This window comes from Petroclostridium sp. X23 (assembly GCF_030013905.1).
Lineage (GTDB): Bacteria > Bacillota > Clostridia > SK-Y3 > SK-Y3 > X23.
The window spans coordinates 749,727-1,672,472 of sequence record NZ_CP124862.1 but is presented as its reverse complement, the minus strand read 5'-3'; the positions used below and the strand labels follow the sequence as shown (position 1 = coordinate 1,672,472).

Annotated in this window: 848 protein-coding genes, 23 tRNA genes, 6 rRNA genes, 1 other RNA gene, 27 pseudogenes, 1 riboswitch and 3 other annotated features (1 of these 909 cut by a window edge); of the genes and pseudogenes, 766 read left to right on the top strand and 139 right to left on the bottom strand. The window is 37.6% G+C overall.

Features of this window, described 5'->3' with window-relative positions; translation table 11 throughout:
* Positions 1–20 precede the first annotated feature (20 nt).
* The gene (locus QKW49_RS08205) at positions 21–842 is read left to right on the top strand and encodes a transposase (protein WP_282867062.1); all 822 of its coding nucleotides are present in this window, start codon (positions 21–23) and stop codon (positions 840–842) included.
* Between the two features lie 519 nt (positions 843–1,361).
* Here the strand turns inward: QKW49_RS08205 and QKW49_RS08200 are convergent.
* Entirely contained in the window at positions 1,362–1,760 is a 399-nt protein-coding gene (locus tag QKW49_RS08200) for a hypothetical protein (protein WP_282867061.1), read from the bottom strand.
* Positions 1,757–2,518 (bottom strand): hypothetical protein, encoded by a 762-nt coding sequence (locus QKW49_RS08195; RefSeq protein WP_282867059.1) that lies wholly within the window; start codon positions 2,516–2,518, stop codon positions 1,757–1,759. Before QKW49_RS08195 ends, QKW49_RS08200 begins: the two co-directional genes overlap by 4 nt.
* A 1,260-nt stretch (positions 2,519–3,778) precedes the next feature.
* On the opposite strand from QKW49_RS08195, the gene QKW49_RS08190 reads away from it, so the two are divergent.
* The 21 genes and pseudogenes from QKW49_RS08190 (at position 3,779) to QKW49_RS08090 (ending at position 20,950) form a co-directional block, all read left to right on the top strand.
* Positions 3,779–4,138, top strand: a complete 360-nt coding sequence (locus QKW49_RS08190; RefSeq protein WP_282867058.1) for an aspartyl-phosphate phosphatase Spo0E family protein — start codon at positions 3,779–3,781, stop codon at positions 4,136–4,138.
* Positions 4,125–4,463, top strand: a pseudogene (locus QKW49_RS08185) (amidoligase family protein); the annotation flags it as partial. The gene QKW49_RS08190 and the pseudogene QKW49_RS08185, both read left to right, overlap by 14 nt.
* Positions 4,450–5,244, top strand: a pseudogene (locus QKW49_RS08180) (terminase TerL endonuclease subunit); the annotation flags it as partial. The pseudogenes QKW49_RS08185 and QKW49_RS08180, both read left to right, overlap by 14 nt.
* 259 nt (positions 5,245–5,503) lie before the next feature.
* Positions 5,504–5,677 carry a hypothetical protein gene (locus tag QKW49_RS08175; protein WP_282867057.1) on the top strand — a complete coding sequence of 58 codons (174 nt, stop codon included), beginning with the start codon at positions 5,504–5,506 and terminating at the stop codon, positions 5,675–5,677.
* Positions 5,678–5,691: 14 nt separating this feature from the next.
* Positions 5,692–6,261 carry a hypothetical protein gene (locus tag QKW49_RS08170; RefSeq protein WP_282867056.1) on the top strand — a complete coding sequence of 190 codons (570 nt, stop codon included), beginning with the start codon at positions 5,692–5,694 and terminating at the stop codon, positions 6,259–6,261.
* A 41-nt stretch (positions 6,262–6,302) separates the two neighbouring features.
* Positions 6,303–7,349, top strand: coding sequence for a phage portal protein (locus QKW49_RS08165; RefSeq protein ID WP_282867055.1), 1,047 nt, complete (start codon positions 6,303–6,305; stop codon positions 7,347–7,349).
* 193 nt (positions 7,350–7,542) lie between these two features.
* A complete protein-coding gene (locus QKW49_RS08160; RefSeq protein ID WP_282867054.1) occupies positions 7,543–7,794 on the top strand; it encodes a hypothetical protein in 252 nt (83 codons plus the stop codon).
* A 142-nt stretch (positions 7,795–7,936) separates the two neighbouring features.
* Positions 7,937–8,134 (top strand): DNA-binding protein, encoded by a 198-nt coding sequence (locus tag QKW49_RS08155; RefSeq protein ID WP_282867053.1) that lies wholly within the window; start codon positions 7,937–7,939, stop codon positions 8,132–8,134.
* The gene (gene radC, locus QKW49_RS08150; RefSeq protein WP_282867052.1) at positions 8,134–8,814 is read left to right on the top strand and encodes a DNA repair protein RadC; all 681 of its coding nucleotides are present in this window, start codon (positions 8,134–8,136) and stop codon (positions 8,812–8,814) included. Before QKW49_RS08155 ends, radC begins: the two co-directional genes overlap by 1 nt.
* A 10-nt stretch (positions 8,815–8,824) precedes the next feature.
* The gene (locus QKW49_RS08145) at positions 8,825–9,139 is read left to right on the top strand and encodes a nucleotide pyrophosphohydrolase (RefSeq protein ID WP_282867051.1); all 315 of its coding nucleotides are present in this window, start codon (positions 8,825–8,827) and stop codon (positions 9,137–9,139) included.
* Between the two features lie 9 nt (positions 9,140–9,148).
* Complete coding sequence (locus QKW49_RS08140) at positions 9,149–11,101, top strand: DUF2075 domain-containing protein (protein ID WP_282867050.1); 1,953 nt, start codon at positions 9,149–9,151, stop codon at positions 11,099–11,101.
* 93 nt (positions 11,102–11,194) lie between these two features.
* Positions 11,195–11,743 carry a hypothetical protein gene (locus QKW49_RS08135; RefSeq protein WP_282867049.1) on the top strand — a complete coding sequence of 183 codons (549 nt, stop codon included), beginning with the start codon at positions 11,195–11,197 and terminating at the stop codon, positions 11,741–11,743.
* 13 nt (positions 11,744–11,756) lie between these two features.
* Complete coding sequence (locus tag QKW49_RS08130; protein ID WP_282867048.1) at positions 11,757–12,788, top strand: virulence RhuM family protein; 1,032 nt, start codon at positions 11,757–11,759, stop codon at positions 12,786–12,788.
* Positions 12,789–12,806: 18 nt separating this feature from the next.
* Positions 12,807–13,394, top strand: a complete 588-nt coding sequence (locus QKW49_RS08125) for an RQC-minor-1 family DNA-binding protein (protein ID WP_282867047.1) — start codon at positions 12,807–12,809, stop codon at positions 13,392–13,394.
* Positions 13,394–15,118, top strand: coding sequence for an SWIM zinc finger family protein (locus QKW49_RS08120; protein ID WP_282868093.1), 1,725 nt, complete (start codon positions 13,394–13,396; stop codon positions 15,116–15,118). The genes QKW49_RS08125 and QKW49_RS08120 overlap by 1 nt, the downstream gene beginning before the upstream one ends.
* Before the next feature lie 132 nt (positions 15,119–15,250).
* Positions 15,251–16,012 carry an MBL fold metallo-hydrolase gene (locus QKW49_RS08115; protein WP_282867046.1) on the top strand — a complete coding sequence of 254 codons (762 nt, stop codon included), beginning with the start codon at positions 15,251–15,253 and terminating at the stop codon, positions 16,010–16,012.
* A gap of 57 nt (positions 16,013–16,069) precedes the next feature.
* Positions 16,070–16,273: pseudogene (locus QKW49_RS08110) on the top strand (conjugal transfer protein); the annotation flags it as partial.
* Positions 16,274–16,316: 43 nt separating this feature from the next.
* Positions 16,317–16,463, top strand: a complete 147-nt coding sequence (locus tag QKW49_RS08105) for a hypothetical protein (RefSeq protein ID WP_282867044.1) — start codon at positions 16,317–16,319, stop codon at positions 16,461–16,463.
* 297 nt (positions 16,464–16,760) lie between these two features.
* A complete protein-coding gene (locus QKW49_RS08100; RefSeq protein ID WP_282867043.1) occupies positions 16,761–17,828 on the top strand; it encodes an RNA ligase RtcB family protein in 1,068 nt (355 codons plus the stop codon).
* Positions 17,829–17,832: 4 nt separating this feature from the next.
* Positions 17,833–18,426: a peptide chain release factor H gene (gene prfH, locus QKW49_RS08095; RefSeq protein WP_282867042.1), complete on the top strand. Its 594-nt coding sequence runs from the start codon at positions 17,833–17,835 to the stop codon at positions 18,424–18,426.
* Positions 18,427–18,883: 457 nt separating this feature from the next.
* The gene (locus tag QKW49_RS08090; protein ID WP_282867041.1) at positions 18,884–20,950 is read left to right on the top strand and encodes a methyl-accepting chemotaxis protein; all 2,067 of its coding nucleotides are present in this window, start codon (positions 18,884–18,886) and stop codon (positions 20,948–20,950) included.
* A 365-nt stretch (positions 20,951–21,315) separates the two neighbouring features.
* On the opposite strand, the pseudogene QKW49_RS08085 reads toward QKW49_RS08090, so the two are convergent.
* A pseudogene (locus QKW49_RS08085) lies at positions 21,316–21,621 on the bottom strand (transposase); the annotation flags it as partial.
* 49 nt (positions 21,622–21,670) lie between these two features.
* On the opposite strand from QKW49_RS08085, the pseudogene QKW49_RS08080 reads away from it, so the two are divergent.
* Together QKW49_RS08080 and QKW49_RS08075 are read left to right on the top strand one after the other, a co-directional pair.
* Positions 21,671–21,826 (top strand): annotated as a pseudogene (locus QKW49_RS08080) (reverse transcriptase domain-containing protein); the annotation flags it as partial.
* A gap of 87 nt (positions 21,827–21,913) precedes the next feature.
* The gene (locus QKW49_RS08075; protein ID WP_349239128.1) at positions 21,914–22,198 is read left to right on the top strand and encodes a group II intron maturase-specific domain-containing protein; all 285 of its coding nucleotides are present in this window, start codon (positions 21,914–21,916) and stop codon (positions 22,196–22,198) included.
* Positions 22,199–22,402: 204 nt separating this feature from the next.
* Here QKW49_RS08075 and QKW49_RS08070 read toward each other — a convergent pair whose 3' ends face one another.
* Together QKW49_RS08070 and QKW49_RS08065 are read right to left on the bottom strand one after the other, a co-directional pair.
* Positions 22,403–22,615: a hypothetical protein gene (locus QKW49_RS08070; protein WP_282867040.1), complete on the bottom strand. Its 213-nt coding sequence runs from the start codon at positions 22,613–22,615 to the stop codon at positions 22,403–22,405.
* Positions 22,616–22,801: 186 nt separating this feature from the next.
* A complete protein-coding gene (locus QKW49_RS08065) occupies positions 22,802–23,002 on the bottom strand; it encodes a cold-shock protein (protein WP_148890580.1) in 201 nt (66 codons plus the stop codon).
* 408 nt (positions 23,003–23,410) lie between these two features.
* Here QKW49_RS08065 and QKW49_RS08060 point away from each other — a divergent pair, with 408 nt between their 5' ends.
* The 3 genes from QKW49_RS08060 to QKW49_RS08050 all read left to right on the top strand — a co-directional run bounded on the left by QKW49_RS08060 (position 23,411) and on the right by QKW49_RS08050 (position 27,430).
* Entirely contained in the window at positions 23,411–25,270 is a 1,860-nt protein-coding gene (locus QKW49_RS08060; protein ID WP_282867038.1) for an IS1634 family transposase, read from the top strand.
* A gap of 789 nt (positions 25,271–26,059) precedes the next feature.
* Positions 26,060–26,842 carry a transposase gene (locus tag QKW49_RS08055; protein ID WP_282866079.1) on the top strand — a complete coding sequence of 261 codons (783 nt, stop codon included), beginning with the start codon at positions 26,060–26,062 and terminating at the stop codon, positions 26,840–26,842.
* Between the two features lie 330 nt (positions 26,843–27,172).
* Complete coding sequence (locus tag QKW49_RS08050) at positions 27,173–27,430, top strand: hypothetical protein (RefSeq protein WP_282867037.1); 258 nt, start codon at positions 27,173–27,175, stop codon at positions 27,428–27,430.
* 237 nt (positions 27,431–27,667) lie between these two features.
* Here QKW49_RS08050 and QKW49_RS08045 read toward each other — a convergent pair whose 3' ends face one another.
* Positions 27,668–28,132 carry an Rrf2 family transcriptional regulator gene (locus QKW49_RS08045; RefSeq protein ID WP_282867036.1) on the bottom strand — a complete coding sequence of 155 codons (465 nt, stop codon included), beginning with the start codon at positions 28,130–28,132 and terminating at the stop codon, positions 27,668–27,670.
* A gap of 151 nt (positions 28,133–28,283) precedes the next feature.
* Here QKW49_RS08045 and QKW49_RS08040 point away from each other — a divergent pair, with 151 nt between their 5' ends.
* From QKW49_RS08040 to QKW49_RS08010, 7 genes are all read left to right on the top strand, one after another.
* Positions 28,284–29,342 carry an NADH:flavin oxidoreductase gene (locus QKW49_RS08040; RefSeq protein WP_282867034.1) on the top strand — a complete coding sequence of 353 codons (1,059 nt, stop codon included), beginning with the start codon at positions 28,284–28,286 and terminating at the stop codon, positions 29,340–29,342.
* 229 nt (positions 29,343–29,571) lie between these two features.
* Positions 29,572–30,546 carry a carcinine hydrolase/isopenicillin-N N-acyltransferase family protein gene (locus QKW49_RS08035; RefSeq protein WP_282867033.1) on the top strand — a complete coding sequence of 325 codons (975 nt, stop codon included), beginning with the start codon at positions 29,572–29,574 and terminating at the stop codon, positions 30,544–30,546.
* A gap of 104 nt (positions 30,547–30,650) precedes the next feature.
* Positions 30,651–31,367: an ABC transporter ATP-binding protein gene (locus QKW49_RS08030; protein WP_349239092.1), complete on the top strand. Its 717-nt coding sequence runs from the start codon at positions 30,651–30,653 to the stop codon at positions 31,365–31,367.
* A 40-nt stretch (positions 31,368–31,407) separates the two neighbouring features.
* Positions 31,408–33,453, top strand: a complete 2,046-nt coding sequence (locus QKW49_RS08025) for an ABC transporter permease (RefSeq protein WP_282867031.1) — start codon at positions 31,408–31,410, stop codon at positions 33,451–33,453.
* Between the two features lie 309 nt (positions 33,454–33,762).
* A complete protein-coding gene (locus QKW49_RS08020; protein ID WP_282867030.1) occupies positions 33,763–34,437 on the top strand; it encodes a lysophospholipid acyltransferase family protein in 675 nt (224 codons plus the stop codon).
* A 13-nt stretch (positions 34,438–34,450) separates the two neighbouring features.
* Positions 34,451–34,633 carry a hypothetical protein gene (locus tag QKW49_RS08015; RefSeq protein ID WP_282867029.1) on the top strand — a complete coding sequence of 61 codons (183 nt, stop codon included), beginning with the start codon at positions 34,451–34,453 and terminating at the stop codon, positions 34,631–34,633.
* An 85-nt stretch (positions 34,634–34,718) separates the two neighbouring features.
* Positions 34,719–35,501 carry a transposase gene (locus QKW49_RS08010; RefSeq protein ID WP_282864918.1) on the top strand — a complete coding sequence of 261 codons (783 nt, stop codon included), beginning with the start codon at positions 34,719–34,721 and terminating at the stop codon, positions 35,499–35,501.
* A 138-nt stretch (positions 35,502–35,639) separates the two neighbouring features.
* Here the strand turns inward: QKW49_RS08010 and QKW49_RS08005 are convergent.
* From QKW49_RS08005 to QKW49_RS07975, 7 genes and pseudogenes are all read right to left on the bottom strand, one after another.
* A pseudogene (locus tag QKW49_RS08005) lies at positions 35,640–35,927 on the bottom strand (transposase); the annotation flags it as partial.
* A gap of 55 nt (positions 35,928–35,982) precedes the next feature.
* The gene (locus QKW49_RS08000; RefSeq protein WP_282867026.1) at positions 35,983–36,240 is read right to left on the bottom strand and encodes a hypothetical protein; all 258 of its coding nucleotides are present in this window, start codon (positions 36,238–36,240) and stop codon (positions 35,983–35,985) included.
* On the bottom strand, positions 36,224–36,481 hold the full coding sequence (locus QKW49_RS07995; RefSeq protein WP_282867025.1) for a hypothetical protein: 258 nt from the start codon (positions 36,479–36,481) through the stop codon (positions 36,224–36,226). The genes QKW49_RS08000 and QKW49_RS07995 overlap by 17 nt, the downstream gene beginning before the upstream one ends.
* A 169-nt stretch (positions 36,482–36,650) precedes the next feature.
* Positions 36,651–37,361 (bottom strand): GntR family transcriptional regulator, encoded by a 711-nt coding sequence (locus tag QKW49_RS07990; protein WP_282867024.1) that lies wholly within the window; start codon positions 37,359–37,361, stop codon positions 36,651–36,653.
* Positions 37,362–37,552: 191 nt separating this feature from the next.
* Positions 37,553–38,860: pseudogene (locus tag QKW49_RS07985) on the bottom strand (2-hydroxycarboxylate transporter family protein).
* A 56-nt stretch (positions 38,861–38,916) separates the two neighbouring features.
* A complete protein-coding gene (locus tag QKW49_RS07980; protein WP_282867023.1) occupies positions 38,917–39,435 on the bottom strand; it encodes a 3-isopropylmalate dehydratase in 519 nt (172 codons plus the stop codon).
* 21 nt (positions 39,436–39,456) lie between these two features.
* Entirely contained in the window at positions 39,457–40,704 is a 1,248-nt protein-coding gene (locus tag QKW49_RS07975; RefSeq protein WP_282867022.1) for a 3-isopropylmalate dehydratase large subunit, read from the bottom strand.
* A gap of 218 nt (positions 40,705–40,922) precedes the next feature.
* On the opposite strand from QKW49_RS07975, the gene QKW49_RS07970 reads away from it, so the two are divergent.
* Positions 40,923–41,315 (top strand): transposase, encoded by a 393-nt coding sequence (locus tag QKW49_RS07970; protein WP_282867020.1) that lies wholly within the window; start codon positions 40,923–40,925, stop codon positions 41,313–41,315.
* A gap of 32 nt (positions 41,316–41,347) precedes the next feature.
* On the opposite strand, the gene QKW49_RS26010 is transcribed toward QKW49_RS07970, so the two are convergent.
* The 4 genes from QKW49_RS26010 to QKW49_RS07955 form a co-directional block, all read right to left on the bottom strand.
* A complete protein-coding gene (locus QKW49_RS26010) occupies positions 41,348–42,148 on the bottom strand; it encodes a transposase (RefSeq protein ID WP_349239127.1) in 801 nt (266 codons plus the stop codon).
* Between the two features lie 36 nt (positions 42,149–42,184).
* Entirely contained in the window at positions 42,185–42,457 is a 273-nt protein-coding gene (locus QKW49_RS26005; protein ID WP_349239091.1) for a hypothetical protein, read from the bottom strand.
* Between the two features lie 499 nt (positions 42,458–42,956).
* Entirely contained in the window at positions 42,957–44,018 is a 1,062-nt protein-coding gene (locus tag QKW49_RS07960) for an IS4 family transposase (RefSeq protein WP_282868091.1), read from the bottom strand.
* A 9-nt stretch (positions 44,019–44,027) separates the two neighbouring features.
* Positions 44,028–44,150 carry a hypothetical protein gene (locus QKW49_RS07955; RefSeq protein ID WP_282867019.1) on the bottom strand — a complete coding sequence of 41 codons (123 nt, stop codon included), beginning with the start codon at positions 44,148–44,150 and terminating at the stop codon, positions 44,028–44,030.
* A gap of 256 nt (positions 44,151–44,406) precedes the next feature.
* On the opposite strand from QKW49_RS07955, the gene QKW49_RS07950 reads away from it, so the two are divergent.
* The 25 genes from QKW49_RS07950 to QKW49_RS07830 all read left to right on the top strand — a co-directional run bounded on the left by QKW49_RS07950 (position 44,407) and on the right by QKW49_RS07830 (position 70,413).
* Positions 44,407–45,300, top strand: coding sequence for a LysR family transcriptional regulator (locus tag QKW49_RS07950; RefSeq protein ID WP_282867018.1), 894 nt, complete (start codon positions 44,407–44,409; stop codon positions 45,298–45,300).
* A 631-nt stretch (positions 45,301–45,931) separates the two neighbouring features.
* The gene (locus QKW49_RS07945; protein WP_282867017.1) at positions 45,932–47,650 is read left to right on the top strand and encodes a hypothetical protein; all 1,719 of its coding nucleotides are present in this window, start codon (positions 45,932–45,934) and stop codon (positions 47,648–47,650) included.
* 135 nt (positions 47,651–47,785) lie between these two features.
* Complete coding sequence (locus tag QKW49_RS07940) at positions 47,786–49,219, top strand: FAD-dependent oxidoreductase (protein ID WP_282867016.1); 1,434 nt, start codon at positions 47,786–47,788, stop codon at positions 49,217–49,219.
* A 242-nt stretch (positions 49,220–49,461) separates the two neighbouring features.
* Entirely contained in the window at positions 49,462–50,343 is an 882-nt protein-coding gene (locus tag QKW49_RS07935; protein ID WP_282867015.1) for a LysR family transcriptional regulator, read from the top strand.
* A 350-nt stretch (positions 50,344–50,693) separates the two neighbouring features.
* Positions 50,694–51,728, top strand: coding sequence for a TRAP transporter substrate-binding protein (locus QKW49_RS07930; protein ID WP_282867014.1), 1,035 nt, complete (start codon positions 50,694–50,696; stop codon positions 51,726–51,728).
* Between the two features lie 36 nt (positions 51,729–51,764).
* Positions 51,765–52,286 (top strand): TRAP transporter small permease, encoded by a 522-nt coding sequence (locus QKW49_RS07925; RefSeq protein WP_282867012.1) that lies wholly within the window; start codon positions 51,765–51,767, stop codon positions 52,284–52,286.
* 5 nt (positions 52,287–52,291) lie between these two features.
* Positions 52,292–53,584, top strand: a complete 1,293-nt coding sequence (locus QKW49_RS07920; RefSeq protein ID WP_282867011.1) for a TRAP transporter large permease — start codon at positions 52,292–52,294, stop codon at positions 53,582–53,584.
* A 432-nt stretch (positions 53,585–54,016) separates the two neighbouring features.
* Positions 54,017–54,304: a hypothetical protein gene (locus QKW49_RS07915; RefSeq protein WP_282867009.1), complete on the top strand. Its 288-nt coding sequence runs from the start codon at positions 54,017–54,019 to the stop codon at positions 54,302–54,304.
* Positions 54,305–54,481: 177 nt separating this feature from the next.
* Positions 54,482–54,817: a DUF3870 domain-containing protein gene (locus QKW49_RS07910; RefSeq protein ID WP_282867008.1), complete on the top strand. Its 336-nt coding sequence runs from the start codon at positions 54,482–54,484 to the stop codon at positions 54,815–54,817.
* A 205-nt stretch (positions 54,818–55,022) separates the two neighbouring features.
* Positions 55,023–56,285: a hypothetical protein gene (locus tag QKW49_RS07905; RefSeq protein ID WP_282867007.1), complete on the top strand. Its 1,263-nt coding sequence runs from the start codon at positions 55,023–55,025 to the stop codon at positions 56,283–56,285.
* Between the two features lie 273 nt (positions 56,286–56,558).
* On the top strand, positions 56,559–57,497 hold the full coding sequence (locus QKW49_RS07900) for a LysR family transcriptional regulator (RefSeq protein WP_282867005.1): 939 nt from the start codon (positions 56,559–56,561) through the stop codon (positions 57,495–57,497).
* Positions 57,498–57,934: 437 nt separating this feature from the next.
* The gene (locus QKW49_RS07895; protein WP_282867004.1) at positions 57,935–58,879 is read left to right on the top strand and encodes an L-lactate dehydrogenase; all 945 of its coding nucleotides are present in this window, start codon (positions 57,935–57,937) and stop codon (positions 58,877–58,879) included.
* Positions 58,880–58,961: 82 nt separating this feature from the next.
* Positions 58,962–60,338 (top strand): class II fumarate hydratase, encoded by a 1,377-nt coding sequence (gene fumC, locus QKW49_RS07890; protein WP_282867003.1) that lies wholly within the window; start codon positions 58,962–58,964, stop codon positions 60,336–60,338.
* A 46-nt stretch (positions 60,339–60,384) separates the two neighbouring features.
* Positions 60,385–61,191: a CoB--CoM heterodisulfide reductase iron-sulfur subunit B family protein gene (locus QKW49_RS07885; RefSeq protein WP_282867002.1), complete on the top strand. Its 807-nt coding sequence runs from the start codon at positions 60,385–60,387 to the stop codon at positions 61,189–61,191.
* Positions 61,178–61,570, top strand: coding sequence for a 4Fe-4S dicluster domain-containing protein (locus tag QKW49_RS07880; protein ID WP_349239090.1), 393 nt, complete (start codon positions 61,178–61,180; stop codon positions 61,568–61,570). The genes QKW49_RS07885 and QKW49_RS07880 overlap by 14 nt, the downstream gene beginning before the upstream one ends.
* 15 nt (positions 61,571–61,585) lie before the next feature.
* On the top strand, positions 61,586–63,574 hold the full coding sequence (locus QKW49_RS07875; protein ID WP_282868089.1) for a CoB--CoM heterodisulfide reductase iron-sulfur subunit A family protein: 1,989 nt from the start codon (positions 61,586–61,588) through the stop codon (positions 63,572–63,574).
* Entirely contained in the window at positions 63,565–64,002 is a 438-nt protein-coding gene (locus QKW49_RS07870) for a hydrogenase iron-sulfur subunit (protein ID WP_282867000.1), read from the top strand. The genes QKW49_RS07875 and QKW49_RS07870 overlap by 10 nt, the downstream gene beginning before the upstream one ends.
* The gene (locus QKW49_RS07865) at positions 63,987–64,955 is read left to right on the top strand and encodes a 4Fe-4S dicluster domain-containing protein (RefSeq protein ID WP_282866999.1); all 969 of its coding nucleotides are present in this window, start codon (positions 63,987–63,989) and stop codon (positions 64,953–64,955) included. The genes QKW49_RS07870 and QKW49_RS07865 overlap by 16 nt, the downstream gene beginning before the upstream one ends.
* A 4-nt stretch (positions 64,956–64,959) precedes the next feature.
* A complete protein-coding gene (locus QKW49_RS07860) occupies positions 64,960–65,988 on the top strand; it encodes a 4Fe-4S dicluster domain-containing protein (protein ID WP_282866997.1) in 1,029 nt (342 codons plus the stop codon).
* A complete protein-coding gene (locus QKW49_RS07855; protein ID WP_282866995.1) occupies positions 65,981–66,805 on the top strand; it encodes an FAD/NAD(P)-binding protein in 825 nt (274 codons plus the stop codon). Before QKW49_RS07860 ends, QKW49_RS07855 begins: the two co-directional genes overlap by 8 nt.
* A gap of 20 nt (positions 66,806–66,825) precedes the next feature.
* A complete protein-coding gene (locus QKW49_RS07850) occupies positions 66,826–67,500 on the top strand; it encodes a 4Fe-4S dicluster domain-containing protein (RefSeq protein WP_282866994.1) in 675 nt (224 codons plus the stop codon).
* A 12-nt stretch (positions 67,501–67,512) separates the two neighbouring features.
* Positions 67,513–69,132 carry an FAD-dependent oxidoreductase gene (locus tag QKW49_RS07845; RefSeq protein WP_282866992.1) on the top strand — a complete coding sequence of 540 codons (1,620 nt, stop codon included), beginning with the start codon at positions 67,513–67,515 and terminating at the stop codon, positions 69,130–69,132.
* Positions 69,133–69,230: 98 nt separating this feature from the next.
* Positions 69,231–69,911 carry a redox-sensing transcriptional repressor Rex gene (locus QKW49_RS07840; RefSeq protein ID WP_282866991.1) on the top strand — a complete coding sequence of 227 codons (681 nt, stop codon included), beginning with the start codon at positions 69,231–69,233 and terminating at the stop codon, positions 69,909–69,911.
* A complete protein-coding gene (locus QKW49_RS07835) occupies positions 69,890–70,129 on the top strand; it encodes an NAD(P)H-dependent oxidoreductase subunit E (RefSeq protein ID WP_282866990.1) in 240 nt (79 codons plus the stop codon). The genes QKW49_RS07840 and QKW49_RS07835 overlap by 22 nt, the downstream gene beginning before the upstream one ends.
* 137 nt (positions 70,130–70,266) lie before the next feature.
* Positions 70,267–70,413, top strand: coding sequence for a hypothetical protein (locus QKW49_RS07830; RefSeq protein ID WP_282866989.1), 147 nt, complete (start codon positions 70,267–70,269; stop codon positions 70,411–70,413).
* Here QKW49_RS07830 and QKW49_RS07825 read toward each other — a convergent pair.
* Positions 70,410–70,562 carry a helix-turn-helix domain-containing protein gene (locus QKW49_RS07825; protein WP_282868088.1) on the bottom strand — a complete coding sequence of 51 codons (153 nt, stop codon included), beginning with the start codon at positions 70,560–70,562 and terminating at the stop codon, positions 70,410–70,412. The genes QKW49_RS07830 and QKW49_RS07825 overlap by 4 nt on opposite strands.
* 293 nt (positions 70,563–70,855) lie before the next feature.
* Here QKW49_RS07825 and QKW49_RS07820 point away from each other — a divergent pair, with 293 nt between their 5' ends.
* Positions 70,856–73,513 (top strand): DEAD/DEAH box helicase, encoded by a 2,658-nt coding sequence (locus QKW49_RS07820; RefSeq protein ID WP_282866988.1) that lies wholly within the window; start codon positions 70,856–70,858, stop codon positions 73,511–73,513.
* Positions 73,514–73,584: 71 nt separating this feature from the next.
* Positions 73,585–74,376: an SWIM zinc finger family protein gene (locus QKW49_RS07815; protein ID WP_282866987.1), complete on the top strand. Its 792-nt coding sequence runs from the start codon at positions 73,585–73,587 to the stop codon at positions 74,374–74,376.
* A 235-nt stretch (positions 74,377–74,611) separates the two neighbouring features.
* Here the strand turns inward: QKW49_RS07815 and QKW49_RS07810 are convergent, their stop codons facing one another.
* The gene (locus tag QKW49_RS07810) at positions 74,612–75,064 is read right to left on the bottom strand and encodes a CBO0543 family protein (RefSeq protein ID WP_282866986.1); all 453 of its coding nucleotides are present in this window, start codon (positions 75,062–75,064) and stop codon (positions 74,612–74,614) included.
* 646 nt (positions 75,065–75,710) lie between these two features.
* Here QKW49_RS07810 and QKW49_RS07805 point away from each other — a divergent pair.
* Positions 75,711–75,875 (top strand): hypothetical protein, encoded by a 165-nt coding sequence (locus tag QKW49_RS07805; protein WP_282866985.1) that lies wholly within the window; start codon positions 75,711–75,713, stop codon positions 75,873–75,875.
* Between the two features lie 68 nt (positions 75,876–75,943).
* Here the strand turns inward: QKW49_RS07805 and QKW49_RS07800 are convergent, their stop codons facing one another.
* Positions 75,944–76,075: a hypothetical protein gene (locus tag QKW49_RS07800; protein WP_282866984.1), complete on the bottom strand. Its 132-nt coding sequence runs from the start codon at positions 76,073–76,075 to the stop codon at positions 75,944–75,946.
* Between the two features lie 250 nt (positions 76,076–76,325).
* Here QKW49_RS07800 and QKW49_RS07795 point away from each other — a divergent pair, with 250 nt between their 5' ends.
* From QKW49_RS07795 to QKW49_RS07770, 6 genes are all read left to right on the top strand, one after another.
* Positions 76,326–77,219, top strand: coding sequence for a phosphatidylglycerol lysyltransferase domain-containing protein (locus QKW49_RS07795; protein ID WP_282866983.1), 894 nt, complete (start codon positions 76,326–76,328; stop codon positions 77,217–77,219).
* 9 nt (positions 77,220–77,228) lie between these two features.
* Positions 77,229–78,389 (top strand): GNAT family N-acetyltransferase, encoded by a 1,161-nt coding sequence (locus QKW49_RS07790; RefSeq protein WP_282866982.1) that lies wholly within the window; start codon positions 77,229–77,231, stop codon positions 78,387–78,389.
* Between the two features lie 14 nt (positions 78,390–78,403).
* Positions 78,404–79,231: a DegV family protein gene (locus QKW49_RS07785; protein WP_282866981.1), complete on the top strand. Its 828-nt coding sequence runs from the start codon at positions 78,404–78,406 to the stop codon at positions 79,229–79,231.
* 268 nt (positions 79,232–79,499) lie between these two features.
* Complete coding sequence (locus QKW49_RS07780; RefSeq protein WP_282866980.1) at positions 79,500–80,048, top strand: DJ-1 family glyoxalase III; 549 nt, start codon at positions 79,500–79,502, stop codon at positions 80,046–80,048.
* Between the two features lie 368 nt (positions 80,049–80,416).
* Entirely contained in the window at positions 80,417–81,430 is a 1,014-nt protein-coding gene (cbiB, locus tag QKW49_RS07775; protein ID WP_282866979.1) for an adenosylcobinamide-phosphate synthase CbiB, read from the top strand.
* Between the two features lie 39 nt (positions 81,431–81,469).
* Positions 81,470–81,634: a hypothetical protein gene (locus tag QKW49_RS07770; protein WP_282866978.1), complete on the top strand. Its 165-nt coding sequence runs from the start codon at positions 81,470–81,472 to the stop codon at positions 81,632–81,634.
* 125 nt (positions 81,635–81,759) lie between these two features.
* On the opposite strand, the gene QKW49_RS07765 is transcribed toward QKW49_RS07770, so the two are convergent.
* The gene (locus tag QKW49_RS07765) at positions 81,760–82,335 is read right to left on the bottom strand and encodes a Uma2 family endonuclease (RefSeq protein WP_282866977.1); all 576 of its coding nucleotides are present in this window, start codon (positions 82,333–82,335) and stop codon (positions 81,760–81,762) included.
* Between the two features lie 34 nt (positions 82,336–82,369).
* Positions 82,370–82,543, bottom strand: a complete 174-nt coding sequence (locus QKW49_RS07760) for a hypothetical protein (protein ID WP_282866976.1) — start codon at positions 82,541–82,543, stop codon at positions 82,370–82,372.
* A 212-nt stretch (positions 82,544–82,755) separates the two neighbouring features.
* Here QKW49_RS07760 and QKW49_RS07755 point away from each other — a divergent pair.
* Positions 82,756–83,190, top strand: a pseudogene (locus QKW49_RS07755) (ATP-binding cassette domain-containing protein); the annotation flags it as partial.
* 251 nt (positions 83,191–83,441) lie between these two features.
* On the opposite strand, the pseudogene QKW49_RS07750 reads toward QKW49_RS07755, so the two are convergent.
* Positions 83,442–83,675, bottom strand: a pseudogene (locus tag QKW49_RS07750) (hypothetical protein); the annotation flags it as partial.
* 528 nt (positions 83,676–84,203) lie between these two features.
* Here QKW49_RS07750 and QKW49_RS07745 point away from each other — a divergent pair.
* From QKW49_RS07745 to cobC, 14 genes are all read left to right on the top strand, one after another.
* Entirely contained in the window at positions 84,204–84,803 is a 600-nt protein-coding gene (locus QKW49_RS07745) for a CobD/CbiB family cobalamin biosynthesis protein (protein ID WP_282866975.1), read from the top strand.
* 278 nt (positions 84,804–85,081) lie between these two features.
* Positions 85,082–86,203, top strand: a complete 1,122-nt coding sequence (gene cobD / locus QKW49_RS07740) for a threonine-phosphate decarboxylase CobD (RefSeq protein WP_282866974.1) — start codon at positions 85,082–85,084, stop codon at positions 86,201–86,203.
* Positions 86,187–86,816: a precorrin-8X methylmutase gene (locus QKW49_RS07735; RefSeq protein WP_282866973.1), complete on the top strand. Its 630-nt coding sequence runs from the start codon at positions 86,187–86,189 to the stop codon at positions 86,814–86,816. Before cobD ends, QKW49_RS07735 begins: the two co-directional genes overlap by 17 nt.
* A 22-nt stretch (positions 86,817–86,838) precedes the next feature.
* Entirely contained in the window at positions 86,839–87,966 is a 1,128-nt protein-coding gene (cbiD, locus tag QKW49_RS07730) for a cobalt-precorrin-5B (C(1))-methyltransferase CbiD (RefSeq protein ID WP_282866972.1), read from the top strand.
* Positions 87,959–88,582: a precorrin-6y C5,15-methyltransferase (decarboxylating) subunit CbiE gene (gene cbiE, locus QKW49_RS07725; RefSeq protein ID WP_282866971.1), complete on the top strand. Its 624-nt coding sequence runs from the start codon at positions 87,959–87,961 to the stop codon at positions 88,580–88,582. The genes cbiD and cbiE overlap by 8 nt, the downstream gene beginning before the upstream one ends.
* Complete coding sequence (gene cbiT, locus QKW49_RS07720) at positions 88,575–89,192, top strand: precorrin-6Y C5,15-methyltransferase (decarboxylating) subunit CbiT (RefSeq protein ID WP_282866970.1); 618 nt, start codon at positions 88,575–88,577, stop codon at positions 89,190–89,192. Before cbiE ends, cbiT begins: the two co-directional genes overlap by 8 nt.
* Complete coding sequence (gene cobI, locus QKW49_RS07715; protein ID WP_282866969.1) at positions 89,189–89,896, top strand: precorrin-2 C(20)-methyltransferase; 708 nt, start codon at positions 89,189–89,191, stop codon at positions 89,894–89,896. The genes cbiT and cobI overlap by 4 nt, the downstream gene beginning before the upstream one ends.
* Positions 89,897–90,009: 113 nt before the next feature.
* Positions 90,010–90,762: a precorrin-4 C(11)-methyltransferase gene (gene cobM, locus QKW49_RS07710; protein ID WP_282866968.1), complete on the top strand. Its 753-nt coding sequence runs from the start codon at positions 90,010–90,012 to the stop codon at positions 90,760–90,762.
* Entirely contained in the window at positions 90,759–91,808 is a 1,050-nt protein-coding gene (gene cbiG, locus QKW49_RS07705; RefSeq protein WP_282866966.1) for a cobalt-precorrin 5A hydrolase, read from the top strand. Before cobM ends, cbiG begins: the two co-directional genes overlap by 4 nt.
* Positions 91,809–92,062: 254 nt before the next feature.
* The gene (gene cobJ / locus QKW49_RS07700; protein WP_282866964.1) at positions 92,063–92,797 is read left to right on the top strand and encodes a precorrin-3B C(17)-methyltransferase; all 735 of its coding nucleotides are present in this window, start codon (positions 92,063–92,065) and stop codon (positions 92,795–92,797) included.
* The gene (gene cobK, locus QKW49_RS07695; RefSeq protein ID WP_282866963.1) at positions 92,794–93,558 is read left to right on the top strand and encodes a precorrin-6A reductase; all 765 of its coding nucleotides are present in this window, start codon (positions 92,794–92,796) and stop codon (positions 93,556–93,558) included. The genes cobJ and cobK overlap by 4 nt, the downstream gene beginning before the upstream one ends.
* The gene (gene cobU / locus QKW49_RS07690; RefSeq protein WP_282866961.1) at positions 93,546–94,106 is read left to right on the top strand and encodes a bifunctional adenosylcobinamide kinase/adenosylcobinamide-phosphate guanylyltransferase; all 561 of its coding nucleotides are present in this window, start codon (positions 93,546–93,548) and stop codon (positions 94,104–94,106) included. Before cobK ends, cobU begins: the two co-directional genes overlap by 13 nt.
* 19 nt (positions 94,107–94,125) lie before the next feature.
* Positions 94,126–94,866, top strand: coding sequence for an adenosylcobinamide-GDP ribazoletransferase (gene cobS, locus QKW49_RS07685; RefSeq protein WP_282866960.1), 741 nt, complete (start codon positions 94,126–94,128; stop codon positions 94,864–94,866).
* Positions 94,867–95,131: 265 nt separating this feature from the next.
* Entirely contained in the window at positions 95,132–95,725 is a 594-nt protein-coding gene (gene cobC, locus QKW49_RS07680; RefSeq protein ID WP_282866959.1) for an alpha-ribazole phosphatase, read from the top strand.
* 275 nt (positions 95,726–96,000) lie between these two features.
* On the opposite strand, the gene QKW49_RS07675 is transcribed toward cobC, so the two are convergent.
* The 4 genes from QKW49_RS07675 to QKW49_RS07660 all read right to left on the bottom strand — a co-directional run bounded on the left by QKW49_RS07675 (position 96,001) and on the right by QKW49_RS07660 (position 99,212).
* A complete protein-coding gene (locus QKW49_RS07675; protein ID WP_282866958.1) occupies positions 96,001–96,408 on the bottom strand; it encodes a hypothetical protein in 408 nt (135 codons plus the stop codon).
* A 17-nt stretch (positions 96,409–96,425) separates the two neighbouring features.
* Positions 96,426–96,662 (bottom strand): hypothetical protein, encoded by a 237-nt coding sequence (locus tag QKW49_RS07670; protein WP_282866957.1) that lies wholly within the window; start codon positions 96,660–96,662, stop codon positions 96,426–96,428.
* A 1-nt stretch (position 96,663) separates the two neighbouring features.
* The gene (locus QKW49_RS07665) at positions 96,664–98,841 is read right to left on the bottom strand and encodes a cation-translocating P-type ATPase (RefSeq protein ID WP_282866955.1); all 2,178 of its coding nucleotides are present in this window, start codon (positions 98,839–98,841) and stop codon (positions 96,664–96,666) included.
* A 110-nt stretch (positions 98,842–98,951) separates the two neighbouring features.
* Positions 98,952–99,212: a hypothetical protein gene (locus tag QKW49_RS07660; RefSeq protein WP_282866954.1), complete on the bottom strand. Its 261-nt coding sequence runs from the start codon at positions 99,210–99,212 to the stop codon at positions 98,952–98,954.
* 381 nt (positions 99,213–99,593) lie between these two features.
* On the opposite strand from QKW49_RS07660, the gene QKW49_RS07655 reads away from it, so the two are divergent.
* Complete coding sequence (locus QKW49_RS07655) at positions 99,594–102,686, top strand: HAD-IC family P-type ATPase (RefSeq protein ID WP_282866953.1); 3,093 nt, start codon at positions 99,594–99,596, stop codon at positions 102,684–102,686.
* Positions 102,687–103,024: 338 nt separating this feature from the next.
* On the opposite strand, the gene QKW49_RS07650 is transcribed toward QKW49_RS07655, so the two are convergent.
* Positions 103,025–104,707 carry a thiamine pyrophosphate-dependent enzyme gene (locus QKW49_RS07650; protein WP_282866951.1) on the bottom strand — a complete coding sequence of 561 codons (1,683 nt, stop codon included), beginning with the start codon at positions 104,705–104,707 and terminating at the stop codon, positions 103,025–103,027.
* A 297-nt stretch (positions 104,708–105,004) separates the two neighbouring features.
* Here QKW49_RS07650 and QKW49_RS07645 point away from each other — a divergent pair, with 297 nt between their 5' ends.
* From QKW49_RS07645 to allE, 8 genes are all read left to right on the top strand, one after another.
* Positions 105,005–105,790 carry an IclR family transcriptional regulator gene (locus QKW49_RS07645; RefSeq protein WP_282866949.1) on the top strand — a complete coding sequence of 262 codons (786 nt, stop codon included), beginning with the start codon at positions 105,005–105,007 and terminating at the stop codon, positions 105,788–105,790.
* Positions 105,791–106,070: 280 nt separating this feature from the next.
* A complete protein-coding gene (gene allB / locus QKW49_RS07640) occupies positions 106,071–107,432 on the top strand; it encodes an allantoinase AllB (RefSeq protein ID WP_282866948.1) in 1,362 nt (453 codons plus the stop codon).
* 26 nt (positions 107,433–107,458) lie between these two features.
* Positions 107,459–108,847 (top strand): NCS1 family transporter, encoded by a 1,389-nt coding sequence (locus QKW49_RS07635; protein WP_282866947.1) that lies wholly within the window; start codon positions 107,459–107,461, stop codon positions 108,845–108,847.
* A gap of 97 nt (positions 108,848–108,944) precedes the next feature.
* A complete protein-coding gene (gene allB, locus QKW49_RS07630) occupies positions 108,945–110,303 on the top strand; it encodes an allantoinase AllB (RefSeq protein ID WP_282866946.1) in 1,359 nt (452 codons plus the stop codon).
* 28 nt (positions 110,304–110,331) lie between these two features.
* A complete protein-coding gene (locus QKW49_RS07625; RefSeq protein ID WP_282866945.1) occupies positions 110,332–111,699 on the top strand; it encodes an NCS1 family transporter in 1,368 nt (455 codons plus the stop codon).
* Positions 111,700–112,018: 319 nt separating this feature from the next.
* On the top strand, positions 112,019–113,260 hold the full coding sequence (locus QKW49_RS07620; protein WP_349239126.1) for a Zn-dependent hydrolase: 1,242 nt from the start codon (positions 112,019–112,021) through the stop codon (positions 113,258–113,260).
* 66 nt (positions 113,261–113,326) lie between these two features.
* Positions 113,327–113,680, top strand: coding sequence for a cupin domain-containing protein (locus QKW49_RS07615; RefSeq protein WP_282866944.1), 354 nt, complete (start codon positions 113,327–113,329; stop codon positions 113,678–113,680).
* A 29-nt stretch (positions 113,681–113,709) separates the two neighbouring features.
* Positions 113,710–114,474: a (S)-ureidoglycine aminohydrolase gene (gene allE / locus QKW49_RS07610; protein WP_282866943.1), complete on the top strand. Its 765-nt coding sequence runs from the start codon at positions 113,710–113,712 to the stop codon at positions 114,472–114,474.
* A gap of 111 nt (positions 114,475–114,585) precedes the next feature.
* On the opposite strand, the gene QKW49_RS07605 is transcribed toward allE, so the two are convergent.
* Positions 114,586–115,641 (bottom strand): FadR/GntR family transcriptional regulator, encoded by a 1,056-nt coding sequence (locus QKW49_RS07605; RefSeq protein WP_282866942.1) that lies wholly within the window; start codon positions 115,639–115,641, stop codon positions 114,586–114,588.
* Positions 115,642–116,051: 410 nt separating this feature from the next.
* Between QKW49_RS07605 and QKW49_RS07600 the strand changes: the two genes are divergently transcribed.
* Positions 116,052–116,504, top strand: coding sequence for a hypothetical protein (locus tag QKW49_RS07600; RefSeq protein ID WP_282866940.1), 453 nt, complete (start codon positions 116,052–116,054; stop codon positions 116,502–116,504).
* Positions 116,505–116,582: 78 nt separating this feature from the next.
* On the opposite strand, the gene QKW49_RS07595 is transcribed toward QKW49_RS07600, so the two are convergent.
* Positions 116,583–118,730, bottom strand: a complete 2,148-nt coding sequence (locus QKW49_RS07595; RefSeq protein WP_282866938.1) for a YcdB/YcdC domain-containing protein — start codon at positions 118,728–118,730, stop codon at positions 116,583–116,585.
* A gap of 152 nt (positions 118,731–118,882) precedes the next feature.
* On the opposite strand from QKW49_RS07595, the gene QKW49_RS07590 reads away from it, so the two are divergent.
* Complete coding sequence (locus QKW49_RS07590) at positions 118,883–119,362, top strand: hypothetical protein (RefSeq protein ID WP_282866937.1); 480 nt, start codon at positions 118,883–118,885, stop codon at positions 119,360–119,362.
* Positions 119,363–119,483: 121 nt separating this feature from the next.
* Here QKW49_RS07590 and QKW49_RS07585 read toward each other — a convergent pair whose 3' ends face one another.
* Entirely contained in the window at positions 119,484–120,497 is a 1,014-nt protein-coding gene (locus QKW49_RS07585; RefSeq protein WP_282866936.1) for a nucleoid-associated protein, read from the bottom strand.
* 18 nt (positions 120,498–120,515) lie between these two features.
* Complete coding sequence (locus tag QKW49_RS07580) at positions 120,516–121,658, bottom strand: N-acetylmuramoyl-L-alanine amidase (protein WP_282866935.1); 1,143 nt, start codon at positions 121,656–121,658, stop codon at positions 120,516–120,518.
* A gap of 256 nt (positions 121,659–121,914) precedes the next feature.
* Between QKW49_RS07580 and pflB the strand changes: the two genes are divergently transcribed.
* The 3 genes from pflB to QKW49_RS07565 all read left to right on the top strand — a co-directional run bounded on the left by pflB (position 121,915) and on the right by QKW49_RS07565 (position 125,924).
* Positions 121,915–124,143, top strand: a complete 2,229-nt coding sequence (pflB, locus tag QKW49_RS07575) for a formate C-acetyltransferase (RefSeq protein WP_282866934.1) — start codon at positions 121,915–121,917, stop codon at positions 124,141–124,143.
* 206 nt (positions 124,144–124,349) lie between these two features.
* Positions 124,350–125,090 (top strand): pyruvate formate-lyase-activating protein, encoded by a 741-nt coding sequence (gene pflA / locus QKW49_RS07570; protein ID WP_282866933.1) that lies wholly within the window; start codon positions 124,350–124,352, stop codon positions 125,088–125,090.
* Positions 125,091–125,495: 405 nt separating this feature from the next.
* Positions 125,496–125,924 (top strand): YkvA family protein, encoded by a 429-nt coding sequence (locus QKW49_RS07565; RefSeq protein WP_282866932.1) that lies wholly within the window; start codon positions 125,496–125,498, stop codon positions 125,922–125,924.
* Between the two features lie 16 nt (positions 125,925–125,940).
* Here the strand turns inward: QKW49_RS07565 and QKW49_RS07560 are convergent, their stop codons facing one another.
* Positions 125,941–126,825, bottom strand: coding sequence for a LysR family transcriptional regulator (locus QKW49_RS07560; protein WP_282866931.1), 885 nt, complete (start codon positions 126,823–126,825; stop codon positions 125,941–125,943).
* A 294-nt stretch (positions 126,826–127,119) separates the two neighbouring features.
* Here QKW49_RS07560 and QKW49_RS07555 point away from each other — a divergent pair, with 294 nt between their 5' ends.
* Entirely contained in the window at positions 127,120–130,899 is a 3,780-nt protein-coding gene (locus QKW49_RS07555; RefSeq protein WP_282866930.1) for a phosphoribosylformylglycinamidine synthase, read from the top strand.
* 185 nt (positions 130,900–131,084) lie between these two features.
* A complete protein-coding gene (locus QKW49_RS07550; protein WP_282866929.1) occupies positions 131,085–131,372 on the top strand; it encodes a hypothetical protein in 288 nt (95 codons plus the stop codon).
* A gap of 308 nt (positions 131,373–131,680) precedes the next feature.
* On the opposite strand, the gene QKW49_RS07545 is transcribed toward QKW49_RS07550, so the two are convergent.
* Positions 131,681–132,034: a helix-turn-helix transcriptional regulator gene (locus QKW49_RS07545; RefSeq protein WP_282866928.1), complete on the bottom strand. Its 354-nt coding sequence runs from the start codon at positions 132,032–132,034 to the stop codon at positions 131,681–131,683.
* 295 nt (positions 132,035–132,329) lie between these two features.
* On the opposite strand from QKW49_RS07545, the gene QKW49_RS07540 reads away from it, so the two are divergent.
* The 5 genes from QKW49_RS07540 (at position 132,330) to QKW49_RS07520 (ending at position 138,542) form a co-directional block, all read left to right on the top strand.
* Complete coding sequence (locus tag QKW49_RS07540) at positions 132,330–133,664, top strand: methyl-accepting chemotaxis protein (RefSeq protein ID WP_282866927.1); 1,335 nt, start codon at positions 132,330–132,332, stop codon at positions 133,662–133,664.
* Between the two features lie 113 nt (positions 133,665–133,777).
* Complete coding sequence (locus QKW49_RS07535; RefSeq protein WP_282866926.1) at positions 133,778–134,614, top strand: amidohydrolase family protein; 837 nt, start codon at positions 133,778–133,780, stop codon at positions 134,612–134,614.
* 190 nt (positions 134,615–134,804) lie between these two features.
* The gene (locus tag QKW49_RS07530) at positions 134,805–135,626 is read left to right on the top strand and encodes a purine-nucleoside phosphorylase (RefSeq protein WP_282866925.1); all 822 of its coding nucleotides are present in this window, start codon (positions 134,805–134,807) and stop codon (positions 135,624–135,626) included.
* A 361-nt stretch (positions 135,627–135,987) separates the two neighbouring features.
* Complete coding sequence (locus QKW49_RS07525; protein ID WP_282866923.1) at positions 135,988–137,238, top strand: adenosylhomocysteinase; 1,251 nt, start codon at positions 135,988–135,990, stop codon at positions 137,236–137,238.
* 2 nt (positions 137,239–137,240) lie between these two features.
* On the top strand, positions 137,241–138,542 hold the full coding sequence (locus QKW49_RS07520; protein ID WP_282866922.1) for an amidohydrolase: 1,302 nt from the start codon (positions 137,241–137,243) through the stop codon (positions 138,540–138,542).
* 221 nt (positions 138,543–138,763) lie between these two features.
* Here QKW49_RS07520 and pepV read toward each other — a convergent pair whose 3' ends face one another.
* On the bottom strand, positions 138,764–140,158 hold the full coding sequence (gene pepV / locus QKW49_RS07515) for a dipeptidase PepV (protein WP_282866920.1): 1,395 nt from the start codon (positions 140,156–140,158) through the stop codon (positions 138,764–138,766).
* A 183-nt stretch (positions 140,159–140,341) separates the two neighbouring features.
* Here pepV and QKW49_RS07510 point away from each other — a divergent pair, with 183 nt between their 5' ends.
* The 3 genes from QKW49_RS07510 to QKW49_RS07500 all read left to right on the top strand — a co-directional run bounded on the left by QKW49_RS07510 (position 140,342) and on the right by QKW49_RS07500 (position 141,868).
* Complete coding sequence (locus tag QKW49_RS07510) at positions 140,342–140,875, top strand: NUDIX hydrolase (RefSeq protein WP_282866918.1); 534 nt, start codon at positions 140,342–140,344, stop codon at positions 140,873–140,875.
* Positions 140,876–140,917: 42 nt separating this feature from the next.
* A complete protein-coding gene (lspA, locus tag QKW49_RS07505; RefSeq protein WP_282866917.1) occupies positions 140,918–141,355 on the top strand; it encodes a signal peptidase II in 438 nt (145 codons plus the stop codon).
* A 69-nt stretch (positions 141,356–141,424) separates the two neighbouring features.
* Entirely contained in the window at positions 141,425–141,868 is a 444-nt protein-coding gene (locus tag QKW49_RS07500) for a DUF2935 domain-containing protein (RefSeq protein ID WP_282866916.1), read from the top strand.
* A gap of 227 nt (positions 141,869–142,095) precedes the next feature.
* Here QKW49_RS07500 and QKW49_RS07495 read toward each other — a convergent pair whose 3' ends face one another.
* Positions 142,096–143,259, bottom strand: a complete 1,164-nt coding sequence (locus QKW49_RS07495) for an amidohydrolase (protein ID WP_282866915.1) — start codon at positions 143,257–143,259, stop codon at positions 142,096–142,098.
* Positions 143,260–143,378: 119 nt separating this feature from the next.
* On the opposite strand from QKW49_RS07495, the gene QKW49_RS07490 reads away from it, so the two are divergent.
* The 20 genes from QKW49_RS07490 to uvrC all read left to right on the top strand — a co-directional run bounded on the left by QKW49_RS07490 (position 143,379) and on the right by uvrC (position 161,763).
* Positions 143,379–143,726: a cupin domain-containing protein gene (locus QKW49_RS07490; RefSeq protein ID WP_282868086.1), complete on the top strand. Its 348-nt coding sequence runs from the start codon at positions 143,379–143,381 to the stop codon at positions 143,724–143,726.
* Positions 143,727–144,022: 296 nt separating this feature from the next.
* On the top strand, positions 144,023–144,196 hold the full coding sequence (locus QKW49_RS07485) for a Flp family type IVb pilin (RefSeq protein ID WP_282866914.1): 174 nt from the start codon (positions 144,023–144,025) through the stop codon (positions 144,194–144,196).
* 32 nt (positions 144,197–144,228) lie between these two features.
* Positions 144,229–144,426 (top strand): Flp family type IVb pilin, encoded by a 198-nt coding sequence (locus QKW49_RS07480; protein WP_282866913.1) that lies wholly within the window; start codon positions 144,229–144,231, stop codon positions 144,424–144,426.
* 104 nt (positions 144,427–144,530) lie between these two features.
* Positions 144,531–144,929, top strand: coding sequence for a TadE family protein (locus QKW49_RS07475; RefSeq protein WP_282866912.1), 399 nt, complete (start codon positions 144,531–144,533; stop codon positions 144,927–144,929).
* Between the two features lie 12 nt (positions 144,930–144,941).
* On the top strand, positions 144,942–145,919 hold the full coding sequence (locus QKW49_RS07470; protein ID WP_282866911.1) for a pilus assembly protein TadG-related protein: 978 nt from the start codon (positions 144,942–144,944) through the stop codon (positions 145,917–145,919).
* 12 nt (positions 145,920–145,931) lie between these two features.
* Complete coding sequence (gene cpaB / locus QKW49_RS07465) at positions 145,932–146,681, top strand: Flp pilus assembly protein CpaB (RefSeq protein WP_282866910.1); 750 nt, start codon at positions 145,932–145,934, stop codon at positions 146,679–146,681.
* 299 nt (positions 146,682–146,980) lie between these two features.
* Positions 146,981–148,183 (top strand): response regulator, encoded by a 1,203-nt coding sequence (locus QKW49_RS07460; RefSeq protein WP_282866909.1) that lies wholly within the window; start codon positions 146,981–146,983, stop codon positions 148,181–148,183.
* 60 nt (positions 148,184–148,243) lie between these two features.
* Complete coding sequence (locus QKW49_RS07455) at positions 148,244–149,611, top strand: CpaF family protein (RefSeq protein ID WP_282866908.1); 1,368 nt, start codon at positions 148,244–148,246, stop codon at positions 149,609–149,611.
* A 12-nt stretch (positions 149,612–149,623) separates the two neighbouring features.
* A complete protein-coding gene (locus tag QKW49_RS07450; protein WP_282866907.1) occupies positions 149,624–150,592 on the top strand; it encodes a type II secretion system F family protein in 969 nt (322 codons plus the stop codon).
* Positions 150,593–150,605: 13 nt separating this feature from the next.
* Positions 150,606–151,529, top strand: a complete 924-nt coding sequence (locus QKW49_RS07445) for a type II secretion system F family protein (protein ID WP_282866906.1) — start codon at positions 150,606–150,608, stop codon at positions 151,527–151,529.
* A 55-nt stretch (positions 151,530–151,584) separates the two neighbouring features.
* Positions 151,585–151,926: a DUF192 domain-containing protein gene (locus tag QKW49_RS07440; RefSeq protein ID WP_282866905.1), complete on the top strand. Its 342-nt coding sequence runs from the start codon at positions 151,585–151,587 to the stop codon at positions 151,924–151,926.
* A gap of 154 nt (positions 151,927–152,080) precedes the next feature.
* Positions 152,081–152,233, top strand: coding sequence for a hypothetical protein (locus tag QKW49_RS07435; RefSeq protein WP_282866904.1), 153 nt, complete (start codon positions 152,081–152,083; stop codon positions 152,231–152,233).
* A gap of 126 nt (positions 152,234–152,359) precedes the next feature.
* Positions 152,360–154,279, top strand: coding sequence for a ribosomal protection-like ABC-F family protein (abc-f, locus tag QKW49_RS07430; protein WP_282866903.1), 1,920 nt, complete (start codon positions 152,360–152,362; stop codon positions 154,277–154,279).
* A 208-nt stretch (positions 154,280–154,487) separates the two neighbouring features.
* Positions 154,488–155,573, top strand: coding sequence for a GerMN domain-containing protein (locus QKW49_RS07425; RefSeq protein WP_282866902.1), 1,086 nt, complete (start codon positions 154,488–154,490; stop codon positions 155,571–155,573).
* 15 nt (positions 155,574–155,588) lie between these two features.
* On the top strand, positions 155,589–156,338 hold the full coding sequence (gene rph / locus QKW49_RS07420) for a ribonuclease PH (protein WP_349239089.1): 750 nt from the start codon (positions 155,589–155,591) through the stop codon (positions 156,336–156,338).
* A 6-nt stretch (positions 156,339–156,344) separates the two neighbouring features.
* Positions 156,345–156,935: an XTP/dITP diphosphatase gene (locus QKW49_RS07415; RefSeq protein ID WP_282866900.1), complete on the top strand. Its 591-nt coding sequence runs from the start codon at positions 156,345–156,347 to the stop codon at positions 156,933–156,935.
* Positions 156,936–157,287: 352 nt separating this feature from the next.
* Positions 157,288–157,935: an ECF transporter S component gene (locus QKW49_RS07410; RefSeq protein ID WP_282866899.1), complete on the top strand. Its 648-nt coding sequence runs from the start codon at positions 157,288–157,290 to the stop codon at positions 157,933–157,935.
* A 170-nt stretch (positions 157,936–158,105) separates the two neighbouring features.
* Positions 158,106–159,359: a PDZ domain-containing protein gene (locus QKW49_RS07405; protein ID WP_282866898.1), complete on the top strand. Its 1,254-nt coding sequence runs from the start codon at positions 158,106–158,108 to the stop codon at positions 159,357–159,359.
* A 146-nt stretch (positions 159,360–159,505) separates the two neighbouring features.
* Positions 159,506–159,769 carry an HPr family phosphocarrier protein gene (locus tag QKW49_RS07400; protein WP_282866897.1) on the top strand — a complete coding sequence of 88 codons (264 nt, stop codon included), beginning with the start codon at positions 159,506–159,508 and terminating at the stop codon, positions 159,767–159,769.
* A 131-nt stretch (positions 159,770–159,900) separates the two neighbouring features.
* Positions 159,901–161,763 (top strand): excinuclease ABC subunit UvrC, encoded by a 1,863-nt coding sequence (uvrC, locus tag QKW49_RS07395; RefSeq protein WP_282866896.1) that lies wholly within the window; start codon positions 159,901–159,903, stop codon positions 161,761–161,763.
* A gap of 363 nt (positions 161,764–162,126) precedes the next feature.
* Here uvrC and QKW49_RS07390 read toward each other — a convergent pair whose 3' ends face one another.
* Both QKW49_RS07390 and QKW49_RS07385 read right to left on the bottom strand, forming a co-directional pair.
* Complete coding sequence (locus tag QKW49_RS07390) at positions 162,127–163,371, bottom strand: methyl-accepting chemotaxis protein (RefSeq protein ID WP_282866895.1); 1,245 nt, start codon at positions 163,369–163,371, stop codon at positions 162,127–162,129.
* A gap of 31 nt (positions 163,372–163,402) precedes the next feature.
* Positions 163,403–163,666, bottom strand: a complete 264-nt coding sequence (locus QKW49_RS07385) for an HPr family phosphocarrier protein (protein ID WP_282866893.1) — start codon at positions 163,664–163,666, stop codon at positions 163,403–163,405.
* A 524-nt stretch (positions 163,667–164,190) separates the two neighbouring features.
* Here QKW49_RS07385 and QKW49_RS07380 point away from each other — a divergent pair.
* The 72 genes from QKW49_RS07380 to pgsA all read left to right on the top strand — a co-directional run bounded on the left by QKW49_RS07380 (position 164,191) and on the right by pgsA (position 242,351).
* The gene (locus tag QKW49_RS07380) at positions 164,191–167,031 is read left to right on the top strand and encodes a sigma-54-dependent transcriptional regulator (RefSeq protein WP_282866892.1); all 2,841 of its coding nucleotides are present in this window, start codon (positions 164,191–164,193) and stop codon (positions 167,029–167,031) included.
* Between the two features lie 531 nt (positions 167,032–167,562).
* Positions 167,563–168,057: a PTS sugar transporter subunit IIB gene (locus QKW49_RS07375; protein ID WP_282866891.1), complete on the top strand. Its 495-nt coding sequence runs from the start codon at positions 167,563–167,565 to the stop codon at positions 168,055–168,057.
* An 11-nt stretch (positions 168,058–168,068) separates the two neighbouring features.
* Positions 168,069–168,848 (top strand): PTS sugar transporter subunit IIC, encoded by a 780-nt coding sequence (locus QKW49_RS07370; RefSeq protein WP_282866890.1) that lies wholly within the window; start codon positions 168,069–168,071, stop codon positions 168,846–168,848.
* A 13-nt stretch (positions 168,849–168,861) separates the two neighbouring features.
* Positions 168,862–169,725, top strand: a complete 864-nt coding sequence (locus tag QKW49_RS07365) for a PTS system mannose/fructose/sorbose family transporter subunit IID (RefSeq protein WP_282866889.1) — start codon at positions 168,862–168,864, stop codon at positions 169,723–169,725.
* A gap of 433 nt (positions 169,726–170,158) precedes the next feature.
* Positions 170,159–170,563, top strand: coding sequence for a PTS sugar transporter subunit IIA (locus QKW49_RS07360; RefSeq protein ID WP_282866888.1), 405 nt, complete (start codon positions 170,159–170,161; stop codon positions 170,561–170,563).
* 16 nt (positions 170,564–170,579) lie between these two features.
* Entirely contained in the window at positions 170,580–171,077 is a 498-nt protein-coding gene (locus tag QKW49_RS07355; protein ID WP_282866887.1) for a PTS sugar transporter subunit IIB, read from the top strand.
* 1 nt (position 171,078) lies between these two features.
* Positions 171,079–171,495, top strand: coding sequence for a hypothetical protein (locus QKW49_RS07350; protein ID WP_282866886.1), 417 nt, complete (start codon positions 171,079–171,081; stop codon positions 171,493–171,495).
* A 204-nt stretch (positions 171,496–171,699) separates the two neighbouring features.
* On the top strand, positions 171,700–172,578 hold the full coding sequence (locus tag QKW49_RS07345) for a class II fructose-bisphosphate aldolase (protein ID WP_282866885.1): 879 nt from the start codon (positions 171,700–171,702) through the stop codon (positions 172,576–172,578).
* Positions 172,579–172,611: 33 nt separating this feature from the next.
* Complete coding sequence (locus tag QKW49_RS07340) at positions 172,612–173,778, top strand: iron-containing alcohol dehydrogenase (protein ID WP_282866884.1); 1,167 nt, start codon at positions 172,612–172,614, stop codon at positions 173,776–173,778.
* A 21-nt stretch (positions 173,779–173,799) separates the two neighbouring features.
* Positions 173,800–174,843 (top strand): zinc-binding dehydrogenase, encoded by a 1,044-nt coding sequence (locus QKW49_RS07335; protein ID WP_282866883.1) that lies wholly within the window; start codon positions 173,800–173,802, stop codon positions 174,841–174,843.
* A gap of 156 nt (positions 174,844–174,999) precedes the next feature.
* Positions 175,000–175,263 carry an HPr family phosphocarrier protein gene (locus QKW49_RS07330; protein ID WP_282866882.1) on the top strand — a complete coding sequence of 88 codons (264 nt, stop codon included), beginning with the start codon at positions 175,000–175,002 and terminating at the stop codon, positions 175,261–175,263.
* Between the two features lie 13 nt (positions 175,264–175,276).
* On the top strand, positions 175,277–177,016 hold the full coding sequence (gene ptsP / locus QKW49_RS07325) for a phosphoenolpyruvate--protein phosphotransferase (RefSeq protein WP_282866881.1): 1,740 nt from the start codon (positions 175,277–175,279) through the stop codon (positions 177,014–177,016).
* A gap of 292 nt (positions 177,017–177,308) precedes the next feature.
* Complete coding sequence (locus QKW49_RS07320) at positions 177,309–178,082, top strand: SDR family oxidoreductase (protein ID WP_282866880.1); 774 nt, start codon at positions 177,309–177,311, stop codon at positions 178,080–178,082.
* 223 nt (positions 178,083–178,305) lie between these two features.
* Positions 178,306–179,790: a sugar ABC transporter ATP-binding protein gene (locus QKW49_RS07315; protein WP_282866879.1), complete on the top strand. Its 1,485-nt coding sequence runs from the start codon at positions 178,306–178,308 to the stop codon at positions 179,788–179,790.
* 79 nt (positions 179,791–179,869) lie between these two features.
* The gene (locus QKW49_RS07310) at positions 179,870–181,492 is read left to right on the top strand and encodes a response regulator (RefSeq protein WP_282866878.1); all 1,623 of its coding nucleotides are present in this window, start codon (positions 179,870–179,872) and stop codon (positions 181,490–181,492) included.
* Positions 181,493–181,522: 30 nt separating this feature from the next.
* Entirely contained in the window at positions 181,523–182,956 is a 1,434-nt protein-coding gene (locus tag QKW49_RS07305) for a histidine kinase (RefSeq protein ID WP_282866877.1), read from the top strand.
* 283 nt (positions 182,957–183,239) lie between these two features.
* Positions 183,240–184,370 (top strand): glycerol dehydrogenase, encoded by a 1,131-nt coding sequence (locus tag QKW49_RS07300; RefSeq protein ID WP_282866876.1) that lies wholly within the window; start codon positions 183,240–183,242, stop codon positions 184,368–184,370.
* Positions 184,371–184,744: 374 nt separating this feature from the next.
* Positions 184,745–186,175 carry a sodium:solute symporter family protein gene (locus QKW49_RS07295; protein WP_282866875.1) on the top strand — a complete coding sequence of 477 codons (1,431 nt, stop codon included), beginning with the start codon at positions 184,745–184,747 and terminating at the stop codon, positions 186,173–186,175.
* A 174-nt stretch (positions 186,176–186,349) separates the two neighbouring features.
* Entirely contained in the window at positions 186,350–187,534 is a 1,185-nt protein-coding gene (locus QKW49_RS07290; protein WP_282866874.1) for a sugar ABC transporter substrate-binding protein, read from the top strand.
* Positions 187,535–187,632: 98 nt separating this feature from the next.
* A complete protein-coding gene (locus QKW49_RS07285) occupies positions 187,633–189,111 on the top strand; it encodes a sugar ABC transporter ATP-binding protein (protein ID WP_282866873.1) in 1,479 nt (492 codons plus the stop codon).
* A gap of 25 nt (positions 189,112–189,136) precedes the next feature.
* Entirely contained in the window at positions 189,137–190,123 is a 987-nt protein-coding gene (locus QKW49_RS07280) for an ABC transporter permease (protein WP_282868085.1), read from the top strand.
* A 60-nt stretch (positions 190,124–190,183) separates the two neighbouring features.
* Positions 190,184–191,167, top strand: coding sequence for an ABC transporter permease (locus QKW49_RS07275; protein ID WP_282866872.1), 984 nt, complete (start codon positions 190,184–190,186; stop codon positions 191,165–191,167).
* Between the two features lie 604 nt (positions 191,168–191,771).
* Positions 191,772–192,524 (top strand): PTS sugar transporter subunit IIC, encoded by a 753-nt coding sequence (locus QKW49_RS07270; protein ID WP_282866871.1) that lies wholly within the window; start codon positions 191,772–191,774, stop codon positions 192,522–192,524.
* Entirely contained in the window at positions 192,521–193,369 is an 849-nt protein-coding gene (locus QKW49_RS07265) for a PTS system mannose/fructose/sorbose family transporter subunit IID (protein WP_282866870.1), read from the top strand. The genes QKW49_RS07270 and QKW49_RS07265 overlap by 4 nt, the downstream gene beginning before the upstream one ends.
* A gap of 188 nt (positions 193,370–193,557) precedes the next feature.
* A complete protein-coding gene (locus QKW49_RS07260; RefSeq protein WP_282866869.1) occupies positions 193,558–194,391 on the top strand; it encodes a transketolase in 834 nt (277 codons plus the stop codon).
* A 36-nt stretch (positions 194,392–194,427) separates the two neighbouring features.
* Entirely contained in the window at positions 194,428–195,393 is a 966-nt protein-coding gene (locus QKW49_RS07255; protein WP_282866868.1) for a transketolase C-terminal domain-containing protein, read from the top strand.
* Positions 195,394–195,441: 48 nt separating this feature from the next.
* Positions 195,442–196,479, top strand: coding sequence for a zinc-binding dehydrogenase (locus QKW49_RS07250; protein WP_282866867.1), 1,038 nt, complete (start codon positions 195,442–195,444; stop codon positions 196,477–196,479).
* 71 nt (positions 196,480–196,550) lie between these two features.
* Positions 196,551–199,286: a molybdopterin-dependent aldehyde oxidoreductase gene (locus tag QKW49_RS07245; protein ID WP_282868084.1), complete on the top strand. Its 2,736-nt coding sequence runs from the start codon at positions 196,551–196,553 to the stop codon at positions 199,284–199,286.
* Positions 199,287–199,399: 113 nt separating this feature from the next.
* Entirely contained in the window at positions 199,400–201,727 is a 2,328-nt protein-coding gene (locus QKW49_RS07240) for a pyridine nucleotide-disulfide oxidoreductase/dicluster-binding protein (protein ID WP_282866866.1), read from the top strand.
* 1 nt (position 201,728) lies between these two features.
* Positions 201,729–201,935: a DVU_1557 family redox protein gene (locus tag QKW49_RS07235; RefSeq protein WP_282866865.1), complete on the top strand. Its 207-nt coding sequence runs from the start codon at positions 201,729–201,731 to the stop codon at positions 201,933–201,935.
* 41 nt (positions 201,936–201,976) lie between these two features.
* Complete coding sequence (locus QKW49_RS07230) at positions 201,977–202,999, top strand: molybdopterin-binding protein (protein ID WP_282866864.1); 1,023 nt, start codon at positions 201,977–201,979, stop codon at positions 202,997–202,999.
* A 23-nt stretch (positions 203,000–203,022) separates the two neighbouring features.
* Positions 203,023–203,742 carry a DVU_1556 family methyltransferase gene (gene trsM / locus QKW49_RS07225; protein ID WP_282866863.1) on the top strand — a complete coding sequence of 240 codons (720 nt, stop codon included), beginning with the start codon at positions 203,023–203,025 and terminating at the stop codon, positions 203,740–203,742.
* Between the two features lie 32 nt (positions 203,743–203,774).
* Complete coding sequence (locus QKW49_RS07220; RefSeq protein WP_282866862.1) at positions 203,775–204,164, top strand: C-GCAxxG-C-C family protein; 390 nt, start codon at positions 203,775–203,777, stop codon at positions 204,162–204,164.
* A complete protein-coding gene (trsS, locus tag QKW49_RS07215; RefSeq protein ID WP_282866861.1) occupies positions 204,164–205,549 on the top strand; it encodes a radical SAM (seleno)protein TrsS in 1,386 nt (461 codons plus the stop codon). The genes QKW49_RS07220 and trsS overlap by 1 nt, the downstream gene beginning before the upstream one ends.
* Positions 205,550–205,555: 6 nt before the next feature.
* Positions 205,556–206,638, top strand: coding sequence for an XdhC/CoxI family protein (locus tag QKW49_RS07210; RefSeq protein ID WP_282866860.1), 1,083 nt, complete (start codon positions 205,556–205,558; stop codon positions 206,636–206,638).
* A gap of 66 nt (positions 206,639–206,704) precedes the next feature.
* A complete protein-coding gene (locus QKW49_RS07205) occupies positions 206,705–207,814 on the top strand; it encodes a M28 family metallopeptidase (RefSeq protein ID WP_282866859.1) in 1,110 nt (369 codons plus the stop codon).
* Positions 207,815–207,836: 22 nt separating this feature from the next.
* Complete coding sequence (locus tag QKW49_RS07200) at positions 207,837–208,556, top strand: flavodoxin family protein (protein WP_282866858.1); 720 nt, start codon at positions 207,837–207,839, stop codon at positions 208,554–208,556.
* A gap of 17 nt (positions 208,557–208,573) precedes the next feature.
* Positions 208,574–209,512 carry a DUF1177 domain-containing protein gene (locus QKW49_RS07195; RefSeq protein WP_282866857.1) on the top strand — a complete coding sequence of 313 codons (939 nt, stop codon included), beginning with the start codon at positions 208,574–208,576 and terminating at the stop codon, positions 209,510–209,512.
* Positions 209,513–209,587: 75 nt separating this feature from the next.
* Positions 209,588–210,256, top strand: a complete 669-nt coding sequence (locus tag QKW49_RS07190; RefSeq protein WP_282866856.1) for a hypothetical protein — start codon at positions 209,588–209,590, stop codon at positions 210,254–210,256.
* Positions 210,257–210,293: 37 nt separating this feature from the next.
* Positions 210,294–210,629, top strand: coding sequence for a cupin domain-containing protein (locus QKW49_RS07185; RefSeq protein WP_282866855.1), 336 nt, complete (start codon positions 210,294–210,296; stop codon positions 210,627–210,629).
* A 14-nt stretch (positions 210,630–210,643) separates the two neighbouring features.
* Positions 210,644–212,155: an FGGY-family carbohydrate kinase gene (locus QKW49_RS07180; protein ID WP_282866854.1), complete on the top strand. Its 1,512-nt coding sequence runs from the start codon at positions 210,644–210,646 to the stop codon at positions 212,153–212,155.
* Between the two features lie 198 nt (positions 212,156–212,353).
* Positions 212,354–213,226, top strand: a complete 873-nt coding sequence (locus QKW49_RS07175; protein ID WP_282866853.1) for a xanthine dehydrogenase family protein subunit M — start codon at positions 212,354–212,356, stop codon at positions 213,224–213,226.
* Complete coding sequence (locus tag QKW49_RS07170) at positions 213,223–213,696, top strand: (2Fe-2S)-binding protein (RefSeq protein ID WP_282866852.1); 474 nt, start codon at positions 213,223–213,225, stop codon at positions 213,694–213,696. Before QKW49_RS07175 ends, QKW49_RS07170 begins: the two co-directional genes overlap by 4 nt.
* The gene (locus tag QKW49_RS07165; RefSeq protein ID WP_282866851.1) at positions 213,683–215,887 is read left to right on the top strand and encodes a xanthine dehydrogenase family protein molybdopterin-binding subunit; all 2,205 of its coding nucleotides are present in this window, start codon (positions 213,683–213,685) and stop codon (positions 215,885–215,887) included. Before QKW49_RS07170 ends, QKW49_RS07165 begins: the two co-directional genes overlap by 14 nt.
* An 86-nt stretch (positions 215,888–215,973) precedes the next feature.
* Positions 215,974–216,510 carry a flavin reductase family protein gene (locus tag QKW49_RS07160; protein ID WP_282866850.1) on the top strand — a complete coding sequence of 179 codons (537 nt, stop codon included), beginning with the start codon at positions 215,974–215,976 and terminating at the stop codon, positions 216,508–216,510.
* 725 nt (positions 216,511–217,235) lie between these two features.
* A tRNA-Ala gene (locus QKW49_RS07155) sits at positions 217,236–217,311 on the top strand.
* A 579-nt stretch (positions 217,312–217,890) separates the two neighbouring features.
* A 16S ribosomal RNA gene (locus QKW49_RS07150) occupies positions 217,891–219,415 on the top strand.
* A 493-nt stretch (positions 219,416–219,908) separates the two neighbouring features.
* A 23S ribosomal RNA gene (locus QKW49_RS07145) occupies positions 219,909–222,753 on the top strand.
* A gap of 242 nt (positions 222,754–222,995) precedes the next feature.
* A 5S ribosomal RNA gene (gene rrf / locus QKW49_RS07140) occupies positions 222,996–223,112 on the top strand.
* Together the 16S, 23S and 5S rRNA genes with 8 tRNA genes alongside form the textbook arrangement of a ribosomal RNA operon.
* A 7-nt stretch (positions 223,113–223,119) precedes the next feature.
* A tRNA-Asn gene (locus QKW49_RS07135) sits at positions 223,120–223,195 on the top strand.
* A gap of 4 nt (positions 223,196–223,199) precedes the next feature.
* Positions 223,200–223,274, top strand: a tRNA-Glu gene (locus tag QKW49_RS07130).
* A 50-nt stretch (positions 223,275–223,324) separates the two neighbouring features.
* Positions 223,325–223,401: transfer RNA gene (locus QKW49_RS07125), tRNA-Ile, on the top strand.
* Between the two features lie 83 nt (positions 223,402–223,484).
* Positions 223,485–223,560, top strand: a tRNA-Trp gene (locus QKW49_RS07120).
* Between the two features lie 5 nt (positions 223,561–223,565).
* A tRNA-Asp gene (locus tag QKW49_RS07115) sits at positions 223,566–223,642 on the top strand.
* A gap of 50 nt (positions 223,643–223,692) precedes the next feature.
* Positions 223,693–223,769 (top strand) — tRNA-Thr (locus QKW49_RS07110).
* Positions 223,770–223,849: 80 nt separating this feature from the next.
* A tRNA-Arg gene (locus QKW49_RS07105) sits at positions 223,850–223,926 on the top strand.
* A 5-nt stretch (positions 223,927–223,931) separates the two neighbouring features.
* Positions 223,932–224,007, top strand: a tRNA-Lys gene (locus tag QKW49_RS07100).
* 183 nt (positions 224,008–224,190) lie between these two features.
* On the top strand, positions 224,191–225,132 hold the full coding sequence (gene hprK, locus QKW49_RS07095) for an HPr(Ser) kinase/phosphatase (protein WP_282866849.1): 942 nt from the start codon (positions 224,191–224,193) through the stop codon (positions 225,130–225,132).
* A gap of 27 nt (positions 225,133–225,159) precedes the next feature.
* Positions 225,160–225,882, top strand: a complete 723-nt coding sequence (locus QKW49_RS07090) for a phosphatase (protein WP_282866848.1) — start codon at positions 225,160–225,162, stop codon at positions 225,880–225,882.
* A 187-nt stretch (positions 225,883–226,069) separates the two neighbouring features.
* The gene (gene murB, locus QKW49_RS07085) at positions 226,070–226,984 is read left to right on the top strand and encodes a UDP-N-acetylmuramate dehydrogenase (RefSeq protein WP_282866847.1); all 915 of its coding nucleotides are present in this window, start codon (positions 226,070–226,072) and stop codon (positions 226,982–226,984) included.
* A gap of 212 nt (positions 226,985–227,196) precedes the next feature.
* Positions 227,197–228,069, top strand: coding sequence for an RNase adapter RapZ (gene rapZ / locus QKW49_RS07080; RefSeq protein ID WP_282866846.1), 873 nt, complete (start codon positions 227,197–227,199; stop codon positions 228,067–228,069).
* 18 nt (positions 228,070–228,087) lie between these two features.
* Positions 228,088–229,254 (top strand): gluconeogenesis factor YvcK family protein, encoded by a 1,167-nt coding sequence (locus QKW49_RS07075; RefSeq protein WP_282866845.1) that lies wholly within the window; start codon positions 228,088–228,090, stop codon positions 229,252–229,254.
* A 27-nt stretch (positions 229,255–229,281) separates the two neighbouring features.
* Positions 229,282–231,240, top strand: a complete 1,959-nt coding sequence (locus QKW49_RS07070) for an amylo-alpha-1,6-glucosidase (protein WP_282866844.1) — start codon at positions 229,282–229,284, stop codon at positions 231,238–231,240.
* Between the two features lie 544 nt (positions 231,241–231,784).
* Positions 231,785–232,741, top strand: a complete 957-nt coding sequence (whiA, locus tag QKW49_RS07065) for a DNA-binding protein WhiA (protein WP_282866843.1) — start codon at positions 231,785–231,787, stop codon at positions 232,739–232,741.
* A 237-nt stretch (positions 232,742–232,978) separates the two neighbouring features.
* Positions 232,979–234,043, top strand: coding sequence for an HD-GYP domain-containing protein (locus QKW49_RS07060; protein WP_282866842.1), 1,065 nt, complete (start codon positions 232,979–232,981; stop codon positions 234,041–234,043).
* 130 nt (positions 234,044–234,173) lie between these two features.
* Positions 234,174–237,668 (top strand): DNA polymerase III subunit alpha, encoded by a 3,495-nt coding sequence (locus QKW49_RS07055; protein WP_282866841.1) that lies wholly within the window; start codon positions 234,174–234,176, stop codon positions 237,666–237,668.
* A gap of 85 nt (positions 237,669–237,753) precedes the next feature.
* Positions 237,754–237,984, top strand: coding sequence for a trp RNA-binding attenuation protein MtrB (gene mtrB, locus QKW49_RS07050; RefSeq protein WP_282866840.1), 231 nt, complete (start codon positions 237,754–237,756; stop codon positions 237,982–237,984).
* 46 nt (positions 237,985–238,030) lie between these two features.
* On the top strand, positions 238,031–238,228 hold the full coding sequence (locus QKW49_RS07045; RefSeq protein ID WP_282866839.1) for a hypothetical protein: 198 nt from the start codon (positions 238,031–238,033) through the stop codon (positions 238,226–238,228).
* A gap of 57 nt (positions 238,229–238,285) precedes the next feature.
* Positions 238,286–239,257: a 6-phosphofructokinase gene (gene pfkA / locus QKW49_RS07040; protein WP_282866838.1), complete on the top strand. Its 972-nt coding sequence runs from the start codon at positions 238,286–238,288 to the stop codon at positions 239,255–239,257.
* A gap of 119 nt (positions 239,258–239,376) precedes the next feature.
* Complete coding sequence (gene pyk / locus QKW49_RS07035) at positions 239,377–241,131, top strand: pyruvate kinase (protein WP_282866837.1); 1,755 nt, start codon at positions 239,377–239,379, stop codon at positions 241,129–241,131.
* Between the two features lie 92 nt (positions 241,132–241,223).
* Complete coding sequence (locus tag QKW49_RS07030; protein WP_282866836.1) at positions 241,224–241,649, top strand: thioesterase family protein; 426 nt, start codon at positions 241,224–241,226, stop codon at positions 241,647–241,649.
* A gap of 135 nt (positions 241,650–241,784) precedes the next feature.
* Positions 241,785–242,351 (top strand): CDP-diacylglycerol--glycerol-3-phosphate 3-phosphatidyltransferase, encoded by a 567-nt coding sequence (pgsA, locus tag QKW49_RS07025; RefSeq protein WP_282866835.1) that lies wholly within the window; start codon positions 241,785–241,787, stop codon positions 242,349–242,351.
* Positions 242,352–242,469: 118 nt separating this feature from the next.
* Here the strand turns inward: pgsA and QKW49_RS07020 are convergent, their stop codons facing one another.
* Together QKW49_RS07020 and QKW49_RS07015 are read right to left on the bottom strand one after the other, a co-directional pair.
* Complete coding sequence (locus tag QKW49_RS07020; protein ID WP_282866834.1) at positions 242,470–244,371, bottom strand: DUF6056 family protein; 1,902 nt, start codon at positions 244,369–244,371, stop codon at positions 242,470–242,472.
* 642 nt (positions 244,372–245,013) lie between these two features.
* A complete protein-coding gene (locus QKW49_RS07015; RefSeq protein WP_282864511.1) occupies positions 245,014–246,873 on the bottom strand; it encodes an IS1634 family transposase in 1,860 nt (619 codons plus the stop codon).
* A 313-nt stretch (positions 246,874–247,186) separates the two neighbouring features.
* Between QKW49_RS07015 and QKW49_RS07010 the strand changes: the two genes are divergently transcribed.
* The 34 genes from QKW49_RS07010 to holA all read left to right on the top strand — a co-directional run bounded on the left by QKW49_RS07010 (position 247,187) and on the right by holA (position 277,802).
* Positions 247,187–247,262: transfer RNA gene (locus QKW49_RS07010), tRNA-Pro, on the top strand.
* Between the two features lie 140 nt (positions 247,263–247,402).
* Positions 247,403–247,564, top strand: coding sequence for a hypothetical protein (locus QKW49_RS07005; RefSeq protein ID WP_282866833.1), 162 nt, complete (start codon positions 247,403–247,405; stop codon positions 247,562–247,564).
* 647 nt (positions 247,565–248,211) lie between these two features.
* Positions 248,212–249,294: an NAD/NADP-dependent octopine/nopaline dehydrogenase family protein gene (locus tag QKW49_RS07000; protein WP_282866832.1), complete on the top strand. Its 1,083-nt coding sequence runs from the start codon at positions 248,212–248,214 to the stop codon at positions 249,292–249,294.
* Positions 249,295–249,441: 147 nt separating this feature from the next.
* A complete protein-coding gene (locus QKW49_RS06995; RefSeq protein WP_282866831.1) occupies positions 249,442–249,969 on the top strand; it encodes a TRAP transporter small permease in 528 nt (175 codons plus the stop codon).
* Positions 249,969–251,270, top strand: coding sequence for a TRAP transporter large permease (locus QKW49_RS06990; RefSeq protein WP_282866830.1), 1,302 nt, complete (start codon positions 249,969–249,971; stop codon positions 251,268–251,270). The genes QKW49_RS06995 and QKW49_RS06990 overlap by 1 nt, the downstream gene beginning before the upstream one ends.
* A 114-nt stretch (positions 251,271–251,384) precedes the next feature.
* Complete coding sequence (locus tag QKW49_RS06985) at positions 251,385–252,398, top strand: ornithine cyclodeaminase family protein (RefSeq protein WP_282866829.1); 1,014 nt, start codon at positions 251,385–251,387, stop codon at positions 252,396–252,398.
* A 70-nt stretch (positions 252,399–252,468) separates the two neighbouring features.
* Complete coding sequence (locus QKW49_RS06980; protein WP_282866828.1) at positions 252,469–253,467, top strand: ornithine cyclodeaminase family protein; 999 nt, start codon at positions 252,469–252,471, stop codon at positions 253,465–253,467.
* A 25-nt stretch (positions 253,468–253,492) separates the two neighbouring features.
* Entirely contained in the window at positions 253,493–254,557 is a 1,065-nt protein-coding gene (gene dctP, locus QKW49_RS06975) for a TRAP transporter substrate-binding protein DctP (protein ID WP_282866827.1), read from the top strand.
* A 241-nt stretch (positions 254,558–254,798) separates the two neighbouring features.
* Entirely contained in the window at positions 254,799–256,373 is a 1,575-nt protein-coding gene (gene sdaAA, locus QKW49_RS06970; RefSeq protein ID WP_282866825.1) for an L-serine ammonia-lyase, iron-sulfur-dependent, subunit alpha, read from the top strand.
* A 223-nt stretch (positions 256,374–256,596) separates the two neighbouring features.
* A complete protein-coding gene (locus QKW49_RS06965; protein ID WP_282866823.1) occupies positions 256,597–257,262 on the top strand; it encodes a GntR family transcriptional regulator in 666 nt (221 codons plus the stop codon).
* A 284-nt stretch (positions 257,263–257,546) separates the two neighbouring features.
* Positions 257,547–257,782: a binding site (T-box leader), on the top strand.
* Positions 257,783–257,849: 67 nt separating this feature from the next.
* Complete coding sequence (locus QKW49_RS06960) at positions 257,850–258,029, top strand: hypothetical protein (protein ID WP_282866822.1); 180 nt, start codon at positions 257,850–257,852, stop codon at positions 258,027–258,029.
* A gap of 14 nt (positions 258,030–258,043) precedes the next feature.
* A complete protein-coding gene (locus tag QKW49_RS06955; RefSeq protein WP_282866821.1) occupies positions 258,044–260,683 on the top strand; it encodes a valine--tRNA ligase in 2,640 nt (879 codons plus the stop codon).
* 238 nt (positions 260,684–260,921) lie between these two features.
* The gene (locus tag QKW49_RS06950; protein WP_282866820.1) at positions 260,922–262,214 is read left to right on the top strand and encodes a folylpolyglutamate synthase/dihydrofolate synthase family protein; all 1,293 of its coding nucleotides are present in this window, start codon (positions 260,922–260,924) and stop codon (positions 262,212–262,214) included.
* Positions 262,215–262,279: 65 nt separating this feature from the next.
* Positions 262,280–263,374, top strand: a complete 1,095-nt coding sequence (locus tag QKW49_RS06945) for a tetratricopeptide repeat protein (RefSeq protein WP_282866819.1) — start codon at positions 262,280–262,282, stop codon at positions 263,372–263,374.
* Between the two features lie 138 nt (positions 263,375–263,512).
* Positions 263,513–263,848 carry an anti-sigma F factor antagonist gene (gene spoIIAA / locus QKW49_RS06940; protein ID WP_282866818.1) on the top strand — a complete coding sequence of 112 codons (336 nt, stop codon included), beginning with the start codon at positions 263,513–263,515 and terminating at the stop codon, positions 263,846–263,848.
* A gap of 16 nt (positions 263,849–263,864) precedes the next feature.
* The gene (gene spoIIAB / locus QKW49_RS06935) at positions 263,865–264,299 is read left to right on the top strand and encodes an anti-sigma F factor (RefSeq protein ID WP_282866817.1); all 435 of its coding nucleotides are present in this window, start codon (positions 263,865–263,867) and stop codon (positions 264,297–264,299) included.
* Between the two features lie 44 nt (positions 264,300–264,343).
* Positions 264,344–265,069 (top strand): RNA polymerase sporulation sigma factor SigF, encoded by a 726-nt coding sequence (gene sigF, locus QKW49_RS06930; protein WP_282868083.1) that lies wholly within the window; start codon positions 264,344–264,346, stop codon positions 265,067–265,069.
* 362 nt (positions 265,070–265,431) lie between these two features.
* On the top strand, positions 265,432–265,587 hold the full coding sequence (locus QKW49_RS06925; RefSeq protein ID WP_282866816.1) for a hypothetical protein: 156 nt from the start codon (positions 265,432–265,434) through the stop codon (positions 265,585–265,587).
* A gap of 48 nt (positions 265,588–265,635) precedes the next feature.
* Complete coding sequence (gene spoVAC / locus QKW49_RS06920) at positions 265,636–266,082, top strand: stage V sporulation protein AC (protein WP_282866815.1); 447 nt, start codon at positions 265,636–265,638, stop codon at positions 266,080–266,082.
* Positions 266,083–266,098: 16 nt separating this feature from the next.
* Complete coding sequence (gene spoVAD, locus QKW49_RS06915; RefSeq protein ID WP_282866814.1) at positions 266,099–267,121, top strand: stage V sporulation protein AD; 1,023 nt, start codon at positions 266,099–266,101, stop codon at positions 267,119–267,121.
* Positions 267,122–267,126: 5 nt separating this feature from the next.
* Complete coding sequence (gene spoVAE / locus QKW49_RS06910; RefSeq protein WP_282866813.1) at positions 267,127–267,483, top strand: stage V sporulation protein AE; 357 nt, start codon at positions 267,127–267,129, stop codon at positions 267,481–267,483.
* A gap of 17 nt (positions 267,484–267,500) precedes the next feature.
* Positions 267,501–268,052: a stage V sporulation protein AE gene (locus QKW49_RS06905; RefSeq protein ID WP_282866812.1), complete on the top strand. Its 552-nt coding sequence runs from the start codon at positions 267,501–267,503 to the stop codon at positions 268,050–268,052.
* 141 nt (positions 268,053–268,193) lie between these two features.
* Positions 268,194–269,063, top strand: a complete 870-nt coding sequence (gene metF, locus QKW49_RS06900) for a methylenetetrahydrofolate reductase [NAD(P)H] (RefSeq protein WP_282868082.1) — start codon at positions 268,194–268,196, stop codon at positions 269,061–269,063.
* Positions 269,064–269,346: 283 nt separating this feature from the next.
* Positions 269,347–271,632, top strand: coding sequence for an ATP-dependent Clp protease ATP-binding subunit (locus QKW49_RS06895; protein WP_282866811.1), 2,286 nt, complete (start codon positions 269,347–269,349; stop codon positions 271,630–271,632).
* Between the two features lie 295 nt (positions 271,633–271,927).
* Positions 271,928–272,001 (top strand) — tRNA-Gly (locus QKW49_RS06890).
* Between the two features lie 4 nt (positions 272,002–272,005).
* Positions 272,006–272,082: transfer RNA gene (locus QKW49_RS06885), tRNA-Arg, on the top strand.
* 6 nt (positions 272,083–272,088) lie between these two features.
* Positions 272,089–272,165: transfer RNA gene (locus QKW49_RS06880), tRNA-His, on the top strand.
* A gap of 123 nt (positions 272,166–272,288) precedes the next feature.
* A tRNA-Gln gene (locus QKW49_RS06875) sits at positions 272,289–272,364 on the top strand.
* Positions 272,365–272,367: 3 nt separating this feature from the next.
* Positions 272,368–272,443, top strand: a tRNA-Lys gene (locus QKW49_RS06870).
* Positions 272,444–272,626: 183 nt separating this feature from the next.
* On the top strand, positions 272,627–272,920 hold the full coding sequence (locus tag QKW49_RS06865) for a hypothetical protein (protein WP_282866809.1): 294 nt from the start codon (positions 272,627–272,629) through the stop codon (positions 272,918–272,920).
* 65 nt (positions 272,921–272,985) lie between these two features.
* Positions 272,986–273,510, top strand: coding sequence for a GNAT family N-acetyltransferase (locus QKW49_RS06860; protein WP_282866808.1), 525 nt, complete (start codon positions 272,986–272,988; stop codon positions 273,508–273,510).
* 145 nt (positions 273,511–273,655) lie between these two features.
* Entirely contained in the window at positions 273,656–274,366 is a 711-nt protein-coding gene (locus QKW49_RS06855) for a C40 family peptidase (protein ID WP_282866807.1), read from the top strand.
* Positions 274,367–274,434: 68 nt separating this feature from the next.
* Positions 274,435–276,792: a DNA internalization-related competence protein ComEC/Rec2 gene (locus QKW49_RS06850; protein WP_282866806.1), complete on the top strand. Its 2,358-nt coding sequence runs from the start codon at positions 274,435–274,437 to the stop codon at positions 276,790–276,792.
* The gene (gene holA, locus QKW49_RS06845) at positions 276,789–277,802 is read left to right on the top strand and encodes a DNA polymerase III subunit delta (RefSeq protein ID WP_282866805.1); all 1,014 of its coding nucleotides are present in this window, start codon (positions 276,789–276,791) and stop codon (positions 277,800–277,802) included. The genes QKW49_RS06850 and holA overlap by 4 nt, the downstream gene beginning before the upstream one ends.
* A gap of 30 nt (positions 277,803–277,832) precedes the next feature.
* On the opposite strand, the gene rpsT is transcribed toward holA, so the two are convergent.
* Positions 277,833–278,099 (bottom strand): 30S ribosomal protein S20, encoded by a 267-nt coding sequence (rpsT, locus tag QKW49_RS06840; RefSeq protein WP_282866804.1) that lies wholly within the window; start codon positions 278,097–278,099, stop codon positions 277,833–277,835.
* 146 nt (positions 278,100–278,245) lie between these two features.
* Here rpsT and gpr point away from each other — a divergent pair, with 146 nt between their 5' ends.
* From gpr to QKW49_RS06770, 14 genes are all read left to right on the top strand, one after another.
* Positions 278,246–279,226, top strand: a complete 981-nt coding sequence (gene gpr, locus QKW49_RS06835) for a GPR endopeptidase (RefSeq protein WP_282866803.1) — start codon at positions 278,246–278,248, stop codon at positions 279,224–279,226.
* 201 nt (positions 279,227–279,427) lie between these two features.
* Positions 279,428–280,729, top strand: coding sequence for a stage II sporulation protein P (locus QKW49_RS06830; RefSeq protein ID WP_282866802.1), 1,302 nt, complete (start codon positions 279,428–279,430; stop codon positions 280,727–280,729).
* A gap of 85 nt (positions 280,730–280,814) precedes the next feature.
* Positions 280,815–281,159, top strand: a complete 345-nt coding sequence (locus QKW49_RS06825) for a hypothetical protein (RefSeq protein WP_282866801.1) — start codon at positions 280,815–280,817, stop codon at positions 281,157–281,159.
* A 305-nt stretch (positions 281,160–281,464) separates the two neighbouring features.
* Positions 281,465–283,273 (top strand): translation elongation factor 4, encoded by a 1,809-nt coding sequence (lepA, locus tag QKW49_RS06820; RefSeq protein WP_282866800.1) that lies wholly within the window; start codon positions 281,465–281,467, stop codon positions 283,271–283,273.
* A 102-nt stretch (positions 283,274–283,375) separates the two neighbouring features.
* Entirely contained in the window at positions 283,376–284,509 is a 1,134-nt protein-coding gene (gene hemW, locus QKW49_RS06815) for a radical SAM family heme chaperone HemW (protein ID WP_282866799.1), read from the top strand.
* Between the two features lie 106 nt (positions 284,510–284,615).
* Positions 284,616–285,683: a heat-inducible transcriptional repressor HrcA gene (hrcA, locus tag QKW49_RS06810; protein ID WP_282866798.1), complete on the top strand. Its 1,068-nt coding sequence runs from the start codon at positions 284,616–284,618 to the stop codon at positions 285,681–285,683.
* Positions 285,664–286,302 (top strand): nucleotide exchange factor GrpE, encoded by a 639-nt coding sequence (grpE, locus tag QKW49_RS06805; RefSeq protein ID WP_282866797.1) that lies wholly within the window; start codon positions 285,664–285,666, stop codon positions 286,300–286,302. The genes hrcA and grpE overlap by 20 nt, the downstream gene beginning before the upstream one ends.
* 121 nt (positions 286,303–286,423) lie before the next feature.
* A complete protein-coding gene (gene dnaK, locus QKW49_RS06800) occupies positions 286,424–288,277 on the top strand; it encodes a molecular chaperone DnaK (protein ID WP_282866796.1) in 1,854 nt (617 codons plus the stop codon).
* A gap of 245 nt (positions 288,278–288,522) precedes the next feature.
* Positions 288,523–289,659 carry a molecular chaperone DnaJ gene (gene dnaJ / locus QKW49_RS06795; protein WP_282866795.1) on the top strand — a complete coding sequence of 379 codons (1,137 nt, stop codon included), beginning with the start codon at positions 288,523–288,525 and terminating at the stop codon, positions 289,657–289,659.
* 168 nt (positions 289,660–289,827) lie between these two features.
* Positions 289,828–290,766: a 50S ribosomal protein L11 methyltransferase gene (prmA, locus tag QKW49_RS06790; protein WP_282866794.1), complete on the top strand. Its 939-nt coding sequence runs from the start codon at positions 289,828–289,830 to the stop codon at positions 290,764–290,766.
* A gap of 36 nt (positions 290,767–290,802) precedes the next feature.
* On the top strand, positions 290,803–291,543 hold the full coding sequence (locus QKW49_RS06785) for a 16S rRNA (uracil(1498)-N(3))-methyltransferase (protein ID WP_282866793.1): 741 nt from the start codon (positions 290,803–290,805) through the stop codon (positions 291,541–291,543).
* 1 nt (position 291,544) lies between these two features.
* A complete protein-coding gene (locus QKW49_RS06780) occupies positions 291,545–291,916 on the top strand; it encodes a response regulator (protein ID WP_282866791.1) in 372 nt (123 codons plus the stop codon).
* 28 nt (positions 291,917–291,944) lie between these two features.
* Positions 291,945–292,322, top strand: coding sequence for a hypothetical protein (locus QKW49_RS06775; RefSeq protein WP_282866790.1), 378 nt, complete (start codon positions 291,945–291,947; stop codon positions 292,320–292,322).
* 106 nt (positions 292,323–292,428) lie between these two features.
* Positions 292,429–292,504 (top strand) — tRNA-Ala (locus QKW49_RS06770).
* 144 nt (positions 292,505–292,648) lie between these two features.
* Here the strand turns inward: QKW49_RS06770 and QKW49_RS06765 are convergent.
* Together QKW49_RS06765 and QKW49_RS06760 are read right to left on the bottom strand one after the other, a co-directional pair.
* Positions 292,649–294,106 carry a site-specific integrase gene (locus QKW49_RS06765; protein WP_282866789.1) on the bottom strand — a complete coding sequence of 486 codons (1,458 nt, stop codon included), beginning with the start codon at positions 294,104–294,106 and terminating at the stop codon, positions 292,649–292,651.
* Between the two features lie 16 nt (positions 294,107–294,122).
* Positions 294,123–295,070, bottom strand: a complete 948-nt coding sequence (locus tag QKW49_RS06760; RefSeq protein ID WP_282866788.1) for a hypothetical protein — start codon at positions 295,068–295,070, stop codon at positions 294,123–294,125.
* A 230-nt stretch (positions 295,071–295,300) separates the two neighbouring features.
* Here QKW49_RS06760 and QKW49_RS06755 point away from each other — a divergent pair, with 230 nt between their 5' ends.
* The 9 genes from QKW49_RS06755 to QKW49_RS06715 all read left to right on the top strand — a co-directional run bounded on the left by QKW49_RS06755 (position 295,301) and on the right by QKW49_RS06715 (position 300,222).
* Positions 295,301–295,537 carry a hypothetical protein gene (locus tag QKW49_RS06755; RefSeq protein ID WP_282866787.1) on the top strand — a complete coding sequence of 79 codons (237 nt, stop codon included), beginning with the start codon at positions 295,301–295,303 and terminating at the stop codon, positions 295,535–295,537.
* Between the two features lie 36 nt (positions 295,538–295,573).
* Positions 295,574–296,065, top strand: a complete 492-nt coding sequence (locus tag QKW49_RS06750) for a hypothetical protein (protein WP_282866786.1) — start codon at positions 295,574–295,576, stop codon at positions 296,063–296,065.
* A 5-nt stretch (positions 296,066–296,070) separates the two neighbouring features.
* Positions 296,071–296,730, top strand: coding sequence for a CHC2 zinc finger domain-containing protein (locus tag QKW49_RS06745; RefSeq protein WP_282866785.1), 660 nt, complete (start codon positions 296,071–296,073; stop codon positions 296,728–296,730).
* Positions 296,639–298,006, top strand: a complete 1,368-nt coding sequence (locus tag QKW49_RS06740) for a DNA primase family protein (protein WP_282866784.1) — start codon at positions 296,639–296,641, stop codon at positions 298,004–298,006. The genes QKW49_RS06745 and QKW49_RS06740 overlap by 92 nt, the downstream gene beginning before the upstream one ends.
* A gap of 321 nt (positions 298,007–298,327) precedes the next feature.
* Positions 298,328–298,579 (top strand): hypothetical protein, encoded by a 252-nt coding sequence (locus QKW49_RS06735; RefSeq protein WP_282866783.1) that lies wholly within the window; start codon positions 298,328–298,330, stop codon positions 298,577–298,579.
* The gene (locus QKW49_RS06730; RefSeq protein WP_282866782.1) at positions 298,576–298,806 is read left to right on the top strand and encodes a hypothetical protein; all 231 of its coding nucleotides are present in this window, start codon (positions 298,576–298,578) and stop codon (positions 298,804–298,806) included. Before QKW49_RS06735 ends, QKW49_RS06730 begins: the two co-directional genes overlap by 4 nt.
* Positions 298,806–298,979: a hypothetical protein gene (locus tag QKW49_RS06725; protein ID WP_282866781.1), complete on the top strand. Its 174-nt coding sequence runs from the start codon at positions 298,806–298,808 to the stop codon at positions 298,977–298,979. Before QKW49_RS06730 ends, QKW49_RS06725 begins: the two co-directional genes overlap by 1 nt.
* 32 nt (positions 298,980–299,011) lie before the next feature.
* Positions 299,012–299,788 carry a sigma-70 family RNA polymerase sigma factor gene (locus QKW49_RS06720; protein WP_282866779.1) on the top strand — a complete coding sequence of 259 codons (777 nt, stop codon included), beginning with the start codon at positions 299,012–299,014 and terminating at the stop codon, positions 299,786–299,788.
* A gap of 80 nt (positions 299,789–299,868) precedes the next feature.
* Entirely contained in the window at positions 299,869–300,222 is a 354-nt protein-coding gene (locus QKW49_RS06715) for a hypothetical protein (protein ID WP_282866778.1), read from the top strand.
* A 201-nt stretch (positions 300,223–300,423) separates the two neighbouring features.
* On the opposite strand, the gene QKW49_RS06710 is transcribed toward QKW49_RS06715, so the two are convergent.
* Positions 300,424–301,713 (bottom strand): IS110 family transposase, encoded by a 1,290-nt coding sequence (locus QKW49_RS06710; protein ID WP_282866218.1) that lies wholly within the window; start codon positions 301,711–301,713, stop codon positions 300,424–300,426.
* A gap of 415 nt (positions 301,714–302,128) precedes the next feature.
* On the opposite strand from QKW49_RS06710, the gene QKW49_RS06705 reads away from it, so the two are divergent.
* Genes QKW49_RS06705 through QKW49_RS06695 form a run of 3 tightly spaced genes read left to right on the top strand, consistent with a single transcriptional unit; the run spans position 302,129 to position 303,512 of the window.
* A complete protein-coding gene (locus tag QKW49_RS06705) occupies positions 302,129–302,350 on the top strand; it encodes a hypothetical protein (RefSeq protein WP_282866777.1) in 222 nt (73 codons plus the stop codon).
* 18 nt (positions 302,351–302,368) lie between these two features.
* Positions 302,369–302,956, top strand: coding sequence for a head maturation protease, ClpP-related (locus QKW49_RS06700; RefSeq protein ID WP_282866776.1), 588 nt, complete (start codon positions 302,369–302,371; stop codon positions 302,954–302,956).
* Positions 302,957–302,981: 25 nt separating this feature from the next.
* The gene (locus QKW49_RS06695; protein ID WP_282866775.1) at positions 302,982–303,512 is read left to right on the top strand and encodes a hypothetical protein; all 531 of its coding nucleotides are present in this window, start codon (positions 302,982–302,984) and stop codon (positions 303,510–303,512) included.
* A gap of 139 nt (positions 303,513–303,651) precedes the next feature.
* Here the strand turns inward: QKW49_RS06695 and QKW49_RS06690 are convergent, their stop codons facing one another.
* The 3 genes from QKW49_RS06690 to QKW49_RS06680 form a co-directional block, all read right to left on the bottom strand.
* On the bottom strand, positions 303,652–303,864 hold the full coding sequence (locus QKW49_RS06690) for a Rha family transcriptional regulator (RefSeq protein WP_282866774.1): 213 nt from the start codon (positions 303,862–303,864) through the stop codon (positions 303,652–303,654).
* A 363-nt stretch (positions 303,865–304,227) separates the two neighbouring features.
* Positions 304,228–304,461, bottom strand: a complete 234-nt coding sequence (locus QKW49_RS06685; RefSeq protein WP_282866773.1) for a hypothetical protein — start codon at positions 304,459–304,461, stop codon at positions 304,228–304,230.
* Between the two features lie 561 nt (positions 304,462–305,022).
* Positions 305,023–305,232 (bottom strand): helix-turn-helix transcriptional regulator, encoded by a 210-nt coding sequence (locus tag QKW49_RS06680; protein ID WP_282866772.1) that lies wholly within the window; start codon positions 305,230–305,232, stop codon positions 305,023–305,025.
* Between the two features lie 171 nt (positions 305,233–305,403).
* On the opposite strand from QKW49_RS06680, the gene QKW49_RS06675 reads away from it, so the two are divergent.
* The 10 genes from QKW49_RS06675 to QKW49_RS06630 all read left to right on the top strand — a co-directional run bounded on the left by QKW49_RS06675 (position 305,404) and on the right by QKW49_RS06630 (position 312,609).
* The gene (locus tag QKW49_RS06675; RefSeq protein ID WP_282866770.1) at positions 305,404–305,667 is read left to right on the top strand and encodes a hypothetical protein; all 264 of its coding nucleotides are present in this window, start codon (positions 305,404–305,406) and stop codon (positions 305,665–305,667) included.
* Positions 305,664–305,987, top strand: a complete 324-nt coding sequence (locus QKW49_RS06670) for a hypothetical protein (RefSeq protein ID WP_282866769.1) — start codon at positions 305,664–305,666, stop codon at positions 305,985–305,987. The genes QKW49_RS06675 and QKW49_RS06670 overlap by 4 nt, the downstream gene beginning before the upstream one ends.
* Positions 305,988–306,063: 76 nt before the next feature.
* Complete coding sequence (locus QKW49_RS06665; RefSeq protein ID WP_282866768.1) at positions 306,064–306,318, top strand: hypothetical protein; 255 nt, start codon at positions 306,064–306,066, stop codon at positions 306,316–306,318.
* Positions 306,319–306,715: 397 nt separating this feature from the next.
* A complete protein-coding gene (locus QKW49_RS06660; RefSeq protein WP_282866767.1) occupies positions 306,716–307,813 on the top strand; it encodes a hypothetical protein in 1,098 nt (365 codons plus the stop codon).
* 27 nt (positions 307,814–307,840) lie between these two features.
* On the top strand, positions 307,841–308,251 hold the full coding sequence (locus QKW49_RS06655) for a hypothetical protein (RefSeq protein ID WP_282866766.1): 411 nt from the start codon (positions 307,841–307,843) through the stop codon (positions 308,249–308,251).
* Positions 308,236–308,676 carry a hypothetical protein gene (locus tag QKW49_RS06650; protein ID WP_282866764.1) on the top strand — a complete coding sequence of 147 codons (441 nt, stop codon included), beginning with the start codon at positions 308,236–308,238 and terminating at the stop codon, positions 308,674–308,676. The genes QKW49_RS06655 and QKW49_RS06650 overlap by 16 nt, the downstream gene beginning before the upstream one ends.
* A 676-nt stretch (positions 308,677–309,352) precedes the next feature.
* Positions 309,353–309,916 carry a hypothetical protein gene (locus tag QKW49_RS06645; protein WP_282866762.1) on the top strand — a complete coding sequence of 188 codons (564 nt, stop codon included), beginning with the start codon at positions 309,353–309,355 and terminating at the stop codon, positions 309,914–309,916.
* 392 nt (positions 309,917–310,308) lie between these two features.
* Positions 310,309–310,464, top strand: a complete 156-nt coding sequence (locus tag QKW49_RS06640; protein ID WP_282866761.1) for a hypothetical protein — start codon at positions 310,309–310,311, stop codon at positions 310,462–310,464.
* 637 nt (positions 310,465–311,101) lie between these two features.
* A complete protein-coding gene (locus QKW49_RS06635) occupies positions 311,102–312,142 on the top strand; it encodes an NAD(P)/FAD-dependent oxidoreductase (RefSeq protein WP_282866760.1) in 1,041 nt (346 codons plus the stop codon).
* A gap of 269 nt (positions 312,143–312,411) precedes the next feature.
* Complete coding sequence (locus tag QKW49_RS06630; RefSeq protein WP_282868081.1) at positions 312,412–312,609, top strand: carboxymuconolactone decarboxylase family protein; 198 nt, start codon at positions 312,412–312,414, stop codon at positions 312,607–312,609.
* A gap of 364 nt (positions 312,610–312,973) precedes the next feature.
* On the opposite strand, the gene QKW49_RS06625 is transcribed toward QKW49_RS06630, so the two are convergent.
* On the bottom strand, positions 312,974–313,534 hold the full coding sequence (locus QKW49_RS06625) for a tyrosine-type recombinase/integrase (RefSeq protein WP_282866759.1): 561 nt from the start codon (positions 313,532–313,534) through the stop codon (positions 312,974–312,976).
* Between the two features lie 526 nt (positions 313,535–314,060).
* Between QKW49_RS06625 and QKW49_RS06620 the strand changes: the two genes are divergently transcribed.
* The 3 genes from QKW49_RS06620 (at position 314,061) to QKW49_RS06610 (ending at position 318,269) form a co-directional block, all read left to right on the top strand.
* Positions 314,061–314,555, top strand: coding sequence for a chemotaxis protein CheW (locus QKW49_RS06620; RefSeq protein WP_282866758.1), 495 nt, complete (start codon positions 314,061–314,063; stop codon positions 314,553–314,555).
* 40 nt (positions 314,556–314,595) lie between these two features.
* On the top strand, positions 314,596–316,437 hold the full coding sequence (locus QKW49_RS06615) for a methyl-accepting chemotaxis protein (RefSeq protein ID WP_282866757.1): 1,842 nt from the start codon (positions 314,596–314,598) through the stop codon (positions 316,435–316,437).
* A gap of 119 nt (positions 316,438–316,556) precedes the next feature.
* Positions 316,557–318,269 (top strand): methyl-accepting chemotaxis protein, encoded by a 1,713-nt coding sequence (locus QKW49_RS06610; RefSeq protein ID WP_282866756.1) that lies wholly within the window; start codon positions 316,557–316,559, stop codon positions 318,267–318,269.
* Positions 318,270–318,725: 456 nt separating this feature from the next.
* Here the strand turns inward: QKW49_RS06610 and QKW49_RS06605 are convergent, their stop codons facing one another.
* The gene (locus QKW49_RS06605; protein WP_282866755.1) at positions 318,726–319,883 is read right to left on the bottom strand and encodes a DEAD/DEAH box helicase; all 1,158 of its coding nucleotides are present in this window, start codon (positions 319,881–319,883) and stop codon (positions 318,726–318,728) included.
* A 306-nt stretch (positions 319,884–320,189) separates the two neighbouring features.
* Here QKW49_RS06605 and QKW49_RS06600 point away from each other — a divergent pair, with 306 nt between their 5' ends.
* The 5 genes from QKW49_RS06600 to QKW49_RS06580 all read left to right on the top strand — a co-directional run bounded on the left by QKW49_RS06600 (position 320,190) and on the right by QKW49_RS06580 (position 322,002).
* Positions 320,190–321,191 (top strand): hypothetical protein, encoded by a 1,002-nt coding sequence (locus QKW49_RS06600; RefSeq protein WP_282866754.1) that lies wholly within the window; start codon positions 320,190–320,192, stop codon positions 321,189–321,191.
* Positions 321,192–321,348: 157 nt separating this feature from the next.
* Positions 321,349–321,432 (top strand) — tRNA-Leu (locus QKW49_RS06595).
* 5 nt (positions 321,433–321,437) lie between these two features.
* A tRNA-Gly gene (locus tag QKW49_RS06590) sits at positions 321,438–321,512 on the top strand.
* 10 nt (positions 321,513–321,522) lie between these two features.
* Positions 321,523–321,596, top strand: a tRNA-Gly gene (locus tag QKW49_RS06585).
* Positions 321,597–321,738: 142 nt separating this feature from the next.
* Positions 321,739–322,002 (top strand): DUF2508 family protein, encoded by a 264-nt coding sequence (locus tag QKW49_RS06580; RefSeq protein ID WP_282866753.1) that lies wholly within the window; start codon positions 321,739–321,741, stop codon positions 322,000–322,002.
* 21 nt (positions 322,003–322,023) lie between these two features.
* Here QKW49_RS06580 and QKW49_RS06575 read toward each other — a convergent pair whose 3' ends face one another.
* Complete coding sequence (locus QKW49_RS06575; RefSeq protein WP_282866752.1) at positions 322,024–322,593, bottom strand: DUF4364 family protein; 570 nt, start codon at positions 322,591–322,593, stop codon at positions 322,024–322,026.
* Positions 322,594–322,700: 107 nt separating this feature from the next.
* On the opposite strand from QKW49_RS06575, the gene QKW49_RS06570 reads away from it, so the two are divergent.
* Positions 322,701–323,396 (top strand): 4Fe-4S double cluster binding domain-containing protein, encoded by a 696-nt coding sequence (locus QKW49_RS06570; protein ID WP_282866751.1) that lies wholly within the window; start codon positions 322,701–322,703, stop codon positions 323,394–323,396.
* A 40-nt stretch (positions 323,397–323,436) separates the two neighbouring features.
* Here the strand turns inward: QKW49_RS06570 and QKW49_RS06565 are convergent, their stop codons facing one another.
* Entirely contained in the window at positions 323,437–323,691 is a 255-nt protein-coding gene (locus QKW49_RS06565; RefSeq protein ID WP_282866750.1) for a hypothetical protein, read from the bottom strand.
* 289 nt (positions 323,692–323,980) lie between these two features.
* Here QKW49_RS06565 and QKW49_RS06560 point away from each other — a divergent pair, with 289 nt between their 5' ends.
* Together QKW49_RS06560 and QKW49_RS06555 are read left to right on the top strand one after the other, a co-directional pair.
* Positions 323,981–324,625, top strand: a complete 645-nt coding sequence (locus tag QKW49_RS06560; RefSeq protein ID WP_282866749.1) for a transporter associated domain-containing protein — start codon at positions 323,981–323,983, stop codon at positions 324,623–324,625.
* Between the two features lie 11 nt (positions 324,626–324,636).
* Entirely contained in the window at positions 324,637–325,758 is a 1,122-nt protein-coding gene (locus QKW49_RS06555; RefSeq protein WP_282866747.1) for a polysaccharide deacetylase family protein, read from the top strand.
* 52 nt (positions 325,759–325,810) lie between these two features.
* Here the strand turns inward: QKW49_RS06555 and QKW49_RS06550 are convergent, their stop codons facing one another.
* Positions 325,811–326,041, bottom strand: a complete 231-nt coding sequence (locus QKW49_RS06550; RefSeq protein ID WP_282866746.1) for an HPr family phosphocarrier protein — start codon at positions 326,039–326,041, stop codon at positions 325,811–325,813.
* Between the two features lie 182 nt (positions 326,042–326,223).
* Here QKW49_RS06550 and mtaB point away from each other — a divergent pair, with 182 nt between their 5' ends.
* The 28 genes from mtaB (at position 326,224) to QKW49_RS06410 (ending at position 364,516) form a co-directional block, all read left to right on the top strand.
* A complete protein-coding gene (gene mtaB, locus QKW49_RS06545) occupies positions 326,224–327,525 on the top strand; it encodes a tRNA (N(6)-L-threonylcarbamoyladenosine(37)-C(2))-methylthiotransferase MtaB (protein ID WP_282866745.1) in 1,302 nt (433 codons plus the stop codon).
* Between the two features lie 183 nt (positions 327,526–327,708).
* Complete coding sequence (locus tag QKW49_RS06540; protein ID WP_282866744.1) at positions 327,709–328,296, top strand: TetR/AcrR family transcriptional regulator; 588 nt, start codon at positions 327,709–327,711, stop codon at positions 328,294–328,296.
* A gap of 141 nt (positions 328,297–328,437) precedes the next feature.
* Complete coding sequence (locus QKW49_RS06535) at positions 328,438–331,512, top strand: PAS domain S-box protein (protein WP_282866743.1); 3,075 nt, start codon at positions 328,438–328,440, stop codon at positions 331,510–331,512.
* 11 nt (positions 331,513–331,523) lie between these two features.
* Positions 331,524–331,925: a response regulator gene (locus QKW49_RS06530; protein WP_282866742.1), complete on the top strand. Its 402-nt coding sequence runs from the start codon at positions 331,524–331,526 to the stop codon at positions 331,923–331,925.
* Positions 331,926–331,983: 58 nt separating this feature from the next.
* Positions 331,984–334,050 carry a chemotaxis protein CheA gene (locus tag QKW49_RS06525; protein WP_282866741.1) on the top strand — a complete coding sequence of 689 codons (2,067 nt, stop codon included), beginning with the start codon at positions 331,984–331,986 and terminating at the stop codon, positions 334,048–334,050.
* 227 nt (positions 334,051–334,277) lie between these two features.
* Positions 334,278–336,005: a methyl-accepting chemotaxis protein gene (locus QKW49_RS06520; protein ID WP_349239088.1), complete on the top strand. Its 1,728-nt coding sequence runs from the start codon at positions 334,278–334,280 to the stop codon at positions 336,003–336,005.
* A gap of 123 nt (positions 336,006–336,128) precedes the next feature.
* Complete coding sequence (locus tag QKW49_RS06515; RefSeq protein WP_282866740.1) at positions 336,129–336,944, top strand: protein-glutamate O-methyltransferase CheR; 816 nt, start codon at positions 336,129–336,131, stop codon at positions 336,942–336,944.
* Between the two features lie 16 nt (positions 336,945–336,960).
* Entirely contained in the window at positions 336,961–337,980 is a 1,020-nt protein-coding gene (locus tag QKW49_RS06510) for a chemotaxis response regulator protein-glutamate methylesterase (RefSeq protein WP_282866739.1), read from the top strand.
* 136 nt (positions 337,981–338,116) lie between these two features.
* Positions 338,117–338,833, top strand: coding sequence for a hypothetical protein (locus QKW49_RS06505; protein WP_282866738.1), 717 nt, complete (start codon positions 338,117–338,119; stop codon positions 338,831–338,833).
* Between the two features lie 785 nt (positions 338,834–339,618).
* A 16S ribosomal RNA gene (locus QKW49_RS06500) occupies positions 339,619–341,143 on the top strand.
* Positions 341,144–341,636: 493 nt separating this feature from the next.
* A 23S ribosomal RNA gene (locus tag QKW49_RS06495) occupies positions 341,637–344,481 on the top strand.
* A 242-nt stretch (positions 344,482–344,723) separates the two neighbouring features.
* Positions 344,724–344,840, top strand: a 5S ribosomal RNA gene (gene rrf / locus QKW49_RS06490).
* Between the two features lie 7 nt (positions 344,841–344,847).
* Positions 344,848–344,923: transfer RNA gene (locus QKW49_RS06485), tRNA-Asn, on the top strand.
* A gap of 4 nt (positions 344,924–344,927) precedes the next feature.
* Positions 344,928–345,002: transfer RNA gene (locus QKW49_RS06480), tRNA-Glu, on the top strand.
* A 51-nt stretch (positions 345,003–345,053) separates the two neighbouring features.
* Positions 345,054–345,129 (top strand) — tRNA-Lys (locus QKW49_RS06475).
* A gap of 302 nt (positions 345,130–345,431) precedes the next feature.
* On the top strand, positions 345,432–346,970 hold the full coding sequence (locus QKW49_RS06470) for a histidine kinase N-terminal 7TM domain-containing protein (RefSeq protein ID WP_282866737.1): 1,539 nt from the start codon (positions 345,432–345,434) through the stop codon (positions 346,968–346,970).
* Positions 346,971–347,204: 234 nt separating this feature from the next.
* Positions 347,205–348,332 (top strand): substrate-binding domain-containing protein, encoded by a 1,128-nt coding sequence (locus tag QKW49_RS06465; protein ID WP_282866736.1) that lies wholly within the window; start codon positions 347,205–347,207, stop codon positions 348,330–348,332.
* Between the two features lie 89 nt (positions 348,333–348,421).
* Complete coding sequence (locus QKW49_RS06460; RefSeq protein WP_282866735.1) at positions 348,422–349,939, top strand: sugar ABC transporter ATP-binding protein; 1,518 nt, start codon at positions 348,422–348,424, stop codon at positions 349,937–349,939.
* Positions 349,940–349,950: 11 nt separating this feature from the next.
* Positions 349,951–350,946: an ABC transporter permease gene (locus QKW49_RS06455; RefSeq protein ID WP_282866734.1), complete on the top strand. Its 996-nt coding sequence runs from the start codon at positions 349,951–349,953 to the stop codon at positions 350,944–350,946.
* Between the two features lie 27 nt (positions 350,947–350,973).
* Positions 350,974–351,954: an ABC transporter permease gene (locus QKW49_RS06450; protein WP_282866733.1), complete on the top strand. Its 981-nt coding sequence runs from the start codon at positions 350,974–350,976 to the stop codon at positions 351,952–351,954.
* 37 nt (positions 351,955–351,991) lie between these two features.
* On the top strand, positions 351,992–352,705 hold the full coding sequence (locus tag QKW49_RS06445) for a cyclase family protein (protein ID WP_282866732.1): 714 nt from the start codon (positions 351,992–351,994) through the stop codon (positions 352,703–352,705).
* Positions 352,706–352,813: 108 nt separating this feature from the next.
* Entirely contained in the window at positions 352,814–353,485 is a 672-nt protein-coding gene (locus tag QKW49_RS06440) for a cyclase family protein (RefSeq protein ID WP_282866731.1), read from the top strand.
* A 281-nt stretch (positions 353,486–353,766) separates the two neighbouring features.
* Positions 353,767–354,864, top strand: a complete 1,098-nt coding sequence (locus QKW49_RS06435; protein ID WP_282866730.1) for an ABC transporter substrate-binding protein — start codon at positions 353,767–353,769, stop codon at positions 354,862–354,864.
* Between the two features lie 80 nt (positions 354,865–354,944).
* Positions 354,945–356,765 (top strand): sensor histidine kinase, encoded by a 1,821-nt coding sequence (locus QKW49_RS06430; RefSeq protein ID WP_282866729.1) that lies wholly within the window; start codon positions 354,945–354,947, stop codon positions 356,763–356,765.
* Positions 356,765–358,402 carry a response regulator gene (locus tag QKW49_RS06425; protein ID WP_282866728.1) on the top strand — a complete coding sequence of 546 codons (1,638 nt, stop codon included), beginning with the start codon at positions 356,765–356,767 and terminating at the stop codon, positions 358,400–358,402. Before QKW49_RS06430 ends, QKW49_RS06425 begins: the two co-directional genes overlap by 1 nt.
* Positions 358,403–358,520: 118 nt before the next feature.
* Positions 358,521–359,672, top strand: a complete 1,152-nt coding sequence (locus tag QKW49_RS06420) for an AbrB family transcriptional regulator (RefSeq protein WP_282868079.1) — start codon at positions 358,521–358,523, stop codon at positions 359,670–359,672.
* A 252-nt stretch (positions 359,673–359,924) separates the two neighbouring features.
* A riboswitch (cyclic di-GMP riboswitch) is annotated at positions 359,925–360,009 on the top strand.
* A 105-nt stretch (positions 360,010–360,114) separates the two neighbouring features.
* Positions 360,115–361,116, top strand: coding sequence for a substrate-binding domain-containing protein (locus QKW49_RS06415; RefSeq protein WP_282866727.1), 1,002 nt, complete (start codon positions 360,115–360,117; stop codon positions 361,114–361,116).
* A 34-nt stretch (positions 361,117–361,150) separates the two neighbouring features.
* Positions 361,151–364,516 carry an EAL domain-containing protein gene (locus QKW49_RS06410; protein WP_282866726.1) on the top strand — a complete coding sequence of 1,122 codons (3,366 nt, stop codon included), beginning with the start codon at positions 361,151–361,153 and terminating at the stop codon, positions 364,514–364,516.
* Between the two features lie 193 nt (positions 364,517–364,709).
* Here the strand turns inward: QKW49_RS06410 and ablA are convergent, their stop codons facing one another.
* Positions 364,710–365,972, bottom strand: a complete 1,263-nt coding sequence (gene ablA / locus QKW49_RS06405; protein ID WP_282866725.1) for a lysine 2,3-aminomutase — start codon at positions 365,970–365,972, stop codon at positions 364,710–364,712.
* A 545-nt stretch (positions 365,973–366,517) separates the two neighbouring features.
* Between ablA and QKW49_RS06400 the strand changes: the two genes are divergently transcribed.
* The 27 genes from QKW49_RS06400 to QKW49_RS06275 all read left to right on the top strand — a co-directional run bounded on the left by QKW49_RS06400 (position 366,518) and on the right by QKW49_RS06275 (position 394,910).
* Entirely contained in the window at positions 366,518–368,440 is a 1,923-nt protein-coding gene (locus tag QKW49_RS06400) for a sigma 54-interacting transcriptional regulator (protein WP_282866724.1), read from the top strand.
* Positions 368,441–368,893: 453 nt separating this feature from the next.
* Positions 368,894–369,937 (top strand): tripartite tricarboxylate transporter substrate binding protein, encoded by a 1,044-nt coding sequence (locus QKW49_RS06395; protein ID WP_282866723.1) that lies wholly within the window; start codon positions 368,894–368,896, stop codon positions 369,935–369,937.
* A gap of 82 nt (positions 369,938–370,019) precedes the next feature.
* The gene (locus tag QKW49_RS06390) at positions 370,020–370,478 is read left to right on the top strand and encodes a tripartite tricarboxylate transporter TctB family protein (protein ID WP_282866722.1); all 459 of its coding nucleotides are present in this window, start codon (positions 370,020–370,022) and stop codon (positions 370,476–370,478) included.
* 21 nt (positions 370,479–370,499) lie between these two features.
* Complete coding sequence (locus QKW49_RS06385) at positions 370,500–371,990, top strand: tripartite tricarboxylate transporter permease (protein ID WP_282866721.1); 1,491 nt, start codon at positions 370,500–370,502, stop codon at positions 371,988–371,990.
* 22 nt (positions 371,991–372,012) lie between these two features.
* Positions 372,013–373,185, top strand: a complete 1,173-nt coding sequence (locus QKW49_RS06380; protein WP_282866720.1) for an amidohydrolase family protein — start codon at positions 372,013–372,015, stop codon at positions 373,183–373,185.
* Positions 373,186–373,559: 374 nt separating this feature from the next.
* Complete coding sequence (locus QKW49_RS06375; protein ID WP_282866719.1) at positions 373,560–375,464, top strand: sigma 54-interacting transcriptional regulator; 1,905 nt, start codon at positions 373,560–373,562, stop codon at positions 375,462–375,464.
* Between the two features lie 445 nt (positions 375,465–375,909).
* A complete protein-coding gene (locus QKW49_RS06370; RefSeq protein ID WP_349239087.1) occupies positions 375,910–376,941 on the top strand; it encodes a 4-hydroxythreonine-4-phosphate dehydrogenase PdxA in 1,032 nt (343 codons plus the stop codon).
* A gap of 123 nt (positions 376,942–377,064) precedes the next feature.
* Positions 377,065–378,105 (top strand): tripartite tricarboxylate transporter substrate binding protein, encoded by a 1,041-nt coding sequence (locus tag QKW49_RS06365; protein WP_282866718.1) that lies wholly within the window; start codon positions 377,065–377,067, stop codon positions 378,103–378,105.
* 152 nt (positions 378,106–378,257) lie between these two features.
* Positions 378,258–378,686 carry a tripartite tricarboxylate transporter TctB family protein gene (locus QKW49_RS06360; protein ID WP_282866717.1) on the top strand — a complete coding sequence of 143 codons (429 nt, stop codon included), beginning with the start codon at positions 378,258–378,260 and terminating at the stop codon, positions 378,684–378,686.
* A 54-nt stretch (positions 378,687–378,740) separates the two neighbouring features.
* The gene (locus QKW49_RS06355) at positions 378,741–380,246 is read left to right on the top strand and encodes a tripartite tricarboxylate transporter permease (protein ID WP_282866716.1); all 1,506 of its coding nucleotides are present in this window, start codon (positions 378,741–378,743) and stop codon (positions 380,244–380,246) included.
* Positions 380,247–380,272: 26 nt separating this feature from the next.
* Positions 380,273–381,184, top strand: a complete 912-nt coding sequence (locus QKW49_RS06350) for a TIM barrel protein (protein WP_282866715.1) — start codon at positions 380,273–380,275, stop codon at positions 381,182–381,184.
* 25 nt (positions 381,185–381,209) lie between these two features.
* The gene (locus tag QKW49_RS06345; RefSeq protein ID WP_282866714.1) at positions 381,210–382,037 is read left to right on the top strand and encodes a sugar phosphate isomerase/epimerase family protein; all 828 of its coding nucleotides are present in this window, start codon (positions 381,210–381,212) and stop codon (positions 382,035–382,037) included.
* A 26-nt stretch (positions 382,038–382,063) separates the two neighbouring features.
* Positions 382,064–382,726: an aspartate/glutamate racemase family protein gene (locus tag QKW49_RS06340; protein ID WP_282866713.1), complete on the top strand. Its 663-nt coding sequence runs from the start codon at positions 382,064–382,066 to the stop codon at positions 382,724–382,726.
* 228 nt (positions 382,727–382,954) lie between these two features.
* Positions 382,955–383,842 carry an ATP-binding protein gene (locus QKW49_RS06335; RefSeq protein WP_282866712.1) on the top strand — a complete coding sequence of 296 codons (888 nt, stop codon included), beginning with the start codon at positions 382,955–382,957 and terminating at the stop codon, positions 383,840–383,842.
* 242 nt (positions 383,843–384,084) lie between these two features.
* Positions 384,085–384,780: an AAA family ATPase gene (locus QKW49_RS06330; protein ID WP_282868077.1), complete on the top strand. Its 696-nt coding sequence runs from the start codon at positions 384,085–384,087 to the stop codon at positions 384,778–384,780.
* 96 nt (positions 384,781–384,876) lie between these two features.
* The gene (locus QKW49_RS26000; protein ID WP_349239086.1) at positions 384,877–385,032 is read left to right on the top strand and encodes a hypothetical protein; all 156 of its coding nucleotides are present in this window, start codon (positions 384,877–384,879) and stop codon (positions 385,030–385,032) included.
* Complete coding sequence (locus QKW49_RS25995) at positions 385,017–385,190, top strand: MFS transporter (RefSeq protein WP_349239085.1); 174 nt, start codon at positions 385,017–385,019, stop codon at positions 385,188–385,190. The genes QKW49_RS26000 and QKW49_RS25995 overlap by 16 nt, the downstream gene beginning before the upstream one ends.
* Positions 385,191–385,411: 221 nt before the next feature.
* Positions 385,412–386,425 (top strand): LacI family DNA-binding transcriptional regulator, encoded by a 1,014-nt coding sequence (locus QKW49_RS06320; RefSeq protein WP_349239084.1) that lies wholly within the window; start codon positions 385,412–385,414, stop codon positions 386,423–386,425.
* An 89-nt stretch (positions 386,426–386,514) separates the two neighbouring features.
* A complete protein-coding gene (locus QKW49_RS06315; protein ID WP_282866711.1) occupies positions 386,515–386,970 on the top strand; it encodes an RpiB/LacA/LacB family sugar-phosphate isomerase in 456 nt (151 codons plus the stop codon).
* A 4-nt stretch (positions 386,971–386,974) separates the two neighbouring features.
* Positions 386,975–387,538, top strand: a complete 564-nt coding sequence (gene hxlB / locus QKW49_RS06310; RefSeq protein ID WP_282866710.1) for a 6-phospho-3-hexuloisomerase — start codon at positions 386,975–386,977, stop codon at positions 387,536–387,538.
* Positions 387,539–387,621: 83 nt separating this feature from the next.
* On the top strand, positions 387,622–388,713 hold the full coding sequence (locus QKW49_RS06305) for an autoinducer 2 ABC transporter substrate-binding protein (protein WP_282866709.1): 1,092 nt from the start codon (positions 387,622–387,624) through the stop codon (positions 388,711–388,713).
* Positions 388,714–388,805: 92 nt separating this feature from the next.
* Positions 388,806–390,287 (top strand): sugar ABC transporter ATP-binding protein, encoded by a 1,482-nt coding sequence (locus QKW49_RS06300; protein ID WP_282866708.1) that lies wholly within the window; start codon positions 388,806–388,808, stop codon positions 390,285–390,287.
* 18 nt (positions 390,288–390,305) lie between these two features.
* Positions 390,306–391,325: an ABC transporter permease gene (locus tag QKW49_RS06295; protein WP_282866707.1), complete on the top strand. Its 1,020-nt coding sequence runs from the start codon at positions 390,306–390,308 to the stop codon at positions 391,323–391,325.
* 2 nt (positions 391,326–391,327) lie between these two features.
* On the top strand, positions 391,328–392,338 hold the full coding sequence (locus tag QKW49_RS06290) for an ABC transporter permease (protein WP_282866706.1): 1,011 nt from the start codon (positions 391,328–391,330) through the stop codon (positions 392,336–392,338).
* A gap of 105 nt (positions 392,339–392,443) precedes the next feature.
* The gene (locus QKW49_RS06285; RefSeq protein ID WP_282866705.1) at positions 392,444–393,415 is read left to right on the top strand and encodes a carbohydrate kinase; all 972 of its coding nucleotides are present in this window, start codon (positions 392,444–392,446) and stop codon (positions 393,413–393,415) included.
* 67 nt (positions 393,416–393,482) lie between these two features.
* Entirely contained in the window at positions 393,483–394,355 is an 873-nt protein-coding gene (locus QKW49_RS06280) for a sugar phosphate isomerase/epimerase (protein ID WP_282866704.1), read from the top strand.
* A gap of 168 nt (positions 394,356–394,523) precedes the next feature.
* Positions 394,524–394,910 carry a hypothetical protein gene (locus tag QKW49_RS06275; RefSeq protein ID WP_282866703.1) on the top strand — a complete coding sequence of 129 codons (387 nt, stop codon included), beginning with the start codon at positions 394,524–394,526 and terminating at the stop codon, positions 394,908–394,910.
* Positions 394,911–395,199: 289 nt separating this feature from the next.
* On the opposite strand, the gene QKW49_RS06270 is transcribed toward QKW49_RS06275, so the two are convergent.
* Positions 395,200–395,580, bottom strand: coding sequence for a hypothetical protein (locus QKW49_RS06270; protein WP_282866702.1), 381 nt, complete (start codon positions 395,578–395,580; stop codon positions 395,200–395,202).
* 400 nt (positions 395,581–395,980) lie between these two features.
* Between QKW49_RS06270 and QKW49_RS06265 the strand changes: the two genes are divergently transcribed.
* The 17 genes from QKW49_RS06265 to QKW49_RS06185 all read left to right on the top strand — a co-directional run bounded on the left by QKW49_RS06265 (position 395,981) and on the right by QKW49_RS06185 (position 415,482).
* Positions 395,981–397,270: a WYL domain-containing protein gene (locus QKW49_RS06265; protein ID WP_282866701.1), complete on the top strand. Its 1,290-nt coding sequence runs from the start codon at positions 395,981–395,983 to the stop codon at positions 397,268–397,270.
* On the top strand, positions 397,257–398,267 hold the full coding sequence (locus QKW49_RS06260; protein ID WP_282866700.1) for a WYL domain-containing protein: 1,011 nt from the start codon (positions 397,257–397,259) through the stop codon (positions 398,265–398,267). The genes QKW49_RS06265 and QKW49_RS06260 overlap by 14 nt, the downstream gene beginning before the upstream one ends.
* A gap of 592 nt (positions 398,268–398,859) precedes the next feature.
* The gene (locus QKW49_RS06255; RefSeq protein WP_282866698.1) at positions 398,860–399,984 is read left to right on the top strand and encodes a slipin family protein; all 1,125 of its coding nucleotides are present in this window, start codon (positions 398,860–398,862) and stop codon (positions 399,982–399,984) included.
* Positions 399,985–400,050: 66 nt separating this feature from the next.
* Positions 400,051–401,241 carry an RtcB family protein gene (locus QKW49_RS06250; protein WP_282866697.1) on the top strand — a complete coding sequence of 397 codons (1,191 nt, stop codon included), beginning with the start codon at positions 400,051–400,053 and terminating at the stop codon, positions 401,239–401,241.
* Positions 401,242–401,750: 509 nt separating this feature from the next.
* Positions 401,751–402,440, top strand: a complete 690-nt coding sequence (locus QKW49_RS06245; RefSeq protein ID WP_282866696.1) for a hypothetical protein — start codon at positions 401,751–401,753, stop codon at positions 402,438–402,440.
* Positions 402,441–402,699: 259 nt separating this feature from the next.
* Positions 402,700–403,389 (top strand): hypothetical protein, encoded by a 690-nt coding sequence (locus tag QKW49_RS06240; RefSeq protein WP_282866695.1) that lies wholly within the window; start codon positions 402,700–402,702, stop codon positions 403,387–403,389.
* Positions 403,390–403,530: 141 nt separating this feature from the next.
* The gene (gene nudC / locus QKW49_RS06235) at positions 403,531–404,370 is read left to right on the top strand and encodes an NAD(+) diphosphatase (RefSeq protein ID WP_282866694.1); all 840 of its coding nucleotides are present in this window, start codon (positions 403,531–403,533) and stop codon (positions 404,368–404,370) included.
* 283 nt (positions 404,371–404,653) lie between these two features.
* Positions 404,654–405,220, top strand: coding sequence for a tryptophan transporter (locus QKW49_RS06230; RefSeq protein ID WP_282866693.1), 567 nt, complete (start codon positions 404,654–404,656; stop codon positions 405,218–405,220).
* Positions 405,213–406,079 carry an ATP-binding cassette domain-containing protein gene (locus QKW49_RS06225; RefSeq protein WP_282866692.1) on the top strand — a complete coding sequence of 289 codons (867 nt, stop codon included), beginning with the start codon at positions 405,213–405,215 and terminating at the stop codon, positions 406,077–406,079. The genes QKW49_RS06230 and QKW49_RS06225 overlap by 8 nt, the downstream gene beginning before the upstream one ends.
* Positions 406,076–406,912 carry an ABC transporter ATP-binding protein gene (locus QKW49_RS06220; protein ID WP_282866691.1) on the top strand — a complete coding sequence of 279 codons (837 nt, stop codon included), beginning with the start codon at positions 406,076–406,078 and terminating at the stop codon, positions 406,910–406,912. Before QKW49_RS06225 ends, QKW49_RS06220 begins: the two co-directional genes overlap by 4 nt.
* Positions 406,896–407,663, top strand: coding sequence for an energy-coupling factor transporter transmembrane component T (locus tag QKW49_RS06215; RefSeq protein WP_282866690.1), 768 nt, complete (start codon positions 406,896–406,898; stop codon positions 407,661–407,663). The genes QKW49_RS06220 and QKW49_RS06215 overlap by 17 nt, the downstream gene beginning before the upstream one ends.
* 411 nt (positions 407,664–408,074) lie before the next feature.
* On the top strand, positions 408,075–409,877 hold the full coding sequence (gene iorA, locus QKW49_RS06210) for an indolepyruvate ferredoxin oxidoreductase subunit alpha (RefSeq protein WP_282866688.1): 1,803 nt from the start codon (positions 408,075–408,077) through the stop codon (positions 409,875–409,877).
* Entirely contained in the window at positions 409,867–410,457 is a 591-nt protein-coding gene (locus QKW49_RS06205) for an indolepyruvate oxidoreductase subunit beta (protein WP_282866687.1), read from the top strand. Before iorA ends, QKW49_RS06205 begins: the two co-directional genes overlap by 11 nt.
* Before the next feature lie 14 nt (positions 410,458–410,471).
* Complete coding sequence (locus QKW49_RS06200) at positions 410,472–411,710, top strand: phenylacetate--CoA ligase (protein WP_282866686.1); 1,239 nt, start codon at positions 410,472–410,474, stop codon at positions 411,708–411,710.
* Positions 411,711–411,917: 207 nt separating this feature from the next.
* A complete protein-coding gene (locus QKW49_RS06195; protein WP_282866685.1) occupies positions 411,918–412,478 on the top strand; it encodes an NfeD family protein in 561 nt (186 codons plus the stop codon).
* Positions 412,478–414,013: an SPFH domain-containing protein gene (locus tag QKW49_RS06190; RefSeq protein WP_282866684.1), complete on the top strand. Its 1,536-nt coding sequence runs from the start codon at positions 412,478–412,480 to the stop codon at positions 414,011–414,013. Before QKW49_RS06195 ends, QKW49_RS06190 begins: the two co-directional genes overlap by 1 nt.
* 356 nt (positions 414,014–414,369) lie before the next feature.
* Positions 414,370–415,482: a DUF3810 domain-containing protein gene (locus tag QKW49_RS06185; protein WP_282866683.1), complete on the top strand. Its 1,113-nt coding sequence runs from the start codon at positions 414,370–414,372 to the stop codon at positions 415,480–415,482.
* A gap of 212 nt (positions 415,483–415,694) precedes the next feature.
* Here the strand turns inward: QKW49_RS06185 and QKW49_RS06180 are convergent, their stop codons facing one another.
* Genes QKW49_RS06180 through QKW49_RS06170 form a run of 3 tightly spaced genes read right to left on the bottom strand, consistent with a single transcriptional unit; the run spans position 415,695 to position 419,358 of the window.
* On the bottom strand, positions 415,695–417,272 hold the full coding sequence (locus QKW49_RS06180) for an NAD(P)/FAD-dependent oxidoreductase (RefSeq protein WP_282866681.1): 1,578 nt from the start codon (positions 417,270–417,272) through the stop codon (positions 415,695–415,697).
* 17 nt (positions 417,273–417,289) lie between these two features.
* Positions 417,290–417,736 carry a GtrA family protein gene (locus tag QKW49_RS06175; RefSeq protein WP_282866680.1) on the bottom strand — a complete coding sequence of 149 codons (447 nt, stop codon included), beginning with the start codon at positions 417,734–417,736 and terminating at the stop codon, positions 417,290–417,292.
* 2 nt (positions 417,737–417,738) lie between these two features.
* Complete coding sequence (locus QKW49_RS06170; RefSeq protein ID WP_282866679.1) at positions 417,739–419,358, bottom strand: hypothetical protein; 1,620 nt, start codon at positions 419,356–419,358, stop codon at positions 417,739–417,741.
* A gap of 388 nt (positions 419,359–419,746) precedes the next feature.
* On the opposite strand from QKW49_RS06170, the gene QKW49_RS06165 reads away from it, so the two are divergent.
* From QKW49_RS06165 to QKW49_RS06150, 4 genes are all read left to right on the top strand, one after another.
* Positions 419,747–420,034, top strand: a complete 288-nt coding sequence (locus QKW49_RS06165) for a hypothetical protein (RefSeq protein ID WP_282866678.1) — start codon at positions 419,747–419,749, stop codon at positions 420,032–420,034.
* A 401-nt stretch (positions 420,035–420,435) separates the two neighbouring features.
* Positions 420,436–421,710 (top strand): hybrid sensor histidine kinase/response regulator, encoded by a 1,275-nt coding sequence (locus QKW49_RS06160; RefSeq protein WP_282866677.1) that lies wholly within the window; start codon positions 420,436–420,438, stop codon positions 421,708–421,710.
* 44 nt (positions 421,711–421,754) lie between these two features.
* Positions 421,755–425,297 (top strand): response regulator, encoded by a 3,543-nt coding sequence (locus QKW49_RS06155; protein WP_282866676.1) that lies wholly within the window; start codon positions 421,755–421,757, stop codon positions 425,295–425,297.
* A 54-nt stretch (positions 425,298–425,351) separates the two neighbouring features.
* The gene (locus QKW49_RS06150; RefSeq protein WP_282866675.1) at positions 425,352–426,500 is read left to right on the top strand and encodes a protein-glutamate O-methyltransferase CheR; all 1,149 of its coding nucleotides are present in this window, start codon (positions 425,352–425,354) and stop codon (positions 426,498–426,500) included.
* Positions 426,501–426,693: 193 nt separating this feature from the next.
* On the opposite strand, the gene cooS is transcribed toward QKW49_RS06150, so the two are convergent.
* Positions 426,694–428,826 carry an anaerobic carbon-monoxide dehydrogenase catalytic subunit gene (gene cooS / locus QKW49_RS06145; protein WP_282866674.1) on the bottom strand — a complete coding sequence of 711 codons (2,133 nt, stop codon included), beginning with the start codon at positions 428,824–428,826 and terminating at the stop codon, positions 426,694–426,696.
* A 249-nt stretch (positions 428,827–429,075) separates the two neighbouring features.
* Here cooS and QKW49_RS06140 point away from each other — a divergent pair, with 249 nt between their 5' ends.
* The 8 genes from QKW49_RS06140 (at position 429,076) to QKW49_RS06105 (ending at position 441,757) form a co-directional block, all read left to right on the top strand.
* Positions 429,076–430,356 (top strand): glycosyl hydrolase family 18 protein, encoded by a 1,281-nt coding sequence (locus QKW49_RS06140; RefSeq protein ID WP_282866673.1) that lies wholly within the window; start codon positions 429,076–429,078, stop codon positions 430,354–430,356.
* Between the two features lie 200 nt (positions 430,357–430,556).
* Positions 430,557–431,951: an asparagine--tRNA ligase gene (asnS, locus tag QKW49_RS06135; protein WP_282866672.1), complete on the top strand. Its 1,395-nt coding sequence runs from the start codon at positions 430,557–430,559 to the stop codon at positions 431,949–431,951.
* A 234-nt stretch (positions 431,952–432,185) separates the two neighbouring features.
* Positions 432,186–433,877: an MASE3 domain-containing protein gene (locus QKW49_RS06130; RefSeq protein WP_282866671.1), complete on the top strand. Its 1,692-nt coding sequence runs from the start codon at positions 432,186–432,188 to the stop codon at positions 433,875–433,877.
* A gap of 244 nt (positions 433,878–434,121) precedes the next feature.
* Positions 434,122–434,991 (top strand): carbon-nitrogen hydrolase family protein, encoded by an 870-nt coding sequence (locus tag QKW49_RS06125; protein ID WP_282866670.1) that lies wholly within the window; start codon positions 434,122–434,124, stop codon positions 434,989–434,991.
* Positions 434,975–436,036, top strand: coding sequence for a nitrilase-related carbon-nitrogen hydrolase (locus tag QKW49_RS06120; RefSeq protein ID WP_282866669.1), 1,062 nt, complete (start codon positions 434,975–434,977; stop codon positions 436,034–436,036). The genes QKW49_RS06125 and QKW49_RS06120 overlap by 17 nt, the downstream gene beginning before the upstream one ends.
* A 103-nt stretch (positions 436,037–436,139) precedes the next feature.
* The gene (locus QKW49_RS06115) at positions 436,140–437,252 is read left to right on the top strand and encodes a glycosyltransferase (protein ID WP_282866668.1); all 1,113 of its coding nucleotides are present in this window, start codon (positions 436,140–436,142) and stop codon (positions 437,250–437,252) included.
* 201 nt (positions 437,253–437,453) lie between these two features.
* Positions 437,454–438,803: a CCA tRNA nucleotidyltransferase gene (locus tag QKW49_RS06110; RefSeq protein WP_282866667.1), complete on the top strand. Its 1,350-nt coding sequence runs from the start codon at positions 437,454–437,456 to the stop codon at positions 438,801–438,803.
* Between the two features lie 269 nt (positions 438,804–439,072).
* Complete coding sequence (locus QKW49_RS06105; RefSeq protein ID WP_282866666.1) at positions 439,073–441,757, top strand: EAL domain-containing protein; 2,685 nt, start codon at positions 439,073–439,075, stop codon at positions 441,755–441,757.
* A 40-nt stretch (positions 441,758–441,797) separates the two neighbouring features.
* Here QKW49_RS06105 and QKW49_RS06100 read toward each other — a convergent pair whose 3' ends face one another.
* Entirely contained in the window at positions 441,798–442,049 is a 252-nt protein-coding gene (locus tag QKW49_RS06100) for an AzlD domain-containing protein (RefSeq protein ID WP_282866665.1), read from the bottom strand.
* A gap of 32 nt (positions 442,050–442,081) precedes the next feature.
* Positions 442,082–442,783 (bottom strand): AzlC family ABC transporter permease, encoded by a 702-nt coding sequence (locus tag QKW49_RS06095; protein ID WP_282866664.1) that lies wholly within the window; start codon positions 442,781–442,783, stop codon positions 442,082–442,084.
* A gap of 326 nt (positions 442,784–443,109) precedes the next feature.
* Between QKW49_RS06095 and QKW49_RS06090 the strand changes: the two genes are divergently transcribed.
* From QKW49_RS06090 to QKW49_RS06040, 11 genes are all read left to right on the top strand, one after another.
* Complete coding sequence (locus QKW49_RS06090) at positions 443,110–443,898, top strand: amidohydrolase family protein (protein WP_282866663.1); 789 nt, start codon at positions 443,110–443,112, stop codon at positions 443,896–443,898.
* A gap of 257 nt (positions 443,899–444,155) precedes the next feature.
* On the top strand, positions 444,156–452,939 hold the full coding sequence (locus tag QKW49_RS06085) for a glucoamylase family protein (protein WP_282866661.1): 8,784 nt from the start codon (positions 444,156–444,158) through the stop codon (positions 452,937–452,939).
* Between the two features lie 446 nt (positions 452,940–453,385).
* The gene (locus QKW49_RS06080; protein WP_282866660.1) at positions 453,386–454,930 is read left to right on the top strand and encodes a phosphomannomutase/phosphoglucomutase; all 1,545 of its coding nucleotides are present in this window, start codon (positions 453,386–453,388) and stop codon (positions 454,928–454,930) included.
* A gap of 275 nt (positions 454,931–455,205) precedes the next feature.
* A complete protein-coding gene (locus tag QKW49_RS06075) occupies positions 455,206–455,826 on the top strand; it encodes an HAD-IA family hydrolase (protein ID WP_282866659.1) in 621 nt (206 codons plus the stop codon).
* A 123-nt stretch (positions 455,827–455,949) separates the two neighbouring features.
* Positions 455,950–457,443, top strand: a complete 1,494-nt coding sequence (locus QKW49_RS06070; protein ID WP_282866658.1) for an IMP dehydrogenase — start codon at positions 455,950–455,952, stop codon at positions 457,441–457,443.
* Positions 457,444–457,461: 18 nt separating this feature from the next.
* Complete coding sequence (locus QKW49_RS06065) at positions 457,462–457,956, top strand: DNA-deoxyinosine glycosylase (protein ID WP_282866657.1); 495 nt, start codon at positions 457,462–457,464, stop codon at positions 457,954–457,956.
* Between the two features lie 216 nt (positions 457,957–458,172).
* Positions 458,173–458,496: a carbohydrate-binding protein gene (locus QKW49_RS06060; protein WP_282866656.1), complete on the top strand. Its 324-nt coding sequence runs from the start codon at positions 458,173–458,175 to the stop codon at positions 458,494–458,496.
* A gap of 400 nt (positions 458,497–458,896) precedes the next feature.
* A complete protein-coding gene (locus QKW49_RS06055; RefSeq protein WP_282866655.1) occupies positions 458,897–461,227 on the top strand; it encodes a DNA translocase FtsK in 2,331 nt (776 codons plus the stop codon).
* A 261-nt stretch (positions 461,228–461,488) separates the two neighbouring features.
* On the top strand, positions 461,489–462,430 hold the full coding sequence (locus QKW49_RS06050; protein WP_282866654.1) for a MoxR family ATPase: 942 nt from the start codon (positions 461,489–461,491) through the stop codon (positions 462,428–462,430).
* Between the two features lie 33 nt (positions 462,431–462,463).
* Entirely contained in the window at positions 462,464–463,663 is a 1,200-nt protein-coding gene (locus QKW49_RS06045) for a DUF58 domain-containing protein (RefSeq protein WP_282866653.1), read from the top strand.
* A gap of 2 nt (positions 463,664–463,665) precedes the next feature.
* Positions 463,666–466,029, top strand: a complete 2,364-nt coding sequence (locus tag QKW49_RS06040) for a transglutaminase domain-containing protein (protein ID WP_282866652.1) — start codon at positions 463,666–463,668, stop codon at positions 466,027–466,029.
* Positions 466,030–466,520: 491 nt separating this feature from the next.
* On the opposite strand, the gene QKW49_RS06035 is transcribed toward QKW49_RS06040, so the two are convergent.
* The 3 genes from QKW49_RS06035 to QKW49_RS06025 all read right to left on the bottom strand — a co-directional run bounded on the left by QKW49_RS06035 (position 466,521) and on the right by QKW49_RS06025 (position 470,648).
* Positions 466,521–468,014, bottom strand: coding sequence for an altronate dehydratase family protein (locus tag QKW49_RS06035; protein WP_282866651.1), 1,494 nt, complete (start codon positions 468,012–468,014; stop codon positions 466,521–466,523).
* A gap of 89 nt (positions 468,015–468,103) precedes the next feature.
* Positions 468,104–469,621: a tagaturonate reductase gene (locus tag QKW49_RS06030; protein WP_282866650.1), complete on the bottom strand. Its 1,518-nt coding sequence runs from the start codon at positions 469,619–469,621 to the stop codon at positions 468,104–468,106.
* 37 nt (positions 469,622–469,658) lie between these two features.
* Entirely contained in the window at positions 469,659–470,648 is a 990-nt protein-coding gene (locus tag QKW49_RS06025) for a LacI family DNA-binding transcriptional regulator (protein WP_282866649.1), read from the bottom strand.
* Between the two features lie 425 nt (positions 470,649–471,073).
* Between QKW49_RS06025 and QKW49_RS06020 the strand changes: the two genes are divergently transcribed.
* The 10 genes from QKW49_RS06020 to QKW49_RS05975 all read left to right on the top strand — a co-directional run bounded on the left by QKW49_RS06020 (position 471,074) and on the right by QKW49_RS05975 (position 484,971).
* Positions 471,074–472,324, top strand: coding sequence for a glucuronate isomerase (locus QKW49_RS06020; RefSeq protein WP_282866648.1), 1,251 nt, complete (start codon positions 471,074–471,076; stop codon positions 472,322–472,324).
* Positions 472,325–472,610: 286 nt separating this feature from the next.
* On the top strand, positions 472,611–473,654 hold the full coding sequence (locus QKW49_RS06015) for a sugar kinase (protein WP_282866647.1): 1,044 nt from the start codon (positions 472,611–472,613) through the stop codon (positions 473,652–473,654).
* Positions 473,655–474,228: 574 nt separating this feature from the next.
* A complete protein-coding gene (locus QKW49_RS06010; protein WP_282866646.1) occupies positions 474,229–476,349 on the top strand; it encodes a glutamine synthetase III in 2,121 nt (706 codons plus the stop codon).
* Positions 476,350–476,579: 230 nt separating this feature from the next.
* Entirely contained in the window at positions 476,580–478,340 is a 1,761-nt protein-coding gene (locus tag QKW49_RS06005) for a Na/Pi cotransporter family protein (RefSeq protein WP_282866645.1), read from the top strand.
* Positions 478,341–478,522: 182 nt separating this feature from the next.
* Positions 478,523–479,659: a class I SAM-dependent RNA methyltransferase gene (locus QKW49_RS06000; protein ID WP_282866644.1), complete on the top strand. Its 1,137-nt coding sequence runs from the start codon at positions 478,523–478,525 to the stop codon at positions 479,657–479,659.
* Positions 479,660–479,924: 265 nt separating this feature from the next.
* Positions 479,925–480,200 (top strand): hypothetical protein, encoded by a 276-nt coding sequence (locus QKW49_RS05995; protein ID WP_282866643.1) that lies wholly within the window; start codon positions 479,925–479,927, stop codon positions 480,198–480,200.
* A 143-nt stretch (positions 480,201–480,343) separates the two neighbouring features.
* Positions 480,344–480,886, top strand: coding sequence for a phosphatase PAP2 family protein (locus tag QKW49_RS05990; RefSeq protein ID WP_282866642.1), 543 nt, complete (start codon positions 480,344–480,346; stop codon positions 480,884–480,886).
* Between the two features lie 9 nt (positions 480,887–480,895).
* Positions 480,896–482,044 (top strand): glycosyltransferase family 1 protein, encoded by a 1,149-nt coding sequence (locus QKW49_RS05985; protein WP_282866641.1) that lies wholly within the window; start codon positions 480,896–480,898, stop codon positions 482,042–482,044.
* A 169-nt stretch (positions 482,045–482,213) separates the two neighbouring features.
* Positions 482,214–483,671 carry an alkaline phosphatase gene (locus QKW49_RS05980; protein WP_282866640.1) on the top strand — a complete coding sequence of 486 codons (1,458 nt, stop codon included), beginning with the start codon at positions 482,214–482,216 and terminating at the stop codon, positions 483,669–483,671.
* Between the two features lie 142 nt (positions 483,672–483,813).
* Positions 483,814–484,971 carry a YibE/F family protein gene (locus QKW49_RS05975; RefSeq protein WP_282866639.1) on the top strand — a complete coding sequence of 386 codons (1,158 nt, stop codon included), beginning with the start codon at positions 483,814–483,816 and terminating at the stop codon, positions 484,969–484,971.
* Positions 484,972–485,015: 44 nt separating this feature from the next.
* Here the strand turns inward: QKW49_RS05975 and QKW49_RS05970 are convergent, their stop codons facing one another.
* Both QKW49_RS05970 and QKW49_RS05965 read right to left on the bottom strand, forming a co-directional pair.
* Positions 485,016–486,671, bottom strand: a complete 1,656-nt coding sequence (locus QKW49_RS05970; protein ID WP_282868074.1) for an AMP-binding protein — start codon at positions 486,669–486,671, stop codon at positions 485,016–485,018.
* Positions 486,672–486,701: 30 nt separating this feature from the next.
* On the bottom strand, positions 486,702–487,256 hold the full coding sequence (locus tag QKW49_RS05965; protein ID WP_282866638.1) for an XRE family transcriptional regulator: 555 nt from the start codon (positions 487,254–487,256) through the stop codon (positions 486,702–486,704).
* Positions 487,257–487,496: 240 nt separating this feature from the next.
* Between QKW49_RS05965 and QKW49_RS05960 the strand changes: the two genes are divergently transcribed.
* Together QKW49_RS05960 and QKW49_RS05955 are read left to right on the top strand one after the other, a co-directional pair.
* Positions 487,497–487,814, top strand: a complete 318-nt coding sequence (locus QKW49_RS05960) for a hypothetical protein (protein ID WP_282866637.1) — start codon at positions 487,497–487,499, stop codon at positions 487,812–487,814.
* Between the two features lie 69 nt (positions 487,815–487,883).
* The gene (locus tag QKW49_RS05955) at positions 487,884–488,117 is read left to right on the top strand and encodes a polya polymerase (protein ID WP_282866636.1); all 234 of its coding nucleotides are present in this window, start codon (positions 487,884–487,886) and stop codon (positions 488,115–488,117) included.
* Between the two features lie 57 nt (positions 488,118–488,174).
* On the opposite strand, the gene QKW49_RS05950 is transcribed toward QKW49_RS05955, so the two are convergent.
* Positions 488,175–488,327: a hypothetical protein gene (locus tag QKW49_RS05950; RefSeq protein WP_282866635.1), complete on the bottom strand. Its 153-nt coding sequence runs from the start codon at positions 488,325–488,327 to the stop codon at positions 488,175–488,177.
* Between the two features lie 62 nt (positions 488,328–488,389).
* On the opposite strand from QKW49_RS05950, the gene QKW49_RS05945 reads away from it, so the two are divergent.
* On the top strand, positions 488,390–488,599 hold the full coding sequence (locus tag QKW49_RS05945) for a hypothetical protein (RefSeq protein WP_282866634.1): 210 nt from the start codon (positions 488,390–488,392) through the stop codon (positions 488,597–488,599).
* A 79-nt stretch (positions 488,600–488,678) separates the two neighbouring features.
* Here QKW49_RS05945 and QKW49_RS05940 read toward each other — a convergent pair whose 3' ends face one another.
* The gene (locus QKW49_RS05940) at positions 488,679–488,801 is read right to left on the bottom strand and encodes a hypothetical protein (RefSeq protein ID WP_282866633.1); all 123 of its coding nucleotides are present in this window, start codon (positions 488,799–488,801) and stop codon (positions 488,679–488,681) included.
* 247 nt (positions 488,802–489,048) lie between these two features.
* On the opposite strand from QKW49_RS05940, the gene sulP reads away from it, so the two are divergent.
* Together sulP and QKW49_RS05930 are read left to right on the top strand one after the other, a co-directional pair.
* Positions 489,049–490,677, top strand: coding sequence for a sulfate permease (gene sulP, locus QKW49_RS05935; protein ID WP_349239125.1), 1,629 nt, complete (start codon positions 489,049–489,051; stop codon positions 490,675–490,677).
* Positions 490,678–490,771: 94 nt separating this feature from the next.
* Positions 490,772–491,452 (top strand): VanW family protein, encoded by a 681-nt coding sequence (locus QKW49_RS05930; protein WP_282866631.1) that lies wholly within the window; start codon positions 490,772–490,774, stop codon positions 491,450–491,452.
* A 312-nt stretch (positions 491,453–491,764) separates the two neighbouring features.
* Here QKW49_RS05930 and QKW49_RS05925 read toward each other — a convergent pair whose 3' ends face one another.
* Positions 491,765–492,448 carry a response regulator transcription factor gene (locus QKW49_RS05925; protein WP_282866629.1) on the bottom strand — a complete coding sequence of 228 codons (684 nt, stop codon included), beginning with the start codon at positions 492,446–492,448 and terminating at the stop codon, positions 491,765–491,767.
* 312 nt (positions 492,449–492,760) lie between these two features.
* On the bottom strand, positions 492,761–494,260 hold the full coding sequence (locus QKW49_RS05920; RefSeq protein WP_282866628.1) for a HAMP domain-containing sensor histidine kinase: 1,500 nt from the start codon (positions 494,258–494,260) through the stop codon (positions 492,761–492,763).
* 192 nt (positions 494,261–494,452) lie between these two features.
* Here QKW49_RS05920 and QKW49_RS05915 point away from each other — a divergent pair, with 192 nt between their 5' ends.
* Positions 494,453–494,563 carry a DUF3789 domain-containing protein gene (locus tag QKW49_RS05915; protein ID WP_282866627.1) on the top strand — a complete coding sequence of 37 codons (111 nt, stop codon included), beginning with the start codon at positions 494,453–494,455 and terminating at the stop codon, positions 494,561–494,563.
* Here the strand turns inward: QKW49_RS05915 and uppS are convergent.
* On the bottom strand, positions 494,552–495,208 hold the full coding sequence (gene uppS / locus QKW49_RS05910; protein ID WP_282866626.1) for a polyprenyl diphosphate synthase: 657 nt from the start codon (positions 495,206–495,208) through the stop codon (positions 494,552–494,554). The genes QKW49_RS05915 and uppS overlap by 12 nt on opposite strands.
* A 152-nt stretch (positions 495,209–495,360) precedes the next feature.
* On the opposite strand from uppS, the gene QKW49_RS05905 reads away from it, so the two are divergent.
* The 7 genes from QKW49_RS05905 (at position 495,361) to thrC (ending at position 504,462) form a co-directional block, all read left to right on the top strand.
* Positions 495,361–496,383, top strand: coding sequence for a tetratricopeptide repeat protein (locus tag QKW49_RS05905; RefSeq protein ID WP_282866625.1), 1,023 nt, complete (start codon positions 495,361–495,363; stop codon positions 496,381–496,383).
* 209 nt (positions 496,384–496,592) lie between these two features.
* Positions 496,593–497,948, top strand: coding sequence for a glucose-6-phosphate isomerase (locus QKW49_RS05900; protein ID WP_282866624.1), 1,356 nt, complete (start codon positions 496,593–496,595; stop codon positions 497,946–497,948).
* Positions 497,949–498,082: 134 nt separating this feature from the next.
* Positions 498,083–499,780, top strand: coding sequence for a sensor histidine kinase (locus tag QKW49_RS05895; protein ID WP_282866623.1), 1,698 nt, complete (start codon positions 498,083–498,085; stop codon positions 499,778–499,780).
* The gene (locus QKW49_RS05890; RefSeq protein ID WP_282866622.1) at positions 499,780–500,547 is read left to right on the top strand and encodes a LytTR family DNA-binding domain-containing protein; all 768 of its coding nucleotides are present in this window, start codon (positions 499,780–499,782) and stop codon (positions 500,545–500,547) included. Before QKW49_RS05895 ends, QKW49_RS05890 begins: the two co-directional genes overlap by 1 nt.
* 107 nt (positions 500,548–500,654) lie before the next feature.
* A complete protein-coding gene (locus QKW49_RS05885) occupies positions 500,655–502,079 on the top strand; it encodes a carbon starvation protein A (protein ID WP_282866621.1) in 1,425 nt (474 codons plus the stop codon).
* Between the two features lie 252 nt (positions 502,080–502,331).
* Positions 502,332–502,739: a hypothetical protein gene (locus QKW49_RS05880; protein ID WP_282866620.1), complete on the top strand. Its 408-nt coding sequence runs from the start codon at positions 502,332–502,334 to the stop codon at positions 502,737–502,739.
* Between the two features lie 214 nt (positions 502,740–502,953).
* The gene (gene thrC, locus QKW49_RS05875; RefSeq protein ID WP_282866619.1) at positions 502,954–504,462 is read left to right on the top strand and encodes a threonine synthase; all 1,509 of its coding nucleotides are present in this window, start codon (positions 502,954–502,956) and stop codon (positions 504,460–504,462) included.
* Positions 504,463–504,550: 88 nt separating this feature from the next.
* Here the strand turns inward: thrC and QKW49_RS05870 are convergent, their stop codons facing one another.
* Positions 504,551–504,727, bottom strand: coding sequence for a DUF1540 domain-containing protein (locus QKW49_RS05870; RefSeq protein WP_282866618.1), 177 nt, complete (start codon positions 504,725–504,727; stop codon positions 504,551–504,553).
* Positions 504,728–504,924: 197 nt separating this feature from the next.
* Between QKW49_RS05870 and QKW49_RS05865 the strand changes: the two genes are divergently transcribed.
* From QKW49_RS05865 to clpX, 4 genes are all read left to right on the top strand, one after another.
* Positions 504,925–505,626 carry a metallophosphoesterase gene (locus QKW49_RS05865; protein ID WP_282866617.1) on the top strand — a complete coding sequence of 234 codons (702 nt, stop codon included), beginning with the start codon at positions 504,925–504,927 and terminating at the stop codon, positions 505,624–505,626.
* A 158-nt stretch (positions 505,627–505,784) separates the two neighbouring features.
* On the top strand, positions 505,785–507,071 hold the full coding sequence (tig, locus tag QKW49_RS05860) for a trigger factor (protein WP_282866616.1): 1,287 nt from the start codon (positions 505,785–505,787) through the stop codon (positions 507,069–507,071).
* Positions 507,072–507,115: 44 nt separating this feature from the next.
* A complete protein-coding gene (clpP, locus tag QKW49_RS05855; RefSeq protein WP_282866615.1) occupies positions 507,116–507,697 on the top strand; it encodes an ATP-dependent Clp endopeptidase proteolytic subunit ClpP in 582 nt (193 codons plus the stop codon).
* A gap of 30 nt (positions 507,698–507,727) precedes the next feature.
* Complete coding sequence (gene clpX / locus QKW49_RS05850; RefSeq protein ID WP_282866614.1) at positions 507,728–509,023, top strand: ATP-dependent Clp protease ATP-binding subunit ClpX; 1,296 nt, start codon at positions 507,728–507,730, stop codon at positions 509,021–509,023.
* Positions 509,024–509,058: 35 nt separating this feature from the next.
* On the opposite strand, the gene fabF is transcribed toward clpX, so the two are convergent.
* A complete protein-coding gene (gene fabF, locus QKW49_RS05845) occupies positions 509,059–510,297 on the bottom strand; it encodes a beta-ketoacyl-ACP synthase II (RefSeq protein ID WP_282866613.1) in 1,239 nt (412 codons plus the stop codon).
* A 115-nt stretch (positions 510,298–510,412) separates the two neighbouring features.
* Between fabF and QKW49_RS05840 the strand changes: the two genes are divergently transcribed.
* The 6 genes from QKW49_RS05840 to QKW49_RS05815 all read left to right on the top strand — a co-directional run bounded on the left by QKW49_RS05840 (position 510,413) and on the right by QKW49_RS05815 (position 518,085).
* Complete coding sequence (locus QKW49_RS05840; protein ID WP_282866612.1) at positions 510,413–511,315, top strand: helix-turn-helix domain-containing protein; 903 nt, start codon at positions 510,413–510,415, stop codon at positions 511,313–511,315.
* Positions 511,316–511,546: 231 nt separating this feature from the next.
* Positions 511,547–513,223, top strand: a complete 1,677-nt coding sequence (gene lonB, locus QKW49_RS05835) for an ATP-dependent protease LonB (RefSeq protein WP_282866611.1) — start codon at positions 511,547–511,549, stop codon at positions 513,221–513,223.
* 359 nt (positions 513,224–513,582) lie between these two features.
* On the top strand, positions 513,583–516,033 hold the full coding sequence (gene lon / locus QKW49_RS05830; protein WP_282866610.1) for an endopeptidase La: 2,451 nt from the start codon (positions 513,583–513,585) through the stop codon (positions 516,031–516,033).
* 106 nt (positions 516,034–516,139) lie between these two features.
* On the top strand, positions 516,140–516,736 hold the full coding sequence (gene yihA, locus QKW49_RS05825; protein ID WP_282866609.1) for a ribosome biogenesis GTP-binding protein YihA/YsxC: 597 nt from the start codon (positions 516,140–516,142) through the stop codon (positions 516,734–516,736).
* A gap of 334 nt (positions 516,737–517,070) precedes the next feature.
* Positions 517,071–517,823: a fumarylacetoacetate hydrolase family protein gene (locus QKW49_RS05820; RefSeq protein WP_282866608.1), complete on the top strand. Its 753-nt coding sequence runs from the start codon at positions 517,071–517,073 to the stop codon at positions 517,821–517,823.
* Positions 517,813–518,085 (top strand): DUF1294 domain-containing protein, encoded by a 273-nt coding sequence (locus QKW49_RS05815; RefSeq protein WP_282866607.1) that lies wholly within the window; start codon positions 517,813–517,815, stop codon positions 518,083–518,085. Before QKW49_RS05820 ends, QKW49_RS05815 begins: the two co-directional genes overlap by 11 nt.
* Before the next feature lie 240 nt (positions 518,086–518,325).
* Here the strand turns inward: QKW49_RS05815 and QKW49_RS05810 are convergent, their stop codons facing one another.
* Positions 518,326–519,234 (bottom strand): DMT family transporter, encoded by a 909-nt coding sequence (locus tag QKW49_RS05810; protein WP_282866606.1) that lies wholly within the window; start codon positions 519,232–519,234, stop codon positions 518,326–518,328.
* Positions 519,235–519,413: 179 nt separating this feature from the next.
* On the opposite strand from QKW49_RS05810, the gene QKW49_RS05805 reads away from it, so the two are divergent.
* The 20 genes from QKW49_RS05805 to folK all read left to right on the top strand — a co-directional run bounded on the left by QKW49_RS05805 (position 519,414) and on the right by folK (position 538,776).
* Complete coding sequence (locus QKW49_RS05805; RefSeq protein ID WP_282866605.1) at positions 519,414–520,919, top strand: HD domain-containing phosphohydrolase; 1,506 nt, start codon at positions 519,414–519,416, stop codon at positions 520,917–520,919.
* A gap of 125 nt (positions 520,920–521,044) precedes the next feature.
* Positions 521,045–522,241 (top strand): trypsin-like peptidase domain-containing protein, encoded by a 1,197-nt coding sequence (locus tag QKW49_RS05800; protein ID WP_282866604.1) that lies wholly within the window; start codon positions 521,045–521,047, stop codon positions 522,239–522,241.
* Between the two features lie 325 nt (positions 522,242–522,566).
* Positions 522,567–523,244 (top strand): DUF5668 domain-containing protein, encoded by a 678-nt coding sequence (locus tag QKW49_RS05795; RefSeq protein ID WP_282866603.1) that lies wholly within the window; start codon positions 522,567–522,569, stop codon positions 523,242–523,244.
* 216 nt (positions 523,245–523,460) lie between these two features.
* Positions 523,461–523,698: a binding site (T-box leader), on the top strand.
* Positions 523,699–523,775: 77 nt separating this feature from the next.
* Positions 523,776–525,035, top strand: coding sequence for a histidine--tRNA ligase (gene hisS, locus QKW49_RS05790; protein ID WP_282866602.1), 1,260 nt, complete (start codon positions 523,776–523,778; stop codon positions 525,033–525,035).
* A gap of 145 nt (positions 525,036–525,180) precedes the next feature.
* Positions 525,181–526,962 carry an aspartate--tRNA ligase gene (gene aspS, locus QKW49_RS05785; protein WP_282866601.1) on the top strand — a complete coding sequence of 594 codons (1,782 nt, stop codon included), beginning with the start codon at positions 525,181–525,183 and terminating at the stop codon, positions 526,960–526,962.
* Positions 526,963–527,020: 58 nt separating this feature from the next.
* Positions 527,021–527,992: an ATP-dependent 6-phosphofructokinase gene (locus tag QKW49_RS05780; RefSeq protein WP_282866600.1), complete on the top strand. Its 972-nt coding sequence runs from the start codon at positions 527,021–527,023 to the stop codon at positions 527,990–527,992.
* Positions 527,993–528,267: 275 nt separating this feature from the next.
* Positions 528,268–529,206, top strand: a complete 939-nt coding sequence (locus QKW49_RS05775; protein WP_282866599.1) for an ATP-binding cassette domain-containing protein — start codon at positions 528,268–528,270, stop codon at positions 529,204–529,206.
* A 4-nt stretch (positions 529,207–529,210) separates the two neighbouring features.
* The gene (locus tag QKW49_RS05770) at positions 529,211–529,915 is read left to right on the top strand and encodes an ABC transporter permease (RefSeq protein ID WP_282866598.1); all 705 of its coding nucleotides are present in this window, start codon (positions 529,211–529,213) and stop codon (positions 529,913–529,915) included.
* A gap of 13 nt (positions 529,916–529,928) precedes the next feature.
* Positions 529,929–531,344, top strand: a complete 1,416-nt coding sequence (locus QKW49_RS05765) for a GldG family protein (RefSeq protein ID WP_282866597.1) — start codon at positions 529,929–529,931, stop codon at positions 531,342–531,344.
* Positions 531,341–531,898 carry a DUF4340 domain-containing protein gene (locus QKW49_RS05760; RefSeq protein ID WP_282866596.1) on the top strand — a complete coding sequence of 186 codons (558 nt, stop codon included), beginning with the start codon at positions 531,341–531,343 and terminating at the stop codon, positions 531,896–531,898. Before QKW49_RS05765 ends, QKW49_RS05760 begins: the two co-directional genes overlap by 4 nt.
* A gap of 524 nt (positions 531,899–532,422) precedes the next feature.
* On the top strand, positions 532,423–533,424 hold the full coding sequence (locus tag QKW49_RS05755; protein ID WP_282866595.1) for a 2-hydroxyacyl-CoA dehydratase: 1,002 nt from the start codon (positions 532,423–532,425) through the stop codon (positions 533,422–533,424).
* Complete coding sequence (locus tag QKW49_RS05750; protein WP_282866594.1) at positions 533,421–534,185, top strand: acyl-CoA dehydratase activase; 765 nt, start codon at positions 533,421–533,423, stop codon at positions 534,183–534,185. The genes QKW49_RS05755 and QKW49_RS05750 overlap by 4 nt, the downstream gene beginning before the upstream one ends.
* 18 nt (positions 534,186–534,203) lie before the next feature.
* Positions 534,204–534,632, top strand: coding sequence for a 6-carboxytetrahydropterin synthase QueD (gene queD / locus QKW49_RS05745; RefSeq protein ID WP_282866593.1), 429 nt, complete (start codon positions 534,204–534,206; stop codon positions 534,630–534,632).
* A gap of 2 nt (positions 534,633–534,634) precedes the next feature.
* Positions 534,635–535,303 carry a putative 7-carboxy-7-deazaguanine synthase QueE gene (queE, locus tag QKW49_RS05740; protein WP_282866592.1) on the top strand — a complete coding sequence of 223 codons (669 nt, stop codon included), beginning with the start codon at positions 534,635–534,637 and terminating at the stop codon, positions 535,301–535,303.
* 3 nt (positions 535,304–535,306) lie between these two features.
* The gene (gene folE / locus QKW49_RS05735) at positions 535,307–535,897 is read left to right on the top strand and encodes a GTP cyclohydrolase I FolE (protein ID WP_282866591.1); all 591 of its coding nucleotides are present in this window, start codon (positions 535,307–535,309) and stop codon (positions 535,895–535,897) included.
* 25 nt (positions 535,898–535,922) lie between these two features.
* Positions 535,923–536,600, top strand: a complete 678-nt coding sequence (queC, locus tag QKW49_RS05730) for a 7-cyano-7-deazaguanine synthase QueC (protein ID WP_282866590.1) — start codon at positions 535,923–535,925, stop codon at positions 536,598–536,600.
* A 2-nt stretch (positions 536,601–536,602) separates the two neighbouring features.
* A complete protein-coding gene (locus QKW49_RS05725; RefSeq protein WP_282866589.1) occupies positions 536,603–537,082 on the top strand; it encodes an HD domain-containing protein in 480 nt (159 codons plus the stop codon).
* Between the two features lie 26 nt (positions 537,083–537,108).
* Positions 537,109–537,924, top strand: a complete 816-nt coding sequence (folP, locus tag QKW49_RS05720) for a dihydropteroate synthase (RefSeq protein WP_282866588.1) — start codon at positions 537,109–537,111, stop codon at positions 537,922–537,924.
* Positions 537,925–537,926: 2 nt separating this feature from the next.
* On the top strand, positions 537,927–538,304 hold the full coding sequence (gene folB, locus QKW49_RS05715; RefSeq protein WP_282866587.1) for a dihydroneopterin aldolase: 378 nt from the start codon (positions 537,927–537,929) through the stop codon (positions 538,302–538,304).
* A complete protein-coding gene (gene folK / locus QKW49_RS05710; RefSeq protein WP_282866586.1) occupies positions 538,294–538,776 on the top strand; it encodes a 2-amino-4-hydroxy-6-hydroxymethyldihydropteridine diphosphokinase in 483 nt (160 codons plus the stop codon). The genes folB and folK overlap by 11 nt, the downstream gene beginning before the upstream one ends.
* Before the next feature lie 96 nt (positions 538,777–538,872).
* On the opposite strand, the gene QKW49_RS05705 is transcribed toward folK, so the two are convergent.
* On the bottom strand, positions 538,873–539,487 hold the full coding sequence (locus QKW49_RS05705) for a lactate utilization protein (protein WP_282866585.1): 615 nt from the start codon (positions 539,485–539,487) through the stop codon (positions 538,873–538,875).
* A 169-nt stretch (positions 539,488–539,656) separates the two neighbouring features.
* Between QKW49_RS05705 and QKW49_RS05700 the strand changes: the two genes are divergently transcribed.
* From QKW49_RS05700 to QKW49_RS05640, 13 genes are all read left to right on the top strand, one after another.
* Entirely contained in the window at positions 539,657–540,700 is a 1,044-nt protein-coding gene (locus tag QKW49_RS05700; RefSeq protein ID WP_282866583.1) for a permease, read from the top strand.
* An 11-nt stretch (positions 540,701–540,711) separates the two neighbouring features.
* Entirely contained in the window at positions 540,712–541,476 is a 765-nt protein-coding gene (locus tag QKW49_RS05695; RefSeq protein ID WP_282866582.1) for a TIGR03943 family protein, read from the top strand.
* Between the two features lie 135 nt (positions 541,477–541,611).
* Positions 541,612–542,727: a YibE/F family protein gene (locus tag QKW49_RS05690; RefSeq protein ID WP_282866581.1), complete on the top strand. Its 1,116-nt coding sequence runs from the start codon at positions 541,612–541,614 to the stop codon at positions 542,725–542,727.
* A 239-nt stretch (positions 542,728–542,966) separates the two neighbouring features.
* A complete protein-coding gene (locus tag QKW49_RS05685) occupies positions 542,967–543,752 on the top strand; it encodes an SDR family NAD(P)-dependent oxidoreductase (RefSeq protein ID WP_282866580.1) in 786 nt (261 codons plus the stop codon).
* 74 nt (positions 543,753–543,826) lie between these two features.
* Positions 543,827–544,273, top strand: a complete 447-nt coding sequence (locus QKW49_RS05680) for a GNAT family N-acetyltransferase (RefSeq protein WP_282866579.1) — start codon at positions 543,827–543,829, stop codon at positions 544,271–544,273.
* Positions 544,274–544,317: 44 nt separating this feature from the next.
* Positions 544,318–544,785 (top strand): GNAT family N-acetyltransferase, encoded by a 468-nt coding sequence (locus QKW49_RS05675; RefSeq protein ID WP_282866578.1) that lies wholly within the window; start codon positions 544,318–544,320, stop codon positions 544,783–544,785.
* 227 nt (positions 544,786–545,012) lie between these two features.
* A complete protein-coding gene (gene typA / locus QKW49_RS05670; protein ID WP_282866577.1) occupies positions 545,013–546,824 on the top strand; it encodes a translational GTPase TypA in 1,812 nt (603 codons plus the stop codon).
* A gap of 12 nt (positions 546,825–546,836) precedes the next feature.
* On the top strand, positions 546,837–547,928 hold the full coding sequence (gene mltG / locus QKW49_RS05665) for an endolytic transglycosylase MltG (RefSeq protein ID WP_282866576.1): 1,092 nt from the start codon (positions 546,837–546,839) through the stop codon (positions 547,926–547,928).
* A gap of 72 nt (positions 547,929–548,000) precedes the next feature.
* Positions 548,001–548,663, top strand: a complete 663-nt coding sequence (locus QKW49_RS05660) for an O-methyltransferase (RefSeq protein WP_282866575.1) — start codon at positions 548,001–548,003, stop codon at positions 548,661–548,663.
* Between the two features lie 325 nt (positions 548,664–548,988).
* On the top strand, positions 548,989–550,215 hold the full coding sequence (locus QKW49_RS05655; RefSeq protein ID WP_282868073.1) for a U32 family peptidase: 1,227 nt from the start codon (positions 548,989–548,991) through the stop codon (positions 550,213–550,215).
* 136 nt (positions 550,216–550,351) lie between these two features.
* A complete protein-coding gene (locus QKW49_RS05650; protein ID WP_282866574.1) occupies positions 550,352–551,971 on the top strand; it encodes a spore germination protein in 1,620 nt (539 codons plus the stop codon).
* Positions 551,968–553,152 carry a Ger(x)C family spore germination protein gene (locus tag QKW49_RS05645; RefSeq protein WP_282866573.1) on the top strand — a complete coding sequence of 395 codons (1,185 nt, stop codon included), beginning with the start codon at positions 551,968–551,970 and terminating at the stop codon, positions 553,150–553,152. The genes QKW49_RS05650 and QKW49_RS05645 overlap by 4 nt, the downstream gene beginning before the upstream one ends.
* A gap of 17 nt (positions 553,153–553,169) precedes the next feature.
* Positions 553,170–554,285 carry a GerAB/ArcD/ProY family transporter gene (locus QKW49_RS05640; protein ID WP_282866572.1) on the top strand — a complete coding sequence of 372 codons (1,116 nt, stop codon included), beginning with the start codon at positions 553,170–553,172 and terminating at the stop codon, positions 554,283–554,285.
* Positions 554,286–554,472: 187 nt separating this feature from the next.
* On the opposite strand, the gene QKW49_RS05635 is transcribed toward QKW49_RS05640, so the two are convergent.
* Entirely contained in the window at positions 554,473–554,796 is a 324-nt protein-coding gene (locus QKW49_RS05635) for a hypothetical protein (RefSeq protein WP_282866571.1), read from the bottom strand.
* A 102-nt stretch (positions 554,797–554,898) separates the two neighbouring features.
* Between QKW49_RS05635 and QKW49_RS05630 the strand changes: the two genes are divergently transcribed.
* The 8 genes from QKW49_RS05630 (at position 554,899) to QKW49_RS05595 (ending at position 563,581) form a co-directional block, all read left to right on the top strand.
* Positions 554,899–555,996, top strand: coding sequence for a GGDEF domain-containing protein (locus QKW49_RS05630; RefSeq protein WP_282866570.1), 1,098 nt, complete (start codon positions 554,899–554,901; stop codon positions 555,994–555,996).
* Between the two features lie 203 nt (positions 555,997–556,199).
* A complete protein-coding gene (locus tag QKW49_RS05625) occupies positions 556,200–556,370 on the top strand; it encodes a hypothetical protein (RefSeq protein WP_282866569.1) in 171 nt (56 codons plus the stop codon).
* 31 nt (positions 556,371–556,401) lie between these two features.
* On the top strand, positions 556,402–557,517 hold the full coding sequence (locus QKW49_RS05620; RefSeq protein WP_282866568.1) for a GerAB/ArcD/ProY family transporter: 1,116 nt from the start codon (positions 556,402–556,404) through the stop codon (positions 557,515–557,517).
* A gap of 443 nt (positions 557,518–557,960) precedes the next feature.
* Complete coding sequence (locus QKW49_RS05615) at positions 557,961–559,613, top strand: penicillin-binding protein 2 (RefSeq protein WP_282866567.1); 1,653 nt, start codon at positions 557,961–557,963, stop codon at positions 559,611–559,613.
* Between the two features lie 227 nt (positions 559,614–559,840).
* On the top strand, positions 559,841–560,659 hold the full coding sequence (proB, locus tag QKW49_RS05610) for a glutamate 5-kinase (protein WP_282868072.1): 819 nt from the start codon (positions 559,841–559,843) through the stop codon (positions 560,657–560,659).
* A gap of 36 nt (positions 560,660–560,695) precedes the next feature.
* The gene (locus QKW49_RS05605) at positions 560,696–561,940 is read left to right on the top strand and encodes a glutamate-5-semialdehyde dehydrogenase (RefSeq protein WP_282866566.1); all 1,245 of its coding nucleotides are present in this window, start codon (positions 560,696–560,698) and stop codon (positions 561,938–561,940) included.
* A gap of 227 nt (positions 561,941–562,167) precedes the next feature.
* The gene (locus QKW49_RS05600; protein ID WP_282866565.1) at positions 562,168–562,752 is read left to right on the top strand and encodes an RNA polymerase sigma factor; all 585 of its coding nucleotides are present in this window, start codon (positions 562,168–562,170) and stop codon (positions 562,750–562,752) included.
* Entirely contained in the window at positions 562,745–563,581 is an 837-nt protein-coding gene (locus QKW49_RS05595; RefSeq protein WP_282866564.1) for a DUF4367 domain-containing protein, read from the top strand. The genes QKW49_RS05600 and QKW49_RS05595 overlap by 8 nt, the downstream gene beginning before the upstream one ends.
* Before the next feature lie 45 nt (positions 563,582–563,626).
* On the opposite strand, the gene QKW49_RS05590 is transcribed toward QKW49_RS05595, so the two are convergent.
* Positions 563,627–563,806 carry a hypothetical protein gene (locus QKW49_RS05590; protein ID WP_282866563.1) on the bottom strand — a complete coding sequence of 60 codons (180 nt, stop codon included), beginning with the start codon at positions 563,804–563,806 and terminating at the stop codon, positions 563,627–563,629.
* A 248-nt stretch (positions 563,807–564,054) separates the two neighbouring features.
* Here QKW49_RS05590 and QKW49_RS05585 point away from each other — a divergent pair, with 248 nt between their 5' ends.
* The 9 genes from QKW49_RS05585 (at position 564,055) to QKW49_RS05545 (ending at position 574,211) form a co-directional block, all read left to right on the top strand.
* Positions 564,055–564,330, top strand: coding sequence for a Nif11-like leader peptide family RiPP precursor (locus QKW49_RS05585; protein ID WP_282866562.1), 276 nt, complete (start codon positions 564,055–564,057; stop codon positions 564,328–564,330).
* Positions 564,331–564,426: 96 nt separating this feature from the next.
* A complete protein-coding gene (locus QKW49_RS05580; RefSeq protein WP_282866561.1) occupies positions 564,427–564,642 on the top strand; it encodes a hypothetical protein in 216 nt (71 codons plus the stop codon).
* A 371-nt stretch (positions 564,643–565,013) separates the two neighbouring features.
* The gene (locus tag QKW49_RS05575) at positions 565,014–565,658 is read left to right on the top strand and encodes a GntR family transcriptional regulator (protein WP_282866560.1); all 645 of its coding nucleotides are present in this window, start codon (positions 565,014–565,016) and stop codon (positions 565,656–565,658) included.
* 123 nt (positions 565,659–565,781) lie between these two features.
* Positions 565,782–566,870 (top strand): mandelate racemase/muconate lactonizing enzyme family protein, encoded by a 1,089-nt coding sequence (locus QKW49_RS05570; RefSeq protein ID WP_282868071.1) that lies wholly within the window; start codon positions 565,782–565,784, stop codon positions 566,868–566,870.
* 298 nt (positions 566,871–567,168) lie between these two features.
* Positions 567,169–569,580 carry a DUF2339 domain-containing protein gene (locus QKW49_RS05565; protein WP_282866559.1) on the top strand — a complete coding sequence of 804 codons (2,412 nt, stop codon included), beginning with the start codon at positions 567,169–567,171 and terminating at the stop codon, positions 569,578–569,580.
* A gap of 91 nt (positions 569,581–569,671) precedes the next feature.
* On the top strand, positions 569,672–571,027 hold the full coding sequence (locus QKW49_RS05560) for an IS4 family transposase (protein WP_282863409.1): 1,356 nt from the start codon (positions 569,672–569,674) through the stop codon (positions 571,025–571,027).
* A gap of 148 nt (positions 571,028–571,175) precedes the next feature.
* Entirely contained in the window at positions 571,176–572,369 is a 1,194-nt protein-coding gene (locus QKW49_RS05555) for a hypothetical protein (RefSeq protein WP_282866558.1), read from the top strand.
* 466 nt (positions 572,370–572,835) lie between these two features.
* Positions 572,836–573,327 (top strand): hypothetical protein, encoded by a 492-nt coding sequence (locus QKW49_RS05550; RefSeq protein WP_282866557.1) that lies wholly within the window; start codon positions 572,836–572,838, stop codon positions 573,325–573,327.
* A gap of 89 nt (positions 573,328–573,416) precedes the next feature.
* Positions 573,417–574,211 carry a protease complex subunit PrcB family protein gene (locus QKW49_RS05545; RefSeq protein WP_282866556.1) on the top strand — a complete coding sequence of 265 codons (795 nt, stop codon included), beginning with the start codon at positions 573,417–573,419 and terminating at the stop codon, positions 574,209–574,211.
* 82 nt (positions 574,212–574,293) lie between these two features.
* On the opposite strand, the gene QKW49_RS05540 is transcribed toward QKW49_RS05545, so the two are convergent.
* From QKW49_RS05540 to QKW49_RS05530, 3 genes are all read right to left on the bottom strand, one after another.
* Positions 574,294–574,677, bottom strand: a complete 384-nt coding sequence (locus QKW49_RS05540) for a universal stress protein UspA (protein ID WP_282866555.1) — start codon at positions 574,675–574,677, stop codon at positions 574,294–574,296.
* Positions 574,678–574,783: 106 nt separating this feature from the next.
* A complete protein-coding gene (gene argH / locus QKW49_RS05535; RefSeq protein WP_282866554.1) occupies positions 574,784–576,181 on the bottom strand; it encodes an argininosuccinate lyase in 1,398 nt (465 codons plus the stop codon).
* A 109-nt stretch (positions 576,182–576,290) separates the two neighbouring features.
* Positions 576,291–577,502: an argininosuccinate synthase gene (locus QKW49_RS05530; RefSeq protein ID WP_282866553.1), complete on the bottom strand. Its 1,212-nt coding sequence runs from the start codon at positions 577,500–577,502 to the stop codon at positions 576,291–576,293.
* A 239-nt stretch (positions 577,503–577,741) separates the two neighbouring features.
* Here QKW49_RS05530 and ruvC point away from each other — a divergent pair, with 239 nt between their 5' ends.
* From ruvC to splB, 19 genes are all read left to right on the top strand, one after another.
* Positions 577,742–578,236: a crossover junction endodeoxyribonuclease RuvC gene (ruvC, locus tag QKW49_RS05525; protein WP_282866552.1), complete on the top strand. Its 495-nt coding sequence runs from the start codon at positions 577,742–577,744 to the stop codon at positions 578,234–578,236.
* Between the two features lie 187 nt (positions 578,237–578,423).
* Positions 578,424–579,020 (top strand): Holliday junction branch migration protein RuvA, encoded by a 597-nt coding sequence (ruvA, locus tag QKW49_RS05520; protein WP_282866551.1) that lies wholly within the window; start codon positions 578,424–578,426, stop codon positions 579,018–579,020.
* A gap of 56 nt (positions 579,021–579,076) precedes the next feature.
* Positions 579,077–580,075, top strand: a complete 999-nt coding sequence (ruvB, locus tag QKW49_RS05515; RefSeq protein WP_282868070.1) for a Holliday junction branch migration DNA helicase RuvB — start codon at positions 579,077–579,079, stop codon at positions 580,073–580,075.
* 196 nt (positions 580,076–580,271) lie between these two features.
* The gene (locus QKW49_RS05510) at positions 580,272–580,499 is read left to right on the top strand and encodes a DUF2905 domain-containing protein (RefSeq protein ID WP_349239083.1); all 228 of its coding nucleotides are present in this window, start codon (positions 580,272–580,274) and stop codon (positions 580,497–580,499) included.
* Positions 580,500–580,558: 59 nt separating this feature from the next.
* Complete coding sequence (locus QKW49_RS05505) at positions 580,559–580,885, top strand: hypothetical protein (RefSeq protein ID WP_282866550.1); 327 nt, start codon at positions 580,559–580,561, stop codon at positions 580,883–580,885.
* 154 nt (positions 580,886–581,039) lie between these two features.
* Entirely contained in the window at positions 581,040–583,130 is a 2,091-nt protein-coding gene (locus QKW49_RS05500; RefSeq protein WP_282866549.1) for an N-acetylmuramoyl-L-alanine amidase family protein, read from the top strand.
* Between the two features lie 278 nt (positions 583,131–583,408).
* Positions 583,409–583,647: a binding site (T-box leader), on the top strand.
* 54 nt (positions 583,648–583,701) lie between these two features.
* Positions 583,702–584,721, top strand: a complete 1,020-nt coding sequence (pheS, locus tag QKW49_RS05495; protein ID WP_282866548.1) for a phenylalanine--tRNA ligase subunit alpha — start codon at positions 583,702–583,704, stop codon at positions 584,719–584,721.
* Between the two features lie 245 nt (positions 584,722–584,966).
* Positions 584,967–587,351, top strand: a complete 2,385-nt coding sequence (gene pheT, locus QKW49_RS05490; protein WP_282866547.1) for a phenylalanine--tRNA ligase subunit beta — start codon at positions 584,967–584,969, stop codon at positions 587,349–587,351.
* Positions 587,352–587,698: 347 nt separating this feature from the next.
* Positions 587,699–587,950 (top strand): IreB family regulatory phosphoprotein, encoded by a 252-nt coding sequence (locus tag QKW49_RS05485; protein ID WP_282866546.1) that lies wholly within the window; start codon positions 587,699–587,701, stop codon positions 587,948–587,950.
* The gene (locus tag QKW49_RS05480; RefSeq protein ID WP_282866545.1) at positions 587,904–590,147 is read left to right on the top strand and encodes a hypothetical protein; all 2,244 of its coding nucleotides are present in this window, start codon (positions 587,904–587,906) and stop codon (positions 590,145–590,147) included. The genes QKW49_RS05485 and QKW49_RS05480 overlap by 47 nt, the downstream gene beginning before the upstream one ends.
* Entirely contained in the window at positions 590,113–591,060 is a 948-nt protein-coding gene (locus QKW49_RS05475) for an aldo/keto reductase (RefSeq protein ID WP_282866544.1), read from the top strand. The genes QKW49_RS05480 and QKW49_RS05475 overlap by 35 nt, the downstream gene beginning before the upstream one ends.
* Positions 591,061–591,243: 183 nt before the next feature.
* The gene (ruvX, locus tag QKW49_RS05470) at positions 591,244–591,657 is read left to right on the top strand and encodes a Holliday junction resolvase RuvX (protein ID WP_282866543.1); all 414 of its coding nucleotides are present in this window, start codon (positions 591,244–591,246) and stop codon (positions 591,655–591,657) included.
* A 98-nt stretch (positions 591,658–591,755) separates the two neighbouring features.
* On the top strand, positions 591,756–592,040 hold the full coding sequence (locus QKW49_RS05465) for a DUF1292 domain-containing protein (protein ID WP_282866542.1): 285 nt from the start codon (positions 591,756–591,758) through the stop codon (positions 592,038–592,040).
* Between the two features lie 131 nt (positions 592,041–592,171).
* A complete protein-coding gene (locus tag QKW49_RS05460) occupies positions 592,172–593,158 on the top strand; it encodes an acyl-CoA dehydratase activase-related protein (protein WP_282866541.1) in 987 nt (328 codons plus the stop codon).
* Positions 593,130–594,245: a CoA protein activase gene (locus QKW49_RS05455; protein ID WP_282866540.1), complete on the top strand. Its 1,116-nt coding sequence runs from the start codon at positions 593,130–593,132 to the stop codon at positions 594,243–594,245. The genes QKW49_RS05460 and QKW49_RS05455 overlap by 29 nt, the downstream gene beginning before the upstream one ends.
* Complete coding sequence (locus QKW49_RS05450; protein ID WP_282866539.1) at positions 594,220–595,203, top strand: acyl-CoA dehydratase activase; 984 nt, start codon at positions 594,220–594,222, stop codon at positions 595,201–595,203. Before QKW49_RS05455 ends, QKW49_RS05450 begins: the two co-directional genes overlap by 26 nt.
* Positions 595,204–595,272: 69 nt before the next feature.
* Positions 595,273–595,458: non-coding RNA, 6S RNA (ssrS, locus tag QKW49_RS05445), on the top strand.
* A gap of 88 nt (positions 595,459–595,546) precedes the next feature.
* Positions 595,547–596,296 carry a tRNA threonylcarbamoyladenosine dehydratase gene (locus tag QKW49_RS05440; protein WP_282866538.1) on the top strand — a complete coding sequence of 250 codons (750 nt, stop codon included), beginning with the start codon at positions 595,547–595,549 and terminating at the stop codon, positions 596,294–596,296.
* Positions 596,297–596,478: 182 nt separating this feature from the next.
* On the top strand, positions 596,479–597,504 hold the full coding sequence (gene splB, locus QKW49_RS05435; RefSeq protein WP_282866537.1) for a spore photoproduct lyase: 1,026 nt from the start codon (positions 596,479–596,481) through the stop codon (positions 597,502–597,504).
* Positions 597,505–597,566: 62 nt separating this feature from the next.
* On the opposite strand, the gene QKW49_RS05430 is transcribed toward splB, so the two are convergent.
* Positions 597,567–597,740, bottom strand: a complete 174-nt coding sequence (locus QKW49_RS05430; protein ID WP_282866536.1) for a hypothetical protein — start codon at positions 597,738–597,740, stop codon at positions 597,567–597,569.
* A 184-nt stretch (positions 597,741–597,924) separates the two neighbouring features.
* Here QKW49_RS05430 and QKW49_RS05425 point away from each other — a divergent pair, with 184 nt between their 5' ends.
* From QKW49_RS05425 to QKW49_RS05405, 5 genes are all read left to right on the top strand, one after another.
* Entirely contained in the window at positions 597,925–599,661 is a 1,737-nt protein-coding gene (locus tag QKW49_RS05425) for an ABC transporter ATP-binding protein (protein ID WP_282866535.1), read from the top strand.
* A 247-nt stretch (positions 599,662–599,908) separates the two neighbouring features.
* Positions 599,909–600,760, top strand: a complete 852-nt coding sequence (locus QKW49_RS05420) for a pentapeptide repeat-containing protein (protein ID WP_282866534.1) — start codon at positions 599,909–599,911, stop codon at positions 600,758–600,760.
* A gap of 70 nt (positions 600,761–600,830) precedes the next feature.
* Positions 600,831–601,127, top strand: a complete 297-nt coding sequence (locus QKW49_RS05415) for a hypothetical protein (RefSeq protein ID WP_282866533.1) — start codon at positions 600,831–600,833, stop codon at positions 601,125–601,127.
* A gap of 277 nt (positions 601,128–601,404) precedes the next feature.
* On the top strand, positions 601,405–601,578 hold the full coding sequence (locus tag QKW49_RS05410; protein ID WP_282866532.1) for a hypothetical protein: 174 nt from the start codon (positions 601,405–601,407) through the stop codon (positions 601,576–601,578).
* A gap of 160 nt (positions 601,579–601,738) precedes the next feature.
* Positions 601,739–601,996 carry a thioredoxin family protein gene (locus tag QKW49_RS05405; protein ID WP_282866531.1) on the top strand — a complete coding sequence of 86 codons (258 nt, stop codon included), beginning with the start codon at positions 601,739–601,741 and terminating at the stop codon, positions 601,994–601,996.
* Positions 601,997–602,113: 117 nt separating this feature from the next.
* Here QKW49_RS05405 and spoVAE (QKW49_RS05400) read toward each other — a convergent pair whose 3' ends face one another.
* The 9 genes from spoVAE (QKW49_RS05400) to QKW49_RS05360 form a co-directional block, all read right to left on the bottom strand.
* Positions 602,114–602,467, bottom strand: coding sequence for a stage V sporulation protein AE (spoVAE, locus tag QKW49_RS05400; protein WP_282866409.1), 354 nt, complete (start codon positions 602,465–602,467; stop codon positions 602,114–602,116).
* A 15-nt stretch (positions 602,468–602,482) separates the two neighbouring features.
* Positions 602,483–603,484 carry a stage V sporulation protein AD gene (gene spoVAD / locus QKW49_RS05395; RefSeq protein WP_282866530.1) on the bottom strand — a complete coding sequence of 334 codons (1,002 nt, stop codon included), beginning with the start codon at positions 603,482–603,484 and terminating at the stop codon, positions 602,483–602,485.
* Positions 603,485–603,964, bottom strand: a complete 480-nt coding sequence (spoVAC, locus tag QKW49_RS05390; protein WP_282866407.1) for a stage V sporulation protein AC — start codon at positions 603,962–603,964, stop codon at positions 603,485–603,487.
* Positions 603,965–603,975: 11 nt separating this feature from the next.
* Entirely contained in the window at positions 603,976–604,836 is an 861-nt protein-coding gene (locus QKW49_RS05385; protein ID WP_282866529.1) for a DUF421 domain-containing protein, read from the bottom strand.
* Between the two features lie 16 nt (positions 604,837–604,852).
* Positions 604,853–605,059, bottom strand: a complete 207-nt coding sequence (locus QKW49_RS05380) for a DUF1657 domain-containing protein (protein WP_282866528.1) — start codon at positions 605,057–605,059, stop codon at positions 604,853–604,855.
* 423 nt (positions 605,060–605,482) lie between these two features.
* Positions 605,483–605,629, bottom strand: a complete 147-nt coding sequence (locus QKW49_RS05375) for a hypothetical protein (protein WP_282866527.1) — start codon at positions 605,627–605,629, stop codon at positions 605,483–605,485.
* A gap of 273 nt (positions 605,630–605,902) precedes the next feature.
* The gene (locus QKW49_RS05370) at positions 605,903–606,037 is read right to left on the bottom strand and encodes a hypothetical protein (RefSeq protein WP_282866526.1); all 135 of its coding nucleotides are present in this window, start codon (positions 606,035–606,037) and stop codon (positions 605,903–605,905) included.
* 229 nt (positions 606,038–606,266) lie between these two features.
* Positions 606,267–606,791: a hypothetical protein gene (locus tag QKW49_RS05365; RefSeq protein WP_282866525.1), complete on the bottom strand. Its 525-nt coding sequence runs from the start codon at positions 606,789–606,791 to the stop codon at positions 606,267–606,269.
* A 107-nt stretch (positions 606,792–606,898) separates the two neighbouring features.
* Positions 606,899–607,492, bottom strand: a complete 594-nt coding sequence (locus tag QKW49_RS05360) for a cupin domain-containing protein (protein ID WP_282866524.1) — start codon at positions 607,490–607,492, stop codon at positions 606,899–606,901.
* Between the two features lie 347 nt (positions 607,493–607,839).
* Here QKW49_RS05360 and QKW49_RS05355 point away from each other — a divergent pair, with 347 nt between their 5' ends.
* From QKW49_RS05355 to QKW49_RS05325, 7 genes are all read left to right on the top strand, one after another.
* A complete protein-coding gene (locus tag QKW49_RS05355) occupies positions 607,840–607,965 on the top strand; it encodes an LDCC motif putative metal-binding protein (protein WP_282866523.1) in 126 nt (41 codons plus the stop codon).
* Positions 607,966–607,994: 29 nt separating this feature from the next.
* Positions 607,995–608,747, top strand: coding sequence for a cytochrome c biogenesis protein CcdA (locus QKW49_RS05350; RefSeq protein ID WP_282866522.1), 753 nt, complete (start codon positions 607,995–607,997; stop codon positions 608,745–608,747).
* Between the two features lie 13 nt (positions 608,748–608,760).
* Complete coding sequence (lgt, locus tag QKW49_RS05345) at positions 608,761–609,603, top strand: prolipoprotein diacylglyceryl transferase (RefSeq protein WP_282866521.1); 843 nt, start codon at positions 608,761–608,763, stop codon at positions 609,601–609,603.
* 18 nt (positions 609,604–609,621) lie between these two features.
* Positions 609,622–609,798, top strand: coding sequence for an aspartyl-phosphate phosphatase Spo0E family protein (locus QKW49_RS05340; protein WP_282866520.1), 177 nt, complete (start codon positions 609,622–609,624; stop codon positions 609,796–609,798).
* A 53-nt stretch (positions 609,799–609,851) separates the two neighbouring features.
* A complete protein-coding gene (locus QKW49_RS05335; protein WP_282866519.1) occupies positions 609,852–610,535 on the top strand; it encodes an isoprenylcysteine carboxylmethyltransferase family protein in 684 nt (227 codons plus the stop codon).
* A gap of 59 nt (positions 610,536–610,594) precedes the next feature.
* Positions 610,595–610,849 (top strand): hypothetical protein, encoded by a 255-nt coding sequence (locus QKW49_RS05330; RefSeq protein WP_282866518.1) that lies wholly within the window; start codon positions 610,595–610,597, stop codon positions 610,847–610,849.
* Between the two features lie 241 nt (positions 610,850–611,090).
* Positions 611,091–611,438, top strand: coding sequence for a four-helix bundle copper-binding protein (locus QKW49_RS05325; RefSeq protein ID WP_282866517.1), 348 nt, complete (start codon positions 611,091–611,093; stop codon positions 611,436–611,438).
* A 145-nt stretch (positions 611,439–611,583) separates the two neighbouring features.
* On the opposite strand, the pseudogene QKW49_RS05320 reads toward QKW49_RS05325, so the two are convergent.
* A pseudogene (locus QKW49_RS05320) lies at positions 611,584–611,712 on the bottom strand (M23 family metallopeptidase); the annotation flags it as partial.
* Between the two features lie 177 nt (positions 611,713–611,889).
* Between QKW49_RS05320 and QKW49_RS05315 the strand changes: the two are divergent.
* From QKW49_RS05315 to QKW49_RS05265, 11 genes are all read left to right on the top strand, one after another.
* Positions 611,890–612,711 carry a methyl-accepting chemotaxis protein gene (locus QKW49_RS05315; protein ID WP_349239124.1) on the top strand — a complete coding sequence of 274 codons (822 nt, stop codon included), beginning with the start codon at positions 611,890–611,892 and terminating at the stop codon, positions 612,709–612,711.
* Positions 612,712–612,790: 79 nt separating this feature from the next.
* Positions 612,791–612,922, top strand: a complete 132-nt coding sequence (locus tag QKW49_RS05310) for a hypothetical protein (protein WP_282866516.1) — start codon at positions 612,791–612,793, stop codon at positions 612,920–612,922.
* Between the two features lie 169 nt (positions 612,923–613,091).
* Complete coding sequence (locus QKW49_RS05305; protein WP_282866515.1) at positions 613,092–613,733, top strand: methyltransferase domain-containing protein; 642 nt, start codon at positions 613,092–613,094, stop codon at positions 613,731–613,733.
* A 193-nt stretch (positions 613,734–613,926) separates the two neighbouring features.
* Positions 613,927–614,625, top strand: a complete 699-nt coding sequence (locus tag QKW49_RS05300) for a response regulator transcription factor (RefSeq protein ID WP_282868067.1) — start codon at positions 613,927–613,929, stop codon at positions 614,623–614,625.
* Positions 614,618–614,803: a hypothetical protein gene (locus tag QKW49_RS05295; RefSeq protein ID WP_282866514.1), complete on the top strand. Its 186-nt coding sequence runs from the start codon at positions 614,618–614,620 to the stop codon at positions 614,801–614,803. Before QKW49_RS05300 ends, QKW49_RS05295 begins: the two co-directional genes overlap by 8 nt.
* 14 nt (positions 614,804–614,817) lie before the next feature.
* Positions 614,818–615,987 carry a HAMP domain-containing sensor histidine kinase gene (locus QKW49_RS05290; protein ID WP_282866513.1) on the top strand — a complete coding sequence of 390 codons (1,170 nt, stop codon included), beginning with the start codon at positions 614,818–614,820 and terminating at the stop codon, positions 615,985–615,987.
* A gap of 102 nt (positions 615,988–616,089) precedes the next feature.
* Complete coding sequence (locus QKW49_RS05285; protein WP_282866512.1) at positions 616,090–616,461, top strand: DUF2680 domain-containing protein; 372 nt, start codon at positions 616,090–616,092, stop codon at positions 616,459–616,461.
* A gap of 235 nt (positions 616,462–616,696) precedes the next feature.
* A complete protein-coding gene (locus QKW49_RS05280; protein ID WP_282866511.1) occupies positions 616,697–617,269 on the top strand; it encodes a LemA family protein in 573 nt (190 codons plus the stop codon).
* Positions 617,270–617,296: 27 nt separating this feature from the next.
* Positions 617,297–618,067, top strand: a complete 771-nt coding sequence (locus QKW49_RS05275; RefSeq protein WP_282866510.1) for a TPM domain-containing protein — start codon at positions 617,297–617,299, stop codon at positions 618,065–618,067.
* 268 nt (positions 618,068–618,335) lie between these two features.
* Positions 618,336–618,935, top strand: a complete 600-nt coding sequence (locus QKW49_RS05270; RefSeq protein WP_282866509.1) for a hypothetical protein — start codon at positions 618,336–618,338, stop codon at positions 618,933–618,935.
* Between the two features lie 17 nt (positions 618,936–618,952).
* On the top strand, positions 618,953–619,180 hold the full coding sequence (locus QKW49_RS05265) for an SHOCT domain-containing protein (protein WP_282866508.1): 228 nt from the start codon (positions 618,953–618,955) through the stop codon (positions 619,178–619,180).
* A gap of 103 nt (positions 619,181–619,283) precedes the next feature.
* Here QKW49_RS05265 and QKW49_RS05260 read toward each other — a convergent pair whose 3' ends face one another.
* Positions 619,284–619,508, bottom strand: a complete 225-nt coding sequence (locus tag QKW49_RS05260; protein ID WP_282866507.1) for a hypothetical protein — start codon at positions 619,506–619,508, stop codon at positions 619,284–619,286.
* A 251-nt stretch (positions 619,509–619,759) separates the two neighbouring features.
* Here QKW49_RS05260 and QKW49_RS05255 point away from each other — a divergent pair, with 251 nt between their 5' ends.
* Entirely contained in the window at positions 619,760–620,056 is a 297-nt protein-coding gene (locus QKW49_RS05255; protein ID WP_282866506.1) for a PASTA domain-containing protein, read from the top strand.
* A gap of 196 nt (positions 620,057–620,252) precedes the next feature.
* Here QKW49_RS05255 and QKW49_RS05250 read toward each other — a convergent pair whose 3' ends face one another.
* Complete coding sequence (locus QKW49_RS05250) at positions 620,253–621,500, bottom strand: IS110 family transposase (protein ID WP_282863096.1); 1,248 nt, start codon at positions 621,498–621,500, stop codon at positions 620,253–620,255.
* 694 nt (positions 621,501–622,194) lie between these two features.
* Between QKW49_RS05250 and ltrA the strand changes: the two genes are divergently transcribed.
* Together ltrA and QKW49_RS05240 are read left to right on the top strand one after the other, a co-directional pair.
* Positions 622,195–623,502: a group II intron reverse transcriptase/maturase gene (gene ltrA, locus QKW49_RS05245; RefSeq protein WP_282863095.1), complete on the top strand. Its 1,308-nt coding sequence runs from the start codon at positions 622,195–622,197 to the stop codon at positions 623,500–623,502.
* A 249-nt stretch (positions 623,503–623,751) separates the two neighbouring features.
* Positions 623,752–625,776 carry a hypothetical protein gene (locus tag QKW49_RS05240; protein WP_282866505.1) on the top strand — a complete coding sequence of 675 codons (2,025 nt, stop codon included), beginning with the start codon at positions 623,752–623,754 and terminating at the stop codon, positions 625,774–625,776.
* Between the two features lie 149 nt (positions 625,777–625,925).
* Here QKW49_RS05240 and QKW49_RS05235 read toward each other — a convergent pair whose 3' ends face one another.
* Entirely contained in the window at positions 625,926–627,137 is a 1,212-nt protein-coding gene (locus QKW49_RS05235) for a transposase (RefSeq protein ID WP_282863267.1), read from the bottom strand.
* Between the two features lie 240 nt (positions 627,138–627,377).
* On the opposite strand from QKW49_RS05235, the gene QKW49_RS05230 reads away from it, so the two are divergent.
* The 19 genes and pseudogenes from QKW49_RS05230 (at position 627,378) to QKW49_RS05140 (ending at position 647,577) form a co-directional block, all read left to right on the top strand.
* On the top strand, positions 627,378–627,584 hold the full coding sequence (locus QKW49_RS05230) for a hypothetical protein (RefSeq protein WP_282866504.1): 207 nt from the start codon (positions 627,378–627,380) through the stop codon (positions 627,582–627,584).
* A gap of 139 nt (positions 627,585–627,723) precedes the next feature.
* Entirely contained in the window at positions 627,724–628,029 is a 306-nt protein-coding gene (locus QKW49_RS05225) for a hypothetical protein (protein ID WP_282866503.1), read from the top strand.
* 1 nt (position 628,030) lies between these two features.
* Complete coding sequence (locus QKW49_RS05220; RefSeq protein ID WP_282866502.1) at positions 628,031–628,165, top strand: hypothetical protein; 135 nt, start codon at positions 628,031–628,033, stop codon at positions 628,163–628,165.
* 294 nt (positions 628,166–628,459) lie between these two features.
* A complete protein-coding gene (locus QKW49_RS05215) occupies positions 628,460–629,815 on the top strand; it encodes a [Fe-Fe] hydrogenase large subunit C-terminal domain-containing protein (RefSeq protein ID WP_282866501.1) in 1,356 nt (451 codons plus the stop codon).
* Between the two features lie 569 nt (positions 629,816–630,384).
* Positions 630,385–631,209 carry an MBL fold metallo-hydrolase gene (locus tag QKW49_RS05210; protein WP_282866500.1) on the top strand — a complete coding sequence of 275 codons (825 nt, stop codon included), beginning with the start codon at positions 630,385–630,387 and terminating at the stop codon, positions 631,207–631,209.
* A gap of 287 nt (positions 631,210–631,496) precedes the next feature.
* On the top strand, positions 631,497–631,901 hold the full coding sequence (gene flgB, locus QKW49_RS05205) for a flagellar basal body rod protein FlgB (protein ID WP_282866499.1): 405 nt from the start codon (positions 631,497–631,499) through the stop codon (positions 631,899–631,901).
* A gap of 279 nt (positions 631,902–632,180) precedes the next feature.
* Positions 632,181–633,350 carry a 5-(carboxyamino)imidazole ribonucleotide synthase gene (purK, locus tag QKW49_RS05200; RefSeq protein WP_282866498.1) on the top strand — a complete coding sequence of 390 codons (1,170 nt, stop codon included), beginning with the start codon at positions 632,181–632,183 and terminating at the stop codon, positions 633,348–633,350.
* A 102-nt stretch (positions 633,351–633,452) separates the two neighbouring features.
* Positions 633,453–633,824, top strand: coding sequence for a DUF2294 domain-containing protein (locus QKW49_RS05195; protein WP_282866497.1), 372 nt, complete (start codon positions 633,453–633,455; stop codon positions 633,822–633,824).
* A 380-nt stretch (positions 633,825–634,204) separates the two neighbouring features.
* Positions 634,205–634,693 carry a hypothetical protein gene (locus QKW49_RS05190; protein ID WP_282866496.1) on the top strand — a complete coding sequence of 163 codons (489 nt, stop codon included), beginning with the start codon at positions 634,205–634,207 and terminating at the stop codon, positions 634,691–634,693.
* A 60-nt stretch (positions 634,694–634,753) separates the two neighbouring features.
* Positions 634,754–636,156, top strand: a pseudogene (locus QKW49_RS05185) (putative PEP-binding protein); the annotation flags it as partial.
* Positions 636,157–636,206: 50 nt separating this feature from the next.
* Positions 636,207–636,872, top strand: a complete 666-nt coding sequence (locus tag QKW49_RS05180) for an adenylate kinase (protein ID WP_282866495.1) — start codon at positions 636,207–636,209, stop codon at positions 636,870–636,872.
* A gap of 178 nt (positions 636,873–637,050) precedes the next feature.
* Entirely contained in the window at positions 637,051–637,545 is a 495-nt protein-coding gene (gene purE, locus QKW49_RS05175; protein WP_282866494.1) for a 5-(carboxyamino)imidazole ribonucleotide mutase, read from the top strand.
* Positions 637,546–637,799: 254 nt separating this feature from the next.
* Positions 637,800–639,680, top strand: coding sequence for a DUF4914 family protein (locus QKW49_RS05170; protein ID WP_282866493.1), 1,881 nt, complete (start codon positions 637,800–637,802; stop codon positions 639,678–639,680).
* Between the two features lie 192 nt (positions 639,681–639,872).
* Positions 639,873–641,159 (top strand): DUF1576 domain-containing protein, encoded by a 1,287-nt coding sequence (locus QKW49_RS05165; RefSeq protein ID WP_349239123.1) that lies wholly within the window; start codon positions 639,873–639,875, stop codon positions 641,157–641,159.
* Positions 641,159–641,500, top strand: coding sequence for a hypothetical protein (locus QKW49_RS05160; protein WP_282866492.1), 342 nt, complete (start codon positions 641,159–641,161; stop codon positions 641,498–641,500). The genes QKW49_RS05165 and QKW49_RS05160 overlap by 1 nt, the downstream gene beginning before the upstream one ends.
* A 372-nt stretch (positions 641,501–641,872) precedes the next feature.
* A complete protein-coding gene (locus QKW49_RS05155; protein WP_282866490.1) occupies positions 641,873–642,676 on the top strand; it encodes a DUF4914 family protein in 804 nt (267 codons plus the stop codon).
* A gap of 415 nt (positions 642,677–643,091) precedes the next feature.
* On the top strand, positions 643,092–645,698 hold the full coding sequence (locus tag QKW49_RS05150; protein WP_282866489.1) for a cation-translocating P-type ATPase: 2,607 nt from the start codon (positions 643,092–643,094) through the stop codon (positions 645,696–645,698).
* A 146-nt stretch (positions 645,699–645,844) separates the two neighbouring features.
* A complete protein-coding gene (locus tag QKW49_RS05145; RefSeq protein WP_282866488.1) occupies positions 645,845–647,044 on the top strand; it encodes an OFA family MFS transporter in 1,200 nt (399 codons plus the stop codon).
* A gap of 80 nt (positions 647,045–647,124) precedes the next feature.
* Positions 647,125–647,577 carry a hypothetical protein gene (locus QKW49_RS05140; protein WP_282866487.1) on the top strand — a complete coding sequence of 151 codons (453 nt, stop codon included), beginning with the start codon at positions 647,125–647,127 and terminating at the stop codon, positions 647,575–647,577.
* On the opposite strand, the pseudogene QKW49_RS05135 reads toward QKW49_RS05140, so the two are convergent.
* A pseudogene (locus tag QKW49_RS05135) lies at positions 647,578–647,710 on the bottom strand (NAD(P)H-dependent oxidoreductase); the annotation flags it as partial.
* Positions 647,711–647,857: 147 nt separating this feature from the next.
* On the opposite strand from QKW49_RS05135, the gene QKW49_RS05130 reads away from it, so the two are divergent.
* Positions 647,858–648,550 (top strand): manganese catalase family protein, encoded by a 693-nt coding sequence (locus tag QKW49_RS05130; protein WP_282866486.1) that lies wholly within the window; start codon positions 647,858–647,860, stop codon positions 648,548–648,550.
* 280 nt (positions 648,551–648,830) lie between these two features.
* Here the strand turns inward: QKW49_RS05130 and QKW49_RS05125 are convergent, their stop codons facing one another.
* A complete protein-coding gene (locus QKW49_RS05125; RefSeq protein WP_282866076.1) occupies positions 648,831–649,493 on the bottom strand; it encodes a DUF4277 domain-containing protein in 663 nt (220 codons plus the stop codon).
* A 282-nt stretch (positions 649,494–649,775) separates the two neighbouring features.
* Between QKW49_RS05125 and QKW49_RS05120 the strand changes: the two genes are divergently transcribed.
* From QKW49_RS05120 to QKW49_RS05095, 6 genes are all read left to right on the top strand, one after another.
* Complete coding sequence (locus QKW49_RS05120; protein ID WP_282866485.1) at positions 649,776–650,657, top strand: LysR family transcriptional regulator; 882 nt, start codon at positions 649,776–649,778, stop codon at positions 650,655–650,657.
* Positions 650,658–650,860: 203 nt separating this feature from the next.
* Complete coding sequence (locus QKW49_RS05115; protein ID WP_282866483.1) at positions 650,861–652,114, top strand: aminotransferase class I/II-fold pyridoxal phosphate-dependent enzyme; 1,254 nt, start codon at positions 650,861–650,863, stop codon at positions 652,112–652,114.
* A 24-nt stretch (positions 652,115–652,138) separates the two neighbouring features.
* Positions 652,139–653,320: an enolase C-terminal domain-like protein gene (locus QKW49_RS05110; protein WP_282866482.1), complete on the top strand. Its 1,182-nt coding sequence runs from the start codon at positions 652,139–652,141 to the stop codon at positions 653,318–653,320.
* Between the two features lie 393 nt (positions 653,321–653,713).
* A complete protein-coding gene (locus QKW49_RS05105; protein WP_282866481.1) occupies positions 653,714–655,042 on the top strand; it encodes a gluconate:H+ symporter in 1,329 nt (442 codons plus the stop codon).
* Positions 655,043–655,282: 240 nt separating this feature from the next.
* Positions 655,283–656,305, top strand: coding sequence for an alpha-hydroxy-acid oxidizing protein (locus tag QKW49_RS05100; protein WP_282866480.1), 1,023 nt, complete (start codon positions 655,283–655,285; stop codon positions 656,303–656,305).
* Positions 656,306–656,331: 26 nt separating this feature from the next.
* Positions 656,332–656,550 carry an isocitrate/isopropylmalate family dehydrogenase gene (locus tag QKW49_RS05095; protein WP_349239082.1) on the top strand — a complete coding sequence of 73 codons (219 nt, stop codon included), beginning with the start codon at positions 656,332–656,334 and terminating at the stop codon, positions 656,548–656,550.
* Here QKW49_RS05095 and QKW49_RS05090 read toward each other — a convergent pair.
* The gene (locus tag QKW49_RS05090; RefSeq protein WP_282866478.1) at positions 656,547–656,693 is read right to left on the bottom strand and encodes a DUF4372 domain-containing protein; all 147 of its coding nucleotides are present in this window, start codon (positions 656,691–656,693) and stop codon (positions 656,547–656,549) included. The two genes, QKW49_RS05095 and QKW49_RS05090, sit on opposite strands and share 4 nt — an antisense overlap.
* 394 nt (positions 656,694–657,087) lie before the next feature.
* Here QKW49_RS05090 and QKW49_RS05085 point away from each other — a divergent pair, with 394 nt between their 5' ends.
* The 5 genes from QKW49_RS05085 to QKW49_RS05065 all read left to right on the top strand — a co-directional run bounded on the left by QKW49_RS05085 (position 657,088) and on the right by QKW49_RS05065 (position 663,543).
* Entirely contained in the window at positions 657,088–657,936 is an 849-nt protein-coding gene (locus tag QKW49_RS05085; RefSeq protein ID WP_282866477.1) for a MurR/RpiR family transcriptional regulator, read from the top strand.
* Between the two features lie 153 nt (positions 657,937–658,089).
* Positions 658,090–659,505 carry a DUF4147 domain-containing protein gene (locus QKW49_RS05080; protein WP_282866476.1) on the top strand — a complete coding sequence of 472 codons (1,416 nt, stop codon included), beginning with the start codon at positions 658,090–658,092 and terminating at the stop codon, positions 659,503–659,505.
* The gene (locus QKW49_RS05075; protein WP_282866475.1) at positions 659,506–660,795 is read left to right on the top strand and encodes a phosphopyruvate hydratase; all 1,290 of its coding nucleotides are present in this window, start codon (positions 659,506–659,508) and stop codon (positions 660,793–660,795) included.
* Positions 660,796–660,828: 33 nt separating this feature from the next.
* Positions 660,829–662,277: a YfcC family protein gene (locus tag QKW49_RS05070; protein WP_282866474.1), complete on the top strand. Its 1,449-nt coding sequence runs from the start codon at positions 660,829–660,831 to the stop codon at positions 662,275–662,277.
* Between the two features lie 99 nt (positions 662,278–662,376).
* On the top strand, positions 662,377–663,543 hold the full coding sequence (locus tag QKW49_RS05065; protein ID WP_282866473.1) for a mandelate racemase/muconate lactonizing enzyme family protein: 1,167 nt from the start codon (positions 662,377–662,379) through the stop codon (positions 663,541–663,543).
* 234 nt (positions 663,544–663,777) lie between these two features.
* On the opposite strand, the gene QKW49_RS05060 is transcribed toward QKW49_RS05065, so the two are convergent.
* Positions 663,778–664,491 (bottom strand): GntR family transcriptional regulator, encoded by a 714-nt coding sequence (locus tag QKW49_RS05060; protein ID WP_282866472.1) that lies wholly within the window; start codon positions 664,489–664,491, stop codon positions 663,778–663,780.
* Between the two features lie 962 nt (positions 664,492–665,453).
* Here QKW49_RS05060 and QKW49_RS05055 point away from each other — a divergent pair.
* From QKW49_RS05055 to QKW49_RS05010, 10 genes are all read left to right on the top strand, one after another.
* Entirely contained in the window at positions 665,454–666,308 is an 855-nt protein-coding gene (locus tag QKW49_RS05055) for an amidohydrolase family protein (protein WP_282866471.1), read from the top strand.
* A 1-nt stretch (position 666,309) separates the two neighbouring features.
* Positions 666,310–666,744 (top strand): secondary thiamine-phosphate synthase enzyme YjbQ, encoded by a 435-nt coding sequence (locus QKW49_RS05050; protein WP_282866470.1) that lies wholly within the window; start codon positions 666,310–666,312, stop codon positions 666,742–666,744.
* A 17-nt stretch (positions 666,745–666,761) separates the two neighbouring features.
* Positions 666,762–667,544, top strand: coding sequence for a fructoselysine 6-kinase (frlD, locus tag QKW49_RS05045; protein ID WP_282868065.1), 783 nt, complete (start codon positions 666,762–666,764; stop codon positions 667,542–667,544).
* A gap of 292 nt (positions 667,545–667,836) precedes the next feature.
* Positions 667,837–668,826 (top strand): ABC transporter ATP-binding protein, encoded by a 990-nt coding sequence (locus QKW49_RS05040; protein ID WP_282866469.1) that lies wholly within the window; start codon positions 667,837–667,839, stop codon positions 668,824–668,826.
* Positions 668,819–669,805, top strand: coding sequence for a dipeptide ABC transporter ATP-binding protein (locus tag QKW49_RS05035; protein ID WP_282866468.1), 987 nt, complete (start codon positions 668,819–668,821; stop codon positions 669,803–669,805). Before QKW49_RS05040 ends, QKW49_RS05035 begins: the two co-directional genes overlap by 8 nt.
* A 21-nt stretch (positions 669,806–669,826) precedes the next feature.
* On the top strand, positions 669,827–670,771 hold the full coding sequence (locus QKW49_RS05030; protein WP_282866467.1) for an ABC transporter permease: 945 nt from the start codon (positions 669,827–669,829) through the stop codon (positions 670,769–670,771).
* A 128-nt stretch (positions 670,772–670,899) separates the two neighbouring features.
* Positions 670,900–671,724, top strand: a complete 825-nt coding sequence (locus QKW49_RS05025) for an ABC transporter permease (RefSeq protein ID WP_282866466.1) — start codon at positions 670,900–670,902, stop codon at positions 671,722–671,724.
* An 82-nt stretch (positions 671,725–671,806) separates the two neighbouring features.
* The gene (locus QKW49_RS05020; RefSeq protein ID WP_282866465.1) at positions 671,807–673,402 is read left to right on the top strand and encodes an ABC transporter substrate-binding protein; all 1,596 of its coding nucleotides are present in this window, start codon (positions 671,807–671,809) and stop codon (positions 673,400–673,402) included.
* Between the two features lie 291 nt (positions 673,403–673,693).
* A complete protein-coding gene (locus QKW49_RS05015; RefSeq protein ID WP_282866464.1) occupies positions 673,694–675,760 on the top strand; it encodes a hydantoinase/oxoprolinase family protein in 2,067 nt (688 codons plus the stop codon).
* Positions 675,760–677,517 carry a hydantoinase B/oxoprolinase family protein gene (locus tag QKW49_RS05010; protein ID WP_282866463.1) on the top strand — a complete coding sequence of 586 codons (1,758 nt, stop codon included), beginning with the start codon at positions 675,760–675,762 and terminating at the stop codon, positions 677,515–677,517. The genes QKW49_RS05015 and QKW49_RS05010 overlap by 1 nt, the downstream gene beginning before the upstream one ends.
* Before the next feature lie 606 nt (positions 677,518–678,123).
* Here the strand turns inward: QKW49_RS05010 and QKW49_RS05005 are convergent.
* A complete protein-coding gene (locus tag QKW49_RS05005; RefSeq protein WP_282866462.1) occupies positions 678,124–679,473 on the bottom strand; it encodes an MATE family efflux transporter in 1,350 nt (449 codons plus the stop codon).
* 963 nt (positions 679,474–680,436) lie between these two features.
* On the opposite strand from QKW49_RS05005, the gene QKW49_RS05000 reads away from it, so the two are divergent.
* From QKW49_RS05000 to QKW49_RS04945, 12 genes and pseudogenes are all read left to right on the top strand, one after another.
* The gene (locus QKW49_RS05000; RefSeq protein WP_282866461.1) at positions 680,437–682,566 is read left to right on the top strand and encodes an EAL domain-containing protein; all 2,130 of its coding nucleotides are present in this window, start codon (positions 680,437–680,439) and stop codon (positions 682,564–682,566) included.
* Between the two features lie 143 nt (positions 682,567–682,709).
* Positions 682,710–682,958: pseudogene (locus tag QKW49_RS04995) on the top strand (hydroxylamine reductase); the annotation flags it as partial.
* Positions 682,959–682,977: 19 nt separating this feature from the next.
* Positions 682,978–683,166 carry a ferredoxin gene (locus QKW49_RS04990; protein WP_282866460.1) on the top strand — a complete coding sequence of 63 codons (189 nt, stop codon included), beginning with the start codon at positions 682,978–682,980 and terminating at the stop codon, positions 683,164–683,166.
* A gap of 225 nt (positions 683,167–683,391) precedes the next feature.
* Positions 683,392–684,240, top strand: a complete 849-nt coding sequence (locus QKW49_RS04985) for a pirin family protein (protein ID WP_282866459.1) — start codon at positions 683,392–683,394, stop codon at positions 684,238–684,240.
* Positions 684,241–684,442: 202 nt separating this feature from the next.
* A complete protein-coding gene (locus QKW49_RS04980; protein ID WP_282866458.1) occupies positions 684,443–684,643 on the top strand; it encodes a hypothetical protein in 201 nt (66 codons plus the stop codon).
* Between the two features lie 613 nt (positions 684,644–685,256).
* Positions 685,257–686,198 carry a DUF523 and DUF1722 domain-containing protein gene (locus tag QKW49_RS04975; RefSeq protein ID WP_282866457.1) on the top strand — a complete coding sequence of 314 codons (942 nt, stop codon included), beginning with the start codon at positions 685,257–685,259 and terminating at the stop codon, positions 686,196–686,198.
* Between the two features lie 14 nt (positions 686,199–686,212).
* On the top strand, positions 686,213–686,812 hold the full coding sequence (locus QKW49_RS04970) for a DUF4230 domain-containing protein (RefSeq protein ID WP_282866456.1): 600 nt from the start codon (positions 686,213–686,215) through the stop codon (positions 686,810–686,812).
* Between the two features lie 349 nt (positions 686,813–687,161).
* Positions 687,162–687,341, top strand: a complete 180-nt coding sequence (locus QKW49_RS04965; protein ID WP_282866455.1) for an aspartyl-phosphate phosphatase Spo0E family protein — start codon at positions 687,162–687,164, stop codon at positions 687,339–687,341.
* A 126-nt stretch (positions 687,342–687,467) separates the two neighbouring features.
* Positions 687,468–690,737 (top strand): response regulator, encoded by a 3,270-nt coding sequence (locus QKW49_RS04960; protein ID WP_282866454.1) that lies wholly within the window; start codon positions 687,468–687,470, stop codon positions 690,735–690,737.
* Positions 690,738–690,741: 4 nt separating this feature from the next.
* The gene (locus QKW49_RS04955) at positions 690,742–692,160 is read left to right on the top strand and encodes an HD domain-containing phosphohydrolase (RefSeq protein WP_282866453.1); all 1,419 of its coding nucleotides are present in this window, start codon (positions 690,742–690,744) and stop codon (positions 692,158–692,160) included.
* A 551-nt stretch (positions 692,161–692,711) separates the two neighbouring features.
* Positions 692,712–693,800 carry a response regulator gene (locus QKW49_RS04950; protein WP_349239080.1) on the top strand — a complete coding sequence of 363 codons (1,089 nt, stop codon included), beginning with the start codon at positions 692,712–692,714 and terminating at the stop codon, positions 693,798–693,800.
* A complete protein-coding gene (locus QKW49_RS04945; RefSeq protein ID WP_349239078.1) occupies positions 693,784–694,116 on the top strand; it encodes an ATP-binding cassette domain-containing protein in 333 nt (110 codons plus the stop codon). The genes QKW49_RS04950 and QKW49_RS04945 overlap by 17 nt, the downstream gene beginning before the upstream one ends.
* Before the next feature lie 121 nt (positions 694,117–694,237).
* Here the strand turns inward: QKW49_RS04945 and QKW49_RS04940 are convergent, their stop codons facing one another.
* Both QKW49_RS04940 and QKW49_RS04935 read right to left on the bottom strand, forming a co-directional pair.
* The gene (locus QKW49_RS04940) at positions 694,238–695,977 is read right to left on the bottom strand and encodes a PAS domain S-box protein (RefSeq protein WP_282866452.1); all 1,740 of its coding nucleotides are present in this window, start codon (positions 695,975–695,977) and stop codon (positions 694,238–694,240) included.
* Positions 695,978–696,177: 200 nt separating this feature from the next.
* On the bottom strand, positions 696,178–696,906 hold the full coding sequence (locus QKW49_RS04935) for a LytTR family DNA-binding domain-containing protein (protein WP_282866451.1): 729 nt from the start codon (positions 696,904–696,906) through the stop codon (positions 696,178–696,180).
* Positions 696,907–697,173: 267 nt separating this feature from the next.
* On the opposite strand from QKW49_RS04935, the gene QKW49_RS04930 reads away from it, so the two are divergent.
* From QKW49_RS04930 to QKW49_RS04880, 12 genes and pseudogenes are all read left to right on the top strand, one after another.
* A complete protein-coding gene (locus QKW49_RS04930) occupies positions 697,174–699,204 on the top strand; it encodes an ATP-binding protein (RefSeq protein WP_282866450.1) in 2,031 nt (676 codons plus the stop codon).
* A gap of 174 nt (positions 699,205–699,378) precedes the next feature.
* A complete protein-coding gene (locus tag QKW49_RS04925; RefSeq protein ID WP_282866449.1) occupies positions 699,379–699,954 on the top strand; it encodes a TetR/AcrR family transcriptional regulator in 576 nt (191 codons plus the stop codon).
* Positions 699,955–700,067: 113 nt separating this feature from the next.
* Entirely contained in the window at positions 700,068–701,204 is a 1,137-nt protein-coding gene (locus QKW49_RS04920; RefSeq protein ID WP_282866448.1) for a PAS domain-containing sensor histidine kinase, read from the top strand.
* A gap of 48 nt (positions 701,205–701,252) precedes the next feature.
* On the top strand, positions 701,253–701,654 hold the full coding sequence (locus tag QKW49_RS04915) for a response regulator (RefSeq protein WP_282866447.1): 402 nt from the start codon (positions 701,253–701,255) through the stop codon (positions 701,652–701,654).
* Positions 701,655–701,842: 188 nt separating this feature from the next.
* Positions 701,843–702,157, top strand: a complete 315-nt coding sequence (locus tag QKW49_RS04910; RefSeq protein ID WP_282866446.1) for an STAS domain-containing protein — start codon at positions 701,843–701,845, stop codon at positions 702,155–702,157.
* A gap of 143 nt (positions 702,158–702,300) precedes the next feature.
* Complete coding sequence (locus QKW49_RS04905; protein ID WP_282866445.1) at positions 702,301–702,654, top strand: response regulator; 354 nt, start codon at positions 702,301–702,303, stop codon at positions 702,652–702,654.
* Positions 702,655–702,694: 40 nt separating this feature from the next.
* Positions 702,695–702,799, top strand: a pseudogene (locus QKW49_RS25990) (hypothetical protein); the annotation flags it as partial.
* A gap of 78 nt (positions 702,800–702,877) precedes the next feature.
* Positions 702,878–703,204: a chemotaxis protein CheW gene (locus QKW49_RS04900; RefSeq protein WP_282866444.1), complete on the top strand. Its 327-nt coding sequence runs from the start codon at positions 702,878–702,880 to the stop codon at positions 703,202–703,204.
* Between the two features lie 98 nt (positions 703,205–703,302).
* The gene (locus tag QKW49_RS04895; protein ID WP_282866443.1) at positions 703,303–703,800 is read left to right on the top strand and encodes a chemotaxis protein CheW; all 498 of its coding nucleotides are present in this window, start codon (positions 703,303–703,305) and stop codon (positions 703,798–703,800) included.
* A 113-nt stretch (positions 703,801–703,913) separates the two neighbouring features.
* The gene (locus QKW49_RS04890) at positions 703,914–705,644 is read left to right on the top strand and encodes a methyl-accepting chemotaxis protein (protein WP_282866442.1); all 1,731 of its coding nucleotides are present in this window, start codon (positions 703,914–703,916) and stop codon (positions 705,642–705,644) included.
* A gap of 147 nt (positions 705,645–705,791) precedes the next feature.
* Positions 705,792–706,010, top strand: a pseudogene (locus tag QKW49_RS04885) (CheR family methyltransferase); the annotation flags it as partial.
* A 5-nt stretch (positions 706,011–706,015) separates the two neighbouring features.
* A complete protein-coding gene (locus tag QKW49_RS04880) occupies positions 706,016–707,047 on the top strand; it encodes a chemotaxis response regulator protein-glutamate methylesterase (RefSeq protein WP_282866441.1) in 1,032 nt (343 codons plus the stop codon).
* A 147-nt stretch (positions 707,048–707,194) separates the two neighbouring features.
* Here QKW49_RS04880 and QKW49_RS04875 read toward each other — a convergent pair whose 3' ends face one another.
* A complete protein-coding gene (locus QKW49_RS04875; protein WP_282866440.1) occupies positions 707,195–708,229 on the bottom strand; it encodes a GGDEF domain-containing protein in 1,035 nt (344 codons plus the stop codon).
* Between the two features lie 466 nt (positions 708,230–708,695).
* Here QKW49_RS04875 and QKW49_RS04870 point away from each other — a divergent pair, with 466 nt between their 5' ends.
* From QKW49_RS04870 to QKW49_RS25985, 13 genes and pseudogenes are all read left to right on the top strand, one after another.
* Positions 708,696–708,857: a hypothetical protein gene (locus QKW49_RS04870; protein WP_282866439.1), complete on the top strand. Its 162-nt coding sequence runs from the start codon at positions 708,696–708,698 to the stop codon at positions 708,855–708,857.
* Between the two features lie 327 nt (positions 708,858–709,184).
* On the top strand, positions 709,185–710,447 hold the full coding sequence (locus QKW49_RS04865) for a sugar ABC transporter substrate-binding protein (RefSeq protein ID WP_282866438.1): 1,263 nt from the start codon (positions 709,185–709,187) through the stop codon (positions 710,445–710,447).
* Between the two features lie 299 nt (positions 710,448–710,746).
* A complete protein-coding gene (locus tag QKW49_RS04860) occupies positions 710,747–712,354 on the top strand; it encodes a spore germination protein (RefSeq protein ID WP_282868063.1) in 1,608 nt (535 codons plus the stop codon).
* The gene (locus tag QKW49_RS04855) at positions 712,311–713,465 is read left to right on the top strand and encodes an endospore germination permease (RefSeq protein WP_349239122.1); all 1,155 of its coding nucleotides are present in this window, start codon (positions 712,311–712,313) and stop codon (positions 713,463–713,465) included. The genes QKW49_RS04860 and QKW49_RS04855 overlap by 44 nt, the downstream gene beginning before the upstream one ends.
* Positions 713,450–714,682 carry a Ger(x)C family spore germination protein gene (locus QKW49_RS04850; RefSeq protein WP_282866437.1) on the top strand — a complete coding sequence of 411 codons (1,233 nt, stop codon included), beginning with the start codon at positions 713,450–713,452 and terminating at the stop codon, positions 714,680–714,682. The genes QKW49_RS04855 and QKW49_RS04850 overlap by 16 nt, the downstream gene beginning before the upstream one ends.
* Positions 714,683–714,870: 188 nt before the next feature.
* Positions 714,871–715,173, top strand: a complete 303-nt coding sequence (locus QKW49_RS04845; RefSeq protein WP_282866436.1) for a hypothetical protein — start codon at positions 714,871–714,873, stop codon at positions 715,171–715,173.
* Entirely contained in the window at positions 715,148–715,405 is a 258-nt protein-coding gene (locus QKW49_RS04840; protein ID WP_282866435.1) for a flavin reductase, read from the top strand. Before QKW49_RS04845 ends, QKW49_RS04840 begins: the two co-directional genes overlap by 26 nt.
* Before the next feature lie 179 nt (positions 715,406–715,584).
* On the top strand, positions 715,585–716,121 hold the full coding sequence (locus QKW49_RS04835) for an ECF transporter S component (protein ID WP_282866434.1): 537 nt from the start codon (positions 715,585–715,587) through the stop codon (positions 716,119–716,121).
* Position 716,122: 1 nt separating this feature from the next.
* Positions 716,123–717,196: a hypothetical protein gene (locus QKW49_RS04830; RefSeq protein WP_282866433.1), complete on the top strand. Its 1,074-nt coding sequence runs from the start codon at positions 716,123–716,125 to the stop codon at positions 717,194–717,196.
* A gap of 224 nt (positions 717,197–717,420) precedes the next feature.
* Positions 717,421–717,522, top strand: a pseudogene (locus QKW49_RS04825) (AraC family transcriptional regulator); the annotation flags it as partial.
* Positions 717,523–717,747: 225 nt separating this feature from the next.
* Positions 717,748–720,360 (top strand): phosphoenolpyruvate synthase, encoded by a 2,613-nt coding sequence (ppsA, locus tag QKW49_RS04820; RefSeq protein ID WP_282866432.1) that lies wholly within the window; start codon positions 717,748–717,750, stop codon positions 720,358–720,360.
* A gap of 82 nt (positions 720,361–720,442) precedes the next feature.
* A pseudogene (locus QKW49_RS04815) lies at positions 720,443–720,632 on the top strand (MerR family transcriptional regulator); the annotation flags it as partial.
* The gene (locus QKW49_RS25985; RefSeq protein ID WP_349239077.1) at positions 720,574–720,882 is read left to right on the top strand and encodes a hypothetical protein; all 309 of its coding nucleotides are present in this window, start codon (positions 720,574–720,576) and stop codon (positions 720,880–720,882) included. The pseudogene QKW49_RS04815 and the gene QKW49_RS25985, both read left to right, overlap by 59 nt.
* Before the next feature lie 247 nt (positions 720,883–721,129).
* On the opposite strand, the gene QKW49_RS04805 is transcribed toward QKW49_RS25985, so the two are convergent.
* The gene (locus tag QKW49_RS04805; protein WP_282866430.1) at positions 721,130–721,297 is read right to left on the bottom strand and encodes a hypothetical protein; all 168 of its coding nucleotides are present in this window, start codon (positions 721,295–721,297) and stop codon (positions 721,130–721,132) included.
* 85 nt (positions 721,298–721,382) lie between these two features.
* Here QKW49_RS04805 and QKW49_RS04800 point away from each other — a divergent pair, with 85 nt between their 5' ends.
* From QKW49_RS04800 to QKW49_RS04790, 3 genes are all read left to right on the top strand, one after another.
* On the top strand, positions 721,383–721,952 hold the full coding sequence (locus QKW49_RS04800) for a toprim domain-containing protein (RefSeq protein WP_282866429.1): 570 nt from the start codon (positions 721,383–721,385) through the stop codon (positions 721,950–721,952).
* A 112-nt stretch (positions 721,953–722,064) separates the two neighbouring features.
* On the top strand, positions 722,065–722,430 hold the full coding sequence (locus QKW49_RS04795; RefSeq protein ID WP_282866428.1) for a type II toxin-antitoxin system RelE/ParE family toxin: 366 nt from the start codon (positions 722,065–722,067) through the stop codon (positions 722,428–722,430).
* Positions 722,423–722,707: a helix-turn-helix transcriptional regulator gene (locus tag QKW49_RS04790; RefSeq protein ID WP_282866427.1), complete on the top strand. Its 285-nt coding sequence runs from the start codon at positions 722,423–722,425 to the stop codon at positions 722,705–722,707. The genes QKW49_RS04795 and QKW49_RS04790 overlap by 8 nt, the downstream gene beginning before the upstream one ends.
* A 203-nt stretch (positions 722,708–722,910) precedes the next feature.
* On the opposite strand, the gene QKW49_RS04785 is transcribed toward QKW49_RS04790, so the two are convergent.
* The 3 genes from QKW49_RS04785 to QKW49_RS04775 are packed head-to-tail and all read right to left on the bottom strand — an operon-like array spanning position 722,911 to position 725,021.
* Complete coding sequence (locus tag QKW49_RS04785; RefSeq protein WP_282866426.1) at positions 722,911–723,732, bottom strand: tyrosine-type recombinase/integrase; 822 nt, start codon at positions 723,730–723,732, stop codon at positions 722,911–722,913.
* Positions 723,729–724,718: a tyrosine-type recombinase/integrase gene (locus QKW49_RS04780; protein ID WP_282866425.1), complete on the bottom strand. Its 990-nt coding sequence runs from the start codon at positions 724,716–724,718 to the stop codon at positions 723,729–723,731. Before QKW49_RS04780 ends, QKW49_RS04785 begins: the two co-directional genes overlap by 4 nt.
* A 27-nt stretch (positions 724,719–724,745) precedes the next feature.
* Positions 724,746–725,021, bottom strand: a complete 276-nt coding sequence (locus QKW49_RS04775; RefSeq protein ID WP_282866424.1) for a hypothetical protein — start codon at positions 725,019–725,021, stop codon at positions 724,746–724,748.
* 340 nt (positions 725,022–725,361) lie between these two features.
* Here QKW49_RS04775 and QKW49_RS25980 point away from each other — a divergent pair, with 340 nt between their 5' ends.
* The 7 genes and pseudogenes from QKW49_RS25980 to mgtE all read left to right on the top strand — a co-directional run.
* Positions 725,362–725,496 carry a DUF3789 domain-containing protein gene (locus QKW49_RS25980; RefSeq protein ID WP_349239076.1) on the top strand — a complete coding sequence of 45 codons (135 nt, stop codon included), beginning with the start codon at positions 725,362–725,364 and terminating at the stop codon, positions 725,494–725,496.
* Positions 725,483–725,614 (top strand): hypothetical protein, encoded by a 132-nt coding sequence (locus QKW49_RS04770; protein ID WP_282866423.1) that lies wholly within the window; start codon positions 725,483–725,485, stop codon positions 725,612–725,614. Before QKW49_RS25980 ends, QKW49_RS04770 begins: the two co-directional genes overlap by 14 nt.
* Before the next feature lie 424 nt (positions 725,615–726,038).
* Positions 726,039–726,866 carry an MBL fold metallo-hydrolase gene (locus QKW49_RS04765; protein WP_282866422.1) on the top strand — a complete coding sequence of 276 codons (828 nt, stop codon included), beginning with the start codon at positions 726,039–726,041 and terminating at the stop codon, positions 726,864–726,866.
* Between the two features lie 247 nt (positions 726,867–727,113).
* Positions 727,114–727,809: a DUF421 domain-containing protein gene (locus QKW49_RS04760; protein WP_282866421.1), complete on the top strand. Its 696-nt coding sequence runs from the start codon at positions 727,114–727,116 to the stop codon at positions 727,807–727,809.
* 590 nt (positions 727,810–728,399) lie between these two features.
* Positions 728,400–728,828, top strand: coding sequence for a DMT family transporter (locus QKW49_RS04755; RefSeq protein ID WP_282866420.1), 429 nt, complete (start codon positions 728,400–728,402; stop codon positions 728,826–728,828).
* Between the two features lie 142 nt (positions 728,829–728,970).
* Positions 728,971–729,681 (top strand): DUF421 domain-containing protein, encoded by a 711-nt coding sequence (locus tag QKW49_RS04750; RefSeq protein ID WP_282866419.1) that lies wholly within the window; start codon positions 728,971–728,973, stop codon positions 729,679–729,681.
* Positions 729,682–730,382: 701 nt separating this feature from the next.
* Positions 730,383–731,666 (top strand): annotated as a pseudogene (gene mgtE, locus QKW49_RS04745) (magnesium transporter); the annotation flags it as partial.
* A gap of 60 nt (positions 731,667–731,726) precedes the next feature.
* Here the strand turns inward: mgtE and QKW49_RS04740 are convergent.
* Positions 731,727–732,785, bottom strand: a complete 1,059-nt coding sequence (locus tag QKW49_RS04740) for an asparaginase (protein WP_282866418.1) — start codon at positions 732,783–732,785, stop codon at positions 731,727–731,729.
* A complete protein-coding gene (locus QKW49_RS04735; RefSeq protein ID WP_282866417.1) occupies positions 732,773–733,837 on the bottom strand; it encodes an asparaginase in 1,065 nt (354 codons plus the stop codon). Before QKW49_RS04735 ends, QKW49_RS04740 begins: the two co-directional genes overlap by 13 nt.
* Positions 733,838–734,002: 165 nt before the next feature.
* On the opposite strand from QKW49_RS04735, the gene QKW49_RS04730 reads away from it, so the two are divergent.
* Complete coding sequence (locus QKW49_RS04730) at positions 734,003–734,356, top strand: DUF2512 family protein (protein WP_282866416.1); 354 nt, start codon at positions 734,003–734,005, stop codon at positions 734,354–734,356.
* Between the two features lie 86 nt (positions 734,357–734,442).
* On the opposite strand, the gene QKW49_RS04725 is transcribed toward QKW49_RS04730, so the two are convergent.
* The gene (locus QKW49_RS04725; RefSeq protein WP_282866415.1) at positions 734,443–735,342 is read right to left on the bottom strand and encodes an SDR family oxidoreductase; all 900 of its coding nucleotides are present in this window, start codon (positions 735,340–735,342) and stop codon (positions 734,443–734,445) included.
* A 991-nt stretch (positions 735,343–736,333) separates the two neighbouring features.
* Positions 736,334–737,545 (bottom strand): transposase, encoded by a 1,212-nt coding sequence (locus QKW49_RS04720; RefSeq protein ID WP_282863267.1) that lies wholly within the window; start codon positions 737,543–737,545, stop codon positions 736,334–736,336.
* 149 nt (positions 737,546–737,694) lie between these two features.
* Here QKW49_RS04720 and QKW49_RS04715 point away from each other — a divergent pair, with 149 nt between their 5' ends.
* From QKW49_RS04715 to QKW49_RS04705, 3 genes are all read left to right on the top strand, one after another.
* On the top strand, positions 737,695–738,048 hold the full coding sequence (locus QKW49_RS04715) for a DUF2512 family protein (RefSeq protein WP_282866414.1): 354 nt from the start codon (positions 737,695–737,697) through the stop codon (positions 738,046–738,048).
* 234 nt (positions 738,049–738,282) lie between these two features.
* A complete protein-coding gene (locus tag QKW49_RS04710; protein WP_282866413.1) occupies positions 738,283–738,477 on the top strand; it encodes a hypothetical protein in 195 nt (64 codons plus the stop codon).
* Positions 738,478–738,529: 52 nt separating this feature from the next.
* Positions 738,530–738,748, top strand: coding sequence for a hypothetical protein (locus QKW49_RS04705; RefSeq protein ID WP_282866412.1), 219 nt, complete (start codon positions 738,530–738,532; stop codon positions 738,746–738,748).
* A gap of 125 nt (positions 738,749–738,873) precedes the next feature.
* Here QKW49_RS04705 and QKW49_RS04700 read toward each other — a convergent pair whose 3' ends face one another.
* From QKW49_RS04700 to QKW49_RS04670, 7 genes are all read right to left on the bottom strand, one after another.
* A complete protein-coding gene (locus tag QKW49_RS04700; protein ID WP_282866411.1) occupies positions 738,874–739,080 on the bottom strand; it encodes a DUF1657 domain-containing protein in 207 nt (68 codons plus the stop codon).
* Between the two features lie 39 nt (positions 739,081–739,119).
* On the bottom strand, positions 739,120–739,473 hold the full coding sequence (spoVAE, locus tag QKW49_RS04695) for a stage V sporulation protein AE (protein ID WP_282866409.1): 354 nt from the start codon (positions 739,471–739,473) through the stop codon (positions 739,120–739,122).
* Positions 739,474–739,488: 15 nt separating this feature from the next.
* Positions 739,489–740,490, bottom strand: a complete 1,002-nt coding sequence (gene spoVAD / locus QKW49_RS04690; protein WP_282866408.1) for a stage V sporulation protein AD — start codon at positions 740,488–740,490, stop codon at positions 739,489–739,491.
* Positions 740,491–740,970 (bottom strand): stage V sporulation protein AC, encoded by a 480-nt coding sequence (spoVAC, locus tag QKW49_RS04685; protein WP_282866407.1) that lies wholly within the window; start codon positions 740,968–740,970, stop codon positions 740,491–740,493.
* A gap of 11 nt (positions 740,971–740,981) precedes the next feature.
* The gene (locus QKW49_RS04680; RefSeq protein ID WP_282866406.1) at positions 740,982–741,842 is read right to left on the bottom strand and encodes a DUF421 domain-containing protein; all 861 of its coding nucleotides are present in this window, start codon (positions 741,840–741,842) and stop codon (positions 740,982–740,984) included.
* Positions 741,843–741,858: 16 nt separating this feature from the next.
* Positions 741,859–742,065 (bottom strand): DUF1657 domain-containing protein, encoded by a 207-nt coding sequence (locus QKW49_RS04675; protein ID WP_282866405.1) that lies wholly within the window; start codon positions 742,063–742,065, stop codon positions 741,859–741,861.
* A 410-nt stretch (positions 742,066–742,475) separates the two neighbouring features.
* Positions 742,476–743,159 (bottom strand): YhcN/YlaJ family sporulation lipoprotein, encoded by a 684-nt coding sequence (locus tag QKW49_RS04670; protein ID WP_282866404.1) that lies wholly within the window; start codon positions 743,157–743,159, stop codon positions 742,476–742,478.
* Positions 743,160–743,491: 332 nt separating this feature from the next.
* Here QKW49_RS04670 and QKW49_RS04665 point away from each other — a divergent pair.
* The 5 genes and pseudogenes from QKW49_RS04665 (at position 743,492) to cphA (ending at position 749,765) form a co-directional block, all read left to right on the top strand.
* Positions 743,492–744,088, top strand: a pseudogene (locus QKW49_RS04665) (DUF3189 family protein).
* On the top strand, positions 744,085–744,981 hold the full coding sequence (locus tag QKW49_RS04660) for an NAD(P)-dependent oxidoreductase (protein ID WP_282866403.1): 897 nt from the start codon (positions 744,085–744,087) through the stop codon (positions 744,979–744,981). Before QKW49_RS04665 ends, QKW49_RS04660 begins: the two are co-directional and overlap by 4 nt.
* 499 nt (positions 744,982–745,480) lie before the next feature.
* Complete coding sequence (locus tag QKW49_RS04655; protein WP_282866402.1) at positions 745,481–746,224, top strand: DUF2935 domain-containing protein; 744 nt, start codon at positions 745,481–745,483, stop codon at positions 746,222–746,224.
* Between the two features lie 254 nt (positions 746,225–746,478).
* A complete protein-coding gene (locus QKW49_RS04650; protein WP_282866401.1) occupies positions 746,479–746,832 on the top strand; it encodes a DUF2512 family protein in 354 nt (117 codons plus the stop codon).
* 290 nt (positions 746,833–747,122) lie between these two features.
* Positions 747,123–749,765, top strand: a complete 2,643-nt coding sequence (gene cphA, locus QKW49_RS04645; protein WP_282866400.1) for a cyanophycin synthetase — start codon at positions 747,123–747,125, stop codon at positions 749,763–749,765.
* Between the two features lie 63 nt (positions 749,766–749,828).
* Here the strand turns inward: cphA and QKW49_RS04640 are convergent, their stop codons facing one another.
* Positions 749,829–750,023: a hypothetical protein gene (locus QKW49_RS04640; RefSeq protein WP_282866399.1), complete on the bottom strand. Its 195-nt coding sequence runs from the start codon at positions 750,021–750,023 to the stop codon at positions 749,829–749,831.
* 180 nt (positions 750,024–750,203) lie between these two features.
* On the opposite strand from QKW49_RS04640, the gene QKW49_RS04635 reads away from it, so the two are divergent.
* The 29 genes and pseudogenes from QKW49_RS04635 (at position 750,204) to QKW49_RS04500 (ending at position 770,100) form a co-directional block, all read left to right on the top strand.
* On the top strand, positions 750,204–750,923 hold the full coding sequence (locus QKW49_RS04635) for a DUF421 domain-containing protein (RefSeq protein WP_282866398.1): 720 nt from the start codon (positions 750,204–750,206) through the stop codon (positions 750,921–750,923).
* Between the two features lie 603 nt (positions 750,924–751,526).
* Positions 751,527–751,643: pseudogene (locus tag QKW49_RS04630) on the top strand (IS3 family transposase); the annotation flags it as partial.
* Between the two features lie 70 nt (positions 751,644–751,713).
* Positions 751,714–752,061, top strand: coding sequence for a reverse transcriptase N-terminal domain-containing protein (locus QKW49_RS04625; protein ID WP_282866397.1), 348 nt, complete (start codon positions 751,714–751,716; stop codon positions 752,059–752,061).
* Positions 752,040–753,269 (top strand): EFR1 family ferrodoxin, encoded by a 1,230-nt coding sequence (locus tag QKW49_RS04620; protein WP_282866395.1) that lies wholly within the window; start codon positions 752,040–752,042, stop codon positions 753,267–753,269. The genes QKW49_RS04625 and QKW49_RS04620 overlap by 22 nt, the downstream gene beginning before the upstream one ends.
* Positions 753,270–753,311: 42 nt before the next feature.
* A pseudogene (locus QKW49_RS25975) lies at positions 753,312–753,629 on the top strand (class I SAM-dependent methyltransferase); the annotation flags it as partial.
* Between the two features lie 23 nt (positions 753,630–753,652).
* Positions 753,653–754,045, top strand: a complete 393-nt coding sequence (locus tag QKW49_RS04610; RefSeq protein ID WP_282866394.1) for a WYL domain-containing protein — start codon at positions 753,653–753,655, stop codon at positions 754,043–754,045.
* Positions 754,046–754,091: 46 nt separating this feature from the next.
* A complete protein-coding gene (locus QKW49_RS04605) occupies positions 754,092–754,367 on the top strand; it encodes a DUF3795 domain-containing protein (RefSeq protein WP_282866393.1) in 276 nt (91 codons plus the stop codon).
* 7 nt (positions 754,368–754,374) lie between these two features.
* Positions 754,375–754,785, top strand: a complete 411-nt coding sequence (locus QKW49_RS04600) for a pyridoxamine 5'-phosphate oxidase family protein (RefSeq protein WP_282866392.1) — start codon at positions 754,375–754,377, stop codon at positions 754,783–754,785.
* Positions 754,786–754,796: 11 nt separating this feature from the next.
* Positions 754,797–755,192, top strand: a complete 396-nt coding sequence (locus tag QKW49_RS04595) for a hypothetical protein (protein ID WP_282866391.1) — start codon at positions 754,797–754,799, stop codon at positions 755,190–755,192.
* A gap of 197 nt (positions 755,193–755,389) precedes the next feature.
* Positions 755,390–755,728: pseudogene (locus tag QKW49_RS04590) on the top strand (GNAT family N-acetyltransferase); the annotation flags it as partial.
* A 552-nt stretch (positions 755,729–756,280) separates the two neighbouring features.
* Positions 756,281–757,495 (top strand): macrolide efflux MFS transporter Mef(A), encoded by a 1,215-nt coding sequence (gene mef(A) / locus QKW49_RS04585; protein WP_282866390.1) that lies wholly within the window; start codon positions 756,281–756,283, stop codon positions 757,493–757,495.
* Positions 757,496–757,615: 120 nt separating this feature from the next.
* Positions 757,616–759,079, top strand: coding sequence for an Msr family ABC-F type ribosomal protection protein (locus QKW49_RS04580; RefSeq protein ID WP_282866389.1), 1,464 nt, complete (start codon positions 757,616–757,618; stop codon positions 759,077–759,079).
* 509 nt (positions 759,080–759,588) lie between these two features.
* Entirely contained in the window at positions 759,589–760,059 is a 471-nt protein-coding gene (locus tag QKW49_RS04575) for a hypothetical protein (protein ID WP_282866388.1), read from the top strand.
* Between the two features lie 19 nt (positions 760,060–760,078).
* Positions 760,079–760,642 (top strand): hypothetical protein, encoded by a 564-nt coding sequence (locus QKW49_RS04570; RefSeq protein WP_282866387.1) that lies wholly within the window; start codon positions 760,079–760,081, stop codon positions 760,640–760,642.
* Positions 760,643–761,359: 717 nt separating this feature from the next.
* On the top strand, positions 761,360–761,671 hold the full coding sequence (locus QKW49_RS04565) for a hypothetical protein (RefSeq protein WP_282866386.1): 312 nt from the start codon (positions 761,360–761,362) through the stop codon (positions 761,669–761,671).
* Positions 761,672–761,862: 191 nt separating this feature from the next.
* Positions 761,863–763,152 carry an ATP-binding protein gene (locus QKW49_RS04560; RefSeq protein WP_282866385.1) on the top strand — a complete coding sequence of 430 codons (1,290 nt, stop codon included), beginning with the start codon at positions 761,863–761,865 and terminating at the stop codon, positions 763,150–763,152.
* 12 nt (positions 763,153–763,164) lie between these two features.
* The gene (locus tag QKW49_RS04555) at positions 763,165–763,776 is read left to right on the top strand and encodes an RloB domain-containing protein (protein WP_282866384.1); all 612 of its coding nucleotides are present in this window, start codon (positions 763,165–763,167) and stop codon (positions 763,774–763,776) included.
* Positions 763,777–763,796: 20 nt separating this feature from the next.
* Positions 763,797–764,088: pseudogene (locus tag QKW49_RS04550) on the top strand (helix-turn-helix transcriptional regulator).
* A gap of 119 nt (positions 764,089–764,207) precedes the next feature.
* Positions 764,208–764,684, top strand: coding sequence for a Csac_0668 family 2Fe-2S cluster-binding (seleno)protein (locus QKW49_RS04545; RefSeq protein ID WP_282866383.1), 477 nt, complete (start codon positions 764,208–764,210; stop codon positions 764,682–764,684).
* A gap of 90 nt (positions 764,685–764,774) precedes the next feature.
* Positions 764,775–765,098, top strand: a pseudogene (locus QKW49_RS04540) (YnfA family protein); the annotation flags it as partial.
* Positions 765,099–765,238: 140 nt separating this feature from the next.
* Positions 765,239–765,457, top strand: a complete 219-nt coding sequence (locus QKW49_RS04535) for a DpnD/PcfM family protein (protein ID WP_282866382.1) — start codon at positions 765,239–765,241, stop codon at positions 765,455–765,457.
* Between the two features lie 231 nt (positions 765,458–765,688).
* Positions 765,689–766,060, top strand: coding sequence for a plasmid mobilization relaxosome protein MobC (mobC, locus tag QKW49_RS04530; protein WP_282866381.1), 372 nt, complete (start codon positions 765,689–765,691; stop codon positions 766,058–766,060).
* Positions 766,020–767,426 (top strand): relaxase/mobilization nuclease domain-containing protein, encoded by a 1,407-nt coding sequence (locus QKW49_RS04525; RefSeq protein WP_282866380.1) that lies wholly within the window; start codon positions 766,020–766,022, stop codon positions 767,424–767,426. Before mobC ends, QKW49_RS04525 begins: the two co-directional genes overlap by 41 nt.
* Entirely contained in the window at positions 767,368–767,643 is a 276-nt protein-coding gene (locus QKW49_RS25970; protein ID WP_349239075.1) for a PcfB family protein, read from the top strand. The genes QKW49_RS04525 and QKW49_RS25970 overlap by 59 nt, the downstream gene beginning before the upstream one ends.
* Positions 767,644–767,668: 25 nt before the next feature.
* Positions 767,669–767,908, top strand: a complete 240-nt coding sequence (locus QKW49_RS25965) for a hypothetical protein (RefSeq protein WP_349239074.1) — start codon at positions 767,669–767,671, stop codon at positions 767,906–767,908.
* A 6-nt stretch (positions 767,909–767,914) separates the two neighbouring features.
* Positions 767,915–768,040 (top strand): hypothetical protein, encoded by a 126-nt coding sequence (locus QKW49_RS04515; protein WP_282866379.1) that lies wholly within the window; start codon positions 767,915–767,917, stop codon positions 768,038–768,040.
* A gap of 107 nt (positions 768,041–768,147) precedes the next feature.
* Positions 768,148–768,852: pseudogene (locus QKW49_RS04510) on the top strand (TraG/TraD/VirD4 family protein); the annotation flags it as partial.
* Between the two features lie 26 nt (positions 768,853–768,878).
* A complete protein-coding gene (locus tag QKW49_RS04505) occupies positions 768,879–769,184 on the top strand; it encodes a TrbC/VirB2 family protein (RefSeq protein WP_282866378.1) in 306 nt (101 codons plus the stop codon).
* Positions 769,185–769,260: 76 nt separating this feature from the next.
* Positions 769,261–770,100, top strand: a complete 840-nt coding sequence (locus QKW49_RS04500; RefSeq protein WP_282866377.1) for a hypothetical protein — start codon at positions 769,261–769,263, stop codon at positions 770,098–770,100.
* A 1-nt stretch (position 770,101) separates the two neighbouring features.
* Here QKW49_RS04500 and QKW49_RS04495 read toward each other — a convergent pair whose 3' ends face one another.
* A complete protein-coding gene (locus QKW49_RS04495; RefSeq protein ID WP_282866376.1) occupies positions 770,102–770,344 on the bottom strand; it encodes a helix-turn-helix transcriptional regulator in 243 nt (80 codons plus the stop codon).
* A 170-nt stretch (positions 770,345–770,514) separates the two neighbouring features.
* On the opposite strand from QKW49_RS04495, the gene QKW49_RS04490 reads away from it, so the two are divergent.
* From QKW49_RS04490 to QKW49_RS04465, 6 genes are all read left to right on the top strand, one after another.
* The gene (locus QKW49_RS04490) at positions 770,515–770,703 is read left to right on the top strand and encodes a hypothetical protein (protein WP_282868061.1); all 189 of its coding nucleotides are present in this window, start codon (positions 770,515–770,517) and stop codon (positions 770,701–770,703) included.
* A 61-nt stretch (positions 770,704–770,764) separates the two neighbouring features.
* On the top strand, positions 770,765–771,130 hold the full coding sequence (locus QKW49_RS04485) for a PrgI family protein (protein WP_282866375.1): 366 nt from the start codon (positions 770,765–770,767) through the stop codon (positions 771,128–771,130).
* Positions 771,123–773,456, top strand: coding sequence for a VirB4-like conjugal transfer ATPase, CD1110 family (locus QKW49_RS04480; protein ID WP_282866374.1), 2,334 nt, complete (start codon positions 771,123–771,125; stop codon positions 773,454–773,456). The genes QKW49_RS04485 and QKW49_RS04480 overlap by 8 nt, the downstream gene beginning before the upstream one ends.
* Before the next feature lie 79 nt (positions 773,457–773,535).
* A complete protein-coding gene (locus tag QKW49_RS04475) occupies positions 773,536–775,134 on the top strand; it encodes a hypothetical protein (protein WP_282866373.1) in 1,599 nt (532 codons plus the stop codon).
* A 100-nt stretch (positions 775,135–775,234) separates the two neighbouring features.
* Positions 775,235–775,477 carry a hypothetical protein gene (locus QKW49_RS04470; RefSeq protein WP_282866371.1) on the top strand — a complete coding sequence of 81 codons (243 nt, stop codon included), beginning with the start codon at positions 775,235–775,237 and terminating at the stop codon, positions 775,475–775,477.
* Entirely contained in the window at positions 775,474–776,178 is a 705-nt protein-coding gene (locus QKW49_RS04465; RefSeq protein WP_282866370.1) for a JAB domain-containing protein, read from the top strand. The genes QKW49_RS04470 and QKW49_RS04465 overlap by 4 nt, the downstream gene beginning before the upstream one ends.
* Positions 776,179–776,597: 419 nt before the next feature.
* Here the strand turns inward: QKW49_RS04465 and QKW49_RS25960 are convergent.
* The 4 genes and pseudogenes from QKW49_RS25960 to QKW49_RS04450 form a co-directional block, all read right to left on the bottom strand.
* Positions 776,598–776,738, bottom strand: a pseudogene (locus tag QKW49_RS25960) (hypothetical protein); the annotation flags it as partial.
* A gap of 159 nt (positions 776,739–776,897) precedes the next feature.
* Entirely contained in the window at positions 776,898–777,230 is a 333-nt protein-coding gene (locus QKW49_RS04460) for a CGGC domain-containing protein (protein ID WP_282866369.1), read from the bottom strand.
* On the bottom strand, positions 777,227–777,820 hold the full coding sequence (locus QKW49_RS04455) for a class I SAM-dependent methyltransferase (RefSeq protein WP_282866368.1): 594 nt from the start codon (positions 777,818–777,820) through the stop codon (positions 777,227–777,229). Before QKW49_RS04455 ends, QKW49_RS04460 begins: the two co-directional genes overlap by 4 nt.
* 17 nt (positions 777,821–777,837) lie before the next feature.
* Positions 777,838–778,302 (bottom strand): aminotransferase class V-fold PLP-dependent enzyme, encoded by a 465-nt coding sequence (locus QKW49_RS04450; RefSeq protein WP_282868060.1) that lies wholly within the window; start codon positions 778,300–778,302, stop codon positions 777,838–777,840.
* A gap of 135 nt (positions 778,303–778,437) precedes the next feature.
* On the opposite strand from QKW49_RS04450, the gene QKW49_RS04445 reads away from it, so the two are divergent.
* The 20 genes from QKW49_RS04445 (at position 778,438) to QKW49_RS04350 (ending at position 793,965) form a co-directional block, all read left to right on the top strand.
* Positions 778,438–779,793: an IS4 family transposase gene (locus QKW49_RS04445; RefSeq protein ID WP_282863409.1), complete on the top strand. Its 1,356-nt coding sequence runs from the start codon at positions 778,438–778,440 to the stop codon at positions 779,791–779,793.
* Between the two features lie 104 nt (positions 779,794–779,897).
* A complete protein-coding gene (locus QKW49_RS04440; RefSeq protein ID WP_282866367.1) occupies positions 779,898–780,554 on the top strand; it encodes a metalloregulator ArsR/SmtB family transcription factor in 657 nt (218 codons plus the stop codon).
* Positions 780,555–780,770: 216 nt separating this feature from the next.
* Positions 780,771–781,319, top strand: a complete 549-nt coding sequence (locus QKW49_RS04435; protein WP_282866365.1) for a histidine phosphatase family protein — start codon at positions 780,771–780,773, stop codon at positions 781,317–781,319.
* A gap of 494 nt (positions 781,320–781,813) precedes the next feature.
* Positions 781,814–781,939: an LDCC motif putative metal-binding protein gene (locus QKW49_RS04430; protein ID WP_282866364.1), complete on the top strand. Its 126-nt coding sequence runs from the start codon at positions 781,814–781,816 to the stop codon at positions 781,937–781,939.
* Positions 781,940–781,968: 29 nt separating this feature from the next.
* The gene (locus QKW49_RS04425) at positions 781,969–782,721 is read left to right on the top strand and encodes a cytochrome c biogenesis protein CcdA (protein WP_282866363.1); all 753 of its coding nucleotides are present in this window, start codon (positions 781,969–781,971) and stop codon (positions 782,719–782,721) included.
* 13 nt (positions 782,722–782,734) lie between these two features.
* A complete protein-coding gene (lgt, locus tag QKW49_RS04420; protein ID WP_282866362.1) occupies positions 782,735–783,577 on the top strand; it encodes a prolipoprotein diacylglyceryl transferase in 843 nt (280 codons plus the stop codon).
* 18 nt (positions 783,578–783,595) lie between these two features.
* Entirely contained in the window at positions 783,596–783,772 is a 177-nt protein-coding gene (locus tag QKW49_RS04415) for an aspartyl-phosphate phosphatase Spo0E family protein (protein WP_282866361.1), read from the top strand.
* 52 nt (positions 783,773–783,824) lie between these two features.
* Entirely contained in the window at positions 783,825–784,508 is a 684-nt protein-coding gene (locus QKW49_RS04410) for an isoprenylcysteine carboxylmethyltransferase family protein (RefSeq protein ID WP_282866360.1), read from the top strand.
* A 62-nt stretch (positions 784,509–784,570) separates the two neighbouring features.
* On the top strand, positions 784,571–784,882 hold the full coding sequence (locus QKW49_RS04405; protein WP_282866359.1) for a YHS domain-containing protein: 312 nt from the start codon (positions 784,571–784,573) through the stop codon (positions 784,880–784,882).
* Between the two features lie 46 nt (positions 784,883–784,928).
* On the top strand, positions 784,929–785,315 hold the full coding sequence (locus tag QKW49_RS04400) for a NusG domain II-containing protein (protein WP_282866358.1): 387 nt from the start codon (positions 784,929–784,931) through the stop codon (positions 785,313–785,315).
* A 31-nt stretch (positions 785,316–785,346) separates the two neighbouring features.
* Entirely contained in the window at positions 785,347–785,772 is a 426-nt protein-coding gene (locus QKW49_RS04395; protein ID WP_282866357.1) for a SoxR reducing system RseC family protein, read from the top strand.
* A gap of 64 nt (positions 785,773–785,836) precedes the next feature.
* The gene (locus tag QKW49_RS04390) at positions 785,837–786,388 is read left to right on the top strand and encodes a hypothetical protein (RefSeq protein ID WP_282866356.1); all 552 of its coding nucleotides are present in this window, start codon (positions 785,837–785,839) and stop codon (positions 786,386–786,388) included.
* 124 nt (positions 786,389–786,512) lie between these two features.
* Positions 786,513–786,656 (top strand): hypothetical protein, encoded by a 144-nt coding sequence (locus tag QKW49_RS04385; RefSeq protein WP_282866355.1) that lies wholly within the window; start codon positions 786,513–786,515, stop codon positions 786,654–786,656.
* A 154-nt stretch (positions 786,657–786,810) separates the two neighbouring features.
* Positions 786,811–788,127 (top strand): electron transport complex subunit RsxC, encoded by a 1,317-nt coding sequence (rsxC, locus tag QKW49_RS04380; RefSeq protein ID WP_282866354.1) that lies wholly within the window; start codon positions 786,811–786,813, stop codon positions 788,125–788,127.
* 17 nt (positions 788,128–788,144) lie between these two features.
* Positions 788,145–789,062 (top strand): RnfABCDGE type electron transport complex subunit D, encoded by a 918-nt coding sequence (locus QKW49_RS04375; protein ID WP_282866353.1) that lies wholly within the window; start codon positions 788,145–788,147, stop codon positions 789,060–789,062.
* Positions 789,055–789,597 (top strand): RnfABCDGE type electron transport complex subunit G, encoded by a 543-nt coding sequence (locus QKW49_RS04370; RefSeq protein ID WP_282866352.1) that lies wholly within the window; start codon positions 789,055–789,057, stop codon positions 789,595–789,597. The genes QKW49_RS04375 and QKW49_RS04370 overlap by 8 nt, the downstream gene beginning before the upstream one ends.
* Positions 789,594–790,205, top strand: coding sequence for an electron transport complex subunit E (locus QKW49_RS04365; protein ID WP_282866351.1), 612 nt, complete (start codon positions 789,594–789,596; stop codon positions 790,203–790,205). The genes QKW49_RS04370 and QKW49_RS04365 overlap by 4 nt, the downstream gene beginning before the upstream one ends.
* Before the next feature lie 16 nt (positions 790,206–790,221).
* Positions 790,222–790,809, top strand: a complete 588-nt coding sequence (rsxA, locus tag QKW49_RS04360; RefSeq protein ID WP_282866350.1) for an electron transport complex subunit RsxA — start codon at positions 790,222–790,224, stop codon at positions 790,807–790,809.
* A gap of 14 nt (positions 790,810–790,823) precedes the next feature.
* Positions 790,824–791,660 (top strand): RnfABCDGE type electron transport complex subunit B, encoded by an 837-nt coding sequence (locus tag QKW49_RS04355; protein ID WP_282866349.1) that lies wholly within the window; start codon positions 790,824–790,826, stop codon positions 791,658–791,660.
* Positions 791,661–791,898: 238 nt separating this feature from the next.
* Entirely contained in the window at positions 791,899–793,965 is a 2,067-nt protein-coding gene (locus QKW49_RS04350) for an AarF/UbiB family protein (protein ID WP_282866348.1), read from the top strand.
* Between the two features lie 289 nt (positions 793,966–794,254).
* On the opposite strand, the gene QKW49_RS04345 is transcribed toward QKW49_RS04350, so the two are convergent.
* Entirely contained in the window at positions 794,255–795,214 is a 960-nt protein-coding gene (locus QKW49_RS04345; RefSeq protein WP_282866347.1) for a multicopper oxidase domain-containing protein, read from the bottom strand.
* A 299-nt stretch (positions 795,215–795,513) separates the two neighbouring features.
* On the opposite strand from QKW49_RS04345, the gene QKW49_RS04340 reads away from it, so the two are divergent.
* Positions 795,514–795,861 carry a four-helix bundle copper-binding protein gene (locus QKW49_RS04340; RefSeq protein WP_282866346.1) on the top strand — a complete coding sequence of 116 codons (348 nt, stop codon included), beginning with the start codon at positions 795,514–795,516 and terminating at the stop codon, positions 795,859–795,861.
* Between the two features lie 94 nt (positions 795,862–795,955).
* Here the strand turns inward: QKW49_RS04340 and QKW49_RS04335 are convergent, their stop codons facing one another.
* Complete coding sequence (locus QKW49_RS04335) at positions 795,956–797,377, bottom strand: M23 family metallopeptidase (protein ID WP_282866345.1); 1,422 nt, start codon at positions 797,375–797,377, stop codon at positions 795,956–795,958.
* A gap of 853 nt (positions 797,378–798,230) precedes the next feature.
* Between QKW49_RS04335 and QKW49_RS04330 the strand changes: the two genes are divergently transcribed.
* The 20 genes from QKW49_RS04330 (at position 798,231) to QKW49_RS04235 (ending at position 815,379) form a co-directional block, all read left to right on the top strand.
* On the top strand, positions 798,231–799,919 hold the full coding sequence (locus tag QKW49_RS04330) for a methyl-accepting chemotaxis protein (protein ID WP_282866343.1): 1,689 nt from the start codon (positions 798,231–798,233) through the stop codon (positions 799,917–799,919).
* Positions 799,920–800,077: 158 nt separating this feature from the next.
* The gene (locus QKW49_RS04325; protein ID WP_282866342.1) at positions 800,078–800,698 is read left to right on the top strand and encodes a class I SAM-dependent methyltransferase; all 621 of its coding nucleotides are present in this window, start codon (positions 800,078–800,080) and stop codon (positions 800,696–800,698) included.
* A gap of 113 nt (positions 800,699–800,811) precedes the next feature.
* Entirely contained in the window at positions 800,812–803,271 is a 2,460-nt protein-coding gene (locus QKW49_RS04320; protein ID WP_282866341.1) for a heavy metal translocating P-type ATPase, read from the top strand.
* A gap of 100 nt (positions 803,272–803,371) precedes the next feature.
* Positions 803,372–803,584: a copper ion binding protein gene (locus tag QKW49_RS04315; protein ID WP_282866340.1), complete on the top strand. Its 213-nt coding sequence runs from the start codon at positions 803,372–803,374 to the stop codon at positions 803,582–803,584.
* Between the two features lie 89 nt (positions 803,585–803,673).
* The gene (locus QKW49_RS04310) at positions 803,674–803,937 is read left to right on the top strand and encodes a metal-sensing transcriptional repressor (protein ID WP_282866339.1); all 264 of its coding nucleotides are present in this window, start codon (positions 803,674–803,676) and stop codon (positions 803,935–803,937) included.
* 213 nt (positions 803,938–804,150) lie between these two features.
* On the top strand, positions 804,151–804,366 hold the full coding sequence (locus QKW49_RS04305) for a heavy metal-associated domain-containing protein (RefSeq protein ID WP_282866338.1): 216 nt from the start codon (positions 804,151–804,153) through the stop codon (positions 804,364–804,366).
* A gap of 66 nt (positions 804,367–804,432) precedes the next feature.
* Positions 804,433–805,134 carry a response regulator transcription factor gene (locus tag QKW49_RS04300; protein WP_282866337.1) on the top strand — a complete coding sequence of 234 codons (702 nt, stop codon included), beginning with the start codon at positions 804,433–804,435 and terminating at the stop codon, positions 805,132–805,134.
* On the top strand, positions 805,127–806,506 hold the full coding sequence (locus tag QKW49_RS04295; RefSeq protein WP_282866336.1) for a HAMP domain-containing sensor histidine kinase: 1,380 nt from the start codon (positions 805,127–805,129) through the stop codon (positions 806,504–806,506). The genes QKW49_RS04300 and QKW49_RS04295 overlap by 8 nt, the downstream gene beginning before the upstream one ends.
* Before the next feature lie 360 nt (positions 806,507–806,866).
* Positions 806,867–807,409, top strand: coding sequence for a hypothetical protein (locus tag QKW49_RS04290; RefSeq protein ID WP_282866335.1), 543 nt, complete (start codon positions 806,867–806,869; stop codon positions 807,407–807,409).
* Positions 807,409–808,215 (top strand): mycofactocin-coupled SDR family oxidoreductase, encoded by an 807-nt coding sequence (locus QKW49_RS04285; RefSeq protein ID WP_282866334.1) that lies wholly within the window; start codon positions 807,409–807,411, stop codon positions 808,213–808,215. The genes QKW49_RS04290 and QKW49_RS04285 overlap by 1 nt, the downstream gene beginning before the upstream one ends.
* Before the next feature lie 28 nt (positions 808,216–808,243).
* A complete protein-coding gene (locus tag QKW49_RS04280) occupies positions 808,244–809,089 on the top strand; it encodes a transporter substrate-binding domain-containing protein (protein WP_282866333.1) in 846 nt (281 codons plus the stop codon).
* A gap of 149 nt (positions 809,090–809,238) precedes the next feature.
* Positions 809,239–809,955: an amino acid ABC transporter permease gene (locus tag QKW49_RS04275; protein ID WP_282866332.1), complete on the top strand. Its 717-nt coding sequence runs from the start codon at positions 809,239–809,241 to the stop codon at positions 809,953–809,955.
* On the top strand, positions 809,952–810,704 hold the full coding sequence (locus QKW49_RS04270) for an amino acid ABC transporter ATP-binding protein (protein WP_282866331.1): 753 nt from the start codon (positions 809,952–809,954) through the stop codon (positions 810,702–810,704). The genes QKW49_RS04275 and QKW49_RS04270 overlap by 4 nt, the downstream gene beginning before the upstream one ends.
* A gap of 144 nt (positions 810,705–810,848) precedes the next feature.
* Positions 810,849–811,220, top strand: coding sequence for a DUF2680 domain-containing protein (locus tag QKW49_RS04265; RefSeq protein ID WP_282866330.1), 372 nt, complete (start codon positions 810,849–810,851; stop codon positions 811,218–811,220).
* Positions 811,221–811,450: 230 nt separating this feature from the next.
* The gene (locus tag QKW49_RS04260; RefSeq protein WP_282866329.1) at positions 811,451–812,023 is read left to right on the top strand and encodes a LemA family protein; all 573 of its coding nucleotides are present in this window, start codon (positions 811,451–811,453) and stop codon (positions 812,021–812,023) included.
* A gap of 27 nt (positions 812,024–812,050) precedes the next feature.
* Positions 812,051–812,824, top strand: a complete 774-nt coding sequence (locus tag QKW49_RS04255; protein WP_282866328.1) for a TPM domain-containing protein — start codon at positions 812,051–812,053, stop codon at positions 812,822–812,824.
* Between the two features lie 105 nt (positions 812,825–812,929).
* On the top strand, positions 812,930–813,523 hold the full coding sequence (locus QKW49_RS04250) for a FeoB small GTPase domain-containing protein (protein ID WP_282866327.1): 594 nt from the start codon (positions 812,930–812,932) through the stop codon (positions 813,521–813,523).
* Positions 813,510–814,958 (top strand): ferrous iron transporter B, encoded by a 1,449-nt coding sequence (locus QKW49_RS04245; RefSeq protein ID WP_282868059.1) that lies wholly within the window; start codon positions 813,510–813,512, stop codon positions 814,956–814,958. The genes QKW49_RS04250 and QKW49_RS04245 overlap by 14 nt, the downstream gene beginning before the upstream one ends.
* On the top strand, positions 814,955–815,131 hold the full coding sequence (locus QKW49_RS04240; protein WP_282866326.1) for a hypothetical protein: 177 nt from the start codon (positions 814,955–814,957) through the stop codon (positions 815,129–815,131). Before QKW49_RS04245 ends, QKW49_RS04240 begins: the two co-directional genes overlap by 4 nt.
* A complete protein-coding gene (locus QKW49_RS04235; protein WP_282866325.1) occupies positions 815,128–815,379 on the top strand; it encodes a FeoA family protein in 252 nt (83 codons plus the stop codon). The genes QKW49_RS04240 and QKW49_RS04235 overlap by 4 nt, the downstream gene beginning before the upstream one ends.
* Positions 815,380–815,480: 101 nt before the next feature.
* Here the strand turns inward: QKW49_RS04235 and QKW49_RS04230 are convergent, their stop codons facing one another.
* From QKW49_RS04230 to QKW49_RS04215, 4 genes are all read right to left on the bottom strand, one after another.
* Positions 815,481–815,669 carry a hypothetical protein gene (locus QKW49_RS04230; RefSeq protein ID WP_282866324.1) on the bottom strand — a complete coding sequence of 63 codons (189 nt, stop codon included), beginning with the start codon at positions 815,667–815,669 and terminating at the stop codon, positions 815,481–815,483.
* Positions 815,670–815,682: 13 nt separating this feature from the next.
* Positions 815,683–815,958 (bottom strand): CC/Se motif family (seleno)protein, encoded by a 276-nt coding sequence (locus QKW49_RS04225; RefSeq protein ID WP_282866323.1) that lies wholly within the window; start codon positions 815,956–815,958, stop codon positions 815,683–815,685.
* A gap of 123 nt (positions 815,959–816,081) precedes the next feature.
* On the bottom strand, positions 816,082–816,789 hold the full coding sequence (locus QKW49_RS04220; RefSeq protein WP_282866322.1) for a hypothetical protein: 708 nt from the start codon (positions 816,787–816,789) through the stop codon (positions 816,082–816,084).
* Between the two features lies 1 nt (position 816,790).
* Positions 816,791–817,489, bottom strand: coding sequence for a PspA/IM30 family protein (locus QKW49_RS04215; protein WP_282866321.1), 699 nt, complete (start codon positions 817,487–817,489; stop codon positions 816,791–816,793).
* A 672-nt stretch (positions 817,490–818,161) separates the two neighbouring features.
* Here QKW49_RS04215 and QKW49_RS04210 point away from each other — a divergent pair.
* The 7 genes from QKW49_RS04210 (at position 818,162) to QKW49_RS04180 (ending at position 826,747) form a co-directional block, all read left to right on the top strand.
* The gene (locus QKW49_RS04210; RefSeq protein WP_282866320.1) at positions 818,162–819,526 is read left to right on the top strand and encodes a GGDEF domain-containing protein; all 1,365 of its coding nucleotides are present in this window, start codon (positions 818,162–818,164) and stop codon (positions 819,524–819,526) included.
* 162 nt (positions 819,527–819,688) lie between these two features.
* Positions 819,689–820,444: a hypothetical protein gene (locus tag QKW49_RS04205; protein WP_282866319.1), complete on the top strand. Its 756-nt coding sequence runs from the start codon at positions 819,689–819,691 to the stop codon at positions 820,442–820,444.
* Positions 820,445–820,461: 17 nt separating this feature from the next.
* Positions 820,462–820,701, top strand: coding sequence for an SHOCT domain-containing protein (locus QKW49_RS04200; protein ID WP_282866318.1), 240 nt, complete (start codon positions 820,462–820,464; stop codon positions 820,699–820,701).
* A 339-nt stretch (positions 820,702–821,040) separates the two neighbouring features.
* On the top strand, positions 821,041–822,189 hold the full coding sequence (locus QKW49_RS04195) for a peptidoglycan DD-metalloendopeptidase family protein (RefSeq protein WP_282866317.1): 1,149 nt from the start codon (positions 821,041–821,043) through the stop codon (positions 822,187–822,189).
* A gap of 234 nt (positions 822,190–822,423) precedes the next feature.
* On the top strand, positions 822,424–823,356 hold the full coding sequence (cysK, locus tag QKW49_RS04190; RefSeq protein WP_282866316.1) for a cysteine synthase A: 933 nt from the start codon (positions 822,424–822,426) through the stop codon (positions 823,354–823,356).
* 28 nt (positions 823,357–823,384) lie between these two features.
* Positions 823,385–824,437, top strand: coding sequence for an S-layer homology domain-containing protein (locus QKW49_RS04185; RefSeq protein ID WP_282866315.1), 1,053 nt, complete (start codon positions 823,385–823,387; stop codon positions 824,435–824,437).
* A 117-nt stretch (positions 824,438–824,554) separates the two neighbouring features.
* Complete coding sequence (locus QKW49_RS04180; protein WP_282866314.1) at positions 824,555–826,747, top strand: penicillin-binding transpeptidase domain-containing protein; 2,193 nt, start codon at positions 824,555–824,557, stop codon at positions 826,745–826,747.
* Between the two features lie 140 nt (positions 826,748–826,887).
* Here the strand turns inward: QKW49_RS04180 and QKW49_RS04175 are convergent, their stop codons facing one another.
* Positions 826,888–827,571: a heparan-alpha-glucosaminide N-acetyltransferase gene (locus QKW49_RS04175; RefSeq protein ID WP_282866313.1), complete on the bottom strand. Its 684-nt coding sequence runs from the start codon at positions 827,569–827,571 to the stop codon at positions 826,888–826,890.
* A gap of 159 nt (positions 827,572–827,730) precedes the next feature.
* On the opposite strand from QKW49_RS04175, the gene QKW49_RS04170 reads away from it, so the two are divergent.
* The 5 genes from QKW49_RS04170 (at position 827,731) to QKW49_RS04150 (ending at position 835,208) form a co-directional block, all read left to right on the top strand.
* Positions 827,731–829,446, top strand: coding sequence for a glycosyl hydrolase family 18 protein (locus QKW49_RS04170; RefSeq protein ID WP_282866311.1), 1,716 nt, complete (start codon positions 827,731–827,733; stop codon positions 829,444–829,446).
* A complete protein-coding gene (locus QKW49_RS04165) occupies positions 829,437–831,749 on the top strand; it encodes a hypothetical protein (RefSeq protein WP_282866310.1) in 2,313 nt (770 codons plus the stop codon). Before QKW49_RS04170 ends, QKW49_RS04165 begins: the two co-directional genes overlap by 10 nt.
* Before the next feature lie 140 nt (positions 831,750–831,889).
* Positions 831,890–832,195 carry a hypothetical protein gene (locus tag QKW49_RS04160; RefSeq protein ID WP_282866309.1) on the top strand — a complete coding sequence of 102 codons (306 nt, stop codon included), beginning with the start codon at positions 831,890–831,892 and terminating at the stop codon, positions 832,193–832,195.
* 257 nt (positions 832,196–832,452) lie between these two features.
* Positions 832,453–834,495, top strand: coding sequence for a penicillin-binding protein 2 (mrdA, locus tag QKW49_RS04155; protein WP_282866308.1), 2,043 nt, complete (start codon positions 832,453–832,455; stop codon positions 834,493–834,495).
* A 182-nt stretch (positions 834,496–834,677) separates the two neighbouring features.
* On the top strand, positions 834,678–835,208 hold the full coding sequence (locus QKW49_RS04150) for a stalk domain-containing protein (RefSeq protein ID WP_282866307.1): 531 nt from the start codon (positions 834,678–834,680) through the stop codon (positions 835,206–835,208).
* Positions 835,209–835,257: 49 nt separating this feature from the next.
* Here QKW49_RS04150 and QKW49_RS04145 read toward each other — a convergent pair whose 3' ends face one another.
* Positions 835,258–836,655, bottom strand: coding sequence for a Na+/H+ antiporter NhaC family protein (locus QKW49_RS04145; RefSeq protein ID WP_282866306.1), 1,398 nt, complete (start codon positions 836,653–836,655; stop codon positions 835,258–835,260).
* A 254-nt stretch (positions 836,656–836,909) separates the two neighbouring features.
* Here QKW49_RS04145 and QKW49_RS04140 point away from each other — a divergent pair, with 254 nt between their 5' ends.
* The 5 genes from QKW49_RS04140 (at position 836,910) to QKW49_RS04120 (ending at position 840,375) form a co-directional block, all read left to right on the top strand.
* The gene (locus tag QKW49_RS04140) at positions 836,910–838,565 is read left to right on the top strand and encodes a Na+/H+ antiporter NhaC family protein (RefSeq protein WP_282866305.1); all 1,656 of its coding nucleotides are present in this window, start codon (positions 836,910–836,912) and stop codon (positions 838,563–838,565) included.
* A gap of 92 nt (positions 838,566–838,657) precedes the next feature.
* Positions 838,658–838,894, top strand: coding sequence for a DUF2249 domain-containing protein (locus QKW49_RS04135; RefSeq protein ID WP_282866304.1), 237 nt, complete (start codon positions 838,658–838,660; stop codon positions 838,892–838,894).
* A complete protein-coding gene (locus QKW49_RS04130; protein ID WP_282866303.1) occupies positions 838,867–839,046 on the top strand; it encodes a hypothetical protein in 180 nt (59 codons plus the stop codon). The genes QKW49_RS04135 and QKW49_RS04130 overlap by 28 nt, the downstream gene beginning before the upstream one ends.
* A 148-nt stretch (positions 839,047–839,194) precedes the next feature.
* Complete coding sequence (locus QKW49_RS04125) at positions 839,195–840,070, top strand: HD domain-containing phosphohydrolase (protein WP_349239121.1); 876 nt, start codon at positions 839,195–839,197, stop codon at positions 840,068–840,070.
* Between the two features lie 41 nt (positions 840,071–840,111).
* Positions 840,112–840,375 carry a cupin domain-containing protein gene (locus QKW49_RS04120; protein WP_282866301.1) on the top strand — a complete coding sequence of 88 codons (264 nt, stop codon included), beginning with the start codon at positions 840,112–840,114 and terminating at the stop codon, positions 840,373–840,375.
* A 78-nt stretch (positions 840,376–840,453) separates the two neighbouring features.
* Here QKW49_RS04120 and QKW49_RS04115 read toward each other — a convergent pair whose 3' ends face one another.
* Positions 840,454–841,059, bottom strand: a complete 606-nt coding sequence (locus tag QKW49_RS04115) for an FMN-dependent NADH-azoreductase (RefSeq protein ID WP_282866300.1) — start codon at positions 841,057–841,059, stop codon at positions 840,454–840,456.
* A gap of 165 nt (positions 841,060–841,224) precedes the next feature.
* Between QKW49_RS04115 and QKW49_RS04110 the strand changes: the two genes are divergently transcribed.
* The 4 genes and pseudogenes from QKW49_RS04110 to QKW49_RS04095 all read left to right on the top strand — a co-directional run bounded on the left by QKW49_RS04110 (position 841,225) and on the right by QKW49_RS04095 (position 844,800).
* Entirely contained in the window at positions 841,225–841,398 is a 174-nt protein-coding gene (locus QKW49_RS04110; RefSeq protein ID WP_282866299.1) for a DUF1540 domain-containing protein, read from the top strand.
* An 833-nt stretch (positions 841,399–842,231) separates the two neighbouring features.
* Positions 842,232–842,654, top strand: coding sequence for a sigma factor-like helix-turn-helix DNA-binding protein (locus tag QKW49_RS04105; RefSeq protein WP_282866298.1), 423 nt, complete (start codon positions 842,232–842,234; stop codon positions 842,652–842,654).
* A 667-nt stretch (positions 842,655–843,321) separates the two neighbouring features.
* Complete coding sequence (locus QKW49_RS04100) at positions 843,322–843,543, top strand: helix-turn-helix domain-containing protein (protein WP_282866297.1); 222 nt, start codon at positions 843,322–843,324, stop codon at positions 843,541–843,543.
* Between the two features lie 101 nt (positions 843,544–843,644).
* Positions 843,645–844,800 (top strand): annotated as a pseudogene (locus tag QKW49_RS04095) (site-specific integrase).
* A 113-nt stretch (positions 844,801–844,913) separates the two neighbouring features.
* On the opposite strand, the gene QKW49_RS04090 reads toward QKW49_RS04095, so the two are convergent.
* Positions 844,914–845,000 (bottom strand) — tRNA-Leu (locus QKW49_RS04090).
* A 279-nt stretch (positions 845,001–845,279) separates the two neighbouring features.
* On the opposite strand from QKW49_RS04090, the gene QKW49_RS04085 reads away from it, so the two are divergent.
* The 11 genes from QKW49_RS04085 to QKW49_RS04035 all read left to right on the top strand — a co-directional run bounded on the left by QKW49_RS04085 (position 845,280) and on the right by QKW49_RS04035 (position 858,442).
* Positions 845,280–845,873 (top strand): sigma-70 family RNA polymerase sigma factor, encoded by a 594-nt coding sequence (locus QKW49_RS04085; RefSeq protein WP_282866296.1) that lies wholly within the window; start codon positions 845,280–845,282, stop codon positions 845,871–845,873.
* An 18-nt stretch (positions 845,874–845,891) separates the two neighbouring features.
* A complete protein-coding gene (locus QKW49_RS04080) occupies positions 845,892–847,148 on the top strand; it encodes a zf-HC2 domain-containing protein (protein ID WP_282866295.1) in 1,257 nt (418 codons plus the stop codon).
* Between the two features lie 154 nt (positions 847,149–847,302).
* Positions 847,303–847,482: a hypothetical protein gene (locus QKW49_RS04075; RefSeq protein ID WP_282866294.1), complete on the top strand. Its 180-nt coding sequence runs from the start codon at positions 847,303–847,305 to the stop codon at positions 847,480–847,482.
* Between the two features lie 15 nt (positions 847,483–847,497).
* Positions 847,498–850,182, top strand: a complete 2,685-nt coding sequence (gene polA, locus QKW49_RS04070) for a DNA polymerase I (RefSeq protein WP_282866293.1) — start codon at positions 847,498–847,500, stop codon at positions 850,180–850,182.
* An 18-nt stretch (positions 850,183–850,200) separates the two neighbouring features.
* Positions 850,201–850,800, top strand: coding sequence for a dephospho-CoA kinase (gene coaE, locus QKW49_RS04065; RefSeq protein WP_282866292.1), 600 nt, complete (start codon positions 850,201–850,203; stop codon positions 850,798–850,800).
* Positions 850,801–850,817: 17 nt separating this feature from the next.
* Positions 850,818–851,399: a lytic transglycosylase domain-containing protein gene (locus QKW49_RS04060; protein ID WP_282866291.1), complete on the top strand. Its 582-nt coding sequence runs from the start codon at positions 850,818–850,820 to the stop codon at positions 851,397–851,399.
* A gap of 90 nt (positions 851,400–851,489) precedes the next feature.
* Entirely contained in the window at positions 851,490–853,976 is a 2,487-nt protein-coding gene (locus tag QKW49_RS04055) for a hypothetical protein (protein WP_282866290.1), read from the top strand.
* Entirely contained in the window at positions 853,976–854,917 is a 942-nt protein-coding gene (locus tag QKW49_RS04050; protein ID WP_282866289.1) for an ABC transporter ATP-binding protein, read from the top strand. The genes QKW49_RS04055 and QKW49_RS04050 overlap by 1 nt, the downstream gene beginning before the upstream one ends.
* On the top strand, positions 854,901–855,809 hold the full coding sequence (locus QKW49_RS04045; protein WP_282866288.1) for an ABC transporter permease subunit: 909 nt from the start codon (positions 854,901–854,903) through the stop codon (positions 855,807–855,809). Before QKW49_RS04050 ends, QKW49_RS04045 begins: the two co-directional genes overlap by 17 nt.
* Positions 855,810–855,822: 13 nt before the next feature.
* Positions 855,823–857,448 (top strand): hypothetical protein, encoded by a 1,626-nt coding sequence (locus QKW49_RS04040; RefSeq protein ID WP_282866287.1) that lies wholly within the window; start codon positions 855,823–855,825, stop codon positions 857,446–857,448.
* 10 nt (positions 857,449–857,458) lie between these two features.
* Positions 857,459–858,442 (top strand): MoxR family ATPase, encoded by a 984-nt coding sequence (locus QKW49_RS04035; RefSeq protein ID WP_282866285.1) that lies wholly within the window; start codon positions 857,459–857,461, stop codon positions 858,440–858,442.
* A gap of 195 nt (positions 858,443–858,637) precedes the next feature.
* Here QKW49_RS04035 and QKW49_RS04030 read toward each other — a convergent pair whose 3' ends face one another.
* Positions 858,638–859,444 (bottom strand): histidinol-phosphatase HisJ family protein, encoded by an 807-nt coding sequence (locus QKW49_RS04030; RefSeq protein ID WP_282866284.1) that lies wholly within the window; start codon positions 859,442–859,444, stop codon positions 858,638–858,640.
* A gap of 163 nt (positions 859,445–859,607) precedes the next feature.
* Here QKW49_RS04030 and QKW49_RS04025 point away from each other — a divergent pair, with 163 nt between their 5' ends.
* From QKW49_RS04025 to QKW49_RS03940, 18 genes are all read left to right on the top strand, one after another.
* Positions 859,608–861,041, top strand: a complete 1,434-nt coding sequence (locus QKW49_RS04025) for an aminopeptidase (protein WP_282866283.1) — start codon at positions 859,608–859,610, stop codon at positions 861,039–861,041.
* A 113-nt stretch (positions 861,042–861,154) separates the two neighbouring features.
* Entirely contained in the window at positions 861,155–862,168 is a 1,014-nt protein-coding gene (gene pdaA, locus QKW49_RS04020; RefSeq protein WP_282866282.1) for a delta-lactam-biosynthetic de-N-acetylase, read from the top strand.
* Positions 862,169–862,185: 17 nt separating this feature from the next.
* On the top strand, positions 862,186–863,466 hold the full coding sequence (locus QKW49_RS04015; RefSeq protein ID WP_282866281.1) for an NfeD family protein: 1,281 nt from the start codon (positions 862,186–862,188) through the stop codon (positions 863,464–863,466).
* Positions 863,467–863,489: 23 nt separating this feature from the next.
* Positions 863,490–864,491, top strand: coding sequence for a flotillin-like protein FloA (gene floA, locus QKW49_RS04010; protein WP_282866280.1), 1,002 nt, complete (start codon positions 863,490–863,492; stop codon positions 864,489–864,491).
* 14 nt (positions 864,492–864,505) lie between these two features.
* The gene (locus tag QKW49_RS04005) at positions 864,506–864,952 is read left to right on the top strand and encodes a hypothetical protein (RefSeq protein WP_282866279.1); all 447 of its coding nucleotides are present in this window, start codon (positions 864,506–864,508) and stop codon (positions 864,950–864,952) included.
* Between the two features lie 251 nt (positions 864,953–865,203).
* The gene (gene spoIVB / locus QKW49_RS04000; RefSeq protein ID WP_282866278.1) at positions 865,204–866,502 is read left to right on the top strand and encodes a SpoIVB peptidase; all 1,299 of its coding nucleotides are present in this window, start codon (positions 865,204–865,206) and stop codon (positions 866,500–866,502) included.
* A 195-nt stretch (positions 866,503–866,697) separates the two neighbouring features.
* The gene (gene spo0A, locus QKW49_RS03995) at positions 866,698–867,504 is read left to right on the top strand and encodes a sporulation transcription factor Spo0A (protein WP_282866277.1); all 807 of its coding nucleotides are present in this window, start codon (positions 866,698–866,700) and stop codon (positions 867,502–867,504) included.
* A gap of 282 nt (positions 867,505–867,786) precedes the next feature.
* Positions 867,787–868,641: a class II fructose-bisphosphate aldolase gene (locus QKW49_RS03990; RefSeq protein WP_282866276.1), complete on the top strand. Its 855-nt coding sequence runs from the start codon at positions 867,787–867,789 to the stop codon at positions 868,639–868,641.
* Between the two features lie 23 nt (positions 868,642–868,664).
* On the top strand, positions 868,665–869,627 hold the full coding sequence (locus QKW49_RS03985) for a PHP domain-containing protein (protein WP_282866275.1): 963 nt from the start codon (positions 868,665–868,667) through the stop codon (positions 869,625–869,627).
* A gap of 199 nt (positions 869,628–869,826) precedes the next feature.
* On the top strand, positions 869,827–871,149 hold the full coding sequence (locus QKW49_RS03980; RefSeq protein WP_282866274.1) for an FGGY family carbohydrate kinase: 1,323 nt from the start codon (positions 869,827–869,829) through the stop codon (positions 871,147–871,149).
* A 50-nt stretch (positions 871,150–871,199) separates the two neighbouring features.
* Positions 871,200–872,108: a dihydrodipicolinate synthase family protein gene (locus tag QKW49_RS03975; protein WP_282866273.1), complete on the top strand. Its 909-nt coding sequence runs from the start codon at positions 871,200–871,202 to the stop codon at positions 872,106–872,108.
* On the top strand, positions 872,105–873,070 hold the full coding sequence (locus QKW49_RS03970; protein ID WP_282866272.1) for a hydroxyacid dehydrogenase: 966 nt from the start codon (positions 872,105–872,107) through the stop codon (positions 873,068–873,070). Before QKW49_RS03975 ends, QKW49_RS03970 begins: the two co-directional genes overlap by 4 nt.
* A gap of 39 nt (positions 873,071–873,109) precedes the next feature.
* Positions 873,110–873,853 (top strand): GntR family transcriptional regulator, encoded by a 744-nt coding sequence (locus QKW49_RS03965; RefSeq protein WP_282866271.1) that lies wholly within the window; start codon positions 873,110–873,112, stop codon positions 873,851–873,853.
* Between the two features lie 66 nt (positions 873,854–873,919).
* Positions 873,920–874,597 (top strand): PHP domain-containing protein, encoded by a 678-nt coding sequence (locus QKW49_RS03960; RefSeq protein ID WP_282866270.1) that lies wholly within the window; start codon positions 873,920–873,922, stop codon positions 874,595–874,597.
* 210 nt (positions 874,598–874,807) lie between these two features.
* Positions 874,808–875,923: a putative cytokinetic ring protein SteA gene (gene steA / locus QKW49_RS03955; RefSeq protein WP_282866269.1), complete on the top strand. Its 1,116-nt coding sequence runs from the start codon at positions 874,808–874,810 to the stop codon at positions 875,921–875,923.
* 18 nt (positions 875,924–875,941) lie between these two features.
* Positions 875,942–876,850: a copper transporter gene (locus QKW49_RS03950; protein ID WP_282866268.1), complete on the top strand. Its 909-nt coding sequence runs from the start codon at positions 875,942–875,944 to the stop codon at positions 876,848–876,850.
* Positions 876,837–877,508, top strand: coding sequence for a glycosyltransferase family 2 protein (locus QKW49_RS03945; RefSeq protein WP_282866267.1), 672 nt, complete (start codon positions 876,837–876,839; stop codon positions 877,506–877,508). The genes QKW49_RS03950 and QKW49_RS03945 overlap by 14 nt, the downstream gene beginning before the upstream one ends.
* A 61-nt stretch (positions 877,509–877,569) precedes the next feature.
* On the top strand, positions 877,570–878,361 hold the full coding sequence (locus tag QKW49_RS03940) for a glycosyltransferase (protein ID WP_282866266.1): 792 nt from the start codon (positions 877,570–877,572) through the stop codon (positions 878,359–878,361).
* A gap of 250 nt (positions 878,362–878,611) precedes the next feature.
* Here QKW49_RS03940 and QKW49_RS03935 read toward each other — a convergent pair whose 3' ends face one another.
* Positions 878,612–880,393: an NFACT RNA binding domain-containing protein gene (locus QKW49_RS03935; protein ID WP_282866265.1), complete on the bottom strand. Its 1,782-nt coding sequence runs from the start codon at positions 880,391–880,393 to the stop codon at positions 878,612–878,614.
* Positions 880,394–880,577: 184 nt separating this feature from the next.
* On the opposite strand from QKW49_RS03935, the gene QKW49_RS03930 reads away from it, so the two are divergent.
* From QKW49_RS03930 to QKW49_RS03845, 18 genes are all read left to right on the top strand, one after another.
* Positions 880,578–880,859: a DUF503 domain-containing protein gene (locus QKW49_RS03930; RefSeq protein WP_282866264.1), complete on the top strand. Its 282-nt coding sequence runs from the start codon at positions 880,578–880,580 to the stop codon at positions 880,857–880,859.
* Positions 880,860–881,018: 159 nt separating this feature from the next.
* Entirely contained in the window at positions 881,019–881,897 is an 879-nt protein-coding gene (locus tag QKW49_RS03925) for a YicC/YloC family endoribonuclease (protein ID WP_282866263.1), read from the top strand.
* Positions 881,898–881,962: 65 nt separating this feature from the next.
* Complete coding sequence (locus QKW49_RS03920) at positions 881,963–882,241, top strand: DUF370 domain-containing protein (protein ID WP_282866262.1); 279 nt, start codon at positions 881,963–881,965, stop codon at positions 882,239–882,241.
* On the top strand, positions 882,231–882,839 hold the full coding sequence (gmk, locus tag QKW49_RS03915) for a guanylate kinase (protein ID WP_282866261.1): 609 nt from the start codon (positions 882,231–882,233) through the stop codon (positions 882,837–882,839). The genes QKW49_RS03920 and gmk overlap by 11 nt, the downstream gene beginning before the upstream one ends.
* On the top strand, positions 882,836–883,042 hold the full coding sequence (gene rpoZ, locus QKW49_RS03910) for a DNA-directed RNA polymerase subunit omega (protein WP_282866259.1): 207 nt from the start codon (positions 882,836–882,838) through the stop codon (positions 883,040–883,042). Before gmk ends, rpoZ begins: the two co-directional genes overlap by 4 nt.
* Positions 883,043–883,066: 24 nt before the next feature.
* Positions 883,067–884,284: a bifunctional phosphopantothenoylcysteine decarboxylase/phosphopantothenate--cysteine ligase CoaBC gene (gene coaBC, locus QKW49_RS03905; RefSeq protein WP_349239073.1), complete on the top strand. Its 1,218-nt coding sequence runs from the start codon at positions 883,067–883,069 to the stop codon at positions 884,282–884,284.
* Between the two features lie 51 nt (positions 884,285–884,335).
* Positions 884,336–886,822, top strand: a complete 2,487-nt coding sequence (priA, locus tag QKW49_RS03900; RefSeq protein ID WP_282866257.1) for a primosomal protein N' — start codon at positions 884,336–884,338, stop codon at positions 886,820–886,822.
* A gap of 11 nt (positions 886,823–886,833) precedes the next feature.
* Entirely contained in the window at positions 886,834–887,295 is a 462-nt protein-coding gene (gene def / locus QKW49_RS03895; protein ID WP_282866256.1) for a peptide deformylase, read from the top strand.
* Between the two features lie 30 nt (positions 887,296–887,325).
* Positions 887,326–888,261 carry a methionyl-tRNA formyltransferase gene (gene fmt / locus QKW49_RS03890; RefSeq protein WP_282866255.1) on the top strand — a complete coding sequence of 312 codons (936 nt, stop codon included), beginning with the start codon at positions 887,326–887,328 and terminating at the stop codon, positions 888,259–888,261.
* 2 nt (positions 888,262–888,263) lie between these two features.
* A complete protein-coding gene (locus QKW49_RS03885; protein WP_282866254.1) occupies positions 888,264–889,025 on the top strand; it encodes a DUF116 domain-containing protein in 762 nt (253 codons plus the stop codon).
* Between the two features lie 5 nt (positions 889,026–889,030).
* The gene (locus QKW49_RS03880) at positions 889,031–889,732 is read left to right on the top strand and encodes a zinc metallopeptidase (RefSeq protein WP_282866253.1); all 702 of its coding nucleotides are present in this window, start codon (positions 889,031–889,033) and stop codon (positions 889,730–889,732) included.
* A gap of 61 nt (positions 889,733–889,793) precedes the next feature.
* Positions 889,794–891,161: a 16S rRNA (cytosine(967)-C(5))-methyltransferase RsmB gene (gene rsmB, locus QKW49_RS03875; protein ID WP_282866252.1), complete on the top strand. Its 1,368-nt coding sequence runs from the start codon at positions 889,794–889,796 to the stop codon at positions 891,159–891,161.
* Positions 891,162–891,315: 154 nt separating this feature from the next.
* Positions 891,316–892,347 (top strand): 23S rRNA (adenine(2503)-C(2))-methyltransferase RlmN, encoded by a 1,032-nt coding sequence (gene rlmN, locus QKW49_RS03870; protein WP_282866251.1) that lies wholly within the window; start codon positions 891,316–891,318, stop codon positions 892,345–892,347.
* 22 nt (positions 892,348–892,369) lie between these two features.
* On the top strand, positions 892,370–893,107 hold the full coding sequence (locus tag QKW49_RS03865; RefSeq protein ID WP_282866250.1) for a Stp1/IreP family PP2C-type Ser/Thr phosphatase: 738 nt from the start codon (positions 892,370–892,372) through the stop codon (positions 893,105–893,107).
* Between the two features lie 114 nt (positions 893,108–893,221).
* Positions 893,222–895,150 carry a Stk1 family PASTA domain-containing Ser/Thr kinase gene (gene pknB / locus QKW49_RS03860; protein ID WP_282866249.1) on the top strand — a complete coding sequence of 643 codons (1,929 nt, stop codon included), beginning with the start codon at positions 893,222–893,224 and terminating at the stop codon, positions 895,148–895,150.
* On the top strand, positions 895,150–896,040 hold the full coding sequence (gene rsgA, locus QKW49_RS03855; protein ID WP_282866248.1) for a ribosome small subunit-dependent GTPase A: 891 nt from the start codon (positions 895,150–895,152) through the stop codon (positions 896,038–896,040). Before pknB ends, rsgA begins: the two co-directional genes overlap by 1 nt.
* Positions 896,041–896,060: 20 nt before the next feature.
* Positions 896,061–896,696 (top strand): thiamine diphosphokinase, encoded by a 636-nt coding sequence (locus tag QKW49_RS03850; RefSeq protein WP_282866247.1) that lies wholly within the window; start codon positions 896,061–896,063, stop codon positions 896,694–896,696.
* Positions 896,697–896,788: 92 nt separating this feature from the next.
* Entirely contained in the window at positions 896,789–896,938 is a 150-nt protein-coding gene (locus QKW49_RS03845; protein WP_282866246.1) for a hypothetical protein, read from the top strand.
* A gap of 154 nt (positions 896,939–897,092) precedes the next feature.
* Here QKW49_RS03845 and rpmB read toward each other — a convergent pair whose 3' ends face one another.
* Positions 897,093–897,278: a 50S ribosomal protein L28 gene (gene rpmB / locus QKW49_RS03840; protein WP_282866245.1), complete on the bottom strand. Its 186-nt coding sequence runs from the start codon at positions 897,276–897,278 to the stop codon at positions 897,093–897,095.
* A gap of 231 nt (positions 897,279–897,509) precedes the next feature.
* Between rpmB and QKW49_RS03835 the strand changes: the two genes are divergently transcribed.
* The 7 genes from QKW49_RS03835 to QKW49_RS03805 all read left to right on the top strand — a co-directional run bounded on the left by QKW49_RS03835 (position 897,510) and on the right by QKW49_RS03805 (position 903,629).
* On the top strand, positions 897,510–897,866 hold the full coding sequence (locus QKW49_RS03835) for an Asp23/Gls24 family envelope stress response protein (RefSeq protein ID WP_282866244.1): 357 nt from the start codon (positions 897,510–897,512) through the stop codon (positions 897,864–897,866).
* Positions 897,867–897,878: 12 nt separating this feature from the next.
* On the top strand, positions 897,879–899,498 hold the full coding sequence (locus tag QKW49_RS03830; protein WP_282866243.1) for a DAK2 domain-containing protein: 1,620 nt from the start codon (positions 897,879–897,881) through the stop codon (positions 899,496–899,498).
* 19 nt (positions 899,499–899,517) lie between these two features.
* A complete protein-coding gene (gene recG, locus QKW49_RS03825; protein WP_282866242.1) occupies positions 899,518–901,584 on the top strand; it encodes an ATP-dependent DNA helicase RecG in 2,067 nt (688 codons plus the stop codon).
* A 181-nt stretch (positions 901,585–901,765) separates the two neighbouring features.
* Positions 901,766–901,966: an alpha/beta-type small acid-soluble spore protein gene (locus tag QKW49_RS03820; protein ID WP_282866241.1), complete on the top strand. Its 201-nt coding sequence runs from the start codon at positions 901,766–901,768 to the stop codon at positions 901,964–901,966.
* Positions 901,967–902,122: 156 nt separating this feature from the next.
* The gene (gene rsmD, locus QKW49_RS03815; RefSeq protein WP_282868058.1) at positions 902,123–902,698 is read left to right on the top strand and encodes a 16S rRNA (guanine(966)-N(2))-methyltransferase RsmD; all 576 of its coding nucleotides are present in this window, start codon (positions 902,123–902,125) and stop codon (positions 902,696–902,698) included.
* On the top strand, positions 902,695–903,183 hold the full coding sequence (coaD, locus tag QKW49_RS03810; protein WP_282866240.1) for a pantetheine-phosphate adenylyltransferase: 489 nt from the start codon (positions 902,695–902,697) through the stop codon (positions 903,181–903,183). Before rsmD ends, coaD begins: the two co-directional genes overlap by 4 nt.
* A gap of 5 nt (positions 903,184–903,188) precedes the next feature.
* Positions 903,189–903,629, top strand: a complete 441-nt coding sequence (locus tag QKW49_RS03805) for an ATPase (RefSeq protein WP_282866239.1) — start codon at positions 903,189–903,191, stop codon at positions 903,627–903,629.
* A gap of 19 nt (positions 903,630–903,648) precedes the next feature.
* Here QKW49_RS03805 and ylbJ read toward each other — a convergent pair whose 3' ends face one another.
* On the bottom strand, positions 903,649–904,947 hold the full coding sequence (gene ylbJ / locus QKW49_RS03800) for a sporulation integral membrane protein YlbJ (RefSeq protein ID WP_282866238.1): 1,299 nt from the start codon (positions 904,945–904,947) through the stop codon (positions 903,649–903,651).
* A gap of 287 nt (positions 904,948–905,234) precedes the next feature.
* Positions 905,235–905,426 (bottom strand): aspartyl-phosphate phosphatase Spo0E family protein, encoded by a 192-nt coding sequence (locus QKW49_RS03795; protein WP_282866237.1) that lies wholly within the window; start codon positions 905,424–905,426, stop codon positions 905,235–905,237.
* A 446-nt stretch (positions 905,427–905,872) separates the two neighbouring features.
* On the opposite strand from QKW49_RS03795, the gene QKW49_RS03790 reads away from it, so the two are divergent.
* The 3 genes from QKW49_RS03790 to QKW49_RS03780 all read left to right on the top strand — a co-directional run bounded on the left by QKW49_RS03790 (position 905,873) and on the right by QKW49_RS03780 (position 909,816).
* Positions 905,873–907,201: a transposase gene (locus tag QKW49_RS03790; protein WP_282863714.1), complete on the top strand. Its 1,329-nt coding sequence runs from the start codon at positions 905,873–905,875 to the stop codon at positions 907,199–907,201.
* 546 nt (positions 907,202–907,747) lie between these two features.
* Positions 907,748–908,878, top strand: coding sequence for a zinc-dependent alcohol dehydrogenase (locus QKW49_RS03785; protein ID WP_282866236.1), 1,131 nt, complete (start codon positions 907,748–907,750; stop codon positions 908,876–908,878).
* Between the two features lie 167 nt (positions 908,879–909,045).
* Complete coding sequence (locus tag QKW49_RS03780) at positions 909,046–909,816, top strand: patatin-like phospholipase family protein (RefSeq protein WP_282866235.1); 771 nt, start codon at positions 909,046–909,048, stop codon at positions 909,814–909,816.
* Between the two features lie 161 nt (positions 909,817–909,977).
* Here the strand turns inward: QKW49_RS03780 and QKW49_RS03775 are convergent, their stop codons facing one another.
* Positions 909,978–911,201 (bottom strand): endonuclease Q family protein, encoded by a 1,224-nt coding sequence (locus QKW49_RS03775; protein ID WP_282866234.1) that lies wholly within the window; start codon positions 911,199–911,201, stop codon positions 909,978–909,980.
* Between the two features lie 89 nt (positions 911,202–911,290).
* Positions 911,291–912,538, bottom strand: coding sequence for a nucleotidyltransferase (locus QKW49_RS03770; protein ID WP_282866233.1), 1,248 nt, complete (start codon positions 912,536–912,538; stop codon positions 911,291–911,293).
* 216 nt (positions 912,539–912,754) lie between these two features.
* Here QKW49_RS03770 and pta point away from each other — a divergent pair, with 216 nt between their 5' ends.
* From pta to QKW49_RS03715, 11 genes are all read left to right on the top strand, one after another.
* Entirely contained in the window at positions 912,755–913,777 is a 1,023-nt protein-coding gene (gene pta, locus QKW49_RS03765) for a phosphate acetyltransferase (protein WP_349239072.1), read from the top strand.
* A 14-nt stretch (positions 913,778–913,791) separates the two neighbouring features.
* Positions 913,792–914,991 (top strand): acetate kinase, encoded by a 1,200-nt coding sequence (locus QKW49_RS03760; protein WP_282866231.1) that lies wholly within the window; start codon positions 913,792–913,794, stop codon positions 914,989–914,991.
* 230 nt (positions 914,992–915,221) lie between these two features.
* Positions 915,222–916,322, top strand: coding sequence for a sugar kinase (locus QKW49_RS03755; protein WP_282866230.1), 1,101 nt, complete (start codon positions 915,222–915,224; stop codon positions 916,320–916,322).
* Between the two features lie 343 nt (positions 916,323–916,665).
* A complete protein-coding gene (locus QKW49_RS03750; protein WP_282866229.1) occupies positions 916,666–917,175 on the top strand; it encodes a DUF177 domain-containing protein in 510 nt (169 codons plus the stop codon).
* Between the two features lie 35 nt (positions 917,176–917,210).
* Entirely contained in the window at positions 917,211–917,390 is a 180-nt protein-coding gene (gene rpmF, locus QKW49_RS03745; protein ID WP_282866228.1) for a 50S ribosomal protein L32, read from the top strand.
* A 180-nt stretch (positions 917,391–917,570) separates the two neighbouring features.
* On the top strand, positions 917,571–918,461 hold the full coding sequence (locus QKW49_RS03740) for a YIEGIA family protein (RefSeq protein ID WP_282866227.1): 891 nt from the start codon (positions 917,571–917,573) through the stop codon (positions 918,459–918,461).
* Between the two features lie 5 nt (positions 918,462–918,466).
* A complete protein-coding gene (locus tag QKW49_RS03735) occupies positions 918,467–918,661 on the top strand; it encodes a hypothetical protein (RefSeq protein ID WP_282866226.1) in 195 nt (64 codons plus the stop codon).
* A gap of 133 nt (positions 918,662–918,794) precedes the next feature.
* Positions 918,795–920,123 (top strand): DUF512 domain-containing protein, encoded by a 1,329-nt coding sequence (locus QKW49_RS03730; RefSeq protein WP_282866225.1) that lies wholly within the window; start codon positions 918,795–918,797, stop codon positions 920,121–920,123.
* A 19-nt stretch (positions 920,124–920,142) separates the two neighbouring features.
* Positions 920,143–921,465: a ribosome biogenesis GTPase Der gene (der, locus tag QKW49_RS03725; protein ID WP_282866224.1), complete on the top strand. Its 1,323-nt coding sequence runs from the start codon at positions 920,143–920,145 to the stop codon at positions 921,463–921,465.
* Between the two features lie 4 nt (positions 921,466–921,469).
* Positions 921,470–922,066: a glycerol-3-phosphate 1-O-acyltransferase PlsY gene (plsY, locus tag QKW49_RS03720; RefSeq protein WP_282866223.1), complete on the top strand. Its 597-nt coding sequence runs from the start codon at positions 921,470–921,472 to the stop codon at positions 922,064–922,066.
* Between the two features lie 12 nt (positions 922,067–922,078).
* A protein-coding gene (locus tag QKW49_RS03715) for an NAD(P)H-dependent glycerol-3-phosphate dehydrogenase (protein WP_282866222.1) crosses the window boundary here: on the top strand, positions 922,079–922,746 show its 5' portion. Its footprint extends 358 nt past the window's final position; 668 of the gene's 1,026 nt are visible here — the first part of the coding sequence; its start codon is at positions 922,079–922,081; its stop codon lies beyond the right edge, outside the window.

Genomic DNA, 922,746 nt, shown 5'->3' with positions numbered 1-922,746 from the left:
CGGATCCGGATGCAAGACTTATGGCTGTAAATAACAATGGTGTTGATGTTTGCTATAATGTTCAAACCGTTGTGGATGATAAGCACAGCTTAATCGTAGATATTAATGTCATCAACAATCCAACAGATCATGGGCAGCTAAGTGAAATGAGTAAGCAGGCTATTGATGCTTTTGAAGTAAATAGTATCAAATCTCTTGCGGATAAAGGGTACTATAATGCAGATGACCTAAAAGCATGTGATAAAGAAAATATTACAACATATGTTGCAAAGCAAGTGTTTTCAAACTCTACAGGTGAAAGAGAATTTTATTGTGACAGGTTTAAGTATGATAAAGAGAAGGATGTTTATGTTTGTCCTGCCGGATATAACCTAAAATGCACAATAAAGACCCCTATAAAAGAGGATACTAAACATATCGAGTATGCCAATTATGAAGCCTGTAGTAAATGCCAGTATAAAGACAAATGTACAACTAGTAAACAAGGAAGAACAATTAGAAGATGTGTAGATCAGGATTTTTTAGATTCGGTTGACGAAAGGACGGCTAAAAACAAGGAATTATATAAAAGACGTCAAATGATTGTAGAACACCCTTTTGGTACAATAAAAAGAGGCTGGGGGTTATCGTATTTTCTGACGAGAGGATTGCAGTCAGTAAAGACGGAGATCTCTTTGGCTTTTTTAGCCTATAACATGAAAAGGGCAATAAATATATTAGGAATTAAAGAAATGATTAAGAGATTAGAAGGATTACTACATCTTTCTAATCTCTACAAAGCATATATTAACATATACTGGGAAATCATGAGGACTATCCGTGTGAAATATGAGCCTATATAAAATTTTATTGGAAATTAGCATAGGTTTACATCGGTTAAGATTTCCGTTTTCACACGTTCTGACGGTTCTTTCGTCTTGGTCCCCTTGTTTTTCAGGATCTAAAATTGACAAAATCTTAATGTAGTCAAATGGATGAATCATTCCTGCATTTTGTTGCGGGATACCAGCAAAGTTGTTAGCAGCAAGGAAAGAGGGGTCAGGCTTGAAATATTTCTTTATTTACGGTGAAATTATCTAAAATGATGAGCGTGTCGAGAAAATAGCGAATTCACTATCAATGTGCCTCATATCATGTAATGGTTAGAGGCAATACTGGAGAAAAAGTACGATTAGACGAAACAAATAAGTGAATAATTTGCCTGATCCCAAAGTACAGAAGCGGAGATACTGATATAGGAGACCCTTAAAATAGGTTGTATTTATCCTATTTTAAGCCTTCTTTGACAAATCGTATCAAAGGGGCTTAAAAAGTAGTGGAATGAAATGTCATACTCCGTTTTCCGGCATGTTACGGACAGTTTAAACTTTTGAGCTTTCTATGCTAGTTTGTTTTAACAACTCATCAAGACGTTTGGCAATTTTCTTTCTGATCATGAGCATGGTATCAAGTTTTTTGTAGAGTTGGTCATTCAAGCGGTTTAGTATTTCAGGATCGGTGGTTTCATCGATGTTGACGTATTTTGATTGACCATTGTCTTTATAGCTGAAGCAGGTTCTTTGACCACATTCATCCTTGAATTGAGCCATTAGGCTATTCGCTTTTCTTCTTAATGCCTGTTCTCGGGCATTGGTAACGTCGAATTGAAAATATGGTTTTATAAGGTCAACGACAGCATCTGTTGTAATTTCACTTAGCCCTGCCATTTGCTTCAGGATTTCGTTCCTTGCTTGTTTCTCCAATGTGATGGTTTTGCTCATATACTCAGTCCTTTCAGAAAATTATTTATTTTCATTATCTTTGCTACCGCTTCATTCGCTTTTCTTTGTTCATTTTTGAAATTAAGAGGACCATTAAGATAATCAGCCCAGGCCTTAAGGTGTTTGTCATCCACCTCTAGCTTTCGAATCTCTGATAATATATTACTGAATTTTTTTGCGGTTGCTGCGCAAAATGTTTGATAATCATGGCTAGCCGCGGCATTGAGACTTCTTTCCTGTTCGTTTTTCTTTCTCTCCTGCGCTAAGTATAATACTCTGGATCTGGTTGGAAGTTTATTGTTTTCTCTGGCTTCTGATTTTACCTGTTCAACCAAATCCTTATTATCTGCCAAAATTTCAAAGCGTTTTTGTTGATTTGTAGTAAAGTTAAACTCTTTCACAATCTGTGATTTGGTTTTCTGAGGTAGGGATAGATTTTCACAGGTATGATTCGAGGCATTTCCAACTTCGGTCCACCGGTGGACCGAAGTCAAATCGCTTCTGGTTCCTTGGGCAGTGGGGATGTTTTTTAATAATTCACCAATCCTAACTTCAGCATCCAATAATGCTTCGGCTAGCATCCGGCCTTCTTCTTTTTTTTGATCCCTTACCGCCTGAGCCAATTTCAATTTTTCTATAGCTCTTATTTCTGCCCGGACGGAGGCCAGTTTCTCTCTTCCAACCAAAATGAATTTGCTCAAATCCTCTAATGTTACAGGCAGGTTAGATTTGCATTTTTCTATTTTAAAATTATCCATCTGTTTTTTCTCACATTTCCTAAATAAGTTTATAATGAGCGAGTGAATCATTACATTACAAATCAAAATGCAATCAATAACTTCCATACAATACGAATGATATATGGATGCGCAAACGCTGTAAGTGTATGCACATATTTACATAATATGAATAAGCGTATTATATTGTTACCATGAATAGTAATTCCTTGTCTTTTAGTACGGGATGAAAAAGGAGGATGAAAATTCAGTGACGGTTCAAAATCACTGAAAAAGTGCTGATTTGCCGGCAGTGCAACAGAGGGACAAGCTTTATTACCTCTAAAATATCTGGAAACATTACATCACACACAAATTGCAATATAGCACTCAAAAAAGCTCGCTTTATTAGTGGTCTCGGATCGTCCCCATGCATCTATGCATTGACATAAAAGGGGTGGAATAGGCTAAATATCTCAAGATATCACAAATATGTTCCAAATTAGGCAGGATTCTTAATAATTTTGAGCAATTTGAAAAGATACGTTATGATAAATTTGTTCAAAGAGGCGGCTTTAGAAAAAGACTATTGCTAAAGGAAGAGAAGAATGAGTAAAGAAGTAACAACTATATTTGGATTATATGAGCAAGAGGAAGTATAGGGAGGTCCTATTGCTTCCGAAACAACAGATGAGGAGACGATTAGTGCAAAAACTTTTTTCATCAATGGCTGTGAACGGTGGACATGATGGTTCTTTCGTCTTGGTTCCATTGTCTTGCAGGACATACAGTACACAAAATCTTTATGCAGTCAAATGGATGAATTATTCCTGCATTTCATTGTGGGATACTAGCAAAGTTGTTAGTAGTATATATAAATCAAAGATGAAAAAGATTCATGTGCTTAAGTTTTTCACCAATAAAATTACTGATAAGGACAGCATATCATTAGATAAAATCTTACATAATAGTACAAAATTAATCTAAATAGCTTGCATTATTTCCCTTAAATAGTATATAATTATTGCGAGGAAAATTAGAAAAGTCGCCATGGTTTTTGAGTGTGCCAGCACTCAAAAACTAATGCAGGCAAAAGGACTGCCTACACCAACAGTAGACGTATCGCCAGATACAAGTGTATCCGATGATACGCGGCTGTCATGCGACCTTATGTTATTATACAGCATTTGACTTTTATTTTCAATAACATAAAAGCACACGTGTAGGAGAGTAGTATATTTTCTGCGCGTGCGCTTTTTTAATTTTCCTCTCAGATACTTTTATTTGAGAGGAAAATATATAATGAAGAATAGCGTGAAAAAACCAATCAAATCAGCGGAGGAGCTATCTGATCTTGTTTATCGTTCGGAAAGTAATCATCGATCTAGCAGCTCTTCCACAGGAAGCGGGCAATGCATTGATAGTAATGAATTGGAAATAAAAAAAGAATCCATTAATCAACTGAGGCAGCAGTTGCATTTATTAATGATTCAACCTGAATGTAACCTAGTCAGTGAAGAAGTTTTGAGCATTAGCCGGGCGTTGGATGAACTCGTTTGTGATTATCAAAAAGCATTTGGGTATTTTAAAGAATGGAAACAGCAACAGAAGCGGATGCTGAATCAAAGTCAGAATAGGAGATGCTGCTATGGGAGAGAGTAAAGTGGAGCATCTCAACGTATTGCTAAATGTACAAAAGCTGGACTCTTTTCTGCATGAGTTTTCAAAATACAGTGAAGAGCAAAAGATTCATTGTGTCCGGCGCGTCGAGGATAAGTGTATGGAGAGATTGGTGGATTTCGTAAGTTTCATGATTACGTTGCAAGATTTGGCGGATATTTGGTACGCCGGTTACGAAGAAGAAAGCAGAAACAGGCACTACCACAACAGCCGGTATCATGGACTTAACCTTCACAGTGTTTTTGATAAAGGCACAGTTGAGTTCCGGCTCTTCAACGGAACGACTCATGCAGGAAAGATTAAAGCATAGAAATGCATATCTTAGTGCAAAGGAAAATCCGGCTGAAGAGAATCTCTTCCGGCAGTTAAGGCTTAACCAATGGGTGAAACAATCAACCCGTTGGATGCCTATGGATAAGTGGGATGAGTGTGCTTTTAAGATAGATATTGATACTTTACGAGGCAGGGAATGCTATGCAGGGCTTGATCTGTCAAGCACCACGGATATTACAGTTTTTGTATTGGTGTTTCCACCAAGAATAGCTGATGAAAAATATATTGTGTTACCATACTTTTGGATACCAGATGAGAATATGAAGATAAGAGTAAGGAGAGATCATGTTCCATATGATGTGTGGGAGCAGCAAGGTTATCTGAAAACTACAGAAGGAAACGTTGTTCATTATGGGTTTATAGAAGCATTTATCGAAGAGCTTGGGATGAAGTATAACATAAAAGAAATAGCCTTTGACCGATGGGGTGCAGTTCAGATGGTACAAAATCTTGAGGGGATGGGTTTTACGGTAGTTCCTTTTGGACAAGGTTATAAAGATATGTCACCATCTTCTAAAGAGTTAATGAAACTTACGTTGGAGGAGAAAATAGCACACGGGGGAAACCCGGTGCTTAGGTGGATGATGGATAATATCTATATAAAAACAGATCCTGCCGGTAATATTAAACCGGATAAAGAAAAAAGTACTGAACGTATTGATGGGGCAGTGGCTCTTATTATGGCATTGGATAGGGCGATAAGGAATGAGAATAAGACCAGTGTTTATGATGAGAGAGGAATTTTGATTATATAATTAAGTGAAAATCCTTGACGCTTATGCTTATGCTGATTATAATCTAAGCATAAGTGTCAAGAGGAGATATTCTGATGACTAGATTTGAAAAAAATGTCTTTAAAATGGTATTTATGAATTATATAGGATGAATTTAGTTAGCCAATTAGAGTATATTCGATTGTTGAACGCCGATAAATGTGTTATAATAAACTTAGATAGACATTTAACGTTTGTATCTTGGAAAATGTTGATATTTACTTGAAGGAGGGATTGTAGAATGGCAACGTCATCATTTAGTAAAGATTTCACGTTAGATAGTAAAAAGGCTGTGGATTCTTTTACAAAAATAATTTCTACACCTGCTAAAAGCGTGAAAATAGATAGAACATTAATATCGCCCACTAGTGAGAGGCGAGGTGAGCAAAAATTAAAGCAAATGTTATCTCGCTAAAGAAACTAATAGAAATGAGTGATGAGCAAAAAGCTCAAGAACTTATTTCTATTTTTGTGTGTGAAAAGGATCCGGATATAGAGAACTTTTTAAAGGAAAAGGCTATTTTGTTTGAAAAGATTGGGAAAAGTAGAACTTTCCTGGTTTTTAATGAAGAGGCAGAAGAGTTTGGAGTTTTAGCTTATTTCACTATAGCATTACAAGTTCTTAAGGTTCGCGAATCTTTATCCAATCGTAAGATTAAAAATTTTGATGGATTTAATGCTAAAATAAATGGTGAAAGGATTACTGAATTTCCAGCCATTTTGATTGGACAAGTTGGTAAAAATAGTCTGTATAAAGACAATATTTCAGGTTACGATTTAATGCAGTATTGTATGAATACAGTTTTAGATGGACAGATGCGTATTGCTGGAAGGATAGTAATGCTTGAATGTAGAAACATACCGTATCTCATTGAGCTTTATGGGCAATTTGGGTTTACTATACTTGAAAAAGATTATGCAGAAGATGAATTGCTACAACTCATAAAGATACTTCGGGAAGAAGAGCTAATTGAAAAGCAAGGTATTGGAGAGGCCTAAATAAGTCTCTTTTTTTATGCTCATTTTTAGGAGGAATCGTAATGAGAGTACTGTTAATATCAAAATTCTTTGAACTAAGGGCTGGTCCTAAAAACAGCCTATTTAACAGTACTTACAGTTTTTTCTTTGGCAGCTCTAGCAGCGGGAAAACTGTCAGTGAAAAAACTGCGCTGCAAACCACGGTAGTTTATGCTTGTGTCAGGATTCTATCCGAGACTATCGCAAGCTTACCGCTTCATACTTATAAATACACAGCCGGTGGAAAAGAAAAAGTAACCAATCATCCGCTATATTACCTGCTCCATGATGAGCCAAACCCAGAGATGACTTCATTCGTGTTTCGAGAGACACTGATGAGTCATCTTTTATTATGGGGAAATGCCTATGCACAGATCATTCGTGATGGTAGGGGGCAGGTTATAGCACTCTATCCTTTACTACCAAATAGGATGAGTGTAGATAGAACAAGCAGTGGTGAGATTTATTATATCTATACCAAAGACGATGGTGAGAATCCGAACATGCAAGGTTATGGGCAAGTGTATTTAAGAAAAGAAGAAGTATTGCATATACCAGGCTTGGGCTTTGATGGCTTAGTGGGTTATTCGCCAATTGCTATGGCAAAGAATGCAATAGGTATGGCAATAGCGACTGAAGAATATGGTGCGAAGTTTTTTGCCAATGGTGCAAATCCCGGTGGCGTGCTGGAGCACCTGGGTGTAGTGAAAGATCCTAAACGTGTGCGGGATAGTTGGAATACAGTTTATCAGGGAAGCGCTAATGCTCATCGTGTTGCGGTGTTGGAAGAGGGGATGAAGTATCAGTCAATAGGAATTCCACCGGAACAGGCACATTTGAATCAAAAAGTAACACTGGACTTTGGTGCAAATATAACTTTTGCAGGAGATTTTTCATTACAATCAAAGTCTACATGGGTAGATTTTATAAATAAAACTGAAAATGATGTTTTATCAAAACCGGGCAACTTTGAGCTGTATTTTGAAGAGGAGCAGTTTGATGAATTCGTGGAACGGCTCAAATCCACTGAAATAAAGTATGTTCACGATGTCCTTGTTATATTGCCATAAATCTGTTATAAAATGATTCTTTTGCTTTTAGAAGTTCTTTTGAATATCTGCCATTTCTAGGTGTAAGTTGTTTATATTCGGAAATAATCATTTTTGCACGCTGTTTCTTTTGAATAATAACGAGATAAGGTTTAACTTCTCGTAACAGTTCTATTGCATCAGTATATTTCACTGTATAGGTATATGAATTTTCATGTTTAGAGGGTTTATAATTTTTTTTGATTTTATAGATCCAACTCCAATTCTAGTTTTTATATATTCAAGTAATTCTAGTGAGGTTGAGGCAATACTGACACAAGGGAAAGATGATGAGAAAAGTGGTTTAAGTGGTTGTGGTAGCTGGGGGTTTGTGCATTTCCATTTTGCGAAATCAGTTTATTTGAAAGATTGGCTAATGGCTGAATTACTTGATAAACAGGATCTTTTAAGATTTTTTAATGAGTGAAGCTAAACGATGGACTGTTGTATTCGTATAAGAAATAGCAGATTTCTTAGAAATTTCTGTGATTTTATTGACCTTGTTCGAATAAACGAATAAAATAGAATTTGGAAAACATTTCAATCGTTAGATGTCCATGACGTGTGATATGTTTGAATACATAACTGCTAAAGAAGCAGCAGAAAAATGGGGAATTTCTCAGCGGAGAGTCCAGGTTTTATGTGTTGAAGGAAGAATAGCTGGGGCAAAGAAGTATGCTTTTGTTTGGGCTATACCAAAGGATGCGGAAAAGCCCAAAGATGAGAGGATTGTTAGCGGAAAGCATGTAAAAGAATGGGGTTTATAATGACTGGTAAAAATTTACACGAAGGGCATAGAAAAAGAGTAAAAGAAAGATTCTTAAAAGAGGGATTAGATTCATTTAATGATCATCAGGTACTTGAATTACTAATGTTTTATGCTATTCCGATGAAAGATACTAATGAACTAGCGCATAGAATGATTAAAGAATTTGGTTCATTGTCAGGATTGTTTGAAGCTAACCCGAAGGATATATGTAATAAATGCGGAGTTAGTGAAAATTCTGCTATATTAATTTCTCTAGTACCATCTCTTGCAAGAAGATACTTCAAAGGGAAATGGGGAGAAAAAATTGTTCTAAATAGTGCTTCAAAAGCAGGAGAGTATTCTGTTTCATTATTTGTTGGGAAGCATTATGAAAATTTTTACATAATATGTCTTGACTCTCAAAACAGGGTAAAACACTCAGCTCTTGTTCATGAAGGATCGATAAATGAAGTGCCGGTATATCCAAGAATTATTGTTGAATTGGCTCTTCGTCATCAAGCACATAGTATTATCTTAGCACATAATCATCCCGGCGGTAGCTTGAAACCCTCTCAAGAAGATATTAATATAACAAATACGATTGTTTCTGTTTTAGAATCAATTGATATAAAAGTTAGAGATCATATTATTGTATCTGGAGATAAGTATATAAGTCTAAAGCAAAATAATTTTTTATAGGAGCGAAAAGATGGAGGATATAATAAGAAGGATTATACAATTTAGAAACGATAGAGATTGGAAAAAGTTTCATTCCCCAGAAAACCTGGCAAAATCAATTTCAATTGAGGCAGCGGAACTTTTGGAAAACTTTCAATGGAGCAATGAATATTGCTTAGAAAACGTAGCTGATGAACTTGCTGATGTAATTATATATTCAATACTAATGGCAGATGCTTTGAACATTGATTTTATTGATGCAATGAGTAAAAAATTAGAAAAAAATAATGAGAAATATCCAATAGATAAAGCTAAAGGTAACAGTAAAAAATATACAGAATTTTGAGGTAATATTATGATTATTTATGAGGCAACAAAAGGTGACTTTGTAAATGATGTAATTAATGATGCAATTGCAATTAAAATTTATAATACTTTTAAAGAAAAATCAGTACATACTACAGCTGGAGAAATTAATTCATGGAATAATTCTATGGAATACATGAATAAAGTTTTGAATACAACTCAAATACCAGATAATTGCGGGGTTGCAATTGAATACAGGATTCCAAGAACAAGTAATAGAATTGATTTTATTTTGTCTGGAATAGATGAGTCAAATAACAATTCAGCAGTCATAATTGAACTAAAACAATGGGACAAGCAAGTTGAAGCTGTTGTAGATAGAGATGGAATAGTTAAGACAAAATATTACGGAGGAAGGCCTATTGAGCATCCATCATATCAAGCATGGTCATATGCAAAGCTGATTTCAAATTATAATGAGTCTGTTCAAAACAACCTTGTTAATTTATATCCATGTGCATATTTACATAATTATTTTATCAATCAAGATGATCCAATTCTTCATCATGTTTACGACTATTATACTTCACAATCACCAGTATTTACAAAAGGTGATGTTTTCAAGCTGAGAGAATTTATTTCTAGGTACATAGTGAAACCTGACCAAAAGAAAATATTATATATGATTGAAAACGGGAAAATTAGGCCAGCTAAATCACTCCAAGAAAGCCTTGAAAAAATGCTAAAAGGGAATGAAGAGTTTACAATGATTGGAGAGCAAAAAGTTGTATTAGAAGAAGGTCTGTTTTTAGCAAGAAACTCCTATAAAACTGGTAAGAAGAATATTCTTATTGTTCAAGGTGGACCCGGAACGGGAAAGTCGGTTGTAGCGATTAATTTATTGGTAAAGTTAACTTGTGAAAATATGGTTTGCCAATATGTTACAAAGAACCAAGCTCCTCGTGAAGTTTATTCAAGCAAGCTTCAATCAAGTTTCAAAAAATCATATATTCAAAACCTTTTTAAAGGTTCAGGCGTTTATTTTGAGTCTCAGAAAAATGAATTTGATGCATTGATTGTTGATGAAGCGCACCGTTTGGCAGAAAAATCTGGAATGTTCAAAAACAAAGGAGAAAATCAAATCAAAGAAATCATTAATGCAGCCAAATTTGCAGTATTCTTTATTGATGAAAGTCAAAGGATTCATATTGATGATTTTGGCAGGAAATCTGAAATATATAAATATGCCGACTTATATAATGTGAATGTTGTTGAAATGATATTAGAATCTCAATTTAGGTGTAATGGCTCTGCTGGATATATTTCATGGCTGGATGATGTTCTTGGTATTAGGAATACTGCAAATTCTGATGGATTCGAATTTGATTATGAATTTAGGATAGTTGAAAACCCCAATGAATTGAGAACGCTAATAAATGAAAAAAATAACATAAATAATAAATCTAGAATTGTTGCAGGTTATTGTTGGGATTGGGCTAAAGAAGGAAGAACAAATGAAAATATATATGACATAAATATTAATGAATTTGATTTCCATATGAGTTGGAATTTGAATAACTCTACTACATGGGCGATTGATAGGGATTCAGTCAATCAGGCTGGATGTATTCACACTTCTCAAGGGCTAGAATTTGATTATATTGGTGTGATTATTGGGAAAGATTTGATTTATGATGGTGAAAAGGTTGTAACTGATTTTACTGAAAGAGCCAATACAGATCAATCATTGAAAGGAATTAAAAAGCTATACAAAGAAAATAAAGAAGAAGCATTAAAAATTGCAGATGAAATAATAAAAAATACTTACAGAACATTAATGACTAGAGGGCAAAAAGGTTGCTATGTTTATTGTTGCGATAACGGCTTGAGTGAATATTTTAAAGAAAGACTCAATTTAATCAAAAAAGCGGAAGAATATTTTAAATTCAAGTTTATTAGGAAAAAAGCTGCGGAGGATGAAGATGAATATTCTTTAGATTAATTTTGAAAATGGTCAATCCGTGTCCTTGGGCTCTGCTATGACATTAGACATGCCTACCAGGGAGACCGAGAGGTTGAGCTTGTTGACAACAATATGGACGAAGACAAAATGAAGTGGCACTCCATCATTGCTCCAAAAAGCAATGTATATTACAGCTGCAATTATCTTTACCCTGAGATGTTTTTCGTAATGTTTGCCTTGAATGCGCTTTTAAAACTGCGGATCAGGGATCTGGCAAAGGCAAAATACATCTACAAAGAAGCCATGGACAAGAAGGTTATCTGGAATGAAACAATTGCAACCATCCGGCTTTTCCAGGCTGAATTTGTGAAATGTGTCAAAGGTACTTTTACAGAGGCTACCTTTGCCAGATGGATGAATGTGATGAATAGTGATTATATAAGTATTAAGGATATTGCCGGACAGTATGTTGATTTGTTGAATATCAAATACATAAATATGCCTAAGGAGAAGCGGCTGAAAAACCTGTCCTCTATTGCCAAGAGAATAGCAGAATTCAGGTATGACAATGACCATAAGGAGATAAAGGGAGTTGTTATGGAAGCGGCAAGGGAGCATCGATGTGAGCCTAGGGCAATTAAGTTACAGGGGATTGAATATATGGAATATTTTGGACGGTGAAGGGAGTACAAAAATGGCTGAGGGTAAAGATAAAAAACTTCAGATTCGCAACAGCACAGCAGAATTCTTAATTTTTACATCACAAAAAGGTGAAAATTCTATTGATGTTTTGGTGGCTGACGAGAATGTGTGGTTAACCCGGGATATGATTGCAACCCTATATGAAAAGGGCCGTTCGACCATTACAGAACATTTAAAAAATATATTTGCGGATGGTGAATTAGAAGAGAATTCAGTATGTCGGAATTTCCGACGAACTGCTTCAGACGGCAAAGAATATAATACAAAATTTTATAATTTAGAAGCTGTAATTGCGGTAGGATTCAGAGCAAACTCAGACAGGGCAATTCAGTTTCGTCAGTGGTCAATTACTGTGTTAAAAGACTTTTCTATTCGTGGTTATGTGCTTGATAAAGAGCGGCTTAAAAATGGGACCTTTTTAAACGAAGAGTATTTCGACCATTTGCTTGAAGAGATCAGAGAAATCAGAGCAAGTGAAAGAAGATTTTATCAAAAGATAACAGATATATATGCTACGGCAATGGACTATTCACCAACAGCTGTTACTACCCAAAAGTTTTTTAAAACTGTACAAAATAAGCTTCATTTTGCAATCCATGGGAAAATAGCAGCAGAGCTTATTGTAGATAGAGCGAATGCAGAAAAAGAAAATATGGGACTTACTACATGGAGAAACTCACCCAGAGGTAAAATATTGAAAAGTGATGTTCTGGTGGCGAAAAACTATTTGACGCTGGAAGAAATGGACTCATTAAATAGAATTGTTACCATGTATTTGGATTACGCTGAAAATCAGGCAAAAAGAAGAATACCAATGACTATGGAGGATTGGGCTAATAGACTCAATGCTTTCTTACAGTTTAATGAATATGATCTCTTGAATAATTCCGGAAAAGTTACGGCGGAGGTTGCAAAAGCCTTTGCAGAAAGTGAATTTAAAAAGTATAGGATTGTGCAGGACAGGCTTTTTGAGAGTGATTTTGACAGGCTTTTGAAGGAAACGGATAAGAGTGATAAGTCTTGAGTAAAGCAGGTAATAACCATGAGCAGAAAAAAACAAAGAGTCAGGTGCGAACTTTACACCGGTGACATACGTCACCTAACAGATGAGGAAATAAAAGCAATCCTTCGTGCTGCCGACGAACTTATTGCAACGGGAGGAAGGAGCATGCTTGCCAAAATCCTTAAAGGTTCCAAAGACAAAAAGGTTCTAGAGTATGGTCTGGATCAATGCCCTGTCTATGGATACTACCGGGAGTTGACCTTGCAGCAAATAACCAACCGGATTGATTGGATGATAAAGAAGGGCTACCTTGAAATTGAATACAGGGACAGGCTTCCCATGCTTGTTTTCTCAGATATCGGATGGGAGATTGAGCGGGAAACCTATGCGGAGGAACTGCTTCAAAAGCTTACGAAACTTCTGGATGGGAGAGACTACAGCTTTGTCCAGGAGTTGAAGGACAGGAACAGGGGAATGATATTGTTATTGATTGAGAAAATAAAGCTGACCGGCAATGCAAGGTTTATACCGCTGCTTAAAGCCTGGAAAGAAATTGAATACAAGAAAGTACAAGCTGAAATACAGAGAGTCATAGATTATCTTATGAAGGACGGAACAATATTTTGATGAATTTGAATAACTTTGAAAGCTACATTGATAGAATAATCTATTTGCGTGGATATGATTATTATGAAAACGGCTATGTCAATTTTGTTAAGGAAACAGAGGAACATGTATATGTGGCAGAGGTTGAAGGGACTGAAACCTATACCATTGATGTTGAGCTTGATGACAACCTGAATATTGTTGAAACGCTATGTGACTGTCCCTTTAATATGGAAGAATACTGTAAGCATCAGGTAGCTGTATTTCTTACTTTAAGGGATATGAAGAGTAATGCATCCGTAAAGAAGAATTCTGCAGCTAACAATACAATATCAATAGAACCAGGAGCTAAACACTTGGCAGCGAAGAAAAATAACGAACCCGATATTGAGCAAATCCTATCGACAAGAAGTAAGGAAGAACTTATAGACTTTCTTCTAGAAATTGCAGCCGAAAATGAAGAAGTTAAGCAGCGAATATTGCTGGAGTTTGATGATGGGGATGATGAAGAGGAGATATTAAAAGCGGTTTCTCTTATCCAAACCTTTATCAGAAACAATTCCGACCGCCATGGATTTGTAAATTACAGAGACACTTATAATGCTGTAAATGGTGCTGAACTTGTGCTTGATAAGGCTGATTCGGTTTGCGATGAAGGTAAAACAATCCATGCGGTAAACCTTGCACTATGTGTAGTGCGGGAAATGGTAGATTTGATTCAAAATGCTGATGACTCCAGTGGGACAATAGGAGGAGTAATTGAACGCGGATTCGGCGTTATTGTTGAAATTATCGAAAATACAGAATTAAGCTCATCTGAAAAAAATATTGTATTCGAAAATTTAATGAAAGAGGTTTCTCACAGACGCTATGATGGTTGGACTGACTGGAGACTGGACTTCCTTGAAATTTGTTCAAGACTATCTGACACACCAGACTTGAGGAATAAATTAGAAAAGCATATGACACTATTTGGAAAGAATGAAGATATTGATTCCTGGGGCGGCAGCTATTTCGCAGAAAAAGTGAATCAAATCAGATACAATATGATTTTGCACAATGACGGGGAGAAGAAGGCACAGGAGTTTACTGAGCAAAACCTCCATTTTTCGAGTTTTAGAAAAATGACTATAGAGCGAGCGATGCAGAGCAAGGATTATGAGCAGGTAATTAAGCTTGCTCTTGATGGGGAAGCAAAGGATAAAGGTTTGCCAGGCCTTCTGGATGACTGGAGGAAGTATCGCTATAAAGCGTATAAGCTTTCAGGAAAGCTTGATAAGCAGCGTGGATTAGCAATGGATTTTATTTTGGATGGAAGCTTTGAATTTTATAAGGAGTTAAAAAGTACCTATGATCTAAACGATTGGATTGCCGTTTATCCAAAGATTATCTTCCTGTTGAAAAATCAAAAGAGGATTTATTCTGACATTTATACCCGTATTCTGATAGAGGAAGGCGAAAAGGAAAAACTCCTTGAGTATGTTAAGAAAAGTCCTTCATCGGTTGAAAGTTACTATAAGTATCTTATTCCAGAATTTAAGGAAGAAGTGTATGATTTGTTTCTGAAACATATTGAACAGACTGCATCAAGGGCTGGCAACAGAAGGGATTACCAAGGAGTTTGTGCTATTATTCGGAACTTGAAAAAAGCAGGAGGAAAAGACCAGGCATTGGAAATCAAACAGAAGCTTTTTACTAAATATGCAAATAGACCGGCATTCAGGGATGAATTGACAAGGGTATGAAACATACAGGAGAAGAGAATAAAAAGAGCATTGATTATTCTTCAAACATTATTTGTAGTTAATTACGTGATACAGATTATATAATACGAACATCGAACAGATTTTATTTCACAGCACGAAGGGAGAGTTAAAATGAAAAAATGGTTTACAGTCGATCATATTGATGCAGACACTCACATTATTAGCGAATACCGCCATTGGGAGGAAACCCACTGCTACCTGCTTGAAGGTCGAAAACGGTGCTTACTCATCGACACCGGGCTGGGCATTTCTAATATTTCCGAAGAGGTGAAAAAACTGACGGATAAACCGGTAACTGCTGTAGCAACGCACATCCACTGGGATCATATCGGTGGACACAAATATTATCCGGATTTTTATGCCCATGAGGCGGAGTTGAACTGGCTGAACGGGGAGTTCCCGCTGACGATGGATACTATCCGGGACATGGTCATAGATCGCTGCGATTTGCCAGAGGGTTATGATGTAAACACTTATGAGTTCTTTCAGGGAACGCCTATACGGACACTGCACGACGGCGACACCATAGATCTGGGTGGGCGTGTGATCACTGTGTTGCATACGCCGGGACACTCTCCGGGACATATGTGTTTTTGGGAACCTCAGCGTGGTTACATATTTACCGGCGATCTTGTCTACAAGGACACGCTGTTTGCGTACTACCCTTCCACCGACCCACAGGCATATCTTGAGTCGCTTGAAGTTATTGCGGCACTTCCTGTAAAAAGAGTATTTCCAGCTCATCACAGTCTGGACATTCAGCCCAAAATTTTGAACAGTATGAGAAACGCTTTCCGCCAGCTGAAAGCGGAGGGCAACCTACATCATGGCAGTGGCACCTTTGATTACGGCGATTGGGCTGTATGGCTTTGATGATATAAATTCCAGTTTGTTAATGATTCAGCATTAAAAGGAGGCTATAGCGGCAAAATGTGTACCAGATTTGTATATAACGGTGATGACATGATCACCGGATTTAATTTTGATATAGACCTTGCTGTGTGGAAACACAAGGTGTTTACAGAAAAATACAAATTCTATATTGGAATCAAGATGACTGATGAAAGCTACCATTCCTTCCACGGCGTTAATGCAAACGGAAATGCAGGTACCCTGCTTTATGTTCACGACAGTAACAACGGAATGGCGTTGGAATAGTTGTAGGAGCTACTATGGGATGTCGGAATATCCAATAGGGTTAAGTGATATCTCATTATACAGTGAAGAACAAAAGATTCATTGTGTCCGGCGGGTCGAGGATAAATGTATGGAAAGATTGGTGGATTTCGTAAGTTTCATGATTACGTTTGAGCGAAAACAATGATGACAAAAGAATTACATTTTTAAAAAATTATTGACAAAAGCTATAGGACGCCATAAAATGGTAGTGTAGTTTAAAAGTATTATTAGGTGAAAGGAGTGTTTTCATATGTTGGTAACTAATTACGAGGTGAATGATAACTGAATTTATTAATTTTGAGACAACCATAAGCCTAATAAGTTTCGGAGGCACGATTTTGGTTATCGTGTTTTTTTGTTGCCTTTTTTAGGGGAAGAATGAACCGTGGGTTGTTGAACCACGGTATTTTTATGCATTTTTTTAGATGAAAAGGAGAATTGAATGAGTAATACGTTATTAATAACAAGCAGTAAGAACTGGATAGAACATACCGCAGTCATGCAGCTAAATGCATTATCGGAATTGGATGGAGTGAGAAGAGTAGTGGGACTGCCTGACCTGCATGCCGGAAAAGTCCCTGTTGGTGTTGCGGTAGTAACCGAAGGAATGATATACCCACATATCATTGGAAATGATATTGGCTGTGGCATGGGTCTATTTAGAACCGGTATTGAGAGAAAAAAATTTAAAAGGGATCGTTGGGTAACGAGGCTTAACCACATCCGGGAATTGGCTGATATTGAAACAATGAATCCTTATGAAGAGCCAAGTCCCATATATGATTTAGGTACAATCGGGTCAGGTAATCACTTTGCAGAATTTCAGATTTTGGAGGAAGTATTTGAACAAGATGAGTTGGAAAAACTCAAGCTCAGTAAAGATGATTTACTGCTGCTGATTCATAGCGGGTCACGGGGATATGGACAGAGTATACTGAGAGAATTTAATGATTGCCATGGGTATCCGTTAAATAGTAATGAAGCAGGGATTTATCTTGAAAAGCATGAACATGCACTGCTTTGGGCAGAGCGCAACCGACTGGTAGTGGCAAATAAGCTGATTAGTTATTTGGGATATGTTTCACAAGTTGAAACTGTGATTGACTGTAAGCATAATTTCTTAGAACAAAAGGGTAATCTTTTTATACATCGAAAAGGAGCAGTTTCAGCAGAAGTTGGAGTGGTAATTGTACCGGGATCAAGAGGATCACTAACCTACATTGTGATGCCAACCGATAAAACAGAGGAAGCGGCATACTCCCTTTCACATGGAGCAGGCAGGAAGTGGGCACGTAGTCTATGCAAATCCCGTATCCGTGATAAATATAATAGAGAAACCATAAGACAAACCAAGCTAAAAAGTCGTATTGTTTGTCATGATACTGATTTGCTTTTTGAAGAAGCACCTGAGGCATATAAGAATATCGATACTGTTATTGAAAGTCTCATGGAGTTTGGTTTGATTAAAATTATTGCAACCCTTAGGCCAGTGCTGACATATAAGGGGTGATAAAATGTTAATACAGATTAGTTCGGGGAAAGGTCCCGCAGAATGTGAATTGGCCGTAGGGAAATTTATAAAAGTCCTCATGCAGGAAGTGAAGAACTTAAAAATAGTTGAAGAAGTAAAAGGACAATATGTGGATTGCTACAAATCAGTGGTATTATCGGCTGATGAGGATGTCAGCCATCTTGAAGGCACGATAAAATGGATTGTGCAAAGTCCTTTCAGACCAAAGCATAAGCGCAGAAACTGGTTTATTGATGTGAGCATATTTAAAGAACCGGAAAGAGTTAGATTTTCAGAAAAGTATGTTCGTTTTGAAACCTTTCGATGCGGAGGACATGGCGGTCAAAATGTTAATAAGGTTGAAACTGGGGTCAGGGCGATTCATATCCCTACAGGGCTCACTGTTGTTTGTACAGAAGCTAGAACCCAGCATATAAACAAGAAATTAGCTTTAAATCGCTTAAGTGAAATTATCAGTAAACAAAACTCAGATATTGAAATGATAGCAAAGCAAACGATGTGGATTCAACATGAACTCTTGGAACGTGGGAACCCCATAAGGGCTTATGAAGGATTAGAGTTTAAGAGGGTAAAGTAGTACAATCATAACCTATAATGATGCGATGAAATGTCTTGCAGTTGGCCTCGGAGCGATCCGGGGTATATTTTTTAGGGTCCATTATATTTGTTGTGATATAGAGCTATAAGTCTTAGTAATGTATTCTCCAAAAGTGTTATTGATAGAATATAGGGACAATGAACCTGTCCCTCTGTCCCAAACGAGTGAACCGTCCACTTATTTGGCATTTAGTTAACAAAAAAGTTCAGGCTTGTTAATATTTTTAAACAATAAGTAGCTCAAACTTAGAAAATTCAAAAAGATCGGATAATGTATATAAACTAATAATAATTAATTTACAAAAATTTGCACATTCTTTATAGAGACAACTAAAAATGTCGAAAATTGTCGGATGCTATGAAGGAGAACAAAGAAAAATGTAGAATATTAAATATAGATACAACAAAAAATTTAGAGGAAGAAGGGAAATGATATTATGAATAAAAGGGTTAGTGGAATAAAGGGAAAGATTTTAATATCTTCAATGGTAGTTATTTTGATAACTCTAGTAAGTATTAGCGGTATTGTAATCCATCAAGTAAATAAAAAGGCTTATGATGATTATTTTAGTAATTCCAGAGAACAAACGATGATCGTTTCCCAGGCAATTAACATTTTCTATGAGCAAATAGACAAAAATATTGATATGTTAGCAACCAATCCTTTGGTAAGGATGGTCGATGATAGTGTTACAACATATAAGCATACAACTGAAGACACCCAAATGAATCCCTCGACCAATGGAGGTATTGAGCAAGAAATCTATGAAGTATTCGAGCAATATGCAAATAGTCACGAAGGCACAAGTTATGTATATCTAGGAACAGAAGATGGAAGATACATACAATGGCCGGAAGAAAGTATAACATCAGGATATGATCCTTCAAAAAGGCCTTGGTTTAATGATGCTGTAAATAATAAGGGAAGTATTATTAGGACAGCTCCATACACTTTTAAGTCTCAGATGCTTACAAGCAATGCTCGTTCATTTACTGACAAAAATGGAAAATTTCTAGGTGCAATAGGAATTGATGTACAACAATCTGATATTAGCGATATGTTAAATCAAATGAAGACCGGTGAAACAGGATATTCAATAATTGTACATAATACAGGTGTAATAATGGCAGATGGAAAAAACGCCGAAAACAATTTTAAGAAAATAGAAGAAGTTGGTATTGAAGGATTAGACAAGCTTCTGGCTGAAGAACTAAAACCATTTGATGTTTTTATTGATGGTGAAAAGTATATCGTCAGTCCACATAAAGTGGAAGGGACTGATTGGATATTAGCATCATTTATGACAGAAAAAGAGTTAAAGTCTAGTGCAAGAGAAATAATATATGTAGTAATGATTTCTGCAGTAACTATACTATTATTAACATCTATTTTGTTCAATTTTGTCTCGGGCAGTATAACAAAACCTATTTTAGCCGTCACAAAGAGAATACAAGATTTTGCTAATTTGGATTTTTCAGAAGATGAAGAATCAAATGAATTAAAATACTTAAACAGAAAAGATGAAACAGGGGATATGGTGAGAGCTCTTAGAACTATGAGAGATAATGTGGCAGAACTTATCCGCAAAGCTGCAGATGCAACGGAACAGGTTGCTGCGTCATCGGAAGAATTAACTGCTACTTCTCAACAATCAGCTACTGCATCAGATGAAGTTGCCAAAACTATTGAGGAAATCGCAAGAGGAGCCAGTGACCAAGCGAAAGACACCGAAACGACAGCCAATAATATAGAAGAGTTAGGTGATTTATTGGAACAAGATTTAAATTATATCAAAGAACTCAATATTGCGGCAGTTCAAATTGAAAAGCAAAAAGAAGAAGGCTTCTTAATTTTGAAAGAGCTTATTGATAAAACTCAGAAAAATAATGATGCTGCAAGCAATGTTTATCAGATTATCATGAGTAACAATGAAAGTGCAGAAAAAATTGAAAGCGCTAGTACTATGATTCAAAGCATTGCAGACCAGACCAACCTTTTAGCTTTAAATGCTGCAATAGAAGCTGCAAGAGCAGGGGAAGCAGGCAGAGGTTTTGCAGTTGTTGCCGAGGAAATAAGAAAGCTTGCAGAACAATCGAATAACTTCACAAATGACATTAAAATTGTAATAAATGAGTTAAAGACAAAATCGCTAAGTGCTGTTGATTTGATGCAACAAACGAAGCAGATTGTTGAGGAACAAGCTGGGAGCGTTGAAGCAACTGAAGGAAAATTTGAAGGAATAGCAGAGGCGATAGATGCTATAAAAACTATAATTAATAAACTTAATCATTCTGCAGACTTAATGGCAGAGAATAAAAACAAAATCATTGAGTTAACGCAAAATCTAGCGGCAATCTCTGAAGAGAATGCTGCTGGAACTGAGCAGGCATCTGCGTCTATGGAAGAGCAAACCGCTACAATTGAAGAAATTGCTAACTCAGGGGAGAACTTATCTACAATTGCAGAAGAATTAAGAGTATTAATAGCGAGATTTAAGGTTTAGTTTTTAAAAGAAACTTTATACGAGTTACAGACAGGGGTACAGACAAGGGGATGGTTCTTGAAGGGGTGAATCGGAAGTTTTGCGCGTAAAAAAAACTCAACCAGCCTGTGAGCACTGCAGTTGAGTCTTTTGATTACTCGCGCAAAATTTTTGATTGCCCAGAAGAAGGAAGTCGCGGTCGGTTGCGGCACATATGGGGATTCAATGTTTTCCTTTCTTGCTTTTTGTGCCAAAGTACTGAAATCGTAAGCACATATTTCTAGATTTTGGTTTCCTTATCTTATCATTCTAGCAGTTTAAGGCATACCTCCCCCCTCCCCAACTAAGAGGCTTAATAATAATTACATATTCAGTTCCAATAATTTTCAAGGTGATGCTCCTTTGGCAAAGGAGTGCATAACCTGTAACCTGTTTTCCTTGCAAGCCGGACACAACAAGATATCTCTTCCGGCTAGAAGACAAATAACCTGCATGGTGGTAAGTCCCTCATATTTAGGCTTGTAAATAGGGCTTAGGGTTAGTTTTCTGCAAAGCTCTAACTTCGTCTTTTTGTTTCTGTTAGCAAGGAGCCCATAGTGTCTTATTTTTACAAAACCCTTAGGGAGAATATGCATCAAAAAACGTCGGATGAATTCAATTCCTTTCATAGTTAGCATCTTTGTCTTGTTACCGTCTTTGTAGTCTTTTTGGCATTACAAACACCTTGGCAAACTCGTTAGATATTGTGATGATTTTGTAATAGTATGTAGAACCAAGAAAGAAGCAGAGCATGCCTTGCAAGCAGTAAAATCCATAATGGGAAAGTTGGAGCTAGAACTGCATCCTGATAAAACGAAGCTGGTTAGTATGTGGGATGGAAAGGAAGGATTTGATTTTCTAGGATTTCACCATAGAAGAAAATTATCTGAAACAGCAAGTGGTCAGAAATTCAGTGAAACACATCAATTTCCGTCAAACAAAGCTATGCAGAAGATGAGGGATAATCTCAAAGGTGTATTTGCCAGCAGGTCAACGTTGTTGCTGGACGTACACAAGATGATTGAAATTCTTAATCCTAAGATAGTAGGAATGAGAAACTATTATGCATTGAAGAACGCAGGCAAGCAACTGAACAAAATGGATTGGTATATTATCAAGAAATTTACCTTGTGGCATAACTACAAGACACAGAATAAAAGGCGATATGCTAGGATTTCAAAGGTTCGAAAGATTATTTACAATAATGGATTACAAAGACTTGCAGTTTAATGAATGCTGAAGGAAGAAGAATATCGGAAAGCCGTGTGCGGGAGAATCGCATGCACGGTTTGATGAAGGGGGGAATGAAATTTCATTCCCCTACTCTACTACATTTTAAACTATTTGTAAGAGAAGCAGAATGAATTTTTATTATTTCAAATCGATGATATGACCTTACCCCCCGCACTGGAGGTATTCTCTCTGTCTATGAAATCAGAGTAAAGTCACAGCTTCCTTATCTTTAAATAATGTTGCTTTTCCCAAGATTAAATCGGATAGTGAGAGACTGTCTTTATAATATAGGAATTGAATAGTTAGAAAATCAGCATTTCCTGATACATATTTGCCTTGCCGCTCACGAATATTTCTACTTGGCTTATCAAAAACAGTTAATACATCTTCGGGCTTTATTTCACTTAACTTCATATCAATACCTCCTATGCTATAGTTTTTCCTTACATTAAAGTTCGGGTAGGAGAGCGCCTTCAGTGCAACTCTTAAAATCTGCTAATTACCATCTCATCCCATTCCCTCTGTATCAGGCGATTTCTTATTTTACCCATAAAATTAAAAAAGCTACCTCAAAAAGAGATAACTTTATTCAACGGAAATTTAAGCAAGATAAACATTAGTTGCTTGCATACCACGCTGGCCTTTTTCCATATCAAAGCTCACTCTTTGCCCTTCATCCAAGCTTTTGTAGCCACTTGACTGAATTGAAGAAAAATGAACGAATACATCATCTCCACCATCCACGGTAATAAATCCAAATCCTTTTTCTGCGTTGAACCATTTTACTGTACCATTATTCATATTGGTACCTCCATCAATTATATTATATTTCGTTGTAAAAACAAAAGCACATATTCTTGCAAATGACCTTAAATCATTTACAAAAAAATGTGCAAATAATTATCACTTTTAAAATACTTCTTTATTATAGCACGTGTTTAACGGTGTGTCAATTTATTTATTTAACAATGATACAATAATAAGTATTTGTGTTACTGTTCAGAGGCTAACTTGAACTAAATAAGCCGATGGTTTAGACTTATACATGTCAAAACCGGGTTTTCAACACTTCCTTCAATAGAATATAAACTGATAAAGTCAGGAGATGCTCTAAATATAAGGCTATCCTGATTTTTTTGTTGTCAAATTTTGCATTAAATATGTTGTATGGTGTTGTATTTTATGATATAATAGAAGTGGAGGTGTAATATGAAGCTAAACTATGATAGAAAATCCAAAGATCCAACTTACTTTATCCAGATGGGAATCAGAAATGGGAAAAAAACCACAACAAAAAATGTAAAACGAATCGGAAAGCATTCTGAGTTGCTGGTCATCACCCCTGATCCTCTTGCATATGCAAAAAAGCAGGTGGAAGAATTCAACAAAGAGTACCAGGAAGGGAAAATAGACATGAGTTTCAAGGTTGATTATACTGAGAAACTCTCAGCCACCAAAGATATCTCTTCTAGATCCGCTCTCCTAAATGTTGGATATTTTGTTCTGCAAAATATATATCATGACCTCAAACTGTCGGATTTCTTTAAGGATATAAAAAGCAATTCCAAGATCACTTTTGATTGCAATACCATCAATCGTTTCCTTACATTTGCAAGGATTCTGGATCCTAAATCAAAGTTAGGGACCTTTGACAGGCTTGATTCCTATTACGAAATGCCCTCTTTCGAGTACCAGCATATATTGCGTTTCATGGATTTACTGGAAGAACACTACGACAACTATCTAGAGCATTTGTACACCAACAGTGAAAGTATCATCAAGAAAAACACGTCTGTATGCTATTTTGACTGCACCAATTATTACTTTGAGTCAGAAGATGAAGACGATGAATATGTAGATGAAGCCACCGGCGAGATTTTGAAAGGTCTTCGCAGATATGGTCCTTCCAAAGAACATCGACCCAATCCAATTGTTCAGATGGGATTATTCGTGGACGGAAACGGGATTCCTATATCTATGTGCATCAACTCAGGCTCTGACAATGAGCAGAAATGTGCTGTTCCATTGGAACAGAAAATCACAAAAATGTTTAACAATAAGCAATTCATTTATTGTGCAGATGCAGGGCTTGGCTCATTTAATATACGAAAATTCAATTCCATGGGAGGAAGGGCATTTATAGTAACCCAGTCTGTGAAAAAACTTTCCGACAAACTGCAGAAAGCTGTTTTTAATGATTATGATTATCGGCGCATTTCTGATGATTCTCCTATTACCATCAGCCGCATGAAGGAATTCGACAGATTTAACAAAGAAAACCTGCCTCTTTATAACGATACTGTTTATAAAATCATAGATGCAGACAATGCCATAGATGTTGGTCTGTACGAGGAAAAAATATATAAGAATGGTAAGTCCAGAATGGTAAAATCAAAGGCACTTCTGAAACAGAAAATCATCATCACATTTTCAAGAAAAATGATGGAATACCAAAGACATATAAGAAATGCCCAGATTGAACGGGCTAAAAACATCCTCAACAATAAAAATGTAGAGGATGTAAAAAAAGGACCTCATGATGTCACACGTTTTATCAAGAGGACATCTAAAGGTCAAGACGGTGAAAAAGCTTCTGACTACTATGAAATTGACCATTCCATCATTGATAGAGAAGAAAAATACGATGGCTACTATGCAGTCGCCACAAATCTAGAAGATGATGCTAAATCAATACTTGCGGTAAATTCAAAGCGCTATAAAATTGAGGATTGTTTTCGGGTACTGAAAACCAATTTCAATGCCAGACCAGTTTATCACAGAAATCGCAACCGGATTATTGCACACTTCATGGTTTGCTATACGGCTTTACTGATTTATCGGCTGCTTGAAAACAAACTGGATCAGTATGGAACACATTTCACTACAGATAATATTCTTGACACGCTACGAAACATGAATGTCATGAATACACAGGACGCTTTTTATACAGCAACATACACAGGAAGTCAGGTATGTACGACATTAAACGGCATATTTGACTTAGGGTTAGACAAGAAATTCTATCTCCCGAAAGAACTAAACAAAAAAATAAAAAAAATTTTTAATTAACTATTCCATACAACATTTTTAAAATAAGAAAAGAGAAGGAAAGTGGCAATTTAAGCGAGGTTCCTTCTCTAAATTTTTGCATAACTGTCGAAAACGAGATCTTAATACTGCAAAATACTATAGTCAATACCCAATGCAAGAAATCCTTCAAAAACACTATTGACAAATTGGTAATGTTATGAAAAAATATCTATCAAGTTGAGTATGTATAAGAGCAACGGCAGGCTGTGTATAAACGGAAAATAATACTCATATTTATTTATCAGTAATTTACACAATTTAGTCCCCGCACTTTCCAATATCTACTAATATGTAATTTGCAGAGGTTAGAAGGATGTAATAATTCTGCTAATCTCTTCAATATTTTCTTAACTCCTAGTATATTTATTACTCTTTTCATGTTGTAAGCTAAAAAAGCCAAAGAGACCTCCGTCTTTACTGACTTAATTCCTCTTGTCAGAAAATACGATAATCCCCAACCCCTTTTTATAGTACCAAAAGGGTGCTCTACAATCATTTGGCGTTTTTTGTACAGTTCTTTGTTATTGGCGGTTCTTTCATCAATTATATCTAAAAAATCTTGGTCGATAGACCGCGTAATTGCCCTTCCATCTTTACTCTTGGTACATTTATCTTTATACTCACATTTGCTACAAGCTTCATAATTTGCATATTTAATTTGGTGTGCGTATATGGGGACGGTGCGTATATGGGGACGTGCCTGATTTTGCACATAATTATTAACTAGTAACAATTCAAATGATACAATCCTGTTTGGAGGTGGTAAGTATGAGCAGGTCACCAAGGGTATTGAGCCAAACAGGATTGTATCATATTATTTTTAGGGGCTTAAATAGACAGAATATATTTGAAGAAGACGCTGATTTTCACAAAATGCTTGAGATATTATTCGGAATAAAAAAAGAAAGATGTGTCGAAGTATATGCATATTGCTTAATGTATAACCATGTGCATCTGTTTATTAGAGAAAACTGTACGGGCGATATTGTGAAAGTTATGCACAAATTGCTGACGAAATATGTAGGCTGGTACAATTTCAAATACCAGAGAAGCGGAAGTCTTATCGGTAACAGATATAAAAGTGAACCTATAGAAGATGAGCGGTATTTTTTTGCATTGACGCGATATATTCATCAAAATCCGATAAGGGCCGGAATTGTCAAAGAAATAAGCAAATATGCTTGGAGCAGTTATAATGATTATATGTCATTAGATTCAGGAGAAAAGATTACAGATACCTATTTAATACTGGAAATGTTATCTGCTGACGCTGAAGAAGCTAGACGAGAGTTTATCGAGCTACAAAAAGAAATTGGAAGTGAGAACTTCCATATAACCGACAGTAAAAAATTAACTGATGAACAATTACGTAGAAAGGTTATTAAGTGTTTAGACGGGTTAGATCCTAAAGAAATTGGAAACAAGCCTCGAAAAGAGCGAGATGAAATATTGCGATATTTGAGAGAAAAAGAAAAGTTTACAATAGGACAGTTGGAGCGGCTAACGGGTATTTCAAGGGGAATAATTACACGCTGTAACGTGCAAAAATAGGCACGTCCCTAAGCATTCCTAAGCATTCTTCAAAGATGATATTGACAATATTGGCTCTCAAGAACCGCTAATCAATATCGAATATCTCGACTTGATGTTAGAGAATGGTCCTCACTATCCACAAGTAAAAGGTAAAGAAAATCCATACTTAGAAATTACGAGTAGTTTTGTATTTGACACCTCTGGTAAAAGTAAAGAGGAAATTGGCAGTATGAACTTATTTGAAGGAATCAAAATAATCGACAAAGATAATAATGAGTTTATACTAAAATTTAATAAGAAATAGGTATTATGGAATAAACCTAAATTCAGTGTAAGTGAGGAAGGTAAATGAAAACAAAACAAAAAACAGTATTCTTCAGAATAACGGTCGTTTTTATTCTTACCATTTCCTTTTTTTTGCCTTCAAATAAATCGTTAATAAACCAAGAGATGCATAGAGAATTTATAGAAAAGATTGATAAATATGCGCTTTCAGCAAATATGAAGATAGTTCAAATAAAACACAAAAACGAAGGAAACAGCAGTTCCATATCGGTTTCAGCAGGCGCCATTTTCTATTTTTTCTCTGATCCTATGTTCCCATAGGATTAAATTTTCATCTGTGGATTTCAAAATAAAACCTCCCGTCTGATTACTTATTCATAGCGTATCAAACGCGAGGCTTATTTTCACTACAGCAGGTGTTCCACCGCTTACCGAAAGGAGAGAGCTACGGTCAGTTTATTTTTGTACCAACAATCATTAAAAGAATGCAAAAAATAGTAAAAATAGTTCTTTACTTTTACACAAAAATTTTTAGGGTTTTCATAAAATAGTAATTTTTTATTTCGCAATAGGTCTGATGACTTCTAGCCAATTTGGTCTTGTTTTTTTTACAATGTCTACTAAATCAATTAGCATTTCATTTTTCATTACTTGTGCAATAGCATCGTTGATACGAGTATAAGGTGTTTCTAGCACATCGTTAATAATAGCGCCTACAGGACAATTTGGGTTTGGCTTAGAATGAATTGCAATAATATCTTTTGGATTTTCTGCATCGGTAGCACAGAAAATATCGTAAACAGAAATTGTTTCGAGTGGTCTTGCAAGTTGTGTTCCGCCGACACCACGTGTGATGATAATGAGCCCAGCACGTTGTAAGTCACTCAGCAAATTTCTGGTAATGACAGGATTGGTGCCAGTGCTGCGTGAAATAATCGTTCCTGTTAGTTTGCATTTGTCGCCATAGAGTGCCACTAAAAGCATAATATGTATTCCAATAGAAGTTTTTGAACTGATACGCATATATATATTCTCCTTTTAAACATTTTTATGGATATAATTGAAAATTATTTGATGTAATATTTGACATTATAACTGAGTGATGATATATTTTCAATATAACTTTAAAAATTACAACTAAACGAAAGACGATAATAATGTGGAAATAAATAAATTGTTTACAGAAATACAATATAAGCAAATGCGAGTAAAAAATCGTTTGGTAAGAAGTGCTGCATTGGAACTTGGGACCACCCCTGATGGGGGGTTGACCGAAGAATATTTAGCTATTCACCACACATTAGCAAAAGGTGGCGTAGGTACTATTATTACAGGAATTACTGGCATTTCAAAAGAAGGAAGAGTAATGCCAAAGATGGCGCATACGACGCACCCTTCCTATCAAGAAATGTTACATAAAGACGTCAAAAATGTAGAAAGTGAAGGTGCAAAATTAATTGTTCAGCTTTGCTCCTGTGGGATGCTTTCCCATCCGTTATGCGGTAAAGTGTTAGCACCTTCTGCGCTAGGTAACGCAGAAGCAATGAGTATACGTGAGATAGACAATTTAGTCGAGCAATATGTAGCTGCTGCAAAAGTTTGTGAACGTGCAGGTGCACACGGCATTCAGATTCAAGCGGCGCATGGGTTTTTGTTGAATCAGTTTTTAAGTCCACACTTTAATCAGCGAGAGGATGAATATGGTGGCAGCCTTGAGAATCGCTGTCGTTTACTGCGTCGTGTTGTAATGGCTGTTAAAGAGGCAGTGTCACCAATCTTTGCGGTTTTCGTGAAGATGAATCAAAGCGATGAACTAGAAGATGGAATGACTTTTGAAGAAGCTGTTGAGGTAGCAAAAATGCTAGAAGAGAGTCATGTGGATGGTATTGAGATTAGCTGTGGCTTGGTTGGTTCCAAAGAAGGATTACCTAATCGCGTCATAACAAGAAAAGAAGAGGAAGGGTATAATTTCGAGGCGGCATGTCGAATAGCAGATAATATAAATGTTCCGATAATAGCAGTAGGAGGGTTCAGGACATTTTCTGATATTGAAATATGTCTGCAAAAATCAAAGGTCAAAGGAATATCATTGTGTAGACCACTGATCTGTGAACCGGATTTGCCAGAAAAATGGCTTACAGATAGCACATATCAGCCGTGTTGTAAGTCCTGTAATCAATGTTTTATGACAAATCCACTGCACTGTAAGTTTAAAAATATTGACGGGAAATAGATGGTTTTGTATGACAAGGTTTACTATCTGAATAGATTACTACACTATCAATTATTGCTTTTTAAATGAAGGTATTTCCAAGAGAAGATAGACTCTACGAAGCGTAGGTTTTCAAGAGTCTATAAATAGTATATCCTATTTTCATTGGGGAAAGGATAGAAAATCCAGAAGTTCGTTTGTGATTAGGAATAAGCATAGCTTGATTAAAAGAATGATGGAGGTTAGGGAGATGTGTACAGTATTTACAGGCATAGAAGAGGTGACCGAGATAGTAGCAAAAAACTATGATTGTTTTATTGATGAGGGAATGATTTTTACAAATCGGAGAAATATGATGAAAAAGTCATTGGTTATGCCGCCAGAAAAAGAATTTTCATGGATATCCCAGTATGGTAGTGTTACATTTTCACAATCAGGTAAAGGAATGCCTTCTTGTGGAATTAATGAAAAAGGACTTATAGTGGAACAGGCAACACTGCCTGAAACGAAATATCCCAAAAAGGATGAAAGAGCGGAGATTAGCTGTTTGGAAACGATACAGTATTTATTGGATACCTGTATTACTGTAGAACATGCAATTAAAAGTTTTCAAAATTTTAGAATCAGTAATAACTCCGCTAAAATACATTATTTTTTGATGGACAAAGAGGGGAATAAAGGTATTGTTGAATTCTTGAATGGTGCCATAAATTATATATCGGTGAATGATAGGCTTCCGATTATTACAAATAGTAATTATAGAGATATTTTTATCCAAAAAGGAACGTATTCTTCAGAGTATGAAGAAAATTCTTTTATGCGGTTCAAAATTGTAAAATCTGAGTTGCAAAAAGGCGGGAAAATGACGATAGCTCGTGCCTTTACAATACTGGAAAAGGCAAAGAGGACGGATACGATTTGGAGTATTGTCTATGATTTAAATCAAAACAGAATTTATTTTAAATATGGAATACAAGAGAAGAAAATGATAGATTTAAACGGTATTGATTATGGAGAAACAGCAGCATCTTATTTATATGACATGGAGTCGGAAGAAGCTTTTCATTGGCAGCCTTACTGTAGAGAAATGAATCGGAAAAATATAGAACGATTCTATGAAAATCAGAGGGTTTTGCAAATACTGAAGCTACCGGATGCGAAGTTTGTTATTGATGCGATTGATCATCATATAAATCAGATAGAAGAAAAAAATAATTTTCTTTGATTGGTGCGAAAACATTTATCAAGATGCGCAAGCAATGAATAGCTAGTATTTTTAAAGTATGAAGCCATTTGAATATAGAAGAACGAACACAGAGGAGAATGAAAGTGGAAAAAGCAATCTTAAAAATAGAGAATATTCAGAGATATTATGGGAATAAAGGCGTTGTTACGAAAGCAATTGATGATATTTCTTTTGAAGTCAAGGTAGGTGAATTTGTCGGTATTATGGGAGCTTCAGGCTCTGGAAAAACAACATTATTGAATTGTATATCCACCATTGATACTGTGACGGCAGGACATATTATAATTGACGGGGATGATATAACAACTCTACGTGGTAGTAAATTATCCGATTTTAGGCGAGAAAAACTAGGCTTTATTTTTCAGCAGTTTAATTTGTTGGATACCTTAACCGCATATGAAAATATTGCATTAGCCTTATCTATACTGAAAGTTCCAGTTCGTAAAATTGAGACCAAAATAGCAAAAACGGCAAAGTTATTAAATATAGAGGATGTGCTTCATAAATATCCCTATGAAATGTCCGGGGGACAGCAGCAGAGGGTCGCTGCCGCAAGAGCCATTATTACAAAACCGGCACTTATTTTAGCAGATGAGCCAACTGGAGCATTAGACTCCAAATCTGCTTGTATGTTGCTTACACAACTATCTCAATTAAATGAAATAGAGCAAGCAACAATTCTCATGGTAACACATGATCCTGTTTCAGCCTCTTATTGTAAGCGTATTCTTTTTATTAAAGATGGAAGGATATTTCAAGAAATGCTGAGAGAAAATGAAACCAGAAAAGCGTTTTATTAAAAAATACTTCAGGTGGTTTCTTTCCTGGGAGGTGAGCAGGATGATGACATATAAACTGATTGTCAGTAATCTAAGGAGAAATATAAAGGACTACGCAATTTATTTTTTGACACTGACATTGGCAGTAGCTTTATTTTATGCGTTTAATTCAGTAACAGGGGCAAAAGCGCTGGGAAATCTAAACAGTGAACTTTTAACTATGATTGATGCTATGGGACAAATGATAAAATTGAGTTCTGTGACTATCTCTGTTTTATTCTCGTTTTTGATTTTATATGTTAATCGGTTTTTACTGAAACGTAGAAAAAAAGAGTTAGGTATTTACATGCTTCTTGGTATGAAAAAAGGGAAGATATCAAGCATATTTGTCGGGGAGACAGTTCTTATTGGTATTTTGTCATTGGTGTCAGGCATTATTATTGGCATATTCTTAAGCCAACTCCTAACGGTAGCTGCGATTCGTGTGTTTGGTGGCCATGTGAATGATTTTTCCTTGAATTTTTCTATGCAAGGTTTAAAAATCACGTTAGTATGTTTTACAGTTGTTTATATTATTGCAATGCTATTTAACGTGATTTGTGTTTCAAAGGTAAAGCTGCTTGATTTATTGCTGGCGGAAAGAAAAAATGAAGAATTAAAAACAAGAAAAAACTTTGTTTATGTTATTGCATTTATGGCCGGAATTATATTTCTTATATTGACGGCACTGTGTTTTAATACCGGCGAATTGTTACCACAAAAAGAGTTGTTGTTTGCCGGAATGGCATTTGCAGCCCTTGCAACTTTATTGATCTTTTATTCCACTACATCAGTATTGCTTGTTTTAATAAGAAGGCAAAAACATTTTTATTTAAAGAATATTAACTGCTTTTTAGTTCGACAGATTTCTACCAGAATACAAGGAAATTTTATCTCTATGTCGGTGGTATGTATCTTGCTGACGATAACAATTATACTGCTTACAACAGGCGTTAGTATCGCCATGACCATGTCAAGAATGTCAGATGATTACGCACCGTATGATTTTATTTTGATGATGGAAGCAACTGAAGATGAAACAGATGTATTAGAGGAGGCAAAGAATTACGAGTATGGATATGATTTCGGTGAATTTATAGCAAGTAGTTTTCAGATGAATACCTATAAAGCAGATATTACATATGGTGATGTATGGCATGATCAGGACGTTGTACTGTGGGAACATGATGCGGGGTTAACGGACAAAAGCATTCAGGTTTGTAGCATTAGTGATTATAATAAGTGTTTGGTTGCACAAGGGTATGAACCTTTGACATTAGATGACGATGAGTTTTTAATAAATTGTAATTACACGGGAACATATAAGTATATGGAACATTTCCTTGAAAAATCCTCTAAATTAACAGTTGCGGATGCAACGCTGTATCCGGCTAGTAAGGAACTGTTGCATTATGTTTATCAACTAACATCCATTGGAGATAATGATAGGGGAACACTAATTGTATCAGATGCAGTAGCAGAAAAATGTGCGGCAGATGCCGTTTTTGTACAGGGTTTTTGGAAGTTAGGAACAGATACGGATAAGGCGAATACAAAGCTTAATGAACTAACGACTCATGAGGATCATCCACCTTTTATCTGGAATTCCAAAGTCAGAATGACGACGATGTATTATTCCGCTTTAGGACTACCTGTATTCTTATTTACATACATCGGGCTGATTTTTCTTTTGATTTGTGTTGCACTTATTTCTGCTCAACAACTGACGGAAATTTCCGATAATCAAGCAAGATATTTGATTCTCAGGAAACAGGGAGTGTCTGAGAAAATGATGAGTCATACAATATACAAGCAGGTAGGGGTGTATTTCATAGCGCCATTATTTTTAGCTATCTCTTATACAACAGTTTCTCTAAAAAGTGTTTTAGATAAGGTAAGTAGATTTTACAATATGGAAATAGGAGCCTATATATGGATTACAGTACTGCTGATGGCACTTTTTTATGGAGGTTATTATCTCGTTACTTCCGCATCCTGCGTTAGAATGATTTGTGACAGAAAAAATCTATTATATGCAGTAAATTATAACTGCAAAGGCGAATATTGACCGCATTTTAGGCTATAATTTGGGAAATGACAGAAAAGAAAAACATGGTTTTTCGGTAAGATAACTCAAAAGATTAACAGCAATCAATAGAGGGGTTATCAAAAAAGCATAGGTTTTTATCAATTCCGCCCCTTGGCATATTTCTAAAGTGATGGTAAAAATGTTATAATATAAAAAACATTACCTAAATTATACATAAGTTAAGGTGAAATTAATCTGACGTAGAATTTAGGTGTTTTTTATTGAGAGAGGAGGGGCTGGTTTCTACCGGCGTAAATAATGAGTCTAATACTTAATGTGTTTGCTAATGTGTCTAGAATATTGCCTAAAAATATAAGGAAAAGCTTAACTCGTAAATTAATCGATAAATTTTTACACACATATTCTGAGATCGAAGTTATAAATAAAGGAGTTATCGAAAAAAGAAGAGGAATTCCAACGATATACATAGGAAATCATCTTAGTAACGTGGATGGGGTAATCCTTAATAGATTATTAAAGGACAATAATGTAGCTTTCATGGCTGGAGTAAAATTAAGTAAGGATATCGTAACCAATTTAGTGCTTGAAACTATAAGAACCATACATATAACCCCTAGTTCCGCTGATAAAAAAGCAATAAAGGAAGCGATAAAGTATTTAGAAGACGGAGGGTCTATATTTATATTTCCTGAAGGTACTAGAAGCAGGTCTGGCTCTATGTTAAAGGCTAAAAAGGGCTTTATACTATTAGCTAAAATGTCTAAGGCTCAATTTGTTCCTATAGCGCTGGAAGGTACTGAAGAATTGTTACCCATAAACAGCGATAGCATGAGTAAGGAAAATTTTAATCATTCCAAGGTTAAGGTAACATTTGGTGAGCCCTTTAACCTTCCTGAAAAAACTGAGGATAATAAAGATGCCTGGACAGAAGTAGCTACGGAATATTCTATGAAAAAAATCGCAGAGCTTTTAGACCCTAAATATCGCGGTGTATATAGTTAAAGGATGATTGAATATGACAGTCTTTGAGTTTAAAGAAAAGCTAGTGTATGCATTATCAGTTTGCAATAACATTAAAGGAATCGGTCAAACAGGTAATATAAATTTAGAACTTGTTCCGGGCTATAGTGATATAGATTTGTTTGTTTTGTGTTCAATGGTTCCAAATGAAGAGGAACGTCGGCAATTATTTTTCTAGCGTATATGGGGACGTGCCTGATTTTGCACATAATTATTAACTAGTAACAATTCAAATGATACAATCCTGTTTGGAGGTGGTAAGTATGAGCAGGTCACCAAGGGTATTGAGCCAAACAGGATTATATCATATTATTTTTAGACGATTAAATAGACAGAATATATTTGAAGAAGACGCTGATTTTCACAAAATGCTTGAGATATTATTCGGAATAAAAAAAGAAAGATGTGTCGAAGTATATGCATATTGCTTAATGTATAACCATGTGCATCTGTTTATTAGAGAAAACTGTACGGGCGATATTGTGAAAGTTATGCATAAATTGCTGACGAAATATGTAGGCTGGTACAATTTCAAATACCAGAGAAGCGGAAGTCTTATTGGTAATAGATATAAAAGTGAACCTATAGAAGATGAGCGGTATTTTTTTGCATTGACTAGATATATTCATCAAAATCCGATAAGGGCCGGAATTGTCAAACAAATAAGCAAATATGCTTGGAGCAGTTATAATGATTATATGTCATTAAATTCAGGAGAAAAGATTACAGATACCTATTTAATACTGGAAATGTTATCTGCTGACGCAGAAGAAGCTAGACGAGAGTTTATCGAGCTACAAAAAGAAATTGAAAGTGAGAACTTCCATATAGCCGGCAGTAAAAAATTAACTGACGAACAATTACGTAGAAAGGTTATTAAGTGTTTAGACGGGTTAGATCCTAAAGAAATTGGAAACAAGCCTCGAAAAGGGCGAGATGAAATATTGCGATATTTGAGAGAAAAAGAAAAGTTTACAATAGGACAGTTGGAGCGGCTAACGGGTATTTCAAGGGGAATAATTACACGCTGTAACGTGCAAAAATAGGCACGTCCCTAAGTGCTTCCTCAATTGCTCAGCAAATATACCACTTTATGGAATGTGCTGCCATGACTTGAGGCTAAATATTCCTTAAACAATTATAATTGTTCATTCTGGCTCCTTTATTGGAGCCGTTTTCAATTTTTAAGGCGTAGTGAAACAAGGCCCACAAAGGAGATTTACCATCCTTATAATATTGCAGGCCATATTAGCTAACGTAATATGAATCCTAGCACCTATTATCTTAAGATATCTACATCTTCGTAGTCCATTATTTCTAACCATAGTTGCAAATCTTCTTTCTATTTTAAACCGTTTATTTAACGCTTCTTCACATTCTTTTGTTTTGGACCGTTTTAAATCATGAAGAACAGCGTCATATCTTAAATGTATTTCCAATCGCCTGCCACCATAAGATTTCGCTTTTTTACTTTTGTATACACATTATTTTAGCATGGGACATTTATTACAGACATTTTTATCAAACTTAAATATCTTTAGCGGGTTTATCCAGGGTTTTATTCCTTGATATTATATAATCTTCAGTCGTTAGCCCGTTAGGGCAGATAGCCGACTTTAAATCATCTGTTATGATAAAGTCTTTTATTCCGAAAAGTATTTTTTCCTTATCGGATTCTTCATAAAATTGAATATTAGATACAATCTCATGGTCTTTTAGATAGGCACGGTTATCTATTGTTCCATATACTTTATCTGCTGCCACTTGTTCAGGCTTTAGATGCAAAATCTTCTTCCACTTTTTCAATTAACTCGGTGAGCTTTTTCTCATCGCCTACATTGAATGGAGTTTGTACTGATGAAAGAATAATTTCACTATCTTCATCTATAATGATGTGGTCCTTGCCATAAACAAAGGGAAAATCAATAATTGAATCTATTTTGATCAGTAAATGATCTTTCGGAATTAATTTCTCAAAAATGATGCTATTGAATATATCAATCTGCCCACTATTTTTACTCATCATATGTATACAACCCCCAAGTACGTATATCTGCATATTTATTATATCATACTGCATATTTATTCCATAGTATTAGTTTTTCGGAGGTTTCCCTGGCACTTGACTTTTTATAAATCGTGTCTGCCAATTTATAATGATAATAGCTGTATATATCTTGCTATAACGCTGCTGCTTAATCATTCGATAATATTTTATCAATGATACTTATTGTACCGCTCAGATGTGCTTTTATAGCTTTTCTGATTCTATTGTCACTTCCGGATTCAATAGCCTTTATTATTTCAAGATGATGCTCATGACGAACAGCCGGTGGAAGAGGCATGGCATTGATGTTTTGAAAGTATTTCTGCCAAGCACCAGCTATTTCCTTATGGAAATCATTTAATAGCGGATTGCCTAAAAAAGAACTTATTAGACGCTCTAACGCAAGACCTGGAATAATCGAATAATCCAATTCCGACTCATCTTTAGTCAATAAAGTGTTTTCATGTTTTTCGTGCTCGTAAAGCATATGTACCTGCTCGGGTGTGATCGTTTTGGCAATCTCAACAGCGCAAAATGTTTCAAGCATTAGTCTTGATTGCGCTATCTGCTTTAATAGCTTAAAGCTCTCTTTATGATCCTTACTGCTGCTATATTGAGATAGTAAAACCCCATCTAAAGACGCAATAAATATTCCGCTGCCATGTTTTACTTTAATAACATGATTCATTTCAAGAGTGCGAAGTACTTCTCGTATAGTGCTTCGACTTACCTTTAACAGTTTTACAAGTTCTCTTTCGGGAGGGAGTTTATCACCAGGCTGAAGGTTATTTTCTTCAATATAGCCCAATATCTCCTCTATAACAGCTTCGTGTACAACGACTTTGCGTATTTCTTTCATTGAAATCTTTTAGCACTCCTTTAATAATATAGAAAATAATAGCCATAAAGCAATAATAATCTTATGCAGTATGGCTATTTTAAGAACATAATATTAACTTAATCATACAGTATTATAATACGATTTGCAACTGTAATGCTTTAAAAAACTACTTTTTTATGCTTTATAACATTTTTTATCATAAAAGCAGCTTACAGACCTGCACCGATTACAGAGGCTAAAATACTTGCTAGAATAATAATGATAGCTCCACCGATTCTTGATGAGATTTGAGCGAACGGCATAAGCGCCATTCTTTTTGCGGCGCCAAGGGTTGCAATATCCCCTGAACCGCCCATATTTACCATGCACAACCCGGCAGTGATTGAGGATTCAACAGGATAGAAACCGACAATCTTTCCTCCGAACCAGCTTCCTATAATTGCGCCTATTACGGTAATAGAAACAAGAATAAAGTATGTAACGCTAAGGGATTCAAAAACAACTTTCAAATCAGTATAAGCAAATCCTATTCCGAATAGTACGGCAGGTATGGCAATTTTCATCAAAAAGGCATACCATTGAATAATTTGTTTTTCCAGTGTCTTAGGGAAGGCTCCGCTTATTTTCACTACGGCAACAGAAATAATTGTTCATGCGTAGTAATGAATAGTTGGGAAGATTTTGCTCATAAGTATACCGATAATAAAGAACATACCGGTAATAAGAAAACCCATTCCGAGATAAGAATAATTTAAAGGTTCAGCTGTTGCTTCTTTTTTGATATCAATCTGAACGTTTTTCATGAGGACACCATTCCCGGTGGAATTGGGAAGAACATTCCCAACCCTATTCATCAGCCCCGCAAAAACAATAGCCAGCGCATTGCCCAAGGCGACAGCGGGCATGAGCAGAGACAGGTAATATTTAGCATCATTTGCTAAAACCGAACCGTACATTTCAGACATCGGAACTGCACCCGCAGAAGTTCCGCCGCCCATGATAGGAATTGCAACGAAGAGAATAGCTTGTCTCCAACCAAATCCCATGATTTGGCCGATAATTCCGGTTAACGCGAATGCAACGCCCAAGCCGATGATGATGGGAATAAAATACAGGGCACCCGCCTTGATGAGAACTTTTCTGTCCATCGATAGAATACTTCCGCATATCAGTGCGCCCACAACCCAGCCAATATAGTCCATCTTCTTTATAAAGTCATTTACCAACGCTGTTGTAGATTCGGGTATTAATCCGAAATACATCAATGCGGCCGCACCAAAGATGACAACAAAAGAGCCGCCTCCGAAATAGTCTTTTACAACCGGAAGATTGTCTCCGATTTTTTCAAGAAGAAGTCCTAGTACGGTACATACCACAAATCCGCCCAGCCAGCCCGCTGGAGTAGCATCAAACAAAATACCCGCTAAAGTTATGAATAAAAATGCGAAAAAGTATTTTGCAGGGATAAAACCGAAGCATAATTTATCCCAAAGACTTGTTTTAGTTGTGTCTGTCATAGTATTAAGCATTGTGTCTGTCATAGCATTTAACCCCCCTCATTTTATCATCACTATTATTTGCTGTTTCGATTGATTTCCTGTGCTTTACGCTTATATTCCGTAACCATACCGCCTGCTTCCCAGATGGCGATATCTTCAGTCGATAGTTTTTCACATTTAACCGACTTTCCGGTATCGGTGTTGATTATATTTCCGTTTTCAAGGTCAATTTCACAATGCTGGTAGTTTTCAAATATCGTATGTGCTTCTTCTGAAATAAGAACCATCAGCCCGGAAACAATTGCGTTTCTATAATATATTTTTGCTATAGATTTCGCAACAATAGCTTGCACGCCATTAGCCTTGAATGCGATAACTCCATGTTCTCTGCTGGAACCGCAGCCGAAGTTTTTACCTCCGATAATGATATCTCCTTTCTTTACTTTTTTCGGGAAATCCGGGTCTAAACCCGCCATAGCAACAGCTGCAATCTCTTCTGGTTTACTAAGTTCAAGATAGCGGCCCGGAGTAATCATATCGGTATCAATGTTATCTCCGAAAACCATTACTCTGCCTTTTAAAGTTTTAGTCATATCTTTATCCTCCTTTCTGAATTATAAATATTTTCGTGGATCAGTTAACACACCTTCAACACATGAAGCTGCAACTGTAGCAGGTGACGCAAGATACAATTCCGAATCTTTATGGCCCATACGGCCGGAAAAGTTGCGGTTGGAAGCAGTAATACATTTTTCACCTTCGGCTAAAACGCCCATATGGGCACCGAGGCATGGACCGCAGCCGGCGTTGCAGATCACGCAGCCTGCGTCAATAAAGGTTTGGATGTATCCTTTTTCTATCGCTTTTGAATAGATTTCGTATGTAGCAGGTACGATGAGCATTCTTACATCGGGATGTACTCTTTTTCCTTTAAGAATTTTTGCGGCGGCTTCAAGGTCTTCCAATCTTCCGCCTGTACATGTACCTATAAGGCCCTGATCAAACGCGAAAGGCTCAATATCGATGATATCGGATACGTTATCTACGTTATGCGGTAATGCAACCTGCGGAACAAGTTTTGAAACATCAAATACATAGTTTGCGCAATATTGGTAGTCGGAATCGGTTTCAAACACTGTATATGAGTGATTTACCCTGCCTTTAAGAAATTCAAAGACCTTTTCATCGGGTTGTATGTAGCTGGTTTTCGCACCCATTTCAACCGCCATATTGCATAATACCATTCGTTCTGCCAGACACATTTCCGTAACAGCTTCACCTGCATATTCAATGGCTTTGTATATTGCGAAATCCGATTTTAATTCTTTCAAAATTTTCAGTACAATATCTTTCGCGAAAACACCTTTTTGCAATTTACCTTTGAGCTCTATTCTGATTACCTCAGGAACTCTGAACCACATTTCACCAAAGCCCATTGCTGCTGCGGTATCATATCCGCCGGTGCCGGTACCGAAAGCACCTAAAGCGCCGCATACTGTCGCATGTGAGTCATTTGCAACAGAAACTGCGCCGGGGAAGATGTAACCTTTCTCCATTACATGCTGATAAACAACCCCGCTGTTAATGTCGAAAATATGAGCGCCGTGTTTTTTACAAAACTCACGCATATCCTTTTCGTTTTGTGCGGAGCGAATAGTCGGAGCAGGTGCGTTAATACCAAAAATAAATCCGGCTCTTTCAGGGTGCTGTATTTTCTCCAAGCCGATTTCCTCAAATGAGTCAATAATATTCCTGTAAAGGTCAATACCTAACGCAAGATCAACCTTACACCAAACACGGTCACCAGCCTTCACTTCGTTGACGCCTGCCGCATTTGCCATGATTTTTTCCAAAGAATGCATAAAAACCCTCCCTTATATAATTGGTCTGACCTCTGACCTCAATCCAAATTATATAATATGCGCAGAAGTTTGTCAATATATCAGGCAAGAAATAGTCGCTTTGCAAGCTAAGCAAGCTAAGTGCCAGGGAAACCTCCGAAAAACTAATACTATCGAATAAATATGCAGCATGATATAATAAATATACAGATATACGTACTTGGGGTTGTATACATACGATGGGTAAAAATAGTGGGCAGATTGATATATTCAATAACATCATTTTTGAGAAATTAATTCCGAAAGATCATTTGCTGATCAAAATAGATTCAATTATTGATTTTTCCTTTGTTTACGACTTGGTAAAAGATCGTTACAGTGATATTGGAAGAGAATCAAAAGATCCTGTAATGATGCTTAAAATTTGTCTGTTAGAATATCTGTATACACTCTCTGATCCTGAAGTTGTTGCGAGAGTAAGAACAGATGTAGCTTTTAGATGGTTTTTAGGTTTAAATATTGAGGATGATGTGCCGGATGATACTACCATCAGTCACTTTAGAATTAACCGGTTAGGGGACGAGTATTTCGATAATTTCTTTAATGACTATAGTTTTGCAGAAAAACCTTGAGCAGAGATGTTACCATAAAAACCCAATGCACACTACGCAGCGAAGTCCACAATAGCATCTTTATCCGAGACAATTTCATGCTGTTCCGCCTCTGGTGCGGAATTGCCGAATACAAGTTTTCCCAAGGTATACTTTCTCAAACAATACCGTAACTTGGAAAGACTAAGTTCTGATATCCAGGGGGTATCCCCTGAGTCAGAAGTAATATTTATCCAATTGCACTTGCTATATTTTATCAGTGTAATTTTACCTATATTATAGGCGATACCAACAATGTGTAAAAAGCGCAATACCGGCAACAAACTATGATGTTGATATTCTTCGAAACCAAGGTGCTGTTTGATATCACGTATTGCTATCTCTATTGAGAAACGAGAGCCATATATCTCAATAATTTGAGCAGCTGTAAGATTTGCATCGGTACTGACTAATGCCATCAATTTACCTTTAGTAGTACGTAAAACCACAGTACGAACCTTTTGGGACAGCTTTAACATCCAAACATCAGCTACTGCAATTTCTACGGTTTGTATTTTACCATAAAGCTGTACAGTGATCGTTTGGTGTTCTACAAGTTCCCAAAGGGTATTAACTTTTATTTGTTTTCCATATTTGCGCTTACGTCCTCTTGCTTTTTGCATTTGAGGCTCGGGATCTAAGCGTGCTACAGCATCAGATCTAAGCTTAGTCACAACATGGACGCCTTTATCAAGTAACGGTTGAATAAAGGGATTTTTTGAAAAGTAAGCATCAGCAACAATGCGTAATTTTTGATTACTTTGCAATATCCACTCATTCAGTTGAAATACCTGAGCATGGGCTACATCCCAAATTTTTAATGGCTCAGGGATATCGTCTTTATTACATTTCTATTGGCAGTTAGCACTTTTACATGTAATAAGCCTAAAGGAAATCAGGAAGCAGATAAATTGGTTTTTAAAAGAGCCAATAATACCAAGTACGCCCCAATGATGCCCAACTATATAATCACCGGCATCAGCATTCCCGCTATGGTTATCCCATTTTTGGATACCGGGTACTTTTTTAGAGTCTTTTGCATTTAGCGTGGTATCAAAACACGCTTGGATTGCACCATGAAACACGAGTTCCTGTGGGAATAAATTCAGAAGCAACTGAAACATTTTCTTTATAACCTCTGTGTAATCCCACTTATATTCCGTAAGGAATCTACACCAGTTAGAAACATCTTTACGGAAGAAAAAGCAATGGCGGTATAAGTTTCTGGTAGTTTTCTTACCCGGAACTACGAGTAAGCACCATATATAATAAACAAAATAATTGTACGTTGTTATGCATTTAAAGCATTCTTTTGGAAATAATAGTAACTGGATTATTTCCATAGGAATGTAGATGTTCATTGCAGAATCGCTCCTTTTTGGGTGATTGGGTCGATGCCCTGCAATATCTATGTTCCTATTTTATTTTGTTTTTATACTGGTAATTGATGTATTAGGTTTTGAAAGTGCAAAACTATAGATCATTAGTGTTGCATAAAAAAGTTTAACAAAAATCAATAGCAATAATTTACTGGTATAACCTAAATTTATAAGAAAATTATGGATATAGTTAGACAAAAGCAAGTGACCACCTAAACCTAACCAATATAAAATTTTAAAAAACTTAATATAACGAAACTTTACCAAACATATACCGGATATAGAAAGCTACGTACTCTTTTTCCCATTTCAACCGTTTTCTCTTAGGGCCAGGGGGTTTTACAGGGGATAATGTCTCTTTTAGATAAGCAATCGAGTTCCAAAGTCCACCTGCAATAAGCCTCACTAAATCTAAGAAGTTATTGTTAGTTCCAACCAGTATGTGCATTAATTTTAAAAGGCAAAACAGAGTTAGTGCTGTATAAATCTGATTTAAAACTGCATTGAAGCTGGTACCATAAAAATGCTTTATTTTAAGGTGCTGCTTTATCCACTTGAAGAACAGCTCTATCTGCCATCTTAAGCGGTAGATTTCAGCTATTTCCTCAGCACAAAGGTCAAAGCGGTTGGTAGCAATGTAAAATGATTCACCCGTAGAGGAATCAGTGACTTCTACAATCCTTAAGGGGTGCTGCATCTTGGTATAGAAACCTCCGAGGATTACTTCCCTGTCACATAAAACGGAACTGCCCTTAAGCATAGTGTTTTCGCTAATAATCTCTATAACGGCATTCCTTTTTAGCCTTGTGATGAAGAAGATACCCTCTTTGCAATACCTGTCGTATTCTTTGTAGTCATTGTAGCCCCGGTCAAATATATAAGTAATGCCCGGTTTGGTGACAAAAGAAGCCATCTTATCTTTATCATGTATGATGCCTTCAGTCACAACAATATTCTCTGGGTAACCTACAAGAATATCATACAGAACATGAACCTTAATTGCAGCCTTGGTACTCTGGTAATTTGCCCAAGGGAAAAGTGAAATGCATAGCCGTATTAATGTAGCGTCAAGAGCTTTGAGAATATCCCAAGAGCCAGGAATGTTACGAATTCCATGATGTTTCTTTAGCTCTGCAAGGGCTACCTCGAACATTCTCTTGAATATTTCTGGCTCCCGATCACTATTCTTTCGGCATAGTTGGGAATAACTTATGGTTCCGGTGTGCTGCTGAAGGTTTTTATCAGCTTCTATACCTTTCACAATATCTCTAAGGCTTTCTTTACCGGTTAATTGAGCATAAAGCAGCGTATTAAATTATCGAAGAGCAGTAAACTTCTTGGTTCCGTGGTCGGTATTTGTTTCGTCAATGGCTTTTTCCAATAAATTCTTTGGTAAAAAGCCTTTTAAAGTTTCAAAAACTGTAGTACAATTATCCATGTTCGTTGGCTCCTTTGCTAATAAATGTGGTTGCTTGTCAGCTACTACAGATATTAACAGAGGGGCCTTCCTTCATTCTACAGGTAAATATTACATTTGATTTTTTTTGAAAAGTTTTATGCAACACTAATGACATATGATATAATTAAAATATCTATGAAAGACAAGTATAGAGAAAGATTGTAAGCAACATCTTAAACATGTGACATAAAGTTATACCAAGACATACGGTTATTCTAACAAGGGGGTATAATAGATGGATATTTTATTATTTATTTATTTTTTAGCGTTAGAAAAACATTTAAACTTTTCAGTAGCCGCAGATGAACTTTATCTTTCCCAGTCATCTTTATCTAAAAAAATCAGAGGTCTAGAAAAAGAGTTAGGTGTTGAATTGTTTCAGAGGAATACGAGAACTATTGAATTAACAGCTGCTGGAAAAGCATTTTTACCGTATGCTAAAAATATAGTAGATGAATATTTAAGACTCCAAGAAGCTATGGACTATCTGGCACAAAAGGGAAGAAAAAAATTAACCATATCAACCATTTCTTTTATGAGTCAATATGACATTACCCGAATGCTTGCTTCTTTTAAAGATCAAAATGAGGGTATTAACCTGGAAATTTTAGAACAGAATTCAAATATGTGTTTTCAGTTGTTGGAAGCAGGACAAGCAGATGCAAGTATTATTCTGTCAGAGCCGGTTCTTTTAGGTCAATATGATAAATATCCGTTAATTAAAGATAGATTGGTGTTGTTAGTATATGACAATCATGCCTTAGCAAATAGAGCGTCTGTGTACTTAAGGGAAATCAAGAATGAAATATTACAGTTGATACCATATAATCATGAACCGTTCTTATATGAATTTGTTCTAGGGGAATGCAGAAATGCAGGATTTGAACCTTGTATAAGTCCTTATGGCGTTTGGCTCTCTTCTATAGAGATGATGATGCAGAATGATGGGTGTGTTTCTTTGCTGCCAAGCAAAATTGCGGAATATCTTCATAATTCTAGATTAAGGCTGATTCGAATCGAAGACACAAAAGATATATTTTTATCCATTGTGACTTCAAAAGAACACTCATCACCATCATTTACAAATTTTATTCAGTTTGCCATGAATTATGTAAGTAAGCATGCGTAATAAGAAAGTGAATTAGACTATAAAAAGCAGAAGAACTCAGATATGTTCTTCTGCTTTTTTATGAATTCCATTTTAGAAAGTAATGTTAAACAAAAGTGAATTGTATTGGGAAAAACTAGATATTATAATGATATTAGATTCAATATTGAATGTCGTGGATGATAAATATGCCGTCCTAGCAATATAGTTAATTTTTGTAGAATATTAAACCGATTTACCGTAGGATTGAAAACATTGCTTCCTTTTTTCATTAAAGTATACATAGAAAGTATTAACTCTTGGGAGAATTTTAGAAACCCTAGTAGGTATAGAGTGCCTGTGAACCTTAAAAACAATATATTTAAACTCTAATATCACTCTCAGGTTAATTTCTTCAGGATTCCGGTACTGACAATCTCAAATTTTAATGTTTTTTCTTATGAATGCTTCCTTATTTCTTTTACTCATTTGTTCATATGCTATGCTATGCGAAATGGATTAGCAACAGGTTTTACAGTCTCAAAAATATTCGAAAGCAGCACAATGCTTATAAATCCACGAAGTGAAATGTTGAATCTTATTATTATCATCCAATAATCTGTAAAAAAGACATGCAAAGAACGGCAAAAAAATTAAGAAAGGAAGACTTATTATGAGTAAACAATTGATTGATTTGTTGGATCCTCGTGGGCATCAAGACCGTCCGATTTTGGAGCTTGCGCTCAGAGTAACTTTAGAAGATTTGCAAAAGGGTAAGATCTTGTTTTATAACAACACAAAGCTTCATTTCTGTAACTACAATGAGGTATTTGTAAGAATTAAAGAGCGTTTTACAGAATTAGGAATCACAAATTTTGTAGATTATGTTGAAACTGTAAGAGGTAAAAATACAGATCAGTTAAGTGCGTATGCAGCCATGTTGGCAGAAGAAAAACCAACGGCAGCAGTTGTAGCATTCGGTGATATGGGAACATCTGCTGCTACTACTGTTGTAACCATTGCGTTAGAAAAATTGGGTATTCCTACCGTCTATATGACGGCACCTCCAGGATCAGCGATCACAGAAGGTGTTGGGTTTTATCGTGCGGGAAACTTATGCCTTTGCTCAGTAGATATTTATCAAGCAAGTACGGTTAAAGAAGTGCGCGAACAGGTCGATCTTAAATGGGATTATATCATGAACGCATTAACAGCTACAGGAGATGTATTAAAAGAGACCGCAAAAATTGATTTAAAGATGGATAAAGTTGCTCCAGCAGCAGATGGCTTGCTTCCTATAACTAAAAAGATTGAAGTTGATGAAGAAAGACTTCTTGAACCAGGTGCTTATATGGAAGAAATTAATGAATATTTTAATGCTGAACACATAAGTGATGGACTACCGATTATTCCGCCTACGAAAAGGCGATATGACAATATGATGACCTATTGTCCGTTTGATGAAGATATGATTTTGTGTGAGCAAGTGGGACCGGCAGGTAAGAATATTACTGTAAAAGATGTTGCGATTGCAGCTATTATGGCTGGTTGTACACCGAAAGCGATGCCGGTATTGGTTGCCGCATTCAAGGCTTTAAATAGTCCGAAATATAATTTGTTACAGTCTGTAACAACATCCCATCCAGGAGGAAACTTGGTACTTGTCAGCGGACCTATTGCTCAAGAAATAGGTATCTCCGGAAAACAAGGCTGCCAAGGCCCTGGATATCCAATGAATGCAACAATAGGCCGTGCGGTTAATTTGGTTATTATGAATGTTTGTCGTTCAGTTCCCGGTATATGCGACCTCGATTGTTTGGCATCTCAGGCCGAATTTACTTTCTGCTTTGCAGAAGAGCCTGAATTAGCACAATGGAGCATGATTAACGAAGAACGCTATGATTCAGAAACAACTACCGTATATGTCCTAAAAGCAGAACCATTGCATGATATTATTGATTTCTTAAGCTTAGATGGACATGATTTGTTAGATACAATTACACATTGCTGTACGACATTAGGATCCAATAACGCTTATATGCCGGGTCCGCTGGTAGTTTGTTTAACACCGGATCATGGGATGATGCTCAAAAAATCCGGGTATACAAAAGAAATGATTCAAGAACATATTCATACCTACGCATACCATGAAGCACCAATGGTACGCAACCGTGGTTTGGTTCCGGTACGTCCGGCAAGCTTCAAAAATAGGCATCCGATGCCTGTAACACGTTCACCTAAGGATGTAGAAGTTGTTGTAATCGGCGGCCGTGGAGGACATTCTGGTGTGATTCTCCCATGGGCACTCCATAGCGAAGGTTGTGTAGAACCAATTGCTTTACCAGATGGTAAGATAGCAAAATCTATTGAAGAGTTTAAAAGTAAAAGATGATAAACTCATAGTGGAGCGGAGGGGGAGCACCCTTTGCTTTCACTAATATAAATATGTATATAATGTTTTAGACCAAGTAAAAGAGAAGTACTATTAAAATCAATAATTTGTTAGTTATAAGAAGGAGCGATATTAATGTTAGGATATTATGGATCATATGATGTTGTTGTATGCGGAGGAGGAACATCCGGTGTTGCGGCAGCAATTTCATCTGCTCGTACAGGGGCAAAAACCTTGCTGATTGAGCGTGTTGGACAATTGGGAGGTCAAATGAATTTTTCAGGACCTCCGGGATTCTCTTTTGCTCATTTGTTCAATGCTCGTCATGAGCAAATTATTGGAGGATTTGCAGAAGAAACTCATAAACGTCTTTTAGAGCAAGGTGATGCACTTCCACACATTCTTCCGAAATGGCGTTCGCATTATACCTTCTCTTATGTAGATCCGGATTGGTGGGGATTATTAGTATACCAGATGATGCAAGAAAATGGCGTTGAACTGATGTTACATTCACTGGTAACTGAAGTGATTAAAGATGGCAATGATGTAAAAGGTGTTGTTGTTGAACACCCATCCGGACGATCTATTGTGATGGGTAAGGTGACTATTGATTGTACAGGTGAAGGAGAGGTATGTTACCAGGCAGGAGCTGCATATGAAATTGAATCAAAAGATATTTTAGAACCAAGTACGGTCGCTTTTACAGCAGATGGTGTTGATTGGGATAAAGTTTTGAATTATATTAAATCAAATATTGATGAGTTCTTATTCGAGCAGGTGCATATTCCTTATAATAATATGACGATTGAAGAGATCAAAGCAGAGGTTTTAAAAGTTACCGATATTACTGAAATGGGCGAAATCATGGGTTTTCTTTCATTAAGGAAGATCGGTGTTGAAACCGGTGAATGGCATAACCAAAGTGGTGTAGGATTCTTCTTAATGCCAAAAGGCGGAAAAATTCTCGCGCATTTTCAACATTCTTCACATGTTGGTGATGCTGATTGTACAGATGTTAGAGATATTACTCGTGTTGAAGTTGAATGCAGAAATCAAGATATTATTGCTTGGAAATTCTTTAAGAAATATGTACCGGGTTTTGAAAACGCGTATATTGTTAGAGTATGTCCGGAAGTCCGCATTAGAGAGACAAGGCGCATCATGGGTGATTACAAGATTGTTTTTGAAGATGTTGCAGAAGCAAGAAAGTTTGATGATGTTATTGGAAAGAGTGCTTTCCCGACAGGTGCAAAACATGCGGTTGGAGATAAAGCCCTCGCATTAGGCGGCAAGGCTGAGCCCAAAGATGGCGGTTCACATGACATTCCTTACCGTGCACTTGTTCCACTGGGACTTGAAAATCTATTGGTAGCCGGTAAAGCAATCTCTGCCGACCGTCCAAGCCATCACAGATTTTTGCAGCAAACCATTGTTACCGGCCAGGCTGCAGGTGTGGCTGCAGCCTTATGTGCCAGAGATGGAATTACGCCGAGAGAATTGGAGAATGACGTAAAAGAGTTGCAGAAAATCCTTATGGATCAAGGCGCTATTCTATACGGAGTACACTAGTCTTTAGCTATACTTTTCAATAGAATCGGAGCTAACAACTCTATTTATAAGATGGTTTCTGTGATAAGAGCGCAGAAGCTATCTTTTTTATGTACCTCCTATTAGTACAGTTCAATAGTCAATGCTTGCCTATTTTGTATGTTGTGAAGTTGCTTGCCATTGATTTATTATATAGAAATGTGATAAACTATACAAAAATGTAAAAATATACTAAAAAATACATACAAAAGAGGGGAAAGAAGATGACTATTTTACAATTAAAGTGTTTTTTGGGTGTTATAAAAAACAAAAATTTTGCAAAGACTGCTAGTGCGCTTGGGATGACACAGTCTGTATTTTCTAAACAAATCAAAGGTCTAGAAGAAGAATTTCATGTAAAATTTTTTGAACGGTCCACGCGAGATATAGAACCTACCAATGCCGGCATATCTTTTTATCCTCATGCGAAGTATATCATGAAACAATACAATGAGATGTTCTCACAGATGCAAGAATATTTACCACGTCAACGGATGAAATTGAACATTGCGTCAATGTTCTTTATTCAGCAGTATCATATTTTGGAGGGGGTTCATGAATTTAGAAAAACATATCCCAATATTGAAATTGCTTTAAGTGAACAAAGAGCTCTAGAAGTGCAGGAAGCATTGGATAAAGGACAGACAGATATTGCTATTATCTATGCGGAATTACTGCAAAGACAATACCCGAAAGTCATCCCGATAAAAGAGGATAAAATGGTAGCGGTGATGAATAAAGACCATTCATTAGCATGGAAAGACCGTGTTAGTCTAAAAGAACTCAAGAATGAATCCTTTATTATGATGAAGGGAGATTCGCAGCTACATTATTATTTAATGCTTACATGTATTGATGCTGGTTTTGTAGCTAATGAGATAAATGTGAACTTGCGGCTTGAAACAATGAAAAGCTATTTGCGGGAAAATCAGGCAGTTACGCTTTTAATGAGAAGCATGGCAGAAGATTTAGTAGATAACACATTGGTACTTGTGCCCATAAGAGAAAATAAAAAGTTGACATTATCTGTAGTAGTGCCAACTGAAACACCATCAACAGCGTGCGAAAAATTTCTTGCATATATTGAAGACTTTAAACAAAAGTAATCTATTCATTTTCAGAAAGAATAGAACTATAAATTGGAATTGCTAAATTTAATCATATGATTTAATATTAAATTAGCATATTGAACAAATAGACACCAGTTTTCCATGTAAGGTTGCACATATTATACAACAAATTGAAAATACCTATCTAAATAGAACTATTAGGTAAAAATCCCAAATTCAAATGTTAAAGAATCTCATACACAAGACAAACCCCGGTTTTCTGATGAAATTTAAATAGCCGAGTGAATACCCATCAATGGAAAGTTTCGTATTTCTCCAATGAATAGGCGGCCTCTTTAATTCAAAAAAATGCTAATAAAGAATAATTTTTAAGGGGGATGTTTAGAATGAAAAAGAAATTATTAAGTGTATTATTATGTGCCGCGATGATTTCAACGCTAATTATAGGATGTAATAGTACACAAGAAGGGAAGCAAGCAGCATCGAAGGAAGCAAATGTAACACTGAAATTTGGTGGTACCATGTCTACAGAAGATATTTGCACCGAAGCTATGTACAAGTTTCAGGATTTGGTTGCAGAAAAATCAGGAGGATCCATTACTGTTGAGATTTACCCCACATCCCAATTGGGTGATGCGACAACGCAGCTGGAAGCGGTAGCGATTGGTTCGCAAGATATGTTTGTAGAGGCTTCCAGTTATATGCACAGTAGTGTTTCAGAATATGATTTGCTACCATATTTCTGGGTCTTTAATGGTTCAGAACATTATAAGAAATTTACAGAAAGTGATTTAGCAGCAAAGTTGAACCAGAAATATTTAGATGCAACAGGTGTTAGAGTTTTAGGAATCAATTGGATCAGAACGCCTAGAATTCTTTCTACAAATAAAAAAGTTACTGCTATTGGCGATTTTAAAGGGATGAAATGCCGTGTTCCGTCGGTAGGTACTTCAATGTCCAATTCATATACCGCTCTTGGCGCAGCTCCGACGGCTATCGCATGGGGTGAAGTATACTTGGCGTTAGAGCAAGGTGTTGTTGATGCATGTGATGCTCCTGTCGACAGTATGTATAGCATGAAATTCTATGAACCGACAAATAGAGTTGTATTGACAAATCATATATATGATTCTTTGGCAGTATGGATCAATGAAGCAAAATTCAAATCTTTGTCGGATAATCAAAAAAAAATCATTACCGGTGCTACATCGGAAATTGGTAACTGGTATTCAGAAAACGCGGCTGCAAAAAGTAAAAAAAGTATTGAATTGATGAAAGAGGCTGGCGCGGAAGTTGCTGAACTTGATAAGGCTACCATTGCAGAAATGAAAAATGCTGTTGAAGGTGTTATACGTAATCTTGAGAAAGATGGTAAAGTTGAATCAGGTTTGTATGATGAGATTCAGGCTATGGATAAATAGGAATAACGACTTTAAGTGCGAGAAGGGGAGCATCATATGACAAAGATGATTAACCTATTAAAGAGAACTACATATTATGGAGAACGCTTGTTTACAGTGTGTGGAGCATTATCATTAATAGTTATTATTATTTCTATCACTATTGGTGTAGTGGAAAGATATGTTTTTAATTCACCGTTGACGTGGCCGGAGGAAATGTCAGTATTAATGCTGGTTGTATTGGCCTTCTTTAGTATTGGAGCGGCTACGGTAAAGAGAAAACATGTTGTTGCAGATTTTCTTATTCAAAATGCTAATGAAAAATACAAAAGAATAATTTCTGTCATTGCCAATATGATGTCTGTGTTTTTTGTGGTAATACTATTTTACAGTGCGTTAAAAATAATTCCCACACTTACATTTAAGACATCTTCATTAAAAATCCCCAGACAGGCATACTATTGGCCGATATTTGCGATAGTCCCAATCATGATTCTTACATATGTGCAGGAGATTCTAGAACTTATTGCAGAAGCAAAATATAAGAAGAAAGGAAAAACTGCATCTGTGCAGGGATAAAATAGATGATTAATATTATTATAATTATTGTTTTATTCTTGGTATTGCTGTTATTGGGTATTCCAATTGCATATGCCATGGGTATCCCGTTACTTTTGTATCTAGGGTTAAATATTGGTGCGGTTCCTGTTACAATGGTTTCCCACACAATGGTATCCCCTCTGGTTTCGTTTACATTGTTGGCGCTGCCGTGTTTCTTGTTATCAGGAAGGCTGATGAATACAGCCGGTGTAACAGACCGTTTATTTGATTTCTCACTGGCAGTAGTTGGTCGTTTTCGAGGTGGTCTTGCTTACGCAAACTGTTTGACAAGTATGCTTTTTGCATCTATGTCCGGAACAGCAGTTGGTGATGCGGGTGGATTAGGCGCAATGGAAATGAAAATGATGAAAGATGCGGGCTATAAGACAGACTTTGCAGCGGGGATCACAGCCGCATCTAGTATTCTGGGACCGATTATTCCTCCTAGTGCAGCGATGGTATTACTGGGATCGTTATCGGGTATTTCTATTGGGAAGTTGTTTATTGCGGGTATTGTTCCCGGTATTTTCCTGGCAGTAGCTATGATGGCATATATTTGGTTCCGCGGCCATTTTACAGAAGAAGGCAAAGAATGGCCTGTTTATAAAATGCCTATAAAAGATGCACTGAAAACAGTTCCTAGAGTAATACCGGCAATGATATCTCCGGTAATTATCATTGCCGGTATTATGAGTGGCGCGGTGACACCTACCGAGGCAGCTGTAATGTCGATAAACTATTCGCTAATTTTAGGATTATTCTATAAAAAGATTAATTTTAAATCAATTTGGGAGACATTAGAATCAGCAGTTGAAACAACAGGGGCATTTCTGTTCATTATGTCAGTAGCATCTTTTTTTAGCTGGGTACTAACGCGAGAAGGTCTACCGCAGTTGATCCAAAGCGGGCTTGGCGGACTTTTAGCTCATGGTCAGATAGTTGTAATGCTTGTTGTGACAGGAGTTTTGTTGATTATAGGATGCTTCCTGGATACTTCGGCAGCATGCATTTTGATTACTCCGATTTTAATGCCTATTATCACATCGCTGGGAATAGATCCCGTATATTTTGGAGTTGTCATGATCATAGCGTTGATGATGGGGATTATTACCCCTCCATTTGGTATCTGTTTGTTCGTTGTTTCAGATGTTGCCAAGATATCGGTAAAATCGGTTACGAAAGAAGCGGTGAGGTATATTCCGGCAATGGTGTTTACAACAATCATGCTCATTTTATTCCCGCAGATCATTACATGGTTGCCAAACATTATGAAATAGTTATTTAAGAATAGTGTGAAAATACATAAGGGGTTGTTTTAAGATATAATTCAATTCTATTTTTAGACAGTCCCTCGGCCTGTTACAACGTATGAATATTGCTGCAGATTGGTTTCGATGCTCCGATAAAATATTTTCAAAAGTATTTTAATATTAAGATAACTAAAACTTCGCACATATAAAAGTGACTATGCACCTTGAAAATTCAATATTATTTGGCAATTAAAAAGCATGAAACCTTCGTTTTTGGTATAATTGAATTGCTTAGAAACAATCAGATCAAAAAACGGAGGCTCATGCTATGAAAAGTATAACACAAGACAGCGAGAATGATAAGAATATTTCTGTTTCCATCAGATATTTTTTCAAACAGTTTGGCATTTTATCCTTTTAAAACTGAGTAAAGAGTGTAATTCCTTATCTTATGATGCAATGACTGCCCATGTAGCCATTGTTTTCTCAAGATATATGATGCTGTCAGTAGAAAATCGCCAGGCGAAAGACCAAAGAACTCTGGGAGAACTCTTCTTTTACCTTTCGGATGAGCTAGCTGACATTACATGGATACAGGCAATCCATCTCCTAATGCAGGTATTCATAGATACAATACATGAAAAATACAACCTCTGTGAGCAGGGACTAGAGCAGATGATGAATACTTTTATAAATGCGTTACCTTTAGACTTTGTTGGAAGGCTTAAAAAGTACGCCATAATCTAAGTATCCGATAATAAATTGTTGCCAAATATTGAATTTTCAAGGTGCATAGGGTAAATATATATGCGAAGTTTTAGTAAAATGAACTTCCGAAGAGACGAGAAACTCAAATTGCAAAAAAACTTGAACAGGCTTAACTTATGTGCTATAATGTAGCTACTATATTTCTAGAGGTGATTATTGCTGAAGAAAGATAAGGTATTTATCTCGGGATATGCGAAGCTGCCAGGAGGTATAACAGCTTCTGAGTTATACTCAGTTATTGCTGTTACTATGGTAGTATGCCGAGAAAGCGGAAAGATTACCGAAGTTGATTGTACACTTGCAACTGATACAGCGCGGAACTTTGTAAACCAGTTGTTGGTGGGCAAGAACATTATGGATTTAGAAGAATTGTCTGAAGATATATCGGATAACTATTATGGCGCTGCTAAAAAGGCATTACTGTCGGCTTTAAAGCAGTGTCATGAGAAAATTAAGCTTATATCCAATAATATGCTTGATGAGATTTCCTGACTGCCAGATAACTATTTGATAAAGCATTCCACTTTATACTATGTAGTTATTAAACGGCATATAACCGGACATTAACGTGCCCTGTTATATGCCGTTTATTTTTTTATCCTATAGACTAGATTCTTCACCTTAAACCGCTTCTACTCCGGGGGATAACATCAGCCTTTATGGCAAAATCAAATTATTTATTGAATGGGGGATAAAAATGAGTATTGATTTTTTTAGCCTGATAACCAGTCCTTATATTCTTATTTTTGCAGCTGTTGCTAGTGGTCTGCTTTTTGGAAAGATAAAGTTTGGAAAGGAATTCAGCTTCGGGACATCAGGTGCATTGTTTACAGGTCTGGTGATCGGGTGGTTTATTTATAATAAATATGCCAAGCCATATGCAGATGCATATGCTGCAAACCCTGCAGATAAGCAAATTCCAAAAGAAGCTCTCGCTATACTTAAGGCCGGAGTAATCCCAAAGGAGCTTTTTACAATATTTTTGATCATTTTTGTAGTTGCCGTAGGTCTTCTTGCTGCCAAGGACATGGGGCCTGTTCTCAAGAAATACGGAATAAAGTTTTCTATACTGGGCATACTTATTACCTTCACAGGTGCACTGGTATGCTATATAATGGCAGTACTTATGCCGGGGCAAAACCCCTTTGAAGTAACTGGAGCTTATACAGGTGCATTGACCAGCTCTCCGGGTCTCGGGGCGGCGCTGGAGGTAACAGCCAAATACGGGCGGGAAGCTCAAGCCGCAGTTGGTGTAGGCTATGCCGTAGCGTATCCCTTTGGTGTACTCGCTGTTATAATAGGCGTTCAGCTGTTTCCAAAAATATTTGGAATTCCTGTTAAAGAAGAGATCGAAATGTACAGAAAGAGTATAAGGGAGTTCTCGGTAAAAGAAGACTTGATGGAAAAGCCTCAGCACAAATTTGACTTGCTTGCATTCTTCGTAACTTGCATGGTAGGGTATATCATTGGTTCTATTAAAATATATATGGGACCCCTGGGGTTCTTTTCCCTTGGATCAACAGGAGGTGTACTTATTGCAGCGCTATCCCTGGGATATATAGGTAAGATAGGGATTTTAAACTTCAGGATGGATTCTAAAATGCTGGAGGTGTTAAGGGATGTTTCCCTCGTCTTCTTTTTGGCTATAGTTGGGTTGAAATACGGATTCAGCGCTTTCGATACCCTTTTGAGCGGGGGTTATTATCTTGTACTTGTATCTCTATTCTCAAGTCTGGCAGCAATGTTTATAGGATTTATCGTGGGCAGATATGTTTTTAAAATCAACTGGGTGCTGTTAGTTGGAGCTTTGTGTGGGGGTATGACCAGTACTCCCGGTCTTGGAGTAGCTATAGATTCCATTAACAGTGATGAACCTGCTGCAGGGTACGGAGCAGCATATCCGGCAGCATTGTTTAGTATGGTGTTGTTTTCTATTCTCCTTCACAGTGTACCCATGTGAATATATTAGAAGTTTTAAAATGAATTAATACCACATATAAATATGGAATTATTGACGCAAACTGTTTTAGAAGCTGTTTAGTGTCTGCTTGTGCCTGGCAAGGCAAATTTTCGCAGCAATAATTTGTTTATTGCAAGAAAATTTAACAAAGCATGGCACAAAATATGCCAAAATGACGGGCGCAATGAGATGCTAGACAGGTTCTTAGTACAGATAGTTATGTTAAATAGATTTAAAAGCATGATGAGGCACATCATGAGGTGGGTGAGTATTATGAATACACTACATTTTAAATATGCTATTGAGGTAGAACGGACTAAATCCATCTCACAGGCAGCTGAAAACTTATTTATGGGACAGCCCAATTTGAGCAAAGCCATTAAAGAGTTAGAGAAAACACTTGGATTTGCGATTTTTGAGCGCACGCCAAAAGGAGTTGTTAAAACTCAGAAGGGTTCTGAATTTCTTGTATATGCCCGTAATGTGATGTTGCAAATTGAAAAAATGGAGGCTCTTTCGGACCGTGCCAATGAAAATGTGCAAAGCTTTAATATATCCATACCTAGAGCAAGCTATATTACCGGTGCGGTCACACAATTTGTCAGCGAACTCGATCAAACGCTGGATATTAATGTTAATGTGCAGGAGACCAATGCCATGCGTACCATTGGTAATATTACCAATGGTGCTTTTAATCTTGGTATTATTCGCTATCAGAAAGAATACGAAAATTACTTTTTCAATTATCTCTCAGAAAAACAGCTTACTTATGAACCCATATGGGAATTTGAATATTTGGCGGTCATGTCTGAGAACCATCCGCTAGCAAATGTAGACAATATAGAACATGATGGATTTAAAAAATATACAGAAATTGTGCACAAGGATACGTCTGGTCCCTATATGCCAAAGGGGAATGTTCAAAATCACAATCATGATAAGGATATATCAAAGAAAATATATGTATGTGAGCGCTGCAGTCAGTTTGATTTATTATCCGCCATCCCTACAACATATATGTGGGTTTGTCCGATACCTGAAAAATGGCTCGTCAAATATAATCTTATTCAACGCAAATGCAAAGCACCTGGGCATGTGCATAAGGATTTGCTTATATTCTCAAAAAGTTACAAGCTGACAGAAGTGGACTTTCGTTTTGTCAACATATTATTTGAATCAAAAAACGAAGTCTCCTTTAAAGAGTATAAATAAAATATTGAATAAACTCATAGTATTAGCCAATTATGGCATATCGATAATCATATATCGATATACCATAATTGAATAGTACACAACAATGAATTTGTGATAAAATTAACAAATAGATCGTTCCCAATTAACTGGATTATATTGCAGTGAAATTGATATTGCTAAAGTTAAGTGAATCAATAATAGATCGTGTGAACAACAGCGGTTTAGTATTCATACATAATCTATAGAAATATAATATATTAGCCTAAGTGGCTTTAAGTTTGTCTATTTTTTAACAATCTTAAAAGAGAACTTATAAATTAAGAAATCCAAACTTAATCGTTCTCTTGATATCGATAATAGAATATCGATATTCTGTATTTATATTTCTCTTTTTTACTAATTTTATGTAATATTAAATAAGAAAACAAAGTTTAAAAAGAAAGGCAGAGTCTAAAATGAAAAAAGTAACTATTATTGGAGCTGGGGATGTTGGTTCTACCATCGCCTATACTATAGCAGTAAGAGGGATGGCTTCTGAAATTGTAATGATTGATGTAAATGAAAAGAAGGCTCTTGGTGAGGCTTTGGATATTCGTCAAGGTACACCATATTGCAACCCTGTTTCTATTTATGCAGGAAGATATCATAATGCTAAAGATTCAGATGTAGTCATTATAACATCCGGTGTTCCTCGTAAACCCGGGCAATCTCGATTGGATCTGGCTCAAACCAATGTAAATATTACAAAAAGTATTATTCCCCAAATTACAAAGTATGCACCTGAAGCAGTATATATCATTGTCAGTAATCCGGTTGATATTCTTACATATGTGTTTCATAAGGTTTCAGGCCTGCCGGAAAACAGAATTATCGGTTCGGGAACAATCCTTGACACAGCAAGACTTCGTGCAAGAATTGCAGAGTATTACAGCATCAACCAGCAGGACGTACATGCTGATGTGTTTGGTGAGCATGGTGACACTTCATTTGTACCCTGGTCACTTGCCAGTATTTCAAATATAGCCATACAAGATTATCAAAATACCATTTCAAATCCACAGGGATTGTATCCTCCATTAAATTATGAGGAAATTGAAACCTATATGCGCAAATCAGGCGGAAGAGTTATTGAACGCAAAGGTGCAACTTACTATGCTGTTTCTATTTCGGTTTGTCACATTCTAGAATGTCTGTTCAACAACTCAAGAACAGCACTTACCGTTTCTACCATGATGCATGGTGAATATGGGATCGAGGATGTTTGCCTTAGCATTTTGAATGTGGTTGGCCGTGATGGGGTGTGCAATAAAATTCTTTCACCCTTAAACGAAAAGGAAGTTATTTTATTACAAAAGAGTGCAAATCAACTAAAAGAAGTTATCAAAAATTTGGATATTTAAGGGATGATTTAAACATTGCAATGAGATGTTTAAACATACATGCTTTTAGTATCAAACTCTAAATAGAAATGAGGTAATGAATATGGAATATCGTATTGAACATGACTCCATGGGCGAGGTTAAAGTACCCGCGGACAAATACTGGGCTGCTCAAACAGAGCGCAGCCGTGAAAACTTTAAGATTGGTGTTGGTATAGAAACAATGCCGTATGAGATCATACATGCTTTCGGTATATTAAAAAAAGCTGCAGCCATTGCAAATCATGCTTTAAGACCTGAAAAAATGACAACTGAAAAGCTGGACGCAATCTCTAAAGCTTGCGATGAAGTGATCAACGGTAATCTGAACGATAATTTTCCTCTTGTGGTTTGGCAGACAGGGAGCGGAACACAGTCCAATATGAATGCAAATGAGGTTATAGCAAATTACGGCAATAAGATTGCAGGCAAAAACCTCCTGCATCCTAATGATGATATCAATATGAGCCAGTCTTCCAATGATACATTTCCAACAGCCATGCATATTTCTGCGGTTTTGCTCATTGAAGACAAACTGTTTCCTGCAATTGATATGTTGATTGAAACCTTTAAACGTCTGGAAAAAGAAAATGAAGGAATTGTAAAGAGTGGCCGTACTCATTTGCAGGATGCAACACCCATTAAGTTTTCTCAGGAAATCAGCGGATGGAGAAGCAGTCTTGAAAAAGACAAAAAATTACTATTGGTTGCTATTGAACAATTAAAAGAGCTGGCTCTTGGCGGAACTGCTGTGGGAACTGGACTGAATGCTCCTGAGGGCTTTGATGTAAAGGTAGCGGAAGCGGTCTCTGAAATTACCAAAAAGAAATTCGTCACAGCAGATAATAAATTTCATGCCCTCACTTCCAAAGATGAATTGGTATTTGCACATGGTGCATTAAAAGCTCTGGCTGCTGACATGATGAAAATTGCAAATGATATACGCTGGCTTGCCAGCGGCCCTCGTGACGGGCTTGGTGAAATCTACATTCCGGAAAATGAGCCAGGTTCCTCAATCATGCCAGGGAAGGTAAACCCGACACAATGCGAAGCAGTTACCATGGTTGCTGTACAGGTAATGGGCAATGATGTTGCGGTTGGGTTGGCTGCATCTCAAGGCAACTTTCAATTAAATGTATTTATGCCGGTCTGTATTTATAATTTTTTACAGTCTGCACGACTTCTTGCAGATGCCATTGTCTCCTTTAACGATAACTGCGCAGTCGGTATCGAGGCAAACAAAGAAAAAATGCATCACAACCTGCATAATTCCTTAATGCTGGTCACTGCACTTAATCCCTATATTGGATATGAAAATGCGGCTAAAACAGCTAAGAAAGCTTACAAAGAAAATATTTCACTCAAAGAAGCCTGTGTAGAATTGGGATTCTTAACCGCTGAAAAGTTTGACGAAGTTTTTCATCCTGAAGAGATGGTTTGATTTATGATATGTAACATTTAACATTTAACATGAAAGGAAATGTAATATGATTTTTAGTTACTATCCCGGCTGTACGCTGAAAACAAAAGCAAAGGATTTAGATAAATATGCACATCGCTGTGCAGCGGCACTTGGAATTACTTTGGAAGAAATTCCAGATTGGCAGTGCTGTGGTGGAACATATCCAATGGCAAAGGATGAAATAGCGACAAAATTATCTTCTGTGCGTGCATTGGCTTCAGCAAAATGCTTAGGACAGGATTTGGTTACGGTATGTTCTGCCTGCCACAATGTTATCAAGCAGGTCAATAATGATATGAGAACCGATCAAGATATAGCTATGAAAGTAAACAATTACATCCAGCCGGATGTTCCCTATCGTGGAGAAACCAGGGTCATTCACTATTTGGAAATGCTAAGGAATTCAATCGGCTTTGATAAGCTAAAGGAAAAGGTTGTTAATCCTTTAAACGGTAAAAGAATTGCTGCATATTATGGTTGTTTGCTTCTTCGCCCAAGTAAGGTCATGAAGATGGATAATCCTGAAAATCCTACCATCATGGAGGATCTGATTCGTGCTATCGGAGGAACTCCGGTTGTATATCCATTTCGTAATGAATGTTGTGGTGGTTATGTCACTTTGGAGGACAAAGCCTTGGCAATCAATAAGAGTAACAAGGTACTCGAAAGTGCTGAATCACATGGTGCAGAACTGATGATTACGGCTTGTCCTCTCTGCCTTTATAATTTAAATAAAAATGGCACCGACCATGATTTGCCGGTTATTTATTTTACAGAGCTTTTAGCCGAGGCTCTTGGCGTAAAGGAGAGTACTTCTAATGGTAATGAATAAAGATCAAATGAAAGAACAAATTTTCCGCATAAGTGGTGTGAATCCGCTTAAATGTATGCTTTGCGGCAAATGCTCCGGGACTTGCCCATCCTATGATAAGATGGAATATCGTCCGCACCAGTTTGTGTACATGGCGGAAAAAGGCGATATTGCAACCCTGATGAAATCCAAATCCATCTATAAATGCCTGTCGTGTTTTGCCTGTGTGGAGCGTTGTCCGCGAGGGGTAGAACCTGTAAAACTAGTGGAAGCAATCCGCCTTATGGTGATTCGCAATCAGGGTGAAAATCACTTGAAGGCTGATCAAATACCCGGGATGATTGACGAAGATATGCCGCAACAGGCCATTGTCAGTGCATTCCGTAAATATAGCAAATAAGAAAGGATAAACATGATGCAAAAGATTGGTGTATTTGTTTGTTGGTGTGGAAGCAATATTGCCGGTACAGTAGATGTTCATGCTGTTGCTGAAGCTTTGAAGAATGAGCCGGGTGTTGTTTTCTCTACCGACTATCAATATATGTGTTCTGAAGCTGGACAAAACATCATAAAAGACGCAATTTCAGAACATAATTTAACAGGCGTTGTCGTTTGCGCCTGCTCTCCTCGTATGCATGAAGCAACTTTTCGTAAAGCTGCCCAAAGTGCAGGAATGAATCCGTATATGGTAGAAATTGCAAACATTCGCGAACAGTGTTCATGGATTCATAAAGATATGGAGACAGCTACCGAAAAGGCAATCATTCTTGGTAAAGCTGCAGTAGCAAAGGTAAATTTAAATACTCCTCTGGTTGCCGGACAAAGTCCGGTTATAAAACGAGCTCTTGTCATTGGTGGTGGTATTGCTGGGATTCAAACTGCTCTTGATATTGCCGAAGCAGGATTTGAGGTTGACATTGTAGAAAAATCGCCTACAATCGGAGGCAAGATGTCACAGCTTGATAAAACATTCCCCACGCTGGACTGTGCTGCATGTATTCTAACACCCAAAATGGTGGATGTAGCGCAACATGAGAAAATCAATATTTATTCCTACAGTGAGGTATCCAGTGTAAAGGGATTTGTAGGAAATTTTAACGTGACCATCAAGAAAAAGGCACGATATGTAAAAGAAGATATCTGCACCGGATGCGGGATCTGTACTGAAAAATGTCCACAGAAGAAAGTGCCTGATACCTTCAATCTGTCCATGAATCATCGCAGCGCTATTTATATTCCGTTTGCACAGGCAGTACCAAAGGTGGCCACCATTGACCCGGATTATTGTACCATGCTGAAAAACGGTAAGTGTGGTGTTTGTTCAAAAGTATGTACTGCAAATGCCATTGACTATACTCAAAAGGATGAATATATTGAAAATAGTTATGGTGCTATTGTAGTAGCTACAGGTTTTAATCCCATTAAGTTAGATAACTTTGATGAATACGCCTATTCACAAAGTCCGGATGTTATAACATCACTGGAGTTTGAACGTATCACCAATGCAGCCGGTCCAACATCCGGCAAGCTGCTTCGCCCATCTGACGGCAGGCATCCTCATACCATTGTATTTGTTCAGTGTGTTGGTTCTCGTGATATATCAGGCTGCGGTAAGGAATACTGCTCCAAGATTTGCTGTATGTACACCGCAAAACACGCGATGCTCACGCGTGAGAAATATCCCGATACAGATGTATACGTTTTTTATATTGATGTACGTACACCCGGTAAAAGCTTTGATGAATTTTATCGTAGAGCTGTAGAAGAATATGGCGTTCACTATATCAAAGGTATGGTTGGAAAAGTGGCTCCTCAAGGCGAAAATCTATTGGTGCAGGCTTCCGATCTGATTGCTGATAAACAGCTTAATATAAAAGCCGATATGGTTGTATTGGCAACTGCTATTGAACCGGATATGAGTGCAAGATCCTTGGCTACTATGCTGACTGCAAGTATGGATACCAATGATTTTTTCACAGAAGCTCATCCAAAGCTAAAACCTGTTGAAAGTCCGACAGCCGGTGTGTTTTTATCAGGTGTCTGTCAAGGTCCGAAGGATATTCCGGAAACTGTTTCACAAGCCAGTGCTGCCGCTGCAAAGGTGATAGGCCTTCTGGTAAAAGATAAACTGACCTGTAATCCTTGTGTGGCACATTCAGACGAGAATCTATGTAACGGTTGTTCTTCTTGTGAAAAGATTTGTCCATACGGAGCAATCACTTATATGAATAAAGAATTTAAGATGCCTGACAGAACGATTGCCATTCGACGAGTTGCTTCTGTTAACGAAGCTATTTGTCAGGGGTGTGGTGCTTGTACGGTAACCTGTACGTCGGGTGCAATGGATCTTAAAGGTTTTTCCAATAGACAAATCATGGCGGAGGTTGATGCGATATGCAAATAAATGAATTCAGACCCAAGATTGTGGCATTCTGCTGTAACTGGTGTTCCTATGCCGGAGCAGATCTTGCCGGAACAAACCGCCTTAACTATCCCGCTGAGGTAAAGATTATCCGTGTACCTTGTTCAGGCCGTGTAAATCCAATGTTTATTCTCCGTGCGTTTCAGCGTGGTGCTGATGGTGTAATTGTGTGTGGCTGCCATCCGGGTGACTGTCATTACACCTCCGGCAACTATTATGCAAGAAGAAGAATGACAATGATGTTTTCTATTCTGGATTATCTGGGTGTTGAAAGCGTAAGAACGCGTGTGGAATGGGTCTCAGCTGCAGAAGGCGCAAAATTTGCACAAGTCATGAATGATTTTGTTGAAACGATAAGAGACCTTGGTGAGAACAAGAGATTGGAGGATCTAAGATGCAAGACCAAATGATTGCTCGTGCAGTTGACCTGTTACAGAACGGGTCGGTAAATCGTGTGCTGGGATGGAAAACCGGTGATTTTGTTTATGACATTACACCAGCTGTATTTCATACAGAAGAAGAACTGAAAGCCGGGTTTGTTTATAATGAATTTTGCAGTTACAACCTGTCGAAGTATCTAATAAAAGAAAGCCGAAAAGAAGGCAAAATCCTTGTATTTTTAAAGCCTTGTGATACTTACAGTTTCAATCAGCTGATGAAGGAACATCGTATGATTCGTGAAAATGTGTATGTTATGGGGATTCCATGTGATGGTAAAGCAGATGTTGAAAAACTCAAGCTTTCTTGTGACAGCGGGATCATAGATATTACATCGAATGGTGAAACCCTTACAGTTTCAACCCTTAATGGTTCTAACACCATTAAAACACAGGATATACTTGCTGAGCGCTGCTTATCCTGTAAAAGCAAAAAGCATGTTGTGTTTGATGAACTTATAGGTGAAGAGGGAGAAGTTTTAAACTCCAACCGTTTCGATGAAGTGAGAAATCTGGAAGCCATGTCAGCAGATGAACGTTTTCACTTCTGGCAGAATGAGCTTTTACGCTGTATTCGCTGCAATGCATGCCGTAATGTATGTCCGGCATGTTCATGTGAAAAATGTGTATTTGATAATGACGCTTCAGGAGTTGCCAACAAAGCTGCTGCTGATTCATTTGAAGAGAATATGTTTCATATAATTCGTGCATTCCATGTAGCAGGCCGCTGCACAGACTGTGGAGAATGTTCCAGAGTCTGTCCGCAGCATGTCCCGCTTCACTTAATCAATCGGAAAATCATTAAGGATATTAACGAACTATATGGTACCTATCAAGCAGGAGAGGATATCGAAGTTCCTTCGCCGCTTGCCGATTATTCTACAGAGGATGCAGAACCCTGCATTGTTCATGAAAGGGGGATATAAACCTATGCAAAAACTATCCCTTACACAATTAGATGAGTTTTTTGATAGGATTTCAAAAGAACAAGCATTGTATCTACCGATCGATGTCAAGAAGGGTCAAGCTGATTTCATTAAATGGCATGAAGGTCTGACCATGAGTAATGCGCTTAACACCATGCGCAGTGCTAAGGATTTTTTCTTTCCACAAACAGAAAATCTAGTGGATTTTAAAGTAGAAGGAAAAAATATTGAGATTATTGATAGCCGTAGTGAAACAGAAGATTTCGTTTTATTTGGTGTTCGTGCTTGTGATGTCCGAAGCTTTTTAATATTGGATAAAGTGTTTCTGTCAGAGCCTGTAGATACATACTACAAATCTCGTCGTGAGCATGGCACCATTATCTCTGTATCCTGTAATAGTCCATCAGAGACCTGCTTTTGTCACACTTTTGGTATAGATGCTGCAGATCCAGAGGGCGATATAGCATGCTGGATTGCAGAAGGTGACTTGTTCCTGAATGCAAGAACTGAAAAAGGAACAGCTTTACTTAATAAGTTAAAAAATATATTAACTGAATGTGATGATACAAAAGTAAAAGAGCAGCAAGCTAAAACGAAATCCGTTTTAGACAAACTACCACTCAAGAACTTAACCACTGATGATTTTAAAGGTGATGAAATGATGGAAATATTCAATTCACCGGAGTGGGGAAAATTGTCTGAATCTTGTCTTGCCTGCGGAACTTGCACATTTGTCTGCCCAACATGCCAGTGCTACGACATCAAGGACTTTGATACCGGTCATGGTATTAAACGTTTTCGCTGCTGGGACAGCTGCATGTACTCTGATTTTACAAAAATGGCCCATGGCAATCCTCGTACCAGCCAACTGGAGCGATTCCGTCAGAGGTTCATGCACAAACTTGTCTACTTTCCATCGAACAATAACGGTGAGTTTGGCTGTGTCGGCTGCGGCAGATGTATTGCTAAATGTCCGGTATCTATGAATGTTGTAAAGGTAATGAGACAATTAGGAGGAAACAAAAATGAGTGAATCTTTAATTCCAAAGCTGGGAGTAGTGACCGATATCAGAAAGGATACACCCGATGTTAAAACCTTCCGTGTAGTATCACCGGAGGGCACGAAGGTCTTTGAACATACTCCGGGTCAGTGTGCCATGATATCTATTCCCGGTGTTGGTGAAGCGATGTTTTCGATTACTTCATCTCCGACAAACACCGAGTTTATGGAATTCAGTGTTAAAAAATGCGGGTCGCTTACCGAATGGCTTCACCAAATGGAAGTGGGCCAGCAATTAACCGTACGGGGCCCTTACGGTAATGGTTTTCCGGTGGACACCACATTTAAAGGTCAGGATTTACTTTTTATTGCCGGTGGTATTGGACTCGCACCACTTCGATCGGTTATCAATTATGTTCGAGACAATCGTAATGACTACGGTCATGTAGATATTGTATACGGAGCGCGTGGTATGGATGATTTGGTCGATTACGAGGAGATTATAGACGAATGGTGTAATGATTGTGGTATTGACGTTCATCTTACCATAGATAGTGAGCAGGAAGGGTGGGACGGACATGTTGGTTTTGTTCCAAACTATGTGAAAGAGCTAAATTTTGATGTGAATAAAACTGTTATTATATGCGGTCCCCCCATTATGATCAAGTTTACACTTGCCGGGCTCCAGGAGCTTGGATTTAACAAAACCCAGGTTTATACCACCATGGAACTCAAAATGAAATGTGGTATTGGTAAGTGTGGCAGGTGCAATATCGGTAATAAATATGTTTGTAACGATGGTCCGGTTTTTCGCTGCGACGAACTTGATGAACTGCCTAACGAATATTAATTGAAAGGATAACTTTAAAAATGAAAGAAATAATAAATATTTTTTTGATGGGTAAAAAGTATGAAGTGCCTTCGAATCTCACCATTATGGGAGCTATGGAATATGCAGGTTATCAGCTGATCAGAGGCTGCGGATGCCGCAATGGATTCTGTGGTGCATGTGCTACAATTTACAGGATAAAAGGCGATAGAGAGCTTCAGGTATGTCTTGCCTGCCAGACTAAGGTTGAGGACAATATGTATGTTGCAACATTGCCCTTCTTTCCACTTGCAAAACAGGTATATGATATTAATAAGATTCAACCTACAGAGCAGATTATGATGCAGCTATATCCTGAGATTTATAGTTGTATTGGTTGTAATTCCTGTACAAAGAGCTGTACCCAGGGGCTTGATGTGATGCAATATATTGCATATGCGCAACGTGGTGAATATGAAAAATGCGCAGAAGAATCATTTGACTGCGTTATGTGCGGCGTTTGTTCTTCACGCTGCCCTGCTGGAATTTCACATCCTCAGGCCGCATTGCTTGCACGTCGTCTGAATGGTAAGTATCTGGCTCCTAAATCAGAACATTTGGAGAATCGAGTTAAGGAGATTAAAGAAGGCACATTCACTGAGCTTTTGGAGTCTTTGATGCAAAAGCCGATTGAAGAGATGAAAGAACTATATAATCATAGAGAAATTGAAAAATAAGGAGGAAATGTGATGTATTCAAAAGAGATATTGGAATCTATTAAATTGGTAGAAGCAGCAAGAAAAGAGAATGCGTTACTGGAACCGGCTAGATTGACTGCCGAAGAAAAAGACAGCCTCCTTGCTAAGTATCATCCTGATTACAGAAAAGAACAATTTGAAATTCTAAAAGTTGGCCCCAATAAGGGGGAGAAAGTTCCTAATGAATTGGCCGCTTATCTTCAGGCAAACAGCCGTATCGATGGTGATATGATAAACTTGGATAAGGTTGATTATGATGTGGACGTTCTGATAATCGGAGGAGGAGGTGCAGGTGCATCAGCTGCAATTGAAGCGAACGAAAACGGCAGTAATGTCATGATCGTAACCAAGCTGCGTATAGGAGATGCAAATACCATGATGGCGGAAGGGGGGATCCAGGCAGCGGATAAGCCTAACGACTCTCCGGCACAACACTACCTTGATGCATTTGGAGGCGGGCACTTCGCGGCAAAGTCTGAATTGCTTTACAAGCTTGTTAACCAGGCTCCTGAAGCCATTCAGTGGTTGAACGAACTAGGCGTAGAATTTGATAAAGAATCTGATGGGACGATGATTACTACACACGGTGGCGGCACCTCCAGAAAGAGAATGCATGCAGCAAAGGACTATTCAGGTGCGGAAATCATGCGGACTTTACGGGATGAAGTTATCAATCGTGGTATACCTATCGTTGATTTTACGGCTGCAATTGAGATGATTCTAGATGATCAAGGTAACGCTGCCGGCGCAGTTCTGATGAATATGGAAACCAAAGAGCTTTTAATCGCTCGTGCAAAGACGGTCATTATTGCAACAGGTGGTGCAGGAAGAATGCATTATCAGGGATTTCCGACATCGAATCATTATGGTGCAACGGCTGATGGATTGGTTTTGGGTTATAGAGCCGGTGCAAAGCTTCTGTATGCAGATACCATTCAGTATCATCCTACCGGTGTGGCTTATCCTGAGCAAATATTCGGTGCCCTGGTAACTGAAAAGGTTCGTTCACTTGGGGCAAAACTCGTCAATTGTGATGGTACAGTATTCATACATCCTTTGGAAACCAGAGATGTTTCTGCTGCCTCGATTATTCGTGAATGCAATGATCATAAAAGAGGTGTTAACACGGGGAATGGGCTTGGAGTATGGCTCGATACGCCCATGATTGAATTTAAAAACGGTGAAGGTACAATCGAAAAGAGAATTCCGGCCATGCTGCATATGTTTGAAAAATACGGTATTGATATCCGGAAAGACCCCATTTTGGTGTATCCAACGCTTCATTATCAAAATGGAGGGTTGGACATTAACAGTGATGGTATGACGACCAATATCGAAAATCTATATGTAGCTGGAGAAGCGGTTGGAGGGATCCATGGACGTAACCGTTTAATGGGTAACTCTCTGCTTGATATTATTGTGTTTGGACGAGATGCTGGGAAAAATGCATCTGCAAAGTGCAAAGATGTTAAGCTTGGAAAGCTTACTCTTGACCATGTAAAGAAATTCAAAAAGGAGATGGAAGATGCTGGGGTAAACACGGATGTTGTATCACCCAAGCTTTTGCCGGACTATACACATAAAAAAGGAATGCATGAGGATAGCAAATAATGGCTAAAAATATAGCAAGGATACTTTAACCGGGAATAATAGTGTGCTATATTTTAGAAATTTTAAATTGAGAAATACAATAAGTAAGGAGGAAAATTATGGCAAAGTGTTCTGTTTCGACGCAAACTTTGCAGCGTCTTCCAATGTATTTAAATTATTTAAGAGCTATACCTCATGATAAAGACTCACGCACTTCGTCAAAAATGATTGCTGATGCACTTCAATTAAATGATGTGCAGGTAAGAAAAGACTTGGCTTTGATTAGTTCTGGCGGTCGTCCTAAGATCGGATACAATACTAAAAATCTGATTTTAGATATAGAACAGTTTCTCGGTTACAACAATACTGATAATGCAGTTATTGTTGGAGCAGGTAATCTTGGACATGCATTACTTTCCTATAGTGGTTTTACAGAATATGGTCTGAACATTGTTGCAGCTTTTGATGTTGATGAATCCATTATTGGAACAACCGTCAATGATAAGAAAGTACTTCATATTAACAAGCTAAATAATCTACTCAGCCGCATGAAAATAAGAATAGGAATCATCACGGTTCCGGCAAGCCAAGCACAGAAGGTATGTGATGCACTGATTGACGGTGGTGTGATGGCCATTTGGAATTTTGCACCCATACATTTAAACACACCCGAAAATATTTTAGTACAAAATGAAGACATGGCATATTCTTTGGCGGTATTGTCAAAACACTTAACAAAAAAATTGGTTGGAACAGAAAATAAAGGAGGTATTGAATCATGCGAATTACCGTTTGTGTAGGGTCGTCCTGTCATATGAAAGGTTCATATCAAATTATAGAGCATTTAAAAACAATGATTGCACAAAAAAATTTGGAAGGCAAGGTTGATCTTGGTGGTACATTTTGCTTGGGAAATTGTCAAGATGAAGTATGCGTCACTTTGAATGAAAAAACTTTTTCATTAACACCTGAAACAACAAAGGATTTTTTTGAGACAGAAGTATTAGCAAAGCTGTGAGATAATTTGAGTTATCGCAGAAAACTAGCAATAGTACTATTTTAACTAAACTCAATACCCCTGTACAAAGTTTTGTACAGGGGTATTGAGTTTGTTGACAAACCTATATATGCAATCGGGAAAATACGAAAGCAAATATGATAAAAGGTAAAAAGGCTTTTGTATCTTTGCTGGACCAACAGTTAGGCTTTGATACCATAGGATTAATTTCAACAAATTTAGCAGAGAAAGCAGCAGAGAATGCAAGTATAACTTTCTTTCGCAATGCAGCTGATATTAGCTAAAGTTTACGAATAATATCAAAATTACAGATGGCAATGGAATGAGAATCATAATCCACTAAGTCGTCTTTTTTCATCTTATTTAATTCCCGTGAAAGGGAAGTCCGCTGAATTCCTAATCTTTCAGCCAGTCCTTTTTTTGGCGTATGCAGTTTTATTATTGGACTTTTCGGAGATTTCCCTGCACTTGACTTCTTGACTTTCTTATATTTTCAAGGTTATTACCTCTAAGCATGACATGATAATGCACCTGCCTCTATGACAATTTGTATAATGTCTTTATTTAATGATCAAAATCAATTATAATGCTGTTAAATGGTAAAGGCGCAATATAAGCCCAGAAAACAGGAGCACAAAAAAATATCAAAGGAAAAACAAAGTACTGGAAGGGCTATAATCCAGAAAGTGTGGAAAATCAACCGATGAAAAGAGGAATCTAATATAAATGAGCAACATCACATTGGAAAGAGAATTAATTGCCATTATTGAGCAGGATGGAGGCTATCTGCTTGATTGGCATTATATCAATACCGGCATTGAACAATCAAGCGCACAATTTCAGAAAAGCTTGTACGAATCGTATCTTGAAGACAGTGATAAGGCATTATTTTTATTTGGAATAACTAAAATAACAGGTGCACTTTCAGAAACACTAGAATACTTCCATAAAGTAGCGTCAGCTTATATAAAAAGTCTTTCAAAAAATCCGGATCTAGAAACTCTGCGAGAAAAAGCAAAGGCAGTATTGGAGGATGAGGAACAGGAGGAATTACTCGCGCAAGCGCCTTTTATAAACGGAGCACAATATCTTGACAGGCATTGGCTTACCTGTATATGGAGAAGACTAAACCTAACATTTTCCAAAGAGATAAAAAAACATAAAGGAAAGGTATCGGAATATTTCGCTGAAAAGAATCCCGACATTCACTTTGCCGGAAAGGTATATTTCCATTTGGTCGAGAGTAAGAAAGAAGGATATCCATTTGCGTTTCTGGCAACATACGCCGCGGAGCCTTCAACTATTGGAAAGGCGAAGCATCTTCCACTTAAGAATGCGCTTATAGAATATGGGAGAAACAGTAAAAAGTTATTGGAGCTTTTATCCACTGTTAATAAGGCCGCCCAGCAGAGTATGCTTGTGTCGGGATTAGTTGATTCAGGAGAAATATTTTATCCTATAGGGCTTAGTTCCGGTGAAGCATATGCGTTCTTAAAGGAAGTACCTTTATATGAAGAAGCAGGTATTCTTTGCAGAATACCAAACTGGTGGAGAAAAAAAACAGAATCTATAAAAGTGTCTGTTAATATAGGTGAAAAAGCACCTTCTCTAGTAGGGATGGACGCACTTATAGATTTTAAAGTGCATTTGTCTTTAGGGGGAGAGAGCATAACCGCAGACGAACTAAAAGAACTTATATCCCAGTCTGAGGGATTGGCATTTATCAAAGGGAAATGGGTGGAAGTAGATTCCGAGCGGCTTCGTGAAACTCTCCTAGCATATGAGCAGGCGCAGAAGGAAGCACAAAAAGGCGACCTAACTATTATGGAAGCGATGCGTATGCAGCTTTCAGCAGAAAAGGTTCTGAGTACGAAGGATAATTATTGTGAAATCGAAGTCAGTAATGGACAATGGTTGCAAACGGTCATCTCACAGCTTAAGAGACCGGAAAACATCAAATCAGTAGGGTGTGGAAATGATTTTAAGGCGGTATTGAGAGAATATCAACAAAAAGGACTTGCATGGCTTTACACTATGAAAGAGCTTGGCCTTGGTGCATGTCTTGCCGATGATATGGGTCTTGGGAAAACAATACAGGTGATCGCTCTGCTAAACAGTATAAGAATGATAAATGAAGAAAAGGTTCTTCTCATTGTGCCTGCGTCATTGATTGGCAACTGGACGGAAGAAATCACTAAATTTGCGCCGAGGCTCCATTACCATGTGGTTCATCCGCAGGAAGGCAGAAGTGCCACGGAAAGTCATGATATAGGTGTCGGTATCTATATCACGACTTATGGTATGTTATTAAGACTTGAATGGCTAAAACAGACGGAGTGGGATATGATAATATTGGATGAAGCACAAGCGATAAAGAATCCTGGAACAAAACAGACAAGGGCTGTAAAGCAGTTGAATGCGCGAAGCAGAATAGCCCTCACTGGAACTCCGGTGGAAAACAGATTGTCGGATTTGTGGTCCATCTTTGACTTTTTGAACAAGGGCCTTTTAGGAAATGCTAAGGAATTTACCGAGTTTACTAAAAAGTTGAAGGGTGGCAATGAGGGGTATGCAAAGCTGAAGCAGGTGATGGCGCCATTTGTACTGCGAAGGTTGAAAACGGATAAGAGCATCATTGCTGATCTGCCGGAAAAAATAGAGATGAAGACCTACTGTACACTTAGCAAAAAGCAAGCTGTATTGTACAGTTCCATGGTGGACGAGCTTCAAAGAAAGCTGGAAGTTTCAGAAGGTTTGGAGAGAAAAGGGCTGGTACTGGCGGCACTCATGAAATTCAAGCAGATATGCAATCATCCTGACCAGTACCTAGGACAAGATATTTACGCAGATAATGAAAGTGGTAAGTATGAAAGACTTCGAGAATTATGTGAAACCATTTACGAAAAGAGAGAACGTGTACTTGTATTTACACAGTTTAAAGAGATTACAGTACCTCTTGCTGCATTCCTTAAAACGGTATTCCAGCACGAAGGGCTTGTACTGCATGGCGAGACGCCGGTGACAAAGCGTAAGGATATCGTAACTAGATTTCAGGGACATGAATATATACCTTTTATGGTGTTGTCTATTAAGGCAGGTGGAGTGGGATTAAACCTTACGGCAGCAAATCATGTTATACATTTTGACCGATGGTGGAATCCAGCAGTTGAAAACCAGGCTACAGACAGGGCATTCAGAATAGGTCAGAATAAAAATGTGATTGTGCATAAATTCGTTACCAAGGGGACAGTAGAAGAAAAAATTGATATGATGATAGAAGAGAAGACAAGAATGACAAAAGAAATCATGCCGGACATTAACGAAGGCTGGATTACTGAAATGGATAACATACAATTGATGGATTTATTCAGATTAAGATTATAAACTGTATTTATCCATAAAAGTTTAACCATTAATGTTGAGAATATCCTGTTTTGAAAGTGAGATGAAAAAATATGTCTTATAATGGATTTTCGGAGTATGTACCTGTCGCTGAACGGAAAAAAAGGGCGCAAAAGGCGGCTGAAAAACTTAAAGAGAAGAATCCGGATATTTCACCGGTTATAATAGAAGGCAGAAAACTAGCCAGAACCTGGTGGGGAAAGGCGTGGAACGATAATCTGGAGAGATATTCGGATTATGCAAACCGCATTGACAGGGGGCGAAGCTATGTGAGGAATGGTGCGGTTCTTGATCTTAAGATAGAAAAAGGTAAGGTCACCGCATTGGTACAAGGCAGTTCCTCCAAACCATATAAGGTAATTATTAACATCCACCCGATCGATGATGATACTTGGGAAAATATAAAAAGCTCATGTGAAGGTAAAATAGAATCACTACAGGAATTAATAGATGGGAAATTTCCAAAGGTGTTATCTGAATTATTTATGGCAAAAGGAAGAGGATTATTTCCTGCACCTACAGAAATAACCTTAACGTGCAGTTGCCCTGATTGGGCTGTCATGTGCAAGCATGTGGCTGCAGTATTATATGGCATTGGTGCAAGGCTTGATGAGAACCCTGAGTTGTTCTTTGAACTAAGAAATGTAAAAATTGAAGACCTTATTACTGAAGCAGTTAAGGGGAAAACAAAAGCCATGCTTGACAGAGCGCAGACAAAAAGCCGTCGTATCATGGAAGATGCCGATATCGCATCTATGTTTGGCGTTGAATTAGAATATATCGATATTGGATGTGATTTCAGTGAAAAGAGTAAAAAAAGAAAAGCAAGCAGGGATGGTTCTTGATGTCATGGGGACAGGTCTTTTGACATCGCAGCTTTTCTGAAGGATTTACGGTTTACACAGAGTTTTCTATGTGAAATATTGGGTGTCGATGTACCTGTCCCCATGACATTCAAAGGGTAAAACTATTTTTATATAATCACAATTGATTTTCATCCGATACGATCTTCTTATTTTCAACCTGATATGAATAAGGAATATATTGGGTTTTTTATTGTAACTTGTGTTTAATAAGGTTTTACTGCTGCATAGTAGTGCTGCTATAGAATATCGAATGAATACAAACTAGTCCAAATGGAACGAAGTAGCTTACAAAAGTCCAGTATATGTTCCAACCGTTAAGATATATTTCTTCACCTAAATTAATTAATGTATATTCACCCAAGGTATTAAATAATGCCAGTCCTAAAACATAGAATACCCATAATCTTCTGTTTTTAGGAAGATGCTGAATCAAAAGCATTGCTTGAACAGGGTATAAACCTATATCTGCAAAAAAAGTTACATCAGTATGAGGGTTAAGCTCCTTAGGGAATTTCCACCAGTTGTAAGTATCTTCTATTAAATTTACAAATAATGCAATGAGAGATGCAAAAGTTCCTGAAATAAATAATTGTTTTATTCTTCTTTTATCGGCTAGGATAGAAAAGGCTATCCAAGGAAAAACAAAAACTAAAGAATGTAATATCATGCACATATCACCTCGGCAAATGATTTATTATTATGCTTTGCCGATAAATAATATTTATTCGCTAAGTTATAAAACTCAAGGTTATATATGCCGGCTACTTGATTTTTAAGTATGTTGGAGCAATAATCTTACCGCAGAGGAATGTTAATGCTTCTAAAATATTGCCGTAAGTATGGCCGATTTTTGTTGAACTCCAAAAAAATGGGAATTTAAATAGAATTGCAGCAACAACCTATAGTAGTTCACCTTCCTCTGTACGATGTCTGAAAAATATTAGCTGCATGAGTCTTAACAAGACCGATATCATGAATAGCTTCTATAACAAAATACTTCAACAGTTATAAGTTTGTTTCAGTTTAACAGATGTGCGATTCATTCATTCAATTTTTTTAGATTTTTTCCTAAACTTAAGATATTGACAGCAGCGTTCTATATGTTAGGTTCTGCTGTACTTCATGGCATGAAACAAGTGCCTAAATATCCAATATATTACACAATTTGGTTAAAAAAACGTATTTTTTTGTTAGCGGTGGTTTCTTTTGTGGTATCAATATGTTATAAGTTATTATGTATTAAATTTTTGGGATCTGGCGTTGCTAAGGTACATACCCCGGAAGCAAGCTTGTTCGAGTAGGAGGTGCTCTCTATGCAAACAGATTACGAAAAACTTCTAAGTAATCTAATCCGGTATCTGCAAGATGAGCTAAATAATTGTCTCAAGAGTCAAAGCACATCAATACAGGACATAACAGAGCTACGCAATCAGCTTGAAGCCCTAATCGATGAATACTCACTCATTAAATCGGGATAAAGTCTTTCACAAAGTGGTTTTGCTTTAAAGGATTCAATATCTCCAGGGGGGGCTAAGTAAGTAGCCTTTCATGCGATTGCGTTTGCACCTACACCCGGAATGAGTAACGCTTCATATCCGCCTGCGCAAAAGTGTACCGCAGGTTCTACAAGCCATTCTGTTTTTTTAGCCGCAGCTTTCATAGTATTGCTTTCTTTCATTAGATCATCTCCTGTTTATATGATAGGAATTAGATATATATAGTTATATCATATTTGAAAAACTTAATAAATATTTATTTCGTGTGTGCTATGATATGAAAAACTTTAAAAGCATTGAATCAAATTGTCCATCGATTTTAAAGAATGCCCCCGGAGGGTTTGTTGAAAACTTTTCGTTTAATTGTTATAATAAAATGGTAAAAATAATAAGATTAAGATATCCAACATTTTAGTATCAGGAGCGCAGATAATGATAGAATTAAAAGACATTACAATAGACAGTAAAGAATTGTTTGATAAGTACCTGGCATTGAAAAAATATGAGATTTCGGACATGACGTTTACCAACCTGTTTATGTGGCGCAAAAGCTACAATATAAAGTATACACTGGTAGAAGATTATTTATGTATATTTGCACAATATGAGAAAAATCCGCCTTTTATATTGATGCCTATAGGAGAAGGCCAAATTTCACCGGTTTTGGAGAAAGTGAATGCATATTTTGAAAGCAGAGGAAACAACCTGGTTATTAAATCCCTTATAAAAGGCATGATGGAAGAAATCGAAAAAGAAATGCCTTCGAAGTTTGAGTATAAAGCGGATCGAAGCACTTTTGATTATGTTTACGATAGTTCGGATTTAATTCATCTTGAAGGGAAAAAATATCATTCCAAACGAAATCATATTAATAAATTTGTTTCCGGTTATGATTATACTTACTATCCGCTTACTTCAGATTTGATTGATGACTGTATAAAAGTTGCCGAGGAATGGTGTGCAAAAAGAAATTGTGCAGAGAGCAAAGGGCTGGAACAAGAAAAATCAGCGATTATAGATGCATTGAATCATTTTGAAAAGCTGGCTTTTAAAGGCGGCGTTATTAAAGTTGCCGATAAAGTCATTGCGTTTACTTATGGAGAGCAGTTTACCGATGATATGGCAGTGATTCATGTAGAAAAGGCAGACGCAGATATACCAGGGGCCTATACCATTATTAATCAAAAATTCTGTGAAAATGAGTGGAGTAACGTAAAATATATCAACCGTGAAGAGGATTTGGGCATTCCGGGTCTAAGAAAGGCAAAACAATCTTACAAACCCGTTCGATTGATAGAAAAATATACTGGAATTCTTGTTAAATAGGGGATGTACATGGATATACGATTGGTTTCGCAAAAAGACACAAATAGTATAAAAGAGATGTGGAGCTATTGTTTTGGTGATAAAGACCCGTTTCTTTCGTGGTATTTTGAAGAAAAGTATAGTCCGGTGAATACCGCCGCAGTGTATGAACATGATCGTCCTGTGTCTAGCATCCAGCTATTGCCGTACGAACTTTGTTTCCATGATACGGTGATACAGGTGTCTTATATTGTGGGTGCCGCAACGTTTCCTGAAGTCAGAGGAAAGGGTTATATGCAAGCACTGCTAAAAAAATCTATGGAAGTGATGCGTGAAAGAGGCCATTATATCAATATTTTACTGCCGTTCAAATATCCGTTTTACAGAAAATACGGTTGGGAAACCTGCTATTATCATAAGCATTATAAAATTGAAATGAATGATTTGAAGCCCATCATCAAAAGGTATGGTAGATTGAGGCCGGCGAATATGGATGATGACATTTATAAAATGCTGGATGTATACGGTGACTTTACCTCAAAAAGAAATGGCTGTATTGTACGAACTTACAAGGATATGAAGAGTATTTTAACCGACCATTCTTTTGAAGACGGTAAAGTCTATATACTTGAGAACGAAAGCGGCAGTGCGGAGGGGTATATCTTATACTCCATTCAGTCCGGGGTATTCAATATTCATGAGATGGCATATGTGAGCACCGAAGCTTATAAAGGGTTACTGTGGTTTGCATATTCTCATACCGCGCAGGCGGAAAAATTATCATGGAAAGCGCCGGAAGATGATATGTCGTACATATTTTTATCTGAGCCACGGCAGGATATAACATTAAAACCATTTGTGATGGCCAGAGTGATCGATGTGGAAAAAGTTCTTAAGCTTTTAATAAAGGACTGTACCCAAATGCCCGACATTACAATGCATATAGAGGACACTATGGCAGAATGGAATAATGAAACATTTGCAATACAAAACGGACATGTACAAAGATGTAATGATAGTATACCTGACCTGGTATGTTCCATTAATACGTTTACTCAGCTAGCGATGGGTTTTATCTCTCCATCACAAGCTTACCATTTAGGATTGCTGCAGCAAAATAATAAAGATAGTATTGAAAAAGCTCATAAAATATTTAAAATAAGTAATAATTTTATTAATGACTATTATTAAAAAGGAGTGGAAAAATGAAAATTGTAGCTGATAGCTGCTGCGACTTAAATGAAGACATCAAAAAAGAAGTCAATATCGCGATTGCTCCTCTGACAATACAATTGGAAGGTATGACGTATAGGGATGACCAATATCTTGATATTGACCGGTTTATAAAAAAAATGAGAAACAGCAAGGAACTTCCAAAAACCGCATGTCCTTCGCCTCAGGAGTTTATAGAGCAATATAAGGGGGAGGAAAGTGTTTTTGTGGTTACGCTTTCTTCTGCTTTAAGTGGGACATACAAAAGCGCAATGTTAGCGAAAGAAATGTTTTTGGAGGATATTGGCAATAAGTTTATCCATATTTTTGATTCCCTTAGTGCCTCGGTAGGGGAAACGCTGATTAGTCTTAAGATTGACGAATTTATTAAAAAAGGTCATGGAGAACCGGAAATAGTAGAAAAAGTAAATAAATATATTCAGGATATGAAAACATTCTTTATGCTGGAAACACTCGAAAGCTTAGTGAAAGCAGGAAGAATCCACCCTCTTGTCGCGAAAGTCTCTACGGTTTTAAACATAAAACCTATCATGACTACTGCTGAAGGGTCTATCAAGCTGCATGAAAAGGTGATTGGCGCAAAAAAGGCTTTTAGAAGGTTTGTTGAGGTCGTGGGAGAGCAGGGAGTTCATCTTGAAGACAAGGTACTTGGAATTGCGCACTGCAACTGTCTGGATAAAGCGCTTGCATTTAAAGAAGAAGTATTAAAGAGATATAAGTTTAAAGATATTATCATAGTAAAAACAGCGGGGATTAGTACGGTATATGCAAATGAGGGAGGATTGATCGTAGTTTTCTAGAAGTATATGGATTGGTAGTTATAGATAACGAACTTTAGATTCGTAATTTACCAAGCTATACATCACGCTAACAGTTAAGATTCCGTAGGGGCGGACGACTCTGTCCGCCCGCAGATAGGGTAATAGTACAGCGGGTGGACAGGGTCGTCCACCCCTACGATAATAAAGCAGATGTACTGAAACAAGCATTAAAATGTTGGTAATAACTTTAAAGTTTTTTATCTATAGTAGAGGCTGACGAAAATAAAGACAACTAGGAGGGATGATCATGGTATACATTTTTCTAGCTGATGGTTTTGAGGAAATAGAAGCGCTTACGGTGGTGGATGTTTTAAGACGGGCAGATATTGAAATTAAAATGGTTTCTGTCATGGATAAGACGGTAACAGGTGGACATGGGATTATGGTTCAGGCGGATTGCCTGATCGATGAGATCAATGGTGAAGATGCCGATATGTTTGTGCTGCCGGGAGGAATGCCGGGCACCACCAATCTGGAGAAGAATGAGAGATTGCAGGAGTTTTTGAAATATGCGGTAGACAATAAGGTATGGATTGCCGCGATATGTGCAGCACCCATTATACTTGGAAATAAGGGTTATTTGAAAGATATGCACTGCATTTGTTTTCCCGGTTTCGAGAAATATTTACAGGGTGCCGTTATCAAAGATAATCATGTAAATATCAGTGGAAAATTTATTACCTCAAAAGGCCCTGGTACGGCGCTGGACTTCGCATATACCATCGTATCCATATTGAAAGATGATGATACGGCCCATCGTTTAAAAGTACAGATGCAATACGCCAACCATTATTAAATGGCAGTACGCATACGATATAAACCTTTCTACAAAGATATTGGGTCTGTAGGGGGCCGCTGATAAAGTTGTAATTTTTTGAGCAGAAGAAATCAGACAAGGGGACTGGTCTGCTGTCAAGCCTGATTTTTGGCCGGACTGCGGACCTGAGCCCCGCCCTTGTGTGATTTCTGAACAATTAAGCACTTTTTTAGTAGCCGCAGCCTGTAGAAAGGTTTTTTTGTATTATGGAAACCACATGCACAAAATGATTTAGATAACATAAAATGATGTATAAATATTACCAATAATCAAATAAATGTTCATTGTACCTAAATGAAAGAAGTGTTAGAATATACAGTATGATTAATGTTAAAGGAAGAATGTAAATGGATTTTTTTTTGATATACTGTATTTGCATCGCGTATTTAATTGATTTGTTGATTGGTGATCCATACTGGCTTCCCCATCCTATTTGTGCGATAGGAAAATTGATTAGTAAAGCAGAAGAGTCTTTAAGAATGATTGTAGATAAGACAAGCTCTGTTGAAAAAGCAAAAGCGGAAAAAACCGCAGGTGTATTTTTAGTATTTATCGTGATAGGGATAGTTGGGCTAACCGTTAGTATTATCATCTATCTTGCAGAATATATTGATAGGTGGACTTTTAGCTCGGCGTTGTCTGTCATATTAACCATTTATTTGATTTTCGCCTGTCTTGCGACAAGATGTCTGGCGGTAGAAACAAAAAAGGTGTATATCGCACTAAAGAATGGCGATTTGGCTGAAGCCAGAAAGATGCTATCCTATTTGGTGGGGAGAGAGACGTCACAGCTTTCTGAAAAAGAAGTCATAAGGGCAGCAGTGGAAACCGTTGCGGAGAATATTGTGGATGGCATCATATCTCCGCTTTTTTATGCCTTTTTAGGGGGGCCGGTGCTGGCGTTTGTTTATAAGGCAGTCAATACAATGGATTCAATGGTAGGATATATGAATGACAAATATATTCACTTCGGTTGGGCAGCGGCCAAGTTAGATGATGCCGCCAATTACATTCCGGCAAGAATCACCGGATTCATTATACCGATAGCTTCGGCAATACTGGGGTTCAGGGCTGCACATAGCTGTCACGTGATGTGGAGGGACCGCCGTAATCATAAGAGTCCCAATTGTGCATACCCTGAGGCAGCGGTTGCAGGAGCTTTGGGGGTACAGCTTGGAGGAACCAATACATATTTCGGAACACAAGTATACAAACCGACCATCGGTGATGACAACAGACCGTTGAGGCCGGAAGATATTTTATATACGATACGCATTGCGTATATGACATCTTTTTTAAGTTTAATAGTATTTATAACAGGATATATATTCATTCAAAATGTATTAACAAGCTTATTATAATAGCACGTATAGTAGAGACGTAAGAATGGAGAATGTACTTTGAATCATCGAGCGAATATTCATGGGGGAAATATATACCAGGCACAAGAACAATATGGTGTCGGGATAGACCAGGTATTGGACTACGGTGCAAATATCAACCCTTTAGGCATACCCAGGTCTTTGCAAGCTGTCATTACCGATAATATGAATATCTTAACCTAGGGGTTTGTGTAGTAATGGAACAAAAAACCGTAACTATATTACATTATTTTCTACATATTTTACAGCAAAAAGGGTACTGACTGTAAAGTGCATTTTATATTTAAAATTCAGTACCTTTTCAATGTCTATAAATTAGCAAAAACTGTGTTCAGATCGATTATGAGATCTGGAAAGGTTGCTATTTGCATTTTGTTTTCGTCAGTATATGTTTCAGGCCTACCATACCGTTTATTTTGTTGCAAAATGAACACATTAACAAATTTTCCTTCTGGATCTACTATCCAGTATTCCTTAACCCCGGCTTTTTCGTACATATTGAATTTTGATACTCTATCACGCCTTGAAGTAGCAGGAGATGTAGTTTCGATTATAAGAGTAGGCACTCCAAAATAGCCTGTTTTTCTGAGCTTGCTTTCATCACATACTACCACTACATCTGGCTGAACAACATTACTGATTTCATCATCGGTTTCATTGTATTCTGCGAGGCATAAATCAAAGGGTGCTGCAAATGCTCTACATGGCTTATTTACGAAGTAGTTTGATATTTGCCTATAAAGTTCACCAGTTATACTTTGATGTTGCCAGGATGGAGCCGCTTGCATGTATGGTACACCATCAATAATTTCGCAGCTTTCATCTTCAGGCCATGTAAGATAATCTGTATAAGTATATTTCCTTTGTTGACTTGGTAAAGGCATATTAACACACTCCTTTTCTCAATATTATATTTACTCAATTATTTTGATCTTTTTCGTTCCTTATTATATATACAATATTGGTCATAATATCTAGTTTAATGAGCATCCTGATGTAATCAGACCGACTGTTAATACTGTACTTCTTGCACTGTTCATCCAATTGTTGTAAGGTTTCTTCATCGAGGTCACGAATATCTATTCTTGCCATATTGTCACTCCTTTACGGATATATTCCGTACATAATTGTATCATCTATTGGCATATAAAGCAAGAAGAGTTTAAAGCCCCTCTTACATGAGTATTATTTAGTAATCTAGTTCGGCAATCATAGCATCTACTTCGTGGCCAGGCCAATATTCGGATGGATAAGCTTGAAGAACCAAAATCATTAAAAAACTATAGTCATTAAAAGAATATAGAAAAAACGTTAGCTATTTGCTACAGAGATCAATTATTATTGATGGAACATTAGAACAAAATATTAGTTTGGGTATTGAAAAGTACAATGAGCAAGATATTTATTTAGCAATAAATAGGGCAGGATTATCAAGTCTTTTAAAAAAATCTAGTGACGGAATTCATATAATGTTAGGAGTTAAGGGAATAAAGGTTTTAGAAGGTGAAGCACAGAGAATTAGTTTAGCTAGAATCATTTTACGTAAACCAAGAATTATTATTCTTGATGAGCCAACATCAGCACTTGATTGGCAAACAGAAGAAATAATATTAAATGTAGTGAAAGAGCTAAAAACAAAGAACAATGCATTGGTTATTCTTACACATAAACAAAGAACATTAAATATAGCAGATCATGTAATGTTATTGGAAAAAGGTACAATTCAATTGCTGGATTAAATTATTTGCTATTTTACTTTATAGAAAACTTTAACAATACGTCCAATACAAAGCTATTTTTTGATGTACTGTCGTCTGAAAGACTCACGAAGAAAAAGTTTAAAATTTAAGATTAAGCGGAAGATTGAAAGAAAATTAAAAATTATTGAGAGAGAGAAAAAGTTCACCAAATTGTATTTTTGTTACCACTCAGGTATTTCCAATCCTAAAATGGCTGTGCTAGTATGCAAATATGGTTTGAAACCCCATATCTAAAAAATGCAACTCAAATAAAGATGCTTTCTAGCATCCCCATAGATTACAACTAAATATTTGTTATGAGGTATGAAGGGGTCTCTCTTAATCGCTTTTATCAGTGACTCAAATACTTGCTTCTCATTTTTGCGGCATGTCGAGATATAGCCACATATCTTACAAAACCCATCGGCTCTAGCTTTTTGACGGGAACAACCTGAGATTTTCTGTTTCAGCTTCATCATCCGTAGAATATAGGAGGTTGTGATAAAGTACTTGATCGGTCAGGGCAACACATGGGGACAGGGCCGCAGTCCGGCCAAAAACCAAGCCTGACAGCAGACCAGTCCCCAAGTCTTGCCCTTCTGAGTGCTAAATTCGACTTTATCACACCCTCCTATAGGAGGGTGTGATAAACCCCCTGATCTTTAGGAACTTAAGGTTATGCCTCCAATGTTTACATGTTAATAATCTTATAGTTAAGGTCGAAAGTGAATATTCTTGTGCGGCAGAGCCAAATTTGAGGCGGAATATTCAGATAACATAAAATGATCTATAAATATTACCAATAATCAAATAAATGTTCATTGTACCTAAATCAAAGAAGTGTTAGAATATACAGTATGACCAATGTTAAAGGAAGAATATAAATGGAATTTTTTGATATATTGTATTTGTATCGTTCATTTGATTGATTTACTGCTTGCTGATCCATACTGGCTTTCCTGCCCTATTTGTGCGATAGGAAACTTGATTAATAAAGCAGAAAATCTTTAAGAATGATTGCAGATAAGACAAGCTTTCTGGAAAAAGCAAAAGAGGAAAAAGAAGTCATAAGGGCAGCGGTGGAAACCGTTGCGGAGAATATTGTAGATGGTATCATATCTCCGCTTTTTTATGCTTTTTTAGGGGGGCCGGTGCTGGCATTTGTTTATAAGGCGGTCAATACGATGGATTCAATGGTAGGATATATGAATGACAAATATATTCACTTTGGTTGGGCAGCAGCCAAGTTAGATGATGCTGCTAATTATATACCGGCAAGAATCACCGGATTTATTATACCACCAGCTTCCGCAATACTAGGGCTTGAGGCTGTACATAGCTGTCACGTGATGTGGAGGGACCGCCGTAATCATAAGAGTCCCAATTGTGCATATCCTGAGGCAGCGGTTGCAGGAGCTTTGGGGGTACAGCTTGGAGGAACCAATACATATTTCGGAACACAAGTATACAAACCGACCATCGGTGATGACAACAGACCGTTGAAGCCGGAAGATATTTTATATACCATACGCATTGCGTATATGACATCTTTTTTAAGTCTGATAGTATTTATAGCAGGATATATATTCATTCAAAATGTGTTAACAAGATAGGATGAATAAAAAATTCTAAAATTATAAATTCGAGCACGGAAGTAGGAATGCTACTTGGGGACGGTTCGAGATTACTGAAAAAGTCCGATTTAGCACGCAGAAGGAGTGAAGCGTGGGGACGGACCTACTGCTGCGCTTGCTTTTTAGGGAAGCTGTAGGTCCGTCCCCGTGCTTTGCGACTGACCAATCAAGCAAGCATTCTTTCAGTATGTGGCATTCGGGTAAGATTGTTTCTAACGTTAGAGTTCTTGATCTATAGTAAGAATGGAGAATGTACTTTGAAGCATAGAGCAAATATTCATGGAGGAAATATATACCAGGCAGAAGAACAATATGGTATTGGGATAGATCAGGTATTGGATTATAGTGCAAATATCAATCCTTTAGGAGTACCCCGGTCTTTGCAAGCTGCGATTACGGATAATATGAATATCTTAACCTGCTACCCCGACCCGGATTACATAAAGGCAAGGACAAGCCTTGCTCATTATCATGGTGTTGATATATCCAATATTATCATGGGAAATGGTGCGACAGAAATCATTTTTCTATTAATAGAAACTTTGAAACCCCGAAAAGTACTCATTCCTTGTCCAAGCTTTTCGGAATACGGACAAGCCGCAGTTCATGCCGGCTGTGAGGTAGAGCATTATAGAATCAAAGAGGAACAGGACTATATTCTTGATCCGGATGGTCTGATTGATTCCATTGATCAAGATGCTGAAATGTTGATATTATGCAATCCGAATAATCCGACCGGTCAAATCATCAAGAGGGACAGCATGAAGACGATTTTAAACGCATGCAGGGAAAGAGGCATCGTAGTAGTCATTGATGAGGCATTTGTCGATTTTGTGGATGAAGAGCAGAATATATCCATGGTAGATCAATTGGAAGGATATCTTAACCTCTTTATCATAAAAGCTCTAACCAAGTTTTTTGCCGTACCCGGACTAAGATTGGGTTATGGCTTGGGAAGTGAAAGACTGATCAAGCGTATTTCATTAAAGAAACAGCCATGGTCTTTAAATAACTTTGCAAGTTTGGCGGCCGAGCTTCTGACAAAGGATAGTGAATATATCCGGGAAACAAAAGCATGGCTCAGAACAGAACGAAAAAGATTTTATAATTGCTTGGGATTGATAGAGGGGATAAAGGTATTTGAGCCTTTTGGCAATTTCATATTGATTAAGCTGCTTAGCCCTCATATCACCAGCAGCATGATATGCGAGAGAATGGCTCAAAAAGGAATACTGGTAAGGAATGCGGAAAATTTTATCTTTCTTGACAAACAGTATATAAGAATTGCCATTAAAGATCAAAAGGCGAACGATATATTTATTGAAAAATTCAAACAAACATTAAAAGAGGTGGAAGTTGCCGGTGGAATACATACATAACCCAAAAGCGATTGAAGAAAAAAGCTTTGAAATCATTACGAAAATATTGGGATCCAAGGAGTATACCCCACAGCAGGGAAGCATTATCAAAAGAGTCATACACACCACTGCTGATTTTGAATATGCGGATTTATTGGAAATCAGCGATGGTGCGATAGAGATGGCCTTGGAGGAGATTCGAAAAGGCAGTCATATTGTTACAGATACCAATATGGCTTATGCCGGTATCAATAAACGGGTAGTGGCAAGCTTTGGAGGACAAGTGCATTGTTTTATTGCCGATGAGGAAGTCGCTCGGGTTGCAAAGGAAAAAGGGATTACACGGGCAATGGCCTCAATGGATGCAGCAGCACAAAACCCGAAAAATAGAATCTATGCTGTTGGAAATGCGCCTACAGCATTATTCAGGCTGAAAGACTTGATTGAGAGTGGAAAAGCCAAGCCGGCGGTCATTATCGGTGTTCCCGTTGGATTTGTGAATGTAGTGGAAGCGAAAGAAGCGATCAAGGCATTGGGCATTCCCTATATCATTGTAAATGGCAGAAAAGGTGGCAGTACCGTAGCCGCAGCCATCGTAAATGCGATACTATATATGATAGGAGACAGGGAATAAACCTTCGAGTTGTGGTGATGATATGAATTTTGAACTGTATAAAATTGTAAACGGGAAGAAGATGCGCAGAGGATATACAACCGGTTCCTGTGCGGCGGCGGCAAGCAAGGCGGCAGTTATGATGCTGACAGAAGGAAGACTGATAAATCATATCGAAATCGATACGCCGAGGGGGTGGCGCATCTGCCTGCCCGTTGAGGATATAGAGCATTTGGGTGATGAAGTAATATGCAGTGTCATAAAAGATGCCGGAGATGACCCGGATGTAACGCATGGCATAAAGATCTGTGCATGTGCCCGATGGAAGGATACTATCGGCATTGTCATTAAAGCCGGGGAAGGTATCGGCACGGTGACCCGTCCGGGCTTGCAGGTGAAGGTAGGAGAACCTGCTATTAACCCGGTACCCCGCGCGATGATCTTGAAAGAAGTGGAAGAGGTACTGCCGAGCAACAAAGGTGTGGAAATTACTATCAGTGTGCCGGATGGACGTGAGATAGCCAAGAAAACCTTCAATCCCAGGCTTGGAATTGAAGGCGGGATTTCTATCCTGGGTACATCTGGGATCGTGGAGCCTATGTCGGAAGAAGCATGGAAGGAATCCTTAGCGTTGGAACTTAGTGTACTGGCTGCCGCAGGGCAGAAGACGGTTGTGCTGGTGCCGGGTAATTATGGAGAAAAACTAGCAGCGGAGACATTGCATATTCATAGGAATAATATCGTAAGGACAAGCAATTTCATAGGATTTATGCTCGATAAATGTGTTGAGTATGGATTTCAAAAAGTGCTGCTGGTAGGTCATCTCGGAAAGCTTATTAAGGTAGCGGCTGGGATATTTTACACTCACAGCCATACTGCCGATGCGCGAGCGGAGATTATGACCGCGTATGCTGCCGCCCAAGGAGCGGATATCCGAAGCATTCAAGCATTATTAAATTCCAATACCACCGAGGAAGCTGTAGAGATTTTGGAGCGGGCAAATATTAACGGCGTGTATGGTATGATTACCAACCGCATAAGCAATCGGTGCAGCCAGAGAAGCAGAGAGTTGCTGAAGGTAGGTACGGTGATATTTACATTGGAAAAGGGAATCCTTGCAGTGGATGATGAGGCAAAAAGTATACTTCAGGAGTTGAATACCATTGAATAAAATTTATGTTCTGGGAGTAGGTCCGGGTTCCTCCGAATATGTGCTGCCTATCGTTACAAGGTTGGTAGGTGAGTCGGATATTATCATTGGCGGGCGGAGAAACCTTGATATATTTAATCTAGACAGTAAAAGAAAAATGATTATTCAGAGCAATTTGAAAGAGATTGTTGATTTTATCAAGGATAATAGAGAACAGTATAAGATTTCGGTACTTGTTTCAGGAGATCCCGGCTTTTACAGCATGCTGAATTATCTATTGCTTCACTTCGATCAGCAAGAGTTGGAGGTGATCCCGGGAATCAGCTCTACTCAATATCTTATTTCCCGCATGAAAACATGTTGGCAGGATGCAGTACTTACCAGTTTGCATGGAAGAATGGACAAAGACTTTTTAAATACTGTTCGCAATCATAAAAAAGTGATTTTACTGACCGATAACCAATATTCTCCTGACAAAATTGCCCGGTATTTGATGGAAAAAGGATTTTTACATAAGAAAGTAACTGTAGGGGAGAACCTCAGTTATGATGATGAGCGAATTGTTGAAGGAAGTTTACAAGAAATTGCTGAAATGCGAAATTTTCAAATGAGTGTGATGGTGATAGAAGATGAATGACAAGAAAACGGGACAAGCATGGGATTACATTACTCCCGGCATACCCGATGAGATGTTTATCCGGGGTGACATACCCATGACAAAGCAGGAAGCAAGAACCGTTACGTTATCCAAGTTAAGATTAAAAGAAGATATGACGGTATGGGATATTGGTGCGGGAACCGGATCCATTTCCATAGAGGCTGCGCTTCAATGTAAAGATGGAAAGGTTTTTGCGATAGAAAAAAATCCCGAAGGTGTACAGCTTATCGTCAAGAATATGGAAAAATTCGGGATTCGCAATGTCCAAGTGGTAGAAGAAAGTGCACCGCAAGCATTGGAAAATCTACCTGCGCCGGATAGAGTGATGATAGGCGGTGCCGGAGAACACTTGGAACAAATATTGGATGATGCCCATAGGATGCTAAAGGCACAAGGCAGGATTGTAACCAATTGTATTACCATAGAAACGGTGCATGATACACTTGGCTGGATGGAAAGCCATCAATATCAAGAGATTGACGTGGTATGTATTTCGGTTTCAAGAGCGAAAAAAGTGGGTGTAAGGCATATGTTTCAAGCTTTGAATCCCATATATATCATCTCGGGGATGAAAGGAGAAAAAGAGTGAAAGGGACATTTTACGGCATCGGGGTAGGGCCCGGTGACCCGGAACTGGTTACGTTAAAAGCAAAGAGACTGTTGGATGAATGCCAGGTCATCATTGCCCCCATTACAGCTATGGAAAAGCAGAGTGTGGCATTAAATATTGTAAAACCGCTGCTGCAAGAGGATAAGACGGTTGATACACTGGTTTTTCCTATGACATATGATGAACAAGAATTAAGCAGGCACTGGGATGAAGCGGCGCAACATATATTTACGCTGTTGGATGAAGGAAAAAATGTTGTTTTCCTGACACTAGGAGATCCGATGGTGTACAGTACATATATGTATATTTTAAAAAGGGTAAAAGATAAAGGCTATTTTGCTGAAACCGTACCGGGGATTACGTCTTTTTGCGCCGCATCAAGCCGGACCTGCCTTCCACTGGCGGAAGGCAGCGAAACCATTGCCATCATTCCTTCTGCTTATGAATGTGATAATTTGGATGAGATATTGGATAAATTTGATAATATCGTGTTAATGAAAATATCCAAAAACTTTGATAAGCTGGTAGATATCCTTGGTCAGCACGGGTTAAAGAAAAACGCGGTATTGGTAAGCCGGTGCGGTTTGGATGAAGAAATGATTGAGTATGATTTGGATAGACTGATTGGGCAAAAGGTGAATTATCTGTCTATGATTATTGTAAAAAAATCAATGGGGCATTAGTTCACAGAGACATTGGTTCACAGTTCACAGATTTTTAGTTTGTATCCGATGCTTTCGCAAGGCCCTGTGAACAATATAGGTGTAGAAAATAATGAAATAAGGAGCGTTGATATATGGTCTGTTTTATCGGTGCCGGTCCGGGAGATCCTGAACTAATTACGGTGAAGGGACAAAAACTTATTAAAGAAGCAGATGTAATTATTTATGCAGGATCATTGGTGAATCCTGAAGTGATAAAAGATGCGAAAAAAGATGCGTTAATATATAACAGTGCGGATATGACTTTGGAAGAAGTTTTACATATCATGAAAGATGCGGAGCAAAATAAAAAAAAGGTTGCGCGGGTACATACCGGTGATCCGAGTATTTATGGTGCGATACGGGAGCAGATGGATGCGCTGGACACCATAGGGATTTCTTATGAAGTGGTTCCCGGTGTCAGTTCTTTCGTAGCTGCCGCCGCGGCCTTAAAAAAAGAGTTCACCCTTCCCGGGGTTGCGCAAACTGTTATCCTGACCCGTTTGGAAGGAAGAACGGCTGTTCCGGAAGGCGAAAGATTGGGGAGTCTTGCAAGGCATGGCGCATCCATGTGTATTTTTTTAAGTGTTGGTATGATGGACAAGGTGGTAGAAGAACTGCTGGAAGGTTATGAAGAAAATACACCTGTAGCGGTGATCTACAGAGCTTCATGGCCCGATGAAAAGGTTGTATCGGGTACGTTAAAAGATATTTCGGAAAAGGTAAAGAAAGCAGGGATTACCAAAACAGCACAAATCGTGGTAGGAGATTTCCTGGGAAATAGGTATGAACTTTCCAAGCTATATGATAAATCATTCAGTCATGAGTTCCGGAGTGCGAAAGAATGAAAATAGCTGTGATTGCACTGACATCTAATGGTGCTGAATTGGCTAAGCATTTGGCACATTTACTTGGAGCTCAGCTTTATTTGCCTGAGAAATTTTGTATGATAGATGAGAAGTGCTCTCCTATAGGAGAGAAGCTGGGTGGTGTGGTAGAAAGAATTTTTAATCAATATGATGCGCTGGTATTTATCATGGCAGCAGGCATTGTTGTAAGAAGCATTGCTCCCTTTATTAAAGACAAAAAAACAGACCCGGCAGTGGTAGTATTGGATGAAAAGGGTAAGAACGTCATTAGTTTGTTATCGGGACATATTGGAGGTGCCAATGAACTTACGCTGCGCATTTCTCATCTGATTGGCGCTAATCCGGTTATTACCACAGCCAGTGATGTGAATGACACTTTAGCCGTAGACATGCTGGCAAAAAAACTAGGGTGTGAGATAGAGAATCAACAACATTTGACAGCCATCGCAGCGTCCATTATAAACGGACAGAAGGTGGGCTTTTACAGCGATTATGAGAATGTTTTTGAATTACCGGATAATGCTGTTATAATAAACACTCACCAACAAATAGATAAGAGTTATGCGGGCGCCATATTGTTAACGCATCATATTTTAAAGGATATTACTATACCTCATGTCTTTCTAAGGCCCAAAAGCATCGTCTTAGGCATTGGTTGTAGAAAAAATACGCCAAAAGAAAAAATTCTGGAGGCAGTTTCGGAATATTTGCAGCAGCTTTCCATCAATAGCGGATGTATAAAACATATCGCAACGGTGGATGTAAAAGCTGAAGAACAAGGCCTGATACGGGCAGCAGAGGATCTTGAAGTGCCGTTAGTAATAGTTGATAGAGTGCAGATACGGAAAGTGGAGCAGGAGTTCGAATGCTCACCATTTGTAAAAGAGACCATTGGGGTAGGCTGTGTAGCAGAGCCTTGCGCGGTAGTATCTTGTTGCAATGGCAGGTTGATAGGCGGTAAATACATAAAAGACGGTGTCACTGTGGCGGTGGCAGTGGAGAAAAAATTGGAAATAGATCATTAAGAAAGAACTTTGATTTTATTATAGATAACCAAAATCAAAGTTAAAAGTATCCTGTATTTAAATTCCAACTAATAGCAAACTAGGTGACTGTTTGTAGGGGCGGACGACTCTGTCCGCCCGCAGATAGGGTAATAGTACAGCGGGTGGACAGGGTCGTCCACCCCTACGATAATAAAACAGATGTATTGAAACAAGAATTAACATATTGGTTAAAAACAACTTTGAAGTTTTTTAGCTATAAGTGGAGGTTATGTATGTCAGGAAAAATTTATGTCGTGGGGCTTGGACCCGGAGGCCGGAGTCATATGACGATTAAGGCATTACAAGCACTAGAGGAATCGGAAGTCATAGTAGGGTATAAAACATATATTGAATTTATCGAAGATTTAGTAAAAAACAAAGAAGTTGAAAGCTCCGGAATGAAAAAGGAACTGGACCGATGCAGATTGGCGTTAGAAAAAGCTTTGGAAGGGAAACGGGTTTCTCTTATCAGCAGCGGGGATGCAGGAGTGTATGGTATGGCAGGAATCATGCTGGAGGTTGTGAAAGAAGCCGGTGCTGATGTAGAAGTTGAAGTAATCCCTGGAATTTCAGCGGTAAATGCGGCAGCATCGGTATTAGGGGCACCGGTCATGCATGATTTTGCGGTAATCAGCTTGAGTGACCTGTTAACATCATGGGAGGTTATTGAAAAAAGATTGGAATGTGCAGCACAGGGAGATTTTATTATCGCACTATACAATCCAAAAAGTCATGGGCGTACACAGCAAATTGTAAAAGCACAAGAGGTCATGAGAAAATATAAGTCGGCTCAAACACCGGTGGGAATTGTGCGAAACGCTCAGAGAGAAGGGCAGGAGATACAAATAACCACCCTCGACAAGATGTTAGAGTATGATATAGATATGCTTTCGGTGGTTATTATCGGGAATTCTACCACTTATATTCATGAAGGGAAAATCATCACTCCAAGAGGATATCGGTTATGATATTAGTATTTGCAGGAACACAGGATGGAAGGGAATTGGCTGCATATCTGGAACAACATGGTTATAAGGCAGCTGTTTCGGTGGCCACAACATATGGCGCCGAACTGGTGTCGGAATCAGAGAATATGGCCGTCATTCAAGGAAAACTGCATAAAGAGGATATGTTGAGAGTTTTCAATAATATGAAGATATCGGCTGTAGTGGACGCAACCCATCCTTTTGCAAGGAATGTATCGGAAAATGCTGTTCACGCTTGTGAACATGCGGGTATTCATTACTTAAGATATGAAAGGGCAAAAGGAGACTATAAAGAATTTGAAAATGTTATTGTCACACAATCCTTTGAAGATGCGATTGACCGGCTGAACAGCATGAATGGTAAGATATTTTTGACCACAGGAAGTAATAATCTGAAGTTTGTAATAAAAGAAATAAATGAAAAAGACCGGCTGATTGTTCGAGTACTTCCCGGTACGGAAATTATGAGCCGATGCATGGAGTTGGGATTGCAGCCCAAGCAAGTCATAGCAATGCAGGGACCGTTCAGCAGGGAATTGAACCGCGAGATGTTTAGACAGTGTAATACAGCGGTAGTAGTTACAAAGGATAGCGGCAGTGTCGGAGGAATGGAAAACAAGCTGCTGGCTGCACAAGATTTAAACATTCCTATCATGGTGATTGCCCGCCCCAACATAGATTATCCTTTAATAGCCGCAACATTTGAAGAAGTATTGGAGAGAGTAAAACAATGGGAAAATTGATATTGATTACAGGCGGTGCCCGAAGCGGAAAAAGCATCTTTGCGGAAAAAAAGGCCGGAGAGTTGGGGGAGAAAATACTGTACATCGCTACATCCATTCCTTTTGATGATGAGATGAAAGATAGAATAAGAAAACATAAAGAGCAGCGTCCGGCATATTGGGACACATTGGAAACCTATAAGGAACTGGATACCGAAATAAAGCGGACATACAATGGGCACCAGGGAATCCTTCTCGATTGCATTACTGTCATGACATCCAATATCCTATTTGAAGGAGAAATTACCGATTGGGATACTTGTACGATGGATGAGATTAATATGCTTGAAATGCATGTAAAAAGCGAGATAGATAAACTGATTTCCATTACTACTCATATGGACGTGCCTGTCATTGCAGTGACCAATGAGCTAAGCATGGGGATTGTTCCTGAAAACAGGCTGGCAAGGATTTTTAGGGATATTGCCGGCAGAGCGAACCAACAGCTTGCGGCCGTGGCAGAAGAAGTATATCTGGTAGTGTCCGGAATCCCCATAAAAATAAAATAGTATAGAAAGCTGTGAAGTCATGTTTAAAAGAATTATTTTGATGATTCAATTTTTAACTCAAATCCCCATTGCCATCAATCTGGATGTGAACGAAGAGGATTTTGGAAAAGGTTTGGCCTTCGGGCCTTTGATAGGGCTATTGATAGGAGGATTCATTGCCTTAATATATCGTGTATCCTCTATGGCAGCACATGGATTGTTCCCGGCTGCGGTGGTGATGGTCTGTTATGCGATGATGACCGGAGGGCTACATATTGACGGTTTAGGAGATACTTTTGACGGACTGTTCAGCAACCGTTCAAAGGAACGCATGCTGGAGATTATGAGAGACAGCAGGGTAGGAACCAATGCGGTGATTGCCATTGTATCGATATTTTTGTTGAATACCGTGTGTATTGCCGAACTTGGGAAGGATGTAATTGTAAAAGTTTTACTGATTATGCCTGTAATGGGACGGCTGGGTTCGGTGTGTTCAGCAGGGATGTCAAAGTATGCCCGGAGCGGAGAGGGGTTAGGAAAAGCTTTTATTGACTACTGCGGAATCAATCAGATTGTTATCGGAACGTTGATATCCGGTATCATTGCTTTTTTATTGTTCAATCTAACAGGCCTTATTTTTATAGGATCAACTATAATATTTACCTATCTATTTGTTCAGTTTGTAACCTCTAAAATAGGAGGTATGACAGGCGATACCTGCGGCGCCGCCTGCGAATTAAACCAGACAATTTTTTTGACTCTTGCACTTATTTTGTTTTAAAATAATATCTATATACGTCACACTAAGCAATGAATGTAACACGGGGACGGTTCTCCTGTCACCCAAAACCGTTGTGACATGAAAACCGTCCCCATGTCACATTTTTTCTTCTACGCCTGACTGTAATGTACTTAGTGTTATTTATATAAATAATATGTTCCTGCCAATAGCAGACTCAAAAAGATATAATGAGTTTATATATCCACTAATCATTGTCCATTGTACAATGTCCATTGTCCATTTTCTATTAGTGTGGGGTGAAAAAATGTTAGAGCTCATTCTTGTCCGTCACGGGGAAACCGACAGCAATATCAGAGGTACATACTTAGGGTGGACCGATATTCCGCTTAATGAACAGGGAATAAAGCAAGTAGACCATATCGCTAAGGTTTTAAAGGAAGAGAAAATAGAAGGAATCTATTCCAGCCCTTTGAAAAGAACCATGCAAACGGTGCAAGCAATCAATAAGTATCATCAAAAGCAGATTACAATTCTAGACGGATTGAAAGAACGTAATTTTGGGATATGGGAAGATTTGATTTATGATGATATTAAAGAAAACCATAAAGAACTCCATGATCACTGGCTGCAAAATTGGATAGATTTTACCATTCCTGAAGGGGAAAGTGCCGGACAAACCTTTGATAGAATTGTAAAAGCGGTAGATGAGATTACGAGCAGCTATGAACACGGAAAAGTAATCATTGTAACGCATCTGGGCGTCATAAGAAACATCATCGCGTATTTGCTGGGCATGGACATTGAAGGAAGCTGGCATTTCAGTGTGCAGAACGGAAGTGTGACAAGAATACAGATTACCGACGGATACGGTGTTTTAATGTCGTTGAATGAATGTTAGTTAATATTTTAATGTATATCGGAGGATGCGAAAAAGTCCGATTCAGCACATAGAGGAAATCGAACTTGGGGACTGACCCTGCTGTTTGCCCGGGTTTGGCATAACAGAGGGACTGTCCACATGTTTGATTTTCGACCAACCAAGCACTTTTTCAGTAGTCTCAGAGAGTCCTGTCTGCCCCTAGGAAAGCTTTGGTGATATATAGCTTGTTAACTATAAGTCTCATTTGTTTTCCTTGACTCTAGTGTAAATATAGCTTTGATTTTTTTGCAAAATTACTGCATAGTATTTCCGGTAGTTCCATTTACATCGGTTTTTATCTGAGCGACCTCATCCTTTAAACCTGTCACGGTGTTCTTCAATTCTTCTAAAATCTTATTGGAATGTTCTCTTTCTGCTTTCAATTCATTCAATAGCGCCTGAAACATATTGGTCTGGTCCATAGGAACCTGATGCTGAGCGCCTGTCATATGTGTTTTTTCAACCATATGATTAATCGTATCTTTGCCCTGGTTCATCATGTGCTTTGTCTGGTCTGACAGCACCATGGCGCCTTGTACGCCTTTCACAGCTACCGGTCTAAGGGATTCTTTGATCTGAGGTCCCAGTAGATAGCCGATGGCAGCAACTCCAAGACCGATGAAAAAACTCTGTGAGCCAAAAGGTTTTAGCATTTCGTTCATGTGTCATACCTCCAAATTTATCTTCTAAATATTAATGCCTTGGTAATCGCCTTATATACGTCCCGGTTGTTATGCTTTTCACTGCTTTGGAACGCATAAGTTGTAAATTGTTTAATATGCTTTGCCCACATATCGATGATCTCTTTTTTGTGTTCCGGATGATGATTGATCAAAGATAGGCTGTGATCTATTTGGTTTTGTAAATTTTCAAAAGAATGATCGAATTCCTCTGTAAATGACTGTATGTCATCCAATTTATTCACCTACTCTCAGATATTTCATTTTATACTTTAATGGCCGCAGCGAGTTTATCAATACCAGCAAACTGTTTAAATCCTTATAAAATGATGCAAAAAAAGGATTGATGCAGTTTGTGAAAACAAGTAAAATGCCTATGATATTCAATCCTACCGACAAGTGATAGGATTGACGCATATTGCTTTCTGTAAATCTGCCCAGATCTATCAAAGCCGGTATGGACTGAAGATTATTATTCATTATAACTACATCCGAGCATTCCAGTGTTTCACGATTCAACCGGTCTGCCAGCGTAATGCCTATATGTGCGCCGCTTAAAGCAGCACAATCGTTTATGCCGTCTCCTACCATTGCGGTAATACGATGATTCTTCTTTAAAGCTGTAATGATAGCTCTTTTATTTTCCGGCAGCATATTACCGTAGCAAGCATTGATGCCCAACTCTTTCGCCATGTTCACCACGATTGATTGGTCATCCCCTGAGATGATTTCATTTTCCTGTATCCCTAATTCACGGATATACTTGATAGCGGAACGTGTTTCAGGTCTCATAGTGTCTTTAATGCCTATTAAGCCTATTAGCTTTCCGTTATGAGCTACATAAACAGGACTTTGACCAAGTTGTTTCAACTGTTTTTCTTTTGCTTTTGCACTTTTTAAGGTAATATTTTTATCCGCCATCATTTTAGCGTTTCCGACGATAGTCTCTTTACCATCAATTACACAGGATATTCCTTTGCCAATCTGATAATGAGGCGCTGTAATACCTTTTAACGCTAGTTTTCTCATCTTGGATTCTCTGAGCAGCGCTTTCGCCACCGGATGATTCTGATTTTTTTCACAGGAAGCGGCAATAGCCAGTACTTCATTTTCTGAGTAAAAATCAGTATTTATAATATCAACCACTTGCGGATGACCGGTAGAAAGCGTACCGGTTTTATCAAATATCATTGTATCCAGTGTACCTATTGTTTCCAGGCTATCGGGATTTCTTAGCAAAATACCCTGATTGCACGCGGTAATAAAAGCTGACCGCATTGCAACAGGTGCCGCTATATAGGCCGGACCGGGGCATGCGATCAAAAGTACTGTAATAAAAGTCATAAAGCTCCCTGTTAACACAAGGCTCATGATGGATGCTGCAATAGCGTAAGGCATTACAGTATGGTAGTATTTATCAACTACATTGACTGCTTCCAAGTGCTCTTTCCAAGAGTTGTCTATTAGCGTCAGACCTTTCTTATACTGCGCTTCGGTTCCTATATCGGTAACTTCTATTGTAACGCTGCCTTCATCAATGATAACGCCGGAATAAAGCATATCCCCCGTATGCGCATATATGGGGCCAGACTCACCTGTTAAGAGCGTATGATTGACAACAGCTTTTCCATGAATAATTCTTCCGTCAACCGGTACATAATCATCCTCATATAGCATAAGGGTATCCCCTATAGAGATACTGTCATATTCTCTATAAACTTCCTTATGATTAATCATCTTTCGTACATAGCCAAACTTATGTCTTAATAATTCTAGAACAGCATTTTGTGACTTTTTATGGGTATAATGCTCAATCACTTCGCTTAAATAACCTATGGTAATGGTAAACAAGCTCAAAGTACTTTCTCTAAGTACAACACAGCTTAATGCCGAAAGACCCAGCAGCATGTCGCAGTTAATCTGCCTGCTCGCTTTAAAATGCGACAAGCCTTTCCTAAACATAGGATAACCGGTCATGATGGATGTTATAGCGGCGATGGAGAATAATCCATAGTTTTTTGCTAATGACGTCCTGCCGAAAAACATTTGTTTTATCATCATAACAGCTAATACTGAGCCGGATAACATCAACTTGTTCAAGCATTTCTGCTCATCATTTATCGGATTCTTTTTTGTCTGTGAGAGGTTTGTTTTATGCAATATTATGTTATTATTCAAGTTTTTTATATCAGTGATTTTTTGTTCAATAATGTAAACATCCAAAGCATTTTCATCAAATAAGACCAATACATTACCGGTAATATGGCTGGCTGATACGTTATGAATGCCTTGAACTGCAGAAAGATAATAGATAATCTTATCTGCATAGGTTTTGTTTCCTCTGAGATTGTTTATTGCAACTCTTACTCTTCCAGGTAAAACAAACTTGTTATCAGATAGATTTGCATAATACAAACCGTATTCCTCCCAAAGTTAAATTGACATCACCATACCCATGAATACTGAGCTGAAATACATAATGATTCCCATTAGCGCTATTTTAATCAATGCCATATTGCCACCTCCTATTGTTGTGATTGTTGTTCGGGTTGATATAATTCCTCAGAACTTTGGGTATTCATCATACTCCTTTTCATATGCTCATAATGCGCTTCGGCAACAATATCTTCAAATTCTTCCTTAATCCCATATGCGACACCCTTAGCCCTATCGGTTAGAGTAAAGGCTTGGCTTGCGGCGAATACCGCTGCTTTTCTCAGCGGCTGCTTGAAGTTTTTCGCGACACCGAAAGTAGCTATTCCCAGCAGAAAACCTAGCGGTTCCAAATACAGATCGCCTCCTTAATGAATTTATTATTAATATTTTAAACAGTGTAAACTTTATTATTCGCCAATTAATGGCTTTTTATAGCGATCTGAATAAAGAAATTTGATTTATGTATAATAATAAAATATGACTTGAATGAACATGGTTATCTATAGATAACCAAATATAAAATTTAAAAATAACAAAGTAATATCAAATAGTATTCGTAGGGGCGGACGACCCTGTCCGCCCGGTACATTGTTGTGTGACCTGCGGGTGGACAGAGTCGTCCGCCCCTACAAGAACTCGCATAATATAATAAGGTAGAGAATTATAATTCTACACTTGGTTATCTATATAATAAGCAGATTAGAGTTAAAACTGTTGATGAGGTGGCAAATATGCAGCAATATACAAGTGATTGTATGTTGGATATACCCGGAAGAATCAGAATCAAATATGATATCTTAAAGAATAATAAAAGCCTATGTGATAACTTAATGCGAAGTTTATCTACCATAAAAGGTATCGTATTGGCAAATGCCAATTCCTATACTGGCAAAATTCTTGTGGTCTATGATGTGGATAGAGTTACAGCTTTTGAAATCAAAGAAAAAATCGACACCATGATTCACCCGAAGACGTACATTAAACATGACAACAAAGTAGTCAAAGTGAATTTCAGATGTAAAAAACCGTTGTCTCCGCAAGAATTGAGAAAAACTAAAAATACGCTATCCGATGATTATTATGAATATAGCGTAAAAGCTGCCATGCATTCTTCTAATGCGTCTAAGTCAGATCAGTTATGGTATACATTGCCTGTTGAGGAGGTTGTAAAAGATCTTAACTCAAATGTTGCCGTAGGACTATCTGCTGATGAACCAAAAAAAAGACTTGAAAAATTTGGATTAAATCAGTTTGAGCAAAAGAAATCCGAGTCTTTTATTACAATGTTTATGCATCAATTTGATGGATTTATTATTAAGCTTTTATTGGGAGCAACAGGAGTATCATGGATTTTAGGGCAGGCAGTGGATGCCGCCATTATATTAGGCATTATCGGGCTGGAGGCAATGTTAGGTGTATGGCAGGAATATAAAGCCGAAAAATCATTAGATGCGCTAAAAGAAATGTCCGCGCCCAGTGCCCGGGTATTGCGAAACGGCATTGCGGCAGAAATACCGACCGATCGTGTAGTGCCGGGAGATATTCTTCTGCTGGAGGCAGGTGACCATGTTGCTGCGGATGCCAGATTAATTGATGGTTATAATATGGAAGCGGTAGAAGCCTCATTGACCGGTGAAGCATATCCGGTCTTTAAAAATGCGAAATATATACCGGATGGTGATGTACCATTGGGAGATAGAAGTAATATGGTATATATGGGGACATCCATCGTACGAGGAAAAGGAAGTGCCATTGTCACCGCAACGGGTATGAGCACCGAGATGGGCAGAATTGCAGCCATGCTGATAAATACCGAACAAGAAAAGACACTTCTTCAGAAAGATCTTGACCGCTTGGCAAAAGTGATTGCTTGGGGGTGTTTAGGGATTTGCGGGATAATCACCATTGGAGGGATCATAGGGGGTCAGCCTTCACTTCAGATGTTAAGGACCGGTATCAGCTTGGCTGTTGGTGCGATCCCTGAAGGACTGACCAGTGTACTCACCATCGCCCTTGCTTTTGGCGTGCAGAGAATGGCAAAAAAGAATGCCATTGTAAAAACACTGCCATCGGTAGAGACTTTAAGCTGTACAGGCGTCATATGCACTGATAAGACAGGCACTCTGACCAAAAATGAAATGACGGTTAAAGAGATCGTGACATTTGATAAGGATATCCAAATAACAGGAGAAGGCTATAATATAGAAGGTGAATTTTATTTAAACGATACACCTATTGTGGTAGAGAATCATCATGATTTAGAGCTATTGCTAACAGCTTCTGCCTTATGCAATGATGCATCGATCATAAGAAGTGATGATAAAAACTATGAGATTAAGGGAGATCCGACAGAAGCCGCTCTTCTTATTGCGTCAGAAAAAGCGGGGCTGCAGTTGGAATCTTTTGAGTGTTACCAAAGAGTCCATGAAATCCCTTTTGATTCGGAAACAAAAAGGATGACTGCAATTTGTCATGATCCGGACGGTAATTACTATGCATATGCAAAGGGGGCGGTGGATACCATCATAAACCAATGCAGCAGGATATTAACCGATAACGCAGTTATATCACTGTCTGACAGTATAATTGAAAAGATTATGGATGCGAACGAAAAAATGGCTTCCAAAGCTTTACGGGTATTGGCTGTTGCTTATAAGCCAATAGATAGCAGTGAAGCAGCAGAGAATACTCAGGGTGAGCCGGAAGAAGGATTAATTTTTCTGGGACTGGTAGGTATGATGGATCCTCCACGTTCACAGGTAAAAGAAGCGATTCAAAAGTGTCATCAAGCAGGAATAAAAGTCGTAATGATTACAGGAGATCATAAACAAACTGCTGCTGCTATTGCTCAATCTATTGATATGTTGACCGAGAATGGCATTGTACTGACAGGAGAGCAGCTGGACAAAATGAGTGAACATGAGTTATCCGATGTGATAGATGATGTGCAGGTATTTGCCAGAACCTGTCCGCAGCAGAAACTGAAAATTGTCAAGGCCTATAAAAAAAAGGGGTATGTGGTGGCCATGACCGGCGATGGTGTAAACGATGCGCCTGCTGTAAAAGAAGCCAATATCGGTATTGCCATGGGCAAGTCGGGAACCGATGTAACCAGGGAATCATCATGTATGATATTAACTGATGATAATTTTGAGACCATCGTAAGAGCGTTGGAGGAAGGACGAACTATCAATAGGAATATTAAAAAATTTATGAAATATGTGTTGTCAGGTAATTTAGCAGAAGTTTTGGCAATTTTTCTTGCAGCGATTACCGGTTTTCCTGTTCCATTGGTACCGGGACAGATTCTCATGATTAACCTTGTAACCGAAGGAATTCCTGCTCTGGCACTAGGGGTGGACCCACCGGATAAGAATATCATGCAGGAACCTCCCAGAGATGCAAATACAAGTATCTTTAGCAAAAATTTAAAGAAGAGCATCATCACCCGGGGAATAGCTACAGGACTAACCACCCTTGGCGTATTCGGAGGAACACTGCTAATTGGCGGAAGCTTGATGAAAGCAAGGACAATGGCATTCGCAAACCTTGTATCCTGCCAGATGCTTCACGCTTATGAATGCAGTTCAAAAAACATCGGTGCAAACAAGTATTTAATCCCGTCCATTGCAATATCCACCGGATTGATGGCTGCGTCCATATACATTCCGGGATTGGCAGGCATACTGGGAATGATACCATTAAATACTATGGATTGGTTATCCATATTCCTATCTACAACCATATTAAGCAGGTTGGATGAATTTATCAGAGACTTGTTATACGTAACAAGATTGAGAGGAAAACCGGTATTGGCACGGTAATATAACTTTTTAAATTTACTTCCTTCCTGTTAAAGGTCGGTTAAATATTGTTAAAAGATAGTAAACCTAGATGATCTATTCCTTTGATTGTTTTATAATAAATGTAAACAATTAAACAACAAATTATAGCAAGGGGGCTATTTTTTTGGATAACATAGGAAATGAAGATATAAATTTAGAAGAATTAAATGAGCTTTTGAAAGATGTTGAGGTCATCATAAATAAATATCAAGTTGCATAATATTTCGTTGTTCTTCGAATTTTAATAAAAAAGCCCCGTTGATATAAAACCAACGGGGTAAAGTAAAGAAGATAGATAGTTGATGTATCTACAAAAATCAGTTATTGAACTCTTTCACGTTTTCGATATCAGGACCCATTGAGCAATGTGCTTCCGGTTCGCATACAATATCAATCACATATGGCTTCTTGGACGCCTTAGCTCTTTCAAAAGCACCTGCGATATCTTCGGGTTTGAATACTCTTTCACCTTCACAGCCAAAGCCTTCTGCAACCTTTACAAAGTCCATAACACCCTGATTTTCAGGCATTGCTACACCATACTCATAGCCAAAAGCAAATTTTTGATTTTGTCTTATAAGTCCAAGGTAAGCATTATTTACAATACAAACTATAAGCGGAACGTCATTTGCAGCAGCGGTTGCCAGTTCCTGAGCATGGAAAGTGAATCCGAAGTCACCTATTACTGCGACAGCCTTGTTTTTGCATTTTTCAGATACCATTGCACCAATAGCGGCAGGGATGTCATAACCCAAAGTACCGGATCCGCCGGATGGAAGATATCTCTTTGGTTTATTAATATCTTGAAGCTGTCCTGACCAGATCTGCGTAATACCGCAGCCGGTTGTAAAAATAGTATCAGCATCAAATGATTTGTTTAATTCTTCAAAGACTCTATGTGGGTTGATTGGTACACAGTCATGATCAACCTTTCTTCTGAGTTCTGCTCTGACTTTCGGTAAATCTGCAACTCTTGCCGCACCTTTTTGCTTGCCTAATTTTTCAGCTTCTGCAAGCAGCTGAGTGATTGCATCCTTTGCATCACCTACGATGCCAAGATCAGGAGTGAAAATCTTACCGATTTCTTTTCTTTCAACATTGATATGAATAAACTTTTTGTTTTTTGTATATACCGGAACTGCACCTGTATGACGATCGGTAAATCTATTACCGATAGCTAACACGACATCGGATTCTGAGAAGGTCTTATTACCTATTGGTGCGCCACACTGAATTCCGGGTATTCCTGCATTTAACGGATGGTCAACCGGAATTCCGCCCTTACCCATATATGTGGTAACAACAGGAATCTGCATGATTTCAGCAAATTTAACAAGGTCTGCACATGCATCCGCAAGTACAACACCACCGCCCATAAGGATCACAGGATTTTTTGCTTCAACAAGCATATCCATTGCAGCTTTGATTGCTGAAGGGGATGCCTTTGGATTACTTACAGAAGTAGGAACATAAGCATCAGCATCGAATTCTACTTCACTCATCTGCATATCAAGTGGAAGATCTATAAGTACTGCGCCAGGCTTTCCTTCTCTGGCAATCTTGAAGGCGTTAATGACTTCATCAACAGCTGTCTTAGGATTTTTAAGGCATATGGCATGCTTTGCGATAGGCTTAGCTATGTCAACGATATCAACACATTGGAAAGCATCCTTACCCATAAGTGCTCTTACGCCTTGGCCGGTGATAGCGATAAGTGGAATTGAATCAATGTTTGAAGTATAAACACCGGTTATAAAATTTGTTGCTCCAGGACCCGATGTGCATAATGCAACTGCCATTTTGCCGCTTGCTCTGTAATATCCGCTTGCTGCATGCACACAGCATTCCTCATGTCTTAATGTAATATGTTTAATTTTGTCCTGTGCTTTATCCATAGCGTCATAAAGTGAGTTAATACCTGCTCCGGGAATGCCGAAAGCATCGGTGATTCCTTCTTTAATCATAATTTGTACGATAGCTTCTGATAATTTCATTTTCATAATGATATCATCCTCTCTAAAAATATTAATTTCAATATGTGAAATTTAATTTCAATATAATTACTTTACCACATGTTTTTATAGTTCGCAATAGGTTTTTTAAATATTATGTATCAATCTTGTATAAAATTGTATTTAATACTAAGTAAATTAACTGTGCTATCATTTTGATATTTATATTTAGCTGGAAAAAGATATGTCTAATTGCAAAAAAACAAAACTAATGATATAATATGATGAAATTTATATGAGATATGATTTTAATAAATAAAATATCATTTTAGGAAGTGATGTAAAATGCAGGATGTAAAAGAAAAAGTATCTATAAAGAATCAATCTGTTGAAAAAGTTTTGAATATAATAGAGTTGCTGTCAGAAAAACAAAAACCTATGCGCATACAGGATATTGCAAAGGAACTGGGTATGAACTCAAGTACAGTTGTTCGGTTTTTGGCGACGCTGGTAAGCTGCGGATATGTTGCTCAGGATCGTGAAACACTTAAATACTACTTAACGTATAAAATCTGCGCAATTGCAAATAGAGTAAGTTCGGATATAGAAATCCGTGATATTCTGCAGCCATTTACACAAGCGGTTGCAGCTGTTTTTGATGAATCGGTATGTCTCGCAATAGAGCAGGATATGAGCATGGTCTATATTGATGTGATTCAAGGACAAAATCAAATGTTGAGGGCAATGCAACGCATTGGTAATGTTGCACCGATGCATTGTACAGGAGTAGGTAAGCTTTTACTTTTAAACCATGATGAAGCCTATATTGATAAAATGATTTTTCAAAAAGGACTTACCAAGTTTACTGACAACACCATAATCACAAAAAGGCAGCTTATGAATGAGCTGGACAAAGTGAGAATACAAGGTTATTCGATAGATGATGAAGAATGTGAAATCGGTGCGAAGTGTGTAGCGGTGCCCATAAGAGGCTTCTCTGGAAAAATTGTTGCAGCGATAAGCATAACAGGACCGATTTCGAGAATGAATGATATCATAACAGATAAAAATATTGAGTATCTAAAGGAGACCGCTTATAGAGCTTCTAAAAAGCTGGGTTATGAGGAATAGCTTTTTAGAGGCTAACTATTAGAGGTTAAAAAGACGTTTGGAATATTATTTCCCGAACGTCTTTTTTTGTTTATTTATACAATCAATTTTTATTTTGAAGTTAATTACTGTTCAAAGTACACAAAAAAAATTGAGAAATTTGAAAATTGGTATTGCGGTCAACCACTTTATTGTGCTATTATAATGATAACAACAATGTGGTTGTTTAAAAATCTGGTCTAAACGTTTATTCCAAATTCTATTCTACTAGAGTCTATTCCAAAAGAAAGAAGGGGTTAAAATGTATGATCTACTCATTACAAACGGAAAGCTTGTTACACACGATAGGATATTTGAAGCGGATATAGCAATAAAGGATGGAAAATATGCCGCTTTTTTAACTGTCGGTGAAAAAGCAGAAGCAAAAGAAGTCATTGATGCGAAAGGTAATTTTGTTTTTCCTGGAATTATTGACTGCCATGCGCATCTAAATGAGCCGGGTTTTACATGGAGAGAAGATTTTGCAACAGGATCAAGGGCAGCCGCGGTGGGTGGAACAACCATGCTTATCGATATGCCTTTAAACAATGAACCTCCGCTTACCAATAAGGAAGTTTTTGACTTGAAATATGGTCTGATCAGCAAAAAAGCGGTAGTAGATTACAGCCTTTGGGGTGGATTAGTCGATTATAATCTTAAAGATCTTGTAGGATTAAATGAATGCGGTGTAGCAGCATTTAAAGCATTTGTATGTCCAATGGGTGACAGTACTTTTACGGCTGTAAATCTTGGACATATTAAAGAAGCATTAGAAATATTAAAACCCTATGGGACGATATGCGGTTTCCACTGTGAAGAGTATGGTCTGGTACAGGAGTTGGAAAAGAAGGCTAAGGACGAAGGCAGAAATACGGTAAAAGATTTCCTTGATGCCCATAGCGTACTTGTGGAGTATGTCGCAACTAAGAACATGCTTGATATGGCAAGGGCTACAGGAGGAAAGGTACATATTTGTCATGTAAGCCACCCTGAAGTTGCACAGATTATCAAGGAGGCTATTCATGAAGGGCTGCCTGTAACAGCGGAAACATGTCCCCATTATCTTGGATTTACCGAAGAATTGGTTTATGAGAAAGGAGCTCCGGCAAAATGTACACCGCCTCTGAGGACAAAAGACGCAGTAGAAAAACTATGGGAGTATGTATTGGATGGTACTCTTTCTTGTATTGGTTCCGATCATTCTCCGGCAGATGAAAAAGAGAAGGATAATACTAAAAATACTATTTGGAGTGCTTGGGGAGGATTGAATTCAATCCAATTTCTTTTGCCGATGATGTTTGATATGGCAGTTCATCAAAGAGGATATAGTCCCACTTTGCTGGCAAAAACATTAGACTATAATCCGGCAAAAATATTTAATCTATACGGCAGAAAGGGTGCCTTTGAAATCGGATTTGACGGGGATATTGTTATTTTAGATCCTAATAAGGATTGGGAGATATCAAAAGAGACGTTACTCACAATGAACAAGGTTTCTGCTTTCGAAGGAGTAAAAGGAAAAGGCTTCCCAACTCACACCATTGTAAGAGGAAAAGTTGTGGCACAGGACGGCATGTTTAAGGATGAATTTGGTTATGGTGAATTCATCAAACCAGTGAAATAAATTACATCTAAAGGAGGAAAACAAAAATGAGTAACGAAAATTCTGCTGGAGCAAATCATGTGGAGGACACACTATTACCTATTCCTGAAGACAAAAGAATCCTAGGAAAGACATCCTATCTGACAGCATGGCTTGGAGGCTGTATATCAATAGGGACTTTTGCACTTGGCTCAAGTATAGTTCAATCGGGTCTAAGCTTGATGCAGGCAGGTTTAGCAATGCTTATCGGGTCATTGATTCTGATTGCGGGCCTTATTTTGAATGACAGGTTAAGCTACAAAACCGGGATACCCTATGTTGTCCAACTAAAAAGCGCATTTGGTACAAAAGGAACCATTGTTCCTTCATTGTTAAGAGCAGCACCGGCTATCGTTTGGTATGGTGTACAAAGCTGGCTGGCAGGTACGGCATTAAATGAGGTATCAAAAACATTATTTGGCTTTGATAACGTTATATTTTTCTTTATTGCATTCCAAATTACACAAATGCTTCTTTCATTACTAGGATTCAAGGGTGTAAAATGGATAGAGAATATTGGTGCGATATTTATTGTAGGGGCATTGACCTATATGTTTTATGTATGTCTTACCACCTATGGAGATGTTATTTCAGAAAAGCTTATTAACAAACAAGGTACTTGGGGACTTCCATTCTGGACTGCTATTATTTCATTCTTCGGTGTAAATATCACTGTTATGCTTAACGCCGGTGACTATGTTAGAGAATTGAAGCCTGGTTATAGTGATGCCACAAGAGGAGTGGTATATTTCCTTGCGATGGTTCCGGCGACAGTATTTATGGGAATTATCGGTCTTATGATTACAACAGCTACAGGAATAGCAAATCCGATTGTTGCTTTTTCCAGTGCGGTAGATAATAAAATTCTAGTTGTATCCACGTTGTTGTTTATTATCTTTGCTCAAATGACCACAAATTTGTTAAGTAACGTAATACCCCCAGTTTATGCCCTTATGGATGCGTTCAAGCTGAAGCATAAAACAGCCGCAACGCTTGTCAGCGTTATTGCCGTATGCACATTTCCATGGGAGCTGGTAAAGGAATCTTCGGCAGCAGGTCTTGATGTATTTATACAAACATATACGGTATTCTTTGGACCTATTTTTGCAGTATTACTCACCGACTATTATATTATCAGAAAACAAAAGGTTGATCTTAATGAGTTGTATGATGAAGATGGTCCGTTCAAGGGTGTGAATTACGCCGCTATTGCTGCAATTGTTATAGGAGCAGCGTTTGGTTTTATTAACAGAGGATTATCATTCTTCATAAGTTTTATTCCTACGATGGCCGCTTATTATATCCTTATGAAAAACCTTCCGTCTTCAAGACCGTTCTGTAGAGGAACAAGTTTGTGTCAAGAAAATGTTCCGGTTCAGGACATTGCTGAAGGTTGATATCTTACAGAAGATCAAACAAAGAGATTTAATTTAGTACAATAAAATGTCAAAACGGAATAGTTGCAAAAAATATTCAGGGAAGAGGGCGTGAAAATTGTTTGATTTATTAATTAAAAACGGCAAGGTTGTAACGGTAGATAGAATTTATGATGCGAGCATTTGTGTGAAAGACGGCAAGATTGCTGCAATAGTAGAATCGGATCATGAATTAGCCGCAAAAGAAGTGATAGATGCGAAAGGAAATTATGTGTTTCCAGGTGCGATAGATAGCCATGCACACCTAAACGACCCGGGATACAACTGGAGAGAAGACTATGAACATGGTACAGCGGCCGCAGGCGTCGGCGGTTTTACCACAATTGTCGATATGCCTCTTCAAAATGAACCTGCGCTGACGGATGCAAAGATATTTGATAAAAAAGAAGAACACGTATCTCCTAAAGCTTATGTAGATTATTGTTTCTGGGGCGGCTTGGTTGATTACAATCTGGATGCTCTAAAGGAACTGGATACAAAGGGATGTGTTGCTTTCAAATCATTTATCGGCCCTGTATCACCGGACTATGTTTCATTAACAATAGGGCAGGCAAGGGAAGCCATTGAAATTCTAAAGAGTGTCGATGCCCGTGCAGGGTTCCACTGTGAAGATTATTCAATTATTAAGTGGGAAGAAGGAAGAGCGAAGAAGAAAGAGAAAAACGATTGGAGAGATTTCTTAAACTCCAGACCGTTAATTGCAGAATTAGTTGCTACTCAAAGCATCATAGAACTTGCAAGAGAACTTGAAGCCAAAGTCCATATATGTCATGTAAGCCACCCAAAGGTTGCCGAATTGATCAGAAAGGCACAATTAGAAGGAGTGGATGTGACAGGAGAAACCTGCGGACATTACCTCACCTTTACCGATGAAGATGTTGTGAAAAACGGAAGTCTTTTTAAATGTGCACCACCGTTAAGAGAAGCTTCTGCCGTTGAAGAGTTATGGAAATATGTGAATGACGGTACGCTAAGCTGTGTGGGTTCGGATCACTCTCCCTGCGAGTTAAGTGAAAAGAGTGAAGAAAAACATGGTATATTTGGTGCCTGGGGTGGAATGAGTGGAATACAGAATGTGATGCAGGTGGTATTTAGCGAGGGTGTTGTAAAGCGCGGTTACAGTCCGACGATTCTTGCAAAAGCATTAAGTGAAGGACCTGCAAAAACATTTGGCATTTATGGTAAGAAGGGTGCGATTGAAGTTGGATTTGATGCAGACCTTGTCATACTAGATGCTAAAAAGGAATGGGAAATCACACCCGAATCTCTTTATTATGTCAATAAAATATCCGGATTTGTAGGGTTAAAAGGTGTAGGGTTACCGGTATGTACGGTGGTAAGAGGGCAGGTAGTGGCACAAGATGGCAAATTGGTAGGACAAAAAGGATTTGGCGAGTTAGTAAAGAAAATTAAATAGTCACTTAGATTAATGAGGGGGAAATATTATGAGTAGTGCTGTTGAGCTTCAAAACACAAAAATAGATGAAGGGCTGAGTTCATCTACAAAACCTGAATTGCTGCCTACAAAAGAAAGAATAATGGGTAAAATCTCTTATCTGGCAGCATTTATGGGAGGCTGTGTGTCTATTGGTACATTTTCCATGGGAGCAAGTTTAATAGGAGTATTGAATTTAACACAGGCAATCATTGCTATGGCAATCGGCTGCTCAGTTATCGCGCTTGCGTTGGTTCTTGCAGGATGTGCGGGTCATAAGTACGGTATTCCATTTACCGTTCAAGCAAGAAGTTCATTTGGTATTAGCGGAGTAAAACTTCCGGGGATTTTAAGAGGTGTTCCCGCTATTATATGGTTCGGATTCCAGAGCTGGGTAGGAGCAGGTGCGCTGAATGCATGTTTTAAAACCTTATTTGGTTTTGACAACCTGCCAATCGTTTTCGTCTTGTTTACGGCTCTTCAGGTTGCACTTGCAATCAATGGGTTCCACGGTATCAAGTGGCTTGAAAATATCAGTATGGTATTCATACTAGCAACATTAGCATACATGTTCTATGTAGTATATACAAAATATGGTGCGGAAGTAGCTGATACAATTACAAATATTAAAGGTACATGGGGCTTGCCTTTCTGGGCCGGTACAACAGCATTTTTAGGTATTTATACTACTATGATTATTAACGCATCCGACTATGCAAGAGAATTAAAGCATGGAACGCGTGCAACTACCACCGGTAGTTTATACTGGCTGTCCATTGTTCCACCGACATTATTTATGGGATTGATAGGCTTGATGGTTTCCGGTGCAACCGGTAATAACGACCCTGTGCAGGTGTTTTCAACGACGCTTGACAATAAGTTTCTAACATTAGTTACATTGGCGTTTATTGCGTTTGCACAAGTAACAACAAATGTATTAAATAATATTGTTCCACCTGTATATGTATTGATGAACACTTTCCATATTTCATATAAGAAAAGTGCGGTTTTAGTTGGTATCCTGTCGTTGCTATCTTGCCCTTGGCTGTTGGTAAGACCTGAATCGGCAGATGGGTTATCATTATTTGTTCAAACCTATTCAGCTTTTTTAGGGCCTATATTTGCAGTTTTAGTGGTTGATTACTTCTTTATCAGGAAAAGAACGCTAGACTTGAATGATTATTATGATGTAGAAGGTGCGTTCAAAGGTATTAACTGGGCAGGTATAATTGCTATAATTGTAGGATCAATCGTTTCCCTGTTTTTTGTTAAGGTTTCATGGTTTGCCAGCTTGATTCCGACAGGCTTGATATACTATATTTTGATGATGAAGCTTAACGTTTGTGCAAAATTCAGAAAAGGAACAATTTTTGAATAAACGCTTGTATAAAGTATGAATCAACTTCTGAAAATAAAGAGTAATATTGCACAAAATAATAATGCTAATTTGTTCAATTGGTAGATTGAAATATGAAATGAATAATATATAATAATATAAAAAGAGGTTGACCAGTTATGTTGATTTTTTCATTAAGGCTACTCTGACTAATAATGGAGGAAAAATGAAAAACCCTCATATGCCAATGTGAGAAAACAATAGCACGCATTGGCATATGGGGAGATAGATTGCACAGCTTAAGATAGAAATAAGCATTTATTAAAGTTATGCTATACAAGTAAACTAACCAAGGGGGTTCATTACTATTAATATAGAAACTATTACAAAAGGATTAAAAAAAGATTTAGAAAGTCTTAGTGAATTTAATGCTACAAAAGGTAATGGCACCACAAGACTTCCATTTACGAAGGAAGCTAGAGATTGTGTTAAGTATTTATCAAAAATTATGCAGGAGGCAGGTCTTACCGTTCATAATGATGAAGCCGGAAACGTAATCGGTACATTACAAGGAGAAGATAAAGGTGCACCTGCAATTGTGATGGGGTCCCACTATGACTCGGTTGTAAATGGTGGAAACTTCGATGGAATAGCCGGTGTGGTTTGTGGAATAGAAATTGCCAGACTCATAAGAGATACAGGTGTAAAACTAAAAAGAAATTTCACTGTGATTGGTTTTTGCGATGAAGAAGGTATGCGTTTTGGAACAGGTTTCTTTGGGTCAAAAGGTATATTAGGTCAATTAGATCTTGAGTATTTGCACAAATATAAGGATAAAGACGGAATTTCAATTTATGAGGCGATGAAGCAATATGGCCTTATGCCTGGAAGTGTGGAAAAGGCAAAAATGGACATGGATAAAATAAAAGCATATATTGAAATCCATCCGGAGCAAGGACCGGTTCTTGATGCAAAGAAGATTGAACTTGGTTTGGTAGAATGCATCGTAGGGATGCAGCGGTATATGGTTACAGTAAATGGAAGAGCAGATCATGCAGGAACCACACCGATGGACATGAGAATTGATGCAGTGGATGTTTCAACCAAGGTTATTTCAAAAATAGCTGACTGGGCAAGAGAAAAGAATGATGGTACAGTTGCTACAACAGGTTTTATGAGGGTTTGCCCAAGTGCAATGAATATTGTAGCAGAAAAGGTGGAATTCAGCATAGACGTGCGTTCAAAGCACGAAGAGAATATTCGTGATATTGTAAGTAAGATAAAAGCTGCGTTAAAAACAGAATGTGAAAAATGCGGCGCAACCTATGAGATGAATGAAAAATTAAAAATCTCTCCTGTTCACTTAAATGAAGAAATGCTTAGTAAGCTTGCGAAGAATTGTGAAGCAAGAGGGTATTCTTACCAAAGAATCTTAAGCGGAGCCGGACATGATGCACTGCCTATTGGTCAGGTTGTAGATACTGTCATGGTATTCGCGCCAAGTAAGGACGGGAGGAGCCATTGCCCGGTTGAGTGGACTGAATATAGTGATCTAGCAAAAGCAGTAGCTATTACTTATGACTTGATTATAGATATGCAATAAAATCAAGTCATTCATATTAAAATTTGTTTAGTGTTTTATGTTTGAAACTTAAGGGGGCATTTTGAAATGATCAAGAAGGCAAATGAGCTAAGACTTGAAAATGTACCAAACCTAAGAGGCGGGGAAGGTACAGTAAGGATTATTAACATCGTTGAAGACCAAGACAACTACGGGACAGGAAGATTATTCGGTATAAGCATTATTCCTGTAGGTGGTTCTATCGGGAAACATCAACATGTAGGCGATTTTGAAACATATTATATTTTAAAGGGGAAGGCCCTTGTAAATGATAACGGAAATGAGCAGGTTTTAGAACCGGGAGATATGACTATGTGCAAAGATGGGGATTGGCATTCGATAAAGAATATAGGAGACTGTGATTTGGAGTATGTGGCAGTGATCTTATATAATAAGCAATAAAGAATTATTTATAGATGGGGTGAATTATAATGGCTTATCCAAAAGATGTATTATCAACAAGAGCAGTTGTAAAGCCCGGCAAGTATGCAGTGATACCGCCAACAGGGCTGGTCAACAATGTTGTACCTGGAATAGAAGGGTGCAGGATTAGTATTGTAGCTTCTCCGAAAATGGGAGCAAGTTTTGTTCAATATGTTATCACAGCAGAAAAAAATGGCGGAACTACAAAGGTTTTTGGAAATCAGTCTAATGTAGAATCTTTTATTTACTGCATGGAAGGTGATGGGATTTTTACAGTTTCGGGAAAAGAGTATAAAGCATGTGATGGTGCATATATATACGCGCCGGCAGGAGTTGGGCTTGAATTCAAAAATACCGGTGATAGACCGATGAAGGCTTTGCTGTACAAACAAATCTATATTCCATGCGAGGGACTGCAGCCATATACTTACTATGGAAATGTAAATGAAATAGAATACAGAATATATGAAGATATGGAAAATGTATTTATTAAAGATTTGCTTCCGGTGGATATCAATTTCGATATGAATATGCATATCTTATCTTTTGCACCCGGTGGATGTCATCCGTTTGTTGAGACCCATGTGCAAGAGCATGGTGCATATATTCTTGAAGGGGAAGGATGTTATCTTTTAGATGACAATTGGTCTATGATTAAAAAGGATGACTTTATGTGGTTTGGTCCTTATGTCCCTCAAGCAGCTTATGGGGTAGGAAGAACGAATTTCACATACATTTATTCAAAGGATTGCAATAGAGATGTGAATTTATAAGAATCCGATTATAATACGCAAGGGAGTTCAGGAAACGATAGTTTGCCGAACTCCCTTAAATTTTTATATAACTCAATGTGAAATGTGAAAAAACGATACATGAAAAACTTCTTAATTGCCGCCCAATTGATACCGTTTATGAGCATTTTCCAAATGGGTATTCATAGCTGTAACCGCTTGTGCAGGATCGCGGTCCATAATAGCTATATAAATATCCGAATGTTCCTGATAAATGGACACTAAATGATCCAGATTCACCATACCGCTTTTGCTGATATGCTTAATAAGCTTGCGGGCAGTTAGCAGTAAATTGTAAAGAATCGGATTATGAGAACATTGGGCAACGGCTAAATGAAAATCCAAATCCAAATCAAGAAAAATCTGTAAATTCCTTTCTGTATATGCATTTGCAGATTTTTCAAAAATCCTACTTAAAGTGTTTAAATCTTCAATGGTTGCATGCTGTGCAGCAAGACGAGTAGATTCAACTTCCAGGACATTTCGAACACTGATGACATGTTCTGCATTCTTCTCCCCAATCAGAAAAGTCCATGATAAAGGCGTAAGAAAGAATTGGGTGCTATCCGAAGCAATAAAAGTACCTTGTCCCGGAAGAATTGTAATAAGTCCAAGTGCACTTAATACTTTTAACGCTTCGCGGATGGAGCTTCGTCCTACATTAAACATAGTAGAAAGATTGCGGTCTGAAGGAAGTTTATCTCCCGGTTTCAATTCACCCGAAATAATGCTGTCTACAAGGTAATCGCTAATGACATTTACCAGGATTTCTACACTGCTTGTTTTCTTCACAAGTTGAGCAATATTAGTTAATTGGTTACCATGGGCATCACGCTGCGACTCTATAAGCATGTCCAAATTTTTCGCAAAATCATCAGGTTCCAGCTGAAATAACTTTGGATCTACTGACAACTTTTCTGCAATAATTCTAGCGAGATTCTCGCTGTCATGGCTATCTCTTTTTTCAAAATTGGAAAGTTTAGATACACTTATCAGTGGTATGTTTTCTTCGTCTGTTAAATACTTACTGATAAATTCACTTTGAGATAACTTAAGTCTCCGTCTAAGCAACAAGGCATTCTCGTGTATATGAGATCTATCTAAATTATTCAATAGTGGTTGAGCGGGCACAAAAGCATCTGTATTCATATTCAATCCTTCCTGATTTTATACCTCATTGTATAATAATGAATCAATACATTATAAGTTTTCAATATAATATTATAGCATTCCGGCAAAGTTATATCAAGAAAAAATCTAAGCTATAAAGAGTAGCAGAGAGTGTGATAACTAAAAAAATATCCTCCCGGTTTAGCAAGGGAGGATATTTTGCGTCTTGTACAGTTTATGAGTTAGCATAAAGAGCAGTTAATGCGCCGCTAATTCCTCAGCCAGCAATGATAGACTTAAAGGATATATAGATGTTTTAACCGAGAATGATAATGTAGAAAATTATTCCCTTATCAAGGGCGTTCCCATGGATGTTTCAGATTCTGAGCGTATTCGGATGCTAACTCAATGATATATTTACCGGCTTCACTCAGTTGTTTAAAGGCGGAATGATTTATGATCCAATGCTTCAGAAATGGTACGATGGAACTGTTTTTATAGAAAATGGCAGGATTGCGGAGCAGAATACTCAGATAGATTATAAAGTGATTCATGCGCAGGGGTGTTATGTAACTCCGGGGTTTATTGATTATCATGTGCATTATTTTAATCGTGGGTCGGATAATGGTGTCAATGCAGATGTGGCCTCATTTCCTTGTGGGGTTACCACTGCAGTGGACGGTGGTACCTGCGGAGTGTCTTCCTATGAGTTGTTTGAAAAAAGTATTATCAACCAGACGGACATAAGATTATGGAGCTTGCTTCACGTAGCATCTGGTGGACAGCTAACCGATGACTACCCAAAAAATCTCAAACCGGATAAGTTTAATATCCCACGTATCAAGCAGCTTTTTGAGAAGTATAAATTATCGTCTGGTAGGACTGAAAACGCGAATTTCTGATCATATCATACACCCGGAAGAAGCAGGGGTATTCATATGCATATAAAAAGAGAGTCCGGGGACTCTCTTTTGTATACTCTATCTTTTTAAATAATTATAGATGATGATGGCAGTTTCGGCACGGGTAAGCTTATTCTGAGGATTGAAATAGCCGTCGTTTCCGCTGATGATCTTCAAACCTTGGGCGATGGTGACGTAACCGATTAAGTCGGGATTTATTTTTTCTATATCTTTAAAAGTACAATTAAAAATCCCTTTTATATCTGCGACTTTATCGTATTTTAAAGCTCTGATAATGAATTTAACGCTGTCTTCCCGGGTTACATCTGCATCAGGTGCCTTTTCGTTTTCTTTTACGATTCCTTCCCTTATCAAATATTTGTATAATTCATCAATTTCTTTGTTATCTTCACTTGAAGCAGGATCATATCCATAATAATTCAATGTCTTTGACAGCAAAGTGAAAAAGTTCTTCTGGGTAATACTTTCATCAGGTTTGAACTCTGTACCTTTTAAGACGATACCGTATTCAGCCAGTGCTTTAATAGCAGATTCCGCAAAATGTCCGGAGATATCGGTATATCCTGAGGTTTTATTATCCTTATAAGGTTTTCCGTCATAGTTTAAGATGTTTCCGGTGTTTGCGTCAAATAATAACGGTTTGTCATTTTTTACGGTATATACCAATTTAATTTCTATATTTTCGGTACCATATTCAGGACGGATTATTTTTGCGCTGTCTTTGTTGTGTACCAGTTTATACTGAAGTTCAAGACCGATTTCATTAAACATTTTTTCATAAACCTGGTCCAGTGTGATGATGTTATCTACCGGTGCAAATGTGATATCATACCATTCCAGTTGGTAATTGGTGACTTTTCCATTTACAGCATCATATCCCACTTGGATGTAATTGCTCGGGAACAAGACATCATTTACTTTCCGCAGATATCTAAAGTTATATTGGGTTGGTTTTGTACTGGACGCATAGATGATTACATCACCTGTGTAAGTATCATCAAATTCCGTTTGGCCGAATTTTTCCGGCTGTATTTGCTTAATAAATTTTTCTACAGCTTCTTTTGCAGCGTCTTGGTCATAAACGCCTTCTTCTTCACCTTTATACGGGCCATTTTGGTAGAATGCTTTAATCTCTCCGGTTTTTGCGTTAATGGTTACACTAACATACTGATAATCGTTCGCCTTATCGCTAGATGCTTTTTCAAAATAAAGCTGCCAGATAAAATCCTGTTTTACGGGCCAATGGCGGGATAAATTGGCATTCATGAGCTTAAATTCATCTGTAAGTTCCAATGTCTTAAAATCTCTTGCGATTTTTTCTGCTTTGGCCTGACTCATCAGAGAAGATGCTTCTTCAACCGCATTCATTTCTTCCGGGGTAAGTACCGGTTCTTCCGCTTTAGCTTGTTCGCGGTATCCCATTCCGCCTCCATCACCATACAAATAATAAGGAGCAGAGGTTTCTAACTTATTGCCGGTCAGTGCGTCTATATCATAACCGTACGGATATTTTGCCGTATATACGGCATAGGTTTTCAGTTGGTCGTTATCATATGTGTAGTTATAAATCAATCTTAAACCCAGATTTTTCTTGTAAGCTTCCTGCGCATCTTTCAGCGTAATTGCCTTATTTGCATCCGGGAAAACACGGTCCTTGGTCCAGTTGTAATAAAAACTTTGAACTTCACCGGTCTCTGTGTTTACTTCAACAAATACATTATCATTGGGCACGGGAATGCCGTTAACCAACCTTACATAATTAAAATAATATGTAGGCTGCATCAATGTATTATCGATATTCTCCATATATTTCAGTTGAGAAGCGATTTCAGGGTGTATATATTTGATGAATTGCTCTGCTTTTGTCTTTGCTTCTTGTTTGCTTATCTTTGGGAGCTTCCTTTGGTCATACTGATAAGGCTTATAGTAATTATAGCTAAGAATGTTGCCGTCATTATCGATTCTCACATGCATATTCCCATCTAAACCGTCCTTGCTATTCCAGGTGAGCTGCCAGGTTTGTTTATTGTTTTCAGTAAATGAGGTATAGTTGAATTCTGTCAGGGTACTTGGGATGGTGAATTTTTCTTTTGTTGTTTTAATAGCTTTCTCCAGTCCTTGGTCATCGGCAGCCAAACTTAAGGATGGCAGCAGGCATGCTGTTAGCATGATAATTGTCATAAGTAGTGCGATTTTCTTTTTCACTTAGATCACCTCTTCATTATTTTTTGTTTTTATTTGGTTAGACTCGCGATTTGCTTAAAAGTTCCACGGAAATTAAAAAAATTTATATGGAATAAGTAGACGAGGAAGATAAATTGGAATAAAATATATATGCAGGGTATAGGAGGGGGAAGATGAATTTATTATTGTTCTTAATTATTATAGCAGCTTTGACATCAATACCTGGAATACTATTTAAGTTTGCCTCCAGCATGATATTGCTCGTGGCGGCTATGTCTTTTGTATTTGGATTAGCAGGCGCTTTGCTGATGGTACCGTTAAAGTCATGCATAGATAATATTGCGATGAAGAAGACAAAACAAGATATTTTTTACCGGAATCAAGGGAAACTTCGCTGCAGGACGAATAAAGAAAAATATGTCGACTATTGTCTGGAAGATAATATACTCGTAGCACAGACATGTTTTTGTTTGATGGGAGCATGCCTTACATATATCTTTTTTGGAATAAATCCGGTATGGCTGGGGATTTTTATGTTTGCGATATTGATAGGTTTTATATATTTCAATATTATCAGATATTATGAAATGGTTAAAGATGAAATGTATGTGGATATGCTAACTGAGAGTTTTTCAGATGAAGGGTGTATATAGCAGAATATATTATTGCGTTATCAACGGGCGGACAGAGTCGTCCGCCCCTACGAAAGTTCACATGATATATAACCAGGCAAATTACAAGTTTTAATTTAATTATCTATAGTCACCGGTAGGTCTATTTATCGCTTATTTTCCCAATATTTTTAATAACAATAGAAATAGTGCCGTCAGGATTATTAATAAACTCAATCCTATCTTTGTTGCCGTAGTATTCAACAGGTAAATTGATTTCAATACCTGTATCGGTTTTTATCTTTTGCCTTTTAAATGTTTTCTCCGCTATTTTTTCACTGACTTCAATCATTGTATCTTTTAATCCGGTTTTTCGGATCTCTTCCAGGTATTCCTGCTTTAGTTCCGGGTTTTGCCTGAAGACATTATCTGCCACGTTCATTACATCTATGACTTCCTTTTCTTCGATGCTGTCGGCAACTGCTTTTCGTATTTCAACAGGTTTGGTATAGTCTTCTTCGAAATACTGCTTTTGAAATTTTTCGGTCGCCTTGGTAAATAATTTTACCTTTTCCGCGGTAGAAATTTTAGTTGTGCACTTTAAGAAAAGGTCGGAAAAGTAAAAAGTCTTTTCCCCATTGATTTCATATTTCTTTTCCACAAGTTTAATACTGAAATCATTTAAATTGACCAATGCATATTCTTCTACTTTTTGGTTCTCTCCGGGTAAGGTTGTCTTTTGTTTGATGATGGAGTTGATAGTACCCGATTCATCTGATTGTATATAATGAATAAATGAATGCTTATAGTTGAACTTTAGGATTGCCAAATATGTAGTGTTCCCTGCCTTGAATAGGCAGCATATCAAATCTGCAGAAGGAATATCCACGTGTTTGATCATGATATCAAATAGAATACTTCCGATTTCAGAGGTTATCCGGATGAACTGATCTTGCGCGTTGGCCAGTTCCTGACATAAATTTTCAACTTTATTATCTATAGAAATAAATTGTGCATCTTTTAGATGGTCATCTTTGAATAATTTTCCAATATGTTTTTTAATAAATTCATTTGTTTCATTGTCTTCAGGATGTTCTCTCATTGATAAAACCGGCATTTGCAAATTGTTATCCAGAATATGAACAATCATTTTTTTTATAGAAATATCGTCATTCATTATTTATACCTCATATCATTATTTTTTTAAAAAGCTGTTAATACCTGCAGCAATGGCATTAGACGCTCTTTCCCGTATTTCAGGCTTTATAAGATTTGCAAGGTCATTGGGGTTGGAAATATATCCAAACTCAATAAGGGCACCGGGATGGTCACTTTTTCTCACAACCCAATAATCTCTTTTTTCAATGCCCATATCCGTCCATTTAGGAAATTCCTTTATCAGGCTGTCCTGCAGTGTTTGGGCGAGGCTGATTCTTTCTTTCTTCTGATAATCTCCTGTAGTATAATAATATGTTGCAATTCCGTTAGGCCCCGGTTCTTCATAGCTATTATTATGAATGGAAACAAAAGCATCCGGCTTTAAAAAGTTAGTATAGTCGGTAATCCAACGGTGATACAGCTCCTTATCCGTACTGCGGGTATAGACAGTATTCACACCCAAATCTTTTAATTTATGCTCCATCCTTAATGCGATATCCAGTACAATATCTTTCTCACATACATCTCCGTTGATGGCACCAGGGTCACTGCCGCCGTGTCCCGGGTCTATCACAACCAATGAGTGATAAGGATTTTCAGTTTTTGCGATATCAATATGAAGAATATTCGTATCAACAGTGTCGACATATATGCGTAAAGGATAATTTTTTTGGCAGTTAATATAAATATACTGTGCATCATATATGGATTGAACACTCATTCCTTCAATTGATTTTGAAAATACGCTGTTAACCTCTTCATTATTGATTTTTTCAATAAAGTTTTCAGGCAGTTCGATAATATATGGGCTGCTTTGGCTCTGTATTTTAAAATCAGCAGGGATAGAGCCTTTAATCATGACTTTATCCCAATACGGATTATCGGTTACCAGTAATATGGTTCTTCCATTCATTATATCCTGCCCAAAGTTGGTCAACGATGTCCGGTCAATAATCGGGTTGTCCGGCGTTTGGGATGTATCAGGCGGATAAATATTTTCTAAGCTGGTTTTACCTGGGGATAAAACAATCAAGCTAGATGAAACGGCAATAAAAATGATAAGATAGGCCAAGTGGTGTTTAATAAAATGTCTGACAAAGCGAACAATATATGGTCTTAATATGTCATACAAAAAATGTTGTAAAAGGCGATGGATATAATTTTTCATTTGCTGTTTCATCTTTAGTCCTCCCATCCGCTGCTATCATTCAACAAATAAATACAAATGCAAACTTTATTTTACCAAAAAATAGATGGGAATGCTAGTATAAAAAGACAATTACTTAGCAATCATTTAGTGGGGAGTGGGGAGTTTTTATGCTCTCCTCACTAAGCAATATATTCCATGTAAAATCTTTAATGCATTTAATATAGATTTGTTTTTTGGGAAAATGGGTATATATATTATTAAGATCAAGGAATAGGAGTGGAGTGTTATGCATCAGTGGGAAGGATTTAAAACCGGAAATTGGAATTCTGAAATCGATGTTCGGAATTTTATTATAAAGAATATTACCCCATATGAAGGAGATGACAGCTTTCTTGTGGGGCCGAGTGAACGAACCAAGAAGATATGGGATAAGATCACTCAATTGTTGGAAGAGGAAAGGAAGAAAGGCGGTACTTTAGCAGTAGATGTACATACCATATCTACCATTTCCGCTCACAATGCGGGTTATATTGATAAAGAAAACGAGGTAGTAGTCGGGCTGCAAACCGATGAGCCTTTAAAACGCGCCATTATGCCATTCGGTGGGATGAGAATGGTGCAAAAGGGTGTTGAAGCGTTTGGGGGAGAGATAGACCCTGATGCGGTTGAGATTTTCACAAAGTTTAGAAAGACGCATAATGCGGGGGTGTATGATGTGTATACTCCTGAAATGAGAAGAGCTAAGAAAGCAGGTATTATCACGGGTCTGCCCGATGCATACGGCCGGGGAAGAATTATTGGGGATTATCGCAGAGTACCGTTATATGGTGTAAATTTTCTAATCAAGGAAAAAGAAGAAGAAAAAACCATGATGGAATATGATTTCTTTGATGAAAAGGCAACGCGAGAAAGGGAAGAAGTCACTGAACAAATCAAAGCATTGAACGAATTAAAGGAAATGGCAAGCTATTACGGTTTTGATATTTCCAGGCCCGCATCTAACGCGAAAGAAGCGGTACAGTGGCTGTATTTCGCGTATCTTGCGGCGGTGAAGGAGCAAAATGGTGCGGCAATGAGCTTAGGGAGAGTATCAGCTTTTCTGGATATTTATATTGAAAAAGATATTAGAGATGAAAGGCTGACAGAGGAAGAAGCACAAGAATTAATCGACCAATTTGTCATCAAACTAAGAATTGTGAGATTTTTACGTACGCCCGAATATGACAAGCTGTTCAGTGGAGATCCAACTTGGGTTACCGAATGTATCGGAGGGATGAGTCTTGATGGCAAACCGTTGGTTACAAAGACATCCTTCAGATTTTTAAATACTTTATATAATATAGGGCCGGCACCGGAACCCAATATGACTGTCTTATGGTCTGTAAATTTGCCGGAAAATTTTAAGAAGTTCTGTACAAAGGTTTCTATTGATACCAGTTCCATTCAATATGAGAGTGACGATATTATGCGACACCATTACGGAGATGACTATGGAATTGCATGCTGTGTTTCGGCCATGAGATTAGGGAAACAAATGCAGTTCTTCGGTGCAAGGTGTAATCTCGCAAAAGCGCTATTATATGCGATCAATGGCGGAAGAGATGAGATGACAGGCATTCAGGTAGGACCGAAGTTCTATGGAATAAAGTCGGAATATCTTGATTATGATGAAGTGATGGAACGGTTTGATACTACTTTGGATTGGCTGGCAAGATTATATATGAATACGCTGAATTTGATTCATTACATGCATGACAAGTATGCCTATGAAAGAATTCAAATGGCGCTTCATGATAGAGAAATACTAAGAACCATGGCTTGCGGGATTGCCGGTCTATCGGTAGTTGTTGATTCATTAAGCGCAATGAAACATGCAAAAGTAAAAACTATTAGAAATCATGAAGGAATTGTGGTAGACTATGAAGTTGAAGGAGACTACCCTAAATTTGGCAATAATGATGAACGTGTGGATAGTATTGCAACATATGTAGTCAAAATGTTTATGAATAAATTGAGAAAGCAGCGGACGTATAGGGACTCTATGCCTACCCTATCCATTCTGACCATTACGTCCAATGTGGTATATGGAAAAAAGACAGGAAACACGCCGGATGGAAGGAAATCCGGGGAACCGCTTGCGCCGGGTGCCAATCCAATGCATGGCAGAGATATTAAAGGTGCGTTGGCAGTATTGAGCTCTGTTGCGAAGCTTCCATATGAATATGCGCAAGACGGTATTTCCTATACTTTCTCCATTATTCCAAAGGCATTGGGCAAGGATAAAGAAGAAAGGATTAATAACCTGAAAGCGTTATTAGACGGATATTTCAGCAAAGGCGGACATCACATCAATGTAAATGTATTTGAAAGGGAAATGCTGTTGGATGCGATGGAACATCCTGAAAAGTATCCTCAGCTTACCATTAGGGTATCAGGTTATGCAGTGAATTTTATAAAGCTTACAAAGGAACAGCAGTTGGATGTGATTAATAGAACATTCCATCAGAAGATTTAATAAAGTGGGGAGTGAGGAGTGGATAGTGGGGAGTATTTATAATTAAAAAGTAGGGACAATTATAATACTATTATCAAATTATATAAAGATGATTAAGGCATAACTTATTATTAATAATTAATTCGGAGTGAGATAGAAGGTTTTTAGAACTAGGATGTGCTCCCCACTCCTCACTATCCACTCCCCACTAAAAAGAGGTGATTTATATGACTGAACAAATAAAAGGCAGAATTCATTCGGTGGAAACCTTTGGTACCGTAGACGGTCCGGGGATCAGGTTTATTGTATTTATGCAAGGCTGTCCTTTAAGATGTATCTACTGCCATAACAGAGATACATGGGATGCAAAGGGCGGAAAAGAGGTCACTGTTGACCAAATTCTTGAAGAGCTGCAAGGTTATATGGAGTTTATCAAGTTTTCAGGTGGTGGGATTACGGTCACCGGGGGAGAACCGACACTTCAAGCTAAGTTCGTGACCGAGCTGTTTAAACGGTGTAAAGAGATCGGCGTACATACGGCGCTGGATACTTCCGGGTTTGTGGATATCGATAAAGTAGAAGAGCTTTTAAGCTATACCGATTTGATACTTTTAGATATCAAGCAGGCCATTAATGAGAAGCATAAAGTGATTACCGGTGTAAGCAATAGTAAGATACAGACGTTTGCCCGCCACGTTTCTGATAAAGGAATACCTATTTGGATCAGATATGTATTGGTCCCGGGGTATACCGACGGGCAGGATGACCTGACGGCAGCAGCGGACTTCATTGGACAGCTTAATCACGTAGAAAAAATCGATGTGCTTCCATATCATTCAATGGGAGAGTATAAATGGGACAACTTAGGCGAAAAATATATTTTACATGGAGTAGAATCTCCGGGAGCAGAGCAGGTTGAAAATGCAAAAAAGATTCTTGAAAGTAAGATGAAAAAAGATAGTAAATAGGCAATGCTAAGCATATAGCATTCTAAGTTATAGGAAACTGTGAAAAAGTCTGATTCAGCACGAAGAGGAAATCGGACATGGGCGGGGCCCTGGTCTGCTGTCAGGCCTGGTTTTTGGCCGAACTGCGGCCCTGGGCCCCGCCCGTGTCAGATTTCCGAACGATTAAGCACTTTTTCACAACCTCCTATATATCACGCTAACAGTTAAGATTCCGTAGGGGCGGACGACTCTGTCCGCCCGCAGATACAGTAATAGTCCAGCGGGTGGACAGGGTCGTCCACCCCTACGATAATAAAACAGATATATTAAAACAAGAATTATTATATTGGTTAATAATAGCTATAAAGTTTTTATATATAGTCTATACTCATAATAAATTATTGATATAAAATTTAGGAGAATAACATGGAAAAGTTTTCTGATGATATGATTGAAATTATCAAGAGATTACCACAATACACCAAGCTGCTATATAAAGTATTCAGGAGTGCCGGATTAAAGAGAGGGCATAGAATCATGCTATATGGAGCGATAGGCTATGCCATATCTCCTATTGATCTTATTCCCGGGGTGGTTCCTGTGATTGGGCAGTTGGATGATATATTGGTGATTCTAACGGTTTTGTATAAAGTCATCAGTTCATATAAAGAAGATAAGTTTGCAGGGCTGCTGTCAGAGTGTAATCTGACAATAGATATCGTTAAAAACGATATTAGAATGATTAAAAATTATGTAAAACTTATGGGGATTTCCACTGCTAAAATAATCGCCCATGGAATCAAAACTGTAGCGGAAAAAGGTATGCATGCAATTAAAAACAGTCGTATCAATTAAATATTAACAAGTACTGTTACTTATTTATTAGATTATCAATCATAATGGATGCAGCTCTTGAAAGAGGCACATTTTTTACTGTGCATATTCCAAGCTTCCTTAAAGGCAGCTTATATTCAGTATGAATCTCAAACAATTGGTTATGTTGAATGTCTTCTAATGCGCTTTCTCTTAGCACACAGGAAACACCCAGACCGATTTTTGCGAATTCCACCAGAAGGTCAATGTCTTCCAATTCTATTTCCGGGGCAATATCTATTCCTTTTTTGATTAAAAATTCTTCAATATTTCGTCTTGTCGTGCTTCCTTTTTCAAGCATCAACAAGGGATATTCCGAAAGCTCACGTAGTGTGACGGTGCGGTCTTTTAATTCGGAAAACTTATGGCAGGCAACAAAAATATCTTCTACCGATATAAAATTTTTCACTTCAATATTTTTATCGTCCACCGGCAGTGTAGCGATGCCAAAATCCACAAGCCCATGATTCAAAAGTTCAAGAATCTGCGATGATGTTCTATTGATCACCTGTATTTTGATTTTAGGATAATTGTTATTAAACTTCTCAAGATAAGGAATCAAAAAATATTTACAGACAGTATCACTCACTCCAACACGGACTTCACCCGCATCCAGATTCTTCATTTCTGAGAACTTACTCTCTGCACTTCTTATAAAGTTATAGGCCTGTTCAATATGTTTAAATAATAATTCACCTTCCCGGGTCAATGATATTTTACGCTTTTTTCGAAAAAAGAGCTGTTCGCCCAATTTGCTTTCAAGGTTTTTTATCGCTTGACTGACTGCAGACTGCGAGATAAAAAGCTTATCGGCGGCTTCCGAAAAGCTTTGGTGTTTTGCTGCATAGTAAAAAATCTTATATAATTCAAAATTTATATCCATAAGCTCACCTAATATGATATATTATTAATATTAATTTTACTTATTAATCTTAACATATTACAATAGAAATATACAACGGTTAGATAGTGAATAGTGAATAGTGAATAGTGAATATAGATAACCAAATTAAGACTTGAAAAATTACCTAGTTATATATCTTGTAAGTTCTCGTAGGGGCGGATGACTCTGTCCGCCCGGGGATACTTTTAACTTTGATTTTGGTTACCTATAGTGAATAAATAAGGGAATTATAAACATAAGATGAGATGCTTTGGAATAAAAGGAGGAATTAAAATGGCGAATGCGGTAAAAAGGGTGTTTGTTGAAAAGAAAGAGAGCTTCAATGTGGAAGCACAGAGTTTGTATCACGATTTAAAAGATAATCTTGGTATAAAAGGGCTGAAAAATGTCCGTGTGATCAACCGTTATGATGTAGCGGGAATTTGTGAAGAAGAATATCAGGCTGCCCGCAGTACGATTTTTTCTGAGCCGCCTGTTGATAATGTATATGATGAAGAAATTGAGATTCCACAAGGTGCAAGAGTATTTGCGATAGAATATCTTCCGGGTCAATACGACCAGAGAGCGGATTCTGCGGCGCAATGTATACAGATATTGACGCAAGGGGAAAAGCCTCAGGTGAGAACTGCCAGACTGATTGTGCTGGAAGGCGATATTACCGACCAACAGTTTAAAAGCATTAAGGAGTACTGTATCAATCCGGTGGAAGCCCATGAAGCATCTTTAGCAAAACCGGCATCTTTGGATACCGACTTTGCTATTCCCGAGCATGTTGATACGGTGAATGGATTTATAGAGATGGATGAGGAACAACTCGGAAGTTTGCTCAAAGATATGGGATTCGCGATGGATATGGATGATTTGAAATTCTGTCAGCAGTATTTTAGAGATACCGAGAAAAGGGATCCTACCATTACAGAAATGAGAATGATTGATACCTATTGGTCGGATCACTGTAGACATACCACTTTCCTTACAAGGATAGAAGGTGTTGAAATAGAGAAGTCGCGCTATACCGGTGTAATAGAAAATGCTTATAATCAGTATTTGCAGACAAGGAAAGACCTTTACGGTGATAGAAAAAAAGATATGTGTCTGATGGATATCGCGGTCATTGGGATGAAGGAATTAAAAAGCAAGGGAAAACTCGACGATCTGGATGAATCGGATGAAATCAACGCATGCAGTATCGTAGTGAATGTGGATGTGGACGGAGAAGATCAGGAATGGCTGGTGATGTTTAAAAACGAAACCCATAACCATCCTACCGAGATAGAACCCTTTGGGGGAGCGGCAACTTGCCTGGGTGGAGCAATCAGAGATCCATTGTCCGGAAGAACTTACGTTTATCAGGCCATGCGTGTTACCGGCAGCGGCGACCCGAGAACAAAAGTGGAAGATACCATTCCGGGAAAATTACCGCAGAGGAAGATTACTACCGTTTCGGCAGCAGGTTACAGTTCCTATGGAAACCAGATCGGATTGGCTACAGGACAGGTAGCGGAAGTTTATGACGAAGGTTATGTGGCAAAGAGACTTGAAATCGGTGCGGTTGTAGGTGCGGCCCCAAGAAAGAATGTAAGGAGAGAAAAGCCTGCGCCCGGGGATGTCATCATCTTATTGGGCGGTAGAACAGGAAGGGACGGCTGCGGCGGAGCAACCGGTTCATCTAAGGCACATACCGAAGAATCACTGGAAACATGCGGTGCGGAAGTACAAAAAGGGAATCCTCCCGAAGAACGAAAAATACAGAGATTATTCAGGAATCCTGAGGTTACTGCCATGATCAAGAAATGTAATGATTTTGGCGCCGGAGGTATATCGGTAGCCATCGGTGAGCTTGCCGACGGATTGGTAATCAACTTGGATGTTGTTCCTAAAAAATATGAAGGACTGGATGGTACCGAACTTGCGATTTCGGAATCACAGGAGCGTATGGCGATCATCGTTGCTAAAGAGGACGCCAAAGCATTTATTGAGGCTGCCCGCGTAGAAAACCTTGAAGCGGTCGAGGTAGCTGTTGTAACTGAAGAAGAAAGACTAAAAATGACGTGGAAAGGAAATACCATTGTAGATATCGGCAGGGATTTCCTGAATTCCAACGGTGCGCCTAAAACCACCGATGTATTGGTAGAAGCGCCTGCAGTGCAGAAAAATATCTTTGATAGATTGCCGGAGAGCATTGAGCAAGCATTGCCGGATATTGAAAAAGCATGGCTGGAGAATTTGCAGGATTTAAATGTATGCAGCCAAAAAGGATTGGTGGAGAGATTCGACAGTACCATAGGTGCCGGAACAGTACTCATGCCTTTTGGAGGAAAATACCAGCTTACTCCGGCAGAAGGAATGGCGGCAAAGATTCCTGTACTTGAGGGAGAGACCCAATCAGGAACCATCATGGCCTATGGATATAATCCGAAAATCTCTAGATGGAGTCCTTTCCATGGGGCAGTGTATGCGGTGGTTGAAGCGGTTGCAAAGATTACTGCCATGGGAGGAGACTTCAGCAAAGTTCGATTAACCTTGCAGGAATATTTTGAAAGATTAGGGTATGATAAAAGCAAATGGGGCAGACCTTTTAGTGCGCTACTAGGTGCTTATTATGCCCAGACCAAACTGGGGATTCCCGCGATTGGCGGTAAGGATAGTATGTCAGGAACCTTTAAGGATCTGCACGTACCGCCTACCCTTGTAGCCTTTGCGTTGGATGTAGTAAAAGTGGATCATGTAATTTCTCCCGAGTTTAAGAAAGAAGACAGTACAGTGGTGATGGTACCGCTATCCCGGAATGAAAATGAGTTGCCGGATTTTGATCAACTGAGTAAAAACTACGGCATAATCCGGGAATTAATCGGACAAGGGTTGGTTTTATCCGCTCAAACAGTTAGAAGCGGCGGTATTGCTGAAGCCGTCAGCAAAATGTGTTTTGGAAACAGAATCGGTTTCAGCTTTAATGATTCCTTAGATATAAAAGAAATGTTTATGCCTTTATATGGTTCCATTATTATGGAATTAGATAAAAATCAAGATGCAGACAAGTTGTTGAACGGTTTGGATTACAAGGTGATCGGGGGTACGCAGGCAAGAAAATTCATTACTGTGAAAAATACCGATATAGATTTGGAAGCGGCAATACAGAGATGGGAAGTTCCATTGGAAGGTATTTTCCCAACCCGTACACCGGAGGTAGGAGAGCAGCCTAAGCTGCATATATATCAAAACGGAAGCAGGGTAACAGCAAGTTCATCTTTTGCGAAGCCAAGAATATTTATACCGGTTTTCCCCGGTACCAACTGCGAATATGATACGGCAAGAGCTTTTGAAAAAGCAGGGGGAGTGGTAGATACTTTTGTAGTACGGAATCTATCATCAGTAGAAATCGAGTCTTCGTTGAAAGAAATGGTGAATAAGATTAATAACGCCCAGATCATTATGATCCCGGGAGGGTTCAGCGGTGGTGACGAGCCGGACGGTTCAGGTAAATTTATTGCGACAGCTTTCAAAAACCCGGCCGTCAAAGAAGCGGTGATGGAATTGCTTAAGAACAGGGATGGTTTAATGTTGGGGATATGTAACGGATTCCAGGCGTTAATAAAGCTGGGATTGGTACCATACGGTGAAATCAGGGATATTAATGAAGAATCACCTACCCTGACCTTTAATACCATAGGCCGTCACATTTCATGCATGGTGCAAACGAAAGTAGTTTCCAATACTTCGCCTTGGTTTAATAATGTACAGGTCGGTGATATTCACAGCGTTGCCGCATCCCATGGAGAAGGAAGGTTTGTAGCAAGTCCGGAAGTGATGAAAGAGCTCGCGAAGAACGGGCAGATCGCAACGCAGTATGTGGATTTGAAAGGACAACCCACATATGATATCCGTTTTAATCCGAACGGCTCTATGGAAGCTATTGAAGGGATCACAAGTCCTGACGGAAGAGTACTTGGAAAGATGGGGCATTCGGAAAGAATCGGTACCAATGTTGTTAGAAATGTACCGGGTGAAAAAGATCAGAAGCTGTTTGAAGCCGGAGTTAGTTACTTTAAATAAAATGTAAGCATACAAAAAAGTTCTCTTGGAATTCCAAGAGAACTTTTTTCACAATTGCTTATTGGGATATGGGTTCAAAAATTGGATAAATATTGATATCATATGAGCTACTCTTGCTTGGAAATTCGTATATAAAGGTGTCTAATACAAAATCAGAAAATTAATATTTGAGAGGAGAAAATATTATGGAATCAAAAAAAGTTACAATTGATGGAAAAGAAGTAGAGATCAAGCTTCGTAATGTCCAGAAACTTTCCGATGATGATCTGAACCAAGTTCAAGGAGGAGTGATATTACCGGGTTCTCCGGATGATACTACAGTATATCAATTCGTCTGCAAAATCTGCGGCTGGAAAAGCAACTGGTTTACCGACTACACAAAATATGAGTCTAATGAAATCTTAGCTCCTCATATTTCAGAAACATCCCATAACGATTTTAGGTGTGAGGAGTTTGCATTACCCAAAGGTTGATGAACGATTTATGAACAGAATTATTCATGGAATTTTTTGAGGATAGAACATAGCGGCAGCATTTATGTTCTATCCTTTTTTGTCAAAAGTTAATTTTTTTGTACACTTGCCTGTACGATGCGAAACCACTGAAAAGTCCGGTTCAGCATATAGAAGGAGTGAAGCGCGGGGACGGAGCTACTGCTGCACCTGGTTTAGGTGAAGCTGTAGCTCCGTCCCCGTGCTTTGCGACTGATCGACGGAGCACTTTCTCAGCATTCTCGTACAGTGCTTTTAATTTTTATGTAGTTTAATTTGCAGGATTCATTTTAAGCATCATATCTATTTTTTAACTTAATAAACTCTACTAAAAATTCTAAGTCTTTTCTTGAGTATTGTTTGGTTAGAGAAAGGATTTCTTGATAAAGTATATTACATGAATAAGTATTCTCGCAAGCTTTCATATCTTTATCAGAAAAAAGCAAATAGTCCGTACTGACATTAAAAATAACAGAAAGTCTACATAAAGTTTCTAAGCTGATTCCTCTTTGCCCGCGCTCAATGAGCCCCATGTATGAAGAAGATAGATGGCATAGCTCTGCGAGTTTTTCGATAGATAAATTAATCCTTTTGCGTTCTTTACGAATTTTTTTTCCTAAAATATCATAGTCTAATATTTCCATTTCTATCACCTCATAATAACTTTATATAGTTAAAACATATTGTGCCACATACTTAAAGAATTATAATATGATTCTATAAGAATTGACAAAAAAGTTGAAATTACATATAATGTGTATGGAAGTGTAAAAAAAAGTCTTTTGTGGATAAATTTAATATAGTTTTAGCGTGAGTCTAGATGGTAGTAAATAAAATGTGAAGGGATGTGACAAATGTTATTGGTAAGGAGTGTATTTTTGTAGGTTGATTTGTACTAATATAATACTGTCGATTCAAAGAGTAAAGGGGATGGGGAGTTTGCGTGAAAAAAAGAATAGCAAATTAAATTTTGCCACCAATATCACAACTGCTAAGATAGGCATTAAAATTAAAATATTAATAGGTATTATTATTACCTTGCTTATTAGTCCGACCATAGCGCTTTATATTAATAGCGTAATCCAAAAATTTGATTTTATCACCGGAGACTTTTCCGTTTATATTGCTACGGTGATAAATCTGGCAACTGTTTCCATACTGGTATTGATACTATTAGATTATATCGTTTTAAAACCAATGCATCACATTTTACAAATTGTGGATAGATTATCAAATTATAACGTATCTGTTGTTCAAAGCAAAGAAGTGACTAAATATGCACAAAGAAAAGATGAGATAGGAACTGTCTTTAGAGCCCTTATGATAATGCAGCAAAGTTTTTCCAATATTATAAAAAATGTGTCGGGTGATTCACAAGAAGTAAAATCATCTTCAATGGAGCTAACAGAAATCATTCAACAAATTCTGGCTTCTTCTGAAGAAGTAGCGAGAAGCATTGAAGAAATCGCAAAGGGAGCCGATGAACAAGCAAAGCATACCGAAGAGGGAGTCGTACATATTAATGAATTAGGCGGGTTAATAGAAGAAGATCAGCAGTGCGTAAAAGATTTAAATATTTGTACTGATGAGATAGTCACGTTAAAGGACGAAGGCCTAGATGTATTGAAGGACTTGGTAGAAAAGGCCAATAGCAGCAAAAAAGCGTCGAAAGATATTCATGAAATCATTTTAGGCACAAATGAAAGCGCAGAAAAAATAGAAAGTGCAAGTTTGATGATTAAAAATATATCTGATCAAACGAATCTGCTAGCGCTTAACGCGGCAATAGAAGCTGCGAGAGCTGGAGAATCGGGAAAGGGCTTTGCTGTTGTAGCAGAAGAGATACGAAAGTTGGCAGAGCAATCCAATGCCTTTACCGGGGAAATAGCCGCTATTATTCAAGAACTAACCAAGAAAACAGGACATGCTGTAGATATGACCGAGAGTGTAGAACAGATAGTAGCATCTCAGACAGAGAGCGTAAAAAAGACCAGTGAAAGATTTGACGGAATTGCTATTGCCATTGAAAAGATGAAGAATGTTATAGAAATGCTTAATAAATCCGGTGTTGAAATGGACACTAAAAAAGATCGAATGATTGGTATTGTTGAAAATCTTTCTGCTATATCAGAAGAAAATGCTGCCGGAACGCAAGTATCCTCTGCAGCTGTGGAGCAGCAAGCTGCGTCAATGGGAGAGATTGCAAACGCCAGTAAAACGTTATCAAAATTAGCTGAAAAAATGGAGGAGAGCATAAGTAAATTTAAATATTAAGATAAAAATTTTTTGTTATAAATATACAGTGATTTTTGGGTATTTTATGTAGAGTATGTTCAAATAATAATTAATGTATTATGACAGCACTTAATAGTATAGGAGTAATGCAAATGATTGTTGATGAACATATCCATCTGGGAGGACTATTTCAGGATACCGACTATTTTTTTCGGTGCCTGGATAACTGCAATATAGATTTTGTTTTGGCAACACCATATATGTTTGAAGAAAAAAACATACCTAAAGTGTTGAAGATGACGAAGATCCCTCCATGGCTGGCGGGCACAAATCTTGCTATGAACTTGACTTCGAGAGTCATGAGAAATAATAGGTTTAGAAAGAGATATATTGAAAAACCCCCTAACCATTACGTAGCGGAAATGTCTCGAAAGTATCCGGAACGTATCTATGGGGTATATTGGCTCAATCCCAATGCTGACAATGTGAAGGAAACAGAAAAATATCTGAAAAACCATGATTTTGTAGCCGTAAAGCTGCATCAGGTACTATATCCATGTGAGTTAAAAGGGAAAAATCTACAGATTTTTGATGTAGCCGATGAATATAAAGTACCGGTGTTTATACATGTAGATAATATCAATGAAGTCTATACAGTAATGAAGCAAATGGATAAAAAGCCCGACCTAAAGGTAATTATGGCGCATATGAACTATTTTGAAGAAATAGCAGATGAACTAAATGACTATCCAAACATGTATTTTGATATATCTCCTGCCTACGCGCACAGAGATGAGAGAATCGTTGATGCTGTGGGGAAAATCGGAGCAGATAGATTTATCTTCGGGAGTGATGCGCCTTGTCCCGGTGCCCAGAAGTATGCTGTAGATAGAATAAGGAATTTAAAGCTGCCTGAGGAAGATAAAAATAAAATCTTAGGTGAGAATATTATTAATTTGATAAGCAATAGAGTAACACTAAGAAACTAAAAAGCCCTATCGGTTTTGGTTCACAGTTTACGGTTCACAGTTTACAGGAAAAACAAAAACTCTGTGAACCGGAATGATGAATGATTATTTCAGGGTTTTTTAGTTTCTTAGTGTAAACGAAAGATTATATATAAATTTTTGCATCTATATGGTAAAATGTACAGGAAAAGATGCTTGAAGGAGGGACGATATGAAATCTATCGAAAAGATCAAAGAGAGTGCAGCGTATTTAAAAAACAAGTTGAATGTGCAGCCGGATATCGCAATGGTTTTAGGTTCCGGATTAGGCGTGCTGGCAGACGAGATTGAACAAGCGATAGAAATAGATTATGCTGAAATACCGAATTTTCCCGTATCAACCGTTGAAGGCCATGCAGGGAAGCTGGTAGTCGGGAAACTGAATGATAAAATAGTCATGGCAATGAAAGGGAGATTTCATTACTATGAAGGCTATCCGATGGATGAAGTTGTATTCCCAATAAGAGTGATGAAAATGATGGGGATAAATAATTTGCTGGTTACCAATGCGGCGGGTGGCGTTAATAAAGACTATGAACCGGGAGATCTAATGGTTATTAAAGATCATATTAAGTTTTTTTCTGAAAGTCCTTTAAGAGGAAAAAATATAGAGGAATTCGGGCCTCGCTTTAATGACATGTCCAATGCCTACACTGAAGAATTAAGGGAACTTGCCAAGGAAGTTGCCTATGGACTGGACTTGAATCTACGTGAAGGGGTATATTCATTTATGCCGGGTCCCAGTTATGAGACACCTGCTGAAATCAGAATGCTGCAGATTGTCGGTGCGGATGCCGTAGGGATGTCTACTGTTCCCGAAGTCATTACCGCAGCACATGCGGGTATGAAAGTACTGGGAATATCGTGTATTACCAATATGGCAGCAGGTATTTTGAACCAGCCGCTGCATCATCAGGAAGTCATGGAGACTGCCGAAAGAGTGCGGGAAAAATTCCTGATGCTTGTAAAAGCGATTGTGGAGAAGTGGAAATAATGAATAGTATTTTTAGATAAAAAAGACCAAAAGTGTAAAAATATAAAGATACATAAAGTAAAGGGATTAGTGGTACACAGGATATAGCTCACGTATTTTAGATAACCAAAAGTAGAATTGTAATTTTCCAACTTATATATTATGGGAGTTTTGGTAGGGGTGGACGACTCTGTCCACCCGTAGATTATGCAATAATACTTCGGGCAGACACAAGGCCTGCCCCTACAGTTACACGTTTGAATTCGTGTTATCTGGGATTTAGATACAGGATAATTTTAACTTTAGATTTGATTATCGATATTGGGATTCTGTGAACCGTGAACTGTGTAAACCGTGAACCACACCCGAAAGGAGCAAAACGATGAGAGATAGTGTAATTAGAGATATTAATCTTGCTAATAGTGGCAAACAAAAGATTGAATGGGTTAGAAAAAACATGCCTTTATTAAGATATCTGGAAGAAGATTTTGCCAAAAACCAGTATTTTAAAGGTCTGCGGGCAATTGTATGCGTACACCTTGAAGCCAAAACGGCCTATTTGGCAAAAGTATTGGCTGCCGGGGGAGCGGAAGTATCGGTTACCGGAAGTAACCCTCTTTCTACCCAGGACGATGTGGCGGCCGGGCTTGTGGCCGATGGATTAAAAGTATATGCGTGGTATGGCGCGACTGAAGAGGAGTATTTCCAACACCTGAATTATGCGCTGGATATTCGTCCTAATATCGTGATTGACGATGGAGGGGATTTGGTACATTTACTTCATGGTGAAAGGCAGGAATTGCTTGCCGATGTGTACGGGGGATGTGAGGAAACTACCACCGGGGTAATCCGTCTTCGTGCAAGAGCGCAGGAAGGATTGCTCAAATTCCCAATGATCTCCGTAAACGATGCTTACTGCAAATATCTGTTTGACAATAGATACGGAACAGGCCAGTCGGTTTGGGACGGTATTATGAGAACCACCAACCTTATCGTAAGCGGTAAAAATGTTGTGATTATCGGATATGGCTGGTGTGGAAAAGGGTGTGCCATGAGGGCGAAAGGATTAGGTGCCAATGTCATTGTATGTGAGGTAGACCCTATTAAAGCAATTGAAGCAGTCATGGACGGTTTCAGAGTAATGCCTATGAATGAAGCCGCGAAAATCGGAGATTTCTTTATTACTGTTACCGGATGTAACAGAGTAATATATGATGAACATTATAAAGTGATGAAAGATGGCGCTATTTTGGCAAATGCGGGACATTTTGATGTAGAAATCTGTATCCCTGAGTTGGAAGAAATGGCTGTTGAAAAGAAGGAAATGCGAAAAAATATAGTAGGATATAAAATGGCCGATGGCCGATGGATCAATCTATTGGCAGAAGGAAGATTGGTGAATTTGGCTGCGGGAGACGGACATCCCGCGGAAATAATGGATATGAGCTTTGCGCTGCAAGCTTTATCCGCAAAATATATCCTACAGAATTATAAAAGCTTGGAAAAGAAAGTATATGAAGTTCCGGATGAAATTGATAAGTATGTAGCCGAGTTAAAGCTGAAAGGATTAGGTGTCAGCATTGATACATTGACAGAAATACAGAAGAAATATCTATCCAGTTGGGGAGAGTAAGGATGAACACGCTTATTAAGAATGCGACCATCATCACGATGGAAGATGAGAATAAAATCATCAGGAATGGATATATCACTATCGTGGATGATAAAATTACTTTTGTGGGAGAACATTTACCGGAGGATTTTCTGCCGCAGATAATCATTGAAGGCAAAGGAAGAGCAGTCTTACCCGGTCTTATAAATGCCCATACACATACACCTATGGTATTGCTTAGGAGTTATGCCGATGATTTGCCTTTGCAGGAGTGGCTATTTGATAGAATTTTTCCTGTAGAGGACAAGTTTACGGCGGAAGATGTCTACTGGGCATCTATGCTGGGTATGATGGAAATGCTAAGGTCAGGAACCACATGCTTTGCAGATATGTACTACTTTATGGATGAGATTGCAAAGGCAGTGCATAAGGTAGGAATGCGTGTCAACCTGTCCAGAGGACTGCAGTGTTTTGAACCGGATTTCGATGCTGCTACCGATACAAGATTGATTGAAAATGAGCAATTGTTTAAGGACTGGGATGGAGAAGGAAATGGCAGGATTAAGGTTTATTTGGGTCCTCATTCGGTATATACCTGTGTACCGGAATATCTTGAGGATGTAGCTGAACTGGCACATAAGCTGGATACGGGCATCCATATGCACCTTTCCGAAACGATAAAAGAAAATCAAGATTGTATTGAAAAATACGGAAAGTCACCTGTACGGCATATGTATGATTTGGGACTGCTCAGGCCTAATACACTAGCGGCTCATTGTGTACATGTTACCGATGAAGATATGGATATACTTGCGCAAAACAATGTTAATGTCATATACAACCCGGGAAGTAACTTGAAACTCGCTAGTGGGATTGCGCCTGTCGGAAAGATGATGAAAAAAGGCATCAATGTGGCATTGGGAACCGATGGTGCCGCAAGTAATAATAATTTAAACATGTTTGAGGAAATACACTTGGCGGCACTTATCAGTAAAGGTGTGGAAAGGGAACCTACTCTGATCAATGCATACCAAGCGTTAAAAATGGCGACGTGCAATGCTGCTTCGGCGCTGGGCTTGGATCAGGTTGCAGGTGTAATCAAACCGGGCATGAAAGCTGATCTGACCATCATAAACATGGAGAAGCCTCATTTTTATCCGTCACACAATGCTGTTGCCAATATTGCGTATTCCGTGCAAGCTGCCGATGTGGAGACAGTATTGGTGGATGGCAGGATACTGATGGAAAAAGGTGAGTTTAAAACCATTGATGATGAAGAAGTGATATATCATATCAATAAAATCAGTCAGAGATTATTTGGGTAAGATATCAAAAGTAGTTGCAGAGGGTGCTGAAAAAGTGCTTAATTGTTCAGAAATCAGACAAGGGCGGGGCCCAGGGCCGCAGTCCGTCCCCGTGCTTTACGACTGACCGATGAAGCACTTTTTCAGTATTTTCCACCAGTCCCCTTGTCTGATTTCTTCTGCTCAAAAGATTGCGACTATATTAGTGGTTTCGTAGTTGTCCATCATGGCGGAATTTATGCTTACTTTGCTAATTCATAGACAGCACGGGCAAATATTTTGGTGTTTTTGATGAGTGAATCGATCGCGATATACTCATCTTTTTCATGTGCCAGTTCCGGTTCACCCGGAAACTGAGCACCAAAAGCAACGGCGTTATCAAAGGCACGGGCGTAGGTGCCTCCACCTATAGCTAACGGTTCTCTAAGGTCGCCGGTAACATCTCTGTAGACTGCCATCAGTTTTTGCACTAAAGGATGATCTTTAGGAACAAACAATGCACCTTGATGATCAATTCTTTTTATATTAATGCCGTAGTTTTCAATTGCCTCTTCAATTTTATGTTTTATATCTTCTTCCTTAGCAGTAACGGGATAGCGAATATTGGTAATGGCTTCTCCATTATTTTGGTCAACATTGATTAATCCTATATTAAAGGTCAGCTCTCCCGATATATCATCTTCCATGGCGCAGTCAATGGATTCACCGTTTGTTTCAATGCCGATGCAGTCATTATAAAACTTAATAAAAGAGTGCTCTGCATTTTCTGCTTTCATACATTCATGCAATATCACCATAAGTTGTGAGATGGCATTGATGCCTTTATGGGGAGTACTGCCATGAGAGGATTTCCCATGTGATTTTAGTAATACGGTTTTACCTTCAACCGCTAATTCTATATCAAACTGTTTCAGCTCTATCTGCTTTTTCAAATTTCTTGAAAAGCTTTGAAGTATTGAAGTCTGCACTTCAATCTCTGCTTCACAAAAATCAGGAACCATATTCGCTCTATTTCCACCATTAATCTTTATGATATTAAAAGCCGGATTTGTTTGTTTAAACTCCTTATAAAACTTATAGTTCACGATGCCTTTTTCCGCATGGATGACAGGGTAGTCAGCATCCGGTGTAAATGCATAGTGGGGTATCTCCTCTGTCTGCTTATAGCGATTGATACAATCCCAGCCGCTTTCTTCATCCAGTCCCAGGATCAGCCGCACTCTTTTACCGAGTTTGATACCGCTGTTTTTTATTGCTTTCATCGCGTATAATGCCGCTATTGCAGGGCCTTTGTCATCGATGGTGCCTCTGCCGAATATTTTTCCATCATGTATTTCCGCCGCGTAAGGAGGATAAGTCCATCCCGTTCCTTCAGGAACAATATCCAAATGCGCAAGCATCGCTACTAATTCTGTACCTTCACCAAATTCAACATATCCTATGTATCCGTCAATGCTTTTAGTATTAAAACCCATTAACTGTCCTAATCCAAGCATATATTCAAGCGCATCGTGCACACCGGGTCCAAAAGGTTTACCGGGTAAAGCGTCTTTCTTGATGCTAGGTATGCGTACAATCTCTTGAGTGGATTTAATAATTTGATCTTTTATCTGGTCAATATAACTGTCGAAATTCATCTTGTCACGTCTCCTTTTTATTGACTTAATTAATATTCTACAACGTAGGGCTCCCTTGACAGCATTGCTGAACTGTGAACTGTGAACAGTGAACAGCTATTATATATTTTATTCTTTTTTCACTGGATAATGCAATAGATTAAAGGTATAATATTTAACAAGAATATTCTAACGGAGGTTATCATGGATTTTACAGAAAAGACAATTAAAAGTGAAAAAATTTTTGATGGGAAGATCATTAAAGTGAAGGTCGATATGGTTGAACTTCCGAATGGAAGTACTTCAACTAGAGAAATAGTAGAGCATCCTGGTGCTATATGTGTTATTCCTATTACTGAGACCAAAGAAGTAATAATGGTCAGACAGTTCCGGAAGCCTATTGAAGCAGTGTGTTTGGAGGTTCCGGCCGGAAAGTTGGATGAGGGAGAAGATCCTTATCAATGCTGTATTAGAGAACTGGAAGAAGAGACAGGATATAAAGCAAAGAATGTGCAGTCACTCGGTAGTATTTATACTACCCCGGGTTTTTCCAATGAGATTTTGCATATCTATCTAGCTACAGAACTTTATGAAGGAAAGCTTCAACCGGATGAAGATGAATTTGTTGAAACAGAGACCATTCCATTAGAAAAATTGGTGGATATGGTCATGAATGGAGAAATAAAGGATGCTAAAAGTATCGTTGCGATTTTAAAAGCATCCCAGTTGTTAAAGTAGATCTTACCTATACCTTATTATATCTGCTGTTCGTCAGGAGGAATGATGATATTTTATGCACTATTTATTTTGACACTTATTGCGATTGATCAGATTGCCAAGATCACTGCGTTAAAACTTTTGGCAGACAGGAATGATTTGCCCATAATTTTTGGACCTGTGCAATTCACCATTGTAAAAAATCCGGGTGCGGCATTCGGGTTGCTGAAAAACAGGAAAACTTTTTTAAGAATAATTACCGCTATTTTAATTGCAAGTGTCGTCATATATTTTGCAAATTTGCTTGTGACGGAAACGAGAAGCCTTTTAATCCGGCCGTTGGCCTTCATTATTGGAGGAGCTGTATCCAATTATCTAGATAGACTAAGATTAGGCAGCGTCATCGATTTCTTAAGCTTGAACATAAAGAAGTTTCCTGTTGTGAACTTTGCGGATATTTTTATATTTGCGGGATCAATTCTTTTTATTCTAAATTCCTAAGTTTTAAACTCCGATTGTTGGTAACATGAAATACACTTTTCTCATAATATGATGTAGGGAGGTGTATTTATGTTTTGTTATACTATGTTGACGGATATAGGATGTGCGCTTAGAGAATTAGATATGTGGACGGAGATCTCCAAGGAGCATCCGGTATTTATAAAAAATGTTGCTAAGCTAAGTAACATCGATTTGCCAAAAGAATTGATCGAAAAATTGGATATGATCAATAGGCATTTTGAGTCTCTTCATCAGGCTGTAAAAGAATTAATGAGACAGCAGCAGTATGGAGGAATGGGGTGGATAACCTATCCCCCTATGATGCAGGTTCGGAATCTTGTAGAAACTTTTTTGCAGTATGACATGAATTTTATTAATGTTTTAAAACAAGTGCAAAACTATGGTAAAGAAAATAAAGTATGGCAAACACTCATTGAGCATATTATGCAGGAACAGGAATACATGTACAGATTATTTGTAACATTAAAGAATCAAATGAATGTCATGAGGTAAAGAAAAAGTTCACGGTTTATATATAACAAACTTTAGACTTATATTTACCAAGTTATATATCACACTAGCAGTTAAGATTCCGTAGGGGCGGACGACCCTGTCCGCCCGCAGATATAGAAATAGTACAGCGGGTGGACAGGGTCGTCCGCCCCTACGATGATAAAACTGATATACTGAAACAAGAATTAACATACTGGATAATAAAAACTCTAAAGTTTTTGACTATATCACGAATCAGTTCTTCGGTATATAATTTCTCCATTTATGATTGTCATCAGAACTTTGGTATTAATGTTCAATGGCTTTCCGTCATAGACCACCAAATCTGCATCATAGCCTTCTTCGAGTTTTCCAATTCTATCTTCGCATTCCAATATTTCTGCAGGATACCGGGTAATGCTCTTGATCGCATCTGATTGACTTAGTCCTTCCGAAATCGCGATCGCGGCGATTGTCCTCAGTTGATCTATAGAGTTATAAGGGTGGTCTGTAATGAGTGCTGCTTTTACACCTGCCTCCATCAGATCTACTACAGCACTATAATGTCGTCGCTTCATCTCCATTTTAATACGCGGTGTTAACATTGGTCCGTATGCAACAGGAATATTTTTTTCTTTTAGATATTCTTTCACCAAATTTGCTTCCGTACCATGTTCAATTACTAATTTTTGTATGTTGAATTCTTCGGCAATTCGTACTGCGGTGATAATATCGTCGGCTCTATGGGCATGCACTCTTAATGATATTTCACCTTTCAATACGGGAATGACTGCTTCAAGTTTGATATCGCGCTGTTTCAAATTGCTTTGTTCTTTAAGATAAATATAGTCCTGTGTTCTCATAAACAAATCTCTAATAAGAGAAACTGTTCCCATCCTGGTGACAGGAGCTTTATTCTGAGTCCCATAGGTACTGATAGGGTTTTCACCCAAAGCGATCTTCAAACCGATAGGATTTCTGACAATCATATGATCGATAATGCTCCCATGTGTTTTAATAGCGGCACTAAGTCCGCCTACGGCATTATTGCTTCCAGGACCACTCATGACAGTAGTAACCCCTGATTTTACCGCATCATGAAAGGATATATCAAAGGGATTGATGGCATCTATTCCTCGAAGGTGAGGGGTTACAGGATCAGAAGTTTCATTGTTATCTATTCCTATTTTACCCGTAGCCTCTTCAATAATGCCTAAGTGGGTGTGGCAATCGATAATCCCGGGAAATACATATTTTCCTTTAATATCAATCACTTGGGAAACATTATCTTTATTATCTGTTTTTTCAGACATTTCTTTAATCTTTTTACCTTCAATCAAGATATCTTTTTGTACAGTAGTATTATGGTTATCATCTATGACCAGACAATTTTTCAGTAATATTGTTAGCATTTTTTCACCTCATCTTTCATATTATGTGAAAGTAGCGTATGAATTATAATCTTGTAAACAACTAAATATCTTGTTTATTTATGAGTTTTTTTGGGAAAATAAAAATTAGAGGAGGAGATATTATGAACGGACAACTTATTAAAAACATCGATTTTTCAAGACCTTTAGAATTAGAAGGACTGGTAGATTATCAGCAGGGACAAGTTGTGAGCCGCACATTGGCACAAGGAAAGCCTATGAGTGTTACACTGTTCGCTTTTGATAAAGGGGAACAAATAAGTACCCATGCATCGACAGGAGATGCTATGGTATATATCATGGATGGACAAGCAGAGATTACTATTGGAGAAGAAAAGTTTAATCTCACTAAAGGGCAGACGATTGTAATGCCTGCAAATGTCCCGCATGGCCTAGAGGCGATAGAGCGATTTAAAATGCTATTAATTGTTGTTTTTACCCTAACATAAAGAAACTTCATATAGCGATGTAAATCAATGAATGAGATTTATAGGAGATAAGAAAAGTACCAACAGCATGCTGTTGGTACTTTTTTACTTTCGATAGTACAACAGGTTAATAAGCAAGTAGGTATAGTAGTATCTGTGACCTATAGTCCCGATTCTCCTTAAGTCTGACGCTATATGTATTCTCAGGCACAAAGGATTAGGTCAATGAGTACTAATGGCTGATAGTAAAAAAATGGCGAGGATTGTATAATGAAGTCAGAAAACCAAAGAAGCAAAAGAGGTAGGTGCTTAAAGTCATGTTGGTATATTTCTACAAGATCATACAACAACTGAGCAGTGAAAAAGGGCAAGGCATGGTAGAGTATGGATTGCTTTTAGTAATGATTGCTCTTGTAGTAATCGCAGGAATGACCAATTTGGCAGGGGCTGTATCAGACTTCTTTACCAGCTTCAGCACATGGTTTGATTAACGGTAATAAAAAAATTAAAGGGAGGTTGTAAGATGTCAGTATTATTTGGTTATGCGTCCATGTATCTCAAAAAGTTTGTAAAAGATGAAAAAGGTCAGGGTATGGTAGAATATGGGTTGATTATCGCATTAATAGCAGCTGTTGTTGTTCTTGCGCTTACACCTATGGGACAAGCTGTAAGAGGGTTGTTCGATGGGTTAACTCCAAAACTGACTCCGCCAACATCTTAATAAAGCAAGAGTTACGAAGGGTAACTGTCAAACCTAAAAGTAATATTCCATATATAACCCTACTTGTGTTACAGGTAGGGTTTTTTTAAAAAGCAGGTGAGCGAATGACGTTATTGAAAGTACTAAGAGATCAAAGAGGGCAGTCCATTGTGGAAGCGGCCATGGTACTACCGATATTATTACTGATTCTCTTCTCGGTATTTGAGTTCGGAAGAATTTTCAATGCATATATGATTATTACCAATGCGGCCAGAGAAGGTGCTCGGTGTGCTGTGGTAGGCACAAGCGACATAGATGTCATCAATGTGATTAATATCAATACATCTACTCTAGATGCATCTAAAAGACAAATATCGGTTTCACCTACCAGCAGCAGCCGCACAAGGGGTGTTCAGGTTGCGGTTCAGATAGATTATAAAGTAGAAATAATTACTCCTCTTATCAGCAGTATGATTCCTAATCCATTCCCATTAAGGGCAAAAACGGTAATGAGGATGGAATAAGAAGGGAGAGAAATGATTAGCGTGAGATTCTTAATAAAAGACTCTAGTAAAAGCATTATAAATAAAATATGGATAGCTGTAAAAAAAACATTGGAACAAGAACAAGGAGCTGGACTGATTATCGTTGCCGCATCAATGGTAGCGATGCTTGGAATGGTAGCGCTGGTTACCGATATAGGTTTAACTTATATTGAGAGACAAAAATTGTCTAATGCCGTAGATGCGGCGGCACTGGCGGCAGCACAAGATATTTCTATCAGTGAGCAGCAGGCAAAATCAACGGCGTTGGATTATATACAAAAAAACGGATTTAGTACTGGTGATGTACAGGTCACTGTTTCAAGCAGTATGAAAAGCGTAGAAATAAGCGGTAAGAATACGGTAAATTTCTTTTTCGCAAGAGTATTGGGGTTTGATAAAACGCTGGTGGATGCGAAAGCAAAAGCGGTGGCATATCCTATCACCGGCATGACAGGTGTTAGGCCTTTAGCGGTAGAAGACTTTGTTTTTGAATATGGTGTAAAGTATGCGCTAAAAGAAGGGGCAGGAGGTAGCTATAACGGAAACTTCGGACCTCTTGCATTAGGTGCTACCGGTGCCAATAATTATAGAAACAATATTAAATACGGGTATTCCGGCAAACTGAAAGTGGGAGATTGGGTGGATACCGAAACCGGGAATATGCCGAACCCTACCGAAGAGGGGATTGATTATTTGATGAATCAATGCAGCCATTCGCCGAAGTGTACAATTGATCATTATGACTTGGCCTGTTCACGTATTATCCCCCTTCCGATTGTAAATACATTGGAAGTGAATGGAAAAGGTGAAGTTCAAATTGTCGGGTTCGCGATGTTTTTGCTGGAAGGAAGAGATGAAGATGGTGGTCATATGAGAATATTAGGAAGATTTATAAAAAACACAACAGTGGGCGATAGTGACCCGAACGGTACAGATTATGGATTATATGCGGTAAAGCTTGTAGAATAGGGGGGGATTTTAATGCATAGAGTGAATAAGAAAGTATTGTTTTTAGCAATTTTATTGGCAGCAATTACATCTTTTTTAATTTATTCGTATATCCGGGGGATTGAAAAATCAGATATTCAAACAGAATATTCTTATATTGTGGCTGCTGCAAAAACCGTAGAAAGTCGAGCAGAGATATTATCTAATGACATTAAAATGATAAAGGTTGAGACAACGTCGGTAAATCCTCAAGCATTTACCAATATGAATGATATCATAGGAAAACGGGCGAGATCTAAAATAATAGAAGGGGAGCAGATCCTTAAAGACAGAATTGCTACTGAAGAACAAATGCTTTTATCATATGTCATTCCTGAAGGTAAAAGAGCTATTACCGTTAATGTGAATGAAGCCTCGGAAGTTGGAGATTTTATCCGCCCGGGAGATCATGTAGATATTCTTGTCACATTTGATAAGTATGAGTTGGAGAATAATGTTCAGAAGATCATCTATCCGAGAGTCACGAAGGTTGTACTGCAGGATATTTTGGTTCTCGGGATGGGGCAATTGCAAGAAGTTCCGGAGAAGCCAAGACAGGAGCTGCCAAAGACAGTGACGCTGGCGGTCACATTAGAAGAAGCAGAAAAACTTACTTTTATTGAAGAAACCGCTGTTATTAAAATGGTATTGCGGAATGTCGACGATCATAATAAAGTGACCACAAGCGGTGCGTTGAGGGAGGATATGGTTACCGACCGAGGCAAGATCGTGCTGCCAAAGTGATATAAACATCAGGATACATGAGCACAACGCAAGGTAGTCGACTGCTTTAGCGATATTGGAGGGCGTGAAAAAGTGCTTATCGTTCGAAAATCTGGCATGGGCGGGGCTCAGGGCCGCAGTCCGGCCAAAAACCAGGCCTGACAGCAGACCAGTCCCCATGTCCGATTTTCTCTTCGTGCTAAATCGGACTTTTTAGTAGTCTCGGACAGGGCCCCGCCCAAGTTCGATTTCCTCTATTATCTGTGAACTGTGAACCGTGAACTATTTCAACTGCGAACTATTTAGAAAGAGGTGAAAGGATGAATCAAAGAATAAAGGTAATTATTGCGGACGATGTCAGAGAGACAAGAGAAAACATAAAGACATTGCTATCCTTTGATGAAAGAATAGAAATTGTTGGAGAAGCAGAAAACGGAGAAGATGCGGTGTTTCTCGCACGTGAAGTTCGTCCGGATATTATTCTGATGGATATCAATATGCCTGTTACCGATGGCATTAAGGCGACTGAAGAGATCACGTTAGAGGTTCCGGAAACGACCATCATTATTATGTCTGTGCAAGCTGAACAGGAATATTTACGTAAAGCGATGACGGCAGGTGCCAGAGACTATATCGTAAAACCTTTTACCGGAGAAGAAATCATTGATACGATTATAAAAGCTTACAATCTGGATTCTAAAAGAAAGCAAAAAATAATCCTCCCTACTGAGCGAGAAGAAATAAAATCAAAAATCATATCCGTTTTTAGTACAAAAGGCGGTGTGGGGAAAACCACAATCGCAACAAACCTGGCAGTTACCCTTGCGCGCCAGACAAAAAAGAGGGTGGCGTTGCTTGATCTTGACTTGCTTTTTGGTGATGTGGCCATTCACTTAAATGTATCTATCAAAAGTACAATATCGGAACTTATTAAAGAGATTCATATATTAGACCAGGAATTAATGGATGAGTATATGGCTACACATTTCTCAGGTGTAAGAGTGCTTCCGGCACCGGTAAAGCCGGAATATGCCGAATATGTGACGGGCCGGCATGTAGAAAAAATTATTAAAACCTTAAAGGAAAGCTATCATTACATCGTAATAGATACTGCTCAGAATTTTAGTGAAACAACATTGGCGGCGTTGGATGCCTCGGATGTCATATTGTTTGTTTCTACCATGGACCTTCCCACTATAAAGAATGTAAAAGCGGGGCTGGAAGTAATGGAATCATTAAGGTATTCCGATTCAAAGGTTAAAATCGTATTGAATAAGGCGTCGGAACAATTCGGAATCAGTTATAAGGATTTTGAGTCCACCATAAAAAACAATATATGGATAAATATTCCTGAAGATAACTTTACGGTGATTAACTCGGTCAATAAAGGGTTTCCTTTTGTAGTAACCCGAGCTGAAGCGAGGGTATCAAAAAGCATATACGATATTGGCGATAGAATTATCCATGAAAAGAAGCATGTTGAGAACAGTAAATCCTTTTTCCAAAAGATTTTAGGATTCTAGGCTTATTTTAAGAGATTCGAATATTTAACCATAAGTTTAAGATATAGAAGGTGAAATCATATGTCTCTATTACAGCGATTAGAAAAAGAAAAAGCGGTAGAAAAAACGGATACGGGCAGTGCCTCCAAGATGCGTAAGACTGTTCAGGTTGAGAAGAAAGATCCCTTCGAGGAGATAAAAAAGAAGATATTCGATAAAGTAGTAGATGGAATAGATCCTGATGAAGTAGATGAAGGAGAAGAATCACCGGAACTGGAAAAAAAAATCACGGCGCTTGTAGAAAAAGCGTTAGCTGAGGAAAGCATCCCTCTGTCAAGAAATGATAAACAAAAAATCACTTCAGAGATTATAGCTGAGACAATAGGCTTTGGACCTATCAATGGACTTTTGCAGAACAGAGATGTTTCGGAAATCATGGTGAATGGACCTAATCAGGTATATGTTGAACAAAAGGGTAAGCTGATGCTGAGCAATATCTCTTTTAGAGATGATCAACATGTGATGCATGTGATAGAAAAAATTGTTGCTCCATTAGGGAGAAGAATTGATGAAAGCTCTCCCATGGTAGATGCCCGGCTCCCTGATGGTTCACGTGTGAATGCAATTATACCGCCTTTGGCATTGAATGGACCTACCATTACCATCAGAAAGTTTTCAGAGAAACCTTTAACGGTCAAAGACTTGATAAATTTTAACACGTTAGACCCTAATATGGCCATGTTTATTAAAGCATGTGTTGAGGCTCGATTGAATATAGTGGTTTCGGGTGGTACCGGAAGTGGTAAAACAACCACGCTTAACGTACTTTCTTCTTTTATACCGTCGGATGAACGTATTGTTACCATAGAAGATGCTGCTGAACTTCAATTAGGCCAGGAACATGTCATTCGTCTGGAAACACGCCCTGCAAATATTGAAGGGAAAGGCGCTATCACTATTAGGGATTTGGTAAAGAACTCCTTGCGTATGCGTCCGGACCGAGTGGTAGTCGGCGAAGTAAGAGGCGGGGAAGCACTGGATATGCTTCAAGCCATGAATACCGGGCATGATGGTTCTCTGACTACAGGACATGCCAATACACCGAGAGATATGCTGGCCCGTTTGGAGACAATGGTGCTGATGGCAGGGATGGACTTGCCTGTTAGAGCAATACGTGAACAGATTTCATCGGCAGTTGACTTAATTATTCAGCAGAGCAGGCTCAAGGATGGGAGCAGAAAAATTACGCATATTACTGAAGTGGCAGGAATGGAAGGAGAGGTCATTACATTGCAGGATATTTTTATTTATAAGCAGCGCGGTAAAGATGACAAAGGAAAGGTATTGGGCGAATTTATAGCTACCGGGATCAAACCGAAATTTTTCGAAAAATTGGAAAACTCCGGTGTAAAGCTGCCGTCGGATTTATTTTTAAGCAGAAAAATATAAAGGGGTGTAGGGATGCTGTACCTTATTATATCTTTATCGTTTGTTACTGCCATCATATTGGTATATGGGACAATACGGCTTTTTTTTATAAAAAGCAAGCTGGTGGATAGAGTAGAGAAGTACGTGAATATCCAGCAAATATCAGATGATAATGATGAGGACAAATTTTTAAAAAGGATCATGAAAGGCATACTGCTATCTGGCAGAGGAATGGGCAATTTAGGTATATTTAACGGATATAAGAAATATGTACAGTCACAGCTTATAAAAGCGCATATTCCTCTAAAGGGAGAAGAATTCATTACAATATGCATCATGAGTACTGCAGCATGTGCCGTCGCATTTATGCTCATCGCACAAAGTATTATTACCGGATTGCTGTTTGGTGTGATCGGATGGTTTATTCCCATGTTATTTGTGCAATCAAAGAAAAAGAAAAGAATCAAGCAGCTGAATGACCAATTGGGAGATGCGATTACATTGGTTTCAAATTCTCTAAAAGCGGGATACAGTTTTTTTCAAGCGGTGGATACGGCTTCCGGTGAAATGTCCGGAAGCATCGCGGAGGAGTTTATGCAGCTAAAAAAGGAAGTGAATTTGGGGTTATCAACCGAGCAAGCCTTGGAAAACCTAGTAAAAAGAGTCGAGAGTGATGACCTGGAATTGGTTGTAACTGCGATTATGATTCAGAGACAGGTAGGAGGAAATCTTGCTGAAATATTGGACAATATTTCAGAGACAATCCAAGAAAGGGTTAGAATAAAAGGTGAAGTCAGAACACTTACCGCACAGGGCAGAATGTCAGGAATTATTATCGGTATTATTCCGCCTGCGATGGGGGCCGTTCTAGCAGTAATCAATCCGGAGCATATAGGTGTTCTGTTTACAAGAAAATTAGGTCTTCTGATGATAGTATGTTCGGTGATTATGGAATTAATGGGTATTTATTTTATTAATAAGATCGTAAAAATAGAAGTGTAAAAGAGGTGAAAATATGCTGCTCTATTTAATCGTATTTTTTTCATTTTCAGCAATGATTGCTCTGATTTATGCTGTTTATAGCATTACTGCAAGCAATAAAAACATCATCACGAAGCGGTTGGACAAAATCAGCCTGGAAAAAAGCATGGACGTCCGCGAAGAAGAGCTAAGAAAACCTTTTCTCATCAGAATTGTACAGCCGGCTGTAAGACAGATGACCGGTTTTATGCTAAAAGTCACACCTAAAGAGATCATAAATAGCTATGAAATGAAAATTATTGCAGCGGGAAATCCTTTTAACTATGGTGTGAATGAGTGGCTGACGACGCAAATGTTTTTTATGCTGGTAGTTCCTGTTTTTACAGTGATATTAGGGATGGTTTCAGACGCTGCTATAGAAAAAATATTGTTGTTTGCAGTACTGGAAATCATAGTAGGGGCTTTCGGACCGAGTATGATCCTTATTACAAAAACGCAGCAAAGACAGAAGGAAATTACCAAAACACTTCCGGATATTTTAGATTTGCTTACTGTGAGTGTGGAAGCAGGTCTTGGATTTGATGCCGCATTGGGGAAGGTAGTAGAGAAAATGCCCGGAGTGCTGGCTAAAGAATTTGATAAAGTGCTGCAGGAAATAAAAATGGGAAAGCCAAGGAAAGATGCGCTGAGGAATATGAGCGATAGATTAGGGGTGGTGGATGTCACTACTTTTATAGCTTCGGTAATCCAGGCAGATCAGTTGGGAGTAAGTATCGGAAATGTATTAAGGGTACAATCGGATCAGATGAGGGTTAGAAGACGTCAGAGAGCACAAGAAAAGGCAATGAAGGCGCCTATTAAAATGCTGCTGCCTATGGTGTTTTTTATATTTCCTACCATTTTTACCGTGCTTCTCGGTCCGGTAGTGATACGGTTAATGGAGACATTTGCGAAGTAGCTGATAGGGTGAATCGTGGGGGTTAAAAGTAAACGATGGAGTTGAGGTTGATTTTATGCAGATTAAGATTGCTAGTAATAATGGAATAATAGCAGATCAAGCAGTTATGGCACAGACATTCATAACACGGCTTAGAGGACTGATGTTCAGAGAAAGATTGAATGAAAGCGAAGCCTTGATTATTCAACCCTGTAATATGATACATACTTTTGGAATGAGATTTGCGATAGATGCCCTTTTTGTCAATAAAGAAAACAAAGTAGAGCATATGATTGAAAACCTTCATCCTAATAAAATAAGCGCCATGGTATTTAAAGCGGTAAAGGTAGTGGAGCTGCCTGCCGGGGCAATACATAATGCAAATATTCAAAAAGGGGACATGATTTTCATTACTTAAATAATAGAGTAAAGAAGAAAGAGTGGGATTATTCCTGCTCTTATTTGCTTTTTGAAATATAAGTATTTTTATAGCTTTCATTTTTTATCTTACTTCGACATTTGTTTTGTGGTATTATATTCCAATAATCTACAAAAGATAAAAGGTGATACGTATGAAGAGAGTAAAGAAGCACACTATTTTTATCCCTTTTAATATACTGGTTTTTATGGGGCTGGCGTTAATGAAAGATAATAGTGTAGGACTAACATTGATGCTGATGGCCGTATATGCGGTATATTACCTATGGGTCTTTCAAGAAGAGTAGTATCATTTGAAAATATATACCCGTTTTTGGTGCTTTAGGAATTATTATTTCGTCATTCCTTAGTAGCAGTATTGCCAACTCCTATGCTATAATGGGTAAGAAGTTATAAAAAGGGGTTTGCATAACATGATTCTATTAAATTGCAGCAATATAGGTAAATCATATGGGATAGATACGATATTGGAACAAGTATCATTCAATATATACAAAAACGATAAAATTGGTCTGGTAGGGGTAAATGGAGCAGGAAAGTCTACCCTATTTAAGATGATTACAGGAGAAATTTTACCGGACTCGGGGGAAATCTATAAATCAAAAGAACTGGTCATCGGGTATATGGCGCAAAATTATGAAATAGATTCGGAAAAAAACATATGGGATGAGTTGCTGGAAGTATTTGCGCCATTGATAGAGATGGAGAAGAAAATTAAGGTGCTTGAGAAAAAGATGGAGCAAACTTCAGATGTACATCATTTGGACGAGTTGGTGCATCAACATGCAGAACTTTGCGAGGAATTTAAGGATAAGAACGGGTATGGGTTTAACAGTCATATTAGGGCGGTGCTGGTCGGTTTAGGCTTTGAGGATGAACAGTTTAACCTGCCTATTAAATATTTAAGCGGTGGACAAAAAACACGGGTAGCGCTTGCGAAGATTTTATTACAAAATCCTCTGATGCTTCTTTTGGATGAACCAACCAACCATTTGGATATACAGGCAGTAGAATGGCTGGAAAATTTTTTAGCCGATTACTCGGGCAGTGTCATGATTATCTCTCATGATAGATTTTTTCTGGATCGGGTAACAAATAGGACAATAGAAATTGAAAATAAAAAAGCAGTTTGTTATGACGGGAATTATTCGAATTATATAAAGCAAAAACAAGTAAACAGAGAGCAGCAGTGGAAGCAGTATCATTTGCAGCAGAAAGAAATTTCAAGAATTGAAGGAATTATTGAACAGCAGAAGCAGTGGAATCGTGAAAAAAACATACGTACTGCCGAAAGCAAGCAGAAAGCTATTGATAGAATGGAAAAAGTAGATAAACCCGAAAATCTTCCTGACAATATCCGGTTTAAATTTCAGACAAGGATTAGAAGCGGAAATGATGTTCTTGCGGTAGAAGGATTATCCAAGTCTTACGGGGAGAATCATCTCTTTAGCAATATAGCATTAAACATTAGGAGCGGGGAAAAGGTTTTTCTGTTAGGTGGGAATGGCACAGGAAAAACAACACTGTTTAAGATATTACTGGATAAAGAAAATAAAGACAGTGGATGGATACAATGGGGAACCAATGTTATTCCGGGATACTATGATCAAGAACACTCCGATATAGATATCACAAGAACGGTGTTAGATGAAGTAGCGGATGCGAATCCCGAATTAACACAAACGGAAACCAGAAATGCGCTGGCGGCGTTTCTCTTTAGGGGAGATGATGTGTTTAAAAATATCTCGGTGTTAAGCGGAGGCGAAAAAGGAAGGATTGCATTAGTAAAACTTATGCTGTCAAAAGCGAACTTTTTAATATTAGATGAACCTACAAACCACTTGGATATTTATTCAAGAGAAGCATTGGAAAATGCTCTTCTGGACTATAACGGCACAATGTTTATAATATCCCATGACAGGTATTTTATCAATAAAATTGCATCTAGGATCGTTGAATTAGAGTCTGCAGATTTAACAGAGTATATAGGAAACTATGATGACTATGTGGAAAAAAGAAAAAAAATGCATGCGGTGGAAATGAAAAACCAAACCTCTGCGCCTATAGATGAATCTTCAAGCACACCCTCCAAAGAGCAGTATGAATCACAGAAAGAAAAAAAAGCCAATGAACGTAGAATACAAAAATTGATTGCTGAGTTAGAAGAGAAAATATCCGAGACCGAAATACAGATTCAAGAGCTGGAACAACAGCTATGCAATCCGGAAGTGTTTTCTGACCATGAGAAGGCGTTTGAGATTAGCAGTAAAATTGATTATCTGAAGGAAACGTTGGAAGAGTTTTATGCGGAGTGGGAAAGTTTGCATGAATAAATATATTCTCATTGAAATGGTATAAGCATCATCCCACGGGGCTTAATAATTAACTTACTTGATAACAGTGAACCATTATATCGCACTTTTGTGTGAGATAATGGTTTTAATTTTATGAAGATTATGGTAATATTTATTAAAGAAATTCTTCATACATGTCCATAAACACTAATACAATGTAGTAAAGCAATATTTAGGAGGGAACTGTATGAGGAAGATTCTTATAATGTTTATGGTTTTTAGCATGATATTATTGTCGGCGTGCAGTCTGGTAACCGATAAAAGCAAACCAGTATATAATGAAGACAGCCACTTGGAAAATAGGGAGACTGATGAAAAAAGCGGTTCTTCTCAAAATAAGATTGATAAGCCGGCAGCCAACGTTTCAGGAACTAATACCGCTTCTTCAGATAGCACTGACGAGAAAAGGTATACTACATTTTATTATCAGGACAAAGACGGTTTAATCATTCCTGTGACCCGGAAAACGGATAGAGTCGAAGGAATTGCGAAAGCAGCCATCCTCTCACTGGTAGATATACCTGTGATCAGAGAGGATATAGGAAGAGTGGGACTTTATCCGGTATTGCCGGCAGGAACGCATATTAACGGCATGACAATTAAGGATGGTACTGCGGTTGTTGATTTTAATGAGCAGGTTTTAAATTATACTTCTGAAAAAGATAAAGCAATTATAATGAATAGTATTGCATATACACTTACAGAGTTTGATACAATAAATAGCGTGCAGCTTTTGATTAACAGCAACAGTATTTCGTCTTATAAAACTGATGATACGATAGACATGCCCCTAAGAAGAAGTGGAATAAATGTTTTAGATGACGCTGCAAATGACATTGGTGAAACTAAAGAACCGGTAGAAGTTTATTTTGTAAAGCTTATTAACAATAAATATATGTACTATGTACCGGTTACTAAATATATTCATAAACCATCAAGCGATTTTGACAGATATACTAGAACATTAAACGAGCTTATTAAAGGTGAAGTCGGAGAAAGCAACCTTAACTCCTATATTCCCAAGGATGCGGCGTTAAAAGGTGTACAGGTTGAGGGACAAACAGTTATTTTAAATTTTAATGAAGAAATTTTAAGTAGCACTGCTTCAGATGTCGGTTTTAATACCATGTTGAATCAAATTGGATTGTGTTTTAGACAATTTGGTAAGGTTAAGAATATAAAAATACTGGTAAATGGGAAGGCGTTGGAGTTTACAGGAGACAATAAAGGCAAAGAGTCTTTAGATGTACCGGTGTATGTAAACCGGTTTTAATAAACAAGTGAAAGGATGAATATATTGTCAAGAATAGACGGAAGACAAAATGATGAATTGAGGAAAGTGAGGATTACACGTAATTTTACGAAATATGCTGAAGGGTCAGTCCTTATAGAGATGGGAGATACAAAAGTTATTTGTACTGCAACAGTAGAAGAAAAAATTCCTCCTTTTAAGAAAGGGTCCGGGGAGGGCTGGGTTACCGCAGAATATTCTATGCTTCCGCGGGCTACGCAAGATAGGAATATGAGAGATATAAACCGTTTGAAATTAAATGGCAGGACGTCTGAAATACAGAGATTGATTGGAAGGGCGCTGCGTTCAGTTGTAAACTTGTCTGCTTTAGGTGAAAGGACTGTGACTATCGATTGCGATGTTATTCAAGCAGACGGAGGTACTAGGACTGCATCCATTACCGGTGGGTTTGTTGCGCTGTTGGATGCTATGAACAAGTTGGTGGAATCCGGAGCAATTGAAAAAATTCCGGTAAATAGTTTTTTAGCCGCAGTAAGTGTGGGTGTTGTGGAAGACACTGAAGTGCTTGATTTGTGTTATGCGGAGGATTCAAAAGCCAAAGTGGATATGAATATTATCATGAATGATAATAGCCAGTTCATTGAGGTTCAGGGAACGGGCGAAGAAGCACCCTTTTCAAAAGATGAATTTAATATGCTATTAGCATTAGGGGAGAAAGGTGTAAAACAATTAATTGAGATACAGAAACAAGCGCTAAACAATATTGCAGATAAGTTGGGAGAATAACAAACGATGAGGATTGTTGTTGCAACCAAGAACAAAGGAAAGATAAAGGAAATTCAACATATACTTAAAGATTTGCCGGTGCAAGTATTATCTCAAGATGATTTGGATATTAAGACGGATGTGGAAGAAACCGGGTCTACATTTGAAGAGAATGCGTTGATAAAGGCCCGGGAAATTCAAAAAATGTGCAATGAAGTTACTATTGCCGATGATTCAGGACTTGAAGTGGATTATTTAAATGGTGCTCCGGGAATATATACTGCGAGATATGCAGGGGAAGGCGCTACCGATATTGATAAAATGAATAAGCTTATCAAAGAGTTGGATGGAGTTCCTTTAGAAAACCGCACGGCTCGGTTTGTCTGTGCGATTGCGGCAGTATTTCCCGATGGTAAAAAGATTGTTGTAAGGGGAGAATGTGAAGGACTTATCGCCTTTGAGCCGGTTGGAGAAAAAGGATTCGGATATGATCCCTTGTTTTATTTGCCGCAGTATCAAGCAACCATGGCACAAATTGAGGATGAGCTAAAGAATACAATAAGCCATAGAGCTAAAGCTTTAGCTTTATTAAAGAAAGAACTATATAAGCTGGATTAAGAATTTTCGTTACCGCTCAGCCGTAAATGGCATTGTCGGAATGCTAAGCCGGAAAACTGCTAGGACGGCAGTTTTAGGCATCATTGAGCGAGGATGCGAATTGATGCCGACGGCTTAGCATGGAGGCAATCCATTTACGGCTGAGCGGTAACGAATTTTATACCATATATGAATATAGGTGAAAGATTTTAATATGATATTTTGATTGATATAAGTTATTGCATAAATCCTAAAAAGATGCTAAAATATTTCCAAGTCGGTATTCTTAAAAGAAACCGAACTGCAGATAATTATTGTGATGGATTAGCTGCGACTTGTATCCCTTTAGGGAATAAGAACGGAGGTGTATTAAATGAAGTCATCACAAAATATGGGCGCTGCTGCTTTTAGCATTCGCCAGATTACCGTTATCGGTGTTCTTACAGCGATCACCGTAGTATTGGGACAATTTGGGTTAGGGTTTTTAGTAATACCCGGATTGCCTCTGAAAATTACCATCATGCATATCCCGGTAATTATTGGTGCCATTATTGAAGGGCCGGTTGTCGGCGCAATAGTTGGGTTACTATTTGGGATTTTCAGCATTATTCAGAACATGATGGTTCCGACCCCGCTTTCTTTTGCTCTGTTGAATCCGCTTGTATCGGTATTACCTAGGATTCTAATCGGTATCACATCTTATTATGCGTATAAAGCCATAATTATAAAATCAGATGTGGTAACCGTATCGGTAGCAAACAGAGTATTTAAGGTCATTGCTGAAGCTGTAAAGACCAGTATTGCGGCAGCAGTAGGGACAGCAACAAATACCATAGGGGTCTTAGGGATGATCTACATCCTCTATGCGGCGCCTTTTGCCGAACTAAGAAATGTAGATGTAAGTAAAGTTGGCAGTGTGATTGCAGGGATAGCTGTAACCAATGGTATTCCTGAAGTGATTGCGGCGATGATTATATCAACAGCAGTGATCACCGCATTAAAGAAAATTGTAAAAAGATAAGAAAAGCAGGCTTAAAAGCCTGCTTATATTTTATGTGCGTACCGGAAGTTCTTCATTGCATTCGGAGAAGGTACATGCGCAAACAAAAGCAGCAAAGCGGCTTTTGTTCCTGATAGAAAGAGTAATAGTGGCTGTATGAAGGAGCGGCTATTTGATTGGAGATGAGTGAGTTGTTTTCACTAACAGATGTATTTGAAATGTTTAAAGTTGTAAGCATGAATTTTACATTAGGGCTATTGCAGCCGGTATATTGGGGAGCAATTTTTTTGATTTACATATTATATAAACGAATGGTAAATTCTGAATACAGTACGGTGAATCAGATGAAGTCCAACCCTGGAGAGATGCTGTTTGAATCTGTGATGTATGGTATCTTAATTGGGTATATAGCGAGTTTGATAGTTAATTTTACAGGAATATATATTCACATCGATAATAACAGTTTATTATTTATATGGGCGGCTGTATTGATACTAGGATTTATCAATGTCAGATATGTATGTTTTTCCTATGCCGGTGGGATACTTGCTTTGATGAATTTATTGGTTGGATGGCCTGTGATAGACGTCAGCGGGTTATTAGCGTTAGTAGGTCTTCTTCATCTTTGTGAAGCGTTCATGATGTGGAGCCAAGGGGCTAAAAACCCGGTTCCGATTTTTGTGAGACATAAGGAAAAAGTAGTAGGGGCATTTTCTGTTCAAAAGTTTTGGCCAATTCCTATTGCCCTAATGATCGTTAGTATCGTATTAAGTAGCGATATGCCTGCAGAGGTGGTTAATATTAATACACCGGACTGGTGGCCGCTAATGAAGCAGCCTGATGTTCCCGCGAATAAATCTTTGCTTTTTAGCATACTGGCTATTCCTGCTGTTCTGGGTTATTCTGATGTGGTTATTACAAACCGACCTGAAATTAAAGTGAAAAAATCAGCGACATTTTTAAGTTTTTATAGTATAATATTAATAGTACTTGCAGTAGCTTCATCACATGTTTATATAATGAAGTATGTTGCAGCGGTATTTGCTATTGCCGCACATGAATTGTTGGTACTGTATTGGATTAGAAAAGAGAAATACGGCAGCCCTTATTTCTCAGTGCCGGAAAAAGGTATTAGAGTCTTGGATGTGGTGAAAGATGGTCCGGCAGACAAAATGCGTATTCTTCCCGGTGATATAATTCTTCGGGTCAATAATGAGGATGTGATGACTTATCAAGAAATCACAACTTTACTTCGCGACTATCCCAATTATATATGGTTGGAGATATTGCGTGATAATAAAAAGACAGTGACCTTGGAGTATCAAAGTTATCGTGAAAGAGTAAATGATTTACAAATACTTTATGTCCCAAGAGATGGGCATGCAGCCAATGTAATACATATTACTGAAATCATCAGTCCTATACAAAGAATATTTAGAAAATAAAAATCAAATATTATTGACTTCGTCAGTGATATTTAGTATTCTTAAGTATATAGCTGGTGGACTATGGCGTTATGTTTTGTTACTTATGAAAAGATACGTATGTTATTACTGTTTTTATTGTTAAAATATAGAAAAGGAGCGGTGTTATGATTTACAGAGATGTGGTGGTGCAAAACCAAGTGGGGCTCTATGCTAGGCCAGCCACGTTTTTTATTCAAAAAGCGAATGAATTTAAAGCAAGTGTTTGGGTAGAAAAGGATGAAAGAAAAGTAAATGCAAAGAGTTTATTAGGGATTCTTTCACTCGGTATATCTAAGGGAACCAGAATTACAATCATAGCAGATGGCGCTGACGAAGAAGATGCAGTAAATGCAATGGTAGAACTTATTAATTCTAATTTTGCAGAGTAACAAATGAATAATACAATGGCTAAAATAGCTTCATTCATATGAGTGGAGTTATTTTTTTCTGTTTTTCCAGAAAAAATAGATGGAAAAAATGAAATAGATATATGATAATAGTAGTAAGAGGTGGGAAACGTATGTTTGATATCCAAGAGCAACTTAAAAATTTACCGGATAAGCCGGGTGTGTATATTATGAAAGACCAGGAGAATAACATTATATATATTGGCAAAGCAAAAATTTTAAAAAACAGAGTAAGGCAATATTTTCAGTCATCAAAAAATCATTCTCCCAAAGTACAGTCCATGGTGTCAAATATTGCGGAGTTTGAGTATATTGTTACAGATTCAGAGTTGGAAGCGTTGGTATTGGAATGCAATCTGATCAAAAAACACAGGCCTAAATATAATGTATTGCTAAAGGACGATAAGCACTATCCATATATTAAAATCACACTAAATGAAGAATATCCCAGAGTTCTAATCACGCGTAGAACTGAAAAAGATGGGGCAAAGTATTTTGGTCCTTATACAAGTACCACTGCGGTTAGAGAAACAATAGACCTGATTAAGAAGGTGTTCTGGATTCGGACTTGTAAAAAAGTTTTTCCTAGAGATATAGGAAAAGAAAGACCTTGCCTCAATTTCCATATCAAACAATGTCTTGCGCCTTGTCAGGGAAATATCAATGTGGAATCATACCGGCAAATGTTTAAGGATATTTGTACTTTTCTGGATGGGAAACAAGATATGCTTATTGAGAAGTTGACAAAGGATATGAATGATGCTTCTCAAAGATTGGATTTCGAAAAAGCAGCGAGTCTGCGAGACAAAATAAACAGTATAAAGCAAATTGCAGAAAAGCAGAAAATTATATCTTCTACTTTAAGCGATCAAGATATTGTTGCTTTTGCAGCAGGAGAGGCGGAGACCTGCGTTCAGGTTTTCTTTATAAGAGGCGGAAAACTCATAGGCAGAGAGCACTTTATACTGGATGGTGCTTCACCATTAGAAAGGCAAGAAACTATGACATCTTTTATAAAACAGTTTTATAACAGCGCATCATATATTCCGAAAGAGATTGTCTTGCAGTCGGATATCGATGAGGCTTCCATTATTGAATCATGGTTAACCGGTAAGAGAGGCTCCAAAGTATATATCACGGTTCCGCGCAAAGGTGAAAAGCAAAAGCTTATTCAGATGGTAAGTACTAACGCGTTTGAGACGTTACAGCAGTTTGAGAGAAAGATAAAAAAGCAAAAGCATTTTGCGCAAAGTGCTTTGACAGAGTTAATGGATGCTTTGCAGCTTAAGAAACTGCCGTTAAGAATAGAAGCATATGATATATCAAACACCGGAGGAGCTGAAAGTGTTGGGGCGATGGTAGTATTTGAAAATGCTGAACCTTCCAACCATGAATATAGGAAATTCAAAATCAAATCTGTGAAAGGCCCGAATGATTATGAAAGCATTAAGGAAGTACTATTTAGAAGATTAAAGAGAGTAAAACAGGAGCAAAAACAGATTGAAGAAGGTACACTAGATGAAGAAAAAGCAAAGTTTATTCATTTGCCTGACATCGTATTGATAGATGGCGGAAAAGGGCATGTGCATGCAGCTAAAGAAATTGTAAATGAACTGGGGATGGATATACCTGTTTTCGGTATGGTTAAGAATGATAAGCACAGAACCAGAGGAATAGTAACCGAAGACGTAGAGTTTAATATACCTATCCATAGTAATGCGTTCAAGCTGGCAGCGCAAATTCAGGATGAGGTTCATAGAGTAGCGATCAGTTATCATAGAAATATCCGGGGCAAAAAAATACTGGTATCGGAATTAGAATCTATTAGCGGTATCGGAGCAGTTAGAAGAAAACATCTAATGGAGCACTTTAAATCCATTGAGAAGATCAAAAAAGCCAATACTGAAGAACTGGAAAAAGTTCAAGGAATAGATAAGAAGACAGCAGAGAATATATATGAGTATTTCCACGATTAGAATACATGTATTTTATAGATAGTTAACTGTAAAGTTGAAAATATAATATGTTTCAACAACTGGTATTCCAAGTCTAAGAGCTTGTATTGCCAATAAAAAAATATTGTACGGCAGTAATTTAAGTTGCTATGATTGGATTTTTTAAGTTAACGACATTGACGACTCTATCTACCCGCTGCCGGCAACTTGCCCGTATATGGTGAAAAAACCACCCGTTTTACGGGTGGTCATGACTCATTCATATCTCTGATATCATTGCATTTAGTGCATAGACAACCGTAATTGCATTAGAAGTCCTTAATAAGCATCGGGTACTTACTTCACTTTTTTATCGCTGTTATGAAAAATTAGTTTTAAATCATCTTATTCTAGTTGACAATCTTTTTTTATGATTTCTTTGTAACTTTTTTCTGCATTTAGAGTAATGTCGATAATATTTCGCGACATTGCTGCCAGATCGCTTGATTTTTCAGCAATATTGCAGACACCTTCAGCACCGTCATTTGTTGCATGAGCCATATCATTTATTACTTGTAAGATATTGTTGATAGATGACAGAAGAATACCCGAGGTTGAACTCAAGTCATTTATTAAATCATCAAAAAACTGAGCATCTTTATCATATTGTTCACCGATCTTAACCATTCCATGATAATCATTAACTACTTGATTTTCCATAAATTCCATTACGATTTCAATATTTTTAGACAGATTTTCTACAGATTTTATTACATTGTCCGTAACGGCTTGTATTCTATTAACAGCATTTCTTGAATCTTCAGCGAGTTTTCTGATTTCATTGGCTACAACTGAAAATCCCTTACCTGCATCGCCGGCTCTTGCTGCTTCTATGGCTGCATTTAATGAAAGCAGGTTAGTTTGGGATGTAATTTTTAGAATGGCATCTGACAAACTACTAATTTCTTCAACAGCTTTAGATTCATTTAATGCGGTCTTTAGGCTTGATAGCGTTTTTGAATAGACTTCCTGAGCACTTTGTTGAGAGATAATAGCATTTTGTTTTAACTCTTTAGCTCTCAAGCTGATTTCATATACGGCATCAGTGCTATCTTGAACCTTAAGAGCCATCGTTTCAACAGCTTTTTCAATATCAACGGATGTACTATGCATCTGGTCGTACGATGCGGCTGCTTCTTCCATTGAAGCAGAAAGCTGTTGTGTGGTGGCAGATATATCTTCTATATGCTGGTTAAGGTTATCCATTTCTCTTTTTGTATTACTAATAGAATTCAGTATGACCGAAATTTTTTTCATTATGCCATCTCTATTATCCAAAGATTTTTCAACATTGATGTGGGTTGTTTCTACTGATAATGATTTAAGTTCACTATTGTCATTCTTTGATTTGCTTGAACATGTCAAAAGAACAGCGATACTTTTAGAAATACTATTACTTACTAAAAGTGTCATAAAAGCGCCAACGATCACAGCACCAACTATCAAAATTATTACGATCTTGTTATAGTCGGCACCGGAATTGATGTTGACCCTTGGATTTAGTTCTATATAGCTGATTCCCACCAAACAAAGGGACATAAATGCATACAATATAGAAACTTTGGATAAGATCTCTCGCTTATTCGTCATAACGAACTCTCCTTTTATATACTATAATCATTTATGCGCCAAAATTATTATCCGATAGCTTTTTCAACGCTTGTATCGCTTCTTTTTCGTCAGGGCCATTTGCAGTAATGGTAATATGATCACCCTTTGCCACAGATAGACTTAAAACATTTAGAATATTTTTTGCACTTTTTACTGAGTTGTTTTTTGTTATAGTAATCTCAGATTTAAATTTTGAAGCTTCTTTTACAAGATTATTGGCTGGTCTTGCATGCAAGCCAACATCATTATTCACTAATAAAGTAACTGATAACATTTGAATCCTCCTCATATAAGAATATTTGAACAAAAACAGTCTACGCGATATGTTGACGAGTTTGCATAATATAAGTATTAACATTATTATTATTTTATGTTAATATAGTTTAAGGGAGTTTATTCTCTATAGACAAAATTGTAGTTTTCAACCGAAAATTAGCATGAAGAGGATATACCATTAAAACAATAAAAAGCTGAAGTTCAGCTGCTTTAAGGCATATTAGCAGTTTTGGAAATATTGAGTAAAGTAATAGCACTTCTTATATTATATGAATTACATCCGTCATTGTCAATTATATTCATTCAAATAGATAGAATTGTACTGGATATTATTAGAATTACTTATGGTATGAGAAATGAGAATCCTTCTCTCATTGACAAGAGAATAATTTATACATTATGATATCTTATATTACCTTATGCTTTCAATACCGCATTTCAAAAACATATTAATTAAAAGTCGGATCGTTAACATGGATTTTATCTAATTCAAAATAGTTTAACTTGGAAAGGATGGACAAGATGAGCAAAATGACGAGAAAGGATAGAGTGTATTTTGCATTAAAGGACGCTTCAAGTCAAATTCATATTGATTATATTGAAAAGGGAGATATAGGATTTGACGCAGAAGCTATTTCTCTTCAGACTGGGTTGGATAGAAGCAATGTAAGCAGAGAGTTAAACAAACTGGTGAGTGAAGGGTTAGTTGTTAAAATCATAGGCCGTCCTGTACTATTCTTTGAAAAAAATAACCTTGAAGAAATTATTAGCAAAAAATTAGAGAGCAATATTATAAGAGATATTAAAGCATTGTTAACTTCTGTGAAGGACGCTCCAAAAACTGATGATAGCAGAATGCCGGACCCTTTTGAACAAATGATAGGTGCAAAGAGCAGCTTGGAGATTCAAATAAAACAAGCAAAAGCAGCTATTCTATATCCGCCTAAAGGTCTGCATACATTGCTGACGGGTCCGACAGGGGTTGGAAAAACAACATTTGCTGAGATGATGTATACGTATGCGGCATATATGAACACCATCAGCAAAGATGCTAATTTTGTAATATTCAATTGTGCTGAGTATGCGGAGAACCCGCAGTTAATTTTGTCGCAGCTATTCGGCCATATGAAAGGAGCTTTTACAGGTGCGATCAAAGATAAGACAGGAATAGTCGAGACGGCCAATGGCGGGATCCTTTTATTGGATGAAATACACAGGCTGCCTCCGGAAGGGCAAGAAATGTTGTTTTTGCTCATGGATAGGGGTATGTATAGAAAACTTGGAGAAACCGAGAATTTAAGAAAAGCCAATGTATTAATTATCGGTGCAACAACAGAAGATACCGATTCTGTATTACTAAAGACTTTCTTACGAAGAATCCCAATGACAATTCATTTGCCCTCCTTAAGTGAAAGACCAATTTCGGAAAGGCTTCAACTGATAGAAAGCTTCTTCTTGGAAGAGGTAAATAATATCGGTGTACCTATAAAGGTCTATAAGGATGTTTTAGTAGCAGCACTTTTGTACGACTGCTTTGGAAATATCGGGCAGTTAAGAGCAGATATCCAGTTATTATGTGCCCGGGGGTTCCTTGAATATAAAACTAATAACAGGAAAATGATAGAGGTAGAGACTACAATTTTACCTGAGCATATCTTTAATGGCCTATTAAATTATCATAAAAAGAGAGAAGGCATATTAGACTTTTTAAAAACTTCCCAGGAATACTATATTTTCAAAAAAACAGATGGGGAAAAATATATTAGTATTAACAATTATTGCTTGTCCAATAATCTTTATGGAGAAATTATCGACAAATACAATGAGTTCACGGAGCTAGGATATTCTAAAGATAAAATAAATGAAATCATCAATAGTGATATAGAGACATACTTAGATAAACTTCTTAAAAAATCCAAGGTAGAGAAAGAAATGCATGGCAAGGAAGAGTTGTTTAAGGTGATCAGCCCTAGAATTTATCATGCGGTGGAGGCCGCTGTTATGGCAGCAGAGCAGAAACTGGAGCGAAAAATAAGCAGTAAATCTATTATTGGACTGTCAATGCATGTTAGTGCGCTTATCGAAAGAATTGCGGACGGAAAAGTCATTTATAACGAAGAGATCAATAAAATTGCGCTGAATTACCCCAAGGAGTTTAAGGTTGCAAAGATAATGTGGGAGGTGTTGGAAAAAAGGCTTGAAATCAGTATTCCCAAGGAAGAGGTTGGCTTTCTGAGCATGTTTCTAAGTGCCATTGACATGGATGAAAGTAATAAAAAAGTAGGGATCATTGTTGTTGCACACGGGGATAAGACGGCGACAAGCATAGCAAATGTCACCAACAACTTATTGAATACCAAACACTGTCAAGCGATTGATATGCCTTTGAATATTAAAGTGGAGACAGTTCTGGAAGAGACAATCAAGAAAGTAAAGGACGTGGACGAAGGAAAAGGGGTGCTTCTCCTTGTTGATATGGGGTCTTTGACTGCTTTTTCAGAGATCATATCGAAGAAGTCAGGTATCAATGTGGGTTTCGTTGACATGGTTTCTACGCCTATCGTAATTGAAGCAGTAAGAAAAAGCTTTATTCCTGAGATTACCCTTGAAAGGCTGGTTGATGAATTAAAAACAATGAATCCTTATATGGGTAGATTAATAAGTAGTGATACAAAAAGAAGAGAGCATCCACTTGAATCCAAAACCATCATAGCTACTTGTGTTACCGGAAGAGGGGCAGCTGTAAAGATTGAAAAGCTATTGAGAAATACGCTGCCGTTTATTGATGAGAACAAAATAAAAATTAAACCGCTGGATATAACTAATGCGAAGAATATAAGTAAAATAATTGATACCAGCAGTCTTGGCAATATTGCTGCAGTAGTTGGAACAGTGGATCTTCACCTTCCTGGAATACCATTTATTTCAGTAGATGAGCTGGTGGTTGGCGAGGGCATCAAGAAAATAAAAAATGCATTAAAGATTTTTGACTTCAGAAATGAAAAGGAAAAGTTAAACGAAAAGGGTGTCTTGTTGGAAATGCTGAGCAAGATGCTTGTATTTCTGGATCCGAAAAAAGCGTATACACTTGTAAAAAACTCTTTTGATTATATAAAGAATGAGCTTAATTTAAAATCCCCTGACAAAATTGCGACTCGTTATCTTTTTCATTGCTGCTGTATGATAGAACGTCTCGTACTAAAGGAGCCCCTGCCATATGTTGGGGCAGAGGAGTTAATAAACTCTAAAAAAGAAACATATGATATCGTAAAAAAATCATTTAAAGCATTAGAAGATACGATAGAAATTAGTGTGCCTGACACAGAAATGGCATACATCATTGAACTTATTTACACAGAATGATAGATTTATCGGAAATCTGACAATCATTCGACGCACTAGATACCAGAGAATGACATGCTGTTTCAAATACTGAAAAAGTTTTGATGTGGTCGATGATGATAATAAAAAATTTACAAAGTATTAACATTGCCTGCATATGCTTGATTAACAGCATCTTTTCTTTATTTTCTAAGATTATACCAATCAATTCCAAAAAAATGATTGGGTGCTATTTTGGCATCTCTGTTTTGAGACTTGATTTGCGGCAGCCAAGGCGCTGTATGCAGTTTTTGCCGTTTGACAACAAACACAGTTTTCATATCTGTAAAGTTTTATTTCCTCATCTTGGATGACTAATTAGTTTTAAGCAATACCTTCAATATGAGCTTGAAACATCTTGTAGTATCCGTCAGCATTGTTTATTTTTTGTAACACACATAAGCTGGCATGTGAATTGCTATATAAATATAACGAGACAAAAAAGTAAAAGAAGAGGAGGAATAAGGGGTAAGTATAGCACTGGTAATGATATTAAAAGGAGGAGGTGAGCAAATGGCAAATATTAATTTGATTAGAATTGATAGCAGACTGATTCATGGGCAAGTGATCACAAAATGGGTAAAGGTAGCGAATGCCGGTAAGATTATTATCGTCGATGATCCGCTCTCAAAAGACAGCTTCATGGCAGATATCTATATCATGGCTGCACCTAAAGACGTTAAAGTTGAAATCATGAGTGTCGAACAGGCGATGGCAAGATGGTCCAAAGACAATTTTGGTGATGGTAATATTCTGATTTTATTTAAAGATGTTGAAACATGCTACAGACTCTTTAAACTAGGCTTCCCTATGAAATATCTTCAGATTGGAGGATTACCTAGTGCAGCTGGGAGGACAACTGTGCTTAGAGCGGTATCCTTCGATAGTAAAGATGCCGGCCAGCTCAAGGAAATGTCGGGCAAGGGGACTGAAGTCGTACTTCACATTATTCCTGAAGAATCAAAAATGGAGTTTGATAAGGTGCTTAAGAAATTCAAGAATTTATAGGAGGGGTAGAAATGGAACTATCGGTAGCATTAGTGACAGCATTATGGTTTTGGTTTTTTGCGGGAGCGCCGGGGTATACGTTGCATTATGTTTTCAAACAACCATTAGTAATTGCATTACCTATTGGTATTTTGATGGGCGATATTCCTAAAGCATTAATCATTGGTGCTGCAATCGAGCTGGTATATGTCGGGATGGTTGCTGCAGGTGCGAACCTTCCAGCTGATGAATGTTTAGCAGGTGTGTTGGCTATACCGATGGCTATGAAGCTGGGGGTTGATCCTTCGACTGCGGTGGTACTGGCGGTACCTTTCGGAGTACTAGGGGTATTTCTTGATCAGCTTAGAAGAACAGTTAATGCAGCATTTGTGCATAGAGCGGACAAGTTGGCTCTGGATGCAGATCTGAAAGGTATAGCAAGACAAGCCTTGATTTGGCCGATGGCTATAGGTTTTGTTATGAGATTTCCCCCTGTATTTATAGCAAATCTTTTTGGGGCAGATGTTCTGGAAGGATTATTGAAGGCATTACCTGCATGGGTTATTCATGGTATCAGTGTGACCGGAGGTTTGTTGCCTGCATTAGGATTTGCAATCATATTGTTTGTTATAGGCAAGAAATCATTAATGCCTTTCTTCTTTATTGGATTCTTCGCAGTTCAATTCTTAGGAATTAGTACAATGGCAGCAGCAGTATTTGGTATTTGTATGGCGATTCTCATCACGGTATTTAAGAGAGAAGCTTTGGCTGAAGCTAAGAAGAGTATGAGGGAAGAATTACAGAATTCATAAGGGGGTAAGCGATATGGAACAAGTTTTGGAAAAAGAACAGGTTGTCAACAAAGACGATAACAGTGCTAAAGGCAAAACAGTATTGACTAAAAAAGATGTACTTAAAGCATATAATCGTTGGTATTGGGCATGTGAGGTTTCAAATTCGTATGAACGTATGCAGACGCTTGCGTTCTGCTATTCTATCAGTGGTATCCTGGCAAAGCTTTATAAAAAAAGAGAAGATTTGGTTGCTGCTCTTCAAAGACATTTAAATTTCTTTAACAGTCAAGGGATATGGGGGTCGACAATACACGGGATTGTCATTGCGATGGAAGAGGCCAAAGCGCGAGGCGAGGATGTGCCTGATGATACTATTACCGGTATCAAAACCGGATTAATGGGGCCTTTAGCCGGTATTGGTGATACAATGGACTGGGGTACATGGAAGCCGTTAATATTCTCCCTTGCGGCATCATTAAGTGCAAACGGCAGTATGACGGGCGTTTTTGTTGCTTTCTTATTTGCATTGATACCTTATCTCGAAGGGCGTTATTTATGGCTTACAGGCTATAATATGGGTAGAGGGGCGGTAAAAACGATTTTACAGTCCGGATTGGTAAATGAGTTAATAACCGGTTCCAGCATACTTGGGTTGTTTATGGTGGGCGCTCTAACTGCAAATACAGTAAAATTACCTTTAGCGGTTAAGGTTTCAATGTCGGGCGAATGGGTGCCGATTCAGGGAATTTTGGATTCCATCTTACCTGGAATGCTTCCTCTTGCTGCGGTGCTAGGCCTATACTGGTATCTAAGAAAAGTAGGACAAAAATTCGGGAATATTGTATTCATTATCCTTGGAGTGTGTTTATTAGGTTCGCTGATAGGTTTGTTCTAATTCAATAATTGTGTTATTTAAATTACAAAGACTTGATTAATATGAGTTAAGATTTGCAGTTGTTGCATTTTGGACTGGAGTTAAAATACTTCAGTCCTTTTTAATGAAATAACGGAATTAACATAAAAACCATTAATCATTAGTGTATAACAGCACAGTTGAAAGCATATTTAGGTCAAATTGACACAGTAGAAGTATTTTGATGTTCAGTGTTAAGCGACTAAGACGGAAGAAATAGTTTTATATTATAAAAAGAAACATTTATATATGATAATCTAATCCATCGTTTGAAATATAGCAGTGTGAGTAACGTTTTTTAAATAAAGTACATGTTATGCATTTTTAAATCCAACACACTATTTGTGGCATGAAACTTGCATTATTAAAGAAATAGAGGGTGGATTAGATTTGCTTGAAAGGCGGTAGTTTAAAAATGATAGGAATTGTAGTTATTACCCATGGTGGTTTTAGCCAAGAGTTGGTAAAAACCTCAGAGTTAATTATTGGGAAGCAAGAAAAAGTAGCTGTATATGGTTTAAATCACGGTGATGATGTAGGCGAATTATTAAAGAAGGTAGGTGATGCAATACAAGAAATGGATGATGGTTCAGGTGTTCTGGTGCTAACAGATCTATTTGGAGGAAGTCCCAGCAATGTCACAGCAGCAAATATGAAAAGGTACAAATTCGAAAGCATAACCGGAGTAAATCTGCCTATGCTGATTGAGGCCTTAAACTCCAGGGAATGCTGTGAATTGTCGGAGCTTGTAAACTTATGTATCGATGCAGGGATTAATGGTATTAAGAACTTAAGGACAATGATTTTAGAAAAAGTATAAAATAGGGGATAAGAACATGCTAAATATACGTATGGCGCGAATAGATGACAGACTGATGCATGGACAGATATTGTTTAAATGGTTGAAATCAGGGGAGTGTAACAGGATTATTGTTATAGATGATGAGACTTCTGCCGATCCTGTCTTGCAGAGTATGTTGCATTTTATATTTCCGAAAGAGTTTATGCTTGATATTTACTCCATACAAGAGGGAATAGAAGCAATAAAAGCGGAAGAATCTGATGACCGAGTGATCCTGCTGGCAAAAAATCTATTTGTATTGAGCAGAATATACGAAAAGGGAATAAAGTTTGAAGAAATAAACATAGGCAGAATTCCTATAGGCGTTGGGCGAAAAAAGATATATCCGAATGTGTTCTTGTCTGATGCAGATATAGAAATCATACGTAGTTTTCAGATGGCAGGATTGCCGGTAAAAATCCAAATGGTACCTGACAGTGAGCCATTTTATATTACAGATATTGATAAAATCATTGGTAAATGGAGTGATTGAATTGGACGAATCAAAAATACCTGATATATTCATTCTGACACATGGCACATGGGGAAAGATGCTTATAGAAAGTGCAGAAATGATTATTGGGCCTATAAAGCAAATATATGCATTTTCACTTATGCCTGAACAATCTATTAAGGAATATATGGAACAAATTGAAAGGCTGCTTAAGGATGGACGTGAAGGGACTGTGATTATTGCAGATTTATGCGGGAGTTCAACATTCAATGTTGCAATCGTTCTGTACAAAAAATATAAAGTTTACACGATGTCAGGACTGGACATATCAACTATTATTGCGGCGGATGAGCTTCGGAAAGATTATAGAGGAGATGAATTGATCAGCAATATAATCCAAAGAAGCAAGGATAATATCAAAAATATTAATGAACTTATAGAGAAGAGATCTCAATAAGCGCATCAGAATGCTGCATGATCTTGAGAGATATTATAATCAATGATTTAATATTATCAAAATGGAATTCACCCTGGAATTCAGAGCATATAGTGTGACCAAACACCAATTAACAAATAAGATTAGTCTATTGAACAATATATTAATATGAACTGATTTATGTAAAACACCAAAATCTATTATGAGTTGAAAAGAGGGACAATAATGTTAGTTTCAATGGCTGAAATATTAAAAGATGCAAAAAAACGCAATTATGGGGTAGCTGCTCCAAATATTTTTAATAAAGAAACAATAGAGGCAGCATATGAAGCTGCTGATGAATTAAAATCACCTGTGATATTAGACTTTGCAGGACTCAAAGATCAAGAGATCATCACTGAAATTTCTAAATATTATGAAAGAAAGTATCCACATGTAGTGGCCGCATTAAACCTTGACCATGGCGGATCATATGAAGAAATCGTAGCAGCCATCCGGGCAGGATTCACTTCCGTGATGATTGACAGATCAAAACTGCCGTACAAGCAAAATGTAGAGGAAGTAAAAGAAATAGTAAAGATTGCACATCATGTCGGCGTTTCAGTAGAGGCTGAATTAGGACATGTTGGGATGGGTTATGAATATGAGAGTACAAGAGATTCCGGGTTGACAAAACCTGAAGAAGCAATAAACTACATTGAGAAAACAGGAGTGGACTGTCTGGCGGTAGCAGTGGGAACTTCCCACGGTACATACAGCGGAGAGCCTCACTTGGAGTTTGAATTGCTTGAAAAACTCAATAGCATGATTGATATACCGCTTGTTTTACATGGGGGGTCGGGAACCGGTGATGAAAATCTGAAAAAGGCTGTCAAAATTGGCATTCAAAAAGTTAATTTGTTCACAGATTTAAGTAATGCAGGCTTAGGCGTATTAAAAGACTATTTAATGATTGACAGAACAAAAATGGAGCATGATAGAGAATTAGGTGAGTTTGGGAATAAAAATGCGAACCTGATAGAAACCTTTCTTAAAGGAACCGAGGGATATAAACAGGCACTTAAGCATTATATGACGCTTTTCGAATCTAACGGAAAATGCTGAGAAATCACTTTATTATACAAAGGGGTGTAATCAATGGAAAACTTTATCTATCAAAATGAAACTAAGATTATTTTCGGTAAGGGGACGGATGCAAGTGTTGGCGCTGAGATCAGCAAGTACGGCAAAAAAATATTATTTCACCATTATGGTGATGGGATTATTGAAAAGATAGGACTTTATGACCGTGTCGTACAATCTTTAAAAGAGAATGGCATTGAATATGTTGAGCTGACGGGAGTTACCCCGAATCCCAGACTAAGCCTTGTAAAAGAAGGCATTGAAATATGCAGGAGGGAGAAAGTTGATTTCATACTGGCTGTAGGCGGTGGAAGTGTTATCGATTCAGCAAAAGCAATCGCGGTGGGATATTATTATGAAGGCGACGTATGGGACTATTTCACCGGCAAGGCACAAATAACCGGCTGTTTGCCACTGGGAGCCATACTGACCATACCTGCTACAGGAAGCGAAGCTAGCAGGACCACGGTTATAACCAATGATGACGGGCATATTAAAAGAGCTCTTGATGGAGACGAGATGAGGCCAAGATTCTCCATATTAAATCCTGAGGTGACCTATTCTCTGCCGAAATATCAGACTGCCGCAGGTGGTGTAGACATTATGTCCCATGTTTTTGAAAGATATTTCACCAATGTCGTAGATGTTGATCTTACCGACAGGCTCTGTGAAGGAGTAATGAAGGCAATGATCAATATCATACCAAAAGCACTGGAAGACCCAAATGATTATATTGCGCGAAGTGAAATTATGTGGGCCGGAACCATTGCCCATAATGGCTTGTTAGGGACAGGGAGAATCGAAGATTGGGCTTCACACATGATCGGGCATGAAATTAGTGCACTGTATAACATGACGCATGGTGCAACGTTAACAATCATATTCCCGGCATGGATGAAGTATGTGTATAAGGAAAATGTGAATAGATTTGCGCAGTATGCTGTGCGTGTATGGAACGTGGAACAGGATTTTGAAAATCCTGAAAGGGTAGCCTTGGAAGGAATAAGAAGAATGACGGAATTCTTTAAGCAAGTAGGACTTCCCGTTACGCTGACCGAGGGTGGTATTCCTGATGATAGGATTGAAGAGATGGCTGAAAAGTGTACCAGCAGAGGTCCGCTAGGTAATGTTAAGAAACTGTATAAAGAAGATGTTATTGAAATATTCAAGCTTGCAAAGTAAATCAATGTTGGAGGAGATATCATGTCGGAGAATCAGACAAAATTTGGGGTATTAATAAAAGCCGGATTAGCAGAAGTACATCAAAGAGAACTGCCTGAAATAGGTGACAATCAGGTGCTGGTAAAACATGAAGCCTGCAATATCTGTACAACTGACTATGGTCAGTGGATGGGGTTGAGAGAGCATCAGCCTTACCCGATGGCAGGAGGACATGAGTTTGCCGGTATAGTAGTGAAAAAGGGTCCTAAAGTGGTAGGCGATTTTGAAGCAGGTGACCGTGTGGCTGTTGCTTATAGCTTCTGCGGCGAATGTGATCCATGCAGGCATGCGCTAACCAGTGAATGTACACAAGTCACCAATGAACCAACGGAAGACGGATATTATGGTGCTTTTGGATTTTCGGAATATAGTATTAGAGACGGCAGAGTGCTAATAAAAATGAATAAAGAACTGTCAGCTAGTGAAGCGAGTTTTCTGGAACCGCTGGCAACCGTTGTAAAGGGTCTTGATAAATTAAGGATCAAACCGCTGGAGACGATTATCGTTATAGGTGCAGGTACGATGGGATTAGTCAATGCCCAGGCGGCAAAGGCCTATGGCAGCAGGGTCATCGTAACGGAAGTGATGCCGGAAAAAATAGAAGTAGCTGAATCTATGGGATTAGAAGTCATCAATGCCGGTGATTGCAATCCTGTTGAAAAAGTGAAGGAGCTCACGGATGGGAAAGGTGCCGATGCCGTCATCATAGCTGTTGGAGCTAATATTGCGAATAAGCAGGCATTTGAAATGGTAAAGAAATACGATGCAAGAATTCTATATTTTGCAGCAGGATATCCTGCACCGGAGTTGAAAGTTGACTCCAACTTTATTCACTATAGAAAAATGGAATTAGTCGGAACCTATGGTGCAGATATGAAGGATTTCTTTACTGCTGCCAATCTATTGAATAAAAAGATGGTAGATGTATCCAAACTGGTTCAGTGCACTTTTCCATTGAGTGAGATACAGGAGGCGTATAAAGCAGCCAGTACGCCCGGCAGCTATCGAGTCAGTGTAATATTATAGATTTAGTATAGCATCGTTCGGTTTATATGCAAAAGGCGCAACTGTAGTTTGAATAGAAACGATGGTCTGTAAATGCATATGATCAAGATCAGCATTTGCAGACCATATTAAAAAGGTTAGCAGATATTTTAATACTATTAAGAATGAGGAGTGTTTATGAAAAGAGTCGAAGTATTAATAACAAATAAGGTGGGCTTGCATGCAAGGCCTGCAAGTGAATTCTCTAAAACAGCATCAAAATTCAAATCAGAGATCATCATTGAGCATAAGAATAAACACTTAAATGCTAAAAGCATTTTAAATATTCTTTCAGCAGGGATACAATCAGGAAGTACCATTAGTATTATTGCTGACGGGGAAGATGAAGAAAAAGCTATTGATAATCTTGCAGAATTAGTCAATTCAAATTTTGGCGAGTAGAGGAGGTGGACGTATGCAGGGGAGTGCAGCATCACCGGGAATATCAGTAGCCAAAGCGTATTTAATCCATGAACCCCACATTACTATAGAACATAAGGAGATTTCACAGGAGCAAATCCGTGATGAACTGGATTTGCTTCATAAAGCCATTGAGAAGTCAAAGCTTCAGCTTGAAGAGGTATATCACATTTCCAAAGAAAATATAGGTGAAGATAAAGCAGAAATCATGATGGCCCATATCGCCATGATTGAAGACCCTGTGCTTGCAAAAGAGATTGAATCCAAAGTGATGAATCAGCGGTTTAATGCAGTATGGGCTGTAAAAGAAACCATCGATGAACAGGCAAAAATATTTGAGATGATTGACGACCCATATATCCGGGAACGGGCCGAAGATTTAAAGGATATTGGAAACAGGATTTTGAAAAATATTCTTGGCATACCCTTTAAGGATCTATCCAATATGATAGAGGATGTCATACTTGTTGGAGAGGAAATCAGTCCGTCTATGCTTGCAGCAGCGGATACTAAACATGTAAAAGGGATCATCAGTGAAGGAGGAGGAATTACCTCTCATACGGCAATACTGGCTCGAAATATGGATATTCCCGCGGTATTTGGATTAAAAGGGGTGTTGAACACTGTAAAAGATGGCGTGCTGACATATATTGACGGAAATGCAGGCGTGGCTGAGTTTGACATCGATTCGCAAAAAGTGTCCGAGATCCGAAAAAAAATCAATGAACAGATGAGTATTAAAGAAAAATTAAAAGAACTTGTTAATACGCCATCATCTACTATTGACGGCCATGTCGTTGAGATAGCGGCAAATATCGGTGTGCCGGAGGACGTTGCTAGAGTTATAGAGAACGGCGCTGAGGGGATAGGATTATTCAGGACGGAGTTTGTTTATATGCATAGGTCCGGTATGCCTACCGAGGAAGAGCAGTTCTTTTCTTATAAGCAAGTATTGCAAGGGATGAATGGAAAGCCGGTGATTATAAGGACCCTTGACGTAGGTGGAGATAAAGAAATACCTTATTTCAACCTCCCCAAGGAAGAGAATCCTTTCTTAGGTTTCAGAGCTATAAGGATTTGTCTTGAAGATAAAGATATGTTTAAGGCGCAGTTAAGAGCCATATTAAGAGCAAGTGCATACGGTAAAGCAAGAATTATGTATCCGATGATTTCTTCTGTGGATGAAGTATTGGCAGCAAATAAAATCCTAGAAGAAGCGAAAAGAGAGTTGAAAGAGAAGAAGATTGAATTTGATGAACAGATTCAGGTAGGTGTAATGGTTGAGATCCCGTCGGCAGCTATTAATGCAGATATGATAGCAAAACATGTTGACTTTTTCAGTATCGGAACCAATGACTTGACCCAATACACATTGGCGGTGGATCGTGGAAATAGGAGTGTCAGTAAAATATATAATAGCTTAAATCCTGCCGTTTTAAGACTGATACAGGGTGTGATTGACATATCACACAAGATGGGCAAGTTTACAGGGATGTGCGGAGAATTGGCCGGTGACCCCAAAGCAGCCATATTGCTGTTGGGGATGGGGTTGGATGAATTTAGTGTGAGTACGGCATCTATTCTAAAGATAAGAAAGATCATTACATCTGTAGATATGAAATTTGCTAAAAATGTAAGAGATGAAGTTTTTAAATTCACCGATGTATCTTCCGTTGAAAGGTATTTAGCAGATGTTTTAAAAGAAAGAAACATGGAGTATCTTCTCAATATATGAGGGATATTCATGGAATGGAAGATTAGATCTAGTGGTAATTGCGCATTTACAATAAAGAATAAACGGATCTGACCCCTGAATGTTGAACATATTGTGTGACCAAACACCGGTTAACAAAGGAGGAAATCCATAATATATTATATTCGGCACTAAAGCCTATTTTCCTTTCTATTGTACTCCTAAATACGATAATGCATTTCTGGTTTTAGTACACCAAATATGTATTTACCCTCATTGCTTTAGCAAATGTAAGAAAATACAATAGAAATTGAATATTCAATGGGGGGGAATCATGATGAGTGTACTTGATATATTTAGCATGGCAAATAAAAAAGGATTTATTACAGGTGCTGCCAGAGGAATAGGAAAATGTCTTGCAGAAGCTTTTGTTGATGCAGGTGCCGATCTGGCAGTGGTGGATATTGATGATGAAGCTGCACAAAAGGCAGCTGAGGAAATTTGGAAAAAATATGGCAGAAAGGTTGCAGCTATCGGATGCAATGTGACTGACGCCGCTGATGTTGAAAAGATGATGGAAGTATTTCTGAATGAATTCGGCAGTATTGATTTTGCAATTAATAATGCCGGAATATCAACGCTTGATAATGCAATGGATATATCAGAGAGCGATTTTAAAAAGGTTATAGATGTTAATCTAAACGGTGTGTTTCTAACAGCACAGGCAGCTGCAAGGACAATGAAAGCACAGGGAAAAGGAGGTTCTATTGTTAGCACCGCTTCAATATCAGGGCATATTGTCAACATCCCACAGACAATCGCAAATTATTGTGCCGCGAAAGCAGGTGTTATGCAGCTTACAAAAGCTTTAGCGGTGGAATGGGCACAATACGGTATACGTGTGAATAGTGTAAGTCCGGGTTATATGTTGACAGAACTAATACGAGATGCATCTGAAATGCATCCGGTATGGGAGGCAAAAGTGCCGTTGAAAAGGCTTGGCAGGCCGGTTGATCTGGTAGGTGCCTATTTGTTTCTCGCAAGTGATGCTTCTATATATGCTACAGGCTCTGATATTGTGGTTGATGGAGGCTATGTCTGCCTATGATACGATTAGCCGAGGCACAAGCTGTATGATTGATAGCAGCATTGCATGCATAACACAATGGTAATCCCAGCAGATAAGAACAGAATATCCCTTTACTATATGAACGAAAACTGTAATAGCCGGTACTACGGTGCTATTTCAGTTTTCGTTTTATGCGGATATTTAATAAATGTAAAAATTCATGCAGTATATAGGAACCGTGTACTTAAGGAGGTATGTGTTCATGCAGTCGGAAATTCTTAGAATGGAATGCATATCTAAGTCTTTCGCAGGTACTAAGGTGCTAAATAACGTAAATATGAATGTTCTACAAGGCGAAGTTTTGGCGCTGGTAGGAGCGAACGGAGCAGGTAAGACATCGTTAATGAAAATACTGGCCGGTATATATACAAAGGATAGCGGAAAAGTCTATTTTAATGAAAAAGAAGTGGAATTAAATGTACCCAGTGACTCTCAAAAACTTGGGATAAGTGTCATTCATCAGGAACTGAACCTTATACGCAATCTGAGTGTTGCAGAGAATATTTTTTTAGGAAATAAAAAGTATTGTAAGCCTTTTTTTATAAGCAAAAAGGAAATGTATAAAGAGGCTGAAAAGTATCTGCTGGAGGTTGGGTTAAATATTGATCCTACGATGTATGTGGACAGGCTTTCGGTTGTTCAGAAACAGTTGGTAGGCATAGCCAGGTCTTTAGCTACAAATCTTTCGCTGATCATCATGGACGAATCAACTTCCTCTATGTCTGAAAAAGAAACATGTATACTCAGGGAAATAATTATCAAACTGAAATCGGAAGGTATCTCAGTTATTTTTATTTCTCACCAATTGAATGAGGCATTGCAGATTGCAGATAGAATTATGGTATTGCGGGATGGTGTCTCTATAGGTACGTATTTAAGGGCAGAATGTAGTGAAGAAATGTTGATTTCTTTAATGGTGGGAAGTGATTTTGAAAAAAAAGCCGGTAAACTTTCCAACTCAATCGGAGAAAAAATACTCCAAGTAGAAAACATCTCAACCGAAGAGCTGCTTAAAGACGTTAGCTTTTACTTGAGAAAAGGAGAAATTCTAGGTTTTACAGGTTTAATGGGCTCTGGTGGTACTGAATTAATGAAAGTTATATTCGGAGCAATGAAAAAAAATTCCGGCATTATTAACATGAAAGGGAAAGAAATTGATATCCGAACCCCTATTGATGCAATAAAGAATAAAATCGGAATGGTACCGGAGGACAGAAACCTTGAAGGGTTAATACTTAATATGTCTATGAATGAAAATATAACATTGCCATCATTACGGAAGATTAGCTTGTTTGGAATCATTAACTTATGTCTTGAGAAATTTATGGCAGGATACTATATTCAAAGACTAATGATAAGAAACGTATCTGGCAGCCAAGAGGTTGGAAATCTCAGTGGAGGCAACCAACAGAAGGTGCTTATATCTAAATGGCTGTCAATAAGGCCGGAGATTTTGATCCTGAATGAGCCAACCAGAGGCATTGATATAGCATCTAAGCAAGAAATACACCAGATCATCCGTAATCAGGCAAGGGAAGGCATAGGTATCATTTTAGTATCGTCAGAGTATAAGGAAGTACTATCCTTGTGTGATAGGATCATAGTGATGCGTAAAGGGACTATTTGCGGTGAATTAGATAGAAGGGATGTAACACAGGAAAAAATTCTAACCATTGCCGTGAATTGATAACTATTCGCGAAAATGCACATAAGTGATGAATAATGATAAGAAACATTATTGAATATATCTTAGGAGGGATAGACTTATGCTTACGGTAATAATTGTTGATGATGAATTCTGGGTCTGTCAACTGATTAAAAAGATCATCAATTGGGAAAAACTCAATTTTACCGTTATAGGCGAGGCTTATAACGGGGATGAGGCATATGAACTGATAAAGGAGAAGAGACCCGATTTGGCTATTATAGATATACGAATGCCAGGTATGGACGGAATTGATTTAATAAAGAATATAAAAGAAATGGAAATCGAAACAGGTTTTATTATCGTAAGTGGATATAATGACTTCAGTTATACGCAGAATGCGTTAAAGTATGGTGCTCTTGGGTATTTATTAAAGCCCATAGACCAGAAAGAACTTGAGGACCTGCTGGAAGTAGTAGGAACAAAAGTATATGCCCAAAAACAAAAGTTAATAGAAGATAAGCTGGTAAGAGGAAAACTTGAACTTAGTCTCATGAAACTTCAGGAGCAGTTTTTTCAGAGCGTTATATGCAATGTGGATCTCCCGGAACAGAACATTGACTTATCAAAAATCAATAATGAATATGACACATATTTCATGCCCGGATACTTTAAAATTCTAATCTACAGGATTGATAATAAAAGTAACAGAAACATAAACAAATCTGTTGAAAAAGATGTGCTTGAAGATATGCAGCAGCGTATAAATTGTATATTTAACCAAGAATGTTTTGAAATCATTGCTATTATTTCAAACAAACAAGTCATTTGCATATTAAATTATGATTTTCATAAGGATTCAGAAATTAATAATATGGTTTTTAAGTCTTTCAATATCATCAAATCTTTTGTTCCGATGATACGAAAATTTGAATTAACATTAGGAGTGGGAAGCACGGAAAAAGAATTCGGTTCTCTGCCGGAATCATATCGTTTTGCTGAGAATGCTTTGAAAGCAAGGGTCATTTTAGGTGTAAATCAAGTAATAGATATTTCAAAAAATGTGTATTTCCAATTGGATTTTAGGGAGATATTTCCTATTTATAAAGAAAAAAGGCTGGAATGTTTTTTGGAGGTATTTGATAACGAAGCGCTTGAAATACTTATTGCTGCCATGTTCTCTGATTTTAAAGAAAGAAAGGACGTTAATCCAATTTCATTTTTCCAACTATGCTATGAAATTATAGAAGTATTTTTTAAAGTAATGAGAAGAATCGGTTTGGACATGGAGGGGGAAAATATCAGCAAAAGCAAGATATACAATGAAATTAATGAGTGTCAATCGATACAGCATGTTTTAACATATTTTTCAAATCTATTCAATTATAGCAAAAAGATTTATAACAGCTCAAAAAATAGCAAAAAAAGAAAAGTTATTGAAATTACAAAGGCATATATTATTGAGCATTTTAAAGAAGAAATAAGACTGGAAGATGTGGCGAATCAGGTTTTCATGAATCCTAAATATTTAGGTGAACTATTCAAGAAAGAGACAGGTATTAATTTTAGTGATTATATTATCCATTATAGAATGGAAATGGCAAAGGAACTATTAAAAGATGTCCGGCTGAAAATTTATGAAGTTGCAGAGAAGGTTGGATATACCGATGCAAAACATTTCAGTAAACTCTTTAAGAAGACGGTAGGTGTAAAGCCTACAGATTACAAAAAAATATTTATGTAAATTTTATTGAATGATATGGTGAAATATATAATGAAATATTATAAAACGATGATAAACAAAATAAATAATCTTATTAGCAGTTTAAGAATGATAAGAATCAGATCAAATTTACTGGTCGTATTCGGCCTTTATACAATCATGCTTTTTATGACCTTATTGATATACGGATATTTCAGTTATGTTCATGTCGCGGATTATAAGCTGAAAAGCAAAGTATCACATATAAGCGGTCAGTTGCGGGCTCTTTGCTTAAGTCTAGATAACGTTGATGATTTGACCTTTATTGAAGAAAGATTTAAAAACTCGCAATTATTAGACAAAGGTGCGTTCATATTAGTTGACCACAAGGGAGAAGTCATACTTTCAACATATAGGGCCGGAGAGCGGCTGGTAGATATAGAAAGCACGATCATTGAAAAATGTATAGGCCGGTTTGGCGTATTGGATGGTATGGCTGCAGGAAATAAAAACTACTTTTTCTATGAAAGATTAGACACCAACGATCTATTGATTCTTTACTTCATTCCAACCCAAGACCTAAAAGAGGAGGATATAGGTTCAAAAAGTCTTATCCTGCTCTCAGGTCTTATTTGCGTATTCGTATATTTGATTATAATTATTAGGTTTAAAAATAAAATTTATAAGCCTATTGTAAACATAGAACATGTTATCCATGCCCTGGTTGAAGGATCTACCGATTTCAGCATAAACAATGTTAAAGAAAACAATATCCTGCATCCATTGTATTTTGATTTGAATAAAATGTCGGAGAAGCTAAAAGACCTTGTATTAAAAGAATATAATGCAAATATTATGAAAAAACAGGCTGAATTGGATGCACTTCAGAGCAAAATAAATCCCCATTTTCTTTATAATACGCTTGATTCTATCAGGGGTTTGGCAATAACCGAGGGTGTGAAGAAGATAGAGACCATGACCAAAGCGTTATCAGATCTATTCAGATACAGCATAAGCAATACCGGAAATCTTGTAACGCTGAAAGAAGAACTGAAAAGTGTCGACAATTATCTTATGATACAGCAGTATCGCTTTAACAATAAATTTATCATCATAAACAATGTCGATGATGATACCCTTGATTATTGCATACCTAAACTGCTGTTTCAGCCTATCGTTGAGAATGCCATTCATCATGGCTTGGAGAGAAAAATTGGCAAAGGGACAATAACCATCAATGCCTCTAGGACACAAACCAGATTATTGATCAGTATTCAAGATGATGGAGTAGGCATTGGACATGATAAGCTGATTCATATCAATAACATGCTGGTTACAGGGAAGGTTGATAGTACAGAGACAAAAGGAGTAGGTTTAAGAATTGGTCTTAGAAATGTCAATGAAAGGATCAGATTGAACTTTGGTAATGAGTATGGATTAAGGATTTATAGTGGAAAGGGCATTGGCACTAAAGTAGAAATCATTTTGCCGCTGATAACAAGATAATTTATATGTAAAGTTACTAACACAAATATACCGTACTTTTTATTTACGCGTCATTTCTCATTCTCTGGTTTTAGTACACCAAATATGCACTTGGTCTCATTGTAATGTCTTTCCTTTGAAAATATAATTTAAATTATATAATTAGAACATGTACAAAAGTATGTTTGCGATCCGTTGTAAAGATTTTCTTCATGAAATCATAGATGCAATTATGTTTTATGTGCGGTTTAGGTTTAAAGCCAGAACAGCTTTCCTTGAATAATAAAATAAAGGGAGTGAGAATATGTCGTTTGTACAAAGAACAACAAGGGGTTTTGGGAGTCCAGGCAAATATATTCAGGGTCCTGGAGAAATGGACCGGCTGGAACAATATACTTCTGCTTTTGGATTCAATGTAGTAGTACTGATTGATTCGTACTTGTTTGATACTATAAGTGAGAGGCTGAGAAAAGTCTATGAACATACTGCTTCAAAATTACATATGGAAAAGTTTTCTGGAGAATGTACATTAAAAGAGATCGAAAGAATAACAAAAACTGCTGAAAAGTGTAAATCCAGTGTGATCGTAGGAATTGGCGGAGGGAAAACGCAGGATACTATAAAAGCAGCAGGTGCAGGTTTGAAAATACCTATAATATGTGTGCCGACAGTCGCTTCCACAGATGCCCCTACAAGTGCTTTATCTATTATATATACGGACGAAGGGGTACAGACCCATTGTATATATCATAAGATTAACCCTAATGTGGTACTTGTGGATACGGAAATAATTGTTAAGGCGCCTGTCAGGCTTCTGGTGTCCGGCATGGGTGATGCACTGTCCACTTATTTTGAAGCTAGGGCAAATGCAGAATCTGATACTGCGAATTATGTCGGTAGTGGTTACAGAAGGACGGAGGCAGCTATGGCCTTAGCCAGATTATGCTATGAAATCCTTATAGATGAAGGTTTAGAAGCTAAGCTAACTGCTGAAAGAGGAGTTATTACAAAGGCATTGGAAGATGTCATTGAAGCAAATATACTATTAAGTGGATTAGGATTTGAGAATACCGGTTGTGCAGCAGGTCATGCTGTTAACGAAGGGTTTGCACTGATTCCTGAAACACATGGTTTCTATCATGGTGAAAAAGTAGCATTCGGAACAATATGTCAGCTAATTCTAGAAAACAGACCAAAATATGAAGTTGAGGAAGTAATCAAGTTTTGTTTGAGTGTAGGACTGCCGGTAACATTGCAAGATCTTCATATCAGACCATCCTTTGAAAATTTGATGATAGTTGCAAATAAGGTGGCAATGGAAGGCGGATTGGCGCATGCAGAGCCTTTTAGAGTTACACCTGAAATAATTTATAATAGTATTGCTGCCGCAGATGTATTAGGTGGATATTATAAGGAATTATATAAAAACCAATAAGTATTTTACGGCGGCAGCTATTTGGAGTGCATTTCAGTCTTTGCTGACTGAAATTTATTCAAAGACTTCAAAACACATATCTTAGATATATTGCATTGCTTTTCATGTATTGTCGGAAAATATTAGTTGTTACAAAATGGTATGTCAATATCCATACCGGCAATATGCAATGCATTGATCATATCATAAACCAGTGAAGAAAGGAGGTATATTATATGCTGTTCGGTCTTACGTCTGGTTCTCTCATGTGTATCTTTATATTTTTAGGCGTTGGGATTACCCCTATAATCATTTCTATTGTGATGAACCTTAAAGAAAAGAAATCGTTTTAGGCAATTTATTCTATCAAAAAATAATTTGTGGAGGTACATGATATGAGTTTAGCGTTTAACTGGGTTGCATTTGTGGCTTATTGCTTGATTATGCTCTATATCGGTTATAAAGGGATGGTACGAACGAAAGATGCTGATGATTATTATGTTGCAGGGCGTTCCTTTAATATCTATATTGCGGTACCGTTGTTTGCGGCCTCATTTATCAGTTCGGCCAGTATGGTTGGTTTTACAAGCTATGCATATAGCAGCGGCTGGTCTATGCTTGTTCTGTATGGAGCAGGTTTGGCAGGCGGATGGATTATGCTGCAGTTATTTGCCCCTAAACTGTATTCTTCCACTGAAAAATGGCTGACAACGCCAGATTTATATTCTGCCCGGTATTATGATGAAAAATTCATGCGGCCGTTTATGGCTATTTTTAACATTTTTTATATGATTGTTTATATCGTTATAGGTATTATGGGAGTCGGCACCGTTATGGAAGTATTCCTTAAGATGCCGTATCATTGGGCAGTGCTGATCCTCGGTATCGTATTCCTTACATATACCACACTAGGAGGCATGTTTAGCGTTGCCTGGACGAATGTTGTGCAATGGTTGATGCTCACCGTTTGTATTTTGGTTACGGCTGCCTTTGCGCTCACCAAAGCAGGAGGTTTGACTTCGGTCAATGAATATATTTTTTCTGTCGACAGTGCGATGCACAGTCCTACGGTTGGTGGGAAACTTTCGCTATTCTATATATTCGGACTTGCTATCGGCAATGCATTGAATATTCCGTGTCTGGTATATTACCATAGAATATTTTTCTCACTCGATTCCAAACGCACTGCAAAGAGCTATATAGCTGTAAGTGCGGTATTTCTTATCATTACTTATTTTGCAATACTGTTCATAGGTCTCGCGGCACGCAAGCTGCTTCCGGATCTTGCCAATCCGAGCCAGGCTTTTCCGCAGATCATCATGATGATGCCGTTTTCAATAGGAGCGATAGCAGTTGCCGGAATTATTTCAGCAGTGCAGTCAACCATTGACAGCCAATTGCTTTCTGCAGGAAGTATGGCGGCTCATGATGTTTATAATAGGATTCTAAAGCCGGACGCTACAACAGAGCAAGTAATGAGCGTATCCCGTTGGCTGACGCTGCTATGCGGGATAATCGCTGTTGTGACGGCGTTGATTCGTCCTACTGGCTTGATGAATTTGTATAATCTTATCATTGTTGTGGGACCGACGGTTCTGTTTCCGCCATTGTTCCTGGGATTGTTCTGGAAACGTACAACAAAGCCGGCGGGAATATTCGGTGTTGTGTTTGGGTTGGTCGCAGGTATAGCTTGGGTTGTATTTGGTCCTAAGAGTATCCCTGCAACATTGATTATTCTTCCTGCCAGTTTGATAGCAATGATCATTATTTCTCTGAACACTACACCTCCGCCTTCGGAGATAGTAAAAAAGTTCTTTCCCGCTTAAACCTGATATGGACTATAAAGAACGTAGGTCTATTACAGAATACTTTGAACAAACGGTGATTTTCTGGTTTTAGCACACCAAATATGTACTTGCTCTCATTGTTATAGTATACGTTCCGCAATATAATTTAAATTGCTTAATTGCACAATAAAAATTACTAGGGGGTAAACAAGTATGAAAAAGCTCATTTCGTTTGTATTGATCTGTTTGTTAATGGTGACCATGGTAACAGGTTGTAGTGAATCTCCAAAAAATGGTTCCGATGCGGCCAACTCAAACACGGCGCCGGTGGAGCCTAAGAGCGCTGGCGGGGCTGCGAATGCTGATAATAATGCGGCTGGAGCCGGCGGAGAAAACGCGGTAAATTTATCAGCAGTACCAAAGGAGGCTCAGTTTATATCCAATTTATCTGAATTGTTTGATGTAAAGGTAGATATAAAAAAACTGGGTGAAAATGTAGAAAAGAAAATCGGACACAAGCCGGTGATATTAGTTAGTATCTATGATACGCAGAACGAATGGAATACCAGAACCTTGCAAAGTGCGATACAAGCAGCGAAGGATGCAGGAGTAGAGGTAATTAGTGCTAATTCGCAATCCGATATCAACAAGCAGATAAGCGATATACAGAACGGGATAGGAAGAAAAGTAGATGCAATAGTCATTCCCGGAGGGTTAGCCAGTTCACTGCAGGAGGTTTTAAAGGCTGCGAAAGATGCCAACATACCTGTAACAACTTGCGATGTACCTTCAGAGTATGTTACATCCTGTGTTACAGCTGACAACTATAGTGGCGGGGTGCAGTTAGCAGCAAAAATGTGTGCAGATTTAAAAGGAAAAGGCAATGTAGCAGTCCTTTACTCTCCGGGATGGCATACAGTTGAAGTGAGAAGATGGATGCTGGATGAAGTGCTGAAAGATTTCCCGAGTGTCAAAATTGTAACCGAAGCGCCGATAAACATCAAAGACCCAATGAACGGTACGATGAACACCATGCAGAATATATTACAGAAATATCCAGAGGGTGAGTTGGACGCAGTGATAACCTTCTGGGGGTTGCCGGCAATTGCTGCATCTAAAGTGATTGAATCCCAGGGCCGGTCGGAAATAGGCGTATACTGCGCAGATGTTGATCTTGGAGTTGTTCAGGATCTGCAGAAAGAAGACGGTGCTATTAGAGCTGTATTCGGGCAGGTGCCTCAAAAGATGGGCTATATTGCTACAGTGATGGCATTGAAGGCGTTGAACGGAGATAACGATGTGCCGGTTCAGATGTGGGCCCCACATACACTAGTTACAAAGGAAAATGTTGACGCATTTGGCGATTGGAATTTCGGCGGAGATTGGAAAAAGCAATAGGAAGGCTGAGGGCAAATATTTAATCAATTTTTTAACATAACGGTTTGCATTCATGCAAACCGTTATGTTAAAAGGCTTAAGAATGGGGAGTGGAAAATATGGAGCAGAATATCATTGAAATAAAAAATGCTAATAAATATTTCCCTGGTGTGCATGCGATTAAAGACTTTGATATAGCAATACATGAAGGTGAAGTACATGCAATCTGCGGAGAAAACGGGGCCGGTAAATCCGCGATCACAAAAGTAATGGCAGGAGTCTATACGTTGGATGAAGGTAAAATCTTCTTTCAAGGAAAGCCGGTAGGGTACAAAAAAGTATCGGAGGCGCAGAAAATCGGTATATGCAGAGTACCGCAGGAATTGGAATTAATTAATGATTTTACGGTGATACAAAATATAGGCGTTTCTAATATTCCATTAAATAAATATAAATTGATTGATTGGAATATTATGAGGGAAAATGCTAAAAAAATCTTAGCACAGCTTAATATCGATATTGATATTAATAAAAGGGTAGGAGACCTAACGATTGGACATCAACAAATGGTTGCCATTGCTAAAGCGCTCATGCTAAATCCAAAAGTATTGATTCTTGATGAACCCACTTCATCCCTTAGCGAGAAGGAAGCGAGAATATTAATGGATACTATAAAATTACTAAAGTCTAAGAAGATTACCATTTTATATATTTCGCACAGGCTCGAAGAAATCAAAGAGATTGCAGATAGGATTACTGTAATGAGAGATGGCAGTAAGATCGCAACCGCCGGCATAGATGATGTGGATATTCCTAAAATCATTGAACTAATGATAGGAAGGGACTTGAGTGAACAATATCCGAAAGAAAAAATTGCTAGAGGAGAAGCAGTGCTGGAAGTTAAAAATATGTTTGCCGAGGGTGTGAAGGGAAACAGTTTAATGCTTCATAAAGGTGAGATCCTAGGTATGTATGGTCTGGTAGGTGCAGGCCGAACTGAAATGATTAGGGCGATTTATGGTGCAAATAAAGTGGACAAAGGGGAAATCGTATTAGACGGGGAGATAATCCATCCGGATAGTCCTAAAAAAGCCATAAAAAATGGGATTGTATTGATTCCGGAAGATAGAAGAACTCAAGGTTTTATTGCAGATTTACCGGTGAAAGAAAATATGACACTGGGTAATCTAAAAAGATTCTGTAAAAATGCATTGATAAAAACAAAAACTGAAACATCCGAAGTTATAAGATATATTGATATGCTGGACATTCAACCTCCGTATCTGAATGTGGAAGTTCAATACTTAAGCGGAGGTAATCAACAAAAAGTTGTTATTGCAAAATGGCTCTGCGGACCGTTTAAAGTGATTATTTTCGATGAACCGACAAAGGGAATTGATGTGGGGGCAAAAACAGAGATATACAAGATTATGTCTAAGTTGGCGAAAGAAGGGAAGGGCATCATATTTATTTCATCCGATATGCCGGAAGTAATGGGCATCAGTGACCGAATTCTAGTTTTCAAAGACAATAAGATCAGCGCTGATATCAAAAGAGAGGAGTTTTCAGAAGAGAGAATCTTGTCTGCGGTTATATAAAGAGGAGGTAGTATTTGTGGTTTCAATGGCTGTAAAAAAAGAAAGGATAGGCAAATTTCTTGATATCATTGGTAGAAATGGTGTAGTGATAGTACTAGTGATCATTTTAGTCGTGATAGGGATTATCGAACCAACTTTTCTTCAACCAAGAAATTATTTTGAAGTTATTAAACAGTCGGTGATACTGGCCCTGTTAGCAATAGGCTTGACCTTTACAATGGCTGGCGAAGGGATAGACATGGGAATTGATCTTTCTATCGGGGCAGAAGTAAGCTTTATTGCCGTACTTTTTAGTTCTCTGATTATTGCCGGAAGTACTAATTTTATCGCATTTATAATATGTTTGGCGGCAGGAGTTGTTATAGGATGCATCAATGGATTTGTTGCAGTGAATCTTAAGGTTGTGCCGTTCATTGCGACCCTGGGAACCATGTATATCTTGAGAGGCAGTGAGCTTTTGATCAGTAAAGGAAATCCATTACAGCCCTCAAATGTTACAAGGGATTATTTAGCCATATATTATGAGAAATTCGGTTTTATACCTTATCCAATAAGTATTTGTATTCTTGTAGCTTGTATTTGTTTTATTGCTTTGTATCATACCAGGCTAGGCATGGAACTCTTTGCAACCGGATTTAATATGAAAGCATCCATGACATCAGGTATAAATGTAAAAATGCGAAGGTTTATGGCATTTATAATTTGCAGTTTACTGTGTGCGGTTGCAGGGATTATTTTTGCATCCAAAATGTCGGGTGCACCTGTTCACGGTGCTGAGAAGCTTCTTATGGATGCTATTGCCGCAGCTTTCATAGGTACTGTACTGACCAGCGACCGGCGTCCATCGTTGATAGGTAGTGTGGTAGGAGCTATTCTACTGGAATCCATTTCAAGCGGATTTCTTTATATAGGCATCAGTTATAACTATATATCCATGTTTAAAGGGTTTGTAATGATCCTTGTTGTTGCATCGGTATTATTTATCAACAAAGATAGGTATACAGCTATGTAGACACTAAATAATGATAAGGCTTTATTCTAGGATTCAAATGTCTTTATGGGAGGTTGTAATGTGAAAAGCATAATGGTAGAAGGTCGTAAGTCATATAACGCTGCCGGTATCGATACAATCTTTGCAAAATATGGTGTTATCGGAGCTTTTTTGTTAATTAGCATACTGTTTTCATTTTATTCTGATAAATTTTTTATGGTATCAAATCTAGTAAATATATTGAATCAAAGTAGTTTATTAATTATTGCATCTTTAGGAATGGCGGTTGTTCTGTTGGTGGGTGGTATTGATCTATCAATTGGTGCCAATATTAGTTGTACCGCTCTAATATCTTATTTGATGATAGCGCAAGGAAGAGGTACCTTGATTTCAATTTTAGCAGCGCTGCTTGCGGGTATTTTATTCGGGCTATTTAATGCGTATATTATCAATAAATGGAGAGTACTTCCGCTGGTAGCTACCTTAGCTACATCTTTTATTATAGAAAGTATCCAGTTTATAGTTACGAACGGGGGTGCGTGCATCTCGGCAACAAGAACACCCAGATCCTATGATTTTATTGCTAACGGAAAGGTCGGGGTAATTCCATTTATCCTTATACTTACGCTTATTATTATCTGTATATACTATCTGCTGATAAACAGATCAATATACGGCAGGTACTTTTATGCGGTAGGTGCAAATCCCGAAACGGCATTTCTCACTGGGATCAATATCAGATATATGCGGGGACTTGCCTATGTAATATCGAGTGTTACCGCCTCATTAACAGGGGTTATTTTTGCGTCACGTATAGGCTTTCTTCAACCCCGCTTAGGAGATGGGTTTTCTTTAGATACGATTGCTGTAGGATTTTTAAGTGCAACGATGTTTATCAAAAGGCCAAACGTTGCAGGTGTAATCATTGGGTCTATCATCATCATAACGATTAATAATATGCTGACGCTGGCAAATGCTTCGGAATACCTGCAGGAGATTATGAAAGGCATCATACTGATCATAGCTGTTGCTGTAAGTTCAACAAATCAGAGATATAAAAACTGATGGAATCTTTTTTATAGACTAATAAAAAATGTAGATGAGCAAGACTTGAATTGATTATTGAATTATATTAGTCAGAAGATAGAAAGCTAAATTATCACAACACAGATATAAGGATGCCCTTATTTCAGTTGACACAGTAGCATGCAATATTACACATTTATATAAATAAAAAACACTCTGTATAGACCAATCCTTTTAAACAGTATTAAACTGTTGTTTTTTCTGGAAAATTTTTATGTAATTCTACTTGCTGCGGCGGTTGATAGTCAGTTTTTATTTGTCAACACACTAGTTATGGCATGAAATTTGCATTCTATATTATGTAGAAAAGTATTCATCGAAAAAGGAAAGGGGGGGAAGTATGAGGGGATTATTACTCATTATGCTTGATGCTTTGAATCCGGCACTGGCTGTGGTAGGAGGCATCGATGATTTGCAATATGGATATACATAGGTATGTTTGATGTCGCATTGAAATTCCAAGAAATCACAATACATTTGAAAAAAACAAAAAAATACTAATGAAGTTCTTCTTACGATTTTATGAAAAGTAAAAACTTGAGATTGATAGGACGCTAAAAAATATTTTTATGGAGGCGGAAAAATGAGCTTTATAGTGGCAATGTTTACGGGATTGTGGTATTGGATAGCGCAAAGTAAGATTGGCTACACTTTTCATGCAATAATGGCTCAGCCCATTGTAATGGCTTTGCCAATTGGAATGTTGATGGGAGATGTTCCAATGGCTATGAAAATAGGCGCTAGTATTGAAATGGTATATTTGGGAATGGTGGCTGCAGGGGCTAATATTCCGGCTGATGAATGTCTGGCGGGAGTCATTGCAATACCTATCGCTTTAAAGAGCGGCATTGATCCGGAAACGGCTGTGGTTTTAGCAGTACCATTTGGATTACTCGGGGTTTTTCAAGATCAGATCAGAAGAACATTACACGCATCTTTTGCACATAAGGCAGATAAATATGCTTTGGAAGGAAATGATAAAGGAATAGAGAGGTGTGCAATTCTGTTTCCTATGCTACTAGGTTTTCTTTTAAGGTTTCCTCTTGTATTTGCAGCGAATTTGTTTGGCGGAGAAGTTGTTCAAAATATTATTCAAACAATCCCCACTTGGATTATGCATGGCTTAAGCGTGGCCGGAGGTGTTCTGCCGGCATTGGGATTCGCAATTACCGTTTTTATTATCGGTAAGAAAACATACATCCCATATTTTATCGTTGGATTCTTTGTTGTTAAATACTTAGGCGTGAATATCATGGCTTCCGCTATATTTGGCACATGCATAGCGTTATTGACTGTATTTATGAGAAGAGAAGCTTTAGGAGGTGAAAGTGCGTGAGTGATGTCTTAATAAAGGATGAGGTAAAGGCAGGTAACGATTCGACCTTAACGAAAAAAGATATCAATAAGGCATATTTTCGTTGGTACATAGGTTGTGAGGTTTCGAATTCTTATGAGAGAATGCAGGCCGTTGCGTTCTGCTACAGTATGATCCCTGTTTTAAAGAAGCTTTATAAAGAAAAAAAAGAATATTGCGCTGCTTTATGCAGACATCTTAATTTCTTTAATTCTCAAGGAACATGGGGAACGCCCATTCATGGTATTACAATAGCGATGGAAGAACAGAAAGCCAAAGGAGAGAAAATATCGGAAGCTACGATAGCAAGTGTTAAGACCGGACTAATGGGCCCTCTTGCAGGGATCGGAGATACAATCGATTGGGGAACCTTAAAGACGATCATTTATGGTCTTGCAGTAACATTCGGAATGAGCGGAAGTATATTGGGTTCTTTTATTCCGGTAATATTTATGGTTATTACATTAGTGATTGGGAACCTCTTATGGAATTTAGGCTACTCGGTTGGTAAGGAGTCAGTAAGATCAATTTTAGAAGCCGGTTGGATCAAAGAGTTAATAATGGGTACAAGTATCCTGGGGCTATTTATGATGGGCTCATTATCTGCATCCTATGTTAAGCTTAGTATTCCTTTAACATTAACCATTGCAAAAGGTAATGAAGTGGGGCTTCAAAGCATGTTGGACAGTATTGTTCCCGGTATTTTGCCACTTTCGGTTGTGTTTGGGTTGTATTACATTCTAAAGAAAAGAAAGCAGAATTATGGGCTGATTTCATTGGCGATTGTTTTAATATCCATATTAGGGTCCTTAATCGGAATATTCTAAGAAATATAAGACATCGGCCGCTTTCGTTGACGTACTAGTTCATTTCAACCCTAATAATAACAGATGAAAAAATCCAGCATATTAAATGATCCTATCGGTACAAAGCAATGAAATATAGGAGATTTTAAATATGCTGGAGTTCAAATAAATATTGTATCAAAGAAATAAGTAAAAAAAGGAGAGATCATATGCTTAATGAAACGGAATTAAAACAATTAATAAATTTTGCTGTAGATATCAGGATAGAAACTGTGCAGCAAATGGGTAATTTAGGGTTTGGGCATCTTGGGGGAGCAATGAGTATTGCGGACCTAATTGCAGTTCTTTATGGAAAAGTAATGAAATACAATCCTGACAACCCTGAATGGGAAGGCAGAGATTATCTTGTATTAAGCAAAGGACATGCAGGCCCTGCATTATATTCGGCACTTGCGCTAAAGAGATTTTTCCCTAAGGAAGACCTTGTGACGCTGAATACGCCGGGCACGAAATTGCCGAGCCACTGCGATATGACAAAAACAAAAGGGATTGATATGACGACGGGTTCACTGGGACAAGGGGCATCTTTAGCCGTTGGACTAGCTCTTGGGCATAAGCTAAAAAATATGAGCAATTATACTTACTTGATATTAGGTGATGGGGAATGCCAGGAAGGGCAAGTTTGGGAGGCTGTTATGTTTGCCGGTCATAAAAAACTTGATAATCTGATTACTTTTATCGATTCCAATAAAATGCAGATAGACGGATCTGTTGAGGAGATGTGCAAATTAGAAGATTTTTGCACAAAATTCAAGGATTTCGGGTGGTATGCTCAGAGAGTAGACGGGCATGATTGCACCGCCATCTATGAAGCCATTGAAGATGCAAAGAAGAATCCGGAAGGAAAACCTTCTGTCATCGTAATGGATACAATAAAAGCCAAAGGCTGCACCTTCGCCTTGAGTATTCCTAATCATCATATGGTTGTGCCGATGGAAGATGCAAAACAGGCAGTGGAGGAATTAAAAAAAGCTTACGTATAAGAATGAATAGACTCTAAAACAGAAAGGTGAGGTTTTATGAATATTGTATTAGACAGTGAGAATAGAGTTGAAGAATTGAATATGAAGGATAAATATGCCGAAGCAATGATAGAACTGGCTGAAAAGGATAAGAATGTATTAGCCTTTGATGCTGATTTGCTGGCTGCAATAGGGATGTTCGCTTTTAGGGAAAAATTCCCTGAAAGGACCATTGATGTAGGAATACAAGAAGCCAATATGTGCGGCGTAGCGGCAGGTATGGCAAAATTAGGATTTATACCCTATATTCATACATTTGGGGCTTTTGCGTCCAGGAGAATGTACGATCAGATTTTCATGTCAGGCTCGTATTCGAAATCCAATCTGAAAATAATCGGAAGTGACCCGGGTATTGCTGCGGAATACAATGGCGGAACGCATGCCGCGATGGAAGATATGGCCCTTATGAGAGCGCTGCCCGGTATGACTTTAATAGATATTACCGATACGGTCATGTTAAAGGATATCATGGCACAGATCAAGGATATCTATGGGATGTTTTATCTGAGAGTCATAAGGAAATCTGTGAATAAAGTATATAAAGAAGGCTCTACCTTTGATATAGGCAAAGCGGTAACCATCAGTGAGGGCAAAGACGTTACCATCATAGCTGCCGGATATTGTGTAAGCGAAGCCATTAAAGCTGCAAAAATGTTGGAAGAGAAGAATATTTCCGCAAGGGTTCTCGACATGTTTACTATTAAACCTATAGATAAAGAGGCCATCATAAAAGCAGCTAAAGAAACCGGGGCCATCGTAACTGCCGAAAATCATAATATTTTAAATGGATTGGGATCTGCCGTAGCAGATGTGCTTGTTGAAAATGCACCGGTACCGATGGAAAAGATCGGTGTTCAAGATATTTTTGGTGAAGTCGGCCCTATGAGTTACTTGAGTGAAAGATTTGAATTGAATGCAAAGTATATTGCTGCAAAGTGTGAAAAAGCAATCGCGAGAAAATAAGGGAGGCCGGCGTAATAACGGCACAAGGATAGAGTTAGGAGGGTATCTATGAGATGTCTGGTTGTAAATGACAAAGGTGAACTGTCCGTTGCAAATACCGAGAAGCCGAAATACAGTGATTATCAAGCGCTTGTAAAAGTTGAGAGTTGTGGCATATGCAACGGTACCGATATGAAAATAATTCATGGAAATTTCAAGGGATTTAATACCTATCCTGCGATATTGGGACATGAAGGTGTCGGAACAGTGATTGAGAAAGGCAAGAAGGTAAGAAATTTTGATATTGGTGACTATGTTATGCAGCCTCTGCTTTTTGAACCTATTGATGGATACTATCCGGGGTATGGCGGCTTCGCCGAATACGCAATCGTAGGTGATTGGGAAGCGTTGATTGAAGACGGAGTGTCCCCCGAGGACCCGGATTATAATATGGCTTATATTACCAATCAAAAAATTCCCATGGATTTTGACCCTGTATCGTCAACCATGATCATCACCTTTAAAGAAGTACTAAGTGCAATGAAAAATTTCGGTTTTACTTCAGGAAAGAGTCTGGTGGTTTATGGTTCGGGACCTGTCGGTCTTTGTTTTATAAAATTTGCAAAGTTAATGGGAATGGGTCCGGTGATTGTACTGGACATTGTTGATGAAAAAGTTGAATACGCAAAAAAAATGGGTGCAGATTATGCATTTAACAGTACAAAGATAGATGTGGCGGAAGAAGTAAGGCGCATTTGCAAGGATGGCTGTGACTTTACGGTAGATGCTGTCGGTATTAATGCGTTATTGAATCAGGCAATGGAATTAATCAAACCTTCAGGCACAATGTGTGTGTACGGCATATCTCCAAAGCTTGGTATGGAAATCGATTGGAGTAAGGCACCGTATAACTGGCAGGTGAAATTTATACAATGGCCGGAAATTGAAGACGCTGCCGAAGTGCATGAGCAGATTGTCGACTGGGTCAAAGAAGGAGTGCTTGACCCCAAGGATTATATATCCCATGTGATTGATTTTGACCATATTATTGAAGCCTATGATCTAGTGGCGCAGAGAAAAGCCAATAAAATCGCTATAAAGTTCTAAAGAAAAGTTTTATGGAAAAATCATATAAGCATTTTATGATTTTTCCAAGTTGAGAGGAGAATTTTTACATGATTCTTAGGAAGGAATTAATGGTTAACGGACAGCCAACTACGGTCATTGTTGAACCCGATGCAAAACTTTCCGATGTAATAAGAAAACAGCTGCGGCTTACAGGAACAAAAGTAGGCTGCGGAAATGGGCAATGCGGGGCATGCTCGGTTATCATGAATAAAAAGGTCGTACGTTCCTGTACTTTAAAAATGAAGCATGTACCGGATGGTGCTGAAATTACTACTATCGAGGGAGTGGGAACACCTGAAAAACTTCATCCTTTGCAGCTTGCATGGATGGTTCACGGAGGAGCTCAGTGCGGTTTTTGTTCACCGGGATTTATTGTTTCATCCAAAGCACTTTTAGACCAGAATATTAATCCAACCAGGCAGGATGTAAGGGATTGGTTTCAGAAGCACCGCAACGCCTGCAGATGTACCGGATATCTCCCGCTAGTGAATGCCGTCACGGATGCCGCAAGGGTGTTAAGAGGCGAGATTACGATGGAAGAGCTTGATTTCAAAATGCCGGAAGACGGAAGGGTATTTGGCACTTCCTATATACGCCCTTCTGCGTTGGCCAAAGTAACAGGAACTTGTGATTACGGAGCGGATTTGGGATTAAAATTGCCGGAAGGGACGCTGCACATGGCATTGGTTCAAGCAAAGGTATCGCATGCGAATATTATTTCCATTGATACCTCTGAAGCCGAAAAGATGCCGGGGGTTGCAAAGGTTGTTACGCATAAGGATATCAAAGGCACCAACCGTATATTCGGATTGCTGTGCTTCCCGTGGAATAAGGGTGACGGATATGACCGGCCGATCCTTTGTGATAAGAAGATATTCCAATACGGCGATGCCATCGCGATCGTATGCGCCGATACGATTGAACAAGCAAAGGCTGCAGCAGAAAAAGTAAAAGTAGAAATAGAAGAATTACCTGCTTATATGAATGCAAGGGAAGCCGCAGCAGAAGATGCAATAGAAATTCATCCGGGAACGCCTAATGTATTCTTTGAGCAGCCCACCGTTAAAGGTGAGGATACAAAACCCCTCATGGAGAATGCAGATGTTGTTATTGAGCGGGAATATTACCTCCAACGGCAGCCACACTTGGTGCTGGAGCCTGATGTAGGATTCGCCTATATCGGAGAAGATGATATGCTTACCATTCAGTCAAAGAGCATTGCCCTTTATATGCACAGTTTTATGATTGCAGATGGTATAGGGGTGCCTTTAAATAAATTAAGGCTGATTCAGAATTATGCAGGTGCGACTTTCGGTTATAAGCTTAGTCCAACCAATGAAGCATTAGTAGGGGTTGCTGCTATTGCGACAGGAAAACCTGTTTTCCTCCAATATGATATGTATCAGCAGATCACTTATACCGGCAAACGCTCGCCTGCCTTTGGAACGCTTAAACTAGGTGCATCAAAAACAGGAGAATTGCTGGGACTGGAATATGATTATCTTCAGGACCATGGTGCCTATTCCGAATTAGGTGATGCGCTTTGTGTTCGTGCAAATTCTTTCATAGGTTCAGGTTATAAACTGCCTAACATCAGAGGGATTACAAGAGAGACATTTACAAACCATGCTTTCGGTTCCGCATTCCGTGCTTTTGGTGCTCCGCAAAGCTTTATGTGCTGGGAGAGCATTATGGATGAAATGGCTGAGGCGCTGGGCATGGATCCGTTCGAGTTCAGGTATAAAAACCTGTACAGGCCGGGGGATACGACGCCTACCGGTGCAACACCCGATTGTTTTCCTTTTGTTGAACTGTTTGATAAACTGCGTCCCGAGTATCAAGCTGCTCTTGAAAGATGCAGGAAGGATGATAGAACAGATAAGAAACGTGGCGTAGGCGTATCTATCGGTATATACAGTGTAGGGAATGACAGCTCCGATACATCTGAAGCTGCGGTAGAATTAAATGAGGACAATACGGTGACTGTATTCAATACATGGGAAGATCATGGACAGGGGGCTGATATGGGTACATTGGCAGTTGCTCACGAAGCATTGCGCCCTCTCAAGCTAAAACCGGAGCAGATCCGATTATGCATGAATGACACGGCGAAATGTCCTGACAGTGGTGCGGCAGGAGGAAGCAGAAGTCAGTTGCTGACCGGAAATGCCATCGCAGATGCTTGTGACAAGCTTCTTAAGGCAATGAGGAAGGAAACAGGCGAATACAGAACTTATACGGAAATGGTTGAAGAAGGCATACTTCTAAAGTATACAGGCTCCTATGCCACCACAAGTTTTTGTACCACCCTTGACGAAAAAACGGGTCAATTCTCGCCGTATGTTGCCTATCTGTATTCAGCGTATGTGACGGAGGTTGAAGTAGATGTGAATACCGGAAAGACTACAGTACTGAAAATGACGATAGCCTCCGACTTTGGTACCATATGCAACAAGCTGGTAGTAGACGGACAGATATATGGCGCGGTACAGCAGGGAATCGGTCTTGCATTGAGTGAGGATTTCGAAGATATTCATAAGCATATTTCTCTTATCGCATGCGGCTTTCCGTATATTAAAGATGTGCCTGACGATATTCAAATTATCTATACCGAAACGCCTAGAGAGCATGGGTACAAAGGTGTGTCCGGCTGCGGTGAAGCGCCTCTTGCAGGACCGCATGTTTCCATTGTAAATGCAATATACAATGCTTGCGGGGTTAGAATACGCCATTTGCCTGCAACACCTGAGAAAGTATTGGAAGCCCTCAAGAACCAATCAAAGTAATTGGTTGATTATATAAAATACCTTGATTTGTTATCTGCTTGGTATATGTTGCATCCAAAAATGAGGGGTGCAACATATGCTTTTATTGCAGTAGTGTAAAGGGGTAAAACCATATGGAACGTAACAATATAAGTGATTTTGAAGAAAAGTGCATACAAGAACATTCACCGGCCTGTACAGCAAGCTGTCCTGTCCATGTGGATGTGAAGAAAATGAATGCTCAAATCAAAGCAGGAAACTTTAATGAAGCATTAAAGACCTTTTGTGCCAGCGTTCCTTTTCCAAGGATTATCAGTAGAATTTGCGACCATCCATGTGAATCTTCATGCAAAAGAAATGAGATAGATGCAGGACTAAACATTTCTCTGCTTGAAAAGACTTGTTTGGAATATGGCGAGGTGCCCGAACGGCGAAAGGGTTTTTATCAGAAAAAGGACCGTAAAGTGGCGGTAATAGGTTCCGGTTTAAATGGATTGACAGCCGCTCTGTTTCTGGCAGAAAAGGGTTATATGGTATCGGTTATTGAGAAGAGTGATAGGGTAGGACATGAGATATGGGATATATCTGATAAGATCCTACCCAAACACCTGATTTTAGATGACTTTAAAATATTCAACGGTATGCGTGTTGAGTTTAGATATAACACAGAGATAAAAGACATCGCAGCTTTTAAAGAGGTATGCGATCAGTATGACGCGGTTTATATATCAAGAGGAGAAAAACTAATACACCCGTTGGGTCAGGAAATAGAAGATGCCGGTAATATAATGGTTGGCAACGGTACTTTCCAGACCGGCCATCCGAAGGTGTTTGCGGGGGCAGGGTTACAATCGGCTCCGAATAAGATTTCCCCCATTACGGATATTTCGGAGGGAAAAAGGGCAGCTGTTTCGATAGACCGGTTTATTCAGAAAGTATCTCTGACTGCTTCAAGAGGGCATGAAGGTGCATATATCACAAAAATGGTTACAAAGATAACAAGAATAAAAAACATGCCGGTTGTTATTCCTTCAAATACAGACATGGGATATGTACAGGAAGAGGCGATGCGCGAGGCAGGCCGCTGCATACAATGCAGCTGTCTGGAATGCGTAAAAGCCTGCAAATATCTTGAGCATTATGGGAAATATCCCAAGAAATATATTAGAGAAATATCTAATAATTTTAACATTCTTGTAGGAAAGAAGACTGCTAAAGAGCTGATCAATTCATGCAATATGTGCGGACTGTGCGGCGAGATATGCCCTAACGCATTAGATATGGCTGAAGTAAATCAGATTGCAAAAGAATCGGCAGTAAAAAACGGACATATGCCTCCGGCTATCCATGATTTTCCGATCCGCGACATGTTATTTAGCAATAGCAGTAGATTTGCTTTGAAAAAACATCAGCCGGGATTCGAAAAAAGTAAGTTTGTTTTTTATCCGGGATGCCAGTTAAGTGCTCTTGAACCTTTGTATGTGAACCAATTATACAGCGATCTGATCAACATACTGCAAGGCGGTGTCGGTTTGCTGCTCGGATGCTGCGGTGCTCCGGCTAAATGGTCCGGAAGAAGTGAGCTCTTCATGCATGTGATGGACAGATTCTATGAAGATTGGCTGGGATTTGGCAAACCGGAAGTCTTATGTGCCTGCTCTACTTGCAAACAGATGATAAAAGGCAGCTACCCGCAAATACCGGTAACTTCAGTCTGGGAAGTATTTGGCCGATATGGCTTGCCGGGTAAGTCTTTGCACACCGATACGGTGGTTTCTGTACATGACCCTTGTACGGCAAGATATGCACTTGAGGAGCATCAAGCAGTACGAAGCATATTGGAGCAATTGGGATATAGTATCAGCGAACTGGAATTCAGTAAGCAAAAAACCAAGTGCTGCGGGTATGGAGGATTAACCGCATATGCGAACCCCGGATTGACTGAAAAAGTAATACAGCAAAGGATACAGGAAAACAGTAATGATTATGTGACCTATTGCATTAACTGCAGAGATTATTTTACTTCCAAGGGTAAGAACGCATGGCATATATTGGATCTGATTTATCATAATACCGGAAAAATAGTCAAGCACCAAAAGAGGGTAGGATATTCGCAAAGGCAGGAAAACAGAATGAAATTAAAGGAGAAAATGCTGCGGGAAAGGTGGAGAGAGGCAATGAGCCTGCAATGCCAGGATTATGAAAGTATTAAGCTTCATATACCGGAAGAAGTGATGGCGATGATAGATGAGCGGCTGATCTTAATAGAAGATATTCAAAAGACCATCTACTATGCCGAGACTACCGGGAACAAGGTTTATAACTCTAATAGCAATCATTTTACGGCACATTATAAGCCTCAAATTATCACGTACTGGGTGGAATATGGCATAGAAAATGAAAAATACCGTATTTATAACGCATACAGCCATCGTTTAGAAATTATTGAGGATGTGAATTGAAATGAAGGAAAGAGAAGAAGGGGCACATCAAATTATTTGTGCAAAATGTAATGTTCCTTTGAAAAAAGGAAAAGTGCATATCACATACCTTGGAAATACTTTTCCCGCTGAATTGCCAAGATGTCCTTCCTGCGGTATGGTGCATGTCGATGAAAGTACGGCTGTAGGTAAAATGGCAGAGATTGAAAAAAACTTGGAAGGTAAATGAACAATAAACATTAAAGCGGTCAAAGCGGAGGTTGTTTTCGGATGAAGAAAGTAAAAGTACAAGAAGCTGTTGGAGCGATATTATGCCATGATATGACAAAGATCATTCCGGGAGAGTTTAAAGGAAGGGCATTCAAAAAAGGCCATATTATTACTGAAGAAGATATTCCGGAACTATTAAATATAGGGAAGGAGCACATATATATATGGGAAAAAAAAGAACATCAGGCACATGAAGATGAGGCTGCCACATATATTGCAGAGAAAGTTGCGGGTGCAGGACTGAGATTAACAGCGCCTTGTAATGGAAGGGTAGATCTGATTGCCGATTATGAAGGTATGCTGGTGATAGATGAAGAACTGCTTTTTAATATCAATATGGTTGATGAAATTGTAGTTGCCTCACTAAATAACAAAAGATGGGTTAAGAAAGATGATGTGATCGCAGGAATTAGGGTGATCCCTATTGTAATAGAAAAAGAAAACCTATTTAAAGTGGGTAGATATTGTGAGTTAAAGAAAGTCCTCACAATAAAGCCTTTCAGGCCCTTGTCGGTGGGCATTGTTACCACAGGCAGTGAGGTTTATTCCGGTAGGATCGTTGATAAGTTTGGACCGATAGTAGAACAGAAGGTGAGAGGGTTTGGATGTGTAGTAAAGCAGAAGACAATTCTGCCCGATGACGATGGAAAGATATGTGATGCAGTCAAGGGGATGGTCCAAGAAGGAGTGGAGATGGTAGTGGTCACGGGAGGAATGTCTGTCGATCCTGATGATGTTACCCCCGCGGGTATTAAAAAGACAGGTGCAAATATAGTAACTTATGGTGCACCGGTCCTTCCAGGGTCAATGATACTCATCGCTTATCTGGACGGAGTCCCGGTGCTGGGTTTGCCAGGATGTGTTATGTATGATAGGACGACAATCTTCGATTTGATACTCCCTATGATTCTAGCAAAAAAGGAAATAACCAAAAAGGATATTGTGAAATTCGGTATGGGAGGATTATGCCGCAAGTGTAGAATCTGCCGTTATCCGGAATGCTCCTTTGGTACAGGTGCATAGACAGAATAGACAGGAGAAGTCGTATGAACAATCCTATTCCTTGTAATATATATGAAAATCCAAAGGCCATAGAACTTTTTGGAATAACGTTAAGACCGGGTGGCTATCACATCACTAAAAGAGCTGCTGATTTCTGCGGTCTTGAAGCAGGTTCGAGGGTGCTTGATATAGGCTGCGGTGTCGGAGCAAGCGTTGAATATCTTATCAATCATTACGGTATCCATGCTATGGGTATTGACAACTCCAAAGGAATGCTGCGTATAGGCAGGAAGAGAAATTGCAGCATACCTATCATGTACGGTAGGGCGGAAGGCACGGTTTTCCCGAGTGAAACAATGGATGCCGTCCTTTGCGAATGTACATTGTCTCATGTAGATAACATCGGTAGGGTTTTAGGTGAATGCAGCCGCATATTGAAAAGAAACGGGTATCTAATTTTAAGTGATCTATATATGCGCAAAGCAGAGAGTGTATCGATAGATATTAATGCTGTTAGCAGTATAGCAGGAATACTGACAAAAGAAGAATTGTATGCCTGCGTTCAAAACATGGGGTTTAAAATCCGATTATTTGAGGATCATTCAAAGACACTTATTGATGTGCTGTGCAGTATTATTTTCAAGTACGGATCTATGGCGGACTTTTACAGACAGACAGGATGCAAGAATGAATTTTGTAATGCTGAAACAATATGGACAAAGAAGAAAATAGGGTACTATTTGCTTATTGCAACCAAAAGTTAGGAGAATCTATTGAGTGATTGCGAGGGGTAGGGATGGATGATATTTTAGAGCGTGTAACCGAACTAGCACTTGAAAAATACTGCTGTGCGCAAATCGTTATGGCGATAGGACTGGAGATGTTAGACAAAGACAATCCCGATTTGATCAGAGCAATGAAAGGGATGTGCCATGGCGTATGCACCTACCGGTTCTGTGGTACGCTTGCTGCAGCTGCATGTGTGCTTTCGCTGTATCACGAACATTATTCATCTGTACTGATTCCCGAATTAGTCAGATGGTTTGAAGACAGGTATGGAAGCGTAACCTGCTTTAATATCACGGAAGGGAAAATAGACATGTCCCGCTGTCTTAAAATAACGGCAGATACATGTATGCGTTGTTTTGAGCTTATTGAAGAGAACCGGCTGGTGGGGGATGAGTAATGAATAATCAGGAGAAAGTCATTTATCATACCGAAAGCGTTTGTCCGGTATGTCTTGAACGGATTGATGCATGGTATGTGGAAGAAAATAGGGATATTTATCTTAAGAAGAGATGTTTGGAGCATGGGGATTTTTCAACCATCGTTTGGCGTGGACATGAAGCAAGTAGTTTCTTTTCATGGAAGAAGGAGAAATTGATCCCATATCAGCAAAATGCTATGGCCGCAGTGGATAGAGGATGTCCATATGATTGCGGACTATGTCCGGAGCATAGGCAGCGTACCTGCTGTGTTCTGTTGGAAGTTACAGACCGATGCAATCAGAACTGTAGTTTTTGCTATGCAGATAGCGGTGGGATAACCGAAGACCCATCTTTTGAAACGATAAAAGGATGGTTGGAAATGCTGGCAGAAAGGGGAAAACCATTTCTGCATATCTCGGGGGGAGAGCCGACCGTAAGAGAGGATTTGCCGCAGATCGTAAGCCTTGCGAGGGATATGGGTTTTGAATTTATTCAATTAAATACAAACGGATTACGGTTGGGGCAAGAGCCAGGATACGCCAGAAAACTAAAAGATGCCGGAGTATCGGTTGTATTTATGCAGTTTGATGGAACAAATGATCAAATATTTGAGAAACTCCGCGGAAGGCCTCTTCTGAAAGATAAAGAGGCAGCAATTAAGAATTGTAGTGAATGTTATTTGGGGGTTGTACTGGTACCTACCATTATCCCAGGGATCAATTCTGAAAATATAGGTGAGATATTAAGATACAGTCTCCATAGAATCCCTGATGTTAGAGGGGTGCATTTTCAACCTGTCAGTTACTTCGGTAGGTATCCTAAGCAGCCTGTTGACAGCCGGCGTATGACTTTGCCCGAATTACTGGGGGAAATAGAAAGACAAACCCAAGGTGTCTTTAAAGCAAGCAATTTTGCTCCTTCAAGGTGTGACCATCCGCACTGCGGATTTCACGGTGATTTTGTACTGATGCCGGATGGAAATGTGAGAAGCCTAACACAGCAGTCAAAACAAAAATGCTGCTGCGAGCAAGAAACCATGGGATCTGCTGTTGAAAAAAGCCGTAGTTTTGTATCAAGAAGATGGGTGAGAGAAACACAGGTGCCCGGAACAGATGAAAGATGTTGTAATTCGGGATTTGGTGAGTGGGAAGACTTTATTGCCAGGGTAAAATCACATGGGTTCAGTATTACGGGTATGTTATTCCAAGACTGCTGGAACCTTGATCTCGAAAGACTGAAGGCATGTAGTTTACATGTGCTGGATAAGGATGGAAGAATTATTCCATTCTGTGCTTACAATTTAAGCAACATCGAAGGAAAGCGCCTCTATAGAAGTAGTGGTGATTGGAGGACTTGGAGGTGATATGTGATGAGTGAAAACGTATATGGAAGGCTGGTGGATGTTCTTAATGAAGGCAAAAGGGCTGTTATGCTTACAGATATTGATGCTTCGAATAGTATAGATGCCGGTAGTAATAATAAAATACTTTTCGCGGAAGACAACTTGCAGCAATGTGCTTCAAAGTATTGTGTGGACGGAAGTATTTTAGAAAGTATAAGAAATGCGCTTGTGTCAGGATGTTTGCAATATGTTCCGGGAATAGGGCAGAAGAAATACTTGATAGAGCCGTATTTACCACAGCCGAAGCTTATCGTGTTTGGAGGAGGACATATATCAAAGCCGCTTGTTGAATTTGGTGCTGCAGTTGGTTTTTCCATTACGCTTGTTGATGACAGGATCTCCTTTGCGAATACAAAACGCTTTCCTAAAGCGGAAAAAGTAATTTGTGAGAGTTTTGAAAAAAGCTTTCCGCTATTGACGTTAAATAAAGCCTCCTTTGTGGTGATTGTAACAAGAGGTCACAGATATGATTCGTACTGCCTAAGCAAAGTATTGGAACATGATGTTGCATATATAGGTATGATAGGTTCTAAACGGAAGGTCAGGAGTGCAATGGCACAGCTATTGGAAGAAGGTTTTTCAAAGGAGAAACTGGATAGCGTAAATGCACCCATAGGCATTGATATTGGGGCAGTTACTCCTGAGGAAATAGCTGTAGCAATTATTGCCCAGGTAATAAATTTTAGAAGGCAAAAGGGTTTTGAAAACACACCGAATGCCGGTCTGAAAACGAACTGGGTGGAGTATGACCGCGATGTATTGGAGGTATTAAGCAAGGAGAACGTAGAACCAAAAGCCATTGTGACAGTGATTGCTACAAAAGGCTCAGTACCTAGAAAGGCAGGAGCAAAAATGCTGGTATGGCAGGATGGACGGACAGTAGGAAGCATTGGGGGAGGCTGCAGTGAAGGAGAAGTGATCACAGCTGCCATGAATGTGATCAGGGATAGGTCGGTGGAGTTGAAACATATAGATATGACCGGATATGTTGCCGAGGAAGAGGGGATGGTTTGCGGGGGTATAATGGACGTCATCATTGAGCCATGGTAGGTTGCTAAGGAAGATTAACAAGTTCTGCATTGCAGGATACACAATATTAAACAGGAGGTAGTCATATTGAACATATTAAAGCATCTAGCGGAAGTCATGGGACCTAGAGTGGCAGGAACGCAAGGAGAAGCCCGTGCGGCTGAATTTTTAGCCGGTGAGTTTACAAAACTCGGGTTGGATACAAACGTGCAGGAATTCACATTTCTGAATTGGAATATGAATGAGCCGCCGAGGCTTTGGATAAAAGCACCGGTAGAGAAAGAAATAAAAGTAGCGCCATATACTTATTCACTGTCAACCCCTCCCAATGGGATTGTCGGGAAACTGAAAAAAATCGGTAAGATGTATATTATACCAGGGTATATGGATTGGACAAAATACAGCATCATTGATGAGAACAATACTGAGTTAGGTTGCATTGTGGCCAATCCAAACGGCATGGCAGCACCTATATCAAGCGGAAAATGCACACTGCCGGAAGCATGTGCGGTCATTGGCAAAGATGATGCAAGAGAAATTGACGACTTGTTGGAAAGCGGACAAGAGGTAAAGGTATGTCTCTACAATTCAGGGCACTTTGTGCCTTCCCAATCCAGAAATGTAATAGGGGTACTGGGAGAAGGTCTGCCGCAGGTAGTCGTATGTGCTCATTATGATTCGGTATTCTATGCGCCGGGAGCGGTAGATAATGCTTCAGGCATACAAGTTGTATATAACATCGCAAAGCGTTTTATAGAAGAAGGTAAAATGAATAAGAAAACTATTGCGTTTATTGCGATGGGTTGTGAAGAACCGGGTTTACTGGGTTCAAGATATTATGTCAAATTTCTTAAGGAGCATGGTCTATTAGATCATATCGAATTCTGCGTTAATTTTGATATGGTAGGCAAGGGCGAAAACTTCTTTTTGCGGGCAGGGATGGGGAAAGGCGAATATTTAATGAATATACTCAACGAAAGCAACTTAAAGATTGCCCATGATATAAAGCTTGATACTGCAAAAGCTTCGTCCGACAACTGGCCATTCAATGAAGAAAATATACCCAATGTTCAAGTCGTAGCACTGCCGTTTCCACTGTATCACCAATCGGATGATACGGTTGATCAAATGGACACCAAGATTCTTAGTGAAGCAGAAGAAATAGGATACACATTGATTAAAGAGTTAGTCAGTTAAACTGTAGGGGAGCGTGTTTTATTTGAAAAAAATCAAACTGTTAGCAATATCTGCAAGTCCGCGTAAAGGAAACAGTCAGTATCTACTTGAAAAAGCATTGGAATGCGTATCTGAACTTCCATTCCCGGTTGAGGTACAGACCTATAGCATGCGAGGTAAGAAGATCGGACCTTGTATCGGATGCCTCAAATGCTATGAAAACGGCGGGCAGTGCATACTCAAGGATGACTTTAATGAGCTGCGCGAGATGTGGATTAAGGCAGATGGCATTATTTATTCAAGTCCGGTCTATGTGGTAGGGATACCCGGGCAATTAAAGTGTTTTTACGACAGGTTGCATAATTCTTTTTACGGATATTATGAAGTAACCTCTATGCGGCATATGAAGGCCATCGGCTTTATTACACAAGGTGCATGCATATATGGCGGACAGGAGCTTGCCATGCAGAGCATTATACTGCATGCAACACTCATAAATTCAGTACCGGTTGCTCCTGATGGTTCTCATATTGGTTCAGGAGGTTGGACCGGGGGACGCTTTGATGTGGAGGCTTCGAAAGACAGAGCGGTGGAACAGACGCCGGATGCTTCCATTACTATCGATACCGCCCGAAGTATGGTCAAACGTGTAGTGGAAACTGCTGCAATACTTAAATCGGGTGTTTCAGCCTTATCAAATGTTCTTGAGAAGGATCCGAGATATGTCCCGTTTATAAAGAGAATGAATGAAGAAGAAGCTTAAAGGAGGAGAAAATAAAAATGTGTTTAAGACAGACCATGGAAATTTATGAAGTACTGGATAGTAAATTTGTTGACGGAGAGACCATTGTCAAGATGTTTAAAGACCGCGGCATCCAAGATGCATCGACAAAGCGTTTATATGCTGAAGGCGGTTATACCGATCTCGTCAGTATAACCATTAAAGGAAAAAACGGCAAATCATCGGGAGGTACCGCACCTACCCTTAATATTGCGGGGAGTCTTGGCGGTGTAGGAGGCAGGCCTGCGGTTACGGGCATCGTATCGGATGCCGATGGCGCTTTAGTGGCAATTGCCAGCGGGCTTAAGCTTGCGGATATGCAAAAAAATGGGGACTATACCGACGGCGATATTGTAGTACGTACGACGATTTGTCCGAATGCCCCGACGATGCCTCACGATCCTGTTCCTTTTATGTCCAGTTACGTAGATTTTGTTGAATTGAAGAAGAACATCATTGATGAAACTGCTGATGCTGCTTTGGTGACAGAAACGACAAAAGGGAACAAGGTGCTAAATAACAATGGTTTTGCCATTACTCCGACAGTAAAAGCGGGTTGGGTGTTGAAAGTAAGCAATGACGCCATTGATGTGATGGAGCGTGTAACCGGGAAGAGAGCAATTGTGATTCCTATTACTATGCAGGACATTACACCTGTTTGTGATGATATACATCATCTGAATGGACTGTGTGAGATACCTGCCGGGGTAGCTATGCCGGTGCTTGGTGTAGCAATAACCACAGAAATCCCTGTATCCGGTGCTGCCTCGGGAGCGAGCAGCATTATTGATATGGAGGCAGCAGTGCGTTATTGTGTTGAAATCGCAAAGGATTTCGGAAAAGGTAAATTTAATTTTTATGACAAAGAAGAATTCAACAAGTTGGTGGCTTTCTATGGATCTATGGAACATCTGCAGACCAAAGGAAACCGGTCATAGATACCGGATATTCCACTGTTTGGGATACAGATTTTTAATAAATTAAATTACACATAATTGTATAGGGGGATAAATATGAAACCGGAAATGATAATCATGTTAACTTATAATGATCAAACAGTAAAAAATGCAATGGAAGTATTCAATGAATGTAAGGACCTGCCTGTGAAATGCTGGGGTTTTAAGGATGTTGGCTTACCTATCCCTCAGATGAAAGAGCTTGTTGCTGAAATGAAGAAAAATAATAAAACAACTTTTATGGAGGTAGTATCATATACGGAAGAAGAATGTCTTGCAGGGGCCAAGCTTGCGATAGAATGCGGATTTGATTACCTGATGGGTACAATCTTCTATGACTCTGTCTTTAAATTATTTGAAAACTCATCTACAAAGTATTTGCCTTTCTGCGGCAAAGTAAGTGGAAGTCCAAGTATCTTAGAAGGAACCATTGATGAAATCATCGATGAAGCAAAGAAAATGACTGATAAAGGCGTAGGCGGATTCGATATTCTTGCCTACAGATATGTACAGGGGAATCCTGAGGAATTGGCACAAAGGTTTGTTGAGGAAACCGAGGTTCCTGTATGCGTAGCAGGAAGCATTTCCAGCTTTGACAGGTTGGATAAGGTGAAAGAAATCGCGCCATGGAGTTTTACTATCGGTTCGGCGTTCTTCGATAAAAAATTTGTACCAAACGGTTCTTTCAGAGAGCAGATAGAAAAAGTCATTGAGTACATGGGTTAATTCTTTTGAAAATGATAAAGATAGAGGGGGTAAAAATATGGAGCCGAAAGTAATAAAAGAAAGTGAGGCCCGCGTGTTTCTTGACGGGCAAGAGTTATGCCGTGAATATATTGCGACAGGCAAGATCACCTTCGGAACCTCCACGCTGCTGCCTGGACAGCGGGGAGGTATAGATCCCGGTCATCCGGATTCCCATGAGATATTTTATGTAAGCAGAGGTCACGTAATTATGAATATTGCCGGCGAAAACCAATATTATGAACTAAAAGAAGGGGATATTATCATTATTCCTGAAGGAAAGCCGCATGAATTGACCAATGTAGGTACCGAGAAAGCAATTATTACATGGTCCTGCGCACCTAGTCCGGTATAAGGGGGAGAAGCGGAATGGAATGTATTTTAAGTTTGGATCTGGGCACTACGGCTATAAAGGTAATGTTGTTTGCCAAGGATGGAAGTGTATTGGGAAAATCTACGCAAGAATATACGTTGCTCACACCTACCGCGCTTGCTGTGGAGCTTGATCCGGAAGTATACTGGAAAGCTTTTAAGGCGGGGGTACAAGAGGTTATGTCAGTGTCCGGGGTGAGTCCTAAAGACATTAAAGCGTTAGGCATTTCTGCCCAGGGTGAGACCCTCATTACTTTAGGTGCCGATCATAAACCGTTGATGAATGCGATTGTTTGGCTTGACAACAGGGCGCAGGAAGAAGCAGATATCTTGGGTGATGAATTTGGACATGAGCATGCGTACCGCATTACCGGTCAGGTTAAAATCGTGCCTACATGGCCTGCATCTAAAATACTATGGTTAAAAAGAAATAATCCGGAAGTATATAAAAATGCCGCAAAGTATTTGTTGATAGAAGATTACTTTATTTATAGAATGACCGGGAAGTTCGTATGTGAAGGCTCTTTGGTTTGTTCTACCGTATATTGGGATATTATCAAAAAGACCTGGTGGAAAGAAATGCTGGATTATCTCGGTGTTTCTGAGCAGCAGCTTCCTGAACTGATGGAGCCCGGTCAAACGGTAGGGCAGCTATTGCCGGAAGTCGCTGCCGAACTGGGATTGTCCTCAGAAACAATGATTACCACCGGTGCATTGGATCAGGCATGCGGTGCGATCGGGGTGGGAAATATCAAACCCGGAGTGATTTCCGAAAATACCGGTGCGGCGCTTGCAATCTGTGCGACTGTCGATAAACCGTTTTTTGATCCGCAGGGAATGATGCCCTGCCACTATCATGCTATTCCCGATACATACATGGCGCATACCTTTACGACAGGCGGCATGACGCTAAAGTGGTTCAGGGATGCATTTTGCCAAAGTGAAGGGCAGGTTGCGCAAATAGCCGGACTTGACGCGTATGATTTGATGGGTAAAGAAGCAGACAGTGTGCCGCCGGGGGCCGACGGTCTTATTATGTTGCCCCATCTTGCAGGGGCGATGGCGCCAGAGTCAAACCCGCTTGCGAAAGGTGTTTTTTACGGATTTACCCTTCATCATACAAAGCCTTATTTTATAAGGGCCGTTATGGAGTCCATAGCGTGTATCGTTAAGAGAAATATCGATGTTTTGAATACGCTGGGGATTGATGTGAAAGAAATAAGATCCCTTGGCGGGGGTTCAAGAAGCCGGGTATGGAACCAAATCAAAGCGGATGTTACACAAAAATCGGTCTTTACAATGAAAAATGAAGAAGCGGCTTCTCTAGGAGCAGCTATTCTAGCAGGAACTGCCGTAGGTATTTATCCGAGTTTGGAAAAGGCATGCAATGAGATGGTATCACTCCGCCACTGCCTGCAACCCCGGTTAGAAAACCGCGCCGTATATGAAAAGACGTATGAAAAGTATTTGATGCTATACGATTCATTGGTAGAGATGTTCAAGGTTTAAGACAAGTGGAATACATCTAAATTATAGTAAATCTAATGTTTGATTGTAGGGGTAGAGTTCATATCTGACCGCGGATACGAGATATAACCAGTTCGGGAGGATATTGAATCCACCCCTACAAAAGCTTGATTGACAATCAACTTATTTATACGTAAGTATAAATAATGGTGCAGTTCATATAAAAGGAGAAATCTATATATGCTTGTAAAATTTGATTATGCAAGATGTGATAGTATAAACGATTTACTGGATGTTTTATCAAATTCCGGTAAAAATATAGGACTTATTGCAGGTGGTACCGATTTACTTGTACAAATACGGTCCAAGCTGGTGAAACCGGATGCGGTCATATCTATCAAGGACATCCCTGAGCTTACGGAGATTAAGGAAACAGCCCATGATATCACCGTTGGTGCTGCGGTATCCTTTTCTGAAATAATAGGATCTTCCGTAATACATGATAACTTTCCTGTATTGCAGGATGCCTCCGGGTATATTGGCAGCCCGATCATAAGGAACTTGGCGACCATCGGAGGCAATGTTCAGACAGCGTCTCCGGCAGCAGACGGTCTTGCAGCATTGTACAGTCTGGATGCCCAAGTTGTATTAGTATCGCCACGAGGTGAACGTCTATTAAAAATTGAAGATTTTGTGATAGGGCCAAAGAAAACGGCGAGAGCTAAGGACGAATTAATAAAAGCATTCCGGATTCCTAAGATCAAGTGGGATATGGAAAAGTTTTTTAAAGTGGGGAAAAGAAATGCATTGGCAATATCTATCGTAAACGGCGTTGTAAGAGCAGCCTTTGAAGATGGTAGAAAAATTAAGGAAGCAAGAGTGGTATTGGGAGCGGTAGCGCCTACCCCGTTAAGGCTTAGGCAGGCAGAAAACTTCCTGCAGGGAAAAGAATACACCGACGAACTTGGGAAGGAACTAAGGAAAATAATACAGGATTCGATATCTCCTATATCCGATATCAGAGCAAGTAAGGAGTATAGGAAGTATATCGCAGGGGTAATGTGCGACCGGGTAATCAGCGATAATTTAGAAAACGGCGGTGGAAGATCATGATGGTAAACTTTGCGTTAAATGGAAAACCGGTATCGATAGACGCTGAGCCCCACTGGACTTTGGTAGATGTTCTAAGGGACAAGTTCGGACTTACCGGGGTTAAGAAAGGCTGTGAAACCGGGGAGTGCGGTGCATGCACGATTTTACTGAATGGAGATAATGTGGCCTCTTGCATGCTGCTTATCGGTCAGGTGGAGAACAAGGAAGTTACGACAATAGAGGGTCTTTCTAAAGAAGACTATATAGATCCTATTCAAAAGGCGTTTTTAGAGCAAGGCGCATTACAGTGCGGCTATTGCACACCGGGGATGATTCTCACGGTGAAGGCATTACTGGATAAAAATCCTTCTCCCACGCGCGAAGAAATTAAGCAAGGTATATCAGGCAATTTATGCAGATGTACCGGCTATGAACAAATCATTGAAGCTATAGAATCAGTAATGGAGGAATTAAACCATGGTAAAGATTAAACCCTTCAGAACAGATGCTTATCAGAAAGTAACAGGCAATGCCAAATTTACGGCAGATTTTTATATGCCGGGCATGCTTTATGCAAAAATATTATGGCCGAAGTATCCTGCAGCAAAAATTATTAAAATCGACACCGCAGAAGCGGAAACCCTGCCAGGCGTTGAACGGATCATCACCAGAAAAGACATTACAGGTCCCAATAAAGCTGCTGTATTTGAACCCTATGACAGACCGGTACTTGTTGGAGAAGGTGAAGAGGCTAAGTTTCTTGGTGATGCCTTGGCGATAGTGGTAGCGGAAACAGAAGAGATAGCATATCAAGCTCTGGATTTTATAAAAGTAGAGTATTTACCATTACCTTCCGTAAATTCTTTTGAGGAAGCCCAGCAAACAAAAGAGCCTTGCTCTACTTATGAAATCAAAAAAGGAGATGTTGAAGAAGGATTTTCTAAGGCGGATCTGATATTGGAAGAAGAATATACTTTTCCGATGGTAGAACATGCTCCTATAGAGCCGGAAGCCGGTCATTCATTTATCGACGGACAAGGTGTTATTAATGTTTGTTTCGGTTCACAAAACCTGGGAAGGCATCACAGAATGATATGCAAGTCCTTAGGACTGCCTTTCCAGAAAGTACGACTGTATTCACCTTATGTGGGAGGAGGATTTGGAGGAAAACATTGTATCTCTGTGCAGATTCACCTGACACTTGCAGCTCATGTGGTAAAAAAGCCTGTTAAGCTGGTATGGACCAGAGAGGAATCATTTATCGCAGGATCTAAGAGGCATGATCTTAGAATTAAGCTTAAAATCGGTTTAAGCAAGGAAGGTAAATTATTAGCCGTAGATGGACAATATAAATCTGCAGCCGGTCCGTACCTTGGGTATTCTGAAAGGACTGTTTACACGGCTGTACGGTATCTTTGCGGACCCTATTGGACAGATCATTTAAGAGGCAGGGGTGAAATATATCATACAACTAATAATGAGGCAGGCGCTTTCCGGGGGTTTGGCTCGACAGAGAGTACCTTTGCGATGGAAACACTTCTAAACAGAGCTGCTAGGAAGTTGAATATTTCACCTCAGGAGATTAGAAGAGTTAATTACATGAAGAAAGATGAAATAGAGCGGCAATATGAAGGAAACATATGGAAGATGACATCGGATAGGGTTACGGTAGAGGAAGCTTTGGAGAATGCTATCCGTATGGCCGGTCCTAAACCTCAGCCAGGAAAGCATAAGAAGGTTGGGAGAGGTATTGCTGTAGCTATGCCTATGTTCGGTATAGGAGATACACCCGGTTATAGAGGTACCGGTGCCGATATGACCATGTACCTGGACGGTTCGGTCAATGTAAGGGTGGGTTTTGCAGAAATCGGACAGGGAATAACAGGGGTAATCACCAGATTAACCTCTCAAATTCTTAATATAGATGAGGAAAAGGTGAGCATCATTTATTGCGACAGCCATACTACTCCAAAGGCAGGATCACTAGGTGACTCACAGGCCACTTTCAATTGCGGCAATGCAGTTATTTCCGCTGCCGGAAAATTGAAGGAACGGTTGGAGGACACAGTAAAAGAGATGCTGAAAACAGATGAAAAAGTGGAATTCAGAAATTTAAAGTTCTATATGCGGGATAAAGAATGCGTAAAGTTTGAAGATTTTATGGATTATTGTTATTATGAAGGAAAAAACCTTACGGTTACCGGATGGTATGAAGGTCCTGATTCTGTGGATAAGCATGGTGTTACATATATGGCTAGTGTAGTTGATGTAGAAGTGGATGAAGATACCGGAGAAACCAAGGTGCTGAATGTATTTACTGCCCATGATATCGGAAAAGTGATTCATGAAAAAAGTGCAATTGGGCAGATGATAGGCGGTACTGTTATGTCCTTAGGAACGATGCTGTATGAAGAATTTTTGATGAAGGATGGCAAGCCGGTTACGCGTTCGTTTGTTGAATATGTTATTCCTACGGCGCAGGATATTCCGGAAAAGAACGAGATAGAATTTATAGAGTGTCCTTCATCATTCGGGCCTATGGGGGGCAAGGGCATCGGAGAACATGCCCTTTACGCGCCGGCACCTGCCTTCGCAAATGCGATAATGGATGCGGTAGGAGTAGCGGTGAACCGCATTCCTTTGACACCGGAAAGATTATTAAAAGCAATGAAGAAAATCTAACCTTATAAACACATGCTTATATTGACGGCAGGGAATGATTTTAAATAAAAGAGACTATTTTTTAAAGCAGAGAAGGAGATAAGTGTATGGAAAAGATAACAATGGTCCAGTCTATCCGGTACAGTTCACCTCATCCGTACGGTTTGGTTATTTCTATGGGAAATAATAAAAAAGTCAATATTATGGGTGTGTCTTGGTGGACTTTTGCTTCCACCAAGCCCCCTATCATATTGGTGAGCCTTAGCAAAGCTTGCTGCACCAATCAAAACATCAAGGAGACCCGGCAGTTCAGTTTGTGTCTGCCATGCGAAAGCATGAAGGAAAAAGCATGGAAATGCAGCACTTCTTCCGGTTACAAGATTGATAAAGTTAAAGAATATAATATTGATGTTATATCATCTCAGTCCATAGAGCCGCCAATATTAAAAGAGTCCCATATAGCCTATGAGTGTGAAGTAGTACAAATAATTGAAGCGGGAGATCATGATATCTTTATGAGCAATATTATTGAAATTTATGGAGATTTAGAAAAGAAGCACTTATATACAGACAATGGATATAGTAAATTAATCTGTTGTGCTACTAATACTTTTGACATAAAGGAACATTATACCAACGGATAAGGTCATAATATCCTTGTCTATGAATCAAAACTACCCGCTGAGCGGGTAGTTTTGATTTTTTTCCTTCGCCAGAACTGGATTCCTTTTTTGATCTATATTTCCTGACTGCTTAACGGTTTCTATTTCGGCCGTATTTCGATGCGGCCCTACAGCATGTTACTTGTTAATAATCAATATTCCATGAAATTGATTCGGCATTACAACAAATTTATCAATCCTTGTTCAAACCACGTTTGGTGAATAGCTTGGTAGTCGCGAATCATAGATTCATCTACAAAGAGAATTTGTTGGAAGCCTTCGACTTTGTATGCTGTGTGTATATTGCTAACCGTGGTTGGTGATATTCTAACAATTTCTGATACTTCTTCACGTGTTTTTCCGGATAGAAATAGATAGAGTGCCTGATTCTTCTAAAAACTCTAACTTTCTTCTCTATATCCATGGCTGCTTTGATTGAATTTAATTCTTCCTATGACGCTCTCATAATAATCTTCATCCTTTGTAAAAGTATCACAAGGTATATCGGAATAAATCATACAATTGTTTAGTTCAACTTATATAGTGTAAAAATCACAGGAAAATGGAGTAATAACAAATAATAGCGTATCAGATGAATACACTTTAAAATGATTGTAATATTTGACGGTTTATGCACTTGATGAATAATGCTTGTCTGTGTTATATTATTAAAGCTGTCGCTTGCGACAACAAGTGACAAAAAATGTGGGGGTGTAGCTCAGTTGGGAGAGCACCTGCCTTGCAAGCAGGGGGTCAGGAGTTCGACTCTCCTCATCTCCACCATTATTTAGTGAATAGTTAATAGTGAATAATGAATAGTTTAAAAGCCATTATAATGAAACTATTGACGGTAACTAAAAAATTAGTTCACGGTTTATGGTTCACAGTTCACAGCAGTGGATGGTGAAAGTCAAGGAAGTGAGCTGATATAAGAAAACTTTTGTTGTATAGAGCGGTACAGTAATTACCAGTAAAAAGTTGTTGACAGGTAAGCTTGATTATGTTAGAATATTTTCTGTCGCTTCGAAAGAGCGATGAAGAAATTACCAAAGAAAAAGCTGTTGACAAACAGAGTTGATCATGGTAAGATAGCTTTTGTCGCTTCACAAGAGCGATGAAGAAATTACCAAGAAAAAAGCTGTTGACAAACGAAATAAAGTTTGATATAATAGCAAAGCTGCTTCAGTGAGCAGTACTAAATTGGTCTTTGAAAATTGGATAGCGTAAGAGGTTCTCGTTTAATATAGTTAATAATTAATAACGAATAGTTAATAATTATTGATGATTTGAGAAAACTTTAGCGTACTTTATAACAAAGTAAAGCTAGTGATAATTTTGAGCTAATTAAACGTTCAATAAATTTTTATTGAGAGTTTGATCCTGGCTCAGGACGAACGCTGGCGGCGTGCCTAACACATGCAAGTCGAGCGGAGATTGGTTGAAGGTTTACCGGATGCCAATTTTAGCGGCGGACGGGTGAGTAACGCGTGAGTAACCTGCCTTATACAGGGGGATAACACATCGAAAGATGTGCTAATACCGCATGATATCAGATAGTCGCATGGCTGTTTGATCAAAGGAGCAATCCGGTATAAGATGGACTCGCGTCTGATTAGCTGGTTGGTGAGGTAAAAGCTCACCAAGGCGACGATCAGTAGCCGACCTGAGAGGGTGATCGGCCACATTGGGACTGAGACACGGCCCAGACTCCTACGGGAGGCAGCAGTGGGGAATATTGCGCAATGGGGGAAACCCTGACGCAGCAACGCCGCGTGAAGGAAGAAGGCTTTCGGGTCGTAAACTTTTGTCTTCTGGGAAGAAACATGACGGTACCAGAGGAGGAAGCCACGGCTAACTACGTGCCAGCAGCCGCGGTAATACGTAGGTGGCGAGCGTTGTCCGGAATTACTGGGTGTAAAGGGCGTGTAGGCGGGACTGCAAGTCAGATGTGAAATACCGGGGCTCAACCCCGGGGCTGCATTTGAAACTGTAGTTCTTGAGTGCAGGAGAGGAAAGCGGAATTCCTAGTGTAGCGGTGAAATGCGTAGATATTAGGAGGAACACCAGTGGCGAAGGCGGCTTTCTGGACTGTAACTGACGCTGAGGCGCGAAAGCGTGGGGAGCGAACAGGATTAGATACCCTGGTAGTCCACGCCGTAAACGATGGATACTAGGTGTTGGGGGTATCGACCCCTCCAGTGCCGGAGTTAACACAATAAGTATCCCACCTGGGGAGTACGGCCGCAAGGTTGAAACTCAAAGGAATTGACGGGGGCCCGCACAAGCAGTGGAGTATGTGGTTTAATTCGAAGCAACGCGAAGAACCTTACCAGGGCTTGACATCTACAGAATCCCAAAGAGATTTGGGAGTGCCTTCGGGAACTGTAAGACAGGTGGTGCATGGTTGTCGTCAGCTCGTGTCGTGAGATGTTGGGTTAAGTCCCGCAACGAGCGCAACCCCTATTGTTAGTTGCCATCATTAAGTTGGGCACTCTAGCGAGACTGCCGGTGACAAATCGGAGGAAGGTGGGGACGACGTCAAATCATCATGCCCCTTATGTCCTGGGCTACACACGTACTACAATGGCCATTAACAGAGCGAAGCAAGACGGTGACGTGGAGCAAATCGCCAAAAATGGTCCCAGTTCAGATTGTAGGCTGAAACTCGCCTACATGAAGTCGGAATTGCTAGTAATCGCGGATCAGCATGCCGCGGTGAATACGTTCCCGGGCCTTGTACACACCGCCCGTCACACCATGAGAGTCGGTAACACCCGAAGCCTGTGAGCTAACCGTAAGGAGGCAGCAGTCGAAGGTGGGGCTGATGATTGGGGTGAAGTCGTAACAAGGTAGCCGTATCGGAAGGTGCGGCTGGATCACCTCCTTTCTAAGGAGCAGAGCTCCAGTTAATAGTGAATAACGAATAGTTAATAATTATTAACGGATGGAGCCAATCCTATGGTCGATAGATCATATTAGTATGATCTTCACGAGAACTCTTACGCTATTTAATTTTGAAAGACCAAGTTCTTTTTAGTGAATAGTTAATAGTGAATAATGAATAGTTTAAAAGCTATGAATGGAAGCTGTTAGCAGTCACTAAGAAAATGATCTTTCAAAAGTTAATAGAAGATAACTGTTCATTATTAGTTATTCACTATTAACTAAACAAAATGTACCTTGAAAACTAAACAATGTAAAGACATGAGGAAAAGATTAAAAAAGGGTAATCGCAGTGGAACCACTGTATTACACTACAATTTTAAAGGAAAACTTTACTCATATAATTCTTAAGGAGAACACCAGACTGTTGAGGTGAAAAGCAGTAGGAAGATGAATAACACTATTCATTATTCACTACTAACTATTCACTAAACAAAGGTCAAGCTAATAAGAGCACAGGGTGGATGCCTTGGCATTAGGAGCCGAAGAAGGACGCGATAAGCTGCGAAAAGCTGCGGTAAGGCGCAAATAGCCATTGACCCGCAGATATCCGAATGGGGGAACCCGGCTGGAGCAATATCCAGTCACCATGCAGTGAATTCATAGCTGTATGGAGGAATACCCGCTGAACTGAAACATCTAAGTAGGCGGAGGAAGAGAAAGAAACATCGATTCCCTAAGTAGTGGCGAGCGAACGGGGAAGAGGCCAAACCTGAAGTAGCAATACTTTAGGGGTTGCGGACTGCAATATGTATCATGAAGGTTAGCAAAACTACCTGGAAAGGTAGACCATAGAGGGTAAGAGTCCCGTATGTGAAAACCGAAGTGAGCTAGCAGGATCCAGAGTACCATGGGACACGAGAAATCCTGTGGGAAGCAGGAGGGACCACCCTCCAAGCCTAAATACTACCTAATGACCGATAGCGCATAGTACCGTGAGGGAAAGGTGAAAAGAACCCCGGGAGGGGAGTGAAATAGAACCTGAAACCCTGTGTTTACAAGCAGACAAAGCACATTAAGGTGCGATGTCGTACTTTTTGTAGAACGGTCCGGCGAGTGTATGTAACGAGCAAGGTTAAGGTGTTAAGCACCGCAGCCGAAGGGAAACCGAGTCTTAAAAGGGCGCGCAGTTCGTTGTATACGACCCGAAACCGGGTGACCTACCCATGGACAGGTTGAAGCGGAAGTAAAATTTCGTGGAGGACCGAACCCACCAATGTTGAAAAATTGGGGGATGAGCTGTGGGTAGCGGAGAAATTCCAATCGAACTCGGAGATAGCTGGTTCTCCCCGAAATAGCTTTAGGGCTAGCCTCGGATTAATTTAGCGGAGGTAAAGCACTGAATGGGCTAGGGGCCTTATCCGGTTACCGAACCCTATCAAACTCTGAATGCCGCATAAATGATGTCCGGGAGTCAGACTATGGGAGATAAGTTTCATAGTCAAAAGGGAAACAGCCCAGATCAACAGCTAAGGTCCCTAAATAGATTTAAGTGGAAAAGGATGTGGAGTTGCTAAAACAACCAGGATGTTGGCTTAGAAGCAGCCACTCATTTAAAGAGTGCGTAATAGCTCACTGGTCGAGTGATTCTGCGCCGAAAATGTAACGGGGCTAAAATCTATACCGAAGCTTTGGCAGTAGCAATACTGGGTAGGGGAGCTTTCTATGACAGGTTGAAGCATGACCGCAAGGACATGTGGACGAGATAGAAGAGAGAATGCCGGAATGAGTAGCGAGAATTATGTGAGAATCATAATCGTCGAAAACCTAAGGTTTCCTGAGGAAGGTTCGTCCGCTCAGGGTTAGTCGGGAGCTAAGGCGAGGCCGAGAGGCGTAGTCGATGCACATACGGTTGAAATTCCGTAACCACCGAAGCCGATAAGTATATAAGGGACGCAGGAAGATAGTCTGACCGCACCGTTGGTTGAGTGCGGCGAAAGGGAGCGAAAACAAGTAGCGAAGCAGACGATTCTACACTGACGAGAAAAGCTTATATATTGGTTAGGTGCCCGTACCGCAAACCGACACAGGTGGGTGAGGAGAGAATCCTAAGACGAACGGGAGAAGCGTTGTTAAGGAACTCGGCAAATTGACCCCGTAACTTCGGGAGAAGGGGTGCCAGGGTGACCTGGCCGCAGAGAATAGGCCCAAGCGACTGTTTAGCAAAAACACAGGTCTCTGCTAAGTCGAAAGACGACGTATAGGGGCTGACGCCTGCCCGGTGCTGGAAGGTTAAGGGGAATGCTTAGCGCAAGCGAAGGTGTGAACTTAAGCCCCAGTAAACGGCGGCCGTAACTATAACGGTCCTAAGGTAGCGAAATTCCTTGTCAGGTAAGTTCTGACCCGCACGAATGGCGTAACGACTTGGGCACTGTCTCAACAACGTACCCGGCGAAATTGTAGTACCGGTGAAGATGCCGGTTACCCGCGACAAGACGGAAAGACCCCATGGAGCTTTACTGTAGCCTGATATTGGATTTTGGTATTTCATGTACAGGATAGGTGGGAGACTGAGAAGATAGCACGCCAGTGTTGTCGGAGTCGACGTTGGGATACCACTCTTGAGATACTGAAATTCTAACCAGTACCCGTAATCCGGGTATGGGACACTGTCAGGTGGGCAGTTTGACTGGGGCGGTCGCCTCCAAAAGAGTAACGGAGGCGCTCAAAGGTTAGCTCAGCGCGGTCGGAAATCGCGCAAAGAGTGCAAACGCATAAGCTAGCCTAACTGTGAGAGAGACACCTCGAACAGTAACGAAAGTTGGAGTTAGTGATCCGGCGGTATGAGAGTGGAATTGCCGTCGCTCAACGGATAAAAGCTACCCTGGGGATAACAGGCTTATCTCCCCCAAGAGTCCACATCGACGGGGAGGTTTGGCACCTCGATGTCGGCTCATCGCATCCTGGAGCTGTAGTAGGTTCCAAGGGTTGGGCTGTTCGCCCATTAAAGCGGTACGCGAGCTGGGTTCAGAACGTCGTGAGACAGTTCGGTCCCTATCTGTCGCGGGCGCAGGAGATTTGAAGGGAGCTGTCCTTAGTACGAGAGGACCGGGATGGACGCACCTCTGGTGCACCAGTTGTCATGCCAATGGCACAGCTGGGTAGCTAAGTGCGGAAGGGATAAACGCTGAAGGCATCTAAGCGTGAAGCCCCCCCTAAGATAAGATTTCCCATAGCGTAAGCTAGTAAGGTCCCACGTAGACTATGTGGTAGATAGGTCGGAGGTGGAAGTGCAGTAATGTATGGAGCTAACCGATACTAATAGACCGAGGGCTTGACCAAAAGGAATTTACAATGGACAATGTACAATGTACAATGACCATTAGTAAACAAAGAGAGATATATATGAAGTAGGTTTTTCCAAAGAAGTACTCATGATTTACATTGTATAGTTTTGAAGGTACATTAAAAAATGTACAATGGACAATGATCCAATGTACAATGAAGTACCAGAAAAGAGCAATAAAATTGTACATTGTCCATTGAAACATTGTACAATCATTCAAACAAAGTTTGAATGGCATTCCGGTGATTTTAACGTGGAGGCTACACCCGTTCCCATTCCGAACACGGTAGTTAAGCTCCACAGTGCCGATGATACTTGGAGGGTGACTTCCTGGGAAAGTAGGTCGTTGCCGGAACTGATATTCCTCAATAGCTCAGTTGGTAGAGCATGCGGCTGTTAACCGCAGGGTCGTAGGTTCGAGTCCTACTTGAGGAGCCAATTTGGCCCATTGGTCAAGCGGTTAAGACACCGCCCTTTCACGGCGGTAACAGGGGTTCGAGTCCCCTATGGGTCACCATATTTGTTTATTGATAAATGTGTAAAAACGTTATTTCAATAAACTTATTTGGGCCTTTAGCTCAGTTGGTTAGAGCAACCGGCTCATAACCGGTTGGTCCGGGGTTCGAGTCCCTGAAGGCCCACCAATAATTTAGTGAATAACTAATAGTGAATAACGAAAAAGCTTTTAAAAACTATTCACTAGTCATTATTAACTAATATAATATACAGGGGTATAGTTCAGTTGGTAGAGCAACGGTCTCCAAAACCGTGTGTCGAGGGTTCAAATCCTTCTGCCCCTGCCATTTACGGCCCGGTAGTTCAGTTGGTTAGAATGCCAGCCTGTCACGCTGGAGGTCGAGGGTTCGAGCCCCTTCCGGGTCGCCATTTTTATGTAAAAGCATATACTTCTTTTGGATAGATTTCCAAAAACAAATGCTGATGTAGCTCAGCAGGCAGAGCACTTCCTTGGTAAGGAAGAGGTTCGGCGGTTCGAATCCGCTCATCAGCTCCAAAAAAGAGGAAGCACGGGGACGATTATAAAGCTTCCTATTACGAAGTATAAAAGTGGTCCCTGTGGCTTCTAGCCCATAAGCGCCTGTAGCTCAGCAGGATAGAGCAACTGCCTTCTAAGCAGTGGGTCAGGAGTTCGAATCTCTTCAGGCGCGCCATATATGCACCATTAGCTCAGTTGGTAGAGCACCTGACTCTTAATCAGGGTGTCCCGGGTTCGAATCCCTGATGGTGCACCAAATAAAGCAAGAGTAACAAGGGACGGTTCTTTGACACATAATTATGTGTCAAAGAACCGTCCCTTGTTACTCTTGCTTGGCGTTTCATAAAGAAAAATTAGATAATTAACAAATTTACTATTTGCTAAATATAAAAAAAAGTATATAATTAGTACTTAAGAACTAATTATAGGAGGGGATATCTTGAGTAGTTCTTCTTTTTTTGTTACTTTAGAGCAAATATTAAAGGAATTTAACCTTGAAAAGATTTCTAATTGTGAGAAATTAGGTGATATAAAGGTTATCACTACCGATGTAAACAGGCCTGGGCTTCAAGTTGCCGGTTTTTTCGATTATTTTGATCCGAATAGACTTCAAATTATGGGTAAAGTTGAGACTACCTATCTTTCGAAGTTAACGGAATCGCAAAGATACGACAGTATTTGCAAGCTGTTTTCAGCAGGAATGCCTGCATTAATTATTACAAGAGATTTGGATATATTTCCTGATATCATTGAATGCTCTGAAAAATTCGATGTTCCTGTACTACGGGCTCATGAATCAACATCAAGATTTATGAGCAGCCTAATAGGGTATCTGAACACGCATCTGGCACCTAGAATTACACAGCATGGTGTTCTTGTAGAAGCATATGGTGAAGGTGTTTTGATACTTGGTGAGAGCGGTGTGGGAAAGAGTGAAACTGCAATAGAGTTAGTGAAAAGAGGCCACCGCTTAGTAGCAGACGATGCTGTAGAAATCAAGAAAGTATCCGAGAAGACACTGGTAGGCAGCTCGCCCGAGATTATTAGACACTTTATAGAAATCCGTGGTATTGGTATTATTGATGTTAAGAAAATATTTGGTATGGGTGCCGTAAAAGATACTGAAAAGATAGATCTGATTATTCATCTTGAAGCGTGGAAAGAAGACAAGCATTATGACCGCTTGGGATTGGTGGATGAACATACCAATGTATTAGGAATAGATATTATTTCATTAACTATTCCGGTAAAACCGGGAAGAAATCTTGCTATTATTGTCGAGGTTGCAGCAATGAATAATAGACAGAAAAAGATGGGATACAATGCGGCTGAAGAATTAAATCAGAGACTCATGGAAGAAATTAATAAAAATACTATATAAGCGATTACAATATTATGGAGGAAAGTCATGTTAAAGTATTTAGTAGATACGCATTGCCATTCGGTTGCTACTGGGCATGCGTACAGTACAATTCAGGAATTGGCAGAGCAAGCATCTAAAAAGAATATGGAAATGATAGCTATCACTGACCATGGTGTTGCAATGGTGGATGCTCCGCATTATTGGCATTTCGGAAACATGAAAATTCTGCCCAGCGAAATTTATGGTGTAAAAATTTTAAAGGGTGTAGAGGCAAACATCATTGACATGGAGGGAAATTTGGATATGCCGGAAGAATATCTTTGCAGGCTTGACTGGGTTATCGCAAGTTTTCATGATGTGTGTATTGAGCCCGGAACAGTGGAGCAGCATACGCATGCTTGGATAAAAGTTATAGAGAATAAATATGTAGATGCCATAGGGCATAGCGGCAATCCTGTTTTTACATATCATTACGATGAAGTACTGAGATGCGTAAAAGATAATGATAAGCTTGTTGAAATTAATAATCATTCTTTTTCTTCTAGACCGGGCAGTGAAGAAAATTGTAAGCTCATCGCGCAGAAATGCAAAGAAATGGGTGTTAAAGTAGTTGTAGGCAGCGATGCACATATTAGTTTTGATGTAGGTAAATTCGATAAGGTTTATGAGATATTTAAAGAAGTCAATATGCCCGAAGAGTTGGTGATGAACACTTCGGCACAAAAGCTTTTAGATTATCTGAGGAAAAGAAAAAACATTAGCATATAGACAGTAATATTCATAACATATCCGGTGTATATAGATTATACTATATACACTTTTTTTGATATAATGGATTAAAAGATAGACATGCTTTCGAAAAGCTTTATAGTAACTTTAATGGTAATATATGAGCGATCATAAGGATAGAATAGAATGATAGAGATAATAGAATATGTAGTATGGAGGGCGGAACGTGGAGGAGTATAAAGAGTTTTTAGACAATATTAGAAAAATATTACCTGAAGATAATATTCTGTTAAATGAGCCCATGAGCAATCATACTTCCTTTAGAATAGGAGGCAATGCTGATCTACTGGTACTACCTGAAGAAAGTGACCAGATCAGTAAGATTATCAGATTAAGCAAGCAATATGCCATAAAATATTTCCTCATGGGGAATGGTTCTAACTTATTGGTATCGGATAAAGGAATCAGAGGACTGGTTATTAAGACCCATGCTTGCCTAAAAAATATAAAAGTAGAGAATACTTATATAACATGTGAGGCAGGGGTGCTTCTATCAAAGCTAGCTAATGTGGCATTACAGCATGCATTGACCGGACTTGAATTTGCATCTGGTATTCCCGGTACATTGGGAGGGGCGGTAATGATGAATGCGGGAGCCTATGATGGAGAAATGAAGAATGTAGTGATAGAGACAAACTATATAGATGAAAAAGGACATTTTTGTACAGTAACCGGTGAAGAGCATCAATTCGGATATAGAACCAGTATCTTTCAAGGCACCGGCAAAATCATCGTATCTTCAAAACTCAAGCTGAGAGAAGGCGTTAAAGAAAGCATTAAGGAAAAAATGGATGATTTAAATAAAAGAAGGCGTGATAAACAGCCTTTGGAATTTCCCAGTGCAGGAAGTATGTTCAAAAGGCCTGAAGGATATTATGCAGGAAAGTTGATACAAGATAGCGGATTGGCAGGATATAGGATTGGCGGCGCGCAGGTCTCAGAAAAGCACTGCGGATTTATTATAAATACAGGGGATGCTACTGCACAAGATGTTTTAGATTTGATAAAGCATGTGCAGCAAACAGTTAAGTCAAAATTCGGCGTAGAATTACATACGGAAGTGAAAATGGTAGGGGATTAGTTCACGGTTTACAGTTAACAGTTCACAGCGTAAATTCGAAATCTGTGAACTATAAACATGGAATAGATTGTATAAGGAAATTGAGAATCAAAAATATAATAGTCTGAAGACAATTATATTTTGAGTTTCGCTCAGGGTTCTGATTCATAGTCTGTGAACCGTGAACCGTGACCTGTGAACTAATTCTTTAATTAACTAATGAGGTGAAAGAAATGAGATTTGTTATAATTACCGGTATGTCAGGGGCAGGGAAAAGCCAGACAATCCGGTGTATGGAAGATTTAGGGTATTACTGTATTGATAATATGCCTCCTGCCTTAATGCCTAAGTTTGCTGAAATATGCTTCCAATCGCAGGGAAAAATTGAAAAGGTAGCATTGGTTATTGATATAAGAGGCGGAGACTTATTTAGTGAGCTTTTTAACGGGTTGGATGCTTTAAGAGATGCAGGATATACATATGAGATCTTATTTTTAGAGGCAAGCGATGAGGTTCTTATCAAACGATATAAGGAAACTAGAAGAAAGCATCCTTTAGCTGTAGAAGGAAGGGTAGTGGAGGCTGTTGAAGCTGAAAGAAAATTGCTTGAGAATGTACGCAAGCGTGCAGATCACATTATAGATACTTCAAATTTGCTTCCACGCCAATTAAAAGAGCAATTAAACGATATCTTTATTCAAGGGAAACAGTACCAAGGAATTATTATTACCATCTTATCCTTTGGATTTAAATATGGAATTCCGTTAGATTCGGATTTGGTTTTCGATGTACGATTTCTTCCAAATCCATATTATATCAGCACCTTAAAACAACATACCGGACTTAATAATGATGTAAAAGATTATGTGTTAAAATGGCCGCAAGCTACTGAATTTTTAAATAAATTAGAAGATATGATGGACTTTTTAATACCTCATTATATAGAAGAAGGAAAATCACAATTGGTAGTTTCTATCGGCTGTACGGGCGGAAAACACCGTTCTGTGACTATTGCAGAAGCGTTAGGCAAGTATCTAGTGGAGAAGAATCATAGGGTGGTTATGAGCCATAGAGATGCAGAGAAAGATAATAAGCTGGACAAATAGTGTTAAATTTGAAGCTGTATGGGGGGACCTTATATTAAAGAGAAAATCGTTTATTGGATGGAAAATGTTAAAAGCATACTTAAAAACAGCAAATTCAAAATAATAATCGATGAAGATGGTATGGGGAATTTGGTCTATGAACGCAGTATTGCCTTTAGAGGGCCGAAAATCGTGGCGATAGGCGGAGGCACGGGACTTTCGACCATGCTTAGAGGCTTGAAGAAATATACATCAAATATTACTGCGGTAGTAACCGTAGCAGATGACGGAGGGGGATCGGGAGTACTAAGACAAGATCTGGGAATGCTTCCACCGGGAGATATTCGTAACTGTATTCTTGCATTAGCTGATACCGAACCTATTATGCAGCGATTACTGCAGTATCGGTTTACAGATGGTGCGCTAAAGGGGCAAAGCTTCGGGAATTTATTTCTGGCTGCAATGAATGGCATTTCAAATAATTTTGAAGAAGCCGTAAAAAAAATGAGTGATGTCCTTGCAGTGACCGGAAGAGTGCTGCCGGTTACATCCCGTGATATTAAATTGTGCGCGGTACTTGAAAATGGTATAGAGGTATGCGGAGAGTCAAAGATTCCGGAAGCGAAAAAGGAGTATGGCTGTCGTATCAGTAAGGTTTATATCACTCCGGATGATGTAGAAGCTTTAGATGACGTAATAGAAGCTATAAATGAGGCGGATGCTGTCATGATTGGTCCCGGGAGTCTTTATACAAGCATTATGCCGAATCTTATAGTAAAGGGTATTGCCGAGGCTATCAGAAACAGTAAGGCACTTAAGCTGTATGTGTGCAATATTATGACACAACCTGGGGAAACAGAAGGCTATGATGCTTACGAACATGTAAATACAATCTATGAGCATATTGGTGAAGGGATCATAGACTATTGCATTGTAAACAAACAAACTATTCCTGATTACTTGCTTGGAAAATATGCAGATGATGGAGCGCAGGCTGTCTATGCAGATACAGACAAATTTAAAGAAAAGAATATAAGACTTATTGAGAAAGATATTTTGCAAGTATGCAACGGATATATCAGGCATGATACTGATGAGCTTGCAAGAACCATCGTTACAATGGTGTTAAATGAAGTGTTAGCCAAAGACAAAAAAAGAATAATAGATTATTATTATGTAAAAGATAGACTGAAACAACACAGATGATTTTTAATATAATAAATGGAGGTTCATATGGAATTCGGAAAAGGTGATTGGAAGACATTTGAACAAGGTATACAGAAGGAGTGGCTTTTAACCAATGGTATAGGTGGTTTCGCATCTTCAACCATTATCGGCGCAAACACCCGCAGGTATCATGGCCTTCTGGTTGCTTCATTAAAGGCACCGGTCCAAAGGCATCTTATATTGTCAAAATTGGATGAGAGTATCCATGTTGACGGTAAATCATATAACCTTTATACAAACCAGACCCCGGATCATATCGGTGATGGGTATTTGCATCTGCAAAGATTTGCTATTGATGGAATACCTGCTTTTATTTACAATGTGGAAGATATCTTTATTGAGAAGAAAATATGCATGGTTTATGAAGAGAATACGGTGATTGTACGATATAAAATACTATCTTCGAATAGAGATTGTAAGCTCAAAGTAGCGCCATTAATTAATTTTAGAGATTACCATTATAATTCCCAAAGCAGAAATTTGCAGTTTAACCAGCGAAACACACAGGATGGAGTTGTATTGACCCCTGCTTATATAGATACCGATATTTTTATTGAATCGAGTGAAGGCAAGTTTATTGGACAGGAAGGCCTATTTTTTTATAACATGGACTATGCAGTAGAACGTGAAAGAGGACTACACTCTTTTGAAGATCATTATATTCCGGGCATTTTTGAAATAGATGTTCAAGCAGGCGTGGAGAAGCAGATTACCATGACAGCAGGAATAGGGCAGTCCAAAAAGCTGGACGGAAATCAGGTGATTGAAAAAGAGAAGCAACGTATTCAAGCATTAGTCAAAACGGCAGGATATAACGATGATTTTGCAAATCAACTGGTAAAAGCAGCAGATCAATTTATTGTTTATCGAGAGTCCACCCAGTCCAAAACTATCATAGCGGGATATCCTTGGTTTACCGACTGGGGAAGGGATACGATGATCGCATTGCCGGGATTGACACTGGTGACAAAAAGATACCATGATGCGAAGAATATCTTATATACTTTTGCTCAATATATAAAACATGGTCTGGTTCCGAATGTATTTCCGGATGGAGGAGAAGAGCCGGCGTACAACACAGTGGATGCCCCTTTATGGTTTATAAATGCGGCATATAAATATTTAGAATATACTGATGATGCCGATTTTATAAAAGAGCATATTTATGATAAGCTGGTACAAATTATCGATGCTTATATCCATGGAACCATTCATAATATTAAGATGGATGTTGACGGATTGATAGAGGCCGGAAGCGAGGATACGCAGTTGACATGGATGGATGCGAAAGTAGGGGATTGGATCGTGACGCCTCGGCACGGCAAGGCCGTTGAAATCAATGCGTTATGGTATAATGCATTAAATGGCATGGCTTACATTGCGGAAAAATGCGGTGCAAGCGAGCAAAGATATCTTGAGCTTGCGTCCAATATAAAAAAGTCTTTTGAAGAAAAGTTCTGGAATGAACAGAAGAAATGTTTATTTGATACCATTAATAACCAGATGGCAGATGAAAAGGTAAGACCAAACCAGATTTTAGCTGTAAGCTTGCCATTTCCGGTACTGGAAGGAAAGAAGGCGAAACAGGTAGTTAGTGTAGTATTTCAACAGTTATATACTGCATACGGTTTAAGGAGCCTTACGCCACTGGACCCGCAATACAAGGGCATTTATTATGGAGATCAGTATAACCGAGATGGTGCATATCATCAGGGAACTGTATGGAGTTGGTTGATAGGGCCATTTATTACCGCTTTTCGAAAAGTTCATGGCTATTCGGATGAGAGCAAGGAAATTTGCTTAAAGCTTATTGAGCCGTTTCAAGACCATTTAAAGGATGCTTGTGTTGGTTCGGTTTCAGAAATATTTGACGGAAATCCGCCGCACATTGCCCGGGGATGTTTTGCACAGGCATGGGGAGTAGCAGAGGTGTTGAGAGCATACGTAGAAGAAAGGCTAAGTTAATGTACAATGTACAATTAATAGTGAATAATGAATAGTGAATAATGAATAGTGAATAGTGAATAGTGAATAGTATTATGAATATTAAAATAGAGAACTAAATTTACAGGTACAAAGCTAAATAGAAGGTTATAGAAAGTCCGATTCAGCACAACGAGGGAGTCGGACATGGGGACTGGTCTGCTGTCAGGCCTGGTTTTTGGCCGGACTGCGGCCCTGGGCCCCGCCCGTGTCAGATTTCCGAGCAATTAAGCACTTTTTCACATTTTCCTATATTGAGGAATCTAAATTATATAATGTCTGCGGACAAGCATAATTCCGTTTAAATGGTTAGTTGTAGGGGCGGACGACCCTGTCCGCCCGATGCATTATTATGTTGTCCGCGGGCGGACAGAGTCGTCCGCCCCTACAAGAACTCGCATGATATATAAGTTGGTAAATTATAAATGTACAACGGACATAGGACAACATCGCAAAAATTGTCCATTGTCCATTGTCCATTGTCCATTGTCCATTTTTTTCGTCCATTTTTTTCGGGGGTGGTTTAATGTCTTTCTCTTCTAAAACTAAAAATGAGCTGTGCAGGCTGCCCAGACAAGAAGATTGCTGCGTCAGGGCTGAACTTGCGGGCATTATTTGTTTTTCCGGCATAATAAGAAATCCTACAGGTGAAAGTTATTTAAGAATCAATACGGAAAATGCGTCGGTTGCCAGAAGGATTTTTAATCTGGTTAAATGGAATTTTGGTGTCCAAACGACTATTGATATAAAGGGAAGTAAAACAGGCAAACATATAAATAATTATTATTTATATGTCCACAACCAGGAAAGCCTTAACAATATCCTCTCAGGGTTAAGATTGATTAAAAATGATGATGTTTTTAAAAATCTTCTTGCTTTTAGAATTAGTGAGGGGTTGGTACAACAAGACTGCTGTAAGAAAGCTTTCATACGGGGTGCTTTCTTAGGAGGAGGATCCATCACAGATCCTGAAAAGACATATCACCTAGAGTTTGTTACCAATCACTACTTACTCAGTAAAGATGTGTGTAAGCTACTTGAGTATTTTTCATTAAATGCAAAAACGATATTAAGAAAATCAAACTATGTGATTTATTTTAAAGGTAGTGAAAACATTGTAGATGTTCTCAATATTGTTGGTGCTCATAAATCTTTGATGGAATTGGAAAATATCCGAATTATTAAAGAAATGCGTAATAATGTAAATCGTATGGTTAATTGTGAAACAGCAAATATGGAGAAGACAATCAATGCATCATTAAAACAGATTGAGAGCATCGAACTGATAAAAAATACAATGGGATTAGATAGATTGCCTCAAAATATGCAGGAAATAGCGCAGCTGCGCTTAGAATACAAAGAAGCCAGTCTTAAGGAGTTGGGTGAGATGCTGCATCCTTCGATTGGAAAGTCGGGAGTCAATCACAGGCTGAGAAAGCTGCAGAGAATTGCGGATCATCTGCAAAGCAGCAAAAAGATTTAATGGTCTATTATACATATTCTTAAATACAGACATTAACGATGAGATAGGACTTGAGAACTATTATTAAAAATATTTATAGAAATTTGCAGGATTTACCTTTATTTTTATCGAATAATATGATATCGTAAAGTAATGTAGAATGATAGATATATTTTTGGTATTATCTGGAATTATATATAATTATGCAGACATGTCCTTGTTGATAATGTCATTTACATGTATTTTTGGGGGAAGTCAATGAGAAGAGTATCTATCGAGAAGGTCCAAAGCGGCATGAGACTGGCAAAGTCAATATATTCAGAGGATGGTCAAGTACTTCTTGGTACTGGAGTTGAACTTAAGGAAACTTATATTGAGAGACTTAGAAATTTTAATATTTCAGAAATTTATATAGAGGATGAGTTATCAAAGGATATTGATGTCAAAGATGTTATTAATGACCGAACCAGACAGGAAGCAAAGACGTTAATCAGAAATATTATGGAGGAATGCAAGAATACTTCCCAATTTACTTCTGATAAAGTAAAGGGCATGGTAAATCATATCATAGATGAACTGCTGGCCAATAAGGACATTTTGATTAACTTAAGCGATTTGAAGACGGTGGATGATTATACATTTGCACATTCGGTCAACGTATGTGTTCTTTCGCTTATTACAGGAATAAAACTCGGGTTGAATCAATTGAGGCTTAGGGATTTAGGAGTAGGTGCGCTGTTGCATGATATCGGTAAAATCGTTATTCCTGAGAATATTTTAAAGAAGCCGGCACGTTTAGATGATAATGAGTTTAATGTCATCAAAACGCATACAACTTTAGGATATGATATAGTAAAAAACAATCCTAATATTAGTGCTTCATCGGCATACATTGTTCTTGCACACCACGAACGCTATGATGGCAGCGGTTATCCTCTATGCATAAAAGGAGATAACATACATCTGTTTGCGAGAATTGTTGCCATTGCTGATGTATATGACGCACTGACATCAGATAGAGTGTACCGCAAAAAAGTAAAAGTGCATGAAGTAATAGAATATATTACGACACTTGGGGAACATCATTTTGATAAAACAATTGTTGAATGCTTTCTGGAAAATATTGCGGTATATCCCGTTGGAACAGGGGTTATATTGAGTACCGGAGAAAAAGGCATTATTGTAGATGTTAATAAAAGATTCCCTGCGAGACCTATTGTGAGAGTTGTTTGTAATCCTGACGGCAGTAGAAAGAATGCGTTTGAAGAAATAGATTTAACCAAGACACTGAACATTATGATTAGAGATACATGTGAGATATAATCAAACGTATAGTGTTTAAAAAAACAACATTTGTAACAAATGTTGTTTTTTTGCTGTGTACGCTTTGCACTTTCGATAAAATGAATTATAATATGAATAGGATAGAATAAATAGCGGAAAGGCGATTAGCATGAAAGCTTTTACACATTTACATGTTCATACACAATATAGTTTGTTAGATGGCGCATGTCGGATTAAAGACTTGATATGCAGAGCCAAGGAATTAGGAATGCATAGTATTGCCATCACTGACCATGGTGTAATGTATGGGGTTGTGGAATTCTATAAGGAAGCAAAGAAAAACGGGATCAAACCTATCATTGGCTGCGAGGTGTATACAGCTTCAAGGTCCCGACATGATAAAGTAAATGAGTTGGATGGCAGTCAAGGTCATTTGGTGTTGTTGGCTAAAAATATGGTTGGATATCAGAATCTTATGAAGATTGTTTCTACTGCTTATGTTGAAGGTTTTTATTATAAGCCAAGAGTAGATTTTGAAGTGCTGGAGGCGCATAATAACGGAATCATTGCACTGAGTGCATGTCTTGCCGGGGATATCCCAAAGGCTTTATTGAATGGTAATTATGACAGGGCACGGCAGTTGGCCGAAAAATATTCCTCTGTTTTCGGGAAAGACAGTTTCTATCTTGAACTGCAGGATCACGGAATTGAAGAACAGCGCAGGGTAAATCAGCAGCTTATCAAGCTTTCAAAAGAAACAGGCATTGATATGGTTGCAACCAATGATATCCATTATGTCAACAAAGAAGATGCGAAAAATCAGGATGTTTTAATATGTATTCAAACAGGAAAAACTGTTGATGATGAACAAAGACTGAAATTTCAAACGTCAGAGTTTTATCTAAAAACAGCCGATGAAATGGCTGCGCTCTTTCCTAATGCCTTAGAAGCCATTGAAAATACCCAGCGTATTGTTGAGCAATGTAATGTGGACTTCGAATTTGGTCAATTGCATTTACCTTCATACGAAGTACCAAAAGAATATAGTTCATATGAATATTTAGCAACGCTGTGTAAAGAAGGATTGCATAAGAGATATAAGCTAATAACGCAAGAGTTGGAAGATAACTTGGAGTATGAGCTTCAAGTCATCCGCAGCATGGGATATGTTGATTATTTTCTGATTGTATGGGATTTTACTAAATATGCGCGGGATCATGGTATTATGGTAGGTCCCGGGAGAGGATCGGCAGCAGGAAGCTTGGTAGCATATTGCTTGGGCATTACCAATATTGATCCCATAAAATATAATTTACTGTTTGAAAGATTCCTTAATCCGGAGAGAATAAGTATGCCGGATATAGATATTGATTTTTGCTACGAACGAAGGCAGGAAGTCATCGATTATGTAGTGAGTAAATATGGAGAAGACAGGGTGGCACAGATTATTACTTTTGGTACAATGGCTGCCAGGGCGGCGATACGTGATGTAGGACGAGCCCTCAATATTTCTTATGCCGATGTGGACATTATAGCCAAGCAGATTCCTTTTGAGTTGGGGATGACCATTAATAGAGCCCTTGAAGTGAATAGCGACTTGAAAAAGATGTATGACTCGGATGAGCAGGGACGGCAGCTCATTGATACGGCAATAGCCCTTGAAGGACTGCCTCGGCATGCCTCTACCCATGCTGCCGGTGTAGTAATCTCTAAAGAGCCCATATCAACGTATGTTCCTTTACAGAAAAATGATGAGAGTATTACCACCCAATTTCCTATGGGAACGCTAGAAGAATTAGGGCTTCTAAAAATGGACTTTCTGGGCTTAAGGACATTAACGGTGATTAGAGATGCGTTAAGCATGATCCGTCAGTCCAGAGGACTGGATATTGATATCAATAGCATAAGTTTTGAAGATAAAGAGGTATTTGAGCTATTATGCCAGGGCAATACCGAAGGTGTATTCCAATTGGAAAGCGCGGGGATGAAGCAGTTTATGAAGGAATTGCAGCCGCTATCGCTGGAAGATATCATTGCGGGAATATCATTATATCGTCCCGGACCGATGGACCAGATACCACGTTATGTAAGAAATAAAAATAATCCTGAATTAATCGCATATAAGCATCTTCTACTGGAAAGTATCCTGGATGTTACTTACGGTTGTATTGTTTACCAGGAGCAGGTAATGCAAATTGTTCGTGAGCTGGGGGGCTATTCTTTAGGAAGAGCTGATCTAGTGAGAAGGGCAATGTCAAAGAAGAAAACAGATGTCATGGAGCAAGAAAAAAATAACTTTATCTATGGCATTGTGGATACAAACGGAGAGGTTATTGTTCCGGGTGCCATCAGAAATGGCGTGGATGAACAGACAGCCAAGGAAATCTTTGATGAAATGATGGACTTTGCCAAGTATGCCTTTAATAAATCACATGCTGCCGCTTATGCAGTGATTGCATATCAAACTGCCTGGTTAAAATGTTTTTACCCGACAGAGTTTATGGCAGCACTGCTTACCAGTGTATTAGACAACAGTACAAAGGTTTCACAATATATACACGAATGCAAGAAGATGGGGATCAAGCTTTTGCCGCCGGATATTAACGAAAGCAGCGATACGTTTACTGTGTCAGAGAACAGTATAAGGTTCGGTATGGCAGCGGTAAAAAATGTAGGAAGGAATTTTGTGATTGCGGTAACCCAAGAAAGGAATAATGCAGGACTCTTTAAAAGCTTTCGGGATTTTTGTGAAAGAATGAGTGAAAAGGGTATCAATAAAAGACTTGTGGAAAGCCTTATAAAATGCGGTGCATTTGATTCCTTTAAAGTATACCGGTCTCAATTGATGGCGACATATGAAAGAATACTGGATGGTATTGCGCAAAGTAAAAAGAAGAATATAGAAGGACAGATTTCGCTGTTTGGCAACGATGATCAACAGGAACAGACTTTTGCCGTCCATGATGAACTGCCGCAGATGAATGAGTATCCGACAAAGGTACTTCTTTCCATGGAGAAGGAAATCATGGGGTTGTATTTATCCGGACACCCTCTTGATCAATACCAGTCACAATTGAACCAGGTTGTAACAGCTTCAACTGCCGATCTTCATATGATACAGGAGAACTTAGGAGAGACAAGCGCGCATAAAGGTCAAAGGATATTAGGAGACGGCACAGAGGTAATCTTAGGCGGAATTATCAGTGCAAAAAAAACAAAAACAACCAAGAGCAATAATCTTATGGCTTTTGTAACTTTGGAAGACTCTTTTGGCTCTGTAGAAGTGATCATATTTCCTAAAATACTTGACAAATATTCAAATTATATTATAGAAGATAATGTTGTAACAATAAAAGGAAGAATAAGTGTAAGAGAAGAAGAGCAACCTAAAATATTATGTGAAGAGATCGTACCGTTTAAAAAGATCGAAAATCTTAAAAAGCTGTATATAAAGATCGATGGAGAGAGCAGCCATGTGTTGGAAGAACTATCTCCTGTTCTACAGTTTTTTAATGGGGATACTCCTGTATATGTATATTTTGAAAAGGATAAAAAAGTTTCGTTGGCCTCCCGTGATTTGTGGGTGAAATTAAGCGATCTTTTATTAGATGAATTAAGAAATATTGTGGGAGATGACAGCGTTAGAGTGGTTGATTGCAGTTAAAGATATGCAATAGACTATGAAAATATTGATAAATGTATTGATTTTTATACTAAAATAATATAATATTAGTGCGAGGTGTTTTTATATGAATGAAGAATATGGTGTGTCTGGTGAGTATATTATAATAAAAGCTGAAGAAAACGGCGTAAATATTATTGGATTAACAAGAGGAAGGGATACCAAATTTCATCATACCGAGAAACTGGATAAAGGAGAAGTATATATTGCACAATTTACAGAAACTACTTCTGCCATGAAGGTCAGGGGAAAGGCTACTATTTATTGTAAACACGGTGCTATCAAAACCGGGGAATAATATACATTTTCTAATGAAACAGTTTTTAAAAAAGGGGCGAGTGAATATGTGGACTGTGGTTTATATGGCCCAAAGCAAAGATATCGTGATGAAACTACAGGAGATATTAGAAAAAGAAGGATTGTTAGTTAAAATACGACCTATAAGTAAAAACGTAGAAAATAATGACAACTATTATGAAGTGCTTGTACCGGAGTCAGAAGTGGAAGAGGCGCATAGTATTATTATAGAAACAGGGTTTTAACCCTTTTTTTTAAAAAGTTTGTTAATTAATTGAAATAACTAAGTGAGGAGGATTTTGATGTCACAAATAAAGACAATTGGGGTTTTAACGAGTGGCGGTGATGCGCCGGGCATGAATGCAGCTATTCGTGCAGTTGTTCGTACAGGGATTCACCATGGTCTGAAGGTGATGGGGATTCGAAAAGGATATAACGGACTGATCAGTGGAGATATTTTTGAGATGAATCTCAGGTCTGTTTCTGATATTTTACATAGAGGAGGGACCATCCTTCATACTGCAAGAAGTAAAGAGTTTGCTACTGAAGCAGGGATGCAGAAAGCCGTTACTATTTCCAGAATTTTTGGAATAGATGGGGTTATTGTCATCGGAGGTGACGGTTCATTCAGAGGTGCAAGAGATTTAAGTAATCTAGGCGTTCCAACGGTTGGTATTCCCGGAACCATTGATAATGATATCGCATGTTCGGAGTACACTATCGGTTTCGATACGGCGCTTAATACAGTTAAAGATGCTATTGATAAAATCAGAGATACCGCAACATCACACGAAAGGTGCAGTGTGATAGAGGTAATGGGAGCGCAAGCAGGATATATTGCGTTGCATGTGGGCATCGCAAATGGAGCGGAAGCAATTATTGTTCCGGAGAAGAAATTTGATTTCCATCATGATGTCATTAAACCGATTATTGAAGGAAAAAACAGAGGAAAGCGTCATGATATTATAATTGTCGCTGAAGGAGTAGGCGGAGCGGTAGAACTTGCCGGTAAGATACAGCAAGAGACCGGTATTGAAGCCAGAGCGACCATATTGGGACATATCCAAAGAGGCGGAAGCCCTACAGTAATGGATAGGGTGATTGCAAGCCAGATGGGAGCCAAAGCTGTTCAGCTTCTTAAAGACGGTATTGGGAATAGGGTGGTTGCAATGAAAGACTATAAAATCGTAGACTATGACATTATTGAAGGTTTAAATATGACTAAGACAATAGATGATGAAATGGTTGAACTTGCTAAGATTTTATCTTTATAATAATTTACACAAATATGGTTGAATACTTAACAAATAGTCTAGTATAATATAAGAATACGATTAGAGTGAAGAGTAAATACTTTTCACTCTAATATTTTTTAAGGGAGATGATACGATATATGAGAAGAACAAAGATTGTTTGTACTTTAGGCCCTGCAACGGATGATATGAATGTTCTTAGAAAGCTAATGGATAAAGGGATGAATGTTGCACGTTTGAATTTTTCCCACGGAAATCATGAAGAGCAGCAACAAAGAGTAGATATGTTTAAAAAGCTTAGAGATGAAATGCAAGCGCCTATTGCTTTGATGCTTGATACTAAGGGGCCGGAAATTAGAATCAAGAACTTTAAAGAAGGTACGGTAGAACTGCAGGAAGGCCAAACTTTTACATTAACCACTAAAGAAGTAGAGGGAACCAATGAAATAGTTTCTGTTACTTATCAAGGTCTGCCCAAGGACGTAAAATGCAACGATAAGGTATTGATTGATGATGGACTTATAGAGTTGGTTGTGCAAGAGGTTAATGGCGCAGATATCATATGTGAAGTTCAAAACGCAGGAAAGGTTAGTAATCATAAAGGGGTAAATGTCCCGGGTGTTTCGGTTAACCTTCCTTACATAAGTGAGAAAGATCATCAGGATATCCTATTTGGTATAAAGAATGATTTTGATTTTATTGCTGCTTCCTTTGTACGGTCAGCCCAGGATGTTCTGCAAGTGCGGAAAGTTTTGGAATTAAATAACGGAGCTAAAATACAAATTATCGCTAAAATCGAAAATGGTGAAGGTGTTAACAATATTGACGAGATACTAAGAGTATGTGATGGAATCATGGTAGCTAGAGGCGACATGGGTGTGGAAATCCCTCTTGAAGAGCTTCCGGTTATTCAGAAAATGTTGATTGAAAAATGTTATCAAGCCGGTAAGCCGGTAATCACAGCAACTCAGATGCTGGATTCTATGATACGCAATCCCAGACCTACCCGTGCAGAAACGACAGATATCGCTAACGCGATTTATGATGGAACCAGTGCAATTATGTTGTCCGGAGAGACATCAGTAGGGAAATACCCGGTGGAAAGTGTATTAACCATGTCAAGAATAGCTTTAAGGACAGAAAAATCCATTGATTATAAAAAAAGATTTGCTATTACGGAATTTAATATGAAGCCTAATGTTACAAATGCCATTAGTCATGCCACTTGTACTACAGCGCATGACTTGGGAGCAACGGCTATTATATCTGTAACAAAGTCCGGGCATACTGCAAGAATGGTTTCTAAATTCAGACCTGCATGCCCGGTTGTTGCTACCACCATTTCGGAAAAAGTCTACAGACAGTTGGCACTGTCATGGGGTGTATATCCTTTCTTGGCAGAGACAAAAGAAACAACCGATGATTTGTTTGACCATGCGGTAGACAAAGCAGTAGAATCTAAAATGGTTAAAAATGGAGATTTAGTAGTAATCACTGCCGGTCTGCCTGTAGGCATCAGCGGAAATACCAATGTATTGAAAGTGCATATTGTAGGACATGTATTAGCTGAAGGTGTAGGAGTAAATAATCTTTCGGTAAGCGGAAATTTATGTGTTGCTAAAAATGTTGAGCAGGCATTAAGGGAGTTTAATGAAGGAGATATATTAGTTGTTGAATCAACAACGAATGAGCTGCTTCCCATTTTGAAAAAAGCAACAGGTATCATTACAGAACAAGGCGGCATTACTTCTCATGCGGCAATTGTAGGAATGACACTGGAAATTCCTGTGATTACGGGAGCAAAGGGCGCTACTGAAATACTAAAAAGCGGCACGACTGTAACAATTGATAGTACACGTGGATTGGTTTATAGTGGAGTAGCAAAAGTGTTGTAAGTGTAAAAAGTGTTAGTAGTTGGCGGGGAGAGAACGTCTGTATACATATATCTAGGTCCTGCCAGCTGCTTTTGGTATTGGAGGGATCATAGTTGTATGTGAATGAAACAAAAATCAAGGTACGGTATGTTGAGACGGACCAGATGGGTATTGTACATCATTCTAATTACTACCCATGGTTTGAGGTTGGGAGAACAGAATTTTTCGAGCAGACGGGGCTACCTTATGCGGAGATCGAACAACAGGGCGTTTTATTTCCGCTTATAAAAAGTTCTTGTACCTATAAAGAAGGTGCCAAATATCAGGATGAACTTACTATAAAAACGTGGATACAGGAATTGAGTGGTGCAAAAGGTACTTTTCAATATGAAGTGGTCAGAGACAGAGATGGCAAAATCATAGCTGAGGGAAAAACTGTACATGCATTTGTGAATAAAGCATTTAGACCTATAAATTTGAAAAAAGTAAATCCTATTTTATGGGGGAGGCTGCAGTCTTTAAGTATGCGTGATGACTAGAATAATATTAAAAATTTGCTTGATTGCGTATATCCAAATATTTTGAATGACATCTTTACTTAATATTGACGTATAATATATAATATACGAAGGTATGATATAAACCATCTAATATTTTACTTTTGAGGTGATCCATTGAATATTCCGAATATATTGACATTTGTTAGATTCATGCTAATGCCTGTTTTTGTATACTTTTTCTTTTCTGATATCACTAATAATTACATGATTTCTGCGTTTATCTTTATTCTGGCTGGAATTACTGATATTTTAGATGGATATATCGCACGTAAATTTAATATGATTACAAAATGGGGTAAATTGATGGACCCGTTGGCTGATAAAATCATGCAGCTAACCGTCATTTTTTGTTTAACGTATCAGGGCCTTATTCCTTTATGGGTCGTTTATGTTCTTTTGACAAAAGAAGTATTAATGGTAGTTGGAAGTGCGCTGTTATACAGGGATAAAATTGTAGTAAGCGCTTCCTGGTATGGAAAGGCCGCTACGGTTTTATTTTATCTTTCTATTTTGGCTATTATCCTGCTGGACATTACTAAAGTGCAGAGCACTTTCCTGATAGGTGTAGCAGTGGGAAGCGGTGTGTTCGCTTTTGTAAGATATAGTCTTAATTTTAAGAAGATTAAATACTCTAAAAAGGAAACCGGAACAATAAATATCGGACAAGAGGATAATAAATAGATTATCAAATATTGCTTACAGTATATCTTACATATCCATGAATATAAAGTATCTTGAAAGTCATAAAAAGGATGTCTCAGTGGACATCCTTAAAATCTGGTATTTATAGTCATATCATTTACTTAAGGCTAAGTAATATTTTACCATTTTTTTCTGTAATCTCTAAGAATGAAGAAACAAAGCTTTCAGGAATATAAGTTCGACCTAAATAAGTTTCTATTTTTCTTTCTAAGAAGATGGTATCAGTCCTGCCCTTCTCAAGTTTGTTTATTGAATATAGGTCTATAAAAACGTATTCTGTGTTTTTTATAACTACAGTAATACCGTTTGTTTTGTTATCCCAATATACTTTTCCTCCTGCTCCTTCAAATATGTCTCTAAGAGGATAGTATCTTATGTCTCGCTTAATTGAAGGGCATTTAAGTCGTTGGCCGTTTAAAAATACCGGTTTGTGAATCTTGCTTACTAAGTAAATATGGGTATCTTTAGGCAAATTGTTATTCTCTAAAAAGTAAGGCTCAAAGTTCAGATTTTCATAAAACATGTCATGATAATAGGGCGTTACTAAGTCTATATTCCAGTAGAGTTTACCGGATGAATGCGCTTTAACGATATTTTTTTCATTGTTTTTCATAATAATATGATTAGTATAATAGCCCTTAAGTATAGGTGTAAAAAACAGGATGAATGTAGTAAATACAACTAATGTTTGAAGCTTACTTGTTTTTTTTATCAAATATATTCCTAAAGATACTATTATAAGGAGTGTTCCTGATTTTATCGGTAATAGCATAAAAGCAAGTATAGAAGCGGATAGTGTAATATATAGAGGATTCTTAATAAGATCTGAACTTAATCCTCCTATAGAAGCCGCTAATAATAAGCCTGTTATCAGTAGTGTCCTTGAACCCAAAATAGGAGATATAAGCATTAAACATTGCAGGCTAACGGCTCCTACTATGAAGATGCCCAAGTGCCTGTATTTAGCATATTTTAATATGGACAATCCCCATAGCGTTATATACGCTGCAGATAGAATTGTGATAGTCGTACATAGGTCTTTTGAATATACGCCTGATACACGCTGATAAAGCAGCAGTGACATGATAGCCGGTCCTGCTAAGAAAAGCCTGTTTATTCCTTGAGCTTTATAAGTTGTAAAAAGGATTGCTAGAACCAGTATAATTAATATACTTTGGATTCCATTTTCACCTGTTATAGCAAATGATATATGTGAGGTGTTTTCTAAAAGCCTGTTATATAATGTAGTTTGCGAAAATCCGTCGACACCAATGGATTCAATTCTTGCGAATGTACCGGGTGCTAAAATCACTGTCAGCAGTCCCATGATTGCAAAAATAGGGGATAGAACATATAGTTTCTGTTTCGGAGAATCTCTATATACCAATGTTGATAAAACAAGCAAAGTACTCATTACTACAGCAACAAACCCGCCTTGTTCTGTGGTTGCACCCGATAAAAAAGAAAATACGAATAATTTAATAGTGCTGTTTGAGATTTTGATGTTTGCTCGCAGCATGTAATACATGATTACCAGCAATAGTGCAGGAAATATATAGTTCATTGAGCCTGTAATCCAGTATACAGTTTCGTTTATCATCTGCTTGGGTAAGCACATGATAAAAAACAAAGTAATGGCAGTGCTAATATATGTGTTCTCTTTAGCAGAATTTATGGTATCTTTAAAATTCAAGCATTTAGAAGCTAGAAAAGCAAATCCAAGAATCATGATAGGATTAATAACAGCAAACAGCTTTTTGCCAAACATTAAAAGAGCCTCATCTAAAATATGCACCATTGCCCTACCGTTAATATTCTTATAGTGTGCTATATTCATTTTTATAAAATGATTATAACCGTTTTTGGAGAAAGAAGCATAATACATATCATCGCTGTAAAAGTAAATCATATTGCTGATCGCAAATATCAACACACCACATATACATATGAAAGTTAGTGAATATTTATATAGATCAAATTTTGTCTTTTTTACATCCATTTTGAGTTAGCAATCCTTTCATTTCAATAATAAGTCGGCATATTTGAGTAAACTTATTCATTCCATATTAAAATAATAAATATTCTGAAAAAAAGACATAAACTAATACATTTATGACTAAAATAATGTTTTAAGTATTATTTACAATAATTGTGAAAAATATATATATGATAAATTAAATATTTGTAACGATCTAATTATGCAAAACATGTAGGGACGTATGGCAATACGTCCGATTAAATGTCCTATGTCTGTATTCCTGTTTTCGGCCGTATTTCCATACGGTCCTACTAATCATCAACATGAATATTAGACTAATAGTCGAATTATTTAATTCAACTTATATAGAATAAAATCAGTCTTGCAATCGTCGAAATAGTATATAACAAAAAAAGAATTTATCCCGCAAAGTAGCTAAAAAGTATGCTGAATAATGAGGCTTTGATAAGACAACTAAATCAAAGAAAAAAGAAAAGAAAAAGAAAATAAATATCTGAAAACACGCTTTAAAGGGATTGACGAGAACAATTTTTAGTGCTATAATCTCGTTTTCGACAGTTACGCAAAAATTTAGAGAAGGAACCTCGCTTAAATTGCCACTTTCCTTCTCTTTTCTTATTTTAAAGATGTTGTATGGAATAGTTAATTGAAAATTTTTTTTATTTTTTTGTTTAGTTCCTTTGGTAGATAGAATTTCTTGTCTAATCCTAAGTTAAATATTCCGTTTAATGCCGTACATACCTGACTTCCTGTGTATGTTGCTGTATAAAAAGCGTCCTGTGTATTCATAACATTCATGTTTCGTAGCGTGTCAAGAATATTATCTGTAGTGAAATGTGTTCCATACTGATCCAGTTTGTTTTCAAGCAGCCGATAAATCAGTAAAGCAGTATAGCAGACCATGAAGTGTGCGATAATCCGGTTGCGATTTCTGTGATAAACTGGTCTGGCATTGAAATTGGTTTTCAGTACCCGAAAACAATCCTCAATTTTATAGCGCTTTGAATTTACCGCAAGTATTGATTTAGCATCATCTTCTAGATTTGTGGCGACTGCATAGTAGCCATCGTATTTTTCTTCTCTATCAATGATGGAATGGTCAATTTCATAGTAGTCAGAAGCTTTTTCACCGTCTTGACCTTTAGATGTCCTCTTGATAAAACGTGTGACATCATGAGGTCCTTTTTTTACATCCTCTACATTTTTATTGTTGAGGATGTTTTTAGCCCGTTCAATCTGGGCATTTCTTATATGTCTTTGGTATTCCATCATTTTTCTTGAAAATGTGATGATGATTTTCTGTTTCAGAAGTGCCTTTGATTTTACCATTCTGGACTTACCATTCTTATATATTTTTTCCTCGTACAGACCAACATCTATGGCATTGTCTGCATCTATGATTTTATAAACAGTATCGTTATAAAGAGGCAGGTTTTCTTTGTTAAATCTGTCGAATTCCTTCATGCGGCTGATGGTAATAGGAGAATCATCAGAAATGCGCCGATAATCATAATCATTAAAAACAGCTTTCTGCAGTTTGTCGGAAAGTTTTTTCACAGACTGGGTTACTATAAATGCCCTTCCTCCCATGGAATTGAATTTTCGTATATTAAATGAGCCAAGCCCTGCATCTGCACAATAAATGAATTGCTTATTGTTAAACATTTTTGTGATTTTCTGTTCCAATGGAACAGCACATTTCTGCTCATTGTCAGAGCCTGAGTTGATGCACATAGATATAGGAATCCCGTTTCCGTCCACGAATAATCCCATCTGAACAATTGGATTGGGTCGATGTTCTTTGGAAGGACCATATCTGCGAAGACCTTTCAAAATCTCGCCGGTGGCTTCATCTACATATTCATCGTCTTCATCTTCTGACTCAAAGTAATAATTGGTGCAGTCAAAATAGCATACAGACGTGTTTTTCTTGATGATACTTTCACTGTTGGTGTACAAATGCTCTAGATAGTTGTCGTAGTGTTCTTCCAGTAAATCCATGAAACGCAATATATGCTGGTACTCGAAAGAGGGCATTTCGTAATAGGAATCAAGCCTGTCAAAGGTCCCTAACTTTGATTTAGGATCCAGAATCCTTGCAAATGTAAGGAAACGATTGATGGTATTGCAATCAAAAGTGATCTTGGAATTGCTTTTTATATCCTTAAAGAAATCCGACAGTTTGAGGTCATGATATATATTTTGCAGAACAAAATATCCAACATTTAGGAGAGCGGATCTAGAAGAGATATCTTTGGTGGCTGAGAGTTTCTCAGTATAATCAACCTTGAAACTCATGTCTATTTTCCCTTCCTGGTACTCTTTGTTGAATTCTTCCACCTGCTTTTTTGCATATGCAAGAGGATCAGGGGTGATGACCAGCAACTCAGAATGCTTTCCGATTCGTTTTACATTTTTTGTTGTGGTTTTTTTCCCATTTCTGATTCCCATCTGGATAAAGTAAGTTGGATCTTTGGATTTTCTATCATAGTTTAGCTTCATATTACACCTCCACTTCTATTATATCATAAAATACAACACCATACAACATATTTAATGCAAAATTTGACAACAAAAAAATCAGGATAGCCTTATATTTAGAGCATCTCCTGACTTTATCAGTTTATATTCTATTGAAGGAAGTGTTGAAAACCCGTTTATCCCGCAAAGTAGCTAAAAAGTATGCTGAATAATGAGGCTTTGATAAGACAACTAAATCAAAGAAAAAAGAAAAGAAAAAGAAAATAAATATCTGAAAACACGCTTTAAAGGGATTGACGAGAACAATTTTTAGTGCTATAATTTTAAAGTATTTCGGGGTGTAGCGCAGGTGGTAGCGTGCTTGGTTCGGGACCAAGAGGCCGAGAGTTCGAGTCTCTCCACTCCGACCAGAAAAATCAAGGATTTGTTCAATTAAATCCTTGATTTTTTATTTTTAATATTAATTCGATGATGTGTAGCTTCTATATTGCAGGTATATCTGCATTTATGATATCATATGGACAGGGCAGTTGGATAAAGCAGGGTGTGGTTGCCACCTTTATTCCTTCGCAGGAAGGAGGTGGTTGCCTATGATGAATACATACCAGGTATTGTCTTTGATGATACTGTTTGGAATGTTCGTTATAGCAGTCTTGAATTTCAGGACAAAAAAATAATCACCCTGCCGGCCAGTAGAGTGATTATTTTATAATTACATTCAAATGGCAATCGCATCATGCGGTCCGATTGCCTTTACCTATATTATAGCATAAAACAAATGAAAGTAAACATTATTCCTACACTTTTTCAAAGTACTTTTATGTTTTAAAAGGTAAATATATTTTTTTTAACTTCTAGGGCGTAGTCATATGCAGTAATGGAAATATATTGATAGCCAGCTTTAATAGGCGAGTTAGTTTTTTTACATTTTATAGTATTACCAAAGTCGTTTTGATATACTGAATTATGGAAAAAATAATTTATCTATCGGGCGTTTTTTATATTTTATAGTCATTTGGATATTGACTTAATAATATACATCATATATAATAAAATAAATTTTAATATATATGGCGATGAAGTCGTGAATTATTCTTTATAATGATAGTTCGCGATTTTTTGATATTTTATATATTTAACAGTAACAGAGGTTTTCACATAAAGTGTAATAATAAAAATATTAAGATTGGTTGGAAGGGATATTCTGGTTTTGGTATATCCTGTATTTGTTGTATCTTATTTTGTTCAGCGCGTATACTTGATGTATGCATATCGTATTCTCGTAGTCAATATATATAAATTAAGGACACTGAAATATCAGATGTTCTACTTATTGCATAATAGTGAGGAGATGTCAATATGAGAAAGTTAAATTACGCGGTTCTCGGCGCCGGAAACGGTGGACAATGTGTTAGTGCATATCTTAAGCTAAGAGGTTATCAAGTCAGTCTATACGACAGATATGAGCATGTCATTGAGCCCATAAAAACAAGAGGCGGGATTGCTCTAAAGGGCGTTTCATTAAACGGATTTGCGAAAATAGATATTATTACCACAGATCTTAAGGAAGCTGTGGAGAATGCAGACGTAATTCTTGTAGTGCTACCGGCGTTTGCTCATGAGTATATCGCAGAGAATTTATCATCTATACTTCATAATGATCAGGTTATTGTGTTATGTCCTGGATCAACAGGCGGGGCACTTGAGTTCAGGAGAGTGCTAAACGATAAAAAGTGCAATTGCAGCATAAAGCTTGCAGAGACAAACAGTCTTTTTTATGCTTCACGGATTGATGCCTCGGGGACCGCGGTGATTGGAGGCGTAAAAGAAGTAATGCCTATTGCAGCACTTCCTTCATCAGATGTTGATGAGATTATCGATATCATGCATGAGGCTTATCCACAACTAGTGAAAGAAGAGAATGTCTTAACATCTGATATGAGCAATATGAATGCGGTTGTTCATCCTCTTCCGGTGATCCTTAATACCGGATGGATCGAAGCGACCGGTGGCAGCTTCAAATATTATTATGACGGTATTACGCCTACAATTGGAAATCTGGTTGAGAAGACAGATACTGAAAGAATGGAAATATGCAGAGCTTTGGGAATTAAGGTTAAGAGTATTAAAGATAGTATGTATACTTACTATAAAGCTCAGGGTGATAGTTTATGCAAGATGTTTAAAAATATAAGTGCTTACGAAATTGTTAATGCACCTGAAAAGGTTGAGAGCAGATTATTAACAGAGGATGTACCGATGGGGCTTGTACCCATGACCGAATTAGCAAAACTAGTAAACGTCAAAACGCCTATAATGGATATGACAATAGATCTCGCGTCAACCCTTCTTAATAGAGATTTCAGATCAAATGGAAGAACTTTAGAAAAACTGGGTATTAGCGGGATGGATAGAGAAAGTCTTTTAAAGTACATAAAATGAGTTGTGAGTTATCAGCTTTTTGTTTTTAGTTCTTCACATTCCATATTAAAGCTCAAAGAGCATATGAAACTGATTATAAAGGAGGCATGCCATGGGTATTGTGTTTTATAGTTAATTATACAATATTTAGAAGAAGGAGTGAGAAGTATGAACCTTTCTGGTTTAAAAAAGGTAAGTAATACACTGGTTTCTATTCAGCGTTTTATTGGTGTGCTGCTTGCTTTAACGGTTCCATTGCTAATTGTGTACCAAGTTATTCTGCGGTATGTATTTAAGGCACCTCTTATGGGTATTGAAGAACTATTGATTTTTCCAACCATCTGGCTTTATATGATTGGTGGTGCTAATGCTTCACAACAAAGAAATCATATCGAATGCGGTATTCTTACATTGTATATTAAAAGAGAAGAAACACTTAAGTTGTTTAATATCTTCAAATCGCTTTTTTCGATGGTTGTTGCACTATGGCTTACATATTGGGCATATTGGTTTTTTAATTATTCATTTACCAAGTGGAAACTCAGTGATATTTTGTACATTCCTATGTTCTTTGGTGAAAGCGCACTTTTTATAGGGTTGGTGCTCATGTCCATCTACGCCATTATAGATTTTTTTACTGATACCAGGGCGTTGGTGATATATATTAAATCAAAAGTGAAAGGGGGCAACGACTGATGTTATTTGTTGTAGGCATATGTGTCATTCTTCTTATTCTTCTTTTAATGTTAAAGATCCCCCTTCCGTATTGTTTTGGTGGTGCTCTTCTTTTTATGTACATGTTTGGTGGAATATCTATGAAGAGCATGATGCTGTGGGTGTTCAGCCAGAGTATCAGTCCGGTGCTTCTAGCTAGTCCAATGTTTATCCTTGCAGGCTCATATATGGGTGGAAGTGGGATCGCAACCAAGCTTCTTGACTTTGTAGACTCTTTTATCGGCAGAGTCAAAGGTGGCCTCGGAGTTGTATGTATCGCTACCTGTGCTGTTATCGGAGCGATTTCGGGCAGTGGTTTCACAGGTGTAGCGGCTACCGGTCCGGTTATGATTCCCCGTATGGTTAAGCAAGGCTATCCGAGAGGATATTCTACTGCGTTGGTTACGGTGTCTTCGGTTTTAGGACTCTTAATCCCTCCTAGCGGCATTATGATCATTTACGGATGGGTTACCGAAACCTCCATTCTTGCATGTTTCTTGTCTACTGTAGGGCCAGGCTTATTAATTACACTGCTATTCTGTGTTATCAATCTTATATGGTCGAAGAAGTTTGACCTTGTATTGGATGAGCCTAGAGCTTTTAATGAAAAGATTAAGATTGCCGGACGCAGAGGTATAGTAGCACTTCCTGCACTGCTCATGCCTGTGATTATCCTTGGCGGTATTTATGGAGGGGTGTTCACACCAACTGAAGCAGCAGCAGTAGCAGCAATATATTCTATCCCTATTGGGTTCTGGATTTACCGCAACATGAATCTCAAAGAGTTTTATAGATTGACATTGGATTCTTTGTCATCCATAGGCGCTATTATGGCAATGATTATCTTCTGCCTGATGTTAAGTCAAACCTTTGTACTGTTAAAGGTTCCCCAGGCGATTATTGATGTCTTTTTTGGCATGACCAGCAGTCGTATCGTGATGCTCATCATTATCAACATATTCCTATTTGTTGTAGGAATGATTGTTAACGATGCCACAGGTATGATTCTATGTGCACCTATTCTATTGCCACTTGTTCTGAAGCTGGGGATTAACCCGATTCAATTTGCAGCTATGATGGGTGTTAACCTTGCAATGGGTGGTGTCACTCCTCCTTATGCAAGTATCTTATATCTCGGAATGAGAATCGGCAAATGCGAATTTAGTGAGATCTTTGGTCCTACAATGATACTCCTTCTATTTGGCTATGTACCGGTAGTATTTTTAACTACGTTCTGGCCCGCATTGTCTTTGTGGCTGCCGGGATTGTTCGGATATTTATAATAATTTGATTATATCAAAAAAGTCTTATTAAAAAAGCAGTTAAAGTCCATGAAACAGAGTGTTTTAGGAGTTTAACAATAATAAAACAACTATTTTAAAATGGAGGTATTTACTATGAGCACTTTACTATTAAGTCAAGATCAGGTAAAAGAGCTAATCACAATGAAAGAGATTGTGGAAATCTGTGAAAAAACATTTCAGGGTTTTGGAGAAGGTACGGTCGTTAACCCTACGAAAGTAAACCTTGACCTGGGTGAAACTGCAGAATTTCCACCTTATAAAGGATTTATGAATGCAATGCCGGCATACATCGGCTGGACTGACACTGCAGGGATCAAATGGGCCGGGGGAAACCTGGGTGAAAGAAAAAGGTTGGGTCTTCCATACGTTACTTCCCTAATCATGCTGATTGACCCGAAAGTTGGAAACTTCACCTGCGTTTTAGATGGCGCATTCATTACAAATATGCGGACAGGCGCACAGACAGCTGTTGGGTTAAAATATATTTTCAATGGCGGCAGTTCCGAAAGAAGATCTATTAAGATTGGCCTATACGGTGCAGGTATGCAGGGGCATACACAAACATTGGCTATTTCCCAATGGTTTGATATTGAGGAAGTAAGAGTTTATGATGTTTCCAAGGAGGCGGCTGAGAAGTACAAAGAAAATATGAAGGATGTTGTTAAGGGAGAGATCATTGTTTGCGATACACCTAAAGAAGCAGCTCAAGGCGATGCGATTGTATGTGTAACCCAGTCCAAGGATAAATTCCTTCTTGACGAATGGGTTAAGCCTGGAACGGTAATATTCCCAATGGGTTCCTATCAGGAATGCGATGACGCAATGCTTCTCAACGCCAAGAAGATTGTTGTAGACCATGTAGGACAATGTCTGCACAGAGGCGCGTTAGCAGAATTAAATGAGGAAGGGAAAATTACAGAGAACAGCATCTTCGCAACAATTGGTGAACTTGCAACCGGCAAGAAATCTATAGGCGACTACTCTGATGGCAAGATTGTATGTATCCCTATCGGTACCGGTGCCATGGATATTGCAGTTGCGAGTGTCGTATACAAAAAAGCGATAGAGCAAGGTATTGGCGGTACATATTCATTTATCCAAGACTAATAGCCATTCTGCATAAGATACACGATGGATGCCTTGTAGGGTATCTATCTACGATAAGGAGGTACTGCTGATGAATACGTTACTGATCAGCAAATCAGATATAAAAAAATTGATTACTTTTAAAGAGGTTGTAGAAATATGTGATGAAACTTTCCAAGGATTTGGTGAAGGTACAACCATAAATCCTCCGAAGGTGAACCTGAATTTAGGTGATTCGGGGCCATACCCGCCATATAATGCTTCAATGAATGCGATGCCGGCATATATCGGCTGGCAGGACATTGCAGGCTTGAAATGGGCGGGTGGATTTGGCGGCGGTCGTGTAAAAATGGGTCTGCCATTCATTAATGCGCTTATTTTGCTTTGCGATCCGGATCTAGGTAACTTTTTAGCTGCACTGGATGGTACGTATATTACCAATATGAGAACGGGTGGGCAGACAGCTGCTGCTCTTAAATATCTTTTCAAAAACAGAAAAGGTATAAAACTGGGTCTTTACGGTGCAGGGGTTCAGGGATATACTCAAACCATGGCCATTTCACAGGTGTTTGATATTGAAGAATTAAGGGTTTATGATATTGTTAGATCAGCTGCTGAAAAATTCAAAAATGATATGGCACAGCATATAAAAGGAAATATTATTATATGTGATAAGCCTGAAGAAGCAGCTGATTGTGAAGTCGTAGTATCTGTTACGCTGGCAAAGGATGGTTTTATCAAGAACGAATGGATCAAACCCGGTACTGTTTACTTTGCAATGGGTTCCTATCAAGAATGCGATTACGAGACCATTCTAAATGCTGATAAAATTATTGTAGATCATGTAGATCAGTGTTTGCACCGAGGAGCGCTCAAGGAACTTGCCGATCAAGGCAGGATCACAAGAGAAAACATTTACTGCACGATAGGGGATTTGGCAGTGGGAAGAAATTCCGTGGACAACCTGAAAAATGAGAGGATCATTTGTATCCCAATTGGTACAGGCGCTATGGATGTTGCTGTTGCAGGCATCGTCTATAAAAAGGCCGTATCTCTTAGCATGGGAACAGAATTCTCATTTGATATGTAAATTATTTATTTAACAAGGAGGATGTATGATGAAAAAAACAATTTCTATGGTTTTGGCAATGATTCTTATGCTTTCGCTTGCGGCATGTGGTCCGAAGGGAAACGTTGATGCACCTGATAAAGGAGCCAGTGAAGCGCCCGCAGCTGAAAAAGAGCAGAGTATGACTTTAAAACTTGCTCATATCAGGCCGCAAGGTTCGGTTGCAGATGAGGATATTCGTGCTTTTGCTGCTGATGTTGAAAAGAGAACAAACGGCACTATTAAATTTGAGATTTATCCTGCATCTCAGTTGGGAGACTACACCACTGTACTTGAAAGAATAAGCATCGGTGATGTGGATATGCAGATTGCTCCTATCGGTACAAATCTGGACAAAGCCTTTGGTATTTCCTATTGTCCATATTTGGTTCAAAACTGGGAGGAAGCAAAAAAAGTTTACAACAGTGATGGGGATTTGGTTAGCAATATGGCTGCCATATGTGAAAAGAATGATATTAAGCTGATTGGAACCTATCCACTGTATTTTGGCGGTATTGCACTCACTAAAAAGCCTAAAGATCCTGCTAACGTAGATGTAAGAGAAGAAACAAAAATCCGTGTTCCGAATATGAAGGCATTTGATTTGACAGCACAGGAACTAGGGTATATTTCTACTCCGCTACCGGCAGCAGATACTTTTACATCAATGCAGACAGGAATGGTTGATGGTGCAATCGGTTATGGTGCTGAAGGTTACTATTCCAACTACAGAGATCTTATAAAATATTATCTGCCTATAAACGATCACTTTGAATTATGGTATGCATGTTTAAGCTCTGCAACATGGGAAAAAATGAGTGCTTCACAAAGAGAGGCTATTACTGCTGCCGCAAAAGCGATGGAAGAAAAGAGATTCGGTGAAGCAGAAAAGCAAGAAAAAGAATACGAAGAAAAGCTTACTGCTGCCGGCATAGAAGTAATTCAATTTACCGATGAGCAGCTTGCGCAATTTGCTAAAATCGTCAGAGAAAAGGTTTGGCCTCAAACAAAGGCAGATTTCAATGAAGAATTCTTTAATAGTATCGTTGAGAAATATAACCTTGTAAAATAATGCAGGTTTAATAGCGATAATCCTTTCGTTGAGTAGCTTTATGGTAGAATAATTTTATCCAGCTCCAGCACTACTTGTGACGTCCTATCATTTTGCGATGAATGACCGATTACATAATGTGCTGGAGTTTTTCATTGAAGATTATTTACAATAGTTTTGCCTGTCAGGATTGTGTATAAAAGTAATAAAGAGAGATGCTTTGATAGTTAAACTATAAATTTAAAAGGTAAGGTGAAGGAAAATGACACTTTCAAATGCTTTTGATGTTTTCGATATCATAGGTCCTGTCATGATAGGGCCTTCAAGTTCTCATACGGCAGGGGCTGTGCGTATAGGATTGGCTGCCGGGCAGCTATGTGATCACAATCCCAAAGAAATTACTGTCTTATTTCATGGTTCACTTGCCAGTACCTATTCGACCCATAAAACCGATGTAGGTGTGGTTGCGGGTATTATGAACATAGGTGTAGATGATGAGAAGATCAGAGATGCTGTTTGCATAGCAGAAGATAAGGGAATAAAAATTAAATTCGATAAAATAGAGCTTCAAAATGCTCACCCGAGTACCATTATCATCGAATTAACAGATCAGCAGGGAAATAAGCAGGTAATGAGGTCTGCCACAATCGGTGGAGGGAATATATTTATTGAACAAATCAATGGGTATAATGTTGAATTGGATGGTAAACAGGACTGCTTTGTCGGTATTACTTCCATAAGGGAAAAGGAAGAGTTTGCAGCTAAGTTCATCGCTTTATTTGGCAATAAAGCAGAAGTTACAAAATTTGATCCTTGGGGTGAGGGGTATTCATTTAAGGTAGAATGCGGTGAATCCATACGTGAGATTGGATTGGAAAAAGCAAAACAAGCACTTGAAGCCAGTGAGATTTTCCGGATTCATTCTGTAATGTCGTTAAGCATACAGGGAAAAGAATTTTATAAATCATGCAGAGAACTAGCTGAGAAGTCTAAAGAGGAAGGTTGCCTTATCAGTGATACGGTTATAAAATACGAAGCTGAAAAATCCGGCAGGACAACCGAGCAGGTTACCGGGCAGATGCGACAGACCTATCATGTGATGAGGGCTTCCATAAAAAAGGGACTTGAAAAAGAGAATATACTCCTAGGAAACATTTTTAAGGGTAACGCAGCAAAAATGGATAGGTTTTTAAATTCTAAAAGAAGCATATGCGGTACTACGGTATCCAAGGTCATAAGAAATGCCCTAGCAGTTATGGAAGTGAACGGATCCATGGGAAAAGTAGTCGCGTGTCCTACGGCGGGGTCAGCGGGGACGGTACCTGCAGCGGTTTTGACAATTGCTGAATGTAATGACATCTCGGATGAAAAGGTCATTCAATCTCTTTTTACCGGAGCGGGGATAGGGATCGTGATTGCTGAAAATGCTACTATTTCGGGGGCAGTTGGTGGATGTCAAGCGGAGTGCGGTGCCGCGTCTGCTATTGCAGCAGCTGTTATCACTGAGATGTTTGGAGGAAGTTACGAGGATATATTAAGCGCTGTTTCTCTGGCACTTGGAAATATATTGGGGATGGTCTGTGATCCTGTAGCAGGAATGGTCGAGCTGCCGTGTATTCAGAGAAATGCCATTGCAGCCATGAATGCCATTATTTCTGCAGAGATGGCTCTTGCAGGTATAAACAGTGTTATTCCGGCAGATGAAATGATTGGGGCACTTGATGAAGTGGGAAAATTAATGCACTGCTCTCTTAAGGATACTTTAGGAGCCGGTATATCTAATACGCCAACGGCAAGAAAAATAGAGCAAGATTTTTTTGGTATTAAGAAAGAGTAAAGAATGATAGACGATTACGATAAAAGGAAAAATAATAGTTGACAGACCTACTATTCTTATCTTAACATATCTATGAAACATCATAAGTGGTATAATAATGAAAAGTCCTAATGATACTAATTTATGTAAAAGTCTTAATATAAACTATATTTAGTAAAATGAGCAATCTAGAAAAAAATGATGCAATATAAAAGCAATGGCTTCATCAAATGAGGGAGAATTTATGGAAGAAAAGACAAGTGTAGGTGTAGTCTATGGCATACTTAAGAAAAAAATATTATATTGTGAGTATAAGCCTGGCGAACTAATATCGGAAAAAGATATTGTAGAAGAATTGAATACAAGCAGAACACCGGTAAGAGAAGCGCTTAATATCTTAAACGGACAGGGTTTAGTCAGTATTATCCCCAAAAAAGGCATACAGATCTCTTCCATGTCACTAAAGAAAATGAAGGAGATTTATGAAATAAGAAGAATGCTTGAACCTTATTCTATTAAACAAGCTATCATGTTTACTAGACCTGAGGATATAGAGTATTTATATGATCTGGATAGGAAATTAGGTGAAGAATTAAGGAATGAACATATACTGGAAGTCTTTAAAATAGGAATGGATGTTCACTTATATATTGCATCTCTTTCAAGGAATGAGACACTTCTTACAATGCTTAAAATATTGCGAGATGAAAGCTATAGAAGTTTGGTTTACTATCTAAAAACATACCTGGATGGATGTTCTGAAGAGGATAAAAAAGATACGTTAAATCTTTTTTCGAATAGTCATATCGGTTTTATTCAGGCATTAGAAGGAAAGGATGAAGAAAAAGCAGTAAATTATATATTACAAGACTTGGACAGCATGAGTGAATTGATTCTCAAAATATTATAGTAAAATCCATATGTGGATAGCTATGATGGAGAAATGCTTTTAAAGCTCATACTCTTTAAGTATGTTGAAATGTAGTGCAGGTGGTAGCGTGATTGGTTCGGGGCCAAAAGCTACTGGAGAAGGCGGATGGATTAATAAAGAATTTCCGGTTGTGCAATAACATATGAGTTGTTTCAAGGAATCCGTAAAGTAAATAAAATATTCTTAGACTACTTGACTAATAGTGGTGTGTATTTTATACTATGTCTAAAGTATCGAATAGTAAGCGATTCAAAGTATATGGTTTATCAATGATGAAAGAGAAGAGTATGTATATACTATTCAAAAGAGAGGAAAACCCAAAGGCTGAAAGGTTTTCTTGAAAAAGTGTACAGAAGGTAGCTCCGGAGTTTTACGGCCCAACGATCAAAGAGTAAGCTGTAACGGTGGTTCCGTTAATGCCTCTAAGAGTTCGTGTTCTATATGAACGATAATGAATACGGAAAATAAGGTGGTACCGCGGGAAATCCCCGTCCTTCATTAGAAGGACGGGGTTATTTATTGTGAAAAAGTAAAAGAGATGTGAAAGTCTCTATAGGAGGAATGCAATGATTAAAGAGTTTATATCTTTTGCCCTGCTGGCCTTGGGTGCTTTTATAGGTTACAAAGCGGACTTTGTATATAAGATCATAAAAGGCACAGCACCGGACGAAAAACAGCTTATCTTTCTTAAAATTGCAGGGTTGCTTATAGTAATCATAGGAATGTTAATAATATTTTATATATAACTGGAGGTATAATTATGGAAGAAAACAACAATATCGCGAAAACATATGATCCACAGCAAGTTGAGGACAGATTATATCAGGAGTGGATAGAAAAAGGTTATTTCAAAGCGGAGGTAGATGTTCAGAAAGAGCCGTTTACCATTGTCATTCCACCCCCGAATGTTACAGGGCAGCTGCATATGGGGCATGCTTTGGATGAAACACTGCAGGATATTTTAATCCGATGGAAAAGAATGCAGGGTTACAGTGCGTTATGGCTCCCGGGAACCGATCACGCGGGGATTGCAACGCAGATTAAAGTAGAAGAAATGCTCAGAAAAGAAGAAGGATTGACCCGTTATGACTTGGGGAGAGAGAAGTTTTTAGAAAGGGTATGGGATTGGAAACATACTTATGGCAATCGGATTATAAACCAGTTGAAAAAGCTAGGAAGCTCGTGTGATTGGTCAAGAGAACGCTTTACCATGGATGAAGGGTGTTCCAAAGCTGTAAGAGAAGTTTTTGTAAATCTATACGAAAAGGGATTAATCTATCAAGGAAACAGGATTATAAACTGGTGTCCTAATTGTATTACCGCACTTTCCGATGCGGAGGTAGAATATGAGGAAAAGGCAGGACATTTTTGGTATATTAAATATTATGTAAAGGATAGTGATGAGTTCATTACCATTGCTACTACCCGTCCTGAAACCATGCTGGGAGATACGGCGGTTGCAGTACACCCTGATGATGAGAGATATCAGCATCTCATCGGAAAGACATTGATTCTCCCGTTGGTAAACAGAGAGATTCCGGTGATTGCCGATGAATATGTAGAAAAAGAGTTTGGTACCGGCGCCGTTAAAATCACGCCGGCCCATGATCCGAATGACTTCGAAGTAGGAATGAGGCATAACCTTCCTCAGATCAAGGTGATGAATGATGATGCGACCATCAATCAGCATGGCGGTAAATATGAAGGATTGGACCGGTATGAGGCGAGAAAAGCCATTATTGAAGATTTAACAGGAGCAGGACTGCTGCTGCAAACAAAAGATCATGTTCACAACGTTGGCCAGTGTTACAGATGCCGCACAATCGTAGAACCGATTACTTCAAAACAGTGGTTTGTTAAAATGAAGCCACTTGCCGAAGCTGCTATAGAAGTTGTAAAGGATGGAACCACCCAATTTGTTCCTGAACGGTTCAGCAAAATCTATTTGAACTGGATGGAAAATGTGCATGATTGGTGCATATCAAGACAATTATGGTGGGGACATAGAATTCCGGCTTTCTACTGCGAAGCATGCGGTGAAACCATTGTTTCTAAAGAGGATATTACAGCATGTTCCAAATGCGGAGGCAAAGTGAAGCAGGACGACGATGTATTGGATACATGGTTCAGTTCGGCATTATGGCCGTTTTCCACATTGGGATGGCCGGACGAAACCGAAGACCTCAAGTATTTTTATCCGACCAGTGTCCTTGTTACCGGGTATGATATCATATTCTTCTGGGTTGCCAGAATGATTTTCTCCGGTATGGAGCATATGAACCAGGAGCCGTTTAAACATGTATTCATTCATGGAATTGTACGTGATTCCGAAGGAAGAAAGATGAGTAAATCCCTTGGTAACGGGATAGATCCTTTGGAAGTAATAGAAAAATATGGTGCGGATGCGTTGAGATTTACGCTTGCAACCGGAAATTCTCCGGGAAATGATATGCGTTTCTATTGGGAGAGAGTAGAGTCCAGCAGAAACTTTGCCAATAAGATCTGGAATGCATCAAGATTTGTATTGATGAACCTTGAAATCAGCGAGAATAAATTACCCGACCAGAATCAATTGATGCTGGAGGATAAATGGATCCTTAGCCGATATAACAATGTTGTGAAAGAAGTTACAGACAATCTGGATAAATTTGAGCTTGGGATCGCGGTGCAAAAGCTTTATGACTTTATATGGGATGAATTCTGTGATTGGTATATCGAGATGGTAAAACCGCGGCTGTATGATAAGGAATCGCAGAGCAGGCTGGAGGCGCAGCATGTATTAACATATGTTCTTTCAAATACACTTAAGCTATTGCATCCTTTTATGCCGTTTATTTCCGAGGAAATATGGCAGCATCTTCCTCATGAGGGTGAAAGTATCATGATCTCATGCTGGCCGAAGTATGATGAAAAACTTAATTTTGACAAGGAAGAAAAACAAATGACGCTCATTATGTCGGCAATAAAGAGTGTTAGAAATGTAAGGGCCGAAATGAATGTGGTACCTTCACGTAAAGCCAAGCTGCATATTGTGGCCTCGGATAGTGATACATTCCAAAGCGGCAAGATGTTCTTTGAAAAGCTGGCCGGTGCGTCCGAAGTTATTGTTGCTAAGGATAGGGAGGGTATTCCTGCCGATGCCGTTTCTGTAGTAACAGAAGGAGCAGAAATATTTATTCCGCTTGATGACCTTGTAGATAAAGCAAAGGAAATTGAAAGGCTTGAAAAAGAGCGAAAGAATCTTGAAAAAGAAGTGCAGAGAGTAAATGGTAAGCTGAATAATGCTGGATTTATTTCAAAGGCACCGCAGCATGTTGTTGACGAAGAGAAGGAAAAGGGAAGAAAGTATGAGGAGATGCTGGCAAAGGTAGTTGAAAGATTGGAAAGCCTTAAAAAATAAGTTCACGGTTCACAGTTTACAGTTCACAGATTTAGCACGTAGAAGGAGTGAAGCATGGGGACGGAGCTACTGCTGCACCTGGTTTTGGTGAAGCTGTAGCTCCGTCCCCATGCTTTGCGACTGACCGAGCAAGCACTTTTTTACATCTTCCTATAGGATTGAAAGGCATTTATGATATGATGTATTATAGGGTGGAGATGTCTTTGCCCTATAATACATTACAAAGGAAGGAATCGATATGAATTACGAGCAGGCATTGGAATATATACATGGAACTTTAAGATTCGGTTCAAAGCTAGGATTGGAAAACATCCGTATGTTATTGGATTGGATGGGTAATCCTCACAAAAAGCTGAATCATATACATGTAGCAGGTACGAACGGGAAAGGTTCTACCACTGCCATGATCTCACAGATCATGATAGAAGCTGGATATAGGGTAGGAATGTATACGTCACCATATATCGAAGAATTTACCGAAAGAATTCAAGTAAACGGTGTACAAATAGATAAGCAGCACCTTGCGGATATTGCCGATCAGGTAAAAAAATTAATAGAAATAATGGTGCGGGAGGGGCATAATCATCCAACGGAGTTTGAAGTGGTAACTGCCATTGCTTTCCAGTACTATTGTGACTTGGAGTGTGATTGCGTTATTCTTGAAGTAGGATTGGGCGGACGTTTTGATGCCACCAATGTAATTGAAAAGTCATTGATTTCTATTATTACATCTATCAGCATGGATCATATGGAATGGTTGGGGGATACCATTGGCAAGATTGCTTACGAAAAGTGCGGAATCATTAAGGAAAATGGATTGGTAGTAGTATATCCGGAGCAAGAGCCTGATGCACAGGAAGTGATTGATCAAGTAGTATCAGAAAAAAATGCAAACATGATTAAGGTTGATTCATCGACAGCGAAAGTAATTTCTAATACGATAGAAGGAATAACATTTGATTACGACAAGTACAAAGCATTAAACATTCGGTTGCTTGGTGAGCATCAAGTGCTAAATGCAATGACAGCCATAACAGTGGCTGAACTGCTAAATAACAGATACCACCTCGAGATTACTGAAGAACATATCAAGAGAGGGCTGGGAAAGACACTGTGGCCGGGAAGATTGGAAGTCTTGAGCCATGAGCCTCTTTTTTTGATTGATGGTGCGCATAATATGTCAGGAGTTAGAGCGTTATCAGGGGCGATGAAAAGGTATGCTTGTACCAAGCAAATCATCTTTATAATCGGTATACTGCGTGATAAAGAATACGAAGATTGTCTTGCGGAACTTGGCAGGATAGCGGATACCGTGATTACAACCACTCCATTAAACAACAGGGCAGTGCCGGCAGATGAGTTAGGGCATATTGCAAAAAAATATTGCAGCCAGGTATATGTTGAACACCAAATCGCAAAAGCCATTGCCAGAGGGATAGGTATTTCGGGGTCAAATAATGCGATTTGTTGCTGCGGTTCATTGTACTTAGTTGGAGAGGTACGAAAAATTTTTAAAGAAACTTATAAATAAGGCAGGAATATATTGTTTGCTGTTGAATATAAATACTGAATACTTTGTGCAAGGAGTGAGGCGCTGTGTTTAATGTTGAGAAAGAACTGACCAGGTTTTCACCTATGAAAGAGTTGGACATCTTAGAGGATGCAGGACAAACTGTAGACTCTGACGGCTTAAGAAAAGTGGTGCAGCTATACAATCAGGCGCTTGATAGCTTGAAATTAAAAAGTGAGGATATTGCTGCAATAGAGCTAAAAAAGGCGATTTCAATTTATCCTGATTTTATTGAAGCAAAGATTTTATTAGCATTATGCTATATCGTAAGGAATCAATTTGATAAAGCGGAAGAATTACTGTTGGATATTACAGACAGTGATCATGCAATTGCCAAAGCACATCAGTATCTGCAATACATTGATTTAGTACATCATAAAAAGACTGCGAGAAAAGACGGAATACTTTCAAAAAAAGCACCTGTAAATATTAAGATCAATGTTGCTAAGTTTCATATTGGTTTTATAAAAAGCAGTCTGATTTTTATCGTTGGTATTTTAGTTACCTATTTATTCTTATATAATTCTTTTGGCAATTCTGGGAAGCATAGCGCTGTAAATACGTCAGGCATCAACGAGATAAAAGAAACCTACCAAAAAAAAATAGATTCCTATAGCAGTGAACTTACTGCCACACAGAGCAATATTCAGAAACTTGAACAGCAATTAAGCGAACAAGATGATCAATTAATATATCTAGAAAATATAAAGAAGATTTTGATGGCTGAAAAATTGCATAATAATAATGAAAAAGATAAAGCCATGGAACTGATTTTATCGTTAAAAGAAGTACAGTTTCAAGGTGTGGAAAAGGAAAAATATGACCTGCTTTATAAAGAAATAATACCGCAGGTTGCCCGGGAATATTACATAAAGGCATATAACTTATACAATGGTAAAAAATACAATGAAGCGATACAACCATTTAATATGTGTATACAATTGGAGTTGAAAGAGAGCGATGAATATCTGTATTCATTATATTTTGGGGCTAAAAGTTATCAAGCGATCGGGGATAAGCTGAATGCAGCAAGCTACTACAATCAAGTTATTCATTTATTTCCCAACAGTAAATATGCGGAATACTCAAAAAACTGGTTAAAAGAGCTTAATAGCAATTGATATTTGAAAAGCGACAGGCGTATCTGTCGCTTTTTGTCGTTAAAAAAATATTATTCTACAAAAGAAGACGAATTTCTTGGAAGGAGATTCCAAATCTATGTAGAATATAAGAGTATGACAAAAAAAGGAGGGTTATACTTGCAGATTAGTTTTGAAATAATAAACAGAACATTAATAGCAAAGATTGAAGGTGAGTTGGACCACCATACATCTGTTGATGTCAGAGAGAGAATAGACAGGGAAATGAACATGAAGCAAATCAAGAATTTGATTTTTGATTTTGAAAGATTGAGTTTCATGGATAGTTCAGGGATAGGTGTTATCATCGGAAGGTACAAGCATATTCAAAAATTAAACGGTAAGATTTGTATAACTGATTTGAATCCTCAAATTGATAGAATCATGACGATTTCCGGACTACGGAAAATCATACCTATTTATAATAACTTAAGCGATGCTTTAGAAGACATGTAAGGAGGATCATTAAAAAATGCAGATTAACAATGAGATGAAATTAGAATTTTTAAGCAAGTCTAGTAATGAAAGTTTTGCAAGAGTTGCTGTGGCAGCGTTTGCATCACAAATGGACCCTACTATTGAAGAACTTGCTGATATAAAGACAGCAGTCTCGGAAGCGGTAACAAATTCCATCATTCATGGCTATGAGAATGAAATCGGTTATGTAAACATTCACTGTAGAATCATTCAGGATATTATTGAAATAGTGATAGAGGATAATGGTAAGGGGATTGAGGATGTGGTGTTGGCAAGACAACCACTTTATACGACGCATCCTGAAATGGAACGCTCCGGCATGGGATTCACCGTGATGGAAACATTTATGGATTCAATTGAAGTGGAATCGGAGATGGGAAAAGGGACAAAAGTCAGAATGACAAAAAGAATAAATAACATCACAGAATAGTATGGATCCTGGGCAGAATAGGGGTGATAAGATTGAGTCAGGGAATGGACCAAGTTACCCTAGAGCTTATTAATAAAGCAAAAAATGGTAACAAGGAAGCCCAAGAGTATTTAATAGAAAACAATATTGGACTTGTATGGAGTATCGTTAAAAAATTTCAAAACCGAGGGTATGAATCTGATGATCTTTTCCAAATAGGATGTATAGGGCTTATCAAAGCGATAAAAAAGTTTGATGATCGTTTTGATGTAAAGTTTTCAACTTATGCGGTTCCAATGATTATGGGTGAAATTAAGCGTTTTATTAGAGATGACGGTATCATCAAAGTGAGCAGATCGCTAAAGGAAACGGCAAATAAAGCAAGAGTTGTAAAAGAAATGCTTACCAAAAGTTTAGGTCGTGAGCCTACGATCCGTGAAATTGCGGACAAGCTAAATATGGAAGCGGAAGACCTGGTAATGGCAATGGAAGCCGGAAGTGCGCCGGAGTCATTGTATGCTACTTTAAATGAAGGCGATAGTTCACCGATATTATTAATAGATAGAATAGATGAAGGCAGTGACGAAGAAGGGAAGGTAATCAATAGAATCGCTTTAAAGCAGGTTTTGGATACACTTAAGCCACGAGAAAAGCAGATTATTATCTTAAGGTATTTTAAGGAAAAGACACAGACGCAAATTGCAAAGATACTGGGTATTTCACAGGTACAAGTTTCAAGGATTGAAAAGAAAATACTTAGCGAGATGAAAAAAAGAATAAATGCCGGCTAAAAGTTCGTAGTTTGTAGTTATATATTCCGTAATTCAAGAGGAAGAAATAGGAATAGACGCTAGAAACTACGAACTTTTTATCTATATATAACGCATTAAAGAAGTCACGGTAACGGTAGGTTTGGGGCGGTATATGTTTCCGTAAGAGACCGTTCACTGTTTGAACGAAGTGAGTTTGGGCGCGTCTCTGGAGGACACATACACCACCTCAAAACCGTTTGCCAATGTAAAAACTTTAATGCGTTATATATAGGAAAAACAAATAAATTTTTGGCAGTTTCAATGTTATTTAAATAAAGAATATAATAACTAATATTTCAAATAATATATTAATGTAAGAGAAAGTATTGAGGTGAGCATTTATGAATAGAGTTGCAGTAAAAAAAGTGATTTATCCGGTATTGATCACAGCGCTATTGGCGGGTATAACATATTGGCTGCTAAATGTAAGGAAAATGAATGACAAGATACCCACGAGAGGAATTTTTGTATATTCTAAAGAGTTTTATACTTCGTAGTGTTGTAGTAAAAATGTTTTATATATGAAGGCGGAAAGGGGAAATAATATGGATCAGGTTTTTACTAAAAAAGAGTATGAAAAATATGTGCAGAAAAAATCTCCTAACTCTCCTATTGTAAAAAATGTTATAAAAGCTTTTATCATAGGAGGGTTGATTTGTATTGTAGGGCAGCTTGTAAGCACCTATTTTAAGTCAAGAGGATTAAGCACTGAGCAGGTGGCTGGGGCTACTGCTATTGTCATGATACTTTTAGGAGCACTGCTAACAGGATTAGATTTATATGATGGTCTTGCCAAGCACGCGGGCGCAGGAACGATCGTACCTATTACCGGGTTTGCAAATGCAATTGTATCCCCGGCAATGGAATTTAAGAAAGAAGGCTACATTCTTGGCGTGGCATCGAAAATGTTTGTCATTGCAGGGCCTGTATTGGTATATGGAATTGTAGCCTCAATTGTGGCAGGGCTCATTTATTTCTTGATAATGCTATGATCATGGAGGTGGAAAAATGACTGCAGCAAAAAGATTAGGCAAACAAACGGTAAAGCTTCAGAACCCGCCTTCTATGGTTGCTACAGCTTCAATCGTAGGGAAAAAAGAAGGACAAGGGCCTTTGAAAGAGTATTTTGATCAAATTCTGGATGATGGTCTCTGGGGAGAAAGTTCTTGGGAAAAGGCTGAAAGTAAAATTCTTAGAGAGACGGTATCCAAAGCAATAACAAAAGCAAATAAAGCTTTGGGAGACATCAATTATATTTTCGCCGGAGACTTATTAAGCCAATGTATTGGCTCCAGTTTTGGGATTAGAGAATTGGAGATCCCTTTTTTTGGCGTATATGGTGCATGTTCAACCATGGCAGAGTCATTGAGTCTTGCGGCAATGTGTGTGGATGGCGGATTCGCCGACTATGTTGTAGCAGCTACTTCCAGCCATTTTTGTTCAGCGGAACGACAATTCCGGTTCCCTTTGGAATATGGAGGGCAAAGACCTCCTACAGCACAGTGGACGGTGACCGGGTCGGGTGCTGTAGTATTATCCAACCAAGGAAGTGGTCCTTATATCACACATATCACCACTGGAAAAATTGTGGACCTTGGGATAAAGGATGCAAATAATATGGGTGCTGCGATGGCGCCGGCTGCTGCTGATACCATCTATGCGCATTTTGAGGACACAGGCTTTATACCGGATGATTATGATCTGATTATTACCGGTGACCTGGCGGAGATAGGGAAAAATATTACAGAAGATATTTTGCAAAAAAACGGCTGCAATGTAAGCAGACAATTCACCGATTGCGGGTTGAAGATTTTTGATAATAAAAAACAGGATACACATGCCGGTGGAAGCGGCTGTGGATGTTCGGCATCTGTTTTAGCCGGTTATTTATACCATGAATTAACACAAGGAAGTTTGAATCAAATCTTGTTTATCTCCACAGGAGCGCTTTTAAGTACAACAAGCGCACAGCAAGGGGAGTCGATACCGGGCATTGCACATGCAGTTACTATACAAAATACATTGGGGTGATGATCATGGAGTTTTTTAGGGCGTTTTTAGTAGGTGGTTCGATATGTGCCGTTGGACAAATACTTATTGATAAAACAAAGCTAACGCCGGCAAGGATTCTTGTACTATTTGTTACACTAGGCGTATTCCTTACGGTTATCGGAATATATGAACCGTTGGTAGAGTATGGAGGGGCCGGAGCTACCGTACCAATAGTGGGCTTCGGATATTCACTGGGGAAAGGTGCTATGAAAGCTGTACAGAAAGACGGGCTGCTAGGTGCTTTTACAGGAGGGATTACCGGGACTGCCGGCGGAATAGCTGCGGCAATATTTTTTGGATATATTGTTGCTGTAGTATTTAGCCCAAAAGAAAAAAATTAAGATTAGGAGATGTTCTCTTGAATAAACGAAAAGTGATCCTGGTTACCGATGGTGATATGGTAGCCAGAAAAGCAGTTGAAGTCGCAACAAAAAATATTGGGGGCAGATGTATCTCAAGATCAGCCGGTAATCCTACCGAGCTTTCAGGAGAAGAAATTGTTGAACAAATTAAGAAAGCACATCATGACCCGGTGGTGGTGATGGTGGATGATTGCGGTGATACAGGAGCCGGCAAAGGTGAGACCGCACTGCTGGAAATCATTAAGAATGAGGCTGTAGATATATTGGGAATTATAGCTGTTGCTTCCAATGGAAAAGAAGGCAGTAACGTCAAGGTAGATTGTTCGTTTACAAAAGAGGGAAGAAAAGTAGAAGCAGCAGTAGATAAATATGGGAATAACATATTTACGGTGAGAATAAGCGGAGATACTCTAAGTGTATTACGAGATTTACAGGTACCTGTAGTAGTAGGGTTGGGTGACCCGGGGAAAATGGATGGCAATGATGATATCAGTATCGGAGCACCTATTACAACCGCTGCCTTGAAAGAAGTACTAAATCACGCTTAGCTGCGTTATTTTTATACTATTGACTAAAGGTGATAAATATTGTAATATGTCAACATATTCTAAGATAGAAACGGCCATTGTCGGACAAGCAATGATTGATATTAACGTTCTAGTCAAATATGGCAAACAGGAGGGATGATGTTGCATATTGCACGTTTATTTAAAAATAAAAAGCCTGTAGTTTCTTTTGAGATATTTCCGCCAAAACCGGATTATCCTGTAGAAACCATCTTCAGTACACTGGATAGGCTGAAAGACCTAAAACCGGATTTTATTAGTGTTACTTATGGGGCGGGAGGAAGCAATAGGGAAAGAACAGAGGTTATTTCATCCAAAGTTAAAAATAATTATGGCATTGAATGTTTATCTCACCTTACGTGTGTATGTACTTCCCGCTCAGATATGAATGAAATTCTCGAGCATTTGCGAAAAAATAATATAGAAAATATTTTAGCACTACGTGGGGATGTCCCTAAGGGATACGATGAAAAAGAAGCTTTTAAGGAGTACAGGTACGCCCTTGACCTTATCCGTCATATTAAAGAAGAAGGGGATTTTTGTATTGCTGCGGCAGCATATCCGGAGGGACATATTCAAAGTGACAGTCTCCAAACAGATATCAAATTTCTAAAACAAAAAGTAGATGAGGGTGTAGATTTCTTAATTACTCAGCTTTTCTTTGATAACCGCTTGTTCTATAACTTTTGGGAAATGGTTCGGGAAGAGGGGATTAATATTCCTATAACGATAGGGATTATGCCGGTGTTGAATGCAAATCAGATTAAAAGGATTACTACGCTTTGCGGATCGTCCATTCCTACCGAACTTGCACACCTGCTTTCAAAATATTGTAATAATGCGGATGATCTTGAGAAAGCAGGGATTGAATATGCCAGTAAGCAAACGCAGGATTTACTGGAGCATGGTGTCGATGGAATACATTTCTATACAATGAATAAGCCGGAGCAAATCTATCAGATTATGAAGAACTGTAATTTGACCAATAGATAGATGTTTGATTGTTACGAGAAGATATATGGAATCATTACACAACAAACAGATCAGTTGTTGATGCAACGGGTCTGTTTGTTGTGTAATTTTTGGGTAATATTTAATGTATAGGGTATATATGATATAATAGACTAAAAGAAACTAAGATATAAATATCGAATAAGTTTATAAGAATTTATCGCCAATAGGGCAAAAACAATAATCTATAGGATGTTATCAGACTATGAGGAAGAAAAAACGTAAACTAATCATAGTACTTTTATAAAAAATAGGAGCGAGAGATATGTTATGTTCAAGATGTAATAAGAATATAGCTGTAATATTTGTAACCAAACTGGAGGGCGGTACCCAAAAAAATGAAGGTCTATGCCTGACATGCGCAAAACAGCTGGGTATAAAGCCGCTCAATCAGTTTATGGGACAAATGGGCATCAGTGAGGAAGATATGGATAAATTGAGTACGCAGATGACTGAGTACTTGTCAAATAATTCTTATGACGAGTCGGAACCGCAAAATGATATGGGCAATCCCTTTGATTTTATCAATAAAATATTTAGTAATGACCCTAAGGCGGATGGAGAAGTGCGTGGAAGTGAAACGTTGAAAGAAGATAAATCAACAAAAACAAAGGTGAATGAGAAGAAGAACAGTAAGAAGAAAAAATATCTTGATAATTTTGGTGTTAATTTGACCCAAAGAGCTAAAAATGGTTTGATTGATAGAGTGGTAGGCCGACATAGAGAGATTGACAGGGTTGTACAGATATTAAACCGAAGAACTAAAAATAATCCGGTGCTGCTAGGAGAGCCTGGAGTAGGAAAGACAGCCATTGCCGAAGGCTTGGCGTTAAGGGTAATTGAAAAGCAAGTGCCTGCAAAATTGTATAATTGTGAAATCTATCTATTGGATTTTACTTCTATGGTTGCAGGTACACAGTTTAGAGGACAGTTTGAGGCCAGACTCAAAGGTGTCATTGATGAAATCAAAGAAGCAGGAAATATTATTCTTGTAATCGATGAGCTGCATAATATTGTTGGAGCCGGAGAAGCCGAAGGGGCCATGAGCGCTGCAAATATACTAAAACCGGCATTGGCCAGAGGAGAGATTCAAGTAATCGGAGCGACAACGCTTACCGAATATAGAAAGCATATAGAGAAAGATTCGGCCCTTGAAAGAAGATTTCAGCCTGTATTGATTGATGAGCCAAGCGTCGAAGAATCCATCGAGATATTGAAAGGGATCAAGGACTATTATGAAAGCTACCATAAAGTGATTATAACTGATGAAGTAATCAGAGCAGCTGCCATTCTTTCGGAAAGGTACATCACAGATAGATTCCTTCCGGATAAAACCATTGATGTTATTGATGAAGCCGGATCCAGAGCTAACTTGAAAAATACCGGTTTGGTTGAGTTAACGGCGTTAAAAGAAGAATTAAAAAAGGTACAGGAAGACAAGGAGTTTGCTGTTTCTGCTGATTCCATTGAGGACTATCAAAAAGCTGCCGACCTAAAGGTAAAGGAATGTAAGTTAATTTCAAAAATTAAAGAAATCGAACAAAATACCAAAGACGTATATTTAACAATAGATGATATCGCATATGTAATAGAATCGTGGACAAAGATTCCTGTTCAAAAGATTACCGAGTTTGAATCGGAAAAGCTGTTAAACTTAGAGGAACGTTTAAATAGCAAAGTGATTGGACAAAGTGAAGCAGTTAAAGCCGCATCCAGAGCTATACTTAGAAGCAGAGCCGGGTTGAGGGAAAAGCGCAGGCCGGTTTCATTCATTTTTGTAGGACCTACAGGCGTAGGAAAAACTGAATTGGTCAAATCGCTGGCAGTAGAACTTTTCGATAGTGAAGAAGCACTCATCCGGCTGGATATGTCGGAGTATATGGAAAAGCATTCTGTATCCAAAATGATCGGGTCACCTCCCGGATATGTCGGATATGATGATGCGGGGCAGCTGACGGAAAAAGTAAGACGAAAACCGTATTCGGTACTTCTGTTTGACGAGATAGAAAAAGCTCATTCGGATGTGTTTAATATGCTGCTTCAGATTTTAGAAGATGGAAGAATTACAGATAGTCATGGAAGAGTCGTAAGTTTTGAAAACACCATTATAATTATGACTTCTAATGCAGGATCAGAGCTTAAATCCGGCAATTATGGCTTCCTAAATGGCAGTGATGACATGTTTCAAAGTAAGTCCAAGAGCATCTTAAAGGATACATTCAGACCGGAATTTTTGAACAGAATTGACGAAATCATTGTATTTAATCAATTGTCACAAGATGATCTGCTTCAAATCGTGGAACTTATGCTGAATGAGTTTGCTAAAGAATTAGAAGAAAAGAGTATAAAAATAGAGATTTCCGAGAAGACTAAACACTACATTCTTCAAAAAGGCTTTGACGCTAAATATGGCGCTCGACCTCTGAGAAGAACCATACAAAAACTAATTGAAGACAAAATGGCGGAGCAGTTCATTAAAGGGAATTTTAAAGCGGGAGATAATATTTTGGTGGACTTAGTAGATGAAAATATAGAGTTTACAGTAAGATAAGCGGCTCACAGTTCACGGTTCACGGCTGGAAAGGAATAAGCTGTGAGCTGTGAATTGAATTATAAAACGAGTATACGCGAGAAATGTCGAATTAGACTGAATTTTTATAAGAATGAAAGACCTAGATTGAGTTAAAGGTAATTTGAGGAATTGACTTTAGAAGCCACATAAGCTATACTAATTTTCGCTGGCTGGTTTTGCAGGAAAGAACACAAGAAAGAATAAAAAAAGTGTTGACAAACAATGTGTAATCTGCTATAATCTTTAATTGTCAGTCGAAAAACATATAGTACATGCGGGTGTAGTTCAATGGTAGAATCTCAGCCTTCCAAGCTGATCGCGTGGGTTCGATTCCCATCACCCGCTCCAGTAAGCGCCTGTAGCTCAGCAGGATAGAGCAACTGCCTTCTAAGCAGTGGGTCAGGAGTTCGAATCTCTTCAGGCGCGCCATATACGGTGGGTATAGCTCAGTTGGTTAGAGCGCCAGATTGTGGCTCTGGAGGCCATCGGTTCAATTCCGATTATCCACCCCACATTTTAATTAATAGTGAGTAGTGAATAATGAATAGTTTATTCACGATTGAATGCAAGATATGATCTTGAGAGGTAACTTTCATTATTAACTATTAGTTATTAATTATTAACTAAATATACTTTGGGGTATAGCCAAGTCGGTAAGGCACCAGACTTTGACTCTGGCATCCGTTGGTTCGAGTCCAGCTACCCCAGCCACATGGGCCATTAGCTCAGTCGGCAGAGCACTTGACTTTTAATCAAGGTGTCCCGCGTTCGAGTCGCGGATGGCTCACCACAAAAACCCCACTATCATTGATAGTGGGGTTTTGCTTTATCCGGATTAATGTCTTTACTATCTTTTGATTTTATGGTATATTGATACTAATGGATAAACTTGGTGTATTTTGCGTATAATTTGGATATGTTGTATAATGAATATAGTGTTTTGTGCGACAAATATTAGTAGAGGATGATGAGAATGGCTGCAAAGACGAACAATAAGGGCTTAATGTATAAAGGAAAGCCGTTAACAAGAAAAGGTGACATGCTGTATTATGGTAATTCTGAAGAAAAGTATATCATTACGATGAAAGTACAGGACTATAAGACTGTAAATAATCTGAAAATAGCCACAAAGATTTCAATTGAACTACAGCTTAATGACCCGTCTTTAAGGGGAAGGGAAAAAGTGGTGAAGAAAGCTGAGCGTGAAGGTTTATACAGAGCTTTGGATATCGGTACGATTTGGTTGGACGACGCTTTAGGCTCGTAAAAAACTCTGTTCAAATGAACAGAGTTTTTTAATCTCTATTATACCGATAAATAAAAGGTGATGATATGCTTTCTATTAATATTGATTCTGAAGATGTTATAATAAAAGATATAAAAAGACGTGAACTTGAGAGAATACTAGGATGGTATAATTATACGGAAGCTTATAAATATGCGACAGGGATAGATTGTCCTATCGGTATGAGAGACATTGTTGAAAAGTATCTCGAAGTTGTATACAATAACAGTGAGTTTTTTGTGGGTATCCATTTAAAGGACCATAATAGCATGATCGGATTGATAAAAGGCAGATTGAAAAGTGAGGAAGCAACTGCCATATGGTTGAATTCCATATTGATAGATACTGAGTATCAGCAGCTTGGCTACGGAAGAAAAAGTCTTGAAATGCTTTCTCTTTACTTTAAGAGTCGTTATAATATTAATAGGGTATATATTTCTGTCATTGAAAAAAATCGTAAGGGAGTAGATTTTTGGATAAGAAATAATTTTCAGCTTGTCAGAAAGATTATGAATCATATTGTCATTGACGGAAAAGGCCAGGATGTAATACTTATGAAAAAGGATATCTGATTTCATTAAAATTCGTACCAGAGACCTATGAGTTTTGGTGAAAATTACAAAAAAATGATTTGACATTATCCTGAAACAAGTATATAATAATCCCGTAATAGTTTTGTAATACTTTTTTTACAAAAGAAATGCAGGAGGTATGTCAATGAGATTTTTAAAACAAGTGATAGTATGTGCTGTTGTTATGCTTGTACTATCGAGTTTGACGGTACTTACGGCATCAGCAGAAGAACTCACTTATGGCATTGTTACCGGCAGCTGTGTTAACATTAGAGAGGAATCCAATACTTCTTCCGAAATTCTGGGACAACTTTATCGTGGAGAAAAAGTTACTGTGCTTGAACGCTCCGGTGATTGGGTCAGAATGAGTTACAACGACAGCATTCAAGGATGGATGCATGGTGATTACATCAGAATAAGAAGCCAAGAAGTTTCTCGTTCAGGTGGACAAGCTGATAGAAGTACTGTGACTTCTCTTGCTTCTGAATTGTTGGAGTATAGTAAAAGATTCTTAGGTGTCCCGTATAAATGGGCGGGTACATCACCAAAGACCGGATTTGACTGCTCCGGGTTTACACAATATGTGTTTAAGCATTTTGACATTGATTTAAACAGGATTGCTGCCGATCAAAGCCGGCAAGGGGAACAGATTAGTAAGCAGGATTTGCAATCAGGAGATTTGGTGTTTTTTGACACTTCCGGAAAAGTAAATGGGCAAATTACACATGTAGGTATCTATATAGCAGATGGAAAATTCATTCATGCATCTTCACCAGGTTCAGATGTAAAATATGATACCATCAATGACGGGTTTTACCAGAGAACATACGTTGCAGGACGCAGAATAATTAAATAATACATATATATAAAAACAAAAGACGTATTGCACGTCTTTTGTTTTTTTGTGATGCTGGAGGGTTTACTATGAAAAGACTTCTAAGTTGGGCAGCTTTCGTGTATATAATGGGAATCCTATTGGCGATGTTTTTTGAAATGAATGTAATTGTATGGATGAGTATTTTTTTGCTGCTGGTCGGGATTATAAAGTGTCTCATAAGCAGAAACAGCTGTTATTATGCGCTCATATTACTAATATGTATCTTAGGTGGATGCTGGAGATTTAATATAATGACAGAGGCATTATTAAATCCTATCCATGAATATATCGATCAGCCTATCACGTTTATATGCAGGATATCCGATCTTCCAACGGTTAAAGGTAAAAATATTCAATACAATGCTCAAGTTGAAACTGTACAATACCGTGGGAAAAAAGTTGCTGTAGATACAAAAATACGGCTCATCTGCTCTAATGAGAGCAAAGAAAGCTTTCTTTACGGAGATACTCTTCAGGTAACAAGCAAGCTTTACTATCCGTCTCATTCTTTTAATGAAGGTGGATTTGATTATAATTATTATTTAAGAACAAAAGGGATTTATGCAGTCTGTTTCGCGGCACCCTATCAGATAAAAAGAATTGAAAAGAATATGCGGGTAAATACATTGATTGATTTGTGTGTTGGAATAAGATATTCCGTTATGAGTATCATTGACCGCTTTCTTCCGGCGGATGAGGCAGCATTGTTAAAGGGTATGATGTTGGGAATAAGAGATGGGTTTTCTGAAGAAATGAAAGAAGAATTTTCGAAAACCGGACTGGCCCACTTGACGGCAGTTTCAGGTATGCATGTCGCTATCTTTGTTGGTGGGGTCATTTGGTTATTAAGTATTGCTGGAATAAACAAATATCTAATAAATATAGCAGGCATTATTTTTATCATACTCTTTATCATTATAACAGGTTGCACCCCTTCGGTTTTGAGGGCCGGTTTGATGGCAGTCATCTTTTTACTGGCTTTCTTGGTCAATAGGGAACCGGATGCGGTTACTTCTTTGAGCACTGCTTCACTGGTAATATTAATATATAATCCTCTTAATTTGCTAAACGTAGGCTTTCAATTGTCTTTTTGTGCAACAATCTCATTGCTGATCTTTTATAAACCGATACATCATCGGTTGAAAGTATTGCCTAAGATGGTACGTGAAATCGCTGCCGCTTCTGTCAGCGCTCAAATAGGTACGGTGATGATTACGGCATATCATTTCAATAGTATTTCTATTGTAGGGATCTTGGGGAACCTCATTATAGTACCGATGGTCTCTTTTGCTCTTTTTGGCGGTTTGGGGTTATATTTATTAGGAAGTGTGAGCGCTTTTGCAGGTAAGATCGCAGCCGGATTTTGTTATATACTTCTAAAATTTATTTTAATGATGGTTCATTTTATTGCTGCGTTACCTATATCTGCTGTTAGAGTGCCCAGTCCGAATGTATCCATGGTTATTTGTTATTTACTTATTGTATTTATCCTGTATAATTTAATACAGGAGACTAAAAATACAGTTCATATAAAAATCGCGCTGCTGGTGTTGGCAATAGTAGTCGGTACAGGTACAGTGGCAGGGATATATAATGGGAAAGACCTTGAAGTAGTCTTTGTAAATGTAGGTCAAGGGGATTGTACATTAATACGATGCCCTGATGGCAGAAATATCATCATAGATGGTGGGGGCAATGAGGGAGAAAGCGAGTATGATATCGGAAGAAACATCGTGATTCCCTATCTGCTTAAAAAAGGGGTTATGCAAATAGATATGGCGGTTGTATCACATTACCATGATGACCATGCTGAAGGGATTTTATCCATCATGGAAGAGATGCCGGTTAAATTACTGCTACTCCCGCAGCGGAAAAATGTAAACAGCCTAATGCAGCGACTGATAAAAACAGCACAACAGCATAATGTTCCGGTGTATAATATTGAGAAAGGCACATTTATTGATATGGGTAAAGGGATTACAATGGAAGCTTTATATCCCGATGTCAACCAAGTGGACAGCTATCCGGAAGATGAGGAAAATAACCGGTCTCTGGTATTGGCATTGCGACATGAAGCTTTAAGGTTTCTTTTTACCGGAGATATTGAGAAAGAAGCGGAATCGTATTTAATTAGACAAGGCATTGGGCTAAAAACCGATGTTATAAAGGTGCCGCACCACGGATCAGATACATCTCTTACCGATGATTTTTTAACTGCGTTAGCTCCAAAATACGCAGTGATATCGGTAGGCAGGAATAGCTTCGGGCATCCGGCGGAGGTGGTTTTAGAAAGGCTCATGCACAATCATGTTAAGGTATATAGGACGGATATTAATGGTACTATCACATTTGTATCGGACGGCAGATCTATCAAAGATGTGAGATTATATAGAGAAGGTGAATGAATTTGAGTTTGGAAGTATTTAAAAAACGTCTAAAGGACGGATCTCTTTCAGGGATATATCTATTTTGCGGTCAAGAAGACTTTTTAAAAGATTATTATATCAATCAATTAAGGCATGCTGCGGTAGATGAGACATTGAAGGATTTTAATTACTATTATTTTGAAGGGAAAGGTATCGATTTGAGACAGGTGGAAGATGCAGTTGAGTCGCTGCCTGTAATGGCTGAGAGAAAGCTGTTGGTCATCAAGGACAGTGAGATTTTTAAATCGCCTAAAGCAGCAGATAAAATATTTTGGGAAAACTGTCTTGGAGATATACCTTCATATGTCTGCATTGCTTTTTATGAAAAAGAAATCGATAAAAGAAGCAAGCTGTTTAATATTATAAAGAAAAACGGGCTTATACTGGAGTTTAAATTTCAAAAAATAGTAGATTTGGTAAACTGGGTTGCAAGAGTGCTCAAATCCTATCATAAGAATATGCAAAAGGAAGATATATATTATTTTCTTCAGCACTGTGATGCGGGCATGGTAGGTATAAAAAACGAGATTGATAAACTGGTTCACTTTGCGGCAAATAAAGAGACCATTAGCCGAAAAGATATTGATGCGGTTTGTTCCAGATCGGTGGAGAGCAGGGTTTTCAATATGATTGATGCATTAATGGAAAACAAGATGCAGCAAGCTTTTCAACTTCTTGAAGACATGAAGATGTTAAAAGAACCGGTTATAAAGATATTATCCTTACTATCAAAGCATTATGCAGATCTTCTTAAGGTGAAGCTGCTGCTGGAACAGGGGGCAGGCAATGAGAAAATCGTTAGTGAGACCGGGGTCCCCCATTTTGCAGTAAGGAAGTATATCCAGCAGTCTTATGGGTTTTCAATAGACCGCCTTCATACTATTCTGAAGGAATGCTTAAAAATCGATTCCGATATAAAAACCGGTAAGATAAATGACTGGATTGCTTTAGAAACTTTTATTGTAGGGTATGGGGTTAATAAAAAATAAAAAAAAACGTACTATAATAGTACGTTCTTTTTATGCGCTTATTGATTTTAATTTGCTAGTTAGCTGAGATTTCTTTCTAGCAGCAGTATTCTTATGTAGAATACCTTTTGCAACAGCTTGGTCTATCTTTTTAACAGCTAGCGTGAAAGCTGCATTTGCCTGTTCTGTATTTCCTTCAACAATGGAAGTATCAAATCTCTTAATAGTTGATTTTAAAGATGATTTAATCATTTGGTTTCTTAAAGTTTTTACCTTTATAACCTTAACTCTTTTCATAGCAGACTTAATGTTAGGCAATATATTCACCTCCAGTATTCTGAATTCACAAAGCATATTTTAACATGAAAAATAAAAAAAAGCAAGGATTATTTCAAGTATAAAAAATCAACCAATAGTAAAATTTAATATTAAATCAAATACATACATTATTGGAGGATATGCATATGAGTAATATCAGAACAGATTTGGCTCTTGAAGCGAGAGAGATGTACCAACAAAATGCGAACCAGGAATCTGAAGTTCCCGGTGTAGAAGTAGAAAATGCGGGGAGTAAAGATATATCAGTCACAAGAGTAAAAGTTACTTCTTCAGAAGGTGTAGAAGCGATGGGAAAACCAATGGGCAGCTATATTACTTTGGAAGTCCCACGTTTAAGAGAAAAAGATCAGGATCTGCAGGAAGATGTGTGTAAAACTCTGGCAAAAGAGATATACAATCTTATCAAGATAGATAAAAAATCCAATGTCCTGGTTGTAGGGTTGGGAAACTGGAACGTGACTCCCGATGCATTGGGGCCAAAAGTAGTTTCGAGTTTAATGGTCACACGGCACCTTCTTGAATATATACCTGAGCAAATAGATGAAGGAGTCCGTCCAGTTTGCGCAATTGCACCGGGCGTATTAGGATTAACGGGAATTGAGACAGGAGAAATTATTAGAGGTATTGTTGATAGAGTAAAACCGGATTTGGTAATAGCCATTGATGCGCTTGCGTCCAGAAGGCTGGATAGAGTGAGTACAACCATACAAATCGCAGATACGGGAATCAATCCTGGCTCCGGAGTAGGGAACAAGCGTATGGGCTTAACACTCCAAACCCTGGGTGTACCTGTCATCGCCATTGGGGTACCTACGGTTGTAGATGCGGCTACGATGGCCAACGATACTATTGATCTTGTGATTGATTCAATGATAAAACAAGTTGAGCAAGGATCCGCTTTTTATGAGACGCTTAAAAATATGAATCGGAACGACAAATATGCACTGATTCAGGAAGTATTATCCCCATATATAGGAAATCTGATGGTAACCCCAAAAGAAGTGGATACGGTTATTGAGGATGTATCCAAGATCATCGCTAATGGCATTAACATTGCTCTTCATGAAGGAATAGAACTTGATGATGTAAATAGATATGTGCATTGATGAGTTCACAGTTTACGGTTCACAGTTCACAGAAATCAAGTTCTAAATTCTGATCATTATACGATTGTTGGGGCGGCCAGTGGCCGTCCGCTTTTATAATTTTTTATATTCATAAATCCGTCTGCTTTTGAATATCATTAATTGAATAGCTATGTGAATTATATCGTATGGTTTATACATGTACAAAAGCGGGGGATAAAGATGATAAGAATTAGAACAGTAAACAGAAGAAGAGTAGTATTATTATTCATATTGATCATCGCGTTATTTTATTTGTTTTCACATGTGTTACTTATAACAAATAAAATAAATCTATATATAAACAAGCAATTCCTTTTGGAAGAGATTGGCTCATCAAGTTTAGTAGAAGAAGATTTTTTAAAATCCCACATTAGCAATGTATTGCCTGTCATAAATGTTCTAAAGCAAGGAAAGACAAGCAGTATAGCAGAGGATAAAGACATAAGATGGTTTGTAGAATTTGTTACAGGATTTGATTTAAGAAAACCTGCCACTATCATGAGCAGCCAAATATTATTGATGAAAAAGTATGAAAACCAAATGGTAAGGGCATTAGGTCCCGGCTATGAGAGTGCTGTGTGGAATCCGAGTGTTGGAGAGAAAAAATCTTTGTCCGCTTCAAATGATGCGGATATATCCCCTGAGGATAATGATACGGAAGAGTACAAAAATCAAGTCGGTTCAGAAGAGGAATCAGGCAAAGAAGTAGTAGAAAGGACAATTGTCAATGCATCGGGAAGTGAATTTGCAGAAGGTATTTATATAAAAAATGAGGCTAAAAAAGATATTAATATCGCACAATTATTAAAAGAAGATTTAAAAATCGACCTGTCGGCAAAAGGCCCTCAGGTACTTTTAATACATACGCATACGTCCGAGGCGTATAATCCCACCCAAAAGAATAATTATACGCCTAGTGACCCAGACCGGACAGAAGACCCCAAATATAACGTTGTAAGAGTTGGGGATGAAATAGAGAAAAATTTGAAGAGTATGGGGATATCGGTTATTCATGATACCACTGTGCATGATTATCCATCCTATAACGGCTCATATAAAATGGCGTTGGAATCAATACAAAAGCAATTGAAGAAATATCCATCTATTAGTGTTATCCTTGATATTCACAGAGATGCACTGATTTATGATGATGGAAAAAAACTAAAGGTAACTGCTGAAGTAGGCCAAGAAAAGGCAGCGCAAGTTATGCTTGTTGTAGGTACCGATGCGGGAGGTTTGACACATTCAAGTTGGAGAGAAAACTTAAAACTGGCGTTAAGAATGCAAAAAAAATTCACGGAACTGTATCCGAATCTTGCACGACCAATTAATTTAGCTCCTTATAGATATAATCAGCATACGTCATTCGGTTCACTGATCGTAGAAGTAGGAGCCAACGGGAATACGCTGGAAGAGGCACTGGCCAGCAGTAAATACATTGCTAAAACGCTTGCGGAAGTATTAAAAGAAATAAAGAAATAAATTCCTATGTTACCATAACTATTACTGTATTACCTATGCAATATAGGGAAAAATAACACTAATGACAAAATCTTGGAGGTGCATTATGAACAGGGTAGAATTATATAGGCGCCGAAAACGTAATAAGCGCTTATTGTTATTTACTATTCTCGCCTGTTTCGCAGTATTAGTTGTCGGATTGATTACAGTTGATTATGCTGTTAATTCAATGCTAGGTGTAAATGACGAAATAAAAATTGCCACCCTTGTAAAAACAGGAGATTCTATATATGAAGTGAATTTTATGAATTGCCAGGAAGACATTAACCTTAGTTATTTAAAAAAGGACTGGAATCGTGTGACAGCATGGCTTAATCAATACTATGAAAGAGCGGGAGAATATGTCTTGAAAATAAGCGATTATACAAAGGAAGTTACAAATACAAAATAGGTATGGCACATATTTATGCCATACCTATTTTTTTACTGACAAAAACGGCTCATATATGCTATAATGTTGCAATGATAATGGATATAGTGTAAGATACTCAATATATAACGCATTAAAGTTTTTACATTGGCAAATGGTTTTGAGGTGGTGTATGTGTCCTTCAGAGACGCGCCCAAACTCACTTCGTTCAAACAGTGGACGGTCTCTTACGGAAACATACACCACTCCAAACCTACCGTTACTGTAATTTCTTTAATGCGTTATATATAAATTGTTTGAGTGCTCGAAGGAGGAACTGTTTGCGCATGACCAATAGAAGGCAGGATAGAATAAAAAATTTCTCAATTATTGCACATATAGATCACGGTAAATCTACTTTGGCGGATCGACTGCTTGAAAAAACGGGTGTTTTGACTCAAAGAGAGATGGAAGATCAAGTATTGGATAATATGGACCTTGAAAGGGAACGGGGAATTACCATTAAGGCACGTGCTGTAAGACTTGTATATAAGGCTCACGATGGAGAAGAGTATATTTTAAATCTTATTGATACCCCGGGACATGTAGATTTTAATTATGAAGTATCCCGAAGCTTGGCTGCTTGTGAAGGAGCTATTTTGGTAGTGGATGCTGCTCAAGGAATTGAAGCTCAAACGCTGGCAAATACTTATCTTGCTTTGGAGCATGACTTGGAAATCGTTCCTATTATCAATAAGATTGACTTACCTAGTGCAAGACCTGATTTTGTAAAGAATGAAATCGAAGATGTAATAGGAATTGTTGCGGAAGATGCGCCATTGGTTTCCGCCAAGCAAGGGATCGGCATAGAAGATGTATTGGAGCAGATTGTAAAAAAGGTTCCTTCTCCAAAAGGAGAAGAAGACGCACCGCTTAGAGCGCTGATATTTGATTCCTACTATGACAGTTATAAAGGTGTTATCGCGTATGTGAGAATAAAGGAAGGCAGTGTATCACCGGGAACGCGGATTAGAATGATGGCTACCAATAAGGAATTTGAAGTGACCGAGGTTGGATATTTAGCGCCGGGAGGATTACTAAATACCGATGAGCTGCTGGCCGGAGAAGTAGGTTTTGTTGCGGCGAGTATCAAGAATGTGAAGGATACAAGAGTGGGTGATACCATTACGACAGTGAAAAATTCGGCAAAAGAGCCGCTGCCCGGTTACCGGAAAGTTAATTCCATGGTTTTCTGCGGAATTTATCCGGCTGATGGTGCAAAATACGATGATTTAAGGGACGCGTTGGAGAAACTTCAACTAAATGATGCATCACTTAGCTTCGAGGCAGAAACTTCTATTGCATTAGGCTTCGGTTTTAGATGCGGTTTTCTTGGATTGCTGCATATGGAAATTATTCAGGAACGTTTAGAACGGGAATATAATCTTGATCTTGTAACGACGGCTCCAAGTGTAATATATAAAGTGGTCAAGACCAGCGGGGAAGTTATAAATGTAGATAACCCCACAAACCTTCCGTTACCTGCGGAAATTGATTATATGGAAGAGCCTATTGTTAAGGCATCTATCATGGCTCCGACAGAATATGTGGGTAATATCATGGAACTGTGCCAGGAACGCAGAGGCATCTATAAGGACATGAATTATTTGGATGAGGGCAGGACAGTGATTAGCTATGAACTGCCTCTAAATGAGATCATATATGATTTCTTTGATGCGCTGAAATCACGATCCAAGGGCTATGCATCCTTTGATTATGAATTAATCGGATATAAAAAGTCCGATTTGGTGAAATTAGATATACTATTGAACGGTGATGTGGTAGACGCACTATCATTTATAGTACACTCGGAAAAATCCTATACGCGAGGTAGAAGAATTGCCGAGAAATTAAAAGAATCCATACCGAGACAGATGTTTGAAATACCTATACAGGCGGCGGTAGGGAATAAGGTGATTGCCAGAGAAACGGTAAAAGCCATGCGTAAGGACGTACTGGCCAAATGCTACGGCGGAGACATTACCCGTAAAAAGAAACTGTTGGAAAAGCAAAAAGAAGGTAAAAAGAGAATGCGCCAGGTAGGTTCTGTGGAAGTACCACAAGAAGCGTTTATGTCGGTATTGAAGTTGGATTAGAATTTGATGTGTGAGGAGTGAGGAGAGGACAGTGGGGAGTAACAAGCAAGGTTACTATCCACTATTCGCTCCCCGCTCCTCACTTTTTTAAGGAGAGCAACCATGAAAATGACCGGTTTGTATATCCATATTCCCTTTTGTGTACAAAAGTGCTATTATTGTGATTTTAATTCTTATGCGGGTATTTCACACATGCAAGAGGAATATATCGAGGGCTTGATAAAGGAAATGCAGTTATATAAGGAAAAAATGAACGCCACTGCATTAGAGACAATATTTATTGGAGGAGGAACACCCACCTGTCTTGCACCGAAACTGCTGGAGAAGATGCTTAAGAGTTGTTACGAGTTGTTTCATATAAAGGATGGCTGTGAAATTTCAATAGAGTCAAATCCCGGTACTTTATCAAGAGAGAAGCTGAGGGTACTAAAACAGTATGGCGTGAATCGTTTAAGCATAGGCTTGCAGTCTTGGGATGATGAGCAGCTAAAAACTTTAGGCAGGATACACTCTAAGGAAATATTTAAAGAAAACTACTATACGGCAAGAGAAGAAGGATTTAACAATATCAATGTTGACCTGATGTTTTCATTACCTAAGCAAAAATTGGAACACTGGCACACTACACTTGAAAATGTGATAAACCTAGCGCCGGAGCATGCTTCTTGTTATGCACTTAAGATTGAAGAAGGAACAAATTTTTACCGGGATTACGAAAATGATATATTACAACTGCCTGATGAAGAATCGGACCGACAGATGTATCATATGGCAATAGAGATGTTGGAAGCCAATGAGTATCATCATTATGAAATATCCAATTTTGCCAAGAAAGACTTAGAGTGCAGACATAACTTGCTGTATTGGGAAGCAAAAGAATATATCGGGGTTGGAGCCGGAGCACATTCTTATATAGATGAAGTAAGGTATTCAAATGTTTTATCTCCGCAGGAGTATCTGAAGAAAATTAACATGATGCAACTGCCTAATGAAGAAGAAAACCGATTAACGGTGGAGGATAGGATGTCGGAGTATATGTTCCTGGGCCTCAGGCTGATGAAGGGGGTAGATTCCCGAGAATTTTACCATCGATTTGGTGTTGCGTTAGAGGATGTATATGGTAAGCCATTGGAAAAATTCATCAATATGGGTATGGTGGAAAAAAACCAAGATATATTTAAACTTACCAAACGGGGAATAGATGTGTCAAATCAAATTTTTATAGAGTTTATATAGAAGATATTTTTAAAATACACTTGACAAAAAAATTAACAAGTGATATTTTAAGAATATATTTTAGCACTCATTACATTAGAGTGCTAACAAAGTTGAGGTGATTATAGTGGAATTGGGTGAAAGAAAGAGAAAGATACTTCAGGCAATTATTGATGACTATATCTGTACAGCAGAACCGGTGGGTTCTCGTACGATTGCAAAAAAGCATGAGTTAGGTCTTAGTTCTGCTACAATCCGTAATGAGATGGCTGATCTTGAAGATATGGGCTTTCTTGCACAGCCTCATACTTCAGCCGGAAGAATTCCTTCCGATTTGGGATACAGATTATATGTAGACCAGCTTATGAGAAGATACAAACTTACAATAGATGAAATAAACAGTATTAAATACGCAATGGAATTAAAGATACAGGAGTTAAATGATCTTATTCAGCAAGCATCCTATGCGATATCCAAATTGACGCAGTATACGACCATCGTATCTACGCCCCAAATGAAGAAAAGTTCAATAAAGCATCTGCAGTTGGTGCCTATTGATTCGGTGACTGCGTTGTTAGTATTGGTGACAAACGCGAGTGTTGTAAAGAATAAAACCATTAAGCTGGATTGCGCGGTTGATATTGATTTTCTTAATAAATTGAGTAGTATTCTAAATGAAAAATTAGGTGGTCTAACCATCGAGCAAATTACTTTGCAAAAAATCCAGGAAATTAGGAAAGAAATGGGCTATAATGAAGAAATGCTGATGCCTATATTGGACCATATCTCTGAGAGTATTAATTCGATAGATAATGCTGAAGTTTTTTTAGGTGGAACAACAAACATTTTCAATTTTCCGGAGTATAACGATATAGAAAGGGCCAAAGAGTTTTTTGGTTTTATAGAAGAAAAGAAGAGCTTATATAAACTTTTAAATGGTATGCTGCAGACAAAAGGCGTACAGCCCTCTAAAAATATTAATATTGTTATCGGTAGAGAAAATGAATTTATCGAAATGAAAGATTGCAGTATTGTTACGTCTTCATACTCTATCGGTGATAAAATTGTTGGAGTGATTGGGATTATCGGTCCTACCAGAATGGAATATGCCAAAACCATTTCATCGCTGGAGTATATGACTGATAGTTTTAACCGTATGCTAATGAGATTATTTAATGAAGGCAAGTCAGATTAATAACAGCGAAGGATGTGAAACAATGAATAAAAAGACAACAGAAGCTAAACAACAAGACTTAGAAAATGATATCAAGGATGATGAGCAAAATGTATCTTCAGGCCAGCACAGTGCGCAGGTTTCTGAAGAAAATGACGCTGCTTCACAGCAGGCGGATATTGAAGTATTAAAAGCTGAGTTGGAGGAAAAATCTAAAAAGAGTGACGAGTACCTTAGTATGCTGCAGCGAACAATGGCTGAGTTTGATAATTATAAAAAGAGAACTGCAAAAGAAAAGGAAGGTATTTTCAGTGATGCAGTGTGTGATACCGCTTCCCACTTTCTTACTGTTCTTGATAACTTGGAAAGAGCAGTTGATTCCTGTAAAGAAGGAGCAGATGCAGGCAAACTGTTAGAAGGCGTAGAAATGGTTCTTAAACAGTTCAAAGATTCTCTTTCTAAGCTTGGAATCGAGGAAATTGAAGCAAAAGGCAAGAACTTTGACCCTGAGCTTCATAATGCCGTGATGCATGTTGAAGATGAAGAAGTGGGAGAGAGTATCGTTTTGGAAGAGTTCCAAAAAGGATATAAGCTGAAAGATAAAGTCATTCGTCATAGTATGGTCAAAGTGGCAAACTGATTTAGTTCACGGTTCACAGTTCGCGGATTTGCTGTGAACTGTGAACTGTGAACATAAGTAGATGTGAGATTATTAGCTATTTATAGTGATATTAAATATTAACTTTAGGAGGTATATCAACATGGGTAAAATAATTGGTATTGATTTAGGTACAACAAATTCCTGCGTAGCCGTAATGGAAGGTGGAGAACCGGTTGTTATTGCAAATGCGGAAGGGGCTAGAACCACTCCGTCAGTGGTTGCATTCACAAAAGCAGGTGAAAGACTGGTAGGTCAGGTAGCAAAAAGACAAGCTATAACCAATCCGGATAGAACCATTATCTCAATAAAAAGGGATATGGGTACTGATAGAAAAGTTGAGATTGATGATAAGAAACATACACCTCAAGAGATTTCTGCGATGGTTCTGCAAAAATTAAAAGCAGACGCGGAAGCATATCTGGGAGAAACTGTAACTCAAGCGGTTATTACTGTGCCTGCATATTTTAGTGATTCACAAAGACAGGCAACAAAAGATGCCGGTAAAATCGCAGGCTTGGAAGTTTTAAGAATTATCAACGAGCCGACTGCCGCTGCATTAGCCTATGGTTTAGATAAAGATCATGATCAAAAGATTATGGTATATGACTTGGGCGGAGGTACGTTCGACGTATCCATTCTTGAAATCGGAGATGGCGTTTTTGAAGTTCTTGCAACAAGCGGTAATAATCGTCTTGGTGGAGATGACTTCGATGAACGCATCATCAATTATCTTGCGGAAGAATTCAAAAAAGAAAATGGTGTAGATTTAAGAAATGATAAAATGGCACTTCAAAGATTGAAAGAAGGGGCTGAAAAAGCTAAGATAGAGCTTTCCGGAGTAACTACTTCAAACATTAACCTACCGTTTATTACTGCAGATGCAAGTGGACCAAAACATTTGGATATCACTCTAACAAGAGCAAAATTCAATGAATTGACTGCTGATCTGGTTGAAAAAACGATGGAGCCTACAAGAAGGGCGCTGCAGGATGCCGGATTATCTCCAAATCAAATTGACAGGGTACTGTTGGTTGGAGGTTCTACAAGAATTCCTGCGGTTCAAGAAGCAGTAAAAAGATTAATAAACAAAGATCCTCACAAAGGCATTAATCCTGATGAGTGTGTTGCGATCGGAGCTGCAATTCAGGCAGGTGTACTTGGCGGAGAAGTAAAAGATCTGTTGTTGCTGGATGTTACACCGCTATCTCTTGGTATTGAAACTCTAGGCGGAGTATTCACAAAGTTGATTGAAAGGAATACCACTATTCCTTCCAAGAAGAGCCAAACATTCTCAACTGCTGCTGACGGGCAGACCAGTGTTGAGATTCATGTCCTTCAGGGAGAAAGAGAAATGGCTGCATACAATAAAACATTGGGAAGATTCCATCTTACCGGTATTCCACCGGCACCAAGAGGAGTACCACAGATCGAAGTTACTTTTGATATTGACGCAAACGGAATCGCGCATGTATCTGCAAAAGATTTAGGAACCGGTAATGAGCAGAAGATTACTATTACCGCAAGTACAAACTTAAGCGATGACGAAATAGATAAAGCGGTGAAAGAGGCAGAAAAATTTGCTGCTGAAGATAAACAGAAGAAAGAAGAAATTGATGTCAGAAATAATGCTGATTCCATCGTATATCAGACTGAAAAAACTTTAAATGATTTAGGCGATAAAGTAAGTGCGGAAGAAAAATCACAGATCCAAGCAGAGGTGGAGAAAGTGAAAGAAGCACTAAAGGGTACTGATACAGAAAAGATAAAGAATGCAACTGAAGAATTGACAAAAAAATTCTATGAAATATCTGCTAAAATGTATCAGCAGCAAGGCGGTCCACAGGAAGGACCAGGATTTGATCCTGGAGCACAAGGTCAGGCGCAACAAGGTCCTAACGGAGAAAATGTTTATGATGCAGACTATAAAGTTGTGGACGATGAAGAGAATAAATAACACTTAACAAACTAACTCATTTGGTAGTACTTTTAGCAGGGCTGAAGCTATATATTAGCTTTAGTCCTTTTGATTGCTTTATGATATGCAGTAATGGATTTTGGTATTCTAATGGTTATTAATGTGCTATAATAAAATATGTGATAAGAAAAATAATTCATGTAAGTTACTTAGAGTAGCTTTTATAGTTAGATTATTATGAAATAAATAATATATTCGTAGGTGTTTTGTGAAAGGTGGTAAAAATGGCTGAAAAACGGGATTATTATGAAGTTCTTGGCATAAATAAAGGTGCATCTGATGCTGAAATAAAAAAAGCCTATAGAAAATTGGCAAAGCAGCACCACCCTGATGTAAATCCGGGCAATAAAGAGGCTGAAGCAAAGTTTAAAGAAGCAAATGAAGCATACGAGGTTTTAAGTGATCCTCAAAAAAAATCAAGATATGACCAATTTGGCCATGCAGGAACAGATCCTAACGGTTTTGGTGGCGGAGGCTTTAGTGGCGGCTTCGGTGATTTTGATATTGGGGATATATTTGACTCTTTCTTTGGCGGAGGCGGATTTGGTTCTTCTTCCAGAAGAAATGGGCCACAGAAAGGTAGAGATATTCGGACAGATGTGAGTATTTCTTTCCAAGAGGCTGCGTTTGGTGTAGAAAAAGAAGTTAATATTTTCAGAATGGAAAATTGTAGCGTGTGTAATGGAACCGGTGCTAAACCCGGAACTAGTCCTGTGACATGTTCAGTATGTAAAGGTACCGGTCAGATTCAGTACAAACAACGTACACCTTTCGGGCAGTTTGTCAACGTAAAAACCTGTGATCATTGTCATGGAGAAGGAAAAATTATTTCGGATCCTTGTAAAGAGTGTCATGGCAAGGGAAATATACGTAAAGCTAAAAAAATCAAAATAAATATTCCGGCAGGAATAGATGACGGACAGACAATCTCTTTGAGAGGCGAAGGAGACCCGGGAGTCAAAGGCGGTCCGGCGGGAGATTTATTTATTTCTATCGGCGTAAAGCCGCATCCGCTGTTTCAACGCCAAGGCACCGATGTAATATGTGAGATACCTATTACTTTTGTTCAAGCTACATTAGGTTCTGAACTTGAAGTTCCAACATTGGATGGAAAAGTGAAATATTCCATACCTGAAGGAACACAATCAGGAACCGTATTTCGTCTGAAAAATAAAGGTATTCCGCACATTAGAGGTTACGGCCGTGGAGATCAATATGTAAAAGTGATGGTAGAAGTGCCTAAAAATCTCAGTGAAAAACAAAAGGAGATTTTAAAGCAATTTGCAGATCTTGAAGGTGAAGATACCCATGAGCAGCGCAAAGGATTCTTTGAAAAAATGAAGAGTGTATTAGGTATTTAAACATACAACTTAGAATTAAGAATAAAAAAATGAGAGATACTAATAGACAATAATGAACATACAATTGGCAATCGACATGAAGCAAGACAATTAGAAATCACTAATGATATATCAGGTTTCAATTATTAATTGTTAATTGTTAATTGAATCACGGGGGAGCGTAAAGACTTGAAGTGGATTGAAGTAAAAGTGACAACGACACCTGAGGCATCGGAAGCAGTTTCGGGTATTATGTATGAAATGGGCGTAGGTGGTTTGTATATAGAAGATCCCAGAGATATACTTGAAGAAAAAAAGCTGCCTACAGATTGGGATTATATTGAAGATGAATTAAAAAATATGGATCCGAACCGAGTGATTATCAAGGCTTATTTATCAGAAGAGACAAATGTAAGTGAAAAAATGGTTTTACTACGGGAAAAGCTGAATAATACGGCAAAGTATTTTGATATCGGGGAAGGAAAACTGGAATTATCCGAAGTTTTTGAAAAAGACTGGGCAAATAATTGGAAAAAATATTACAAGCCGGTAAAGGTGAGCGATAGGGTTGTTATTAAACCTACATGGGAGGATTACCAACCCTCAGATCAAGATGAAATTGTCATTGAGATGGATCCGGGAATGGCTTTCGGAACCGGTACCCATGAGACTACAAAAATGTGTATACAACTCCTGGAAAAATATATTGATCCGGATATGGATATGCTGGATATTGGCTGCGGGAGCGGTATTTTAGGCATTGCGGGTTTAAAATTGGGAGCACGTTGGTGTACAAGTGTGGATATCGATGAAAATGCAGTCCGTGTTTCTGGTGAAAATGCAAGTGCAAACCATGTGGACAGCAAGATGACCATAAAGGCCGGCAACCTATTGGATGTAATAACAGATAAGTATGATATTATTGTTGCAAATATTATTGCTGATGCCATTATCTCATTATCTGAAATCATATCGCCTTATTTAACAGAGCAGGGAGTATTTATTGCTTCCGGAATTATCAAGGATAGATATGAAGAAGTAAAAGAGGCATTACTATCAAATGCATTTACTGTAGTAGATGAACTGTTTATGGGTGAATGGGTAGCAGTAGCCGTAAAAAAAGTTTAGGAATTGACAATTAGATGTTATGAGAGTGATGAAGCGATGCCAAAATTTTTTGTTGCACCTGAACAAATTGAAGGAGATAGTATCACTATCCAGGGAGAAGATGTAAATCATATTATAAAAGTACTAAGATTCAAGCCAAATGATTCCATTGTTGTTTGTGATGGAAACGGGAAAGACTATACGGCATGTATTGAAGAAATGGGTAAAAAAGAGGTGAAGGCAGTCATACAGAAAGTGATATCTTCTCAAAGTGAGCCTTCTATTGACGTAACCTTATTTCAAGGTATACCTAAATCTGGGAAAATGGAATATATTATCCAAAAGAATACGGAATTGGGGATTAACAGAATTGTCCCTGTGATGACGCAGCGGACAGTTGTTAAGATAGAAGATAAAAAAAGTTTAAGTAATAAAATGGACCGATGGCAGAAAGTTGCTTTGGAAGCCGCAAAGCAGTGTAACAGAGGTAGGATTCCTAAAATCTGTGCTCCTATTTCCTTAGAGGAAGCCATTATCCAAATGTCTGAAATGGATCTTAGTTTTATGCCTTACGAGAAAGAAGAAAATAATAGATTAAGAAATATACTAAGTGCTGCTCGGGGTGCTAAGACGATTGGAGTACTCATTGGTCCTGAAGGGGGCTTTGATGCGGAAGAAGTAGAAAAAGCCGCACAGGCAGAAGTGAGTACGGTGAGTCTAGGGCCGAGAATATTAAGGACTGAAACAGCGGGAGCTGCTGTTTTATCTATCCTTATGTATGAGATGGAGGATATTTGATATGGAAAAACTAAATATAATGATAGTAGATGATGCTATTTTTATGAGAACGCTTCTAAAGAGAATGATAGAAGAAGTAGAAGAATATACGGTTGTAGGTGAAGCCGGCAATGGACTTGAAGCGATTAAACAGGCTAAAAAACTAAAACCCGATATTATTACGATGGATATTACTATGCCTGATATGGATGGAATAACTGCGGTAAAAGAAATTCTTGCCGTTTGTCCCGATATAAAGATTATTATGGTATCGGCGATGGGACAGCAGTCGATGGTACTTGATGCGATAAAGAATGGTGCAAAAGATTTTATTGTAAAGCCTTTTGATAAATCAAGAGTTTTGGATGCGATAGGACGTGTAACCGGAAAATAACATTGCAGACTATAAAAGGAGACCTAGAATGCAAACGCAAAAAAACGATGCGATAATAAATAAATTATTGGTGGACACGCTTATTTCCATCTTTTTATCCATATCGCTATGGGTTATTTACAATGGTTATTTACACACCTCTTACGTACTTGCTATGCCTAAGGTTATGATTGCCATTTTTATCATTAGCTTGGTTGCAGGAGCAATATTTTATTGGAGGGGGATTTCCAAAAAGAACTTGATGAATGAGGTTTTTCCTTACATTATGATTTCGGCTATTTTATCAGTATGTAGTATTGCCATTTATTTTTATGTGTTCTATGCTATATATGCCTTATGGATAATTATTGCTGCCTGCTTGGTTGCAATCTTTACATATAATTTATTTAAGCTGAATATAAAATAAGCGTTTAGATAGCATGAGACTACATATCGTTGAGAAGAAATATTAGAATGGAAATCAAATAGTATTGCAAATTTATTATCAGTGTGGTAATATATTTATTGTATTTGGGGCTATAGCGCAGCTGGGAGCGCATCACACTGGCAGTGTGGGGGTCAGGGGTTCGAATCCCCTTAGCTCCACCAAATGGAACCCGCTAATCATCAATGTTAGCGGGTTTTGTTGTATCCTGAACGTTATTTACATAATGTTAAATTGACTACTATTTGACTACTGTTGTTATCAAAAGTTAATGCAAGATACTTAAAATTGCATAAAAATAACAGGCTTTACGCCTGTTTTTGTTTGCTATTCCTCTTTCTAGCTTTTTTATCTTTATTAAATAAATTGTCTAGCTTTTCTGCCGCTTCTTTGTCCGGTCTCCGGAGAGCATGGGAATATATATCGGTGGTTATAGAGGTACGAGCATGGCCTAGTCTTTTTGATACGGTGCGGACATCAACATTATTAGCAATTAATAAACTGGCATTAGTATGTCTTAGTTCATGGAATTTAAGATCTGGGAGATCATATTTAAGCCTTATCTTTTTAAACCATCTTGATGGAGTACTGGGGAATATAGGTTTCCCATCCCATTGCGTAAATAAGCGATTATGTTCTTCCCATAACCCTTCCGGATTTTCAGAAGACTGTGAATCGCCCTCGTTATCCTGGGTTCCTTGTAGCTTTGCCTTTTCTCCATTTTGCCATAGCTTATATTGGTTAATAAGTTTAACTAAAGATTTAGATATCGCGATCGTCCTGTCACTGCTTTCAGTCTTTGGCTTCTTAGTGAATACCCCTTGTGATTTTGTATATCGGCTTGCCTGTCTAAATCTAATTGTCTTATTCTTGGTGTCTATATCGCTCCACTCCAGTCCGCATAATTCACTTAGCCGGCAGCCGGTAAATAGTACAATATGAATGGCAAGCTTATATTTTATTTCTTCATTCTCAATCAAAGATAAAAGTTTCTCAGCCTGATCTTCATCATATGCTTTAGCTTCTTTCTTCTCTGCTTTTGGTAACCGGACGCGCTCGGCGGGGTTGTTCATAATTAGTTGCCAGTTTACAGCTTCCGTTAAAATGGTACTTATGGTTTTATGATGATGCTTTATTCTTTCAACCGACAGTTTTTTATCACCGTCTTGTACCTGAAAGAACTTCTCTTTTTTTATGTCCAATGCGCTGCATAGTTTATCAACAGTGGAGGACATACAGCGATTGCCTTTAACAATTTTACTTATTGTTTCCGGTTGAACATGTGCTAATTTAGAAACGTCTTCAAAGGTTTTGGCGGCCATAAGTTTTATAAACTCAGGTTTTGCAACATATTTATAATCAAGCCGCATTCCTGGCTCCTGTAGGTTATTATAGAAATCCAGTAAATGTGTCGGCTGAAGCTTGCTGAGCTTTATATGCCCAATGGCAGGAAGTATTCTTTTATTAAGCATTTCCCGGTAATTATCAAGGGTTGTTTCTTCTAGGTTCTTTTCGCCGTAATCATGCAGCCATTTTTCTGTAAGTTCAGCAAAGGTTATTTTATTACCGTCCAAAAATGTACCTTTTTCAACTGCTCTTTCGAATTCCAAAGCTAGTTTATTAAGTTCCTTTGACCACTGTTTGTCCGTCATTTCTTCAGGGCGTTTGACAGTCTTTTGTTTTATAATCTTTTTTCCTTCACTGTCATATCCGCAACTTACAGTAATTTGGTAGGAGTTTGCTCCTCTTTTTCTTATGCTCGCCATAAGTATGTCTTCCTCCTTATCTATTTGAATGATTACTCTTATTATTTCTTGCCCATACTGTACGTCTATCACAAGAGGGACAATATTTTACTCGTCCATGGTGCGCCCAGAATTGTTTATTACAATTCGCGCATTCTTTTAAATGTTTTGAGCCCTCCTGGCTATTGATTATTCCAAATAGTTGAAAATAACATAAATCTAAAAGGTCGCAGTATGATGATAGTTTTAATAATGGACTATCAATAGTGTAGTTACTATCTACAAAAGGCGAAGATACCTTTAAAAAGCATGCGTGGGACAAAATTCTATCAAATAACGTTTGGAATATGCAGCATGATAGAAATTTCGCACTTTTGTAATTATTTCCAATCTGACCTATAATCATATTAGCTTGCTCTATGGTATCTATTGGGAAAAAGTGTTCTATGTTTATTGATAACCCTTCTTCTCCTGTAGGCGTTCTATACTTTGATTTGAGTATAGGTGCCTTTATTAATGATAGGATTAAGCTTTTCATGTTTTCTATATCGTCATTTAACATTGTTATCCATAATTCAAACATGAGATGTATAGTAACCAAATCATTACATAACTGATAGTAATCTATACAAATATAATTTTCTATTTTTATTCTTTTGTTCTTGCTGCTGGATGGCATGCCATATCTATGACACCATTTTAATAAGTCTTTTTTATTAATGCTTTTAGTAATATTATCCCAATCTGTTTTTTTATCTCTGTTTATTACTTTTATAAGGCTAATAACACAGTTTTTATCATTTGAAAAATCTTTAGTTAGAGCTTTTTGTTTCAGTGCGTGTGACAAACTTAATCGTCTTAAATATGGCCTGCTTTCATATTCAAAGATATCATATTCATATCCAGGCATAGGTCCATAATATTGAGAGTTTGTTAATTGTCCAATATTAAACAAAAGTTCATTATCATAAAAATTCATATTCAAGACAAAATACCTCCAATGTGACGTAAATTTAGACGTAAACAATATATTTGTGTCTATTATTCTACCATATAATATAACCATAAGCAACAAAATAACACATTGAAAGGAGAAATATTTCATGTCATATGCGAATAGAGAGGTTCGCCAAGCTATAAGAGATTTCGGATTAAAAAGATAGAAGCTTTAGAAGTATAGAAGAACTTAGAACTAAAAACAAAGGAGGCTTAAGAATGTCTAGACGTGTTTTGATGAAGGAAGCTGCAAAGGTTACTGGACTTTCTGAATGGGAGCTGCGGACAGGTGCTAAAGCTGGAAGATATCCTCACATGAAGGTGGGTAACCGGTATATCTTTGACCTTGATATTTTAGAGGCACATATCAAGAGAATGATTGAAGATAGCATCAACCCGCAGGAATCACAAGAAAATATCAGTCAATATGGGAAACTGCGCAAAATCAATGGTTAATGCCGTTTTAAATAAAATATGAAAGGAATGCACGATATGGAAGAACTACAAGAGTTATTTGAAAGGTGGCCTATGATCCAAAAGTTAAACAATAAAGAGAGACGGTTAAAACGTCTGCGAAAAATGATCAATGATGAGGCAGACTTAGAATACAAGGTAGAATTTCTAGAGGAAATGAATACAACCCACGAGCATATAAAACAATTGGTATATCAATTCATTATAGAATATGCAAAAAGATCCAGTGATAATTTCGATGCTATTGAAAAGATAACACAGAAACGCGCTGTTATGTTCGATGAAGTCCGTCAAGCACTTGAAAAGGAACGAAAAGAAAATACTGAAGTTCTTCAAAGCATTCTTTTTGGATTAATAGAAAATCCGGTGTCAACAGTTGAAGCTCTTTTAAACATCCAGGAGAGGCAATTTAAAATTGATGGAGATGGTCAGGAGAACCTTCAGTGGACTTTGAGATTTAATTATATACCAAGATTAAAAATGGCCTGTAAACTTATATTTGGAGCATAAGATATATGAACATATTTAGAGAAGTGAAAGAAACAATCAGTGTACAGGATGCATACAAATTTTATACAAGCAATAAAACGAAAACTAAAGGCAAAATTACCTGGGGGCTATGTTGTTTTCATAATGATAAAACTCCTAATTTGGCAATGTATGAGGGCGGCGGGTTTAAATGTTACAGCTGCAACGCCGGAGGACAAGACTCTATTGCATTTGTAAGCAAATTATTTAATATCAGACCACTGGAAGCCGCAAAAAAGATTAATGAGGACTTTCAGCTTGGATTGCAAATAGGTCAATCCAATTATGGATCTACCAAAGAGATGCAGGAATATTTCCAAGACAAGAGACTTTATCAGAGATTTATTGAATGGAAAGCAAGTACATATCATGCATTATGTGAAATATATAAAGCCTGCGAATATGCAAAAAAGACGAAAGAACCCTTTTCAGATATATGGACTATCGCCTGTTACCATTCCGAACAGGCAGACTATTTACTTCAAGTTCTTTTAAATGGCAATATACACGACATTATACAGATTTTCAAGACATACAAAGGGAGGTGGATAGAGATTGAGGGAGCCGCCGAGCAATGTTGTACAGCTTTTAAAGAAAGAGCTATCAAAGAAAGATTTGCAGGACTTGGATTCAATGCTTCAGAGTAAAGATGAATCCAAGAAAGATAAAAAGGAGGATAATCCTTATTTTGAGGGAAAGGTTTTTATTCCAAAGTTTCTAGCAGATGAATTAATGAGCAAGTATCAATTTAAATATGCAGTTGATATTCTTTGGGTATATCAGAACGGTGTATATAAGCCGGTAGGAGAAACATTCGCAAGGATAGAAGCGCAAAAGCTGCTAGGAAAGCATACCCGGTCGAACAGAGTACAAGAGACTATTGATTATATAAAGCGCGCTACGGTTGATGATATACCAAAGCCGAATGCTAGATATATAAATGTTCTGAATGGCAGATTAAACATTGAAAAAATCGAACTACAACCGCATGACCCAAGTATATTCGATATTATTCAAATACCGGTTACTTATGATGCTGAAGCTACCTGCCCCAACTTTAATACTTACCTGAAAACCACTCTAGGGGATGAGATGATTGCTTTGGCAGAAGAGGTATTCGGATATGTATTACTACAAAGCCAGCGTTTTGAAAAGGCTATTATGCTCACCGGAACCGGGAAGAATGGGAAAAGCGTATTCCTAGATGTTATTCAATATATGTTAGGTGAAGATAATGTTTCAAATGTACCACTTCAAGAGTTAGAAGAAGATAAATTCTCAAAGGCTGAATTGCTCGGAAAACTCGCCAATATATTCAGCGATATCCCTAAGATGGCAATGAGAGAGTCCTCTAATTTCAAGAGTATCGTATCCGGTGACGTGATAACGGCTCAAAGAAAATTCGGACAACCATTTAAATTTAGACCAACTGCAAAACTACTGTTTAGTGCAAATGAACTTCCAAGAACTTATGATAATTCTTACGCTTTTTTCAGACGGTGGATTATCATACCGTTTAACAAGACTTTTGACGGACAGCAAGCAGATAAAAGCCTAAGAAGCAAGTTGAAAAAAGAGCTATCCGGGATACTTAACAGATCATTATTAGGATTAATGCGGCTCTTGGTGAATGGAGAGTTTACCACGCCGGTAGCAGTACAGGAGGCACTTGAAAAATATAAATCTTATAACGATACTGTCGCAGCGTTTTGCGATGAGTGCGTGGAAGCAGAGTACAGTGGAAAAGTTACCAAACAGGATTTCTATAATGCTTACAAAGCATGGTGTCAAGAGCAAGGCTTGCATCCAGTAAGCCAGCGCAAAGTGAAAGAATCGTTAATCCAGAAATATCCGAATCTTGATGAGTACAGGCCAGGGCAAAACGGTTCTTGGCATTGGATAGGAATACAACTGATAGGATAGCTCGCAAGGATTAGCAAGGATCTCGCAAGGATAAAAAACAAAGGTTGCGAGCTGGAAGCCACATAAATACAGGATTATGCAAGGATTCGCAAGGAATGCAAGCTTTTTACTACTCTAAGAGAGAAAATAAAAAGAAAAAAATATATATAAATAATAATAAAAAAAACGTTGTGAAGCTTGCGAAAGGTTGCGAAAGTCAGTAATATCAATGGTTCTATCTCGCAAGGTTCTAAAAATATCCTTGCTAAAAGGTTGCGAAAGCTTGCGAGACTATATCTAAAAAATAGAAAGGATTGATTAATGATGACCTGGGAGCAAATAGTGAAGATTGAACCTGAGTTGCAGAGCTTATATAATCGGGCACTTTTATATAGAGGATCTAAATGCCATGATTTTTGCGCTAACCGCGTATGGTATGGGAAAGGAGGACTAAAACAAAAGCTATGTACTTTGGTGGGATTCGATGCAAATAAGCCGGAGTTGGTTAACTCGGAAGCTTATGATATTGCATATAGAAAGATATACAATGCTTTGCCGACTTATAAGCATCTGAATGGAGGTTGCGGAGCATGATAGACGTGATTGAAAATCTTAAAAAGTATTATAATAGCCTGCTGCGCTTTACTAAGTCAGTAGAAAAAGAGCTGGATAGTAAAGGGGATGCAGCAACAGAGCAAGATCTGGAAGGATACCGGGCGGTATGTGACTTGCTGAACCAAATATATAGAACATTTGAAGAAAGATTTAATCACACTATGACACCGGAAGAAGTCTTAGAGGGGTTTAAGGGAGTGAAGTGATGGCGCAGAATAAACAGTTTGTATTGCAATGCAGTAAATGCGTGCTAGTTGTTTATGAAAATGAACTTTTTAAACTTCCGCAGGATATTTTGATGGAGGCCATTAAAAGGGGGAAAGGGCATAAGAGAGCAGCGGCAGCAGAAAAACGGAATATAAAAGGAGGTGACCCATGATAGTGAAAATAAAATTGAAGGAGTTTTAGGTCATGAATACTCAGAATGTAAGCAATGAGGCTCTTATAGAAAATGCGGATAGAGGTGAGAAATATGCAATAGAGCAGCTATATAAGAACAATCTAGGGATGATTAACCGCATATGCAATTGGATTGCTAAAGATCCACAGGAAAGTGAGGATTTATTACAAGAAAGTTATATTGCCTTAGTAAAAGCCGTAAAGCATTATAACCCAGCTAGAAATATAAAGTTTATCAGTTACTATACTACAGCCTTAAAAAGACATCTTTGGAGATATGTAAAAGTAACTCGGCTTAATGCTGATTCACTGGATGAGGATTTACCGGACAGGGATAATCTCACTTTAGTAGACACCTTGGAAGATGAAAGTTTGATGGCTCATGAAGAAGCTGCCGCATTAGAAGAATTGAAAGAGGCAATTGAAGAAGCATTAGAAAAACTTCCAAGCCGCGAAGAACAAATTATCAGAAATTACTATTATGCAGGAGATGCTACCAGGGATATTGCAGAAGCTTTTAAGATATCTACAGAAAGAGTGCATCAAATAAGAAGAGCAGGGCTGAGTCGATTAAGAATGAAAGGAAAATTGCAAAAATTATGGGAAGAGTATGCAGGCCCATGTATTGAAAGTACCGCATTTGCAAGTGGTTTAAATAATTTTAAATACACTTTTACAAGTTCAACCGAAAGAGCCGCAATGACGCTGATGGAAATTGAAGAAGAGGTTAATAAGATCATCGAAAGATTGGGGTCTAATACTCCCCCCCATAAAAATGGCCGTGGTTAAGCCACGGAGACCGAAGGTGAGCAACAATTTTACTGCGTGATACACACATAAGGGGTGTAGTACAGAAAGGAAGCGATTCTTTGAAAAAATCAGATAAACATAAAAGAATATCAGCAGAAATAAAACGGCTGAATTCTATATTTGAGAATATTGATGAAAGTAAGTTGAAAATAGCAAAGTCTCTAATTGAAAATGCAGCTTTTATGACAGTAACGCTAGAAGATCTGCAAGAAACTATAAACAAAGATGGGGTTGTATCCGAATATCAGAATGGCGAAAACCAATGGGGGACAAAAAAGTCTCCTGAGGTTGAGATATATAACACTATGATTAAAAACCATTCAAGCATAATTAAGCAACTTACAGAATTGGCCCCGGAGGATATGATCGAGACAGATGAACTACTTAACTATATAAATGGTGCCAGAAAATAACTGAGAGAATGATGGCACTGGAATATAACAATAAAGATTAAGACCAGCTAATTGTTGTCAATAGGTTTTAAGAAATTTTCTTTAAAAATATTTTAAAGCAAGTGCCTTGAATATAGGCATGACAACAAAACCACCTACTTTTGGTAAACATAAAATAGCCGGTCTCTGGACATTGAAAACTAAACATTGAGCATGTATGTATTAAGCCGCTGAATTCTTTGCTATAAGCATTTTTGCATGTTCTTCAGGCATTCTTAAAACAAATGGTTTTCTATCTCTGAGAACAGCAAAGATGATTGAAACCAGCTTATGCATTACTGCACCTAGTGCTACTTTTTTAGGCTTACTTAGGCATTTTTTTCGGTAGTATTCATACAATACCGGATTGTGTTCCTGGCCATTACGTTTCTTACGTACATTAGCCAGAGCGGTCGTGAAAACTACTCGTCTAAGCAATCTAGGACCCCGTTTGGACATCTTGTTTTCAGTACCTTCAAATTGACCTGATTGAGTAACAGAGGGGTCTACACCGAAGTAAGCAACCAGCTTGTCCGGCTTGGAGAAAGCACTAAAATCTCCGATTTCAGCTATAATAGTAGCTGCAGTCAGTAGTCCGATACCGGGGATGGAGCACAGTAGTTCGATCGTCAAAGATAGAACCGGCATATCCTTTGAAGCATCCTTGTCCAAAAGCTCGTGGATAGCTTCAACGGCTGCATCCAGAGATTGCATCAAGGTTTTAATCATGACAATATTGGCTTTAAGCATTGCAGCATTGGCAATGGAATTAATGCTCAAAGGCTTGAAGTTGCTGGCCTTGGAACAAAGTGATTCGTATTTACCTGTAGCCCATTTAATGTTTTTCCTGGCGGTCTTTTGTATAAGAGAAATCAATTTCTGTCTATCGGCTTTGAGGATATCCTCAGGTGTAGGATATTTTTCAAGAATCGCTAGTGCAGTGCAGGAGGAAACATCCTTGAAGACTTCGGTAAAGCTTAAGAAAAGCTGGTCAACAATACCCAAGAGCCTGTTCTTATAGGCAGTAAGCTGGTCAGAAAGCTTGTAGTAGTGGCGGCAAAGGCTTCTTAGGCAATCTATGTCTTCGTGAGGAATATTGGTGGTTTTAAGCTGTCCGAAACGGTACAGTAAGGCAATCCTCTTAGCATCCACTTTATCATTTTTTACTTTCCTAACCCGAATATTTTTGATAGAATCAGATTGGATGGGGTTTATGACGCAAACCTCATATCCATTCTTCGTGAGGGTTTGGAAAAGGATTTTGTGGTAATGGCCGGTGGATTCCATGATGACGACAGGCTTTGCTTCAAACTCCTTTTCTGCTTTTCTAAGGAGCTCAAAGGCTCTGTCAAAGTTGGAATAGGCATCATGGTTAATCCGGATGCGGGCATACACCTGATTTGAAGGTGAGAGAATTGCCATCTCTGAGAACCGCTTACCCACATCGATCCCGGTAACAGGAACCTGGTTCATAAAAAAGCCTCCTTCATTTTTTTGTATTGTGGACAATGGAGCATCCATTCCTACTCCTGTAAGTATGCAACCTAGCATGTGACACGAGGAACCAGCTAAAAAGCCGGCCTCAACCAGCCAAATCATGTAAACTTACCGGAATGGATAGACAGTCTTAATTACGGGTAGTCGTCTCCATGAGGAGCCGTCCCAGGAGGAATTCCATCAACCCTCCGAGTCCGAAAAGCATTATACATGATTGTCAAGGTACAGGCCAGCCAAATACTGGCAGTAGGCTAAGGTGAGAAGCCTATTGATTTGCTTAAGGTTTAGATACGATATGTTCAAAGTTATGTTAAGTATTAAGATTTGGTAATTCCAGCAACTAAAGTGTTGCTGATTGATTACAACTATATTGTACTAGGAGTAATGTAAAATGGAAAAAATGACACATAAAAAATTATCAAATGAACAAATCATGGTACTTGAAGCATGGGCAGAAAATAAAAAGAAAACTGCAATGACTGATACAGAAAAAACCATCGTGGGCACCATTGAAACAATGAAACAGAATAACTGGAGAGGCTACAGAGTTGATAGTAAAGCTACTACCAAAGAAGAGGCACAAAGAAAGTTAGATGAATTAAGAAGAAGATAACTTAAGGGGGCTATGGCTATGGCGGTAATAAATATCAAGGGTTACATAGTGTCCAGTGATGAACAATGGATATATGATTGGCTCAATATGGAAGCGACAAGTCCTAAAAAGGTAGATGAAGAAATAGAAAAAGCGAAAGGCGAAGATCTAGAAGTGTATGTAAATAGTCCTGGAGGTCATGTCTTTGCTGGATCTGAAATATATACCACGTTAAAATCATATCCCGGGAATGTAACAGTAAAGATTACAGGGTTAGCTGCTTCGGCTGCAAGTGTTATCGCAATGTCAGGTAAAAAAGTCTTAATGTCTCCCACATCACAGCTTATGATGCACAATGTAAGTTCAAGAACCTCAGGGGATTACAGAGACATGGAACACATGGCAATGGTATTGAAAAATACCAATGACACAATTGCAAATGCCTACCGGCTTAAAAGCGGCATGAGTCAACAAGAGTTATTGAAGTTCATGGATAAAGAAACATGGCTCACACCGGACCAGGCTTTAGCATATGGGTTAGTAGATGGAATAATGTTTGAAGAAGTTAGCGCCAAACAGATGGAAACTCAATTAAAGCTATTGAAAATGAAAGAAAAAAGAATCTAATAAATTATAAAGGAGATTACCAACTATGAAACAAAATTTAAACGATACCGAATTATTATTAACTGATGAAGTTCAGAAAGAAAGCAGATTATACCTTGAGGAAATTGATAAAGTACATGAATTAAAAATAAAAATGAAGAATAAAAAGAGTGCTGCAGGTGCCGAGATTCCAAGGCTTGAAAGAGAATTAGCTGAAATGGAAACGCAGTACATGTTTGAAACAGATAAAAATAAGCTTCAAGAATTAGCACAGAAAAAGAAAGATATTCGATATGAAATAGATGAATATAAAAGCATTCTTAAAACTAAGTGCAATCCGGTTATTAAAGACATGCTTAAAAGCACAGTAAAATACAGAGAAAAGGCAGAGAGAGAAAAGGCCAAATTTGATAGTCAGATTAGCAAAAAAATTCAGGAATATAACACTCAAAGACAAGAATTCGAGAAAGCTATACGTGAGAAGATTGAAGCACTTGAGAAACTCCAACGTAGCCATAAATATAATCAGGCTTCAGCAAAACACATGGGGATCCTGATGGATAAAGCGGACTGGTAAAATAAATATTGTCTTGGGTGTTGAGACGGTAAAGCGCATATCTGACAGCCGGTTTGAGGCCTGAATGCAAAATTTCAAACGGACTACCAAAATCATCTTTATTTCGTACAGATTGCTTCTATTATTTCATTTGCCGGGGTTAAAGTACCCCGGTTTTTTTTATTTGTGCAGTGGTATTTGACTCCTCAAAATTGAGGGCTGAAAATTCTTTACTGCAATCTAATGATTCAATATCTCTCAAAACATTGTCGTGTCTTTTATCAAATTTTTCAGCAATCTTACGACTGCTTACTACCGGAATTCTTCTTTTTTCCGTTACTCCAAAATCATCTACTGGGATTAAATTGCTCATACTAACCTCACTTTCTCAAATACTCCCAACTTTTCTGCTATCTAAATATGCTCTTAGATCAGTTGCAAATACCCTTATGCGGTTTTTTGCCTTGGTGTGCGGTAACTCGCCTTTCTTGAGCATGTCATTTACAGCACAATGGCCAAGACCGAGATGTCCGCATACCTCTTTTTATTACCGACGAAATTCGTCGGAAGTAATAAAAGGTCGGCACGAATTTCGTACAGACCTATGGTTTTAGTGAAATTACAAATAAATATCTTCTCTTCTCATCGGTTTAATTCTTTGCCATAAGTGGCAATTGAATTGTATTATTTTTATCGATGTACCCTTTTACTCCTTGAATTATAATTAGATTTGGTATTAAACCTCCTCCTTCCTGACTTCATCAAGGCAGCTATTAATTCCCAGATACTCATAAAATAATTTAGGACTTATATGATATGTCCATAGGCTTGACATTTTTATTGCTTTACCAAATGGAAGTTCGCCTCTTTGGAGTCCTAATCTTACAAATTGCTGAGATTTACCCATAATTTCTGCTGCCTCTTTAATTGGTATATTTTGTTTTTTAACTTTCGTTTTCTGTTCACTCATTGCGCATCATCTCCTCTAATACTTTTTAATATCGGCATTATTTTTTCATAAATAATTTTCTTTGCTACTTCAACTTTCAAATATGAATTTACCAGCTGCCTTTGAACTTCTCAAGCTAAATCATCAGTAAAATATTCTACTAGCATTAGATAACCTGATTCGGTTATAAGTATTACTCTTGCAGGAGTTTCACCTTACGGTTTCTCAATGCCAAGTCGACGAATTTCGTCGGGAGTAATCTTTGTATCTAAGATTCTATGTCGACTTTAAAGAAATTTTTGTATCTTCTTCGCTATTGCTGACACCAAACATGCTACTACATTTTTTCCCATGATTGTCCTGAAAAAAATAGCCAATCCAAAATTGGATTTACCTAGCTACTATGTTTTATTTTTGAAGATGTTCTACCTTCTTAAAAAGATCTTAATTATTTGTAGAGGATGTAACGCCACTGTCGCATGTTTTAGTTAGGGCAACGCAGAAAACTATATCGTAACCTCTTACGAATATTTAACAGTTAATGTTATTATTTACCATTGACTTTATATTTATTCGTTTATTTTATTTTTTATCAGGTATATATTCTAGTAGATCGGATATAGAACAATCAAATGCCTTACATAATTTGTCTAAATGCTCAACTGCAATGTGTTTTACAGTTTCATGATAGTAAGTGCTAATAGTAGCTGCTCTAATACCTGTTTTATCTGCTAAATCTTTTTGAGACATTTTATGTGTTCCGAGCAAATTAGATATTTTAATTTTGATCATTATATTTTCTCTCCTTTGATTACTAATATAGTAAATATTATACATAAAACAATATTATTATTCAATACATGATAATAAAATTACGATAAAGGTATTGACTAATTACGAAAATAGTAATATAATTCTAAATATAGTAATAATCATGGACGCGAATAGAAGGAGGCATGCAGAGTGCTGTTATTTAAAATGCTAGATGGAAATAAGTTTGATGATATGCTTTTTGGTTTCTTGAAAAATAATACAAAGCTTAAAAAAGCCCAGGATGAATTTGAACAGCAATTGGAGAAATTTGACTTTGATACAAATGATAATATAGCATCTTCACATGCGGAAATAGTAAGTATTGTTACTGAAAGTGTTTACCAAAAAGCATATCAAGACGGACAGCGTGATTTAATAAGTTCTCTTTTGAATGGAGAGGGGGATATACAATGAAACAATGGTTCTACTGCCCTCATGATGGCACAAAACTGTGCCAGGTAACACCGGAAGCGAAAGGAGTATTTGTATACTGTAAAAGGTGTAGACGTCAAATAGAAGCAAAATACAACCCTTCAAATGGACAAGATAGTCCTTCTGAAGAACAGCCGATTGACATTATTGATATGCTAGATGATGAAGTATTAAAGGAATTGGAAGGAAAGAATCTTTTGTTTTACGATCCACATCATGGTAGTGCATATCGTCTTAACAAAGCTCGGCAACTGGATATATTAAGGTTATATAATTCTTATACAACAATTCTGCAGCTATGATATGTGAATGCCTAAACCACACGGAAAGGAAATAAACTGAAGATTATAAAAAACAAAAGAGGGGAGCAAGTGCATAATGAAAGAACTTATAAGAAGCAGAGAAGAGGGCTTAATAGAGAGAGAAGTATATGAGTTCGAAAAGATATACGAAAAAACTACACTTACCATGACACCGCGCTACCTTATATCAAGAGTTTTTGATCGTGTTATGCGCAAATATAAAAGCATGGGTATCGCGTTGGGATCAATCTATCAGCTAGGGTATATTTACGGAATGAGAGCGGAGCGTAAGCGTAGAAAGGAGAGATTAAATGAAAAAGGTGTGGTTTAAAATCGTATCTTTTAAATATTCTTTGTAATGAACAGTCCTGGGGAGACCTGGGACTTATTTTTTTTGTTTACACTTTGTTCATAAAATATCTACATTTAGGTGATACTATATTAATAAGGCAACTGACAAACTTTTTTTCATTTCTCCTCCTTTTTTCATACAGGCGTTAAGCTTTTTATATATAAAGAGATCGTCCGGGTAGGGCGATTTTTTGTTTGCAAAAGGTGGTTTAGCGTATGTGCATATAGCGAATTTGGTTATTACGTTAACACAATATATTGAAGCGTATTTAGTTTCTGTTCGATATCTAGTGGCTTTAATTTATGATTAAAATATAGTATAATTTAAACAAGTATTTTAACCTTTTTTTTCAATTATCTACAGGAGAAACCAAAAGATGAATAAATTAAGTGATCTTATATTTCCATATGATCTTATACGATTACCACGAGAGAAACTTGTAGAAGTCGCATCTAAATTTGATATTGCTACAAATGTTCCAATGATAGTATTAGCCGAAAATATATGGAATGAAATAAAAGATAGTAGTAACAAAAAGGAAAATGTGATGGATTTTGTTAGTGAAATGATATTTTGTGGGAGGACATGTGTAACGTGGTATCATGTTTCGGATGAACAAAAAAACATTGACATAGAAAATGTTTTTAAGGAAAAACTAGGAGAAAATATATTGGAAAAAGTAAATATGCCAGTAGATGGAGTAGCTGATAAAATTATTGGTGTATGTAAAGAGAATGATAATAGATATATAGTTAGGATGCTTGTAAAGACGGGTATTAATAAAGTAAACGTTGGAGCCGAAATAATCTCTCAGCCAACGTTAATTATAGCAACTGTTGTTATAGATCAAGAAAATGGATACCTAGAAATAAGATGTGATTCAAAGGCAACTAATAAAGTTATAACTACAATTGGGCATCTTATTGCAACAAAATCTTCTAAAGGGATTGATAGATATTCTACTGAATACTACGCTCAAAATATTGAAAAACTTGCTGAGCTTTTAGATGGAAGTCTAATTGAGATTAATGCTATGCCGGATAAAATTTTTAAGGAATTAAAACCTGAGCAAATAAAAGGGATTATAAATATTTTAGCGGCGTTAGACTGTTTTTTTAATGAAGGAGACTCAACAAAATTTTTGGCAGATATACAATTTTGCAGAGCTTTATTTGAAGAAGATGAGGAATTCTATGGAGTACCATTCTCTGCAATAGTACTAGCAGGCATGGATAAGTTAGGTCTATCAGTAGGGAGGGAATCTGAACATGATCTAAAAGAACATCCTTTGTTTGCTAGTTGGAATCCATACTTACATCATCAGAATGGATTCGTAAGATTTAATGTAAATGAAGATGGAGTACAAAATCAACATACGGTGCGTATCGGTTTAACTACTGATAGTATATCCTTCAGGACTTACGCCACTGAGACGGCGATTAGATTTTTAAGAACAAAGTTGAATTTTGAGTAGATTTTATTTTTATAGGAGGTGTTTTGCATGGTAGACTTTTGGATGACTCAAAACGTAATTCAATGGATAAATGAATTTTCTGTAAGTGCGTATAGAAAGTTTTATCCTTCAGCGCCAGCAAAAGACCTTGGTATTGACATGAAAAATATTTTTGAATGTCTAGTTTATTTAGCCGATCAAAACATGTTGGAATTGGAATATGAAAAACGTTGTCCAGAATGTGCTTCAAAAATGTACGAAGATGAGGTTGAGGGTTTTGTATATTGTGAGAGTTGTGATGATGACATAGAACTTACATCAGATGTAGTATTTCCCATATTTTCTGTATCTGAAAATTACAGAAATGAAGTAAAAAAAAACAAACAAGTTCAAAAAAACAATCTGCTTCTGTCGTTTGCTCGCAAGAAACTTCAGCAGTCTCTATGCGACAGTTTTTAGATGATTTACCAGAACTTACTGAATACTCAGATACTTTATTGAGAGCAGCTCCACAAATTATTATAAAAGAATTTAAAGTTAGCAACTTAACTTATGCTGGCAGAGATATTGGTCATATAGGCGATACTAATATTTATCAAGAAATAAATAAACACGATGCAATTTTAGCCAGTATCTTAGAGCAAGCCCGGAACATACCTGAACTACAGAAGAATATTGATACAATTGCAACTCAATTAAATAAAGGATTGAAAAGTAAAGACAAAGAAGAAAAAAAAAGTTTACTTGGAAAAGCTAAAAGTGCCACTGAATTTGTAGTTAGTTTTTCTAAAATGTGTACTGATCAAAATGTACAAGCTACCGTTCAATGGTTGATGACTCAAGCTCAAGAGAGAATCAACGATTTAATTAATTTCATAAAATAAGAATCAAAGCAGCTCGCAATATTTAGGAGCTGCTTTTCTATCATCGTGATAGCAAATATTTATTAATTTTGTTTGTACAAGAAAGGATCACTGCAAACATCGGTGTCAATAATTTGCAGCTACCTTTCATTTTGAGCATTTTATGTTTCTGAATGAATCAAAAATTATATAGTATATGAGGAAATAACGCAAAAGCAGCAATATCAATAAGTTAATAAATATTGCTGCTTTCTTCCGTTTGTGGTGTAATAATGAGGAATATTTAATTAATTTTTAATACTACCCTCACAAGAATGTGATTTTAAATCACAATCTTGTTTTTCTTTTAAGCTGTAAATAGAAGTACCATAAAGATATATACTAACAAAAAAATAGTATTTGTATCCAAATGGACCTCAATTTTGAGGGTATATTTCCTCAACCACACTCACCTCTATTCTATTATGATATCTAGATTATAAATAGTTCCTATAAACAATTCAAGAAACAATATTTGGAAACATTTTTATTGTATTAAACTAAAATTTGGTGCATGGCTTCTGGATTACCGGGAGCTCTGTTTGTCTAATAATGTCGAAAATCTTTACTTGTTTTTACACATGAATTTGTGATATAAAATAGTTAATCAATAGGCTGGCTACTAATAAATATATTTATAATCAGAGGTGAATAATTCATGGGGGAAACAAGTATACCGGAATCTTTACGGCAACCAAGCAGTTTTGAAGAAAAACGCATTAAACGTCAAATGCCTATAGCAACTGACGCTAATATTTCTTCAATTGAAGAGATTCTAGAGTCAAAAGGATTTTCAGGGAGTGAAATAGATGAATGCTCTTGCACAGATATAATCTTATTTTCAGAGTCTATGATAGACAAAGATGCATCTGATAAATTAAAAAAAGAGACAGGTTGTTTTTATAATTTTATAATTACTCAAAATATAGAATATACAATTAATATAGCCGATGAGATTCCGGAGGCGAATACGAAACCGTTATCAAGTGACAACATTACACTGCCGGACATATTAATTAAAGATGATAGCCTTAAACAAATATTAATAGGAATAATAATTAATTATATTTCAAATAGATTTAAGAAAAGGGATAAGATTAAAAAGGATAAATTAATTGTATCTTTTAAAATTTATTCTAGAAAAGGACGAAGAATAAAAAAGGTTATACAATATGAAGGTGGATTGGAAGGTTTAGAAGAATTACTAAAAAAGAAGATATAAAATTAAATATTAATGACTAATACTATATTTCGCAGACAACCATTAAAAGTTTAGTTTTTTTATCTTTCAACAGCAGTAGTCATTGACTACTATTTGACTACTAAAGTTATAAAAAGTAGTCAAAAGTTATCTTGGAATACATAGAGACGTATGGATAAAATCCAGTAATATCGGTAATTACAGAAAGATATCTTGGGTTACATAAAGATAAAACTTACACTGGCAGTGTGGGGGTCAGGGGTTCGAATCCCCTTAGCTCCACCAAATGGAACCCGCTAATCGTAAAGGTTAGCGGGTTTTGTTATACATAATAAAACGATTTTGGGAAGAGATGGGCTTATGATTTTAACCGAATATCTTGTAGTTTCTATATTGAAGGTATATCTATATTTATGATATCATATGTACAGGGCAGTTGGATAAAGCAGGGTGTGGTTGCCACCTTTATTCCTCATAGGAAGGAGGTGGTTGTCTATGATGAATACATACCAGGTATTGTCTTTGATGATACTGTTTGGAATGTTCGTTATAGCAGTCTTGAATTTTAGGACAAAAAAATAATCACCCTGCCCGCTACGCAGAGTGATTATTTTTATTTAATTCATCTCGTGGCAACCGCATCATGCGGTCCGATTGTCTTTACCTATATTATAGCATAAAACGAATGAAAGTAAACATTTATTATTGATTTAAATGAATTACAAAAACTATTATAAAGAACTTCGCAGGCTTCTATTTGCAATGCAAAATTTAAGAATAATGTAGATACTTTGGGCATCTGGGCTACTTTGTTTTTAATAATCCTTTAATAAAAATATAGTTATGAGAATGCAGTATGTTTATAATAAAATAACGATTGTAAAATAATACCGTCTAATGGTACAATATAGTAAATGTTGTATAAAGAGGGGGGGGGATAACATGCCTGAGAGTCCGCTGTTTCAAATATTTTCCGTTATTCAATATGCAATAATACTATTTTTTATTGTATTGGGAATGTATATATTTGTATCACTTGTTAAACTCATACAGAAGGCCAATGTTGCTTTGGACATTTACATAACTAAAAATAAATATTGAAATCTGAAATATTCAGTACTATTACTTGGTTGTAATGGTGTTTTTATTGTTCATTTTTAGGATGAGAAAATACTATCATAGGATAAAAATTAGGAGGAATTCGCCATGTATGATGTAATAATCATTGGTGCAGGCCCGACAGGCTGTACCGCTGCACGGGAATTGGCTTGTAATGACTATAAAGTATTATTGGTTGAAAAATTTAAGATACCAAGAAATAAATCCTGTTCCGGTGTTCTTATAAAGAAGTCAATGGATTTGGTAAAGCGATACTTTGACGAGGATACACCAGAGTTTACGATGTGTATGCCAAAGGATAATCGAGGCATGGTTTTTACCAACGACAAGGGCCAAGAGTACCGTTTTGAACAGGAAGGATTAAATATATGGCGGAGTTCCTTTGATTATTGGTTGGCAACAAAAGCTACCGAAGCTGGTGCGGAATTACGCGATGAAACAATCGCCCTATCATGTGAAGAACAAGAGAATTGTGTTATTGTAAAGTTAAAAGGCACTTCTTTATATTCCGAAAAAGCAAAGTTAGTCATTGTATGTGATGGTGTGGTAGGTTCTGTTAAACGAAAACTTGTTCATGTACCTCAAAACTATATTACTACTTATCAGACTTTCAATAAAGGTTCTATAGATTTGGATCATCATTATTTTTATGCCTATTTACAGCCCCATTTATCGGAATATGATGCGTGGTTTAATGTAAAAGATGATTATCTTATTTTCGGCGTGTCTGTTAAGGACACAAGTAAACTTAAAGATTATTATTTCGAATTTATTGCTTATATGGAAAAACATCACAAGGCAAAAATTGAAAGGCAAGAAAAAACTGAAGAATGGCTTATGCCGCACATTATGCCCAAATGTCCTGTAGAATACGGAAAAGGGAAAATGCTGTTTGCAGGTGAAACTGCAGGATTTCTTAACCCTATGGGTGAGGGCATTTCAGCAGGAATGGAAAGCGGGTATGCGGCTGCGGATGCAATTGAGAAAATAGACTTGGATAGCGATTTGGACTTAGAAACGGTATACACGGTTTATCAAAATAACACTTCTGCATTAAAAGTTTATATGGAACGGCAATGGAATTTGGTTGCAAGCATGGCGAGTACGTTCGACTACATGAGACTCTGAGCATATTGTGTTTGTTGTGTTAAATCGGAATCTCTATATTCTACGTATCAGTTTTATATTTTATAATGAAGTCTATGTATATTTTATGCAAGGAGGTTATCAATGAAGATAAAAAAATATTCCCAAATTCATGAATCAGATGTTATTAGACTTATGAGGGATGAGCAGTGGAATGAATATGTGGCCGATGATAAAATTAATGCCTATAAGCGTGTATTATAGCTGTCTGTTACCTATGTCGCATATGATGATAACACTTAAAGGTTCACATTAACGGAGCGTTGAATGTTGGGTGTTCAATTAACGAAATCAAAGAAGTAATACTGCAGATGTCAGCATACTCCGGGTTTCCAATATGTATTAACGCTAGGAATGCTTTAAAAGATGTACTAAATGAACGTCACAGTCAAGGAATAAATAATAACATTGGGGATAGCCCGACAAATAAGATTTCATCTGTAAAATAATATCCTCTAATATGGCGCAATGATGGGTGGCAATGGTGGTATGATGAGTTCCTTTAGCAACGAACTATAAAATGAAATTTGACTCAGGTGGTATTTTTATGCCACCTGAATTTTTTAAATGGTGTAAAAAATACTTGGTTCTTAGGGGGCGTTACCAACTTATGAAAAACAATCTATCAAATAGATATTCCTAAAGTATTAAGCTGTATTTTTCATCTATACAATTGCTGTGGAATGGATATAATATATACTAAAGGATTGTTTGCAAATCATCATGTAACAATATTGTTATTTTGTTTCATAAGAAATTATTCGACATTATGCAGCAAATTCCTCCAAAATATTAAAGAAAATTTTATTTTCGCTAAAATTGTACAAGCGAATATAGTTCATCCTTTTGATCTTGGCTAATGCCAATATACCTTAAGGTTACGTTTGGAGAACTGTGGTTAAAAGTATCCATGATTAGACCTATGTTATATCGCGATGCCTTATAAGTCCAATATCCCCAAGTTTTACGAAGACTATGAGTGCCAAAGTTCTCAATTCCTATTATTTCTGACGCTTCTTTGAGAACACGATACGCTTGTACTCTACCCAAATGACTGCCTTTTTTGCTCCAAAAAAGGTAACTGCCAGGGGTGAGATTCTCGTTTTTTATATAAGCCGTAATGGCCTTACGCAAAGAATTATTAAGTTTGATTTTTTTCTCCTTTCCTGTCTTCTTTTCCTTCAAAGTAAAGTAATCGTGGAATTCACCGTCTTCACTACAAATATCTTTAAATCTAACTGATAAAATGTCGCTTATTCTAAGTCCTGTATTGAGGCCAAACTTAAAAAGCAAACCGTATTTTGATTCCTTTCCAGCCAAGTAATGGTACATTTGCTTAATCTTCACCTTGCTTCTGATGGGTTCAACGGTCATAAAATATCACCTCTCTCATGTATTTAATTAGTAATAATATAAAGAAATATTACATAAATAAATTGCTAAGCAATTATATCTAATTTGTATTATACTTGATAAAAGCACTAATTTCACCTATTTATTATTACAACTAATGTAACAAAATAACAATATTGTTACATTATGAGTTGAATTCAAAGAGAGTTCTCAAATTTATTGAAAGGGACGTAGCAAATGGAAGATACCAAAAAATACAGGAGGCAGCATGCTGATATTTTTAAATTAGTTAAAAGCATTATACATTTATGTGAGAATAGTGAGGTAGTAAGTAATATTAGTAAAGCATATATGGCATTAAGACTTTTCTGTCCGGGCTGAAGCAGCACAAAGGATCTTCGGGTTTGGCAGACGATAAAGAACGCAGTGTTGCAAAAAGGCAGCAGTATTACATGAGTCAAAAAAAGTAAAAGTTTCTGTGCAATTTAAAATACAGCCGGCTAAAGATATTCATCTAAATCATTATTAAAGGAAAGGGGATGAACATATGTCTGAAACAATTGAAAACATGGAGGAAATGGAGGAAGATACCCAAAAAGGAAGATTTTTAATCTTCTCACTGGGTAAAGAAAGTTATGGCATCGAAATCAAGTATGTGACAGAAATCATAGGTATCCAGGCTATAACAGAAATACCGGAACTACCTGAGTATGTGAAAGGGATTATCAACCTGAGAGGTAAAATAATCCCTGTAATGGATATCAGGCTTCGTTTCAAAAAAGAATCAAGGGAATATAACGACAGGACCTGTGTGATTGTAATTGATATTAAGGATGTATCTATAGGGCTCATTGTAGACAGTGTTGCGGAAGTACTTTCAATTCCTGAACAAGATATTGTAGAGCCGCCGCAGATCAATAAGGGCTTTAACAATAGGTACATAAAAAGCATCGGAAAGATTGGAAATGATGTAAAGCTGCTGCTTGACTGTGCAAAGCTGCTAACGGAAGATGAATTGGAAGGTCTGAGCGAGGTAGTATAAAAAACTAGATATAAATATTATGAGTTGGAGGAATTAGAATATGAAATGGTTTTATAATTTGAAAATTGCCGCGAAGCTGATACTAGGCTTTATTATTGTAGCTATAATTGCAGGAGTGGTAGGAATAATAGGTGTTATAAATATACAGAAAATAAGTATTTTAGACACTGATATGTATGAAAGGCATACTGCAACAATGCCTGAGTTAGCGAATATAGCCAGGACTTACCAGAGGGAACGAGTGGCGTTAAGAGACCTATATATAGAAAAGGATATCAGGAAAAGACAGGACACTTTAAATGAATTCAAGAATTTTGACAATATTATATCTGAGAGTATGATGAATTTTGAAGCTGGAATGAAAGATTCCAGTGTGCGTGAAAGTTTCGATATATTATCCAAATCCATAAGCGATTTTAACCAGTTCCGTGATGATGTGATAAATCGTGTTCAGTCAAATCAAATGGATGAAGCATATAATCTTATGGCTGGCAGCCGAGCTGCGCAGATAGCAGATGCGGTCCAGAAAGCGACAGATGACCTGATGAAATTGAAGACGGATCTGGCTAAACAAAGTTCCGATACTAATACAGCTGCTGCTAATACAGCTACAGCAACAATGGTTATTGCGGTAATCATAGGTATAGTTATAGCCGTTGTACTGGGTATCTTTATATCCCGTATTATAAGCAAGCCGATAAATAAAATGGTTGAAGCTGCCGATAAGCTTGCGGTTGGTGATGTTAATGTAAATGTTGAAGAAGATGCCAAGGATGAAATTGGCAGCCTTGCAGAATCCTTTGGCAGAATGATTGAAAATATCCGCGGACAGGCTATGGCGGCAGAAAGGATAGCTGCCGGTGATTTGACTGTGGAGGTTGATATAAGATCAGAAAATGACCTTCTTGGTAAAAAGCTATCTGAAATGGTAGAGAAGAACAATGAAATTTTAACTAATATCGCTTCTGCTTCAGAACAGGTAGCAGCAGGTTCTAAACAGGTATCAGATTCAAGCATTGCCCTTTCACAGGGAGCTACGGAGCAGGCAAGCTCAATCGAAGAGTTGACCGCTTCTCTTGAAGAAATATCATCACAGACGAAGCTGAATGCAGAAAATGCCAACCAGGCAAACCAACTGGCGGAAAATTCCAAGTCCAATGCTGTACAGGGTAATATTCAAATGAAGGAAATGGTTAATGCCATGGAAGAAATTAATGAGTCTTCTGCAAATATTTCTAAGATTATAAAAGTTATTGATGAAATTGCATTTCAGACCAATATTCTTGCGTTAAACGCTGCAGTTGAAGCTGCAAGAGCTGGTCAGCATGGAAAAGGCTTTGCGGTAGTAGCGGAAGAAGTGAGAAATCTTGCTGCGCGTTCAGCAAATGCAGCAAAAGAGACAACGGATATGATTGAAGGTTCTATAAAGAAGGCTGAAGGTGGTACAAGGATTGCAAAAGAAACTGCTGAAGCTCTTAACAAGATTGTAAATGGTATTGAACAGGTAGCCAATCTTGTAAGTGATATTACTGTTGCTTCTAATGAACAAGCAGCAGGTATCGAACAAATTAATCAAGGAATTATGCAGGTATCAGAGGTTGTGCAGGCTAACTCGGCAACGTCAGAAGAAAGTGCTGCCGCAAGTGAAGAGCTTTCAAGCCAGGCTGGACTCTTAAAAGAAATGGTCGATAAGTTTAAATTGAAGCAAAATGACAAATCTTACAGAGAGTTGGATGAACTAAGTCCGGAAGTATTAAGAATGCTTGAAGGCATGACGGAAAAGAAAAAGAATAGTTCAAGCCCTATGATAGAATCGTTCAAAGAGGCTGCAGCTTCAAAGCAAAAGATTGCGCTGAGTGACAAGGAGTTTGGCAAGTATTAATAAAAGTTAGGTGTGGGCAGAGCCGAGAGGCTTAACGATTCATTTGTTCTGGAAATTAAAGAAACCAGGACTGGTGATTATCACGGAAAGGGACACGTTTGACAGTGGAGGTATATATCATGAAATGGGTTAATAATTTAAAAATAGTACATAAACTTGTAACATCTTTTCTTTTTGTTTCGATATTTATTGGGATTGTCGGTTTTATTGGAATTAAAGGTATGGGAATAATAAATTCTAATGCTGTTCTTATGTATGATAATAATTTAATGTCTTTACAGAAAATTCATTCTGTTAAGGAACGAGTTTTAGAGATTCGTGCAAATATTTTAATTCTCCTTCGTCAGCAAAATAGGAGTGAAATTGAAAAAATTGAGCAGAAAATGAATCAAATGATCAGTGAAAATGATAAAGATCTTCAGAACTTTGAAAAGTTAGGTTTAACTGACCAAGATCACGATATTTATAAGCAGTTTAAAAAAGATTTAGAAGACTATAGAACTGTCCGTGTCCAGATTGTGGCGCTCGTAAAAGAAGCCAAATACCATGAAGCAGAGGAGATCTTTCCTCAAGTGTCAGAAATACGAGATAGGATGTTTGTATCTTTAGACAAATTATTGAGTTATAATATAGACAAAGCGAGCGCTGCGAATAAAACAAATAGGGATACATATACTTTTGCAGTTAATATTATGTTAGGTATTAGTATTCTAGCTCTATGTATAGCTATAGCATTAGGATTACTCATATCCTTTCATATTTCCAAGAGACTGGATAATATTGTTAAATTTGCGGGTGCATTCGGAGATGGAGATTTAACGCAGAGGCTTACTATTTTTGGTAAAGACGAACTAGGTAATCTTGGAATAGCGTTAAATAGAGCGATTGAGAATACCAGGAATTTGTTATCTGAGATTATTACAGGCTCAACGGATATCAGTGCGTCAAGTGAAGAGTTGTCTGCAACAATAGAAGAAATTGCCTCAACGATGGAGAATATCAACGAATCTACCACTGAAATATCAAAAGGGGCACAAGAATTAAGTGCCACAACAGAAGAAGTGAGTGCATCAACTGAAGAAATTCATGCTACAATCAATGAACTTGAAAGTAAAGCCGATAGTGGAAGTGCTTCAGCAAAAGAAATAGCGGGCCGTGCCAACGAGATTAAAGAAAAGGGAAAAAAATCCATTGAAACGGCAAATGCCATCTACGAAGAAAAGCACGCTAAAATCATAAGGGCCATTGCAGATGGTAAAGTAGTAGAACAGGTCCAAGTAATGGCTCAAACGATTGGAAATATCGCTTCACAGACAAATTTACTTGCGCTAAATGCTGCGATAGAAGCGGCAAGAGCAGGAGAGCACGGCAAAGGGTTTTCAGTAGTAGCTGAAGAAATTCGTAAACTTGCCGAGCAATCAACGGCAACGGTATCTAGTATAACAAATATTGTCGGACAGGTTAAGCAGGCCTTTAACAACTTATCAGAAAATGCGCAGGAAGTGTTAAGATTTATAGAAGACAATGTAAAACCTGACTACCAGTTACTTTTACAAACAGGAATGCAGTATGAAAAAGATGCTCAGTTCATTAATGATATGTCCCAAGATATTGCTGCATCAACCAGAACAATGGCTGAAATAATAGTACAAGTTGCAGCGGCTATGCAAAATGTATCAGCAACAGCAGAGGAATCGGCAGCAAGTTCGGAAGGTATCTTAAGCGGTATCAACGAAACAACAATTGCAGTGGAAGAGGTTGCGAAGTTAGCACAAAGTCAGGCTGAGCTTGCAGAAAAACTTAATAATATGGTTCAGAGATTTAGAGTATAAATCGTTAATTTGTATATTATACGAAACTAGACTTTACATAATGCTCATGGAGAACCGGGGGCTTTTGGCTCGTCGGAAGCAGAATACGCTTCTTTCAATAAAAATAGACTTCATTATCAAAAGTGAAGTCTATTCATCTATATAAAGTGAAACGAATATCTAAGAAAAGCTTAATATTGATCATGAATATTAAGCAAAGTAAGTATAAACTTCGGCAAATATGATTAATGCACCAACTCCGAATAATACAACCATTCCAAGAAAATCTCTCATGTTCTTTCACCTCCTTTAATGTTTATACATTTATTATACAACAGCTTTAGTCATTTGTTAATCTGTTATTTAGACAAATTCTACAAATACGCGCATATAATATTATGCATAATCACCAAGAGGTATATTTTGTATACGGTAACAGAGCTGTAACACTAAGGGATAGTTACCTATAACGAACATTTAGGGAAATTTTCGTTTGAAAGGATATTGGATAACTCCTTTGAATATTACTTTTTCCTCAACATTTATTTTAAAGTCTTTTTCATACTTTTTGATCCATTGTATTTCTTTCTTGGTTACAATGGAAATAGCTGTTCCGGATTTTCCCATTCTTCCGGTTCTGCCAACCCTATGTAGGTATTCTTTGGAGTCTTCCGGCAAATCCAGGTTAAAGATGTGCGTGACACCTTCAATATCCAATCCACGGGCAGCCAAATCCGAGGCTACCAGAAGCTGAATTTTACCACTGCGCAATCCTTGCAGGGCCTGCCGTCTTTCTTCTTTTGTTGCAGTACCATAAATGGCGGAAGCAGCAATATGATGATACTGAAGCTTAGCGCTTGTAATTTCAATCAAATCACTTTTATTAACAAATACAATGGCTTTTTCAGGCTTGATAGAAGCCACTAATTTTCTTAAAATTTCAATTTTATCTCTCTGCTCAGCGACGATGTACATATGAGTAATGGTTTGACTCATCGGGTGAACGTCTGCGACCTTCAAAACTTCCGGGTTTTTCATTAATTCCATTGCCGTATTTAGTGTGTTCTGATTTAGTGTCGCTGAAAACATCATTAACTGCCGGTCTCGCATGGTTGTCTTGATAACATCCTTTACACCGGTCAGGTTGTTTTCATCCAAAAGTTTATCCCCTTCGTCAATGACAATGGTTTTAACGGTATGAGCATTAATCTTTCTTAATTTTATTAACTCAAAAATTCGTCCTGTTGACCCTACGATGATATGAGGTTTCTCCCGCAGTTTTTCAATTTGCTTTTTGATATTTACTTGTCCGATAATAGCAATAGAAGTTACCGGGATTTTAGCGTTTTCGGACAAGAGTTTAATCTGGCGGTCAATTTGCAGTGCCAGTTCATGGGTTGGAGTGAGTATAATAGCCTGCATTTCACGCTTTCCTGTATCTATTTTCTCAAATAACGGAATCAGATAAGCAAGTGTTTTTCCGCTTCCCGTATGAGATTGACCGATAATATCTTTATTTTCTAATGCTAATGGTATGGCCTTATATTGGATATCTGTAGGCTGGGTAATTTGCTGCATTTCTAGTCCTTTAATCAGACGGGCATTTAGCTCTAAAGTATCAAATGAAGTAGACATATATATCTCCTTTGGTTCTATTATTATTGGTTTTATAGATTTAGTATTTATCACATTAACAATTTATATGAGATTGATTATATCACGACTCACATATATATACCAAGTTATTTATCTTTCTGGTTTCTTATAGATAGTTAAACATAGCATTGAGGTGTCGGAATTTATAATATTTTGTATTTTTACTTGCAGGATTTTATAGTATTTATGAAGAATAGAACATTGTAATATTCATAGGGCCAAGAGTTCATGTGTATTTAGGTTTTGTATTTTTCATATTTCTAATTAAAAGAATGAGGCGAACGTATGATAAAGAATTCCATTAGAATGATATATTTAACTATAATATGTATAATATCTTTATGTATACAGCCGGTTTTCGCACAATCCGATACCAATGAGACGGATAGGCAGTTACAGTATATTAAGCATTTTGAAAACAAAGTCCAAATTATCCATAAGTATTCAGAAGGCTACGATATGTGGTTAGATTTTGAACGTGGCGGTGTAAATAGTATTTTAGGTATTGGCAATATTTATTTGGCACCTAATGATCAGAGCACCATAAGAACGTCTTTAAGCAAAACCGCCAAGATACTAAGCTTAAGTTGTACCGACTGGACATCCCCATATGTCGTAAAAGATATGGCAAAACCCAATAAAACGCCTAATTTTACAGGCGGATGGCACGGATATAACGGTGATGGTACCGGAAGGCCTACGGCTAGGACCGCACAATATGAAGTAGTTGCAGATGGAGAACCTTTGCAAGCAAACAAAGAAAAGTTCTGCGAAACGGCAGAAATCAAAGTAGTAAATCTTATTGAAGGTTATAATACAAAAGATTTACCAGAAAATGAAAAATACGTGTTAAAAGAAACCGTGCACTATCTAATAGTAAATGGTCAAATAAATATTGACGTCGAAATAGAGGCTCTAAAAGATATTGCGATTGAGCGGTATTATGGGATTCAGACTGTTAATTACGGATGGAGAGATATTGTAGCATATGCCGACAGCAGCGTATATCAAGGGCAATTAAGCAGTGACTCGGGTGCTATTAAAGATATGCCTAATATAGACAGTATTACGATAAAAAACACAAAAGACGGACATTATCTCAAAGCTTGGATAAATAAAAGCTATGACCTCGGCAGTCAGCAGTATGTTAACAGCAGCTTGCCTGGTGTTTTTACAGAGAGTTATGGAAAAAGCTATTTTAATATTGTAAACGGCAGCACATTAATGATGAAAACTGGAGATAAGCATTATTTGCGCGGAGGATACCTACTGAAAAAAAGCAATTAGAAGAGAGTTTACATAGAAACAGAGCATAGGATAATATTCACTAAAATAATATACATGTATTTCCTAAAAAAAAATTAAAAAACATGTTGACAATAGAGGACGAACCCTGTATAATAGTCTTTGTCGCTAGAGAGAGCGGCGAAACAAACTAAAAGATGCGGGCGTGGCGGAATTGGCAGACGCGCTAGACTTAGGATCTAGTGTCCCCGACGTGAAGGTTCAAGTCCTTTCGCCCGCACCAAATAAGCGGGAGTGGCTCAGTGGTAGAGCGTCACCTTGCCAAGGTGAACGTCGCGAGTTCGAATCTCGTCTTCCGCTCCAGTTTTTATTTGCGGGTGTAGTTCAATGGTAGAATCTCAGCCTTCCAAGCTGATCGCGTGGGTTCGATTCCCATCACCCGCTCCACAAACTTCGTTGCCGATAACGAAGTTTTTTTGTATTTATCTTGAATGTATCATACTTATGTGTATGTAGAAATGTAGTTGGAAAGTATTTAATAAATTTGTATTAATAGTAGATAGTTAATGCATATAATAAATAGTATCTAATGAAGAAAAGGAGGGGATACATGGTGGATAATATCTTGACGGATGAGCAATTGCTTTTTCGATTGGATAGGTCGATAAAGGAGTGTAAGTTGTCTCAGGTGTATTTAAATGATGTTGTGGATGACTATGGAAAAGTGAAAGTAGCAAAGCTTAGATTCGAATTCGCGAGGCATGAGTATTTAAATCTTTTAAAAGAAGCCAAAGCCCGGGGATTAAAAGTAGCAGAAGAAAATAAAAGAATTGCAAATCTGTTGTTCAACTAGAAAGCCTGTGTATAAATTTTGTCACAGGCTTTCTGATGTTTTATTATCTTTTTTTGATGTGTTGGATGAAGTAAGAGTAGAGATAATATCAGTGTAGATTTTTTGCGAATGAATCTTCCACTGTAAACACATATTCTTAGCTTCTTCTTTTGTTCCAACAGTAAGCTTTAGCTCAATCAATGACGTATTCTGTTCAACAATTTTACATTCTACCATATATTCTTTTTGATTAATTGGTATATAGTTGCTTGTTACTTCCGCTGACCTTTTGAATTCTTTTGTTTTCTGAACAATAGCCAACTGGATTTTTTCTTTGGTACTGAATGGAATTCGGCTTTCAAAATAACTTAAGGTTACTGAACCTTCAGAAGTGATTTCATAAAGCTGTTTGTCATCTTCTGTGATAGCTTTGATTTGTCCAATATTCACCAGTTCCGAAAGATACTGTTGCAGGACAAAATAGTTCATGATAGAGTCCTTCATTATGATTTCAGTAATCTGAGTATTTGTAAGAGGTAGGTTTACCTTATTTAAAATAAATAGCAAAATAAGTTTGTTTACAGTTATATCATTAAGATTATTTTCTAACATTTTCATCACCCATAGCTATTATAGCATAAAAGTTATGGAAATAACAGTAAATTATCTTTTGTGATATAATAAATTTGAATAATCACTTAAAAACGGAAGGTGAAACAATGGATAGAATAGAAATATTAAGAAGTAAGCTTGTGGAATGGGGCGCATCAACAGTAGCGTTTGCAGATGTGAGCGGTTATGTTAATGAAAAATATAACGACCTGCCCTATGCTGTTTCAATTGCAGTAAGGTTATCTGATAGAATCATTGACGAGATGGAGGACATGCCCACGTATACCTATTTTCATCATTACCGTACCGTAAATAGCCTGATAGATCATATCACTCTAAAGGCAGGATTGTTTATTCAGAATTGGGGATATAACTATATCGCGGTTCCTGCTTCTCAAACGGTCAAAAATGTATCAGAACAGTATGCAGGTATCTTTCCTCATAAAACTGCAGCCGTTCTATCAGGCATGGGATGGGTTGGAAAAAGCGGGTTGCTTGTTACCCATGAATTTGGGCCTAGAGTAAGATTGGGGACGATACTTACCGATATGGTACTTCCTGTGGATTCAGGAGATAAAAAAATGAGCTGCGGTGATTGCATTCTATGTACCGTATCCTGTCCTGCAATGGCAATCCGAGGGAATGAATGGCATCATGAAAAGGGACGTGAGCATATTGTAGATGCTCATGCTTGCAGTCAATATATGAAAAATAAATTTCAACATATAGGAAGAGGCTCGGTATGTGGAATATGTGTTAAAGTGTGCCCGCATGGAAAGAAAAAAGAAATGAATAATCCCTGAGCACATCTCAGGGATTATTGGAAAATTTTTAAATTCTTAGTTACTCAAACCTGTCGGACCTATGTTTATCATGATTATGCCTGCATTGACCATGTGCGCTTTTATGGGTTTCTTTATATTCCATCGCTATTTTTACATCTTTTCTGAACCCTGGGCCTCCGCCGCTTTGATATTGCGCTTTTTGCGACTTTGCTTCTCGTGGACTAACATGAGGCCGCATAAAACCTTGGTCTATTTCGGTGGAAAATTCTTGCCGTGCAAAGTCTTTTTTGTTTCGAAAAATATCATCAGCCATTATATTCACTCCACAAAAATTTATTTGGTGCAATATTAGTTTTTCTCAAAAATAATATTTTAGTACAACAGTATTATGGATAAATTATAAGAAAAACTACTATAAAGCGACCCTTACTCAGTTTTAAAAGATATTAGAGGCATAATTAATTTAGTATGAAATTTATTCAAGTGAGAAAAATTGCTTGAAAAATTATTAACATAATAAAATTTTTTGTAATTTTTATAGACAGTATTTAAATCTATCAGATATAATAAAGTTGACATAAAAGTAAGGAGGAGGCGATAGAATGTTAAAACAGTATTTGCGAGCGAAAGTTTCGACGTTCTCGAGCTATATAGAGATTTATATTTCAGTTTTAATATTATTGGGAATAGTAGTTGTATCAATCAATCTTGTAAAGGACTTGGCATATTTGATACAAAATATTTACTCGAATACCGTAGAGTTTCAATATGAAGATTTTCTCGGTTATGCATTGCAACTAATCATTGGTGTAGAGTTTGTAAAAATGCTTGCAAAGCACACACCGGGTAGTGCTATTGAGGTTTTGTTGTTTGCAATCGCAAGAAAGCTTGTTGTAGACCATTCTACCAGCGTAGACTTATTACTTGGGATTATAGCCATTGGGATTTTATTTGGTATAAAAAAATTCCTTTATACATCCAGTTTTACACAAGAAGAAGGCTATGTAATTGGAGGTGCTACTACAATAAAGCAAGCAAATCTTATAGCATCTGTTAACATTCCCGAAGGGTTGGGTAATACAGTTGCGGGTGTAATAGCAAATGAGTTAAGGGAAGCAGGAAAAAAACTATCGGAAAGAGCAACTGTTGCGATGGACGGAGTTACACTAAGGATATACAGTATGAGAGATGGCTCAATAGATAAAGTTCAGGTTATTCCGGCAAAGAAAAATAAATATATAATATAGGAGTGGAAATCTTGCCTTATAAAAAATTAACGGTATTAACAATCATGCTGGCTATTGCGATCTTTATATCGGCATGTTCAGCCAAACAATCAACGCCCCCTGCGCCCCAAGCACCAAAAGTCGAACAACCGCAGCAGGATGACCAATCAAGTAACGACATTGAAAAACAGTCAGATCAAACCGTAGAACAAACACTCGAACAAAAGAAAGAAACTGAGAAGCAAGAGACTGAAAAAATAGATTATGAAAAAGTAAAACCTAATGAAATGGGCGAAGTGATGGTTGTGATGTACCATTATTTTGGTGAAAAGGAGCAGGAATTTACAAGGACTTTTGAGAATTTTAGAAAAGACTTGGACAATCTTTATCATAAAGGTTATCGTTTAATCAGTATAGATGATTTTGTGAATAACAATATCGATGTTCCTGCCGGGATGACCCCTATCGTATTTACTTTCGATGATGGACCGGCTAGTGAGTTCAATTTGATAGAACAAGATGACAAGCTGGTGGTTGATCCTCAAAGTGCGGTTGGAATTATGATGGATTTCCAAAAAGAGCATCCTGATTTCGGGCTGGAAGGAACCTTTTATATTAATGAAACAGCTTTTGCAGGAAGCAAAGGTACTGAAAAAGAACGGTTGCAGTTTCTACTGGACTTAGGTCTGGATATCGGAAACCATACCTTTGGGCATACTAATCTTGCAAAGTCGGATGCGGCTACGATACAGAAGGTGATAGGAAGCCATGTGAAAAAGATGCGGGAATATTTTCCGGATTATAAACAAAATACGCTTGCACTGCCCTTTGGCGCGTACTCGAATACTACTTTTGATTATATCGTCAAAGGTCAATATGAGGGAACCGAGTATAAAAATGATTCAATACTGCTTGTAGGTTGGAAACCTTCACCACCTCCTGCGCATAACAGTTTTAATCCTCAAAAAATGCTGAGGGTTAGAGCCGGCGAAGGCAAGGAACATGATATGTATTACTATCTTGAGTTTTTTGATAAAAATCCGAATATGAGGTATATCAGTGATGGAGACCCGGAAACCATATGTATTCCTGAAAAAAATAAAGACCAACTAGATGCAGATAAAGCTGCAGGTAAAAAAATTATAACTTATTAATAAACAGCAAAAGCTCGAATGGACCCATTCGAGCTTTTGCTGTTATATCATCTTATTCAACGATAAATGGTTTAATGTTTTCTAAGAATGATTCACAATCATCATCATGGACTTCTACCTTGATGGGCTTGCTTAAATCAAGACTAAAAATACCCATAATGGACTTAGCGTCAACTACATATCTTCCTGATGTAAGATCTACATCAAAATCATACCTGTTTACAACATTTACGAAGTTTTTTACATCATTAATAGAATGCAGCATAATGTTAAAAGCTTTCATAACAAACCCTCCTTACAGAGTATATTATATTTATTATTGGAAAATATTATCTTTCTTAATCATACATTCTAAAAAGTTAATAGTCAATCATGTATTGCTAAATTCATAAAATTTTAATACAATTGAAATAATTAACTATACTACATATAGTAAATACTATTAAACAAATGAGAGGTAAAACAATGAAGAAAGTGGCATTTTACACCTTGGGATGCAAGGTTAATCAATATGAGACTGAAGCAATGACTGAACTGTTTGAGGCAGCAGGATTTGAAACAACAGATTTTGATCAGTATGCGGATGTGTATGTAATAAATACTTGTACGGTCACTAATCTTGGAGATAGAAAATCACGGCAAATGATCCGAAGAGCAAAAAAGCTCAATGCGCATTCTATTGTTGCGGTGGTGGGGTGCTACGCGCAAACAGCAGCTGAAGAAGTAAGTAAAATAGAAGGTGTTAATCTAATTATCGGTACAAAGGACAGGGCGAAAATCGTTGAATTTATCAATGAGTTGGAAGAACGTGAACAACAGATTAATGCTGTTGAAGACATAATGAATAATAGAGAATTTGAAGATATGAAGGTGACCGCATATAAAGAGCGGACAAGGGCGTTTCTAAAGATTCAGGAAGGATGTAACCAGTTTTGTTCTTACTGCATCATTCCGTATGCCCGGGGACCGGTACGCAGCAGAAAACCGGAAGATATCGTAGAAGAAGTGCAGCAGTTAGCGCACAATGGCTTTAAAGAAATCGTATTTGCAGGAATACACGTTGCATCTTACGGTAAGGATTTAAAGAATACAAATCTTATTGATATTATCCAAAGGGTTCATAAGATAGAAGGTATACAGCGGCTAAGATTGAGTTCCATAGAACCTATGACCTTGTCTGAAGAATTTGTAAATGCTGCGGTAGATTTGCTCAAGCTGTGTCCTCACTATCATATCTCACTGCAAAGTGGCTGTGATGAAACACTTAGAAGAATGAACAGAAAATATAATACTGAAGATTATGCTCGTGTTGTGCAACGGTTAAGAACGCATTTTCCGCATGCAGCCGTCACAACCGATGTGATGGTAGGATTTCCGGGAGAGACAGAAGAAGAATTTGAGAAATCTCGACAGTTTGTAGATCAAATAGGATTTAGCAAGGTGCATGTTTTCAAATACTCCCCAAGGAAGGGAACACCTGCAGTGTCCTATCCGGGCCAGGTTTCTCCTGAAGAAAAAGAAAGAAGAAGCAAGGCTATGATGGCACTGTCCGCAAAGAATGAACAAAAATTTTATCAGAACTTTATTCATAAAGAAATGGATGTGCTAATTGAGCAACAGGTGAAGGACATGAATGGATACTATGAAGGACTGACAGGCAACTATATTAGGGTGATTGTACCAGGTGATAAACAATTGGAAGGTAGGATCATTAAGTGTAAGTTGAAGCACCGTGCTCAAGACCATATGAAGGGTGATATTGTATAATAACCGTCTGCTATAAAGTGTAAACAGCTCCTTTTGGGAAGTAATTAATATTCAATTCCAGGAAGGAGCTTCTTTTGTAGTTTTGAGTGGAATCGACCAAAAGAGATAAATATTGACAAATAATTAAAACGGATATATAATTTTTCCATAATAATATGTTGCAACTTAAGTAGGTGTAAATATATGGATGTTAATGCGGCGCATAGAAGAGAGAATATTATCTTGAATGCAATAGATTTGATACACGAATATGGTATACATTCGGTTTCTACAAAAGAAATTGCCAAAAGATTAGGGGTTTCGGAAGGAACGATCTTTAAACATTTTCCTAAAAAAAGTGCCCTTCTTCTGGCGGTGCTGGAGCATTTGTGTTTGTATGACAATGATATGTATTATACGGCTAAAAATAAAAAATCAAATCCTAAAGAAGCAATTCTGTTTTATATTAATTCATATATGATTTACTACCAAAATTACCCCGCGATTACAGCTCTTCTGCAAGTCTATGATGTGCTTCAAGGCATTCCTGAACTGGGAGAGAAGGCAAAAAGCATATTTTTTACCCGTCTGGGATTTATGAAAGATCTGATTGAAGAGGCTCAGGAAGCAGGGGAAATTAGTAGAAATATAGATAGCGAAAGTTTGGCGGATATCATTACCTCTACCTGCAGAGGTATATGCCTCAGATGGAGATTAGAGAACTTTGAATTTTCCCTTCATGAAAAAGTGATCCAGGCAGTAAGTACGCTACTTGATACCTTCAGTATTTAGTTTAAATTGTATCCAAGGGCAGGTAGTCCACCAAATAGCATACGAAAAAAAGAAAGGAGATGTGAATATAGTAGAAGATGAACTAACAAATTTACAGAATATTCAATAACAGTAAAGGCGCAAGCTAAAGGTGGTTGAGATATGGCTAACAACTTGATACCGGGAAAAACAGCCGAATTTCTAGCAGCGACATTAGCGTGTATCGGTGATGGCGTCATTGTAACCGGGAACAATAGTGATATTATTTACATGAATCATTCTGCAGAGGAAATAACAGGATGGGAAGTGAGGGAAGCTTGCGGGAAAAAATTTGAAGAGATATTTCCTATTGTCAATGCAAATACCGGAGAGTACCTGCAAAGTCCGATAGAATTGGCTTTGGAGGCTGGAAGCGCGGTGGGACTTCAAAACCATTCAACACTGATAAAAAAGGATGGAAGCAAAAAATATATTTCAGCAAGCTGCTCTCCTATTCAAGAAACAGATGGGAACATAAGCGGCATTGTTATCGTATTCCGTGATATTCATGGAATTAAGCAAATGGAAAATGACATCCGGATAGAACGGGATAATCTTCAAGCAATTTTTCACTCTGCCCCCGTGAGCATGCTTATTATTGATAATAAAATGATGATTAAGCAAGTCAATAAAGCCCTGTTGGATATGTTAATGGTTGAATCTTCCGTTGTAATCGGGCGTCGGTTTGGGGATGGGGTGCGTTGTTTCAAAAGTTTTGAAAAAGGGTGCGGGAAAGGGGAAAAGTGCTATCTTTGTGATGTAAGAAAGTCAATAGCAGAGGTTTTTCAATCAGGTATCCCCTGCAACGATATAGTCAATAGACATACATTCCTTATCGCTGGACAGGAAGTTTCTCGATGGTATAAAATTAACTATATTCCTATTATCATCGTTGGTGAGAGCCATGTGATGGTAGTAATGGATGATATCACTGATAGAAAAGTTCATGCGGAAGTTTTGAATAGGTATCAGGCACTGTTTGAAAATGCAAGAGATATGATCATGTTTATAAGGCAGGATGGTAGTATTATTGATGCAAATGAAGCTGCAGTTACAGCTTATGGTTATTCCCGCATCGAATTTCTGAAAATGAATATTTCAAATATAAGAAAAGATGTTCAAGCAATGAAAGAACAAATGGAAAAAGCTTATACTACGGGCGTTTTCTTTGAGACACTTCATTATTGCAAGGATGGCAGTACTTTTCCTGTAGAAGTTAGCTCTGTAGGAGTAACACTTGAAGGCAGTCAGGTACTTTTAAGCATTATAAGGGACATCACTGAACGCAAGCAAGCGGAAAAAATGTTGCTGGAAAGCCAGGAAAGATATCACTCTTTATTTATGAACATGCACAATGCGTTTTCTTATCATAAGGTCATATTGGATGGAGATAAAAAGCCTATTGATTTTGAATTTATACAAGTTAATAGCGCTTTTGAAAAGTATATTGGGCGAAAAAAAGAAGAGCTGATCGGCAGACGGTTTAGCGATATTTTTATACAGCAAAAAGAAAGCGTTGAGTTAACATACTATTTTAGAGTTGCTATGACAGGACAAAGCGAATATATAGAAACATATTATTCTGATATCGCAGGAAGATGGTGCTCGGTGGCAATCTACAGCCCGGAACCTTATCACTTTGCGGTTATTCTTACAGACATTCATGATAGGAAAATGGATGAATTGGAATTAATAAGAGCAAAAGAGCAAGCGGAAGTGGCCAATAGAGCAAAAAGTGAGTTTTTAGCTAATATGAGCCATGAAATCCGTACTCCTATAAACGGTATTGTGGGCATGATTGATTTAACCATGCTCACAGACTTGAATAATGAGCAAAGAGATAATTTGACCACTGCCAAAAGCTGTGCCAATGCACTATTAAATATTATCAATGATATATTGGATTTCTCCAAAATGGAAGCAGGCAAATTGGCGATTGAGAATATTAACTTTAATATCAAGAAACTCGTAGGTGATATAACCAAGGTTTATTCGCTATGTGCTGATGAAAAAGGGTTGGAACTGATATATGCATTTTCTTCCAATATTCCGTTGTATTTGGTTGGAGACCCCAACAGGCTGCAGCAAATACTCAATAATTTAATCAGTAATGCCCTGAAGTTTACCCAAGCTGGTGAGATATTTATAGAAGTGAGGAGAACCAATATATCGGAAGAATGTATTGAGCTCAAGTTTTCGGTTTCTGATACCGGTATCGGTATTTCTGCCGAAAACTTGGGGAGGCTGTTTAAGAGTTTTAGCCAGATAGACGGGTCATATACCCGTAAGTTTGGCGGTACAGGTTTGGGCCTTGTAATCAGCAAGCAGCTTGTAGAGATGATGGGCGGACAGATATGGGTTGAAAGCAAGGTAGGCCAAGGAAGTACCTTCTATTTTACTATTCCTTTTAAAATTGGGAAAAAGCCGGAAAGGAAGCCTGCAACAAATATTAAGCATAGAGAGGATAGAGCAAAAAAACTATTGGATATCCTATTGGTAGAAGATGATCAGGTAAACCAGATCGTTCTTTCACGCATGCTGAGGGATATAGCACATAATGTGGATGTTGTAAGCAATGGTCTTGAAGCTGTTCATGCTCATGACAACAAACAATATGATATCATTCTTATGGATATTCAAATGCCTGTAATGGATGGTATTGAAGCGGCAAAAATAATACGTAAGCATGAAGGCGCAGCCAAGCACACACCCATTATCGCACTGACTGCCTTTGCACTCTTGGGGGATAGAGAACGGTTTATGGACTTGGGGATGGATGAATATATATCTAAGCCTGTTAAAATGGAAAATTTGTTTGCAATCATTGATGAGGTAACAGCGAATAGGCAGTACGAGCCGGATTTTAGTGAAATACCGCGCATAGATGAGAACGGAGAACTTATCTTTATAAATGAAGTGAAAGTAAGACCGCATGAGGAACTATCTCCCATAGTAAATGAGATTGATGGTGAAATTAGAAAGCTTGCAGCCGTATTAGCAAACAACGATTTAGATCAGATTGAGATAATTGCCCATAAAATAAAAGGACTGCTAAATCAGATGGATGCAGAAGATGTGAAAGGTACTGCATTTAAGATGGAACTGGCTGCAAGACGAGGGAACTTTAAAGAAGCGGTAGAAATTTCAATGCAAATCAAGCACGAATTTGAGACTTATAAAAAGTCATTAAACTTATAGGAGGGTTCAGTATGCTAAAAATATTAATAGCAGAAGACGATTTGGTGAGCAGAAAGTTTTTAAGCAAATTTTTATCACAATATGGAGAGTGTGATATAGTGGTTGATGGATTGGAAGCGATAGATGCATACATGGTTTCCATGAGGGACAAAAAGCCCTATGACCTGATCTGCTTAGATATTATGATGCCTAAAATAGACGGTGTAAAGGTGCTGAAGGCAATCAGAGACTTAGAGATACAGAAATTTATTCTTCCTGAGAAACGTGCTAAAATCATAATGACTACGGCTCTCGCAGAAGCAGATCTTGTACATACAGCTTTTGACTACGGGTGCGAAGCATATGCTTCTAAGCCGATAGATACTGAAAAGTTAGTACAAGTCATGCAGAAGTTGTGTCTTATACCTGAATGATATTATAGTGTAGTTACATTAATATAAATAACAAATAAATTTTAAGGGGGCGGCGAGGTTGTCCGAAGGATACTCTAACGAATCAATGCTTGACATATACATTTTTGAGACTTCTCAAAATATAGAGCAGCTTGAAGCATCTATCCTTTCTAGTGAAAAAACAAGCAGCTATTCTCAAAATGCAATCAATGAAATTTTCCGTATTATGCATACCATAAAGGGCTCATCTGCAATGATGCTGTTTAACAATATCTCCACCCTTGCCCATTCTATTGAAGATTTATTCTACTATCTACGAGAACGGAAGCCGCAAAGCGTGGATTGCTCTATGCTTTCCGACTTGGTACTGGAAGGTGTAGATTTTATAAAGGTTGAGCTTCAAAAGATTAAAGCAGGGGATAACACAGATGGAGATTGCTCCATGCTTATCAGAAATATTGAAGAATTTCTTTCATTGCTTAAACAGCAAAATCCTTCGGAGGTGGATGTTGAAAAACCACCTTCTGTGCAGCAGCATTATTACATTGTTCCCGATAAAACTGCTTCGCCAGAACATAGGAACATCTTCAAAGCCACTATATTCTTTGAAGAAGGCTGTGAGATGGAGAATATCAGAGCATATACGGTAATTCATAATCTCAAGGAGTTGACCGAAGAGGTATTTTTTCTCCCTTCCGATATTATAGAAAATGATGATAATATCCAGGTGATAAGGGAACAGGGATTTACAGTCTATGTGAAGGTGGATAAATCCTATGAAGAAATGCATGCGTTTTTTATGCAGACTGTATTTTTGAAAGATTTGGAGTTCATTCAACTTGAGAACGATGAAGAACTTAAAATATTTGATACGTCTAAAAAAATGGTGGTACACGAAAAACAAGTAAAAGTTCCACAGATAGATGAGATAAAAGAAGCAGCGCAAGCAGGAAAAGATATTCAACCTGCAGTTGCTCAAAGTATTATCAGTGTGAATGTAGCGAAACTGGACAAGCTTATGGATTTGGTAGGTGAAATGGTCATTGCGGAAGCGATGGTTACACAAAACCCCGACCTAAAAGGACTGGATCTTGAGAATTTTCAAAAGGCCGCACGACAACTCCACAAGATTACAAGTGAGATTCAGGATATGGTAATGTCTATTCGTATGGTGCCGTTATCTACAACATTTCATAAAATGCATCGTATTGTGCGGGATATGAGTAAAAAGTTAGGGAAAGAAGTGCATTTGGAATTGGTTGGTGAAGAGACGGAAGTAGATAAAAATATTATTGAACATATTTCCGACCCACTGATGCACCTCATAAGAAACGCAATTGACCATGGTGTTGAGCCTATGGAGGATAGAAAAGCTATCGGTAAGCCTAAAGTTGGTACGATTACTTTAGAAGCGAAAAATGCAGGAAGTGATGTGCTGGTAATTGTTAAAGATGACGGTAAAGGTTTAAATAAAGAAAAGATATTGCAAAGGGCAAGAGAAAATGAACTTCTTACAAAACCCGAGAATGAGATGACAGAGAAAGAAATATATGCGCTTATCTTTCTTCCCGGCTTTTCAACAAAAGAAAGTATCAGTGAATTTTCCGGCCGGGGAGTGGGGATGGATGTAGTCACAAAGAATTTAGAAACAGTGGGTGGTTCGGTATCGGTAGATAGCATGGAAGGCATGGGCACAACCATCACTCTAAAGATCCCTCTTACACTAGCTATTATAGATGGAATGAATGTGAAAGTCGGGCATTCTCGGTATACCATCCCTACCATAAGTATAAAGGAATCCTTTAGGCCCAAGGAAAGTGATATTATTACCGATCCTGATGGCAATGAAATGATCATGGTAAGAGGACAGTGTTATCCTATTTTTCGTTTGCATGAACGTTACGAAGTGAAGACAGAAATTACGCATTTTACAGAGGGAATTCTTATTATGGTAGAACAAGACGAAAAATCCTATTGTATTTTTGCAGACGAACTGTTGGGACAGCAGCAAGTAGTGGTAAAGACACTGCCAAACTATATAAAGAATACAAAAAAAATACAAGGACTTGCAGGCTGTACATTGCTTGGAGATGGTAGTATCAGCTTGATCCTAAATATTGGCGGACTTCTAAATAGTAATGATTAATCAAACGGTGACAAAAGGCAGACTCTCCTTAAAGTAGGAAACAAACCAAGGAGGAGATGTGGACACTGAATAGTTATTCCTCCAGAGAGAAGCAAAGCTGCTACGAAAATATATATGAAGTATTTGTAAATTTAGTAGTGAAGTGAAACAGATCTTAGATTGTGACGAACTCTTAAACAAAGACGAAGCTGAAGTATTATAACTATATAATAATCAAGGAGGAAATAATGATGAAATGGTTTGCAAACCTAAAGTTGAGGACAAAGCTATTAACGGGTTTTATAATTATTGCACTTATTTCAGGTATAATTGGCATTGTGTCTATGTATGAGATGAGTGTACTTAATAATCGAACAAGTGAAATGTATAATAATAGATTAGTGCCTATTGCGGATTTAGGAGCAGTAGTGAAGAACTTAGCCCGTGCTAAAGCAAATACATATTTACTAGTTTATGATGAAAATGCACAGAAGCTTTCAGAAAGAATAGCTAAAGCAGACCAAATAACAAAAGAAGATAATGAAATTATAGAAAGATATGCAGCTACTTACCTAGTAGAAGATGAAAAAAAGGGATTAGAAGAATTAATAAGTTCGTTAGAGCCGTACAGAAAGATTAGAAATGAATTGTATGATGTTATTAAAGAAGGTAATTATGAAAAAGCCAGACAGATGCGTGTTACTTTTGATGAGTATGATTTAAAGGTAGCAGAAAGCCTAGATAAGCTGATTTCTATCAATAATACGGTAGCAAACAACTTGAATGAAAGGAATAAATCTGATTATAAAACAAACTCAGCTACAATGATTATAATCATAGTGACAGGTATTGCAATAGCACTTGGGTTAGGATTTGTTATAGCAGGAATGATTAGCAAACCTATATTGAAGATATTAGATGTTGCAGAAAAAATTGCGAATGGAGACTTAGACGTAAATGTTGATATTAATACTAAAGATGAAGTGGGGATGTTAGCTAACGCTTTTAGAAACATGACCAATAATTTGAATGATGTCATGTCAAACATAAGTGTTTCATCTGAGCAGGTAGCAGTAGGAGCAAGCCAAGTATCAAATTCCAGTATGGCTTTATCACAAGGGGCAACTGAACAGGCGAGTTCTATTGAGCAATTAACTGCTTCACTCGAGGAAATATCTTCACAGACTAACCTCAATGCTGAGAATGCAACCCAAGCAAACGAATTTGCTGAAGCAGCTAAATTCAATGCGGTGCAAGGCAATTGTCAAATGAAGGAAATGCTTAAAGCGATGGATGAAATTAATGATTCATCCGGCAATATTTCTAAAATTATTAAAGTCATCGATGAGATTGCATTCCAGACCAATATACTGGCTCTCAATGCTGCGGTAGAAGCTGCAAGAGCAGGACAGCACGGTAAAGGTTTTGCGGTAGTAGCTGAGGAAGTACGTAATCTTGCTGCAAGATCAGCCAATGCTGCAAAAGAAACTACTGATATGATCGAAGGCTCTATCAAGAAGGTGGAAGGCGGTACAAAAATAGCTAACGAAACTGCTGGTGCACTCGACAAGATTGTTGATGGCGTTACAAAAGTAGCTGGTCTTGTAAGTGATATTGCTGTAGCTTCCAATGAACAGGCATTGGGGATTGCGCAAGTGAACCAGGGGATCATGCAGGTATCCGAAGTAGTGCAAACCAACTCTGCTACTTCTGAAGAAAGTGCGGCTGCCAGTGAAGAACTTGCAAGCCAGGCTCAAACGCTCAAAGAGCAGGTTGCGAGGTTCAAATTGAAAAAGAACCAACACTCAGAAGTTTCCTATAATGGACTGGAAAAGCTTAGTCCGGAAGTATTAAAAATACTTAATAACATAAATATGAAGAAAAAAGAATCGTCTGATAGAGAAATTTATTCGGAAGCAGCTGCTGCAAGCACTAAAAAGATTGCTTTGAGTGATAATGAGTTTGGAAAATACTAAGATATAAGTTCGCATATTATCATTTTCAATTTGATTATCTACAGAACAAGGGTTATAATATATTGAACAAGAATGGAGGGAGTTTAACAGCTCTCTCCTCTTTAAATAAAGCAGGTGACGAAGATGGTTACAATCACAGAAAAAGAATTCAGGCAGTTAGCCGATTATATTAAGGCCAATTACGGGATTCATTTGAAGAAGGAAAAGCAGGCGCTTGTAACAGGTAGGCTTCATACAGTGTTGCAGCAGGAAGGTTTTAAGAACTTTTCCGACTATTATGATTATATTGTGTCTGAAAGAAGTGGAAATGCAGTAATTACTTTGGTAGATAAGATTACTACCAACCATACTTTTTTTATGCGGGAAGAAGATCACTTTCACTATTTTAGGGATAAGGTTCTTCCTTATTTTGCAAGCATAATAAAGGATAAAGACCTTCGTATCTGGTGTGCAGCTTGTTCTACAGGTGAAGAATCTTATACGTTGGCAATGATTTTGGATGAGTTTTTCGGGAAGGAAAAACTGTGGTGGGACACAAAGGTATTAGCCACCGATATATCTGAAAAGGTTTTAACCATAGCCCGAAAAGGAATATATTGCAACGAGAGAATATCTCCTCTCCCTACTCACTGGAAAAACAAGTACTTAAAACAATATGATGCTGAAAACTTTATTCTGATAGATAAAATTAGGAATGAAGTGATATATAGAAAGTTTAACCTTATAGATAGTGTGTTTCCTTTCAAAAGAAAGCTTCATACTATTTTTTGCAGAAATGCGATGATTTACTTTGACAATAAAACAAAGATAGAGTTGGTGAATAAGTTCTATGAGCATATGGAATACGGAGGTTACCTATTTATTGGACACTCGGAATCATTAAATAGAGAGACTACAAGATTTAAATATATAATGCCCGCCGTATACAGAAAGGAATAGGATGTGGGGTGATGGTATGGGCGGTAAAAAAATTAAAGTATTAGTGGTTGATGATAGCTTGGTTTTTCGTGAAGTGATAACCAGAGGGATCTCTTCTGATCCATATATAGAAGTGGTCGCAAAAGCGGTGGACCCGTTTGATGCAAGGGATAAGATTTTAGAATTTGAACCCGATGTAATGACCTGTGATGTAGAAATGCCTAAAATGAATGGCATTGAATTTATTAGAAGGCTTCTTCCTCAATACACATTGCCTGTTATCGTTGTAAGTACTGTGAGTGATGCGGTATTTGATGCAATGAATGCAGGTGCGGTAGATTTTGTAACGAAACCTCATGTTCAATCACCACAGAGTGTTGAACGATTTATAAATGATTTGATAGTAAAGATCAAGATTGCTTCACAGGCTAAGGTTACACAGTCCAACATAGCTTTGGGAAGGAATATATATTCCAGCAGTACAATGGATACAAGAAAAATCATTGCGATAGGCTCCTCTACAGGTGGTACGGAAGCAGTATACAGCATATTGAAATGCCTGCCTTCAACAATACCCGGCATAGTAATCGTGCAGCATATTCCACCGGTTTTTTCCGGAATGTTTGCAGAGAGACTCAATAATCAGATACAGCTTACAGTGAAGGAGGCACAGACGGGGGATTATGTAGAACAAGGCAAGGTGCTTATTGCTCCCGGTGATCAGCATATGAGGATAAAAAAGATAGGAGATCGGTATAAGGTTGAAGTGTTTAAAGAAGATAAGGTCAATGGTCATTGCCCTTCGGTTGATGTATTATTTGAGTCGGTCGCAAAGGAAGCGGGCAGCAATGCGATAGGCATTATCTTGACTGGAATGGGGTATGATGGAGCAAGAGGGCTGCTCTCTATGAAACGGAAGGGTGCCAGAACTATTGGTCAGGACGAACAATCGTCGGTTATCTACGGAATGCCAAAAGTGGCTTATGAAATAGGGGCAGTTGAAAAGAAAGCATCCCTTTTAAATATTCCTCAGGTACTAATCTCTATGTTAAGATAGAAAATTTGCCGGGAAGAATAGTTCAAAACGATTATTAATTTAGCTAGTTGCTTATATTATAATAAAACGTGATAAATATGCTATAGAATATGGTACATTTATAGAAAGGATACAAATTATGCTGCATGTCCACTATTTGGAGAAAGAAATTAAACAGAAGCGCGATATAGTACGACAGCAGTTTATATCAAGGGCAGCAGATATCGGTGATGGAACGATTACCCAGCTGTCCACTGAAGATTTGAAGCTGCTTTTCGATTTATATGATAAGACATTTCTGCAAGGGTATTTTGCATGTAATTTTAAAGGAAAACTTATATTTTCATTATCAACCAAAATGACTAGGGCAGCAGGTAAGACCATTGTTCCTAAACGCATCGCTCAATTAAAACCGGAGGATGTGACATATGAAATTAGGATAGGAGTAAACTTCTTTTTTCGGTACAATGCGCTAGGCAGGGATAAGGTAGTAAGTGGGATTAAGACACATGACGCACTGGAAGCTCTCCAAATTGTCTTTGAACATGAATTATGCCACTTAATTGAATTTTATGAGTTTCAATCATCAAGCTGCAAACAAGATAGATTTAAAATGATTGCAAAAAATATATTCGGACATATGGATAGCTATCATCACCTTCCTACTGAAAGGGAGATTGCTAATGAGAAATATGGCTTTAAAGGCGGCGACACAGTAACATTTGAATTTGAAGGACAGGCAGTAAGGGGTATTGTTAATAGGATTAACAAGCGTGCAACGGTCATGGTACCTGACGAAGCCGGTGTTTATGTAGATCGTCAGGGGAGAAGATATAAAAAATTTTATGTACCCTTAATTGCGTTAAAGAAATAATAAAAAATCACCGAAAGATGGGAGCAATTAAATAAATAAAACATCCGGTAGTTAATTATGCAAAGGAAGAGTGGGAGGCATGCCATGATTAATAAAAAAATGGAGGAGTTCGGGCAGCAGCTTAATTTAGTTAATAGTGAATAATGAATAATGAATAGTTTAAAAGCTATCAAATCAAAATATTGGCGAGGCCTAAATTGACACAGAAAAGTTACACTGCTTGAGTAGATAAAACTTCCGTAAAAAAGGTGTTGACAGACATAAGAGATTATGTTAAGATACTTTTTGTCGCTTTGAAATTAGTTCATCGTTCACAGCAGTGACTGGTGAAAGTCAATGAAGTGAGCTGATATGAGAAAACTTTTGTTGCATAAAGCGATACAGTAATTACCAGTAAAAAGTTGTTGACAGGTAAGCTTGATTATGTTAGAATATTTTTTGTCGCTTCGAAAGAGCGATGAAGAAATTACCAAAGAAAAAGCTGTTGACAAACAGAGTTGATCATGGTAAGATAGCTTTTGTCGCTTCACAAGAGCGATGAAGAAATTACCAAGAAAAAAGCTGTTGACAAACGAAATAAAGTTTGATATAATAGCAAAGCTGCTTCAGTGAGCAGTACTAAATTGGTCTTTGAAAATTGGATAGCGTAAGAGGTTCTCGTTTAATATAGTTAATAATTAATAACGAATAGTTAATAATTATTGATGATTTGAGAAAACTTTAGCGTACTTTATAACAAAGTAAAGCTAGTGATAATTTTGAGCTAATTAAACGTTCAATAAATTTTTATTGAGAGTTTGATCCTGGCTCAGGACGAACGCTGGCGGCGTGCCTAACACATGCAAGTCGAGCGGAGATTGGTTGAAGGTTTACCGGATACCAATTTTAGCGGCGGACGGGTGAGTAACGCGTGAGTAACCTGCCTTATACAGGGGGATAACACATCGAAAGATGTGCTAATACCGCATGATATCAGATAGTCGCATGGCTGTTTGATCAAAGGAGCAATCCGGTATAAGATGGACTCGCGTCTGATTAGCTGGTTGGTGAGGTAAAAGCTCACCAAGGCGACGATCAGTAGCCGACCTGAGAGGGTGATCGGCCACATTGGGACTGAGACACGGCCCAGACTCCTACGGGAGGCAGCAGTGGGGAATATTGCGCAATGGGGGAAACCCTGACGCAGCAACGCCGCGTGAAGGAAGAAGGCTTTCGGGTCGTAAACTTTTGTCTTCTGGGAAGAAACATGACGGTACCAGAGGAGGAAGCCACGGCTAACTACGTGCCAGCAGCCGCGGTAATACGTAGGTGGCGAGCGTTGTCCGGAATTACTGGGTGTAAAGGGCGTGTAGGCGGGACTGCAAGTCAGATGTGAAATACCGGGGCTCAACCCCGGGGCTGCATTTGAAACTGTAGTTCTTGAGTGCAGGAGAGGAAAGCGGAATTCCTAGTGTAGCGGTGAAATGCGTAGATATTAGGAGGAACACCAGTGGCGAAGGCGGCTTTCTGGACTGTAACTGACGCTGAGGCGCGAAAGCGTGGGGAGCGAACAGGATTAGATACCCTGGTAGTCCACGCCGTAAACGATGGATACTAGGTGTTGGGGGTATCGACCCCTCCAGTGCCGGAGTTAACACAATAAGTATCCCACCTGGGGAGTACGGCCGCAAGGTTGAAACTCAAAGGAATTGACGGGGGCCCGCACAAGCAGTGGAGTATGTGGTTTAATTCGAAGCAACGCGAAGAACCTTACCAGGGCTTGACATCTACAGAATCCCAAAGAGATTTGGGAGTGCCTTCGGGAACTGTAAGACAGGTGGTGCATGGTTGTCGTCAGCTCGTGTCGTGAGATGTTGGGTTAAGTCCCGCAACGAGCGCAACCCCTATTGTTAGTTGCCATCATTAAGTTGGGCACTCTAGCGAGACTGCCGGTGACAAATCGGAGGAAGGTGGGGACGACGTCAAATCATCATGCCCCTTATGTCCTGGGCTACACACGTACTACAATGGCCATTAACAGAGCGAAGCAAGACGGTGACGTGGAGCAAATCGCCAAAAATGGTCCCAGTTCAGATTGTAGGCTGAAACTCGCCTACATGAAGTCGGAATTGCTAGTAATCGCGGATCAGCATGCCGCGGTGAATACGTTCCCGGGCCTTGTACACACCGCCCGTCACACCATGAGAGTCGGTAACACCCGAAGCCTGTGAGCTAACCGTAAGGAGGCAGCAGTCGAAGGTGGGGCTGATGATTGGGGTGAAGTCGTAACAAGGTAGCCGTATCGGAAGGTGCGGCTGGATCACCTCCTTTCTAAGGAGCAGAGCTCCAGTTAATAGTGAATAACGAATAGTTAATAATTATTAACGGATGGAGCCAATCCTATGGTCGATAGATCATATTAGTATGATCTTCACGAGAACTCTTACGCTATTTAATTTTGAAAGACCAAGTTCTTTTTAGTGAATAGTTAATAGTGAATAATGAATAGTTTAAAAGCTATGAATGGAAGCTGTTAGCAGTCACTAAGAAAATGATCTTTCAAAAGTTAATAGAAGATAACTGTTCATTATTAGTTATTCACTATTAACTAAACAAAATGTACCTTGAAAACTAAACAATGTAAAGACATGAGGAAAAGATTAAAAAAGGGTAATCGCAGTGGAACCACTGTATTACACTACAATTTTAAAGGAAAACTTTACTCATATAATTCTTAAGGAGAACACCAGACTGTTGAGGTGAAAAGCAGTAGGAAGATGAATAACACTATTCATTATTCACTACTAACTATTCACTAAACAAAGGTCAAGCTAATAAGAGCACAGGGTGGATGCCTTGGCATTAGGAGCCGACGAAGGACGCGATAAGCTGCGAAAAGCTGCGGTAAGGCGCAAATAGCCATTGACCCGCAGATATCCGAATGGGGGAACCCGGCTGGAGCAATATCCAGTCACCATGCAGTGAATTCATAGCTGTATGGAGGAATACCCGCTGAACTGAAACATCTAAGTAGGCGGAGGAAGAGAAAGAAACATCGATTCCCTAAGTAGTGGCGAGCGAACGGGGAAGAGGCCAAACCTGAAGTAGCAATACTTTAGGGGTTGCGGACTGCAATATGTATCATGAAGGTTAGCAAAACTACCTGGAAAGGTAGACCATAGAGGGTAAGAGTCCCGTATGTGAAAACCGAAGTGAGCTAGCAGGATCCAGAGTACCATGGGACACGAGAAATCCTGTGGGAAGCAGGAGGGACCACCCTCCAAGCCTAAATACTACCTAATGACCGATAGCGCATAGTACCGTGAGGGAAAGGTGAAAAGAACCCCGGGAGGGGAGTGAAATAGAACCTGAAACCCTGTGTTTACAAGCAGACAAAGCACATTAAGGTGCGATGTCGTACTTTTTGTAGAACGGTCCGGCGAGTGTATGTAACGAGCAAGGTTAAGGTGTTAAGCACCGCAGCCGAAGGGAAACCGAGTCTTAAAAGGGCGCGCAGTTCGTTGTATACGACCCGAAACCGGGTGACCTACCCATGGACAGGTTGAAGCGGAAGTAAAATTTCGTGGAGGACCGAACCCACCAATGTTGAAAAATTGGGGGATGAGCTGTGGGTAGCGGAGAAATTCCAATCGAACTCGGAGATAGCTGGTTCTCCCCGAAATAGCTTTAGGGCTAGCCTCGGATTAATTTAGCGGAGGTAAAGCACTGAATGGGCTAGGGGCCTTATCCGGTTACCGAACCCTATCAAACTCTGAATGCCGCATAAATGATGTCCGGGAGTCAGACTATGGGAGATAAGTTTCATAGTCAAAAGGGAAACAGCCCAGATCAACAGCTAAGGTCCCTAAATAGATTTAAGTGGAAAAGGATGTGGAGTTGCTAAAACAACCAGGATGTTGGCTTAGAAGCAGCCACTCATTTAAAGAGTGCGTAATAGCTCACTGGTCGAGTGATTCTGCGCCGAAAATGTAACGGGGCTAAAATCTATACCGAAGCTTTGGCAGTAGCAATACTGGGTAGGGGAGCTTTCTATGACAGGTTGAAGCATGACCGCAAGGACATGTGGACGAGATAGAAGAGAGAATGCCGGAATGAGTAGCGAGAATTATGTGAGAATCATAATCGTCGAAAACCTAAGGTTTCCTGAGGAAGGTTCGTCCGCTCAGGGTTAGTCGGGAGCTAAGGCGAGGCCGAGAGGCGTAGTCGATGCACATACGGTTGAAATTCCGTAACCACCGAAGCCGATAAGTATATAAGGGACGCAGGAAGATAGTCTGACCGCACCGTTGGTTGAGTGCGGCGAAAGGGAGCGAAAACAAGTAGCGAAGCAGACGATTCTACACTGACGAGAAAAGCTTATATATTGGTTAGGTGCCCGTACCGCAAACCGACACAGGTGGGTGAGGAGAGAATCCTAAGACGAACGGGAGAAGCGTTGTTAAGGAACTCGGCAAATTGACCCCGTAACTTCGGGAGAAGGGGTGCCAGGGTGACCTGGCCGCAGAGAATAGGCCCAAGCGACTGTTTAGCAAAAACACAGGTCTCTGCTAAGTCGAAAGACGACGTATAGGGGCTGACGCCTGCCCGGTGCTGGAAGGTTAAGGGGAATGCTTAGCGCAAGCGAAGGTGTGAACTTAAGCCCCAGTAAACGGCGGCCGTAACTATAACGGTCCTAAGGTAGCGAAATTCCTTGTCAGGTAAGTTCTGACCCGCACGAATGGCGTAACGACTTGGGCACTGTCTCAACAACGTACCCGGCGAAATTGTAGTACCGGTGAAGATGCCGGTTACCCGCGACAAGACGGAAAGACCCCATGGAGCTTTACTGTAGCCTGATATTGGATTTTGGTATTTCATGTACAGGATAGGTGGGAGACTGAGAAGATAGCACGCCAGTGTTGTCGGAGTCGACGTTGGGATACCACTCTTGAGATACTGAAATTCTAACCAGTACCCGTAATCCGGGTATGGGACACTGTCAGGTGGGCAGTTTGACTGGGGCGGTCGCCTCCAAAAGAGTAACGGAGGCGCTCAAAGGTTAGCTCAGCGCGGTCGGAAATCGCGCAAAGAGTGCAAACGCATAAGCTAGCCTAACTGTGAGAGAGACACCTCGAACAGTAACGAAAGTTGGAGTTAGTGATCCGGCGGTATGAGAGTGGAATTGCCGTCGCTCAACGGATAAAAGCTACCCTGGGGATAACAGGCTTATCTCCCCCAAGAGTCCACATCGACGGGGAGGTTTGGCACCTCGATGTCGGCTCATCGCATCCTGGAGCTGTAGTAGGTTCCAAGGGTTGGGCTGTTCGCCCATTAAAGCGGTACGCGAGCTGGGTTCAGAACGTCGTGAGACAGTTCGGTCCCTATCTGTCGCGGGCGCAGGAGATTTGAAGGGAGCTGTCCTTAGTACGAGAGGACCGGGATGGACGCACCTCTGGTGCACCAGTTGTCATGCCAATGGCACAGCTGGGTAGCTAAGTGCGGAAGGGATAAACGCTGAAGGCATCTAAGCGTGAAGCCCCCCCTAAGATAAGATTTCCCATAGCGTAAGCTAGTAAGGTCCCACGTAGACTATGTGGTAGATAGGTCGGAGGTGGAAGTGCAGTAATGTATGGAGCTAACCGATACTAATAGACCGAGGGCTTGACCAAAAGAGCAATGAACAGTGAATAATTAATAATGAATAATTATTAAGAGCATGGTTCGTTGCAGGTAGATAGAATATATGAAGAAGGTTTTTCCAAAGCCTCAGTCTTACATTGTATAGTTTTGAAGGTACATTACCTTTAAAGTGAATAGTTAATAGTGAATAACGAATAGTAACAGGCTATTAACTGGAAGAAGTACGAAGTATTTCAACAACAATTATTCACTATTAATTATTAATTGGTTTTCCGGTGATTTTAACGTGGAGGCTACACCCGTTCCCATTCCGAACACGGTAGTTAAGCTCCACAGTGCCGATGATACTTGGAGGGTGACTTCCTGGGAAAGTAGGTCGTTGCCGGAACTGATATTCCTCAATAGCTCAGTTGGTAGAGCATGCGGCTGTTAACCGCAGGGTCGTAGGTTCGAGTCCTACTTGAGGAGCCAATTTGGCCCATTGGTCAAGCGGTTAAGACACCGCCCTTTCACGGCGGTAACAGGGGTTCGAGTCCCCTATGGGTCACCAATATTAATGGCCTTTAGTGCATATGTACTAGAGGCTGTTGTTTCTCTATAAGGGCCATTAGCTCAGTCGGCAGAGCACTTGACTTTTAATCAAGGTGTCCCGCGTTCGAGTCGCGGATGGCTCACCAAAAAAGCCTTCTATCTATAAGGATAGAGGGTTTTTTGCTGTTCAAATCATAGTTGGTATATCTTCTCTTTTGCTGTTGAAGACTAGTTGGTTGAGAAAATAGATGTTATTTTACCAACATATTCTGTTTTCAAGCTATAAGGTAGAAGGTTGGAACTTGAGGCAGAAATTTGTCTGTTTTTATGATATAATGTTGGCGAAAATGTAAGATATTTATGTATTGAAATGTGAAAATAATGGGTGTATAAGTACTTTATCATAGTCTCTTATATGAAAAGAATAATAGAAGAGAGGTGTTATTTTTTGAATTATCTAGTAGTCCTAATGATGTTTTTAACATCACTTATTGCCGTACAACTAGCAATTTATATTTTTTATAATAGAAGAAAGATTTATTTAAAAGGTTTCTTGGGCCTTATTTTATCTGTTTTCATATATAGTTTATTTTATTCATTTGAATTAATAGCACCAAATCTGAGTTTTATGAAGTTATTTGCAGCAATCCAATATATAGGAATATTATCTATTCCGGCATTTTGGGTTATTATGGCTCTTGAATATACGAATAAGAGCAGATATCTTAGTAGAAAGTTATATATAGGAATTTTTACGGTACCTGTTTTTTTAATAATTTTGAATTTTACCAATGAATCCCATCATTTGTTTTATAAAAATTATTCAGCAAGTATAATATATTCCATGGCTATTGCTGATATTAAACCAGGTATAGGATATATAACTGCAGCAGTATATGTAAACATATGTTTTGTGATAGGAAATATTTTATACGTGCAGTATTTTATAAAAGGCAGTACTCTATTTAAAAAAAGAAGTTTTATTATTGTAGCAACCTCTCTTATACCTTTTGTTGGATACTGGATATATATGTCCGGATTTATACCTGTTAAAATAGACATAGTTCCTGTTTTCATGGAGGTACTTTGTCTATTTTATACCTATGCTCTATTTAAGTCTAATATTTTTGAGACTGCAGCCATTGCAAGACATATTATTTTTGATAATATAACAGAAGTGATTATAGTTTTAGATATGGATAATAAACTAATCGATATAAATAAAAAGGCAGAGCAGCTATTTAGCAAGAAAGCAAGTCATATAATTGGACAAGACATATATGAAGTGTTTACTCTTTTTAAAGAAATCAGAAAATACATAGAAGGTAATAGAGAAGTAACTTTTGATTTTAAAATTGAAATTACCCAAAAAGTTTATTATTTTAAAGGGGATATAACTTATATCGATAATAATGGAAATAAAGGTAAGATAATCGTTTTAAGTGACAATACAGAGCAAGTTTTGATGATAAAAAAGCTTCAATACTATGGGGCTATGGATATCTTAACAGAAGTATATAATAGAAATTATCTTTATAGTATTGCTAATGATAAAATACTGCATTGTGTGAAAAATAATCAATCACTATCTTTAATAATGCTTGATTTGGATAGGTTTAAAAATATAAATGATACTTATGGACATATTGCTGGTGATGTAGTATTGAAGAATGTTATAGCTACCTGCAAATCATATTTAGGGGAAAGATATATTATTGGAAGATATGGTGGAGAGGAATTTCTAATTATTTTAGAAAATCTTGAAGAAGAAAAAGTATTAGAAATAGCAGAAGGACTACGAGTTAAGATAATGAATTTACATATCGTATATGAAGATAAAACTATTAAAGTTACTTCTTCTTTTGGAGTTTTTACTTCAAAGGGGTTAACAGATTTTGACTACATGGTAAGAAATGTAGATGAAGCTTTGTATAAAGCAAAAAGTGCTGGAAGAAACCAAATAGGCATAAAAAAACAAGAATTATAGAAGGAATAAAAATTATTTTAAAAGTAAACTCCGATTTTGGGGGTTTTTTTTATTCTTTTTTATATAATTCCAAAAATATTCCCAATGGCCTAAAGTATTTCTATTCATTTTATGGTATATCACCTTTATAATCTTATATAGATAGAGAACATAATATAAATCATTATATGTCTATAAAGTATAATATATGTTCTCTGGTAAATAAAATTTAATAATCATTAAGGGGGATTTTCAATGAGAAAAAGTGGAGTTTTTAAATGGCTGGCAATCGTTATTACCATTTCATTGATGGTAGCTGCTTTTGCAGGATGTGGGTCAGCTAGCAAGAGTGCAGATGAGTCAGGGCAAAAGGCAGCAACTGAAAACGCCGATGCTAAGGGAGAACAGAAAGCAGCAAATGATAGTAAAAAAACAGAAGGTTTTAAAATCGCATTTAGTAATTCATATGTAGGTAACTCTTGGCGTTCTGAAAGCGTAAAAATCTTTGATTCCTATGCTGAACAATTGAAACAGGCAGGCGAGGTCAGTGAATATTATTCATCAAGCTCAGGGAATGACCCACAAGCACAAATCAATGAAATCCGTAACTTGATGTCAAAAGGGTATGATGCGATTCTGGTAAATGCAGCTTCTCCGACTGCACTAGCTCCGGTTCTTGAAGAAGCAGTTGACCGTGGTATTGTAATTGTAGCATTTGATAATACTGTTGATTCAGATAAAATTTATAATGTAAATACTGACCAGGTAGAGTTTGGTCGTATCGCGGCAAAATGGTTAATGGACCAGATTGGCGGTGAAGGAAATATCCTAATGATCAGTGGTATTGAAGGTACAACGGTTAGTAGAGATAGAGTACAGGGTTACAATGAAGTTTTAGATGAACACCCTAATGTAAAAGTACTTCAAATGGGTTATGGTAAATGGGATGATGCAGCAACTTCAGTAGTAATCAACAATATGTTGGCCGCTCATAAAAGTAAAGGTATAGTAGGAATATTGACTGAAGGCGGCGGAGAAAATGCAATATTTGAAGCACTTAAGCAGCATAATATTGATCCATCTACCGTACCTATGACGGGTGAAATGACAAACGGATTTTTCCGTCATATGAAAGAAGATGGCGTGAAGGGTATTGCTGTAGGTCAGCCGCCATACTTATCAGCCGCTTCTATTGATGTAGCTTTAAAAGCGTTAAAAGGAGAACAGGTTGATAAATTAACCTTGATTCCAATTCCAAATGCAACTTATGAAGAAGTTGAGAAATATTATGCACCTGGTCAACCGGATAATTTCTTTGTAGACTGGACCGATAAGGATAATAAATATAACTTAAAATTAGAACAGATACTGCCTAATAAATAATGAGTATAGAACGTTGGAGTAGGAGGATATAGCGAAAGCCATATCCTCTATAACCATCATAATGTCAATAAATATGAAGGAGTGTAGATATGGTACAGGAACAAAGCGGAGAATCAAAAGTACCATTGCTTGAATTGGTTGGAATCAGTAAAAACTATGGTGGCGTAAAGGCTCTGATAGAATCGGATTTTAAATGCGGTAGTGGAGAGGTACATGCAGTACTTGGAGAGAATGGTGCAGGAAAGAGTACGCTGCTAAAGATTTTATGCGGAGTAGTAAAAAAAGATACAGGAGTGATTCGTTTGCGGGGGGAACAGATAGAAATCAACTCGCCTAACGATGCTGAAAAACATGGGATTGCAGCAGTTTTTCAGGAACTATCCCTTGTTCAGGACTTATCCGTAGCAGAAAACATATATATAGGCAGGGAACCAAAAAACAAATACGGCTTGGTGAGTTTTTCAAAGATGAACGAAATGGCTGAAAAACTATTTGAAGAATTGGGTCTCCATATACAGCCGGAAGCAATGATTAGTGATCTGCCATTAGCACAGCAGCAGCTGGTTGAAATAGCGAAAGCACTATCAAAGAATCCTGATATCATTATTTTTGATGAGGCTACATCAGCACTGGGAAGTGAAGAAGTCAAAATATTATTTTCACTGATTAAGAAATTGACGGCGGAAGGTAAAACGGCAATATTTATTTCTCACCGGATGGATGAGTTAGAGCAGATCGCCGATTACGCTACCGTCTTTAGAGATGCCCGTTATATTACAACATTCAAGTGGGGAACAGTGAGCAACGAGCAAATTATCAATTGGATTGCAGGACGGAAACTGGAAGAAACCTATCCTAAGAAAAATAAGATCACATCAGATAACATTGCATTAGAAATCTCTCATCTGAGTTCCGGACGGCGTCTGAAAAATATTGATTTACAGGTAAAAGAAGGAGAAATATTGGGAATCGCAGGGCTTCAAGGACATGGACAAAGTCAATTTTTAAGAGCATTATTTGGCGCTTACCCTATCCAAAAAGGAGAAGTCAAGATTTTTGGTAGAAAAGTACATATTAAAAGTCCGGAAGAGGCCATTAAGGCAGGTATTGTTTTAGTTCCCGAAGATAGAAAAAATGAAGGCTTGCTATTGCCAAGATCGGTAAGAGAAAACCTAGCTACTATGGTTTTAAAGCAAATACAAAACATGGGGCTATTATCAACTGCTAAAGAGAATTCGATGATTCATAGTGCTGTTGAGATGTTAAAGATAAAAACCCCTAATCTGGAACAGGCGGTTGTGAATTTAAGCGGTGGTAATCAGCAAAAGGTAGTTATCGGCAAAGCGCTTTTGACAGAGGCAAAAATCATATTACTTGCAGATCCTACACGTGGAATAGATGTCGGAACTAAGGCTGAAATCTATCAGCTTATGAATAATCTCGCAAAAGAAGGAAACACCATACTTTTCTATTCTACAGAACTTGCAGAGTTGGTAGGCGTATGCAATCGTGTCATCGTATTTAAGGAAGGTAGAATCAATGGTGAGTTGACCGGCGCCGATATTGATGAGCATAGTATTATTAATGCTGCATTAGGGATCGCATAGGGAGGTGAAGGATGATGAATAAGAATAGTGTTCAAATATTTATGAGACGAAATAAAGAAGCAGTGTTAGCTTACGGGGTTTTATCAGTCGTATTGGTATTATTTGCTGCAAATCAAAATGATTTTTTTACGAGGTATGGCCCTCAATCTATTTTTAACCAGGTCATTACATTATGCATTGCTGCGCTTGCGCAAACAATCGTAGTATTAACTTCAGGAATAGATCTATCCATTGGATCGCGGATCGGATTAACAAATGCCGTTGCTGCAACCATTATGTATCCTATCTCTCAGGCACTGGGCAATGATTTTTTTGGTGTTTTAATAACTGTTATTATCGTCATGGTGGTCGGTATGTTGGCCGGACTATTCAATGGATTGGTTGTAGTATACGGAAGATTACAGCCTATTATTGTTACTTTAGCCACATCATCAATCTTTACAGGAATTGCTTTATACGTACGTCCTACACCGGGAGGAAAAGTGATTTCTTCTTATACACGTCTTCTAACAGGGCGTTTATGGATATATGTCCCGGTTTCCGCACTTGTACTGATACTTTTTGTATTTTTTGTATGGATACCTTTCAGAAGATCCAGATTATGTCAAGCAATTTATGCGATAGGAAGCAGTGAAAACTCTGCTTATTTTTCTGGAATTGATGTAAAAAGAACGAAATTATGGGTTTACACATTATCAGGATTGTTTTCTGCATGTGCCGGTTTGCTGCTAACTGCACAGACCGCATCAGGAGACCCTCTGGGTTGTGACCTTTTTACCATTAATTCAGTAGCGGCTGTTGTATTGGGTGGTACTTCCTTAGCGGGAGGAAGAGGAGGTTATATGGGATCTGTTGCCGGAGCCATTATTCTATCTCTGGTTTTAGGATTATTAATATTCTGGGGTGTACCATCATTTTATCAAAATGCGGTACAAGGATTAATACTGATCTTGGCTCTTGGCTTAGGCATACTACAAAAACTCAAAAAAACAACAGCAACTGATTAATGATTACAAGTAATGAGGGGGGTTAAAATGAAGAGCGCATTGACAGAGAATATATCACATTTGGCACCGGACTGGACAGCAAAAATAAAACAGTCCAATGTCATAAAAGTATATATCACTATGGTTACATTATATTTATTGTCAGGTATTCTGGAAACAGATTATTTTTCCATGGATCACATCATGCAGACACTAGTTATTGCATCATTTTTAGGTATCGTAGCCATGGGGCAAACACTGGTTGTATTAACAGGAGGTATCGATCTTTCAGTAGCTTATGCATTGAATTTAGGTGCAGTCATGATGACGCAAATTACCTCTGAAATGGGGGGGGCCGCTGCTGCAGTGATAGTTATTATAACTGGTCTGATGATAGGACTTGGAAACGGACTGGGAGTTGCATATCTGAAAATCTCACCTATGATTATGACATTAGCGATGAACAGTATTCTAAAAAGTGTAACCTACGTATATACAGACGGTACACCAAAAGGGTCGGCACCGGAATGGTTGAGGTTTCTGGGTACCGGTTCCGTTCTTGGAATAAAAGCTGCAGTCATTGTTTGGATTATATTAGCGGTAATCGTGTTAGTGCTTTTATCAAAGACAGCATTCGGTAGAAAAATATATGCTCTGGGAAACAGTGAAAGTACTGCCTATTTATCAGGTATTAATAATAAAAGGGTCATTATCTGTTTATATGCTTTAAGCGGGATGTTCGCGGCAATAGCCGGTATGATGATGACTGGTTTTTCGGGACTTGCTTATTTGGGGATGGGGGATGCGTTGCAACTTTCATCTGTTGCTGCGGTGGTTATTGGAGGGACATCTATACTAGGTGGAAAAGGTGGTTACTCCGGGACAATGGCAGGAGCTGTTATTATCTATCTTCTTCTTAGTATTTTACAAGTATTGGATATGAAGGATGCAGGGCGTCAAATCATATATGGTATGGTTATCTTGGTGGTGCTTTTCATATACGGCAGGCAAAAAGATGCAAGGGCATAGTAAGTAATATATCGCTAAAATTTTACGAGGTGGTAATATGAAAAATATTAGTTTGCTCACAGAACTTCTAGAAAAAATGGAAGTGGTAGAGTTATCTCATAAGCTGGAGGAGCATATGCCTATATGGCCTACTCATTCCAGGTTTTATAAAACATTATGGCATTCATACCTACACGGGGATGCGGCAACAGATTATCAACTGCTGATCAATGAACATCATGGTACCCATATCGACTCCCCGGCGCATTTCATGAAAGATGGTGAAGCCCATGTATGGATAGATGAAATACCTTTAAAGAATTTTTGGGGCCCTTGTGTTGTAATAGATGCATCTTTTATAGGAGCAAACGGCACACTAACCGATCAGCATGTAAAGGATTGGGAAGAAAAAAATGGGGATATATGTAAAAATGATATTGTGTTGGTATCTTTCGGATGGGCTAAATTTTGGAAGAAAAGACCGGACTCTTATCAGTTTACACATGATTGGCCGGGAATCGGTGCTTCAGCAGCACAATATCTTGTGGAAAAAAAAATCAAGATGCTAGGCGTTGACACACTTGCAGCCGATGGTTATGGTATAGAAGGAGACCCAGCCCACCATATACTATTGAGTAAAAAGATACCTATTATAGAGAATCTGAATAATCTGGATTTAATTCCTTTGCGTGGATATTTCATGGCTCATCCGCTTCCTATTACAAAAGGCTCGGCATCCCCGGTCAGAGCCATTGCTTTCATAGAGCGTTAGGACAGATAGTAAAAGACTATTAACTAGAAGAAATACAGAGTATTTCAACAATAATTAATAATTATTCACTATTAATTATTAATTTAAAACATTAACGTGAGGTGCAATATGTATAAATGTCTTTCTTATCAGATAAATGGTGATGATCCTAAATGGCCCGGTAATCCTGAACTGAGTTTCCAGCGTTATGAATCCATTGCAGAGGGTGATATAGCAAATACCTATAAAATGAGCCTATTCAATCATAATGGTTCACATATGGATGCACCTAAGCATTTTAATGATAGTGGGTTGAAGATCAGTGAACTTCCTTTAGAAAAGTTTATTTACGAAAAACCATTATTAATTGATGTCCCAAAATCTTTTGGACAATTAATCACTATTGAAGATTTGAAACCTTATGAAAGTGAAATCAAACAATCGGATGTATTAATGATCCGAACAGGGTTTTCTGCAAATCGAGGCAGTGAGCCTGAAAGGTATACTTCTGAAGGCCCAGGTGTAAGTTCTGAAACTGCAAAATATATGATAGAAAATTTCAGTAATCTGAAAGCTATAGCCATTGATTGGATTTCACTGGCATCCTATGCACACATGCAGGACGGATGTTTAGCACATGAGTATTTATTAGGTAAGTTTACTGAAAATTATATCTGCATTATTGAAGATGTGAATTTTGATGGGATAGAGGCAGATCAGATTAAAAGAGTTTTTTCAATCCCGTTATTTATAAAAGAGTTGGACAGTTCACCAGTCACAGTCATTGCTGAAATAGAATAGTAGGCAGAGTAATACGTTAAAATCTCCCTTGCTTGTAAGCTTAATTATCAAAAAAGGTGATAACCGGTGAAGGGAGGCATATCTTATTAGTACCCCCAAACGCTCGTATTAATAAGATTGTCTTCCGTCAAATAATTACGCTTATAGGTAAGAGGGGTTTTTTTATAATTAAGGAAATATAAGTTTTGTTTTTTATTCTAGGATTTGCTAGAATAACTATAAAAAAGGATACATCATTTTCATGAAATAAATAGGCAGTTCCATTTGGGAGGAGATTGTTTGTGTGCAGGGATTGGTCATGTCGAAAAAAAAGGTTAACAATCATACTTGTTTTAATAGTATTGATAAATTTAACAGGTTGTTCTCTATTTCAATTTGAATCCAAGTCTGCAATAGATTTGAAGAAAGATGACCAAGCAAAGAAAGTCTCACTCAATAGATCATTCATAAAATATCGTGTCGGATTCAGCAATGGATTTTCCGGTAATTCATGGAGGGCGCAGATGCTGGCTTCACTCAAGCAAGAATCCGCCAAATATCCTGAATTGGAATTGATTATTCTAGATGGACAAGGCAATATAGGAAAGCAAGTGAATGATATAGAGAGTTTAATTACGCAGCAAGTAGACGCAATTATGGTTATTCCAACGTCTACCGATGCGATTAGTCCTACTCTAAAGAAAGCGGTGGATAAGGGGATAAAAGTGATTAATTTCAATCTGCCCTTAGATGATCCTGACAGCTATACGGTATATGTAGGACCGGATGAAAAAGAGAAAGGCCGTAGATGGGCTGAGTGGTTAAGCAGTAAACTAGATGGTAAGGGAAATATTGTGGTATTAGGAGGTATGCCGGGGAATCCGGGTACCGCAGCGGCATTGGAAGGTGCAAGAGAAGTTTTTCAAAAAAGCGATATTACCGTATGCGCTTACCGTGATGCATATTGGCAAGAAGACCGGGCAAAGGAAATTATGCTGGATTTAATCAATACCTATGATCAGATTGACGGTGTATGGAGTGATGGAGGGCAAGTGGCAACGGGTGCACTCAAGGCATTATTGGCAGCTAACCGCCCCTTGGTTCCCATCACGGGAGATGATTATAATGGGTTGCTGAAAATGTATATGACGTATCATCAACAATATCCGAAATTCGAGTTTGCTGTCATTTCTTCTCCGACATGGCAAAGTAAAATTGTTTTGCAAACAGCGATAAAATTGATAAATGGTGAAAAAACCGATAAGTGGATAAAGCTTAAGCCTATTATTATTACAAAAGAAAACATACAGCAATATATAAAAACGGAATTGGAAGATTATATTTTTGTAGATACAGACTTACCGGATGACATATTGAAAAAAATAACCAATAATAACTAGGCTGGTTGAAGAATTAACGTGTAATAGATTAATGTGAAATAACTTTAAAATGTTGTTATACTGACTTGGAGATGAGTGGTTTGAAGCGAATTGTGAGTAGGGTTAAATTATGGTATCGAAATCTGTCATTAGCAAAAAAAATTCACCTATCAAATCTTGCTGTGATTACCATTCTTATTATCATTTCCGGATTTTTTGCAAATAGAGTAGTGAATGATATTATTGTAAAGAGAACGCTGAACAATTCAAAGCAAGGTTTGAATAACATCATAGAGAATTTAAATCATTTACTGGATGATGTTGAGAAAACATGTCAGGAGTTGGTAGAACATAAAAAGGTACAGGAAGTCCTAAGCAAGCCCAAATATGCCGATACTCCCGAAGGTTGGGATAACTATGTTGTGGTGCGGACGATTATGGAAAATATCACATCAATGAAAACAGTTATCAATTCAGCGTCCATTTATGGTATTGATGGAAGGCTTGTAGGATCAGGATTTATCAATACAAATGAATTTCCAAACCATAGAAATCTTAAAGGAGAACTGGTCCAACAAGCTTTTGAAGGAAAAGGAGACAACATTTGGCTGGATAATAATCTTGTGCCGTATCAAATAGATATCTCGGCAGATCAAAGCATTACCATGCTAAAAGCGGTGATGAAGTCGGGGATCAGTACGGACTATGTTTTAGGTGTATTGGAAGTGAAAATCAGTCAAAATATATTTTCAAAATTATATACCTATTTGGATTATGCAGGAGTAGGCCGCTTTATCATTGTGAATAAGCAGGGTATGATTATTTTTCCGGATAAAGATAATAGCTTTTATGATAATCTTGTGAAAGAAAACTTTGTTCATTTAACATCGAATCATGAAATAACGGGAAGAGTATATAATTATCAGAAGGAAAGCTTTTTAATATCTTCTAACAGATTTGAACGTTTGGGATGGATCATCATCGGGATTATTCCATTGGATGATCTTATCCAGGATAATAAAAAAGTAACCAATATAATCTATTTTGTGGGTGTTATATGTATCCTTCTTCAACTAGTTTTCTCAATTGTCATGTCAGAATCTATTTCAAAGCCCATTACCGATTTGTGTGATTCTATGATGAGCGCGGCCCAAGGTGATCTTGAAGTGAGAGTGAATATAGTAAGAAATGATGAGATAGGTTATTTATCTAAAACGTTTAATAAAATGATAGATCAGATCTCTCAGCTTATGGAACAGGTATATATCGATCAAAAGAAAAAGAGGGAGTTAGAGCTGCTTTCTCTGCAATCTCAAATTAATCCCCATTTTCTTTATAATACATTGGAAAGCGTTTGTTCGCTTGCTCAGCTTGGCAGAACAGAGGATGTGTTTAGTATGTCAAAAGCCTTAGCGATGTTTTATCGGGGAGCGTTAAGCAAGGGGCGTAATATTATTGACATACGTGAAGAAATTAAAAATATTCAGCATTATCTGACCATTCAAAAAATAAGATATATGAATAACTTTGATTATCAAATAAGGGTAGAAGAAGATATTTTACCTGTAAAGATTATTAAGCTGTCAATTCAGCCGTTAGTTGAAAACGCTATATATCATGGTATAAAAGGGATTAGAGGGAAAGGTAAAATATGGATTGTTGGCAGAAAAAAACAAGATACTATTATAATATCGGTGATTGATAATGGGATAGGGTTAAAAGAGGATCAGCTTCATGAGATGCTGCTGAATATTAACAATAGATTAGACAAACACAGCTTTGGACTGAGAAATGTAGATGAGCGTATAAAGCTGTATTTCGGGAATAAATATGGTCTTCGTGCAGATAGTCGATTAGGTAAATGGACAAAAGTAGATATTATCTTACCATTAAATTATGACCTTAAGGAGGAAAATCGATAATGATCCCGGTAATGATTGTAGATGATGAGTATTTACTAAGGAGTTTAGTACGCCATTCATTAGATTGGGAAGGCTTAGGATTCGAAATTGTAGCCGAAGCTGAAGATGGGGAACAAGCTTTAAAGATGGTACAAGAAAGCCAGCCTCAGCTTATGGTTGTTGATATTAATATTCCTTTTATTAATGGTCTTGAATTATCACAAATAATACATAACCAGTATCCTCATATAAAAATAATTATTTTGACAGGATATGAAGATTTTGAGTACGCAAAAGAAGCCATTAAGGCAGGCGTGTTAAATTATATCCTAAAGCCTATAGATGAAGAAGAATTTAGGCAAGCCTTGATAAATGCTAAGAATGTAATACAAAATGAGAGTGCACAAAGAAGATATATCAGTCGTTTGCAAGAAGAAGCGGAAAACGGATATGCAATCGCTAAAAGACAATTTCTTAATATGCTGATATCCAGTCCTGAAGAAGCAGGAAAGGAATATTTTAGTGAGAAGATAAAGAAATTTAAGATTAATATTACTTCACAAAATGTGCTGGTGATAGTATGTGAAATTGACCATTTGCATGAAAAATGGATGGATGAATCGGATCAGCAGCTTTGGTCGTATGCATTATATAATATTACGGAGGAGCTCTTGGCAGAATATGGACATAACGTAGTGTTCCAAGGTCCGCAAAATCGTATCGTAGTTATTTTAAATGAGAAGGATGAAGATTCAGTTGGCAATATTAAAAGCTATTATGACTGTTGTAATAAAGTTTTGAATATGGTGAAAAAATATCTTGATTTTACCATAACCATTGGAATAGGGACCGGCTATCAGAAGTATACCGGAATATATTTTTCTTATAAGGAAGCGATTAAAGCATTAGAATATAAATTTTTTAAAGGCAATGACCGTATTATTGAGTACAGGATGATTACACAGAAAAATTCTACAAATGACATCTTTATTTTTGAAGATAAGGACAAGATACTTATAGACTTGAGAACAGGTAACTGTCAAGACATTTATATTCAAATTGATGAAGTATTTAATCAAATGATGCATAAAAAAATTCAGAAACATTATATACAAATGACTGCAATGGAACTTGCATCCATAGCCGTAGAATTTGCTATTGAAAATAATCTGCATATAACGAATATATTAAAAACCGAAAAAGATATTTTCGATATTATTAAAAATAGAGAAACAATCAAAGAGATTATAGAGTGGCTTAAGGATTTTTACCAGCAGATATTGGATTATTTACATAAAAATAAAAAATCCAGTACGCTCATCATGGTTGAGAAAGCTAAAAAATATATAGAATCAAATTATTCACAACCCTATATAACCCTTGAAGAAATTGCGGAAAGTATCTTTGTCAATGCCACCTATATCAGCAACATTTTTAAGAGGGAGTTGGGATATTCCATTATTGAGTATCTGACACAATACCGGTTAAAAAAGGCTAAAGAGATGATGGATGCTGATAAAACCATGCAAATTATAGAAATCGCCAATTCGGTTGGGTATACCGATCCATATTACTTTAGTAAGTGCTTTAAAAAATACTATGGGTTATCACCTTCTAAATATATGAAAAAGAAGTTGGGAACGCAGAAGATAGTTTGAAAATGTTTCTGGATTTTTTACAAGTATAGATTTATAATGGTAAGGTATCGATGATAAAGGTGTTGTGGATTATCGAATATAGACCAAAATATCTGGAGGTAACTGCTCTGTGCAATATATGATATTGACATTACTGATAGGCGGCATAGGCGCTTTGATCGGCATAAAGTTAAAGATACCGGTAGGTGCAATGATAGGTGCAATGGTAGCTGTATTAATATATAATGTTTTTACTCAGCATGCATATATGCCGGAGATGGGCCGTAAAATTGCGCAAATTGCAGCTGGAGCACTGTTAGGTTCAAGAATCAAGCGAAAAGATATATATGATCTTAAAAAAGTTCTTATGCCTACTGTTATATTGATTTTCGGTATGATCATACTGAATTTTTCATTTGGATTTCTCATCAGCAGGATTTCAAATCTTGATCTTGCTACGGCCTTATTTGCTACAGCGCCTGGAGGACTTTCAGATATGGCCCTTATTGCCGATGATCTTGGTGCCGATTCTCCAAAGGTAGCACTTTTGCAGCTGTTAAGGGTAATAGTCATTCTAAGTGTATTTCCTACACTATTTAAGCATATCTGTTTTTTTACACCAAATAAAAAGACTAAAGAAACGAAAAATCGTACGAGTGACCAGGGGTCTAACGGACTGAATAGTGAACAACTCTTAGTACAAGCCGATATCAAAACCGATGAGGATAGAGAGAGTTCGAATACAGAAGAAATTCAGCAAGAAACAAGCAATGAATATGAGATAGGAAAGCATAAAGGTGTAAATCTATTCTTTACATTATGTATCGCTTCGCTTGGAGGTATGATAGGAATCACTTTTAATATACCGGCAGGCGCAATGATTATTTCAATGGTTGCAGTGGTTGTTTTCAACCTTTCTTGCAAAAAGGCATATTTCCCCGGAAGTTTAAGGATCATTACACAAGCTGCTACCGGTGCTTTAATCGGTTCAAGAATGACAAGGACCGATTTATTAGGATTAGATGATATCATTATTCCGGCTATTGTAATGATATTCGGGATGCTGTTGCTGACATTGATCATAGGATATGCGATTCATAAGCTTTGTAAGTTTGATTTGGTTACCGCATTGTTGGCAAGCACACCCGGGGGACTTCAAGAAATATCTATAATTGCTGAAGATTTTGGGGCGGATGCGCCAAAAGTAGCCGTACTTCATTTGTTCAGATTAGTTACCGTTATCAGTTTATTCCCTATTTTACTAAGGTATGTATGTATGCATTTTGTATAGTGTTGCTTTAGTGAGGAGTGGGGAATGGATAGTGAGGAGAGCGTAAAGACTCCCCACTTAATGGTTGCTGATGTAAATTCTTTGTCATAATCTATATACAATACTTCTTGGTTTCATGAAAATAATAGCAAAAAAAGTTTGCATTCAGAAGGAATTTCTGTTTGTTTGTCGAAATATATATTATAGGGTCAGAGAATTATTGGAATATAGGACTAGAGTCCTAAAATGAATATTGAACTGCTGAAACATTATCATTGACAATAGCACATCCACTGAAAAGTGGTGCCGCAAAGCCATGGGTCTAAGGATATATCTCTATGATTGCCAGGCTGCCAAAAATAATTGATTTTATGCCTGGTTATATGAAGGTGCCTGTTCATTTATCGGTACCTTTTTTGTTTTAGACATAATTTACATAATATTCTCATAGGTGGTGGTTTTGTTGAAAAATGTAATTATTTACATCATGTGTTTCATTATAAGCATTATATTCTTGGGATGTAGTAAAGAAGTGGAGAACCATACCGGAAGTTTAGTAGTTGAAGAAAAGACTACAGCAGACAATAGGGATAATTTATCGAAAAGACCTAAAAAAACGATTGCATTGGTTATGAAAACGTTAACCAATCCATTCTTTATTGACATGGAAAAAGGTGCGCGAAAAGCAGAAGCTGAATTTAAAGTAAATCTTTTGGCAAGAACAGGTGCACAAGAAACATCTATTGAACAACAGATTGCGATTGTTGAAGAACTGATTGATTTAAAGGTAGATGCTATTGTTATTGCGCCGGTACATTCTGCAGAACTTGTACCAGTCCTCAAAAAGGCTCAAGATGCTAAAATTCCCATTGTTAATATTGATAATAGGCTTGATGTAAGAATATCAAAAGAAGCGGGGTTGGTAGGTGTTCCGTTTGTTGGTGTTGATAATGAGTTGGCTGCCTATCAATCTGTAAAGTATGTTGCCGATAAGATCACCAAGCCTACCAAAGCTGTTATCATAGAAGGCATACGGGGATCGGACAATTCCGAGCAGCGTAAAAGAGGTGCGTTAAGAGCTTTAAATCAAAATAGAAACATTGATTTGGTGGCAATTCAAACTGCCAATTGGAAAATTGATGAGGCTTATTTTACTGTATCCCAAATTTTCAAGAAGTATCCGGATATTGGCTTGATCGTTTGTGGAAATGATATGATGGCACTGGGTGTAGTAGAATATCTAGCTAAAGAAAATAAAAATAATGTTTTAGTGACTGGATTTGATGCTCTACAAGAAGCGTTGCAGGCTATTCAAGAAGGTGCTATGCAGGTATCGGTCAATCAACAGGCAGACATCCAAGGATATAAAGGAGTTGCGTATGCTGTTAAGCTCTCGGAAGGAGAACAGGTACCGGAAGAAACCTATATTCCGGTGAAAATAGTGAATGCTGAAAACGTGAAGTGATATTTTAAATTCATTAGCGAAAGGGTTCGAGTTTATGGAGACAAAACGTTTCAGAATAAATATGATTCAAAAAGTGTTTATATATCTTTTTGCAGCTTGTATACTTCCTATACTTTCATACGGATTGTTTGCATATCATAAGACCAACGCCGTCATACATGATCAAATTAGTAAAGCTACTTATGGTTTAATGGAAAATCAACAGAAGAATCTTGAGTTAATCATGCAAAACATTCAAAGCTTAATTATAAGTATATCCAGTCTCGATGAAATTAGGAACGTTCTGGTAAGTGAATATAGTGATAGTGCTTACAACAAGCTTATTGCTCAAACTAAGATAGGGTACATATTGAGTGGGTATTCTAATCTTAAAGGTGTGGTGTCAATTGATTTGTTTTCGATGGACGGTATACATTATCATGTGGGCGAAACCTTAGATTATAAGAATATTAGAACAGATTTGAAGGAACGTCTTATTGATGAGGCTTTGACATCAAATAAAACGGTTGTCTGGAATGGAATAGAAGATAACATGAATTTAAATTCTTCATACAAAAAGGTAATTACCGCATCCAAAGCAATCAAAACAGTTGATGCAATAACGATGAAAGAAAAAGTCATCGGTGTGATTATTGTTAATTATGATGTGGATGCTTTTACTGAAAATATCGGAGGAAGTACTTTACCGGAAGGGGTTTACCTTGTCATTGATGATAAAAACCGTATTGTGTATCATCCCGATAAGAATATGGTAGGCAAGGAAGTTAATCCGGCATTCATAGAGAAAGTAAATAAAATTTCCGATAGTTTTATTGATAGCATTAATGGCGAAAAAATGATTGTAACCCATATTAAATCAGATAAAAGCGGATGGAAGACGGTAGTCCTTATTCCGTATAGTGGAATAAGAGCAAAGACAGCAGCCATCAGCAATAATATGATTTTATTAGTAACCGTATGTTTTCTTATGCTGATCTCGTTTGTAGTATGGATATCAAAAAAATATTTATCACCGGTAAAAAGGATAACAGAGTTATTTAAGCAATTTCAAGAAGGTAATATAGATTTAAATAATCAATTGGATAGTGATTCAAATGATGAAATTGGTGAACTGATTATCTGGTTTAATGCTTTTCTGCAAAGTATGAAAGAAAAAAAGAGTATGGAAGAAGAGATTGTTAAACGAGAAAAGCTATTGAAAGGTATTGCGGATGCTACTAATATATTACTGGAAACTACCAAGTATGATATGGCTTTTAATGAAGCGCTCAAGATACTTGGCGAAATTACCGGGGTGGATAGAGTATATATTTTCCAGAATTACAGAAGAATGGATACTGGAGATTTATTGATGAGTCAGCGTTTTGAGTGGTGTAGGGAAGGGATTGAATCGCAAATAGATAACGAGGAGCTGCACAATCTTTCTTATATCAATGCCGGGCTGCTTCAGTGGTATCAGATTTTGTCTTCCGGTAAAACAGTCAGTGGTTTGGTCAGTAGTCTTCCTGATGCCGAACAAGAGGGGCTTAGATCACAAGGAATATTATCCATATTAGCGGTTCCGATATTTATTGACAATGAATTTTGGGGGTTTATAGGATTTGATGACTGTTCGATAGGTCGGATATGGTCAAAAATTGAAGAGGATACCCTTAGAATCGCTGCAACAAGTATTGGAAGTGCATTCAAACGTATACAGGCTGAAAATGCGCTGCAAGAGATATTAAAAGATGATTTCAAGAAGACAGTTCAAAATTTGCAGAATCTTGTTTTCAAGCTGGAGAAAAACGATAAAGGCGATGCGGTTTTCACGCTTTTTGAAGGAAAGATCGCTGCTGAAGTAAGATTAAATACCAGTGCAGTGTTTGGGAAAACGTCGGAAGAAATATTTTACAATGAGACGGCGTATTATTTTAATACAAATATTGCTAAGGCTTTTGAGGGCAAAGTAAGCAGTTTTGATGTGAAATTAGGAGCAAGGATTTTTTATACAACTCTCTCGCCGATTATGGAAAATGACATTGTAAATGAAGTTGTGGGTTCTGCTATCGATATTACGGAACAAAGACGTGCAGAAGAAAAAATCAGGTATATGGCATATTATGATGATTTAACCGGTCTGCCTAACAGGATCTTCTTTAACGAATGTCTCAGCAATGCGCTAAAGTCTGCTGAGAATAATACTCATAGGAATATGATGGCAGTACTGTTTTTAGACCTTGATCAGTTTAAACTTATAAATGATACATTAGGACATGATGCCGGAGATGTTTTGCTTAAAAAGGCAGCTGAGAGGCTAAACAAGACTGTAAGCGATGAAGCTATTATCTCACGTATGGGCGGGGACGAATTTACTATTTTGCTTTCGGAAGTAAGTTGTGAGCAGGATGTGGTTACATTTGCTCAGAAAGTGCTTGAAATTTTTACACACTCGTTTGTGATAGATCAGAATGAGTTCTTTATTACCACCAGCATTGGGATCAGCATTTATCCACAAGATGGGCAAGATATGGAGAGTCTCTTAAAAAATGCTGATATTGCGATGTATAGAGCGAAGGAAAAAGGGAGAAACAGCTTCCATTTTTACGCACCAAATATAGATGTGTTTTCAATGAAGAGATTGAATATGGAAAAAAATCTTCGTATGGCAGTAAATCAGCATGAGTTCTTACTGAATTATCAACCAAGGTTGGATGTAAAAACCGGAAATGTATTAGGTTGTGAAGCTTTAATAAGATGGGAACATCCTGTGTTAGGAATGATTCCGCCAAGTGATTTTATTCCTCTTGCGGAGGAAACAGGTTTGATTGTACCAATAGGAGAATGGGTATTAAGGACAGCCTGCTTACAAAACAAACGATGGCATGATACGGGATATGCACAATTAAAAGTATCTGTGAATATTTCTGCCAAGCAGTTTCAGTATGAAAATATTGTTCAGAGTATTTCAGACATTTTAAAGGAAACGGAGCTTAGTCCGGAATATTTGGAATTAGAAATTACTGAAAACTGTATTATGCAAAATACTGACAGAACCATAAGCATCATCGATGATCTTAAAGCGATTGGTGTTAAGATTTCTATCGATGACTTTGGAACAGGTTTTTCATCCATGTCATATTTAAGACGCTTTGCTGTGGATAGCTTAAAGATTGATAAAGCATTTATTGATCATATTAGCTCAAATTCCAGTGATGCTGCCATAGCTTCCGCAATTATAAATATGGCACATAGTTTGAGGTTGGAAGTAGTAGCTGAAGGAGTAGAGACGGAAGAGCAACACCAATTGCTGAAGTCATTTGGATGTGATGAAATACAAGGCTTTTTATACAGCAGGCCTTTAAGCACAGAGAATTTTACCCATTATCTGCAGAACAGCAGGTCTATAATGACTAGATAAGCACAAATGAAACTAGCGGGATGTTTTTTGAAGTTCACTGACAAATAAAGTGCTCTTGTAGGGGCGAACTTTGGTCGTCCGTAGTGATATTCTATGAGATTCACGGACGGCCAATGGCCGCTTCTGCAGATGTTGCCCGTTAGAACAAATTTTGTTCTTAATGAGTAATGAGCACTTTATCCGTTCTGTATCATCAATTCCATTCATTACGTCTTTTAGTCCGGTTATTTGACCTGGGGATGAGGCTTAACTTTTTCTCTCTAAAAAGCTTTTCGATACCGGTTACAGGTTCACTGTCATATTGCTTGCAGTAATCGCAATGGTGACACTCACTGTCTTTTTCTTCCGGTTCGGTATACGCGCAAATAACGCCTTCATAGTTGCGCAGAATCACTTTGTTTTCAGACTGCGATATTAGGTACTGAGGGCTTACAGGAATTTTACCTCCACCTCCGGGTGCGTCAATAACATAGGTAGGAACTGCAAAACCGGAGGTATGCCCTCTAAGCAGTTCAATGATTTCAATTCCTTTTCCTACCGGGGTTCTAAAATGTTCGATGCCGGACGATAAATCACATTGGTATAAATAATATGGGCGTACACGCATTTTTACTAATTCATGCATTAGTTTTTTTATGATATAGGGACAATCATTAACTCCTTTTAATAAAACTGTCTGATTGCCCAGTGGTACACCCGAGTCAGCAAGTTTTGCACATGCTTCTTTTGTTTGGGGAGTTATTTCTTGAGGATGGTTAAAGTGGGTATTTAACCATACCGGATGATATTTTCTTATAATGCTGCATAGGTCATCGGTGATTCTTTGGGGTAAAACAACGGGTGTTCTCGAACCAAAGCGGATAATTTCAACATGTTCAATTTTTCTGAGACTGCCTAGAATAAATTCTATGGTTTCATCATTTACCAGTAAGCTATCACCACCTGAGATCAAAACATCTCGTATTTTGGAAGTTCTCTTAATATAGTCGATAGCTGTTTGCAGGTCTTTTTTTGGCATGCTGTTATCAGTTGACCCTGCCATTCTGCGGCGGGTACAATGGCGACAATACATGGAGCATTGATCAGTAATCAAAAACAATACCCTATCGGGATATCTGTGTGTAATCCCCTTTACAGGAGAATCGCTTTCCTCATGAAGCGGGTCTTCCATATCGCACCGAGCCTCTTCTACTTCAAAGGCCAATGGAATAGCTTGCTTTCGGATAGGGCTTTCATGGTCGTGCGGGTCGATGAGCGTGGTATAATACGGTGTAATCGCCATGCGAAGGGTCTCAAGGCACCGGATAATCCCTTTTTCTTCGCTTTCGGTAAGCTCTACTACCTGACGTAATTGTTCAACAGTGGTAATTCTATTAGCAACCTGCCATTTCCAATCATTCCATTGACTTTCGGATACATCTTTCCATAGTGAAATATCTTTATAATTTCTCTCCATAAAGAACTCCTTAATTTATAATAATATCATTAGTTTTCCTTAGAATGGGCTTGATTATTATATAAAAAAATTAAGCCGTTTGGGTTAGTTATAATGGTTAGTTGATATATAAGACAGACTAGCATTATGTTGAATTGTGAATATCTATTAACCCATTTTATCTGTATAGATAACGAACTTTAGACTTGTAATTTGCCAACTTATATATCACGCTAACAGTTAAAATTTCGTAGGGGCGGACGACTCTGTCCGCCCGCAGATACAGCAATAGTACAGCGGGTGGACAGGGTCGTCCGCCCCTACAATAAAAAGCAGATATATTAAAACAAGAATTAACATATTGATCAATAATAACTTTAAAGTTTTTTATCTATATAGATTGAAAAGGGCCGGAGATTGTTTGTGCGCTGTCAGCATGGTATAATATTGACTGTAAAGTGTAATATGTAAGTAAAACCAAATCAATTCGGTATATTTTCCATACTCAGTCTAACAAGACATAAAAAGGTTATATTTTAACTAAAGTCGTTAAAGAAGGAGAGAAAATGATTCATATTATTTTTTTTTCACCCTATAAGGAACTTAGCACAGTCATTGAGCAAGTATTTTCCGAACGCCCCGATAAAAATGAGATCACTTATGAAGTAATTTTAGATAGCTTCAATAATACATTAGAGTTTGGTATCCATGGAGATGTCATTATTTCCAGAGGGTTTACAGCAAGTGCGTTAAAAAAAACCGACATCCCTAATGCAGAGTTAAAGACATCGGGTTATGATGTTATTACTGCTGTGGATAGATGTTTAAGTAAACATCCATATAGACGAATCGCAGTTGTAGGGGCATTTAATATGGTGTATGGCTCGGAAAGCATGAATAATGTGTATAGAAATGTAACAATCACCAGCTATTCTACAGAAAAAGAGATACATTTGAGGGATATTGTAAAGCAAGCCATTGAAGAAGGTGCACAAGTTATTGTAGGAGGATGTTCTACTGTAGCAATTGCAAAAGAATATAATATACCGACAGAGTTAATAGAATCCGGGAAAGAAGCAATTAATAATGCTATTGATGAGGCGATTCGTACCGTTTTAATTACCAGGAAAGAAAAACGGAAGAGTAATGAAATTGCAAATATTTTAAATTATTCTTTTCAAGGGATTATATCTACTGATAAAAAAGGGTTTATTACGCTGGCAAACAATTATTGTATGTCTATCCTAGCAAAGAATGCGGTGACTATTGTAGGAGAAAAGGTAATAAAATATTTTCCTAATATACCGCTGGAGGAAGTAATAGAAGCAGATAAAAAAATACTTTCTGAAATATATAGAATTAACGATATGATGCTTATGGTTAACTGTGTGCCTATAAAAGGAAAAGGTGAAAATGTCGGAAGCGTGGTCACTTTTCAAGATGTTACGAAAATACAGGAAGAAGAAGGAAAAATACGTAAGAATATATATAAAAAAGGATTTGTAGCAAAGTATAGTTTCGGCAATATCATATACAAAGATAAGATGATGCAAGAAACGATTCGTATAGCAAAAAGATTCAGCGATTCTGATTCCAATCTTTTAATATTCGGTGAAACCGGTACAGGAAAAGAATTGTTTGCACAAAGCATACATAATGATAGCAGAAGAAGGAATGGTCCTTTTGTCGCTATTAATTGCGCAGCTTTGCCTGATGAATTATTGGAAAGCGAGTTGTTCGGTTATGTGGAGGGAGCCTTTACCGGTGCGGCAAGAGGAGGGAAGGTAGGTTTGTTTGAGATTGCTCATAAAGGGACTATATTCCTGGATGAAATCGGCGATATTTCGCCTAAGCTACAAGGAAGGTTGCTAAGAGTTTTACAAGAACGGGAAATTATCCGGTTAGGGCATGACCGGATCATCCCCATAGATGTAAGAGTAATTTCTGCTACTAATAAAAATCTTCACGAAGAGGTAAAAAAAGGTAATTTTCGCCAAGACCTTCTTTATCGTTTGGATGTGCTTAAGCTTTCGGTTTTTCCTATAAGAGAACGCAAAGAAGATATTGTACATTTGATAAATTATTATATCACCGCTGAGCGGGAAAAAACCGGATGTATCTTGAAGGGGTTGGATAAAGAGGCGCAGGCGATGGCTGTTTCGCATAACTGGATGGGCAATGTGAGAGAACTCAGGAATTTCTGTGAGCGGATTTGTGTATTGTGTGAAAATGAATACGCGAGCGCCTGGGATGTAACCAATGCGTTAGGAATATATCATGATGGTGATACAGAGATGATTAAAATAAAAGCTAGTGATCCGAAGCCTGTTGACAGTGTTTCCGATATTTTGCAGGAAACAGAAAAAGAAATCATTTTGGCGGCACTAAAGTCTCACAACTACAATAGAAAACAAACGGCTGAGTCTTTAAATATAGATAAAAGTACGCTATGGAGAAAAATAAAAAAATATCAAATTAATATAGGATGAAGTTTTTACTGGAATGGTTGAAGCGTTATAACAGAAGGAATGTCTTCTGTTATAACGTTTTGTTTATTATGCACAAAACTAAATGAAGGTAAACTGAAGCACTTATGCAATATGGAGCGTGTAACTATGCAATAATATGATTGTATATATGCAATCGTATCTGGTTAAGTATGTAGGATGAAAATTTATACGTGAACTATATTTGTATATGTTGAACATAAGTTTAAATAAAAATTTGTTATATTTATACATAAAAACATTTAAAAAGAAAAACCCAATTTAAATGGCATAATATTTGCAATATAGTAGTGTGAAGCAGAGGGTAGGCCTCGAAGTGTGAGGCATAAAATATCCTTGATTGAATGGTGGTTACACACCGGATCATTCAATCAATAAATCTATTTGAATTCAAATAGATTCATACAAATTATTTATTATTATAGGAGGAGAAAGATGATGAAAAGAATGATGGCAGTTATTCTGGCGGCAACAATGGTGATGTTTTTTACGGCATGCGGGATTGGTGCAGGCAGCAAGCAAGGTGCTCCTGCGCAAGATACTTCTGCGAATCAAGGGAATACAACAAATGTAGCAGCTAAAAGTGAAAGTAAGTATCCTGAAACTACTATTAAAATGATTGTTCCTTTCGGTGCAGGCGGAGGTGCAGATATTTCCATACGTATGATCTCTAAATATGCTGAAAAGCATTTGGGCCAAAAAATAGTAGTTAACAATGTAACGGGTGGAAGTGGTACTGTTGGTTTGACACAATTAGCTGATTCAAAAAATGACGGCTATACCTTAGGATATTTTGCATCTACCAACTCGAACGACAATTTGCTATTTGAAGGCATTTCTTATAATGCGGATTCTTTTACTCCTATTGTAGAAATTGCTGCTGATCCGCACATTATCGTTGCAAGTAAAAAATCCGGTATAACAAATATCGAACAACTTATTGCGAAAGCAAAAGAGAAACCGGGTGAGATGACATTTGGTATCGGTGGCGCGTGGACGAGTTGGGATTTCTTAAAAATTAAGCTGGAAGAACAAACAGGAATTAAAATGAAAAGAATGGTATTCCAAGGTGGGGCGGCAGCAATCAATGCGATAGCAAGCGGTGACTGTGATGTTGCAGTACCATTCGTATCGGAAGCTCTCCCTCAAATTCAAGCGAGCAATGTAATTCCAATAGCTATCACTAGCTCTGAAAGATTTGAACTAGCTAAGGATATCCCCACTGTTAAGGAATCGGGATTGGATTTTGAACATACGATGTGGAGAGGAATTGCAGCCCCTGCAGGTGTGTCAGAAGAAGTTGCAAGTGTCCTTGCGGATGCTTTCAAAGCAGCCTATGATGATCCGGAATATCAAAAAGAGGCTCTAAAAGCAGGGATGTTCTGTCAATTTAAAGGTGGAGATGATTTTAAAGAATTCTATCTGGATAATCACGAAAAATATAAAGCGATGATAGAAAAAACGGATCTATCCAAATAAAGGATTGTACTGATTTTACAAGAAAGTTAAAAGTGCAGGCTTGATGCCTGCACTCTTCATTGAAGTAGGGGGGATGGGCTATATGAAGAAATCATATACGGAGTTAAGTATTACAATAGGTGTTTATGTTGTGCTTGCAGCGTTCTATTTCCAAATGTCAGACGTGCCGGCTGAAGCCCTGGGATATCCAAAGTTCATGCTTGTTGCCAGTGCAGTAATAAATACCATGCTTTTTATTAGAGGCGTTTACATGGTAAAGAAAGAGGAATCAACAGATATAAATCAAGATTTAAAAAAAATGATAATGACGATTATGATCTTTATTGCAATGATGGGAATTTATATTTTTTTAATTGAAAAAATCAGCTATATAGCATCTACGATGTTTTTCATTTTTGCTTCTCTCAAATTTTTGAAGGTTAAATCGCGGACCATGCTAATCTCATTGCCTATATGTATGACGTTCTTAGTATATTTTATATTTACCAGATTATTGATGGTTTCTCTTCCGATAGGAACATGGTTCTATATTAACTTATAAGAAAGGTGGGAAATGTGAAAGATGGAAAATATTCTTTTGGGATTAACGCATGTGTTTCAGCCATATAACTTGTTAATTTGTACGGCAGGTTTATTTATTGGTGTGTTGTTTGGTGCATTGCCGGGATTTTCTGCAACGATGGGCGTAGCGGTATTTGTTCCGTTTTCTTATGTAATGGAGCCTGAAGCGGCTTTGTTGCTCTTAAGCAGCATATATTGCGGCGGCGTTTATGGAGGATCCATTCCTGCGATACTTCTAGGTATCCCGGGGACGCCTGCGTCGGCGCCTACTTCGTTTGACGGACACGCACTTACATTAAAGGGAGAGTCGGGGCGTTCGTTGGTGTTATCAACTTTTGGCTCAACCATTGGCGGCTTTTTAAGCGCAATTGCTCTTCTTTTGTTTTCGCCATTACTTGCTAAAATTGCGATCATGGTTGGCCCACCCGAGCAGGTTATGATTGCAATTTTCGGCTTGAGCGTTGTATGTATGCTATCCTTCGGAAATATGCTGAGGGGTGTTTTGGTTGGATTTCTTAGTCTGTTAATTGCGACAATAGGCCAAGACCCAGTTTTGGGTTTTCCTCGGTTTACAGCAGGCATATATCAGCTTACAGGTGGTTTGGCGGTAGTTCCAGTATTGATCGGTATTTTTTCACTTCCGGAGGTGCTGAAAATGCTGGAAGAGCCTGCGGGCAAACTGGTAGAGGCTAGCAAGGTGAGCAAAATGACGTTGAAAATTTCCGATATTTCCGGGAATATCATAAATTTCATTCGGTCTACTTTGATTGGTATAGGCATCGGGATTATTCCTGCGGCAGGTCCGGATATTGCATCCTTTCTATCGTATAATGAAGCGAAAAAGGCTTCTAAAAAACCCGAGGAGTTTGGACGTGGGTCTATTGAAGGTATTATTGCAGCAGAAACGGCAAATAACGGTGTGACGGGTGGATCTTTGATTCCTCTTTTGACTTTGGGTATTCCCGGAAGTGCTCCTGCGGCGATTTTTCTTGGCGCTATGATCATACATGGTTTGAGACCGGGACCGATGCTGTTTACCGAAAATGCGGCAGTAGTCTATACTTTGTTGATAGGCTTTGCAGTTATTAATGTACTGATGTTTTTTGTAGGATTCCTTTATTGTAAGTGGGCAGGTAAAATCTTGCTAATACCTAAGTCTGTGTTAGCAACGGTCATTGTGGTTTTGGCGACCGTAGGCTCATTTTCTATTAATCAAAACATGTTTGATGTCCTTGTGATGTTTTTGTCAGGTGTTATCGGTTATATCATGGTAAAAAATGACTACCCTGTATCCCCTGTAACATTGGCGTTATTGCTAGGACCTATGTTAGAAGAATCTCTTACTTTGGTAAGTACGATGTATTCGGGTAATTATATGAGGATGTTTTTCAGACCATTAACAAGTATATTTTTCGCATTTACATTATTTTCTTTTGTATTTCCTTTTATTAAGAATATGATGGATGAGAAAAAAAGGGAAAAAGTGCAGTAAATTATTCATAGAGGAGAATAGGATGATGGGATATATTGGTTTATGTGCAGATACCGTACTGGTTGGTGGACATTTAAAAGCAATCCAGAATGGCTGTATTTTGATAAAAGACGGAAAAATATTGAAGGTACTGGCCGAAGAGGCGTTTTTAAAGGAAGATGTTAAATCATGTGAAATCATTGAACTAGGCAATGTAACCCTTATGCCGGGGATGATTGAATGTCATAACCATGTTGCTCTGGACGCGAGGGTTCCGGATCATTTAGAAATGATGAATGACAGTGAATGTGAATTGACCATCAGATCTATGAAGACTTTAAAAGACGATTTAATGTCCGGGGTTACCACTGCACGCTGCATGGGTGACCGGCATTATATCGATGTTGTTTTCAAGCATCAAATCCAAAAAGGTGATGTTATAGGGCCTAACCTTCTGGTGTCGGGGATTGGTATGAGAAGTGTACACGGACATGGTTATGTTGGAATGGGCCATGCCGGTGTAGAGGAGTTTAGAAGGACCGCGAGAGAAAATATGGCAAAGGGAGTAGATTTGCTGAAAGTATTTGTAACCCCGGGAATGCCTTCTGTAAATAGTAGTTTTATACCTCATTTTCTTACTGTTGATGAAATCAAGACTGTTGTTGAAGAGGGAAAAAGCATGGATTTAAAAACTGCAGCGCATTGTATCGGCGGGCAGGGTTTAAAAGACTGCATAGAAGCGGGCGTAGATGTGATAGAACATGCATATGCTGCCACCGAAGATGACATCGAATTGATTGAAAAAAATAACAGGTGGGTCAATCTAACGTCAGGAATCTTTATGGATCCAAGCCGAGAAGCTTTTTGTTCGAAACAAAGCGTTCTAACCATTCGGAAGTTAAGAGAAAGTACGATACGGTGCCTGGAAAAGGTTGTGAAAAGTAATGTGAGATTTACTCTTGGTACTGATGCGTATCATACTTTTCTTTATAGAGAAGTGGAATACGCTGTAAGTCTGGGGGCGGATAAGTTGACATCCTTAAAGGGCGTGACTGTTAATGCGGCAGAAATGTGCGGTATCTCTGATAGAACTGGAAGTATATCCGAAGGTCTAGATGCGGATATTATCGCTGTGAAAGGAGATCCTCTTGAAGATGTATCTGTGCTTGCGAATGTGAGCTTTGTTATGAAAAATGGCCATATTTATAAGCGGTAAAATGGTTTATCTGATGTTAATGATGTGTTATTTATTAATATGTACTGCGTTTTTATTCAAAAGCACAGCATTATTAGTTTGCTTCTCTCCTAGGGACAAATGGGTAATGCTGTGATTTTTTGCAAAGACTTTTGAAGTAGTCAATATGCACTTGTATGGGAATAAAATAGTATTGATAAGAAATTTGTTATACGGTAATATGTATATAAACTACTGGGGGGAGTACTGGAACAATTTGCATGCCTATAGGAGGTTGTGAAAAAGTCCAATTTCCGAACGATCAAGCACTTTTTCGCATCCTATAAGATGATATGACATAAGATGTCTATAAAACTCCCGCTAGTTGTATCATATATAGAAGGATGAGTACAATTATGATTAAAGTAACGTTCATAATCCCATATAAAGAGATTGAAGCAAAGGTTAAAAGCTATTTAAAAGAAGTGGAAGATGAAAAAATTATTTTTGAGACCGCGCATATCTTGGGAACGCAAGAAACCTTTTTAAAACAATGCAGTTCGGATATTGTTGTGGCTAGGGGTATTACTTATCTGGCTTTTAAGAAAAATTTAAAAAATGTTTCTGTTATTGAAATAGCTGTGACGGGTTATGACATTATTACTGCAGTCAATGAGTGTAAAAAGAAGTATAACACCAAAAAGGTCGCGATTATTGCTTCCGAATCCATCATATATGAAGTAGACAGTCTGAAAGAGATTATGGGGATTGATATAGAAGTTTTTAAGATAAAAGATGAAGAAGACATTGAAGGTGCTTTGAAAACTGCGCAAACACTCCGTGCTGATGCGATTGTGGGAGGTTTGACCACGTGTAATATGGCTGAGGAAATGGGATGGAATTGCATACGGATTAAAACAGGAGAAGAAGCAATAAGAAGGTCTATTAAAGAAGCTTTAAATGCTGCTTACGCTACCCGGTTGGAAAGAGGAAAGGCTGAACTTGTAAATATTGTACTCGATAACGCGAAGGAAGCGATTGTTGCTTTCGACCAAGATGGGATTATAAACAATTTTAATAGAGCAGCATATAGGACATTGAACATTCCTTTAAATAGAAAGGTCAAAGGACAAGCGATTAAAGAGATTATCCGCGATTCGGATTTGTTGGATGTCATGAAGACGAAGCAGGAAGAAGTAGGTATTATAAGGCCCATTAACGGGACGATGGTAGTATGTAACTGGGTTCCTATAAAAGTAGAATCTCAAAATGTAGGATTTGTATGCACTTTTCAAAATGTTGATAAGATACAGGATATTGAAAGCAAAATAAGAAAAGAATTAAATAATAAAGGACTGGTAGCAAAATATACCTTTGGAAATATTATCGGAAATAGTAATGCGCTCAATAAAGCAAAACAAATTGCGTATAAATACAGCCAGGTAGACTCTAATATTTTATTGGTGGGAGAAACCGGTACAGGAAAAGAATTGTTCGCGCAGAGTATTCATAATGCAAGTAAAAGGACGTTGCAACCTTTTGTTGCGATTAACTGTGCTGCGGTACCGGAAAATCTGCTTGAAAGTGAGCTTTTCGGATATGCGGAAGGTGCCTTTTCCGGTGCTGCCAAAGGCGGAAAGGTAGGTTTGTTTGAACTTGCGCATAGGGGGACTATTTTTTTAGATGAGATTAGTGAACTGCCTCTTAATCTTCAAGCCAAACTGCTTAGAGTATTGCAAGAGAGAGAGATAAGAAGGATCGGTGATGATAAAGTAATACCTATTGATGTGCGTGTTATATCCGCAAGTAATATTAGTTTAAAAGAAAAAGTTAAGAATGGAGATTTTAGACAGGATTTATTATACAGGTTGGATGTATTGAACTTCAAAATACCTCCTCTGCGGGATAGGGAAGAAGATATTATTGATATTGCGAGATACTATATCGAAAAATATTGCAAGGAAACACATAAAATATTACCTGTGATGACGAAAGAAGCGACAGATGTATTAAAAGCATATAGCTGGCCGGGGAATATTCGAGAGCTTAGAAATATTTGTGAGAGACTTATGGTCCTAACAGATACGAACTGTATTGCGCGGGAAGATGTAGCGGAGTTATTGGATGTTGACGATGCACAAGTACAAATAAAACAGGCTATTACAGATAATATATTGGAAGATTCGGATCAACTTATTGATGATGAGGTGAAAGAACTGCTAAGATTAAAAAAAGTGAAAAAAAGAAGTAAAGAAGATATAGCAAAAGCATTAGGCATTAGCAGGACTACTTTGTGGAGAAGATTAAAAGAAAAATCTTAGAAATCCTTGTTATTTTAAAATTGATATTGTGCAGAATTGGTTTGCAATATTTAGGGAGATTATAGATGTGAGAGAAAATAGAAGCAAAAAATGGGGCATTACACTATAAGTGATCCTTTTGGAAAAAAGTAAATAGTAAAAAGTAAAACAAAAATGAAACAAAAATGAAACGGATAATGTTTAAAATTTGTTTCATTTTTTTGTTTCATAGTAATGGTTATTAATATATTCTATTTATTCTTCCCTAAAAGTCTATAAAATATTATTAAAAAAATAAAAGTAACTACCTTATTAATGCAAGAATTCTTATGTGTTTAGTGATAAAAGACAATAAAAATCGATTGTTTTGTGATCGTTTAATAAAATTGGCATAGTTATTGCTTATATAATAGTGTGTAAGAGAAAACGGTCTAGTCATTAGATAAGGGAAGGAGAAAATTGAATAATGAATAATACAAATGTGGGCAATAAACCTATCCTTGCTATACTCCTTGGTGATGCGGCGGGCGTAGGGCCTGAAATTGTAGCAAAAATTGCCGCGAACGGGACATTGCAAAACTACTGTAATCCTGTAATTATAGGGGATTTGAGAGTGCTTCAAATGGGGATGAAAGTATCGGGGGTAGAGTTCCCTTGTAGGGTTATTGACAGTGTCGAGGATGCAGACTGGAGTCAAGGGATTCAAGTGTTGGATCAAAAGAACTTAAACCCGGAAGAAATAAAAATCGGCGAGGTGAATCCTATCTGCGGTAAGGTAGCAGGGGATATGTTAATCACTGCCATCGATCTTTACAAACAAGGGAAAATCCATGGTTTCTGCTTTGCTCCATTAAATAAAGCAGCGCTTAAGTTGGGAGGACATGATTTTGAAAGTGAGCATACACTTTTTGCGCATCATTTTAACTGGACAGAACCTTTTGGAGAAGTCAATGTGCTTGATAACTTATGGACATCCCGTGTAACCAGCCATATTCCTATAAAAGAAGTAAGTGATAAATTGACTGCTGAGAATATTATGAGGGCAATAAGATTAGCAGATAAAACATTAAAGCGTGCGGGTATTGAAAATGCACGATTAGGAATAGCAGCTCTCAATCCGCATGGTGGAGAAAACGGCCTATGCGGAACAGAAGAAATCGATGTGATCGGACCGGCGATGAAGCAAGCGCAACAGGAAGGGATTAATGTGATAGGTCCTTATCCGGCAGATATTCTGTTTATCAAAGCCTTTAACGGTGAGTTTGATGCGGCAGTTACCATGTATCATGACCAAGGTCAGATTGCAATGAAGCTGAAAGGTTTTGAATTCGGAATTACCGTTGCGGCAGGATTGCCGGCACCTATTGTGACTGCGGCCCATGGGACAGCCTATGATATTGCAGGAAAAGGTATTGCTAAGACAGGTGCATTGGAAAATGCAGTAAAAATGGCGGCTAAGATAGCTGAATATGATAGAGTGGCAATGGAAGCTAAATAACGGCTGAATATTTATGAATACTATTGTTAAATCATTATGTTAAATTTTGTACTTGTTTAGAAATGATTTAAACAAGCAATTTAACATAATATTTAAAAATAAATTTATTGAGGAGGACGTAAGATGAGAAAGATTGTAAGCTTAGTAGCAGTGGGGATGTTAACCTTAAGTTTGTTTGCAGGGTGCGCTCAAAAACCGGATGTTAAGACCGAAGAGCCTGCAAAAACAGAACAACCCGCAAAGACAGAAGAACCTGCAAAAGCGTGGGTGCCAGAGAAAGAGATAGAATTTGTGGTACCATCCAGTGCTGGTGGCGGTAGTGATTTGAATGCAAGAACAATAGCGGATTTAGCACAAAAGAATAATTTTACACCGAAGAGCTTTATGGTTGTTAACAAGCCTGGCGGTTCAGGTGCGGTATCATTCTCATATGTCTATGGTAAAAAGGGTGATCCGAATACATTAATGATACTTCACTCAGGACAGGTTATGAGTGCAATTGTTAACAAATCTCCGGTTAAGGCAGATATGTTGACTTATGTCGGTACAGTGGCTGTTGATGAGTTGGTTTTTGCAGTTAAGAAAGATAGCAAATACAAAGATATTGAAAGCATTATCAAAGCAGCAAAAGAAAACCCGGATACCGTAAAGATTGGTGGTTCTCAGCGTGGTAACGGTGATCATCTTTCATTTTTAATGTTTAACAAAGAAACCGGATCAAAAGCTGCTTATGTACAGTTTAACAGTTCTGGAGAAGTAATGTCTTCTTTATTAGGTGGACATATTGATGTAGGAATCTTCAATCCTGCAGAGAGTAATTCACAGATTCAAGCAGGAGAGCTTATTCCGGTTGCATCATTTTCCAGCGAAAGACTTAGCGGTGTATTCAAAGATACGCCTACCTTTAAAGAACTTGGATATGATAAACTTGAGCTAAGCGAAGTAAGAGCAATTGCCGGCCCGCCGAATATGTCTGCAGAAGCGCTTAAGTTTTATGAAGATTTATTGAAGAAAGTCACAGAAACCGATGAATGGAAGCAAAATTATATTGAAAAAGGCTTTATGACCAACAAATATTTAACAGCTGAAGAAACAAAGAAATTCTTTACTGCACAAAGCAAGCTATATGAAGAGATGTTCTCGGAAGTTGACCTTTCAAAATAAACATTGATGAACATTTTTAGCATCTCAAAATAGTAAAGGTATTTAAGAATCGAATGAGAAGTGCCGCAATTACTAAAGATAATAGCAGCGCTTCTCATTTGATGATATAATTGTATATTGATATGAATACTTTATAGGAAGGAGGGTCTGAGTTGAAAAAGTTTTTCCCTGCGCTTTCAGTAATTATAGGAATATATTGTGTTTACTCAGGTTTGTTTGTTTATGAATTATGGGTTAGAAGAGGTCCTGGAGGAGGTTTTATGCCCGTGCTGGGTGGGGGATTGGCAATTATTTTCGGGATTATGGCTTTTATAGCGAATTCAAAAGACAAATCACCCAGCGGGTTTTCCTGGAAAGCTTTTATTCCGGTAGCAGCACTGATCGGATTGATATTGGGTTCTTATGTATTTGGACTGATTATTTCTATTGCAATTTACATTTTTTTATGGCTCAAATTCATGGAAAAGTACAATGTAGCTAAGTCGGTAGTGACAGGAGTTACATGTGCGGCGATATTATACGGTATTTTTGTCGCATGGTTGAAAGTTCCTCTTCCTTCAGGAATATTTGAATTGTTATAGAGATTTAAAATATGATTGAATATAAATTTTTATAGAAAGTAGGCTAAAAAGAATATGGGTAATCTCGAATTTTTAATGGATGGATTGATTACAGCATTGGGCTTCCAGAATCTTTTAGCTGCTATTGTTGGAGCTTTTCTGGGGCTTATTGTTGGGGCGATGCCAGGGATTGGTTCATTGGCAGGAGTAGCCCTGCTGCTTCCCCTTACCTTTAAAATGGATCCAACCACCGCAATTATAATGCTGGCAGCTTTATACTATTCAAATATGTATGGTGGTTCTTTCAGTGCTATTTTATTAAACATTCCCGGGGATTCGCCGGCCGTTATGACTTCATTGGACGGATATCCCATGAGCCGTCAGGGGAAAGCGGGAAAGGCACTTTTTACTGCCAGTGTCTCTTCTTTTATCGGAGGTACGATTGGTATCATTATTCTTACATTTTTAGGGCCGGGACTCGCCAAAGCCGGTTTGTCTTTTGGATCACCTGAGCTTACGTGGCTGATTATTCTAGCGCTCACGTCTATAGGATGGCTGCTGGGAGATGATCCGAGCGGAGGACTTTTAGCGACTGCAATAGGGATTTTGCTTGCAACGGTCGGCGTTGATAAAGCGCTGGGAATTCCAAGATTCAGTTTTAACAGTGTTTATCTTTTCAGCGGTATTTCTTTTATTCCATTGGTCATTGGTATGTTTGGATTTGGACAGGTTATCGATATGGTGGTCAATAGAGGAAACTATAAAAATGAAGAAATAAAAAGACTAACCATTAAAGAAAGTATATTAGATAAGAGTGAATTTAAAAAAGTAGCACCGGTTGCAGCAAGGTCCGGGATTCTCGGTTGCTTTGTAGGGGTACTGCCCGGAGCGGGCGCTACCATGGCCGCATTCCTTTCGTATATCATGGAAAAAAGAATGGGGAAAAATAAAGATGAGATGGGAAATGGTGCGATAGAAGGTGTAACAGCTGCAGAAGCAGCGAATAATGGGGCCGCTATGGGTGCGTTTGCACCGCTTCTTTCACTGGGAATTCCAGGTTCTGGGACCGGTGCGGTACTTCTTGGAGGTCTGATGATGTGGGGACTCAATCCGGGACCGATGCTTTTTAAAGACAGGCCTGATTTTGTATGGGGACTGATGGGGTCGATGTATATCGGAAATATCATATGCTTGATTATTGCCATTGCATGTATTCCCATCCTTATGAGAGTAGTAAGTGTTCCGAATTCAATTATGATACCCATCATCTCGGCTGTATGTATTGTGGGAACATATTCTGTTAATAACAGCATGTTTGATGTAGGTTTTATGGTAGGCGCCGGTGTTATTGCATATTTCATGAAAATCGCTAAAATCCCTGAAGCACCGCTGTTGCTGGCATTTGTGCTTACACCAATGCTTGAAATGTATGTGAGACAGTCGTTTGATATGTCTGCAGGAAGCTTGAGTATTTTTGTTGGAAGTACAATATCCATTATATTGATGGTTTGTGTTATAGGTTTCTGTTTTGCTCCGGTCATTATGAAGGCTATCAAAAAGAAACAAGAAACAGTTCAATAATGTTGTGTGAATCAAGGAGGAAGTGCATGGAAAATATCAAGGATTATATGAGAATAGGAATTATTCAAAGTATGGCATTTCCTTCTTCGTTTAAAGATGGTCAAAGCCTTCTGGAATCATTCAAGAAGGTTGCTGCAGATGATTACTTTGATGTAGTTGAGATTGGGCATATCAAAGATAATAGTATTAGGGATGAAATTAAGAAAGTAATAGAGGTAAGTAAATTGGATGTATCCTATGCAGGGCACTCCAGGTTACTTTCTAATGGACTGAATATTAATGATTTAAATGAAGAAGGCAGAAAGAATGCGCTCGCAGCTTTGGAAGAAGGTATCGATGAAGCCTACGATATGAACGCGGAAAGTTTTGCGTTTTTAAGCGGAAGGTATGATGAAGACTGCAAAGAAGAAGCGCTGCAAGCGCTTATCCAATCTACAAAAGAGCTTTGCAGCTATGCGCAGCAGAAAGGCGGCATGCCGGTACTGCTGGAGGTATTTGATTATAATATTGATAAGAAAAGTTTACTTGGCCCTGTGGCTTTAGTGGAAAGATATGTAGCCGAAGTATCTAAAGAATACGATAATTTCGGGATTATGGTAGATTTAAGCCATCTTCCGATGTTAGGGGAAACTCCGAGACAAGCGATTTTACCAATTGCTAAGCATGTGAAGCATGTTCATATCGGTAATACGGTTATAAAGGATCCGTCTATGGAAGCTTATGGAGATGAGCATCCAAGATTTGGGTTCCCGAATAGTGAAAATAATGTAAAGGAAGTAACGGAGTTCTTAAAAGTGCTATTGGAAATAGGGTATCTGAACAAGGAGAATCGCCCTATTCTAAGTTTTGAAATAAAACCCAGACCTTATGAGGACTCTGAAGTGATCATAGCTGGGGCAAAACGTGTTTTAAGGAAAGCATGGTCTAAAGTTTTTTAATTATCATCTATAGGAGGTTAAGACTATGAAATTATGCTATCAGGTAGCAACGCCGGATGTTGCCATCTCTCCTGCCGTCACTGCTTTTCAAGGAGATTTGGAATATACCTTCGGCAGTTTAGGTGAGCTTGGATACGATGGAGTAGAGCTTATGACATTGAATCCGCTGCAGTTGGATTGGGACCAAGTGAAAAAAGAAGCGGAAAAGAATAAGCTGGATATTGCTCTTGTTTGTACCGGTGAGATATTCGGCCAGCTAAATCTATCTTTTATGGATAAAGATGCAGAGAAAAGAGCAGAGGCCAGAAAAAGAGTAAAGGAAATCATTGACTTTGCCGCACATCTTGGCGCTATCATCAATATCGGAAGAGTAAGAGGGCAATTTTGTAATGAACTGCCCCGGGAAGTCTCTTACGGATATGCCATTGAAGCCTTTAAAGAAATCAGTGACTACGGCGGGAAGAAAAATGTAAAAATCGCGTTGGAAAACGTTACTTTGATGCAGACTAATTTTATCAATACCATCGAAGAAGCTGTCAAAGTGGTAAAAGATGTTGATAACGAATACTTTAAAATCATGATGGATGTTTTCCATATGAATATCGAAGAAAAGAACATGTTCGAAATGATTGAAAAGTATGCGGAATATAATATACATGTACATTTGGCGGATAATAACAGAAGATATCCCGGACATTGCGGACTGGACTTTGAAAAGATTATCAATGCGTTTAAGCAAACGGGATATGACGGTGCTTTCTGTACGGAGATATTCCAGATACCGGATCAAGAGACGGCGGCAAGAGGTGCTATGGAACATCTGAGACCGATTTTAAATAAAATTTATAAATAACGATAAAATCGCAAGGGGGGAGAAGAGTGTATAAAGTATCTTTAATCCACACAGTACCTAGCGTTTATGCTACTTTCGCAGGTAGAATTAAAGAAGTAATAGACGATGTGAAAATCGTCAATACGGTGGATGAATATCTTGCTAGTGATCCCGCGGAAAAAGGTGAGTTCACCGTAAATAATATGAATAGGCTTCTATCCTTTATAAAATGTGCTGAGATGACAGAACCGGACGCTATCGTGGTAACATGTTCCACACTGTCGCCGACAGTAGAGAAAATCCGTCCGTTTATACAAACGCCATTGATCACCGTTGATGAAGCGATGATCAGAAAGGCGGCACAGATGGGTTCGAAGATCACTATTCTTGCTACAGCAGACAGTACATTGGAGCCCACCAAGAGCAAACTGATTTATGAAGCGGAAAAACTAAATAAGGAACTGGAAATCAGCTTGATGGTTTGTCCGGATGCCTATGTGGCAATTAAAGCCGGTGACCAGGAATATCATGATGAAATCCTTAAGAGAAAATCGCTGGAGATCAAGCAGCAGGATGTTATCATACTAGCTCAAGCGTCCATGGCTCATTTGGAAGAAGCGATCCAAAAGATATGTGGATGCACCGTGCTTTCCAGTCCGAAAATGTGTGTTGAGCAGTTAAAAGAAACATTATTAAGCAATAAAAATTAAATTTGTGTTTTCTATGTATATCATGATCGGCGTGCACGAAAAGATATCACAAGATAATATATCCTTAGTCCAAGTATTAGGCTAAGGATATTTGTTTTATCAGGGACATGTATTGATGAGTGTATATATAAATAAAATTGTATTGCTAAGAAAACTGCTATACGTTAATATATATATGAATACTAGGGAATAATATTCGGAAGATTTGTGTGTTGATGAGGTGATAGGATGAGTGGTATAGCAGGAAGCGGTTGTGAAGTAGTCATTCCTTTAGGTGAAAGGAAAACGCTTAAAGAAATTGAACGGAGCATCACGAAAACATATAAAAAGCATATATGGACGAGGTTTAATAAAGCAATTAACGATTTTAAACTGGTTCAGGACGGTGATAAAATTGCGGTGGCCCTTTCCGGTGGGAAAGACAGCTTACTGATGGCAAAATTATTTCAGGAATTAAAGCGCCATGGAAAGATCCAATTTGAACTGGAATTCATCGCGATGGACCCCGGATACTATGACAGCAATAGGACGATGTTAATGAATAACTGCAAGCATCTGGATATTCCGGTGCAGATTTTCGAGACGGATATTTTTGAGGTGATTGATGATATTGCAAGCGATTATCCGTGTTATCTGTGTGCAAGAATGCGGCGAGGCCATCTTTATGCCAAAGCGCAGGAGTTAGAATGCAATAAGCTGGCTTTGGGGCATCATTTTGATGATGTGATAGAAACCACCATGCTAAATATGTTGTATGCCGGTAGTTTTAAAACCATGCGGCCGAAATTAAAATCAAAAAATTTTAAAGGGGTTGAATTGATACGTCCCATGTATTATGTCAAAGAAGATGATATAAAACGTTTTACCAGTAGTAACGGCATTATGGCAATGAATTGCGGGTGTGTTGTGGCAGCACAAAAGACATCCAGCAAGCGCCGGGAGGTAAAGCAATTGATAAAAGCGCTGAAAAAAAACTTTAATGATGTGGATAAGTGTATATTCCAATCAGCCCAAAATGTAAACTTGAATTCCGTTTTAGGATGGGAAAAAGGCGGAAAGAAGTATTCGTTTTTGGATTTTTATGAAGAAGAGTCCGAGCAATCATTTGAAGAATAAAGAACTAGAGGATATTGTATTGCTCTAGGAGCTATCCAACGATATATCAGAATAAATTAGGATAGCATGGATAATACAATAGATGATTTTACCTTAAGCTGTAGTACACTTATAAAGAAAAATAAATTTTTTTAACATATTATAAATCGTTTAATTTGATATCGATATTATGATAAAATTTTGATATAAAATAGTGGAGGAGAATATTGAGATTATTGAGTGAAACCCAATATTTGCGTAGTATGAAATTATATAGAGAAAAATTGCATACTAATTCCGAGTATCCTTTTTGCTTGACCGCTGTTCGGAATTTACATGAGTTAGAATTTCATCCCAATGTCACATTTATTGTAGGTGAGAATGGAACCGGGAAATCAACGATTTTAGAGTCAATCGCGGTAGCATATGGTTTTAACCCTGAAGGTGGAACTAAGAATTTTAGTTTTTCATCTAATAATACCCATTCTGATTTATATAAACATATCAAATTAGTCAAAGGAATAAAAAGACCCAGAGACGGCTTTTTTCTCCGGGCTGAGAGTTTCTATAATCTCGCTACAAATATTGATGAACTTGAGGTTATTGAATCGTATGGTGGCGTTTCACTGCATCAGCAATCACATGGTGAGTCATTCTTCGCGGTGTTTATGAATAGATTTTCAGGGCAGGGATTATATATATTAGATGAACCGGAAGCGGCACTATCACCTTCTAGACAGATGGCTATGCTTGCAAGAATCCATGAACTGGTGGAGCAAGAATCTCAGTTTATCATTGCAACACATTCCCCCATCATTATGGCATATCCTAATTCAAGGATATTGCAGGTGGAAGAAAATTTTAATGAAGTGAAATATGAACAAACAGAACATTATCAGACTATGAGAACTTTTTTGAATAATACGGAGAAAATGTTGAAGATACTTATGGAGCCATAATTTTAAAGGAATTCTCATTAATCTGTAAAACGGTTTTAATATTTCTAATATAGCTTTCATTACAATTAAAAATAATAATGCTTTGAGGAGCTAGACATGAATAATATAAATGATCAAGTTAATAACAATCCAAACACACAAAGATATCTTGGCGATAAAGGTTTAGCGGTACTAATCGCATTTTTAAGTGCTTTTATTCGTTTATCTACCGATCTTTATCTTCCGGCATTGCCAGTATGGCAGAAAGTTTAGATTCGTCTTCAGGTCTTATAGACCTCACTATCATTCTCTTCTTTGTTTTTTATGCAGTTGGAACGCTTTTCTGGGGACCGTTAAGCGATAAATATGGACGCAAGAGAATATTAATGGTGGGGTTAGTCATATACACGGCTGCCACACTGTTTCACTAAAAATGATCTTGAAAAGCTAAATGCCAAAGAGCTTTATGTGGAATTTAGTCCGAAGGTAACACACTTCTTTTCTTTTAAAAGTAGAAAATATGCATAAAAATATACTTCTGCAATTATGCAATTTAATAAAATTAGTAAAAAAATATTATATTAGTTGACATTTTGTTGTAATTATTCTAAAATTAAATACGTGGAACCGGTTACAAAGGGAGAAGCGGATAATGGGTAAGAATAACATTACAATAACAGATATAGCTAAGGAGGCAGGAGTATCAAAAGCAACAGTGTCAAGGGTTTTAAATAATTCTGCAGCAGTTGATGAAAAAACTAGAAAGCATGTTTTGGATGTGATGAAGAAGAATCGTTATAGTCCATCTGCAACAGCAAGGAGTTTATCTAAGCAAGTTTCTTCAACAATTGGTGTAATTGTGCCAGAAGTCGATAATAATTTTTTTGGGGAGATGATTAGAGGTGTTATCGACATTACAGATAAGAATGATCTGACTCTAATTTGCTGTAATACTGATGACAGTGCAGATAAAGATTTAAAAGCTCTTGATATGTTGAAATCTCATAGGATAAGAGGCTTGATTTACGATCCGGCAATTGACTATTCAACAGATAAAGAAAAGAAAAAAGTAACTCAAAAATTAAAAGAACTCGGTGCCCCGGTAGTCGTTGTAGATAGGAATATAGGACTTAATCATGATGGGATTTTTTTCAATGATTACAAGGCCGTTTATGAGTCGGTAACGGCTCTGATTGAAAATGGACATAGAAAGATAGCTATAATAAATGGAACCCAGGAAAGAGTATTAGCAAGAGAAAGACAGCAGGGTTTCATGGATGCAATGAAAGATGCTGGTGTGACACTATGTGAAGATTATATATTTTTTGGTGACTATTCTATGGATTCAGCATATAACTTAACGAAAGAATTGTTAAAACTAAATGAACAACCAACAGCAGTAGTGACTTGTAATAATCAAACAAGTAAAGGGTTCTTAAAGGCTATTTATGAGGTAGGGAAAAAAGTACCCAAAGATTATACAAATATTGCTTTGGATAAAGTCGGAATGTTAAATATCTTAGGGATTCCTTATGATTATATTGAGAGAAATGCCTATCAATTGGGAAAGAAAGCAATGGAATTATTGATACAAAGAATAGCATTTCCAGAAATGCCATTGCAGAAAATAATTCTTGAAGCTCCATTTATGCGTCAGACATTTTAGACGCATAAATTTTTACTCAAAAATGGAACCGGTTACATTAATGCGGTTTGAAACAGAACGAAGAAAAAGAAAAAGGAGGGAAAAGAAGAATGGAACAACAGTTAAAATTAATTATTGGATGTGACTTGGCAGCATATGACTTTAAGTGCGAAGTATTAAGGGTTATGAGAGCTAATGGATACAAAATCGACGATGTGGGTTGTAATTCATCAAAGGAAGGATTGTATACCGTGGCTGCTAAGAAGGTGGCAGATGAAGTGGCAATTGGAAATTATGATTATGGAATTTTGATATGTGGTACAGGACAAGGAATGGCGATGGCAGCTAATAAAGTGTCTGGCATTAGAGCAGTTCTTTGCTATGATGTTTTGCCGGCGGTATTAAGTAAAGAACATAACAATGGAAACATCTTGTGTACAGGTGCATGGATGATGGATGTACCAAAGGCTATTAGGATGATTGAAGCATGGCTTTTTGCTAAATATGCTGGTAATCATGAAGCAGGCATGAAAGATCTGGAACAACTTGATAAAGAGGGGAGGTGAAAGAATGGCAGATCGCTTTAAGGAATTGTCCCAAATGGCTTTGAGTGAACTGAATGCCGTATTTGATAGGATGAACGATACGACAGTTAGAGAATTGTTGGAAATGATTAAAAAAGCCCCACGGATTTTTTTGTTAGGAGCTGGACGTGAAGGTCTTTCTACCAGAAGTTTTGCAATGAGATTAATGCACTTAGGTAAGAAAAGCTATTGGATATGGGATGATACAACTCCATCTATAGGAGAAGGAGACTTGTTTATCTGTGCATGCGGGTCAGCAGATGTGGGACATGAAAATTATATCTGCGAACAAGCAAAAAATAACGGCGCTACGTTAGCGCTGATTACGGCATCTAGCGGTGGGTTTATCGCGAAAATAGCGGATAAGATTGTAATGGTTCCTGCAGCTGCATATCGTGCAGTAGGTAATTTCGTCCCATCAGAACAGCTTATGGGAAATCTATTCGAACAGACATTATTAATATTGTTTGATGTCTTAGTCATGCAATTACGAGAAGAAATGAATATTACAGCATCAGAAATGGTTAGTAGACATCGTAATGTTGAGTAGCAGAAAAAGGTATTTGGTTCCTAAAAGCAGATAACAAATGGCTGAGGATAAAATCAAAATGAAAGGGAGTAAGGGTGAAAAATATGAAAAAGATAATAGCTTTATTGTTAGGGTTGGTTATAACATTTTCATTTACAGGATGTAGTCAAGAGGGAGAAAAAACAACGACAACAGACAAAAACACAACAGAAAAGGTTGCTACAGACTTATTTGATATTTCTCGGTATAAATCTGATAAAGACAAATCAGAATGGACAATTGCAGTTGTTACTAAAGATAATACAGCTGCATGGTTCAAAAGAATGGAAATCGGTGTAAATGAATTTGGTGAAAAACAGTCCATCAATGTAATTCAAAAAGGTCCTGCAAATGCGGATGCAGCTTCACAAGTCCAAGTTATTGATGACTTAATTAATCAAGGTGTAGATGCACTTTGTGTAGTTCCTATTGATCCGGGTGCAATCGAAGCATCTCTTGAAAATGCAATGTCGAAAGGTATTGTTGTAGTTACTCATGAGGCTTCTAACCAGGTAAATACGTTATTCGACGTAGAAGCATTTACTGCAAATGATTTTGGTGCGGCGCTAATGGATGCACTTGCTACAGAAATGGATCAAAAAGGAAAATACGCATTAATGGTTGCTTATACAACTTCCACAACTCACATGGAATATGCAACTGCTCAACATGAAAGACAGTTAAAAGCATATCCAAACATGGAATTAGTTAATAATGGTGCTGTTCCAACATGTGAATCTGAAGAAAGTATTGATACATCCTACGAGAGAGCAAAAGAAGTTTTAAAAGCTAATCCGGATTTGAAAGGATTTACCGGTGTGGCATCTACCGACTGCCCAGGTATTGCAAAAGCTGTTGAGGAGTTAGGATTAGCGGGAAAAGTTAAGATTGTCGGGGTAGGCACACCTAACGAATTTAAGGCTTATGTAAAGTCCGGAACTATTTCGAAAATTAAATTGTGGGATCCAAAGGATGCCGGTTATGCTATGTGTTCAATTGCAGCTAAGATTCTCGCAGGTGAAGAAGTAGGCGATGGTTCGAACTTAGATGTTAAAGGTTATGAAAGCGTTAAATTATCAAAAGGTGCAAACAAATGTCTTATTGGTCAAGCAGATATTGAAATCACAGCTGATAACATTGATAATTATGATTTCTAGTTTTGAGCATTGACTTTGATAAATAAATAGATATACATATTGATGCCGGCATTCGTGCCGGCATCAATTAAAAGTAAGAGAGGGAGAGGAGTATGGTAGATAACATTCTTTCAGTAAAGGGGATAAAAAAATCTTTTGGTGGAGTTCATGCACTGAAAGGGGTAGATTTGACCATTAAAAAAGGTGAAACGCACTGTCTAGCGGGAGAAAACGGATGTGGGAAATCTACCATCATAAAGGTCATATCCGGCTTTTATAAAGCTGATGCCGGCGAAATTGAGATTGATGGACAAAAAATGCAAAATATTACACCGGCGGATGCCATAAAAGCGGGCATCCAAGTTATATATCAAGATTTCTCTATTTTCCCCAATTTGACGGTTATGGAAAATTTGGCGTTTAATCAAGTGCTATCAGAAAAAAAGAAAATAGCGAATAAAAGAGCGTTTAGAAGAATAGCACAAGAAGCAATAAAGAAGATTAATTTTGATGTGGACTTAGATGCAATTGTTGAGACATTACCGGTTGCAGATAAGCAATTAATTGCTATTTCAAGAGCATTACTTGATAATGCGAAATTGATTATTATGGATGAACCTACAACAGCACTTACTAAAAAAGAAGTCAATCGGCTATTTGAGATTATTGAAAATCTAAAAGCAAACGGTGTAACCATATTATTTGTATCTCATAAGCTAGACGAGGTTTTCGAAATATCGGATAGCATTACTATTTTAAGAAATGGTGAAAATGTGGTTTCATGTCCGGCCAAAGAAATGACAGAGGAAAAATTTGCTTACTACATGACGGGGCGAAATTTTGACACGCAAGAGGCTATAAATAAATGTGAACTTGGAGAAGTAGTACTTGAAGCTAAAGGGTTATGTGCACCAGGGTTTGAAGATGTCAGTTTTCAACTAAGAGAAGGTGAAGTCCTAGGAGTTACCGGTCAGCTGGGGTCTGGTAGAACTGAATTGTCACTAGCGCTTTTCGGATTATTAAAGCCCACTAGCGGACAGATTATTGTTGAGGGAAAAGAAGTAAAACTTTCCAGTGTATCTGCAGCACAAAAATTGGGTATTGCATTAGTTCCTGAGGACAGGTTGACAGAGGGGCTGTTTTTACCGCAGTCTATTAAGAAAAATATTACGGTCACAAGAATGGATGACGTAGCAAATAAGTTCGGTTTATTAAGCAGTAAAAAAATTACAGAAGAATCCCAGAAGTGGGTTGACGAAATAGGAGTGGCTACAAAAGATCATAATCTGCCGGTACAGACCTTATCGGGAGGAAATCAACAAAAGGTAGTACTTGCACGGTGGTTGGCAAATAAGCCCAAGGTGCTTATTCTTAATGGACCTACGGTGGGGGTAGATATTGGAGCAAAATATGATATTCACAAATTATTACGAGAACTAGCAAATAGTGGTATGGCGATTATTGTTGTATCTGATGATGCGGCAGAAGTTATAGCAACTTGCGATAGAGTTATAGTAATGCTAAAGGGAAGGGTTACAGGCCAACTTGATGGAGAAGATTTGAATATAACAACACTTTCTAATGCGGCTATATAGGAGAGGAGAGTGCGGAGAATGAATAAAAAATTAAAGAGAGTAACTCAGCAGTCAGAATTTTATGTATTTCTTATTATTGTAGCGTTGTCCTTAATTATTCAAGCGAGGTCCGGACTTTTCTTTGCAAATAATAACATCGTAGATATTATTCGTTCAATGATTGTTCCATCTATCTATGCGATTTGCGCATTACTTGCTTTTGTCAGTACAGGGCCTGATGTTTCATTTCCGCTTATAGCGGCTTTGAGCAGCTATTTGGCAACGATTATTACAATAAAAACAGGTTATAACGGACCGGTATTTGTAGTCTTTTTAATTGCAATGTTTTTTGGAATGTTAATGGGAGCTATAAACGGATTTATTATTGTAAAATATAAATTTCCGAGCTTGATTGTGACACTTGGAACATCTTCCATTTTTAGCGGGATTCTATTAGGGGCTTTTGAAGCAGAAAGAATGGATTTGCCGGAGACAATGGCCAATTATGGAAAAGCATCCTTATTAACAGTGAAAAACGCAGAAACCGGACTAGGTTCTACATTACCAATGACATTCTTGATTTTGGCAGGTTTATATATTATTACATACTTAGTGTTAAATTATACGATGGTAGGACGTGGGGTCTATGCTATAGGCGGAGATGAGATTTCAGCTGAGCGTGCAGGATTTAATGTGAAAGCAATAAGGTTTGGAATCTTTGTAGTAAATGGGATCATCGCAGCAATTGCAGGTGTATGTTACACCGTTATGTCTATGAGATATCTTCCGACTGAATTTGCCGGAGGCGAAATGATTATTATCGCAGCAGTTATTCTGGGAGGAACTCGAATGGCTGGAGGCGTGGGAACGCTTAAAGGATGTCTCCTTGGAACATTGCTGTTGACCATGGTGTCAAATAGTTTAATTTTAGTTGGTATTTCAGTATATTGGCAAAAAATATTTATTGGAGCCATTATTATTATAGGGACGGCTATTTCTGCTATGCAGAGTAATAACGCTTCAAAGATAAAGACCAAAATGAAGAAGGAGGCAGCTTAATCATGAACAATATAAAAATTAGGGAATTGCCAGTTGGAAAAATTGATGATAACATTGCTCGTCTTCTTATTACATTAATAGCATTCTTTATACTTGCAACTGTTACAAAAGGAATCAGTTTTTTAAATGTCGGAAATATGCAATCACAGGGAAAACAATTGACGGAATATGGTCTAATGGCCCTTGGAGTGGGAATTTGTATGATTTCAGGAGGTATCGATCTATCAACAGTATATATAGCAAATCTTACAGGGATTATTGCAGGCCTTATGATGAAGCAATTAGTGCCGCATGGAACGAATGGGATGAGTGGAATTGTTATTTCAGTGGCAACAGCGTTGCTTGTTGGAGCAATATGTGGAGCTTTTAATGGTTTGCTTATCTCCTATCTTCGTATTCCGGCCATGTTAGCAACACTTGGGTCATATCAGCTATTTATGGGAATTGCAATTGTTATTTCACGGGGAAGTACTGTAAGTGGATTGCCTAAAGCATACACAAGGCTGGGAACAACCCTGGTAGCGGGAATACCATTGGCATTTATCATTTTCTTGTGCACTGTAATAGCGATAGCTTTTATTATGAGTAAGACGAAGTTTGGAAGCAGAGTATATCTGGTAGGTACAAATGAGAAAACTGCACTCTTTGCAGGAATTAAGACGAAGAAAATAATTGTTCAAACATATATGCTTTCAGGATTAATCTCAGCTATAGCGGGCCTCATTAGTTTGGCAAGAATTAATTCCGCAAAGGCTGATTTCGGCAGCAGTTATACAATGCAATGTATCTTAATTGTTGTGTTGGGAGGTGTAAACCCTAATGGTGGGTTTGGTTCCATACCAGGTATTGCTATTGCAGTTGTAGTACTACAAATTTTGTCATCTTACTTAAATATGTTTCCGAATATCTCAAACTATTATCGAGATTTAATTTGGGGAGTAGCATTAATAGCTGTATTAATTATAAACACCGTTATTAATAAGCGTAAGACATTAAAAATGAGTAAAAGTTAATGGAAATGATTAGGTGTTTTATGTCGTGACATTCTCCACTAGAATGGAACGGGTGGAGAATTTAATTAAAAATTCTAAATAGTATTAATAATAGAGGAGAATAAAATGTTTGATGTTGTAGCTTTGGGAGAATTATTAATTGATTTTACACCCTATGGATTATCGCAGCAAAATAATAAATTATTTGAGTGTAATCCGGGAGGAGCGCCGTGTAATGTATTATCAATGCTTGCAAAGGCAGGATTTAGTACGGCATTTATTGGGAAAATAGGGATGGATATTTTTGGTGAGCAACTTGAAAAGACATTAATTGAAGTGGGAATAGACAGTTCCGGATTAGTGAAATCGAGTGAAGTAAATACGACGTTAGCATTCGTGCGAATTAATGAAAACGGTGATAGAGATTTTGCCTTCTATCGAAATCCTGGTGCCGATATGAGATTAGAAGAAAATGAAGTAAAAGATGAATTACTAAAAAATACAAAAATATTTCATTTTGGAACATTATCAATGACACATGACGGTGTAAGAAAAGCAACAAAGAAGGCGTTGGCGATTGCGAAAGAGCATAATGCATTAATTTCGTTTGATCCGAATCTTAGACCGCCATTATGGAAGCAAATGGAGGATGCTAGGGAGCAAATGCTCTTTGGATGTTCACAGTGTGATATTTTGAAAATTGAAGAGGAAGAATTGAAATTCATGTTGGATTGCAAAACTGTTGACGAAGGCATTGCAATACTAAATGAGAAATTTAAAATTAAGCTGATCATAGTTACTTCAGGAGAAAAAGGCAGTGCGGCATATTACAATAACATATCAGTAAAGAAACCGGCATTTTTGAATAGGGACACAGTAGATACTACAGGAGCGGGCGATACTTTCTGCGGATGTTGCTTAGCTTATGTACTGGTACATGGAATAGAAGAACTTTCGAAAATACAGCTAGAAGAAATGCTTGTTTTTGCAAATGGAGCGGCATCTATTGTTACAACAAGAAAAGGAGCAATTCGTGCAATGCCGTATGTGGATGAAGTATATGAATATATTGAAAATTCTGAACAAAGTATTCATTGATTGATGCAGATGAGAAAAAATTTATAAAAATCAATTGTGGGTAGAATAAATATAAGGAGATAGTAAGATGCAACATGGAATATATTACGCATATTGGGAGAAGGAATGGAGTGGAGACTATAAATATTATATTGAAAAAGTCTCAAAGTTAGGTTTCGATATTTTAGAGATAGCTGCCACTCCAATAGCCTATTATTCTGAAAAAGACATAAAAGAATTAAGGACATGTGCAGAACATCATAATATTAGACTGACTGTTGGGCACGGACCAACAGCAGAGCAAAATATTGCATCATCAGATCCTGATATAAGAAAAAATGGACTAGCTTTTTTTACAAATATTTTTAAAATGATGGAAAAGCTCAATTCAACTTTAATTGGAGGTGCATTGTATTCTTATTGGCCGGTTGATTACTCCAAACCAATTGATAAATCAGGAGATTGGCAACGTGGAGTAGAGGGTGTAAGAGAGATGGGAAGAATTGCAAAGGAATGTGGTATAACATTAGGTCTCGAATCCTTAAATCGTTTCGAAAACCATGTTTTAAATACGGCAGCAGAAACAGTTGAATTTGTTGAAGAAACAGAGGCTGATAATGTAAAGGTAATGCTTGATACATTTCATATGAACATTGAAGAGCAAAGTATTGGAGACGCTATTAGAACAGCAGGAAAATATTTAGGACACTTTCATACGGGTGAATGTAACAGAATGGTTCCGGGAAAAGGACGCATACCGTGGCGAGAAATTGGTGATGCGCTAAGAGAGATAGAATATGATGGGACGGTTGTTATGGAGCCATTTGTGAGAATGGGTGGTCAAGTAGGACAAGATATAAGGGTATGGCGTGATATCAGTAACGGTGCAGATGAAGAAAAATTAGACAAGGATGCGTGTGATGCATTAGTTTTTCAAAGATATATGCTGGATTGGAAATAATAAGGGTCTTGACCTTCTGCGTTCTAAAATGGATTTTTCAGTGGTTTCAACCTGTCACTCTGTCCCTGTCCTATCCCATTTATTTGCAATGAATAAATTTACCTGTAAAAGAGCAAATCCTTTTATAGTAAGATATTGACTAAAGATATAAATTAGAAGGGGATATCAATGGTCAATAAAAAATATAAAGGAAGCTTTTTTAAACATTTTATGATAATATTTGATCCAAGACAGAAAGGTAAAGTATGGCATAAATTAAAATCAAAAAACTTTAAAGGGATTGAATTGATACGTCCCATGTATTATGTCAAAGAGGACGATATTAAGCGTTTTACCAGTAGTAACGGCAGTATGGCAATGAATTGCGGATGTGTTGTGGCAGCACAAAAGACATCCAGCAAGCGCCGAGAGGTAAAGCAATTGATAAAAGCGCTGAAAAAGAACTTTGATGTTGTGGATAAGTGTATATTCCAATCAGCTCAAAATGTGAACTTGAATTCAGTTTTAGGATGGGAAAAAAGGCGGAAAGAAGTATTCATTTTTGGATTTTTATGAAGAAGAGTCCGAGCAATCTTTTGAAGAATAAAGAACTGGAGGGTATTGTAGAAATCTAATGACGCATATAGAGGGCATCAGGGGTAGAGAGGGAGTATCTGTCACTATTTAATAGTATTTCAGCAACTTGATTTTCGAATTAAGAAGATAAGATTATTGCAATTAACTAAAAAAGCTTACTAGAACCGGATACAAGACACCTTTTCTTTGACATTTATACTTGCTGCAATTAAAAAAGTAGACGATCTTTGTCTACTTTTCTATTACTAATTATTTCTGATGACTTAAGTTATTTTCTGGTATAAAGCAGCCTGCTATCTTCATCATTATAGAGATACCAGAAGTGATTTCTTGTAGGCTCGGGATGTGTTGTGTCTGTTATGGGACAATCAAATGTCATATCGCAAAGATCTGTCTTTTCAAGGTAAAGGATGTGATGTTGAAGCACTCCCATACGATCCTTATACCATTCTTCCCAGGGATATCCTGCTTCAAGCATTTCTTCTGTGGGGATTGCGTGCGCGCTGGAACCCGTGTTGAACCATCTGTACTTCATATAGTGTGCATCTGTTTCCTCAGTAAGGCCAGAGATGACTGTTTCGGAGTCAAAGCCTATTTTATCCAATGTTTCCAAAACACCGTTCTCCTTAAGCATTTCTTTCAACTTCATAGATAACCCTCCCGTTATGATAAAAAAGTATTTGGCGAATATGTATGGAGAATCATTCCATTATTATTCTTTTCTATTATATCATATGAGATATAAGGCGGAAAGTTATTTTAACAAGGGAAGAGGATGATAGATAGGTTTGAAGTTATAGATAAAGAAATTTCTTGAAACAGATACGGGGATTGAGAAAGTATTTATGGTATGTTTTGATAAACATGCTTTTGAAATATACAACAAGGCTAACGATCATTGATTCAAATGAAAGAATAACAAAAATAAGGTAAAAGACAGCTATAAAGCTAAAAATCCTAAAACTAGAAGTGGTACAGGTGCCTGTGTTTGCAAGTGGCTTACTTTTTATGGTAGAATTAGGGCATGATTTCTGGTGAGGAGCTGTTTCATGTTTAATGACTTTATAAAACATTATAATATAATAAGGGATATACTTAGAGATTGCTTTCTTTACGGATGCTTTTCGAGAGATGGGCTGGAGAACAAAAGAAATGTGAGTTCAAGGAAGGTCAGCTATGAAATGCGGCGAATCCAGCAGTATATAGAAGAGAAATATATCAAGGTGGATAAGGATGGCAGATATAAGCTTTTAAGCCTGACCTATGATTTTATGAGGCATTCGGATAATTTTCTTGTAAACACCTATATGACAAAGAGCTTTACACGTACCGACTTGTTAACCTATTTCTTTATTCTATTATATATCCAGGCACAAAAAACTCCGTGTTCGCTAAGTACAATAGAATATGGGCTTGCTCAGGGCGGTTATATATCCTTTGATAAAATCAGCAGTAAGACCATTCAAAGAAAGCTTACCGAAATGGTTAAAGGCATTGAAATTCTCTCATGTGAAGTGGTAAAGAGAAAAAAATACTATTCTGTAGCGCCTGACATACTTGAAAAACTTGATAATAATGAACTGAGGGAATTACTTACCGCTGTCAGCCTGTATAAAAATATTATATTTCCTGTAACTGCAGGCTACTTCTGTATACAGACCCTGGAGGATTATATACGTTACGAACGGAATGCCGGTGGTAATGACATTGATTATTTCAACTACAGATATGTGCATTTTCATCCTATAATCGAAGAACAAGTATTGTGGGAGATTTTAAATGCTATACATCAGGGAAATAAAATAAAGCTTTTCTATCATTCACCAAAAAATAAAGATAATTGTTCCGGTAGTAAGATTTTAAGCCCGTATAAAATAAGATACGATGTCCGGCATGGAAGATTCTATTTAGTTTCTTTCGATAACTATAAAAAGTGTATTGTATCAAGACTTGACAGAATAGAAAACGTAGAAATATCAGAGGATACGTTTCAAAAAGAGAATTATGATGAAGAATACCACAAGCAGATGTGCTGCAGCTGGTCCAGTGTATCCCTGGGTAGCGGCAAAGAGCCTGAGAATATAAAACTTGAAGTGCTGATTGATGAACAAACGGAAGACTATGTTATAGAAAAAATTATGAATGAGGCACCTAATGGGATATTGGAGAAAATAGAAGATGGGCGATATCATATAAGCATCCGGGTCAACGATAGTGGTGAGCTTATTCCTTGGATTAGAGGTTACGCAGGGTATGTAAGGGTTTTAGAGAGTGCAGAATTGGCAGAAAAAATTCTTAACGACTGGAAGGAGATGCTTTTATCTTATGGAATTGTTTAGTGAGGTTAAAAACAGGTACTTTCAGTTAGTATTCAGGATTATCAACGAATGTGCCGATGGAAAGGCAAAAAGTGAAATGCTGAGAATAGTAGACGAAGGGGAATTTGAGCAGAAGGTCATAGGAAAGAAGCAACAGTCCTTTGCAGATCTTATATTAAATAGGTGTGGTAGTGACGAGAATTTAAACTTATTAACTGAAACGGACGGTATGTTATATCCTTCTATTGAAACCGCCGGCAAGCCGCCTCTTCCTGTCCGGTTTTCAAAAATTGAAAAAGCCTGGTTGAAGGCCTTTTTAGAGCAGGATGGAGTAAGAATGGTTCTGCGGAAAGAAACATTGGATAAGCTCCGAGAGAAACTAGATGACTTTGAAACTCCGATAAGAGATGAATATTTTGAACAGACTAATAAAATAAAACTACCGGCAATTGTAGATCGGGAAACATATGAAGAGAATTTCCGGATTATACTGGACGCGCTCATACGCGAAAAACCCATAAGGTATAGCAATACAGATAAAAGGGGTAATGTATATACAAATAAGCTGGCTTTACCCGTCAATATCGAGTACGCTATGAGGGATGAGAGATTCCGTGTTTCCATGTATTCTTTGGATGATAACCGTCCCATCATGGCCAATATTTTTACTTTGTCGGATCTCAGGGTTGTGGATGAAGAAGTAGGCATCGATAGAGAGACGGCAAAAAAGTTGTTGTTTGAGCAGAAATATTCAGAAGAGCCGATAATCCTGGAAGTTACGGATAAAAAGGCAGCAATGGAAAGGTGTTTTATGTGCTTTTCCGGGATGGAGAGAACTGCAAGAAATTTAGGGAATAACAAGTATGAGATACGACTCCATTATTATTTATTTGAAGAGGAAAATCTCATCCGGAGCATCATTTCGCTGGGGCCATATGTAAGAGTAGTTTCCCCTCAAAAAATTATTGATGAGATTATAGTAAGAGTTAAGAAATCAATAAGCTTATATTACAGATAAAAAGTTTGCAACGAGATAAAGGTTGCAAACTTTTTGTCTGTTAATTGGTAATTTATTCTCGTATACTAAAATTGTTCCCATTCCCAATGCAAAGATTTCTGAAAGGTCTTGCGGTGCCTTTTACCATAGTCATAAGAGGTATGCCGGGAAAAGGTGGAACTCAAGAACCTTAGTGTCGGAGGTTCGATTCCTCCATTACTGTAAAGTAATTAGCTCAGCGGTAGAGCATAAGGCAAGGAAAAGGGGTTCGAATCCCCATCAGATGAAGGATCTGATTGCTATGGTTTAGCGCTCGACGGTCACTCGAGGTATTTCACAGGTACCTTTGAAAAGAGTCCTCAGGTTTTTGCAGATTTTTTTGTGAAAACACCGGAACTTAAGCCTTGAAGTGTGCGGATACCGGGTATGGCAAACCTATCCTTGTAGGTGAATCTTCATTGCAAATGAATCAAGCAGTACCTAAAATATGCATGAAGTCATGTGCAACGATTTGTAAGCAATATCCTTAAGCAGCACTCCGCCGACGTTACGGGAGGATTCTTGAAAAAGGTTTACAAAAACAACTGATACTTTTTATGAAAGGGTGGTCAAAATGAAGGTAATTATCAAGAATGATGAAAGAGGTTTATTGTTTAGGGATGGCAACTATATTAAGTGCCTAATGCCGGGCAAACATTATCTTAATCCATTTATTAAATATAGAGTTGCTGTGTCTGATGTAAATAAAGCCTTTGATTCGGCAGGTAAAAATATAAACCTGTTTCTTGAGGATACGGAGCTTTTGAAGGAGCTTACAGTGATAGATGTCCAGGATTATGAAATTGTCATTCATTTTGAAGACGGTAAACTTGTAGAGGTACTTAAGTCCGGAAAGTATGCGTTCTGGAACATACTTAAAAACCATGACTTTATTGTTGTAGACATTAGAAACCCTGAAGTAAAACCGGATATTGATGCCTCTATTTACAATAGCCCTAAACTTGCAGCGCATGTGGGTTATTATGAAGTAGGAAATCATGAAAAAGGCATTCTCTATTATAACAATGCAACACAAAAAACTTTAGAGCCGGGTAGGTATTTCTTCTGGAAAAGTCCTGTACATGTTGTCGTAAAGAATGTGGATTTAAGACAGCAGCAGTTGGATATGGCCGGTCAGGAGATTATGACGGAAGATAAGATTACATTGAGATTAAATTTTGTATGCCATTACAGGGTCACAGATCCGTTAAAAATTGTTGAGATAAAGTCCTTCGAGGAACAACTTTACATAGTTTTGCAGTTGATTTTGAGGGAATATGTAGGAGCTTTAAAACTAGATGATCTTCTTTTGAAGAAACAGGAGATAGGAAGCTATGTTCTTGAGAAGTTAAAGGAGAAAAGCAGTAGCTACGGTGTGGAATTTTTATTTGCAGGTGTCAAGGATATTATATTGCCCGGAGACATAAAAGAAATATTAAATACCGTGCTCATTGCCGAAAAGAAGGCACAGGCGAATGTTATTACCAGGAGGGAAGAAGTTGCTTCGACAAGAAGCCTTTTAAACACTGCAAAGCTGATGGAAGAAAACCAGACATTGTTCAGATTAAAAGAACTGGAGTTTTTGGAAAAAATCTGTGATAAAATAGGGAATATCTCTCTAACAGGTGGCGGCACATTGATTGAACAGCTTAATGCACTGCTGTCAAATAAGGCTAATGAATGCAAAGTGAGCAAGTAAGCGCTGGCTTATAAAGGCGGGCTGATTTGTCCGCCTGAAATTATTACGAATTGAGTTGAAAAACAGATGATAGAAGTAAAAGGGAAATATAATACTGCAAAAGTATACATAGATCATGTAGAAGAACAGACTGTCTCACAAATCATAGAGCTATGCAATCAAGAATTTGTGAAAGACAGTACGATAAGAATCATGCCCGATACGCATGCCGGAGCAGGATGCACGATTGGAACGACAATGACCATTTCAGACAAGATTGTGCCCAATCTGGTGGGGGTGGATATTGGGTGTGGAATGGAAGCAGTAAGATTAAAAGTCCGCAAACTGGATTTGGGAGCGCTGGATAGTGTGATTAGAAAAAATGTACCATCAGGTTTCGATATACGGTCTAAGATTCATAAGTATGAGAAAAAAGCCGGACTTGAGGACCTAAGATGTTTAAAGCATGTTAATTTCAGGAGAGCACAGCTAAGTGTAGGAACCTTGGGCGGAGGGAATCACTTTATAGAAGTGGATGTAGACCAAGAGGGCAAGTACTGGCTGGTTGTTCACTCAGGGAGCAGAAATCTGGGAAAGCAAGTGGCGGAATATTATCAGAAGACTGCTTTCAACAGCTTGAACAAAAAATCAAAAGAGAAGCAGAAACTTATTGAGGATTTGAAGGAACAAGGAAGAAAAAATGAAATACAAGATGAACTAAAGAAACTTAATTATATGAAGGTACCCAAACAATTGGCTTATGTGGAGGGTGATCTATTCGATGATTATCTTCATGATATGGAGATCGTGCAACAGTATGCCGTTCTCAACAGACTGGCCATTGTAGATGAGATTTTGGGTCATATGAAGGTAGATGAGACGGAACGTTTTACCACTATCCATAACTATATCGAAGTTCAGGCGAAAATCCTTCGCAAAGGAGCCATTGCTGTTTATGAGGGGCAAAAAGTACTTATTCCCATGAACATGAGGGATGGTGCGCTGATCTGCATAGGAAAAGGAAACGCCGACTGGAACTATTCGGCTCCCCATGGAGCCGGAAGGCTGATGAGCCGTGGCGCTGCAAAAGAAAGAATCTCCATGGAAGAATACAAAAAATCTATGGAAGGGATTTACACAACGTGTGTGGACCGTTCCACTGTAGATGAGGCCCCTATGGCATACAAACCAATGGAGGAAATTATAAATAATATTAACGATACTGTTGAAATACTGGATATTATTAAGCCGGTATATAACTTTAAGGCTTCGGAGTAAGAGAATAAACTATATCAAATACATTAAACGTTTTGTTTGAAATATTTTGCTTTAGTGGGGAGTGGATAGTGAGGAGAGTATAAGAGTATATCTATTAATGATTACGGAACTTTTTTACTGGCAAAAACATCTATATAATAATATATTAAAAGGGAATAGATAAAGTTACGGGTGAAACGGTCTTTCTGGAGGTAATGCAGGTTAGGCTGTGTTGTAACAACTTGCTTTTATAAAGAATGAAATAATAGCATTTCTCACTATATACGGCTATAAATTATTTAGTGAAAGTGTTGGACGCTTAGGTTGGATTTTTCTGATTGGAGGCGTATAGACTACCATTGTACTTGTACTAGGACTTATACGGAATTTTTCTGTAAGTGAGCTTATTTCAAGTCTTTTCATGGGTTCTATGGCTGCAATACAAATTATTGCCGCTGTCCGGCTTTTTAAAGGATAGTTATTATATTGAAAAAGATAGAAACCGTAATCAATCAAATAGGGGGATGGAAGTGAGTAAGGACAATAAAGGATTACTTAAGTATTTGGGAAGTATATTTTTCGGGGTTTTACTAACCCAAAGACTTCCGCACGATTCTTATTCAATTATACAATATATAATAAGGCCAATAAGGCTAGGCAATGGTGTAATCTATCTTTCGGGATTAATACCACTCATTTTGTTTATTATTGGGATACGGGGTTTATTTAAGTTAGAGAGATTTGCCAGCAAAAATAAAATCCTGATATTTTTAATACTAATCACAATAGTATTGCCTATAATGAGGAACTCATTGAATACTGTTAGATCAACCTATTATTGGCTTTTAAAAGATAATTTAGAGACTATTGATTTAGTAGATGCGAAAGTTAGCCTAGCACATTCAGATAAAGAAGAAGTAACAATAAAAGTGAGCTTAGAATTAATAAACTATAGTAAGAATGAAAATGAATTTAGGATAAGAATGCATTTACCTGAGGCATGGAAGACTTACTTCGGTGCAGATTATTTTGAATTTGATGAAGAGTATACGGCTCATGGACATAGTAATGTAACTAATATTACTAAAGAAATGACAGTTCAGTTAGTAGATGGCTATAATCAACAGAATATACGTCATTCTCAATGGTATTGGGAAACATTTAGGTATGAGATATATGATGATGAAGATACGGTGTGGATCGTAGATCATGGTATATAAGAATTATTATATTATAAGCATTATTATGAAAATATAAGGCAAAATCAGAAGGTCAATATGAAGGCAATAGATTTATAGTGTATGGAGGAAAAGAGTTGAAGAGATACTTAGGTACAGAGATATCATATTCATGCGGACAGAGAAAGAAAATAAAGATAATTTTGGTATACACATTCCTTTTTACTATTATGGAATAGAAAACAACGAACTTGTAGCATAAAAATATTAAATAAATTCTAAAAGTGGTGAGGAGGCTTCTATGGGAAAAGTTATTAAGATTTTATTTGGAATAATATTTTTAGTAATCATGGTATCGTCATGTCAGAAAGCAGACAAAAATATTAATTCATCTTCTGTGTATATGAATAAAGATCTCGATAAAGAAGCTCAAGTAAATAGCACTTCTGAAAATAGAGCTGCTGAAGACACATTAGGGCAAGAGAGCAACAAAGAAAATACAATAGATAATAGAATTGAAGATAATAAATTAAGAAAGTTAGAGCAAGAAAAAAATTCAAAGAGTGAATTATTGAAGAGATTGGAACAAAAAGGAATTACAGAAAAAATGAGAAATACATTAGAAAATTTAGGATTTGATAAAGAAGAAATGTTATCCTTAGCGCAAGAGCAAATTGACATAATATTTGCTCCGGGAACACATTTAGATGGCGGAGGATTTGATTTTTTTGCATGCTCAGAAGAAGAACAAAACAGATTACTGGAACAAGGGATTGACTCAGAAAAGAGTATCATATTATATAATCTAAGCTATACATATGAGGATATGACTCAGATATCACAAGAGGAATTAGACTTTATTTTTCCTAATACAGAACTAATTGCTAACCTAGAAAACTTAGGCATATCTAAGGAAAGAATAGATGATCTGATAAGTAAAGGATCAACATATAGAGAAATAATAAAAGATGCGCTAAGTAAGAAGTATTAAGCATAAAGTCTACAGAAGGCTTAAGAAGACTAGCTTTTTAATTTCATTCACCAGCTTATCTTATGTTTATTGACTTTGCGCACTGCTTGATATATATTTGTTATAATTAATATATTTTATGGAAGAAAGGTATAAAAGTCTATGATAACATCAAGTATCTATGAAAAGTATGTTCCTGCCTATCTCTGTGAAGATGAGCCTAATAAAGACACGCTGTGGTTGGTTTTTGACAACAATAAAATCATGGTAGTACCGGCAGACGATGGAAAAGTGACCATTCCATCCAATGATTTTTTAATAGAGAATAACATTTCGTTACAGCGCAAACAATACCTGGGGTTGTACGAGGGTAAGCATTGCTACCTTGCGCAAATCAGTGATAGCAAAGAAAATTCCTCAAAACTTTGCTGGAAAGACTTAAGATCACTATTCGGTACTGTGGATGATCATCTGTTTTTGCTTGCGGGACGGGCATATCAGATTTTATTGTGGGATCAGACTCATCGCTATTGCGGCAGATGCGGAAAAGAAACAAATTTTAAACAAGATGAAAGGGCAAAGATCTGTCCGGCGTGCGGACTGCTCAGTTACCCAAATATTTCACCGGCCATTATCGTTGCGGTTGTAAAAGATTCAAAGATTTTACTTGCCCACGCTAAAAGGTTTACCCATAAGATGTACAGTGTCATCGCCGGTTTTGTAGAACCGGGTGAAGCGCTGGAGGATTGTGTAAAAAGAGAAGTAATGGAGGAAATGGGCATTGAGGTAAAAAATATCAAGTACTTCGGAAGTCAATCATGGCCGTTTCCCAACTCAATGATGATTGCTTTTACGGCGGAATACGCAGGTGGAGAAATCACTGTTGACGGAACTGAGAATGATGATGCAGGCTGGTTTGGTGCGGAAAATCTTCCGGAGATTCCTAATCATATCAGTATTTCGAGGAGTTTGATAGATTGGTTTGTAGAGAATCATAAATAAGCTTTCATCATGTTGATAGATCAGAATAATATTTAAAAATGATTGACAATATTGAGGCTTTTATTTATACTATAAATAACTAGTTAGGTTCGAGATGAGATGAGAGAAAATTATATAGCTGAGTTGAGATGAGAAGAGATGAGTCTGCATTAGCTGAAATATTTTAGAGAATATCAGCAGTAGGATTTTTCATCCTACTGCTATTTTATTGGTTATAAACATCACTCAGCCCCAAATACCTTATCTTAGACTGACTAACAAAAAATATTTTGGAGGTTGATGAATGATGGAAACAGCAGTAAAAAGAGAAGTGAAAAAGAGAGAACTAAAAGCGGTAGATGTAGTGCTGGCGGGTATATTGATTGCTGCCGGAGCGGTACTTAGATTGTATACACCGCCATTTTTCGGGATTACTCCCAATCTTGTTATCGGAATGTATTGTTTGGCAATTCTTTTAATCAGGCCTTCTTTTAAAGAAGTGATCGGCATAGGGATTGTTGCAGCGGCGGTATGTCATTTTACTACGAAATCGCTCATTCCTTATATTAATTTTGCCAGTGAACCTATTGGTGCGATTGTAGCCGGATTATTGGTAATGGCGCCGTTTAAGCTTTCATTAGGAGGCAAGTACTCATTAAAGCCATTTGTTGTAACATTTTTAGGTACCGCTGCCAGTGGATTAACCTATATTACCATTCTTAAATTCTTGATTCTGTTTATCGAAACACCTAAGAACCCGGCGTTTACGTATTTGTTAACTGTAGTAGTGGTGACTGCGGTAGTGAATTCAGTTTTGGCACAAGTATTATATTATCCTATTAAAATGGCATTGGGGAAGAATGATGAGTAGTATTTTAAAAATTTCTGATTTAACGTTTATATATCAAAATTCCAAAAAAGCTTCGCTCCAACAGATCAATATGGATATTCATGAAGGTGAGTTTATAGGAATTACAGGGCCTACAGGAGCAGGAAAATCAACATTGGCTTTATGTATGAACGGTGTTATTCCTCACTTTTATCAAGGTGATTTTTATGGGAGTGTCATGGTTGATCAGAAAGATACGGTTGACAATGACTGTGTAGCCCTAGCCGGTTCTATCGGAAGTGTTTTTCAAGATCCTGAAGCGCAGATTGTAGCGACGGTTGTAGAGGATGAAGTTGCTTTTGGATTGGAAAATCTGAATCTTCCGAGATATGAAATGGAAGAAAGAATTACAACAGCATTAGAGATGACGGGGATCTCCCAATTGAGGAATTATTCTACTGCGAGATTGTCCGGTGGACAAAAACAGAGGGTAGCCATAGCAGCGGCCATTGCGCTTCGTCCTAAAATTCTGGTATTGGATGAGCCCACATCTGAATTGGATCCGCAAGGAACGCTTGCAATTTATGAGACTCTGAAGAACCTTAATGAACTATATGGCATTACTGTCATTATCATAGAACAAAAAATTCAGTACCTTGCTGAATATTGCAGCCGCTTGGTTGTACTGGACAAAGGAAAGATAGCGATAGAAGGTCCCTGCCGGGAAGTGCTCTCCCGGCAGGATACCCTCCAAGGGCTTGGAGTAAACTGTCCGCCGGTGACACAGCTGGCGTATATGCTGAAACAAAAAGGCTTATATCATGGTGAATTTCCGATCAATGTGGACGAAGCCTATTTGGTTGTAAGTAAAGTATTGCAGGATAAGGGGAGATTTCAGTGATTAAGATTGAGAATCTTACATTTGGTTATATAGACGGAAAAGACATTTTAAAAGATATCTCTCTACACATCCGCAAAGGTGAATTTGTTGCTTTTGTGGGGCAGAACGGTGCAGGGAAAACCACGTTGTTAAAACACTTCAACGGATTGCTCAAGCCAACGGGCGGCAAGGTGATGGTGAAGGAACTGGATACCAGAAGACATAAAACCAGCAGATTAGCCCAGCATATCGGTTTTTTATTTCAAAATCCCGATCACCAAATTTTTTGTAATACGGTCTATGAAGAGATCGCCTTTGGTTTGAAGGTTTTAAAACTATCCAAGTCGGATATGGAGACAAGAATAAAAAAAGCTGCGAAAAGAGTAGGCCTTGAAGAATTCCTTGATGTGAATCCCTTTTCTTTGAGCAAAGGACAGAGACAAAGAGTGGCGCTTGCATCTATTCTTGCTTTGGATGTAGATATTATCGTATTGGATGAACCGACTACAGGGCAGGACTATCAGGAAAGTATTGAAATCATGGAGATGATTCAAGAATTGAATACGATGGGAAAGACCATCATTATGGTTACCCATGATATGGAATTGGTAGCGAAGTATGCATCAAGGGCCGTCATTTTAAGCGGCGGTGTTGTTTTAGAGGATGGCAGACCTGAAGAAGTATTTGTCAAGCATGAGAGTGTGAAACAAGCAAAGCTTAGTTGTCCGCAAATTCTAAGTTTGGCACAAAAATTTCACAAAAAAGGCTATTTCAAAGATATGATGACCGCCGAACAAATGTATGAACAAGTTATTTATTTGATTGAAGGTGAAAAAAATGCCGGCATTGGTTGAATATATTCCCGCAAATACGGTGATGCATAAATTGAATCCCATTACCAAAATATTATGGACCATTGCTGTATTAACCATATGTTTTATGTTTAATCAGCCCGCTGCCATATTATTAGTGTTGATCAGCAATTTAGCCGTAGCAGCATTATCCAAAGTTTTAAAGCAAGTATTGCCCGCAATTATAGGATTGTTTATATTTTCTTTATTATTAATACTTTTTCAAATATTTTTCGTGACAGAAGGAAATACACTTTTTTATATCATCCCTTTTGTAAACATCGGAAGAATCACCGATGTAGGTTTGGAATACAGTGCTGTCCTGGCGCTTAGGATGTTGGCGACAACTTCTACTATACCCATTCTGATGACCACGACGCAGATGAAAGATATCGTTGTAGTACTGACTGAAAAATGTAAGGTTCCTTTTAAATATGCATTTATGTTTGTTACTTCTTTGAGATTTATACCGACTTTTATGGAAGAGATGGATCAAATCCTACAGGCACAAAAATCCAGAGGGTATGATTCGGACACAAGAAACCCATTCAAAAAATTATTTATTATTATACCGCTTGCCATCCCTCTATTGATATCATCGGTAAAAAAAGCAGAAAAAATGGCGATATCCATGGAAGTGAGAGGTTTTGGTGCAGGCCCGCGTTCTCACTACAACCAGGTGGATATGAAAACAAAGGATTATGCGGTTATTATATGTCTTATTGCAATAACGTTTATATCAATATTGATATAAGTGTTATTTTGGTATAAAATATATTTTAGAGCATAAAATAATAAGTTGCACATGCTTAGGGTAATATATATCTTTCTTTTAACATAATAAATCAGATGATTGGTGGTAGGGGTAGGCCTTGTGTCTACCCCCATAAAAATGCTTAGGGGTATTCGGGCAGACACAAGGCCTGCCACTACACTAAACAAGATGTGGAAAAGTGCTTAGTCGTTCGAAAATCAAACATGTGGACAGTCCCTCTGTTATGCCAGAACCGGGCAAACAGCAGGGACAGTCCCCAAGTTCGATTTCCTCTGCGTGCTAAATTCGACTTTGTTGTATTCTTCTATGGATACCAATGTGATTTGAGCGTGGAAATATTCTGTGAACTGTAAACCGTGAACCAATAAATAGATGTAAAGGGGATAAAAGATGAAAAAACTCTTAATAGGAAACGAGGCAATCGCTTTCGGCGCAATCGAAGCGGGTGTGAACGTGGTAACCGGTTATCCGGGGACACCCTCCACTGAAATGCTTGAAACGATTGCAGAAAATAATATAGATGAAAAAATATATGTGGAATGGTCGGTCAACGAGAAGGTTGCATTGGAAATTGCAGCAGGTGCCGCTTATACCGGTGCGAAGTCGATGGTTGCTATGAAACAGGTGGGATTAAATGTTGCTTCTGACCCTCTGATGAGCTTGAGCTATGTAGGTATTAAAGGGGCGATGATTGTATATGTAGCCGATGATCCGGGGCCATTTTCTTCTCAGACGGAGCAAGATACCAGGGCATTCGGTAAATTTGCCAATTTGCCTGTTTTTGATCCTTCTACTCCGGAAGAAGCAAAAGAGATGGTTAAAGAATGCTTTGATATATCACATCAATTTGAGCTGCCTGTGATATTGAGAACAACCACAAGGATCTGCCATTCCTGCAGTACTGTAGAACTCACAGGCGAAATAGACCAATCTTGTATAGAAGGTTTTACAAAGGATGCTCGTTGGGTTATTTTTCCAAGTTTGGCTTATAAGAATCATATCAAGCTGGAAGAAAAGAAAAAGGAACTCAGTCATATTTTTTCAAGTTCTCGGTTTAACAGTTTTACCGGAACAGGTAAGAAAGGTATCGCTGTTTCAGGAGTCGCTTATACGTACTTAAAAGAAGTCATCGATGAATTGGGACTAAGCCTGCCTGTATTGAAGATCGGGACACCGCACCCGTTTCCTGATGAATTGGCACTAAAGTTTTTAAATAGTGTAGAGGACGTACTGGTGCTGGAAGAGTTGTATCCGGTGGTTGAAGAGCAGCTTAAAGAGCTCAGCTTGCAATGTGAGAAGATTCCGGGCATTTCCGGTAAGAAGACAGGACATATGCCTGTGGCGGGAGAGTATAGTGTAGAGCTTATTAGGAATGCTGTCTGCGAATTTCTTCAAATCCCTAATCCGGCTCAGCAAGTTTCGCAGATTCCCGAACTTCCTCCAAGGCCTCCGGTACTATGTCCGGGATGTCCGCATAGAGCATCTTTCTATGCATTTAAAGTTGCCACCAAAGGGAAAAAAGCTGTTTTTTCCGGGGATATCGGATGTTATACACTGGGCAATGCAAAGCCATTGGAAGCTGTAGATACCTGCCTTTGCATGGGGGCAGGCATTACGATCGCACAGGGATTGCACCGTGTAGAGAACGATACGGCGAATATAGCGTTTATAGGTGATTCGACCTTTTTCCATACGGGAATTCCGGGGATTATCAATGCCGTTTATAATAACACCGATATTACGGTGGCGGTACTTGATAATAGAACGACAGCCATGACGGGAAATCAGCCTCATCCGGGTACCGGTATGACCGTGATGGGTAAAGAAGCACCCAAGCTGGATATATATGAAATTGTAAAAGCCTGTGGTGTAAAATGCATAAAAAAGGCCAATCCGCTGGTACAAAAAGAAGCAGTGGCTGCCGCGCAGGCAGCGATTGATTTTAAAGGCCCTTCGGTAGTGATTTTAGAGAGCCCCTGTGTGGTAAACATAAAGGGAGATACCCCTTTGGCGGTATCTGAGAAATGTATCGGTTGTAATAAATGTATCAGAGATTTAGGTTGTCCGGCAATGTATATGAAAGAAGGCAAACCCGCAGTGGAGCCGTCCCTCTGTAATGGATGCGGTCTATGCAGCCAGGTCTGTCCGGTGGGTGCATTTCAACCCTTAGGAGGTGGAAACAATGGAGTTTGATGTGATTATTGGAGGTGTCGGAGGACAGGGGACTGTTTTGGCATCACGGTTGTTAGGGGCTGCGGCTATAGAAGCAGGATATTTTGTAAGAACGGCTGAAACCATCGGCATGGCACAGAGAGGCGGATGTGTTACCAGTCATGTCAGGATCAGCAGTCAGGATGCAGGTTCGGTCATTCCTTTGAAAAATGCCGATTTATTGCTGGGATTTGAAATGGGCGAAGTGGTAAGGAACTTTAACCGCCTTTCACCAACAGGAAAATGTATTGTCAATAAGTATTGGATTAATTCCGTTCCGGTTTCTCTAGGACTGGCGGCGTATCATTATAAAGATATTGAAAAATTTATAAGCGAGCATATTCCAAACGTGCATTATGTAGATGCACATTCATTGGCGATTGAAGCAGGAACGTCAAAAGCGGTAAATGTAGTGATGCTGGGAGCGGCATTTGGATTGGAGATGTTGCCTGTCACTCAGGATTTGATGGAAGAGATCATTGGGCAGCATGTAAAAGAAAAATATATTGACTTGAATATAAAAGCTTTCAGATTAGGCTTGAATGCTATACAGACAAGATAGGAAAGGTGATATAGATGAGACGAGAACAGTTTAATCAGTTCAAAACATTATTAAAAAGATTATCGGAAAACAGTCCGTTTTACCGCAGAAAATTTGAAGAGTACGGCATCGATATCAATAAAGTTCAGTCCATGGAGGATATCCAGTATTTACCCTTTACGACCAAAGAAGAACTTAGAGATGCATATCCGTTAGGTCTGCAAGCGGTACCTGATGAGGATGTGGTAAGAATACACTCATCTTCAGGAACGACAGGCAAGCCTGTTATTATCCCATATACAAAGTCGGATGTAGATGTATGGGCTGAGCTTATGGGGCGATGTATGGAAACCGCAGGGGTCACCAAAACAGACCGAGTGCAGATTACGCCCGGATACGGTCTGTGGACGGCAGGTATAGGATTTCAGGCCGGTGTAGAAAAACTTGGCGCAATGGCGGTACCTATGGGGCCCGGCAATACCGAAAAGCAGCTTCAGATGATGGTAGATTTAAAAAGCACGGTATTGATAGGCACTTCCTCTTACGGATTGCTCATCGCTGAAGAAGTGTGCAAACGGGAAATCAAACAGCATATTCGTCTAAAAAAAGGCATATTCGGTTCGGAACGCTGGGGAGAAAAAATGCGTAAAAGGATTGAAGATGAGTTGGGAATACAAACCTATGATATCTATGGTTTGACCGAGATTTATGGGCCGGGGATTGCAATTGACTGTGATGAACATTCGGGAATGCATTATTGGGATGATCATTTATATTTTGAAATCATTGACCCGGCTACCGGTAACGTACTTCCCGAAGGGGAATATGGAGAACTGGTAATCACTACCCTCACCAAAGAAGGAGCACCCCTGCTGCGTTACAGAACCAGAGATTTGACGAGACTTATTCCGGGCCAATGCGCATGCGGCAGGCCGTATCCGCGGTTGGATAGGATTATAGGCAGAACCGATGACATGGTGAAGGTAAAAGGTGTAAATATTTATCCGGGACAAATTGATGGATTGTTGAGAAGCATCGAAGGCGTCAGCAGCGAATACCAGGTTGTTGTCTCACATATTGACGGAAAAGATGTGATGACACTAAGAGTTGAAATGAGTCATTTGTGTAACAAGATTGATATTGAGACAATGGTTGCAGAACACTTTAAAAAGCTAATCGGACTCAGTATCCATGTGGAAGCGTTAGAAGTTGGTGGGCTGCCCAGAAGTGAAAAGAAAACAAAAAGAATTTTAGATTATCGTGATGTAGGATGAACGAATGGGATATCACTCCCATTCGTTTTTTATACCTACTTATCTGCCGGAATAAGAATAAGCGCGAAACATCCGGATATTTTTCTCAAATTTTTTATCACAAAGATGGAACCTTTTTTTGTTTTTTCAGTCTTAATAATGCAGTACTAAATTAGTCTCTATTAATGGCAATGACGGTCAAAAACCGGAATACGAAGGAGGGGTCAAATGCTCCGGGCTTATCAAATTCTTTTTATAATAGGAGTATCGTATACTCTATTATCTTCCATACTGGGCAGTTTTCTGGATTCTTTTGATTTGGGCGGTGACATTGACCCGGGCGTAGATGTGCCATGGTTAAATATTTCGCCACTAAAGCCTATTGTAATTATGTCTTTTATTACCGTATTTGGCGGCGTGGGATGGCTTGGAAGTTACCGGGGATGGAGTTCATATGTCATATTTATTGCTGCGGTTTTTTCGGGTTTCATCATTGCGTTCATACTTTTCAGGTTGGTTCTCGTACCTTTATATAAAATACAGGATAATCAAAAGATAGCTTCACACCGGTATCTGATCGGTACACCGGCGAAAGTCATATCTCCTATTATGGAGAAAGGCTTTGGTACTATTTCATATATGTTTAATGGCAACAAGTATACTGCTCCCTGTAGAGATATTGATAATAGGTATATAGGGGCAGGAAAGGAAGTGATCATTCATAAAATAGAGAAGAATACCTTTTATGTAGCGCAGTTAAATGACATTAAAGTAAAGGAGAGGGTATAGTGGAATTATTTATTATTCCTATCAGCATCATCGGTGTAATCGTTCTTTTGTTATTAGGGATTCTGTCTATGTGGAGAAAAGTCTCACAAGATAAGGCTTTAGTTGTTACCGGCCTTAAAAAGAGAGTTATTTCCGGCGGTGGCGGATTTGTGATACCGTTGTTGGAAAAAACGGACATTATTTCCTTAGAAAATATGAAAATCGAAGTACGTATTGATGGTGCGCTGACGGAGCAAGGGGTTGCCATTATTGCTGATGGTGTAGCAGTTATTAAGGTCAAGTCGGATACTGAAAGTATCCTTGCGGCTGTAGAACAATTTAATACGGGACATGAACAAGGGACCATTGAGGTTATCAAAGATACGTCAAAAGATGTTTTGGAAGGTAAACTGAGAGAAATCGTTTCCAAAATGACGGTGGAAGATATTTATAAGGATAGAGAAAAATTTGCATCAGCAGTTCAGGAAGTTGCAGCTGTTGATCTTGCGGAAATGGGTCTGGAAATAAAAGCGCTTACTATCAGGGACATAAGCGATATAAACGGATATTTGGAAGCCCTTGGGAAGAAAAGAATTGCAGAAGTAAAGAGAGATGCTCTAATCGCTGAAGCTGAAGCAAGGAAGGAGACAACGATAAAAACGGCAGAAGCCGACAGATTGGGCGCAGAGGCAAAACTGCGCGCGGAGACGCAAATAGCCGAAGCTACAAAAGAAAAGGAATTAAAAGTCCAAGGGTATCAAAAAGAACAGCAAACAGCTAAAGCACAAGCTGATTTGGCATATAAGATCGAAGAAAACAAGGTTACAAAAGAAGTAACCGAAACCGAGCTGGAGGTTGAACTTTTAAGAAGAAACAGGGAAATCGATATTGCTGAAAGAGAAGCGGTTAGAAAAGAAAAAGAACTTGAAGCGACTATTAAAAAGCAGGCTGATGCAGATAAATATATGACTGAAAAGCAGGCGGAAGCTATCAAGTATAAAGAAATTCAGGATGCTGAAGCGAGAGCGGAAGCAATTAAACTGGAAGGTAGAGCAAAAGCCGAAGCTAAAAAGGCGGAAGGAATGGCTGAAGTAGATATCATCAGAGAAAAAGGTAAGGCAGAGGCGGAGGCTATGAAATTAAAAGCAGAAGCATTCAAGCAATATGGTGAAGCGGCGATGGCACAAATGATTGTAGAAAAGCTTCCTGAAATTTCGAGAGCCATATCCGAACCACTATCTAAAACTGAAAAGATTGTTATTGTTGATAATGGAAATGGTCAAGGGAAGGGAAAAGGTGCTTCAAAAGTCACAGGGTATATTACTGATATTATTTCACAGCTGCCTGAAACAATGGAGGCGCTGACCGGAGTTAATCTAGTAGATTTGCTGTCCAACAAAAAGAATACAAATGAAACCCCAAATAGCAATACCAGGGCAATTGCAAAAAGTAAAATCATAGAAGAGATCAATTCGGACAATAATAATGTGGAAAGCAGAATGACAGAAGATGTTAATGTAGACAATAATGATATAGAAATTAATAAAGAAATATAGGAGGTTGTGAAAAAATCAAATTTAGCACGCAGAAGGAGTGAAGCATGGGGACGGACCTACTGCTGCGCTTGCTCTTTAGGGAAGCTGCAGGTCCGTCCCCATGCTTTGCGACTGATCAATCAAGCACTTTTTCACAACCTCCTATAGCCTTATGTAATATGGTATGCTGAAGGATTATGCTCAGACAGTAAAGGAATTAAGGTAGGAGCATAGTCCTTTTTTGTGAAGAAAGGTTACCATAAAGACTGTAAAGCAAAAACCACCCTATAGGGAGAATGATTTTAATGTAATCAATGAATGGAAAAAGATTGACGAAACTGTTCTAAATATAATAGAATCATATGAGGAGTGGGAGAATGAAAAAAACCAGCTTGCTGATGAAGTGCTTATTGATTTTGCTTTTACCCATAGGAATGTTATTAAATTATACTTCATCTTTAAATAGCACTATTACTGAGCGAATATATTCTAATATAAGTTATAAATGGTTTTCCCAAACTATCAGCACAGTAACCGGAGTTTTTCCGTTTTCGGTAGCGGAGTTGATGCTAATAGCATTCGTTCTTTTTATTATATGGAGATTGGTTGTTTTATGCGTAAGATTTGTAAAAGGGACAGAAAATCGGTGGGAGATATTTAAAAAAGGGATCATAAATGGCCTGGCGTTAGCCGGTGTAATTTATTTTTCATTTATTATCATGTGGGGATTAAACTATAACCGTATGATGGTGTCTCAGATATTTGAATTGGACGTTAGACCTGCATCCGTTAAGGAATTGGCAGCATTATGTGAAGACCTCATCACACGGGCGAATGACCTGCGCAGCAGGGTACATGAGGATACAAAGGGTGTAATGGGTTCTCCAAAAGGACTTAGAGATGTTTTAAACAGGGCCCATAAGGGATATGACCGCGCAAGTCAAGTACATGCAGAACTGGGTGGACAGTATGGTGTTCCGAAGGGAATATTCCTGTCACAGCTTATGGCTTATACCGGAATAGCGGGAGTATATAGCTTTTATACATCAGAGGCGAATGTCAACACCACCACACCGGCATCATTGCTTCCGACTACGGTATGTCATGAAATGGCACATCAGCGTGGATTTGCAAGAGAAGATGAAGCAAATTATATAGCGTATTTTACATGCAGTATGCACCCGGATGATGATTTTCGGTATTCGGGTGTGTTTCTGGCACTTATTCATTCAATGAATGCTTTGTATGAAAACGATAGAGAAGCTTACAATACTTTAAGGGTGGACTATGGTGAAGGCATCAAAAGAGATCTTAGGGCAATTTCTGAATATAATGCATTATATGAGGGGCCTGTTGAACAAAATTTCAGTAAAGCCAATGATTTGTATTTAAAAGCTAACAATCAAAAAGACGGTGAGATGAGTTACGGAAGAGTTGTTGACTTGTTGATTGCTGAATACAGGACCAAACAGGAAAAACCCACAAAATGATAGAATAATGATGTAGACAAAAGATGGAATGGGAGTACCGTCCGAGGCCACTGATAAAGTCGCAATTTTTTGAACAGAAGAAATCAGACTAGGGGACTGGTCTGCTGTCAGGCCTGTTTTTTGGCCGGACTGCGGCCCTGTCCCCTTGTGTGATTTCTGAACAATTAAGCACTTTTTCAGTAGCCTCGTACCTGCCCACTCCATTTTTAGTATTATACCGTTTTTTTCTCATGGTATTGTTCTTCTGTATTGACCGACCAAATATTTGTTTTATCTTTTCTATGGTTAAGGATATTGTCTACAGCTTCCATGGCAGTAAGCATGGAATGGTCCATATTGTTGTATCTATGCTGCCCGTTGCGGCCTATGCAGTAGAGATTATCGAAACCATCCAGAAACTCCCGCACTTTGTCGAAGTCTTCATAGGTGCCGAAATAAGCAGGATATGCTTTTTTGACTTTGACACGTACCGCATCAATAATATCCGACTTATTGATCATTCCGATTTTTTGGAGCTCTTCAGCAGCAAAGGATATAAAGTCGGTGTCATCAGTGTTCCAAAGTTCATCGCCTTCGTTGCAGAAGTATTCCAAGCCGATCCAAACTTTATTTTCAAAGTCGTTAACCATGTACGGTGACCAGTTATTGAATATTTGCAGCCGGCCTACTTTGACATCCGGCTCTTGTATATAGATCCAGCAGTCAGGGACGATATTACCGATGGTTTTAATCTTGGTTTCATTTTTTAAGTTCAATCTATTCACAAGCAAACCTACAGTTATAAAATCCCTATAAGGAAGACCTGCGGCTATCTTAGTCACGTTTTCAGGAATTTGAGCGCCGGACATTCCTCCTATTAAATCACGGATAGGCATAGAGGAGAGCAGGGTATCGCAATCCATGGAATATTTGCGGTTATTGTGTATATAGCTTACAGAAGTAACTATAGTATCATTCATATTAATATCAATGACTCTGCAATCAGTAAGAATTTCTCCGCCCATACGTTTGATTTCATCGGCTACAGTTTCCCACAATTGGCCTGGGCCGTATTTTGGATAAATAAATTGTTCTATGAGAGATGTTTCTACCTCTTTTTGTTTTACATCGCTTTTTATGCGAAATGGCTTTTTAAATAAATCAATAAGAATTTTGCACAGTGATAAGCCTTTTATTCTCTGGGCTCCCCATTCGGCAGAAATTTTTGAGGGATGGATTCCCCAAACTTTTTGCGTATAATTCTCAAAGAACATACGGTAGAGTGCCGAACCAAAACGATTTACCATAAAGTCTTCAAGAGATTGCTCCTTGCGTTTGAATACAGAGGAATACATGTAACTGCAGCCAGCTCTGGCAGTTTTAATGATGCCCATATTAAAAAAAGTCTGTAGTTTTAGGCTGATGGGATACTCATAAAATTTACGTAAATAATATATGCGTGATACTCTATCCCTGAGCAGCATGACTCTATCCTGTACTTCCGGGTCAGGACCGCCTACACTTAAGTTTTTCCCACGGTTTAACATGAAATCATCTTTGGAAGCAGCTCCTTGTATAGGAAGAAGACTTGTCCACCAATTCATTATTTTCTCGCTTTTTGAAAAAAATCGATGTCCGCCTATATCCATACGATTCCCTTTATAATTCACCGTACGTGATATTCCGCCGATTTCATCGGTATCTTCAAGAATGGTGACACGGTATTCTTTAGAATTTTTCAATAGCTCATAAGCCGCAGTCAGTCCTGCGGGACCGGCGCCAATGATGATAATATCTTTGATATTTGACATATAAAATCCCCCTAATTCTAATCTAAGCTATGTTCTATCTGTTTGTTAATAAGAAGAGTGCTAAATATAAGTGTCTTTCTAGCGGTATAGTTCCACAGTAGTACAATCGCCGTTGTCAATACCTTTATTACCATGTAGTTCATATTGGCAGCCTCTACTCCGAGCCACATGCATATCTCAGTAATTCCGAGGCCAACAATACCGATTATTAAGAATGTAAAGAAAGGACGGAAACCGTGGATTTTCACATTTTTAAATACCCATTTCTGAGAGAGTATATAGTTGATTAGAATCCCTACTGTAAAACCTGCAAATGTAGAAATAAGATAATAAACACCTATAAACTCTGTCAAAACATATAAAATAGAGTAGTCACAAATAAAAGCAATACCTCCTACTGCACAATACCGCATGAATTCGAAAAATAGTGTATGAAGGTTTTTTAATTGATTTACAATTTTCATGTCTAATTACCTCCTATCATAGCGTTAAGATGGGGAAACTGAGTTTGTAAATCTTTGCGGATATAGATATTACATGTATCATGGTTGATTTGATTCTTCCATATATAATGACTGTCAAAAGATGCGACTGGGATATAGTCATCCGGTGTTAATACATCGGAGTAAAAGGATAACGGATATTTATATTCAATCACAAATTCAGGTTCATCCGCATTTTTTAAATAATTCATTGCATCAGCATCACTCCATATACGATGTGTGATGAAGCTCATATTTACTTTCCCTTGATTGTGATTATAAAAAATATTATTTGAAAAGTAGGGCAGTAATGCAATGTTCTGGGTAGAGAAGGATACTTTGTCGTTCCAGACGCTGTAACTATTAAAAATTTTTCTTCCTGCTATTCCGTTTTGCTTAATAAACGACGCAACATCTCTTGCCGATACATAGGGCAGCTTGATATCATTGATTGATGCAGCGGCAGACCAATAGATTTGAACAAAAAATACACACATAATGCATACTGCAAGACAACGTTTCCTTATAATAGAAACTTTTATTTTAGTATTAAAAGAATGCCACCGTGTGTGCTTGTCCCTTAATGTTTTAAAAGGTTGCTCGTTACTCAACATCAGCCATATTCCAAATAATATTATAAGCATATAGATTCCTGAGTGGTGAAGTGAAAAATAGATAAACGACATAAAAGCTGACGTGAAAATATAGGGCAGTGCTACATACGGCAGTACTCCGTTATACCGGGCATATATCAAAAAAACGGCAGTTAGAATAGTGCCGATTAGAAATAATAATAGCAGCAGTTCAATAGAATTGCTTGAAATACCCGGCCAAACATCTGTTGCAATGCTATTGAGAGGTGCAATAAAAAGAGTAAACATAAAGTCCCCAAGATTTAGTCCTTGATTCTGGAGCGGTGTAAACCTGTCAGGCATGGGCCAAAGCATTGCAAGATAGCTGGCATTAATCAATCCAAGTAGTAATAAGGAATAAAATCGGATATCAACTATGACCTTGCAGGCTGTGTTGTTCATGTTTCGTGAGGCTTTATGATGGTCAAGGATGATTTCTAAGAACCAGGCAACTGCTACACCAAAAGCAATCAGTACTCCATGTAAAGTGACTCCGCCCAATAAAGCCAGCAGGAGAGAAAACTTTATCGGACTTTTATTGCGCGATGAAAAAGAAGCTGCCACAAGCCAGAGTATAAAAGAAAGAAGAGAATAGCTCCTGCTGATAACACCATATTGATAAAAAGGAAAATAGGTGAAAGGCAGTAGAAGTCTCATCAAAAGCGGAAAAGGAGATTTTTTTATAATCATTGCGGCGGCTAAAGAAGCAAAAGTGAGATTAATAAGTTTTAATCCCCACTCGTAAGGCACGCCTATATGCGCGGGCAAATAAAGAGACAAATGCCATAAAGGCGTGTGCCCTTCATAACGCAGTACATGCCATAAGATATCCCAAATAGTATTATCACGTGCGATCAGCCATGCTTGTGCTTCATCAAACCATGGTTCATGAAAAATGGAAACGGTTGAAACCAACAGTATATATAGTATAAGTACAGTATTTTGTATGATGAAATCCTTCTTCTGCTGCATACCAATCTCCTTCCTATATATTCATTCTATCAATAGGATGGAGTTTTTGATATGAATAAAAGGTCTTGTATTGCTTACGTTTAGGGTCATATTGAGTAGTTCTCAGGACTTATTAAAGGCTTAGTACTTAAATATTATGTCACCTCATCCAAAATCATCGCTTTTCCACTTTTTTTAGATTGTGAGAGGATGTGTCTTGTGTTTCTGAGTTGTTCAGGTGATAAGCGCATTAAGTTCATTTTATATCTGTATGCAGCAATAAAATATGAAGGCAAGTCACCGTCTTTGCTGTGTTTTTCTAAGAACATAGGATTTATCCATGCATTTATTTGAAATCTGTTATATAATATTCAGTAATTACTATTAAAATTGAGGAGTACGTTTAATAATGAAGATATTAAGGAATGCAACTATTATTTTTATAGCAGCAATTACATTAGTGATTACGGGAAATGCGATGGCTGCTGAAGGTTTTGTGTACATGCATGAAGCAAGATTATTAAATCAGCTTGGACTCTATGATGGAATATCTGTACAATCGTTTGAGTCGGATTTGGGAACTGCTGTCAATAGAGAAACAGGTATTACCCTTTTAGTTAAAATGTTTGGCAAGAAAAATGAGGTAGTGGCATTAACTGACGCTGATATGAATAAAATACTATCCAAAACAATCTGATGGTAAAAAACTATAGTGATTTTTATAATGCGGTAAAAAACGCATTAAATAGTAAAGATTTCGCCTTGACAGTAAAGGGTGTAAATTATGATATAAAAACTTATAATGTGGATGCTGTCATTAATCGGATGGCAAAAGACAACCCCGGTATTTACTATGGCAAGTGTAGATCAAAAAAACGGGATCATCAAAGTAAGTTTTGATCAATAGAGCAATATGAGACTTTCATATTATGTAATAATTATACACAATTTAGTAGAAATTAATAAAAAAAAGAGCGATAATTGTTTGACAATTGGGGATTTTAGGATAAAATAGTATATAAGATAAATTTTTGAAAATAACATCGATTAATAGCTGAAATTTGTCGAAAACATATAATTGTAATGGAGGAGTGGATCATGGAGAAGACTTCATCTTATACCATATTAATTGTTGATGATAATAACAATAATTTATTCTCGTTACGGATATTAATCGAACAATATATTAATGCGGATGTTATTGAAGCAAATAGTGGAGATAAGGCACTAAAGGTACTTCTTAAACACTCTGTAGATTTAATTATATTGGATGTACATATGGATGAAATGGATGGATTTGAACTGGCGGCAATCTTAAAAAGAAGAAAGAAGACAAGAGATATCCCTATTGTTTTTTTAACTGCATCTTACATAAGTGAAGAATTTAAAAGAAGAGGATTTGAAATTGGTGCAGTAGATTACCTTACTAAACCCATAGATGAATACCAATTAATCAATAGAATAAATGTATATCTTAAACTTATCGAAAAAGAACGGAATATGAATCTTCTTCTGGAAAAGAAAGTACGTCAGCAAACCGAAGAGTTACGAAAAGCCAAAGAAGAAGCTGAAGCGGCGAATGAGGCAAAAAGTATGTTTCTAGCTAATTTATCGCATGAGCTTAGAACACCTCTAAATGTATTGTTAAGTACTACTCAGTTAATGAATATATATATCCAAAACGATGATACTCCTCATAAAGAAAAATATTTAAAAAGAATAAAAGTACAGATGCAGAACTGCTATAGGCTTCAGCGTCTTATTAATAATTTGCTTGATATTACTCATATCGATGTCGGCCATTATACTTTGAACAGGACTGTGTGCAACATCGTACAGGTGATTGAGACACTTACATTATCCGTAAAAGAATTTATAGAGAAAAAAGGTATTATGGTTTTTTTTCGTTCAGATGTACCGCAAAAAATGGTTAATTGTGATATCAGTGCCATTGAACGGATTATTTTAAATTTATTATCTAATGCGATAAAAGTTACTTTAGATGGCGGAACGATAGAAGTTAATATACAAGAGCTGGATGGAGCAGTTCATATATCGGTAAAGAATGACGGGCCCTGTATAAGAGAAGATAATCTAAGCGCTATTTTTGAAAAATTCAAACAGACAGACCATTTATTTACCAGAAATTATGAAGGAGCGGGAATAGGGTTATGGCTGGTCAAATCTCTTGTAGAGATGCATGATGGACAGGTTTTTGTGAAGACAAGCGAAAAAAAAGGTACGGAATTTATAGTTGAGCTGCCGGATAACTTGCAAACACATCAAAAGAATGTGGATAGTTATTTAGTATACAATGCAGAACCGGATATCCTTAAAAAAGTACAGGTGGAGTTATCTGATATTTGTTTGTAGATGAATAGCAGGGATGGAATTTACCATGATTAGAGGGGAAAGAAATGCGGTTTTTAAATAATATAAGTATTAAAAATAGATTACTGGGCATATTTTCAATATTTATGATGATGTTCATAGCGTTTGCTGCATTTGAGATATTACAAATGCAGCAAATGGTGCGTTTAGCGCAAAATATGCACGATAATTATTTAAAGGTATCCAACGCTGCAATTGAAGCGAGAGTACAGATTTTTAAAACTGAAGCAAAAATGAGAGAAATCATATTAACCGAGAACCTGTCCGAAGTACAGAGACTGGTAGAAGAAGTGACTTATCAAAACCAGATATTGGATGGACGACTTGATATTGTACGAAGGAATACCAAAGAGAAAGAAATAACTCAATTAGGAAAAGAAATTGACAAGATACTCGTACAATGGAGAGAGAATCAACAAGATATTATAATGTTGGCTATACAAGGAAACCATCAACAAGCGCAAGAGGCTTTTGAAGTAAAAAACACATTGTTTGTCCAGCAGCTTGAGAATAAACTAGAGCAAATTGATGATACAATTATTAAGCGTACCAGCGAAATTATAGACCAAACTAACGAGGTACAGAAATTTCAAAAAAATACGCAGATTTTTTGGATGATCTTTTTTTGCCTCATATCTTTGGGGATATTTGTATTTATCATACGCAGCATCATAAGTCCAATTAGTTTTCTGAGAAAAATAATGTATAGCAGTGTCAATACAGGCATATTAGCTGAAGCCGACTTGGAGGGCGAAAATGAAATCACTAATATGGCAGGACATTACAATACATTAATTAAAAAATTGAAACAGCAGTTCTGGATAAAGGACAATCAAAATCTTCTTAATGAAGAGCTTTGGGGAGACCTCGATTTAAAAGACCTTGCCCAAAAAACCATTAATCTTCTTTCAAGAATTATGGAGGCAGGGAATGGAGTCTTTTATATTTATGACCCTGAAGAGAAAGTTTTAAAGTTGCAAGCGACATTTGCTTCTAATGAAGCAAATCAACTTTTAAACTGCTGTAAGCTTGGGGAGGGAATTATCGGACAAGTTGCAGTGGATAAAAGGCCTATCCATCTTAAAAATATTAAAAAGTCCCAATCAACGATTGTAACAGGAACTTCCAAGGAAGCACCCCTAAATATCTATGCATTTCCATTAGTATATGAGGATGAACTATATGGTGTGATTGAGCTGTCTTCTTTTGAAGTGTTTGACCAATTAAAACAAGAATATATGGCAGAGGCAAGCAGAGTAATATCAATCAACCTATATTCTGCCCTTCAAAATCAGCAGATTAAAGAACTGTTTGAAATTACCGAGCAAGCACATAGAGAAGCACAAGAGAGTGCACAAGAGCTGCAGAAAGCAAATGAAGTGCTTGAAGAACAACAGAAACTCCTTCATCAGCAAACATTAGAGCTTCAACAGACAAATGCGGAGTTAGAAGAACAGCAGCAGCAGCTCCAACAGCAGAGTGAAGAAATGCAGCAAACCAACACGTATTTAGAAGAACAACAGCAAATGCTTGCAGAACAGTCCAGAATGCTTAGTAAAAAGAATCAAGAATTGGAGCAGTCTAAAGAGGAACTGCATCATCGTACCATAGAATTAGAGCGAGCCAATAAATACAAATCGGAATTTCTGGCCAATATGTCTCATGAGCTGCGTACACCACTGAATTCTATCATACTACTATCTAAACTAATGTTTAGAAATGAGCATAAAGCATTAGGCGAAAAAGAATTGGAAAAAATCAATGTAATATACAACGCCGGACAGGAACTTCTTCGTCTGATTAATGACATTCTTGACCTTTCAAAGATTGAAGCCGGTAAAATGGATTTGAATATATCCAGGTTCCATTCCAATGAATTGGTATTAGAGATGCAGCAGTTATTCCATTTGGCAGCAGAAGAAAAAGGCATAAATTTTGAGGTGGAGGATTCGATAAATGCTGCATTAGTAGGAGATCGAGAGAAAATTTCTCAGATTTTACGTAATTTCCTTTCGAATGCAATCAAGTTTACTGAGGAAGGTTCGGTTACACTTCAAGTGACACGGGACCTGAAAAAAGAAAATGGGATCATTTTTTCAGTTGCAGATACAGGTATAGGGATACCGGAAGAAAAATTGTTTACCATCTTTAAAGAGTTTAAGCAGGGGGATGGTTCTATATCAAGAAAGTATGGTGGAACAGGTTTAGGGCTTTCAATATCTAACAAATTGGCAGCAATAATGGATGGTAAAATTACTGTAGTTACTAAAGAGGGAAAAGGCAGCATTTTCTCACTGCATTTAAGCAATATTGCCATTAATGATATGATGGAAATACTATATGAAGAAACTGCGGCAGCGCATGAAGGTTTAAATGATGATGAACAAGGTATTGAGCGTATAGGGCAATCAAAGAAGAACATTCTCATTATTGAAGACGATACGGATTTTGCAAAATATATAAAAAAAATAAATGATGGCATGGGATTAAATACATTCCTTGCACCTACCGGAAAAATAGGATTAGAGTTTGTGCGGAATTATAAAATAGATGGAATTTTACTTGATCTGATGCTTCCGGATATAAGCGGCATGGAAGTGCTAAGAGAGATAAAAAATAATGTAGAGTTAAGAAGAATACCTGTACATATCATTTCCGCGAAAAATAAAGATATCAAAGCGCAAAAATTGGGAGCCATAGGGTTTTATCAGAAGCCTATTGATGCAAATGATGTTGCCAGAATCATTTCTGAGATGATCGCTTTCTCGGAAAAGAGTCCTAAAAACTTACTGATTATTGAAGATGATGAGATTCAGCGTAATGCGATGAAAGAATTAATTGGGAATGGAGACATACAAATCGTTTGTGTGGATAGCGTTGAGAAGTCCAAAACAGAACTTTCTAAAAGAATATATGATGCCGTAATATTGGATTTACAGTTAAGGGATGAAGATGGAATGGATATATGTAAGTTCATTGATGAGCAGAATATAAAAATTCCTATTATCATTTATACCGCGAGTGAATTAACCGGTGATATGGAAAAGCAACTAAACAAATATACTGATAGCATTATTATTAAAACAGCTAATTCGGATGAACGGCTGTTGGATGAAGTAACCCTTTTCTTGCATAAAGTAAGAAAAAAGAATAGACAGTATGTGCATTCTTCAGCAAATGAGAAAAATACTTTAAACTTACAAGGAAAGAAGATTTTAATTGCTGATGATGATGCAAGAAATATATTTGTGTTGGCATCTACACTTGAGAATTATGGAGCTGAAATCATTGAGGCGGAAAACGGTAAAGTTGCATTGAAAAAGCTTGAAGAAAATAAAATCGATTTGATTTTAACGGATATTATGATGCCGGTGATGGACGGTTATGAGATGATAAAGTCAATCCGGGATAATGAAAAACTAAAGAATATTCCTATTATAGCAGTAACAGCAAAAACCTTGAAAGGAGATAAGGAAAAATGCATTGCGGTAGGAGCAAGTGATTATATTTCCAAACCCATAGATTATAATGTGTTAATTCGTCTGGTGAAGGCTTGGATAGATAAATAGACCGGATTTTTGACTTGAGATTGATTTGAGAAATGGAGTTTTATGAGATAGGTTATGGGAAATATTAATGTTCATCGTGAGAATAATAGAATAAAGCATGTTTTTGTTTCTGGAGATTTATATAACATCGAAGATGAACAGTATTTCATTTTTGTGCTTAAACAAAAAGATGATATGGAACTGCATGTGACTTTTTCAGATGCCGGTATACTGAGTAAAAATATAGTCAATATATTAATGTCAATGCAGAAATATAAGAAAATCAAGATATTTGTAGTTAAAAGGTTTCTATTTTCATATCTAAGCAAGCTGGATATCCAATGTCAATATATTAGAGAAAAGACTGTGTATACAGGGGTGACATCCGATTATAAACCAGCGTACAAAGAAAAAATAAAAGAAGAAGATGTCAAAGATTTTTTGAATGAACTATTCCTTAAATATGGGTATGACTATACTCAATACCAAATGGAAAGTATCATCAGGAGAATCAAGCTGTCTATGTTAAATAAGAGCATTGGAAGATTTGTCGATTTTCGTAGATTGATACTGGAAAATGAGGAACAATTTGGACAGCTATTATTGGACTTTTCAATCAATACTACAGAATTTTTTAGAGACCCTGAAAGCTATAGAAGAATTAGTGAAAAGGTACTTCCGTATTTAAATTCTTTTACGCATATAAAGATATGGTGTGCAGGATGTTCTAGCGGGCAGGAGCCATATTCAATGGCAATGATGCTGGACGAGCTCGGAATGTTGGGGAAAACACAAATTTATGCCACTGACATCAATCCTTTGGTAATCAAGGAAGCGAAAAATGGGTTGTATCCGATGGATGATGTGGATAATTGCATTATCAATTATCGAAAAGCCGGAGGAATGAAAAGTTTTATGAACTATTTTACAATGACAGGAAAATATCTGATGATTAGGGAAGACTTGAAAAAGAATATATTGTTCTTTGAACACAGTCTATGCCAGCAAGGTATATTGAATGAATTTCATCTAATACTATGTAGAAATGTATTGATTTATTTCAATAATAGTCTGCAGCAAAAGGTGCTGGAAGTTTTTTGGAATTCTTTGGAACGAAATGGTTTTTTAGTATTAGGTAAGAGTGAAGGAATAACCCATAACAACGGGTACATGTATTTTGATAAATATAAAGACATTGATAAAATATTTAAAAGAAAGCCATGATCAACTGGCTATATAAAAACTTGGGATTTGAATGCCATGATCTATTAAAAGGATATTTGTAGGGGCGGACGACCCTGTCCGCCCCTACAAGAACTCGCAAGATATAAGTTGTAAGTTTATAATTTTCAATTTGATCATCTATAAGTGAGGAGACAGAAAACTCCCCACTTTCCATTACTCTATTATCATTTATCTAGTTCAATCCTAACTCCTTACGTTTCTTTTCAATATGGTCCACATAAATTTGAATGGTTTTTTCAGCATCCATTTCTACAACTACTTTTCCTAGTCCAAGTGTTTCAGTTGTTTCGGTAAGTGTTTTTACCACAACATCACTGCCGGTAATGGAAGGTACGGGTGCGACATGCACCAGCCATCCAAGAGCAACAGCGGTACATGCGTCAGCGACTGCTTTCTGCTCCAGATATTCAGGTGCTCCGATGACAAGAGGAAGCATATTGGTATCCACATCTAGCTCATCGGCAATTTCTTTTGCCGTATGCGTCATTTTTCCTATATCTACGCATGCGCCATAGGTCAATACAGGAGGAATGCCCAATTGCTTGCATACCGCTTTTAATCCTTCGCCTGCTTCATCTGCAGCTTTAGGGTTTGTAAGTCCCGTGTATTCCATAACAGCAGAGGTACATCCGCCCGATAGCACCAATATATTATTTTTGATTAGTCCCTGAGTAATGCGGAAGATATTGCTGCCGCCTTGACCATAACGGGCAGTAGTACAGCCAACAATGGTAGCGATGCCTCTGATGTTTCCGTTTGCGATTTGTTCAATGAGGGGCTTGAAGCTTCCACCTAATGCCTTTTTAACCGATTCGGTACTAAAACCTACCATACAATCTGATGTATGCGGCGGAATATATTTTTTCTCACTAGTACCTTTTCTTTTATTAAAAGATTCAATCGCTTTATCAAGTGCCTTCACGGCCTGTTCTTTCATTTTTTCAGGAACAAAGTCCAAAGTTTCAGTACCTTGAAGTTTTATTACAGGATGCGTACTCAATAGTTTTGTGCCAAAACGTTTTGCGAAAAGCGGCATGGTTGGAACAGTACAGTTATAATCAAACATAAACAGGTCTACGACGCCGGTTGCCAGCAGATATTCCTGCGACAGCCATTCGCCTTCCTGGCCGCCATATCCCTTTTGATTATGCATTCCCTCATAGTTGATCAATTGCTGTCCTTCACATACGTGTCCCAATATTTGAATGCCCTCGGCTCCTGCTGCTTTGGCTTTTTGCTGCCATTCATCGGTAGAAGCCAAATCGATGGCAACATGGGCAAGAAGAGGCATATGACCGTTGGTGACAATATTGATCATATTTTCTTTCAACAGTCCCATATTTTGCTTTTTCATAGCGATTTCCTGCGTACCCATTAGTATTTCCTGGATAATATCCAATAAGAATAATCCTTGATATTCGTTAGCAATACCAAGACGTACACTGGTTAGTAAAAATGCTACAGGGTCGGAAGTAAAGTTGGTCATGCACATGGTTTGTGCATAAGCGACCTCGCTGTAGCCGCCGCCGGGAAATAGCCCTAAATTTCTCCACAATTCCTTACGTTTTGCCGGAGCAAAAGCTTCCACTGTTTTTGATGGAATATGGAAGGGACTGTGAATATCAGACATTACCCAGTCGGCAAATTCTACAGCCAGTTGATTAATTGGTTTATTCGCATCCAGCCCTGCCATATCTGCGTATTTTTTCAATTTTTCCGGATCTCTTATTTTTAATCCGCTTTCCGGATGCTCACCCGCTGCTTTTAATGTTCTTGCAGCCTGATGGCAATGGAATATATTCGCAGAAGTACCGATGGTAACATGCCGATATACAAAATTTCTGGCAACCATGGTATGTGCGTCTACACCACAGGTCCCTCTGGGAACCTTGGAGCTTATACGGCATGGACCATTTGCGCAAAGCTGGCAGGACAACCCTTCAATACAGAATTTGCACTGAATAGGCTGTTGTTGGCTGAAACGGTCAAAAACATTGGTCATGCCTGCATTATGTACAACCTGGTACATTTCCCGCATTGCCGGGTCGATGATAACATTAAGAGGGTATCCTTCCTTGGACTGATCGTCTTTTTGCATATGTTCTCTCTGCCACTGATGAACCTGCTCCATGGAAGGAGATTTTTCGATATCATCATAATTCACATGAACGGTTTCATGAAGATCTTCATGAAGTGTCGGATCATTTGTATCATCTCTGGTAAGGGCAGATGCGAAAGTCTTATTGTCTCCCCGCATTCTCTCAGCACTTCTGTTATAGGAATTCTTGATATCTTGATCTGACATATAAAATCCTCCTTTAAACTTGAATTTCGAACATCTTTAGTATGCCAAAAAATTTTAGGAAACATACCCGTAGTTTAAATGCTCATGTAATAGATATCTATCAAAATGATAATAATAAAAAGTAACAATAAGAAGTTTAAATTAAACATTCACAAAAGGTAGAAAAGCGGCAAAGTTAACACCGACACCTTTTTTGTATACTCGCATATATTGGAATATAAGAGTATATTTTTGAAAGGTGTGAGGTTGTTGATTATTCATGTTGTAAGACCGGGCGAAAGTGTGTATAATATTGCAAGATTGTATAGAGTACAACCTTCAAAGATTATCGCTGATAACGAACTTGCCAATCCAAATCAACTTGTGGTAGGGCAGACATTGGTAATTCTTGAAGGCACCCGACAGCATAGGGTGGCTCCAGGTCAATCACTCTATGCGATTGCAAGAGATTATGGTGTAACGGTACAAGCGTTATTGGCGGCTAACCCGCAGATTACCAGTCCGGCACAGATCTATCCGGGACAGGTGATTACCATACCCCCACGGACTCAAAAATTGGGTACCATAGAGGTAAATGGGTATGCATTTCCCAATATTGATAGGGAAGTATTAAGGAAAACACTGCCGAATCTTACCTATTTAAGCATATTCAGTTATGAGGTGAAGCCTGACGGAAGCTTAAACACCATTGACGACACGCCGCTTATTCAAGCAGCCAGAGCTGCGAATGTTGCGCCGTTGATGGTAATAACAAACCTTGAAGAGGGCGGAGGTTTTAACAGCGATATTGCTCAAGCAATCCTGACTAATAATGAAGCACAAGAGACATTGATAAATAATGTCATCGAAATTTTAAGAACAAAGAACTATTTTGGATTGGATATCGATTTTGAGTATATCTATCCGGAGAATAGGGAAGATTACAATAATTTTTTAAGAAAAGTTGTACAGAGGCTCCGGCCATTAGGGTACACAATCAGTACGGCGCTGGCACCAAAGATTTCCGCCGGCCAAACCGGTCTGCTATATGAGGCGCATGATTATCCTGTACATGGTGCTCTGGTAGATCATGTCATACTCATGACTTATGAATGGGGATATACCGCCGGTCCGCCGCTGGCAGTAGCACCTATTAATGAGGTGCGTAAAGTATTAAACTATGCGGTAACCGCTATACCTTCTGAAAAGATCCTGATGGGAATACCCAATTACGGTTATGATTGGACGCTTCCATTTGTACGGGGCACGCAGGCAAGAACCCTGTCCAATACGGGAGCGGTGGATCAGGCAGCAAGAGTAAGCGCCGCAATCCAATATGATCCGGTTGCTCAGGCGCCATTCTATAATTATTATGATGCTGCTGGAAAGCAGCATGTCGTGTGGTTTGAAGATGCAAGAAGTATAGAAGCCAAGTTGAGGCTGGTGAATGAATATAACCTTGGGGGAGTAAGTTATTGGACAATAGGACGATATTTCCCGCAGAATTGGTTGGTACTGAATTCATTGTATGATGTTGCAAAGGTATTATAATTTAATAGTGAATAGTGGGGGGTGAGGAGAATATAAAAAAAACTCCCCACTCCCCACTATTCACTCCCCACTCAAAAATGATATAATATGTTCTGGGAAAAGCGTATTTTTAGTTTTAACGGCAAAAATAAAGCAAACATATATTTAACATCACAATTAGCATCATAGACCGCATATATATTCATGAAGGAGGAATTGCTGTGGAGAGACAAACAATCAAAGATTTGTATAAAAATACGAAAGACTTTTTTAATAGGTCCGTAGAGGTTTCCGGATGGGTAAGAACCATTCGAGTATCCAAAGCCTTTGGATTTATTGAGATCAATGATGGATCTTTTTTTAAAAACCTTCAAATTGTATTTGAAAAAGATCAGATTGATAATTTCAAAGAAATATCAAAACAAAATGTTGGGGCTTCCATAACAGTAATAGGTGAGTTGGTAGAGACCCCACAAGCAAAGCAGCCATTTGAGGTGAAAGCGGTAAGAATCGAAATTGAAGGCACCTCTTTACCCGAATATCCGCTGCAGAAAAAAAGGCATTCTTTTGAGTATATGAGAACCATTGCTCATTTAAGACCCCGTACAAACACTTTTTCAGCTGTTTTTCGAGTCAGGTCTATCTTAGCATATGCAATACATAAGTTTTTTCAGGAGCGAGGCTTTGTATATGTCCATACACCTATAATTACAGGGAGTGATGCGGAGGGAGCCGGTTCCATGTTTAGGGTATCTACTTTGGATTTTAATGATACCCCAAGAGATGAGGAAGAAAATATTGATTACTCTCAGGATTTCTTTGGAAAACAAACCAATTTAACGGTTAGCGGGCAGTTAGAGGGCGAGACGTATTGCATGGCTTTTGGAAATATATATACATTTGGTCCGACTTTTAGAGCGGAAAATTCCAACACAGCAAGACACGCGGCTGAATTCTGGATGATTGAACCTGAGATTGCGTTTGCCGAATTAAAAGATGATATGAAGCTGGCAGAAGAAATGATGAAGTATATCATTCAGTATGTAATGGAAAATGCGCCGGAAGAAATGGAGTTTTTCAATAATTTTGTTGATAAGGGGCTTTTTGAAAGATTGAACAATGTTGTTAATTCTGAATTTGGCCAAGTTACATATACTGAAGCGGTAGATTTATTGAAAAAGCATGCCGGTGAGTTTGAATATCCGGTAGAATGGGGATGCGACTTGCAGACCGAGCATGAAAGATATTTAACAGAAAAAATATTCAAAAAACCGGTTTTTGTTACAGATTATCCTAAAGATATTAAAGCGTTCTATATGAGAATGAATGATGATAATAAGACTGTAGCAGCCATGGATTTACTTGTACCCGGTGTTGGCGAAATCATTGGCGGAAGTCAAAGAGAAGAACGGCTGGATTATCTGGAAAAAAGGATGCAAGAAATGGGACTCAATAAAGAGGATTATTGGTGGTATCTGGATTTGAGAAAATACGGAGGTACAAAACACGCCGGATACGGATTGGGATTTGAAAGAGCGATCATGTATATTACCGGAATGTCCAATATCAGAGATGTGATTTCATTCCCTCGAACTGTCAATTATGCTGAATTCTGATTTATATAGTTTTATAAATAACATGTAATACAAGCCTCATTATTTGAGGCTTTTTCTTTATTTATCTATATATTTGATAAATATAAAACTTGAATAGAATACGTAACAGTAATATAATAATGATATTCAACTAAATAAATATGAATTATTATTTTCATAAGCATTTAAATATACTTATGTGAGATAGGCGGGGGTCGTGTTGGCAAAATCTTTAGACAATAAAGGGGAGCTTTTATGAAGTTGCAGGAGAAAATCACTCTTGTTCCGATGGACAAGTATTCTAATGATTACATATTAACTGCTATAAATTTCTTTTTTTCGTTTTGCTTATTTCATTTTGCCTATTTATTTCAAGATGATTTTCATCGGGTTATGGATATTGCTTCCTATTTAACCTGGCATAATATATTTGAGTTTACCGGCATTTTAGTTTCCTATGCCGTGTTTGTAGTTGCCTACTATACATATGGTCAAACACAGAACTTGCGATCTGTTTTTTTGGGCAGCGTCTTTTTTACAGTAGGTATGATTGACTTTTTTCATGCACTGAGTTACAAAGGCATGGCAGAATTTTTTATCGAGAATAATACCGCTAACAGAGCGACAACTTTTTGGATTATTTCAAGCTTAATCGGTTCAATAGGGTATGTCATAAGCAGCTTCATACCGATTGATAAAAAAACCGGTGTTCATAAAAACTTTTTCCTCATTTCGCCCATACTTATAAGTATTATTGTGTTAGTTGTATGTACATATTACCCTCAGCTGCTGCCACCTATGTATGTCGAAGGTGAAGGACTGACTATGATAAAAATTATCATGGAATATATTATATCATTTTTGTTACTTCTATCCGCTGTAAAGTTTATTTTTGAATATCAAAAAACCAAAGACAAGTTGATTTTGCTTCTGGCTAATGCGATTATATTCAGGATGTTCAGTGAACTGGCATTTACCGTTTATAATAGCGTTTACGATATCTATAATTATTTAGGTCATATATATAAATTTATTTCAATATTTATTATTTTCAGAATTATATTCATATATAATGTCCAAAAACCATATTTTGCACTGTCAAAGGCGCAAGAGGAATTAAAGAATTACGTAGAAAATCTTGATAATATCGTAGCTCAAAGAACGCAGCAATTAAAACAGATTAATAATAAACTGATAGAAGATTTAAATTATGCGAGAGATATACAAAGGGCCATCATGCCTGTCAGTTTTCCGCAGGAGCCGGAAGTATCTTTTGAGTCGAGGTACTATCCCGCTGAACGTGTGAGTGGAGACTTTTACAATATATTTAAATTAGATGACCAGCAAATCGGATTATATATCGGAGATGTTTCAGGTCATGGCGTTCCGGCGGCAATGTTAACAATTTTTCTAAATCAAAGCATTAAGCCTACAGACCAAATTGAGTATAATAAATATGTAGTTAATAGTCCTTCGGCTGTGTTAGATCACATTTATTCGTCATTTAATAGAACCAATTTTAGAGAAGATGTTTACATGGTAATGTTTTATGCTATTTACAATTTTAAGACCAGACAGCTTACTTATTCTTCAGCAGGACTGAATGTGGTACCGTTAGTGCTTCGTGCTTCAGGTAAGGCAGAAGAATTAAGAGCAACAGGGTTTCCAATATGTAAATTTGCAGAATTTTATTCTCCTGAATATCATGATCATGTATTGACGTTAGATAGAGGCGATAGGATATTGTTTTATACCGACGGTTTAGTGGAGGCCGAAGGAAAAGAAAAAAAGCGGTATTCGACCACTCGTCTTAAAAATCTTATTGAGAATAATCACAGCGAATCAATATATAGGCTTACAGAAATAATCAGTAATGATGTGTTCAGCTACATGGATGGCAAGCAATTAGAGGATGATGTGACTTATTTTATGATGCAGATAAACTAGCCGCGAATATTGCCATAGTCTATGAGGTTACGGTTTGAAAGCTTCCCAAAAATCAAATGGGGAGCTTTAGTTTTTTATAATTGGGCATACTTATATTGATGAACACATCGAGATTTATAATTTATCAAGTTATATCTGATGTGAAGTTGTGTAGGGGTGGACGACTCTGTCCACCCGCAAATGATTTTTTGGTTTAGGTTTTAAATATTTGTAATAGAATATAATTTTAAGAAGGACAGTTGCCATGAAAGTTGCCAGTATAGAATGGAAAGATAAAGTATTGTGCGAGATGTTCAAGCCGGTACATATATTAGAAAAAATAGAGGCCTATATTAAAATAGCTGCCGCCCAAGCTTGTGATATCATTGTTTTCCCCGCTTTCACAGGCTGCTATTATGAGCAGTTGAAGTATATCGGCATAAATCTTCAAAGGCTGAAAACCAAAGCGGTTCATAATGAGTATGTTGAATATATGAGACAGCTATCCGGAAAATATAAAATCGTAATATGCACGGGAAGTTATTGGGAGAAACATGATAGCTGTACCTATCATACGGCCGGCATTGTTAGAAATGGACAAGTGATATTGGAGCAACGGCAGATTTATCTTGCACGGTGGGAGAGGGAATTGGGGTTTGAACGAGGGATAGACATTCAGGTGATAGATATATATGGCTGGAAAATTGGAATAATACTGTCAACCGATGTATTCTATTCTCAGGTCGCCAGAATGATGGCGCTTGAAGGTGTGGATGTAGTATTGAGTCCGATAGGATTTGTGACGGATAGAGCCCCTGCTTTTCAACTAAGTGGAATGTGGCAGCAAGTACAGCAGAATCAATTTTTTGCCGTTGAAAGTGCATTCAATGGGAAGCTTGGAAATATGAATATATGGGGGGAGTCAATCATTCATGGGCCTTTAGACATTACAGAGCAGGGAAATGGAATGTGGGCGAAAAGTAACGGGAAAAAGATAATAATAACAGCACAGTTGGATAATGAGCAAAGGAGAAAAACAATTTCGCGGTATAACGTTTTGTCACAGCTGAATGTTGAATGCTATCAAAATATGAAAATATTTGAGGGGAAAAATACTGGTGAAAAATTTATTTAAATACCGGTATAACCGGAAACTGTCAATAGATAGAATTGAGAACTACTGCCAGAGCTTAAAAATGTCAAAAGTAAGATATTTCTCTGATGCAAAGCAGAATAATAATATCTTGATATCTTGTGTGCAAAGAAGAATAAAAGTTGTAAAAAATATTGAGCAGTATATAAACATCCTATATTATTTCGTGAAGCAAGCTGCTGAAAGGAAAAGCCACTTGGTGGTTTTTCCTGAATATAATTTTTTTGATGTACTTGGATTGATTCCAGGCTTTTCTGCGCTAAACAGCTATCTTAATAAAAAGCCTCAAGGTACAAATAAGGCGGTTGATCATAGTAATGAGAATAATATGGATAAAATTCTAATGGCTTTTTTTTATGGCACGGCTGAACCAATAGAAAGATGTCTTAAAAGAATCATTTCTATACTGGCAAGTGGTTTTGGGTTGTATATTTATTCCGGAAGTTATCTATTGGCGGAGAATGGGAAGCTTTACAATGCCGGTTCACTATATGGGCCGGATGGAGTTTGTATTGGGACCCAAAGAAAGGTTCATACTACGGATTTTGAAAAACTCATTGGTATTGAAAGAGATAATGTGTTTCAAGCACACGCACTGCCTTTTGGAAAGGTTGCCTTTCCGATATGTATGGATGCAACTTATTTTGAGACCTTTCACATTATTAGAAAAATGGGTGCGGATATGGTAATCCTTCCAATTGCGAATATGGAAGAATATGACCAATGGAAGGCGCTTAGAGGAATCTGGCCCAGGGTTCAAGAAACCTATGTGTATGGCCTAAAGGCTTCATTAACCGGATGGATTGCAGGAATGCATTTTACCGGAAAAGCAGGTATTTTCGCGCCTATCATGATGACGCCCAAAAAAGATGGAGTTATTGCTATTTCTCAGTATTATGAGGGGGACGAGCTAGTTACAAGCTCTTTGAATATTGAAAAACTTAGTGCAGCAAGAAATGAAGCACAGTACTTTGGAGATACCAATAGATGCTTTGAAAAAACAATATATGCAAATAGAGATAAATAGTAAGTATCAATATAAAAAACATTTGATTATCATCCTTAAGAGGTATAAAATATGAAAAGAGTAGAATATTTTAATGATGATTAACGGAAGGAAGTGCAAACCAATGAAGGTACTATTTCTTTCTGTAACGGCTGGGCAAGGACATCATTCAGCAGCTAAAGCTGTTATGGACTATTTAAAACAAAGAGACATAGAATGTACGATGCTTGATACTTTTGAGTATATAAATCCTATCTTAAGTGAATCTATCGCACGGGGATATCTGATTTCAACAAAATTGACCCCGGCAGTATATGGAAGATTATATCGATTAGCAGAGAAAAAGGAAAAAAGTGATGCGAAATTATCGATTTCAAAATTAACAAATTCTGTTCTTGCAAGAAAGCTGCTTACTTATATAAGAGAATATGATCCGGACGTAATAGTATGTACGCACATATTTTCCGCTCAGATCATCACACAGCTCAAAGAGAAAAAGCTGAAAGCAAAGACGATGGGAATTGTTACGGATTTTACCATACATCCTTTTTGGGAAGATACCGATCTGGATTACTATATTACTGCCAGTGAGTTGCTTAATTTACAGGCGGCGAAAAAAGGAATTCCTGCCGAGAAGATACGAGCAACAGGGATTCCGATACATATGAAATTTTCTCAGAAGTATTCCCAGTCTGAGGCTAGAAAGATTCTCGGTATTGAAGATAAAGATACGGTGTTTGTCATGAGCGGCAGCATGGGTTATGGAAATGTAATTAAAGGCATTCGGCAATTGGATAAACTTAATCTTGATTTTCAGATTATCTCGGTATGCGGTAATAATAAGTCACTAAAGAGAAAGATCGATGCTTTAAAAACCAGAAAAAAGATTTATAATTATGGGTATATTGATAATGTAGATATTATGATGGATGCTTGCACTTGTATTGTGACTAAGCCAGGGGGACTCACTGTATCAGAGAGTTTAGCCAAAGGGGTTCCAATGGTTTTAATCAATCCGATACCGGGACAGGAAGATAGGAACGTTGAATTTCTACTAAATAACGGGTTAGCTATGAAAACAAGCTCTACCTTTCCGATTGATGAAGCTGTCTTTCAATTGATGGTCAATAATTTAAAACTTGATAATTTAAAGAAAATGATTAATCATATGGGAAAACCTGGATCAGCTAGGAACCTTGGAGATTTTATTATAGAACTGGGACAGAACAACGCTTGAGATTATGAAGCAGGATTGTTCTTTACACATACGGCAAATTTCAGTAGTGGGGAGTGAGTAGTGGGTAGTGGGGAGAAGATAGGAAACTCCCCGTATTATCCGCTGTCCACTCCCCATGTCACATTTCTGAGCAAACATGTAACATACTCAGTGTGACTTATATAGAACCATATACAATTAAACTAAGGTGATGAATAAAAGATGGTTGATATAAATATTCCTGCGGAAGCAGCTTATATATTGGAAAAATTGAATGAGAATAGTTATGCAGCATATATTGTCGGAGGTTGTGTTCGAGATGCGATAAGGAATGAAAACCCAAAAGACTGGGATATTACTACCTCTGCAACACCGCAGCAAGTAAAAGAAATATTTGATAAAACCTACGATACCGGCATTAGACATGGGACTGTTACCGTGATGGTTGGCAATAGTGCATATGAAGTTACGACTTTTCGGATAGAAAAGTCATATCAAGATTACAGAAGGCCATCTCAAGTGATTTTTACTTCTGATCTATTAGAAGATTTGAAGAGACGGGATTTCACCATGAATGCAATCGCGTATCATCCCAAAGAAGGCCTTATTGATCCCTTTAACGGCAGAGGTGATATTCTTGCAAAACTGATCAGATGCGTCGGAAATGCCAACGAAAGATTTCAAGAAGATGCGTTAAGAATGTTAAGGGCGGTAAGATTTTCATGTCAGTTGGATTTCCAAATTGATACAACAAGTTTTGATGCAATTATTGAAAATAATGAGCTGATTGTAAAAGTAAGCATGGAACGCATTAGAGAAGAAATAAATAAGATGCTTTTATCGGATTTTCCATCTAATATTTTTGTTATGAAAGAGGCTGGGTTGATGGAATATATTTTGCCGGAACTGGATATATGTTTTGCAACATCGCAAAACCATCCGTACCATATATATAATGTGGGATCGCACATTCTAAAAGCTATAGAGAGTATTGAAAAGGACCCTATTCTAAAATGGGTGATGCTTCTCCATGATATAGGAAAAGCAATAACCAAAACAACAGACAGCAAGGGGATAGATCATTTCTACGGGCATGGTGAAAGAAGCGTGATTTTAGCGCAAAAAGCATTAAAACGATTAAAATTTGATAAAAAATCCATAGATAAAATTCTGCGTCTGATTAAGTGGCATGATCGACCCGTTGAGCCCACTCCAAAAGCTGTGCGCAAAGCGGTAAGGGCGATAGGTGAAGATATATTTATAGACTTTTTAAAGATAAAACAAGCAGATATGATGTCTCAAAACCCTGTTTTCTTAACAAAAAGAAGGAGTGAGCTGGAAAAAGTTTATAAAGTTTATCAGACTATAAAACAATCCAGGCAATGTCTAACTTTAAAGGATCTAGCGGTGAACGGAGATGACCTGCTTGCATTAGGTATTCAAAAGGGAAGGATGCTGGGTGTGATACTTGAAAAATTGTTGGATATTGTAATAGCAAATCCTGAAAAGAACCAAAAAGAGATACTGCTGGATATAGTAAAAAAACATGAATGGGAAGTAGGAAGTCGATAGTGGATCATGGGGGATGAAAATACTGAAAAATTCTTTGGTGGAATTTGCAGGAATTTTTCTTTTTTTGCCGAATTATCTCTATGTTTGAGTTTTTCTAGTTTATAATAGATGACTAAATTGAAAATTATAATTTGCTAGCATACATATTATACAAGCTTTACAACAGCCATTTAATTTTCTACTAGTTGAATCTACATACAGGATATTTTTAACTTGAATTTTGGTTAGCTATAGCTTTAATCGTCAATATGAATGGTCAGGGAGGAACTATGAAAAACACGTGGAAGGTTAGTTTACTTGTACTAATTATCATAGCTTTTATAACATCGGGATATTCCAGTGCCCAAGCAACCATGCCGGTTATAAAATATCAAGCTGAAACCAACTATCCCCCTTATAAATTTGTTAAAAACAATTATTTAAGCGGATTTGATGTTGACTTATTAAACGTGATACTTAAGAGTGAAGATTTTCAAGTGGAATACTCAGTGGACACATGGGAGAATGTATATAATCGTTTGGTTAACGGGGAAATTGATACATGCGGACTAATGGTAGTATTAGAAGAAAGAAAAAAAGATATCCTGTTTTCTAAAACCGTTCTTCAATCTCATATTAGTATCTATGCTAAAAAAGATACACAGCAAATTGCACTGGACAATATCAAGAATTACAAAGTTGGAGTAGGTCAAGGTCAATATTCGGAAACTATTTTGAGAGATACTGTTGGTATAAAAGATTATCAATCTTACCCGGATATTGAAAGCGCATTAGATGCTTTAAAACAAGGCGAGATTGATGTGCTGTTTGAAAATCAGGAAGTTACCAATTATTTTATTATAAAAAAAGATTTACAGGGAGAAATCACTCCACATTCGGTTAATCTTTTCCCGGTAGAAATTGCTTATGGAGTACGTAAGGGCAACAGTGGATTGGTTAACTATATTAACAGAAGGATTTCAGAACTACAGGGTTCCGGCGTATACGAAGAATTATTCCAAAAGTATTTTTTTAGACATTCTACTTATTATCATGATTTACAGAAAAAAAAGTGGGTTACATTTATCTTTGCAATACTGGTTTTTGGACTTATTGCTTTTATTTTAATGCACCTATATATTAACCGCCTTAAAAAAAGAATAGAGAATACCAATAAGGAACTGTATAGGAGCTATGACGAGCTGGAAGCTGCCCATGAAGAGTTGGCAGCTACTGAAGAAGAGTTAAGGTTTCAATATAATCATATTATAGAAAACGAGGAGAGCCTAAAAGATAGTGAGGAACGCTTCCGACTTGCTTTAGAAGGGTCCAATGATATTATTTGGGACATGGATATTAAAAATAGTAAATTGTTTGTTTCCAGCCGTTGGACAGAGACACTTAGTTTCGAAGAAATAGAGATGCCAAGGGATCTTAAGTCATGGAAGGACTTGATTCATCCCGATGATGTAGAAAATACGCTACGTATGATTCGGGTACATATAATGAATAAAACACCGTTCTATCAGGATGAGCACCGATTACGTACTAAAGATGGAAAGTACAAATGGTTTTTACATCGAGGAAAAGCGGTATGGGATGTTAACGGAAAGCCAATCCGGATAGCCGGTTCATATACGGATATTTCGGAGCGTAAATCAACAGAAGAAGTTATACATCAAATGGCGTACTATGATTCATTGACAGGACTCCCAAATAGGACACTTTTGGTTGATACTCTGAAAAATGCTTTGACGGAAGCTAAAGCGAAAAAGTCTATGGTTAGTGTGATGTTTCTGGATCTGGATAATTTTAAAACCATTAATGATACGCTAGGCCATACTTACGGCGATTTGCTGCTTAAAAATGTAGGAGAGATGTTGGGAAGGTATTTGAAAAAAGGTGAGATGGTAGCGCGTCTTGGTGGTGATGAATTAGTTATTATACAGCCGGAAATATATAGTGTGGAGCAAGTAACAAGCCTTGCAAGCAGAATCATTACTTCACTTGAACATCCATGGATATTGGATGACCGTGAATTCTATGTATCATCAAGTATTGGGATTGCCATATACCCCAAAGACGGCCAGGATGAATATACATTGCTTAAGAATGCCGATATTGCGATGTATCATGCAAAAGAATTAGGTAAGAATACGTATCAGTTATTTAACCAATCCATGAATATAAAGATCATGGAGAGATTGGACATGGAAAACAGCTTGCGGCATGCTTTGGAAAGAAACGAATATACTGTAGCCTATCAGCCCCAGATTGATATCAAGACCGGAAAAATTGTGGGTGCTGAAGCGCTCATTCGATGGGTGCACCCTGTCTGGGGCACGATTTCACCTATGAAGTTTATTCCGATTGCGGAAGAAACCGGGTTGATTGTACCTATTAGCGAATGGATGCTTAGGACAGCATGCGGGCAGAATAAATTGTGGCAGCAAGCAGGATTGCCATCGATAAAAATGGCGGTAAACCTTTCTGCGCGACAGTTTCAACAGCAGGGTCTGGTAGAAATGGTTGCCCGGATGCTGGACGATGTTGGAATGAATCAGCAGTGGCTTGAGTTGGAGATTACAGAGACCATTGCAATGCAAAACCTTGACTATGCGATCATCATATTAAATAAGCTGCAGCAAATGGGGATACAAGTATCTTTAGATGATTTTGGTACAGGATATTCATCGTTGAACTATTTGCGCCGTCTACCTATTAATACATTAAAGATTGACAAATCATTTGTACGAGATATAACCCACAGTAATTGTGAACAGGCAATTGCAAGATCTTTAATTTCGATAGCACACAGTATGGATCTTGAAGTTGTTGCTGAAGGCGTAGAAACAGAAGAACAGCTATTTTTCTTAAAGCGAGAAAATTGTGATAAAGCCCAGGGGTATTTGTTTAGTAAACCAATACCGGCTGAAGAATTGGAAGAGCTTTTAAGAAAACAAATGATTTCATAAAATATTACAATGTAGGGAACGGCTCCGTACCGTTCCATTTTTACCCTATCATCTTAAGCAAAAACATACTAATGATTCCTACTAATACAGTAAGAAACAGGTTTTTTGTTTTTGCTGCCACCAGAATGCAGGGAATAGATGCTAACAGTGCGTTATTTTCTAATCCGAATGAAAATTTATTATCCGAAAGCAGTATTCCGGGAACCAGGAGCGCGGATAATACGGCAACAGGGATATATCTCAGCCACTTAAGAAACAGCGGCGGCAGTTTGAATTTTGATAACACTACCATGGGCAACATCCTGGGAATATATGTGACTAGACTCATTCCGATAATGACAAGGATAATTTTTCGTTCCATATATCAATACTCACTCCAATCGTTGCTGCTAGCAGTGTAGCAATAATAATATTCCAGCTTCCTTCAACACCTATGGCAATTAGCAGTGATATTCCGCCGGCACAAACAGAAACCAACAAATCTTTATGACTTTTCATTTGCATAAGAAGCAGGCCAATAAACATTGCGGATAAAGCAAAATCTATGCCCCAGCGTGTAGGATCCGGTATGAAATTACCCAGAATACCCCCTAGAACAGTGCTGGCAATCCAGCTGGTTTGTGATGCAGCATGTAACCCTATAAAATATTTTGCAGAACATTGTTCCTCTCTAACTTTTGTCACGCTAACAGCATAAGTTTCATCAGTAATGCCAAAAGAAATCAGCGATTGAACCTGAGATGGAATATGTTTAACGTACGGAGCGAGAGAAGCACTCATCAGCATATGACGCAAGTTAACCAAGAATGTTGTCAAGATAATATTCATAGCAGTTGCGCCGGATGCAAACATTGCGGCAGCTATGAATTGAGAAGAGCCTGCGTAAACAAAAAGAGACATGGAAAAGATGTCTATGATGGTTAAGTTTTGTTGTGATGCCAGCACGCCAAATGCAAACCCAATTGGCAAGTAACCCAGAATAATAGGCAGGGCGCCTTTTGCCCCTTTAATATAATCGTTATTCATGAATACCTCCAATAGTTATTAATGCTTAATTTATATTACTACTATGTATTGTATACTGCACATTTAGATATATTATAGCGCACTTGATATGGTGGGTCAAGATGTATTGGATAATATTAAAAGAAGAGCATATTTACCAACATATTCAAAGAATAAGAATGGTTTTTTGTTGATTTCGCATCGAGACAATGGTATACTCGTTTTATTATAATGGTTATTAAGTGGGGAGTCTTATACTCTCCTCACCAAAACAATATATTCTAAGTAAAATTTTTAATGTATTCAACATTTAACATAAGAATAAACCGATCGAAAGGGTGGACATCATGGCGTATAGAATTATAGATTTTCATGCACATATATTTCCTGATGCGGTAGAAGAAAAGGCTGTTAGAAATTTGGGAGAGTATTATGGGATTCCCATGCCTTGTCGAGGGAAAAAAGATGATCTTTTGAAGAGTGCTTCAAAAGCAAAGGTAGAAAAGCTGGTGATTCATTCCACAGCCACTCGTCCCGGACAAGTGGAGAACGTCAATAGCTGGATTGCATCTATGACTAATGAGCATATTATTGGATTTGGGACATTGCATCCGGATTATGAAAACATTGAAAAAGAGATGGAGAGAATTCAAACGCTTGGTTTAAAGGGAATAAAACTGCATCCCGAGTTTCAAGGATTTGACGTAGATGAGCCCAGAATGTATCCGCTTTATGAAGCTATCGGTGATAAGCTTCCGATACTCCTTCATATGGGTGATGAAAATTATCATTCATCAAAGCCAATAAAACTAAAAAATATTATAAATAGATTCCCAAACTTGAAAGTAGTAGCTGCGCATTTGGGGGGGTATTCCAGATGGGATGAAGTAAAGGAACATTTGGTTGGAGAGAATATTTATATGGACACTTCCAGTGCTCTTTGGCGCCTGAGCTCTGAAGAAGCTGTGGAAATTATTAAGGGACACGGTGTGGATCGAATATTGTTTGGAACAGATTTCCCTATCACTTCCCATAAGGATGAATTACAAAGATTTATGAAACTTGATTTAAATGAAGAGGAACGGGAAAAGATTCTATGGAAGAATACGTATGAGTTCCTTCATCTTTCGAATTGAATGGGGAGTACCCATATTGTTTTCAGATTAAAGCTTTTAGTTTTAAAGCTTATAATGTACATATGAGCAGATAAATAAAACCGGAATATAACACGATGTGTTATATTCCGGTTTTATTTATGCTGAAAAAAGCGAATACTTATGAAAAATGGATAATATGGGTATGATATTTTATAGAATACCCAAAAGACGCTGTATTATAGTTTATCTAAAATAAACGATTTTAAAATCATAAAAAGTAAGGAATGGGGAATACGATGGAAAAAACATTTATTATGATATATATCATTACAATGATTGTAATCACTTTGCTATTAATATATAAATTATTTTTAAAAAAGAATGGCGAGGTGGGTGATATTCAAGACGCACTGCTGAATCCGGAAGAATTGGAACAGCATGCAAGAGAGATTGCCAGAAATCATACAGTTACCCAAAATTCAATATCTGTTACATGGCTGATTACAAGGATGAATGATAATTTTACATTGATTACATCGGCCTATAAAAAGTTAAATGATGATTTAAAAGATAATAAGACGGTAGCACCTGCAGCGGAATGGCTGCTTGATAATTATTATATCATTGAACAGCAAATAAAAGAGATACGACAAAATCTAAATAAAAAATACTATCTGCAGCTGCCTGTGTTGAAAGAGGGGGCTTTAAGAGGATATCCAAGAATATATGCTGTTGCACATGAAATCGTTGCACATACCGATGGAAGATTCGATGAGAAGACCCTCATTAGTTTTATAGAGGCATACCAATCCCAGAATATTTTATCCAGTGCTGAGCTTTGGGCAGTAGCCGTGATGGTTCGAATTGCTCTTGTAGAAAATATAAGACGTATTTGTGAGAAACTCATAAAGTCTCAAAATGAATTTATACAATCGGAAGAACTTGCTAGCCATGTATTATCCAGAATGCAAGAAGATAACGATAATACTGCTGAATTTCTAAGAGGCAAGCTGCAAGGAATGAAAGAGATGAATCCTTCGTTTGCAGAACACCTGTTAAAAAGATTAAAAAAGCAAGGCATCCAGATGGTGTCTATTATTAAATGCATCGATGAAAAATTGGCTGAGAATGGTATGGATGCTGAATACATCACGCATTTGGAACATCAGCAGCAGGCAATGCGCCAAGTTTCTATAGGAAACTCTATTACCAGCTTGAGATTGGTTTCAACATTAGATTGGTCAGGAATTTTCGAAATATTGAGTCCGGTAGAAAAGCTTCTTCGAGAAGACCCTGCCGGTATATATTCGCAAATGGACTTTGCTTCCAGAGACTATTACCGGCACAATGTGGAAAAATTATCTATTAAATCCAATATTAATGAGATTCAAGTTGCAAAAAAAGCAGTTGAATGTGCTCAAATGGCAGAAGTTAGAGATGATAAAGAAATAAGAATAAAACACATCGGATATTACTTAATCGGAAAAGGTAAAAAGACTTTAAGAGATAAAATCGGTTATAAGGCCGCCGGACTTAATAAGTTACTAGAATTTTTTCAAAATCATCCCGCATTTACATATTTGGGTTCGATTTTTCTCAGTACTTTGGTTATAACAGGTGTATTGGTTTATTATGCATATACGGCATCGGGTGGCAAAGCAGGAGTGAGCATTTTAACCGGATTGATTGTAATAATCCCTGCCAGTGATATAGCTGTGTCTATTATAAATTGGATGTCTACGCACTTCTCCAATCCGGTCATGCTGCCAAAGCTTGAATTATTGGGAGGTATTCCGGAGGATGCTGCATCTATGGTAGTCATTCCCACCTTGATTCCTAATAAGGAACGTGTGAAAGAACTGATAGGCCAATTGGAAGTATATTATCTGGCTAATCGGGAGAAGCATCTTTACTTCTCTTTGGTAGGAGACTTTAAAGATTCCAATGAGAAAGAACTACGCGGAGAAGATGAAATAATTGATACGGCACTTTTAGGAATTAAAAAATTAAATGAAAAATATGCAAATGGACATAATATTTTTTATTATTTTCATAGGCATAGACAGTATAACGATGTACAAAAAAAATGGATGGGTTGGGAGCGTAAGAGAGGAGCTTTGATGGAGTTTAATGCACTGCTCAAAGGTGCGCATAATACAACCTTCTCCGTGATATCAAGTAATTTATCACAAATCATGCCCATAAAATATGTCATTACATTGGATGCTGATACCAATCTACCGAAAGACGCAGCGAGAAAGCTGATAGGCACTTTATACCATCCGCTCAATCGTGCGATACTGGATAAGGATGCAGGTGTTGTTACCGAAGGATATGGCCTGCTTCAGCCTCGTATTAATGTAGATATCGTAAGTGCGAACAAGACCTTCTTTTCCCGGATTTTTGCGGGTGAAGGCGGCGTAGACCCGTATACAACGGCTGTATCCGACGTATACCAGGACTTATTTGGTGAAGGTATATTTACCGGAAAGGGAATATATGATTTAAATATTTTTGAAGAGGTATTAAAGGATGCCATTCCCGAAAATACGGTGCTGAGCCATGACTTATTAGAAGGCTCTTATGTAAGAACAGGATTGGTAACCGATATAGACTTTGTGGACGGGTATCCTTCACGTTACAATGCTTATACGGCACGGCTTCACCGTTGGGTGAGAGGGGATTGGCAGCTTATGCCGTGGCTCAAAGGGTCTATCAGGAATAGGAACGGAGAGCTGTTAAAAAATCCGCTTTCCATCATCTCGAGGTGGAAGATATTTGATAATTTAAGAAGAAGCCTAATTGCGCCTGCGGTGATTTGCCTGCTGATTTTCTCTTTTGGTGTACTGCCGGGCAGCCGTTGGTTATGGCTGTTTTTTGGTTTATTAGCAGTCGCGTTTACATTAATTACAGCTTCAGTCGATTCGGCTTTAGCGAAAAATTTTCAATTTTGCAGAGAAAAAAGATACTGTACCATTATTTACGGTTTTAAAGCGGTTTTTTATCAAGTAGTACTCTTATTTATATTTTTGCCTTATCAGGCATATTTAATGATAGATGCCATTGTTAGAACATTGTATAGAGTATTTATTTCCAAGAAAAACACGCTTGAATGGGTGACGGCGGCTGATGCGGAAAAGCGTTTGAAAAATGATGTGCTAAGCTTTTGGAGGAGGATGTGGATAGGTGTTTTGATTGCCGCATTGGTTCCGGTGATAGCTATTTTACAGGACTCTTCCGCATGGCTTGCAGCAGTATTGCTATTCTGCGTTTGGGGCATCTCTCCGGTGGTTGCATATAACATAAGCAGTATGGATAAAGAGCAACAGATTGAACTATCCAGCGCAGATGGCCGGGAATTACGAAAACTTGCCCGTAAAACATGGAGATATTTTGAAGATTTTGTAACGGAAGAGGACCATTATTTACCTCCGGATAATTATCAGGAAGATCCCCCTAATGGCGCAGCACATAGAACGTCACCTACAAATATCGGGTTCCTGTTGATTTCGATACTGGCTGCACGAGACTTGGGTTATATCGGAATGCTTGAGCTTGGGGACAAACTGGATAAGATATTGCATAGCATTGAAAAGCTGGAAAAATGGAAGGGGCATCTATATAATTGGTATGATACCCGTACGCTTGAGATATTAAGGCCAAGATATATCTCTACGGTTGACAGCGGTAACTTTATTGGTTATTTAATGGTGCTCAGGCAAGGAATAGAAGAATACTTAAGTAAGCCATTGGTACATTTTTCTCTAGCCGTTGGCCTGGAAGATACGATGATGCTTCTAATGGATGAAAAAGAAGGGCTTGATGTTGACACCCGATTTCTGCATGAAACTGCACAAGAGAAAAATATTTCGCTTGCCAAATGGAATAGCGTTTTGCACCAATTAAGTAAAAATATAAGTAAGCTAGCAGATAACGAAAATCAAAATGGACTAGAATGGCACTATAAAATAAATCATATGATTGCATCATTTATCAAAGATATAAATGAACTTGTACCTTGGATAGGGTTTCTTGACGCTATGCCTGAAGCCATACAGGAGGAAAAAGGCGTTTATGCGAAGCCTGCAAGGGCGATCAAGGATGTATTGGCGGCGCTTGAGCAGCAAGCTACACTTTCAGGATTATATGCGGTCTACCCGGACATTGAAGTCAAACTTAAGGATGCCATGAGTGGGCTTGAATCAACTAAGAAGAAAACCGGTCAGCATGAAGAAATACTGCATTGGGTAAGAGCTCTTAAAGAAAGCATTATGAAAGCAAGTAAGACTATCGATGATGTTTACAAATTTTACTGTGAACTTGTTGGCCGTATTGAGTTGCTGATTAGCGAGATGAAGTTTGTGCCTTTGTTTGATAAAAAGCGTCAGTTGTTTTCTATAGGTTATAATGTCGAAGAAGAGCAGCTTACAAAATCATATTATGACCTCTTTGCTTCGGAAGCGCGTCAGGCAAGTTATATCGCCATTGCCAGGGGTGAAATTGACCAAAAGCATTGGCATAGGCTGGGACGTAATCTTACTTCCGCGGGAGGATATAAAGGATTGGTATCATGGACAGGCACCATGTTTGAATATTTGATGCCTCTGTTAATTATGAAAAATTATAAGAATACATTGTGGGATGAGACATACAGATTCGTAATAGAAAGCCAGAAGAAATATGGCAGGCAGCGTCAAGTACCCTGGGGAACATCGGAGTCCGGATATTATGCCTTTGACATTGGATTAAACTATCAATATAAGGCCTTTGGCGTTCCCGAACTGGGACTGAAACGCGGACTATCAAACGATATGGTAGTAGCGCCCTATGCTACAGTGATGGCGCTCATGGTTGATCCGGCGGGAGCGATAGGAAATATTAGGCAGCTCCAAAAAGAAGGTGTGGATGGTCCCTATGGTTTGTATGAGGCAATTGATTATACGCCTGAAAGAATGATGCGCAGTCAAATAAGCAGTACTGTAAAAAGCTTTATGGTACATCATCAGGGGATGAGTTTAATCGCGCTGGTAAATTATTTGAATAATAATATCATGCAGCAAAGATTTCATGCCGATCCGATGGTTAAGTCGGCGGAATTGCTGCTGCAAGAAAGAGTGCCTACCCGGGTAATTATGACAAAAGAATATAAGGAAAAAATAGAACCGTTTAAGTTAGTTGAACAGCACCATGAAGACGTTGTACGTGTTTATGAACAACCGGCAAATCCTCTGCCCAATGCACACATATTATCTAATGGTGAGTATTCGGTGCTGATTACCGATCGTGGGTCGGGGTACAGCAGACATCATGGTACGGCTGTCTCCAGATGGAGGGAGGAACTTCAACGGGATAATTACGGTACATTCTTCTATATACAAAATATTAATTCGAATAATGTATGGTCGGCAACTTATGCGCCATATTATGATGAAACAGAAAAATACAAGGTGGTGTTTTCATCAGACAAAGCGGAATTTATGCGCAAAGACGGCAATATAGATACACATACGGAAGTAGTTGTTTCACCTGAAGATAGTGCGGAGATCCGGCGGATCTCGCTTACCAATCATAGTGAACATACCCGGGTGCTGGAAGTAACAAGTTACTTTGAGGTGGTATTGGCGCCACAGTCATCAGATGTTGCGCATCCCGCATTCAGTAATTTGTTTGTGAGAACAGAGTTTATACCTGAGTATAATTGTTTGCTGGCAAACAGAAGACCAAGAGAAGAAGGGAAAAATACCACATGGGCTGTCCATGCTGTTGCCATAGATGGGGAGACGGTAGGCGGCATACAATATGAGACCGACCGCGCAAAGTTTATCGGCAGAGGCAGGGATCTTTCAAATCCTATTGTGATGGATGTTGATCAACCGCTCACCGATACGGTAGGCCCTGTACTCGACCCGATCATGAGTCTGCGCTGCAGAGTGAGAATTGAGCCGGGTCAAACGGCCCGTATTGCATATGTGACCGGAATCAGTGATAAGTATGAAGAGATTGTCAGAATGGCACAAAAATATCAAGATATGGCATCCGTTCTGCGTGCCTTTGAACTGGCATGGACACGGAGTCAGGTTGAATCTAAATATCTGGGACTTAAAGCAGGAGAGGAAGAACTGATACTGGACATGCTCCCACAGATTTTATATAACAGTCCTTTGCGCAGACAATCAGAAGACGTTATTCAGAGGAATGTGAAAGGGCAGACCGGATTATGGGCATACGGTATTTCCGGTGACATTCCTATTATACTTGTTAGTATTAAAGATACAGATGAAATTGAGATTGTACACCAGCTATTAAAGGCCCATGAATACTGGCGGGTGAAAGGATTTCATGTTGATATCGTGATATTGAATGAGGATGAAGGAAGTTACACTCAGCCTCTTCAGGATATGCTGCGTGATATCATATCTATTAGTCATGCAAGGGATTTGCAAGATAAGCCGGGAGGTGTATTTATCCGGCCGGGAAGAACCATGCCGGAGAAAGATAGAACGCTGCTTATGACTGTAGCCCGTATGATATTTAAAGCGGATGCAGGGACTTTGGCTGAACAAATCAAGCTTAACCAAGATGAATACAGTTTACCGGTTGTTTTGCAAAAGAAGCAGGAATCTCCGGAATATGGACATCAAAAGCTCGAAGTGCCGGAGTTGGTGTACTATAATGGTTGGGGCGGATTTACACAGGATGGAAAAGAATATATCATACAGCTGAAGGAAAATCAGATGACGCCGGCACCTTGGATCAATGTGATATCTAACGAGTGTTTTGGTATTTTAGCAACAGAGGCAGGAGGAGGTTACACTTGGGCAGAAAACAGCAGAGAGAACAAGTTGACACCGTGGTCCAATGATCCTGTTCGGGACCCGGCAGGTGAAGCTTTTTATTTAAGAGATGAGGATAGCGGGGAGTACTGGTCGGTAACCCCGCTGCCTATACGTGAGCAAGAACCGTATAAGATTACTCATGGATATGGATATACGATTTACGAGCATATCAGCCACGGTATACATCAACAGTTAACGGTGTTTGTACCGAAAGAGGAGTCTGTGAAAATTTGTATTGTAAACTTGAAAAATATATCAAATAATAGGCGAAATATTAGCGCTACTTATTATATAAGGCCTGTATTGGGCGTAAGTGACCAATCCACTGCGCCATATATAACAACAAATGTTCACCGGCAGACGGGGGCTTTATTGATAGAAAATAAATATAATTCCGATTACCCCGGCCGAATCGTTTTTATGGACGCATCCGTAGCGGAACGTACATATACAGGCGACCGCAGTGAGTTTATAGGTGAATTTGGCGACTTGCAAACGCCTATTGCTATGAAGCGGGAGAAACTTTCTAATAAGACAGGGGCCGCATATGATCCTTGCGCAGCGATGCAAGTTCACATTGGCGTGGAAGCGAATGAAGAAAAGAAAGTAGTCTTTATGCTGGGACAGAGTAAAGATTTGAACGAAATCATGACAATATCTACTAAGTATAGAGATGCTATTGAAGCAGAAAAAGCGCTTCAATCGATAAAAGATTTTTGGAGTGGTATTCTTGGTGCTGTCAAAGTTACAACACCGGATCATTCTATGGACTTAATGCTAAACGGATGGTTGGTGTATCAAACCATATCATGCAGGATTTGGTCCAGATCGGCTTTTTATCAGTCAGGAGGCGCATATGGATTCAGGGATCAGCTTCAAGATGTGATGGCGACGGTTTATGTACTTCCCGAATTGGCCCATACGCAGATATTAAGGCATGCGGAACACCAGTTTGTTGAAGGAGATGTGCAGCACTGGTGGCATCCGGTAGTAAGCGAAGTGGGTGGAGCGGACAAGGGAATAAGAACCAAGTTCTCTGACGACCTTGTATGGCTTCCGTTTGTAACTGCTGATTATATTGAGAATACGGAAGATAGCAGTATACTTGATATAGAAGTGCCATACATTGAGGATGAACTTCTTGGGGAAGAAGTAGACGAAAGATACAATATTCCCCTGATCTCTGAAGAAAAGTCATCAGTTTATGAACATTGTGTCCGAGCCGTTGACCGGGCATTAAAGTTCGGTGAGCATGGTATTCCGCTGATGGGTTCCGGTGATTGGAATGACGGAATGAGTACGGTAGGTAATAAAGGCAGAGGGGAAAGTGTATGGCTGGGATGGTTCCTATTTACCACACTCATACGGTTTATTCCAATTTGTGAAGCACGACAGGATTTTGAGCGTGCGAAACGATATAAAGATATTTCCACGGAAATAATGGATAGTATAGAGAAGAACGCTTGGGACGGTTCGTGGTATCGAAGGGCATACTTTGATGATGGCACACCGATGGGTTCTGTACGTAATACCGAATGTAAAATTGACTCGCTGGCACAGTCATGGTCTGTGATTTCAGGTGCCGGAAGAGAGAAAAGGTCTAAAGAAGCAATGGAAGCGTTAGAGCATTATTTGATCAAAAGGGATGAAGGACTCATTATGCTGCTCACACCACCTTTTGATAAAGGAGACCTAAAACCGGGATATATAAAGGGATATGTACCGGGTGTCCGTGAAAACGGAGGACAATACACACATGCGGCGATTTGGGTGGTACTTGCTTTTGCAAAAATGGGGCATGGAGATAAAGCATGGGAATTATTCAATATGATCAATCCTGTCAATCACGCACGTACACCTATAGAAGCCGCACGGTATAAAGTGGAGCCGTATGTTATGGCTGCCGATGTATATGCAGTACATCCTCACATAGGCCGGGGTGGCTGGACGTGGTATACCGGTGCCGCCGGCTGGATGTACCGGGTAGGTATAGAGCACATTCTGGGATTGAAAAAAAGAGGCGAAGGATTGATCATTGACCCGTGTATTCCCCGAGAGTGGGAACAATATAGTATGGAATATAAATATAAAGAAGCAAAATATATAATAAACATCAAAAATCCTGATAGAGTCAGTAAAGGAGTAAAAAGTGTCAAAGTGGACGGAACATTGATTGGTAACCATATCATTCAGTTAAAAAGTGAAAAGCATGAATACCATGTGGAAGTCATAATGGGAATTTAGAAGACAAGGGGACTGGTCTGCTGTCAGGCCTGGTTTTTGGCCGGACTGCGGCCCTGTTCCCCTGTCCGATTCCCGGACGATAAACACTTTTTCAGCATTCACGGGCGAATCCCTTGTTTTTTGATGAAAAGGTAATATATGAATAGTAGATATGTATATTAAAAAATTTTTAATATAAGAAGGATTTTTATAATTAATGTAGAATAATATATAAATAATAATAAAGTTTAACGTTAAATATACTTGTAGATATATTATATATCCATTCCTAGGTTGTGTGCAATAGTTAAAGCATGGGTAGTATAAAAGTTAATATCAAATGAATACCGTACAAAATATGAGTTTTTAGCATTTAAGTTTAACGTTAAACAAACTAGATTTCTTTAGTCAAAATATGCTTAAAAATCAACTAAAGAAAAAATAAAAAGTATTGCAGGAGGGTGGATATGATTGAAGAGCAATGGAGAAAATTACAAAACGGAAGTGATATCCGTGGTGTTGCACTTGAAGGTGTTGAAGGGGAAAGAATAAATTTAACACCGCATATTGCTGAGAAAATTGCATGTGCATTTTGTATTTGGTTATCTAAAAAGACCGGTAAGCTATTACAAAATATTCGTATCTCTGTAGGGCATGATTCAAGATTATCCGCTCATGCTCTTACAGAGGGTGTAATAAATGGCATGACGGGTCTAGGATGCGATGTTTATGATTTTGGATTGGCATCAACACCTGCAATGTTTATGTCAACAGTGCTGCATGGATACCAATATGATGGAGCGGTTATGCTTACAGCAAGTCATCTTCCTTTTAATAGAAACGGATTAAAATTCTTTACACGGGACGGGGGACTTGAAAAGAGTGATATCACCTCACTGTTAGAAACAGCGGAATGTAGCCAATTTCTACTTGGAGAGACGAAAAGATCGGTTCATAAGGTTGACTTTATTTCTGTTTATGCTGCACATTTGGTGGATAAGATCCGTAAGGATTGCAATGATATTGAAGATTATATGAAACCTCTTAAAGGATTACATATAATCGTAGACGCAGGAAATGGTGCAGGCGGTTTTTTTGCGGAAAAGGTGCTGCTGCCATTAGGTGCTGATACTTCCGGCAGTCAATTCCTAGACCCTGATGGAACCTTTCCGAATCATATTCCGAATCCTGAAGATAAAGAAGCGATAGAAAGCATTCAGAAAGCAGTACTTGATAATAAAGCAGATTTTGGAATAGTATTTGATACCGATGTTGACCGTGCCGGAGCTGTAGATAAAAATGGAAAAGAAATAAACAGGAATAGGATCATAGCGCTTATGGCTTCCATTGTGTTGGAGGAGCATCCTGGAACAGTGGTGGTAACTGATTCTATAACGTCTGATGAATTGAAAGTTTTTATAGAAGAAAAACTCGGAGGTATTCATCATAGATTCAAACGTGGTTATAAGAATGTCATTAACGAAGCTGTAAGGTTGAATAATGAAGGCCGTGAGAGTCATCTTGCAATAGAAACATCAGGACATGGTGCGCTTAAAGAGAACTACTTCTTGGATGATGGTGCATATCTGATATCAAAAGTTCTTATAAAAATTGCAAGGCTAAAGAAGGAAGGGAAGACCATAGATGTTTTGCTGGATGATCTTAAGGAACCCGTAGAAGCTACAGAGTTCAGGCTAAATATTCTGGAGAAGGACTTTACAGTATATGGGAACTATATCATCGACCAATTGAAGGGATATGCTGAAAAATCAGAAGGCTGGATAGTTGCAACAGACAACTATGAAGGCATCCGGGTTTCTTTTAATAAGAATAATGGAAACGGCTGGTTTTTGCTTAGGCTTTCCCTTCATGATCCTTTGATGCCGCTGAATATTGAATCTAGAGAACCTGGAGGCATAAAGACGATTCTATCGGAACTTATAAAATTTTTGAGCATGTACCCGGAAATTGATGTAAAAACCATTTGGAATTATTTGGAAGGTTGTTGTTAAAGTTAATATTGAATTGTTTTAATGTTACATAGAACTTTAAAGCATTTAATCTAATGATAACAAAAGACCTCCGGCATAATTTTTCACTGCCGGAGGTCTTTGCTGCATCTAACTTCTACTTATTCATACATCAAAATATGCAAAGATGTAATGGCATCTTTACAATTATAATTTTTACAATTAGAATAATAGTATAATTACTTTCAAAGTGTGTTAATAGAAAAATATGTTATGAACGTTAAAACGTTAAAGAAAAGAATAAAGGGGCGTCGACCGTGATAAAGTATGTTGTTTTTGATTTTGACGGGACACTGGTTGATTCCAAAGATGTTGCCATATCTGCTATTAATCAACTTGCTGAAAAGCATAAATTTAAAAAGATTTTGGAGAAAGATATACAATATTTAAGGAGTTTATCTATCCCGGAAAGATGTAATTATTTAGGTTTGCCAATGTATAAAATTCCATTCTTAGCAGTAGATTTTTATAGTCTATACAGGCATGCTATGAAAAATGTTGTTTTGTTTGATGGAATAAAAGAATTATTAAATGAATTGAATAATAAAGGGTATCATTTGGCAATCATATCATCAAATTCTGAAAAAAATATCAAAGAATTTCTTGAAAATAATCAAATAAATACCATTGAAGAGGTTTTATGTTCTGATAATCTTTTTGGTAAAGATAGAATCATTAAAAAATTTTTAAAAACAAATAAGTTAGAGACTGCCGAAGTAATTTATATTGGGGATGAGTTGAGAGATATCATCGCATGTAAAAAAAGTGACATAAAAGTAATATGGGTTGGATGGGGATATGATATAATAGAAAATGCCCGGCAGGAGAGCCCGGACCATATGGTAAATTCACCGAATGAAATTCTGAAAATCGTATAGTATTTGTATACTTTATGAAATAATATTTATCAACGAAAAAATGTATCCGATAGCGGCAAATAGCTTTTGACAAGCACAGCAAAATGATATAAAATATGTTAAGTTTATTGAGGAGGGTATAAAATGGCATATATTTACAATGATGTATCTAGAACGTTTAGTGAATATTTATTAGTACCAAATCTTACGACAGAAGAGTGCATACCCGATCGTATAGATTTAAGCACCCCGATCGTTAAGTTTAAAAAGGGTGAAAAATGTGACCTTAAATTAAATATTCCTGTCGTTTCTGCGATTATGCAGTCAGTTTCAAATGACAGCTTGGCTATTGCACTGGCAAGATGCGGTGGATTATCTTTTATTTATGGTTCCCAGCCTATTGATAGACAAGCTGAAATGGTGAGAAAAGTGAAGAAATATAAGTCAGGCTTTGTGCCTAGTGACTCAAATTTGAAAGTAGATAATACTTTGAAGGATGTCCTTCAATTAAAAGAAAAAACAGGGCATTCTACCATTGCGGTAACTGAGGATGGTACATCCGAAGGAAAACTTCTTGGCATTATAGCAGGCAGAGATTATAGGGTAAGCAGGGACCCGCTGGATAAAAAGGTACAGGAATTCATGACACCTTTTTCTAAGCTGATTTTTGGGAAATGGGGAATCACTTTAAGTGAAGCCAATGATATCATCTGGGAACATAAGCTAAATTCTTTACCTATCGTAGATGATGAGCAAAGGCTTCGTTGCTTTGTTTTTAGAAAAGACTATGATGAACATAAACAAAATCCGTATGAGTTGCTGGATCAAAATAAACGCCTTATCGTTGGGGCTGGAATTAATACAAGGGACTATGAAGAAAGAATTCCTGCACTGCTGGATGCAGGAGTGGATATCCTTTGCATCGACTCTTCTGACGGATTTTCGGTATGGCAGAAAAAAACAATAGAATATGCAAAAGAAAAATTCAAGAATGTTAAGATCGGTGCAGGAAATGTTGTCGATAAAGAAGGATTCTTATACTTGGTGGAGGCAGGTGCCGACTTTGTTAAAGTGGGTATTGGAGGGGGCTCCATATGTATAACAAGAGAACAGAAGGGGATCGGAAGAGGACAAGCAACCTCTGTGATTGAAGTAGCAAAAGCAAGAGATGAGTATTATGAGAAGACAGGAATCTATATCCCTATTTGCTCAGATGGAGGTATTGTGCATGATAATCACATGGTGCTGGCATTAGCAATGGGTGCTGATTTTGTAATGATGGGACGTTACTTTGCAAGGTTTGATGAAAGTCCTACTAAAAAGGTTAAACGCGGCAATAGCTATGTGAAAGAATATTGGGGAGAAGGATCCAATAGGGCAAGGAACTGGCATCGTTATGATATGGGAGGAAGTCAAAGCCTAAAGTTTGAAGAGGGCGTAGACAGTTATGTTCCATACGCGGGAAAACTAAAAGATAATCTAGATGTTACGCTGGGTAAGATAAAATCTACGATGTCCAGTTGTGGTGCCAGGTCTATAGAACAACTGCAAAATACCGCAAGGATTACGTTGGTATCTTCAACAAGTATTGTTGAAGGCGGCGCCCATGATGTTATTTTAAAAGAAAATGATTATTAATAAAAGGTGAGTCAGATAATGCTTAAATGCTTTGGTCCCATAGTAGATAAAAACGCAAAAGTTTTAATATTAGGATCTATGCCGGGAAAAGAATCATTAAAAATGCAGCAGTATTATGCTTATAGAAGGAATCATTTCTGGGAAATCATCTGTTCGATATTTGATGAATCCGTTAATGATGATTATAAGCAGAAAATTATATTTCTCAAAGAGCATGGTCTGGCATTATGGGACGTGATCAATAGCTGTGAACGGGAAGGAAGTCTGGATGCAAATATCAGAAATGAAGAGATAAATGATTTTACTCTTTTTTTAAAACAATATCCAAATATAAAGCATGTTTGCTTTAATGGAGCAAAAGCAGAAAGTTCTTTTAAAAAGTATATCGGATTTAATAGGTTTAACGGTATCAAATTTTACCGGCTTCCATCCACAAGTCCTGCAAATACACAGCACTATGATCAAAAAATTGCAGCGTGGAAGATCATAAGGACGTTAATTGAACAATATTGATAATAACGAAAAGTCAGGGACTGTTTTTATAAACCTGGCTTTTCCTATACGGATTATTATATAATCGCTTATTTGATTCAGCTATATATAGATATAGTTAACTTCAAAGCAGCATGTCTATACCTAACATTAACAGAATAATAATGGTTACTCGCTATCATACTATTACTAGACCTGAAAACATGAGAAGGGTCAAAATGAATAGGAGATGACCATATGAAGAAACAACCTTATAATCAGAATGGAATCTTTGTTAATCCTGTAATAGTTAGAAATGGGGATAATTTAAAAATAACCTATGACGGTTTACTGGCAAAATCCGGTGCAGCGCATGTGATCCTTCATATTGGAGAAGGTGAAAACTTCTTTAATGTACAAGATGTGAGGATGGAAAAGATCGAACAGGATAAATTTGAAGCAACAGTGCATGTACAACCTACTAAGGAAACTGTGAACTTCTGCTTCAAAGATTGTGCAAATAATTGGGATAATAATTATGGAAAAAATTATGTTTTAACAACCCCTTATCAACAGCAGTAAAAACAATAAACCCCCCGGCAATAGTGAACACAGCAAGCAAAAACGAGACTTGTAAAAGCATTCCTATTGGGAAAATGATGCAGGGATTATTGGAGCGGCAATGCTGGGAAAATAAATGTAAGTTATAGGCTTGGTGCATATAGGATATCTTGTATGCACTTTTTTGTATTATCTGAGCTGCCACAGCGGAAATATACACTCTTATTATATTCTAATATACCAACTGAGGATTATTGTTCACAGTCCTAATTTAAAATGATATAATTATGAAAGCGACTCCCGGAAATGCAAGTGTTTGATGATACATCAGCAATTTTCAAGGGATTGGAAAAAAGCAAATTTTATGATATAGTATAGATGGTAATCTGTAACAATTTTCTGAGGAAGGTATGGAATAGTAATGAAAATTGAACATAGCACTAACCATAAATTAAATAAAACAAGAAAGACCAAACATAAGAAAAATAAATCATTATACTATATTTTTGCTATAATAGGCTTATTTGCAGTGATAGCTCTTTTTTTTTCCGGGCTTTCATTAATAAAATTCTTTTTAATATTTGCATTAGAAATGATCGGCACTGTCATTATATCTTGGGCAATTTTGGCATATTTCAACCGGGATGATCATAAAGGCCGGCATGTGAGTGTGCCGTCTAAAACATCCGGTGCTGCAGTGAAAGCATTGACATCTGAACCGGATTTGCATATGTCAATGGATAGTAAGCAGATGCCTAAAAAGCTTAGAAAACTTGAAAAAGCCAATTTTAATTGGTCCGATGAAGACATATTAAGAAGAAAACAAAATAGCCCTATGAAACAAGTAGAAGTAAAGGAAGAAAAGAAGATTCTTCATTACCGGTCTCCATTTGATCCTATTAATCCTCCGGCAAAAACGGTACAGAAGGAAGCAGATATCCAGGAGGATGTTGGGGAACATCCTATCGTGATAGATGACAGTGACTTAAGTACAATGAATGATCAAGAAAAAATTGAAAACACAGATTACCTCTATCAGGACGAAAGAAGCATCTGTGAAAATGATAGCTATAAAGAGAATAGTGAAGAAAATGATGTGAATATAGATGAATCCGAATATTTATACGATAGTATGGAGCAGCACGATCATCGCAAAGTGGAAACGATGAGCCATGAAGATTCTGAACGAACAGCTGTCCAATATGCTGAAAAGGCGGACAGGCAGTATATTTATGCCAACCGTAAAGTACGAGCGGTTGCGGTTAAAAAAAAGCCTCTTCAAACTGATAGCCATCATAGTGATAAAACCAATGACCATTTATATCCTTCCGTTAATTTATTAAATAAAAATAATATGATGTTAGACCGTACCGATATGGAGTATAATGCTCAGATAAATGCAAAAAAATTAGTAGAAGCCCTTGCGAGTTTTGGGGTAGGTGTGAAACTGTTGAATATCAGCCAAGGTCCATCTGTAACACGATATGAACTTCAACCTAATACGGGAGTGAAAGTGAGTAAGATTGTTAACCTTTCGGATGATATTGCGTTGAATCTGGCTGCTAAAGATGTGAGGATGGAAGCGCCGATACCCGGAAAAGCGGCAATTGGTATCGAGGTACCAAACAAGCAAACCATTCCGGTGTTTTTAAGAGAAGTCATCGAGTCGAGAGAATTTCAGGACCACCCGTCAAAGGTTGCGTTTGCGATAGGAAAAGATATAGCGGGACACCATATGGTTGCGGATATTGCAAGGATGCCTCATCTCCTTATAGCCGGTGCAACGGGTTCAGGGAAAAGTGTCTGCATTAATACGTTAATTGCAAGTATTTTATTTAAAGCATCACCGGCAGAGGTAAGGCTGCTTTTGATAGACCCTAAAGTAGTGGAATTAGGAGTGTATAACGGAATACCCCATCTTCTTATTCCGGTGGTTACTGAGCCTAAAAAAGCGTCGGGGGCATTAAATTGGGCAGTACAAGAAATGAACCGCCGCTATCAACTTTTCGCGGACAATAATGTGAGAGATTTAAAAGGGTATAATGCCTTATTAAAGAAACGAGGAGAAACAGAGATATTACCTCAGATTGTGATCATTATCGATGAATTGGCGGATTTGATGATGGCAGCTCCCAGTGAAGTAGAAGATTCTATTTGCCGGTTAGCGCAAATGGCGAGGGCTGCGGGTATGCACCTTGTGATAGCGACACAGAGGCCTTCGGTTGATGTAATCACCGGATTAATCAAAGCCAATATCCCGTCACGTATTTCTTTTGCAGTATCCTCACAAGTAGATTCCAGAACCATTTTGGATATGGGGGGAGCGGAGAAACTGTTAGGAAAAGGGGATATGCTGTTTAATCCTATGGGCGAATCAAAGCCAATAAGGGTACAGGGTGCGTTTATATCGGATAGTGAGGTAGAGGCAGTAGTATCTTTTGTTCAGTCCAACTCTTCGGTAAGCTATGATGAAGATATTATTGAAAATATTGACGGGCAGAATGAAGCCGTACATGCGGATACAATAGATGAAGATGAGCTTCTGCCGCAAGCAATTGAAATTGCAATAGACCTCGGACAGGCATCCGCATCATTATTTCAGAGGAAATTTAAGATCGGTTATTCCCGAGCTGCACGTCTATTAGATCAAATGGAAGCACGAGGTTTAGTCAGCGGTTATGAAGGCAGCAAGCCTAGGCAAGTACTGGTGAGTCGAAGTGAATGGGAGGATAGTGAACAATTATTAGAATGATGGATGTTTATCTTAAATAATAGTATGGATGTATGGATAATGGGGTATGCTCCTTTATGTTAATAATAACATGATCGGAGCACTTTTTATAACGAGGCGAAAAGATGTTCCTCACCTCTATAGGTGGGCGGGTACCGATTAAATTAAACAGGCGGTGAGTATATCTCCCGCCTCGTTGAAACGGTGTGAAGTAATTGCTTACGCAATTACTTCCGTTGTTATAACGTCAATAATCAGAAATCTACTTTCGGAGGAACGAATATGGAAAACAAGATTCAAATATTATATCAAATCATTGATAATATAGAAAATGTGATAGTAGGTAAGCGACATTCTATCGAATTGATGATTATCTCTTTAATTTGCGGAGGTCATGTTTTGATTGAAGATGTACCGGGAGTTGGTAAGACGACAATGGTATCTTCTCTTGCAAAATCTTTAAGCTTGGATTTTAAGAGAGTACAATTCACGCCGGATATTTTGCCGTCGGATATAACCGGTTTAACTATTTATGATGCGAAGACCGGCTTGTTTCAATATCATCCCGGTGCGGTCATGACAAATATTTTGTTAGCTGATGAAATCAACCGGACGACTCCTAAGACGCAATCCAGCCTGCTTGAGGTCATGGAAGAGAAACAGGTGTCGGTTGACGGAAATACCCATAAACTGCCCAATCCGTTCATGGTTTTAGCTACACAGAACCCTATAGAATATATCGGTACATTTCCTTTGCCCGAAGCGCAGTTGGATAGGTTTTTTATGAAAATCAGGATAGGATATCCGGATTATCAGGAAGAAATAAAAATCTTAGAACGTTTTCATAGTGATGATCCACTTCACAAATTGCAATCTGTCGCAGATGCGGAAGTGATTATTTCACTACAGCAGCAGGTGAGAAAAGTTTATGTTGACCAGTCTATAAACCGGTATATTGTAGATATTATAAGAGCTACGCGTAATCATCATGATATCGAACTGGGAGTAAGCCCCAGAGGGTCGCTTGCTTTGCTTCATGCCTCACAGGCATGGGCATTATACCAGGGAAGAGACTATGTAATACCTGATGATGTTAAGAGGATGGCAGCACCGGTATTGGGACACCGTCTTATTGCAAAGCCCGAAGTGAGCCTTAAATATGGTGACGAGATGGATGTACTAGAAGCGATATTGAGTGCTGTCGATGTTCCCATAGCTGATTAATATTTATATTTATATGATGAATTGGAGGATAAGATGTTCAAACGAAATGTTCTTTATTTCTTTGTATTTGCATGTTTTTGCATATCAGCGTTATATAGCGGGGAAAAGGTATTATTTGCAATATTTATTACAATGCTTCTTATCCCTTTTATTTCCTTATTGTTTTTAGTGGTTGCTGTGTTAAGATATAAATATGTAGAGCAAATGGATAAAAACGAAATATTAAGAGGGCATGTATTAAGGTATTCATGTAAAGTTTATAATAAAGATCTTTTTCCATATCCCTTTGTTCAAGTGAATTTTTATGCTGATGATTTTACTGCAGAAGAAATATTTGAAGATGAGACATTTTATCTCAATCCGCTCAACAGGTATGATATTGATAAAGAAATTATTTGTGAACACATAGGAATATATCATATAGGGATCAAGTCCTTTTATTTTAGAGACTTTTTTGGATTTTTTGAAATAACATCCAAACCTCGTAATGGAAAAAAAGAAATCAAAATTTTACCAAAAATTGTAGAGCTGAATGGTTTTAAAGTGGGAAGGACTACAAACAGTGATTCTATCCATTTTACAAGCAAAATAGGTATGGAAGACTATTCTGAAATAGCAGAAGTAAATAAGTATATACCGGGATTGCCGCTTAAAAGTATCCACTGGAAGCTTTCTGCCAAAAGAAATGAACTTATGTCAAAAAAGTTCAGCAATCCACAAAGCAGTTTAACCTATTTGCTTGCAGATATTAGCTGCTTAATGAAAATTGATAAGAATAATTCACTTGTAAAAGATATTATCATTGAAACTATCATAGCAGTATTAAACTTTTTCGTAAGAAAAGAAATACCTATCCATCTATGTTTTAACGATAGCAGCGATAAGAGATTAAGAGTAGGCAGTAAAAGAGAGTTTAGAGAGGTTTATCATAAATTGCTTCGGGCGGATTTTAAAGAGATATTTCCTTTTGACAATATGCTTCATCTAAGCAGAGTGGACTTGGCAGAATGCAATGAAGTTATAGTGATTGGAACTGATTGTTCCGAGAGCTTATTTAACCGCTTGGTGAATTTAAAACTTGCGGGTAAGGATGTAATATTTATATATCCTATATCAGCAATAGATAGAAAAAGCTTAGATTTTTCTCGTTTTTTACAAGGGCTGCAGGAAAATGGCATCTTTGTCTATACCATTAGTCATGCAGATGAAATAAAAAAGACGCTGGAGATGTAACGATGAAATTGAGCAGATTAAGTAGATTAATCACATATAATTTTATATCGCTATTATTTAGCTGGAATCTCGTATTTTCCATCACATATTCTATGAGTTTTGAAGTATCCAAGCAAGCGGTATTGAAATATTGTCTTCTTACTATGTTCTTGCTAAATATATTTTTTATAAACCGCATTACTATCATTTCGGGTACTTGTTTAGCTGTTTGTATGGCTTTATACCATGGATATACAATGATGAAGTTAAAACTATTTGAAAAGTTTTTCGCCACTGCAAAAGAGTTTTTTATATGGCTATACGAATATATAAAGGGGTATCAATATTTAAACGATTCCTTTAGTATCTATATGACCATTATTTTGGTGTTAATGGTATGCGGCTGGGTTTTTGTTTTTATCTTAAAGAGATATCATTTTTATTTTCTGATGGCTGGAGGCTTGATCTATTATATTGTATGTATCAACATGGGGTTGAGAATGTATGATGCCGGACTGTATATTTATTTGTTTTGTATGATCTCATTATTTGGCAGAGAAGTCTTTAATAAGAGAACCAAACACATGCTTTCAACGGCAAGTCAGCATTTAGGATATATATACGTTCTCTGGGCTATGCCTATCGCACTATTCATTATACTAATGGTGTCCTCGGTATCGGTAGAGAAGGATTATCAAAGGCCTCAATGGTTGGATGAAGGTGCCGATGTTTTTAGCCGGTGGTATGACAACCAAAGTTGGCTTAATGATGTTGGTCAATGGAAAGGAAGTGACTTTTCTTTAGTATCAACAGGTTTTCAACCTAATAGAAGTGCCATTGGAGGAAATATCGTACTGGATAACCGGCAGGTTCTAAATGTAAAGTCCGACCACAGAATCTATTTGAAAGGTTCTGTGAAAGATTATTATACAGGTAATAGTTGGATTAGCAAGGAGCTTGAGGAATTCTCCATAGAAGGCAGCAGCATTGAAGACTATATTACCGATAACTATTTTAGTGACCGCAGGTTATTTGTTGAAATGTTTAAGCGAACAAGGTTCCGAAGAATCAGTAATCAGTTGTATAATCAAGCATTTTTGCATGGAGATGCACAAATTGAGCAAGTTGGGTTTAGAACCAATACGCTTTTTTATCCTGATAACGTCATTCGACTATTGGAGGCAAAAGATGAAGACGCAAGCCTCATCTTTAACAGCAATGCAGAATTTTATTTTAGGGGGGAAACGAGCGATGATAATAAATACAGCATTCAATACAGGGTGGTAGACAGGTCTAACCCGTTTGTTGAAGAGTTGTTAAGAGTAAGTGATCCTGACGCAATAAAGGCGGTACTTGAAAAAAGCGATAGTTTAAAAAATAAATATGACAAAATGATCAAAAAATATACGGTAAAAGAGAATATCACTCAAAAGGTTTCAGACCTCGCGATACAAATTACGCAAGATAGTGGGAACCGCTACGACAAAGTAAAGGCAATCGAAAAGTATTTGAGTTCCAACTACACCTACACCCTTACCCCCGGAGATACCCCGGAGGGGAGAGATTTTGTGGAGTATTTTTTATTTGATTCAATGAAAGGCTATTGCACATACTACGCAAGTGCGATGACCATGATGGTACGTTCACTAGGAATCCCTGCCCGATATGTAGAAGGGTATGCTCTGCCTGCGAAACCGGGCAGCGACGGGGTGTATAAAGTTACCAATGAGTTGGCGCATGCTTGGGTAGAAGTATTTTTTGAAGGTTTCGGTTGGGTACGCTTTGAGCCAACCTCACCCTTTAATACGCTTCTGGATACGCAGCAAGAAGACAGCCAGGCATTGCCCGCTGATGAAACGTACAGTGAAGATTATATGAAATCAATTATGGGTGAAGCAGAGATAGTGTTAGACCAGGGACTGAAAGAACAATCTATAGATGGAAGGTTAAGTTTTGCTAAAGAGATAGTTAAAATAATCATTAGTATGATTGCGCTGATGATAGGAATTATACTATTGGTGGTGATTGTGCGCAGAGTTATTTTTGAGACAAGTATTATAGAAATAAAACATCAGCATGCCAAAAGCAGTGTTATAAATATATATCAGAAGATACTAAAAATCTTGAGGCTTTATCATTTTGATATGGAACGCGGAGAAACACCTCTGGAATATGCCAAGAGGGTAGATTTACAATTTACAAATGGTAGTGATAGTTTTTATGGTATAACAGAACTATACATCAAGGCGAAATTTAGTAAAAGCCCCATGGATGACCAAGATAAAGAGAAATTACTGATGTTTTACCAGTCAATGATAAAAGATTTAAAGAAATCTTTGAATATATTGAGTTTTTATTATTATAAATATATAAAACTTGAATACTGATGAGTTCAAGAGTAAGTTGTTGCAAACAGCTTGCTCTTTTTTATTGCTGATAAGCAAATTTAAAATTACAATTGACGAATTTATATATCATGTTACCTTTGAAATATTAACCAAAAAACATATCGGTGTTATGTGCAATATACATAAAAACGACTATCGGATTAGGTATAATTTGGCTAATTAAACCCTTACTTTTCCAATCATGAAAGCGTATAATAAGAGTATAGAAATTACAGGAGGTGAGATCAATGAAAGATATTATTATATTTACAGCTTTAGCCAGTGTATCAATATTTACAAAATTCGCTTTATTCGCATCCAGCTATGTTGGATAATTTTATCCAACATAGATTAGATGCTGATATCTGAATACTATTTTTGATTAAGAAAAGACGATTCTTTTATATAGAACCACAGGCCTTGTGAAAACCGCAAGGTCTGTTTTTGGGTTTTTAAGAAGGTATGTTGCACAAAATTGTATAGATAGTTTTTTATAATATTACGCCATCCTTAAAGATAGATATTTCACGATAGCCGTTTATTTCATTTTTTGTTTTTATCTCTCCGGAGGCGATTTTCAATACATATTCAAAGAAGTCCTTTTTAACGGTATTGATATCTTTTCCTTCCAGGAGCTGTCCCGCATTAAAATCCATCCAATTGCTCTTGCGGGTGAAAAGGTCGGAGTTGGTAGCAACCTTTACCGTAGGTACCGGGGCCCCCAGAGGCGTTCCACGACCGGTGGTAAAGAGAATGATATGAGCACCGGCAGCCATAAGCGCTGTGCAGGCAATAATATCATTTCCCGGGCCTTTTAATAGGTTTAATCCTGGGATAGAAACTCTTTCACCATAATCCAATACATCTACTACATTCCCTGCTCCGCCCTTTTGAGTACAGCCAAGAGATTTTTCTTCTAATGTAGAGATTCCTCCTTTTTTATTGCCCGGAGAGGGATTTTCATAGATTTCCTGATCATGCTTTATAAAGTATTCTTTAAAATTATTAATGAGATCTACTGTTTTATTGAATACTTCTTCATTGATACAACGGTTCATGAGGATGGTTTCTGCACCAAACATTTCAGGAACTTCACTCAAAATGCTTGTGCCGCCATGTTGTATCAATACATCTGAAAGAGCGCCAACCAACGGGTTGCCGGTAATGCCGGAGAATCCGTCCGAGCCGCCGCACTTTAAGCCTACAATGAGTTTGGACGCCGGACATTCTTCTCTTTCAAAGGTTTGAGCATATTCGACCAATTCATCTATTATATCTAACCCGGCTTCAATTTCATCTTCTACTTCTTGTGTAATTAAGAACTTTACCCGTTTGTCATTATATTCACCCAGAACTTTTTTAAATTCAGGAATATTATTGTTCTCGCAGCCTAACCCTAAAACAAGCACACCAGCCGCGTTGGGGTGATTGACCATGTCTGCCAGAATCTTTTGTGTGGTTAAATGATCCTCACCAAGTTGGGAGCATCCGAAAGGATGCGGGAAGGCAAAGATGCCATCGGTTTTACCGGCAAATCTTTTGTTAGCTTCTTTGGCAATAATTTCAGCAGTTTTATTTACACAACCGACAGTATTAACAATCCATATTTCATTCCGAATACCGACTTCACCGTTTTCTCGCACATATCCCATAAAACTGTTATTAAAACTTTCGCTGTCTTTGCTTAATTCCGGTAGATAGCTGTATTCTAACACACCTTTTAGATTGGTTTTAATATTATGGGTATGGATATATTCTCCGGCAGAGATTGTACGGGTTGCATGCCCGATAGGGAAGCCGTATTTTATTACATGATCGCCTTCCGGAATGTCTTTAAATGCTATTTTATGTCCCTTGTCGATATCCTCTTTTGCAGTAATTTCAAAGTCACCCAATACAACCGATTCACCTTGGTGAATAGCTTCCAATGCAACTGCAACATTATCTTTTTCATGAATCTTAATTAATTTATCGCTTTTTATCATTGTAATCCCTCGCATTTTAGTGGGGAGTAAGGAGTGGGGAGTGGGGAGAGTATGCTTTCTTCCCACTCTTGGCTCCAAACCCCGGAATATTATAGTATTTTCTTTATTGCTTCATTCACGCCTATAGTGAGTATATCATATAAATATCCGGATACGGTAGAGGTAAAACCATCTAAGCCAGTCAAATCGGTTCCCCACATATCGGTATTTGATAAAACAGTCTTCACTAGATTTTCAGTACCTTCTTTTGTTTCGTCATAGTCAGACCATAGTTTTTTGAACAGTTCAAGAACAGGCATATCATCCATGATTTTATATTCGTTGCCGGATCTTTGACCCATCAAAGCATTCTCGTTTATTTCCGTACCTTTATAAAAAGCAAGCAAAGCAGCAAGAGAGAAAGTAAGCGTTTTTGGCAGTTCATTTTTTCTCTTTATATATTCCAGTATGGAAGGCAATACTCTGGTCTTAAACTTAGAAGTAGAATTCAAAGCGATACTTAACAGATAATGTTTTATAAAAGGATTTGCGAATCTTTCTGAAACTGCCGCTGCAAATTCTTCCAATTCTGCCTTTGGCAAATCCAAAGTAGGAATGATCTCATTAAAGATTCCATTATTCATGTACTTGCTGATCACATCATCATCCATGCATTCTTTAACAGTGTCTTTACCATGAAGGTAGGCAGCAAGCACGGTCATGGTGTGAGCACCATTTAATATTCTTACTTTTCTTGTGCGGTATGGTGTCATATCATCCGTCCAGATGACATTTAGCCCTATCTTTGTAAAAGGAATCTCTTCCGATAGTTTTTTATCGCCTTCAATGACCCATAGATGGAATATCTCTGCCGTGTCTAGGAGATTATCCTGATATCCTAATTCTTCTGTAAGTTTTTGAACTTCATCTCTTGGGTAACCTGTTACGATTCTATCTACCAATGTATTCAAGAAGTAGTTTGCGTTTTCAATCCAGGAGATAAAGTTACTGCCCAGATTCCATTCATTCGCAAGTTGCAGTACGATCTTTTTAAGATTATCTCCGTTTCTATCTATCAATTCACAGGGGATAATGATAAGGCCTTTTGAAGCATCACCATTAAAAGCTTTAAATCTTTTATGCAGTAATACTGTTAATTTCCCGGGAAAAGATGCCGGGGGAGTATCTTCAAATTTTTCATCGGCATTATAAGCGATTCCTGCTTCGGTAGTATTGGAGATAATTACTCTAAGCTCCGGATTTTCAGCACATTTCAGGTATTCGTCAAATTGGCTGTAAGGATTGATTCCTCTGCTAATAGAAGAAATGATTTCTTTATCTTCCACCACCTTGCCATTTTGAATACCTCTTAGAAATAATGTATACAGTCCATCTTGATCATTCAGCATATCAACCAATCCATGTTGAATAGGCTGTACAACAGCAATTTTTCCATTAAACAAATTGTTCTTATTTAATTGATGGAACATCCAATCTACAAAACCTCTTAAAAAGTTTCCTTCACCAAATTGCAGTACTTTTTCAGGTGACTCTTGGTTTTCACTTACTTTTAAATCACTAGGAAATTTAAAAGTACCATTTAATAACTCATTGTTTAATTTTGTCATTTAAAACCCTCCTATTATTTTAATTGTTAATTGCCTCTCACGTGCTTTTTCTTATAATAAAATCCGGCGTGATTACTGTCTTTGAAGGCACATTTCTGCCTTCGAAAATATCATTGAGTATCCTTACTGCACCTATTCCGGTAGTTTCCATTTTGTTATCTACAGAAGTAAGTTCCGGGGAACAGCATTGCGCAATAATGGAATTGTTAAAACCGATAACAGCAACATCATTAGGGATATTTAGATTGAGTTCTTGTAACTTTTTAATAACCCCAACACCGGTGATATCTTCTCCACAAATAACAGCTGTAAACTTTTGATTGGATGCTATTAGTTGTGCTATAGCATTGTAGCCGCCTAACAACCCTTTTTCTATTTTAAATATGGAAGAAGGGGTGAGTTCCAGGTGGTTTTTGACCAAGCCTTTTTTAAATCCTTCTAATTTAGCTTGTGCACTAAAGGTGTCCGCATCTTGCAAATATACAATATTTCTATGGCCTTTTTTCACAAGATAGTCTACACAAACCGATGTTCCGTAGCTATCATCACAGATAATGGAGTATACATTGTCTGTCTCAAGAAAACCATTCACCATCACAATAGGCAAGCTTTTTGCGATTTGAGAGATAGTCTTGTCTATTTTCTTGTCTCTAAACACTGACCCGACAAGGATTAAACCATCCACTTTCTTTTCGGACAGCATTTTTAAATAATTGATTTTTTGCTGGGCATCACCGCCAGTATTACATAAAATAACGCTGTATCCCAGTTTTGTAAATTCCTGCTCAATCGTATAGGCTACATTTGCATAATATATATCGCGGATATCAATTGTAAGCACACCGATGGTTCTCATTGATTTTACTACTAACCCCCGCGCAATCGCATTAGGGGTATAGTGATGTTTTTTTAAAACTTCATTGACTTTATCACGGGTTTTTCCACTAACTTGTGGATGGTTGTTAATGACACGTGATACAGTTGCGATGGATACGTTGGCTTCACGAGCTATATCATAAATATTCATGTTCATCACCATTCTAATAAAATGAAAGCGCTTACGATATAATTATACTTTTGCACAATATTATTGTCAATAGGGATTTCTAAGTGATTAGAAATACATTCATTATTATAACTATGTAGAATTTTAATTATTCTATAATATCTGCAGATAAATCTAATAGCAAACCTAAAGATATGAAATATCTGATATGATATCTATTAGTAAACTGAAGCGCTGATTGAGCGGCAGTGGGCGCTGCCAAGAAGCAATGATATATAAGTTGGAAAGGTATATATCTGTTTGGTTATACTTGTCCCATAAATTTTTTGCATTAATTATTGAAAATAAACAAACAGTATAGTATAATTAGCCTATATATGATGAAAGCGCTTACAGTTAAACCGTTGATGTTTAATATTAAGAATTGAAAAGAAGAAGGCACGAATATGAAAATTCAAAATACTTATGAGCTTCGCAAGGCAGTAGATCGAATGATAGATAATATTAAGATTACGGACATACACACCCATCTTTTTACTACTGACTTTAATGATTTACTATTATGGGGTGTAGATGAACTTGTCACATATCATTATCTTATAGCGGAAACAATGCGCTGGGTAGATATTTCTTATGACGAGTACTGGGCAATGTCAAAGCAGGAACAAGCGGATTTGATTTGGGATACCTTGTTTATTAAAAACTCACCTTATAGTGAGGCCTGCAGAGGGGTACTTACGGTTTTGGAAAAACTGGGACTGGATGTTTCAAGCCGTGATTTAAACTCGTACAGGGAATATTTTAAACAGATGACCGTTGATCAATATATCGACAAGGTTTTTGAAGTAGCAGGCGTAAGCAGCATCGTGATGACCAATGATCCGTTTGAAGATGCTGAAAGAGAAGTATGGTTGGGTGATTATAAAGCGGATAAAAGATTTAAAACAGCATTAAGAATTGACCCGCTGCTAAATGCATGGAATACAAAGTATAAGTGCTTAAAAGAATGGGGATATGATGTAAAAGAAGAATTGGATGAAAATACGCTGAAAGAGATTCGACGCTTTTTAAATGACTGGATTGACAGAATGAATCCTTTATACATGGCAGCATCTTTGCCGCCAGATTTTGTAGTACCTGAGGAGTCTTCCAGGTCTAAAATCGTCGAAGAGTGTATTGTACCTGTTTCTCTGGAGAGAAATGTACCCTTTGCAATGATGATAGGGGTAAAGAAATTAGTGAATCCTCAACTTCAAGTAGCGGGTGATAGTGTTGGCAAAGGTGATGTTGGTACCGTTGAATATCTGTGCGCAAAGTATCCTCATAATAAATTTTTAGTAACCATGCTTGCCAGAGAAAACCAGCATGAATTGTGTGTGGCAGCCAGAAAATTCAGAAACCTCCTTGTTTTTGGATGTTGGTGGTTCCTTAATAACCCAAGTTTAATTGAAGAAATGACCAGAATGAGATTCGAGCTGCTCGGCCCAAGTGTTATCCCGCAACACTCGGATGCAAGGATGCTGGACCAACTCATATACAAATGGACACATTCCAGAAAGATTATCGCAGATGTGCTATTTGATAAATATAATGATATCATAGCTACAGGGTGGACAATAGAAGAAGAGGAAATCCAAAGGGATGTTGAAAAAATATTCGGTAAGAACTTCTGGGATTTTCTTGAAAGAGAGTTTTAAGTAAGTTTACGGTTCACAGTTCACAGAATAAGTTCTCCAATTGGCTGTAAACTATATAAATACTATAAATAATTTATAAATACTTAAAAAAAACTACTTGAAAAACAAGTAGTTTTTTTCAAAATCTTTTAACGTTAAGAGAGTTTACCTTAACTTTTGGTGCCGGAGGTACATTAATTCACTAAAGCGATTGTCTTATTTTATTTATTAAAAAAAGGGTATTAAAAAAATATGTAGAATAATAAATAACTAAGAAAAATTGCAATCATTATTATAGGAGGCGTATATGATTTTAGAAAAGGAATTAAATGTGGATAAAGAATTCGATGTTATTGGCTTTGGTGAAGTAATGTTAAGATTATCACCGCCGGATAAGGAAAGAATATCCCAGGGCGAAGTTTTCGAAAAAAAAGCCGGTGGTTCCGAATTGAATGTTGTTTCGGGGATTTCGCTACTGGGACTTAGAACAGGTATTGTGACAAAACTGCCGGATAATGAGATAGGAAAGTTCGTTAAAAATAAAATCCGGTTTTACGGTGTAAGTGACGATTATCTGGTATATGATACTTCCTCGTATAAGAGATTAGGGGTGTACTTTTATGAGAGTGGTGCACATCCAAGAAAACCAACAGTAGTGTATGACCGCCATGCATCTTCAATAACTAATATTAGCTTGGAAGAAGTTGACCCTTCTATTTACAACAGTACAAAGGTATTTCATGTGAGCGGTATATCTTTGGCTTTGAATGAAAGTGTGAGACAGGTAGTAATTGAAATGATTAAGAAGTTCAAGGAAAATGGAGTGCTTATATCGTTTGATGTGAATTATAGAGCTTCATTATGGGATGAAGATACTGCGAGAGAAACGATTACATCTATATTGCCGTATATTGATATCCTTTTTGTGTCGGAAGAAACTTCGCGTAGAATGCTGCAGCAGCAAGGCACATTGGAAGAAATCATGAAGAATTATAGTAGGAAATACGGTACAAAAATAGTTGCTACTACCATGCGTAAAGTACTTAGTCCTACACGACATACATGGAATTCAAAAATTTACAGTGCGCCGGAAGATAAATTTTTTGAAGAAGAGCCTTATGAAGAAATTGAAGTTATAGATAGAATAGGAAGTGGAGACGCGTATTTGGCGGGGGCGCTTTTCGGAATCATTAAATTCAATGACCTGCAGAAAGCCCTTGAATTTGGTAATGCAATGGCTGCAATAAAGAATACGGTTCCGGGGGATATGCCGGCGTGTGATTTTAATGAAATTTCAGGTGTTATAAAAAGCCATAAAAAAGATGGTGTGGATAGTGAAATGAATAGGTAAATAGATTTCTAACGTAAAACCATACGATTGAAATCATGATTTCAATCGTATGGTTTCATTAGTATGTTGGATTTAAAAGAGAGAAGATGCTTGTTAATAATACGGTGCTATATTAATTGAGGAGAACTCTATTATTTTAGATATTTTTTACACCTTAAAGAGAAGACTGTTAAAAATGAGCATGAAAAAAACGCATATACCCGGTATTGAATTTTAGATTTAGAGAAATTGCAAAACAAATGAAAGTCTTTGAATAGCAGATATCGAAGAATGTATATGAGTCTAAAGAATTTTGGTATTTATAGCATTTTAACCTCGCATAGTGTTAAATAAGAGATATTCCTGAGGATTTAATTTATGAAAGAATAATATAAAGTTATTGCAAAAAAAATACGTATTTTTATAAAATTTAACTTGCTTTTTTAGAAGAATCATAGTATTATTTTAAATAAGGTATTGAATTGGTTAATTAAACGAAACAATGGCGTTTCCAAAACATATGTTCACGGCATATGTTTTAGAGGAGCGCCTTTTACTTTTTAGTCAATCTAAAATATGAAAGGGGTATGTTAAAATGAAATGTGAAGCGACTAGTTTAAATGAAATGTTTGGTTGTAATGTTTTTAATGATGCAGTAATGAGAGAGCGTCTTCCTAAAGCGACATATAAAGCTTTAAAAAAGACTATTGATGGGGGAGTGCCATTAGATCCGGCTGTTGCGGAAGTTGTTGCAAATGCAATGAAAGATTGGGCAATAGAAAAGGGTGCTACTCATTTTACACATTGGTTCCAGCCGATGACCGGTGTAACTGCTGAAAAGCATGATGCTTTTATATCTCCAACTGCTGACGGAAAAGTCATTATGGAATTCTCAGGTAAAGAATTGATTAAAGGAGAACCCGATGCTTCATCTTTTCCATCCGGTGGTTTAAGAGCAACTTTTGAAGCGAGAGGTTACACTGCTTGGGATTGTACTTCACCTGCGTTTTTAAAAGAGGATCCGGCAGGAGTTACTTTATGCATACCTACAGCTTTCTGCTCATATACAGGGGAAGCGTTAGATAAGAAAACCCCGTTGCTTCGTTCTATGGAGGCAATTTCAAAGCAAGCTTTAAGAGTATTAAAACTTTTTGGTAATACGACTGCTACAAGAGTTATTACGACTGTTGGTCCGGAACAGGAGTATTTCCTTGTTGACAGAGAACTATATAATAAGAGAAAAGATTTGGTGTTTACAGGAAGAACTCTTTTTGGTGCAAAACCGCCGAAAGGTCAGGAATTGGAAGATCATTACTTTGGTGTGCTGAAAGAAAGAATTTCTTCATTCATGAAAGAGCTTAATAATGAATTATGGAAATTGGGAGTATCTGCAAAGACACAGCATAATGAAGTTGCTCCTGCACAGCATGAACTTGCACCGATCTTCTCAACTACAAACATTGCAACAGATCATAACCAGTTAACAATGGAAATGATGAAAAAGGTTGCGGCTAGACATGGATTGACATGTTTATTACATGAGAAGCCTTTTGCCGGTATCAATGGTTCAGGTAAACACAATAACTGGTCCATGAGCACAAATGACGGACAGAATCTGCTTGATCCCGGAAATACCCCTCATGAAAATGCGCAATTCCTGGTATTCCTTTGCGGAGTCATTGAAGCAATTGATGAATATGCTGAATTGTTGAGAATGTCTGCAGCCAATGCGGGAAATGATCATAGACTTGGCGCGAATGAAGCACCTCCTGCAATTATTTCAATATTCCTTGGTGAACAGTTGACAGATATTTTGGAACAACTGGAAGCAGCAGGTACAGCTAGTTCTTCAAAGCAGGGAGGAGAACTTAAGATCGGCGTTAATACGTTACCGGCATTACCCAAAGATACAACCGATAGAAATAGAACATCGCCTTTTGCGTTTACCGGTAATAAATTTGAATTTAGAATGGTGCCTTCTTCTGCATCTATTTCAGGTCCGAATGTAGTACTAAATACTATCGTGGCTGAAACGCTAAGCAGAATTGCCGACAGATTAGAAAAGGCAATAGACTTTAATGCAGAAGTTGAAGCGCTTTGTAAAGAAGTTGTAGTAAATCATAAGAAAATTATATTCAATGGTAATGGTTATTCTGATGAATGGGTTGCTGAAGCAGAAAAAAGAGGATTGCCAAATATTTCTTCTACTGTTGAAGCAGTTAAGCATCTTATTAGTGAAAAATCAATTGCAGTGTTTGAAAAACATTGTGTATTAAGCAAAGCCGAGTTATATTCACGTTTTGAAATTAATTTAGAGGCTTATATTAAACAAATTAATATCGAAGCATTGACCATGATCGAAATGTCCAAGAGACAAATCGTTCCTGCAGCAATTAAGTTTGCTAATGAATTGGCGGCTTCCATCAACGCTGTTAAATTAACAGGTATAGATGCTGATGTAAGCGTTCAGGCAGAAATCCTTAAGGATGTATCCGGTACGCTGGCATCTTTCAAGAAGAATATCGAAAAGTTGGAGAAGGCTACTGCTGAAGCTGCTGAGATGCACGGGGATACTTATAAGCAAGCTTGTGCGTATAGAGATGAAGTATTTACTGCCATGAGTGAATTAAGAGCTGATGGTGATAAGCTTGAAACAATGATAGATGCTGAATTATGGCCGATGCCAACTTACGCTGATTTGCTGTTTAATGTATAATTGAATAATATATCGCTTATAATAAAAAAAGTGAGGTATGAAAAATACCTCACTTTTTTTATGCTCAAAAACTTTTACAATTTTTTGTCGAAAAAAGACTTTCAACAATGCTAAAACTATGTTAAAATTGTTAATTGGGTATAATATTTATGTAAAATGAATGTAAAATGAATGTAAAATGAATGTAAAGTGAATGTAAAGTGAATGTAAAATCTTTCAGGGGGTAATTTATGAGTTTTATTGATTTACTTACGCTATTTGGCGGTCTAGGTTTATTCCTCTATGGAATGAAGATCATGGGAGACGGCTTGGAACAAGCAGCAGGAGAAAGAATGCAAAAAATTATCGAGGCGATGACCAGTAATCTTTTTAAAAGCGTAATTGTAGGTACGGTAGTTACGGCTCTTGTTCAGAGTAGTAGTGCTACTACGGTTATGGTGGTTGGTTTCGTTAATGCAGGCGTGATGAAGCTAACACAGGCTGTAGGAGTAATTATGGGGGCTAACATCGGAACAACAGTAACATCACAGATTATAAGGCTTGGAGATATCGATAAGAATGTATGGTATCTCATGATTTTAAAACCAAAGACTCTGGCACCTTTAGCAATCGCTTTAGGAGTAGCGTTTATCATGTTTAGCAAAAAAAAGAAGCTAAACAATATAGGTGCTATATTGGCAGGTTTTGGTATATTGTTTATTGGTATGGGAACAATGGAGTCTGCTGTTGAGCATTTAAGAGATTTACCCCAATTTAAAGAAGCATTTGTTGCGTTTAGAAATCCGATTTTAGGTGTTTTGATTGGTGCCGGTGTGACGGCAGTAATACAGAGTAGTAGTGCCTCGGTAGGGATTTTGCAGGCAGTGGCTTCCACCGGGTTGGTAACCTTTTCTTCTGCGATACCTATTATTTTGGGACAAAATATTGGAACATGCGTCACAGCATTGCTGTCAAGTATTGGTGCCAATAAAAATGCGAAAAAGGCGGCAATGATTCATCTGTTTTTTAATACTGTAGGGACAGGGGTTTTCTTAGTAGTGATCTACACCTTTCAAAACACAGTAGGATTTTCCTTCTGGAATGATACGGTCAATCGCGGTGGTATTGCAGATTTCCATACAGTATTTAATATTGCGAATACAGTGCTGCTTCTTCCATTTGCGGGACTCTTAGTAAAGCTTGCACACATGACTGTGAGAGGAAAAGAAGAAAACAGGGGTCAGAAGAACTTGGATGAAAGATTTCTTACAACTCCATCCGTTGCGGTATCCCAAACGGTAAAAGAAGTCATTCGTATGAGCAGGATGGCACAGAATAATGTACTGCTGGGTATGGATGCCATCATGGAAAGATCCACAAACACTATCGGGACCATAGATGATAATGAAAATGCAATTGATGAGATGGAATCAAATATCACTCAGTATCTTATAAAAATTGCCGATGAACCATTAAGTAAAGAAGAAAATAAGTTGGTATCCGGCTTATTCCATGTTATTACTGATATTGAGCGTATTGGTGACCATGCCGTTAATTTGGGAGAAATGGCTGCATATATTATTCAAGAGGACATTGAATTTTCTGAGTTGGCAAAACAGGAACTCACTATTATTACCGACGCGGTAAAGGAAATTGTGGATTTGTCCATACGTGCATATGAAAGTCAAGATGTAGAATTGGCTAAAAGAATTCAACCCTGTGAAGATGTCATTGATTTGCTGAAAGAAACGCTGCGTGTAAGGCATATTGACCGATTATCACAGCAAAAGTGCAGTTTGAAATCAGGTGTTATATTCCTTGATATTGTAAATAATCTTGAGAGAATTGCGGACCATTGTTCGAATATCGGAATAGCGGTGGAACAGCTCCATTCTTCCAGAACGGATTTCGACCCGCATGAATATTTAAAACATGTGCATCAAAACAAAACACAAGAATACAGGCAGTTGTACGACGAATATGAAAGCAAGTACGGCTTAGAGAATAGTTAATAGTTAGAATATTGGATAAAAACCTTTGAAGTTTCATTCGAAGGTTTTTATTATTGATTAGGGATATAATAAATAAAGTGGTTTTGTATTCTTGAAATACTAATTAGATAATATTATAATTAGAAAAACTATATCAGTAACATTATACTTTTACATACAACATGAACTTAAGGAGAAATAATATGACACAATTTGAACTCATTGCTCCAACACTTTTCGGATTGGAAGCATTGACAGCGAAAGAAATAAGAAATCTGGGATACGAAACATCTGCAGTAGAAGATGGAAGAGTTACCTTTGTTGGTGATGAGATGGCGGTGTGCAAATCCAATCTATGGCTTCGTACCGCGGAACGAGTATTAATAAAAGTCGGGGAGTTTCAAGCAACAACATTTGATGCCCTTTTCGAAGGCACTAAAGCGCTGCCGTGGCATGAATGGATTCCGGAGAATGGGGAGTTTCCGGTAAAAGGCCATTCTTTAAAGTCAACCCTTTTTAGTGTTCCCGACTGCCAATCAATTATTAAGAAAGCAGTTGTAGAAAAGCTGAAGCAGAAGTATAATACCTCATGGTTCGAAGAAAAAGGGTCGCGTTATCAAATCCAATTTTCATTACTAAAAGATAAAGTAACGTTAATGCTGGATACCAGCGGAGAAGGTCTGCATAAAAGAGGATACAGAGAAAACGCAAATGAAGCGCCGCTTAGAGAAACACTGGCAGCAGCCATGGTGATGTTAAGTGTATGGAGACCGGGTAAAGCATTCGTCGATCCTTTCTGCGGTTCAGGGACAATTCCTATAGAAGCGGCACTAATCGGAGCGAATATCGCGCCGGGATTGGAAAGAGAATTTATCGCACAACAGTGGCAGAGGATACCAAAGAATTTATGGTGGGAAGCAAGAAGGGAAGCCCATGACCGCATTAAAACAGATGCAGATTTTCATATTTATGGAGCGGATATCGATGGGAAAGCGGTAGAATTATCAAAAGAAAACGCTTCTTTGGCAGGAGTGGAGGAGTATATTACATTTGACAAGTGTCCGGTATCAGGGCTGAAAGTTCAAGGAGAATATGGATGTATCATATGTAATCCGCCCTATGGAGAACGTTTGGGAGATATAAAAGAAATACAGCAGATTTATAAACAAATGGGTCAAGTATTCAAAAAGCTTGATACATGGTCATATTATATTCTAACATCCTATGAGCAGTTTGAGAAATTTTTTGGAAAGAATGCAGATAAAAAACGGAAGCTATATAATGGAATGATAAAATGCGATTTACACCAGTACTTTGGGCCGAAACCGCGGAGAAGCTAATAGTTAATAATGAATAGTGAATAGTTAATAATGGACAATGTACATTGGACAATGGACAATATCATATGATCGGGCGAAGAAGGTAATGAAGCATTTCATTGCCTTTTTTTGTTTTTTACAAGATATTTTGCGCAAAATTTTATCATAGCGTGCTGGTAGGGGCGCGCATTTGCGATTTGTTAAAAGCTCATTTGCTTAGAAATCACTATTTTCTGTTATTTTCATATAATAAATATTGTAAGAATACAGAAAGTAGGTAGATGGGATGGCTGAGTTTAACAGGGAAGTCATGGCAATATTAACAAGTGATATTTTCTTAGCTCTTCTAAGTAGAGATACTGTTCAGATTGCCCAATTAAATGCTGCCATCGCACTTCTGATAAAAGCAGGTATTCCTTTTGATGTGGCATTTTCTCCAGGCACACGACGAGTAGCCACTGCAGCAGAACTTACCATATATATTAATCCGACGACTACCCTTAATTTTACGCTTACTTTCGAGGCAGGAGCAACTATTTTTGGTGGTGGGGAAGGCGGATAGAAGCATGAAAAGCCGGAAGCGATTTCCGGCTTTATTAAGTTTTAACCATTTATTAACATGATCTTAACAGGCGCATAGCATCTTTTTAAAATTAAAATAGTACCTTTATAGTAGCTACCACTGATATATAAGGGGGAGAAGATGTGAGTAGGTTTATAAGATATATTCAAAAGGAAGATATCAGATTGTTCTTTATGATTAATGAAGGTGTCAAGTGTAAGTTGTTTGACAAGATCATGCCTGTTATTACACATCTGGGCAGCGCTGCAGTTACAATATCCTTTGCGCTGCTAATAATCATCTTGAGTAAAGGCAGTATTACCGGCCCGGGATGGGAGATCGCTGCTTCATTGACAGCCAGTCATATTATTGTGCAAATCATGAAAAAGATTATAAACAGGTTAAGACCTCATCAAGTACTCAATGATGTAAATACTTTTGATATCCGGCTCTATAGTTATTCGTTTCCTTCCGGTCATACTACCGCAGCATTTTCAATTGCAGGATCGATAGCATTTCTTTTTCCCGGATTTACGGTACTAGCACTGTCAGCCGCCGGTTTGGTAGGAATATCAAGGATGTATTTGGGAGTACATTATCCGACGGATGTTTTAATTGGGACATTATTAGGGTTCGCATCTGCGTTTTATGTTCATAAGCTATTCTTATTTATTCAAGTGATGTGAGGTGGGATGATGAAAGTAGCATTTTTTACAGATACCTTTTTACCTCAAATTAATGGTGTTACCAAAACACTTGCAAGGCTTATCGCATATCTGGATCAAAAAGGCATAGAGCATTTGGTACTGGCACCTGACCATGAGGAAGAGGATTACTTTAAATATAATGTTGAAAGATTTCTAAGCTTCAAGTTTTTCTTATACCCGGAATGTAGAATCTCCATTCCGAATTTTTTCAGAATGAATAAAAAGTTAAAGGATTTTAATCCTGATCTGATTCATATTGTTACTGAATTCAATATGGGACTTGCCGGACTTCAATATGGCAGAACCAATAATATTCCTATTCTTTCTTCTTATCATACTAACTTTAATCAATATCTTGATTATTACAATCTTGGCTTTTTAGATCAATGGTTATGGGAATATATGCGATGGTTTCACAACAGCTGTCATAAGAATCTTTGTCCTTCCAATGAAACAAGAAAGATGCTGTCTAATAAAGGGATTATGAATTTAGGAATTTGGAGCCGGGGGATAGATTGTCAAGTATTTCAGCCAGATTTTAGGAGTCGTTTATTTAGAAAGAGCTTAGGCGTAGATGATAAAATAGTACTGCTTTACGTTGGCAGGGTATCTTTCGAGAAAGATCTTGACATTTTATTTCAAAGCTTAAAAAACCTGAATGTAAACTACTATAGTAAAATCAGTCTTCTAATTACCGGTGACGGACCTATGCTTCAGCAGTACAAATCACAAGCGCCGGACAACGTTATATTTACCGGCTACAAGCAGGGTGAAGAATTGGCACAGATCTATGCATCCGCCGATATATTCATGTTTCCTTCAACCACAGAGACCTTTGGTAATGTTATTATGGAGTCTATGGCATCTGGGGTTCCGATAGTGAGTGTGGCTGCCGGAGGCATCAAAGATAATTTAATTGACGGATATAACGGATTAATGTGCAGTCCGCGAAATGTAAAAGAATTTACAGAGGCAGCTGCAAAGCTGATTGAAAATGAGGAATTACGATTACAGATGGGGCAAGAGGCACGTAGATATGCGATGAGCAAGTCATGGAAAAACGTATTTGATACCTTAATCGGCGACTATGAAGACGTCATTTACCATCATAAAAATAAGCCGGGTCTTTCTGCATAGGAATGAGAAAGGGGATATAGCCATGAAAAACGTTATATTTGGGAAATACATAATTTTAACATTTCATTAACATTCATTAACAAAACAGTAATTTTGTCTTAACAACGCTGGTATATATTTGGTAGTTGTTAGGACAAGAAAACGATCATAATTTTAAGGAGGTTATTCAATGTTTAAGAGAAATGTATTTTCTAGAGTAGCAGCAGCTCTTGTTCTTGTACTATTTGCAGCAGCTTGCTTTATACCTGCAGGTACCGGGTTGGCAGCGTCTAAAGCTCCTAAGTACGTGTTCTATTTTATCGGTGATGGCCTTGGTGCAGCTCAAAGACAGGTAGCAGAGTTTTATTTACAAGAAAAAAACGGAGACAAAAATACGAAATTATTAATGAACACATTTCCGGTAGCCGGTATCAATACTACTCATTCAAGTGATACCCTGGTTACTGACTCCGCAGCAGCTGGGACTGCTCTGGCAACGGGGATGAAAACTAATAACGGAATCATTTCGATGCTTCCTGATGGAACAAGAACTAAAACGCTTATGGAAACTGCTGAAGAAAAAGGAATGGGTACAGGGCTGATTTCTACTACAAGAATCACTCACGCAACACCTGCTGCGTTTGCTTCTCATAATGTAAATAGAGATAATGAGAATGAAATTGCAGAAGATATTGCTGCGAGTGGTGTAGATTTTATAGCTGGTGGTGGATTTAGACATTTTGTTCCTCAAAATTGGCAGTGGGGAAAATCAAAGAGAAAAGATGATAGAAATCTTTTAACCGAGATGTTGAATAAAGGTTATAATGTATTTACAACTATGGATGATACTCAAAGCTTTTTAAACTTTACTCCGAAAGGAAAGCAAAAAGTTGTTGCTTTACTAAATGATACCCATATTCCTTATGATATCGATAGAATTAACAGTAATTTGGATGTGCCGACGCTTGCACAAATGACACAAAAAGGTATTGATGTATTATCCAAATATGAAAAAGGCTTCTTTATGATGATTGAAGGCGGAAGAATTGACCATGCCTGTCATGCTAATGACGCTGCCGGTTCGATTTTGGACACTCTTGCTTTTGATGAATCAGTGAAGTCTGCATATGATTTCTATCTTAAGCATCCGAATGATACTTTAATCGTAATAGTAGGTGACCATGAAACCGGTGGTCTGGGATTAGGTTTTGGGAAAAATTATTTCTTAAAGTTAGATGAGCTTTTTGATGCTAAAGTATCTGTAGAAGACGTACTAAGTTATGGAAACGGTGCTTATAAAAAAGGTGCAAATAGAGAAGAATACTTCAAATATCTTGAACAAAATCTTGGCCTTGATAATTTGACTGATGCTGAAAAAGCCAGCATTATTAAAGCTATGGACTTGGTTGACAGTGAAGTTAAATCAGATGCATCCTATGGTAGTTATAATCAGGTTGCGATTGCTGCTACCCATGCTGTTTCGGAAAGAGCAAATCTCCAATGGACTACTTACGCTCATTCAGGTACAGCTATTCCTATGTCTGCTATAGGTGTTGGAGCGACTAACTTCGGCGGATATAAAGACAATACTGAAATTGCGAAGGCCATGGCAGAGCTGATGGGCTTTAAAATAGGTGCAATAAAGTAATTGGTGATATTTGTATCAGCAAAAAGTATATTGTAAATCAAATGACATTGATAGCTGGGCTTTAAAGCCCAGCTATTCAACATTTTCTTATGTGAAGCAATCATTTTTGGTTTCAAATCTGCTATTTAGAGGAGTTAATGATATGAAAAACGCAATACCTATTTTAACTATAATAATATTGATTGCAGTTACTCTTGGACTATTTATATATGATGATACTAAAGTATCTGAAAAGATCGAAGATGTAGTGGAGACGCAGGCTATTGTGATAGAGGTAGATAACAGCAATGTCATACAATCGAATGTATCGAGTATAGGTTACCAGTTGCTCACAGTAAAAGTACTGCAGGGTAAATACAAAGACCGGGAGACAGAGGCAACCAATAATATGCTGGGGAATCTGGAAATGGATAATTTCTATAAACCGGGAGATAAAATTATCGTTGCACTGTTAGAGAAGAATGATCAAATATGGGATGCTAAGGCATTGGATATGGATCGGCAGCAGTGGGAATTAATACTATTTGGTGCGTTCGTCTTATGTCTGGTTCTATATGCCCGTATTACGGGACTGAAAGCGTTATTTTCTTTTATCGCTAGTTTATACGTTATATGGAAGTTATTTATACCTGGTTTGCTTAAAGGAGAAAATCCCTTGATTCTAGGTACGATGGTACTAACATTACTAACTGCTCTTATTATTTTTTCTATCGCCGGATTCACTAGAAAAGGTCTAGCTGCATTTTTAGGTACTATGAGCGGTATGATCGCAACCATAGGACTTACGATACTATTTGGAATGAAACTGAGACTGGATGGATTAACCGAGCCTTATGCCGCCACGCTTTTAATTAGCGGGCACTTGGACCTGAATATGAGGCACATTTTTTATACAGCCATCATTATTGGTGCCTCGGGAGCTGCCATGGATATCGCAATGGACGTAGCTGCTTCAATGGAAGAAGTAATGCTGAAAAAACCTGATATTGGTGTGAAGGAGCTTATACAATCAGGGTTTAATGTGGGAAGAGCGGTGATTGGTACTATGACCACGACACTGCTGCTGGCATATTCGGGTGGCTATTTGACACTATTAATGCTGTTTATGACAAAGAACTCAAGCTTTATAAGAATTATGAACTTAAAGATTGTGTCTGCAGAAATCATGAGAACAGTAGTCGGAAGTATCGGACTTGTTCTTGTTGCCCCTATCACTGCGATACTGGCAGGATGGATCTATACCATGAATGTTAGTTTTCTGCACAAAAAAGCCGTCGCTCAAGAGTTGAAGGAGGAATAAAAATAGTACAGCCTGGGCTGTACCATTTTATTCTTTTCTTTTATTTAATTGGAATCTTTTTCTCGAAGTTCCACTCTTCTGATTTTACCGCTGATGGTTTTTGGAAGTTCAGTAACAAACTCCACGATTCTAGGATATTTATAAGGAGCGGTAACCTTTTTAACATGCTCCTGCAGTTCGATTTTTAGTTCCTCAGAAGGTATATAACCTTTTGCTAATACAATCGTAGCTTTTACAACCTGTCCTCTAATAGGGTCAGGAACGGCGGTGATTGCGGTTTCCATTACGCCGGGATGCTCCAGCAAGGCGCTCTCAACCTCAAAAGGTCCTATTCTGTAGCCTGAACTCTTAATGACGTCATCCGATCTGCCTACAAACCAGAAATAGCCGTCCTCATCTTTCCATGCCATATCACCGGTATAGTAAATGTCATCATACCAGACACGTTGTGTCAGCGCAGCGTCACGGTAATAGCCGTCAAACATGCCGGTAGGCAGTCTTTTATCAGTTCTAATCACAATTTGTCCTTCTTGGCCTGCATCGCAGGAATTGCCATTTTCATCGATAATATCTATGTCATACCCCGGGGATGGTTTACCCATTGAGCCAGGTCTCGGTTCCATCCAAGGGAAGGTAGCAATAGATAAAGTGGTTTCGGTTTGTCCAAATCCTTCCATCAGTTTAATGCCGGTCGTTTTTAAAAACTGGTTATATATTTCAGGATTTAGGGGCTCGCCTGCAATGGTACAATATTTGAGACCGGATAAGTCATATTTACTTAAATCTTCTTTAATTAAGAATCTGTAGATGGTCGGAGGAGCACAAAAAGTAGTAACTTTATATTTTTCCAATACCTCTAAAAGTCCTTTTGGGGTAAATTTTTCATAATCATATACAAAGACGGCACTGCCGCAAATCCATTGGCCGTAGATTTTTCCCCAAACCGCTTTTGCCCAGCCGCTGTCGGCCACAGTATAGTGAAGCCCGTTATCCTGAACATTATGCCAATATTTTGCTGTTACAATATGACCGAAAGGATAATTAAAGTTATGTTGTACCATTTTCGGATGTCCGGTAGTACCGGATGTAAAGTAAAGCAATGAAATATCTTCAGCGGTAACTATATCTTGTCCCGTAGCTTTCTCAAAGCTGCTGCCGGCTTTTTCAATTTCATCATGGAAATTATACCAACCTTCACGATGACCGTTGAGCATCACCTTATGAAGCAGGGTAGGTGATTTTTCTTGAGATTTTTCAATATTTTGGATGACTTCATCATCAGAAACCGAAACAATCATTTTAATGTCTGCAGCATTATTGCGGTAAACATAGTCTTTGGTAGTCAATAAATGGGTAGCTGGAATACAAATCGCACCAATCTTATGTAATGCAAGAATACAAAACCAAAATTCGAACCGTCCTTTTAAAACCAGCATGACCGGGTCACCTTTTTTGATCCCCAGTGATTTGAAAAAATTCGCAGTTTTATCGCTATAGTATTTTAACTGAGAAAAAGTATAAGTGGCATTTTCACCAGCGTCATCACACCATACCAAGGCCATCTTGTCCGGCGTATTAGCAGCGATTTCATCCACAACATCATGGGCAAAGTTAAAGTTTTCCGGAATATTTATTTTGAAATTTTTAATAAAATCTTCATAAGAAGTAAAATCTACTTGATTAACAAACTTTTCTAACATCATATTTATACGTCACCTCATCTAACGTGATTAAATAATAATAGCTAAAAATTTAGCCGGTTTGCCGTTCAGTGCTTTCATACCATGCTTATAGTTGGAATCAAAATAAAGCGAATCACCTTCGTTTAATATAATTTCATGGTTATTAATAATGATCTTTAATGAGCCCTCAATAAGATAGTTGAATTCCTGCCCGGGATGCGTATTCATTGAAATGGGTGCATCTTCAGGGGACGGGTCAACAGTCACTAAAAACGGCTCAGCTTTTTTATGGATAAAATTATAGGCCAGGCTTTGGTATTTATATTGTCTTCTTCTTTCAACACCGACACCTTTGTCTTTTCTGACAAGTGCATAGGTATGTAGCTTGGGTGCATCTCCTGTAAGGATGGCGGATAGTTCAACATTGAACTTATTTGCGATTTCATATAGAAAGCTTACGGGAATATCTGTGTTTCCGCTTTCATATTGTTCATATAATTCGTTGGAGATATTAAATTCCTGAGCCAATTCATGAATAGAACAACCGGAAATCTCTCTTAGTTCCTTAATTCTTTGCGCGATTAGTCTGATTTGTTCGGACATAAAAACACTCCTTTCGTAAGGTCAGAAATTTTAATGTTACCATCAATGTTATCAGAAATACCGATAAAAATAAATGTAAAATTCATAAAAAAGCATGAAAAATGCTAAAAAAAATTTTGTATAGCAGAATACATTAATTTCGATAAAATTTTTTTAAAAATACGCAATCAAAACTTGATTAAAACTATAAATAAGGTGGTAAATAATAATATAATAATAAAGCATTAAGGAGGAATAAATATGCTGTGTTCGGAATTAAAAGTAGTGAATTTAAGTATTACTGAAGATTTTTATGAGTACAAAGGTGTTTTTAGGTTATGTTCTGAAGAAAAGTGTATGGACGTTGATTTGGCTGAGCTAGACCATGGGAATGTACTCAAGGATATTAAAGGAACTTTTGGTTTGTCGGAAGATGATAGCACCGTTAAGAAGATTATCATGGAAAAAATAATGGAAGCAACAAAAATAGAATCACGAATTGTTGAGGGGAAGGACTATAACGAAAGCTCAAAAATGAATAAAACCGAAAGGAAAATAAATTCTTTGGATATGGCATAATTTTGATATACATATTACAAATATTGTGATAATATGATTTTAATATAACGTTGAAGGGGTGTATTGTAGTTGAAGATTAAAAATATTTCTAATGTTAATCAATTTTTCGATGTTTTGGAACATTGTAAAGGAAAAGTAGAGCTTGTCACGTCAGAAGGAGATAGACTGAACTTAAAATCCAAGCTATGTCAATATATCATGCTTACTAAGATGTTTTCGGAGGCTAAGATTGATGAAATTGAAATTATTGCTTACGAGCCTGAAGATACTCAAAGATTGTTGGATTACTTGATAAGAGGATAGATTTTTGTAAATAGCGATGACAGCCGCGGGAACAGATTTTGCGGCTGTCATTTTTATTTAAAATAACATAGGGGCAAAACTTTTCAGAAATACAACAGCAAAGATCATTACGCCTATAAAGACTGCTATTTTAAGGGCGAATTTAAGTAATTTGGAAATCATGCCGAATACGATGAATGCGATGATGATTGCAATGATATAACCGGCCATGTATGAACACCTCTCATATTTTAAAATAAATTGCTTACAATATATTATATAGGAGGGAAGCTATGTATACAATGAATAATCTGATAAATATTGTAAACAATGATAAACGCAACAATTATGATTTGCATGATAGTATTAAACATATTGCTTGTCATTTAAAAGAATATTCAAAAGAATCGCCAAATAGTACACTAACGATAGAAGAGTTAGCGCAGCTTTTTGGAATATTGGAAGAAAAATCCGACCGGCGTGCAGGGCCGTTCTACAGTTGATGCAGCGTTAAAAGAATAGTAGAACAATAAAAGGAAGATAGGCATATGACAGCACTATCTTCCTTTTATTGTTCTATTATTATTTCTTGTCAGCACATCCGTAAGATCCAAATCCTCTGCCATTGAAGAATAATAATAAGAATAAAATGATGAAAAATAAAATTTCATCGTCGCCGTTAAAGAAATTTCCTAAAAAACCCATGTTTAAACCTCCTAATGTTTGATGGTAATATATAGTATGCATTAAGTAATAAAGGTGTTACTTGTATTTGATTTCATATGCATGATCAGAAAGAAAATCAAACATATATTGTACCTATAAATAAACAAATCAAACATATTGATTTTGAAAAAGCACAGGAGTAAACTATAAGAGTTGTGCAAATATATTGTAGATACGAAAGAAGGGGCTCAAGTTGCAAAGGCTAAGACCAAAATTACTTACAACGATGAAAAATTATACTAAAAAACAATTTTTAAAGGACATTACCGCCGGGATCATTGTCGCGATTATCGCACTGCCTTTATCTATCGCACTGGCGATTGCTTCAGGTGTTTCGCCTGAAAAGGGACTGCATACTGCCATTATAGCAGGCTTTCTGATATCGATGCTTGGTGGGAGCCGTGTGCAGATTGGCGGTCCAACCGGTGCGTTTATGGTGATTGTTTACAGTATCGTGGTACGGTTTGGTATAGATGGATTGATTATTGCAACATTTCTTGCGGGAATAATCATGATTTTAATGGGTGTTTTAAAGTTAGGCAGCATCATTAAGTTTATACCCTATCCAATTACAACAGGTTTCACCAGCGGGATCGCCGTAGTTATTTTTTCATCGCAAATAAAAGATTTTTTCGGATTAAAAAGTGGGGAGGTACCCGCAGAATTCATAGATAAATGGAAAGTTTACTTTCAATCCTTTAATACTATCAGTATACAAACAACAATTATCGGAATAGTGGCATTAATGATTATCATTTTATGGCCCAGAATCAACAGAAAAATACCCGGTGCGTTGATTGCATTAATCGTAACATCTATTCTTGTAAAGCTATTGAATTTGGAAGTAGCAACCATTGGAACAAAATTCGGGCAATTATCTTCTGCGCTTCCGGCAATACAATTCCCTAATATCAGTATGGAACAAGTATCGCTATTAATTGCGCCGGCGTTTACAATTGCCATATTGGGATCGATAGAATCTCTACTTTCCGCAGTGGTTTCGGACGGTATGATTGGTGGCAAACACCGGTCAAACATGGAACTGGTTGCGCAAGGGATTGCAAATATGGGTTCAGCATTATTTGGAGGCATCCCGGCAACAGGTGCAATAGCGAGAACGGTGGCAAATATCAAAAATGGCGGGAGAACGCCTGTTGCGGGCATGGTTCACGCTGTCACGCTATTATTGATTATGGTTATATTTATGCCATTGGCAAAAATGATTCCATTGACGTCTTTAGCGGCTGTTCTTATTGTTGTAGCCTATAATATGAGCGAATGGAGAGAGTTTAAAGAGCTTTTTAAATCACCAAAAAGCGATATTACCGTATTACTTGTTACGTTCTTTATTACAATACTGATTGACCTTGTTAAAGCCATTGAAATCGGGATGGTATTGGCAGCACTTTTGTTTATGAAGCGTATGGCGGATGTATCAAATGTAAATGTAATGAAGATGGACGCTTCCGAGGAAGATGATGAAGCTGCTTGCAGTTATGAAGAAGAAAGTAAAAAAGTTCAGACACCGGAAGGTGTTCAGATTTATGAAATAAACGGACCATTCTTTTTTGGCGCGGCAGATAAGTTTTTGGAGGCTGCAGGAGAATTAGGGCATAAAACAAAAATTTTAATTATCAGAATGAGAAATGTACCGTCTATGGATGCAACGGCGCTGCATGCGTTTAAAAGAATGATTCATACTTGTAAGCATAAAAAAATCTTAATTCTTATATCCGGAATCAATCAACAGCCGCTTAATGTTCTTAAAAAAGCCGATGTATATGATATTATCGGTGAACAATACTTTTTTAATAGAATTGAAGAAGCAGTTCAATTTGCTGTGGATTATTATTAATTGAAATTATTTCATTGGATGAATTATTTTTTATGTAAAATAATAAGGATAGGTGTTATTTTGCAAAATCAAACACAGATGGAGTGGTCATTCAATGTTTAAGAGAAATAAGATTAAAGCATGTTTATTGAGTATATTGCTCATTATTTTTTGTGTTACAGCATGTAAAACGAATAATGCACCAACACCACAACCTGAGTCTTACTCAAAACCGCCATCCGGGAGTCAAAAGCCTTTGACAGATGAAAATATTGACAATGAGATTAACTATATACAGACGCCAATGACGACACCTGCCCCCAATCCGGAGCCCTCTGTTGCGGTTGATGAGGCAATAGGATATTTTCAAACCACCTTATTGGATCAGAGTAAATCCAGGCTGCACAATATTACATTGGCTTCGGAAAAAATAGATGGATTTGTTTTACAACCGGGACAAGTTTTTTCATTTAATGAAGTAGTGGGGCAAAGGTTACCGGAAAGGGGATTTAAAAAAGCGATTGTTCTTATAAAAGGGAAAAGAGGGTATGAAGAAGGCGGCGGAATATGCCAGATAAGCAGTACTATGTTTAATGCTGCTGAAAAAGCAGGAATGGAAATCGTAGAGCGGCATTCTCATTCCAAAGATGTTCATTATTTGCCGCTGGGAAGAGATGCGGCCATCGTTTACGGTGAGCAAGATTTGAAGTTTAAGAATACGAGAGATTTTCCCGTAAAATTACATGCATATATAGAGGGCGATAAAATGGTTACTTCAATCACAAGAGCACAATGAGATATAGCACTTTATATCTATTTGACATAACAAATTTTACAGATCATTATACTGTTAAATAAACTAATATCATCTAAAACGGAACGCCACAGGGGGCGTTCCCTACGAATTATGGAGTACAGTTTATATCAATTTATAAAAAGATCAAGTGATTTTGTAGGGAATGGCCCCCGTGCCGTTCCGATAACTTCAAGTATGTAAATATCGGTATCTTAAGTTGGCCACATTGCAGAGTCGTCCGCGCCTACAAGAATACGCATGATATTTAAGTTATACATTTACAATAGGCTCAAGGTTACATGAAATATATGTTTAATCTTTTTTTCTATTGGAAAGTCTATACCCGTATCCACGGACGGTTTCGATCATATGGCTGTAGTCCTCCAGTTTGCTTCTCAATCTTTTTACAGTGGTATCTACTGTTCTGGCATCACCAAAGTAATCGTATCCCCAAACTTTGTTTAATAGTTCGTCACGGGAAAAAGCAGTTTCTTTATTTTGGATTAATAAAGAAAGCAAATCGTATTCTTTAGGGGATAATTCCAGGTCTTTGCCGTTAAGCAAAGCACGATGGCTTGCAAGATCCAATTTAAGCGCATCAATAGAGATAGCGTTTTCTTCGATTTTTATTTTCCCCGAACGTTTTAATAATGCTTTCACTTTCGCTATCAGAACTTTCAGACTAAATGGTTTGGTAATATAGTCATCAGCTCCAAGCTCATACCCGAAAAGCTTATCTTCTTCTTCACTTCGTGCAGTAAGCATGATGACGGGAATATTACTGGTATCCCGGATTCTCTTCATTACCGTCCAGCCGTCCAGTTCAGGGAGCATGATATCCAGAATGATGATGTCAGGCTGAAGGTTTTCGAATTTCTCCAACGCATCTTTTCCATTGTCCGATTCTATAGAAGAAAAACCTTCCTTACTAAAATAGTCTCTCATAAGCTTTCTTAATTTAGGTTCATCTTCAACGATAAGAATTTTAATAGGCATATATATTCTCCTTTATTGTGTTAATCTAGTGGGGAGTGGGGAGTGAACAGTGAGGTGAAAACCTTCCCACTAAAATATATCTAAGTATTTTTGTTGTCATTATATTGTATTTGCGGGTGGACAGAGTCGTCCACCCCTACGGTATATAGGTGGTTGTGAAAAAGTCGAATTCAGCACATAGAGAAAATCGGACATGGGGACTGGTCTGCTGTCAGGCCTGGTTTTTGGCCGGACTGCGGCCCTGTCCCCGTGTCAGATTTTCGAACGATTAAGCACTTTTTTACATCCCCCTATATAACTTGGTGTACCAAATCATATAGATTCATTTTGTTGTGGCAGTAAGGGGAGGGTGACCCAAAAACGGACGCCGTTTTTTTCATTAACTACCCCTACGTTTCCGCCATGTTTAAGGACAATGCTTTTAACGATGGATAATCCGAGTCCGGTACCTCCGGTTTTCCTATTTCTAGAGCGGTCCAGTTTATAAAATCTTTCGAAGATTAACGGGATTTCTTGCTCCGGAATGGCAGAAGCATCATTATATACCGAAAAAACAATTTCTTTCTCTTTTTTCAACTGTACTGATATTTCTCCGTTTTCATTGCCATGAGCGACACTGTTTTTGAGAAGATTTTCAAAAACTTGCTTCAACTTTATAGGGGCGCCAATGCACCATAGACACTCTTTAGTGATATTAAAGTTCACAGTCCTATTATGGTTTTTTGCATAAGCGGTAAACCTTTTTTCAATTTCTTCAATGAGTAATGTTATATTAACTTTCTCCTGTTTTATATAGGTCTGTTCTGATTCCAGCTTTGCCAGTTCCAGAAGGGAATCAACCAGGTTTTTCATATGAAATGCTTCATCACGGATCGCAGTAATGTATTCGGCAGGATCATCGGCTATTTCATCCAGCAGTCCTTCACAGTAACCTTGGATAATACTGATGGGAGTCTTTAGGTCATGGGATACATCGGTAACAAACTGTTTTCTGATAGTATCTAATTGCTTTTCTTTATCCAATTCCTGCTTTAGTCTTACATTTGTATCCTTCAAAGCAGCCATATTGGTTTTTAATTTATCCGCAACCAGATTTAATGTAATCCCTGTATTCTCGAGTTCTTTTGAGAATCCGACAGAGATCTTTTTTGAATGGTCAAATGATAAGGATGCAATGTTCATGACCTTTTGGTTAATTTTTGATACATTTTTAGTAATTTTATTGGATATTAGCCATGACAATGCTGCAGAGACCGCAATGCCTAAGAGTGCAAACCACAGAAAAAGGGTTTGAAAAATACTTATTGCTCTATTAATGGGTTGTAGTGCTGATTGGGCTATCCAAATGATTCCGTTGTCCCATTGTTGAAATACCACCAGTGTGTCTATGTTTGTCCGGCGGCTGGTATAGCGAAATACGTTATTAGCATGTTTAACTTTATTGGTTACGGTATTGATCAAATCGGTGATTTCCATAGGAGATAAGGAACCATGCTGTCCCATTCCCATGCCTGGACCACGAACAATCTGAGGATAAGGAATACTATTGGTATTCTGATCATATAAAATAATACGGTTACCTGTATCAGGTTCATAAATATTTACATATTCCAGATAATCTTGAAGTCCGTTCGTATCAAAAAAAGTTTCATGGACTGTACTATCGTGGGTGAGAGAAGAAGTTACTTTATGCATATAATAGCTGGGTGAAATAAAAGTAAAAAAGCTCCAGATGATTAATACAACCAGCACTGAATTAATAAGAAATAAACAGAAAAACAACTGGAAAGTAGATAGTCTTGCTTTCATCATGAGTATAACCCCCGTATGTTTTATAAATATCATATCAGTTTTTTGTGACATTTCAATGACATTTTTCATACAATTGATAAGAAAATCGTTTTAAGGAGAATGGGTGAGGAAAAAAACCATCTATAAAAAACAACTTAATTGTGCATATTATTATTAGAAAGCAAGTATAGAACTATATATGGAGGTAGGAAAATGCATTGGACTTTAATATTTCTTGCAGGCGTTTTTGTAGGAGGTACAGTAGGTGTATTAGTCACAGGATTATGTGTTGCAGCTAAAGACGGAGATAGATCAACCCCCTAAAGTGATGTCTTGCTGTTGATACCATGCAAGCGCATCATGTAAGTGTTGATCTTTATAATCCGGCCAATAATCGTCTACTACATAAAAATCTGCATAGACCGACTGCACAGGAAGTAATCCGCTTAATCTTCTACGGCCGCCCCAACGTATGATTAAATCAATCCTTGAGATGTCGGAAGAAAACAAATGTTCATGTACCTGACCTACAGTTCGGATATTATCTGAAGTTATCTTTTTAAGAAAATTTAAATCCCATTCCCATCCGTAGTTTACAAGGAAATTAATCTTTATAATTCCTTTACCCATTTTTGTACGCTGTGTATATTGCAGCAGCTGTTTTGGAAATAAGGGTGATTGGGTATTTCCAATTACCAATAGGTTTGCATCTTCTTCTTGAGCTAACAGTTGTACCGCATCTACGCATGCTTTTTGAAATGCTTGCACTTGCACCGGAGGTCTTTTAGTATTATCTTGGGTAAATCCATAGAAAGTAATTTCTTTTATACCTACTTGTTTACATAGACGGTATAGCCTCAAACCGGGGTTTAAGCCTTGATCATATCCTTGTTCTTTAGATAATCCGCGTTCTTGAGCCCAACGTCTGTTGCCATCGGGAATGATTGCTATATGTTTTGGTATACGCATTTTAGTCCCTCCTCTAGTTTTACTAAGAAGTATTAACATAAACCTTTTGGGATATACTTGAGATTTTAATAAAATCATATGAATGACTTGAATTAATATTCTATGATCTAGTATCATAATATCAAAAGGATAAAAACATAAAGGTGAAAAATATGAACAAAACAATTATTAATCGTGCCAAAAATTACAGAATACTGGCTATGCAATTTTATGAGAATGGAGATGCGGAAAAAGCGCTGGATTTATTAAAGAAATCTTTAGATATGAATCAAAATGATGAAATTGCTTTTTTTCTTTTGGGAAATATTTTTGAAGATCTCTTAAGACAGAACGAAGCACTAGCGGCATATAAAAAAGCGCTTGAAGTGAATCCCGCATTGGCAGAAGCATACTATAATATCGCTATCATATATGATAAATTGGATGAAACGGAGAATGCTGTAGATTACTATAAAAAAGCCATAGAAATCAATCCTTGTCTTTCCGGTGCTTATTACGGCATCGCAATTATTCTTGATGATAAGGGCAATAAGAAAGAAGCGCTCGAATACTATCTCAAAACCGTTCAAAACGATCCGATGTATGATAGAGCGTATTTCTATATTGCAAATATATATGATGAATTGGGTGAAAAGGAAACCGCTTTGGAATACTATAAAAAAACGGTCGAAGTTGCTGAAGATGATTATATCGCCTATAATAATATGGGTAGTATCTTAGAAGAAATAGGGGAGTATGAAGAATCATTAGAGGCGATACAAGCATCAATAGATATTAATGCTGAATATTTTAAATCACATTTTAACAAAGGAGTGGTTTTGGCCTATTTAGGAAAGAAACGGGAGGCAGTAAAAGCTTATGATAAAGCGTTGGAAATTAATCCCGGGTACATTGATATATATAACAATAAAGGGGTGCTGCTTTTGGAACTTGCGGAGCTGGATGAGGCAATTATCGCTTTCAGTAAGGCAATAGAGCTGGATAGTGACCATGAAGCAAGTTATTATAACCGGGCTTGCTGTTACGCATTAAAAGGGGATAGCAATAATGCCGTAAAAGATCTGGAATATTCTATTCACCTTAATCCGCGAAATATTGCTTTTGCCAAGAAATGCAGTGATTTTGATTTGATTAGAAAAAGCAGTAATTTCCGGAGAATAATTAAGGAAGGGTAATTTAATAAAGGTGCTTGATTTATATAGCAAGTTATAATAGAATAACTTTGAAAAATACTGGTAATCAATAAACTGTGGCCGTCAACGTATTATATATAACGCATTAAAGTTTTTACATTGGCAAACGGTTTTGAGGTGGTGTATGTGTCCGTAATTTCTTTAATGCGTTATATATAGATTGACCGGCTAACTTTTACAGGAGGTATAACATGGTACAAAAATTGACATTTGATTATTCCAAGGCGCTTACATTTTTTAATGAACATGAGATTTCCTATATGGAAAAGATGGTTGAAGCGGCGCATTCAATGCTTCATAATAAGAATGGTGCCGGTAATGATTTTTTAGGATGGGTAGAATTACCCAAGAACTATGATAGGGAAGAATTCAGCCGCATAAAAGCTGCTGCTGAAAGAATAAAGAGTGATTCTGATGTTTTGGTTGTGATTGGAATAGGCGGCTCCTATTTAGGCGCGAGAGCCGCGATAGAAATGCTGGGGCATTCCTTTTATAATATGCTTCCGAAGACGGTAAGAAAGACCCCGGAAATTTATTTTGCCGGAAATAATATAAGTTCTACATATCTGTCCGATTTGCTTGAGGTATTGGGAGATAAGGATATCTCGGTTAACGTTATATCCAAGTCAGGAACAACCACTGAGCCGGCTATCGCTTTTAGAGTATTTAGAGAGTTACTGGAAAAGAAATACGGTAAAGAAGGAGCAAAAAAAAGAATATATGCCACCACTGATAAAGCTAAAGGCGCATTAAAGAGTCTGGCCGATGCAGAAGGGTATGAATCATTTGTGATTCCTGATGATATCGGAGGAAGGTATTCGGTGCTGACGGCGGTAGGGTTACTTCCGATCGCAGTAAGCGGTGCGGATATTGATATGATGATGCAAGGGGCATCAGATGCATGTGATCTTTACGCAAACCCCTCTCTTGCCGACAATGATTGCTATAAATATGCCGCTGTGAGAAATATACTGTATAGAAAAGGAAAGACTACCGAATTGATGGTAAATTATGAACCGGCACTGCATTATTTTTCCGAATGGTGGAAACAGCTTTATGGTGAAAGCGAAGGAAAAGATAAGAAAGGTATTTTCCCGGCAGCCGTAGACTTATCAACCGACCTTCATTCTATGGGACAGTACATTCAAGAAGGGCTAAGACATATCTATGAAACGGTACTGAATGTTGAAAATCCAAGAAAAACCATGACACTTACCGAAGAAAAAGAAAACATAGATGGCTTGAACTTTTTAGCAGGAAAAACAATGGATTTTGTAAACAAGAAAGCATTTGAAGGTACATTACTAGCTCACACCGATGGAGAAGTACCAAATCTAATATTAAACATTCCAAAGCTGGATGAGTATTATTTCGGCAGTTTGGTATATTTCTTTGAAAAAGCATGCGGTATCAGCGGATACCTATCGGGAGTAAATCCTTTTGACCAGCCGGGAGTAGAAGCTTATAAGAGCAATATGTACGCGCTGTTGGGCAAACCGGGTTTTGAAAAGGAAAAAGAAATTCTTGAAAAGAGATTAGGAAAATAAGATAATTGTATTGTAAAAATTGCATTTGAAATATGTGTTATTTTTGATACAATGAGAATGGGTTCTATTTATAGGTAGGACCCATTTTTGTATAACAGATCAATTTCATGGCGAGGTGTATAAGGATGAACAATATGCTTCAAATTTATATGAGTCTGTTTAATAATCTGGGGTTGGGTATTATTCTGGCTCTTGTCCTTAGTAAGACTAAGTTTTTCAAGAGTATGATTCTTAACCGCAGAATTGGTGTAATGGAGAAGATTGCCTTATGCTGTATCTTCGGCAGCTTAGGGATCATAGCGACTTATACAGGCGTTCCTGTAAAAGGAGCGTTGGCTAACTTTCGCGCCATTGGAGTGGTAGTGGGAGGGATCCTAGGCGGCCCGTGGGTAGGATTGGGTGCAGGACTTGTAGCAGGACTTCACCGCTGGGCCATAGATATTGGCGGGTTTACTGCTGCTGCCTGTGCGGTCGCTACCATGTTGGAAGGCTTTATCGGAGGGATCGCATCCAAGTATATTATGAACTCGTCGCAAAAGTGGGCAAAGGCTTTCCTGGTTACAGTCATATCTCAAATCGTTCAAATGCTAACCATTCTATTGATAGCGAAGCCCTTTGTCCAGGCGTTGGAGTTGGTTAAGATTATATCTTTGCCAATGATTACAATAAATTCTATCGGCTCAGCTTTATTCATGCTTATTATTGAAGGAATCTTTGTCGAACAGCAGAGGATAGGCGCAAACAAGGCACATTTGGCATTGAGGATTGCGAATAAGACGCTGCCCATTATGAGAACCGGATTTAATGAGACAGCATTAGAAAAAGTGGCCAAAATCATTCTTTCTACGACGGATGTTGCCGCGGTAGCATTTACTGATAAAACTCAGATTTTGGTGCACTTAGGGGTAGGTGCCGACCATCATCAGCCAAAAAATAAAATACTCACTTCAATCACTAAAAAGGTGATTGAGAACCAAAGATATCAGGTGGCCTTTAATCACGACCAAATAGGTTGTGATCATGATGATTGTAAGCTGAAGTCGGCAGTAATAGTACCGTTGTTTGTAAGGAAAGAAGTGATTGGTACTATGAAACTCTATAGTGAGCATGTAAATGGTATAGACCATGTGGATATTGAATTGGCTCAAGGATTAGCCCATTTATTTTCCACCCAGATAGAATTAAGCCTTATAGACGAGCAGGCGAGGCTTTTGGAGAAAGCTGAATTACGGGCATTGCAGGCGCAAATCAATCCGCATTTTTTATTCAATGCCATCAATACCATTGTATCTTTTTGCAGAACAAAGCCGGATCAGGCAAGGATACTGCTCATTCACTTAGGAGATTTTTTTAGAAAAAATCTTAACACCATGAAAGACTATGTGAGTTTAAATGATGAGATTGAGCATATAAAATCCTATATTGCCATAGAAGAAGCAAGATTTGGAGATAAGCTTAAAATTGAATATGATATCAAAGACGTGAAGTGTAAAATACCTCCTCTCACACTTCAACCGTTGGTCGAGAATGCGGTAAAACATGGACTTTTAACAAAGCCCGGCGGAGGAAGAGTTAAGATCAGTGCATCGTATTATCACAAAGATGAGGTTCGCATATGGGTGGAAGATGATGGAATAGGAATACATGAAGAAAAGTGCAAAAATCTTTTGAAATGTGAAGGTCAGAATCATGGCGTCGCATTAATAAATATTCATCACAGATTAAAAAACGCATATGGCAGCAACTATGGACTGGAGATCAAAAGCAAGCTGGGACATGGTACGACCGTATGTGTAAGAATACCTGCCATTCAAAGGAGTGAAGTTGCATAGTGAGTATCCGTACAGTGATTATTGATGATGAAATACCGGCAAGGGATGAGCTTGAATATCTTCTTAATAAAGAAAAGAACTTATTTGATGTCATTGGAAAAGGCCAAACCGGAGAAGAAGCGATAGAATTATGTAACAAGCGTAAACCCGATGTGATTTTCCTTGATATTCATATGTATGGCATGAATGGGTTAGAAGCCGCAAAGGAGATTATAAACGGTACATCAGTGCCTATGATCATTTTTGCAACAGCATATGATAAATATGCGGTGGAAGCCTTTGAAATTAATGCGGTAGACTATATTCTAAAACCATTTTCAGAAGAAAGAATCCAAACGACCATCAATAAAATACAGCATCTGATAAATAATAAGGATCAAAATATAGGTAATATAAGTAAAGCAATCTACCATGTAGAGCAACATGTAAAAATCAGTGGAAAAATCGGAATCTGGGTGGCAGGAAGATTTCTATTGATAGACGAGAAAGATATCGTATATATTGAAGCGCAGCGCAAGCATACATTGATTTATACGACTTCCAATCAATATGAGTCTTCTACTCCCTTAGGTGAGCTGGAGCAAAAGTTAAACCGGAAGAATTTTCTACGGATTCACAGGAGTTATATCATTAATTTTACTTTTGTTAAAGAAGTTGGAATGTGGTTTAACAATAATTTGAGTGTCATGATGAAGGGATATGAAAAAAACATTATTCCTGTATCCAGGAGTATGATGAAAGAATTTAAGCATTTAATCGGTATGTAAGAATCCATGCCATTCGTACCGGAATTTTTACATTTCGTTCTGTTATTACAATAAATAGTGCAAAGCAACGTATAATGGAATTAATAAAAAATAAAGGGGGGCCTGTTATGGCATTATTTTTATTATCTATTGTACTGCTTGTGGTAGGCTATTTTGTATACGGTAAATTCGTCGAAAACATATTCGGCATTGACACCGAAAGAGTAACACCTGCTATTGCTTTAAAAGATGGTGTTGATTATGAACCCATGGATTGGAAAAAAATATTTTTGATTCAGTTATTAAATATCGCGGGTTTGGGCCCGATCTTCGGAGCGATTTCCGGAGCATTATTCGGACCCGCAGCTTTTCTGTGGATTGTATTCGGATGCATTTTTGCCGGTGCAGTGCATGACTTTTTTTCAGGAATGCTTTCAGTTCGGCATAATGGTGCCAGTGTTTCAGAGATCGTAGGTATTTATCTGGGAGATGGTATAAGGCATATCATGAGGGTATTCTCGGTCGTACTTCTCGTACTGGTGGGAACAGTATTTATGACCGGCCCGGCAAATTTATTGGCAAGTTTGACTCCAAAAACATTGAACGCGAATTTTTGGCTCACCATCATTATCATCTATTATTTCCTCGCAACTATACTACCGATTGATAAGATTATCGGAAAACTCTATCCGATATTCGGAGCAGTGCTGCTTATTATGGCAATAGGCGTAGGCGGCGGGTTGGTAATAAAGGGATATACTATTCCCGGCAGTGTGTTGGTAAATGCTCATCCGAAGGGACTGCCGTTTTGGGCACTGCTGTTTGTTACTATAGCATGCGGTGCCATTAGCGGTTTCCATGCTACCCAGTCTCCAATGATGGCAAGATGTATTACTAGTGAGAAATATGGAAGACAGGTATTCTATGGAGCAATGATTGCAGAAGGTATTATTGCATTGATATGGGCTGCTGCTGCGATGGCATTTTTCAATGGCAGTGAAGGTCTTGCAGCTGCAATGGCCAATGGCGGACAAGGAGCGGTTGTTCATACCGTATCTACAACCCTAATGGGTGCAGTTGGCGGTGTATTGGCAATCTTGGGAGTTATTGCGTGTCCTATTACTTCAGGTGATACGGCGTTTAGAAGTGCAAGATTGACCATAGCCGATTCATTGAAGTTTGAGCAGAAAAGCATTTCAAAACGGCTATATATTGCAATACCCTTATTAGCCATAGGTGTTGGTTTAAGCAGGATAGACTTCAATATCATTTGGAGGTACTTTGCATGGTCTAACCAAACATTGGCAATGATCATGCTGTGGGCGGCTTCAGCATACTTGGTCAAATTCAAAAAATTTCACTGGATCACTACAATCCCTGCCGTCTTTATGACTGCAGTAAGTGCTACCTATATCATGCAGGCACCGGAAGGTTTCAAACTGTCAACAAGTATTTCGTATCCGGTTGGTATGATCGTTGCGGCAGCAGTATTTGGATTGTTTATGTATAAGATTTCCAATCAGCAGAAAAGTAATATAAAACAGAACATGTAAGAAATTTATAAAGAGAATTGCTATTTATAGAAGCAATTCTCTTTTTTTATTATTCCAAAATTTATTTTTATACGAATAATTTTCTATATTTTGGGTAATTTATCTTATAGAGTAAATAAAAAGCAATACAATGGTAGTGAAATTGGTTAAATTTAACGAAAATTTTACAAAATCTACATATGTTATTGAAATAATCTCTAAAATAGTGTATCTTTAAAGTATCACTCTCATCTTTTAAAGGAGGAATGCAATATGATAAAGGTTATTATGGGCAGTAAAGGTACCGGTAAGACGAAACGACTGATAGACCTGGCAAATACCTCAGCAACAGAAGGTTTGGGCGATGTGGTATATATCGATAGTGATAATCATCATATTTATGATTTAAATCATAAAATCAGGTTTATAGACACTTCTCAATTTGCAATTGATCAATTTTGCGTATTCTATGGTTTCATCTGTGGTATTATATCGGAAGACTTCGATATTTCTAATATTTACATAGACGGTGTCTTTGAAATTGTTGACGAAAGTATGGAATTTCTTGAAGAATTTTTAAATAACGTAAAAAAAGTTGCAGACCAGTTTAACATTTCTGTTGTTATGACCATAACCGGCGACCCTAACGAAGCTCCTGAATTTATAAAAGAATATATTTAAACACATTGTGTAAGATTTGACATTATGGTTTAATATATCGCAAGAGTGGTATAAAGGCTAGAAAATAATATAAATACGATAAAAAATCGGATAAGTTGATGCAATCTCAGCATTTCACACACTTATCCGATTTTTTTTACTTTACAAGTAGAAATATTTATATTACTATTAGTATAGCAAATTACACATAATATCATTCGTTGGAGGTTCATTTATGCTGTATCAGAGCACCAGGGATAAAAATATGCTTGTGAAATCCGCACAAGCCATAAAATTAGGAATATCTCCTGATGGGGGATTGTTTGTTCCTCAGGACAAGCCAAAGCTCTCACATGATGTTTTTGAGAAATTTTCGACTATGAGTTACAATGCAAGGGCCATAGAAGTATTAAAAATGTTTTTAACGGATTTTACTTTAGATGAAATAAAAGAATGTGTTGATCAAGCATATAATAAAGAAAAGTTTGAAACAGAAAATATCGCGCCGGTTTACAAGCTGAATGATAAGATATACTTTCTTGAATTATGGCATGGACCTACTTGTGCTTTTAAGGATATGGCACTCCAGATTTTGCCGCATTTATTAACCAAATCCATAATCAAGACCGGAGAAGATAAAGAGGTTGTTATATTGGTTGCTACTTCCGGCGATACGGGGAAAGCAGCATTAGAAGGATTTAAGGATGTAAAGGGTACGCGGATTGTTGTGTTTTATCCTGAGAATGGGGTAAGTGAAATACAAAAGCTTCAAATGATTACTCAGGAAGGCAGCAATGTAGGCGTTGCTGCAGTGGATGGAAATTTTGATGACGCACAAAATGGCGTAAAGATGATTTTTACCGATAATGAGTATCAAGCGCTGCTTGAAAAGAATCATTTTTCATTATCTTCTGCCAATTCGATCAATTGGGGAAGACTGGTACCGCAGATTATATATTATTTTTCAGCGTATGCAGATCTTGTTAAAAATGAAGAAATCAAGCTGGGAGAAAAGATTAATATTGTCGTGCCTACAGGTAATTTCGGTAATATTTTGGCCGCATATTACGCAAAAGAAATGGGACTGCCGGTAAATAAACTGATATGTGCTTCTAATGAAAATAATGTACTTACAGAGTTTATTAACAAAGGAGTCTATGACAGAAAAAGGAATTTCAAAACCACGATTTCTCCGTCTATGGATATTTTAATTTCCAGTAATCTGGAGCGTTTGCTTTTTGACATCACAGGAAATGATGATGCAAGGGTAAGACAGTATATGCAGGAATTGAACGAAAAAGGAAAATATGAAGTTCATGATGTTACAAAAGAAAAGATATCAGCATTATTTTGGGCGGGATACTGTAATGATGAGGCAACATCTTCAGCAATAAAAGAAATAGAATCCGAGTATAGCTATGTAGTAGATACGCATACGGCTGTTGGGAAAAACGTATATGACCAATATGTCGAAGCGACGGGTGATAAAACAAAAACCATCATTGTTTCCACAGCCAGCCCGTTTAAATTCAATCATAGCGTGTTGACAGCCTTTGTTGATGAAGAAGAATTAAAAGATAAAAATGAGTTTGAACTCCTTGATCTACTGGCAGTTAAAAGTGGACAGAGGATACCGAAATCTTTAGCGCAATTGAAGGATAAGGAAAAACTCCATAATATTAAATGTAAGAAGGAAGAAATGAAAGAAGTGGTTAACGATATATTACGTTTGATAAAAGAGTAAGATGTTAAGCACTAGTTTTTAAAGAGTGAAAACTGACCTGAAGTTCAGGTCAGTTTTCACTCTTTAAACTTTTATTTTGTATGGATTATTAGTGTTTTGGTTTGAAAGTAGCGCAGTCAGTTTCCTGGGTGTCCTGGGCGTTACGGGGCTGCACTTCTATCGCGGAAGCCATGCAATGATCACCGTTTCCATAAAATTCACAACTGTTTACAACACATTTTACGCCACCTAACGGTTGATTCTGCTTTTCAACTCTGGATTGCATCTAAACCACTCCTTGTATAATTGATGTTATTTTTCAATCAGTAGTCTTACAATAATAGTCTTTCAAAAAAGGCATTGAATATGCGTATTAGATATTGTAAAAAATAAGAAAAGACTAAAGTTCAAACTTTGGTCTTTCTTTTTCGTACATAATAGTATATAATCATTGATTGAAAATTAAAATATGAGGGTGGCATTATGGCGCTATATGCAATATCTGACCTGCATCTATCCCTAAGTATTGATAAGCCTATGGATATTTTTGGTGTAAAGTGGGATAATTATATGGATAAGATCAAAGACAATTGGCTGGAGGAAATTCGTGATGAAGATTATGTTCTGATTCCTGGAGATATCTCATGGGCAACATATCTTGGACAAGCATATAAAGATTTTGATTATATTAACGGTCTATCGGGTATAAAGATAATATCAAAGGGCAATCATGATTACTGGTGGACGACTGCCAATAAATTAAACATCTATTTAAAAGAACATAACTTTAATACAATACGTTTTCTACATAATAACAGTATACTATATCAAGATATTGCAATATGTGGAGCGAGAGGATGGAACTCTCCTGATTCAGATGATTTTTCTGCTGAAGATGAAAAAATATATATCCGAGAGCTGCATCGTTTGGAATTATCCATACAGGAAGGTTTGAAATATAATCCACAGGAAATTGTTGTAATGCTTCATTATCCTCCTGTATATAAGTCGATGGATTCAGGTTTTGTAGACGTTTTTAAGAAGTATGGCATAAAAAAATGTATATATGGACATTTGCATGGTGAATCCCAAAAGAATGCATTTGTTGGAGAACATGAAGGAATTACATTTTATCTTGCTGCATGTGATTATTTGAACTATAAGCCTTTGAAACTGATAGATTGAAAAATTGCAAATTTTCCTTCTTTTTTTTAATACATATTGGCTTTACAGTATTTATTATGTTATAATATAATGGTTATCGTTATGATTATTATGTCGTGATGTTATCATCCATTGCGGGTGAAATATATAAGAAAACATCTAAGGAGGATTACAATTTAATGAGTACGAAAGTAGAACAACTAGAGAAAAATGTTGTACAATTAGAGATAGAAGTTGATACAGCAAAATTTGATGAGGGAATACAAAAAGCTTACATAAAGAATGTAAAGAAATTTAACATCCCGGGATTTAGAAAAGGAAAAGCGCCTAGAAAGATTATTGAAAAATATTATGGAGAAGGAATTTTTTATGAAGACGCAATAAACATTGTGTGCCCCGAAGCATATGATAAAGCAGTAGAAGAAACCAAAATCGATCCTGTAGACCGTCCGGAAATTGATATAAAGCAAATCGGTGAAGGTCAAAACTTTATTTTTACTGCCAAGGTGACTGTTAAGCCGGAGGTAGAGCTTGGAGCTTATAAAGGTATAGAAGTAAATAAAATTGAGTATAATGTAACAGAAGATGATATCATGAATCAAATTAAGCAAATGCAGGAAAAGAACTCCAGATTGGTCACTATCGAAGACAGACCGGTTCAAGAAGGAGACATGGCAGTTATTGATTTTGAAGGATTTGTTGATGACCAGCCTTTTGAAGGCGGAAAAGGTACAGATCATAATCTTCAAATCGGTTCCGGACAATTTATTCCAGGGTTTGAGGAACAATTGATAGGAAAGAATTCAGGCGAAGAAGTGGATGTAAATGTAACATTCCCTGAAGAATACCATGCAAGTGAATTGGCAGGCAAACCGGCTTTATTTAAAGTAAAGATAAACCAAATCAAGTTTAAGGAACTTCCTGAAATTGATGATGAGTTTGTGAAAGATGTAAGCGAATTCAATATCCTTGATGAGCTTAAGGAAGATATCAAAAAGCGCTTAACCGAAGAAAATGAACATAAAGCAAAACATGAGATGGAAAACGCTGTGATAGATAAGGTGCTGGAAGGTGTAACAGTAGAGATACCTGAAGTCATGGTTGAGCATCAGATAGACCAATTGGCAAGAGATTTTGATATGAGATTAAGAAGTCAAGGCCTTGAACTTAGTAAATATCTTGAGTTAACCGGTATGGATATGGAAAAATTTAGAGAACAATTCAAAGAACAAGCGGAAAAACAGGTAAAAACATCTTTGACTTTAGAAAAAATTGGAAATGTTGAAGGCATTCAAGTTTCAGATGATGAACTAGAAAAGGAAATTGAAAAACTTGCAGAAAACTATAAGATGGAAGTTGATAAGCTCAAAAAAATGCTGAGACCTGAAGATATGGATTCTATAAAAGATGATTTGAAAATCGGAAAAACAGTTGATATGCTGGTTGAGTCTGCAAAAGTAGCATAAAAATATAATAACCAATGGTTATTTTTCATAAAGGAGTGACAAAAATGAGTTTAGTACCCGTAGTGGTTGAACAAACAAATAGAGGCGAAAGATCTTACGATATTTATTCCCGTCTTCTTAAAGAAAGAATTATTTTTCTTGGAGAAGAAGTCAACGAAGTGACAGCCAGTCTTGTTGTTGCTCAGTTGCTGTTCTTGGAAGCTGAAGACCCTGACAAAGATATCAGTATTTATATCAACAGTCCGGGCGGGTCAGTAACTGCAGGGTTTGCAATCTACGATACTATGCAATTTGTTAAACCTGATGTATCCACAATTTGTATCGGAATGGCGGCAAGCATGGGAGCATTCTTATTAGCCGCCGGAGCAAAAGGTAAAAGATTTGCGCTTCCTAATAGTGAAATTATGATTCATCAACCTTTAGGCGGTGCAAGAGGCCAGGCTACTGATATAAAAATTCATGCGGAGCATATTTTAAAGACAAAGGAAAGACTAAACAAGATACTTAGTGAGAGAACCGGACAGCCATTGGAGAAAATTGAAAAAGACACAGATAGGGACTTTTTCATGTCAGCAGAAGAAGCAAAAACCTATGGAATAGTTGATGAGGTGATTTCAAAAAGGTAGGCGGTGCTGCCTGAGATTAGAGGTGTAAACATGTCAAGATATGACGAGAAGAAGCAGCTAAAATGCTCTTTTTGCGGCAAAACTCAGGACCAGGTCAAAAGATTAGTCGCGGGTCCCGGTGTGTATATTTGTGATGAATGTATTGAATTATGTTCAGAGATCATTGAGGAAGAGTTTGAAGAAGCAAAAGTAGATGTTGAGTTAAGTGATATTCCCAAGCCGAGGGAGATTAAAGAGATTCTTGATCAATATGTCATTGGACAGGAACCGGCAAAGAAGAACCTCGCTGTTGCCGTATACAATCATTATAAAAGGATTAATACGGATGTTAAATCCGCAGATGTAGAACTTCAGAAAAGCAATATCGTTATGCTGGGTCCTACAGGTTCAGGTAAGACGCTTCTCGCTCAAACTTTAGCAAAGATCTTAAATGTGCCTTTTGCTATTGCGGATGCTACATCATTAACAGAAGCCGGATATGTGGGGGAAGATGTAGAAAACATTTTACTTAAACTTATTCAAGCTGCCGATTATGATATTGAGCAGGCGGAAAAGGGTATCATATATATTGATGAAATTGATAAAATAGCGAGAAAGTCGGAGAATCCTTCTATAACCAGAGATGTTAGCGGAGAAGGTGTTCAACAGGCGCTGCTAAAAATCTTGGAAGGAACAGTTGCTTCCGTGCCTCCGCAAGGTGGAAGAAAGCATCCCCATCAGGAGTTTATTCAAATTGATACTACAAATATATTATTTATTTGTGGTGGTGCTTTTGACGGGATTGATAAAATTATCCAAAATAGAATCGGGAAGAAATCCATGGGATTTGGCGCTCAAATAGAAAGTCAAGCTCAGAAAGATGTGGGAGAGATACTTCAGCATATTCTACCGCAAGACTTGTTAAGATTTGGGCTGATCCCGGAATTTGTGGGAAGGCTTCCTGTCATTGTAACTTTAAATTCGCTGGATAAGAAAGCGCTGGTTCAGATACTTACAGAGCCGAAAAACGCGCTTGTTAAACAGTATCAAAAGTTATTTGAGATGGATGATACATTGCTTGAATTTGATCAAGAAGCATTAGAGGCGATTGCCGCCAAAGCAATTGAAAGAAATACAGGAGCACGTGGATTAAGGGCGATTATTGAAGACATTATGCTTGAAGTGATGTTTGATATTCCATCCGAAAAGAATATTGAAAAGTGTATAATTCATGCAGAAAGTGTTACAGGTAAAAAGCCGCCGGAAGTTGTAATCAACGAGAATAAAAAGCAGTTGAAAAAAACTTCCACTAGAAAATCAAGAGTGAAAAGAGAATCAGTATCATAAAAAAAGCCAGTGCATATGCGCTGGCTTTTTTATGGTTATTTATTATAAGCTTTTAAAACCAGTGTCGCATTATGTCCACCAAAACCAAATGAATTTGTTAGCGCATAACTAACGTGTGAGGATATTCCATTATTTGGTATATAATAAAGATTGCAATCCGGGTCTGGTGTTTTATAATTTATTGTAGGAGGTAAAAAGCTTTCTTTTAGAGCTAATGAGGTGATAATAGTTTCTATTGCTCCCGCTGCCCCTAATAAGTGGCCGGTCATTGATTTAGTAGAGCTGATCGGCAATTTATGCGCGTATTCTTTAAACACAGTTTTTATAGCGGCAGTCTCGCATTTATCATTTAGTTGTGTGGAAGTTCCATGGGCGTTAATATACCCAATATCATAAGGGCTTATGTCGGCATCTTCAATAGCGAGTTTCATACATCGGGCACCACCTTCTCCGCCTTCAGCAGGCGCAGTGATATGGTAAGCATCATTTGTGCAACCATAGCCCACTACTTCTGCGACGATATCAGCTCCTCGATGTAAAGCGTGTTCAAATTCCTCTAGTATTAGAACACCCGCTCCTTCCCCTATTACAAAACCATCTCTGTTGAGGTCAAATGGCTTACTGGCATCTATAGGATTCTCACTTTTAGACATTGTTCTACTTGCACAAAATCCTGCAAGAGTCAATTTTGTTATGGTCGCTTCTGCGCCGCCTGTAATCATTATATCTGCGTCATTTCTTTGAATAACTCTAAAAGCTTCTCCAATAGAATTTGCGGATGACGCACAAGCGGTTACAATACATTCATTATATCCTTTAGCGCCATATCTTATAGCAACAATGCTGGAGGCCATGTTGGCGATCATCATGGGTACAAAAAGTGCACTAATTCTATTGGAACCCTTTTCAATCAGAACATTGTATTGATTTTCCAATGTTTCAATACCACCTACGGCTGAACCGATAATAACCCCCATTCTCTCACTATTAACATTATCAATGTTTAATCCGGAAGACTGAATGGCCATTTCGGACGCGGCTACAGCATACTGAGCGTACCTATCCATTCTTTTGATTTCTTTCTTCTCTATAAAGTCTGCTGGATCAAAAGCTTTTATTTCTGCTCCCACTTTTGTAGGCAAGTCGGATACATCAACTCTTTCAATTAGATTTATGCCGCATTTCCCATTTTTTATAGATTGCCAAAACTTATCTGCTCCTAAGCCCAAAGAGGATACAGTCCCTAATCCTGTAATCACAACACGTTTCTTCATGTAGAAAACCTCCTGTTGATATAGTATAAGTTAATTGTGTTTACATATTTTAGAATATCACCTATAATTATAATAAAATGAACAGATATTGCTTTTATATAGAAGGGTTATAAATATGATAAATACAAAAAGAACTTTAGAGTTTTGCTTAAATTATATAGAGAGTAATATAAATGATAAGATGTCTTTAGATGAGATATCCGTACACGCAGGAGTTTCAAAATACTATTTGCATAGAATGTTTAAGTCTTTAACAGGTGAATCCATCATGGACTATGTACAGTCGCGCAAGTTAACTTCAAGCATTAATGAGCTTATAAGTACAAATATGCGAGTCATCGATATTGCATTAGAGTACGGATTTGACCATGAACAGTCATATATCAGGGCTTTTAGGAAAAAATTCGGATATACACCGTTAAAAGTGAGACGTGATCAGATTTCCATAGAAATTAAAGAAAAAATAAATGTGAATGATATTATTACTATCAATAATTCGGTAACATATAGGCCATTTTACGTTTTTAAACAAAAATTCGATATCGTAGGAGTAAAGCATAAAATATTAAGCAAGTCAGGAGACAATATAGCAAATATTCTCGGACGTGAATTTTTCTACCATAATAAATTCACCATTACAAATCCATTAGATCCTGAAGTATATATAGGGTATACAAACTGGAAAGGTTATGATGAAGGATATATATATTACATGCCTTCGTTACAGGTGGCTGATTTAACAAAGCTACCTAAAGGCATGACAGGGATTACCATACCTGCACATAAATATGTTGTATTTCGTTTTATCGGATTTTTTCATCCGGATGAGATCAAAGGAAGGCAAGTAGGACGGCTGTTGGTTCATCTGTATCGTAGATGGATCATTAATTCCGGATTTACATCCGCCGACCATTTTAGATTTGAATATGTGGATACAAGCTTATCAAATGAGAATTATTGTGAATTGGATATTTATCAGCCTATTAAAGAGGATAATAAAAGAGTTTCAGAGTTTTGAAAATTGGAAGCTTTGTATATAGCTCTTTATAAAGGAAGTGCCAAGGTATCAAAGCTAATAAGAGCTAAATTTTGAATAAGTTTAGATTTCTGTGAACTGTTAACCATGAACCGTGAACCAAATCCGAATTGGTTTATGTTTACAGGATAAAAATAGTGCTGAAACAAATAATAAGTAAAAGAAATAGATAAAAATGCCATCCTTTAAAGGGAAGAATAAGGAGGAGTCGATTTGTTTAACAGCACCATTTTACTAATACAATTTTTCTTTTCTATTGTTATAGGAATTTACTTTCTGAATTTATTAAAATCACAGCAAGGAAATAAAAATGCCGTAGAAAAAGAATCAAAAAAAGAGTTGGAAAAGCTGCGTAAAATGCGCGAGATAAAACTGACAGAACCTTTATCCGAGAAAACGAGACCTTCGACGTTCAATGAAATCGTAGGCCAGGAGCAAGGGCTAAAGGCATTAAAAGCAGCTTTATGCGGACCAAATCCACAGCATGTTATTATATATGGACCGCCCGGGATAGGAAAAACAGCTGCCGCAAGAGTTATTCTGGAAGAAGCAAAAAAGATGGATATTTCGCCTTTTATACGGGATTCAAAATTCATTGAAATGGATGCTACTACATTAAGATTTGACGAACGATCCATTGCAGACCCATTGATAGGATCGGTGCATGACCCTATATATCAAGGCGCAGGTGCGTATGGACAGGCAGGGGTTCCTCAGCCAAAGGCGGGAGCGGTTACTAAGGCCCATGGAGGAATATTATTTATCGATGAGATTGGTGAGCTGCATCCTGTTCAAATGAATAAGCTGTTAAAGGTACTGGAAGACAGGAAAGTCTTATTGGAAAGTGCTTATTATAGTTCTGAAGATCATAATATTCCATCACACATACATGAAATATTTCAGAAAGGTTTGCCGGCTGATTTTAGACTGGTTGGTGCCACTACCAGAACACCCGAAGATTTACCCCCAGCTTTAAGATCAAGGTGTGTTGAAATCTTTTTCAGAACTTTAACAATCGAAGAGATTGCAAAGATTACGAGGAATGCGGCTCAAAAAGCGAATATGTCCATAGAGCCGGGGGTAGAGTACTTGGTAGCAAAATACGCAACCAATGGACGTGATGCAGTAAATATTATACAGGTTGCCGGAGGCGTTGCATTAGTTGAAGGTAAAAATAAAATTACTACAAAAGATATCGAATGGGTTATTGAATTTGGCCAATACAGCCCAAGAATTGAGAAAAAAGTAAATGACGAAAGCCAAATAGGATGCATTAACGGACTAGCAGTCTATGGCAGAAGTCAGGGGATGGTCATGGATATTGAAGTATCGGCAGTTCCGAGTGAAAAAGGTAAAGGAACGCTTACGGTAACAGGCATCATTGAAGAAGAAGAGATGGATGGAAGAGGGCAAAAGCTAAGAAGAAACAGCACCGCAAGAGCATCGGTGCAAAATATGCTTACTGTCATAAAAAAATATTTTGGAGAAGACCCGGCAGACTATAACATTCACCTTAACTTTCCCGGTGGAATACCTATTGACGGACCTTCAGCCGGTATTGCCATCATGACTGCCGTATATTCTGCAATGAAGAATCTTCCATTGGAAGGCACATTAGCTATGACCGGAGAGATTTCTATACGAGGGAAAGTAAAACCTGTAGGAGGTGTGGTTGCTAAAGTGGAAGCAGCGCGTCAGGCAGGCGTTAAAAAAGTATTAATTCCTAAGGAAAATTGGCAAGAGCTTTTTGAAACAATGGATATTAACATAATACCGGTAGAAGATATACATGAAGTAATAGAGATTGTGTTTGGATTGAGGCAAGAAAAAGGAGTCATAATACCTAATCAATCAGAAGCAGTGAATGTATTGACGGCATCAAGTTTATAATAGTTCACAGTTTACGGTTCACAGTTCACAGTTTTTATATGTGCTGGTGAACCGTGCGAGACTACTGAAAAAGTCCCATTTAGCACGAAGAAGGAGTGAAGCGTGGGGACGGACCTACTGCTGCGCTTGCTTTTTAGGGAAGCTGTAGGTCCGTCCCCACGCTTTGCGACTGAACAATAAAGCAATTTTTCAGTAGTCACTAATCGTCAGCTATGCTGTTTTCTGAGCGGATCAGTATTATACTTGGTTTAATTTATATGTAATACTAAATAAAAATATTGAAAAAATAATGATGTAACGTTATAATGAATGGAAACTGAATTTTTGATAATAATGCAGATAATTAAGGAGTTGATATAATGGCAGAAGGTAAAAAAATCATCAAAAAGCAAGTATTGCCATTGCTCCCGCTTAGAGGTCTAACGGTATTTCCGTATATGATACTGCACTTTGATGTTGGCAGAGCTAAATCTATTAAAGCTTTGGAAGAAGCAATGATTAATAACCAGCTCATATTTTTAGTAACACAAAAGGATATTCAGACGGATGATCCCCAGGAAGATGATGTTTTTAAGATAGGGACCATTTCAAAGATTAAGCAGTTATTAAAGCTTCCCGGTGATACCATCAGAGTACTGGTTGAAGGACTAAGCAGGGCGGAAATTACAGAAATAATGCAGTCAGAGCCGTTTGTTATGAGTGAAGTAGTAGAAAGAATCGTCATAGAGCCTCAAATAGAAAAAGTGGAAATGGAAGCAATTAAGCGCAAGATCCATAGTGTATTAGAGGAATATTTTCAGTTAAGCAATAAAATATCTCCTGATACGATGGTATCTGTAATGACAATTGAAGACCCGGGGCAGCTCGCGGATGTAATTGCAGCCAACATCGTGTTAAAGCAAGAAGATAAGCAGCAGATACTAACTGAGTTGAATCCAAGAGAAAGATTGGAGCAATTGATTGTCATACTTAGTAAGGAAGTTCAAATATTAGAAGTAGAGAAGAACATTAGTGTTAAGGTAAAGAAACAAATAGATAAGAACCAAAGGGAGTATTATCTTAGAGAGCAACTAAAGGCCATTCAAAATGAGCTGGGAGATAAAGACGGTATAATGGCAGAGGTTGAGGAATACAAAGAGAAAATTGCTCAAGCAAAACTGCCGGAGGAAGTAGAAAAGAAAGCTCTTAAAGAAGTGGACAGGCTTTTAAAAATGCACTCAGGCTCGGCAGAAGGTTCGGTGGTTCGAAATTATCTGGACTGGGTACTTGACCTTCCATGGAATACTACCACTGAAGAGCAGTTTGACATAAAGCAGGCAGAAGAAATATTGGAATCTGATCATTATGGGTTGGAAAAAGTTAAAGATAGAATTCTGGAATATCTTGCAGTAAGGTATCTGGCAAAAGGTATTAAAGGACCTATTTTATGTTTAGTGGGACCTCCGGGAGTAGGAAAAACATCTATCGCTAAATCTATTGCTAAAGCACTGAATAGGAAATATGTACGTATGTCACTTGGCGGGGTGAGAGACGAAGCGGAAATCAGAGGACATAGACGAACATATGTCGGGTCAATGCCCGGTAGAATCATCAATGCACTAAAACAAGCAGGATCTAAAAATGCGTTGGTACTTCTTGATGAGATAGATAAAATGAGCAGTGATTTCAGAGGAGACCCTGCTTCAGCAATGCTGGAGGTATTGGACGCAGAACAAAACTATGCGTTTAGAGACCATTATTTGGAAGTGCCATTTAATCTATCGGAGATTTTATTCCTGACTACTGCTAATAGTTTGGACACCATTCCTAGGCCATTGTTGGATAGAATGGAAGTTTTGCATATTTCAGGATATACTGAAGAAGAAAAAGTGAATATCGCAGTAAAATACCTATTACCAAAACAAATGGAGAACCATGGGCTAAAAAAGACTAATTTAAAGATTGATGAAAAAACGATTCGAGATATTATTAACTATTATACCAGAGAAGCAGGCGTGAGAAATCTTGAAAGAGAAATTGCCAATGTATGTAGAAAAGCAGCTAGGGTTTTGATTACGAATGATCAGAAATCCATTACCATTAACAGTAAAAATCTTGATAAATATCTGGGAACGAAAAAATATAGATATGATATGATGAAAGAGAAGGATGAAGTGGGAATAGCCACCGGCCTTGCATGGACTCCTGTTGGTGGGGATACATTATCCATAGAAGTAAATGTAATGGATGGAAGCGGAAAACTTGAGCTAACCGGCTATCTTGGGGATGTAATGAAAGAGTCTGCACGGGCAGCCATCAGCTATATTCGGTCTAGGGCTGAAGAACTGAGCATAAACAAGGACTTCCATAAAAAGCTTGATATACACATTCACGTTCCGGAAGGAGCGACACCAAAAGATGGGCCATCTGCAGGAATTACCATGGCTACGGCTTTAGTTTCAGCACTTTCGGGGTATCCGGTAAGAAAAGATGTAGCTATGACCGGCGAAATTACTTTAAGAGGAAGGGTATTGCCTATCGGCGGCTTAAAGGAAAAAGCACTTGCAGCTTACCGGTCAGGTATCTTTACAATTATCATTCCGGTTGATAACAAAAAAGACTTGGATGATATTCCGGAAAACGTAAAGAAAAAAATTAAATTTGTACCGGCAGATCATATGGATGTGGTGCTTAAGACGGCATTGAACGGAAAAAAACAGAAAAAAGGGTTGTACGAGCTTGAAAGCCAAAATGATGATGAACTTAAGAAGCCTTCTATTGAGCACGTCACACCGGAAGTGGATAGCAATTTGCCTACAATAGAGCAGTAAAGCCGCAGCAGCTTTGCTGCTTTATTGCTAATTGTTGAATATATCTATCAGTTATAATATAATAAGCATTAACTATACAATCTATTATTTAGGAGGCAAATATACTTTGAATGTAAATAATGTAAGCATAACAATTTCCGCAGTGAGCCCAGCCCAATACCCCGGAGACGGCAAATCTGAGATCGCTTTTGTGGGAAGATCTAATGTCGGCAAATCTTCACTGATCAATAAGCTTGTAAATAGAAAAAGTCTTGCAAGAATAAGTTCGAAACCGGGGAAAACAAGTACAATCAATTTCTATAATGTTGAAGATAAGATTTATTTTGTTGATTTGCCGGGATACGGATACGCTAAAGTGTCAAAGGTAGAAAAACAAAAGTGGGCGAAGATGATAGAAGAATATCTGAGTACACGTAACGAGTTAGTACAGGTTATTCTATTGGTAGACAGTAGACATGCTCCTACTGAAGATGATAAAATAATGCTTAACTGGATAAAAGAGTTTGGCTACAATGCGGTGATCGCAGCTACAAAATGGGATAAGCTATCTAATAAAGAAAAGCAGGAAAACTTGGAAAATATAAAAAAAGAACTACAGCTAACCGAGCAAGATACTATTGTTGCTTTTTCTGCCCAAACAGGACAAGGGAAAGAAGAGTTGTGGGAGGTTATTGATTCACTAGTTGAAAGAAACAGGGAATAGTTAATAGTGAATAGTGAATAACGAATAATGTACAGTGGACAATGTACAATGTACAATGAATAGTGATTGAATGCAAACTCTTAATTGCTATTGGAGAATGTGATAAAGTTAAACTTAGGAACAGTGAAATAATAAATCCCTCATTGAAAAATCGGAAGTTATTATTGTGCTGTTCCTAAGTACATAAAGGGAAGCGGACATGGGGACAGGTACGAGATTACTGGTAAAGTCTATTTTAGCACGCTTTGCGACTGACCAATTAAGCACTTTTTCGCATGTTCCTTTATACCGATATAGACTGTCGAAATATTATTATCAATGAGGAGGGTTTTAAGTGAAGTATGTAAGATTTCAAAAGGATAATCAGATTTTTTATGGAATAGTGGAAAACGATAAAGTTATGAAATTAGAGGGGGACTTGTTCGGAAAGTATGCGAAAACAGATGTTCAATATGATCTGGAACAAGTAACGCTGCTTGCGCCATGTAGTCCTTCCAAGGTTGTGGCGGTAGGTCTTAACTATAGAGATCATGCCAAAGAGATGGGTGAAGCATTACCCGACGTTCCCAAGATATTTTTGAAGGCATCTACTTGTGTTATTGGTCCGGAGGAAAAGATCGTTATTCCTCAAATGTCAAAAAGGGTGGATTATGAAGCTGAGATTGCAGCAGTAATTAAGAAAACAGCAAAGAATATTACTGCTGATCAAGCAGGTGAATACATACTCGGATATACTTGCTTAAATGATGTTACCGCACGGGATCTACAGAAAAGCGACGGACAGTGGACGCGCGGGAAATCTTTTGATACCTTTGCACCTATTGGACCATACATATCGGATGAGATAGACGCTAATGGTGTTGATATAAAGCTGCTTCTAAATGGAGAACAAAAACAACATTCGAATACTTCTAATTTTATTTGGAAGATTGAGGAGCTTGTCAGTTTTATATCACAAGTGATGACCTTGCTTCCCGGAGATGTTATTACTACCGGTACACCGTCAGGGATAGGACCGATGAAGCAGGGGGATTGTGTAGAAGTTGTTATTGAAGGTTTAGGAACATTGAGGAATTATGTGGAATAATGTTCTTGTTACATACTATATCATCATTAACTGTGTTGCAGTATACCTTATGTGGGCTGATAAACGGAAAGCGAGAAAAAAATGCTGGAGAATAAAAGAAAAAACGCTGTTTGTTACGGCTTTGTTGGGTGGGGCTGTTGGAATTCTTGCAGGAATGCGTTTGTTTAAACATAAGACCAAGCATTTGACATTTACCGTAGGAATACCGCTTATCCTAGTGATAAATGGCATTGTTATATATTGGATTTTGAATTCATGGTGAGTAAGATTAGTAGGATGAAGGTGTCAACATCACCACATCACCTTCACATCTTATGTGGGTAGTATGATTGTAGGGGCGACCATTGGCCGTCCGCATGGATGTCTGTGATATTCGCGGACGACCAATGGTCGCTCCTTGTATACAGTAGTTAAAAGACACTGTTTTAACCCATATATAATTAACCAACAATGCAAAGGAACGTTGTCTGCGATGTTTCGCCATGTAACCAGTTAATCATACTCATTTTTCTAAAACTGCTTTTTTAAACGTAATGATCATTTTCCGGATATTCAACTCAGAAATCAACATGCCCAATAAAATTAAAATACATCCCAAAACACCTTGGATAGGAAGTATCTCTCTTATGCCCATCTCATTTGGAATCAAATATGCGAATACCGCTCCAAAAACCGGCTCGGCAGCGAATATTAGCGCTGTACGGGTGGGAGATGTATATTTTTGCACACAGGTTTGTGCTACAAGGGCAAGCGCGGTAGCAGGGATTGCTGTAACTAATATCGCGATGATCACATTTCCCGTATATGCGACGGGTGATGTTTTATAAACGAATAAGACTAGAACACTAAACAATGCGGCAAATCCGACTTGAAAGATTCCCAAGATAATGGAATCCTCCATATTTGTAAATTTATCTATAAGAATAATCTGAAAAGCAAAACATAAAGCTGCAAGGAGTGTAAGAAAATCCCCAAAGTTAAATGAGAGGGTAGTATCTGAAGTAAGCATAACCAACCCTGTCAAGGCTAATCCCACACCCAGCATTGAAGCGGCTTTTGGTATTTTTTTTAATATGATTGCTGAAAAGACAGGTACGAGAATAACTGACAATCCGGTAATGAAAGCGGATTTAGATGCAGTAGTATAATTTAATCCTGCCACCTGAAGCGTTAGTCCCCCACATAATAAAATTCCTAAAATAAGGCTGAGCACCAAAGAACGTATGTTAATCTTTAATAATGTTTTATTAAAGATTAACACAAGACTGATAAATGCTACAGAAAACCTTAAAGCTATAAATTTGAGTGTGGGAATATCACTTAATGCATTTTTCATCAGCACAAATGTCGATCCCCATGTAATCGCAATCATTAAAAGTATTAAGTCTGCTTTTATTTGTTTGTTCATCATATATCCTCCAATTAAAAAAAACTTATGAAGTAGACAGGTAGAAATACACTGTGTTATTATAATACAAGATGTATGAAAAAGTAAATGATTAAGATATAAAATACGTGGTAATAGATACGTTAGGAGACTTCCAAAGCTTAGATGAAATAATCTATAAAAGAATATTTGTGAGGGGAAAAATGATAACAAATAACACATCACGTGCGGTTAAGTCGTTAAAAGTTAAGGCTTTTATACTTATGACCATCGCATTTGTATGCATATTTACAATTATAATTCTTGGCATATATATCGGTTCGGAAGGAGATGTACATCTATTAAAATTTATCTTAATAGGTACATCTTTAATTTGTATAACAATAATTTCAATCTTGCTTTATTTTTTAATTCATACCATTATTATACCCATAAACAGGGTATCTAAAGCCATGGAAAAAATGGCTGAAGGAGATTTTACGCAAATCCTCCCCATTACCGGTGATAATGAAATCGGAGTGATGGAGCGGAGTTTTAACCTGCTGGCGAAAAACATGCTGTCAATGCATCAGCTTATTGAAAAGATCAATAGTGGGGAGCGTTTTGAAAATACATTTCAGTACGTGTTTGATACATTTAATGTATTCATTCCTTATGACCGCATAGGAATGGCAATAGTAGATGAGAAAGAAGGAAGAATCCGTGCTGAAATAGCGAGAAGCCGTGAGAAAAGAATACACTTATCAAATGGTTATTCTCTTCCTTTGGTACATACAAGCTTGGGAAAGGTTATTGAATCCGGAAATCCAAGGATTATTAATGATTTGGAAGGGTATCTGAAGGAGCATCCTCATTCGGAATCTACACGCCTTATTGTAACGGAAGGGATGCGAGCCAGCTTAACGCTGCCACTAAAGATGAATGATAAGGTGGTTGGCGTATTGTTCTTTTCAAGTAGCAAAAAGAATGCCTATAACGATTCACATATTACTTTCCTTAAACATATCGCCAGCCATCTTTCTGTAGGCTTTGAAAAAAGTATATTGGTTGGAGATCTTGTACTGGCAGCTATTACAGCGATTGTGAAGCTGGCGGAATCAAGGGATAATGATACCGGAAAACATATTGACAGAGTGAGAAATTATTCAGTGTTAATTGCCCGAAGATTATCGAAGAATCCGAAGTATGCAGATGTAATTACTGAAAACTTTGTGAGAGAGATATATAATTTTAGCTCATTACATGATATCGGTAAGGTTGGAATACAGGACAATATCTTACTCAAGCCAGGCAAATTAACAGAAGAAGAATTTGAAATTATGAAAACCCATACATTGATAGGGGGAGAAGTTTTAAAGAAAGCACAGGAATCCTTAAAGGATAATAATTTTTACGCTGTAGGACTGGATATCATCTTGTACCATCATGAAAAATATAATGGTGAAGGTTATCCGTATGGTTTAAGCGGAGAAGACATTCCATTGGCAGCCAGGATTGCTGCGGTAGCCGATGTGTTTGATGCTTTGACATCCAAAAGGCCCTATAAGGACCCTTTTAGTATAAAGCAGTCCATGCAGATTATTTATGAGGAAAAAGGAAAGAGCTTCGATCCTGATGTGGTAGATGCATTTCTAGAGTGTGAGAAGGAGATTATAAAGGTCTACAATAGTTTTCATGATCATTTTGATGCTTATGAAGAAGTTAAATAAACAAGTTAAACAGAAACTATACTGAAAAAAGTCAGTATAGTTTTTTTATAGTTAAGGTATAGGAAAAACAGACGGAGAAACACTAAAAAAGATAATATAAATACCAAAAAAGAGGGCGGTAATATATGAATGGAAGAAATAACAGTGAAAGCATATGGAGAAAAGTGTTAATCGCATTAACATCTTCAGTGATAACAGGAGTGTTGTTAATGCTTTTTATTCCTTCGTACATTGAAAGAAACAGCATACAACCGGAAAATATGAATAACGGCACAGCTGATGCACAGCAAATGGATTTTAAAAACATGACGGAGACTCAGCCAGTGAGAGATAACACAATGGATTTAACACAAAATGGGGAGCTTGATGTTACGGAAGTTGCCAGTAAGGTGATGCCTTCTGTTGTGGGAATATCAACCTCGGTGGTCAATCCGGACAACTTGTTCGAATCCAATCAACAAGAGGCATGGAGTGTGGGTTCAGGTGTCATTGTTTCGGAAAATGGGTATATATTGACAAACCATCATGTTGTAGGCAGTGATCCTAATAAGATCATCGTTACACTTGCCAACGGAAAAACTATTAATGCTACAAGCCAGTGGTCCGACCCAACTTTAGACTTGGCAGTCATTAAAATCAATGCGAAAGGACTGAAGGCTGCTGCACTGGGAGATGCGGACCGGCTGCGAGTAGGTGAAACAGCGGTTGCCATTGGTAATCCGTTGGGATTACAATTTCAAAGAACTGTAACAGCAGGAATTGTCAGTGCAGTTAACAGAACCATCAGCATAAGTACTGATGGAAGAGAAAACTATATGGAAGGATTGATACAAACCGATGCATCCATCAATCCGGGGAATAGCGGCGGTCCCCTCATAAATTCAAAAGGTGAAGTGATTGGCATAAATACCATTAAAGTAACTAGTGCCGAAGGAATGGGATTCGCTATTCCTATTAACATTACAAAACCGGTTATTACCGGTTTTATAGATAATGGAAAATACGCGACGCCGTATATGGGACTGTTTGCCTATGATAAAGTGGTAGCGCAATACGTAACACAGGATATGGATTTATCAAAAGGTGTTTATGTGGCTAAGGTTGATCCGGATAGTCCTGTTTACAAATCAGGGGTAAGATCAGGTGATATTATCACACATATGGGTGACGTAGAAGTGAATACCATGATGCAGCTCAGAGAGGAAATGTTCAAATGCGGCCCCGGCAGTGAGTGTACAGTTACATTTATTAGAGATGGGAAAGTAAGGAAAGCTGAATTCCGGTTGGAGAACAGAACCGATGATGGGTTGATTACAAGATGAAGTTAGTTCACAGTTCACGGTTCACAGTGAATAAGTGGGAGTAAATAGTGAAGAATGTACAATGGACAATGTACAATGGACAATGTACAATAAATAATGAATGGTGAAAAGTCCGATTTAGCACGAAGAGAAAATCGGACAGGGGGACTGGTCTGCTGTCAGGCCTGGTTTTTGGCCGGACTGCGGCCCTGTCCCCCTGTCAGATTTTCGAACGATAAGCGCTTTTTTATGTCCTCTAAAAAAACCTAACACCAATCAGACTTTTTGGAAGATAAAACAGTATATAATAATATATACGATAAAATCCAACGGGGTGAAGCAGAATATGGAACATAATAGGCAGAGAAGCATTGTACCAGGTATTATTCTAATAGGTCTGGGAGTTTTATTTTTATTAAACAACTATCATATCGATATTGGCGATTGGTTTATGCTTGGCGTAGGCATAGCATTTATTGTTGCTTACTTTAGAAAAAAGAAAACCGGATTCCTTATAGCAGGCCTGATATTATCTTATTTGGGAAGTATCATATTTCTTAATAATACGCGTATTATTGATGAACATCTATTTGGGTCACTGGTATTGACAGCATTGGGGCTGGCATTTTTAACAGTTTATTTTGTCAAAAAGAAGACGGGTTTTGTTTTTCCCGGCTTGATTCTTCCGGCAGTAGGAATATACAACTTTATAATAGAATTGAAGAGTGTAAATGCTTCGGAAGCTTGGCCGTTGATATTCATGACACTTTCAGCTGCGTTTCTGTTAATATTTATTTTTGAATTCAAGACCTATGGGTTCAGACCACTGATTCCCTCACTCATCCTATTTTTTATAGGTGCATTGGCTTTCTTAACAATTCGGGGAATTATCGATGAACAAATGTGGAGGTATTCTTTACGAATGATTAGAAGCTTGTGGCCCGTACTCTTAATTCTAGCGGGCATAGCGGTGATATTTAAAAATATCATTCCAAAAGGTCATGATGGGCAGGATGATCATTAAAGTAACTTTTGCAGGCATATGTTATAACAACGGAAATAATTGCGTAAGCAATTACTACACACCGTTTGAACGAGGCGGGAGATATGCTCACAGCCTGTTTAATTTAATCGGTACCCTATATAGAGGTGGGTCGGGAACTCATCTTTTCGCCTCGTTATATTTTTTAGGACATACTTGACACTTTTCAGTAGAACAGTTAAAATATATCTAAACAATTGAAAGACGATGAATGAGAGAAGTAAGCTGGACTGTCATTTAGGGAGAGCGCACCTTGACTGGAAGTGCGTTTATGTATAAGCAGCCGAATAACACTCAGGAGTTGATTAGCCCAACGCGTTTTGCCAGTAGGTTAATCCGTTTACCGGCGTTAACGGACGGAAGTGGGATGCATTCGTAGATTGGTAAATGCATTCAACAAGGGTGGTACCGCGAATATATACCTTTCGTCCCTATTTTGGACGAAAGGTTTTATTTATTATTATCAATGTCTTTGCTCTTTGAGGAGTATAAGAAATACAAGGAGTGGATGGAATGCTCACAAGAGCGCCTAAAGGAACTAAGGACATAGTACCGGAAGAGTCATATAAATGGCAGTACATAGAAAACACTATAAGAGAAATATGTGAAAACTACGGTTATAAAGAAATAAGGACGCCTGTATTTGAACACACCGAGTTATTTGAAAGAGGTGTGGGAGATACCACTGATGTTGTTCAAAAAGAGATGTATACTTTTGAAGACAAAGGCGGACGAAGTGTTTCTTTGAGACCGGAAGGCACGGCATCAGCTGGCAGAGCTTTTTTGGAAAACAGTCTTTATGCAGCTCCGCAGCCCACCAAAATGTATTATATGATTTCCTGCTATAGGTATGAGAAGCCCCAAGCGGGAAGATTGAGAGAGTTTCATCAGTTCGGTACGGAAGTATTCGGGTCGGAAAAACCGTCTGTAGATGCAGAGGTCATTTCCTTGGCCGGAACTTTGTTAAGCAAATTGGGTATAAAAGGGTTGGAACTTAATATCAATAGTATTGGATGCCCGGAATGCAGAAAAGAATATAATGCGAAACTTAGGGAGTTCTTTCAGCCGCAATTGAATGAGCTGTGTGAGACATGTGCCGGAAGATACGACAGAAATCCGCTAAGGATTCTTGACTGTAAAAATAGTCACTGCAAAAAGATAGGAGAGAATGCGCCTATCTTGCTGGATCACTTGTGTGAAGACTGCAGAGTGCATTTTGAGAGTTTGAAAAAACATCTCGACGAAATGGGAATACAGTATAATATCGATCCTTATATTGTTCGAGGACTTGATTATTATACACGGACGGTTTTTGAATTTGTATCAAGGAATATAGGAGCGCAAGGAACTGTATGCGGCGGCGGAAGATATGATGGTCTCATACAAGAGCTAGGAGGACAGCCAACCCCGGGCATAGGTTTTGGCTTGGGTCTGGAACGTTTGCTGTTAACCTTGGAAAGTCAAGGGATCATTATCCCTCAACCGGAGCCTATCAATTTATTTATTGCCAATATCGGTGAAAAAGCGGAATTTAAAGCGCAGTCGCTGGTGTATGATTTAAGACAGCAGAACATCAGTGCAGAAAAAGATCATATGGGAAGAAGCCTCAAAGCGCAAATGAAATATGCGGATAAGTTAGGCGCTGCATACACTATGGTATTAGGTGAAGATGAAATTAATCAAGGGAAAGCGAACTTAAAGAACATGCAGACGGGCGAAACGGTAGAAGTGAGCCTTGATGATATAGCTGAAGCTATAAAGGATATACAGTAATTATTTAATGATTACTTTCAATGAGATACGTTAAAATTTCATAAGGCATGTTATTACGAGTGAGGAGTGAACAGTGAGGATAGGGTGAAAAACTCCCCACTATCCACTCCTCACTGAAATGATTGATAAATGGAGGTAAAAATACATGGTAGAAACATTACAGGGGTTAAAGCGCACGCATATGTGTGCGCAGTTAGATATTGCAAATGTGGGTGAGAAGGTCGTATTGATGGGTTGGACCCAAAGAAGAAGAGATTTGGGCGGAGTCATCTTTGTAGATTTAAGGGATAGGACAGGCATTGTTCAAATCGTTTTTGATGTTTCCATCAATAAGGAAGTATTTGAAAAAGCGGAGAATATAAGAAATGAGTATGTCCTTGCGGTTGTCGGAGATGTAGTAAAAAGAGATGATGAGTCGGTAAATCCTAAGCTGAAAACCGGTGAAATCGAAGTAAAGGTTACTGAGTTAAGAATTCTTAATAAGGCAGAAACACCTCCGTTTTATATTGAAGAAGATTCCGAAGCAAACGAGCAAGTAAGACTAAAATACAGATATCTTGACCTCAGACGTCCGGACATGCAGAATAATCTGATTCTGAGGCATAAAGTTGCTAAGATTGCCAGGGATTATTTTGATGAAAACGGTTTTCTGGAGATAGAAACACCTATGCTTACAAAGAGTACACCGGAAGGAGCGAGAGACTATCTCGTACCAAGCCGTGTGCATCCGGGAGAGTTCTACGCTTTGCCGCAATCTCCGCAGCTATATAAGCAACTGCTGATGTTATCAGGTATGGACAGGTATTTCCAGATTGTAAAATGCTTTAGGGACGAAGACTTAAGGGCAGACAGACAGCCGGAATTTACACAAATCGACGTGGAAATGTCTTTTGTAAATGTAGATGATGTGTTAAGCATCAATGAAAAATTGGTTGCGAAAGTATTTAAAGAAACCCTTGGTATTGAGTTGGAAACACCGTTTTTAAGGCTCCCATATCAGCAGGCGATGGATCGTTTTGGTTCAGACAAACCGGATATGCGCTTTGGGTTTGAATTGATTGATTTATCCGATTTGGTCGCGAATACCGATTTTAAAGTGTTTGCGGATGTTGTTGCAAAAGGTGGAAGCGTAAGGGCAATTAATGCTAAAAACTGTATGGATCAATTCAGCAGAAGGGATCTAGATGGACTGGTAGACTTTGTGAAGATATATAAAGCTAAAGGGCTGGCTTGGATCGTAGTGACTGAAAATGAACTGAAGTCACCTATTACAAAGTTCTTTACACAAGAACAGATTCAAGCCCTATTAGATAGAACACAGGCCCAACCGGGTGACATTATTATGATGGTAGCGGATAAAAATGAAATCGTGTATGACGCCCTTGGACATTTGAGAATAGAGCTTGCGAAAAGATTGAATTTAATTAAGAAAGATGAGTATAACTTCCTCTGGGTGACAGAGTTCCCATTGCTTGAGTATGATGAGGAGGCTAAACGATATGTTGCGAAGCATCATCCTTTTACGTCTCCAATGGATGAAGATATTGCACTGTTGGATAGTGACCCGGCGAAGGTAAGAGCCAAGGCTTACGATATCGTATTAAACGGCGTGGAAATCGGAGGGGGAAGTATCAGAATTTATAATACTGATCTTCAGCAGAAAATGTTTGAAACCATCGGATTCAGTAAAGAAGAAGCATGGGACAGATTCGGTTTTCTAATGGAAGCGTTTAAATACGGAACGCCCCCGCATGGCGGGATCGCTTATGGATTGGACAGATTGGTAATGCTTCTTGCCGGAAAGGATAGTATTAGAGATGTAATCGCGTTCCCGAAAGTTCAAAATGCTTCTGAGCTAATGAACAATGCGCCTGCCAGAGTAGATGCAAAACAATTAAAAGAGCTTCATATTAAATTGGATGTATGAGCTTATATATAGATATTGATGTAGTGGGAGATTAGAATATTTTAGTGGGGTGAAAGCAATGAAAAGAATAGGAGTTCTTACCAGTGGCGGAGACGCTCCCGGTATGAATGCATGTATAAGGGCAATCGTAAAAGCCGCTAAAGCTAATAATATTGAGACGCTTGGGGTATATGAAGGTTATAAAGGACTTATGGAAGGAAAAATGGAGGTATTAACCGCAAATTATGTGGATGATATCATAGAACTAAGCGGAACCATACTGAAAAGCGCACGGAGTGCTAAATTTAAAACTGAAGAAGGTCTCAAACTGGCGGTGGAACAAGCACAAAAGCATGGGATTGAAGGGCTGGTTGTTATTGGAGGAGATGGTTCTTTCAGAGGCGCTTGTGATGTATCCAAGTTTGGGCTGCCCGTTATTGGCATACCGGGAACTATCGATAATGATATAGCGGGAACAGAATATTCCATTGGCGCCGATACGGCGGTAAATATTGTTACCGATACGGTCTCCAAGATTCATGATACAGCTCGTTCATTAATCGTAGATATGCCTAGGGTATTTTTGATAGAAGTAATGGGGAGGGGCTGCGGATATATCGCTGTGACTTCCGCAATTGCCGGTGGAGCGGATTACTGCCTTGTTCCGGAAATTCCTTATGATGTTAATGAAATGTGTACACATCTTAAAACAAAATTTGAGAATGGAAAGCTGTATAGTGTAGTTATTGCTGCAGAAGGCGCGACAGGTGTCAATGAATTAAAAAAACAAGTAGACACGATCCTTAACATTGATTCAAGAACATGCGTTTTGGGTCATTTACAGAGAGGCGGCGCGCCTACGGCATTTGACAGATTGATTGCAAGCCAGATGGCGGTGCGGGCTGTAGAGCTTCTAATGGAAGGTAAAACTAACCGGATGGTAGGGGTTATAGCAGGCAAAGCCGTAGATTGTGATATCTTTAAAGGCATTAACGATAAAAATAAGATCAGCCAGGAAATCGTAAGGCTGAATAATATATTGATCAGTTAACAGCAGCATAAAATGTTTTTTTAATAACATAAGTGCAGGTGCGGTAGCTGTTCAGTAAGGAATATGTTGTTTGAGTAAAAGGGGCAAGACTTGGGAGATCGGTTTGCAGTTCGGTATATTTTTACCGGATTTCAGAGTTATACCCATGTGTTGCCCCTGACTATTCAGTGTATATATTTATATTTTAAAATTCATAATTTGTTTACACTTTATTTAAAATCATATGTTATGATAGATTGTGCGTGTACAGAAATAAGAAAAGCAGGAGGGAAACTATGATAGAGATAAAAGGTCTGACGAAAAAGTATGGAAATCATACTGCGGTAGACAATATCAATTTTACTGTTGAAAAGGGCGAAGTCCTCGGTTTTCTTGGTCCTAACGGTGCGGGTAAATCCACTACCATGAATATTATTACAGGATATATACCTTCTACAGAAGGAACCGTTACGGTTGCGGGATATGATATTCTTGAACAGCCGGATGAAGCAAAGAGAAGAATCGGTTATCTTCCGGAGCAGCCGCCTCTTTATTTTGATATGACGGTATCGGAATATCTGGCTTTTGTATATGATTTGAAAAAAGTGAAGCAGAACCGCAAATCCCATATTGATGAAATAATGGATCTTGTAAAGATAGGCGATGTACAAAATCGTTTGATCAAAAATCTTTCAAAAGGATATAAACAAAGAGTGGGATTGGCGCAGGCACTGCTGGGGAATCCGGAAGTACTTATCCTGGACGAGCCTACTGTGGGACTGGATCCCAAACAAATTATTGAGATCCGCAATGTTATTACCGATTTAAGAAAAGAACATACCATCATCTTAAGCTCGCATATTTTGCCTGAAGTGAGTGCCATTTGCGAACGGGTGATTATTATCAATAAAGGAAAAATTGCCGCTATCGACACACCGGACAATCTATCCAAAGTACTAACCAATGAAAGCAAGTTGATGGTTAGGATTGCCGGAGATGACACAAAGGTTTTAGAGTGTATTAAGGAACTGGAAGGTATCAAATATGTGGAGATCCAAGGACAAAAAGAGCCGGATACCTTTGATTATATCGTAGAGGCAGAACCGAATATGGATATTAGGAAACCGTTATTCTTTACATTGAGTAAAAACCAGTATCCTATCCTAATGTTAAAATCTTTAGATTTAAGCTTGGAAGATATCTTCCTGCAGCTTACTACTACAGAGGAGGAATGATGATATGGTTGCGATATTGAAAAGAGAATTGAAGGCATACTTCTTTTCACCGATAGGTTATATATTTATAGGTTTTTTTCTTCTTTTATCAGGATTCTTTTTTGCAGCAACGAATCTTTTTACTATGACTGCGGATATGAAGCAGATGTTTGGCAACCTTAGTATAGTGTTCTTGTTTTTAGTACCTGTTTTAACTATGAGATTGATTTCGGAAGAAAAAAAGACAAAGACAGATCAATTGTTATTTACATCTCCTGTAAGCGTTACAGGAATCGTATTAGGCAAATATCTGGCAGCGGTTTCGGTTTTTTTTGTTACATTATTAATTACAGGAGCCTACCCAGTGATACTTTACTTTTTTAGCAAGCCGGCCTTAGGTGAGATATTGGCGGGCTACCTTGGGTTCTTCCTAATGGGTACTTCATTCATTGCCGTTGGATTGTTTATTTCGGCACTCACAGAAAATCAGATTACTGCCGCCGTAGCAAGTTTTGGTACGCTTCTCCTTCTATGGTTAATGGACTGGGTCGTACCTTTTATACAGAATCCATATGCTGTAAAGGCACTTGAATGGCTATCCATTCTCAGACGGTTTCAGGATTTTGTCATAGGCGTTTTAAGTTTAAGCCCTATCATATACTACATTAGTTTTTCAGCAGCTTTTGTATTCTTAACCATAAGAGTATTAGAAAAAAGACGTTGGAGTTAAGAGGGGGAAAAAAATGAAAAATATCACGAAAATATTTTCAGGAAAAAAAATGAAATACGGAATAAATTCAGCAGTCATGACCGCTGCTTTTATAGCAATACTGATTGTGATTAATTTAATCGTAGGACAATATCCGCTTAAAAAAGATTTAACAAAGAACAGGCTGTTTTCTTTTGCGCCGCAAACAATAGAAATCTTAGAAAACCTTGACCAGACTATCAATATATATGCCCTTTATCCGCAAGGTCAGGAAGATCCGTTTATGAAGGAAATATTGGAACGCTATGCCAGGAGCTCGGATAAGATTAAATTAGAGTTTGTGGATCCGGTCAAGAACCCTACCTTTGTAAATCAATTTGCTGATGAAAATACAGGAATTCAGCAAGGTGCTGTTATTTTTGCCGGTGAAGGCAATAAGCGTTTTAAGATTGTCAACTACATGGACATGCTGGATTACAATTATGAAACACAAACTTTTGACTCCATAAAAGCAGAGCAGAGATTTACAAACGCGATCGTATTTGTAACGGCTGAAAAGATGCCTGTGGTTTATTTTACCCAAGGTCACAGTGAGCAGGAGTTTGCGGCTGCAAAGCAAGTCCTTGAAAGAGAGAATTTTCAATTCAAGAATATCAACCTCTATTCGGAAGAGATCCCGGAAGACGCGGAATTGATTATCGTAGCATCTCCACAAAGGGATTTTGCGGCTTCAGAAATAGAGAAAATGGACCAATTCTTTAATAAAGGCGGAAGGGCTGCGTTTCTTTTCGATATTTCATCGAATGAGCTGCCAACACTTGAAGCTTACTTAAAGGAATGGGGAGTCGGTTTAAATAGAGACGTTATCATTGAAGAAAGTAAAAACAACTATTCAATGAGTCAGACGATGCTGATCCCAAATATACAGAGCCATGAGATTACAGGAACGTTGAAAAGCAATAACCTGCTCATGCTTGTACCGGTTGCAAGAAGTTTGGACATCCTATTTGAAGAAAAAGATGGAATAACGGTAAATTCCTTATTAAAGACCACCGACAAGTCTTGGGGTGAAACCAATTTTAAAGAGGCGAAAAAAGGGCCGGAAGATATGCAAGGACCTCTTGATATTGCTGTAGCCATCGAGAGAGAAAATGCCGGGGAAGAGGCAAAAGCTACAAAAATTCTTGTTATGGGGAATGCACAGTTTTTGGCAGATCAATATATGTCTTCCGCCGGTATCGCAAATGTAGATTTCTTTATGAACAGTGTAAATTGGGCGCAGGATAAAAAAGAAAGCATTACTATCAGGCCAAAGAGCCTGGAAGGTGAAAGTATAGCGTTTACGTCACAAATTCAGATTCTTCTTTATGTAGCATTGGTGGTAGTGGTTATTCCGCTTGTGGTATTTATATTTGGGGGCGTTGTCTGGATGAGGAGGAGACATCTATGAAGCTTTATAAGAATACTATCATACTCGTAGTGGTGTTGGTACTTCTTGGTGGGGCTTACTATTTTATAAGTCAGAACAAATCCAAAGATCAGAGCGGCGAAAATAAAACGATAACCCTATTCGAGATGAATAAAGATAAAATCAGCGAAATCAATATAAATAATGCCACAGGAGATTTGATCTTTAAAAAACAAGGTGACGACTGGGTTATTGAAGGAGCAAGTGACGTAAAGCTTGACCAGGTGAAAATCGAAAGCATGGTTTGGGATGTGACATTCATTGAGGCTGAACAAGTGGTAGAAGAAAACGCGCAGGATTTAGATAAGTTCGGACTTAAAACACCCGGCGCTGCTGTGACCATCCGCTCAGCCGACCAATCGGACGCAACCTTATTGATTGGAGATAAGCTTCCTTCAAAAACCGGTTACTATGTAAAAATGAAAGATTCCCAAGGGGTATATACAATGGCATCCTCTAAAGGAGAAACTTTTTTGAACGGCTTGGATGATTACAAAGATGTGACAGCTTCATCGGAGGAGTCTGAAAATAAATAGTATGTGTATGATTGCATTATCTGCGTGAGGACAGAGGTTTAACATATTTGAGCTTTGCGGAACGGCACGGGGGCCGTTCCCTACAAAGCCGCTTGGTCTTTTTAGAATTTGAAATATTATTATGCATTATTCGTAGGGAACGCCCCCTGTGGCGTTCCTTTTCAGATGATAATAGTTCGTTTATATACAGGTAAAATACTACGGTATTGTCAATCATAATAAATAATGGTATAGTATATAATATTAATAGATTGAATATATACCGAAAAAGTTTTAGAAACTTTACATGAAATAAGTTGCGAGTGAGTAGTGAGGAGAGGATAAAAAACTCCCCGCGCCCCACTATCCACTCCCCACTAAAAAAAGAATAAGACAGTTCGTAACCATCCTGTCTGTAAACAAAACTAGGGGAATATGCGATCGCTATCAGCAGTTGTATTTTGCGAAGGCATTTGAATATCAATTTGTTTATGAAAAGGACCGGTGGGTCCTTTTTTTATGATTTTTTATAGGAGTAAAGATAAATGAAAAAAATTGGTTTGACCACAACGGTGCCGGTAGAGGTGCTTTTAGCTGCAGGCTATATGCCGGTAGATATAAACAATATATTTATTACCGATAAACATTACTTTCAATATATAGATATGGCAGAAAGGGATGGATTTCCCAAGAGTACTTGCGCATGGATCAAGGGAATTTACGGTGTATGCCTTTCTAAGGGAATTGACGAAATTGTGGGTGTAGTAGAAGGGGATTGCTCCAACACCCGTGCTTTGCTTGAGGTATTAAGTTTGAAGGGAATAAAAGTATATCCTTTTTCTTATCCTCACAGCCATACACTTTCAGATGTAGAAAAAGAAATTCGGAAGTTTATGGACATGTTTGGTGTACAGCATCGTGAAGTGGAAAAAATTAAAAAAGAAGCGGAAGAGCTTAGGCAACTAGCTAAAAAAATAGATAGACTAACCTATGCGCATAACAAGGCGACAGGGTTTGAAAACCACTTATATCAAGTGAGTATGAGTGATTTTAACGGTGACCGGGAAACATTCAGAAAGCAGATGGAACAAAAGATCAATGAGATTGAAAGCAGAAAATCTGATGATACAAAAATCCGACTGGGATATATAGGTGTGCCCCCTATGACAGGAGATTTGTATGACTTTGCGGAAACGTTGAATGCGCGCATCGTATATAATGAAGTACAGAGGGAGTTTGCTTTTCCAAGAGCCGGATATGCTGCAAATATTTTTGAACAATATTATGATTATACGTATCCCTATGATATTGAATTCCGGATTCAGGAGATTCAGAAACAAATCGATGCAAGAAAAATTGACGCAATCGTCCATTATACGCAGGCTTTTTGTTATAGAGCCATTGAGGATATTGTTGTGAGGGAAAAACTGGGCATCCCTGTCTTGAATATTGAAGGAGATAAGCTAAACGGTTTGGATGCCAGAACAAAGCTGAGGATCGAAGCTTTTGTAGATATGGTATATGATATGAAGGAGCACAAAGGATGAAGATACTGGGAATTGACCTGGGCAGTAGAGAAGTCAAGGTTGTTTTGATGGATCGTGATAGCATTGTAAAAAGATTCAAAGTGGGCACCATGTCTTTCTATAGAGATTACTGCTCCTTTCAAGACAATAAAATTGTAGTAGATACAGACAAAATGGACGTTGGTGAATTTGATTGCGGTATTTCTACAGGATATGGAAGAAACAACACGGACTTAAGCAGATTTATTCCAATTAATGAAATAAAGGCTCATGTGTATGGTGCTGTCTATCAAACCGGACTGAAGGATTTTATCCTGTTGGACATTGGCGGACAGGATGTGAAGATAACGAAAATCCAGCATGGTGTGATGACGGATCTGGAGCTCAATGATAAATGCGCTGCTTCATGCGGCAGATATTTGGAAAACATGGCATGTGTATTGGAAATTCCGTTGAAGCAAATGACGGAATATACCGAAGATCCGGTAGAGTTGAATTCAACCTGCGCTGTCTTTTCAGAATCGGAACTGATTGGAAAAATAGCCGAAGGGATATCCCTGGAGCGTTTGTGCGCGGGTGTAAATTATTCCCTCTATAAAAAATTGCAGCCCATGCTGTCTAAATTTAGAGGCAGGACGTTAGTGATTTCGGGAGGCGTCGCTCAAGGAAAAGCCATCCAAGAGTATTTGAAAAAGGATTATAATGAAATAATCAGCTTGGAAGATCCTCAATTTAATGGCGCAATCGGATGTTGTTATTTTAGGAAGATGAAGCAGAGATAGATAGGGAGAGTAAACAGAATGTATATTATAAAAGTGGAACATCATTTTGACAGTGCGCACTTTTTAGCAGGATACAGCGGTAAATGCGCCAACATACACGGACATCGCTGGAGGGTGGAAGTGGAAGTAGCTGCTGCCGAATTAATAGCGGAAGGTCAGTGCCGGGGAATGGTAGCGGATTTTTCCGATTTAAAAAGGGATGTACGGGAAACACTTGATTTTTACGACCACGCCCTCATTATTGAAGAAGGAACCCTGCGCAAAGAGACGTTGACATGTCTGGAGGCGGAAGGGTTTCGTGTGATAAAGGTCAAGTTCAGACCCACAGCGGAGAATTTCTCACGATTTTTTTATCAATGCATCGGTGAGAAGGGTCATCGTGTCAAGCGGGTCACGGTCTATGAAACCCCTGTGAACTGTTCTTCCCATGAAAGTGATGAGGCATGAATATGAAGTACAAAGTTGTTGAAAAATTTATCAGTGTGAATGGAGAAGGACAGCGAGTCGGACAGTTGGCTGTATTCATCAGGTTTGCCGGATGTAATCTGCGGTGTACCTACTGTGATACCATGTGGGCCAACGAAGAAAATGTATCCTTCCAGCAGATGTCCCAAGAGGAGATTTATCACTATATCAAGAATACCGGGGTTAAGAATGTGACCCTAACCGGAGGGGAACCATTATTGCAGGAAGGAATTGGAGAACTGCTCAGATTTCTGACAGATGATGGACAGCTTCGAGTGGAAATAGAAACAAACGGGAGTATCGAACTCAGAGAATTTGCAGAGATATCTCCTAAACGTCCGGTATTTACTATGGATTACAAACTTGGCGTCAGTGGAATGGAAAAGGCAATGAAAACAAGTAACTTTCAATATTTGGAATGTCAGGATACGGTAAAATTTGTAGCCGGAAGCATGAAAGACCTGGAAACGGCAAAAATGATCATAGAGAAATATAGACTAACGGAGCGGTGTGCCGTACATCTTAGCCCCGTCTTTGGAAACATCACGATGGAGACCATGGTAGAATTTATGAAGCAAAATACAATGAATGATGTCAGATTGCAGCCGCAGCTGCATAAAGTGATCTGGCATCCCAATGCAAGAGGAGTGTAGCGAATGCCTATTGATAGAAATAAGATTGAAGAACATATTCGGGGGATTTTGATTGCCATTGGAGAAAATCCGCAGAGGGAAGGACTAAAGGACACACCGGCGCGCGTAGCCCGTATGTATGAAGAAATATTTGAGGGTGTACAATATACCAACGATGAAATTGCCGAAATGTTCAATAAAACTTTTGAAGAAGATCTATTCATACCCAAGGAAAATAAAGAAATGGTCATCATGAAGGATATAGAAATTTTCAGCTACTGTGAGCACCATTTGGCGCTGATGTATAATATGAAGGCAGCCATAGCATATATTCCAAACGGGAAAATCCTTGGCCTCAGCAAGCTTGTCAGGATTGCCGATATGGTGGGGAAAAGGCTGCAGCTCCAGGAGCGTATCGGCTCGGATATTGCGGAAGTCATGCAGAAGGTCAGCGGTTCGGAAGATGTAGCCGTGATTATTGAAGGACAACATGCATGCATGACCACCAGAGGCATTAAGAACACAAGCGCTGTCACCATGACCACCACCTTACGTGGGAGATTTAACACTGATGACGCATTGGTTAATAAGCTAATGATGCTGTATAAACAATAATTTTAAAATAAAGGATGGAACTTCGATGAATAAAGACATAAACAGAGACAAAGCGGTTGTAGTGTTTAGCGGCGGACAAGATAGTACAACCTGCCTGTTTTGGGCAAAAAAGAAATTTGGAGAAGTAATCGCAGTTTCTTTTGACTATAATCAGAAACATAAGCTGGAATTAGAATGTGCTGAAAATATATGCAGGAAATATGGAGTGGAGCATACCACCATGGACCTGGCACTTCTAAACCAATTGGCGCCTAACTCTCTGACCCGTAAAGATATCCAAGTTGATAAGGATATGCCTGCCAATGGATTGCCGAATACTTTTGTGGATGGCAGAAATATGCTGTTCTTAGCTTTTGCAGCTGTATTTGCCAAGCAAAGAGGTGCAAATCACATTGTTACCGGCGTATCGCAGAGTGACTTCAGCGGTTATCCCGATTGCAGAGATGTATTTATTAAATCTATGAATGTGACACTCAACCTTGCGATGGAGTATCAGTTTGTTATTCATACGCCGATGATGTGGATTGATAAAAAGGAAACATGGCAGATGGCCTATGATTTAGGTGTACTTGATATCATCAAAAACGAAACCCTGACTTGCTACAACGGAATCATCGGTGACGGATGCGGTGAGTGTCCTGCTTGTGGACTGAGACGAAAAGGCTATGATCAATTTATGAATAGTATGAAAGACAGGAAATAAAAATGGAATTGGTAGATAAAATACTTGAACATCCAAAATTCATCAAATATATGAAGCTAAACGCCAAAGCAGAAAAAAAACGCAAGTTCTGCTGCCATGATATACAGCATGCACTGGATGTGGCGAGAGTAGCCTATATTATTGTATTGGAAAACCGATATGATCTAAGTAAGGAAATGATCTATGCAGCGGCACTGCTTCATGATATCGGGAAGTGGAGGCAGTATAAGGAGAAGTTGGATCATGCTGGCGAAGGAGCTGTTTTAGCCCAAGAAATCCTCCAGGATATCGGAGTCAATGAACAAGATACAGCTTTAATCACCGATGCTATCCGCGGTCACCGCATCCAAGATGAAAATAGCTCAGTATTAAGCCGGGTATTGTATGTAAGTGATAAAACTTGCAGAATATGTTTTCGATGTAGTATGATAGAAGAATGTAATCGTTTTAAAGATGGAAAACAGCCGGTATTAGAATATTAGAGATGAACGAATAATGGTGGTGATAGATGATGTTTTTAAATATAGCAGGAAAAAAGTGGGAGTGGGGAAAAAAAACTTACACGATGGGAATTCTAAATGTCACCCCGGATTCTTTTTCGGATGGAGGCAGCTACTTCGATGTCGATGATGCCCTCACGCAAGCAGTGCGTATGTTATCAGAGGGGGCGGATATCATTGACATAGGGGGAGAATCAACACGGCCGGGCAGTGAACCGGTTTCTTGTGAAGAGGAGATACAAAGGATAGTACCGGTGATACAAAAGCTATCCAGTACGTTGAATGTACCGTTATCGGTAGATACCTATAGGTCAGTAACAGCGGAACAAGCCATAAAAGCAGGTGCCGATATGATCAACGATATTTGGGGATTGAAATATGACCCTGAAATGGCGCAGGTGGCCGCAGTATATAATGTCCCTATTTGTATTATGCACAATAGGACTACGGGAACAGAATACCGGGATCTCATTGAAGATGTTCTGGAAGAATTGACGGAAAGTATTCAAATTGGTAAAAAAGCAGGAATAAAGGATGAAAATATAATCATTGACCCTGGAATAGGCTTCGCTAAAACTTGGGAGCAAAATGTAGAAATCATGCGCCGCCTGGAAGAGTTTAAGAGACTGGGTTATCCAATATTATTGGGAGCGTCAAGAAAATCGTTCATTGGTAAAGTGTTGGATCTGGAAGTGCATGAAAGATTGGAAGGGACGCTTGCGGTAACTGCAGCAGGGATCATGAAAGGAACCGACGTGATTCGGGTGCATGATGTTTTGAAAAATGTCCGGGTGGCAAAAATGATGGACAGTATAGTGAGGTAAATATGGACAAGATTATTATTGAGGATTTGGAAGTGTATGCTTATCATGGTGTAGCGAAGGAAGAAAAGAAACTCGGGCAGTTATTTCTTATTTCTTTACACATTTCAACAGACTTGGAATGGGCAGCAGTGGGCGATAATTTGGATTCAACCATCAATTATGCCCAGGTATGCGATACCGTAAAAGAAGTTTTACAAGCGGAAAAATACGATCTGATCGAGACGGCGGCAATGAAGGTGATTGAGGAAATATTTAAAAAGTTCAGCAGCACTATGGTAGTGAAGGTATTGTTGAAGAAACCGTGGGCACCCATGGGACATCATCTTAAATTTGCGGCGGTAGAACTGGAACGTGCAAGGAGTGACAGAAATGAATGGTAATCAGGTCATATCTTACATTGGATTAGGATCAAATATAGGGGATAGAAAAGCAAACCTTGACCGGGCAATAGATATGTTTAGGGAATTAAACGGTATTGAAGTGACAGCGGTATCTTCTTACTACAATACAGCGCCTGTCGGGTATACGGAACAGCCGGATTTTTTAAATGCGGTTATAGAATTAAGGATAACCTTACCCGTAAGCCGTCTTCTTGAGGTGTGCAGGGATATCGAAAAAAGCTTAAAGAGGGAACGGACCATTCGGTGGGGACCTCGTACCATTGATCTGGATATTTTATTATACGGCGATGTAATGGTAAACCAAGAAAGCTTAACTGTTCCGCATCCCAGGATGCATGAACGGGACTTTGTGATGAGGCCATTAAATGAAATAGCGCCAAAAGCCTATCATCCTGTTTTTAAGCAAACAATAGATGAAATGTATCGAGGCATGCGTAATAAATCAATATAAAGTACCGAGCTTTTACCCTTAAGCTTTGCTTATTTAGGTTAGAGACCGGTACTTTTTCGATATGTTTATAGATAACAAATGGTTATCTATGGTGATTTAAAATCCTAAAGACTCGCCAACAAGGAAAACGTGCACTTCTTTACCGGATGGAGGACGTTCCATTTTTACGGTGACATTACACATTCTGTCGCTTGAACTGCAATCGGTACATTTATCCGTTTTTGCGCAAGGAGTGTTCAAATTTAGTCTTTTCGCGTTCGGAGGACAGGCATAAGTTTTAATTCTTTGGATAGCGGTATCATAATCGTCGGCAATTTTATTTACACCACAAATAATGATCACTTTTTTCGGACCGAAGAACATGGCGCTTACCCTGTTACCGATCCCATCGATATTTACCAGTTCGCCATTCATTGTAATGGCATTGCTGCTGGACAAATAAACATCCGCATTGGCTGCCTTTGCTCTCACTTCACTTCTCTGGGCAGGGTCTACCAACCAGTGCCAAAAAACTTCATGACCTTTTTCTTGAAGATCTTTATGAAGACCCATATCAAATACCGTCATAGAACCGCCGATCCCTACTGCTGCGCCGGGAGCAATTTCATTAAACACCGCGCATTTTGCCGCTTGGGCATCCTCAAAGTATGTTGCTTTAAAGTTCTTTTTATTTAAGACCTCTACAAGTTTTTGGATTTTATTATCTTCCATCTCGTTACCTCCCTAAAATCAAAATATGTAGTATTATCATTATATATTGTTGTACATAGATTTAAAAGAGTTTTAACCATTTTTTGGTTGACATTTATTTTAATTTTCTATATAATCTCAATGTAAATGAAAATGATTTGCAAATAGATGAGAGAGGATTGATTGTGGGGTGAAGGAAGGGAAGAAAATACAAAACAGTTGGGATAACTTATTAATCGGCTTTTTATCGGTAGTTATCATTTATTTATTATATACATTCAGCAAAGCAATATGGGATAATGGCATATTGGAACAAATGGATTTTACATTGTTTCAAGCGTTTGTCACGATGTTTATGAGTATTTTATTAGAGGCTTTTCCGTTTATTATGCTTGGGGTAGTCATTTCGTCGATTATTCAGATATTTGTATCCGAAGAGTTGATTGCAAGAATAATTCCTAAGAACCTGGTTTTGGGTATTTTATTAGGAGTTGCCGCAGGTTTTTTATTTCCGGTCTGTGATTGTTCCGTGATACCGGTAGTACGGAGACTTATGAAAAAAGGAGTTCCGGTATACATCGCAATTACCTTTATGCTATGCGCACCTATTGTGAATCCGGTTGTGCTATTAGCGACAAACTATGCTTTTAGCAATATCATGCCGGAAATGCTTTTTCTTAGAACATTTTTGGGTATCGGTATAGCGATTGTTATTGCCAATTTGATAGATGTGATGATGGAGAATAAAAAGGTTCTAAGGCCGGAAATACATGACGATGACAACCACTGCAGTTGCAGTGGTTGTCATCGTCATGAAACGGAGAAAAGTAAGCTGTCGGAGATGATCCGTCATGCGGGACAGGAGTTTTTTGACGTGGGAGGATATTTAATTATAGGTGCTTTGTTGGCTTCTATTTCTCAAGTATTTCTACCAAGAGAGATTTTAATGGGAATAGGGCAAAATGAAGCAATATCAATTCTGGTGATGATGGTGTTTGCGTATAGCATCTCATTATGTTCAACTTCGGACTCATTTATAGCGAAAACATTTGTTACGCAATTTACCACAGGGTCTATTATGGGGTTTTTAATTTTGGGACCTATGCTGGATATAAAGAATACCATCGTATTGTTTGGAAATTTTAAAAAAGAGTTTGTTATTAAGCTTATCGGACTAATTTTTATCATTACTTTTCTTGTGGTTTATACAGTTGACAAGTTTATTGGATTCTAAGGAGGGGAGATATGATTAATAAAGATACATTAATAAAAACATTTATTACAGCAGGGTATGCCGCTTTTATGTTATATCTGTTAATGACAGATAGAATCGCCATGTATGTGCACCCAAAGATGAACCGATACGTATTGGCATGTGCATTACTTCTGATCGTTATCACACTTGTGATTTCAAAAGATCTATTTAGCCATACACATTCACACAAGGGGCTTGGATTCTATAGTATTTTCCTGATACCCTTGCTGCTGGGTTTTTTTATCCAGCCTGTTTCGTTAGCGAGTGTGGTTGCACAAAACAGGGGAGTGACTATTAATAAGAAGGCTACCAATAGCACCGGTATATTGTCAAAGCAAAATGATACTGTTGTTATACAGGAAGTAGACAAGAAAGAATATGAAATGAAAATAAGCGGAGATGAAATCATTGTAACTGATCGTAACTATATAAATACACTTGATAAACTATTTATGGATACAAAAAAATATGAGAATAAAACAATAGAACTTACCGGTTTTGTATTTAGGGATAAAGACTTTAATGATACCAGCTTTATAGCAGCAAGAAGCCTGATTACCTGCTGTGCTGCAGATACCAGTATTGTTGGTCTCATTTGTGAATATAACGATGGTAAACAGCTAAAAAATGATACATGGATCAAGGTAAAAGGAAAGATTAAAGACACATCATTTAATGGACAGCAAATGCCTATGATTGTAGTAGAAAAGTGTGAAGAAATAGAGAAGCCGAAAAATGAATATATTTATCCATAATATAATCTATAGCGTTATAAAAGGTGTAAGCTTATATCACAGCGTACACCTTTTATTTTGTCCTTAATACGAATATACATAATGAAAGATTAATATATATTTAATAAAGGTTGTACAAAAGAGGGGGAGTATCCGATGAAAAAAATATTATCTTTGTGCATTATGATTATTATCATCACTACTTCAAGCAATGCAGAGGTAGTGAAGCAAGATAGTTCGAATATGGTTAAAGTAAAGATTGTACAAGTCGATAATTTAAAAGAGAATGAAATAGAAAAACAAGAAATCACGGCAGAAATTTTAACGGGACAGTTTAGAGGAGAACATGTAGATGTTAGACGTACCATAACGAAATATTCAGTATTTGATTTTAAGCTTCGTGAGAATAGCGAAATTTATGTGCAATTAAATATCGATGATGGAAAAATATTGAGTGCGTCATTTACCCGGGTATCCCGGGAAAAAAGCATGGTGTTATTAACGATCAGTTTTATAACAATATTGATATTATTTGGTATGGGCAAGGGGATTACATCTAGTATTTCGCTGCTGTTTTCGGGATTTATGATTATTAAAGTTTTTATTCCGATGATTATTCAAGGATATGATCCTGTATTTTCAGCTATATGTGTATCCGCTGTAGTTATTTTCATATCTTTTCTATTAATCAGCGGTCCTACCAAAAAGTCGGCAGTAGCCATCATAGGTACGTTAGCAGGTACAATTGCAGCAGGTCTGATAGCAGCTTACTTTAGCGAAATTTCGTATATATCCGGCATCACCGATGATCATACGCAGTTTCTTATAACAGAGTTAGGCTTGGAGATAGATTTTAAAGGCTTGCTATTTGCCGGTATTATTATCGGGACAATGGGCGCAGTAATGGATGTAAGTATGTCTATCGCTTCAGTGTTGGAGGAAATAAAAAAGCAAAATGGGAACATATCTTTTGTGAACATGGTGGCTTCGGGGTTGAATGTAGGAAAAGACATGATGGCCACAATGGTAAATACGCTAGTACTTGCTTATGCAGGAGCATCTATGCCGATGTTTGTATTATTCAGTTGTATGCAATATACGTCAACAGATATTATTAATCTGGAAGTGATTGCAGTAGAAATAATCCGCTCTTTGTGCGGAAGCATCGGTTTGATTTTAACAGTACCTTTTACTTCAATTGTAGCAGCATATATTTTCAGGAACAGTTATCAAAGAAAAAGAAGCAACACAAGAAGTTATAGAAATATATAAAAGTTTGCTTAAATCCATGACAAATAAAACAGATGTAGATAAGTAATGGGTAATTTATATTCTTAGACAATTTTATACCTTTGAGAAGGAAAATAACAAAAGGGTGTAGAATGTATATAGTATTACATAAGGTTTTATGGTTGTAACAAGAAGAGCAGCCAAGCAATCAATCACTTTTGGTACTATGGAAACGTCTTTTGTTTTAAAAGTTTAACGTTAAACTTAAGGAGGAAAAGAATATGTTAATGGATTTTAAAGATTTATTTTCACTGCATAGCATGACTGCAATCGTTACAGGCGGAGCGCAAGGATTAGGCAAGTCCATATGCGAGGGACTGGCTTACTTTGGAGCGAAAGTTGCTGTTGTAGATCTAAATAAAGAGAATGCCAAAAAAACCGCAGATGAGATATGCCGCCAGGGAGGCAGTGCTATAGCTATAGGGTGTGACGTCTCAAATGGACTGCAAGTAAAAGAGGCTGTCGATCAGGCTATTAGAAAATTGGATAAAGTAGATATTCTGGTTGCTAATGCAGGGATTGGAGATAGAAATGCTGCTGAGGATATGACCGTAGAACAGTGGGATAAGGTGATCGATATTAATCTAAAAGGTGTATGGCTATTCAATCAAGAGGTAGGCAAGCATTTGATAAAAAGGGGAGAAGGCGGATGTATTATCAACATGTCATCCATAACCGGTATAGTAGGAATTAAAACAGGAAATGCAAACTATTCTGCTGCGAAAGGCGGAGTGGCAGCACTAACAAGAACGTTGGCGGTAGAATGGGGACAATATCATATACGGGTTAATGCGATTGCGCCGGCGCAAGTTAAGACGCCTTTAGTGAATAAGCTAATAGAATCAAAAGCTGACATAAATGAGTATTTCTTAAATAGAATTCCGCTTGGAAGGCTAGGGGAACCTATAGATATAGCAGGAGCGGCAGTGTTTTTGGCTTCACCTGCAGCATCATGGATTACAGGACACTTGCTGGCAGTAGATGGAGGCAATACGATTATGTACTAAATTCATGCATTGCAACATGATTTGCTTCGTTTCAAAACTATATACTTAGAATTCAAAAAAACGGAGGTTTGTTAATGAGTGAAATTACTAGATTAATAAAATATGAAGAATTGAGTGAATTATTAAACCTTTATAAGCAATTACAACCCGAAGACCCGGATGTTTATGAGAATAAAGCGCTGAAAGATACATGGGATTCAATATATAATGACCCGAATCTTTATTATATTGTAGTTGAAGTAGATGGCAAAATAGTTTCTTCATGCAATATATCCATTATAAAAAATCTTACCCGGAATTTACGTTCCTATGGTTTGATAGAAAATGTCATTACTGACTCAAATTATAAAAAAAAGGGATATGGGACAAAAGCACTCAACAAGGCAGTTGAAATTGCGAAAAATAATAATTGTTATAAAGTAATGCTTCTAACAGGATCAAAAAAAGAAGAGACGCTAAGATTTTACGAACAGGCAGGATTTATAAGAGGGATAAAAGCAGGATTTATCAAAAGTCTGTAAGCTAAACTGATGCTAGGCACCTGTGATAAGGAGGGTATAGTAAAATGAATATTCGTAAAGCGACTATTAATGATATGGACATTCTTATTCAACTTCGGCTTGATTACCTACTGACTGACAAAGGGAATTTAGAGGAAGGAGAGCTAAAAGCAATTCGTTCTCAGTTGGTGACATACTTTACAAAGCATATAAATAACGATTTCATTGCAATATTCGCTGAAATAGACAATCATATCGTATCAACAGCATTTCTTGCAATAGCGGAAAAGCCTGCAAATCCATCATTCATAACAGGTAAGACAGGAACCTTGCTCAACGTCTTTACATACCGGGATTATCGCAGGCGGGGATGTGCCACGAAAGTTATAAGTCAAGTGATTGAAGAAGCGAAGCAATTAGGTGTATCTTTAATTGAACTTTCTGCTACACCGGATGGAGAGCCATTATATAAGAAGTTTGGCTTCGTTGAGGCGGCAACAAAATACACACCAATGAAATTACAGCTTTTTTGATTAATGAAACTATTTTTTATTTAACAGCGTGTGACTACGACGAGATGATTTTGTGAAAAAGTTGATTGCAACATTTTATTTATTGCGGTTATGTTTTGTATTTTTACTACCGCGAGGGAATTTATAATAGTGATCTTTTGCAAGTAAATTGATTGACACTTGCTGTCGGTTAAGCTAAAATGTAATAGATTAAATAAAACTAAGGATTTAAGGGTGATTAAAAATACATGCAGACAAGGGAAAATCTTAGAAATATAGCAATCATCGCTCACGTTGATCATGGTAAGACAACACTGGTAGACGGATTGCTTAAACAGAGCGGTACATTCCGGGACAATGAGAAGGTTCAGGAAAGGGTTATGGACTCCAATGATTTGGAAAAAGAGAGAGGTATCACCATCCTGTCAAAAAATACTTCGGTATTGTACGACAATATTAAGATTAATATTGTAGACACACCGGGACATGCTGACTTTGGCGGAGAGGTTGAACGTATCCTGAAAATGGTGGATGGGGTTTTATTATTGGTAGATGCTTTTGAAGGATGTATGCCTCAGACAAGGTTTGTATTAAAGAAGGCACTATCCCTCAATTTGAAACCTATTGTTGTGGTAAATAAGATAGACCGGCCCAATGCAAGACCTTATGAAGTTGTGGATGAAATCCTCGAACTTTTTATTGAACTGGGAGCGGATGATGAACAATTGGAATTCCCTGTGGTATATGCTTCCGCAAGGGATGGATATGCGATGATGGAGCCGGAAGCGGAAGGTGTTGATTTGAGCCCCATGTTTGAGATGATCGTGAAGCATGTTCCGGCACCTAAAGGGGAGATCGACGCGCCGCTGCAAATCCTTGTCTCTAATATCGATTATGACGAATATATCGGAAGAATCGCCGTTGGAAGGGTTGAAAGAGGACAAGCCAAGTATGGCCAGCCGGCGGTACTATGTAAAAAAGATGGTACTTTTGCCAATGTAAAGATCACCAGGCTGTATCAGTATGAAGGCCTTAGAAGAGTGGAAGTTCCCGACGCAAGTCTGGGAGATATTATTGCAATTGCCGGTATTAATGATATCAGCATTGGGGAGACCATTTGCGATACGGACAAGCCGGAGGCTTTGCCGTTCGTACAGATCGATGAGCCGACCATTTCGATGACATTTACTGTAAATAACAGTCCGTTTGCGGGCAGGGAAGGCACGTTTGTTACTTCCAGACATTTAAGAGACAGATTGTTAAAAGAAGTTGAGACAAATGTTAGTTTGAGGGTAGAAGAAACGGATGCGGCCGAATCGTTTAAAGTTTCGGGCAGAGGAGAATTGCATCTTTCTATTCTTATTGAGACCATGAGAAGACAAGGATATGAGTTCCAAGTATCCCGTCCGGAAGTAATTAATAAAGTAGTAGATGGAAAAGTTCAGGAACCTATAGAATTACTCATCGTAGATATTCCTGAAGAATACATGGGCGTAGTAATGGAAAAACTAGGCGTAAGGAAAGCCGAGATGTTGAATATGACATCGGCCACTTCCGGATATATGCGGTTGGAATTTAAGATTCCGGCAAGAGGTCTGATAGGTTACCGCTCGGAATTTCTAACCGATACAAAAGGAAACGGGATTATGAATCATATCTTCTATGGATATGATGATTATAAGGGAGAAATTCAGGCACGCCAAAGAGGTTCTATTATTGCTTTTGAAACCGGGGAAGCGACGACTTACGGTTTATACAATGCACAAGAAAGAGGCATATTGTTTATTTCTCCAGGAACACAAGTTTATCAAGGCATGGTGGTTGGAGAGAATTCCAGAAACGACGATATGTCGGTGAATGTTTGTAAAAAGAAGCATGTTACTAATATGCGGGCGTCCGGGTCTGATGAGGCACTTAGATTGACTCCTGCAACGATCTTGAGTCTGGAGCAGTCTTTAGAGTTTATTGGGGACGATGAATTGGTTGAAATCACCCCTAAAAATATCAGACTCAGAAAAACCATTCTCAATGCTGAAATGAGGGCAAAGAGTAAGAAGTGAGGAGGTTAAGCGATGGATTTGTCTCCTGAACCGGCAAAGAAAACGCCGAGGCCTAATAAATGGCTTTCATTTTTTCTTAAAAGCTGTCTTATACTGATGGTTATTGCCGGATGTATCACTGCCGGTCGATATGCTTTTAAGATGGGATATCAGTATGTAAAAAAACCTGACAGCTCAGAGAAGCAGAATATACAGTCGGAAGTTGTTGAAGTGACTATTCCGCAAGGTGCTTCCACAAGGGATATCGCTAAGATATTAAAGGATAAGGGGTTAATAAAATATCCTATATTATTTAGGAGTGTGTCCCGAATCAAACATAATGATGGTGATTACCAGCAAGGAAAGCATCAATTGGATACTTCCATGGACTATGAAGCCATTATGAATGAGCTCAAAAAGAATGTGGATAAAAGGGAAACTAAAAAGTTTACGATTCAGGAAGGTTTGGAATACCGGCAGATCGTTGATAAGTTGGTGAAAGAAAACCTGATTAATAAAGAAAAATTTATGGATATCGCAGAAAACGGCGATTTTGACTACGTGTTTTTAAAGGATTTACCTAAGCGGAAGAACAGGCTGGAAGGTTATCTGTTTCCTGAAACCTATGAGATATACGCTGATGCGACAGAAGAGGATATTATCAAGAAAATGCTTGATCAATTTGAAAAAGAGTTCAAGCAGGAATACTATGATAAAGCCAAACAATTGGGAATGACGGTTGATCAAGTAGTTACGCTGGCTTCTATTATAGAGAGAGAAGCGAAACTGGATGATGAAAGACCTCTTATTTCGGCGGTATTCCATAATAGACTGAAAAGTAAGAATTATCAATTGCTTCAGTCTTGTGCCACAGTTCAGTATGTCTTAGGAGAAAGAAAAGAAGTGTTGTCGGAGGAAGATACAAAAATCGAATCTCCATATAACACATATAAGTATCCGGGTCTTCCGTTAGGTCCTATTGCTTCCCCGGGAAGAGAATCCATCAAGGCGGCATTGTATCCTGCTGAAGCAGGTTATATGTTTTTTGTCGCTAATAGCGATGGAAGCCATATTTATTCAAAGACCTATGCTGAGCATCTTAGCGCAATGAAAAAAGTTAAATAGACATTTTACTGAATGGAAGTGAGTATCATGACTCGCTTCCATTTCATACATATAACCGAATGGAGCGATCTCATGATTGATGACAATATTAATTATGACTATGTAACAGAATATATTAGAAATACTATTGCAAAAAATGAAGGTTTGCTTAAAGAGATGGAAGAATACGCAAAGGAAAATCATGTTCCGATTGTAAATCCTGAGGTAGCGAGCTTGATCTTAGTGCTGGCAAAAATGATAAAACCTTCGTACATTCTTGAGGTAGGGACTGCGATAGGATATTCGTCTATCTTGTTATCCCAGGCATTAAAGCCCGGAGGAAAGATTATCACTATTGAAAGATATGAAAAAATGATTGAGATTGCAAAACAAAATATTAAAAGAGCGGATTTGGACAATACTATTGGTATTATGGAGGGTGAGGCGGAGAAAATTCTCGCTGAATTGGAAGGGGAATTCGATTATATATTTGTGGATGCCGCGAAAGGACAGTATATGGAATTTCTGCCCCACTGCCTGAGGCTTCTAAAACCAGGGGGGATTTTGGTATCCGACAATGTGCTGTATAAAGGAATGATTGCGACAGATAAACTGGTTGTGAGGAGAAAAAAGACCATTGTAAAAAGATTAAGAACCTATCTAAGTACGATATGCAATCATCCTCAATTGGATAGTACTATTATACCTATAGGGGACGGGGTGGCGGTGTCGCGTAAAATAGCTAATAGTGAATAATGGACATTGGACAACGTACAATGGACAATGTACAATGAATAGTTAGTAGTAAATAACGAATAGTCAATAATGTACAATGTACAAGACTACTGACAAAGTCCGATTTAGCACGCAGAAGGAGTGAAGCTTGGGGACGGACCTACTGCTGCACTTGTTTTTTAGGGAAGCTGTAGGCCTGTCCCCATGCTTTGCGACTGACCAATCAAGCACTTTTTCAGTGATTTTGGATAATGGACAACAAATAGTTACAAATAACGAATGAATGAGCAGTGAATGGTGGAATTTGTTGGGTTTATTAGTGATGAAAATGAGGTGACGTGCATTGATGAAGAGACCGGAATTATTGGCGCCGGCAGGCAATTTGGATAAATTGAAGATGGCTATCCTTTATGGTGCTGATGCTGTATATCTTGGCGGTGAAGAATTCGGATTGAGAGTGGCTGCGGATAATTTTAATATGGAGCAGATGAAGGAAGGGATCGCTTTTGCTCATGAAAGGGGGAAAAAAGTATATGTAACGGTAAATATTATCCCTCATAATGAGGATTTAGAGGGTCTTCCTGAATATATTGAACAAATACGTGATGCGGAAGCTGATGCGGTGCTCGTGTCTGATCTTGGGGTATTTTCCATTGTGAAAGAGGTTGCTCCTGATTTAGAAATCCATATCAGTACGCAGGCGAACAATACAAATTGGAGAAGCGCTCAGACTTGGTATAAGCTCGGAGCCAGCAGGATTGTATTGGCACGGGAACTGTCGCTTAAGGAAATAGAGGAAATACGGGAAAAGCTTCCGGATGAGGTAGAGTTGGAATGTTTTGTACATGGGGCAATGTGCATATCCTATTCCGGACGTTGTCTACTCAGCAACTATATGGCCAATAGGGATGCAAACCGCGGCGCGTGCGCGCATCCTTGCCGATGGAAATATTACCTGGTAGAAGAAAAAAGACCGGGTGAGTATATGCCAGTTGTTGAGAATGAAAGAGGTACATTCATATATAATTCAAAAGATTTATGTACAATACAATATATTCCTGAGCTGCTGCAGAGTGGTATCACCAGCCTTAAGATTGAAGGACGGGTCAAGAGCGCCTATTATGTAGCCACAGTGGTTAAGGCATACAGGCAGGCGATAGACTCATATTTGGAGAATCCCGAAGGGTATGCGTTTAATCCGTTATTATTGGATGAAATCAAAAAGGTAAGCCACCGCGAGTATACGACAGGATTTTATTTTGGGAAACCTGGTAGCAGCGAGCAGAATTACAGTACCAGTTCCTACATTAGGGGATACGATATTGTAGGTATGGTGAAAGGATATGATAGTGACACCGGCATTGCTACAATTGAGCAGAGAAACAGGTTTTTTGTGGGAGATGAAATCGAGATTGTTCAGCCGGATCGGCCGCTGTTTAAGACAATGATCGTAAAGGAAATGAAGAATCAGCAGGAAGAAGCCATTGATGTGGCCCCTCATCCCCAGATGGTTTTAAAAATCCCCATGGATGAGCCGGTTTCTCCTCATTCAATTTTACGAAAGAAAGCTTGATCTTAGTCTGGTAACACCCCATCGGTATGCGCATAAACCGGTGGGGTTATTTTTATGTCCAAATAACCGGAAAATTCATAAAATCATCTCAAAGCACCCATACTATCATTAAAGTAATAATAAAAGGTGAATTGTAATGTTCAAACGGATAAAAAACCAGATTAAATATATGAACTACTTGCAGCAGAGTCAAAAATCTAAAAATAAAAAAGAGAGATATGTAGATGATGAGTGTATCATTTATAAAAAAATAGAAGCCAATTTATCAAGCTTGAAAAAAATTCTAGGGGCAAGTAATGATATTGTGTTCAGGGAATTTAATATTGGTAAATCAAAGCCGACAAAAGCATTTATTTGTTTTGTAGATGGGATGGTAGATAAGAATACAATAAACCAGAATATACTTAAAAGCTTGACGTTGGAGGCAGCCAATACCTACTATGATAACAAAGACAAACCAACAAATCTATTTATGACTGTGAAAGAAAGTATATTAAGTGCAGCGGAGGTGAGCGAAACCACCTCGTTTAATGATGTTCTTGATGGGATTATGTCCGGCGCGACGCCCTTATTTATTGATGGCTATGATAGAGCTTTAATTATTGGATTACGAGAGTGGCCGTCAAGGGGAGTGGAGGAGCCGGATACTGAGGCAACAGTACGTGGGCCAAGGGAAGGGTTCACAGAGACACTTCGTACCAATACCACCTTGCTAAGAAGAAAAATTAAGACCCCCAATTTCATTATTGAGTCTTTCAAACTAGGGAAGCAGACCCATACGGACGTATGTATTGCCTATATGAATGGAATTGCAGACTTGAAGATTGTGGAAGAAGTAAGAAGAAGGTTAAACAGGATTGATACGGATTCAATTCTGGAATCTGGATATATTGAGCAGTTTATCGAAGACAATCCGTTTTCACTGGTTGCAACAGTGGGAAATTCAGAAAAACCTGACCGGGTTGCGGCAAAACTATTGGAAGGAAGGGTAGCGATTCTTTGTGACGGGACACCTTTTGTCCTTACGGTACCTTGCTTGTTCGTTGAAGCGATTCAGGCAACGGAAGATTATTATGCACGGCCCTATTTATCATCACTGTTAAGGATATTAAGGCTGGGAGCTGTCTTCGTTACATTGATGACGCCGGCAGTCTATGTAGCGTTAGCGACCTTTCATCAAGAGATGATTCCTACTGTTCTTCTGATCACAGCAGCTGCGGCCCGGGAGGGAATACCTTTCCCGGCTTTTATAGAAGCACTGTTAATGGGCGTCGTATTTGAAATGCTAAGAGAGTCCGGTGTCAGGATGCCCCGTCCTATCGGGCAGGCCGTTAGCATTGTAGGTGCTTTGGTGATTGGAGAAGCTGCAGTGCAAGCAGGGATTGCCAGTGCTCCTGTGGTAATTATTGCGGCAATTACCGGTATATCAAGCTTTATCGTACCGGCTTTAATAGACTCCATTATTTATTTTAGGCTTTTTCTTTTAATATTGAGTGCATCCTTTGGGTTATATGGCATCGTGGTAGGGATGATGGTGATACTGGCTCATTTGTGTTCATTGCGATCCTTTGGTGTTCCTTATCTTACACCCTTCGCACCCACCGTATGGAAAGACTTAAAAGATTCGTTCATTAGAGCGCCATTATGGCTGATGCAGTGGAGACCAAAACTGATCACAAGGGAAAAATCCATAAGACAGGAAGCTGACGCTAGGCCAAAGAAACCTGACAGTGATAAAGGTGGTGGATACAGTTGAAAAAGAAATTTTTATTCCTGTTGCTGTTCTGTATTCTTTTTTTATCGGGATGTTGGGATCGGAAAGAACTGAATGATATAGGGATTGTACTGGCAACCGCAGTAGATAAGGACCGGACTGAGGGAAAAGTTTGTGTGACTTCCCAAGTGGTAAGGCCGGCAGCATTGAAAATGCAAGGGGGAGGTAATGTGGTACCGGTTGAACTGATTTGTGGTTCAGGAAATACAATCTTTGAAGCTATCAGGAATATGACAAAGCAGTTTGACAGAAGGGGATATTATGCCCATAATAAGGTGATTATTATTGATGAACATCTTGCTAAAGAGGGGCTTGAGGTATTTATGGATTTTTTTGAAAGATCCCAGGAGTTACGGCGCTTAAATTGGGTTTTTATTGCCAAGAATACAATAGCAAAGGAAATATTGGGTGTTGAGCATGGCATAGAAAAAGTTCAGGCAACCTATTTGGAGAGCATGATAAAGAAGCAGACCTTAAATTCTGAAGCAAGTGTTGTTGATTTGCTGGAATTTATAAAAAAGGCATCGGGTAGCGGTATTAGTCCGGTGATGGGTGTGATGGAAATACAAGAACAACCCAATTTTCCTGTTGAAGAGAAAAAAGGAAATATCACTAAAGGAGTCAAGCTTTCGGGGACAGCGGTATTTAAAAAGGATAAATTAGTGGGTTATTTGGATAGCGTAGAAACGAGAGGTTTTAACTGGGTTAGCGGAAAAGTAAAAAACGGGGTTATAAATGTTCCGTCTCCTATGGAAAAAGACAAATTGATTTCTATAGAAATAAAAAGTGCAAGCAGTAAAATAGAGCCTATAATAGAAGGAGAAAAAATTTCCTTCAATATCGAAATAAAAGAAGAGGGAGATATCGCTGCACAGCAAAGCAATATCGATACTTCGGATATAGAAATATTCAGAACAATAGAAAAAGAGCAGCAAAAGGTGATAGAAAAAGAGGTTAAAACGGCTATTGATAAGATACAAAAAGTGATGGGTTCGGATGTTTTGGGATTTGGAAGTGCCATAAGTAAGAAATACCCAAAAAAGTGGGAGGAAATCAAGGATAATTGGGGAGAGCAGTTTCCGGAAGCAGAGTATACAGTTTCTATAGAGACTAAACTTAGAAGAACAGGACTCATATCAAAGCCGATTAAACCCGCAGAATAAAAGAAAGGATATTTAATATGAAGTTTGATATGCGCATCAGCAACTATCAGCTGTTTACTTTATTGATTATGCACTCATTAGGAAGTTCAACCATTTTTGCACGGGGCATAGGAGCAAAGCAAGATGCATGGATTGTTGAGCTGGTTGGCCTTGCTATCGGGTTTGGCATCATATGGATTCATACTGAGCTGCAAAAAAACTATCCGAGAAAAAATCTTACTGAAATCAATATTACACTGCTTGGAAAAGTTTTTGGTGGAGCTCTTACCATTCTTTTTGCAGGGTATTTTATTTGGGTATCGACATTGAATTTTAGTGAGTTTGCTGAACTGATTTCCATAACAGCGCTACAGACAACGCCCATTTTGGCTGTACAGTGTATCTTTATACTAGTAATCATCTATTACACTTTTAAAAATATTGAGGTGATGGGACGCACAAGTGAAATTCTAATGCCGTATGTAATGTTGTCCCTTATATTGTTATACATTTTGATAGCCGTATCGGGAAGGATAAATTTAAAAGAGCTGCAGCCGGTACTGGCAAATGGGATGATGCCCGTTCTAAAAGAGGCCTATCCTAGATTTTCTACTTTTCCTTATGGGGAAGATGTAGTCTTTTTAATGTATTACTGCTATGTAAATAAAAGTAATGATATCCGGAAATACGCATTTTCCGCTATTTTTATGCTGGGTATCATCCTTGTTATTTCAACTACCACTATTATCACGGTATTGGGTGTTGAATTCGCTACATCCTCAACAATACCTTTGATAGAGGTGATCAGGTTGATTAGAATTGGGGATATTATTACAAATATTGATGCCATCGGCGTAATCGTCATCTTTATCGGTGGATTTTTTAAAGCTATGCTGTTTTTTTACGGATCTGTACTGGCTTTATCCACACTCTTTAAAATAAAGAGGGAAGTCATGATTATTGTAATGGCTGTGTTCCTGGTTTGGTTCAATCTCGCTAAAATACCTAACTTTGTTTATCACCGGTTTGTGGGAATAAATTTTACTGTCACCTATATACACGTAGTTTATAACATTTATATTCCGTTTCTTTTACTTATGGTTATATGGTTGCGGAATCTAAATAAGAGAAAGGATGATACGTCATGCAAATAATAGAGATCATGCAGAAATCCGGACTGTTCCCAAGTGCCTTATTGTTGGCGGGATGGATGTGTATGGGAATTTTAGTTTTAATGATTATATACTATGCTTTTATATATATTATAAAAGCAATGATCAGATAAAAAAGGATACACTAGTGCCAGTATCAGTAGAACTGGATAAAATCCTTTTTTTAGTTTTAGTGCGGCTGCTTAATGCTCATTAAAAAATATCTGAAGTTTTCGAAATCCGTTTTATATATGCATCCTTTTCTATCAGCATAAAGCACTTCTTCAATATTTGCACCAAGGAAACCAGGAATCATTAATGCTCTGCCTATGCAAACCAGTTTAGTAAATGGCGCCCTAAGTGCGAGAGCTTTAAATATATGATCTTCTCTTGCAAGTCCACCGGCAAAGACCCTGTCTATAACATCATAGTCTTTTGCAGTAAGGATTTGTGCATATTCATGTGTTTTTGCATTTATGTGAAAGATGAAAATTATACTAGAATAATTAGTCATAATAAAAGGTTTTTGTCAACATCTGTCGAACTATTTTATTATAATAAATGATTAGGTAATAGAAATGATTTGATCATGTCTGATATATTTTAGGAGGTCATAATGGACAACATTTGGCAAAGCATACGAACAAAAATTCCTAAACAATATAAGAATGAATTCGAGAGACAGCTGATAAAAGATAATTTCTCCAGGCTTGCCATCTTTACAGTTTTATTATTTTTTACAGAGTGTATTGTTTATTTCATACTCGAGACTCCTTGTCATTCAGAAAATGCGATTTCACCCTTTCTTATTTCTAATATAGTATTGATACCAATTATTATGTTTGTCAATACGAAAATAAATACTATCAATATCTACCTAGCTAAAGCAGTTCAATATATCTATGCAATAGCTGTATTGCTGCTCGGAATGTTTTTGGCTTTAATGACTCAAGGAGAAATTGATTTGATACATATGTATTTAATGGCGGTTTTTGGCATCACACTGATGATTAATATGATGCCTATAGAAAGTTGTATTCTAATATTCTCTGCTTATTTGGGTTTTTCATTTTTACTGCCATATTATCAGGAAAATCAGGAGATAGTATTTATCATAAGGCAAAACACACTGATATTTAATATATTCACTTGGCTGCAGTCAAGAATAATGATAAGCATAAGATTGTCATTATTTTTAGATAAAAAAACAATTCAAGAAAAGAACCTTAAACTTGAGGAACTGGCGAAGAGAGATGCTATGACAGGGTTAATGAATCATGCCGTATCTTTTGAGATTTTAAAAGAGGAGATGGACCATGCAAGGCGTAGGGGATGCCCTCTATCACTTATTATTGCCGACATTGATAATTTCAAGGAAATTAATGATAACTACGGGCATTTGAATGGAGATCATGTAATTATAAAGGTAGCAGAAACAATTGTTGATACTGTTGAATCTACAAATATAATTGGCCGCTATGGTGGAGAAGAATATATTATTATAATGCCGGATACCAATTTGGAAGCAGCTCGAATGGTTGCAAAGAAAATTCAGTCAGAAATAAAGAGCGTAGAATTTGAAGTGAATGAAAGAATAACTTTAAGTGGTGGAATAAGTCAGTTTTCTGGAGAGTCCATAGATGAGCTAATAAGGACTACTGATGAAAAACTATATAGAGCTAAAAAATCAGGAAAAAATAGGTTTGAAATATAATATATATTATTTACAAGTAAAAAGCTAATTTTGTATAAAGTGGCACTCGTACCGGTATAGTGCACCTTTTGTGTGGGAACAATGTAGTATGAAAATAGTACCCGCGTTGGAGGTGCACTTTAGAATTATAATAAAAGATTACAAGGGCTTATGATTAATAACTACTGCGATATTTTTATTTATGTCTGCCCGGCTTTTTTTATATGCAAATCATTGAAAATGATAATTTGATACAGCAGGTGACAAGACACAGAGCGATAGATACTACGCTCAAAATGATTAGAGGGAATATCTATGATAGAAATATGATTCCTTTTCCAGATAGAGAAGATAAATTGTATATTAAGGACAGGACTGATATCAAAGCCGATTAAATCCGCAGAATAAAAGGAAGGATATTTTAATATGAATTTTGATATGCGTATCAGCAATTATCAGTTGTTTGCTTTATTGGTTATGCACTCATTGGGGAGTTCAACCCTTTTTGCAAGGGGAGTAGAAGTAAAGCAAAACGCATGGGTTATGGAGCTGATTTCTCTCACAATGGGTTTTGGTGTTATATGGATCCATACGGAGCTACAGAAAAGCTATCCGAGAAAAAATCTTGCTGAAATCAACATTACATTGTTTGGGAAAGTCTTCGGTGGAGTCCTTACCGTCCTTTTTGCCGGATATTTCATGTGGATATCGTCTTTAAATTTTAGTGAGTTCTCTGAACTGATTTCCATTACAGCGCTTCAGACAACACCTATTTTGGCTATACAATGTATTTTTATACTGGTAATCATCTATTTCACTTTTAAAAATATTGAGGTGATAGCACGTACAAGTGAAATTTTGATGCCTTATGTAATGCTATCTCTCATATTATTATACATTTTGATAGCGGTATCGGGAAAGATAGATTTAAAAGAGCTGCAGCCGGTACTGGCAAATGGAATCAAGCCGGTTTTAAAAAAGGCCTTTCCCGAATATGCTGCTTTTCCTTATGGAGAAAATGTAGTGTTTTTGATGTATTACTGCTATGTAAACAAAAGTGATGATATTCGGAAATACGCGTTTTCTGCTATTTTTATGCTGGGTAGTGTTCTTTTTATTTCAACTACCACCATTGTTACGGTATTGGGTGTCGAGTTTACAGCTTCGTCAACAATACCTTTAGTAGAAGTTATCCGGCTGATTGGCATTGGTGATATTATTACAAATATTGATGCCATTGGCGTAATTGTTATCTTTATCGGTGGATTTTTTAAAGCTATGCTGTTTTTTTACGGATCTGTACTGGCTTTATCCACACTCTTTAAAATAAAGAGGGAAGTCATGATTGTTGTGATGGCTGTTTTTTTAATTTGGTTTAATCTTATTAAAATACCGAGCTTTGTTTATCACCGGTTTTTGGCAACAGAATTTACTGACATCTATTTACATCAAATTTATACTATTTATGTTCCTTTCCTTTTACTGGTGGTTATAAAGTTGAAAAATCTAAATAAAAGAAAGGATAATTCTATATGGAAATAATAGAAATATTTGAGAAATTCGGGGCGTTTCCGGGTGTCTTAGTGTTAGGAGGATGGCTTTGTATGGGTGTTTTAGGTTTAAGCATATTTTATTATGTTTTTATGTACATAATAAAATCCATAGTTAGAGTGAAATAGGCAGTCTACCCGAATTTTCATTTAGCCCTGTGACTTATATATTTCAATCAAATCTTTTGAGAGGATACTCAAATTTTATTTAGTTAAAATCTATCTATACTATTGTTTTAATGCAACGTTACTGACGACTAGTGATGAAAAACTATATAGAGCTAAAAAATCAGGAAAAATAGGTTTCAAATATAACATATATTATTTGCAAGTAAAAAGCTAATTTTGTACAAAGTGGCACTCATACCGGTATAGTGCACCTTTTGTGTGGGAACAATGTAGTATGAAAATAGTACCCGCGTTGGAGGTGCACTTTTGAATTATAATAAAAGATTACAAGGGCTTATGTTAATGATTACTGCGATATTTTTATTTATATCTGCCCGGCTTTTTTACGTGCAAATCATCGAAAGTGATGATTTGATACAGCAGGTGACAAGACAGAGAGCGATAGACACTACGCTCAAAATGATTAGGGGAAATATCTATGACAGAAATATGATTCCTTTTACTGATAGAGAAGATAAATTGTATATCATTGTGATACCAAATTTATTAGAAGAATTTACTGAAGTATCAAAAACTCTATCAGAATTTACCGGGTATAGCCCGGAAAAAATACAAGAAACATTGGAACAGAAAAAACCTGTTACTTTTATAATTGACCATTATTCTGAGAAGGATGTGATGGAGAAAATCAATCATCCGGCTATTAAAGTAATAAGTCTTAGCAAAAGATACAGCAATCAATCGTTGGCAAGGCATATTATAGGGTATATCAATCCTGTAGATCAAGAGGGATACTCGGGTATAGAAAAGGCATTTAATCAATATCTTGCCGTTGGCCGGCCGCAAAGCATCGGTATGATTGGAGATGCGTTTAAGCGTTCCATTCCCGGACTTGGATACAGAGTTGTCAATGCATTTGGAAATTCTGAAGATATGGGTGTAAAATTAACATTGGACTATCACATTCAGGACATTGTGGAAGACATCATAGATCCGCAAATGGAAAGCGGAGCAGTTGTTGTGACAGAAGTAAAAACCGGAAATATTGTGGCATTGGCCAGCAGACCCAATTATTTGCAATATGATATTGAAAAGCATATTCAAAGCCAAGGTGATGAATTGCTCAACAAAGCTTTTTCAGCGTATGATGCCGGTTCGGTATTCAAAATAGTAGTTGCTGCTGCTGCGCTTGAAGAGAAAGCAGTAGATTTGGAAACACCATTTACATGTACAGGTCATATTGAAGTGGATGGAAGGATCATCGCATGTCATAAAGAAGAAGGCCACGGAGATCAAAGCTTTCTACAAGGATTTGCAAATTCATGTAATCCTGTTTTTATAGATGTAGGATTAAAGCTGGGATATAATGCGATTATTAATATGGCGAAACGTTTCGGATTCGGAAAAGCAATTCCGTTGTTTGATGGGATACAGCAAAATTCCGGGAATGTACCTGAAAAAAAATATGTTTCACCCGGTGATACTGCTAATATTTCGATAGGACAAGGCGAGATATTGGTAACTCCGCTTCAAGTAGTAGATATGGTAACCACAATCGCCAACAAAGGAATTAGAAAAAAGCTCAACATTGTAGATTCGGTAGTAAGTGATACCGGCAATGTAATAAAACAAATTCGACATGAAGAGGATGTTAGAGTCGTAGATACGGATATCGCAGAAAGCATTCAAAGAATGATGGAGCAAGTAACCATATCGGGAACCGGAATAAATGCAAATTTGGATCAATACGGAGGATCGGCCGGAAAAACAGGGAGTGCTGAGACCGGTTGGGTAGAAGAAGGAAAATCAAAAGTACATGCATGGTTTGTAGGCTATTTTCCTGTGAATGATCCTAAGTATGCAATGGTCGTATTTGTGGAAGATGGCAGGCAGGGAGGAAAGGCAGCAGTTCCTATTTTCCGCGAAGCTGCCGAGAGAATATTGCAACTAAACTATTAAATGCGCAAACAGCGCATTTTTTTTTTGATCACTTTTTACTTGAAATATCTATAATTGCTGGTAGAATAGAATTATTATTATTTATAGGAGACTATGATAAAGTCGAATTTAGCACATAAAAGGAGTGAAGCATGGGGACGGACCTACTGCTGCGCTTGCTTTTTAGGGAAGCTGTAGGCCCGGGTCCCACCCATGCTTTGCGACTGATCAATTTACATGAAAGAAGGATGATCATGCAAAAGATATTGAAAGAATTGCAGGATTCACATAGAATAGTCATTAAGGTAGGTACATCTACCCTTACCTATGATACGGGTAAGTTGAATCTAAACAGAATTGAATGTCTTGTAAGAGTGCTTGCAGATCTAAGAAATCAAGGAAAGCAGGTTGTCTTAGTGACATCGGGTGCGATTGGAGTGGGTGTCGGTAAACTGGGCTTGAGGGAGAGACCCGATACCATTCCCGGAAAGCAAGCCGCCGCCGCCATAGGACAATGTCAGTTGATGCATTTATACGATAAGTTGTTTTCTGAATACGGTCAAACGGTTGCACAAATATTGCTAACCAAAGATGTCGTGGAAAATGACCATCGAAAAGATAATGCGGTGAATACATTTAATACATTATTGGAATATGGTGTCGTTCCTATTGTTAATGAAAATGATACCATTGCGATAGAAGAGATAGAATACGCGGATAACTTTGGAGATAACGATACGCTGTCTGCTGTAGTGGCTGAGTTAATTAAAGCCGATTTGCTGGTAATCCTTTCGGATATCGATGGTCTGTATAATGAAGACCCAAAGAAGAATCCGGAAGCGAAAATCATTCACGTTGTAGAAGAGATTACCGATACTATCAAAGAACTTGCGGGAGGAGCGGGTAGCAGCAGAGGAACAGGAGGCATGGCAACTAAGATTACAGCGGCGGAAATCGCATGCAGTGCCGGCGTTAACATGGTGATTACCAGTGGAGAAGACCCCCGTATTTTATATGATATCATACAAGCGAAGCAGGTTGGAACATTATTCATGAGAAAGCGATAGTTTATATCTAATAAATTTGGTAGAGGAGGAATTGAAGTGAGTGAATTGATCGTTAAAGGTGAGAAAGCGAAAAAAGCTGCATATGCTTTGTCCAATATCTCATCTGTAGTAAAGGACAGTGCATTACAGGCGGTAGCGGATGCGTTGATGGATCATTATGAAAAAATAATGGAAGCAAATAACATAGATCTGATCAATGCAAAGGAAAAAGGAATCAGTGGTGCTTTACTGGACAGGTTGACCCTAAATAAGAAAAGGATTTCTTCCATGGCGGAAGGTGTATTGCAAATCAAAAACCTGCCTGACCCTATCGGAGAAGTGATTTCTATGTGGAAGCGTCCTAACGGGTTAACCGTCGGGCAAAAACGAGTTCCGCTTGGTGTCATCGGTATCATCTATGAAGCACGGCCGAACGTAACGGTGGATGCGGCAGCCCTATGCTTGAAAGCAGGAAATGCGGTTATACTTAGAGGGGGTAGTGAAGCTATTCACTCCAACACAACCATCGTTGAAATTATGAATGAAGCGATGGTAAAAGCCGGGTTGGAAGAAGGAACCGTACAGCTTATTGAAGATACCCGTAGAGAAACTGCTGTAGAGATGATGAAGCTAAACAAATATATTGATGTACTTATTCCTCGTGGCGGCGCCGGGCTGATTCAAACCGTAGTGAACAATTCTACTGTTCCTGTGATTGAGACCGGGGTGGGTAACTGCCATATCTATGTTGACGATGAATGTGACCAAAAGATGGCGGAAGACATTGTTATCAATGCTAAAACAAGTCGGCCCGGGGTATGTAATGCGGCAGAATCCCTTCTTGTGAATAAAAACATCGCTAAGGAATTTTTGCCTAAAGTTTTAGGCAGCTTAAAAAGTCATAACGTTGAGATCAGAGGTTCCGAGGAGGTGCTTGAGACCTTCCCGGAAGCAACTTTGGCTCAAGAAGAAGATTGGTCTAAAGAATACCTAGATTACACTATCTCTGTAAAGGTAGTAGATCATGTGGATGAAGCGATTGAACATATCAATAAATACGGTACTAAGCATTCGGAAGCCATCGTTACTACCAATTACGATAAATCTCAAAAGTTTTTACAGGAAATAGACGCGGCAGCAGTATATGTGAATGCTTCTACAAGATTTACCGATGGATTTGAATTCGGCTTTGGCGCAGAAATAGGAATCAGTACGCAAAAGCTTCACGCGCGTGGGCCTATGGGGCTAAAAGAATTGACTACGATAAAATATATCATATATGGCAATGGGCAAATAAGATAGATGATATATCTATATATCAATGATATTGATTTCAGTATTTAATGAGAAGCTTGATAAAGCGGCTTGACATCAGCTTCATCAAGCTTTTTGCTTTGAGGTCAAAACACTGATAGTGCAGATGTATCAAAATATTGTCATATATTTGCGTATAAAAAAAGGAAAAACGGTTTTTGTGTCGAATTTACTTAGATAGCAATAATTGTATAATAAGTAAGGAGGATACCATATTGCATCTAAGGAAAAGTAAAAAAGTTTTGCAGGATATGAAACTTTTTGAAGAGCAACTCCATCCTATATATAAAGGTTTGTACAGTTATATTTATAGTATAGCGCGAAATCCCGTATTAGCAGAAGATATATTGCAGAATACACTGGAAAAAGCTTATAGATCAATGTCTACACTGCAGCAGCAAAATAAATTCAAGTCTTGGATTTTTACTATTGCAAAAAACGAGACAATGACTTTACTCCAGAAGTATCGCCGTGAATCCTTGGTTGATATACCTCAACAGGATGTTCTAATGCATGATCAACAATTGCTTCCTGAACATCTTGTGTTAAATAAAGAAATCCGGCAGACCGTTATACAAATCATTAATAGCTTAAAACCGGAGTTTAGAGATATTCTGATACTTCGCTATTATTCAGAACTATCGTTAGATGAAATATCAAAAGTACTGAATATAAAAATAAATACTATTAAGACAAGACATATGCGCGCAAAACAAAAGATTGTCAATGAACTCAAAAAGCAGGAATTATTCAAGGACCACAAATATATCCTTGCGGAAGGAGGGAAGATTGATGCATAAGGACGATATGGATAAGATATTGGAAGATGTGTTTGAAAATGAATGGCATCAGATAATGGATTTGGAAAACATCGATATTCCCGAAATGCATCATGCTCTTGAAAAACTGGAGAAGAATAGACGAAATGCTATTAGTAACCGTATTCTTCCGAAATGGCTTAAAGTGGTCTCGATTGCTGCGTGTATTTTAATTTGTTCCTTTGGATTTTCAATCATAGAAGAGTTTCCACAGGCGCAGGCATGGAAATTTCGTTTGGTGAATACAATATTTGAAGTCAAGGATGATTTTATTAGGATTCAGCAGAGCAGCGTAGACAATGGCATGACATCCGGTGGGAAAGTGCCTCCACCCCCTCCGTTGGAAGGGCAAGAGATGCCTGATCATGTCAAACTGCAGGGTAAAAAGGTTGAGATGGAACAAGAGATTAAACCTGTTACAAAATTACTGACAATGGAACAAGCGGAAGAAGAGCTGCCCTTTGCATTGCTGGTGCCGCAATATTTACCGGAAGGGTTTACATTCATGGAAGTAAAGAGTGATAAGTATGAAGACCATTATATTGTTGAGCAAAGATACAGGAATAATCAAGATCAAATGATTAGAATCATTCAGGAACCTGGAGTAGAACAATTCAGTTCAGGGATGTTTACAAGGAATGAGGTTAAAAAGCTTTTGGTAATGGGAGAAGAAGCACTGTTGATCACCAACGGGATTGACCATAACATGGTATCTTGGTATAAAGATAAATGTATCTATAGAATCACCGGTGAAACTTCGGAAAAGGAGTTTATGTTGATGCTGGACAGTCTTAAAATGGATGTGGAATAGTCGGATATAAAGAAAAAGATAAAAGAAGGAGGAGTTTCCTTTCTTTTATCTTTTTTCTTTGAATTGCTGTGACAGCCTTTTCAATTGTTCAAGTTCTTTATCAATGCGCTCTGAATTGTTTCTGATCATCCCACGCAATGCGTCAGCATCAACTTTCAGTAAGCTTGGGGTGTTGGTAGATTGGGCCGGATAATTTGCATAAAAGTTATTATAGAATAAGCTCATGTGAAAACCTCCTTTCAAATTTTTTTCACTATCATACTACATGATATTTGTTATGGAATCTTGTAGTTTGTGTAAATAAATTGTTAATTTTCGACCAATTAAGATCTTCCTTAATGATATCAGTCTAAATATCACCTCCATATTCGCCATGAAGCACAATAATATTACACAAAATTTAAAAATCTGAGCTACTTTAAAAGTTGGTTCGTATATAATAATCAAAACATAAAGACTTCGAGGTGATAATTGTGTCAAAAGAAAATATTGAAAAATTGAAAAATGACCCCATATTTTTAGCAAAGTTAAAAGACATAAAAACAAAATCCGAACTTGTTGTTATTTTAAACGAGGCCGGATATGAGTTCGACCAGGAAGAATTAAAAGCATTTGTATCCTCCGACTACAAGGCTGCTGAGTTATCTGACGAAGAACTTGATAAAGTAGCTGGGGGGAGTTGGGCTGAGGATCTTTTGGATGATTTCTTTAAATTTTTTGGCATATCGGGACCCAAAATACGCTTTTAATTGGCTGGTGTATTATGGAACAAAAGAAATAGCTATAATACTTGGGATAGGATACTAGAAAATTTTTAAAATACAATAAGGTAGGAGGAAAATAAAATGAGCAATAATCAAAAAAAAGAATTGAATATAGATGATTTAGATAGTGTCGTAGGTGGCGCTAGTGGAAGAGTTGAGAAACCGGTAGAGTGGCCAAAGTGGCCCAAATGTGATGATGCATTTTCATCCAAATGTCCAGGTGAGCCTCCATGTGCGCTATTTGGGACACCGGATTGTATTCAAGGCCACTATAATCCAGATTATACCTCCAAATAATTGAAGTCTCACTAATGATAGTTAAATAATAAAACACTGTAAAGTTAAACATAGTTACATATCTTATCCCAGGTATTATGGCTATTCCTTTTATAAGCGCTTCAAAGTAAGTCAGTGTATAGATTCTTCCCTAATTCCATTCCTAATGGGGATCATACAGGCATCTACTAAAGATACAAAGGTAAAGATGAAGGACAGGTAAGTTGCTTATCCATAACGCAATACCTGTTCTCTTTTTATTTAAAGTAAAAAACTTGCAATGATTTTTATAACGGTATTGCGTCTTTTATACAACCGTGCTATACTATAAATGCAATGTAATATATTAGATGTATATATAATGTATTTGTTAAGGTAAATGGAGATTTAATATGAGTAGCGGAAAAAAAGATTTTGCATATAAGGTGATTAAAAATAAAATTTTGGAGGGTGTTTTACCGCCCCTCAGTGATATTTCGGAAGATGATTTGGTGAGTGAACTGGAAGTTAGCCGTACGCCGGTGCGTGAAGCGATTCAGCGCTTGCAAAAGGAAGGTTTTGTATATATTTATCCGCGTAAGGGCACCATCGTGACCGAAGTGACTCGGGATTTAATTTACGAGATTTATCAAATGAGACGGCTGAACGAACCGTTTATTGCAAAACAATCGTGCGGGATGATTCCGGAGGAATGGCTGATGCTTAAACGCAGTGCATTTGAGAATCCTCCCAAGGAATTAGATACCCAAGGATTAAGGAGTTATTATATCGGTTTAGATAGAGAGTTGCATATCAGTCTCCTTGATTTTTGTGGAAACCGCTTTTTACAGAACATCATGCGCGTTGTGTACGACCATAACCACCGGATTCGTAACAAGGTATCTAATCCCCAAAGTGAAGAAAGAGATAAATCTATTATAGAGCATATTTCGATTATTGATATGTTGCTCGCAAAGGATTCCGATGGTGTGGAGAAGGTAGTTGCGGAACACGTTGAAAACTCAGAACAGATTCTATTAGGGTATATCAAAAAGTAATGTATTTTTAGTATATCAGATATATCAGTTGAATATGAGTGCAATATCACCGTCGAATTTAAGCGTATTTCGGGCATTCTATTCATTCTAATAAATATAAAAAAGAAGGGAAAAGTGAAAATCATGAAGCATGATATTAAGGACGTAAGGTTGTACCGTGCAGTTTCCACATTATCAAAACCCATAGCCGACGCTACCCACTCTATCAGCAAGATTGCATTTGATGTGGTCGAGGTTGAACTGGAAAGCGGAATCATCGGTCAGGGCTATCTACTATCATTCCACTATTCACCCAATGCGATTGAGGGTGCACTTAAGGATATCCGCAAGTTTATTCTCGAAAATGGCTATAAAGTCTACGAGACGGTAAAGATGAAACAGGATTATGATAAAGAAGCAGAATATTTTGGTAACAATGGCCTGCAAAAATGGGCGATTGCAACAGTGAATGTAGCAATGTGGGATGCGTGGGGGAAGACACTGGATATGCCAATCTGGAAGATTCTTGGTTCCAGTATGCAGAAAATACCTGTTTACGGCAGTGGTGGCTGGCTTTCATACTCTGACGAGGAGCTGCTTGAAGAGGTTCTTGACTACAAGAGCCGGGGTTTTGCGGCTGTTAAGATCAAAGTCGGTTCTAAAAATGGCGTGGAACACGATGTGCACAGACTAAAAAAATGCCGTGAGGCTTTAGGCGACAGCGTGAAGATTATGATGGATGCCAACCAGGGAATGGATGTTCCTACAGCGTTGGAGCTTTCCGATAAAGCGATGGCTATAGGAATCCAGTGGTTTGAGGAACCGATTAAAAACACTGATTATGCGGGATACCAGCTTTTGCGCAGCAAGTGTGGTATTGCACTGGCGATGGGTGAACGTGAATATGATTGTGAAGCACTCAAAGCGTTGATCTCCCGTAATGCTCTTGATATGTGGCAGCCTGATTTGATCCGTATCGGTGGTGTAGAGGAGTGGAGAAATTCCGCCGCTCTTTCCATTAGTTATGGTATTCCGGTGCTCCCTCATTACTACAAGGACTACGATGTACCGCTGCTGTGTACTATTCCAAAAGTATATGGGGCAGAATCGTTCGATTGGATTGACGAGATCATTGACAACACCATGCGTATCGAAAACGGCTGTGCCTACCCGAGAGAGGGTGCAGGCTGGGGATTCTCTTTTAAGAAGGAATACCTTGAAGAGATCAAATAAATACAAAGTTGCAAATAACAAGTAAACAAAAAGTCTTCCCTTAAAGCGGAAGACTTTTTATATTATAAGGATAATTTAAGACGGGTGTCAGAAAATGTCGAACGATTGTTGCTTTTCTTGGCAGGATTTTCATACTAAGTGTAGAATGAAGTATAGATAACTAAGATTACAAAGAATTCGGTAAGATGACTTAACCGGAGAGATATGCAGGGAATGAGAAGGTCACAAATAAAACTAGCCGCAAGGTACATGAAGCTTATTAAAGAATTGTGCAAGCATTAGGATGGAGTTGATGTCAATGGTAAATAACTTAAAAGGTATTCTTGCGAGACAAAAAGAAATTCTATCAAGCTTGGAAAGCGAGATTACCAATATTGAAGCAAATGATTTGGTGACTGAGAACCAAAACTTAAAAACAGAGCTTGAAAAATATCAAACATCTTTAGAAAAGGAAAAAAACGATAATTTTAAAATATCGGAAGAAAATAAAAAACTTAAGAACGCACTATATGAGCAGTTGTACAACGAGAAGATTCAGATACTGAACGTGGTAAAAAAAAGAATGGATGTTTATTATAAATCTAATATTGAAGGGGAAGTAAACAGGTTAACCAGGTTCGAGATGTCTGCTAAAAAGCGGATAAATGAAATGACCGATATATTAAAAGATAATAGGATTGGTATTGAGGACGAAATATATGTAAGGCTTCAAGAACTAAAAAATCTGCTTGATGAAAAAGTAACACTCGCTCGTGAAGAACTTGCGAGGGAAACCGGAGCATTTAGCGAAAATACAGCAACAGAATTTTCAAAGTTAAGGCAGGAACAAATTACGGAAGAAGAGATAAAAGGGAGAGTAAAACAGAATAATATCGAATCGATGATAGGGCTCAATATTATCAATAAATTAGGTGTTTTGCTGCTTGTTATAGGTGTCATCGCCGCATCACAGTTTACATATTTAAAATTACCTGATACTTTAAAAGGTGTCTTTGCATTTGCGATGGGAGTTGTACTGCTTATCGCGGGTGAATGGTTAAACCGTAAAAAGCCCAATGTTTTTTCATTAGGCATTACAAGCGGTGGTATAGCCGTACTATATGCAGCGCTAGCTCTAAGCTTTTTCAGATTTGAAATCCTGGATATGTATCCGGCTTTGGGATTATGTGTTCTTATAACATCAGGAGCTTTTGTTCTTTCTCAGTGGTATAATTCTCAAACCGTATCGGCTTTTGCGATGGTTGGAGGATATTTGCCTATTTTCTCGATTGCAGGGAATAAAACCATGGTGTATGGTGCGATGGTTTATTTTGTTATACTGAACGTTCTGGCACTGATTATATCAGTCAATAAGAAGTGGATCACGACTGCGTATATAGGATTTGCACTTAATGTTTTGGGCTCAATCTATATATCTTTTATTATGTTTTTTGAAGAATTTAATAGTAACCAAAGCTTCATCACAATCCTTTATCTTGCTTTTGCATTTATCATCTACACCCTTATTCCGGTTATTGGGTCATTCAAGAAAAAACTCAGCTTGCGAAATGCTGATGTTGTCTTATTGGCGTTAAACACGTTCATTAGCGCACTGCTTTTATATTCCGCGTTTTATGCTGCGAGACTATCAGACTTTACAGGTGTTCTTGCTGTCATCTTTGCAGTCGTTTATTTAGCGTTGGGCAGGTTTGTTGAGACGTTTATGGTAAAAGAGAAAAAAGCAATGGCACTTTTTTATATTACCGGACTTACTTTTGTAGTACTCATTATACCATTTCAATTTGGCAAGGTATGGTTGTCTTTAGGATGGTTGGTTGAGGGAATTGCGCTTCTTTGTTATGGAATATTTAAAGAGCTGAAAAGTTTTAAACGCGCGGGAGTCATTATCTCAATGCTATGCCTTGGAGCCTTTATGCTTTTTGATGTGCTGGCATACCATGATGAGCTCTTTACATATAAATATCTTGCAGTCACCGCAGCAAGCATGATTGTTTTGGGAGCGCTGATATATAAAAAGAATTTGTCGGAGACACCGGCACGGGTGTTTAAGTATGCTGCAGCAATCAACTTATGGTTTTTCTCATTATACATCATAGGAAGTGAATTAAGAGAGTATTTATCAAAATTGCTTTTGAACAGTAATTTTGATTTGGACTATTTAATCATTGCTGCAATGATTTTATTTAGCTTTCTGACCGCATATATTATTCCAAGGATAAGCATTCTTTGTGATAATATTATGAAAGGCATATCCGTAAGTATTTATGAGATAGCGTTAATAACCCTCTTTTTCTTGAATTTCAATTCGCCTGTAAGGGGGGATCTGAATGATGTGTCTGCAGTGATCAGGGGAGTTGGAACCATTGAATTGGCAGTGATTGCTTTGTTATCCATTCTCGCTATGAGGGACTTGTTATTGTTTTTTGTAATAGAACGAAAGCTGGGTATAGAATGGTATCCTTTTGTAATATCTTTATATTTTGTAGCAATTTTGACACAAAATCTGATCACCCAATACAGTCTTGAATTCAATAATGCTGTAATAAGTATTATATATCTAATTACAGCGCTTGCATGGATTACATTCGGATTTATTAAACGATACGTATTTATAAGGCGGTTTGGCCTCGGATTATGCATGTTATCGATGGCAAAATTATTTATCATTGACCTTGCATTCTTATCCGAAGGATCATACGCGTTAAGCTAAGCCATGTTATGGTAAACCAATAATTACATTTGCAAAAAAGAAAAAAACATGAGAACCTCAAAGTAATAGAGAAATGAAAGGTGAGGTTCCCATGTTTCAAGTTCCCATATCACTAATTATAAGCTTTATTTGCTTTTTAGGAAAGACAAAAATACTGGAAATTTCTAAGGACACAGGGTTTACGGTGCGCCGCTCTAAGCTGCTGCCAGATACTATAGTAAAAGTATTTACATTCGGCTTATGGGACACCCCTAATCCATCCTTACGTCAAACTGCTTCTAAATGCGAAAATATTCAACGCGGACTTAGTATAACACGCGAAGGACTTTTTCAACGTTTGGCTACAAGTGCTTTATTGCTAAAACAAGTATTCCAGTCAGCAGTTGAGTATTCTGCCAAGAGAGCAATAACTGTCCAGAATCTCGATGTGCTCCAAGCTTTTACTGATGTAAAAATATGTGATAGCTCTAAAGTTACTCTTCCGGACAAATTAGCAGATGTCTGGAAAGGTCTTGGTGGCAATAATGCAAAAGCTGCTCTAAAAATCCAGACTATATATAGCCTTAAGTCCAGAACTATCACAAATATGGAGTTGACAAAGGCGCCTGGTCCAGATGCCGGCTATAAAGATGAACTTCTAAAACACATTCATCATGGTGAGCTGTTAATTACTGACTTAGGATATTACAGTAAAGATTTGTTTAGGAAAATAATATCCAAAGGTGCATATTTTCTTAGCCGAATTAAATCAAATACTGTTTTTCAAATACAAAATTCTGACACTAAATCTTTTAAAGCCTTAGACCTTTTAAGTGTTTTAAAAAACAGCTCCAGTGTTGATATAGATGTATACTTTGGCACCAAGTATTCTAAATTACTACAATGTCGGCTGATTGGTGTACGTTTACCTGATGAAGTCGCTAATGAACGTAGGCGCAAAGCAAATAAAAAAGCAAAGTCACAAGGCAAAACACTGAGTGACTATGACTTAGAGTTATTAGGATGGAACCTTCTAATTACTAACGCCCCAGCACATATGCTTACTCCAAAGGCAGCCTGTGAATTGTACAGAGCTAGATGGCAGATAGAGCTTTTATTTAAGGCTTGCAAAAGCTATCTAAACCTTGGCAAAGTAGGCAACTGTGGTAAAGAGCAATTAGAGTGTCTTCTATATGGAAGGTTAATTGCCATTATACTAATTTTCACAGTCTACTCAGCACTGTATGCCCTCATGTACCAACAAAAAAACAGATGCATTAGTATGATGTCGTTTATCAAACTAATTGCGACAAAGGTGGAAAAAATATTTTCAAGCCTTTATGCAACCACTGAAGCAATATCGGAACTGCGACTGATTCTTAAAAGAGCGGCCGAACAAAGCTTACATGATAAACGTAATCGCAAAACCACGGTTGAGCGATTGCAGGAACACTATTTGCTCAATTAAATTGGTAAAAAATAGCTTAACTTAACGCGTATGTCCGAAGGATATAAAATAGTATCATATTTTGTTTTTGGTGTGACACTGATCGTAATTTCGTTTGTTTACCAATATTTTAATAAAAGAATAGAGAGTATAGGTGAGGTAATGCCAGATGATAAAAAGACTATTAGCTAGCAGTATTTTATTTATCTTTTTGATTTATAACAGTGTATACGCGCTTGATTTCTCTTACAGCGCAAGCATTGAAAATATGGGGGACAAAAAGTATAAGGCGGTAAGGCTCACTTCCGAAATATACAATCAGATACAGGAAGACATGGCGGATTTAGCTATCTATGATAATAATGAGCCGATACCGTATTTTATAAACAGCTTCACAGAAAATGAAATTGAAACAAAAAAGATCTATGAAATGAAGCTTATTAACTCATTTGTAAAAGATGAACACTTTTATTATGACTATGCTGTCCAGAAGCCTCAAAATGAAGATGTTACGGCAACATCCATTGAAATGCAGATCGATAAAGAAGATTTTGCAAAAAAAGTAGAGATATATGGGGGTTATGATAACATTCATTGGGAAAAAATTCAGGATGACATTCTATATAATGTTGGCGGCAGTAAAAAGCTGGAGATAACGTTTGATGGTGTAAAAAAATACACATACTACCGTTTCAAAATTTCAAATAATTTAGAAGAAGTTTCTTTTTCTTCGGTTAAAGTAAAATACAATACAATATTGCAGAAAAAAGAATACTTCACCAATACCATTTCACCGGCTTTTACAATTGAGGAGAAGGAAAATACAACTGTTATAAAAGTCCGGAGCATTAAGAATTTAAAACTGAGCAGCATTACCCTGAATACAGATAGTATATTTAAGAGAAACGTTGCTTTTGCAGGCAGCGCATCCAAGATGCTTTACAATCTAGAGTTTGAAAATACACAGTATAGAGATTTAACCATTCCGTTAGGCATATGCAGAATTACCTCCGATACTGCTGAAATTGTGATAGACAACCAAGATGATAAGCCTATAAAGGTTTTGGGAATAGAAATAAAATATTTGGTTGATGAGTTGATATTCGAGAGTTCAGAATCAAATGAATATATATTAAAGTTTGGAAATAGCGAAATTCAGAGTCCGAAGAGGTATGATATTTCAAACTACAGAGAGCATATTGTTAATGAAGGATATGATGTTTTAAGACTAAAAGAAATTAAAGCAGAATCATCTGCAGTTCCCATTAAAATACATTATGATTATAAGCTGATTTTTAATATTGTGATTTCAGTAGTTGCGGTAGTGATGGGGATAGTAGTATTTTTGAAGCTAAAAGGATAGTGCTATTCAAACCATACATAGATGCTAATTTTATACTGTGGACAAAGGAAATAATAAACGGAGTGATCAAGAGTATTATCTGGATAGGATTTGCGTATTATATCATAAAAAAATATGATAACCAATTGCCGGTAGTACCAAGAGCGGAAAGTGGAAAAGAAGCATTGCCAAAAACCCCATCCCCTAGGCAGTTCCATGAAAGATTAAATCCGGCAAAATGACACATTATTTATAAATTACGAAATAAATTGGCACTAACCTATATTCCCATTATCTATATAGATAGTTAATTGTAAAGTTAGCGATACTCTTGCCGGAATGCCACATGGGGACAGTTCCTAAGTAGCATGAAAACCATATGCCACAGACGAACCGTTCCCAAGTAGCATTCCTACTTCCGTGCTCCAATTTTTACTTTAGAGTTTTTTATCTATAAGAATCAAGACAGAAGAAATGGAGGGTGTATATGGGGGATCATCAAGAAGCTAGAACTGCTGTAGGTATTGTTTTGCTTTATACTATGATTACAAGTATATTTTCGTTTTTACAGAGATTAGTCGTATTTATAACTGAGGTAGATGGTTTTAGAGGAGCAGTAATGTCATTTTTTCAAAGAAATGGCTTATGGATTATTGTTGCTGCAGGAGTTATTATCATGTCATATGGATATATGAAAAAGCTAGATCTAAATTTTTATTTTGACATATTACAAAATCGGAATATCTGTTTAATAACGGGTGTATTAGTTGTATTAGGAGGGCTAATTAGCTTATCAAGCATAATTCCGCTTTATGTGATGAGCATAAATTCATCTATCCAAATACTGCAGCGATATGCAGGGCAAAACCAGGAAGGAATGGTTATCAAATCTATAATATCAAATGTAGTTTCTGTAGTTATCATTCTATGTCAAATATTATTTGGTATTTATTTAGTAAAATTCAATAGAAAGAATTAGTAAGATAACGTTAAAAGTGAAAATGGAACTTTTAATATCATGTTTCGTCTAATGATTATAAATACCCAAAACAAGGAGCATGATGTAGTATGAAAAAAGTATTATCTTTAATTTTGGTGTCAGTACTGATTTTTAGTGTAGCGGGGTGTCAAACTGGTGCAAATCCTACTGAGGCAGAAAAATTACCAAAAGCTTGGGAAATAGATGGGAAAGCAGAAGATGCGCCACAAGGAATCACAGTCAATGAAATTGATTTTGAACGAATTGCAATAGAAGACTTGGACTCCGAATTACGAGCTGCTTTTGAAGAGGCAAAAATGGAAAGAGGATATAAATTAGTTAAAGACAAAGCAAGTGATCATTATTACTTGGCGGTATTCGCCGGTCAAAAGCCTAGTGCCGGATACGACGTTAAAATAGCAAGGGTTATGGATAATGAGGGTATAACTGATGTTTTGGTGCAGGAATTTGTTCCCGGCAAAGATACAATGGTTGCTGAAATGCTAACCTACCCAATGGATATTGTTAAGTTAACAGGAATTATAGATAATGTAAACCTAAATTTCGTTTCAAAAGAGAAAGAAGAAAAGATGGAAACAGATCCGCTTCCATTACAGAATCCAAATGCTCCGGTTAGCAGCAATGATTCTCAATCATCTACATTATTGGAAACAAAAATTGTAATGGCTGAATACGTAGGTCAAATTGATAACAACTCAATGGAGGTTAAAACCGAAGAGGGTGTAAAGGCGTTGAGGTTAAATGGAATAGCTAAAGAGCAATTGGCTGATTTGAACTTGGATCAGGGAGATACCATTATGCTTGAAGTTTTTAAGAATGATAACAATCAAGAGACAGTTTATTCTATGAAAAAAGGAAAATAAGGTAAAAAAGCAGGACAGGTAAACTGCTTATCCATAGCACAATAAAAAAAGTCTTCCATTAAAGCGGAAGACTTTTAAATATTTATGAAGGCACTATTTTAAAATTCACTTCGGGAAGTTGCTCTTCCAGCTGCAATATGACACTGCTGTCGCTCTTGGAGTGAGGGGACTCACCCAGAATGATGGTAGTAATCTCATTCTTTTTTGCGAACTCAGCTAAAGTATTAATGATATTACTTGAATGTGCTACTGTCATCTCAGCCCCTGTGTCTCTTGCTATTTGGAATAGGTACTCTAAAGCTTCTCCCTCACGGGGGTTGTTCAGGAAGTTGGTACCATCCTTGGTTACATGCACAATAAATAGTTCTCCACCATTATCACGGGCAGTTTTACTGCCTATCTTTATCAAACGTTCACATGTCTTTTGTCGTGTTACGCACACCATTACCTTGAGATCTTTTTTCACGATTGAACCCCTTTACATTTTAGAAATATAGTCATTTAGTGTACATATCTATTATAGCATTTGATTTGCCGGTCGTAAATACAGCAACAATTAACATGTTTATGTTTTATTTGGTATTGAGCTTATATTTTGCTTGGGCAATAAACTGTTTCCCTATTTCAATCGCATGAGATACTGTCTCTTTCGCAGGACCACCAGGAAGGTTCCTATCTTCAACACATTGTTCAAGACTGATCGCTTTATATACATCTTCTTCAAATAACGGAGAGCAGTCTTTATATTCATTCATGGTTAATTCATCCAAACTCTTATGGGTGTTAATGCAATACAGCACCATTTTTCCCACTACTTCATGCGCCTGCCGGAAAGGCAATCTCTTCTTCACAAGATAGTCGGCAACATCGGTAGCATTTGCGAATCCGCCCTGGGCACCCTTATACATATTCGCTTTATTAGGTTTCATGGTTTCAATCATTTTCATAAATACGGGAAGACAAAGCTTTACGGTATCCACTGCATCAAAAATTGCTTCTTTATCTTCTTGCATGTCTTTATTATAGGCAAGAGGGAGGGACTTCATCACTGTTAACAATGACATCAGACCGCCGTAAACTCTACCGCTTTTACCTCTGATTAATTCGGCTACATCGGGATTTTTCTTTTGCGGCATAATGCTGCTGCCGGTACTGTAGGCGTCATCCATCTCTACAAAAGAGAATTCATGGGTGGACCATAAAATCAATTCTTCGCAGAAACGGCTAAGGTGCATCATAATGATGGAGAGGCAGGAAGCAAGCTCAATCGCAAAATCTCTGTCACTCACGCCATCCAGACTATTTTGTGTAATTTCGTCAAATCCCAGTTGGGCAGCAACCATGTTACGGTCAAGGGGATAGGTAGTACCCGCCAATGCACCCGAACCGAGAGGCATGACATTCATTCTTTTATAGCAATCGTGCAATCTTTCTATGTCTCTTTTAAACATTTGAAAATAAGCCATCAGATGATGGGAAAGGGTGATGGGTTGTGCTTTTTGCAAATGAGTATAGCCGGGCAGTATGGTATCCCTATGTTTTTCACTTAAATTCAGCAATACCTCTTCAAGACTTACCAGCATATCACATAATCCAATAACTTCATCTTTTAAATACATGCGTATATCCAGTGCCACCTGGTCGTTCCGGCTTCTGCCGGTATGTAGTTTTTTGCCTATATCTCCGATTCTGGAAATAAGAATTTTTTCAATATTCATATGGATGTCTTCTGCATCGATTTCAAATTCAATTTTGCCGGCTTCGATATCTGCCAGAATTTCCTTTAATGTTTTTTGAATAATTTCGGAATCTTCTTTCGGGATAATACCGCATGCACCCAGCATATTCGCATGTGCGATGCTTCCCAGAATATCCTGACGGTACATTCTTTGATCAAAACGTATGGAAGAATTAAAATCATCCACTAAATGGTCCGTAGCCTTTTCGAATCGGCCGCCCCATAATTTCATAACTGTGTCACTCCTTATGATTGGTGAAAAGTAAAGAAAGGGGAGGTAGGAGTATGCACCTTTTGTGGCAAAGGCTTTTCTCCCACTCCCCACTGTCCACTTTTCACGCTTATTTGTTGTTTTCCATCATCATTGCTCTCACTTTTAGCGGTAATCCAAAAAGATTTATAAATCCTTCAGCATCTTTCTGGTTATAGACTTCATCTTTTCCGAAAGTAGCGATTGCTTCATTATATAAAGAATAATCGGATTTTGCACCGGCCGGCATGCAATTTCCTTTATAAAGCTTCAGTCTTACTGTACCGGTAACGGTTTGCTGAGTGCTGTCCACAAAAGCGGATAACGCTTCTCTCAACGGAGTGTACCAGTTGCCGTCATAAACAAGTTCAGCGAATTTTATTCCGATCATTTGTTTATATTGCAGTGTTTGTCTATCCAAAGTCAAGTATTCCAGTTCCCTATGAGCAGCATACAAGATAGTTCCGCCGGGGGTTTCGTACACACCTCTTGATTTCATTCCAACCAAACGGTTCTCAACCATATCTACGATTCCTACACCGTGCTTGCCGCCAATCTTATTAAGTTTCTGTATCAATTCTACAGGACCATATTCAGTGCCGTTTACTTTCTTTGGAATACCTTGTTCAAAATATACCTCTACATATTCGGGCTCATCAGGAGCTGATTGGGGAGAAGTCATCAGCTTAAGCATTTTCTCATATTGAGGCTCATTCCACGGATCTTCCAAATCAGAACCTTCATGGCTGAGATGCCAGAGGTTTCTATCCATACTATAGTTGTCCTTCTTAGTAACCGGGATAGGGATGTTTCTGGCTTGTGCGTAATCAATAGCATCTTCCCTTGATTTAATATCCCATATTCTCCATGGCGCGATGATTTTCAGATGAGGTGCCAATGCTTTGATTGTGAGCTCAAACCTTACCTGGTCATTTCCTTTTCCGGTTGCTCCGTGACAAATCGCTACCGCACCTTCTTTTTTTGCGATATCAACCAGTCTTTTTGCGATACATGGTCTGGCGAAAGAAGTTCCAAGCAGATATTTGCCTTCATATACAGCACCTGCTTTTAGGGTAGGGAATATAAAATCAGTTACAAATTCTTCTTTCATATCTTCGATATATATTTTGCTAGCTCCGGTTTTGATGGCTTTCTCGTTTAAAGGATCCAGTTCCTCACCTTGTCCGACATCTCCGGCCACTGCAATTACTTCATAATCATAGTTTTCCTTTAGCCAAGGTATAATGATAGATGTATCCAAACCACCTGAATAAGCTAATATAACTTTTTCCTTGCTGCTCATATGCAAAACCTCCTCATTGTGATAAAATAGTCTTTGTAAAACTTGAATCTATTATACATGAATGTGTATAAATATTCAATATGAATATTTATAAAATTTTATTATGGTTATCTGATAAGATGATTTTATACGGTTAAGATAAGGGATATATCATACGGATTCCCGGCGTTTGCAGTAGAATGTAATTTTATGCATAAAAACGTATAAATATAATTGTGGTTGGCATTGTGAGGAGCAGAATGATTATTTTAGGAATAGACCCCGGTATTGCGATTGTGGGTTATGGTATAATAAAATATGAAGAGAATAGGTTCTCAGTGATAAATTATGGCGCAATCACCACCCATTCATCCATGAAATTACCTGATAGACTTAAAGAAATATTTGAGGATATGAATCAGTTGATTGATTTGTATCATCCGGATGTAGTGGCGGTGGAGGAACTGTTTTTCAATAAGAATGTAAAAACTGCGCTTACGGTGGGTCATGGCAGAGGTGTCGCGCTTTTGGCCGCTGCCAATAAAGACTTGGAAATATTTGAGTACACGCCGCTTCAGGTAAAACAGTCTGTCGTAGGGTATGGCAGGGCGGAAAAAGCGCAGGTGCAGCAAATGGTGAAGGTAATATTGTCATTGAATGAAATCCCAAAACCGGACGATGTTGCGGATGCGCTTGCAGTAGCGGTATGCCATGCCCATTCAGCGAATTTGAGCGGCAGGCTGAGATATTTATAGTGTTTCTTTTGAATATTAAACAGTATAGTTGTAGGGGCAGGCCTTGTGTCTGCCCGGTAACCAGCGGCGATTCAGAGGGCAGACACAAGGCCTGCCCCTACAGGTTAATAGGTCGTAAATCATTGGAATTTATATAAGTAATAAAATAAATCATTATAAATTATTATAAAAACAGGAGCGTGGCAGGGTGTTTGCGTATTTAAAAGGAATGTTGGAACATATTAAGGAACATATCATGGTGATAGATGTAAATGGTGTAGGATATAAAGTACATACATCCTTATCCACAGTGGAAAAGCTGCCGGCACTGCATCAAAACGTCAAGGTATATATATATTTGCATGTCAAGGAAGATGCGATGGATTTGTTTGGTTTTATAGATGAAGAAGAATTAAGCGTATTTGAATTGCTGATCGGAGTATCGGGGGTGGGGCCGAAAGCGGCGCTTGCCATTTTATCCACCATATCTCCTGCCAAATTTGCGTTGGCGGTAGCGTCATCAGATGCTAAGACCATTATAAAGGCGCCGGGTGTAGGCAATAAACTTGCGCAGAGAATAATTTTAGAACTTAAGGATAAAATCAAATCAGAGGATTTAGCAGCATCATATCAAGAAGAACAAGGTTTTATACAGGAGAATGACCATCCGTCCGAAGCTGTTCATGCACTGGCTGCCCTCGGATATTCTTATCCTGAGGCAAATCGTGCAGTTCAGGCAGTAAAAAATGATGGAGTGGAATTAGAAGAAATCATTAAGCTTGCATTGAAAAAATTAATGAAGTAAACTGTATTCCGGAAAATAGAAAACATTAACATATAAAGCAGGGGGAACGCATGAGTATTGAAAATCGTATTATTACAACGCAGCTTACCGAAGAAGATCTGGATATTGAGACAGGGCTTCGGCCCAAAACGCTGGATGAATATATCGGTCAAAGTAAAGCGAAGGAGAATCTTACTATTTTTATAGAAGCCGCGAAAAAGAGAAAAGAAGCGTTGGATCATGTTTTATTGTATGGTCCTCCGGGATTGGGGAAAACGACACTTGCCAATATTATTGCCAATGAGATGAGCGTGAGTATCCGCATCACTTCCGGTCCTGCAATCGAGAAAGCCGGTGACCTTGCGGCAATACTTACCAATCTTGGACATCATGATATACTATTTATTGATGAAATCCACCGCCTCAACAGAAGTGTGGAGGAAATACTATATCCTGCGATGGAAGACTATGCGCTGGATATCATCATCGGAAAAGGGCCCAGCGCTCGTTCTATACGCCTTGACCTGCCGAAATTTACGCTGATTGGTGCAACTACCCGTGCGGGGCTGCTTACATCGCCGTTACGAGATCGATTTGGTGTTATAAGCAGACTTGAGATGTATACTTCGCAAGAATTGGAGAAGATTGTAATCCGTTCCGCAAGGATACTTGGGATAGATATTGAGACGGAAGGCGCAAGAGAAATCGCGAAACGCTCCAGAGGGACGCCAAGAATTGCAAATAGGCTGCTAAAAAGAGTGAGGGATTATGCACAGGTAAAGGCAAATGGAAACATTACCAAACAAGTTGCGGATGCCGCTTTGAATATGCTGGAAGTGGACCGCATAGGTCTGGATTTGGTAGACAGAAGGATGATTTTGGCGATTATTGAAAAATTCGGCGGCGGGCCGGTAGGGTTGGAGACGCTTGCCGCTTCTATCGGTGAAGAAAGCAATACTATAGAAGATGTATATGAACCCTATCTTCTGCAATTAGGCTTTATCAATAGAACCCCGCGAGGAAGAACGGTAACAAAACTGGCATATGATCATTTTGGGATTAAATTTGAAGAATAGATTGTGGTTCATAGGTCACGGTTCACAGTTCAAAGAAATTTAATCTGACAGTAAAATAATATATAACTTGGTGAGTTAATAGTTTAAATATAATTATCTATTTATATGGAGTGTCATTGGCAAGGAGTGAGAAACGAATAAAAAACTCCCCACTCCCCGCTAACCACTCCCCACTATATAATTTAGGAGGATTGCGGTGTTGGATTTTTCATCATCTATTGGAAAAATGTTGATTACAATCGGTGTGATTATGATTGTAGTTGGAGTAATTTTTATATTTGGAAGCAGAATCGGGATAGGAAAATTGCCGGGTGATATCGCAATAAAAAAGGGTAATTTTGCCTTCTACTTCCCTATCGTGACATCCATTGTTTTGAGTATAATTTTGACAATTATTTTAAATATTATAAGAAGATTTTTTTGAATTTAAAAAATAATTTAACTCCTTTTATGAGAAAATAACTTTAAAGGAGTTGATGTATTATGTTAAATAGTGTATTGGAAACTCGAAGTGTAAATGATGGATTGCACAGGATTATGATTGAAATACCTGAAAAAGAGTTTGAAGCGGTATATGATCAATATACCAACGATATTGCTTCCGAATTTTTGACTTATTATCTTGAGAATAGGAATGATGACGGGAAACCTTCGGATATTCAGATAAAGCATGACAAAAATGGACATGTGGTACGGATTGTAGCCAATATACATTACCTTGAAAATGAACACACATCCTATAGCCGCCAGTATGGCAGCTATTTTGAAGACATTGAAGGAAATAAATACGATATAAACAAAACGCATTAAAAGATACCTGCACCGTTAACGGTGTAGGTATCTTTTAAGTTGTTACAATTTCATTACGATTATTTTACAAATAGCCTTTTTGATGGTTTTCATGAAGGGAATTACGATTTTATGTCGAATTGTAGTTCTAGGGAAAATTTTTGTGAGGTGCGATATGATGAAGAGGCTATTTGCAATACTGATTTGTTTAACACTAATAATTGCGACACCGGTGTACGCTCAAATAGATACAGCTAGTTTAACTAAATTATTTTATGACGGACAATGGCATGAATATAATGTTCCGGTAACACATCTTCAAGTAAATGGAGAAAAATTGGAGACAGATGTACCACCCGTTGTATTTAATGACCGCTCTGTTGTACCTGCGAGGGCAGTATTCGAAAAACTTGGAGCGCAAGTCTCGTGGGATAGTGCAAAAGGGCAGGTAGCGGTTGCTATGAACAATAGCAATGTGCTGCTAACTATTAATGACAAGTACGCTGTTGTAAACGGTAAAAAACATGAGATGGATATTCCTGCTAAGATTATTAATGACAGAACCATGGTTCCTGTACGGTTTGTTGCGGAAACATTGGGTATGAAAGTGGATTGGAAAGCACCGCAGAGACTCATTACTATCGATTATACAACAAATACCGGTGAGGTGCCGGTGCCGGACACCGGTAAAAGCGGTATTACTCAAGATGTGAAGATTAGTAATGTTGATTGGCAAGTAATTGGTAATAAAACAAGAATTACCATTACCTCTAATGCTGCGATGAATGAGTACTCTACTTTCGAGCTGGATGATCACCCTAGACTGGTGGTAGATCTGAAAAATGCAATACTCGATATGGAAAAAAAATCTATTGATATAAGCGGTAATAACGTTAGTAAGATACGGTACTCCCAATACGAAATCAATCCTAATATTACCCGGTTTGTAATAGATTTAAATTTATGGACAAGCTATAATGTAGAACTATCTGATGATAAAAAACAAATTTATGTAGATTTTAATAATGAGCTTTCAACTGTGAAGAGAATCAGTAGTACAAAAGACACTGTAAGTATTAAAATGGATACGGTGCAAAAGCCGAATATTTTCAGATTAAGCAATCCCGATAGGGTGATCGTGGATATTCCTTTATCTCGATTAGACTCGGGAGAGAAAAGTATTGATGTCAATAGAGATATCATTAAAACGGTAAGATATGCACAGTTTAATGAAAATACCGTAAGGATTGTCATTGATGTAGATGGGCAGCCGCAATTTGAAGTAGGTGAAGAAGAAAACGAGTTGAATTTGGAGCTCTCTACCGCAACTTATAAAAATGTACACTATAATAATTATGAAAGCCCTCAGTTGATTCTTAACGGATCAATTGATGCTTCGAGTTATAAAGAGTATGTTGAAGGAAATATATATACGCTATCCATACCGGCCTCTAAGCTTGATTTGGGAGAAGGCAGGCTGTTTATTAATGACAGCTATATTGATTTTATCGATATCACAAGAAACACTCAGACAGGTATGGCGGATATTGTTTTTCATTCAAAAAAGACTTGTAAGTATACAATAAGTACCCAATCAAGCAACGGTAAAACGGTTATTGATATGAAAGAGGCGTCTGTCAGTGATACAGTTAATACACCTGTCAATATAGAAGTGAGTCAGGCAATTAAAAATAAAGTAGTGGTCATAGATGCCGGGCACGGAGGTAAAGATCCGGGAGCAATTTATAAAGATGAGATTAAGGAAAAAGATCCTAATTTGACGATATCGACATACTTGTATAAGATGTTAAAAGATGCCGGTATTAAGGCATATATGACCAGAACGGACGATACCTTTGTGGAACTGCAAGATAGAGCTGTTTATGCAAATAACTTAAATGCTACACTATTCATTAGTGTACATAATAATGCAATGCCTGATCCGAATTATGATGGAACCATGACACTGTATTATCCTTCATCGTCAGCTTATAGTTCAGAATATGGTATTACCGGAAGAAGGTTAGCGCAGATCGCACAAGAAGAAATGGTGAAGCATCTGGGGACTACCGATAGAGGCCTTAGAGAGCGGCCAAGATTGGTAGTGCTGAATAAAACAACTATGCCTGCCATTATAGCGGAAGTTGCGTTTTTAACCAACAGTTCCGATCGAGAAAAGCTAAAAGATGATGCATTCTTGAAGAAGGCAGCAGAGGCATTATATGTTGCAACCATAAGGGCATTAAATGAAAGTGTATCTAAGTGATCAAACATGTGCTACAGATAGGGTAATATGAAATGTTTTAAATGATAATCTATGTGCTATTCATGGTAGGGGCAGGCCTTGTGTCTGCCCTTATAAAATAGTTGGATGTTTTTAGGCAGACACAAGGCCTGCCCCTACAACAAAGGATGCATTTTAATTAAAGTATGGATTAAATTACATATTTATAAAAATAAACGAGTAAGTCTGGAAAAATAAATGTATCTGTACCCCTTGAACTATTGGTTTTAGTATGTTAAAATATACTTCAAACTTTATATTTAAAAGCAATGAAGGAGAAAAGTAGATTAGAACTAGCCATAAGAGAGAAAGTGCCATCGGCTGCAAGCACTTTTGGGAAAAGTCTGATTGAAGTTCACTCTGAAGCTGTATTACTGAAGGCTGAGAGTAAGTAATACCGGGATAACCGTTATTGATGAATGAGTGTTTGTTGTATGTCTAATTGCTATACATACGCAAAAATCAGGGTGGTACCGCGAACTATACCTTCGTCCCTATTCAGGGGCGGGGGTTTTTGTTTTTTTGGAGTATATATTGAAAGGAGCTTTATCATATGAAGGAACAGTTAGAAAATATTAAGGTTCATGCTGTGCAAGATTTGGAGAATGCCTGCTCTATGCAGGAGTTGGAAAACATAAGAATAAAATATATGGGAAAAAAAGGTGAGCTGACTTCGGTACTTAGAGGAATGGGTGCATTGTCTGCCGAGGAAAGACCGATTATCGGACAGTTGGCCAATGAAATCAGGAGCTTCATTGAAGAAAAAATTGAAAGTTCCAAACAGGTTATATTGTCTAAAGAGAAGCAAGAAAAGCTTCAAAAGGAAGTCATTGATATCACTATGCCCGGTAAAAAACATGAGCTTGGTAAGAAGCACCCTTTAAGCATCGTGCTGGATGAGATTAAGGATATCTTTATTGGAATGGGGTTTGAAATTGCTGAGGGGCCGGAGGTAGAACTGGACTATTACAATTTCGAAGCGCTCAATATTCCAAAGAATCATCCTGCCAGAGATACTCAAGATACTTTTTATATTAATGATAATATTGTGCTGCGGACGCAGACCTCTCCGGTTCAAATCCGTTCGATGGAGAACAGCAAGCCTCCTATACGGATTATTTCACCGGGAAGAGTATATCGTTCCGATGCAGTGGACGCGACGCATTCACCTGTATTTCATCAGGTAGAAGGATTGGTTATAGATAAAAATGTAACGATGGGCGATTTGAAAGGAACGTTGGAGGTTTTTGCGAAAAGGTTGTACGGTGACGATACGAAAGTTCGATTCCGCCCGCATCATTTTCCATTTACCGAACCGAGTGCCGAGATGGATGTCTCATGTTTTGTATGCGGGGGTTCAGGCTGTAGAGTCTGTAAGGGTGAAGGCTGGATTGAAATTCTCGGCTCCGGAATGGTACATCCCAAAGTATTAAAAAATTGCGGTATTGACCCTGAAGAATACAGCGGTTTTGCATTTGGAATGGGACTGGAGAGGATCGTAATGAAGAGATTTGGTATTGATGATTTAAGGCTCTTCTTTGAAAATGACATGAGATTTTTGAAACAATTTTAATTAGTTCACGGTGAACTAAAAATGGACAATGGACAATGGACAATGGACAATGGACAATGGACAATGGACAATGGACAATGGACAATGGACAATGAGAAAGAATGATTGATGAATAAAGATTTGAGTAAATTCTTATATTTGATCTATTCTCCTATTCTCTAGTATCCATTATCTAAAAATTGTACATTGTACATTGAAACATTGTACATTATTAATATAGGATATATGGGAAGGAGCATGATTTGATGAAAGTTCCAATGAGTTGGCTTAAGGATTATGTTGATATACAAGGTTCTCCTGAAGAATTTGCCGATGCGATGACCATGTCAGGGTCAAAAGTTGAGGGGGTAGAAAAAACAGGAGAAGGAATAGAGAATATAGTTGTAGGAAAAATTTTGACTGTTGATAAACATCCTGATGCGGATAAACTGCAGTATTCTCAAGTAGATTTAGGAGATGAAACAGTACAAATCGTCACGGGAGCAACCAATATCAAGGTTGGCGATTATATTCCTGTTGCGAAGCACGGTGCAAAACTGCCGGGAGGTATGACCATCAAAAAGGGCAAGCTGAGAGGGATGGAGTCTAACGGGATGATGTGCTCTATTGATGAGCTGGGATTAACAAAAGAGGATTGGCCGGATGCTCCGGATCACGGTATCCTGATTCTTGACAAAGAATATCCTCTTGGCAAGGATATAAAAGAAGTTCTGGGTTTAAATGAAAATGTTATTGAGTTTGAAATAACTTCCAACCGTCCCGATTGTTTAAGCGTATTGGGGCTCGCAAGAGAGGCGGCAGTTACTTTTGGAAAAGAATTTAACATGCCTCAAATTCAGGTTGAGGAAGCTGGAGAAAATATCAATGACTATGCTAGTGTAGAGGTGCTTGCACCGGATTTATGTCCTCGTTATACGGCACGGGTGGTAAAGAATATAAAAATTGAGCCTTCTCCAAAGTGGATGAGGAACCGCTTAAGAGCAGCCGGTGTAAGACCGATCAATAATATTGTTGATATAACCAACTATGTCATGTTGGAGTTTGGTCAACCTATGCATGCCTTTGATTTAAATAACGTAGCCGGAAATAAAATTATCGTGAGACGTGCGAACCAAGAAGAAATCATCCATACGCTGGATGAGCAGGAAAGAAAGCTGGACAGCAGCATGCTGGTCATCGCGGATGCTGATAAAGCAGTTGGTGTTGCGGGTGTAATGGGAGGAGCAAATTCCGAAATATCCGAAAGCACAAAAACCATTTTATTCGAATCAGCTACTTTTATGGGAAGCTCTGTAAGATTAACCGCTAAAAAGTTAGGTCTCCGTACCGAAGCATCCGCAAGATTTGAAAAAGGATTGGATGCGAATAATGCTATCCTTGCATTGGAAAGGGCTTGTCAGCTTGTTGCCCAGTTGGGGGCAGGGCAGGTAGTTCATGGGATTATAGATGTGGATAATAGTGATAAAAAGCCTGTTGAGTTAAAGCTTCGTCCGGAAAAAATCAATCGCTTTTTAGGAACGGGTCTTACCAAGGAATATATGGGGGATGTTCTGCAAAAGCTTGGATTCCAAGTAGACCTTAATAATATGGTAGTAACTGTTCCTTCTTTCCGATCGGATGTAGAAGCGGAAGCGGATGTTGCAGAAGAAATTGCACGTATCTACGGTTATGATAAAATTACATCAACCCTTCTATCTGGTACGGCAACACAGGGACGAAAGAATGAAAAACAGTTGTTGGAAGATAAAGTGAAAAATTGTATGATTGCGCAAGGACTGTCTGAAATCATGACATATTCATTTACCAGTCCTAAAGTGTTTGATTATATGAAGGTACCGGCTGACAGTGACCTGAGGAAAGCAGTGGTCATTTCTAATCCGCTGGGTGAAGAAAACAGTATCATGAGAACGACTACATTGTCAGGTATGATTGAAGTGCTGGCAAGAAACTATAACCGCAGAGTAGAAAAAGCAAAGTTATTTGAATTAGGAAGCATATATATTCCTAAGAATATTCCGGTAAATGAGCTGCCGGAAGAAAAGCTGGTTGTTACACTGGGGATGTACGGAGATGTTGATTTCTATGATTTAAAAGGTGCTGTTGAAGAATTATTATTTACGCTGGGAATCAAAGACTATGACTTTGTACGCGAACAAGATCATTCGTCTTTTCATCCCGGAAGAACGGCAAAAATATATATCGGCGAAGATGAATTAGGAGTAGTGGGGGAAATACATCCGGATGTATTGGAGAGCTATGAGGTACCGACCCGGGCATATGCGGCGATGCTGGACTTCAATACGCTCCAGGCTCGTGCGAACCTAAATGCCGAATATCAACCGCTGCCTAAGTATCCTGCCGTGACCAGAGATATTGCGATGCTTGTAAAGGATGAAATCATGGTGAAGCAGATAGAAAACATTATTAAGCAATGCTCCGGTAAAATTCTGGAGGATATAAAGCTGTTTGATGTCTATAAAGGGAAACAAATTCCGGAAGGCATGAAGAGTGTAGCCTATTCAATAATCTTTAGAGCCAGTGACAGAACATTGACTGATGAAGAGATCAATAAAGTATTTGATAAGATTGTAAAAAGTTTAAAAGAAAATCTAGATGCAGAGTTGAGATAGGGAATTAGTTCACAGTTCACGGTTCACAGGTCACAGTTAACAGATGTGACGGTAAATCGTGAACTGTTTTTTAAATGGTGTAAAAAAGCCTGATTAAGCACATAGAAGGAGTGAAGGATGGGGACGGAGCTGCTGCTGCACCTGGTTTTGGTGAAGCTGAAGCTCCGTCCCCGTGCTTTGCGATTGACCGATAAAGCACTTTTTCAGTAGTTTCGAACCGTTCCCTGTGTTGCATTTCTGAGCAGATATATAACAAACTTAGTGTGACTTTAAAAAATTAATTATTGCATTCATAATTAATATGGTTTATCCTAATAATATAAATACAATAAGGAAGGTGAGTAGGTATGAATATAAATGAAACAGTAAAATTCAAAGTGGAGAATGAGAAAGAAAAAGAGGTCAGAGAAATACTCCAGGATGTATATAAATCACTGAATGAAAAGGGATACAATCCGGTCAATCAGATTGTAGGTTATATACTTTCAGGAGACCCTACCTACATAACCAGCCACAACAATGCTCGTAGTATTATAAGAAGGATAGAAAGAGATGAATTATTGGAAGAGATCGTTAAAAGTTATCTTAAAGAGAAATAAGATAATTATCCCTTTAGTATTCATTATCCTGTGCAGCTTTTCTACTGTACATGCTAAACTGCATGATCATAGAAAAGCTGTTGTTTTAATTGTGAATTTTACTAATCTTGATGAATTTGCAAGCATGCCAAATTTGAATTACCTCATGAACAATGGCGCTGTTGGGTTAATGAATACAAGGGGAGCAAGCAAGACGGATAGTATGAGAGCGTACGCAACTCTGGGATGGGGAAGCCGTGCAGATGTACAAGCTGAACACTGTCTTGTAGAAGAGCGGCAGAAATCCTTGTATTTGAAGGATATTGATGCAATAAAAAAATTTAATACCGGTAATCCTTATAATGTATCCATTGGTTTATTAGGAAATTATTTTCACAGCATTAACCGTACCACTTCCATGATAGGGAGTACCGGAAGTTCGGGAGTTCAAAATCAATATATTTCACCCGGTGCGTTTGTCGCGGCAGATAGCAGCGGAATGATTGATTCGGGAATAGTAGGGAATGAAATACTATGGTACGATAGTAAGATCCATGAATATCGGACCGACTTTAATGCGTTGTTGAATGCTTTTAAGAAAGAATATGCGAATAATGACTTCATCGTAGTGGATACCCGGGATACTTCTATTTATGAACAATATAGAAGCGGCGGGTCATTGCTATTGGAAAAAGAGAGTGTTTTGTCAGATGTAGACCGGTTTATCGGAAATATCGCAACGCAAATTGATAGTAATAATACGCTGCTGATGGTATTATCACCGCACTATTCTACAGAAGACGCAAAATATGGGAGAAAACTTTGTCCGGTCGTTTTTTATGGACAGGATATTGAATCGGGATTGCTTATTTCCGATACTACACGGCGTACGGGTATTGTTGCCAATATTGATATTGCACCAACAATTATACGTTTTTTTGGAGGAATCCCAAAAGATGTGACAGGTGAAGCTATCAATGTGAAGGAAACAGCTCAGCCACTGAAGAAGGCATTTGACTTATACCGAATTACCGCGTTTAACTCGTTAAATAGAGGAATTGTGTTAAAAACGTACATTGCCTTTCAAATATTTTTATTGGTTATAATATTATTATTTGTACTTATTTCTGTCACAGGGGTGCGGTTTTCCAAATCAAAACAAGATATTCAAGAGGGGCAGAAATCAATTATACGAATCGGCAATAAGCCATATAGTGAAGAATTATTGTATAAAGTGAATGCAGCCTTGCGTTTAATGGTGTTATTTGTTCTCATCTGTCCAACAGCATTATTTTTAATGCCGTTGACAGGTGTAAGCAGTTTGTTTGCGTATATATTGGGATTAATCTTAATAAATATGATTTTCACATTTTTGATATGCAGGATTACGCCAAACCAGGAAATCCGTATTATTACCATTTGCTTGTTAACGTCTGTATGCATAGCGGCTGATTTGCTGATGAACGGGCCGTTAAATAAGACATCGCTGCTTGGATATGACGCGGTGATCGGTGCAAGGTATTATGGGTTAGGCAATGAGTATTTGGGTGTATTGCTTGCTACATCCTTAATGAGTATTATACCGTTGGTTCAGAAAAAGAAGATTTCTGCCTGGATTGCAGTGTTACTTCTAATAATGATTTTGCCGGTAATCGGCTTAACCATGTTCGGCGCCAATGTTGGAGGGACCATTGCTGCTACTATGGCTTTCGGTTTTGCCACATTAAGTTTTTTAAAAAGAAGAATTACGTTCAGAAAGATACTGCTTCTCTTTGCTGCAGTGATTTCAGTAGTCGGACTTTTCGCGGCATATGATATTCTATGGGCGCCGCAGAAGTCCCATCTTGCGAGAGCATTAATTGATTTCAAGCACAGGGGCATTGATATTATTTTTGATATTATCCGAAGAAAGCTGGAAATGAATTTAAAGTTGTTAAGATGGACGATTTGGAGTAAAGTTCTTCTTGTTTCAGTGGCAGTGATAGGGATTCTATTCCTAAAGCCCAGAGGAATGTTGTATACATTAATTAATAAATATAAGAGCTTTTCATCGGCGTGGTATGCCATACTGGTGGGCAGTGCAGTAGGAATGATGGTAAACGATTCCGGGGTTGTTGTTGCAGCTACAAGCAATATCTTTTTGATATTCAGTTTGTTATATTTTTTATTGGGGGAAGAGCAATTTGGAATACGTAGCATTAGGAAAAACAGGACTTAAGGTTTCAAGGCTATGCTTTGGGGGATTAACGGTAGGTCCCCTTCAGGCTAATCTGCCTGTGATGAAAGCCGCCGAGGTGATCTTAGAAGCTTTCCGGCAGGGAGTTAATTTTATTGATACCGCAGAGCTTTATCAGACCTATCCTCATATTGCGGCGGCGCTCAAAACGTGGGATAAGGAAGTGATTATATCCACAAAAACCTATGCGTATGATAGAAACGGTGCGGCGAAAAGTTTGGATAAAGCCCAAAGAGAACTAAACAGAGACGTTATCGACATTTTTATGCTTCATGAGCAGGAAAGTGAGTGGACGTTAAAAGGCCACCGTGAAGCGTTGGAATATTTTTTGGAATGTAAGGAAAAAGGTATAGTAAAAGCGGTAGGGATATCGACACATCATATCGCCGCGGTAAAAGCAGCCTGTTTGATGGGTGAAATAGATGTAATCCATCCTATTGTCAATCACAGAGGGCTGGGAATCGTAGACGGTTCAATAGGAGAAATGCTTAGAGCCATTGAGGCAGCCTATGACAAGGGGATAGGGATCTATGCGATGAAACCCCTTGGGGGAGGTAATCTGATCAATCAGTTTGAGGAATGTCTGGATTATGTTTTATCCATACCCTGTATACATTCTATTGCATTAGGAATGCAGTCTGTAGAAGAGGTCATTGCAAACGTAAGTTATTTTGAAGATAGAAATGTGAAGCCAGAAGTGGTGGAAAGACTAAGAACTAAAAAAAGATCGCTGCACATTGATGAATGGTGTGAAGGATGTGGAGACTGCTTGCCTGCGTGTAAACATGGAGCTATCTATATAGAAGACGGAAAGTTAAGGGTAACAGCTGAAAAGTGTATCCTTTGCGGGTACTGCGGAAGTAAATGCAAGAACTTTGCCATAAAGATCGTTTGAATGGCTGATAGTTCACAGAGTTATACAATATGCTATCAAGCTGGTTCTGGTAGGGGCGGACGACTCTGTCCGCCCGCGAATACCGCAATGGAATATCGGGTGGACAAGGTCGTCCACCCCTACAGATAAGCATGAAGTTATTTAATTATCTATACGTTAAATTATAAAAGTGGGAGTAAATTTATGAGAATAATGGGAATTGATTATGGAGACAGCAGAATCGGGGTGGCGATGAGCGACCCGATGGGTTGGACTGCTCAAGGTTTGGAAACAATAAATGAGAAGAATATGGATAGAGCTGTTACACGTATTAAAGAATTGGCTGATGCATACAATGTAGATAAGATTGTTGTGGGACTTCCTAAAAATATGAATGGAACCATAGGAGAAAGAGGCGAGATAACCCTGCAGTTTATAGATAAAATGCAGCAGGTTCTGAATAAAGAGGTCATCATGTGGGATGAAAGGCTGACAACGGTTGCAGCGCATAAAATGTTGAATGAAACCAATGTAAGAGGGAAAAAGCGAAAACAAGTGGTTGATACGGTGGCAGCAAGCTATATATTGCAAGGTTATTTGGATAGTATCATAAAATAAAGAAGCGCGTTTATAATTTGCAAATTTGGCAGATAATAATTGACAGTAGGTCTTTGGTATTATACAATGAATTGAAATCAAACAATGAGGTGAATAGTATGACAGAAGAAAGAGATGACATTATCGTATTAGTGGATGAAAATGGTGAAGAAGTTGAATTTGAACATTTGGACACCATAGAAATGAATGATAGTCATTATGTAGTATTACTGCCCGTTAGTGATGTGGAAGAAGATGAAGTGGTAATCCTTAAAGTCGAAGAAGGAGAAGGCGAAGAAGACAATTTAGTTGCGGTAGAAGATGAAGAAGAATTGAATGAAGTCTTCGAAGAGTTTAAAACACGTATGGAAGATGAATTCGACTTTGTAGATGACGAAGAATAATATAGTATTTTAAAATACACCCGGTTCAAAAGACCGGGTGTATTTTTTTATTGCAAATTGGTTATAAAAACAAGTATAAATACCAATAATACATGAAGGTAATGATAGGATAAAAGAGTTGAGGTGAAAAGATGACTGTAAAAGTGGGTATTCCAAGAGCGTTGTTATATTATGAATATTATCCGATGTGGAAGACCTTCTTCGAAGAATTGGGGGTTCAAGTGATCCTCTCTGATATAACGACAAAAGACATTTTGAATAAAGGAGTGAAGAGCTGCGTGGACGAGGCTTGTCTGCCGGTGAAGCTTTTTCACGGACATGTAGAAACATTAAAAGATAAAGTGGATTATATATTTATTCCAAGATTAAAGAGCGTATCAAAAAGCGAATATATCTGTCCGAAATTCTGCGGTCTGCCTGAGATGGTCAAATACTCTGTTAAAGGACTTCCACCTATCATCGATACGGAAATAAACATGAGAAAATCAAAAGAACAGATATATAAAGCATTTATGAAGATCGGCCATGTGTTTATAAAAGATAAAAGGTTGATTGATGCAGCATACCGCAGAGCGCTGCAAAAACAAGATGAATACACTGGAATGCTGCATAAGGGTAAATATCCTTTTGAATTGCTGGATAATAAAAAAGCAACACCTGTACCAACCGGAAATTTACGTATAGGTTTGATAGGTCATGTTTATAATCTATACGACAGTTATATTAGTATGGATTTGATATTGAAGCTTCAGCAGCAGGGAATAACAGTAGTAACACCTGAGCAGATTGATGAAGAAATCATCCTTGATCAAGCTGAAAAACTACCCAAGAAAATGTTTTGGACTTTTGGAAAACGCCTGATGGGTACTGCTTGTCATTTGATGAATGAAAATGATATAGACGGGATCATCTATATCATGTCTTTCGGATGTGGAATTGACGCATTTGTAGCTGATTTATGCGAAAGAAAAATCAGAAGAGCAGGAAATCGGCCGTTTTTCTTATTGACACTTGATGAGCATTCCGGTGAAGCAGGAGTGAATACACGTCTGGAGGCATTTATCGATATGGTGAGATGGAGGAAAAGAAATGAAAACAACATTTCCGCACATGGGTAATACAAATATTGTCGTAAAAGCACTGTTTGATTATTTAGGGATAGAGTTTATTGTACCTCCTGCATGTAGTAAGCGTACGTTGGAGATTGGCACGAAGCATGCGCCTGAAATGGCATGTCTGCCGTTAAAGGTGAATATCGGGAATTTCATAGAAGCTATGGAAAAAGGGGCGGATACTATTGTCATGACAGGTGGGTGCGGCCCTTGCAGATTCGGATATTACGCCGAAGTACAAAAAGAAATACTTAAGGATTTGGGCTATGAAGTAGAAATGATTACTTTGGAAATGCCCGATGGTGATATAAAAGAATTTTTCAGAAGGATTAGGAGGCTGATTGGTTCTCAAAGCATGCTGAAGGTACCCATGGCTATCAATAAAGCTACGAAAGTAGCTGTGGAATTGGATAGACTGGATAAGCTTTCCTTTCATACAAGGCCTCGTGAAAAAGTAAAAGGGAAAACAGACTGGGTCATGCGTAAATTTCAGCATCAGGTCAATAAAGTACATGGCCCGGATAGTATCATAAAGCTTATTCATGCAGCTCAGAAAGAACTGAATATGATAGATATTGACCAATCATTTAAACCTTTAAAAATAGGGATTGTAGGAGAAATATATACGGTGATTGAGCCTTTTACCAATTTTAAAATTGAGCGTATGTTGGGGGATATGGGAATAGAAGTTGACAGGTCGCTGAATATAAGTGGTTGGATTATTGAACATATGATTAAGCCGGCATTACATTTAAGAAAAAACAGGCCATATGAAAAAGCGGCTGAGCCGTATTTGAATTCGATGATCGGAGGTCATGCGCAGGAGACCATAGGCAGCAGTGTGCTATATGCGCAGCAAGGTTACGACGGAGTTATACAGGTGTATCCTTTTACTTGTATGCCGGAAATTGTCGCGGAAAGTATATTGCCTGCAGTGAGTAATGATCTGAATATTCCCATACTGACGCTGATTATTGATGAATTAACCGGAGAGGCCGGATATAAAACCAGGATAGAAGCTTTCACAGATATGCTTGTAAGAAGAAGAGAAAGGGGCTTTGCCGTAAATGAATACATATTATCTGGGAATTGACGTTGGTTCGGTAAGTACGAATTTAGTATTGATAGATGAAGAATGTAAGGTTTCTGAGAAACTGTATATAAGAACCCAAGGTCAGCCAATAAAAGCATTAAAAGAAGGGTTAAAAACTCTAAAACTCGGAATGAAAGAAAGTTACAGAATTAACGGCGTAGGAACTACAGGAAGCGGCCGGCAGTTGGCAGCCGTGATGGTAGGAGCGGATATCATGAAAAATGAAATCACTACCCATGCCGTTGCTGCACTGGAATATTGTTCCGATGTACGCACCATATTAGAGATCGGAGGGCAGGATTCCAAGATTATTATCATAAGGGATGGTGTGGTATATGATTTTGCCATGAATACTGTTTGTGCCGCAGGGACAGGTTCATTTCTGGACAGGCAGGCATCACGTTTGAATATTCCTATCCAGCAATTTGGTGAATATGCGTTAAAGTCTACCACTCCCGTAAGAATCGCGGGGCGCTGTGCGGTATTCGCTGAATCCGATATGATTCATAAGCAGCAAACCGGACAGAATACTGAAGACATCATCAATGGCCTCTGTGAGGCGTTGGTTCGAAATTATTTAAATAACCTGGGAAAAGGAAAAGAGATCGTTGAGCCTATTCTGTTTCAAGGAGGCGTAGCAGCCAATGTCGGTATTATTGCCGCATTTGAAAGACAGCTTGAAAAGAAAATCATTATTCCGGAGTATTTCGATGTAATGGGTGCATTGGGGGCAGCAGTTCTTGCGAAAGAAGAAGTAAGAAAAAAAGGAAGTACGGATTTTTACGGTTTTGAACTGGTGGACCGGGAATATAAAGCGAAAAGTTTTGAGTGTCAGGACTGCTCCAATATGTGTGAAGTGGTGGAAATCCTTTCAGATAATCAACCGATTGCGCGTTGGGGAGACAGATGCGGAAAATGGAATATCGTGAGTACGAGCAAACAAGAGACTTCGGCATAAATTTAGTAAAATTTTCACTAATCATTGGCACTTGAAAATATAAATGATTTGTGCTATGATGAAGTTAATAAATCCCTGCTGTGTGCGTGGTTGAGGCAGTGTTTTGAACCAACACTATTTTAAAGGGAGTCCGTACTCTGAGTGTGGCATATAGGCCCCCCATTATGGCCAGGGGAAATATAAAACAATCAGGAGGACACCCACCTGCTAGGGCAGGTTTAAAATATGCCTAGGGCACGGCTCGGTGGGGAAGTTAAATTTGAATACTCGCAATTAGGGTTGCCGGCATTTTGCTTGGCAACTTTTTATATTTTGCAATTTTTTATATAATGGAGGATTTAACATGTTGCATTCATTTTCAAGGACAGAGTTATTATTGGGTACAAAAGGATTGGAAAAGCTATCACAGTCAAAAGTTGCGATATTCGGTATCGGCGGAGTCGGAAGTTTTACTGTAGAAGCGTTAGCAAGATCAGGTGTTGGAAAATTTGTATTGGTGGATGACGATACCGTATGTCTTACAAACTTAAACAGGCAGCTTCATGCGACTAGGAAGACAGTAGGCAAGCCTAAGGTAAGTTTGATGAGAGAAAGGATTCTGGATATTAATCCTAAAGCGGAAGTAGTGGTATATCAGGAATTCTATAGTGCTGAAAATGCCGAGAGTCTTATACATGATGATACGGATTACATAGTGGATGCTATTGACACGGTTACGGCGAAGATTGATCTGATTGTCCGGGCAAAAGAGAAGGGTATTCCGGTGATGAGCAGTATGGGAGCAGGAAATAAATTAGACCCTACACAATTTCAAGTTGCGGATATATATGAGACATCTATTGATCCATTGGCAAAAGTGATGAGAAGGGAATTAAGAAGAAGGAATGTCACTTCTTTAAAGGTAGTTTATTCAAAAGAAGAACCTTTAACGCCGCTGGAATTGGATAATACATGCAGGACTGACTGCATATGCTCCAATAAAGAACGTACATGTACAGTACGCAGGCAGATACCCGGAAGTGCAGCGTGGGTGCCTTCGGTTGCAGGATTGATTATCGGGGGAGAAGTGATTAAGGATCTGGTAAAAATATAATAAGAATACTCAGCAACAGCATATTCATTATGCTGTTTTTTTGCGGCAAATATAAATTGTTTGATATTATATACGGGATTTGCAAAATATATTATCAGGTCGATTGTTTATGTGTAATAGAATTATGATATTTACTTGAATGCAATATATTTTAAAAATCCATATATATTGGAGGAATATAGATGAATTTATGGAAGCCGGATAGAGTATATTTTGAGCCATCCGCTATGGAATATCCTATGAGTAAAAAAATATATGATTACTGTAAGACGAATAATATACCTGTTCTTAAAACGACCTCTCATAGTCAAGTAAGGGATATTCCCGGTGAGACAGAGAGAGCTCAATTTGCCAATGCGAGAAAAACTCTTGTGGTGGGTACAAAAAAGAGTATGAAATTAGAAGTTTGCAAGCCATCTGCTCATTATCAATTTTCCTTAGTAACCAATTGTCCCGGGAATTGTGAATACTGCTATTTATATACTACACAAGGGAAAAAGCCGTATGTACGTGTTTATGTGAATATGGATGAGCTTTTCGATACTATTGATCAATATATAGAGCAACGATTGCCTGAAGTTACCAGCTTTGAAGCGGCAAGCACCGGTGACCCGCTGGGATTGGAACATATTACGGGAGCGTTAAAAGAAACTATTGAACATTTTGGAACGCTTGAACAGGGTATATTAAGAGTAGTAACAAAGTTCTCAAATGTCGACAGCTTGCTGGATGCCAAGCATAATGGCAAAACCGCATTCAGATTTTCAATTAATTCCGACTACGTGATACGCAATTTTGAGCATACAACGGCACAACTTCAAGAAAGGCTTAAAGCAGCAAAAAAGATACAGGATGCGGGATATGAATTGGGATTTATCATCGCGCCTATCATATTACATGAAGGTTGGAAAGACGGATATAAAAAACTGATAGAAATGCTGCATGACCATATTTCTGCTGAAAACAATAAAACCATTACATTTGAACTCATTCAGCACCGTTTTACAAGCAATGCAAAGGAGATCATCCTCAAAAGATTCCCTAATACCAAGTTGGATATGGATGAAAGCAAAAGAGCGTTGAAATTCGGCAAATATGGCAGAACAAAATATGTTTATCCAAAGGAAGAAGCTGCCGAAATGAAGGAATATATCAGCAATCTTATCACAGAGCTTTATCCTAATGGGAAGATACAATATTTCACGTAAATAGTAGGAAAAGAGCTGCCTCAAGAGGGCAGCTCTAAATTTTAATACAGCAGACATTTAAATTATTTGGTAAAGGACTGGACTTCTTTTTGCAAATCCAATTCAAGGAGATTCAATTTTTCATTTAAATCATTGATAACGTTTTTATCCGCTGCTGCTGCAAGTTCTTTCTCTGTTTCAATTTTCAGAGATTTTAGAATCTTTATTTTGTGAAGAGTGCTTATTTTGTTTGGCATACTTTGTTCTCACTTTCTGTAATTTATAATATATATATTTTAACCCTTTTTAAATCTAAGTTCAACAAAATATGAGCATTAGATGTAAGTGATTGTGTGAATATATTATATTGAAGAAATATATGAGATTTGTTATACTTCTTAATAATGCTGTAGAACTGTATGAGTTTTTAGGAGGAGTTAAATGAAGAACATTATTCGGTTAATAAAATACGCGCGTCCATATTGGTGGCTGTTAGTGATAGCAGGTTTCAGCCTGCTGACGATTACCGCTCTAAATCTTGTAACGCCTTGGCTTGTGAAAGAATTGATCAGAATATTGACAGAACAGCAAGATATGAATGCAATGCTTGTTATTCAAAATACCGTGATGATCCTTGTCGCTGCATATGTAGTGAGAGCTGTTTTTACATACTTTTATAGATATTTGAGCCATGTTGCTGCGTGGAAACTGGTAGCGGATATGAGGACGATGGTTTATGAACATCTGCAAAAACTGTCTTTGCGGTATTATCATGACAAACAAACCGGACAGCTTATGTCTAGAACAATCAATGATACGGCGACATTTGAGGTGTTAATCGCCCATGCAGTTCCGGATTTGATTACAAACGGCTTAATTCTTATCGGTATCACCACCATTTTATTTGTGATCAATGCTTACCTGGCAGCTTTAGCACTTATTCCCATCCCTTTTTTGATGATAGGGGGATGGTGGTTCACTAAAAAGGTTTTACCGAACTTTAGAGAGGCACAAAGTACGTTGGCGGAGTTAAATGCAGTTGTACAGGACAATATTTCCGGGATTAAAGAGATTCAAGTGTTTAATCAGCAGATCAGAGAAAAAAATAGAGTGGATAAACGAGCAAAAAAGTATGCATCGGCGATATTGCATGCGCTAAAGCTAAGCGCGATATTTCATCCGGCGGTTGAAATGGTTAGTGCGTTCGGGACAGTGGTAGTGGTGGGTTTTGGAGGATGGCTGGCTATGCGGCATTACATATCTCCGGCGGATATTGTAGGTTTTATATTATATCTAAGTCTTTTTTACCAGCCTATTACTACCCTTGCAAGAGTCATTGAAGACTTACAGCAAGCTACAGCCGGGGCGGAAAGAGTGTTTGAATTGCTTGATACAGAGCCGGATATCGTTGATCAAAAAAATGCAAAAGAGATAGCAAAAGCCGGGGGCGAAATAACTTTTGAGCATGTGGATTTTGAGTATGTATCTTCCAAGCCGGTTTTAAAAGATGTCAGCTTTCATGTTCAATCAGGACAAATGCTTGCGTTGGTAGGGCCGACAGGAGTAGGAAAAACAACAATCATCAGCTTGGCAGCTCGGTTTTACGATCCGACTTCCGGCAGAATTCTGTTAGATGGGACGGATATAAAGGAGATCACGATTTCTTCTCTAAGAAATCAAATTAGTATCGTACTTCAGGATATATTTCTTTTTAACGGAAGTGTTGCGGATAATATTGCTTATGGAAGTAAAGAGGCCTCTTTGGAAGATATCGTCCAAGCCGCAAAGATCGCGAGGGCTCATGACTTTATTAGCGAGCTGCCGCAAGGGTATGATACTATTATCGGAGAACGGGGTGTGAAACTGTCGGGAGGACAAAAACAGCGCTTGTCCATTGCGAGAGCTGTATTGCGAAACACGCCGATTCTAATACTGGATGAAGCAACCGCCGCTGTTGATGTTGAGACTGAAAAGCAGATACAACAGGCCATACAGGAATTAGCAGGGAGCAAGACCATCATCGTGATTGCCCATAGACTATCCACAGTGAAAAAAGCCGATAGGATTCTAGTTTTAAAAGAAGGAGAAATCGTTGAGTCGGGAACCCATGAAGATCTACTGCAATTGGGCGGGTTATATGAGCAGCTATGCAAAACGCAGTTGGAAATACATAAATAATAACTTTGATATTGTATTATACCTCGAATATGCCAAGCGTATTCGAGGTATAATATTCTATACACTATTTGCAAATGACTGCTTGGAAGGATTATTCCTCCGAAAAATGCTTTAAATATTTGATTTCACACTATGATTGAATATAGATAAATAGTATTAAGAGTAATATTGTAGAAGTTAATATTAGAATTATGATATAATCAAAAGTATAAATTATTTGTATTTTTCTAGCATGAGGTAAATGGATATGACTTCTATGTATGAAGATAAACTTAATAATGAATTACGAGTTGATTGCAAAAAATGCTTTGGTTTATGCTGTGTAGCATTGTACTTTTGGGCTTCGGAAGGTTTCCCAACCGATAAAGAGGCCGGAAAGCCTTGTATAAACTTGCAACCGGACTTTGTCTGTTCTATCCATAAAGACCTTAGGAATAAGAGGCTTAAGGGTTGTATAGCTTATGACTGTTTTGGTGCCGGTCAAAAGGTAGCTCAAGTTACTTTTGGTGGACAGGATTGGCGGCAAGTACCTAAATCAGCTAAAAAGATGTTTGATTCATTTTTGATTATGAGGCAGCTTCATGAAATGTTATGGTATCTTACTCAAGCATTTATGCTGCAAACGGATGAGGGCATAAAAGAGGAGATAACCTCATTGTGGGAAAGTACGGAACAGCTTACCTTTCTCGATGTTGATGCTATACTAGCACTGGATGTAACGGCTCATCGAACCAAGGTTAACAAACTGCTTAAAAATACCAGTGATCTAGTACGTACTAAAGCACGTGGTGAAAAAAACACTTCTTCAATAAATAAGAATACACATTCTCGGTCGTTAGACTATTTTGGCGCAGATCTGAGAAAAACTAATCTTCGAGGTGCAGACTTGAGGGGAGCTTGTCTTATTGCGGCAAACCTTAGAGGAGTCGATTTGAGCGGGGCTGATCTTATCGGGGCTGATCTGCGGGATGCAGAGCTTAGTGGAGCTAATCTCGCAAACAGCATTTTCCTTACCCAAGCTCAGATCAACACAGCTAAGGGTGATTCACATACAAAGCTGCCCAGTATGCTGGTTCGTCCAACCTATTGGTCAAAGTAGCTAACCGGTATGAATGTGAATTATTTGCACTGGATATTCGGAAAATAAAAGATTTTAAGGAGTATTTAATATGCTTATTGCTTTTATTGTTGGATTTATTATTGCTCTGATAGGGTGTATTTTATCTTTTGTAACCGGGAATTGGTATATTTCTTTTGGAATATCTATTGTAATGGCTATTATTTCAGTGTTGGTAGCAAGTGTTTTTAAAAACTTTTCACTAATACTTACAGCCAGAGTGAGATCAGAAAATAAAAAGAAAGGTAAGGAACTACTTGAGCTTGAAGCTTACTCAAGAATTCTTACATTATTTGCATTACCCAATATAATAATTGCAGTATTTTTGTATTTCAAATTATTTAGTTAATTGAATGAGTTTAAATTTAATACAATTTAATTTCTATAGGAAGGGATATGAAGGATCTTTTTCTCAAGTTCTGTGATCGCTCAAGATTTAACAGTACTTTGAAAAAAGATCCTTCATGCTGTTATAGAGGAAATCCGTAGAGAACTCTCTAGCATACAGAACTGGAAATAATAAAAAAAATTCTAAAAATATTGACGATAGATAAGTTGTCGGTCAAAATAACACCAAACAGATAAGAATAATTGGAATTAAAATTGGTCTTGAAAGGAGAGCAAAGGTGAAGCAATTAAATTTTGGAACATTAAATACGAAATATGCGGAGAAAAACCCGGAGGAGGCAATCAGGTACATAGTAGAAACAATTGGTATTTCAAAAATAGTACTAGCTTCAAGCCTTTCTATAGAAGACCGGTTACTGACGAAGAGGCGATTGAGACAACAAAAACGTTAGCATGTAAGGAAGGAATATTAGGAGGTATATCAGCCGGAGCAGCAACCTTTGTTGCTTTGCAGATAGCTCAAAAACTTGAGCCGGGAAAGAGAGTGCTTTCAATTATTCCTGATACTGGAGAAAGATATTTAAGCATGGGACTGATATGAGGTGAGGCATAATGAACGAGCTAGCCAATTTATACAATAGCGGTATTATATATGTACAGTATATAGAGACTGGAGATACGGAAATAAAGCAAAAGCATCTTCACTATCTCCATAAAATTGAGTTCTCTAAAGCGAGCAGACAGAAAATCTTAAAGATAAAAAACTGTGATAGATTGCTGGTATTTTGCAGTATCATGTGTAATGACTGCAGGATCACGCTGGCATTATTGGAAAATATTCGACAAATATTAAGCTTTTCCTGCTTATAAAGGTGAAAAAGTAACCATTGTTGCTGCGGCACTTTGGACCCCTGCAATAGCTTGCTGCATTTGAGTTCCTACTGTCATATCATCACCTCCTTCCGAAAAAAGCGTTTTTAAAAGTATTTAGCCCTTTGGTCTGGCTAACAAGGCTGCCATAAAAGCAAAAATAATTGCAGCTGAAATACCTGCGCTGGTAACTTCAAATATACCTGTAAGCACTCCCACTATTCCGCTTTTTTGTGCTTCTTGCAGTGCACCTTTTACCAGTGAGTTTCCAAAACTGCTGATAGGCACGGATGCTCCTGCTCCGGCAAACTTTATTAGCGGCTCATATAATCCAAGTCCACCCAATACAGCACCTACAACTACTAATGAACTGGTCATATGTGCAGGCGTAAGCTTAAACACATCCATCAATATTTGTCCCACAACACAAATACCGCCACCTACTATAAAAGCCCAAATAAATTTTTCCATCTACTCGTCCTCCTCTTATGCTTCTATGGATACAGCATGGGCGATGCAGGGGATACTCTCTTTTTGCTGATAAGAGAGGGGTGACATTAAAGCCCCTGTTGCAACAATTAAAATCTTTTTAAGTTCGCCTTTCCTCATACGGTTTAAGAAATGTCCGTAGGTAACTGTAGCGCTGCATCCGCACCCACTGCCTCCGGCCATTACCGGCTGCTCTTTTTTGTAGATTAAAACACCACAATCGGTTAGAATTTCATTTTTTATTTTTATACCATGGTCGGCTAGTAAATCCGCAGCAATATGATGTCCGACTCTTCCCAGATCACCTGTTGCAATGATATCATAATAAGAAGGTTCTCGATTTAAATCCCTGAAATGGGCCTCAATAGTATCTACTGCTGCAGGTGCCATTGCACCTCCCATGTTGAAAGGATCAGATAATCCCATGTCAATTACCCGTCCAATGGTAGCAGATGTAACCTTAGGTCCTTCACCTTGTCTTGTTAATAGTCCCGCCCCTGCTCCAGTCACTGTCCACTGGGCAGTAGGGGGTTTTTGTCCTCCATATTCGGTAGGATATCTGAACTGCTTTTCAGCTGCTGCATTATGACTGGAGGCTGCCGCTATAACATTATCACCAAATCCGCTATCTATAATGAGGGAGGCGAGGGCTAGTCCTTCCATAGCACTGGAGCAGGCCCCAAAAAGTCCTAAGTAGGGAGCACCTAAAGTGCGTGCGGCAAAACTGCTGGAAATAATCTGGTTCATCAGGTCTCCACTCAGAAAAAACTGTATGTCTTCTTTTTTCTTTCCTACTTTATGGATAGCTGTTTCACAAGCTTCTTCCAATAGTTTCTTTTCAGCTTTCTCATAGCTATCTTGCCCTAACCATATATCATCATGTAGTTTATCAAAATCACCAGCTAATGGTCCTTTTGCCTCAAAAGGCCCGCCTACAGCTGCACTGGAAGCGATAACAGGCTTAGATTCAAATACCCATGTTTGATGGCCCTGTATCATTTACATTCCCCCTAATGCCTTAATGATTATTTTTATTAAAGCAACTACAAAGGCAGAAAAAACGCCATAAACGATAACCGAGCCGGATAATTTAAACATATTGCCTCCTACGCCTAATACATATCCTTCACTTCGGTGTTCAATAGCAGCAGATGCCATTGTGTTGGCGAACCCTGTTACGGGTACGGCAGTACCTGCACCTGCCCACTGCCCGATATGGTCGTATACACCAAGACTGGTAAGTATTACTGAAATAATGATTAAAACTGCAACTGTAGGATTGCCTGCTGTCGTTTCAGTAAAGTTAAAATACTTTATAAACATCATCTGTAAGGCTTGCCCAATGGTACAAACAATGCCTCCTACAAAAAAAGCTTTGATACAGTTTGTTACAACAGGACGTTTTGGTTCTCTAGCCTGTGCAAATGCTTGGTACTGCTGCTGCGTTGGCGTTAGCTTTTTGTTTTTTTTACTGGACATTTTATCACCTTCTATCGTAATAAATATGGTTCTAAGCTTTCTATAACCATTTTAAGCTTATCCGCATCTTGCGAATACATCATCTTTGCATATTTATTTTCTGTTTCTAATGAAAAGGTTATCAAATCTGCTTGAGCTTTTTCAAGATTTGCATAGAGCATTTCTTTTACTTTAGGCTGGGGCAGTTGTATAGCATCATCAAAGAGATCCACATATAAATCCCCAGATGAATCAACTTGTCCTATAAATACATTATCTAGTGACAAACCCATATTTTCTAACTGCATATTCAGCCACTGCTGGTTTAGCCCTAGGTTTGCAAGAGGCTCGTTTAGTATGTTTCCATCTAATATAACTGTTTGCGGTTCGGATTGCGGTGCTACTTTTCTTCCTAAGTCATAAGATGTAACTGGTTTTTTATCTGATTTTAATAGAACATTTATATCACCGGTAGTCTCCATGATGGCAAATTCAACATCAGCCAAATTAAATACATTCTTTGTTCTAAGCTCTCTTAGAAGTTCTTCACCTGTAAGTCTTACTTGTGATAGGTTTTCTTCCATAACCTTTCCTTGCTTTATTAAAATGGTTTCCTTGCCGTTTATTACATCATGAAATAATTTGCTCTTTAGAGATAGGTAGTCTAAAGCCAAAGACAGAATAATCCATACACCTAAAGCAATAAATCCAAACGCCAGATTTGTAATCATCTTCACAGAAATGAGAGCAGTAATGAGGGCAATAACCGTGTAGTTAACGAACTGAAAAGGAGTCATTTTTGCCACATTTCTCTTTCCGAGTATTCTAATAAAAACGATAGATAGAAAAAATAATGCAGCAGATCTTAGCAATATATCTAGCCAGTCTTTCATATATAACTCTCCTTACTTAGAAGCCTTTGTATTGTGGCTCTTGGTATTCAAGTGTTTGTACTCTTTTTTCCAAATCTCTTATAATATCGCCTGTTTTATTTATTGCATCTTCATATACAAGTCTTGTCTCATCGCTCTGTGTTTGTGCTGCGTAAATTTTTAAGGTGCTTTGGGCACCTTTTATAGAAGCTAATGTTTGTTTTACTTGGGAACTAACTGTCATAATTATTTGCCTCCCCTTATGAATCAATCCAATATATATTTTTACAATAAATCGAATGTTAATTCATAAAATACAATAATGAAATTTTTGTAAAAAAATAATAGCTGTATCAAAGCAGCTTTAAAGCCATAAAATATGATTAATTAGACAGAGGCTTAAAGGTGATTATTGTGGGTGTCGGTGGAGCGGCCCGCCTACCTGAACTGGTAGATTTTTTTGATTCACTGAATATACCAAGTATTATGGATAGACATAGTATAAACTAGTTCAATTTGACAGTATTAACAATGCATATACAATGTCCAGAGGAGTTGTGGTAATACGACCTCTAATAACGGTTCGGCTGCGGTATTATATGTATAAGCTAAGAGGGAGACAGATTTCTGCTCCCTCTATAAGTATACATTCCGATAATGAATTGTTTTATTTCTGACATCCATATCCGTAGCCAAATCCGCCAAAACCTCCGCAGAAGAAACAGAAGAAGATCAGGATGATGAGAAGCCACCAGATCCAATCAAAGCCGCATCCAAATCCAAATGCACCATAACCTTGTTGTACGTCTGCCATTTTTGTACCTCCTTTCGAAAATTAGTGATTTAACATAACATTTCTCCAGTTTTTTTCATTGGGTAAGTTAAAAGCATTTCATATAAATTTTATCAACTATATAAGTTGAATTAAATACTTGGATATTACAAGTCAACGGAACGCCACGGGGGACGTTCCCTACGAGTTGCAAATCCGGTATGAATGGAATTTGGTGTTATATGTAGGGAACGGCCCCTGTGCCGTTCCGACTCAAATCTTTAATTCAACTTATATAACATCAATTTTTAACACTTATTCAACTGCTGTTTTAGCAGTGGAACAGCCGTATCCATAGAAATTGTTACACCAGAAAAGCAATAGAAATAGGACAATAAACCATAGTACAGTGTCATTATCCAATATTCCACCTAAAAATCCGTTTGACATTTATCATTGCCTCCTTACATAATGGTTGTTGTATATAATATACACACACTTCATCATATTCAGATTGAGTGTTCAGTGTGTATGTACACCGAATTTATTAAATAGGAGGATTTTTTATGGACGAATATAGCAATCAACCTAATGTAATTTTTTATATAATTTGGAAAGTAGTAGCACATATTTTTTCACTTTCAAAACAATAAAAATCCAGATATAAGAATACACGATACTAAAGGAAAAGATTATTACTATAAGCAAAAGCAATATCCAGGCTATTAAAAGCTTCTGCCAGATCAGATATGCCAATAACAAAGGTTAGTATTGAGATACCACTGGTTAAGATTAAGCTTGGAATCCAGATCTTTCTCCATTTTCGATTGTAACTCATTACTACTAGAGATAATGTCAAGCCTATAGGACCAGTTGTAAATATAAAAATAATTGCCTCTTCAATATGAATAGCAGAAACAAGAGCTGCAGTACCTAAAAACATTAGTATAGCATCTTCAAGATAAAGAAGAGTTCCAATGGCTATTGGCAGACTGCTAAGCGGTGACAGCATTAGGCCTGCCACTGGAAGAAAAACAGGAGACTCCTGAAATATTACAGCAAGCGCAGTCATTATGCCAAGACTAGCTGTTCTTTTACTGTACCTTTCTGATATGATTTCTTTTCGTCTTCCTTGAACCTTCAAAGATTTAAAAATGAAAAATAGTAATACAATATAAATCAAAAAGAAAAAGATTGCTATCACAATCCCACCTCCCAAGGACAGTTCGAAAATGTGCATCCTTTAATATATTCTATTAGATTGTTATTGTAATGTGACTTTAAAAGCTAATTTTTGAATGTATTCTGATATTAGTGCCCATGGTTTTCTTCTGCATCTTTTTTAGTTTCGTGAACTGTACCAAATGGGTGCTGAGGTGGTGCATAGATAGAGTATAATTTAAGCGGTTTATTGCCTGTATTGATTAAGTTATGCCATTTACCGGCGGGTATGATGAACGCATAATCATCATATACTTCTCTTTGAAAGTCCAAACAATCTTTTCTATCACTCATTTTAACAAGCCCTTGACCTTCTTCAATACGTATGAATTGATCAAGGTTGGGATGAATTTCCAAACCTATGTATTCACCAACATTGATGCTCATCAAAGTAAGCTGAAGATGGCATCCTGTCCATAAAGCAAGACGGAAGTTATTGTTCTGCTTGGTAGCTTCCTCAATATCAACTACAAACGGGTTAGGTCCATAATCTTTTAGTACAATTGGCTTACTAGTATTGGGTTGTTCGATATAAGGAAGATATTGATTAGGGAACTGGTTCCATAAATCGGGGTTATATATTGGGGTATTAGCGAAGTACGGGCACTGATACATATTATAAGCGTTATACATCGGTGTATTACCGTAGTAAGGACATGGGAACTCCTTATGCCCATTATACATATTGAGCATTCCTTTCATAGTCTTATAATATTATCATATGCTTTATGTAAAACAGATGTGCTCAGATTCACTGGAATGGTATTGGGTTTAATTCTGTAATGTATTAGAGGTCAAAATTAAATTTTCCGGTAAGCAGAAATAATACTAATTGAATTGTAAAAGAGAATAAAGAAAATTCGCTGCAGTGAAATGTTTATGTGAATAAATGAAGAAATCTATTCAAGAAAGTAGTTTAATATAAAAAATCTTCGCAATATCTTCACAAGTTCTTCATATTTGAGTATTACAATAAGATTAGTGGGAATTAATGTTGATTTTTAGTGATAAAAGAAAGGAATGATGTTTATATGTTTAAATGGTTTGAAAAACTGATTGAAAAGATTGCAAAAGCAAACGGTGACAACTTCCAAGGTCAGAAGCTTGATTGCTGCGAATTGAACAAGAATGGCAATAGTGGAGGGGCAAAAAAATAATGAACTTACATTAGAATGAGGTACTGACTATGGAGCTACCAATTGCTTTCATTGCTTTTATTGCCGGGATGGTTTCTTTTCTTTCTCCGTGTATTGTTCCAATGATTACGGTATACTTTAGTCTTATTACCGGTAGGCCAATAAGTGAGCTTACCGATGGCAATAAAAGAATAAGTATGCAGATGCATATTTTTATAAATACGTTGTTATTTATCGCAGCCTTTACACTTGTTTTTACTATTGCAGGCGGAACAGCCGGGCAGGCAGCAAAATTCTTAAATAAAAATATCAGGATATTTAATATATTAGGCGGAATTACGGTGATATTTTTATCTCTCAAGATGTTGGGTTTCTTCGACTGGATATCACTGAGAAGCCGGAAATTAGAGAAAATATTTGATGCCAGTAGATTGAGTACACGTGCAAGATATTTAACTACTTTATTAGTAGGAATATTTTTCGCGATCGCCTGCTCCCATTGTATTGGCCCTCTTTTATACTCCATGCTGATTTTTGCAGGCAATACGGGATCGGCATACAACGGGATGTTTATCATGTTTTCATTCTCGATGGGATTGGCAATACCTTATCTCATTGTAGGACTTACTTTAAACAGATCGATAAAGATTCTGCAGAAAATATCAAAATATCAAAAATCCGTTTCTTTTGTTGTAGGTGCAATATTATTAATGTTTGGAATACTGATGCTATTTAGCAAATTTACGCTAATAGTGCAATTACTATATAAGATAATGCCTATAAAAATACCTATAGGGATGTAGAAAGGGGAACACCATGAAAGTATTATTTTATGTATTTGGATTTCCAGTGCATTTTTTTGGACTCATGATTGCTGTAGGAATGCTGGCTGGAATATACGTGGCGTATATAGAGGCAAAGAGGAAAGGTTTAAATGTTGATAAGCTGTTTGACATCGTATTATATTCAGTTATTGCCGGGATTGTAGGGGCTAGAGTATTTTATATTGTTTTCTATAACTTTGGTTACTATATCAAAAATCCTATAGAAGTTATAAAAATCAATGAGGGTGGCTTATCTATTCATGGAGGACTATTGGCTGCCTTTATCGTCTCCTTTCTTTATATCAAAAAGCATAAGCTTAACTTTTTCAGGTATGCAGACGCAATCGCTCCGGCAGTGATATTAGGTCAGGGTATTGGCAGAGTCGGGTGTGATGTATTCGGTAAAGTGATGACTACTCCATTATCATGGGGAATAGAGTATCAAGGACAGTTGCTGCATCCGGCGCAGATGTATGAGTTTGTTCTAGACTACCTAGTATTTTTTATATTGTGGAGAATGAGGAAAAGTGTAAAATATGATGGTCAAATATTCCTATGGTATGTGATTCTATTCTCTATAAACAGAGGAATTGTAGAATTATTCAGGATTAATCCATCGGTGATCGGATGGTTTTCCATATCGCACTTGTTAAGTTTACTATTTATCATTGGTACGTTAGTAGTCATGCATTTTCTAAAGAAAAATGCATCAGTGTCAACATCAAATGATTCAATAATCACAACAGAAAGTAAGGTAAACATAGCCAAAGATGTTTTCATTTTTCTTGTATTAGTTGCTGTTTCAATGATTATCTTCTATACTGTACAATCTTGATAAAGCGAGGGATTTATTATGAATGTATTCAAAAGCAAACTCCAGGATGAGATGCTGATTTCTTTAAGAAACGAGCTTGAAGAATTAATAGAGCATAAAGAACTTGCAGATTTTCAAGTTATTCAGCTAAGTCAGGCATTAGATAAACGAATAGTGGAAATTATGAAAGAAAAAATGGCTGCTCTGAAAGTATAGTAAGTTAATGATATGCTGCATACGAAATAAAAATATGAATGGAGGCGATATTTTTGCATTTCTTAGATAAATATGCTTATGGATTATGGGGAGCGGTTGCATTTAATATTATCTTTTTTGGACTGTTTACACTTGCTGCTTTTAAGCCGGCTACCAGAAGAGATTGGAGGACACTCGGAGCATTTACGGCTTTTATGGTGGCACTTTTCAGTGAAATGTTTGGCTATCCACTGACCATATATATTTTAACTTCTATTTTAGGGAACAAATATCCGGTACTTGATCCCTTTACACATTTAAACGGACATTTGTGGGTCGCATTAGCAGGAGGTTCAATGTGGGTGTATTCTATATTACATCCATTAAGCAATGTATTAATATTTACAGGACTTATTATTATATCCATAGGATGGAAAGGCATCCATGCAGGAAATGGCCGGTTGGTTACTTCAGGAATATATAAGTTTGTCCGGCACCCGCAATACTCCGGCTTTACACTTACAATCATTGGATTTCTTGTGCAATGGCCGACAATCATTACGATTATAATGGCACCTATACTGTTAATAATGTACAAAAGGCTGTCAAAGAAAGAAGAAAAAATAATGATAGAGGCATTTGGACAGGAGTACCTTGAGTATAAAGAGCAAGTACCGGCATTTATTCCTAATAAGAGAATAACATTACGTGATATTGCCGATTTCTTTAGTGTTTTTAAGAGGGATAACGCAGTCTAAGCAGTTGTTTAGTAAATGTTAGGGTAATTGAAATATAAAATAAAGAGAGGCTGATAGAGATGGACTTTTTGCAGGAAAATGGATTATATCTTCTTTTTGTAGGAGTAATGATGTTTATGATGTTCCGTAATGGCGGCTGCTGTGGAGGACACTCCGGTCAAAGACATGGGGGAGGTGCTCATGGAAGCCATGGAGGAGGCTGTGGAGATTCGCATTCTACAAATCACAGGGGTGCAGACGCTCAGACTGTAGATATGGTAAAGGATCCCGTGTGTGGGATGCATATCAATCCTTCTACTGCAATTCATGAATAGTATAATATATTAATTCAAATAAGAAGTTGTTACCTTTATTGATTTTTCAGCGTCAAGTACTATTTCCTAGCTCTTATATAAGTGCATAAATGCTTGTTACAAAATGTTCTAATAATTATAAATCAAGAAGTATATGAAGCTTATAGGAAAATGTATTATGTTTTGAACATAAAATTAAAGGTTCTGGAGATACTGTGTTTTGTAAGCGATTAAAAAGTATAATAAAGAAAGGATGTTGTAAATGGGAGTAGTAACTAACACAACCGACAAGTACCAGGTATGTATAGATGCATGTAACAAATGTTTTCAAGCGTGTTTTGAATGTCTAAAGGCATGTTTGAATGAGCCTGATGCAGCTGCAAGAAAAGCCTGCATTAGCATACTTCTGGAATGTGCTAAGATTTGTGAACTTTCATCCGCATACATGGCGATGGATGCACAATATGCAAAAGATCTTTGCAAGCTTTGTGCAACCATTTGTGATAAATGCGCAACAGAATGTGACATGTTTAAAGATGATCACTGTCAAAAATGTGCAGATGTTTGCCGTACTTGTGCTAATGAATGCAGAAGGATGTCAGGGGTATAAAAGATACAAAACAGCTAATAGCTGCACAGCTATTAGCTGTTTTGCATATAACAAGTGTTTAGATAATGGCAATGCTTTGATGAATTGCTTTCTAGCAAGCTTATTTGAAGTTAATCATCAGCAACACTGAGAAGTGTTGTACTATTTAGCGGAAATAAAACATAGGGTCAACAGGCTTACCTTTTACCAGTATTTCAAAATGAGCATGAGGGCCGGTAGACCATCCTGTACTTCCAACTTTGGCGATAACCTGTCCTTTTTTCACTTCCTGTCCTGGCTTTTACCAGCAAGCTGTGCATCAAAGAATACTGCACATTTAAAAGAGGCTGAAGAGTATTTTGCTCTCTATAAAAAGAATTCCAAGGAGTTTGCAAGCCTTAATCCGGAATATCAATCTGAATTGGAGCAATTAAATATTCAGATTGATAAGTTGTATGGTTATGGCAAAGAAATGGTGAATATGTACATAAAAATTGGCCATAAAGAAGGAAACAAAATGATGGCTGAATTTGATGAAATGGTTGACAGTATATATATAAAGGTTGATGAAATTCAGCAGAAAACGGAAACTGCTATGGATGAAGATTTAATGACCATACAGATGCATATGTCAATGAACCAGAACACAGGCATTGCTTTGGCAGTTATAATAATAATTATAGCACTCCTTATAGCCATTATGCTTGCTAGCAGTATTACCAAGCCTATAAATAATTTCCTTGAAATATCTAAAGACTTAGAGAAAGGTCAGGGTGATCTGACAAGGCGAATCAATGTTAAATCAAAAGATGAATTAGCAAAAATGGCACAATCCTTTAACAAGTTTATGGATAGCATGGAGAATATAGTCTTATATATAAAAAAGAATTCCTCTATTGTATTACAGGGTTCAGAGCAACTGAATGAGGGAAGTGTGAAAACTGCTGGCGGTATTTCTATGATCAATACCCACATGGGTAGAGTAGCGAAGGATACTCAAAAAATAAGTACTTCAATCAACAACATTGCTGCCAATATATCAGAGATTGCACAGGCTTCACAAGCTTCCGCATCCGATGCACGGGAGGCTAGCCTTGAGGCGTATAATATTAATAAGCTTGCACAAGCAAGTGGGAAATTATCATTAACAGCAGCGATGCAGGAAGTGGCAGCAAGTATATCTATCCAAACGGATATAATTGAAGGATTAAGTACTACTGCTTCAGTCCTAAATGAGTCGGCAGAACAATTAAACGGGCTAGTAAGTGAACTCAGGCTTCAAGAAAACCAATAAAACAAAACAGATAAAAACAGGCCATTGATGAATAGACAGATTAAATGACATGTTACACACAGAGATGGTGAACCAATCCATGTACAATAAATATATGATGGAAATACAGAATCCGGAGATACGGCAGATGATTGCGCAAATGCGGGATGGAAAGATGCAGCAGATAACGCAGCTGCAGCAGGAGATAAAAAAGATGATGCCAAGTCAATAAAATTCATTCTATGTAAATTAAATAACAGAAAGTAAGATGAAAGCCCTTGGTAATCGAGGGCTTTTTATAGTATTTTCACAAGATCTTCACATTTTTTACATAACATCTTCATAATTAAGCGATATGATAAAGATAATAGAAGTAAAGATAATGAGGAGGAGGGATAAAAATGGATGTATTGACAGAGAAAATTCGGAAACGTTACGACCGTGTGTCTGGAATATATGATTTCATGGAGAAGTTAATGGATAGTGGAAAAATGAAACAGTGGCGGGAAGAAATTATCCAAGAGTTATCGGGAAAGATATTAGAAGTAGGGGTAGGAACCGGAAAAAACATTGAGTACTATCCGCACGATAGCAATATAACAGCAATTGATTTTAGCAGTAAGATGTTGGATAAAGCTAGGGAAAAAGCTGGCAAATTGAGTAAAAAAGTTGAATTAATACAAATGGATGCTCAAAATATGGACTTCGAGGATAATACCTTTGACGCTGTTTTCACCTCTTGTGTGTTTTGTTCCGTACCTGATCCGGTTAGAGGATTAAGAGAAATCAGAAGAGTATGCAAAAATAACGGAAAAATTGTCATGTTAGAGCATGTCAGAAGTGATAAAGAGATCTTAGGGTTATTAATGGATATATTTAATCCGCTAGTAGTTGGCACATATGGTGCCAATATTAATAGGAGGACAGTGGATAATATTCTAAAAGCTGGTTTTTCAAAGATTCAAGTTACTGATCTTATGCTTGATATAGTAAAGAAAATTACTGTTATTAATACTAAATTGAACGAAAAAAATAATATCTAACATAAACTTGACACATCGGATTAGTATGATATAATGAAAACGCACCCCCTCCCATGTGGGGTAGGCAGTAGTGAAAATAGAAGAACAATATAAGGAGCGGGCTGACTTTAAGTCAGTTTTTTTGCAATCTAAAAACTATACGGTGGTAAGCAGATATAATGAAATAGTATCACGCATATAGGAGGTAGGAATGATGAGTGAAAAAGTCTTGGTTGTAGATGATGAGGTAAAATTGTTGGCGGTTGTTAAAGACTATTTGGCAGTGGAGGGATATGAAGTATATACTGCTGATAGAGGAAGAAAGGCCATTGAATTATTCAGAGAAATTAAGCCGGATTTTGTGATATTGGACTTAATGCTTCCTGATTTATCAGGCGAGGAGATATGTAAGATACTTCGAACAGAGTCGGATGTTCCTATACTGATGCTTACTGCCAAGAGTGGTGAGGAGGATAAAATTAACGGTTTATATATCGGTGCAGATGATTATCTAACAAAGCCCTTTAGTCCTAGAGAATTGGTAGGAAGAGTCAGAGCGATATTAAGAAGAACAAAAGGGAATGTAGTAGTCGCAGATATTTTATCCTTTAATAACAGTGATTTGGAAATTGACTTGCCAAAGCATGAGGTGAAAAAGAAAGGAGAAACGATATATCTAACACCTAATGAATACAATGTTTTAGTGGCTTTAGCACAAAATCCTCAAAGAACATTTTCACGGAGCCAGTTAATCAGTATTGCACTGGGATATGATTTTGAAGGATATGACCGGACCATTGATACACATGTAAAAAATATCCGGCAGAAGATTGAAGATGATATGAAAGATCCTAAATATATTGTTACGGTATATGGTGTTGGATATAAGTTTGTAGGAAATAGCCATGATTAATATTAACAGTCAATTAAGAAAATATTTTATTTCTATTGCATTTATATCGGTACTTTTTATTACCGTAGTTTCTAATATCAGCATGAATTATTTCTTTACAAACTATGTAAAGGCATCCAGACTCCAAGATGATCAGAAGCTGGTACAGTATATTGAGCGGTTGTATGAGGAATTTTAGATGATCGGTCTCTAATGAATATATTACACTACTCCTATAGTGAAGCAATAGATATAAAGCTTAAGACCAATGACAGTGAAGTAGTATGGGAAAGCGGGAAATCAGACATCATGATGCATGGAATGATGGGTGGAATGTTTGATCAAAGAGCATACTCTAAAACAAATGTAGTATATAAAGATTATCCTCTTGGTTATAAAGAACAGCAGGTAGGCATTGTATCGGTGGGGAGGCCCCAAAGCATTTTAGTGACCACACAGGATAGAGGTTTTGTATATACCATTAATGGAGTTTACATTGCTGCCTTTATCTTTTCGGTTGTACTTGCCGGTATTTTAAGTTTGCATGTATCCAAAAAATTCTTGCAACCTATTTATTCAATTAAAGAAAATGCCAAGTTGATTGAGGATGAAAAGTATTCACAACTGTATGATGTAAATACAGGTACTTTTGAATTACATGATTTATCCATATCCATCAAAGAACTAGCAGAAAAACTGGAATATCAGGATGCGCTGCGGAAAAGGCTTACAACAGATATTTCACATGAACTAAGAACGCCATTGGCGACGTTACAAAGCCATATAGAGGCATTTATGGACGGGGTGTGGGAACCGACACAAGAAAAATTATCAGGTATACATGATGAAATCACACGATTGACCAAGCTTATAAAGGATTTGTCTGATTTGTCCAGAATTGAAAGTGAAGAAATCAAGCTGGATTTGCAGCCGATTAAGATATCTTCAATTTTAAACAATGTTGTAGACAATTTTGAGCCTTTATTAATAAGCAAAGATATTAAAATCAAAAAATATATTCAGTGCGATATCGAAATCATGGGAGATGCGGACCGACTGAATCAGATCTTTATCAATTTGTTATCCAATGCGTATAAGTATACCAACGAGGGAGGACAGATTATAGTTAGGTTAACGGAATTAAAAAACTGGATTAATATTTTGATTGAAGATACAGGAGTAGGTATTTCTAAAGAAGATCTGACTCATATCTTTGAGAGATTCTATAGAGGTGATGCATCACGCAGCAGAGAGACAGGCGGAACAGGAATAGGTTTAACCATTACCAAAGCCTTGATAGAGGCACATAAAGGGTCTGTGAAAGTAGAAAGCGAAGTAGATAAAGGAACTAAAGCAATGATAACTTTTCCTAAATCTCCATAACTTCTTCATAATGTCTACATTAGTTCTTCATAATTGGTAGTTATAATTAAAGTATAAAAGCAACTAACAATTGCAACTTATTTTTTGAGGAGGTCTTCAATTATGAAGAAGAAAATTGCAGTATTTGTAACATCTTTGGTACTTATCACAGCTATAGCTATTCCAACAGCATTAGCTGCAGCGCCGGAAGATTCAAAAACATCAAAGTTTTTCGAGTCCATGTTTGATTTCCACAGAAAATGGGTAGAGAAATCTGTAGAAAAAGGTGAAATCACTGAGGAAGAAGCGGAACAATGGAATGAGCACTTTGATGCAATGGAAAAATACCATGAAGAGAATGGTTTTGAAGATCACTGCGGAGGAGCAGCAGGTCCTGGAAATGGCCCCGGCAACCAAAGCTTTAGATCTCAGTTCAATAATGGAATGATGGGTGGTTCCGGCGGAATGATGAATTCTTACAATAACGAATTATAAAATGTGACTTGATTCAGGCGGTATTTTATCCCGCCTGAATTTTTTGATAAATAAAAGTATTTTTTATATTTTCTTCACAAGTTCTTCAAGATTACACAGTATAATTCCTATTAAACATATGCGATTAGTAAAATATCTTTTCGGTATCCGCTAATTGTGATTAGTTTTAAGCATTATAAAGATATACTGGTGACTTTATCAAACAACTAAATTACTAAGTGGGGTGTGTTAGCAAATGAATTTGTTTAAACCAATTTGGATTGTATTAGGAGTTATTGTCCTGATTCTAATAATAAGCGGTTCGACCGTGATAGGTTCATACAACGCTCTAATTACAGAGAATGAGGCAATTGACGGAAAATGGAGTCAGGTAGAGAATAATTTACAGCGACGAGCCGACTTAATTCCTAATCTTGTAGAAACTGTCAAAGGTTTTGCGGCTCAGGAAAAAGAAATATTTGAATCCATCGCAGAAGCAAGGTCCAAACTTATTGGGGCGAAAGGAGTAAATGAAACTGCTAATGCGAATAATGAATTGTCTAATGCTTTAAGCAGGTTGCTGGCGATTAGTGAAGCTTATCCTACTTTAAAATCCGATGCAAACTTCAGACAGCTTCAAGATGAGCTGGCTGGCACTGAGAATAAAATCGCACGGGCAAGACAGGAGTATAATGATGCAGTACAGGTTTACAATACGAGAGTGAAGAGATTCCCGACAAATATCATTGCGGGTATATTCAGATTTGAGTCAAGAGAATACTTTGAAGCTGAAGAGGGTAGTAAGGCTGTACCTAAGGTGCAATTCTAATCTGTACCAAAGGAAGGATGAGATACCGTGAAAAAGCTTAGTGCTTCATTATTGGTTGCCATACTGCTAATCTTCAGTATTTTTACTATAGCAAATGCGCAGCCGGTAATCCCGTCACCAACGGGTTATTTTTTTAATGACTTTGCAGGAGTGACAAGCGGTGAAGTTCAGCGTGAAATTGAAAATACTGCAAGGGAGCTGGAGGAAAAGACAGGTGCTCAAATAGTAGTAGTAATTCCACAATCACTGGAAGATATGGCAATTGATGATTATGCGTATGAATTATTTAATGCGTGGAAGATTGGACAAAAGGAAAAAGATAATGGTGTATTATTGATAGTTGCACCTAATGAAAGAAAATCAAGAATAGAGGTAGGAAGAGGGCTGGAAGGGCGGTTGCCTGATGGAAAAACAGGTCGGATTCAAGATGAACATCTTTTACCCTTTGTAAAAGAAAGTAATTATGATACAGGAATTAAAAATACTTTTATTACTCTAGCGAATGAAGTTGCCGCTGAATACGATGTAACCTTAACCGGTGTACAAATGAGTCAGCCGCAAGGCTACCGTAGTACACCAAAAGGAAGCAAAGCTATTATCATTTTTTTGGCTGCGTTTGTCATATTGGACTTAATATTTAACCGAGGCAGCATAACAGGCTTTATTATCGAGATGCTTCTTTGGAATGCGCTTATAGGAGGCAGACGAGGAGGTTCAGGAGATGGTGGCTTTGGCGGGGGAGGTTTCTATGGTGGAGGTGGCTCTTCCGGAGGCGGTGGAAGCGACAGAGATTGGTAAGTTTTTTAATAGATACTCCCTATAATGGTATATAGAAAAGAATTTAATAGCAATTTTAGAGTGAAAAAGTTTTCTGTAATATTTTAATGTTAAGGGTAAACTAACATCTGATAAGGTAGGTGAGAATGTGCGTAGGGATAAAGTACTTTGGTCAATAGTTTTAATTGCTTCATTGTTGCTTCTGATCGGATACTGCGCATGGGGATACACTTTTTCAAGAAATATAAATTTTGGTCGGTATGGGCCGGATTATTATAGGAGAGGAATGATGAATAGATGGTTTGATCCATATAATAATCGTCAGAATTATGGAAATAAAGAAAAAATGTCAGTTGATCAGATTAGAAATTCCGTTGAAAACTATATTCGAGGTTATGGGGATAGCATAGAGATATCAGATATATTTATATTTAAAGATACCGATTATTATGTTTCAATAGAAGAGAAAGATACAGGCAAAGGTGCAATTGAGTTATTAGTAAATCCTTATACGGGGGATATCTATCCGGAATATGGTCCAAATATGATGTGGAACGAAAAATATGGAATGCATGGCGGAAGAGGATACGGCATGATGAGAGATCCAAGGTGGAATAACAGCAATGGGTATTATCGAGGCAACAATATTTCAAAGCAAATAGAAAGAGATGAAGCAGTAAAAATTGCTGATGATTATATAAAAAGGGATATAGGAAAAGATTTTGCGATATCAAATGAGGGACATGAATTCTATGGCTACTACACATTTCATGTTAATAAAAGCGATAAACCGGTTGGAATGTTAAGCGTAAATTATTATACTGGAGATGTTTGGTACCATGATTGGCACGGTCAGTTAGAAGAAATCATTTCACATGATGAAGAATAAGGAAAGGAGAGATTATTATGATGGGATGGGGCTATGGTATGATGGGAGGTTGGTTTGGAATGCTTATACCACTAATTTTAATTGGAGTTATTGTATATGCAGTTATTAAACTATCTGGTAACAGTAATGTAAGAAACGAAAGAGAATATGATAATTCATTAGCAATTCTTAATGAAAGATTTGCAAGAGGCGAAATTAATGAAGAAGAGTACAACCGAAAAAAAGCCATACTATTAAGGCGCTAATATTTTGAGCTTTAGACTATGGATAATATCAATTATTTAGATATGATAAAAGGTGCTGGTTACAGGATAACTTAGCACTTTTTATTTTTAACTTTAGCCAAAGTTATAATCCACTCCATTTTGCAATGAAATCCTCAAGTGTATTAAAAAAGGTGATATAGGGTGATAACCGTTTTAATTCATTTTCTACCTTATCAGCAAGTATGACGGAATTAGGCCTGTTTCCCGGTTTTGTCGCATGATAGACAAATTGGGACAGGGTGATTGAATAATCAACCGGGTCATTAGCTGCATCAATTCTTGTGGTATAAATAATTTGGTTTATCAAAGTAAACACCTCTCTTTATATATTGAATTTATAATTATATTCATATTTATTATCTTCCGAATTGCTAAACGTATACTATTTTCTGGTTTTGGCGGTATTTTCAACAAGGAAGAACGTTAATTCATGTAACCTTCAGCGACTCATCGTTTCTTATTTCGATTATTATGTAATTTGAGCATGTTGTAAGAAATATTATCAATAATATTATGAACTATATGAACGTGGAGCCAACACATACAGAACAGGAGCTAATGGCAGTCAATGTGGATGTTCGTAATGTTACCAATATAGATATCCGGCAGGCGCAAGAAATGCTAAGAAGCTCCAATTTATTATATAGAGTTGAAGGAAATGGTGCAAGAGTTATTGATCAAATCCCCGAATCTGGTTTGAAATCCGTACAACAGTCCGAAGTAGTATTGTTGACGGAAGGTTTTAAATCTACTTCTTTGTTTATCATCTTCATAAGTTCTTCAAAATTATCAACTATAATTGGTATTAAAACTGATATAATAGATCGGAATACGTTGGAATGGATAGTTAACTAATGGTGAAGGATTGGTCGAAAAATATGAAAAGAATCCAATGTGATGTTCGAAAGTTTAAAGCAAAAAGAGAATAATTATATTATAGAGGAAGGGGAAAAAGGTTGAAAAAGAATAAAAGAGCACTTAACCAGATTAGAGGGCATACCAAATAGACCACCTTTCGCTAGTCAAAAAATTTAATATTGAAAAATTAAGGTTATTCAGTAGCTGACTTAATTCTATAACCTTGGAATTTTGCTATTAATATAGCCTGCTCCACTGTAATCTCGCGATTGGCAGGAATAATGTCAGATTTCCTATAAAGTTCAGCATTATATGGTTCATTATTCTTCAACATGTTGTATAATGCTGTTAGAAGCATTCTTGCTATTGCAATGATTGCCTTCTTGTGACCGCGGCGTTTCCTGAGGCGGAGGTAGCGGTTACGTATTTCAGGATGCTTTTCACTTTTGACCACTGAGTTGGCGCATTGAACCAAAAGTGGCTTGATGTAGCATCCGGCTTTGGAAACCCGGACAGACTTTTTCTTCCCTGCACTTTCATTATTGGTAGGCGTAAGACCTGCCCAAGAACATAAGTGTTTCGCCGAAGGAAAAGACTCCATATTAACACCAATCTCTGAGATAACTGTAATTGCAGAGAAAATGTTCTTAAAGGATGGAGCGGTTAGAATTAGGTCGAGTTTTTGCTGATAGGGACTGGCGAGCGCAAGAATCAGTTCTTCTAGCTCTGTTTTCCGGGATTCCAAATCTTCAAAATGCTTTTTGATAATCTTTAATTTACCAGCCTGTTCCGGTGTAATATAGCCGTCAATGGCGAGCTCTAATTCAGGGATTTTACCTTTCATAGAGCTATGAATTAAAGGTTCTATATCAAAGGAAGTATCCTGAGGATTTTCAAGAATCTTATCCAGAATTCTTTTAGAACTTTTACCAAAAGTGTCCGATACAACGTTTCCCAATTGAATATTGGAAACCGTGAGACAGTTTTGGAGTCTATTCTTTTCGCTGGACATAAAGCAGGTTAGTTTGTAACGATAGCGCATTAGGTCACGAAGCTGGCGGATATCCGCAGGAGGCATAAAGCTACCGGCAACAAGATCATGCTTAAACAGGTCAGCAATCCATTTAGCATCTTTCTTGTCAGTCTTTTTACCACGAATAGCCTTAACATACTTAGGATGTGCAAGTACAATAGAACAGTTTTCTTCCAAGACGTTGTACACTGGAATCCAGTACTTTCCTGTAGATTCCATACAGACATCCTTACAGTTAAATTCAAGCAGCCATTGTAACAGCTCTTTCAAACCTTTAGTGTAAGTGGAAAAGCGGTGGCGCTTGTAGGTGGTAACACCTTGATTGTTGGTGGAAGCGATACAGGCAACAACAAAAGTTTTGTGAACATCAATCCCACAGCAGACTTTGTACACAATTTTTAAAGCCATAGGGACTCCTTTCTGAACTGGAAAGCTCGCAAGAATTATAGGGGGATACGGCATTGACTGAACGCCTAGCATATAAACGAGATTGTTTAAACAAAGATAAGGTTACGTACTCAAAGGTACACTTATTTGTGCTTGGTGCGAGCTGCGAATGCAGCGGGGGGGATACTCCGCAAGCGTTCCACTTGCTTTTGAATATAACAAGGAAGCAATTGTAAGCTTCTGAATCACAGTGGAAATATCCACCAGGTAAAGTCTAACCAGCAGCCTGTACCTAGTCCTTGGATGCAAAACGGTAACGTCAGTATTAAGCGTAGGACAGGAAACAGACCGAGCCGAAAGCGAAAGTTGAAGCGATTTAGCCACGAAATAAATAAAATGACGAAGAGGCCGATGTCGTCAAGCAGACAGCAGGCAGCATCAACATATACGAAATGGTGAGTGTATGTTGGCTCTTCCGGGGTTTAAAAGCTCGGCGAGGATGTAGAGGGATTCAGGAGAACAGATGAGACCCTGCTGAGTCTGCCATTGGCAGTATGGAGAAGCAAATCCTACAAAGATGAGCCAACCAGACGCTCAACAGGGAGTCCGACTACCTCATAGTACTGTAGAAGTCCGTGAAAGCGGATAGAGGGAAGGGGGTAGCAACAACTGAACTGTGCAATGAAATTTTATTCCAGACAGGAGCTGAACAAGAATGACAATAGAACTGCACAGGATAAGCGAAATTGCAAAAAGGAACGTAAAAGTACAAAATCTAGCACATTTTATTGACGAAGCTAGTCTAAAACAAATTCATCGAAGAATGGATGGCAAGAAGGCTAAAGGCATCGACAAAGTGAGCAAGGATGAGTATGCTAAGAACCTGGAGGAAAATATTGAACAGCTAGTTTTGCGTATGAAAAGACAAGCGTACCAACCGCAACCCACACGAAGGGTCTATATAGATAAGCCGGGAAGCAAGAAAAAGAGACCATTGGGAATTTCTTGCTACGAGGATAAGTTAGTGGAAAATCGGGTTGCCGAAATTTTATCTGTAATATATGAGCCAAAGTTCTATGAATTTTCCTATGGATTCCGACCTGAAAAGAATTGCCATCAGGCAGTACGGAAGCTGATAGAATGTATCCGCAAGAATGTAGGTTATGTAGTAGAGGCAGATATTCGGTCATTCTTTGACACCATAGACCATGAGTGGATGATTCAATTTCTGGAACATGACATAGCTGACAGAAAATTTATCGATCTTATCAAGAAGATGCTGAAAGCAGATGTGCTAGATGGAGGGGAATTACTGGAACATGAAGTCGGCAGCCCGCAGGGCTCAGCTGCATCTCCAATCTTTGCAAACATCTATTTACACTATGTACTTGACTTGTGGTTTACCATAAAGATAAGCAAAGAGTGCCGAGGGGATGCATATATTATCCGATATTGTGATGATTTTGTATGTTGCTTTCAATACAAAGAGGATGCAGAAAAGTTCTACAAGGAGCTACCGAAACGGTTTACGAAGTTCGGACTTGAATTAGCGGAAGAAAAGACACGGATATTGGAATTTGGTAGGTTTGCGGAAAAAGACCGGGCAGCAAGGAGCGAGGGAAAACCAGAAACGTTTGATTTCCTTGGTTTTACTTTCTATTGTAGCATGGACACTAAGAAAAGATTCTTTCGTGTCAAGGTGATATCGTGCCGCAAGAAAACTACAGCAAAACTGAAAAAGCTGAATCTGTGGTTAAAGGAGCACCGAGATTGGTCTGTCAAAGATATAATTACCAGATTTAACCAATCGCTGCTGGGGCACTATCATTACTACGGAGTTACAGATAACTTTGAAAGTATTGCGAAATTCCGATTCATGATAGTTAATCTACTGTTTAAGTGGCTGAACCGAAGAAGCGAGAGGAAAAGCTATACTTGGGATGCATTTCGGGATGGATTGTTAAAAACCTTCCCAATAGCTAATCCAAAGATATATGTAAGCCTAATTGCAAATAACGCGTAAAGTTGTTGGGGAGCCGTATGCGTTAGTTGCGCACGTACGGTTCAAAGAGGAGCAAAGTCGGTAACGGCTCTGCTTACTCACGAAAAGGCGATCTACACATATAAACATACGGTCATCTGATAAGTCAGATAGCCCACTCACCTCCCCGTGATTTGTAGTTTACCGAAATCCCTATGGACTTAATTATAAAACAAATAACGCTCAAAAGCACTTTTCATTACGTTTTGTGCCTTGAGCGAAGCGAAAGGAATGGATATAAACATGAAAATAGAGAACGTCAAAGACAAAGTTTTTGTTTTGTTAAGTGTTTTCCTTGTTTCAGTTTCATTGTTTACTTATCAGGTCGTACTGACTAGAATTTATTCTGCAATTCTTTGGTATCATTATGTATTTTTAATTACCTCTTTTGCAGTGTTCGGATTGGGAATAGGTGGGATCATTGCCTATAAGCAGCAGGAAAAAAAACAAAAAAGTATTTTGAAAAAAATAAGAGATGCAAAAGGAAGTGAAGCAGTACCTCTAGAAAATATCAATAAAGCAGTGACCATTCTTTCAGTCTCTTATTTATTTGTACTAGGGTTGATTTATATATTACCGTATGTTAGCGGCCTGCTTGTATATGCTGTATTAGGTACTATTCCCTTTGTGATTGGAGGGTACTTTTTTTCCACGCTTTTCAGGGAGTTATCAGGAATAAGCAATAAACTGTATTTTGCAGATTTATTGGGTTCGGGGGTAGGAAGTGTCGCTGTACTGATGTCATTAAATTATCTGGGAATGTATAGGTCGGTTATACTGGTCTGTATTATTGCATCGTTAGCAGCACTAGTATATTCAAGCGCTTTAAAGATTAAAAATGCTGTTAATTATGTTTTACCTGTACTATTGCTTGCTGCTATTTTATTACCTGGGCAATATGTAGATAATATTGAGCAGAACTTTAACGGAATTAAAACAAATGTTTCAAAGACATTGGGTAATATAAGCAAATCAGGTAAAAATGGTGAAATTGTTTATACGCAGTGGAATGCTTTTTCAAGAACCGATGTGATTAAGATCAAAGAGGATCCTGAACAAATGGTGGTTACCATCGACGGAGCAGCCAATGCGCCGATGTATAGATTTGACGGAAATATGGAAAGTCTTGAGAAGTATAAAAAAAATACGGAATTTATCCCTTTTTCTTTTGGAAAGAATGACAGTACGTTAATTATCGGTCCCGGTGGGGGAAGAGATATTCTCTTTGCATTGGCTGGTGGAAGCAAGGATATTACTGCAGTTGAAATTAATACTTCAAGTATTGATGCAGTACGGCAGTTTAAAGAGTTCAACGGAAACATATACGATAGACCGGAAGTGAGAGTGTATGGGGAAGATGGCCGGAATTATATAAGAAAGACACAAGATAAGTATGATGTTATCTTTTTATCTCTTGTTATGACCAGTACGTCTCAAGGTGCAGGATATGCATTATCAGAAAATTATATATATACCACTGAAGCTATACAGGACTATTTAGCACATTTAAGAGATGATGGAAAACTTGCATTTTTCACCCATGATCAGGAGGACTTGGGCAAAATTGTAGCAACTGCCATCCTTGCGTTAAAAAATAGAGGGATACCGGTAAAAGATGCACCAAAGTATATTGCGATATTCAGAAAAAATATACCTCAAGCCCAGCATGGCGGGGAGCATATTCATAATCCTATGGTAATCATTAAAAATCAGCCATTTACTGAACAGCAAAGTAAAGAATTGGCGCAGAGTGCCTATAAAAATGGTAACCTTCCTTTATATACTCCGCATGTATATGAAGAGGGGCCGCTGCAGCACATTAAGGAAGAGCATATTTCGATGGCTGAGTATTTGACAGGCTTTACTTATAACGTAACCCCTGCAACAGATGATAATCCGTATTTCTATAACTTTACCAAAGGAATATCACCTGTCTTGGTTTTCATATTGTTCTTTACACTTATAGGTGGTTTTATTCTATTTGTACCGTTTATTATACAACATGGTGCTGCAAAGCCTACACTATATTTCAGTGGACTGGGTGCAGGATTCATGTTAATAGAAATTCCGCTTATACAAAAGTTTATCTTGTATCTCGGACACCCTGTTCTCGCTTTTTCGTATATCCTAGCAGCGCTATTAATCGGATGTGGCTTAGGAAGTTTTATGAGCAGCAGCAAGGTATTTAGTAAAACGGTAAAAAGAATATATTTACCGCCAATATTTATTGTTATCGTAAATGAGGATATTTCATAATTCAAAAATCAAGAATGTGGATAATTCCTACTGATATTTTTGAAATTGTGCAAAAAAAGGTTAGACTATCCTTACAATAGATAGTTATCCACAACTATATAGTTTTGAAATTAAGAAATATCATCTCCTGTTCCTTGATAATTAAAATACTAAGCTGCAATATTTTTTGATTGTTCTGCTTTTGTAATTCTTGTAGCAATAATTGCAATGCAGGCTAAATCCATGAATACTTTTGCTTTTTTTAGCCCTGCTACACGCAGATTGTTTAAAGCATAGTTTTCTTTTCCATCACCAAAAAAGCGTTCAACGGATGTTCTTTCATCATATAGATTGTCCCATGCTTCTGTTCCTCGTAATGGATAAGATATAAACCGTGGATTATCCTTAATTTTAACTTTGCCAATGTATCCTGATTTTGTACTCGTACACCAACTTGAACCCATAGGACAATTGGCTTTTCCGCAAGCGTGGGGACATAATAACCGAATGGTTCCATTATCATTTCCACCATTCACATACGGATAATTCATGGTGCAAACAAGTTGACCTTCCCAGTTAATGCCTTCAGGTGGAGTTTTCGTATTTCTCCAGTTAATTGGCATAATAGCTTGAGCACCAAATGATACAGCATGTTGATAGATAGATGGTATATCATAGCCTGTATCCATAATGTAGTAAGATGGTTTGAATAAGTCTTCATAATCTGCCTTAAGCTTATTCATTAGTGGTATTGCCATTACCATATCTGCAACATTTGCAGGGGTTATGATGTACCCTAATGGGATTCCGCTTGTTGTATCTACTACAGCATGCATCTTCCAACCAAACCATTTTATCATATTGCCATTGGTATCTTGCTTGGCACCCCAGTGAGGAAACTCTGGATTGTTTTCTGGTATTTTTGATTTTGGTACAGCATGCTCAAAGGCATCAATTTTCGATGCATCTATTGAGACATGGGAACCATTAATAAGTCCCAAGGTTTTGGCTCTACGAACCATTCTCTGAAAAGTTTTTTCAAGTACATCGGTTTTAGAGAGCTTTTCTATAAACCTAGAGAAAGTTGAAGCACTAGGCGTTTTGCCAATAGTATCAAACCCGCAGGTTACTCTTAAAACGGGGTCTGTTTTCAACCTTTTAACTAATGCTTTAATAGTAGGTATTTGATCTATTTGCATTGCAAGTAAAGCATTGAGCAAGCTGGTATACGCAAATCCTTTAGGACCACGTTTGCTGACATCAATTTTAAAAGTTTCAAGCATAATTGAATAATCAATAAATGTTAAAACAGCTTGTAATTTTGTTAATGGTTGAATTTCTATAATTTGCTCTAAAGTAAATAATGTTGTTTGCCGATTCATAATTCGTACAACGTTTACTCCTTTCTGTGGATTGTTTGGACGAATTATTTATCGGATTGGGGTAAACTATTTTTTATGCTTTTTTCTAACCTTGTGTTTTCAAGGATTAGAAATTATGAAATTAACTCAAATATTATCTTGATAAGTTCACTAGGGCTAATATTTAAAAACACTTCAGATTGGAGTTTGATAAACAGAATTCTTATCTCCTCACTCCTTGTGGTGATTCAGGGGTTCTTCATGGGAATACCATTCCCAAGAGGACTCAGACTATTAACTGAGAATAAAAAAACCGATATCATTCCTATTATGTGGGGAATTAACGGTGTAATGTCGGTTATTGGTTCTGTTGTTTCAATCATATTATCCATGGAACTCGGGTTTAATGGTGCTTTAATAGCCGGTAGTATCGTATACATCCTAGTTAGTCTTATTAGAAAGATTTAAGTACTGTCAGCCAATAGATAAAAATTTAAATTTAGATTAAAATCTTCACAGGTTCTTCATAATTTAGTAATACAATATGAATAGTAGGAAATGAATCTGCAATACTAGGATAAAAGAAAGATTCTAAGGAGGAGTCTACATGAATTGTCACGGGAATCAAAATAACAATGAAAATAACGGAGGGCATAACCATAAAGGTCATATGTCGCACATGTGGCTAATGGTGTTGTGCTGCGCTATTCCACTATTATTACTGATGGCGCTGCCGTTATTAAAAGTCAATAACCCGAATCTGAAAGGGTTGCTATCAGGAGCTATTTTCTTCTTATGCCCATTGATGCACCTGCTAATGATGCCTTTGATGTTCAGAAAAAATAAAAGTAAGAAAGAGGACCATGGACATCATATAAATAACCAAATTGAAGCAAATCGTTCGGAGGGATAATATGAGTTGCTGTGGTGAAAGTCATCAACAGAATGATCAAAGTAATAATCAGGCAAATAATAGTTCAAATGTAAGATTATACGCTATTATAGCCGTTATAATCATTGCAAGTATTGCTTTATACTATGTTAGTTGATTGTTGAATAGATCATATATGAGCTGCGAATAGAAAGTTCTTTTCAGGCCTCCAATATTATTATTGGAGGCCTAAATATTATACGATTATATACATTAGAATATTCGGAAGAGTGTAAAGGGATACTAAAATCAATGATTTTCCAAGGAAAGCAGGATTTTAAAGCATGAAGGGAGTAATATATAATAGAAGTATAATAATAAAAGATTAGTAAAACATACAAACATAAAACGGATCAACATGAAGGGGAGTTGCGCTATAGACAATAAATTTAGTAATTTTCAAGAAAAACGTATGCATATATTCGGTGAACTTGTGAAGCGGTACTGGAATGGGGAATTAAATAATATACAAGATCTAAACCAATTATCTTATGAAATTAAAGATAAGTTAGGATTTGAGAACCAGGATATTTCTTTTATAAAAGATCATATTCGCATAGCAATGGGGCTGAACCCAAGAGGTAATGATGATTTCAAAGATGAATTGGATATTATCAAAGGATCCAAAGAGATCGGACAACCGGTTATTGCAAAAATAGAGGGTGCTTGTGAGCACTGTGATGAGGAAAGCTGTAAATGTAAGGAAGCATGTAAATATGAAACAGAGATATATAGGAGGCAAAAAGAACCGATCATACTCAATGATAAGTGTTTGAGCTGCGGATATTGTGTTTCAAGCTGTGATTTCGGAGCCTTAGCGGATAAAATAGAGTTTATGCCTGTAATTGATTTGCTAAAAGATAGCAAAGTTCCGGTATATGCTGTAGTTGCCCCGGCGATTGTGGGTCAATTTGGTGATGATATATCCATGGGCCAATTAAGAACTGCTTTAAAATTCTTAGGTTTTGAAGATATGGTTGAAGTGGCGTTGTTTGCAGATATATTAACCATTAAAGAAGCTTTCGAGTTCAGTCACCTGGTTAAAACTGAAGAAGATTTTTTTCTGACCAGCTGTTGTTGTCCGGTTTGGTTTAATTTGGTAAAAAAGAATTATCCCGATGCATATCAACATATGTCTCCATCCGTATCTCCAATGATTGCTTCAGGAAGAATTCTAAAAAAGTTGTATAAAGATGTAAAGGTAGTATTTGTAGCGCCTTGTATTGCTAAAAAGGCAGAAATTAAAGAGCTTGAATTAAAAGGAGCTATCGATTTTGTTTTGAATTTCAGAGAACTGGATGAAATATTCAGAGCTCTTGAGATAAAGTTGCACGAATTGCCTTCAGATGATAAAGATCAGGCGTCTTTAGGAGGTAGATTATATGCCAGAACCGGAGGAGTAAGCTTTTCTGTTAAGACGGTAGTAAATAGATTAGAGCCCCAAAGGCTTATTAAGCTTAAAGCAAAAAAAGTTGATGGTGTTCAAAAATGTAGAATGATATTGGAGGACATATCTAATAAAAGGAATATAAATTATAATTTCATTGAGGGTATGGGATGCAATGGAGGTTGTGTTGGAGGACCAAGAACAAATATTGAGGTAGAGAAAGCAACTAAGCTCGTCAATGAGTTTGGTGAGGACTCTCTAATCATGACTCCTTTTGATAATTTCAATGTTATGAAGATTCTAAAACAATTAGGAATTAATTCTATTGAAGAGATCATTAGCAATGAAGAAGTATTTAGATTATTAACCAGGGAGTCATGATATTAAGGACTGACATACAAACTAAATAATTGATACAAAGCGTAGATATAGTTCATAATTTGTGAGTTCTTATTAATTATTCTGTTCTAACGAGCCTTTTTTGTAGAACTATAGAAACGGCACAATTGACTATTGCAGGGGAGAATGTTCAAGTTGGTCCATTTTGGTTTGACATTTATAAGCTAAGAGGAAATCTCTCTGATGAAGAGCAGTATTCTTTTTGTATTTCAAAAAGAATACTGCTCTTCATTATTGTTCAAAATCCTTCGGGCATTAACTGGACTCCGGTGATATTCAGTGTGATTTTATTACTATAACATCAACATTTCCTGGACTGTTTGTTTCTGTTTCAGTGAGTGAAGTGTTTGAAGCTCAGACATTTTCTAACTTTTTCAGATTTTCTATGGTTTTTTATGTGGTCTTTTCATACCAAAATTACTTCATTGTTTAAAAGACTCAAATAATAATGAAACTAATACTGTCATCTAAATTTACACATAATAAAGCTAATGCTTACTATAAGAGAAGTTTTGATTCAAACTAAGACAATAATAGGAGGTAATAACGCTATGCAAGAAAATATTCTTCAACAAATAACGCAAAAACCCATGGGATATCAGCAGGTAATCCCGGATGTAGTATTATTAGAGTTTCCACTTGTGAATGCCTTTATTGTTGGAAATCCTAAAATTAATAACGGCGAATGGGTACTTATTGGCGCAGGTATGGCTCATACTGCTAAAGATGTTATCCAAGCCGCCGAAGGACGCTTTGGAGAAGGAAACCAACCCAAATCTATCATACTTACTCATGGACATTTTGACCATGTCGGAGCTATCATGGAACTTCTTAGCCAATGGAATGTACCTGTTTATGCGCATGAATTGGAACTGCCGTATTTGACAGGTGCTATGGATTATCCGCCGGCAGACCCTACTGTAAACGAAGGATTGATAGCAAAAATATCGCCTACCTTTCCTAATAAAAGTATAAATTTGGGGAACCGTGTACAGCCGCTGCCTGCAGATGGAAGTGTACCTTGGATGCCCGGATGGCGCTGGATTCACACTCCCGGCCACTCACCGGGTCACGTTGCTCTATATCGTGAAAGCGATAAGGTATTAATTGCTGGAGATGCGTTTACTACACTAAAGCAAGATTCTGCCGAGTCGGTACTCACAAAGAAAAAAGAGATTAGTGGGCCTCCTGCATATTTTACAATGGATTGGGAGGCAGCAGAAAAATCAGTAAAGGCACTAAAGGATTTAAATACCCAAATAGCTGTTTCAAGCCATGGCCTCCCCATGAAAGGTAATGAATTGACCGAACAGTTAGCAAACCTTGCAAATAACTTCGCTAGTGTTGCTGTACCAGAACACGGGAAGTATGTATAATAAAGTGAGTTAGATCATAAAAGTCTCTAAGTAGGTGCTAGAAAATCGAATATAAGTTTATAGAGCCTATCTTAGGACTTTTGTATTTCTAAATATATTCAAAAGTTTCCACAGAGAATTGACCCATTGATATATTATTAAAGTTATGCTATGCTATTGATATTAAACGGGAGTAGCTTTGCACTTATGTGGGAAGCAGGATCTTTAACACGACTAGTTTTATACGATATATGCTAGCGGTTTTTTACATAACCTAAAGGTATTAGAGGTTTGCGGAGGTATATCAGATGATAAATAAGCTTTTTGACAGTAAAGTAGTAATGCATAAAGCATTAGACGCAGCATGGTTAAGGAATGATGCTATTGCTGAAAATTTAGCTAATGTTGATACGCCTGGATATAAGAGAATAGGTGTTGCGTTTGAGGAATATTTAAGTAAGGCCGTAGAATCAGGAGCTCTTACGGGGACCAAGACACATGAAAAGCATATAACAATAGGTAGTTCCAATAAGGATGATGTTAATGCTAAAGTTTCCAAAGATTATAAGTTGAATTCTATGAGAATAGATGGGAATAATGTAGATATTGATAAGGAAATGGCGGATCTTGCAAAGAATAGTATTTGGTACAATGCACTGATCAAGCAGGCCGGCTATGGAAGCTTGAGAGCTGTTGTTAACGAAACAAAATAGAACCATAAAAGAACATTAAGAATCACTTTGGAAATTTCTATAGGTATTAGATTTTATTATTTTAAAATGGAAAATAAGAATGGAAGACCAAGCGAAGGGTTGAAAATCAGACGCAGTGTAATCCAATATTCGTATGGCTTTTAATAAGCCTATGAATGTTGGATTTTTTTAGTTTGGAGTAATAATGTATTTTTTATAGATTAAAAGAAACTAATTCCGATAATTTATTACGTGTTTATAGATAATACTAATAACAACGTTTTTATAAGGGTGATGGTAATGAGAGACATAAAATATGAGGTATTGCAGCCTCCCTCGAAAATTGGTATAATAGGAGGAGGACAGCTTGGTAGAATGATGACCGTTGAAGCTAAAAGGATGGGATACCATGTAACGGTGCTTGATCCTACGCCATCCTCTCCTGCTGCACAGGTTGCCGATGAGCAAGTGATCGCTTCATTTAGGGATACAAGTGCTATTGAAAAGCTTGCAGGAGATTGTGATGTTATAACCTATGAATTTGAGCATATTAATGCTGATATTTTGATTGATTTAGAAGAGAAAGGATACCGCGTATATCCTTCCGGTAAATCTTTGAAGAAGATACAGGATAAATACGTTCAGAAAGAAATGCTTAAAAATGCCGGAATTCTTGTGCCGGAATATATGATTATAAATGACATAAAGGATATGTCTGGGTGTATTGATACGATAGGTATACCATTTATACTAAAAACGCGTTCAGGAGGCTATGACGGCAAAGGGAATTTTGTGATAAAAACGAGAGAACAAATAGGAAAGGCAATGGAAGAATTTAAGGGATATAATTTGATGGCGGAGCGATTTGTTGAATTTGAAAGGGAGCTATCTACTATTGTAGTACGTAATTTAAAAAATGATTGTGTTGTCTATCCTATCGTTGAAAATATACATGAAAACAGCATACTTCACTTGACCAAAGTACCTTCAAATATTGATAGTGTGATTGAAAAAAAGGTAAGGGATATTGTTGTGAAGATTATGGAAGTCCTTGATGACTACGGTGTATTCTGCATAGAAATGTTCCTTGCAAAAAATGGAGAGGTTTATGTTAATGAAATAGCACCTCGTCCGCATAACTCAGGGCATTATACAATTGAGGCTTGCACTACTTCACAATTTGAGCAATTGGTAAGAGTGATTACCGGAATGCCATTAGGCTCTACGGAGTTGTGTTGTCCCTGTGTAATGGTAAATATACTTGGAAATGATACTCTTGAAGGACAATATAGATTTGAAGGCATTGAGGATGTGCTTGATGATCATGATGTTCACCTTCACTTATACGGTAAACAATCCACCAAGAATATGAAAAAAATCGGACATATAACTGTTTTAAATAATTCCGTTGAGGTAGCAGAACAAAAAGCGCTGACAGCACTGGGGAATATTACAATAAAACCTTTGTGAGAAGACGGAAGCTTAAGAAGAAGTATTTGTTTCTGTCAAATATTCTTATTGTATGGATAGTACGTACAATATTTATAGATATAAGGGAAAAGGAGAGTCTGTATGACAAAAGGACAGGTTGAGGCGAAAATTAGTGAAGCAGTGAGTAAGTTCGAAATTGAATATATGGGGAGAGGCCCTAAACAAATTAGGACGATCATTATACAAGATTTAATTATTATTCGCCTTAAAGGCTTTTTAAGCCAGTCTGAGCAGAAATTAGCCGAAAACAGCCAGGGCGTAGAGTTATTGAAGAAAGTAAGGGTTACTCTATTTGAAAATGCTAGAGAGTATTTAGAAAACTTGGTTAAAGAGGTTGTTGACATAGAAATTGTTAGTACTCACTCAGATGTAAGCACAAAAACCGGTGAAAAAATTATTGTAATTACAGTTAATAAAAATCTTGAAGAAAAACTAAAAAATAATCCTTTTTAAGCTTTATGGGAAAAAAATACATTGCATTTATCTTGTTTTTATAGTAAAATGCTGTTTGATAATAAAGTTTATGCAAGTTAATACTTAAGTTATTGGAAGACATGACGAAGGGTTGCAAACCAATCGAAACGTAAGCCAATATTTAATGACTTTTAAGTCATTAAATATTGGCTTTTTTTTATCACGCATAGAAAGGATTATTTTTACCTTGATTTTTACTTTGCGTGATGCGTTTCAAAAAAGGCTCATTTAACTGTTGCTTTTGAAGCTTTTTTATAACCAGTCGTAAGTAGTCCATTTGTTTTTTGAAACAGAAATAATTTTTATTGCTTTATGTAAGTACAACAATAACTTATTTAATTTAGGAGGTCAAATGGATTATGTTGAATGAAAAAGTTTGTTTTTCAAGTAAGGTTATTACTAATGACAGAGAGTATTGTCAAAACACTTCAGAACTATTTAACAGCGCAACTCTATATATTCTTTTAGAAAGATTTAGTAACACCATAATAAAAGAAATTCCGGAGTATGGTGATTTTTTAAACAGGTATTTTAACGATGAAGGCTATATTGATATATGGCGTATACCTTACTTGTTATCAGATTTGATTAATGAGAATTCCAGCTCCCATGAGCTATTATTGAATGATGAAGCATTCACAACCCAATTCATGAGTTTTATTGGAGAGTTTTATAATTATTGTATGAAGAATACCAATTTATTTTTGATTCAAAAAAATAGTTTCACTGATTTTAAAAGCAATATGTATCATATACGGAAAAACCAGTGTTTGTATAACCTTATAGCAGAAACCTATTGTAAGATCTATGATAAGCTCAATAGCTCTGGAGGCACAAAAATAGCATAAAAATGTTACATGATATTATATACTAAAAATATCATGTCTAAAAATTAACATACGTCTTAGGAAATCGAGAAAGAAATCTATGCAATGATGGCAAAGACAGAAGAAATCGTAGGAAAGAAATTCGGGGATCCAAACAATCCTTTCCTAGTATCAGTTCGTTCAGGAGCTCGGGCTTCCATGCCAGGCATGATGGATACTATTCTTAACCTGGGTCTTAACGATGCGGTTGTTGAAGGCCTTGCTAAGCTTATAAACAATGAGAGATTTGCATACGACAGTTACAGACGATTCATTCAGATGTTCAGTGGTGTCGTAATGGAAGTAGATAAGCCAAAGTTTGAAAAAATCCTTGATGCAGTAAAAGAAGAGAAGGGCTTGCATTTTGATACCGATCTCACTGCTGATGACCTTAAAGAAGTGATAAGGAGATATAAAGAATTATTCAAGAATGAAAAAGGATTTGAATTTCCACAGGACCCAAAAGAACAGTTTATAGAAGCTGTAAAAGCTGTATTTCGTTCATGGGATAACCCAAGAGCGATAGTGTACAGGAGACTTAATGATATTTCCGGTGATTGGGGAACGGCTGTAAACGTTCAGGAAATGGTTTATGGAAATATGGGCAATGACTCAGGTACCGGTGTTGCATTTACAAAAAATCCATCAACCGGAGAAAAGAAGCTTTATGGTGAATTCCTTATGAATGCTCAGGGTGAAGATGTTGTTGCAGGGATTAGGACACCCCAATCAATTGATCAGTTAAAGGAAGTTATGCCTGAAGTATACGACCAATGCAGAGAGGCGATTTTGAAGGTATATTTACCGAGATGAAAGGCTACCCGGTAACAATCAGGCTTTTAGATCCTCCGCTACATGAGTTCCTGCCGCAGCAAGATGAAGATATTGCCGCACTTGCGAAAGAAATGGGACTGGAATTTGAAGAACTTAAATATGTTAAAGATGTAGTTGTTAAAGCTGTAGTTGTTAAAGCTGTTAAAGAAACAATTGAAAAAGCCGGAGTTGAGCTTGAATACAAGGTTGGAACCATGATTGAGATACCAAGAGCGGCTCTTACCGCTGATGAGATTGCCAAAGAATCAGAGTTTTTCTCCTTTGGTACTAATGATCTCACGCAAATGACGTTTGGTTTTAGCCGTGACGATACCGGGAAATTCCTGGAAGAGTACTATAACAAGAAGATTTATGAATCCGATCCATTTGCAAGAATTGATCAAACCGGAGTAGGAAAATTGATTGAAATATCGGTGAAGCTTGGAAAAGAGGTACGACCGGAAATTAAGCTCGGTATCTGTGGTAAGCATGGTGGTGACCCTGCATCAGTAGAATTTTGTCATAGACTAGGTTTAGATTATGTTTCCTGTTCACCATTCCGCGTGCCTATAGCAAGACTTGCTGCTGCCCAGGCAGTGGTCAAGAAGGAAGGGGACCTGGGGCAGAAATAATATTATTCATATAATAGAATTATGTGAAAAGTGAAGCGAGGGAGAAAATTATGAGGTTAATGTTACTTGGGGCGCCGGGTGTAGGAAAGGGTAGTCAGGCTACATTGATTGCCAAAGCACTTTCGGTGCCGCATATATCAACCGGTGATATATTTAGATATCATATTGCCAATAGTACTGACTTAGGTATTAAAGCGAAGCAGTATATTGAAAAAGGAAGTTTGGTTCCGGATGAATTAACGGTGGAAATCGTAGGGGATAGATTAAAACAGGATGACTGTAAGAATGGGTTTATACTGGATGGTTTCCCGAGAACAATACAACAAGCAGTGTTTCTTGATGAGATTTTGAAAGACTTGAATATACAACTTGATGAGATCCTTAATATTACTTTGGACGATAGAAGTATTGTAAACAGATTGTCTGGAAGGCGTATTTGCCCACAGTGCAACTTTGTATACCATATAGAAGATAAGCCGCCAAAGTATGATGGGGTTTGTGATAAATGTAATACTGCGATAATCCAGAGAGATGATGATAAAGAAGAAACAATTATTAAAAGGCTTGAAGTCTACCATAAACAGACAGTACCCCTATTTGAGTATTATAGCGATACCGTTAAGCTAGTAAATGTGGAAAGTAATAAGTTATTTGAAGTTACTACAAAATTAGTATTCAATGCACTAAGATTAGAAAATGTTACACTTAATGGGTAAAATGGTATTGCAGCAATTATTAGGTGGGGAGTCTCTAAGCTCTCCTCACTTAAGCAATATATCCCATGTTACATTGAACATAGCATAAATATTAGGAAACGCAAAAGAAAGAGCGGATAAATCAGGGGCTTGTGTTTATACTATTTCTATAAAACATTAGAAGAAAAGGAGGGAATTTATGAAACCTATAGTAGGAATAATCATGGGAAGTGATTCAGATTTACCAGTAATGCAAGAGGGTGCAGAGATTTTACGTCAGCTACACATTCCATATGAAATGACAATTGTATCAGCTCATAGAACACCTGATAGATTATATATGTATGCGAAAGAAGCAAAAAGCAAAGGCTTAAAGGTGATTATTGCGGGTGCCGGCGGAGCTGCCCATCTACCTGGGATGGTCGCATCTTTCACTGCTCTTCCTGTTATTGGGGTTCCTGTTAAAAGCAGTACCTTAAACGGTATAGATTCCTTATACTCAATTGTTCAAATGCCCCCTGGTGTTCCCGTGGCAACTGTCGCAATCAATGGAGCAAAAAATGCAGGAATATTAGCAGCTCAGATTCTAGGAACAGCGGATGAAGATATTTACTATGCAGTAGAGCAATACAAGAAAAACTTGGCAGAGATGGTATTGAGGAAAGTAGATGAAATTGAAAAAAATAACGGTTGATATAAAAAATGAAAGAATATAAAAAGATTATTGCATTTTATTATGGGTTATGTTATAATTCAAACATAGTAATTGATGTAGAAATTGTAAATACAAGGACAAGTGAAAAATAAGTTGGAAGACGATCCGAAAGGTAATAATACCAGTCGAGATGTAAGCCAACATTCGCTAGTAAAATACTAGCGAATGTTGGCTTTTTTATTTAATTATTTTTAGTTTTACGGTTAAAATAATTGTTAAGAAGGAGAAGGACAATGTCTAAAAAGATCTTAAACAAATTTATACTACCTGAAGAATTGAAAAAAACGCTGGATAAAGTAGATAACGTTACTATACCTCAGAGCAGGCAGCAGCTTTTACAGCTTGCTTTGGGAAATGAAAAAAACAACATTTTTGAAGTAAGTTATGATGTGCCAGGAAAAGGTAAAATTGTTGAAGCTGCTATTGCAAAATGTAAAAATGGCGCAGCGGTAAACTATACAGATATCTATATGAGGAGACGGGACCCTGACTGTATGGTGGTTGCAGATGAAGGTGAAACCGATAAACCTAAATATCAAGATAAGTATGGGGCAGACTTCAAACCTTTGCGTGATTCTACTTTTAAATGGTTGGGAAAGCAAGACCTTATCCTCATGCCTTTTATGGCAGGTGGGCAGGAGCTTGGCTACCCGGCACTGCTGGTAGCACCAGATAATGCAGGCTTTTTCGCAGGAGGTCTTTCAGATTTGCAGGGATTTATCCCTCAAGATGAAATACCCGAGGGTTTTAAACCAAAGGCCATAATATATCTTGCGCCACCTTTTAGACATACGCATTTTGACGGAAAGCAAATTGTTGTGCATAACAGGCTGAATGGACTGCATGAGCTATTTTCATATAACCTATATCCGGGACCTAGTGCAAAAAAAGGTATCTATGGGGTATTGTTAAATATCGGAGAAGCAGAAGGTTGGGTTACTGTTCATGCTTCAACGGTAAGAGTGATTACGCCGTATGAGAACATTATTACAATTATGCATGAAGGCGCCAGCGGCGGCGGAAAAAGTGAGATGATCGAACACATCCAGAGACAAATGGATGGAAGAATTGTATTAGGAAAGCATACACTGACCGGTGAGAAACTATATATCGAATTAACCGATACATGCGAACTGCAGCCGGTTACCGATGATATGGCTCTATGCCATCCGTCTTTGCAGAATGGAAGTAAAAAGCTGGTGGTAAAGGATGCGGAGCAGGGATGGTTTTTGAGGATAAACCATATTACAAAGTATGGCACCGATCCTCATTATGAAAAACTATGTATTCATCCCAAAGAGCCTTTAATATTTTTAAACCTTGATGGTAAGCCGGATTCTACATGCTTAATATGGGAGCATATTATGGATGAGCCGGGAAAAGCATGCCCTAATCCGAGGGTCATTATGCCAAGAAGGTTTGTTCCCGATACGGTAGATGAACCGGTGGAAATAGATATTAGAAGCTTCGGGGTAAGAACACCGGCTTGCACAAAAGAACAGCCGTCTTATGGTATTATGGGATTGTTCCATGTGCTTCCTCCAAGCTTGGGATGGTTATGGAGGTTGGTAGCACCCCGGGGACATGATAACCCAAGCATTACCGATAGTGTAGGCATGAGCAGTGAAGGAGTAGGGTCATACTGGCCGTTTGCAACAGGAAGAATGGTTGATCAAGCCAATCTGCTGCTTGAACAAATTGGAAATACGCCTAGCACAAGGTTTAAACTCATTCCTAATCAGCATATAGGTGTATATAAGGTAGGGTTTATGCCGCAATGGATTGCCAGAGAATATATGGCTAGAAGAGGAAGCGCACGCTTTAGACCTGAACAGTTGGAGCCATCCAGATGTGCCCTTTTAGGATATTCACTGCAAAGTTTGAAGATAGATGGAATACATTTACCGAAAGGCTTTTTGCAGGTTAACTGCCAGCCGGAGGTAGGAAACGAAGGATATGATGCTGGAGCTAAGATATTAAGCGATTTCTTTAAGAAAGAGCTCAAGCAGTTTATTACACCGGATTTAAATCCTCTAGGCAAAAGAATTATTGAATGCTGTATGGATGATGGAACACTTGAAGATTATTTAAAATTAATGCCTATAAGAATGTAGGAACAATATTGCTTAAAATTCTCCTTAAGATTATTTATACAAAAAAGAAGTGCGATTGGACTCCGCACTTCTTTTTTGTAGATTTTAACAGGAAGATATTATTGTGGGTAAAAATATTTTTATTATATATAAGGAAAGGGCAATATAAAAAAGGGTGGTTATATTACTAGGATTTAAGTTAAGGAAAGGGGTATTATTATAAAAGATATATTAACTAAGAAAAATATAGGCAATAGTCCTGAAATTCCAAATAGTACAAAATATCGGATATTGACAATATATGCTTTTTCATTTATTATGTTTGGATTACTGGCAGATACCCCTTCAGACATAATAAAGGGATTATACAGGATTATAAAAGAGCCGGGTGTACTTATTACAGATTATATTGCAATAGGAGGTATGGGTGCTACATTTATTAATGCTGGTGTATTAACCCTTGTATCTATTTTTATCTTGTATAGATTAAAAATTAATATCGGTGGTGTTTCCATCGCATCGGTATTTTTAATGACAGGATTTGCACTGTTCGGCAAAAATATCGCTAATATATGGTTAATTATCATAGGTGCGTTTTTATATGCAAAAACTCAAAAAGACAAATTTTCAAAATATATATATATTGCTCTCTTTGGAACCAGTATGGCACCTACCATTACTGAAATTATGTTTAGTATAAAGCAACCTATGATATTCAGAATTTCATTAAGTATTTTTATTGGACTCGGTATCGGTTTTATTCTGCCGCCATTGTCAGCATATTTACTGAGAGTGCATCAAGGGTTTAATTTATACAATGTTGGTTTTACCGCAGGGATCATCGGAACTGTTATTGTTTCCGTATTTAGATCTTATGGATTTGCACCTACCAGTAAATTGGTATGGAGTACAGGGAATAATGTAATATTAGGGATATTTTTAACGGTCTTATTCGTATCTATGATTGTTGTAGGATTTTATTTGAATGGAAAAACCTTTAGAAATGTAAGAAATATTTTTTCATATTCAGGAAGACTTGTATGTGATTTTGTTACACTGGAAGGCTTTGGACCGGCTCTAATAAATATGGGAGTAAATGGTTTGATCGGTATGGCATATATTCTTTTAGTAGGGGGAGATTTAAATGGCCCGACTATAGGTGGTATACTCACTATAGTCGGATTTGGTGCTTTTGGAAAACACGTAAAGAACATGACTCCTGTTCTTTTAGGAGTCTTTTTAGGAAGCTTTACTAAGATATGGAATATCAATGATCCTCCAATATTATTGGCAGCATTATTTGGCACTGCTCTTGCCCCTATAGCCGGGCAATTTGGATGGAAATATGGAATGTTGGCAGGTTTTATAAATTCCTCCGTTGTTCTTAATGTAGGGGTATTGCACGGTGGTTTGAATTTATATAATACCGGTTTTGCTGCAGGAATAGTAGCAGCAACAATGGTTCCGATTATAGAAGCGCTGAGAAAGGAAGAGATATAATGAAGCATCAACGCAAAAGGGTATCAAAAATCGTAGATGAATTAATTACTTATTTATTCTCAATAGGTGCCACAGATATTAATGTTAATATACAAGAGCGTTTAGATGACTATAAAATATCGTTAAGAAGTAATTATACAAAAGATAAAAACAAAAAAGTTTATAAACTGTTAAAAGCTTTACAAACTCCTAAACAAGAAGAAATAGAAGAATATTATTGGGAGCTGGCCGGAGACTCGGATGTGGGTACAGAACTGTCTCTAATAGGAATGATGATTGATAAAGTAGAAGTTGATTTGAATACTGATTTTTTAGAGATTATTCTGTATCGGAATAGATGATTAAGTTTGAATCCGTATGGATATTATTTATAATATTTACAGATAGAAGTCAAAAGGCGAGATTATATGACAAAAGGACAGATTGAAGCAAAAATCAGTAAAGCAGTTTCCAGAAAAGTTATATTGCATTTATCTCATTCTTATAGTATAATGCTATCTGTAATTGAAATTTAACTTAATAATTAGGTTGTTGGAAGACAGGACGAAGGGTTGCAAACCAAACGAAACGTAAGCCAATATTTAATGACTTTTAAAAGTCATTAAATATTGGCTTTTTTTATGACCAGTCGTAAGTGGTCCGTGAAAAAACATATTGCAAGGTTTATGAGAAGGTTAACTACTTCTAAAGTATTCTAAGGAGTGATAAATAAAATGATTAATCAAATGTTCAAAAAATTCATTATATCAGAAGAATTAACAGATCTTTTAGCAAAGAGACATGATGTAGTGATACCAGAATGCCACGAAGAAATCCTAAGCATGGCTCTTGGAAATAAAGAAAACGATTTATTTAAAGTGGTTTATGATGTTCCGGGATTTGGTAAAATTAATGAAGTTACGGTAACTAGATGTAATAATGGTGCTATTGTTAATTATACCGATGCAGATATGCGCAGAAGAGGCCCGGATTGCATGGTGATAGCAGATAAAAAGGAGACAGATAAGCCAAGATATCGGGATATTTATGGTGATAATTTTCAAAGTCTGAGAAAAGATACATTTAAGTGGCTCAAAACTCAAAAATTATTATTACTACCCTTTATGGTAGGGGGAATGGAACTAGGATATCCAGCTATACTAGTGGCTCCCCAAAACGCAGCGTTTTTTGCCGGTGGTTTAGCAGACCTTCAAGGCTTTATTCCGCGAAGTCAGATCCCTAAAGATTTTAAGCCTAGAGCAGCAATTTTTCTTGCGCCTCCTTTTCGGCATACTCATTTTGATGGAAAGCAAGTAGTTGTACACAATAGGCTTACCGATATGCATGAGTTATTCTCTTATAATTTGTACCCATGCCCGAGTGCTAAAAAAGGTATTTATGAAATACTTCTTAATATTGGAGAGCAAGAGGGATGGGTAACCGTTCATGGGTCTACTGTAGAAGGCGCCACTTATTTTCATGAATCTTCAAGTTGCACCGGGATCTACCTGCCTAATTTGGGAGCATATAATGGATGAACCCAATAAACCATGCCCAAATCCATAAGTTAAGTGTGTTTAATAAACTTCATTTATCAACCTACTTAACTTTATAGCTTCGGTAACTTATATCTTTTAATTTGCTTTTCTACTTCATAATAGGTATAAGTCTTTACATATACGGAAAAATAGAAACAAAAGTCCAAAGAGAAAGAAGGGAGGCCGCTCATGAAACCTATAAATGGATCAAAACTGAGCGAATTCTGGTTGCTCAGATTCTAGGAATAGCAGATAAAGACATTTATCATGCTGCGGTTCAATGTAAGAAGAAGTTGTAAGGATATTAAATAAAGTAGATAAACTTAAAAATTAAAACATAGGGATACGATGCTATTCCTGTGTTTTCATGCTGGATATAAAATGTTATCACATTTGCGTAAAAGGAGCAGGATAAATGAATGAGTTTTACAGAATGCCAACAATAACTGTGATGGAACATCTAAGCGTTACAAAAAATGGTTTAAGTGATGAACAGATAAGGAAGAGAAGGCAGGAACAAGGCTTTAATGAGTTGGCAGAGCAGCATAAGAAAAGCACGGCCCAAGTATTTCTTGAGCAGTTCAAAGATTTCTTAGTGCTAATATTGATAGGCGCAGCAATTATTTCTGGATTTTTGGGCAAAATCGAGAGTACTTTAGTAATTATGGTTGTAGTCATTATTAATGCAGTTTTGGGAACTGCGCAGCATATTAAGGCGGAACAATCGTTAAAGAGCCTTAAGGCCTTATCATCTCCAACAGCCAAAGTATTAAGAAATGGACAGAAGCTAGAAATTCCGTCAAGGGAGCTGTTGGTTGGTGATATTCTTTATCTGGATGCAGGAGACTATATAAGCGCGGATGGAAGAATCTTTGAGGCATATAGCTTACAAGTAGATGAGAGTTCATTGACCGGAGAGTCCGAGAGCATTTTAAAAACGGTAGATGTAATTGAGGGGGAACATATCGCCATTGGAGACAGAAAGAATATGGTCTTTTCAGGAAGTTTTGTGACGTATGGCAGGGCGGTGGCTGTTGTCACCGGAATCGGTATGAATACGGAGATCGGAAAGATTGCAAATTTGCTGGAAAGTGCAAAAGAAAAGAAAACACCCCTGCAGGAGGACCTTGATGCTTTCGGCAAAAAACTTGCTATTGTAGTGCTTGCTATATCCTCATTGGTTTTTGCGCTTGACTTATTCAGAGGCCATCCGCTTGCTGAATCATTTATGTTTGCAGTTTCTTTAGCAGTAGCAGCAATACCGGAGGCATTGAGCTCCATTGTGACCATTGTGTTGGCACTCGGCACACAGAACCTGGCGAAGCAAAATGCAATTGTAAGAAAACTGCATGCAGTTGAGAGCCTTGGTAGTATTTCGGTAATCTGCTCAGATAAAACCGGCACCTTGACACAGAATAAGATGACAGTGCAAAAAGTTTTTATAGATGGCAAGATTTTGGAGCACGACAATTTGGACCATGACAAACCGTTGGAGAAAAAGCTCGTACAAGCGGCATTATTATGTAATGATGCAGTAACGGTAAAAGATAAAAAAATCGGAGATCCGACGGAAATTGCGCTGGTAAATCTAGGTGAGATCTATGATCTGGATGAGCAGGATATGCGGGAACATTACCCTAGGTTAGGGGAAATACCTTTTGACTCTGACAGAAAGCTCATGAGTACCGTTCATAATATTGATGGTAAAACGATGATGATTGTCAAAGGTGCACTGGATGTGATGCTTCATAGAGCAACAAGGGTGCAAAAAAGCACTGGAATAGTGCCACTCGCGAAAGAAGAAAAAAATAAAACAGAAGAAACCAATATATTATTCTCGAAAAACGGTTTAAGAGTGTTGGCATTTGCCTATAAGGAAATAGATGAAGGCAGCACCGTAGGATTAGATGATGAAAAGGATCTTATCTTTATAGGATTAATTGCGATGATGGACCCGCCGAGGGAAGAATCGGCACCGGCAGTAGCAAACTGCATAAGTGCAGGAATCAAACCCGTGATGATAACGGGAGATCACAAGGTCACTGCTTCAGCTATAGCAAAAGCGATAGGCATTCTAAAGGATGAATCAGAGGCAATAGAAGGCTACGAGCTTGATTCATTAAGTGATGAAGCATTAAAAGATAAAGTCCAAAAGATTGCTGTATATGCAAGGGTATCGCCGGAACATAAAATAAGGATAGTGCGGGCATGGCAGGAGAGGGGTAATGTAGTTGCAATGACCGGAGACGGTGTAAATGATGCTCCGGCGTTAAAACAGGCGGATATCGGTATTGCGATGGGGATTACGGGGACAGAAGTTGCCAAAGATGCTGCATCTATTATTTTGACGGATGATAACTTTTCTACAATTGTAAAGGCAATCTCTAATGGCAGAAGCATATATGCCAATATTAAAAACTCCATAAAGTTTCTTTTAGCAGGAAATACTGCCGGAATTTTATCGGTATTGTATGCATCCATTGCTGCATTGCCGGTTCCTTTTGCACCGGTGCATCTGCTGTTTATTAATCTGGTAACTGACAGCCTTCCCGCAATCGCAATAGGATTGGAGCCGCATAATGAAAGCATTATGAACGAAAAGCCAAGAGCAATTAACAGTCCAATCCTGAATAAATCCTTTGGGGTGGAAGTGCTGGTGGAAGGTCTGGTCATTGCTGCAAGTACAATAGCAGCATTTCATATAGGGTTGGCAACGGGAGATACAATGGTTGGAAGTACAATGGCTTTTGCAACATTATGTCTTGCGAGATTATTACACGGATTTAATTCAAGGGCAAAGCAGTCAATTTTTAAGGCAGGGATATTTTCAAATAGATTTTTGTGGTTGTCAGTGATTATTGGGTACTTGTTGTTAAAACTAGTCATGACATTTAAGCCGCTGGCAGAAATTTTTGAAGTAGCACCGTTAAGTCATGAACAGTATACGGCGATGTATGGACTGGCATTTATTCCGCTAGTATTGGTGCAATTATATAAATTGATTTTTGTTAGAAGTCGTTGAGTAAAAAAGCTTCAAGAAATCAGTAGAAAGCATTGCATTAAAAGCAGATTTACTGTTACAAAGCAGATTTACTGTTACAATGAACGATAATGGAAAAGGAATGATCTGAGGGGGTGATGTAGCTGGATAGAAAAGGTATCCTCGGTTTGCCACCGGTAAAAGGAAGATGGTTGTTTGTTATTCTCGGCATGCTTATGTTTATATGTTTAGGTACAATATATTCATGGAGTATTTTCCGAAAGCCTTTGGAACAATTATTTAACATAGGTGCTACTCAAAGTGGTTTGCCGTATATGGTGTTTTTGGTTATGTATGCAGGAGTAATGCCTTTTGCAGGTATCATGCTTGAAAAGCATGGACCTTCTAAGGTCATTGTTGGGGCAGGGATATTGGTTGGTTTAGGGTGGTACCTATCCGGGTATACAAGTAATATCCTAGCAATGGTGTTTACGTATGGAGTAATTGCAGGAGGAGGAGTGGGAGCCTCATATGGTGCAGTTATAGCAACTATTTCCAAATGGTTTCCCGACAAAAAGGGTTTCGCTACCGGATTAACCTTATTAGGATTTGGTTTATCCCCCTTTGTAACAGCACCTTTGGCGAGATGGCTTTTGGATTTTTGTGGACTGCTTGAAACGATGAAAATATTGGGTATCATGTTTTTATTTATTATTATCCTAACGGCACTGCCGTTTAAGTTTCCACAGGAATCATTCGTTAGCAAGATGGGTTTTGTAGATGGAAGTATAGCAATACCGGATATTGAAACAAAACAAATGTTTAAAGATAGTAGATATTATGCATTATGGATATGTTTTTCGATTGGTACATTTAATGGGTTGATGGCAGTGAGTATAGCCGGACCGGTTGGCGAAGAGATGGTTGCTTTAGGCCCGGATAGTACAGCTGTGATGATTTCATTATTTGCTATTTTTAATGGTGTTGGAAGGCCATTGTTTGGATGGCTTACCGATGTTCAAGGGCCTGTCAAAACTTCATTAGCATCCTTTGTAATTATTATTCTATCCGCTATTTTATTAGTAGGCATGAAGGAAAACGCGACCATTTTGTATGGGATTACTTTTTCTTTATTGTGGTTAGTTTTAGGAGGGTGGTTAGCGATAGCGCCTGCTGCAACGGCAGAATTTTTTGGGCAAAAGTATTATACTAAAAATTATGGGTTTGTTTTTACGGCATATGGAGTAGGCGCTATGGGAGGTGCCCTTATTTCAGGAGAGCTTCGTGATATTTTCGGTACTTATATATATGTTTTTTATCCTATGATGATTTCAGCATGTTTAGGAATCATTATTGCATTCTTTTTTCTCAGGACAGTCAAAAAATAGTTTGAGTGCAGTGAAATTATCTAAAATACTGTAACAGCAAAAGCATTGACGGGAACATTTATGATAGACCGGAAGTGAGAGTGTATGGAGAAGACGGCAGGAATTATATAAGAAAGACACAAGATAAGTATGATGTTATCTTTTTATCTCTTGTTATGACCAGCACGTCACAAGGTGCAGGATATGCATTATCGGAGAATTACATCTGTACCATTGAAGCTATGCAGGATTATTTAGCACACTTGAATGAGGATGGTAAGCTTGCGTTCTTAGCTCATGACCAGGAGGACTTGGGCAAAATTGTAGCAACTGCCATCCTTGCGTTAAAAAACAGAGGGATCCCGGTAAAAGACGCACCGAAGTATATTGCGATATTCAGGAAAAATATGCCTCAAGCCCAGCACGGTGGTGAGCATATCCATAATCCTATGGTAATTATTAAAAATCAGCCGTTTACTGAACAGCAAAGCAAAGAATTGGCTCAGAGTGCATATGAAAATGGTAATCTTCCCTTGTTTACTCCACATGTATAATGTAATTCCAACCACACAAATATAATCAATGTATGCTTTTAAAATAGCAGGAATACTCAAATTCCACATGGGCTCTGCAAATTACATATTTATCAGTTTCAACAAATTGGTATGCGTATTTTAGAATATAGTTTGCAATGGTTATTCATCCATACTTATATCATTATCTGTCTCTGAGGATTAGTTCTATAATTTAATCCATTACTGTGCATACTAAAAAAGAGTGTAGGTATGTAAATATAAAAATAACTGATTGTAAAAACAAAAAGGAGATGAACTTATGTTCAAACATGAAAAGCAGTTATTACATGATGTCAGAGTTGATGGACCTAATCCAAACTATGCCGCTATGCTGCAGGAACAGCTTGGGGGGCCGCAAGGCGAACTCAAAGCAGCAATGCAGTACCTTTCACAGAGCTTCCGCATTAAGGACCCTGCAATAAAAGATGTATTCCTTGATATAGCTTCAGAAGAATTAAGCCATATGGAAATGGTAGCAACCACAATAAATATGCTGAACGGTCATGATCTGGATGCGCAAAATACAACGGTAGGCAATATTGAAGCCCATGTATTAACCGGACTTGCTCCAATGCTGACAAACGCATCAGGACAGCTCTGGACAGCGGCCTATGTGAATGAAACCGGTGATTTAGCGGCAGATATACTTTCCAACATTGCTGCAGAACAAAGGGCAAAAGTGGTATATGAGTATCTTCACAGGCAGATAAATGATAAAGGGGTCAGAGAAACTATTGACTTTCTATTGAATAGGGAGGAAGCTCATAACACCTTATTCAGAGAAGCTTTCAATAAAATTCAAGACAGTGGATCGCAAAAAGACTGGGGGATAACAAAAGATTCCAAACTGTATTTTGACTTATCGACCCCGGGTAAATTTTTTGATGTAAACAATCCTCAACCTGCAAGTTTTAACAATCCGGACCAGCAGCAAAATCAGACCCAACATTAAGATCAATAATATAATTGCACATATGCCTGGAATGTGATTTCCAGGCTTTGTTTTTGAAGTAACTTACATTCAGCATGAATAAATTACCACTACCCTTTTATGTTGCGTAGCGATATATCAACTTGCTAATGAGCATGATTACGGTCAGAATTAGTGGATTTACCATAGCTTACGTAAAAAAAGCGCGCTGAACCAAGGTATACCACTAACTCCGGCAACCCAATATATCCCTTTTATTAATAATACATTTTCGAGATTACTATGGATGTCGTGTTAACTGTCATTCTAAGAATTCTTCAATGTCTATGTCTAGCAGTTCCAGCACTGTTGTTACAGTTAATTGTTGGTGTTCGCTATAAAACCCATAACTGTAGGTATCTTCTTGTTCTTTGACAAAGTATGCTTTTTCTAAAGCTTCAAGCACATATTTGATGGTAGGGTTTTCAAGCTTCTTGTTATTCCAGCCAATACGTGGAAGCTCCTCTTCTGATTCATTGATACTTTTACGAATCTTGTACTGAACAATTGCACGAATCAGAAGTGAGATGTTCATGAGCATGACCAAGGCATTAATTCGCTCTAATGCACGTGCGATGGAATAGTCATTTAAGTGTTCTGGCATAACCCCTTTGCCAAACAATGCTTCAGTATCATAACCGGCAAATGCCCGCTTGATCCTGTAAAGTGGGGCTCGTACCTGCATAAATGTTGCCAATATCACGGCCTTAGCTAAATTACCGGGAGACACTTTCCAATGACTTTCATCCCATTCAACACTACCATCTATGAATTCAACAAAACCAATGAGTTTTAAAAACTTGTTTGCAAGCAGTAAAGCAAAAGGAAGGATCAAAGGTTGCTCTACTTTTGCCGGATGCAGTATAGTAATTTTACGCTTTTTATTTCTTTTGTGTTTATGTGACTTCTTTGAAGCTTTTGCCATACGAATCACTCCTATAATTTTGTATATAAAAGAGATTCGCCAAAAGTTCTAAATTCCATTCAAGTTTACATAAATAATGCATGGTAATTTATTCATGCTGAATGTGAGTTAAATAGGATAAATTAGGATTTTTAAGTTTGTTCTTAAGTATATTCAAAAAGATTAAAAAGTATAGTAAAGTTTGATGTTTAAAATAAAGTGGTATAATTTGATGAGATATGATAAGATTCTTTAAAGCTTTAGAATAAATCTTAACAATTGATGAGATTGGAGTGTATAGAAATGAGAATAATACAACTACAGTATTTCCAAGCTATATGTAAAAATGGTAGTATATCAAAAGCCTCAAAAGAATTACATGTTTCTCAACCTTCTATAACTACATCAATGAAAGAATTGGAAGCGGAAATCGGAGTGAATTTATTCCAGAGAGTGAATAAAAGATTAGACTTAACAAGTGAAGGTGAATTCTTCCTAAAGAGAGTAAACCAAATTCTAGATGATATTAACGCCTTGATGGAAGAGATGCATGATTTAGTAGGGAAAAGAAATCATATTAAACTAGGAATTCCACTTCAAGTGGGCGCTTATTTTTTGCCGATTATTATGAATAAGTTTCAAGAAGTTTATCCGGAAATTGAACTTGAACTAATTGAAGGTGGCGCAATAAATACAATGAAAATGGTTTTAGAAGAACAATTGGATATGGCTATTGCTGCTATAGATGTTGAAAGTGATAATATACATTGGGAGACATTATTTCAAACAGAAATCTGTTTTTGTATTAGTGCGGAAAATCCAATTGCTAAAAGAGAGTGTATATCACTTATGGAAGCATGTAAAGAACCTCTGGTTTTATTTCCTTATACTTTTTATACAAGTAAAAGGCTGCAAAAGCGATGCAATCAACAATCCATTGTACCTTTAGTAAAGTTATTTACAGATCAACTGCACACAATTAAAAATCTTGTTAGAAATGCGGGGTTAGCTACTTTTTTGCTAAGAGAAGCAGTAAAATATGATGAAGATATTGTCAGTATTTCACTAGATAAGCCCATGTTCGCAACAATCGGCATGCTAACAAAAAAAGGAAAACATTTATATAAAGATTCTTATAAACTTATAAAATTTATGAAAGATGAATATAGCAATAAAGCAAAGTAGCAATATTAAAAAATAGGTAGTGGTTGATTAATCACTATTTTTTTATTCAATTCTGAAGCTTAATATGCTAGGACAGATGCTGTGATGAAAATTATATAGTTCCATACTATATGCATATAGAAGATCCGTATTTTACATCTGAGTATCTCACGTTATAGAATATAGATACAGGCAGGGAGGTAAAGGGAAAGAGGTGAAAAGGAATGGAGATGAAATACTTGACCCTGGCAGAGCATGCGGTCAGGGAGTATGCTCCTGACAAAATCTATATGGCAAACCAGATAGCAAAAAGGGCGGCAGCATTGTATGGAGAAGACAAAGTAATAAATTCTACCTTAGGAGAATGTATGGATGATAACGGCAAATTGATGATCCTTCCAACTGTGGAAAATTTGCTGAGAAACATGAGCATAGAGGATATGTGCAGTTACGCACCCATCGCAGGATTGGCGGAATTTAATAAAGCGGTTCAAGTTTCTCTGTTTGGGAAAGAAGTCAGCGATCATTTTGTAGAGTCTGTTGCGACACCAGGTAGTTGTGGAGCATTGCGGCATGCTGTATGGAATTTTTTAGACGATGGGGAAGCAGTTATTACCACGAACTGGAATTGGGGGCCATATAAAGGGATTTGTGAAGAGCATAACCGAAGACTGGAAACTTTTGAAATGTTTAACGAATATGATTCTTTCAATCTTAAAGGTCTCGATGATAAGATAGATGAGTTGGCACATGAGCAAAATCATATTCTCATCATTTTAAATACACCCGCACATAATCCTACCGGCTATTCAATGACAAAAATTGAAATGGATAATGTTGTGGAAATAATTAAAAAACATGCGCGAAATTCCACTAAAAAAATTACATTATGCCTGGATGTCTCTTATATTGACTTTGATGGTACTTTTGAAGAAAGCAGAGAAATATTCGATTCAATTTCAGAAATGCCTGAAAATGTAATGGTAATTGTTGCTTTTAGTATGTCAAAAAGCTATACAATATGCGGTATGCGTTGTGGCGCTCTCGTTTGTTTGGCTCATACAGAGGAAGCCATGCGAATGTTTAAACAGGCGATGGCGTTTTCGTCAAGATCTGTTTGGTCCAATACCGTTCGGAGTGCACAAAAGCTATTGATAGATATTTGTTTAAATTCAGAGAAAAAAACAAGTGCTGATATGGAGCGAAATCTTTTTAAAGAGATAATCGCCGCAAGAAGTAGAGCTTTTTTGGAAGAAGCAGAACAGTGTGGACTTAAATGCTGCCCTTATAAAAGTGGATTCTTCATTGCAGTTCCTTGCAAGAATTCAGATTTAATAGCAGAGAAATTAAAGGAAAAGCATGTATATATTGTAGCAATGCCTTATGGAATTCGTTTTTCACTCTGTGCCGTAACAAAAGATAAGTGTCGTAGAACACCTAAAATCATCAAAGAAGTGTTAAATAATAATGCTCTTTAAGAGTTAAATAGGAGGAAAAGAAATATGAAAATTGTAGACATTAAATATTGTGATATGCGATTCAGCGGAAATGTACGCAACTCCGTCATTGATTTTAGTCAAATGACCACAACCGCTGTTGCTATTGTTACCGATATTATACGTGACGGAAAACCGATTATAGGCTGGGGATTCAATTCTGCGGGGCGTTATGGGCAAAGCGGAATTATCAGCAGTAGGTTAGCGCCGCGTATTATGAAAGCAGAAGCCGCAGAACTGCTCAGTGATGAAGGAACTAATTTTTCACCCGACAAGATATTTAAAGTAATGATGAAAAATGAAAAGCCGGGAGGACATGGCGATCGCGCTCATGCTGTCGGTGCAATTGATATGGCAGTCTGGGATTTAGTTTCAAAAATTGAAGAAAAGCCGCTATGGAAGTACTTGAGTGAAACATATGGAGATGGCACATATAGTGATAAAGTATTTTGCTATGCAGCTGGAGGGTATTATTCAGATGAGTCTTTTTCGGAAGAAAAACGGCTTCAAATTCTTAAAAATGAAATGAAATCATACCTCGATGAGGGGTTTACTACAGTAAAAATGAAAGTAGGCGGAGCATCTCTTGCTGAAGATATGAAAAGACTGGAAGCGGTAATTTCAGTTTCCGGAAATGGTTCTGTTACATCGGTTGATGCAAATGGAAAATTTGATTTGAAGACTGCACTAGCATATGCAGAGACGATGAAACCCTACAACATCATGTGGTTTGAAGAACCGGGAGATCCCAATGATTACTTATTACATGCAGTATTAGCTGATCAGTATTCCTGTCCAATTGCAATTGGAGAGAATTTGTTTTCAGAACAAGATATCAAAAACATGATATTATATGGACATTTAAGATCTCAGATTGACTACCTTCAGATGGATGCTAATTTGGCATATGGAGCTACCGGTTTTATCAAAATAATGAAGGTAATTAAAGAGATGGGATGGGATGCTCAACGAATTTATCCGCATGGAGGAAATTTGTTATGCTTACATTTGAGCGCTGCATTTAAACTGGGTGGGAGCGAGTGTTATCCAGGTGTTTTTCAGCCATTCGGAGGATTTGGAGATAGCACAAGGATAGAGAATGGATATGCATCTCTACCTATGGAATGTGGAATTGGAATTGAGCAAAAACAATCGTTGTATCAAGTAATGAAGCAGTTAATGATATAGATAGAGTAGTCTCATAAAGCAGATAAAGTTTTTCCTTGATAGAAAAATTGAAACATAAACCAAGCAAGACAGTCAGGTCTTTTCTTTGTATTTCTTGATTTTCCAGCATTTTGAGTCTAAGCTTTTTCCGATAAGTAAAATGAATCATATCATCTTGTAGCATATATATCCATAATATTAATTATGTAAAAATATCAATTATATCTATTATGGGATAATGTGCGAAAGATAAAACGATTGAAAACATAAATGCAAATAATGGTTATTTCATTAGATATATTTTAACTGTTATTTAATAAAAAGCAGGAGGTGACATCACTACGCGAATACATTAAACCAAAACTCCTGGAATTTCCGAGAGTGAGCTAAAAAAATTAAGGGGGAAAATGTTTTATGCCAATTGAAATCGTTTTTTTGTTTGGGATTGCGATTATTCTTTTTTTGACTTTTAAAATGAAGGTCAACGCTTTTGTAGCTCTAATGGCAGCAGCTTTGGCAATGGGTTTGCTGGCTGGTATGCAACCTGTTGAAGTTGTTAATAACATGACAACCGGTTTTTCAAAAACTATTAAGAATATCGGCATTATCATTATCTTTGGCATTATGCTGGGGAATTATCTGGAGGCATCAAAAGGAACAACAAAGCTTGCATTAGGTACGGTGAGAATGGTTGGAGAAAAAAAATCCAGTTTCGCAATGGCTGTTGCAGGATATATAGTGTCTATTCCGGTTTTCAGTGACGCAGGATTTATTATACTTGCGCCATTGGTTAAAGCAATTGCAAAAAAAGCAAAAATAGCACGTGCCGTATTGGCAGTTTCTCTTTCGGCGGGATTGCTGGCAACTCATGTATATGTTCCGCCGACACCAGGGCCATTATCAGCTGCCGGTATGCTGGGAATAGATATCGGACGTGCCATTCTTTATGGAAGTTTTGCAGCTATTTTAATGACTGCAGGTGGCTGGTTGTTTGCAGAACTTTATCTTAGAAGCAAACCGGATAGTTTTTACACATATCAGGATGGAGTAGATACAAATGATAGTGTGGATTTAAACGATACGGATCTTCCTGCTATGTTTGCGGCAATTATGCCACTGCTGCTGCCAATTTTGCTTATTATATCAAATACAACTGCCAAAATGATTCTGCCGAAAGAATCTCCGGTCTTGGCAATTACTAGTTTTATCGGCGATGCTAATATCGCGCTTATATGTGGAACGGTACTTGCAATTATACTGCTTGGTAAACGTATCGGCAAAAAACAGGTTTTACATGTTATGGATAGTTCGTTAAAGGATGCAGGAACCATTATTTTTATAACAGCAGCTGGTGGAGCACTTGGAGAAATTCTGAAAGTATCCGGTGCTGGTGCCAGTCTTGCAAATATGGTTGCTAATTTAGGAATACCATTTATCTTAATACCGTTTTTTATTGCTGCAGTATTTACAGTGGTACAGGGATCAGGAACGGTAGCAGTTGTCACTGCTGCTACGCTGGCAGCACCTATAGGCGCTCAATTGGGAATTGATCCAATTTTAATTTTCCTTGCATCGGGAGCTGGTGCTAGAGCCCCTATGCATGTCAATTGCAGCTACTTTTGGGTATATGCGAATTACATGGGATTTGATACGAAAACGGCTTTGAAAACATTAACGCTGTCTAATATGTTTATGGCATTGGGAGGCTTAGTGGCAACATTTATTGTGAGCTTATGGGTATAAGTAGAGTTTTTAGCAATTTGACACGGGAATTTGAGCTATAGAAAAAATATGTCAGATTCTCAAAGGCAAATTATCGCAGATTATTTAACAGATATAGGAAGAGCGCAAAGAGGATCTTCCTATATTTGTTATTTAATTTATATAAATAAAGAAAACTAGACAATCATCTATTCGGAATATATTAGTTTTTTGAAGGGAGTTGTTAGAATCTATATAAAAGAAGAAAAGGAGATGAAGTTAATGACATATCAAGAAATGAGAGAAAATGCTAAAAAGAATATGGCACCTAATTGTAGGGTATGCAAGGAGTGCAATGGAATTGTTTGTAAGGGAGAGATTCCGGGCGTAGGAGCGAAAGGAAACGGTAACGGATTTACTATATGCATCGATTTCCTGTCTTCTGTTAAAATTAAAATGGATACAATCTATAAAAATGAAGGTCAGAATACTACAATCTCGCTGTTCGGCAGGTCATTTCAGTATCCAATTTTTGCAGCTCCAGTAGCAGGAATGAAACTTAATTATAATGGCGCACTTACGGAAGCTGAATATGATGCAGCAGTTGTATTTGGAACAAATAAAGCTGGTTGTGCGGCATTTACTGGAGACGGACCGCAAGAGGATATTTTTCTCAATAGTCTTCCGATTATTAAAGCAGCAAACGGTATTGCTGTACCTACAATTAAACCATGGAAGAATGAAAAAGTATTGGATCAAGTTAAAATGATTGAAGAGACTAAAGCTATGGCATTCGCTATGGACATTGATTCGGCAGGGTTACTAAACTTAGCTCTGATGGGTAAGCCGGTTTCGTCAAAAAGTGTAGAAGAACTTTCTGAAATATCCTCAATGACGAAGATTCCTTTTATTGTAAAAGGTGTTATGACTGCCTCCAGTGCAGAAAAAGCTTTAAAATCAGGTGCATATGGTATTGTTGTATCTTCACATGGAGGAAGGGTGCTTGCAGATACTCCGGCAACCTGTGCCATGCTTCCTGAAATCAGAAAAATGGTAGGAGATAAATTGAAAATTTTTGTAGATGGCGGTATTCGAACTGGTGCTGATGTATTCAAAGCAATAGCATTAGGGGCAGATGCAGTTTTGATTGGAAGGCCGTATGCGATAGCGGCATTTGGTGGCGGTGAGGAGGGTGCCGAGCTTTATACTAAAAAGATCGGTGCAGAGTTAATAGAGACTATGATTATGACAGGTTGTAAAACTCTTAAAGATATAACATTTGAAAAAATTATTATGAAAAATTAAAATTAAAGATTTATAGGAGAATCATTATGAGTTACAATATAGCAGTTGTAAAAGGTGATGGCATTGGTCCGGAAATAATAGAGCAAGGATTAAGGGTGTTAAGTAAAATAGGAGAAAAATTTGGTCATGTTTTCAACTACACAGAAGTTTTGGTGGGAGGAGCTGCCATTGATAAGCTTGGTGTTTCTTTCATCAAGAAATGGCTGAATCAACCTCTAAGGCTTTCTTCTTTACCGATTAACTAAGCATAAAGCAGCGTATTAAATTGCCGAAGAGCAGTAAACTTCTTGGTTTCGTGATCGGTATTTGTTTCGGCAATGGCTCTTTCCAATAAATTCTTTGGTGAAAAGCCTTTTAAAGTTTCAAAAACTGTAGTACAATTATTCATGTTCGTTGGCTCCTTTGCTAATAAATGTAGTTGCTTGCCAGCTACTATATTTATTAGCAGAGGGGCCTTCTTTAATTCTACAGGTAAATATTACATTTAATTTTTTTAAAAAGTTTTATGCAACACTAATGAGCACAGGAAATTGTAAATAGACGTGTCTAAATTATAAAGTCAGTTAATGAATTTAGGTTGTTTCACTACATTGGTAAAAATGTATTAAATAGTACAATTTTGTACATCGTTTTTTTCATAACTAAGATTCTTTGATTGCAGCTCTTAATTTTTGGGCAGTTTTACTAGTTATAATAGTATTGATTAGTGATCTATTACAAAAAAACAGCATATTATTGACAACAAAAATGTACTATGAGATACTTTTTATGGAGGGGAAATAATGAAGGATTTAGTAAAAGAAATTAACAATTCTTATGCGAAAATGACAAAATCTCAAAAGCGTGTGGCAAAATATATTCTAGATAATCTGGGTGAGATTGCGTTTGACACACTGTATGAACTTGCAGCAAAAATCGGAGTCAGTACAACAACTGTTATACGTTTCACAAGAGTGCTGTCATACAATGGATTTACTGATTTTCAAGAGAATATTCAAAATAATATAAAGGGAAACATCAGTTTACCGGAGCGCATACGTACCATAACGGTTTCTGAAAAAGAGTTACGTCGACTAGATGTATATTTTAAGAAGGAAATAGAAGGAATTGAAAAAACTATTTTAACCTTATCTGAAAACAAACTTGAAAAGGCTTTTGAGATGATTCTGGAAGCTCAAAACGTATATGTTATGGGACTCCGCACTTGTTTTGCGCCAGCCTTTCTATTTTGCACCATACTTCGACAGATTAAATTAAATGCGCATCTTATCCAAGGGATTGCGAGCACATATCCTGAAGAGATAGTTCGGATTGGCCGCCATGATGTGTGTATTTTGTTTGCCTATCCACGTTTTATTCAAGAAAGTCTGCGACTGGCCATTCGTATTCGCAAGCAGGGGGGGAGAGTGATTTTGTTTACAGGTCCTTCGCACGCCCAGCTTGAACAATTTGCAGATCTGGTTATACTAACGGATTCATCCGGTGTAGGATTCAAAGATTCTTTTGTACCGCTTTTTTGTCTTATTAATTATATGATTCACGAAATTGCCGAAAGGGAAAAGGATAATTCCCTCAAGGTAAGCTCCAAAATTGAAGACATATTAAACGAGGGGTATTTCTACCGTTTCTGAAATAAATTAAAGATTGTAAAAACCGGTTTTTTACATATAAACCCACCCATATAAAATTCACGTAATTATACAATGGAATAATTGGACGGTCCGATCAGCCGTCTTTCATTCCGAGCCCGAGAAGTTTATACATAATTTTGGAGGTGCTAATTAATGCAGTATATCAAAAACGATGTTGAACTGATTTCTCACGGTGATGTATCTTCTAAAAAAATGATCCTTCAACTGTTGGAGTTTTTGTGGAAAGAGATTGACTCCTACAACATAATCAAAGGCATGATGCACGTCTCGGGGAATAGTCTAATCATCGGAAACAGACAGTGGGATCTTTCAAGAAAGAAAAACATTTACTTGTTCGGCGCAGGTAAAGCATGCAATGCAATGGCAATGGCTGTAGACGAAGTGCTTGGAGACAGCCTGAAAAAAGGAATCATATCGGTTAAGATTGCAGAACCAAAAGATCATTATCGGCGTATAAAGGCATATGTAGGCGGACATCCTCTGCCAAATGCCGAAGGAATGAAGGCCGCAAAAGAAATTCTTCAGATGATTGATAACTGCGAGCCGGAAGATTTATTCATATCGGTAATCAGCGGAGGGAGTTCCGCTTTATTGACATGTCCGGTTGACGGAATCAGTCTGGAAGATGAGATCAGGGCACAGGATGTGCTTTTACGTGCTGGCGCAAATATTCTTGAAATTAACGCGGTGCGAAGGCATATATCTAAGACAAACGGCGGCCGGCTGGCGCAGCGTATAAGGGCCCGGGGTGCCGAATTGATCAACATTATAGTCAGTGATGCAGTCGGCGCTTTGCCACTAGTTGATAGAAATGAACCTGTCGAATTTTCCGGTACCCCTATTGCACCGGATGAAACAACCATTGAAGATGCATTTGCATGTATCCAGAATTACGCGCTTACCGACCGAATCCCGAAATCAATCCTTGATTACCTTTCCGGCAAGGGCTCAGATATTGAAACGCCTAAGACACTGGATAATAAGGTGACTCATTTTGTGTTAAACGATGTCCCGGATTCATGTGAGGCTGCTCTTCAGATTGCCGCGAGGATGGGTGTGCCCTCAATGGTCTTTTCTACCTTTATTGAAGGAGAAAGCCGTGAGGCAGGAATCTTTTTTGGCTCGCTTGCCCGCGAGATACAATCAAACAAACGCCCAATTGCACCGCCATGTTTTGTCTTCTGTTCCGGGGAAACAACAACCAAAGTTGACGATGCCGCCACAGGCCGAGGAGGCCCTGGCCATGAGATGGCACTCGGGTTCGCTTTGGAAGCCCGGTATACTGACGGCGCCGCACTCGCTTCTGTTGACACTGAAGGAACAGACGGAACCACCCGCTTCGCAGGCGGAATTTGTGATTCCAAAACCTTTGACGAGATCCGGCAAGCTGGCCAGAATATTTATGATGTATTACGGAAGCATGATGCGGGAGGCGTTTTGGAACAGCTTGGCAATGCGATTTTAACTGGAAACACAGGTACAAATCTTTGTGATTTTAACGTAATGTATGTACCTGGACTACAAGAAAAGCAAAAGGAGACTTGGTAAATGTACGCAAATAAAATTAGTAGTGTTAAGGCGCGTCAGTTAATCGACTGCAATGGCCGCCCCGTGATTGAAGTAGATGTTATCACAGAAGATGGATCTCTCGGACGTTCCGGCGCATCCACAGGCACGTCGGTAGGGAAAAATGAATCGGTTGTGCTGCGCGATGGAGATCCAAAACTTTTTGCCGGGTTAAGTGTTTTTAAAGCAATTGAAAATATAAAAGAATACATAGAACCAGCTCTTGTTGGCATGGATGTTACCGATCAAAAAGGGATTGACCAAAGGCTTCTCGAACTTGATGGTACTCCCAATAAGGAAAAACTGGGGGGCAATACAATTAACGCAGCATCTTTTGCGGCTGCTCGTGCCGGCGCCGCCTATACAAGGCAGCCGTTTTATAGGTATATGGCATTGGGAGAGATCAAAACTCACTTTGCACCGGCACTTAATCTGATTAATGGCGGTACCTATTATGGCATTACGCAGCCGTTCCAAGAGTTTATGCTGATTCCGAGAAATGTGGATACTTTTATGGAAGCTGTCCAAGTTGGAGTAGAGGTATTCTATAAGGTAGGCGAGTTAATCGAAAAGTATCGCAAACAACCTGCCATAACTGGGAATTACTGCGGCTATGGTGCTCCTTCTGACGACCCATCCGTTATCTTTGATATTCTTATGGAAGCAGTTGCACAGACTGGTTATCAAAATAAAGCATGTTTTGCCATGGACTGCGCCGCCAGCGAATTTTACGATGAGCAAAAAGGCCTTTATTTATATCGTGGCAAATATGCGGATCGGGATGAAATCATAACGATATTGTCGGGCTTATGTACAAAGTATCCTATCGGATTTGTCGAAGACGCACTTGAGGAGGAGGATTTTGAAGGGTTCCGCCTGGCTTCCCAGAGGATAGAGGCTGCCGTTATCGGTGACGATTTCCTTTGCACAAGTATTGAACGCGCAAAAAAGGCGGTAAATATTGGCGCAGTTAAAGGGATGATTGTGAAGCCTAATCAGGTAGGGACTTTGACGGAGACATTGGATACCGTACAATTTATGAAGGATAATGGTCTTTTAATTGTAGCCTCCGGCCGAGCGGGCGGCGTTTTGGACGATCCTACGACAGATCTTGCTGTTGCCGTTGGAGCTCAGATGTTGAAAACCGGTGCACCTAGAAGCGGCGAACGAGTGATTTCATTAAACGATGGTATTCGTATCGAAGAAGAACTCGATTTTAAGGTTAAGCCTTTTAACGTGTCTGTTCTCGAAGGTTTTTCTAGGTTTGATTAAAAATTTAATGGACAAAGATTTAGGAGGATTATTATGGATAACAAAACCGCTGTTACAGCTGTTACAAATGAAAAAAGGAAAATGAATCTTCCACATATCTATGCGCTGGCTTTTATATTTATCGTAATCATGGGGGGGCTCACCTGGGTTATTCCAAGCGGCCAATATGACCGTAGGGATGTCACCGTGGGTTCCAGCACCAAGTCGGTTCCTGTGGACGGAACTTATCACTCAGTTCAAAAGGTTACTAAAGACGGCGATACCCGTCAGGGTATATTTGATATTCTAATGGCGCCTACAAGAGGTGTTCAAAAATCCGCAGATGTTGTTGCATTTGTTTTATTGTTGGGCGGTGCTTTTCAGATTCTGAATAAGACCGGTGCAATTACGGCAGGCATGAAACGCGCTATAAAAAAGTTTGGTAATAAAGGGGCATTTATTATACCGTTCTCCATGCTGCTATTTGGCGTTGGCGGAACAATGACAGGAATGGCGGAAGAACTGATTCCATTTTATTTAATCTTTATGCCTCTCATGTTTAATTTAGGTTACGATTCCATGACTACCTTCCTTATTGTATTTTTAGGTTCCGGCATTGGCGTTGCGGCGGGTACGGTAAATCCTTTTAATGTCCTGATTGCGCAGGGCGTTGCCGGTATTGCGGGTAACCCTCAGTTATTCTTCCGTTTCCTCCAATTTATCTTTCTTGAAGCATTGGCAATTCTTTTTGTGCTTCGATATGCTAAAAAAGTAAAAGAAAACCCACTTTCCTCAATAACTTATAAGACCGATTTAACCTGGCGGGAAGAAATCGTTAGTGCAGAATCGTCTGAAGAAGAATTTACAGTACGTCAAAAACTGGTATTGCTTTCTTTTGGCTTCTGCATGGTATTAATGGTATATGGCTTAGTGAAATTCGGCTGGTATATGGATGAATTATCCGCTGTATTTATTGCGATGGGATTGTTGACCGGTATTTTAGGCGGATTGAAGGTAAACGAAATGGCCCGCGAATTTGTAAAGGGAATGGGTGATTTTGTCTATGCCGGTCTGATTATCGGTGTTAGCCGGGGCATTCTGTATATGGCGGAAAGCGGTATGATTATCGATACAATTCTGCATACGCTCACTGGATTTTTACATACGGTTCCAAGTGCTTTGTTTATTACTGCCATGTATCTTATCGAGGGTCTTATAAGCATTGTTGTTCCGACCACTTCCGGTGTTGCATCACTTACTATGCCTATTCTGGCACCACTAACCGAATTACTAAAACTGAATCCCGAGGGTGCCGTTACCTGCTTCCAGTATGCAAACAAGTTTACGCTTATGCTGAGCCCGACCGCCCCCGTTACCGTCGCTGGGATTGCCATTTGCCGTCTTTCTTTCCAGCAATGGTGGAAAATTATTTGGAAGTTTATGCTTTTAATAGTTATAATAACAATAGGGTTTGCAGTTATATCTAGTATGTTAACTGTGTGATAATGCAAGCATTCGCCAACAAAACGGGATCCGCCTCTGAATAATGGGCGGCATCCGTTTTGATAAAAATTACATATATACAAAATAGGAGGATCAAAAATGAAAGTTAGGGAAGCAAACATATATGTCGTTGACACAGGCAGTTTCAGGCCGGTTGTTGTAGAACTGGTTACCGATGAAGGTATTGCCGGCATAGGCGAGGGCGCGGTCGGATTCGGATGCGGGTGCAATGGCGCAGCTGCAATGGCGGCAGATCTTGCCGAAAGCTTTGTTATTGGCCGGGATCCGTCAAGAATATCTGATATCTGGAATGATTTTTATTACAATACATTCTGGGGAAAAGGTGGAGGCCCTATTTTTTACGCCGCTGTCAGCGCGTTGGAGATGGCATTGTGGGATATTAAAGGCAAAAAACTTGGGGTGCCGGTTTACGAGCTGCTAGGCGGAAAACAGAGGGACAAGATACGGGTTTATGCAAATGACTGGTCGGACGGCTCCTATTTTGATAAACCTCATGAGTTTGCGGAACGTGCCGTTGAAGTTGTGGCGGATGGGTTCGACGCGATTAAACTTTATCCGATGAGTCCTTATGTTGCTGAAAATGATCACAACGCTAATTTTCATCTCAAAAACCGTTATGTTACACGTGAATATGAAGAGCGTACAATAAATATAGTAAAAGCTGTTCGTGAGGCTATCGGCTATGGCATTGACCTGATGGTAGATGTGACGGCAGAAGGTACTACGGATGTCATGACCCGAATCGGTCAGTCCATTGAGGAGTTCCGTCCTTTCTGGTATGAAGAGCCGATTGATGCTTTTGATGTGGATGCATATCGTGTTCTTAAGAATAAAGTAAATATACCGATTGCAACCGGAGAGAGACTATATACTAGATACGGATTCCGTCGAATCATTGAACAGCGGTGTGTTGATATCGTCCAGCCGGATGCGGGTACATGCGGCGGCATTTTAGAATCGTGGAGAATTGCTGCTGCCGCAGAAACATCTAATATGCGATATGCCCCCCATAACTGCGGAGGACCTGTTCTTACAGCGGCATCAGTGCAGCTTGCCGCGTGTACCTCGAATTTTGTTATTCAGGAGGTGTTCCCGTACCGGCCTGATATCCATTACGATATCGTAACGGAGGCGCTTGAAAAGAAAATATCGAATGGAACTATTACAGTTCCGACGATACCCGGATTGGGAGTGGATTTAAATCATACAGTAGTCGATCGTTTTCGCGTTGCGCAGATTTCATAAAACCATTACCGTTATAATGCGGTTCCTCTGGATTTATCTCCATCCCCCAGAAATATTCGTAGTGTGATTTGACCTTAGCAAATTGAGAGTATTTGCTTAAAAGATGATAATTTTCATGACTTTTCGAATAGTCTCACCAAAACGAAAGGGATTCCGTCGATTTGATGGAACCCCTTTTTTATTTATTAGGGAATTGCTCCTTTGCCCGCATGAAGCGAACCTTAATTAAAACATTTATACAATAAGCTTAAATTTATCTCCTACAATAAATTGCTTAGAACGATGTGTTTTTGCACCATTAATGTCACGAGGTATACTGCTAATGCATAAAAGAGGATAGCCTTTAGAAACATTTAGATATTTTGCAAGTTCATAGCTGGCAAACACAATTTCAATTGTTTTGTCCGACCTGTCAAAGATAACATTATACTTATTTCTTAGAAGTTCAAATAAAGAGCAGTTGTTTAAGTCTTCATGCAGTAGATAAGAAAATTGCTCAGGAAAACGATGACTATCTAATGAAACAGGAATAGAATCTGCATAACGGATTCGCTCAATTACAATAATTTTTGCGCCGAGTTCTAAATCAAGTTCTGCAGTATCAATATCGTTGGCATCTTCAATAACCGATTTAATGACTTTTGCCCCCGGTTTACAATTCCAATCACGGCACATTTCAGTAAAGCTACGCATACCATTAACGGATCTTTGCAATTTTTCCGTAGATACAAAGGTACCTTTGCCTTGCTTGCGCACCAGATAATTATCTCTAGTAAGTTCCTCTAGGGCATTTCTAACGGTAATTCTGCTAACATTATATGTCTTGCTAAGATGCAGTTCGGTAGGTATGCGCTCTCCTGCTTTAAATACGCCATTTTCAATAGCTTTTGCTAAAATGTCTTTTAATTGTTTATATAATGGACGGGAATTAGCAGTATCTAGTTCCATTAAAATTCCTCCTGTAATATTACCCAATATAAGTATTATAATACGATATCATACAAGTAAATGCAAGCATTAAATCTCATATTTTGCCTGGAGGGCTGATGGGATATACAACATGTTTATCAATAGGAATATAATTGTGTGAAATATTTGTTATATATTGTATTATCAATAACAATAGATAATTAATGTTGCATATGCATAAACAGATAATCCTGTCAACGAAAATATAGACAATATGATTATCGGTTGTTTTATTGGTTAATCAATATTTTATCAGAAAACAATGATTTATATTTGTTATTTCTGCTTGTTATTTCTGTTTGTTATTTTTATATCAAAATTTTAAAAGAATAAAAAATTATTATATGTTTTAAGAAACGACTATGACAATCCTGAAAAAATGTAATAACAATATAATACAAAATATAATTAGAGGTATTGTAAAAGATTAACAAAAATGATAAAAAATAAAAAAATATTAAGCCAAACAGTTGCTAATTTCGGAGTATAATGATATTATGAATGCATAGTAGTACATAACAATTATAACAAATATAGAATTATCAAAATAAAAGTGTATTACATATCAGGATAAAACCATTGATTTGTAATAACAACTATAGGGGGGATTTACATGGATATAAAAAAATTATTGAGGAAATTAATTAGCAAAATGCAAGACAACATCCACTTACAACTCGCAGATATATGTGGAAAGTGAAGTATTACGGTTTATCAAATATTGTATTTTTCAAATATGACAGAGACTTCGGATGAGGTCGCACGAGTTAATGATTGTAATAAATTTACTATATTTGTTTCTATTATGATTCCTATTATTACAATGAATGCTGTAGCCACAGTGGTATTTTCTTCTCTATTTGGTTACGTATATATGGTCAATTCGCTACTTTTCAATATTACATGATTGATTTACAGTATAAAGAAAGGTGGAAACTATCATGGTTATCGATACACATGTACACCCGGCACTTTTCGCAGATATTTGCGAAGATAGAGAACGCTTTGACCAAAGATGTGATGAGTTGAGTTTTCATTTGATGAAGCCGGCTGGATTAGATTTGCTTGATGTGCAAAATGCTTTTGCTAAAATTGATAAAATGGTACTTTTACCTCAAGATTGTTCAGTAGAATGCGGTAGAGCAGTGATTTCCAATGAAGAAATTAAAAAACTTGTCAACTTAAAACCTGATGCTTTCATAGGCTTTGCATCAGTAGATCCAAGAAGCAAGGATGCTGTAGAGAAACTAGAATATGCATTTGAAATCTTGAAACTAGGTGGTTTAAAGCTGAATCCCGCAAAATTAAGAATTTATCCGGGGGATGAAATCATGAAACCACTTTATAAAAAATGTATGGAATACAATAAGCCTGTGATTTTTCATGCCGGTCTGTCATGGGAACCAAATACGCTTAGCAAATATGCTCAACCGGTAAACTTCGAAGAAGTAGCTGTTGAATCCCCGGAATTGAGAATGTGTCTATCCCATTTCGGCTGGCCTTGGGTAAAAGAAACAGTTATGCTTTTAATCAAATTCCCCAATGTTTATACTGATACTGCTTGTGCATATCTGGATTCTCCGTCACAGTTCTTTGATTACATATTTCATCAAGAATTTGGTCAATATTGGTTAGAACACAACTTTGCGGAAAAAGTGATGTTTGGATCAAATTCGCCAAGGTTTCGTCCTGTCCGGATTCTTCACGGATTAAATTCTATACAAATGAAAGATAGAACAAGACAGTTGGTTTATGGTGAAAATGCAATCAAATTTTTAGGTATGGAGGACAGATGATATGATTACTAAATTAATAACTGTTCCTATAAGGGCTCAGAAATCCGATGTGGAACTCATTAAAATTACGGATAGGGTAAAACAAGGTGTGAAAGAATCGGGTATTACAAATGGTATAGTGTTTGTAATCACAGCACATACAACAACCGGCATTACCGTAAATGAAAGCCTGCCATGTGTTGAAGCAGATATTGTGGATAATATGGAACGTTTAATACCTGCTGACCATCCTTATAACCATAACCACTTCTTACATTCTTACGGTACCATTGGAGGAAATACGCCGGGACACCTTAAAGCAATGCTGACAGGTAATCATTGTGCTTATCCTGTACAGGATGGTGAGGTTGTATTTGGTGATGCGCAGGATATATACTTTGCAGAGTATGACGGCATTAAAAACAGAAAATATTTCATATATATGATGGGCGTATAGCTGGAGAGGTGTATGTGATGAAGACTATTGCAGTAGGAGATAATTGTTGTGATATCTATTTGAATCTTAACAGATTTTATCCCACAGGTAACGCAATTGATTTTGCCGTAAATCTTAAAAAACTGGGTGGAGACATATCTGTACTGACTATTTTCGGTAATGATGCATTTGCCGAATCCGTAAGGCAATTGTTGAAGAAATATCAGATTGATTTTTCCATGAGCAAATCTGCTAACAGACAGTCTGCGGAAGCGGTGATGAATATTGTGAATGGAGACAGAATTCATCTATCCTACACAGAGCATGTCCTATCTGACTTCTATTTGGATGAAGAGGATATTGAATATATAAAACAATTTGATGTGATTTATTCCGAAAAAAGATCTAAAATCGGTTTATATGCAAAAAAAATAAAAAATGACAATAACATCATGGTCCATGATTTTTCTTGTAGATTGGAAGATCAGTCCAATAATGAAATTATTCCGTATATGGACTATGCATTTTTTTCCTATAGAAAAGATGATGATTATATCAGAAGTTTTTTAAAAAAAGCAAGGAACAAAGGTGCTAAAGTGGTTATAGCAATGCTTGGTGAAGATGGAAGTATGGCTTATGACGGTGAAAATTATTACAGAGAAACGGCTCAAAAGGTAAAGGTGTTAAATACGGTCGGTGCGGGCGATTCCTACATTGCCGGATTTATCTATGGCGCTATGCAAGGGGAACCTATTGAGCAATGTATGAAACGAGGCAAAGAAACTGCCACTCAAATTATTCAGAGATTTGAACCGTATTAAGGAGGAGGGGTCATGAAATTATTTTTATATTTTTTTGACCCGGATAAGGCAATGATGAACTGTATCAAATGGTTTGAAAATAGAATTTAAGATTGGTGATATATGTATTTATATAAGCCTCATAAAAACATGATCTCAAGATGTAATATACTGTAATCCGTTATAGGGCAGTAGGTAAGATTTATCTCCTTTTAAAACCTGTAAAAATACGTACCACATTGAAAACAGTATAATTGATCAATTGATCTTATTAATTCATCCCCAATAATGTGTTGTATGGAAGGAGGTTTTTATGGATAAAGTGCTTTTGGAAATAAGCGGTCTCAAAACAGAATTTGTTGTAGAGAAAAAGTCGTTTGCTGCAGTCAATGATGTCAGTTTTAAGATAAAACAAGGAGAGATTTTGGGGGTGGTAGGTGAAAGTGGAAGCGGTAAATCTTTGACATCTCTTTCTATTATGCAATTACTTCCACGCAATGGAAAAATTTCTAAGGGTAGGATTCTTTTTGAAGGAAGGAACTTGTTAAATCTAAAAAAGAGAGATATGTGTGCCATTCGAGGTAAACAGATTTCTATGATATTCCAAGATCCTATGATTGCTTTGGATCCCGTGTACAGATGCGGAGAACAGATTGCAGAAACAATCCGTTTTCATGAAAAAATATCTCAACAAGAAGCATTTAACAGATCTATCGAATTACTGAATCAGGTAGGGATTCCTCATCCTAAAAGCTATATCAATGCTTATCCACATCAGCTTTCTGGTGGCATGTGCCAAAGGATAATGATTGCAATCGCACTTTCTTGCAAACCTAAGCTGTTAATTGCTGACGAACCCACAACTGCATTGGATGTTACGGTTCAAGCCCAAATTTTGGAGTTGTTGAAAAAACTTCGCGATGAAACGCATATGAGCATTATGTTTATTACGCATGATCTTGGTGTGATTGCAGATATTGCGGACCACGTAGCGGTGATGTATGCAGGTGAGATTATGGAAGCGGGAAATGTAAAAACAATATTTAAAAATCCGAGTCATCCGTATACAAGAGGATTAATGATGTCAGTGCCAAGATTAAATGAAGAAAAAGATAGTGTGCTCTACAGCATCAATGGTACGGTGCCGAGTATTTATGCAATGCCTGAGGGATGCCATTTTCGTACACGGTGCCCTTATGCAGATGAAACCTGCATAATACATCCGACACGGAAAAAAATTGGTGAAAATCATTGGATATCCTGCAATAAGGCGGAAGGTGAGGAGGTGATGATGAATGAGTGATACGCTTCTTGAAGTAAAAAACGTAAAGAAATATTTTAAGTTGAAGTCAGGTATTTTTTCAAGGAGAAGAGGCTGGGTGAAGGCAGTAGACGATGTCAGTTTTTCCGTGAAGAAGGGAGAAACCTTTGGACTTGTAGGAGAATCCGGTTGCGGGAAGAGTACAGTTTCAAGGGTTATACTGCGTTTAACCCAAGCAAACAGCGGACAGATAATATTTGACGGAGAAGACATACTGAAATTGTCAAATAAAGAGATGAGAGAAAAACGTCGGCTAATGCAAATGGTTTTTCAAAAGCCTTTTGAATCGTTAAATCCGCGAGTGACAATTGGCGATATTATTGGAAGTCCATTTGAAATACATAAAGCAGCAAGCAGAAAGGAAAAGAAAAGAAAAGTGCAGGAATTGCTGGCATATGTAGGATTGGAGCCACGGTATATCAATCGCTATCCTCACGAATTTTCAGGGGGACAGCGGCAGCGTATAGGTATTGCCCGAGCAATTGCACTTAGACCCAAACTTATTATTTGTGATGAACCGATTTCTGCACTGGATGTTTCTATTCAGGCGCAGATTTTAAATCTTCTTAAGGACATGCAAAAGGATTTTGGACTTTCCTATATTTTTATATCGCACAACCTTTCGGTTGTAAAATATATGAGTAATCGCATTGCGGTGATGTATATGGGGAAAATCGTTGAGATTGCCTCGAAAGAAGAACTGTATAAGAATAATAAACACCCGTATACAAAAGCACTTTTATCAGCAATTCCAATACCTGATATTGATATCAAAAAAGAACGTATACTCCTAAAAGGTGACCTTCCGTCACCCATAAATCCTCCTGAGGGATGCCGCTTCAGAACACGGTGTGAATATGCGATGCGTATTTGTGCTCAGTCTTATCCGGCACTTATGGATGTTGGAAACAACCACTTTGTAGCATGTCACTTATATCATGAAGCCATAAAATCCGGTTGAAACAACATGGAGGTGAAGTGATTGGTACGATTTTTAACGAAGAGAATTTTTATTGCTATTGTACAATTATTTGTTGTAGCATCACTAGTATTTTTATTTCTACGTTTGATGCCGGGTGATCCGGTTAAGCTTGCACTGGGAAGTGAAAAGGCAGCGGATCCGGAGATTGTTGCGGCGATGGAAAAACAGCTGGGATTGGATCAGCCTCTTTTGAAGCAGTATACTACCTATATGTCGGATCTGGCACATTTCCATTTGGGTACTTCGATTACGGATCGCAGTTCTGTAATGGAGAATATCATGCTCCGACTCCCACGTACGATTGAGATTGCATTGGTTTCAATTATAATTGCTTCAATTGTTGGAATTATTATGGGTCTGATCGCAGCATTGAAATGGAGAACATTTACAGACTTTTTTATGACAGCAATGGCAGCATTGGGAATATCACTTCCGGTTTTTGTAATGGGGACGCTTCTAATAGTGATCTTCAGTTTGACTCTGAATTGGTTTCCTGCCAGTGGATATATAGACTTTGTAAAGGACCCCATCAAACATATTCAAAGGTTAATCCTGCCATCCCTAGCCTTAGCGTTAGGTCTTGCAGCTTCAATTACCCGAATGACCCGTTCCTCCATGCTGGAGGTTGAAAGTAAGGAGTTCGTTCAAACATTGAGGGCTAAGGGGCTTCCGGAAAGAATGGTTATTTTTAAACACAGCTTTCGTAATGCGATCATTCCCATTATAACGATTATTGGCTTACAACTCGGTTCACTAATCGGTGGTACCGTATTGGTAGAATATCTGTTTAACTGGCCGGGTATTAGTACCCTGCTCGTAAAGGCTGTATCTTATAGAGATTATCCTACTGTGCAGGGTTGTATATTGGTCATTTCAGTATTTTTTATTACAGTAAATACACTGGTAGACATTCTATATGGTCTATTAGATCCAAGAGTTCGGTAGACAGTTCAATGTTAAAATATCTGGTGTAAACCGGAAACAACATTAAAAGCAGGTGCATTTTATCTGTTATGATTCTAATTGAGCTATTCTGAACAAAGCTCAATTAAATAACCATATGAGGGGGCAACATGATGTTGAAAAGATGCGTTCAAAATAGAACATTTATTATTAGTGTAATCATATTGCTGCCAATTCTCATTGTAGCATTAATTGGACCATTAGTTATTACACGAGATCCTCTGGAGATTAACGGAAGTTGTATACTTCAGCCTTATGCACCCGGGCATCCTTTAGGAACAGATAACTTTGGAAGAGATATCTTGAGTCGTCTGATTATAGGCATACGTCCTACATTGTTGGTTGCGTTGGGAGCAACTGCACTAGCATATGCAGGAGGACTATGTTTCGGCATTGTAGCCGGATATTTCGGTAAGGTCGTTGAACAGATTATCATGCGTATCATTGATATCGTTCTGTGTTTTCCCCCAATTCTTTTGGCTATGATGGTGGTGGCCTTTTGGGGTTCCGGAGTCATTAACTTGGTGGTTGCTATAGGAATTTTGTATATGCCCCATTTTGCCAGAATTGCGTATTCATCTACGTTGCAGGTGAGAAAGCTTGAGCATGTAGAGAGTGAAATATCCCTCGGAGCTACTCATTATCGTATTTTAGTTAAAAACATTTTACCTAACATTATGTCACCGATGATTATTCAAATCAGTTTAACCATTGCCGCGGCCATTCTGTTAGAGTCCGGTTTAAGCTTTTTAGGGATAGGAATTGTACCCCCAACCCCTTCGTGGGGGCAGATGATTGGCGAGGCAAAAGGGTATATAACCATTGCGCCCATGTATGCATTGTGGCCATCGCTTTGCCTGTGTGCTACGATTCTAGGGGTGAATCTTCTGGGTGACAGTCTGCGCGATATTCTCGATCCTAAAACCAAATCATAACTTGAACAAAATGGTATTACAAGTGGATACAGGAGTGTGTCCAATTATAATAAATGATCCAATAAAAAAAGGAGGAAGCATAATGAAAACAGGTGGAAAAAGTTTGATAGTCATGTTAGTTTCTGTGATGGTTTTGTTCTCCGGCTGCGGGAAAACGAATACCGGCACGACACCTTCTTCACAGGATAGCGGCAATGTCTCACAAAGCGAGAAGGGTGGAGGTATATTAAGATACGGTTTGTCAGCGGAACCTGCAATTCTTGAACCTGTCTTGGCACAGGGGATAGCAAAACGTATTATTACACAAAGCATGTATCGTGGACTGATGACATATACAAAGGATGGGGAAATAATCACCGATATTGCAGAATCTGTAGATGTTGGATCAGACAATAAAACGTATACAATTAAACTGAGAGATGTCAAATTTCACAATGGAGACACATTGACTTCAGAGGATGTAAAGTTTTCCTTTGAAAGAATTTTAAATCCGGAATATGGTGCATCTTTTCGCCATGAGTTGTCTATCATTGATAGGATGGAAACACCAGATGACAAAACAATCATTTTTGCATTAAAAGAAGAATGTGCGCCTTTTAAACACTATTTGGCACTTCCTGAATCTGCGATTTTAAGCAAGTCCTACACGGAAGCACATGACAGTAATCTTGATACGGAACCTATGGGTGCGGGTCCCTTCAAATTCGTTGAATGGAATAAGGGACAGAATATCATTGTAGAGGCTTTTCGTGACTATTATGTGGATAATAAGCCCAAAGTAGATAGGATTGAATTTTCTTTTTATGCGGACGATGATGCAAGGACAAATGCATTAAAATCCGGTGAAGTTGACCTTATCGATTATGTGCCATGGAAGGATATACCATCCCTTGAAAATGATCCTGAAATAAAACTTGACCAGCAGAATGGTCCGGTTATGATTCTTTCATTCAATACAAATGTTAAGCCGTTGGATGATCCGAAGGTACGTCAGGCTATTTCCTATGCAATTAATCGTGACAATGTTATCAACACCGCTTTTAATGGACGTGGTACACCCTGTTACGGTTTTGTTTTCAATGAAGGCTTTCTGGGATACAATTCTTCACAGACAAAGTATTTTGAATACAATATCGAAAAAGCCAAAAAACTGCTGGCTGACGCAGGATATCCAAATGGATTTTCCTGCAGACTTCTAAGTTCATCCAGTTATTCTATGCATCAGCAGACTGCAATTGCGGTACAGAGTGATTTGAAAAAGATTGGGATTGAGCTTACACTTGATCTTCCCGATTGGGCAACCCGTATGTCAAAAGTCGGTGAAAAAAATTATGACATTTTCATTAATGCGATGACTGGTGACTATTCGGATCCTGACTGGCTGTCAAACTTTATGCAGAGCGGGGCACATACCTTTAATAAATCTGCTGATTTTGCCGATGCGGAAGTGGATCGTTTATTGATGGAGGGCAGAAAAACATTAGATGAAACTCAAAGGGGCAAGATTTATGAGCAGTTAATTGACCGTTTGCTTGAATTATCACCACATGTATTTCTTAACTGGCGTGAACAAACCTCTGCGATGAGAGTAAATGTAAACGGTTTTGCTCAACGTCCGGGTTATCTTTGTTTATCTCAGAGCGGACTTATTCTTGAAGATATATCATTGAGTAAGTAAGATTTAGGATTCTTGTATCCAGCTATATAAATCAGCGGTAAATGTTGCGTTTTTATAGGTCGGCATTTACCGTAATACTTCGCTTTTTTATAGCAAGCTGTACCCGAGGAATTCTTATGAATGAAATCATTAGGAATTAAATTGCAGGTATGAACTACAACTATTGTTACTATCCGCTTGATTTTTTCTAGAAAATATGAATCGTCTAGGTTTGTGGAGCCACTGCAATATTAAAGCAGTTTAGGGTTCACAGCTTTATCATTAATATTTTATGAGAAAGGTGAGTTTGAAATGAGCTATATGATTGGTGTTGATGTTGGCGGGACATTTACTGACTTTTCGATATTTAATACTCAGAGTGAAAAGTTATTTCATTATAAGCATCCTTCCACACCTGAAGATCCTTCAATTGCAATTGTTACAGGTGTTGAAAAAATAATGCGTTTGTATAATATAAAGCCTGAGGAAGTGTCTTATCTTGCACACGGTACTACTGTTGCAACAAATGCCTTGATTGAGAAAAAGGGTTCTCGCATAGGCTTGATTACAACAGAAGGCTTTAAAGATTTGATGGAGATTGGCTGGCAAAAGAGGCCTTCGCTTTATGATTTGCTAAAATCAAAGCCTCAGCCGTTAATTCCCGCAGGATTAAAGGTTGAGGTAAAAGAAAGAGTGCGGTATGATGGCAGCATTAAGACCCCTTTGGATGAGGAAAACACATACAAAGTCGTACAATACTTGAAGAAGCAAAAGGTAGATGCAATTGCAGTTTGTACAGTTTTTTCCTTTATCAATCCTATTCATGAACGTAGGATTAGGGAAATTATAGATGAGATATGCCCGGAGGTTTATGTTTCCATTTCTAGTGATTTGATTCCGGAATTCCGAGAGTTCTCCCGTATGAGTACGACGGTGCTTAATGCGTATCTGGGGCCTGTAATGAAAAAGTATGTCAACAACTTCGAGAGATATATTAAAGAAGCCGGCATCACTGTTCATCCATATATTACACACTCTAACGGCAGTATTATTTCCATATCTGAAACCATCGATTCCCCGATCAAAACAGCCGTTTCCGGTCCGAGTGCGGGTGTTATCGGTGCCGTCTATATTGGCAAGCAGTGTGAATGCGACAAGATTATTACATTTGATATGGGGGGAACAAGTGCTGATATCAGTCTGATCGAAAACGGCGAGCCGCAGCTTTCCACAGAACGTTTAATTGAAGGTTATCCTGCAAGGATACCAATGATAGATATTGTTACAATTGGTGCAGGCGGTGGCAGTATTGCCTACATAGATGATGGGGGTGCTTTAAAAGTTGGTCCCGAAAGTGCGGGTGCGAGACCCGGTCCGGCATGCTACGGGTTAGGGGGTACACTTCCGACAGTTACCGATGCAAATATTTTGCTCGGAAAACTCAATCAAAAGAAAATTCTCGGCGGACGTATGGATGTATATATCGATAAAGCACGTACAGCTTTAAAGGAGCATATATGTGACAAGGCCAAATTAGATATTATCGAAGCTGCAAATGGTGTTATTTCTGTTGTCAACTCAGGAATGATGCGTGCGGTTCGTCTGGTATCTGTAGAACGCGGATATGATATTCGTGAATTCACGTTAATGGCCTTTGGAGGGGCCGGTCCTCTTCATTGTTGTGAGATGGCACGTGAGCTTGGAATAAGTAGCATTATCATTCCTCCATCTCCCGGAACACTTTGCTCACTCGGCCTTTTAATGGCTGACAGTAAATTTGACCTGAGTCGATCCAATATCATGATTGCCAATAAGGAAAACATAGGAGCAATGAATGAAATTTTTGTTGCTATGTTGGATGAAGGCAAAAACATGCTCATTCGAGAAAAAGTACCTGAAGATCTTAGAAGATATCAGCGTTTTGTTGATGCCCGCTATGAATATCAGAATTATGAAATTACTATTTCTCTTCCTGATTGCGAGATAACAGAGGAAATTTTGCAGGAGATAATCAGCGATTTTCATCAAGAACACGAAAAGAAGTACGGTTATTATAATGAAAAAAATAGAATTCAAATTGTTAATTACCGACTATCTGCAATCGGTATTATTGGTAAACCTAAGCAGGATGAACAGCCAATTGATACAAATTTACAAATGCCTGAGGCATTGGAGACGAGAAAAGTTTTCTATCAGGGCGAGAATGATTATATTGAGAGCAATGTTTATTTAAGACAAAATGTGAAACCTGGTTCCAGCATTAACGGACCTGCAATTGTTGAGCAAATGGATACAACCATCGTTATTCCTCCGGGATGGCATGCAAAAACGGATGGGTTTTATAATCTAAGATTATGGTATAATGGAGGTGGAAAATAATGAGTTGCCATATTGAAAAAAAGGCAGACGCCATAACCGTTGAAATCATTGGTAACCTGTTGTTGTCTATTGCAGAAGAAACAACGATGGCCATCATTAAAAGTGCTTATTCTACAAATATAAAAGAAAGACGGGATGTTTCTTCGGCGGTTGTAGACCCTTACGGGAACATGGTTGCACAAGCAGAAAATCTTGCAATTCATTTGGGTTCACTACTCACATTTGTGCAAGAACTTTATAAAAAGTTTCCAAAAGAGCAAATCAAGCCGGGTGATATGTTTGTTGGAAACGATCCATATAATGGTGGAGGAAACCACTTGCCCGATATTGTTGTTGCAGCTCCAGCATTTCAAGGATCAAAATTACTTGGATGGATTATAAATATGGCGCATCATTCAGATATTGGCGGCAAGGTTCCTGGCAGTACGTCAGGTAATGCGGTAAGTATTTTTCAGGAAGGCTTGAAGCTTCCAATTATCCGCATATGCCAGAATGGCGTGGTACTGGATAGCGTCCTTGATGTTATTATTGCAAACACCCGTGTACCAAAGGAGCGTTACGGAGATATTATTGCGCAAATTTCTGCGAACCATATTGGTATACGTAGATTGCGGGAAGCATATGAACGGTATAACGACTTGCTTCTAGACTGCATGGAGGCACTTCAGAATTATGCCGAACGCAGATTGCGTACAGCCATAAAAAACTTGAAAGACGGTGTATATATTTTTACCGATTATATGGACAGTGCAGGACCTAAATATCCGGATCCTCTTCCGATTAGTGTAAAAATTACTATCAAGGATGATTTTATGAATTTTGACTTTACCGGTACATGCGATCAAGTGGAAGCGCCAATCAACGTCCCTTACAATTCACTACTGGCAACCGTTTTTTATTCCCTGAAAGCGCTTGTAGGTCCAGACGTTCCGTCAAATGCAGGCATTTATAGAGCATTTAAGGTCTACGCGCCTCCGGGTTGTTTAGTATGTGCAACTCACCCGGCACCTGTAGGTGTTATGATTGACACTTGCCAGAGACTACCGGATGTTATATTTGGTGCACTTGCACCTGTTGTGCCTGAACGCATCATTGCCGGATGTAATGGTGCTTGTACAACAGCTGTGTTTACAGGGAGTGTGCCTAATAATCCGGATCACTTTTACATCTATCATGAAGCAATCGCTGGCGGTTCCGGGGCGAGTCGTCATGCTGATGGCTTGAGCGGCGTTCAGGTTCATATGACCAATACTTCTAATATGCCTGTTGAAGCACTGGAAATAGAATTTCCCATTATCATGGTGAAAAAGTATGGTTTGCGTAAGGATTCAGGTGGTGCGGGAGAATTCAGGGGCGGACTTGGCATACACCGGGAATTTGAAATTGTGGGAGAGGGAGTATCGTACACAGGCCTGGGGGACCGTCATAAATTTGCACCTTGGGGCTTGGAAAGTGGTCATGACGGACTAGGTGGTGCGTTCTATCACATTGAAACAGATGGCAATGAATCACGTCTGCCGTCAAAGTGTACCGGCAGGCCGGTGAAACAAGGTGATGTAATCAGGGTCTTAACACCAGGCTCGGGTGGTTATGGAGAACCTATAAAGAGACTACCTCAAAAGGTTCTCAATGATGTTGTTGATGAAAAGATATCACTCAAGAGTGCCTTAGAGGACTATAAAGTAGTGATTCATTGCGATGAAGATGATGTTTACTCCATTGATGAAGCAGAAACAGAAAAACTTCGCAAAAAGTGAACGGATTCATATATTCTGCAATGCTCCAGAATATAGATAACCAAATTTAAAGTTAAACTTTATTACAACACACTACTATAGATAGTTAATTGTAAAGTTAGAAATATTCTTACTGGAATGCCACATGGGGACAGTTCCTCAGTAGCATGAAAATCATATGCCACAGACGAACCGTCCCCAAGTAGCATTCCTACTTCCGTGCTCCAATTTTTACTTTTAGAGTTTTTTATCTATATAAAGTGAGTTTTGTAGGGGCGGACGACCCTGCAATGTTGTCAACTTAAGATACCGAATTATGGTAACTCAAATTTGCATGCTATCGCCCTATAATATTTTTTTATTGATGCGCCCATATTTAGGCTTATGCCTTGTTGGGCGCTCATATTTTCTGTTTTTCCTGGCAGGCATAACATGTTTGGTTAGCTTTTTTACAAACTTTGATATTCAAGCAAATAAAATCATTGGGAATATTACATTTGTTAAAGTCTAATAACACAAGGTACCTGCTCACGTGTGGTCGCCTAACACAAGGTACCTGTCCCCGTGTGGTGCCTGTGTTCACCTGTGTGAATTGGAAATTTTTCCTGTAAAAACCAGCATAACGACTTAATTAATATCAATGTTTGACCATTTTTCACTTTGAAATCTCTTAAATAGAATGAAGTTGAATATTATTAGGGCACAAAGCTCGGAAACCCAAACACTAATGATTCCCATACCCAGAAAGGTGACAAAAATATAGCATAATGGTACAAAAACAACCCATAGTCTAAATGAGTTTAATACCATTACAGATTTTGTATCTCCTGCTCCTCTCAGCGCACCTGATATGATGATAATAAATCCGAGAAAAGGCTGGTCAAGACCGGCAAGCAACATTGTGCTGATGGAGGCATTAATGATATCTCTATCATTAGTAAAAAAACCAATGATTTGTGAAGGGAACAGCGCGAATATCAATCCAATAAATATTCCCCATATAATTCCCAGACCACAGCTTATATATCCGGTATGCAATGCCTTTTCCTGATCCTGTTCCCCTAGGGATTTTCCAACTAATGAAGCAGCAGCAATGGAAAATCCTATTGCAGGCATGAAAGATAATGATTCTATATTCAACAAGATACGAAAGGCTGCTTCGGAAGTTGTATCTAATGATGAGATAATGACACTGACTGCTACAAAGGATACTTGCATCAGAAGTTGCTCAATACCTGCTGTATAGCTGAAGTTCCACAGCGGCTTTAAAATATCTGTTGAGGCTCTTAAATTCTTATACAACAGCTTTAAGTGATGTCTGCCGTTTAAAAGCACAAACGCATACAGCAGCACACCGATTAAACGGGAGAGGGTAGTGGAGACTGCAGCTCCATCAATACCCATATTCGGAAAAATCCAAAAGCCGGTCATCAATACATAATTGCCTATGATGTTTAGAATATTCGTAATGAGTGTGATCAGCATAGGCGTTCGCGTATCGCTTACTCCTCTTAGGCTTGCAGCAGCGGCAAAGGAGATAAACATAAAAACAAGGCTATAGGATACAATATTAAAGTAAGACGTACCCATATTCAATATTGAACGGGAGGTATCAAATATTTTCATAAACTGATGGCCGAAGGTAAGGGATAACAGCATGATGATCATTCCAATTACAATATTTAATGTCATATTTTGCCCAAGTATCTGGTTAAGCCTGGAATAATTTTTTTCGCCGTAATTTCTCGAAATCATGGCTGTTGCACCTACATTAAATGAAGAAAAAACAAAAATTATTGTAAAAAATATTTGATTGGCATATCCGGCAGCCGTCAGTGCTTCAGCACTAATAAAGTAGCTGATCATCAGTGTGTCCGCTATGCCCACTAAGGTATTTAGGCTCATTTCACCGATTGCTGGCAACGATATAGATAACACTGATTTTATTAGCTGTTTGTTCTTTTTTATATAGTTCATAATAGTTCCCCCATCAAAATTTTTAGGCTACATTTAAGAATATTGTTAAAAATTGGAGTTGTTTATATATTCCAATATGATGGAACATGCTGCAGTGACATTACATCGTAAGAGACAGTTCATAACCGTTCAGCAAAAAACATCTACGGATTTCACAAACGGAATGGTTTAGAACCGTTCCCTACAAGCCGATATTTTTATGATGTCAACACTGTTCTTAAATACAGCCAAGGTTTTATTAGATGCAAAGAATAATACGGTACATATCTATAAATGTTTACTGCTTTAATATTCTCGCACATTATTTTATTTTTGCCAAGACCATTTGAAAAGTTTATGAGATAACTGTGAAAGAAGTACTCATTTTCGGTGTAAAAGCTGTAGTAGAGAAATATAGAATGGAATACGTAATTTTGTGGTTAAAGATTTTTAGAGTTGGATTATTGGCACTGTATTCTTATAAAGGGTGAAAAAAGATATGAAGTCTTTTTATTAGAAAAACTATGACTCTGTAGAAATTATAAACTTTCAAAATATTTGTTTTGTACTACGATAATTGGGTATTAATTGTTACAACAATACTAGTTAATAAAATGAATTTAGGAATAATCCCTATAAGTTACCAGGAATGGCATACCGACAGATTATCCAGTCCAAAAACTGAAGTCGCAAGCTCACCTAAATGTTTTAGTTTAGACACTATAGTAGTTTTATAAGAATTTAGGAATTGCTATCTTATCGGGGAGTGGGCGAACGTATCAGGATAAGGATCTTCAAAATATCTATGGATCAGGTTGGATGTGTGCTAATCTACTATTTATTATAATACTTTACAAAAATAGACAATTTTCGATACTATATGGTTGGTTAGTGCTAACAATACATTGTAGTAAGGTTATAAATTGAAAATACTATTGTGCTGAAATTGGCTAGAAGAATTAAGTTGAAAAGGGAGCAGAATTGATGATGAAATCTGATGAAACTAACAAGAATTCAAAAGAAATTCAGGATATGCAGCTTAATTCTCAGATCAATCTCTTGGGTCTTCCTAATTACAATAAGCTTATCGATGCTGTTTTTCAAGCAGCTGATGTTGGCATTTGCGTTACTAATGAGAAAGGAGAGTTCATACTGTTTAACGATGCCTATGGCAGAATTTATGGGTATTCACGTGAGGAGTTAATTGGTGAAAAGTTTACTATTGTGGTGCCGGATGAAGAGAAACAAGCTGTAATGGAGAAGCATGATGATTTTATACGGGGACTACCAGAGATAGGACGAGAATGGAAAGTAAAGAGAAAAGATGGCAAAATATTGGATGTACTAGTAACTGCAGGACTACTTATAGATGAGAACCAAAAAAGATACAAGGTAACTACTATAGAGGATGTTACTGATATAAATGCAACTAGGTCTAAGTTAGATTTGATATCAAAGGCAATGTATAATTCGTCAGAAGGTATGATATTTACAGAAAGTGATTTGTCAAAGGTTATGGATGTTAATGAGGCATATGTTAATATTACTGGATATACTCTTGAAGATTTACATAACGAAAAAGGAAATATACTGAAGAATGGACTAAATAATGAGCAATTTTATATAAATATGTGGAAGAAAGTTGAACAGAATGGATTCTGGAAAGGGGAAATAGTAGGAAGACGTAAGAATAAAAAGGTATACACAGCGCTGTTAATGATCGTTGCACTTAAAGATGAAAAACAATCTGTTAAGAATTATATCGGAATACTAAATGAGAGAACAGATCAGAAAAAAAATGAAAAGCGAGTACAATTTTTATCAACTCATAGCATTCTTACCAGACTGCCTAATAGAAATATGTTTGAAGAGAGGTTAAAAAAAGAAGTTGAAAATATGCAGAGATCCAGCCGTAGTATCGCTATGCTCTATATTGATATTGATCGGTTCAGGCACATAAATGACAGCTATGGTTTCCAGTTTGGAGATAAATTTTTAAAGGTTTTTGCAGGAAAGTTGAGGATTATTTTTAAAAATGAAGCTATGCTTGCATATTTTGGAGTGGACAAGTTTGGAGTTTTGCTAAATAATGTTCTGTCTGAGCAGTATGTAGGAGCAACTGCTGAATTAGTGCGTAAGCGGATGACAGAGCCATTTATAATAGATAATAATACCATAAATATAAGTTGCAGCATAGGAATCAGTCTCTTTCCTCAGGAAAGCAAGACATATGAAGAATTACTCAAGAATTCGGAAGAAGCTATGGCGCAGGCAAAAAAACAAGGTAGGAATGTATCACAATTCTATACCCAGGAAATGAATCATACGATTGTGAGGAGACGTAGAATTGAAGTAGAATTAAACAGCTTTATTGATAGAAAAGAGGCTTATTTGGTATACCAGCCTCAGGTTGATTTGGCTACTGGTGATATCACAGGTGTGGAAGCATTAATAAGGTGGAAACACCCATTACTTGGTATGGTTTCACCGGCAGAATTCATCCCAATAGCAGAAGAGACTGGGACTATTCTTAAAATTGGTGAATGGACCATTAAAGAAGCTTGTAAGAAAATAAGAGAATGGTATGAAGATGAGATAAATTTGGTAGTATCTGTAAATATAAGTTCATATCAAATCAAACAAGATAATATAGTTGATAAGATTATGCAGATTGTTACAGAAGCTGGCATAAAACCAAGTTCTTTAGAGCTGGAGCTTACAGAAAGCGCTATTGTTGTTGATATTGAAAAATGCATTGATAAAATACTCCAGTTTAAAAAACTTGGAATCAGAGTTGATATAGATGATTTTGGAACGGGATATTCTTCATTAAATTACTTAAGAAAACTGCCTCTATATAAGTTGAAAATAGATAAATCCTTCATCGTTGATTTCAATAAAGATTTTGACAGTATGATCGTTACCAAAACGATTATTGATATGGCTCATAACCTTAGGTATAAAGTCATTGCTGAAGGTGTAGAGACAGTGGAGCAAGTAAAATTCTTAAGAGACAACGGGTGTGATGAATTACAGGGATATTTTTTTAGTAAACCATTATTACCTGAAGACTTTAAAAAGTTCTGGTTTCAGAAACCTAAACTAAACGGCTAACAGAAATAAGATATCTATTGATCTAATAATATGTATTTTATGGTTTTAACTATGAAATAATTGGTGTATATGAAGATATAAACCATTTTATAATATATAACAGGAGGGTCTATATGATAAGTTTAATGTTTTGTTATCAATGTGCCTTAGCATTATCAGAAGCATTTGACTTTGAGGTAAATGATTTGCCGCTTTCATTGGTATTATCTTGGTATGAACAAAAGGCTGTATGTATCTTGATTACCCTATTATCTTTAGGAATCAAGAATATATATCTTGGACCATCGCTCCCTGCCTTTATATCTCCTAATGTACTCCAGGTTCTTATTGATAAATTTAATATAAAACCAATCTCCAATCCTGAAGCAGATTTAGCGGAAATCTTAGGATAAGCAGGAAGGAGAAAATGAAATGAGGGCATATGTCGATAAGGATACATGTATAGGATGTACATTGTGCACAACAATCTGTCCTGAAATATTCAGTATGGATGAAGACGGAAAGTCAAAAGCAAAAGATATTGAAATACCGAAAGATATCATTGATAGTGCTAAAGGCGCTGAAATGCAATGTCCGGTAAGTGCGATCACTATTCAATAATTTATGGACAATCAAGCTCATCTACCTTATATCAGACATGGGAAAGCTGTCAATATTGACGGCTTTCGTGTATGTTTTTACTTTTAAATTGTTTTCAAGAGGTTAATCAATCACTGCTTATAACATTTCTGGAATAGGAAAAAGAACGAGTAATTTAAAAGATTGTGTGAAAAATTAATAAATATCATAACGAAGTTAAGTGCAGAAAAACGAGGAGGAGATTAAATGAGTGAAAGTAATTATAGGACAATACGTAAAATTATAACAGGAAAAAATGCAGTAGATGGTGCAGGAGTAAAACTTGTAAGAGTTTTTGGATATGATGATACGAAGGATTTTGATCCTTTTCTGATGTTAGATGCTTTTGATTCCTTAAATCCGGATGATTATGTTAAAGGTTTTCCCTGGCACCCCCATAGAGGAATTGAAACCATCACATATCTGATAAATGGGAATATTGAACATGGGGATAGCCTTGGAAATAAAGGTAGTATTTTAGATGGGGAATGTCAATGGATGACTGCAGGATCAGGGATTATTCATCAGGAAATGCCAGTTGCTAGTACAAGAATGCTTGGTGTCCAATTATGGTTAAATCTACCTGCTAGAGAAAAAATGGCTGCACCAAAGTACAGATCTATTTCAAAGGAAGATATTCCTATAATAGATGAAGATGGTGTAAAGATTCACATTATTGCTGGAAATTACAATGGCGAGAAAGGTGCGGTAGAAGGGGATTACGTTAAAGCGCTTTATTTGGATGTGGAGTTAGATCCCGGATCAGGATGGTATATAGATACGGAAAGTGATAATACACTATTTATTTATGTACTTCAGGGTGAAGCTTTTTTTAATCATGATGATAGTACACTCATCTCAGAAAAGCACGCAGTATTATTTAATGAAGGAAATAAATTCAAAGTAAGAGCATCGAATAAAGGTATAAGATTTTTGCTATTATCGGGGAAACCTCTTAAGGAGCCTATAGCCTGGGGCGGACCTATTGTTATGAATACTAGAGAAGAATTGGATTTGGCTTTCAGAGAGCTTGAAGAGAATAAATTCATCAAGTAAAACCTCCTTGTATCGTAGAAATGTTTCAAGTGTTCTCGTTGAAAAATATTCATTGAAAAAAGTTTAAAGATTGTGTTTTACTTAAAAAAAGGGGTATATATTATCTATTAGATAATTCTATAGCACTAGAAAAATAGGACTAAGGTCCTATTTTTGAGTAAAAAGCTTTAAACAATTTCATGAAGATTTGGGGGGAATACATATGTTACATGGCTGTTTGGAAAATACCTTTCAAGAAGATATTTTATGTGAAATTGAGGAATTAAATATAATGATCAATCGAATTAAAAAAGAAAAAATAAGTGAGGAAAACATTTTTTTATGGCAAGTTTTCGATAGCAAGCTCAATGAAAGAGTTAAAGAATATTTGTCGATTAAACAAGTAGAGTCGAATAATAACTAGATAAAGAAGACCTAAGATATGGCAGTGAGAATAGAGAAAACAAATTTATAAGAATATGTATTTTTTATATAAGATTATAAGTGAATTTATATCAGCATAATGAACAAACGTTTTATGTGTACAATCGTATAATGCTTCATTAGTATCAGCAGGGGAACATATCAAGATGATGAAAAAATATCCTTTTTTAATGATCGATGGGGAAATAGTTAAATCTTCATTTTACAAAAAAAGTAAAAAATCATTAGTGCTTCCTTCATTATGCATTCAAGAGGACATATAATATATCGTGTATGGGAAAATGTCTGTTTACTAGTTTCAAGCAACAGTATAGTTTGATAAGTATAGACTTCAGATGTAAAACTCTTGGTCCTATATGGGGGTACTATCGTCATATTTACCGGGTGTGCCGGAATAGGCCGTTTGGGTAACAGAGAAATTAATTACAACTAAATTCATCAAAATAATGCAGTTTTATAATTGCATATTGGTGGTAAGTGTATATCAATAAGATATATGTCTTACGATGGTCATAAGAGAAAATTTGATGTAGACAAATACATAAGAAGGATTGCTTTACTATAGCGATCTTTCATTCAGGAAGGTGAAATCTTTGGATAAACAGACGGTTATTATCAATGAACGGATAGCTATCGGGATTAGTGCTTGCTGTATGGGGTGTCCTGTCAGGTATAATGGAAAAGGATGGGATATGTTAAAAATCATAGGAAGAGAAAAAAGTGACTTCAAGTGGTGTCCGGTATGTCCTGAGAGCATGGCAGGCCTTGGCGTTCCTAGAGAGCCTATTCATATTGCTGGGGCAGAGGGGTCAAAGATCTGGACGGAAGAGGCGGAAGTGAAAAATCGTAAGGGAGAAAATGTAACAGCGCAAATTAAAGAAGGTACTTTAGTATGTTTGGAAGCATTAAATAGAGCAAATGCCAGTGCTTATGTTTATATGGAAGGCAGCCCCTCCTGTGGAGTGTACCGAACGACTTTAAAGAAGCAAAAGAGAGGAAATCCACCAGGGATTTTAGGATCCTTGCTTTTGAAATACGGTTTTTTCCTTATTCCAGCCTCTGATCTGCAGAGTCCATTAAAGTGGTGGGATTGGAGAAGACGACTTCTTGCATTTACTTGGGTAAAAGGGATAAAGATTGAGAATAAGAGTGACCTATATTCAATATGGTATAAATTAAAGTTTCTTTGTCAAGAGTTGGATGAGCCATGGGCAAGAAAAATGGGGAGGAAACTGGCCGATTTGAGAGAAGACCAGTTTGGAAAATTTATAGAAGATTTTCGACAAGAAGTTATGGAAGTTTTTCGAAAGCCATCAACTACTAGAAAAATTACAAATAGTCTCTGGAAAAATTACTCACACTACAGAAAAGTCAGTGGAAAAACGGTTGCAGAGATTAATTCCCCAGAATTCAAAAGGAATATTACTTCCATAGCGAAAGAATTAATTAAAATGGAACGTACGGCGATAGATGATAAAATTTTATTCGGGACTTCACCGGTGCTTTATCGAGAAGAAAGGAAAGAAAATGCATAGGAAAGGTAAGAGATATGAAAAATATTATTAGGATTTTAATACTGGTTCTTATGATTATGGTAATTGGTATTATAGGTTATACTATTGTTTTTGAAAAGGATATTATGAAGATGCGTACAGTTAAACCGTACAGCTCAATAGAAATAAGTAATAAAATAGCGGAAATATCTGAATTAGCAACTTATAAATATGAGTATGCAGATGTGATAATCAGTAAAACGAGAAATGAAAAATTTGGAGTTAATTTACCATTTTCTGAAACAATTAAACTAATAAAATACCAAGGTTATATTAAAGTTGGAACAGATTTCAGTAAAATTCAATTAAGTGTCGATGATGACACAAAAACTATGAGGGTGAAGATTCCTAAATCACATGTTATTGATAATGTTGTAGATACAGAGCAGACGACTGTTGAAGATATTAAGGGAGAAATTCTATCTGAATATCCAACTCAATATATCTTCGATGAAATAAACATAGCTAAGAATGCGTTAAAGAATAAGGTATTAAAAGACGGCTTATTAGAAGAATCAGATAAACGATTAATATTAATTTTACAATCTTTTCTTAAAAGTTATGGATATGAAAAAATTGAGTTTGATTTATACTAACTTGAGTTGTATACTAAATTGTAGATAAGTGTAATTTTTAGTGGATAATATTTTGAAATTTCTGCAGATGATATTAGATGCACATTTTACACTCCCACCGTCGTCGAAGAGAACAATAAGGTTTCCTGGCGAAAACAATGTAGGGCCGTGCTTCGTGAAGTGTATGAGGATATTCTTTTCTTCCTTTCAATATATGAACTACACCCCATACTAATTATATCTCTGTTTTTTCTCCTTTAAAGATGTCACTAGCTGATGCTACATGTTCTACAGCAAAAGTGAAAGTGGATATATAAAAATTTAATGCTATATTAGTTAGTCCTACCTACGATATAGGAGGTATAGCTTTATGTATGAAAAATTACAATTAAGCAGGGAGATTGAACAGCTGAGAACTGAGTTGAATCTTATAGCAAAAAATAGAAGCTCATTGACTACTAGAGAGATATTAGAACTAAGCAGAAGATTAGACGAAGTCATCAACCAATATAACCGAGCTAGTATTCAGAAGGACTATCTCAGAGAGTAATAAACAGAGCCAAAGTTCTGATTATATTTGGGGTATTTTTATTGTAAGTGATGATTATGAAAGATAAGTATCTTCAGCCCTTTATGAATTGCTGGATATTACTATCCTAAGAATGGATGTGATTAAATGGACGAAAAAATGAATATAGAAAAGGGAATGATGAATAAAACAAGAAGTTCATTGAGAGCTTTGATTAGTATTTCGTTTATTGTTCTTATGATTATAACAGTCAGCAGTATATGCTACATTATTTTTTCTCATTGGAAAGACTCCATTGATAATACTATCAAGGGAATGCAACAAGAAGCAAATGAAGATATTTTAGATAGTATAGAATACTTTGTAAATATTCCTTTATACATTAATAAAATGAATTATAATATGATTCAGAGTGGAATTATAGACATGGATAATCACAAAGAGCGTGAAATATTTCTTGCTAGTATAATTCAATCAAGCAGTGAAGAAGTCTACAGCTTTAGTTATGGTACAGAAGAGGGAGAATATTACGGAGCACGAAGAAATAAAGCAAATGAAATTGAGGTATATCGAAGTGATGAAGAAACGAATGGACATTCCCGCTATTATGCTGTAACAAATGATCTGACTGCGGGAGAGTTTGTAGAGGATTTTGGAAAGTTTGATCCCCGCACAAGGGATTGGTATAGCATTGCGAAAGAGCAAGCGAAGCCGATATTCTCTCCTATTTATAAACACTTTGTAAAGAGAGATTTGGCCCTGTCAGCATCCTATCCTATTTTTAATAGTGAAGATATCCTAGAAGGTGTGTTGGGAACGCATATCACTTTGTCTAGAATAAATCATTATTTAAAGGAAATTGTCAAAGAGAAAAAGGCTATTGCTTATATTATTGAAGAAAAGTCAGGTTTGTTGATTGGAAACTCTGTTGGAGAGTCTAATTTCGAAGTGATTACAGATAAAGACTTTAGAAGGATTGGCATTCAAGAAGTTGAAAATAAAGCAGTCATTGAGGCCTATGAAAAGTATAAAGCGCAGCTAGGCAATCAGTACACTATAAACATAAATAACAATAATTTCCACATTAAATTAACAAGTTATAAAAAAGAAGGGTTGGATTGGCTGATTATCACTGCCATCCCTGAAAATGAGTTCACTGCTGAGTTAAATAAAAATATTCTTATTGCAGTATTGTTATCTATTCTAGCGCTTCTTGTATCTATAGTGATATATATGAAAAATACAGCAATGGTTCTTAAGCCAATAGACCACTTGATGTGTGTTACAGAAAAGTTTTCAAAAGGAGATTGGAAGCAAAGAGCAGAGGTTTTCAGAAATGATGAAATTGGAAAACTAGCCAAGAGATTTAATCATATGGCTGAAGAGTTATATGTCCACGTAAACAATCTTGAAGAAAAAGTAAGAGAAAGGACAGCAGAAATAGAAAAAAAGAATGCTGAATTAAACATTGCGAGAATAGATGCTGAAAAGGCAAATCGTGCAAAAAGCGAATTTCTTGCTAACATGAGTCATGAGATTAGAACACCTATGAATGGCATTTTGGGCTTTATACAGCTGCTTGAAAGAACAGAGCTAAATAATGAACAAGTTGAATTTATTAGAAATATTAAGAACTCGACTGATATTTTACTCACTTTGCTTAATGATATTCTTGATATCTCAAAAATTGAAGCAGGTAAGATGGAGCTTGAAAATATTCCATTTAATGTACGTTCTGTAATTGAATCAGCTGTAGTCGCTTATGATGCGAAAGCAAGGAAAAAAGGCATTGAACTTAATATGCTTATTCATTCGGATATTCCCCAATGTGTATCGGGAGATCCGACAAAACTACGTCAAGTTTTTACGAATCTCATAAGTAATTCAACAAAGTTTACAAATAGAGGAGAGGTGTTTGTTGAGGTTTCTTTAGCTAACCAAACAGATACAACTGTGGAAATATTGTGTACCGTAAGGGATACCGGTATTGGTATGACTGAACAGGAAATAAATAGAATTTTCAGCCCATTTGTACAAGCGGATTCATCTTCTACAAGAAGATATGGAGGGACTGGACTAGGACTTGCAATCTCTCGTAATATTGTAGAACTGATGAATGGAGAAATAAAAGTTATGAGTGAAAAAGGTAAAGGTACTACCTTTTATTTTACCGTCATATTGAATATAATAGATAGTGAGTCATATCTTATCTTGCCGGACTATTCGGTGTTTAAAGGAAAGAGAATATTGATTGTAGATGACTATACAATGAATCGAAAGATAGCAAAATATTACCTTGAGGAGGTAGGTTGCATAGTTGATGAAGCAGAAACTGTAGTTGATGCGATAAATAAGATTGTAAGGGCTAAACGGAAGTTGTTGTACCATAGCATATTAGTTGATTATCAAATGCCTGGTATGACAGGGTTTGATTTAGCTGATGCAATTCAGGAGATAGTTAGTATAAATAAGATGCCATTATTATTAATAACTTCAATTGATCAAGTTACAGCTTCAAAACAAGCAAAAGAGAAGGGGTTCTCAGGTATTGTTTTAAAGCCCTATAAGAGAGATGAACTACTAGACTGTGTGTCAATGGTCTTAAACGGAAAAGAATCTGATAAAAGCACTAAGAATAATTTTGCTACAATACATCATGCAGATGAGGCTAATTATAATAATAAGCGTAAAATACTATTAGTAGAAGACAATGAAATAAATAGAGAGTTGTTTATTAAAATGATCAAGATGGAAGGCCTTAGTTGCGATGTTGCAGTAAATGGTGAAGAAGCTGTGAGGGCTTGCCTGAATAACAATTATGATGTTATTTTTATGGATTGCCAAATGCCGATCATGGATGGGTATGAGGCGACAAGACAGATTCGAAAAACAGAAAGTGATACAAAGCATACATTTATTGTAGCAATGACGGCTGATATAATGAAGGGAACTGCAAAAAAGTGCTTCGAGGCAGGGATGGATGATTATTTAAGTAAACCTATTAATATTTCGCAAATAGTAAATATCCTTGAAAAATATGATCAAGCCTCAAATAATAAGCATGATAACGAGGGGGAAGTTGGAAATTTTTTTAAAACTGTAGATGTTCTGATGGAAGAGTCAGGATTAGATAAGGAAGCCTGTGTAGAACTATTAGAAATGTTTCTTGGACATGCGGAGAAATTAATTCAGGACATTAAAACTTACACTGCGCAAAATGATTTTGAAAAAGCAGGTATGCTTTTGCATCAATTAAAAGGATCTGCAGGCAATGTAAGGGTCAAAGACGCAGCAAAATGTGCATTAGAAGCTGAGGAAGCCGCCAAAACCGGTAATGCTGAAGAACTCAGCAATTTAACAGATTACTTGAAAGAATTGATAAGTTCTCTAAACCATCAAAATAGAGGAGGGCGTTGAATGTATGATAGGAAATATTATGATTATTGATGACTCTTCTATAGATAGACAAGTCATCCGACATGTTCTTAAAAAAAGACTGGATGATATAAAACTGTTTGAGGCTGAAAACGGGCTAGATATTAATGAAAGGCTTGTACTAAACGAGATACATATGTGTATTTTAGATATCATGATGCCGGGAGAAGACGGATTTCAAGTGTTAAAGAAAATAAAAGAAGATCCCAGCGTGATGGATATTCCTATTATCGTTTGTACAGGTATCAAAGATAAGAAAGCAATTGAAGTGGCTTTAACCCTTGGTGCATACGACTATTTTTCAAAACCTCTTAGCGAAGAGGCCATGAAGATATCTTTGCCTTTAAAGGCAAAAAATGCAATAGAACTGATGAAAAGAAAAGAAGAAATCATTTATTTAAGTTATCATGATAAGTTGACCGGTCTTTATAATAGAAGATTCTGTGAAGAAGAAATGCAGAGATTGGATCACGGTAGGGACTGTCCCATTTCTTTAATCGTAGCGGATGTGAATGGGTTGAAACTTACAAACGATGCTTTCGGACATGAAGCAGGGGATAAGTTACTTGTAACGATAGCAAATATCATAAAAAATGAATGCAGAAAAGGTGAAATTGCAGCTCGGACAGGAGGAGATGAATTTCTAATTATATTACCAAGAGTAGGATTGACGGATACTGAGAAAATTGTTGAGCGAATCAGAGATAGGTGTGAAAATGAGAAAGGTGCTCCTATAAAACTAAGTGTATCCATGGGTGCTGCAACAAAAGAGAATGCGCATCAAGATATAATGGATATCTATAAAATTGCGGAAGATAGAATGTATAGTACAAAACTGATGGAGAGCAGGAGTATAAGAAGTTCTATTATATCTTCTCTTAGAAAAACGCTCAGTGAACGTAATCACGAAACGCAAGAGCATAGTGACCGACTGACAACACTATCCTATAAACTTGGAAAAGAACTTGGTCTATCTATCGATCATATTAATAATTTGCAGCTTCTTGCGTTGCTGCATGACATTGGCATTACAGCTATTCCTGATGATATTCTAAGTAAAAATGGGGATCTTACAGAGAAAGAATGGAAAATCATGCAAAACCACAGTGAAATTGGGTATAGAATTGTAAGCGCATCCCAAGATTTAGCACATATTGCTGATGATATACTACATCATCATGAGAGATGGGATGGAAATGGATACCCCCAAGGGCTGAAAGGAGAAAGTATCCCATTAAATTCACGTATTATTTCTGTTTTGGATGCTTATGATTGTGGAGTTTATGGAAGTTTTTATCAAAAACCGCAGGGGAAGAAGAATACAATAGAATTTATAAAAGGACAAGCCGGCAGATGCTTCGATCCGAAAATCGTTACAGCCTTTTTAAAAATAATAGAAGAGTAAAGTTTAGTGAGAAAAAGTAAGATACTTCATCTGAAGTACGGCTTAATCTAGAATATTTAACGATTGAAATTACAGAAAGCAGTATTATGAAGACCTTTGAAAACCATATAGCTTTAAATATATTAATATTAATGGCTAAGTTTGCTCAATTTCACACATAAAAAGGAGCAAATTTGGCCATTATAAGGACATAGTATTATAGTAGCAACAGTTATAATTCTGTTCAATTCAATATACAGATACTATTTACACGCGCTCACTTATGGCCATTGAAACAGTGACTGCCCTCACAATTTCTTGTTTTTCTTAACTAATCTCTTACATAAATCCTTCTTTTTAAACTTACAAAATATAACGTGGCAAACTGCCACGTTTAATAAACTAAATACACTGTATGATGGTTATTGTTAAAATTTATTTTGTTGACATAATACTATAGCATAATTATATAATAAAATTAAATGTGAATAAAGTGGTTTGTTAATCTGGAAATATATTGTAAATTACAAGATATTTCCTCAACACGATATAAGGAGAGAGAATTAAGTTTTATGAATTTAATAAAGAGGATTTTGAATTTTAAGGATTTAGTAAAAGCTAAAGAGAAATTATTTAAAGGGAAATTACTAAAGCGGTTTAATATTTTCAATAAAGAAAAGGGCGAGAAAGTATATGTTGCATTCATAACTTTGTTACAAAGAAAACATAAGTCTAAGTCGAAAAATGAATTGATAACTGTGAATACACAAGAAGAGGCTGATAACATAGTTAAGAGTAATGGAACAGAAGCGATATTGATGCCTAACTTAACCGATTATTCAGCTTTAAAAGGCAGACGTATTTTGGTAATCGCAGATAGTCCTATGAACCGTTATACAGCAAAAACATATCTTGAAGAAGTTGGCTGTATTGTCAGAGAGGCAGAAAGCATAACAGATGCGCTAGAGAAACTTGTCAGCAAAGGCTATGGACACTTATACGATGCAATTTTAACTGATGATCAAGTTCATGGGATGACAGCATTTGAGTTCCTAGATGCTGTGAAAGGGATATTTTCCATAAAGAACATTCCCATCATCATTATGGTATCCGTAATTGGGAGTATATCCCTACAACACTCAATAATAAAGGGGTTTGACGGATATATTACAAAGCCTTACAGACGAAATGATTTTCTTGATGGTGTTGCGAGGCTTTTTGATGAAAAACAAGTTGATATAACACAAGAAAGGGAAGTAGGAATAAAGCAATCTAGTGATAACAATTCGATTAAGATACTACTGGTTGAGGATAACGAGATAAACAGAGATTTTTTTGTCCAACTGCTGACACGAATAGGTCTAAGTTGTGATGTCGCGGTAAATGGAGAAGAAGCAGTTAAGGCATATAAAAATGATAATAATTATGACATTATTTTTATGGATTGTGAAATGCCGGTAATGAATGGATATGAAGCGACAAGTAGAATTCGAGCGGAAGAAGAGGGTGAAAAGCATACAGTAATTATAGCTGTTACAGGAAATGCAATGAAAGATGATATGGAAAGGTGTCTGATAGCCGGCATGGATGATTATATCAGTAAGCCGTTTAATGTAGAGCAAGTGCTGAAAAAAATACAAAAGTATGAAAATACAATATAATACCGGTCAGCAGCAAAGGGTAGCAATTGCACGAGCTCTAATGAATGATTCACCTCTTATTCTAGCAGATGAACCCACAGGCAACCTTGATTCAGAATCGACAGAACAGGCGTACTCACTTTTGCGAAACATCAATCGACATAAGGGGACTACTTTTGTTATTGTAAACCACGATATGCACATTGCTGCTAAATCTGACAGAATTATAGAAATTCTTGATGGACAGATTAAACGTGATTTTATGATAGAAAAAAATAGACGGGAAGTATGGAACAATATTTCACCGTGCAATTGTTTCCTAAAACGTGAGGAATAAAAAAGGATATAGCATATATCCTTTTTTATTAAATATGATTCAAGTATTTTTGATTAAAGCCATTGACAACAAATAAACTTGTTGATATTTGTTCTTTTTATGAAGGATAAAACCTCATGAGCTAAATAATACGAATTTTTTTAATGATAACTTCCTGAATGTAGGCACTGTTCGAAATATAGCTATCTATGATTAGGTTTGGATATGCCAATAGTTCTTCTCCACTGAGTTTAAGCTCAAAATCTCTTTTCAGGCTCTGGAATTCTTGTTCCTTCTTTATTGGACATTCAATTACTATCAGCACTTTTTTTGAATCTTCTGATAGTATAATGTTTAATTTTCTGAGTTTTGAGTCTTGTACAGCTTCAATCGCATTGTCTAAGAACAAGCCTATGACTTCACAGAGCTTTAATATTGGGATGCCAATATTCTCTAGTTTAACATCTTCAATAATCACCAGAGAAATATCGGTCTCCGTAGATTCGGCATGTTTCATTTTTGAGCTCAGCAATGACCGCAGAAACACATCTTTTACTGATTGAAGTTTCAATAAAGAGCTTCCATGTAGTATTTTACTTTTAGATATAATCTCTTTTAAATAAGCTTGAGCACCTATAAGGTTGCCTGTATCAAGATAACCTGAGAGTCCTTGAAGCAAATTTAGGTAAGTATGTCTTATCTTTCTGAGTTCAGACACCAGTTCTTCGATATTAAAAATATAACTCTGAAGCTGCTCAGTGCTCTGCAAAAGTGATTGTTCCTTTTCAAATTTTTCAGTGATATCGTTAGCGATGACAACAGCATATTGTTGATTGTCAAAAAGAATAGGAACAGCAGCAGCTTCAATGATTTTTGGCTCATTATCAAAGTTGTATATCTTAGCTTGTTTGAATTTAATTGATTTATTATGTACTAAGACCTCTTTTAAATCTTGTTTGACACGTTCATGAAAAGTTTTATCGATAAAAGTCATTGCATCCAAGCCATGAATATCATAAGAACTTGGTACACCAATCAGATCTAAGCCTGCCTTGTTTGAATAATGAAACTTTTCATTATGGATTAGGTAAAATCCTATTGGAAGAATCTCAAGTAATTGTTCATATTTTTTTCTACTGGACTGCAATTCGTTTTCATAGGTTTTCTGACTTGTTATATCCCTGATGAAGGTTACGAAAAACATTGGCTTACCTTCTGAGTCTTGAAATATAGTGCAATCAATATATACCCACACAATTGAGCCGTCCTTTTTAATATACCTTTTTTCCATATCAAAAGATGCAAATTTATTTAATATAATCCGCTGACAGTTATCCCAATCTTTTTTAAAATCATCAGGGTGTGTAATATCTTTAATTTTCAAGCGAAGCAGTTCTTCTTCGGAATATCCTAACAATCTGCAAAATGCAGGTGGGGCTGTCATAAGATTACCTTCAAGGGAGGCAAGTACAATCATGGTATTAGAAATTTTTTGTAATCTTTCTAAATTATGTTTAAGGATCCGGAGTTTTCTAAGCTGCTTTTCACAATTATGCTTTATGAGATAAACAGTTATAATAGCACAGAAAAGAAGTATACATCCGTAAAAAAAGAAAAAAATCATTTGTTGTGTATTTATAAAGTAATTTTTATGAGACACTAAAGTGTAGAATGTAAAAATCAAGAATATTACACTTACGAAAATACCGGTTATGAGATTTCCTTTCATCATTAGAAGCAGTGTGAATAGAAAATAAACATTTAACACCGCTAAGTTGTCATCTGCTATAATGTTAGTCGCTCTTAAGATTTCCGCAATTAATGAGGCGGTAACCATATACAATATAGAGCTGACGGAATTAAAGGGAATCTTAGAAATCATCCTTCTTATTGAATAAAAATATTTTTCTAATATACATAGCAATCCTTCTTTTGGTTTGAACTTCATAAGCTTCTCCTTCTTATTTACAATTAATTGAGTATTTAGTATTATTAAAAAATGGATAAAAATACGTAGTAAGAACATTAAGAGCTATATCACAACAATAGCAAAGTGGTAGTCTAAATATTCCATAATTATCCTTAAATATAAGAATAATGCTTTAGAAGATTTTTTTTGTATTTTCCTCCAATGGGGCAGGAGAAACCAGTCTCAAGAAATATGAGATTTTCTTTTGTATTTATCTCTTCGATAAATTTTTTGTTTACTATAAAAGCTCTGTGGCATCGGATATAATGATTACTTGGCAGTTTGCTCTCTAAATATTCAAGAGGATGGCGGCAAGCCTTTTGGTCATTATTCACCAAGTGTATGACAGTTTTGGAAGCAACTTTCTCAATCAACACAATGTCACTTGTGTTGATTGAAGAGATGGAGGTACCCATTTTAATATTCAGTTTGTGAGGCTGTGATGATAAGTGCTTGTGATTTATGTAATTTTCAGAAATATTCATAAGCGTCGCTTCTAATATTTCTGAAGTAACAGGCTTCGGTAAAAAGTCAAAAGCTTGCACTTTAAAAGCCAGCATTAAGTACTCAAGATAAGCGGTGATAAATATAATATATGCCGATACATTCGACTGTCTTATTTCAGAAGCCAAAGCGTATCCGCTTTTTTCTGCGTTGAAGTCAATATCCAGAAAAAATACATTTGCTGAGTTGTTCTTCAAGAACTCTCTGACTTTTTCAATATTAGTAGACTTCAAAACAATTTGTGCTTCTAAATTATTTTTTTCAATAATGTTCTGAATAATCTTTGTTAGAGAATGTAACCATATTTTGTCATCTTCACAAATTACAATATTTAACATTTTGTATCATCCTTAAATGTATTTTTGGAAATAAGTATAGTTCGTTAAAAGTTAAGAAAATCCTCCTAGGTAAGAATTAAATTCCTGTTTCAATGAACTAGGTTTATTTTTAATCATTTAACGACAGAAAACAGCATTTTATAAAAAATATATATATTGCTTATATGATTTATTATACAATAACCTTATAAATTGTATCAAGTGCTGTAATATGGTGAAAAAGTTCAAACGTCATGTCTAAAACATATGTACTGTAGGTGAAAAATAATGATTGAGTTATATAACAATAGTAGAAGACAGAAAGATGAACTGGCGATGTTAAGAGTATTAGTTTTGCTGGCGAGTATGATTACACCTATAATAAATATAATCTGGAATCACTATAGTGAGAACTATCATCCGAATATGAAAGCAGTTTGGGCTTGTACCACAATTTTTTTCGCAACTTATTATTTAAGTTATAAAAGCAAATTCGTGCAGAAGAATTTCTACAAAATTTTTATATTTTTGATTTTTATGGCAAATATTTTGACCATATATTTTTCACATAAAAACTTTTATGCATATGAGTATACAATTTTACTCCTAATGGTTATGATGTCGGTAGCGATTATATTTCAAAATCCAACGCATATTTTAATATATAATAGTATCATATTTGGAATGATTGCTTTTTCTCTATCCATTAGCAAAGTTGAGGTAGAGACAAAATCACTTATACTTGGGTCTGTTTTGCTGTTTTGCATTGTTTCATACTTAATGCTTAGATACAGGCATAAGATACAAAGAGAACTTCAATTGAGTGAAGAACATTTTAGAACCATTACAGAGAATTCTATGGCTGGTTACTTTTATATTAACGCTGACAGAGAAGTAGCATATATCAATAGAGCTATGTCTGAAATGTATGGATTTGAGAATCAGGAGGATTTAATTGGTAAGAAGTGCAAGATTCTAAATGCAGATTGTAGCGCAGCAAAGAATCCTAAAATGTGTAGATTGATGGATGAGAATGAATGTTCTGATGGAAAGCTGCTGAGGAGAATATGTAAAGATGGAACCTTCAAGCATCATATATTATGGATAAGAAAGACAGTAGATGAGTGTGGGGGCAGTGGAATAGAAGGATTGATTTTTGATGTAACAGATAAAATTGCAGCAGAAGTAGAAAAGGCAGAGCGTGAAGAAAGATATAAACAATTGTTAAATTCTATGAACCAGGGGTTCGCTGTCAATGATATTATTACTGATGAGAAGGGGATTCCTTGTAATTTTAGGATCATTGGTGCAAATCCTGCTTTTGAAAAAATAACAGGTTTGAAAGTTAGTAAGATTGTTGGAAAGACGATACTTGATATATTACCTAATATTGAACCGGATTGGATCAAAGAATTTGGAGAAGTAGCGATAAAAGGTAAAAAAAAGCACTTTGAAAAATATTTAGGAGATATTGGAAGGTATTTTGAGGTTTATGCCTATCCCTATCAGGGAGAAAGATTTGCAATTATGCTTACAGATGTGACGGAACGCATAGAAAATCAGAACAGACTTCAGAATGCTAAAGATGAAGCAGAAAAATTGACTGAACTAAAAAATAACTTTATTTCCAATGTAAGCCACGAGTTGAGGACACCGATGAATGGTATTATGGGAATGATTCAACTGCTTGAAATGTCTGAATGCAACAGTGAACAGATGGAATATATTCATGTTCTTAAAAAGTCCAGCAATCGGATGATAACAATGATTAATAATATTATGTACTTAGTATCCGAAAATTCAGATGATGAGTATGAGGAGGTACCCTTTGATTTAAGAAGCACTGTAAAGCGTGTTATACACACAGTAAAGATTGCAGAAAAAAATAAAAGCCTTGATTTCTCTTATCGCATCGATGGTGAAATACCAAATATATTGATTGGATTCTCTGAAGGTATTGAAAAGATCCTTTCGGAATTGCTTGATAATGCAATAAAGTTCACAGACAGCGGGAGGGTAAGCTTAGATGTTAGCAAGGTACAAACATACTATGGAGATTCCAGAAGAGTAATGCTTGAGTTTAGTGTTAAAGACACGGGTATAGGTATTAAACCAGAAATATCTGAAAAAATATTTAATAAATTTTCTCAGATAGATGCTTCTTATACAAAAAGATATGAGGGTATAGGTATAGGGCTTGCAATATGCAAAAAAGTCGTAGAGAAAATGGACGGAAAAATCAGTTTTAAAAGTGAGCTGGGTAGCGGAAGTGAATTTGTTTTTTACTTGGTTTTCGGTACAAGCATTGATGAATGCTAGATACTTTTTTTAAAAAAATAAATATTCTATAGAAATTTTCAATGAAGACTAGAACATTTAAAAAGCATTTTGCATTTTTTATCGATTTGTAAGGTCTTTGCAAATTTAACTTGACAAATTGTTTTTTTTTGAATAATATTAGGTTAGTGAATACTAACCTAAGAGGTGGAGGATATGTATAGGAAATATCTCAAGAGAAAAGAAAAGATTATTATCTGTGCCATTGATATTTTAGATGAAGTGGGCATACAAGGTTTAACCATGAAAGAAATCGCTAAACGACAAGGGATTACAGAACCGGCTGTTTATAAGCAATTTTCGGGAAAGCAAGAGGTCATTTTAACAATACTTGAAAGATTTTCAACTTTTGATGAAGGTATCCGAAATACTATTAGAGACAATAATATGAATCCTAAAGATGGATTAAATTACTTTATCAATTCATATGTAGAGTATTATGAAAATTATCCGCAAATAACAACCGTGCTATTTTCATTTGACGTGTACCGATATCAATCAGATACAAATAATAAAATGCAATGCATCATCCAGGAAAGACAAAAGTTTGTGGACGAACTCATTAGAAAAGGGCAGACTATCGGGGAGTTTAAAATAAACATTGAAAGTAAAGAACTAGCTAGTATTATTTTAGGATTACTATGGTCTTTTGTATTCGAATGGAAAATGAGTAACTGCAGTTATTCATTAAAGGAGAAGGTATTATCAGCCTTAGGACGTATTTTAGAATGATGAAGATTAGAGAAACTACTTTAATAAATTTATACAATAAGATACCGCAAAACAAGAATAGATCAGGGGGGTTATATTTTTATGATTATTATAAATAATCATCGGAGGAAAACATGCTGAAGGAGAAAGAACTAAAGAGTTTAAAAAGTAATAAAGGCAGTGAAAAGAACAATTTAGAAGAACAACTGTCTTATTTCTCAGAAGAGTCGATAATTGCTCAAGCTTATGATGCAGTTGGGGAGTATGTTTTTATTATAAATAATAGTAGAGAAATTGTTTATGCAAATAAAATACTTTTAAGAATGCTCGGTATTGCGCACCTTTCTGAATTAATTGGTAGAAGTCCGGGAGACCTGCTGCTATGCATCGACGATTCTGATACTGAATGTGGAAAATCTGAGAATTGCAAAGAATGTAGACTTAATAAGTTTTTAATGGGGCATGAAATAGAAGCACAAGAGAATATTATGTATATAAATAAAAATGGATATAGAGATAAAATAATAATATCCCAGCATGTTTCTTCCATAGTACTAGGAGACAATAACTACTTTGTTATCTCATTCACAGACAAAAGTGATACGATTAAGAAGAAATTTCTGGAAAGGGTATTTTTTCATGATATCCTTAATACCGCTGGAGCTTTAAAAGGTATAATACAGCTCCTTAAGGAGGATGTGCCGGAGAAAGTTCGAATAGAAGTTGAGTTTGTGGAGAATTCTTTTAAAGCACTGATTGATGAAATACAAATGCAAAAACAAATCATAGATGCAGAAAATGAAGAACTGCTGCCCGATATATCTACCGTATATTCAATAGAAGTTTTAAATGACGTATATAGGCTGTTTCAAAAGCCTATGTTGTGCTTAGGAAAGAAAGTAGAAGTTGATAATAGATCGGTAAATATTTTATTTGATAGCGATGTTACTATATTAAAAAGAATATTATGCAACATGCTTAAAAACGCGCTGGAGGCAGCAGATAAAGGTGAAGTTATCAGGATTGGATGCAAAGTGGTTCAAGAAAAGGACAGTTTTTTGGAGTATTGGGTTCATAACGACACTGTTATTCCAAAGAATGTACAAAAAAATATTTTTCAATATTCTTTTTCTACTAAGTCGGACAGAAGAGGTTGGGGTACTTATAGTATGAAGCTGCTAGGAGAAAAATATTTGAAGGGTACCGTAGGTTTTATCTCAACGCCGGAGAAAGGAACAACTTTTCATATAAGAATTCCTCTTAAGACTTGAGAGAGAAAATAGACAAATATAAAAAAACTAACACGGAGGATGATTTAGATGAGGATACTTATTGTTGAAGATGATCTTGCAAGTAGAACGTTTATGGAAAAATTTCTATCAAAATATGGTGAATGCGACATTGCGGTAGATGGCTTGGAAGCAATTGAACTTTTTTTACAGGCTTTAGATGAAGAGACCTATTATGATTTAATATGTTTAGATATTATGATGCCGAAGCTGGACGGAATGAAAACTCTAAAAGCAATTAGGAATATTGAAAAAGACAAAGGTATTTACGAGTCAGAAAAAGTAAAGGTGATTATGACTACTGCGTTAAATGATAAGAAGACAGTTACTCAGTCATATAGTTCTGGGTGTGAAGCCTATGCGTGGAAGCCTATAGAGACCGAGAAATTTATAGAAGTGATGGAAAAACTGGGTTTAATTGCAGAAAAGTAGTATGAAGTTTTTGGCAGCATCTATAAGAAGTTATTTTAAATATTTACAAGACTTGACAAAATATTATTTTTATCATAAAATATGGTTAGCTAGTACTAACGACGTTATGGTGTTTGTTAGTCTTATCAAATCAATTAAACAGACTAGCTTCTACAATTAATTTACCAATAGGTGGGAGGAACAATTATATGGACAGAAAGTTTGAAATCAGTGTAAAGAATGGGAGCCTTACAGAAATTATGTTAGATGGTGAGTTTGACATTATGAGTGCAAAAAATTTAAAGATCATCTTAGAACGGGTTACTCGTGCTGCCAATACAGATGTAGTAATTAATTGTGAACAACTAACCTATATCGATAGTGTGGGAATTAACCTTCTTGTAAAGAATCAAGTCATTATGAATAACAAAGGCTTACATATTTATTTGATAAATGCAAACAGAAATATCAGAAAGTTATTCTCGATTATTAATTTACTAGATACTTTTGAAATGGCGAGTTAAGATAAAGTTTAAATAGAAAATGCTTAAAAATATACTTAGGAATATATGCTATAGAGGGGATATGTTTTTTGAAAGAAATTAAGGTTAGTTAATTATAACATACTTTTAAATCATAAATGACAAAACTTATATGAGGTGCTTTTATGAAACGTATTTTAATTGTAGATGATGCAGCATTTATGAGAATGTCAATCAGGGCAATGCTTGAAAATGCTGCATTTGATATTGTGGGTGAAGCCGAAAACGGAGATATAGCTATAAAAAAGTATAAAGAGCTTCATCCTGATATTGTAACAATGGATATAACCATGCCGATAATGGACGGCATACAGGCTATAAAAGAAATTAAGAAGATTGATTCACGGGCGATAGTAATTATGATTACTGCATTGGGGCAGGAACATATGGTGAAGGAAGCTGTCCTTTCAGGGGCAAAAGGGTTTCTTGTTAAACCTTTTAAGGAGCAAGATTTATTAAATGCTTTGAGTAAGTTATAAGACATAGTGAAAGAAGTATTGCCGTTTTGAAGCATATTATATCTTACTTCCCTGTTTTTCTACAAAAGAAAATGTTACTGAGTATTCAGGGCGGGGAGTAGGTCTGGATGTTGTTAAAAATAATATTGAACAAATTGGCGGAAGTATTTCCATAGAGAGTATACCAAAATACGGTACGGCAATCAATATAAAAATCCCATTAACACTTGCGATTATTGATGGAATGGAAATTGGAGTAGGAAAATCAAAGTACACTGCTCCGATAACTTCAATTAAAGAATCTTTTAAACCTGATAAAAAGAATGTAATTACTGATAGTGACGGGAATGACATGGTCATGGTACGGGGAGAGTGTTATCCTATATTGCGCATACATAAGATATTCAAAATAAATACGAATGCCACTTCCTGGGATGAGGGGGTTATGGTAATGGTAGAAAGTGATATTGGGAAGGCTTATTTATTTGCTGATCAACTGATTGGTGAGCAGCAAGTAGTGATTAAAGGACTGCCCAACTATCTTAAAAGAATAAGAGGAATTGCTGGCTGAACAATACTCGGAGATGGCAGTATGAGTTTAATTCTTGATATAAACAATATACTTAGTAGGTGTATGAATTCATAAATGAAAAAAGGATGGTGACTTAAATGGCTGAGCTTTTGGAGCAGATTATTGAAACAGAGGAAGATACTCAGAAAGGTAGATTTTTAACTTTTATGGTTGGAAATGAGGAGTATGGTATTGAAATTTGTTATGTAACGGAAATTATCGGCATTCAAGAGATCACAGAAGTACCTGAATTGCCTGACTACATAAGAGGAATTATTAATCTAAGAGGAAAAATTATTCCTGTTATGGATGTCAGACTTAGATTTAGAAAACCTCGCCGGCCCTACAACGATAGGACATGTATCATTGTGATTGATATAAAAGATATTTCTATCGGCTTGATTGTTGACTATGTATGCGAAGTACTTGCAATTGATGAAGAAAATATTGTGTCTCCTCCAAATATGAAAACTGGTTTTTATAATAGATACTTAAAAGGAATAGGCAAAAATGGAGATAATATAAAGCTGCTGCTCGATTGTGATAAACTTTTAAAAGAAGAAGAAATTGAAGAATTACATCAATCTTCTTTATAGAAGAGGTAATGGTAAATAATCGTAAATATTAAGTTGCATAAGGTATTGGTTATCTTAATTTCAGACAATTATAAAGAGATTATCGATGAATATCAAATAAGGAGGGTTATGTGATGAATTGGTTTTATAATATGAAAATTAGTACAAAACTTTTGATAGGATTTTTGATAGTCACACTCATAGCAGGAGGAATTGGTAGTATAGGTATTCTAAATATTCAAAAACTTTCATACTTGGATACAGAACTTTATGAGAAGATGACGCAACCATTGTCTGAGTTGATTGTTATTGTTGAATCATACCAGAAAATGCGCGGAGATCTGAAAGATGCTATTCTTTCGAAAAATGTCTCGGAAATCAATGAGTATGAGAAGATAATTGCTGATAGAAATAATGAGTTCAGTACGAAGCTTAATAGTTTTAAGAAAACGCTATTAACACAAGAAGGACAAGAAGTTGTACAAAAATTGGAAGATTTAAAAGTCAGATACGATGAAATCGCTTCAAGAGTTGTCCGGTTAGCTAAGGATAACAGAGATGAAGAGGCTGTTGTTTTGTTACTGGAAGAAGGAGATAATGTAAGAAAAGAACTGGAGGCAGAATTGGAAAAAGTTTCTAATGAGAAGGTACGTCTTGCAAAAGAAACTTCCGATGGGAATACAAGTGCCGCAAATGCTGCAACAGCATCAATGACCATCTTATTAGTACTGGGCATGGGTATTTCTGTGCTGCTAGGAATGTATATATCTGCATCAATTAATAAACCGATTAAGACAATTATGGAGGCAGCAAATCGAATTGCCGAAGGAAATCTTGATGTAATGATAGATATCCGCTCAAAAGATGAAATTGGGACGTTGGCTGAAACATTCAGAGTTATGGCAGATAATATAAATGAAGTAATGTCGAATATAAGTATATCAGCAGGACAGGTGGCAACCGGTTCACGTCAGGTATCGGACAGCAGCCAGGGGTTATCCCAGGGAGCTACTGAACAAGCAAGTTCGATAGAAGAGCTTACATCCTCCATCACTGAAATTGCATCTCAGACAAAGCAGAACGCAGGAAATGCAAATCAGGCTAATGAACTGGCACAAAAGGCGAAAGAGAACGCTGAACAAGGTAATGTACACATGAAAGAGATGCTTAAGTCCATGGAACAGATCAATGACTCGTCATCAAATATTTCAAAAATTATTAAGGTGATTGACGAGATTGCCTTCCAGACGAATATACTTGCCTTGAATGCAGCGGTAGAAGCAGCGAGAGCTGGTCAGCATGGTAAAGGATTTGCGGTGGTAGCGGAAGAGGTAAGGAATCTTGCAGCAAGGAGTGCAAATGCGGCAAAAGAAACGACAGCATTAATTGAAGGATCTATTAAAAAGGTGGAGGCAGGTACCAATACTGCAAATGAAACAGCAAATGCGCTAGATGAAATTGTAAAAGACGTATCGAAAGTTACTGGATTGGTAGCCGAAATAGCTGCTTCATCCAATGAGCAGGCTACCGGTATTGCACAAATCAATAAAGGGATAGAGCAGGTATCCGAAGTTGTGCAGGTTAATTCTGCTACAGCAGAAGAAAGTGCAGCTGCAAGTGAAGAGTTAAGCAGTCAGGCAGATCTATTAAAGGAAATGGTACAAAGATTTAAACTTAAAAATACTCAATCTTATCATAAAAAGATGGTTATATCAGAATCTAACGTGGGAGAAGGAAGTAAAAATCCGCCGTCAGATATTGAATCCTATCACGATTCTTTTTTTTCATCTTCCCGATCTGGGGCAGCAGTTACGGTTAATAGACCTAAAATTGCACTTAGTGATAAAGAATTTGGAAAGTATTAATAAATGGAAGGAAGATGAATGGAACCAATATGAGTTCTAAAATCAAATTGGAATGAAAGCATTTTATATAGAACTGCAGAACTCCACTTTTGGCTGCATGGTTTTTATGATAGGGATAAAAGAAAAAGAATTTCGAGAGCTGTCAGACTTATGGATGATGTATTTCCTTTTAAGGAAAAATTTCATGTAATTTTTTGTAGAAATGTAATGATATATTTTGATCAAGATACAAAAACGAGGTTAGTCAATAAGTTCTACGAATATACAAAATCTGGAGGATATCTGTTTATTGGACATTCAGAATCCATTAACAGAGAAGAATGTAGTTATGAATATATTATGCCTGCAGTGTATAGGAAAGGATAATGTTTATGTTGGCTAATAGAAGAATTAAGGTCTTAGTTGTGGATGACTCACTTTTATACAGGGAAACAATTGTAAGAGGTATATCTGCTGACCGAGGAATAGCAGTGATAGGAGTGGCAAGTGATCCCTTTGAAGCAAGAGATAAAATTATTGAGCTTGCTCCAGATGTTCTTACCTTAGATATAGAAATGCCGAAAATGGGAGGGATAGAATTTTTAAAGCGACTGCTGCCCCAGTATCCTGTTCCTGTGGTGATGGTAAGTGCAGTAAGTGATAGTGTGTTTGATGCTTTAAATGCGGGAGCAATAGATTTTGTCATAAAGCCTGATTACAAATTTGTTCATAGTGGTGATACTTTTATCAACGATCTCATTATAAAGATAAAAGTTGCTTCGACTGCTAAAGTGGGTCATTTGAGAAGGGAGTATGCAGCCGAACAGAAACAGTCATCTTCTATTATTAATAATAAAATTATTGCCATTGGAGCTTCTACAGGGGGAACGGAGGCGATTTATGAGATTATTCGCTCTTTTCCGAGAGACATGCCCGGTATTGTAATCGTACAACATATGCCACCGGTTTTTACAGAAATGTATGCGCGACGATTAAATAATTCATGTGCGATGGAAGTTAGGGAGGCTAAAACTGGAGATGTTGTGATTCCCGGGAGGGTGCTAATTGCTCCTGGGGATTATCACATGAAATTAGAAAAAAAAGGTAATACGTATTATGTTGATTGCTTTAAAGGGGAAAAAGTCAACGGGCACTGCCCGTCGGTGGATGTATTATTTCATTCAGTAGCAGAAAAAGTTGGAGCTAATGCAATTGGAATAATACTAACAGGAATGGGATATGATGGTGCCAAGGGACTTTTGAATATGAAACAAAAAGGAGCATTGACAATCGGTCAAGACCAGCAATCCTGTGTTGTATATGGAATGCCAAAGGTTGCATTTGATATAGGAGCTGTTGACAGGCAAGTGTCTTTGAAAAACATTTCTCATTCAGTTTTTTCTATGGTCGCAGCAAAGCATTAATTAATAATTGTAGGTTATATTAATACGTTTCTTGATTAATTAAATTAAAAAGACGATGGCATTCCACCGTCTTTTTTTACTCAGGAAACAGCTTATACAAAATTCTTTGGAAAACCTGATGGTAAATATTACAAATACAAAATAGTGTTATACACAAGAAAGCTCTATTCTATTTCTACCGTTGTTTTTAGCTGCATATAAAGCAGAATCAGCTTTTTCGAATAAACTTTTGAAAGAATCCCCAGTAGAAAAAGAACCAACGCCCAAACTAATGGTAATATGTTTCACTTTTTTGAAATGGTTTCTATCTACAGCTTTTCTTAGCCGTTCTGCCAGTTGGGCTGCATTTTTTATATCTGTTTCAGGAAGGATCAGTGCAAATTCTTCTCCGCCTATTCTAGCAAAAATATCTGATTTTCTTATGTTTTGATTAATGATTTCTGCGATTTCTCTGAGTACGTCATCTCCTATGCCATGTCCGAAAGTGTCATTGATTTTCTTGAAATGGTCAATATCAAAAATGATCAGACACAACTTATAATTATGTTTTTCTATAGTATCGATTTCTTTAAGCATATAATCATTAAAGAACCTTTTGTTATATATTTTTGTCAGTTCATCGTAATTGACTAGGAATTCCAAACGATCACGTATATGATGTTTTATAAGAAATAAAATCCAGAAAATAAACAGCATAGCAAAAGTCAGTAGATAAAAAATAATTTTTAAAGCTTCAAATTTTTTTTCTGCGTTGATTTGAGCAGATAAGACGGCTCGATCTGATTCTGACCATAGTTCTTCACTTCTTTCAGTAATTCGTTTTATATTTGTAGGAGAAGGATTAATTCGATAATTATAAATATCTTTTTTAAGGCCAATCCAATTGGCGGCTACTATATCTAAAAATGTTTGGTATTCATTATTTTCGGTAGTGCTATTTTTTTCATTAGAAAAAGTATTTAGTAAATCATCAACAGTGTTTATTAATTCATCATTGCTAATACCGGATAACTCAGATTTTATGATTCTTTGAATAGAGCCTCGGATAATACCAATTTGATTAATTGTATAAGGATCTTCTTTAGTGATCCGTGCAAAATTTAAAATTAAAGAAACACTTATGACGATAAATATGAGAATAGATAATGAAATTGTAATTAAAAAAGTTGAATGTTTTTTCATTTAGATACCTCCAATAATTATTTATACTATTTATACCAACAACTTCTATTGTGGGAACATCTTATTTTATGCTATCAATAACATTTACATAGTTCCCTCTTTGTATAGAAACTTTCAAGAAATATCTTGTTAGTTATGACTAGCTAGGTGGTAAAGATATTAAAAATACAATACGCATAATGGAATTTAACAATAATGAAGTGATGTATTAAAAAAAGTAAAATGTATATATAAGTTGAATTAAATAATTGGATATTGCAAGTCAACGGAACGCCACGGGGGGCGTTCCCTACGAGTTGCAAATCCGGTATGAATGGAATTTGGTGTTATATGTAGGGAACGGCCCCTGTGCCGTTCCGACTCAAATCTTTAATTCAACTTATATAGATAAGATTATGATTTAGAAGCAGAATGACCTCGGAACACATCAAGAATATATATAAGATTTTTTAGGGAGTGAAAGTTCTTGGAAGATTTCAAAAGTGCATATTTAAAATACCATACGATAGACAAAATCTCAAGAAAACTGGAAACAGTTTTTTATACCATGTTCGATTCAGGACCCTATTCTGCTATTCTTGTCGACAAAGACAAGAGGCTGTTACTATGGGAATCAGATGTAAAATAAAAGTCAAAAAATCAGTTATATATTAAAGTAAGGAAATGGGATTGATAGATTGCATCTGTAAAGCTTGTTCTGCAAAGATAAGCGTCCTTGAATACAATGAGAAAACGGGTATCCCTATAAGAGATGAAATGGACGGTCATCCTTCAATGCCGTTGTACATAAGTCAGGGATATCAAATCATAATTTTGTAATGAGTAAAGACTATAATGAATATTTGATTTTAAAAAACAAGTGCAACAGTATATTAGAGGCATCTTGCTGAAGAACAACTTAAGCAGTGAGATTGTCCGATTATTGAATATTAAAGAGGTTTAAGGGGATAGGGTGATGGTAGCATCTAATAGGAATGTCATAGATTTTAGAAGGATTAATATTATAATAAGTGTGTTATTCATACTTGTGATGACTTTGGGAGCATGTGAGCAGGTAAATAAAAAGGGTAGTATAAGTAGCAGCCAAGAAGAAGGCAATGTCACAATTACTTATGGTCTTTGGGGAACTGAAACAGAGATAGAGGTACAAAAAGAAATTGCAAGAGCAATAGAGAATTATCAGCCGGGTATTAAAATAGAGGTAAGATCATACATGGATAGCGACACTTTTTGGAACAAACTTCCTGCAGAAATAGCGGCAAAAACTGCTCCGGATATTGTTAAATTAACAAATGAAGGTTATTATGAATATGCCGTAAAAGGAGTCATTTTGCCTATTAATGAATTTATAAAAAGAGAGAATGTTGACTTAAGTATTTATCGAGAATCTTCTAAAAGAATTTGGACCATTAATGATCAATTGTTTGGGATTCCGGTAAGTGCAGCACCGGCCATGTTCTTTATTAATAAAGATTTGTGGGAACAGGCAGGACTAGGAGAATATCCTACTACATGGGAAGAAGTAAGAAAAGCAGCTGGAGTTCTTACAAAAGATGGAGTGTTTGGGTTGGGACTGAACAATCACGAATACCATATTACGAACTATGTACTATCTTTTGGTGGCGGATGGGGAAATGGCAGAACCATCAATTCTGAAGAGAATATTAATGCGCTTAAATTTATTATAGAGATGTATAATCAGAAATTAGCAGTTGCTCCAAAGCAGTTAGGTTATGGGTGGGATGGTGAGGTTTTTGCAAACAAAAAATCTGCAATGACGACGGGAGGATGGTGGTATATCGGATACCTGAAAGAGGTAGCGCCGGATCTTCCATATGAAATACTACCAATTCCTGAAGGGACTAGGAAAGCAGGAACCATGCATTCAGATGCCATTGTAGTTTTGAGCGATGCAAAAGATAAGACAGCAGCAGTGAAAGCAGCAGTTTATTTAGCAGGAGAAAAAGCGCAAGAGAAATTAATGAATGCAGTAGGAATTCATCCGACCATTACAAAGTTGGAAGATCGTTATTATCAGTTGTATCCGAAAACAAAGGCGATACAGCCTATGTTACAATATGCAGAAGATTTCGGCTATCCTGAAAATTCGAAAGCATTTATAGGTGAGCTGATAAGAGGTCTGGATAGTATTTTGTTTGATAATAGTCAACAAACACTCAAAGAGCTATTAGAAAAGATAGATACCGCACATAAATGATACTATATAAGATTAATGAAGAATGTGTTACCTTTGAAGCTGAAGCAGAAAAGAAAGATGTGCAAGGTAAATATATTCGCTTAGTAAAGGGATTAGAGGAAAAAGTAAATGAATAATTTTGAAGGGACTGTTCACTTGAGTGAACAGTCCCTTGATTTTTGAATCAATACCTGTTTTAAAGTTTACTTTTTAGTCTGGCTGAACTGTTAACTACTCTTTGAAGTATGTTTTCTGACTTGTGTTTTGATAGTACTAAAATAATAAATTCTTTAATATGTGGATATAACTATTACTTGAAGATGAAATATGTGGACGGTGCGATGAGTATGACACGTTTTTTAAAAAAGATAATAAGAAAAGGGCAAGACCGAGGAAGGCGACAAGATGAAGAAAGTAAAAAGGTCGAGCATTTAAAAACCCTTGTACTTTCAGAAGACTTAGACAAAAATATCAAACAGATAGAAAAATATATGGGTAACAGTTTTGATGTTAAGAGCAGAAAGTTTAAAGTTAACGGTCAGAACATCAGTGCTGCTGTTATATTTATTGACAATCTAACAAAAGAAGATTTAATATTGGAGCATATCATTAAGCCTTTAACCATTGAGTCTGCCGTAATTACAGATGGTAAAGAAACAAAGATTAATTTTGAAAGAATCAAAGATTCTATGATTAGTACAGGAACTGTTCAAGAAGTATGGAGTTTTGATGATATTATTCTAGCTGTATTATCAGGGGATACTTTCTTGGCTGTTCAAGGCTATGACAAAGGTCTTATTATTAGCAGCAAGGGATATGCGGGACGCTCTATAGAAGAGCCGGCTACCGAACCTTCAGTTAAAGGACCCAAAGAAGGATTTATTGAACAATTAAAAGATAACATGGGTCTTATCCGCAAAAAGCTCAGAGACCCCAATTTATCTTTTGAGGCATATAAAATAGGAAGACGGTCTAAGGGAAATGTCGTTTTAGTCTATATTAGGGGAATTGTAAAGCCTGAAATTGTAGATGAGGTTAGAAATAGAGTTAAGTCTATTGATACAGACCAACATGGCGATGCGGCACGTATTGAACAATTAATTAGCGACCGGCCTCATTCCATTTTTCCGCTGGTTCAATTGACAGAACGTCCTGATAAAGTAGTTTCCAGCATTTTAGAAGGCAGAGTAGGCATCATAGTTGAAGGTTCTCCAGCAGTACTATTAGTTCCAACTACTTATCCGATGCTCCTACAGAGTGTAGATGACTATTATGAAAGATGGATTATTTCATCAGTCATAAGAATGAGCAGATATGTTGCGGTATTCATTTCTGCATTACTCCCTGCAATATATGTTGCTCTTACTTCTTTTCATCCAGGACTAATACCTACAAACCTTGCCCTCTCTATTGCTGGAACCCGTGCCGGGGTGCCATTTCCTGCTTTTATCGAAGCAGTTTTAATGGAGGCTACTCTTGAGCTGTTGCAGGAAGCCGGTATTCGTCTGCCTAAGGTGGTAGGACAGACCGTATCCATTGTAGGTGGTTTGGTCATTGGACAAGCAGCTGTGCAGGCAGGGGTCATTAGTCCTATTATGGTTATCGTTATTGCCATTACTGCCATTGCATCTTTCTCTATACCCGACTACAGTTTAAACCTGGCTACCAGGATTCTCAGAATACCTTTTATGCTGTTAGGGACTACTTTTGGCGCTTTCGGAATTGGCATGGGTATGATTTATTTAGTTGGATATCAATGCTCGCTAAAAAGCTTCGGCGTAAGATATATGGAACCTTTGACCCCTTATCGTATAAGGGATTGGAAGGATTTGTTTATTCGTGGGCCTCAGCAAGTTATGGGGAAACGTCCTGAGTTATTAACTCCTGAAGATACTCAAAGACAAATTATTAGGAAAGGGGAGAAGTAAAATCAATAACGATAGATTACAAACCATCCAGATCATGACCCTTACTGCATCTACTATCCTGAGTGTTCGACTTCTTATGATTTCACAGGAGTTAGCTGTTATCGCAAAGCAGGATGCTTGGATTTCTGTGTTTTTAGGAGGGCTTCTTGCCTCCTTTATAGGGCTTCTTATATATTTTATGTACAGATTATATCCGGGAAAAGATTTGCCTGAAGTTTTTATAGAGATAGGAGGCAATTTCTTTGGTAGAATAATGTTAATCCCTCTTATGATTTATGTATTGTCACTTCCCGGTATTACCGTTAGAATTTTTGCAGAGCTAATGAAAATATTCTTATTAGACAGAACACCAGATATTGCTGTTATCATTTTTATAGTTTTAGTGGTATGCTCGGTAGTAAAAAGAGATATCTATTCCATTGCAGGCCTCATCGATATTCTTTTTCCTATTATGATAGTCATGCTGATGAGTATCATTTTATTATCTATTCAACAGGTGGATATGTCGAGAATAAAACCTATTCTTTTTAGAAATACAGATAATGTATTGAAAGGTGTTCTTCCCGGCTACAGTGTCTATATAGGCTATGCAGTTATTTCATATATTTTACGCTATAGTATTGAACAAAAAGGAACACTCAAATGGTATTTGGTAGGACTAGGAATTCCTGTATTATTAACCACAGTAATTACCTTTGTCACTATGGCCGCCTTCGGCCCACTGACAACTGAAAAAATGATGTATCCTGTAGCTTCTCTTGCCAAGTCAATAGAATTTCCTGTAACATTGCTGGAACGATTGGAGGTTCTAATTATTGTTGCTTGGATTTCCGTTGTATTTACATCAGTGGTAATGTATTGTTTCATGTCGGTACGAAATTTTACTGTGATGTTTGGTATACAGCCTAAACATCAAAAATATGTTGCCTACGCTCATATTCCGATGCTGGTTATTATTTCACTTGCAAGTAGTAACGTTCTTGAAACAATAAGATTTCAAAAATATATTGAACAGTTAGAAATGACAGCAGCGTTTGGATTTACGCCGATTCTATTTATAGTAACGCTTATTAAGAAAAGGAAGGTGCTTAGAAAATGGAAAAAATACTGATACTGTTTTTATGCTCCGTTCTCAGTATTATGACGGGTTGCTGGGACAGAGAAGATATTGAAAACCGTGGATATGTCCTCGGTGTTGCCGTTGATAGCTACCCCCCTGTTCCAAAAGGACAAGTAAGTGGAGAAGAATCAGAAACTGCAAAAGAAGAGATAAAATTTGAAAAGATGCAGCTTCATGAAGGAGAACCTAGATATGCTATGACTATCCAGCTTCCTATTATTAAAAAAGCTACCCTAAGAACTGCTGCAGGAAGTGGGGGCGGTGGAGGTGATGGTGCAGCAACATGGGATATTACTCAGGTTGGGAATTCCTTTATATCTATGAATCGGGAAATGGCCTCTCGAACCGATGTAGTTCCGTTTTATGAACATCTTCAAGTTATTGTTATCTCAGAAGATGTTGCAAAGCAAGGCATTCAAAATGTCATAGATTTTTTTATCAGAGACCCTGAGATGCGAAGAAGAACAAGAGTATTTATCAGTAAAGGAGAAGCAAAAAGAATTTTAGATGTTATTCCTCGCCGTGAAGATTATGCATCTCTTTATCTTGCAAAGCTCCCTGAACATGCAACCAAAAGTTCAAGGATTATTCATAGAACAGATTTGGGAGAAGCGTCAATAAGCATCAATGAGGGTGAAGCCTTTGTATTGCCTCGAGTAGAAGCGACTAAAGATGAGTTAAAAACAAATACTGCTGCCGTATTTAAAAAAGGTAAAATGTTAGGCTGGATATCACCAATAGAAATGGAGTATGTCAAGCTTGTTCGTGACCTGTATCTTGGAGGAGTGATAACGGCAAAATGCCCTCAAGATGAAAATGGAATCATTACCTTTGAAGTGGGCAAAGCTAAGACAAAGATTACCCCTATAATTGAGGGAAGAGAAGTTAGCTTTAAAGTTGATATTAAGATGGAAGGTGGTTTTGCAGAAGAGACTGACTCTGGTTCTATTAAACACATTATTAATGAGGAGTATCTAAAAGAAGCTGAAAAAGCTTTTGCGAAGATGGTAAATAAACAATGCCTAGCAACCATCGAAAGTGTGCAAAAGAAATATGGAGCAGATATTTTCCATTTTAGCCGAATATTAAAGACAGAGGAGCCGGCTTATTGGGTGGAAATTAAAGACCAATGGGATGAGATGTTTCCTAGGGTAGAGGTTGTAGTAAATACTAATGTTGGTATTAAGCAGGTAGGAAATATACGCTAACAAATAAGGTCAAAGTTTAGGCTTTTTTGGAGGTAGATAATAATATCACTAAATATAGTAATTAATAGGTAATTTGGGATATTTCTTTTGTCAAACTCTGCTTGAGGCCAGGCTAGTAGAGTTTCAGAAACAGGGAATTTATTCATATATGGGAAAACTTAAAGAAAATTAAAGGGATAAAAGTTTCTTTGAAAGGTATTAATGCCGTTGCAGGTGGATTGATTACTGTAGCTGCGGTAATTCTGATGCAAAAGAGCGGATTTATGATTGATAATATCTCTTACTGTCCTACTCTTATTGACAAAAAGAATCCCAGCACCATTGATTGTACTGGCTGTTTTAGCAACAGGATTTATTTTTTGAAAATTCATAATTTGAAAAGATTTCAATCCGAGTGCGAATATGATATGGATGCTGAAAAAAATGCCATGTCAGTCACAAATACGTGGCATTTGAGAGAAAAAAATGACTGCTATCTTAACCTTACATGATTTGAATCTGGCAGCACATTACAGCGATTATCTGATCCTGTTGAGTGACGGTATAAAAATTAATGCTCCGGTTTCGGATCATTGTCCTGTCAATATTGAATGTAGAGTGGTAGACTCTACCGTTACAGGTTCACATGAGATGTTTGTTGGAAAAATTGAATATGTTCATGCTGATTCTAAGCTTGTTGATAATGAAGGGAATATAGATTTTTCATCAATAAAATTTCTGTAAAACATTAAAGAAACTAAATTGACATATTAATAAAATTAGTATAATATGGGATTCATAAACGCAGTCATGAAGGCTGCACGAAATTCCCCTGATTTTTTTGTGTAAAAGCTTTTATGAAAATTGCTAGTAACCATGAAGGTTTAAATCTTCGTGGTATTTTTATTTTTGGAGGGTGCAAAATGAAAAAATTGTCAACTAAACAATTAGTATTATCAGGATTGTTACTTGCATTTGGACTCTTAATGCCATTTCTAACAGCACAAATTCCAAGTGTAGGAAGTAGATTATTACCAATGCATATTCCTGTCTTGCTGTGTGGTTTTATTTGTGGGTGGCCATATGGCTTGATTATTGGTTTTATTTTGCCTGTTTTCAGGAGTATGTTGTTCGGAATGCCACCTATGTTCCCTACTGCTGTAGCTATGGCTTTTGAGCTGGCTACATATGGTTGTATGTCAGGACTTCTGTATAAATTGCTTCCCAAAAACAATGCCTCCACATTTGCAACATTGATTTTGTCTATGGTTTGTGGAAGAATCGTTTGGGGAGGCGTTAGCCTCTTTCTGTACGGACTGAGCAAGACTGCATTTACATGGGAGCTTTTTATGGCTGGTGCATTCCTCAACGCAATTCCAGGTATAGTGATTCAAATCATTATCATCCCTATTGTTGTCATTGCTCTGTCAAGAGCAAAACTTATAGAAAGTGTGAACTGAAATGGACATAAAAGCTTTGTTATTCAGACAGTACGAATTGTATCCCAAGATGCAAATTCAGGACATAATTAAGCTAATATATCAGAATGAATTTGCCGGCGGGCATCTGGTTGAGAGTGAAGATGATAGTTTGCGTAAATTGCAGGATGAGTACCGCTCTTTAGAACAACTCTCATCAAATAGAAAGTTATCTGATGATGTTTTTGAGAATATTGGCAACAATCTTTGCAGGTTTCATTTAACGGCACTGAAATATAATGATATCAGCCTTAAAACTATAAATAGGTTCTTCATAAGTACAGCTAACTCGATTCATGGAAGCATTCAGAGTTTTGAAGAAAAGCTAGATGTGCTTAGACAATGCTGCAAGGAAGGACTGCTCCCTTATTCAGTGGAAGGGCTAGAAGCCTATTTGTGTTCTTATAAGAAAAAAGGTTATCTGCCAGTTAGTCACAGTGAGATATACCGCGCTGACTATTCTCCTGCATACCGTATTGTAAGATCAGAATACTGTGATTTTTTTGATGTATTTTGCAGAATCGACTCATTGATGAAATCAAAGGATAAAATCAATATAGCCATTGAAGGAAACAGTGGTGCGGGGAAAAGTACATTGGCCTTATTGATAGGAAATGTATATGAGTCTAACATATTTCATATGGATGATTTCTTTCTAACGCCTGAACTAAAAACAGAAGAACGTTTAAAAGAGATTGGTGGAAATGTGGATTATGTTCGCTTTAAACATGAAGTGATCGATGGGATAAATAGTAGCCGAGAATTTTCATATCATAAATATGATTGCAAGCAAATGATTCTTGGAAAGCCAGTATCAATCATTCCTCAAAAACTTAATATTATAGAGGGCTGTTATTGTATGCATCCGGCTTTGATAAACAATTATGATCTAAAAATATTTTTGCATATTGATGAAAAAGAGCAAAGTTCGCGAATTTTAAAAAGAAATGGAGCCAATATGCTAAAAAGATTTCTTTGCGAATGGATACCGTTGGAAAACCGATATTTTAAAGAATTGAATATTCAGGAGCAAAGCGATTTAGTTTTTGGGATATAACTCTAAAGGGGCACTGACATGTAGTCAAGAACAGTATTTATGTTATCATGGTGGCAGACATTTTGTGTAACTATATAAAACCAAGGGATTTGAGCTCAAATCCCCTGGTTTTATACTTCTCTACTGGTCTTGTCAATAAACAATTTTTTTGCAATATGTGAAGCGAAATACAAGAATGCGGAGAATAATACGATGGAGGCACCTGAAGCAATATGAAAACTATATATGAACTGGCAAAAGGACCTGAAATTTTGTGGGATGAGAATAAAGATGTAACATCTCCAACTTTTAGAAGTGAAATTTGGATGCCTGTAGTAAAGAAATAATAATATAAACCGCTCCGATAGATGCTTTGTAAAATTCTGACGGAGCGGTTTGTCTGTGTTCAGATATTTATTCAGTAATAATAGAATATTTCCTCTACTTTAATTATAACATAAGAACAATCGAAAATATAGCCTTATAATACTTGATATATACCAGTATAATGATATAAGCAACGCGCTCTTGGATATAATTTATTTATCATATCAATGAATAGAGGTAAACATATGAGTTCTTATGTGCTTGGTTTTCAGGACATTGACAAAACAAAATTTATGGTTGTTGGGGGTAAAGGTGCAAACCTGGGGGAACTTTCCAAAATTGAAGGAATACGCGTACCAGATGGCTTTTGTATTTCTACTAAAGTTTTTAAAAGAATCATTGGGGAAACGTCTTTGATTAACGAATTACTTGATCAGTTATCGTATCTTATGGCGGAAGACCGGGATAAAATCGGTGAACTTAGCGGTGAGATTCGCAGGGTCATCGAAGGGATAGCCATCCCTGAAGACATTCAAGAAGAGATCACCCGCCTTCTCTCCAGGCTTGGAGAAAAAAATGCCTATGCAGTACGATCCAGCGCAACTGCAGAGGATTTACCGACGGCCTCCTTTGCAGGCCAGCAGGATACGTATTTGAACATTATCGGAAAGGAAGCCGTAATGAAACATATCAGCAAGTGCTGGGCGTCGCTGTTTACCGAGAGGGCAGTAATTTACCGCATACAAAATGGCTTCGACCACAGTAAAATCCATCTGTCTGTGGTTGTTCAGAAGATGGTCTTCCCACAGGCGGCAGGAATTTTGTTTACAGCTGATCCCGTAACTTCCAATAGGAAGGTGTTATCCATTGATGCCAGCTTCGGGCTCGGTGAAGCCTTGGTCTCCGGTCTTGTAAATGCGGATATCTATAAAGTACGTGAAGGCAATATTATTGATAAGAAGGTATCCAACAAGAAACTGGCTATTTATTCCTTAAAAGCTGGTGGAACGAAGGAACAGGCGGTTGAGCCTGAGTTGCAGAATAGACAAGCACTGACGGATGAGCAGATTTTGCAGCTTGAGCGCATGGGTAGAAGGATCGAAGAACATTTCGGCTGTCCCCAGGACATCGAATGGTGTTTGGCTGATGACACATTTTACATTGTCCAAAGTCGGCCAATTACAACTTTATACCCCATCCCTGATGCAAATGATAAAGAAAACCACGTCTATTTATCTGTTGGCCATCAACAAATGATGACTGACCCCTTGAAACCATTGGGAATGTCTTTAATGCAGTTAATATCTTATGGTCGTTGGTTTAAAGCTGGTGGAAGGTTATTTATTGATGTGGCACCAATGCTGGCTACACCAGATGGCAGAAAGATATTGTTAAATAACGTGAAACAACTGGAACCGCTCACACAAGACGCAATTATGGCCATAATAGAGCGAGATTTTATAAAATGTTTACCAAATGCTAAAGAGGAACAGAGTTCCGGTAATAGCGATAAAGTTAAGCCGCCTGCAAATCCTCAAGCACAAATCGAAAACAATCCGTCAATTGTTTCTGATTTGATTAGAAAAAGTCAAACCTCCATAAAAGAGTTGAAACAAAACATTCAAGGGAAATCAGGAACAAATTTAATTGATTTTATACTAGAAGATATCCAGGAATTAAAGAAAATCTTATTTGACCCACAAAGTACAGCTGTATTTACGGCCGCCATAAATGCCTCGCTTTGGATTAATGAAAAAATGAACGAGTGGTTGGGTGAAAAGAACGCAGCAGACATACTTTCTCAATCTGTACCAAACAATATTACTTCGGAAATGGGTCTGGCATTAGTGGATGTGGCAGATGCGATACGTCCTTACCCGGAAGTAATTGATTATTTACAAAATGTAAAAGATGATAACTTTTTAGATGAACTGATTGAGTTTGATGGCGGGAAGAAAATCAAAGACGCTATCTATGTTTATCTTAACAAATACGGAATGCGCTGTAGTGGAGAAATCGATATTACCAGAACTCGTTGGAGCGAAAAACCAACGGCACTTATCCCTATGATTCTCAATAACATCAAAAGCTTTGAGCCTGATGCCAGCCATCGGAAATTTGCGCAAGGGCGACAGGAAGCTTTGGAAAAAGAAAAAAAGTTATTAGAGAGATTGAAGCAATTACCGGATGGTGAAGAAAAAGTCAAAGAAACAAAGCGAATGATTGACCTAATCCGAAATTTTATTGGCTATCGTGAATATCCAAAATACGGCATGGTTAGCCGATACTTTGTTTATAAGCAGGCTTTACTGAAAGAAGCCGATCGACTCGTGCAGACAAATGTTATTCATGAAAAAGAAGATATATATTACCTCACTTTTGAAGAACTTCGCAAAGTAATATCCACAAATAAACTGGATTATGAAATCATCCGCAAGCGAAAAGAAGAGTACAAATTATTTAAAAAATTAACTCCTCCACGTGTTATTACCTCTGAAGGTGAAGTAATTGCAGGCAAGTACAAACAAGAAAATCTTCCAACGGGCGCTATGGCAGGTCTGCCTGTTTCTTCGGGAGTTATAGAGGGAAGAGCACGCGTCATCTTAAGCATGGAAGACGCAAATTTGGAAGATGGAGATATATTAGTCACTACCTTTACTGACCCCAGCTGGACACCATTATTTGTATCTATAAAAGGCCTGGTTACCGAAGTTGGCGGACTGATGACACACGGAGCAGTTATCGCACGTGAATATGGCTTACCGGCAGTTGTGGGAGTAGAGAATGCTACTAAGCTGGTCAAAGATGGACAGCGAATTCGTGTGCATGGAATAGAAGGGTATGTAGAAATTTTATAAAGGTCGCTAAAAAAATTTTCAAACCCCTATTGACATTGACGCAACGTAAAGGTGTATTATGAACTAGTCAAGAGGTGAAACCATGGAATATACAGTGCAAAAGCTAGGCCAAATGGCAGGTGTCAGCACACGCACATTGCGGTATTATGATGAAAGATAAAGAAAAATTTGAAGGTTTTAAGAAAAAGTTAATTGAAGATAACGAAGAGAAATATGGTAAAGAAATTCGCGCTAAATACGGAGATGAAGCTATCGACAAGTCAAATAATAAAAGGAATTGTCGTACTGAAGCAAAACAAAGGACTATTTGCCTTATTACTTTTAGGAGCACTATATACGTTTGTTTATATGCCAAGTGAATATGAAATTATAAAAAGAAGAGTTGAGAAAAGCAAGGCAGATCAAATCAGAGAAAAAGGTTTTAAAGGTATTTATTTAGAACAAGATTCTAAAAAATATTATCCGTACGACAGTTTTGCAGCCCATGTGATGGGTGCAACAGGGCTTGATAATCAAGAGTAGATTGATAACATAAACTATTTCTTTGTTTATCATCTTCATAAGTTCTTCAAAATTACCAATTATAATAAATGTTAAAACCGACAAAACAGATAAGAATGCTTAAAAAAGACAGTTAACTAATGGTGAAGGGGGTATTCCTGTACAGATTGATTGGCATTTTGCTCTTTTTCCAGATGTTGTTCTGTAAGTTCTTCTTTTTCTTTTGCGTTTCCCAATTTGAATTTTCCAAATCCGAGTCCGAAGATGGTTACACCAATGGCAATATATAATTTCCCATAGAAGTAATTCCATTAAATAATGAGCGAGTACTAAGGAATGCTCCTATAATTACGCCAGTAAGCAGAGCGGGAATCAGTTTTTTAGTTTTAAAAGTTAAAATGATGGTAATCAGTGCCGGCATAATAGATAGCGCCATATCATAGTATACTCCTTCAGTTTATAAAATCTATTCGTATTATTTCTTATTCCGCAGACTTTATTCAAAAGAGAGTGTTTATAGGGTGGAAAAACGACGTTACTGTATTAAGAGCAACTGCCTGTATGAAAGCCGGGATTATCATAATGCAGTGTTTATTGGTTTTGACCGACATGGCGTTCCACGTTATGGTACACAGCGGGGAACATCTGCGAGGCGGTATATGGTAGAACTGAATGGAAGTGACAAACACTTTTCATTCTCTATTTCTACACGAAACGGAAACTGCAAGCTGCATCTATTTAAAAGTGCCGTTGATTTATTGTCCTATGGTACGTTGGAATTACTTTCCGGCAGAGATTGGCTGCAGCAAAATTATCTGTCACTTGCGGGTATTTATAAACCCGAACAGAAAATTGAGGAAAGTACTCCTCCAGCAGCACTGATACAATTTCTAAATGATCATCAATATATTAATAACATTGCACTTCATTTAGACAACGATACAGCCGGACGGTTAGCTGCAAAAACTATTCAAACTATTCTATCGTCTAAATATACCGTCACAGATGAGCCACCAAAGTGGGGAAAGGATTGTAACGATTACCTGAAAACCGTATTGGGATTGCGGCAACTGAGTAGTATGGAAAGATGATCATTTTGTTTTACTCAATATATTTATAAAAAAGTCAAATCTCTTGAATGATGTTATCGTATATGATAACATTATAGTGAGGCATGACATACACTATTATTGGAGGTGTATCATGGAGTGGGAAGTGGAATACTACAAAAAGGAAAATGGAAAAATACCTGTCCTTGATTTTTTGCTTTCATTAGATGCAAAAATGCGAGCAAAAGCTTTCAGTGAAATTGAACTGCTTGAAAAGCATGGGCTAAATCTAAGAGAACCTTACGTAAAGCCTATGAAGGGTACGCAATATAAAGGATTTTTTGAACTGAGAGTTAAATTTGCGTCCGATATCGGCAGAATATTCTATTTCGCTTATCGACAGAAAACTTTTGTGTTGCTTCACGGTTTTACGAAAAAAACCGAAAAGACGCCACAAAGAGAGATTGAACGTGCACTGCGCTATAAAGAAGATTATGAAAGAAGGTGTGAGGATGAGTAAAGCAGGAGTAAAGTTTTCAGAACTGAAAGAACTTTTAGTAAAAGATGAAGAATTTAAAGCGGAATATGAAAAGCTAAAACCACGCTATGGTGTGATCTCTCAAATTATTGAAGCACGAATAAGTCAAAACATTACTCAGGAAGAATTGGCACTCCGTGTTGGAACTCAGAAATCCAATATCAGCCGTCTGGAAAGCGGAACGTACAATCCATCCCTTGACTTTCTCGCTAAAGTTGCCAAATGTCTTGGAAAAGAAGTACATGTCACATTAGAATAAAATATTTACAGTCATGAAGAAATACTAGTATTTATAAATAGGCACTGAAAAATCAGCGCCTATTTTTTGTGCTTAAATATACTGAGAATTTGATAGTCAGTTAGAGAATATGACATTGGTTTTTCTGAATCTGTCAATTAATTATTCTAATTGTTGATGAAATAAGTTGTAGAGAGGTACAAAGAAACTCTACTTTGCAGAAATTAAGAGTTTAATTGTATTTTAAAATAGGAACAGTTATCTAATATGGGGGATGCAAAACGGTGTCGAAGGTCATATATTCTTACTCTAGGCAATGTATTTGGGGATTTATCTGGGTTAGATCTAATCCAACATGATATAAATTCCCTTCGCAGTTGCCGATGAGAATAGGCCTGGCCATCGGCACGTGGAAAAAAACACTCGCTGTCCGGGAATATCATATTGTGCCTAATTTCATAAGTCCTGCATAGATCGAGCATGTCACTTGATAAAACCACAATCCGTTCCTTGTGCCGTTTTGTTTTGGTTATTAAAATTTCTCCTGTTTCAAGATTTACATTTTGCCGTTTCAGTTCACGCCCCTCATGTGGACGCAGCCCACACGTATAAATCAATCGGAAAATCACAGGTATGACAATAGATTTTCCAGGGTCATCGTTGATGGAAGCAATACTGTCTGTAGTATTAAAAAACGCTTTAAGTTCTGCATCGGAAAACATATACGGCGTGAATCTCTCTGCATGCCCAACAAACCTTTCAGGGAGAACGTATGCTTCTATCCCCATGAAATCTAGATATTTTCCCAAACCTCGAATAATTTGGCCTCCAACTTTAAGATTTTGAATACTCTCATTCGGGCGTTTTTCCATCCACTTCAATACCATTTCCTTTTTCAGCAGGGAGTCTTCAGGGAAATGTGTCTGGCAAAAACGGTCAAAATCACGCAATCGGGATTCATACGTTGCACGCGTATAGCCGAGAGATTCTTTAAAATTAAGCATATCTTCCATCAGTGAGGCAAACTTGCTTATGAATTGGTTCATTTAGGCAACACCCCATCTCCGACTTCGATACCGTTAAAGTCCAGCGCGCATTCCTTTAGGTGTATGCTGTCTAGGGAAATATATTGCTTTGCTGACTCAATATCACCATGGCCAAGAACCTGTGCGATTGTTGTAATCGGAATTTCTGCAACAGCCATGTTCCTTCCAATTGCGCGTCTGATCGAGTGAAATCCCTTGCCATCAAAAGGTTTTCGAGCAATACCGGCTTTCTTTTGATAATCATTAAAGATATTTGCAATGGACACTCCGTTGCTCAGATTTTGGTACGGTGCATTCGTTCGAAGGAAAACATACTCCGATCCAGAGTTAGGCCTGCCGTGTATAATGTAGTCTTTAATTGCCTCACCAACAGCATGTGTAAGCGGCAAACTTAATACTTTTTGAGTTTTCTGTTGTACAATATGGATTTCACCAGTCTTCCAGTCAATGTCCCTAAGCTTAAGGTTTACAATATCGACAGCACGCAGCCCTGTATGCATAGCCAGAGTGATGATGGCAAAGTTGCGCTTGCCAATCTTTAGGGATCTGTCAATCTGATTCAGTACCTTATTTAATTCATCATAGGTAATGTAAGGGAATATCTTTGTTTCCCGGACGATAGGCTGAGAAAAAATCTTCTCACAATCAAGTGAATACAGCCCTGTTTTTTGCAGATATATATGAAAATTTTTGATATACCCTCTCACATTCAACAGGCTTCCACCTTTTAAATGACGCGAACAATATATGAGAAACGCTTGTATATCCTTAATGCTGATATTCACAAGATCGTGATGTCCTTGTGACTCTAAAAATGCTAAATACTTTCGGACGGCCCATGTGACGTCTCCTTTGGTGTTTACATGATACGAAGTTGAGGAAAGAAATTGCTCTTGGAGCTCTTGAAAATATTCATTTAATTTGAACTTCGAGCCTCTTGGGCTACATCTCCATTGGAGCTTTCCAGTGGTGTAAAACTCGCTCATGCGTTCTGCAGCCTTCAATAGAGTATGCTAACGGTTTTGGGTTATTTCGCCATCTTTGAACTTCTTTTCGTTAATGCAAGTGTAATCTGCCATAAGTTCTACACTATATTGGTTTACCCCGTGGCTGCGATAAAATTTACTGATAGACAGGTACAAATCATGATGATTTCGCCAGATACTGCGCTCAGTCACTCCAAGATTCCTTAATGCATCCATGATTTGTGGAATCAATTGATTGATATCCATTATTTTTTCGTTCATAAATACCACTCCTGAAATAGAGTCAGAATTGCTATTCGCCATTCTGCTATTTCCATTATAGGTAATTTATGAACAAGGTAAACTCTTTTAGAAGTTATCCCGACTTTTAGTTTAGTGGCATGAATTCCATTGCCTTGGAACATCAATATGAGCATAAAATTATCCCGACTTTTTGAAATGTGTTTTCAACGGAGATCATACGGCTAAGCATGTCGCGGAATACTGCAGTTTCTATCGTCGAGATAACTCAATTATCGGGATAACTACAACAATCCCGACTTCGGGATTGTTGTAGCAAGCACTGAATTTGGTCTCCCAAATTCGCTTGTTAAGGGGATACCCCCAAAAAAGTACTATCGAAAGTGTGGTGATAATCATAGGAATGTTTTTTATAGGAACATTGGTAGGTGGATCTATTGGCGTTACTTTTATGTGTCTTTTCCAGATTAACAGTAAATACAGAAGTGAAGACGATAAGAATTCAACAGAAAGGAGCTGGAGTGATGAGAAAACGTAGTATTCGTGTTCAGGTGTGGCTGAATAAAGAAGAAAGGACCAAACTTCAAACCAGTGCAAAGAAAGCAGGATTATCGGTAAGTGCTTCAAAAAATGATAGCATTAGCTTATCACAATGATTATGATATAGCTAGACGTCATCTTTTGAAGCACTTACTGAAATTCTTTACTCCTTACATAAAAAAACCATTTGATCTATTGTAATCCAAAGAATAATTATGTATAATAACCATAGTGTTTTTGGGAGCATCCTCAGATAGCTGTGCTGGTAACACAGTTATCATTTAGAGGGGATGCTTTTTTCTTTCTATTTTTATGGTCATTATACTCGTCAATTCATGGACAGGCAAGTCCGGTAGCTTTCGGAAAATTTCTTTCGGTAGAAACACTAGTATCTGCAAAAATATTATTACTTATTAAAATTAAATCTTTCAATAAAGTAAAATTAATACTATTATCTAAATTTACATATAATAAAGCTAATGCTTACTATAAGAGCAGTTTTGATTGGAACTAAGATAATAGCGGGGAGGCAATAACGCTATGCAAGAAAATATTCTTCAGCAAATAACACAAAAACCTATGGGCTATCAGCAGGTAACCCCAGATATAGTATTATTAGAGTTCCCTCTTGTGAACGCTTTTATTGTTGGGAATCCTAAAATTAACAATGGGGAATGGGTACTTGTTGGTGCCGGTATGGCTCACACTGCGAAAGACATTATCCAAGCTGCCGAAGGACGTTTTGGAAAAGGAAGCCAACCTAAAGCGATCATACTTACCCACGGACATTTCGATCATGTCGGAGCTATTATGGAACTTCTTAGCCAATGGAATGTACCTGTTTATGCACATGGGTTGGAACTGCCATATTTGACAGGTGCTATGGACTATCCGCCGGCAGACCCTACTGTAAATGATGGATTAATAGCAAAGATATCACCTACCTTCCCGAATAAGAGTATAAATTTGGGGAATCGTGTACAACCATTGCCAACAGATGGAAGCGTACCGTGGATGCCCGGATGGCGTTGGATTCACACCCCTGGTCACTCACCGGGTCACGTTGCTCTATATCATGAGAGTGATAAGGTATTAATTGCCGGCGATGCATTTACTACATTAAAGCAAGACTCTGCCGAATCAGTACTGACAAAGAAAAAAGAGATTAATGGGCCTCCTGCATACTTTACAATGGATTGGCAGGCAGCAGAAAAATCAGTAAAGACATTAAAGGATTTAAATCCGCAAATAGCTGTTTCAAGCCATGGCCTTCCCATGAAAGGGAAGGAATTGAGTGAACAGTTAGCAAATCTTGCTAACCATTTTGCCAGTGTCGCGATGCCGGAGCACGGAAAGTATATACAATAAGCCAAGGTAGACAATAAAAGTTCCTAAGTAGGTTTCTAGAATATAGAATATTAGTAGATAGAGCCTACCTTAGGACTTTTGTATTCGTAAACATATTTAAAAGTTTCAAATGGCAAACGAAGCCTCTGACATAAAATTCTGGAAGTATTGCCTTCTTGCGTATACACGCTACTAGGTGTTAACGCTAGAACGAATAGTACCTTATAATAGAAAACTAAGAAGGAGGAGAATAATCATCTTTGATTCGATGTTTATAGACTTAACTATAGAACTGACACTTGGTTTTATTGGACTATTAATTGCTGTAAAGATTATTGGCAAAAGGCAGGTACAGCAGGTTTCACCCTTTGACTTTATATCAGCCATTGTATTAGGTGAACTTTTAGGTAATGCCATCTACGATAAAGAGACTAAAATTTTTCATTCACTATACGGGATTTTTCTGTGGACATTATTGCTATATATTGTTGAAAAGGTTACTCAAAAATCACGTAAGATCCGAAGAATTATTCAAGGTTCACCGGTATTGGTTATTAAAAATGGCTTAATTGACTATCAAGTCTTAAAAAAAGAAAAGTTGGATTTTTCTGAACTTTTAAGCTTGCTGAGGGATAAGGAAGTGTTTTCAATCAGACAAGTAGAATACGCTATTATTGAACCAAATGGAGTCATTACAGTAATTAAAAAATCACTTTACGATAATGTAATAAAAAGTGATTTAAACATTGTATCTCAACCTACCCCATTAAATCTGCCTTTGATAGTGGATGGTGAAGTCGATACAAATAATCTAAAGGCTACAGACTATGATGAGAGTTGGCTAATACAAAGCCTAAAAGAACAAGAAGTTCAGAATGTTGATGAGGTTCTATATGCGGAATGGAATTCAGTAGAAGGGCTTTATATTCAAAGGGTAACTGATAGATTACCCTCAGCAGGATGATATATCATATATATATGAAAAAGGCTGCTGAAGTTATATGTTCTATAATGTACCCTATGATTATTATTTCGATGTTGACATTTTTATTAAATCATATATATATGAAATAATAGTCATTATAAGAGACCATGAGACAATGCCTATAAGTCCGTATGGTATCATTAGTATAAAATAAATATGCTATTAACAAAAGTATGAAAGTGTTAATATAATCAAAAAAATGAAAAGATACGATTTTTTTACCACCAAGCAGTTGTTTTAATGAAAAAAACATGAGTAACACAAATCCTATTCTGTATGCAAAGCCAAAATTATTTCTCAATATTTCACTGATCATTTTTGCACCTCTTATTATTTCATATACAATATATTATAACCATTATAACCATTAATTAAGAATTTAATTTAAATTTTAATTTGGAGTTTATTACAATATGATCTTATATGTTTCTTTCATATATGTAGTCAGTATACAATCAGAAAATATTTTAAACTTTTTGATAATTCATTTTATTAGTTCTATTCGATTTCTTTATTAATAGAATAGTTATAAAAGTATTATCATGCAAGAAAGAAGGGCAGAATAATAAATGACTGAATCTAAAGCTCTTTTATTTGCTATACTAGCAGGTATCTTTACGACTATAGAGGCTAGTATTAATGCTAAACTAGGAAGTATAGTAACACCGAAGATTGCCACTTTGCACAATCTAGTTACAGGGACAGTTATTATTTTGGTTGCAAATTTTTTAAAAAACACATTAAATCAATATGCTAAAATCATTTTTGTAAGTCCTCAATGGCTCATAGGGGGAGTATTTGGTGCCTTTATTATATATTTTGCAACTAAAAGTGTTCCAAAGTTAGGCGTGTCTAATACTTTAATAATTATCGTTGCTTCCCAAATTATTAGTGGCTTATTTATTGATATTGTACTAACGAAGCAATATCATTTAGGCTGGATAAAAATGATTGGTATTTCAATGGTGATTGTCGGTATATTTCTTATTGCGAAATAGTATTTTAATTTTATGATTATTACGTATAATAAACTGTTATAGAAGCAAATGCTTTACACTGATAAACATCATATTAGGAGAAAAAATGTTTCTTATCCGAAAAAAACAAAGGATTTGGAAAAGCTGAGGAGGAGAGTTTATAATGGAGTACTTGATAGTTACTTTTCGAATTATAACAATTCTATTGTTAGCACTGGTCGTGACATTGATTGCAGGTAGAAGAAAGATAGGGGAACTTCCTGTCTTTGATTTTATTGTCATTATTACATTAGGTGCAATCATAGGTGCAGATATTGCAGATCCTAAAATACACCATTTGCCTACTGCTTATGCTGTTATACTACTCGTAGGAGTACAATACCTCTATAGCATTGTTATAATAAAAAATAGGAAGATAGGAAATCTTATTACTTTCGAGCCTGTTGTAGTTATAGAAAACGGGCAGTTTGTTAAAGCAAATCTTAGAAAACTAAAATACAGCATAGATAACATACTAATGATGCTAAGAGAAAAGGATGTTTTTGATGTTAACGAGGTGGAATTTGCCATCATTGAGTCGACTGGGCAAATAAGTGTCTTAAAGAAATCGCAGTATCAGCCGATTACTGCAAAAGAGATTAAACTTAATACAGAATATAAAGGATTGTCAATTCCCCTTATCGTTGAAGGGGAAGTATATGAAGAAAATTTGAATAAGCTTAATTTGAGTAAGGATTGGCTAATTGCTCAGCTTAAAGATAAAAATATTGAATCAGTAGAAAGCGTATTTTTCGCTGTAATCAATACGGATGGACAATTATATGTGTCAAAAGGATTAGAGCACACGAAAGACGCTCATAATCTTAGGCATTAGAGTATATTGATTTGCACCCTTGCTAATATTTTTAAAAAGCCGGCACACCGGCTTTTTTAGTTATTATCTTTTAAGAAGCTTAATCTCATAACCACTAAATAAATTTTTTAAGCCAGATTATTCTATAAAGCGAATAAGAACACCCTAATATATAATGACTTGTGTAGAGTAGATAAAAAGAACTATTGTTACTAAGCAGTGTTATAAAGGTTAGCTTCAACGAATTAATCACAATTATTATGTATACAAGAGGAGTGAAACGTTTTAAATCTTTTTAACTTTTATCTATGTGGCTTAATGTATTATATTTATCACGCTTATTAGGGTAAAAGCAAATATTGTGGGATTCGTAATGATAATTATTTATTTCACTACGTCTTTGATTTTGACTTTTTTTTGTTTTGGAATCAAAGATGAAGGCGTTGTCAATCTTAACATGCGAGTCTTCTTCGATTCTTCCAATCTCAATGCTTCCAATAAAAATAACAGTTGATGAACTTATCATTTTACCCTCCTGAAAAATTATTTTATTAATTCCTAATCCCTATTTTTACTATTAAACGGTTACTATCTTGTATTGCGTATCAAATTATATTTCTTTAGTGTAATTTAGAAAAAAATTTTCATGAGAAAGCTAAGTATTTTATCATTTAACATATGATAGATAATTAGCTAATGTAGTACTCAATTCTTCGGAAAAGGAATTTAAAGAGACTGTAATTCATTTGCATCCTGAAGATTTATTGGATGTAATCAGACGATATAAGGGTGATAGGACAGTTTTGATTAAGAAGCTGCCGGAGCAGGTATTAGTAGATATAATAAATCAGGCAGAGGATCAGGAAAAGGTAGGATTGCTGGAATTATTGTCAGAAGATATGCAAAAAGGAGTTATTAATAAAATATCTGCTGATGAACTGGTTGACTTAATTGAATCTGTACCTGATGAAGAAGCAATCGAGATACTAAACAAGATTGATTATAACGATATTGATGAAGTTAAGGAATTAATGAGTTATGATCCCGATACAGCAGGTGGGATTATGACACCTGATTTTATTGCCATCAATAAGCTAATGACGATTGGTGATATTCTTAAATATTTGAGAAGTGAAATGTCGGAAGCTGAAACTGCTTATTATATTTATATACTAGATGACCAGGATTCACTAATAGGTGTTGTTTCTTTAAGAGATATTGTTGTTAATGATTTGAATGTTCAAGTATCAGAAATTATGACAGAAAATGTAATCAGTGTTCCAGTGGAAATGGATCAGGAAGAAGTGGGACATGTTTTTGAAAAATATGGGTTTTTAATGATCCCGGTTGTAAATACTAAAAATAAAATGTTGGGGATTATCACAGTTGACGATATCATTGAAGTGCTACAAGATGAAAATACCGAAGATATATATCGTTTGGGAGGATTGCATGAGGGTGAAAGAGTCGCCGGAAGCGTACGGGATTCTGTGAAAAGAAGGCTGCCATGGTTGTTTGTAAATCTACTTACTGCTATTTTGGCAGCAGCAACTGTAGGTTTATTTGAAGGAACTATTCAAAGAGTAGTCACACTGGCAACCTTTATGCCTATTGTGGCAGGAATGGGTGGAAATACTGGGACACAGACATTAACTATCATTGTTCGTGGAATTGCTTTGGGTGAATTAACATTTGAGAATGCGAAAAAGGTGTTACTAAAAGAAATAGAAGTAGGTATGACCACAGGTATTTCAGTTGGTATTACTGTGGGAATACTTGGATATCTATGGGAGAATAACCCTATTTTTGGTGTGGTAATAGGCTTGGCTATGCTTTTGAATATGGTAGCAGCTACTTTTTCGGGATATGTTATACCGGTTACCCTGAAGAAACTAAACATTGACCCGGCATTAGCTTCAGCAGTCTTTGTAACTACGGTAACGGATATATTGGGATTTTTCTTCTTTTTAGGATTGGCTACTATTTTTATCACGTCACTAATATAATAGTGAAGATGGAAATAAAAACAGTTATTGATAATTTATTATATAAATATGAATACCATATCAATTTGCACTGAAGTCACTAAGCTTTTTACCTAAAGGATGCCTACCATTTGCCGATTTTCTTATGCTGAAAATAGGCAGTATTTCTCCGATTGTTTCGTTTAGATTATTTTTTAAATGGATTGTATACCAGTGACGTAACTTCAAAAATTCAGATTGGTTTATAATATCGAGTTCCCTTAATAGCTGAATAACAACCGGGTAGACTGCCCGCTCGTTTCCATCCACTATCTTAATACAAATACCTAAATTTCCTCCTTTTACCCCAAGACAGTAGACTGCTTCACAGCCAACCTTTCCAATGAGTTTGCCGTTAGTTATTTGCATCAGTTCGGTACAGAATTCATAATCTCCTGCTACCATTTTAGGGAATTTCGTCATAGCGTCAAATACGGTTTTGCATGAGCGATAATAAACGCTTCTTGTATCTTTTGAATGTGCTGCCAACTTTGCATAAGACAATGCAATTTTGTAAATAGGAAGGAGATATATTGGAACGCCGCAGCCATCCGTACCTATAGGTATGGAACTTGAGTCTTCATCTGCGAATGCAGCTATTGTCTCTAAGATTTCCTGCTGGACCGGATTGGACAATTCTTGATAATTATCTATGCTATACCCTCTGAATTTTGCAAGAGCCAGCATTGCAGAGTGTTTCCCTGAACAACTGCAATGAAAAACAGAAGGTGATTGACCTTGTGCGATAAGTCTCTTATTCTCTTCCTCATTATAAGGTGTCATAATGCCACAGTGTAGATTCACCATATCAAGTCTCAATCTCGTTAAAATTTTTTCTACAGTTTTTTGGTGAATTTCTTGACCACTATGCGAGGCACATGCAATGGCGATCTCTTCATGTGAGAAATTTAATGCTTCAGCAGCGCCCGATTGTATAAGTGGTATAACCTGGATAGGCTTTGCGGAAGATCGGAAGAATATTTTTGTATTATAATCCCCTAGGTTATACAGGACTTTCCCGGAAGAGTCTACAACACAGATATATCCATAATGTACGCTCTCTATATAATCATCTCTTGTGACAACTGCTAGTGGTTCCATAAGTCTTCTCCTTTGAATTTAAATTTATCACCTATTCGAATAGTTGGATCCTTTTTATCTATATCAAATATAGGTACAGTATATCCTACAATTTTGCCTTTGTGATTCTTGATAGGGGGGGATGCCCAGATTTTTAACTCTTTCATGGCGCGGTCGTCTAAGATCCCTAATTGCCGTAATATATGTGTAGTAACAGGATATACACCACGCTCGTTGCCATCGGAAATTTTTATACATATTCCCAGTTGTTTTTCAGTAACTGCAACACAATATATGCCTTCTGCGCCTACTTTTCCAATTACCTTACCTCCGGAATGAGTAATCAAATCAGTACAGAATTCCTTATTTCCATTAATCATCCGAGGATAGGTTGTCATTGCTTTTTTAATGAGTTCGAATGATTCATTATACTTTCCGGTACCATTTGAGCCGGCAGCTAAGAGTGAATAAAGGTAAGCGGCCTGGCATAACTTTATCATAAAAGTCGGAATGCCGCATCCATCAATACCTAAGGTAATATCTTCAGTCTCACATTCTAAAAGGTCAGCTATTGTTTTTAATATAAGCTGCTGTACCGGATGCTCAGGTTCGGTATAACCTTCTACAGGATAGCTGTAATATCGGCATAAAGCGAGCATGCCGGCATGTTTCCCGGAGCAGCAGTTATATAACTGTGAAGGGCGTTCGCCTTTTCTAATAAGCTCATTTATCGCGTCTTGGTTATATGGATTAGCTACACCACAGCTCAAGTTTTCCTCACTTAACCCAATCTTGCTTAAAATTGACCGTACTGCTCCGCGGTGAAAATCTTCGCCGCTATGTGATGAGCATATGATTGCTAACTCCTCAAGACTAATATTGAATTTATCCATTACCCCTGAGTTAACAAAAGCAACAGCTTGAATAGGTTTTGCTGATGAACGCAAGTATACTTTTGTGTTTGAATCGCCTATACTGTATATAATATTTTTTCCTGGGTCTGTTACACATATAAAGCCATTATGGATACTTTCAATTTGGTTTGTTCTTGTTACTGCTATTAGTGGCTGCATCGTTTACCTCTTAAACATTAGTATTATTAAATTAGTATAACCCTTATATAGATGTAGTATTGAAAGAATTTTAAAAGCTTATTTATTTTCGAATAAACGTTATATTATAGGAAAATATAATATTGTCTATCCATTTATCGAATAAGATTGAAAGGTGGTTATATATTGACTGGTTTTATCATGAAATTAATTATATGTCCAATAGTAGTTATTATTTCAGATGCATTGCTTAATAGTGTTAATTATGCAAGTATTTATCAGTCTATTGGTGTTGGTATAGTTCTTGCAGTATTTGCACATATGATGGAAGTATTAATATTACGTGAAGGAACTTTCTGGATAAGTACTATAGCTGATTTTATCGCTGCCTTGGGTGTTGTGTATTTAAGCCAGTTCGTACTTTATGGTGCAGTAGTCACATTTGCCGGTGCGTTAATTACTTCTCTTTTATTAGCTATCACAGAATATTTCCAGCACGTATTTTTAATCAATGCGGGAAAGACGAAGAAATCGGAGTAGTTTGTCCACTCAACAATTAGCGGTAACGTCAAAAGACGATGCCTAAGTTTGTTTTTGTCATCGTCTTTTGAAGGGAAAAACTTCGTTTATGAAGTTACCATTCTTCCTCCATTCACATGAATCATTTGTCCTGTAACATAGCCGGAATCATCCGAAGCCAGAAATACATAAGCAGGTGCAAGTTCAAAGGGCTGTGCAGCACGCTTCATAGGATTATCGGCTCCAAAATTCTTAACCCTTTCTGCAGAGAAACTCGATGGAATAAGGGGTGTCCAGACAGGCCCGGGAGCTACAGCATTAACACGGATTCCTTTATCAACAAGAGATTTTGACAGGGATCGTGTAAAGGTTACAATCGCACCTTTAGTAGAAGAATAATCTATCAATGTTTTTTCTCCTTCATACGCAGTAATAGAGGAAGTATTGATAATAGAGCTTCCGCATTGAAGATATGGAAGTGCTGCTTTTGTCATATAGAAGAAAGAAAAAATATTGGTTTTAAAGGTGTCCTCTAACTGCTCACTTGTTATATCTAATATGCTGTTTTGAGGGAATTGAACTGCTGCATTATTAACAAGTATGTCAAGGTGCCCAAAAGTACGGATTGTTTTTTCTGCAGCTTCTTTGCAGAATGTTTCTATGCGAATATCACCTTCAATGGCAAGACAGCGTCTGCCGAATGATTCCACAGCAGCTTTTGTCTCTAAAGCATCAGAATGTTCATAAAGGTAGACAATCGCAACATCAGCTCCTTCCTTTGCAAAGGCAACTGCTGTTGCCCGTCCAATACCACTATCTCCGCCTGTAATAAGAGCTGCTTTATTAAAAAGTTTACCAGAGCCAGTGTAATAGGGATTATTATATATAGGTCTCGGAACCATAAGAGATTCTATTCCTGGCTGGCGGCTTTGGTGCTGTGGCGGAAAGGTGATGGGAACTCTTTCACATTTGGCTTCATATCCGAAATAGGGATATACTGGATACATAATATACATTTCTCCTTTACTAGATTTCATTATATTGTATTATTTATGAAAGAGAAACGTTCATTATCTAAAGTCTTATTTATCTACTAAGTTAAACTGATATTAATTATATAGGGATATAGGATGAAATGGCATTACAAGGAAAGAAGCTATATATATTTGCATTTGGATGTGGCATATGTATTAAGCAATTTATTTTTAAGTACTAAATCTATTGGTAGTAGAGTGTGTGCTATCTCAGCTTTTGATGGGGAGGTCCTTAAACTTGATGGCAAAGGATGATTTGCAATATATATTGCTACAGTAGGCAAGAAATAACCTAGAAAACGACACCGTCTCCATCTATACAATAGATGCATAGCAGGATACCATGCAGCGTTTCTTGACTGACAAAGGTGTGTGTAAGAAATAGTGCATGATGCTCCTGCTATTGGCTCTATAATAGGCAGCTTATATTGTTTAGGAGGCAATAGGATCTTTTACGGCTGCCGTGATAAGCTAAATAGGTTAGTTTCCATGAGGGAGTATCAGTCTGGGTATGATCTACGATAGATAGGTCTGCTCCCTACTCTGAATGGGATAACTCCAATTTTTACCGTAATTGTCATCCCAGTTATTTGCTTCATCTCTAAAACAGAAGTGAAGCATGGAGGGGCCGTTTGCTGTAAAGGCTTGCTCCCACCCTGTATCAGTTTTATTCATCCGCATATCAAATGTGTTTGCCCAATCTTGTTGAGTGTCCCCATAGTTTATATAGAGTCAAGGCATAAAATGTGCAAATGTGGAAATTAATAAGAAGGAGATTGGTGTTTCCTTGTTAGCTATTTGAGGATATTTCATAATTCAAAAATCAAGAATGTGGATAATTCCTACTGATATTTTTGAAATTGTGCAAAAAAAGGTTAGACTATCCTTACAATAGATAGTTATCCACAACTATATAGTTTTGAAATTAAGAAATATCATCTCCTGTTCCTTGATAATTAAAATACTAAGCTGCAATATTTTTTGATTGTTCTGCTTTTGTAATTCTTGTAGCAATAATTGCAATGCAGGCTAAATCCATGAATACTTTTGCTTTTTTTAGCCCTGCTACACGCAGATTGTTTAAAGCATAGTTTTCTTTTCCATCACCAAAAAAGCGTTCAACGGATGTTCTTTCATCATATAGATTGTCCCATGCTTCTGTTCCTCGTAATGGATAAGATATAAACCGTGGATTATCCTTAATTTTAACTTTGCCAATGTATCCTGATTTTGTACTCGTACACCAACTTGAACCCATAGGACAATTGGCTTTTCCGCAAGCGTGGGGACATAATAACCGAATGGTTCCATTATCATTTCCACCATTCACATACGGATAATTCATGGTGCAAACAAGTTGACCTTCCCAGTTAATGCCTTCAGGTGGAGTTTTCGTATTTCTCCAGTTAATTGGCATAATAGCTTGAGCACCAAATGATACAGCATGTTGATAGATAGATGGTATATCATAGCCTGTATCCATAATGTAGTAAGATGGTTTGAATAAGTCTTCATAATCTGCCTTAAGCTTATTCATTAGTGGTATTGCCATTACCATATCTGCAACATTTGCAGGGGTTATGATGTACCCTAATGGGATTCCGCTTGTTGTATCTACTACAGCATGCATCTTCCAACCAAACCATTTTATCATATTGCCATTGGTATCTTGCTTGGCACCCCAGTGAGGAAACTCTGGATTGTTTTCTGGTATTTTTGATTTTGGTACAGCATGCTCAAAGGCATCAATTTTCGATGCATCTATTGAGACATGGGAACCATTAATAAGTCCCAAGGTTTTGGCTCTACGAACCATTCTCTGAAAAGTTTTTTCAAGTACATCGGTTTTAGAGAGCTTTTCTATAAACCTAGAGAAAGTTGAAGCACTAGGCGTTTTGCCAATAGTATCAAACCCGCAGGTTACTCTTAAAACGGGGTCTGTTTTCAACCTTTTAACTAATGCTTTAATAGTAGGTATTTGATCTATTTGCATTGCAAGTAAAGCATTGAGCAAGCTGGTATACGCAAATCCTTTAGGACCACGTTTGCTGACATCAATTTTAAAAGTTTCAAGCATAATTGAATAATCAATAAATGTTAAAACAGCTTGTAATTTTGTTAATGGTTGAATTTCTATAATTTGCTCTAAAGTAAATAATGTTGTTTGCCGATTCATAATTCGTACAACGTTTACTCCTTTCTGTGGATTGTTTGGACGAATTATTTATCGGATTGGGGTAAACTATTTTTTATGCTTTTTTCTAACCTTGTGTTTTCAAGGATTAGAAATTATGAAATTAACTCATTTATTAGGCAGGTGATAAAATGAAGCATGTAAACGCATTGTTAATAAAATTTATTATGATAGCAGTTGCCCTTGAGGTTGTATTAATGCTGGTAACCGACTTATCCTTTGGTGCTATATTATACATCGCACTGGCGGTAACTCTTATCGCATATGTAATAGGAGATCTCCTTATACTGCCTGCATCCAATAATACTGTTGCCACCATAGCTGATGCAGGACTAGCTTTAGTAACGATTTTTATGTTTAACTACATTTTTAGAGGTGCTTATATCTCCTTTGCAGATGCGTTACTTGCAGCTGCAGTATTAGGAGTAGGTGAATGGATATTTCATAAATATGTTGCAAGAGCAGTTCTTCCGGAGAGACAGTGAAAAGGTGCTAAAAAAGGAAGCCTTTATTAAGAGTAAATTTTATGAAACATTAGGTTGATTTATCTATTAAAAGAAAAGTAGGGTGTTCCAAGCCCTACTTTTCTAATCCAATGAAAATCTACTAAGGGTATATAGATAGTTCTATTGAACCATGGTTGATGTCAAAAGAATACCATTTAATTGAATAGAATTACCATTTTAATTTAGATTATTTTAGTAGAAAGGAGATCCGTAATGAATCTGGAAGAGTATCCGATTGAGGCAGGAATATATATTTCAGAGTTAATAAAACGAAAAGCTGTATCCGATATAAGCTTAGATGATAAGATGTTCATAAATTATCTGAGCAGTTTAAGGCTTGATGAGTACTATATTAAGGATCTTAAAGATGATCTTTTAAGGGATAGAAAAGACCACAATCTATCGTAATCTATATAAATATCAGAAATTATTTCTAATGTTAAGGATTTATGGTAAAATAATGAATGAAAATTTAAAAGGTGCAAAATTAGATGCGAAGTGGTTGATGAATAAACTAAAGAGAATAACTTTCATAGCGTTAAAGAAGTATTTTATGCAGGATTGGACACAGCAGGATACCTATATATATCATCTAGAAATAGAATTTGGGAAAAAGAAGGGCAGTATGGATTGGAATAGGCAAAATAACAAAGATGTCAAACTGCCCATATCTGTATGAAATTGTAATCGCTGATAAAAAAATCATATTGATGAAAAAATATAAAAAGAAGTTGCTGTAAAATTAATTACAACAGTTTCTTTTGCACTTTTCTGTTGATTTTGAGCCTGATGTATTTACTGATTTTACTGCTGCTTATATTGTGGCTCTTGCTGGTTAATGTAATCTTGTCTATTTTTTAAAGTTTGAAGCACTCCATCTAATGTTTGTGCCATTTGCTGAAACTCCTTTTTTGCATTCTGGTCTTGAGTTTCCAGAGAAAAAGTTTTCATTGTTGCTGCGGCACTTTGTACTCCTGCAATCGCTTGCTGCATTTGAGTTCCTACTGTCATATTATCACCTCCCTTCAAAAAAGCTTTCTTTAAAAGTACTTAGCCCTTTGGTCTGGCTAACAAGGCTGCCATAAAAGCAAAAATGATTGCAGCCGAAATACCTGCGCTGGTGACTTCAAATATGCCGGTAAGTACACCTACAATCCCGGACTTTTGTGCTTCTTGCAGTGCACCTTTTACCAGTGAGTTCCCAAAGCTGCTGATGGGCACGGACGCTCCTGCCCCGGCAAACTTTATTAGAGGCTCATATAATCCAAGTCCACCCAATACAGCACCTACAACTACCAATGAACTGGTCATATGTGCGGGTGTAAGTTTAAACACATCCATCAATATTTGTCCCACAACACAAATACCGCCACCTACTATAAAAGCCCAAATAAATTTTTCCATTATCCATTCCTCCTATTACATTTCTATAGATACGGCATGAGCAATGCAGGGGATGCTCTCCTTTTGCTGATAGGAAAGAGGCGACATTAGTGCCCCTGTTGCGACGATCAAAATTTTCTTTAGCTCACCCTTTTTCATACGGTTTAAAAAATGCCCATAGGTAACTGTAGCACTGCACCCGCATCCACTGCCTCCGGCCATCACGGGCTGTTCTTTTTTATAGATTAAAATACCGCAATCAGTTAGAATTTTATTTTTAATTTTGATACCATGGTCGGCTAATAAATCCGCAGCAATATGATGTCCGACTCTTCCTAAGTCGCCTGTCGCAATAATATCATAATAAGACGAGGCTCTATTTAAATCCCTGAAATGAGCCTCAATAGTATCTACTGCTGCAGGAGCCATGGCACCTCCCATATTAAAGGGGTCAGATAATCCCATATCGATGACGCGTCCAATGGTAGCGGATGTAACTCTAGGTCCTTCACCTTGCCGTGTTAGCAGTCCCGCTCCTGCTCCGGTCACTGTCCACTGGGCAGTTGGGGGTTTTTGCCCTCCATATTCGGTAGGATATCTGAACTGCTTTTCAGCTGCCGCATTATGACTGGAGGCTGCCGCTATAACATTATCACCAAATCCGCTATCTATAATGAGGGAGGCGAGGGCTAGTCCTTCCATAGCACTGGAGCAGGCTCCAAAAAGTCCTAAGTAGGGAGCACCTAAAGTGCGTGCGGCAAAACTGCTGGAAATAATCTGGTTCATCAGGTCTCCACTCAGAAAAAACTGTATGTCTTCTTTTTTCTTTCCTACTTTATGGATAGCTGTTTCACAAGCTTCTTCCAATAGTTTCTTTTCAGCTTTCTCATAGCTATCTTGCCCTAACCATATATCATCATGTAGTTTATCAAAATCACCAGCTAATGGTCCTTTTGCCTCAAAAGGCCCGCCTACAGCTGCACTGGAAGCGATAACAGGCTTAGATTCAAATACCCATGTTTGATGGCCCTGTATCATTTACATTCCCCCTAATGCCTTAATGATTATTTTTATTAAAGCAACTACAAAGGCAGAAAAAACGCCATAAACGATAACCGAGCCGGATAATTTAAACATATTGCCTCCTACGCCTAATACATATCCTTCACTTCGGTGTTCAATAGCAGCAGATGCCATTGTGTTGGCGAACCCTGTTACGGGTACGGCAGTACCTGCACCTGCCCACTGCCCGATATGGTCGTATACACCAAGACTGGTAAGTATTACTGAAATAATGATTAAAACTGCAACTGTAGGATTGCCTGCTGTCGTTTCAGTAAAGTTAAAATACTTTATAAACATCATCTGTAAGGCTTGCCCAATGGTACAAACAATGCCTCCTACAAAAAAAGCTTTGATACAGTTTGTTACAACAGGACGTTTTGGTTCTCTAGCCTGTGCAAATGCTTGGTACTGCTGCTGCGTTGGCGTTAGCTTTTTGTTTTTTTTACTGGACATTTTATCACCTTCTATCGTAATAAATATGGTTCTAAGCTTTCTATAACCATTTTAAGCTTATCCGCATCTTGCGAATACATCATCTTTGCATATTTATTTTCTGTTTCTAATGAAAAGGTTATCAAATCTGCTTGAGCTTTTTCAAGATTTGCATAGAGCATTTCTTTTACTTTAGGCTGGGGCAGTTGTATAGCATCATCAAAGAGATCCACATATAAATCCCCAGATGAATCAACTTGTCCTATAAATACATTATCTAGTGACAAACCCATATTTTCTAACTGCATATTCAGCCACTGCTGGTTTAGCCCTAGGTTTGCAAGAGGCTCGTTTAGTATGTTTCCATCTAATATAACTGTTTGCGGTTCGGATTGCGGTGCTACTTTTCTTCCTAAGTCATAAGATGTAACTGGTTTTTTATCTGATTTTAATAGAACATTTATATCACCGGTAGTCTCCATGATGGCAAATTCAACATCAGCCAAATTAAATACATTCTTTGTTCTAAGCTCTCTTAGAAGTTCTTCACCTGTAAGTCTTACTTGTGATAGGTTTTCTTCCATAACCTTTCCTTGCTTTATTAAAATGGTTTCCTTGCCGTTTATTACATCATGAAATAATTTGCTCTTTAGAGATAGGTAGTCTAAAGCCAAAGACAGAATAATCCATACACCTAAAGCAATAAATCCAAACGCCAGATTTGCAATCATCTTCACAGAAATGAGAGCAGTAATGAGGGCAATAACCGTGTAGTTAACGAACTGAAAAGGAGTCATTTTTGAGGGATGCTTTTTTCCTATTATCCTTATAAAAATTAATGCTGCAAAAAATAATGCAGCAGATCTTAGCAATATATCTAGCCAGTCTTTCATATATAACTCTCCTTACTTAGAAGCCTTTGTATTGTGGCTCTTGGTATTCAAGTGTTTGTACTCTTTTTTCTAAATCTCTTATAATATCGCCTGTTTTATCTATTGCATCTTCATATGCAAGCCTAGTCTCATCACTCTGTGTTTGTGCTGCATAAATTTTCAATGTGCTTTGTGCTCCTTTTATAGAAGCTAATGTTTGTTTTACTTGAGAACTAACTGTCATAATGAATTCCTCCCTTTTCAATGAATTCAATATATATTTTTACAATAAATCGAAGGTTAATTCATAAAATACAATAATGGGAATATGTGTCATTATATGGATTATTTTACACTGAAGCCATGCGGATTTCAAAATTTAATGATTTGCTTTTTTGTATCAAATTTTTATACTGCTGAATAAATTGAAGTATTAAGTTTTTTATCGCTATTTTAATTGGGGAAACTGTGTGTTGTGATTGCTTGTGCAATTACTTACGTTATTATAAAAAGTAATTAGTATTGGTAGGAATAGAGAAAATGCAAATAAGAAAGCGGCTTTTGCATAACAAAAATGATTCTGTCAGCTTGCCGCTCTTAAATTTGTTTTAAGGAAGGTAGGGCTTTGGTTTACAAAAACAGATGATTCTATTTTTAACGGTTAGGATTGGTAATATCCTGAATCAAGCGATTGAATCTATTGTTCAATTCATTCATAACATTGTTGTTAGTATTATCACTAACATTATTGCCAGCGCCGTTTGCTATATCAGTTGTTAGTTGGTTAATCCGCGTATTCATATCAGCAGTATCACTAACAATGATATTCGTAATGTTTGGATCGATTTGTTTTACTCTGTTGGAAATCGTATTCCTCATAGTATTTCGATCCATTGTTGCTCCAGTAGGTGTGTATCCTACGATAACGGTGTTTCCATTGACGATAACACTATCTGGAGTAGTACCAATTGTATTTGTTAACTGATTCCGAATATTATCAGCTTTTTGTCTATCAAATCCTGTTTGGGGTGTTTGGTTACCAGTGTTATTATTACGTATGCCCATATTATTTACATCAGGATTTCTAAGATCATTAAGTCCTACATTTCCAGGTTTATTTAAAGTATTATTATCTGTGCCTAAATTATTACCAATGCCGCGGCCTGGATTTACATTAGTTCCCGGATTATTTCCACCCGGAAAGCCTTGTCTTTGACCTGCCGGATCATTTTGATTTGGCTGTTGTACATTTCTACGAGCAGCACATCCTATTATCAAAAAAGCCAGCAAGCAAATAGCTAGTGATAACATCATTATTTTACGATATGTTTTTTGCATTTACAATCACCTCCAGAATTATTTTTCTCACATTAAGCTATTTTATTGCAGTCAAATTTTTCGTGTTATGAAAAATAAATGCAAAATATAATCACCGAAGAAAGTGCAGAATAACTTTATGTCTACTAATAAAGGGGTTGTTGAAATGAAAATTACAGAAAAGCTTAATCAAAACGAAACGGAAAAGTATCATTCCCGCTAAGTCATCAGTAATGGAAAAATCCGCATTTATCACCGAATTATGTAGATTATAAAATAATGTTACTTAGTTCGTAAATTCATAAACAATATAAAAAAGACTAATAATATTTTGGGGTGATACAAAATGATTTATATATAACTGTTATGGAGGAACACATTCCTCTTCACTTGCATCGGCTGTTCATTTGAAGAAGCTTCCTTTTGATAGAATACCGACAAAAGAGGAGATACTAAATACGGATTATTTTAATAGACTTGAGTATAAAGATATGGGAAAAATATTATTTCGAGGAATTGATGAGGAAGGAAACAAGGTGTTTAGTGTGGGGAGAGGGACATCAAGAGTATTAATACCATGCTTGAAGAATTTGATAACAATTCTTCATAATGAATGCGGGATGAATGAAAAGATCATATTTTGAAATATGTCTCCTACAGTCCCTTTTGTAATGACAATAGGAGGATTCTTATCCAGGGGGCTTGGGATAGACTATGCAGGAGTTCCTCTTTTGGTAGTAGGAGTCCAACAGGCTTATAAGAAAGTAATAGAGATTGTTAACCACACTAAAGCAGCTTCCAAAACGCTAAATGAATGTGTGCTTGTACTTTCGTACAATAAATTATTAAAAAATCATTTCAATATTTGTTATGGTTCAATCGTATTTTTATTTAGATGCATAATACAAACGTTAAGTAATTATATCGTTGACAAGGAGGAAAACCAATGAAAGTTGTAGTGACAGGTGCAGCAGGGAAGATAGGACGGTGGACTGTCAGAAGGCTGCTTGATGCAGGATATCAAGTTATAGGAACTGATAAAGTGTTAAGAGAAGAATCAGCAACCGAACATTTTGTTCAGGCTGACCTTCGTGATTATGGACAAGCTTGCCAGGTGATTATGGGAGCAGATGCCGTAATACATCTGGCTAATATCCCATCAGATATTAGAAATACACCCCAGGCTATCTTTGAAAATAATATGCTGGTTAACTTTAATGTTTTTGAGGCATGCAAAGATTGGGACATTCCAAAAATTGTGTGGGCATCCAGTGAGACAGTGATGGGATATCCTTTTACAGTAAATGAACTTCATTATGCTCCAATTGATGAGGAACATCCTGTAGCTGCAAGATCGTCGTATGCTATGGCAAAGCTGTTGACTGAACATTTGGCTGGGATGTACCATGACCTTGCCAAAAAACAGATTGTTGCACTGCGTTTTGCGAATATATATGAACCTGATGAATATGTCAATATTACAACGCACTGGACTGAAGCAGAAAAGGATAAACAGAAGAAAAATTTGTGGGCATACTGCGACGTGCGTGATGCAGCTAACGCCTGCCTTTTAGCATTGGAAAAGGATAGCTTAGGCTCATCAGTTTTTCATATAACTGCTGCAGATACGATTCTGCCGGATCCAAGTGAAGAACTTGTCCGCAGGTTTTTTCCAGCCGTTCCATTTAAGCGTCAACTTCAAGGAAATGAAACATGTATGTCTATAGACAAGGCCCGTAATGTGCTGGGCTATACGCCTCAATATTCCTGGCGGAATGTACTGCATGAAGATGGTAACCCTAAAGCAATGCCTCAAGATTTATATGCATTAAGTAATGTTTGAAATTAAGAAAAGGTCATTTATTGCTTGTTATTTATTCTAATATAAATGTATAAAAGCAGGCTTGGATTTTTAAACATCAGAAAGATGCCGGCATTTATAAACAAGACGGGTATATTTCGATATAATACCGGCTTGTAAAACTTTTGTGCTGTTTGGTTCAACCAGAACCTCAAGACTAGTGGTCATATAGTTTTGACCATCTGAGCTAAGCTGGAATTTAACTAATACAGGCAAATCATAATTATTCTTTAAAAAAAATTTTGGAGTGGTTTTCCCCGATGACTTGTACCACCTTGTATGAAAGCTGCTATGGAGACTATCAGATGCAAGATATGGATTTTTATATCAATTGTCTACCCACGGGCGCCGCCAAGAGGTTGATGAATTATAACTTCACTGTTTGAACGGGGAATATTTTAGTATTAATATAAGGGTGAAGAGTAACAAAATCTTATATAAACACATATGCTGGTAATATACCGTAAAAGGGGGCGTTCCAATGCTTGACCATAAATCCGAAGTGTTATTTTGGACGGGTGTTATGAGAGACCATGCAATGTTTGAGATCAACGGTCTCGCTCCAAAAGAGCAGGCGTATATCCAATATGCTATGTACTATAGAGACTTCTTTCAACGAATGATGATAGAACTTGAAAGAGCGGCAGAGTATAAGTCGTTTTTACCAAATCTTTTGCAGGGGCTTTTATGTTTTATAGAATATAAAAGAACAATCCTAAAGGGTCTACTTGCTTGCCAGATACAAATCAATCTTCCACCCAGTTTGATAAATCATCAAATTAATGAGGCCCTAGAATTTCAGGTATTATTAACAATGCCGCAGCAATGTCTTTGCAATATGATGAATTTAGCAGGATATATTAAAATGTGGCTGGCAGACAGCATCGGCCATGCTGCCGGAATCGCAGCCTTTCTCGACCCAAGTGAGGAACTACTCCAAGAAGAGGCTCTTAAGTTTAAGATGACTTTTGGTAAACTTCAAACAAAAGCATCTGAGGTTGAAATGATGTTGGATAAAACAGGATCAAAGGATAGTTCGCTAAGGTTTCTGGCTAATGAAACTATTCTTTGGATGAATAAGTTTATAGACTATCTAGAAAAAGTACATGAACTAAGAAGTAACTGTGAGGCCTTGGGCTTTGGGACGCTATTACCGCTCATTCCCGATCATTTTATCCGTGAGCATAGATATTTTATTTCAAAAATCAAAGAATGTATCTCTTAAACTTGATGGATAAGGACGATTTGTAATATATATTGCCACAGTAGGCAAGAAGTAATGTGGAAAATTTCAAAGCTTTCCTATTTAGCCCTGCATTTACTTAACAAAAAGCAAATGTTAGATTGGTAGGAATTTAGAAAAATTATATAAAGTTATGCATTGTTTATATAAAGTCGAGGTATAAAATGTGCAAATATGCAAATAAATAAGAAGGAGATTGATATTCCTTGTTAGCTATTCATTAGGCAGGTGAGAGAATGAAACATATAAATGCGTTGTTAATAAAGTTTATGATGATAGCAGTTGCCCTTGAAGTTATATTAATGTTGGTAACCGACTTATCCTTTGGTGCTATATTATATATCGCACTGGCGGTAACTCTTATCGCATATGTGATAGGAGATCTCCTTATATTGCCTGCATCCAATAATACTGTTGCCACCATAGCTGATGCAGGACTAGCTTTAGTGACAATTTTTATGTTTAACTACGTTTTTAGAGGTGCTTATATCTCGTTTGCAGATGCATTACTTGCAGCTGCAGTATTAGGAGTAGGCGAATGGATATTTCACAAATATGTTGCAAGAGCAGTTTTCCCCGAGAGACAGTGAAAAGATGCTAAAAAAGGAAGCCTTCCTTAAGACTAAATTTTATGAAACATTAGGCTAATTTATCTATTATAAGAAAAGCAGGGTATTTACACCCTGCTTTTTTAAATGTCAAATCAGTATCCATGATTGACTACAGCTTTTAGTTTAAGAAGCTTAAATAAATTGAAGTGACATCTTAAATAGATCATTATTCAAATTTTATCACGCTCTTACAAGATTTACAAAAATAAATACTATAAAAAGTAGCAAAATAAATAAGGAACTATTTGAAAGTACAGGAGTGGAGAGATTTGGATATTGAAGACATAAAAGTTTATCAGAGTCCTAATGTTTTTAGCCTTAAACATCCGGTAGTAAAATTGAAAGTTAGACTTGGTGAACTTGCAGATGTTCCTACCAATAAGATTAGTGGACTAAATAATAGTATTATAGAACTCTTTCCGGGGCTCGAAGAACATAGATGTTCAACCGGATATGTCGGAGGGTTTTTAGATAGACTAGCAGAGGGTACGTATCTGGCTCACGTCGCTGAGCACTTATGTTTAGAAGTACAGAAGGTTTTAGGATATGATATTAAATATGGTAAAGCACGACAAATAAGCGATGATCTTTATAACATTATTTATACATGTGGACATCCGATGGTTGGAAAGGCATGTGGAATCTTTATCGTAAATAGTTTAAACCAACTTATTCAGGGAAATCACCTGGAATTTGAAAATGAATTTAAAAAGCTTAAAAATCTATGTGTTAAGTATGATTATGGAGCAAGTACAAGCGCTATTGTGACGGAAGCAAAAAAGAGGGGCATACCTGTTAGTGAAATATCCGATAGCGGTATGATACGGTTAGGCTATGGCAAATATCAAAAATATATTTCAGCAACTCTTTACGAAGGTACAAGCAGTATTGCTGTAGATATAGCTTGTGATAAAGCCCTTACAAAAGCACTGTTAGAAGAAGTATCTATTCCGGTGCCAAGCGGACAAGTATGTACCAGTGCCAAAGAGGCAGCTCTAGAGGTCGAAAAACTAGGGTATCCTGTTGTAGTGAAGCCAAAGAGTGGAAATCAGGGGAAACAGGTATTTACCAATATCAATAATGTCGATGAGTTAAAATCAGCTTTTATGAAAGTAAAAGCTTATGACGAAGAAGTAATGGTTGAGAAATATGTTGTAGGAAGGGACTATCGAATACTAGTCGTTAATGGAAAAATGGTTGCAGTAGCAGAAAGGGTCCCTGCCCATGTGATAGGGGACGGTATTCATACGGTAAAAGAACTCATAGATAAGGAAAACGGCAATATATTACGTGGGGAAGATCATGAAAAACCTCTCACAAAGATAAAACTTGACGAACAAACAGATAGTATCCTTTCAAAGCAGGGGCTTCACCTGCCGGATATTGCTTCACCGGGGCAAGTTATATGGCTTCGTGCGAATGGAAACCTGAGTACAGGGGGAACTGCGGTGGACTGTACAGATATTGTGCATGTAAAAAATAAAGAGATGGCCGAACTTGCAGCTAAAACCATAGGTTTGGATATTGCCGGGATAGATATGGTTATTCCTGATATAACAAGACCTGTATCAGAAGGTTATGGGGCAATCGTTGAAGTGAACGCTGCACCGGGTATACGGATGCATCTTGCTCCTACGAAAGGGGTAAAAAGAGATGTAGCATCATCGATCCTTGATATGATATACCCTGAGGGCAGTCCGCATACTATACCGATTGTCTCGATTACCGGAACAAATGGTAAGACTACCACGACACGTATGATTAGTTATATTTTCAAGCAGGCAGGTAAGGTTGTCGGAACTACGACAACCCATGGTATCTATATTCATGATAAGTGTATTGAAGAAGGAGATACAACAGGCCCGAGGAGTGCAAAAAGAGTATTAAACAATAGAGAAATCGAGGTTGCAGTATTGGAAACAGCACGGGGTGGGATGGTGAGAGAAGGACTTGCCTATGAAAAGGCTGACGTAGCTGTATTTACAAACTTGTCGGAAGATCACCTTGGGATTGATGAGGTTGATACCATGGAAGACCTTCTTCACGTAAAATCTCTTGTAATCGAGGCTGTAAAAGAAAATGGGGCATGCGTATTAAATGCTGATGATCCATGGGTGATGATGGCAAAAGAAAGAACACGCGGCAGAGTTTTATTGTATTCAATCGATTGGAATAATCCTTATATTATCAACCATATAAAAGCAAAAGAGCGTGCCATATATAAAAAAGATAACAGCTTATATGTTAGTGATAAAGGGGTTACATTCAAGTTAATGGACATTGATGAAATTCCTGCGACATTAAAGGGTAACCTAAAGCATAATATCTATAATAGCATGGCGGCTGCCGGAGCTTGTTATGCACTGGGAGTACCGATGGGCATGATAAAAGACTCATTAAGCAGATTTACATGCGATGCCAACGTAAACCCGGGCCGATTTAATGTCTTTGATTTAGGGCAGATAAAGGTCGTTTTAGATTATGGACATAATATAGATGGATATCATGTTACTATTGAAGGGCTAAGAAGTCTCAGTCCTTCACGGTTAATAGGCATCATTGGTGTACCCGGTGACCGGAGGGATGCTGATATAAAAAATATAGGGCGATTATCAGGAAACTCTTTCGACTATATCATTATAAAAGAAGATGATGATCTTAGAGGTAGAAAGAGCCTGGAAGCGGCAAATATCTTATTGGAAGGAATATTAGAAGCCGGGATGCCTAGAGAACTTACTACCATTATACCGCAAGAAAGGCTGGCGTTAGAGCAGGCAATCAGACAGGCACAAAGCGGGGATGTTATCGTAATGTTCTTTGAGAAGATGGAGCCGCTTGTTAAGTTGCTTGAAAGTTATAAAAGTAGAACAGTAGATAACTCTAGTATAGATAAGATTCCCGTATTGGTTTAGAATATAGAACAAACATCAGAAAGCGGCTATTGGATAATAATAAATATCAAAAAAGCCGCTTTCTTATTTTATCGGCTCCCAAGTCCAATCAACCAATTTTTTACTTACGTGATTCCAAACTTTCTGGTTAATAAAATAATCTTCTTTTCCTTGTTCAGTATAGGTTTTCAACTCATTATCATCAATTTCTATTTCATCTGTACAAATTGGGCCGGCATAGGTACCGTTGTTAACGGATGCGTAGACTTTTATCTTCATGATAAATATCTCCTTTTATTTATTAATATTCCCACATAATTTTTGCACTAAAGAAAGAAAATATCCATGAAATACTAAAATATTATTAGCTTATAGTTAGTTCTACCCACTACGCATAACTTGGGCATAATTATGAATATTTTCTAAAAATATAAATATTGTTATAAGGAGAAGTGAATTATGTTGCAAGAAATAGCGCATTCGAGTCTGAGAATAATGATAGGATATTTTTTGCTTTTAACATTAACACGGTTTATGGGACGGAAAGTGATATCGCAAATGACTTTCTTTGACTTTGTAGTAGGAGTCATCGTCGGATCTGTAGCTGCCAATTTATCTGTAAACTCAGACAGGGCAGTAACTTCAGGGATTACGGTCTTAGTTGTACTTGCTATCGTCACAGTTGCATTAGATTATGCAGGAATTAAAAATTTCTTCATAAGAAAATTAACGAACTCGGAGCCTGTGGTAATCATTGAAAGTGGGAAGATTGTAGCTGAAAATATGAAAAAGACCCGGCTGCCTTTAGATAGTTTAATGATGCTGCTTCGGGAAAAGAATACTTTCAATATTGCAGATGTTGAATTTGCATTATTTGAAACCGATGGAAAATTATCTGTTGTGAAGAAATCACAGAAACAACCGGTCACACCGGCAGACTTAAATATTCCCACGGCATATGCAGGACTTACTAAAGACATAGTGATTGACGGAAAAATTATGCACGAGAATTTAAAAGATGCGAGATTAGATAGAAAGTGGTTAATGGATAAGCTGAAAGCAAATAACTTTCATACTATAGAAGAAGTATTTTATGCAGGACTGGACACATCAGGAAATCTATATATATCATCAAGGAATAGAATTAAAGAAAAAGAAGGGCAGTATGGAATGGAATAGTACACACTGAAAAGTGTAATGACTATTATGTAAATATCATTTATCATATGAATTTCTAAGGTATAGATAAGACATTCCAACTCCAAGGAAGTATGTAACATAAGTTCCAACAAGATTCCAATGGTTCCGATATCGTCCGTAGCCGAATAAGAGTAATATGCCCTCTATAGCGGTCAGCAACGCGCTTCCGAAAACAATCGTTAAGATGGGGCTCCAATCATAACAGCTCATAGCAAAATATAAAACAGAAGGATATATGGCAAATAAGCCAATATCAAGGAAGGTTTTATCGAGGACTCCGTATTTGAATGGCTATATATCCCAAAAAAATGTTATGCCGACTTCATCAATAATAAAGGCTATAGTAGCAGAAAAGGGTACTAGTGAGATTAATAAAGTAAAGAATATACCGATAGTCAGGACCCTCAGGAGACTAGGATAGCCGAATTAGAAGCAGAGCTTAGAGAAAAAAAGAAAAGAATCGCTGATTTGGAGATAACGAATGATATATTAAAAAAAGCTGCGGCAATCTTCGTGAAAGACAACCAGAAGTAGCCTATCATTTTATTAGGGAAAACAGCTCCGTATTTTCCTCATTGCAGTCGCAATAGGCTCTACAATATACAAAAGGAAAATAGTTTGTATTCTGTTAGGAAGAGAAAATTTAAGGCGACAACAAACTCCAATCATAAGCTTCCGGTGGCAGATAATCTCTTGGACGGATAAAACCGAGAGTCTAAAAGACACAAAATCACTTATTAGGCAATGGGAATCCATTAATTGGAACAAAGTGGAATACGAAGTTAATAGGCTACAAACTAGGATTGCCAAGGCAACGAAGGACAACAATAGAAATAAAGTGAAACGGTTACAATATCTACTGACCCATTCTTTTTATGCTAAAGCCTTTGCAGTAAGAAAAGTAACAACTAACAAAGGGAAAAACACATCAGGCGTAGATAATAAATTATGGTCAACACCTGCATCTAAAATGAAAGCTGCTTTAAAACTTTCAGATAAACGATATCGATCTAAGCCGCTAAGACGAGCATATATCGCTAAAAAGGGAAAGAATAAAAAACGCCCACTGGCATTCCTGTTATGTATGACAGGGCAATGCAGACATTATATGCATTAGCCCTTGAACCAGTCACAGAAACTAATGCAGATACCGTTTCCTTTGGATTTCGTAGGGGAAGAAGTGCTAAAGATGCATGCGAACAAATTTTTGCAGTACTTGCAAGAAAATGTTCTCCCACATGGGTAATTGAAGGTGATATCAAGAGTTGCTTTGACAACATCCATCACGACTGGTTAATGAGCAACATCCCTATGGACAAACGAATTATGAAACAGTTTCTCAAATCTGGATTCATATACAAGGGTGAACTCTTTCCCACTGACACAGGGTCACCTCAAGGTGGTTCAATATCGAGTATATATGCGAATATGACACTGGACGGTCTTGAAAAGGTTATTCAAGATAAATATCATAGGAATTCAAAAGGAAACATTGAGAACCATTATCGTGCAAAGACAAAAGTAAATTTAGTGCGTTATGCTAACGATTTCATCATTACTGCGAACTCAAAGGAGATAGCTCTAGAACTTAAAGACATCGTCAGTGAATTTCTGTTAGGCAGAGGTCTGATGTTATCAGAAGAAAAAACCATCATTACTCATATAGACGAAGGATTCGATTTCCTCGGATGGAACTTCAGGAAATATAATGGCAAACCGTGGATGTTCATCACAAATGAATATACTCTGATAAACCTAAGAAGAATTCATATTGTCAGACACCAAAGTTTACAAATTTCTAGAAATCCATTCTTTAGGGTTTTTACTGACCTGCTGAAAGGTATAAGCTATACTGTTATTTATGCAGAACATTTCAATATGCCAAATAATATTTGTAATTTTTTCTTATTCCCTGTAGCAAGTAAGGAGAAGACAAAAAAATATGTTATCAGTGCAGAACACAAAATAAATAAAATATGTGAAAACATTAAAAATGGAATTATTAAGAAACGCGGATTCAATATTTTTTCTAAATATCTTGGTCTGTTTTGCCAGAGGTTTTATTTTCACAGTTTTGAGAAAAAGGCAAAAAGAGATGTAAAAATAACTGCTGATTGTATTGATTGTGCCAAATGTACAAAGATTTGCCCTATGAAAAATCTGAAAATTATTAATAATAAAATAGAACAAAATGGCAATTGTACGCTTTGTTATAGGTGTGTTAATATGTGTCCTCAAAAAGCAATAACAGTTTTTATTCACTCAAAAGTTAAGCAGCAGTATAAAGGTATTCCTGATTTTATTTATACTAAGTTAGACGTTTAGTTATGGAAGAGTGAATGGTCGAATCGAAAGGAGTATGTTACGATGTCAATTGTTGAAGAAAAGCTTGCAAAATCATTAACTGCAGAATCCACAGACCTGATTCCGTACCTGCCATATCTATTGCAGGATTTGTGGGAACTTGGCTCATCACCAAAGGATATTATTGACATGATCCAAAAGCATATTCAGATATCGGAGAAAACGAAGGTGCTTGATTTGGCTTGCGGAAAAGGGGCTGTTAGTGTCCAAGTAGCCAAGGCTTTAGGTTGTATGATGAAAGGAATTGACATCATTCCTGAATTTATTGATTTTGCAAAAAAGAAAGCTCAAGAATACGGTGTAGAGAACTTGATTTCATTACTTTTAAGTGGGTATCATGGTATGTGTTTGGTTACTGCAGAGATAAAAATGACTATCGCCTGTTTAAGCTTAACCTTTTATGGAGACATAGAATTATTGATAATACATTTACCCCGAGAGAAATACCGGTTAAAGAGCTTGATTTGGATGATTACTTTACAGATGAAAACAGAATCACCATTATATTCGACAAATCATTGGAATACCGTCTGGTTGAGGAATATGGACCTAATTGTTATGAAGTAATGGAAGATAGAAATCTCAAATACTCAGTCGGATATACAAACAGAAACTATATGGTTTCCTGGGTGCTTGGGTTTGGAGATAAAGCAAGAGTTGTTGAACCTATTGATTTGGCAAAAGAAATAATGGAAAAAGCAAAAAATATTATTAGAAATTATGAACATGACATATAGTTGTCTTGTCCAGTATGATATGATAAAGCAAAAAAGGTGGTTACATATGGTTGAATCAAGATGTGGTTTGATATGCAGTGAATGCTCTTACAAAGAGCCATGCAAATGTGGTGGTTGTATTGAAACAAATGGACACCCGTTTCATGGGGAGTGTCCGGTTGCTGTATGTTGTCAGAGAAAAGGACATAATCATTGCGGTCAGTGTGAGGCAATGCCTTGTCGGCAGCTTTATACATATTCATACTTGGATAAGGAACATGGAGATAATCCTCCCGGAGCAAGAATAAGAATTCTAAAAAGATGGGCGAAAGAAAGGAAGTAATTATGATATGAGCAATGAACTGATTTCAAAAGCAGAAGCAATAATGAAGAATGCAAATGTTGCAACTATAGCTAAAATTGATGATAAGGGATACCCAAGGGCTTCAACAATTTCAAGTATTAAAACTGATGGGGTGAAAACGGTATGGTTTTCAACTGGATTATCATCGAGTAAAGTAAAGTTCTTTATGATTAATAACAAAGCTAGTGTCTGTTATCGTGAAGGAGGAAATAATATCACGTTGATAGGTACTATAGACATTCTATCTGATCCTGAGCTTAAAAAGCAATTATGGGTAGACTGGTTCATTAATCACTTTCCTGGAGGTGTTACAGATCCTAATTATTGTATTTTAAAATTCACAACCAACAATGCCATCTTTTGGATTGATAACCAGTATGAAGAGATAGTACTTTAAGGAGGCGGAACATGGCACAATTATTAAGATATGAAGACTTTATAGATAGGGTAGATAACCTTGGTTTTATGTCATTATCAAATATTTTACCGGGATTTCCATCTCTTTCAGAAGAGACTGCAAAGAAGAATTGGCATACAGGAGATCCGGATACTGACCCGTGGTACTGGAAAGACAGGGCAGCAGAAGAAAAACGTTTGGCATTCGGTTGTATTTTGGGCGGACACAAGGGCTTTGTATCGGCAAGTATGTATTCCTTGTTTTATACAGCTTTTCATCCAAAGGAAAATATGGAGGAGAGAAGAGCATTTGGGCAGGTAAGTGAGATGGTATGGCAGCATAATGGGATTGCTATTAGTGAAAACATAAGTCGTAAAGAATTAGCGAAGACACTTGGGATAGAATGATGTATAATTGATGGTGCATGGAAAGTTTTTCTATGTGCCATTTATTATTTGGAGATGGTTAAATGATAACTTTAAGAGATGTCGCAAAAACCGATGAAAGAATATATACTGTTTGAGAGCATGATTTAGGGCTAAAGGTTTACTTAAGTAGGTTATATCCTAATAACTGCCGTGTAGGAAACTATGATGCATCAAAAGTATGCTGGTTTATTATTGAAGAAAGTACATGTGATATAGGCTCTGTATGGCTAGAAAGAGATATAAAAGAGTCAGATACTATGGTTTTTGTCATTTTCATTTTTGAAGAGCAGTATAGAGGTAAAGGAATAGGAAGTAAAGTGATAAAAGAAGCAATTAGGATTTCAAAGCAGAGAATTGCCTTTAGAAAAGTAAGGTTAAATGTTAGAAAAAGAAACCTAAGAGCAATACAGTGTTATGAAAAATATGGCTTTCGTATATGTGGAGAAGGAAAGCAAATAGATTTAGACGGTACTACTATCGACTATTATAAAATGGAAATGAAAGTTGGGAACTGAATACAGTGTTTCTTATAGAAAAAATTGATAATGGAATAGCTGCCTGATTTTGTTTTATAAACCGAGAAGTTAGAAGAATTTGGTTTAATTTTCCTTTTTATACATTTTAAACATTGATTATACCGACTTATTATGTTAAAATAAAAGTTGATATAAATAAGAATTTAATACGAAAATAAAATCTGTGTAGCGTACCAGCCGTTATTTTCATGCATGGCTGGTGAAAAAAATTTAATGATCTGTTAGGAGGAACCGAAACTATGACAGCCTCAATGCGTTTAAGATAAGCTGGCAATAAAAAAGGCAGAATCTATCCTCGGTGATAGGCTTTTTTGTTGTGCTTATTTATACGATATTGAGCATTCATTAGTTACGGTAAGCTATAGTTTCTAGCTGTGCCTTTCTTTGACTATACTTTTTTTGAATGTTGCCATATTGTATGTATGCAGACCAAAGCCCACATTGTGGATTTAGGCCTGCATTTTTTGTTGCCTAGATTACTATTCTAAATAGAAATTCAAACAAAATAATAGGATGCAGGTGATAATAAAAATGGAAAAATATAATTGGAAACTTAAGTTTTTTACAATATGGGCAGGACAAGCAGTATCATTGATAACCAGTGCTATCCTGCAAATGGCGTTAATTTTTTATCTTACAGAGAAAACAGGATCTGCGATGGTGTTGTCTATGGCCTCATTAGTTGGTTTTCTACCCTATGCGGTCTTTGGACCAGCCATAGGTGTATTAGTAGATCGCTATGATAGGAAAAAGATAATGATTGGTGCTGATTTGATTATTGCAGCAGCTGGAGCAGTTCTAGCTATCATTGCTTTGTATATGGAGCTACCTGTCTGGATGGTTATGGTGGTATTATTTATCCGCAGCATTGGAACAGCTTTTCATTCACCAGCGCTAAATGCGGTTACGCCTCTTTTAGTACCAGAAGAACAGCTGACCAAATGTGCGGGTTATAGCCAGTCTTTACAGTCTATAAGCTATATTCTTAGTCCTGCGGTTGCAGCATTGTTATACTCTGTTTGGGAATTAAATGCGATTATAATCATCGATGTACTGGGTGCTGTGATTGCATCTATAACGGTAGTAATTGTACGTATTCCCAGACTAGATGATCGAGAGCAAAGTTTCAAACCAAATTTCATAAAAGAAATGAAAGAAGGAATTGTCGTACTGAGACAAAACAAAGGACTATTTGCCCTATTACTGTTAGGAACACTGTATACGTTTGTTTATATGCCAATTAATGCACTGTACCCGTTAATCACCATGGAATATTTTAATGGGACACCGATGCATATTTCTGTTACCGAAATTTCTTTTGCCTCTGGAATGTTGGCAGGAGGCTTGATACTAGGTCATCTAGGAAGCTATGAAAAACGTATTCTACTAATAACGGCATCTTTTTTTATGATGGGAGCTAGTTTAGCCATTGCAGGGTTACTTCCTCCAAGTGGATTTATCATATTTGTAGTCTGCTGTGCAATAATGGGGCTTTCAGTCCCATTTTACAGCGGTGTACAAACAGCACTATTTCAGGAAAAAATTAAGCCTGAATATTTAGGACGTGTGTTTTCTCTCACAGGGAGCATCATGTCTCTAGCTATGCCTATTGGGTTAATTCTTTCTGGGTTCTTTGCTGATAGAGTCGGAGTAAATCATTGGTTTCTAATATCAGGTATTTTAATTATCTGTGTTGCTATAATATGCCCGATGGTGACCGAGGTTAGAAAATTGGATTCAAAATAAGAATTTTTAGGAGGGACATTTATGTATTATATTTTCATGTAATTCTTCCTGCTTAAATCGCAGGGCTTTCCCTGCGTACAGGTAAATGGAAACATGCGATGATAGACAGGAGGAAATAATATGGAATTGATAATAAAAGTAAAAGATGCTCGTTTGGAATTCACAGGGCATGATATTTTAGATATAGAAGAATTAGAATTATATGATTATGACCGCATTGGTCTGGTGGGAGCAAATGGTGCAGGAAAAACTACCTTACTCAAGGTGCTTTTGGGAGAATTAACTCCACCGGGATGCAGAATAAGTCGCCGTGGAGAGTTTGCATATATCCCTCAGCTAGATGAAATAACTTTGCAGGAGGAAAAAGATTTTGCACTTATGGGCAAGCTTGGTGTTGAGCAATTAGAGGTACAGACCATGAGCGGTGGTGAAGAAACAAGACTTAAAATAGCACAGGCTTTTTCTGCGCAGGTACATGGTATTCTGGCAGATGAACCCACCAGCCATTTAGACCGTGAAGGAATAAACTTTTTAATCGGACAGTTAAAATATTTTTCCGGCGCATTGCTAGTTATCAGCCATGATCGCTATTTCCTTGATGAGGTATCAGACAAAATATGGGAACTGAAAGATGGCAGAATCATGGAGTATTGGGGAAATTATTCTGATTATCTTCGCCAGAAAGAGGAAGAACGTAAAAGTCAAGCTGCAAAATACGAACAATTTGTTGGAGAACGTGGTCGATTGGAACAGGCTGCTGAGGAAAAGCGCAAACAAGCACGTAAAATAGATCAGAAAGCAAGAGGTGCTACCAAGAAAAAAAGTTCCGAAAGTGGTGGACGTCTGGCGCATCAGAAAACAATTGGAAGCAAGCAAAAGAAAATGTATAATGCTGTTAAGTCTATGGAACATAGAATTGCAGCTTTGGGCGATGTGGAAGCTCCGGAAGACATCAGAACGATTCGTTTTCGACAGAGTAAAGCATTGGCGCTCCACAATCCATATCCCATTATAGGTACGGAAATTAATAAAAGGTTTGGAGACAAGGTATTGTTTGAAAAGGCATCTTTTCAAATCCCACTTGGCGCAAAAGTGGCACTGATAGGTGGTAATGGCGTAGGGAAAACAACGTTAATCCAAATGATTTTAAACCGTGAAGCGGGTATTTCGATTTCTCCTAAGGCGCAAATGGGTTATTTTGCCCAAAATGGATATAAGGATAGCCGTGATCAGGTAGTAATGGAATTTATGCAAGAGGACTGTGATTACAAGGTTTCCGAAATACGTTCTATTTTGGCATCAATGGGATTTTTACAGAATGATATTAGTAAAACATTATCCGTTTTAAGTGGTGGTGAGATTATTAAGCTGTTATTGGCTAAAATGCTTATGGGACGATATAATATCTTATTACTGGACGAACCGAGCAATTTTCTTGACCTGCCCGGATTAGAGGCTTTGGAAATGCTGATGAAAGGATATGCTGGAACGATTGTGTTTATCGCCCATGATAAACGATTGATTGACAATGTGGCTGATGTGATTTATGAAATCAAAGATAAGAGATTGAACTTAGTCCGATAGCTATTTTATCGTTTGTGTTGATAGAGTGGAAGTAGGCCAGCGATATAGAGGTTATGCTTTTATCTAAGCAGACCTCTAACGAGGAAAAGGAGAGCCTTCGGGATAAACTTTGAAGGCCCTTTCCCATAGAGATATACGTAAAACATAAGTAATATATTGCAAAGAAAAGCGTAATGCTGCATGAGATGCAACTTTTGATAATGTAAATATAAAAAGATTAATGAGTTTGGTGAACATCTTTTACCAAACTCATTTTAACATGTAATAATAATTAATATAATACCTGGGAGTAATGAGATTTGTAAATTTCTTATATAGTGTTGAATGTTTTTATTTAATATTTGTCCATTATGTTAAACAACTTTTACAATTCTTAAGTCTCAATAATAAAAGTGAGTCTGATGTTCGTATTGAAAAAACGTGGATAATTATGGAACATATATTATGGAAATCCGTCTATTTATCCGATAAATAAGGTGTAGGACACAAGAAAAAGGAGGCACAATGATATGTTGCTATTCTTGACAGCAATAGAGGACCGGCATAGTCGAAAAAAGCTTGAAGCTTTATATACAAGATATAATAAAGATGCTTTCTATTTTTGTGGGCATGGAAATGATGATCCATCAGATCCGAGGATTTCAGTAGAGAATAAAGATGATGAGTTTAATGCGGTACTATATAGTTCTGAAGCTGTTGGGAATTGGCATTTTGTTTTCTTAGATGCATGTCATACAGGAAGATCTGTTTGGGCTGACACATTTAATATTTCATCAAGCTACTCTGATAGAGCGTATCTTGGCTGGGATGGAACAGTGGATACACAACCAGCATATGAATTTGCTCAAGAATTTTGGCCTTTAGTAGGAACAATGAGCATTAGAGATGCCGCTGTTTATGCAGCAAATCAGGTGCCTGGTAGTGGTACAACTCCAATTAGATTCTTTGGTAATTCTTCATATGATGGCTCTGCATATTAATAATCGGAGGTCCATATTAATGAATGCCAAGAGATATCTTCTAATTCTATTTATTATCCAATTATTTGTTTTGATTACGGGATGTGTAAAAGATGGGAATGAAGAAAATGAAAAGATTTATAAGAAGGAAGTAAATCCATTGAACACAGTATCAGATAAAGACACACCATGGTATAATTCATATAATTTGGACTGTGAGAAAATTATAATTGCTGTTGCTGACGGCAAAGGAGATAAGCCACATAATAATTTAAAGAGTATCTTTGAAGTATCAGATACTGCTAGAATAGAGGAGATTAAAAATTCAATCAATATATCAGAATGGGAAAAAATAGACCCGGAGAATCGGGCGAAAGAAGAACCTTATTTTTATATAATTATTGGTGAAGACACTATAATACGAATGTATAGTGATATTCCATATGGTGGTATAGCCAATTATTCTATGAGTGATGGATATTATAAATTCAGTAACTATAGCGGTGATTATAACATATCTCACGAATTATTCAGTAAGCTATGGGAATATCTTGTGCCATATTACGATGAATTAGATGTAGAACCATACAATGATAAATCATAATTTGAATTGAAATAATAAAAGTTATAGTATAATGATCTTCTACAATAACTATGAGGTCATTTTGATGAAATAAAAAAGTTCAATATATCAAAATTCACACTTAAAACCCAAACTTTGTATGGATTCAAGCCATCGACCTTGGCGCTTTCGATAATGCTGTAAACGGCAGTACTTGCGGCAGATCCTTCGGGACTTCCACTGAATAGGCCAGTTCCCCCTCTTGCGTGTTTTGAAAACATAAGAGGAGGAACTGGTTTTTCAGCGATATTACCAAGGGAGATGAAGCCAGTGCTGTTATTTGCAGTATCGTTGAGACGGCAAAGGCAAATAATCTGAATATATACATATCTGAATTATTTGTTCTTGTATATGCCGTAAGTGTACCACGGGAATCCTTCGGAAATTATGGAGGATATGATGACTTAGTTCGGACGGGTACAGAAAGAGTGCAGAAAGTACCTTGTTGGCCTTCAACACAGTAGTTTCTTATTAACTGTAGACGCAATTTTAAAAGCCGATGAAAAGCCTGATATGTAGGGAGATGTGCACGATGAAAAAATTTATAATGGTTATAAGTATAATTGCTGCGTGTAATATGTTAGTGTTATTTATTTACTATATCCTAATAGTGATAATATCTTATATGGATTCTTTTATGATATTAAAAATTCGCAATATAATAAAGCATTAACATTTGAAATTGAGGTTCAGGACTACGTGAAACAGGAACATTATAAAATTAATAAACGGATTTTTGAAGATCATAATACGCAAATGTTTTTGCAAGAAATCATTGCAGATAAAGAGAAAATTTATTTAATGATTAACAGCCAAATAAAACGAAATTTAAAAGAAGGTAAATTTTTAACCTTAAGAAAGATTAATAATCGTCGAGTATGTGACTATGAATCGATAGCCATTGATGTTAAAGACAGTAAAGGCAATAAGATTCCGTTGGTACAATATTCTATAAATAGTGATGAAAGTTGCATATCAAAGATAAAAGATTTTTCTGGCTCTCCTTTTTGATGTATACAACTACACTCTAATATGGTATAGCATAGAGTGTAGTTGTACTGAGTAGGAGATATAAAGACAAATTAAAAAAATATTGATTGGTTTGAGATTTTACCTCAATTTAATTGCATTTTTTATAAAAATCGGGTATAATATAAGAAGGAGTTTGCGAGATTATATACAAACTCTAAGGAGGATGTTATATGCTGATAAATTATGTATTTGAAAATTTTCGCTCCTTTAAGAGCAAGACGAAACTAAATATGGAGGCGGGAGCACAGCGAACTTTAGATGAAAATCTTATCCGAGAAAATAAATTACGTATTCTTCCATCTGCTGTCATATATGGAGCAAATGCAAGTGGGAAATCCAATATAATTATGTCACTGGCGATAATGAGGGAGATTGTCTTGCAAGGCTCCCTAGAGGCTTTTTCGTCGGATTTGAATAATCTGGAATTATACCCGTTTGCCCATAGTTCAGAACAAAAACCTATGTTATTTGAAATAGAGTTTACAAACGAGGAATCGCGTTTTTTGTATTCTTTTGAAGTGCTAACCAAGTCGTTTGACAAGGACAAAAGGCAGATTGTATCCGAACAACTATGGATAAACAATAATAAAACATTGATTCAGATTTTTGAGCGCAGTCTGCAGCGAGTTGCAATCAAGCGGGATAAAAAGGTGCTTTCTCTTATACAGTATGATGAAAAGCTGTTGGCAGAATTTGAAAATAAAATCAATAAAAACCTTGATCCCACTGAACTGTTTTTAACACATGCATTCAAAACCGTTATCAGTAGTGAGATTGCAGATGAAGTAATTGACTTTTTTAAGAATAAGCTGGTTGTAGTCAGCGATTTTACACTTAAGAAAACTAACCTTACATTTTCTGCAGCTGATATGCCAGATAAAGATTTTCTGGCATGGAATAAGACATTAGACGGCTTTGTAAAAAATGCGGATTTCGGTCCACAGAGAATCCTGTTTAAATCTCAAAAATCGGAGGAAGAGCATTCTGCTGACATGGAGCTTGTCTCTATCTATAAGTCAGGTAAGCGGGATGTAATGGTTCCTGCGGAATTCATGGAATCAAGAGGAACACTGAAACTATTGGATTTTGCTATTCCATTTGAAACCCTATTCACGAAGGGTGGCGTATTTGTACTAGATGAATTTGATGCAGCAATCCATCCGGAATTGATTAAAGGTATTATCGCTTTATTTAACGACCAATCGGTAAATAAAAAGGGCGCACAGCTTATATTCACTACCCATAACCCAATTTACCTAAACAACAAGATATTCCGTCGTGATCAAATTAAATTTGTAGAAAAAGATAAAGACACCTTTGAAAGCACGGTTTATTCGCTTGCTGATTTTGGCTCTACAGATGTAAGGAATGATCAAAATTATCTGCTAAACTATTTTAAAGGGAAATACGGTACACTTCCGTATATAGACTTTTCCAAACTTTTTGCAAAGGAATCTTAAGGAGGGAGAATAATGTATCGTAAAACTTACTTTTGCGTCTGTGAGGGTCAACAAGAAGAAATGTATTTAAAGCATGTTGCTTTTCTGCTGAAAAAATTCCCGCAGCGTGTTGTTACTTTTAATACGACGTATGGTTTGCCGGAAAGGCTAAAGAAAAACTACACAGAGTACGATAATGCTGCTTTATTTGATTATGATTTCAAGGAAGAGGAATTTCGCAGAAATATAATGATTTGTGAACAGCTCCAACGGAAAAGCCGTAAGGAAAAAGGAAAAAATGTTTATCACGCTTATAGCAATGTAAACATAGATTTATGGTTTATACTTCATAAAGAAGATTTTAATAGGCCGGTTGCCTCAAATGATGCTTATGTTACCGATGTACGCAGAATATATGGGCTAAGCCAGGAGGCGAATATTAAAGAAAAAGCAAACATTGATAGAATACTAAAGCAAATTACTCTAGAGGATGTAAAGCAGGCAATCCGACGGGCAGAGCAAATTCGTAACAGTAAATTGGAATCCGACTGCTTTATGGTGGGTACTGTTGCCTGTTATGGCAATCCGGATTTTTCTCTTCATGATTTTTTGAAAATTGTTTTGCAGGATTGTGGAGAGCTATAAAAGCGAAGGAAAGGTAGGATATGAGTAAAGCAGGAGTAAAGTTTTCAGAAGTGAAAGAACTTTTAGTGAGAGATGAAGAATTTAAAGCGGAATACGACAGGCTAAAACCACGCTATGATGTGATTTCTCAAATTCTCGAAGCACGAATAAGTCAAAACATCACTCAGGAAGAATTGGCGCTCCGAGTTGGAACTCAGAAATCCAATATCAGCCGTCTAGAAAGCGGAACGTACAATCCATCCCTTATCCCTTGACTTTCTCGTTAAAGTCGCCCGATGCCTTGGGAAAGAAGTGCATGTCACATTAAAATAAAGGATTTGGGGAAGCCATAAGGAAACTTATTGGACTTGGTCAATCAATACCGAAGGAAGTATAAATAATATATATACTTGCGAGATTAGTGAAGAAAGTGAATTAAGGAGGAAAAAACTTTGAATAAATGCTGTTGTGGAAATTCAGAAAAATTTTCTTGTGATATAGAAAACGAGAATTTATGTCCTGTATGCGGAAAACGAGGTGCTCTTGTAAAAAACATTACAGTAAAGCATATGATACTTGACGAGCTAATGGAACAAGTTGATGGCAATGATTATTTTTTATGTATGGATGAGGAATGTGATATTACTTACTATAATATAAAATCTAATATCAAATTTAATAAACAGCAAGTAAAAGTACCCATATGGTTTAAAAAAGATGCTAATCCTAAATATGCTTGCTACTGTAGTAAAGTAACAGAGGAACAAGTAATAAATGCTGTTATAAAAGATGGTGCAAAGAGTGTTAGAGATATTGTTGTACTTACTGGAGCAATGAAAAATTCACAATGCCAGAAGAGCAATCCATTAGGTAAGTGTTGCCATCAAATAATTCAGGGTGCAATTGATAGGGGAGTATCAATGAAATAGGGACAAATTGTTTATGTGGCACATTATAACTGGTGTCGTATGGGTTTGATATTATTTATAGATATATAAAGGAGATTTTATGGAAATTTCCAATATTTATCTTATTTTTTGATAGCAGGAATATTTGAAATAGGTGGTGGCTATTTGCTTTGGCTGTGGTTGCGTGGAGGAAAAGGTATTTTATATGGGGCTGCAGGTGCTATTATTCTGATTCTATACGGAATTGTTCCTACACTTCAACCTCCAAATACCTCTTTTGGAAGAGTATATGCAACTTACGGAGGCATATTTATTATTCTTTCGATTCTATGGGGGTGGCAGGTAGATAAGGTAATGCCAGATAAATTCAACCTGATTGGTGGGTTTATCGCACTCATTGGAGTTGCTATTATTATGTACGCTCCGAGAACTTAATACACATTTTTTAAAAATGTACAATATATTGTCGTGACTTCAGTCAAGTGCATACCAATTTGGAATATTTAGATAGAAAGACGTTGAAAAATCAGCGTCTTTTTTCTTTGCAAAAAATCAAGAAAGGAGGGTTTGCCATAATGAGAACCTATCAAGTGGAAATAAAGGAAGCACTTTGCATGACCGTTGAAATCCAAGCCGAAAATGCACATCAGGCAGAGGAAATGGTTCGACAAGCATATAACAATCAGGAGTATATCCTTGATGCCGAGCACTTCACTGGGGTGGAATTTACATCACATGAAAAAGAGATGGATGAGCAGTACCGGAAACAAAAGCGGTATGAACATGAGCGATGACAGATGCTTTTTTCGGCATGTGATATCTAAAGCCAACTGTAAGTATCAACATAAGACCAGTGTCTTATGTTGTAGCAAGCACTGAATTTGGATAGCCAAATTCGCTTGTTAGGGTTCCCCTAATACCCCGATGCGTTAGCTGTCAGTTTGCAGAAATGCAGTTGGCGGCTTTTTTGTTGCAAAAAATGAAAGTGAGTGAAATTGAAAATATCAATGAAAGGATGCGGAACGATGAGAAAACGGAACATTCAAATCATTGTACGTTTGAATCATGAAGAGCAGCAGCATCTGGCTCAGCAGGTGAATAAAACGGGACTTTCGCAGGAAGCATTTATTCGTGCCCTCATTAGCGGCTATGTCCCTAAAGAGCTTCCACCTCTCGACTATCACTCAATGATAAAGGAGCTTCATGCTATTGGAAATAATCTGAACCAGCTTGCAGCAAAGGCAAATGCCACAGGTCACATAGACAAGACAGTTTTTCAGTATGAAGCCAATCGCCTTCGGAAAGCAGTGCTAGATATACAAACGGCTGTTACTTTACCGGAAAGGAGGGACAGTAATGGCAACCACTGCAATATGGGATATAAAAGACCGCCTTGACCGGGTAATCGAGTATGCCACAAATCCCGATAAAACAGAAAACCACAGTTTCTCAACTTCCGATTTTCAAGGTTTGAAAGATGTGCTGAAATATACTGTACAGGAAGAGAAAACAGAAAAACAGTTTTATGTCACTGGTATCAACTGCGATCCGGCTACTGCCTGTGAGCAGATGTCAAAAACAAAGCTGCAATTCCAAAAAACAGATGGCATCCTTGCATTTCATGCCTACCAATCCTTTGCTCCGGGAGAAGCTACTCCGGAAACTGCTCACGCCATTGGTGTAAAGCTGGCACAGAAGCTTTGGAGTGAACGATTTGAGGTTATTGTATCCACTCACCTTGATAAGAATCATCTTCATAATCACTTTGTTCTAAACTCGGTATCATTTATGGATGGCAAAAGGTATTACGATAATAAGTCCACCTATTCGCTTCTACGCCAGACCTCTGATCAGCTATGCTGCGAATACTCCCTGTCAGTCATAGAAAATCCTCAACGGGGGAAATCAAGACACTATGCTGAGTGGAAAGCCGAACAGGAAGGCAAACCTACCTGGCGAGGTCTCATCCGTGAAGACTTGGACAAAGCGATTGCTGAGGCCATGACCTTTACACAATTTATCTCCAATCTCCGTAAACAGGGGTATGAGGTTAAGACGGGTGTAAAGCATATGGCTGTGCGCCCGCAGGGAAAGGAACGGTTTGTCCGGTTGAAAACCATTGGGAATGATTACACTGAGGAAGCTATTAAACAACGCATTCTTCAAAATCATGTGCCGAAGCGTCCTCAAATATTACCAGAGCCAAAGCGAAAGCGGTATACCATACGGGGTAATATAAATCTGAAAACTAAGAGAAAACTCAAAGGTTTGCAAGCTCTTTATTTTCACTATCTTTACAAGATGGGGATTTTACCAAAACAATGTGTATCCAATAAACGGACGCATTTTTTGTTGCGTGAAGATCTCCGACACATGGACGAACTAAACGCTCAAATGAAACTCCTATGTATTCATTATATTGAAAACAAGGAACAGCTCCTTTCCTATCAGAATGGACTGAATCAGGAAATGGCAGTTCTGGTCAATGATCGCAAATCTCTTTATAACCGATTGAGACGGTGCAGGGACGATGAACAGACGTTGGCATACAAGACGCAAATTACCGGTCTCTCAAAGAAGCTGACCCTACTTCGAAAGGAGGTGAAACTATGTACGGGTATCCTGTCACGTTCTGAAGGAATGAAGCAGAAACTGCTTCAAGTCCAGCAGGAGGAAATTCATCAAAGAAAGGAGGAGAAGGCATATGAACAACGGAGCCGACGCAGCGGATCAAATGGTCAACATGAGTCTAAAAGGGATTGAAGTAATGGCCAAAATTTCAGGAGAGGGAGCGAAAAATCTTGCTACCTACCTGTATGCAGTGTTGAAAGATCAGAAAAAAACCAGAGGTAAGACTCGTTTAGAAGGGCTTTTGCGAAGTGGCAAGGAACTGAAAGTATTTGCGGTACGAAACGAAGATTTGAAGAAATTCACGCAGGAAGCCAAGCGCTATGGCGTTCTATACTGCGCCACCGGTTGATGACCCAAACCCCACGACGGCGACGATGGAGAAATCCCGTCCGTCCGAGCCTATCTTAGAGCACAGCGTGAAAGCCGCCGAGGGTACTATTGAGTCGCCTAAAAGATCCGTCCATGAAGAACTACGGGAAATTAAGGCTGCTCAGAAGGAGCAAGCGGAACCCAAGCGTGAACCGGCTAAAGGACTTCCCAAAGTCACAAAGCAGGACCTTAAGCAAAACGGACAGCAATCCAAATCTAAAAAAGCAAAATCGAAAGCGAGGTAAGCAAGAATGAGTAGTTTTGATGATCTTTTCCGACAGCAAAATGAACAGCCTACTCCCCAAAACGGTCAGTCTTTTGACAAAGAGGTGTGGAAACAGCAAAAGCAGGAGCAACGTGAAATGGTGTACTACTGATTGATGATATGGCACAAACCGTAGCACAGGACGGCACTGTATTTCAGAAATATTTAGATGTACAAAGTCGTTTTGATCGGTATAGTGTAGCCAATGCTCTGTTAATCCTTTTTGCAGTAATTCCCGACAATGACAGCAGCTTTAATTTTATTGTTGGAATGCTTTATACACAGCTATTCCAGCAGCTCTACTTTCTTGCTGATCATGTCTATGATGGACGACTTCCTGTTCATGTGCATTTTGTAATGGACGAGTTCTCTAATGTCGCTCTTCCTGATGAATTTGACAAGCTGCTTTCCACCATGCGTTCACGAGAAATATCAGTATCCATTATTTTGCAAAACCTAGCACAGCTAAAAGCCCTGTTTAAAGATACTTGGGAATCTATTGTAGGTAACTGCGATGAATTTCTGTACCTGGGTGGCAATGAGCAATCCACACACAAATATGTGTCAGAGCTTTTAGGCAAGGAGACTATCGATACCAATTCTTACGGACTTAGTAAAGGGAGAAACGGCAGCTATTCTACCAATTTTCAGCAATCCGGCCGTGAGCTTTTAACGCCTGATGAGGTGCGAATGCTGGATAACCGCTATGCTCTACTTTTTATCCGGGGAGAAAGGGCGCTAATGGATGACAAGTATGATATTTTAAGACACACCAATGTAAAGCTGACTGTTGATGGCGGAAGTGAACCATTCAGGCACGGAGATACAGAAAATGCAGTGAACTGGAAGAACATAGCTTTAAATGAGGAAAGTGATTATGAGCTTCTCGCTGAGGAGGAACTCGAAACTTTAATGCAAGCCTAAAAAACAATTTATGGAGGTATGACCAGATGAAAATATCTAAAAGAATCAAAAAGAATTTTGCTTTATACTGTGTATTGTTAATAATGTTTACCCTTTTTACCGTACAGGCTTATGCTGCCAATGATCCACTGACTGTAGTGAATAATCTATCGGATTTTATTTTTGGATTGATCCGTGCAATAGGGATGATTCTGCTGGGCTTTGGTATTGTGCAGATAGGTCTTTCCCTTAAATCTCACGACCCATCCCAAAGAGCAAACGGTTTTTTGACCCTTGCGGGTGGCGTAATTATTACCTTTGCCAAAGAGATTCTAAATCTCATTACAGGATAATGAAGCACCTCGAGTTTAAGGGGAACAGGTCAATAAAAGCCTGTTCCCTAAATTTTTTCAAGGAGGTGATTCTGCTATGTCAAGCGGTAACTGGGTAATTGACAATTTGAATAATGCTTTAAAAACATGGAATGATAAGCTGTCTGAGATATGGCTGCTTGTAGCCCAATCCCCCACTGAATTCAAAGGTGGTGGCATATGGGACGTCATCGTGAATATCCATGGCGCATTGCAGGCTATCGGTTTAGCTTTGCTGGTGTTGTTTTTCGTCATTGGTGTGGTCAAGACATGCGGTAGCTTCGCAGAAGTTAAAAAGCCGGAACATGCCCTAAAGTTATTCATACGGTTTGCTCTGGCAAAAGGTGTTGTAACCTATGGATTGGAACTGATGATGGCGCTGTTTAATATCGTGCAGGGGATTATTTCTACCATCATGAGCAGTGCAGGTTTTGGTACGAACACTCAGACTGTCCTCCCGGACACCATAACGCAAGCCATTGAAGACTGTGGATTTTTTGAGAGTATCCCACTGTGGGCTGTGACGTTAATCGGCGGACTGTTCATCACTGTGCTGTCCTTTATTATGATTATGTCGGTGTACGGAAGATTTTTTAAACTATATCTTTACACTGCTATCGCTCCTGTCCCTTTAGCCTCCTTTGCAGGAGAGCCAAGTCAGAGCATAGGTAAGTCCTTTCTAAAAGGCTATGCCGCAGTATGCCTCGAAGGAGCTATCATAGTTCTGGCTTGCGTTATTTTTTCCGTTTTTGCGTCATCCCCGCCAGTGGTGGACACAAGTGCCAGTGCCGTTACAATGGTATGGTCTTATGTAGGAGAACTGATTTTTAACATGCTTGTGCTCGTTGGAGCGGTGAAAATGGCCGACCGGGTAGTGCGGGAGATGATGGGACTATAAACTATTTTATTTCCTGCTCTAAATTGGTAAACAAATCAGAATCAAAAAAATCACGAACACTGATTCCAAGACCATCGCACAACTTTTTAATAGTGGCAATTCCAGCATTATATGTTCTACCGCTTATAATATCATTTACAGTTGATTGTGTTATGCCTGAAATATTACTAAGTGCGTTTATTGTTAAATTTCGTTCTATACATAAACTTTCTATACGTTTTACTACTGCTTGAGAAATATTCATTTCATCACCCCTAAACGTTATTCCGTTAATTAAAGAATAGCAGTTTATATTACATAAGTTTAACGGAATACCGTTCAAATAGTCATAAATGTAACTTATACTACCGGTATACCGTTAAAAAATGGTTTATCAAGATACTAAAAACATAAGGAGGTTTCAATTTGAAACAGGTGGATTACAGTAAAGAACTGGAGAAGGAGAAGGAAAGACTTAACATGCTTATAGATGAAGCTTTTAAGAATGGAATTCCGATTACACAGGACGAGGCAGTTATTGCACAGAACCGTAAAGTTGATGTATTGGTAGCTAAGGTACAAAGAGAAAAAGAAAAGAATAAAAAAAATAAACAGGAACGATAAAATAAGCAATCTAATAACGCTTCAGTGTGAGGCGTTATTTTTATGTGGAGGTGATTTGATTTTGGAAGTTAAAATTAATCGTGAAATCCGGGATTATACAGAAAGTTTATTCTTTGGACTGTCCATGCGGCAGTTCATTTTTTCTGTCTTTGCAGTTGGTGTAGCCATAGGAATCTACTTTGGCTTACGGAATTTGGTCGGTACAGAAACGGTCAGTTGGATGTGCATATTAGGAGCTTCACCTTTTGCAGTTCTCGGATTTATCAAATATCACGGCATGACAGCGGAGCAATTTCTATGGGCATATATCAAATCAGAATTTCTAATGCCTAAAAAGCTTTGCTTTTATCCAACCAACATCTATTTTGAAGCACTCAAAAACATTATTGCAAATCATGAAAAGGAGGAATTGAAACGCCATGATTAAGACCCTTCAGAAAATCATGAAACAGGATAAAGAACGCTTTATTGTCCCTAAAGGTGTTCAGCAGGCTATTCCCATTCGCATTCTTTGGCTGGATGGGATTTTTTGTGTGGGCAATAAGTTTTCTAAATCCTATCGATTTGAGGATATCAATTATGCAGTGGCCTCCAAAGAAGATAAAGAGGCAATGTTTTTATCCTACTCGGAATTACTCAATTCCTTTGACAGTGGAGCTACCACCAAAATTACCATCAATAACCGCCGCTTAAACAAAGCAGATTTTGAAAGTTCTATTCTGATCCCATTAAGAAATGAAAGGTTGGATGAGTACCGTAGGGAATACAACCAAATGCTTTTGGATAAAGCAACCGGTGCAAATAGTATTGTACAGGATAAATATGTTACTGTATCAGTGGTTAAAAAGAATATTGAGGAAGCTCGGAACTACTTTTCTCGCATTGGCACTGACCTGATTACTCACTTTTCCCACTTAGGCTCTAAATGTACAGAATTAGATGCTACAGACCGTCTTAGAATCCTGCACGACTTTTTTCGTGCCGGTGAGGAAACGGATTTTCATTTTAACTTGTGCGATACCATGAAAAAAGGACATGATTTCAAGGACTATATCTGCCCCAATACCTTTGAGTTTGAAAAAGATCACTTTCGCATGGGTAGTAAATATGGACGTGTTATCTTCCTGAGGGAATTTGCCAGTTACATCAAGGACAGCATGGTATCCGAGCTGTGTGATCTAAACCGTAATATGATGTTATCAATTGATATTATCCCTATTCCAACCGATGAAGCCGTGAGGGAGGTGGAAAACCGTCTCTTGGGCGTGGAAACTAATATAACAAACTGGCAAAGGAGGCAAAACCAAAGCAATAATTTTTCAGCAGTTGTACCCTACGATATGGAGCAACAGCGTAGGGAAAGCAAGGAATTCCTCGACGACCTGACCACCCGTGACCAGAGGATGACGTTTGCCGTTCTTACAATGGTCCATGTAGTAAACAGTAAGGAGCAGCTTGACAGCGATACAGAAACACTGCTTACTACAGCACGAAAGCACCTGTGTCAATTCTCTACCCTTACTTATCAGCAGATGGACGGTCTAAATACAGTACTGCCATATGGGCTGCGGAAAATTGATGCTATCCGGACACTGACAACAGAAAGCACAGCAGTGTTTATACCCTTTCGGGCACAGGAGATCGCTCACAGCGGCGGCATCTATTACGGACAGAATGTAATTAGTAAAAATATGATTATTGCCAACCGTAAGCATTTGCTCAACGGAAATTCTTTTATCCTCGGTGTTTCCGGCTCAGGAAAGAGTTTTACCGCCAAACGTGAAATCGTCAATCAGATGCTTTCCAGTGATGATGATGTTATCCTCATAGACCCGGAGCGTGAATATTCATCGCTTGTCAAGGCAATGGGGGGTGAAATTATTCACATATCTGCCACATCTTCAAACCACATCAATGCAATGGATATGAATAAGGATTATGGAGATGGTGTAAACCCTGTTATACTAAAGTCGGAATTCGTACTATCACTTTGCGAACAGCTCATTGGCGGGCATAATTTGGGTGCAAAGCAGAAATCTCTGATTGACCGCTGTACTGCCAGCGTGTACAGAAAATATCTACAAAGTAATTATAAAGAAACTCCACCTACATTACAGGATTTTCATGCTGAGCTCTTACAACAGGAAGAAGCAGAAGCACAGGAAATTGCTCTGGCTATTGAGTTATTCACCAGCGGAAGTCTTAACACCTTTGCAATACCGACCAATGTAGATGTAAATAACCGCCTTATCTGTTATGACATACTTGACCTTGTCAAGCAGCTTCTACCAATCGGAATGCTGGTGGTACTGGATAGTATTTTAAATCGGATCACGCAAAACCGGGCAAAAGGGAAGAACACATTTATTATAATCGATGAAATATATCTGCTTTTTCAGCATGAGTACAGCGCCAACTTTCTGTTTACACTGTGGAAAAGAGTAAGAAAGTATGGTGCTTTTTGTACGGGCATTACACAGAACGTGGACGATCTTTTACAAAGCCATACCGCCCGTACTATGCTGGCAAATTCAGAATTTATCGTAATGCTCAATCAGGCCAGTACCGACCGTATGGAACTTGCCAAGCTCCTGAACATTTCCGACCTTCAACTTTCCTACATTACCAATGTAGATGCAGGTAATGGACTTATTAAGGTAGGAAGCTCTCTTGTTCCTTTCACTGACCAATTCCCCCATAATACAAAGCTCTACCGCCTAATGAGCACAAAGCCGGATGAGCAAGCAATTTAATATGAAGTATTAAATGTGAGGGTGAGGGCTGGTGTTACGGCCAGTTCACCACGAATGGGCTTGGGAGGAGGTGCGCGCATTGAAAGAGATCAAGACTAAACAGATTCAAAAGGATATTAAGGTGCTGGATAAGGCAATGGATGTATCCCGCAGGGCGAAAAACGCCTATATTCGTACAAAGGAGCAGTCGGAACAACTCGGGCGTAATGGTGACGGCAACTATGTGGACTATGCGGGAAATAATATTCGAGATGGCGCGGAAAACATTATCCGGAAAGGGGGACATATAGTAGAAAACTATAGCAAAAAAGTGTTCGAAAAAATGATGAATCGCCGAGTGGCGGGTGCAGATGCACAGCGTTCCGACATACATAATGGGGAGAGTGCGAGGCAGACTCCAAATAGTGAAGCAAAAGAAACAGTGAGTAGGAATGCTGTCCAGACAGAAACAAAGCAGCCAGCACAGCAGAGTACCATCCCAGTCAAAGCGAAGCCAGCAGCAGAGAAGAAAGTTTTCCAACCCAGAGCAAAGCAGGTGACTAGAGAGAATACTGTTCAATCCGGAACAAAAGAAACCACAAAGCGCAAACTCACTCTATCCAAGTCAAGCGAACTAGGAAAAAACAGGTTCGTTCAAATCAGAACCAAACAGCAATTTGCCAAAACAAATTCAATCCAGACGGTAAATAAGAATGCTGTCAAAATGCAGACGAGGGAGACATCTGAGTACATAACTGCGCAAACTCCTCAACGTCCTCTGTTCCAACCAACCGAGAAAACAGGAGTACAGACTGTGCATGCTTCCGGCAAAATAGGACGTACCACAAAGCGAGCTGTCAAAACTAGCGCTAAAACCATAAAAGAAGCTGCTAGAGGTACGATTAAAAAAACGCAAAAAGCAGTAAAAAGTGCTGAGAGAACCTCAAAAACCGCCATTAAAACCCCACAGACAGCAACAAAAACTGCTGTCAAAACCGCGCAAGCAACTCGAAGGGCGGTACAAGCTGCACGGGCAGCGACGAGAGCGGCGGCTGTTTCGGCAAAAAGGACAGTGAAAGCTATGGTGGCTACTATCAAGGCGATCATTTTGGCGGCCAAGGGATTGATTGCTCTAATCGCTGCAGGTGGTTGGATAGCGGTTGTTATTATTCTTATAATGTGTCTTGCAGGGCTTTTATTAGGATCAGGTTTCGGGATATTCTTTTCCAATGAAAACTCTGGCGAGAACACACCGACCATGACTGCAGTTGTCAATCAGCTGAATAGAGAATTTTCAGCGGAACTCGAACGGATACAGAACGAAAACCTCCATGATACACTGGAACTATCCTACAGTGGAAACACCACTGCTTGTAACTGGCTGGAAATACTGCCGGTTTATGCAGTCGAGGTTGCTGCCGATACAGAAAACGGCATGGAAGTTACGACCCTTGACGATACCAAAGTGGGAATCCTACAGGATATCTTTTGGGATATGAACGAAATTGATTATTGGATAGAAATTATTGAGTATGGGGAACCTCCTACTACAGAAATCATCCTGCATATCATTGTGACCTCTAAAAACCATGTTAACATGATTGCGGATTACGACTTCAATTCGGATCAGGTCAATATGTTAAATGAGCTAATGCAGGATGAATATCAGCAGCTATTTATGCAGCTAATCGACAGCTAATAGAGGATACTATTCTATCCTCATAGGTAATCACGGTGTATAGAGGCATGCCTCAGAAAGGAAAAGAATCATTAAAAGAATTTGAAAGGTGGAAAAATAGATGAATGTAAATAAGTTAAGAGATATGGAATATATAAAGTGTGTGGATTTACTGGATAAATTGATTGACTTGGATGAGGATACAAAAGAAAAAATTCATAGATGCGTTCAAAGTATGGGGATTAAAAACTTTTTTCTGCATCTTGAATTAATGGATTTATCCATGGAGACTTGTGAAAATTTAAAAAGTGTAAAATCCGTTATTGAGTTATTTGATGAAGAAGGGGGGAAAGGCATAATATGAAGCAAGATATACAGCACACCGAAAAGTTTTTAAAAGGTCTGACAAATTTAACAGGGCTGTCATACAAGAAGGTTCAGCAGTATGTAAAAAGCAATAACCCCTTTAACATTCTAGAACATCCTCACATTATGGAACCAAGTGAGAAGCAGCTTGAAAAGATAGGACTACTCAACGAGTTCATTTCTTCTTATAACATTTTAAAAGTGCACGAGAGCAATGATATGATTACGCTCAATTCATCAACCGTATCGGGGCAATATTTCTTAGCTCTTTTAGGCGGTATGAAGGATAAAGAAAGATTTATGGTTGCATTCTTAGATAGTGGTAATAACATAATTGAAACAAAAACCATGTCAGAAGGGAGTATTGGACAGACAGCGGTTTATCCGAGACAAATATTAAAATATGCTCTTGCCTGTGATTGTAATGCGGTAATTTTAGCGCATAACCATCCCGGTGGATCGCAAAATTTCTCTCAGGAAGATAAAACTTTAGCCCAGAGAATGGTTGATATTTTTCATCCTATTGAAATTAAAGTTTTGGATCACATTATTGTGGCTGGAACAAACTATACTTCTATGGCGGAAAAAGGGTATATTTCTAATCAATACAAAAGTGCAGCAAATTATGATGCTATTGTATTAGGTGCTGTGCCTGCGAAGGAAAAGAGAAATAGTTTTCAACATACTCATGCATTATAAAATTAAAATTTCGGGTAACTGTGGATTTCAAATTGTCTCTTAAGCTTGTCACAAAGTACCTTTACTGTAAAGGTACTTTGTGACAAGCAATTTTTTAATTACGGCTTTAATCTATGCTTAGCATAAGTGTTATATCAATAGAGTAGTAACTCAAGCTTTTCCAGCCTCCTCAATCTTTCATAAGCTCCATAAGCTATGATGTAGAGCAAGGACATGGGCGAGGGAGTTTAATAGCTGTCAAAGCCGCGAAATAAGAAGGGTGTACGTCATAATACACCCTTTAGCTTTGTTTTATATACAAGTTAGAATGTTGCTGTCTTATCAGCCCATTCAACCATTTCGACACAGTCTATCATTGTAGAAATCGGACAGACATCAGTACTCGCCATGCTCCGTGATTTTAAGCATGTGCCACATGCTTAAATGTCTCCACCAGCTTCGATAAATGCTTTTACCTGTTCTGCCACATTAAATTTTTCATGGGTCAGTGTCTCGCATTCGACACCTTCACCCATAAGGAATACTTTTACGTCATGCCCCTTCTTTTTTGCAGTAACCGCAAAACGGAAAGCGTTCTATGCCTTTTCAAAATTTTTTGTTTCAATGATGATACCTAGTTTCACAAGAATACCTCCTTGTTGTTATGTTTTTATCGAGTTAACGTATATTTGTTTTGCCTTAACTTCTAAATCGTTTAAAAGATTTACACCATTCGTTAATTAGTGTGTATAGTCAATAATTTTTATGGTATCGCCCAATTTTTTTATAATTGCATCTTTCATTGTTTGAACATGAGGGCAAGGGAAACCGATCGGCGTACCCCGAGAAATACAGGACGCTAATACAATTGTATCCGCTCCTCGTTTTACCATTTCAGCAGCTCGTGTCACAGCTTTTTTACCAGGGCAACCGCCGCAGGTATTTATGCCAATAACTTCAATATCTTCTTGGATTTCTTCAAACGCTAATTTCTTTTGCTTCATAACTTTTAAGCAAGTAGTAGCAGGGCACATATCTTCTGTTTGCGTGCATCTAATTAAGCCCACTTTCATACGATCTCTCCTTTGTAATTTTTTGTGAATACCAGCCCATAATGATAGGGTGGAAGTTCAACAAATTTTTCTAAAACAAATCCTGCTTTTAAAGCCCATCCGTTGATAATTTCAGGAGTAGGTCTTATCTCCATTGACGGACCTCTCGGTGTATTCTCATATTTCCAATGGATAACTCCGATTTTCCCGTTGTTGTTTAGAATGCGATAAGCTGCGTTAAGTAGGTTCAATGGCTGTTCACAATGCAGGATATTAAACAGACAAATATAGTCAATGTCACCTTTATGTTTTTCTAGGTCTTTAATTGTTTGCTCTGTAGAAATGTCCCCATGTAATAATTCTATATTTTTAATACCCTGTTCCTGAATTTTTTCTCTGCACGTTTCTATCATTTCATTTTCAATATCTATTCCGATGACCTTGTGTTTAACAAGTCCGGAAGCAGGAATTAAGAATGTACCATACCCGCATCCAATGTCTATAAGCGTTTTGATATCTTCATTAATGTCAAGCTGGTAGAGGGTTTGCATAGGGGTAAAAAAGGTATCCCACATTTGTTCATCCGGCATGCCCGATTCTCTAAATTTCATAGTCTTATATCACTCCGTTAAATATTTTTTGATGTATGAATTTGCTTGAATTTTTTAAGGACAGTATTCAATTCTTCTTGAGTTATATATCTTCCCAGACTAAATCTAACAGCTCCTTGAGCTATTTCAAAAGGAATGCACATTGCCTTTAAAACCGGTGATATTGATATTGAGCCTGCATGACATGCAGAACCGGTTGAAGTTGCGATATCATCACCTGATTTTGATAGTATTTCTGCACCATGATATCCTAAAAAGCTGATATTTAATGTATTTGGAAGCCTTTTATGCGGTTCACCGTTGAGTTTTATCTTTTCACCAAATATTTCATTAAGACTATTATAAAAGTATTCTGTCAGTTGCTTCATTTTATTGTTATAAAGTGATTCTTTAGCAATCTCACATGCTTTGCCTAATGCGACGTTAAAAATTACATTTTTATTTCCGGCACGTCTTCCAGTTTCGTGGCTTGCACCATGAATTAAAGGCTCAATTATTTATTTTGAATTCATACGCGTTAAGCTAAGCCATGTTATGGTAAACCAATAATTACATTTGCAAAAAAGAAAAAAACATGAGAACCTCAAAGTAATAGAGAAATGAAAGGTGAGGTTCCCATGTTTCAAGTTCCCATATCACTAATTATAAGCTTTATTTGCTTTTTAGGAAAGACAAAAATACTGGAAATTTCTAAGGACACAGGGTTTACGGTGCGCCGCTCTAAGCTGCTGCCAGATACTATAGTAAAAGTATTTACATTCGGCTTATGGGACACCCCTAATCCATCCTTACGTCAAACTGCTTCTAAATGCGAAAATATTCAACGCGGACTTAGTATAACACGCGAAGGACTTTTTCAACGTTTGGCTACAAGTGCTTTATTGCTAAAACAAGTATTCCAGTCAGCAGTTGAGTATTCTGCCAAGAGAGCAATAACTGTCCAGAATCTCGATGTGCTCCAAGCTTTTACTGATGTAAAAATATGTGATAGCTCTAAAGTTACTCTTCCGGACAAATTAGCAGATGTCTGGAAAGGTCTTGGTGGCAATAATGCAAAAGCTGCTCTAAAAATCCAGACTATATATAGCCTTAAGTCCAGAACTATCACAAATATGGAGTTGACAAAGGCGCCTGGTCCAGATGCCGGCTATAAAGATGAACTTCTAAAACACATTCATCATGGTGAGCTGTTAATTACTGACTTAGGATATTACAGTAAAGATTTGTTTAGGAAAATAATATCCAAAGGTGCATATTTTCTTAGCCGAATTAAATCAAATACTGTTTTTCAAATACAAAATTCTGACACTAAATCTTTTAAAGCCTTAGACCTTTTAAGTGTTTTAAAAAACAGCTCCAGTGTTGATATAGATGTATACTTTGGCACCAAGTATTCTAAATTACTACAATGTCGGCTGATTGGTGTACGTTTACCTGATGAAGTCGCTAATGAACGTAGGCGCAAAGCAAATAAAAAAGCAAAGTCACAAGGCAAAACACTGAGTGACTATGACTTAGAGTTATTAGGATGGAACCTTCTAATTACTAACGCCCCAGCACATATGCTTACTCCAAAGGCAGCCTGTGAATTGTACAGAGCTAGATGGCAGATAGAGCTTTTATTTAAGGCTTGCAAAAGCTATCTAAACCTTGGCAAAGTAGGCAACTGTGGTAAAGAGCAATTAGAGTGTCTTCTATATGGAAGGTTAATTGCCATTATACTAATTTTCACAGTCTACTCAGCACTGTATGCCCTCATGTACCAACAAAAAAACAGATGCATTAGTATGATGTCGTTTATCAAACTAATTGCGACAAAGGTGGAAAAAATATTTTCAAGCCTTTATGCAACCACTGAAGCAATATCGGAACTGCGACTGATTCTTAAAAGAGCGGCCGAACAAAGCTTACATGATAAACGTAATCGCAAAACCACGGTTGAGCGATTGCAGGAACACTATTTGCTCAATTAAATTGGTAAAAAATAGCTTAACTTAACGCGTATGATTTTGAATTATAGCATTAATATGTTATAATAGTCAATAGATTAATTGAATGTTTGAATGGAGGACATACAATGTTTCAAGAATCTCGTAATTTTAAAGATAGTACCTATACACAGCTTGCAAGAATAGGAAAAGCTATAGCAAGTCCGAAAAGGTTGGAAATTTTAGATATCCTAACACAAGGGACTAAAACTGTTGATGCAATAGCACGGGAAACTGAGATGAGTGTAGCAAATACATCTCAGCATCTTCAAACACTACTTGAGGCTAGGCTAGTTGAATTTCAGAAACAAGGAATTTACTCATATTATAAATTGGCTGATAAAACAGTAGCAAATTTCATATTGTCTTTACAGCTTTTAGCCGAAAAGCGTATTGCAGAAATTCAAAAGCTCCGAGAAGAGATCTATACTAATAAGGATAATATGGAGCCAATCGAAATGGGGCAATTAATTGACAGAATGAAAGAAGGAAAAGTTACTTTAATTGATGTAAGACCTAAAGAAGAGTATGAAATTATGCATATTCCAGGTGCAAATTCAATTCCTATTGAGGAACTGGAACAACATTTATCAGATTTACCTGCAAATCAGGAGATTGTTGCTTATTGCCGTGGCCGATACTGTTTATTATCTGTAGAAGCAGTGGGATTATTAAGAAGACATGGTTTCAAAGCTGTACGATTGGAAGAGAGTGTTCAAGAGTGGTATTCATATAATGCTGAATAAATAAGATTCTTGATTTAAATATTCCCCTGCATCCACTAATATCATAATCAAAACACCTTGACCAACCTTATGTAATACACTTTTTGCAGCATTGATTTGAATTAAGATATCTTCACGTAGTAGGAGACCCAATAAAATATAGATTAACACCTTCGATATGATTATCATACATTATTATTAATATAGAAAGCATGCATAGAAAAGGGAGAATTGAAATTGAATAGATCATTACTTGATTTATTAAGGAGTGGAGGATATATACTATATGTTAGGCATGGGGAAGCGACTGTTGGGGAAGATCAACCTAATCTAAATTTTCTATATTGTTTTACTCAAAGAAATCTTTCTGAACTGGGAAGAAGACAAGCAATTTACTACGGCCAACTTCTTCGAAATTTACGAATTCCTATTAATTATCTTGTTCGAACAAGCCCTTTTTGTAGAACCATAGAAACGGCACAATTGGCTTTTGGAACGGCAAATGTTCAAATCGACCCATTTTGGTTTCAAGTTTATAGGCTAAGTGGAAATCTATCTGCTGCAGAGCAACGAAGAATACTGGATTTTCTTCAGTCAAGGTTGGAAGTCGTGCCGCCTCAGGGTAGTAATATGGTCATTATTGCTCATAGTTTTCCAAGTGGAGTTGGTTTAGGCCAAATTTCAGACATGGGAACAGTCATTGTTAGGCCGCGGGGGCAAGGAAGTGGTTACGGAGTTGTTGCTAAATTGTCCTTGGCAGATTTATTAAATTTAGGAAGATACTGATAAGAGAAAAACAAAGTCCATAAAAGTAATTTGATAAAATGTTTTATACCACCAGCACTATGCAGATAAAATTTTGTATAGTGCTTTTATATATTGTTTTAGAAAAGATGGAAGTTCAGATAAAATTTAAACATTACCTAAGAGAACTATCACGTTTCCAGCCCGGTTGCTTCCAAAATTTCTCTTAGTAAGATAAAACATTCACACAGGAAATAGTTGATATTTTTCATTCTCTTGATATCAAAGTTCTGGATCACATTATTGTGGGTGGTACAAGCTATACTTCTATGATAAAGAGAGGATATATTCCTCATCAGTGCAAGAGTGCAGCAAATTTTGAGAATGTAGATGATGGAGACTTTTACTCAAGAAAGTAGTTTTATATCAAAAATCTTCGCAATATCTTCACAGGTTCTTCATATTTGAGTATTACAATAAGGTTAGTAAGAATTAATGTTAATTTTTAGTGATAAAAGAAAGGAATGATGTTGTATATGTTTAAATGGTTTGAAAAACTGATTGAAAAGATTGCAAAAGCGAATGGGGATAGCTTCCAAGGTCAAAAGCTTGATTGCTGCGAATTGAACAAGAATGGCAATAGTGGAGGGACGAAGAAATAATAAACTTACGTTAGATCGAGGTATTGATTATGGAGCTACCAATTTCTTTAATTGCTTTTATTGCCGGGATGGTTTCTTTTCTTTCTCCGTGCATCGTTCCTATGATCACGGTGTATTTTAGTCTCATTACCGGTAAACCAATAAGTGAGCTTAAAGATGGCAATAAAAGAATGAGTACTCAGCTGCATATTTTCATAAATACGCTGTTATTTATCGCAGCTTTTACACTTGTTTTTACCATTGCAGGTGGAACTGCCGGGCAGGCAGCAAAATTTTTAAATAGGAACATCAGAATATTCAATGTACTAGGCGGTATTATGGTGATATTTTTATCCCTTAAGATGCTGGGTTTCTTCGGCTGGATATCACTGAGAAGCAAGACAGTAGAGAAAATATTTGATGCCAGTAGATTAAGTACACGTGCACAATATTTGACTACATTTTTAGTAGGCATATTTTTTGCGATAGCCTGCTCCCATTGTATAGGTCCTCTTTTATATTCTATGCTGATTTTTGCAGGCAGCACCGGGTCTGCAGCCAACGGGATAGTTATCATGTTTTCATTCTCAATGGGATTGGCAATACCTTATCTCATTGTAGGACTTACTTTGGAGAGATCCATAAAAATTTTACGAAAGATATCAAAATATCAAAAGGCCATTTCCTATGTAGTAGGTGCTATATTATTACTATTTGGAATACTGATGTTATTTAACAAATATACACTGATAGTGCAATTATTATATAAGATAATTCCTATAAAAATACCTATAGGGATGTAGAAGGGGGAACACCATGAAAGTATTATTTCATGTATTTGGATTTCCGGTACATTTTTTTGGACTTATGATTGCCGTAGGAATGCTGGCTGGAATATACGTGGCATATCTAGAGGCAAAGAGGAAGGGTTTAAATGTCGATAAGCTGTTTGATATAGTACTATACACAGTTATAGCTGGTGTAATAGGTGCTAGAGTATTCTATATTGTTTTCTATAATCCAGCATACTATATTGAAAATCCGATGGAGATTATAAAAATCAATGAGGGTGGTTTATCTATTCACGGAGGACTGCTGGCTGCTTTTATTGTTGCAATTCTGTATGTCAAGAAACATAAACTGAGCTTTTTTAAATATGCAGATGCAATTGCTCCAGCAGTTATATTAGGTCAAGGTATTGGTAGAATCGGGTGTGATGTATTCGGTAAGGCTATGACCACCCAATTGCCATGGGGAATAAAGTATCAAGGACAGTTGGTGCACCCAGCGCAGGTATATGAATTTATCTTGGATTATCTAGTGTTTTTTATACTATGGAGAATGCGTAAAAGTGTAAAGTATGATGGTCAGATTTTCTTATGGTATGTAGTTTTATTCTCCGTAAACAGAGGGATTGTAGAACTATTCAGGGTGAATCCGTCAGTGATCGGATGGTTTTCAATATCACATTTACTAAGTTTATTGTTTATTATCAGCACACTGATAGTGATGTATTTTGTAAAGAAAAATGCGTTTAAAGTAACATCAAATGATTCAGTAGTAACAGCAGAAGGCAAGTTAACTATAGTTAAAGATATTTTGATTTTTCTTGTATTAATTGCTGTTTCAATGATTATTTTTTACACTATACAATCTTGATAAAATGAGGAGTTCTTTATGAATGTCATCAAAAGCAAATCACAGGATGAGGCACTGATTTCTTTAAAAAACGAGCTCGACAAACTAATAAGAGATAAAGGTATTTCAGATTTTCAAGTTATTCAGCTAAGTCAGGTCATAGATAAAAGAATTGTAGAAATTATGAAGGAAAAAATGGTTACTATGAAAGTATAGTAAGTTATTGATATGTTATATACGTAATAAAAAATGAATGGAGGCGATAATTTTGCACTTCTTAGATAAATATGCTTACGGACTTTGGGGAGCGGTTGTTTTTAATATTCTTTTTTTTGGATTGTTTACACTTGCTGTTTTCAAGCCAACTACCAAAAGAGACTGGAGGACACTAGGAGCGTTTACCGCTTTCATGGTGGCGCTTTTCAGTGAGATGTTTGGATATCCATTGACTATATATATTTTGACTTCTATTTTGGGAAATAAATATCCCGTACTTGATCCTTTTACACATTTGAACGGACATTTATGGGTAGCATTGGCAGGCGGGTCAATGTGGGTATATTCCGTATTACATCCATTAAGTAATGTTTTAATATTTACGGGACTTATTATTATCTCTATTGGATGGAAGGGTATCCATGCAGGAAATGGTAAATTGGTTACCTCGGGAATATATAAGTTTGTCCGGCACCCACAGTACTCAGGCTTTACACTTACAATCATTGGATTTCTTGTTCAATGGCCGACAATCATTACGATTATTATGGCACCTATACTGCTGGTAATGTACGCAAGACTATCAAAGAAAGAAGAAAAGGTAATGATAGAAACATTTGGACAGGAGTACCTTGACTATAAAGAGCAAGTACCGGCGTTTATTCCTAACAAGAGAATAACCTTACGTGATATAGCCGGATTTTTTGCGGTATTTAGGAGAGATAACGTACTTTAAGCAGTAATTTAACATATAAAGATTAGGGTAGTGAAATATAAAGTAAAGAGAGGCTGATAAAGATGGAGTTTTTGCAGGAAAATGGATTATATCTTCTTTTCGTAGGGGCAATGATGTTTATGATGTTTCGAAATGGCGGCTGCTGTGGAGGACACTCCAGTCAAGGCCATGGGGGAGGTACTCATGGAGGGGGCTGTGGTGATTCTCATTCTACAAATCACAGTGGTACAGATGCTCAGACTGTAAATATGGTAAAAGATCCTGTATGTGGTATGCATATTAATCCTTCTACAGCAATTCATGAAATGATTAACGGAAAATTCTATTATTTCTGTAGTGAGCACTGCAGAAATGAATTCCGTAGGAGGCAATAAAAAGGTTATATAGGAGAGAAAAAATAGCAAAATCGGAGAAAGCTATATGGCAACATTTTATGATAAGTTAATAATCGCAGTCATTCTTGCAGGAAGTCTCATTGCTTATGGTGCTATTGGAGTTTATAGTAGTGAAGTCAGTTATGATAGGATCAATGTTAAGCAGGGAGATAAACAGGTACTAGAAGTTGTTTTAGGGTTAAAAAGTGACGGTATTTATCCTTTCAAATTTGAGGGCGGCGAAGGTAAAATTGAAGTAAAAGGTAATAAAGTAAGGATGCTGCCTATGGATAAAAAGACATGTCCTCGTTCCCTATGTTCCTCAACAGGATGGATTGACCAAGCATACCAGTCTATTGTTTGTTTGCCAAATAGATTGCAGGTGCAATTTGAGGGCATAGAAGATAGTAAAGTAGATATAATGGTGTTCTAGCGAGGAGTCTCAAGTGTTAGGAGGAATTTCTTTGGAGCAAATTGGTAAAATAGTAAGTACTAATGGTAACATGGCAGAGGTGCAGATCCAGCGTGCGACCGCATGCGGAGGAGATTGTGGTAAATGCAGCGGATGTGCTCCTACGGCAATGAAAATCAATGCCAGGAATGAAGTACATGCTCAGATCGGTCAAATGGTAAGATTGGCCTCTTCTACAAGAAATATTTTAGCGGCTGCATTTATAGTATATATAGTGCCTATTATTATACTTATCACAACGTATATTGCAACTTATAGTTACATCATATCAAGTAATTTGCCGGTGAATGCCCAGACGGCAGGTATAGTCACAGCGATATGTTCATTGGTATTGTCGTTTTTAGTACTCCGGATTATTGATAAAAGACTTCAAAAAGGCAGTAAACTTGAACTAACGATTACTAGCGTTATAAATTAAGTCATAATAGTTATTTGAATTATAATTTCTATATATTAATATCACACGAAAAGGAGGGGAGAATGTGGCGAAAAGAAAAAGTAACGCTTTAGCAATTACAGCAGTTGTAGTGTTGATAGCGTTTGGACTGACTATGCTAATGCCTATTGTATTTGCTGCATTTAACAAAGACGCAAAAGATATACCTGTTCCCAAACAAACGGATAATGATAGTTCGCAGCAAAATACTACGCAAAACAATGAAGCAAAGTATTTTACAAGCAGTAATGGGGGGAATGTAGATATAGGGGTCATATTTATGAATCCTATTGAGAAAGATGAAACTGATTTGGTATTTAAAGTAATGCTCAATACGCATTCAGTTGATTTATCAGATTATAGTGAGTTAAATAAATATGTGAAATTGAAAACGAAAGAGATAACTATAGAAGATGGCTTTGTATGGGACAGTGACAGCAGTGACGGACATCACATAAGCGGTACTCTCAAAATTAAAAATCAGTATGATGGAAAACCAATATTAGATGATAAGACGGAGTATATAAAGTTAGTATTTAAAAATATAGCAGGTGTAAAAGAAAGAGAGCATGTCTATACAAAAGAGACTTTAAGATAATTAGGAAGATACACATGAATAATCCTTAAAGTTTTTAGCCATAAGTTATGATTAAAAGTATTGCTAAATATTCAATATTGGAAATAAAGGAACAGTTTGTAAATAAAGAAAGAGGAGGGATAGTATGAGTTGTTGCGGAGGTAACAATAATAGTAGTCATGGCCAGCATGGAAATCATCATGGACAGGGCAATAACACAAACCAGAATTGGATACCTATTGTTGTTGTAATCATTGTAGCAGCAGTTGCCTTGTATTTTGTGAAATAGGTAGAGCATATTAATGATGTGTCAAATGTGCAAATGAATATCACAGATCATATCGACCTCTCAAGTATGCTTGTACTCAAGTATATTTGGAGGTCGATATGATTTGTATAGATAAAATAATTCATATGTTGTTAGAGAGAAAAGGGGCGATGTAATGAAGGAGAGGTTACTTTCTTTTAAAGGAGGTATACATCCCGACTACTGCAAAGAACTTACGAGGAATAAGGAGGTCATAATTGCAAGAGTTCCTCAGGTAGCCGAAATACCACTGGTGCAGCATATTGGAGCACCTGCGACAGCAATAGTAAAGGTGGGGGACCATATTAAGATGGGGCAAAAAATCGGGCAAGCAAATGGCATGATCTCTGCTCACATTCATTCAAGTGTATCCGGAAAAGTACTTTCTATCGAGCCTAGGGCTCAAGTAGGCGGAATAGTACCTACCGTGATTATTGAAAATGACGGTGAGGATGAACTAGATGAAATAATTGTTGGTAAAAGTATTGAGCAGCTGTCTTCTAAACAGATTATTGAAATAGTGCAGGAAGCAGGAGTTGTTGGGATGGGTGGAGCCACATTTCCGTCTCATGTTAAACTCTGTCCGCCGCCGGACCACAAGATAGACACAGTCATTGTTAATGGTGCCGAATGTGAGCCATATCTTAATTCTGATTACCGTCTGATGACTGAGCAACCTGAGATGGTGCTATATGGTTTAAAAGCGGTTTTAAAAGCACTCAATGTAGAAAGAGGATATATAGGCATTGAAGATAATAAACCGAAGGCTATCAAAGTACTAAGAGATTTATGTAAGAATGAAAATTCTATAGAGGTCGAAGTATTGGAAACAAAATATCCGCAAGGTGGAGAAAAACAGCTTATTAAAGCGGTTACCGGAAGAGAGGTCCCGTCAAAGAAGCTTCCGTCACAAATCGGATGTGTAATTTTTAATGCCGGTACAACGGCAGCAATTGCAAGAGCAGTAAAAACGGGCTTGCCGCTAATTGAACGAATTGTAACTATAACGGGCAAGGGGATAAAAGAGCCGAAGAATCTTCTAGTAAGAATAGGGACAACATTCAAAGAGGTTATTGAACAGTGTGGAGGTTTGAAAGATGGATATGCAAAAGTTATAAGCGGAGGACCTATGATGGGAATAGCTCAGGGTTCGTTAGATGTTGCTGTCATAAAAGGGACTTCAGGCATTCTGGCACTGATGAAAGATGAAATGACGGAAGTGAACCCATATCCATGTATAAAATGTGCCCGCTGCGTAGATGTCTGCCCTATAGGCCTTTTGCCTATCAAGATCGCCAATGCAGTGCAAGCCGGAGATTTAGATACGGCAATGCAGCTCAATTTGATGGATTGTATTGAATGTGGGTCATGCTCTTATACCTGTCCGGCAAAAAGACCGCTTTTACAATATATTCGATTGGGTAAGAGCAAGGTTCGTTCTAAACAACACTGATGAAGGGGGTTAGCAATATGGAACAGTTAATTGTTTCATCATCACCGCATATTTCACATGGTGATAGTGTACCGGGAATCATGCGAGGTGTTCTTCTCGCATTGATACCTGTCATATTTGCAAGTATCTATTTTTTTGGCATTAGAGCTGCTTATGTTTTGGTAGTGTGTATTATTGTAAGTGTCTTATCCGAATATGTTTTTCAAACAATTAGAAAAAGGCCTCTAACCATATCCGATGGGAGTGCTGCTCTTACAGGAGTGTTACTCGCACTTACACTGCCATCTACCATTCCTTTATGGATGGCAGCCGTTGGTTCAATAGTAGCCATTGTATTAGGCAAACAAGCCTTTGGAGGGCTGGGAAGTAATGTCTTTAATCCTGCTCTTGTGGGAAGAGCATTTTTATTGATATCATTTCCGGTAGCCATGACGACATGGGTAGGGGTAGACGGAGTTACTTCTGCGACACCGTTAAATCTGTTAAAAATGCAGGGACAGGCTACTGATTATCTGAGATTGGTATTGGGGAATGTCGGCGGATCCTTGGGAGAGACATCTGCTATCGCTGTATTAATCGGGGGATTATATCTGCTTTACAAGAATTACATTGACTGGAGAATACCTTTTTCCTTTATAGGAACAAGTTTGATAGTATCACTCATTGCAGGACAGGATCCGATATTTCACTTGCTTTCGGGCGGGCTGCTGTTAGGAGCCTTCTTTATGGCTACAGATATGGTAACGACACCCATTACCAGAACAGGAAAATGGATATTCGGTATTGTTGGCGGATTGCTGGTGGCAGTGATCCGTATCTACGGTGGTTATCCTGAAGGTGTGATGTTTGCCATATTATTGATGAATTCCGTAACACCTGTCATCAATCGTTATACAAATCCTCGAATGTATGGGAGTGTGAAAGCAAATGCATAAAGGACTCAGATTAATCATTGTTTTGGGAGTGATTGCCCTCTTATCCGGAGGAATACTTGCTAAAACCTATGAAATAACTGCCCCAACCATGCGTGAGGTGGCACTTGAAAATCAAAAGAAGGCAATATTTGAAGTATTGCCAGAGATTAAGGACTATAGAGAATTTAACAATGACCAAGGACTTCTCATATATGAGGGATTAGATGACAGCGGTAATGTTGCCGGACTTGCATTTGTAGCGGAAGGAGGAGGTTTCCAGGGTGTTATTCGTATGATGGTCGGCATAGATTTGAAAAATAAGAAGATGACCGGTTATAAAGTACTGGAGCATTTGGAAACACCAGGACTTGGTGCCAGAATTACTGAGGATGGTTTTAAAAAACAATTTTCAGATAAGTCGTTAAACGACGCATTTGCCATTAGAGAAGATATTATTCCTATTACAGGAGCAACCATTTCGTCCAATGCGGTCAGTAAGATTTTAAAAGAATCTATCGATAAAACGTTAGCAGTATATGGGGGTGAGGCAAAATGACAGCATGGAAAGAATTTATAAAAGGCATATGGGATGAGAACCCGGTTTTCAGAATGCTTATGGGCATGTGCCCTACCCTGGCAGTAACCAACGCGGCAATAAACGGGATGGCAATGGGACTGGCAACGGCTTTTGTGCTTATATGTTCCAATATCATTGTAGCATTGGTAAAGCGCTTTATACCCGATGAAGTGCGAATTCCTTCTTATATCATTATTATCGCAACCTTTGTAACTATTGCAGATTTGTTTTTAGCGGCATATTTTCCGGAAATTCATAAAGTCTTAGGGTTGTTCATTCCGTTAATCGTTGTAAATTGTATCATACTTGGAAGAGCAGAAGGTTTTGCTTCAAAAAATAATGTTTGGTATTCCGCTCTTGACGCAGTTGGCATGGGAATCGGATTTACCTTTGCCCTTACGCTGTTAGGTATAATACGTGAAATCATGGGCATGGGCAGCATATTCAACATTGCGGTAACAAGCAGCAATTTCACACCATGGGTCATATTTGTTTTGCCGCCGGGAGCTTTTCTGACACTGGGTATTATGTTGTGGATTATAAATAGTTTCTCAAAGAAGAAAACGACCGAAAGCCACTGTCATTAGAAAGGAATGAGTCTGAATGATAAAAGATTTATTATTAATTTTTATCGGAGCGATATTAGTAAACAACTTCGTTTTATCACGATTTTTAGGAATATGTCCGTTTTTAGGAGTCTCCAAAAAAGTTGACGTAGCCCTTGGAATGGGAATGGCAACCACATTTGTTATGACATTATCAGCCATTGCAAGTTGGGCAATCCAATATTATATTCTAGAGCCTTTCGGATTATCTAGATTTCTTCAATACGTCAGCTTTGTATTGGTAATTGCTTCACTGGTTCAGATGATTGAGATGTTTTTAAAGAAGACAAGTCCAAATCTCCACAAGTCCCTAGGGATATTCCTGCCTTTGATTACAACAAACTGTGCCATTCTGGGGTTAGCCCTGTTGGCTGTGAACAAGGGCTATAACATGATACAAAGTACGGTTTTCGGCCTTGGTGCAGGTTTAGGATTTACGCTTGCAATTGTGATTATGGCGGGAATAAGAGAAGAAATTGAGAATGCAGACATCCCGGAAGGGCTTAAGGGAGCTGGGATTACCCTGATATCAGCGGGGATATTATCTATCGCTTTCCTTGGATTTTCCGGATTAATATCTATGTAAAGGAGGCTCTTTGGATGAGCGAAATATTTTTAGTTTCTTTGGCAGCGATGGGAGGAACAGGAATACTTTTTGGGGTACTGATTACGTATACCTCTAAGAAATTTGCTGTACAAAAAGATGAAAGAATCGGAGATATTGAGAAAGTGCTGCCGGGAGCAAATTGCGGAGCATGCGGCTATCCTGGCTGCTCTGCATATGCCGAAGCAATTGTGGCAGAAGGTGTATCCATTACAATGTGCCCGGTTGGCGGAGCAAGTGTTGCATCCCAGGTTGGGCAGATTATGGGTATTCAAGCAGATGATAGCAGTGTTCCTATGGTAGCGAGGGTAAAATGCGGTGGAGGGAAAAACTGTATTGATTCTTTTGCGTATAGGGGGATACAAGATTGTCATGCTGCTAATGCACTCCATAAAGGATTTCAGGCATGCAAATATGGGTGTCTAGGACTCGGAAACTGTGTAGTAAAGTGTCCGTTTGATGCCATTATCATCAATCAAAACGGCGTTGCAGAAATTGATGAAAATAAATGCACAGGCTGCGGCGTCTGCATAAAGGAATGTCCTAAAGCGGTTATCGAACTTGCATCTAAAGATTCAAAAGTGCATGTGCTTTGCAAAAATTTAGAAAAGGGAAAAGACGTGAGACAAAAATGCAAGACCGGCTGCATCGCATGTAAGTTATGTGAAAAGGCTTGCCAATACGGTGCAATAAAAGTTGAAAATAATGTCGCCGTGATTGACTACAGTAAATGTACCAACTGCAATGCTTGTGTACAGAAATGTCCGACCAGGGCGATTGCCAACCTGTCTGATAAGTTGGCAGATGCAGCATGTGACAAATGTGTGATATGAGATAGCGTTTCACAATCAAAACAGATATATTTCTATCCCAAATTATTGAATAAATTAACCTCTGAGCAGAGCAAATATGGTGTATGAGAATGGTTTACAGTTATGCTTGATTTTTAGCATGACTGTAAACCAAAACTCTGTTTGTTTCATATTCGGAAGATCGTTTGTTTTTATTAATAAGCGAAGAGTTTTAAAGCATTGGCTGAATATTCAGATACTACGGGAAGGTGAGTATATTATGCAGAAGATGTCAAGACAGTCAAAAGGCTTGAGTTTTAATCGATTACTAAAAGTCTCTGGAGTATTATTGAAAGAGTATCAATCCTTCAAGAAGTTTCTTGATTTATCAGAAAGTGAAAAAATAAACAGTACTATACCGGACTCGTTTGTAAAAACATTGATTCAATTAGGTCCGACATTTATAAAACTCGGGCAGATTATAAGTACACGTCCAGATTTTATTCCTGAAGAATATATCCATGCATTAAAAGTTTTGCACGATCATGTTCCACCTTTTACTTACGAAGAAGTTAAGAGAATGATTGAAGCTGAGTTCAATAAGGATATAGATAGAATCTTTCGTTCTTTTGATAAGCAACCCATTGGAGCTGCATCTTTGTCGCAAGTACATTTTGCAGTTCTCCATGATGGATCGCAGGTGGCAGTTAAGATCCAGCGTCCACATGTGCAGAAAATTATTCAAAAAGATTTGATTGTATTGTCTAAACTTTTATACGTTATTAGTAAAGTAAGTCCAAAGTTGGGGCGAAACTTAAATATATTAAATGCTTTTGAACAATTCAAAGCCTATACCATGAAAGAATTGGATTTCTCATTGGAAGCAAAGATATTAGAGCGTTTTAGAGAGAATTTTAAAGATTGGAAAGATGTTGTTTTTCCGGAGGTTTACTGGGATTACACAACAAGCAAGGTTTTAACCATGCAAAGGGTGTCTGGATTCCGATTGGGTGAAGTGAAAAGCAATATATCTGCAGAAAGTCGAAAGAAGATTAATAAACGGCTTATTGAAGTAGAAATGAAAATGTTTGTAACGGATGCGTTTTTCCATGCAGACTTGCATCCAGGGAATATTTTCTTTAGAGACGATGGAAGTATTGCTATTATTGATGTAGGTATGTTTGGGGAATTGTCGAATGAGCAGCGTGACCGTTTTTTACTATATTGGTTAGCCGTTGTAGAAAAAGAAAAGATACGCGCATTTTCGCATTTAATAAAAATGGCACAAAAGTCCGATTCCTCCAATGAATATGGATTTTATCAAAGATTTTCGGAAGTGTTGGATGCGTTTTACCAGTCTGATATATCTACAAGAAGCTTAACCAAAACATATCTGGATATTTTCATCACGGGTGCAAAATTTGGCTATATCTTTCCCGGCGAGCTGCTTCTTCAAGCAAAAGCTTTAACAACCGCAGAAGCGCTTGCATTTACTCTTGTACCTGATTTTCAGTTTGCACAAGAAGCTCGTCCAATTATAAACCGTGAACTTGGCCACCGTGCTGAGCCGGATGAAATTCATAGAAGGTTTAAACAGACATTTCCGGAATGGCTTCTTTTAGGCGAACTACCGGCTACATCAATTGTGCATTCTGATGAGGAAAAAAATAAATCAGATAATGCTTGGGTAGAGATAAGTAAAATATTTGCGCAAGATTTGGATAAACGACGGGAAAAAGAAAACGAAGTCAGACATGGTGAATTTGCAGTAGAAATCAATGAGAGTTTAGAAAAAGTATTTAATTTTGTGACTCGTTTTGCTCAATATCCTAATTGGCACCCTACATATACTCCTAATTCTCGTGTTATTCATGTATCAGCAAAAAATGTATTCTTAACTCCGGAAGTTGTAGGTTCTGTTTTCCGCCTTGATGAAATCGTAGACGGAAATTTGCTGCTAAGTAATGGTGAGATTATAGAATTTGAAAGAAATAAATGTTATAAATGGAGAGCTCCCTTATCTATTTTCCTATTAGTTGACATAGGGACTTGCTTTACCTTTACTGATTTGGGGAATAACCGTACACGTGTCCATGAATATTTTTATTATATAGATGATCCATTAATAAACTTTTTAACGTATAGACGGTGGTTTTCAAAGCAAGCTTTAGTCGAACATATAAAAGAAGAGTTGACTGGCGTAAAACACATTATAGAGTCAAAGCAATATAATTCTGAAGATGTAGAATATTTGTGGGAAAATGTTACTGAAATGATAAGACTATTAACTATAGATGACCTGAATGAGCCTATAAAAGCCAGCCGTCCAAGTGATTTTAACGGATGATTACTACATAAAAAATTTTTAAACATCGTTTTTTATAAAATTTGCTGAATAGCGAGTTAAGACGCAAAGATGTGGTCTGAATAGTTTTATACAACTAAATTCTAATCAATTAAGAAAACGAAAGGAGAGACCCAACATTTACGTCCATTTCGTTTTCTTAATGTGTTGTCTTAAGAATAGAGTAAAAAGATTACTAAAGTAAATTAGTAGACTAAAAATTGTAAAGAAACTATTTCTTTTTAATTGAGAGGCAAGGTAGCTATTTTTATTGAATATTAGAGTACTTATCTTATACATAAATGACTCTTGAAGTCATACCTCCCGGGGTTTCTCCATTGTTAGACTGGTGGAATGTTTTAGAGCCGTTAAGCGGCCAAATTCCTGGATTGTTTGCCCAAAATTCTACCTCCCATCGTATACCTGCTGCCACATTAATAGTATCACTCATAAATCCGGGCCTGCTAAAGCCATCTATGGCAGTGATTCTAAAATCATGCCCATGTAAGTGCATAGAGTGGGCTGAACTGGACTTGTTTATAAATCTCATTCTTATTTTCTGACCGTACCTTACATAAATAGGGGAAGTATCAGGAAAGGCTTTACCATTTATTGTGAAGTAGTTTGGGTTTCTATCAAACTTATTTGGCTTATAAGTACCTGGAAATACCTTGCCTAACTCCGGTTGAGGGATTTCCCATTGTTGTAATAACAATATATAGTCAAGGTATGGTACCGTATAAGGATTTGTATGTTGAGAATCCGGCAACACAATAAATGGTCCTATCAAGCCTTGAGATACTTGAAAAGCTTGTGAAGAGTGATAGAAGAATGTGCCGCTTTGCCAGCATAAAAACTTATAGGTGTATGATTCTCCAGGTGCAATTGACGGAGTCGAAGGTGTTATTTCAGGAACCCCGTCTTCAGGGTTTGGTTTTGCCAATCCATGTACATGCAGAGCGGTAGGTTCGTCCATTTGATTCTCTACGGTAAGATAAATCCACTGGCCTTGTTTCATAATAATTAAAGGTCCCGGTGTAGAGCCATTATAACCAAGGGCTTCGATTGTAAGGTTTGATAAAATATTATGCTTTATGGGCGCTGCTGTGAGATGAAAATGCCGTATATTATTATCAACCCGATATTCAGCAATTGTTAAATCTGGAGCCATAATTCTGTCTTCCCAATTGTTTATGGTGTTTGATTGCATAGTCATAGAATATGGATATGATAAAGGGACTTGTATTGCCATATATACTACTCCTTTCAAATGATGGATAAAATATAGTTACATAAAGTTACTAGATAGTATAATATATTAATTCAGATTCAGAGTTGTTACCTTTATTGATTTTTCAGCGTCAAACACTATTTTCTAGATCTTATATAAATGCATAAAAGCTTGTCACTAAATGTTCCAATAATTATAAATCAAGAAGTATATAAAGATTATAAGAAAATGTATCATATTTTCAATATAAAATTAAAAGTTTTGGTGATACTATGTTTTGTAAGCGATTAAAGAAATTATAGTAAGAAAGGATGTTGTAAATGGGAGTAGTAACTAACACAACCGACAAATACCAGGCATGTATAGATGCGTGCAACAAATGTTTTCAAGCGTGTTTTGAATGTCTAAAGGCATGTTTGAATGAGCCTGATGCAGCTGCAAGAAAAGCTTGCATTGGCATACTTCTGGAATGTGCTAAGATTTGTGAACTTTCATCCGCATACATGGCGATGGATGCGCAGTATGCAAAAGATCTTTGCAAGCTTTGTGCTGCTATTTGTGATAAATGCGCGACAGAATGTGATATGTTTAAAGATGATCACTGTCAAAAATGTGCAAATGTTTGCCGGACTTGTGCTGATGAATGCAGAAAAATGGCAGGTGCATAAAAAGTATAAAATATTTAGATCGCGGTAGTACTCTAATAAATTGCTTTCGAGAGTTTATTTCAAATTGTCATCAGTATCAATAAGTTTTCTATTATTATCGGAAATAAAACATAGGGTCAACAGGCTTACCTTTTACCAGTATTTCAAAATGAGCATGAGGGCCGGTAGACCATCCTGTACTTCCAACTTTGGCGATAACCTGTCCTTTTTTCACTTCCTGTCCTGCTTTTACCAGCAAGCTGCTATTATGTGCATACATTGTAGAAAATCCATCGCCATGATCAATGATAATACGTTTTCCATAGGCAGCATGCGTTTCCGATACAACCACTTTGCCGTCATTAGCTGCGACGACATCTGCTCCAGAGGGTGCTGATGTGTCAATTCCGGTATGTATCTTATATTTTTTCAATATCGGGTGCCAGCGATTGCCAAAAGGAGATGTAATATTATAATAACCCGGTGTAGGCCACAGGAATTTTCCACCGGGCACATTGGTCTGTGGGCGGGTAACTCCACTTCTGGAAACAGTCACGGATGTACGGGGTCTCTGCTTTATACCTTTAACGATGACTTCATCTTCCGGTTGTTGAGTAATTTCTTCCTTAATGATAGTCATGTTAGTCAAAATTCCGTTTATTTTGGTGATTTCAGCTTGTATGTTTTTTTTACCGTTTTTACCGCTTTTTTTAATGCTTTTTTCTCCGAGATAGAGTTTATCTGTTTCTTCATATGCTACATTATATGGAATGTTTTCTTCTGAAATACTTATCTGTACTGTTTGAACGTTGATAAAAGGTTTGGGAGCAGAAAGGTTAAGCTGCTGTCCAATCTGAAGCTTGTCTATATCAATTTCAGGATTCAGCCGTTCTATAGTATCAATGCTTATGTTCTTTTGGATAGAAATATCCCAAATCGTATCTCCTTCTAGAACAGTATACTTTTCAGGAGCGTTTTCACCTTTGAGAATAAATTCTAAAGCCTTTTCCAGGTCCATTACATTGCTTGCAGACGTATCCTTCTTAATGATATTAATTTGTTCTATAAATTCTATTTCTTTAATTTCTGTGTCATCCATACTTTTCAGATATTCATTTTTTAACATGTTAAGAACTTGTTGTGCAGTCAGTTCATCCTTCAAGAACAGCAAGTCTTTGCCATTCACAGTTATTGCATACGCTTCCACCTGAATACTAATATTTTTCTTAATATTTTCTTTTACTTTATATACAGGTGTCAGTTCATTTGATGATACAAACACTCTTTGTTCAGAAATTTTTTCTGGAATTTTTATTTTCATATCTAATTGATTTTTTAAATCGTCTTTAATGTCATCGAGTAACTTATATGCTTCGTTTTTATCTTTTACAATGCCTATTACTTTATCGTCTATTTTCATGGCGTAGGCAGAATTATCTGAATAGAATGCGGAAACAACTGATGCAATAAGTGCAAAAGTCAGCAATACCAATGCCAGAATGATTTTATGATTTAAATTGCTTAACAATTTAGACATTTTCTATATACCCCCTATTTTACAACTAATATCAAACTAAATAGACACATCATTGTATTATTTAAATACTATCAAATTTAAAAGTAAAGTACAAAGAACCATAAAAGCACTATTTGTGAGGGGGAAATAGTATAGAATAAAATGAGAATATATAAATAGAATTATTAAGTTACAAAGGAAAAGTAGTAAAATAATAAAGTTTTTATGAATTGTAAGCAGTTTACCATGTTTTTATACCATGTGTCCATACATAGTAAATATGATTATATTAGTTTATTGAGATATATCTTCTGTTTTCATCAATTCGCATTAAATATTACAAAATTATTAAGAATATTACATAATCATTACTTGGCATATAATGTATCGATTAAAAAACTTTTATTTCTTCACAACATCTTCACAATTGTAATGTATTATGAGATCCAAGGGAAAAGTAAAGTGTATGGGTGAGGGTAAAAAGTAAGATAAATGGGAGCTTAGTAGCGACAATTATTAGATAAGAAATAGTTTATGACTGAGTTTAATATCTATTTCTAAAAACAAATTCATCTGGCTTCTTGTTACAGGTTTTAATCTATCAGCTTAAAACTATATTAATTAAACAAAAACTAAGCCTGACGTGTTTGATTGTCAGGCTTAGTTTTTGTTTGATTCTGCAAGTAGTTCCGCTGTAGCATATGTCGTAATCTGATCAGAAAATGTTCAAATTTTCTTTATAATGCATACATAATTAAATGCTATATTAATCACAGATTAGCAAAATACTTGCCAGATAGGTAAAAATTATATAGGAGTTAACGAGTATATATCAAATTATTTATTATTATTTTTAGAATAAGGGGGCGTATGAATGTTTAACACGATACGAAAAAAACTTATCATGGGGTTTTCTATAATACTGGTCGTTATAATTATAAGCACTATCTATAATCTGTACATATATAACGATAGTAAAACGCATATCATGCATATAAGGGAAAAAACTATTGCAAGCTTTAAGTATGCAAGCCAAATGAAGAATAATATTGTGCAGGTAAGCCAGTATTTGACTGATGTAAGTGCATCAAAGAATACTGCACACTTAAAAGAAACTGAAGAGTATTATGTTCTTTATAAAAAGAATTCTGAGGAGTTTGCCAGCCTTAATCCAGAATATAAGTCTGAACTGGAGCAATTAAATATTCAGATTGATAAGCTGTATAGCTATGGCAAAGAAATGGCGGATATATACATAAAAAATGGCCATGAAGAAGGAAATAAAATGATGGCTGAATTTGATGAAATGGTTGACAGTATATATATAAAGCTTGATGAAATTCAAAAGAAAACGGAAACTTCCATGGATAAAGACTTAATGACCATACAGATGCATATGTCAATGAACCAGAACACAGGCATCGCTTTGGCGGCTATAATAATAATTATAGCACTCCTTATAGCCATTATGCTTGCTGGCAGTATTACCAAGCCAATAAATAATTTCCTTGAAATATTTAAAGACTTGGAGAAAGGTCAGGGTGATCTGACAAGGCGAATCAATGTCAAATCAAAAGATGAATTAGCAAAAATGGCACAGTCCTTTAACAATTTTATGGATAGCATGGAGAATATGGTCTTATATATAAAAAAGAATTCATCTGCTGTATTACAGGGTTCAGAGCAATTAAATGATGGGGGGATAAAAACTACTCGCGGTATCTCTATGATCAATGCCCACATGGATAGAGTAGCGGAGGATACTCAAAAAATAAATGCCTCAATCAATGACGTCACTGCCAATATATCAGAAATTGCGCAGGCTTCCCAAGCTTCTGCAGCCGATGCACGGCAGGTTAGCCTTGAGGCGGATAATATTAATAAGCTTGCACAAGCGAGCGGGAAATTGACGTTAGATATAAAACTTGAAATGGAAAAGACTGAAGAAATTTCATCAAACACAATTAGAATTGCAGAAAAGCTCGGACATGAAGCAGGAGAAATAGGTGAAATCATTGATACAATAAAGTCCATTACAGACCAAACCAACTTGCTTGCATTAAATGCAGCTATTGAGGCAGCAAGAGCGGGAGAGCATGGCAAGGGTTTTGGTGTAGTAGCTGAAGAAATCCGAAAACTTGCCGAAAGCAATAATCAGTCTGCGAAGACTATTGAGAATATCATTAAAAACATACAGGACTTGGTCCATAATACAAGGCAAGCAACAATAGATGTTGGAGGAAATATAAGGCAAGGTAATAAGATGGTTGAAAGCATGTATGCGCAGCTTCAGCATATTATAGAGGGGGTAAGCAATATCAATGAAAGGATACAAAGTATTGCGGCAAGCATCGAGGAACAGAGTATGTCAAACGAGAAACTATCTGCAGCAATGAAAGCCATAAATGGTAGCAATACTGCAATAACAGCAGCGACGCAGGAAGTGGCGGCAAGTATATCTACCCAAACGGATATAATTGAAGGATTAAGTACTACTGCCTCATTCCTAAATGAGTCGGCGGAACAATTAAACGGGTTAGTAAGTGAATTCAAGCTTCAATAAAATGAAACATATAAAAACAGGCCAGATCTGAATAGGCCTGTTTTTTTGTCAGTTTACAAGCATCTTCACAAGATCTTCACATTTTTTACACAACATCTTCATAATTCAGCGGTATGATAAAAATAATAAAAGTAAAGATAATGAGAGGAGGGATAGAGATGGATGTGTTAACAGAGAAAATCCAGAAGCGTTACGATCGTGTGTCTGGAATATATGATTTCATGGAAAAATTAATGGATAGTGCAAAAATGAAACTGTGGCGGGAAGAAATTTTCGAAGAATTATCCGGAAAGATACTTGAAGTAGGGGTAGGAACCGGAAAAAACATTGAATACTATCCAGATAATGCAAATATAACGGCAATCGATTTTAGCAGTAAGATGTTGGATAAAGCTAGGCAAAAAGCTGACAAATTGGGTAAAAAAATTGAACTGATGCAAATGGATGCTCAAAGTATGGACTTCGAGGACAATACATTTGACACTGTTTTCACTACTTGCGTTTTCTGTTCCGTACCTGATCCAATTAGAGGATTACGAGAAGTCAGAAGAGTATGCAAAAATAACGGAAAGATAATTATGCTTGAGCATGTGAGAAGTGAGAAAGAAATATTAGGAATACTCATGGACATATTCAATCCGCTTGTAGTTGGCACATATGGTGCCAACATCAATAGGAGAACAGTAGACAATATTCTAAAAGCAGGTTTTTCAAGAATTCAGGTTACAGATCTTATGCTTGATATAGTAAAGAAAATTACTATTATTAATACTAAATAGAATAAATAATAATAAAATTTAATATATACTTGACATATCGGAATAGTATGATACAATACAAGGCATAACCCCACCCCATGTGGGGTGGGAATAGTATAAAGGTGGTGTGATTTATGGAAAAACAAATGTTTAGTATCACAGGTATGACATGTGCATCGTGTGCAAAGGCAGTTGAGAGAAGTGTTAGTAAAGTACTAGGTGTTCAAGCAGCCAATGTAAACTTTGCTACAGAGAAGCTTTCGGTAGAATATGATGAAAGCAAGACCAATATTGATAGTATTAAAGAGGCAGTAAAAAAGGCCGGGTATAGTGCTCAAGAAGAGCAAAATCAAAATATTAGGGAAATTATTATTCCTATTTCAGGCATGACATGTGCGTCCTGCGCAAATGCAATCGAAAAATCCATAAAGAAGTTACCTGGCGTACCTGAAGTAAATGTCAACTTTGCAACGGAAAAAGCAAAGGTGGTATATGATACCTCAAAGACGAGAATATCAGAAATTAAAGACGCCATTGCTAAGGCGGGATATAAGGCGCTGGAAATAGAAGCGGGTGAGCAGGTAGACCAGGAAAGAGAACGCAGAGAAAAAGAAATGAAGTCTCTTTGGGTAAGATTTTGGGTATCGGCAATATTTACAGTTCCTCTTCTATATATTGCAATGGGACATATGTTGAAACTTCCATTACCCGGGATCATTATGCCGGAAATGCATCCAATTAATTTTGGTATGATACAGTTGATATTGGCAATCCCGGTTGTAATAGCAGGGTATAAGTTTTATACTGTTGGTTTTAGCAGACTCATACGCCGAGAACCCAATATGGATTCACTCATAGCCATGGGAACGGGTGCTGCCTTTTTATACGGTATTTATGCAATATATCAAATTATACAAGGCAATATAGAATATGCAAATGATTTGTATTTTGAAACAGCAGGAGTTATTATTGCTTTAATCATGCTTGGTAAATATCTGGAAGCAGTTACAAAAGGCAAGACATCTGAAGCTATTAAGAAACTGATGGGATTAGCACCAAAAACAGCCGTGGTTATTCATGATGGAAAAGAAGTTGTCATTCCTATAGAGGAAGTAGAAGTTGGAGATATTATTCTTGTAAAACCGGGTGAAAAGATTCCTGTGGATGGAGAAGTAGTAGAGGGTAGAACTTCAGTGGACGAATCTATGCTCACAGGTGAAAGTATTCCCGTTGAAAAGAATCCGGGCAGCAAGGTCATTGGTGCAAGTATAAATAAAAACGGAACAATTAAATTCAAAGCTACAAAAGTAGGAAAAGATACGGCGTTATCACAAATTATTAAGCTGGTAGAAGATGCACAAGGCTCCAAAGCGCCTATAGCGAAGATGGCAGATATCATCTCCGGGTACTTTGTACCGGTAGTTATCGCAATTGGAATCATAGCAGGGGTGGCATGGTATTTATCGGGAATGTCGGTAATTTTCTCACTTACTATATTTATCGCTATACTAGTTATTGCGTGCCCTTGTGCCCTAGGCTTAGCAACACCTACTGCCATTATGGTTGGAACTGGTAAAGGTGCTGAACATGGGGTATTGATAAAAGGTGGAGAAGCATTGGAAACAGCGCATAAGATTCAGACGATTGTGTTTGATAAAACCGGTACTATTACCGAAGGGAAGCCGAAGGTGACGGATATTGTCACGGTTGGCACTGTTAATGAAACAGAACTGCTGCAGTTATCTGCGTCAGCTGAAAAAGGATCGGAACACCCGCTGGGAGAAGCAATTGTTAACAGAGCAAATGAACTGAATTTAGAGTTTTTAAACCTAGAACATTTTGAAGCAATACCGGGACATGGTATAGAAGTAAAGATTCAAGGAAAGCAGATGCTTCTTGGAAACAAGAAGTTAATGGATGATAGAAAGATTGAAATTACGTTGCAAAAAGAATCTGATAAGCTGGCAGAAGAAGGTAAGACTCCGATGTTTATTGCTATTGAAGATAAACTGGCAGGTATTATCGCAGTAGCGGATGTTATGAAGCCAAGCAGTAAAAGAGCAATAGAAGTACTGCATAAGATGGGCATAGAAGTTGCAATGATTACAGGGGATAATCGAAGGACGGCAGAAGCTATTGCCAAACAGGTAGGAATTGACAGAGTACTTGCAGAGGTACTGCCTCAGGATAAGGCAAATGAAGTAAAAAAGCTTCAACTAGAAGGCTTGAAGGTTGCCATGGTAGGGGATGGTATCAATGACGCACCAGCTCTAGCACAAGCAGACATAGGAATTGCTATTGGTTCCGGAACTGATGTGGCAATGGAGTCAGCAGACATCGTATTAATGAGAAGTGACTTGATGGATGTACCGACAGCATTGCAGTTAAGTAAAAAGACTATAAGAAATATCAAGCAAAATTTATTCTGGGCATTTGCCTATAATACTGCCGGTATTCCTGTGGCAGCGGGATTATTATATTTACTTGGAGGTCCATTATTGAACCCCATCATAGCGGCTGGTGCCATGGCATTTAGTTCGGTGTCCGTATTGACGAATGCTTTAAGGCTTAAAAGATTTAAGCCTTTGCATTAATATATGGTATTCACAACTGGAGGCTTACAGCAGGTGAATCTTCTGCAAGCCTCTGGAAGTGGATGAACCACAAATTATAATATAAGAAAGGATGATTTGAGTGACAAAGACAATTTATATTGAGGGAATGAGCTGCGGCCACTGTGTAGGGCATGTGGAGGAGGCGTTAAAGGAAATATGCGGAGTGAAGGCGGTTTCAGTTGATTTGCAGAAAAAGTTTGCCACAGTAGAATTAGCCCATGAGGTTGAAGATGAAAAATTCAAATCTGCCATTGATGATGCCGGATATGAAGTAGTAAAAATCGAAGGATAATGTAGAGGGGCTGACTTTGAGTCAGTCCTTTTAAAATATATAGGTGTTGCAGATATTAATGTAAATTTGCATAGAAAAGGGTGAGTAGCATGCAAAATACGGATAAGCAGGTACTCAATTTGTTAAAGACATCCAAGGGGCAGCTAGAAGCAGTTATAAAGATGGTCGAAAATGACAGATATTGTGTAGATGTATCAAAGCAAATTTTAGCTATTCAAGCATTATTAAAAAAAGCGAATCTCAAAATTATAGACAAACATATTAAGAGTTGTGTGAAGCACGCTTTTGAAGAAGGACATGGGGATGAAAAGATAGATGAGATTATTGAGATAATCGATAAGTATGCAAAGTAAACTCCATATATTATTGAAGTTATAACGAGGCGATAAGATGTCCCTCACCTCTATAGGTGGCGGGTTCCAATTACACTTTCCAGGCGGTGAGCATATCTCTCGCATCGTTGAAATGGTGTGTTGTAATTGCTTACGCAATTACTTCCGTTATTATAAGCCGCGTATTGTTAGCGCGTATTGTTAGCGCGTATTGTTAGAAAGAAGGAATAGGGTATGAAAACTCATACGGTAAGATTAAAACAAAGTAATATGCTATGCCATAAATGTGTTTTAAATGTTGCAAAAGCACTTAGCCGAATGAATGGTATACAAGAGCTTGATATCAATTTGGAAAAGAAAGAAATAAAAATAGTGTATAGTGATGAAAATATTGACAGAGAAAAAATTACTGAAATTGTTAACAAGGCTATATTAACAGGGAAGGTATAAATATAGATTGATGAATATAAGATAAGCAGATATAATTAAACAGTATCACGCATATAGGAGGTAGTAATGGTGAGTGAAAAAGTCTTGGTTGTAGATGATGAGGTGAAATTGTTGGCCGTTGTCAAAGACTATTTGGCAGTGGAAGGATATGAAGTATATACTGCTGATAGAGGAAAAAAGGCCATTGAATTATTCAGGGAGATTAAGCCGGATTTTGTGATACTGGATTTAATGCTTCCCGACTTATCCGGAGAAGAAATATGTAAAATACTTCGTACAGAGTCGGATGTACCTATATTGATGCTTACTGCAAAGAGTGGTGAAGCAGATAAAATTAATGGATTGTATATCGGTGCAGATGACTATCTGACTAAGCCCTTTAGTCCTAGAGAATTGGTAGGAAGAGTCAGAGCGATCTTAAGAAGAACAAAGGGTAATGTAATGGTTGCAGATATCTTATCCTTTAATAATAGTGATTTGGAAATTGATTTGCCAAAGCATGAAGTCAAAAAGAAAGGAGAAACGGTATATCTTACACCCAATGAATACAACATTTTGGTTGCTTTAGCACAGAATCCTCAAAGAATATTCTCACGAAGTCAATTGATCAGTATTGCACTTGGATATGATTTTGAAGGGTATGACCGGACCATTGATACACATGTAAAAAATATTCGGCAAAAAATTGAGGACGATATAAAAGATCCGAAATATATTGTTACGGTATATGGTGTTGGGTATAAGTTTGTAGGGAATAGTCATGATTAACATTAACAATCAGTTAAGAAAATACTTTATTTCTATTGCAATTATATCGGTACTCTTTATTACGATAGTTTCTAATATTAGTATGAATTATTTTTTCACAAATTACGTGAAGGCATCCAGGCTCCAAGATGACCAGAAGCTGGTGCAGTACATTGAGCGACTGTATGAAGATGGAGGGGGAATTTTAGACGAACGTTCGCTTATGAATATATTACATTATTCCTATAGCGAAGCGATAGATATAAAGCTTAAGACCAATGACAACCAAGTAGTATGGGAAAGCGGCACATCCGATATTATGATGCATGGAATGATGGGTGGGATGATTGATAGAAAAGCTTATTCAAAGACAAATGTAGTATATAAAGATTATCCTATGAATTATAAAGAACAGCAGCTAGGGATTATATCGGTAGGGAGACCCCAAAGTATTTTAGTGACCACACAGGATAGAGGCTTTGTATATACCATTAATGGGGTTTATATTGCCGCCTTTATCTTTTCGATGATACTTGCCGGAATCTTAAGTATGCATGTATCCAAAAAATTCTTGAAGCCTATTTATTCAATTAAAGAAAATGCTAAATTGATAGAAAATGAAAGGTACTCACAATTGCATGATGTAAATACAGGTACTTTTGAATTGCATGATTTGTCTATATCCATCAAAGAATTAGCAGAAAAATTAGAATATCAAGATGTGCTGAGAAAAAGATTAACGACCGATATCGCCCATGAGCTAAGAACGCCACTGGCAACGCTGCAAAGCCATATAGAAGCATTCATGGATGGGGTGTGGGAGCCGACACAAGAAAAGTTATTGGGTATACACGATGAGATAACGCGGTTGACCAAGCTTATAAAGAATTTGTCTGATTTGTCCAGAATTGAAAGTGAAGAAATTAAGTTGGATTTACAGCCGGTCAATTTATCTTCAATTCTAAATAATGTTGTAGACAACTTTGAGCCTTTATTAATAAGCAAAGATATTAAAATCAAGAAATATATTCAGTGTGATATCGAGATCATGGGAGATGCAGACCGACTCAATCAAATCTTTATCAATTTGTTATCCAATGCATATAAGTATACGAATGAGGAAGGGCAGATTATAGTTAGGTTAACGGAATTAAAAGATAAGTTTAGTATTCTGATAGAAGATACAGGAGTCGGTATTTCAAAAGAAGATCTATCTCATATCTTTGAGAGATTCTACAGAGGTGATGTTTCCCGCAGCAGAGAGACGGGAGGAACAGGTATAGGGTTAACTATAACTAAAGCCTTGATAGAGGCACATAAAGGGTCTGTAAAAATTGAAAGTGAAGTAAGTAAAGGAACCAAAGTAATGATAAGCTTTCCTAAGCCTTCATAATTGTTATCTAGTTACAGTTTAAGCAACTCCATTTTTGAGCCTGTGAATAGTTTTTGAACGTAAAACTTATTCCAGGTTCATTTATATTTAGCCTTGTTTTATATGGAGTAGTTCAAGTGGAAGATTTAGTCGCAGATTCAATAAAAAAATGTAAGGGAGGGGTTCATGATTTAATCATAATTTTTAAGTTTATGTACTTGACAGAGAATAGTATCGGTAGTAATATTATAACATATAAAACATATCGGAATACTAAGGATTTATTATATGGTTAACTATTCAATAAAACTTAACCATACATTAAATTTAATGTATGGTAGGATTCTGAGTCAATACATAACAAGGGGAGGGCATAAAAAAATGAGTTACATATCTATGGTAGAGTACGAGACATCGTCAGAAACAGTCAAAAACGAATATGATGGTGAGATTGAAAAAAACGGAAGAATTACGAATATGAAAAGAACGCTCCTCCATTCTGTTCCTGCTTTTAAGGCATATATGGAATGGTACACGCTAAGAGATGAAATTAAGAGTTTTCTTAATGAACGAGAGGTTATTCTTTTTTCTCATGCAATATCTACTCAAAATGATTGTCTGATTTGTTCTACATTTTTTAGAAAAATATTGATTGATAATGGAGAAAATCCTGACCAACTTGAGTTTTCCGAGAAAGAAAAGCTGCTTGTTGACTTTGGAAGACAAATTGTAGAAAATCCTAATAATATTTCAAAAGATATTTATGAAGGATTAAATAAATTTTTCAATCAAAAGGAGATTGTACTGCTAACAGCTTTTGCCGGTATCATGATAGCAACTAATACATTTAATAACGTTCTTCGGGTACCGTTAGATGAATACCTCGGAGATTACCAGATGAATCATAAAAGGAGCGATAAGTAATGGAAAGGGAATTTTCAAATCAGGTTATTTTTATTACGGGAGCAGCACACGGTCAAGGAAGGGCTACAGCCATCGCTTTTGCAAAAGAACGTGCTAATATAGCTGCATTTGATGTGGCTAAGCAAATTGAATATCCCTCTTATACGTTTGGGAATTCACAAGAACTTGAATCTTTGAAACAGGAAGTAGAAGCTATCGGTTCAGAATGTCTCATTTTTTCTGGAGATGTAAGAGATGATGAAGCTATTAGTTCAGCCGTAAGCGAAACAATTGAAAAGTTTGGAAGGATTGACGTACTCTTTAATAACGCCGGTATATGTGCATATGGACTGTCACATGAACTTACAGAGCAGGCTTGGGATGCTATGGTAGATATCAATCTTAAAGGAGCGTGGCTGGTAGCGCGCCGCATAATACCTCAAATGATTAAACAGAAATCAGGCGTTATCATTAGCAACTCCTCGATAGCAGGGCTTAGGGGAATGGGACGGCTTTCACATTATGCCGCATCAAAATGGGGATTGATAGGGCTTACGAAATCATGGGCAATAGAATTGGCACCTCATAATATCCGGGCTCTTAGCATTCATCCTACCGGTGTTAATACACCAATGAATGATGGCTTGGCTGCTATGGAAGGAGCAACACCGCAAGAAATTGCAGAGCGTTCAGCAGGAAACCTCTTACCTGTTCCGTGGATTGAGCCTGAAGATGTTGCAAATGCGGTTCTATTCCTTTCAAGTAAAAAATCAAGATTTGTAACAGGGTCACAATATGTTTTGGATGCCGGTTTATTAACAAGATAAATATTATTATAAATGAGGAGAATCATATATGAAATTATCAAAAAACATAATACTAACAGCGGCAGCAGTGTCAATATTAGGTGCGTTAGTGACAGGCTGCGGGGCGCAAAAATCTGTTAGCGAGCAGCCTAGCACAAGCACTGACTCAAAGGCAAAGAAAATATTAGTCGGAACGATGGGAACATATAGTCCTTTTACATACCAAGATGATAAGGGCCAGTTAACAGGATATGATATTGAAGTGTTAAGAGAGGTAGACAAACGTCTGGATGATATAGAGCTTGAATTTGTACCCACCCCTTGGGATAGCATGTTTCTAGGACTGGAGTCTGATAAGTATCAAATTGTTGCAAATCAGATTTCGAAAAATCCAGACCGTGAGAAAAAGTATTTATTCACAGATAATAGCTATTTTGCATCAACATCGAGTATTATTGTAAAAAAAGGAAGACAAGGAATTTCAAGTCTGGATGATTTAAAAGGACTAAAAGTCGGCACTGCAGTTGGGGATTCTTTTACAAAGATACTCGAAGACTACAATGCAAAAAATAATAATGCACTTGAGTTGAAATATTATGATGGTAATGTCACTACAGTGCTGCAGGATCTTGAAGCTGGAAGAATCGATGCATACCTGAACGATCCTATCATGGTTAATGAGAATGTAAAAAAACTTGGTCTGAATGTTGAACCGACGGGAGAACCCGTAGAGGTATCACCTGCATATTTTGTATTCCGTAAGGATGCACAAGGTGAGGAACTTAGAGATAAAATTGATAAGACATTATCTGAAATGAAAGAAGACGGCACTCTCTCTAACATATCTATCCAGTGGTTTGAAGAAGATTATACTAACATAGAATCAAAGAAGTAAGATAACGTATATACATGCTTAGAATAATACTACAGCAATATTAGTATTTGAGAGAAATTGCTGTAGTATTATTTTACATTTAACAAGCAATTTTTGAACAATAAATATACTTTGTGTGAAGATTTTATAATTGTAAAGGACGGCTGCATATGGGTACAATATTTGACTGGGATTATATGATTAAATCTATTCCGGAAATAGCACGTTATCTGCCGGTTACTATAGGAATAGCCAGCGTTTCCATAGTTTGCGGACTTATTATTGGGTTATTTACTGCACTTGTAAAAATTTATCAAATCCCTGTTCTGAAGCAATTGGCGGCATTATATATATCTTTTATCAGGGGAACACCACTCCTGGTGCAAATCTATATTGTCTATTATGGCCTTCCCAAAGTACTGGAGTATGTAAAGCTCCAGTATAACTGGGATATAAATATCAGTGGCATACCGGCAATAGTTTTTGTTAACATCGCTTGTGCCATTAATGTCGGTGCTTATCTATCAGAAACTATTAGAGCCGCTATAGAATCTGTAGACCGGGGACAGATTGAAGCGGCCTATTCGGTTGGTATGACAATATTTCAAACTATGAAGCGTATTGTATTTCCTCAAGCATTGATTGTCGCATTGCCTAATTTCGGTAACACTTTTTTAAGCATCATTAAGGACTCATCTTTAGCATTTATCATTTCGGTAGTAGAAATAATGGGTCAGGCAAAAATTATAGGGTCCAGACAGCTTCGTTTTTTTGAAGTGTACATTGCGGTATCGCTAATTTATTGGGTTGTTTGTATAGTTATAAGTAAATTTATTGCTTTATTGGAGCAAAGGCTAAGGCGGTATGAAAGGAGGATGGTTGAGTGATTCGATTAGAAAATATTCACAAATATTTTCATAAGAACCATGTGTTAAAAGGAGTGAACCTATCGGTAGAGAAGGGTGAAGTTGTTGTTATTCTAGGGCCTAGTGGTTCCGGTAAATCTACACTGTTACGATGTGTGAACTATTTGGAAAAGCCATCAAGTGGAGTGATTCATATAGAAGATCTAGTAGTCGATGCAAAAAAGGCGCATAAAGATGATATATATCGGTTACGTAAATATACAGGTATGGTGTTTCAGCATTATCACTTATTTAAAAACCGAACAGCCCTTGAGAATGTGATGGAAGGATTAATCGTTGTTCAGAAGGTAAATAAAGAACGAGCTGCACAAGAAAGTAAGCAGTACTTGGAAGTGGTGGGGCTAGGAGATCGATTAAATTATTACCCATCTCAGCTGTCCGGTGGTCAGCAGCAGCGTGTAGCCATAGCACGTGCTATGGCTATGAATCCTAGAGTATTGCTATTTGATGAACCAACTTCAGCTCTTGACCCGGAACTAGTGGGTGAGGTATTAACTGTAATAAAAAAAGTTGCCAAAGACGGCAACACGATGATTATAGTTACACATGAGATGAGTTTTGCCAGGGAAGTAGCAGACCGTGTTATTTTTATGGATAATGGGGTTATTGTTGAAGAAGGAACCGTGTGGGATATATTTCAGAATCCAAAAGAGGAAAGGACTAAGCAATTTTTGCAGAGGGTAACGCCACCTGCTACTTATGAGATTTAAGTATTATGTCTAGATTTAGCAAAAATTATTTCAATCTTCATAACTTCTTCATAATCTCTACATCAGTTCTTCATAATTGATAGCTATAATAAAGATATTAAAGCAATTAACAGTTGCAAATTACATTTAAGGAGGTCTTCAATTATGAAGAAAAAAATTGCAGTATTTGTAACATCTTTGGTACTTATCGCAGCTATAGCTATTCCTACAGCGCTTGCAGCAACCCCGGAAGATTCAAAAACATCGAAGTTTTTCGAGTCGATGTTTGATTTCCACAGAAAATGGGTAGACAAATCTGTAAAGAATGGTGAAATCACCGAGGAAGAAGCACAAAATTATAATGAGCATTTTGATACAATGGAAAAATACCATGATGAGAATGGGTTTGAGGACCACTGCGGAGGAGCAGCAGGTCCAGGAAATGGCCCCAACAACCAAAGCTTCAGATCCCAGTTCAATGGTGGAATGATGGGTAGTTCCGGTGGTATGATGAGTTCCTTTAGCAACGAACTATAAACAGGATTCTTGGGTTCAGGTGGTATTTTTATGCCACCTGAATTTTTTGATAATCAAAAGAATTTTTTGTATTTTCTTCATAAGTTCTTCAAGATTATACGATATAATTCTTATTAAACATATATGATTAATATAATATTCATTTCAGTATTCACTATTATCATTGGTTCTAAACAATATAATGATAATTTTGTAAAATAATTATATAACTATGTGAGGTGTGTTAATAAATGAATATATTTAAACCGATTTGGATTGTATTAGGAGTCATCGCACTGATTCTAATAATAGGCGGTTCATCCGTGATAGGTTCATACAATGCTCTAATTACAGAGAATGAGGCAATTGATGGAAAATGGAGTCAGGTAGAGAATAACTTACAGCGACGAGCCGATTTGATTCCTAATCTTGTTGAAACGGTAAAGGGTTTTGCTTCTCAAGAAAAAGAAATATTTGAGTCAATTGCACAAGCAAGGTCTAAACTTATTGGGGCAAAAGGAGTAAATGAAACCGCTAATGCGAATAATGAATTATCCGGCGCTTTAAGCAGGCTGTTGGCGATTAGTGAAGCCTATCCTACTTTGAAATCCGATGCAAACTTCAGACAGCTCCAAGATGAACTGGCTGGGACAGAGAATAGAGTTGCACGGGCAAGACAGGAATACAATGATGCAGTACAGGTTTACAATACGAGAATGAAAAGATTCCCCACAAATATGATTGCGGGTATATTCAGATTTGAATTAAGAGAATACTTTGAAGCTGAAGAGGGTAGTAAAGCTGTACCTAAGGTGCAATTCTAATCTGTACCAAAGGAAGGATGAGATACCGTGAAAAAGCTTAGTGCTTCATTATTGGTTGTCGTACTGCTGATCTTAAGTATTTTTACTGTAGCAAATGCGCAGCCGGTAATTCCATCACCAACCGGTTACTTTTTTAATGACTTTGCAGGAGTGACAAGTGGCGAAGTTCGGCGTGAAATTGAAAATACTGCAAGAGAACTGGAGGAAAAGACAGGTGCTCAAATAGTAGTAGTAATTCCACAATCACTGGAGGAAATGGCAATTGATGATTATGCGTATGAATTATTTAAGGCGTGGAAGATTGGACAAAAGAATAAAGATAATGGCGTATTATTAATAGTTGCACCTAATGAAAGAAAATCAAGAATAGAGGTAGGGAGAGGGTTAGAAGGGCGGTTACCTGACGGAAAAACAGGCCGGATTCAAGATGAACATCTTCTACCATTTGTAAAAGAAAGTAATTATGATACAGGAATTAAAAATACTTTTATTACTCTAGCGAATGAAGTGGCCGCCGAATACGATGTAACCTTAACGGGTGTACAAATGAATCAGCCGCAAGGCTATCGTAGTACATCAAAAGGAGGAAGCAAAGCTATTATCATTATTTTAGCTGCTCTCGTAATTTTGGATTTAATATTTAACCGAGGTAGCATAACAGGCTTTATTATCGAGATGCTTCTTTGGAATGCGCTTTTAGGAGGTAGGCGAGGAGGTTCCGGAGATGGTGGCTTTGGCGGGGGAGGTTTCTATGGTGGAGGCGGCTCTTCCGGAGGCGGTGGAAGCGACAGAGATTGGTAAATTTATTAATAGATACTCCCTATAATGGTTCTAACTAAAAATTATGGGGAGTTTAATTAAAATTTTTAATGATAATGATTATCACTATCTTGAGGAGGTTATATTATGGATTGCTGTCAAAGCAAAACACCCTGGCATAAAAAAGTGATTTCGACTTTACTTGGTACAGGTAATTGTCATGGTGAGGTAAGGCAAGATACTCATGGCTTGGAAAAGATCGCACTGGTGGGAAGTCCGAATGTGGGGAAAAGCGTATTATTTAATGTGCTCACAGGTGCATATGTTACTGTATCCAATTATCCGGGAACCACAGTTGAAGTGTCACGGGGAAGAGGAAAAATTAAAGAAAGAGATTACGAGATTATAGATACTCCGGGCATGTATTCTCTGATATGTATTACAGAAGAAGAAAAGGTGACAAGGGATTTACTTTTAAATGAAAAACCAAAAGCAGTATTACATGTAATAGATGCTAAGAATATTCAAAGAATGCTTCCGCTAACATTACAATTGATCGAAGGAGGAATGCCGGTAATATTGGTTTTGAATATTATGGATGAAGCAGAAAGAATGGGCCTGTCTATAGATGTTAAAAAGTTGGAAAAGAAGTTAGGAATACCTGTAATACCGACAATTGCAGCATTGAATAAAGGAATAGATCTCTTGAGGGGAAGGATTGAAGAATATGCAGCAGCTTAATATTACCTATGACGACGCAATCGAAAATTCTATCACTCAGTTGACTGACCTATTACAGCAAGACTATGCGCTGTCAAAGCGTGCAATAGCACTGCTTCTTATTCAGGAAGACAATGATATGATAGAAAGAGTAAGGAATAGAGAGGGAGATAACTTTACATATATTGAAAAAATTATTGAAAGAACAAAAGAAACTTATGATAAGCCACTAAATTATATCATTTCGCTGTTAAGACAAAGAACTGTTGAAGATATTACGACAAAGGTTGTGAGTAAAAATAAGAAAAACAATACAAATATTTCAGAGTTTGTAAGCAGACTTACGATGAACCCAATCACAGGCATACCAATACTGTTAATTATTTTATACTATGGATTGTATCAGTTTGTAGGTGTTTTTGGAGCAGGCACGGTGGTTGACTTTTTGGAAGCAAACATATTTGAAGCCTATATTAATCCCTGGGTTAATAATATTGTTTCATCATATATACCGTGGGCATGGCTGCAGGATCTGCTGGCGAATGAGTATGGAATCATCACCATGGGAGTCAGGTATGCTATTGCAATCATATTGCCCATCGTAGGAACATTCTTTTTAGTATTTTCCATTATCGAAGACAGCGGCTATTTGCCTAGGCTTGCAATGTTGGTAGATATAGTCTTTAAAAAGATTGGCTTGAACGGGCGTGCGGTAATTCCCATGACACTAGGTTTCGGATGTGACACTATGGCAACGATGGTTAGCAGGACTCTGGAAACAAAGCGGGAACGAACAATTTCTACCTTATTATTGGCACTGGCTATACCTTGTTCTGCGCAATTGGGAGTTATCCTTGCCTTGTTATCGGGCTCTTCTAAAACCATGGCTGTATGGGTTATATTTATTACCTTTATATTTTTATTCATTGGTTATTTGACATCAAAAATTATTCCGGGTGATAAGCCAAGCTTCTATATGGAGGTTCCGCCTCTTAGACTGCCTAAGCTGTCAAATGTATTATCCAAGACCTATGCAAGGATGCAGTGGTATCTTGCAGAAGTTATGCCTTTGTTTATTTTTGCGAGTGTACTGATTTGGTTTGGAAATATAACAGGATTGTTTGGAATTATTATTACGGCGATGGGACCTATTGTTAATCTTATTGGATTACCGGACCAAGCTGCAGAGGCGTTCATATTTGGATTTTTCAGAAGAGATTTTGGAGCTGCCGGGCTGTATGACCTTCAAATGTCCGGTGCACTCTCACCCAGGCAGCTGGTAGTCGCAGCAGCAACATTGACATTATTTGTTCCTTGTGTAGCGCAGTTCACCATGATGATTAAGGAGAGAGGGACAAAAACCGGCATTGCAATGGCAGCCTTTATTTTTCCTTTTGCATTTATAGCGGGTTTTGTTCTGAATTGGATATTAGTTGTTACCGGGGTGTTGGCATGATAAAGTGCAGATTTTGCGGAACAGAATTTTTAGAGCAGGAAAGTAAAGCCGGGTGCAGAGGTTGTCCTTTAAGTAAGACATGCAATAAATATAAGTGTCCCAATTGTGGATATGAAATTCCAAAAGAGCCGAAATTTATTCAGATGATTAAAAAGTGGGGAATGAAAAGATGAAAATAGTGAATAACAAGTTAGCAAAGACGAGTGTAAACGATTTAAAAAGAGGTCATAGAGGCATTATTGCTGAACTGGATACAAACAACAAAAGTATTTTAAGAAAACTCATGTCAATGGGCATATTACCGGGTATAGAAATAAGAATTATTCAGACGTTTCCGTCCTATGTAGTTGAAGCGGGCTATACACAAGTGGCTATTGATAAAGATATCGCAGCTGCCATTGTGGTAGATTTACATAATTGAAGCGATAATTTAATGCAAAATATACTTGCTTATGCGTTATAAAAAAAGATGCTGTTGAGGAGTGAAAAAACACAGCATCTTTTATACTTCTTTATAAATAATTAGATCTTTATATCAATCTTATTACCTAGGATATCATTGGGAATCTTGGTCGATTGATTATTTTGCTGCTTTACTGCGGTGTCCTTTGACTTTTGACTCTGATTGCCCGAAACACTCTCATGCATACTTTTCATGTTACATTTCATCGGCATACTACTTGCCCCTGATGTTGCACTCATTCCAGACATTGTAATCCCTCCTTTAAACTAATTCTACTGATAATTTTTTAAGCCATAAAAGTTTTGCCAACGTTATATGAATTTGTTTATTTGTATCGACACGTTTATCAATAAATATGGTAATATCTTTTACTTTATTTTGTTCATAGTCTGATAAATCATTAGGTAGAACTAAATGGATTTGAGGGAGTGGAGCTGCACCACCACAGCACCCTGTCATAGTACCTAACATAACGGTTGCAGATTGACCATTTTGCCTGATATATTGTTCAGCCTCTACAGTAATATTAATTTCCATTTTTTGTCCTTTCAGCAAATGTTTGCTTGATATATCGGGTTTAAAAACAATTATTTTTCTGCTTGAGTTAATTTTTGATAAACGATACCAAAGACAATATAACTGAAATTTCTTTATCTAGGTTTAGTCATTAAAATTCAGTTTCATATTTGAAACTTCTTCCTGCAGTCTGAGGGCTTCAAGTTCCAGTTTTTTTGACTGGAGTACCTTTTCCATATTATCGATTTCTTCAATTTGATTTTTAAGTTCATAATTTCTTTTCTCAAGATTTTGTATACTCTCTTCTATATCCAACTTCTTACGTATGAATGTTTCAGCCTTTTCTTCACTTGCTTTAAGCATTGCTTCGGCTAAAGTGTCCATTTTCTCTTTATCATTCTTAAGACCTTGAATCTCTTCAGAAAGTTTATTCAGCACAGCAATAATCTTTTGCTTGGTCTGGTGTAATTTTTTTATTTTTTCTTCATAATCGTTTTCAGTATGCGAAGTATTAGTATTTTTATTTTGTTTGGTATTATGATTTTGAACATCTAACCTATCTGCACGGATTCTTACTAAATCTGCAAAAGTTATGGTGTTTTCGTATATCCTCTGCTTTAGTTTCTGATATTCTACTTCATCAATATTACCCTCGGCAAATATCTTCTTAAGCAGGATAAGCTTTTCGTCTGAATCGTTCTGCCTGTGGTCATTATAGCGTTCATAATCGTTATGGTAATTGCCTGACCCGCAGGAATCATATCTTGATCCGTGACCTTGTCTTCTTGACGGTTCACAGCTATCAAACAGATCAAATAGATCAAATGGATTTCTATATCCGCCGCATCCCATTTTACGACACCCCCTTCCTTTGCTTAAGAGCTTCCAATTCTTGTCTGACTTTTTCTTCTTTTTGAAGTTTGCTTAGTTCCTTTTCAATGGAATCTTTTCCATCAAAAGTATCCAGAGCGTTTAGCTCAATAAGCTCATCCATTGCAGAAATTTTTGCGTTTTTCTGCCTGATTTTATTTTCTGCCCTGTCAATTCTGCTATGAATATCGTTCATTTCATTGGAGATGCCTGTTATTGTTTCTTTAACGGTAATTTGTGCATCAGCTGCACGGTTCATGGCAATTAGTTCTTCTTTTCTATTTTCCAGATCATTAATCTGATATTCTAATTGTTCTTTGCTGTTGGTAATGATCTTTATTTTTTGATTTAATTGTTGTATTTCTGCAGTAATGCGTTCTTCTTGAGACAGCAAATCCTGCTTTTTCTCTAAAGCGGCTTTCGCAAGGTCTTCACGGTTTGAGGCGATTGAAAGCTCTGCTTGCTCTGAAGCCAATTTGATTTTACCTTTTACATCAAAAAGGTCACTTTCAAGCTTTTTTTTAATGGTCGCAACCTCAATAAGTGATTTTTTAATCTTGTTTACCTGCTCTTTCATCTCCTCAAGGGAGAGCTGTAAAGCTTCCTCAGGATTTTCTATTTCATCTAAAATTGAATTTGCTTTAGCTTTAAATATTGACTTTACTTTTCCTAATATACCCATATTTGATCCTCCCATGATCATAAAGTTATTATATTACTATTTTAGTTCTTGATTATGAAGAACCTGTGAAGACTTTATGAAGATTATAGAAAATTCTTATGAAGCAAAGCCATTATCAAATTTTGTATACCGATGAGTTTAATAAATTATACGTTGTATTTGTTTTTGATTATTGATTATTGCTTATTGCTTATATTACCTAGGTAATCATGAAAATCTTCACATTTTCTTCATGAGTTCTTCATAAGTTGGTGCTAAAATATGATAAAAGTCTTAGTCAATACTAAGACTAATAGCAAACTCAAATATTTCAATTCTCTGAGGAAAATCTTATTATTGTAGATTTAGACCCTATGGAGCACGGCAGTTTATTGAATAGATTATAACGAGGCCAAAAGATGTCCCTACCTCCATAGGTGGCGGGTACCGATGTTATAAAAAGCCCCCTTTACCATTTATATAGATTATTATAAAAGTGCGGACATTTTGACCGCACTTTTATGATGATTTAAGTATTATAAATTTATGCTTTTATTAAACAGCACTTTGAAACAATTGTTTCTTTAGTAAGATGCATTATCAAAGAAATAAAGAGTTGTTTTATACTCACATTAATAAGTAAGGAGGAATCTACTAAGAGTAGTTTTTATGTACTATAAGTAGAGTTTGTTGATGGATAAGACGCTTAGTAAGATCAGGAATACTGTAGCAATAACTCTGGTGGTTATTATTTTAATAGCAATGTTAGGTGTTTACATGCCTATGAAGAGAGAGTTGATAAAAAACCTCCAACAGAACTTTTTACTTTCCACTGAATCACACCGCTTTGTCATAGAAAAGACAATTCAAGACAGCATATATGATGCTCAAATCTTTTCAAGCCGGGATATGCTCAAACAAAAAATTGTTGAATATAAAAATGGACATATTAATTTTACGGAATTAAAAGATTATACCATCCAAAGATATTTTGAGGGATTTCAGTCAGCAGGAGAGGAAATGGGAGCATTTCGCATCATTGATGAAAATATTGTAGCCCAACAGGGAAATGTGGATCTTTCTAAATTGGAAAAAGTAAAAACTATATCTGAAATAACTACAGAGATCGAAATGAATGGACAACATGCGATAGTATTAGTAGTATATTCACCAATAAAAGAGGAGGATACATTATTAGGATTTGATGCGATTTTCTTCGATATATCCAGTGCAATAAATAGCATCCATGGCCATATTATGCAGCATCAGATATATACTAAGGAAGAAGTGGAACAGATTATATCAAAAAAGCAGCATGCAGTATTTAATGACCATATGCATCTAATAACAGATGGTGATAGCAGCTGGTATGTTCATAGAATAGAATCAATTGATATGTATTTTGTTACTTCGGTTTCCAATAGTAGTTTGTACGAAGCACTAAATGATATATCTTTATTCACATTTATTTCTTTTATTGCTGCAATATTTATAATAACACTGTCAATGCACTTTATCTCATTTAGATATTTCAGAGATATAATTGAAAAATTGAAAGAGAGTAAGGAAATGTATAAAAAATTCGCTACTACAGACTCTCTTACCGACACTTTTTCTCGTGTATACTTTAATCAGTATATTAAACAGCATTTTGATGAATTGCATGCATCTCATGCAACATCAGTAATCGTAATGATTGATGTCAACAAGTTTAAATATATTAATGATACATATGGCCATTTAATGGGAGATACTGTATTGAAAAAGATTGCAGATATCCTGAAAGCCTCTGTTAGAGATGGAGACATTGTAGTGAGATTTGGTGGTGATGAATTTTTGCTTTTACTGAGAAATTGCAGTGCAGAAGTAAGTCAGCAAATAATATCACGTGTATCTAAACAGTTGAATAATATTAATGAATATAATTTCCCAATTGAAGTATCTTATGGCGTAGCAGAGCTTAGAGAAAAAGATAATCTCATAGAGGTAATAAAAGAAGCAGATGAAAAAATGTATGAATGGAAGAATGGTAAGTCTAAAAAAGAAATGTCTAAATAAATTTTAAATATTAAGACTTTCATATTTTCTTCATAACATCTTCATATTTATACCCTATAATGGTATGTGCAAAGAGTTTAATAAGCAATTTAAGAGTAAAAAAGTTTTCTTTAATATTTTAATGTCAAGGGTAAACTAATATATGATAAGGCAGGTGAGAATATGCGTAGAGATAAAATAGTATGGTTAATGGTCTTAATTGTTTCATCGCTGCTCCTGATCGGATACATTGTATGGGGATATCCTTTTTCAAGGAATATAAATTTTAGTCGCTATGGGACGGATTATTACGGTAGAGGAATGATGAATAGACGGTTTAATCCATATAATAATCGTCAGAATTATGGAAATAAAGAAAAAATGTCAGTTGATCAGATTAGAAATTTCGTTGAAAATTATATTCAAGGTTATGGGGATAGTTTAGAGATGTCAGATATATTTGTATTTAAAGACACTGATTATTATGTTTCAGTAGAAGAGAAGGATACTGGCAAAGGAGCAATGGAGTTATTAGTAAACCTTTATACAGGAGATGTGTATCCGGAATATGGTCCTAACATGATGTGGAATGAAAGATATGGAATGCATGGCGGAAGAGGATACGGTATGATGGGTCCCAGTATGATAAGAGACCCACGGTGGAATAACAACAATGGGTATTACAGAGGAACCGATGATTCAAAGCAAATAGAAAGAAATGAAGCAGTAAAAATTGCTGATGATTATGTAAAAAGGAATATAGAAAAAGATTTTACGGTATCAAATGAGGGACATGAATTCTATGGCTACTATACATTTCATGTTAATAAAAGTGATAAACCGGTTGGAATGTTAAGTGTAAATTACTATACCGGAGATGTTTGGTACCATGACTGGCATGGTCAGTTAGAAAAAATCATTTCACATGATGAAGAATAAAGAAAGGAGTGTTTGTTATGATGGGACCAATGATGGGATGGGGCTACGGTATGATGGGAGGTTGGTTTGGAATGCTTATACCATTAATTTTAATTGGAGTTATTGTATACGCAGTTATCAGATTATCCGGTAACAGTAATGTAAGAAACGAAAGAGAATATGATAATTCATTAGCAATTCTTAACGAAAGATTCGCAAGAGGCGAAATCAATGAAGAAGAATACAAGCAGAAAAAAGCCATACTATTAAGGCGTTAAAAATTTCAGCTTTAAACTATCGACAATATGATTAATATATTTAAATATGATAAAAGGTGCTGGTTATAGGATAATTTAGTATCTTTATAACGCATAGGAGAGCATACTTTTCGTAATGCATTTTAAAAAGGCTTCATGTAGACATTTCAGAAGCCTTTTTAATTTTTGTTATTACAAAAGCTAGATTACTATGCTAAAAATCTGTACGCTTGGGGATAAAACTAATGCAAAATTAAGTCTCATTAAAATCTTCACATTTTCTTCATAAGATCTTCAAAATTGGAATGTACTCTAGTTTAAAAAGCATTCTAAAGATATTATTGGGGGGATTTTTGTTACATGCGACAAAGGAGTAGTAGTAAAAAACATTTTATGGTACTGATAATAATAGTAGTGGTTACAATTGTTGGTTCTTTTGCCCAAGCTGCCGGCACAAATGAATTTAAGAACAAATTGGATAAAGTTAATAAAGAAATGGGTGCTACTCGTATAAAATTGCAGGAGGCCAAAAAGCAAAAAACGGGACTTCTAGATGAAAAAGAAAAAATAGACCAGGAAGTTGATGCAGCAGAAGAGGAACTAAAGAAGCTCAATGAATTACTTAAGTTAAATGAGGAGAAGATTGCGAAAAATGAGTTGGAATTATCAAAAAACATTGAAGACGTTCAAGAGCAATCGGATGTGTTTATGATGAGAGCTAGAGCCATGTATGAGGATGGGACTGCGACATACCTGGATATTCTATTGGATTCGGAAAATTATTCTGATTTGCTGTCCCGACTTGATATTATCAAGGAAATCATGGAGTATGACCAAAGTATTCTTAAAGAGCTAAATCAAAAGCAAAGAGAAATCTTACAAATAAAAGAAGAACAAGAAGCAGAGAAATCATTAAACGAAAAACTTAGAAATCAGGTGTCGGATAAAAAGCAGCAATTGGAAAGTAGTCTTATATCAAAAAGTCAACTTATTCAGAAATTAACATCTGAAGAAAAACAATATGCAGAGACGTTAGACGATTTAGAAGAAGCATCTAGAGAAATGGAAAAAGAAATAAAAAGACTGCAAGATTTAAGCAAAAAACAGTATGTAGGAGGACAGCTTTTATGGCCTACGCCTAACTACTACAATATTACATCCCCTTATGGAAATAGATGGCATCCTATTTTGAAAAAATACAAGATACATACAGGAATTGATACGGCTGCGCCCATGGGTGCGAATGTAGTTGCTGCCAACGATGGAAAAGTCCTTATGGCAGGATGGAATACTGCTTATGGAAAGCGGATTATTATTGATCATGGTGGAGGGCTCTCGACGCTTTACGCACATAATAGTACCTTGCTGGTTAGTGAAGGGCAGCAAGTAAAAAAAGGGCAGATTATTGCGAAGGTAGGAAGTACCGGGTGGTCGACCGGTCCACATGCGCACTTTGAGATAAGAGAAAATGGTACTCCTGTCGATCCTATGAAGTATTTTCGCAAATAATAATTTATTGATAATATGCGATGATTGATGTTCATAAAATCTTCACATTTTCTCCATGAGTTCTTCATAAGTTGAGGTTAAAATACAATAAAAAGGTGATTTAGCAACAAACTATTTTAATAAGTGTTCAGCATATTACCTTTTTATTACAGAATTTAAAGAGGAGGTTGATGAATTATTAAGTAATATTTAGATAATAACAATATAAATTAGTGTGATATAGGAGGAGTCAGCATGTCAAATACAGCAACAAGTTTAACAGATTTAATTGGAAATACTCCATTACTGGAATTAAAGAATTATAGCAAGAATCTTAATCTGGACGCAAGATTAATTGCAAAATTGGAATATTTCAATCCTCTCGGAAGCGTAAAAGATAGGATTGGTTACGCAATGATTAAAGATGCGGAAGAGAGAGGAAAACTCAACCAGGATTCTGTTATTATTGAGCCGACAAGCGGAAATACAGGTATTGCACTTGCTTTTACGGCAGCAGCAAGAGGTTATAGGATTATACTTACTATGCCTGAAACAATGAGTGTAGAGAGAAGGAACCTTCTAAAAGCACTTGGAGCAGAATTGGTTTTGACACCGGGTGCGGAAGGAATGAAGGGGGCTATTAAAAAGGCGGAAGAGCTTGCTTCACAAATGCCAAATGCTTTTATGCCTCAGCAGTTTCAGAATCCTGCCAATCCTGAAATACATAGAAACACTACTGCACAAGAAATATGGAAGGATACCGAAGGGAAAGTTGACATATTTGTCGGTGGTGTGGGAACAGGAGGAACTATTACAGGCGTTGGAGAAGCTTTAAAAGAAAAGAATCCGAATATCAAAATAATTGCCGTAGAGCCAGTCGATTCACCGGTGCTTTCAGGTGGCAATCCCGGACCTCATAAGATTCAGGGAATAGGGGCAGGCTTTATTCCGGACATATTAAACAAGGGAGTCATTGACGAAGTTTTCAAAGTAAAGAATGAAGAAGCATTTGAAACAGCACGTAAATTTTCGAAGGAAGAGGGATTACTCGTCGGGATATCATCCGGTGCAGCAGCTTTTGCAGCTACTCAAGTTGCAAAAAGGCCTGAAAATAGAGGGAAGACAATTGTTATCCTACTGCCTGGCACCGGAGAACGATATTTATCTACTGTGTTATTTCAAGATTGATGAATAATCTCTATGCAAAGGAAAAGCGATGAAAAGAATAATAATCAATATAATGATAATAGGTATGTTTATTTGGATAGGTACAGTAGGTGCCTTTGCCATGGACGATGCAGCGATATATTTTTCGGATGTCTCTGATGATGATTGGTATGCCGGTTATATATCAAACCTGCATGAAAAAGGACAAATCAATGGTTATGCAGATGGCACTTTTAAACCTGATAAAATTATCACAAAAGCCGAGTTTATAACACTTCTATTGAGGAGTTCAGGTTATAATGAGGAAATAGCACAAACCGGACACTGGAGTATGACTTATATAAAGAAGGCAGAGATGCTAAAGGTTATAGAAAAAGATGAATTAAATGAACAAGAACTTGGTGAGCCAATTAATCGTATGGAGGTGGCGAAAGCCATCGTGAACATTTTAAATGAATCCTATCCTGAAACGATAGATGCTTATAAGGAATATATTGGTGATTTTAATGATACTCCTGCCGAATATCAGCAATATGTTCTAAAGGCATATGCAAAAGGATTGATTACTGGATATCCTAACGGTACATTTAACGGAAACAACAATTTAACAAGGGCAGAGGCTTTGACGGTTATTATGAGAGTGATTGATGAAAGTGAGAGGATACTGGCAAATAAACCAAAAGAAGATAACAGCAAAGATGAAGCAGAAGGGATACTACAAGATACAAGTATCCAAAAGTCAATTGTAGAGACTGCTAAGAAGTATTTAGGAGTACCATATGTATGGGGGGGAGCTAGCCCATCCGGATTCGATTCATCCGGGATAGTATGGTATACCTTTAAAGAAAATGATATTCAATTGCCTCGTGTTTCTTTTGATATGTATAAAGTAGGGAAAGCAATTTCAAAAGAAGAGCTCCTTCCGGGAGATATAGTATTTTTTGAAGGATATGCATCAGGCCCGTCACATGCAGTTGTCTTTATTGGAGACGGAAAGTTTGTACACTCACCTTCTACCGGAAAAACAGTCTCGATAGGCAGCATCGATGATCCTTATTATTATGGACCAAGATATTATGGTGCACGAAGGGTTATTCAGTAGGTTTTAAAAAGCCCCCTTAAGCAATTTATATAGATTACTATAAAAGTGCGGACATTTTGCCCGCACTTTTATAGTGATGTTAATATTGTGGTTTGAAAGGAGTACTGCTTTTGTAAGATGAGTTATATGATTAGAAAAAGAATAGTTTTTGTACTCATGTTCATAGTTTTGTCTGTAATAGGATTAATTCTTAGGATAGGCTGGCTGCAGTTTTATGAAGGAGAGAGGCTTCGAAAAGAGGCAATAAGGCAGCAGATTCGTGATAATATCATTAATCCGAGTAGAGGAGCAATTTTAGAACGAAACGGTATAACGCTTGCAGTCAGTGTTTCTGTAGAAACGGTAAGTGCTTCTCCGAATGAAATTGCTAAATCCGGTAACGCTGGGCAAGTAGCTTTGGCATTATCACAGGTATTAGAAATGAATTACCAAGAAGTATATGAGAAAATAACAAAATCGAGTGAATATAAAATTATAAAAAGAAGAATTGAGAAAAGCAAGGCAGATCAAATCAGAGAAAAAGGTTTTAAAGGCATTTATTTAGAACAAGATTCTAAAAGATATTATCCATACGACAGTTTTGCATCTCATGTTATCGGCGCAACAGGTATAGATGATCAAGGATTGTTCGGAATAGAAGCTGCATACGATAAGTACCTGAAAGGTCAACCAGGTAGGGAAGTTTCCATGAAGGGCGCCATTGGAGCAGGGGTGCCATTTGAAAGTGAAAGGCATATTAATGCAGAGAATGGTTTCAGTGTGGTCTTGACTATTGACGAGACCATACAACATCTTACAGAAAAGCACTTAGAAAAAGCCATGCTTGAAAATAAGGTAGCAAAGAGTGGAACAGCTATTGTGATGGAACCGAATTCTGGAGAAATATTGGCGATGGCTGTAAAGCCCGATTTTAATTTGAATAATCCTTTTGAGATTATGGATGAGAAAACAAAAAAAGAAGTTCAAGCATTAACCGGGAAGGATTTTACAGAACGCTACAACGCTGCAATTGAGAATCAGTGGAGAAATAAAGCTATTTCCGATAGTTATGAGCCTGGTTCGACTTTTAAAATTATTACGGCAGCAGCTGCCTTAGAAGAGCATGCAGTGAAGATGGATGACCTTTTTAATTGTATCGGATATGCTGTTGTAGCCGGGCAAAGGATTAACTGTTGGAGATACTATCGTCCTCATGGGATTCAGACTTTTGCTCAGACACTTCAAAATTCTTGTAATCCTTCTTTTATTGAAATTGCGCAGGGAATTGGTCCGGACTTTTTTCAACGTTATGTAAGAGCTTTCGGTTTTATGGAAAAAACAGGAGTGGATTTTATTGGAGAATCAAAAGGAATATTTCACACGCCGGAAAAGTTTAACCAGTTGGAGTTAGCGACTGCATCTTTTGGGCAAGGATTTCAGGTTACACCGCTACAGATGGTTACGGCCATTTCTGCAGTTGCAAATGGAGGAAACCTAGTAAAGCCAAGACTGGTAAAACAACTGATCAATAATACAGGACAAGTAGTAGAAACATTTGATACACAAATAGTGCGTCAGGTGGTCTCAAAACAGACATCGAATACCATGAAAGATATTCTTAAAAGCGTGGTTTCGGAAGGTACCGGTAAAAACGCTTATATAAAAGGATATGAGATTGCCGGGAAGACAGGAACATCGGAAAAATTACCGAGAATGCAAGAGAAATATATTGCTTCTTTTGTAGGGTTCGCACCGGCAAAAGCCCCCGAAGTAGTTGTACTGGTTGTTCTGGATGAACCGGAGGGAGAGGAATATTCCGGTGGAATTATTGCCGCGCCTGTTGTAAGAAATATCATCAATGATATTATGAGTTATATGAATGTGGAGCCAAGGTATACAGAACAGGAGTTAATGACAGTAAATGTAGATATTCCCTATGTCACCAATATGGATATTCAGCAGGCACAAGAAATACTAAAAAGCTCCAGTCTATCATTTAGAGTTGAAGGAAATGGGACCAATGTTACCGGACAAGTTCCCGAAGCTAGTTCGAAAGTGGTACAACAGTCCGAAGTAGTATTGTTTACAGAAGGTTCTAAATCAGTCTCAAATATTAGTATACCAAATGTATTAGGAAAATCCATCACGGATGTTAGTCAAACATTGCGTGATGCAGGATTAAACTTGGCGGTAATAGATTCGGACTTTATCAATACTGTTAATAGTAGCGAAGAGAGTGCAGAAGCAATAAGACAAGAACCCGCACCAGGTATGCTTGTTCCGTCAGGCTCGGTCATAAGTGTGGAATTCAGACACAAAGAAGTAGATTAATCATGTAAGGCGTTTCTTTTTTGCTATCTTCATAAGTTCTTCAAAATTGTCAGTTATAATTGATACTAAAATCGTCAAAAAATTAGTAGCAAATTATCTTTAATAATAGTGAATAGCAGATGATGCCTAATAATAAAAAATTATAGTTTATGTCCAAGATATAGCAAGGCTAGAAGCATGGGTTGATGAGTTAGATAAATCAATAGTGAGTGCTGACCGAGGTATACTATAGTATCCAGCTTAAGATTTTTGACAAAAAGGCTCCTTTTTTGTTTGTATATTGTTTTTCCAATGATGACTCCGTATAGGAACACGCCCAACCAAGGAAAGATTGGATAATAATCAAGGGAACTGAAATTTCTATCAGTTAAACCTAGTGGAAAAAAGTATGGTGTGTCTATGGTTATCTTTGAAATAGCATTTCCGATTATAATAAAAGATGTTGCTAAAGAGAAGGTAACCTTATTACTTAACTTGTTAATGGATTTATATAATAGCATACAAACTCCTAAAAAGTGCAGGATACCAAAGCGAATGTAATATTCAGGGTCAAACAAATATGTAGCTAATGATAGTATCAAGCCAAATCCAAATACAACTGCTCCGCGCTTGGTATTATTCTTGCTAAAAGTACTGCTGATACCCGAAGTGAGCATGAAGAGTATGGCTGATAATTTACCTTCGTAGTACCAAAAACCACCTAGGTATTCTATATCATATGAATAAAAATCTTTTAAATCAACAATGAGATGGAATATGACCATTAAAATGATTGCTAAGCCCCTAATAAAATCTACTTCCCAGATGCGGTTATTTGTGTTCATATATTTCTCCCTTTGTATAAAAATTAATCAATTACATTATATAATGCTTTTTAACGAAAGTATACAGATTTACGTGAAAACATAGTAAACAAATATGAATAGTTAAATATCATACCTACAATAGATAGTTAAATAATTGTGAAGGGTTGGTCAAAAAATATGAAAAAAATTCTAGGAGGAATATTATTACTTATTATACTAATTACTTCTGGCGGCGTAGCTTATGCTTTTTGGCCAAACAATACGAGTATAGCGCCATATGCTCCCGATATGATACATTTGATTGTTGAAGATGAAATTGTTTTAGGAAAAGATAGTGTATTAGTGGAAAATAATCAAGTCTTATTAGCCTTACCTGTTATAAAAGAATATATTGACTCTAATGTTCATTGGGATGAGAAAAACAGTAAATTTATTTTTACCACTAAGGATAAAGTCATTAGAATGGCTGCTGGTCAGCTTACTGCAACGGTTAATGCACGGCTGATAGATTTGAATATTCCTGTGAAATTGATTGAAAATATACCTTATGCACCGATAGAGGTTTTGAAAGATATATTCCAAATTGAGGTGACGTGGATTGACTCAAACAAAGTAGTAACGATCGATTATAAGAAGAATGTAAAACAAGACGTCCAAGTAATTTCAAAAAAAGCTAAAGTCCGTAAGGAACCTTCCATTAAAGCACTCATATTAAAGAAAGATATAGAAAACAATGAAAAAATGAGAATGTTTGAGGAATATGATAAGTGGTATAAGGTAAGGACGGAGGATGGTGTAATAGGATATATTGAAAAACGATTTGTAAGGAAGGTAGAAAATAAGATAGAAAGCAAAGAAGATAGAAATGATGAAGTAATACAATCATCATGGAAACCCAACAACGGAAAAATAAATATGGTTTGGGAGTACGTGCATAAAAGTACTCCCAATATGGAAAAAGTGAAGAAAATAGAAGGTCTAGATGTTGTTTCACCAACGTGGTTTTCTATTACTGATGAAAACGGAACTATAGTTGACAAAGCCGATGCGAAATATGTAAATTGGGCTCACAATAATGGTTATAAAGTATGGGCATTAGTAGATAATAGTTTTGATCCGGATATAACCAATATAATTTTAAATGATTCAGAGATGAGAGAAAAGATTATTCAGCAGCTTTTAATGTATGCAGAAACTTACAAGTTAGATGGGATCAATATTGACTTTGAAAATGTATATCTAAAAGATAAGGATATGGTTACGCAGTTTGTAAGAGAGTTGGTTCCGATGTTTAAAGAACAGGGGCTAATTGTTTCAATAGATGTTACAGTAAAATCTACAAATGAGAACTGGTCTATGTTTTACGACAGAAAGGCGTTGTCAGAAGTGGTAGATTATGTGGCATTAATGGCATATGATCAGCATTGGTCTTCAAGTCCGAAGGCAGGGTCTGTTGCTCAGATTACATGGGTTGAAAATAGTCTAAAACAAGTATTAAAAGAGGTGCCTGCAGATAAGCTTTTGTTAGGATTGCCGTTTTATGCGAGAGAATGGAAAGAAGAAATGGTTAATAATAAAAAGAAAGTAACTTCTAAAGCTTTATCAATGAAAGCCGTTAAAAAAATCATCAGTGATAAAAATGCCAATGTATCGTGGGACGATGAGAGCGGGCAGTATTACGCTCAATATAAAGAAGGACAAGCTATCTATAAAATATGGGTAGAAGATGCCCGGTCAATAACTCTAAAAGCTTCATTGGTAAGTAAATATGGTCTTGCCGGTGTGGCATCATGGCGCAGAGGTTTTGAAAGTGAAGACGTTTGGAATGTCTTGTTGGAAAGTTTAAAACAAAAAGATATTACTATAGAGGAAGGAGAAAAAACATGGAAATAAAGAACATTAAAGACAAAGCTTTTGTTTTATTAAGTGTTTTCCTTGTTTCAGTTTCGCTGTTTACTTACCAGGTAGTACTCACTAGAATTTATTCTGCAATTCTTTGGTATCATTATGTATTTTTGATTACCTCTTTTGCAGTGTTCGGATTGGGGATAGGCGGAATCATTGCCTATAAGCAGCAGGAAAAAAGACAAAAAAGTATTTTGAAAAAATCAAGAGATACAAAAGTAAGAGAAGCATCGCCTCTGGAAGATATCAATAAAGCAGTGACCATTCTTTCAATCTCATATCTACTTGTACTGGGTTTGATTTATTTATTACCGTATATTGGCGGCTTGCTTATATATGCTGTATTGGGTACCATTCCCTTTGTGATTGGAGGATATTTTTTTTCAACGCTTTTCAGAGAATTGTCAGGAATAAGCAATAAGCTGTATTTTGCAGATCTGTTGGGTTCCGGGATAGGAAGCGTCGCTGTATTGCTGTCATTAAATTATTTGGGAATGTATAGATCGGTGATACTTGTCTGTATAATTGCATCCTTAGCAGCACTATTATATTCAAGTGCTCTAAAAATTAAAAATGCTGTTAATTATGTTTTGCCTGTACTATTGCTTGTTGCTATCTTATTACCTGGGCAATATGTCAAGAGTATTGAGCAGAATTTTAACGGAATTAAAACAAATGTTTCTAAGACGTTGGGGAATATAAACAAATCAGGTGAAAACGGTGAAATTGTTTATACGCAATGGAATGCTTTTTCAAGAACCGATGTGATCAAGGTCAAAGAAGCCCCTGATCAAATGGTGGTTACCATAGATGGTGCAGCTAATGCGCCGATGTATAGATTCGATGGGAATATGGAAAGTCTTGATAAATATAAGAAAAATACCGAGTTTATTCCTTTTTCATTCGGGAAAAATGACAGCACGTTAATCATTGGTCCCGGCGGTGGAAGAGACATCCTCTTTGCGCTGGCTGGCGGAAGCAAGGATATAACTGCAGTTGAAATTAATACTTCCAGTATTGAAGCAGTCCGGCAGTTTAAAGATTTCAACGGAAATATTTACGATAGACCGGAAGTGAGAGTGTATGGAGAAGATGGCCGAAATTATATAAGAAAGACACAAGATAAATATGATGTTATCTTTTTATCTCTGGTTATGACCAGTACGTCACAAGGCGCAGGATATGCATTATCAGAAAATTATATCTATACCACAGAAGCCATGCAGGACTATTTAGCACACTTAAAAGAGGATGGTAAACTTGCATTTTTGACTCATGATCAAGAGGATTTAGGTAAAATTGTGGCAACGGCTATTCTTGCGTTAAAAAATAGAGGCATACCGGTAAAAGACGCACCGAAGTATATCGCAATATTCAGGAAAAATATGCCTCAAGCCCAGCACGGTGGTGAGCATATTCATAATCCTATGGTAATTATTAAAAATCAGCCGTTTACTGAACAGCAAAGCAAAGAATTGGCGCAGAGTGCATATGAAAATGGCAATCTTCCCTTATTTACCCCGCATGTATATGAAGAAGGGCCGCTGCAGCACATTAAGGAAGAGCATATTTCGATGGCTGAATATTTGACAGGCTTTACCTATAACGTAACTCCTGCAACAGATGATAATCCGTATTTCTATAACTTTACCAAAGGAATATCCCCTGTTTTGATTTTCATTCTGTTCTTTATACTTATAGGTAGTTTCATTCTATTCATACCTTTTATTATAAAGCATAGTGCTGTAAGACCTGCCTTGTATTTCAGCGGACTAGGTGCAGGATTCATGCTGATAGAAATTCCTCTGATACAAAAGTTTATACTTTATCTTGGACATCCTGTTCTAGCTTTTACGTATGTTTTGGCAGCACTATTAATCGGATGTGGTTTAGGGAGTTTTGTGAGCAGCAGCAAAGTATTTAGTAAAACGGTAAAAGGAATATATTTACCTCCAATACTAATTGTTATCGTAAATATTGCCTTGATCAGTTCACTAGGGTTAATATTTAGAAACACTTCAGATTGGAGTTTGATAAACAGGATTCTTATATCTTCACTGCTTGTGATTATTCAGGGATTCTTTATGGGAATGCCATTCCCAAGAGGACTGAGGCTATTAAATGAGAATAAAAAAACCGATATCATTCCTATTATGTGGGGAATTAACGGTGTAATGTCGGTTGTTGGTTCTGTTGTTTCAATCATGTTATCTATGGAACTCGGATTTAATGGTGCCCTAATAGCAGGTAGTATCGTATACATCCTGGTTAGTCTTATTAGAAAGATTTAAGTACTGTTAGGCAATGGATAAAAAATTTAAATATATATTAAAATCTTCACAGGTTCTTCATAATTAAGTAATACAATATGAATAGTAGGAAATAAATCTGTAATATCAAGATAAGAGGAAAATTTTAAGGAGGAATTTACATGAATTGTCATGGAAATCAAAATAATAATGAGAATAAAGGAGGGCATAACCATAAAGGTCATATGTCGCACATGTGGCTAATGGTATTGTGCTGTGCTATTCCGCTATTATTATTGCTGGCACTGCCGTTATTAAAAATTAATAATCCAAATCTGAAAGGTTGGCTGTCAGGAGCTATTTTCTTCTTATGCCCATTGATGCATTTGCTAATGATGCCTTTGATGTTTAGAAAAAATAAGAATAAGAAAGAAGACCATGGCCAGCATATGAATAATCAAATCGAAGCAAACCGTTCGGAGGGATAATATGAACTGCTGTGGTGGAAGTCGTTAACAAAACAATCAAGGAAATAATCAGGCAAGCAGTCATTCAAATGTAAGATTATATGCTATTATAGCAGTTATAATCATTGCAAGTATTGCTTTATACTATGTTAGCTGACTGATGAATACATGAAAGTTCTTTTCAGGCCTCCAATATTATTATTGGAGGCTTAAATATTATACGATTATATATATTTAAAAACGTGGTAAAGGTGAGTTATAGATTTATGTGGGAAAAGATGAAAAGCCGTTATTCCATACTTGGAATATTTATCATTATCGTTGGCGTTATTTTTATTTATAGACTACTTCAACTTCAGATTGTGGATGGAGCAAATTATGCTAAACAATCTAAGAGCAGGCTGAAAAGAACGATACAAGTTAAAGCTCCAAGGGGAGAAATAATGGATAGGTACGGTAGAACTATTGCAACCAATAGAGTAGGATATTCTCTTGTCATTCAGAAAACCAATATTAGTGTAAATGAGTTAAATGATATGATTTTAAAGTTGGCAACTTTGCTGGAACGTAGCCAGGATATGTATGTCGACATCCTACCTATCACCATTCCACCGTTTGAATTTAACTTTTCGGGTAATGATGAAAATTCAAAGAATGAGAAAGCAATAGAATGGAAGACAGAAAGGAATTTTGATGTAGATGATACAGCAGAAGAGGTGATACAAAGCTTAAGGCAAGTATACAAAATCCCGGAAAGTTATAGCGACTTAGAAGCCAGGAAAGTTATTTCAATTCGTTATGCAATGGCAGAGCAAGGATTTGGTATATTTAACGGTTTTAATATTGCATCAGACGTAAGTGTAAATACAATCATGCAATTGGAGGAAAGAAACAATGAATTTCCGGGCATCGGTATTTTTCAAGAGCCCATTAGATCTTACCCGCAGCAGCAATTAGCAGCACACCTATTGGGGTATGTTGGGAGAATTAATGCAGAGGAATATGCTAAGCTCAAAGAAAAAGGCTATGGCATGAATGATACTTTGGGGAAAGCTGGTTTAGAGAAATATCTCGAGGAATATTTAAAGGGACAAGACAGTCAAAGACAAATTGAAATGGATCAATCTGGGCAACTGACACAAGTGTTGAATAGCAGTGTGCCAATTCCAGGGAATAACGTACTGCTGACCATTGATTCAGAAGTACAAAGAGTGGCGGAGATGTCATTACAGAATGTTATCGAAAAGATACGTAGTGGGGGATATGGTGAAAAATATAGTGATGCAAACAGCGGATCAGTAGTAGCACTGGATGTTAACACAGGAGCCGTCATTGCAATGGCTAGTTATCCAACTTATGACCCCTCTAGTTTTTATAAAGATTATCAAAGATTAGCTAATGATGAGCTGCAGCCTTTATTTAACAGGGCAATTTCCGGCGCTTATGCACCGGGCTCTACGTTTAAAATGTTGACTGGGATAGCTGCACTTGAAGAAGGTATTGTTACCTCTCAAGATAAAATTCTGGATACCGGGTTATACAGGTTTTATAAAGGCTATCAGCCCGCATGCTGGTTATGGACGAGATCACGGTCAACACATGGCTATTTGGATATGGTAGGTGCATTAAAAGTTTCATGTAACATCTATTTTTATGATGTTGGCAGAAGGCTGGGTATAGATAGATTATATAATTACGGTTTGAAGTTCGGACTAGGCCAGATGACAGGCATTGAACTCACTGGTGAAAGCAAAGGTATACTGGCGGGCCCGGAAACCCGCAAACAGATATTTAACGCTCCTTGGAATCCTGGAGATACCATCCAAGCAGCGATCGGCCAATCAGATAATGTATTTACGCCTTTACAAATAGCTAACTACATCAGTACAATCGCAAATGGGGGTACTAGATACAAGGTTCATCTGGTAGATAAGGTAAAGAGTGCCGACGGTAAAGTTCTGAAAGCCGTTGAGCCTGAAATACTGGAAAAAATCAGTTTGAAGCCAGAAACAATCAAAACAATTTTTGAAGGAATGAAGGCTGTTACACAGCCTGGAGGAACAGCCAGTGCGCCTTTTAATAACTTTCCGGTAACGGTAGCCGGAAAGACCGGGACGGCACAGGTCCCGAATGGTTCTGATAATGGAGTGTTTGTAGCATTTGCGCCTTATGAGAACCCGCAAATAGCAGTTGCTGTCATTGTAGAACATGGCGGCAGCGGTGGAAATGTTGCACCTGTTGCGAGAGATATTATCGCTGCATATTTAGGTTTAGATAAAACTGAAAGCAGTGATTTTCCTCAAAATCAGTTAATAAGATAAGGAACTTACAAATGAACGATAACACGGCCGTTAGGAGGGTAATTTATGAATAAAATATTTGTTGTATTAGTACTGCTAATAGTAATTTTTTTGCAGTTAGTGCAGCATATGTATTTTGGCCTAATAGTTCGCAGATTTCACCATACCCTCTTGGAATCACGCATGTATTAGTCGAAGATAAATTGGTCGCAAGCAAACATACTGCAATCATGGAACATGGTGAGATTTTTATCGCACTGCCAATAGTTACAAAATATATTGTTCCTGAAACATATTGGAATTCTAATGATGGTAAAATAGTACTTGCCGTTAAAGACAAAATCATACAATTGCAAACTAATAAAAGTATTGCTGTTATTGGCGCAGAATCAGTTGAACTGGGTTCAACACCTAAGGTGGTTGAAAACGTGCCTTATATTCCTATGCAATTTTTAGCAAAGATGCTTGATATCAAAATTGATTGGGCAGGTGTAAACAATGTGGTGATAGTTGATTATATGAAAAGCAAGAAGCAGCTTGCACAAGTGGTTTCAGCAAATGCAGAAATTCGCACAAGTCCGTCTATAAAGTCTCCTATCTTAGTGAGTTATGGACTAAAAGGTCAAGTAGTTAGGGTTTTTGATGAATATAAAAAGTGGTATAAAGTCCGAACACGAGATGGTGTAATAGGGTATATTGATAAACGTTATATAAAGTCAATAGAAAATTATTAATATCATCTAATTACTACAAAAATAACAAGCATAAAGATTATGACTTTTCTTATAATGTAAATCCTATAACAATATATCCTGCAAGAGCAAGTAATACTCCTAAAATGACATATGGGGTAGAAGTGGTTAAATGCTCTCCGAATGAAATGTTTACCATTTCAGCCGATAAAGGGGATACTACATCTACGACTGCCCCGCCTGCCCATACAGTTCCAACCATGATTGCGATATTCACGCCTGAGTTTATTGAAAATGTGATGGCAAGAGGCATGATGAGTGCCCAGGTAGCCCACGATGAGCCGATTGTGTAGGAAATAACTCCTGTAATGAGAAATAGTACTGCAGGAATCAAGATTTTAGGAATACTTTTGATGATACTTTCTCCTAAGAGTTTATTGAAACCAAGGTCTTGTGTGACACTTGTTAATGCCCAGCTTAGCACCAAAATGATAATAAGTGAAATCACTTTTTCAGCGCCTTTTACGATATGTGCTTCAATCTCAGCAAGACTGATTTTCTGAAATAAAAAGAAGATACTTGTCATGACAATGGTTAACAATGCACCGGCGAAAATGGAGACATTAAAGTTTGCTGCACTAAGTGTTCCAAAAAAAGTATCCGATTTATTTCTTCCGGTCCACCAGAAAAAGAAAACAGTACTTATAAGCAAAATAATGACAGGTATGATGAGGTTAATACTTTTACTTGGGTATTCCTGTACAGATTGATTGGCATTTTGCTCTTTTTCCAGATGTTGTTCTGTAAGTTCTTCTTTTTCTTTTGCGTTTCCCAATTTGAATTTTCCAAATCCGAGTCCGAAGATGGTTACTCCAATGGCAATAAGAAGCATACTCCATGAAAAAAAGTTCCATAATACGCTTTTAGCAACAATTGCATAAGCACTTTGATTGATCTCTTTTTCCCTGATGTTGTTAGTGACTAAAGTTACCATATAGCCTAAGTAGGAGGTTGCAATAGGGATGAGTAGAATTAACTGAAGGCTTGTTACAGAAAGTAAAAAAGCCAGCTTCTCTTTTGAACCCTTCACTTTTTCTAGCAAAGGATTCAATACTGTTCCTACAGCAATGGTATGGAAAGAACTATCGAAAAAAGTAATAAGGCTTAGTAGCCAGCTCCAGCCCAATACACCTCTCTCACTTTTTACCCATTTTCCTACTCTCTCGCTAAATCCTGATATTCCTCCTGCCATTTCAATCAAATCTGCCAGTGCACCAAAAGCAATAAGAAATCCCAGTGTGTAGGCACTGTCTTTATTAGCAACAGCTTCAATAATATAATTCCCTATAGAAGTAATTCCGTTAAATAATGAGCGAGTACTAAGGAGTGCTCCTATAATTACGCCGGTAAGTAGAGAGGGAATCAATTTCTTAGTTTTGAATGTTAAAATGATAGTAATCAGTGCCGGCATAATAGATAGCCATATCATAATATACTCCTCCAGTTTATAAAATCTATTCGTATTATTTCTTATTCCGCAGACTTTATTCAGAAGAGAGTGTTTATAGGGTAGAAAAACTTCGTTATCTTTCTGAATAACAGCCTAAAATGAAGTTGTCGACTAGTTCAACATAAGAACCCTGTTTGTAATAAATAAAAAGAAAGTCATGAGTCGGAAGAATACTTGTAAAGTTATAAAGGGATACTAAAATCAATGATTTTCCAAGGAAAGGATGATTTAAGTTGACGATAGAACTTATACTTTCGGTTATGCCGCCTTTGGCAGCTATTATTCTGGCATTGATTACAAGACAGGTTATTCCGTCGTTATTGATTGGATTATGGATTGGCAGCTTTATTGCGTCTCCTGGGTTTATTTCCTCAATTGCAACAATGGCAGATTATATTGTCAATACACTCTCGGATAGAGGAAACCTGGACGTACTTCTCTTTTTATATGCCTTTAGCGGATTAGTGGCTGTTATTGAATTATCAGGCGGGGTACAGGGGTTTGCAAAGTTTCTCTCAAGATTAATTAGAAGTAAACGTGGAGCACTTTTAGGATTGTGGGCATTAATACCTATTACCTTTATTGACTGTGGTTTCCGTGTGGTGGCAACCGGATCTATTATGAAACCCATTATCCAAAAACAAGGGATTTCTCGTGAAAGGTTTGCATATATGCTGAATAACTCTGCAAGTCCTGTGGTGGCTATAATACCTATTGCTACTACCTTTGTAGGATATATGGTAGGAGTAGTTGCCAGTGGTCTTCAGGTTGCAGGCAGTGGTGCATCCCCTTATATCATTTTCCTTCAAAGCATCCCTTTTAACTTTTTTAGCTTAGCTTCTTTTGGTGTTGTACTGCTTTCAGTTTTAGGTATTCTAAACTTTCGAGTTATGAAAAAAATGGAAGAGGAAAATCCTAAGGATGAAGAAGTTGAAGAACGCAGCAAGCAGATGACAGGACAGCCAGACTATCAGGATCAGCTCACAACAAAGCAGGGCATGGGGATGACATTTGCTGCAGAAACAGGACAAGAAATATCACCTGATATCCATGAACAAAATCTTAAAGGACCTAAAGATGATAGACATACGGAACATGGCCAAATGAATACTGAAAAAAAGCATAATGAAGTGCATCACACAGGGCAGCATAAAGAACACGGTGATATGCATATGGACCATGAGATGGGTCAAATCGATATGAATATTGAACCAAGGCCATGGAATCTCATAGTACCCATTATGGTGATTATCCCATTGAGTTTCTATCTTATGTGGTGGTCAGGCAGGGGAAAAGGCAGAAATACACTGCTGGATATATTCTCAAATGCGGACTCATCCCGTGCGATGCTCTTAGCCTTGCTTATTACAACAATGGTATCGTTTATTTTTTACCGTTTTCAAGGTATCCATCTAAAAGAGATGGTAAGTCGTTTTGTTAAAGGTGGAAACAGGTTGATGATGACCATTGCGATTCTTGCAGTAGCATGGCCTATTGCAAGAGTATCTAAAGATCTGGGATTACCCAAATTAATCACCATGACGATAGGAAATACTCTTCCGGCTTTTTTGGTTCCAGTAACAGTGTTTTTAATCACTGCTGCAGTTACGTTTTTTATCGGTTCATCATGGGGGACATGGGCTTTAACTATGCCCTTGGCAATCCCGCTGGCGGTAGTTTCAGGAGCTTTCATTCCTATGACGGTAGGAGCCGTATTTGCAGGAGGGACTTTTGGCGATGTATCATCACCGCTATCCGGCATGGGTGCCATGGCTTCAGGAATTGCCGAGGTAGAGCATATGGACTATATAACCGCGCAGATGCCGTATAACCTGTTAGCCGCTGCATTAGCAGCAGTTGCTTTTTTAGTAGTACCCCTAATTATGTAGTGAACGTGAAATATCAAGATAATGTAACTTAGCTTTTGTGCCGAAAGACTTTATCTTATTATAACAGGAGTTTTTGAAAGGAGAGCAAATATATGAGCGATATCAAACTACAGATTGATATAACAAAACACCAACCCATAGACAGATATCCAACTGTTTCCAGTGCTTTTGAAAGTTTAGCATCCGGTGAAAAAATGGAGTTGATAAATGACCATGATATGCGTCCCTTGTTACAATATAAGCTTTCTATAGATTATCCGGATCAATATGATTGGAAATATACAGAGCAGGGACCGGAATTATGCAGGGTTGTGCTTATCAAAAGGTAAATTTTATTGAAGGTATGGGGTGTGAAGGAGATTGTGTCGGCGGACCAAGAACAAATATCGGAGTAGAGAAAGCGACCAAACTGATGAATGCGTTCGGTGAGGACTCTATGATAATGACACCCTTTGATAATTTCAATATGAAAAGCTCCTAAAACAATTAGGAATTGAGTCTATTGAAGAGGTCATTAAGAATGAAGAAGTATTTAAATTATTAACTAGATAATCATGATATTAAGAATTTGAATATAAACAACATGTGCATTGGATTATATGAATGTAATTCTTTAGCATAAAGACGTTATTAAATACCATCATGAAAATTACGATGGGACAGGTTTCTTCGGTATAAAAGGAGAGCAAATACCAATAATGGCACAAATCATTAAGATTGCTGATACGATAGAGCTGAATTCATCTTTGAAAGAAATGTACATTGAAGATAAGCAAAGAGTTCAAGCTTTTGTAAAAATTCATGAAAACACCATGTTCGCTCCGCGGCTTGTAAATGCGTTCATAGAAGTCAGCCATACACCGTATTTCTGGCTTGATTTGAAGGATGAGTTTATCAACTTTTCTATCCGAAGGAATATGCCCAATTTTAGCATGGAGATGTCGTTAAGCAAAATTCATGATATAACAAAAGTATTCTCTAAAATTATAGATGCGAAATCAAGGTTTACTCAAAAGCATTCCAGTAAGCTGTCAGAGAAAGCTGCAACCATAGGGGGGGTTTATAAAAAACCGGCAGATGAAATTTACAAATTGATGATTGCAGCAGATTTACATGATATAGGTAAGCTTGCAATCAATAACGCTATTCTCGATAAGCCTGGCAGGCTTGACGAAAGAGAGTTTGATATAATAAAACAGCATCCATATTATACAAAATTGAGCTTGCAGGAGATTACAGGGTTTGAAGATATTACGGAATGGGCTTCAAACCATCATGAGAAACTAAACGGAAGAGGATATCCTTTTGGGAAGACAGGCCAGGAACTTGACTTTAATTCTCGTATTATTGCATGCCTTGATGTTTATCAGGCTTTAATGGAAGAAAGGCCATATCGTTTGCCCTTGACGCACAAACAGGCTACAGAAATTCTAGACCAAATGGTCCAAGAAGGTGCGCTGGATAAAGTGATAACAGATGATATAAAAAGAGTTTTTAAGGAATAATGATAGAGAATATTTATTATGATAAGAAATAGAGGTGGATTATGGATATTGAACTAGTAAGGAGTAGTATTGTTTCAAACGTTTATCATATCGACGCTGCAAAGAAGGTGCCGCTGCATAAGCACGATAAAAGCGATGAGCTTTTTTATTGCATTGCAGGAAGCGGATTTGGTGTCTTAGAAAATGGAGAAATTGAGCTGACTGTTGGAAAAGTATTTACTGTTACGGCAGGAACCATGCACTCTTTAAGGACAGATGGGAACCTTTATGTGTGCTCATTTTTAGTCCCAGTGGTTGAAGAATAAAATATTAGCATAAAAGAAAAACTTGCTTTAACAATGAGCGAGTTCTTCTTTTATAAGGATGAATTTTCATGAGAGAAATTAAAAGTTCTTAGCTTTTCCTTCTGAATCTTTTATTGCATCTTCTATGATTGACTCAACATTATTGCCAGCAATATCTAATCCGTCAGCTGATATAGTAGTGAAGTCAGTAATTCCTAAGAAACCTAATATTGCCCTTAAGTATCTGTCTCCCATTTCAAAAGATGAAAATGGCTCGACGGCATATTGCCCGCCTCTTGCAGAGATATTTATTGCTTTTTTTCCTTGACATAAGCCAACAGGACCATCTTCGGTATACTTGAATGTAATTCCAACCACACAAATATAATCAATGTATGCTTTTAAAATAGCAGGAATACTCAAATTCCACATGGGTTCTGCAATTACATATTTATCAACTTCAGCAAATTGGTATGCGTATTTTAAAATTGGATGATTCTTATTTTTATCATCTTTGGGACCAAATACAGTATTAATATCATCTATTGATAAAAAATCTATATCCTCTTTATATAAATCTAAGGATATGATTTCATCATTTGGATGACTTTGCTTATATGATTCTATAAAACTATCAGAGATTCTATAGGTTCTTGATACACCTTCCGGTTTTGCATTTGCTTTAATATACAGTACTTTACTCATTTGCTTTCCTCCAAGTGTTTTAGGTTGATATATTCTGAACTATATTTAGTATGTGCAAATCAATATGATTTATCTGGACTTATAAAAAATTTTATCAAGCGGAATAGAGTACATGTTTTGTTCAAATAATACAACTGCAAATATTTTTTTAGGGAGGGGATAAATATGCAAGTAAATAAAATGAATCATCCGAATCAAGGAATTAAATGTGTAGTAAACACCTGCCACTATTATATGAATGGTGATTATTGCGCAGCAGAAAGAATAGAAGTGCAACCAAGAAATGCAAGTGATTCACAGGAAACTGATTGTGCGACATTTATACCGGAAGGAAGATAGTAGTCAACAAAAAGAATCTGCTGCTGATGTACTTGGCAGCAAATTCTTTTTATTATTGTATATAGTAAATAAAAGTTAAGCAGATAACTGAATGATTTTATCAGCAAGAAAATCTGCATCCTCTCTGTTATGTGTAACAAGTATAGTGGTGATTTTTTGAGACTTGATGGTCTGCTTCAAATCCTTTCGTAATTCATCTACTAAATTTGTATCAAGGTTGCTTTCCGTGTAGTTTTAAGAATATCCCTCAATTTGTCAAAATCATTATGCATTGTTAGTTCACCTCCGTTAACAGTTTACAGTTCCTGTTAGGAAGGTGAAACGATATAGGATATCTATAAAAATAGGAACTGTAAAAACGTATTATAAACATAAAGCCATATTTAATAGGGTTTACATTAAAGTTCAAACAGGAAAAAGTGACATTCGCTAAATAAAAAAAGTGTGAGTTTGGCGGGGCTTTTTCCATGCCTAAACCAATCCCCTCCAAACTTGAGAGTTCGGAGGGGATTTTAATGTTTATCAAATTTACCAAAGAGCAATGGCCGCTACCAAGTAGCGGTCTTGCGTAATGAAGCAGACATCATTTTATGTATCTTAACTAATATTGAACTATCAAAAAAGTCTATTCTGGTTAAGGGGCAAATACGGCCAACAAGTAGAACTACCAGAACCTATAATCAGGATATGTAATAGCGTAAATCTCAAAAAAGCTTATCTGGATTGTGTCCATGTGGGCTTTTTTTGTCGTGAAAATAGAAGTTTTACCAGGTGTCGCTCTCCACCCTCTGTTTTGGTTTTTTACCTAAAAAAAATCAAAACGGAGGTTCGACATGAAAAGGATTAATTTACGGGATTTATACCCGTTCTATAAATCTGACATTTTCGTTGAAGTACCAGATGAAGTTGCAGAGCTATTCAAACAGATTAATCGAAAAGAACATGCTGACTTTGAGCGCAGGCGTGTACACAAAGCATACTATTCACTTAATGCTGAGGACGGTATTGAAAAGGATGTTGTACTACTTGTTTTATCGCCGGAGGAAATCTATGAGCGAAAACTTATCAGTCAGGAACTGTATGCCGCTATAAACAGTCTGCCGGACAAGCAGGCCAAGCGCGTGTATGCACATTTCTTTTTGGATATGAGTAAATCTCAAATAGCAAGGATTGAAGGAGTGAATAAAAGCCAGATATCTCGTTCAATCGATAAGGCACTAAAAAATATTGAAAAATTTTTAAAAAAATATTTGTAAGGGGTGCAACAAACGCCTAAAAAATCTGCTGATTAATAGAGGGACAAACTCTACCCCCTCAGTTGAACCTTGAGAATTAAATAAGTGTTTTATCCGGTACTTTCCCCGTATGTCCTTTAAAGGATAGCCAGATTGCAGGTGCGCCAAGATCATCTGTCTGCCATTATGCTGGATTGCAACCCAAGTAAATGCTTTTTATAGATTGATAGAGGCAAGGTGTGAGCGATCAATACCTTTGCAATAAATAATGAAGGTTACATTTAAGGCGATGACACATACGGAGGGATAATGATACTTGCGTACAGTCGAGGTTAAGTCCTAGAGTGCGCCCCGGTCGCTGACGGGGAGGTGGAATTCCTATGAGGACAGTCAACCGCTGTCTACCGGATGAATTAATATAAACAGAGTTCTAACCTTCAGAGTGAGTTTTACACCCTCCGGGTACAGGTACTCGGTCTGAAGGTTAGAAATCGTTATCCAGGGACTTAGCGCCACTTATTTCACGCTTAAAGAAGTGGGAGTCTCAGTGGCGGTTAGTCATCGGATAGAACCAAAGCAGAAATGCAGATTAGGGGTACGTCTATCTATGCAAACATATATGTGCATCCAATCAAAGGCGTGCTCCTAATATATGCATACTATATTACAATAGAAAGGGGCTGATACTTTGCTAAAGAATAATGAGGCATATAAATTAATCTTTCGAGAATATCCGGATGTAGTAAACGTAGAGCAGATGTGCGAAATGCTAGGCAATATCAGCACAAAAACCGGATATCGTCTTTTGAAACAAAATCAAATAAAACATTTTAAGATAGGTAGATCTTATAAAATTCCAAAGCTTCATATTTTTGAATACTTAGATGTCGTACAAGAATCTAGTGCGTAAAATATCGTTTGTACATTTGAAATACATTATAAAGCCTGCTACACTGTAATAGTCAGTGGTAGGTGAATTTAAACTGTTACTTTTCAAGGAGGTTACATATTATGGTAGCAGGACATCTGCGAGAGAAAAACGGTTATTTCCATATTATTCTCAATTATAAAGATGTAAATGGGAACCGGCGAACAAAGTCCATTAGTACAGGACTGCCCATAAAAGGGAATAAAAAAACGTGCTGAAGCAATGTTGCAGGATGCACGAAAAAATTTCGATCAAAATAAATCAATAGACTCTGATGATATCTTGTTTACAGAGTACCTTTTAAGCTGGTTGGAGATGATGAAAAACAGTGTTGAAATGACTACTTATGCATCTTATTCCTACTGTATTAAAAACAAAATAAATCCTTATTTTGAAGAAAAAAAGATAAAACTGAAAGACCTAACTCCAAAGCATATACAGGATTATTATCAATATGAGCTTAATGAAACGGGATTGAGTGCCAACACGGTTATTCATCGTCATGCAAACATCCGGAAGGCGTTACAACATGCCTTTAAAATAGGATTGATAGACTATAATCCTGCTGACCGGATTGAACGTCCTAAGAAGGGGAAATTCGTCGGTAGTATCTATGATAAAAGTGAATTAGATAATTTATTTGATGTGGTTAGACATCAAAAGATAGAGATTGCTGTCATTTTAGGCGCGTTTTATGGACTGCGGCGAAGCGAGATTGTAGGACTAAAGTGGGAAGCTATTGACTTTGAGAAAAAAACATTGACCATTAAGCATACGGTAACTGAGGTAACTTTGGATGGGAAAATTACTACAATAGCAAAAGACCGCACAAAGACAAAATCAAGTTATCGCACACTGCCGCTGGTAGTGCCTTTTGAAGAATTACTCCATAGATTGAAAGCGCAGCAGGAACTCAATCGAAAAGTTTGCGGAAACGCGTATTGCAAAGATTATCTGGATTATATTTATGTGAATGAGATTGGAGAAAGAGTCAAGCCCAATTATATTACACAGCATTTTGCAATCGTCTTAAAGAACCACAATCTGAAAAAAATTCGCTTTCATGATCTTCGCCACAGTTGTGCAAGTTTATTATACGCCAATGGAGTTAGCCTAAAGGAGATACAGGAATGGTTAGGGCATAGCGATATTTCTACTACATCAAATATCTATACGCATTTGGACTTCAGTTCAAAAGTTGCTTCTGCAAATGCAATCATTGGAGTATATCCCTCCTGAGATTGGAGGGATGCTGATAACTAAGGAGTAAGGGAGGGAAATATATGAACTACCGAGATAAAAAGAAAAACTCTCAAATTCGCATGGTTAGCGATTTTAAGAGCTTTGTTTTTTGGTGCCGATGGCCGGAGTCGAACCGGCACGGTGTTGCCACCGGTGGATTTTGAGTCCACTACGTCTGCCAATTCCATCACATCGGCATGTTTTTTGGGAACATTGATTATTATACAAGAACTTAATCAAAAAAGCAATAGTAATTTAAAAAAAAATTTTTCCAGACATTTTTCCGGAAAATTCGATATTATGATGCGGAGTATCTATGCATTAATAGTTTTGTAATAAATGTGTGGTAATATAAGAACAATTATGTCCATGCTTACTTATATAAAATATAGGTAATATCATTTTGTTATTATAAAATCACATATACATAGATGGATTATGATATTTCCCAATCATATGAAGGGAGTGATAATTGAATGAGTCAAGAAAAGATGATGGTTCAAAAGTGCAAGGGTGGAGATATGGCTGCTTTTGAACAGCTTATAGAAAACTATCAGAAAAAAGTATTTAATATTGCATATAGAATATTAGGCAATCCTGATGATGCATCGGATATGGCACAGGAAGTTTTCCTAAAAGTATATAAGTCTATTTCAAATTTTAAGGAAGAGTCTTCTCTTTCTACGTGGATCTATCGAATTGCTACAAATGTATGTCTTGATGAGGTAAGAAAGAGAAAAAAGGCGGCAGTTGTCTCGATAAATTCTACTATTCAACTGGAGGATGGAGAGATAAACGTCCAAATGGAGGATGAAGGTCCTGGTCCGGATCAACTGGTTGAAGAAAAAGAATTAAGAGAAGAAGTACGAAAAGCAATAGAAAGCTTGAATGATGAACATAAAGTTGCTATTATTTTAAGAGATATAAACGGATTTTCATATGAAGAGATATCTAATATCTTACAATGTTCTTTAGGAACTGTAAAATCCCGTATTAATAGAGCACGCAACGCATTGAAGAACATATTATTAAAAGAGAGGAACTTTTCAAATCATATATCGTCTAATTAATCGAAAGGAGGGATTTGAATGCTAAAATGTGAACCGATAAGAGAAATGATGTCTTTATATATAGATAATGAGCTGAATGATATTGAACTAGTTAGTTTTAACAAGCATATAGAATCATGTGCTGAGTGTAGAGAAGAGCTGCAATTACTTCAATCTGTCGTAGAAAGTTGTCATAGCTTTGAAGAATTAGAAGTACCTGAAAACTTTCAACATGAATTGCACGAGAAGTTGGTCCAAGCTCAACATGACAGAACACCTGTGAAACCTCCTTGGTACTTGAATTGGCGCATATATTCAGGAATAGCAGCCGGAATACTGCTGGTATTTGTTTTAAAGTCCCAAGCCTTTGACACTATTTCGAATTCGATGCAAAAGACCGAAAAGGCGTATGTCAGTGATGCGCAGCTTGAATACAGTACGAGTATGGCAGGGGAAGCAGCTGAAGAAGAGATGCCGGAAATGGGTAACGGTGAGAAAACGGTTCTTGCGGATATGCCTGTTGAAAATAAAGAGAAAATGGACACGCAGTCCTCAAAAATGGAGAGCCAATCTATGGCTATGATAGTTCCGGAGAAAAAATCTTCCGTATTAATGGAGCGGTCAGAGCAAGAGAGGACAGTGAAAGAAGAAACACAACAATTAGAACGCATACAAGAACTGCCTCCACAAGAGCAACCCACACAGAAACAACTGCCAATGGCTGCAGCTATTCCATCTACAGCAGCAGATGCACCTGATTCAGGCAGTGGACTGCAAGATGGGAGCAGTAGTATTTCTAAGACGGCTAAAAAAGAGACTGTATGCCGGGGCATATACAGGGATAAAAAACCCCTTATGGTTTACTACGCGGTAATAAATACATCGCAGCAGGATGCGGAAGCCATCTGGAAAGAGTTGCAAACAAAGCTGAATGATTTCGACGGCTATTTTGAACTAAGATTCAAAAATGAAAAACCAATCGTATATATTGCAAAGGACAAATACTCAGAACTGATCTCATCGGTACGTGCTGCGGGACTGGAATTTACAACAGACCATAATGAGGCAGATGAAACAAGCCGTTATCATAACCTATTGAGTCAATGTGACAATGTACAAAAACAGATTGCCGAGTTACAGCAAAAGTTAAATACTACTTCGAATCAGGAAGAAATGGAGAAAATCAATAATGAACTGTCGGTATTAATTCAGGAGCAGGAGCGGTTGAACCAGGAGATTGCGGAGATGGATAGGTCTATAGGAAAATACATTATAGAGATTCATATCGTACAGTAAAAAGTAAAAGAAGCAGCTTATGCTTCTTTTTTTATGTGATGGAGGATATCTTTTATTTCTTTTATAATTTTTAATTTGAGTTGTACAAAAATACATCGTTATAGGTTATAATATAATGTAATGTAAAAGAATGGTGATATTATAGGAGGTTCTTATGGGATTTGTGGGTACGATAGACAGGATAGAAAATGATGACGCATTTATCACAGTGGAAGATGGGATGTTTGAAATTACCGTGCCTGTCCATGTTCTCAGAGTAAATAATTATAAGATTGGTGATATAATAACCATAAGCATTCATAATAGCGAGCTGAGCGTGAGTAAAAGCGTCTAATAGAGGAGAATGACAATGAATAATAAGAAACTAATGATAGTCGATGGAAATAGTATTATCAATAGAGCTTTTTATGGGATACACCTTTTATCCAATTCAGAAGGGTTATATACTAATGCTATATATGGATTTTTAAATATTATTTTTAAATATATTGAAGAAGAGAAGCCGGAATACATATGTGTGGCTTTTGATATGAAAGCACCTACATTCAGGCATAAAGAATTTGAACAGTATAAGGCGCATAGAAAAGGAATGCCTGACGAACTGGCTGTTCAGCTTCCGGTGCTGAAGCAGGTATTAGAAGCCATGAATATTGAAATGTTTCAGAAGGAAGGCTATGAGGCGGATGATATTATTGGTACGATTTCAAATCTTTGCGAGCATAATGATATAGAATGTGTGATTGTAACAGGGGATAAAGACTCATTGCAGCTTGCGACCGACAAGACGAGGATTAAGCTGCCTGTCACCAGAAAAGGTGTGACCGAAACAGAGGATTATGATGCGGACAAAGTCATTGAAAAATATGGAGTGACTCCGCATCAATTTATTGATGTAAAGGGACTTATGGGTGACCCGTCGGATAATATTCCGGGTGTCGCGGGGGTTGGAGAAAAAACCGCATTATCCCTGATCCGGACATATAAAAGTGTAGATGGTATCTATGAACATATCGATGATGTGAAAGTCAGGAAAAATGTAAAGGAAAGTCTGGTAGATAATAAAGAAATGGCGTATTTAAGTAAGAAGCTTGCGACCATTGATAGAAATATTCCTATTGATTTTGATTTCTCCAATTGTACTGTAGAGGCTTACGATAAGGGAAAACTGCTGGAATTGTTTCGAAGGCTCGAGTTTAAAAGTTTTATTCAAAAGTTTGAACTGGAAGCATCGGAAGATGTTGTCAGTTCAGGCCAAGGTGATTATAGGCATGTGACCCATATAGATGAATTAAAAGAAATAGTGAATGAGGTTTTAAAAAAACAGGAGCTTTCCTACCTATTATACAGCAATGTTGCCAAAGGGAATGATGAGGTTCTAGGGGTGGCAATAGCATTACAACAGGATACTGCGATTTATATAGATGTAAATGAAAACCTGACCGGACAAGATATTATTGCCGTGCTCAAGCCGGTATTCGAAGATGATGATATAAAGAAAAGCAGCCACAACATTAAGGAAGATATTGTATGGCTGCATCAGTACGGTGTTGACGTAAAAGGTATTGGATTTGATACCATGATTGCTGCATATATTATGAATCCATCCAGAAGCTCTTATCAGATTGATGAAATCGCGCAGGAGTTTTTAGGACTTCATATTCCTTCAGAAGAAACCGTACTGGGAAAGGGTAAATCTAAAGTATCCATATCCGATATTGATTCAGAGACGGCTGTATCCTATGCCTGTCAGCAAGTGCTGGCGATACCTCAATTAATGGAGGTATTAAATGACAGGATCAAAGAATATAATCAAATAGAGCTGTATTATGATGTGGAGCTGCCATTGGTAGAAGTGCTTGCATTCATGCAGATTGAAGGATTTAAAGTCGATAAGGAAAAGCTGATACAATTTTCTGCAATGCTGGATGAAAAGATTACTCAGTTGACTCAAGAAATCTATCAGTTGGCAGGAGAAGAATTTAATATCAATTCTACTAAACAATTAGGCGTTATTCTATTCGAAAAACTTGATTTACCGGTGGTGAAAAAGACTAAGACCGGATATTCGACAGATGTGGAAGTTTTAGAGAAGCTGGCTGGGAAACATCGTATTATTGACTTGTTGTCCGAATACCGGCAGTTGGTGAAATTAAAATCGACTTATGCCGATGGTTTATTAAATGTAATCAACGAAAAGACAGGAAAGATACATTCCAGCTTAAATCAGACGGTTACCGCTACAGGAAGAATAAGCAGCACGGAACCTAATCTGCAGAACATCCCCATTAGACTCGAACAAGGAAGAGAAGTTCGAAAAATGTTTGTTGTATCAAATGATGAATATGTCTTAATGGATGCGGATTACAGCCAGATTGAATTACGGGTGTTGGCGCATATTTCTGAGGACCCTAATATGATTGATGCATTCAGAAATAACGAGGATATTCATAGAAGGACTGCATCCCAGGTGTTCGGCGTTCCTATGGAGGAAGTAACCTCTGTAATGCGTTCAAGAGCGAAGGCCGTAAACTTCGGGATTGTTTATGGAATAGGTGATTTTAGTCTTTCGCAGGATTTGCGAATCACCCGGAAAGAGGCTAAGAAGTATATTGATAGTTACCTTGAAAAGTACGGCATGGTTAAAAAGTATATGACGGATACGGTGGAGCTTGCAAAAAATCAAGGATATGTAACGACTATGTTAAATAGAAGAAGATACGTACCTGAGCTTCAGGCAAAAAATTTCAACATGCGTTCTTTTGGCGAAAGGGTTGCAATGAATACGCCTATACAGGGAAGCGCGGCGGATATCATAAAAATCGCGATGGTAAATGTATATAAAGAACTTATGGAAAGAAAATTGAAATCAAAATTGATCCTTCAGGTCCATGATGAACTGATTATTGAAACACACAAGGATGAAATTCAAGAGGTTACCGAAATATTAAAGACGAAAATGGAAAATGCCGTAGAGATGAAAGTACCGCTGGTTGTGGATTTAAATATCGGAACCAGCTGGTTTGATACGAAATGATTACGGTGGAGGTTTTTTATGAAAATTATCGGGCTAACGGGAGGAACCGGTAGTGGAAAAAGTACCGTAGCCGGTATGGCAAAACAGTTGAATGTGAAAGTAATAGATGCGGATGTAGTGGCACGTCAGGTGGTAAATCCGGGAGAACAAGCTCTGATTGAAATTGTTAGCGTTTTTGGTTCGGATATTTTATTGGATAATGGACAGTTGGACAGAAAAAAATTGGGAAGTATAGTTTTCTCAGATAAGGAAAAATTAAAATTATTGAACCGGATAACGCACAAATATATTGTCAATGAGATACAGAGAGAGATTCAATCAGAGATGAAAAAAGGAACATACGATTATATCATGATCGATGCGGCCGTGTTGATAGAAAGCGGGTTGTATAACATATGTGACGCTATATGGGTTGTTTCTGCCGACAAAGAAGAAAGAATCCGGCGGATTATGAATAGGGACCGGCTTTCATACAATGAAGCGATAAATCGTATCAATTCACAATTAGATGAAAAGGAGTTAAAAAAACATGCTTCTGCTGTGATCAATAATGATAATGATATTGATATTGAATCAGTGCGTTTTCAGGTTATGCAGCTGATAAATCAAGTAGAATAGGGAGAACAGGTGATGCCGTGTTTGTTATTGTGAATATTAGAAGATACAGGATGTTTCTTGTACTGGCGCTTACATTTTTTATAATCATGTGGTTGGTGATCTTTCCGCAAAATATTATGAAAGTGCTATACCCCCTTAAGTATAATGATTTTGTATTGAAGTACTCCGAGCAATTTGAAATTGACCCATATCTTGTCATGGCGATTATGAAAGCGGAAAGCAGCTTTAGACCGAAAGTGGTATCACATAAAGGTGCGAAAGGCTTAATGCAGCTTACCGACCAAACGGCGCAATGGGGGGCCCAGCAACTTAAATTAAATGATTTTACTATAGAGAAATTGTTTGAGCCTGAGACCAATATCATGATTGGCTGCTGGTATTTGGATAAACTCAAAAAGGAATTCAACAATAATCTGAAGTTGGTAGTTGCTGCTTATAACGGCGGCAGCGGAAATGTGTCAAAATGGTTAAAAGATAAGAATTTAAGCAGCTCCGGTAAGACCCTGGATACCATACCTTTTAAAGAAACAGATCATTATGTAAAAAAAGTGATAAAAGATTATACCATCTATAAAAAACTATATGGCAAAAAAAAATAACGGAAATTTCCGTTATTTTTTTATTTTCATTGAATCAATGGGAACTTTTGATATTATCCATCCGTCTAAATGAAAACGGGAGGGGTAGACATGACCATAAACACATCAGCAATGAAAAAACAAATGATTGTACAAATATTTATATTTATTTTTATTCTTATGGCTTTTTCTGTTTCCGCTTATGCTGAAAGCAATGTGGAAATTATCAGTATTCAAGGCGGATTTGACGGTACATATAAAGTAGGCGGCTGGACGCCTGTCACAATTACCGTAAAAAATCCCGGCGAAGATTTTGAAGGAGAGATACAAATTATCGCAGACAGTCAAATGTACGAATTTAAATCTGCATATTCCCAGCCTTTAAATTTGGCCAAAAATGCCGAAAAGCAAGTTACTATCCATGTGCCTGTCAGTAAAACACGTGCGTCTATTGATGTACAGATTTTACAAAATAACAAGGTGCTGATAGAACAAAAGTATTATTTTAAAAAGGCTTTAAATCCAAATACGCTGATGATTGGAGCTTTAGCCGATAATATATCGGGATTAAGATATTTGTCGGGAGCAGACTTTGGGAATAAAAACTTTTCTGTGCAGGGAGAGCTTACACAGTTAAGCGACAAAACTTTTCCGGCAAACAATAAAGTACTGGAGAATTTCAATGTTATCTTAATCAATGATTTTGATGTTTCAACGCTCAATGAAGAAAAAAAGCAGAATCTCATAAAATGGGTTGAAGATGGCGGCCTGCTTGTATTGGCTTCCGGACCAAACTACAAAAAGGTTTATAATGGTCTGCCGGATCATTTAAAAATAGCGGAAGTAAAAGGTGAGGGTACGCTAATGTCATTAGATGCGCTGCAGGAATATACCGGTAAAAATACAACAGCAGTGCCGGCTTCAATGCAGGTATCTTTGCTGAATACCGTCAAAGATAATGAACTAGTGATACAGGATGGTGTGCCGTTAATCGTTCAGCAAAAGTTTGGGAATGGATTTATTTACTGCTTCGCTTTTGACCCCGGTTTGGAACCTTTTTCTACATGGCAGGGTGCAAATCTGGCAGTGTGGCAGAATATGGTGAATTCTACCGTGATTGGCAGCGTGACAGGAGAAAGCTGGAATTCTAAAATGCAGTATGAGTTTTATCATGCGATGAATAATGCATTAAGGTATATACCTTCTATAAAAATGCCCTCATTTGTCTTGCTGTTATCAATCATTGGTGCGTTTATTTTGGTAGTTGGCCCCATAAACTATTTCGTGCTGAAGAAAAAGGATAAAAGAGAATGGGCGTGGGTTACTATCCCTGCTATTGTCGTTATCTTTAGTTTGGGAATTTACATCATCGGTTTCGGAACCCGGTTTTCTTCGGCTGTATGTAGTATCGTTTCTATTGTAGAGTTCAAAAATGACAGTAAAAGTGTTGATGTTGCAGCGCATACCGGATTATTTAATCCAAAAAGAGGAACACTGAAAATCAGTACCTCTAAGGACGTAGAGGTTGATTTTACAGCTAATCCGTATATCGATAGAGGTTATGTCGGGCCAGCGGAAGAACAACAAAAAAAAATCATATCCAAATTTACACTGGGTGACCAGCCTACGGTTGAGTTTTATGATAAAGGGATCTGGGATTTCAGCAGCTTTATCATGAATAAAAAAGTTAGCTTTCCTGATGGTATCAATAATCGGGTCGTTATCTCTAATAATGCTGTCAAAGGAAGTATTCAAAATAATACAGGTTTTAAAATTCAGGATGCTTTTATAGTGATAGGCAGCAGCTTTGCGAAAATAGGTGATATTGATATTGCCGAAACCAAAGAGCTTGACCATCCGTTGGAATATATCAACAGTGCAAGAAATGATAATTACCAATTGTTGAATGGTATTTTTGGTAATAATACGCGGAATTCAGCTTTTAAAATAGATGATGAGTGGAGAGTAAATCAGCAGAGAAGGTCTGTTTTTGAATATTATAATATGATGAGTAACAGGAGAACAGGAGATAATACTAAGCCAGTAATATATGGATGGAGTGATGTTGACCTTCAATTTGAGGTATATGCAAATGAAAAACCGGCCCAAAAGTACTATCAGAATTTGATTGTCATGCCCCTGGAATTGAATTTCAATGCAGGTGAAACCATTCAGCTCCCTTATGGATTTATTAATAGTAAAGTGGATTCTACCGAGGGTAATGTAAGAGTGAATCCTGATCCGTATAATAGAGGTGGAATTGAGATTGAAAACAGCGGAAAAGCAGTATTCAAATTTAGCATTCCTTCACAGATTGAAGTGGAATCGTTTACCATTGATTGGTTTGCGCAATATATGAAATTTCAGCCTAACAATACACTAGGGATATTAAACCATCAGACCGGGAATTGGGATGAAATTACATCCTATTACCATGTAGACAAAGACATCGTATCACAGTATATATCGGAAGATAATGAAATAAAGATAGTATTTGATGTAAGCAGTCAAGGTGATGCGAATAACCCCGCGATAAAGAGAGGTTATTCCGGTATGATTCCGATGCCTGATATTGAACTGGAAGGAGTGGTTAGGTAATGCTGGCAGTTGAAAATCTAACAAAAAAATACGGTAAGTTTCTGGCAGTAAATCAGCTATCATTACAAATACCTAAGGGGCACATATTTGGATTTGTAGGGCCTAACGGTGCAGGAAAAACAACAACCATGAAAATAGTGGCGGGTTTGATGCGGCCTACTTCAGGGAGAGTTTTGATTGATGGGATAGATGTTACGAAAAATGTAAATAAAGTACGTGAAAAAATCGGATATATGCCGGACTTTTTTGGTGTTTATGATGATCTTAAAGTAGATGAGTATCTTGATTTTTATTGTGCGGCCTATCAAATACCTGTGGGACAGAGAAAGAAAATTATTGATCAACTGTTGGAATTAGTAGACTTAGCTCATAAACGCCAGTCATATGTTGATTCTCTTTCACGCGGGATGAAACAGAGGCTGTGCCTTGCCCGAAGCTTGGTGCATAATCCGTCGCTGCTGATATTGGATGAGCCTGCCTCCGGGTTGGACCCGCGCGCAAGGATAGAGATGAAAGAAATACTGAAAGAATTAAAAAATATGGGCAAAACTATCCTCATTAGTTCGCACATTCTTCCGGAGCTGGCGGAATTGTGCACATCCATAGGGATAGTAGAAAATGGAAAGATCATTGCGGCAGGAAATGTAGATGAGATCATGCTTCAGTCTTCCAACAGTAAGATGTTGAAGATTAAAGTGCTAAGCGGTGCTGATACGGCTGTAAAAATTATTAAAGAACAGCCTGCGGTTGAAAATATTATAAGAAATACCGATAGTATTGAATTCGGGTTTAATGGCAGTGAGGAAGAAACGGCTAAGATTTTATACCATCTTGTCAATCATGGTGTTGAGGTCACTTTCTTTGGGGAAGTACAAAAGAATTTAGAAGATGTATTCATGAAAATTACAAAGGGGGTGGCAACAGATGCACATCAGAATTAATCCGGTATTAGAAAAAGAAGCAAAAACTAAAATGAGGGGTTGGCGGGCCCCAACGCTATTAAGTGCGTATTTATTATTACTTGGAGGCGGCGTTGTTTTATATTTTATGCTTCAAAACTTGAATAGATATACGGCCGGTTTTGAGCCGCGCAGTGCATTGAATGTATATACCACATTGGCAATGTTTCAATTGGGTTTGCTGCTTTTCATAACACCTGCTATTACTTCTTCCGCCATCAGCGGAGAAAGAGAGAGGCAGACGCTTGATTTGCTCTTATGCACGCGGTTATCTTCATGGTCCATTATATTTGGCAAGTTGATGGCTTCGTTAAGTCATATTGTTTTATTGGTTATAGCATCTATACCGGTGTTTAGTATCGTATTTTTATATGGCGGACTCTCACTATGGGATGTTGCCATTATATTCCTGTTTCAAATAGTAACGGCATTTTTGCTGGGAAGTATCGGTATCTTTTTTTCATCTGTTTTTAAAAAGACCACTGTGGCGACAATCATGTCCTATACTTTTATACTTATTTTAACCATCGGGACTATGATTGCGTTTGCATTTTACACGCGTTTCAGTTATTTGCTATTTCAAAGAGACCCGACGCAATGGGAAGCCATGGCATTTCTGTGTGTTAATCCCTTCATAGGACTAGGGTCAATACTGGATAAGCAGACAGGATATTTTCAAACTATCAGAAGTATGTTGATGATGCGCAGTCAGGATATCAGTAATCTACCATGGATGATAAATATAGCTTTTGATATGGTGCTTGCCTCAGTACTCTTGTTTATCAGTGCAGTGGTGGTGAATCCGGTAAAAGGAAGAATCAAAAAGAGTAAAACCAATAACGCTCCGGTAGAAAAAGAATCTGAAAAAGTGTGAAGGTGATTATATCATGATGTCGGAAGTATACCATGTATTACGCCCATTAAGGCGAAGAATATATTTAAACAATTTAATCAATTGCCTTCTTATAGGTCTGTGTGTAGGTGTTGGTATTGGGGCAGTACTGGGGATAGCATCAATTTTTATATCTATCCCTTTCATACTCAGTAAATCTATCATAGTGCTGTTGATATGTATAGGTGTAAGCTTTGTTGCATCTATATTCTTTATACCCGGTTATAAGATCACGGCGCAAATGGGTGATAAGTTAGGTTTAGAAGAAAGATTGACGACAGCGCTGGAGTTTCAGGATGAGCATAGTCCTGTTGCGAAAATTCAACGCTTTGATACCATTAAAATAGCAAAGTCGGTTGATTTTAAAAAGCTGTATCCTTTGAAAACAGACAAAAAGAAATTAGCTGTGACTGTTTGTATGCTGTTCATAGCGTTGATATCTTTGATCATTCCCAGTGACCACAAAGTTACTGCGAGGCAGCAAGAGAATGTTAGGACAGAAATCAAAAAACAGGCTGAGCAGATTCAAAAAGAACAAAAACGTATTGCTTCTAATAATGAATTGACAGTACAACAGACTAAAGAATTAAATGCGCAGCTTAAACAGTTGAAAAAGGATTTGAAAAAAGCCAAGGACGGACCGGAAGCATTAAAGGCATTGGCTAGAGCACAAAATAAGCTGAATGAAGTAAAGGAAAAGTACTTGAATCAGGACTTATCAAAGCTAGGTGAAAAGCTGTCGCAGTTTGAATCTACGAGAGACCTTGGCGAAACGCTTAAAAACGGTGACTATGATAAAATTGAGAAAAGAATGGAGCAATTCGCCCAACAGGTTCAACAAATGGATGAACAAGAACTGCAGGAATTGGCAGAAAATATAGAAAAATTAGCAGAAGAAATTGCAGCCAACCCTCAGCTTGCAGCCGCACTGCAGCAATTGGGCCAGGCAATGCAGACAGGGCAGATGTCACAGCAGCTGGCTAACTTAAATGCCGTGATGAATCAATTGGCACAGAATGCCGCAATGTGTCAGGCACTTCAGCAATTAACCGGTGCGATGCAACAATCAAGAACCGGTATTTCGGGAACGACACCGGGACAAATTCAAAACCCCACTTTGGTTTCCGGCTTATCGCCCGCTGCTCAGGGGAGCGGCAGTCAGGGAAATAACGGCCAATCCGGTTCCAATAACGGGAATTCTTCCGGAAATGGAAATGGAAACGGACAGGGACAGGGAAATGGAAATGGTACCGGATCAGGAGGAAATGGTGCGGGAAACGGAACGGGTAATGGGAGCAATCATGTTAGCGGAGGCAGTAACGGCGGCAGCGGACAAGGAAAAGCACCGGGAGAAAGCCGGGTGAGGGACTATGAGCAAATATTTACATCCAAAAGAATAGGCGGAGAAGGTGAAATATCCAATGTTCAGGGTGCCCAAAATAACGCAGGGCAGATACAGCAGGTTCAGGTAGATAACGCTCCGGCTTTAAGAGGTGAATCCCTGCCGTACACTGAAGTGTACGGCCAATATAAATACGAAGCAATGCAGAGTATGGAGCGAAGTACCGTTCCGGCCGGAGTCAGAAACATAGTGGAAGAGTACTTCTCATCTTTAGAATAGAGGTGTGATTATGGAAATTAACGGAAGTGATTTGCAGCGGTTTAATAGTACTGCCAATGCAATAAAAGCTGAGGTTTCAAAGCATATTATAGGGCAGAAAACGATTGTAGAACAGGTGCTAATCTGTATATTTTCAGGCGGCAACGTGTTGTTGGAAGGTATGCCGGGATTGGGTAAAACGCAGCTTGTAAAAACTCTTGGCAGTGTCATGGGGTTGGACTTTTCAAGGATACAATTTACCCCGGATTTAATGCCGGCAGATGTTGTAGGTACCAACGTCATACAACGTGACGCGCAGGGGTCCAGCCAATTCAGATTTGAAAAAGGTCCGGTTTTCAGCAATATCGTACTGGCCGATGAAATCAACAGAGCGACACCTAAGACACAAAGCTCTCTGTTGGAAGCAATGCAGGAACAGACGGTGACGGTAGGAAATACTACCTATCATTTGCCGCAGCCATATTTTGTTCTGGCAACGCAGAATCCGATAGAAATGGAAGGCACTTATCCGCTACCTGAAGCTCAAATGGATCGATTTTTGTTCAAATTGAATGTAGCATTTCCATCGCTGGAAGAACTGCATGATATAGTGAACCTAACTACAAGCGGAATGCAGCAGAAATATACCCCTGTAACGTCGGGGGAAGAAATTCTTAAAATGCGTGAGGTGGCCAGACAGGTGCCTATTGCAAAACCGGTGATGGAATATGCCCTTAAAATGGTTATGGGCACCCACCCAGAGAATAGCAGTTCGCCCAAAGCAACCGGTGCATATGTCCGGTATGGAGCAAGCCCGAGGGGTGCGCAAGCTATCATTAATGCTGCCAGGATTAAAGCGCTGATGGAAGGAAGATACAACGTATCATTTGAAGATATAAAATATGTGGCCTTTCCGGCACTAAGGCATCGGATTTTCCTGAATTTTGAAGGCATGGCCGAAGGAATAAGTACCGATACGGTGATTGGGGAAATTATTGAGCATCTGGGAGATTAGCCTTAAGGTTTTCTAGAGTCTATAGATACAATAAACTGTAGTGGCAGGCCTTGTGTCTGCCCTAATGAAACAGTGGTGTGCTTTCAGGGCAGACACAAGGCCTGCCACTACAGTAAAAAACATTCATATTGTAGTGAAATCTATATTGTTCAAGAATATATCAGATGTATACATAACCGGTTTTATAATTAAATATTAATCAATTAATTCAAATTTCGCCTGCAGTTGCTCAAAATTGGCAATATACTTAAACCCGGCTTCCTTTAACATATCAACCGCAACATCAAAATGGTGTGCGATGTGTTCCGGTGCGTGTGCGTCAGAACCGATCGTAATAATTTCTCCGCCCAGTTCTTTAAAACGTTTCAAGATATGAAGAGTGGGCATGGGAGAACCCAGACCGTACTTGAATCCCGAAGTGTTGATTTCAATTCCATGTCCTGTATGGGCAATGGTTTTCAGAATGTCATCCAATAAATGGCTGAATTCGCCGGGGTGAAAACAGTTTTCTTTATAGCCTCCGTACCTGCGTATAAGGTCTATATGCCCGTAAACGCTGTAGTGATTGAAGAAGGATAAAGATTCCCGCACGCCTTCAAGATATCTTGTATAGGATTGTTCTCGGCTTTTACCCTTGCAAAAATCACCGGCGTGGATGTCCAATTTATCAAATACATGAGTGGACAGTATGATAAAATCAAACGGATATTTTAGAAGCAACGCCATATTTTCTTCATAAACGTGGGCTTGGTGTCCGACTTCTACACCAAAAACCAGCTTTAATCTACCTTTGTATTTTTCTTTGACTTCGAAGAATTTGTCCGAATAAAGGGCATAATCAATCGCAAAGGATGGGTCACTATTAGGAAAATCAATATCAACATGATCAGTAAAAGCAATCTCTTTTAGGCCCAAGGCAATTGCTCTTTCACAGGCAGTCTCCATTGACATTTGGGAGTCTCCGGAAAAAGAAGAATGAATGTGGTAGTCGTGCAAAATCATCAGTCCTTTAATTAAACTATATTTTATAATATCATAACAGTTGAGGGCAGCAATCTCAATATGTAATGTAACCAATTTATGCTTGAATAATCTGTATGAGGGTATATAATTTATTATTGAACAAAAAATACTTTATATTATGACATACTGCAGGAGGTATACCATGAGTGAACAGGAAAAAAGTCAGGGACAAAAATTATGGGATGAATTAAAATATGAATTGCAAGACGGTTGGCAGAAGACGCCGGATGGCCAGGAAAAGGATATTTTTCAATTTAATGAAAAGTATAAGCATTTTCTTGATAAAGGAAAAACAGAACGTGAGTGTATTGTTGAAGCGGTGCGGTTAGCTGAAGAAAAAGGTTTTATGGCACTTGATAAAGTGGTTAAATCTAAGAAAAAGCTAAATAAAGGTGACAAAATATATGTAGTTAATAGAGAAAAAGCTGTTATTTTAGCAGTAATAGGGGAAAAAAGCTTGCAAGAAGGGGTGAATATCGTTGGTGCGCATATGGACGCACCAAGAATAGATCTTAAACAAAATCCATTATATGAAGATTCGGGAATGGCACTCCTTAAAACGCATTACTATGGGGGTATTAAAAAATATCAATGGACAGTTTTACCATTGGCTCTGCATGGTGTAGTCATCAAAAGTGATGGACAAAAGGTGAATATTGTCATCGGTGAAGATGATAATGATCCGGTTTTCTGCATCACTGATTTATTGCCTCACTTGGCGCAAGACCAAATGCAGAAGAAGATGAGCGAAGGCATCACCGGGGAAGGATTGAATATTTTATTTGGAAGCATTCCATATAAGGACGAAAAAGTAAAAGAAAAAATAAAATTAAACATACTGCAGCTGTTGAATCAAAAATATGGTATTAAGGAAGAAGATTTTATCAGTGCAGAGCTGGAAATCGTACCTGCTTTTAAAGCTAGGGATATTGGGTTGGATAGAAGCATGATAGGAGCCTATGGGCATGATGACAGAGTATGCGGATATACGGCTTTGCGGGCCATTCTTGATATAGATCAATGCACTCGTACGGCGGTATGTTTATTGGTGGACAAAGAAGAAATCGGAAGTATGGGCAATACGGGCATGCAGTCAAGGTTCTTGGAAGATGTATTGGCAGAGTTATGCCAGTTAACATCCGAATCATATAATGATATTTTGATAAGAAAAACCTTACAGCATTCAAAATGCTTATCAGCAGATGTCAGTGCCGCAGTAGATCCGAATTATGAAGGAGTACAGGATAAGAGAAATGCACCTTATATCAACAAGGGATTAGTGCTAACCAAATATACCGGTGCAAGGGGAAAATCGGGTTCTAATGATGCCCATGCTGAGTTTGTAGGCGAAATTAGAGCATTGTTTAATAAAAATAATATTATATGGCAAACCGGGGAACTGGGAAAAGTTGACCAGGGCGGCGGCGGAACCATCGCGCAGTTTGTCGCAAATCTTGGTGTAGATGTTATTGACTGCGGAGTAGCACTGTTATCAATGCATGCACCGCTGGAGATAGCCGGTAAATTGGATGTGTATATGGCATACAAAGGGTATAACGCATTTTATAAAGGATAAATGTGTGCAGAGAATCTACTGTCAGATAGGTTCTCTGCACTTTTTCCTGTACATTATCAACCTATTATATTACAATATAAATATATATATATAAACAAGAAAGTTGGAGAGCAATGAGGTCAATATTTTTTAGAAGATTAGCTGTAGTAACTTTAATTACAATGATCCTGACATCATGTACCGCGAAGATAGGTGTAGATTTGGACAAGGAGACTGATCCTGCAGACCAGGAAACCAACTCGTCAGTGGAGGCGCTGCAGCCGGAAGAAGATAAAAAAGCTGAGACAGTTCCTGAGAATATTCCGGAGGTAAAACCGGAAATTGCTGTACAACCTGAAACAAATAATAATATAGAAAAAAATGCTGATACTAAAGAAGAGGACAATAAACCGGCTGATAAACCCGTTGAAAAGAAGATTATCGGTGAATTTGGCAAATTTGATAATACTAAGTACGGCTGGTGGTATAGAAGGAATAAGGACAAACCTCCTACAATAGATAATAAGTATGATCAATTGCTAAAAAAATATGATGGGATATTCCGGCATGATACCGATGAAAAAGTTTTATATCTTACATTTGACGAAGGATATGAAAATGGATATACACCTAAAATTCTTGATGTATTAAAAGAAAATCAGACGACCGCAGCCTTTTTTATAACAGGGCCATACCTTAAAAAGCATTCGGATTTGGTAAAAAGGATGGTAGAAGAAGGACATATTGTCGCAAATCATACAATAAACCATCCAAGCATGCCCGAGATACTGGATGACAAGAAACTAGAGGAAGAAATACTGGGACTTGAGCGGCCGTTTTATGAAATGTTTCAACAGCATATGAAGTATCTCAGACCTCCCAAGGGAGAGTACAGTGAAAGAACGCTGGCACTCACACAGTCTTTGGGATATAAAACTGTCTTCTGGAGTTTTCATTATCTTGATTATGATGTAAAGAATCAAAAAGGTGCCGATCATGCTTATAATGAAGTGATGGGTAGATTACACAATGGGGCGGTTTTATTACTTCACGCTGTATCTAAAGATAACGCGGAAGCGCTGGATAGAATTATCAAAGATGCCAAAGCACAAGGATATGAATTCAAATCACTGGATGAAATTGAGTAGGCCTCGGGGGATTGCATATGATAAAAAAAATAACTGCATATTTACTTTTGATTCTGATAGGGGCGGGCATAGCTAATGCACAGCCGGCAGGGAGCACCTATTTGATTCCTATTAAGGGAGAAATTAATTCGGCACTGGTAACTTATGTTGATAACGCATTAAAGGAAGCAGAAGCAGCCAATGCCTCGCAGGTGATATTTGAGATAGATACAAACGGAGGCCTGGTAGATTCGGCATTGAAGATAAGTAAAAGGATTACCGGTACTTCTTTGCCTACTGTTTGCTATATTGAGGATAATGCCATTTCGGCAGGAGTGATTATTTCCATATCGGGAGATAAGGTCGTGGCAAATAAGACGATAAACATCGGTTCTGCAGAAACAAGGCCAAAAGAGGAAAAATATATCTCTTATTGGGCGGGAGAACTGCGGGAAGTTGCAGAACTCAAAGGAAGGGATCCGAAAATCATGGCGGCCATGGCGGATGCCGACATTGAGATTGAAGGGATCACGAAAAAGGGAAAGTTGATTAATTTTACCGCAAGCCAAGCATTAGAGCATGGAGTGGTGGATAAGATAGTAGATGGAAGAGAACAATTATACGACTATTTAAATATCAGTGAGAATCAAGTCGTAGCATTTGAATATGATTTCAAAACAAATATTGCCAGGTTTACAAACAGTGTGAGTGTTTCTACCATGCTTATTACATTTGGCATCATAGGCATTATAGGAGAAATCCTTACTGCCGGATTCGGTCTTTTTGGTACAATAGGAATATTGTCTTTCGCACTTTTTTTTGCAGGAAAGGTCTTGGGAGGGCATGCCGGGTGGGGGGTGCTGATCCTTTTTGTTGCAGGATTAGTATTGCTTCTTATTGAGATAGGTATTCCCGGATTTGGTATCCCAGGTATCGCAGGAATTGCATGTATCGTACTAAGTATTTTGCTGAGCTCCTCCAACCCACTACAGGCCGCAGGCTCTTTTTCAGCCGCACTCATGATCAGTGTAATTGTGCTGGCGGTCATGCTGAAATTTTTACCAAGAAATAAATTTTTTGATCATATCATACTTAAAAGTGATATGGTTAATACTGTAAATGATGAGAAATCTGCTAGCAATAAAAGCAACCTTGTGGGAATGGAAGGGATCGCTTTGACTTTTCTCAGACCGGCAGGTTCTGTGCAGATTGGTGAAAACCGAATTGATGTTGTATCGGAAGGTGAATATATAGAAAAAGGTACTAAGGTAAAAGTAATATATGTACAGGGCAACAGGATTGTTGTTAGAAAAATATAAAATATGAAATTGGAGGGAATGACATGGATTTATTTAGTATTAGTGTTTTGGGTCTTATTATCATAGGCTTTATCCTCTTAGTTTTAATCTTTTCAATTATACCGATAGGGCTTTGGATCTCCGCGTTAGCAGCTGGGGTTCGTATCGGTATTTTTACACTGATTGGTATGAGATTAAGAAGGGTAATTCCATCGAAGATTGTGAATCCGTTAATTAAATCGCAAAAAGCGGGTTTGGATGTAAGTGCAGATCAGCTTGAAACGCATTATCTGGCAGGTGGTAACGTCGATAACGTTGTCAATGCTCTTATTGCGGCCCAGAGAGCAGATATACCGCTGCAATTTGAACGTGCTGCTGCCATTGACTTGGCAGGCCGTGATGTTCTGCAAGCAGTTAAAATGAGTGTAAATCCTAAGGTCATTGAGACACCGGTAGTTGCTGCGGTTGCAAAAGATGGCATTGAAGTGAAGGCAAGAGCGAGAGTAACCGTTAGGGCTAATATTGACCGTTTAGTGGGTGGAGCAGGAGAAGATACCATTATCGCCAGAGTAGGGGAAGGTATTGTAACCACTGTAGGTTCTTCAAATACCCATAAGGGAGTTCTGGAAAATCCTGATTTGATTTCAAGAACGGTATTAAGTAAAGGCCTGGATTCAGGAACAGCATTTGAAATACTATCCATTGATATTGCGGATGTAGATGTAGGAAGAAATATCGGTGCACATTTACAGACTGATCAGGCAGAGGCTGATAAACGTATTGCACAGGCCAGAGCGGAGGAAAGAAGAGCAATGGCAATTGCAAAAGAGCAAGAAATGAAAGCTTCTGTGCAGGAAATGAGAGCAAAGGTTGTTGAAGCGGAAGCAGAAGTTCCGAGAGCAATGGCTGACGCTTTAAAACAAGGTAAAATTGGTGTCATGGATTATTACAATCTCCAAAATATTAAAGCTGATACCGAAATGAGGGATTCTATTTCTAAAGTGGGAGATAAACCCGGAAGCAATGCTAACAATAACAAAAAATAATAAGGTGTGATGATATGGAAAAGCTCATACTTGGTGTAATATTCTATTTTGGGTGGATGTTTATAAAAAATGCTTTAAGTCAAAAAAATACAAAAAGAGCAACACCAAATTATGAAATACCTCCACAAGCCCCGCAAGCAGATATGGATTTTTTTGATGAAGAAGAATATGAAGAACCAATGAACATTGAAGAACAGTTTAATATGTTTGAGTATCAGAAAGAAAACGCTGGAAATCAAAAAGAAGCATTTGTTCAAACTGCACCACTTGAAAGTAAAACATCTGATTACGAAGAACAAAATCGGATAAAAACCCAGCCAAATCATTATAAAGATGTTGACACAATCAAACCGGAGTTAAATGATGAAATATCTGATACATTGGATTTTTCACCGCAGCTTTTGTTAAATGGAATTATTATGTCAGAAGTTTTAGGTAAACCAAAAGCAAGAAAAAGCTAAAAAATATCCCGGATCGAACATGATCCGGGATATTTTTTAGCTTTTTTATAATACATAGGTAAGTATTTTTAAATATTGTATGATGAGCTAAATAATGTCTTACCAATACGTTAAGATTTTGTCAGCATAATAAAATTGATTTAGGGTTAATTTAAGCTTAGACAAGTGTTATGTAAATTACATTATTATTCTAATTCAAATAAATATTTGCATTATTTGAAGCGCAACTGAACTTAGAAGGAGGGAAATGCTTGAATTCGCAGCGGTTTATCAAGAAAAAACTAATTATCTTATTTCTAGTATTGATTACAGTACCTTTTACAATGCTGTTTCAGATGTATTTATTATTTCCCAGTAGATTGATGCTTCTTGAAGGTGAAGAATATACTTATCATCTTAATAGGCCTATAACCATAGATGCGCAAGTTGACAAAAGCGGAGTGCTCAGTTTAAATGGTGAAGTAGTAAATGATAGCTACGAATTGGACTTAAATAACCCTTTGGTAATTAAATCCAATGAACTAGGAAATTTTAATATAGATTTGAAACTTTTTGGTGTAATCCCGCTAAGGTCAGTAGAAGTGGATGTAGTACCAAAAGCAACTGTGATACCTTGTGGCAGTACCATCGGTGTAAAGCTCTACACGGATGGAGTATTGGTTGTAGGGACATCCGATTTTAAAAATGTTAGCGGGGAGAATTCGGAACCTTGGAAAGATGCCGGTATCAAGGAAGGAGATATCATAGAATATCTTGGTGATATAAAAGTAAAAGATATAGAGCATTTAACTGAAATTGTAGAAAAGTCTCAAGGACAAGAATTAAAGTTGATGATTAAAAGGAAAGACAAATATATTGACACAAAGATCGTTGCAGAAAAATGTCTGGAGGATAAACAATATAAGTTTGGATTATGGGTGAGGGATAGTACTGCGGGGATTGGTACACTTACTTTTTTTGATCCGGAAACAAAAAGCTTTGGTGCATTGGGGCACGGTATAACAGATGTAGATACAGGAGAATTGCTTACTGTTGGAAAAGGTGATATACTACAATCGAATATAGTATCTATACGCAAAGGATTAAAAGGAAAGCCAGGAGAGCTAAAAGGAGTTTTCATGCAAGAAGAAAGCAGCTTGGGACGTATATCGGCAAATAATGATTTTGGTATTTTTGGAAAACTGTATGATATTGCAGATCATAGTTGGGGACAGCCTATGCCTATAGGATTAAGAACACAAGTAGAAGAAGGTCCTGCATATATACTTTCAAATATACAGGGGGATCAAATAGAGAAGTTTGATGTTGAAATCCAGAAAGTTATGAGGCAAAGTGAAGAAAACAGTAAAGGAATGATTATTAAGATTACCGATCCTAAATTATTAGAAAAAACCGGGGGAATTGTACAAGGAATGAGCGGAAGTCCCATCATTCAAAATGATAGGGTTGTGGGAGCAGTGACCCATGTTTTTGTGAATGACCCGACAAGAGGATATGGAATATTCATTGAATGGATGCTGAAAAAAATTATACAATTACCTGAAAAATGAAGAATATCATAATAATTGAGCGATAAAGTATCAAAAACGTTTATCGCTTAACCCCATTATTCTAAAATATATGCTAAAAGAATATAAAATTTCTAAAAAAAGAATATTTATTCAAAAACAGGCTTGAATTTTTAGCAATTAGCAAATATAATATAATTATGTAAAAAAATACAAATGATACGGGGGGAAATTAACTTGAATAATAATAGAATTAGAGTTGTTATTGCAGATGATAATCGAGATTTTTGTGAGATATTATATGAATATCTTAATAATCAAGATGATATTGAGGTTGTGGGAATTGCAAAAGACGGTGCGGAAGCTTATGATTTAATTACCGATCTTCTACCCGATGTCGCTATCATTGATGTGATTATGCCCCATTTGGACGGTTTAGGAGTATTGGAAAAACTAAGTTCTACTCCTATGCAAAAAAAGCCCATTTATATTATGCTATCGGCAGTAGGGCAGGATAAAATTACTCAAAGTGCCATGGCATTGGGTGCTGAGTATTATATTATAAAACCGTTTGATATGGATGTTTTGGTTGGCCGTATCAGACAATTGAAGGGAGCCATTAGTTCTAACCGGTCTACTGTTAGATGTGATATTATTAGTGAAGCTAGAGGTCCGTATAATCCTGCAATGAGAGATATCGAATCAAATGTTACCAAGGTAATCCATGAGATCGGAGTTCCGGCACACATTAAAGGATATCAGTATCTTAGAGATGCTATTATGATGGTAGTAAAGGATATGGAGATCATTAATTCTATCACAAAGCAGCTTTACCCTACCATTGCCAGACAATATAATACGACTCCAAGCAGAGTTGAAAGAGCGATTCGACATGCGATAGAAGTCGCGTGGGGCAGAGGACAAGTAGAGACATTGGAAAACTTATTCGGGTATACTATTCAAAATAGTAAAGGTAAACCTACAAATAGTGAGTTTATCGCAATGATTGCGGATAAATTAAGATTACAGTTAAAAGTGTCGTAAATCAATTATATTAAGATTAATATAATTAAAATTATTTTTATTTAGAATGTAAAAGCAAATGACATTATTTATAGTATGATAAATATGTTTTAACTTAATGAATAAACACCTGCTATTTGTTGACTTGTAGAATCAACAAATAGCAGGTGTTTATTATTATATCAGTTTGATAATTTTTACAATTAGGTATTTACTTTTGCGGAAAACTTTGCTATAATCGAGCTATGTTATACATGTATATACATGTATAACATAGCTCGATTATAGAAGGGGGATTTGTGTATGTCTTATGTTAATATGGGTCAAATACTCAAAAAAGCCAGAGAAGAAAGGTATGCTGTAGGTGCATTCAATATTCTTAACCACTTAACTGCAAAGGCTGTTATTGATGCTGCTGAAGAATTAAGATCTCCACTAATTCTACAAACTTCAACCGCAACAGTGAAATTTCATGGAGTAGACGGACTGATCAAGCAGTTGATCCCTATGGCCGAATACGCAAGTATACCGGTAGCAGTACATCTTGACCACTGCACCGATGCGGATTTAGCCAAGAAATGTTTAGATGCGGGATGGTCATCAGTCATGTTTGACGGTTCGAAGAAGCCTTTAGATGAAAACATCCGCCTTACCAAGGAAATAGCAGCATATGCAAAAAAATATAACGCGACAGTGGAAGGTGAGTTGGGAGCCATCGTCGGTGTAGAAGAAGATGTAATTGTTGCCAGTGGTGACGAAGCTTTAGCGAAAGTAGATGAATGTAAAATATTCTTGGAACAAACAGGTATAGATGCCTTTGCTCCTGCGATTGGTACTGCTCATGGCTTGTATAAGGGCAAACCCAAGATAAATTTTGATCTTTTTAAGGAGATAGAAGAAATTTCTTCATGTCCATTGGTGGTACACGGTGGCACGGGACTTGAGGGCGACGTATTCAAACAGTTGATTTCTTTAGGGGCAGCTAAAGTCAATATCTCTACCGCAATAAAGATCGCATACTGCAGTGGGCTGAAAAGTTACATTGAAAACAATGCAGATAAAGTAGAACCTTTGAAACTGGATCAGCACGTAATCGATGTTGTGAAAAATACCACAAAAGAGCATATATTATTGTTTGGTTCGGCAAACCGTATTTAAATATTTTGACATAAGGTGGGAGAATGATGACATATAGACCGGAGTATTTATGTGACTTGCATTGCCATACAAATATGTCGGATGGAAACGATACATACCAACAATTTATTGATAATGCGGTTGATCTTGGAATGAAGGTTGTTGCAATTACCGATCATGATGTAGTACCTAAAGCGGCAATGCAGATAGGGGACCAATCCATAGCTACGGTTGAATACGGGCGGCAAAAGAATGTAAATGTATTGCTGGGCATTGAGTATTCCTGTGATAGCGATGTTGATGATGTTCATATTGTCGGATTAGGATGCGATTGGACAACCGAGGATTTTGCAGTGGAAGAAGAGAATATGAAGCGAAGCAAGACTGAAGCATATAGAAAACTTACTGAAGTATTGAGCAACAATGGAATAAAGATTTCATGGCAGGAGCTGCTGGAAAATAACGGTGAGTTTAGAGCACCTGAAGAAATCCAACGTAAACATATATTTGAAGCTATTGCTGATAAGGGTTATACACCGACATGGAAAGAAGCTAAAATAATGGTAAGAGATAATCCGGAATATAATATAAAAAGAGAAAAAATCAATCCTATAAAAGCGATAGACATTATTCATAAAGCAGGGGGCATAGCGATTCTCGCACATCCTTATTTAATAGATGAGGTGATATACAAGTCGAACAAACAAATCCACAGAAAAGAATACATTCGGCATCTAATAGACGTGGGATTGGATGGTATAGAGGCAGCATATACTTATTCAAAAACCAGTTACAAAGGCAATATGAGTGAGCAACAAGTTGAAAAAGAGATTATCGACATGTACAGTCCGATATTAAAAATAATATCAGGCGGCTCCGATTATCATAATGATGGGAAAAAAGGTACAAAAAATCCCAGGATGATTGGTGAAAAAGGGGTCACGTTGGAGTATTTCATGAACAACATTTATTTAAGTGCTTTATTGAGTAAGGAGAAGAAGGTTTGAACTCAATAAAAAAGTATTAAGTATCCTGTAAAAAATATTCTGCACTTTATGAATTAATATACGTATCAATCTTTTTAGTTTTTCTTTAACTCCAAAACCATGCCATATTTAAAAATGAAATGAAATGTAATCAAAGGGTTACGGTCAGGCATTACATCAAGCTTCTGACATTACCTTTAACAATTTGGAGGGATATTATATGTATATTTTATCTGTAGATTTCGGTACATCTTCCGTAAAACTTTCCATTCTGGATGAAACTCTCAAGCTTATCGCGAAAAGCAAAATAGAATATAATTATGATGTCATAGATAAGATTCAGGCGCAAATTGATCCTGAAATCATATTTGCTGCAATGATCAAAGGCATTCGGCAATTTCAGCAAGATCACCTGGATAAAATAGAAGTGATCGTCATATGCGTATTTTCTCCAGCGCTTTGTGGAATGGATCAATATGGCAATTCGTTATACCCATCTATTATTCACCTTGACCGACGAAGCTATAAACAATCCCATGAAGCGATGGATTTGGTCGGAAAAGAAAACTTCTTAAATATTAATGGGAATTTACCGTTTTCAGGAGGAATTTCCCTCACAAGTATACTTTGGATAAAAGAAAACTATCCGGAGATCTTTAATCGTACTTATAAGTTCGGACATTTGAATACATTTATACATAAAAAATTAACCGGAGAATGGGGGATCGATCCTTCAAACGCATCCTTTACAGGATTGTATGAGACATTAAAAGGAGGGAACTGGTCAGAGTCAATATGTAATACACTAGGGATACCTACGGACAAATTGCCTCCAATTATAAGTTCCACAAAATTCATAGGAAAATTGACCGGTGAATGTGCGGGATTATTGGGACTAAAAGAAGGAATACCGGTCGTAATGGGCGCCAATGACACTTCCAGTGCGGCATTTGGTGCAGGCGCTGTGAATCATGGTGATATTCTAAATGTAGCCGGAAGCAGCGAAATCGTGACTGTTACGACAACCGATCCTAAACCCTGTGAAAGCTATTATATAAGAACCTCGGTAGAAGAGAATAAATGGCTTTATCTAACCATTACAATAAGCGGTTTTGCTTTGGAATGGTATAGAAAAGAGTTCTATAAGGAGATATCCAAAGAAAATTTCTATAAAGAAGTCTTTGAGGATTTGCTGTTAAATTATAAGCAGACAGGTGATGAAAAATTCGATCCTTACCTTGCAGGAGACCGTCATAGTATGACCATTAAAAAAGGAGGCTTTTCAGGCATGACGTTCGATACAACCAGAGAAGACCTATTGATGTCTTTATTGGTTGGAACATGGGAGCCTTTAGTCAATACATTACGTATATGTGAGGAAATCATGGATCTCAATAAGACAATCTTTCTAACCGGAGGAATGACAAGTCAAACATATCTGAATTTCAAGAAGAAACGATTTGAAAAATACGATTTTAATATGGTGGAGGAGTGTTCAACGGTAGGTAATGGAAAGATTGCGTTAAAGGCAATGCAAGAATAGTAGTTTTTTAAATAGCGCGGCAAAATAATATTAATCCAGGGGGTTTATTGATGATGAACGTAAGTATTAAAGAAAAATTATCAGGAGTTTTTCCACCTATTATGACGCCTTTTGAAAATGAGAAGGTGTCATACGATAAATTAGCGGATAATATCAAAAAGTATAATGAAACGAATTTAAGGGGTTATATGCCGCTTGGAAGTAATGGGGAGTTTAGAAGTTTGACAGATGATGAGTCGTTAAAGATTATTGAAACCATTGCAAAGAACCGGACAGCCGATAAGGTATTGATGGTAGGGACGGGAAGGGAATCGGCAAGTGCTACCATTGAGTTTACCAAAAAAGCAGCGGATAAAGGCGCTGAATTTGCAAGCGTTTTAGCACCGCATTACTTTATTAATGCCATGACGGATGAAGCCTTGATAAAATTCTTTTTAATCATTGCAGATCATTCACCCATCCCGGTGCTGGTTTATAATGCGCCAAAGTTTGCTGCGGGGCTGACCATATCGCCAAAAGTGATTGAAGTTCTCTCAAAACATTCCAATATTGTTGGTATGAAAGACACTTCAACAGAAGATATCGCGATTTATATTAATGCTGTAGATAAAAACGAAGAATTTCATGTGCTTGCCGGAAGCATCAATAAATTCTATACAGGGCTACTTGCAGGCGCTGTAGGTGGAATTCTTTCAATGGCCAATTATCTGCCTGAATTATGTAATAGATTGTATGAGTTTTACTTAGCCGATGATAAAGAGCAGGGAGAAAAATATCATAACTACCTATGTGATCTAAATAAGAAAACAGGAGGGAAGAGTGGTGTTGCAGGAGTAAAAGCTGCAATGGATGTATTAGGGTATTTCGGAGGTTGTCCAAGAATACCTCTATTGCCTGTAGATGAAGAAGAGAAAAACGCTATCAGAATTTTTTTAGAGAGCGAGGGATTATTAGCGTGAAAAAAATTCTTTTGACTCAGGAAATTCATCCCTTGGGAAGAAAATTGCTACAAGAAAATTTTGAAGTGATTGCATCTCCGGACCCGTCCCATGAAACGGTTCTTGGCTTATGTGACGATGTAGACGCCATCATTGTAAGAACTACAACCACTATTACCGAAGAGATCATCAAGCGTGCACAGAAGTTGAAGATTATCGCAAGAACAGGTGCGGGTGTAGATAATATAGATGTGAATGCTGCCACAAGGGCCGGGATCTTAGTATGTAACCTTGTTGGAGTAAATAGCTTATCAGTATGTGAGCATGCGATCAGTATGATGATGACCATTGCGAAACAGCTTCCGCTGATGGATATATCGGTGCGTGAAGGAAACTGGAAGATGAGAAATGTGAATACGATGGTAGAATTAAAAGATAAAACGCTAGGTATCATAGGGATGGGGAATATAGGTGCAGAAGTAGCAAGAAAATGCCATCTCGCATTCGATATGAAGATAATGGCTTACGATCCCTATGCAAAAGAAAAATTTATGGATTTTGATTATGAATTTTTAGATTCATTGGAAGAACTGTTTGAATCAAGTGATTTCATCAGTATTCATTGCCCCAACCTCCCTTCTACAACAGGTATGGTTACAAGCAACCTGCTCAATTTAATGAAGTCGGATGCCTATCTCATCAATACGGCCAGAGGTGCGGTCATTGACGAAGAAGCGCTGGTGGAGTTGCTGCGTAATAAAAAAATCGCAGGTGCGGCATTGGATGTATTCTATGAGGAACCTTTGCCGATAGATCATCCTTTTATTCATTTAGATAATGTGATTTTATCACCACATAGTGCGGCATTGACCAAAGAAGCAAGAATAAGGATGTCTACCGATGCTGCGCAGGCCGTTGTGGATTATTTTGACGGTAAAAACCCAAAAAATATTTACAATGCCAAGGAATTAGGGTTAAAATAGTGGTAAAAGCATGATTAAAAAGATGAAAGGTAAATAACTATGTTAGATCGTCAAAGCCCTAAACCTTTATATGCGCAGTTAGAAGATATCGTCAGACAGAAAATTGAGAATGAGGAATGGCTGCCGAATCATTTGATCCCTTCGGAAAATGAAATAAGCAAGATGTATGGGGTGAGCAGAATGACAGCCAGAGGGGTCATTACCCGGTTAGTACATGAAGGGTTATTATATAGAGCTCAAGGGAAAGGGACTTTTGTTTCTGTACCTAAAATCGTAAGTAAGCCACTATCCCAATTAGGTATTCGAGAGCAATTGGAGCAAATGGGTTATCAAATTTCCACCAAGCTTTTGAATATTGATAAGGGGATACCTCCTGCTCGAGTTTCAAAAGAATTGCGATTGGAAAAAAATACCCAGGTATATGTTGTAGAAAGAATCAGATACATTAAAGAAGAGCCTTTAAGTCTTCATACTTCATATATACCGGTCACTTTCTGCGCTAATCTGGAAATGAAAGACATGGAAGGCATCCAATTATGCGATATTTTAGAAAAAGAGTATGATTTAAAAATTGTGAAAATAGTAGAAACACTTGAATCATCAATGGCGACATTGGAGGAAGCGAAGATGTTGTCCGTAAAAAAAGGATTTCCGCTGTTATTGTTGGAAAATATCGTCTATACCACTGGGGAATTGCCTTTTGAATATACTAAAGTATTGTTCAGAGGAGATAAAATAAAATTAAGGCTCGAATATCATAAGAATATTAATCATTGTCCCTAAAGTATTTTGCAGTTCGTTCTAAGATGTTATATAAGAAATGGTTACTATTAATATCAGGGGGCACATATGAGACTATATAAATATGATACGCATGTTCATACACAGGAAGTAAGCGAATGCGGCAAGGTAAAAGCCGGTGAAACGGTTAGACTTTATCACGAGGCCGGATATGATGGTATCGTGATTACCGACCACTATTATAGACGATATTTTGACAGGCTGGAGGGGCAGACCTGGAATGAGAAAATTGACTTTTTCTTATCAGGTTATAACCAAGCAAAGGTATATGGCAGAAAACTGGGAGTAGATGTGATTCTCGGAATGGAGATACGGTTTGAAGAAAACGTAAACGATTATCTGGTATACGGCATATATGAAGATTTTTTAAAAGAGAACAAAGAGTTATATAAACTAACCCTTACGGCTTTTAAAGAACTGGTTAAGCATGAAGAAATACTGATAATTCAGGCGCATCCTTTTAGAACAGGGATGATTCCTGCAAATCCAACTCTAATCGACGGGGTTGAGGTCTTTAATGAGCATCCGAGGCATGATTCCCGGAATCATTTGGCACTGGCTTTTGCGAGGCAGAATGGTCGTCTTATGCTTTCAGGCTCTGATTTTCATCAGGCTCAGGATGCGGCGAGGGGTGGGATCGTAGTGCCCGAGAGAATTTCGGATTCACAGGAATTGGTTAAGGTTATCAAAGAAGGCAGGATAGTGGAATTATTGCGTACCAAGTGATGAAAAATAACCGCTGAAAAATCGGAAGTTATTATTTTGCTGTTCCTAAAACAACTAAAGCCTATCAGCCATAGATCTATGGCTGATAGGCTTTAGTTGTTTTATATATATGGACAATTGTCTATCAACAGCTTTATTTTTTAATTATATTATTTGCGTTACTGTAAACACTAATACTAAATAATTCAATAAAAAATAGGGATGATATTTTTGACAATAAAAGGCTATGCGAAAAAAGGAAAAAAGACGAAAGAACTGGTAAAGCGTCTGAGTTCAAATAGTATTCCGGTGATATGCCATCAGGATTTAGATGAGGTTGCTGCCTATTCTTTGATCGAGGCTAAAGTAAAAGCGGTGATAAATTGTGATAAAAGCATTTCAGGACGCTATCCGACAAAAGGCACTAAGATATTGATAGACAATGGCATTATCGTTGTCGATGATATAGGTGAAAAATTTTATAACGAAATTCAACCGGATGAATTAATAGAGATAAAAAATTACGATTTGTATATTAATGGTGAAAGATACGAAGGAAGTTTTAATATGCTGGATACTCAAAAGGTAGATCAGCTTATTGAACATAGTTATCATAATTTTTCCTATGAGTTGGAGAGATTCATCGATAATACCTTGGAATACGCTTCAAGAGAAAAAGATATCATACTTAAAAATATAGATATAACTTCTGTAGAAACCCAGATGGAGAATAGGCATGTGCTTATTGTGGTTAGAGGGTGTAATTACAAACAGGATTTACAAATCATCAAAGAGTATATTAAGGACGTGAAACCGGTATTGATAGGCGTGGATGGCGGCGGAGACGCGCTGATGGAATTTGGTTTGACTCCGGATATGATTGTAGGAGATATGGATAGTATTAGCGATGAATGTCTTAAAAAAGGGAAAGAAATCATCGTCCACGCTTATTCTGACGGAAGAGCGCCCGGAATGGAAAGAATAAATAAGCTGGGACTGGAGGCTAAAATATTTCCTTTTACAGGAACCAGTGAGGATGCGGCAATGATGATTGCATATGAGAAAAGGGCAGACCTTATTATTGCTGTGGGTACGCATTCAAATATTATAGATTTTTTAGAAAAAGGAAGAAAAGGTATGGCAAGTACTATGCTGACAAGACTAAAAATAGGGTCAAAGCTGGTAGATGCAAAAGGAGTGAGTAAGCTATATTCTAATAAGCTGAGACTGTCATACTGTATACCTTTATTATTTTCCGCATTAATCCCTATTATTGCAATCATAAAGATATATATTCCGATACAGGTACTTCTAAATATTTTTCAGTTTAGATTACGTATGAAGTAGCGGGGAGGGATGTTGAAAATGAGTAGAGGAATTACTTATCATATTATGACTATTGCAGCAATTTTTATTGCGATGGGCCTTGGAATATTTATAGGTTCAATGCTAAACGGTGAACAATTGGTTATGATGCAGCAAAGTAAGCTTATGTCCGAGCTTGGTGAGCACTTGCAATTGATGACACAGGAGAATAAGGAATTAAAAACGGAAATTAAATCTTTGTCCGATGACATTGTAACTAAAAGTGAGTTAATCGACTCAATATTTGAAGAATACTTAAGAGGTAGTTTGCAGGGGTATAATGTAGCCATTATCGCCACAGGGGGAAGAGATCTTTGCGATGAAATCATATCGCTTTTGCAAGTTGCTGATGCGAATATTCGATCGGTAACATCTGTAAAGAATATATCTGAGACGGATATAGTAAATGTGTTTAATCAAATGCAATATTACCAAAATCCGATGATTGCAAAGGAAAGCAATATGGCAACTTATGCGGCGGAACATTTAATGTATTCAATTTTATCAGGGAAGAATAGCGGATTAATCGATCAATTTGCAGATATGGATTATATTGATTCAGAAGGTGATTATTCAGAGGGAATAGATCATGTCATATGGGTGGGTCCCAATACGTATGGCAGTGAATATGTTGAAAAGATTGATATCCCTATGTTGGATATCGTGAAAAAAATGGATATCCCTTGTTTAATAGTAGGCCGTGGGGAGTCGGAAGATTCATCTATAAATATGTATAAAAAATCTGGGTTTTCTGCTATAAATAACATTGAGACAACAAATGGAAAGGTTGCTCTAACCATGAAGATGAAAGAGCAAAAAGAGAAATCCGAATCTATCGGTTCAGAGACCGGTATAGCGGGAGATCTGAATAGGCAGACAATAGAGGGAGTAAGATATGAAGAAGATTAGTGTTATCATTCCTGCATATAATGAAGAAGACAATATAAAAGATACCATAGAAGCGGTATTAACGCTCAAAAACATTCATGAGTTGGTAGTAGTAGATGACGGATCAAGTGATAGAACCTGGCAAATTGCTGAAGAAAGCGGTGCGCTTGTTATAAAAAGTTTGAAAAACCTGGGGAAAGGCACGGCACTCAAAAAGGGTTTATATGTCTGTACAGGCGATATCATCGTATTTTTAGATGCCGATGTAGGTGATAGTGCGGCAGAAGTAGCTAAAATTATTAAACCGGTTGAGAATGATGAGTGTGATGTGTGTATCGCAAGGTTTGGGAAAGCTTCAAAGAAAGGCGGATTTGGAATAGTAAAGTTTATAAGCCGATACGGAGCAAAGATGCTGTCAGGAAAATATGTGGAAAGCATTTTATCCGGGCAGAGGGCATTTAAATCAGAGGTGTTGGATAATATTCACATTGGTGCAGGTTTTGGCGCGGAGGTGGGTATGACGATAGATATCTTGCAAAAAGGCTATTCCGTCATGGAATGTGAAGTAAATATGAAACACCACGAGACCGGAAGGGACTTAAAAGGATTTATACATAGAGGAAGACAAGCAGCGCATATTATTGCCGTGCTTTTTAGAAAAGCACTTAAAATCGCATAAATCTATATTTAATTAAAGAAAGGAATATATGTATAGTGTGATGTACAAGATGGTTTTATTAATGATATTAGGTTATACATGCAACAGGATTACACAAAGCGTTGTGAGAAGAATGCTTATAGATGCGGGGCAGATTACCAAGAACTATCTTGGAAAAGATATTCCAAATTCAATGGGAATTGCGCTGATACTCAGTACCGTATTGGCTATCAGTATATCCCTCCCCTTTGGATATGTTATCCCTTTTTATGATATATATATTATATTTGCCGGTATACTTATGGGGTTCGTAGGGTTAATTGATGATTTTGCAGGAAACAGTCAATCCAAGGGGTTCAAAGGACATATGAAGAACCTCATGCATGGAAAGCTGACCACCGGCGGGCTAAAAGCAATAACCGGGGTTCTTTCAGCTTTTATTATCAGTGTCAAATTATCTGATACTTTTTTAAATATGATCATCTATGTCTTTTTTATCAGTTTACTGACCAATTTGATCAATTTGACGGATACCAGGCCAGGCAGAGCAGTAAAAGTTTTCTTTCTGTTATCCTTCTTTCCATTATTGATAGGAGCCGCCTCCGATATATATTATATTGTTTTTGGGGTATTGGTCGCATATTTGCCAATGGATTTGAGAGCAAAAGGAATGTTGGGGGATACCGGCGCGAATTTCATTGGAATGATACTGGGAATTACGATGATTACCATGACAAACAGTCTCCTGGTTCAATTACTGCTTTTAGGCACAGTGCTAATATTAAATATGCTAAGTGAAAAGTATTCTTTTTCAAAGACGATTGAACGAAACCGATTTTTAAATTATATTGACCATTTGGGAAGGAACCATTAAAAAATAATAGATAAGCAAACTTAATTGTACTTAGCGGAACGGCACAGGGGCCGTTCCCTACAAAATCACTTGATCTTTTTAGAATTTGATTTAAATTATTATGCATAATTCGTAGGGAACGCCCCCCTGTGGCGTTCCGTTTCAGATGATATTAGTTCATTTATAGTATGGTAGCATGGATTTTCACAATTTACAATATTAAGTTGACAATATTGGAACAATCATCTGCCCGATATAATTTATATTGCATTTAGTTTTCTACTATTTTTTTCTGTAACTTTTCAGTCAACTCCTCTTTAGGAGTAACATAAACGGTTCGATTATTCACGTAAATCACCATTCCCGGTTTTGCACCGGCCGGTTTTTTGACATTTTTTACAGCCGTGTAATCCACTGCTACATTGGAAGACATTCTGCCTTTACTATAGAATGCGGCCAGTGAAGCAGCTTCCATCAATGTATTATCGGGCAAGTTTTCCCATCCGTTCATTTTAATAATGGTATGGGAGCCGGGAATATCTTTGGTATGAAGCCAGATATCCTCATTTTGTGCGAATCTTAGCGTGAGATAGTCATTTTGTTTATTATTTTTCCCAACATAGATGTCTAAACCGTCCGAGCTGACAAAATGCATGGGCTTGGAACGAACAGCCGAATCTTTCTTCTTTGATTTGTTTTTACGGTTGAGATAACCTTGTTCTATGAGTTCCTCTCTTATTTCATGAAGCTCTTGTTCACTATTGATTCTCATCATAATATCCAGTATGGATTCCAAATAGTTTATCTCATCGATGTTTAGCCGCATTTGCTCGGTGACGGCAGCAGCGGCATTTTTTCCTCGTGTATACTCATTAAAATATTTTTGGGCGTTCTTTGAAGGTACTAGGTCCGGGTCTAAAGGAATAGTCACCGCAGGGCAGTCATCCTCGTAGAAATTCTCTACTTCTATATGATCAAGGCCTTGATGAATTCTATATATATTGGCTGTAATCAAGTCTCCGAAAATTTTAAGTTGTTCTCTGTTGGATACTTCGCCAAGCTTTTGCTGCTGTATAGACAGTTTCTTTTTACATCTGTCCAAATTTGTATTCACTATTCGGACAAGATCGGACAGTTTTTGCTTAAGTCGTTCCTGATGATCGCGTGCCGAATAGAAAAAGTCAAGCACTTGATTGATTGATTCTTCGTTACGAATGGTATAATTCGTATATTGAGTAATATTTAATGCAGAGAAATCAATAACTTTCTCATTTTTCTCGTCAAAAATAAGAACAGGGAAAAACTCGGTTCTTTTTACTTGATCAAATAGTCCGGCAGTATCATCGGATATTAACTTAAGTTGGGGCTGCTCCAGTTCACCTATATAAAAATCACTGCTTTTTAGTGAACGAAAGCATAGTTCTCGGGCAATCAGCGGACTAATGCCCATAAAGTTATTCAGCAAGCATTTATCTACTTTAAGCCCTTGGCTTTGCTGCTCTAAAACCTGCCGGATATCATCTGTTTTACACTCTAAAGGATTCTTTTTATCCTGTGAAGGGGCCGGTGAGTAAGTCAAACCGGGCATTACCTGTCTTACGCTGCTTACATCTATCCCTACATGCTTGATGCTGTCTATGATTTTGCCGTTTGAATCAACCAAGATGATATTGCTGTGACGTCCCATGATTTCAATGATGAGATTTTTAACCGTCAAATCACCTAATTCATTATACACCTCTATATAAAAATGTATGATTCTCTCAAAATCAGGTTGAACAATATTTATGATCTTGCCACCTGTTAAATGCTTTCTTAAAAGCATACAAAACATAGGAGGCGCAGCCGGATTAGGCTTATTGGTCGCTGTAAAATGAACTCTTGGATGGTTAGAGCTTGCACTGAGCAGCAGGCGTTCATTTTTCCCTTTATTTCTTATCAATATCATTAATTCATCCTTTTCAGGCTGATACACTTTTTCAATTCTTCCATTTAAAAGCCTGTCATTGAATTCATGAACCAGGCAGTTTACTACGATACCATCTAAAGGCATTAAATCACTCCTAAATCTAATCTGTGAACAGTGAACTGTGAACTGTGACCTGTGAACCATTCAATAGCATTATAATAAAAAAACATATAAATGTATAGGCTATTTAAAAAGGATTATTGACATTGCAGTATTTATTGATAAAATAAATGATAAATATAGAAATCTTTAAAAGGATGTAGCAATTATGATTATTGGTGCAGGTCAGGTGGATTTATCTATCGGAGGAATCTTTTCCTTAAAAGAAAAGAGACAAATTATCAAAAGTATTATAAACAGGATACAATCACGTTTCAATGTGTCCATCGCAGAGGTAGATGCGCAGGATAAATGGCAGTACAGTGTTTTGGGCTTTTGCTGTATTTCTAATGATACAGCGCATGCCAATAGTATGCTGTCCAAAATCATCAATTTTATTGAAAATGACGGCAGGGTAGTGATTGTTGATTATTCTACCGAAATTATTTAATATATTTTCCTGTAAAAATTATATTTTAATTTTTGCAATTTGTGTTATAATACTTTAAGAATTAGAATTATTTTCATGATGATTCATGATAAGAAATGTTTATAATACATGTTCTTTTGGTAATATAAACATATTAAAATAAATAAGGTGGTACATATTGTGATTAAAAGCATGACAGGATTCGGGCGCAGCGAAGCGGTAGTTGGCAGCAAGGAAGTTTTAATAGAGATGAAATCCGTAAATCACAGATATGCTGATTTTTCTATTCGCGTTCCCAGAAATTATAGCTTCCTTGAGGATAAAGTCCGTGAATACTTACAGAAATATATTTCCCGAGGGAAGGTGGATGTATTTCTAACCATTGAATCCCAAGAAGATGATGATAAGCAAGTGGTTTTGAATGAAGCCCTGGCAAGCGGTTATATTCATGCATTAAGGCAGATGAAAGACGCGTTTGGACTGCAAGATGATATAAGTGCATGCAATGTTGCAAGATTCAATGATATTCTTAAACTGGAGAGAAAGGAAGAAGACCAGGATGCATTATGGGCAACGGTTCAAGCGGCCTTAGAACCGGCTGTGCAGGATTTTATAGCCATGAGAGAACGGGAAGGGCTACGGCTATCGGAAGATTTAATTGAGAGAGGCAAATATATCGCAAGCCAGTTAGATGAAATAGAAGTGCGGTCGCCTCAGGTTGTGGAAGAATACCGTAATAAGATTAAGCAGCGTATTGAAGAATATCTGAATAATGTTGCGATTGATGAAAACAGACTGCTGACCGAAGTCGCTATATTTTCCGATAGAACCAGTATTACAGAAGAAATTGTACGGTTAAGAAGCCATTTGGTGGAATTAGGGGAGATATTAAAGAGTGGTCAAGCAGTAGGAAGAAAGCTGGACTTCCTTGTTCAGGAAATGAATAGAGAAATCAATACGATCGGCTCTAAAGCCAACGATTTATATATCTCTAAACGGGTAGTGGAAATAAAGGCCGAAATAGAAAAATGCAGGGAGCAAATACAAAATATTGAGTAACGAATCATAATTCTTTACTTTTGTGTCAAAAATCATATAATAAAACGAAGTAGGAGGAACACATAATGAAATTAATAAATATCGGTTTTGGCAATATCGTATCAGCCAATCGCCTCATAGCTATTGTGAGCCCGGAATCTGCTCCTATTAAAAGAATCATACAGGAAGCAAGAGATAGAGGGATGCTGATTGATGCAACTTATGGCAGACGAACAAGAGCAGTAATCATTACAGATAGCGACCATATTATTCTTTCTGCTGTGCAGCCGGAAACAGTAGCACATAGATTGACTGCCAAGGATACTACTCCTGTGGAAGATGAGGCCATTGAGGATGAAGAATAAGGGTCTTCTAATCGTTGTATCCGGTCCTTCCGGCGCAGGAAAGGGGACAATATGTAAGACATTGGTTGAAAGAAATTCGAATGTTTTTCTTTCTGTTTCTGCAACTACCCGATTGCCCAGAACAGGAGAAATTGAAGGAGAGAATTATTTCTTTAAAACGGGTGAGCAATTTAAAGAAATGATCGCGAATGATGAACTGTTGGAATGGGCAGTATTTTGCAATAATTACTATGGAACGCCTAAAAAACACGTATATGACATGTTGGATGAAGGTAAAAATATCATATTGGAGATTGAAGTGCAAGGAGCGCTGAAAGTGAGAAGTAAATACCCGGAAGGGATTTATATCTTCGTGTTGCCTCCTTCAATGGAAGAATTAAAAAACAGAATTACCAACAGAGGAACCGAAAAGCAGGAAGTCATTAATGAACGGTTAAATACTGCGCGTTTGGAATTCACTCATATTAATAAATACAATTATATTGTAATGAATGATACGGTAGATGATGCGGTGAATAAACTCGAGTCAATCATAACAGCAGAAACATGCAGAGTTGAAAGAAGTACAGAAATTATAAAAGAGGTGTGTGACATATGATTTATCCATCTATCAACAAATTAATGGAGAAAGTAGACAGCCGTTATACGCTAGTGGTTGCAACGGCAAAAAGAGCAAGAGTGCTGGCTCAGGGAGCGCCAAAACTGGTGAAATGCAATTCTGATAAATCGGTAACAGTTGCGATCCACGAGATTGCCGACGATAAAGTTACTTATAGAAGAAATAAAGAACCGCTAGTATAATTTATTGCAGTATATGAACGGAGGATGACCGTGTTAAAGGGGAAGGTTGTTGTGATTGGGGTATGCGGTGGTATTGCCGCATATAAATCCGCAGACTTGGTAAGTAAACTAAAGAAGTTGAATGCTGAAGTTCATGTGATCATGACACGTTCGGCATGTGAATTTATCAAGCCGCTGACATTTCAGTCACTTTCTCAAAATGCTGTGATTGAGGATATGTTTGAAAAACCCCGTGCCTGGGAAATTGAACATATTTCTCTTGCGCAAAAAGCGGATGTGTTTGTTGTTGCTCCCGCGACAGCGAATATCATAGGGAAGGTGGCCAATGGCATAGCGGATGATATGCTCTCTACCACCGTGATGGCAGCTAAATGCCCGGTGATCTTTGCTCCGGCGATGAACTGCAATATGTATGAGAATCCGATTGTACAGCAAAATATTCAAAAATTAAAAGATTTTGATTATCTTTTTGTTGAACCGGGATACGGGCGCCTGGCATGCGGAGATATCGGGAAAGGAAAGCTTGCTGACACGGATGATATTCTGGATAGAATCATAGAAACAGCAGCATATGATAAAGATTTGGCAGGACATAAGGTACTTGTTACGGCCGGACCCACAAGAGAATCTATAGATCCTGTAAGGTTTATAACCAACTATTCCTCAGGGAAAATGGGGTATGCGATTGCGAAAGCCGCAAAATACCGTGGGGCAGAAGTCATATTGGTTACAGGTCCGACCGACCTTTCTCCTATCAAAGGTATCAAAACAATACCGGTGAATACTGCTTTGGAGATGCATGATGCAGTGATGGAACACTTCAAAGATGCGACGCTCATTATTAAATCCGCTGCTGTGGGTGATTACAGGCCGGTAGAAACCAGTGAAAACAAAATCAAAAAGAATGAAGGATTTTTGGAGATGAAGCTTATTAAGAATCCGGATATTCTAATGGAACTTGGTGCTGGAATTACACATCAAGTATTAATAGGCTTTTCAATGGAGACCCAAAATCTTGAAGGCTATGCGAAGGAAAAGCTCACTAAGAAAAACTTGGATATGATTATTGCGAATGACCTATCGCAGCAAGGTGCGGGTTTTTCGGTGGATACCAATATCGTAACCATACTCGATAGAAGCGGCAGTATGGAAAGGCTGCCTAAAATGGCAAAAGACCGGCTTGCCCATATTATCCTTGAAAAAGGATTATCGATATACAAACAAAAGAACAGGATCATCTAAAAAGAGCTCACCCGGTAAAGGGTGGGCTGTTTTCGAAATGGGGGTGTATTGATGGCAGAAAAAAATATTGCAGAAGTGATAATTAATAATACATCCAGAAGTGTAGACAAAATATTCCATTATTTGATTCCCCCTAAAAAAGCCAATGATATAAAAGTGGGAGTGAGGGTCATTGTGCCCTTTGGTCAAGGAAACAAGAAAACAGAAGCCTATGTCGTCAACATTGTAGAAAAGAGCAGCTTCGCCCAACTAAAGGAAATTGGTACTGTGATTGACAGTATGCCCTTATTTGATCAAAAGATGGTATATCTTATTTACTGGCTTAAAGAAAAATATTTTTGTACTTATTATGAAGCAGTAAAGGCGTTACTGCCTCCCGGAATAGGACTTAAATTTCAAGAATGGATTAAAATAAATCATGCTTTGAGTAATGACGTTATCCAAAAAAGAATAAGCGGATCGGCAATGCAAAAAACAATTATAGAAACCATCATGAAGCATGATGGAGTTGTAGAATATTCAGAGCTGGCTATTTTAATGCATAGCAACAATTTGCGTTCATCTATAAAATCACTTTTAAAAAAAGAATTGGTGCATATTGTTCATGATTACGCTGCTATGGTGAAGGATAAAAAAATTAAAGTAGCGTACTTGGCTGCTGATCATGAAGAAATGGAATACCAGTTGGAAAAGATAAAAGCAAAAGCGCCGGTACAAGCGAGAATTCTAGAGATCCTCATGGAAAATGAGTTCGTTTCACTTGCGGACTTGGTATTGTTTTCTAACGGTTCCTACAGTGCTGTGAATACTCTTTATAAGAAAGGACTCATTGAGTATAGAGACCATATCATAGAACGTAATCCGGTAGATGAAACAATTATTAAAAGAACCAGTGCATTTAAACCTACTCAAGAACAAGAAAATGTGATAAAATGTATTCAACAAAAATTTGATGAGAATGTACCGGTATCGTTTATGCTTCGGGGTATAACAGGCAGCGGAAAGACGGAAGTATATCTTCAGGTAATCGATTATGTAATATCAAAAGGGAAACAAGCGATTGTACTTGTACCTGAGATTGCGTTGACGCCCCAGATGGTGGAGCGTTTTATCGGAAGATTCGGTTCCAGGGTTGCCGTTTTTCACAGCGGACTCTCCATGGGAGAAAGATATGATCAATGGAAAAAAATAAGAAGTTCGCAGGTTGATGTGGTGGTAGGAGCTAGATCAGCCATTTTTGCTCCCTTTGACAATCTTGGCATCATCATCCTTGATGAAGAGCATGAGAACTCATACAAGTCAGAGTTATCACCTCGTTATCATGCCAGGGAAGTTGCAGAGAAAAGAAGCCGTATGGAAAATGCGGTCGTAGTATATAGCTCGGCAACACCGTCACTGGAAAGTTATTATAGGGCGCAAACGGGTAAATATACACTGTTAGAAATGACAAAACGGTATAATAATGTTTCATTACCTGCGGTAGATATCATAGATATGAGAGAGGAACTGACGAATGGGAATAAGTCGATATTCAGTTCCAAGTTAAAGGAAGAAATACAACGGAATTTAGAGAATGGGCAGCAGACAATCCTTTTTTTAAACCGCAGAGGTTTTTCGACGTTTATATCATGCAGAAGCTGCGGATTTGTTTTGGCTTGTCCTCACTGCAATATATCGCTGACCTATCATGCGTCTAATAATAAGCTGGTTTGCCATTACTGCGGATTTGTTGCGAAAAACGTTTGCAGCTGTCCTGAGTGCAAGAGTAGTTATATCCGGCATTTTGGTATAGGGACCCAGAAAGTGGAACAGGAAATTAAATTACTTTTTCCATCGGCATCGGTCATCAGAATGGATGTGGATACGACACGTACGAAGTTTGCCCATGAGAGAATATTAAATACTTTTAGAGATCAAAATATAGATATTCTTATAGGTACTCAGATGGTATCAAAAGGATTGGATTTTCCGAGTGTTACCCTTGTCGGGGTATTAGCGGCGGATATGTCGCTAAATATTGATGATTATCGTTCGGCTGAAAGAACCTTTCAGTTGATTACTCAGGTGTGCGGGAGGTCCGGCAGGGGTGATATGAAAGGGAGAGCGGTTATACAGACCTATCAACCGGAAGATTCAACCATACAGATGGCAAAAACACATGATTATGAAGCTTTTTATAATAATGAAATCAAAATCAGAAAACAGTTAAGCTATCCGCCATTCAGCCAAATCATATCCATCCTTGTAAGCGGTATGGATGAAAATGCTGTTAAAAGAAGGATTGGGCAGATTGCTGTAGAGTTGAAGGAAAAAATAAAAGGCAGCCATTGCAGTGCAGCATGGGGTGAACTATTGGGGCCTATGCCGGCGCCCATCTCCAGAATCAAAAATAAACACCGATGGAGGATATTACTCAAATGTGAGGATAGTGAAAACATTGGAGGAATACTTGCCAATATGCTAAGTGAGCATTATAATGATAGGAATAATATTGGAGTTAGCTTGATCATAGATATTAATCCGGTAAATATGTATTAGGAGGTTAAAATATGGCGATGAGATTGATAAGAAGAGTAGGCGATGATGTTTTAAGAAAGACGTCACGTCCTGTAGATACCATTAATAAAAATGTGCTTATGCTGCTTGATGATATGGCAGAGACCATGAAACATGCCAATGGAGTTGGCCTGGCAGCGCCGCAGGTTGGTGTATTAAAGAGAATTGTTGTAATAGATGTCGGTGATGGTATCATAGAACTGATTAATCCCGAAATCGTAGCAACGGAAGGAAAGATGATCGGGGCAGAGGGATGTCTCAGTGTACCGGGTAAGTGGGGAGAGGTTGAGAGACCTGCAAAAGTGACCGTAAGAGCCCTTAACAGGCACGGGGAAGTCATCGAAGTGATAGGTGAAGAACTACTGGCAAGGGCCTTATGCCATGAAATAGACCACTTGAATGGAAACCTGTTTATTGATAAAGTGATTCGGTATATTGAGCCGGATGAGCAGTAAGGATTAAGAGACATATCAGAGGTGTGAGCGATGAGAATTTTATTCATGGGAACTCCGGAATTCGCAGTTCCCTGTTTACGTGTTTTAGTTGATGAAGGATATGACGTTGCAGGTGCGGTAACGCAGCCGGACAAGCCCAAAGGGAGAGGGCATAAAATGGCCCCGCCGCCGGTGAAGGAATATGCATTGGAAAAGAGTATTCCTGTATATCAGCCTGTAAAACTGAAGAACAATGAATTTTTAGATGATTTACAACATATTAATCCGGACTTGATTGTTGTAGTAGCATATGGGAAAATACTACCCAGCTACATATTGGAGTACCCTAAGTATGGCTGTATTAATGTTCATGCGTCATTACTTCCCAAATACAGGGGTGCGGGACCGATTCAGTGGAGCATCATAAATGGAGAAAAAGAAACCGGTATTACTACCATGTATATGGAGATAGGTTTGGATACAGGTGATATGATTTTAAAAAGGGCGTTAACCATCGGTGAATATGAAACGGCCGGTGAACTCCACGACCGGCTATCTGTATTAGGAGCAGAGGTATTAAAGGAAACCGTTAAACTAATCAAAGAGAATGCCGCACCTAGAGAGCCGCAGTTAAATGATGCGGCCACCTATGCACCTATGTTGGATAAAGCTATTTCAAAAATTGACTGGAATAAGTCTGCTGTTGAAATAAAGAACCTTGTTCGTGGTGTAAATCCTTGGCCGGTGGCATATTCTCAATACCAGGGGCAAACCATGAAAGTTTGGTCGGTTGAAATAGGTGACGATTGCAAAAAAAGTACTCCTGGAACCATTGTTGATTATATAAAGGGAAAAGGTCTGGCCGTACAAGCCGGAGGCGGACAATGTATCCTTATAAAGGAATTGCAATTCACAGGAGGAAAAAGAATGACAGTGGATCATTACCTTTTAGGTCATTCTATACAAATAGGAGAGCGTCTGGAGTAGCTATGGATTATAAAAAAGAGAGACTTGGAGTCTTTTTAAAAATATCAGGGGTCTTTACAGTATTGTCTCTATTGGTTTTATTTGCAGCTTTAATGGTATATTTGTATGTAGATGAGGCAACCTATAATTTAATAATGTTAGTACTGCTAATCGGTATATCGGGGGTTATTCTTCTGGCAGCGGTGATCATATATATTGTAATTACCGCTTACAAATACGGAAGAATTAATAAATTTTTTGCACTGATTATTAATAGATTTATAAAGATCGTAATGTCTGTAGCAATTGATTTGGTAGAGTTGATTAAAATTGATAAAAATATCGTAAGAGGCTTTTTTGTAGATCTGAATAATATTATTGTGAATTCCGCCAACCCAAAGGCTACACATGATGAAGTATTATTACTGGTTCCTCATTGTCTGCAGTGGGCAAAATGCGGGCATAAGGTCACGAATGACCCGTCAAACTGCAAACGGTGCGGTAAGTGCGATCTTGATAAGATACTGGATATTGCCGGAAAATATCAAGTGAAGATTTGTATTGCATCGGGTGGCACCATGGCACGTAAAGCAATCGTGGAGAATAAGCCTAAGATTATCATTTCTGTAGCTTGCAGCCGTGACTTAATCAGCGGTATACTGGATGTTGAAAACATTCCTGTCATTGCGGTTGAAAATACCACGCCTGAAGGGCCGTGCCATAATACGAGGGTGGATGTGGACAAGCTGGAAGAAGCGATGAAAAGGATATTGGTAAAGGAGTGAGTTTTATGGGTTATTTATATGGAATTGATATGTATTATATTATATTGGTCATGCCTGCGGTGCTTTTTGCATTATACGCGCAAAGTAAAGTGCAGGGAACTTTTAATAAATATCTGAATGTAAGGAATGTAAGAGGGTATACAGGCGCATATATTGCCAGGGAAATATTGGATAGTCAGGGTCTTCATGATGTGCGTGTGGAAATGACCAACGGCCACTTGACAGACCACTATGACCCGCGATCAAAAGTAGTCCGGTTATCCCAATCGGTTTATTCCAGTACATCGGTTGGTGCTGTAGGTGTTGCGGCCCATGAGACCGGCCATGCGATACAACATCAGGTTTCTTATGCGCCGTTAGCCTTTCGGAACAGTTTGGTGCCGGTAGCAAGCCTGGGTTCGTCAGCGGCAATTCCATTAGCCATTTTGGGATTAATCGTAGGATGGGAACCATTGGTTTATTTTGGTATTATTATGTTTACTGCCGTAGTGGCTTTCCAGGTGATTACACTTCCGGTGGAATTCAATGCGAGCAGCAGGGCATTGGAAATCTTGGAGACCAAAGGATTATTATCACGCGAAGAGCTGGTACCTACTAAGAAAGTGTTAAACGCTGCAGCGCTTACATATGTAGCTGCTGCTGCGGTGGGTATTGCGAATTTGCTTAGATTACTCCTTATTGCCGGTGTTGGAAGACGGAGAGATTAATGATATTTATTGCTGAATGCGTTACGATTGTAGCGCATTTTTAGTAGGTTGGGAGAAAAATATGGACAAAATCATTTCACCGAGAGAAACGGCTTTAAAAATACTCTATGATATTGAACAGAATGATGCGTACGCAAATATTGCACTTAAGAAATACCTAAAAAATACCGATTATAAAGTAGTGGACAGAGGCTTAATTACTGAGCTGGTTTATGGTATAATCAAATATAAATTGACGATTGATTATATTGTTAAACAGTTTTCATCGGTGAAAATCAATAAGATTTCACCATGGATTTTAAATGTTTTGAGGATAGGGATTTATCAAATTATTTATCTTGATAAAATACCCGATGCCGCTGCTTGCAATGAAAGTGTAAAAATGGCAAAAAGATACGGGCATTATGCTTCTGTTAAGTATGTGAATGCAGTGCTGCGCAGCGTATCGAAAAATAAAGAAACAATAAAATATCCGGATAAGAAAAAGCAGCCGGCGGATTACCTGGAAGTGGCGTATTCTTATCCGAAGTGGTTAATACAAGACTGGATTAAAAGGTTTGGCTTCGAATTTACTGAAAGTTTGTGCAAAGCCAATAATCAAATACCTGAACTTTGCGTGCGGGTAAATACGTTGAAGACAACACGTGGTGCATTGATAGAGATATTAGGGCAGGAAGGTGTTGTTGCGAAGACGGGAAAATACTGTGACGAAGCGCTGATCCTTGAACAGGTAGGGAAGATTGATGCGTTAAAAGCATTTAAAAACGGATTATTCCAGGTACAGGATGAAAGCTCGATGATGGTATCCAAAATACTGGACCCTCAGCCGCAAGAACTGGTGATTGACGTTTGCTGTGCTCCCGGGGGTAAAACGACTCACATTGCGCAATTAATGGAAAATGAGGGAAAGATATTGGGGTGGGATATCCATGATCATAAAATCCAATTGGTAGAGGCTGCATGTGAACGGCTAAGTATCACCATTGCAGATATACAATCACGTGATGCTGCAGTAGAAATAGAAGAATTAAAGAACAAGGCTGACAGGGTTTTGGTGGATGCCCCATGCTCCGGGTTAGGAATCATCCGGAGAAAGCCCGATATAAAGTGGAATAAAGCAGATTCGGATTTGAAAGAGATCACGAGCTTGCAAAAGAGGATTTTAAATACATCGGCCAAGTATGTCAACAACGGAGGGTTTTTGGTATACAGTACTTGCACTATTCAGGATGAAGAGAATATAGAAATCGTGAAAGACTTTTTAGAAAGTCATCCTGATTTTCAGTTGCAAGACATTAAAGGGCATCTTCCGGCAGGGTTAGAAAAAGAAACGGCTTCAAAGGGCTACATTCAGCTGTATCCTAATATCGATGGAACAGATGGATTTTTTATATGCAAACTTAAACGACAAGTTACTGCTCAACCGTAAATGGCATTGTCGGAATGCTAAGCCGGAAAACTGCTAGGATGGCAGTTTTAGGCATCATTGAGAATGCATGCGAATTGATGCCGACGGCTTAGCATGGAGGCAATCCATTTATGGCTGGGTGATAACGACGGCGGAATTGAAGGGAGTAAGTCGCTTGACAGACAGGATCAATCTAAAGGATTTTACTTTTGAGCAGTTAGAACAGTATTTTACTGAGACAGGGCTGCAAAAATTTAGAGCAAAGCAGGTATTTCAATGGCTTCACAATGGTGTAACCAGCTTTGATGAAATGACAAATTTGTCAAAAGAGTTACGCAAATCATTGGATGAAAGATGTTTTATAAGCAAGGTTGAATTTGCGGAAAAGCATGAATCCAAGCTAGACGGCACAATAAAATATCTGTTAAGGTTAAATGACGGAAATTTGATTGAAAGCGTGATTATGCGGTATAAGCATGGTATCACGATTTGTGTATCCACACAGGTCGGATGCAGAATGGGCTGTGGATTTTGCGCATCAACCATTGGCGGATTAGTCAGGCATTTAACAGCAGGAGAGATTCTTGACCAGGTTATATTTATTCAAAAGGATATAGGAGAAAGAATTTCCAATATTGTTCTAATGGGTATAGGAGAACCTTTAGACAATTATGATAATGTCATTAAATTTTTGAAGAATGTAAATCATCCCGCAGGGTTGAATATAGGGTACCGGCATATCTCATTATCCACTTGTGGGTTAGTTCCGCAGATGATGAAGTTATCACAAGAAAATATGCCCATTACATTGTCGGTGTCACTACATGCACCCAATAATGAGATTAGAAATAAGATTATGCCTGTAAGTAAAAAATACTTTATAGAAGAAGTAATCAAAGCATGCAAGATCTTTATAGAGCGTACTAATCGAAGAATTACTTTTGAATATGCACTAATATCAGGCGTGAATGATAGTATTGAAAATGCCCGTGAGCTGAGCAGTTTGGTCAAAGGAATGTTATGTCATGTGAATTTGATTCCTGTCAATAAAGTGGATGAAAGAGATTATGAAAAAAGTACTTTAAAACAAATAGACCTTTTCAAAAATATATTAGAAAAAAACAGTGTATCCACAACAGTGAGACGTGAACTTGGTGGTGATATTAATGCTTCATGCGGTCAACTCAGGAGAGGTCATACAAAATAATTGTTTTCAAGGGGGAACGAGAGTGAGGATAGGCGCATTTACTGATAAAGGAAAAGCTAGAGAAGTAAATGAGGACTGCTTTTTTGTGTCAAAATTTAGTGATGAAATGTGCTCGGGTTATTGTATCATAGCTGATGGAATGGGAGGACATAATGCTGGGGAAGTTGCCAGTAAGATGGCAATAGATGAGATTCAACAGTATATAAAGGAATCCTATAGTCATGAAATGACCCATGAACAAATTATTCAAATCTTGAAAGAAAGCATGAACAAAGCAAATACAATCATTTATAATAAGTCTCTTGAAAATGAATTATTTAGCGGTATGGGAACTACAGCGATTCTTTGCTTTGTTTATCATCAAAGCTTATATATCGCTCATGTAGGTGATAGCAGAGCATATATTATCCGTGGTGAAGAAATGTATCAGATTACTACTGATCATTCAATGGTTGAAGAACTGATCAGCAGCGGAAGTATAACACGGGAAGAAGCGCAGAATCATCCCCAGAAAAATGTGATTACACGTGCGTTAGGGGGAGATAAGGATACTCCAGTTGATATTTATATACAAGAATATAAACCTGGAGATATTATTCTTATATGCACCGATGGTTTAACCAATATGCTGACAAATTCCGAAATACTTTCGGTTATCAAGGACAACAATGACCTTCAATTGGCAGTAGAGGAACTTATTACTATTGCAAATGATAAAGGCGGATTAGATAATATAACTGTTGTTGTTTTAGGACTTTGAGGAGAAAGATTTAATTAAATGGAAGTTATATCAGATTTTGGAGATAACCTTATGCTATAGAGCTGATCCTTAATTCTGAACTCCGGCTTATTAAATGTTAGAAGAGGTGTAAAGATGATAGGGAGTATTTTGGGAAATAGATACGAAATTATAGAAAAGATCGGTGCAGGTGGAATGGCCTTGGTGTATAAGGCGCGGTGCAACCTTCTTAACCGATTTGTAGCTGTCAAAGTTCTAAGGAGTGAACTTATTGAAGACCAAGAGTTTATCAGTCGATTTAATATAGAGTCTCAAGCTGCAGCCAGTCTGTCCCATGCGAATATTGTATCGGTATATGATGTAGGTCAGCAAGATGATATCCATTACATCGTAATGGAATATATTGACGGTATTACGCTTAAGGAAGTAATTAATAAAAACGGTGCGCTGCCATGGAAAGAAGTATTAAATTTTTCTATTCAAATTTGCTCTGCGTTGGAACACGCGCATAAAAAAAATATTGTGCACAGGGATATAAAACCGCATAATATCATGATATCCAATGATGGCGTGTTGAAAGTAACAGACTTTGGGATTGCTCGTGCAGCGACGTCAGCTACTCTGACTCTTGGCGGCAATACCATCGGATCGGTTCATTACTTTTCACCCGAGCAGGCCAGAGGGAGTTATACCGATGAAAAATCAGATATCTATTCGTTGGGTATTGTGATGTATGAAATGCTAACCAGCAAAGTTCCATTTGACGGGGAGAGTCCTGTAGCTGTAGCAATCAAACATATTCAAGAACAGCCGGTACCACCAAGAACTATTAATAAGAATATCCCGATTGCCTTGCAATCTATCGTTTTAAAAGCGATCTGTAAAGATCAAGGAAGCAGATATTCTTCCGCAGGTTCTATGCTCAATGACTTATATCAGGCATTTGAACAACCTGATGAAGATTTTGTGGGTGGGGAAAACATTGATGATTCACCTACTAGGAAGATTCCTATTATTAATATCAGTGGAAGTGAAAATGTGGGAAAAAAGAAAAAGAAAGTTAAAAAAGAAGACAGAGTCGCGGTGATTGCTGCTATTATAACATCAATGTTTATTATAGGCGGATTAACCGCTGTAGGCTATCATGTGTTTAAAGACCAGATACCTGTTGCGAAAAATATGGAGCAGAAGGTTCCGGATTTAGTGGGACAAGAGTTTAATACAATAAAAACGTCTTATAATGATCCCGATAAATTTATAATTGAGCAAGCGGAACAGCAATATAATGAAGAATATGAAAAAGGAACCATTATATCTCAGGACCCGGCAGCGAATATAGTAGTAAAAATACCTCAGACCATTAAAGTAGTTGTAAGTAAAGGTGCTAGAACAATCAAAGTGCCCGATCTGGTCAATCAGGAATATAGGCAGGCAGAAATAATGCTGGACGAGAATGACTTGAATTATAAAGTGATAGATGAATTCCATGATACCGTACCGGAAGGAATCGTTATCCGTCATATACCAGGTGAAGGGATGGAAGTCCAAGAGGGAGATATCGTTCAATTATATGTAAGCAGAGGCAGAAAAATAAAAATGGTGAATATGCCTGATTTGGTTGGAAAAACTGAAGATGAAGCCAAAAGAATGGTGAGTGAGCGTGGATTGCTGGTAGGCGAGATAAAGCCGGAGGAAAGTGATCTGCCTAAAGGAATCGTGATTAGGCAAGGCATCACAGCAAACAGTGAAGTGGAAGAAAAGACATTGGTTGACTTGGTAGTGAGCAAAGGAAAAGCCACTGATGAAAACCAAAGATATATTAATATTCAATTGCCTCAGGACAAGGAAAGAGTAGTCATTAAGATAGAGTACTATAAAAGAGTAGGAAATGATTATGTATTTGAAAAGGTCGAATATGAAAAGGCTCATAATACATCTGAGGGTGACGGTATAGCATCAATTGCGCTTCAAGGCCGAGGGATAATTTATATTGAAGTGTACATTGACGGACAAAAGTTGGGCGATAAAAAGACGGAAATAAATTTTGGCGGTGATGGTGAATAATGCCAGAAGGCATCATATTAAAAGGGATCGGCGGTTTCTATTATATAGAAACCCGGCAAGGGATTATAGAATGTAAAGCCAGAGGCAAATTTAGAAAAAAAGAGATGATTCCATTGGTTGGAGACAGGGTTGAGATAGAAATCGCGGACCATGACAATACAAAAGGAATCATTGAAAAAATTATGCTCAGGAAGAATGTACTGGTTCGTCCGCCGGTAGCAAACGTTCAGCAGATTGTAATCGTTGCCTCGGTCTGCCTTCCTGCGCCGAATTTATTGTTGTTGGATAAGTTAATTACTGTAGCTGAATCGAGGGAATTGGATATCATCATATGCTTGAATAAAATTGACCTGGATGATCGTGATGAATATTTGAAACTTGTTGAAATTTATCAATCAGCCGGATATCATGTGATTTGTACCAGTTCTCGTACGCTGCAAGGTATTAATGACCTACGGAATGCATTACAGAGGAAAATCAGTGTTTTTGCAGGTGCATCGGGGGTGGGAAAATCCAGTTTGTTAAATACTGTTGATAACAGGTTTGAATTACAGACCGGTGAAATAAGCAAAAAGATCGATAGAGGAAAGCATACCACCAGACATGTTGAACTCTTAGAACTGAATGAAGAAAGCTACGTTGTTGATACACCGGGATTTACTTCCTTTGAATTGATGGAGATGGATATTAAGGCGGATGATCTTGAATATTTATTTAGGGAATATCAAAATTATCATTCAATGTGTAAATTCAGGGGATGTACGCATACCTCCGAACCCGGGTGTGTGGTCATTGAGGCAGTGAATGAAGGAAAGATAAGCAGATCAAGATATGATAACTATGTGCAGTTCTACAACCAATTAAAAGATATTAGAGATTGGCACAAATGAAGAAGTATGGGTGGGAGTTTATGAGAGTATGGATTGTTTCCAATGGAGATATTGTTGACTATGGTTTTTATAAAGATAAGATTGGACCGTCAGATTTCATTATTTGTGCGGATGGCGGTACAAAACATGCGGTGAAGATGGGGATTTTGCCAAATGTTATTTTAGGTGATTTTGATTCTATCGGTAAGGAATATTTTAATGATGAGCAATTAGAAAACATTGAATTTATACAATATTCATGTGATAAAGACGAAACCGATACCCAGTTAGCGGTTGAATATGCGGTAAAACTAGGCGGCACTGAAATTGTTTTGATAGGAAGCCTGGGAACCCGGATGGACCATTCTTTCGCAAATATATCTCTGTTGAAGATGTTATTGGATAAAGGAATTACCGGCAAAATCCTTAATGAACATAATGAGATATACCTGACGGATACAAAAATCAAGCTGCGGGGGCAAGTAGGCGAAATCGTTTCAGTACTCCCTATTACGGAGGTTGTCACAGGAGTCACTACAAAAGGTCTTCAATATGCATTAAATAATGCACAGATGACATTTGGAGTTCCCAATGGAATAAGCAATGTATTGATTGAAGAAGAAATAGAAATAAGTATTAAGAGTGGACTGCTGATGGTTGTCAAAGCGAAGGACTAGAAATATATTTAAAATTACATATAACAATATTCACGAAAATGGGCTTGCCGAATATACTGATAATAGAAAAGTATAGGAGGGGGCCTTTTATTATGGCTGGGAAACGCAAAACCCTCGGACTTGTATTAGGTATCCTGGGGATAAGCATTCTTCTTACCTCTATTATACCATTAGGAGTACTGGTTGTATTAGAAGGTGCAGTTTTAGTTGCGATAGGATGGTTGTTTTTCAGAAACGGATAAGCTAAACTAAAAGTGAGGTGTTACTATGAAAATCGTCGTATTAAAAATGCCAGGTTTTATCGGAAAAATTCTTAAAACAGTATTCAGAATCCATTAGAGTACATAACAACATAAAAAAGGTTCAAAAATAATCCATTCTTGAACCTTTTTTATGTTATGCTCTTGTAACCTTATTAGACCGTAAGCAACGGGTACAAACAGCAATTGACTTTGGAGTACCGTTTACAATTGCTTTTACCTTTCTTACATTCGCTTTCCAAGTTCTATTTGATCTTCTGTGAGAGTGGCTGACTTTAATACCAAAAACCAAACCTTTTCCGCAAACATCGCATTGTGCCATCTATATACACCTCCTTGAAAGATATAAACAACATCCTGTTTCCAGTAAAACAATATTATTTTAACAAACTAAAGCGGTTTTGGCAAGGGTTTTTTAAAAAGGGGTAGCAATAATTTTCAAAATGGTTTAAAATAGCTAATATATTAAGATGTTTTCGATGTAAATTGATTAGTGTGTTTTAAAAGGTAAATAATATATACTAATATATAAGTATCAATAGGAGGTTTGATTATGGCTGGTAGATTGGAAAATGACCATGGAAATATTATAATACCGGCAGAGGTAATAGCCAATATGGCAGGGATGACTGCAACACAGTGCTATGGTGTAGTGGGCATGGCATCACGCAATACAGCTGACGGGCTTGTTAGCCTTCTGAAAAAAGAGGCGTTAAATAAAGGGATTAAGGTAACCGTTGAGGCTCAGTATTTAACAATAGATTTACATATTATAGTTGAATATGGTGTAAATATTTCTGCGATATGTGAAAATATAGTGAATAATGTTAGGTATTCATTGGAATCTGCAACGGGGTTAAAAGTAAAGAAAATAAATATTTATGTGGAAAGCATGAGAGTAGAAGAATAATGAGGGGGATTCATGTTGATATTAAAACATATAGATGGAAAAACATTAAAAAGAATGATAGTATCCGCAGCAAACAATCTTGAAAATAATAAAAAAGCCGTTGATGAACTTAACGTTTTTCCCGTACCTGATGGAGATACCGGAACAAATATGTCTCTTACCCTCCTTACTGCATCTAAAGAAGTGAAACAAAAAGATGACAATAATGTTTCAGTCATCGCCGATGTACTGGCATCGGCTTCCTTAAGAGGAGCGAGGGGGAATTCCGGCGTGATATTGTCTCAGCTTTTCAGAGGATTTGCTAAAGAGTTGAAAGATCGCGGCAGTATGGATGCAAAAGCCTTTGCATTTGCCATGCAAGCCGGTGTTGATACAGCCTATAAGGCGGTGATGAAACCTACCGAAGGGACCATTCTTACTGTTGCACGGGAAGGGGCTAAACGGGCCATCGAAGCAAGTGAAAAGAATGATGATATTATTGAGGTTTTTGAAGCTGCCATTGCACATGCGAACCATATATTGGATCAGACGCCGGAAATGCTTCCGGTACTTAAAAAAGCCGGTGTTGTGGATGCCGGGGGCAAGGGGCTTATTGTAATTTTAGAAGGTGCCCTTTACGCTTTAAAAACAGAAAATGAGATTGAACAAAGTGAGAATCAAAGTGTGATAGTAGAGCAAAAGTCTAATGCAGCTGTTCTAGAGGATATACAGTTTGCCTATTGTACCGAATTTCTTATTCAGAAGAAAGACGGCACATTAGGGGGAGATCTACTTAAAAGTAAGATAGAGTGCTTAGGGGATAGTATGCTTGTTATTGATGATGAGGATGTGATCAAGGTACATATCCATACCAATAATCCGGGGACGGTTATCGAGGAGTCTCTTAAGCTTGGAGAACTTGTCAATATAAAAATTGATAATATGAAGGAACAGCACAGACATAACGTTTCTTATGGGCAAGAAAAAATAGAGAATAAGCCGTATGGATTTATTACTGTGGCAATGGGTGAAGGCTTAAAAAACATATTCGTGGATTTGGGTATAGATAAAGTAATCGAAGGCGGACAAACGATGAATCCCAGTACCGAAGATATATTGAAAGCCATTGATGAAGTCCATGCAGACCATATTTTTATCCTTCCGAATAATAAGAATATCATTTTAGCTGCAGAACAGGCAAAAACACTAACGGATAAAAATATTATTGTTGTTCCTTCAAAAAGCATACCACAAGGCATCGCAGCGATGCTGGCCTTTAATATGGAAGCAGATGCACAAAAGAACAGCCAAGACATGGCTGCTGCTTTGGAAAGCGTTAAAACAGGACAAGTTACTTATGCAGTAAGAAATTCGAGTTTTGATGATCAGGAGATTATCCAGGGAGATATTCTTGGAATTCAAGATGGAAAGATTGAAATTGCCGGGAAGAACGTCAGTGAAGTAAGTTGTCAGCTGCTTCATCTGCTGGTAGATGAAGAAAGTTCGGTAATATCTATTTTTTATGGTGACGATATAGATGAAGACCAAGTACAGGAGCTTTCCGAGTATGCTGAAGAACAATTTCCGGACTGTGATGTGGAAGTGCACAATGGAGGACAACCTTTGTATTACTATGTGATTTCTGTAGAATAGTCTATTGTTGGAGGCAGTAATGGTTTCTGATTTATTAGCAAAAGATATCAAAAAGGTAAAAGGGGTCGGGGATGCAAGAGCAAGGCTCTTAAATAAACTGGGTATTCACACCATTGAAGATATGGTATATTACTTTCCAAGAGACTATGAGGACCGTACCAAAATAAAAAAGATTGCTGAATTACAGGATGGAGAGTCGGTATGTATCAAGGCAACGGTCTTTTCGCGCATATCGGAAAATAAGATTCGAAAAGGACTGACAATATATAAGCTGGTCCTTAGAGACGATATGGGGACAGTCACTGCAACGTGGTATAATCAAAAGTATCTTGCTAATGCATTTGAAGTAGGCAGTACATATGTATTTTTTGGAAAGGTCAGTAAGCAATTTGGGAAAAGCGAACTCATAAGTCCGCTGTATGAGAAAAAAGATGCTAAAGATAAGGTTACCGGCAAGATTGTACCTCTCTACCCTCTTACATCAACGCTCAGCCAAAAGGTCATGCAGGCGGTTATAAGAAACTGTCTGCTGATGATAGAAAGCAATTTGAAGGAATACTTACCTCACGAGCTCCGAAGTAAATACGGGCTGGCTGAGATTAATTACTGTATAAGAAATATTCATTTTCCAATTGGCTTTGAAGAGTATTTTTTAGCAAGAAAGAGATTGGTTTTTGAAGAATTATTATTTCTGCAATTGGGGCTTTTAAGCATTAAAAAAAGAAGTGAAGAACTTAGGGGAACCGCTTTCAGACCGGTTCAAGAAATGGACGAATTTATACAGGGGCTTCCATTTGCATTAACCAATGCCCAGCGTCGTGTAACCGCAGAAATTGAGCAAGATATGAAGAATACAACACCTATGAGCAGGTTGGTGCAAGGAGATGTTGGTTCGGGGAAAACGGTAGTTGCGGCGCTGGCGATGTATATGTGCGTGAAGAATGGTTTCCAAGCGGCTATGATGGCGCCCACAGAGATATTGGCGGAGCAGCATTATAACAGTTTTAAAAGTTTTTTTCAAAAATATGATATTAAGATCTGTCTATTGACCGGAAGTGCCACCGGGAAGCAAAAAAAAGAACTACAGCAGCAAATAAAAGAAGGAATCGTTCATATTGTGATTGGTACGCATGCGTTAATACAAGAAAAGGTAGATTTTTTTAATCTTGGCCTGGTGGTCACCGACGAACAGCACCGCTTCGGTGTAAAACAGAGGGCGGCACTGGCATCAAAAGGAAATAATCCCCATATGTTGGTTATGACAGCTACGCCCATTCCAAGAACATTAGCGCTTATCCTTTATGGAGATTTGGACATTTCCATTATTGACGAACTGCCTCCGGGCAGGAAAAAAATCAATACCTATGCAGTAGATGAAAGCAAACGTGAACGGGTATATTCGTTCATAAAGAAACAAGTGGACGAAGGCAGACAAGCATATATCGTATGCCCTTTGGTAGAAGAGTCGGATGTATTGGATTTAAAATCCGTGGTTGAGTTTGCAGAAAAGTTAAAAAAGGAAGTATTCCGGAATTATAAAGTAGGTCTTATTCATGGAAAAATAAAATCTGCAGAGAAAGAACAGATTATGAGAGATTTTGCCGACGGCAGAATCAGTATTTTGGTTTCTACCACTGTTATTGAAGTAGGTGTGAATGTCCCTAATGCGACCATAATGGTAATCGAAAACGCGGAAAGGTTTGGATTGTCACAACTGCATCAGCTTCGGGGAAGGGTAGGCAGGGGACAATTTCAATCTTATTGCATATTATTTAATAACAGTGAGTCTAAGATAACAAAAGATAGAATGAGAATAATGGAAAAAACAAATGACGGTTTTAAGATCTCCGAAAAAGATTTGGAATTAAGAGGTCCGGGAGAATTTTTCGGAACCCGGCAGCACGGCCTGCCCAATCTTAAAATTGCTAATTTGTTTTCGGATATGGATATATTAAAACAAGCACAAGAAGCAGCTTTAGAGATCATCACACAAGATCCGCAGCTTCAAGAGGAAGAATATTACTTATTAAAGCTGAAGCTGCAGAACATGTTTGAAGAAAGAATGAACGGTATAGTCATTAACTGACCGTTAAAGATCTAAATTAAAATACTCTTGAATCTAACTGATGATTAAATAATTATGTTAATCAAAATATTTTCAAAAATTTAATAATACCAAGCCTTACCTCCATAAACACAAATTGCTCGATTAATTTTTCGTAAACTACATATATTAATATTGAACAAAACAACAGGAGGTGAAAAGCATGGCTAACAATAATAGAAAGTTAGTACCTGAAGCTAGAGCTGCGTTGGATAAGTTCAAATATGAAGTAGCGAGTGAAGTGGGAGTTAATTTAAAACAGGGCTACAATGGAGATATTACAGCCAGGCAGGCTGGACAGATTGGTGGTAACATGGTGAAAAAGATGATCCAGCAGGTTGAGCAAAGCATGATAGGTAGATAATACTGATATAAAAAGGAATGGCCATCCGGCTGTTCCTTTTATTAATTTTATGTATATGTATATAATAATATATGTAAAAGTGTTGACTTTTACATGAGTTAATATAAAATATAACATATAGGACAATATGTATATTATGGAGGAATTATTTTGAGAGTGATTTCCGGCTCTGCCAGAGGACATAAATTAAAGAGCCTGACAGGAATGCAAACACGTCCGACAACCGATAGGATTAAAGAATCCCTTTTTAATATCATTGCGGGTTATCTTGATGATGCTTATGTATTGGATTTGTTTGCGGGGACCGGTGGCTTAGGGATAGAGTCGTTAAGCCGTGGAGCGGAATTTGCAGTGTTTATAGATAAGAACACTGAAGCGATAAAAGTAATCAAAGAAAATTTGACACATACCAAACTGACTGAAAAAGCTAAAGTTTACGCTTGTGACTTTTATGAGTATATCAGAAGATTTGAGCCGACCGACCGAAAATTTGATATTATTTTCATGGATCCTCCCTATAGTAAGGGATTTATTGTGCCTGTGATCCAGGGCATCTGGAAAAATAAGCTGCTTCATGATGATGGTATGATTGTTATTGAGAGAGAAAGCGGCGATGAAATCCCTCAAAAAATTGAAGGACTGGAAATCGTGCGTGAAAAACAGTATGGCAGAACAATTATCAATTTCATGAAGTATACAAAATATAATCACAGACAGGATGAAGAAACATGAAAATAGCTGTATATCCAGGTAGTTTTGACCCGGTGACAAACGGGCATTTAGATATTATAGAAAGAACTTCAAAAGTATTTGATAAAGTAATTGTCAGTATTCTTCTAAACAGCAATAAGGTTCCAATGTTTACGGTAGAGGAAAGAATGGATTTCTTACGCCAGGTAACAAAAAAGCTGAACAATGTTGAGATTGATTGCTTTTCCGGATTACTGGTGAATTATATGAAAGAGAAGTCTGCTACAGTGATTGTCAAAGGATTACGGGCTGTCTCGGATTTTGAATATGAATTTCAGATGGCTTTGGTGAATAATAAATTGAGTCCGGATATTGAGACATTATTTATGATGACTAGCAGTAAATATTCTTATTTAAGTTCAAGCATCGTAAAAGAAGTAGGAAGATTAGGCGGATGTTTAAAAGAGCTTGTACCGGAAGAAATAATTTTTGAGATTATTGAGAAGATAAGAAAAACCAGGGGGTAGCTTGCATGGAAGTATTTTCATTAGTAGATACATTGGAAGATATTGTTGAAAGAGGTGTACCCATTCCTTTATCGGGAAAAAGTGTTGTAAATAAAGAGGACATTCTGGAATTAATTCAGGAAATCCGCTTAAAGCTCCCGGAGGATTTGAAGCAGGCAAAATGGGTCAAGGAAGAGAGACAACGTATATTATTAGAAGCTCAAAAAGAAGCTAATAATATTATTAAAGATGCAGAAAATAAAATTATTTCCATGATTGATGAGCATGAATTGACAAAAAGAGCTTATGAGCAAGCAAGTGAGATTATTTCCAATGCACAAAAAAATGCAAGGGAAATACGACTGGGAACCAAGGAATACGCTGATGATATTCTATCAAATCTTGAAAAGATTATTCAAGACACCATGGATGTGCTACGTGAAAATAGACAGGAATTAAAAAAGTGATTAGCAGATAATCACTTTTTTAATTCCTGTTTTTAAATGACGTGCCAATTGCCAACATCACACATAATACGAATAAGAATAATAGAATATTACCAAAATAAATCAGTGATGTGAAAAAAGTATTCATGATATTCGGTGGGGCATAGTTTTGTAAAGCTTCACTTGTGGAAGACGATACCTGAGAACTTAAAGGCGTATAGGAAAAAAGGATAAAAGTGTATATCGCTGAAACGATACCCTGTAATCCCTTTCCCATTAAGTAAGGTGTAACACGAATATCTGTTTTGCTAATAATACTCATAACCTGGCAGTGTACGGACAGTCCTGCCCAACCTAAAATCAAACTGGTAACCATAAGCTGCTGCAGCAGTGATACTGATGGTTGTGCGCTGGCAATTTTAATGCCGCTTGTTATTTCAAAGAATCCGCTCGCAATAGAGGGGAGAAGCTGTTTTGCGATTCCCAAAGGCCCCAGTAAAAAACCTAGTAATTGTGAAAATAGATTGATGATATTAAAATAGTCTAATAGATGAATAAGTACGGAAAAAAATATAATAAACCCGCTAATTACAAGAAGCAGATTTACAGCATTCTTTATAGCATCGCCAAATAATTCACCAAAATTTCTGCTGTCTCTTTTTCCGGCATCTTTCAACTCTTTCAATATATCGGTAATGACCTTCTTGAATGTTCTTCCTTTATATTCATATGAACTTGTATCGGCACTTTTTTTATAATATCTAAAACAAAAGCCGACTGTCAAAGAAGCAAGAAAATGTGATATGAATAATAGGGTTCCTACTGCCGGGCGGTTAAACATTCCTACAGCGACAGCGCCAAGTATAAATAGAGGCCCGGAATTATTGCAAAACGTCAATAACCGTTCAGCTTCCGTTTTCGTACACAATGCCTTTTCACGCAAGTTTACGGTAGCTTTCGCACCTACAGGATATCCGCTGATAATTCCCATCGAAAAAGCAAAAGAGCCGCAGCCCGGTACGTTAAATATAGGCCGCATGACAGGCTCAAGAACAATACCTAAGATATGCACAAGTCCGAGGTTGGTTAGCAGCTCTGTTCCTACAAAAAAAGGAAATAACGATGGAAAAACCACATTAACCGAAAGAGTGATTCCCTTTAAAGCGGCATCAAAGCTTTGCCTTGGGTTAGAAATAACTGCTAGAATAAATAGAATTACACATGCGATAAGAAGAACTGAAGACATATACAAATGTATAAAATACATTTTTTTTAAAATAAGCATAGAAAAGAAGTAAATCAAATATAAAATAGCGATAAAAGCAAAGATATTTATCATGTCCAAATCATTCCTTTATAGATAGTCTTTTACAACAGTGAAGTTTCATTTCTTATAGATATATATATTTCCAGCGCATTGCGAATATGAACGATTTATTTAGAATGATTTATGAACATGGAAAATTATATAAATTTGGAATTGTTGAATGGTTAGATCGGATATAGTACAATTTAAGAATAAATCGCCCTTTGTATAAAACACAAGGGGTTTTGTTTTATAAAGCTCAGAGGTTGTATTAAAAGATAAATGAATTTATTAAGAATTATATTCTATTAGGATTTAAGTCATTCACTACTTTTCTCATTATTCAAATTTTTTTCAATGAATTTATTGTATTTAGTTATAGCGGTATTTAAGTCCTCGCTTGCAGAGATTATTTCCGGGTCCTGTAGATTTAAACCTTTTTTATCAATTAATTGATGCAAGGTTTCCCGAAGTTTTTCAATGTCTTCTAAAAGTTTTTCTAATTCTAACATATGTTGTATTCCTCTTTTCGGTAGTATACTTGTTTTGCTGTATTATTTTCTTATAGTATCTTTCATCATGAATGATTATATACGGAATTTAGAAAACAGCATATTTGAATGGTATGGGGATGTGCAGTAAAACTAATGATTAAAGGCAATGTGGTATGTAAAGAAGTAATAAAAAAGTTAGATAATAAGATTCTATTATCTAACAAGTTGCGGCCAGAACATAGCGGCTTTAAGCAATACAGGTGCATTAGCAATACACAATGATGACATTAAAATTATTAAAGGTTTAATAACTCTCATCTACTTCACCTCCTTAATATCTATTATGTTGGTGTTCAGCAAAGCTGAACCCCTTGATTCAACTTGATTTTATCAACTGGAAACAATTTTCTTCACCTCACAGCCCTCAAACCTGCTAAAATAGAGAATATTTTAGAAAGGGGCTGATGTCATTGCTTCCACCAAACCAGAGTCACCTGGCTTATAAACTTAATTTATTTCTATCTGTCAGTGAGACTGACAGCATTGCTAAGATAATATCAAAGATTGATCTATCTCGTGTTTATGACTTCTGTTTACATTTTTATTCACAAAATCCTGCAGGACGTATTGCACTTTATCGCCCTCAAGATGCTTTAAGGTCTTTACTTGTGATGTACCTTGCTGGCTTTACATCCATTAATAAATGGGTCAAAGAACTTAGGGATACACCAAGATATGCTTATCTATCAGGTTTCTCTCCTGACAAGACGCCCTCTAAGGCTTATTTCTCTTGGTTTATCTCTAATCTTTTCGGCGATGAAAACGTTGAAGATGTCATGCTTCAAGGTTCTCTAATCCGTAAAATATTTGAATTGTTATTTGTCAAAGAATCTATCGAATTAGGAATCATTGATCCCCATGATAAAGTAATCTTTGACGGCTGCAAGGTAAAATCTTTTTGCAAACAAAAGTATGTTCCTGAAAAATATTGTAGATGCTATGCCAGTAATATAAAACCCTTTAAATGCTCTATGTGTACTGACTCCGAAGCCACAAAAGGTTATGATCATAATCTTGATGAATATCTAATGGGATACGGTCTGCATTTTGCAACAACTCCTATGATAGATAATCCATCTAAATGCCTACCACTAACATTCTTCGTCGAAGGTGCTGATGTCCACGATGTTAGAATGACACCACATCTAATAATGCATCTTTATCACAACTTGAAAGTTGACTTTCATTATGTCATTGCTGATTCGGGATACGACGCTTATTATGTTTACTGGTGGATTAGTTTACTAGGCGGTAAGCCTATTATTGCAATTAATCCAAGAAATTCTCAAACTCCAACACCTACTAATGAGTTTGGTTTGCCTGTTTGTGCTGCTGGTCATACATTTTACTATTGGGGTATTGATAAGAAAAAAAGACGACTAAAATGGCGGTGTCCAAGAAAAGCTTCTAAAAAATTGGCTGAAAAACTAAAGTGTGATCATCCATGTTGTGATTCTGGCTATGGCAAGACAGTCTATACTCACATTGAAGATGATATTCGTTGGTTTACCCAAGTTCCCAGAGGCTCACAACTCTGGAAAGACATCTATTCAAGAAGAGCACGTATAGAATCCGTTATTGGAGATATTGTACTCAACAACGGTCTTAAATCTCCATTATTTAGGGGTACCAAGAACTTCTTCGTGAGAACTGCCTTAGTTTGCATGCTCCAACATGCAAAAGCCATAGCCATAACCCTTGAGAATAAAGAATACCATAAGACTGCTGCATAAACTACAGGAAAAATATTCTTACTATTCTCTTGCATAGGGAATCTCCGACCATTTTTAGATACCAAATTATTCCTATCATCCATTCTTTAAATTTTCAAAGTACACATGAACATAGTTTATTGCTATAACCTAAAACTTTAACATTCTATACCATTTTGTTGTTATTTACTGAACATCTACATCTATTATACCTTTTTTCGCTTGAATTGTTAATTGGGTACTTGTTCAAATATAATAAATATTGCAATAGTATTTCGTGAAATATTACTAATCAATCTTTTGTTTTCAATGCATCATTAAGCCACAAAGCGGTTTGTCTTTTACTTGATACAGCCGATGAATACGCTGTAATTGATTTGCGTGATTCCATTGATATACAGCTATAGAAAGTAATAGTATAATGATCAGTGTCATAATACGCGATTTTTTGAGCATATAGATTCACTCCAATATTAAAAATAGTACGAATAGGTTTGGTATTTCATTTTCGCATATATATCATTCCGCTGGAAAAACTAAGTCTAGTTTATATATGGAGGAGTAATTATGAAAGCAATTGTATATGAAGGAATAAAAGATGTAAAAGTAAAAAATATCGGTGATCCTGAATTGAAGAATCATGATGATATTATCATCAAAGTGACCTCGACGGCAATATGCGGCTCAGACCTGCACCTTATTCACGGGATGGTACCAAATATGCCTGAAGGGTTTGTTTTGGGACATGAAACGATGGGTATTGTAGAAGAAGCAGGAAAAGAGGTCCATAAAGTCAAAAAAGGGGATCGGGTTATCATTCCTTTTCCGGTTTCTTGCGGACACTGCTGGTACTGTGAACATGATTTGTGGAGCCAATGTGATAATTCCAATGCAAATGGAGAAGTCGGCGCCATATTAGGGTATAGCAAGACCTATGGCGGATATGATGGAGGACAGGCGGAATATCTAAGAGTTCCTTATGCAAATGTAGGTCCGACTGTTGTACCGGAGGAATTATCCGATGAACAGGTGCTTTTTTTAACGGATATTTTGCCTACCTCATATTGGGGCGTTGAAAACGGCGGTGTAAAAAAGGATGATACCGTAGTGGTATTAGGCTGCGGTCCTGTTGGCCTTTTAGCGATGAAATGGGCTGCTTTCCATGGGGCAAAACGGATTATTGCCGTAGATTATATAAATTATCGGTTGGAGCATGCCAAGCAATACAACGGTGTGGAAGTCATAAATTTTCAACACCATGATAATACAGGGGAATATATCAAAGAAATCACGCATGGCGGTGCCGATGTAGTGATTGATTGTGTTGGGATGGATGGAAAGATGACAACCCTTGAAATGGTAGAAACAGCACTCAAGCTCCAAGGAGGTTCAAAATCCGCTATTGAGATTGCTACTCAGGCTGTCAGAAAAGGAGGAACCGTATCCATGGTGGGTGTGTATGGTGCTAGATACAACATGTTTCCCTTGGGTGATTTCTTTGCAAGAAACATCACCCTGAAGATGGGGCAATGTCCCGCTCATGCTTATGTGGATAGAATTCTCAAACTAATAAAAGAAGGGAAATTTGATGCGACTGATATCATTACCCATCAGCTGTCTTTAGATAAAGGTGAGCACGCCTACGAGATTTTCGATAAAAAGGAGGATAACTGCATTAAAGTTATTCTTAAACCATAACTTTAGGGTTGTCAAAGATATGGCTATGAAAACAAATATAAAAAAATAACTGCCGGATTAAATTCCTTATGCACATAAAAAATTCAGTAACATATATATGTGTATAAGGAATGTTTTGGGATTTGTAGAATACTGCAAATACTAACAAATTATCTGGTGGTGTTACAATGAAGCAAAGAAAAAAGATCGGTCTTGCTTTGGGGTCCGGAAGTTCCAGAGGAATGGCACACATTGGGGTTATTAATGTCTTGAAAAAATATAATATTCCTATTGACTATATCGCAGGAAGCAGTATAGGGGCAGTGGTGGGAGCTATGCACAGTGCCGGAGTAGATTTGGATTACTTTACAAAGCTGGTTGCGAATATGCCTACACAATCTGTACTGGATTTCTCATTTTCTAAAAACGGACTTGTTGCAGGAAACAAGATAAAAGAGTTTTTGAATTTATTGTTAAAGAATTGTAATTTTGAAGACCTGAATATCCCATGCTCTGTTGTATGTACCGATCTGATAAAATGCCAACGCGTTATATTAAATCAAGGAAATGTAGCGGACGCACTGCGTGGGAGTATTTCTATTCCGGGAGTATTCAGTCCTGTAAAGAGAGATGAGATGCTGTTAGTGGACGGAGGGGTCACCGATCGCGTACCTGCTAATATCGTGAGAGATATGGGCGCAGATATTATTATTGCTTCTGATGTTGGATTTAATGGGGGGAATTTCAAAGTCAACAGTTTTTTTGATGTAATTATACGTTCTTTAGGTATTATGGAAAAAGAAATAGTCAGTTCACGCATTATCTATGCCGATGTACTTATAAAGCCGGAGGTAGAGGATATAAATCCGGCTACCTTTGAATGGTCTGAAATATGTGTGGACAGGGGACGGGAAGCCGCGGAAAAAGCGGTGAAAGAAATAATTAAGCTGGTAGTATAGTTCGCAGTTCACGGTTCACAGTTCACAGATTACATATCATGAAGAGTTCAAATAAAATAAGTATTGAAAAAATGTTAAAGATGTTTTGATACGATAGTCTTTGTGACTATCCTTGTTTACACGTGCCTTTATAATAGGAAAACAAGATGGTGGATTACTCATTAGGTTCGTGGTAGATTGCTGTGAACCGTGAACTGTGAACCGTGAACCACCATCACTTTTCCGTAAATGCCGCCACCGCCATGCTCGATTTCTAATCTGCCTTCACGGGCTAGGATGATATTATGAGCATGTTTCTCGCCAACTACTTTTTGAAGATCTTCAAACTTGGTGTCGTGTAAGATGTTCATTTCAGTACCTAAAGCATTGATAAGTGTATCAATGGTTTTAGGGCCGATACCGGGCAGGAATTCAAGCGGCAGTTGGCAGTGGTAGGGAGGTCTGTCAGCGGTTTTAGGCTTGTTCCTATCTTTAATTTGCTCAATACGGTCGTATACACCCCGCACGATCTTATGCTTCGGAGAAACCGGACATTGCAGCTTAGGAGGGACACCATCAATGACCGTATTGCAATTTATGCAAAAAGAGCGGTGATATTTACCGAGCTTGGGGTCTAGGCCGTAATTGGCAAATACTCTCCGTCCATTCTTATTTCGTAATGCCAGCATTACTTCATTATAATTATTGTCTTTCATTTGAAAGATGTTATACTCTCGTCCCATTTTAATAAGGGAATGGGCATCGGAATTGCTGGTAAAGGTCTTGCCATCAAGTTCACTTAATTGGCTTGCCATAGCAGTGTCCGCACTTAAGCCCAATTCGATGGCAGGGATTTTCTCAAAGGTTTCTTCTGTAAATATTTGCAGCAATGAATCACAGCAATTGCCATAGAAGCTTTTATGCGGGGAGAATACATGAGCAGGTATATATACACCACCGTGACTTTCACAGATATTAAACAACTCTTGAGCGGGAAGCCTTGTGAGATTATAAACGAATTTGCCGGTTTTAATATGCCCCTTCATCGTATTGGAAAAAGCCACGATCTGCTCAAGAGTAGGAAAGAATATAAGCGAATGGGCATGGCCCCTATTGATCTCGCGTGTTTCTATTTCCGCACCTAGAAGGATAGATAAATTTTCTTTATATACCATGCCGCCTTGTGGGTGTTCAATGATTTCGCCTCTTTCCAGCATGTTTTGAATATCCTTTATGATAGAAGGAGAAGCGGCATCGACAACGCCTATAATATCGATGCCTTTGCGGTGATAAGCTTCATAAGCGATATTTTCAAATGTTAGATTATTCGCAGTTGCTCTTTTTATTACATCACTTTTGCTTGAACGTCCTATATGCACATGTAAATCCACAAAAAAATTTTTCATATTTCATGCCACCTTATAGTATTAGTTAATACTATTATTTGTTTGAACATGATAAATAATAACCGTGAAAATCTATATTAGGCATTCTTTTATATAATGATTGGCGATGTCAAGTAATCCACTCTTCCTTTCCGCTGCTCGGCAGAAGGATAGTGAAGGGTATACAAATCGGTCGTTAAAAAGTCCAGTGCAATCATTTGTTTTGCTATAGGATTGCAGGATTGCTTGTATGATGCAGCTTTGGTGATGATAGGGAGAGAAGCCTTTTTTTTCATTATTTTAAGCAGCTTTTTACCGTTATCATTCATTCCTAAAACGCGGATATACTGAGGGCCGCCGGACTGTTGAAAAACTTCCAGCATATTCTGCGTCATTCCAAACAGCACATCAAACAGGATTCTCTGGATGCGGGTACGTGTATATCTTTTTGTCTTAATATGTTCAATCACTTCTTCACATGTACCGAATTTTAACGCGGCGTCAGCAATCCTGTTTTGCAACCCTTCATTCACATCGGGATAATGCTTAATTTGGCTACTGCTTAGTTTGCGCAGCTGTGTAAGGATAGCACTATTATAGTATTCCATAAAAACCGGACCTCTGCCGGTACTGATCTCATTGCATAAAATCTTATAGGAAGCAGACGGGATATAGGACTTTACATCCATAACTCCATCTTTTTGCTGTAACATGTTCCTGATTGCAGTGGCGCTGGCGATGTCATCTTCGCGTTCCAAAGAGTGATACCCGGTCTTAAAGCGCTTAATGGTGAAAGGTTGAATTGTGCTGTTTAACCTATGTAGTGCTTTTATATATTCGATGGCTAAGATATTGTTTGGAGAAGCCATAATATCTTGAATGGTTTTTTCACAATATTGGCTGTTGAGATAGCTGATTACGGCTTTTTCCCGGGCTTTGGCAAAACTGATGCCGCCGGCAAGAAAGCTTTTGATAGACAGCGATAATTCCGGGGGCTCATCTGCCAATATCGCCGCAATCTTCTCAAGTACTTCTATTTCACCATGTTCGCTGCCAAAACATATATGGCTGACAATATTCATACTATCCAGTATTTTAACGGCTCCGAAGGCAAAAAACTCTGCTGATTGCAGCACATAACAAGCAGGAAGTTCCACCACCAAGTCAACACCATTCAAAAGTGCCATTTCTGTTCGGGACCATTTATTCAATAAAGCGGGTTCACCCCTTTGAATAAAATTTCCGCTCATCACACATACTGTATAATCAGCGCCGGTTATACTTTTCGAATGCTCCAGATGGTATTTATGTCCGTTATGGAAAGGGTTATATTCGGTTATGAGTCCGACAACCTTCATATGCATCACCTTTAGAAAAAATAATATATGTATCATAGCATTTATAATAAATACAAACAATATAGTATGCGATATTATTAAATATTTTTTTAATAAATTGACTTAAGGATATTGTATACAAAAATCAAATCATATATAATAGGATATGGATTTGTTCGTTGTTTTAAACACTACAAAATATTTTGTAATTTTAAAATAGCGGACAAACGGTAATATATGATTTTACGGGAGGAGTTATTTAGTATGAGTGACTTTATGCAAAAGGTAATTGAAAAAGCAAAATCCGACAGAAAGAAAATAGTTTTGGCTGAAGGTGCGGAACCAAGAACCATAAAGGCTACCTCTATGGTATTAGAGCAAAATATTGCTGATATTATATTGGTAGGCGATGAAAATGAGATTAAAAAGGTTGCCGGGGATATCGATATTTCTAAAGCGGAAATAATCAATCCTTTAACATCTGATAAATTTGAAGCCTATGCAAATACTTTTTATGAAATGAGAAAAGCAAAAGGATTGACTTTGGAAAAAGCAAAAGAAACAATGAAGAACCCACTTTATTTTGGCGCTATGATGGTTAAATCCGATGATGCCGATGGAATGGTTGCCGGAGCAATCAATTCTACCGGAAACGTGTTAAGAGCAGCGCTGCAGGTTGTAAAAACAGCACCGGGAACTAAACTGGTATCCGCATTCTTTATTATGGTTGTTCCTGATTGCGAATATGGCGAAAATGGCATATTTATTTTTGGTGATAGTGGCTTGGTTGAAAATCCTGATGCTGAAGCGCTATCTGAAATTGCGATTTCTTCTGCAAAATCATTCCAATCACTGGTTGGAGCAGAACCAAAAGTAGGTATGCTTTCCTATTCTACATATGGAAGTGCGAAGAGTGAATTGGTTGACAAGGTTCAATTGGCTACTAAGCTGGCTAAGGAAAAGAGACCGGACTTGGCATTAGACGGTGAACTTCAATTGGACGCAGCGATTGTTCCTGAAATCGGAAAATCCAAAGCACCGGATAGCAAGATTGCAGGTTCTGCCAATGTATTAATATTCCCTGACTTAAATGCAGGAAATATCGGGTATAAACTGGTTCAAAGGCTGGCGAAGGCAGAAGCTTACGGTCCTATTACTCAAGGGATCGCTAAACCTGTAAATGATTTATCCAGAGGATGCAGTTCGGAAGATATCGTTGGTGTGGTAGCTATTACATGTGTACAAGCACAAAACAAATAAAGGAGTTGTGAGGAATGAAAATATTAGTTGTTAATGCAGGAAGTTCTTCATTAAAATATCAGCTAATAAATATGAATAATGAAGAGATTATGGCGAAAGGTCTTTGTGAGAGAATCGGCATAGAAGGTTCTCAATTAAAACATGAGCCAAAAGATAAAGACAGTGTTGTAATTGCTGAGCCTATGAAAAACCATACCGATGCAATCAGATTGGTAATTAGTGCACTTGTTGATAAAAATCATGGCGTTATTAATGGGATGGATGAAATTGCCGCTGTTGGGCATAGAGTGGTACATGGCGGAGAGGCGTTTAATGCGTCTGCTATTATTAATGAAGATGTTATGAAGGCGATTGAAGCATGCATCGATTTGGCTCCGCTTCATAATCCGCCGGCTATTTCCGGGATTGAAGCATGCAAGGAAGCAATGCCTAGTGTGCCTATGGTAGCTGTGTTTGATACAGCTTTCCATCAGACGATGCCAAAGCAAGCATATTTTTATGCTTTACCTTATGAGTTATATGAAAAATATAAAATCAGAAGATATGGCTTCCATGGTACATCTCATAAATATGTAGCTGAGAGGGCGGCAAAACTTCTTGGTAAGCCAATAGAAGAATTGAAAATTATCACTTGCCATTTAGGTAATGGTTCCAGTATTACTGCTGTAAAAAATGGAAAATCCATAGATACAAGTATGGGATTCACTCCTCTTGCCGGTGTCGTAATGGGAACAAGATCGGGAGATATTGATCCTGCCATTGTTAAATTTATAATGGAAAAAGAAAATCTTTCGGCAAAGGAAGTAGACGGTCTTTTAAATAAGAAGTCGGGAGTTCTTGGGCTATCATCTGTTAGCAGTGACTTTAGAGACATATTCACTGCTGCCAATGATGGAAATGATAAAGCAAAATTAGCATTAGACGTATTTGCCTATAGTGTGAAAAAATACATTGGAGAATATGCGGCCGTTATGGGAGGCGTTGACGCAATCGTATTTACTGCCGGTGTTGGTGAAAATAGTGTACAAGTGAGAGGTATGATTGTTGACGATCTGGAATTTATGGGCATAAAAATTGATGAAGAAAAGAATGGAATCAGAGGTAAGGAAATTGATATCAGTACAGCAGATGCAAAAGTAAGAACGCTTGTAATTCCTACAAATGAAGAATTAATGATTGCACTGGATACAAGAAAACTTGTAGAAAAAGCATAATTAATATATACCATTAGAAATAAAGGCTTCATCGGAAGCCTTTATTTTTTTTCGATAAATATAATGAATTTTTGTATATAAATATTGAAAAAATAACTAAAGTAGTATAAAATAAAAATACGAAATACAATGAAACGATGTTTCAAATGATGAAACGTTTTTGAGTTGTTCTATGATTCTATTGATATGGTACTATTGAAGCAATTAAATTTTGAAAGGGGTTTAGTATTATGCCTATTTTAAATGTAAAACCAAAAGAAAGTTGTAAATATGATTGTATTTCTCTGGGAGAGATTATGTTAAGGTTGGACCCGGGTGAAGGAAGAATAAAGACCGCTAGAGAATTCAAAGCTTGGGAAGGCGGTGGAGAATATAACGTTTCCCGTGGACTAAGAAAATGTTTTCATATGGATGTTGGAGTTGTAACTGCATTTGCAGATAACGAAGTAGGAAGATTGGTTGAAGACTTTATCATGCAAGGCGGCGTGGATGTTTCTTTGATCAAATGGATTCCTTATGATGGAATCGGAAGAAATGTTCGTAATGGACTTAACTTTACCGAAAGAGGATATGGTGTACGTGGTGCTCTTGGTGTTTCGGATAGAGGCAATACTGCCGCGTCACAACTCAAAAAAGGTGATATAGATTGGGAATACATATTCGGTAAATTGGGTTCAAGATGGTTCCATACCGGAGGGATCTTTGCGGCATTGTCCGATACTACTCCTGATGTAGTGATTGAAGCAGTTCAGATTGCTAAGAAATACGGTACTATCGTATCTTACGATTTGAATTACAGACCGTCTCTATGGAGTCATATCGGAGGAAAAGCAAGAGCGCAGGAAGTAAATAAAGAAATCGCGAAATATATTGACGTAATGATCGGAAACGAAGAAGACTTCACCGCATGCCTTGGATTTGAGGTTGAAGGAAATGATGAAAATCTGAAAGAGCTGAATCTTGACGGTTATAAGAAAATGATAAATCAAGTTGTTAAAGCTTATCCGAACTTTAAAGTGGTAGCAACAACGTTAAGAACGGTGAAGTCTGCGACAATCAATGACTGGAGTGCAATCTGCTGGGCTAACGGGGAAGTATATAAGGCGAATGAATATGACAGCCTTGAAATACTGGATAGAGTCGGCGGAGGCGATAGTTTTGCGTCCGGACTTGTATACGGCCTGATCACAACGGATGACGCATTAAAAGCTGTAAACTATGGGGCAGCTCATGGTGCTCTTGCCATGACTACCGCAGGAGATACTTCTATGGCGAGTCTTAAAGAGGTTGAGAATCTTATGAAGGGCGGAAGCGCCAGAGTCCAAAGATAATAGATACCTATGACGGGGGACGGTTTGAAACCATTGAAGAATCCCGATTTAGCACGTAGAAGGAGTGAAGAATGGGGACGGAGCTACTGCTGCACCTGGTTTTGGTGAAGCTGAAGCTCCGTCCCCGTGCTTTGCGACTGACCAATCAAGCACTTTTTCAGCATTCTTGGACGATTTTGGCTTATTATGATGCATAATATGCATGTAATTGGAACATTATACACAAAGAGTGAGTGTATTATCGATGACTATCATAGTAAAGTGACGGAAATATAAAGTTTTAATATTGACAAAAGTTGTATAACTTAGTATAATATCATTTGTTGACTATTGAGGTGGTTCTATGATAATAGATTTATCTGATATAATTACGAGTAAAAGTTCGCAATTAGAATTTGATTCAGTTGTTAATATTGGCAAGGTAGAGTTCATGGGGTCATTGTATAATTTTTTACAACCTGTTCAAGTGAAAGGCAGTATTCATAAAATAGAAAATGTTTTTGAACTAGATGCTCAAATTACAGGAAGTGTAAAAGTTAACTGCTTTAGATGCATGAAAGAATTGGAAAAGGATTTTGATTTTTCTATACATGAAAACCTGACTAATGATGCAGGAAACAATGGAGAAGATGAAGATACTATTCGCTTTCAAGGCAGCCGTATTGATATTACTGAAATTGTAGTCAACAATACGTTAATGAACATACCGGTCAAGTATTTGTGTTCTGAAGATTGCAAGGGGTTATGTCCTGCATGTGGAGCAGACTTGAACATAGAGCAGTGCAATTGTACCAACAATAATATTGATCCGCGGTTTGAAGTGTTAAAAAAATTACTTAACCAAAAAGAGTAATTGCCTCAATAATTATTTGTTAAGGAGGTGTAATAATGGCAGTACCTAAGAGAAAAACATCCAAAGCGAGAAGAGATAAGAGAAGAGCTAATTGGAAACTTGCTATTCCGGGAATGGTGAAGTGTCCGCAATGTCATGAATTTAAGCTTCCTCATAGAGTTTGTGGTGAGTGTGGGTATTATAAGAATAAGGAAGTAGTAAAAGTTGACGCTTAATGAATTCATATAAAAATAGAGAAGAGAGATCTTCTCTATTTTTATTTTAAAGTGACAGAGGATGGTTATTTGACACCAATTGGTGTCAAATAACCGTCCTCTGTCACTTTTTGTTGCGTGTATACTTTATTTTTTGTTGGAAAATATATAAAGGATACCGTAATCAGGATGGTGAAGTTTTTGAATACTTTTTTAGATTATTTTATAATTAGTATAGCAATGGGCACATTAGGAAGATTTTATTTATTGAGAGTAGATTATAGACAGTATCCCAGTTATCCAAGAGGTGTGATTATGCATCTAACTTTTGGATTTATTGGGGCGGCATTAGGCTCCATCGCTGTTCCCGCATTAATCGCAAAGGATTTCGCGGCGGTAACATTTCTTGCCCTTGCAGCAGAACAATTTAGAAATATTAGGACAATGGAGCGGGAAAATCTTAATAACATTGAAGATTATGAGCTGGTTCCAAGAGGGAAATCATATATTGAAGAAATCGCTAAGATCTTTGAAGCACGCAACTATATTGTGGCTATAACCTCTTTGGCTACTTCTATGTTACTGTACATATTTGACCAAATAGTAGCTGGGATTGTTGGCGGGATGGTCGTATTAATCATCTTAAAATTGTTTATGAAAGGCCAAAAGATACAGGATATTGCAAAAGTCCGTATTGGAAAAATATGGTTTAAAAATGCGCTGCTGTATGTAGATGATGTTGTGATAATGAACGTGGGTTTGAAGGAAGCAAGAGAAAGGATTATTAAGACGGGTATAGCTGTTGTATTGGAACCTGTTGATGAAAATGCCAGTATTACATTATCGAATATCGGTCAGAGGCAGGCGATTATCCATGATGCCATAGCGCAGGTAGGTATAAAAAAAGACTTAGATGAGCCGGATTTTACTCCTTTGGCTAGACGTAATATTAACAACGGAAATTTGATGGTAGTGTTTTATCCGTCAATACAAGATGAGAAGGCATTATTAAGAGCTGTCAGATATGCTCCGGTACTTGAAAGTTCAAGAAGGAAACCTAGTGAATCCGGGGCCGCTTATTCGAAGGAGTGATAGAAATGGGCATAGATATTCAGAATATTATTGTTGCGGTGGTTACACATCACAGGGATAAAGTACAGAGTGGATTTGCACCGGTATTTTATTCTGAAGATGAGAGTGAGAGCGAAAAGCTGGCACTCTATTTAGCAAAAGTTACAATGGGAATGGCACACAATCTTGAAAATGGTGTTTATGTTATCGTCAAGCATTAAATAAATCAATTAATGCTTGACTTATATATTGTTTTAAGTAATACTATTAATGTAAATTTATAATAGGTTTACTATGCAAGTCGTATTATATATATTTAATAATAGTATCTACATAAATAAGGAGTAATAGAGGTTGAGCAGACAAATTGATGCAATTGTCAAGCAGGTAATAAAAGGAAGTATCGCAGAAGAAGCAGGCATTGTGCCGGGCGATATTATCAGTAAAATAAACGGTGAAAAGATAAATGATATACTGGAATATAAATTTCTGACCAGCGATGAGGAGCTGGAACTGGAAGTGATCAAAGCAGATGGTGAGGTTGAATATGTATCTATATTCAATGAAGATTATGAAGATCTGGGATTGGAGTTTGAAAATCCTCTTATAGATAAAGCGAGATTTTGTTCAAATAAATGCATTTTTTGTTTTATTGATCAGTTGCCTAAAGATATGAGAAAAACCTTGTATTTTAAAGATGATGATTCGAGATTATCTTTTTTACAAGGCAATTATGTGACATTAACCAATATGTCGGACAGCGACATAGATAGAATTATCCGTTTCCGGCTAAGTCCTATTAACATCTCGGTCCATACTACAAATCCGGAGCTTAGAGTGAAAATGTTGGGCAACAAAGAGGCGGCAGGCATCTTGAAGCAGATGAGCAAACTCAGTGCAGCTCAAATAACAATGAATTGCCAGATCGTTCTGTGCAGAGATATTAATGATGGCGAACAATTGGATAGAACCATTGCCGATCTTGCAGCATTTTACCCTAATGTGCACAGCGTTTCGATTGTTCCTGTAGGTTTAACGATCCATAGAGATCATCTGCCTGTACTCAAGCCCTTTGATAAGGAATCTTCTTTAAAAGTAATTTCTCAAGTTGAAGATTGGCAAGATAAGCTTTTGGATGAACACGGTTCAAGAATGGTTTATCTTGCGGATGAGTTTTATATTATGGCATCCAGGTCCATCCCACCGGCACAGCATTATGAAGGGTTTCCTCAAATCGAAAATGGGGTAGGGCTAATTGCTTCTATGCGGGAAGAGTTTGATATCGGAATCAATAGAATAAAAAAGCCTATCCGAGCTGAAAATAGATGTATTAGTATAGCAACCGGAACGTCGGCAAAAGCTTTTATCCAATCCCTAGCAGATGAGCTGCAGCTAAGAACAAATGGTTTGACAGTAAATGTGTTCACTATCAAAAACACCTATTTTGGAGACAATGTAACGGTAGCTGGTTTGATTACAGGCGGCGATATCATAAAGCAGTTAAAAGGAAAGCAACTGGGCAGTGAGCTGCTGATGCCGGTTACAATGCTTAGAAGTGACAGGGACGTATTTTTGGATGATGTGAGCATTTATGATGTAGAACAGGCGTTAGGTATCAAAGTCGTACTAGTTGAAAATAACGGATTTGATTTTATAGATAAAATTCTTGGACTTATTAATTAAGACAGTTGGAGGTATTATAATGGCAAAACCTATTGTTGCAATCGTAGGAAGGCCTAATGTTGGCAAATCAACATTATTTAACAAGATTGTTGGACAAAGAATATCAATTGTTGAGGATACACCCGGTGTTACCAGAGACAGAATCTATGCGGAGGCAGAATGGCTGGATCGGAAATTCACCATTATAGATACGGGGGGGATTGAGCCGGAAAGCAAAGATGAACTATTGGCGCAAATGAGGCGGCAAGCAGAAATAGCAATTGAAACAGCACATGTCATTATGTTTATAGTCGACGTGAAACAAGGAATGACAGCTTCAGATAAAGATGTCGCCAGCATGCTTCAGAGATCAGGTAAACCTATAGTTTTGATCTGTAATAAAGTGGATAATATCGGAGAACCGCCTATGGAATTATATGAGTTTTATAATCTGGGGCTGGGAGAACCTTTGGCTGTTTCATCAGTACATGGACTTGGAATAGGGGACGCACTGGATGAGATTGCGGAGCATTTTCCTGATGAAGAAGCAGAAGACTATGGAGAAGATGTAATCAAAGTCGCTGTAATAGGTAAGCCTAATGCGGGAAAATCTTCTTTGATCAATAAGATTTTAGGAGAAGAAAGGGTCATTGTCAGCGATATACCGGGAACCACCAGAGATGCTATTGATACTTCTTTTGAGAAAGACGGGCAGAAATATGTTTTTATCGATACGGCAGGAATGCGAAAAAAAGGCAAGATCTATGAGAATATTGAAAGATATAGCGTGATAAGGTCTTTAACAGCCGTAGAGCGTGCGGATGTATGCCTCATCATGGTGGATGCGTCGGAAGGGGTTACCGAACAGGATACGAAAGTTGCCGGTTTTGCCCATGAGCAAGGAAAAGCGTCTATTATCGTGGTAAATAAGTGGGACCTTATAGAAAAAGATGATAAAACCATGCATTACTTTAGACAGGATGTGATGGACCGGCTTAGTTACATGACTTATGCACCCATTGCGTTTATTTCTGCTAAAACAGGGCAAAGGGTTGAAAAACTGTTTGATTTGATTAAGTATGTTTCAGAACAGCATGCTACCAGGATTTCAACCGGAATGCTGAATGATATCATTAATGAAGCAACTGCAAAGGTTCAACCTCCATCCGATAAAGGAAAAAGATTGAAGCTCTTGTATGCAACCCAGGCTTCTGTAAAGCCGCCTGTGTTTGTAATATTCGTGAATGATAGGGAATTGATGCATTTTTCATATGAAAGATATCTTGAGAACCAAATCAGAAATACTTTTGGTCTTGAGGGAACACCGGTTAGATTTATTATAAGAGAGAGGTCAAAGGAGTGAAAATATGAAGGTTGTTTTGGCAGCAATCATTTCATATCTGCTGGGCAGCATTAATAGTTCTATTTTAGTCGGAAGACTGTGGGCCAATGTAGATATCAGAAATTATGGAAGCGGTAATGCAGGTGCGACAAATACACTGAGGACTTTAGGAAAATCGGCAGCCGTCGTTGTATTACTGGGAGATGTTTTAAAAGGGGTTATAGGTGTTATTATCGGTAAATATATAGCTGGGGATCTGGGCATGCTGGCTGCCGGGGTTGCATGTGTGCTCGGGCATAATTTCCCTGTGTACTTTGGTTTTAAAGGCGGGAAAGGGATTCTCACCTCTGCTGCTGTAGTATTTATGGTAAACTGGAAAATCGGACTTATACTATTATTACTTGTTATCGCGATTATAGCTATCACGAGGTATGTTTCACTCGGTTCAATCATAGGTGCGGGTTTATATCCTGTTGTAGTTTTTCTAATGGATAACAGAGGAAGCGAATTTATTATATTTGCCTTTTGTATTGCAGTATTGGCTGTTTATCGGCATAAAGAAAATATTAAGAGACTATTTGAAGGAACTGAATCTAAGATAGGCTCTAAAGTAAAAGTCTAGGGGGAAATAATCATGAGTGTAAAGGTTGGAGTAGTTGGATCCGGAAGCTGGGGTACCGCTCTTGCGATTATGTTAAGTAAGAAGGGTTATGCCGTCAATCTTTGGTCATGGCTGAAGGAAGAATCTCTAAGATTGGCTGAAACAAGGGAAAATCTTGAGTTTCTTCCCGGAATTGTTATCCCAAGCAATGTAACATGTACTTCGGATATGGGAGAATGCATTGATGATGTTGATGTTATAGTAACCGCGGTTCCATCTCATGCAGTTCGCGCCACAACAGAAAATATGAAGCAATATGTAAAGGATGGGCAAGTCATTGTCAATGTATCAAAAGGGTTGGAGGAAAGCTCACTATTAAGGCTGTCTGAAGTCATTAATGATGTCATTCCTCATGCTAAGGTTGTGGCATTATCGGGACCAAGTCATGCCGAAGAAGTAGCACGAGATATTCCTACAACGTGTGTAGCCGCTTCGAAACATAGGGATGCCGCAGAATTTATTCAAGATGTCTTTATGAATCCCAAATTTCGTGTATATACCAACCCGGATATCGTTGGTGTTGAGTTAGGCGGTGCTTTGAAAAATGTTATTGCGCTTGCAGCCGGGATTTGTGATGGTTTGTCCTTTGGAGACAATACAAAAGCGGCTCTAATGACAAGAGGGATCGCTGAAATTGCGCG

Coding starts and splice junctions, on each gene's coding strand:
- QKW49_RS06980 (WP_282866828.1), top strand. CDS start 252,469: ATGAATACGTTACTGATCAGCAAATCAGATATAAAAAAATTGATTACT.
- rph (WP_349239089.1), top strand. CDS start 155,589: ATGAATATATTGTCAAGAATAGACGGAAGACAAAATGATGAATTGAGG.
- QKW49_RS07240 (WP_282866866.1), top strand. CDS start 199,400: ATGGAACGTAACAATATAAGTGATTTTGAAGAAAAGTGCATACAAGAA.
- QKW49_RS05290 (WP_282866513.1), top strand. CDS start 614,818: ATGAATATATTACACTACTCCTATAGTGAAGCAATAGATATAAAGCTT.
- QKW49_RS07845 (WP_282866992.1), top strand. CDS start 67,513: ATGTATTCAAAAGAGATATTGGAATCTATTAAATTGGTAGAAGCAGCA.
- ablA (WP_282866725.1), bottom strand. CDS start 365,972: ATGGAGAGAAATTATAAAGATATTTCACTATGGAAAGATGTATCCGAA.
- QKW49_RS04365 (WP_282866351.1), top strand. CDS start 789,594: ATGACAGCATGGAAAGAATTTATAAAAGGCATATGGGATGAGAACCCG.
- QKW49_RS05865 (WP_282866617.1), top strand. CDS start 504,925: ATGGCGCTATATGCAATATCTGACCTGCATCTATCCCTAAGTATTGAT.
- spoVAC (WP_282866407.1), bottom strand. CDS start 740,970: ATGTCCAGTAAAAAAAACAAAAAGCTAACGCCAACGCAGCAGCAGTAC.
- QKW49_RS06895 (WP_282866811.1), top strand. CDS start 269,347: ATGTTATGTTCAAGATGTAATAAGAATATAGCTGTAATATTTGTAACC.
- QKW49_RS05755 (WP_282866595.1), top strand. CDS start 532,423: ATGAAAAAAATTGGTTTGACCACAACGGTGCCGGTAGAGGTGCTTTTA.
- QKW49_RS06960 (WP_282866822.1), top strand. CDS start 257,850: ATGATTAAAGAGTTTATATCTTTTGCCCTGCTGGCCTTGGGTGCTTTT.
- QKW49_RS04640 (WP_282866399.1), bottom strand. CDS start 750,023: ATGAAGATAAAAGTCTACGCATCCGTTAACAACGGTACCTATGCCGGC.
- QKW49_RS04765 (WP_282866422.1), top strand. CDS start 726,039: ATGCAAGAAAATATTCTTCAGCAAATAACACAAAAACCTATGGGCTAT.
- QKW49_RS05305 (WP_282866515.1), top strand. CDS start 613,092: ATGGATGTATTGACAGAGAAAATTCGGAAACGTTACGACCGTGTGTCT.
- QKW49_RS07615 (WP_282866944.1), top strand. CDS start 113,327: ATGATCAAGAAGGCAAATGAGCTAAGACTTGAAAATGTACCAAACCTA.
- QKW49_RS06825 (WP_282866801.1), top strand. CDS start 280,815: ATGAACAGGGTAGAATTATATAGGCGCCGAAAACGTAATAAGCGCTTA.
- QKW49_RS06345 (WP_282866714.1), top strand. CDS start 381,210: ATGAAATTATGCTATCAGGTAGCAACGCCGGATGTTGCCATCTCTCCT.
- QKW49_RS06665 (WP_282866768.1), top strand. CDS start 306,064: ATGAAAGAACTTATAAGAAGCAGAGAAGAGGGCTTAATAGAGAGAGAA.
- QKW49_RS05355 (WP_282866523.1), top strand. CDS start 607,840: ATGTTTAAATGGTTTGAAAAACTGATTGAAAAGATTGCAAAAGCAAAC.
- QKW49_RS07260 (WP_282866869.1), top strand. CDS start 193,558: ATGCTTAATGAAACGGAATTAAAACAATTAATAAATTTTGCTGTAGAT.
- mobC (WP_282866381.1), top strand. CDS start 765,689: ATGAGAAAACGGAACATTCAAATCATTGTACGTTTGAATCATGAAGAG.
- dnaK (WP_282866796.1), top strand. CDS start 286,424: ATGGGTAAAATAATTGGTATTGATTTAGGTACAACAAATTCCTGCGTA.
- QKW49_RS07955 (WP_282867019.1), bottom strand. CDS start 44,150: ATGGATAATTGTACTACAGTTTTTGAAACTTTAAAAGGCTTTTTACCA.
- QKW49_RS08130 (WP_282867048.1), top strand. CDS start 11,757: ATGGCTGAGGGTAAAGATAAAAAACTTCAGATTCGCAACAGCACAGCA.
- QKW49_RS04460 (WP_282866369.1), bottom strand. CDS start 777,230: ATGAAAGTGGGCTTAATTAGATGCACGCAAACAGAAGATATGTGCCCT.
- QKW49_RS04600 (WP_282866392.1), top strand. CDS start 754,375: ATGAGCAATGAACTGATTTCAAAAGCAGAAGCAATAATGAAGAATGCA.
- QKW49_RS06650 (WP_282866764.1), top strand. CDS start 308,236: ATGCGACAGTTTTTAGATGATTTACCAGAACTTACTGAATACTCAGAT.
- QKW49_RS03965 (WP_282866271.1), top strand. CDS start 873,110: ATGTTAGATCGTCAAAGCCCTAAACCTTTATATGCGCAGTTAGAAGAT.
- QKW49_RS06125 (WP_282866670.1), top strand. CDS start 434,122: ATGAAAGTTGCCAGTATAGAATGGAAAGATAAAGTATTGTGCGAGATG.
- QKW49_RS04965 (WP_282866455.1), top strand. CDS start 687,162: ATGTATGAAAAATTACAATTAAGCAGGGAGATTGAACAGCTGAGAACT.
- QKW49_RS04355 (WP_282866349.1), top strand. CDS start 790,824: ATGAGCGAAATATTTTTAGTTTCTTTGGCAGCGATGGGAGGAACAGGA.
- QKW49_RS04595 (WP_282866391.1), top strand. CDS start 754,797: ATGGCACAATTATTAAGATATGAAGACTTTATAGATAGGGTAGATAAC.
- QKW49_RS03750 (WP_282866229.1), top strand. CDS start 916,666: ATGATAATAGATTTATCTGATATAATTACGAGTAAAAGTTCGCAATTA.
- QKW49_RS06925 (WP_282866816.1), top strand. CDS start 265,432: ATGAATAGAGTTGCAGTAAAAAAAGTGATTTATCCGGTATTGATCACA.
- QKW49_RS04680 (WP_282866406.1), bottom strand. CDS start 741,842: ATGAAAGACTGGCTAGATATATTGCTAAGATCTGCTGCATTATTTTTT.
- QKW49_RS06385 (WP_282866721.1), top strand. CDS start 370,500: ATGGAAAATATTCTTTTGGGATTAACGCATGTGTTTCAGCCATATAAC.
- QKW49_RS04205 (WP_282866319.1), top strand. CDS start 819,689: ATGCGTAGAGATAAAATAGTATGGTTAATGGTCTTAATTGTTTCATCG.
- QKW49_RS06285 (WP_282866705.1), top strand. CDS start 392,444: ATGTTTGATGTTGTAGCTTTGGGAGAATTATTAATTGATTTTACACCC.
- QKW49_RS06400 (WP_282866724.1), top strand. CDS start 366,518: ATGATTCATATTATTTTTTTTTCACCCTATAAGGAACTTAGCACAGTC.
- QKW49_RS04515 (WP_282866379.1), top strand. CDS start 767,915: ATGAGTAGTTTTGATGATCTTTTCCGACAGCAAAATGAACAGCCTACT.
- QKW49_RS05060 (WP_282866472.1), bottom strand. CDS start 664,491: ATGGAACTAGATACTGCTAATTCCCGTCCATTATATAAACAATTAAAA.
- whiA (WP_282866843.1), top strand. CDS start 231,785: ATGTCTTTCTCTTCTAAAACTAAAAATGAGCTGTGCAGGCTGCCCAGA.
- QKW49_RS07160 (WP_282866850.1), top strand. CDS start 215,974: ATGGAAAAGATAACAATGGTCCAGTCTATCCGGTACAGTTCACCTCAT.
- QKW49_RS07480 (WP_282866913.1), top strand. CDS start 144,229: ATGTCAGTATTATTTGGTTATGCGTCCATGTATCTCAAAAAGTTTGTA.
- QKW49_RS07255 (WP_282866868.1), top strand. CDS start 194,428: ATGAATATTGTATTAGACAGTGAGAATAGAGTTGAAGAATTGAATATG.
- ylbJ (WP_282866238.1), bottom strand. CDS start 904,947: ATGATAAATATCTTTGCTTTTATCGCTATTTTATATTTGATTTACTTC.
- pflB (WP_282866934.1), top strand. CDS start 121,915: ATGCATCAGTGGGAAGGATTTAAAACCGGAAATTGGAATTCTGAAATC.
- QKW49_RS07800 (WP_282866984.1), bottom strand. CDS start 76,075: ATGAAAGAAAGCAATACTATGAAAGCTGCGGCTAAAAAAACAGAATGG.
- QKW49_RS06115 (WP_282866668.1), top strand. CDS start 436,140: ATGAAGGTACTATTTCTTTCTGTAACGGCTGGGCAAGGACATCATTCA.
- spoVAD (WP_282866408.1), bottom strand. CDS start 740,490: ATGATACAGGGCCATCAAACATGGGTATTTGAATCTAAGCCTGTTATC.
- QKW49_RS05800 (WP_282866604.1), top strand. CDS start 521,045: ATGAATGGAAGAAATAACAGTGAAAGCATATGGAGAAAAGTGTTAATC.
- QKW49_RS07355 (WP_282866887.1), top strand. CDS start 170,580: ATGCTAAATATACGTATGGCGCGAATAGATGACAGACTGATGCATGGA.
- QKW49_RS06290 (WP_282866706.1), top strand. CDS start 391,328: ATGAACAATATAAAAATTAGGGAATTGCCAGTTGGAAAAATTGATGAT.
- spoVAE (WP_282866409.1), bottom strand. CDS start 739,473: ATGGAAAAATTTATTTGGGCTTTTATAGTAGGTGGCGGTATTTGTGTT.
- priA (WP_282866257.1), top strand. CDS start 884,336: ATGGCAGAAAAAAATATTGCAGAAGTGATAATTAATAATACATCCAGA.
- spoVAE (WP_282866813.1), top strand. CDS start 267,127: ATGGAGTTTTTTAGGGCGTTTTTAGTAGGTGGTTCGATATGTGCCGTT.
- QKW49_RS06855 (WP_282866807.1), top strand. CDS start 273,656: ATGAGATTTTTAAAACAAGTGATAGTATGTGCTGTTGTTATGCTTGTA.
- QKW49_RS05880 (WP_282866620.1), top strand. CDS start 502,332: ATGATAAAGGTTATTATGGGCAGTAAAGGTACCGGTAAGACGAAACGA.
- QKW49_RS05350 (WP_282866522.1), top strand. CDS start 607,995: ATGGAGCTACCAATTGCTTTCATTGCTTTTATTGCCGGGATGGTTTCT.
- QKW49_RS07415 (WP_282866900.1), top strand. CDS start 156,345: ATGAGGATTGTTGTTGCAACCAAGAACAAAGGAAAGATAAAGGAAATT.
- QKW49_RS04320 (WP_282866341.1), top strand. CDS start 800,812: ATGGAAAAACAAATGTTTAGTATCACAGGTATGACATGTGCATCGTGT.
- QKW49_RS05995 (WP_282866643.1), top strand. CDS start 479,925: ATGGCTGAGTTTAACAGGGAAGTCATGGCAATATTAACAAGTGATATT.
- QKW49_RS06375 (WP_282866719.1), top strand. CDS start 373,560: ATGATTAAAGTAACGTTCATAATCCCATATAAAGAGATTGAAGCAAAG.
- QKW49_RS07805 (WP_282866985.1), top strand. CDS start 75,711: ATGCAAACAGATTACGAAAAACTTCTAAGTAATCTAATCCGGTATCTG.
- QKW49_RS05580 (WP_282866561.1), top strand. CDS start 564,427: ATGAGCAATAATCAAAAAAAAGAATTGAATATAGATGATTTAGATAGT.
- QKW49_RS03950 (WP_282866268.1), top strand. CDS start 875,942: ATGAGTAGAGGAATTACTTATCATATTATGACTATTGCAGCAATTTTT.
- QKW49_RS06070 (WP_282866658.1), top strand. CDS start 455,950: ATGGCATATATTTACAATGATGTATCTAGAACGTTTAGTGAATATTTA.
- QKW49_RS05105 (WP_282866481.1), top strand. CDS start 653,714: ATGCCAATTGAAATCGTTTTTTTGTTTGGGATTGCGATTATTCTTTTT.
- QKW49_RS06105 (WP_282866666.1), top strand. CDS start 439,073: ATGAAAAACACGTGGAAGGTTAGTTTACTTGTACTAATTATCATAGCT.
- QKW49_RS08105 (WP_282867044.1), top strand. CDS start 16,317: ATGTCGGAATATCCAATAGGGTTAAGTGATATCTCATTATACAGTGAA.
- QKW49_RS06640 (WP_282866761.1), top strand. CDS start 310,309: ATGATATCATATGTACAGGGCAGTTGGATAAAGCAGGGTGTGGTTGCC.
- QKW49_RS04905 (WP_282866445.1), top strand. CDS start 702,301: ATGAAACGTATTTTAATTGTAGATGATGCAGCATTTATGAGAATGTCA.
- QKW49_RS05455 (WP_282866540.1), top strand. CDS start 593,130: ATGAAAACAACATTTCCGCACATGGGTAATACAAATATTGTCGTAAAA.
- QKW49_RS05480 (WP_282866545.1), top strand. CDS start 587,904: ATGAATTATTGGAAGAGATCGTTAAAAGTTATCTTAAAGAGAAATAAG.
- QKW49_RS05010 (WP_282866463.1), top strand. CDS start 675,760: ATGAGTTGCCATATTGAAAAAAAGGCAGACGCCATAACCGTTGAAATC.
- QKW49_RS03845 (WP_282866246.1), top strand. CDS start 896,789: ATGGCTGGGAAACGCAAAACCCTCGGACTTGTATTAGGTATCCTGGGG.
- abc-f (WP_282866903.1), top strand. CDS start 152,360: ATGATTCTATTAAATTGCAGCAATATAGGTAAATCATATGGGATAGAT.
- QKW49_RS07900 (WP_282867005.1), top strand. CDS start 56,559: ATGAATACACTACATTTTAAATATGCTATTGAGGTAGAACGGACTAAA.
- QKW49_RS04385 (WP_282866355.1), top strand. CDS start 786,513: ATGAGTTGTTGCGGAGGTAACAATAATAGTAGTCATGGCCAGCATGGA.
- QKW49_RS04580 (WP_282866389.1), top strand. CDS start 757,616: ATGGAATTGATAATAAAAGTAAAAGATGCTCGTTTGGAATTCACAGGG.
- QKW49_RS06215 (WP_282866690.1), top strand. CDS start 406,896: ATGCCGGCATTGGTTGAATATATTCCCGCAAATACGGTGATGCATAAA.
- QKW49_RS04290 (WP_282866335.1), top strand. CDS start 806,867: ATGAGTTACATATCTATGGTAGAGTACGAGACATCGTCAGAAACAGTC.
- QKW49_RS06995 (WP_282866831.1), top strand. CDS start 249,442: ATGAACCTTTCTGGTTTAAAAAAGGTAAGTAATACACTGGTTTCTATT.
- QKW49_RS07820 (WP_282866988.1), top strand. CDS start 70,856: ATGAGCAACATCACATTGGAAAGAGAATTAATTGCCATTATTGAGCAG.
- QKW49_RS05405 (WP_282866531.1), top strand. CDS start 601,739: ATGAACGAGCTAGCCAATTTATACAATAGCGGTATTATATATGTACAG.
- QKW49_RS03975 (WP_282866273.1), top strand. CDS start 871,200: ATGATGAACGTAAGTATTAAAGAAAAATTATCAGGAGTTTTTCCACCT.
- QKW49_RS06015 (WP_282866647.1), top strand. CDS start 472,611: ATGATTTTAGAAAAGGAATTAAATGTGGATAAAGAATTCGATGTTATT.
- hemW (WP_282866799.1), top strand. CDS start 283,376: ATGAAAATGACCGGTTTGTATATCCATATTCCCTTTTGTGTACAAAAG.
- QKW49_RS08025 (WP_282867031.1), top strand. CDS start 31,408: ATGATGACATATAAACTGATTGTCAGTAATCTAAGGAGAAATATAAAG.
- QKW49_RS08195 (WP_282867059.1), bottom strand. CDS start 2,518: ATGGATAATTTTAAAATAGAAAAATGCAAATCTAACCTGCCTGTAACA.
- QKW49_RS05950 (WP_282866635.1), bottom strand. CDS start 488,327: ATGGCCGGTTATATCATTGCAATCATCATCGCATTCATCGTATTCGGC.
- QKW49_RS04425 (WP_282866363.1), top strand. CDS start 781,969: ATGGAGCTACCAATTTCTTTAATTGCTTTTATTGCCGGGATGGTTTCT.
- QKW49_RS07210 (WP_282866860.1), top strand. CDS start 205,556: ATGAGTGAAAACGTATATGGAAGGCTGGTGGATGTTCTTAATGAAGGC.
- QKW49_RS08075 (WP_349239128.1), top strand. CDS start 21,914: ATGCAGAAGATGAGGGATAATCTCAAAGGTGTATTTGCCAGCAGGTCA.
- QKW49_RS05985 (WP_282866641.1), top strand. CDS start 480,896: ATGAAAGTAGCATTTTTTACAGATACCTTTTTACCTCAAATTAATGGT.
- QKW49_RS06330 (WP_282868077.1), top strand. CDS start 384,085: ATGAAATTATATAGAGAAAAATTGCATACTAATTCCGAGTATCCTTTT.
- QKW49_RS06520 (WP_349239088.1), top strand. CDS start 334,278: ATGATGAAATGGTTTGCAAACCTAAAGTTGAGGACAAAGCTATTAACG.
- QKW49_RS05630 (WP_282866570.1), top strand. CDS start 554,899: ATGGACAACATTTGGCAAAGCATACGAACAAAAATTCCTAAACAATAT.
- QKW49_RS06990 (WP_282866830.1), top strand. CDS start 249,969: ATGTTATTTGTTGTAGGCATATGTGTCATTCTTCTTATTCTTCTTTTA.
- QKW49_RS04335 (WP_282866345.1), bottom strand. CDS start 797,377: ATGTCTAAATTGTTAAGCAATTTAAATCATAAAATCATTCTGGCATTG.
- QKW49_RS03960 (WP_282866270.1), top strand. CDS start 873,920: ATGAGACTATATAAATATGATACGCATGTTCATACACAGGAAGTAAGC.
- QKW49_RS07170 (WP_282866852.1), top strand. CDS start 213,223: ATGATGGTAAACTTTGCGTTAAATGGAAAACCGGTATCGATAGACGCT.
- QKW49_RS26000 (WP_349239086.1), top strand. CDS start 384,877: ATGAATAATATAAATGATCAAGTTAATAACAATCCAAACACACAAAGA.
- QKW49_RS07250 (WP_282866867.1), top strand. CDS start 195,442: ATGAGATGTCTGGTTGTAAATGACAAAGGTGAACTGTCCGTTGCAAAT.
- QKW49_RS07360 (WP_282866888.1), top strand. CDS start 170,159: ATGATAGGAATTGTAGTTATTACCCATGGTGGTTTTAGCCAAGAGTTG.
- QKW49_RS03935 (WP_282866265.1), bottom strand. CDS start 880,393: ATGCCTTTAGATGGTATCGTAGTAAACTGCCTGGTTCATGAATTCAAT.
- QKW49_RS06950 (WP_282866820.1), top strand. CDS start 260,922: ATGAATTACGAGCAGGCATTGGAATATATACATGGAACTTTAAGATTC.
- spoVAC (WP_282866407.1), bottom strand. CDS start 603,964: ATGTCCAGTAAAAAAAACAAAAAGCTAACGCCAACGCAGCAGCAGTAC.
- QKW49_RS05815 (WP_282866607.1), top strand. CDS start 517,813: ATGTGGAATAATGTTCTTGTTACATACTATATCATCATTAACTGTGTT.
- QKW49_RS08055 (WP_282866079.1), top strand. CDS start 26,060: ATGAGCAGGTCACCAAGGGTATTGAGCCAAACAGGATTGTATCATATT.
- QKW49_RS04990 (WP_282866460.1), top strand. CDS start 682,978: ATGAGGGCATATGTCGATAAGGATACATGTATAGGATGTACATTGTGC.
- QKW49_RS06575 (WP_282866752.1), bottom strand. CDS start 322,593: ATGTTAGAAAATAATCTTAATGATATAACTGTAAACAAACTTATTTTG.
- QKW49_RS06045 (WP_282866653.1), top strand. CDS start 462,464: ATGTTCAAACGAAATGTTCTTTATTTCTTTGTATTTGCATGTTTTTGC.
- QKW49_RS04375 (WP_282866353.1), top strand. CDS start 788,145: ATGGAACAGTTAATTGTTTCATCATCACCGCATATTTCACATGGTGAT.
- QKW49_RS06410 (WP_282866726.1), top strand. CDS start 361,151: ATGGAGACAAAACGTTTCAGAATAAATATGATTCAAAAAGTGTTTATA.
- fabF (WP_282866613.1), bottom strand. CDS start 510,297: ATGAAGAAACGTGTTGTGATTACAGGATTAGGGACTGTATCCTCTTTG.
- QKW49_RS06370 (WP_349239087.1), top strand. CDS start 375,910: ATGAATAATACAAATGTGGGCAATAAACCTATCCTTGCTATACTCCTT.
- QKW49_RS06600 (WP_282866754.1), top strand. CDS start 320,190: ATGATAAAGAATTCCATTAGAATGATATATTTAACTATAATATGTATA.
- QKW49_RS06205 (WP_282866687.1), top strand. CDS start 409,867: ATGGAGTTTGATGTGATTATTGGAGGTGTCGGAGGACAGGGGACTGTT.
- QKW49_RS03735 (WP_282866226.1), top strand. CDS start 918,467: ATGGGCATAGATATTCAGAATATTATTGTTGCGGTGGTTACACATCAC.
- QKW49_RS07410 (WP_282866899.1), top strand. CDS start 157,288: ATGAAGTCATCACAAAATATGGGCGCTGCTGCTTTTAGCATTCGCCAG.
- mtrB (WP_282866840.1), top strand. CDS start 237,754: ATGAATGAAGAATATGGTGTGTCTGGTGAGTATATTATAATAAAAGCT.
- QKW49_RS08115 (WP_282867046.1), top strand. CDS start 15,251: ATGAAAAAATGGTTTACAGTCGATCATATTGATGCAGACACTCACATT.
- QKW49_RS05265 (WP_282866508.1), top strand. CDS start 618,953: ATGATGGGATGGGGCTATGGTATGATGGGAGGTTGGTTTGGAATGCTT.
- QKW49_RS07195 (WP_282866857.1), top strand. CDS start 208,574: ATGTGTTTAAGACAGACCATGGAAATTTATGAAGTACTGGATAGTAAA.
- QKW49_RS05025 (WP_282866466.1), top strand. CDS start 670,900: ATGATGTTGAAAAGATGCGTTCAAAATAGAACATTTATTATTAGTGTA.
- spoVAC (WP_282866815.1), top strand. CDS start 265,636: ATGGATCAGGTTTTTACTAAAAAAGAGTATGAAAAATATGTGCAGAAA.
- cpaB (WP_282866910.1), top strand. CDS start 145,932: ATGCATAGAGTGAATAAGAAAGTATTGTTTTTAGCAATTTTATTGGCA.
- proB (WP_282868072.1), top strand. CDS start 559,841: ATGATCATGCAAAAGATATTGAAAGAATTGCAGGATTCACATAGAATA.
- QKW49_RS06510 (WP_282866739.1), top strand. CDS start 336,961: ATGGGCGGTAAAAAAATTAAAGTATTAGTGGTTGATGATAGCTTGGTT.
- coaE (WP_282866292.1), top strand. CDS start 850,201: ATGAAAATTATCGGGCTAACGGGAGGAACCGGTAGTGGAAAAAGTACC.
- QKW49_RS07370 (WP_282866890.1), top strand. CDS start 168,069: ATGGAACTATCGGTAGCATTAGTGACAGCATTATGGTTTTGGTTTTTT.
- QKW49_RS07295 (WP_282866875.1), top strand. CDS start 184,745: ATGAGTTTAGCGTTTAACTGGGTTGCATTTGTGGCTTATTGCTTGATT.
- lgt (WP_282866521.1), top strand. CDS start 608,761: ATGAAAGTATTATTTTATGTATTTGGATTTCCAGTGCATTTTTTTGGA.
- QKW49_RS04120 (WP_282866301.1), top strand. CDS start 840,112: ATGGATATTGAACTAGTAAGGAGTAGTATTGTTTCAAACGTTTATCAT.
- QKW49_RS04240 (WP_282866326.1), top strand. CDS start 814,955: ATGATAAAGTGCAGATTTTGCGGAACAGAATTTTTAGAGCAGGAAAGT.
- QKW49_RS04865 (WP_282866438.1), top strand. CDS start 709,185: ATGGTAGCATCTAATAGGAATGTCATAGATTTTAGAAGGATTAATATT.
- QKW49_RS05655 (WP_282868073.1), top strand. CDS start 548,989: ATGAAGAGACCGGAATTATTGGCGCCGGCAGGCAATTTGGATAAATTG.
- QKW49_RS04115 (WP_282866300.1), bottom strand. CDS start 841,059: ATGAGTAAAGTACTGTATATTAAAGCAAATGCAAAACCGGAAGGTGTA.
- cobJ (WP_282866964.1), top strand. CDS start 92,063: ATGTCAGGAAAAATTTATGTCGTGGGGCTTGGACCCGGAGGCCGGAGT.
- QKW49_RS26005 (WP_349239091.1), bottom strand. CDS start 42,457: ATGTTTCAGTTGCTTCTGAATTTATTCCCACAGGAACTCGTGTTTCAT.
- QKW49_RS03755 (WP_282866230.1), top strand. CDS start 915,222: ATGCCTATTTTAAATGTAAAACCAAAAGAAAGTTGTAAATATGATTGT.
- QKW49_RS05750 (WP_282866594.1), top strand. CDS start 533,421: ATGAAGATACTGGGAATTGACCTGGGCAGTAGAGAAGTCAAGGTTGTT.
- QKW49_RS05100 (WP_282866480.1), top strand. CDS start 655,283: ATGACATATCAAGAAATGAGAGAAAATGCTAAAAAGAATATGGCACCT.
- QKW49_RS06180 (WP_282866681.1), bottom strand. CDS start 417,272: ATGTCAAATATCAAAGATATTATCATCATTGGCGCCGGTCCCGCAGGA.
- QKW49_RS06275 (WP_282866703.1), top strand. CDS start 394,524: ATGGTCAATAAAAAATATAAAGGAAGCTTTTTTAAACATTTTATGATA.
- QKW49_RS04985 (WP_282866459.1), top strand. CDS start 683,392: ATGAGTGAAAGTAATTATAGGACAATACGTAAAATTATAACAGGAAAA.
- QKW49_RS06420 (WP_282868079.1), top strand. CDS start 358,521: ATGATATTGACATTACTGATAGGCGGCATAGGCGCTTTGATCGGCATA.
- QKW49_RS05370 (WP_282866526.1), bottom strand. CDS start 606,037: ATGTCAAACGGATTTTTAGGTGGAATATTGGATAATGACACTGTACTA.
- QKW49_RS04445 (WP_282863409.1), top strand. CDS start 778,438: ATGTTTCAAGTTCCCATATCACTAATTATAAGCTTTATTTGCTTTTTA.
- QKW49_RS03820 (WP_282866241.1), top strand. CDS start 901,766: ATGGCTAACAATAATAGAAAGTTAGTACCTGAAGCTAGAGCTGCGTTG.
- pknB (WP_282866249.1), top strand. CDS start 893,222: ATGATAGGGAGTATTTTGGGAAATAGATACGAAATTATAGAAAAGATC.
- QKW49_RS08170 (WP_282867056.1), top strand. CDS start 5,692: ATGAGTGATGAGCAAAAAGCTCAAGAACTTATTTCTATTTTTGTGTGT.
- QKW49_RS05905 (WP_282866625.1), top strand. CDS start 495,361: ATGAACAAAACAATTATTAATCGTGCCAAAAATTACAGAATACTGGCT.
- QKW49_RS04880 (WP_282866441.1), top strand. CDS start 706,016: ATGTTGGCTAATAGAAGAATTAAGGTCTTAGTTGTGGATGACTCACTT.
- QKW49_RS06560 (WP_282866749.1), top strand. CDS start 323,981: ATGTTAAAACAGTATTTGCGAGCGAAAGTTTCGACGTTCTCGAGCTAT.
- queD (WP_282866593.1), top strand. CDS start 534,204: ATGTATATTATAAAAGTGGAACATCATTTTGACAGTGCGCACTTTTTA.
- QKW49_RS05505 (WP_282866550.1), top strand. CDS start 580,559: ATGTTAAATAGTGTATTGGAAACTCGAAGTGTAAATGATGGATTGCAC.
- lon (WP_282866610.1), top strand. CDS start 513,583: ATGGCAGAAGGTAAAAAAATCATCAAAAAGCAAGTATTGCCATTGCTC.
- QKW49_RS25965 (WP_349239074.1), top strand. CDS start 767,669: ATGGAGAAATCCCGTCCGTCCGAGCCTATCTTAGAGCACAGCGTGAAA.
- QKW49_RS08060 (WP_282867038.1), top strand. CDS start 23,411: ATGAAGCTAAACTATGATAGAAAATCCAAAGATCCAACTTACTTTATC.
- QKW49_RS06110 (WP_282866667.1), top strand. CDS start 437,454: ATGGTTGATATAAATATTCCTGCGGAAGCAGCTTATATATTGGAAAAA.
- purE (WP_282866494.1), top strand. CDS start 637,051: ATGAAACCTATAGTAGGAATAATCATGGGAAGTGATTCAGATTTACCA.
- QKW49_RS08100 (WP_282867043.1), top strand. CDS start 16,761: ATGAGTAATACGTTATTAATAACAAGCAGTAAGAACTGGATAGAACAT.
- queC (WP_282866590.1), top strand. CDS start 535,923: ATGAATAAAGACATAAACAGAGACAAAGCGGTTGTAGTGTTTAGCGGC.
- QKW49_RS25970 (WP_349239075.1), top strand. CDS start 767,368: ATGAACAACGGAGCCGACGCAGCGGATCAAATGGTCAACATGAGTCTA.
- QKW49_RS04555 (WP_282866384.1), top strand. CDS start 763,165: ATGTATCGTAAAACTTACTTTTGCGTCTGTGAGGGTCAACAAGAAGAA.
- QKW49_RS07520 (WP_282866922.1), top strand. CDS start 137,241: ATGAACACGCTTATTAAGAATGCGACCATCATCACGATGGAAGATGAG.
- QKW49_RS04310 (WP_282866339.1), top strand. CDS start 803,674: ATGCAAAATACGGATAAGCAGGTACTCAATTTGTTAAAGACATCCAAG.
- QKW49_RS05920 (WP_282866628.1), bottom strand. CDS start 494,260: ATGATGAAAGCAAGACTATCTACTTTCCAGTTGTTTTTCTGTTTATTT.
- QKW49_RS06010 (WP_282866646.1), top strand. CDS start 474,229: ATGAAATGTGAAGCGACTAGTTTAAATGAAATGTTTGGTTGTAATGTT.
- uvrC (WP_282866896.1), top strand. CDS start 159,901: ATGTTTGATATCCAAGAGCAACTTAAAAATTTACCGGATAAGCCGGGT.
- QKW49_RS04455 (WP_282866368.1), bottom strand. CDS start 777,820: ATGAAATTTAGAGAATCGGGCATGCCGGATGAACAAATGTGGGATACC.
- QKW49_RS04165 (WP_282866310.1), top strand. CDS start 829,437: ATGGAAATAAAGAACATTAAAGACAAAGCTTTTGTTTTATTAAGTGTT.
- ptsP (WP_282866881.1), top strand. CDS start 175,277: ATGCAGGGGAGTGCAGCATCACCGGGAATATCAGTAGCCAAAGCGTAT.
- clpX (WP_282866614.1), top strand. CDS start 507,728: ATGTCAAGATATGACGAGAAGAAGCAGCTAAAATGCTCTTTTTGCGGC.
- QKW49_RS06050 (WP_282866654.1), top strand. CDS start 461,489: ATGGAAAACAAGATTCAAATATTATATCAAATCATTGATAATATAGAA.
- QKW49_RS06040 (WP_282866652.1), top strand. CDS start 463,666: ATGAAATTGAGCAGATTAAGTAGATTAATCACATATAATTTTATATCG.
- QKW49_RS04775 (WP_282866424.1), bottom strand. CDS start 725,021: ATGGCGAATAGCAATTCTGACTCTATTTCAGGAGTGGTATTTATGAAC.
- QKW49_RS05130 (WP_282866486.1), top strand. CDS start 647,858: ATGTTCAAACATGAAAAGCAGTTATTACATGATGTCAGAGTTGATGGA.
- QKW49_RS05080 (WP_282866476.1), top strand. CDS start 658,090: ATGCAGTATATCAAAAACGATGTTGAACTGATTTCTCACGGTGATGTA.
- QKW49_RS05295 (WP_282866514.1), top strand. CDS start 614,618: ATGATTAATATTAACAGTCAATTAAGAAAATATTTTATTTCTATTGCA.
- QKW49_RS04175 (WP_282866313.1), bottom strand. CDS start 827,571: ATGAACACAAATAACCGCATCTGGGAAGTAGATTTTATTAGGGGCTTA.
- QKW49_RS06680 (WP_282866772.1), bottom strand. CDS start 305,232: ATGATCAAAATTAAAATATCTAATTTGCTCGGAACACATAAAATGTCT.
- polA (WP_282866293.1), top strand. CDS start 847,498: ATGAATAATAAGAAACTAATGATAGTCGATGGAAATAGTATTATCAAT.
- QKW49_RS08155 (WP_282867053.1), top strand. CDS start 7,937: ATGTTTGAATACATAACTGCTAAAGAAGCAGCAGAAAAATGGGGAATT.
- QKW49_RS05965 (WP_282866638.1), bottom strand. CDS start 487,256: ATGTCCGAACAAATCAGACTAATCGCGCAAAGAATTAAGGAACTAAGA.
- QKW49_RS05765 (WP_282866597.1), top strand. CDS start 529,929: ATGAAAAATATCACGAAAATATTTTCAGGAAAAAAAATGAAATACGGA.
- QKW49_RS07935 (WP_282867015.1), top strand. CDS start 49,462: ATGACTATTTTACAATTAAAGTGTTTTTTGGGTGTTATAAAAAACAAA.
- QKW49_RS05690 (WP_282866581.1), top strand. CDS start 541,612: ATGAAAAAAATATTATCTTTGTGCATTATGATTATTATCATCACTACT.
- QKW49_RS07865 (WP_282866999.1), top strand. CDS start 63,987: ATGCAAGACCAAATGATTGCTCGTGCAGTTGACCTGTTACAGAACGGG.
- QKW49_RS04415 (WP_282866361.1), top strand. CDS start 783,596: ATGAATGTCATCAAAAGCAAATCACAGGATGAGGCACTGATTTCTTTA.
- QKW49_RS07925 (WP_282867012.1), top strand. CDS start 51,765: ATGACAAAGATGATTAACCTATTAAAGAGAACTACATATTATGGAGAA.
- QKW49_RS07990 (WP_282867024.1), bottom strand. CDS start 37,361: ATGAAAGAAATACGCAAAGTCGTTGTACACGAAGCTGTTATAGAGGAG.
- QKW49_RS07645 (WP_282866949.1), top strand. CDS start 105,005: ATGCAGGATGTAAAAGAAAAAGTATCTATAAAGAATCAATCTGTTGAA.
- QKW49_RS08190 (WP_282867058.1), top strand. CDS start 3,779: ATGAAGAATAGCGTGAAAAAACCAATCAAATCAGCGGAGGAGCTATCT.
- QKW49_RS04980 (WP_282866458.1), top strand. CDS start 684,443: ATGTTACATGGCTGTTTGGAAAATACCTTTCAAGAAGATATTTTATGT.
- QKW49_RS04295 (WP_282866336.1), top strand. CDS start 805,127: ATGATTAACATTAACAATCAGTTAAGAAAATACTTTATTTCTATTGCA.
- QKW49_RS04835 (WP_282866434.1), top strand. CDS start 715,585: ATGAAAAAATTGTCAACTAAACAATTAGTATTATCAGGATTGTTACTT.
- rsxA (WP_282866350.1), top strand. CDS start 790,222: ATGATAAAAGATTTATTATTAATTTTTATCGGAGCGATATTAGTAAAC.
- QKW49_RS07180 (WP_282866854.1), top strand. CDS start 210,644: ATGGAATGTATTTTAAGTTTGGATCTGGGCACTACGGCTATAAAGGTA.
- QKW49_RS06720 (WP_282866779.1), top strand. CDS start 299,012: ATGAATACTCAGAATGTAAGCAATGAGGCTCTTATAGAAAATGCGGAT.
- QKW49_RS07840 (WP_282866991.1), top strand. CDS start 69,231: ATGGCAAAGTGTTCTGTTTCGACGCAAACTTTGCAGCGTCTTCCAATG.
- QKW49_RS08090 (WP_282867041.1), top strand. CDS start 18,884: ATGAATAAAAGGGTTAGTGGAATAAAGGGAAAGATTTTAATATCTTCA.
- rapZ (WP_282866846.1), top strand. CDS start 227,197: ATGAGATTTGTTATAATTACCGGTATGTCAGGGGCAGGGAAAAGCCAG.
- QKW49_RS04135 (WP_282866304.1), top strand. CDS start 838,658: ATGAGCGATATCAAACTACAGATTGATATAACAAAACACCAACCCATA.
- QKW49_RS06335 (WP_282866712.1), top strand. CDS start 382,955: ATGAGTGGTATAGCAGGAAGCGGTTGTGAAGTAGTCATTCCTTTAGGT.
- QKW49_RS05635 (WP_282866571.1), bottom strand. CDS start 554,796: ATGACTAATTATTCTAGTATAATTTTCATCTTTCACATAAATGCAAAA.
- QKW49_RS07940 (WP_282867016.1), top strand. CDS start 47,786: ATGTTAGGATATTATGGATCATATGATGTTGTTGTATGCGGAGGAGGA.
- QKW49_RS05310 (WP_282866516.1), top strand. CDS start 612,791: ATGTACAATAAATATATGATGGAAATACAGAATCCGGAGATACGGCAG.
- QKW49_RS05255 (WP_282866506.1), top strand. CDS start 619,760: ATGGCAGTCAATGTGGATGTTCGTAATGTTACCAATATAGATATCCGG.
- QKW49_RS05570 (WP_282868071.1), top strand. CDS start 565,782: ATGAAGCATGATATTAAGGACGTAAGGTTGTACCGTGCAGTTTCCACA.
- QKW49_RS04895 (WP_282866443.1), top strand. CDS start 703,303: ATGGCTGAGCTTTTGGAGCAGATTATTGAAACAGAGGAAGATACTCAG.
- QKW49_RS03830 (WP_282866243.1), top strand. CDS start 897,879: ATGTTGATATTAAAACATATAGATGGAAAAACATTAAAAAGAATGATA.
- QKW49_RS07860 (WP_282866997.1), top strand. CDS start 64,960: ATGCAAAAACTATCCCTTACACAATTAGATGAGTTTTTTGATAGGATT.
- QKW49_RS06265 (WP_282866701.1), top strand. CDS start 395,981: ATGTTTAATGACTTTATAAAACATTATAATATAATAAGGGATATACTT.
- QKW49_RS06830 (WP_282866802.1), top strand. CDS start 279,428: ATGATAAGAATTAGAACAGTAAACAGAAGAAGAGTAGTATTATTATTC.
- QKW49_RS06280 (WP_282866704.1), top strand. CDS start 393,483: ATGCAACATGGAATATATTACGCATATTGGGAGAAGGAATGGAGTGGA.
- QKW49_RS05050 (WP_282866470.1), top strand. CDS start 666,310: ATGATTACTAAATTAATAACTGTTCCTATAAGGGCTCAGAAATCCGAT.
- QKW49_RS05870 (WP_282866618.1), bottom strand. CDS start 504,727: ATGCAATCCAGAGTTGAAAAGCAGAATCAACCGTTAGGTGGCGTAAAA.
- QKW49_RS06155 (WP_282866676.1), top strand. CDS start 421,755: ATGCGGTTTTTAAATAATATAAGTATTAAAAATAGATTACTGGGCATA.
- QKW49_RS05465 (WP_282866542.1), top strand. CDS start 591,756: ATGACAGAAGAAAGAGATGACATTATCGTATTAGTGGATGAAAATGGT.
- rpmF (WP_282866228.1), top strand. CDS start 917,211: ATGGCAGTACCTAAGAGAAAAACATCCAAAGCGAGAAGAGATAAGAGA.
- cobC (WP_282866959.1), top strand. CDS start 95,132: ATGTTAGAGCTCATTCTTGTCCGTCACGGGGAAACCGACAGCAATATC.
- QKW49_RS05160 (WP_282866492.1), top strand. CDS start 641,159: ATGAAGCATCAACGCAAAAGGGTATCAAAAATCGTAGATGAATTAATT.
- QKW49_RS04525 (WP_282866380.1), top strand. CDS start 766,020: ATGGCAACCACTGCAATATGGGATATAAAAGACCGCCTTGACCGGGTA.
- cbiD (WP_282866972.1), top strand. CDS start 86,839: ATGAATTTTGAACTGTATAAAATTGTAAACGGGAAGAAGATGCGCAGA.
- QKW49_RS05420 (WP_282866534.1), top strand. CDS start 599,909: ATGACTTCTATGTATGAAGATAAACTTAATAATGAATTACGAGTTGAT.
- rsxC (WP_282866354.1), top strand. CDS start 786,811: ATGAAGGAGAGGTTACTTTCTTTTAAAGGAGGTATACATCCCGACTAC.
- QKW49_RS06230 (WP_282866693.1), top strand. CDS start 404,654: ATGATGGAAACAGCAGTAAAAAGAGAAGTGAAAAAGAGAGAACTAAAA.
- QKW49_RS06765 (WP_282866789.1), bottom strand. CDS start 294,106: ATGGCGAGCATAAGAAAAAGAGGAGCAAACTCCTACCAAATTACTGTA.
- QKW49_RS04105 (WP_282866298.1), top strand. CDS start 842,232: ATGAAAAGGATTAATTTACGGGATTTATACCCGTTCTATAAATCTGAC.
- QKW49_RS04005 (WP_282866279.1), top strand. CDS start 864,506: ATGGAAAAGCTCATACTTGGTGTAATATTCTATTTTGGGTGGATGTTT.
- QKW49_RS04305 (WP_282866338.1), top strand. CDS start 804,151: ATGAAAACTCATACGGTAAGATTAAAACAAAGTAATATGCTATGCCAT.
- fmt (WP_282866255.1), top strand. CDS start 887,326: ATGAGAATTTTATTCATGGGAACTCCGGAATTCGCAGTTCCCTGTTTA.
- QKW49_RS07185 (WP_282866855.1), top strand. CDS start 210,294: ATGGAGCCGAAAGTAATAAAAGAAAGTGAGGCCCGCGTGTTTCTTGAC.
- QKW49_RS07530 (WP_282866925.1), top strand. CDS start 134,805: ATGAAATCTATCGAAAAGATCAAAGAGAGTGCAGCGTATTTAAAAAAC.
- sulP (WP_349239125.1), top strand. CDS start 489,049: ATGAAAAATTATACTAAAAAACAATTTTTAAAGGACATTACCGCCGGG.
- QKW49_RS07975 (WP_282867022.1), bottom strand. CDS start 40,704: ATGCATTCTTTGGAAAAAATCATGGCAAATGCGGCAGGCGTCAACGAA.
- QKW49_RS06005 (WP_282866645.1), top strand. CDS start 476,580: ATGAGTTTTATTGATTTACTTACGCTATTTGGCGGTCTAGGTTTATTC.
- spoVAD (WP_282866814.1), top strand. CDS start 266,099: ATGACTGCAGCAAAAAGATTAGGCAAACAAACGGTAAAGCTTCAGAAC.
- dnaJ (WP_282866795.1), top strand. CDS start 288,523: ATGGCTGAAAAACGGGATTATTATGAAGTTCTTGGCATAAATAAAGGT.
- QKW49_RS08200 (WP_282867061.1), bottom strand. CDS start 1,760: ATGAGCAAAACCATCACATTGGAGAAACAAGCAAGGAACGAAATCCTG.
- QKW49_RS07605 (WP_282866942.1), bottom strand. CDS start 115,641: ATGAATACAGATGCTTTTGTGCCCGCTCAACCACTATTGAATAATTTA.
- QKW49_RS05680 (WP_282866579.1), top strand. CDS start 543,827: ATGAGTGAAATTACTAGATTAATAAAATATGAAGAATTGAGTGAATTA.
- QKW49_RS04575 (WP_282866388.1), top strand. CDS start 759,589: ATGTTGCTATTCTTGACAGCAATAGAGGACCGGCATAGTCGAAAAAAG.
- QKW49_RS04910 (WP_282866446.1), top strand. CDS start 701,843: ATGGACAGAAAGTTTGAAATCAGTGTAAAGAATGGGAGCCTTACAGAA.
- QKW49_RS04660 (WP_282866403.1), top strand. CDS start 744,085: ATGAAAGTTGTAGTGACAGGTGCAGCAGGGAAGATAGGACGGTGGACT.
- QKW49_RS07830 (WP_282866989.1), top strand. CDS start 70,267: ATGATAAAAGGTAAAAAGGCTTTTGTATCTTTGCTGGACCAACAGTTA.
- QKW49_RS07915 (WP_282867009.1), top strand. CDS start 54,017: ATGACTGCCCATGTAGCCATTGTTTTCTCAAGATATATGATGCTGTCA.
- QKW49_RS04635 (WP_282866398.1), top strand. CDS start 750,204: ATGTTGCAAGAAATAGCGCATTCGAGTCTGAGAATAATGATAGGATAT.
- QKW49_RS07655 (WP_282866953.1), top strand. CDS start 99,594: ATGCAGCAATATACAAGTGATTGTATGTTGGATATACCCGGAAGAATC.
- QKW49_RS03785 (WP_282866236.1), top strand. CDS start 907,748: ATGAAAGCAATTGTATATGAAGGAATAAAAGATGTAAAAGTAAAAAAT.
- QKW49_RS04560 (WP_282866385.1), top strand. CDS start 761,863: ATGCTGATAAATTATGTATTTGAAAATTTTCGCTCCTTTAAGAGCAAG.
- QKW49_RS06225 (WP_282866692.1), top strand. CDS start 405,213: ATGAGTAGTATTTTAAAAATTTCTGATTTAACGTTTATATATCAAAAT.
- frlD (WP_282868065.1), top strand. CDS start 666,762: ATGAAGACTATTGCAGTAGGAGATAATTGTTGTGATATCTATTTGAAT.
- QKW49_RS05065 (WP_282866473.1), top strand. CDS start 662,377: ATGAAAGTTAGGGAAGCAAACATATATGTCGTTGACACAGGCAGTTTC.
- QKW49_RS06175 (WP_282866680.1), bottom strand. CDS start 417,736: ATGAAAATTGTAAATCAATTAAAAAACCTTCATACACTATTTTTCGAA.
- QKW49_RS06440 (WP_282866731.1), top strand. CDS start 352,814: ATGTATAAATGTCTTTCTTATCAGATAAATGGTGATGATCCTAAATGG.
- grpE (WP_282866797.1), top strand. CDS start 285,664: ATGAAGGCAAGTCAGATTAATAACAGCGAAGGATGTGAAACAATGAAT.
- QKW49_RS07445 (WP_282866906.1), top strand. CDS start 150,606: ATGCTGCTCTATTTAATCGTATTTTTTTCATTTTCAGCAATGATTGCT.
- QKW49_RS05210 (WP_282866500.1), top strand. CDS start 630,385: ATGCAAGAAAATATTCTTCAACAAATAACGCAAAAACCCATGGGATAT.
- QKW49_RS05040 (WP_282866469.1), top strand. CDS start 667,837: ATGGATAAAGTGCTTTTGGAAATAAGCGGTCTCAAAACAGAATTTGTT.
- QKW49_RS07090 (WP_282866848.1), top strand. CDS start 225,160: ATGTTAAAGTATTTAGTAGATACGCATTGCCATTCGGTTGCTACTGGG.
- cobK (WP_282866963.1), top strand. CDS start 92,794: ATGATATTAGTATTTGCAGGAACACAGGATGGAAGGGAATTGGCTGCA.
- QKW49_RS07895 (WP_282867004.1), top strand. CDS start 57,935: ATGAAAAAAGTAACTATTATTGGAGCTGGGGATGTTGGTTCTACCATC.
- QKW49_RS06775 (WP_282866790.1), top strand. CDS start 291,945: ATGCAAACGCAAAAAAACGATGCGATAATAAATAAATTATTGGTGGAC.
- QKW49_RS05560 (WP_282863409.1), top strand. CDS start 569,672: ATGTTTCAAGTTCCCATATCACTAATTATAAGCTTTATTTGCTTTTTA.
- holA (WP_282866805.1), top strand. CDS start 276,789: ATGAATTTGAGTTTGGAAGTATTTAAAAAACGTCTAAAGGACGGATCT.
- QKW49_RS07300 (WP_282866876.1), top strand. CDS start 183,240: ATGTCGTTTGTACAAAGAACAACAAGGGGTTTTGGGAGTCCAGGCAAA.
- QKW49_RS05915 (WP_282866627.1), top strand. CDS start 494,453: ATGCATTGGACTTTAATATTTCTTGCAGGCGTTTTTGTAGGAGGTACA.
- QKW49_RS06695 (WP_282866775.1), top strand. CDS start 302,982: ATGAAACAAAATTTAAACGATACCGAATTATTATTAACTGATGAAGTT.
- QKW49_RS07780 (WP_282866980.1), top strand. CDS start 79,500: ATGGTATACATTTTTCTAGCTGATGGTTTTGAGGAAATAGAAGCGCTT.
- QKW49_RS06955 (WP_282866821.1), top strand. CDS start 258,044: ATGGAAGAAAACAACAATATCGCGAAAACATATGATCCACAGCAAGTT.
- QKW49_RS04220 (WP_282866322.1), bottom strand. CDS start 816,789: ATGGGATGCGGCGGATATAGAAATCCATTTGATCTATTTGATCTGTTT.
- rsgA (WP_282866248.1), top strand. CDS start 895,150: ATGCCAGAAGGCATCATATTAAAAGGGATCGGCGGTTTCTATTATATA.
- QKW49_RS04160 (WP_282866309.1), top strand. CDS start 831,890: ATGAATTGTCATGGAAATCAAAATAATAATGAGAATAAAGGAGGGCAT.
- QKW49_RS07330 (WP_282866882.1), top strand. CDS start 175,000: ATGAAAAGAGTCGAAGTATTAATAACAAATAAGGTGGGCTTGCATGCA.
- QKW49_RS04700 (WP_282866411.1), bottom strand. CDS start 739,080: ATGACAGTAGGAACTCAAATGCAGCAAGCGATTGCAGGAGTACAAAGT.
- QKW49_RS03775 (WP_282866234.1), bottom strand. CDS start 911,201: ATGAAAAATTTTTTTGTGGATTTACATGTGCATATAGGACGTTCAAGC.
- QKW49_RS06270 (WP_282866702.1), bottom strand. CDS start 395,580: ATGAAGTTGAAAGAAATGCTTAAGGAGAACGGTGTTTTGGAAACATTG.
- QKW49_RS06025 (WP_282866649.1), bottom strand. CDS start 470,648: ATGAATATTTATGATATAGCTCGTGAAGCCAACGTATCCATCGCAACT.
- QKW49_RS05125 (WP_282866076.1), bottom strand. CDS start 649,493: ATGGCAAAAGCTTCAAAGAAGTCACATAAACACAAAAGAAATAAAAAG.
- QKW49_RS06785 (WP_282866793.1), top strand. CDS start 290,803: ATGCCAAAATTTTTTGTTGCACCTGAACAAATTGAAGGAGATAGTATC.
- QKW49_RS07045 (WP_282866839.1), top strand. CDS start 238,031: ATGTGGACTGTGGTTTATATGGCCCAAAGCAAAGATATCGTGATGAAA.
- QKW49_RS06455 (WP_282866734.1), top strand. CDS start 349,951: ATGATGAATAAGAATAGTGTTCAAATATTTATGAGACGAAATAAAGAA.
- QKW49_RS05640 (WP_282866572.1), top strand. CDS start 553,170: ATGAAGTTTGATATGCGCATCAGCAACTATCAGCTGTTTACTTTATTG.
- QKW49_RS07855 (WP_282866995.1), top strand. CDS start 65,981: ATGAGTGAATCTTTAATTCCAAAGCTGGGAGTAGTGACCGATATCAGA.
- QKW49_RS04670 (WP_282866404.1), bottom strand. CDS start 743,159: ATGCAAAAAACATATCGTAAAATAATGATGTTATCACTAGCTATTTGC.
- gmk (WP_282866261.1), top strand. CDS start 882,231: ATGAAGAATAAGGGTCTTCTAATCGTTGTATCCGGTCCTTCCGGCGCA.
- QKW49_RS05975 (WP_282866639.1), top strand. CDS start 483,814: ATGAAAAACGCAATACCTATTTTAACTATAATAATATTGATTGCAGTT.
- flgB (WP_282866499.1), top strand. CDS start 631,497: ATGATAAATAAGCTTTTTGACAGTAAAGTAGTAATGCATAAAGCATTA.
- QKW49_RS06535 (WP_282866743.1), top strand. CDS start 328,438: ATGGCTAACAACTTGATACCGGGAAAAACAGCCGAATTTCTAGCAGCG.
- QKW49_RS07470 (WP_282866911.1), top strand. CDS start 144,942: ATGATTAGCGTGAGATTCTTAATAAAAGACTCTAGTAAAAGCATTATA.
- QKW49_RS04725 (WP_282866415.1), bottom strand. CDS start 735,342: ATGTATCCAGTATATCCCTATTTCGGATATGAAGCCAAATGTGAAAGA.
- mltG (WP_282866576.1), top strand. CDS start 546,837: ATGGATTTGTCTCCTGAACCGGCAAAGAAAACGCCGAGGCCTAATAAA.
- QKW49_RS07190 (WP_282866856.1), top strand. CDS start 209,588: ATGAAACCGGAAATGATAATCATGTTAACTTATAATGATCAAACAGTA.
- QKW49_RS05325 (WP_282866517.1), top strand. CDS start 611,091: ATGGGAGTAGTAACTAACACAACCGACAAGTACCAGGTATGTATAGAT.
- QKW49_RS07850 (WP_282866994.1), top strand. CDS start 66,826: ATGAAAGAAATAATAAATATTTTTTTGATGGGTAAAAAGTATGAAGTG.
- QKW49_RS07600 (WP_282866940.1), top strand. CDS start 116,052: ATGATTTATGATCCAATGCTTCAGAAATGGTACGATGGAACTGTTTTT.
- QKW49_RS08140 (WP_282867050.1), top strand. CDS start 9,149: ATGATTATTTATGAGGCAACAAAAGGTGACTTTGTAAATGATGTAATT.
- QKW49_RS04040 (WP_282866287.1), top strand. CDS start 855,823: ATGATGTCGGAAGTATACCATGTATTACGCCCATTAAGGCGAAGAATA.
- QKW49_RS05090 (WP_282866478.1), bottom strand. CDS start 656,693: ATGAATAATTGTACTACAGTTTTTGAAACTTTAAAAGGCTTTTCACCA.
- radC (WP_282867052.1), top strand. CDS start 8,134: ATGACTGGTAAAAATTTACACGAAGGGCATAGAAAAAGAGTAAAAGAA.
- plsY (WP_282866223.1), top strand. CDS start 921,470: ATGAAGGTTGTTTTGGCAGCAATCATTTCATATCTGCTGGGCAGCATT.
- QKW49_RS06745 (WP_282866785.1), top strand. CDS start 296,071: ATGAACATATTTAGAGAAGTGAAAGAAACAATCAGTGTACAGGATGCA.
- QKW49_RS04480 (WP_282866374.1), top strand. CDS start 771,123: ATGATTAAGACCCTTCAGAAAATCATGAAACAGGATAAAGAACGCTTT.
- QKW49_RS07535 (WP_282866926.1), top strand. CDS start 133,778: ATGATTGTTGATGAACATATCCATCTGGGAGGACTATTTCAGGATACC.
- QKW49_RS04830 (WP_282866433.1), top strand. CDS start 716,123: ATGGACATAAAAGCTTTGTTATTCAGACAGTACGAATTGTATCCCAAG.
- QKW49_RS06605 (WP_282866755.1), bottom strand. CDS start 319,883: ATGTCTACTTCATTTGATACTTTAGAGCTAAATGCCCGTCTGATTAAA.
- QKW49_RS05575 (WP_282866560.1), top strand. CDS start 565,014: ATGAGTAGCGGAAAAAAAGATTTTGCATATAAGGTGATTAAAAATAAA.
- QKW49_RS05925 (WP_282866629.1), bottom strand. CDS start 492,448: ATGCCTATTAAAATTCTTATCGTTGAAGATGAACCTAAATTAAGAAAG.
- QKW49_RS03760 (WP_282866231.1), top strand. CDS start 913,792: ATGAAAATATTAGTTGTTAATGCAGGAAGTTCTTCATTAAAATATCAG.
- QKW49_RS04405 (WP_282866359.1), top strand. CDS start 784,571: ATGGAGTTTTTGCAGGAAAATGGATTATATCTTCTTTTCGTAGGGGCA.
- QKW49_RS07365 (WP_282866889.1), top strand. CDS start 168,862: ATGGAACAAGTTTTGGAAAAAGAACAGGTTGTCAACAAAGACGATAAC.
- QKW49_RS07920 (WP_282867011.1), top strand. CDS start 52,292: ATGATTAATATTATTATAATTATTGTTTTATTCTTGGTATTGCTGTTA.
- QKW49_RS06390 (WP_282866722.1), top strand. CDS start 370,020: ATGAAGAAATCATATACGGAGTTAAGTATTACAATAGGTGTTTATGTT.
- QKW49_RS05795 (WP_282866603.1), top strand. CDS start 522,567: ATGGAACATAATAGGCAGAGAAGCATTGTACCAGGTATTATTCTAATA.
- QKW49_RS06465 (WP_282866736.1), top strand. CDS start 347,205: ATGAGAAAAAGTGGAGTTTTTAAATGGCTGGCAATCGTTATTACCATT.
- cooS (WP_282866674.1), bottom strand. CDS start 428,826: ATGTCAGATCAAGATATCAAGAATTCCTATAACAGAAGTGCTGAGAGA.
- pta (WP_349239072.1), top strand. CDS start 912,755: ATGATTTTACGGGAGGAGTTATTTAGTATGAGTGACTTTATGCAAAAG.
- QKW49_RS04400 (WP_282866358.1), top strand. CDS start 784,929: ATGGCAACATTTTATGATAAGTTAATAATCGCAGTCATTCTTGCAGGA.
- QKW49_RS04655 (WP_282866402.1), top strand. CDS start 745,481: ATGCTTGACCATAAATCCGAAGTGTTATTTTGGACGGGTGTTATGAGA.
- QKW49_RS06635 (WP_282866760.1), top strand. CDS start 311,102: ATGTATGATGTAATAATCATTGGTGCAGGCCCGACAGGCTGTACCGCT.
- QKW49_RS06150 (WP_282866675.1), top strand. CDS start 425,352: ATGGGAAATATTAATGTTCATCGTGAGAATAATAGAATAAAGCATGTT.
- QKW49_RS04170 (WP_282866311.1), top strand. CDS start 827,731: ATGAAAAAAATTCTAGGAGGAATATTATTACTTATTATACTAATTACT.
- QKW49_RS04340 (WP_282866346.1), top strand. CDS start 795,514: ATGGGAGTAGTAACTAACACAACCGACAAATACCAGGCATGTATAGAT.
- QKW49_RS06365 (WP_282866718.1), top strand. CDS start 377,065: ATGAGAAAGATTGTAAGCTTAGTAGCAGTGGGGATGTTAACCTTAAGT.
- QKW49_RS04370 (WP_282866352.1), top strand. CDS start 789,055: ATGCATAAAGGACTCAGATTAATCATTGTTTTGGGAGTGATTGCCCTC.
- QKW49_RS05760 (WP_282866596.1), top strand. CDS start 531,341: ATGAAGCTTTATAAGAATACTATCATACTCGTAGTGGTGTTGGTACTT.
- QKW49_RS05020 (WP_282866465.1), top strand. CDS start 671,807: ATGAAAACAGGTGGAAAAAGTTTGATAGTCATGTTAGTTTCTGTGATG.
- QKW49_RS04915 (WP_282866447.1), top strand. CDS start 701,253: ATGAGGATACTTATTGTTGAAGATGATCTTGCAAGTAGAACGTTTATG.
- QKW49_RS07450 (WP_282866907.1), top strand. CDS start 149,624: ATGCTGTACCTTATTATATCTTTATCGTTTGTTACTGCCATCATATTG.
- QKW49_RS04235 (WP_282866325.1), top strand. CDS start 815,128: ATGAAAATAGTGAATAACAAGTTAGCAAAGACGAGTGTAAACGATTTA.
- QKW49_RS06250 (WP_282866697.1), top strand. CDS start 400,051: ATGATAGAAGTAAAAGGGAAATATAATACTGCAAAAGTATACATAGAT.
- QKW49_RS06100 (WP_282866665.1), bottom strand. CDS start 442,049: ATGGTAGTGTTATCAAAATTCAAACTGCCGCCGCTGTTTCTTAAGTGG.
- QKW49_RS05980 (WP_282866640.1), top strand. CDS start 482,214: ATGTTTAAGAGAAATGTATTTTCTAGAGTAGCAGCAGCTCTTGTTCTT.
- QKW49_RS06200 (WP_282866686.1), top strand. CDS start 410,472: ATGAGACGAGAACAGTTTAATCAGTTCAAAACATTATTAAAAAGATTA.
- QKW49_RS06710 (WP_282866218.1), bottom strand. CDS start 301,713: ATGAACCAGGTTCCTGTTACCGGGATCGATGTGGGTAAGCGGTTCTCA.
- QKW49_RS08125 (WP_282867047.1), top strand. CDS start 12,807: ATGAGCAGAAAAAAACAAAGAGTCAGGTGCGAACTTTACACCGGTGAC.
- QKW49_RS07970 (WP_282867020.1), top strand. CDS start 40,923: ATGGGTAAAAATAGTGGGCAGATTGATATATTCAATAACATCATTTTT.
- QKW49_RS03795 (WP_282866237.1), bottom strand. CDS start 905,426: ATGTTAGAATTAGAAAAACTTTTAGAAGACATTGAAAAACTTCGGGAA.
- QKW49_RS05095 (WP_349239082.1), top strand. CDS start 656,332: ATGAGTTACAATATAGCAGTTGTAAAAGGTGATGGCATTGGTCCGGAA.
- QKW49_RS05360 (WP_282866524.1), bottom strand. CDS start 607,492: ATGTATAATGGGCATAAGGAGTTCCCATGTCCTTACTACGGTAATACA.
- QKW49_RS04085 (WP_282866296.1), top strand. CDS start 845,280: ATGAGTCAAGAAAAGATGATGGTTCAAAAGTGCAAGGGTGGAGATATG.
- thrC (WP_282866619.1), top strand. CDS start 502,954: ATGCTGTATCAGAGCACCAGGGATAAAAATATGCTTGTGAAATCCGCA.
- QKW49_RS06095 (WP_282866664.1), bottom strand. CDS start 442,783: ATGAATAACGATTATATTAAAGGGGCAAAAGGCGCCCTGCCTATTATT.
- QKW49_RS03805 (WP_282866239.1), top strand. CDS start 903,189: ATGGAAGTATTTTCATTAGTAGATACATTGGAAGATATTGTTGAAAGA.
- QKW49_RS08035 (WP_282867033.1), top strand. CDS start 29,572: ATGTGTACAGTATTTACAGGCATAGAAGAGGTGACCGAGATAGTAGCA.
- QKW49_RS04620 (WP_282866395.1), top strand. CDS start 752,040: ATGCAGACATTATATGCATTAGCCCTTGAACCAGTCACAGAAACTAAT.
- QKW49_RS06530 (WP_282866742.1), top strand. CDS start 331,524: ATGCTAAAAATATTAATAGCAGAAGACGATTTGGTGAGCAGAAAGTTT.
- fumC (WP_282867003.1), top strand. CDS start 58,962: ATGGAATATCGTATTGAACATGACTCCATGGGCGAGGTTAAAGTACCC.
- QKW49_RS06320 (WP_349239084.1), top strand. CDS start 385,412: ATGGGTAAGAATAACATTACAATAACAGATATAGCTAAGGAGGCAGGA.
- hxlB (WP_282866710.1), top strand. CDS start 386,975: ATGGCAGATCGCTTTAAGGAATTGTCCCAAATGGCTTTGAGTGAACTG.
- def (WP_282866256.1), top strand. CDS start 886,834: ATGGCGATGAGATTGATAAGAAGAGTAGGCGATGATGTTTTAAGAAAG.
- QKW49_RS05075 (WP_282866475.1), top strand. CDS start 659,506: ATGTACGCAAATAAAATTAGTAGTGTTAAGGCGCGTCAGTTAATCGAC.
- QKW49_RS07930 (WP_282867014.1), top strand. CDS start 50,694: ATGAAAAAGAAATTATTAAGTGTATTATTATGTGCCGCGATGATTTCA.
- QKW49_RS06160 (WP_282866677.1), top strand. CDS start 420,436: ATGGAGAAGACTTCATCTTATACCATATTAATTGTTGATGATAATAAC.
- QKW49_RS07555 (WP_282866930.1), top strand. CDS start 127,120: ATGGCGAATGCGGTAAAAAGGGTGTTTGTTGAAAAGAAAGAGAGCTTC.
- QKW49_RS07585 (WP_282866936.1), bottom strand. CDS start 120,497: ATGAATGACGATATTTCTATAAAAAAAATGATTGTTCATATTCTGGAT.
- QKW49_RS04285 (WP_282866334.1), top strand. CDS start 807,409: ATGGAAAGGGAATTTTCAAATCAGGTTATTTTTATTACGGGAGCAGCA.
- sigF (WP_282868083.1), top strand. CDS start 264,344: ATGGACCAAGTTACCCTAGAGCTTATTAATAAAGCAAAAAATGGTAAC.
- QKW49_RS04780 (WP_282866425.1), bottom strand. CDS start 724,718: ATGAGCGAGTTTTACACCACTGGAAAGCTCCAATGGAGATGTAGCCCA.
- QKW49_RS07495 (WP_282866915.1), bottom strand. CDS start 143,259: ATGCTAACAATATTACTGAAAAATTGTCTGGTCATAGATGATAACCAT.
- splB (WP_282866537.1), top strand. CDS start 596,479: ATGAATTTATGGAAGCCGGATAGAGTATATTTTGAGCCATCCGCTATG.
- QKW49_RS08010 (WP_282864918.1), top strand. CDS start 34,719: ATGAGCAGGTCACCAAGGGTATTGAGCCAAACAGGATTATATCATATT.
- QKW49_RS04735 (WP_282866417.1), bottom strand. CDS start 733,837: ATGCAGCCACTAATAGCAGTAACAAGAACAAACCAAATTGAAAGTATC.
- gpr (WP_282866803.1), top strand. CDS start 278,246: ATGAGTAATATCAGAACAGATTTGGCTCTTGAAGCGAGAGAGATGTAC.
- QKW49_RS04345 (WP_282866347.1), bottom strand. CDS start 795,214: ATGGCAATACAAGTCCCTTTATCATATCCATATTCTATGACTATGCAA.
- QKW49_RS05460 (WP_282866541.1), top strand. CDS start 592,172: ATGACTGTAAAAGTGGGTATTCCAAGAGCGTTGTTATATTATGAATAT.
- QKW49_RS04440 (WP_282866367.1), top strand. CDS start 779,898: ATGTTTCAAGAATCTCGTAATTTTAAAGATAGTACCTATACACAGCTT.
- QKW49_RS05340 (WP_282866520.1), top strand. CDS start 609,622: ATGAATGTATTCAAAAGCAAACTCCAGGATGAGATGCTGATTTCTTTA.
- coaD (WP_282866240.1), top strand. CDS start 902,695: ATGAAAATAGCTGTATATCCAGGTAGTTTTGACCCGGTGACAAACGGG.
- QKW49_RS05120 (WP_282866485.1), top strand. CDS start 649,776: ATGAGAATAATACAACTACAGTATTTCCAAGCTATATGTAAAAATGGT.
- QKW49_RS06130 (WP_282866671.1), top strand. CDS start 432,186: ATGAAGTTGCAGGAGAAAATCACTCTTGTTCCGATGGACAAGTATTCT.
- QKW49_RS04605 (WP_282866393.1), top strand. CDS start 754,092: ATGGTTGAATCAAGATGTGGTTTGATATGCAGTGAATGCTCTTACAAA.
- QKW49_RS03885 (WP_282866254.1), top strand. CDS start 888,264: ATGGATTATAAAAAAGAGAGACTTGGAGTCTTTTTAAAAATATCAGGG.
- QKW49_RS05945 (WP_282866634.1), top strand. CDS start 488,390: ATGTATACAATGAATAATCTGATAAATATTGTAAACAATGATAAACGC.
- QKW49_RS05675 (WP_282866578.1), top strand. CDS start 544,318: ATGAATATTCGTAAAGCGACTATTAATGATATGGACATTCTTATTCAA.
- QKW49_RS05220 (WP_282866502.1), top strand. CDS start 628,031: ATGAGTTGCTGTGGTGAAAGTCATCAACAGAATGATCAAAGTAATAAT.
- QKW49_RS04075 (WP_282866294.1), top strand. CDS start 847,303: ATGGGATTTGTGGGTACGATAGACAGGATAGAAAATGATGACGCATTT.
- cbiT (WP_282866970.1), top strand. CDS start 88,575: ATGAATGACAAGAAAACGGGACAAGCATGGGATTACATTACTCCCGGC.
- QKW49_RS04110 (WP_282866299.1), top strand. CDS start 841,225: ATGCAAGTAAATAAAATGAATCATCCGAATCAAGGAATTAAATGTGTA.
- QKW49_RS06615 (WP_282866757.1), top strand. CDS start 314,596: ATGAAATGGTTTTATAATTTGAAAATTGCCGCGAAGCTGATACTAGGC.
- QKW49_RS06625 (WP_282866759.1), bottom strand. CDS start 313,534: ATGACCGTTGAACCCATCAGAAGCAAGGTGAAGATTAAGCAAATGTAC.
- QKW49_RS05440 (WP_282866538.1), top strand. CDS start 595,547: ATGTTGCATTCATTTTCAAGGACAGAGTTATTATTGGGTACAAAAGGA.
- sdaAA (WP_282866825.1), top strand. CDS start 254,799: ATGACACTTTCAAATGCTTTTGATGTTTTCGATATCATAGGTCCTGTC.
- allB (WP_282866948.1), top strand. CDS start 106,071: ATGTATGATCTACTCATTACAAACGGAAAGCTTGTTACACACGATAGG.
- QKW49_RS05380 (WP_282866528.1), bottom strand. CDS start 605,059: ATGACAGTTAGTTCCCAAGTAAAACAAACATTAGCTTCTATAAAAGGT.
- tig (WP_282866616.1), top strand. CDS start 505,785: ATGAGTACGAAAGTAGAACAACTAGAGAAAAATGTTGTACAATTAGAG.
- QKW49_RS05430 (WP_282866536.1), bottom strand. CDS start 597,740: ATGCCAAACAAAATAAGCACTCTTCACAAAATAAAGATTCTAAAATCT.
- QKW49_RS07375 (WP_282866891.1), top strand. CDS start 167,563: ATGGCAAATATTAATTTGATTAGAATTGATAGCAGACTGATTCATGGG.
- QKW49_RS07580 (WP_282866935.1), bottom strand. CDS start 121,658: ATGAAACAGCAAATGAAAAATTATATCCATCGCCTTTTACAACATTTT.
- ruvC (WP_282866552.1), top strand. CDS start 577,742: ATGATTATTTTAGGAATAGACCCCGGTATTGCGATTGTGGGTTATGGT.
- QKW49_RS06620 (WP_282866758.1), top strand. CDS start 314,061: ATGTCTGAAACAATTGAAAACATGGAGGAAATGGAGGAAGATACCCAA.
- QKW49_RS04795 (WP_282866428.1), top strand. CDS start 722,065: ATGGAGTGGGAAGTGGAATACTACAAAAAGGAAAATGGAAAAATACCT.
- QKW49_RS04495 (WP_282866376.1), bottom strand. CDS start 770,344: ATGAATATTTCTCAAGCAGTAGTAAAACGTATAGAAAGTTTATGTATA.
- QKW49_RS07000 (WP_282866832.1), top strand. CDS start 248,212: ATGAGAAAGTTAAATTACGCGGTTCTCGGCGCCGGAAACGGTGGACAA.
- QKW49_RS08045 (WP_282867036.1), bottom strand. CDS start 28,132: ATGCGTATCAGTTCAAAAACTTCTATTGGAATACATATTATGCTTTTA.
- QKW49_RS05085 (WP_282866477.1), top strand. CDS start 657,088: ATGAAGGATTTAGTAAAAGAAATTAACAATTCTTATGCGAAAATGACA.
- QKW49_RS07075 (WP_282866845.1), top strand. CDS start 228,088: ATGGGGGGACCTTATATTAAAGAGAAAATCGTTTATTGGATGGAAAAT.
- lepA (WP_282866800.1), top strand. CDS start 281,465: ATGACCAATAGAAGGCAGGATAGAATAAAAAATTTCTCAATTATTGCA.
- QKW49_RS07560 (WP_282866931.1), bottom strand. CDS start 126,825: ATGGATATAAATTTTGAATTATATAAGATTTTTTACTATGCAGCAAAA.
- QKW49_RS05780 (WP_282866600.1), top strand. CDS start 527,021: ATGAAAAGAATAGGAGTTCTTACCAGTGGCGGAGACGCTCCCGGTATG.
- QKW49_RS05450 (WP_282866539.1), top strand. CDS start 594,220: ATGAATACATATTATCTGGGAATTGACGTTGGTTCGGTAAGTACGAAT.
- QKW49_RS06750 (WP_282866786.1), top strand. CDS start 295,574: ATGGAAGAACTACAAGAGTTATTTGAAAGGTGGCCTATGATCCAAAAG.
- QKW49_RS05775 (WP_282866599.1), top strand. CDS start 528,268: ATGATAGAGATAAAAGGTCTGACGAAAAAGTATGGAAATCATACTGCG.
- QKW49_RS06755 (WP_282866787.1), top strand. CDS start 295,301: ATGTCTAGACGTGTTTTGATGAAGGAAGCTGCAAAGGTTACTGGACTT.
- QKW49_RS06020 (WP_282866648.1), top strand. CDS start 471,074: ATGAAAATTCAAAATACTTATGAGCTTCGCAAGGCAGTAGATCGAATG.
- QKW49_RS05770 (WP_282866598.1), top strand. CDS start 529,211: ATGGTTGCGATATTGAAAAGAGAATTGAAGGCATACTTCTTTTCACCG.
- QKW49_RS05005 (WP_282866462.1), bottom strand. CDS start 679,473: ATGAACTATATAAAAAAGAACAAACAGCTAATAAAATCAGTGTTATCT.
- QKW49_RS06570 (WP_282866751.1), top strand. CDS start 322,701: ATGGATAGAATAGAAATATTAAGAAGTAAGCTTGTGGAATGGGGCGCA.
- QKW49_RS07230 (WP_282866864.1), top strand. CDS start 201,977: ATGAAGAAAGTAAAAGTACAAGAAGCTGTTGGAGCGATATTATGCCAT.
- QKW49_RS03990 (WP_282866276.1), top strand. CDS start 867,787: ATGTCTTATGTTAATATGGGTCAAATACTCAAAAAAGCCAGAGAAGAA.
- QKW49_RS07475 (WP_282866912.1), top strand. CDS start 144,531: ATGACGTTATTGAAAGTACTAAGAGATCAAAGAGGGCAGTCCATTGTG.
- der (WP_282866224.1), top strand. CDS start 920,143: ATGGCAAAACCTATTGTTGCAATCGTAGGAAGGCCTAATGTTGGCAAA.
- QKW49_RS04025 (WP_282866283.1), top strand. CDS start 859,608: ATGAGTGAACAGGAAAAAAGTCAGGGACAAAAATTATGGGATGAATTA.
- QKW49_RS06255 (WP_282866698.1), top strand. CDS start 398,860: ATGAAGGTAATTATCAAGAATGATGAAAGAGGTTTATTGTTTAGGGAT.
- QKW49_RS06195 (WP_282866685.1), top strand. CDS start 411,918: ATGCTCCGGGCTTATCAAATTCTTTTTATAATAGGAGTATCGTATACT.
- QKW49_RS07675 (WP_282866958.1), bottom strand. CDS start 96,408: ATGAACGAAATGCTAAAACCTTTTGGCTCACAGAGTTTTTTCATCGGT.
- QKW49_RS06985 (WP_282866829.1), top strand. CDS start 251,385: ATGAGCACTTTACTATTAAGTCAAGATCAGGTAAAAGAGCTAATCACA.
- QKW49_RS06315 (WP_282866711.1), top strand. CDS start 386,515: ATGGAACAACAGTTAAAATTAATTATTGGATGTGACTTGGCAGCATAT.
- QKW49_RS06655 (WP_282866766.1), top strand. CDS start 307,841: ATGGTAGACTTTTGGATGACTCAAAACGTAATTCAATGGATAAATGAA.
- folE (WP_282866591.1), top strand. CDS start 535,307: ATGCCTATTGATAGAAATAAGATTGAAGAACATATTCGGGGGATTTTG.
- prfH (WP_282867042.1), top strand. CDS start 17,833: ATGTTAATACAGATTAGTTCGGGGAAAGGTCCCGCAGAATGTGAATTG.
- aspS (WP_282866601.1), top strand. CDS start 525,181: ATGGTAGAAACATTACAGGGGTTAAAGCGCACGCATATGTGTGCGCAG.
- QKW49_RS06730 (WP_282866782.1), top strand. CDS start 298,576: ATGATAGACGTGATTGAAAATCTTAAAAAGTATTATAATAGCCTGCTG.
- QKW49_RS04275 (WP_282866332.1), top strand. CDS start 809,239: ATGGGTACAATATTTGACTGGGATTATATGATTAAATCTATTCCGGAA.
- QKW49_RS08145 (WP_282867051.1), top strand. CDS start 8,825: ATGGAGGATATAATAAGAAGGATTATACAATTTAGAAACGATAGAGAT.
- uppS (WP_282866626.1), bottom strand. CDS start 495,208: ATGCGTATACCAAAACATATAGCAATCATTCCCGATGGCAACAGACGT.
- QKW49_RS07380 (WP_282866892.1), top strand. CDS start 164,191: ATGAGCAAAATGACGAGAAAGGATAGAGTGTATTTTGCATTAAAGGAC.
- QKW49_RS06705 (WP_282866777.1), top strand. CDS start 302,129: ATGGAAAAAATGACACATAAAAAATTATCAAATGAACAAATCATGGTA.
- QKW49_RS06660 (WP_282866767.1), top strand. CDS start 306,716: ATGAATAAATTAAGTGATCTTATATTTCCATATGATCTTATACGATTA.
- spoVAD (WP_282866530.1), bottom strand. CDS start 603,484: ATGATACAGGGCCATCAAACATGGGTATTTGAATCTAAGCCTGTTATC.
- QKW49_RS06080 (WP_282866660.1), top strand. CDS start 453,386: ATGATTGAAGAGCAATGGAGAAAATTACAAAACGGAAGTGATATCCGT.
- QKW49_RS03940 (WP_282866266.1), top strand. CDS start 877,570: ATGATATTAGGTTATACATGCAACAGGATTACACAAAGCGTTGTGAGA.
- QKW49_RS05230 (WP_282866504.1), top strand. CDS start 627,378: ATGGGAATACCATTCCCAAGAGGACTCAGACTATTAACTGAGAATAAA.
- QKW49_RS05280 (WP_282866511.1), top strand. CDS start 616,697: ATGAATTTGTTTAAACCAATTTGGATTGTATTAGGAGTTATTGTCCTG.
- QKW49_RS06035 (WP_282866651.1), bottom strand. CDS start 468,014: ATGATAAAAAGCGATAAATTAATTAAGATTCATGAAAAAGATAATGTT.
- QKW49_RS04805 (WP_282866430.1), bottom strand. CDS start 721,297: ATGGCGCTATCTATTATGCCGGCACTGATTACCATCATTTTAACTTTT.
- QKW49_RS05970 (WP_282868074.1), bottom strand. CDS start 486,671: ATGTTAGAAAAGTTTGTTAATCAAGTAGATTTTACTTCTTATGAAGAT.
- QKW49_RS05590 (WP_282866563.1), bottom strand. CDS start 563,806: ATGAGCTTATTCTATAATAACTTTTATGCAAATTATCCGGCCCAATCT.
- QKW49_RS07545 (WP_282866928.1), bottom strand. CDS start 132,034: ATGGAAATATTAGACTATGATATTTTAGGAAAAAAAATTCGTAAAGAA.
- QKW49_RS05530 (WP_282866553.1), bottom strand. CDS start 577,502: ATGAGCAGCAAGGAAAAAGTTATATTAGCTTATTCAGGTGGTTTGGAT.
- QKW49_RS07525 (WP_282866923.1), top strand. CDS start 135,988: ATGAGAGATAGTGTAATTAGAGATATTAATCTTGCTAATAGTGGCAAA.
- QKW49_RS04920 (WP_282866448.1), top strand. CDS start 700,068: ATGCTGAAGGAGAAAGAACTAAAGAGTTTAAAAAGTAATAAAGGCAGT.
- QKW49_RS07760 (WP_282866976.1), bottom strand. CDS start 82,543: ATGGCAAGAATAGATATTCGTGACCTCGATGAAGAAACCTTACAACAA.
- QKW49_RS04035 (WP_282866285.1), top strand. CDS start 857,459: ATGGAAATTAACGGAAGTGATTTGCAGCGGTTTAATAGTACTGCCAAT.
- spoVAE (WP_282866409.1), bottom strand. CDS start 602,467: ATGGAAAAATTTATTTGGGCTTTTATAGTAGGTGGCGGTATTTGTGTT.
- QKW49_RS04350 (WP_282866348.1), top strand. CDS start 791,899: ATGCAGAAGATGTCAAGACAGTCAAAAGGCTTGAGTTTTAATCGATTA.
- mtaB (WP_282866745.1), top strand. CDS start 326,224: ATGAAGAAAGTGGCATTTTACACCTTGGGATGCAAGGTTAATCAATAT.
- cobU (WP_282866961.1), top strand. CDS start 93,546: ATGGGAAAATTGATATTGATTACAGGCGGTGCCCGAAGCGGAAAAAGC.
- QKW49_RS08165 (WP_282867055.1), top strand. CDS start 6,303: ATGAGAGTACTGTTAATATCAAAATTCTTTGAACTAAGGGCTGGTCCT.
- QKW49_RS08120 (WP_282868093.1), top strand. CDS start 13,394: ATGAATTTGAATAACTTTGAAAGCTACATTGATAGAATAATCTATTTG.
- QKW49_RS05960 (WP_282866637.1), top strand. CDS start 487,497: ATGCTGTGTTCGGAATTAAAAGTAGTGAATTTAAGTATTACTGAAGAT.
- QKW49_RS07460 (WP_282866909.1), top strand. CDS start 146,981: ATGAATCAAAGAATAAAGGTAATTATTGCGGACGATGTCAGAGAGACA.
- QKW49_RS04050 (WP_282866289.1), top strand. CDS start 853,976: ATGCTGGCAGTTGAAAATCTAACAAAAAAATACGGTAAGTTTCTGGCA.
- QKW49_RS05000 (WP_282866461.1), top strand. CDS start 680,437: ATGATGAAATCTGATGAAACTAACAAGAATTCAAAAGAAATTCAGGAT.
- QKW49_RS03790 (WP_282863714.1), top strand. CDS start 905,873: ATGTCATTGCTTCCACCAAACCAGAGTCACCTGGCTTATAAACTTAAT.
- QKW49_RS07745 (WP_282866975.1), top strand. CDS start 84,204: ATGATTGCAGATAAGACAAGCTTTCTGGAAAAAGCAAAAGAGGAAAAA.
- QKW49_RS05725 (WP_282866589.1), top strand. CDS start 536,603: ATGGAATTGGTAGATAAAATACTTGAACATCCAAAATTCATCAAATAT.
- QKW49_RS04570 (WP_282866387.1), top strand. CDS start 760,079: ATGAATGCCAAGAGATATCTTCTAATTCTATTTATTATCCAATTATTT.
- pepV (WP_282866920.1), bottom strand. CDS start 140,158: ATGAATTTCGACAGTTATATTGACCAGATAAAAGATCAAATTATTAAA.
- QKW49_RS07435 (WP_282866904.1), top strand. CDS start 152,081: ATGAAGAGAGTAAAGAAGCACACTATTTTTATCCCTTTTAATATACTG.
- QKW49_RS06550 (WP_282866746.1), bottom strand. CDS start 326,041: ATGAAAGCTTTTAACATTATGCTGCATTCTATTAATGATGTAAAAAAC.
- QKW49_RS07335 (WP_282866883.1), top strand. CDS start 173,800: ATGTCGGAGAATCAGACAAAATTTGGGGTATTAATAAAAGCCGGATTA.
- QKW49_RS04195 (WP_282866317.1), top strand. CDS start 821,041: ATGCGACAAAGGAGTAGTAGTAAAAAACATTTTATGGTACTGATAATA.
- QKW49_RS07165 (WP_282866851.1), top strand. CDS start 213,683: ATGGTAAAGATTAAACCCTTCAGAACAGATGCTTATCAGAAAGTAACA.
- QKW49_RS07980 (WP_282867023.1), bottom strand. CDS start 39,435: ATGACTAAAACTTTAAAAGGCAGAGTAATGGTTTTCGGAGATAACATT.
- QKW49_RS03835 (WP_282866244.1), top strand. CDS start 897,510: ATGGCTGGTAGATTGGAAAATGACCATGGAAATATTATAATACCGGCA.
- QKW49_RS07905 (WP_282867007.1), top strand. CDS start 55,023: ATGAGTATTGATTTTTTTAGCCTGATAACCAGTCCTTATATTCTTATT.
- QKW49_RS04500 (WP_282866377.1), top strand. CDS start 769,261: ATGTCAAGCGGTAACTGGGTAATTGACAATTTGAATAATGCTTTAAAA.
- QKW49_RS03945 (WP_282866267.1), top strand. CDS start 876,837: ATGAAGAAGATTAGTGTTATCATTCCTGCATATAATGAAGAAGACAAT.
- QKW49_RS04875 (WP_282866440.1), bottom strand. CDS start 708,229: ATGAAAAAACATTCAACTTTTTTAATTACAATTTCATTATCTATTCTC.
- purK (WP_282866498.1), top strand. CDS start 632,181: ATGAGAGACATAAAATATGAGGTATTGCAGCCTCCCTCGAAAATTGGT.
- QKW49_RS07070 (WP_282866844.1), top strand. CDS start 229,282: ATGGAATTCGGAAAAGGTGATTGGAAGACATTTGAACAAGGTATACAG.
- QKW49_RS04770 (WP_282866423.1), top strand. CDS start 725,483: ATGAGAAAACGTAGTATTCGTGTTCAGGTGTGGCTGAATAAAGAAGAA.
- QKW49_RS05900 (WP_282866624.1), top strand. CDS start 496,593: ATGGTACAAAAATTGACATTTGATTATTCCAAGGCGCTTACATTTTTT.
- QKW49_RS04890 (WP_282866442.1), top strand. CDS start 703,914: ATGAATTGGTTTTATAATATGAAAATTAGTACAAAACTTTTGATAGGA.
- QKW49_RS05930 (WP_282866631.1), top strand. CDS start 490,772: ATGTTTAAGAGAAATAAGATTAAAGCATGTTTATTGAGTATATTGCTC.
- QKW49_RS04185 (WP_282866315.1), top strand. CDS start 823,385: ATGAAAAGAATAATAATCAATATAATGATAATAGGTATGTTTATTTGG.
- QKW49_RS06380 (WP_282866720.1), top strand. CDS start 372,013: ATGATGGGATATATTGGTTTATGTGCAGATACCGTACTGGTTGGTGGA.
- QKW49_RS04535 (WP_282866382.1), top strand. CDS start 765,239: ATGAGAACCTATCAAGTGGAAATAAAGGAAGCACTTTGCATGACCGTT.
- QKW49_RS07235 (WP_282866865.1), top strand. CDS start 201,729: ATGAAGGAAAGAGAAGAAGGGGCACATCAAATTATTTGTGCAAAATGT.
- nudC (WP_282866694.1), top strand. CDS start 403,531: ATGATAACATCAAGTATCTATGAAAAGTATGTTCCTGCCTATCTCTGT.
- QKW49_RS08160 (WP_282867054.1), top strand. CDS start 7,543: ATGTTTAGAGGGTTTATAATTTTTTTTGATTTTATAGATCCAACTCCA.
- QKW49_RS05115 (WP_282866483.1), top strand. CDS start 650,861: ATGGAGATGAAATACTTGACCCTGGCAGAGCATGCGGTCAGGGAGTAT.
- floA (WP_282866280.1), top strand. CDS start 863,490: ATGGATTTATTTAGTATTAGTGTTTTGGGTCTTATTATCATAGGCTTT.
- QKW49_RS03850 (WP_282866247.1), top strand. CDS start 896,061: ATGAGAGTATGGATTGTTTCCAATGGAGATATTGTTGACTATGGTTTT.
- cysK (WP_282866316.1), top strand. CDS start 822,424: ATGTCAAATACAGCAACAAGTTTAACAGATTTAATTGGAAATACTCCA.
- QKW49_RS04960 (WP_282866454.1), top strand. CDS start 687,468: ATGGACGAAAAAATGAATATAGAAAAGGGAATGATGAATAAAACAAGA.
- QKW49_RS04280 (WP_282866333.1), top strand. CDS start 808,244: ATGAAATTATCAAAAAACATAATACTAACAGCGGCAGCAGTGTCAATA.
- QKW49_RS04300 (WP_282866337.1), top strand. CDS start 804,433: ATGGTGAGTGAAAAAGTCTTGGTTGTAGATGATGAGGTGAAATTGTTG.
- ppsA (WP_282866432.1), top strand. CDS start 717,748: ATGAGTTCTTATGTGCTTGGTTTTCAGGACATTGACAAAACAAAATTT.
- QKW49_RS07290 (WP_282866874.1), top strand. CDS start 186,350: ATGAAAAAGCTCATTTCGTTTGTATTGATCTGTTTGTTAATGGTGACC.
- QKW49_RS07565 (WP_282866932.1), top strand. CDS start 125,496: ATGGAAAAGTTTTCTGATGATATGATTGAAATTATCAAGAGATTACCA.
- QKW49_RS04950 (WP_349239080.1), top strand. CDS start 692,712: ATGAATTTAATAAAGAGGATTTTGAATTTTAAGGATTTAGTAAAAGCT.
- QKW49_RS04145 (WP_282866306.1), bottom strand. CDS start 836,655: ATGATATGGCTATCTATTATGCCGGCACTGATTACTATCATTTTAACA.
- coaBC (WP_349239073.1), top strand. CDS start 883,067: ATGACCGTGTTAAAGGGGAAGGTTGTTGTGATTGGGGTATGCGGTGGT.
- QKW49_RS07425 (WP_282866902.1), top strand. CDS start 154,488: ATGAGGAAGATTCTTATAATGTTTATGGTTTTTAGCATGATATTATTG.
- QKW49_RS03880 (WP_282866253.1), top strand. CDS start 889,031: ATGGGTTATTTATATGGAATTGATATGTATTATATTATATTGGTCATG.
- lgt (WP_282866362.1), top strand. CDS start 782,735: ATGAAAGTATTATTTCATGTATTTGGATTTCCGGTACATTTTTTTGGA.
- QKW49_RS04750 (WP_282866419.1), top strand. CDS start 728,971: ATGGAGTACTTGATAGTTACTTTTCGAATTATAACAATTCTATTGTTA.
- QKW49_RS07795 (WP_282866983.1), top strand. CDS start 76,326: ATGATAGAATTAAAAGACATTACAATAGACAGTAAAGAATTGTTTGAT.
- QKW49_RS05660 (WP_282866575.1), top strand. CDS start 548,001: ATGATTGATGACAATATTAATTATGACTATGTAACAGAATATATTAGA.
- QKW49_RS05425 (WP_282866535.1), top strand. CDS start 597,925: ATGAAGAACATTATTCGGTTAATAAAATACGCGCGTCCATATTGGTGG.
- QKW49_RS04935 (WP_282866451.1), bottom strand. CDS start 696,906: ATGTTAAATATTGTAATTTGTGAAGATGACAAAATATGGTTACATTCT.
- QKW49_RS06450 (WP_282866733.1), top strand. CDS start 350,974: ATGAAGAGCGCATTGACAGAGAATATATCACATTTGGCACCGGACTGG.
- QKW49_RS05550 (WP_282866557.1), top strand. CDS start 572,836: ATGGGGGATCATCAAGAAGCTAGAACTGCTGTAGGTATTGTTTTGCTT.
- QKW49_RS03770 (WP_282866233.1), bottom strand. CDS start 912,538: ATGAAGGTTGTCGGACTCATAACCGAATATAACCCTTTCCATAACGGA.
- QKW49_RS04675 (WP_282866405.1), bottom strand. CDS start 742,065: ATGACAGTTAGTTCTCAAGTAAAACAAACATTAGCTTCTATAAAAGGA.
- QKW49_RS04015 (WP_282866281.1), top strand. CDS start 862,186: ATGATAAAAAAAATAACTGCATATTTACTTTTGATTCTGATAGGGGCG.
- QKW49_RS07945 (WP_282867017.1), top strand. CDS start 45,932: ATGAGTAAACAATTGATTGATTTGTTGGATCCTCGTGGGCATCAAGAC.
- QKW49_RS08205 (WP_282867062.1), top strand. CDS start 21: ATGGCTGTAAATAACAATGGTGTTGATGTTTGCTATAATGTTCAAACC.
- QKW49_RS04850 (WP_282866437.1), top strand. CDS start 713,450: ATGGAAAAAATACTGATACTGTTTTTATGCTCCGTTCTCAGTATTATG.
- QKW49_RS07315 (WP_282866879.1), top strand. CDS start 178,306: ATGCAGTCGGAAATTCTTAGAATGGAATGCATATCTAAGTCTTTCGCA.
- QKW49_RS06185 (WP_282866683.1), top strand. CDS start 414,370: ATGAAAAAAACCAGCTTGCTGATGAAGTGCTTATTGATTTTGCTTTTA.
- QKW49_RS04940 (WP_282866452.1), bottom strand. CDS start 695,977: ATGATTTCTAAGATTCCCTTTAATTCCGTCAGCTCTATATTGTATATG.
- ruvX (WP_282866543.1), top strand. CDS start 591,244: ATGAGAATAATGGGAATTGATTATGGAGACAGCAGAATCGGGGTGGCG.
- QKW49_RS06565 (WP_282866750.1), bottom strand. CDS start 323,691: ATGGCTGATGATATTTTTCGAAACAAAAAAGACTTTGCACGGCAAGAA.
- QKW49_RS08015 (WP_282867029.1), top strand. CDS start 34,451: ATGACAGTCTTTGAGTTTAAAGAAAAGCTAGTGTATGCATTATCAGTT.
- QKW49_RS04465 (WP_282866370.1), top strand. CDS start 775,474: ATGAAGCAAGATATACAGCACACCGAAAAGTTTTTAAAAGGTCTGACA.
- QKW49_RS03930 (WP_282866264.1), top strand. CDS start 880,578: ATGATTATTGGTGCAGGTCAGGTGGATTTATCTATCGGAGGAATCTTT.
- QKW49_RS07810 (WP_282866986.1), bottom strand. CDS start 75,064: ATGATATTACATTCTTTAGTTTTTGTTTTTCCTTGGATAGCCTTTTCT.
- QKW49_RS05805 (WP_282866605.1), top strand. CDS start 519,414: ATGATAACAAATAACACATCACGTGCGGTTAAGTCGTTAAAAGTTAAG.
- trsM (WP_282866863.1), top strand. CDS start 203,023: ATGAACAATCCTATTCCTTGTAATATATATGAAAATCCAAAGGCCATA.
- QKW49_RS06780 (WP_282866791.1), top strand. CDS start 291,545: ATGGAAAAACTAAATATAATGATAGTAGATGATGCTATTTTTATGAGA.
- QKW49_RS05180 (WP_282866495.1), top strand. CDS start 636,207: ATGAGGTTAATGTTACTTGGGGCGCCGGGTGTAGGAAAGGGTAGTCAG.
- QKW49_RS05235 (WP_282863267.1), bottom strand. CDS start 627,137: ATGAATCGGCAAACAACATTATTTACTTTAGAGCAAATTATAGAAATT.
- QKW49_RS07815 (WP_282866987.1), top strand. CDS start 73,585: ATGTCTTATAATGGATTTTCGGAGTATGTACCTGTCGCTGAACGGAAA.
- cbiG (WP_282866966.1), top strand. CDS start 90,759: ATGAAAATAGCTGTGATTGCACTGACATCTAATGGTGCTGAATTGGCT.
- QKW49_RS04860 (WP_282868063.1), top strand. CDS start 710,747: ATGAAATATGTGGACGGTGCGATGAGTATGACACGTTTTTTAAAAAAG.
- cobS (WP_282866960.1), top strand. CDS start 94,126: ATGTTTAAAAGAATTATTTTGATGATTCAATTTTTAACTCAAATCCCC.
- QKW49_RS04955 (WP_282866453.1), top strand. CDS start 690,742: ATGATAGGAAATATTATGATTATTGATGACTCTTCTATAGATAGACAA.
- QKW49_RS06580 (WP_282866753.1), top strand. CDS start 321,739: ATGAAGAAAAGGAGGGGATACATGGTGGATAATATCTTGACGGATGAG.
- queE (WP_282866592.1), top strand. CDS start 534,635: ATGAAGTACAAAGTTGTTGAAAAATTTATCAGTGTGAATGGAGAAGGA.
- QKW49_RS07510 (WP_282866918.1), top strand. CDS start 140,342: ATGGATTTTACAGAAAAGACAATTAAAAGTGAAAAAATTTTTGATGGG.
- QKW49_RS05840 (WP_282866612.1), top strand. CDS start 510,413: ATGATAAATACAAAAAGAACTTTAGAGTTTTGCTTAAATTATATAGAG.
- QKW49_RS04900 (WP_282866444.1), top strand. CDS start 702,878: ATGGAAATTGGAGTAGGAAAATCAAAGTACACTGCTCCGATAACTTCA.
- QKW49_RS03985 (WP_282866275.1), top strand. CDS start 868,665: ATGATGACATATAGACCGGAGTATTTATGTGACTTGCATTGCCATACA.
- QKW49_RS07500 (WP_282866916.1), top strand. CDS start 141,425: ATGTTTTGTTATACTATGTTGACGGATATAGGATGTGCGCTTAGAGAA.
- pheT (WP_282866547.1), top strand. CDS start 584,967: ATGAAAGTTCCAATGAGTTGGCTTAAGGATTATGTTGATATACAAGGT.
- QKW49_RS07590 (WP_282866937.1), top strand. CDS start 118,883: ATGAATTTATTATTGTTCTTAATTATTATAGCAGCTTTGACATCAATA.
- QKW49_RS05625 (WP_282866569.1), top strand. CDS start 556,200: ATGCAAATCATTGAAAATGATAATTTGATACAGCAGGTGACAAGACAC.
- QKW49_RS05695 (WP_282866582.1), top strand. CDS start 540,712: ATGATTAATAAAGATACATTAATAAAAACATTTATTACAGCAGGGTAT.
- trsS (WP_282866861.1), top strand. CDS start 204,164: ATGAATAATCAGGAGAAAGTCATTTATCATACCGAAAGCGTTTGTCCG.
- QKW49_RS07175 (WP_282866853.1), top strand. CDS start 212,354: ATGCTTGTAAAATTTGATTATGCAAGATGTGATAGTATAAACGATTTA.
- QKW49_RS05895 (WP_282866623.1), top strand. CDS start 498,083: ATGCTTCAAATTTATATGAGTCTGTTTAATAATCTGGGGTTGGGTATT.
- QKW49_RS07320 (WP_282866880.1), top strand. CDS start 177,309: ATGATGAGTGTACTTGATATATTTAGCATGGCAAATAAAAAAGGATTT.
- QKW49_RS05035 (WP_282866468.1), top strand. CDS start 668,819: ATGAGTGATACGCTTCTTGAAGTAAAAAACGTAAAGAAATATTTTAAG.
- dctP (WP_282866827.1), top strand. CDS start 253,493: ATGATGAAAAAAACAATTTCTATGGTTTTGGCAATGATTCTTATGCTT.
- QKW49_RS05885 (WP_282866621.1), top strand. CDS start 500,655: ATGGCATTATTTTTATTATCTATTGTACTGCTTGTGGTAGGCTATTTT.
- rpmB (WP_282866245.1), bottom strand. CDS start 897,278: ATGGCACAATGCGATGTTTGCGGAAAAGGTTTGGTTTTTGGTATTAAA.
- pheS (WP_282866548.1), top strand. CDS start 583,702: ATGAAGGAACAGTTAGAAAATATTAAGGTTCATGCTGTGCAAGATTTG.
- QKW49_RS25985 (WP_349239077.1), top strand. CDS start 720,574: ATGGTAAAGAAATTCGCGCTAAATACGGAGATGAAGCTATCGACAAGT.
- QKW49_RS05555 (WP_282866558.1), top strand. CDS start 571,176: ATGATAAAAAGACTATTAGCTAGCAGTATTTTATTTATCTTTTTGATT.
- QKW49_RS07285 (WP_282866873.1), top strand. CDS start 187,633: ATGGAGCAGAATATCATTGAAATAAAAAATGCTAATAAATATTTCCCT.
- QKW49_RS05330 (WP_282866518.1), top strand. CDS start 610,595: ATGGACTTTTTGCAGGAAAATGGATTATATCTTCTTTTTGTAGGAGTA.
- folP (WP_282866588.1), top strand. CDS start 537,109: ATGATGTTTTTAAATATAGCAGGAAAAAAGTGGGAGTGGGGAAAAAAA.
- QKW49_RS07440 (WP_282866905.1), top strand. CDS start 151,585: ATGCAGATTAAGATTGCTAGTAATAATGGAATAATAGCAGATCAAGCA.
- pdaA (WP_282866282.1), top strand. CDS start 861,155: ATGAGGTCAATATTTTTTAGAAGATTAGCTGTAGTAACTTTAATTACA.
- QKW49_RS05225 (WP_282866503.1), top strand. CDS start 627,724: ATGAATTGTCACGGGAATCAAAATAACAATGAAAATAACGGAGGGCAT.
- QKW49_RS05190 (WP_282866496.1), top strand. CDS start 634,205: ATGTTGAATGAAAAAGTTTGTTTTTCAAGTAAGGTTATTACTAATGAC.
- rsmB (WP_282866252.1), top strand. CDS start 889,794: ATGGACAAAATCATTTCACCGAGAGAAACGGCTTTAAAAATACTCTAT.
- QKW49_RS04330 (WP_282866343.1), top strand. CDS start 798,231: ATGTTTAACACGATACGAAAAAAACTTATCATGGGGTTTTCTATAATA.
- QKW49_RS05315 (WP_349239124.1), top strand. CDS start 611,890: ATGGTGAATATGTACATAAAAATTGGCCATAAAGAAGGAAACAAAATG.
- QKW49_RS04130 (WP_282866303.1), top strand. CDS start 838,867: ATGCAGGGTTGTGCTTATCAAAAGGTAAATTTTATTGAAGGTATGGGG.
- QKW49_RS04430 (WP_282866364.1), top strand. CDS start 781,814: ATGTTTAAATGGTTTGAAAAACTGATTGAAAAGATTGCAAAAGCGAAT.
- QKW49_RS06000 (WP_282866644.1), top strand. CDS start 478,523: ATGACACAATTTGAACTCATTGCTCCAACACTTTTCGGATTGGAAGCA.
- QKW49_RS04650 (WP_282866401.1), top strand. CDS start 746,479: ATGAAACATATAAATGCGTTGTTAATAAAGTTTATGATGATAGCAGTT.
- typA (WP_282866577.1), top strand. CDS start 545,013: ATGCAGACAAGGGAAAATCTTAGAAATATAGCAATCATCGCTCACGTT.
- argH (WP_282866554.1), bottom strand. CDS start 576,181: ATGAAATTATGGGGCGGCCGATTCGAAAAGGCTACGGACCATTTAGTG.
- QKW49_RS07835 (WP_282866990.1), top strand. CDS start 69,890: ATGCGAATTACCGTTTGTGTAGGGTCGTCCTGTCATATGAAAGGTTCA.
- QKW49_RS05240 (WP_282866505.1), top strand. CDS start 623,752: ATGGATATAAACATGAAAATAGAGAACGTCAAAGACAAAGTTTTTGTT.
- QKW49_RS05110 (WP_282866482.1), top strand. CDS start 652,139: ATGAAAATTGTAGACATTAAATATTGTGATATGCGATTCAGCGGAAAT.
- QKW49_RS05270 (WP_282866509.1), top strand. CDS start 618,336: ATGAATAGATGGTTTGATCCATATAATAATCGTCAGAATTATGGAAAT.
- QKW49_RS07625 (WP_282866945.1), top strand. CDS start 110,332: ATGAGTAGTGCTGTTGAGCTTCAAAACACAAAAATAGATGAAGGGCTG.
- QKW49_RS04790 (WP_282866427.1), top strand. CDS start 722,423: ATGAGTAAAGCAGGAGTAAAGTTTTCAGAACTGAAAGAACTTTTAGTA.
- clpP (WP_282866615.1), top strand. CDS start 507,116: ATGAGTTTAGTACCCGTAGTGGTTGAACAAACAAATAGAGGCGAAAGA.
- QKW49_RS06515 (WP_282866740.1), top strand. CDS start 336,129: ATGGTTACAATCACAGAAAAAGAATTCAGGCAGTTAGCCGATTATATT.
- QKW49_RS05940 (WP_282866633.1), bottom strand. CDS start 488,801: ATGGGTTTTTTAGGAAATTTCTTTAACGGCGACGATGAAATTTTATTT.
- QKW49_RS04930 (WP_282866450.1), top strand. CDS start 697,174: ATGATTGAGTTATATAACAATAGTAGAAGACAGAAAGATGAACTGGCG.
- mrdA (WP_282866308.1), top strand. CDS start 832,453: ATGAAAAGCCGTTATTCCATACTTGGAATATTTATCATTATCGTTGGC.
- QKW49_RS05685 (WP_282866580.1), top strand. CDS start 542,967: ATGTTAATGGATTTTAAAGATTTATTTTCACTGCATAGCATGACTGCA.
- QKW49_RS06090 (WP_282866663.1), top strand. CDS start 443,110: ATGGCGTATAGAATTATAGATTTTCATGCACATATATTTCCTGATGCG.
- QKW49_RS05375 (WP_282866527.1), bottom strand. CDS start 605,629: ATGGCAGACGTACAACAAGGTTATGGTGCATTTGGATTTGGATGCGGC.
- QKW49_RS05155 (WP_282866490.1), top strand. CDS start 641,873: ATGATTAATCAAATGTTCAAAAAATTCATTATATCAGAAGAATTAACA.
- pflA (WP_282866933.1), top strand. CDS start 124,350: ATGACTGAACAAATAAAAGGCAGAATTCATTCGGTGGAAACCTTTGGT.
- QKW49_RS05015 (WP_282866464.1), top strand. CDS start 673,694: ATGAGCTATATGATTGGTGTTGATGTTGGCGGGACATTTACTGACTTT.
- QKW49_RS04970 (WP_282866456.1), top strand. CDS start 686,213: ATGAAAAATATTATTAGGATTTTAATACTGGTTCTTATGATTATGGTA.
- QKW49_RS05595 (WP_282866564.1), top strand. CDS start 562,745: ATGCATAAGGACGATATGGATAAGATATTGGAAGATGTGTTTGAAAAT.
- QKW49_RS05545 (WP_282866556.1), top strand. CDS start 573,417: ATGAAAAAAGTATTATCTTTAATTTTGGTGTCAGTACTGATTTTTAGT.
- QKW49_RS05705 (WP_282866585.1), bottom strand. CDS start 539,487: ATGGAAGATAATAAAATCCAAAAACTTGTAGAGGTCTTAAATAAAAAG.
- QKW49_RS06670 (WP_282866769.1), top strand. CDS start 305,664: ATGAAACAATGGTTCTACTGCCCTCATGATGGCACAAAACTGTGCCAG.
- QKW49_RS06350 (WP_282866715.1), top strand. CDS start 380,273: ATGGAAAATATCAAGGATTATATGAGAATAGGAATTATTCAAAGTATG.
- QKW49_RS04760 (WP_282866421.1), top strand. CDS start 727,114: ATGTTTATAGACTTAACTATAGAACTGACACTTGGTTTTATTGGACTA.
- QKW49_RS07310 (WP_282866878.1), top strand. CDS start 179,870: ATGCTTACGGTAATAATTGTTGATGATGAATTCTGGGTCTGTCAACTG.
- cbiB (WP_282866979.1), top strand. CDS start 80,417: ATGGATTTTTTTTTGATATACTGTATTTGCATCGCGTATTTAATTGAT.
- QKW49_RS04715 (WP_282866414.1), top strand. CDS start 737,695: ATGAAGCATGTAAACGCATTGTTAATAAAATTTATTATGATAGCAGTT.
- QKW49_RS04785 (WP_282866426.1), bottom strand. CDS start 723,732: ATGAACCAATTCATAAGCAAGTTTGCCTCACTGATGGAAGATATGCTT.
- iorA (WP_282866688.1), top strand. CDS start 408,075: ATGAAAAAACTCTTAATAGGAAACGAGGCAATCGCTTTCGGCGCAATC.
- QKW49_RS05285 (WP_282866512.1), top strand. CDS start 616,090: ATGAAGAAGAAAATTGCAGTATTTGTAACATCTTTGGTACTTATCACA.
- QKW49_RS08175 (WP_282867057.1), top strand. CDS start 5,504: ATGGCAACGTCATCATTTAGTAAAGATTTCACGTTAGATAGTAAAAAG.
- QKW49_RS05300 (WP_282868067.1), top strand. CDS start 613,927: ATGAGTGAAAAAGTCTTGGTTGTAGATGATGAGGTAAAATTGTTGGCG.
- QKW49_RS04740 (WP_282866418.1), bottom strand. CDS start 732,785: ATGGAACCACTAGCAGTTGTCACAAGAGATGATTATATAGAGAGCGTA.
- QKW49_RS05250 (WP_282863096.1), bottom strand. CDS start 621,500: ATGGCTTTAAAAATTGTGTACAAAGTCTGCTGTGGGATTGATGTTCAC.
- QKW49_RS04230 (WP_282866324.1), bottom strand. CDS start 815,669: ATGTCTGGAATGAGTGCAACATCAGGGGCAAGTAGTATGCCGATGAAA.
- QKW49_RS07345 (WP_282866885.1), top strand. CDS start 171,700: ATGTTAGTTTCAATGGCTGAAATATTAAAAGATGCAAAAAAACGCAAT.
- QKW49_RS06445 (WP_282866732.1), top strand. CDS start 351,992: ATGAAAAATATTAGTTTGCTCACAGAACTTCTAGAAAAAATGGAAGTG.
- QKW49_RS05620 (WP_282866568.1), top strand. CDS start 556,402: ATGAATTTTGATATGCGTATCAGCAATTATCAGTTGTTTGCTTTATTG.
- QKW49_RS06355 (WP_282866716.1), top strand. CDS start 378,741: ATGGGTAATCTCGAATTTTTAATGGATGGATTGATTACAGCATTGGGC.
- QKW49_RS07635 (WP_282866947.1), top strand. CDS start 107,459: ATGAGTAACGAAAATTCTGCTGGAGCAAATCATGTGGAGGACACACTA.
- QKW49_RS05385 (WP_282866529.1), bottom strand. CDS start 604,836: ATGAAAGACTGGCTAGATATATTGCTAAGATCTGCTGCATTATTTTTT.
- rpoZ (WP_282866259.1), top strand. CDS start 882,836: ATGATTTATCCATCTATCAACAAATTAATGGAGAAAGTAGACAGCCGT.
- QKW49_RS07765 (WP_282866977.1), bottom strand. CDS start 82,335: ATGCCTTTACCAAGTCAACAAAGGAAATATACTTATACAGATTATCTT.
- QKW49_RS06610 (WP_282866756.1), top strand. CDS start 316,557: ATGAAATGGGTTAATAATTTAAAAATAGTACATAAACTTGTAACATCT.
- QKW49_RS08070 (WP_282867040.1), bottom strand. CDS start 22,615: ATGAAGTTAAGTGAAATAAAGCCCGAAGATGTATTAACTGTTTTTGAT.
- QKW49_RS03920 (WP_282866262.1), top strand. CDS start 881,963: ATGAAATTAATAAATATCGGTTTTGGCAATATCGTATCAGCCAATCGC.
- QKW49_RS04505 (WP_282866378.1), top strand. CDS start 768,879: ATGAAAATATCTAAAAGAATCAAAAAGAATTTTGCTTTATACTGTGTA.
- QKW49_RS07885 (WP_282867002.1), top strand. CDS start 60,385: ATGATTTTTAGTTACTATCCCGGCTGTACGCTGAAAACAAAAGCAAAG.
- QKW49_RS07485 (WP_282866914.1), top strand. CDS start 144,023: ATGTTGGTATATTTCTACAAGATCATACAACAACTGAGCAGTGAAAAA.
- QKW49_RS05415 (WP_282866533.1), top strand. CDS start 600,831: ATGCTTATTGCTTTTATTGTTGGATTTATTATTGCTCTGATAGGGTGT.
- QKW49_RS08050 (WP_282867037.1), top strand. CDS start 27,173: ATGAAAACAAAACAAAAAACAGTATTCTTCAGAATAACGGTCGTTTTT.
- QKW49_RS05150 (WP_282866489.1), top strand. CDS start 643,092: ATGAATGAGTTTTACAGAATGCCAACAATAACTGTGATGGAACATCTA.
- QKW49_RS04245 (WP_282868059.1), top strand. CDS start 813,510: ATGCAGCAGCTTAATATTACCTATGACGACGCAATCGAAAATTCTATC.
- QKW49_RS06065 (WP_282866657.1), top strand. CDS start 457,462: ATGCTTAAATGCTTTGGTCCCATAGTAGATAAAAACGCAAAAGTTTTA.
- QKW49_RS04200 (WP_282866318.1), top strand. CDS start 820,462: ATGATGGGACCAATGATGGGATGGGGCTACGGTATGATGGGAGGTTGG.
- QKW49_RS07785 (WP_282866981.1), top strand. CDS start 78,404: ATGAAAATTGTAGCTGATAGCTGCTGCGACTTAAATGAAGACATCAAA.
- QKW49_RS06260 (WP_282866700.1), top strand. CDS start 397,257: ATGGAATTGTTTAGTGAGGTTAAAAACAGGTACTTTCAGTTAGTATTC.
- cobM (WP_282866968.1), top strand. CDS start 90,010: ATGGTCTGTTTTATCGGTGCCGGTCCGGGAGATCCTGAACTAATTACG.
- lspA (WP_282866917.1), top strand. CDS start 140,918: ATGATGATATTTTATGCACTATTTATTTTGACACTTATTGCGATTGAT.
- QKW49_RS07060 (WP_282866842.1), top strand. CDS start 232,979: ATGAGAAGAGTATCTATCGAGAAGGTCCAAAGCGGCATGAGACTGGCA.
- QKW49_RS08135 (WP_282867049.1), top strand. CDS start 11,195: ATGGACGAAGACAAAATGAAGTGGCACTCCATCATTGCTCCAAAAAGC.
- QKW49_RS06030 (WP_282866650.1), bottom strand. CDS start 469,621: ATGACAAAATTAAACAATGAGTTATTAAATGGTACTTTTAAATTTCCT.
- QKW49_RS07870 (WP_282867000.1), top strand. CDS start 63,565: ATGCAAATAAATGAATTCAGACCCAAGATTGTGGCATTCTGCTGTAAC.
- QKW49_RS04250 (WP_282866327.1), top strand. CDS start 812,930: ATGGATTGCTGTCAAAGCAAAACACCCTGGCATAAAAAAGTGATTTCG.
- QKW49_RS04945 (WP_349239078.1), top strand. CDS start 693,784: ATGAAAATACAATATAATACCGGTCAGCAGCAAAGGGTAGCAATTGCA.
- QKW49_RS25980 (WP_349239076.1), top strand. CDS start 725,362: ATGTTTTTTATAGGAACATTGGTAGGTGGATCTATTGGCGTTACTTTT.
- QKW49_RS06460 (WP_282866735.1), top strand. CDS start 348,422: ATGGTACAGGAACAAAGCGGAGAATCAAAAGTACCATTGCTTGAATTG.
- QKW49_RS04215 (WP_282866321.1), bottom strand. CDS start 817,489: ATGGGTATATTAGGAAAAGTAAAGTCAATATTTAAAGCTAAAGCAAAT.
- QKW49_RS07390 (WP_282866895.1), bottom strand. CDS start 163,371: ATGACGAATAAGCGAGAGATCTTATCCAAAGTTTCTATATTGTATGCA.
- QKW49_RS05195 (WP_282866497.1), top strand. CDS start 633,453: ATGACAAAAGGACAGGTTGAGGCGAAAATTAGTGAAGCAGTGAGTAAG.
- QKW49_RS06860 (WP_282866808.1), top strand. CDS start 272,986: ATGCTTTCTATTAATATTGATTCTGAAGATGTTATAATAAAAGATATA.
- QKW49_RS06965 (WP_282866823.1), top strand. CDS start 256,597: ATGGAAGAAAAGACAAGTGTAGGTGTAGTCTATGGCATACTTAAGAAA.
- QKW49_RS07340 (WP_282866884.1), top strand. CDS start 172,612: ATGGAAAACTTTATCTATCAAAATGAAACTAAGATTATTTTCGGTAAG.
- QKW49_RS06300 (WP_282866708.1), top strand. CDS start 388,806: ATGGTAGATAACATTCTTTCAGTAAAGGGGATAAAAAAATCTTTTGGT.
- QKW49_RS07020 (WP_282866834.1), bottom strand. CDS start 244,371: ATGGATGTAAAAAAGACAAAATTTGATCTATATAAATATTCACTAACT.
- QKW49_RS06725 (WP_282866781.1), top strand. CDS start 298,806: ATGGCGCAGAATAAACAGTTTGTATTGCAATGCAGTAAATGCGTGCTA.
- QKW49_RS05485 (WP_282866546.1), top strand. CDS start 587,699: ATGAATATAAATGAAACAGTAAAATTCAAAGTGGAGAATGAGAAAGAA.
- QKW49_RS05055 (WP_282866471.1), top strand. CDS start 665,454: ATGGTTATCGATACACATGTACACCCGGCACTTTTCGCAGATATTTGC.
- QKW49_RS06685 (WP_282866773.1), bottom strand. CDS start 304,461: ATGAGTGAACAGAAAACGAAAGTTAAAAAACAAAATATACCAATTAAA.
- QKW49_RS04045 (WP_282866288.1), top strand. CDS start 854,901: ATGCACATCAGAATTAATCCGGTATTAGAAAAAGAAGCAAAAACTAAA.
- QKW49_RS07550 (WP_282866929.1), top strand. CDS start 131,085: ATGGAATCAAAAAAAGTTACAATTGATGGAAAAGAAGTAGAGATCAAG.
- QKW49_RS06085 (WP_282866661.1), top strand. CDS start 444,156: ATGGAAAAAACATTTATTATGATATATATCATTACAATGATTGTAATC.
- QKW49_RS06240 (WP_282866695.1), top strand. CDS start 402,700: ATGGGAAAAGTTATTAAGATTTTATTTGGAATAATATTTTTAGTAATC.
- QKW49_RS07880 (WP_349239090.1), top strand. CDS start 61,178: ATGGTAATGAATAAAGATCAAATGAAAGAACAAATTTTCCGCATAAGT.
- pyk (WP_282866837.1), top strand. CDS start 239,377: ATGAGAAGAACAAAGATTGTTTGTACTTTAGGCCCTGCAACGGATGAT.
- QKW49_RS05070 (WP_282866474.1), top strand. CDS start 660,829: ATGGATAACAAAACCGCTGTTACAGCTGTTACAAATGAAAAAAGGAAA.
- QKW49_RS04755 (WP_282866420.1), top strand. CDS start 728,400: ATGACTGAATCTAAAGCTCTTTTATTTGCTATACTAGCAGGTATCTTT.
- QKW49_RS06425 (WP_282866728.1), top strand. CDS start 356,765: ATGATCCCGGTAATGATTGTAGATGATGAGTATTTACTAAGGAGTTTA.
- QKW49_RS04180 (WP_282866314.1), top strand. CDS start 824,555: ATGAGTTATATGATTAGAAAAAGAATAGTTTTTGTACTCATGTTCATA.
- QKW49_RS07015 (WP_282864511.1), bottom strand. CDS start 246,873: ATGAAGCTAAACTATGATAGAAAATCCAAAGATCCAACTTACTTTATC.
- QKW49_RS04705 (WP_282866412.1), top strand. CDS start 738,530: ATGAATGAAAATTTAAAAGGTGCAAAATTAGATGCGAAGTGGTTGATG.
- hisS (WP_282866602.1), top strand. CDS start 523,776: ATGCTCACAAGAGCGCCTAAAGGAACTAAGGACATAGTACCGGAAGAG.
- QKW49_RS04030 (WP_282866284.1), bottom strand. CDS start 859,444: ATGATTTTGCACGACTACCACATTCATTCTTCTTTTTCCGGAGACTCC.
- QKW49_RS04470 (WP_282866371.1), top strand. CDS start 775,235: ATGAATGTAAATAAGTTAAGAGATATGGAATATATAAAGTGTGTGGAT.
- QKW49_RS06165 (WP_282866678.1), top strand. CDS start 419,747: ATGAAGATATTAAGGAATGCAACTATTATTTTTATAGCAGCAATTACA.
- QKW49_RS05170 (WP_282866493.1), top strand. CDS start 637,800: ATGTCTAAAAAGATCTTAAACAAATTTATACTACCTGAAGAATTGAAA.
- QKW49_RS07220 (WP_282866862.1), top strand. CDS start 203,775: ATGGATGATATTTTAGAGCGTGTAACCGAACTAGCACTTGAAAAATAC.
- QKW49_RS07650 (WP_282866951.1), bottom strand. CDS start 104,707: ATGAAAATGAAATTATCAGAAGCTATCGTACAAATTATGATTAAAGAA.
- ltrA (WP_282863095.1), top strand. CDS start 622,195: ATGACAATAGAACTGCACAGGATAAGCGAAATTGCAAAAAGGAACGTA.
- QKW49_RS07055 (WP_282866841.1), top strand. CDS start 234,174: ATGAAAGCTTTTACACATTTACATGTTCATACACAATATAGTTTGTTA.
- QKW49_RS04225 (WP_282866323.1), bottom strand. CDS start 815,958: ATGGAAATTAATATTACTGTAGAGGCTGAACAATATATCAGGCAAAAT.
- QKW49_RS05215 (WP_282866501.1), top strand. CDS start 628,460: ATGCATATATTCGGTGAACTTGTGAAGCGGTACTGGAATGGGGAATTA.
- QKW49_RS07400 (WP_282866897.1), top strand. CDS start 159,506: ATGATTTACAGAGATGTGGTGGTGCAAAACCAAGTGGGGCTCTATGCT.
- QKW49_RS06055 (WP_282866655.1), top strand. CDS start 458,897: ATGAAAATTGAACATAGCACTAACCATAAATTAAATAAAACAAGAAAG.
- QKW49_RS06865 (WP_282866809.1), top strand. CDS start 272,627: ATGGCTGCAAAGACGAACAATAAGGGCTTAATGTATAAAGGAAAGCCG.
- QKW49_RS04260 (WP_282866329.1), top strand. CDS start 811,451: ATGAATATATTTAAACCGATTTGGATTGTATTAGGAGTCATCGCACTG.
- QKW49_RS03980 (WP_282866274.1), top strand. CDS start 869,827: ATGTATATTTTATCTGTAGATTTCGGTACATCTTCCGTAAAACTTTCC.
- QKW49_RS25995 (WP_349239085.1), top strand. CDS start 385,017: ATGGCAGAAAGTTTAGATTCGTCTTCAGGTCTTATAGACCTCACTATC.
- QKW49_RS05810 (WP_282866606.1), bottom strand. CDS start 519,234: ATGATGAACAAACAAATAAAAGCAGACTTAATACTTTTAATGATTGCG.
- QKW49_RS04080 (WP_282866295.1), top strand. CDS start 845,892: ATGCTAAAATGTGAACCGATAAGAGAAATGATGTCTTTATATATAGAT.
- QKW49_RS06060 (WP_282866656.1), top strand. CDS start 458,173: ATGAAGAAACAACCTTATAATCAGAATGGAATCTTTGTTAATCCTGTA.
- folB (WP_282866587.1), top strand. CDS start 537,927: ATGGACAAGATTATTATTGAGGATTTGGAAGTGTATGCTTATCATGGT.
- QKW49_RS03780 (WP_282866235.1), top strand. CDS start 909,046: ATGAAGCAAAGAAAAAAGATCGGTCTTGCTTTGGGGTCCGGAAGTTCC.
- QKW49_RS07455 (WP_282866908.1), top strand. CDS start 148,244: ATGTCTCTATTACAGCGATTAGAAAAAGAAAAAGCGGTAGAAAAAACG.
- QKW49_RS06170 (WP_282866679.1), bottom strand. CDS start 419,358: ATGCAGCAGAAGAAGGATTTCATCATACAAAATACTGTACTTATACTA.
- QKW49_RS07305 (WP_282866877.1), top strand. CDS start 181,523: ATGAAATATTATAAAACGATGATAAACAAAATAAATAATCTTATTAGC.
- QKW49_RS07875 (WP_282868089.1), top strand. CDS start 61,586: ATGCAAAAGATTGGTGTATTTGTTTGTTGGTGTGGAAGCAATATTGCC.
- QKW49_RS06305 (WP_282866709.1), top strand. CDS start 387,622: ATGAAAAAGATAATAGCTTTATTGTTAGGGTTGGTTATAACATTTTCA.
- QKW49_RS07790 (WP_282866982.1), top strand. CDS start 77,229: ATGGATATACGATTGGTTTCGCAAAAAGACACAAATAGTATAAAAGAG.
- QKW49_RS04925 (WP_282866449.1), top strand. CDS start 699,379: ATGTATAGGAAATATCTCAAGAGAAAAGAAAAGATTATTATCTGTGCC.
- QKW49_RS07950 (WP_282867018.1), top strand. CDS start 44,407: ATGGATATTTTATTATTTATTTATTTTTTAGCGTTAGAAAAACATTTA.
- QKW49_RS06295 (WP_282866707.1), top strand. CDS start 390,306: ATGAATAAAAAATTAAAGAGAGTAACTCAGCAGTCAGAATTTTATGTA.
- QKW49_RS05565 (WP_282866559.1), top strand. CDS start 567,169: ATGGTAAATAACTTAAAAGGTATTCTTGCGAGACAAAAAGAAATTCTA.
- QKW49_RS06850 (WP_282866806.1), top strand. CDS start 274,435: ATGAAAAGACTTCTAAGTTGGGCAGCTTTCGTGTATATAATGGGAATC.
- folK (WP_282866586.1), top strand. CDS start 538,294: ATGAATGGTAATCAGGTCATATCTTACATTGGATTAGGATCAAATATA.
- QKW49_RS04055 (WP_282866290.1), top strand. CDS start 851,490: ATGACCATAAACACATCAGCAATGAAAAAACAAATGATTGTACAAATA.
- QKW49_RS04210 (WP_282866320.1), top strand. CDS start 818,162: ATGGATAAGACGCTTAGTAAGATCAGGAATACTGTAGCAATAACTCTG.
- QKW49_RS07280 (WP_282868085.1), top strand. CDS start 189,137: ATGGCTGTAAAAAAAGAAAGGATAGGCAAATTTCTTGATATCATTGGT.
- QKW49_RS04710 (WP_282866413.1), top strand. CDS start 738,283: ATGAATCTGGAAGAGTATCCGATTGAGGCAGGAATATATATTTCAGAG.
- QKW49_RS06395 (WP_282866723.1), top strand. CDS start 368,894: ATGATGAAAAGAATGATGGCAGTTATTCTGGCGGCAACAATGGTGATG.
- QKW49_RS04265 (WP_282866330.1), top strand. CDS start 810,849: ATGAAGAAAAAAATTGCAGTATTTGTAACATCTTTGGTACTTATCGCA.
- QKW49_RS06540 (WP_282866744.1), top strand. CDS start 327,709: ATGGATGTTAATGCGGCGCATAGAAGAGAGAATATTATCTTGAATGCA.
- QKW49_RS07995 (WP_282867025.1), bottom strand. CDS start 36,481: ATGATGAGTAAAAATAGTGGGCAGATTGATATATTCAATAGCATCATT.
- QKW49_RS04325 (WP_282866342.1), top strand. CDS start 800,078: ATGGATGTGTTAACAGAGAAAATCCAGAAGCGTTACGATCGTGTGTCT.
- pfkA (WP_282866838.1), top strand. CDS start 238,286: ATGTCACAAATAAAGACAATTGGGGTTTTAACGAGTGGCGGTGATGCG.
- spoIIAB (WP_282866817.1), top strand. CDS start 263,865: ATGCAGATTAACAATGAGATGAAATTAGAATTTTTAAGCAAGTCTAGT.
- QKW49_RS05650 (WP_282866574.1), top strand. CDS start 550,352: ATGTTCAAACGGATAAAAAACCAGATTAAATATATGAACTACTTGCAG.
- allE (WP_282866943.1), top strand. CDS start 113,710: ATGGCTTATCCAAAAGATGTATTATCAACAAGAGCAGTTGTAAAGCCC.
- QKW49_RS08065 (WP_148890580.1), bottom strand. CDS start 23,002: ATGAATAATGGTACAGTAAAATGGTTCAACGCAGAAAAAGGATTTGGA.
- QKW49_RS05500 (WP_282866549.1), top strand. CDS start 581,040: ATGATGAAGAGGCTATTTGCAATACTGATTTGTTTAACACTAATAATT.
- QKW49_RS06700 (WP_282866776.1), top strand. CDS start 302,369: ATGGCGGTAATAAATATCAAGGGTTACATAGTGTCCAGTGATGAACAA.
- QKW49_RS04720 (WP_282863267.1), bottom strand. CDS start 737,545: ATGAATCGGCAAACAACATTATTTACTTTAGAGCAAATTATAGAAATT.
- QKW49_RS07270 (WP_282866871.1), top strand. CDS start 191,772: ATGAGCTTTATAGTGGCAATGTTTACGGGATTGTGGTATTGGATAGCG.
- recG (WP_282866242.1), top strand. CDS start 899,518: ATGGTTTCTGATTTATTAGCAAAAGATATCAAAAAGGTAAAAGGGGTC.
- QKW49_RS06690 (WP_282866774.1), bottom strand. CDS start 303,864: ATGAGCAATTTAATCCCAGTAGATGATTTTGGAGTAACGGAAAAAAGA.
- QKW49_RS07385 (WP_282866893.1), bottom strand. CDS start 163,666: ATGTTATCAGTTACTTTATTAGTGAATAATGATGTTGGCTTGCATGCA.
- QKW49_RS04840 (WP_282866435.1), top strand. CDS start 715,148: ATGACTGCTATCTTAACCTTACATGATTTGAATCTGGCAGCACATTAC.
- QKW49_RS06645 (WP_282866762.1), top strand. CDS start 309,353: ATGGGGGAAACAAGTATACCGGAATCTTTACGGCAACCAAGCAGTTTT.